General features: G+C 68.5%; 852 protein-coding genes, 11 tRNA genes, 8 pseudogenes and 1 riboswitch (2 of these 872 only partly in view). Of the genes and pseudogenes, 348 read left to right on the top strand and 523 right to left on the bottom strand.

All coding sequences use genetic code 11. The features are described from left to right. Positions 1-132 carry the 3' end of a CoA transferase gene (locus QNO12_RS05090; RefSeq protein WP_257502646.1) on the top strand. The gene continues 1242 nt to the left of window position 1, outside the view, so the window shows 132 of its 1374 coding nt (coding positions 1243-1374); the start codon falls outside the window, past its left edge; the stop codon is at positions 130-132. On the opposite strand, the gene QNO12_RS05085 is transcribed toward QNO12_RS05090, so the two are convergent. Then, complete coding sequence (locus QNO12_RS05085) at positions 129-971, bottom strand: DUF4184 family protein (RefSeq protein ID WP_257502647.1); 843 nt, start codon at positions 969-971, stop codon at positions 129-131. The two genes, QNO12_RS05090 and QNO12_RS05085, sit on opposite strands and share 4 nt — an antisense overlap. Before the next feature lie 34 nt (positions 972-1005). Further along, positions 1006-2313 carry a tyrosine--tRNA ligase gene (gene tyrS / locus QNO12_RS05080; protein ID WP_257502648.1) on the bottom strand — a complete coding sequence of 436 codons (1308 nt, stop codon included), beginning with the start codon at positions 2311-2313 and terminating at the stop codon, positions 1006-1008. A 145-nt stretch (positions 2314-2458) separates the two neighbouring features. Between tyrS and QNO12_RS05075 the strand changes: the two genes are divergently transcribed. Continuing rightward, the gene (locus QNO12_RS05075) at positions 2459-3109 is read left to right on the top strand and encodes a SatD family protein (protein WP_257502649.1); all 651 of its coding nucleotides are present in this window, start codon (positions 2459-2461) and stop codon (positions 3107-3109) included. Between the two features lie 4 nt (positions 3110-3113). Then, entirely contained in the window at positions 3114-3719 is a 606-nt protein-coding gene (locus tag QNO12_RS05070) for a hypothetical protein (protein ID WP_257502650.1), read from the top strand. 28 nt (positions 3720-3747) lie between these two features. Here the strand turns inward: QNO12_RS05070 and argH are convergent, their stop codons facing one another. From argH to argC, 7 genes are read right to left on the bottom strand one after another with little or no spacing between them, the layout of a single operon-like run. Further along, positions 3748-5178, bottom strand: a complete 1431-nt coding sequence (gene argH / locus QNO12_RS05065) for an argininosuccinate lyase (RefSeq protein WP_257502651.1) — start codon at positions 5176-5178, stop codon at positions 3748-3750. 9 nt (positions 5179-5187) lie between these two features. Further along, a complete protein-coding gene (locus QNO12_RS05060; RefSeq protein ID WP_257502652.1) occupies positions 5188-6315 on the bottom strand; it encodes a heparan-alpha-glucosaminide N-acetyltransferase domain-containing protein in 1128 nt (375 codons plus the stop codon). Beyond that, the gene (argF, locus tag QNO12_RS05055; protein ID WP_257502653.1) at positions 6294-7217 is read right to left on the bottom strand and encodes an ornithine carbamoyltransferase; all 924 of its coding nucleotides are present in this window, start codon (positions 7215-7217) and stop codon (positions 6294-6296) included. The genes QNO12_RS05060 and argF overlap by 22 nt, the downstream gene beginning before the upstream one ends. Further along, on the bottom strand, positions 7214-8458 hold the full coding sequence (locus QNO12_RS05050; RefSeq protein ID WP_257502654.1) for an acetylornithine transaminase: 1245 nt from the start codon (positions 8456-8458) through the stop codon (positions 7214-7216). Before QNO12_RS05050 ends, argF begins: the two co-directional genes overlap by 4 nt. Continuing rightward, a complete protein-coding gene (gene argB, locus QNO12_RS05045; protein WP_257502655.1) occupies positions 8455-9360 on the bottom strand; it encodes an acetylglutamate kinase in 906 nt (301 codons plus the stop codon). The genes QNO12_RS05050 and argB overlap by 4 nt, the downstream gene beginning before the upstream one ends. Before the next feature lie 13 nt (positions 9361-9373). After that, entirely contained in the window at positions 9374-10531 is a 1158-nt protein-coding gene (argJ, locus tag QNO12_RS05040; protein ID WP_257502656.1) for a bifunctional glutamate N-acetyltransferase/amino-acid acetyltransferase ArgJ, read from the bottom strand. Further along, complete coding sequence (gene argC / locus QNO12_RS05035) at positions 10528-11616, bottom strand: N-acetyl-gamma-glutamyl-phosphate reductase (RefSeq protein ID WP_257502657.1); 1089 nt, start codon at positions 11614-11616, stop codon at positions 10528-10530. Before argC ends, argJ begins: the two co-directional genes overlap by 4 nt. A 281-nt stretch (positions 11617-11897) precedes the next feature. On the opposite strand from argC, the gene QNO12_RS05030 reads away from it, so the two are divergent. Continuing rightward, entirely contained in the window at positions 11898-13040 is a 1143-nt protein-coding gene (locus QNO12_RS05030; RefSeq protein ID WP_257502658.1) for an AAA family ATPase, read from the top strand. 27 nt (positions 13041-13067) lie between these two features. Here QNO12_RS05030 and pheT read toward each other — a convergent pair whose 3' ends face one another. The 10 genes from pheT to infC form a co-directional block, all read right to left on the bottom strand. Further along, complete coding sequence (pheT, locus tag QNO12_RS05025) at positions 13068-15593, bottom strand: phenylalanine--tRNA ligase subunit beta (protein WP_257502659.1); 2526 nt, start codon at positions 15591-15593, stop codon at positions 13068-13070. Then, on the bottom strand, positions 15593-16633 hold the full coding sequence (gene pheS / locus QNO12_RS05020) for a phenylalanine--tRNA ligase subunit alpha (RefSeq protein WP_257502660.1): 1041 nt from the start codon (positions 16631-16633) through the stop codon (positions 15593-15595). The genes pheT and pheS overlap by 1 nt, the downstream gene beginning before the upstream one ends. Before the next feature lie 41 nt (positions 16634-16674). Next, positions 16675-17610 (bottom strand): ABC transporter permease subunit, encoded by a 936-nt coding sequence (locus QNO12_RS05015; RefSeq protein ID WP_257502661.1) that lies wholly within the window; start codon positions 17608-17610, stop codon positions 16675-16677. Continuing rightward, on the bottom strand, positions 17607-18254 hold the full coding sequence (locus QNO12_RS05010; RefSeq protein WP_257502662.1) for an amino acid ABC transporter permease: 648 nt from the start codon (positions 18252-18254) through the stop codon (positions 17607-17609). The genes QNO12_RS05015 and QNO12_RS05010 overlap by 4 nt, the downstream gene beginning before the upstream one ends. A 79-nt stretch (positions 18255-18333) precedes the next feature. Then, a complete protein-coding gene (locus QNO12_RS05005) occupies positions 18334-19203 on the bottom strand; it encodes a glutamate ABC transporter substrate-binding protein (RefSeq protein WP_257502663.1) in 870 nt (289 codons plus the stop codon). Between the two features lie 88 nt (positions 19204-19291). Next, positions 19292-20089 (bottom strand): amino acid ABC transporter ATP-binding protein, encoded by a 798-nt coding sequence (locus tag QNO12_RS05000; protein ID WP_257502664.1) that lies wholly within the window; start codon positions 20087-20089, stop codon positions 19292-19294. An 82-nt stretch (positions 20090-20171) separates the two neighbouring features. Then, complete coding sequence (locus tag QNO12_RS04995) at positions 20172-20978, bottom strand: TrmH family RNA methyltransferase (protein WP_257502665.1); 807 nt, start codon at positions 20976-20978, stop codon at positions 20172-20174. 146 nt (positions 20979-21124) lie between these two features. After that, a complete protein-coding gene (gene rplT / locus QNO12_RS04990) occupies positions 21125-21508 on the bottom strand; it encodes a 50S ribosomal protein L20 (RefSeq protein WP_257502666.1) in 384 nt (127 codons plus the stop codon). Between the two features lie 30 nt (positions 21509-21538). Beyond that, complete coding sequence (gene rpmI / locus QNO12_RS04985) at positions 21539-21733, bottom strand: 50S ribosomal protein L35 (protein ID WP_257502667.1); 195 nt, start codon at positions 21731-21733, stop codon at positions 21539-21541. Positions 21734-21808: 75 nt separating this feature from the next. Continuing rightward, entirely contained in the window at positions 21809-22453 is a 645-nt protein-coding gene (gene infC, locus QNO12_RS04980) for a translation initiation factor IF-3 (protein ID WP_257502965.1), read from the bottom strand. A gap of 287 nt (positions 22454-22740) precedes the next feature. Between infC and QNO12_RS04975 the strand changes: the two genes are divergently transcribed. Further along, a complete protein-coding gene (locus tag QNO12_RS04975) occupies positions 22741-23160 on the top strand; it encodes a DUF1844 domain-containing protein (RefSeq protein WP_374761033.1) in 420 nt (139 codons plus the stop codon). A gap of 87 nt (positions 23161-23247) precedes the next feature. Here QNO12_RS04975 and QNO12_RS04970 read toward each other — a convergent pair whose 3' ends face one another. The 7 genes from QNO12_RS04970 to QNO12_RS04940 form a co-directional block, all read right to left on the bottom strand. Further along, positions 23248-24699, bottom strand: a complete 1452-nt coding sequence (locus QNO12_RS04970; protein ID WP_257502668.1) for a pyridoxal phosphate-dependent decarboxylase family protein — start codon at positions 24697-24699, stop codon at positions 23248-23250. A gap of 114 nt (positions 24700-24813) precedes the next feature. After that, the gene (locus tag QNO12_RS04965) at positions 24814-25593 is read right to left on the bottom strand and encodes an SseB family protein (protein WP_257502669.1); all 780 of its coding nucleotides are present in this window, start codon (positions 25591-25593) and stop codon (positions 24814-24816) included. Then, the gene (gene priA, locus QNO12_RS04960; RefSeq protein WP_257502670.1) at positions 25577-26323 is read right to left on the bottom strand and encodes a bifunctional 1-(5-phosphoribosyl)-5-((5-phosphoribosylamino)methylideneamino)imidazole-4-carboxamide isomerase/phosphoribosylanthranilate isomerase PriA; all 747 of its coding nucleotides are present in this window, start codon (positions 26321-26323) and stop codon (positions 25577-25579) included. Before priA ends, QNO12_RS04965 begins: the two co-directional genes overlap by 17 nt. Before the next feature lie 54 nt (positions 26324-26377). Beyond that, complete coding sequence (gene hisH / locus QNO12_RS04955) at positions 26378-27028, bottom strand: imidazole glycerol phosphate synthase subunit HisH (protein WP_257502671.1); 651 nt, start codon at positions 27026-27028, stop codon at positions 26378-26380. Then, the gene (hisB, locus tag QNO12_RS04950; protein ID WP_257502673.1) at positions 27025-27639 is read right to left on the bottom strand and encodes an imidazoleglycerol-phosphate dehydratase HisB; all 615 of its coding nucleotides are present in this window, start codon (positions 27637-27639) and stop codon (positions 27025-27027) included. The genes hisH (QNO12_RS04955) and hisB overlap by 4 nt, the downstream gene beginning before the upstream one ends. Beyond that, on the bottom strand, positions 27636-28730 hold the full coding sequence (locus tag QNO12_RS04945; protein ID WP_257502674.1) for a histidinol-phosphate transaminase: 1095 nt from the start codon (positions 28728-28730) through the stop codon (positions 27636-27638). Before QNO12_RS04945 ends, hisB begins: the two co-directional genes overlap by 4 nt. Positions 28731-28786: 56 nt before the next feature. After that, positions 28787-29140: a LysM peptidoglycan-binding domain-containing protein gene (locus QNO12_RS04940; RefSeq protein WP_257502675.1), complete on the bottom strand. Its 354-nt coding sequence runs from the start codon at positions 29138-29140 to the stop codon at positions 28787-28789. Positions 29141-29397: 257 nt separating this feature from the next. Between QNO12_RS04940 and lexA the strand changes: the two genes are divergently transcribed. The 3 genes from lexA to QNO12_RS04925 all read left to right on the top strand — a co-directional run bounded on the left by lexA (position 29398) and on the right by QNO12_RS04925 (position 33581). Further along, complete coding sequence (gene lexA / locus QNO12_RS04935; RefSeq protein ID WP_257502676.1) at positions 29398-30078, top strand: transcriptional repressor LexA; 681 nt, start codon at positions 29398-29400, stop codon at positions 30076-30078. A gap of 82 nt (positions 30079-30160) precedes the next feature. Next, positions 30161-31585 carry a hypothetical protein gene (locus QNO12_RS04930; protein ID WP_257502677.1) on the top strand — a complete coding sequence of 475 codons (1425 nt, stop codon included), beginning with the start codon at positions 30161-30163 and terminating at the stop codon, positions 31583-31585. Between the two features lie 79 nt (positions 31586-31664). Next, positions 31665-33581: a prolyl oligopeptidase family serine peptidase gene (locus QNO12_RS04925; protein ID WP_257502678.1), complete on the top strand. Its 1917-nt coding sequence runs from the start codon at positions 31665-31667 to the stop codon at positions 33579-33581. Between the two features lie 356 nt (positions 33582-33937). On the opposite strand, the gene hflX is transcribed toward QNO12_RS04925, so the two are convergent. Next, entirely contained in the window at positions 33938-35266 is a 1329-nt protein-coding gene (hflX, locus tag QNO12_RS04920; RefSeq protein ID WP_374113601.1) for a GTPase HflX, read from the bottom strand. Between the two features lie 256 nt (positions 35267-35522). Between hflX and QNO12_RS04915 the strand changes: the two genes are divergently transcribed. After that, positions 35523-36164 (top strand): class I SAM-dependent methyltransferase, encoded by a 642-nt coding sequence (locus QNO12_RS04915; protein WP_257502680.1) that lies wholly within the window; start codon positions 35523-35525, stop codon positions 36162-36164. Positions 36165-36177: 13 nt separating this feature from the next. Here the strand turns inward: QNO12_RS04915 and dapF are convergent, their stop codons facing one another. The 22 genes and pseudogenes from dapF to QNO12_RS04805 form a co-directional block, all read right to left on the bottom strand. Next, positions 36178-37050, bottom strand: coding sequence for a diaminopimelate epimerase (gene dapF / locus QNO12_RS04910; RefSeq protein ID WP_257502681.1), 873 nt, complete (start codon positions 37048-37050; stop codon positions 36178-36180). Positions 37051-37108: 58 nt separating this feature from the next. Continuing rightward, positions 37109-37528: a GNAT family acetyltransferase gene (locus QNO12_RS04905; protein ID WP_257502682.1), complete on the bottom strand. Its 420-nt coding sequence runs from the start codon at positions 37526-37528 to the stop codon at positions 37109-37111. Continuing rightward, on the bottom strand, positions 37525-38451 hold the full coding sequence (miaA, locus tag QNO12_RS04900; RefSeq protein ID WP_257502683.1) for a tRNA (adenosine(37)-N6)-dimethylallyltransferase MiaA: 927 nt from the start codon (positions 38449-38451) through the stop codon (positions 37525-37527). Before miaA ends, QNO12_RS04905 begins: the two co-directional genes overlap by 4 nt. Then, positions 38448-40004 carry a tRNA (N6-isopentenyl adenosine(37)-C2)-methylthiotransferase MiaB gene (gene miaB, locus QNO12_RS04895; RefSeq protein WP_257502684.1) on the bottom strand — a complete coding sequence of 519 codons (1557 nt, stop codon included), beginning with the start codon at positions 40002-40004 and terminating at the stop codon, positions 38448-38450. Before miaB ends, miaA begins: the two co-directional genes overlap by 4 nt. Before the next feature lie 48 nt (positions 40005-40052). Continuing rightward, positions 40053-40931, bottom strand: coding sequence for an ABC transporter permease (locus tag QNO12_RS04890; protein WP_257502685.1), 879 nt, complete (start codon positions 40929-40931; stop codon positions 40053-40055). Further along, on the bottom strand, positions 40928-41848 hold the full coding sequence (locus QNO12_RS04885; protein WP_257502686.1) for an ABC transporter ATP-binding protein: 921 nt from the start codon (positions 41846-41848) through the stop codon (positions 40928-40930). The genes QNO12_RS04890 and QNO12_RS04885 overlap by 4 nt, the downstream gene beginning before the upstream one ends. Before the next feature lie 55 nt (positions 41849-41903). Next, positions 41904-42551, bottom strand: a complete 648-nt coding sequence (locus tag QNO12_RS04880) for a regulatory protein RecX (protein WP_257502687.1) — start codon at positions 42549-42551, stop codon at positions 41904-41906. After that, positions 42551-43600, bottom strand: a complete 1050-nt coding sequence (gene recA, locus QNO12_RS04875) for a recombinase RecA (protein ID WP_257502688.1) — start codon at positions 43598-43600, stop codon at positions 42551-42553. Before recA ends, QNO12_RS04880 begins: the two co-directional genes overlap by 1 nt. A 302-nt stretch (positions 43601-43902) precedes the next feature. Further along, complete coding sequence (locus tag QNO12_RS04870; protein WP_257502689.1) at positions 43903-44127, bottom strand: DUF3046 domain-containing protein; 225 nt, start codon at positions 44125-44127, stop codon at positions 43903-43905. 77 nt (positions 44128-44204) lie between these two features. Next, on the bottom strand, positions 44205-44513 hold the full coding sequence (locus tag QNO12_RS04865) for a helix-turn-helix domain-containing protein (protein ID WP_257502690.1): 309 nt from the start codon (positions 44511-44513) through the stop codon (positions 44205-44207). A gap of 157 nt (positions 44514-44670) precedes the next feature. After that, positions 44671-45165 carry a CinA family protein gene (locus QNO12_RS04860; RefSeq protein WP_257502691.1) on the bottom strand — a complete coding sequence of 165 codons (495 nt, stop codon included), beginning with the start codon at positions 45163-45165 and terminating at the stop codon, positions 44671-44673. Beyond that, positions 45162-45734, bottom strand: a complete 573-nt coding sequence (gene pgsA / locus QNO12_RS04855) for a CDP-diacylglycerol--glycerol-3-phosphate 3-phosphatidyltransferase (RefSeq protein ID WP_257502693.1) — start codon at positions 45732-45734, stop codon at positions 45162-45164. The genes QNO12_RS04860 and pgsA overlap by 4 nt, the downstream gene beginning before the upstream one ends. 1 nt (position 45735) lies before the next feature. Then, positions 45736-48378, bottom strand: coding sequence for an FtsK/SpoIIIE family DNA translocase (locus QNO12_RS04850; RefSeq protein ID WP_257502694.1), 2643 nt, complete (start codon positions 48376-48378; stop codon positions 45736-45738). A gap of 76 nt (positions 48379-48454) precedes the next feature. Next, positions 48455-48946 (bottom strand): GNAT family N-acetyltransferase, encoded by a 492-nt coding sequence (locus tag QNO12_RS04845; protein ID WP_257502695.1) that lies wholly within the window; start codon positions 48944-48946, stop codon positions 48455-48457. A gap of 31 nt (positions 48947-48977) precedes the next feature. Then, entirely contained in the window at positions 48978-50654 is a 1677-nt protein-coding gene (locus QNO12_RS04840; RefSeq protein WP_257502696.1) for a ribonuclease J, read from the bottom strand. Between the two features lie 73 nt (positions 50655-50727). Continuing rightward, positions 50728-51705 carry a 4-hydroxy-tetrahydrodipicolinate synthase gene (gene dapA, locus QNO12_RS04835; protein ID WP_257502697.1) on the bottom strand — a complete coding sequence of 326 codons (978 nt, stop codon included), beginning with the start codon at positions 51703-51705 and terminating at the stop codon, positions 50728-50730. Positions 51706-51781: 76 nt separating this feature from the next. Further along, complete coding sequence (locus QNO12_RS04830) at positions 51782-52546, bottom strand: SDR family NAD(P)-dependent oxidoreductase (RefSeq protein ID WP_257502698.1); 765 nt, start codon at positions 52544-52546, stop codon at positions 51782-51784. 77 nt (positions 52547-52623) lie between these two features. After that, complete coding sequence (locus QNO12_RS04825) at positions 52624-52920, bottom strand: ATP-binding cassette domain-containing protein (RefSeq protein WP_257502981.1); 297 nt, start codon at positions 52918-52920, stop codon at positions 52624-52626. Positions 52921-53021: 101 nt separating this feature from the next. Beyond that, positions 53022-53399, bottom strand: a pseudogene (locus QNO12_RS04820) (energy-coupling factor ABC transporter ATP-binding protein); the annotation flags it as partial. Further along, positions 53396-54058: a cobalt ECF transporter T component CbiQ gene (gene cbiQ, locus QNO12_RS04815; protein WP_257502699.1), complete on the bottom strand. Its 663-nt coding sequence runs from the start codon at positions 54056-54058 to the stop codon at positions 53396-53398. The gene cbiQ and the pseudogene QNO12_RS04820, both read right to left, overlap by 4 nt. Then, on the bottom strand, positions 54058-54387 hold the full coding sequence (locus QNO12_RS04810; protein WP_257502700.1) for a PDGLE domain-containing protein: 330 nt from the start codon (positions 54385-54387) through the stop codon (positions 54058-54060). Before QNO12_RS04810 ends, cbiQ begins: the two co-directional genes overlap by 1 nt. Next, positions 54384-55082 carry an energy-coupling factor ABC transporter permease gene (locus QNO12_RS04805; protein WP_257502701.1) on the bottom strand — a complete coding sequence of 233 codons (699 nt, stop codon included), beginning with the start codon at positions 55080-55082 and terminating at the stop codon, positions 54384-54386. The genes QNO12_RS04810 and QNO12_RS04805 overlap by 4 nt, the downstream gene beginning before the upstream one ends. 255 nt (positions 55083-55337) lie before the next feature. On the opposite strand from QNO12_RS04805, the gene QNO12_RS04800 reads away from it, so the two are divergent. Further along, positions 55338-56177, top strand: coding sequence for an AraC family transcriptional regulator (locus tag QNO12_RS04800; RefSeq protein WP_257502702.1), 840 nt, complete (start codon positions 55338-55340; stop codon positions 56175-56177). A gap of 15 nt (positions 56178-56192) precedes the next feature. Here QNO12_RS04800 and QNO12_RS04795 read toward each other — a convergent pair whose 3' ends face one another. From QNO12_RS04795 to QNO12_RS04785, 3 genes are all read right to left on the bottom strand, one after another. After that, on the bottom strand, positions 56193-56714 hold the full coding sequence (locus QNO12_RS04795; protein ID WP_257502703.1) for a Fur family transcriptional regulator: 522 nt from the start codon (positions 56712-56714) through the stop codon (positions 56193-56195). A gap of 64 nt (positions 56715-56778) precedes the next feature. Continuing rightward, on the bottom strand, positions 56779-57696 hold the full coding sequence (locus QNO12_RS04790; RefSeq protein ID WP_257502704.1) for an urea transporter: 918 nt from the start codon (positions 57694-57696) through the stop codon (positions 56779-56781). Positions 57697-57720: 24 nt separating this feature from the next. Next, positions 57721-57903 (bottom strand): hypothetical protein, encoded by a 183-nt coding sequence (locus QNO12_RS04785; protein ID WP_257502705.1) that lies wholly within the window; start codon positions 57901-57903, stop codon positions 57721-57723. A 73-nt stretch (positions 57904-57976) separates the two neighbouring features. Here QNO12_RS04785 and QNO12_RS04780 point away from each other — a divergent pair, with 73 nt between their 5' ends. Beyond that, positions 57977-58273, top strand: a complete 297-nt coding sequence (locus QNO12_RS04780; protein ID WP_257502706.1) for a hypothetical protein — start codon at positions 57977-57979, stop codon at positions 58271-58273. Between the two features lie 75 nt (positions 58274-58348). Here the strand turns inward: QNO12_RS04780 and QNO12_RS04775 are convergent, their stop codons facing one another. Continuing rightward, positions 58349-61909 carry an FUSC family protein gene (locus QNO12_RS04775; RefSeq protein WP_257502707.1) on the bottom strand — a complete coding sequence of 1187 codons (3561 nt, stop codon included), beginning with the start codon at positions 61907-61909 and terminating at the stop codon, positions 58349-58351. A gap of 426 nt (positions 61910-62335) precedes the next feature. After that, positions 62336-63310 (bottom strand): choloylglycine hydrolase, encoded by a 975-nt coding sequence (gene bsh / locus QNO12_RS04770; protein WP_257502708.1) that lies wholly within the window; start codon positions 63308-63310, stop codon positions 62336-62338. 318 nt (positions 63311-63628) lie between these two features. Here bsh (QNO12_RS04770) and gad point away from each other — a divergent pair, with 318 nt between their 5' ends. Together gad and gadC are read left to right on the top strand one after the other, a co-directional pair. Further along, a complete protein-coding gene (gene gad, locus QNO12_RS04765; RefSeq protein ID WP_257502709.1) occupies positions 63629-65005 on the top strand; it encodes a glutamate decarboxylase in 1377 nt (458 codons plus the stop codon). Between the two features lie 9 nt (positions 65006-65014). Then, complete coding sequence (gene gadC / locus QNO12_RS04760; protein WP_257502710.1) at positions 65015-66619, top strand: glutamate/gamma-aminobutyrate antiporter GadC; 1605 nt, start codon at positions 65015-65017, stop codon at positions 66617-66619. A gap of 397 nt (positions 66620-67016) precedes the next feature. Here gadC and QNO12_RS04755 read toward each other — a convergent pair whose 3' ends face one another. Continuing rightward, positions 67017-67178 (bottom strand): hypothetical protein, encoded by a 162-nt coding sequence (locus tag QNO12_RS04755; RefSeq protein ID WP_257524557.1) that lies wholly within the window; start codon positions 67176-67178, stop codon positions 67017-67019. A 182-nt stretch (positions 67179-67360) separates the two neighbouring features. On the opposite strand from QNO12_RS04755, the gene QNO12_RS04750 reads away from it, so the two are divergent. From QNO12_RS04750 to QNO12_RS04735, 4 genes are all read left to right on the top strand, one after another. Beyond that, entirely contained in the window at positions 67361-67882 is a 522-nt protein-coding gene (locus QNO12_RS04750) for a DUF1269 domain-containing protein (RefSeq protein WP_257502712.1), read from the top strand. Positions 67883-68188: 306 nt separating this feature from the next. After that, on the top strand, positions 68189-68806 hold the full coding sequence (locus tag QNO12_RS04745) for a trimeric intracellular cation channel family protein (protein ID WP_257502713.1): 618 nt from the start codon (positions 68189-68191) through the stop codon (positions 68804-68806). Between the two features lie 530 nt (positions 68807-69336). Next, a complete protein-coding gene (locus tag QNO12_RS04740; protein WP_257502714.1) occupies positions 69337-69792 on the top strand; it encodes a fluoride efflux transporter FluC in 456 nt (151 codons plus the stop codon). Then, positions 69789-70172: a fluoride efflux transporter FluC gene (locus tag QNO12_RS04735; RefSeq protein WP_257502715.1), complete on the top strand. Its 384-nt coding sequence runs from the start codon at positions 69789-69791 to the stop codon at positions 70170-70172. The genes QNO12_RS04740 and QNO12_RS04735 overlap by 4 nt, the downstream gene beginning before the upstream one ends. 297 nt (positions 70173-70469) lie before the next feature. On the opposite strand, the gene QNO12_RS04730 is transcribed toward QNO12_RS04735, so the two are convergent. The 4 genes from QNO12_RS04730 to QNO12_RS04715 all read right to left on the bottom strand — a co-directional run bounded on the left by QNO12_RS04730 (position 70470) and on the right by QNO12_RS04715 (position 74422). Beyond that, a complete protein-coding gene (locus tag QNO12_RS04730) occupies positions 70470-72281 on the bottom strand; it encodes a YhgE/Pip domain-containing protein (protein WP_257502716.1) in 1812 nt (603 codons plus the stop codon). Further along, positions 72278-72934 carry a hypothetical protein gene (locus QNO12_RS04725; protein WP_257502717.1) on the bottom strand — a complete coding sequence of 219 codons (657 nt, stop codon included), beginning with the start codon at positions 72932-72934 and terminating at the stop codon, positions 72278-72280. Before QNO12_RS04725 ends, QNO12_RS04730 begins: the two co-directional genes overlap by 4 nt. Before the next feature lie 160 nt (positions 72935-73094). Continuing rightward, the gene (locus tag QNO12_RS04720; RefSeq protein WP_257502718.1) at positions 73095-73616 is read right to left on the bottom strand and encodes a dihydrofolate reductase; all 522 of its coding nucleotides are present in this window, start codon (positions 73614-73616) and stop codon (positions 73095-73097) included. Then, positions 73613-74422: a thymidylate synthase gene (locus QNO12_RS04715; protein WP_257502719.1), complete on the bottom strand. Its 810-nt coding sequence runs from the start codon at positions 74420-74422 to the stop codon at positions 73613-73615. Before QNO12_RS04715 ends, QNO12_RS04720 begins: the two co-directional genes overlap by 4 nt. A 122-nt stretch (positions 74423-74544) precedes the next feature. Here QNO12_RS04715 and QNO12_RS04710 point away from each other — a divergent pair, with 122 nt between their 5' ends. The 4 genes from QNO12_RS04710 (at position 74545) to QNO12_RS04695 (ending at position 77010) form a co-directional block, all read left to right on the top strand. After that, positions 74545-74982 (top strand): TlpA family protein disulfide reductase, encoded by a 438-nt coding sequence (locus QNO12_RS04710; protein ID WP_257502720.1) that lies wholly within the window; start codon positions 74545-74547, stop codon positions 74980-74982. After that, positions 74975-75568 carry a DUF4395 domain-containing protein gene (locus tag QNO12_RS04705; protein WP_257502721.1) on the top strand — a complete coding sequence of 198 codons (594 nt, stop codon included), beginning with the start codon at positions 74975-74977 and terminating at the stop codon, positions 75566-75568. Before QNO12_RS04710 ends, QNO12_RS04705 begins: the two co-directional genes overlap by 8 nt. A 100-nt stretch (positions 75569-75668) precedes the next feature. Beyond that, entirely contained in the window at positions 75669-76094 is a 426-nt protein-coding gene (locus tag QNO12_RS04700) for an OsmC family protein (RefSeq protein WP_257502722.1), read from the top strand. Then, the gene (locus QNO12_RS04695) at positions 76087-77010 is read left to right on the top strand and encodes a TIGR01777 family oxidoreductase (protein WP_257502723.1); all 924 of its coding nucleotides are present in this window, start codon (positions 76087-76089) and stop codon (positions 77008-77010) included. The genes QNO12_RS04700 and QNO12_RS04695 overlap by 8 nt, the downstream gene beginning before the upstream one ends. On the opposite strand, the gene QNO12_RS04690 is transcribed toward QNO12_RS04695, so the two are convergent. Both QNO12_RS04690 and dapB read right to left on the bottom strand, forming a co-directional pair. After that, the gene (locus tag QNO12_RS04690) at positions 77007-77456 is read right to left on the bottom strand and encodes a hypothetical protein (RefSeq protein WP_257502724.1); all 450 of its coding nucleotides are present in this window, start codon (positions 77454-77456) and stop codon (positions 77007-77009) included. The genes QNO12_RS04695 and QNO12_RS04690 overlap by 4 nt on opposite strands. Next, the gene (gene dapB / locus QNO12_RS04685) at positions 77453-78265 is read right to left on the bottom strand and encodes a 4-hydroxy-tetrahydrodipicolinate reductase (protein ID WP_257502725.1); all 813 of its coding nucleotides are present in this window, start codon (positions 78263-78265) and stop codon (positions 77453-77455) included. Before dapB ends, QNO12_RS04690 begins: the two co-directional genes overlap by 4 nt. Positions 78266-78343: 78 nt before the next feature. Between dapB and QNO12_RS04680 the strand changes: the two genes are divergently transcribed. Further along, positions 78344-78856, top strand: coding sequence for a GNAT family N-acetyltransferase (locus tag QNO12_RS04680; protein ID WP_257502726.1), 513 nt, complete (start codon positions 78344-78346; stop codon positions 78854-78856). Here QNO12_RS04680 and QNO12_RS04675 read toward each other — a convergent pair. The 3 genes from QNO12_RS04675 to QNO12_RS04665 all read right to left on the bottom strand — a co-directional run bounded on the left by QNO12_RS04675 (position 78853) and on the right by QNO12_RS04665 (position 83170). Continuing rightward, complete coding sequence (locus QNO12_RS04675) at positions 78853-79455, bottom strand: histidine phosphatase family protein (RefSeq protein WP_285178289.1); 603 nt, start codon at positions 79453-79455, stop codon at positions 78853-78855. The two genes, QNO12_RS04680 and QNO12_RS04675, sit on opposite strands and share 4 nt — an antisense overlap. 96 nt (positions 79456-79551) lie before the next feature. Further along, a complete protein-coding gene (locus tag QNO12_RS04670) occupies positions 79552-80586 on the bottom strand; it encodes an aldo/keto reductase (RefSeq protein ID WP_257502727.1) in 1035 nt (344 codons plus the stop codon). A 292-nt stretch (positions 80587-80878) separates the two neighbouring features. Then, positions 80879-83170, bottom strand: a complete 2292-nt coding sequence (locus QNO12_RS04665; RefSeq protein ID WP_257502728.1) for a polyribonucleotide nucleotidyltransferase — start codon at positions 83168-83170, stop codon at positions 80879-80881. A 367-nt stretch (positions 83171-83537) separates the two neighbouring features. Here QNO12_RS04665 and QNO12_RS04660 point away from each other — a divergent pair, with 367 nt between their 5' ends. The 3 genes from QNO12_RS04660 to QNO12_RS04650 are packed head-to-tail and all read left to right on the top strand — an operon-like array spanning position 83538 to position 84165. Continuing rightward, on the top strand, positions 83538-83723 hold the full coding sequence (locus QNO12_RS04660) for a DUF5302 domain-containing protein (protein ID WP_257502729.1): 186 nt from the start codon (positions 83538-83540) through the stop codon (positions 83721-83723). 12 nt (positions 83724-83735) lie between these two features. Next, positions 83736-83966, top strand: coding sequence for a hypothetical protein (locus QNO12_RS04655; RefSeq protein ID WP_257502730.1), 231 nt, complete (start codon positions 83736-83738; stop codon positions 83964-83966). A 13-nt stretch (positions 83967-83979) separates the two neighbouring features. Further along, on the top strand, positions 83980-84165 hold the full coding sequence (locus QNO12_RS04650; RefSeq protein WP_257502731.1) for a hypothetical protein: 186 nt from the start codon (positions 83980-83982) through the stop codon (positions 84163-84165). Between the two features lie 211 nt (positions 84166-84376). Here QNO12_RS04650 and QNO12_RS04645 read toward each other — a convergent pair whose 3' ends face one another. From QNO12_RS04645 to QNO12_RS04630, 4 genes are all read right to left on the bottom strand, one after another. After that, positions 84377-85531 carry a N(5)-(carboxyethyl)ornithine synthase gene (locus tag QNO12_RS04645; protein ID WP_257502732.1) on the bottom strand — a complete coding sequence of 385 codons (1155 nt, stop codon included), beginning with the start codon at positions 85529-85531 and terminating at the stop codon, positions 84377-84379. 109 nt (positions 85532-85640) lie between these two features. Further along, positions 85641-86285 carry an FMN reductase gene (locus QNO12_RS04640; RefSeq protein WP_257502733.1) on the bottom strand — a complete coding sequence of 215 codons (645 nt, stop codon included), beginning with the start codon at positions 86283-86285 and terminating at the stop codon, positions 85641-85643. A 1-nt stretch (position 86286) separates the two neighbouring features. Continuing rightward, positions 86287-87495 carry an LLM class flavin-dependent oxidoreductase gene (locus QNO12_RS04635; protein ID WP_257502968.1) on the bottom strand — a complete coding sequence of 403 codons (1209 nt, stop codon included), beginning with the start codon at positions 87493-87495 and terminating at the stop codon, positions 86287-86289. Between the two features lie 156 nt (positions 87496-87651). Next, the gene (locus tag QNO12_RS04630) at positions 87652-88533 is read right to left on the bottom strand and encodes an alpha/beta fold hydrolase (RefSeq protein ID WP_285178286.1); all 882 of its coding nucleotides are present in this window, start codon (positions 88531-88533) and stop codon (positions 87652-87654) included. A gap of 176 nt (positions 88534-88709) precedes the next feature. Between QNO12_RS04630 and QNO12_RS04625 the strand changes: the two genes are divergently transcribed. Both QNO12_RS04625 and QNO12_RS04620 read left to right on the top strand, forming a co-directional pair. Next, positions 88710-89921 carry an acyltransferase family protein gene (locus tag QNO12_RS04625; RefSeq protein ID WP_257502735.1) on the top strand — a complete coding sequence of 404 codons (1212 nt, stop codon included), beginning with the start codon at positions 88710-88712 and terminating at the stop codon, positions 89919-89921. Between the two features lie 80 nt (positions 89922-90001). Further along, entirely contained in the window at positions 90002-91030 is a 1029-nt protein-coding gene (locus QNO12_RS04620; RefSeq protein ID WP_257502736.1) for an isopenicillin N synthase family dioxygenase, read from the top strand. Positions 91031-91192: 162 nt separating this feature from the next. Here the strand turns inward: QNO12_RS04620 and rpsO are convergent, their stop codons facing one another. Then, positions 91193-91462, bottom strand: a complete 270-nt coding sequence (gene rpsO, locus QNO12_RS04615) for a 30S ribosomal protein S15 (RefSeq protein ID WP_019180606.1) — start codon at positions 91460-91462, stop codon at positions 91193-91195. 152 nt (positions 91463-91614) lie between these two features. Between rpsO and QNO12_RS04610 the strand changes: the two genes are divergently transcribed. Further along, on the top strand, positions 91615-92922 hold the full coding sequence (locus QNO12_RS04610) for an MFS transporter (protein ID WP_257502737.1): 1308 nt from the start codon (positions 91615-91617) through the stop codon (positions 92920-92922). 151 nt (positions 92923-93073) lie between these two features. Beyond that, the gene (locus QNO12_RS04605) at positions 93074-94003 is read left to right on the top strand and encodes a DMT family transporter (protein WP_257502969.1); all 930 of its coding nucleotides are present in this window, start codon (positions 93074-93076) and stop codon (positions 94001-94003) included. Positions 94004-94009: 6 nt separating this feature from the next. On the opposite strand, the gene QNO12_RS04600 is transcribed toward QNO12_RS04605, so the two are convergent. The 4 genes from QNO12_RS04600 to QNO12_RS04585 form a co-directional block, all read right to left on the bottom strand. Then, positions 94010-95059 carry a DUF2776 family protein gene (locus QNO12_RS04600; protein ID WP_257502738.1) on the bottom strand — a complete coding sequence of 350 codons (1050 nt, stop codon included), beginning with the start codon at positions 95057-95059 and terminating at the stop codon, positions 94010-94012. A 169-nt stretch (positions 95060-95228) separates the two neighbouring features. Further along, positions 95229-95789, bottom strand: a complete 561-nt coding sequence (locus tag QNO12_RS04595; protein ID WP_257502739.1) for a YceI family protein — start codon at positions 95787-95789, stop codon at positions 95229-95231. Positions 95790-95972: 183 nt separating this feature from the next. Next, positions 95973-96341 (bottom strand): FKBP-type peptidyl-prolyl cis-trans isomerase, encoded by a 369-nt coding sequence (locus tag QNO12_RS04590; protein ID WP_257502740.1) that lies wholly within the window; start codon positions 96339-96341, stop codon positions 95973-95975. Positions 96342-96546: 205 nt separating this feature from the next. Then, a complete protein-coding gene (locus QNO12_RS04585; RefSeq protein ID WP_257502741.1) occupies positions 96547-97779 on the bottom strand; it encodes a PrsW family intramembrane metalloprotease in 1233 nt (410 codons plus the stop codon). 64 nt (positions 97780-97843) lie between these two features. On the opposite strand from QNO12_RS04585, the gene QNO12_RS04580 reads away from it, so the two are divergent. Further along, on the top strand, positions 97844-98710 hold the full coding sequence (locus tag QNO12_RS04580) for a fumarylacetoacetate hydrolase family protein (protein WP_257502742.1): 867 nt from the start codon (positions 97844-97846) through the stop codon (positions 98708-98710). Positions 98711-98778: 68 nt separating this feature from the next. Here the strand turns inward: QNO12_RS04580 and QNO12_RS04575 are convergent, their stop codons facing one another. From QNO12_RS04575 to QNO12_RS04555, 5 genes are all read right to left on the bottom strand, one after another. Next, complete coding sequence (locus tag QNO12_RS04575; protein ID WP_257502743.1) at positions 98779-99240, bottom strand: DUF4190 domain-containing protein; 462 nt, start codon at positions 99238-99240, stop codon at positions 98779-98781. Positions 99241-99304: 64 nt separating this feature from the next. Then, complete coding sequence (locus QNO12_RS04570) at positions 99305-100789, bottom strand: aspartate ammonia-lyase (RefSeq protein ID WP_257502744.1); 1485 nt, start codon at positions 100787-100789, stop codon at positions 99305-99307. Between the two features lie 164 nt (positions 100790-100953). Continuing rightward, complete coding sequence (locus QNO12_RS04565) at positions 100954-101865, bottom strand: phosphodiesterase (protein ID WP_257502745.1); 912 nt, start codon at positions 101863-101865, stop codon at positions 100954-100956. A gap of 35 nt (positions 101866-101900) precedes the next feature. After that, entirely contained in the window at positions 101901-102236 is a 336-nt protein-coding gene (locus tag QNO12_RS04560; protein WP_257502746.1) for a peptidase, read from the bottom strand. Further along, positions 102233-103528, bottom strand: coding sequence for an inorganic phosphate transporter (locus tag QNO12_RS04555; protein ID WP_257502747.1), 1296 nt, complete (start codon positions 103526-103528; stop codon positions 102233-102235). Before QNO12_RS04555 ends, QNO12_RS04560 begins: the two co-directional genes overlap by 4 nt. A 245-nt stretch (positions 103529-103773) precedes the next feature. On the opposite strand from QNO12_RS04555, the gene QNO12_RS04550 reads away from it, so the two are divergent. From QNO12_RS04550 to QNO12_RS04540, 3 genes are all read left to right on the top strand, one after another. After that, a complete protein-coding gene (locus tag QNO12_RS04550) occupies positions 103774-105393 on the top strand; it encodes an MFS transporter (protein WP_257502748.1) in 1620 nt (539 codons plus the stop codon). A 40-nt stretch (positions 105394-105433) separates the two neighbouring features. Then, entirely contained in the window at positions 105434-107551 is a 2118-nt protein-coding gene (locus QNO12_RS04545; RefSeq protein ID WP_257502749.1) for a S9 family peptidase, read from the top strand. A 303-nt stretch (positions 107552-107854) separates the two neighbouring features. Next, positions 107855-108787, top strand: a complete 933-nt coding sequence (locus QNO12_RS04540; protein WP_257502750.1) for a putative endonuclease domain-containing protein — start codon at positions 107855-107857, stop codon at positions 108785-108787. A 447-nt stretch (positions 108788-109234) separates the two neighbouring features. Here the strand turns inward: QNO12_RS04540 and QNO12_RS04535 are convergent, their stop codons facing one another. From QNO12_RS04535 to QNO12_RS04475, 13 genes are all read right to left on the bottom strand, one after another. After that, on the bottom strand, positions 109235-110263 hold the full coding sequence (locus QNO12_RS04535; protein ID WP_257502751.1) for an ATP-dependent 6-phosphofructokinase: 1029 nt from the start codon (positions 110261-110263) through the stop codon (positions 109235-109237). Between the two features lie 96 nt (positions 110264-110359). Continuing rightward, positions 110360-112522 carry a DEAD/DEAH box helicase gene (locus QNO12_RS04530; protein ID WP_257502752.1) on the bottom strand — a complete coding sequence of 721 codons (2163 nt, stop codon included), beginning with the start codon at positions 112520-112522 and terminating at the stop codon, positions 110360-110362. Positions 112523-112726: 204 nt separating this feature from the next. Beyond that, on the bottom strand, positions 112727-113371 hold the full coding sequence (locus QNO12_RS04525) for a hypothetical protein (protein WP_257502753.1): 645 nt from the start codon (positions 113369-113371) through the stop codon (positions 112727-112729). 32 nt (positions 113372-113403) lie between these two features. After that, positions 113404-114303, bottom strand: a complete 900-nt coding sequence (locus tag QNO12_RS04520) for a glycerophosphodiester phosphodiesterase (RefSeq protein WP_257502754.1) — start codon at positions 114301-114303, stop codon at positions 113404-113406. 97 nt (positions 114304-114400) lie between these two features. Continuing rightward, the gene (locus tag QNO12_RS04515) at positions 114401-115261 is read right to left on the bottom strand and encodes an aldehyde dehydrogenase family protein (RefSeq protein ID WP_257502755.1); all 861 of its coding nucleotides are present in this window, start codon (positions 115259-115261) and stop codon (positions 114401-114403) included. Beyond that, entirely contained in the window at positions 115258-116793 is a 1536-nt protein-coding gene (locus QNO12_RS04510; RefSeq protein ID WP_257502756.1) for an aldehyde dehydrogenase family protein, read from the bottom strand. The genes QNO12_RS04515 and QNO12_RS04510 overlap by 4 nt, the downstream gene beginning before the upstream one ends. A gap of 73 nt (positions 116794-116866) precedes the next feature. Further along, positions 116867-117874: a deoxyribose-phosphate aldolase gene (gene deoC / locus QNO12_RS04505; protein ID WP_257502757.1), complete on the bottom strand. Its 1008-nt coding sequence runs from the start codon at positions 117872-117874 to the stop codon at positions 116867-116869. A 298-nt stretch (positions 117875-118172) separates the two neighbouring features. Then, on the bottom strand, positions 118173-119132 hold the full coding sequence (locus QNO12_RS04500) for a bifunctional riboflavin kinase/FAD synthetase (protein ID WP_257502970.1): 960 nt from the start codon (positions 119130-119132) through the stop codon (positions 118173-118175). Beyond that, positions 119129-119578: a hypothetical protein gene (locus QNO12_RS04495; protein WP_257502758.1), complete on the bottom strand. Its 450-nt coding sequence runs from the start codon at positions 119576-119578 to the stop codon at positions 119129-119131. Before QNO12_RS04495 ends, QNO12_RS04500 begins: the two co-directional genes overlap by 4 nt. 24 nt (positions 119579-119602) lie before the next feature. Further along, the gene (locus QNO12_RS04490; RefSeq protein WP_257502759.1) at positions 119603-119971 is read right to left on the bottom strand and encodes a hypothetical protein; all 369 of its coding nucleotides are present in this window, start codon (positions 119969-119971) and stop codon (positions 119603-119605) included. Further along, on the bottom strand, positions 119968-120858 hold the full coding sequence (gene truB / locus QNO12_RS04485) for a tRNA pseudouridine(55) synthase TruB (RefSeq protein WP_257502760.1): 891 nt from the start codon (positions 120856-120858) through the stop codon (positions 119968-119970). The genes QNO12_RS04490 and truB overlap by 4 nt, the downstream gene beginning before the upstream one ends. Then, complete coding sequence (locus QNO12_RS04480) at positions 120858-121544, bottom strand: nucleoside/nucleotide kinase family protein (RefSeq protein ID WP_257502761.1); 687 nt, start codon at positions 121542-121544, stop codon at positions 120858-120860. The genes truB and QNO12_RS04480 overlap by 1 nt, the downstream gene beginning before the upstream one ends. A 24-nt stretch (positions 121545-121568) precedes the next feature. Then, positions 121569-122063, bottom strand: a complete 495-nt coding sequence (locus QNO12_RS04475; protein ID WP_285178285.1) for a hypothetical protein — start codon at positions 122061-122063, stop codon at positions 121569-121571. 251 nt (positions 122064-122314) lie between these two features. Between QNO12_RS04475 and QNO12_RS04470 the strand changes: the two genes are divergently transcribed. Continuing rightward, positions 122315-123181 carry an HhH-GPD family protein gene (locus tag QNO12_RS04470; RefSeq protein ID WP_257502763.1) on the top strand — a complete coding sequence of 289 codons (867 nt, stop codon included), beginning with the start codon at positions 122315-122317 and terminating at the stop codon, positions 123179-123181. On the opposite strand, the gene QNO12_RS04465 is transcribed toward QNO12_RS04470, so the two are convergent. After that, a complete protein-coding gene (locus QNO12_RS04465) occupies positions 123182-123826 on the bottom strand; it encodes a TetR/AcrR family transcriptional regulator (RefSeq protein ID WP_257502764.1) in 645 nt (214 codons plus the stop codon). 63 nt (positions 123827-123889) lie between these two features. Here QNO12_RS04465 and QNO12_RS04460 point away from each other — a divergent pair, with 63 nt between their 5' ends. Then, entirely contained in the window at positions 123890-125275 is a 1386-nt protein-coding gene (locus tag QNO12_RS04460; RefSeq protein WP_257502765.1) for a glycosyltransferase, read from the top strand. On the opposite strand, the gene rbfA is transcribed toward QNO12_RS04460, so the two are convergent. From rbfA to QNO12_RS04435, 5 genes are all read right to left on the bottom strand, one after another. Further along, positions 125185-125673: a 30S ribosome-binding factor RbfA gene (rbfA, locus tag QNO12_RS04455; protein ID WP_257502766.1), complete on the bottom strand. Its 489-nt coding sequence runs from the start codon at positions 125671-125673 to the stop codon at positions 125185-125187. The two genes, QNO12_RS04460 and rbfA, sit on opposite strands and share 91 nt — an antisense overlap. Positions 125674-125731: 58 nt before the next feature. Continuing rightward, a complete protein-coding gene (gene infB, locus QNO12_RS04450; protein WP_257502767.1) occupies positions 125732-128560 on the bottom strand; it encodes a translation initiation factor IF-2 in 2829 nt (942 codons plus the stop codon). A 58-nt stretch (positions 128561-128618) separates the two neighbouring features. Continuing rightward, positions 128619-128891, bottom strand: a complete 273-nt coding sequence (locus tag QNO12_RS04445) for a YlxR family protein (protein ID WP_257502768.1) — start codon at positions 128889-128891, stop codon at positions 128619-128621. 41 nt (positions 128892-128932) lie between these two features. Next, positions 128933-129919, bottom strand: coding sequence for a transcription termination factor NusA (gene nusA / locus QNO12_RS04440; RefSeq protein ID WP_257502769.1), 987 nt, complete (start codon positions 129917-129919; stop codon positions 128933-128935). A 108-nt stretch (positions 129920-130027) separates the two neighbouring features. Beyond that, a complete protein-coding gene (locus tag QNO12_RS04435; protein ID WP_257502770.1) occupies positions 130028-131860 on the bottom strand; it encodes a lipase family protein in 1833 nt (610 codons plus the stop codon). Positions 131861-131921: 61 nt separating this feature from the next. On the opposite strand from QNO12_RS04435, the gene QNO12_RS04430 reads away from it, so the two are divergent. Together QNO12_RS04430 and QNO12_RS04425 are read left to right on the top strand one after the other, a co-directional pair. Beyond that, on the top strand, positions 131922-132743 hold the full coding sequence (locus QNO12_RS04430) for a DUF1206 domain-containing protein (protein ID WP_257502771.1): 822 nt from the start codon (positions 131922-131924) through the stop codon (positions 132741-132743). 59 nt (positions 132744-132802) lie between these two features. Continuing rightward, complete coding sequence (locus QNO12_RS04425; protein WP_257502772.1) at positions 132803-133309, top strand: pyridoxamine 5'-phosphate oxidase family protein; 507 nt, start codon at positions 132803-132805, stop codon at positions 133307-133309. Between the two features lie 12 nt (positions 133310-133321). Here the strand turns inward: QNO12_RS04425 and QNO12_RS04420 are convergent, their stop codons facing one another. Next, on the bottom strand, positions 133322-135121 hold the full coding sequence (locus QNO12_RS04420; RefSeq protein ID WP_257502773.1) for a proline--tRNA ligase: 1800 nt from the start codon (positions 135119-135121) through the stop codon (positions 133322-133324). A gap of 180 nt (positions 135122-135301) precedes the next feature. Between QNO12_RS04420 and QNO12_RS04415 the strand changes: the two genes are divergently transcribed. Continuing rightward, positions 135302-136321, top strand: a complete 1020-nt coding sequence (locus tag QNO12_RS04415; protein WP_257502774.1) for a 1-aminocyclopropane-1-carboxylate deaminase — start codon at positions 135302-135304, stop codon at positions 136319-136321. Positions 136322-136450: 129 nt separating this feature from the next. Here the strand turns inward: QNO12_RS04415 and ispG are convergent, their stop codons facing one another. Then, positions 136451-137602, bottom strand: coding sequence for a flavodoxin-dependent (E)-4-hydroxy-3-methylbut-2-enyl-diphosphate synthase (gene ispG, locus QNO12_RS04410; protein ID WP_257502776.1), 1152 nt, complete (start codon positions 137600-137602; stop codon positions 136451-136453). A gap of 283 nt (positions 137603-137885) precedes the next feature. On the opposite strand from ispG, the gene QNO12_RS04405 reads away from it, so the two are divergent. Then, positions 137886-139838 (top strand): anthranilate synthase family protein, encoded by a 1953-nt coding sequence (locus QNO12_RS04405; protein ID WP_257502777.1) that lies wholly within the window; start codon positions 137886-137888, stop codon positions 139836-139838. A gap of 81 nt (positions 139839-139919) precedes the next feature. Here the strand turns inward: QNO12_RS04405 and QNO12_RS04400 are convergent, their stop codons facing one another. After that, positions 139920-141266 carry a M50 family metallopeptidase gene (locus QNO12_RS04400; protein ID WP_257502778.1) on the bottom strand — a complete coding sequence of 449 codons (1347 nt, stop codon included), beginning with the start codon at positions 141264-141266 and terminating at the stop codon, positions 139920-139922. Positions 141267-141447: 181 nt separating this feature from the next. On the opposite strand from QNO12_RS04400, the gene QNO12_RS04395 reads away from it, so the two are divergent. Further along, positions 141448-143067 carry a Mur ligase family protein gene (locus QNO12_RS04395; protein WP_257502779.1) on the top strand — a complete coding sequence of 540 codons (1620 nt, stop codon included), beginning with the start codon at positions 141448-141450 and terminating at the stop codon, positions 143065-143067. A 123-nt stretch (positions 143068-143190) separates the two neighbouring features. Here QNO12_RS04395 and QNO12_RS04390 read toward each other — a convergent pair whose 3' ends face one another. Then, the gene (locus QNO12_RS04390) at positions 143191-144279 is read right to left on the bottom strand and encodes a 1-deoxy-D-xylulose-5-phosphate reductoisomerase (RefSeq protein ID WP_257502780.1); all 1089 of its coding nucleotides are present in this window, start codon (positions 144277-144279) and stop codon (positions 143191-143193) included. A gap of 103 nt (positions 144280-144382) precedes the next feature. Then, a complete protein-coding gene (locus QNO12_RS04385) occupies positions 144383-145336 on the bottom strand; it encodes an FKBP-type peptidyl-prolyl cis-trans isomerase (RefSeq protein ID WP_257502781.1) in 954 nt (317 codons plus the stop codon). Positions 145337-145451: 115 nt separating this feature from the next. Between QNO12_RS04385 and QNO12_RS04380 the strand changes: the two genes are divergently transcribed. Further along, on the top strand, positions 145452-146234 hold the full coding sequence (locus QNO12_RS04380) for a lysophospholipid acyltransferase family protein (protein ID WP_257502782.1): 783 nt from the start codon (positions 145452-145454) through the stop codon (positions 146232-146234). Here the strand turns inward: QNO12_RS04380 and QNO12_RS04375 are convergent. Further along, positions 146231-146761, bottom strand: coding sequence for an OsmC family protein (locus QNO12_RS04375; RefSeq protein WP_257502783.1), 531 nt, complete (start codon positions 146759-146761; stop codon positions 146231-146233). The two genes, QNO12_RS04380 and QNO12_RS04375, sit on opposite strands and share 4 nt — an antisense overlap. Before the next feature lie 52 nt (positions 146762-146813). Here QNO12_RS04375 and QNO12_RS04370 point away from each other — a divergent pair, with 52 nt between their 5' ends. Both QNO12_RS04370 and ald read left to right on the top strand, forming a co-directional pair. Beyond that, positions 146814-147803, top strand: coding sequence for an asparaginase (locus QNO12_RS04370; RefSeq protein WP_257502784.1), 990 nt, complete (start codon positions 146814-146816; stop codon positions 147801-147803). Between the two features lie 55 nt (positions 147804-147858). Continuing rightward, positions 147859-148974 (top strand): alanine dehydrogenase, encoded by a 1116-nt coding sequence (gene ald, locus QNO12_RS04365; RefSeq protein WP_257502785.1) that lies wholly within the window; start codon positions 147859-147861, stop codon positions 148972-148974. 19 nt (positions 148975-148993) lie between these two features. On the opposite strand, the gene QNO12_RS04360 is transcribed toward ald, so the two are convergent. The 6 genes from QNO12_RS04360 to QNO12_RS04335 form a co-directional block, all read right to left on the bottom strand. Next, positions 148994-150559 carry an APC family permease gene (locus tag QNO12_RS04360; protein WP_257502786.1) on the bottom strand — a complete coding sequence of 522 codons (1566 nt, stop codon included), beginning with the start codon at positions 150557-150559 and terminating at the stop codon, positions 148994-148996. A gap of 32 nt (positions 150560-150591) precedes the next feature. After that, a complete protein-coding gene (locus tag QNO12_RS04355) occupies positions 150592-153432 on the bottom strand; it encodes an FtsK/SpoIIIE domain-containing protein (RefSeq protein ID WP_257502787.1) in 2841 nt (946 codons plus the stop codon). Positions 153433-153504: 72 nt separating this feature from the next. After that, positions 153505-154320, bottom strand: coding sequence for a PP2C family protein-serine/threonine phosphatase (locus tag QNO12_RS04350; protein ID WP_257502788.1), 816 nt, complete (start codon positions 154318-154320; stop codon positions 153505-153507). 167 nt (positions 154321-154487) lie between these two features. After that, on the bottom strand, positions 154488-155486 hold the full coding sequence (locus tag QNO12_RS04345; protein WP_257502789.1) for an aldo/keto reductase: 999 nt from the start codon (positions 155484-155486) through the stop codon (positions 154488-154490). A gap of 114 nt (positions 155487-155600) precedes the next feature. Continuing rightward, positions 155601-156572 (bottom strand): IS481 family transposase, encoded by a 972-nt coding sequence (locus QNO12_RS04340; protein WP_257502790.1) that lies wholly within the window; start codon positions 156570-156572, stop codon positions 155601-155603. 104 nt (positions 156573-156676) lie between these two features. After that, positions 156677-157462, bottom strand: a complete 786-nt coding sequence (locus tag QNO12_RS04335; RefSeq protein ID WP_257502791.1) for a DUF5684 domain-containing protein — start codon at positions 157460-157462, stop codon at positions 156677-156679. A gap of 174 nt (positions 157463-157636) precedes the next feature. Between QNO12_RS04335 and QNO12_RS04330 the strand changes: the two genes are divergently transcribed. Further along, the gene (locus tag QNO12_RS04330) at positions 157637-158140 is read left to right on the top strand and encodes a DUF4282 domain-containing protein (protein ID WP_257502792.1); all 504 of its coding nucleotides are present in this window, start codon (positions 157637-157639) and stop codon (positions 158138-158140) included. A 4-nt stretch (positions 158141-158144) separates the two neighbouring features. Here QNO12_RS04330 and QNO12_RS04325 read toward each other — a convergent pair whose 3' ends face one another. The 13 genes from QNO12_RS04325 to prmC form a co-directional block, all read right to left on the bottom strand. After that, the gene (locus tag QNO12_RS04325; RefSeq protein WP_257502793.1) at positions 158145-158894 is read right to left on the bottom strand and encodes a YaaA family protein; all 750 of its coding nucleotides are present in this window, start codon (positions 158892-158894) and stop codon (positions 158145-158147) included. A 1-nt stretch (position 158895) separates the two neighbouring features. Continuing rightward, positions 158896-159156, bottom strand: coding sequence for a F0F1 ATP synthase subunit epsilon (locus QNO12_RS04320; RefSeq protein WP_257502794.1), 261 nt, complete (start codon positions 159154-159156; stop codon positions 158896-158898). 2 nt (positions 159157-159158) lie between these two features. Further along, entirely contained in the window at positions 159159-160607 is a 1449-nt protein-coding gene (gene atpD, locus QNO12_RS04315) for a F0F1 ATP synthase subunit beta (protein WP_257502795.1), read from the bottom strand. Positions 160608-160633: 26 nt separating this feature from the next. Further along, a complete protein-coding gene (locus tag QNO12_RS04310; protein WP_257502796.1) occupies positions 160634-161530 on the bottom strand; it encodes a F0F1 ATP synthase subunit gamma in 897 nt (298 codons plus the stop codon). An 18-nt stretch (positions 161531-161548) separates the two neighbouring features. Further along, positions 161549-163189 carry a F0F1 ATP synthase subunit alpha gene (atpA, locus tag QNO12_RS04305; RefSeq protein WP_257502797.1) on the bottom strand — a complete coding sequence of 547 codons (1641 nt, stop codon included), beginning with the start codon at positions 163187-163189 and terminating at the stop codon, positions 161549-161551. Between the two features lie 78 nt (positions 163190-163267). Next, complete coding sequence (locus QNO12_RS04300; protein ID WP_257502798.1) at positions 163268-164059, bottom strand: F0F1 ATP synthase subunit delta; 792 nt, start codon at positions 164057-164059, stop codon at positions 163268-163270. Continuing rightward, positions 164059-164625 (bottom strand): F0F1 ATP synthase subunit B, encoded by a 567-nt coding sequence (locus QNO12_RS04295; protein ID WP_257502799.1) that lies wholly within the window; start codon positions 164623-164625, stop codon positions 164059-164061. Before QNO12_RS04295 ends, QNO12_RS04300 begins: the two co-directional genes overlap by 1 nt. A gap of 27 nt (positions 164626-164652) precedes the next feature. Next, positions 164653-164889, bottom strand: a complete 237-nt coding sequence (gene atpE / locus QNO12_RS04290; RefSeq protein WP_257502800.1) for an ATP synthase F0 subunit C — start codon at positions 164887-164889, stop codon at positions 164653-164655. Positions 164890-164935: 46 nt separating this feature from the next. Then, on the bottom strand, positions 164936-165730 hold the full coding sequence (gene atpB, locus QNO12_RS04285; RefSeq protein WP_257502801.1) for a F0F1 ATP synthase subunit A: 795 nt from the start codon (positions 165728-165730) through the stop codon (positions 164936-164938). A gap of 142 nt (positions 165731-165872) precedes the next feature. Then, positions 165873-166382: a Cg1360 family ATP-synthase-associated protein gene (locus QNO12_RS04280; protein ID WP_257502802.1), complete on the bottom strand. Its 510-nt coding sequence runs from the start codon at positions 166380-166382 to the stop codon at positions 165873-165875. After that, positions 166379-167557, bottom strand: coding sequence for an MraY family glycosyltransferase (locus tag QNO12_RS04275; RefSeq protein ID WP_257502803.1), 1179 nt, complete (start codon positions 167555-167557; stop codon positions 166379-166381). Before QNO12_RS04275 ends, QNO12_RS04280 begins: the two co-directional genes overlap by 4 nt. Beyond that, a complete protein-coding gene (locus QNO12_RS04270) occupies positions 167554-168348 on the bottom strand; it encodes an L-threonylcarbamoyladenylate synthase (protein ID WP_257502804.1) in 795 nt (264 codons plus the stop codon). The genes QNO12_RS04275 and QNO12_RS04270 overlap by 4 nt, the downstream gene beginning before the upstream one ends. 44 nt (positions 168349-168392) lie before the next feature. After that, positions 168393-169274 carry a peptide chain release factor N(5)-glutamine methyltransferase gene (gene prmC / locus QNO12_RS04265; protein ID WP_257502805.1) on the bottom strand — a complete coding sequence of 294 codons (882 nt, stop codon included), beginning with the start codon at positions 169272-169274 and terminating at the stop codon, positions 168393-168395. 124 nt (positions 169275-169398) lie between these two features. On the opposite strand from prmC, the gene cysK (QNO12_RS04260) reads away from it, so the two are divergent. From cysK (QNO12_RS04260) to epsC, 3 genes are read left to right on the top strand one after another with little or no spacing between them, the layout of a single operon-like run. Then, complete coding sequence (gene cysK / locus QNO12_RS04260; protein ID WP_257502806.1) at positions 169399-170337, top strand: cysteine synthase A; 939 nt, start codon at positions 169399-169401, stop codon at positions 170335-170337. A 26-nt stretch (positions 170338-170363) separates the two neighbouring features. Then, positions 170364-171314: a cysteine synthase A gene (gene cysK / locus QNO12_RS04255; RefSeq protein WP_257502807.1), complete on the top strand. Its 951-nt coding sequence runs from the start codon at positions 170364-170366 to the stop codon at positions 171312-171314. A gap of 8 nt (positions 171315-171322) precedes the next feature. Next, positions 171323-171892, top strand: a complete 570-nt coding sequence (gene epsC / locus QNO12_RS04250; RefSeq protein WP_257502971.1) for a serine O-acetyltransferase EpsC — start codon at positions 171323-171325, stop codon at positions 171890-171892. A 7-nt stretch (positions 171893-171899) separates the two neighbouring features. On the opposite strand, the gene QNO12_RS04245 is transcribed toward epsC, so the two are convergent. From QNO12_RS04245 to QNO12_RS04195, 11 genes are all read right to left on the bottom strand, one after another. Continuing rightward, positions 171900-172301, bottom strand: coding sequence for a hypothetical protein (locus QNO12_RS04245; RefSeq protein ID WP_257502808.1), 402 nt, complete (start codon positions 172299-172301; stop codon positions 171900-171902). A 314-nt stretch (positions 172302-172615) separates the two neighbouring features. Next, positions 172616-173572 (bottom strand): endonuclease domain-containing protein, encoded by a 957-nt coding sequence (locus QNO12_RS04240; protein WP_257502809.1) that lies wholly within the window; start codon positions 173570-173572, stop codon positions 172616-172618. 401 nt (positions 173573-173973) lie between these two features. Then, complete coding sequence (gene prfA, locus QNO12_RS04235; RefSeq protein ID WP_257502810.1) at positions 173974-175053, bottom strand: peptide chain release factor 1; 1080 nt, start codon at positions 175051-175053, stop codon at positions 173974-173976. 21 nt (positions 175054-175074) lie between these two features. Next, positions 175075-177336, bottom strand: a complete 2262-nt coding sequence (gene rho / locus QNO12_RS04230; RefSeq protein WP_257502811.1) for a transcription termination factor Rho — start codon at positions 177334-177336, stop codon at positions 175075-175077. A gap of 155 nt (positions 177337-177491) precedes the next feature. Beyond that, positions 177492-178418 carry a homoserine kinase gene (gene thrB / locus QNO12_RS04225; protein ID WP_257502812.1) on the bottom strand — a complete coding sequence of 309 codons (927 nt, stop codon included), beginning with the start codon at positions 178416-178418 and terminating at the stop codon, positions 177492-177494. Between the two features lie 91 nt (positions 178419-178509). After that, complete coding sequence (gene thrC / locus QNO12_RS04220; RefSeq protein WP_257502813.1) at positions 178510-179601, bottom strand: threonine synthase; 1092 nt, start codon at positions 179599-179601, stop codon at positions 178510-178512. A gap of 1 nt (position 179602) precedes the next feature. Further along, entirely contained in the window at positions 179603-180928 is a 1326-nt protein-coding gene (locus tag QNO12_RS04215) for a homoserine dehydrogenase (protein ID WP_257502814.1), read from the bottom strand. After that, positions 180925-182373: a diaminopimelate decarboxylase gene (lysA, locus tag QNO12_RS04210; protein WP_257502815.1), complete on the bottom strand. Its 1449-nt coding sequence runs from the start codon at positions 182371-182373 to the stop codon at positions 180925-180927. Before lysA ends, QNO12_RS04215 begins: the two co-directional genes overlap by 4 nt. A 154-nt stretch (positions 182374-182527) precedes the next feature. Continuing rightward, positions 182528-183349: an LmeA family phospholipid-binding protein gene (locus QNO12_RS04205; RefSeq protein WP_257502816.1), complete on the bottom strand. Its 822-nt coding sequence runs from the start codon at positions 183347-183349 to the stop codon at positions 182528-182530. Positions 183350-183357: 8 nt separating this feature from the next. Then, the gene (argS, locus tag QNO12_RS04200) at positions 183358-185025 is read right to left on the bottom strand and encodes an arginine--tRNA ligase (protein WP_257502817.1); all 1668 of its coding nucleotides are present in this window, start codon (positions 185023-185025) and stop codon (positions 183358-183360) included. A gap of 137 nt (positions 185026-185162) precedes the next feature. Then, complete coding sequence (locus QNO12_RS04195; protein WP_257502818.1) at positions 185163-186032, bottom strand: transglutaminase-like domain-containing protein; 870 nt, start codon at positions 186030-186032, stop codon at positions 185163-185165. Between the two features lie 182 nt (positions 186033-186214). On the opposite strand from QNO12_RS04195, the gene QNO12_RS04190 reads away from it, so the two are divergent. Together QNO12_RS04190 and QNO12_RS04185 are read left to right on the top strand one after the other, a co-directional pair. Then, complete coding sequence (locus QNO12_RS04190; protein ID WP_257502819.1) at positions 186215-187027, top strand: SGNH/GDSL hydrolase family protein; 813 nt, start codon at positions 186215-186217, stop codon at positions 187025-187027. Between the two features lie 42 nt (positions 187028-187069). Beyond that, positions 187070-187145, top strand: a tRNA-Arg gene (locus tag QNO12_RS04185). 25 nt (positions 187146-187170) lie between these two features. On the opposite strand, the gene QNO12_RS04180 is transcribed toward QNO12_RS04185, so the two are convergent. The 11 genes from QNO12_RS04180 to QNO12_RS04135 all read right to left on the bottom strand — a co-directional run bounded on the left by QNO12_RS04180 (position 187171) and on the right by QNO12_RS04135 (position 197739). Continuing rightward, a complete protein-coding gene (locus QNO12_RS04180) occupies positions 187171-188295 on the bottom strand; it encodes a site-specific integrase (RefSeq protein ID WP_257502820.1) in 1125 nt (374 codons plus the stop codon). Positions 188296-188599: 304 nt separating this feature from the next. Further along, positions 188600-189385 carry a nucleotidyltransferase domain-containing protein gene (locus tag QNO12_RS04175; RefSeq protein ID WP_285178281.1) on the bottom strand — a complete coding sequence of 262 codons (786 nt, stop codon included), beginning with the start codon at positions 189383-189385 and terminating at the stop codon, positions 188600-188602. A gap of 798 nt (positions 189386-190183) precedes the next feature. After that, the gene (locus tag QNO12_RS17000) at positions 190184-190438 is read right to left on the bottom strand and encodes a nucleotidyl transferase AbiEii/AbiGii toxin family protein (RefSeq protein WP_350338530.1); all 255 of its coding nucleotides are present in this window, start codon (positions 190436-190438) and stop codon (positions 190184-190186) included. Then, positions 190395-191030 carry a nucleotidyl transferase AbiEii/AbiGii toxin family protein gene (locus QNO12_RS04170; protein ID WP_257502822.1) on the bottom strand — a complete coding sequence of 212 codons (636 nt, stop codon included), beginning with the start codon at positions 191028-191030 and terminating at the stop codon, positions 190395-190397. The genes QNO12_RS17000 and QNO12_RS04170 overlap by 44 nt, the downstream gene beginning before the upstream one ends. After that, the gene (locus tag QNO12_RS04165; protein ID WP_257502823.1) at positions 191023-191670 is read right to left on the bottom strand and encodes a type IV toxin-antitoxin system AbiEi family antitoxin; all 648 of its coding nucleotides are present in this window, start codon (positions 191668-191670) and stop codon (positions 191023-191025) included. Before QNO12_RS04165 ends, QNO12_RS04170 begins: the two co-directional genes overlap by 8 nt. Positions 191671-192700: 1030 nt before the next feature. Continuing rightward, entirely contained in the window at positions 192701-193021 is a 321-nt protein-coding gene (locus QNO12_RS04160) for a DMT family transporter (RefSeq protein ID WP_257502824.1), read from the bottom strand. Positions 193022-193033: 12 nt separating this feature from the next. Further along, positions 193034-193098: riboswitch (guanidine-III (ykkC-III) riboswitch) on the bottom strand. A gap of 54 nt (positions 193099-193152) precedes the next feature. Then, a complete protein-coding gene (locus tag QNO12_RS04155) occupies positions 193153-194043 on the bottom strand; it encodes a CPBP family intramembrane glutamic endopeptidase (protein ID WP_257502825.1) in 891 nt (296 codons plus the stop codon). A 4-nt stretch (positions 194044-194047) separates the two neighbouring features. Then, entirely contained in the window at positions 194048-195379 is a 1332-nt protein-coding gene (locus tag QNO12_RS04150; protein WP_257502826.1) for an MFS transporter, read from the bottom strand. Next, entirely contained in the window at positions 195379-196041 is a 663-nt protein-coding gene (trmB, locus tag QNO12_RS04145; RefSeq protein WP_257502972.1) for a tRNA (guanosine(46)-N7)-methyltransferase TrmB, read from the bottom strand. The genes QNO12_RS04150 and trmB overlap by 1 nt, the downstream gene beginning before the upstream one ends. Positions 196042-196147: 106 nt before the next feature. After that, the gene (locus QNO12_RS04140) at positions 196148-196984 is read right to left on the bottom strand and encodes a DUF3097 family protein (protein ID WP_257502827.1); all 837 of its coding nucleotides are present in this window, start codon (positions 196982-196984) and stop codon (positions 196148-196150) included. Between the two features lie 80 nt (positions 196985-197064). Next, positions 197065-197739 (bottom strand): hypothetical protein, encoded by a 675-nt coding sequence (locus QNO12_RS04135; RefSeq protein ID WP_257502828.1) that lies wholly within the window; start codon positions 197737-197739, stop codon positions 197065-197067. Between the two features lie 192 nt (positions 197740-197931). Here QNO12_RS04135 and QNO12_RS04130 point away from each other — a divergent pair, with 192 nt between their 5' ends. The 4 genes from QNO12_RS04130 (at position 197932) to QNO12_RS04115 (ending at position 202187) form a co-directional block, all read left to right on the top strand. Then, positions 197932-199950, top strand: a complete 2019-nt coding sequence (locus tag QNO12_RS04130; RefSeq protein WP_257502829.1) for a TPM domain-containing protein — start codon at positions 197932-197934, stop codon at positions 199948-199950. 77 nt (positions 199951-200027) lie between these two features. Then, positions 200028-200777: a PspA/IM30 family protein gene (locus tag QNO12_RS04125; RefSeq protein ID WP_257502830.1), complete on the top strand. Its 750-nt coding sequence runs from the start codon at positions 200028-200030 to the stop codon at positions 200775-200777. 121 nt (positions 200778-200898) lie between these two features. Continuing rightward, positions 200899-201720 carry an arginase family protein gene (locus tag QNO12_RS04120; protein ID WP_257502831.1) on the top strand — a complete coding sequence of 274 codons (822 nt, stop codon included), beginning with the start codon at positions 200899-200901 and terminating at the stop codon, positions 201718-201720. After that, a complete protein-coding gene (locus QNO12_RS04115; RefSeq protein ID WP_257502832.1) occupies positions 201717-202187 on the top strand; it encodes a Fe-S oxidoreductase in 471 nt (156 codons plus the stop codon). The genes QNO12_RS04120 and QNO12_RS04115 overlap by 4 nt, the downstream gene beginning before the upstream one ends. Before the next feature lie 10 nt (positions 202188-202197). Here the strand turns inward: QNO12_RS04115 and QNO12_RS04110 are convergent, their stop codons facing one another. The 4 genes from QNO12_RS04110 to QNO12_RS04095 all read right to left on the bottom strand — a co-directional run bounded on the left by QNO12_RS04110 (position 202198) and on the right by QNO12_RS04095 (position 204590). Beyond that, on the bottom strand, positions 202198-202743 hold the full coding sequence (locus QNO12_RS04110) for a hypothetical protein (RefSeq protein WP_257502833.1): 546 nt from the start codon (positions 202741-202743) through the stop codon (positions 202198-202200). A 60-nt stretch (positions 202744-202803) separates the two neighbouring features. Then, positions 202804-203283: an SIP domain-containing protein gene (locus QNO12_RS04105; protein ID WP_257502834.1), complete on the bottom strand. Its 480-nt coding sequence runs from the start codon at positions 203281-203283 to the stop codon at positions 202804-202806. A 72-nt stretch (positions 203284-203355) separates the two neighbouring features. Beyond that, entirely contained in the window at positions 203356-204084 is a 729-nt protein-coding gene (locus QNO12_RS04100) for a tyrosine-protein phosphatase (protein WP_257502835.1), read from the bottom strand. Continuing rightward, complete coding sequence (locus QNO12_RS04095) at positions 204081-204590, bottom strand: carboxymuconolactone decarboxylase family protein (RefSeq protein WP_257502836.1); 510 nt, start codon at positions 204588-204590, stop codon at positions 204081-204083. The genes QNO12_RS04100 and QNO12_RS04095 overlap by 4 nt, the downstream gene beginning before the upstream one ends. Positions 204591-204639: 49 nt before the next feature. Between QNO12_RS04095 and QNO12_RS04090 the strand changes: the two genes are divergently transcribed. The 9 genes from QNO12_RS04090 to QNO12_RS04050 all read left to right on the top strand — a co-directional run bounded on the left by QNO12_RS04090 (position 204640) and on the right by QNO12_RS04050 (position 213822). Beyond that, on the top strand, positions 204640-205605 hold the full coding sequence (locus QNO12_RS04090) for an alpha/beta hydrolase (RefSeq protein ID WP_257502837.1): 966 nt from the start codon (positions 204640-204642) through the stop codon (positions 205603-205605). A gap of 143 nt (positions 205606-205748) precedes the next feature. Then, positions 205749-207260 carry an ABC transporter substrate-binding protein gene (locus QNO12_RS04085; RefSeq protein ID WP_257502838.1) on the top strand — a complete coding sequence of 504 codons (1512 nt, stop codon included), beginning with the start codon at positions 205749-205751 and terminating at the stop codon, positions 207258-207260. Further along, the gene (locus QNO12_RS04080; protein ID WP_257502839.1) at positions 207257-208207 is read left to right on the top strand and encodes an ABC transporter permease; all 951 of its coding nucleotides are present in this window, start codon (positions 207257-207259) and stop codon (positions 208205-208207) included. The genes QNO12_RS04085 and QNO12_RS04080 overlap by 4 nt, the downstream gene beginning before the upstream one ends. Then, on the top strand, positions 208204-209127 hold the full coding sequence (locus QNO12_RS04075) for an ABC transporter permease (RefSeq protein ID WP_257502840.1): 924 nt from the start codon (positions 208204-208206) through the stop codon (positions 209125-209127). The genes QNO12_RS04080 and QNO12_RS04075 overlap by 4 nt, the downstream gene beginning before the upstream one ends. Further along, positions 209124-209912, top strand: coding sequence for an ATP-binding cassette domain-containing protein (locus QNO12_RS04070; RefSeq protein WP_257502841.1), 789 nt, complete (start codon positions 209124-209126; stop codon positions 209910-209912). The genes QNO12_RS04075 and QNO12_RS04070 overlap by 4 nt, the downstream gene beginning before the upstream one ends. Continuing rightward, positions 209909-210709: an ATP-binding cassette domain-containing protein gene (locus QNO12_RS04065; RefSeq protein WP_257502842.1), complete on the top strand. Its 801-nt coding sequence runs from the start codon at positions 209909-209911 to the stop codon at positions 210707-210709. Before QNO12_RS04070 ends, QNO12_RS04065 begins: the two co-directional genes overlap by 4 nt. Positions 210710-211137: 428 nt before the next feature. Continuing rightward, positions 211138-212094: an endonuclease domain-containing protein gene (locus QNO12_RS04060; protein WP_257502844.1), complete on the top strand. Its 957-nt coding sequence runs from the start codon at positions 211138-211140 to the stop codon at positions 212092-212094. 305 nt (positions 212095-212399) lie between these two features. Then, complete coding sequence (locus QNO12_RS04055) at positions 212400-213470, top strand: M4 family metallopeptidase (protein WP_257502845.1); 1071 nt, start codon at positions 212400-212402, stop codon at positions 213468-213470. Between the two features lie 43 nt (positions 213471-213513). Further along, the gene (locus QNO12_RS04050; protein ID WP_257502846.1) at positions 213514-213822 is read left to right on the top strand and encodes a protealysin inhibitor emfourin; all 309 of its coding nucleotides are present in this window, start codon (positions 213514-213516) and stop codon (positions 213820-213822) included. Positions 213823-213909: 87 nt separating this feature from the next. Here the strand turns inward: QNO12_RS04050 and QNO12_RS04045 are convergent, their stop codons facing one another. Genes QNO12_RS04045 through QNO12_RS04035 form a run of 3 tightly spaced genes read right to left on the bottom strand, consistent with a single transcriptional unit; the run spans position 213910 to position 216050 of the window. Next, positions 213910-214521: a GNAT family N-acetyltransferase gene (locus tag QNO12_RS04045; RefSeq protein ID WP_257502847.1), complete on the bottom strand. Its 612-nt coding sequence runs from the start codon at positions 214519-214521 to the stop codon at positions 213910-213912. Between the two features lie 15 nt (positions 214522-214536). After that, a complete protein-coding gene (locus QNO12_RS04040) occupies positions 214537-215229 on the bottom strand; it encodes a uracil-DNA glycosylase (RefSeq protein ID WP_257502848.1) in 693 nt (230 codons plus the stop codon). Positions 215230-215264: 35 nt separating this feature from the next. Further along, positions 215265-216050: an SDR family oxidoreductase gene (locus QNO12_RS04035; protein WP_257502849.1), complete on the bottom strand. Its 786-nt coding sequence runs from the start codon at positions 216048-216050 to the stop codon at positions 215265-215267. 184 nt (positions 216051-216234) lie between these two features. Between QNO12_RS04035 and QNO12_RS04030 the strand changes: the two genes are divergently transcribed. Continuing rightward, positions 216235-217557: a bifunctional o-acetylhomoserine/o-acetylserine sulfhydrylase gene (locus tag QNO12_RS04030; RefSeq protein ID WP_257502850.1), complete on the top strand. Its 1323-nt coding sequence runs from the start codon at positions 216235-216237 to the stop codon at positions 217555-217557. Between the two features lie 67 nt (positions 217558-217624). Here the strand turns inward: QNO12_RS04030 and QNO12_RS04025 are convergent, their stop codons facing one another. Then, positions 217625-218566 carry a hypothetical protein gene (locus tag QNO12_RS04025; protein ID WP_257502851.1) on the bottom strand — a complete coding sequence of 314 codons (942 nt, stop codon included), beginning with the start codon at positions 218564-218566 and terminating at the stop codon, positions 217625-217627. 76 nt (positions 218567-218642) lie between these two features. On the opposite strand from QNO12_RS04025, the gene metX reads away from it, so the two are divergent. Continuing rightward, the gene (gene metX, locus QNO12_RS04020) at positions 218643-219854 is read left to right on the top strand and encodes a homoserine O-acetyltransferase MetX (RefSeq protein WP_257502852.1); all 1212 of its coding nucleotides are present in this window, start codon (positions 218643-218645) and stop codon (positions 219852-219854) included. Between the two features lie 6 nt (positions 219855-219860). Here metX and QNO12_RS04015 read toward each other — a convergent pair whose 3' ends face one another. The 4 genes from QNO12_RS04015 to QNO12_RS04000 form a co-directional block, all read right to left on the bottom strand. Next, positions 219861-220679, bottom strand: a complete 819-nt coding sequence (locus tag QNO12_RS04015; RefSeq protein ID WP_257502853.1) for an NUDIX hydrolase — start codon at positions 220677-220679, stop codon at positions 219861-219863. Positions 220680-220740: 61 nt separating this feature from the next. After that, positions 220741-221112, bottom strand: coding sequence for a thiamine-binding protein (locus tag QNO12_RS04010; RefSeq protein ID WP_257502854.1), 372 nt, complete (start codon positions 221110-221112; stop codon positions 220741-220743). A gap of 13 nt (positions 221113-221125) precedes the next feature. Continuing rightward, positions 221126-222346, bottom strand: a complete 1221-nt coding sequence (locus QNO12_RS04005) for a glycosyltransferase family protein (RefSeq protein ID WP_257502855.1) — start codon at positions 222344-222346, stop codon at positions 221126-221128. Positions 222347-222433: 87 nt separating this feature from the next. Continuing rightward, positions 222434-223267, bottom strand: a complete 834-nt coding sequence (locus QNO12_RS04000; protein ID WP_257502973.1) for an ADP-dependent NAD(P)H-hydrate dehydratase — start codon at positions 223265-223267, stop codon at positions 222434-222436. 121 nt (positions 223268-223388) lie between these two features. On the opposite strand from QNO12_RS04000, the gene QNO12_RS03995 reads away from it, so the two are divergent. Further along, positions 223389-224456 carry an NADH:flavin oxidoreductase/NADH oxidase gene (locus QNO12_RS03995; RefSeq protein ID WP_257502856.1) on the top strand — a complete coding sequence of 356 codons (1068 nt, stop codon included), beginning with the start codon at positions 223389-223391 and terminating at the stop codon, positions 224454-224456. A 205-nt stretch (positions 224457-224661) separates the two neighbouring features. On the opposite strand, the gene QNO12_RS03990 is transcribed toward QNO12_RS03995, so the two are convergent. The 3 genes from QNO12_RS03990 to guaB1 all read right to left on the bottom strand — a co-directional run bounded on the left by QNO12_RS03990 (position 224662) and on the right by guaB1 (position 228651). Beyond that, positions 224662-225717, bottom strand: coding sequence for a hemolysin family protein (locus QNO12_RS03990; RefSeq protein ID WP_257502857.1), 1056 nt, complete (start codon positions 225715-225717; stop codon positions 224662-224664). Next, positions 225714-227048 carry a hemolysin family protein gene (locus QNO12_RS03985; RefSeq protein ID WP_257502859.1) on the bottom strand — a complete coding sequence of 445 codons (1335 nt, stop codon included), beginning with the start codon at positions 227046-227048 and terminating at the stop codon, positions 225714-225716. The genes QNO12_RS03990 and QNO12_RS03985 overlap by 4 nt, the downstream gene beginning before the upstream one ends. 145 nt (positions 227049-227193) lie before the next feature. Then, positions 227194-228651, bottom strand: coding sequence for a GMP reductase (gene guaB1 / locus QNO12_RS03980; RefSeq protein WP_257502860.1), 1458 nt, complete (start codon positions 228649-228651; stop codon positions 227194-227196). 174 nt (positions 228652-228825) lie between these two features. Between guaB1 and QNO12_RS03975 the strand changes: the two genes are divergently transcribed. Further along, on the top strand, positions 228826-232563 hold the full coding sequence (locus QNO12_RS03975) for a multifunctional oxoglutarate decarboxylase/oxoglutarate dehydrogenase thiamine pyrophosphate-binding subunit/dihydrolipoyllysine-residue succinyltransferase subunit (protein ID WP_257502861.1): 3738 nt from the start codon (positions 228826-228828) through the stop codon (positions 232561-232563). 87 nt (positions 232564-232650) lie between these two features. Here the strand turns inward: QNO12_RS03975 and QNO12_RS03970 are convergent, their stop codons facing one another. From QNO12_RS03970 to QNO12_RS03960, 3 genes are read right to left on the bottom strand one after another with little or no spacing between them, the layout of a single operon-like run. Beyond that, positions 232651-233955, bottom strand: coding sequence for a GNAT family N-acetyltransferase (locus tag QNO12_RS03970; protein ID WP_257502862.1), 1305 nt, complete (start codon positions 233953-233955; stop codon positions 232651-232653). 53 nt (positions 233956-234008) lie between these two features. After that, the gene (locus QNO12_RS03965) at positions 234009-234251 is read right to left on the bottom strand and encodes a zf-HC2 domain-containing protein (protein WP_257502863.1); all 243 of its coding nucleotides are present in this window, start codon (positions 234249-234251) and stop codon (positions 234009-234011) included. Next, complete coding sequence (locus tag QNO12_RS03960; RefSeq protein ID WP_374761034.1) at positions 234248-234934, bottom strand: sigma-70 family RNA polymerase sigma factor; 687 nt, start codon at positions 234932-234934, stop codon at positions 234248-234250. The genes QNO12_RS03965 and QNO12_RS03960 overlap by 4 nt, the downstream gene beginning before the upstream one ends. Positions 234935-235000: 66 nt before the next feature. On the opposite strand from QNO12_RS03960, the gene aroA reads away from it, so the two are divergent. The 3 genes from aroA to bcp are packed head-to-tail and all read left to right on the top strand — an operon-like array spanning position 235001 to position 237957. Then, positions 235001-236377: a 3-phosphoshikimate 1-carboxyvinyltransferase gene (gene aroA / locus QNO12_RS03955; protein WP_257502864.1), complete on the top strand. Its 1377-nt coding sequence runs from the start codon at positions 235001-235003 to the stop codon at positions 236375-236377. A gap of 11 nt (positions 236378-236388) precedes the next feature. Beyond that, on the top strand, positions 236389-237438 hold the full coding sequence (gene rsgA, locus QNO12_RS03950; RefSeq protein ID WP_257502865.1) for a ribosome small subunit-dependent GTPase A: 1050 nt from the start codon (positions 236389-236391) through the stop codon (positions 237436-237438). A gap of 42 nt (positions 237439-237480) precedes the next feature. Further along, positions 237481-237957, top strand: a complete 477-nt coding sequence (gene bcp, locus QNO12_RS03945) for a thioredoxin-dependent thiol peroxidase (protein ID WP_257502866.1) — start codon at positions 237481-237483, stop codon at positions 237955-237957. 7 nt (positions 237958-237964) lie between these two features. On the opposite strand, the gene QNO12_RS03940 is transcribed toward bcp, so the two are convergent. After that, positions 237965-238360, bottom strand: a complete 396-nt coding sequence (locus QNO12_RS03940; protein WP_257502867.1) for a histidine kinase — start codon at positions 238358-238360, stop codon at positions 237965-237967. Between the two features lie 248 nt (positions 238361-238608). Here QNO12_RS03940 and QNO12_RS03935 point away from each other — a divergent pair, with 248 nt between their 5' ends. Then, entirely contained in the window at positions 238609-238857 is a 249-nt protein-coding gene (locus QNO12_RS03935) for a WhiB family transcriptional regulator (RefSeq protein ID WP_019182239.1), read from the top strand. 358 nt (positions 238858-239215) lie between these two features. Here QNO12_RS03935 and QNO12_RS03930 read toward each other — a convergent pair whose 3' ends face one another. The 3 genes from QNO12_RS03930 to QNO12_RS03920 form a co-directional block, all read right to left on the bottom strand. Next, on the bottom strand, positions 239216-240703 hold the full coding sequence (locus tag QNO12_RS03930) for a sensor histidine kinase (protein ID WP_257502869.1): 1488 nt from the start codon (positions 240701-240703) through the stop codon (positions 239216-239218). Positions 240704-240771: 68 nt separating this feature from the next. After that, positions 240772-242061, bottom strand: a complete 1290-nt coding sequence (locus QNO12_RS03925) for a CpaE/TadZ family protein (protein ID WP_257502870.1) — start codon at positions 242059-242061, stop codon at positions 240772-240774. Continuing rightward, positions 242058-242687 (bottom strand): SAF domain-containing protein, encoded by a 630-nt coding sequence (locus tag QNO12_RS03920; RefSeq protein WP_257502871.1) that lies wholly within the window; start codon positions 242685-242687, stop codon positions 242058-242060. Before QNO12_RS03920 ends, QNO12_RS03925 begins: the two co-directional genes overlap by 4 nt. Before the next feature lie 98 nt (positions 242688-242785). On the opposite strand from QNO12_RS03920, the gene QNO12_RS03915 reads away from it, so the two are divergent. Next, positions 242786-243067 (top strand): helix-turn-helix domain-containing protein, encoded by a 282-nt coding sequence (locus QNO12_RS03915; RefSeq protein WP_257502872.1) that lies wholly within the window; start codon positions 242786-242788, stop codon positions 243065-243067. A 67-nt stretch (positions 243068-243134) separates the two neighbouring features. Here the strand turns inward: QNO12_RS03915 and QNO12_RS03910 are convergent, their stop codons facing one another. Beyond that, entirely contained in the window at positions 243135-243734 is a 600-nt protein-coding gene (locus QNO12_RS03910; protein ID WP_257502873.1) for a hypothetical protein, read from the bottom strand. Positions 243735-243862: 128 nt separating this feature from the next. On the opposite strand from QNO12_RS03910, the gene QNO12_RS03905 reads away from it, so the two are divergent. After that, a complete protein-coding gene (locus QNO12_RS03905; protein WP_257502874.1) occupies positions 243863-244303 on the top strand; it encodes an Rv3235 family protein in 441 nt (146 codons plus the stop codon). A 57-nt stretch (positions 244304-244360) separates the two neighbouring features. Here QNO12_RS03905 and QNO12_RS03900 read toward each other — a convergent pair whose 3' ends face one another. From QNO12_RS03900 to secA, 3 genes are all read right to left on the bottom strand, one after another. Beyond that, positions 244361-244708: a hypothetical protein gene (locus tag QNO12_RS03900; RefSeq protein WP_257502875.1), complete on the bottom strand. Its 348-nt coding sequence runs from the start codon at positions 244706-244708 to the stop codon at positions 244361-244363. A 144-nt stretch (positions 244709-244852) separates the two neighbouring features. Further along, positions 244853-246079: a pyridoxal phosphate-dependent aminotransferase gene (locus tag QNO12_RS03895; RefSeq protein WP_257502876.1), complete on the bottom strand. Its 1227-nt coding sequence runs from the start codon at positions 246077-246079 to the stop codon at positions 244853-244855. Positions 246080-246217: 138 nt separating this feature from the next. Continuing rightward, a complete protein-coding gene (gene secA, locus QNO12_RS03890; protein ID WP_257502877.1) occupies positions 246218-249025 on the bottom strand; it encodes a preprotein translocase subunit SecA in 2808 nt (935 codons plus the stop codon). Positions 249026-249275: 250 nt separating this feature from the next. Between secA and QNO12_RS03885 the strand changes: the two genes are divergently transcribed. The 3 genes from QNO12_RS03885 to QNO12_RS03875 all read left to right on the top strand — a co-directional run bounded on the left by QNO12_RS03885 (position 249276) and on the right by QNO12_RS03875 (position 253133). Beyond that, on the top strand, positions 249276-249881 hold the full coding sequence (locus tag QNO12_RS03885; RefSeq protein WP_257502878.1) for a PadR family transcriptional regulator: 606 nt from the start codon (positions 249276-249278) through the stop codon (positions 249879-249881). A 115-nt stretch (positions 249882-249996) separates the two neighbouring features. Beyond that, on the top strand, positions 249997-251730 hold the full coding sequence (locus QNO12_RS03880) for a DEAD/DEAH box helicase (RefSeq protein WP_257502975.1): 1734 nt from the start codon (positions 249997-249999) through the stop codon (positions 251728-251730). A gap of 53 nt (positions 251731-251783) precedes the next feature. Beyond that, positions 251784-253133: a coiled-coil domain-containing protein gene (locus tag QNO12_RS03875; RefSeq protein ID WP_257502879.1), complete on the top strand. Its 1350-nt coding sequence runs from the start codon at positions 251784-251786 to the stop codon at positions 253131-253133. Between the two features lie 74 nt (positions 253134-253207). Here QNO12_RS03875 and hpf read toward each other — a convergent pair whose 3' ends face one another. The 5 genes from hpf to mtrA all read right to left on the bottom strand — a co-directional run bounded on the left by hpf (position 253208) and on the right by mtrA (position 258829). Next, a complete protein-coding gene (hpf, locus tag QNO12_RS03870) occupies positions 253208-253864 on the bottom strand; it encodes a ribosome hibernation-promoting factor, HPF/YfiA family (protein WP_257502880.1) in 657 nt (218 codons plus the stop codon). Between the two features lie 89 nt (positions 253865-253953). Then, positions 253954-254655, bottom strand: a complete 702-nt coding sequence (locus QNO12_RS03865; protein WP_257502881.1) for a ComF family protein — start codon at positions 254653-254655, stop codon at positions 253954-253956. Positions 254656-254754: 99 nt separating this feature from the next. Then, positions 254755-256437 carry an LpqB family beta-propeller domain-containing protein gene (locus QNO12_RS03860; RefSeq protein ID WP_257502882.1) on the bottom strand — a complete coding sequence of 561 codons (1683 nt, stop codon included), beginning with the start codon at positions 256435-256437 and terminating at the stop codon, positions 254755-254757. Continuing rightward, entirely contained in the window at positions 256434-258140 is a 1707-nt protein-coding gene (gene mtrB, locus QNO12_RS03855) for an MtrAB system histidine kinase MtrB (protein ID WP_257502883.1), read from the bottom strand. The genes QNO12_RS03860 and mtrB overlap by 4 nt, the downstream gene beginning before the upstream one ends. An 8-nt stretch (positions 258141-258148) precedes the next feature. Then, entirely contained in the window at positions 258149-258829 is a 681-nt protein-coding gene (gene mtrA / locus QNO12_RS03850) for an MtrAB system response regulator MtrA (protein WP_257502884.1), read from the bottom strand. Between the two features lie 288 nt (positions 258830-259117). On the opposite strand from mtrA, the gene QNO12_RS03845 reads away from it, so the two are divergent. The 6 genes from QNO12_RS03845 (at position 259118) to aqpZ (ending at position 265728) form a co-directional block, all read left to right on the top strand. Continuing rightward, on the top strand, positions 259118-260587 hold the full coding sequence (locus QNO12_RS03845) for a glycerophosphoryl diester phosphodiesterase membrane domain-containing protein (RefSeq protein WP_257502885.1): 1470 nt from the start codon (positions 259118-259120) through the stop codon (positions 260585-260587). Next, positions 260578-261255: a DUF4129 domain-containing protein gene (locus QNO12_RS03840; RefSeq protein WP_257502887.1), complete on the top strand. Its 678-nt coding sequence runs from the start codon at positions 260578-260580 to the stop codon at positions 261253-261255. Before QNO12_RS03845 ends, QNO12_RS03840 begins: the two co-directional genes overlap by 10 nt. Beyond that, positions 261252-262430, top strand: coding sequence for a DUF4350 domain-containing protein (locus QNO12_RS03835; protein ID WP_257502888.1), 1179 nt, complete (start codon positions 261252-261254; stop codon positions 262428-262430). Before QNO12_RS03840 ends, QNO12_RS03835 begins: the two co-directional genes overlap by 4 nt. Then, positions 262427-263455, top strand: a complete 1029-nt coding sequence (locus QNO12_RS03830) for an AAA family ATPase (RefSeq protein ID WP_374761035.1) — start codon at positions 262427-262429, stop codon at positions 263453-263455. Before QNO12_RS03835 ends, QNO12_RS03830 begins: the two co-directional genes overlap by 4 nt. A 37-nt stretch (positions 263456-263492) precedes the next feature. Next, positions 263493-264800 carry a DUF58 domain-containing protein gene (locus QNO12_RS03825; protein WP_257502889.1) on the top strand — a complete coding sequence of 436 codons (1308 nt, stop codon included), beginning with the start codon at positions 263493-263495 and terminating at the stop codon, positions 264798-264800. Positions 264801-264909: 109 nt separating this feature from the next. Further along, the gene (gene aqpZ / locus QNO12_RS03820; protein WP_257502890.1) at positions 264910-265728 is read left to right on the top strand and encodes an aquaporin Z; all 819 of its coding nucleotides are present in this window, start codon (positions 264910-264912) and stop codon (positions 265726-265728) included. Between the two features lie 65 nt (positions 265729-265793). Here the strand turns inward: aqpZ and katG are convergent, their stop codons facing one another. From katG to QNO12_RS03805, 3 genes are all read right to left on the bottom strand, one after another. Beyond that, the gene (katG, locus tag QNO12_RS03815; RefSeq protein WP_257502891.1) at positions 265794-268094 is read right to left on the bottom strand and encodes a catalase/peroxidase HPI; all 2301 of its coding nucleotides are present in this window, start codon (positions 268092-268094) and stop codon (positions 265794-265796) included. 82 nt (positions 268095-268176) lie between these two features. Then, positions 268177-268614 carry a Fur family transcriptional regulator gene (locus tag QNO12_RS03810; RefSeq protein ID WP_257502892.1) on the bottom strand — a complete coding sequence of 146 codons (438 nt, stop codon included), beginning with the start codon at positions 268612-268614 and terminating at the stop codon, positions 268177-268179. A 66-nt stretch (positions 268615-268680) separates the two neighbouring features. Further along, positions 268681-269676 carry a stage II sporulation protein M gene (locus QNO12_RS03805; RefSeq protein ID WP_257502893.1) on the bottom strand — a complete coding sequence of 332 codons (996 nt, stop codon included), beginning with the start codon at positions 269674-269676 and terminating at the stop codon, positions 268681-268683. A gap of 16 nt (positions 269677-269692) precedes the next feature. On the opposite strand from QNO12_RS03805, the gene QNO12_RS03800 reads away from it, so the two are divergent. After that, entirely contained in the window at positions 269693-270550 is an 858-nt protein-coding gene (locus QNO12_RS03800; RefSeq protein WP_257502894.1) for an RDD family protein, read from the top strand. Between the two features lie 160 nt (positions 270551-270710). On the opposite strand, the gene ahcY is transcribed toward QNO12_RS03800, so the two are convergent. Both ahcY and QNO12_RS03790 read right to left on the bottom strand, forming a co-directional pair. Continuing rightward, complete coding sequence (gene ahcY, locus QNO12_RS03795) at positions 270711-272177, bottom strand: adenosylhomocysteinase (protein WP_257502895.1); 1467 nt, start codon at positions 272175-272177, stop codon at positions 270711-270713. A 57-nt stretch (positions 272178-272234) separates the two neighbouring features. Next, positions 272235-272444, bottom strand: a complete 210-nt coding sequence (locus QNO12_RS03790) for a DUF3499 family protein (RefSeq protein ID WP_257502896.1) — start codon at positions 272442-272444, stop codon at positions 272235-272237. Between the two features lie 147 nt (positions 272445-272591). Between QNO12_RS03790 and QNO12_RS03785 the strand changes: the two genes are divergently transcribed. Then, entirely contained in the window at positions 272592-273032 is a 441-nt protein-coding gene (locus QNO12_RS03785) for a metallopeptidase family protein (protein ID WP_257502897.1), read from the top strand. Positions 273033-273144: 112 nt separating this feature from the next. Here the strand turns inward: QNO12_RS03785 and QNO12_RS03780 are convergent, their stop codons facing one another. The 4 genes from QNO12_RS03780 to manA all read right to left on the bottom strand — a co-directional run bounded on the left by QNO12_RS03780 (position 273145) and on the right by manA (position 279194). Further along, complete coding sequence (locus QNO12_RS03780) at positions 273145-274563, bottom strand: DUF5719 family protein (RefSeq protein WP_257502898.1); 1419 nt, start codon at positions 274561-274563, stop codon at positions 273145-273147. Beyond that, positions 274560-277406, bottom strand: a complete 2847-nt coding sequence (locus tag QNO12_RS03775; protein WP_257502899.1) for a glycosyltransferase — start codon at positions 277404-277406, stop codon at positions 274560-274562. The genes QNO12_RS03780 and QNO12_RS03775 overlap by 4 nt, the downstream gene beginning before the upstream one ends. Positions 277407-277509: 103 nt before the next feature. Beyond that, positions 277510-277830 (bottom strand): WhiB family transcriptional regulator, encoded by a 321-nt coding sequence (locus QNO12_RS03770; RefSeq protein ID WP_091705126.1) that lies wholly within the window; start codon positions 277828-277830, stop codon positions 277510-277512. Positions 277831-278009: 179 nt separating this feature from the next. Further along, complete coding sequence (manA, locus tag QNO12_RS03765) at positions 278010-279194, bottom strand: mannose-6-phosphate isomerase, class I (protein ID WP_257502900.1); 1185 nt, start codon at positions 279192-279194, stop codon at positions 278010-278012. Positions 279195-279280: 86 nt separating this feature from the next. Here manA and QNO12_RS03760 point away from each other — a divergent pair, with 86 nt between their 5' ends. Together QNO12_RS03760 and QNO12_RS03755 are read left to right on the top strand one after the other, a co-directional pair. Next, positions 279281-280681 (top strand): O-antigen ligase family protein, encoded by a 1401-nt coding sequence (locus QNO12_RS03760; RefSeq protein ID WP_257502901.1) that lies wholly within the window; start codon positions 279281-279283, stop codon positions 280679-280681. Beyond that, on the top strand, positions 280678-282009 hold the full coding sequence (locus tag QNO12_RS03755) for an O-antigen ligase family protein (RefSeq protein ID WP_257502902.1): 1332 nt from the start codon (positions 280678-280680) through the stop codon (positions 282007-282009). Before QNO12_RS03760 ends, QNO12_RS03755 begins: the two co-directional genes overlap by 4 nt. Before the next feature lie 8 nt (positions 282010-282017). On the opposite strand, the gene galE is transcribed toward QNO12_RS03755, so the two are convergent. Then, the gene (gene galE / locus QNO12_RS03750) at positions 282018-283010 is read right to left on the bottom strand and encodes a UDP-glucose 4-epimerase GalE (RefSeq protein WP_257502903.1); all 993 of its coding nucleotides are present in this window, start codon (positions 283008-283010) and stop codon (positions 282018-282020) included. 143 nt (positions 283011-283153) lie between these two features. Here galE and QNO12_RS03745 point away from each other — a divergent pair, with 143 nt between their 5' ends. Continuing rightward, the gene (locus tag QNO12_RS03745; RefSeq protein WP_257502904.1) at positions 283154-285064 is read left to right on the top strand and encodes a glycosyltransferase; all 1911 of its coding nucleotides are present in this window, start codon (positions 283154-283156) and stop codon (positions 285062-285064) included. Next, a complete protein-coding gene (locus tag QNO12_RS03740) occupies positions 285064-286059 on the top strand; it encodes a glycosyltransferase (protein WP_257502977.1) in 996 nt (331 codons plus the stop codon). The genes QNO12_RS03745 and QNO12_RS03740 overlap by 1 nt, the downstream gene beginning before the upstream one ends. Before the next feature lie 63 nt (positions 286060-286122). On the opposite strand, the gene QNO12_RS03735 is transcribed toward QNO12_RS03740, so the two are convergent. From QNO12_RS03735 to QNO12_RS03720, 4 genes are all read right to left on the bottom strand, one after another. Continuing rightward, positions 286123-286863 (bottom strand): ABC transporter ATP-binding protein, encoded by a 741-nt coding sequence (locus QNO12_RS03735; RefSeq protein WP_257502905.1) that lies wholly within the window; start codon positions 286861-286863, stop codon positions 286123-286125. Beyond that, positions 286863-287654, bottom strand: a complete 792-nt coding sequence (locus QNO12_RS03730; protein WP_257502906.1) for an ABC transporter permease — start codon at positions 287652-287654, stop codon at positions 286863-286865. The genes QNO12_RS03735 and QNO12_RS03730 overlap by 1 nt, the downstream gene beginning before the upstream one ends. 24 nt (positions 287655-287678) lie before the next feature. After that, entirely contained in the window at positions 287679-288815 is a 1137-nt protein-coding gene (glf, locus tag QNO12_RS03725; RefSeq protein WP_257502907.1) for a UDP-galactopyranose mutase, read from the bottom strand. A 104-nt stretch (positions 288816-288919) separates the two neighbouring features. Then, the gene (locus QNO12_RS03720) at positions 288920-290092 is read right to left on the bottom strand and encodes a PQQ-binding-like beta-propeller repeat protein (protein WP_257502908.1); all 1173 of its coding nucleotides are present in this window, start codon (positions 290090-290092) and stop codon (positions 288920-288922) included. Between the two features lie 459 nt (positions 290093-290551). On the opposite strand from QNO12_RS03720, the gene QNO12_RS03715 reads away from it, so the two are divergent. Genes QNO12_RS03715 through QNO12_RS03705 form a run of 3 tightly spaced genes read left to right on the top strand, consistent with a single transcriptional unit; the run spans position 290552 to position 293718 of the window. Further along, a complete protein-coding gene (locus QNO12_RS03715; protein ID WP_257502909.1) occupies positions 290552-291442 on the top strand; it encodes a glycosyltransferase in 891 nt (296 codons plus the stop codon). Positions 291443-291478: 36 nt separating this feature from the next. After that, complete coding sequence (locus tag QNO12_RS03710; protein WP_257502910.1) at positions 291479-292615, top strand: NAD-dependent epimerase/dehydratase family protein; 1137 nt, start codon at positions 291479-291481, stop codon at positions 292613-292615. Beyond that, positions 292612-293718, top strand: coding sequence for an acyltransferase family protein (locus QNO12_RS03705; RefSeq protein ID WP_257502911.1), 1107 nt, complete (start codon positions 292612-292614; stop codon positions 293716-293718). Before QNO12_RS03710 ends, QNO12_RS03705 begins: the two co-directional genes overlap by 4 nt. Positions 293719-293721: 3 nt before the next feature. On the opposite strand, the gene QNO12_RS03700 is transcribed toward QNO12_RS03705, so the two are convergent. Beyond that, a complete protein-coding gene (locus QNO12_RS03700; protein WP_257502912.1) occupies positions 293722-294474 on the bottom strand; it encodes a glycosyltransferase in 753 nt (250 codons plus the stop codon). Positions 294475-294612: 138 nt separating this feature from the next. Between QNO12_RS03700 and QNO12_RS03695 the strand changes: the two genes are divergently transcribed. Beyond that, entirely contained in the window at positions 294613-295782 is a 1170-nt protein-coding gene (locus tag QNO12_RS03695; RefSeq protein ID WP_257502913.1) for a polysaccharide biosynthesis protein, read from the top strand. Here the strand turns inward: QNO12_RS03695 and QNO12_RS03690 are convergent. From QNO12_RS03690 to QNO12_RS03675, 4 genes are read right to left on the bottom strand one after another with little or no spacing between them, the layout of a single operon-like run. After that, on the bottom strand, positions 295754-296695 hold the full coding sequence (locus tag QNO12_RS03690; RefSeq protein WP_257502914.1) for a glycosyltransferase: 942 nt from the start codon (positions 296693-296695) through the stop codon (positions 295754-295756). The two genes, QNO12_RS03695 and QNO12_RS03690, sit on opposite strands and share 29 nt — an antisense overlap. After that, positions 296692-297087 carry a DUF2304 domain-containing protein gene (locus tag QNO12_RS03685; RefSeq protein ID WP_257502915.1) on the bottom strand — a complete coding sequence of 132 codons (396 nt, stop codon included), beginning with the start codon at positions 297085-297087 and terminating at the stop codon, positions 296692-296694. Before QNO12_RS03685 ends, QNO12_RS03690 begins: the two co-directional genes overlap by 4 nt. Beyond that, the gene (locus QNO12_RS03680) at positions 297084-297830 is read right to left on the bottom strand and encodes a glycosyltransferase family 2 protein (RefSeq protein ID WP_257502916.1); all 747 of its coding nucleotides are present in this window, start codon (positions 297828-297830) and stop codon (positions 297084-297086) included. The genes QNO12_RS03685 and QNO12_RS03680 overlap by 4 nt, the downstream gene beginning before the upstream one ends. 51 nt (positions 297831-297881) lie before the next feature. Next, entirely contained in the window at positions 297882-299843 is a 1962-nt protein-coding gene (locus QNO12_RS03675; protein WP_257502917.1) for a DUF6541 family protein, read from the bottom strand. Between the two features lie 105 nt (positions 299844-299948). Between QNO12_RS03675 and rfbA the strand changes: the two genes are divergently transcribed. From rfbA to rfbD, 3 genes are read left to right on the top strand one after another with little or no spacing between them, the layout of a single operon-like run. Further along, positions 299949-300818: a glucose-1-phosphate thymidylyltransferase RfbA gene (gene rfbA / locus QNO12_RS03670; RefSeq protein ID WP_257502918.1), complete on the top strand. Its 870-nt coding sequence runs from the start codon at positions 299949-299951 to the stop codon at positions 300816-300818. Next, a complete protein-coding gene (gene rfbB / locus QNO12_RS03665; protein ID WP_257502919.1) occupies positions 300818-301816 on the top strand; it encodes a dTDP-glucose 4,6-dehydratase in 999 nt (332 codons plus the stop codon). The genes rfbA and rfbB overlap by 1 nt, the downstream gene beginning before the upstream one ends. Further along, positions 301813-303228: a dTDP-4-dehydrorhamnose reductase gene (gene rfbD, locus QNO12_RS03660; RefSeq protein WP_257502920.1), complete on the top strand. Its 1416-nt coding sequence runs from the start codon at positions 301813-301815 to the stop codon at positions 303226-303228. Before rfbB ends, rfbD begins: the two co-directional genes overlap by 4 nt. On the opposite strand, the gene QNO12_RS03655 is transcribed toward rfbD, so the two are convergent. Continuing rightward, positions 303138-304517 (bottom strand): nucleotide sugar dehydrogenase, encoded by a 1380-nt coding sequence (locus QNO12_RS03655; RefSeq protein WP_257502921.1) that lies wholly within the window; start codon positions 304515-304517, stop codon positions 303138-303140. The two genes, rfbD and QNO12_RS03655, sit on opposite strands and share 91 nt — an antisense overlap. Positions 304518-304594: 77 nt before the next feature. Here QNO12_RS03655 and QNO12_RS03650 point away from each other — a divergent pair, with 77 nt between their 5' ends. Beyond that, a complete protein-coding gene (locus QNO12_RS03650; RefSeq protein ID WP_257502922.1) occupies positions 304595-305788 on the top strand; it encodes an acyltransferase family protein in 1194 nt (397 codons plus the stop codon). Here the strand turns inward: QNO12_RS03650 and wecB are convergent. After that, the gene (wecB, locus tag QNO12_RS03645) at positions 305760-306824 is read right to left on the bottom strand and encodes a non-hydrolyzing UDP-N-acetylglucosamine 2-epimerase (RefSeq protein ID WP_257502923.1); all 1065 of its coding nucleotides are present in this window, start codon (positions 306822-306824) and stop codon (positions 305760-305762) included. The two genes, QNO12_RS03650 and wecB, sit on opposite strands and share 29 nt — an antisense overlap. A gap of 57 nt (positions 306825-306881) precedes the next feature. Next, positions 306882-307334, bottom strand: a complete 453-nt coding sequence (locus tag QNO12_RS03640) for an acyltransferase (RefSeq protein ID WP_257502924.1) — start codon at positions 307332-307334, stop codon at positions 306882-306884. Between the two features lie 103 nt (positions 307335-307437). Between QNO12_RS03640 and QNO12_RS03635 the strand changes: the two genes are divergently transcribed. Genes QNO12_RS03635 through QNO12_RS03615 form a run of 5 tightly spaced genes read left to right on the top strand, consistent with a single transcriptional unit; the run spans position 307438 to position 313310 of the window. After that, complete coding sequence (locus QNO12_RS03635) at positions 307438-308403, top strand: dTDP-glucose 4,6-dehydratase (RefSeq protein ID WP_257502925.1); 966 nt, start codon at positions 307438-307440, stop codon at positions 308401-308403. Next, positions 308400-309515, top strand: a complete 1116-nt coding sequence (locus QNO12_RS03630; RefSeq protein ID WP_257502926.1) for a DegT/DnrJ/EryC1/StrS family aminotransferase — start codon at positions 308400-308402, stop codon at positions 309513-309515. The genes QNO12_RS03635 and QNO12_RS03630 overlap by 4 nt, the downstream gene beginning before the upstream one ends. After that, a complete protein-coding gene (gene hisH, locus QNO12_RS03625) occupies positions 309512-310144 on the top strand; it encodes an imidazole glycerol phosphate synthase subunit HisH (RefSeq protein ID WP_257502927.1) in 633 nt (210 codons plus the stop codon). Before QNO12_RS03630 ends, hisH (QNO12_RS03625) begins: the two co-directional genes overlap by 4 nt. Next, positions 310144-312129, top strand: coding sequence for an N-acetyl sugar amidotransferase (locus tag QNO12_RS03620; RefSeq protein WP_257502928.1), 1986 nt, complete (start codon positions 310144-310146; stop codon positions 312127-312129). The genes hisH (QNO12_RS03625) and QNO12_RS03620 overlap by 1 nt, the downstream gene beginning before the upstream one ends. Continuing rightward, positions 312063-313310, top strand: coding sequence for a hypothetical protein (locus QNO12_RS03615; protein ID WP_285178256.1), 1248 nt, complete (start codon positions 312063-312065; stop codon positions 313308-313310). Before QNO12_RS03620 ends, QNO12_RS03615 begins: the two co-directional genes overlap by 67 nt. Here QNO12_RS03615 and QNO12_RS03610 read toward each other — a convergent pair. Continuing rightward, complete coding sequence (locus QNO12_RS03610) at positions 313307-314434, bottom strand: glycosyltransferase family protein (protein ID WP_257502930.1); 1128 nt, start codon at positions 314432-314434, stop codon at positions 313307-313309. The genes QNO12_RS03615 and QNO12_RS03610 overlap by 4 nt on opposite strands. 141 nt (positions 314435-314575) lie before the next feature. On the opposite strand from QNO12_RS03610, the gene QNO12_RS03605 reads away from it, so the two are divergent. Genes QNO12_RS03605 through QNO12_RS03585 form a run of 5 tightly spaced genes read left to right on the top strand, consistent with a single transcriptional unit; the run spans position 314576 to position 320496 of the window. Next, the gene (locus QNO12_RS03605; RefSeq protein ID WP_257502931.1) at positions 314576-315817 is read left to right on the top strand and encodes a glycosyltransferase family protein; all 1242 of its coding nucleotides are present in this window, start codon (positions 314576-314578) and stop codon (positions 315815-315817) included. Then, on the top strand, positions 315801-316973 hold the full coding sequence (locus QNO12_RS03600) for a glycosyltransferase family protein (RefSeq protein WP_257502932.1): 1173 nt from the start codon (positions 315801-315803) through the stop codon (positions 316971-316973). The genes QNO12_RS03605 and QNO12_RS03600 overlap by 17 nt, the downstream gene beginning before the upstream one ends. Positions 316974-316975: 2 nt before the next feature. Next, positions 316976-318145: a glycosyltransferase family 4 protein gene (locus tag QNO12_RS03595; protein WP_257502933.1), complete on the top strand. Its 1170-nt coding sequence runs from the start codon at positions 316976-316978 to the stop codon at positions 318143-318145. Continuing rightward, positions 318142-319389 (top strand): glycosyltransferase family protein, encoded by a 1248-nt coding sequence (locus QNO12_RS03590; protein WP_257502934.1) that lies wholly within the window; start codon positions 318142-318144, stop codon positions 319387-319389. The genes QNO12_RS03595 and QNO12_RS03590 overlap by 4 nt, the downstream gene beginning before the upstream one ends. A gap of 24 nt (positions 319390-319413) precedes the next feature. Then, positions 319414-320496, top strand: a complete 1083-nt coding sequence (locus QNO12_RS03585) for a glycosyltransferase (RefSeq protein WP_257502935.1) — start codon at positions 319414-319416, stop codon at positions 320494-320496. Here QNO12_RS03585 and QNO12_RS03580 read toward each other — a convergent pair. From QNO12_RS03580 to QNO12_RS03565, 4 genes are read right to left on the bottom strand one after another with little or no spacing between them, the layout of a single operon-like run. Then, the gene (locus QNO12_RS03580) at positions 320493-322289 is read right to left on the bottom strand and encodes an ABC transporter ATP-binding protein (RefSeq protein ID WP_257502936.1); all 1797 of its coding nucleotides are present in this window, start codon (positions 322287-322289) and stop codon (positions 320493-320495) included. The two genes, QNO12_RS03585 and QNO12_RS03580, sit on opposite strands and share 4 nt — an antisense overlap. Before the next feature lie 55 nt (positions 322290-322344). Beyond that, positions 322345-323331, bottom strand: coding sequence for a Gfo/Idh/MocA family protein (locus QNO12_RS03575; RefSeq protein WP_257502978.1), 987 nt, complete (start codon positions 323329-323331; stop codon positions 322345-322347). Continuing rightward, positions 323328-324428: a DegT/DnrJ/EryC1/StrS family aminotransferase gene (locus tag QNO12_RS03570; RefSeq protein ID WP_257502937.1), complete on the bottom strand. Its 1101-nt coding sequence runs from the start codon at positions 324426-324428 to the stop codon at positions 323328-323330. Before QNO12_RS03570 ends, QNO12_RS03575 begins: the two co-directional genes overlap by 4 nt. After that, the gene (locus QNO12_RS03565) at positions 324425-325030 is read right to left on the bottom strand and encodes an acyltransferase (protein WP_257502938.1); all 606 of its coding nucleotides are present in this window, start codon (positions 325028-325030) and stop codon (positions 324425-324427) included. Before QNO12_RS03565 ends, QNO12_RS03570 begins: the two co-directional genes overlap by 4 nt. Before the next feature lie 78 nt (positions 325031-325108). On the opposite strand from QNO12_RS03565, the gene QNO12_RS03560 reads away from it, so the two are divergent. Together QNO12_RS03560 and QNO12_RS03555 are read left to right on the top strand one after the other, a co-directional pair. Next, on the top strand, positions 325109-325810 hold the full coding sequence (locus QNO12_RS03560; protein WP_257502939.1) for a glycosyltransferase family 2 protein: 702 nt from the start codon (positions 325109-325111) through the stop codon (positions 325808-325810). Continuing rightward, complete coding sequence (locus QNO12_RS03555; protein WP_257502940.1) at positions 325810-326199, top strand: DUF2304 domain-containing protein; 390 nt, start codon at positions 325810-325812, stop codon at positions 326197-326199. The genes QNO12_RS03560 and QNO12_RS03555 overlap by 1 nt, the downstream gene beginning before the upstream one ends. On the opposite strand, the gene QNO12_RS03550 is transcribed toward QNO12_RS03555, so the two are convergent. From QNO12_RS03550 to QNO12_RS03505, 10 genes are all read right to left on the bottom strand, one after another. After that, the gene (locus QNO12_RS03550) at positions 326196-328148 is read right to left on the bottom strand and encodes a DUF6541 family protein (protein WP_257502941.1); all 1953 of its coding nucleotides are present in this window, start codon (positions 328146-328148) and stop codon (positions 326196-326198) included. The two genes, QNO12_RS03555 and QNO12_RS03550, sit on opposite strands and share 4 nt — an antisense overlap. Further along, positions 328148-328894: an ABC transporter ATP-binding protein gene (locus QNO12_RS03545; RefSeq protein WP_257502942.1), complete on the bottom strand. Its 747-nt coding sequence runs from the start codon at positions 328892-328894 to the stop codon at positions 328148-328150. The genes QNO12_RS03550 and QNO12_RS03545 overlap by 1 nt, the downstream gene beginning before the upstream one ends. After that, positions 328891-329793 carry an ABC transporter permease gene (locus QNO12_RS03540; protein WP_257502943.1) on the bottom strand — a complete coding sequence of 301 codons (903 nt, stop codon included), beginning with the start codon at positions 329791-329793 and terminating at the stop codon, positions 328891-328893. The genes QNO12_RS03545 and QNO12_RS03540 overlap by 4 nt, the downstream gene beginning before the upstream one ends. Before the next feature lie 107 nt (positions 329794-329900). Beyond that, positions 329901-332315: an FG-GAP repeat domain-containing protein gene (locus QNO12_RS03535; RefSeq protein ID WP_257502944.1), complete on the bottom strand. Its 2415-nt coding sequence runs from the start codon at positions 332313-332315 to the stop codon at positions 329901-329903. 91 nt (positions 332316-332406) lie between these two features. After that, the gene (locus QNO12_RS03530; protein ID WP_257502945.1) at positions 332407-333510 is read right to left on the bottom strand and encodes a glycosyltransferase; all 1104 of its coding nucleotides are present in this window, start codon (positions 333508-333510) and stop codon (positions 332407-332409) included. 5 nt (positions 333511-333515) lie between these two features. Then, positions 333516-334994 carry an LCP family protein gene (locus QNO12_RS03525; RefSeq protein WP_257502946.1) on the bottom strand — a complete coding sequence of 493 codons (1479 nt, stop codon included), beginning with the start codon at positions 334992-334994 and terminating at the stop codon, positions 333516-333518. Continuing rightward, positions 334991-335458, bottom strand: a complete 468-nt coding sequence (gene purE / locus QNO12_RS03520) for a 5-(carboxyamino)imidazole ribonucleotide mutase (protein WP_257502979.1) — start codon at positions 335456-335458, stop codon at positions 334991-334993. The genes QNO12_RS03525 and purE overlap by 4 nt, the downstream gene beginning before the upstream one ends. A 151-nt stretch (positions 335459-335609) precedes the next feature. After that, a complete protein-coding gene (locus QNO12_RS03515; RefSeq protein WP_257502947.1) occupies positions 335610-336746 on the bottom strand; it encodes a 5-(carboxyamino)imidazole ribonucleotide synthase in 1137 nt (378 codons plus the stop codon). 196 nt (positions 336747-336942) lie between these two features. Further along, entirely contained in the window at positions 336943-337506 is a 564-nt protein-coding gene (locus QNO12_RS03510; protein ID WP_257502948.1) for a PH domain-containing protein, read from the bottom strand. 50 nt (positions 337507-337556) lie between these two features. Next, positions 337557-338351, bottom strand: a complete 795-nt coding sequence (locus tag QNO12_RS03505) for a biotin--[acetyl-CoA-carboxylase] ligase (RefSeq protein ID WP_257502949.1) — start codon at positions 338349-338351, stop codon at positions 337557-337559. A 164-nt stretch (positions 338352-338515) separates the two neighbouring features. Between QNO12_RS03505 and QNO12_RS03500 the strand changes: the two genes are divergently transcribed. Beyond that, positions 338516-340105, top strand: coding sequence for an acyl-CoA carboxylase subunit beta (locus QNO12_RS03500; RefSeq protein WP_257502950.1), 1590 nt, complete (start codon positions 338516-338518; stop codon positions 340103-340105). Beyond that, positions 340102-340344: an acyl-CoA carboxylase subunit epsilon gene (locus tag QNO12_RS03495; protein WP_257502951.1), complete on the top strand. Its 243-nt coding sequence runs from the start codon at positions 340102-340104 to the stop codon at positions 340342-340344. The genes QNO12_RS03500 and QNO12_RS03495 overlap by 4 nt, the downstream gene beginning before the upstream one ends. Before the next feature lie 437 nt (positions 340345-340781). On the opposite strand, the gene QNO12_RS03490 is transcribed toward QNO12_RS03495, so the two are convergent. The 4 genes from QNO12_RS03490 to QNO12_RS03475 are packed head-to-tail and all read right to left on the bottom strand — an operon-like array spanning position 340782 to position 345146. Continuing rightward, complete coding sequence (locus tag QNO12_RS03490) at positions 340782-341846, bottom strand: DUF8320 family protein (protein ID WP_257502952.1); 1065 nt, start codon at positions 341844-341846, stop codon at positions 340782-340784. Further along, positions 341843-343102, bottom strand: a complete 1260-nt coding sequence (locus QNO12_RS03485; protein ID WP_257502953.1) for an ATP-binding protein — start codon at positions 343100-343102, stop codon at positions 341843-341845. The genes QNO12_RS03490 and QNO12_RS03485 overlap by 4 nt, the downstream gene beginning before the upstream one ends. Further along, on the bottom strand, positions 343089-343763 hold the full coding sequence (locus tag QNO12_RS03480) for a response regulator transcription factor (RefSeq protein ID WP_257502954.1): 675 nt from the start codon (positions 343761-343763) through the stop codon (positions 343089-343091). The genes QNO12_RS03485 and QNO12_RS03480 overlap by 14 nt, the downstream gene beginning before the upstream one ends. 33 nt (positions 343764-343796) lie before the next feature. Further along, positions 343797-345146, bottom strand: a complete 1350-nt coding sequence (locus QNO12_RS03475; protein ID WP_257502955.1) for a class I SAM-dependent RNA methyltransferase — start codon at positions 345144-345146, stop codon at positions 343797-343799. Between the two features lie 47 nt (positions 345147-345193). Here QNO12_RS03475 and QNO12_RS03470 point away from each other — a divergent pair, with 47 nt between their 5' ends. Beyond that, positions 345194-345841 carry a Maf family protein gene (locus QNO12_RS03470; RefSeq protein ID WP_257502956.1) on the top strand — a complete coding sequence of 216 codons (648 nt, stop codon included), beginning with the start codon at positions 345194-345196 and terminating at the stop codon, positions 345839-345841. 118 nt (positions 345842-345959) lie between these two features. Continuing rightward, positions 345960-347729 (top strand): ATP-binding protein, encoded by a 1770-nt coding sequence (locus QNO12_RS03465; RefSeq protein WP_257502957.1) that lies wholly within the window; start codon positions 345960-345962, stop codon positions 347727-347729. 32 nt (positions 347730-347761) lie between these two features. Here QNO12_RS03465 and QNO12_RS03460 read toward each other — a convergent pair whose 3' ends face one another. Next, the gene (locus QNO12_RS03460; protein ID WP_257502958.1) at positions 347762-349210 is read right to left on the bottom strand and encodes an NAD(P)H-quinone dehydrogenase; all 1449 of its coding nucleotides are present in this window, start codon (positions 349208-349210) and stop codon (positions 347762-347764) included. Between the two features lie 116 nt (positions 349211-349326). On the opposite strand from QNO12_RS03460, the gene QNO12_RS03455 reads away from it, so the two are divergent. The 4 genes from QNO12_RS03455 to QNO12_RS03440 are packed head-to-tail and all read left to right on the top strand — an operon-like array spanning position 349327 to position 353915. Continuing rightward, the gene (locus QNO12_RS03455) at positions 349327-350160 is read left to right on the top strand and encodes a purine-nucleoside phosphorylase (RefSeq protein ID WP_257502959.1); all 834 of its coding nucleotides are present in this window, start codon (positions 349327-349329) and stop codon (positions 350158-350160) included. Then, positions 350157-351848 carry a phospho-sugar mutase gene (locus QNO12_RS03450; protein ID WP_257502960.1) on the top strand — a complete coding sequence of 564 codons (1692 nt, stop codon included), beginning with the start codon at positions 350157-350159 and terminating at the stop codon, positions 351846-351848. Before QNO12_RS03455 ends, QNO12_RS03450 begins: the two co-directional genes overlap by 4 nt. 21 nt (positions 351849-351869) lie before the next feature. Then, the gene (locus QNO12_RS03445) at positions 351870-353324 is read left to right on the top strand and encodes an MFS transporter (protein ID WP_257502961.1); all 1455 of its coding nucleotides are present in this window, start codon (positions 351870-351872) and stop codon (positions 353322-353324) included. Positions 353325-353333: 9 nt separating this feature from the next. Further along, positions 353334-353915, top strand: a complete 582-nt coding sequence (locus QNO12_RS03440; RefSeq protein WP_257502962.1) for a GNAT family N-acetyltransferase — start codon at positions 353334-353336, stop codon at positions 353913-353915. A 94-nt stretch (positions 353916-354009) separates the two neighbouring features. Here QNO12_RS03440 and QNO12_RS03435 read toward each other — a convergent pair whose 3' ends face one another. Next, complete coding sequence (locus tag QNO12_RS03435) at positions 354010-355488, bottom strand: helix-turn-helix transcriptional regulator (protein ID WP_257502963.1); 1479 nt, start codon at positions 355486-355488, stop codon at positions 354010-354012. Between the two features lie 202 nt (positions 355489-355690). On the opposite strand from QNO12_RS03435, the gene aceB reads away from it, so the two are divergent. After that, positions 355691-357370, top strand: a complete 1680-nt coding sequence (gene aceB, locus QNO12_RS03430; RefSeq protein ID WP_374761036.1) for a malate synthase A — start codon at positions 355691-355693, stop codon at positions 357368-357370. Between the two features lie 55 nt (positions 357371-357425). Beyond that, the gene (locus QNO12_RS03425) at positions 357426-359021 is read left to right on the top strand and encodes an isocitrate lyase (RefSeq protein ID WP_257502964.1); all 1596 of its coding nucleotides are present in this window, start codon (positions 357426-357428) and stop codon (positions 359019-359021) included. A 170-nt stretch (positions 359022-359191) separates the two neighbouring features. On the opposite strand, the gene QNO12_RS03420 is transcribed toward QNO12_RS03425, so the two are convergent. Together QNO12_RS03420 and QNO12_RS03415 are read right to left on the bottom strand one after the other, a co-directional pair. Beyond that, positions 359192-359629 carry a MarR family winged helix-turn-helix transcriptional regulator gene (locus QNO12_RS03420; protein ID WP_257503960.1) on the bottom strand — a complete coding sequence of 146 codons (438 nt, stop codon included), beginning with the start codon at positions 359627-359629 and terminating at the stop codon, positions 359192-359194. Between the two features lie 82 nt (positions 359630-359711). Further along, positions 359712-361028, bottom strand: coding sequence for an NtaA/DmoA family FMN-dependent monooxygenase (locus QNO12_RS03415; RefSeq protein WP_257503959.1), 1317 nt, complete (start codon positions 361026-361028; stop codon positions 359712-359714). 407 nt (positions 361029-361435) lie between these two features. On the opposite strand from QNO12_RS03415, the gene QNO12_RS03410 reads away from it, so the two are divergent. From QNO12_RS03410 to QNO12_RS03360, 11 genes are all read left to right on the top strand, one after another. Continuing rightward, entirely contained in the window at positions 361436-362413 is a 978-nt protein-coding gene (locus QNO12_RS03410) for an ABC transporter permease (protein ID WP_257503958.1), read from the top strand. Next, positions 362410-363318, top strand: a complete 909-nt coding sequence (locus QNO12_RS03405; protein ID WP_257503957.1) for an ABC transporter permease — start codon at positions 362410-362412, stop codon at positions 363316-363318. Before QNO12_RS03410 ends, QNO12_RS03405 begins: the two co-directional genes overlap by 4 nt. Continuing rightward, on the top strand, positions 363315-364265 hold the full coding sequence (locus QNO12_RS03400) for an ABC transporter ATP-binding protein (RefSeq protein ID WP_257503956.1): 951 nt from the start codon (positions 363315-363317) through the stop codon (positions 364263-364265). The genes QNO12_RS03405 and QNO12_RS03400 overlap by 4 nt, the downstream gene beginning before the upstream one ends. Beyond that, positions 364262-365044: an ABC transporter ATP-binding protein gene (locus tag QNO12_RS03395; RefSeq protein WP_257503955.1), complete on the top strand. Its 783-nt coding sequence runs from the start codon at positions 364262-364264 to the stop codon at positions 365042-365044. Before QNO12_RS03400 ends, QNO12_RS03395 begins: the two co-directional genes overlap by 4 nt. A gap of 79 nt (positions 365045-365123) precedes the next feature. Next, positions 365124-366731, top strand: coding sequence for an ABC transporter substrate-binding protein (locus QNO12_RS03390; protein WP_257503954.1), 1608 nt, complete (start codon positions 365124-365126; stop codon positions 366729-366731). Positions 366732-366853: 122 nt separating this feature from the next. After that, positions 366854-367411 (top strand): UGSC family (seleno)protein, encoded by a 558-nt coding sequence (locus QNO12_RS03385; protein WP_257503953.1) that lies wholly within the window; start codon positions 366854-366856, stop codon positions 367409-367411. Beyond that, positions 367408-368445: a hypothetical protein gene (locus QNO12_RS03380; protein WP_257503952.1), complete on the top strand. Its 1038-nt coding sequence runs from the start codon at positions 367408-367410 to the stop codon at positions 368443-368445. The genes QNO12_RS03385 and QNO12_RS03380 overlap by 4 nt, the downstream gene beginning before the upstream one ends. Before the next feature lie 36 nt (positions 368446-368481). Further along, positions 368482-369333: an SDR family NAD(P)-dependent oxidoreductase gene (locus tag QNO12_RS03375; RefSeq protein ID WP_257503951.1), complete on the top strand. Its 852-nt coding sequence runs from the start codon at positions 368482-368484 to the stop codon at positions 369331-369333. A 107-nt stretch (positions 369334-369440) separates the two neighbouring features. Beyond that, on the top strand, positions 369441-370091 hold the full coding sequence (locus tag QNO12_RS03370) for an LLM class oxidoreductase (RefSeq protein WP_257503950.1): 651 nt from the start codon (positions 369441-369443) through the stop codon (positions 370089-370091). A 104-nt stretch (positions 370092-370195) separates the two neighbouring features. After that, the gene (locus QNO12_RS03365) at positions 370196-370534 is read left to right on the top strand and encodes a YciI family protein (RefSeq protein WP_257503949.1); all 339 of its coding nucleotides are present in this window, start codon (positions 370196-370198) and stop codon (positions 370532-370534) included. A 160-nt stretch (positions 370535-370694) separates the two neighbouring features. Next, positions 370695-371897, top strand: coding sequence for a pyridoxal phosphate-dependent aminotransferase (locus QNO12_RS03360; RefSeq protein WP_257503948.1), 1203 nt, complete (start codon positions 370695-370697; stop codon positions 371895-371897). Here QNO12_RS03360 and QNO12_RS03355 read toward each other — a convergent pair. The 13 genes from QNO12_RS03355 to QNO12_RS03295 all read right to left on the bottom strand — a co-directional run bounded on the left by QNO12_RS03355 (position 371866) and on the right by QNO12_RS03295 (position 386422). After that, positions 371866-372966: an ABC transporter ATP-binding protein gene (locus QNO12_RS03355; protein WP_257503947.1), complete on the bottom strand. Its 1101-nt coding sequence runs from the start codon at positions 372964-372966 to the stop codon at positions 371866-371868. The genes QNO12_RS03360 and QNO12_RS03355 overlap by 32 nt on opposite strands. Beyond that, positions 372963-374033 (bottom strand): ABC transporter ATP-binding protein, encoded by a 1071-nt coding sequence (locus QNO12_RS03350; protein ID WP_257503946.1) that lies wholly within the window; start codon positions 374031-374033, stop codon positions 372963-372965. Before QNO12_RS03350 ends, QNO12_RS03355 begins: the two co-directional genes overlap by 4 nt. Next, complete coding sequence (locus QNO12_RS03345) at positions 374030-374911, bottom strand: ABC transporter permease (RefSeq protein ID WP_257503945.1); 882 nt, start codon at positions 374909-374911, stop codon at positions 374030-374032. The genes QNO12_RS03350 and QNO12_RS03345 overlap by 4 nt, the downstream gene beginning before the upstream one ends. Then, positions 374898-375929, bottom strand: a complete 1032-nt coding sequence (locus QNO12_RS03340) for an ABC transporter permease (protein ID WP_257503944.1) — start codon at positions 375927-375929, stop codon at positions 374898-374900. The genes QNO12_RS03345 and QNO12_RS03340 overlap by 14 nt, the downstream gene beginning before the upstream one ends. Then, positions 375930-377708, bottom strand: coding sequence for an ABC transporter substrate-binding protein (locus tag QNO12_RS03335; RefSeq protein ID WP_257503943.1), 1779 nt, complete (start codon positions 377706-377708; stop codon positions 375930-375932). 222 nt (positions 377709-377930) lie between these two features. Then, positions 377931-378935, bottom strand: coding sequence for an amidohydrolase family protein (locus QNO12_RS03330; RefSeq protein ID WP_257503942.1), 1005 nt, complete (start codon positions 378933-378935; stop codon positions 377931-377933). Positions 378936-378952: 17 nt separating this feature from the next. Further along, a complete protein-coding gene (locus QNO12_RS03325) occupies positions 378953-380056 on the bottom strand; it encodes a zinc-dependent alcohol dehydrogenase (protein WP_257503941.1) in 1104 nt (367 codons plus the stop codon). Positions 380057-380135: 79 nt separating this feature from the next. Next, complete coding sequence (locus QNO12_RS03320; protein WP_257503940.1) at positions 380136-380999, bottom strand: SDR family NAD(P)-dependent oxidoreductase; 864 nt, start codon at positions 380997-380999, stop codon at positions 380136-380138. Then, positions 380996-382048: a hypothetical protein gene (locus tag QNO12_RS03315; protein ID WP_257503939.1), complete on the bottom strand. Its 1053-nt coding sequence runs from the start codon at positions 382046-382048 to the stop codon at positions 380996-380998. Before QNO12_RS03315 ends, QNO12_RS03320 begins: the two co-directional genes overlap by 4 nt. Next, positions 382045-382593, bottom strand: a complete 549-nt coding sequence (locus QNO12_RS03310; protein ID WP_257503938.1) for a UGSC family (seleno)protein — start codon at positions 382591-382593, stop codon at positions 382045-382047. Before QNO12_RS03310 ends, QNO12_RS03315 begins: the two co-directional genes overlap by 4 nt. Positions 382594-382668: 75 nt before the next feature. After that, positions 382669-383790, bottom strand: coding sequence for an NDMA-dependent alcohol dehydrogenase (locus tag QNO12_RS03305; protein ID WP_257503937.1), 1122 nt, complete (start codon positions 383788-383790; stop codon positions 382669-382671). A 14-nt stretch (positions 383791-383804) separates the two neighbouring features. Further along, positions 383805-385295 (bottom strand): aldehyde dehydrogenase family protein, encoded by a 1491-nt coding sequence (locus QNO12_RS03300; protein WP_257503936.1) that lies wholly within the window; start codon positions 385293-385295, stop codon positions 383805-383807. Between the two features lie 17 nt (positions 385296-385312). Next, on the bottom strand, positions 385313-386422 hold the full coding sequence (locus tag QNO12_RS03295; RefSeq protein ID WP_257503935.1) for an NDMA-dependent alcohol dehydrogenase: 1110 nt from the start codon (positions 386420-386422) through the stop codon (positions 385313-385315). A gap of 306 nt (positions 386423-386728) precedes the next feature. On the opposite strand from QNO12_RS03295, the gene QNO12_RS03290 reads away from it, so the two are divergent. The 5 genes from QNO12_RS03290 to QNO12_RS03270 all read left to right on the top strand — a co-directional run bounded on the left by QNO12_RS03290 (position 386729) and on the right by QNO12_RS03270 (position 391030). After that, the gene (locus QNO12_RS03290) at positions 386729-387484 is read left to right on the top strand and encodes a CoA transferase subunit A (protein ID WP_257503934.1); all 756 of its coding nucleotides are present in this window, start codon (positions 386729-386731) and stop codon (positions 387482-387484) included. Beyond that, positions 387481-388149, top strand: a complete 669-nt coding sequence (locus QNO12_RS03285; protein ID WP_257503933.1) for a 3-oxoacid CoA-transferase subunit B — start codon at positions 387481-387483, stop codon at positions 388147-388149. The genes QNO12_RS03290 and QNO12_RS03285 overlap by 4 nt, the downstream gene beginning before the upstream one ends. Further along, positions 388146-389027, top strand: coding sequence for an amidohydrolase family protein (locus QNO12_RS03280; protein ID WP_257503932.1), 882 nt, complete (start codon positions 388146-388148; stop codon positions 389025-389027). The genes QNO12_RS03285 and QNO12_RS03280 overlap by 4 nt, the downstream gene beginning before the upstream one ends. A 38-nt stretch (positions 389028-389065) precedes the next feature. Beyond that, positions 389066-389980 (top strand): SDR family NAD(P)-dependent oxidoreductase, encoded by a 915-nt coding sequence (locus tag QNO12_RS03275; protein ID WP_257503931.1) that lies wholly within the window; start codon positions 389066-389068, stop codon positions 389978-389980. A gap of 249 nt (positions 389981-390229) precedes the next feature. Beyond that, positions 390230-391030 carry an IclR family transcriptional regulator gene (locus tag QNO12_RS03270; RefSeq protein ID WP_257503930.1) on the top strand — a complete coding sequence of 267 codons (801 nt, stop codon included), beginning with the start codon at positions 390230-390232 and terminating at the stop codon, positions 391028-391030. On the opposite strand, the gene QNO12_RS03265 is transcribed toward QNO12_RS03270, so the two are convergent. Together QNO12_RS03265 and mftR are read right to left on the bottom strand one after the other, a co-directional pair. Continuing rightward, positions 390998-392551 (bottom strand): GMC family oxidoreductase, encoded by a 1554-nt coding sequence (locus tag QNO12_RS03265; RefSeq protein WP_257503929.1) that lies wholly within the window; start codon positions 392549-392551, stop codon positions 390998-391000. The genes QNO12_RS03270 and QNO12_RS03265 overlap by 33 nt on opposite strands. Next, on the bottom strand, positions 392548-393180 hold the full coding sequence (gene mftR, locus QNO12_RS03260) for a mycofactocin system transcriptional regulator MftR (RefSeq protein ID WP_257503928.1): 633 nt from the start codon (positions 393178-393180) through the stop codon (positions 392548-392550). The genes QNO12_RS03265 and mftR overlap by 4 nt, the downstream gene beginning before the upstream one ends. An 85-nt stretch (positions 393181-393265) precedes the next feature. On the opposite strand from mftR, the gene mftA reads away from it, so the two are divergent. The 8 genes from mftA to QNO12_RS03220 are packed head-to-tail and all read left to right on the top strand — an operon-like array spanning position 393266 to position 398843. Continuing rightward, on the top strand, positions 393266-393373 hold the full coding sequence (gene mftA / locus QNO12_RS03255) for a mycofactocin precursor MftA (RefSeq protein ID WP_257503927.1): 108 nt from the start codon (positions 393266-393268) through the stop codon (positions 393371-393373). A 7-nt stretch (positions 393374-393380) separates the two neighbouring features. Continuing rightward, positions 393381-393656 carry a mycofactocin biosynthesis chaperone MftB gene (mftB, locus tag QNO12_RS03250; RefSeq protein WP_257503926.1) on the top strand — a complete coding sequence of 92 codons (276 nt, stop codon included), beginning with the start codon at positions 393381-393383 and terminating at the stop codon, positions 393654-393656. Beyond that, a complete protein-coding gene (gene mftC, locus QNO12_RS03245) occupies positions 393653-394882 on the top strand; it encodes a mycofactocin radical SAM maturase (RefSeq protein ID WP_257503925.1) in 1230 nt (409 codons plus the stop codon). Before mftB ends, mftC begins: the two co-directional genes overlap by 4 nt. A 13-nt stretch (positions 394883-394895) precedes the next feature. Next, positions 394896-396080 carry a pre-mycofactocin synthase MftD gene (mftD, locus tag QNO12_RS03240; RefSeq protein WP_257503924.1) on the top strand — a complete coding sequence of 395 codons (1185 nt, stop codon included), beginning with the start codon at positions 394896-394898 and terminating at the stop codon, positions 396078-396080. Continuing rightward, complete coding sequence (mftE, locus tag QNO12_RS03235) at positions 396077-396826, top strand: mycofactocin biosynthesis peptidyl-dipeptidase MftE (RefSeq protein WP_257503923.1); 750 nt, start codon at positions 396077-396079, stop codon at positions 396824-396826. The genes mftD and mftE overlap by 4 nt, the downstream gene beginning before the upstream one ends. After that, a complete protein-coding gene (gene mftF / locus QNO12_RS03230; RefSeq protein ID WP_257503922.1) occupies positions 396823-398277 on the top strand; it encodes a mycofactocin biosynthesis glycosyltransferase MftF in 1455 nt (484 codons plus the stop codon). Before mftE ends, mftF begins: the two co-directional genes overlap by 4 nt. A gap of 47 nt (positions 398278-398324) precedes the next feature. Continuing rightward, entirely contained in the window at positions 398325-398540 is a 216-nt protein-coding gene (locus QNO12_RS03225; RefSeq protein ID WP_257503921.1) for a hypothetical protein, read from the top strand. Positions 398541-398543: 3 nt separating this feature from the next. Beyond that, the gene (locus tag QNO12_RS03220; RefSeq protein ID WP_257503920.1) at positions 398544-398843 is read left to right on the top strand and encodes a putative quinol monooxygenase; all 300 of its coding nucleotides are present in this window, start codon (positions 398544-398546) and stop codon (positions 398841-398843) included. Between the two features lie 140 nt (positions 398844-398983). On the opposite strand, the gene QNO12_RS03215 is transcribed toward QNO12_RS03220, so the two are convergent. Genes QNO12_RS03215 through hemE form a run of 13 tightly spaced genes read right to left on the bottom strand, consistent with a single transcriptional unit; the run spans position 398984 to position 410983 of the window. After that, complete coding sequence (locus tag QNO12_RS03215; protein ID WP_285178241.1) at positions 398984-399205, bottom strand: hypothetical protein; 222 nt, start codon at positions 399203-399205, stop codon at positions 398984-398986. Positions 399206-399219: 14 nt separating this feature from the next. Continuing rightward, entirely contained in the window at positions 399220-400518 is a 1299-nt protein-coding gene (locus QNO12_RS03210) for a hypothetical protein (protein WP_257503918.1), read from the bottom strand. A gap of 29 nt (positions 400519-400547) precedes the next feature. Beyond that, a complete protein-coding gene (locus QNO12_RS03205) occupies positions 400548-401684 on the bottom strand; it encodes a UDP-N-acetylmuramate dehydrogenase (RefSeq protein WP_257503917.1) in 1137 nt (378 codons plus the stop codon). A gap of 3 nt (positions 401685-401687) precedes the next feature. Beyond that, positions 401688-402086, bottom strand: a complete 399-nt coding sequence (locus QNO12_RS03200; RefSeq protein ID WP_257503916.1) for a MaoC/PaaZ C-terminal domain-containing protein — start codon at positions 402084-402086, stop codon at positions 401688-401690. Further along, positions 402083-402532 (bottom strand): FAS1-like dehydratase domain-containing protein, encoded by a 450-nt coding sequence (locus tag QNO12_RS03195; RefSeq protein WP_257503915.1) that lies wholly within the window; start codon positions 402530-402532, stop codon positions 402083-402085. Before QNO12_RS03195 ends, QNO12_RS03200 begins: the two co-directional genes overlap by 4 nt. A 38-nt stretch (positions 402533-402570) precedes the next feature. After that, entirely contained in the window at positions 402571-403377 is an 807-nt protein-coding gene (locus QNO12_RS03190; RefSeq protein WP_257503914.1) for a sulfite exporter TauE/SafE family protein, read from the bottom strand. A 5-nt stretch (positions 403378-403382) separates the two neighbouring features. Then, positions 403383-404720 carry a glutamate-1-semialdehyde 2,1-aminomutase gene (hemL, locus tag QNO12_RS03185; RefSeq protein ID WP_257503913.1) on the bottom strand — a complete coding sequence of 446 codons (1338 nt, stop codon included), beginning with the start codon at positions 404718-404720 and terminating at the stop codon, positions 403383-403385. Then, positions 404717-405721: a porphobilinogen synthase gene (gene hemB, locus QNO12_RS03180; RefSeq protein ID WP_257503912.1), complete on the bottom strand. Its 1005-nt coding sequence runs from the start codon at positions 405719-405721 to the stop codon at positions 404717-404719. The genes hemL and hemB overlap by 4 nt, the downstream gene beginning before the upstream one ends. Positions 405722-405735: 14 nt before the next feature. Beyond that, positions 405736-406707, bottom strand: coding sequence for a hydroxymethylbilane synthase (gene hemC / locus QNO12_RS03175; protein WP_257503911.1), 972 nt, complete (start codon positions 406705-406707; stop codon positions 405736-405738). Next, positions 406704-407891: a ferrochelatase gene (locus QNO12_RS03170; RefSeq protein ID WP_257503910.1), complete on the bottom strand. Its 1188-nt coding sequence runs from the start codon at positions 407889-407891 to the stop codon at positions 406704-406706. The genes hemC and QNO12_RS03170 overlap by 4 nt, the downstream gene beginning before the upstream one ends. Then, the gene (gene hemQ / locus QNO12_RS03165) at positions 407888-408568 is read right to left on the bottom strand and encodes a hydrogen peroxide-dependent heme synthase (RefSeq protein WP_374113612.1); all 681 of its coding nucleotides are present in this window, start codon (positions 408566-408568) and stop codon (positions 407888-407890) included. Before hemQ ends, QNO12_RS03170 begins: the two co-directional genes overlap by 4 nt. Next, entirely contained in the window at positions 408565-409905 is a 1341-nt protein-coding gene (locus QNO12_RS03160) for a protoporphyrinogen/coproporphyrinogen oxidase (protein WP_257503908.1), read from the bottom strand. The genes hemQ and QNO12_RS03160 overlap by 4 nt, the downstream gene beginning before the upstream one ends. A gap of 1 nt (position 409906) precedes the next feature. Next, complete coding sequence (hemE, locus tag QNO12_RS03155) at positions 409907-410983, bottom strand: uroporphyrinogen decarboxylase (RefSeq protein WP_257503907.1); 1077 nt, start codon at positions 410981-410983, stop codon at positions 409907-409909. Between the two features lie 100 nt (positions 410984-411083). Between hemE and QNO12_RS03150 the strand changes: the two genes are divergently transcribed. Continuing rightward, complete coding sequence (locus tag QNO12_RS03150; RefSeq protein ID WP_257503906.1) at positions 411084-412364, top strand: glutamyl-tRNA reductase; 1281 nt, start codon at positions 411084-411086, stop codon at positions 412362-412364. Between the two features lie 9 nt (positions 412365-412373). Here QNO12_RS03150 and QNO12_RS03145 read toward each other — a convergent pair whose 3' ends face one another. From QNO12_RS03145 to QNO12_RS03135, 3 genes are all read right to left on the bottom strand, one after another. Further along, complete coding sequence (locus tag QNO12_RS03145) at positions 412374-413285, bottom strand: DUF2510 domain-containing protein (RefSeq protein ID WP_257503905.1); 912 nt, start codon at positions 413283-413285, stop codon at positions 412374-412376. A gap of 99 nt (positions 413286-413384) precedes the next feature. Beyond that, entirely contained in the window at positions 413385-414743 is a 1359-nt protein-coding gene (locus QNO12_RS03140) for a permease prefix domain 1-containing protein (protein ID WP_257503904.1), read from the bottom strand. After that, positions 414740-415111: a PadR family transcriptional regulator gene (locus QNO12_RS03135; protein WP_257503903.1), complete on the bottom strand. Its 372-nt coding sequence runs from the start codon at positions 415109-415111 to the stop codon at positions 414740-414742. Before QNO12_RS03135 ends, QNO12_RS03140 begins: the two co-directional genes overlap by 4 nt. A 387-nt stretch (positions 415112-415498) precedes the next feature. Between QNO12_RS03135 and QNO12_RS03130 the strand changes: the two genes are divergently transcribed. Next, on the top strand, positions 415499-416233 hold the full coding sequence (locus tag QNO12_RS03130) for an alpha/beta fold hydrolase (protein WP_257503902.1): 735 nt from the start codon (positions 415499-415501) through the stop codon (positions 416231-416233). Here QNO12_RS03130 and QNO12_RS03125 read toward each other — a convergent pair. Further along, positions 416206-417759 carry a SulP family inorganic anion transporter gene (locus QNO12_RS03125; RefSeq protein WP_257503901.1) on the bottom strand — a complete coding sequence of 518 codons (1554 nt, stop codon included), beginning with the start codon at positions 417757-417759 and terminating at the stop codon, positions 416206-416208. The genes QNO12_RS03130 and QNO12_RS03125 overlap by 28 nt on opposite strands. Positions 417760-417951: 192 nt before the next feature. On the opposite strand from QNO12_RS03125, the gene QNO12_RS03120 reads away from it, so the two are divergent. From QNO12_RS03120 to QNO12_RS03100, 5 genes are all read left to right on the top strand, one after another. Next, positions 417952-418143, top strand: coding sequence for a hypothetical protein (locus QNO12_RS03120; protein WP_257503900.1), 192 nt, complete (start codon positions 417952-417954; stop codon positions 418141-418143). Positions 418144-418256: 113 nt separating this feature from the next. Next, positions 418257-418628: a hypothetical protein gene (locus QNO12_RS03115; RefSeq protein WP_257503899.1), complete on the top strand. Its 372-nt coding sequence runs from the start codon at positions 418257-418259 to the stop codon at positions 418626-418628. A 162-nt stretch (positions 418629-418790) separates the two neighbouring features. Beyond that, on the top strand, positions 418791-419045 hold the full coding sequence (locus tag QNO12_RS03110) for a BatC protein (protein ID WP_257503898.1): 255 nt from the start codon (positions 418791-418793) through the stop codon (positions 419043-419045). After that, entirely contained in the window at positions 419042-420268 is a 1227-nt protein-coding gene (locus QNO12_RS03105; protein WP_257503897.1) for a cupin domain-containing protein, read from the top strand. The genes QNO12_RS03110 and QNO12_RS03105 overlap by 4 nt, the downstream gene beginning before the upstream one ends. Positions 420269-420278: 10 nt before the next feature. Beyond that, on the top strand, positions 420279-421205 hold the full coding sequence (locus tag QNO12_RS03100; RefSeq protein WP_257503896.1) for a ferredoxin family protein: 927 nt from the start codon (positions 420279-420281) through the stop codon (positions 421203-421205). A gap of 23 nt (positions 421206-421228) precedes the next feature. On the opposite strand, the gene QNO12_RS03095 is transcribed toward QNO12_RS03100, so the two are convergent. Together QNO12_RS03095 and QNO12_RS03090 are read right to left on the bottom strand one after the other, a co-directional pair. Then, the gene (locus QNO12_RS03095; protein ID WP_257503895.1) at positions 421229-421381 is read right to left on the bottom strand and encodes a hypothetical protein; all 153 of its coding nucleotides are present in this window, start codon (positions 421379-421381) and stop codon (positions 421229-421231) included. Positions 421382-421548: 167 nt separating this feature from the next. Beyond that, positions 421549-422421: an aldo/keto reductase gene (locus QNO12_RS03090; protein ID WP_257503894.1), complete on the bottom strand. Its 873-nt coding sequence runs from the start codon at positions 422419-422421 to the stop codon at positions 421549-421551. A gap of 159 nt (positions 422422-422580) precedes the next feature. On the opposite strand from QNO12_RS03090, the gene QNO12_RS03085 reads away from it, so the two are divergent. From QNO12_RS03085 to QNO12_RS03070, 4 genes are all read left to right on the top strand, one after another. Further along, on the top strand, positions 422581-423603 hold the full coding sequence (locus QNO12_RS03085) for a 3-oxoacyl-ACP synthase III (RefSeq protein ID WP_257503893.1): 1023 nt from the start codon (positions 422581-422583) through the stop codon (positions 423601-423603). Beyond that, positions 423600-426290: an alpha/beta fold hydrolase gene (locus tag QNO12_RS03080; RefSeq protein ID WP_257503892.1), complete on the top strand. Its 2691-nt coding sequence runs from the start codon at positions 423600-423602 to the stop codon at positions 426288-426290. The genes QNO12_RS03085 and QNO12_RS03080 overlap by 4 nt, the downstream gene beginning before the upstream one ends. Then, positions 426287-427255: an NAD-dependent epimerase/dehydratase family protein gene (locus tag QNO12_RS03075; protein ID WP_257503891.1), complete on the top strand. Its 969-nt coding sequence runs from the start codon at positions 426287-426289 to the stop codon at positions 427253-427255. Before QNO12_RS03080 ends, QNO12_RS03075 begins: the two co-directional genes overlap by 4 nt. A 198-nt stretch (positions 427256-427453) precedes the next feature. Beyond that, positions 427454-429106, top strand: a complete 1653-nt coding sequence (locus tag QNO12_RS03070; RefSeq protein WP_257503890.1) for an ABC1 kinase family protein — start codon at positions 427454-427456, stop codon at positions 429104-429106. A gap of 21 nt (positions 429107-429127) precedes the next feature. On the opposite strand, the gene QNO12_RS03065 is transcribed toward QNO12_RS03070, so the two are convergent. The 5 genes from QNO12_RS03065 to QNO12_RS03045 form a co-directional block, all read right to left on the bottom strand. Continuing rightward, complete coding sequence (locus tag QNO12_RS03065) at positions 429128-430582, bottom strand: protein adenylyltransferase SelO (RefSeq protein ID WP_257503889.1); 1455 nt, start codon at positions 430580-430582, stop codon at positions 429128-429130. Between the two features lie 131 nt (positions 430583-430713). Then, positions 430714-430787, bottom strand: a tRNA-Met gene (locus QNO12_RS03060). A 32-nt stretch (positions 430788-430819) separates the two neighbouring features. Next, a tRNA-Thr gene (locus QNO12_RS03055) sits at positions 430820-430891 on the bottom strand. A 65-nt stretch (positions 430892-430956) separates the two neighbouring features. After that, positions 430957-432159, bottom strand: a complete 1203-nt coding sequence (locus QNO12_RS03050; RefSeq protein WP_257503888.1) for a M23 family metallopeptidase — start codon at positions 432157-432159, stop codon at positions 430957-430959. A 241-nt stretch (positions 432160-432400) separates the two neighbouring features. Beyond that, positions 432401-433201: an inositol monophosphatase family protein gene (locus QNO12_RS03045; RefSeq protein ID WP_257503887.1), complete on the bottom strand. Its 801-nt coding sequence runs from the start codon at positions 433199-433201 to the stop codon at positions 432401-432403. Positions 433202-433271: 70 nt separating this feature from the next. Between QNO12_RS03045 and QNO12_RS03040 the strand changes: the two genes are divergently transcribed. Continuing rightward, a complete protein-coding gene (locus QNO12_RS03040) occupies positions 433272-434858 on the top strand; it encodes a phytoene desaturase family protein (RefSeq protein WP_257503886.1) in 1587 nt (528 codons plus the stop codon). A gap of 53 nt (positions 434859-434911) precedes the next feature. Here the strand turns inward: QNO12_RS03040 and QNO12_RS03035 are convergent, their stop codons facing one another. Beyond that, positions 434912-435889 carry a hypothetical protein gene (locus tag QNO12_RS03035; RefSeq protein ID WP_257503885.1) on the bottom strand — a complete coding sequence of 326 codons (978 nt, stop codon included), beginning with the start codon at positions 435887-435889 and terminating at the stop codon, positions 434912-434914. 147 nt (positions 435890-436036) lie between these two features. Then, positions 436037-436654, bottom strand: coding sequence for a hypothetical protein (locus QNO12_RS03030; RefSeq protein ID WP_257503884.1), 618 nt, complete (start codon positions 436652-436654; stop codon positions 436037-436039). 268 nt (positions 436655-436922) lie between these two features. On the opposite strand from QNO12_RS03030, the gene QNO12_RS03025 reads away from it, so the two are divergent. Next, entirely contained in the window at positions 436923-438098 is a 1176-nt protein-coding gene (locus QNO12_RS03025; RefSeq protein WP_257524820.1) for an IS481 family transposase, read from the top strand. A gap of 46 nt (positions 438099-438144) precedes the next feature. On the opposite strand, the gene QNO12_RS03020 is transcribed toward QNO12_RS03025, so the two are convergent. The 3 genes from QNO12_RS03020 to QNO12_RS03010 all read right to left on the bottom strand — a co-directional run bounded on the left by QNO12_RS03020 (position 438145) and on the right by QNO12_RS03010 (position 439818). Then, positions 438145-438226, bottom strand: a tRNA-Tyr gene (locus tag QNO12_RS03020). A gap of 177 nt (positions 438227-438403) precedes the next feature. Beyond that, positions 438404-439321 carry a PfkB family carbohydrate kinase gene (locus tag QNO12_RS03015; protein ID WP_257503484.1) on the bottom strand — a complete coding sequence of 306 codons (918 nt, stop codon included), beginning with the start codon at positions 439319-439321 and terminating at the stop codon, positions 438404-438406. Further along, positions 439318-439818 carry an FBP domain-containing protein gene (locus QNO12_RS03010; RefSeq protein WP_257503485.1) on the bottom strand — a complete coding sequence of 167 codons (501 nt, stop codon included), beginning with the start codon at positions 439816-439818 and terminating at the stop codon, positions 439318-439320. The genes QNO12_RS03015 and QNO12_RS03010 overlap by 4 nt, the downstream gene beginning before the upstream one ends. Positions 439819-439972: 154 nt before the next feature. On the opposite strand from QNO12_RS03010, the gene QNO12_RS03005 reads away from it, so the two are divergent. Beyond that, a complete protein-coding gene (locus tag QNO12_RS03005) occupies positions 439973-440461 on the top strand; it encodes a YajQ family cyclic di-GMP-binding protein (protein WP_257503486.1) in 489 nt (162 codons plus the stop codon). 150 nt (positions 440462-440611) lie between these two features. Here QNO12_RS03005 and QNO12_RS03000 read toward each other — a convergent pair whose 3' ends face one another. Both QNO12_RS03000 and QNO12_RS02995 read right to left on the bottom strand, forming a co-directional pair. Further along, the gene (locus QNO12_RS03000; RefSeq protein ID WP_257503487.1) at positions 440612-441076 is read right to left on the bottom strand and encodes a hypothetical protein; all 465 of its coding nucleotides are present in this window, start codon (positions 441074-441076) and stop codon (positions 440612-440614) included. Positions 441077-441248: 172 nt separating this feature from the next. Next, entirely contained in the window at positions 441249-441590 is a 342-nt protein-coding gene (locus QNO12_RS02995; protein WP_257503488.1) for a sugar ABC transporter ATPase, read from the bottom strand. A 544-nt stretch (positions 441591-442134) separates the two neighbouring features. Here QNO12_RS02995 and QNO12_RS02990 point away from each other — a divergent pair. Beyond that, positions 442135-442896 (top strand): hypothetical protein, encoded by a 762-nt coding sequence (locus tag QNO12_RS02990; RefSeq protein ID WP_257503489.1) that lies wholly within the window; start codon positions 442135-442137, stop codon positions 442894-442896. 2 nt (positions 442897-442898) lie between these two features. Here the strand turns inward: QNO12_RS02990 and QNO12_RS02985 are convergent, their stop codons facing one another. Beyond that, positions 442899-443933: an alpha/beta hydrolase gene (locus QNO12_RS02985; RefSeq protein WP_257503490.1), complete on the bottom strand. Its 1035-nt coding sequence runs from the start codon at positions 443931-443933 to the stop codon at positions 442899-442901. 144 nt (positions 443934-444077) lie between these two features. Here QNO12_RS02985 and QNO12_RS02980 point away from each other — a divergent pair, with 144 nt between their 5' ends. Beyond that, positions 444078-445376, top strand: a complete 1299-nt coding sequence (locus QNO12_RS02980; RefSeq protein ID WP_257503491.1) for an MFS transporter — start codon at positions 444078-444080, stop codon at positions 445374-445376. 45 nt (positions 445377-445421) lie between these two features. On the opposite strand, the gene QNO12_RS02975 is transcribed toward QNO12_RS02980, so the two are convergent. From QNO12_RS02975 to QNO12_RS02960, 4 genes are all read right to left on the bottom strand, one after another. Beyond that, a complete protein-coding gene (locus QNO12_RS02975) occupies positions 445422-446795 on the bottom strand; it encodes an FAD-dependent oxidoreductase (RefSeq protein ID WP_257503492.1) in 1374 nt (457 codons plus the stop codon). Positions 446796-446854: 59 nt separating this feature from the next. After that, entirely contained in the window at positions 446855-447910 is a 1056-nt protein-coding gene (locus tag QNO12_RS02970) for a polyprenyl synthetase family protein (RefSeq protein WP_257503493.1), read from the bottom strand. A 9-nt stretch (positions 447911-447919) separates the two neighbouring features. Continuing rightward, entirely contained in the window at positions 447920-448633 is a 714-nt protein-coding gene (locus tag QNO12_RS02965) for a class I SAM-dependent methyltransferase (RefSeq protein ID WP_257503695.1), read from the bottom strand. Between the two features lie 126 nt (positions 448634-448759). Then, a complete protein-coding gene (locus tag QNO12_RS02960) occupies positions 448760-449344 on the bottom strand; it encodes a DUF402 domain-containing protein (protein WP_257503494.1) in 585 nt (194 codons plus the stop codon). 105 nt (positions 449345-449449) lie between these two features. Here QNO12_RS02960 and QNO12_RS02955 point away from each other — a divergent pair, with 105 nt between their 5' ends. The 4 genes and pseudogenes from QNO12_RS02955 to QNO12_RS16995 form a co-directional block, all read left to right on the top strand. Beyond that, positions 449450-450736: an isochorismate synthase gene (locus QNO12_RS02955; protein WP_257503495.1), complete on the top strand. Its 1287-nt coding sequence runs from the start codon at positions 449450-449452 to the stop codon at positions 450734-450736. Further along, positions 450733-451968 (top strand): amidohydrolase family protein, encoded by a 1236-nt coding sequence (locus QNO12_RS02950; RefSeq protein ID WP_257503496.1) that lies wholly within the window; start codon positions 450733-450735, stop codon positions 451966-451968. Before QNO12_RS02955 ends, QNO12_RS02950 begins: the two co-directional genes overlap by 4 nt. Next, on the top strand, positions 451965-452306 hold the full coding sequence (locus tag QNO12_RS02945; RefSeq protein WP_257503497.1) for a TIGR04076 family protein: 342 nt from the start codon (positions 451965-451967) through the stop codon (positions 452304-452306). Before QNO12_RS02950 ends, QNO12_RS02945 begins: the two co-directional genes overlap by 4 nt. After that, positions 452225-452512, top strand: a pseudogene (locus QNO12_RS16995) (hypothetical protein); the annotation flags it as partial. The gene QNO12_RS02945 and the pseudogene QNO12_RS16995, both read left to right, overlap by 82 nt. Here the strand turns inward: QNO12_RS16995 and QNO12_RS02940 are convergent. Next, complete coding sequence (locus tag QNO12_RS02940; protein WP_257503498.1) at positions 452434-452631, bottom strand: hypothetical protein; 198 nt, start codon at positions 452629-452631, stop codon at positions 452434-452436. The pseudogene QNO12_RS16995 and the gene QNO12_RS02940 overlap by 79 nt on opposite strands. Between QNO12_RS02940 and QNO12_RS02935 the strand changes: the two genes are divergently transcribed. Next, positions 452632-453312: an LLM class flavin-dependent oxidoreductase gene (locus QNO12_RS02935; protein ID WP_257503499.1), complete on the top strand. Its 681-nt coding sequence runs from the start codon at positions 452632-452634 to the stop codon at positions 453310-453312. 34 nt (positions 453313-453346) lie between these two features. Here the strand turns inward: QNO12_RS02935 and QNO12_RS02930 are convergent, their stop codons facing one another. From QNO12_RS02930 to QNO12_RS02920, 3 genes are all read right to left on the bottom strand, one after another. After that, positions 453347-455020, bottom strand: a complete 1674-nt coding sequence (locus QNO12_RS02930; RefSeq protein ID WP_257503500.1) for a DUF885 domain-containing protein — start codon at positions 455018-455020, stop codon at positions 453347-453349. 113 nt (positions 455021-455133) lie between these two features. Next, complete coding sequence (gene menD, locus QNO12_RS02925) at positions 455134-456912, bottom strand: 2-succinyl-5-enolpyruvyl-6-hydroxy-3-cyclohexene-1-carboxylic-acid synthase (RefSeq protein ID WP_257503696.1); 1779 nt, start codon at positions 456910-456912, stop codon at positions 455134-455136. A gap of 101 nt (positions 456913-457013) precedes the next feature. Continuing rightward, entirely contained in the window at positions 457014-457496 is a 483-nt protein-coding gene (locus QNO12_RS02920; RefSeq protein ID WP_257503501.1) for a PLDc N-terminal domain-containing protein, read from the bottom strand. A gap of 103 nt (positions 457497-457599) precedes the next feature. Here QNO12_RS02920 and QNO12_RS02915 point away from each other — a divergent pair, with 103 nt between their 5' ends. Then, complete coding sequence (locus QNO12_RS02915) at positions 457600-457920, top strand: DUF4229 domain-containing protein (RefSeq protein ID WP_257503502.1); 321 nt, start codon at positions 457600-457602, stop codon at positions 457918-457920. Here the strand turns inward: QNO12_RS02915 and QNO12_RS02910 are convergent. The 7 genes from QNO12_RS02910 to QNO12_RS02880 all read right to left on the bottom strand — a co-directional run bounded on the left by QNO12_RS02910 (position 457876) and on the right by QNO12_RS02880 (position 464178). Further along, entirely contained in the window at positions 457876-458856 is a 981-nt protein-coding gene (locus QNO12_RS02910; RefSeq protein WP_257503503.1) for a 1,4-dihydroxy-2-naphthoate polyprenyltransferase, read from the bottom strand. The two genes, QNO12_RS02915 and QNO12_RS02910, sit on opposite strands and share 45 nt — an antisense overlap. 11 nt (positions 458857-458867) lie before the next feature. After that, complete coding sequence (locus tag QNO12_RS02905) at positions 458868-460028, bottom strand: AMP-binding protein (RefSeq protein WP_257503504.1); 1161 nt, start codon at positions 460026-460028, stop codon at positions 458868-458870. A gap of 95 nt (positions 460029-460123) precedes the next feature. Beyond that, the gene (locus QNO12_RS02900; RefSeq protein WP_257503505.1) at positions 460124-461023 is read right to left on the bottom strand and encodes a 1,4-dihydroxy-2-naphthoyl-CoA synthase; all 900 of its coding nucleotides are present in this window, start codon (positions 461021-461023) and stop codon (positions 460124-460126) included. Beyond that, positions 461020-461826 carry an LLM class F420-dependent oxidoreductase gene (locus QNO12_RS02895; protein ID WP_257503506.1) on the bottom strand — a complete coding sequence of 269 codons (807 nt, stop codon included), beginning with the start codon at positions 461824-461826 and terminating at the stop codon, positions 461020-461022. The genes QNO12_RS02900 and QNO12_RS02895 overlap by 4 nt, the downstream gene beginning before the upstream one ends. 68 nt (positions 461827-461894) lie before the next feature. After that, positions 461895-462842, bottom strand: a complete 948-nt coding sequence (locus QNO12_RS02890; RefSeq protein WP_257503507.1) for a permease prefix domain 1-containing protein — start codon at positions 462840-462842, stop codon at positions 461895-461897. 30 nt (positions 462843-462872) lie between these two features. Continuing rightward, the gene (locus tag QNO12_RS02885; protein WP_257503508.1) at positions 462873-463841 is read right to left on the bottom strand and encodes a permease prefix domain 1-containing protein; all 969 of its coding nucleotides are present in this window, start codon (positions 463839-463841) and stop codon (positions 462873-462875) included. Position 463842: 1 nt separating this feature from the next. After that, positions 463843-464178 carry a PadR family transcriptional regulator gene (locus QNO12_RS02880; RefSeq protein WP_257503509.1) on the bottom strand — a complete coding sequence of 112 codons (336 nt, stop codon included), beginning with the start codon at positions 464176-464178 and terminating at the stop codon, positions 463843-463845. A 164-nt stretch (positions 464179-464342) separates the two neighbouring features. On the opposite strand from QNO12_RS02880, the gene QNO12_RS02875 reads away from it, so the two are divergent. After that, positions 464343-465365 (top strand): o-succinylbenzoate synthase, encoded by a 1023-nt coding sequence (locus QNO12_RS02875; RefSeq protein WP_257503510.1) that lies wholly within the window; start codon positions 464343-464345, stop codon positions 465363-465365. Positions 465366-465378: 13 nt separating this feature from the next. Here QNO12_RS02875 and QNO12_RS02870 read toward each other — a convergent pair whose 3' ends face one another. Beyond that, positions 465379-466023 (bottom strand): TetR/AcrR family transcriptional regulator, encoded by a 645-nt coding sequence (locus QNO12_RS02870; RefSeq protein WP_257503511.1) that lies wholly within the window; start codon positions 466021-466023, stop codon positions 465379-465381. A 145-nt stretch (positions 466024-466168) separates the two neighbouring features. Here QNO12_RS02870 and QNO12_RS02865 point away from each other — a divergent pair, with 145 nt between their 5' ends. Both QNO12_RS02865 and QNO12_RS02860 read left to right on the top strand, forming a co-directional pair. After that, the gene (locus tag QNO12_RS02865) at positions 466169-468979 is read left to right on the top strand and encodes an MMPL family transporter (RefSeq protein ID WP_257503512.1); all 2811 of its coding nucleotides are present in this window, start codon (positions 466169-466171) and stop codon (positions 468977-468979) included. Next, entirely contained in the window at positions 468976-470970 is a 1995-nt protein-coding gene (locus QNO12_RS02860) for a YhgE/Pip domain-containing protein (RefSeq protein WP_257503513.1), read from the top strand. The genes QNO12_RS02865 and QNO12_RS02860 overlap by 4 nt, the downstream gene beginning before the upstream one ends. 270 nt (positions 470971-471240) lie before the next feature. Here the strand turns inward: QNO12_RS02860 and ccsB are convergent, their stop codons facing one another. From ccsB to QNO12_RS02830, 6 genes are all read right to left on the bottom strand, one after another. Beyond that, positions 471241-472314 carry a c-type cytochrome biogenesis protein CcsB gene (ccsB, locus tag QNO12_RS02855; RefSeq protein WP_257503514.1) on the bottom strand — a complete coding sequence of 358 codons (1074 nt, stop codon included), beginning with the start codon at positions 472312-472314 and terminating at the stop codon, positions 471241-471243. Between the two features lie 5 nt (positions 472315-472319). Then, positions 472320-474158: a cytochrome c biogenesis protein ResB gene (resB, locus tag QNO12_RS02850; protein ID WP_257503515.1), complete on the bottom strand. Its 1839-nt coding sequence runs from the start codon at positions 474156-474158 to the stop codon at positions 472320-472322. Continuing rightward, on the bottom strand, positions 474139-474951 hold the full coding sequence (locus QNO12_RS02845; protein WP_285178225.1) for a cytochrome c biogenesis CcdA family protein: 813 nt from the start codon (positions 474949-474951) through the stop codon (positions 474139-474141). Before QNO12_RS02845 ends, resB begins: the two co-directional genes overlap by 20 nt. Then, positions 474948-475562 carry a TlpA disulfide reductase family protein gene (locus tag QNO12_RS02840; RefSeq protein ID WP_257503516.1) on the bottom strand — a complete coding sequence of 205 codons (615 nt, stop codon included), beginning with the start codon at positions 475560-475562 and terminating at the stop codon, positions 474948-474950. Before QNO12_RS02840 ends, QNO12_RS02845 begins: the two co-directional genes overlap by 4 nt. Beyond that, a complete protein-coding gene (locus tag QNO12_RS02835) occupies positions 475562-476191 on the bottom strand; it encodes a histidine phosphatase family protein (protein ID WP_257503517.1) in 630 nt (209 codons plus the stop codon). Before QNO12_RS02835 ends, QNO12_RS02840 begins: the two co-directional genes overlap by 1 nt. 101 nt (positions 476192-476292) lie before the next feature. Further along, positions 476293-476835, bottom strand: a complete 543-nt coding sequence (locus QNO12_RS02830) for a DUF6264 family protein (protein ID WP_285178384.1) — start codon at positions 476833-476835, stop codon at positions 476293-476295. A gap of 36 nt (positions 476836-476871) precedes the next feature. On the opposite strand from QNO12_RS02830, the gene aspS reads away from it, so the two are divergent. Continuing rightward, complete coding sequence (aspS, locus tag QNO12_RS02825) at positions 476872-478215, top strand: aspartate--tRNA(Asn) ligase (protein WP_257503518.1); 1344 nt, start codon at positions 476872-476874, stop codon at positions 478213-478215. Positions 478216-478221: 6 nt separating this feature from the next. On the opposite strand, the gene QNO12_RS02820 is transcribed toward aspS, so the two are convergent. From QNO12_RS02820 to QNO12_RS02800, 5 genes are all read right to left on the bottom strand, one after another. After that, positions 478222-478491 (bottom strand): glutaredoxin family protein, encoded by a 270-nt coding sequence (locus tag QNO12_RS02820; protein ID WP_257503519.1) that lies wholly within the window; start codon positions 478489-478491, stop codon positions 478222-478224. Positions 478492-478543: 52 nt separating this feature from the next. Continuing rightward, a complete protein-coding gene (locus QNO12_RS02815) occupies positions 478544-478837 on the bottom strand; it encodes a rhodanese-like domain-containing protein (protein ID WP_257503520.1) in 294 nt (97 codons plus the stop codon). A gap of 98 nt (positions 478838-478935) precedes the next feature. Next, complete coding sequence (locus QNO12_RS02810; protein ID WP_003792170.1) at positions 478936-479034, bottom strand: 30S ribosomal protein bS22; 99 nt, start codon at positions 479032-479034, stop codon at positions 478936-478938. A gap of 136 nt (positions 479035-479170) precedes the next feature. Beyond that, positions 479171-479362, bottom strand: a complete 192-nt coding sequence (locus QNO12_RS02805; RefSeq protein ID WP_257503521.1) for a helix-turn-helix domain-containing protein — start codon at positions 479360-479362, stop codon at positions 479171-479173. 128 nt (positions 479363-479490) lie between these two features. After that, a complete protein-coding gene (locus QNO12_RS02800; protein ID WP_257503522.1) occupies positions 479491-479904 on the bottom strand; it encodes an ArsR/SmtB family transcription factor in 414 nt (137 codons plus the stop codon). A gap of 77 nt (positions 479905-479981) precedes the next feature. Here QNO12_RS02800 and QNO12_RS02795 point away from each other — a divergent pair, with 77 nt between their 5' ends. After that, positions 479982-481457 carry a TrkH family potassium uptake protein gene (locus tag QNO12_RS02795; RefSeq protein ID WP_257503523.1) on the top strand — a complete coding sequence of 492 codons (1476 nt, stop codon included), beginning with the start codon at positions 479982-479984 and terminating at the stop codon, positions 481455-481457. Next, positions 481450-482121, top strand: coding sequence for a potassium channel family protein (locus QNO12_RS02790; protein WP_257503524.1), 672 nt, complete (start codon positions 481450-481452; stop codon positions 482119-482121). The genes QNO12_RS02795 and QNO12_RS02790 overlap by 8 nt, the downstream gene beginning before the upstream one ends. Before the next feature lie 82 nt (positions 482122-482203). Here QNO12_RS02790 and proC read toward each other — a convergent pair whose 3' ends face one another. After that, positions 482204-483049, bottom strand: a complete 846-nt coding sequence (gene proC / locus QNO12_RS02785; RefSeq protein ID WP_257503525.1) for a pyrroline-5-carboxylate reductase — start codon at positions 483047-483049, stop codon at positions 482204-482206. Between the two features lie 70 nt (positions 483050-483119). Here proC and QNO12_RS02780 point away from each other — a divergent pair, with 70 nt between their 5' ends. From QNO12_RS02780 to QNO12_RS02760, 5 genes are all read left to right on the top strand, one after another. Beyond that, a complete protein-coding gene (locus QNO12_RS02780; RefSeq protein ID WP_257503526.1) occupies positions 483120-483527 on the top strand; it encodes an ArsR/SmtB family transcription factor in 408 nt (135 codons plus the stop codon). 1 nt (position 483528) lies between these two features. After that, the gene (locus QNO12_RS02775) at positions 483529-484200 is read left to right on the top strand and encodes an SRPBCC domain-containing protein (RefSeq protein ID WP_257503527.1); all 672 of its coding nucleotides are present in this window, start codon (positions 483529-483531) and stop codon (positions 484198-484200) included. A 122-nt stretch (positions 484201-484322) separates the two neighbouring features. Further along, on the top strand, positions 484323-485435 hold the full coding sequence (locus QNO12_RS02770; protein WP_257503528.1) for an alpha/beta hydrolase: 1113 nt from the start codon (positions 484323-484325) through the stop codon (positions 485433-485435). Between the two features lie 20 nt (positions 485436-485455). Then, on the top strand, positions 485456-486418 hold the full coding sequence (locus QNO12_RS02765; RefSeq protein WP_257503529.1) for a cation diffusion facilitator family transporter: 963 nt from the start codon (positions 485456-485458) through the stop codon (positions 486416-486418). A gap of 30 nt (positions 486419-486448) precedes the next feature. Then, a complete protein-coding gene (locus QNO12_RS02760) occupies positions 486449-487378 on the top strand; it encodes an LLM class F420-dependent oxidoreductase (RefSeq protein ID WP_257503530.1) in 930 nt (309 codons plus the stop codon). Between the two features lie 15 nt (positions 487379-487393). On the opposite strand, the gene QNO12_RS02755 is transcribed toward QNO12_RS02760, so the two are convergent. Beyond that, positions 487394-487825, bottom strand: a complete 432-nt coding sequence (locus tag QNO12_RS02755) for a nucleoside deaminase (protein WP_257503699.1) — start codon at positions 487823-487825, stop codon at positions 487394-487396. A 111-nt stretch (positions 487826-487936) separates the two neighbouring features. Between QNO12_RS02755 and upp the strand changes: the two genes are divergently transcribed. Further along, positions 487937-488569: a uracil phosphoribosyltransferase gene (upp, locus tag QNO12_RS02750; protein WP_257503531.1), complete on the top strand. Its 633-nt coding sequence runs from the start codon at positions 487937-487939 to the stop codon at positions 488567-488569. A 268-nt stretch (positions 488570-488837) separates the two neighbouring features. Here the strand turns inward: upp and QNO12_RS02745 are convergent, their stop codons facing one another. Both QNO12_RS02745 and QNO12_RS02740 read right to left on the bottom strand, forming a co-directional pair. Further along, positions 488838-489152, bottom strand: coding sequence for a DUF3467 domain-containing protein (locus QNO12_RS02745; protein ID WP_257503532.1), 315 nt, complete (start codon positions 489150-489152; stop codon positions 488838-488840). Positions 489153-489230: 78 nt separating this feature from the next. Further along, on the bottom strand, positions 489231-492764 hold the full coding sequence (locus tag QNO12_RS02740) for a TM0106 family RecB-like putative nuclease (RefSeq protein ID WP_257503533.1): 3534 nt from the start codon (positions 492762-492764) through the stop codon (positions 489231-489233). Positions 492765-493015: 251 nt separating this feature from the next. On the opposite strand from QNO12_RS02740, the gene QNO12_RS02735 reads away from it, so the two are divergent. The 4 genes from QNO12_RS02735 (at position 493016) to QNO12_RS02720 (ending at position 498866) form a co-directional block, all read left to right on the top strand. Next, positions 493016-495097: an NAD(+) synthase gene (locus QNO12_RS02735; protein ID WP_257503534.1), complete on the top strand. Its 2082-nt coding sequence runs from the start codon at positions 493016-493018 to the stop codon at positions 495095-495097. Positions 495098-495168: 71 nt separating this feature from the next. Beyond that, on the top strand, positions 495169-496632 hold the full coding sequence (locus QNO12_RS02730) for a phytoene desaturase family protein (RefSeq protein WP_257503535.1): 1464 nt from the start codon (positions 495169-495171) through the stop codon (positions 496630-496632). A gap of 4 nt (positions 496633-496636) precedes the next feature. After that, a complete protein-coding gene (locus QNO12_RS02725) occupies positions 496637-498121 on the top strand; it encodes a lipase maturation factor family protein (RefSeq protein WP_257503536.1) in 1485 nt (494 codons plus the stop codon). Positions 498122-498266: 145 nt separating this feature from the next. After that, positions 498267-498866: a phosphorylase family protein gene (locus QNO12_RS02720; RefSeq protein WP_257503537.1), complete on the top strand. Its 600-nt coding sequence runs from the start codon at positions 498267-498269 to the stop codon at positions 498864-498866. Positions 498867-498887: 21 nt separating this feature from the next. Here QNO12_RS02720 and QNO12_RS02715 read toward each other — a convergent pair whose 3' ends face one another. The 5 genes from QNO12_RS02715 to QNO12_RS02695 all read right to left on the bottom strand — a co-directional run bounded on the left by QNO12_RS02715 (position 498888) and on the right by QNO12_RS02695 (position 505417). After that, positions 498888-499070 (bottom strand): hypothetical protein, encoded by a 183-nt coding sequence (locus QNO12_RS02715; RefSeq protein WP_257503538.1) that lies wholly within the window; start codon positions 499068-499070, stop codon positions 498888-498890. A gap of 48 nt (positions 499071-499118) precedes the next feature. Beyond that, positions 499119-502148, bottom strand: a complete 3030-nt coding sequence (locus tag QNO12_RS02710) for an AAA family ATPase (protein ID WP_257503539.1) — start codon at positions 502146-502148, stop codon at positions 499119-499121. Next, a complete protein-coding gene (locus tag QNO12_RS02705) occupies positions 502145-503299 on the bottom strand; it encodes an exonuclease SbcCD subunit D (protein ID WP_257503540.1) in 1155 nt (384 codons plus the stop codon). Before QNO12_RS02705 ends, QNO12_RS02710 begins: the two co-directional genes overlap by 4 nt. Before the next feature lie 97 nt (positions 503300-503396). After that, positions 503397-504932, bottom strand: coding sequence for an MFS transporter (locus QNO12_RS02700; protein ID WP_257503541.1), 1536 nt, complete (start codon positions 504930-504932; stop codon positions 503397-503399). 71 nt (positions 504933-505003) lie between these two features. Next, positions 505004-505417 (bottom strand): PNPOx family protein, encoded by a 414-nt coding sequence (locus QNO12_RS02695; RefSeq protein WP_257503542.1) that lies wholly within the window; start codon positions 505415-505417, stop codon positions 505004-505006. A 92-nt stretch (positions 505418-505509) separates the two neighbouring features. Here QNO12_RS02695 and QNO12_RS02690 point away from each other — a divergent pair, with 92 nt between their 5' ends. Then, the gene (locus QNO12_RS02690) at positions 505510-506253 is read left to right on the top strand and encodes an alpha/beta fold hydrolase (protein ID WP_257503543.1); all 744 of its coding nucleotides are present in this window, start codon (positions 505510-505512) and stop codon (positions 506251-506253) included. 149 nt (positions 506254-506402) lie between these two features. Then, positions 506403-506663: a hypothetical protein gene (locus tag QNO12_RS02685; protein ID WP_257503544.1), complete on the top strand. Its 261-nt coding sequence runs from the start codon at positions 506403-506405 to the stop codon at positions 506661-506663. 138 nt (positions 506664-506801) lie between these two features. On the opposite strand, the gene QNO12_RS02680 is transcribed toward QNO12_RS02685, so the two are convergent. The 5 genes from QNO12_RS02680 to QNO12_RS02660 form a co-directional block, all read right to left on the bottom strand. Further along, the gene (locus QNO12_RS02680; protein WP_257503545.1) at positions 506802-507179 is read right to left on the bottom strand and encodes a hypothetical protein; all 378 of its coding nucleotides are present in this window, start codon (positions 507177-507179) and stop codon (positions 506802-506804) included. Beyond that, positions 507179-507451: a hypothetical protein gene (locus tag QNO12_RS02675; protein ID WP_257503546.1), complete on the bottom strand. Its 273-nt coding sequence runs from the start codon at positions 507449-507451 to the stop codon at positions 507179-507181. The genes QNO12_RS02680 and QNO12_RS02675 overlap by 1 nt, the downstream gene beginning before the upstream one ends. Positions 507452-507542: 91 nt before the next feature. After that, positions 507543-507971: a DUF1622 domain-containing protein gene (locus tag QNO12_RS02670; protein ID WP_257503547.1), complete on the bottom strand. Its 429-nt coding sequence runs from the start codon at positions 507969-507971 to the stop codon at positions 507543-507545. A gap of 73 nt (positions 507972-508044) precedes the next feature. After that, positions 508045-508344, bottom strand: a complete 300-nt coding sequence (locus QNO12_RS02665) for a GNAT family N-acetyltransferase (RefSeq protein WP_257503548.1) — start codon at positions 508342-508344, stop codon at positions 508045-508047. Continuing rightward, positions 508341-509843, bottom strand: coding sequence for a glycoside hydrolase family 1 protein (locus QNO12_RS02660; protein ID WP_257503700.1), 1503 nt, complete (start codon positions 509841-509843; stop codon positions 508341-508343). The genes QNO12_RS02665 and QNO12_RS02660 overlap by 4 nt, the downstream gene beginning before the upstream one ends. 458 nt (positions 509844-510301) lie before the next feature. On the opposite strand from QNO12_RS02660, the gene QNO12_RS02655 reads away from it, so the two are divergent. The 5 genes from QNO12_RS02655 to QNO12_RS02635 all read left to right on the top strand — a co-directional run bounded on the left by QNO12_RS02655 (position 510302) and on the right by QNO12_RS02635 (position 513850). Continuing rightward, positions 510302-511030 (top strand): winged helix-turn-helix domain-containing protein, encoded by a 729-nt coding sequence (locus QNO12_RS02655; RefSeq protein WP_257503549.1) that lies wholly within the window; start codon positions 510302-510304, stop codon positions 511028-511030. A 200-nt stretch (positions 511031-511230) separates the two neighbouring features. Continuing rightward, a complete protein-coding gene (locus QNO12_RS02650) occupies positions 511231-512190 on the top strand; it encodes a DNA-3-methyladenine glycosylase family protein (RefSeq protein ID WP_257503550.1) in 960 nt (319 codons plus the stop codon). 193 nt (positions 512191-512383) lie between these two features. Beyond that, entirely contained in the window at positions 512384-512797 is a 414-nt protein-coding gene (locus tag QNO12_RS02645) for a VOC family protein (protein ID WP_257503551.1), read from the top strand. A gap of 47 nt (positions 512798-512844) precedes the next feature. After that, complete coding sequence (locus QNO12_RS02640) at positions 512845-513069, top strand: hypothetical protein (RefSeq protein ID WP_257503552.1); 225 nt, start codon at positions 512845-512847, stop codon at positions 513067-513069. Between the two features lie 13 nt (positions 513070-513082). Next, entirely contained in the window at positions 513083-513850 is a 768-nt protein-coding gene (locus QNO12_RS02635; protein WP_257503553.1) for an SDR family oxidoreductase, read from the top strand. A gap of 45 nt (positions 513851-513895) precedes the next feature. Here QNO12_RS02635 and QNO12_RS02630 read toward each other — a convergent pair whose 3' ends face one another. Next, positions 513896-514729, bottom strand: a complete 834-nt coding sequence (locus QNO12_RS02630) for an aldo/keto reductase (protein ID WP_257503554.1) — start codon at positions 514727-514729, stop codon at positions 513896-513898. A gap of 102 nt (positions 514730-514831) precedes the next feature. On the opposite strand from QNO12_RS02630, the gene QNO12_RS02625 reads away from it, so the two are divergent. Continuing rightward, a complete protein-coding gene (locus tag QNO12_RS02625; protein ID WP_257503555.1) occupies positions 514832-515749 on the top strand; it encodes an ROK family protein in 918 nt (305 codons plus the stop codon). A 75-nt stretch (positions 515750-515824) separates the two neighbouring features. On the opposite strand, the gene QNO12_RS02620 is transcribed toward QNO12_RS02625, so the two are convergent. From QNO12_RS02620 to QNO12_RS02595, 6 genes are all read right to left on the bottom strand, one after another. Continuing rightward, positions 515825-516733, bottom strand: coding sequence for a DUF4097 family beta strand repeat-containing protein (locus tag QNO12_RS02620; protein ID WP_257503556.1), 909 nt, complete (start codon positions 516731-516733; stop codon positions 515825-515827). Further along, the gene (locus tag QNO12_RS02615; protein WP_257503557.1) at positions 516730-517407 is read right to left on the bottom strand and encodes a response regulator; all 678 of its coding nucleotides are present in this window, start codon (positions 517405-517407) and stop codon (positions 516730-516732) included. Before QNO12_RS02615 ends, QNO12_RS02620 begins: the two co-directional genes overlap by 4 nt. Beyond that, the gene (locus tag QNO12_RS02610; protein ID WP_257503558.1) at positions 517395-518690 is read right to left on the bottom strand and encodes a sensor histidine kinase; all 1296 of its coding nucleotides are present in this window, start codon (positions 518688-518690) and stop codon (positions 517395-517397) included. The genes QNO12_RS02615 and QNO12_RS02610 overlap by 13 nt, the downstream gene beginning before the upstream one ends. A 128-nt stretch (positions 518691-518818) precedes the next feature. Continuing rightward, positions 518819-519715 carry a transglutaminase family protein gene (locus QNO12_RS02605; RefSeq protein ID WP_257503559.1) on the bottom strand — a complete coding sequence of 299 codons (897 nt, stop codon included), beginning with the start codon at positions 519713-519715 and terminating at the stop codon, positions 518819-518821. Then, positions 519712-522249, bottom strand: coding sequence for a circularly permuted type 2 ATP-grasp protein (locus QNO12_RS02600; protein ID WP_257503560.1), 2538 nt, complete (start codon positions 522247-522249; stop codon positions 519712-519714). Before QNO12_RS02600 ends, QNO12_RS02605 begins: the two co-directional genes overlap by 4 nt. A 126-nt stretch (positions 522250-522375) precedes the next feature. Further along, positions 522376-523596 (bottom strand): trans-sulfuration enzyme family protein, encoded by a 1221-nt coding sequence (locus QNO12_RS02595; protein ID WP_257503561.1) that lies wholly within the window; start codon positions 523594-523596, stop codon positions 522376-522378. A 110-nt stretch (positions 523597-523706) separates the two neighbouring features. Between QNO12_RS02595 and QNO12_RS02590 the strand changes: the two genes are divergently transcribed. Further along, positions 523707-524183, top strand: coding sequence for an Lrp/AsnC family transcriptional regulator (locus QNO12_RS02590; RefSeq protein WP_257503562.1), 477 nt, complete (start codon positions 523707-523709; stop codon positions 524181-524183). Positions 524184-524201: 18 nt separating this feature from the next. On the opposite strand, the gene QNO12_RS02585 is transcribed toward QNO12_RS02590, so the two are convergent. After that, positions 524202-525905 (bottom strand): long-chain-fatty-acid--CoA ligase, encoded by a 1704-nt coding sequence (locus QNO12_RS02585; RefSeq protein WP_257503563.1) that lies wholly within the window; start codon positions 525903-525905, stop codon positions 524202-524204. Between the two features lie 42 nt (positions 525906-525947). On the opposite strand from QNO12_RS02585, the gene pgi reads away from it, so the two are divergent. Then, complete coding sequence (pgi, locus tag QNO12_RS02580) at positions 525948-527630, top strand: glucose-6-phosphate isomerase (protein WP_257503564.1); 1683 nt, start codon at positions 525948-525950, stop codon at positions 527628-527630. Positions 527631-527640: 10 nt separating this feature from the next. Here pgi and QNO12_RS02575 read toward each other — a convergent pair whose 3' ends face one another. Continuing rightward, positions 527641-527949, bottom strand: coding sequence for an HNH endonuclease (locus QNO12_RS02575; RefSeq protein ID WP_374113595.1), 309 nt, complete (start codon positions 527947-527949; stop codon positions 527641-527643). Between the two features lie 103 nt (positions 527950-528052). Then, on the bottom strand, positions 528053-528385 hold the full coding sequence (locus QNO12_RS02570; protein ID WP_257503566.1) for a cupin domain-containing protein: 333 nt from the start codon (positions 528383-528385) through the stop codon (positions 528053-528055). Positions 528386-528738: 353 nt separating this feature from the next. On the opposite strand from QNO12_RS02570, the gene QNO12_RS02565 reads away from it, so the two are divergent. Further along, positions 528739-529635: an aggregation-promoting factor C-terminal-like domain-containing protein gene (locus QNO12_RS02565; RefSeq protein WP_257503567.1), complete on the top strand. Its 897-nt coding sequence runs from the start codon at positions 528739-528741 to the stop codon at positions 529633-529635. A gap of 27 nt (positions 529636-529662) precedes the next feature. Here the strand turns inward: QNO12_RS02565 and QNO12_RS02560 are convergent, their stop codons facing one another. After that, positions 529663-530934 (bottom strand): hypothetical protein, encoded by a 1272-nt coding sequence (locus tag QNO12_RS02560; protein ID WP_257503568.1) that lies wholly within the window; start codon positions 530932-530934, stop codon positions 529663-529665. 289 nt (positions 530935-531223) lie between these two features. Continuing rightward, entirely contained in the window at positions 531224-531985 is a 762-nt protein-coding gene (locus QNO12_RS02555) for a MarR family winged helix-turn-helix transcriptional regulator (protein ID WP_257503569.1), read from the bottom strand. Between the two features lie 91 nt (positions 531986-532076). Here QNO12_RS02555 and QNO12_RS02550 point away from each other — a divergent pair, with 91 nt between their 5' ends. From QNO12_RS02550 to zapE, 5 genes and pseudogenes are all read left to right on the top strand, one after another. Further along, positions 532077-533162: an LLM class flavin-dependent oxidoreductase gene (locus QNO12_RS02550; protein ID WP_257503570.1), complete on the top strand. Its 1086-nt coding sequence runs from the start codon at positions 532077-532079 to the stop codon at positions 533160-533162. Continuing rightward, positions 533159-533911 (top strand): NADPH-dependent F420 reductase, encoded by a 753-nt coding sequence (locus QNO12_RS02545; protein ID WP_257503571.1) that lies wholly within the window; start codon positions 533159-533161, stop codon positions 533909-533911. The genes QNO12_RS02550 and QNO12_RS02545 overlap by 4 nt, the downstream gene beginning before the upstream one ends. After that, positions 533908-534488: pseudogene (locus QNO12_RS02540) on the top strand (NADPH-dependent FMN reductase). Before QNO12_RS02545 ends, QNO12_RS02540 begins: the two are co-directional and overlap by 4 nt. Before the next feature lie 68 nt (positions 534489-534556). Then, positions 534557-535660 (top strand): ABC transporter ATP-binding protein, encoded by a 1104-nt coding sequence (locus tag QNO12_RS02535; protein WP_257503572.1) that lies wholly within the window; start codon positions 534557-534559, stop codon positions 535658-535660. A 278-nt stretch (positions 535661-535938) separates the two neighbouring features. After that, the gene (gene zapE / locus QNO12_RS02530) at positions 535939-536955 is read left to right on the top strand and encodes a cell division protein ZapE (protein WP_257503573.1); all 1017 of its coding nucleotides are present in this window, start codon (positions 535939-535941) and stop codon (positions 536953-536955) included. A 347-nt stretch (positions 536956-537302) separates the two neighbouring features. Here the strand turns inward: zapE and QNO12_RS02525 are convergent, their stop codons facing one another. After that, the gene (locus tag QNO12_RS02525; protein ID WP_257503574.1) at positions 537303-539123 is read right to left on the bottom strand and encodes a DUF2207 domain-containing protein; all 1821 of its coding nucleotides are present in this window, start codon (positions 539121-539123) and stop codon (positions 537303-537305) included. A 68-nt stretch (positions 539124-539191) separates the two neighbouring features. Here QNO12_RS02525 and QNO12_RS02520 point away from each other — a divergent pair, with 68 nt between their 5' ends. Then, positions 539192-539629 carry a MarR family winged helix-turn-helix transcriptional regulator gene (locus tag QNO12_RS02520; RefSeq protein WP_257503575.1) on the top strand — a complete coding sequence of 146 codons (438 nt, stop codon included), beginning with the start codon at positions 539192-539194 and terminating at the stop codon, positions 539627-539629. Positions 539630-539653: 24 nt separating this feature from the next. Here the strand turns inward: QNO12_RS02520 and QNO12_RS02515 are convergent, their stop codons facing one another. From QNO12_RS02515 to QNO12_RS02460, 12 genes are all read right to left on the bottom strand, one after another. After that, a complete protein-coding gene (locus QNO12_RS02515) occupies positions 539654-540388 on the bottom strand; it encodes an ABC transporter permease (protein WP_257503576.1) in 735 nt (244 codons plus the stop codon). Further along, positions 540385-541248, bottom strand: a complete 864-nt coding sequence (locus QNO12_RS02510; protein WP_257503577.1) for an ABC transporter ATP-binding protein — start codon at positions 541246-541248, stop codon at positions 540385-540387. Before QNO12_RS02510 ends, QNO12_RS02515 begins: the two co-directional genes overlap by 4 nt. A gap of 92 nt (positions 541249-541340) precedes the next feature. Then, positions 541341-541631: a DUF4287 domain-containing protein gene (locus QNO12_RS02505; RefSeq protein WP_257503701.1), complete on the bottom strand. Its 291-nt coding sequence runs from the start codon at positions 541629-541631 to the stop codon at positions 541341-541343. A gap of 149 nt (positions 541632-541780) precedes the next feature. Beyond that, positions 541781-542797: a DUF2804 domain-containing protein gene (locus QNO12_RS02500; RefSeq protein ID WP_257503578.1), complete on the bottom strand. Its 1017-nt coding sequence runs from the start codon at positions 542795-542797 to the stop codon at positions 541781-541783. A 115-nt stretch (positions 542798-542912) separates the two neighbouring features. Further along, on the bottom strand, positions 542913-544058 hold the full coding sequence (locus QNO12_RS02495) for a Vgb family protein (RefSeq protein ID WP_257503579.1): 1146 nt from the start codon (positions 544056-544058) through the stop codon (positions 542913-542915). Positions 544059-544077: 19 nt separating this feature from the next. Next, the gene (locus QNO12_RS02490; protein ID WP_257503580.1) at positions 544078-545247 is read right to left on the bottom strand and encodes a M23 family metallopeptidase; all 1170 of its coding nucleotides are present in this window, start codon (positions 545245-545247) and stop codon (positions 544078-544080) included. Between the two features lie 273 nt (positions 545248-545520). Next, a complete protein-coding gene (locus QNO12_RS02485; RefSeq protein ID WP_257503581.1) occupies positions 545521-547116 on the bottom strand; it encodes an L-serine ammonia-lyase, iron-sulfur-dependent, subunit alpha in 1596 nt (531 codons plus the stop codon). 87 nt (positions 547117-547203) lie between these two features. Continuing rightward, positions 547204-547659 (bottom strand): Hsp20/alpha crystallin family protein, encoded by a 456-nt coding sequence (locus tag QNO12_RS02480; RefSeq protein ID WP_257503582.1) that lies wholly within the window; start codon positions 547657-547659, stop codon positions 547204-547206. A gap of 199 nt (positions 547660-547858) precedes the next feature. After that, complete coding sequence (locus tag QNO12_RS02475) at positions 547859-548221, bottom strand: VOC family protein (protein WP_257503583.1); 363 nt, start codon at positions 548219-548221, stop codon at positions 547859-547861. Between the two features lie 109 nt (positions 548222-548330). Continuing rightward, entirely contained in the window at positions 548331-549770 is a 1440-nt protein-coding gene (locus tag QNO12_RS02470; RefSeq protein WP_257503584.1) for an MFS transporter, read from the bottom strand. A gap of 109 nt (positions 549771-549879) precedes the next feature. Then, on the bottom strand, positions 549880-552267 hold the full coding sequence (ppsA, locus tag QNO12_RS02465) for a phosphoenolpyruvate synthase (RefSeq protein WP_257503585.1): 2388 nt from the start codon (positions 552265-552267) through the stop codon (positions 549880-549882). Positions 552268-552307: 40 nt separating this feature from the next. Further along, positions 552308-553162: a pyruvate, water dikinase regulatory protein gene (locus QNO12_RS02460; RefSeq protein ID WP_257503586.1), complete on the bottom strand. Its 855-nt coding sequence runs from the start codon at positions 553160-553162 to the stop codon at positions 552308-552310. A gap of 224 nt (positions 553163-553386) precedes the next feature. On the opposite strand from QNO12_RS02460, the gene coaBC reads away from it, so the two are divergent. Continuing rightward, entirely contained in the window at positions 553387-554649 is a 1263-nt protein-coding gene (gene coaBC / locus QNO12_RS02455; protein WP_257503587.1) for a bifunctional phosphopantothenoylcysteine decarboxylase/phosphopantothenate--cysteine ligase CoaBC, read from the top strand. Between the two features lie 117 nt (positions 554650-554766). After that, positions 554767-555435, top strand: a complete 669-nt coding sequence (locus tag QNO12_RS02450; RefSeq protein WP_308495365.1) for an NRDE family protein — start codon at positions 554767-554769, stop codon at positions 555433-555435. Between the two features lie 62 nt (positions 555436-555497). On the opposite strand, the gene QNO12_RS02445 is transcribed toward QNO12_RS02450, so the two are convergent. After that, on the bottom strand, positions 555498-556016 hold the full coding sequence (locus QNO12_RS02445; RefSeq protein ID WP_257503588.1) for a nuclear transport factor 2 family protein: 519 nt from the start codon (positions 556014-556016) through the stop codon (positions 555498-555500). Positions 556017-556031: 15 nt separating this feature from the next. Continuing rightward, positions 556032-557471: an aldehyde dehydrogenase family protein gene (locus tag QNO12_RS02440; protein ID WP_257503589.1), complete on the bottom strand. Its 1440-nt coding sequence runs from the start codon at positions 557469-557471 to the stop codon at positions 556032-556034. Positions 557472-557623: 152 nt separating this feature from the next. On the opposite strand from QNO12_RS02440, the gene QNO12_RS02435 reads away from it, so the two are divergent. Next, the gene (locus QNO12_RS02435) at positions 557624-558940 is read left to right on the top strand and encodes a helix-turn-helix domain-containing protein (RefSeq protein ID WP_285178216.1); all 1317 of its coding nucleotides are present in this window, start codon (positions 557624-557626) and stop codon (positions 558938-558940) included. Between the two features lie 12 nt (positions 558941-558952). Here QNO12_RS02435 and QNO12_RS02430 read toward each other — a convergent pair whose 3' ends face one another. Then, positions 558953-559972 (bottom strand): LLM class flavin-dependent oxidoreductase, encoded by a 1020-nt coding sequence (locus QNO12_RS02430; protein ID WP_257503591.1) that lies wholly within the window; start codon positions 559970-559972, stop codon positions 558953-558955. 232 nt (positions 559973-560204) lie between these two features. Between QNO12_RS02430 and QNO12_RS02425 the strand changes: the two genes are divergently transcribed. After that, positions 560205-561092 (top strand): alpha/beta hydrolase, encoded by an 888-nt coding sequence (locus QNO12_RS02425; RefSeq protein ID WP_257503592.1) that lies wholly within the window; start codon positions 560205-560207, stop codon positions 561090-561092. A 348-nt stretch (positions 561093-561440) separates the two neighbouring features. Further along, positions 561441-561647, top strand: coding sequence for a LacI family DNA-binding transcriptional regulator (locus QNO12_RS02420; protein ID WP_306815930.1), 207 nt, complete (start codon positions 561441-561443; stop codon positions 561645-561647). 7 nt (positions 561648-561654) lie between these two features. On the opposite strand, the gene QNO12_RS02415 is transcribed toward QNO12_RS02420, so the two are convergent. From QNO12_RS02415 to QNO12_RS02380, 8 genes are all read right to left on the bottom strand, one after another. Beyond that, on the bottom strand, positions 561655-562137 hold the full coding sequence (locus QNO12_RS02415) for a ribose-5-phosphate isomerase (RefSeq protein ID WP_257503703.1): 483 nt from the start codon (positions 562135-562137) through the stop codon (positions 561655-561657). 11 nt (positions 562138-562148) lie between these two features. Beyond that, complete coding sequence (locus QNO12_RS02410) at positions 562149-563855, bottom strand: dihydroxyacetone kinase family protein (protein WP_257503593.1); 1707 nt, start codon at positions 563853-563855, stop codon at positions 562149-562151. After that, complete coding sequence (locus QNO12_RS02405) at positions 563852-564736, bottom strand: NAD(P)-dependent oxidoreductase (protein ID WP_257503594.1); 885 nt, start codon at positions 564734-564736, stop codon at positions 563852-563854. The genes QNO12_RS02410 and QNO12_RS02405 overlap by 4 nt, the downstream gene beginning before the upstream one ends. Next, positions 564733-565689: a sugar phosphate isomerase/epimerase family protein gene (locus tag QNO12_RS02400; protein ID WP_257503595.1), complete on the bottom strand. Its 957-nt coding sequence runs from the start codon at positions 565687-565689 to the stop codon at positions 564733-564735. The genes QNO12_RS02405 and QNO12_RS02400 overlap by 4 nt, the downstream gene beginning before the upstream one ends. Continuing rightward, on the bottom strand, positions 565686-567203 hold the full coding sequence (arfA, locus tag QNO12_RS02395) for an arabinosylfuranosidase ArfA (RefSeq protein ID WP_257503596.1): 1518 nt from the start codon (positions 567201-567203) through the stop codon (positions 565686-565688). Before arfA ends, QNO12_RS02400 begins: the two co-directional genes overlap by 4 nt. Before the next feature lie 68 nt (positions 567204-567271). Continuing rightward, positions 567272-568198, bottom strand: coding sequence for a carbohydrate ABC transporter permease (locus QNO12_RS02390; RefSeq protein ID WP_257503597.1), 927 nt, complete (start codon positions 568196-568198; stop codon positions 567272-567274). Next, positions 568195-569121: a carbohydrate ABC transporter permease gene (locus QNO12_RS02385; RefSeq protein ID WP_257503599.1), complete on the bottom strand. Its 927-nt coding sequence runs from the start codon at positions 569119-569121 to the stop codon at positions 568195-568197. The genes QNO12_RS02390 and QNO12_RS02385 overlap by 4 nt, the downstream gene beginning before the upstream one ends. A 72-nt stretch (positions 569122-569193) precedes the next feature. After that, positions 569194-570558 (bottom strand): ABC transporter substrate-binding protein, encoded by a 1365-nt coding sequence (locus QNO12_RS02380; protein WP_257503600.1) that lies wholly within the window; start codon positions 570556-570558, stop codon positions 569194-569196. 301 nt (positions 570559-570859) lie between these two features. Here QNO12_RS02380 and QNO12_RS02375 point away from each other — a divergent pair, with 301 nt between their 5' ends. Next, positions 570860-571933 (top strand): LacI family DNA-binding transcriptional regulator, encoded by a 1074-nt coding sequence (locus tag QNO12_RS02375; protein ID WP_257503601.1) that lies wholly within the window; start codon positions 570860-570862, stop codon positions 571931-571933. Positions 571934-572024: 91 nt separating this feature from the next. On the opposite strand, the gene QNO12_RS02370 is transcribed toward QNO12_RS02375, so the two are convergent. From QNO12_RS02370 to QNO12_RS02355, 4 genes are read right to left on the bottom strand one after another with little or no spacing between them, the layout of a single operon-like run. Then, the gene (locus QNO12_RS02370; RefSeq protein WP_257503602.1) at positions 572025-573014 is read right to left on the bottom strand and encodes a fumarylacetoacetate hydrolase family protein; all 990 of its coding nucleotides are present in this window, start codon (positions 573012-573014) and stop codon (positions 572025-572027) included. Between the two features lie 20 nt (positions 573015-573034). After that, entirely contained in the window at positions 573035-574210 is a 1176-nt protein-coding gene (locus tag QNO12_RS02365; protein ID WP_257503603.1) for an FAD-dependent oxidoreductase, read from the bottom strand. A gap of 55 nt (positions 574211-574265) precedes the next feature. Continuing rightward, positions 574266-575261 carry a cyclase family protein gene (locus QNO12_RS02360; RefSeq protein WP_374761044.1) on the bottom strand — a complete coding sequence of 332 codons (996 nt, stop codon included), beginning with the start codon at positions 575259-575261 and terminating at the stop codon, positions 574266-574268. Positions 575262-575301: 40 nt separating this feature from the next. After that, entirely contained in the window at positions 575302-576306 is a 1005-nt protein-coding gene (locus QNO12_RS02355) for a VOC family protein (RefSeq protein WP_257503604.1), read from the bottom strand. 131 nt (positions 576307-576437) lie between these two features. Between QNO12_RS02355 and QNO12_RS02350 the strand changes: the two genes are divergently transcribed. Next, a complete protein-coding gene (locus QNO12_RS02350; RefSeq protein WP_257503605.1) occupies positions 576438-577358 on the top strand; it encodes a LysR family transcriptional regulator in 921 nt (306 codons plus the stop codon). A gap of 69 nt (positions 577359-577427) precedes the next feature. Here the strand turns inward: QNO12_RS02350 and QNO12_RS02345 are convergent, their stop codons facing one another. Genes QNO12_RS02345 through QNO12_RS02325 form a run of 5 tightly spaced genes read right to left on the bottom strand, consistent with a single transcriptional unit; the run spans position 577428 to position 581949 of the window. Next, positions 577428-578393, bottom strand: a complete 966-nt coding sequence (locus tag QNO12_RS02345; RefSeq protein WP_257503606.1) for a fumarylacetoacetate hydrolase family protein — start codon at positions 578391-578393, stop codon at positions 577428-577430. A gap of 48 nt (positions 578394-578441) precedes the next feature. After that, positions 578442-579254, bottom strand: a complete 813-nt coding sequence (locus tag QNO12_RS02340; RefSeq protein WP_257503607.1) for an ABC transporter ATP-binding protein — start codon at positions 579252-579254, stop codon at positions 578442-578444. Further along, positions 579251-580063 (bottom strand): ABC transporter permease, encoded by an 813-nt coding sequence (locus tag QNO12_RS02335; RefSeq protein WP_257503608.1) that lies wholly within the window; start codon positions 580061-580063, stop codon positions 579251-579253. The genes QNO12_RS02340 and QNO12_RS02335 overlap by 4 nt, the downstream gene beginning before the upstream one ends. A 1-nt stretch (position 580064) precedes the next feature. Then, positions 580065-580886, bottom strand: coding sequence for an ABC transporter permease (locus QNO12_RS02330; RefSeq protein ID WP_257503609.1), 822 nt, complete (start codon positions 580884-580886; stop codon positions 580065-580067). 34 nt (positions 580887-580920) lie between these two features. After that, positions 580921-581949: an ABC transporter substrate-binding protein gene (locus tag QNO12_RS02325; RefSeq protein WP_257503610.1), complete on the bottom strand. Its 1029-nt coding sequence runs from the start codon at positions 581947-581949 to the stop codon at positions 580921-580923. A 263-nt stretch (positions 581950-582212) separates the two neighbouring features. On the opposite strand from QNO12_RS02325, the gene QNO12_RS02320 reads away from it, so the two are divergent. Continuing rightward, positions 582213-583319 carry a DUF998 domain-containing protein gene (locus QNO12_RS02320; RefSeq protein ID WP_257503611.1) on the top strand — a complete coding sequence of 369 codons (1107 nt, stop codon included), beginning with the start codon at positions 582213-582215 and terminating at the stop codon, positions 583317-583319. Here QNO12_RS02320 and QNO12_RS02315 read toward each other — a convergent pair. The 10 genes from QNO12_RS02315 to bsh (QNO12_RS02270) form a co-directional block, all read right to left on the bottom strand. After that, positions 583291-583983: a response regulator gene (locus tag QNO12_RS02315; RefSeq protein WP_257503612.1), complete on the bottom strand. Its 693-nt coding sequence runs from the start codon at positions 583981-583983 to the stop codon at positions 583291-583293. The two genes, QNO12_RS02320 and QNO12_RS02315, sit on opposite strands and share 29 nt — an antisense overlap. Next, positions 583980-585836, bottom strand: a complete 1857-nt coding sequence (locus QNO12_RS02310) for a DUF4118 domain-containing protein (RefSeq protein ID WP_257503613.1) — start codon at positions 585834-585836, stop codon at positions 583980-583982. The genes QNO12_RS02315 and QNO12_RS02310 overlap by 4 nt, the downstream gene beginning before the upstream one ends. A 61-nt stretch (positions 585837-585897) precedes the next feature. Continuing rightward, complete coding sequence (locus QNO12_RS02305) at positions 585898-588012, bottom strand: APC family permease (RefSeq protein WP_257503614.1); 2115 nt, start codon at positions 588010-588012, stop codon at positions 585898-585900. 84 nt (positions 588013-588096) lie between these two features. Then, positions 588097-588957: a 3-hydroxyacyl-CoA dehydrogenase family protein gene (locus tag QNO12_RS02300; RefSeq protein ID WP_257503615.1), complete on the bottom strand. Its 861-nt coding sequence runs from the start codon at positions 588955-588957 to the stop codon at positions 588097-588099. Next, on the bottom strand, positions 588954-589706 hold the full coding sequence (locus QNO12_RS02295; protein WP_257503616.1) for an enoyl-CoA hydratase/isomerase family protein: 753 nt from the start codon (positions 589704-589706) through the stop codon (positions 588954-588956). The genes QNO12_RS02300 and QNO12_RS02295 overlap by 4 nt, the downstream gene beginning before the upstream one ends. 129 nt (positions 589707-589835) lie before the next feature. Continuing rightward, a complete protein-coding gene (locus QNO12_RS02290; protein ID WP_257503617.1) occupies positions 589836-591932 on the bottom strand; it encodes a heavy metal translocating P-type ATPase in 2097 nt (698 codons plus the stop codon). A gap of 368 nt (positions 591933-592300) precedes the next feature. Next, on the bottom strand, positions 592301-593665 hold the full coding sequence (locus QNO12_RS02285) for a type 2 periplasmic-binding domain-containing protein (RefSeq protein ID WP_257503618.1): 1365 nt from the start codon (positions 593663-593665) through the stop codon (positions 592301-592303). A gap of 156 nt (positions 593666-593821) precedes the next feature. Next, positions 593822-594775: a carbohydrate ABC transporter permease gene (locus QNO12_RS02280; RefSeq protein ID WP_257503619.1), complete on the bottom strand. Its 954-nt coding sequence runs from the start codon at positions 594773-594775 to the stop codon at positions 593822-593824. Beyond that, entirely contained in the window at positions 594775-595788 is a 1014-nt protein-coding gene (locus QNO12_RS02275) for a carbohydrate ABC transporter permease (RefSeq protein WP_257503620.1), read from the bottom strand. The genes QNO12_RS02280 and QNO12_RS02275 overlap by 1 nt, the downstream gene beginning before the upstream one ends. A 487-nt stretch (positions 595789-596275) precedes the next feature. Next, the gene (gene bsh / locus QNO12_RS02270) at positions 596276-597298 is read right to left on the bottom strand and encodes a choloylglycine hydrolase (RefSeq protein WP_257503621.1); all 1023 of its coding nucleotides are present in this window, start codon (positions 597296-597298) and stop codon (positions 596276-596278) included. A 358-nt stretch (positions 597299-597656) separates the two neighbouring features. Here bsh (QNO12_RS02270) and QNO12_RS02265 point away from each other — a divergent pair, with 358 nt between their 5' ends. After that, a complete protein-coding gene (locus QNO12_RS02265) occupies positions 597657-598178 on the top strand; it encodes a DUF1269 domain-containing protein (protein ID WP_257503622.1) in 522 nt (173 codons plus the stop codon). Between the two features lie 339 nt (positions 598179-598517). On the opposite strand, the gene QNO12_RS02260 is transcribed toward QNO12_RS02265, so the two are convergent. The 4 genes from QNO12_RS02260 to QNO12_RS02245 are packed head-to-tail and all read right to left on the bottom strand — an operon-like array spanning position 598518 to position 601591. Next, entirely contained in the window at positions 598518-598859 is a 342-nt protein-coding gene (locus QNO12_RS02260) for an ArsR/SmtB family transcription factor (protein WP_257503623.1), read from the bottom strand. A 19-nt stretch (positions 598860-598878) separates the two neighbouring features. Further along, positions 598879-599871, bottom strand: a complete 993-nt coding sequence (locus QNO12_RS02255; RefSeq protein WP_257503624.1) for a transketolase family protein — start codon at positions 599869-599871, stop codon at positions 598879-598881. Next, positions 599868-600764 (bottom strand): transketolase, encoded by an 897-nt coding sequence (locus QNO12_RS02250; protein ID WP_257503625.1) that lies wholly within the window; start codon positions 600762-600764, stop codon positions 599868-599870. Before QNO12_RS02250 ends, QNO12_RS02255 begins: the two co-directional genes overlap by 4 nt. A 53-nt stretch (positions 600765-600817) precedes the next feature. Further along, a complete protein-coding gene (locus QNO12_RS02245) occupies positions 600818-601591 on the bottom strand; it encodes an SDR family NAD(P)-dependent oxidoreductase (RefSeq protein WP_257503626.1) in 774 nt (257 codons plus the stop codon). 169 nt (positions 601592-601760) lie between these two features. Between QNO12_RS02245 and QNO12_RS02240 the strand changes: the two genes are divergently transcribed. Both QNO12_RS02240 and QNO12_RS02235 read left to right on the top strand, forming a co-directional pair. Further along, the gene (locus QNO12_RS02240) at positions 601761-603101 is read left to right on the top strand and encodes an MFS transporter (RefSeq protein ID WP_257503627.1); all 1341 of its coding nucleotides are present in this window, start codon (positions 601761-601763) and stop codon (positions 603099-603101) included. A gap of 87 nt (positions 603102-603188) precedes the next feature. Next, entirely contained in the window at positions 603189-603845 is a 657-nt protein-coding gene (locus QNO12_RS02235; protein WP_257503628.1) for a GntR family transcriptional regulator, read from the top strand. A 1789-nt stretch (positions 603846-605634) separates the two neighbouring features. Here the strand turns inward: QNO12_RS02235 and QNO12_RS02230 are convergent. The 9 genes from QNO12_RS02230 to QNO12_RS02190 form a co-directional block, all read right to left on the bottom strand. Beyond that, positions 605635-610578, bottom strand: coding sequence for a S8 family serine peptidase (locus QNO12_RS02230; RefSeq protein WP_257503629.1), 4944 nt, complete (start codon positions 610576-610578; stop codon positions 605635-605637). 23 nt (positions 610579-610601) lie between these two features. After that, entirely contained in the window at positions 610602-611402 is an 801-nt protein-coding gene (locus tag QNO12_RS02225; RefSeq protein WP_257503630.1) for a hypothetical protein, read from the bottom strand. Positions 611403-611464: 62 nt separating this feature from the next. Further along, positions 611465-611881: a hypothetical protein gene (locus QNO12_RS02220; protein ID WP_257503631.1), complete on the bottom strand. Its 417-nt coding sequence runs from the start codon at positions 611879-611881 to the stop codon at positions 611465-611467. Continuing rightward, positions 611878-612828, bottom strand: coding sequence for a serine/threonine-protein kinase (locus tag QNO12_RS02215; protein WP_257503632.1), 951 nt, complete (start codon positions 612826-612828; stop codon positions 611878-611880). Before QNO12_RS02215 ends, QNO12_RS02220 begins: the two co-directional genes overlap by 4 nt. 187 nt (positions 612829-613015) lie before the next feature. After that, positions 613016-613213 carry a hypothetical protein gene (locus tag QNO12_RS02210; protein WP_257503633.1) on the bottom strand — a complete coding sequence of 66 codons (198 nt, stop codon included), beginning with the start codon at positions 613211-613213 and terminating at the stop codon, positions 613016-613018. 420 nt (positions 613214-613633) lie between these two features. Further along, complete coding sequence (locus QNO12_RS02205; protein WP_285178209.1) at positions 613634-614071, bottom strand: AfsR/SARP family transcriptional regulator; 438 nt, start codon at positions 614069-614071, stop codon at positions 613634-613636. Between the two features lie 1059 nt (positions 614072-615130). Beyond that, positions 615131-615203: transfer RNA gene (locus QNO12_RS02200), tRNA-Arg, on the bottom strand. 115 nt (positions 615204-615318) lie between these two features. Then, on the bottom strand, positions 615319-615726 hold the full coding sequence (locus tag QNO12_RS02195) for an MmcQ/YjbR family DNA-binding protein (RefSeq protein ID WP_257503635.1): 408 nt from the start codon (positions 615724-615726) through the stop codon (positions 615319-615321). Between the two features lie 5 nt (positions 615727-615731). Next, positions 615732-616313: an asparagine synthase gene (locus QNO12_RS02190; RefSeq protein ID WP_257503636.1), complete on the bottom strand. Its 582-nt coding sequence runs from the start codon at positions 616311-616313 to the stop codon at positions 615732-615734. A gap of 91 nt (positions 616314-616404) precedes the next feature. Between QNO12_RS02190 and QNO12_RS02185 the strand changes: the two genes are divergently transcribed. Continuing rightward, a complete protein-coding gene (locus tag QNO12_RS02185; RefSeq protein WP_257503637.1) occupies positions 616405-617253 on the top strand; it encodes an SDR family NAD(P)-dependent oxidoreductase in 849 nt (282 codons plus the stop codon). A gap of 62 nt (positions 617254-617315) precedes the next feature. Here QNO12_RS02185 and QNO12_RS02180 read toward each other — a convergent pair whose 3' ends face one another. Next, the gene (locus tag QNO12_RS02180; protein WP_285178383.1) at positions 617316-618434 is read right to left on the bottom strand and encodes a fatty acid desaturase family protein; all 1119 of its coding nucleotides are present in this window, start codon (positions 618432-618434) and stop codon (positions 617316-617318) included. A 332-nt stretch (positions 618435-618766) separates the two neighbouring features. Here QNO12_RS02180 and QNO12_RS02175 point away from each other — a divergent pair, with 332 nt between their 5' ends. Next, the gene (locus tag QNO12_RS02175; protein ID WP_257503639.1) at positions 618767-620293 is read left to right on the top strand and encodes a DEAD/DEAH box helicase; all 1527 of its coding nucleotides are present in this window, start codon (positions 618767-618769) and stop codon (positions 620291-620293) included. Positions 620294-620471: 178 nt separating this feature from the next. Then, positions 620472-620681, top strand: a complete 210-nt coding sequence (locus QNO12_RS02170) for a hypothetical protein (RefSeq protein WP_257503640.1) — start codon at positions 620472-620474, stop codon at positions 620679-620681. A 299-nt stretch (positions 620682-620980) separates the two neighbouring features. Here the strand turns inward: QNO12_RS02170 and QNO12_RS02165 are convergent, their stop codons facing one another. The 5 genes from QNO12_RS02165 to QNO12_RS02145 all read right to left on the bottom strand — a co-directional run bounded on the left by QNO12_RS02165 (position 620981) and on the right by QNO12_RS02145 (position 627012). Next, positions 620981-621925 (bottom strand): aldose 1-epimerase family protein, encoded by a 945-nt coding sequence (locus QNO12_RS02165; protein WP_257503641.1) that lies wholly within the window; start codon positions 621923-621925, stop codon positions 620981-620983. Between the two features lie 22 nt (positions 621926-621947). Next, complete coding sequence (gene araA / locus QNO12_RS02160; protein ID WP_257503642.1) at positions 621948-623459, bottom strand: L-arabinose isomerase; 1512 nt, start codon at positions 623457-623459, stop codon at positions 621948-621950. A 124-nt stretch (positions 623460-623583) separates the two neighbouring features. Continuing rightward, a complete protein-coding gene (locus tag QNO12_RS02155; RefSeq protein ID WP_257503643.1) occupies positions 623584-625170 on the bottom strand; it encodes a xylulokinase in 1587 nt (528 codons plus the stop codon). Continuing rightward, positions 625167-625892 (bottom strand): L-ribulose-5-phosphate 4-epimerase, encoded by a 726-nt coding sequence (locus tag QNO12_RS02150; RefSeq protein WP_257503644.1) that lies wholly within the window; start codon positions 625890-625892, stop codon positions 625167-625169. The genes QNO12_RS02155 and QNO12_RS02150 overlap by 4 nt, the downstream gene beginning before the upstream one ends. 112 nt (positions 625893-626004) lie before the next feature. After that, a complete protein-coding gene (locus tag QNO12_RS02145) occupies positions 626005-627012 on the bottom strand; it encodes a LacI family DNA-binding transcriptional regulator (protein WP_257503645.1) in 1008 nt (335 codons plus the stop codon). A gap of 270 nt (positions 627013-627282) precedes the next feature. Here QNO12_RS02145 and QNO12_RS02140 point away from each other — a divergent pair, with 270 nt between their 5' ends. From QNO12_RS02140 to QNO12_RS02115, 6 genes are all read left to right on the top strand, one after another. Continuing rightward, positions 627283-628272 (top strand): ABC transporter substrate-binding protein, encoded by a 990-nt coding sequence (locus QNO12_RS02140; RefSeq protein WP_257503646.1) that lies wholly within the window; start codon positions 627283-627285, stop codon positions 628270-628272. Positions 628273-628399: 127 nt separating this feature from the next. Continuing rightward, entirely contained in the window at positions 628400-629935 is a 1536-nt protein-coding gene (locus QNO12_RS02135) for a sugar ABC transporter ATP-binding protein (RefSeq protein WP_257503647.1), read from the top strand. Continuing rightward, positions 629932-630981: an ABC transporter permease gene (locus QNO12_RS02130; protein WP_257503648.1), complete on the top strand. Its 1050-nt coding sequence runs from the start codon at positions 629932-629934 to the stop codon at positions 630979-630981. The genes QNO12_RS02135 and QNO12_RS02130 overlap by 4 nt, the downstream gene beginning before the upstream one ends. After that, positions 630978-631997: an ABC transporter permease subunit gene (locus tag QNO12_RS02125; protein WP_257524298.1), complete on the top strand. Its 1020-nt coding sequence runs from the start codon at positions 630978-630980 to the stop codon at positions 631995-631997. Before QNO12_RS02130 ends, QNO12_RS02125 begins: the two co-directional genes overlap by 4 nt. A 77-nt stretch (positions 631998-632074) precedes the next feature. Beyond that, the gene (locus QNO12_RS02120) at positions 632075-633658 is read left to right on the top strand and encodes a sugar ABC transporter ATP-binding protein (RefSeq protein ID WP_257503650.1); all 1584 of its coding nucleotides are present in this window, start codon (positions 632075-632077) and stop codon (positions 633656-633658) included. Continuing rightward, on the top strand, positions 633655-634671 hold the full coding sequence (locus QNO12_RS02115) for a LacI family DNA-binding transcriptional regulator (RefSeq protein ID WP_257503651.1): 1017 nt from the start codon (positions 633655-633657) through the stop codon (positions 634669-634671). Before QNO12_RS02120 ends, QNO12_RS02115 begins: the two co-directional genes overlap by 4 nt. 6 nt (positions 634672-634677) lie before the next feature. Here QNO12_RS02115 and QNO12_RS02110 read toward each other — a convergent pair whose 3' ends face one another. Next, positions 634678-634896, bottom strand: coding sequence for a hypothetical protein (locus tag QNO12_RS02110; RefSeq protein WP_257503652.1), 219 nt, complete (start codon positions 634894-634896; stop codon positions 634678-634680). Between the two features lie 124 nt (positions 634897-635020). Then, the gene (locus QNO12_RS02105; protein WP_257503653.1) at positions 635021-635590 is read right to left on the bottom strand and encodes a Dps family protein; all 570 of its coding nucleotides are present in this window, start codon (positions 635588-635590) and stop codon (positions 635021-635023) included. Positions 635591-635743: 153 nt separating this feature from the next. Between QNO12_RS02105 and QNO12_RS02100 the strand changes: the two genes are divergently transcribed. Then, positions 635744-636814 (top strand): NAD(P)-dependent alcohol dehydrogenase, encoded by a 1071-nt coding sequence (locus tag QNO12_RS02100; protein ID WP_257503654.1) that lies wholly within the window; start codon positions 635744-635746, stop codon positions 636812-636814. 22 nt (positions 636815-636836) lie between these two features. Here QNO12_RS02100 and QNO12_RS02095 read toward each other — a convergent pair whose 3' ends face one another. Further along, positions 636837-637553, bottom strand: a complete 717-nt coding sequence (locus tag QNO12_RS02095) for a spermidine synthase family protein (protein WP_257503655.1) — start codon at positions 637551-637553, stop codon at positions 636837-636839. A 93-nt stretch (positions 637554-637646) separates the two neighbouring features. Between QNO12_RS02095 and QNO12_RS02090 the strand changes: the two genes are divergently transcribed. After that, a complete protein-coding gene (locus tag QNO12_RS02090) occupies positions 637647-638558 on the top strand; it encodes a hypothetical protein (protein WP_257503656.1) in 912 nt (303 codons plus the stop codon). A 4-nt stretch (positions 638559-638562) separates the two neighbouring features. Here the strand turns inward: QNO12_RS02090 and QNO12_RS02085 are convergent, their stop codons facing one another. After that, positions 638563-639009, bottom strand: coding sequence for an ester cyclase (locus QNO12_RS02085; RefSeq protein WP_257503657.1), 447 nt, complete (start codon positions 639007-639009; stop codon positions 638563-638565). A 75-nt stretch (positions 639010-639084) separates the two neighbouring features. Here QNO12_RS02085 and QNO12_RS02080 point away from each other — a divergent pair, with 75 nt between their 5' ends. From QNO12_RS02080 to QNO12_RS02050, 7 genes are all read left to right on the top strand, one after another. Further along, positions 639085-639693 (top strand): TetR/AcrR family transcriptional regulator, encoded by a 609-nt coding sequence (locus QNO12_RS02080; protein WP_257503658.1) that lies wholly within the window; start codon positions 639085-639087, stop codon positions 639691-639693. A 73-nt stretch (positions 639694-639766) separates the two neighbouring features. Further along, positions 639767-639925: a hypothetical protein gene (locus tag QNO12_RS02075; RefSeq protein ID WP_257503659.1), complete on the top strand. Its 159-nt coding sequence runs from the start codon at positions 639767-639769 to the stop codon at positions 639923-639925. A 25-nt stretch (positions 639926-639950) separates the two neighbouring features. Then, positions 639951-640157, top strand: a complete 207-nt coding sequence (locus QNO12_RS02070) for a hypothetical protein (protein WP_257503660.1) — start codon at positions 639951-639953, stop codon at positions 640155-640157. An 89-nt stretch (positions 640158-640246) separates the two neighbouring features. Further along, on the top strand, positions 640247-640582 hold the full coding sequence (locus tag QNO12_RS02065) for a hypothetical protein (protein ID WP_257503661.1): 336 nt from the start codon (positions 640247-640249) through the stop codon (positions 640580-640582). A gap of 173 nt (positions 640583-640755) precedes the next feature. Further along, positions 640756-641088 carry a hypothetical protein gene (locus tag QNO12_RS02060; protein WP_257503663.1) on the top strand — a complete coding sequence of 111 codons (333 nt, stop codon included), beginning with the start codon at positions 640756-640758 and terminating at the stop codon, positions 641086-641088. Positions 641089-641149: 61 nt separating this feature from the next. Next, positions 641150-642112 carry a TIGR03885 family FMN-dependent LLM class oxidoreductase gene (locus tag QNO12_RS02055; RefSeq protein ID WP_257503664.1) on the top strand — a complete coding sequence of 321 codons (963 nt, stop codon included), beginning with the start codon at positions 641150-641152 and terminating at the stop codon, positions 642110-642112. Next, a complete protein-coding gene (locus tag QNO12_RS02050) occupies positions 642109-643770 on the top strand; it encodes an alpha-amylase family protein (protein ID WP_257503665.1) in 1662 nt (553 codons plus the stop codon). The genes QNO12_RS02055 and QNO12_RS02050 overlap by 4 nt, the downstream gene beginning before the upstream one ends. 2 nt (positions 643771-643772) lie before the next feature. On the opposite strand, the gene QNO12_RS02045 is transcribed toward QNO12_RS02050, so the two are convergent. The 3 genes from QNO12_RS02045 to QNO12_RS02035 all read right to left on the bottom strand — a co-directional run bounded on the left by QNO12_RS02045 (position 643773) and on the right by QNO12_RS02035 (position 645572). After that, entirely contained in the window at positions 643773-643922 is a 150-nt protein-coding gene (locus QNO12_RS02045; protein ID WP_257503666.1) for a hypothetical protein, read from the bottom strand. Positions 643923-644020: 98 nt separating this feature from the next. After that, positions 644021-644863, bottom strand: coding sequence for an NAD(P)H-hydrate dehydratase (locus tag QNO12_RS02040; protein WP_257503667.1), 843 nt, complete (start codon positions 644861-644863; stop codon positions 644021-644023). Further along, on the bottom strand, positions 644847-645572 hold the full coding sequence (locus QNO12_RS02035; protein ID WP_257503668.1) for a histidine phosphatase family protein: 726 nt from the start codon (positions 645570-645572) through the stop codon (positions 644847-644849). Before QNO12_RS02035 ends, QNO12_RS02040 begins: the two co-directional genes overlap by 17 nt. A gap of 180 nt (positions 645573-645752) precedes the next feature. On the opposite strand from QNO12_RS02035, the gene QNO12_RS02030 reads away from it, so the two are divergent. From QNO12_RS02030 to QNO12_RS02015, 4 genes are all read left to right on the top strand, one after another. Then, entirely contained in the window at positions 645753-645923 is a 171-nt protein-coding gene (locus tag QNO12_RS02030) for a hypothetical protein (RefSeq protein WP_257503669.1), read from the top strand. Further along, positions 645920-646417: a GNAT family N-acetyltransferase gene (locus QNO12_RS02025; protein ID WP_257503670.1), complete on the top strand. Its 498-nt coding sequence runs from the start codon at positions 645920-645922 to the stop codon at positions 646415-646417. The genes QNO12_RS02030 and QNO12_RS02025 overlap by 4 nt, the downstream gene beginning before the upstream one ends. A 9-nt stretch (positions 646418-646426) precedes the next feature. Further along, on the top strand, positions 646427-647152 hold the full coding sequence (locus QNO12_RS02020; RefSeq protein ID WP_257503671.1) for a DUF72 domain-containing protein: 726 nt from the start codon (positions 646427-646429) through the stop codon (positions 647150-647152). Positions 647153-647328: 176 nt separating this feature from the next. Continuing rightward, complete coding sequence (locus QNO12_RS02015) at positions 647329-648537, top strand: NAD(P)/FAD-dependent oxidoreductase (protein ID WP_257503672.1); 1209 nt, start codon at positions 647329-647331, stop codon at positions 648535-648537. Between the two features lie 67 nt (positions 648538-648604). Here QNO12_RS02015 and QNO12_RS02010 read toward each other — a convergent pair whose 3' ends face one another. Continuing rightward, positions 648605-648868: a hypothetical protein gene (locus QNO12_RS02010; RefSeq protein WP_257503673.1), complete on the bottom strand. Its 264-nt coding sequence runs from the start codon at positions 648866-648868 to the stop codon at positions 648605-648607. A gap of 241 nt (positions 648869-649109) precedes the next feature. Here QNO12_RS02010 and QNO12_RS02005 point away from each other — a divergent pair, with 241 nt between their 5' ends. The 8 genes from QNO12_RS02005 to QNO12_RS01970 all read left to right on the top strand — a co-directional run bounded on the left by QNO12_RS02005 (position 649110) and on the right by QNO12_RS01970 (position 655846). Next, positions 649110-649619: an SRPBCC family protein gene (locus QNO12_RS02005; protein WP_257503674.1), complete on the top strand. Its 510-nt coding sequence runs from the start codon at positions 649110-649112 to the stop codon at positions 649617-649619. A 26-nt stretch (positions 649620-649645) separates the two neighbouring features. Beyond that, complete coding sequence (locus QNO12_RS02000) at positions 649646-651142, top strand: phytoene desaturase family protein (protein ID WP_257503675.1); 1497 nt, start codon at positions 649646-649648, stop codon at positions 651140-651142. Next, positions 651139-652080 (top strand): diacylglycerol/lipid kinase family protein, encoded by a 942-nt coding sequence (locus tag QNO12_RS01995; protein WP_257503676.1) that lies wholly within the window; start codon positions 651139-651141, stop codon positions 652078-652080. Before QNO12_RS02000 ends, QNO12_RS01995 begins: the two co-directional genes overlap by 4 nt. A 188-nt stretch (positions 652081-652268) precedes the next feature. Then, positions 652269-652427 (top strand): hypothetical protein, encoded by a 159-nt coding sequence (locus tag QNO12_RS01990; RefSeq protein ID WP_257503677.1) that lies wholly within the window; start codon positions 652269-652271, stop codon positions 652425-652427. 78 nt (positions 652428-652505) lie between these two features. Next, the gene (locus tag QNO12_RS01985) at positions 652506-652838 is read left to right on the top strand and encodes a TraR/DksA family transcriptional regulator (RefSeq protein ID WP_257503678.1); all 333 of its coding nucleotides are present in this window, start codon (positions 652506-652508) and stop codon (positions 652836-652838) included. Positions 652839-653042: 204 nt separating this feature from the next. After that, the gene (locus QNO12_RS01980) at positions 653043-654503 is read left to right on the top strand and encodes a benzaldehyde dehydrogenase (RefSeq protein WP_257503679.1); all 1461 of its coding nucleotides are present in this window, start codon (positions 653043-653045) and stop codon (positions 654501-654503) included. Positions 654504-654686: 183 nt separating this feature from the next. Then, positions 654687-654827: a hypothetical protein gene (locus QNO12_RS01975; protein WP_257503680.1), complete on the top strand. Its 141-nt coding sequence runs from the start codon at positions 654687-654689 to the stop codon at positions 654825-654827. Continuing rightward, entirely contained in the window at positions 654824-655846 is a 1023-nt protein-coding gene (locus QNO12_RS01970; protein ID WP_257503681.1) for an amidohydrolase family protein, read from the top strand. The genes QNO12_RS01975 and QNO12_RS01970 overlap by 4 nt, the downstream gene beginning before the upstream one ends. A 28-nt stretch (positions 655847-655874) precedes the next feature. Here the strand turns inward: QNO12_RS01970 and QNO12_RS01965 are convergent, their stop codons facing one another. Further along, complete coding sequence (locus tag QNO12_RS01965; RefSeq protein WP_257503682.1) at positions 655875-656057, bottom strand: hypothetical protein; 183 nt, start codon at positions 656055-656057, stop codon at positions 655875-655877. Positions 656058-656719: 662 nt separating this feature from the next. Next, positions 656720-657745 carry a zinc-dependent alcohol dehydrogenase family protein gene (locus QNO12_RS01960; protein ID WP_257503684.1) on the bottom strand — a complete coding sequence of 342 codons (1026 nt, stop codon included), beginning with the start codon at positions 657743-657745 and terminating at the stop codon, positions 656720-656722. 194 nt (positions 657746-657939) lie between these two features. Here QNO12_RS01960 and QNO12_RS01955 point away from each other — a divergent pair, with 194 nt between their 5' ends. Next, entirely contained in the window at positions 657940-658383 is a 444-nt protein-coding gene (locus QNO12_RS01955; RefSeq protein ID WP_257503685.1) for a 6,7-dimethyl-8-ribityllumazine synthase, read from the top strand. Between the two features lie 270 nt (positions 658384-658653). Here the strand turns inward: QNO12_RS01955 and arsB are convergent, their stop codons facing one another. Further along, positions 658654-659757, bottom strand: a complete 1104-nt coding sequence (gene arsB / locus QNO12_RS01950; protein WP_257503686.1) for an ACR3 family arsenite efflux transporter — start codon at positions 659755-659757, stop codon at positions 658654-658656. 98 nt (positions 659758-659855) lie between these two features. After that, positions 659856-660215: an ArsR/SmtB family transcription factor gene (locus QNO12_RS01945; protein WP_257503687.1), complete on the bottom strand. Its 360-nt coding sequence runs from the start codon at positions 660213-660215 to the stop codon at positions 659856-659858. 86 nt (positions 660216-660301) lie between these two features. On the opposite strand from QNO12_RS01945, the gene QNO12_RS01940 reads away from it, so the two are divergent. From QNO12_RS01940 to QNO12_RS01925, 4 genes are all read left to right on the top strand, one after another. Beyond that, positions 660302-661618, top strand: coding sequence for an NAD(P)-binding domain-containing protein (locus tag QNO12_RS01940; protein ID WP_285178202.1), 1317 nt, complete (start codon positions 660302-660304; stop codon positions 661616-661618). Beyond that, positions 661615-662136: a GNAT family N-acetyltransferase gene (locus tag QNO12_RS01935; protein ID WP_257503689.1), complete on the top strand. Its 522-nt coding sequence runs from the start codon at positions 661615-661617 to the stop codon at positions 662134-662136. Before QNO12_RS01940 ends, QNO12_RS01935 begins: the two co-directional genes overlap by 4 nt. Continuing rightward, positions 662129-662407, top strand: coding sequence for a hypothetical protein (locus QNO12_RS01930; RefSeq protein WP_257503690.1), 279 nt, complete (start codon positions 662129-662131; stop codon positions 662405-662407). Before QNO12_RS01935 ends, QNO12_RS01930 begins: the two co-directional genes overlap by 8 nt. Positions 662408-662487: 80 nt before the next feature. After that, entirely contained in the window at positions 662488-662904 is a 417-nt protein-coding gene (locus QNO12_RS01925) for an arsenate reductase ArsC (protein ID WP_257503691.1), read from the top strand. Positions 662905-663116: 212 nt separating this feature from the next. Here QNO12_RS01925 and QNO12_RS01920 read toward each other — a convergent pair whose 3' ends face one another. Continuing rightward, complete coding sequence (locus QNO12_RS01920; protein ID WP_257503692.1) at positions 663117-663767, bottom strand: TetR family transcriptional regulator; 651 nt, start codon at positions 663765-663767, stop codon at positions 663117-663119. Between the two features lie 114 nt (positions 663768-663881). Between QNO12_RS01920 and QNO12_RS01915 the strand changes: the two genes are divergently transcribed. Further along, positions 663882-665360, top strand: a complete 1479-nt coding sequence (locus QNO12_RS01915) for an MDR family MFS transporter (protein ID WP_374761045.1) — start codon at positions 663882-663884, stop codon at positions 665358-665360. 868 nt (positions 665361-666228) lie between these two features. Here the strand turns inward: QNO12_RS01915 and QNO12_RS01910 are convergent. Beyond that, complete coding sequence (locus QNO12_RS01910) at positions 666229-667041, bottom strand: COG1361 family protein (protein ID WP_285178201.1); 813 nt, start codon at positions 667039-667041, stop codon at positions 666229-666231. A gap of 283 nt (positions 667042-667324) precedes the next feature. Further along, positions 667325-667930, bottom strand: a complete 606-nt coding sequence (locus QNO12_RS01905) for a WxL domain-containing protein (RefSeq protein WP_257503694.1) — start codon at positions 667928-667930, stop codon at positions 667325-667327. An 806-nt stretch (positions 667931-668736) separates the two neighbouring features. On the opposite strand from QNO12_RS01905, the gene QNO12_RS01900 reads away from it, so the two are divergent. Beyond that, entirely contained in the window at positions 668737-669588 is an 852-nt protein-coding gene (locus tag QNO12_RS01900) for a tyrosine-type recombinase/integrase (protein WP_285178381.1), read from the top strand. A gap of 178 nt (positions 669589-669766) precedes the next feature. Here the strand turns inward: QNO12_RS01900 and QNO12_RS01895 are convergent, their stop codons facing one another. The 5 genes from QNO12_RS01895 to QNO12_RS01875 form a co-directional block, all read right to left on the bottom strand. Next, on the bottom strand, positions 669767-671029 hold the full coding sequence (locus QNO12_RS01895) for an integrase core domain-containing protein (RefSeq protein WP_502883268.1): 1263 nt from the start codon (positions 671027-671029) through the stop codon (positions 669767-669769). A gap of 448 nt (positions 671030-671477) precedes the next feature. Next, entirely contained in the window at positions 671478-672704 is a 1227-nt protein-coding gene (locus QNO12_RS01890; protein WP_502883269.1) for an integrase core domain-containing protein, read from the bottom strand. A gap of 467 nt (positions 672705-673171) precedes the next feature. Beyond that, positions 673172-674173, bottom strand: a complete 1002-nt coding sequence (dctP, locus tag QNO12_RS01885) for a TRAP transporter substrate-binding protein DctP (RefSeq protein WP_285178382.1) — start codon at positions 674171-674173, stop codon at positions 673172-673174. A 176-nt stretch (positions 674174-674349) separates the two neighbouring features. Next, positions 674350-675717: a TRAP transporter large permease gene (locus QNO12_RS01880; RefSeq protein ID WP_257504065.1), complete on the bottom strand. Its 1368-nt coding sequence runs from the start codon at positions 675715-675717 to the stop codon at positions 674350-674352. Continuing rightward, complete coding sequence (locus tag QNO12_RS01875) at positions 675714-676289, bottom strand: TRAP transporter small permease (protein WP_257504066.1); 576 nt, start codon at positions 676287-676289, stop codon at positions 675714-675716. The genes QNO12_RS01880 and QNO12_RS01875 overlap by 4 nt, the downstream gene beginning before the upstream one ends. Positions 676290-676754: 465 nt before the next feature. Between QNO12_RS01875 and QNO12_RS01870 the strand changes: the two genes are divergently transcribed. From QNO12_RS01870 to QNO12_RS01845, 6 genes are all read left to right on the top strand, one after another. After that, complete coding sequence (locus QNO12_RS01870; protein ID WP_257504067.1) at positions 676755-677501, top strand: MBL fold metallo-hydrolase; 747 nt, start codon at positions 676755-676757, stop codon at positions 677499-677501. A gap of 533 nt (positions 677502-678034) precedes the next feature. Further along, positions 678035-678382 (top strand): hypothetical protein, encoded by a 348-nt coding sequence (locus QNO12_RS01865; RefSeq protein WP_257504068.1) that lies wholly within the window; start codon positions 678035-678037, stop codon positions 678380-678382. Between the two features lie 268 nt (positions 678383-678650). After that, positions 678651-679130 (top strand): hypothetical protein, encoded by a 480-nt coding sequence (locus QNO12_RS01860; RefSeq protein ID WP_257504069.1) that lies wholly within the window; start codon positions 678651-678653, stop codon positions 679128-679130. A 548-nt stretch (positions 679131-679678) separates the two neighbouring features. Next, complete coding sequence (locus QNO12_RS01855) at positions 679679-680728, top strand: NAD-dependent epimerase/dehydratase family protein (RefSeq protein ID WP_257504070.1); 1050 nt, start codon at positions 679679-679681, stop codon at positions 680726-680728. Positions 680729-681680: 952 nt separating this feature from the next. After that, entirely contained in the window at positions 681681-683414 is a 1734-nt protein-coding gene (locus QNO12_RS01850; RefSeq protein WP_257504071.1) for a GMC family oxidoreductase, read from the top strand. A gap of 30 nt (positions 683415-683444) precedes the next feature. Continuing rightward, the gene (locus QNO12_RS01845; protein WP_257504072.1) at positions 683445-684227 is read left to right on the top strand and encodes an enoyl-CoA hydratase-related protein; all 783 of its coding nucleotides are present in this window, start codon (positions 683445-683447) and stop codon (positions 684225-684227) included. A 54-nt stretch (positions 684228-684281) separates the two neighbouring features. Here the strand turns inward: QNO12_RS01845 and QNO12_RS01840 are convergent, their stop codons facing one another. The 8 genes from QNO12_RS01840 to QNO12_RS01805 all read right to left on the bottom strand — a co-directional run bounded on the left by QNO12_RS01840 (position 684282) and on the right by QNO12_RS01805 (position 694924). Further along, positions 684282-686369: an acetate--CoA ligase family protein gene (locus tag QNO12_RS01840; RefSeq protein WP_257504073.1), complete on the bottom strand. Its 2088-nt coding sequence runs from the start codon at positions 686367-686369 to the stop codon at positions 684282-684284. 1 nt (position 686370) lies between these two features. Further along, the gene (locus tag QNO12_RS01835) at positions 686371-687531 is read right to left on the bottom strand and encodes an acyl-CoA dehydrogenase family protein (protein ID WP_257504074.1); all 1161 of its coding nucleotides are present in this window, start codon (positions 687529-687531) and stop codon (positions 686371-686373) included. Positions 687532-687616: 85 nt separating this feature from the next. Continuing rightward, entirely contained in the window at positions 687617-688300 is a 684-nt protein-coding gene (locus tag QNO12_RS01830) for a DUF4286 family protein (RefSeq protein WP_257504075.1), read from the bottom strand. A gap of 37 nt (positions 688301-688337) precedes the next feature. Further along, positions 688338-689105 (bottom strand): SDR family NAD(P)-dependent oxidoreductase, encoded by a 768-nt coding sequence (locus tag QNO12_RS01825; protein ID WP_257504076.1) that lies wholly within the window; start codon positions 689103-689105, stop codon positions 688338-688340. Further along, positions 689102-690259, bottom strand: a complete 1158-nt coding sequence (locus QNO12_RS01820; protein WP_257504083.1) for a thiolase family protein — start codon at positions 690257-690259, stop codon at positions 689102-689104. Before QNO12_RS01820 ends, QNO12_RS01825 begins: the two co-directional genes overlap by 4 nt. Position 690260: 1 nt before the next feature. After that, the gene (locus tag QNO12_RS01815) at positions 690261-691724 is read right to left on the bottom strand and encodes an NAD-dependent succinate-semialdehyde dehydrogenase (protein WP_257504077.1); all 1464 of its coding nucleotides are present in this window, start codon (positions 691722-691724) and stop codon (positions 690261-690263) included. Positions 691725-691734: 10 nt separating this feature from the next. Further along, positions 691735-693516, bottom strand: a complete 1782-nt coding sequence (locus QNO12_RS01810; RefSeq protein WP_257504078.1) for a thiamine pyrophosphate-binding protein — start codon at positions 693514-693516, stop codon at positions 691735-691737. Between the two features lie 37 nt (positions 693517-693553). Further along, positions 693554-694924 carry an MmgE/PrpD family protein gene (locus QNO12_RS01805; protein ID WP_257504079.1) on the bottom strand — a complete coding sequence of 457 codons (1371 nt, stop codon included), beginning with the start codon at positions 694922-694924 and terminating at the stop codon, positions 693554-693556. Positions 694925-695260: 336 nt separating this feature from the next. Between QNO12_RS01805 and QNO12_RS01800 the strand changes: the two genes are divergently transcribed. After that, the gene (locus QNO12_RS01800) at positions 695261-696001 is read left to right on the top strand and encodes a carboxymuconolactone decarboxylase family protein (protein ID WP_257504080.1); all 741 of its coding nucleotides are present in this window, start codon (positions 695261-695263) and stop codon (positions 695999-696001) included. Positions 696002-696031: 30 nt separating this feature from the next. Here QNO12_RS01800 and QNO12_RS01795 read toward each other — a convergent pair. The 5 genes and pseudogenes from QNO12_RS01795 to QNO12_RS01775 form a co-directional block, all read right to left on the bottom strand. Continuing rightward, a pseudogene (locus QNO12_RS01795) lies at positions 696032-697209 on the bottom strand (IS3 family transposase). A gap of 77 nt (positions 697210-697286) precedes the next feature. Beyond that, on the bottom strand, positions 697287-698522 hold the full coding sequence (locus QNO12_RS01790; RefSeq protein ID WP_285178198.1) for an MFS transporter: 1236 nt from the start codon (positions 698520-698522) through the stop codon (positions 697287-697289). 94 nt (positions 698523-698616) lie between these two features. Then, a complete protein-coding gene (locus QNO12_RS01785) occupies positions 698617-699681 on the bottom strand; it encodes an ABC transporter substrate-binding protein (RefSeq protein ID WP_257504084.1) in 1065 nt (354 codons plus the stop codon). Positions 699682-700298: 617 nt separating this feature from the next. Beyond that, entirely contained in the window at positions 700299-701462 is a 1164-nt protein-coding gene (locus QNO12_RS01780; protein ID WP_257504085.1) for an ABC transporter ATP-binding protein, read from the bottom strand. A 28-nt stretch (positions 701463-701490) separates the two neighbouring features. Beyond that, positions 701491-703248 carry an ABC transporter permease gene (locus QNO12_RS01775; protein ID WP_257504086.1) on the bottom strand — a complete coding sequence of 586 codons (1758 nt, stop codon included), beginning with the start codon at positions 703246-703248 and terminating at the stop codon, positions 701491-701493. Between the two features lie 352 nt (positions 703249-703600). On the opposite strand from QNO12_RS01775, the gene QNO12_RS01770 reads away from it, so the two are divergent. Beyond that, a complete protein-coding gene (locus tag QNO12_RS01770; protein WP_257504087.1) occupies positions 703601-704956 on the top strand; it encodes an MmgE/PrpD family protein in 1356 nt (451 codons plus the stop codon). Positions 704957-705262: 306 nt separating this feature from the next. Here the strand turns inward: QNO12_RS01770 and QNO12_RS01765 are convergent. Next, positions 705263-706500 (bottom strand): IS3 family transposase gene (locus tag QNO12_RS01765; RefSeq protein ID WP_374761050.1). Its coding sequence is split into 2 segments (ribosomal slippage): positions 705263-706215 and positions 706215-706500, totalling 1239 coding nucleotides; the frame shifts between segments, so codons are not numbered across the junction. Between QNO12_RS01765 and QNO12_RS01760 the strand changes: the two genes are divergently transcribed. Continuing rightward, a complete protein-coding gene (locus QNO12_RS01760) occupies positions 706402-707073 on the top strand; it encodes an SDR family oxidoreductase (protein WP_257504089.1) in 672 nt (223 codons plus the stop codon). The genes QNO12_RS01765 and QNO12_RS01760 overlap by 99 nt on opposite strands. Positions 707074-707162: 89 nt before the next feature. Here the strand turns inward: QNO12_RS01760 and QNO12_RS01755 are convergent, their stop codons facing one another. From QNO12_RS01755 to QNO12_RS01740, 4 genes are all read right to left on the bottom strand, one after another. Beyond that, entirely contained in the window at positions 707163-707498 is a 336-nt protein-coding gene (locus tag QNO12_RS01755; RefSeq protein ID WP_257504090.1) for a hypothetical protein, read from the bottom strand. Positions 707499-707541: 43 nt separating this feature from the next. Further along, positions 707542-708354 carry a sugar phosphate isomerase/epimerase family protein gene (locus QNO12_RS01750; protein WP_257504091.1) on the bottom strand — a complete coding sequence of 271 codons (813 nt, stop codon included), beginning with the start codon at positions 708352-708354 and terminating at the stop codon, positions 707542-707544. Between the two features lie 41 nt (positions 708355-708395). Further along, on the bottom strand, positions 708396-709340 hold the full coding sequence (locus QNO12_RS01745) for an NADP-dependent oxidoreductase (protein WP_257504092.1): 945 nt from the start codon (positions 709338-709340) through the stop codon (positions 708396-708398). Positions 709341-709458: 118 nt separating this feature from the next. Then, positions 709459-710208 carry an IclR family transcriptional regulator gene (locus tag QNO12_RS01740; RefSeq protein ID WP_257504093.1) on the bottom strand — a complete coding sequence of 250 codons (750 nt, stop codon included), beginning with the start codon at positions 710206-710208 and terminating at the stop codon, positions 709459-709461. A 778-nt stretch (positions 710209-710986) separates the two neighbouring features. Here QNO12_RS01740 and QNO12_RS01735 point away from each other — a divergent pair. Together QNO12_RS01735 and QNO12_RS01725 are read left to right on the top strand one after the other, a co-directional pair. Then, positions 710987-711502 carry a hypothetical protein gene (locus QNO12_RS01735; protein ID WP_257504094.1) on the top strand — a complete coding sequence of 172 codons (516 nt, stop codon included), beginning with the start codon at positions 710987-710989 and terminating at the stop codon, positions 711500-711502. Between the two features lie 256 nt (positions 711503-711758). After that, entirely contained in the window at positions 711759-712610 is an 852-nt protein-coding gene (locus QNO12_RS01725; RefSeq protein WP_285178381.1) for a tyrosine-type recombinase/integrase, read from the top strand. A gap of 221 nt (positions 712611-712831) precedes the next feature. Here QNO12_RS01725 and QNO12_RS01720 read toward each other — a convergent pair. The 5 genes from QNO12_RS01720 to serS form a co-directional block, all read right to left on the bottom strand. Then, a tRNA-Ser gene (locus QNO12_RS01720) sits at positions 712832-712923 on the bottom strand. A 134-nt stretch (positions 712924-713057) separates the two neighbouring features. Beyond that, on the bottom strand, positions 713058-714311 hold the full coding sequence (locus tag QNO12_RS01715; RefSeq protein ID WP_257503232.1) for an LCP family protein: 1254 nt from the start codon (positions 714309-714311) through the stop codon (positions 713058-713060). Between the two features lie 67 nt (positions 714312-714378). Continuing rightward, positions 714379-714463 (bottom strand) — tRNA-Ser (locus QNO12_RS01710). A gap of 136 nt (positions 714464-714599) precedes the next feature. Further along, the gene (locus QNO12_RS01705) at positions 714600-715508 is read right to left on the bottom strand and encodes an HAD family hydrolase (RefSeq protein ID WP_257503231.1); all 909 of its coding nucleotides are present in this window, start codon (positions 715506-715508) and stop codon (positions 714600-714602) included. Then, positions 715505-716788: a serine--tRNA ligase gene (serS, locus tag QNO12_RS01700; RefSeq protein ID WP_257503230.1), complete on the bottom strand. Its 1284-nt coding sequence runs from the start codon at positions 716786-716788 to the stop codon at positions 715505-715507. The genes QNO12_RS01705 and serS overlap by 4 nt, the downstream gene beginning before the upstream one ends. Before the next feature lie 254 nt (positions 716789-717042). Here serS and QNO12_RS01695 point away from each other — a divergent pair, with 254 nt between their 5' ends. Both QNO12_RS01695 and QNO12_RS01690 read left to right on the top strand, forming a co-directional pair. Then, complete coding sequence (locus QNO12_RS01695; RefSeq protein ID WP_257503250.1) at positions 717043-718041, top strand: diacylglycerol/lipid kinase family protein; 999 nt, start codon at positions 717043-717045, stop codon at positions 718039-718041. 190 nt (positions 718042-718231) lie between these two features. Continuing rightward, positions 718232-719599: a cryptochrome/photolyase family protein gene (locus QNO12_RS01690; protein WP_257503229.1), complete on the top strand. Its 1368-nt coding sequence runs from the start codon at positions 718232-718234 to the stop codon at positions 719597-719599. A gap of 173 nt (positions 719600-719772) precedes the next feature. On the opposite strand, the gene QNO12_RS01685 is transcribed toward QNO12_RS01690, so the two are convergent. Further along, positions 719773-720312, bottom strand: a complete 540-nt coding sequence (locus QNO12_RS01685; RefSeq protein ID WP_257503228.1) for a YaeQ family protein — start codon at positions 720310-720312, stop codon at positions 719773-719775. Between the two features lie 83 nt (positions 720313-720395). Between QNO12_RS01685 and QNO12_RS01680 the strand changes: the two genes are divergently transcribed. From QNO12_RS01680 to QNO12_RS01665, 4 genes are all read left to right on the top strand, one after another. Next, positions 720396-721280: a MarR family winged helix-turn-helix transcriptional regulator gene (locus QNO12_RS01680; RefSeq protein ID WP_257503227.1), complete on the top strand. Its 885-nt coding sequence runs from the start codon at positions 720396-720398 to the stop codon at positions 721278-721280. 124 nt (positions 721281-721404) lie between these two features. After that, positions 721405-723321, top strand: coding sequence for an FAD-dependent monooxygenase (locus QNO12_RS01675; RefSeq protein ID WP_257503226.1), 1917 nt, complete (start codon positions 721405-721407; stop codon positions 723319-723321). Between the two features lie 204 nt (positions 723322-723525). After that, the gene (locus QNO12_RS01670) at positions 723526-724662 is read left to right on the top strand and encodes an N-acetyltransferase DgcN family protein (protein ID WP_257503225.1); all 1137 of its coding nucleotides are present in this window, start codon (positions 723526-723528) and stop codon (positions 724660-724662) included. A gap of 147 nt (positions 724663-724809) precedes the next feature. Next, the gene (locus QNO12_RS01665) at positions 724810-724980 is read left to right on the top strand and encodes a CsbD family protein (RefSeq protein ID WP_257503249.1); all 171 of its coding nucleotides are present in this window, start codon (positions 724810-724812) and stop codon (positions 724978-724980) included. 80 nt (positions 724981-725060) lie between these two features. Here the strand turns inward: QNO12_RS01665 and QNO12_RS01660 are convergent, their stop codons facing one another. The 3 genes from QNO12_RS01660 to QNO12_RS01650 form a co-directional block, all read right to left on the bottom strand. After that, entirely contained in the window at positions 725061-725579 is a 519-nt protein-coding gene (locus QNO12_RS01660; protein WP_257503224.1) for a flavin reductase family protein, read from the bottom strand. Beyond that, positions 725576-726787 carry an acyl-CoA dehydrogenase family protein gene (locus tag QNO12_RS01655; protein ID WP_257503223.1) on the bottom strand — a complete coding sequence of 404 codons (1212 nt, stop codon included), beginning with the start codon at positions 726785-726787 and terminating at the stop codon, positions 725576-725578. The genes QNO12_RS01660 and QNO12_RS01655 overlap by 4 nt, the downstream gene beginning before the upstream one ends. Positions 726788-726908: 121 nt before the next feature. Continuing rightward, a complete protein-coding gene (locus QNO12_RS01650; protein ID WP_257503222.1) occupies positions 726909-727853 on the bottom strand; it encodes a LysR family transcriptional regulator in 945 nt (314 codons plus the stop codon). A gap of 145 nt (positions 727854-727998) precedes the next feature. On the opposite strand from QNO12_RS01650, the gene QNO12_RS01645 reads away from it, so the two are divergent. Then, complete coding sequence (locus QNO12_RS01645; protein WP_257503221.1) at positions 727999-729270, top strand: ABC transporter substrate-binding protein; 1272 nt, start codon at positions 727999-728001, stop codon at positions 729268-729270. 210 nt (positions 729271-729480) lie between these two features. Here QNO12_RS01645 and QNO12_RS01640 read toward each other — a convergent pair whose 3' ends face one another. From QNO12_RS01640 to QNO12_RS01600, 9 genes are all read right to left on the bottom strand, one after another. Then, complete coding sequence (locus tag QNO12_RS01640; RefSeq protein WP_257503220.1) at positions 729481-730335, bottom strand: TIGR03620 family F420-dependent LLM class oxidoreductase; 855 nt, start codon at positions 730333-730335, stop codon at positions 729481-729483. Positions 730336-730413: 78 nt separating this feature from the next. Further along, the gene (locus QNO12_RS01635) at positions 730414-730590 is read right to left on the bottom strand and encodes a hypothetical protein (RefSeq protein WP_257503219.1); all 177 of its coding nucleotides are present in this window, start codon (positions 730588-730590) and stop codon (positions 730414-730416) included. 520 nt (positions 730591-731110) lie between these two features. Then, positions 731111-731842: a tyrosine-protein phosphatase gene (locus tag QNO12_RS01630; RefSeq protein WP_257503218.1), complete on the bottom strand. Its 732-nt coding sequence runs from the start codon at positions 731840-731842 to the stop codon at positions 731111-731113. Between the two features lie 53 nt (positions 731843-731895). Next, positions 731896-732660: an ABC transporter permease gene (locus tag QNO12_RS01625; protein ID WP_257503217.1), complete on the bottom strand. Its 765-nt coding sequence runs from the start codon at positions 732658-732660 to the stop codon at positions 731896-731898. Next, positions 732657-733472, bottom strand: coding sequence for an ABC transporter ATP-binding protein (locus tag QNO12_RS01620; RefSeq protein ID WP_257503216.1), 816 nt, complete (start codon positions 733470-733472; stop codon positions 732657-732659). The genes QNO12_RS01625 and QNO12_RS01620 overlap by 4 nt, the downstream gene beginning before the upstream one ends. Then, entirely contained in the window at positions 733469-733837 is a 369-nt protein-coding gene (locus QNO12_RS01615) for a DUF1048 domain-containing protein (protein WP_257503215.1), read from the bottom strand. Before QNO12_RS01615 ends, QNO12_RS01620 begins: the two co-directional genes overlap by 4 nt. A gap of 1 nt (position 733838) precedes the next feature. Further along, positions 733839-734168 (bottom strand): PadR family transcriptional regulator, encoded by a 330-nt coding sequence (locus tag QNO12_RS01610; RefSeq protein WP_257503214.1) that lies wholly within the window; start codon positions 734166-734168, stop codon positions 733839-733841. Positions 734169-734516: 348 nt separating this feature from the next. Then, positions 734517-735626 carry an NAD(P)-dependent alcohol dehydrogenase gene (locus QNO12_RS01605; RefSeq protein ID WP_257503213.1) on the bottom strand — a complete coding sequence of 370 codons (1110 nt, stop codon included), beginning with the start codon at positions 735624-735626 and terminating at the stop codon, positions 734517-734519. A gap of 127 nt (positions 735627-735753) precedes the next feature. Continuing rightward, positions 735754-736575: an alpha/beta fold hydrolase gene (locus QNO12_RS01600; RefSeq protein ID WP_257503212.1), complete on the bottom strand. Its 822-nt coding sequence runs from the start codon at positions 736573-736575 to the stop codon at positions 735754-735756. 240 nt (positions 736576-736815) lie between these two features. On the opposite strand from QNO12_RS01600, the gene QNO12_RS01595 reads away from it, so the two are divergent. Further along, positions 736816-737475 (top strand): response regulator transcription factor, encoded by a 660-nt coding sequence (locus QNO12_RS01595; protein ID WP_257503211.1) that lies wholly within the window; start codon positions 736816-736818, stop codon positions 737473-737475. Positions 737476-737601: 126 nt separating this feature from the next. On the opposite strand, the gene QNO12_RS01590 is transcribed toward QNO12_RS01595, so the two are convergent. The 3 genes from QNO12_RS01590 to QNO12_RS01580 form a co-directional block, all read right to left on the bottom strand. After that, on the bottom strand, positions 737602-738654 hold the full coding sequence (locus QNO12_RS01590; RefSeq protein ID WP_257503210.1) for a PAS domain-containing sensor histidine kinase: 1053 nt from the start codon (positions 738652-738654) through the stop codon (positions 737602-737604). 70 nt (positions 738655-738724) lie between these two features. Continuing rightward, positions 738725-739654, bottom strand: coding sequence for an LLM class flavin-dependent oxidoreductase (locus QNO12_RS01585; protein ID WP_257503209.1), 930 nt, complete (start codon positions 739652-739654; stop codon positions 738725-738727). Next, on the bottom strand, positions 739651-741555 hold the full coding sequence (locus QNO12_RS01580; RefSeq protein WP_257503208.1) for an FAD-binding oxidoreductase: 1905 nt from the start codon (positions 741553-741555) through the stop codon (positions 739651-739653). Before QNO12_RS01580 ends, QNO12_RS01585 begins: the two co-directional genes overlap by 4 nt. 78 nt (positions 741556-741633) lie before the next feature. Here QNO12_RS01580 and QNO12_RS01575 point away from each other — a divergent pair, with 78 nt between their 5' ends. After that, positions 741634-742305: an NADPH-dependent F420 reductase gene (locus QNO12_RS01575; protein ID WP_257503207.1), complete on the top strand. Its 672-nt coding sequence runs from the start codon at positions 741634-741636 to the stop codon at positions 742303-742305. 47 nt (positions 742306-742352) lie between these two features. Here QNO12_RS01575 and QNO12_RS01570 read toward each other — a convergent pair whose 3' ends face one another. The 4 genes from QNO12_RS01570 to QNO12_RS01555 all read right to left on the bottom strand — a co-directional run bounded on the left by QNO12_RS01570 (position 742353) and on the right by QNO12_RS01555 (position 747786). Continuing rightward, complete coding sequence (locus QNO12_RS01570; protein ID WP_257503206.1) at positions 742353-742880, bottom strand: MarR family winged helix-turn-helix transcriptional regulator; 528 nt, start codon at positions 742878-742880, stop codon at positions 742353-742355. Between the two features lie 112 nt (positions 742881-742992). Continuing rightward, the gene (locus QNO12_RS01565) at positions 742993-744168 is read right to left on the bottom strand and encodes an alcohol dehydrogenase catalytic domain-containing protein (protein WP_257503205.1); all 1176 of its coding nucleotides are present in this window, start codon (positions 744166-744168) and stop codon (positions 742993-742995) included. A gap of 165 nt (positions 744169-744333) precedes the next feature. Further along, entirely contained in the window at positions 744334-746376 is a 2043-nt protein-coding gene (locus tag QNO12_RS01560) for a vWA domain-containing protein (RefSeq protein ID WP_257503204.1), read from the bottom strand. A gap of 18 nt (positions 746377-746394) precedes the next feature. Further along, positions 746395-747786: a sigma 54-interacting transcriptional regulator gene (locus tag QNO12_RS01555; RefSeq protein WP_257503203.1), complete on the bottom strand. Its 1392-nt coding sequence runs from the start codon at positions 747784-747786 to the stop codon at positions 746395-746397. Positions 747787-748014: 228 nt separating this feature from the next. On the opposite strand from QNO12_RS01555, the gene QNO12_RS01550 reads away from it, so the two are divergent. The 4 genes from QNO12_RS01550 (at position 748015) to QNO12_RS01535 (ending at position 750834) form a co-directional block, all read left to right on the top strand. Next, positions 748015-748962, top strand: coding sequence for an alpha/beta fold hydrolase (locus QNO12_RS01550; protein ID WP_257503202.1), 948 nt, complete (start codon positions 748015-748017; stop codon positions 748960-748962). Between the two features lie 221 nt (positions 748963-749183). Continuing rightward, positions 749184-749897: an alpha/beta fold hydrolase gene (locus QNO12_RS01545; RefSeq protein ID WP_257503201.1), complete on the top strand. Its 714-nt coding sequence runs from the start codon at positions 749184-749186 to the stop codon at positions 749895-749897. Between the two features lie 191 nt (positions 749898-750088). Beyond that, positions 750089-750412: an ArsR/SmtB family transcription factor gene (locus QNO12_RS01540; protein WP_257503200.1), complete on the top strand. Its 324-nt coding sequence runs from the start codon at positions 750089-750091 to the stop codon at positions 750410-750412. Then, positions 750412-750834, top strand: coding sequence for an SRPBCC domain-containing protein (locus QNO12_RS01535; RefSeq protein ID WP_257503199.1), 423 nt, complete (start codon positions 750412-750414; stop codon positions 750832-750834). Before QNO12_RS01540 ends, QNO12_RS01535 begins: the two co-directional genes overlap by 1 nt. Before the next feature lie 21 nt (positions 750835-750855). On the opposite strand, the gene QNO12_RS01530 is transcribed toward QNO12_RS01535, so the two are convergent. The 7 genes from QNO12_RS01530 to QNO12_RS01500 all read right to left on the bottom strand — a co-directional run bounded on the left by QNO12_RS01530 (position 750856) and on the right by QNO12_RS01500 (position 756825). After that, entirely contained in the window at positions 750856-751650 is a 795-nt protein-coding gene (locus tag QNO12_RS01530; protein WP_257503198.1) for an SDR family oxidoreductase, read from the bottom strand. 95 nt (positions 751651-751745) lie between these two features. Then, on the bottom strand, positions 751746-751892 hold the full coding sequence (locus tag QNO12_RS01525) for a hypothetical protein (protein ID WP_257503197.1): 147 nt from the start codon (positions 751890-751892) through the stop codon (positions 751746-751748). A gap of 64 nt (positions 751893-751956) precedes the next feature. Continuing rightward, positions 751957-753207: a flavin reductase family protein gene (locus tag QNO12_RS01520; RefSeq protein ID WP_257503196.1), complete on the bottom strand. Its 1251-nt coding sequence runs from the start codon at positions 753205-753207 to the stop codon at positions 751957-751959. Beyond that, positions 753204-754334, bottom strand: coding sequence for a M20 family metallopeptidase (locus QNO12_RS01515; RefSeq protein WP_257503195.1), 1131 nt, complete (start codon positions 754332-754334; stop codon positions 753204-753206). The genes QNO12_RS01520 and QNO12_RS01515 overlap by 4 nt, the downstream gene beginning before the upstream one ends. Next, entirely contained in the window at positions 754331-755005 is a 675-nt protein-coding gene (locus QNO12_RS01510) for a DUF1028 domain-containing protein (RefSeq protein ID WP_257503194.1), read from the bottom strand. Before QNO12_RS01510 ends, QNO12_RS01515 begins: the two co-directional genes overlap by 4 nt. Then, positions 755002-756372 (bottom strand): LLM class flavin-dependent oxidoreductase, encoded by a 1371-nt coding sequence (locus tag QNO12_RS01505; RefSeq protein ID WP_257503193.1) that lies wholly within the window; start codon positions 756370-756372, stop codon positions 755002-755004. Before QNO12_RS01505 ends, QNO12_RS01510 begins: the two co-directional genes overlap by 4 nt. An 18-nt stretch (positions 756373-756390) precedes the next feature. Then, a complete protein-coding gene (locus QNO12_RS01500) occupies positions 756391-756825 on the bottom strand; it encodes a RidA family protein (protein WP_257503192.1) in 435 nt (144 codons plus the stop codon). A gap of 159 nt (positions 756826-756984) precedes the next feature. Between QNO12_RS01500 and QNO12_RS01495 the strand changes: the two genes are divergently transcribed. The 5 genes from QNO12_RS01495 to QNO12_RS01475 all read left to right on the top strand — a co-directional run bounded on the left by QNO12_RS01495 (position 756985) and on the right by QNO12_RS01475 (position 761895). Then, on the top strand, positions 756985-757935 hold the full coding sequence (locus QNO12_RS01495; RefSeq protein WP_257503191.1) for a LysR substrate-binding domain-containing protein: 951 nt from the start codon (positions 756985-756987) through the stop codon (positions 757933-757935). Between the two features lie 128 nt (positions 757936-758063). Next, positions 758064-759350 carry a flavin-containing monooxygenase gene (locus QNO12_RS01490; RefSeq protein WP_257503190.1) on the top strand — a complete coding sequence of 429 codons (1287 nt, stop codon included), beginning with the start codon at positions 758064-758066 and terminating at the stop codon, positions 759348-759350. Continuing rightward, a complete protein-coding gene (locus QNO12_RS01485) occupies positions 759347-760207 on the top strand; it encodes a transporter substrate-binding domain-containing protein (RefSeq protein WP_257503189.1) in 861 nt (286 codons plus the stop codon). The genes QNO12_RS01490 and QNO12_RS01485 overlap by 4 nt, the downstream gene beginning before the upstream one ends. A gap of 24 nt (positions 760208-760231) precedes the next feature. Then, complete coding sequence (locus QNO12_RS01480; protein WP_257503188.1) at positions 760232-761098, top strand: amino acid ABC transporter permease; 867 nt, start codon at positions 760232-760234, stop codon at positions 761096-761098. Next, positions 761095-761895 carry an amino acid ABC transporter ATP-binding protein gene (locus QNO12_RS01475; RefSeq protein ID WP_285178186.1) on the top strand — a complete coding sequence of 267 codons (801 nt, stop codon included), beginning with the start codon at positions 761095-761097 and terminating at the stop codon, positions 761893-761895. The genes QNO12_RS01480 and QNO12_RS01475 overlap by 4 nt, the downstream gene beginning before the upstream one ends. Before the next feature lie 123 nt (positions 761896-762018). Here the strand turns inward: QNO12_RS01475 and QNO12_RS01470 are convergent, their stop codons facing one another. From QNO12_RS01470 to QNO12_RS01450, 5 genes are read right to left on the bottom strand one after another with little or no spacing between them, the layout of a single operon-like run. After that, positions 762019-762690 (bottom strand): GntR family transcriptional regulator, encoded by a 672-nt coding sequence (locus QNO12_RS01470; protein WP_257503187.1) that lies wholly within the window; start codon positions 762688-762690, stop codon positions 762019-762021. Positions 762691-762699: 9 nt separating this feature from the next. After that, on the bottom strand, positions 762700-763644 hold the full coding sequence (locus QNO12_RS01465; RefSeq protein WP_285178185.1) for an NAD(P)/FAD-dependent oxidoreductase: 945 nt from the start codon (positions 763642-763644) through the stop codon (positions 762700-762702). A gap of 28 nt (positions 763645-763672) precedes the next feature. Continuing rightward, positions 763673-765367 (bottom strand): UGSC family (seleno)protein, encoded by a 1695-nt coding sequence (locus QNO12_RS01460; RefSeq protein ID WP_257503186.1) that lies wholly within the window; start codon positions 765365-765367, stop codon positions 763673-763675. Positions 765368-765424: 57 nt separating this feature from the next. Beyond that, positions 765425-766930 carry an AMP-binding protein gene (locus QNO12_RS01455; protein ID WP_257503185.1) on the bottom strand — a complete coding sequence of 502 codons (1506 nt, stop codon included), beginning with the start codon at positions 766928-766930 and terminating at the stop codon, positions 765425-765427. Continuing rightward, entirely contained in the window at positions 766912-767883 is a 972-nt protein-coding gene (locus QNO12_RS01450) for a malonyl-CoA decarboxylase domain-containing protein (protein WP_257503184.1), read from the bottom strand. The genes QNO12_RS01455 and QNO12_RS01450 overlap by 19 nt, the downstream gene beginning before the upstream one ends. A gap of 146 nt (positions 767884-768029) precedes the next feature. Between QNO12_RS01450 and QNO12_RS01445 the strand changes: the two genes are divergently transcribed. From QNO12_RS01445 to QNO12_RS01430, 4 genes are all read left to right on the top strand, one after another. Beyond that, complete coding sequence (locus tag QNO12_RS01445; RefSeq protein ID WP_257503183.1) at positions 768030-769145, top strand: type 2 periplasmic-binding domain-containing protein; 1116 nt, start codon at positions 768030-768032, stop codon at positions 769143-769145. 45 nt (positions 769146-769190) lie between these two features. Further along, a complete protein-coding gene (locus QNO12_RS01440) occupies positions 769191-770711 on the top strand; it encodes a tripartite tricarboxylate transporter permease (protein ID WP_257503182.1) in 1521 nt (506 codons plus the stop codon). A gap of 16 nt (positions 770712-770727) precedes the next feature. Next, positions 770728-771204, top strand: coding sequence for a hypothetical protein (locus QNO12_RS01435; RefSeq protein ID WP_257503181.1), 477 nt, complete (start codon positions 770728-770730; stop codon positions 771202-771204). Between the two features lie 181 nt (positions 771205-771385). Then, a complete protein-coding gene (locus QNO12_RS01430; protein WP_257503180.1) occupies positions 771386-771880 on the top strand; it encodes a hypothetical protein in 495 nt (164 codons plus the stop codon). A gap of 120 nt (positions 771881-772000) precedes the next feature. Here QNO12_RS01430 and QNO12_RS01425 read toward each other — a convergent pair whose 3' ends face one another. Beyond that, the gene (locus QNO12_RS01425) at positions 772001-772888 is read right to left on the bottom strand and encodes an aminoglycoside phosphotransferase family protein (protein ID WP_257503179.1); all 888 of its coding nucleotides are present in this window, start codon (positions 772886-772888) and stop codon (positions 772001-772003) included. 91 nt (positions 772889-772979) lie between these two features. Between QNO12_RS01425 and QNO12_RS01420 the strand changes: the two genes are divergently transcribed. Beyond that, positions 772980-773426 (top strand): MmcQ/YjbR family DNA-binding protein, encoded by a 447-nt coding sequence (locus QNO12_RS01420; RefSeq protein ID WP_257503178.1) that lies wholly within the window; start codon positions 772980-772982, stop codon positions 773424-773426. Here the strand turns inward: QNO12_RS01420 and QNO12_RS01415 are convergent. Both QNO12_RS01415 and QNO12_RS01410 read right to left on the bottom strand, forming a co-directional pair. Beyond that, positions 773368-774078 carry a DUF1345 domain-containing protein gene (locus tag QNO12_RS01415; RefSeq protein ID WP_257503177.1) on the bottom strand — a complete coding sequence of 237 codons (711 nt, stop codon included), beginning with the start codon at positions 774076-774078 and terminating at the stop codon, positions 773368-773370. The two genes, QNO12_RS01420 and QNO12_RS01415, sit on opposite strands and share 59 nt — an antisense overlap. A gap of 302 nt (positions 774079-774380) precedes the next feature. Then, positions 774381-775223 (bottom strand): alpha/beta fold hydrolase, encoded by an 843-nt coding sequence (locus QNO12_RS01410; RefSeq protein WP_257504100.1) that lies wholly within the window; start codon positions 775221-775223, stop codon positions 774381-774383. Between the two features lie 384 nt (positions 775224-775607). Between QNO12_RS01410 and QNO12_RS01405 the strand changes: the two genes are divergently transcribed. Then, the gene (locus QNO12_RS01405; protein ID WP_257504099.1) at positions 775608-775985 is read left to right on the top strand and encodes a MerR family transcriptional regulator; all 378 of its coding nucleotides are present in this window, start codon (positions 775608-775610) and stop codon (positions 775983-775985) included. Positions 775986-776004: 19 nt separating this feature from the next. On the opposite strand, the gene QNO12_RS01400 is transcribed toward QNO12_RS01405, so the two are convergent. The 3 genes from QNO12_RS01400 to QNO12_RS01390 form a co-directional block, all read right to left on the bottom strand. Continuing rightward, positions 776005-776469, bottom strand: a complete 465-nt coding sequence (locus QNO12_RS01400) for a helix-turn-helix transcriptional regulator (RefSeq protein ID WP_257504098.1) — start codon at positions 776467-776469, stop codon at positions 776005-776007. A gap of 9 nt (positions 776470-776478) precedes the next feature. Then, positions 776479-778203 (bottom strand): ubiquinone-dependent pyruvate dehydrogenase, encoded by a 1725-nt coding sequence (poxB, locus tag QNO12_RS01395; protein ID WP_257504097.1) that lies wholly within the window; start codon positions 778201-778203, stop codon positions 776479-776481. A 105-nt stretch (positions 778204-778308) separates the two neighbouring features. Further along, a complete protein-coding gene (locus QNO12_RS01390; RefSeq protein WP_257504096.1) occupies positions 778309-778533 on the bottom strand; it encodes a hypothetical protein in 225 nt (74 codons plus the stop codon). Between the two features lie 782 nt (positions 778534-779315). Here QNO12_RS01390 and QNO12_RS01385 point away from each other — a divergent pair. Continuing rightward, the gene (locus QNO12_RS01385; RefSeq protein WP_257504095.1) at positions 779316-780386 is read left to right on the top strand and encodes an alpha/beta hydrolase family protein; all 1071 of its coding nucleotides are present in this window, start codon (positions 779316-779318) and stop codon (positions 780384-780386) included. A 515-nt stretch (positions 780387-780901) separates the two neighbouring features. Here QNO12_RS01385 and QNO12_RS01380 read toward each other — a convergent pair. The 5 genes and pseudogenes from QNO12_RS01380 to QNO12_RS01365 form a co-directional block, all read right to left on the bottom strand. After that, positions 780902-782127 (bottom strand): annotated as a pseudogene (locus QNO12_RS01380) (integrase core domain-containing protein). Positions 782128-782851: 724 nt separating this feature from the next. Next, a pseudogene (locus tag QNO12_RS17080) lies at positions 782852-782967 on the bottom strand (IS3 family transposase); the annotation flags it as partial. A 63-nt stretch (positions 782968-783030) separates the two neighbouring features. Beyond that, positions 783031-784653 carry a class I adenylate-forming enzyme family protein gene (locus QNO12_RS01375; protein WP_257504022.1) on the bottom strand — a complete coding sequence of 541 codons (1623 nt, stop codon included), beginning with the start codon at positions 784651-784653 and terminating at the stop codon, positions 783031-783033. Between the two features lie 80 nt (positions 784654-784733). After that, on the bottom strand, positions 784734-786176 hold the full coding sequence (locus tag QNO12_RS01370) for an aldehyde dehydrogenase family protein (RefSeq protein WP_257504021.1): 1443 nt from the start codon (positions 786174-786176) through the stop codon (positions 784734-784736). 27 nt (positions 786177-786203) lie between these two features. Continuing rightward, on the bottom strand, positions 786204-786989 hold the full coding sequence (locus tag QNO12_RS01365; RefSeq protein ID WP_257504020.1) for an SDR family NAD(P)-dependent oxidoreductase: 786 nt from the start codon (positions 786987-786989) through the stop codon (positions 786204-786206). A gap of 207 nt (positions 786990-787196) precedes the next feature. Between QNO12_RS01365 and QNO12_RS01360 the strand changes: the two genes are divergently transcribed. The 7 genes from QNO12_RS01360 to QNO12_RS01330 all read left to right on the top strand — a co-directional run bounded on the left by QNO12_RS01360 (position 787197) and on the right by QNO12_RS01330 (position 794729). Further along, a complete protein-coding gene (locus tag QNO12_RS01360; RefSeq protein ID WP_257504019.1) occupies positions 787197-787757 on the top strand; it encodes a carboxymuconolactone decarboxylase family protein in 561 nt (186 codons plus the stop codon). A 151-nt stretch (positions 787758-787908) separates the two neighbouring features. After that, positions 787909-789249 carry a 4-aminobutyrate--2-oxoglutarate transaminase gene (gene gabT, locus QNO12_RS01355; RefSeq protein ID WP_257504018.1) on the top strand — a complete coding sequence of 447 codons (1341 nt, stop codon included), beginning with the start codon at positions 787909-787911 and terminating at the stop codon, positions 789247-789249. Positions 789250-789435: 186 nt separating this feature from the next. Continuing rightward, positions 789436-790605, top strand: coding sequence for an acyl-CoA dehydrogenase family protein (locus QNO12_RS01350; RefSeq protein ID WP_257504017.1), 1170 nt, complete (start codon positions 789436-789438; stop codon positions 790603-790605). 23 nt (positions 790606-790628) lie between these two features. Continuing rightward, entirely contained in the window at positions 790629-792179 is a 1551-nt protein-coding gene (locus tag QNO12_RS01345; protein ID WP_257504016.1) for a class I adenylate-forming enzyme family protein, read from the top strand. A 65-nt stretch (positions 792180-792244) separates the two neighbouring features. Continuing rightward, a complete protein-coding gene (locus tag QNO12_RS01340) occupies positions 792245-793444 on the top strand; it encodes a thiolase C-terminal domain-containing protein (RefSeq protein WP_257504015.1) in 1200 nt (399 codons plus the stop codon). 2 nt (positions 793445-793446) lie between these two features. Further along, positions 793447-793902 (top strand): Zn-ribbon domain-containing OB-fold protein, encoded by a 456-nt coding sequence (locus QNO12_RS01335; protein ID WP_257504014.1) that lies wholly within the window; start codon positions 793447-793449, stop codon positions 793900-793902. Beyond that, positions 793902-794729: an MBL fold metallo-hydrolase gene (locus QNO12_RS01330; protein WP_257504013.1), complete on the top strand. Its 828-nt coding sequence runs from the start codon at positions 793902-793904 to the stop codon at positions 794727-794729. The genes QNO12_RS01335 and QNO12_RS01330 overlap by 1 nt, the downstream gene beginning before the upstream one ends. A gap of 27 nt (positions 794730-794756) precedes the next feature. Here the strand turns inward: QNO12_RS01330 and QNO12_RS01325 are convergent, their stop codons facing one another. Further along, positions 794757-796325 (bottom strand): PucR family transcriptional regulator, encoded by a 1569-nt coding sequence (locus QNO12_RS01325; RefSeq protein ID WP_257504012.1) that lies wholly within the window; start codon positions 796323-796325, stop codon positions 794757-794759. Between the two features lie 360 nt (positions 796326-796685). On the opposite strand from QNO12_RS01325, the gene QNO12_RS01320 reads away from it, so the two are divergent. Then, positions 796686-797618, top strand: a complete 933-nt coding sequence (locus QNO12_RS01320; protein ID WP_257504011.1) for an amidohydrolase family protein — start codon at positions 796686-796688, stop codon at positions 797616-797618. Positions 797619-798344: 726 nt separating this feature from the next. Here QNO12_RS01320 and QNO12_RS01315 read toward each other — a convergent pair. Further along, entirely contained in the window at positions 798345-799226 is an 882-nt protein-coding gene (locus tag QNO12_RS01315) for a 3-hydroxyacyl-CoA dehydrogenase family protein (RefSeq protein WP_257504010.1), read from the bottom strand. Between the two features lie 198 nt (positions 799227-799424). On the opposite strand from QNO12_RS01315, the gene QNO12_RS01310 reads away from it, so the two are divergent. Both QNO12_RS01310 and QNO12_RS01305 read left to right on the top strand, forming a co-directional pair. Next, positions 799425-800582 carry a CaiB/BaiF CoA transferase family protein gene (locus QNO12_RS01310; protein ID WP_285178179.1) on the top strand — a complete coding sequence of 386 codons (1158 nt, stop codon included), beginning with the start codon at positions 799425-799427 and terminating at the stop codon, positions 800580-800582. Further along, the gene (locus QNO12_RS01305; protein ID WP_257504008.1) at positions 800579-801775 is read left to right on the top strand and encodes an acyl-CoA dehydrogenase family protein; all 1197 of its coding nucleotides are present in this window, start codon (positions 800579-800581) and stop codon (positions 801773-801775) included. The genes QNO12_RS01310 and QNO12_RS01305 overlap by 4 nt, the downstream gene beginning before the upstream one ends. 18 nt (positions 801776-801793) lie before the next feature. On the opposite strand, the gene QNO12_RS01300 is transcribed toward QNO12_RS01305, so the two are convergent. From QNO12_RS01300 to QNO12_RS01265, 8 genes are all read right to left on the bottom strand, one after another. Then, positions 801794-802699, bottom strand: coding sequence for a LysR substrate-binding domain-containing protein (locus QNO12_RS01300; RefSeq protein WP_257504007.1), 906 nt, complete (start codon positions 802697-802699; stop codon positions 801794-801796). 54 nt (positions 802700-802753) lie between these two features. Further along, positions 802754-803791 carry a zinc-binding dehydrogenase gene (locus tag QNO12_RS01295; RefSeq protein WP_257504006.1) on the bottom strand — a complete coding sequence of 346 codons (1038 nt, stop codon included), beginning with the start codon at positions 803789-803791 and terminating at the stop codon, positions 802754-802756. A gap of 17 nt (positions 803792-803808) precedes the next feature. Next, entirely contained in the window at positions 803809-804846 is a 1038-nt protein-coding gene (locus QNO12_RS01290) for an alcohol dehydrogenase catalytic domain-containing protein (protein ID WP_285178178.1), read from the bottom strand. A gap of 224 nt (positions 804847-805070) precedes the next feature. After that, positions 805071-806204 carry an ABC transporter substrate-binding protein gene (locus tag QNO12_RS01285; RefSeq protein ID WP_257504005.1) on the bottom strand — a complete coding sequence of 378 codons (1134 nt, stop codon included), beginning with the start codon at positions 806202-806204 and terminating at the stop codon, positions 805071-805073. 9 nt (positions 806205-806213) lie between these two features. Next, a complete protein-coding gene (locus QNO12_RS01280) occupies positions 806214-807827 on the bottom strand; it encodes an ABC transporter permease (protein ID WP_257504004.1) in 1614 nt (537 codons plus the stop codon). A 122-nt stretch (positions 807828-807949) separates the two neighbouring features. Next, on the bottom strand, positions 807950-809131 hold the full coding sequence (locus tag QNO12_RS01275; protein ID WP_257504003.1) for an ABC transporter ATP-binding protein: 1182 nt from the start codon (positions 809129-809131) through the stop codon (positions 807950-807952). A 214-nt stretch (positions 809132-809345) separates the two neighbouring features. Next, positions 809346-810467 carry a CoA transferase gene (locus QNO12_RS01270; protein ID WP_257504002.1) on the bottom strand — a complete coding sequence of 374 codons (1122 nt, stop codon included), beginning with the start codon at positions 810465-810467 and terminating at the stop codon, positions 809346-809348. Positions 810468-810824: 357 nt separating this feature from the next. Next, entirely contained in the window at positions 810825-811142 is a 318-nt protein-coding gene (locus tag QNO12_RS01265) for an ArsR/SmtB family transcription factor (protein WP_257504001.1), read from the bottom strand. Between the two features lie 385 nt (positions 811143-811527). Between QNO12_RS01265 and QNO12_RS01260 the strand changes: the two genes are divergently transcribed. Genes QNO12_RS01260 through QNO12_RS01210 form a run of 11 tightly spaced genes read left to right on the top strand, consistent with a single transcriptional unit; the run spans position 811528 to position 822273 of the window. Then, complete coding sequence (locus tag QNO12_RS01260) at positions 811528-812256, top strand: hypothetical protein (RefSeq protein ID WP_257504000.1); 729 nt, start codon at positions 811528-811530, stop codon at positions 812254-812256. Position 812257: 1 nt separating this feature from the next. Beyond that, positions 812258-812872 (top strand): M23 family metallopeptidase, encoded by a 615-nt coding sequence (locus QNO12_RS01255; protein WP_257503999.1) that lies wholly within the window; start codon positions 812258-812260, stop codon positions 812870-812872. Positions 812873-812891: 19 nt separating this feature from the next. Next, positions 812892-813188 (top strand): hypothetical protein, encoded by a 297-nt coding sequence (locus QNO12_RS01250; protein WP_257503998.1) that lies wholly within the window; start codon positions 812892-812894, stop codon positions 813186-813188. A 3-nt stretch (positions 813189-813191) separates the two neighbouring features. Further along, positions 813192-814691, top strand: a complete 1500-nt coding sequence (locus tag QNO12_RS01245) for a hypothetical protein (RefSeq protein WP_257503997.1) — start codon at positions 813192-813194, stop codon at positions 814689-814691. Further along, the gene (locus QNO12_RS01240; protein WP_350338520.1) at positions 814691-816184 is read left to right on the top strand and encodes an SCO6880 family protein; all 1494 of its coding nucleotides are present in this window, start codon (positions 814691-814693) and stop codon (positions 816182-816184) included. Before QNO12_RS01245 ends, QNO12_RS01240 begins: the two co-directional genes overlap by 1 nt. Further along, a complete protein-coding gene (locus QNO12_RS01235) occupies positions 816184-817791 on the top strand; it encodes a putative type IV secretion/conjugal transfer ATPase (protein WP_257503995.1) in 1608 nt (535 codons plus the stop codon). Before QNO12_RS01240 ends, QNO12_RS01235 begins: the two co-directional genes overlap by 1 nt. Next, complete coding sequence (locus QNO12_RS01230) at positions 817791-819089, top strand: ParA family protein (RefSeq protein ID WP_257503994.1); 1299 nt, start codon at positions 817791-817793, stop codon at positions 819087-819089. The genes QNO12_RS01235 and QNO12_RS01230 overlap by 1 nt, the downstream gene beginning before the upstream one ends. A gap of 17 nt (positions 819090-819106) precedes the next feature. Beyond that, on the top strand, positions 819107-820918 hold the full coding sequence (locus QNO12_RS01225) for a type IV secretory system conjugative DNA transfer family protein (protein ID WP_257503993.1): 1812 nt from the start codon (positions 819107-819109) through the stop codon (positions 820916-820918). Beyond that, positions 820915-821307 (top strand): hypothetical protein, encoded by a 393-nt coding sequence (locus QNO12_RS01220; RefSeq protein WP_257503992.1) that lies wholly within the window; start codon positions 820915-820917, stop codon positions 821305-821307. The genes QNO12_RS01225 and QNO12_RS01220 overlap by 4 nt, the downstream gene beginning before the upstream one ends. After that, positions 821304-821780, top strand: a complete 477-nt coding sequence (locus tag QNO12_RS01215) for a hypothetical protein (protein ID WP_257503991.1) — start codon at positions 821304-821306, stop codon at positions 821778-821780. Before QNO12_RS01220 ends, QNO12_RS01215 begins: the two co-directional genes overlap by 4 nt. A 40-nt stretch (positions 821781-821820) precedes the next feature. Further along, entirely contained in the window at positions 821821-822273 is a 453-nt protein-coding gene (locus QNO12_RS01210; protein ID WP_257503990.1) for a single-stranded DNA-binding protein, read from the top strand. Positions 822274-822638: 365 nt separating this feature from the next. On the opposite strand, the gene bsh (QNO12_RS01205) is transcribed toward QNO12_RS01210, so the two are convergent. Further along, entirely contained in the window at positions 822639-823661 is a 1023-nt protein-coding gene (gene bsh / locus QNO12_RS01205) for a choloylglycine hydrolase (protein WP_257503989.1), read from the bottom strand. A 256-nt stretch (positions 823662-823917) separates the two neighbouring features. Here bsh (QNO12_RS01205) and QNO12_RS01200 point away from each other — a divergent pair, with 256 nt between their 5' ends. Beyond that, positions 823918-824535: a trimeric intracellular cation channel family protein gene (locus QNO12_RS01200; protein WP_257503988.1), complete on the top strand. Its 618-nt coding sequence runs from the start codon at positions 823918-823920 to the stop codon at positions 824533-824535. Here the strand turns inward: QNO12_RS01200 and QNO12_RS16990 are convergent. Together QNO12_RS16990 and QNO12_RS01195 are read right to left on the bottom strand one after the other, a co-directional pair. After that, positions 824465-824821: pseudogene (locus QNO12_RS16990) on the bottom strand (ANTAR domain-containing protein); the annotation flags it as partial. The gene QNO12_RS01200 and the pseudogene QNO12_RS16990 sit on opposite strands and share 71 nt — an antisense overlap. Before the next feature lie 261 nt (positions 824822-825082). Then, positions 825083-825343 carry a hypothetical protein gene (locus QNO12_RS01195; RefSeq protein WP_257503987.1) on the bottom strand — a complete coding sequence of 87 codons (261 nt, stop codon included), beginning with the start codon at positions 825341-825343 and terminating at the stop codon, positions 825083-825085. A 116-nt stretch (positions 825344-825459) separates the two neighbouring features. On the opposite strand from QNO12_RS01195, the gene QNO12_RS01190 reads away from it, so the two are divergent. After that, complete coding sequence (locus tag QNO12_RS01190) at positions 825460-825750, top strand: hypothetical protein (RefSeq protein WP_257503985.1); 291 nt, start codon at positions 825460-825462, stop codon at positions 825748-825750. Between the two features lie 84 nt (positions 825751-825834). Here QNO12_RS01190 and QNO12_RS01185 read toward each other — a convergent pair whose 3' ends face one another. Next, positions 825835-829017: an AAA family ATPase gene (locus QNO12_RS01185; RefSeq protein ID WP_257503983.1), complete on the bottom strand. Its 3183-nt coding sequence runs from the start codon at positions 829015-829017 to the stop codon at positions 825835-825837. 314 nt (positions 829018-829331) lie between these two features. On the opposite strand from QNO12_RS01185, the gene QNO12_RS01180 reads away from it, so the two are divergent. After that, positions 829332-829781, top strand: a complete 450-nt coding sequence (locus QNO12_RS01180) for a hypothetical protein (RefSeq protein WP_257503981.1) — start codon at positions 829332-829334, stop codon at positions 829779-829781. A gap of 314 nt (positions 829782-830095) precedes the next feature. Continuing rightward, the gene (locus QNO12_RS01175) at positions 830096-831757 is read left to right on the top strand and encodes a hypothetical protein (RefSeq protein WP_257503980.1); all 1662 of its coding nucleotides are present in this window, start codon (positions 830096-830098) and stop codon (positions 831755-831757) included. A gap of 115 nt (positions 831758-831872) precedes the next feature. Here QNO12_RS01175 and QNO12_RS01170 read toward each other — a convergent pair whose 3' ends face one another. Further along, positions 831873-833024, bottom strand: a complete 1152-nt coding sequence (locus QNO12_RS01170; RefSeq protein WP_374761049.1) for an IS30 family transposase — start codon at positions 833022-833024, stop codon at positions 831873-831875. A 452-nt stretch (positions 833025-833476) separates the two neighbouring features. On the opposite strand from QNO12_RS01170, the gene QNO12_RS01165 reads away from it, so the two are divergent. Continuing rightward, a complete protein-coding gene (locus QNO12_RS01165) occupies positions 833477-834532 on the top strand; it encodes a hypothetical protein (protein ID WP_257503979.1) in 1056 nt (351 codons plus the stop codon). Between the two features lie 123 nt (positions 834533-834655). Here the strand turns inward: QNO12_RS01165 and QNO12_RS01160 are convergent, their stop codons facing one another. Further along, positions 834656-835276, bottom strand: coding sequence for a TetR/AcrR family transcriptional regulator (locus QNO12_RS01160; protein ID WP_257503978.1), 621 nt, complete (start codon positions 835274-835276; stop codon positions 834656-834658). A gap of 182 nt (positions 835277-835458) precedes the next feature. Here QNO12_RS01160 and QNO12_RS01155 point away from each other — a divergent pair, with 182 nt between their 5' ends. The 5 genes from QNO12_RS01155 to QNO12_RS01135 are packed head-to-tail and all read left to right on the top strand — an operon-like array spanning position 835459 to position 841964. Then, positions 835459-837108 carry an ABC transporter substrate-binding protein gene (locus QNO12_RS01155; protein WP_257503977.1) on the top strand — a complete coding sequence of 550 codons (1650 nt, stop codon included), beginning with the start codon at positions 835459-835461 and terminating at the stop codon, positions 837106-837108. Further along, positions 837066-838064: an ABC transporter permease gene (locus QNO12_RS01150; RefSeq protein WP_257503976.1), complete on the top strand. Its 999-nt coding sequence runs from the start codon at positions 837066-837068 to the stop codon at positions 838062-838064. Before QNO12_RS01155 ends, QNO12_RS01150 begins: the two co-directional genes overlap by 43 nt. Then, a complete protein-coding gene (locus QNO12_RS01145; protein ID WP_257503975.1) occupies positions 838061-838927 on the top strand; it encodes an ABC transporter permease in 867 nt (288 codons plus the stop codon). The genes QNO12_RS01150 and QNO12_RS01145 overlap by 4 nt, the downstream gene beginning before the upstream one ends. After that, positions 838924-840573: a dipeptide ABC transporter ATP-binding protein gene (locus tag QNO12_RS01140; protein WP_257503974.1), complete on the top strand. Its 1650-nt coding sequence runs from the start codon at positions 838924-838926 to the stop codon at positions 840571-840573. The genes QNO12_RS01145 and QNO12_RS01140 overlap by 4 nt, the downstream gene beginning before the upstream one ends. Continuing rightward, positions 840570-841964: a glycoside hydrolase family protein gene (locus tag QNO12_RS01135; protein ID WP_257503973.1), complete on the top strand. Its 1395-nt coding sequence runs from the start codon at positions 840570-840572 to the stop codon at positions 841962-841964. Before QNO12_RS01140 ends, QNO12_RS01135 begins: the two co-directional genes overlap by 4 nt. Before the next feature lie 213 nt (positions 841965-842177). Here QNO12_RS01135 and QNO12_RS01130 read toward each other — a convergent pair whose 3' ends face one another. Next, the gene (locus QNO12_RS01130) at positions 842178-842318 is read right to left on the bottom strand and encodes a hypothetical protein (RefSeq protein ID WP_257503972.1); all 141 of its coding nucleotides are present in this window, start codon (positions 842316-842318) and stop codon (positions 842178-842180) included. A 682-nt stretch (positions 842319-843000) separates the two neighbouring features. On the opposite strand from QNO12_RS01130, the gene QNO12_RS01125 reads away from it, so the two are divergent. From QNO12_RS01125 to QNO12_RS01105, 5 genes are all read left to right on the top strand, one after another. Next, positions 843001-843966 (top strand): alpha/beta hydrolase, encoded by a 966-nt coding sequence (locus QNO12_RS01125; RefSeq protein WP_257504025.1) that lies wholly within the window; start codon positions 843001-843003, stop codon positions 843964-843966. A 73-nt stretch (positions 843967-844039) separates the two neighbouring features. Further along, on the top strand, positions 844040-845038 hold the full coding sequence (locus QNO12_RS01120) for a hypothetical protein (protein ID WP_257503971.1): 999 nt from the start codon (positions 844040-844042) through the stop codon (positions 845036-845038). Between the two features lie 360 nt (positions 845039-845398). Next, positions 845399-845650, top strand: a complete 252-nt coding sequence (locus QNO12_RS01115; protein ID WP_257503970.1) for a hypothetical protein — start codon at positions 845399-845401, stop codon at positions 845648-845650. Continuing rightward, positions 845647-846663 (top strand): zeta toxin family protein, encoded by a 1017-nt coding sequence (locus tag QNO12_RS01110; RefSeq protein ID WP_257503969.1) that lies wholly within the window; start codon positions 845647-845649, stop codon positions 846661-846663. The genes QNO12_RS01115 and QNO12_RS01110 overlap by 4 nt, the downstream gene beginning before the upstream one ends. Next, positions 846660-847238 (top strand): recombinase family protein, encoded by a 579-nt coding sequence (locus tag QNO12_RS01105; protein ID WP_257503968.1) that lies wholly within the window; start codon positions 846660-846662, stop codon positions 847236-847238. Before QNO12_RS01110 ends, QNO12_RS01105 begins: the two co-directional genes overlap by 4 nt. On the opposite strand, the gene QNO12_RS01100 is transcribed toward QNO12_RS01105, so the two are convergent. From QNO12_RS01100 to QNO12_RS01080, 5 genes are all read right to left on the bottom strand, one after another. Next, positions 847235-847411 (bottom strand): hypothetical protein, encoded by a 177-nt coding sequence (locus tag QNO12_RS01100; protein ID WP_257503967.1) that lies wholly within the window; start codon positions 847409-847411, stop codon positions 847235-847237. The two genes, QNO12_RS01105 and QNO12_RS01100, sit on opposite strands and share 4 nt — an antisense overlap. 315 nt (positions 847412-847726) lie before the next feature. Beyond that, complete coding sequence (locus QNO12_RS01095; protein WP_257503966.1) at positions 847727-847981, bottom strand: hypothetical protein; 255 nt, start codon at positions 847979-847981, stop codon at positions 847727-847729. Positions 847982-848022: 41 nt separating this feature from the next. After that, entirely contained in the window at positions 848023-849105 is a 1083-nt protein-coding gene (locus QNO12_RS01090; protein ID WP_257503965.1) for a hypothetical protein, read from the bottom strand. A gap of 101 nt (positions 849106-849206) precedes the next feature. Continuing rightward, entirely contained in the window at positions 849207-849884 is a 678-nt protein-coding gene (locus QNO12_RS01085) for an AAA family ATPase (protein ID WP_257503964.1), read from the bottom strand. Further along, entirely contained in the window at positions 849881-850108 is a 228-nt protein-coding gene (locus tag QNO12_RS01080; RefSeq protein WP_257503963.1) for a helix-turn-helix transcriptional regulator, read from the bottom strand. The genes QNO12_RS01085 and QNO12_RS01080 overlap by 4 nt, the downstream gene beginning before the upstream one ends. 113 nt (positions 850109-850221) lie before the next feature. Here QNO12_RS01080 and QNO12_RS01075 point away from each other — a divergent pair, with 113 nt between their 5' ends. After that, the gene (locus QNO12_RS01075; protein WP_257503962.1) at positions 850222-850812 is read left to right on the top strand and encodes a hypothetical protein; all 591 of its coding nucleotides are present in this window, start codon (positions 850222-850224) and stop codon (positions 850810-850812) included. Further along, complete coding sequence (locus QNO12_RS01070) at positions 850805-851890, top strand: tyrosine-type recombinase/integrase (RefSeq protein WP_374761048.1); 1086 nt, start codon at positions 850805-850807, stop codon at positions 851888-851890. Before QNO12_RS01075 ends, QNO12_RS01070 begins: the two co-directional genes overlap by 8 nt. 200 nt (positions 851891-852090) lie before the next feature. Here QNO12_RS01070 and QNO12_RS01065 read toward each other — a convergent pair whose 3' ends face one another. Both QNO12_RS01065 and QNO12_RS01060 read right to left on the bottom strand, forming a co-directional pair. Beyond that, the gene (locus tag QNO12_RS01065) at positions 852091-853353 is read right to left on the bottom strand and encodes an integrase core domain-containing protein (protein ID WP_502883268.1); all 1263 of its coding nucleotides are present in this window, start codon (positions 853351-853353) and stop codon (positions 852091-852093) included. A 217-nt stretch (positions 853354-853570) separates the two neighbouring features. Further along, a tRNA-Ser gene (locus QNO12_RS01060) sits at positions 853571-853661 on the bottom strand. A 114-nt stretch (positions 853662-853775) separates the two neighbouring features. Here QNO12_RS01060 and QNO12_RS01055 point away from each other — a divergent pair. From QNO12_RS01055 to radA, 5 genes are all read left to right on the top strand, one after another. Next, entirely contained in the window at positions 853776-854339 is a 564-nt protein-coding gene (locus tag QNO12_RS01055) for a MarR family winged helix-turn-helix transcriptional regulator (protein WP_257500768.1), read from the top strand. Positions 854340-854349: 10 nt separating this feature from the next. Then, a complete protein-coding gene (locus tag QNO12_RS01050) occupies positions 854350-855147 on the top strand; it encodes an SDR family oxidoreductase (RefSeq protein WP_257500769.1) in 798 nt (265 codons plus the stop codon). Positions 855148-855322: 175 nt separating this feature from the next. After that, positions 855323-856720 carry an MFS transporter gene (locus tag QNO12_RS01045; protein WP_257500770.1) on the top strand — a complete coding sequence of 466 codons (1398 nt, stop codon included), beginning with the start codon at positions 855323-855325 and terminating at the stop codon, positions 856718-856720. A gap of 43 nt (positions 856721-856763) precedes the next feature. Further along, complete coding sequence (locus QNO12_RS01040; RefSeq protein ID WP_257500771.1) at positions 856764-857714, top strand: L-lactate dehydrogenase; 951 nt, start codon at positions 856764-856766, stop codon at positions 857712-857714. Between the two features lie 166 nt (positions 857715-857880). Then, positions 857881-859248, top strand: coding sequence for a DNA repair protein RadA (gene radA, locus QNO12_RS01035; protein WP_257500772.1), 1368 nt, complete (start codon positions 857881-857883; stop codon positions 859246-859248). A 189-nt stretch (positions 859249-859437) separates the two neighbouring features. Here radA and QNO12_RS01030 read toward each other — a convergent pair whose 3' ends face one another. The 6 genes from QNO12_RS01030 to QNO12_RS01005 form a co-directional block, all read right to left on the bottom strand. Continuing rightward, positions 859438-859866, bottom strand: a complete 429-nt coding sequence (locus QNO12_RS01030; protein ID WP_257500773.1) for a dehydrogenase — start codon at positions 859864-859866, stop codon at positions 859438-859440. 65 nt (positions 859867-859931) lie between these two features. Continuing rightward, positions 859932-860648, bottom strand: a complete 717-nt coding sequence (locus tag QNO12_RS01025; RefSeq protein WP_257500774.1) for a FadR/GntR family transcriptional regulator — start codon at positions 860646-860648, stop codon at positions 859932-859934. A gap of 103 nt (positions 860649-860751) precedes the next feature. Further along, positions 860752-861531 (bottom strand): 3-oxoacyl-ACP reductase, encoded by a 780-nt coding sequence (locus QNO12_RS01020; protein WP_257500775.1) that lies wholly within the window; start codon positions 861529-861531, stop codon positions 860752-860754. 103 nt (positions 861532-861634) lie between these two features. Beyond that, complete coding sequence (locus QNO12_RS01015; RefSeq protein WP_257500776.1) at positions 861635-862999, bottom strand: aldehyde dehydrogenase family protein; 1365 nt, start codon at positions 862997-862999, stop codon at positions 861635-861637. Beyond that, positions 862996-863832: a gamma-glutamyl-gamma-aminobutyrate hydrolase family protein gene (locus tag QNO12_RS01010; RefSeq protein WP_374760998.1), complete on the bottom strand. Its 837-nt coding sequence runs from the start codon at positions 863830-863832 to the stop codon at positions 862996-862998. Before QNO12_RS01010 ends, QNO12_RS01015 begins: the two co-directional genes overlap by 4 nt. Continuing rightward, positions 863813-865168: a glutamine synthetase family protein gene (locus tag QNO12_RS01005; RefSeq protein WP_257500777.1), complete on the bottom strand. Its 1356-nt coding sequence runs from the start codon at positions 865166-865168 to the stop codon at positions 863813-863815. The genes QNO12_RS01010 and QNO12_RS01005 overlap by 20 nt, the downstream gene beginning before the upstream one ends. A gap of 181 nt (positions 865169-865349) precedes the next feature. Between QNO12_RS01005 and QNO12_RS01000 the strand changes: the two genes are divergently transcribed. Continuing rightward, complete coding sequence (locus tag QNO12_RS01000) at positions 865350-866909, top strand: amino acid permease (protein WP_257500778.1); 1560 nt, start codon at positions 865350-865352, stop codon at positions 866907-866909. A gap of 378 nt (positions 866910-867287) precedes the next feature. On the opposite strand, the gene QNO12_RS00995 is transcribed toward QNO12_RS01000, so the two are convergent. Then, positions 867288-867998 (bottom strand): hypothetical protein, encoded by a 711-nt coding sequence (locus QNO12_RS00995; protein ID WP_257500779.1) that lies wholly within the window; start codon positions 867996-867998, stop codon positions 867288-867290. 87 nt (positions 867999-868085) lie between these two features. Next, positions 868086-868703 (bottom strand): TetR/AcrR family transcriptional regulator, encoded by a 618-nt coding sequence (locus QNO12_RS00990; RefSeq protein ID WP_257500780.1) that lies wholly within the window; start codon positions 868701-868703, stop codon positions 868086-868088. Between the two features lie 99 nt (positions 868704-868802). Between QNO12_RS00990 and paaZ the strand changes: the two genes are divergently transcribed. Beyond that, positions 868803-870872, top strand: a complete 2070-nt coding sequence (gene paaZ, locus QNO12_RS00985; RefSeq protein ID WP_257500781.1) for a phenylacetic acid degradation bifunctional protein PaaZ — start codon at positions 868803-868805, stop codon at positions 870870-870872. Positions 870873-870896: 24 nt separating this feature from the next. Here the strand turns inward: paaZ and paaI are convergent, their stop codons facing one another. Beyond that, positions 870897-871304, bottom strand: coding sequence for a hydroxyphenylacetyl-CoA thioesterase PaaI (gene paaI, locus QNO12_RS00980; protein WP_257500782.1), 408 nt, complete (start codon positions 871302-871304; stop codon positions 870897-870899). Positions 871305-871367: 63 nt separating this feature from the next. Here paaI and paaA point away from each other — a divergent pair, with 63 nt between their 5' ends. From paaA to QNO12_RS00950, 6 genes are read left to right on the top strand one after another with little or no spacing between them, the layout of a single operon-like run. After that, entirely contained in the window at positions 871368-872369 is a 1002-nt protein-coding gene (gene paaA, locus QNO12_RS00975) for a 1,2-phenylacetyl-CoA epoxidase subunit PaaA (protein ID WP_257500783.1), read from the top strand. Further along, positions 872369-872734, top strand: coding sequence for a 1,2-phenylacetyl-CoA epoxidase subunit PaaB (gene paaB / locus QNO12_RS00970; RefSeq protein ID WP_257500784.1), 366 nt, complete (start codon positions 872369-872371; stop codon positions 872732-872734). Before paaA ends, paaB begins: the two co-directional genes overlap by 1 nt. After that, the gene (paaC, locus tag QNO12_RS00965) at positions 872731-873567 is read left to right on the top strand and encodes a 1,2-phenylacetyl-CoA epoxidase subunit PaaC (protein WP_257500785.1); all 837 of its coding nucleotides are present in this window, start codon (positions 872731-872733) and stop codon (positions 873565-873567) included. The genes paaB and paaC overlap by 4 nt, the downstream gene beginning before the upstream one ends. Further along, positions 873567-874076 carry a 1,2-phenylacetyl-CoA epoxidase subunit PaaD gene (gene paaD, locus QNO12_RS00960; RefSeq protein WP_257500872.1) on the top strand — a complete coding sequence of 170 codons (510 nt, stop codon included), beginning with the start codon at positions 873567-873569 and terminating at the stop codon, positions 874074-874076. The genes paaC and paaD overlap by 1 nt, the downstream gene beginning before the upstream one ends. Further along, positions 874073-875173 carry a 1,2-phenylacetyl-CoA epoxidase subunit PaaE gene (paaE, locus tag QNO12_RS00955; protein ID WP_257500786.1) on the top strand — a complete coding sequence of 367 codons (1101 nt, stop codon included), beginning with the start codon at positions 874073-874075 and terminating at the stop codon, positions 875171-875173. Before paaD ends, paaE begins: the two co-directional genes overlap by 4 nt. A 7-nt stretch (positions 875174-875180) precedes the next feature. Further along, positions 875181-875951 (top strand): enoyl-CoA hydratase/isomerase family protein, encoded by a 771-nt coding sequence (locus QNO12_RS00950; RefSeq protein WP_257500787.1) that lies wholly within the window; start codon positions 875181-875183, stop codon positions 875949-875951. A 19-nt stretch (positions 875952-875970) separates the two neighbouring features. On the opposite strand, the gene QNO12_RS00945 is transcribed toward QNO12_RS00950, so the two are convergent. Next, positions 875971-876474, bottom strand: coding sequence for an amino-acid N-acetyltransferase (locus QNO12_RS00945; protein ID WP_257500788.1), 504 nt, complete (start codon positions 876472-876474; stop codon positions 875971-875973). Positions 876475-876668: 194 nt separating this feature from the next. After that, entirely contained in the window at positions 876669-879197 is a 2529-nt protein-coding gene (locus tag QNO12_RS00940) for an ATP-dependent Clp protease ATP-binding subunit (protein WP_257500789.1), read from the bottom strand. A gap of 229 nt (positions 879198-879426) precedes the next feature. On the opposite strand from QNO12_RS00940, the gene QNO12_RS00935 reads away from it, so the two are divergent. The 3 genes from QNO12_RS00935 to QNO12_RS00925 are packed head-to-tail and all read left to right on the top strand — an operon-like array spanning position 879427 to position 880888. Continuing rightward, positions 879427-880041: a hypothetical protein gene (locus QNO12_RS00935; protein WP_257500790.1), complete on the top strand. Its 615-nt coding sequence runs from the start codon at positions 879427-879429 to the stop codon at positions 880039-880041. Then, positions 880041-880652 carry a hypothetical protein gene (locus QNO12_RS00930; RefSeq protein ID WP_257500791.1) on the top strand — a complete coding sequence of 204 codons (612 nt, stop codon included), beginning with the start codon at positions 880041-880043 and terminating at the stop codon, positions 880650-880652. Before QNO12_RS00935 ends, QNO12_RS00930 begins: the two co-directional genes overlap by 1 nt. After that, on the top strand, positions 880649-880888 hold the full coding sequence (locus QNO12_RS00925; protein WP_257500792.1) for a helix-turn-helix domain-containing protein: 240 nt from the start codon (positions 880649-880651) through the stop codon (positions 880886-880888). Before QNO12_RS00930 ends, QNO12_RS00925 begins: the two co-directional genes overlap by 4 nt. A 76-nt stretch (positions 880889-880964) precedes the next feature. Here the strand turns inward: QNO12_RS00925 and QNO12_RS00920 are convergent, their stop codons facing one another. From QNO12_RS00920 to QNO12_RS00910, 3 genes are all read right to left on the bottom strand, one after another. Further along, positions 880965-881684, bottom strand: coding sequence for a hypothetical protein (locus QNO12_RS00920; RefSeq protein WP_257500793.1), 720 nt, complete (start codon positions 881682-881684; stop codon positions 880965-880967). A 70-nt stretch (positions 881685-881754) separates the two neighbouring features. Then, a complete protein-coding gene (gene cls, locus QNO12_RS00915; protein WP_257500794.1) occupies positions 881755-883218 on the bottom strand; it encodes a cardiolipin synthase in 1464 nt (487 codons plus the stop codon). Positions 883219-883267: 49 nt separating this feature from the next. Then, a complete protein-coding gene (locus QNO12_RS00910; protein WP_257500795.1) occupies positions 883268-883459 on the bottom strand; it encodes a hypothetical protein in 192 nt (63 codons plus the stop codon). Positions 883460-883571: 112 nt separating this feature from the next. On the opposite strand from QNO12_RS00910, the gene QNO12_RS00905 reads away from it, so the two are divergent. Beyond that, positions 883572-884762, top strand: coding sequence for a DUF4192 family protein (locus QNO12_RS00905; RefSeq protein WP_257500796.1), 1191 nt, complete (start codon positions 883572-883574; stop codon positions 884760-884762). 33 nt (positions 884763-884795) lie between these two features. Here QNO12_RS00905 and lysS read toward each other — a convergent pair whose 3' ends face one another. From lysS to tilS, 12 genes are all read right to left on the bottom strand, one after another. Then, positions 884796-886319 carry a lysine--tRNA ligase gene (gene lysS / locus QNO12_RS00900; protein ID WP_257500797.1) on the bottom strand — a complete coding sequence of 508 codons (1524 nt, stop codon included), beginning with the start codon at positions 886317-886319 and terminating at the stop codon, positions 884796-884798. A 79-nt stretch (positions 886320-886398) separates the two neighbouring features. Further along, positions 886399-887112 (bottom strand): Rossmann-like and DUF2520 domain-containing protein, encoded by a 714-nt coding sequence (locus QNO12_RS00895; protein WP_257500798.1) that lies wholly within the window; start codon positions 887110-887112, stop codon positions 886399-886401. Then, complete coding sequence (locus QNO12_RS00890; protein WP_257500799.1) at positions 887109-888680, bottom strand: PH domain-containing protein; 1572 nt, start codon at positions 888678-888680, stop codon at positions 887109-887111. Before QNO12_RS00890 ends, QNO12_RS00895 begins: the two co-directional genes overlap by 4 nt. Positions 888681-888758: 78 nt before the next feature. Next, positions 888759-889292, bottom strand: coding sequence for a PH domain-containing protein (locus tag QNO12_RS00885; RefSeq protein WP_374113608.1), 534 nt, complete (start codon positions 889290-889292; stop codon positions 888759-888761). Positions 889293-889368: 76 nt separating this feature from the next. Continuing rightward, positions 889369-889851 carry a DUF3180 domain-containing protein gene (locus QNO12_RS00880; protein WP_257500801.1) on the bottom strand — a complete coding sequence of 161 codons (483 nt, stop codon included), beginning with the start codon at positions 889849-889851 and terminating at the stop codon, positions 889369-889371. After that, a complete protein-coding gene (folK, locus tag QNO12_RS00875) occupies positions 889848-890381 on the bottom strand; it encodes a 2-amino-4-hydroxy-6-hydroxymethyldihydropteridine diphosphokinase (RefSeq protein ID WP_257500802.1) in 534 nt (177 codons plus the stop codon). The genes QNO12_RS00880 and folK overlap by 4 nt, the downstream gene beginning before the upstream one ends. After that, complete coding sequence (gene folB, locus QNO12_RS00870; protein ID WP_257500803.1) at positions 890381-890758, bottom strand: dihydroneopterin aldolase; 378 nt, start codon at positions 890756-890758, stop codon at positions 890381-890383. The genes folK and folB overlap by 1 nt, the downstream gene beginning before the upstream one ends. Before the next feature lie 11 nt (positions 890759-890769). Then, complete coding sequence (folP, locus tag QNO12_RS00865) at positions 890770-891594, bottom strand: dihydropteroate synthase (RefSeq protein ID WP_257500804.1); 825 nt, start codon at positions 891592-891594, stop codon at positions 890770-890772. Further along, the gene (gene folE, locus QNO12_RS00860) at positions 891591-892181 is read right to left on the bottom strand and encodes a GTP cyclohydrolase I (protein ID WP_257500805.1); all 591 of its coding nucleotides are present in this window, start codon (positions 892179-892181) and stop codon (positions 891591-891593) included. The genes folP and folE overlap by 4 nt, the downstream gene beginning before the upstream one ends. A 10-nt stretch (positions 892182-892191) precedes the next feature. After that, positions 892192-894198, bottom strand: a complete 2007-nt coding sequence (gene ftsH / locus QNO12_RS00855) for an ATP-dependent zinc metalloprotease FtsH (RefSeq protein WP_257500806.1) — start codon at positions 894196-894198, stop codon at positions 892192-892194. A gap of 312 nt (positions 894199-894510) precedes the next feature. After that, positions 894511-895062, bottom strand: a complete 552-nt coding sequence (gene hpt / locus QNO12_RS00850; protein ID WP_257500807.1) for a hypoxanthine phosphoribosyltransferase — start codon at positions 895060-895062, stop codon at positions 894511-894513. A gap of 58 nt (positions 895063-895120) precedes the next feature. Next, the gene (gene tilS / locus QNO12_RS00845; protein WP_257500808.1) at positions 895121-896116 is read right to left on the bottom strand and encodes a tRNA lysidine(34) synthetase TilS; all 996 of its coding nucleotides are present in this window, start codon (positions 896114-896116) and stop codon (positions 895121-895123) included. Positions 896117-896278: 162 nt separating this feature from the next. Between tilS and ppa the strand changes: the two genes are divergently transcribed. Beyond that, positions 896279-896812: an inorganic diphosphatase gene (gene ppa, locus QNO12_RS00840; RefSeq protein ID WP_257500809.1), complete on the top strand. Its 534-nt coding sequence runs from the start codon at positions 896279-896281 to the stop codon at positions 896810-896812. 116 nt (positions 896813-896928) lie between these two features. Here the strand turns inward: ppa and QNO12_RS00835 are convergent, their stop codons facing one another. Further along, entirely contained in the window at positions 896929-898311 is a 1383-nt protein-coding gene (locus tag QNO12_RS00835; protein ID WP_257500810.1) for a peptidoglycan DD-metalloendopeptidase family protein, read from the bottom strand. Positions 898312-898619: 308 nt separating this feature from the next. Between QNO12_RS00835 and QNO12_RS00830 the strand changes: the two genes are divergently transcribed. The 6 genes from QNO12_RS00830 to QNO12_RS00805 all read left to right on the top strand — a co-directional run bounded on the left by QNO12_RS00830 (position 898620) and on the right by QNO12_RS00805 (position 900184). After that, a tRNA-Glu gene (locus QNO12_RS00830) sits at positions 898620-898692 on the top strand. 26 nt (positions 898693-898718) lie between these two features. Then, positions 898719-898792 (top strand) — tRNA-Asp (locus QNO12_RS00825). Positions 898793-898862: 70 nt separating this feature from the next. Continuing rightward, positions 898863-898935 (top strand) — tRNA-Phe (locus tag QNO12_RS00820). A gap of 170 nt (positions 898936-899105) precedes the next feature. Further along, positions 899106-899366 carry a hypothetical protein gene (locus QNO12_RS00815; RefSeq protein WP_257500811.1) on the top strand — a complete coding sequence of 87 codons (261 nt, stop codon included), beginning with the start codon at positions 899106-899108 and terminating at the stop codon, positions 899364-899366. Positions 899367-899489: 123 nt separating this feature from the next. Continuing rightward, entirely contained in the window at positions 899490-899954 is a 465-nt protein-coding gene (locus QNO12_RS00810) for a hypothetical protein (protein ID WP_257500812.1), read from the top strand. Next, a complete protein-coding gene (locus tag QNO12_RS00805) occupies positions 899954-900184 on the top strand; it encodes a helix-turn-helix transcriptional regulator (protein WP_257500813.1) in 231 nt (76 codons plus the stop codon). The genes QNO12_RS00810 and QNO12_RS00805 overlap by 1 nt, the downstream gene beginning before the upstream one ends. Positions 900185-900891: 707 nt before the next feature. On the opposite strand, the gene QNO12_RS00800 is transcribed toward QNO12_RS00805, so the two are convergent. Next, positions 900892-901407, bottom strand: a complete 516-nt coding sequence (locus tag QNO12_RS00800; protein WP_257500814.1) for a winged helix-turn-helix transcriptional regulator — start codon at positions 901405-901407, stop codon at positions 900892-900894. 66 nt (positions 901408-901473) lie between these two features. Here QNO12_RS00800 and QNO12_RS00795 point away from each other — a divergent pair, with 66 nt between their 5' ends. From QNO12_RS00795 to QNO12_RS00785, 3 genes and pseudogenes are all read left to right on the top strand, one after another. Beyond that, positions 901474-901974 carry an SRPBCC family protein gene (locus QNO12_RS00795; protein ID WP_257500815.1) on the top strand — a complete coding sequence of 167 codons (501 nt, stop codon included), beginning with the start codon at positions 901474-901476 and terminating at the stop codon, positions 901972-901974. Positions 901975-902299: 325 nt separating this feature from the next. Next, a pseudogene (locus QNO12_RS00790) lies at positions 902300-902473 on the top strand (WYL domain-containing protein); the annotation flags it as partial. A 64-nt stretch (positions 902474-902537) separates the two neighbouring features. Next, a complete protein-coding gene (locus tag QNO12_RS00785; protein WP_257500816.1) occupies positions 902538-904121 on the top strand; it encodes an aspartate:alanine exchanger family transporter in 1584 nt (527 codons plus the stop codon). A gap of 49 nt (positions 904122-904170) precedes the next feature. Here the strand turns inward: QNO12_RS00785 and QNO12_RS00780 are convergent, their stop codons facing one another. Next, the gene (locus QNO12_RS00780; RefSeq protein WP_257500817.1) at positions 904171-905187 is read right to left on the bottom strand and encodes a hypothetical protein; all 1017 of its coding nucleotides are present in this window, start codon (positions 905185-905187) and stop codon (positions 904171-904173) included. Positions 905188-905267: 80 nt separating this feature from the next. After that, complete coding sequence (locus QNO12_RS00775) at positions 905268-905783, bottom strand: glycine cleavage system transcriptional repressor (protein ID WP_257500818.1); 516 nt, start codon at positions 905781-905783, stop codon at positions 905268-905270. A gap of 152 nt (positions 905784-905935) precedes the next feature. Between QNO12_RS00775 and QNO12_RS00770 the strand changes: the two genes are divergently transcribed. Next, positions 905936-907105 carry a polysaccharide deacetylase family protein gene (locus tag QNO12_RS00770; protein ID WP_257500819.1) on the top strand — a complete coding sequence of 390 codons (1170 nt, stop codon included), beginning with the start codon at positions 905936-905938 and terminating at the stop codon, positions 907103-907105. A gap of 13 nt (positions 907106-907118) precedes the next feature. Here the strand turns inward: QNO12_RS00770 and QNO12_RS00765 are convergent, their stop codons facing one another. Next, entirely contained in the window at positions 907119-908261 is a 1143-nt protein-coding gene (locus QNO12_RS00765) for a glycosyltransferase (protein WP_257500820.1), read from the bottom strand. A gap of 76 nt (positions 908262-908337) precedes the next feature. Here QNO12_RS00765 and QNO12_RS00760 point away from each other — a divergent pair, with 76 nt between their 5' ends. Continuing rightward, positions 908338-908598 carry a glutaredoxin family protein gene (locus QNO12_RS00760; protein ID WP_257500821.1) on the top strand — a complete coding sequence of 87 codons (261 nt, stop codon included), beginning with the start codon at positions 908338-908340 and terminating at the stop codon, positions 908596-908598. Positions 908599-908635: 37 nt separating this feature from the next. Beyond that, positions 908636-909470, top strand: the 5' portion of a protein-coding gene (gene kynA / locus QNO12_RS00755) for a tryptophan 2,3-dioxygenase (RefSeq protein ID WP_257500822.1). Its footprint extends 14 nt past the window's final position; 835 of the gene's 849 nt are visible here — the first part of the coding sequence; its start codon is at positions 908636-908638; its stop codon lies off the right edge, out of view.

Here is a 909470-nt window from a genome sequence, read left to right as displayed (position 1 = left end):
CAGAAGTTCGACATCGACGGCATCACGCTGGTCACCACTGCACCGGCGCTCGCGTACGCCGGCGGCCCGGTGGACTACCGACCGCCGCGACCGTGGGGACGCGACACCCCGACGTGGTCCGGCCGGCCTTAGCCGGGGCGGACCGCACGCGGCGCGCGCACCACCTGGACGAGCACGGCCAGTACGAGCGTGAGGCCTCCCCACAGCGCACACGCCGGCGGGAGCACGCGATAGGCCAGGTGCGGGATCGTCCAGCTCTGCGTGAGCGGGCCGAACATCGCCAGGCCGATCACCCACGCCAGAACCAGGAACACGGGCAGGCAGGCCCACCATCCCCAGCGCACCGCGGCCGGCAGCACCCGGCGGGGCGGCTCGCGTCGATCCGCGCGCCGCAGCCAGAGGAGCGCCCACGCCGCGATGATGCCGAGGCCGACCACGGACGACCCGTGCTGCAGCCAGGTGTGACCGGCGAGCGGACCCCAGGGCCGGTCCAGCCCCGGAAGCACGCGCACCCCCCAGCGGCCCTCGTGCGTGAACAGGTCCCACACGATATGGCTGAGCACACCCAGGACGAGCGACGCGATCAGCAGCAGGGCGCCGCGCATCGACGGGCTGCGCACCTGGCCGCGGTCGTCGACGGACCGTCGGTCCGCGCGGGCCGTGAAGGTCTCCCGGAGCGCATCCCCGGGCGGGGCGTCCCACGACTCCGGCAGGCGTGCGGCGAGCCAGTCAGGACACAGCTCGCGCACCGCGGGTCGCAGGAGGCAGCGCCAGACCAGCAGCAGCGCCAGTGCCAGCGCCACGGTCAGCGGCAGCCACCACAGGTCGTGCGTGAGCCCGTAGTGCAGCGGCAGTCCGCGCACGAACAGCGGAAGGTCCGGTGCCATCGCGCCGACGGCGATCGCGGCGGGCACCAGCGGCGTCCGCACGAACGGCAGGGCGACGACGGCGTGGCTCGGCGTGAACGGCATGCGTGCGGCGACCGGGTGCGCGGTGGTGCAGGACTCAGTTTCCGGCGATGAACACGCCGGACAGCGTCTTCTTCCCGCGGCGGAGCACCGACACCCCGCCGGGCAGCGATCCGGCGACCACGGCCGTGTCGTCGGGCACCTTGACGCCATCCAGCGTGACCCCTCCCTGTGCGATGGCGCGACGAGCCTCGCTGAGGCTGCCGACCAGGCCGGTGTCCACGAGAGCATTGACGACCGGCGTCCCTGGCGGCAGTTCGGCGTGCGGCAGCTCGCGCAGGGCGCTCTGCAGCGTCCCGGCATCCAGCGCGGTCAGGTCGCCTTGGCCGAAGAGGGCCTCGGATGCCGCGATCGCCGCGGCGGCGGCATCCGGGCCGTGCACGAGGCTGGTCACCTCGAGTGCGATCCGCTTCTGGCCGATGCGGCGGAAGGGCTCCGCGGCATGCGCGTCCGCGACCTGCTCGATCTCGGCCCGGGTGAGGAAGGTGAACACCTTCAACCGGTCCGCCACGTCCGCGTCATCGGTGTTCAGCCAGAACTGGTACATCGCGTACGGGCTGGTGAGCTTCGCGTCCAGCCAGACCGCATTGCCTTCGCTCTTGCCGAATTTGCGGCCGTCGCTGTTGGTGATCAGCGGCGTGCCGATGGCGTGCACGCTCCTGCCTTCGGCGCGATGGATCAGATCGACGCCGCTGGTGAGGTTCCCCCACTGGTCGCTGCCGCCGGTCTGCAGCACGCAGTCGTACTGCAGGAACAGCTCGCGGTAGTCCAGCCCCTGCAGGATCTGGTAGCTGAACTCCGTGTAGCTGATGCCCTCGTCGGAGTTCAGCCGTGCGCTGACGGCATCCTTCTTGAGCATCGTGCCGACCCGGTAGTGCTTCCCGATCTCCCGGAGGAAGTCGATGGCGCTCAGCGGCGCGGTCCAGTCCAGGTTGTTGACCATCCGGGCGGCGTTGTCGCCGTCGAAGCTCAGGAACCGCTCGACCTGCGCCTGCAGGTAGCCCACCCACTCGGCGACCGTCTCTTTGGTGTTCAGCACCCGCTCGGCCGTGGGCCGGGGATCCCCGATCAGTCCGGTCGACCCGCCGACCAGCCCGAGGGGCCGATGCCCGGCCAACTGCAGCCGGCGCATGACCAGGAGCTGGACGAGGTTGCCCAGGTGCAGGCTCGGCGCGGTCGGATCGAAGCCGCAGTAGTACACGACGGGCGGTCCGGCCAGCAGTGCCCGCAGGGCGTCCTGATCGGTGGAGACGTGGACGAGCCCTCGCCACACCAGTTCGTCCCAGACGTTCTCGAACGTCGGATCGTTGGCGGGGACGCTCGCAGTCAGGGCGGGAGAAGACACGCGTGCCAGGTTATCAGCGGGCCGCCGGCCTCCTCGATGCGCCCGACCCCGGTAAGCCGACGGACCTCATCGAGTTCAGATATGCCCGCGAGCTTCACCGGCACATCGCGCAGATCCGTTAAGTCTTGTAGCATGATCCAACTGAATGAAGTTCATTGACTTATCACTGGGGAGGACCGTGTTCGTTCTCACCGCGGACCAGCGCGACAGCCGGACCAGCGCCGACCTGGTCCCCGCCGGAGTGGACCTGGTCCAGCGGGCGGCCGGTGACCGACTCGCGATCCCGGTGCAGCGCAACGCGGGCGACGAGCTTCAGGCCCTCACCGGCAGCGCCGCCGGCGCGCTGGCGATCGCGCTGGCGTTGCTGCGCGACGGCGGTTGGAGTGTGGGGCTCGGCGTGGGCAGCGTGGACACGCCGCTCCCTGACGACATCCGCGCCGGTCGTGGGCCGGCGTTCGTGCTCGCCCGTGACGCCGTGGATCGAGCCAAGAACGCGCCCGGTCGCGTGGCGGTGGCCGCCGCGGATTTCCGTGCGGCGCAGGATGCCGAGGCCTATCTTCGCCTGCTGGTCGATCTGCGCGATCGCCGTTCCGCGCAGGGATGGGAAGTCGCCGATCTGCTCGAGGAAGGTCTGACGCAGAAGGACATCGCCGCGCGGCTGCGAATCACGCCCACGGCGGTGAGCCTGCGGGCCAAAGCCGGCGGCCTCCGTCTGGAGGAAGCCGCCATTCCCGCGCTGGAGCGCACACTGGCGGCTCTGGACTCCGGTTCGGCCACGGACCCCGTGCAAGACTGACCGCATGCCCGTGCTCTTCCCCGAGGCGATCATCGTCGCACTGCTGTCGATCTTCCTGTTCCTTGCGATGTGCGCAGCGCTGGTGCTGATCATTCTCAGCCTGCGGCGCCCGAGCACCGTCCCGCTCATCGCGGCAGGCGTGCTGGTACTGCTGGCACTGATCGTCGTCGTGGTCTCCCCCGTCAACGTTCCGCTTCTGATGGGCCTGATCGTCGCCCTGCTGGGCACCGCGGTGGCTGTTCTGGGCGGGAACCCGGTCACGCGGCGCATCCTCGAGATCGCCACCCACGGCCGGGTGCGGGACGGAGCCAACGGCGGCATCATGCTCGACGCTCAGGCCGCGGGCGTCACGGACGGAGCCGAACCCACCGCGCCGACGGAGGTGCTGCGGGGCGGCACGACGATCGGCTACCTCGAGCGACTCGCGGTGGTGATGTCCCTCATCGTCGGCTTCCCGGAGGCGCTGGCCATCGTCGTGGCGATCAAGGGCGTCGGCCGGTTCTCCGAGCTCGCCGCCGCCGAGGCGCGCGAGCGCTTCATCATCGGGACGCTTTCCAGCCTGCTCTGGGCGTGCATCGTCGGCGCGCTGGTGCGCCTGGCGATCTGGTGAGGCACCCGGTCAGCGGGCCGGGACGCCGTCAGAGACCGAGAGCGTGTGCCGCGGCCTGAACGCGCGAGATCAGCTCCGCCCTCTGTTCGGTCACGCGCACGGGCGCGGTGCCGCCGACTCCGTCGCGGCTGGAGACCGAACCGGAGATCGTGAGGATCTGCCGGACGTCCGGCGACAGGTGCGGTGACACCGAGGCGAGCATCTCGTCGGTGACCTGGTCGAGTTCGAGACCGCGCTGCTCGCACAGCTGGACCAGCGCCCCGGAGATCTCGTGGGCATCGCGGAAGGGGATGCCGCGTTTGACCAGCCACTCGGCGACATCCGTGGCCAGCGAGAAGCCCTGCGGCGCGAGCTGCGCCATCCGCTCGGTGTCGAATCGAAGGGTGGCCACCATGCCTGCGAAGGCGGGCAGCACGAGTTCGAGCGTCCGGACCGAGTCGAATACCGGCTCCTTGTCCTCTTGAAGGTCGCGGTTGTACGCCAACGGCAGTCCCTTCAGCGTCGCGAGGAGGCCGGTCAGATTGCCGATCAGGCGTCCGGCCTTGCCGCGCGCGAGTTCGGCGATGTCGGGGTTCTTCTTCTGCGGCATGATGCTCGACCCGGTGGAGTAGCCGTCATCCAATGTGACGAAACCGAATTCACGGGTGTTCCAGATGATGATCTCCTCGGCGAACCGCGAGATGTCCACGGCGATCATGGCGGCGATGAACGCGAACTCCGCCACGACATCCCGCGCCGACGTGCCGTCCAGGGAGTTCTCGGCCGGGCGGGCCATCCCCAGCTCGCGCGCGATCAGCAGAGGGTCCAGCCCCAGGGTGGCGCCGGCGAGGGCGCCTCCGCCGTACGGTGACACGGACGCTCGGGCGGACCAGTCCCGCAAGCGCTCGAGGTCTCGCACCAGCGGCCAGGCATGGGCCTGCAGGTGATGAGCGAGCAGCACCGGCTGCGCGTGCTGCAGGTGAGTGCGACCCGGCATAATCGCCTCGGGATGCGCCTCGGCCTGCGCCACGAGCGCGTCCACGACTCGGAGGATGTCCCGGGCGATGGTGCGCGAGTGATCCAGCATGTACATGCGGATCAGGGTCGCGATCTGGTCGTTGCGGCTCCGTCCCGCGCGCAGCTTGCCGCCGAGCTCGGAACCCACCGCGACGATCAGCGCCTGCTCCAGCGCGCCGTGCACGTCTTCGTCGTTCGGGCCGGGGAGCAGGGTGCCGTCGACGATCCTCTGCGCCAGCGCGTCGAGGCCGGCGTGCATGGCCGTCTCCTCGTCGGCGTTCAGGTACCCCGCGGCGGCGAGCGCCTTCGCGTGCGCGTGCGAACCGGCGATGTCATAGAGCGCGAGATCCCAGTCGAAGTGGGTCGAGCGGCTCAGCGCGGCCAGCTCCGGTGCGGGTCCCGACGCGAATCGCGCGCCCCACAGGGCTCCCTCGTTGGTGCCTTCCGGCTTCGTATCGCTCATCCGCTCAGCCTAACCGCGCCGCACCAGCACTCGTGCGAGCCGGTCCATCGCCCACTCCAGCGGGCCGCGGCCGACCAGCAGCGCCCATGCCGTACAGCCGACGATCAGGCCGATCGTGAGGGGCCAGAACGGCTCCAGGTCGCGGAATCCGCCGAGGTCGCCGGGATTGCCCAGGATCGCCGTGGCGGCGATCGCCCAGATCACCAGCTGGGCGGTGTAGGCGGTCAGCGGCATGGCGCCGACGGCGCGCAGCGGCAGGACGACCCACACCAGGACGGTCCGGCACGCCAGCAGGCAGAACCCGATCACGGCGAGCGCGAAACCCCCCGAGCCGATCACCTCGAGCACGCCGCTGGAGTGCGGATCCGCCGTCCAGACCGCCCCCCAGAAGGACGTCGGTTCGGTCGGCTGACGGGCTCCGGTGGCGCCGTGCAGGCCGTAGCCCACCACCGCGAGAATGGCGCCGGCGCCCAGGAGCCACAGCTGCACCTCAGCGCGAAGGACGCCGGAGCGTGCGGCGCCGATGCCCGCGACCACGAACGCGATCCAGACCGGGAAGGGATAGTGCCACCCGAGGGCCTGGTCCACCAGCTGTCCGTTCCATGTGGACCAGAAGGGCAGGCGGTCCAGGGCGACGACCGCGAACGGCATCACCACGCCGAGCGCCCCGGCCAGCAGGAACAGTGCGCGCGCACCGAGCGAGACCAGGGGCAGAGCGAGCAGGAACAGGATCGCGTACGCGGGCAGGATCACGTACACCGGCACCCCGGTGGCGATCAGGAGGATGCCGATCACCCAGAGCACCGCTGCCCGCACCACCAGCCGCCCGCGCGCCACGCGCAGCTGCGGAGGCGGCAGCGGGTGACGGCCGCCCGTGACGAGCCCGATCGACACGCCGGCGAGCGTCGCGAACAGGATCGAGGAGCGGCCCTCCACGACGCCCACCCAGGTGGATGCGTCCTCGAAGTCGACGTCCGCAAGCCACAGCAGGTGCGCGGCGATCATGCCGATCACCGCGAGGCCGCGGGCCAGGTCGATACCGCCGATGCGCTGCGCACCGTTCAGCCGCTCCCACCTGGACCCGAACCAGCCGACCGCGGTGGCCGGGGGTGGGGCTACTCCTGACGAAGCAACCACACCAGGAGGGCCTTCTGCGCGTGCAGTCGGTTCTCGGCCTCATCCCACACGACGCTCTGCGGGCCGTCGATGACCTCGGCTTCGACTTCGTAACCACGATCGGCGGGAAGGCAGTGGATGAAGATCGCGTCCGGCCGGGCCAGGGACATCAGCTCGCGCGTGACCTTGTACTGGCCGAGGTCCCGCAGGCGTGCCAGCTTCTCTTCCTCCTTGCCCATGGACACCCACGTGTCGGTGACGATCACGTCGGCGGATGCGGCGGCTTCTACCGGATCCGTATAGAGCGTCAGCGAACCGCCGGTCTCGGCGGCCCGCCGGTCGGCATCGGCAACGACGTCCTCGCGCGGCGAGTAGGACTCGGGTGATGCCACGCGCACGTGCATTCCCGCGGTCACCCCGGCGAGCATGTAGGAGTGGGCCATGTTGGAGCGGCCGTCGCCGAAGAACGCCAGCGTGAGCCCGCGCAGCTCGCCCTTGTGCTCCTGGATCGTCAGCAGATCCGCCAGCAGTTGGCACGGGTGGAAGTCATCGCTCAGCGCGTTGACCACCGGAACGCGGGTGCCGGCGGCCATCTCCTCCAGGCCGGCCTGCGCGTAGGTGCGCCAGACGATGGCCGCGACCTGCCGCTCGAGCACGCGGGCCGTGTCGGACGGCGTCTCCTTGCCGCCGAGCTGACTGTTCGCGGTCGAGATGATCAGCGGCGTCCCCCCGAGATCGGCGATCCCGACCGCGAAGGACACGCGCGTGCGCGTGGACGATTTGTCGAAGATCACCGCGACGGTCTCCGGGCCGGCGAGCGGCTTCAGCTTCCACCGGTCCTTCTTCAAGGCGACGGCGAGGTCCAGGATCTCGGACTGCTCAGCCGCAGTCAGGTCGTCATCGCGCAGCAGGTGCCGGGTCATGCCGAGACCCCGTTCGCGGCGGCCGCGGCCGGCGTCTCCAGCACCAGGGCGTCCTCCACCGTCCGCAGCGCGGCGGTGAACAGACGCACGAACTCGTCGATCTCGACGTCTCCGATGTTCAGCGGGGGCACCAGGCGGATGGTCTGGTCGTTGGGCGCGTTGATGATCAGTCCGTGCTCCTGCGCGGCGGCGACGACAGCCTTGGCCACCGGATGCCGCAGCGCGACGCCGATCAGGAGGCCCTGGCCGCGGCATCCGTCGACCAGCGCCGTGTCGATCGCGCCGATGGCGGCGCGCAGCTGGCGTCCCCGCTCGGCGGAGTTGGCCACGAGACCCTCGTTCTCGATCTCGCCGAGGACCGCGCCGGCGACGGCGGTGCCCAGTGCGTTTCCGCCGAACGTGGAGCCGTGCGTACCCGGGTAGAACAGCTCGCTGGCCTCGCCGAAGGTGATCAGCGCGCCGATCGGGAAGCCGCCGCCGATGCCCTTGGCGACGGTCACTGCGTCGGGGAGGATGCCCGCGTGCTGGAAGGCGAACCACTCCCCCGTGCGACCGGCACCGGTCTGGATCTCGTCGACGATCAGCAGCGCTCCGTGCCGCTGCGTGAGTTCACGGGCCGCGCGCAGGTACCCCTCGGGAAGATCCAGCACACCCGCCTCACCCTTGATCGGCTCGACGAAGAGCGCGGCCACGCGGTCATCCAGTGCTGCCTCCAGCGCCTCGATGGTGGAATCGATGAACTCCACACCCGGAACCATGGGAAGGAACGGCTCCTGCATGTAGGGCTTGCCGGTGAGGGCGAGCGTTCCCATGGTGCGGCCGTGGAACGCGTCGGTCAGCGCGAGGATGCGCGGACGCGCGGCCTCGCCCTCCGTCGGCGCACCGTGCAGGCGGGCGAGCTTGAAGGCGGCCTCGTTGGCTTCGGCACCGGAATTGCCGAAGTAGACGCGGCCGCGGTCACCGGTACCGGCGAGGCGCTTGAGCCGAGAGGCGAGCTCCAGCTGCGGAAGCGTGGCGAAGTAGTTCGACACGTGCGCCAGCGTCGCCGCCTGCGCCGCGATCGCCTCGACGAACACCGGGTGCGCGTGACCCAGCGAGTTCACCGCGATGCCGGCGAGGAAGTCCAGGTAGCGTCGCCCGTCCGCATCCCACAGGTAGGCGCCCTCCCCACGGACGAACAGCTCCATCCGGTCGCCGAAGCTGCGCACCAGGTCGCGCCCTGCGTCATCCTGCCAACTCATCCGAGGACCACCTCTGTTCCGATTCCCTTGCTTGTGAAGATCTCCACGAGCACCGAGTGCGGCACCCGTCCGTCGATGATCGCCGCCGTCTCCACCCCGCCCTCGACCGCGTCCAGGCACGCCTGCATCTTGGGGATCATGCCCGACTCCAGCGTGGGCAGCAGCGTGCGCAGCTCGGTCGTGCTCAGGTGCGAGACGAGCGAGTCCCGGTTCGGCCAGTCGGCGTAGAGCCCGGCCACGTCGGTGAGCACGACGAGTTTGGCGGCACCGAGCGCGACCGCCAGTGCCGCGGCTGCCGCGTCCGCGTTGACGTTGAGCGAATGTCCGGGGCGATCCAGGTCCGGGGCGATGCTCGAGACGACCGGAATCCGGCCCGCGGCGAGCTGGTCGTGCACCGGCTGCGGGTCGACCTCGACGACGTCGCCCACCCTGCCCAGGTCATGCTCCACCCCGTCGAGGATGACGCCGCGGCGACGTCCGCCGAACAGCCCGGCGTCCTCGCCGGACAGGCCCGCGGCGTGGGGTCCGTGCGCGTTGATCTTGGCCACCAGCTGCGGGTTGATCTGGCCGGTCAGCACCATCCGCACGACGCCGATGGCCTCCGTGCTGGTGACGCGGTAGCCGCCCTTGAACTCGCTGGGGATCGACAGGCGGTCGAGCATCGAGGAGATCTGCGGTCCGCCGCCGTGGACGACGACGGGCTTGACGCCGACGTAACGCAGGTAGGCGATATCGGACGCGAACGCGTCCTGCAGTTCATCGCTGACCATGGCGTTGCCGCCGTACTTGATCACGATGATCTGGTCGTTGAAGCGCTGCAGCCAGGGCAGCGACTCGATCAGCGTGGCTGCTTTCGCGCTCGCTTCGGCGGGGTCGGTGACCTGAAGATCGACGTCGGTCATGTCAGCTGCTCGTTCATGAGGCGTAGGCGCTGTTCTCGTGTACGTAGTCGTGGGTCAGATCGTTGGTCAGGATCGTCGCTGCCGCTTCGCCGACTCTGAGGTCGATGAGCAGATCCGTTGCCCGCGGGGTCAAGTCCACGTCGTCGCGGGACGCGTCCGGCCCACCCTGGCTGCACACGCGGACGCCGTTCATCCACACATCGACGTCGTAGGGATCGAAGGCCGCCTCGGTGGTGCCGATTGCGGCCAGCACCCGACCCCAGTTGGGGTCGTTGCCGAAGATCGCGGCTTTGAACAGGTTGTTGCGGGCGACCGAACGGCCCACTTCCACGGCGTCGGCTTCGGTTGCCGCGTGCACGACCCGGATGGCGATATCGTGCGAGGCGCCCTCGGCATCGCCCTGAAGCTGCGTGGCCAGGTCGAGGCACAGTTCGGTCAGCGCGGAGGTGAAATCCTCGGGCTCCGGCGCGACACCGGAGGCGCCGCTGACCATGAGGGTGACCTGGTCGTTGGTCGACATGCAGCCATCCGAATCGAGCCGGTCGAAGGTCACGCCCGTCGCGCGGCGCAGCGCGCTGTCGGCGGCGGCCGCATCGAGCACGGCGTCGGTCGTGATCACGACAAGCATCGTCGCCAAGCCGGGCGCCAGCATCCCGGCGCCCTTGGCCATGCCGCCGATCGACCATCCGCCCCGCCGGACGACGGAGCGCTTCGGTCGTGAATCGGTGGTCATGATGGCGAGGGATGCCGCTTCGCCGCCGTCCGGGCTCAGGGCGGCGACGCCGTCCGCGGTACCGTCGAGGACCTTCGCGCGGAAGACCTCGTCGCCGGTGCCGATCAGACCCGTCGAGCAGACCAGGATGTCGCCCGAGCTGACACCGAGCAGTTCCGCCGCCCGCTCGGCGGTCTGGTGCGTGGTCTGGAAGCCGAAGGTGCCTGTGAAGCAGTTCGCGCCGCCGGAGTTCAGGACGATCGCCTCGACGACCCCGTCCTGGATGGCCTGCTGGGACCAGAGAATGGGGTTCGCCTTGGCGCGGTTGGAGGTGAACACCGCCGCTCCGACCTTGAGAGGCCCGCGGTTGACGACCACGGCGACGTCGGTCTTCCCACTGGATTTGAGACCCGCTGCGACACCGGCCGCTTCGAAGCCCCGGGCGGCGGTGACGCTCACGGTGCGAGTCCGTTCGTTGTCAGTGCGCGGCCTTCGGGAAGGCCGAGCGCGAGGTTCATCGACTGGATGGCGGCGCCGGCAGTGCCTTTGACGAGATTGTCCACTGCGGCCACCACGACGACGCGGTTCGCGTCCCGGTCGATGGCCAGCCCCAGCAGCGCCGTGTTGGCACCCATGACGTCGGCGGTGCGCGGGAAGCGGCCGGGGGGCAGCAGTTGTACGAAGGTCTCGTCGCCGTACGCGGCTTCCCAGGCGTCACGGATGTCGGCATCCGTCGCCCCGGGCGCGATCGGAGCCGTGCTGGTGGCCAGGATGCCGCGAGCCATGGGCACGATGATCGGCGTGAAGGAGATCCGGATGCCCGCACCGGCAGCCTGCGGCGTACCCGACCCGAGCGCGACGTCGCCTTCCGGGGCTGCGGCGGCCAGCGCCTGCCGGATCTCGGGGATGTGCCGGTGTGCGCCGCCGACCGCGTAGGGGTTGGCGCTGCCGAGGATCTCGCTGGCCAGCAGATCCGTCTTCAGGCTCTTGCCGGCGCCGGACGGGCCGACGGCGAGCACGGTGACGATGTCGGAGGTGTCGATCACGCGGGCTGCGACACCGGGCGCGAGGCTGAGGCTCACCGTGCTCGCGTTGCATCCGGGCGCGGCGATGCGTCGTGCGCCGACCAGTCGCTCACGCTGCTTGACCCCGTGGACCAGCAGCTCGGGGACACCGTACTCCCACGGCTCGTGGAAGTCGCCGCCGTAGAACTGGTCCCAGTCGCTGCGCGCGGAGAGGCGGTGGTCGGCGCCCGCGTCGATGACCAGGGGGGTGTCCGACAGCGCATCGGTGAACCGGCCGGATTCGCCGTGCGGGAGTGCGAGGAAGACGATGTCGTGCCCGGCCAGCACCTCCGGGGCGGTCTTCTGAAGCGTCAGATGCGCCAGGGACCGCAGATGCGGCTGCTGCTGGACGAGGTCCTGTCCGGCATTCGAGTGCGCGGTGACAGTGCGGATCTCGACGTCGGGATGAGCGGCGAGGATCCGCAGGATCTCACCGCCCGCATAGCCCGAAGCGCCGGATACGGCGACCGAATATGTCATGGATTCAACCTTAGAGTCTGGGGTCGGGGCCCTTCGACGGGCTCAGTGCTCCGGCGACGCCCACGGCTCCCCTTCCCAGGGTGCGCGGGGCCGCCTAGAGTCGGCGTCCGTCCAGACGTCGGCGCGCGGGAGCGACGCTCGATACGAGCGTGGCGGAGAGGTGCGCTGCCGAAGGCATGGGGCGACGATAGCCCCTGCGGTGTGAGCCCTGCAAATCGCGCGCTGCGCGCCACCGGGCTCGATCGGCTTTCGGAGTCCGAGGTCCCTGTCAGGATGGGGCAGTGATCACGACTGTGGCAGTGGCCGGGTACCGATCGCTGCGCGACGTCGTGGTGCCGTTGGGCGGCCTGACCGTGGTGACCGGGGCGAACGGTTCCGGAAAGTCCAACCTCTACCGCGCGCTGCGGCTGCTCGCTTCGGCGGCGAGCGGGTCGCTGGTGGCAGCCGTAGCCGGCGAAGGCGGACTGCGGTCGCTGCTGTGGGCCGGGCCGGAGGCGCCCACCGGTCAGTCGGCCGTGCAGGGGACGGTGCGCAAGCGGCCGCACGCGCTCCTGCTCGGGTTCGCCGGTGACGAACTCGGCTACGTCGTCGATCTCGGCATCCCGCAGACGGTGGGGCCCTCGCTGTTCGACCGCGACCCCGAGGTCAAGCGCGAACAGGTGTTCGCCGGGCCTGTCGCCAAGCCCTCGTCCCTGCTCATCGACCGTCACGGCGCCGCGGCGCGGGTACGCGATCGGAACTGGCGGCCCCTCGCGCAGCCGCTGATGCCGTACGAGACGATCCTGACCGACCTCGCCGACGGGGACACCGCCCCCGAGCTGCTGAGCCTGCGCCGCACGCTGGGCGGCTGGCGCTTCTACGACCACTTCCGTACGGACACCGCTGCGCCGGTGCGATCGCCGCAGGTCGGCACGCGCACCGCAGTGCTCGGCCATGACGGCACCGACGTGGCGGCGGTGTGGGCGACGATCAGGGATGCCGGGCACTCCGATGAGCTGGACCGTGAAGTGGAGCGGGCCTTCCCCGGCACGCGCGTGGACGTGATCGGCACGGACGGCCGCCTGCGTCTGGTCATGCACCAGCCCGGCCTGCTGCGCCCGCTGGAGACCGATGAGCTCTCGGACGGGACGCTGCGGTATCTGCTGCTGTGCGCCGCGCTGCTTCCGGCGGCACCGGGTCCGCTCATCGTCCTCAACGAGCCGGAGTCCAGCCTGCATCCCGACCTGCTCGGGCCGCTCGCGCAGCTGATCGCCGCGGCATCCCGTCGCACCCAGGTGCTGGTCGTGACCCACGCCGGCGCGCTCGGGTCCGCACTGGAGGATGCCGGTGCCGTGACCCATCGACTCGAGGCGACGCCGTCCGGCACCCGGATCACCGGGCAGGGCGTGCTGGATCGTCCACCCTGGCACTGGGGAGCACGCTGAGCCGCGCGCTGCCCCCGAAGGCACCCGCTATTCGCGCAGCGTGGCACCGAATCGCTCCGCGGCAGCTGCGACGCCGGCGAGCTTGGCCTCGGTGGCCTCGGCAGCGGTCAGCGTGCGGTCCTGAGCGCGGAAGCGCAGCGCGAAGGTGAGGCTCTTCGCGCCCTCCGGCACGCCCGCGCCGCGGTAGTCGTCGACGAGCCGCATGGACTCCAGCAGGGCGCCGGCGCCCTCCGCCACAGCGGCGCGCACGTCGCCCGCCGGCACGTCCGCGCCCACCACCAGGGACAGGTCCTGCGTGGCGGCGGGATATACCGACAGCGAGCCGGCGACGACCTTCTCGCCTGCGAGCGAGAGGATGAGGTCCAGATCGAGCTCCGCGACGATGACGCGGCCGGGCAGGTCGGCCGCCTCGGCGACGGCAGGGAGCAGCTCGCCCGCATAGCCGACATCGACCGCACCGACAGACAGCACCGCCGTCCGCCCGGGATGCAGCGCCGCCCGTTCGCCCTGGGACACGGCAACACTCACTCCGGCAGCCGCCGCGATCGTGCGCACGGCGTCGAGCGCGTCGGCAAGACCGGCCGCCTCGGCGGCGGCGCCCGGCTGCTTCGCCGAAATCAGACCGGCCAGCAGGATCGCCACGTGCCGGTGCTGCGGCGGAATGGACGCGTCCAGGGCGGTCAGGGTCGCGGCATCCGGGCGCACGGCGAGCGGAGGCACGAACGATGTGCCGTACGTCACGCCGGCTTCGGGGAGGAACACGGAACCGGTCTCGAAGAGCTGGAGGTCGGTGAAGCCGCGTGCCACGTTGCGGTGCGCAACCCGCAGCAGCGCCGGCACGAGGCTGCGGCGCAGGAACGGCGCCTGCCCGTCCAGCGGGTTCGCGAGCTTGACGCTCGGCAGGTGCGCGCCGGAAGCGGAGCCGTGCAGATCGTTCTGATCCTGCGTGGTGAAGGGGAACGACGGTGTCTCGACATAACCGGCGGCCGCGAGGGCGTTGGCCACACGGCGTCGCCCCTGCTGGGCCGGCGTCAGACCGCGCCCGGGCGGCGGCGTGGGAAGGAGGGACGGGATCCGGTCGTACCCCTCGATGCGGGCGACCTCCTCGGCGAGGGTCCACTTGTCGGTCAGGTCCGGGCGCCAGGACGGGGGTGAGACCACCAGTTCGTCACCGCGGTCGTCCACTTCGCACCCGATCAGCCGCAGCGCGCCGATCACCTCGGAAGTGGGGTAGTTCACGCCGATCAGGCCCTGCACGAAGCCCACCGGCAACACGATGTGCGACCGCGTCCACGGCGCGAACAGCGCCCCGCCGAGCTCGTCGATCGTGCCCCCTGCCAGCTCGACCATCAGGTCCGCGACGCGCTGGGCAGCCACGAACGGGATGTTCGGGTCGACTCCGCGCTCGAAACGACGCGAGGCCTCGGACGGCAGCTTGTGCCGGCGTGCGGTGCGCGCGATGGAGACCGGGTCGAAGACGGCGGCCTCGATCAGGACGTTCTTGGTGTCGGGCCCCATCTCGGTTGTTCCGCCGCCCATGACGCCGGCCAGACCGATCGGACCGGACTCGTCGGTGATGAGCAGGTCTTCCGGATCCAGCGCACGGACCTTGCCGTCGAGCGTCTCGAGCTGCTCGCCAGGCGTCGCGCGACGAACGGTGATGCCGCCGGTGAGCTTGTCCAGGTCATAGCCGTGGATCGGGTTGCCCAGCTCCAACATGACGTAGTTGGTGATATCGATCAGGACCCCCAGCGAGCGGATGCCGGCAAGGCTCAGGCGCGCGGTCATCCACGCGGGCGTGGGCGCGGTCGCGTCGACTCCGCGCACGGTGCGCACCACGAACTCCGATGCGCCCACGCGGCCGCGGATCGGTGCGACGTCTTCGACAGCGATGACGAAGCCATGACCGGGCTCGACCTGGTGCGGCGGACGCAGCCCCGGGTCGCGGAAGGTCGCGCCGGTCGCGTGCGAGTACTCGCGCGCCACACCGCGCAGCGACAGCGCGTAGCCGCGGTCCGGGGTCACGTTGATCTCGACCGCGACGTCGTTCAGCCCCAGCAATTCGATCGCGTCGGTGCCCACGGGCGCGTCGATGCCCAGAGCGGCAAGACGCAGGATGCCGTCGTGCTCTTCGCCGAGGCCCAGCTCCCTGGCCGAGGCGATCATGCCGTCGGACACGTGGCCGTACGTCTTGCGCGCGGCGATGGGGAACGGGCCGGGCAGCACGGCGCCCGGGAGCGTCACCACGACCTTATCGCCGACGAAGAAGTTGCGGGCACCGCACACGATGCCGTGGACGGCGTCGCCGCCGTCGGCCGCGGTCTCCCCGTCCGGAGCAACGCGCACCTGGCACCAGCGGATGGTTTTGCCGTTGGACTGCGGTTCCTCGACGAAGTCGAGCACCTCGCCCACGACGATCGGACCGGACAGCTCGAAGCGGTGGATGTCCTCCTCCTCGAACCCGACGCGCACGAGCGCGGCCAGAACGTCCTCGGGTGCGGCATCCACCGGCACATCGACGTACTCCCGCAGCCAGGAGAGCGGAACGCGCATCAGACCACCATCCCGAACTGCTCGCTGAAGCGGATATCGCCTTCGGCCATGTCACGCATGTCCTGGACGTCGCTGCGGAACATCAGCGTCCGTTCGATGCCCATTCCGAACGCGAATCCGGAGTACTGCTCGGGGTCGATGCCGGCCGCCCGGAGCACATTCGGGTTGATCATGCCGCAGCCGCCCCACTCGATCCAACGGGCTCCGCCTGTGAAGGTCGGATGCCACAGGTCCAGCTCGGCAGAGGGCTCGGTGAAGGGGAAGAAGTTCGCGCGGAAGCGCGTCTTGGCCTCCGGCCCGAACAGCACGCGGGCCGCATGGTCCAGCGTGCCCTTCAGATGCGCCATGGTGATGTTCTTGTCCACCACGAGTCCCTCGAACTGCGTGAACACGGGCAGGTGAGTGGCGTCGAACTCGTCGGTGCGGTAGACCCGCCCCGGGCACAGCACATAGATCGGGATGTCCCGCTCCAGCATGGATCGCACCTGAACGGGGCTGGTGTGCGTGCGCATCACGAGGTGGCGCTCCACCGGATCGACGAAGAACGTGTCCTGCATCTGGCGCGCGGGGTGATCGGCATCGAAGTTCAGCGCGTCGAAGTTGTACCACTCGTGCTCGAGCTCGGGGCCTTCGGCGATCTCCCAGCCCATGCCCACGAAGATGTCGGCGATCTGCTCCTGCAGGAGCGAGATCGGGTGCCGCGCCCCCACGCGGGCGCGGACGGGCAGCGCCGTGACATCCACCCGCTCGGACTCCAGCCGGGCAGCGGTCTCGGCCTCGGCGATCGCGGCCTCGCGGGCGGCGAGCGCCTGGTTCACGCGGCCCCGCGCCTGACCGATCAGCTTGCCGAACTCGGACTTGCGCTCCGGGGCGACCTCGCGCATGCGGGAATTGAGCTTCGCCAGCGGCGAGCCCTCTGCGATGTGCGCGGAGCGCACCGCCTTGATGGCGGCGCTGTCGGATGCCGCGGCGATGGCGTCCAGAGCAGCCTGGGCGGCGGCGTCCACCGCCTCGGGCGTGATTTCGGGAAGGTCAGACACGAGAAGCGAGTCTACCGAGGGCGGATGAGCCCGCCGTCGCACTAGAGCTGCGTTCTGGACTCCGACTGCTTCGCGGCCGCGCTGTTCTCTGCCCCCAGGATCGCCTGCGTCGGATCCAGCGGCTGAGCCGGTCCCTTCGCCCTGCGCCGGCGCATTCCCCCGCTTGCGGTGCGGCGGGACAGCCAGCGCGCGAACCAGGACAGGGTCAGGTTGATGGCGAGGTAGATCGCCAAGGTCACGGCGAACAGCGAGAACAGGTACCGGTTGCCGTAGAAGCTGCCGAGGTTGTTGATGTTGTTGCGGATGATCTCGTTGTATCCGACGATGTAGCCCAGCGAGGTGTCCTTCAGCAGCACCACCAGCTGGGCCACGATGATCGGCAGCATCTGGCGGAACGCCTGAGGGAACTCGACCAGCATCTTGGACTGGAACTCCCGCATGCCGACGCTCAGCGCCGCTTCCCGCTGTCCTCGTGGCAGCGCGACCAGACCGGCGCGCAGGATCTCGCCGATCAGCGTTCCGTTGTACAGGATCAGCGCGATCACGACCGCCCAGAAGGCTCCGGTCGAGGCGATGAGGAGGATGAACAGCATCATCAGCAGCACCGGCATGCCGCGCAGGAATTCGATCAGCCACGCCGTCGGAATGCGCACCCACGCGATCGTCGAACTGCGCAGCAGCGACAGGACGATGCCGAGCGCGATCGCGCCGACGCCGGCCACCGCCGCGGCCTGCAGCGTCGCGACGACGCCTTCGGCGATGAACACCCACACCTGTGGGTCGGCAAAGATGTTCCACCGCGTGGCGTCGAACATGCCCGGCAGCGTGATGCCGCCGGACTGACGCGGGGCGGCCAGGAGCGTGTACACCCAGAACCCGCCCGCGAGGATCAGCAGGAGCGCGACGATCGAGACGATCAGCGAGACCCTGCGGGCCCTGGGGCCAGGCACGTCGAACAGCACGCTGTTGCCGCTCATCGGCGCACCACCCATCGCTTCTCGAGTTGGCCGGCGAAGTAGCCCAGGGGCACGGTGATGACGAGGTACAGCAGCGCGGCGGTGAACAGGATCTGCAGCACGATGTTGCCGTTGTCATTGGCGAGCTGACGGGTGGTGGCGAACAGTTCGACGACGAAGAAGCCGCCGGCGACCGAGGTGTTCTTGGTCAGCGCGATGAAGACGTTGATCAGCGGGGGCACGGTCATCCGGAACGCCTGCGGCAGGACCACCAGGCTGACGGTCTGCCCGAAGCCGAGTCCGATGCTGCGCGCCGCCTCAGCCTGACCGATCGGCACGCCGTTGATGCCGGAGCGCAGGGCTTCGGCGACGAAGGGGGACGTGTAATACGTCAGCGCGACGAACGCGAGGATCAGGTACGGGGCCCGCACTCCCAGCATCGGAAGCACGAATGCCGTGAAGATGAACACGAGCGTGAGCGGGGTGTTGCGGGCGATCTCCACCCAGAAGGCGGCGAACACGCGCAGCGAGGCGACCGGCGAGATGCGCATCGCGGCGATCAGGGTGCCCAGGATGAGGGCGGCGACGCCGGAGACGACCAGAAGGAGCAGGGTCACGCGGAAGCCCGCCCAGAACTCGGGCATCAACGACCACAGCTGTTCCATCAGGCCTCCTCTCGTGGGCGGTTCCCATCGGGGGGGGATGCCCGGGCCGGCGTCACCGCCGGCCCGGGCATCCGATCGATCAGTAGCGGTCGACTGCCGGCGGGTCGATGTACGGCAGCACCGTGCCGGCCGTGGCGTCCCATGCCGCCTGGTAACGGCCGTCCTCGTATGCCTTCTCGAGGACGTCGTTGATCCAGTCGCGGAACTCGGTGTCCTCCAGCGCGAGACCGATGCCGTAGGGCTCGTCCGTGAACGGCTCTCCGACGACCTTGAACTCGCCCTCGTTCTGGGCGGCGAGGCCGGCGAGGATGACGTTGTCCGTGGAGACGGCGACGACCGTGCCGTTGCGCAGCGGCTCGAGGCAGTTCGAGTACGTGTCGGTCAGGACGACCTCGGCACCGAGTGCCGCGAGGTTCGCGGCCGGCGTGGAGCCGGTCACCGAGCACACCGGCTCCCCGACGAGGTCCTTCTCGTCGGTGATGTCATCGTTGTCCGCGAGCACGAGGATCGACTGGCCTGCCATATAGTACGGGCCGGCGAACGAGACGACTTCCTTGCGCTTGTCGTTGATGGTGTACGTCGCCACGACGATGTCGACTTCACCGTTCTGGATGAACGGCTCGCGGTTGGCGGAGACCGCTTCCTTCCACTCGATGTCATCCTGGGCGATGCCCAGCTCGGCGGCGACGATCTTGCCGATCTCGACGTCGAAGCCCTCGGGACCGTTCGGACCCTTGAGACCGAACAGCGGCTGATCGAACTTCGTTCCGATCGTGATGGTGCCCGCCTCGGCGAGCGCTGCCATCGTGCTGCCCTCGGCGAACGTGGGAGCCGGCTCGGGGGTCGCCGTCGCGTCACCGCCGGCGTCTCCGCCACCAGAGGCGCACCCGGCGAGCGTGAGCGCGCCGGCTGCGGCCAGCGCGATCAGGGCGAGTCGTGTTCTCTTCATGTCCTACCAGTCCTTTGCTGTGTCCGGACCGCTTGTGGCGGCCCATTCGTTCCGTGTGTCCTGACCGCGGTGCAGCGGCCGAGGTGCATCAGTGCTCGAGGATCTTGGACAGGAAGTCCTGCGCCCTCGGGCTCTGCGGGTTTGTGAAGAACACCTCGGGCGTCGCCTCTTCGACGATGGCGCCGTCGGCCATGAACAGCACGCGGTCCGCGGCCTTGCGGGCGAAGCCCATCTCATGCGTGACGACGATCATCGTCATGCCGTCCGCGGCCAGACCGATCATGACGTCGAGGACCTCATTGATCATCTCGGGGTCCAGAGCGCTGGTCGGTTCGTCCATCAGGATCAGTTTCGGATCCATGGCGAGCGATCGGGCGATGGCCACGCGCTGCTGCTGACCGCCGGACAGCTGCGCCGGCATCTTCTTCGCCTGGTTCGCGACCCCGACCCGCTCAAGCAGCGCCATGGCCTTCTCCTCGGCCGCTTTGCGCGAGAGCTTGCGCACCTTGATCGGGCCGAGGGTGACGTTCTCGAGGACGCTCTTGTGTGCGAACAGGTTGAAGGACTGGAAGACCATGCCGACATCCGCTCGCAGGTGCGCCAGCGCCGTGCCCTCTTCGGGCAGGGGGACGCCGTCGATCGCGATCTTGCCGGAGTCGATGGTCTCGAGTCGGTTGATCGCGCGGCACAGCGTGGATTTGCCCGACCCGGAGGGGCCGATGACTACGACGACCTGGCCCCGGTTGACGACGGTGTTGATGTCTTTGAGGACGTGAAGGTCGCCGAAGTGCTTGTCGACATGCTCGACGACCACGAGCGGTTCGCCACGGCGAACGTTGATGTTCGAGGTCCTCGGCGCCGCTGCGGGTGATTCCGGTGTCGCCATGATCCCCACACTATTGGCCGCGCGGGCCCGGACGTCGACACTCCGCGCGAGCTTTACCGGACTGTAACCGGACGCGCCCAGCTCACGCGGGCTCGCTGGAGCGCTGAGCGAAGGCGGTTTCGTAGAGGCAGACGCTGGCCGCGGTGGCCAGGTTCAACGATTCGGCGCGGCCGTAGATGGGCAGGCGCAGCGACAGATCGACCAGCGCGAGGGCGTCCTCGTCCAGGCCGCGTGCCTCGTTGCCGAACAGCCATGCGGTCGGCTCGGCCAACAGCGGGCGGGCGGCCACGAAGTCTCCGCCACCGACATCGGCGGCCACGACGCGCACCCCGGCCGCGCGGGCGCGCTCGACGGCGTTCACCAGGTCGACGCCGACGGCGACGGGGAGGTGGAACAGCGACCCGGTCGTGGCGCGCACCACCTTGGGGTTGTACGGGTCGACGGTGCGCCCGGTGAGGATCACCGCATCTGCGCCCGCGGCATCCGCTGCCCGGATGATCGTGCCCAGGTTGCCGGGATCACGCACCTCCTCGCAGATCGCGACGAGCCGAGGCGCGGCCGCGAAGATGTCGCGCAGGGAGGTCGGTGTCTGGCGGGCGACCGCGACGATGCCCTGCGGCGTGACCGTGTCCGCCATCGCGTCCAGGACGGCCTCGGTCGTGAACACCACCTCGACCCCGGAGTCGCGTGCGGAGTCACGCAGATCGCCGTGCCGCTCCAGAGCGGACGGCGTCGCGAACAGCTCCAGCACGGTTTCGGGGCGGTACGCGAGAGCCTCTCGGGCGGCCTGCGGACCCTCGAGCAGAAAGAGGCCCGTCTCCTGTCGCGCGCTGCGCTTGGTCAGCTTGGCCACGGCGCGAACGCGGGGCGAGCGCGGATTCTCGAGCACTAGTTCAGTGTAGGGCGACCGGAGCCGCGCCCGCGGCGCCCACCGGCCGTGACGCCGGCATGCGGATGCCGAAGCGGGCAGTACGCTCCGGACACGCGGAAGGGGCGCCCTCCCGAAGGAGGACGCCCCTGCATCGACTGCGGAGACTACGCCGACTTGGGCGCGTTCACGTCGCCGGGCAGCGCGGCCTTGGCGGTCGCGACGAGCGAGGCGAAAGTCGCCGGCTCGTGGACGGCGAGCTCGGCCAGCATGCGACGGTCGACCTGGACACCGGCGAGGCCGAGGCCCTGGATGAAGCGGTTGTACGTCATGCCGTTCGCGCGCGACGCGGCGTTGATGCGCTGGATCCACAGACGGCGGAAGTCGCCCTTGCGCTTGCGACGGTCACGGTACGCGTAGACCAGCGAGTGGGTGACCTGCTCCTTCGCCTTGCGGTACAGGCGCGAGCGCTGACCCCGGTAACCGGAGGCGCGCTCGAGGATGACGCGACGCTTCTTGTGGGCGTTGACAGCCCGCTTGACTCTAGCCATTTCTCATGTTCCTAACGTGATTCGGCGCGTTCAGCGACCGAGAAGCTTCTTGGCCATCTTGGTGTCCGACTTCGACAGGACCTGGTCCTGGTTGAGCCGACGCGTGCGCTTGCTCGCCTTGCCCTCAAGGTTGTGGCGCATGCCGGCCTGCTGCTTCATCAGCTTGCCGCTGCCAGTGATCTTGAAGCGCTTCTTGGCACCCGAGTGGGTCTTCTGCTTCGGCATCTCATCGTTCCTTTTGTTGGATGTCGCCCTGCTGGGCGTCGTTGTGCATCCCCGCAGGGCGGGAGTCTGGGGCGGCTACTCGGCGGGCGCCGAGGCCGATTCGTCGTCGGTGTCGCTGTCGGTGTCGTCGTCTTCGTCACCGGACGCCGAGTTGCGTGAGGCTTCCTTGTTGGCGACCCGCTGAGCGTTCTGCTCGGTCTTCAACTCGGACTTGTTCTTGTGCGGCGCGACCACCATGACCATGTTGCGTCCGTCGATCGTGGGGCTGGATTCGACCGTGCCGAACTCCGCGACGTCCTCGGCGAACTTGCGCAGCAGGCGCACGCCCTGCTCGGGACGAGACTGCTCGCGTCCGCGGAACAGGATCATCGCCTTCACCTTGTCGCCGCCCTTGAGGAAGCCCTCGGCGCGCTTGAGTTTGGTTATGTAGTCGTGGGCCTCGATCTTCAGACGGAACCGGACCTCTTTGAGGATGGTGTTGGCCTGATTGCGCCGGGCCTCCTTGGCCTTCTGCGCTGCTTCGTACTTGAACTTCCCGTAGTCCATGATCTTGACGACGGGCGGCTTCGAGTTGGGAGCCACCTCGACCAGGTCGAGATCGGCATCCTGCGCCAGACGCAAGGCAACCTCGATGCGTACGACGCCGACCTGCTCTCCGTTCGGGCCCACGAGGCGGACCTCGGGCACGCGGATGCGGTCATTGGTGCGGGGATCGCTGATGCGGAACTCCTCTTCGTGCGGATGTCAGCCACCGCGACACGGGATGCATCGCGGGCGGAAGAGAGACTCGATTCCACCCGCACGACGCGTGAGCGCCGGCTTCTGCACCCGGTATCCCCTGCACGGCGTTTCATTTCCGGTGTTGGGGGGCTACTCCGGCCGCAAGCGGACGGAGCGGAGTGCGTGACCCGGTAGCCTGGAGCGGCAAGCGCGGGTGGGATGTGAATCCTCTTTCGGTCCGAAGCATGTCGCTCCGGAGCCCGCCAAAGTCTAGCAGAGAGTGACACGTGAACACGATTCCGGCCCCCGACGACGACCTTGCAGCCGGAAAGGTGGCACAGGATGCCGAGCGCCAGGCGCGCTGGGAAGCGCAAGACCGAGCAGCTGCCGCCGCGACGCGCGACATCGCAGACGTCCCCGCGGTAGAGGTGATCACCACCGCCGCGGTGCACCTGATGAGCGCCGCCGCGGTCAAGGTGGGTCTGGCCGACGATCCCTCGACGCAGACCGACCTCGATGAGGCCCGCAAGCTGATCAACGCCCTCGCGGGTCTCATCACCGCGGGAGCGCCGGAGATCAGCGACATGCACGCGCGCTCCCTCCGAGATGGGCTGCGCTCGCTTCAGCTCGCGTTCCGCGAGGCCTCGCCGATCCCCGACCCCATCGGCAAGGGTCCGGGCGAGAAGTGGACCGGCCCGGTCAACTGATCGGGGATCGCCGAGCGGCCGAGCGCGCCGGCCGTGTCGAGCCGACGCGCTGAGGCCTCGTCGTGGGCGAGGACGGCGGCAGCCGGGTCAGGAACCGATCTCCAGCGCTGCAGCCCCGCGGGCGACGGCGTCCACGGTGCGGCGGACCGCCGCCTCATCGGTGCCCCAGTTGCTGACCGCGAACCGCACGACGGCTCGTCCTTGCCACACCGAGGACGAAGCCCATACGGTGCCTTCCGCGCGCAGCCACTCCCCCAGGGCGAGCGTGTCTTCGTTGTCATGCGCCGCCAGGCACACTTGCGTGAACACGACGTCGTTGATCACCTCGAGTCCCGCGATCCCGCGGAAACCATCGGCGAGCGCAAGAGCGGCGTCGACGAGCCCATCCACGAGACCCGCGACGCCGCGAGTGCCCAGCGAGCGCAACGCAGCCCATACCGGCACGCCGCGCGCACGGCGGGACAACTCGGGGACGTGATCGTAGGGGTCGGCGATGCTCGCGACGGCGGGCAGGTAAGCCGCGTGCGCACCCAGCGACGCGCTCATCGCCGCTTCGTCGCGCACGATGGCCACGCCGCAGTCGTAGGGCACGTTCAGCGTCTTGTGGGCGTCCGTGGCCCAGGAGTCGGCGTCCTCGAACCCGGCCAGGAGCGGTCGGAAGCGCGGACTGGCCGCGGCCCAGAGTCCGAACGCACCGTCGATGTGCACCCACGCTCCGGCGGACTTGGCGGCCGCGACGGCGCGGGCGAAGTCATCGAACGCTCCGGAGTGGACATCGCCCGCCTGGAGCGCCACGATCGTGGGCCCCTCCCACTCGCCCAGCGCTGCCACCAGCCCGTCCACGTCGATGCGGCCTTGCGCGTCGGCGCCGACTGTGCGCGGCTCCCCGAGCCCGGCGATCCGTCCGGCGAGCATCACCGAGGTGTGCACGGCGTCTCCGGCGAGGAAACGGATCGTCGGCGCGTGCTGGATGCCCCGCGACGCGTCGTGCCCGCGGGCGCGCAGGACGGAGTCTCTGGCCACCAGCAGGCACGAGGTGTTCGCACTGGTCGCTCCGGTGGCAAAGCCCACCCCACTCGCCGCGGGGAGCCCGAGCAGTTCGAGGAGCCAGCGTGCCGCGACCTCCTCGACTCCGGCGGTGCCCGGGGTGGGCTGGCGTGATCCGGTGTTCTGATCCCACGTCGAGACGAGCCAATCCGCAGCCAGCGCGGCCGGGTACGCGCCGCCGATCACGAACCCGTAGAAGCGCGGTGACCCCATGGCCATCAGCCCTGGGACTGCCCCCGCCGCCAACTCGTCGATGACGGCGGCCGCATCGAGCCCGGTCTCCTCGAGCGGGCGGTCCATCGCCGCGAGAACGCCGTCTGCGTCCAGTTCCGGACGGATGGGGCGTTCCGCCACCGACTCCAGCCAGCTCAGGGCGTGCCGGTGTGCGGCGGACAGCGCGGCGCGGTACTCGGACGGCGCATTCGTCTCCAGAGGGTAGGGCGCGGTGGTGCGCGCACCGGGGCTTGCGGGCGCAGAGCTGTGCGGTTCCATGACCAGCATTGTGCGCCGCCGCACGCGCGCGCACCACCGGGTGGGCCGACTGAGCGCCCGGACACTCTGCGGCGAAACGCTCGACGGCGCCCGTCGGCCGAGGCTGAGTCTGGATCAGAGGGAGCGGACGAGCTTGACGGTCAGCGAGTCGACCAGGACTGCGATCCGGTCGTCGGCCGCCCATCGCGTGGCCAGCCGCGCCAGAACCGCGTCCAACTCGGCCCGATCGAGTCCGTGCATGAGCTCCAGGCGCACGATCAGCTCCGGCCCGCGCAGACGGGCCATGGGATCGCCCGGCTCGACCGAGAGATCCAGCACCGCGAGCTCACCGCCGATGCTGCGCTGCAGGCCGGCGAAGACCTCGGGCGAGGTGAAACTGGGCTCCCACGGCACGCCCTGGGCGATCGCCCACACCGCGGGCCGCCGGAGCACGAACTCGGTGACCGACCCCGGATCGATGACGATCAGATCGGTGTCGTCGGCGGAGGCGGCCACCGCCGTACGTACGCCGTCCGCCGGGACCGGGCGCGCGCCGGCATCCCACCGGCCCATGGCGGCCATGGATGTGAACACCGGCAGCACTCGACGGCCATCGGGGGCCGCGACGGTGACGATCGACAATTCCTGGGTCTTGTCCACGGTCAGCCCGTGGGCACCGGTGCCCTCGTCACCGCGCTCGGCCACCAGCGGTATCAGCAGGCGCGCCGTACGATACGCGTCGATGACGGCGATCTGGTCGCCGGCGCCGTCGCGGAACGCCGTCAGTGCGGCCAGCAGCGCCTGATCGGCGGAGCCGTCGTCGCCCGCGTGCGGGTTGGGCTCGAACCGCCGCCCCTCCCACGGGACGCCCGCGGAGTCGGCCGGGTGGCCGTGCGGTTCAGCGTCCGGCGACATCCAGCGCCTCGGCGAGCGTGAAGGCACCCGCGTACAGGGCCTTGCCGACGATCGCACCTTCGACCCCGAGGGGCACCAGCTCCCGAAGTGCGGCGATGTCATCGAGGCTGGACACACCGCCGGAGGCGACGATCGGCTTCGGCGTGCGCGCCGTCATCTCCTGCAGCAGCTCGAGGTTGGGGCCCTTGAGGGTTCCGTCCTTGGTGACGTCCGTGACGACGTAGCGGCTGCACCCGGCCTCCTCGAGCCGTTCCAGAACGTCCCAGAGGTCTCCGCCCTCCTGCGTCCAGCCGCGCGCGGCGAGTGTCGTGCCGCGGACGTCCAGCCCCACGGCGATCACATCCCCGTACCGGCCGATGACATCGGCTGCCCACTCCGGGTTCTCCAGCGCGGCGGTGCCCAGATTGATCCGCGAGGCACCGCTTTCCAGAGCCGCGTCCAGACTGCGGTCGTCACGGATGCCGCCGGACAGTTCGACCTGCACGCCACGGACCTGCTTGATGACCTTGCGCATGATGGCGGCGTTGCTGCCCCGCCCGAACGCTGCATCCAGGTCGACCAGGTGGATCCACTGGGCACCCTGGCGCGCCCACGCCAGTGCCGCGTCCACCGGGTCTCCGTAGCTGGTCTCGGTACCCGCCTCGCCCTGAGTCAGGCGGACGGCCTTGCCGTCGGCGACATCGACTGCCGGCAGCAGGATCAACTCAGGCATAGACGCGAAATCGTTCATAGCTCCTCGTGCCTGACGACGCGAAGGCGTTGCGCTTTCGCAGATGGCACGAGTTCAGAGGTTAGTCCGGCCGAGCCCGTCGATCCAATTGGAGAGCAGACGGATGCCGGCCTCCCCCGATTTCTCGGGATGGAACTGCGTCGCGGACAGGGGTCCGTTCTCCACGGCGGCCAGGAAGGGCCCGCCGTGCGTGGACCACGTCAGTGCCGGCTGCGGGAACGGGGGCTGCACCTCCAGCGTCCACTGCTGCGCCGCGAAGGAGTGGACGAAATAGAACCGTTCGTGCTCGATCCCGCGGAACAGCCGCGACCCCTCCGCCGCCTGGACGGTGTTCCAGCCCATGTGGGGCAGCACGGGGGCATCCAGCTCGGTGATCACTCCGGGCCACTCACCGAGTCCTTCGGTGTCCACTCCCCGCTCGACTCCGCGCTCGAAGAGCACCTGCATGCCCACGCAGATTCCCAGGACGGGACGACCGCCGGCCAGCCGTCGGTCGATGATCTCGTCGCCGCGACTGTTTCGGAGCGCGTCCATGACGGCCCGGAATGCGCCCACCCCGGGCACGACCAGCCCGTGGGCGTCATCGATCAGGCCGCGGTCCGCGGTGAGCCGCGCATCTGCGCCGGCCGCGGCCAGCGCCTTCACCGCCGAGTGGACGTTCCCGGAGCCGTAATCCAGGACTGCCACCAGCGGCTTGCCGGTCACAGAGCGCCCTTCGTGCTCGGAACGCCCCGCACCTCCGGGTCCAGGGCCTTGGCCTGGCGGAACGCGCGCGCGAAGGCCTTGTACTCGGCTTCGGCGATGTGGTGCGGGTCGCGACCGGCCAGCACGGTGACGTGCACGGTGAGGGCTGCGTGGAAGGCGATCGCCTCGAACGTGTGGCGCACCAAGGCGCCGGTGAAGTGCCCGCCGATCAGGTGGTGCTCGAACCCGGCCGGTTCGCCGCTGTGCACGAGGTAGGGCCGGCCGCTGATGTCGACCACGGCCTGCGCGAGCGCCTCGTCCAGCGGGACGAGGGCATCCCCGTACCGCGAGATGCCGGACTTGTCCCCGAGGGCCTCGCGGATCGCCTGCCCCAGGACGATCGAGACGTCCTCCACGGTGTGGTGGGCGTCGATATCGGTGTCCCCAGAGGCACGGACGGTGAGGTCGGTGAGCGAGTGCTTCGCGAACGCGGTGAGCATGTGATCGAAGAACGGCACGGTGGTGTCGATGTGACTGCGGCCGGTGCCGTCGAGGTCCAGCTCTAGCTCGACGGTGGACTCGCTCGTGGACCGGCGCAGCGATGACGTGCGCGGAGTGGCAGGACGAGTCATGTGCCCGAGTCTATCGACGCGAGCGCGTCCAGGAACGCGGTCGTCTCCTGCTCCGTGCCCGCGGTGACCCGCAGGTGGTGGGGGATCCCGATGTCTCGGACGAGGACGCCTCGGTCATACAGCGCACGCCACGTCGCCGAGGCGTCCGCCACTCCGCCGAACAGGACGAAGTTCGCCCAGGACTCGTACGGTTCGTAGCCGATCGCCTCGACGGTCGCTCCGATGCGGTCGCGCTGGGCGACGATCTCATCGACCATCTGCAGCATCGTCGGGGCGTGCCGGAGCGCTGCGGCCGCCGCCGCCTGGGTCAGCGAGCTCAGGTGATAGGGCAGCCGCACCAGGCGCAAGGCATCCACCAGCGCCGGGTCGGCGGCCATATACCCCACGCGCGCCCCGGCGAACGCGAACGCCTTGCTCATGGTGCGCGACACGAGCAGCCGTTCCCGCCCCGGCAGCAGCGAGAGCGCCGAGCCGGCGTCACGGGGAGCGAACTCCTGATACGCCTCGTCGACGACGACGATGCCGTCGGCGGCGTCGTACACCGCTTCGATGACCTCGAGGGTCATCGGGGTGCCGGTGGGATTGTTCGGCGCGCACAGGAAGACGACGTCCGGGGCTGCCTCAGCGACCTGGAACGCCGCGCTCTCCGCATCGACGGAGAAATCGGCGGCACGCGAGCCGGCCACCCAGGTCGCGCCGGTCGCGCGGGTCAGCAGGGGGTACATCGAGTAGGTGGGGGCGAAGCCGAACGCGGTGCGTCCCGGTCCCCCGAAGGCCTGCAGCACCTGCTGAAGAACCTCGTTCGAACCGTTGGCCGCCCAGATCTGTTCGCGCGTCAGACCGTAGCCCAGGTAGTCCGCGAAGCCTTCGCGCAGCTCGGTGAACTCCCGGTCCGGGTAGCGGTTGACATCCCGCAGAGCTTGGGCGACGGCATCCAGGATGTCGTCGGCGACCTCCTGCGGCACCGGATGCGTGTTCTCGTTCACGTTCAGCGCGACGGGCAGAGGAGCCTGCGGAGCGCCGTACGGAGTCAGGCCGCGCAAGTCGTCGCGGAGGGGAAGATCGTCGAGGCGGATGCTCACCTCTCCCATCGTAGGGGCCGCGCCGGAGCGCATCGCCCGGAGGGACCGGCGGGCGCGCCCGCGCGCTACGGGGCGGTGCTGTACTCGAGCGGGATGGACAGGCGCTGACCCGCGGAGACGGTGACCCCGTCGAGGGCGTTCAGTCGCGCGATCGCATCCACGACGTCGCGGGGGTCGGCGCTCGGCGCGACCTGCTCGGCGATGGACCAGAGCGATTCGCCCGAGGCCACCGTCAGCGTGGTGAACGTCCCGGCCGGCGCACCGGCGTCACGGCTGGCCAGAGCGCTGCCTCCGCTGAGGACCGCGAGGTTGAGTGCCACGACGGCCGGGAGCGCGGCGAGCGCCGCGAGGCTGCGGCGACCACGCGGGGTGAGCCGCAGTCGCGTCTCACGATGCGCCGGGATGCTGATCGCTGTCATGTCGTCCTCCTGCTGAAAGGGAAGAGGTTCGCATCCCCGCCTCGGGCGGGAGCCGGGGATACGAATCTCTCTTCCGAAGATAACTTCGAACCATTAAGATGTCAATGGCCGGTCACGGCTGTGATATTCGAACGCGACACGCGCGTCGGCTGAAGTACGGCCATGCGCATACCGGATACGGTTTCGATAGGAAGACCCCACCACGGGCCTCCGACATTCGAAGACCGATGCCCCACGGCAAGACAGGAGCTGGGATCATGACCGAGGTGAACGGGCGCGAGAAGCCGCAGACGCGCAGGCGCAAGAGCCTGAGCGACAAGCAGCTCGCCATCCTCGAGGTCATCCAGCGATCGATCGCCCGGTACGGCTACCCGCCGAGCATGCGAGAGATCGGCGATGCGGTGGGCCTGAAGTCCCTCTCCAGCGTCACCCACCAGCTCAACCAGCTGGAACTGAGCGGGTACCTGCGACGCGATGCGGGCAAGACCCGCGCGATGGAGGTCCTGATCGACCTGCCCGGTACCTCGACCGAGAACCCCGCCGACAGTGCGCCCAGTGTCGGCGACGCGGCGATGGTGCCGCTGGTCGGCCGGATCGCGGCGGGCGTTCCGATCACCGCTGAGCAGCAGGTTGAAGAGATCTTCCCCCTTCCCCGCCAGCTCGTCGGCAAGGGCGATCTGTTCATGTTGCGGATCTCCGGCGAATCCATGATCGACGCGGCCATCTGCGACGGCGACTGGGTCGTGGTACGGGCACAGGCGGATGCCGAGAACGGCGACATCGTCGCGGCCATGCTCGACGGCGAGGCCACCGTCAAGACCTTCCGCCGCCGGGACGGACACACCTGGCTGCTCCCGCGCAACTCCGCATTCGAGCCGATCCTCGGCGATCAGGCCGTCGTGCTCGGCAAGATCGTGGCGGTGCTGCGCGCCGTCTGAGTCTCCGCCGACCCTGCACGCGGTGGGGCGGCGCGCCGATCGCATCTGCGCCACAATGGCCTCATCCGACGGAGGAGGCTTCATGCCCGCAACGGACGTCGACGATCTGCAGGCCCAGCTCGAGGCACTGCGCGCCGAGAACGAACGGCTTCGGCGGGAGGACCTCTCCGATGACGGAAGGTCGGGCCCGCAGCGCCGTGCCCCGCGGTGGCGGAGTGCGCTGTCCGCAGCGTGCATCGTCGTCGCCACGATCCTGATCCCGGTCTCCATCGTCAGCGCATGGGCGCGGATCCAGCTCGTGGAGGAGGATGCGTTCGTCGCCTCCCTGGCCCCGCTCGTGGACGATCCGGCCGTCCAGGGCCTGATCATCGACGAGTCGATGGAGGCGATCTCCGCTCAGGTCGACTTCCGCCAGATCACGGCGGACGTGTTCGACGGCGTCGCTGCACTCGGGCTGCCTCCGCGCGCCGCCGACGCCCTGCAGCTGCTGGAGGCGCCCGCGGCCAACGGCCTGGAGAGCCTGGTGACCACGACCGTCACGCGCGTCGTCGAGTCGGACGCGTTCTCGGAGGTCTGGGCCACGGCGACTCGCGCCGCCCACCGCGCGCTGGTGGGCACGGCGACCTCTGACGGCGGAGGCCTCGTGATCCGCACGGACCAGGGCGTCGGCATCCAGCTCGGGGCGATCGTGGACCGCGTCAAGCAGAATCTCGTGGACCGCGGCCTGGGGGCGGCGGAACTGATCCCGACCGTAGATCGGGTGATCATCCTGGGCGACGGCGAGAACCTCGCGATGATCCGCACCGGCTACGGGGTGGCCACGGGTCTGGGCTACTGGCTCCCCGTCATCACGATCGGACTCTTCGCCCTCGGCATCGCGATCGCCCGTCGGCGCAGCACCGCCGTATTCGGCACCGGTTTGGGATTCGTCATCGGGGGCGGCTCGCTGGCCGCGGTGCTGACCATCGGGGCGACCGCGATGATCCCGGCGGCCGATTCACTCGGCCTGTCCCCCGACGCGCTGAATGTCATCTACGACCAGCTCGTCGGCGACATGACACAGACCGCGCTCGTGCTGGTGCTCCTGGGCGTCGTCGTCGCGATACTCGGCTGGGCGATGGGCTCCTCCAGTCCCGCGCACGGACTCCGCCGCACCGTCCGGGGTCTGAACGCCTCCGCCCGGATCCAGCTGGCCGCGTGGGGCCTGAACACGGGCGCGTTCGGCACGTGGCTGGGCAGGCAGCGGATCCTGGTCCGGACGCTGGTGGCCGTGCTGGCGGTCATCTGGCTGTTCGCGCTCCGCCCGCTTTCCGCGGGCGATGTCGCGCTGGTGCTGGTCGTGTCCTTCGGGGCTGCCTGGATCCTCGAGCTGCTCCAGCGGCGTCCTGCCGAGCTGGATGCCGTCGCCGAGGCGGCGGACGCCGACGTCCTCGCCGAGCCGCGTGATGCGGTCGCGACCGATGCGGAGACCCCCGCCGGCGCGGCGCCCGTCGACGCGGCGCCGTGACGCGGACTCGCATCCGCTGACGTGCCGGCGTCCCGCGGCTTCGGGTGGCGGCATCCGCCACGGCCAATACGGTGGAGGCATGAGCGCAATCCTTCCCTTCGGTTCGTGGAACTCACCGCTTTCCGCCGCAGCCGTGACCGCCGCGACCCCGCGCATCGAGGGCGCCCGGTTCGTGGGCGAGGAGATCTGGTGGGGCGAGGGGGTCCCCGAGGAAGGGGGCCGGACCACCGTGCGTCGGCGTGACGCCCAGGGCGCGGTGAGCGTCGTGCTGCCGCTGCCGTGGAGCGCGCGCTCCCGTGTGCACGAGTACGGCGGCGGTGCGTGGACGACCACCGACGACGGCGTCCTGCTCTTCGTGGAGAAGTCGGATCAGCGCGTGTGGGCGCTCGCGCCCGGGCAGGAGCCACGTGCACTCACCCCCGCCGACCCGGGCATGCGATTCGGCGGCCTCACCTGGCAGCAGGGGCAGCTCCTCGGGATCCGCGAGGTCGACGAGGAGGAAACGGCGCCGCAGCGATCCATCGTCCGCATCGCGCTGGACGGGTCCGGTGTGACCTGCCTGGTCGCGGGCAGCGACTTCGTCGCGCATCCTGCCCTGTCTCCGAGCGGACTCCGCCTGGCCTGGATCGCGTGGAATCACCCCGACATGCCGTGGGATCGCGCCGAGCTGCGGGTCGGGCGGCTGGCGGACGGGGTGGTCTCGGAGTGGACCACCGTGGCGGGCGGCAGCTCATCGCCGCTGCAGCCGCTGTGGATCGACGAGGACGATCTGCTCTACGCCGACGACACCAGCGGCCGCTGGAATCTCTGGCACCGGCACCTGTCGTCATCGGTGGGAGCGCAGTCGATCGCTCCGGCGGATGCCGACACCGGGGGTCCGCTCTGGGTTCTAGGCAGCCGGTGGTTCGCCCGGCTGGAGGACGGACGGCTGGTCGCAGTGCGAACGAACGGCGATGACGAACTGGTGCTGATCGGCCCGGACGGCACCGCGGCGCCGTTCGGCGTGCCGCTGAGCTCCGAGGTGCTGATCGAGGACGTGCGAGGCACGCACGTGCTGGTCTCGGGTGCGGGACCCACCTCCCCCGCAGGGCTCTGGCTCCTGGACGCGGACCGCCTCGAGGACGGGGTCCTGATCCGCGGCGGAAGCGCGCCATGGGGGCCGGAATGGATGCCGCGGCCTCGCGCCGTGAGCTTCGAGGGTCCGCGGGGCGCCGTGCACGCCTTCGACTACCCGCCGACACATCCGGACGCGACCGGACCGGACGGCGAGCATCCGCCGTACCTGCTGTACGTGCACGGCGGACCGACCAGCCATCGCGGCGGCTCGGCGTCCGGCCGGATCGCGTACTTCACCAGCCGAGGGATCGGCGTTCTGGATGTGAACTACGGCGGCTCCAGCGGCTACGGCCGGGCCTACCGCGAGCGCCTGCGCGGACAGTGGGGGGTGGTCGATGTCCAGGACGTCGCCGCGGCCGCGGCCGGACTGGCCTCCGCCGGAGCCGCAGACCCGGCGCGGATCACCATCGCCGGAGGATCGGCGGGCGGATGGACCGTACTGGCCGCGCTCGTGCAGACGGACGTCTTCGCTGCAGGCATCTCGCGCTACGGCGTCGGCGATGCCCGCGCGCTGGCGCTGGACACCCACGACTTCGAAGCGCGCTATCTGGACGGGCTCATCGGCCCGCTCCCGGAGGCCGAGCACGTGTACCTGGAGAGGTCACCGCTGTCGCATCCGGACCGGTTCCGAGTGCCCCTGCTGCTGCTGCAGGGCGCCGAGGACCCGGTGGTTCCGCCGGCGCAGTCCGAGGCGATCCGGGACGCACTCGCCGCCCGCGGTATCCCGCACGCGTATGTCGTGTACGAGGGAGAGGGCCACGGGTTCCGGCGCGCCGAGAACGTCGTGAACGCGCTGGAGACCGAACTGGCCTTCTTGGGTGCGGTGTTCGGCTTCGCCACGCCGGGGGTGGCGCCGCTGGAACTCAGCCGAGGCGCCTAGCGGGTCGACACGTCGGCTCGCCGGCACGGAAGGAGCCGCGCGGTCGCACTCCGTGCACGCGGATCTCGTCGCTCTGCCAGATGATGCGACAGGGTGCCGCCATGTCAACTCCCGGCGCGGCGCGGGGTGGCCGATGTGCGCACCCTCACCGAGCACGTGTTCACCCTCATCGCCACGGGTGATCCCGCGGGGCTGGCCGAGGCGATGCATCCGGTCACAGCGCGCGAGCTGCCCGCCAAGACCATCGCGGATACGTGGCGCAGCGTGCTCGGTGAGATCGGAGCACTTCACACCTTCCGCGACACCCGCGTGGAGCTGCCCGGTGGTGACGACGTGCTCATTGACGACGACACCGCTCAGACCGCGAACGGTGCGAGTTCAGCTGCCAGACGCTCCGAGACATGCGCGTGCAATGCCGTGCCGCCTGCCTCATGCGTCTGCGACACGATGTGTCCGGACTGGTGCGCGGCCGAGACGAGGTCGCCGCGGTCGTAGGGCACCAGCGCGCGGACCTCGACGGCCGGCAGCGGAAGGGCCGCCTCGATGGCCGCACGCAGCTCGCCCATGCCCTCCCCCGTGCGGGACGAGGCGAACAGCGCGCGGGGTTCGAGCCCGCGCAGCAGCATGCGGGTGTCATCGTCGACGAGGTCGGCCTTGTTGAAGACCACGATCTCGGTGATCTCCCGCGCACCCACGTCGCCGATCACATCCCGGACGGTCTGCAGTTGGGCGGCCGGATCCGGGTGCGCGGCATCCACGACGTGCACGATGACGTCGGCGTCGCCGACCTCCTCCAGCGTTGATCGGAACGCCTCGACCAGCTGATGCGGCAGGTTGCGCACGAACCCGACGGTGTCGGTCAGCGTGTAGACGCGGCCGTCCGAGGCCTCAGCGCGACGGACGGTGGCATCCAGCGTCGCGAACAGCGCATTCTCCACCAGGACGCCCGCGCTGGTCAGCCGGTTCAGCAGACTCGACTTGCCGGCGTTGGTGTATCCGGCGATCGCGACCGACGGAATCGTGTTCCGCCTGCGCTCGGCACGCTTGGCATCGCGTGCCGGGGCGAAATCGCGGATCTGACGGCGCAGCAGCGCCATCTTCGTGCGGATGCGGCGGCGATCGAGCTCGATCTTCGTCTCACCCGGACCACGCGAGCCCATCCCCGCGCCGCCGGCGCCGACCTGGCCACCGGCCTGGCGGCTCATGGAGTCACCCCAGCCGCGCAGGCGCGGCAGGAGGTATTCGAGCTGGGCGAGTTCGACCTGCGCCTTCCCTTCGCGGCTCTTGGCGTGCTGGCTGAAGATATCCAGGATGACGGTCGTCCTGTCGATGACCTTCACCTTGACGACATCCTCCAGCGCGCGCCGCTGGCTGGGTGCGAGCTCGGTGTCCGCGATGACGGTGTCCGCACCGAGCGCGGCGACCAGGTCGCGCAGCTCCTGCGCCTTGCCGCTACCGAGGTACGTCGCCGGGTCCGGATGCGGTCGCCGCTGCAGCACCGCGTCGAGCACGACCGCGCCGGCGGTTTCGGCAAGGGCAGCGAGCTCGCGCAGCGAATTCTCGGCATCCTCCTGCTCGCCCTGGGGGTGCACGCCGACGATCACGACGTTCTCCAGTCGCAGCTGCCGGTATTCGACTTCGCTGACGTCTTCGAGCTCGGTGGACAGGCCGGGGACTCGCCGCAGGGCGGCACGCTCCTCGCGATCCCACTGCTCGCCATCGGTGTCGGTGCGCGAGAAAGCCGCCTCGTCCTGAAGCGCCTGCGCAGCACCGAACACGCGGACACCCGAATGCGCGTCGGCGCGCTTGAGCACGCGAGCCACCGGGTCCACCGGCGTTTCGTCGGTGCTCATCGGGGTTGTCGTATCGGTCATCTGTTCCTTCCGGGATTGCCGTAAACTCTAGCTCCCCACCGGGGAACTCCTCCGCTACGCTCTCAGGATGGGGGAGGACCACTATTTCAGCGCGTCGCCCGCCAGTGCCGAAAAACTTCGTCGCGTTCGGGTGACCCTCGCCGGTTCCGAGGTCGAGGTGATCACCGCTGGCGGCGTGTTCAGTCCCGACCACATCGACACCGGCACCGCCGTCCTGCTCGCCAACACGCCTCCCCCGCCGCGCGGCGGGCACCTGCTGGATCTTGGATGCGGGTGGGGCCCGATCGCACTGTCGCTGGCGATGGATTCCCCGCATTCCACGATCTGGGCCGTGGATGTCAATGAGCGTGCTCTTGACCTCGTGCAGCGCAACGCCGATGCTCTCGGCCTTGTCAATGTCAACGTCGCGCACCCCGACGATGTTCCCGACGATGTGACCTTCCGCACGATCCGCTCGAACCCGCCCATCCGTGTCGGCAAGAACGAGCTGCACGGGCTCCTGGAGCGTTGGATCCCACGCCTCGACGAGCGGTCGGACGCGTGGCTGGTGGTACAGCGCAACCTCGGCTCGGATTCGCTTCAGCGCTGGCTGGCTGCGACATTCACCCGGGGGTTCAGCGTGCACCGCGCCGCGACGGCACGAGGCTTCCGCGTCCTGAAGGTGCGCCGTCACGGAACGCCCGAGACCGGCGCGATCACCCTGCCGTGAAGCGGTCGCCCGCTCAGGCGAGTGTGATCTCGCCGGAGTAGACGAGGGTCGCCGGTCCGGACAGCAGGACGTGCAGGTCGCCGCGGACCCGCACCATCCGCACGCCCAGCGTGCCCCCCGGGACATCGACGCTCCAGCGATCGGGCGCTGCCTCGCCGGCCCAGTGCCGCACGGCCAGCGCGGCGGCGGCCACGCCGGTACCGCAGCTGAGGGTCTCCCCGACGCCGCGTTCGAACACCCGCATCCGGATCGAACCGACCCCTTCGCTGACCAGCGGATCGCTGGGGACGACGAACTCGATGTTGGCCCCGTGCCGCGGCTCCGGCTGAAGTTGCGGGCCGGCAGACAGATCCAGAGCGTCCAGCTCGTCCGTGTTGGACAGGGCGACCACGACATGCGGGTTGCCGACGTCGATGCCCTGACCCGGACGCGGCACGCCGAGTCCGCGCGCGCGGACCAGGACCTCCTCCGGCTCCACTCGCCATGGACCCAGGTCTGCCTCGAAGCCGAGCTCGCTGCGCGTGACGCTCTTCACGCCGGCGCGCGTGCCGATCAGCAGCGGCGTGCCATTCAGCGCGGCCCAGCCGGCGTCGGCGAGATAGCGAGCGAACACGCGGATGCCGTTGCCGCACATCTCGGCTTTCGAGCCGTCCGCGTTGCGGTAGTCCATGAACCATTCCGCGCCCGCCGCCGCGGCATCCGCGCCCTCGTCGATCGCCGCCGAGCGCACGACGCGAAGGATTCCGTCTGCGCCGATGCCGAAGCGTCGGTCGCACAGCACCGCCACCTGCTCGTCGCTGAGGTCAAGCGCCCCGTCGGGGTCGGGAATCACGACGAAGTCGTTGCCGGTGCCGTGACCTTTCGTAAAGGGAACGGTCTGCGGCATCCGTCCAGCATACGGTTCCCCGCATCCTCATCCCGAGCGCGCCGGGGGTGCGCGGCGCTCAGTCGGCGATCAGCCGCTTGCCGGTCGTCGTGGTGTCGAACCGGTCGTATCCCAGCGAGTCATAGAAGCCGAGCACGTCCCTGTTGTCCGGACGCACCATCAGCTGCACCTTCGGACAGCCCATGTCCAGGAGCGCCTCTTCTGCGGCCGCGACCAGCGCCCGTCCGATGCCCTGGCCGCGGCGCAGCGGATCGGACGCGAGGTAGTAGAGCCAGCCGCGATGCCCGTCGTAGCCGGCCATCACCGAGCCGACGATGTCCTCGCCGTCCACGGCGACCAGGAACAGCTCCGGCTGCACCTGCAGTTTCCGCTGGATGTCCAGATGCGGGTTGTTCCATGACCGCGTCAGGCCGGTGGACTGCCAGAGGGCGATGACCGACTCGGTGTCTCTCAGCGCGAACGCACGGATGCTGGTCATGACTCCAGTATCCGGGCAACCAGGTCCTCGGCGCCCGGCTCGGACCACAGCACATTCGAATAGCGCTTGAACCACGACACCTGACGCCGCGCGTACCGCCGGGTCAGCGCCTGGGTGTCGGCGATCGCTTCGGACTCGCTGGCTTCGCCGCGCAGCTGCGCGAGCGCCTGGGCATAGCCGATCGCCCGCCGCGCGGTCACCCCGTCCTCGAGCCCGGCGGCGCGCAGCGCATCGACCTCGGCGACGAGCCCGGCCGCCCACATGCGCTGCACCCGAGCGTCCAGGCGCACCACGAGTTCGTCCCGGGGCGCGGTGAGCCCGATCAGCGTCGAGGGCCGCCACAGGACCGGCTCGGTGGGCAGCACTGCCCCGTGGGTCTTGCCGCCCTGTGCCAGCACTTCGAGGGCACGCACCACGCGCCGCCCGTTGCGAGGGTCCACGCGGGCCGCCGTGTCCGGGTCCGCCATGCGCAGCCGCTCGTACAGCACGCCCGGGCCGAGGCGCTCGAGCTCTGCTTCCAGCTGCCCGCGCAGGGCGTGATCGCGGGGCGGAAAGCGGAAGTCGAACAGCACGCTGGAGACGTACAGCCCCGAGCCGCCGACCAGGATGGCGGAGCGGCCACGCGCCAGCACGTCCTCGATCACCGCACGTGCCCTGGTCTGGTACCAGGCGACGGCCGCCTCCTGTGTCACCTCCAGGACGTCGAGCATGTGATGAGGGATGCCGCGGCGTTCGCCCGCGGCGAGCTTGGCGGTGCCGATGTCCATGCCGCGATAGAGCTGCATCGCGTCGGCGTTCACGATCTCCGCGCCTCCGTCACGCGCGGCGAGGGCCTCGGCGAGGTCCAGGGCGAGTTCGGATTTGCCTGTGCCCGTGGCTCCGACCACGGCGTACAGCCGTGCGGGGTGGGCCGGTGCGCTCACACTCCGACGCGGAGCGTGGGCAGCCCGAGCGAGACGGCGCGCGGGGCACCCGTGGGTGCGGCATTGGTCCCGGCGACGGGAATGGCGCACGACTCGGCCTGCGTGCGATCCCACGCGTCGCCTGCCCGGGTGCGGCGCACTCGCAGCGGAGCGCCGTCGGTGTCGGCGAGCAGGTGAAACGGCGCCGCGTGCGAGATCCGCACCGAGACGACGTCTCCGGGGCGCGGGATCTCGCTGCCCGGGGGAACTTCGAAATGGATCAGCCGATTGTCTTCGGCGCGGCCGGTGAGACGGTTGGTCTCGGCATCCTTCTTGCCTTCGCCCATCGAGACCAGCACCTCCACCTGCCGGCCGAGCTGGGCCCGGTTCTCTTCGAGACAGATGCGGTCCTGCAGCGCCAGGAGCCGGTTGTACCGTTCCTGCACGATTTCCTTGGGCACCTGATCGGGCATCGTCGCGGCCGGCGTGCCCTCGCGGATGGAGTACTGGAAGGTGAAGGCGCTCGAGAACCGAGACTGCTCGACCACACGCATCGTCTCGTCGAAGTCCGCCTCGGTCTCGCCGGGGAAGCCGACGATGATGTCGGTCGTGATCGCCGCGTTCGGGATGCGCTCCCGGACACGATCGAGGATGCCCAGGAACTTCTCGCTGCGGTACGAGCGGCGCATCGCTCTGAGGACGCTATCGCTGCCCGACTGCAGCGGCATGTGCAGCTGCGGCATGACCGCAGGGGTCTCCGCCATCGCGTCGATGACATCATCGGTGAACGCCGCGGGGTGAGGGCTGGTGAAGCGGATCCGCTCGAGTCCCTCGATCTGCCCCGCCGCGCGCAGGAGCTTGCCGAATGCGTGCCGGTCGCCGAACTCGACACCGTACGAGTTGACGTTCTGACCGAGCAGGGTGACCTCGATCGCCCCGTCATCCACGAGCATCCGGATCTCGTTCAGGATGTCGCCGGGGCGACGGTCCTTCTCCTTGCCACGGAGGCTGGGCACGATGCAGAACGTGCACGTGTTGTTGCAGCCGACCGAGATCGACACCCATCCGCTGTAGATGCTGTCGCGCTTGGTGGGCAGCGTCGAGGGGAAGATCTCGAGCGATTCCAGGATTTCGAGCTCGGCTTCACCGTTGTGCCGAGCGCGCTCCAGCAGGCGAGGCAGCGAACCCATGTTGTGCGTGCCGAAGACCACATCCACCCATGGCGCCTTGTCCAGCACAGCCTGCTTGTCCATCTGGGCCATGCATCCTCCGACGGCGATCTGCATGCCGTCCTTGCGGCGCTTGACCGAAGCGAGGTGCCCGAGCGTGCCGTAGAGCTTGCCCGCAGCGTTGTCGCGGACGGCGCAGGTGTTGATGATCACGACATCGGCCTCTTCGCCGTTCGATGCCCGGAGGTAGCCGGCACTCTCCAGGGAGCCGGAGAGACGTTCGGAGTCGTGCACATTCATCTGGCAGCCGAAGGTGCGCACTTCGTAGGTGCGGACGCGTCCGTCGGCTGTGAAGGAAGCGGGTGACGGCGCGATCGTCGTCGGCGCTGAGGACGGAGAAGTCATGATGCGCTCCATTCTACGAGCCGGGCCTGTACACCCGGTCGCGCCGCCTCAGCGGATTCGGCTGCGGATGCGCGCGGCGGACAGTCCGGTGCACACCAGCGCGATGGCCACCAGGATGGCACCGACGAACCCGGCCGATACCGCCCAGTCCGCGATGGTCAGATCGAGCCCGTAGAACATGCGCAACGGCTCCGCGGCCCCGGGCGCATCCGCGGTGATGACCGCGAGCGTGTCGGCCGAGAACTCGCGGCGCAGCAGCATGCCCGCTTGCGCGAAAGGCAGCGCGGCGACCACCGTGGCGACCGACTCGGGAAACGCGCCGATGGGGATGTAGGCGGCCGCGATGAATCCCAGGATCGTGCCGAAGATCGTCGCCAGACCCGAGAACGCGCCACTGGTACGGACGAAGGACACGATGAGGGCGGAGAGCGAGGTGAATGCGATGCTCGCGAGCACCACGATCAGCACGCTGCGGCCGATCTCCGGCGGGCTCAGCCACGTTCCGCGCACCACACCCAGGTACACGACGCTGATGGCCAGCACGAGCAGGGAGAGGATCACCGCGACCGACGCGGCAGACAGAAGGTAGCCCAGGACCAGCTGACCGCGGCGCAGGGGGGCGACGAGGAAGTCACGGAACCGACCGGTCTGGTCGTCGTCCACCAGCACAGCCAGTCCGCCCAGTCCGGTCGTGACGGTCGTGATCAGGACGATGCCGGCGAACATCCAGCTGTCCACGAAAGCCTGCACCTCGGCCGTGGTGGCACCGGGGAGCGCGTCCGCGAGATCGCCGGTCTGCAGGTTGCCCAGGAACAGCGTGTACAGCCCGAACAGGATCAACGCGCCCAGCAGGGAGAAGAAGACATTCAGCCGGTCACGGAAGAAGATGCGCAGGTTGCGCCCGACGATCGCGAAGACGACGCTCATGCCGCTGCCACCTCGGCGGCCGAGCGACCCGTGAGGGCCAGGAAGACGTCATCCATCCGCCCGTGCCGGAATTCGAAGTCGTGGACGGCGCTCCCGTGGGCGGCCAGCAGACGCCGCGCGGTCTGCGCCCCGTCCACGGCGATCAGGACCATGTCGCCGTCCCGGGTCGGGTCCGCGCCGGCCGCGCGGGCCAGCGCGAGAAGGCCGTCAGGATCGTCGGTGGTCACCGTGAGCACGCTGCGGCTGTATTTCGCTCGGAGGCGGGCGGGCGTGTCGTCGGCGATGATCCGCCCGTCGTCGATGAGACAGACGCGGGCGGCCTCTTCGGTCTCTTCGAGATAGTGCGTGGTGAGGAACACCGTCAGATCGCCGCGCGCGCTGAGCTCATGAAGCGTATGCCACACGAGGGCACGGCTGGCGGGATCCAGTCCGGCGGTCGGTTCGTCCAAGAAGAGCACGGCCGGCTCGTGCAGCAGCGCCCGAGCGATGTCGACACGACGGCGCTGTCCGCCGGACAGCTTTCCGTAGCGCCTGTCCAGGAACCCGTCCAGACCGATCAGACCGGCCACCTCCGTGATCCTCGTGGTGAGGCGTCCGGCCGCGAGGCGGGACAGGCTGCCGCGCAGGCGAAGATTCTCCCCTACGGTCAGCAGCGGGTCCAGGAGCGACTCCTGGAAGACCACCCCGATGGATTCGCGGACCCGGTCGCCCTCCCGGCGGACGTCGTGACCTCGGACTCGGACCTCGCCCGCGTCGAAGGACAGGACAGTGGTCAGGCATCCGATCGTCGTGGACTTGCCGGCCCCGTTCGTGCCGACGAACGCGAACACCCCACCATCCGGCACCGAGAATGAGATGTCGTCAACGGCGACCTTGTCCCGGTACCGCTTCGTCAGTCCGATCACGTCGATCGCCATCCAGCCCCCGTCCCGCTCATGACCACCGTAGCCGCGGCCCGCCGCGCCGGGGCCGTCAGCGGAACTGGACTCCGCCGCGCTGCTCGGTGAGGGCGGTGCGCACGGCGTTGGCTGCCACCGAGCCGGAGTATCCGCGTCGGGCGAGCTGACCCATCAAGCGCCGGGTCGCGGTGTCCATGTCATAGCTGCGCAGCCCGTTGGCCTTGCTCCGCGCGTACTCCAGCGCGCGCTCGTCGTCGTCGTCGGGGAGCGCGGCAAGCGCAGCGTCCGCCACGTCCCTGGCGATGCCCCGCGTGCTGAGCGTCTGCGCGATGGCGCGGCGCCCCTGTCCTTTGCGACTCGTGCCGGCGTACAGCAGCTGCTCCGCCAGGACGGCATCGTCGATCCAGCCGAGACCGGTGAAGCGTTCGATCGTGGCCTCCACGATGCCCGGTTCGACTCCGCGCTGCGCGAGGAAGCTGCGCGCTTCCCGCTCGGAGAGCGCACTGCGGCGCAGTCGCCGGGTCAGGAGCGATTCAGCATCCCCGGCCGAGGGTTCCTCGTCTCCGCCATCGACAGACGGCTCGGCGGCATCATCGTGCTCACCGGCGATCGGTTCGAGCGGGATCGTCCAGCGCACCGGCGCTGCTTCGGTCGGCGCGGCACCTGGCAGGTAGGTGACGGGGGCGAGTCGTTCGCCCCCGTCACCTTCGCGGGAGACCATCAGGCCGGGCGCCGTGCTGCCAGCTCATCGCTGGTCGCCTCGACGACCTTCGGCTGACCGATGCCCAGCTTCACCTTGATCCTCGTCTCGATCTCGTTCGCCACATCCGCGTTCTTGAGCAGGAAGTTACGGGCGTTCTCCTTGCCCTGACCGAGCTGCTCGCCGTCGTAGGTGTACCACGAGCCGGACTTCTTGACGATCTCGTGCTCGACGCCGAAGTCGATCAGGCTGCCTTCGCGCGAAATGCCCGTGCCGTAGAGGATGTCGAACTCGGCCTGCTTGAACGGCGGGGCCATCTTGTTCTTGACCACCTTCACGCGGGTGCGGTTTCCGACGGCGTCCGTGCCGTCCTTGAGCGTCTCGATCCTGCGGATGTCGAGCCGCACCGACGCGTAGAACTTCAGTGCCTTGCCACCGGCGGTCGTCTCCGGACTGCCGAAGAAGACGCCGATCTTCTCGCGCAGCTGGTTGATGAAGATCATGGTGGTGTTGGTCGTGTTGAGGCCACCGGTGAGCTTGCGGAGAGCCTGAGACATCAGGCGCGCCTGCAGACCGACGTGCGAATCGCCCATCTCGCCCTCGATCTCGGCCTTCGGCACGAGCGCGGCGACGGAGTCGATGACGATCAGGTCGATCGACCCCGAACGGATCAGCATGTCGGCGATCTCCAGTGCCTGCTCCCCCGTGTCCGGCTGCGAGACCAGCAGCTGGTCGATGTCGACGCCGAGCTTCTGCGCGTACTCGGGATCCAGGGCGTGCTCAGCGTCGATGAACGCAGCGATGCCGCCCTGCTTCTGCACGTTGGCGATCGCGTGGAGCGTGAGTGTCGTCTTTCCCGACGACTCCGGACCGTAGATCTCGACGATGCGTCCGCGCGGAAGCCCGCCCACCCCGAGGGCGACATCGAGGGCGATGGATCCGGTCGGAATCACTTCGACGGGCGCGCGGTCGTCGCTGCCCAGTCGCATGACCGAGCCCTTCCCGAACTGCCGGTCGATCTGGGCGAGGGCCGATTCGAGGGCCTTCTCGCGGTTTTCGGGTGAGGGCATGGCGTGCTCCTTATGCTCGCGTTCCGTCGCCTGTAGGCTGTCGCGCTCCCCACCGGGGCTCGGAGAGGATGCTGCGACAAGGCATGTGGTGTCATCTGACGTGGTTCACGCTATGGGTGGGCTCCGACATCCGTCATCGCGCCGCCCGGTCGTGTGGACAGACCCGCCGTCGACACCTTCTGTGCAGAAGCCTAGGTCGCAATCGAACACATATTCGACGACACGCCGCGCGGATCGGTTGTCGAGTAGCGTGCGCAGCGCACCTACTCAGACACGATCCGCGCGCGATGCGCGGTGCCGCGTCAGCGCCCTTTCGCCTCGAGCCGCCCGACGCCGTAGCGCCGCTCGGGTGGAACGTCCGTCTCGGCGCACAGCGCAAGCCAGACATCGCGCGCCGGGATGCCGGCATCCAGAGCCTGTGCGGCCGTGCGGTCGCCGAGCGCGCTCAGGACAAGGTCCGCGACCAGGGCACTGCCCTGCGGACCGAACTCGTCCCGGACGGCGCGCTCGAATTCACTGCGTCGCATGGTTCCCCCGTCGTCTCAGCCGTCTCGGTGCGCTCGACGAGCACCCCCGAGGGGCGGTCCTGCACCCGGCCGGCTGCTCAGCGCAGGGAAAGCTCGGCGTCGACCGAGGCGACCAGATCGTCGGGCACCACGTCGGGGAAGGAATGGATCCCCTCGATGACGGAGATGCGGTCTCCGACCTCACGCATGATCGTCGAGATCGGGACGTCGAGGGCCTCGGCGACCGACGCGAGGATCTCGCTGGACGCTTCCTTCTGACCGCGCTCGACCTCACTCAGATAGCCCAGAGCCACGCTTGCGCGGCTCGCGACCTGTCGGAGGGTGCGGCCTTTCTGCTGTCGGAAGTCACGAAGGACTTCGCCGATCTCCTGACGTACAAGAATCATCTGGGCCCCCCTCCTCACTTCTGCTCGAGCCATATCCGGGTGGATAACGGTACAACACCGGATGACGCCAATCTAATCCCGTGGGCTGGGGAATGGGTGGGAATCGCCGAATGTAACCGACCCGAAACACGATCTGTTCCCGCACGCCGGACTGAGCTCACCGCACCTCGTCCAAGGCCAGCTCCAGCGCCCTGCGGGTGGCCTGCGAGCGGATCCGCTCCCGCGTCCCGTCGAGCGCGAGCGCCTCCACCCGAACGGTGAGCGGCGTCGCGACCGCGATGTACACCGTGCCTACCGGCCGGCCGCCCTGCGTCGCCGGACCGGCGACGCCCGTCGTGGCCAGCCCGACATCCGCACCGACGCCGCCGTGGCGGGTCAGTTCGCGCACTCCGAGGGCCATCTGACGCGCCACCTCCGGGTGGACCGGACCCTCGGCCGCGAGCAGGTCGGCATCGACGCCCAGCAGACTGTGCTTGAGGTCCGTGGCATAGGCGACCAGTCCGCCACGGAGGCATGCCGACGCCCCGGGGACGGCCACCAGGGATGAGGTCACCCACCCGCCGGTCAGCGACTCGGCCACGGCGAGGCTCCATCCGCGCGCAACGAGGCGCTGGATCAGCCGGTGCTCCGCCGCGGGCGCGGCGTCCGTCACGCGGCGCTCCGACCTCGACGCGCCGCGCGCAGCTCGGTGAGGACGTAGTCGATGCCGCTGGCCACTGTCAGCGCAACGGCGATCGTCATCGCGGCTCCGTTGACCCAGAAGATCCACTCGCCGACCAGCGTCCACAGCGGCAGGAGCGCGAGAGCCAGCGCCACCGCCTGAGCGACCGTCTTGAGCTTGCCCATCCACGCGGCGGCGACGACGTGGTCGCTGGCGACGACCAGCCGGTGCACCGTGATGCCGACCTCGCGGACCAGCACGACGATGGTGATCCACCAGGGCAGCTCGCCGAGGATGGACAGCCCGACGAACGCGAACCCGGTGAGCACCTTGTCGGCGATCGGATCGAGGAGTTTGCCGAGGTCGGTGACGATCTCATACCGGCGGGCGATGTATCCGTCGATGCCGTCGGTGGCGATCGCGACGATGAACAGCGCCGCCGCCCACCATCGCAGCGCCCCGTCGGCTCCGTCGTCGGCCAGCAGCAGCCAGAGGAACACCGGCGCGCACAGGATGCGCACGATCGTGATCGCGTTGGGCAGCTGTCGCGGTACCGCCATGTCAGTCACGTCCCGTCAGGCCCCAGGCATCCTCGTCGCCCTCGGCTTCCACCACGGGGCGTCCCTCGAACTGCGCGTCGACGGGGTCCACGGCGCGCGCCGGCGTGTCGTCGCCGCGGAGCCGGGCGAGCACCTCCGGGAGCTGCTCGACAGCGACCAGCACGTCACGTGCCTTGGAGCCCTCGGAGGGGCCGACGATCTCGCGGGATTCGAGCAGGTCCATCAGGCGGCCGGCCTTCGCGAAACCCACGCGGAGCTTGCGCTGCAGCATCGAGGTGGAGCCGAACTGCGTCGACACGATGAGCTCGGTCGCCGCCAGCAGCAGCTCGAGGTCGTCGCCGATGTCGGCGTCGATCTCCTTCTTCTCGGTCGCCACGGCGACCTCGCGGTACTCCGGCCGGGCCTGGGCGGTGACGTGCTTGACGACCCGCTCGATCTCGGCCTCGCTGACCCACGCACCCTGCACCCGGATGGCCTTGGATGTTCCCATCGGCAGGAAGAGCGCATCGCCCTGGCCGATCAGCCGGTCCGCCCCGGGCTGATCGAGGATGACGCGCGAGTCGGTGACGCTGGTCACCGCGAAAGCCAGGCGCGAGGGCACGTTCGCCTTGATCAGCCCGGTCACGACATCGACCGACGGTCGCTGGGTGGCCAGCACGAGGTGGATGCCGGACGCGCGCGCGAGCTGCGTGATGCGGACGATGGAATCCTCGACATCCCGGGGGGCGACCATCATCAGGTCGGCGAGCTCGTCCACGACGACCAGGAGGTACGGATACGGCTTGAGGACCCGCTCGCTCCCGGGCGGCAGCACGACCTCGCCGGCGACGACCGCGCGGTTGAAATCGTCGATGTGACGGTAGCCGAAGGACGCGAGGTCGTCGTACCGCATGTCCATCTCCTTCACGACCCACTGCAGCGCTTCGGCCGCCTTCTTGGGGTTCGTGATGATGGGCGTGATCAGGTGGGGCACACCCGCGTACGAGGTCAGCTCGACACGTTTCGGGTCGATCAGCACCATTCGCACGTCGGACGGCTTGGCCTGCATCAGCAGGCTCGTGATCATCGAGTTGACGAAGCTCGACTTGCCCGAACCGGTCGAGCCGGCCACGAGCAGGTGGGGCATCTTCGCGAGGTTGGCCACCACGTAGCCGCCGCCCACGTCCTTGCCGACGCCGATCGTCATGGGATGCGTGGCCTTCTGCGCGGCGGCCGAGCGGAGCACGTCCCCGAGTGTCACGATCTCGCGGTCCGCGTTGGGGATCTCGACGCCGATGGCGCTCTTCCCCGGGATCGGAGCCAGGATCCGCACCTCGTTGGATGCGACGGCGTACGCGATGTTGTTGGTCAGCGCGGTGATGCGCTCGACCTTGACGCCGTGCCCTACCTCGATCTCGTACTGGGTCACCGTGGGTCCGCGCGAGAACCCGGTCACCCGGGCATCCACCTGGAACTGCTGCAGCACGCTCGTGATCGCGGCCACCACCGAGTCATTGGCGGCCGACCGGGTCTTGTGCGGTGTGCCGAGCGCCAGCGCGTCGACGGAGGGGAGCCGGTACGACGCAGAGGGCGCGAGCCGGGGACTGTCGCCGCCGAGTCCGGAGAGCCCCGGCAGCACGCCGTCCTCGGGCGGGCTGGCGGTCTCGTCGTCGCGGATGCCGGTGTCGGCCTTGGCCGCCCCGCGTGGGCCGCCGAGCAGGGCGATCGGGTCGATGACCTCGGTGAGCGCTTCGGACGGAGCGGGCGGCGGGGGGATGGTCACGGCGGCCTGCTCGAACCCGCCCTGGCTCGCGCCGGGGCTCAGCAGCTCGGTCAGATCCTGCGAGCCGATCCCACCGTCGGCGTCCTTCTCCCGACCGGTCTTGTTCCGGCGCCACCAGGGCAGCGAGGGATCCTCATCGGCGGCTGCCTCGACGGAGTCCGCGACCACCGGCTGCGGACGTTCGGCGTCGAACATCCAGGCGTACAGGTCGCCGAGGCGCCGGCCGATCCGGTTCGGCGGCGTCTTGGTCAAAATCAGGATGCTGAGGGCGGTCAGCACGCCCAGCACGGCGCATGCGCCGATGTCGGTGATCAGGAGCGCGAGCGGTTCGCCGACCATCCATCCGAAGACGCCCCCGGCGTCGCTCAACGCGGGCAGACCTTCCCGCGGCTGCGGGCGGCCTCCGCCCACATGGCAGAAGCCCGCCACCGTGACCACCAGCAGCGCGAATCCGATGCCGATGCGGCCGTTGTCGTGGACGGACGCGGGATGCCGGAACAGCCAGCCGGCGAGCAGGAGCAGCAGCACGGGCAGCACGAACGCCACCCGACCGACCAGGCCGCCGGCCGTGAATGCACTGACGTTGCGCGCGATCTCGCTGCCGATGAAGAACCACTCGTTGACGGCTCCGGCGATCGCGAACAGCACGATCAGGAACGGCAGCCCATCCCGGCGCTGATCCTTCTCCAGCGTCTCGGGTCCGAACGCCCGGAACAGACCGCCGGTGGCGTGGGCCAGTCCCATCCAGGCGCGCATCAGAAGAGGCTGCTTCTCGGTTTCGCCGACGTACCGCTTGGGAGCCGGCGCCGGTTTGCGGGCGCGCGACGAAGACGCGTTCGCGGGCGCACGACCATTATTGGTCGGGCTTGTGCTCCTGGCCATGACCTCCACGCTACGTCGCGGGAGTCGAAAAGGCCCGCAACGACGCGGCCGGACCCTCCGCGCCCGCGGCCGGGGGTCAGCGCAGGATCTTCACCATCGTGTCGCGGCCGATCCCGCTCTGCGTCACGGCGAAACCCTCGCTGCGGTAGAGCGTCACGGCGAAGTTGCCTCGTTCCACGCTCAGGCTCAGACGCGCGTACCCGTCCGCCCGGGCGCGCTCGGTGAGGGACTGCAGGAGCGCCCTGCCCACCCCGTGCGCACGCCAGATCGGCCGGACGCCGATGATCAGCTCAGGCACGCCCGTGCCGACGTAGCCGAAGCCCGGCTCGCTGCGCGGCAGCAGCCGGTACCAGGCAGCGCCGATGGGCGCGGCGGTCGCATCGAGCGCGACGAACCCCACGTCAGTGGGACGCTGCCAGCCGGAGAGGTAGCGGCTGTGCTCGGGCGCGGTGATCACCTGGTGCTTCGGAAGCGCCGCACCGGGTCGCCAGTTGGCGGCCTCCACGACCATGTCGCCGAGGAAGCCGCCGTCGGCTTGAACGGCCGGGCGGACGCTGAAGGATGCCATCGCGCGATAGTACCGGCATCCCGAGGGCCGGTCAGGCCTCGATCACCAGCGGGATGATCATCGGCCGGCGGCGCAGCTGCTGGTTGACCCAGCGTCCGATCGTGCGGCGCACGACCTGCGAGAGCGCCCGCGGGTCGCGGACGCCCGATCGCGCGGCCTCGGTCAAGGCGGCGGCGATCTTGGGCTTGACGCCGTCGAAGACGGTGTCGTCCTCAGCGAACCCGCGCGCGTGGATCTCCGGTCCCGTGATGATGCGGCCGGTCGCGGCATCCACCACGACGATGACCGAGATGAAGCCCTCTTCGCCCAGGATCCGGCGGTCCTTCAGGTCCGCCTCGGTGATCTCGCCCACGGTCGAGCCGTCGACGTAGACGAAACCGATGTCGAGCTGCCCCACGACACGGGCGTGGCCGTCCTTGAGGTCGATGACGGTCCCGTTCTCGCCGAGGATGGTCCGCTCCGCGGGGATTCCGGTGTCCTGCGCGAGCCGCGCATTCGCCATGAGGTGCCGGTACTCGCCGTGCACGGGCAGGACGTTCTTCGGCTTGATGATGTTGTAGCAGTACAGCAGCTCCCCCGCGGCGGCATGCCCGGAGACGTGCACCTTGGCGTTGCCCTTGTGCACCACGTTCGCCCCGAGCTTGGTCAGTCCGTCGATCACGCGGTACACGGCGTTCTCGTTGCCGGGGATGAGGCTGGAAGCGAGGATGACCGTGTCACCGGGACCGGGTTCGATCTCGTGGTCGTTGTTGGCCATGCGGCTGAGCACCGCCATCGGCTCACCCTGCGAGCCCGTCGACATGTAGACGATCTGATCGTCGGGGAGGTCGCGCGCCTTCTTGTAGTCGATGAACACGCCCGGGGGCACATGCAGGTAGCCGAGGTCCTCCGCGATGCCCATGTTGCGCACCATGCTGCGGCCGAGCAGCGCCACCCGCCGCCCGTTGGCGGCCGCGGCATCCAGGACCTGCTGGACACGGTGGACGTGGCTGGAGAAGCTCGCGACGATCACCCGACGCGGCGCCTTGGCGATGACCTGGTCCAGAACGGGTCCGATGCTGCGCTCGAGCGGGGTGAAGCCCGGGACATCGGCGTTGGTGGAGTCCACCAGGAACAGGTCCACGCCCTCCTCGCCCAGTCGCGCGAACGCGCGCAGGTCGGTGAGGCGGCCGTCCAGCGGCAGTTGGTCCATCTTGAAGTCACCCGTGGCCAGCACCATGCCGGCGGGGGTGCGGATGGCCACGGCGAGCGCGTCCGGGATGGAGTGGTTGACGGCGATGAACTCCAGATCGAACGGACCGATCCGCTCGTGCTGTCCCTCGGCCACCGTCAGGGTGTACGCCTTGATGCGGTGTTCCTTGAGCTTCGCCTCGATCAGCGCGAGCGTCAGCCCGGAACCGATCAGGGGGATGTCCGGCTTCAGCTTGAGCAGGTAGGGCACGGCCCCGATGTGGTCCTCGTGGCCGTGTGTGAGCACGACTCCGACCACGTCGTCGAGCCGGCTCTTGATCGGCTCGAAGTCCGGCAGGATCAGATCGACCCCGGGCTGGTGCTCCTCGGGGAACAGCACGCCGCAGTCGACGATCAGCAGCTTGCCGCCGTACTCGAAGACGGTCATGTTGCGGCCGATCTCGCCGAGGCCGCCGAGCGGCGTCACCCGCAGCGTCCCGGCTTCGAGGGCGGGCGGTTCGTACACGGTGCTGGACATCAGTCACCTTCCTGGGGATGCCGTGGCATCCGCTCTCGCGTGCACGCCCCGCTCAGCGGTCAGCGTGCCGCATTCATCTTGTTGTTCCGGAAACCTTCGGCAGCGCTCCGCCGGCGGCGGCGTTGCGGTCCGGGCGGAAGTTGGAAAAGTCCGCGCCGGGGACGTCGCGCACCAGCGCGAGCTCGTCCTCGATCTTGGCGGCTTCCCACTCTTCCGGCCCGACCAGGGGAAGACGGACGCGGGGACTGCCGATCCGCCCCAGCCCGTGCAGGATGTACTTGGCAGAGACCGTCCCGGGGACGTGGGTCATCACGGCGCGCACGAGCGGCTCGAGCTGCATGTGGGCTGCCGTCGCGGCGGCCAGGTCACCTCGGTTGACGGCATCCACGATCGCGCGGTACGGCTGGGCGGCGATGTTCGCCGTGACCCCGATCAGGCCGGTCGCGCCGATGGCCAGGTGCGGCAGGATGTTCGCGTCGTCGCCGGAGAAGTACATCAGGTCGGTTTGATTCAGCACGCGGCTGACCTCGCTGAAGTCGCCCTTGGCGTCCTTGACCGCCAGCACATTGGGGTGCTTGGCGATCCGCAGGATCGTCTCGTACTTGATGGGCACACCGGTGCGACCCGGGATGTCGTACAGGATGACCGGGAGGTCGGTCGCGTCCGCGACCAGGCGGAAGTGCGTGAGGATCCCGGCCTGGGTCGGCTTGTTGTAGTACGGCGTGACGATCATGATGCCGTCCGCGCCCACCTTCTCGCTAGCCTTGTACAGCTCGATCGCATGCGCCGTCTCGTTGGAGCCGCCGCCGGTGATGATCTTCGCGCGGCCGGCGGAGACGTCCTTGCCGACCTCGACCAGCCGGATCTTCTCGGCGTCGGTGAGGGTGGAGGTCTCGCCGGTGGTCCCCGTCACGACGATGCCATCGGCTCCGGCCGTGATGACGTCGTCGATGTGCTTCTCCACGGCGGGCCAGTCCACTTCGCCGTCCGCGGTCATCGGCGTGACCAGCGCGACGAGGACCTGTCCGAAGGGATTGCCCGAGTGCGTCATGTCTCCCAGGCTACCGGTTCGCCGGCCGCGGCCCGGTCGGCGAACGGCGACGCGGCGGCGTCGTGCGCGGCCCGGCTCAGCGGCCTCGCGAGGCGGTGGCCACCACGACGCGGTCGGGGAGGACTCGGGCCAGTGCCACGAGGGCCTTGTACCGCAGCGAAGGCACCGACACCGCTTTGCCCCGGGCCGCATCGCGCAGGCCCGCGCGCACCACCGTCGCGGCATCCAGCCACATCCAGTCCGCGACGCCTTCCCGCCCCGGCGCCAGCCCCATCCGCTCGTGGAAGCGCGTGTGGGTGAATCCCGGGCACAGGGCGGTGACGCTCACCCCGCGCGGCGCATACGTCACGTTCGCCCAGCGGCTGAAGCTGATCAGCCAGCCCTTCACCGCACCATAGGTGGAGCGGGGCGTGAACCCGGCGACGGATGCGACGTTGATGATGCGGCCCCCTCCGCGTGCGATCATCGCCGGCAGAGCGGCGTGCATGAGGTGCATCGGTACGGACACGTGCAGGTCCAGGTGACGCTGCTCGTCGTCGATGTCGTTGGCTTCGAACGCGAGCGGCAGTCCGAACCCGGCGTTGTTGACCAGCAGGTCGACCGGATGCGCCGGGTCGCTGACGCGCGCGCGGACGCGGGCCAGCTGGAGCTCGTCCAGCAGATCCGCCGCGAGCACTTCGCAGCGCACCCGATGTGCGGCGCGCAGTTCGGCGGCCAGCTCCTCCAGCGCCGCGGCGTCGCGGGCGACCAGCACCAGGTCCGCTCCGCGTGCGGCCAGCCGGCGCGCGAACTCGGCCCCCAGCCCGGAGCTTGCTCCGGTGATCAGCGCCGTGCGTGTCATGAGCCGAGATTATGCGCTGCGCCGCCGTGCCGCGACGACCCCGGTTGGCTGCGCCGCGGCGGACCGGCGTGGCCGGTTCAGCGCTGCGCCCGCTGGCGCACGGCGACCGCCGGGTCGAAGCCCCACGGCAGCTCGAGTCCGTGCGCGGCCATCAGCGCGGCATCCCCGAGCAGCTCCGCGGTGGGTCCGTCCGCCACGATCCGCCCGCCGTTGAGGACGACCGAGCGGGGGCACACCTCCAGGGCGAACGGCAGGTCGTGCGTGACGACCAGCACCGTGGAATCCAGGTCGGACAGGGTCGCGGACAACGCGCGGCGGGCCGACGGATCCAGGTTGGAGGTGGGCTCGTCCAGGACGACGACCTCGACGTCCATGGCCAGGATCGTCGCGATCGCCGCGCGCCGTCGTTCACCAGCGAGAGCCGCTGCGGATAGCGGTGCTCCGCACCGTGCAGCCCGACCTGCGCCAGCGCGATCGCCACCCGACTCTCCAGCTCACCGCCGCGGATGCCGTAATTGGCCGGACCGAACGCCACGTCCTCTCCGACAGTCGGCATGAACAGCTGATCGTCCGGATCCTGGAAGACCAGTCCGACGCGGCGCCGGATCTCGCGGGCGTTCTGCCGGGACACCACCGCGCCGCCGATCGAGACCGTCCCGGCGGTGGGCGTCAGCGTGCCGTTCAGGTGCAGCATCAGCGTGGTCTTGCCGGCACCGTTCGGCCCGAGAACGGCGACCCGTTCTGCCGGGGACACGCGAAAGCTGACGCCGGCCAGGACCTCCCGGCCGGACGCGTCACCCGGGTAGGCGAACCGCACGCCGTCGAAGGCGAGTCCGGCCGGATCCGCGCTCATCCCGTGCCGTCGCTGTAGCCGCGGGCCAGCATGGCCAGGTGCACGCGCTCGCCGCGGGCGTGGGCGCGCACGAACAGCGCTCCGACACCGCGGCCGAGCGTGCGCCAGTCGCGCAGACCGCGGTTGGCGAATCCCCGCGACTGGCGGGCGACGCGCATCCGCGCCGACTCCTCCCCGATCACGTCGAGGTAGCGCAACATGAAGCCGATGATGGCCGTCAGCTGCGCCGGCATCCGCAGCGCCGCCAAGGCGCCGACGATCCGCCGCGGCTCGGTCACCGCGGTGAACGCGACCGCGGCCAGCAGCGTCAAGGTCGCCTTGGCCAGCAGCGCCCAGGCCCCCCACAGCCCTTCCACGGCGAGCGGGACACCGAGGACTTCCACGCGCGGCCCGGTCGCGATGAAGGGCATGAGCAGGGCGAACACCACGAACGGGATCTCGATGCTCAGCCGCCGCAGCGCGACCGCGGGGCGCACACGGGCGGCCACGAGCAGCATCGCCACCGCGACGGCATACAGCGCGAACACCGCGAACCATTCCCGCGGCGTGGCCACCACCACCACCGCGAACCCGACCAGCGTCAGCAGCGACGTGCGCGGCGGGACACGGTGCAGCCACGCGGACCGCGGCGTGCCCGTCCGGCCTTCTCCCGAGCGCATCACGGCCGGTCGCGCCGCGACGAGGCGAGCCGGCCGAGCAGCCACGCGAGGCCGAAGGTCAGCGCGCATCCGCAGGCTCCGGCCACCGCAACAGACAGCCACGGCTGGTCGATCGCGGCAACCCCGTAATCCGCCAGGGGGCTGCCGCTGAGCATGCTCTCCCGCGCGGCCGCGTCGAATCCCACCGTCTCGGCGACGAATTCCAGTCCGTCCGGCTGTGTCGACGCCCAGACGCTGAGCCCGCAGGCGATCAGCAGGGCGACACTCAGGGCTGCGATCGTGAACGCTGTCGTGGAGATGCGGCGTGTCCCCGGCCGCGTCCCGGTCACGCCGGCACCTCCCGCACGGGACGACCGGGACTGCGCCGGGATCGCCGCTCATACCGCGTGCCGTACACGAGATCCGGTCGCGTGGCCACGACCGCCGAGACGATCAGGGCGGTGATCGCCGCCTCGCCCAGGCCGATCACGGCGTGCCAGGAGAGCATCCCGGCGAACACCGCTGCCGGCGGGACCGCCACGCTCCCCCCCACGGCGAACAGCCCGGCGAAGACCGCGGCGGCCGCCGGGACCGACGCCCGGGCGCCCACGGCCGCCGCAGCCACCACCGATGCACGCCGCCCCGGCAGGACGAGCATGAGCCCGCGGAACACCCACCAGCCGACGAGGACGGTGACCAGAGCCATCAGCGTGATGTTGGTGCCCAGCGCCGTGATGCCGCCGTCGGCGAAGAGCAGCGCCTGGACGATCAGCACCACGCTGAGGCACAGAACCGCTGTTGCCGGGCCGACCAGGACGGCGGCGAGCGCTCCGCCCATCAGGTGGCCGCTTGTCCCCACCCCGACGGGGAAGTTGATCATCTGCGCCGCGAAGATGACAGTCGCGACGATGCCGACCATCGGCGCCTTGCGGTCGTCCGTCCCCTCGCGGCGGGCCCGGGGCAACGCCAGGGCGATCCCGGCGGCCGCGACCACTCCGGTCCCGATCGAGGTCGGCAGCGTGAGGAATCCGTCGGGAACATGCATCCGAGTCCACTCCGCTCTGTCTGCCGAGATGCGACGGTGTCGCAGTGCCGCCGATGTAGCCCCGCGCTCGGTGCCCTCACCAGGCTCCCGGCGAAGACGGCACGAATCCGTCTTCACCGGACCATGGTCCCTGGTCGGATCGGAATGCGCGGGTCACAATCAACCCGAGGTCGCGTCGGCGCGCATGCGCTGCACGGGAAACCGCGGTCCTCGCAGGACCGGCCATCGTCCATTCGGGGGGCGAAGGGAGTCAGGATGCGAGACATTGCAGGACGACGGGCACTCAACGCGCCCTCGCACGGGTCCGCAGCGGGTCCGCGGCAGGGGATGGCGCAGCTGCGTCTCGGCCATGTCGTGCTGTTCACGACGGTCAACGGCATCTGCCTGCCCGCGGATCTTCGCCGGACTGCGGAGGACGAACGACGCTACACGGTGCTGATCCACGCCGGCGAGAACGGCACGTCGCACTCCCGTATCGTGTGCGCGGACACCGCGCTGGATGCCCTGATCGGAATGCGTGGAGATCTCCGCGCGGTCGCCGTGCCGGATCGTATGCTTCCGCCGCATTCCATCACGCCCGCTGCTGTCCCGCTCGCCGAGACCGCCTTGGTCCGCGCCTCGCGTGCGGTGGTGGGCGTCCTCTTCTCCATGGCTGCGGTCTCCGCCGGCGGGGACTCGGCGGCGGCAACCGAAGACGTGGTCGTCGCGATGGTCCGCGGCATCCTGCGTGAGCAGCGGCCCGCGATGATCGGCGCCGGGGATGGCGACGAGGTGGAGCATCGGGTGTGGGCGTTGATCGCCGACCGGCATCCGGATCCGGAGTTCGACGTGGGCACGATCGCGCGGGAACTGGCCTTCAGCCGCCGTCAGCTCTACCGGCGGGTGACGGGCGAGGCCGGGGTCGCCGCCCTCATCGCACAGCATCGGCTGTCCACGGCGATGCGGCTGATCGGCGAGGACCCCTCCAAACCGCTCGCGGACGTGGCCTCCTCATCGGGGTTCTCCCGACTGGCCAACATGCGGGCGCTGTTCACCACGCGACTGGGGATGACGCCCACCACGTATCGCCGCGGCATCCTGGCCTCACGCAGCTAGGGAGCGGCGACGGGGTCACGGCCGGGCGGCGTCGGCGTCCGTCGCGGGCGCGATGCTCGACCCGGCACATCGGGCGCACAGTCCGACCAGCGTGCTCTGCCGCGCGTCCAGCCGGAATCCGGCGCCCTCCAGGACGCGCGGACCCACCCCGTCCAGCGGGTCCGGCGGCAGGACGACGACCTCGCCGCAGCGGAGGCAGTGTCCGTGCAGATGCTCGCGGCCGGCCCCGGTGGCGGCCAGGTGGTAGCGCGCCGCACCTCCGGGCACGTGCCGGTGCGAGACCACGCCGGTCGCCGCCAGCAGCTCCAGCGTGCGGTAGACGGTCGCGCGGTGGACGTCGGTGTCCTCCAGCAGGGCGGCGACCTCGTCGGCGGTCAGGTGCTCCGCGTGGTGGGCCAGCGCCTCCAGCACGGCGCGGCGCGGTGCGGTGACGCGCTCCCCGCGGGCACGCAGCGCGGCGAGCGCCGCGCCGACGGCATCCGGCTCCGCGGCGGCATGCAGCCGTCGGTGGTCCTGCGCTCCGGGATCGGCGGGCATGTGCATCATGCTGGCACCTGGGCGACGGAAGCGCATCGCACTGGCTGTGCCCGCCGAGGCGAGGTCAGCTGCGCTTCAGCCCGCTGACGTAGTACGCCACGATCAGTGCGACCCACGTGGTGAGGATGTATGGCCACGTGTAGGTGTCCGCGCCGAGACGGTGCATCAGCAGCGTGACCACGGCCGTCACCACGATCCAGGGCAGCGAGTACAGCCACGAGGCGGTGCTGCTCTTGAGGAACGTCACCGCGAGCGCTATCGCGGTGAGCACGCCCGAGTAGTTGGCCAGCCCGTTCGCGATCTCGCTCCAGGACTCCCCCATCGCGATCGCGGTCACCGAACCCACGGCACTGCCCATCAGCGCCGCCAGTCCGACCTTCCAGCTCGCGATGAACAGCCCCAGCAGAATGGCCGCACCCGCGAACGGGTTGTCCACGAGCACGACCTGCCAGACGTTGGTCAGGAGGGAGATGAAGAAGGCCGGCACCGGGTCATCCGGCAGATCCGACGGCGCCGCGTCCACGGCGAGCCGCAGCGTGGACAGCGCGATGATCGTCGCGACGATGACGAACGGGGCCGTCGTGTACGGCAGCTGGTACTTCTTCAGCGCCGTCCTGCTGAACAGCGCATCCACCAGCCAGGTGACCGGACCGGTGGCCACGCCGCCCACGAAGGCCAGCACGTACGACCACCAGTGCGCGCCGCCCAGCGCAGCGAAGACCGCCGCGCCGACGAGGGTCCCGCAGAAGGACTGCATGCCCGCCGCGACGCTCGAGGCGGGGTAGCGGACGGCGCGACCTCCGATCATGCCGCCGAGCGCACCGATCAGCGCGAGGATGCCCATCCGCCAGTCCGCGATGAAGAACGCCGCCAGCACGAGCAGTCCGGTGATGATGTTCTGCTGGAAGTAGATCTGCGACGGGCCGTGCAGCAGGCCCAACCCCCACGCGCGCACTTCGGTCGGCTGAGTCGTGGTGCTCATCTGTCCTCCTCGGCTCTGTCCGCGTCACTTGCGGATCGCGGGTGCGCGCAGTCCGGTGAGCAGCTCGTGGACTGCGCCCGTCACCGCCGTGTGCAGCGCCGCGAAGGTCACCGTGTCATCGCCGACGAACCGGAACCAGGCGCCGGCGTCATCCGGCAGCGCGCTCACCCCGAATCGCGCCGATGGATCCCCAGCGGGCGCGACCATCACCGCACTGCTGGCATCCCGCTTCGTCGCCCGGGGCAGATCGCGCCTGGCGCTCCTGATCAGCGGCCTGCTGATGACCGTCGGCGCCGCGCTGCTGTGGGCCACCGAATCGGCGCCGCTGTGGGCGGTGATCGTCCCCTACCTGGTGTTCGGCCTGGGGTTCGGTCTGATCGCCGATCCGATCAGCGTCACCGCGCTGGGCTCACTGCCGCCCGCCCAAGCTGGACTCGCCTCCAGCCTCATCTCCACCAGCAAGCAGTGGGCCAGCTGCTGGGCATCGGGCGGGTCGGTACTCTGCTCGCCACCGCGGCGGGATCCAGCGAAGCGGTGGAGTTCCAGGACATGCGCGGGTGGGTATGGGCGCTGCTGACCGCGTCGGGTGTGGCCATCGTGATTCTGAACGCACGCCCGAATCGGGTCCCTGCCCCGGCCGCAGCGAGCTAGCTCAGCCGGCCACACCGGACCGGTCGGCCTGCCGCGCATCGCCGGCGGCGGCATCCGGATTCGTCATGGATTCCACGGTCCCCGGTGCCACGGCATCCAGCAGGGCCAGCAGCGTCTGGTTCATGCGCAGGATCTGCAGGATCACCGTCCGCTCCGCGTCCGACCCGACCTCCCCTACGGCATCCTCCAGCTCCGCGGGCAGGTGCACGCGGTGCGGCAGGGAGCCGGTCAGCACCCGGCGCACCGCGTCGAAGTTGTCCCCCGTGGCGGCGGCGAGCTCCCGCCAGCGAGGCGCGGCGGCGTCGGGACTGTAGGTGCGCAGCAGGCGGACCAGGTGGCCCTCGTGGTCGAGCAGCGCCCACAGCGAAGTCAGCTGGGCCTGAATGCCGGCCGGCTGCAGCGAACCCGGGTTGCGTCGGATCGGGTGTGCGAGCTTCTCCAGGTCCGCCAGCTGCGCGCCGAGTGCGCGGGTCATGTGGGACAGTTCGGCGGCCGTCGGCGCCTGCGCCCCCTGCAGCCGCCCGAACAGTGCCCGGCCGAGCGCTGAGGCCTGGTCCAGCACGCCCGCCATTCCGTGCAGGACGCGCGTGCGGGTGCGGGTGGGCAGCACCACCGCCGAGACGGCGACCGCCACGAGCGACCCGATCGCCGTCTCGGCGAGGCGCACCTCGACGGTCTCGACGCTGAGGGTGCCCAGCAGGTCGTAGACGGTGGCCAGCAGGAGCGTGGCCCAGAACGCCAGCCACGCGGAGGACACCGCGCGCATGTAGGACATGGCGAACGCGCTGATCAGCAGCAGCGGGATCGCCACAGCCGGGGTGTGATCGGCGACGATGGCCAGGCCGAACGCGATACCGGACGCGGCGATCGTCGCCACGATGCGCATGAACCCCTTCGAACGGGTCTCGGCATCTGATCCGCTCAGCACCTGGAACGCCGGCATCGCCGCCCAGTACTGATGACCGGTGGAGACGAAGCCGCCGAGGAACAAGGCCAGCCCGGTCGAGATCGCCGCCTGCACCGCCTGTTTATCGGCCGCGCGCGCCGCTTCCCTGCCCCCGGGGCTGAGGGCGCCCGGCGGCTGTGCGGGCCGACGGCCGGATGTGCCCGCGCCGGCGCGTGCGCGCCGCGCGTGCGCGACGGCCGTGCCCTCGGGCACCCCGCTGGACGCGTGCGCCGCGGAACGACCCGCCGACGCAGACCGCTGCTCACGCTCAGGCGTCCTCCCGTGCTCGGACTCCTTCGCCTGCGTCAGCCCCTGCTTCTGCGGGTGCGCGTCCTCGGCCGCATCGTCACTCTTCTGCGCTGCCCGCAGGCGATCGATCGCGGTGCGCAGCTCGCCGATCGTCGCGAGGATGGCCCGCGCCGACCGCGGCCAGTCCGGCGGCGGGTCGCTGGGTGTCGCCCGCGGCGCGGGCGGCTTGGCGGGGGCGCCGGGCCGGTACGCCGCGAGTTGCTGCTGCAGATCGAGCAGGTCCGCCGCCAGGCGCGCACGCTCGTCGACGGTGATGGCGAGACTGGCAGTGACCGGAAGCATCGTGACCAGGCTCTGGGCCGCCAGCTGAAGATCGAACACCCGCACGCGGAGGGCGCGGGCGCGGCCGGCGGGGATGCCCGGCGTCGTGTCCGCGTCCAGATGACCGGCCACCGAGCCGGCCGCCTGCACCAGCGCGGACTGCCCGGCGCGCAGCGAGCGGATCAGACGGGCATCCAGCCGACCCGTCGCGACCAGGTCGACGCTCCCGTCGATCAGCGCCGCGACGCGCTCGTAGAGCGCGTCGATCCCGTCGTCGATCTGGCGAACGACGCTGGGCCTGGGGATCAGGCCGACGATCCAGGACGCGAGGACGCCGACTCCCGCCGCGACCAAGACGGCGGTCAGGTCGGACGCGTTCATCCCCAGCAGCGCTGTGACGTAGTACGTGACGAAACCCAGCTGACCCAGTCCGCCGACGGCGGGACCGAAGCGGCGCAGCCACATCGCCAGCGCCGCTACCAGCGCCAGTTCGAAGACCGCCGAGACCGGCGTGCGCGGGATCAGGACGCCGCAGCTGGCCCCCACGATGGCCGGCAGCGCGGCGACGGTGCCGGCCCACCATTTGCCGCCCGCCCTGCCGCCCGCCGTGGCCGGTGCGGAGAAGAGCGAGATGAGCCCGGCGAACGTGGCGGCCGAGGCGGTGTTCAGTCCGGCCAGGCTGGCCAGGGGCACCGCGATCCCCACCGCGACGATCGCGGCGACCAGCGACCGCACGGCGTCGGCCAGACGGACCAGGCCGGGGTCTTTCACCGTGGTGCGGCGCCGGAGCCATCGCCCCAGCGGGTTTCCGGTCGGCGCGGCGGGCGCCTCGGCGGACGCCGTTGGGCCGACCATGACCGGGATCGCGGCAGCGTCCGCCGCGGACAGCGGAATGTCGTCCGGGGTCGTGGCCACCCCGCGATAGATCGGCTGGTAGTCCAGATCACTGCCGACGGCGGTGGTGAAGGCGCGCGCCTCGACCTCGAAGGCCAGCCAGGCGGTGTAGCGGCGGTACATCTCCTCGGAATCGGGCACCGCGCTGCTCTGCGTAAGTTCGGCCATGCGCCGGTTGATCGCGAGGAAGCGCATCACCCACGCATCCGAGCGGGTGTGCGCGTCGGCCGAGTCGAAGGTCGTCATGGCGGTCGAGAACTCGGCGGCGGAGACGGGCGGGCGCGGTGTCGCGCTGCGCAGGCCCAGCATCCGCTGCGTGCGCAGACGGAAGTCCTCGTAGGTTTGGCCGAGCCGCGCGAGGTTCGGCTCCTTCGTCGGGTCGCTGCCGGCGGGCAGCCCCCATTGCAGCGCCCCGATCACTCCCGCCGTCATGTACAGGCTGAACGGCAGGGAGAATTGGTCCCGCCCGCTTTGGAAGTAGTACGCAGCGCGGTTCTGGGCAAGCCCCTCCGCGTAGGCGCTGAGCGCGTCCGAGATGGCCCCCAGCTGGCTGTCCAGTCCGCGGGACGGACCGTCCGGGAAGAACGGCTGCAGCGTCTCGATCGGATCGCCGACGCCGCGACCGATGCGGAAGAAGTTGGCCGAGAGCGCGCGCAAAGACTGGATGACGCCGTAGGCGCTGCCGAGGAAGGTGATGATGATCGACAGCAGCACGATGCTGACCATGGCCTCGATGACCGTGAGCAGCTCCAGCACCGGGACACCCGGGGAGATGTTGTCCACGCCGACCGTGGAGAACTGGCCGGTGCTCAGGTACAGCGCACCCCAGAAGTCGGCCTTCACGCCGGGCGAGATCTGGAACGCGCCGCTGAAGCCCATCGCGCCGAGGTAGATCAGCGCGAAACCGAGCAGGATCCCCAACAGCCACCAGAAGATCGTGGTCAGCAGCAGCACCCCGGTGACCTGGCGCAGCACCAGCGGACGCCATCGACGGTCCACCCGCCGCGTGATCGCGCGCATGACCAGCCATTGGCCGCGGACGATCTTGTCGACGAAGAGACCGCCTTCGTCGTAGTTGAGCACCGCGAGGAACGTGTCCAGGAGCGTCAGCAGCAGCACGATCACCCCGAGCACGATCAACGCCGCGTCCATGCCGGATACCTTAGGAGCCTGGATTTCCCGCGTCGCGAGCCCGCGCCTGGTATGGCACGTATCCGTGGCGGATGCGTCCTCCGATCGCGGTGCGGCCGGTTCCGCGGACGCCCCCCGCTCGGCGATCGGAAGTTGAGGCCCGCCGCGGCGTCCTCGTCGCTGAGGACGCTGCCGAGCTCTCTTGTGGCGCTGACCGGCCAGCGCTCTCGTCAGCCGGAGGACCAGGCGTCACTCTCTATCCGCCGAGACGTCAACGCCCCGGCAACGACCGGAAGCGCTCACCCCAACCGTCCGCATGTACTCGCAATGGGCGATTACACGGACGGTGACCGACTCATCGGCGCACGGGGAAGGTCGATTGCAGACTTCGCAAGCCGACGATGCGCCCGCTCGCCTTCCTGCGAGTGCTGCGGGTGGCACGGTCGGTCAGTTCTGCATGTGGACCTGTTGCTCCTTGATGAGGGGGTAGTCGGCGAGGGTGCTGCCGTCGAGGTCTTCGTTGTGCATGTCGATCCCCGTCAGCTGGCTGTTCTCGTACGTCGTGTAGTAGTAGATGCCTTTGTCGGTGTTGCAGCACGAGGAGTAGATGGTGATCTCGAACTTGCCGGGCGATACCTCGACGCATCCTCGCTGTTGAGCGACGGACCCCAGGATCTGGAAGAACTGGCTGATCGATTCGGATTCGGAGTCCCCCGACACGGAGTTCATCTTCGTGAAGGCCGCCTTGACGAACCGTGATGAGGACGAGAGATCTCCGGGGAGGCCGATCGCGCCCATTCCGCGGCTGTACACGTCGAACTCCAGGTCATCGGAGAAGTGCTTCTCCGGCGGGTTCTTCGACAGGTGCATGAAGTTGTTCAGGTTGAAGGACTGGATATCGAACGTGGGGTTGTTCGTGAGGACGCCGATGGGGTTGTCGTACACCTTCAGGCCCTCCTTAACGCTCTCCACCGTGATGGATGCCGTCCGGTCGGAGATGATCCAGTGCAAGGGCGAGAGCGGGAAGGCGTCGCTGAAATCGATCTTCACGAGGTTGAGCGAAGCGAGCGCGGTGCGGACCTCATCGACCGTCTCGAACTGGCCGAGGATCCAGGGGATGAACTCGAACGGAGTGATGTTCGTCTTGCCCTCCGCCTCGGGCTTGTAGTCGGCGTTCTCCGGGAAGTTGAGCCCCGCCATGCTGAGGCCCTTCTCGTTCGTCGCGTCGTAATACAGCGGGTACCCGTCGGCGATGGTCGCCATCCCGATGATCGCGTGGTGCGCCGGGAGCGGAGCAGCCTTGCGGAATTCGAAGGGGAAGTTCCGAGGCGTCACGGTCACCGTCTCGTTGTAGGAGAACTCCAGATCGAGATTGCGCCCGAAATAGTGATCCCGGGTGGTGTAGTTCGCTCCTGTGCACATCCGTGACCCTCCGATAGCGTCGACTCGCTCAATGGCGCCACCGTACGTCCGTGAACGCTGCGGGGCCAAGGCCAAACGACCCACAATGGACCACGCTGCCTGGCGCGGCCCGGCCCAGGTTCCGCCCGTCTGCGCGGGACGCTCCGCTCCGCGGCGCCGCTCCCGCAGGCTCCCCCACCGGGGGACGTTCGTCCCTGGTACGGGCCGTGCACGAGGCATACGCTCGCCCCGGGTGCACGGCGGCGGACTCATCCTCAACCCGTCGCACCCGAGGCGACCACCTCCTCGTGGCCGCTCGAATACGAGACGGGAGAGGCCATGAACGCATCTCAGGCAAACGACGAGTTGACTCCGCGGTTCGCCCGCCCGGGAGAGTCGACGGTCGCCGCACGCCATGTCATCCCACAGCAGGAGTCACTCCCCGACACCGCGAAGCAGATCGTCGACGACGAGACGATGCTGGACGGCAACTCGCGCCTGAACCTGGCCACCTTCGTGGGGACCTGGATGGATGAGGACGCCAAGCAGGTGTACGAGGCGGCCTTCGACAAGAACATGATCGACAAGGATGAGTATCCTCAGACGGCGGCCATCGAGGACAACTGCTGGCGCATGATCGCGAACCTGTGGAACGCACCGGATGCCTCCCAGAGCATCGGCACCTCGACCATCGGCTCGTCCGAGGCCTGCATGCTCGGCGGCCTCGCGTTCAAGCGGCGCTGGCAGCAGTCCCGCCGCGTCGCCGGGAAGGACACCTCCAAGCCGAACCTGGTGATGTCCTCGGCGGTGCAGGTGTGCTGGGAGAAGTTCTGCAACTACTTCGACGTCGAGCCGCGGTTCGTGCCGATCAGCCTGGAGCACAAGACTCTCGACGGCTACGACCTGGAGAAGTACGTCGATGAGAACACGATCGGTGTCGTGGCGATCTTGGGGGTCACCTACACCGGCATGTACGAGCCGGTCGCCGCGATCGCGGAAGCACTGGACGAGATCCAGGCGAAGACCGGGCTCGATATCCCGATCCACGTCGACGGGGCCTCCGGCGCGATGATCGCTCCCTTCCTGCAGCCCGACCTCGTGTGGGACTTCCGCCTGGAGCGGGTGCACTCCATCAGCACGTCCGGGCACAAGTACGGGCTCGTCTACCCCGGTCTCGGCTGGGTGGTGTGGCGTCACACGCAGTGGCTGCCTGAGGACCTGGTCTTCCAGGTCAGCTACCTCGGCGGGGAGATGCCCACCTTCGCACTCAACTTCTCCCGCCCTGGCGCACAGGTGCTCCTGCAGTACTACATGTTCCTCCGCCTCGGCTTCGAGGGGTACCGCGCGGTGCAGCAGGCATCGCAGGACGTCGCGAAATATCTCGCCAAGGGCATCGCGAAGATCGGTGCCTTCGAGCTGTGGAACGACGGCAGCGACATCCCCGTGTTCGCCTGGTACCTGAAAGACGGGCACACAAAGAACTGGAATCTCTATCATCTGCAGGATCGGCTGCGCATGAAGGGCTGGCTCGTGCCGGCGTATCCCATGCCGGATGACCTGAGTGACCTGACCGTGCAGCGCATCGTCGTCCGCAACGGGCTGAGCATGGATCTGGCAGCCGAACTGCTCGAGAGCATCGAGACCGAGACCGCATACCTCGACGCGCTCGAATCCGCGATGCCCGTCGAGGGCCAGCACCCCGCCTTCCACCACTGAGGCAACGACATGTCAAACACATCGAAGAAGACATCGGATGCCGCGGCGCAGGCCGACTCAAATCATCCCCTCGCCCCGCGCAGCGCCGTCGTCAACTATCTGGGCGTCGGCCAACTGGCGCTGCTGACGCTCGTGGTGGTGGCGAGTCTCCGCTCGCTCCCCGCAATGGCCGTGTACGGACTCGGCAGCGTCACCCTTTACATCATCCCCGCCGTCCTGTTCCTCATCCCGACGGCGCTGGTGGCCGCCGAGCTGGCCACCGGGTGGAAGGGCGGCGTCTATGTCTGGGTGCGGGAGGCATTCGGCAACCGCTGGGGTTTCACCGCGGTCTGGCTCCAATGGATCCAGAACGTCGTCTGGTATCCGACGCAGATCGCCTTCATCGCCGCGGCGCTGGCCTTCGTCTTCCTGGACCCGTCGCTATCGGACTCCGGGCTGTTCACCGCGATCGTGATCCTGGTGCTCTACTGGGGGTCGACGCTCGTCACGCTGCGGGGCGGCAACCTGTTCGCCAAGCTCGGCTCCTGGGGCGGCATCCTGGGCACCCTGCTGCCCGCCGTGCTGCTGATTGTGTTCGGCTTCATCTGGCTCGGCACCGGGCAGAAGAGCGAAGTGCCGCTGGATGCGGCGGCGGTCATCCCGCCGTTCACCGGCATCGCCTCCATCGTGCTGATCGTCTCCAACGTGCTCGCATACGCGGGCATGGAGGTGAACGCCGTCCACGTGAACCAGATGAAGGATCCCGGGAAGGGGTATCCCAAGTCCGTGCTCCTGGCCTCGATCCTGATCCTGCTGGTGTTCATCCTGCCGACGATCGCGATCTCGATCGCCGTCCCGGAAAAGGAGCTGGGGCTCACCAACGGCATCATGCTCGCGTTCCAGGCGTACTTCGACAAGTGGGATCTCGGGTGGGGAACCGCCGTGGTCTCTGCACTGATCGCCGCAGGAGCGCTCGCTTCCGTCATCACATGGATCGCAGGTCCTTCCAAGGGCCTGTTGGCTGCTGCGGAGACGGGGCTGCTGCCGCCGGCCCTGCAGAAGCGCAACAAGGCGGGGGTCCAGTCCGGCATCCTGATGCTGCAGGGGACGATCGTGACGATCCTCGCGGCGATCTTCGTCGTCGTGCCGAACGTGAGCTCCGCGTTCGTCGCCCTCGTCGATATGGCCGCGGCGATCTATCTGATCATGTACATGCTCATGTTCGCCGCAGCCATCGCGCTGCGCCGGAAGGAGCCGAACGTGAAGCGCACCTATCGGGTGCCGGCGATGAACCTCGTGGCCGGCGTCGGCTTCGTCGGCTGCCTCGCGGCGTTCGTGCTCGCCTTCATCCCGCCCCAGGGGTTCACAGCATTCTCCCCCACGGTATATCCATGGATCGTGGGGGTCGTTATCGTGGTGCTCGGCGCTCCGCCACTCGTGTTCTACGCCCTGCGCCGCCCCGGATGGGATCGGCGCAGCGAAGCAGACAAGGCCCTGCACGGCACCCACGACGAGGACGAGGCCCAGGAGGCCGCGCCGTCAGGCCCCACCGCCACGACGGCGCGCCCGCCGACGAGCAGATCCGCTCCTCGGAAGCCGAGCAACTCGACACAGCCGCCGGACTCCGATACGTGAGCCCGCGAAAATCTGGGGACCCCGTCCTTCGGGTCACCTTCCCTCATCGTCCGGCATCGCGTGATTCGACGAGGTTTCGCGGTCGCATCCAATGACACTCACCAATGCTCGCAGAGGTCCAACCAAACGCAATTGAGAGGCACCCCAAACTCCACTCGACGCGCCAGCAACCGCACGTGGACTCGACCGCTACCTCCGTCGAGACCAACAGCGGCCTGATCGCTAGCGCTGATCAGCAGGCCCCGAGGCCGCCGCACCAGAGCTTCGACCCACGACGACGCATGCTGCCGCGGGACTACCACAAGCGGGGTACTGTCTGCGGGCGCAACCCATCACCAACCGCGTCACCGGGGACGTCCCGCGCTCACTCCCTCTCCGACGAGCACGGAGTGCGAGATCACTGTTCCGGGGCAGTGTGTTCTGCCGACAACGCGGCGGCGATCAGCGCGGTGACATCGAAAGGTTGGGTGGGAGGCAGTTGGAGATCGGCGGGGCCGATCTCGCGGCGGCCCGCCCACGGTGGACCGCTATGAGATTTCGTCATTTCGTACTCCTTCATCGAAAGGGCGAGGGTGAGCCAGGCGTTGAATCACCGGCTCGCGCCCCGGGTGGCAACCGTCCTTGACGGGGTCGGGCACCGCTAGGGGCCTTCGTCCTTCGGGCCGCGACGGGACCTACGGCTCTGTGAAGCGGCCGGCGCCTGCTTCAGAGTGGTTCCGAACCAACATGAAAGGCAGATGAATGACTGATCGAAATTACGAGCTCCTGGTCGCCTCTTACGACGATGAGCAGTCGGCGCAAGAAGACTTCTCATCCATCAAGTCGCTGGACGACGTCAGGCTCGTGGCGGCGGTCGTTCTGTCCCGCGACACCGATGGCAACGTCCACGTGAAAGAGCACGGCGGGAAGTTCGTTGCGAAAGGAACAGCGATCGGCGTCGTTGCCGGCCTGGTGATCGGACTCTTCGCCCCGCCGCTGCTTCTCGTCACCGGTGTCGTCGGCCTCGGCGCCGGTGCCGGAATCGGCGAGATCGTGAAACGACACGAAGAGAAGTCCATCGGCGTCGACGCCGAGGAATGGCTTGTCCCCGGCTCCTCAGCGATAGTCGCCGTGGTGGACGAGGAGGCTCTCGACCGAATCGACAAGGCCCTGGAGCGCGCCACGAAGCGAATCAACAAGGCCATCGAAAAGGGCGACTACGACGCCGTCATCAAAGCCATCAACAAGGGTGACGAGAAGATCGCCGAAGCCGTCAGCGCGTGACCCTCACCGCAGGCCGGAACCCCATCCTCCGGCTTGCGGACAGGTCATCACAGTACTTGCGCATTGTACTGAGCACAGAACGATTCGTGCTCGCTGCCCCCTCAATGCAGAGGCCGGCGTGAGGGGCCCTAAACGACTTGCAGTTCCACGCGGCCTCGATCGCTGCCCGGGTGCTGTGACGGCTGCTTGGCAGCCGCGGTGCCACGGCAGCGGACGAAGGGCTCCACGCCGTTGGCGCTGACGTGCGGCCGCGAAGTATGCGTTTCCCGATTCTGATCGGGCGCTCCACATGCCTTGGGAGGCCGCATGGACACGGTCCTCGACTTTCTTGGCACATTCTTCTTCGCAATATCAGGTTCGCTGCTGGCCGCGCACAGGGGATTCGACATCGTGGGGTCAGTTCTCCTGGGTTTGCTGACCGGACTCGGGGGCGGAGTAATCCGTGACCTCATACTCGGAGTTACCCCCGCGGCCTTCTCACAGCCGGTATACCTGCTCGCGCCTCTCGCCGCGGCAGCGCTCGTCTTCTTCCTCTACACCGTCGTCGAACGGTTGCCGCGCACCCTGCTCATTTTCGATGCAGCAGGGCTTGGCCTGTTCTGCACCACTGGGGCAGCAAAAGCTCTCGAGCTGGGCATGAATCCGGTCGCAGCGGCCCTTCTGGGAGTAGCGACAGGGGTAGGTGGCGGCCTCCTTCGTGACGTCGTCGCTAACCGCGATCCCGAGCTGTTCGATCCGAACGACATCTATGCGGTCCCGGCGATGATGGGCGCCGCGCTGGTCGCAGCAGCCTGGATGGTGGGCTGGTACGACCCGCTGATTCAGCTCGCTGTCGGTGTGTTCGTATTCGCATTCAGGTTGGCATCACTTCGTTTCCACTGGCACGTTCCGCACGCGGTCGCCCGCTGGGGCCACCGCAGCTAGCGCGTGTTGCTAAACCGCTCCGGGGGCTCGCGGGAGAGTCGTGTCGTGTGAGTGATTTGGGATGAGGCGTGGGCTGTGATCGGTCCCTTGTCCCGAAGGTGAAGACGACCGATCGGCCTCCCGACGTGGCTTGCCGCGTTCTCACTGACAGAACGGCCATTATCGGAAAACACCCCAGGTCAGCGGGGGAAACAGTTCGCCGCGTCTCGTGAGGAAGTTGACCACCCGGCCGCCGCACGGCAGGTGTGGATGCAGTAGCGCTACTCAGCGCCCGTCGCAGAGTCCGCCGCTGAGGCGCCCGTGGAACTGGGTGGTGGCGTCGTTAATGCCCTCGAGGGCCTTGCGGAGGTTCTCGTACTTGGTCTGGATGCGAAGAACAGCTCCCCATCGACGGTGTAGCGGGCGGCCTGCCGCTGTGCGAAGATAGGCAGGTGCCGACATGCTCGGTACTCGGCGGTGGGGCTCGCCAGACACAACCGCGATGATCGCCAACAGTCCCTATCTCGTTCACTAGAGCGGATAGGACACCTATGCCCACCGGACCCCTCGACCCGGATACCGAGAACATCTCCACCCCCGGAGCGGCGATGCTGCCCTGGAGACACGTCGCCCTGGTCGCAGCCGGCGGAACGATCGGCACCGCCGCGCGGGCGCTGATCGCCGCGACTATTCCTGATCCGGCCGACTACCCACTCGGTATCTTCCTCATCAACGTGGCAGGGGCGTTCGCGCTCGGCCTCGTCGTCCAGTTCCTTGCATCCCGCGGACCCGACGAGGGGCACCGCCGCCTCACCCGCCTCGCGGTCGGAACCGGCCTCATCGGGGGCTTCACGACCTACAGCACCGTGACCGTCGATCTCGCGCAGCTCACCGTCTCGAGCCCCATGATGGCCGCGGCGTACTTCGCGGGGACGCTCGTCGTTGGGAGCGCGGCCTCGTACGTCGGCATCATCGCTGGTGCCCGCCTAGGAAGGGGTGCACGGTGAGCCCGCTCGTCCTCCTAGCTGTGGCGGCAGCGGGCGGGATCGGTTCGGCGCTGCGCTTCGTCCTAGACAGCCAGGTGAGCCAGCGCGCGCGGATAGCGTTCCCAGTAGGGACCAACATCATCAACGCGACCGGATCGCTTGCACTGGGCGTCGTCACCGGCCTCGTTGCAGCTCACACCGTTCCTGGCCCAGTCGGCTTGATCGTCGGCACAGGCTTGATCGGCGGATACACCACGTTCAGTACGGCAAGCCTCGAAACAGTCCGGCTCCTGATAGACGGTCGACTCCGGGCGGCCGCACTCAACGGAATAGCGTTGCTTGCCGTGAACGCACTGCTTGCCGGGTGCGGGATACTGCTCGGGCTTCTCCCGGCGGCTTAGGCGCGTCCCGGTGTCTCCGGTGTGCGCGAAGCCAGCGCGGTCAGCAGGAAGCCGAGGATGAACGCGCCGCAGAGGTTGACGATCAGCACGGCCCACGGCACACCGCCGTCGGCGGGAAGGGCCAGCGAGAGCCCTTACCTGCCCGCGGTGCCGATCGCACCGCCCAGCAGCACGTAGAGGATCAGGCGCGGCTGCGCGAACGCCGGCTTGGGGTTCTGGCGGGTGCTGTCGCGCCCGTGTTCTACGACGGTCATCGGTCTGCCTTCCTTCTCGCGGCGGGGGCCGCGGTCTCTGGTGTCATTGGATGATGCTGGGCTGCAGGTCGCGGAGGGTGAAGAAGCGGGTCATGCGCACCACGCCGGCCAGCGCCGCGACGGCGGCGACGGCCGCCCACAGCAGCACGACGCCGATGTCCGTCCAGACCCGGGAGATGTCGCCGCCGTACATCACCTGCCGCAGCGCATCGACGACGAACCCCATGGGCAGCACCTCGTGAAGGGCCGCCAGCGGCGGCGGCAGCGTCTGCCAGGGGAAGGTGCCGCCCGCGGTTACCAGCTGCAGCACCATCAGGACCAGGCCGAGGAATTGGCCGACCGCTCCCAGCCAGACGTTCAGGGCCAGGATGATCCAGGTGTACGACGCCGAGGCCAGGACGAGCAGCCCGAACACCGCCAGGGGGTTCGCGAACCGGAAGCCCAGCGCGAGGGAGAGCACCCCGAACAGCCCGAGCATCTGGACCGCGCCCAGCAGCGCCGGCGTCAGCCAGCCCGCGATGGTCACGCGCACCGGCGCATCCATCGCCGACAGCGCACGGCGCGAGACGGGCTTGACGATCAGGAACAGCGCGTAGATGCCGATCCAGGCCGCCAGCGCGGCGAAGAACGGGGCCAGCCCGGCGCCGTAGTTCTGCGCCTGGGCCAGAGCGCTGGTGTCGATCCGCACCGGATCCGCCAGCACGGCGCTCTGCCGTTGGCGGGTCGCCTCATCGTCATCGGGCACCTGAGCCACGCCGTCCTGCAAGCCGGTGGCCAGCTCGCCCGCCCCGGTGGCCAGCTCGCCGATGCCGCTGCCGAGCTGGTCCACGCCGCCCACCAGCTGGCCCGCTCCGGATGTGGCGGTGTCAAGGCCGGACGCCAGCGTCGAGGAGCCGGAGGCCACCTCGTCCGCGCCGGCGGCCAGCTCGTCGATCCTGCCGACGGCGTTCTGAAGCCGATCGTCGAGAGTGCGGATGCGGTCCCCGACCGGGGCCAGGGCCGCGAGCGCCTGATCGATCTGGGCTTGGCTGAGCCCCGCGTCGGTGAGCACCTGGGTGATATCGGACTCCAGCTGCGGTAGCCGTGCGGTCGCCGCGGACGCCAGCGACCCGGCCTCGTCGGCGATGCCGTCCAGTTCGCGCACTCCGGCCGCGACCTGCGCGGATCCGGAGGCCAGGGCCTGCGCGCCGTCGCGCAGCTGGACGGTGCCGTCCGCGAGCTGCTGCGCCCCGGAACGCAGCTGTTGCACCCCGGAACCGGCTGTGCCCAGGCCGCTGACCAGCTGCGATGCTCCGGATGCCGCCTCCGCCAGCTTCGCGCGGATCTCCGCCAGCCCCGCCAGCACCGCCTCCGCCGCCGTGGTCACCACCTTCTCGGCGACGACGGTCTGCACGCGCTGCACCGCCTGGGTGCCGATGGTGGAGGCGAGGTAGTTGTTGGCGTCGTTGGTTCGCAGCTGGATGCGCGCACGCTCCGGATCCGACCCGGTGATGGATGCGATGTCGGCGGAGAAGTCCTTCGGGATGACGATCGCGAACTCGAAGCGCCCCTCGATGAGACCGGCCTCCCCCTTCTTCTCGCCGATGGCGGTCCAGTCGAAGGTGTTGCTCTTGAGCAGTTCCTGCGAGATCTCCTCGCCCAGATTGCGCTGAGAGCCGTCGATCTCGGCACCCTGGTCCAGCACGATCACCGCGGCGGGGATCTCGGCCAGCCGATCGTAAGGGTTCTGGTTGGCCCACAGATAGAACCCCCCGTACAGGATGGGCACGCACAGCAGCGCGAACAGCGCCAGGGCGAGCATCGGCGTGGACACCAGGCGCCGAAGCTCGGCCGCGACCATGTGCGAGATCTTCACGTGGTCCTCTTCGCGGAGGGGAGCGACTGGTCCTCGTCCGCCGCGGGCTCGTCCGGTGTGCCCAGCTCTGCGCCCAGCACCAGCCGCGAGGCCTCCCCCGCGATGACCAGCACCGCCATGCCGCGGCCGGCGAACTCGTCTGCCAATCCCCACCACACGCGCGGGTCGCCGCCGTGCCGGTCGGGCGAGACCAGCACGAGGCCCTCCACGCCCTTGCGCAGGGCCGCCAGTTCGCACAACAGGCGCAGACGCTGCGGCGGCTCGAGATTGCTGAAGGGGCGGCCGGCGACCTCCGACATCGACTGCTCCTTCAGCCAGCGGCGGGCGGACACCGGTCCGGAGCGGTGCCCCGCGAACATGAGCTCCTCGGCGACCACGGCCACGACGGCGACGTTGGGCTCCGGCGCGGAGATATCCGGCGCGTCCACGAGCGCGACACGGCGGCGCAGCGCCGCGGGATCCGCCCTGCCGTCGATGAGCACCTCGCCCGTGTCGGCGTGCATGCGCCCGGAGGCGAGCAGCCCCAGCACAGTCGGCCGTTGCTCCGTTTCGGCGAAGCCGAATGTGCTGCGTCCGGTCTCGAACAGCACGCTGGTGACCGGTAGGGCATGCTCACGCTCGGCCTTGGCCACCGCGTTCAGCTGAACGCGCACGCGTCACCGCGCCCTCGGTACCATCGGCCTTCGGCGAGTGCGGCGGGATCGGGCGTCCATGTCCACTCCCTCCGGGCCGATGGTGCGTCGCTGTCCCCACTGTCGGCCCCACTATGGTCGGGGACGGTTGCCACCGCAAGGTCCCGGGTGCTCGGAGCGCTCAGGACCCGCCGCTGCGCTCCATCCGCAGGAAGCGGTAGCGGATGCCGCTGGTGGAGGTCGCCCAGCCACGACCGGGATCCGCGCTGACGACATCCCAGCCGGTGCGTGCGGGGGCGTAGGTGTCGCCCGCGACGGTCGTGTCCAGTTCGGTCACCTCGAGCCGGTCCGCCAGCGCGATGCCCTCCCGGAACAGCTCGCCGCCGCCGATCAGCCAGATCCGTGCGGGACCATCGCCGGCCGCGGCGGCCAGCGCGGCCTGCAGGGAACCCGCGCGCTCGGCGCCGGGAGCCGACCACCTCTCGCTGCGTGTGACCACGATGTTGCGACGCGCCGGCAGCGGGCGGAACCGCTCGGGCAGCGAGTCCCACGTCTTGCGTCCCATCACCACCGGCGACCCGGCGGTGACCGCCTTGAAGTGCGCGAGGTCCTCCGGAACATGCCACGGCATACCGCCGTCGCGGCCGATGACACCGTCCGCGGCCTCGGCCCAGATCAGGCCGAGCCTCGAGGCTGCGCTCATACCGCGACGGCGCCGCGGATCGCGGGATGGTGCTGATAGTCCTCGATGACGAAGTCGTCGTATTCGTATTCGAAGATCGAGTCCGGTGTGCGGGTGATGCGCAACGTAGGCGGCGGGAACGGCTCGCGCTCCAGCTGCTGCCTGACCTGCTCGATGTGGTTGTCGTAGATGTGGCAGTCTCCCCCGGTCCACACGAAGTCCCCGACCGCCAGCCCGGTCTGCTGCGCGACCATGTGGGTCAGCAGGGCGTAAGAGGCGATGTTGAACGGAACGCCCAGGAAGAGGTCGGCGCTGCGCTGGTAGAGCTGACAGGAGAGTCGCCCATCGGCCACGTAGAACTGGAACAGCGCGTGGCAGGGCGCCAGTGCCATGTCCGGGATGTCCGCCGGGTTCCAGGCGGAGACGATCAGGCGGCGGGAGTCGGGATTGCGGCGGATCTCGTCGATGACGCCCGCGATCTGATCGATCGTCTCTCCGGACGCGGTCGGCCACGAACGCCACTGCACCCCGTACACCGGGCCGAGCTCGCCTGCGGCATCGGCCCACTCGTCCCAGATCGTGACGCCGTGCTCCTGCAGCCACGACACGTTCGACTCGCCGCGGAGGAACCAGAGCAGCTCGTACACGATCGACTTCATGTGCACGCGCTTGGTCGTCACCAGCGGAAACCCCTGGGACAGGTCGAAGTTCAGCTGCCGGCCGAACACACTGCGCGTACCGGTGCCGGTGCGATCCGTCTTGATCGCACCGTGCTCGAGCACGTCGCGCAGCAGGTCTTCGTAGGGGTTCGGGGTGGTCGCAGACATCGAGTCGATGGTATCCCTCCCCGGTCGCGGTCGCCCCGCCCGGCGGTACGGCGTGCCGTGCAGAACGTCGGAGTTCCCACATCCGGCTCTTATTCAGCCGCAAGCAGTTAGCCTGGGATGCTGTGACCCTCGTTCCCGCCCTCATCGGCCTCGCGCTGCTTCTCGCCGTGACGGTCGCGCTGGGTGTGTTCGTCAGATGGCGCCAGGGTCGCCCCCGGCGGGATATCCCGCACGAGATCGTCCAGCCCGCGCGTCTGGGTGCTGAAGCGCTCGGCCGGACGGCGACGCTGCTGCAGTTCAGCACGGACCTCTGCTCGCGCTGCCCGGGCGTGCACCGCACGCTCGCCTCGGTCGCCGAAGCCCACGACGGCGTCCTGCACCTGGACGTCGACGTGACCCACCGGCCGGACATCGCGAAGCACTTCAACATCCTGCAGACCCCGACGACCCTCGTGCTGGACGGTGACGGCGCGGTGCAGACCCGGTTCGGCGGCAGCCCCAACCGTGACGTCCTGGAGCTGGAGCTCAACCGCCTGACCGGGCAGCCGGCGAGTGTCTGACCGAACGGCCGGGGACCCGCGGGGCCTCGATCCCCGCGGCCCCCGCTTCGCGGCCGGCATCACATCGCTGCTCCTGCTCGTCGACGTGCTGCTGGGTCTGACCGGGCTGTCCACCCGGCGCGGCGGCGCAGGCTTCGGCTGGTACGCCTACGCGCCACTGTCGAATACGACGTTCACGCCGGAGGGCTGGGCGATTCACTCGGCCACCCTCGCACAGCGCGCACTGGATCCGGCGTTCCTGCTTCTGGTCGTGCTCGCACTGCTCTTCCTGTGGGGTGTGCTGTCCCCGCGTACGGCACCGTGGGGCGCGGTGTATCGCAGACTCGTCCAGCCGCGATTGAGTCCGCCCGCCGATCTGGAGGATCCCCGGCCCCCACGATTCGCGCAGGGAGTGGGCCTGGTGGTGGTGATGATCGGTCTCGTGCTGCACCTGGGCGGGGTTCCGTGGGCGCTGCCGATCGCGGCCGCGGCCGCCTTCGTCGCGGCTTTCCTGAATGCCGTCTTCGGGCTCTACCTGGGCTGCCGGCTGTACCTGCTGCTCCAGCGTGCGGGCATCGTGGGGCGTGCGCGTCCCTCCGCGGCCTGATCCGGACCGGCGGGTTCGATCGGTCGCGCTGTGCGGACCGCGCCGTTAGGCTGACGGCAAAGCGTCCGGCGCGCGGGCGCATCCCGATCAGGAGGTTCCGATGACCGTCACGAGCGAAGCCAAAACCGTCTGGAAGGGCGGTTTGACCGATGGATCCGGCACGGTCGCGTTCCAGTCCTCCGGCATCGGCACGTTCGATATCAACTGGAAGGCGCGCAGCGAAGGCTCCACATCGTTCACCACGCCCGAAGAGCTGATCGCCGCCGCCCACGCCTCGTGCTTCAGCATGGCGTTCTCGAACGGGCTGGCGCAGAACGGCACCCCGCCGGAGTCGATCGAGACGACGGCGTCCGTGACCTTCAAGCCCGGCACCGGGATCACCGGAAGCCACCTGAACGTCAACGCCGTCGTGCCCGGACTGGGCCAGGAGGATTTCGACCGCATCGCGGCCGATGCCAAGGTCAACTGCCCCGTCTCGCAGGCCCTCGCGGGCATCGAGATCACTCTCGAGGCGACGCTTGCCTGAACCGGCTGCCCGGACGCGCCGGATCGTCGTGGCCGGCGCATCCGGACTGATCGGGTCCGCCCTGGTCGCCAGCCTCCGCGCGGACGGGATCCGGGTCACCACCCTCGTGCGCCGTCCCGCGGAGATGGCCGACGAGATCGAATGGCTGACCGACGCGTCGCCGCTCGATCCGGCTGTCCTGGATGGCGCAGACGCGGTGGTCGGGCTGAACGGGGCATCGATCGGCCGATTCCCGTGGACCTCCGGCTACAAGAACACGCTGCTGTGGTCGCGGATCACGCCGGCGCGCGCCCTCGCACGCGCTGTGCGTGAACTGGGCACCGACGCCCCCGCGTTCCTGTCGGCCTCCGCCGTGGGCTACTACGGGTCAGCACCCGGCCGGGTGCTGACCGAGAGATCCCCGCGCGGGGAGACGTTCCTCGCCGACCTGTGCGGGGAGTGGGAGGCAGCGGCGCTGGGTGCCGGGTCGCGTGCGCGCGTGGCGCTGATGCGCACGGCGCCCGTGGTGCATCCGGAGGGCGTACTGAAACCGCTCGTGCTGCTCACCCGTCTGGGTGTGGCCGGCCCGATCGCCGGCGGACAGCAGAAATGGCCCTGGATCTCGCTCGCGGACGAGGTGCGCGGCATCCGTCATCTCCTGGACGCCGACATCGAGGGTCCGGTGAATCTCGTCGGTCCGAACCCCGCGAACGCGAACGACCTCGGCTTCGCGCTGGCGATGCGGATGAACCGGCCGTTCGTCGTGCCCGCACCGGCCTGGGCGCTCAGGCTCGTGCTCGGCGCCGACGCGACCGAGGGGCTGCTGACCGGCGATGCCGCCGTGCTCCCGGTCGTGTTGGGCGAATCCGGATTCCGCTTCACCTCCGAGACGGTCGAAGAGGCTGTGGATGCCGCGGTGCCCGCACCGCCGGACTAGCGACGACGCGACCCCGTCTCCAGCTGGATCGCCCGCCGCACCGCGGCACGGGCTCGTCTGCGGTCGCCGGCGGCGTCGTACGCCAGACCGAGCCGGTACCAGGCGCGCCAGTCGTCCGGATCCGCCTCGACCTGGGCCCGATAGGCGGGAAAGACGAGATCCCCGTCTTCGCGCATGACTCTGCCGCTCGGCCGTACCGACACCTCGTCATCGGGCAAGCCGCCCTCGGTCTCGAGCCGGCGCGCGAGCTGCTCGGCGCGGATGCCGAACCACAGCTCGCGTCCCAGGGCCCAGGCCGCGATGACGGGCAGCACGACCAGCGCCGCGCCCATCGCGATGCCGATCGGCTCTCCGCTGATCAGAAGCAGCCACGCCCGCTGCGCGACCAGGACGATGTACAGCACGAGGAGCGCCGCCATCACCGCGACACCGATGCGGGCGCTCATGCTCCGGTGACGCGGGCGACCTGGCCCGGTACGTCGGTCTCGGCGACGGGTCGCTCCGGCGCCGGTTGGGGCATGCGGATGCCGATGTCCAGGAAGCTGTCCAGTCCGATGAAGACGCCTCGGGCGTCGCGAGCCGCTCCCAGCGCCAGCCGGATCCCGGGGGCGTAGGCCAGAGCGGGCTCGACGGTGTCGTGGGTGAGCGTGAGCGACTCCCCCGGACCCGACAGGATCACGTCCTGCCGCGCCACGACCCCGGGGCGGCGCAGGGAGTGGATCGGAATGCTGGCGACCTGCTGCCCTCGGGCGCGCTGGTCGACGTGCGGCGATTCGACCGGACCCACCTCTGCCCGCGCTGCGCCGATGAGCTCCGCCGTGCGCACCGCCGTCCCGCTGGGTGAGTCGATCTTGGTCTCGCGGTGCGCCTCGACGATTTCGACGGACGGGAAGAAGGGCGCCGCCGCCGCGGCCAGAGCCGTACCGAGGACTGAGCCGAGCGAGAAGTTCGGGATGAAGACGGCGCCGGTGCCGGCGGCGGCCACGATCGGGCGGATCAGTGCGATGCGTTCCGCGGACCATCCCGATGTGCCCACCAGCACGTTCATGCCTCGCTCGATCGAGGCGCGGACGACGTCGATGGACACGGCCGGGCTCGAGGCGTCAACGACCAGATCGGCGCCGTCGAGCTCGGACAGCTGCGACTTCGAGGTGAGCGTGGCGATGACCTCGAAGTCATGCTCCGTGTCGATGACACCCCGGATGATCCCGCCCAGCTTGCCGGTGCCGCCGACCAGGGCCACGCGTGTCGTCATGGATCCCATCGTATCGGCGGCACGTCGTGCCGGTCGTGCCGTGCGGCCTCGCCGGGCGCCGCCGGTACGCTCGAGACCATGCCGACGATCACTCCGCTTCCGGTCGACGACCCTGCTGCGCACGAGCTTCTCGCCGACTACTTCCGCATGCGCACCGCCACGTTTCCGGGGCACACCTACGCGACGGTCTTCCCGGATCCGGCGGCCTTCGAGCCGCCCCAGGGCGTGTTCCTCGTCGTGACGGACGGCGAGGACGGGGTCGGATGCGGCGGCATCCGCCGCATCGAGGACGGCCCGCACGGGCCGCGGTACGAGGTGAAGCATCTCTACCTGCGACCCGAGACCCGGGGTCGCGGGTGGGGCCGTCTGCTGATGGAGGACCTCCGGCGGCGGGCTGCGGAGTTCGGCGCCGCCGAGCTCGTCCTGGACACCCACCACACGCTGGAGGCCGCCGGCCGCTTGTACGAGGCCACCGGCTTCGTCCCGATCGACCCGTACAACGACAACCCGAATGCGACGCGCTGGTACGGCAAGGCGCTGCAGTCCGGAACTGACGGCGGCAGCGCCGCGGTGATCGACGCCCCGAGCTAGACCAGGGGATCCTCGGGCAGGCCGGTGCGCAGCTCCATCGGGAGATGCCCCAGGTCGTTGTGGGAGACCAGCGTCCAGGGGCGGCCCTGCTTCTGCGAGATCACGGTGAGCCCGCAGTGCGCTTGGTTCAGCGTCATCCAGCGCCAGTCCGGGGCCCCCAGCACTTCGCGCACGAACCACCCGATGACGAAGTTGTGCGTGATGAGCAGTTCGTGCACCTCGCCGCTCTTGCGGACGAGGTACTCGCTGGCGGCGTCCGCCATCTGCGCCCGGCCGGCGTCGACCTCGGCCTCGGTCACGCTGCCGAAGAACGGCTCGAACACGGCCGGGGTCTGATCGGTCATGCCGGTCGGGACGCAGTCGAACAGCAGAGACGACGGCTCGGGCGAGAGAGAAGGCATCCGCTCGGCGACGGCGCGAGCGGTCTGGCTCGCCCGCTCCAGGGGCGAGTGCCACACCGCGTCGAAGGGGATGCCCGACAGGCGATCGGCCAGCAGCGAAGCCTGCCGCCGACCACGCGGTGAGAGCGGCCCATCGACGAGTCCGTGCTCGGCATCCTGATGCTCGCCGTGCCGCACGAGGTAGATGTAGTGCGTCACGCCAGCTCGCTTCGTCGGGGGTCGGGGTGCTTTACGCGTACCCTCCCAGCCTATGTCACGGGCTGTAGCGGCAGCCCGCGATCGAACCTATCGGCGCTATTCGGACGCGCGTGCGATATCGGCGAGCTGGACGCGGCTGAGCTGGACGCCGACGCCCTGCACCAGCTCTTCGACGTGGTGTGCGGCGTACGCGTTGACGATGGGCGCGGCGATCAGCTTCTGCGCGAGCAGCCACGCGACCGCCACGGCGGCATCGGGCACGCCCAGCTCCGTTCCGACCGCATCCAGGGCGCGCAGCGTGCGGCTTCCGCGCCGATTCATGCTGGCGGCGATCTGAGCGCCACGGACGGACAGTCCGCCGCGGAGCTTCGTGCGGTGCCGGCCGGCGAGGAACCCGTGCTCGAGCGGGTGCGACGGCGTGACGGCCATCCCCTGAGCTCCTGCGACCAGGCGCAGATCGGCATCGAACTCGTGCCGGCGCAGCACGTTGAACGGCACGTCGAGCACGGTGATGCGCGGATAGCCGGCAGAGGCGAAGATGCGCGCCTCGACGAGTTGGGTGGCGGTCAGGCCGACGGCGCCGATCGCTCGCGCCTTGCCGGACTCCACCAGCCACTCCGCGGTGGCCAGGGCGTCTTCGAGGTCCGCGTGACCATCGGTGGCATCCAGGTAGAGCACGTCCACACGGTCGGTGCGGAGGCGAGTGAGCGAGGCCTCGACCGCGCGGACCAGGTTGACCGGGCCCAGGCCCGGGTTGTCGGGGTGCCCGCCGACGCGGACGGCGAGGGTGATCTCATCGCGCAGTCCGCGGGAGTGCAGCCACTGGCCGATGATGTGCTCACTGCGGCCGCCGGCGAAGCTGTCGGCCGTGTGCAGCGCGTTGCCGCCGCGCTCCACGTACGCGTCCATGATCTCGTGGCTGGATTCCAGGTCGACGTTCCAGCCGAACTCGGCACCACCGAGGATCAGCGGAAAGATCGCGAACCCGGTCTCTCCGAGGGGCACCCGGACGCTCTCGCCCACGGCCGGACCCTGTACCGGGATCGGTGACGAGGGGTGCACGTCAGCGAGCGCGGTCGGCGCACCGCGTCTCGTGGACGAGATGGCAGAGCCGACATCTGATCGAGCCATCTCCCACCCCCTCACGTCGGCTCCGGCCGAGCCTCTGTGTCTTCGAAGTCCGCGCCCCCCGGCGCTTTCTTCGAGGTTAGGCCGCCCAGGAACGCGAGCCGCTCATTCCGGTGGCCTGTCGATAAACATTCGATAACACTTGGGTCACGAAGCGGGTATGATCCGCGTCCTGTCCGCCGTTCGGGGGACAGATGGTCTAAAGCGGATGCCCGCTCCCCCGATTTGGGGGGAACGGGCATCCGTGACCGAAGAGCCGCGATCAGCGGCCGCTCGAGTGTGGTGCGGCTCGGGCTCAGGCCTCCGCCGGGACCTCCGCACCGGGGGTGGCCGCGGGGCGACCCTCCTGGCCGGCGGACTCTTCGACGACCGGCTCCAGCGACAGCTTGCCGCGGTCGTCGATCTTGGTGATCTTGACCAGCAGCTTCTGGCCGACGCTCAGGACGTCCTCGACGTTCTCCACGCGCTTGCCACCGGCGAGCTTGCGGACCTCGCTGACGTGCAGCAGTCCGTCCTTGCCGGGCAGCAGCGAGATGAACGCACCGAAGGTCGCGAGCTTCACGACGGTGCCGAGGAACTGCTCGCCGATCTCCGGGTTGGTGGGGTTCGCGATCGCGTTGACCTGGGCGCGGGCTGCTTCGGCGGCAGGGCCGTCGGTGGCGCCGATGTAGACGGTGCCGTCCTCCTCGATCGAGATCTGGGCTCCCGTCTCGTCCTGGATCGCGTTGATCGTCTTGCCCTTGGGGCCGATGAGCTCGCCGATCTTGTCGACCGGAATCTGGACGCTGATCACGCGGGGCGCGGTCGGTGCCATCTCGTCCGGACCGTCGATCGCGGCGTTCAGAACGCCGAGGATCGTCAGCCGAGCCTCGTGGGCCTGCTGCAGCGCGGCGGTCAGCACCGACGACGGGATGCCGTCGAGCTTCGTGTCCAGCTGGATCGCGGTGACGAACTCGGACGTGCCGGCGACCTTGAAGTCCATGTCACCGAGGGCGTCCTCGGCTCCCAGGATGTCGGTCAGCGCCGCGTAGCGCGTCTGGCCCTCGTGCTGGTCGGTGACCAGTCCCATCGCGATGCCCGCGACCGCGGCCCGGAGGGGCACGCCGGCGTTCAGCAGCGACAGGGTGGAGGCGCAGACCGAGCCCATCGACGTCGAGCCGTTGGAGCCGAGAGCCTCGGACACCTGACGGATCGCGTAGGGGAACTCCTCGCGGCTGGGCAGCACCGGCACGAGTGCGCGCTCGGCAAGGAAGCCGTGCCCGATCTCGCGACGCTTGGGACTGCCCACTCGACCGGTCTCACCGGTCGAGTACGGCGGGAAGTTGTAGTGGTGCATGTACCGCTTGTGCGTCACCGGGGACAGCGAGTCGATCTGCTGCTCCATCTTCAGCATGTTCAGCGTCGTGACACCCAGGATCTGGGTCTCACCGCGCTGGAAGATGGCCGAGCCGTGAACGCGCGGGATGACCTGCACTTCGGCGTCGAGCGGACGGATGTCCGCCAGCCCGCGGCCGTCCATGCGGACGCCCTCGGCGAGGATGCGTCCGCGCACGATCACCTTGGTGACCGACTTGTACGCCGCCGAGAACTCCAGCGTGGCGACGGGAGGCAGTTGGCCCGACTCCACGGCTGCCAGCAGCTCCGCCTTCACGGCATCCTTCAGCGCATCGTCGGCGTTCTGGCGCTCGATCTTGTCGGCGATCTGGTAGATCGGCACGAGCTTGTCGTAGGCGCGGCCGGCCACGAAGTCGTACGTCTCCTGGCTGTACGGCAGGAAGACCGGGAACTGCTTGATCGGCTTCGCCGCGGTGTTGGCCACGACGTTCTGCGCGGCCACGAGCTGCTTGATGAAGGGCTTCGAGGCTTCGAGGCCTTCGGCCACGACCTGCTCGTTCGGCTTGACGGCGCCGGCCTTGATCAGGTTCCAGCTGCCTTCGGTCGCTTCGGCTTCGACCATCATGATCGCGACATCGTCGTTGCCGTCGGCGTCGGTGATGACGCGACCGGCGACGATCAGGTCGAAGACGGCCTCCTCCAGCTGAGTCACGGTGGGGAACGCGATCCACTGGTCGGCGTGCTCGCCGTGGCCCGGGATCAGCGCCAGGCGCACGCCGGCGATCGGACCGGAGAACGGAAGACCGGAGATCTGAGTCGAGAGCGACGCAGCGTTGATCGCGAGCGCGTCGTAGAACTCGCCGGGGGCGATCGACAGGACGGTCACGACGATCTGCACCTCGTTGCGCAGACCCTCGACGAACGAGGGGCGCAGCGGGCGGTCGATGAGGCGGCAGACCAGGATCGCCTCAGTGGAGGGGCGGCCTTCGCGGCGGAAGAACGAACCGGGGATCTTGCCCGCGGCGTACGAGCGCTCTTCGACGTCGACGGTCAGCGGGAAGAAGTCGAAGCCTTCACGAGGATGCTTGCCGGCGCTGGTGGCCGACAGGAGCATCGTCTCCTCATCGAGGTAGGCGGCGACGGCACCCTGCGCCTGCTGGGCGAGGCGGCCGGTTTCGAAACGGATGGTGCGGGTGCCGAAACGGCCGTTATCGAGAACGGCTTCTGCGGCAGTGATTTCAGGACCTTCCAAGAGGTCTCTCCTTCTTTGTTTAAGCTCGCTCGCCCGTATGGCGCGCGAGCATGTCGAAGGAGCAGGAACAGGCAGATTATCGGCGCGCGACAGTCCGTCGCGCTGTACCTGCGCTGGTCACCAGTAGAAGACCACCGAGTCTCACCCTGGGGTGATGGAGCGCGGCGGAGCGCGCATCGGAATCGGGAACCCACCACAGGGGACCAGCTTGCTGCCGGCCTGCTCCGTGTAGCTCGTATTGAATTGAGCGGATGCCCGTAGGCAACCCCACCCAGACTACCAGTGCGGCCGGACGCCGAGCGGACAGCGCACCGCGCCGGGCGGCGAAGGGTGGCGGGGGCGCCGAACCGGTGCCTAGGCTGTGGGCATGAGCACCGAAGACAAACCTGCCGATGACGCATCCGCAGAGATGAAGCGCAAGTTCAAGGAGGCGCTCGAGAAGAAGAACGCCAAGCACCGTGGCGGCGAGGCCCACCTGGACGGCGAGTCCCCCGTGCACGGTACGCATGGCGCCGCCCAGACCAAACGCGAGTTCCGCCGCAAGAGCGGCTGAGAGGAGCAGGCGATGGTGTTCGACCCCACTTTCCACGAGATCGACCGTGAGGCGGCGAACCTGCCGGATCTGGCCGGCGCGGACGTGGACATCGATCCCGCCGACCTGGATCACGGGGTCGATGCCGCCGACGCCGGTTCCGTCGAAGAGGAGCAGGAGGCCGCCGCCGAGGGAAGCGCGGAGGCGGACATCGTCTTGTCCGACGTCCCGGCGGACGACCTGCCCCCCTACGGCCAGGAGTGATCGGAGAATTCAGATGAGCGGATTCCAGGAGCGCAACCCGGACGATGAGCGCGAGGTCCCCCTCGATGACGCCGCGGACTTCGACACACCGCCGCCGACGATCGATCCTCTCGAGACCGTCGAGGATGACGTCGACGACGCCGACGCCGAGAAGCGCGAGGCCGCGATCGAGGCGGGTCAGCTCGACCCGCGCGACTGAGGCGCCGCCGCACCGGGTCCCCCGCGCGAGGCGGGACGGACCCGGTTGTCCCCACCGCGCGCCCCTTCGGTGTTCACTTGCCCTGTGTGTACGCGGGGACGCCTGTCTCTCGTACACACAGGGCAAGTGAACGGGAGAGGTTCGGGCGACCCCGCACGGCGGATCTCGGTCGCGACGGCGGGCGGCGACGGGTCGGCGCGGGGCGGCGGCGCTAGTCCGCGGCGACCGCGTACGGTCGGTCGGGGCTGCGGTGCTGGAACTCCAGAATCGCGGCGTTGCGCACCTCGCCGTCGCTGACCTCGATCGCCCGCGACACCGTGTCGTTCGCCGCCCACGCCTCGGGACCGGCCATGACGATCGGCAGGAAGCCGAGCAGCGCCTCGCTGATCTCCCAGCTCGCGGAGTTCCACAGATACGACGGGCTGTGATCGACGGCGTAGTAATTGACGTTGCGCCCGACGGTGAACATCGGGTCGGCGAAGCTCGTGGTGCGAGCCCACTCGAACCCCATCCCCTCGTCGCACGAGACGTCCACGATGAGACTGCCCGGACGGAACGCCGCCAGGTCGTCCGTCTTCAGATACAGCAGCGGCCGGTTCGGGTCCTGCAGCGTGCAGTTGACCACGATGTCGCTCTCGGCCAGGAACGGCGCCAGCGGCACCCGCCCCTCGTCGGTGATGACCTCGCTGAGGTAGGGACCGTCGTGGTCGAACTGGATGATCTGCGCAGCGTGGATCGGCGCGGCTACGGAGGCGGCCTGCCGGTTTGTCAGCACACGGATGTCGTGCACGCCGTGGGCGCGCAGGGCGGTGACCGCGCCGCGCGCGGTGGCTCCGAAGCCGATCACCACGGCGGTCAGGCGGCGCCCGTAGTCCCCGGTCGAGCCGCACAGCTGCAGCGCGTGCAGCACGGAGCAGTAGCCCGCGATCTCGTTGTTCTTGTGGAAGACGTGCAAGCCGAAGCTTCCGTCGGCACCCCAGTGGTTCATCGCTTCGAACGCGATGACGGTCAGTCGCTTGTCCAGCGAGATCTGGGTCATCTCCCGGTCCTGCACAAGGTGCGGCCAGCCCCACAGCACCTGTCCGTCGCGCATCTCGCGCAGATCCCCGTGCTGGGGCTTGGGGAGGAGGACCACGTCGGATGCGGCGATCAGCGCGTCGCGTTCCAGGATGCCGCCCACCAGCGGTCGCAGTTCGTCGTCCTCGACGCCGAAGCGCCGACCGTAGCCGGACTCCAGCAGCAGGTGCGGGCGCAGCTCCTCCGGGACCTTGTCGAAGTGGCCGGGATGCAGCGGCACGCGCCGCTCGTCCGGCTTGCCGGATACGCCGATGACCCCGAGAGTCAGCAGGTTCTGTGGAGTGCTCATGCTCTTCTTCCCGCGCCGGGGGCCGAACCGACTCCGTGGCACCGACGCTACCAGGGCACCGGCGCGCATCCGGCGGGGAAGCGGTCACTCCCCCGCCGGATGCCGCGGGTCATTCGCCGGCGAGGCCGCCCAGCAGGTGTCCGAACGATCGGCCCTCGCCGAGGTAGTTGGCCGGGTCGAACGGATCGGCCTGGCCCGCGGGGCTGCGCCGGGCGATCGCCTCGGCCAGCTCGGCGGCGCCCCGGTCGATCCGCTCGCCGAGCGGCGCGACCTGGTCGCCGGAGGCGCCCCAGTCGCTGGAGGCGGCGAACACTCCGGTGGAGACCGGTTCGGCGTGCAGGTATGTGAACAGCGGCCGGATCGCATAGTCGATCGCGAGCGAATGCCGTGGGGTGCCCGCGTTCGCACCGATCAGCACCGGCTTGCCGGTCAGCGCGTCCGGGTCGAGGATGTCGATGAACGACTTGAACAGACCGGAATAGCTGGTCGAGAAGATCGGGGTGACGGCGATGACCGCGTCGGCCGAGACGACCGTGTTCACCATGGTCTCCAGCGCGGGCGGAGCGAACCCGGTGAGCAGGTTGTTCGTGATGTCGTGCGCGTAGTCGCGCAGCTCGAACACGTCCACCTGCGCATCGATCTCCCGCCCGCCGAGTTGGGCGACGGTTGCTGCGGCCAGACGGTCGGCAAGCAGCCTCGTGGAGGAGGGGTTGGACAAGCCCGCCGAGACCACGGCGATGCGGCGCTGGGTCATCTCAGGCTCCGCTCTGGGTCGCCGCGGCGCCGAAGGACGAGCCGGCGGGTACCGGCGAGGCGTCCTGGTACGGTGAGCCGCCGGTCAGGTTGTCGCCCCGGTTGGGGTTGGGACGCGCCGCCCGCGGAGCCTGATCGCCGTACTTCGCGGCCACGAGTGCCGCGTGCGTGGGGCCGTCCGGGACATCCGCGGGGCGGTGGGCGGCGAGTTCCTTGCGCAGCACCGGCACGACCTCCCCACCCAGGATGTCCAGCTGCTCCAGGACGGTCTTCAGCGGCAGCCCGGCGTGATCCATCAGGAACAGCTGGCGCTGGTAGTCGCCGAACAGATCGCGCATGCCCGCGTAGCGGTCGATGACCTGCTGGGGCGAACCCACCGTCAGCGGAGTCATCTGCGTGAAGTCCTCCATCGACGGACCGTGGCCATAGACCGGGGCGTTGTCGAAGTACGGGCGGAACTCCCGCACGGCATCCTGCGAGTTCGCGCGCATGAACGCCTGACCGCCCAGGCCCACGATCGCCTGCTCGGCAGTGCCGTGGCCGTAGTGGGCGAACCTCTGCCGGTACAGCGTGATCAGGCGCTGGTAGTGCTCGGAGGGCCAGAAGATGTTGTTCGCGAAGAACCCGTCGCCGTAGTAGGCCGCCTGCTCGGCGATCTCGGGGGTGCGGATGGAACCGTGCCAGACGAACGGCGGCACATCATCCAGCGGTCGCGGGGTGGAGGTGAATCCCTGCAGCGGGGTGCGGAACTTTCCCTCCCAATCGACGACGTCCTCGCGCCACAGCTTGTGCAGCAGGGCGTAGTTCTCGATGGCCAGGGGCAGGCCCTGGCGGATGTCCTGTCCGAACCAGGGGTACACGGGGCCGGTGTTGCCGCGGCCGAGCATGAGGTCGGTGCGGCCCTCCGAGACGTGCTGGAGCATCGCGAAGTCTTCGGCGATCTTCACCGGGTCGTTCGTGGTGATCAGCGTCGTGGCCGTCGACAGGATGATCCGCTCGGTCTGCGCGGCGATGTAGGCCAGCGTCGTCGTGGGCGACGAGGACCAGAACGGCGGATTGTGGTGCTCGCCCAATGCGAACACGTCCAGCCCGACTTCCTCCGCGTGCTTGGCGACGGCGATCGTGTTGCGGATCTTCTCACCCTCGCTGGGTGTGCGTCCGGTGGTCGGGTCCTGGGTGATGTCGCTCACCGTGAAAATGCCGAACTGCATGGCCTGCGCCCCGGAGGACGCGGTGCTGGTGTCGTTCACGATCTCTCTCCGATTCGGGATGCCGCGGCATCCTGTTCTATTCAGTTGAATGTAATTGATAGAACAGCGCTGGAAGAAATCTATTCCCGGTGCGGCGCGAGGCGACCGGCGGAGCACTCAGGCGGCGCCGAAAAGCTCCAGCATGTCGCGCACCAGCTGGTGAGGTGCCGTCTCGCAGGGTGCGTGGCCGGTGGGATAGACGGTCATGCCGGCTCCGATCCGGGCCGCGTACGCCGCGTGCTGCGCGGTCGGCCACAGGTCCTGCTCGCCGACCGCGATGAACTTGGGGATGTCGATCGCGGCCACGGCATCGGCCACGTCGGGCATCGCCATCATGAGCCCCACGATGTCGTCGATGGCCGGGCGGCGGATGGCGACCATCCGCTCCCTGACGAACGCGATCCGCTGCGGCGGGGTGCGGTTCAGGTTGTAGCGGATGCCCCACAGGATCAGCCCGGCTGCGCGGTGCGGCGGCATGTCCGAGATCGGACCGATGTGCTTGACCCCGCGGAAGACCTGCCCGGTCGCCGGCGGTGCGGACATCAGGGTCAGGCTCGCGAACAGGTCCGGCCGCTCGACCAGCGCCAGCTCGGCGACCAGGCCGGCGAAGCTGTATCCGAGGACGTGCGCGGGGGTCGCTCCGTCCTCGAGGACCGCGATCAGGTCGTCCAGGAACAGCCGGTAGTCGTAGTGCTCGCGGGGCGGATCGAGGTTCTCCGGCCCCGCACCGACGGATCCATAGTGACCGGCCAGATCGTAGGACTCGACGCGGTACCCCGCGGCGGCGAACAGCGGGAAGAGCAGGACGAAGTCCTCCTTCGATCCTGCGACGCCGGAGACCAGGACGACGCGCGGCGCATCCGGGTCGCCCAGGCGGACGCGCGCGATCGGTCCGCTCGGGGCCGCGAGCATGTCGCGCACCGTTCCTTCCGGAAACACCCGCCAGTCCAGATCGGGGATCACCCGGTCCTTCGCACGTGCCTCGTCGATCGTGGTCATCGCGTCGCCGAGACTATCGCGTCCGGCAGCCGCCGGGGCGGACGCGCGCGCGGGCCGCGCTGACGCGGGCACCTCGCCGGACAGAGGGGCATCGGGCATGCGGTTCTCCTCGGGTCGACCTGGCCGCTCGTCCCCGCAGCGGCACGTTCACCCAGGATAGGGTGGCGATCGCAGTGATGACCGAATCAACGAATCCGACGCCCGCTGCGGCCGCGGCATCCGCCGTGCGCGGTCCGCCGGCGGGCAGCGGAGCCGCGCCCCGGGTCCGCCGGCGGGTCCCGTTCTGGGACAACGCGCGCTTCGCGTGCATCGCCCTGGTCGTCCTGGGACACGCCGTGCAGCGGCTGACGTACGACTCCGAGGTCGCGCTCGCCCTCTACCTCCTGGTCTACGCGTTCCACATGCCGGCGTTCGCGATCATCTCCGGGTACTTCTCGAAATCTGATGCCCCGGGCCGTCGTCAGATGGCGCGCGTGCTGACCGACATCCTCCTGCCGTATGTGATCTTCGAGTCCCTCTGGACGGTCACCAAGTGGCTCGTCGAGGGGCAGGCGAACCCGAACCCCACGCAGCCGTCGTGGACGCTGTGGTTCCTTCTCGCGCTCGGCATCTTCCGCGTGGTCCTGCCGTACCTCGCGCTGCTGCGCTGGCCGCTGCTGTGGACGATCGTGATCTCCATCGGCGCCGGTTACCTGCCGAACATCGACTCCACCCTGTCGCTGTCGCGGACCCTCGGCCTGCTGTTCTTCTTCACGCTCGGGTGGTGGCTGCGCGAGCGCGATGTGATCGACCGTCTCGGCCTCCTCCGCTCCCGCCCCTGGTGGGTGTTCGCCGCCTCGGCCGCTGTCCTGGCGGCGGCCGGCTGGCTGGCCTGGTTCTTCGTCGACGTATGGCGGGCGATGAACCTGCGGGAGTGGCTCTTCTACGACGAGAACTACTCGTCCATCGGCGGCACGGAATGGTGGGCGGGAGGCGTCCGCCTGGCGCTGGTCGGCGTCGCGATCGTGCTGTCCACGGCGTTCTTCGCGGTGCTGCCGCTCGAGACGCACTGGTGGACGCACTTCGGCCAGTACACGATGTACGTCTACCTGCTGCACTCCTTCGTGCTGTACCCGTTCCGCGAGTCCGGAGTGCTGCGCGACCTGGATCCGACGTGGATCTGGCTTCCGGTGGTCATCGTCGCCTCCGTGCTGATCGCTCTCGGTCTGGCGACCAGACCGGTGCGCACGGTCTTCCGTCCTCTCGTCGAGCCGCGACCTCGCTGGCTGTTCGCCGACCCGGCGATGCTCGACCGCGAGGGGCACCGGTCCGATCCCACCGGTTCACGGCGACCGCCGGAGCAGCCCCGTCCGGCACACCGACGCGCCGATCCACGCCAGAACGGCTGAGACCCGGCCGCGCCTGCGCCCCGGCTTAACGCTGCGCAACAAAGACGCGGATGCCGCGGCATCCGCCTACCCTCGGGTCCATGAGCGATCTCACCCTGCCGATCCTGGATCTGTCCCGGCTGGATGCCGGACCGGACGCCGCCGCGGCGTTCCGCGACGACCTTCGCGCCGCCACGCACGACGTCGGCTTCTTCTACCTCACCGGCACGGGGATCTCCCCCGAGCTCGAAGCGGACCTGCACCGGGTCGCGCGGGAGTTCTTCGCGCTGCCCGAGGCCGACAAGCTCGCCATCGAGAACGTCCGCAGCCCGCATTTCCGCGGCTACACCCGCGTCGGCGGGGAGCGCACGCAGGGGCGCGTGGACTGGCGCGAGCAGATCGACATCGGCCCGGAGCGCACCGCGGTGACGGATCCGGATGCTCCGGCGTACGCCCGGCTGATCGGCCCGAACCTGTGGCCGCAGGCGCAGCCCGAGCTGCGCGAGGTCGTCTCGCAGTGGCACGACCACCTCTCCGGCGTGGCCCGCAAGCTCCTGCGCGCGTGGGCGGTGACCCTGGGCGCCCCGGAGAACTACTTCGACCAGCACTTCGGCGAGCCGTCGACCCTGATCAAGATCGTCCGCTATCCGGGCAAGGACGACCCGACACCCCAACAAGGCGTCGGAGCGCACAAGGACTCCGGCGTGCTGACCCTCCTCTGGGTGGAACCTGGCAAGGGTGGCCTCCAGGTACAGCGTGACGGCGAATGGGTGGACGCGCCCGCCGTGCCCGGCGCGTTCGTCGTCAACATCGGCGAGCTCCTCGAGTACGCCACCGGAGGCTACTTGATTGCCACGAACCACCGGGTCGTGTCGCCGCGTTACCCGGATGACCGGATCTCGGTGCCGTTCTTCTTCAACCCGGCCCTGGACGCCCGGCTGCCGGTGATCGAGCTTCCGGCGGACCTCGCCGCCGCGGCGCGCGGCGTCACCCAGGATCCGGCCAACCCGATCCACGCCCTCTACGGCGAAAACGCCCTCAAGTCCCGGCTCAGGGCGCACCCGGACGTCGCGGCGATCCACCACGCCGATCTGGTCGCGGCCCGCGCCGCGGCATCCGCCTCGTCCTGACACGGTCCCCCGGAAACGCGAGACCGCAACGGAGCCTCCAGACTGCGGGTAAAACCCACAGTCTCGAGGTGCGGTTGCAGTCTCGGCGTCTGGCGCACGCAAAGCGAAGGGCCGCCCCACACCTGGGACGGCCCTTCGGAAAGCGATTGTGCGCTGGCGCGATTAGCGGCGCAGCCCCAGACGTTCGATCAGCGAGCGGTAACGCGCGATGTCGATGTCCTGGAGATAGCCGAGCAGACGACGGCGCTGACCGACCATCAGGAACAGACCACGACGCGAGTGGTGGTCGTGCTTGTGCTCCTTCAGGTGCTCTGTGAGGTCCTTGATGCGCTGCGTCAGCATCGCGACCTGCACCTCGGGGGATCCGGTGTCACCGGGGTGCGTCGCGTACTCTTCGATGATCGCCTTCTTAGCGTCAGATTCGAGTGGCATAGATGGGATCCCCTTCCTGCTCATTGCGCGGCGCCCGACGCCTGATGCGTGAGCTCTGTTTATCCGCGGCCGATCGAACGGCAACCTGAAGAGTCTACCAGCCGGGAGGCGCGGCGGTTAATCCGGACTTCGCCACGGGATAGCCTCGAAGGATGCCGGGACTGCGTCGCGATCACTTCATCGACCTCAGCCCGTTCCGGGCCAGTCCCGCCTTCACCCGGATGTGGATCGGATCGACGCTGGCAGGCCTCGGCGGCCAGCTGACCATCGTCGCGATCATGCTGCACATGTACGAACTGACCGGGTCCACGTTCGCCGTCGCGATGATCGCGGTCGCCGGCCTGGCTCCGATGATCATCGCCGGGCTCTACGGCGGAATGCTGGCGGATGCGTTCGACCGGCGCCGCGTCGCCCTGGTCGCCGCGACCATCACCCTCGCCTCCACCGTCCTGCTCGCCGGCATCGCGTGGGCGCAGATGGAGACAGTGTGGTGGCTGTATGCGCTGAGCATCGCCAACTCCGCCGCCAACACCGTCGTGATGGCGGCCCGGCAGGCGATCGTGCCCCGCCTGATCCCGCGCGAACTGCTGCCCGCGGCATCCGCACTCAACGGCATCACCTTCGGCATCATGGTGATGGCCGGACCCGCTCTGGCCGGCGTCATGGTGGCCTTCGCCGGCTACGCATGGACGTACTCGCTGGATGTCCTGCTCATGAGCTCGCTGTTCCTCGGACTGTGGACCCTGCCGAGCATCCGGCCCGAAGGTGTGATCGTCCGCCCGGGCCTGGAATCGCTCCGAGACGGGTGGCGGTTCCTGAAACGTGCTTCCAACATCCGGATGCAGTTCGTCCTGGACATCATCGCCATGACGTTCGGCCAGCCGCTCGCGCTTCTGCCCGCCGTGGGCGCGGTGCTGCTCGGCGGTGGGCCCATCACGACGGGCATCCTCACGGCCTCTGTCGCGGCCGGCGCATTTCTGTGCAGCCTGTTCTCCGGCCCGGTCGGCCGGGTGCGGCGACAGGGCCTGGGCATCGAGCGCGCCATCATCGTCTACGGCGGATCCATCGCGGCGTTCGGCCTCGTGCTGGGCGCCGCCGCGCTCGGCTGGTTCGCCCCTTCCGGGGTCGGTGAGACGGTCCCGAACGTGACCCTCATCGTCCTGGCCGCTCTCACCCTGGCCGTTTCCGGCGCCGCGGACAACGTCAGCTCGATCTTCCGCAGCACCATGCTGCAGGCGGCGGTCCCCGACGCGATCCGCGGGCGACTGCAGGGCGTGTTCATCGTCGTCGTGGCGGGTGGTCCCCGGCTGGGCGCCCTGTACGCCGGGACGCTCGCCACGATCGCCGCACTGTGGTTCCCGCCGCTGCTGGGCGGGCTGATCATCATCGGGTTGGTGTCCCTCCTGGTGCGGCTGAGCCCCCGCTTCCGCGCATACGACGCCGCCCACCCGGAGCCGTAGGAGGCGCGATCGGCTGTGCGGCGTAGCCGGACGGCCGTCCATCGGCGGATTTCGGACGTCGCATCCGGCACGGCGCCTGAGCGCCGTGCCGCGGAGCTAGAGTCGCCGCGTGCCCACCGAATCCCGCGCCGCCGTCCCGGCCACCGGCGACTTGGCCCGTGCCGCGAGCGGTCGTCCGCTGTCGCAGGGGTGGATCGGGGTGCAGTTCGTGCTGACCGGGGTCATCTGGGGATCCAGCTTCCTGTTCATGAAGGTCGCCCTCGAGGGGATCTCCCCCGCGCAGGTCGCCTGGTCCCGGCTGATCCTGGGAGGACTGACCCTCGGCGTCTTCGTGGCACTCCGCCGCGACACGCTGCCGCGTAGCCTCACGGTGTGGGCGCACATGACGGTGCTGGCGGTCTCGTTCTGCGTCGTGCCGTTCCTGCTGTTCTCCTGGGCGCAGCAGCACGTGACCTCCGGCCTTGCCAGCATCTACAACGCCACCACGCCGATCATGACGGCCGTGATGGCCGGGCTGCTGTTCCGCGTCGAGCGGCTCAAGCCGGTGCAGATTGCCGGCATCCTGGTGGGAATCCTCGGCGTGATGGTCATCATCGCGCCGTGGCGGGGCCTGGATCTCAACCAGAGTCTGGTCGCGCAGTTCGCGATCCTGGGGGCCACCGCCTGCTACGGCTTCAGCCTCGCGTACATGCGCAGGTTCGTCTCGCACACCGGGATGAGCGCCCTGGTGTTCTCATTCCTGAACATCGGCATCGCTGCGGTGATCATGCTCGCGCTGACCCCGTTCATCGCCCTCACCCCCGTCGCGCTGGATCCCTGGATCATCGGCAGCGTCATCCTGCTCGGCTGCCTCGGCACCGGCATCGCCTACATCTGGAACCAGAACACGTTGCGCGCGTGGGGCCCGACCCGGGCCTCCACCGTCACCTACCTGACGCCCATCGTCGGCGTCGCACTCGGCATCGCGATCCTCGGGGAGCAGGTCTCGTGGAACGAGCCGGTCGGCGCGGTCGTGGTCTTCCTCGGCATCCTGCTGGCACAGAACCGGTTGCGCCCGCGTCATTCCTCGCTGACGGGATGACAGCGGTCACTTCTTCTTGGACGTGCCCGCCTCCAGAATCGACACGATCGAGAACAACGTGAAGCACACCGCGCCGAGCCCGGTGAGGACGCGTGCGGGGACGAAGAAGTTCGGGTCGGTCGTCGCGGCCTCGGCCAGAAAAGCGGCAAAGAACAGGCATGCCAAACACGTCATGACCGGAATGATGGGGACCCTGTCAGCCAGGGGGAACTCTCGACGCCACACAGAGGCCAGCAACCAGACCTTCGAGATGATGCTGAAGCAGATCATCCCCAGTCCCAGGAGGATGCAGCCGGGAGCCACTCGCTCAGGGCGATCGGAGCTGAACAGCACAAACAGCCCCCACGCCGCAGTGGCCGCTCCCATGATCAGGACCCACACCGACCACGACCAGCGCTCGGGTTCATCGAACTGGTTGCGCACCTGGCGCACGACCGTGCCCACGAGCGCGATCAGGCTCGAGCAGATCGCAGTGAGCCCAAGAAGCACGTGGCCTGCGACGAAGTGATCGGCGCGGGCGCCGCCCACCAGCAGTACCACCGCCCAGACTCCGGCGATGAGTGTCGCCGCCACGGGGACGCCGAGCAGTGCCCATGCCATCGGGCGGCCGTATGCTTCTGCGGGCACGCCATCGCCGTGACTGCCCGCGGCGTTTCGCGGGATCAGCGTGAATGCGCTGGATGCTGCGCCCACGGTGGACACGCACGCGGCGACCAGCCCGACGCCGAAGACGACGTGCCCGGCGACGAAGGACGCGGACGATGTGTCTGAGCGCAGCCACAGGCCCCACGCCACGGTTGCGGTCGCGACGCTGTATCCCACGATGGGAAGGATGATCTTCCAGGCGCCGGCGAAGGTGTCCGTGATCTGACGGATGATGATCGCCGCCGTGGTGAACAGCGCGATGCAGATCGCCGTCAGCGCGATCAGGACGTGCCCGGCCACGAAATGGCCGGCGTCGTCACCGCCGCTCAGGACGTAGAGCCCGAATCCCAGGCAGACCGCCCCCATCAGGAGGGGGATGGCGCGGAACAGGATGCTGATTCCGTAATTCATCGGACGCCCCCCCTCACCGCCGCGCCCTCACGTACCCGCACGGCACGCTCACGGTATCCGCGGCCACGAGCGTTCTCAAGGATTCGGGGCGAGGATGGCACAGACCCGATGCCGCGCGGTGAGACGAAAGGGGGGATGCCGCGGCATCCCCCCTTGCTCCAGCGTCAGGTCACGCCTGGATGGCACCCTGCAGGTCGAGCGTGATGGTGACGTCCTTGCCGACGAGGACTCCGCCGGTCTCCAGCGCGGCGTTCCAGGTCAGGCCGAAGTCCTCACGGTTGATGACCGTCGTGGCCGTCGCCCCCGCCTTGTAGTTGCCCCACGGGTCTGCTCCGAAACCGCCGAAGTCGAACTCGAAGGTGACCGGCTTGGTGACGTCGCGGATGGTGAGGTCGCCGTCGACGAGCATCTCGCCCTTTTCGACGCGCACGCCGGTGGATACGAAGTCGATGGAGGGGTAGGTCTCCACGTCGAAAAAGTCCGCCGAACGCAGGTGAGCGTCGCGACCCTCGTCCTTCGTGTCCAGCGAAGTGGCGTCGACGTGGGCCTCCACCTTGGCCTCGAGCGGGTTCTCCGGCGCGATCAGCGTCGCGCGCTTGATGCCGAAGGCGCCGCGCACCTTGGAGATCATCATGTGGCGGACGGTGAAACCGACCTCGCTGTGGCTGGGGTCCAGCTCCCAGGTGCCGGGGCGGTAGCCGGGAACGTCGAGCGTGGTGGCGTCGGTCATTGTCTTCCTTCGTGTCCGTGGTCGCCGCAGTCAGCGACGAGTTCCCACAGGACAACCGCGGCCGCGAACGGATCTATTCCCGTGAATGGAAAAATCTTTGGAGTGTGATCATCCGGCCGCTGCCGAGGAAAGCCGAGGGGGACGGATGCCGAAGCATCCGTCCCCCTCGTGTCGGTGCGATCGTCAGCCGACGGCGATCAGATCGATCACGAAGATCAGCGTCTTGCCACCGAGGAAGTGTCCCCCGGCCGGGCCGTATGCCAGCTCCGGGGGGATCACCAGTTCGCGGCGTCCGCCCACCTTCATGCCGGGGATGCCGTCCTGCCACCCCTGGATGAGGCCGCGCAGGGGGAACTGGATGCTCTCGCCGCGATTCCACGAGGAGTCGAATTCCTCGCCGGTCTCGTACTCGACACCCGCGTAGTGGACGGTCACGGTGTCGCCGGGCTTGGCCTCGGCGCCGTCTCCGACGATCAGGTCACGGATGACCAGTTCTTCGGGGGCCGGACCCTGGGGCGCGTCGATCTCGGGCTTGGTGCGGTCATCTGTCATGAGTCCATCCAACCGCCCACACCCGCGCTGGTCAAAGCGAGAGCGCTGGAGACGGCGCCCTTGACACGACGCGCCCGACCGGGGCACCCTGATGACAGGCCGACTCAGCGCCCGGACGTCACGCAGGCTTTGCCGCGGCACCGGGCGCTGGGTTCTGTACGGCCCGCCCGGGGATGAGATCGCGCGTGCCGCGTGCCCTTGCGGATCAGGGCGCGAACATCGCCGCGCGGGCCGCCCGGGTCCGCGCCAGCAGGACGTGCTCGTCTTCGCGCGCGTCGGCATCGCGGCCGCTGATCGCGCGCTGGCGTGCTGCCGCGAGCGCCGTGGCGTCGGAGATGAACTCCTTCATGATCGCGGTGCGGTCTCCGCGCAGAGTGCGCGCCCACGCCAGCGCCGCGCGCCGGCCGGGCGCGGTCGCGAGCATGTCCACCTCCTGCGGGGTGAACCATCCCGCCGTGGCGTAGTCGCCCAGCCGCGCCCGGGTCAGCCGTGCTTCCTCACGTCGCAGCGCGATGATGCCGAGGATGAATCCGACGAACAGCGGAACCTGCAGCGTCAGATAGAGGGCGAAGAAGTCGCCGAACACGGCGGAGCCGTTCCACAGCGCATGCAGCGCCGTCGCGCCGAGCACGCCCAGCACCCATGGCCCCGCCGCCCGGCCGCCGCGTGCGCCGCGCCGGGCCGCGAGTCCGAGGGCGAAGCCGGTGACGCTGGTGAACATCACGTGCGCGAACGGGGACAGGATGCCGCGCACGAAGAAGGTCACCGAGACATCGCCCACGCCGCCCTCGATGAGGCTGATGGCGAAGTACTGGATGTTCTCGGTGAAGGCGAAGCCGGCCCCCACCAGGGCGCCGTAGACGACGCCGTCGATGGGACCGTCGAAGGCGCGACGCGCGGTCAGGAAGATCAGGTAGACCCCGAGGCCCTTCGCGAACTCCTCGACGAGGGGTGCCTGCACGACGGCGGCGAACGCGTCCCGGATCTGCGAGTCGTCCGCGCCCAGGATCATCGTGATCAGGATGTCGACACCCAGGGTGATGCCGACTGCGGCGATCGCGCCCCAGGCCACCGCGAACAGCAGCAGCCCCTTGGGCTCCGGCTCCCATCGGTCGATGATGCGCACCGCCAGCAGCACCGCGACGAGGGGGACGAACGCGAGGATCATGCCGATGATCGACGCGCCGGGACCGATGGCGTTGAGGAAGTAGCCGACCAGCCCGACCAGGATCAGTACGAGGATGCCGCTGATCCACACCGGCGCCGTGCGTCCCTTCCGCGGGGGTACCGGCACGACCGCCGGCGAGGCCGTGGCGACCGGGATCGACGCGCCGGGGGCCACGCGGGGCTGCGCGAGCGGGGAGGCGAACGCCGGCGGGGTGAGGGACGGTCGGGCGGAGGGCGTCCGGGCGTCGAACGGGCCCGGTGGATTCGTCATGCGCACAGCCTAGGGCTGCGGACCGGCCGCACCGGGCGCCCGAACCGGCGGGTAACGTAGAACAATGCGTTTCGCCCATGTGACCCTGCCTGCGTGCGAAGAGCCGAGGCTTGCGGTGGTGCAGGGAGAGACGGCGATCCTCGTCGAGGATCTCTTCGCCGGCGCCCCCCGCTATCTGGAGGAGCTCATCGCCGGCGGCGACGAACTGCTCGATCGAGTGCGGGATGCCTCGTCCCACGACGGCCCTCGGCATCCGCTCGCCGATGTCGGATTCGCCTCCGCGGTGCTCACTCCCCCGGTGGTGCTGGCGATCGGGCTGAACTACTCGGCGCACTCCAGCGAGCTGGGGCTGCAGACGGATTCCACGCCCACCGTGTTCGTGCTCTGGCCCAACTCGCTCAGCGGACACGACAAGACCACGACCTGGCCGCGGTCCCTCAGCGAGTCCATCGACTACGAGGCGGAGCTGGGCGTGATCATCGGCACCCCGGCGAAGGACGTCTCACCGGAGGACGCCCTGTCCCACGTGTGGGGCTACACCGTGGTCAACGACATCACCGCGCGCGACATCCAGTACTCCGAGGCGCAGTGGTCGCGCTGCAAGTCCTTCGACGGGTTCACCCCCACCGGACCGTTCGTGGTGACGGCCGACGAGGTCCCCGATCCGCAGGACCTGCACATCTGGACGGTCGTGGATGGACACACGCTTCAGGACGCCTCGACCAGCCAGATGGTGCGCCCGGTGGCCACGCTGGTCTCGCACCTGTCCACGTCGGCCACGCTGCTGCCCGGCACGCTGATCTCGACCGGGAGCCCCGGGGGTGCCGGGTACTCCCGCGACCCGCAGGTGTTCCTGCGGGACCGTTCCACGGTGACCGTGGGCATCGACGGCATCGGCGCCCTGACGACGCATTGCCGCATCCTGGACTGACGGCACCCCGCAACGCGAGAGCCGCCGGTGCCCTCGCGGCACCGGCGGCTCTCCCGATCAGATCGGCGTTACGAACAGGTCAGCGTCACGGTGACGCCGTTGATCTCGTGGACACCGCTGCCGTACTCCGCGCACAGACGCGCGTACTCCGCGGCAGCCGCTCCGAAAGCGATGAACAGGAAGATCGCGACGATGATGCCGATCACGATCAGCACCGAGCTGATGATGATCGCGGCCAGCGCCCAGCCGTTCGGGTATCCGGCCTTGCGGCTCTGCACGAGAGCGACGATGCCGAGGATCAGCGCGACGAGCTGGACGAAGAACGACAGGATGAACGCGACGATGCCCATGGTCTTGCCGGGAATGGTCGGGTTCGCCGGGTCGCCGTACGGTGCCGGAGGCGCTGCCGAGTAGGACTGCTGCCCGTAGGCGGGTTGATTGGCCGGCGGCGGCGCGTTGTAGGCGGGGGGCGCGGGGGGCCGGTTGTAGTCGTTGGGGGCCGGGACGTCCGGGGGCTGTGGATCGGTCATGGGAGCGCCTCTCAAGGATGCTTGGACTTCGACGCTAGCGGTCAGCGGCTCGGCGCGGCAATCCTCAGATGTCCGGCGCCCACACGCCCGGGTCGGGATCCGGGGTCGACCGCGGTATGACGGGGATCGCGGCGGTGATGATCTCCAGACCCGACAGGCGTGCCGGAGAGAGCTGCTTGATCACGTCATGGCGATCCATCAGCCCGGCCTCGACGACCAGATCGGCGACATTGCGTCCGGTCAGCAGCGCCGTCTTGGCCAGAGCAGCCGCCGCCGCATAGCCGATGAACGGCGTGAGCGCAGTGATGACGCCGACGGAGGCACCGACCATCGCACCCAGACGCTCGTGGTTGGCGGTGATGCCCACCACGCAGTTGACGCGCAGCGTGTGCATGGCCCGCCGCATCCAGGTGATGGACTGGAAGAGCGAGTGGGCGATCACCGGTTCGAACGCATTCAGCTGCAGCTGACCCGCCTCCACTGCCATGGTGACGGTCATGTCGGCGCCGACCACGGCGAAGGCCACCTGGTTGACGACCTCGGGGATCACCGGGTTGACCTTGCCGGGCATGATGCTCGAGCCGGCCTGGCGGGCCGGCAGGTTTATCTCCCCGAACCCGGCCTGCGGACCGCTGGAGAGCAGCCGCAGATCATTGCAGATCTTGGACAGCTTGACGGCGTTGCGTTTGAGCGAGGACGAGAAGGACATGAACGCGCCGGTGTCACTGGTCGATTCGACAAGATCGGTGGCAGTGTCCAGGTCCAGCCCGCTGATCTCACGCAGATGGCGCAGGACCGCCGTTCCGTAGTCCGGGTGCGTGGTGATGCCGGTGCCGATCGCGGTGGCCCCCATGTTGATCTCGCACAGCAGGTACGCGTTCTCCTTGAGGCGGCTGTAGTCCTCACCGAGGGTCGTCGCGAACCCATGGAACTCCTGCCCGAGCGTCATCGGCACGGCGTCCTGCAGCTGCGTGCGACCCACCTTGAGCAGGTCGTGGAACTCGACCGCCTTGGTCAGAAACGCCCGGCGCAGCAGATCCAGCTCCTCCAGCAGCGTGAGCAGATCCAGTCCGAGACCGACCTTGATGGCAGTGGGATACACGTCGTTGGTGGACTGGCTGCGGTTGGTGTGATCGATCGGCGACAGGAACGCGTAGTCGCCCTTGTCCCGGCCGGCCAGCTCGAGCGCGATGTTGGTGATCACCTCGTTCGCGTTCATGTTGGTCGATGTGCCCGCGCCGCCCTGGATGACGCCCACGACGAACTGGTCGTGGAACTGTCCGTCGATGACCAGCTGCGACGCTCGGTCGATGAGATCGGCCTTGGCCGGATCCAGCGCCCCGATCTCCCGGTTCGCCCGGGCGGAGGCCTGCTTGACCATCGCCAGGCCGCGGACGAGGTCCTTGTACACGGAGATGGGGCGTTTGGAGATCGGGAAGTTCTCCAGTGCCCGTGCGGTGTGGATGCCCCAATAGGCATCGGCAGGGATCTCGAGTGAGCCCAGCGAATCGGTTTCGGTGCGAGTGCGCGTCAGTGCGTCCAGAGCCATGTGCATGTCCTTGTGGGTCGATCACGGCGGTGTGAAGTTGCTTCGACCCTACCCGCGCCGGCCGCGCCGCAACCCGTACCGGCCGGACAGTGCGGGCGCTCCCGGTGTACGCGAGGGAGAGCGCGGCGGGCTGTGGTCCAGTTCGACCGCGGCGTGCCGCCGGCTCACGCCCGGCGTTTGCGTGAGAACGCCTCGAGCCTCTCGGCGGGGGTCAGCGCGGCCATCCGCTGCACCCACTCCGCGGAGAAGTAATCGCCGGTCGGAGCGTCCACCACCGGGACGACGGCGTGCGTGATGGTGTCCTCGTAGACATGGACGAGGTGGAACGACTGTCCGGCATCCATCCCGTTGACATCCACCGCCGGGCGCGCGAGGTTCATCGTGTAACAGGTGGCCGCGGCGACGCTGACCGGGATTCCGGCGAAGGTGCCGTTCGTCGAATGATGCAGATGACCGGCCAGGATGCCGCGCACGTCGGTGCCGGCAAGCACCTCGGCCAACCGCGGCTGCTCCCGCAGCTCGAGGATGTCGAACAGCGGCAGGTGCGAGGGCAGCGGAGGGTGGTGCATCGCGACGAGTGTGCCGAGGGGGGCCGGCTCGGACAGCACGGCCCGCAGCCACTGCAGCTGGGACTCGTCCAGCTCCCCGTGGTGCCAGCCGGGCACCGTGGTGTCCAGCACGACCAGGCGCAGCCCGCCCAGGTCCCGGACGCCGGTCACGGGCTGCTCGGTGGGCTCCAGGTCGAGCAGGCCACGGCGCAGGGCGGGACGCTCGTCGTGATTGCCGGCCACCCATACCACCGGCGCCCCGAGCCGCTCGGCGAGCGGTTCCACGGCGCCGCGCAGAGCCGCGTACGCCTCCGGCTCGCCGAGGTCGGTCAGGTCGCCGGTGAAGACGATGGCATCGGGGCGGATCCCGAGACGCTCGACGGCCGTGAGGGTGCGGTGCAGGTTCGCGCCGGCGTCGTAGTGCCCGCCCAGGGGTACGTTCCCGGCCAGCAGGTGCGTGTCGCTCAGGTGCACGATCGTACGCAGGGCGGGGGCGTACTGCCCGAACTGCACGGATGCCTCGTCCATGCAGTCAGCCTAAGCGCGGACGCCGACGCGCCTGCTCAGCGGGTGAGGATGATCAGCATCAGGCCGCCGAGCACGGCGAGCCCGCACAGCACGAAGCAGGCGTAGGCGCCGACCGCCGCGACCTGGCGCTGCTGCGCCGTCAGAGGGCTTTTCCGGGCCGATTTGGCTGCGGCCTTGGCTGCGCGCTTGGACTCCTTCTCGGTGATGACCGCGATCGCATCGGTGAATTCCGCCGGCGCGACGACCGGCACGCGGCCGGCGCGCACGAGAAGACGCAGCCCCAGCGAGTAGGAGCCCACCACGACGACAGCGGCCAGCAGTGCGGCGACGAAGACCTCGATGAACGCCAGCCAGTCGATGGTCAGGGTCATTTCGACTCCTCCTTGCGGGGAGCCTCGGGGGTCAGGAGCACCTCGGTCTTCGTCGGGGCGTCGGTCCTCAGCGGAGGCTCGGCTCTCCGCGGCGCGGAGCGCATGGACGCCCGCTGCCGACGGGTGGGCGGCGGGTTGCGCTTGACCTTCACGGCCGTTCCGGACTCCGCCACCTCGCTCATCGCGTTGGATGCCGTGACGGCGTTGCGCCGGGACAGCAGGAAGATCGTCAAGATGATCGCGACGGCGGCGACCGCGTCGATCAGAATGCCCCACCCGCCCAGCCAGGCGACGACCAGCGCGGCCAGTCCACCGACCGCACCCGCTGCGGGCAGGGTCAGGAGCCATCCGATCATGATCCGGCCCACGGTCCGCCAGCGGACCTTCGAGCCGCGCCGTCCCAGTCCCGACCCGATGACCGATCCGGAGGCGACCTGTGTCGTGGAGAGGGCGAAGCCGAGCGCGCTGGAGGCGAGGATCGTCGCTGCCGTGGAGGATTCGGCCGAGAAGCCCTGTGCTGGTTTGACGTCCGTCAGGCCCTTGCCCAGCGTGCGGATGATCCGCCAGCCGCCCATGTACGTTCCGAGCGCGATGGTGATGCCGCAGGCGAGGATGACCCACAGCTGCGGGTCGTCCTGCGTGGTGCTCTGCCAGCCCGCGATGATCAAGGTCAGGGTGATCACGCCCATCGTCTTCTGCGCGTCGTTCGTGCCGTGCGCGAGTGCCACCAGCGATGAGGTGAAGATCTGACCCCAGCGGAAGCCGTCGCGTCCGTCGGGTTTGGAGTCGTAGCGCCGGGTGATGGCGTACGCGATCCGGGTGGCGGCGAAGGCGATCAGCCCGGCGGTGAGCGGCGCGAGCACCGCGGGCAGGATCACCTTCCCGAGCACCACGCCGTAGTCGATGGCCATCCAGCCGGCCCCGACCAGCGTCGCCCCGATCAGGCCGCCGAACAGCGCGTGCGAGGAGCTGGACGGCAGGCCGAGCAGCCACGTGAGCATGTTCCAGGTGACCGCGCCGATCAGGCCCGCGAAGATCAGCGGCAGGAACGCCGCGGAATTGATCTCGTCCTCGCGGATGATGCCGTGCGAGATGGTCTTGGACACCTCGGTGGACAGGAAGGCGCCGACCAGATTCAGGACCGCGGCAAGCAGCACCGCGACCTTGGGCTTGAGTGCACCGGTGGCGATGGGCGTCGCCATCGCATTCGCGGTGTCGTGGAAGCCGTTCGTGAAGTCGAAGAACAGTGCCAGTCCGATGACCAGCACGACGATCAGGGTTGCGGTTTCCACCGTTTGCTTTCCGAGAGAGTGAAAGTAAGGGGTGCCGACGTGATCGGCGTCTGCGAACGAAGAGTTCACGGGGAATTCAGGAACCGGCAACCGGCCAGAAGAATCCTTACACCGGCCAACTCTGCGGTCAACTCAGCCAGTTGCCAGGCTCGGCCCGCGCAGGCCTCCCGTTGCGCCCGGGCGCGGCATCCCCCATGGTGTTCAGTGGTGGTCGATCGCCCGCGCCGGGGCGGATTCGGGGGCAGATGAAGAAGTGGTCCGTCGTCCTGATCCTCAGCGCGGCCCAGTTCGTGATGGTCCTGGACGGCACGGTGATGAACGTGTCGATCTCGACGGTGGTGGCCGATCTGCACAGCACGGTCACCGCTATGCAGTCGGCGATCACGTTCTACACCCTGACCATGGCATCGGTGATGCTGCTGGGCGCCAAGCTCGGCGACGTCTGGGGTCGCCGCCGCGCGCTCGTGATCGGCTCCCTGATCTATTCCGCCGGCTCACTGACCACGGCGCTGAGCCCGAACATGGCGGTGCTGTTCCTGGGCTGGTCGATCTTCGAGGGGCTCGGCGCCGTCCTGGTGATCCCCGCGGTGGCCGCACTGATCGCCGACAACTACGACGGCCGGGATCGGATCACCGCATTCGCGGTGATCGGGGCGGTCTCCGGTGGCGCGGTGGCTGCGGGACCGCTGATCGGGGGCTTCATCACGACGTACCTCAACTGGCGGTGGGTGTTCGCCGGCGAGGTCGTCATCATGATCATCGTGGTGCTCTTCGCCGGGCGCATCGGCGAAACGTCCTCGCGCCGCAGCATCCGGATCGATCTGCTGAGTGTGCTGATGTCCGCGGCCGGCCTGGTGGCGGTCGTGTACGGGATGCTGCAGACCAAGACCTGGGGATGGATCGTGCCGCTGCACTCCCCCGAGGTCGACGGCGTCGAGATCGCTCCGCTCGGCATCTCGTTGAGCGCGTGGCTCATCCTCGCCGGCATCGTGCTGCTCGTCCTGTTCTTCTCCCGACAGCGTCACCTGGTCGCGGCCGGCCGCGAGCCGCTCCTGCACGTGGACCTGCTCTCCATCCGGCAGCTGCGCAGCGGGCTGAGCGTTCTGGGCGCGCAGTACGCGATCACCGCCGGCCTGTTCTTCATGGTGCCGGTGTACCTGCAGATGACCCTGGGACTGGATGCGCTGGAGACCGGCGTGCGGATCTTCCCGCTCTCGGTCTCGCTGATCGTCTTCTCATTCGTGGGAACCCGGTTGTCGTCGCGATGGTCCCCGCGCCGGATCGTGCGAATCGGCCAGTGGATCCTGGTCGCCAGCTCGATCCTGCTGCTGACCGCCGTGGAGCCACAGCTGGCCGGCCTCGCCTTCGGTGCCGGCATGTTCTTCGCGGGGACGGCGCTGGGACTGCTGGCCTCTCAGCTGGGCAACGTCAACATGTCGGCCGTGACCGAGAAGGACACCAGCGAGGTCGGCGGTCTGCAAGGCGTGTTCCAGAACCTCGGCTCCTCTCTGGGCACCGCGCTGATCGGCTCGATCCTGATCGGCGCCCTGGCCACCTCTTTCGCCGGCGGGGTGGGCGCCAGCGACCTGTCCGAGCAGACGAAGTCGATCGTCGACGAGCGCACCGAGGGTGGCGTCGCGATCGTGCCTGCCTCGAGCGTCGACACGATCGCCGGCGAGGCGGGGCTGGACAGCGACGACGCCACCACGCTCGAGCAGATCTACGTGGATTCGCAGCTCACATCGCTGCGGATTGCTCTGTTCGGTCTGATCGTGCTGGCCGTCCTCTCGCTGCTGGTCTCGCGTGGCATCCCGAACCAGGTGCCGCTCCCGCGCGCGGCGGCTCAGCCGGCTCCCCCGGGCTAGCGGCGACCGTGCGCCGGAATTCGTCGGATACCGTGGGACGGTGACCACCGACGCCGTTCCCCCCAGCCCGCCCGTCGCCGCGCGCAATCCCGTCATCCGCAGCCATCACGGCGACGACGTGCAGGACGCATACGAGTGGTTCCGCGGCAAAGAGGACGCCGCGGTCCTGGCGCACCTGGAGGCCGAGAACGCCTACACCCGCGCGCGCACCGCGCACCTGGCCGGACTGCGGGAGGAGATCTTCACCGAGATCAAGGGACGCACGCTCGAGACCGATCTGTCCGTGCCGACGCGCCGCGGCGACTGGTGGTACTACGGCCGCACCGTCGAGGGCAAGCAGTACGGCATCCAGTGCCGCGCGCCACTGGCCGCCCCGGACGACTGGACACCGCCGGACTTGGCCGGCGACGCGCCGGTCGCCGGCGAGCAGGTCCTGCTCGACGGGAACGTCGAAGCGGACGGCCACGAGTTCTTCTCGCTCGGCAGCTTCGAGGTGACCACCGCCGGTGACCTCATGCTCTACGGAGTGGACGTCGCCGGCGATGAGCGCTACACCGTCCGGGTGCGCGACCTGGTCTCCGGCGCGCAGCTGCCCGACGAGATCCCCGACACCTTCGCGGGCGCGACGTTCTCGCCCGACGGCCGGTTCATCGTCTACACGACCGTCGATGACGCGTGGCGTCCGGACACCGTGTGGCTGCACGAGCTGGGCACGCCCGTCCAGAGCGACGAGAAGCTCTTCCACGAGCCGGACGAGCGGTTCTGGGTCGGCGCGGGCTTCACCCGCAGCGACCGCTTCCTCGTGATCGGGATGGGCTCGTCCATCACCTCCGAGGAATGGCTGGTGGATGCCGGCGACCTGCGTTCCGCGCCCCGTGTGATCTGGCCGCGCAGGGAGGGCGTCGAATACGACTCCTCGCATGCCGTCATCGACGGCGAGGACGTGCTGTTCATCCTGCACAACGACGGCGCTCTGGATTTCGAGCTGGTCCGGGTGACGGCATCCGATCCCACCGGAGCACGCGAGATCGTCGTGCCGCACCGTCCCGGGCAGCGCCTGCTGGGAGTTTCGACGTTCCGGGACTGGGGGGTCATCGCCTATCGCCGCGCCGGGCTCGCCCGGCTCGGGATGCTGGACTACTCGGACGGGTCCGTCGCGGAACTCGAGTTCGACGAGCCGCTGTACTCCGTCGGCAGCGGCGGCAACCCGGAGTGGGCTCCGCCGCTCATCCGCCTCGGCTACGGCTCCTTCGTCACCCCCGGCACCGTGTTCGACTACGAGGTCGCCACCGGCGAGCTGCTGCTGCGCAAGCGGCAGCCCGTGCTGGGCGGATACGAACCCGAGGACTATGGGCAGGCGCGCGTGTGGGCGACGGCGCAGGACGGCACGCAGATCCCGCTCTCACTGGTCTGGAAGCGCTCGTTCGGCGAGCCCGGCCAGACGTCCCGTCCGGTTCACCTGTACGGGTACGGCTCCTACGAGCACTCGATCGAGCCGGGCTTCTCGATCCCCCGCCTGTCGGAGCTGGATCGCGGCGTGATCTTCGCCGTCGCGCACGTGCGCGGTGGCGGGGAGATGGGGCGCCAGTGGTACGAGGACGGCAAGCTGCTGAACAAGCGCAACACGTTCACCGACTTCGTCGACAGCGCGCGGCATCTGATCGACCACGGGTACACCAGCCCGGACCGCCTGGTCGCCGAGGGCGGCAGCGCGGGCGGGCTGCTGATGGGCGCGATCGCCAACCTCGCGCCCGAGCTGTTCGCCGGCATCCTGGCGGATGTGCCGTTCGTGGACGCGCTGACCACGATCCTGGACCCGTCCCTGCCGCTCACGGTCATCGAGTGGGACGAGTGGGGCGATCCGCTGCACAACGCGGACGTGTACGCGTACATGAAGTCTTACTCGCCGTACGAGAACGTGCGATCGGATGCCGCGTACCCGAAGATCCTCGCGGTGACCTCACTCAACGACACCCGGGTGATGTACGTCGAGCCTGCCAAGTGGGTGGCGCGGCTGCGGGAGGTCGGCGCCGATGCGCTGCTGAAGTGCGAGATGGTGGCCGGCCACGGCGGGGTCAGCGGCCGGTACAACGCGTGGCGGGAGCGCGCGTTCGAGCTCGCCTGGCTGCTGGATGTCTTGGGCGTCGCTGACGCCTGACCCGTGCCCGGGTGCGGGCCGGGGTCTGGGGCTGGGGCTGGGGCTGGGTCTGGGTCTGGGTCTGGGTCTGGGTCTGGGTCTGGGTCTGGGTCTGGGTCTGGGGCCGCGGCCCGGTGCCCGCGCCGCGGCATCCGTCCCCTCTGCGCGTGTCCCGGTTGTTGTTGCCACCGGGGCGCTGGGGCAACAACAACCGGGACACAGCAATCGGGCGACCGCTCCTCCCCAGGGCAGCTCCGCGCCGGACATACGCACCGACCCGGCGGCGTGGGCATGAGGAGCCGCGGCACCGGATCATGATTCAGGATGCCGCGTCCCTCAGAACTACCCGACGACCTCCGCGATCGCGGGTTCAGCTTCGCCGAGGCGATTGCCGCCGGCGTCACGCCGCAGCGGCTGCGCGCCGCCGACCTGTCCGCGCCGTTCCACGGCATCCGAATCGCCGTGACTGCGGACCAGGACGCTCCGCCGTCGCTGCGCCACCAGTGCGAGGTGATCGCCCCGCGGCTCAGGGACTTCCAGTTCTTCAGTCACGAGACCGCGCTCGCCCTCGTCGGAGCACCGCTGCCGCGGTGGCCGCACCGTCCCGGCATCCACGTGTCCGCCCACCGTCCAGCCCGCGAACCACGCACGCGGGGTGTCGTCGGGCACCGGCTGCAGACCCGTGAATCCGCCGTGACGCTCGTGGACGGGCTTCCCGTCGAGCACCCCGTGCGCGCCTGGCGCCAGGCCGGGATCGCCTGGGCGATCGATGATCTGATCGCCGCCGCCGATTTCCTGATCGCCCGCCGCCGCCCGCTGGCGACGATCGACGAGCTGCGCGAGGAAGTGCGGACGATGGGAGACGTCTCCGGACGCATGCTCGCGCGGGCGCTCCGTGAGGTGCGCGCAGGGGCGGAGTCGCCGGAGGAGACCCGGCTTCGACTCGTCCTCACTCGCAACGGCCTTCCGGAACCGGAGCTGAATTGGGAGCTGCGGGATGACCGCGGACGGCTCATCGCCCGGCTGGACCTGGCGTATCCGGCTCTTCGCGTCGGCGTGGAGTATGACGGTCGCGTGCACGCGGATGACCCGCGCCAGTTCGAGGCCGACGCCGATCGATGGAGTGCGATCGCGCGCGCGGGGTGGACCCACGTGCGGATCCTGCGTCATCACATGCGCGGGCGTCCTCCCCGCGCGGTCGACATGGTCCGCGACGCCCTGTATGCAGCGGGCTGGGCGCGCCCACGAGGTGGGTGATAGCCCCCGCTCCCACCCCGGCGGCACGGCCGCGGCGGCACGGCCCCGGCGGGAGGGCCGCGCTGGCCGCGTCCCGCGACCGGCGATGTCCCAGTCGTCGTTGCCTGCGGGCGTCCCCGCACCGGCGCAGCCACCCGTGTCCCAGTTGTCGTTGCCTGCGGAGCCTCCGAGCAACAACAAGTGGGACACCCAGGGTCAGCGGATGCCGGAGCGTCCGCCTCACAGCCGCCGCAGCCCCGCACCGCCCCGGCCGCCGCGGCCACCCGTGTCCCAGTTGTCGTTGCCTGCGGAGCCTCCGAGCAACAACAAGTGGGACACCCAGGGTCAGCGGATGCCGCAGCGTCCGCCTCACAGCCGCCGCAGCCCCGCACCGCCCCGGCCGTGTCCCACTTGTCGTTGCCTGCGGGGCCTCCGAGCAGCAACAAGTGGGACGCGCGAGCGGGAGGCTCAGCCGAAGAGAGCTGCGGCTTCTTCGTAGCGGTACAGCGGGACAGTGTTGAGCTCCCCGAGCGCGTCTGCGAACGGGACGCGGACGATGTCGGTGCCGCGCATCGCGACCATCTGCCCCCATGAGCCCTCCACGATCGCATCCGCGGTGTGCAGACCCAGACGGGTGGCCAGCACGCGATCGAACGCGGAGGGCGATCCGCCGCGCTGGATGTGCCCGAGGACGGTCGAGCGCGTCTCGATGCCGGTGATCCGCTCGATCTCGGGTGCGAGGACCTCGCTGATGCCTCCGAGCCGGGGACGGTTGAACGCGTCCAGGCCCTTGTCGCTGTAGGCCCCCTCCATGCCGGTGAGCGTGAAGCCCTCCGAGACGACCACGAGGGGCGCCCGGCCGCGGTCGTGCGCCTTGGACACCAGGTCGCAGATGTCCTCGATCGACATCGGCACCTCGGGGATGCAGATGGCGTGCGCGCCCGCCGCGATCCCCGCATGCAACGCGATCCACCCCACGTGCCGGCCCATGACCTCGGCGACCATGCATCGCTGGTGCGAGTCGCCGGTGGTGCGCAGCCGGTCCATCGCCTCCGTGGCGATGTTCACCGCGGTGTCGAAGCCGAACGAGTAGTCGGTCCCGCGCAGGTCGTTGTCGATCGTCTTGGGAACGCCCAGCACGTTGATGCCATCCCTGGCGAGCCGGTCAGCCGCTGCGAGGGTGCCCTCGCCGCCGATCGCGACGATGCCGTCGATACGGTGCCCGTACAGCGTCTTGGAGATGTTCTCCGCCCCGCCGCGGGGCCCGTCGTACGGGTTGGTGCGGCTGGTGCCGAGGATGGTGCCGCCCACCTTGGACAGACCCTTCACCTCGTGCCGGGTGAGGGGGAAGAAGTCGGCATCCACGACGCCGCGCCACCCGTCGCGGATGCCGACGAACTCGACGTCGTAGTTGGTCGTTCCCTTCAGCACGATGCCCCGGATGACCGCATTGAGTCCGGGGCAGTCGCCGCCGCTGGTCAGGATGCCGATCTTCATGGGTGTGGTCCTCGCTGTCGGATTTCGATCGGGCGGCGCTGCCACCCCCGACCCTACCGCCGGGGGTGCGGCCGCCGCATGCGTCGGCCGGTGACGCTAGTCCGCCCCGAGCGCCTGACGCACCAGGTGCATCAGCGCCGAGAGCTGCACGGAATCGCTCGACTGCGGGTCGACAGCTTCGCCGTCCAGCGCACGCTGCGCCAGCCCCTGCTTGGAGTCGATGAGTTCGGCGATCTTCGTGTCGATCGTGTGCGCCGCGATGATCCGCCACGCGGTGACCGGCTCGTCCTGCCCGATGCGGTGCACCCGGTCGATCGCCTGCGTCTGCTCGGCGGCGGTCCAGGACAGCTCCGCCAGGACCACGTTGGATGCCGCCTGCATGTTCACCCCGACGCCTGCCGCGGTCAGCGAGCAGACCGCGACGCCGATGTCCGGGTCGTTGTTGAACGCGTCGATCGCCTGCTGGCGGGCCGGAGTGGTCTGGTCGCCGCGCACCGAGATCGTGCGCAGACCCGCGGCGGCGAAGTGCGCCTCCGCGGCATCCATCACGTCGATGTGCTTGGCGAAGAAGACGACCTTGCCGACGGATCGCTGCAGCTGCACGGTGTAGTCCGCCGCCAGCAGCGCCTTGGCCTGTCCGATCTTGCGGACCATGGTGAAGACGTTCTCCGAGCCGGTGCCGGCAGCCTTGGACTCGTCCAGTTCGTTCTGGGCCACGAGTCGCACGATGTCCGGATCGATCTCGCCGGGTGCCAGCCCGCGGGCTCCACGGGCGTCGATGATCCGGCGGTACCGGTCGGCCAGACGTGCGCCGAGCTCACGCTCGGCCTGGCGGATGCTGCGCCCGAACTCGTCGTCCAGCTCGACCGGAAGATCGGCCACGAGCTTGTCGGGCAGGTCGGCGGCGACGTCCTTCTTCTTGCGCCGGACGATCCCCATCGAGATGACCGCCTTGCGGGCTTCGGGATAGAACGCCTTGTCGGCCGGAGTCAGACCCGTCTCGTCCAGGCGCTCCATCAGGAGCGGACCGGGCTTCTCACCCGTGGTCCAGCCGAGGAAGCGCCAGATCGCGTCGAAGTCCTCGACGTCGTTGATCAGCGGTGTACCGGTCAGCGCCAGCAGGAGCGGGTCGCGCACCTGCTCGCGGATGCGGGCGGCCAGGGCGAGCACGTTCTGCGAGCGCTGCGAGCTGAGGTTCTTGATGAAGTGCGCCTCGTCGACGACCATGCCCTTCAGCCCGATCGAGCTGAGCCAGGCCAGGTGACGGTCCAGGATCTCGTAGTTGACGATGAAGACGTCCGCGAAAGCGTCGACGTCCTCGCCGTCGCCGGAGATCACGGTGGCGCGACGCTGCGGCGTCCAGCGCTCGACCTCGCGGGCCCAGTTCATCTTGACCACGTTCGGCACCACGGCCAGCAGCGGGTAGGCGCCCGCGACGGATGCCGCGAGTACGGATTCCGCGGTCTTGCCCAGTCCCGGCTCGTCAGCGAGCAGGAACGTGCGGTGCCCGGCCCGGACCGATTCGAGGAAGCGCGACTGGTGCACCATGATCTCGGAGCCCTTGGGCGAGAGCCGGTCGAACTCGGGAACCGGGGGAAGCTCCATCGAGGCCTGCCCGCCGCCGGCGCCGGTTTCGAACGCCTTGTACAGCGGCCCCATCAGCTCCCAGCCGTCCAGGCGACGACGCGGCGTCTCCTTCGGCGCGTGGGAGGTCAGATCCGGGGCGAGGAACGGATTGGCCATCTGCCGGGACTCGATGCTCGGAGGGATGACCTGGCGCTCGGCCAGGGCGGCCGGCACCACGGTCGCCGTCTGCGGGGCGACGTCGGTGATGATCAGTTCGTCCGGCGCCAGTTCGGCACCGGATTCCAGCAGCCAGTCGCGGCGCATCCGTCGTGCGACCGGCGACGCCGCCTGGTCGACCTCCAGCAGCTGGATCAGCGACGTGTCGCGTGCGGCGGTCTTGGCCAGGATCGTCGCGACCCCGTCCAGCCGCTTGAGCAGCTCGGCACGGGCCGCGTCGGCCAGCTCGGTGTCCGCCTTGACCCGCGCACGCTCTTCACGCACCAGGAAGGCGATCACCTGGAACTTGACCCGGTTGGTGGGCCCGAGCTTGCCGCGCTGGGCCTTCGCCTCCACCTCACGCACCTTGCGGGCGAGGATGGGGATGATCGGCGCCTCGTCGTCGCGGCGCGAAGACGAGGGCTTCCTGCGGCGCTGTGCCGCAGAGCCGTGGGCGGCAGTTGCCGTGGTCGGCATGCTCCTCCTGAGCGTGTGTACCGGATACTCCGGCGGATGACCGGTCGGGACCGGAGATGTCGGCGTGCTCCCGCGGGCGGCATACGCCGTCACGAACGCGGGACGGGATGTCGCCGCCTCCGGGCCGCGGGCACTCGCTTCTGCGAGCTGCGGCCGTGTCGGGACGAGATCCTCGCGGACCAGTCTAGCGGAATCGCGCGGGTTTCAGCCCCAGAGGGTGGCGACGATGTCTTCGGTGTATCCCTCGGGCGCGAAGTTGATCGTCGCAGTCGAGACCCAGCCGTTGCCGCGCAGGACGTGCGTCTCGGTCAGCTCCACCTGATTGTCGTCGAGGTCGATGACGGTCTGCGTGTATCGGCAGATGGTGCCCTCGCCGCTGGGCTCGCAGGCGAACCCGGAGTTCGCGAACGCGTCCAGGAGCGCTGTGGACTGTGCGGCGTCGACGAGGGAGACGTTCGTGGCCAGGCCCGTCTCGCTGGGCAGGCCCCACGAGCAGCGGATGGTCGGGATGCCGGAGCTGAGGATCTCGAGCGCTCCGACCACCTGGGTGGAGGTCATCGTGACGCCGGGGTCGTTCAGTGGCGCCTGCTCCTGCAGAGCGGCGAGCATCCCCGGGGAGTAGAGCTGTTCGCACGCCGTCGGCAGCTCGATGGAGTCACCGGCGGCGGCTGTCTCGGTCGGGGTCGGAGTCGGGGCGGCGGTCGCGGACGGGGTCGTCGAGGGTGACCGACTCGCGGTCGGCGACGGCTCGGGCTGACAGCCGGCCAGGCCGAGGCACAGCGCGATCGCCGCTGCGACGCCGGCGGCGGCGCGCGCGGGCGCCGAGCGACGCGAGGACGCGGGGGACATGGAACCTCCGGTATCGGGATCCCGGTCGATGGCTACTGCTGGACGGCGACACTCTGCTGCCACGTTGACAGTGTTGCGGGATCGTCGGTCACGATACCGTCCACACCGAGGGCGGTGACCTCATCCCACTGCGTGTTGCTGTTGAGGGTGTACACGACGACCCGGATCCCGGCCGCGTGCAGCTCGTCGACGATCTCGGAACGATCCAGGAGCGCGCGGCGGCTCACCACGATCCCGCGCACCCCGGCCTCCCGCGCCGCACGGACGAGGTCGCGCGGAAGGTGACGCAGGATGAAAAGCCGCGGGACCACCGGCGAAGCCGTGCCGACGGCGGCGAGGGTCCGCGCGTCGAAGCTGGAGACCGCGATGCGCCGCTCGAGCCGGCGCACCGTCACCTCGGCCATCAGCGCCGCCACGGCCGCGGCATCCCACTGTCCCTTCAGCTCGACGATGGCGCGGTGGCTGGAGTCCGCCAGAACGTCGAGGAACTCGTGGAACGTCGGCACCGGCGTGCCGGCGTACTCGTCGGAGAACCAGGACCCGGCATCCAGTGCCTGCACCTGGGCGAGGGTGAGTGTGGACAGGGCGCCGGAACCGTCCGTGGTGCGGTCCACGGTGACATCGTGCATGAGCACGGGATGCCGGTCGGCGGTGAGGGCGACATCCACCTCGACGTAGTCGAAGCCGCCCGCCAGCGCAGCCGAGATGGCCGGGAGGGTGTTCTCCGGGGCTGCCGCACCGCCGCCGCGGTGGCTGGCGATGAAAGCCGCCTCACCTGCTGTTCGGGTCGAACCGAGCAGCTCCGTCGCACTCACGCGCGCCGGCGTCGCCCCCAGGAAAGCGATGATCAGGCTCGCGACGGCGAGCACGCCGACGATCAGCAGCGCGTGCAGCCGGCTCCGGAGCGGATCGGCGACGGGGTCGTCGGGCATCGGGCATGTCCTCCGGCGGTTCCCACGTCCGCGTCGACGTGTTCGACCACCCTACATGCGTCGTTACCTTTCCGTTATCGAGCCCGTGCGGGGTCCGTCAGAGCATGCTCTTGGTATGCCAGACCGTCTTGGTCTCGGTGAAGGCGCTGATCCGGTCCAGACTCGGGGCCGCGGCATCGGGGCCCTCTTCGGGAGTGAGGACACGCTTCAACGTGTCCGCCGCCGCGATCTGCAGGTCCACCCAGTCCAGGCTTCCCGCTCCGACCAGGTCCAGGGCGTTCACGTCCGCGTGGGAGGCGAGCCAGGGTGCGATCTCGGCCGGTGAGCCGGTGAGGACGTTGACCACTCCCCCGGGCACGTCCGAGGTGGCCAGCACCTCGGCCAGGGTGATGGCCGACAGCGGCAGCCGCTCACTGGCGACCACGACGACCGTGTTGCCGGTCACGAGCGGAGGGGCGACGGCGGACACGAGCCCGAGCAGGGAGGAGTCCTGCGGCGCGATGACGGCGACCACCCCGGTCGGCTCGGGCACCGAGATGTTGAAGTACGGTCCTGCGACGGGGTTCGCATTGCCGGTGACCTGCGCGTGCTTGTCGGTCCACCCGGCATACCAGACCCATCGATCGATGGCCTCGTCCACCTGTGCCGATGCCGCGGCGACGCCGGCGCCCTCGAGGCGCACGATCTCGTCGATGAACTGCGCGCGTCGGCCCTCGAGCAGTTCGGCGATCCGATACAGCACCTGACCGCGGTTGTACGCGGTCGCGCCCGACCAGGCCTTCAGCGCGCCGCGCGCGGCCACGATCGCGTCGCGGGCGTCCTTGCGCGATGCCTTCGCGACGTTCGCGAGGAATTCGCCCTTGGTCGTTTCGATCGCGTAGGTCCGTCCGGATTCGCTGCGCGGGAAGGCGCCCCCGATGTACAGCTTGTAGGTCTTGGGTACGGCGAGGCGGGTCATCGCTTCGCTCCCTTCTTCGCGGCGCGCGGGGTTCGGGCGGCAAGCGACGGCGCCGGGGCGGCGGCGATCGCCGCGCGGCCGGCACGTGGAGCTGATGAGCCCGGGGCCAGGTAGGCGGCCAGCCCGTGTCGGCCGCCCTCGCGGCCGTACCCGGACTCCTTGTAGCCGCCGAACGGCGACGCGGGGTCGAACCGGTTGAATGTGTTCGCCCAGACCACACCGGCGCGCAGACGGTCGGCGACGGCGAGGATGCGGGAGCCCTTGTCGCTCCAGATGCCGGCGGACAGCCCGTACGGAGTGTTGTTGGCCTTGGCGATCGCCTCGGCGGGGGTGCGGAAGGTCAACACCGACAGCACCGGCCCGAAGATCTCCTCGCGTGCGATGCGGTGACTGGCCTGGACGTTGGTGAAGATCGTCGGCGCGAACCAGAATCCGCTGTCCGGGATCACGCAGTCGGCGCTCCACCGCTCCGCGCCCTCGTCTTCGCCGACCTTCGTCAGCGCGCGGATGCGATCCAGCTGCGCGCGCGAGTTGATCGCGCCGATGTCGGTGTTCTTGTCCAGCGGATCGCCGAGGCGCAGGGTGGACAGCCGCTGCTTGAGCCGGTCGATGACCTCGTCATGCACGCTCTCCTGCACCAGCAGCCGGCTTCCCGCGCAGCACACATGGCCCTGGTTGAAGAAGATGCCGTTCACGATGCCCTCGATCGCCTGATCGATCGGCGCGTCGTCGAAGACGATGTTGGCGGCCTTGCCCCCGAGCTCCAGGGTGAGCTTCTTGCCCGAGCCGGCGACCTGCTTCGCGATCGCCCGGCCGACGCCGGTGGAGCCGGTGAAGGCGACCTTGTCGACATCGGGATGCGCGACCAGGGCCGCGCCGGTCTCACCCGCGCCGGTGATGATGTTGACCACGCCAGGGGGGAGGTCGGCCTGCTGCAGGATCTCGGCGAAGACGAGCGCCGACAGCGGGGTCGTCTCGGCCGGCTTGAGCACGACCGTGTTGCCGGCGGCCAGTGCGGGGGCGATCTTCCACGCCAGCATCAGCAGCGGGAAGTTCCAGGGGATGACCTGTCCGGCCACGCCGAGCGCCCGCGGATCGGCGCCGAGCCCGGCGTAGTCCAGCTTGTCGGCCCACCCCGCGTAGTAGAAGAACCAGGCCGCGACCAGAGGGACGTCGACGTCGCGGCTCTCCTTGATCGGCTTGCCGTTGTCCAGGCTCTCGGCCACCGCGAGCTCCCGCGCCCGCTCCTGGATGAGGCGCGCGATCCGGTAGAGGTACTTTCCGCGATCGCGGCCGCTCATCTTCGACCAGGTCTTGTCGTAGGCGCGGCGTGCGGCGGCGACGGCAGTGTCGACGTCGGCCTCGCTCGCGGAGGAGATCATCGCGATGTGCGACTCGTCGGCGGGCGAGATGGTCGCGAAGCTCGCGCCGGTGCCCTCGACGAACCTGCCGTCGATGAACAGCCCGTACTCGTCCCGCAGATTCAGGATGCTGCGCGACTCGGGCGCGGGGGCGTATTCGAGGAATGTCATGGAATCCCTTTCGAGGAGCCGCCGACGGCGGCGATGCGAAATCGGACGTGCGGCGGAGTCCGGCGGTCGCCGATCAGTCGATGGTCACGTAATCGGCGCCGGAGTACGCGCCGGTGCGGATCTTCTGCCGCTGCAGCAGAACGTCGTTGAGCAGGCTGGACGCGCCGTAGCGGAACAGGTGCGGCTGCAGCCACTCCTCACCGACCGTCTCGGCGACCGTCACCAGGTATTTGATCGCGTCCTTGGAGGTGCGGATGCCGCCGGCCGGTTTGACCCCGATCTTCTCGCCGGTGGCGCGGTGCCAGTCGCGGACGACTTCGAGCATGAGCAGCGTCGTGGGCAGCGTCGCAGCCGGCTGCACCTTGCCGGTGGAGGTCTTGATGAAGTCGCCGCCGGCGAGGATCGCCAGCCACGACGCACGTTTGATGTTGTCGTAGGTGTTCAGCTCGCCGGTCTCCAGGATCACCTTCAACGACGCGTACGAGCCGTCGGCCCGGCGGCAGGCCTGCTTCACGCGGGCGATCTGGTCGAAGACCACGCCGTACCGGCCGGCCAGGAAAGCGCCGCGGTCGATCACCATGTCGATCTCGTCCGCACCGCCCGCGACGGCATCCGCGGTGTCGGCGAGCTTGACCTCCAGCGACGCGCGACCGCTCGGGAAGGCGGTGGCCACCGCCGCGATCGACACGAGTCCGTCGTCCGGGTCGCCGTGCGCGCCGCCGAGCGCCGCGACGGCATGCGGCACCATGTCGCCGTAGACGCAGACGGCCGCGACCCGCGGGCAGGTGGGGTCCGCGGCGTCCGGCGACAGTGCCTTCGCGACCAGTGATCGCACCTTTCCGGGGGTGTCGGCGCCCTCCAGCGTGGTCAGGTCGATCAGCTGGATGATCTTGTCCAGCGCCCACGCCTTCGAGGTCGTCTTGATCGAACGGGTCCCGAGCCCGGCCGCGCGCTGCTCGAGCCCGACCGCATCCACGCCGGGAAGACCGTGCAGGTAGCGGCTCAGGGTGGTGTCGTCCGGTTCTCCGCCGAGCAGCTCCACGGCGCGTTCGGGCAAGGTCTGCAGGTCGGTCCGGCTCATCGCTCTGTCTCCTTCTTCAGCACGCCGCGAGGGTGGTGCCGTGTGCAGTCCGCGACGCACGGGCACTCATCCGCTGCCGTGCGGGCCGGCGACCCCGTCCGGGTCCCCGCCGCGCTGCCGCGATCGCGTCGGCGGCGAGCTTCGATCCGAGTCTCAAGCCTACCCCTGCGCTTCGTCCCGCGGCCGTGAGCCACCTGCCTCGCCCGCGCGGCAGGAGTGGGCCGAGCAGCGCCGCATCGCCGGCCGTCGCGGGATCGCCGGGGTGCAGGCGATGACCGACCCACGGCCGCGGACGAGGTCAGGCCAGCACCGCGCGAACCCGCCCGACGTCGTCGGTGATCTGCGCGATGAGCGTGTCGATCCCTGAGAATGTCGTCATTCCGCGGATGCGGGCGACGAACTGGATCTCGACGTCCCGGCCGTACAGGTCCAAATCGGTCTCGTCGAGCACGTACGCCTCGACCTGACGGACGGCGACATCGTCGAAGGTCGGGTTCACGCCGACGGAGATGGCGGCCGGATACCGCGCACCGCGGCGCAGCCCGTCGGCCGAGCCCTGGTCCACGAGCCAGCCGGCGTACACGCCGTCGGCGGGCACGAACCCCTCCAGGTCAGGCGACAGGTTCGCGGTCGGAAAGCCCAGTTCGCGGCCGCGCTTCAGACCGTGCACGACTTCGCCCCACACCGACGCGGGGCGACCGAGAAGCTTCGCCGCCGTCTCGACGTCGCCCGCCGCCAGCAGCTCCCGGATCCACGTCGAGGAGACCCGGCGGCCCGCGTCGATCGCGCGCACATCGTCGACGACGTCAACGTCGAACCCGAACCTGGCGCCCAGCTCCCGCAGGACCTCGGGGTTGCCCGCACCGCCTCGGCCGAACCGGAAGTCGCGGCCGACCAGCACGGTGCGGACCTTGAGCGCGTCCACCAGCACGCGCTGGACGAACTGCTCGGCGGTGAGGTCGGCCAGTTCCCGATCGAAGCGCAGCACCAGCGCCGCATCGATGCCCGTCTCGGCCAGCAGGTGCACCTTCTGGTGCACGCCGATCAGGTCGGGCGGGCACACCTCTGGGCGAAGCAGCGCGAGCGGGTTTCGATCGAAGGTGACCGCGACGACCTGCGCGTCTCCGGTTGCGGCATCGACCCTGGCTCGGTCCAGCACGGCCCGGTGCCCGGAGTGCACTCCGTCGAATTTGCCGATCGCGACGATGGACGGACCGAAGTCCGCGGGGACCTCGGCGGGATCGTGGAAGACGATCACGGCGTCACCGCGGTGGGCGCGGCATCCGCTGTCGCGGTCGCTGCGACCGGGCGATGCGAGGCCAGCCACCAGATTCCGAAGAACGGCAGCACGAGGGGCACGAACAGGTAGCCCATCCCGAACCAGGACCACACCGTGGGATGCGCGAACAGGTCCGGCAGCAGCAGGCTCAGGGCGCCGATCACCAGCACGCCCGCCAGTTCGAAGCAGATCGCCACCCAGGCGATCAGGTACCACCCTCTCGTCCCGGCGAAGACCAGCGCGAGGGTGGCGAGGCTGTAGACCACCGCGGATGCCGCGGACAGCGTGTAGGCCAGCGGCGCCTCATCGAAGCGCTGCACGATCTGAACGAAGGACCGGCCGGTGGCTGCCAGCGCCATGATCGCGTAGACGATCACGAGCAGGCGTCCGATACCGGTCATGCGGGGGCGGGAAGACGACGACATGACTGTCTGATCATACGGGCTGGCTCATGCCACCTGGATCGTCCAGATCGCTTGCATGCGCCAGAGCATCACCGCCACCGCGAGTGCCGCGACGCCCATGATGACGGTGCTCCACCGGCTGCGCTCCAGCAGCGCCCAGACGACGGCCGCGGGCGGGATCAGCGCCGCCGAGACCAGGTACACCCAGAACTCCAGCAGGCTGCCGGAGGGCGGGTTACCGGCGAACGGGGCGACGATCGCGATGACGATCTGCGCGATGAGCAGCAGCTCCAGGAGCGCGAGTCCCCCGACGCTGAGATCGCTCGGCCGTCGGCCGGCCAGGCCGAGGATGATGCCGAGCAGCCCGGCCAGGACGGCCACGGCGATCTGGGCGATGGTGAACCACAGGATCATGCGGATGCCTCTCCGGGGGGAAGGTTCATGACGCTTTTGACGTCGTCGCCGCGGCGCTCCACGATCCCGACCAGAACTCCGGCGGGGTCGATGGCGGCCGCAGGGACCTGCGTGATCCGTGCGGCCGCGCCGACCAGCCGTTTGCCGTGGCGGAGGTCGCGCGCCTCGTCCGCGGACACCGGGAATGCGCCGAGGACGGTGGTGGCTACATCGGCCGGTGTGAGCAGCCGCGCGGCGCCGAGTGCATCGATGGCTGCCGCACCGTCGAGTCCGAACGGGCCGATGCGGGTGCGCCGCAGCGCCGTGAGGTGACCGCCCACGCCGAGAGCGTCGCCGAGGTCACGGGCGAGGGCACGGATGTAGGTGCCGCTCGAGCAGTCCACGACGACGTCCAGATCGACGAAGCCGTCCTCGCTGCGCTGGTCGAGCACCTCGAACCGGGACACCGTCACGGTGCGGGCGGCGAGCGTGACCTCCTCGCCCGCGCGCGCCAGGTCGTAGGCCCGGCGGCCGGCGACCTTGATCGCCGACACGCGGCTGGGCACCTGGGAGATCTCGCCCGTGAGCGGAGCGATCGCGGCGGTGATCGCCGCGGGATCGAGGGCGGCGGCATCCGTCACCGTCAGGATCGTGCCGTCCGCATCATCGGTGTCTGTCGTCGCGCCGAGACGGATCGTGGCCTGGTAGGTCTTGTCCAGCCCGACGATGTAGGTCAGCAGCCGGGTGGCAGCCTCCACGCCGAGGATCAGCAGGCCGGTGGCCATCGGATCCAGCGTGCCGGCGTGGCCGATCTTGCGGGTCCCCAGCGCCTTGCGGGCGCGGGCGACGACGTCATGGCTGGTCATGCCGCCGGGCTTGTCCACCAGCAGCACACCGGGTGCGGCCATCAGCAGTAGTCCTCGAACGTGCGACGGGGATGGGCCAGATCGGCGTTGTCCACGATCGCAGAGGCTTCCAGCCTGGGCCGGGCGTCCTTCAGGTACAGCTCCTGCCCATCGCGGTATCGGAGGTTCGAGGCGGCAGCCGGGTTCGGATCGGAGCCGTCGCGCAACGCCATTCGCTGGTAGGCGACATCGACCGGAGCGTCCAGCCACACCGACCAGTCCCAGAGTCCGCGCAGCTCGGGCCGGAGCAGGAAGATGCCGTCGACGATGAGCACGGCATCCCGTGGCGCTGTGGTCCAGGTCGCTTCGACCGGGGTGTCGCGTGCGACGTCGAACGCCGCCAGCTGGAAGCCGGTCGTGCCTGCCGTCTGGGCGCCGTCGCGGAACGGGTCGATCAGCACCCGCCGGAACGTCGCGTAGTCGTACGAGTCGCGGTAATAACCCTCCGGCGAGCGGCGACCGCGCTGATAACGCTCCGCCCGCGGACGGTGGAAGTCGTCGATGGATGCCCGGAAGACCGAGGAGCCGTCCTCGGCGAACACGTCCGCGAAGGCGTCGGCGAAGGTCGTCTTGCCCGCACCGTCGATGCCGTCCACCGCGATGATGACCCGGCCGCCGCGATAGTGCTGGCGGACCTCGTCGCGCAGTTCACGCAGCAGCGTGGTGAGCGGGGTCGTGGGCAGGCGCATGCCTCCAGCCTACGGTCGGTCCGCTCAGCCGCAGATCTCGTACGGCGGCTGTTCGGCGTCGGTCACGGTGACGACATTGATGACCGTGGACGGTTCCCGGTAGGAGAAGAAGATCGCGTCGACGCTGATGTAGTGGATGTCCGGGGAGATTCGCTGCGTCGTCTCGAGCGCGTCGGGGTAAGCCGCCCAGACCTCGTCCACGGTCGAGCCGACACCGATCCCGGCTGCCGTCCGTGGCCCGCCGACGTCGTACGGCTCGGTCCAGTCGCCCCATTCGACCAGTTCCAACGGGGCAGCATCGTCGCGGGACGCGTCGCGAACGATCCAAAGGTTGTCGCCGTCGGCGTCCTGCCACAGTACCGAGTGCGTGCAGACCTCAGGGTCGCGCTCGACGTCCGTCGGCAGTTGGGCGACCGCGTCCGAGAACGGAGCATTCAGCGTGATCGGGCCGATACCGGCCTCGGAGATGAGCCACGTCGAGGGGTCGGCGGGGTCCGTTGTGGGCGTGGGCGTCGGCACGCTCGCCGACGGAGCCGCCGTGGAGGTCGGTTCGGGGGTAGGTGCAGCCGTCTCGGACGCTGTCACGCAACCGGAAAGCAGGATTGCCACCGCAAGAATCGATACAACACATGCCGGTCGCCGCATGGAACGCCTCTCTGGAGATCTGACTCCACCGTAAAGGTCAGCGAGGCTGCCGTCGATGACCGCAGGACATTCGGAGTCGAAACGTGACGCGCGTCGCAGGCGGTGGCGAGCCTAGGCTGATCGGCATGCCCGAGATCGCCGCCCCGCTGATCGGCTGGTACCGGCAGAACGCGCGAGACCTGCCCTGGAGGCGTCCCGGTTTCCCCGCCTGGGGCGTGCTGGTCAGCGAGTTCATGCTGCAGCAGACCCCGGTGAGCCGCGTCGTGCCCCACCTCGAGGCGTGGCTCGCCCGGTGGCCCGACCCGGCGTCCCTCGCGTCGGACGCGCCGTCGGCGGCAGTGGCACAGTGGGCGAATCTGGGGTACCCGCGTCGCGCACTGTGGCTGCATCGCGCGGCGACCGAGATCGTCACCCGGCACGGAGGCGTCGTCCCGAGCGACGTGGACACGCTGCTGGCACTGACCGGGATAGGCGACTACACCGCACGCGCCGTCGCGGTGTTCGCCTACGGTGCCCGGCATCCCGTCGTGGACACGAACACCCGGCGTGTGCTCGCCCGCGCCGTCCACGGTCGAGCACACCCCGGTCCCCCTGCTCGGCGCGACCTGGCGGACATGGAGGAGATCCTCCCCGACTCACTGGAAGGCTCCGCGATCGTCAATGCCGCCGCGATGGAGCTCGGCGCACTCGTCTGCACCGCTCGGGTGCCCCGCTGCTGGCTGTGCCCGCTCGCCGAGCACTGCGCCTGGAGACTCGCGGGCTATCCCGATACCGGTGACCTACGCCGTCGGCAGGCGCGGTTCGAGGGAAGCGACCGCCAAACGCGCGGTGCGGTGCTGAAGATGCTCCGGGATGCCGCGTCCCACACGCTCCCCCTCGGCGAGGTCCTCCCGGACTGGCACGACCCTCGCCAGCGGGACCGTGCGATCGATTCTCTGGTGGCCGACGGACTGGCCGAGGCCACCGAGGGGATGCTCCGGCTGCCCGCCTGATCAGCTCGCCACCAGAAGCTCACCGAGCATCGCGGCCAGCAGCCGTCGGTACTGGCCGACGCTCATGCCTCCGACGCGCACGGCCCGGTCGTAGAGCTCCACCGAGCCGATCAGCACCGCGCGGTCGACGAGGTCGTCCAGACCGAGATCGTCGCGCGCGAAGCCTCGGGCCATCCACTCCTGCATGAGTGTGACGTTCTGCGCCCGGATGCCTGCTGCCAGCTGCCCGAACGCTTCGGCGATCTCTGCGTCGGTGCGCGCGGCCTCGGCAAAGGCGAGCCACAGCCCGTGCGTTGCGGAGTTGACCTGCGTCAGGACCTCCGCGGCGACCGCGGCCGCCTCTGCGGCAGTCCGGGCGGAGAGCATCTGCTCGCCCAGGGCGGTCTCTCTCGCGTCGGCGTCGCGTCCGGCGCCGAACGCGAACGCGTCTATCGCCGCGCGCAGGAGCGCCGATTTCGGGCCGTGCGACTGGACGGTCTCAGGAGACACCCCGGCGTTGCGGGCGATCTCCGGCATGCTCGTGCCGGCGTAACCGCGCGCCGCGAAGAGTTCGGCGGCCGCCGCGACGATCCGAGCTCGCGTGGCCGCGGCCTGTTCCGTGCGAAGGGCGGATGAATAGCGACGTGAAGATCTCTGGTCCGGCATATTGACTACTGTACTCCTGTAGTGAATACTTTCCACATTATCCGATTCGTCAGTGGAGCAGTCATGTCTGGAATCCTTTTCGCCTCCGTGCCCGTGCACGGACACGTCTCACCCTTGCTACCGCTCGCACGCCACTTCGTCGACCGAGGCGACCATGTGACCTTCCTCACGGGCGCCCGCTTCGCCGACGCCGTCTCTGCGACCGGGGCCGAACACGTCGCCATGCCGGAGGCGGCGGACTTCGACGACCGAACGGTGTCGTCGAAGTACCCGGAGCGAGAGGGCATGCCGGCGGTCAAGGCGATCGCCTTCGACTTCGAGCACATCTTCGTGCGCCCCGCGGAACAGCAGTACGCGGCGCTTTCGGCGCTCGTCACCGGCGCCGACGTCGATGTCGTCGTGTGCGACCCGCTCTTCTTCGGAGCTGCGATCTACGCCGAGCATTCGCCGGCGGACCGCGCTCCCGTCGTCGTCGCCGGTCTCGTGCCTCTGAACTATCCGGGGCCAGGACTGGCGCCGTTCGGGATGGGGCTCGCGCCGATGGGCGGGCTGGCCGGGAGCATCCGGAACACCATCCTCGCCGCCGCCACCAAGCGCATCTTCCGGCCGGTGAACGCGGCGGCCGATGAGGTCGCCCATCGCGCGATCGGGCGCAGCCTGTCGGGAGCCGTGCTGGACTGGCTCCCCCGCGCCGACGCCATCGGCCAGCTCACCGTGCCCGCCTTCGAGTACCGGCGACCGGACGCCCCGGCATCCGTCGTCTTCACCGGGCCGGTTTCTGCGGCGGCGGCGCCGCATGCGCGACCCGAGTGGTGGCGTGATGTCGAAGCGGCGCGCACCGTCGTGCACGTGACGCAGGGCACGATCGCGAACGATGACCCATCCGAGCTCATTCTGCCCACGATCCACGGCCTCGCCGACAGCGGGGCGCTCGTCGTCGTCGCGACCGGCGGTCTGCCCGTCCAGGCCCTCGGCACGCTGCCCGTCAATGTCCGGGCGGCGGAGTTCCTTCCCTACGACGAGCTGTTCGCGCACACCGATCTGTTCATCACCAACGGCGGCTACGGCGGCGTTCAGTACTCGCTGAGCCACGGCGTGCCGCTGGTTGTGGCACCCGGCAAGGAAGACAAGGTCGAGGTCGCCGCCCGTGTCGCGTGGTCGGGTACCGGCGTGAATCTGCGCACCCAGCGCCCGACGGCCGCGGCGATCAAGGGCGCCGTCGAGCGGGTGACGACCGAGCCACGGTATCGACGCGCAGCCCAGCGCATCGCCGCCGACATCGCAGCGTCCAGCGGCGCGGCAGGGTTCGCGGCCATGGTCGATCGGATCATCGCCGGCGCAGAGGAGCCCTTCCCCGCTCAGTCCTTCGCAGGCTGGAGATCCTCGTCGCCGGCGTCGGCCTCGTCGTCGGATTCGTCCGACTCGTCGAACTCGCGCGGCTTGACGTAGGGATCCGCGTCACCGGCGTATTTCGCAGACGCGGCAAGTCCGGCGACGGCCTCATCGCGCTCGCGTGCTTCGCGTAGGAGCGCGGCGATGTGATCGGCGTTCTCCGGGATCGCGTCGAGGAAGAATTCCAGCGTCGGAGTCAGCCGCGTGTTGAGGTTCTTGCCGACCTCGGTGCGCAGCAGCCCCGTCGCCGACTTCAGCGCGGCGGCGGTGTCCGCCCTCAGCGCCTCGTCGCCCATGACGGTGTAGAACACCGACGCGTGCTGCAGGTCGCCGGTCACCTTCACGTCGGTGATCGTGACGAATCCGAGGCGCGGGTCACGCAGCCCCTTCTCGAGTCGCTCCGCGAGCACGACGCGGATGCGATCCGCGACTCTCGCCTGCCGTTCTCCAGCCATTTCTCTCCCTGGTAGTACTGCACACGGGGGACGCCCGAAGGCGTCCCCCGTGTCGTGATCAGCCTCGCGGCTTCTCGACGAGCTCTGTCGTCTCGATCTCGTCGCCGACCTGGATGTCGTTGAACTTGCCGAGTCCGATACCGGCCTCGTAGTCCGTGCGCACCTCGGTCACGTCGTCCTTGAAGCGACGCAGCGACTCGATGGCCAGGCCATCGGCGATGACGACGCCATCGCGGATGACGCGCGCCTTCGCGTTGCGCGTGATCGTCCCGGAGCGGACGATGACACCGGCGATGTTGCCGAACTTGGAGGAGCGGAACACCTCGCGGATCTCGGCCACGCCCGACTGGACCTCTTCGAACTCCGGCTTGAGCATGCCCTTGAGGGACTGCTCGACGTCGTCGATCGCGTTGTAGATGACCGAGTAGAAGCGGGTGTCCACGCCTTCGCGTTGGGCACGCTCGCGTGCCTTCGCGTCGGGCCGGACGTTGAAGCCGATGATGATCGCGTTGTCGATCGTCGCCAGGTTCACATCCGACTCGGTGATGGCACCGACGCCTCGGTGGATGATCCGCAGCTGGACTGAGTCGTCCACCTCGATCTTGAGCAGCGACTCCTCGAGCGCCTCGACCGCACCGGACACGTCGCCCTTGATGATGAGGTTGAGCGACTCGACCTTGCCCTCCTGGAGGGCGCGGGTGAAGTCCTCGAGCGAGATGCGCTTACGCGCCTTCGCCAGCTGGGCGTTGCGCTCGGCTGCTTCACGCTTCTCGGCGATCTGACGGGCCAGACGATCCTCATCGGTGACGATGAAGGTGTCGCCGGCGCGGGGCACGGAGTTCAGACCCTGCACCTGCACCGGACGCGACGGGTAGGCCTCGAGCACCGGATCGCCGTTCTCGTCCGCCATGGCACGCACGCGGCCGTAGGCGGTGCCGGCGACGATCGCGTCGCCGACCCGGAGCGTTCCGGACTGGATGAGCACGGTCGCGACCGAACCGCGGCCCTTGTCGAGCTTCGCCTCGATGGCGACACCGCGCGCGGCCTTGTTCGGGTTCGCGGTCAGGTCCAGGCCGGCATCCGCGGTCAGCAGCACGGCATCCAGCAGCTCCTGGATGTGCAGGCCGTCGCGGGCCGAGACATCCACGAAGATGACGTCGCCGCCATACTCCTCTGCGACCAGCCCGTACTCGGTCAGCTGCTGGCGGACCTTGCCCGGGTTGGCATCCGGCTTGTCGATCTTGTTCACCGCGACCACGATCGGCACGCCGGCGGCCTGGGCGTGGTTGAGCGCCTCGACCGTCTGCGGCATGATGCCGTCGTCGGCGGCGACCACGAGGATCGCGAGGTCGGTCACCTGCGCACCACGAGCACGCATGGCGGTGAACGCCTCGTGACCCGGTGTGTCGATGAAGGTGATGGCCCGCTCGATGCCCTCGTGCTCGGTCCAGACCTGGTAGGCGCCGATGTGCTGCGTGATGCCGCCCGCTTCTCCTGCGACCACATTCGTCTGGCGGATGGCGTCGAGCAGTCGGGTCTTACCGTGGTCGACGTGACCCATGACGGTCACGACCGGAGGACGGATCTCGAGGTCATCCTCATCCTCGTCCTCGAGCTCCTGATCGAGGTTGAGACCGAAGCTCTCCAGGAGCTCCTTGTCCTCGTCCTCGGGCGAGACCATCTGGATCTTGTAGCCCAGCTCGGCGCCGAGCACCTCGAAGGTGGCTTCGTCGAGCGATTCGGTCGCCGTCGCCATCTCACCCAGGTTGAACAGGATCGTCACGAGCGTGCCCGGCTGCACGGTGTAGCCGGTCAGCGTCTCGATCTTGTCGGCGAAGTCCGAGATCGATGCGCCGCGGCGCATCCGGATGGTCTCACCGTTACCACGGGAGACGTTGATGCCACCGACGACCGGTGCATCCCTCATCTCGAATTCTTGACGCTTCGCCCTGCGCGACTTGCGCTGCTTGGACTTGCCGCCGCCCTTGCCGAACGCGCCGGCCGTACCGCCGCCGGGTCCACGACCACGACCGCCGCCACCACCGGGACGACCCGCAAAGCCACCCGCAGGGGCTCCACCGGGCGCGCCACCGGGACGCTGGAAGCCGCCACCGGCACCGCCGGGACGACCGGGACCGCCGGGGCGCTGCTGGAACGGAGCGCCACCGGGACGACCGCCGCCACCGGGACGGCCGGGACCGCCCGGACGGGCGCCGGGTGCTCCCGGACGCGGAGCGCCGGGACGGGGTGCCTGAGGACGGGGGATGTTGCCGGGGCTGGGTCGCTGACCCATGCCCTGCGCGCTGGCGAACGGGTTGTTGCCCGGGCGCGGGCCGGCCGGGCGCTGGCCCATGCCCTGCGCGCTCGAGAACGGGTTGTTGCCGGGACGCGGCGCTCCACCCGGACGCGGCGCGCCGGGGGTGGCAGCATCGCCGGACGGCTGAGCCGGTGCGTCGGCCGCCGGGGCGGCCGGGGACGGCGCCTCGGTGGGCGCTGCCGCCGCGGCGGGCGCGGCGACCTCAGCAGGCGCAGGCGCAGGCGCGGGCGCGGGCGCCGGCGCCGGCGCGGCGGGAGCCGCCGGAGCCGGAGCGGGCGCAGGGGCGGCAGCCCCCGGTCGCGGTGCGCCGGGACGGCCGGCACCCGGGCGGGCAGCGCCGGGGCGCGCACCGTTGCTCGGCGCAGGGGCCGCAGCCGGCGCGGCACCGGCGGCGGGCTTGGCTGCGCCGTCCGCCTCGAGGGCGGCGCGCAGCTTGCGAGCCACCGGGGGCTCGATCGTCGATGAGGGGCTCTTGACGAATTCGCCGAGCTCCTTGAGCTTTGCAAGAGCGACCTTGCTATCTACACCGAGTTCGGAAGCGATCTCGTGTACGCGTGGTTTGGCAGCCACAATTCTCCTGTCTGGGTTGGTCCACCCAGGCAGGGCAGACCTCAGTCGCGGACGGGTCTCATTTCGAGCCGTTCACTTTGTTTCCATAGCCATTCAGCCGTTTCTCGAAGGTCTGCGTATCCAGAGGACCTGACACACGCAATGCCCGCACGAAGGCGCGGCGCCGGATCGCGGCATCCCCACACTCGTGCGTCTCGTGAACCCACGCGCCCCGTCCCGGCAGCGATGCCCGCTCGTCGGGGACGAGGGTGGAATCGATGGCCACGACTCGAAGGAGTGTGGACCGGGGGGCACGCACGCGGCATCCGACGCACGTTCGTACAGAATCCATCTTACACCTCTCAGCATGCCGTCCTCTGCGAGCGGATGCTGTCAGCTCTCCAGCACGCTGTCCGGTTGGATGTCGATCTTGGCACCGGTCAGCTTGGCGGCCAGACGGGCGTTCTGACCCTCCTTGCCGATGGCCAGCGAGAGCTGGTAGTCGGGCACGAGCGCGCGTACGGCCTTCGTGGAGGAGTCCAGGATGAAGCTCGAGGTCACCTTCGCGGGCGACAGCGCATTCGCGACGAACTTGGCCAGCTCGGGGTCGTAGTCGACGATGTCGATCTTCTCCCCGCCGAGCTCCTCGGTCACGGCGCGGACGCGGCGTCCGAGTTCGCCGATGCAGGCGCCCTTCGCATTGATGGTCGGATCGGTCGCCCGAACCGCGATCTTCGTGCGGTGTCCGGCCTCACGCGCGAGCGAGACGATCTCCACCAGCCCCGAGTGGATCTCGGGCACCTCGAGCGCGAACAGCTTGCGAACCAGGCCCGGGTGCGTGCGCGAGACCGTGATCTGCGGTCCCTTGTTGCCCTTCGCCACGGACGTGACGTACACCCGCAGGCGGGAGCCGTGCGCGTACTGCTCACCGGCCACCTGCTCCTCGGGCGGGAGAATGGCCTCGATCGATCCCAGATCGACGTGCACCATGCGCGGATTCGGGCCTTGCTGGACGACCCCGGCGACGATGTCGCCCTCCTTGCCGCGGAACTCGCCCAGGACTGCATCGTCCGCGATGTCACGCAGGCGCTGACTGATCACCTGCTTGGCGGCGAAGGCGGCGATGCGCCCGAAGTCGTCGGGAGTGGTCTCCTCCTCGCCGATCACGGCGCCGTCCTCGTCGACCATCGGCAGGAAGACCGCGACGTGGCCGGTCTTGCGATCCAGCAGCACGCGCGCACCGTTCGGGAGCTCACCGGTCGGGGTGGTGTGCTTCGCGTAGGCGGTCAGGATGGCCTGTTCGATGATGCGCACGAGCTCATCGAACGGAATCTCCTTCTCTCGCTCAATCGTCCTCAGCAATGACAGATCGATGTCCACAAGTGACCTCCCTATTCAGCTATCGCCGTCGCGTCATGCGCGCGGCATCCTCAACGGTACCGGATGCCGGGACCTGCGGCCTGGGAGAACACCCGTCTGGGGCGCGTGCTACTCGACCAGCTGCCAGCAGTCGGAGACCAGCCGCTCGTCCCGGTCGAAACGTGCCTGTGTCCAGCGCATCAGGGTCGGCAGAAACGGCGACGATGGGCCGATCAGCGACCGGTGATCGGCATTCGCGTACGGTACCCAGCGCACCGCTGTTCCGGCCTCGCACAGCTCCTCGACGAACCGGTGCGGCAGCTGCGCGGGGATCACCTCGTCGCGGGCACCCCACGCCAGCAGCAGCGGGGCTGCCCACGGTCCAGCGGGTGTGTTCTGCCCGAGCCGTCTGCCCAGCGGGCCTCCGGTCAGGTTGGCCGGGTAGAGGGGGCGGTCCGCGGAGACCCCGAGGGAGGTGATCGCCGAGACGAACAATCCTGGTTCGCTCAGGCATCGCTGCGTCATCTCCCGCACGATCGCCCGCCCCGAGGTGGCGACGTAGTCCTCGACGTCCACGTCCGGGTAGAGGTCCGCGTACGGCACCAGCACCCAGGAGACGAGGATGGACAGCTCGGCCGAGGCGTCCCGCCTCGTCAGCTCCCGCGCCATGCCCAGCGGGTCAGTCACCGCCGCCAGCGTCGCGGTCCCGAGGATCCGAAGCTCGGGCGCGTAGTCGGCCGCCACCGGCTCGGTCCACAGCGCCGCGTGACCCCCCTGGGAGTGTCCCCACACGACCACGTCCGCAGACAGGCGGAGGTCATCCAGCTGACCTGCCGCGCGGATGGCGTCCAGGCTGGAGCGCGCTTCACCCGCGCCGATGAGGTACGGGAACCTGCCGTCCGCTCCGCGACCGCTGTAGTCGGACCCGATCACCACCCAGCCGCGCGCGAGCGCCTGCTCCACGCCCGGAATCGCCCACCGGGTCGCGGTGGTGTCCATCAGGCTCGGCGCGCATCCGCGCGCGACGCCTGTCGTCCCCCAGTTCCAGGATATGACCGGACGCGGACCCAGCGGCGGCTCGAGCGGAGTGATCACCAGCGCGCTGGCCACCGCGCGCACCCCGTACGCATCGGTGGTGCTGTACAGGATGCGCTGCACCGTGCCGCCCGACGGGTGCACGCCGGTGTAGGGGTCCGCCCGGATCAGCACGCCGGGCTCGTCGGGCGCCTCTGCCGGCGCGTCGTAGAAGGAGTCGACGACCGGGGAGCCCTCCGCCAGCCAGCTGTTGACCCACCAGGCCGAGGCTGCCAGCGCCAGGAACCCGACGGCCAGGGCATACCGGGCCACATCGCCGAGGATCAGACTGCGGCGGGTCTGGGGCCCGTCGGTCAGTCGCGCCGGCAGGCCGGCGAGACTCCGCCCGGCACGCCAGATCAGCCTCACGCCGTATGCGACGGTCCGGATCCCGAAGAGCACGGCGGCAACCAGGAGCGTCAGATCCGGCCACACCAGGGCCAGGATGCCGAAGACGATCTGGCCCACACCGGATGCGATCGTCAGCACGCGCGCGCTGACTCTGCCGCCGCTCAGTCCGCCGAGCGCACCCAGACCGCCGACCACGAGCAGCACGCCCAGCACGGTCGGAAGCAGCTCGATCGAACGGCCGAGCCACACCAGCACCGCGACACCGCCCAGGATCCACACTCCGCAGACGACCCGGTACCACAGTCGAGAGGACCGCTCCGAATCCGCCAGGTCGATCACTCCGGCGACGATCGCGCTGACACCGACCAGGACGGCCAGCAGCCACAGCGAGGTCAGCGGGCGCGTGACGATGAAGATGCCGAGGAAGAGCACGAACACCCCGACGCCCAGTACGGCGGGTGCCGGCGCGGCCTCGATCAGCCGGAGCACGCGTCGCAGTCGCGGCCTCCACACGGTGGTCGCGGGCGTCTCGGTCACGCGGGCAATCCTAAGTCGGGTCCGTCCGGGCGCACGTCGCGACTGCGCGTAGGCTGACGCGGTGGACTCTGCGGCACCCAGGCGCGTCGCGCGAGAAGCAGAGCAGAGCACCCCCTTTCGCTGGACCGCACGCGCCGGATACGCCGCGAACGGCGTCGTGCACGTCCTGATCGGACTCATCGCGGTCGTCGTCGCCTTCGGCGGCGATGGCGACACGGATCAATCCGGTGCGCTCATGCTGATCGCCGGCGCACCGCTCGGTTTCGTCGCGCTGTGGCTGATCGCGATCACGCTGTGGGCGCTGGGCATCTGGCATTTCCTGGAAGGCATCCTCGTGCGGCCGGCCTCCGAGGACTACCGGGAGCTGGCGGCGAAGTGGGGCGGGCGCGTGGGCAGCTGGGGTCAGGCGGTGATCTTCGTCGCGCTCGGCGTGATCTCCGCATCCGTCGCACTGGGTGCGCGGGTGGATGCCGAGGAGGCGGCGGAGAATGCCAGCCGAGGTGTGCTGCAGCTTCCGGGCGGCTCCATCGTGCTGGGGCTCGTCGGGGTCGGGATCGGCATCGGCGGCATCGCCTTCGTGGTCATGGGCGTGCGCCGCACGTTCCGCAACAAGATCGACATCCCACGGCACGGCGTGGGCCGCTCGCTCGCCGGCCTGGGCGGGGTCGGATTCGTGGCGAAGGGCATCGCGCTGATCATCGTGGGCATCCTGCTGCTGGTGGCCGCGTTCACGACCGACCCCGATGCCGCCGGCGGCCTGGACGGGGCGGTCTCCGCGCTCCTCGCCCTGGACTTCGGCCCCTGGCTGGTCGGCGCGGTGGGCGTCGGGTTCATCGCGTACGGGGTCTTCTGCTTCTTCCGTGCGCGGTTCGCCCGCTTCTGAGGGGTTCACCGGACTGTCAACCCCTGGCGACGTCCACGGCGGCGTGTGAGCCTCGAGGCATGGCTGATGAAGCGATGACACAGACCGACGCGATCGTGCGGCTCAAGGAACTGGTGGAGGACATCGATTTCACGATGCTCACCACGCAGGACGCCGCGGGCAACCTCGTGTCACGTCCGATGAGCACCCGGCAGATGGATGAGAACGGGGACATCTGGTTCTTCACGGCGGAGGACACCAAGAAGGTCGACGAGGTCGAGGCCGACCACGACGTGGGACTGTCCTATCTCGACTCGAAGGGCATGCGGTTCGTCTCGGTCGCCGGCCGGGCACGTCTGGTGCACGACCGCGCCAAGATGGAGCAGCTGTACACCGGGTCGCTGGACATCTGGTTCGAAGACGGCCTGGACACGCCCGGGATCGCGCTGCTGAAGGTCACCCCAGTGGAATGCGAGTTCTGGGAGCCCAAGCACGGCAAGATCGTGATGGCGGCGGGCATGTTGAAGGCTCTGGTCACCAAGGACACGCCCGACGACACCATGCGCCACGAACGGATCAGCTGCTGACGTCGCTGCCGGTCAGCGCCGGCTGAGACGGGCCACCGCATCGGCGACCGAGACCAGTTCGCGATCCCCTGTGCGACGATCCCACAGTTCGACCTGGCCCTCGACCGCACCGCGGCCGACGATGACGATCTGCGGCACGCCGACCAGCTCCGCATCACCGAACTTGACCCCCGGCGAGACCTTGGGGCGGTCGTCGTAGAGGACGTCCACGCCGGCTGCCTCCAGCTCCGCGGACAGCCTCTCGGCCACGTCGAAGACGACGGCATCGCGACCGGTCGCCACCACGTGCACGTCGAACGGCGCGACCGACGCCGGCCAGATGAGGCCCTTGTCGTCGTTGTTGAGCTCCGCGATGTTCGCGAGGATGCGGGTCACGCCGATGCCGTACGACCCCATCGTGACGGTGACGAGCTTGCCGTTCTCATCGAGGACCTTCAGGCCCAGCACGTCGGCGAAGAAGCGGCCGAGCTGGAAGACATGGCCGATCTCCATGCCGCGCGCGAGCTCGACGGGTCCCGATCCGTCGGGGGCGGGGTCTCCGGCGCGCACGTCGGCGGCCTCCACGTAGCCGTCGCCGAAGAAGTCGCGTCCAGCCACCAGGGAGTGCACGTGCTTCTGGTCCGCGTTGGCGCCGGTGATCCAGGCCGTGCCGTCCACGACACGGGGATCCAGCAGATATCGGATGCCGGTGGCTGACTCCTCGCCGAACACGGCGCCGGTGGGTGACCACGGGCCGATGTAGCCCTTGACCAGGAGCGGGTTCCTCTCGAAGTCCGCCTCAGTGGCCTGCTCCACGGTGGCGGGGGCGAAGGCGACCTCCACGCGCTTGTCGTCGATGTCGCGGTCGCCCGGGATGCCGACGATGACCACTTCGCGGGTGCCGTCCAGATGCGTGAGCGCCAGCACGACGTTCTTCAGCGTGTGCGCGGCCGTCCACTGCGTCAGCGCATCCGTGGCCGGACCCGCGATGCCGGGGGCCGGCGCGTCCAGGTGCGCGTTGGCGTGCGCCACGAGCGTCGCGATCGTGGGGGTGTTCGGCGAGTCGAAGATCACGGGCTCGGGCAGGCCGTCCAGCGGCAGCGGCTCGGGCGACACCGTCGTGAACGCTTCGACGTTCGCCGCGTAGCCACCGGCTGACCGGACGAAGGTGTCCTCGCCGATCGCGGTCGGGTGCAGGAACTCCTCGCTGCGCGCACCGCCCATGAGGCCGTTGTCGGCCGCGACGATGACGTATTCGAGTCCGAGCCGCTGGAAGATGCGCTCGTACGCGTCGCGCTGCCGCTGATACGAGGCATCCAGCCCCTCGTCGGTGTAGTCGAACGAGTAGGCGTCTTTCATCGTGAACTCGCGACCGCGCAGGAGGCCGGCACGCGGCCTGGCCTCGTCGCGGTACTTGTCCTGGATCTGGTAGATCGCCAAAGGCAGGTCCTTGTATGACGAATACAGGTCCTTCACGAGCAGCGTGAAGAGCTCCTCGTGCGTGGGTGCGAGGAGGTAGTCCGCGTCCTTGCGGTCCTTCAGGCGGAAGATGCCGTTGCCGTAGGTCTCCCAGCGACCGGACTGCTCATAGGGGTCGCGCGGCACGAGCGCAGGAAAATGCACCTCGTACGCACCGGCGTTGGCCATCTCGTCGCGGATGATCGCCTCGATCTTGCCCTTGACCTTCAGGCCCAGCGGCAGCCACGCGAAGATCCCCGGCGCCTGGCGCCGGATGTAGCCGGCGCGGACCAGCAGCCGATGCGAGGCGACCTCGGCATCGGAGGGGTCTTCGCGGAGCGTGCGGAGGAAATAGTGCGAGAGACGGGTGACCACGAGGGTCAAGTCTACGGACGTCGCGTCGCGGCCCGTTCTCCTTTCGCGCCGGCGCGGGTTTGACAACGGACGCCATTGCGGATGCAATATATTGCATCCGCAATGGGCTGCTCTGCGAACTCGCACGGTCAGGCATCCCCCCGACACACCCGTGTTGATCCGCCCCCCGAGGAGCCACGCATGAAGCTCGCCGAATTCCCCCGCTACCCGCTCACCTTCGGACCCAGTCCGCTCCAGCACCTGAAGCGGCTGACGCAGCACCTGGGCGGCGCCCAGGTCTGGGCCAAGCGCGAAGACGTATCCAGCGGTCTGGCCTACGGGGGTAACAAGATTCGGAAGCTCGAGTACATCGTGCCCGATGTCATCGCCTCGGGAGCGGACACGCTCGTCTCGATCGGCGGCTACCAGTCCAACCACACGCGACAGGTGGCCGCGGTGGCCGCGCATTTGGGCCTGAAGGCGCGCCTGGTGCAGGAGAAGTGGGTGCCGTGGGAGGACCCCACCAACGACCGGGTAGGGAACATCCTGCTCTCCCGCATGATGGGCGCCGACTCCCGGCTGGAGGACGCCGGCTTCGACATCGGGGTGCGCGATTCGTGGAAGAAGGCGCTGCGGGAGGTCGAAGCCGCCGGCGGCACGCCCTATCCGATTCCCGCCGGCGCCTCGGAGCACCCGCTGGGCGGTCTGGGTTTCGCCAACTGGGCGTTCGAGCTCGCCGAGCAGGAGCGGGCGCTGGGCATCACATTCGACACGATCATCGTCTGCACCGTGACCGGTTCCACGCACGCCGGGATGATCGCCGGCTTCGCGGCGCTGGAGGAGCTGACCGGCCTCCGGCGGCGGGTGCTGGGCATCGACGCCTCCGCCACTCTGGCTACAACGACGGATCAGGTGACCCGCATCGCCGGCCACACCGCGGAGCTGATCGAGCTGAGCCGCGAGCTGCGCGACGACGAGATCCAGGTCCTCGCGGGGTGGGCGGGCGACCGATACGGCATCCCGGTCGATTCCACGATGGCGGCGATGGCCGTGGGCGCGCAGCTGGAGGCGATGATCACCGACCCCGTCTACGAGGGCAAGTCCCTCGCCGGCCTGATCGAACTCGTGGGCTCCCGGGACATTCCGAAGGACTCGCACGTCCTGTACGCCCACCTGGGCGGGCAGCCCGCGATCAACGCGTACCACTCGCTCTGGCCGTAGACGCCGCTCGCGGCATCCGCTTCTCGGGTGAGGTGAACGGATCCGGCTCCCTGCGGTCGTCGCATCCGAATCCGGCGACGTTCTCCGAATCAGCGGATGCCGCGGCACGCGTGAAGCGGGAGTCGAAAGTCAGCTCGTGACGACCTGGGCCGTTCCGATCGGGGCGGCCGGACCCATCTCCGCCGCAAGCCGGTTGGCCTCCTCGATGAGCGTCGCCACGATCTCGGACTCGGGGACCGTCTTGATGACGTGGCCCTTGACGAAGATCTGACCCTTGCCGTTACCGGAGGCGACCCCGAGATCGGCCTCGCGCGCCTCGCCGGGGCCGTTGACCACGCATCCCATCACGGCGACGCGCAACGGAACCGTCATGTCTTTCAGGCCTTCGGTGACGTTGTCGGCCAGCGTGTAGACATCGACCTGGGCGCGCCCGCACGAGGGGCACGAGACGATCTCCAGTTTGCGCTCGCGCAGGTTCAGCGACTGCAGGATCTGGTGGCCGACCTTGACCTCTTCGGCCGGAGGCGCGGAGAGGGAGACTCGGATCGTGTCACCGATCCCCTCACCGAGCAGGATCCCGAACGCGGTCGCGCTCTTGATGGTCCCCTGGAAGGCTGGGCCCGCCTCGGTGACGCCCAGGTGCAGCGGCCAGTCGCCGCGCTCGGCGAGGAGCCGGTAGGCCTGGACCATGATCACCGGGTCGTTGTGCTTGACGGAGATCTTGAAGTCGTGGAAGTCGTGCTCCTCGAAGAGGGACGCCTCCCACACCGCGCTCTCCATCAGCGCTTCCGGCGTGGCCTTTCCGTACTTCTCCAGCAGACGAGGGTCCAGCGATCCTGCGTTCACTCCGATGCGCAGCGAGACGCCGGCCTCCTTCGCCCGCCGCGCGATCTCACCGACCTGGTCGTCGAACTTGCGGATGTTGCCCGGGTTGACCCGCACCGCTGCGCACCCGGCGTCGATCGCCTGGTAGACGTACTTGGGCTGGAAGTGGATGTCGGCGATCACCGGGATCTGACTCTTCTGCGCGATGATGTGCAGCACGTCCGCATCGTCCTGGGACGGCACCGCCACCCGCACGATCTCGCATCCGGACGCCGTCAGCTCCGCGATCTGCTGGAGGGTGGCGTTGATGTTGGTGGTGGGCGTCGTCGTCATCGACTGCACACTGACCGGCGCGTTGCCTCCGACCAGCACCTTGCCCACTTTGATCTGCCTGGACTTGCGGCGGGGGGCGAGGGTTTCGGGGACCTTGGGCATCCCGAGATTCACTGCTGGCACGTGACCCAGCCTACGCCGCCACGCCCGCACGAAGCCTGGATGCCCCCGCCATCCGCGCGAGATCCGGCCCGACCGGAGCGCGGACGCGCCGGCATCCGCGTCCGCCATCGGCAGCTGCCCATCCGTATCGGCCCATCCGAATCTGCACCCTGTGGTAGGTTCGGCCCATGCTTGCGAACCGCACCTGGTGGCCCGCCTTCTAGGCGGTGTGTTCGCGCGACCACAGACCGCCTCCGGGCGGTCTTCTTCGTAGGGCGACCGCCCCCACGACGAAAGACCGACCATGACCGGGTCTGCCCCGACTCCCCCGAACGATCTCGCCGTGCTGCTCGACATCGCCGCGCGCGGCATCCCGTTCGCCCTCGTCGCCCGCGACGCGGCGACGATCGAGCTGCTCACCGGTGATGTGATCGACGTCGACCTGTTGGCCGACATCCCGCTGCAGGACGAACACGGTCGCGCTCAGGAGGTGCTCGCGCTCGTCCCCTTCCGGCAGGTGCGCGAGCGCGGATTCGAGTGCCACGACGATGGGGCGCCGTTGCGCTGCCTCGTCGTCCGGGAACGCACCCTCTTCGATCGGACTGCGGCTCTGACGCAGCTGCCCTCCGCGCCGATCCCCCTCGCCGACGCCGGCTTCGACATCGCCGACGACGACTACGCCGGCATCGTCCGACGGGTCATCGCCGATGAGATCGGGCACGGTGAGGGCGCCAACTTCGTCATCCGGCGGGACTTCACGGCGAGCGTCGCCGCGGACTCCGCGGTGGCCGCCCTGACGTGGTTCCGGGCGCTGCTGGAGCATGAGCGGGGCGCGTATTGGACGTTCGCGATCGTCACCCCCGGGCACGTCGCGGTCGGCGCGAGCCCAGAGGCGCACGTCAGCGCGCGGGACGGCATCGTGACGATGAATCCCATCTCGGGGACGTTCCGTCACCCCGCAGGGGGCGCGACGAGCGAGACGCTGACCGAATTCCTCGAGTCCACGAAGGAGACCGAGGAGCTGTTCATGGTGGTGGATGAGGAGCTCAAGATGATGAGCGCCGTCTGCTCGGACGGCGGGCGGATCACCGGTCCGCATCTGAAGGAGATGTCACGGCTGACCCACACCGAGTACGTGCTGCGCGGCCGCAGCCGGCTCGACCCGCGCGCCATCCTGCGCGAGACGATGTTCGCGCCCACCGTCACGGGGTCGCCGATGCAGAACGCGTGCACGGTCATCTCGCGGCACGAACGGACACCGCGCGGGTACTACTCCGGAGTCGCCGCCCTCTTCACCCCCCGCACCGACGCGGTCCTGGCCGGCGAGTCCACGCACGACCTCGACGCGCCGATCCTGATCCGGACGGCGTACCTCGTCGACGGTCGTCTGCGCGTGCCGGTGGGCGCCACCCTGGTGCGCCACTCCGACCCGTTCGGCGAGGTGAGCGAGACGCACGGCAAGGCCGCCGGCGTGCTGGGCGCGATCGGCGCGATCCCCCGCGACCGGAAGGCCGAGCTCGCGCTGCCCACCGGTGCCGACGGCGACGCGCCATCCGCTCAGCCGCGCACGCTGGCCGACGATCCCGACATCGCCGCGCTGCTGGCCTCACGCAACGCCCGGCTCGCCTCGTTCTGGCTGAACCCGCAGGATTCGATCACCGCCGGTCCGTTCGAAGGGCGCAGCGCGATCGTCGTGGACGCCGAGGACCGCTTCACCACGATGCTCTCGCATCAGCTTCGCCACCTGGGCCTGGATGTCCGGATCGTCCCGTGGAGCGAGGTGACCGATGCCCAGATCGACGATGCGGAACTGATCGTCTCGGGCCCCGGTCCCGGAGATCCGCGCGACCCCGGCACACCACGGATGCGACGAATGCGCGAAGTGGTGGCCCGACGGCGCGCGTCCGGGCGGCCGCTGCTGGCGGTGTGCCTGAGCCATCAGATCCTGGCCGATGAGCTGGGCATCGAGCTGGCTCCCCTGGATGCTCCGCACCAGGGCCTGCAGAAGACCGTCGACCTGTTCGGAACGCCGGCATCCATCGGGTTCTACAACACCTTCACGGCCCGTGTGCCGGCCGGTGCCACCGTCCTCGGCGATGCCGAAGTCGCGGCGGACCCGATCACCGGCGACGTGTACGCGATGCGCGGCCCGGGGTTCGCATCGGTGCAGGGGCACCTGGAATCGATCCTCTCCCGCGACGGGATGACGACGCTCGAGCGCCTCGTCTCGGCGGCGCTCTCCCCGGTCGACGCCTGACCCGACCGTCTGCGCCGGGCGACGCCGTCGTTGGGCCAGAGCGACTCCGTCGGTCGGGTCAGAGCGACGCCGTCGATCGGGTCAGAGGATCGACATCGGGTTGAAGATGTCGGCGAGGATCAGCACCGCACCCATCACGATCAGCCCGATGAAGACGGCGAAGGTCACCGGCACGAGCTTGGTCGCATCCACCGGCGCCGGCGGTGGCCGACGGAACAGCTTCGCCCAGGCTCGCTTGATGCCGTCCCACAGCGCCACGACGACATGGCCGCCATCCAGCGGCAGCAGCGGGATGAGGTTGAACACGAACAGGGCGATGTTCAGCGATGCCAGCAGCGCCAGGAACCCCGAGACGCGGTTCAGGATGGGCGCGTCGGCGGCGGCCACCTCCCCCGACAGGATGCCGGCGCCGACGATGCTCAGGGGCCCGTTCGGGTCGCGCTCCTGCCCGGTGACCAGCGTGACGCCGGTTTCGTACACTTTCACCGGCAGCTGCCAGATGATCCCGGCCACCGCGCCGACGTTCTCGATCGCCGCGGCCGGTCCTGCCCAGATCGGCTGGCGCACGAATGCGATCTCCGGGCCGATCCCCACGAATCCGACCTGCTGCATCTGCGCGTCGCCGTTCGCGTCCAGGATCGGCTGCCCCGCGGCATCCGTCACCGCCCTGGTCACCTGCGTGGGGGTGAGGGACACCGTCCGCCGGCGCTCACCGTCACGCTCGATGAGGATGCTCAGCGGCTGCCCGGCCGACTCGCGGATGATCTCCGATGCCTCGGCGAAGGTCTCCACCGGCCGGCCGGCGACCTGGAGCATGACATCCCCCGGCTGCAGTCCGGCGGCCGCCGCGGGGGCGACCGCGTCGGCCGGGCTGCACTCGGTGCGCTCCGCGCCGGCGGGGATGACGCACTCGCTGACGCTGGCGATCACGGTGGTGGCGGTCTGCGTGCCGATGCCGGAGAGCAGGATGGCGAACAGGACCATCGCGAACAGCAGGTTCATGATCGGGCCGCCGAGCATGACGATGACGCGCTTCCACACCGGGAGCCGGTAGAAGACGCGCGTGTCCTCCTCGCCGATCAGTGTCTCGTCGTTGGCCGTGCGGGCGTCCTGGACCATCGTGGCGAAGAATCCGCCGCCGGCGCGGCCGTTGCGTCGGCCGGATCCGGCCGGCACCCGGTCCTTGGGCGAGGGCGGGTACATGCCGGCCATCGAGATGTAGCCGCCGAGCGGGATCGCCTTGAATCCGTACTGCGTCTCGCCGACCTGACGCGACCACAGGGTCGGCCCGAATCCGATCATGTATTGACCGACCCGCACGCCGAACTTCTTCGCCGGCACCAGGTGCCCCAGCTCGTGCAGGGCGATCGACACGGCAAGGCCCACGACCAGGAGGACGATACCGATGGCGAACGCGAGGACAGTCACCCCGACACGCTACCGCCGGCCGCTCGGAGTTCGCCGAGCGCCGGGATTTCCCGGCCGGGGCGTCCAGCGGACGGGCGTGGTGATGCACCCGGCGGCGGGCGGGGCAGTGCGGCCGCCCTGCTCCGGCGCCGGGACCGGCATCGGGGAAAGCCGGAGCGACGGATGAGAGGATGGAGCCGCCATGGCGAATGACACTCCCTCCTCCCTGCCTCCCGTGCTGCGCCCGGACCACCCCCCGGTGCACACCCTGGAGGCTCTTGCCGCGCGATTCGGCCGCGAGACCCGCGGCGATCTGCGCGATGTGACCCTGACCGGACTCACCCTGGCCACTGCCGACCTGCGCCCCGGCGACGTGTTCGTCGCGGTGCAGGGCGTCAACCGCCACGGGGCGGAGTACGCCGCCGCAGCGGCGGAGAGCGGAGCGGTCGCGGTCGTGACGGATGCCGCCGGCGCCGACGCCGCCCAGGCCACCGGCTTGCCCGTCGTCATCGTCGAGGATCCCCGCGCCCAGCTGGGCGAGCTTTCTGCATGGGTGTACGGAACGGGGCGCGACGACGAGCTGCCGCTCCTGTTCGGCACGACCGGGACCAATGGCAAGACCAGCGTTTCGCACCTGCTGGAGGGGATCCTCACTCAGCTCGGGGTGAGAACGGGGCTGTCCTCGACCGCCGAACGGCACATCGCCGGGCAGGTCATCGTCTCCCGCCTGACCACGCCCGAGGCGTATGAGATGCACGCGCTCCTCGCGCTGATGCGCGAGCGCGGCGTCGAAGCGGTCGCCGTCGAGGTCAGCGCGCAGGCTCTGAGCCGGCGCCGGGTGGACGGTCTGGTGTTCGACGTCGCGGCCTTCACCAACCTCTCCCACGACCACCTCGATGACTACGCGGACATGCGCGAATACTTCGAGGCGAAGCTGCCCCTCTTCCGGCCCGACCGCGCCCGGCGCGCGGTGATCTCGCTCGACTCCGCCCCCTCCGCAGAGGTGGTGGCGCGGTGCGAGATTCCGTTCGTGACCGTGGGCACCCCCGCGATCGCCGCAGACGCGGACGCTGCGGCCGCCGCGGACTGGGTGGTCGAGATCCTCGACGAGCGGCAGACCGGCACCGAGTTCCGCCTCTCCTCCGCGGACGGGCGTTCCCTCACGACGATCGTCCCGGTCATCGGCCGTCACATGGCCGCCAATGCCGGCCTGGCCATCGTCATGATGCTCGAGGCCGGCTACGAATGGGACCGGCTGGCTGCTGCGCTGGCCCGCGATGGCGGCATCCAGGCGTATCTGCCCGGCCGCACCGAGCGGGTGTCCGGCGAGCGGGGGCCGGCGGTCTATGTCGACTTCGGCCACTCGCCCGACGCGTTCGAGAAGACGCTGGCCGCCGTCCGACGGGTGACCCCGGGCAGGGTGCTCATGCTGTTCGGCGCCGACGGGGACCGGGACGCGTCCAAGCGCCACGACATGGGCCGCACCGGCGTCGAAGGCAGCGACATCCTCGTCGTCACCGACCATCACCCGCGCTTCGAGGACATCGACACGATCCGTGCGACCCTGATCGAGGGGGCGCGTCGGGCGCGGCCGGATGCCGAGATCCACGAATACTCACCGCCGGAGCTGGCGATCGTCGAGGCGGTCAAGCTGGTCGGCGAGGGCGACGCGATCCTGTGGGCAGGACCCGGACACCAGGACTACCGGGACATCCGCGGCGTCCGCACCCCGTACTCCGCCCGCGAACTGGCCCGCCGGGCGCTGCGGGACGCGGGCTGGCCGGTTCCCGAGCCGCGCTGGCCGGTGCCCTACCCCGACTGAGCCCCCGCTGCGGCGCCGCTGTCCGCTCCCCGCTGTCCGCTGTCCGCTCCCCTGGCGCGAAGTGCCGGGCCGCTCGGCGTGTCGTGACAGGCGAGCCGAGGGGATGCCGCGCGGACGGCCCCGTCAGGCGCGTACCGCGATCGCGCGGTCCGCGGCATCCCTGGCCCACCGCTCCGCCTCGGCGAGCGACGCGCGCGTGACCGGACCCGAGCCCGGTTCGTGCGCCTCCACGACCCGCTCGATCAGCTCGACGATGCCGGGGAACGACAGGCGACCCTCGTGGAACGCGTCGACGGCCTGCTCGTTGGCCGCGTTGAACACCGCGGGGTAGGTGCTGCCGGCGCTGCCGACCTTCTTGGCCAGGCTCACGGCGGGGAAGGCCTCCTCGTCGAGCGGTTCGAAGGTCCAGGATGCCGCGACCGTCCAGTCGATCGGCCGGCCTACACCCCCGATGCGGTGCGGCCAGTCCAGACCCAGCGAGATGGGCAGCCGCATGTCCGGCGGCGAGGCCTGGGCGAGCGTGGACCCGTCGATGAACTCCACCATCGAGTGCACCATCGACTGAGGATGAACGACGACGTCGATCTGGTGGTACGGCACGCCGAACAGGAGGTGCGCTTCGATCACCTCGAGCCCCTTGTTGACCAGGGTCGCCGAGTTGGTCGTCACCATCCGGCCCATGTCCCAGGTGGGGTGAGCCAGGGCCTCGGCCGGTGTGACATCGGCCAGGGCCGCGCGCGAGCGACCACGGAAAGGACCGCCGGATGCTGTCAGCACCAGTCGGCGCACCTCGGAGCGGTCTCCGGCCAGGAGTGCCTGCGCGATGGCGGAGTGCTCGGAGTCGACCGGGACGATCTGGCCCGGCCGGGCGATCGCGGTGACCAGCTCGCCTCCCACGATCAGCGACTCCTTGTTGGCCAGCGCCAGGGTCCGGCCCGTCTCCAGCGCGGCGAGGGTCGGTCCCAGTCCGACCGAGCCGGTGATGCCGTTGAGCACGACGTCGGCCTCGACATCGCGCACCAGCTGCTCGGCCTCGTCCGCCCCGAGGGCCGTGTACTCCACCTGGAACTGCTCGGCCTGCGCCTGCATCGCCGCGCGGTTGGAGCCGGCGGACAGCCCCACCACCTCGAAGCGCCGCGGGTGAGAGCGGATGACCTCGAGGGCCTGGGTGCCGATCGAGCCCGTGGACCCGAGGATGATGACGCGACGCATGAAGTCATGCTAGTTACTCGCGCGCGGCGGCCGCCCTCGGTGACGGGGCGGGCACGGAGGGTGCGGCCAGGCGCTGGTCTGCCGCACCTCGGTGCCGGGTCTCCTACTGGGCTGCGACCGGGGCGTGCTCGAGGCCGAGGATGTCGACCACGAAGACGAGCGTCTCGCCCTTGAGGTCGGCGTCGTTGATCTCGCCCTCGCCGTAGCCGAAGGCCGGCGGGATCACCGCGACGACCTGGGAGCCGACGGTCTGCCCCTCGAGCGCCTGACGGAAACCGTCGACCACACCGGTGGTCTGGAACGACGTGGGCGCACCGGCCTCCCAGCTGGAGTCGAACACGGTGCCGTCCGACCACTTCACGCCGGAGTACTGCACGAGCACGGTGTCGCCGCTGAGAACGGTGGGCCCATCGCCCTTCTTCAGGGTTTCCAGCTCCACCTCGGTCGGCGCGTCGCCGTCCGGCAGTTCGACCGTCGGGGCGCCGTCGTCATCGAGCGTGACCACGGGCATCCCCTCGACGGGCTCCTGCGGCTCGCCCCAGGCCGCGGTCGGGACGACATCGAGGAAGTCGAACACATACACCTCACCGGCGTTCGGGTCGCTGGGCGGGAACGTCGCGACCACCCGGGTGCCCGGCGTCGCGCAGCCCAGGATCTGACCGATCGGGTTGTCGGGCGAGATCTGGGCCGGCAGCAGCGGGGTCTCGCCGTAGCCGATCGCGCCGATGTTCTCGCCGGTTTCAGCGCTGAAGCCGGTCAGCGCGAACCGCACCAGCTGCCCCGCCTCGACCGGGTCGCCCGAGCCCTCCTCGATCACGGTGGACTGAAGCTCGGGGATCTCCAGGGGGAAATCGAACGTGGCGGCGGCTTCCTCGCCCGCCGCGCCCTCGACCGTGACCGCCTCGGCGGCGGCACCCGAGGGTGCTTTGGCCTCGCACAGATCGACGACCGAGGCGGATGGACTCGCGGAGTCATCCGGCGTGCCCGACGCGCAGCCGGCCAGGAGAAGGGCCGAAAGCGCGGCGACGGACAGGGCTGCGAGCGGGCGAATGCGCAAAATGAACCTCTGAGAAGGGGAAAGGGGGAATCCCCATCTTCTCGCATGTTTCCTCTGTCTCCGCTGAGAGGTGACTATGCCAACGCTGGAATGAATACGGGAGTACCCTCAACGGGTGACTTCCGCGGAGATCCCCGACCCCCGAGAAGCCGACTCCCCCGATCAGCCAGCCGTCCGGCAGATGGGTGCGACGTACGGTTTCGGGCGCTACGTGGTGGCACCCCTCGCGCGGCTGATCTATCGTCCCCGCGTCGAGGGCAAGGCGAACGTCCCCAAGACCGGGCCGGTCATCTTCGCGAGCAACCACCTGTCGTTCATCGACTCGATCGCCATTCCGATCGCCGCGCCCCGACCCGTTCATTTCCTCGCCAAATCGAGCTACTTCGACGGTCCCGGCATCGCCGGGTGGTTCTCGCGCGAGTTCTTCACGGCGATCGGTGCGGTGCCGGTCAAACGCGGAGCGGGGCAGGCCGCGCTGGATGCGCTGGATCAGCAGCGCCAGCTGCTGGAGACCGGCAGCGCCGTCGCGCTGTACCCGGAGGGCACGCGTTCGCTCGACGGCCGGCTGTACAAGGGCCGCACCGGTGTGGCCTTCCTCGCCCTGCAGACCGGGGCCCCGGTCGTTCCGGTGGGCCTGATCGGCACCGACCGGGTGATGCCGGTCGGTGCCCGGTTCCCGTCGCTGACACCGCGGGTGACGGTCCGCTTCGGTGAGCCGCTGGATCTGTCCCACCACGGCCCCGCCGATTCCGGCAAGGCGCGGCGCCTGGCGACGGATGACATCATGGCGGCCATCCATGCGCTCTCCGGCCAGGAGCTGGCCAACGCCTACAACGAGGCGCCCGCGCACAGCCCGATCGAACGGATCAAGCAGGTCCTCCCGCACGAGCGTCGCTAGGGCCGCGGCATCCCCGAGGCGTGATCGGCGCCCTGGCCGCTCGCGGACGGGACTGCGGGGAGCGCGACGACGGTCGGCTCGTGCCGCACCGGGAAGTTGACCGAGTTGGCGATGAAGCACCACTCGTGTGCCTGCGCGTGCGCGGAGGTGGCGGCATCCACCATGGAATCCTCGGCGACGATGACGTGCGGCCGCAGCAGGACCTCACGGAACGCGCCGCCTCCGCGCCCGTCCTCCACCATCACACCGGATGCCGCATCCCGGTAGCCGACGACAACCACGCCGGCCTTCACGCAGGCATGCAGGTACGACAGCAGATGGCACTCGCTGAGCGCGGCGAGCAGCAGATCCTCCGGGTTCCACCGCGTCGGATCGCCACGGAACGGCTTGTCGGCGGACGCCGGAAGATCCGGCTTGCCGTCGATCTGGATGGTGCAGGACCGATCGTAGTCACGGTAGCCACTGGTCCCGCTGCCCCGATCGCCGGTCCACGTCGTGCGCAGCTCGTAGCGGTGTTCGCCCAACATTCCCCCAGTCTGACACCCCGGGTGCACGCTCGTCCGACGGTAGGCTGGCGGGGTGCCGCAGACCTTCGCCGCAGCCGACGCCGTCGAACTGGCCGTCGTGGAGCGCAGCGGCTTCATCGAGTCCCGTCACACCGGCTCCGCCATCGTCCTCGGCCCCGACGGGACGGTCGTCGCCGCGCTGGGTGACACTGTGGCGCCGATCCTGCCCCGCTCCAGCCTGAAGCCGATCCAGGCGCTGGCGTGCCTGACCGCCGGCGCGCCGCTCGAGGGCGAGCGACTCGCCCTGTCCACCGCGAGCCATGCCGGAACGGACCGGCACGTGTCCGTGGTGCGGGACATCCTCGACGCGGCCGCGCTCGGCGAGGACGCGTTGGGCTGCCCGGCCGCCTGGCCGGGCGATCAGTCGACCCGCGACGAGATGGTCCGCGATGGCAGCGGCCCCGCGGCGATCCGGATGAACTGCTCCGGCAAGCACGCCGCGATGCTGCTGACGTGCGTGTCCAACGGCTGGCCCACCGACAGCTACCTCCAGCCGCAGCATCCGCTGCAGGCGCACATCCGCGACGTGGCGGAGCGACTGGTCGGCGAACGGGCGGCCACCACGGCGATCGACGGCTGCGGCGCCCCGGTGTTCTCGATGAGCCTGGCCGGCCTGGCCAAGGCCATCCACCGGATCGGAACCGCCGCTGAGCGCTCGCCCTTCGCGCTGCACCGCAGCGCCGGCGCCCTCGTGCGCGCCGTGCGCGAGCACCCGTGGACGATCGACGGTCCCGGGCGTGCCGACACGGTGGTCATCGAGCGACTCGGGGTGTTCGCGAAGGGCGGCGCCGAGGGCGTCATGGTCATGGTCGCGCCCAACGGCACGACGGTGGCCCTGAAGATGCTCGACGGAAGCGGCCGGGCGGGCACCATCGTCGCTCTCCGGCTGCTCGAGCGCGAGGGTGCGCTCGCCGCGTCCGATGTCGCGGATGCGGTGGCGAAGCTTCCTCTGTCGGTCAACGGCGGAGGGCAGGTTGTCGGGGCGATCCGCCCCGCGTTGTAGAGGCGCCCCCACAAGGGGCGTGAGCGCTCCAACGGCGGAGCGGAAAGGATTCCAGATGAGGATCAGCGTCCCCACCGAAGTGAAGAACAACGAGTACCGGGTGGCGCTGACGCCCTCCGGCGTCCACGACCTCGTCCAGGCGGGCCACGAGGTGTTCGTGCAGCGCGGCGCGGGCCTGGGCTCGTCCATGCCCGATGCCGAGTACGAGGCCGCGGGAGCAGAGCTGCTCGACGAGGCAGCGGATGTCTGGGCGCGAGCCGAGCTGCTGCTGAAGGTGAAAGAGCCGATCGCCGAGGAGTACGGCTACTTCCGCGGCGATCTGGTGATCTTCACCTACCTGCACCTGGCCGCCGACCGGCCGCTGACCGAGCGGCTGATCGCCGATCGGGTCACCGCGATCGCGTACGAGACCGTCCAGCTGCCCGGCGGCGGGCTGCCCTTGCTGGCCCCGATGAGCGAGGTCGCCGGGCGACTGGCACCGACGGTGGGGGCGGCGACGCTGATGCGCTCGGCGGGAGGGCTGGGGCTGCTGATGTCGGGCGTGCCCGGCACGCGGCCGGCCCGCGTCACGATCATCGGCGGTGGAGTCGCCGGGGCCAACTCGGCGGTGATCGCGGCGGGGCTCGGCGCCGATGTGACGATCTTCGACACCAACATCCAGCGTCTGCGCTTTCTGGACGACCACTTCCAGGGGCGGGTCAAGACCGCGGCGTCCAACCCGCTGGATCTGGACCGCGCCGTCGTGGAGTCGGACCTGGTCATCGGATCGGTCCTGATCCCGGGAGCCAAGGCGCCCAAGCTGGTCACGAACGACATGGTGGCCCGGATGCGGCCGGGCAGCGTGCTGGTGGACATCGCCGTCGACCAGGGCGGCTGCTTCGAGGACACCCGGCCGACCACACACGCCGATCCGACGTTCCCGGTGCACGGCAGCATCTTCTACTGTGTCGCCAACATGCCCGGCGCAGTGCCGAACACGTCCACCTCCGCCCTGACCAATGCGACGCTTCCGTACATCCGGCAGATCGCCCGGCACGGCTGGAAGGACGCGCTGCGCGCCGACGCGGCGCTGACCGGAGGGCTGAACACGGTCGCCGGCGCCGTCGTGAACCCCGGGGTGGCCACCGCACACGCCCTGGAACTGGTCCCCCTCGCAGACGCGGTGGCCTGACGGCGGGTGCGGGGCCGCGCTAGACCAGCCCGCCGTCGATCGAACGGCCGTACTCGGCGGGGTCCTCAGGGACCAGGACGGGCGTTTCCCGATTGAGGCTCTCGCCGCGGAAGAACGGTTTGGACCGCGGGAACGCGAACCACAGCAGCATCAGCACCACCCCGAACGCCAGTGCCCCGATACCGAGGACGAATGTGCCGCCGATCCCGAACAGCACCGTGTAGCCGTAGTCGACGTCGTACATGTCGATGGCGGACTGGATGAACGCGTAGGTGAGCATCAGCGCGCCCAGGAGCGGGAGCAGTCCCTTGTAGATGAAGTCCCGGGCGGACATGAACAGTTCGCGACGGAAGTACCAGACGCACGCGTAGCCGGTGATCGCGTAGTAGAACGCGATCGCGAGTCCCAGCGAGAGGATCGAGTCCTGCAGGATGTTGTCGCTGATCAGCGTCATGCCGACGTAGTAGACGGACGCCACGACGCCCATCACGAGCGTCGAGAAGGACGGTGTCTTGTATCTGGGGTGGACGGTGGCGAACCGCTTCGGAAGCGCCCGGTAGGCGGCCATGGACAGCGTGCCGCGTGCGGTGGGAAGAATCGTCGTCTGCGTCGATGAGATCGCCGAGATCATCACCGCGACCACCAGGACCCAGCCGACCGGTCCGAGCAGGCCGTCCTTGATCGCGAGGAAGAAGTCGTCGGCATTCGCTTCGTTGCCCAGCCCGGTTCCGGTATCGCCCAGACCCGCGTACATCATCGCGGCAACGGTCACCCCGACGTAGGTGACCAGGAGGATGACGGTGGTCAGCAGCGCGGCCCGACCGGGGATGCGCTTGGGGTCCTTCGTCTCCTCGTTCAGAGCCAGGCACGTGTCCCAGCCCCAGTAGATGAACAGGGCGAGCAGGATCGCCTCGACGAAACCGCTCCATTCCGTGAAGGCGAAGGGGTTGAACCACGCCCAGTCGAAGGGCGTCGGATTCGGTGCGGTGCCGGCGAAGAACTGCCACAGCGCCGCGACGACGAAGACCACAAGGGCCAGATATTGGATGCCGAGCAGGATGTTCTGGATCCGCTCGCCGATCTCGACACCGCGCCAGCTGACCCAGGTCATCAGCGCGATGAAGACCACGCCGGTGGCCGTCACGAGCGCGACGTCGTCGGAGAGCAGGCTGCCGTCGGGGTTGCCCACGATGCCGTCCACGAGCGCCCAGAAGTAGATGCCGGCGATCTGCGCCAGGTTCGCGAGGACGACCATTCCGGCCACGGCGACGCCCCACCCGCCGAGCCATCCGACCCAGGGCCCGAACGCCTTCGAGGCCCACGTGAAGGTGGTCCCGCAGTCGGGGACGGCGTTGTTCAGTTCGCGGTACGCGAAGGCGATGAACAGCATGGGCACGAACGCGATGACGAACGCGATAGGCGCCTGTGCTCCGACCGCGAGCACGACGAAGCCGAGTGTCGCCACGAGGGAGTAGACCGGCGCGGTGGAGGCCAAGCCGATGACGGTCGAGCCCCACAGGCCGAGCGTTCCGGCCGCGAGTCCTTTCCCTTCGGGTCGGTCCAGGATTGTCGGGGATGTAGCCACACTGCGAACGTATGGGGCGCTTTCCGCCCCGGTCAATAGCGGCGCTGCTCCGGCTCGGCCGGCAGGACGATGCGCTCCGGCGCCCCTCCCGCGCGAAGCAGCCATGCGCGCGGGGCGCCCGGATCGCAGTACGGCGGCAGCGCACGCTCGCCGGTCAGCAACCGCAATTCCGACGCGAACGACGATTCGACGACGAAGTCGTGGTCCGATCGGATGGTGCTGAGCGCCCGCCAGTGGCGCTGCCATTCCTCGGCATCCCCCGCCACCACGATGGGCGGCCCGGCCGCCCACTCCGTCTCACCGGAGTATTCGTCCAGCGAGAGCACCGACGCGCCCTGCCGCGCCCACTCCGAGAGCACGCCGCGCGCAGCCGGCGACCGCCGCAGCACGACACCGGTCAGCGGTCGGTCCGGATGCCACGGTTGGGTCGTCCTGGACCGCACGGTCGCCTGCGCGGGGCCGGTCGCGACCTGGACGGCACGCCCGTCCAGGCGACCGCGACCCGGAGGGCTGCCCGGCGCGTAGTGGGCCGGGTCACCGCCCGCGGTGACGTACTCGGCGCGCGAGGCCGCGGCGAGCATCAGCCGATGTGGCAGCAGGTCCGCGAGCCGCGCGACTGCGCCCACCAGCCGCTGCGCGGATGCGGCCACGAAGATGCCCGCCGAACCCGCGCCGCGGACCAGCCTCTCCAGTCGCTCGACCAGCTCGCGGGAGTACTCCAGAGGAAGCGCGGAGGCGAGCGCGTCCAGATCGTCGAGCACGACCAGGCTGGCCGGCGCGGGTGTGTGCCGGGCGAGTGCGCAGACGGCATCCCATCCCTCCTCCCCCCTGGACGGCACCCAATGCACCTCACCCGGCGCCTGCCCGGCGAGGGTGCGCAGCGCCGTCGTCTTGCCGCTGCCTCCCGCACCGACGATGAGCAACCCGCGTTCGCGCAGGCCCACCCCGACCGGGCGCTGTCGCTGCTGATCGGGTTCGTCGGCGAGCCCGATCAGCAGCGTTTCGCGCGGGTGTGCGACCGCGGCGACCAGATCCTCGACCTCGACCCGGTCGGGCAGTTCGGGCAGCCACGGCCTGCGCGGAACCGGTCCGTCGGTGGAACGCACCACCGCTTCGACATCCGCAGCGCTGGACAGCGCGATGCGCACGCGGCGCAGCGCCGGATCTGCCGCCGCACGCACCAGCGCCAGACCGCGGCCGGCCGCTCCGCCCGGGAGCGAGGCGGCCTCCTCGCTGCCGAGGATCACGCGGCTGTCCTGCGCGTCGGTGACACGCAGGCTGATCCGCAGCGGACAGTTGGCGAGGAGGCTCTCACGGACGACGCCGGAGGGCCGCTGTGTGCCCAGGACCAGGTGCATTCCGAGCGCGCGTCCGCGCGCTGCCACATCGGTGAACACGGCGTGCAGCTCGGGATGCTCGCCCAGGAGTGCGGCGAACTCGTCGACGACGATCACCAGCCGCGGCAGCACCACCCGCGGATCCAGGACGTCGCGGGCGCCCGCGCGGGACAGCTCCGTCTCGCGCCACCGCACTTCGGCACGGAGGCTCTCGATCGCTCGCCGCGCGCCGGCGCCGTCCAGATCGGTGAGCACGCCGGTGACGTGCGGAATGCCCGCGAGCGCGTCGAACGCGGTGCCCCCCTTGAAGTCGGCCAGGAGGAAGCTGACCTCGCTGGTCGAGTGCGTCGCGCACAGCGCTACGACCCACGTGACCAGAAGCTCGGACTTGCCGGCCCCGGTGACTCCGGCCACCACGGCATGCGGGCCGTCCGCGACGAGGTCGATCACGAAGGTCTCGCCCGCCTCGTGCCCGATCACGGCGGGCAATCGCCCGCGGGCCGCGGTCGGCGCGTCCGCCAGCAGCGGGGCCAAGGCGACGGTCTCGGGCGTGCGGGCTGTCCCGAGGAGTCGGGCGGCGCGCGCCGCGAGTTCGTCCGCCAGCGTCGCCGCCTGGCACAGGCTGAGCGCTTCCACGGCGATCTCACGCACATCGCCCTCGGCGTCGATGTGCGCGCGGCCCGGTGAGATGACGGTCAGCACCGATCCGCACGCCGGCGGCGGCGCGACCTCCGCGCGCACGATCGCGATCTCGGCTCCCGGGGGAATCGCCTGGCCCGCGCCGACCAGGCACAGGGCCGTGCCGGTGCCGGCCTGGCGGTGCGGGAGACGCTCCGCCCATGCGTCCTCGCCCCGGAGCGGACCGATGATCCGAAGCTCGCCGGGTGGAAGCGCCATGCACAGCTGGATCGCCAGGGCACGGGCGACCGCGCCGGCCAGCACCGGCCGCCCGACGATGGCGATGCCGGAGGCCGCCGCGACCACCACGGGCGCGTGCTCGAGGCGTGCCGCCCGGGCGCGGAGCTGAACCGATTCGGGGTCGTCGCCGCCGCCGGTCACCCGCACCTCGCTGCGATCGGTGCCCGCGCCGACGACCAGCGCGTGCCCCCGCCCCGGGACGGGGCGCCAGATCTCGCCGTCGCGGGCGAGGAAGGCCGCCACATCCGGGTGCCGCGCCCACCGGCGTGCGCGTTCGTCGGCGTGCCGCTGGCCGATCTGGCTCGCAACCCGAGCGCGGGCGCTCCGTGCGCGGGACTCGGCACGTCTGCGCTCCCGGCGCGCGCCGCGGATGCCGTCGAGCATGGTCGCTCCGGCGATCAGCGGTCCGAGCGCCGCGAACCAGAGCGTGAGCACGGACCCCGTGACCGCCCACAGCCCCACCGCACCCAGCACGGGGATCACCGAGGCCAGGATCGGCACGCCCGGCCGCGCAGGCGGGTGCCAGGGCGCCGGCAGCTCGAGCGGTTCAGCCGAAGTGGCGGCGCCGTCCGGCGAGGAGGACGGCGGGAGCGGGGCGGGGGCGGCGGACCGGAGCACGCCTGCAGTCAACCCGCCCGTGCGCCGGTCCGCGAGGGATCGGGTGGTCCGTGTGGATGAGTCCAGCCCGGCTCAGGCTGGGGAGGAGGCCGTGTCGGTCGCGGAGCCGGGCGTATCCTGGCTGCCCCATGCGACGTCCAGGACGATGACGGTGATGTTGTCGCGACCGCCGTTCTCGAGTGCGGCATCGAGCATCGCGTTCACGGCATCGGCGGGGTCGGCGTTCTCCGTCAGGAAATGCTGGATGCCGTAGTCCGTCAGTTCCTTCGTCAGACCGTCCGAGCAGATCACGAACCGGTCGCCATCCAGTACGTCCAGTCGGACATAGTCAGGAGAGACGCTCTCGCTCGGGCCGACGGCGCGAGTGATGACGTTGCCGTACGGATGGTTCTCGGCCTCTTCGGGACTGAGCCGCCCGGCGGCGATGAGCTCTTGAACGACGGAGTGGTCGGTCGTGATCTGCTCGATCACGCCGTCACGGAACAGATACACGCGGGAATCGCCGATGTTCAGAGTGACCCAGTGCGGCGGATCTTCGTTGACGTCGAGGTACACGCCGGTCAGCGTCGTGCCGGTGCCGTCGTCGGTGGTCTCCGGGTGCGAGGCGATGTCCTTGACCGCGCGCGACAGCGCCTTCTCGATCGTCTTCGGGGTGACCGCCCCCGCTGTGACGACACCGCCCAGGCGATCCACCGTGCTGGCACTGGCGATCTCACCGCCGATGTGCCCGCCCATGCCGTCGGCCACGATGAAGAGCGGGTAGCTGGTCAGCAGGGCGTCCTGGTTGACCTCACGTCTGCGGCCGGTGTGGGTCGCGCCCGCCCAGGTCAATTCGATCGTCCCGCTCGCCACCGACACCGATTGGAAGTGGGTGGATACTTCGGGCACGCCCTGTCCTCCCGTTAGCCGACATCGGCGGCGACATGACCGGTCTTGGTCTCATCGACGTGCTCACATCCTACTGGACTCCCCCACGCTGCCCGGTTGCGCTGGTCGCTCCACACGTCGGCGGCCGCATCCTCGGCAGTGTGTTCGCTGATAGCGAACATGCCCGGCTAGACGCGGGCTGCCGGGTCTTCTGGAAGCGGGAACAGCGCGTCGATCGTCTCGAGATCCTCGGCCGACGGCGACCACGCGGCTGCGGCGGCCGCATTGGCGCGGACCTGCTCGGCGCTGGTCGCGCCGGCGATGACGCTGCTGAGCGCCGGGCGTGACAGCATCCAGCCGAAGGTCGCCTCCAGCATCGAGATGCCGCGCTGGTCGCAGAAGCCCTGGTACTGCTCCAGCGCGTCCCACGGGGCCTCCTCCCAGACGTGCCTGCGCTGCATCATGATGCGACTGCCGGCGGGGCCGCCCTCGCGCGTGAACTTCCCGGTCAGCAGCCCGTTGTGCAGCGGGAAGAACGGGAAGAACCCCACGCCGAACCGCTCCACAGCCGGGAGCACCTCTCGCTCGGCGGCACGCGCGAGCAGGCTGTAATGGTTCTGCGCGGAGATGAAGCCGGTGCCGCGATCGGGCGCGGTGAAATCCGCCTCCGCGATCTGCCAGCCGGCCAGATTCGAGTGGCCGTAGTAGCGGATCTTCCCCTCCCGGACGAGGTCATCCAGGACGGAGATGGTCTCGGCGATCGGCGTGCCGGCGTCCGGCACATGCAGCTGGTACAGGTCGATCCAGTCCGTGCGCAGCCGGGTCAGCGATGCTTCGACGGCCGTGCGCACGTAGGACCGGGAGCCCTTGGCCGCCGTGGTCGCGTAGCCCATGTCACGCCCGGGATGACCGAACTTGGTGGCCAGCACCACGCGGTCGCGGCGTCCTTCGAGCGCGCGACCCATCAGCGTTTCACTCAGACCCGGCTCGGCGCCATACATGTCGGCGGTGTCCAGGAAGGTGATCCCCGCATCGAGAGCGGCCTCCAGCACCTCCGCGGTGCCTTCCAGGGTCTGTGTGTTCGTACCGGGTCTGCCGAAGTTGTTGCAGCCGAGACCGACCGCGGAGACGAGGAGGCCGGATGCGCCGACGCGGCGGTGGGGCAGGGTGCTGTCTGGCGAACTCATCCCTCCACGCTAACGCCGCTGCACAGCGGTCGGCGTCACCGCCGGCGGCAGCGGAAGCCCCCACCGACGGTGGGGGCTTCCGCCAGACGCGCGGGCGCTAGCTGTACTCAGCAGTCACGTTGGTGACACTCGGTTGAGGGGTGTGCCGTTGATGGCGGTGTGGTGGCGTTGGGTGTTGTAGTACTCGATCCACGGAGCGAGAGCGTCGGCGCGGGCAGCGTTCGAGGTGAAGATTTGCCGGTAAGCCCATTCGGTTTGCAGAGTCTGGTTCAGCCGCTCGACCTTGCCGTTCTGCCAGGGGCAGTGCGGTCGGATCAGGACGTGTTTCGCGCCCAGAGCCGCCAGGACGTGTCGGACGGCGTGGGAGTTCCGGTAGCTGAAGTGGTTGTCGGTCATCACGCGTTCGATGCGGGTGATGCCGTGCGCGGCGAAGTATGCGGCAGCGCGTGTCAGAAACCCGGCGCAGGTGGGTCCCTTCTCATCCGGATGGATCTCGGAATAGGCCAACCGGGAGTGATCATCGATCATCGAGTGGACATAGTCGAACCCGATCCGAGCCTTCTTATGCGCGGCGGTATCTCCCGCTGCCCTGCCATGGGCTCGCCATCCGCCGCCGTCGGGGATGCGGCCAAGTTTCTTCACATCCATATGCACCAACTCGCCGGGTCGGGCGCGTTCGTACCTGACAGCGGTCTGCTTCGACGCGCGGATCACCTGTCCCGTCAACGGGTCGCACTCCGACAATCGCGGAACACCGTACCGACGCAGGATTGCCCCCACGGTCCGGGCCGGCACCCCGGCGACCGGACCGATACGGTCCTGCCCCTGCCGCAGCTGGACACGTAACGCGAGCACCCGCTGCTCCACCTCCACCGGCGTGCGCCGCGGCATCGACCGCGGTCGGGATGACCGATCCCGCAGCCCGGCTGCACCCTCACGTCGGAACCTGTCCACCCATCGATGAGCGCACTGACGCGAGATACCGAGCTCTCTCGCGACATGCGCAACCGGACGTCCGTCGTACACAACCCGAGTTATCAACAAGGTCCGTCCGTGCACAGTCAACCGAGCACTACCGTGAGCCATGGGAACCTCCGGGGAGATTAGGGAACGTAAGCACTTCCACTAAGCCCCGGAGGTTCTCCTCACCGCAAGACCCGAACCGTCACCAACGTCTCAGCCGGATACAGCTAGCCCTGCGGGCGTTCCGGCGCGGGGGGCGTCGTGGGCGGCTCGGGCGCGGCCGGCGGCTCGGGCGCCGCAGGCGGAGCAGCGGGCGGTTCCGGGGCGGACGGCCCCGCGGCCGGGGGCGCCGGGGGCGGCGTGTAGCCGGGAGGGGCCGGAGGCGGCGCGTACCCGGCGGGCGGCGGCGGGGGCGCGTACCCTGCCGGCGGCGGCGGCGCGTAGCCTGCCGGCGGCGGCGGGTAGGCCCCGGGGGCGGGATACTGCATGCCTTCGGACTGGTAACCGCCCACCGGTGTCTGGTTCGGGACTCCGGCCCAGACCGTACGGTCGGCGAGGAACGAGTTGTTCGCCCACGGCGCGGGGGGCACGGCCGGGTTCCAGCGCGACCTGTCGAAGGCGAGGATACCCAGCCACACGATGCTCAGGAAGAAGTAGAGGATCAGCCAGACCGGCTCCTTCTGCAGCTTCAGTCCCACCCGCCACGCGGCCAGCAGAGTCACCGCGAGGGTCGCCAGGCCGACCAGCCAGCCGAGCACCGGAATCCAGCCGAGCAGGATCGATGCGCCGATCGCGATCAGGATCAACCAGGGACTCAGGTCTCCGAGCTTGCTGAAGACCATCGTGTTGTAGACGGGCACCCACGCCCGCCACCTGCCCTGCACGCCCGCTTTATCGAAGATCTTCATCAGGAAGATGGAACTGAGAATGTAGAAGCCGAGCGCGAAAATCACCCAGAAGAATGCGAAAGCGGCCCAGATCGCGATCAGGGACCCGTCGGGATAGTCGTACATGAGCGTCCTTCCCAGAGACGAACGACGACGTGCACCACGTCGGCGAGGCATCCGCCCTGCTGGTCACATGCTAGCGACGGCGGGGGTGACCGCGCAGGCATTGGTCGATACTCGCCACACGTGTCGCCGGTCGCTAGCCTTGCGGGGACCCCCAGACGACGTGGAAGGACCCACATGACCGACTCGACGACCCCCACGCCCCCACCACTTCCCAGCCAGCCCGCCGCCCAGGCCGCACGCGCGGCGGAACCGGTCACGACCGCCTCGCCGACCTACGATCCAGGGGCAGACCCTGACGACACCGGCGTGCCGAGCTCACTCGGCGGAGAGTTCGACGACGTGAGCCGGGGGTTCTTCCGAGCCCTCTTCGACCTGTCGTTCCGGACGTTCATCACACGCCGCCTGGCGAGCGTGTTCTATCTCGTCGGGCTCGTCGCGATCGCCATCGGCTTCATCGTCTACTTCGTCACCGGGCTGGTCAACGGCATCTCCGCGCTGTTCTTCAACGTCGGTGCCGGGATCTCACTGATCGTGGCGACGCTCATCATCGTCCCGATCGTGACGTTCCTGGCGGTCGTCGTGCTCCGCTTCGTGATCGAGGCGGTCGTCGCGCTGATCGCGATCGCCGAGAACACCGAGCGCACGGCGGAGAACACCCGGGACACCCTGCGGCGCTGACCCCTCAGGCGAACAGCTGGAGTTCGCCCGTTCTGCCTGAGCGGGTCCTCAGGCCGGCGGCATCCGCCCAGCGGCTGAACGCGCGCACCGAGCCGATCCGCGGGCGGCTGTCCGCCAGCGCGCGCACCAGTGCACCCTTCGCGTGCTTGTTGAAGTGGTTCAGTGCGCGCACGGTGCCCTCGGGCCCTTCGCTGACGACGCGCACGTACACCGACGGGAGCGATGTCGGCACGGGTCCCAGCGCGACGTAGGCCTCCGAGCGCAGGTCGAGCACGAAGCGCGAGGGTGATGCGCTCAGCGCCGCAGTCACCGCATCCGCCCACACACGTCGGAGCGGCGGCGCGCCCGGCAGCGAGACGCCGGCGCCGAGCCGGTACGCCGGAATGCGATCCAGCGCGCCGACCGGTCCGAGCGGCGCGGTATGGATGAGCGTGTTCGCTCCGAGCCAGCGCCGGGCCGGGGCGTCCAGGGATGCCGCGTCCAGCGCGTCGTAGAGCACCCCGGTGTAGCGGTCGATGGCCGGCATCGTCGGTGCGGAGCGCAAGACGGCGTTGCGTGCGACCTCGTGGTGCTGCGTGGCTCCGAGGCCGAGCGCGCGCGCCGCCGCCGCGGCATCGGCCGACAGCGAAATGAGAGCGTCGAGGACCAGTTCGCGCTGCGGATGCAGTCCGGGCAGGGCGAGGGCCTCCAGGTCCAGAGACGCCGAACCCCCTCCGGACCGTTTGGTCTCGGAGGGGGGCAGCAGAACGAGCAAGCTACCGCATGATCGCCGCGTTGCCCGCGACGATGGTGACGACGTCGTTCTCGACGGAGAGGAAGCCGTCCTGTGCGTTGGCCACGATCTTGTTGCCGTCTTCGAGCGTGATGCGCACCTCGCCGGCCGCGAGCACACCCAGGATGGGCTCGTGACCGGTCATGATGCCGATCTCGCCGAGGACGGTCCTGGCCACGACGAGGCTCGCCTCGCCGGACCAGACCTCGTGGTCGGCCGCGACGAGGTTGACGGTGAGCGCCATGATCAGCCGTTCTCCTTCTGGATACGAGCCCAGTTCTCCTCGACGTCCGAGATGCCGCCGACGTTGAAGAACGCCTGCTCGGCCACGTGGTCGAAATCACCCTTCACGATCGCGTCGAACGACTCGATCGTCTCGGCGATCGGAACGGTCGAACCCTCGACGCCCGTGAACTTCTTCGCCATGTAGGTGTTCTGCGAGAGGAACTGCTGGATGCGACGCGCACGCGAGACGACGACCTTGTCCTCTTCGGACAGCTCGTCCACACCGAGGATCGCGATGATCTCCTGCAGCTCCTTGTTCTTCTGGAGGATCTGCTTGACGGCGGTCGCCACCCGGTAGTGGTCGGCGCCGATGTAGCGCGGATCCAGGATGCGGCTCGTCGAGGTCAGCGGGTCCACGGCCGGGTACAGGCCCTTGGACGCGATCTCACGCGACAGCTCGGTGGTCGCGTCGAGGTGGGCGAAGGTGGTCGCCGGCGCCGGGTCGGTGTAGTCGTCCGCGGGGACGTAGATGGCCTGCAGCGACGTGATCGAGTGACCGCGCGTGGAGGTGATGCGCTCCTGGAGCACGCCCATCTCGTCGGCGAGGTTCGGCTGGTAGCCCACCGCAGACGGCATGCGGCCCAGCAGGGTCGAGACCTCGGAACCGGCCTGAGTGAAGCGGAAGATGTTGTCGATGAACAGCAGCACGTCCTGGCCCTGGACGTCGCGGAAGTACTCCGCCATCGTCAGGGCGGACAGGGCCACGCGCAGGCGCGTCCCCGGCGGCTCGTCCATCTGGCCGAAGACCAGCGCGGTCTTGTCGAAGACGCCGGCCTCCTCCATCTCGTGGATCAGGTCGTTGCCCTCACGCGTGCGCTCACCGACACCGGCGAACACGGACACGCCACCGTGGTCCTGCGCGACGCGCTGGATCATCTCCTGGATGAGGACGGTCTTGCCGACACCGGCGCCTCCGAACAGGCCGATCTTCCCACCCAGCACGTACGGCGTGAGCAGGTCGATGACCTTGATGCCGGTCTCGAACATCTGCGTCTTGGACTCGAGGAGGTCGAAGCTGGGCGCCTTGCGGTGGATGCCCCAGCGCTCGGTGATCTCGATCTGCTCGCCCGGCTTGGCGTTGAGGACCTCGCCGATGACGTTGAACACCTTGCCCTTGGTGACGTCGCCGACGGGCACGGTGATCGGGCCGCCGGTGTCGCGCACTTCCTGGCCGCGGACGACGCCGTCGGTGGGCTTCAGGGCGATCGCGCGAACGAGGTCGTCGCCGAGGTGCTGCGCGACCTCGAGCGTGATCTCGTTCGACTCGTCGCCGATGGTGATCGTCGTCTTGAGCGCGTTGTAGATGTCGGGAAGCGAGTCGTGCGGGAACTCGATGTCGACGACCGGACCGGTGACGCGCGCAACGCGCCCGATGACCAAGGTCTGTTCGGCGGTAGCGGTGGGGGTCATTGTCTTCTTCTCTTTCGGAGTGGTTTCTACTTCGCCGACGACAGGGCGTCGGCCCCGCCGACGATCTCGGCGATCTGCTGGGTGATCTCCGCCTGACGCGCGTTGTTGCGCAGGCGGGTGTAGTCGGTGATGAGCTTGTCGGCGTTGTCGCTGGCCGACTTCATCGCCTTCTGCGTAGCGGCGTGCTTGGCAGCCGAGGACTGCAGGAGGGCGTTGAAGATGCGGCTCTGGATGTACACCGGCAGGAGCGCGTCCAGGACGGTCGCGGCATCCGGCTCGAACTCGTAGAGCGGGAATGCCTGCACGTCCGCCTGCGACTCGCTGGCCTCGACGACCTCGAGGGGCAGCAGACGCACGGTTTCGGGCGTCTGCGTCATCATGCTGACGAAGCGGTTGTAGACCAGATGGATCTCGTCGACGCCGCCCTGCTCCGAACCCCGCTCGAAGGCCTCCAGCAGCGTGCCGGAGATCTGCTCCGCGAAGCGGAACTCAGGGGTGTCGGTGTCGCCGGTCCACTCGGCCTCGCTCTTGATGCGGCGGAACTGGAAGAAGGCGACCGCCTTGCGACCGACGAGGTAGTAGGTCACTTCCTTGCCCTGCGACTGCAGCAGCGTCGCCAGCTCCAGGCCCTCGCGCATGATCTGCGAGTTGAACGCGCCGGCCAGGCCGCGGTCCGACGCGAAGATCACGACCGCGGAGGACTTCACGTCCCGCGCGGTCGTCAGCGGGTGATCGATGTTGGAGTGCGTGGCCACGGCCGAAACCGCCCGCGTCACAGCGCGCGCGAACGGCGCCGAGGCGCGCACGCGCGCCATCGCCTTCTGGATCCGCGATGCAGCGATGAGCTCCATCGCCTTGGTGATCTTCTTGGTCGTCTGAGCAGTGCTGATCTTCTGCTTGTAGACCCTCAGTTGTGCGCCCATAGTCCGTGTCTGCCGCCGCTACTTGCGGCGGCCCTTGACGATCTGCTCCTGGTTGACGTCCTCAACCTCGGCGGCCTTGAATTCCTCGTGGCCGGGGTTGTCGATGTGCTGACCGCTGCCGCCCTGGAACTGCAGCGTGAACTCGTCCACAACGCGGCCGAGCTCGCTCGCGGTGTCGTCGTCGAGCACGTTCGTCTCGCGCAGGCGATCGAGGATCGTCGTGTTGCGGCGGACGTGGTCCAGCAGGTCGCGCTCGAACCGCAGGACGTCCTCGACCTCGATGGTGTCCAGCTTGCCGTTCGTGCCGGTCCAGATCGAGACGACCTGCTCCTCCACGGGGTACGGCGAGTACTGCGGCTGCTTGAGCAGCTCGGTCAGGCGGGCCCCGCGGGCCAGCTGACGACGCGATGCGGCGTCCAGGTCGCTGGCGAACATCGCGAACGCCTCGAGCGAGCGGTACTGGGCCAGCTCGAGCTTGAGCGTGCCGGAGACCTTCTTGATGGACTTGACCTGAGCGTCACCGCCCACGCGGGAGACCGAGATGCCCACGTCGACCGCGGGACGCTGGTTGGCGTTGAACAGGTCGGACTGGAGGAAGATCTGACCGTCGGTGATCGAGATGACGTTGGTCGGGATGTAGGCCGACACGTCGTTGGCCTTCGTCTCGATGATCGGCAGACCGGTCATCGATCCGGCGCCCAGCTCGTCGGAGAGCTTCGCACAGCGCTCCAGCAGACGGGAGTGCAGGTAGAACACGTCACCGGGGTACGCTTCGCGGCCCGGCGGGCGGCGCAGCAGCAGCGACACGGCACGGTACGCCTCGGCCTGCTTGGTGAGGTCGTCGAAGATGATCAGCACGTGCTTGCCGTCGTACATCCAGTGCTGGCCGATGGCCGAGCCGGTGTACGGCGCCAGGTACTTGAAGCCGGCCGGGTCGGATGCCGGAGCCGCGACGATGGTCGTGTACTCCATCGCACCGGCATCTTCCAGGGCGCCCTTGACGGCCGCGATGGTCGAGCCCTTCTGGCCGATTGCGACGTAGATGCAGCGGACCTGCTTCTGGACGTCGCCGGATTCCCAGTTGGCCTTCTGGTTGATGATCGTGTCGATCGCGATGGCCGTCTTGCCGGTCTGGCGGTCGCCGATGATCAGCTGACGCTGACCGCGGCCGACCGGGATCATGGCGTCGATCGCCTTGATGCCCGTCTGCATGGGCTCGTGCACGCTCTTGCGCTGCATGACGCCCGGGGCCTGCAGCTCGAGCGCCCGGCGACCTTCCGTCGCGACGGCGCCGAGGCCGTCGATGGGGTTTCCGAGCGGGTCGACGACGCGACCGAGGTACCCGTCGCCCACCGCGACGGAGAGGACCTCGCCGGTGCGGGTGACTTCCTGACCGGCCTCGATGCCCGAGAACTCGCCGAGGACGACGACGCCGACCTCGTGCTCGTCCAGGTTCAGTGCGAGACCGGAGGTGCCGTCGGCGAACCGGACGAGCTCGTTCGCCATGACGCCCGGAAGGCCTTCGAGGTGCGCGATGCCGTCCGCTGCGTCCACGACGGTGCCGACCTCGGTCGCCGCCGCGCCCGTGGGCTCATACGCGGCGACGAAGTCCTTCAGCGCGTCGCGAATGGCGTCGGGGCTGATTGAGATATCTGCCATGGTGTTCCTTCGTTCGGTGAGGCCGGAGCCTCAAATCTCCGTGCGGCTTCGGGTTCGAAGCAGCGCGGGAAGTCTTATCTAGCCAGCCAGTCGCTGGCGCAGGTCGGCGAGTCGTGCCGCGACGCTCGCATCGATCACGTCGTCCGCGATCTGCACGCGCAGGCCGCCGACGACCGTGGGGTCGATCACCGTGTTCAGCGAGACGGTGGTGCCGTAACGCTGGGACAGCAATGCGATCAGGCGCTCGGACTGCGCCTGGCTGAGCGGCCGCGCCGCGACGACGGTTGCCACCGTGCGCCCCCGCTGGTCTGCAACCAGATCCATCGCGCTGTTCAGCAGCTGCCGGACCCGGCGCTCGCGCTGCTGCTGGACGAGGGAGGCCGCGATCAGCGTCGCCGCCGTACTCGCGCGACCCGCGAGCAGCGACTCGATCAAGGCGCCCTTGGCCGACTCGTCACCCAGGCGACTGCCCAGTGCGAGCTCGAGCTCGGGGTTCTCCGCCACCAGGCGGGACAGCCGGAACAGATCGCCCTCGACGTCAGCGTCGGGCTCGGCGAGCGAGGCGGCGCGGATGGCGAGCTCTTCGATTCCGTCCACCAGATCGGATGCCGAGGACCAGCGCGAAGCGACGATCGTCTGCAGCAGGGTCACCGTGGCCGGCTGGAAGATCGGGCCGAACACGGCCGCCACGACGTTCGAGCGCGCCGAGTCGGCCGCGGACGAATCGGCCAGCGCGCCGCTCAGCTGCGGCGAGTCCCCGACGGCATGCGCCGCCGCGAACAGCTCGCGGGCGGTGTCGATGTCGACGGCGGGTACGACGGCCAGCGCCGCCGTCGCTGCCGCAGTGGCCTGAGTGGTCGCGCTGCCCATTAGCTCGACGCCTTCTGAGCGGTCTCGGACGCCTCGAGCTCGGCGAGGAAGCGGTCCACGACGGACTGTGCCTTGGCGTCGTCGGAGAGGGTCTCCCCGATGACACCGCCGGCGAGGTCGAGGGCGAGCGTTCCGACCTCGGAACGCAGCGACACGAACGCCGACTGGCGCTCCGCCTCGATCTGCGCACGCGCACTCGCAGCGATGCGGGCCGCCTCAGAGGATGCTGCTTCCTTCGCCTCGGTGAGGATCTTCCTGCCGTCCTCGCGGGCGGCTTCGCGGATCTCCCCGGCCTCGGTGCGGGCACCGGCGAGCTGGGCAGTGTAGGCCTCGAGCGCGGCCTCAGCCTTGCTCTGCGCCTCGGCTGCCATCTCGATGTTGCCTTCGATCGCGGCTGCGCGTTCGTCGAGCAGCTTCTTCATCCGGGGAAGGGCGACCTTCCAGAAGATGAAGAGGATGACGATGAAGCACACCGCCGACCAGACGATGTCATAGATCGCCGGCAGCAGAGGGCTCGGCTCAGCCTCGCCTCCCTCTGCGGCGAATGTGACAAGAGCGTTCAGCATCCTGTCTCCTTAAGTCGTCGTCGAGGTTCAGTAGCCGAAGATGAAGGCTGTGGCGATGCCGATGAAGGCGAGCGCCTCGGTGAAGGCGATACCGATCCACATGAGCACCTGCAGGCGACCTGCGAGCTCAGGCTGACGGGCGACACCCTCGATCGTCTTGCCGACGACGATGCCGACGCCGATGGCGGGCCCGATGGCGGCGAGGCCGTATCCGACGGTCGCGATGCTGCCGGAGACCTCGGCCAGAACCGTAGTTGAGTCCACGAGTTGGTTTTCCTTTCGGTTGTCGGGTGGCTGGGCCGACCCGGGATCAGTGCTCTTCCGCCACCGCGAGCTGGATGTACACCGCGGTGAGGAGGGCGAAGACGTACGCCTGGAGGACTGCCACCAGGAGTTCGAACAGGGTGAACACGAATCCGAATGCGAGCGATCCGACTCCGAGGAGCGACCACCAGCCTCCGGCCGTGAAGAAGAAGAACTGGGTCGCTGCGAAGAACAGCACCAGCAGCAGGTGGCCGACCATCATGTTCATCAGCAGTCGGAGCGTCAGCGTGACGGGCCGGACGATGAAGGTCGAGATGAACTCGATCGGCGTGACGATGATGTAGATCGGCCACGGCACACCCGCGGGGAACAGCGAGTTCTTGAAGAAGTTCTTGGGGCTCTTCTTGACGCCGGCGTAGATGAACGTGACGTACGAGATGATCGCCAGCAGCAGCGGCACCGCGATGATGCTCGTTCCGGCGATGTTCAGGAACGGGATGATCCCGGTCAGGTTCATGAACAGGATCATGAAGAAGATGGTGGTCAGGATGGGGAGGAAGCGATCCCCGTCCTTCTTGCCGAGGAGGTCGTGCGCGATGTTGACGCGGACGAAGTCCAGCCCCATCTCGACGAGGCTCTGGAACCGCCCAGGCACGACCTTCATCCGGCGGGTGCCGAGCCAGAAGATCACGACGATGGCGACGGTGGCGAGGATCTGGATCAGGTTGATCCTGGTCAGCTCGAACCATGTGCCCTCGAAGAGGATGGCGTTGGGGAAGAATTCCCAGATCGACGGCGCGTGGAAACCGCTATCGTCCGATTCGACTGCAGTGGCGATCATGGTCGCGGCTTGAAGTAACAGCGCTGGCTCCAGCTTCGGGGCAACGAGATTAATCGTTGTGACGATGGTCGGTGAGAGTCACTCCGCAAGCACTCACGGGTGAGTGGGCGGGCGCATTATTACCCTAGCAAACGAACGGGGCTCAAGAATCCGCAGGCGGGGTGCGCGGCGTCGCCGACTTCGTCGGGGGCGCCGTTTCGTCGACCACCTCGGTGGGCAGCGACGCATCGCTGACCGTGGGGACGCGCATTCTGGTGAGCACGATGACATCGACCACGAGCGAGGCGAGCACGCTGACGACGACCGCGATGAAGAAGATCACCGGGCTGATCCACGGCTGTCCGCGCAGGACCAGGAGTGCCACGATGAACACGATCAGCTTGAGGATCCAGCCGCCCAGCACGATCCCGAAGAACACCGGCACATAGAGCGGATCGCCGTACCAGCGGTTCGCGATCAGGATGCTGGCGCCGGTGATCGCGAGGAAGACTGCGGCGATCAGGACGCCGATCAATGCGCTCCACATGCCGGTCACCCCGTCGGCGAGATAGCCGGCAACCGCGCCGATGACCGCGAGGACCGCGGCGACCACCCCGGACCAGAGCAGCGTGGCACGCAGGATCGGTGTGCTTGAGACGGTGTGGGCACTCATCGAGCGGCCTCCAGGGTCGGGGTGTCATCGCTCGGGGCGAGGACGGCGGGCTTGCGCCGCCACGTGGGCAGCAGGGTGACGACGAGACAGGCGGCGGCGCCGACGAGGGCGAAGGCCACGCCGATCCAGTACTGGCCGATCCAGTTCTCCCGCGTGCCGATGTACATCAGGAGCACGGCGAGGCTGAACACCGCCGTCCACGCGTAGAAGATCAGGACCGCGTCGCGGTCGGTGTGGCCCATGTCCAGCATCCGGTGATGCAGGTGCTTGCGGTCGGGCGAGAACGGGGACTTGCCAGCGGCCATGCGGCGCACCACCGCCAGACCGAAATCCAGCAGTGGCAGCAGCACCACCACCACGGGCAGCAGGATCGGGATGAAGGCACCGAGCAGCTGTGAGCGGCCGAACCCTTCGGGGTCCAGCACGGCCGGTTCGAGCTGGCCGGTGATCGCGATGGCCGAGCAGGCCATCAGCAGACCGAGCAGAAGCGCACCGGAGTCGCCCATGAACAGCTTCGCCGGGCTCCAGTTCAGCGGCAGGAACCCGATGCACGCGCCGATCAGCACGGCTGCGATGAAGGATGCGAGGTTGAAGTAGGTGCTGGACCCGGTGTCGCGGACCAGGATGTAGGAGTACGCGAAGAACACCACGTTCGCGATCAGGCAGACGCCCGCTACCAGGCCGTCCAGCCCGTCGATGAAGTTGACCGCGTTCATGACGACGACGATCGAGAAGACGGTGAGCGTGAAGCTCACCCAGCTGGAGCCGATGATCAGCCCGCCGATCGGCAGTGAGAAGATCTGCAGCTGCCCGAACCACGCGATGATGCCGGCGGCGAGGAACTGGGCACCCAGCTTGATCATCCAGTCCAGATCCCACAGATCGTCGGCCACTCCGACGACGACGATGAGAAGCGCAGCGCCGAGGATCGCGTAGACGGGAGCCGGGTCCACCCAGAAGATCGCGAAATACGGATGCTGCGAGGACACGGCGAACGCGGCCACCACGCCGAGGAACATCGCCACCCCGCCCAGGCGCGGCGTCGGGGTCTTGTGGACGTCGCGCTCGCGGATGCCGGGATACAGCTTGTATTTCAGGCTCAGTCGCCACACCGCCCAGGACAGCGACAGGGTCACGGCCGCCGTGAACAGGATGGTGAAGATGTACTGCTTCACGCGCTGCCCTGTTCGGGGCTCAGCCCGGAACCCCCTGCCCCCCGGCCGCCGTCCGGGCCGACGGTCTCAGGGGCGTCCGGCAGCGACGGGATGAACGTGTCGTCCGGCTCGCGGACGGGGTCGGGCTCGAGCAGGTCGCCGACGATCTCGCGCAGGGCCGCCCGGTCGATCGCCCCCTCGCGCAGGACGCGGATCACGGGTTCCACGTCGGCGCTGCCGCTGACGAGGCTGGTCGCATCGATGATGGTCGAGGCGATGCCGGTGGCGGAGGGCCCGCCGTCGAGGTACACCGCAACGCTGTCGCCGAGCATGTTCTGCGCGTCCCAGGCCAGGATCGCGGCGGGCTTTCCGGTCAGGTTGGCGCTGGAGACCGCGAGCGGCCCGGTCTCCTCCAGCAGCTCGAGGGCCAGATTGTTGGCGGGCATCCGGACCGCGACGGTGCCCTGCGTGTCGCCCAGGTCCCAGGACAGCGACGGCTGCGCAGGCAGCACGATCGTCAGCCCGCCCGGCCAGAACGCCTCCACGAGCCGTTCGACCGGCGCCGGGACCTCGGCCACCAGGGCGCGCAGCGTGGCGAGGCCTGCCACGAGCACCGGCGGAGGCGAGGAACGCCCGCGGCCCTTGGCTTCCAGCAGGCGCTGGACCGCGCGGGCGCTGAAGGCGTCCGCCGCGACGCCGTAGACCGTGTCGGTCGGGAGCACGACCAGTTCGCCCCTGCCGATGGCCTGGCGCGCTTGGCGCATCCCGGCCAGCAGCTGCGCCTCGTCACGGCAGTCGAATACAGGGGACATGTCCGGGCCAGTCTAGCCGGGCCGGTGTCGCGGCCCTCTCCGACTCAGGGCGCGATCGCGGTGGTCGCGCGGTCGCGCGAGGTGAGGTCGGGGTGGGTCGAGGCCGCTCGCCAGCCGTCGGCGGTGAGCAGCTCCCGGATAGCCGCGCCCTGCCACTCGCCGTGCTCGATCACGAGGCTGCCGCCCGGATGCGCCAGACGCAGACCGACGCGACTGACCACGCGGACCACGTCCAGTCCGTCCGCTCCGCCGTACAGGGCGGCGGGGGGATCGAACAGTCGCACCTCGGGGTCGCGCGGGATCGCGGCATCCGGAACGTAGGGAGGGTTGGACGCAACGACGGAGACCTGACCGTTCAGCTCCGGGAAGGCCCGCTCGATGTCGACGAACGCGACGCGCGCGTTGTCCGCGCCGACCAGCGCGAAGTTCTGCCTCGCCCACACGAACGCCTCGACGGAGTTCTCGGCGGCGAAGACACGGGAGTGCGGCACCTCGGTCGCCATCGCGAGGGCGAGTGCACCGCTGCCGGTCCCCAGGTCCACGGCGATGGGCGCCGGGGATGCCGCGGCCGACAGTGCGTCGATCGCCAGCTGCGCCACGATCTCCGTCTCCGGCCGGGGGACGAAGACGCCGGGCCCGACGCGCAGCTCGAGGTGGCGGAACGGTGCGGCGCCGGTCAGATGCTGGAGCGGTTCCCGGGTCTCCCGTCGCGCGACCAGCTCGTCCAGACGCCGGGCGTCCTGCGCGTCGATGGCGTCGCCGCGGATCGCGGCCGCTTGGACCGCTCCGCGGCCGGTGCCCAGGATGTGCGCCGCCAGCAGCTCGGCATCCACCGACGCGTCCGCGATGCCGGCGCGCGTGAGCCGCTCGGTCGCGCTGCGGAGGGCAGCCGCGAGCGATGCGGCGGAAGCGGAGGGCGAGGACATGAGCGGCATACAGCCTATGCCGGTCCAGGTCGCGTCCCGGCCGGCGCCGGCGTCATGGATCGCCCCGGACGCACCTGCTCCCCGTAGGCTGGTGCGCACACGATGGCACTGTGAAAGGCCCGACATGTCCGGCATCCACTCCGATATCACCTCCGCGTTCGGCGACACCCCGCTCGTCCGCCTCAACCGCGTGGCCGAGGGCGTCGACGGTGTCGTCCTCGCGAAGCTCGAGTTCTACAGCCCGGCGGCCAGCGTCAAGGACCGCATCGGCATCGCGATCGTGGACGCCGCCGAAGCGTCCGGCGCGCTGCCCCCGGGCGGCACCATCGTCGAGGCGACCAGCGGCAACACGGGCATCGCGCTGGCGATGGTCGGCGCCGCCCGGGGCTACCGGGTCATCCTGGCCATGCCCTCGTCGATGTCGATGGAGCGCCGACTGCTGCTGAAGGCGTACGGCGCGCAGCTTGTCCTGACCGACCCTGCGGGCGGCATGAAAGGTGCGCTGGCCAAGGCCGAGGAGATCGTCGCGGAGACCCCCGGCGCGTTCCTGGCGCGGCAGTTCGAGAACGAGGCGAACGTCGCCATCCACCGCCGCACCACCGCCGAGGAGATCATCCGCGACACCGACGGCAAGGTCGACTATTTCGTCGCCGGCATCGGCACCGGCGGCACGATCACCGGGGTGGGCCAGGTGCTCAAGGAGCGCGTGCCGGATGCGAAGGTGATCGCCGTCGAGCCGGCGGACTCCCCGCTTCTGACCAAAGGCACGGCCGGACCGCACAAGATCCAGGGCATCGGAGCGAACTTCATCCCGCCGATCCTCGACCGCAGCGTCATCGACGAGGTCATCGACGTCGAATTCCCCGACGCCATCGCGACGGCGCGTGCCGTCGGCGTCCAGGACGGCATCCTGGTGGGCATCTCCTCCGGCGCCGCGATCTGGGCCGCCCTGCAGGTCGCCGCCCGTCCCGAGGCCGCCGGAAAGAACATCGTCGTGATCGTCCCGTCCTACGGGGAGCGCTACCTCTCGACCGCGCTGTACGAAGACCTTCGCGAAGACTGAGCCCTCACCTCCAGAAAGGGCGTTCCGTGCCCGGCATCCACCCCGACATCACCTCCGCGTTCGGCGATACTCCGTTGGTGCGGCTGAACGCGCTCACGAAGGATCTGGGCGGCGAGGTGCTGGCCAAGCTGGAGTTCTACAACCCGGGCTCGAGCGTCAAGGATCGCCTGGGTTTCGCTCTCGTCGAAGCCCTCGAGGCCTCGGGCGAACTGCAGCCCGGCGGCACCATCGTCGAATCCACCAGCGGCAACACCGGGATCTCGCTGGCCCTGATCGGCGCCGCCCGGGGGTACAAGGTGATCCTCACGATGCCGGCGTCGATGTCCAAGGAGCGCCGCACCCTGCTGAAGGCGTACGGTGCGCAGCTGGTGCTGACGGATCCGCACAAGGGCATGACCGAGGCCGTCGCGACCGCCGAGCGGATCGCTGCCGAGACGGCCGGCGCGGTCCTGGCCCGCCAGTTCGACAGCGCTGCGAACGCCGAGATCCACCGCCGCACGACGGCGGAGGAGATCTGGCGGGACACCGACGGGAATGTGGACTACTTCGCCGCCGGCTCCGGGACCGGCGGCACCGTCACCGGTGTCGGCCAGGTGCTCAAGCAGCGCAATCCCGACGTCAAGATCGTCGTCGTCGAGCCGAAGGACTCGCCTGTGCTGAGCGAGGGTCGCGCGGGCGGGCACCGCATCCAGGGCATCGGCCCGAACTTCGTCCCGGACGTGCTGGACCGCTCGGTCATCGACGAGATCGTCGACGTCGAGTTCGACGACGCCATCCGGGTCGCCCGGGAACTGGCCACCCGCGAGGGGATCCTGGCCGGCATGTCGGCGGGTGCCGCGGTGTGGGCGGCTCTGCAGATCGCAGCACGTCCGGAGGCGGACGGGAAGCGCATCGTCGTGATCGTCCCGGACGCCGGTGAGCGATACCTCTCCACCGCGCTCTACGAGCACCTGCGCGATCCGGAGCCCGCGAAGTGAGCGATCGCATCGGTCTGTTCGCCCGCCTGCGCGAAGACGTCTCCGCCGCCAAGCTGCGCGACCCCGCCGCGCGCAACGGCGTGGAGCTCGTCCTGCTGTACCCGGGGCTGCACGCGGTGTGGGGGTACCGGGTGTGGCACGCGCTGTGGATCCGACGGGCGCGCTTCCTGGCACGGATGGGCTCGCAGCTCACCCGCTGGCTCACCGGGGTCGAGATCCACCCGGGCGCCACGATCGGCCGCCGATTCTTCATCGACCACGGGATGGGCGTCGTCATCGGCGAGACCGCCGAGCTCGGTGACGATGTGATGCTCTACCACGGTGTCACCCTCGGCGGACGTCAGCGCGAGGGCGGCAAGCGGCATCCCACTCTCGGCGACGGCGTCGCGGTCGGCGCCGGAGCGAAAGTCCTCGGGCCCATCACGATCGGGGCCGGCTCGGTCATCGGAGCGAACGCGGTGGTGACCAAGGACGCTCCCCCCGACAGCATCCTGGTCGGTGTGCCGGCGAAGCCGCGGGCACGCGTGGTCGGGGAGGACACCCGGGCGCTGCTCACGGCGCCCGAGTACAGCATCTGAAGCGGGGTCAGTCCGCGCGGCGCTCGGCCACGCGGCGCTTGAGGAACACCATCGGCAGCAGCCAGGTGGCCAGCGCGGTGATGATCCAGACGATCACCGGGGCGAGCACCCACGCGACCGGCTCCGAGATGCCGATGCCCGCGCCCGGGATGATCACCACGATGACGATCGCGATGAACGTCGAGATGATTCCGATGCCGCCGAGCAGCGGTTCCGCGTGGCGGCGGGTGATCTTGAAGATCAGCGGTGCCAGCACGCTCTGGATCACGGCGAAGATCACGACGGCCAGCACGAAGCCCCACCAGTCGCTCCAGTGGATGACGAAGCCGGGCAGGATCACGTCGGCGACGATCAGGCCGAGCGCCGCGGAGAACACGAAGATGGCGGCGCGGATGAGGAACGTGATCATGGCCCGAGCGTATCGCGCCCCGTCGCCTGCTCCTGCTGCTCCCCCTTCGCCCGCCCCGTTCCTGCGAGGCGCCTCCGCCCCCGTTCACTCGCCGTGTGTGCACCGGAACGCTCGCTCCCCCCGGTTCACTTGCCCTGTGTGCACGGGGAACGCTCGCTCCCCTGGTTCACTTGCCCTGATTGCACGGGGAGGGGCCTGGTCTCCGTACATACAGGGCAAGTGAACAACGGTGGATGCCGGGTCAGCGGCCACGTGGGGGCCCGGGCGCGGGTACCCGGGGCCTGCCTGCCCGGGGCGTGCCTGCCCGGGCGCGGCTATGCGCGAGCGCGGAGCGCGGAGCGCACCCGGCCGATGAGCACACCCGGCTCGTCGAAGACCATGGACCTGGTCACCCGGATCACGCGCCACCCCAGCTCCGCGAGACGATCGTGCTTCGCGATGTCCCGATTCCACTGGCGCAGGTCGACCCGGTGGTGGTCGCCCTCGTACTCGATGGCGATCCGCAGCCCGGGGTAGGCCAGGTCGACGCACCCGACGAACTGGCCCGCGTCGTCGTAGACGTCGTGGTCCAGGACCGGCTCGGGCAGGCCGGCATCCACGATCGTGAGCCGGCACCAGGTCTCGGGTCGCGAGACGCTGCCGTGCCGGGTGCGCAGCAGCGCCTCTTCGAGCGCGGCGATCCCGATCCGCCGGCCGCGGCGCAGCTCCCTCTCCAGGTCGGCCACGTCGGCGAGCGGCGGTCGCAGCACCCGGCCGAAGGGTCCGGCGATGCGCGGCACCAGGATGACGGCATCCGCTACCGCCGTGAGGTCATACGGATGCCGCACCACTCGACCCAGCTGAGCCCAGGTCGAGGCGGGGCTGGTCATGCGGAGTCCATGCGCACCGGACCCCGCGGTGACCTGAGCGCCGGCGAGCTGGTGTCCGCGGACCCCGCGCCCACGGGGTGCGCGGCTCGGCGCGCAGACGGCGACGTCCAGCTCCGTGAGATCCAGTGCCGGCAGGGGCAGCCCCCACAGCGCGGCCGCGGTGGCGTGCGAGAAGAACTCCCCCTCGTGCATGTGCGCCGCGAACTGGCGCGCGGCGCGAATCAGCGCTTCCCGCCGCACGTCGGCCGGGTGCGCATCCGGATCGGCGGGGCCGGTGTCGGCCCGAGCAGCGCGCAGGCCGGTGAAGGGCCTCTCGAGCTCGGCGCGGTCGACCTGGCGCCGGGTCATCCCATCACGGCGTGCGTCGGCCACCCGGAACGCCGCGGGTGGTTCGGTGGTCATCTCGGCACCCTTGCACAGTCGACGTCGCCATCGTCCGCGCTGTCCACAGGCCGGTGCGCCCCACCCGTTCACTTGCCCTGCATGTACGCGCAACCGCCGCCCGAGCGTACAAACAGGGCAAGTGAATCGAGGGGGACGGCGCACCCGGACACCGTCGGGGCCACACGCGGGGCGCACGGCGCACGGCGCACGGGACGCGCACGGCGCGCAGCCGCGCGGGGGCGCGACGCTCGCGGCGCGCACGGCGCGCGCCACACCGGTTCACTTGCCCTGGATGTACGCGCAGAGGCCTCACGAGCGGACAAACAGGGCAAGTGAACAGCGGGCGCGCGGCCGCGGCGCAGCGGGGCGCGGGGGCGCGGCGGGCGCAACGGGGGCGGCGCGGACGGCCGCCGCGGGGGTCAGTCCTCGGAGCCGAGGGCGGCCAGGCGCTCTTCCTCGTCGGCGGCGATGCACGACTGGATGATCGGGTCCAGCGCGCCGTCCATCACCTGGTCGAGGTTGTACGCCTTGTAGCCGGTGCGGTGGTCCGCGATGCGGTTCTCCGGGAAATTGTACGTGCGAATGCGCTCGGAGCGATCCATGCCGCGGATCTGCGACTTGCGGGCGGCCGAGGACGCGGCATCCAGCTCTTCCTGCTGTTTCGCGAGGATGCGGGCGCGCAGTACGCGCATGCCGGCCTCGCGGTTCTGCAGCTGGGACTTCTCGTTCTGCATCGACACGACGATGCCCGTGGGCAGGTGGGTGATGCGCACCGCGGAGTCGGTCGTGTTGACGGACTGACCACCCGGTCCGGACGAGCGGAAGACGTCGATCTTGAGGTCGTTCGGGCTGATCTGCACCTCGTCGGGCTCGTCGACCTCGGGGAAGACCAGCACGCCGGTCGTGGAGGTGTGGATGCGACCCTGCGACTCGGTGGCGGGCACCCGCTGCACGCGGTGCACGCCGCCCTCGTACTTCAGCGACGCCCAGACGCCCTGCGCGGGGTCGCTGGAGGAGCCCTTGATCGCGACCTGGACGTCCTTGTAGCCGCCCAGGTCCGATTCGGTGCGTTCCAGCAGCTCGGTCTTCCACCCGCGGGATGCTGCGTACTGGAGGTACATGCGCAGCAGGTCGGCCGCGAACAGGGCGCTCTCGGCGCCGCCTTCGCCACCCTTGATCTCCATGATCACGTCACGGCCGTCGTCGGGGTCGCGCGGGATGAGGAGGCGCCGCAGCTTCTCCTGCGTCTCCTCGACGCGCTCCTCGAGCGCGGGCACCTCGGCGGCGAACGCCTCGTCCTCCTTGGCGAACTCCTGAGCGGCCTCAAGGTCGCCGGTGGCCGCTGTCCACGCGTCGTACGCCGCGACGATCCGCGACAGCTCGGCGTAGCGCCGATTGACGCGCTTGGCGCGCGCCGCATCGGCGTGCACAGCCGGGTCGGAGAGTTCCTCCTGGACGGCTTTGTGCTCCTCGATGAGGGTCTTCACCGATTCGAACATGAATGCTCCGAACGACGTGCGTCAGCGAATGCTGTTCTCGTGCCCGTGGCTGCTGCCACCGCCGGTCGGCGCGGGGATCGACTTCTGCATCTGGACCAGGAATTCGACGTTGGACTGCGTCTCCTTGAGCTTGCCCAGCACGACTTCCAGAGCCTGCTGGGTGTCCAGGCCGGCGAGGGCGCGACGCAGCTTCCAGGTGATCTTGACCTCGTCGGGCGAGAGCAGCATCTCTTCGCGACGCGTGCTGGACGCGTTCACGTCCACCGCGGGGAAGATCCGCTTGTCGGCGAGCTGACGCGACAGGCGCAGCTCGCTGTTGCCGGTGCCCTTGAACTCCTCGAAGATGACTTCGTCCATCTTCGAGCCGGTCTCCACGAGAGCGGTCGCGATGATCGTGAGCGATCCGCCGTTCTCGATGTTGCGTGCCGCGCCGAAGAAGCGCTTGGGCGGGTACAGCGCCGAAGCGTCGACACCGCCGGTGAGCACACGACCGGATGCCGGGGCCGAGATGTTGTAGGCGCGGCTCAGACGGGTGATCGAGTCCAGGAGCACAACGACGTCGCGACCCAGCTCGACGAGGCGCTTGGCGCGCTCGATGGCCAGCTCGGCGACGGTGGTGTGATCCTCCGCGGGACGATCGAAGGTCGAGGCGATGACCTCGCCCTTGACCGTGCGCTGCATGTCGGTGACCTCTTCGGGGCGCTCGTCGACGAGCACGACCATGAGGTGGACCTCGGGGTTGTTCGTCGCGATCGCGTTCGCGATCTGCTGCAGCACGATCGTCTTGCCGGCCTTGGGCGGCGCGACGATGAGGCCGCGCTGGCCCTTGCCGATGGGCGCGACCAGGTCGATGATCCGCTGGGTGAGCTTCTCCGGCGCGGTCTCCAGGCGCAGGCGATCCTGCGGGTACAGCGGGGTCAGCTTGCCGAACTCGACGCGCTCCGCGGCGTCCTCGACGGACAGGCCGTTGACGGCGTCGACCTTGACCAGCGCGTTGTACTTCTGGCGCCCGGGCTGTTCGCCCTCGCGCGGCTGCTTGATGGCACCGACGACCGCATCGCCCTTCCGCAGGTTGTACTTCTTGACCTGGCCGAGCGAGACGTAGACGTCGCTGGTGCCGGGCAGGTAGCCGGTGGTGCGGACGAACGCGTAGTTGTCGAGCACGTCGAGGATGCCGGCGATCGGCACGAGGACGTCGTCTTCGCCGATCTCGGTGTCGAACTCGTCGGCGACGCCCTGGCCGCGACGCTTGTTGCGCTGGCGGTTGCGGTTGCCCGCCTGCCCGCCCTCGTCGTCGGCGTCGGATGCCGGTGCCTGGCTCTGCGGCTTGGCGCTCGGGGCGCTCTGCGCGTCGGCGTCGCCCTTTGCCGGGGCCGCCGGGGCGGACTGGCCGCCCTGAGCGTTGCGATTGCGGTTGCGGTTCCGGCTGCGGCTGCGGCTGCGGCTGGGGGTCTCCTCGCCCTGACCGTCGCCGTGGCCCTCGCCGGAGTCGCCTCCGTCAGCAGCGTCCGCGGACTCGCCGTTCTCGCCGTTCGACGGCTTCTCGGCAGCCTTCGAGCGCGGTGCGGACTGGCGCCGTGCTGAACCAGTGGTCTCGGGGGCCGTGTCGGCGGTCTGCGCCTCGGCCGGAGCCTCGGCCGGAGCCTCGACAGCGGGAGCCTCGACAGCCGGAGCCTCGACGGCGGGAGCCGCTGACGCGGGTGCCTCGGCAGCCGGGGCCTCGGCAGCGGGGGCGTCGGCGGCGGATGCATCGCCAGCCTCGGGGGCCTCGGCGACTGCCGGGGCCTCTGCGGCGGGGGCGTCCGTCGCGGGGGCAGCGGCGGGTTCTGCTGCGGCGGGCGCCTCGGTGGCGGGCTCAGCTGCGGCAGGCGCTGCTGCGGCGGGCGCCTCGGTGGCGGGCTCTGCTGCGGCGGGCGCGACGTCTGTGCTCTTCGCACGGCGGGGTGCGCGCTTGCGCGGCGCCTTGACGGGCGCGGGCTCGACGGGTGCTTCGGTCGCGGCCGGTGCGGCATCCACCGGCGAGTCGGCGGGGGCGTCGGCGGCGACCTCGGTCGCAGCGGCCTGGGTCTCGGCTGCGGCCGGCTCATCGGCCGGTGCGGCATCGCCCTGCGCCGCGCCCTCCTCGGCTGGGCTCTCGGGCTCGGCGGGCGCCTGGACGCGGTCCGCGGTGGTCTCGGCGACGTTCTCGGTCGCGGTGGCGTCGACGTTCTCGATGGATTCGGGCGCTTCGGTGCGCTCTTCCCCATTGGCGTCGGCGGTCTGGATCTCGGAGATGGACTCCACGAGTTCTCCCTACATGAAACGTGTGGATGATCATGTCTGCACGAGACGCACGCCACAACGGACGTCAGCCCGCGCCGCTTCACAGGCTTCGAACTTGGGAAGGCGGGGGTCGCGCAGAGTTTCGCAGATTGCGAGCGGAGGCCAGATTCACGTAGCTACGTGGAACCCTCCGTTATGTCCCTCACTGTACCACCCTTGAAGTCGACGGCGAGCATGAGCGCCTCCCACGGAGTGTCCGTGGAACGGGCCGCCAGATCGGCCGCCGCGAGCCGCCGTCCGGGGCCGTCGGCGAGCACCAGGACGCTCGGTCCGGCGCCGGAGACGACGGCTGCGAAACCGGCGTGGCGGAGGCTCTGCACGAGGCGGTCCGTGTCCGGCATGGCCTGTGCGCGGTAGCTCTGATGCAGCTTGTCCTCGGTCGCGGCCAGCAGCAGCTCGGGGCTCTGCATGAGCGCGGCGATCAGCAGTGCGGACCGCGAGACGTTGAAGACGGCATCCTCGCGCGGCACCTGCAGCGGCTGCAGACTGCGCGCGACGCTCGTGGACATCGTGGACTCCGGGACGAAGATCAACGGCGAGACGCCCCGGTGGACGAGGAGCTTCTTGTGCTGGGGGCCGGACTCGTCCACCCATGCGATGGTGAGACCGCCGAACAGGGCCGGGGCGACGTTGTCGGGATGGCCTTCCAGCTCGGTGGCCAGGCGCAGCAACGTGTCGGCGCCGAACTCGACGTCTCCGGCCAGCAGGCCCTTGGCCGCGAGCAGACCGGAGACGACCGCAGCACCGGATGAACCCAGGCCACGTCCGTGCGGGATGACATTGCGCGCTTCCAGCCGCACGCCGGGCATCCGCCGGCCGACCGACTCGAACGCGTACGCCATCGAGCGGACGACCAGGTTCGACGCGTCGCGGGGAACGTCCTGGGCGCCCTCTCCTTCGACGGTCACCTCGACGCCGTCGCCGGGAATCCGGCTGACCACGAGTTCGTCGTAGACGCTCAGCGCCAGACCCAGCGTGTCGAACCCGGGTCCGAGGTTGGCACTGGTCGCCGGCACACGTACCGCAACCGACCGCGTGGTCATCCCCCGCACCCGCCGCGTTCCGCGCCGCCTCGCCCGGTGGCCGGGTGCGGCAGCCGGTCCGCCGGATTCCGGACGCGCGCGGAGCGTGCGCTCACGCGATACCCGCCGGGGCAGGTGTCAGGCCGAGCACGGATGCCACGTCCGACGTGGTCGCCTCCACGATCGTGGGCTCCACCTGGGTGCCGTCCGCATTGCGCAGCGCCCACTGGGGGTCCTTCAGCCCGTGGCCGGTGACGGTCAGCACGACCCGCGATCCCTGCGGGATGACCCCGGCCTCGGCGCGCTCGAGCAGACCCGCGACGCTGATCGCGGAAGCCGGCTCCACGAAGATGCCCACTTCGCCGGCGAGGAGCTTCTGGGCCGCCAGGATGCGGTCGTCGTCGATCGCGCCGAAATACCCGTCGGTCGCGTCGCGTGCTTCCAGGGCGAGCTCCCACGATGCCGGATTGCCGATGCGGATCGCGCTGGCGATGGTCTCGGGGTTCTTGACGATCTCGCCGCGCACCAGCGGTGCGCTGCCCTCGGCCTGGAAGCCGAACATGCGCGGCACGCGCGTGGAGATCCCGCGGTCGGCCTCCTCGCGGTATCCGCGTGAGTAGGCGGTGTAGTTGCCCGCGTTGCCCACCGGGATGAAGTGGAAGTCCGGAGCGTCGCCGAGCGTCTCGACGACCTCGTAGGCCGCCGTCTTCTGGCCTTCGATCCGGTCCGGGTTGACCGAGTTCACCAGGTGCACCGGGTAATGATCGGCCAGCTCCCGGGCGATCTCGAGGCAGTCGTCGAAGTTGCCGCGGATCTGGATCAGCTGGCCGTTGTGGGCGACCGCCTGGCTCAGCTTGCCCATGGCGATCTTGCCCTCGGGGACCAGCACTGCGGCGGTGATCCCGGCGTGGGCGGCGTACGCCGCGGCCGATGCCGAGGTGTTGCCCGTGGAGGCGCAGATGATCGCCTTCGCGCCGTGCTCGATCGCCCGCGAGACGGCAACGGTCATGCCGCGGTCCTTGAACGAGCCGGTGGGGTTCATCCCCTCGAACTTCACCCAGACGTCCGCCCCGGTGCGACGCGACAGCGCGGGCGCGGGCAGCAGCGGGGTACCGCCCTCGCCGAGCGTGACGACGGTCGACGCATCCGTGACTCCCAGCCGATCGGCGTATTCGCGGAGGACTCCGCGCCAGACGTGTGCCATGTCAATCTCCTTCTACGCGCAGCACCGACACGACCCGTTCGACCACGCCGCTGGCGGCGAGTCGATCGACGGTGTCGCTGAGGTCCTGCTCTCGTGCTTTGTGGGTTCCGATGACCAGCCGCGCAGCGGGGACGCCGAGGGCGGCGTCATCGATCACGGTCTGCTCCACCGTGGCGATCGACACTCGGCCATCGCTGAGGATGCCGGCGATCGTGGCGAGCACGCCGGGCCGATCGTCGACTTCGAGCGTGATCTGGTAGCGGGTGGTGACGTGGCCGATCGGGACGATCGGCAGGTTCGCGCGGGTGGACTCGGCCACGCCGACGCCGCCGGCGATGTGGCGTCGGGCCGCGGAGACGACATCGCCCAGCACCGCCGACGCCGTCTGCACGCCGCCGGCACCGGCGCCGTAGAACATCAGGTTGCCGGCGGCCTCGGCTTCGACGAAGACGGCGTTGTTGGCGCCGTGGACGCTGGCCAGCGGGTGATGCCGGTGGATCAGCGCCGGATACACGCGCACCGAGATCGACTCCGGTGCGTCCGCACCCGGTTCTGAGGCGATTCGCTCGCAGACCGCGAGCAGCTTGATGACGTAGCCCGCGTGGCGCGCCGAGTCGATGGTCGACGTGTCGATCGAGGTGATCCCCTCGCGGTGCACGGCATCCAGAGGCACCGTCGTGTGGAAGGCGAGGCTGGCCAGGATCGCCGCCTTCTGCGCGGCGTCGTAGCCTTCGACGTCGGCGGTGGGGTCCGATTCGGCGTACCCGAGGGCCTGCGCCTGTGCGAGCACGTCCGCGAAGTCGGCGCCCTCGGTGTCCATGCGATCGAGGATGTAGTTGGTCGTCCCGTTCACGATGCCCATGATGCGCTGGACGCGGTCGCCGGCGAGCGAATCGCGAAGCGGACGGATGATCGGGATGGCGCCGGCGGCCGCCGCCTCGTAGTAGACCTGCGCGCCGACCTGGTCGGCGGCGTCGAAGATCTCCGGTCCGTGGGTGGCCAGCAGCGCCTTGTTGGCGGTGACGACGTCGGCGCCGGAGTTGATCGCCTGCAGGAGGTACGTCTTGGCCGGCTCGATCCCGCCGATCAGCTCGATCACGATGTCCGCGCCGACGATCAGGGACTCCGCGTCCGTGGTGAACAGCTCTCGCGGCAGATCGGTCTCACGCGGCGCGTCCAGGTCGCGCACGGCGATGCCCACCAGCTCCAGCGCCGCCCCGGCGCGGTCGGCGAGTTCGTCCGCGTGCTTGAGCAGCAGCGCGGCGACCTGCGAACCCACGGCCCCGGCCCCCAGCAGCGCCACTCTCAGTCGGCGGTGGTCGATCATCCGGCTCCCTCTGTTGCGTCGTCGTCCCCGCCGAAGGCGGGTGTCTCGTCCAGGCCGGCGTCGTGGGCCAGCAGGTCGTCCACGCTCACGCCGCGCACGATGATCCGTGCGGAGCCGTCGCGCACCGCGACGACCGGCGGACGCGCCACGTAGTTGTAGTTGCTCGCGAGCGAGAAGCAGTACGCGCCGGTCGCCGGCACTGCCAGCACGTCGCCCGGGACGATGTCCGCCGGAAGGTACTCGGCATCCACCACGATGTCACCGGACTCGCAGTGCTTGCCGACCACCCGCACCAGTGCGGGCGCCGCCTCGCTCACGCGGGACGCGATCCGCGCGCTGAACTGCGCGCCGTACAGCGCCGGACGCGCGTTGTCGCTCATTCCGCCGTCCACGCTCACGTACAGTCGCTGCGCCCCGGCGCCGATCTCGACCGGCTTGGTCGTGCCGACCTCGTACAGGGTCACCCCGGCCTGCCCCACGATGGCCCGTCCCGGTTCGAAGGCGAGGTCGGGCATGGGGATGCCGCGCACCTCGCACTCGCGGGCCACGGCGTCGACGATGCCGGAGGCGAGCGCCTCGATCGGCGTGGGGTCATCGGCGGAGGTGTAGGCGATTCCGAACCCGCCGCCGAGATTGAGCACCGGGATCTCGCCGCCGACCAGCAGGGTCGCGTGCAGTTCGACGATCCGCGCCGCGGACTCCTCGAAGCCCGCCGTGCCGAAGATCTGGGATCCGATGTGGCAGTGCAGACCCGCGAACACCAGCGCAGGCAGCTCGCGGATGCGAGCGACCACAGCCGGGGCCTCCTCGAGTGTGAAGCCGAACTTCTGATCCTCGTGCGCCGTCGCCAGGAACTCGTGCGTCTCGGCGTGCACGCCGCTGTTGACGCGCACGAGGACGGCCTGCGCGGGGGCATCGTCCGCGGTGCGGCGCTCCAGGATCGCGGCCAGCCGCTCGAGTTCGATCCAGCTGTCCAGCACGATCGAGCCGATGCCGACGTCGACCGCGTTCTGCAGCTCTGCGACGCTCTTGTTGTTGCCGTGGAATCCGAGGCGGGCGGGGTCGGCCCCTGCCGCGAGCGCGACGGCGAGTTCGCCTCCGGTGCACACGTCCACGGCAAGGCCCTCGCCGGTCACCCAGCGCACCACCTCGGCGCACAGGAAGGCCTTGCCGGCGTAGTAGACGCGGGCCTGCACGCCGTACGGCTCGGTCGCGGACCGGAAGGCGGCGAGGGTTCGCCGTGCGTGTGCGCGGACCTCGTCCTCGTCGACCACATACAGCGGGGTGCCGAATCGGTCGCGCAGGTCGGTGGCCGGCACTCCCGCGAACCGCAGCACACCCTCGTCGTCCCGCTTCGCGGCTGCCGGCCAGACGCCGGCGGCGAGCGCGTTCGCATCGTCCGGGGGCAGGAGCCAGTCCGGGGCGAGCGAAGGAGAGACGGACAACTCGAACCAATCGTGGAAAGGGTGCTTCGGCGCGACTGCTGCGGGGGTGAGCCCGGGCTCAGCGGGTGTGCCGCGGCAGCGGCGGACTCACGCGCCGGGCGGTCCCCAGAAGTCTATGGCACGGCATCTGCACAGCACGCTTCGGTGACAATCCTCACGCACAGGCACCGGGCTGCTGGAGCGCGGGGTCGCGGACGATGGCGCCGTCGATGTCCAGATCGGCGACCACCTGCTCACCGGTCACCGAGATCCCCGCAAGCCGCACCCCGGCCGGCAGGTACGACGCGATGCAGATCGTCCAGTCCCGCAGCACCGTGTCCGCCACGGCGCCGAACTGCGCTCGGAGCGCTTCGGCCGACACGTCGTTGCCGGCCAGCTGCAGGGATGCCGGCGTGAGCACGATGTCCCCGTCCACCGCGCCGGGGGTGAGCGCCACCCCGATCGGCAGGGCGAGACCGAACAGGCGCAGCTCGGTGGTCATGGTGACGTTCGGTTCTGCCAGGCCGACGGACTCGGCGGGGAAACCCTCGACCGTGGACAGCAGACTACGGAGCTGTTCGGTGTCGAGCACGACGGTCGCCGACGCCGCTCCGGCCGCGGCATCCCCCCGGATGGCGATGTCCTGCGCCCGGACGGTCACATCGCCGACCAACGCACCGAGTGCGACGTCATCGGATGCGATGGTGACATCGTCCAGGCTGCCCGCGATCAGCTGCGGAAGGACCATCCCCTCGACCGCGACGTCCACCTCCTGGTCGGCCGGCAGCGCGAGCTGAGTGATGACCTGCTGCCGGATCGCGGAGGTCACGATGTCGCGGGCGATCCACTCCCCCGCGAACCACGCCGCCACGGCCAGACCTGCCACGACCAGGACGGCGACGATCCACGGCCACGCCCGGCGGCGTTTCCGAGGCGCCTGCTCGGTGTAGGCCCACTCCGGAAGGGGCTCGGTGGGCTGGGTCTGGGCGGCCGTCATGGCTGCGCCTACATCCGCTCCGGCGCGTCCACGCCCAGCAGGTCGAGCCCGTTGCGCAGCACCTGTCCGGTCGCATCGTTCAACCAGAGTCGGGTGCGGTGCACGCTGCCGACGGGCTCGTCGCCGAGCGGGATCACCCGGCAGTTGTCGTACCAGCGGTGGTACAGCCCGGCGAGCTCCTCGAGGTAGCGGGCCACACGGTGCGGTTCGCGCACCTCGGCCGCGAACGCCACGATGCGGGGGAACTCCTGCAGCGCGCCCAGCAGCGCGGACTCGGTCTCTTGGTCCAGCAGCTCGGGCGCGAATTCGCTGCGGTCGACGCCGGCGCCGACGGCGTTGCGTGCGACGTTGTGCGTCCTGGCGTGCGCGTACTGCACGTAGAACACCGGGTTGTCGTTGGTCCGCTTGCGCAGCAGCTCGGGGTCCAGGGTGAGCGGCGAGTCGGCCGGGTAGCGCGCCAGCGAGTACCGCAGCGCATCGGTGCCGAGCCACTCGCGCAGGTCGTCCATCTCGATGATGTTGCCGGCGCGCTTGGACAGCCGTGCGCCGTTGATCGACACCAGCTGGCCGATCAGCACCTCGATGTCCTTCTCGGGGTCGTCACCGGCGGCGCCCGCGAGGGCTTTCAACCGGTGCACGTAGCCGTGGTGGTCGGCGCCGAGCAGGTAGATCTTGTGCGCGAACCCGCGATCGCCCTTGTTCAGGTAGTACGCGGCATCCGCGGCGAAGTAGGTGTACTCGCCGTTGGAGCGGCGGATGACGCGGTCCTTGTCGTCACCGAAGTCGGTGGTGCGCACCCAGACCGCGCCGTCGTTGTCGAACACGTGGCCCTGCGCGCGGAGCCGCTCCACCGCCTCGTCGATCAGGCTGGGCTCGCCATCGCTGCCCACCGCGTGCAGCGTGCGCTCGGAGAACCAGACATCGAAGTTGACGTGGAATTTCGCCAGGGATGCCTGCAGCTCACCGAGTTGGAACCCGTAGGCCAGGTCGCGGGCGACGAGCACCTGCTCGGCGGCATCCAGGTCCAGCAGGTCCGGACGAGCCTCCAGGACGCGACGGGCCAGGTCGTCGATGTACGCACCGGCGTAGCCGCCCTCCGGACCGGGCTCGCCCTTGACCGAGGCGAGCACCGACTGCCCGAACCGGTCCATCTGCACGCCCGCGTCGTTGATGTAGAACTCGCGGGCCACTGTCGCGCCGCTGGCGAGCAGCAGCCGGGCGATGGAGTCGCCCAGCGCGGCCCACCGCGTGTGCCCGATGTGCAGCGGGCCGGTGGGGTTGGCACTGACGAATTCGACGTTGATCGCGTTGCCGTGCTGCGAATCGTTGGTACCGAAGGCGGCACCGGCGTCCACGATCGTCTTGGCGAGCGCGCCGGCGGCGGCGGCATCCAGGCGGATGTTGATGAAGCCCGGACCGGCGACCTCGACGCTCGCGACCCCCGCCGTCCGTGCGAGTCCGGCCGCGATCTCGGTCGCCAGTTCGCGCGGGTTCGCTCCGACGGCCTTCGCGAGCTTCAACGCCGCGTTGGAGGACCAGTCACCGTGGTCGCGGTTCTTCGGGCGATCCAGCGGGAGGTCGGCGGCGGTCAGCCCTGCCGAGGAACCCTCTCGGCGCGCCTCGGCGAGCGGGCTGACGATGGCGAGCAGGGCGGCGGAGAGTTCGGCAGGGTTCATGGCCGCACCAGTCTACGTTTCCGAGCTGTGAGCCCCGCTGTCCCCCGCACCGGTTCCCCTGTCACCGAGCGCCGGCCCCGTCGGCGTGTCGTGACAGGCGAAGCGCCTGGAACCCGGGGGAAAGGTGGCGCTGACAGTCAGGCAAGCTGCACCGGCGTGGTGAAATCGTCCAGCCGGGGATCGGATGCCGCCTCTGCCGCTCCGGGCACGTCCGGCCCGCCCCCGCCCTCCAGGCCCTCGGCGGAGGCCGCGTCGGGCATGACCCACGCGTCCACGCGCATGTGCGCCAGTGCGACGTGTCCGCCGTGATAGCTGAGGAACGCGCAGTCGGCGGCATCGCGCCCGGTGGCTATGCGCACCAGCGAGCGCCGGTCCGCCAGCCGGGTGGCGTCGATGACGTACCAGGCCCCGTCGTGGAAGGCCTCGGCGACGGCGTGGAAGTCCATCGGCTGCAGACCCGGCGCGTAGCACGCGGTGTAGCGGGCAGGCATGTCCATCGCCCGCAGCAGCGAGATCACGACGTGCGCGTAGTCGCGGCAGACTCCCTGGCCGGTCATCAGGGTGGTCACCGCGCTGTCGGTGCCCTGACTGAGTCCGGGCGTGTACGTCGTGCTCGTCGCGACGAACTCCGACACGGCCGCGATCAGTTCGTGGCCCTGCAGCCCGCGGAACTGGCGGCGCGCCTGGCTGAAGACCTCGTCCGACTGGCAGTACCGGCTCGGCCGCAGGTAGGTGATCGCTTCGAGATCGCTGGTGCGGCCGCTGGTGATCTGCCCCTCGACGGTGGCGTGGTAGCGCACTTCCAGTCGGCCGGCCTCGCCGGTGAGCCGGTGCAGACGGCTTCCGGACTGGTCGACGATCTCGGTGGGCGTGTAGACCCGCTCGCCCTGGGTGAAGGTCAGCTCCTCGCTCACCAGCGGCACGTGCTGGGCCGCCGCGACTTGGAAGATGAGGTCGACGGAGGACCCCAGTTCAAGGTCCAGTTCAGCGGTCACGAAGCGTTGCACCGGAGTATCCTCGCACGCCGGATCGACTGCTTCGCGCGCACCGCGAATCAGGCTCCTCCGGCGCCGCGGCGGCGAGCCCCACCGCCCCGGAATCGCACCCGTTTACGGGCAGGAGGTCGCCCCGCCCGAACGTACGCAGACGCGTGTTCTGCGCAGCGCGCATCATCGCTTACTGTTCTGACGTGAACCCGCCCGCCACCGCCCGACGCGCACGTCGGTTCTGGCCGCTGGCCATCGCGGCGCTCGCGGTCGCCGCGGTGTGCGCGGTCGCCGCTGTCCGGCCGTGGACCGCGGACCCCGGTGCGGTGGTCGCGACCGGCCGGGATGCCGTCGCCGCCGTGGCCGGGCCGCTTCCGCTGGCGCTGCCCGAGCAGCCGCGCGTGCTCATCTTCGGGGACTCCTGGACGTACGGGTCGGCGGCATCCCTCCCCTCGCTCGGGTACGCGTACGTGATCGGCCAGCGACTCGGCTGGGACACCACCGTGGACGGCGTCCGTGGCAGCGGCTATCTCAAACCCGGCCTGGACGGAGGCTCCTACGGCCAGCGCATCGCCGCCCTCGACCCGGCTCTGGATCCGGACCTGGTTCTGATGGAGGGCTCCATCAACGACCGGCGCCTGCCGGAGAGCGGCTACCGGGAGGCGGTGACCGCGGCGTGGGATGCGCTGGCGGCGCTCTACCCCGAAGCATCCGTCGTCATCCTCGGTCCGGCCCCGCAGGTGCTGCCCGTGGAGACAGCGACCGCGCGCATCGACGCGGACCTGGCCGACCTGGCGGCGGCCCGCAGCTGGTGGTACATCTCCCCGATTGCCGACGGCTGGATCACGACCGAGAACTACGCCGAGGTCATCGACACGGCGATCGGCCGCGACCACCCCTCGACGGACGGTCACGCGTACCTCGCGACGCGCCTCGCCGAAGCGCTCGCGGGACTCGGCGAGGGGACGGATGCCGCGGCGGACGGTCCGCGTCGGCCGGACCCGATCGGCCCCTGACGCGAACGAAGCGCCGCGCCCGGTGATAACCTCGATCGGTACGCCTCCGTAGCTCAGGGGATAGAGCGTTGGTTTCCGGTACCAAAGGTCGCTGGTTCGATTCCAGTCGGGGGCACCATACGGGACAAGGGATCGCGGGTCATTCAGACCTTGCGATCCCTTTCTCGTGACAACACCGTGACAACAATCGAGTCGCGCTTCGCCTGATCGAGAGCGGCCGCGACGGTGTCGAGATCGTCGTCGAACAGGTCTGCGTAGACATCGAGAGTCATCGCGGCTGACGCGTGGCCGAGCATCCGCTGCACGGACTTCACGTGTGCGCCGGCCTGTACAGCGAGCGACGCGGCCGTATGGCGCAGATCGTGGGGCGTGACTCTCGGGAAGTCGGGATCGGCAGCCTGTGAGGCGCGTACGGCCGCGGTGAACCATCCGTTGCGTGACGCGGGGATCTTCACGTGATTTGTGCCGTCTCCGAACAGCAGCTGGTCACGCGTCTTGCCTTCGGCGAGCTGTGCGAGGGGGAGGGCGAGGAACTCGGGGTAGGGGACTGACCTCGAGCGGTGCGTCTTCGGTGACCCGACGTGCACCTCCGCCGATACCAGGACGGCGTTTTCTTCGACCCTCACGCGCCGTCTGAGCGTGTCAACGTGTCTGATGCGTAGTGCGGTCGCCTCGCCCCATCTGAGGCCTGTATACGCCAGGAACAGGACGAGGGTGGGGTGTCTGGTGTTGTCGGCGAGGCCCTGCACTTGCGCGTGAGCGAGATAGTGCCTGCGCGCATTGCGAGTCTTCGGTGGGAATGAGATGTCGCGGGCGACGTTGCGCGTCAAGCGGTGATCCTGGACGGCAGTGTCGAGGATGCCGGCGAGTACTCCGTGCGCGCGTCGGATGGTCGTGGATCCGCCCGCGATCGTCGACACCCACGTCTGCACCTCCGAATGACGGATGCTCCCGATCTTCCGGGCACCCCACTTCGGCTCCACGTGCTTCGACCAAGCCGACTGCAGCGGCCGCATCGACGACGGCTTCAACACGCCCTCACGCTGCTGCAGCCACTCCTTGCCAAGCGTGGTGATCGTGACCTCCGCGCTGGCCGGGTCGACGTACTCGCCGCGATTCTTCGACACTTCGAGCTCAGCGAGACGCGCTTCCGCATCGCGCTTCGTCGCGAACCCGCGCTCGGTGGTCTGCGAATGGTCGGGGCGCCGGTAGCTGATCCGGTACCGCTTCGCGCCGCCGGCCGTTGTGTAGGGGTAGACGCTACCCATCAGCGCTACCCATCAGCGCTACTCACAGCCGGCCTCCTGGGCGACATTGTGCTCTGTCTCCGCGGAGATGTCGAGAGCGCTGTCGTCTCAGCCGGCTTCGAGCCGTCCGGAACCGTTGCCCGCGCCGACCTGTTACTCCACCAAGTAACTGGCGGGCGTGAGGAACGAATCGGTGACAACTGATCGTTGGTGCTGGGAAGCGCCGACCCGAAAGCTGGTCCTCGCCGGTCGGCTATTCACCGATGGGTGCCATAAATGCCCGGTTGCGGGACGTGAACGACATCGGTAACGCCCCGATCGTCGGTCAATCGAGTTGCGTTCGCATGAAGGCATCCGCGAGGGCGCGCGTCCGGTCCATGTCGTTAGTGACTGGCTCTGATTCGAAGTGTTCGGCGTGCTCAAGCTGTACAACGACAAAGCGTTCCAGTACGGCTGGCGCCGGGGCCGCGCCCAGTTCCCGGGTCTCCGCCTTCAGAGCGATCAGCTCGAGCGCAGCGCGATGCACCTCGTCGCTGACATCACTCTCCGCCAGCAGCGTCGGCAGATCCATCGGTGGCACCACTGCTGTCGGGTGCGTCTCAAGCCATCGCAGCGCGGCAGCCGGTCGCAGTCCGTAGAAGAAGCGCTTCAGCGTGGGCGTGCCGGCACGCTGCTTTTTTGCGACATGCAGGTAATGGCGGCCGATCGCGCCGCGCTCGACAATTTCATCGGCGAGGGTCAGCAATTCATCGCGGAACGACGTGTCCCCGGCGTAGACGATCGGCGAACGAAGCCACTCGACGGCTGTCGCGTTGCCCTTGGCGATCAGCTTGACCGCCTTCGCGACGTCCCACCCATTGACGTCATAGATCTTGTCGAGCGGTGTCTCGATCACATCGCGGGCTGGCCAGAGTGACAGGTAGTCGTCTCGAGTCCGCAAGAACAGGAACCGGCAGTCGTAGTCGCTGTCGGGGGAGGGGAAACCCCACGCGCGGCTTCCGCTTTCGATCGCCCAGGGAATCCGAACATCTTCCTCGGTGGACACACTCGAGAGGCGTCGGTCGATCTCAGCGATCACGAACGGATCAAGCGATAAGGGAACCGAGCGCACCGATCGAAGGTACCGCGGACGCGCTCCGCGGGATGTGCGCAACCCCGGTCCCTTCACGTTCATCGCGCGCACGCCGAGTGAAGGCAAGCCTCTGGAGCGTTCACGCAGCGACGGCGCGTTGCGGTAGACCGGGTCTCGCTGAAGCCCGATAGCGGTCCCACCCGCAGCTGAATGGCCCTCGCGCGCGCTCAGGCGCAGACCCTCACCTCGGGCAGACCCCCCGAGCGATCCAGCAGCGCGCCGAGCCCGGAAACTCGAGAACAGCAATGCACGCAGGCACTATAAGTGGGTGGCTTCCGATCCCTTGCAATGTCTGGGATGCCGTGTAAACCAGGTTGCATGGCACGAAGCAGGTATACGAAGCCAAAAGTTCGCCGCGAAGAAGCGTACCGCCGGCAGCGGGAAGCCAACGACGCCGCCGCCGCAGTGGCACGTGAGCGAGCAAGGGAGCTGGCTGAAGCGGAACGCTCAGCCGCAGCACACCGAGATCTCCAACTCGTTTGGGGCGGCCGTGAAGACGGACTCACGCGTCTTCGCGACATCTCACGCCAGCTCGAGAAGCCACATCGAGCGGAACGCGCCCTGCTCCAAGAGCGGGATGAACTGGTCCACACGCTGCGACGAGTCGACGTGTCGTGGGCGATGCTCTCGACGTGGTCCGGACTAAGCCGCCAAGCGCTCAGCAAGCGACCGAAATCGAGCCGAACGTTGTCCACCTGAGGAGCGTCCACCGCGATTGAGTCCGCACAGGTCTAATGCCGACTCAGGCCGGGTTCTGCCCTTGTCGAGCGTGGTCGGTCAGAGATCCTGGAGTGCATCGCGCACCCGGTCGGCTGCCTCCTGGGGCGTGACGACCGGAAGGCATTGATGTTCCAACGATGCACTCCACTCGGCAGCGGATGGAAGGCGCGTGAAGGAGACCTTGGACGCGCTCGTGTACGGACCCCATCGCCGGAATACCTCGGACGCGGTCGCGTCGATGTACCCCGCCTCGGCGAGGGCCCATAGGTCATAGAGGTCTCGCGGGGCTTCCCGGTCGCTCCACGACGACAGCTTCGATGCGACGAACGCTGCAGGGGTGGAGCACCCTTAAGCGCGCGGGCGGAGCGTCGCTGTAGCGCTGCTCGATATCCACGACCTCGGTCGGCCACGGCGGATAGCCCTCGGACGATAGCAACTGGATCTGCACGCGCACATCGCCCACCTGCATCACGGAGGGATCCGGGTGCCTCGTGTTCTTCAACCGCGGGGTAAACGTCACTGTGCCGAAGCTACGGCGCAGCTGACGGGTGAGGGCGCTCTCGATCTTGTCGGCGATGGCTGATCTGTCGCCGAACGCCATGAGGTCAATATCCTCCGACAGGCGCACGTCTGTGAGGTGCGTGCGGGACAGGGCAGTGCCTCCGAAGAAGACGATGTCGTCGGTGCCCACGCTACTGATGGCGGCGAGTGCGTGTGAGATGACATGGTCCCGGGTGACCTGCTCCGAGTCAACACCGAATGTGTCCTCGATCTTTTCCCGTTCGTCGTCTTCGAGGACCCCTGGGACAGGCGTGGGGAGGACGACTTTGGGAGAGCTGCGTTCAGGGTCGTCGAATCGTCCGTCGACATCCCGAGGGTGGTCTTCGGCTCTCCACTCAGCCATTCGACTTCTCCAGTCGATTCAGCATGTCCCGTGCGCCGGAGGGCACGATGCGCGCGCGCGCGATGATCTCGGCGAACTCGTCCGGCTGGACCTGCGCCGTGAGGTTCTCAATGGCGCCAGCGACTTCGCGGCCGAGCCCTTCGCGATCCGTGCGGCCCAGCAGGTCGAAAAGGGTTTGCTCGGGTGTCGTGACGAGCCCGTCCCCGAGTCCTGTGCGCTCCAGAACGAGCTCGAGGGCCTCCATCCTTCGTGGGACGAACTTGACGAGACCACCTCCCTCGATATTGAGAGGTGCGTATCCGCGCCGGGGCACCGCAACCGTGGCGACCCCGATCGCCCGGGGGATGGCAGCCCAATGGCGTGCGGCGCTGATACCCATGAGCGCGGCTTCTCGAGCGCCAAAGCGGGCAGTCGCAAGCGCGAGGGCGGCCGCCTCCAACGGTGGCTTCCACTTCCGACCATCGCGGCCATCGGGAGGCGCCGTGTAGACACCGTGAGTCAATCGCACCAGCGCGCCCTGCTCGACCAAGCGGTCCGTCGCCCGCCATGTATTCCGGGCCAGCTCGGGCATATCTTTAAGGCGCAGTGTGCGAAGTGGCGCCCGCGCGACAGCGCGCACGATGTCGACGTCCGCGGTCATGATGCCTCCTCTAGTCATCGAAAGTATACGCCCAGCGTAGATTTCCGATGAGTAAATCGCATCAGACGTCTATCCGCGGCTACAAACTCCTCGCCCCATCAATACGCGGTCCCGATCTCCGTCACAACCGCGAAGTCGCATCCTTGACCGCCCGCCGTCCCCTCTTGAGTTCTCACGCCGACGGACTGGACCGACGTCGACCTCTCGACTCACCGCCGAAACGGCGATAACTCGTGTCACAGCGACACTTGCCAGTGATCGCGACAGGCCATCGCCTCGACGGCCCAGCCTCAGCCTGCGCTTGGGAATGTCAATGTCGTTCATGCTCGCTTCGCTGCGCGTGCTCCACATGGACATCCCCGGCTCCGGCCGTGGCTAGCCGCCTATCGAGCCGACGCCCCACCCATGACCCATCAGCAATCGCTCACGTCGGACACTGCGCTGCGCCGATCGCTTGTTCGCTGATTGCCGGAGCGCGAGCAAGACCGTGGTGGGTCAGGAGGCCAAGGGTCCGTGAGCCGGGGGTTTCAGCGTCCGCCGACAACCCTCTCCACCTGCCTCGCGTGACAACAAAATGACAACACTCTTTGAGAATCCATTCGAATCTTGATGATGCAACTCGTCTGTACTCCCGCGGAATCACACGGTTTTCGCAGGTCATCGCCCCCATTAGCCGACCCGAATGAGGTTTCCGGTACCAAAGGTCGCTGGTTCGATTCCAGTCGGGGGCACAGACGTGAAAGGCCGTCCTTCGGGGCGGCTTTTCACATCTCCAGGCGCCGTGGACCCATGCGCCGACGGCAACGAAGATCGGCCCGGAGCCGAGGCCCCGGGCCGATCGTCTGCGATGTTCGGTTTCCGTATCGAGTTCCCTTGCGGGTTCCTTTCGTTTCCGTTTTCTCTCCGCAGGAGTAAAGATACTCAGCCCGGCATGCGCGTCAAGAGTTCGGCGTCAACTCACTTCGACATGAAGCTGAAGGTGAAGGATGAACGGGCATCCGGTGTGCTCCCGCCGCGGCATCCGCGCGTCCTATTCCGCGCTCACGAGCTTCAGGCCCACGATGCAGCCGACCAGTCCCAGGATCAGCAGCAGACGCACGATCGAGAACGGCTCCGCACCGGTGATCATCGCGTAGCCGACAGTCAGCGCGGCGCCGATCCCGACCCACACGGCGTAGGCGGTACCCGTCGAGATGTCGCGCATCGCCCATGCCAGACCGGCCATGCTCGCGGTCAGCGTGACGGCGAAGATCACGCTCGGCCAGAGTTTCGTGAACCCCTCGGACTTGCCGAGCGCGGTGGCCCAGACGGCTTCGAGGACGCCGGATACGACAAGGATGACCCACGACACGGGACTCGCCTCCATGGCCAGTCTTGTCGCTCACCGGGTACTGATCCGTCGTCCGGGGATCCGGGAGAGGATCCGCATTCCAGGCTACCGCGTCGCGCTGCGCACCCGCTGTGCACCGCGGCACGCGTGTGTCAGATGAGGAACAGGCCGTCCAGCAGGCCGGGGTTGTGTGCGTGCACCAGCACGAGGAACACCACCGCATCGAAGAGGAGGTGCACGGTGACCACGTATGTCAGCGACCGGGTGCGCTTGAAGATGTAGGCCTGCAGAAGCGCGAACGGAATTGTCAGCAGCGGTCCCCACGCTTGGTACCCGAGTTCCCAGAGGAACGAGACGAACACGATCGCCTGGAGCAGGTTGGCCTGCCAGTCCGGGAAGTGCCGTCGCAGCAGGGCGAAGACGGTGCAGATGAAGAACAGCTCGTCCCAGATGCCGACGGCGCCCACACCGACGAACAGGCGCGCGATCATTTCCGGTGAGTCCACCACCGGCCAGTTCGTGTAGACACCGGAGGTGATGAAGTAGAACGGCAGGATCAGCCAGCCGAGGGCCAGGACGGCGACCAGCCAGGTCCACTGGAATGCCGTCCAGCGGCCGCCGCCGCGCCACGGGAAGCGGATCGCGTGATCGCGGAAGACGAACCGCGACACCGCATACGGCACGACCACCGCACCGCCCAGCGCGAGGCCGAACCGCAGGAAGGCGAGGTTGTCCAGCTCCGCGGCCAGCGGGATCGCGCTGACGATGAGCATTCCGAGGGTGATCAGGGAGAGGTCCCGCACCAGGCTCGGAGTCCGCGTCTCCGGTGCGCCGACGTTCGCGTGGGCCGCGGCGGCCTCCGAATCCGTGCGCGAGCGCAGCAGCCAGGCGCTCAGCATCCCGGCGGCCAGAAGTGCCCAGCCCAGCCAGGCGATCTGCAGTACGAAGAACGCGGGCGCGGCCAGGCACACCAGCAGGGCGGGGATCAGTCCGACGGAGACCTTGGGGCGGATACCGAGCACGGCGGCGGGGTGAGCGGGCATCTGTTCAGTCTGTCAGCGGATGCGCCAGCTCGTCGTGCGGCATGCGCGCGGCGAGGATCGCGACGATGCCGAACAGGAGCGGAAGGATGCCGGCGCCGATGAAGATCGTCTGCAGGGAGAGCACCTCCGCGAGCGGCCCGGCGATCGCCATGGACAGAGGCATGAGCGCCAGCGAGACGAAGAAGTCCAGGCTGGACACCCGCCCGAGCATGTGTCGCGGGACCCTGCGCTGCAGCAGGGTTCCCCAGATCACGTTGCCGTAGCTGAAGCCGAAGCCGATGATGAAGAGCGAGAGCAGGAGCAGCCAGTACTGGTCGGTGAGTCCGACCACCACGAAGGGCAGGGTGCTGACGCCCCAGACCAGGTTCATCGTGGTCAGGTACCGCCGCGGGAGCTTCCTCGAGGAGACGACGATGGACCCGAGTACCCCGCCGGCTCCGTAGACGGCGAGCAGGAACCCGAACAGGCGCGGATCCTCGCCGACCCGCTCGCGGGTCAGGAACGGCAGCAGCACCTCCTCGGGGCCCACCGCCACGAGCACCCACATGGTGGCGTACAGCAGGGTCCACAGCAGCCACGGGGTACGCACGGTGAACACGACCGCCTCGCGGAGGTCGGCGAACACGCTCGTGTGCACCGGAGCCGCTCCGCCGGCACCGCTGTCCTCGCCCGGGGGGACCGGTTCCGGTCCGAGGAAGAGCAGGATCACGAACGCGGCGCCGTGGGCGACGGCGATCACCACCGCGGCCTGGGCGGGGATCAACGCGGCCAGGAGCATCCCGGCCGCGGCCGGCCCGGCCGCCTGCTGCAAGGCGGGGCGGATGGCGCCTTCCAGCCCGTTCGCCGCCAGAAGCTGGCCGGGCGGCAGGATGCGCGGAAGGATGGCGCTGTACGCGGGGAAGAAGAACCCGGCGCCCGCGCCGAGGACGAAGGCCACCCCGACCAGCTGCACGATGCCGACCGGGCCGTACGCTCCGACGACGACCACGGAGGTGATGGCGAGGAAGTCCGCGAGCGAGACGGTGCGCACGATCAGCCGGCGGGACACCCGGTCCGCCACGATCCCGCCCGGAATCGCGCACACCAGCAGTCCGGTCGCGTTGGCCGCCGCCACCAGCGACAGGTCCAGCGGTCCCCCGCCGACGGCGATGACCGCGTAGACCATGACGACCGCCCACATTCCGGCGGCGAAGATCGACAGCACCACGGCCGCGAACAGGGCGCGGAAATCGCGGTGCGCGAGGGGGCGGAGCACCCGCCAGCGATCGCGGTCCGGCCTCCGATCGGCGGCGGACCCGGCCACCGGAGCGGATGCCGCCTCCTCCGCCTCGCTCATTACCGGTGCTGGCGGACGTAGCTGAGATCGCGGATCGCGCGACCGGCGCGAGCACCCTTGCGTTCGAAGGCCGTCAGGACCCGCCCGTCGAACCGCTCCGCCCAGTCGCCCTGGAATGCGCGCTCGAACTCGGGTGCGGCATCCAGCACCTCTCGCATCTGCCGGGCGTACTGCTCCCAGTCCGTGGCCAGGCGCAGCGTGCCGCCGTCGCGGAGGGCGCCGGTGGCGGTGGTGGCGAACTCGGGGGTGACCAGCCGTCGCTTGGTGTGCTTGTTCTTGTGCCACGGGTCCGGGAAGAACACCCAGAGCTCGTCGACGGATGCCGGCGGCAGCAGATGCTCCAGGACCTCGGGCGCGTTCGCCTCGACCAGGCGCAGGTTCTCGACGGCCGCGCGCTCGGCACCCAGCATGGTCCGCGCCAGCCCGGCGGTGAACACCTCGATCGCGAGGAAGTCCGCCTCCGGGCGGGAGGCGGCCGCGTGGATGATGGCATGGCCCTGTCCTGACCCGATCTCGACGATGAGCGGCGCATCCCGCCCCCACACCTCGCGCGGATCGATCGCCGCGCCGGGGCGCACGCTGGTGGCCGCGTCGTCGCGCGGTGCCTCCAGCACGTACCGCGGGGCGAGGTCCGTCCAGGCGCGCTCCTGCCCATCGGTCATCCGGCCGTTGCGGCGGACGAAGGACACGGGGCGATCGCGGAACGTGGAGGGGTCGGACACCCCTCCAGGCTAACCACGCGCGCCGACTCCGGTATCGCCGGGTCGCTCAGTCGGTGACGAAGTCGATCAGCTCCTCGACGCGGCCGAGCAGGGCCGGGTCCAGGTCCCGGTAGCTGTGCACGCGCGCCAGGATGCGCTGCCAGGCCATGCCCAGATCGGCGGGCGTGTCGGACGGCCAGCCCAGCGCGCGGCAGGTCCCGACCTTGATATCGGTTCCCCGCGGAACGTCCGGCCAGCGCGCAATGCCCATCGCCTTGGGGGTGACGCACTGCCAGACGTCCACGTACGGGTGCCCGACGATGCGGACGAAACGCCCGTGCGGTCCGCGGGCCACCGAATCGGCGATCCGCGATTCCTTCGAACCCGGCACGAGGTGATCGACCAGGACCCCGTAGCGGCGCTCCGCGGTCGGGGGCTCGTTCTGGAGCGTCTCGGCGAGCAGGTCGACGCCCTGCAGGTACTCCACGACGACGCCCTCGGCGCGCAGGTCGGCACCCCACACCTTCTCCACCAACTCGGCATCGTGGCGGCCTTCGACGAGGATTCGGCTGGCCCGCGCCACCCGCGCGCGGGCCTCGGGCGCAGCGAACGATCCGGACGCGGTCCGCTTCGCCGTGCGCGGTGCCGCCGCGACCGCCGGTGCGGTCAGCACCACATCGGCACCGTCGACGAGGAATCCGGGGCCGAGCGGGAACAGCCGGCGGCGCCCGTGCCGGTCTTCGAGCTCGACCAGGCCGGAGGCGACTCCGACGACCGCTCCGCAGAACCCGTCCGCGGCGACCTCGACCACGACATCCCGGGCGGCGGCGAGCACCGGAACCGGTCGCCGATGGGTGTCGCGCCATCCGGCTGCGAGCACGTCTGCCGCGTATCGATCGTCCATCAGTCCTCCGAGGACGACACGCTACCTGCGCCGCGCTCCGGGCGGCCGCTCACACGACGAGGTCGCCGAAACCCGTTCCCTCAGTGGACTCTGCGGCCGCGGACGGCGACCGCTGCGCTGCCGGCCAGGATGAGCAGGACGCCGACGACGATCGGCCACGCCGCGAGGGTCGGGGCTCCGGATTCCGCCAGCATCCGCGGAGCGGCGCTGGGCTCGGATGCCGCGGGCACGGTCACGGGGTCCACGCCGCCCTCGGGCACCGGGGTCGCCGGCGTCGCCGGCGGGAGGGACTGAAGCGGGGCGCCGACCGGAGGCAGCACGGCGGTGACCCGTGCGGTCTCGTTCCCGGGCCGCATGCAGGACGCCTCCAGCAGCACGCTCGAGAGCGGTCCGGGATCGTTCGCGGCCAGCCATGCGCTGATCCCCCGCAGCTGCCACGCGACCGGCCCGTCGTCGGACCCCGGCATGGTCTCCAGCCTCATCGGCACCTCCACGACGCCGCCGTCCCCGGTCGGACTCTGCAACGTGGAGGCGAGCAGGAGTGCTCCGTCGGCCGGACACCCCGCCACCGTGAGGGAGCCATGGTCGCCCGGCGCCCGAAGGTCCTCGACGCTCAGGCCGGCCGGAAGGTGCAGGACCAGGTCGATGGGAAGCGCGGGCGCGGTCTCTGCGGCGGCGGCGGGTGAACCGGTCAGCACCAGCAGCGCCGCAGTGAGCACCGATCCCGACGATGCGACGATGGAAAGTACGGACATGGTCCCCCTCTGTCGAATTCTCAGTATTGCTGATATTCGGCCGTTCCCAGCGGCGCCGGATGGCGTTCCGGTGCGGCCGCAGCCGAGGGAGCGTTCGCGGTCCGAGCACCGGTCCCCGCGCTCGCCTCCCGCCCACGGGTTGCATAGACTCGATGCCCGGGGCATGCGCCGCGCGTCCCCGAGGAGGGAACGATGCGTGCGCGATGGGCAGTGGCGCTCACGACGGCTCTCACCCTGCTGTTCGCGGGCGCGTCCGGCACCGCGTCGGCGACGGACCCGGTCACACTCGGCGCGGGGTACGTGCTCGATGACGTCGGCGCACTCTCCAGCGCCCAGGCGAACCAGGCTCAAACCCGCCTCGAGCAGCTCAAAGCCGACACCGGGGTCGACCTGTGGGTCGTGTTCGTCGACGAGTTCACCGATCCCACCAGTTCAGAGGATTGGGCGAACACGACCGCCGAGATCAACGGGCTCGGCCCCACGCAGTATCTGCTGGCGGTCGCGACCGAAACCCGTCAGTTCTACATCTCGGGCGACTCCGAAGGCCCGGTGACCTTCGAGCAGCTCGGAACGATCGAGCAGGCCGTGCAGCCCCGCCTGGCCGACGAGGACTGGGTGGGCGCCGTCGACACCGCTGCGGCGGGCTTCTCCGACGCTGCCGACGGTGGGTCCGGATCCGGCGCCGTCGGAGGAGGCTTTCCCACGGGTCTGATCATCTTCCTGGTGATCGCCGCGATCGCGGTCGTGGCGATCGTCCTGGTGCTGCGCAACCGGCGCAGAAGGGGACAGGTCGCCGGTGGGGCGGAACCCGCGATCGAACGGATCGACGTCAAGGAGCTCGCCCGCCGTGCGTCATCGGCCCTGGTCCACACCGACGACGCCGTCAAGACGAGTGAGCAGGAGCTCGGTTTCGCCAGGGCTCAGTTCGGCGACGCGGCCACCGTCGAATTCCAGCAGGCGCTGCAGAAGGCGCACGAGAACCTCAACACGGCGTTCACTCTCAAGCAGCAGCTGGATGACACGACCGAGGACACCGACGAGCAGACCCGCGCGTGGAACACCGAGATCATCCGGCTGTGCGAAGAGGCCAACGCGGGCCTGGACGACAAGGCCGCCGCGTTCGACGAACTGCGCCGGCTCGAGCAGAACGCCCCGGAGGCCCTCGCGCGCGTGAAGACCCAGCGCGATCGGGCCGCGGCATCCATCGAAGAGGCGGCGGCGCACCTGCGTACGCTGTCCGCCGCCTACGCGCCCGAAGCGCTGGCGACCGTTGCCGACAACGCCCAGCAGGCAAGCCAGCGCATCGTATTCGCCGACGAGCAGCTGGCCGCTGCGGATGCCGCGATCGGGGCGGGCAGATCCGGTGAGGCCGCCGTGAGCATCCGTGCCGCAGAGGAATCGGTCGGCCAGGCCGTCCTTCTCGAGGAGGCGATCGACAAGCTCGGCCGGGATCTCGCCGAGGGCGACCGCAGCGCCGCGGAGCTGATCATCGAACTCGAAGGCGACATCGCCACGGCATCCGCCCTTCCCGACACCGACGGCCGCGTCGCGGCGGCGATCGCGGCGACGCGGCAGCAGGTGGACGCGGCCAAGGCGAACCTCGCCTCCTCCGCGCGCCGGCCACTGCAGACCCTGCAGAGCCTGGAGGCCGCCAACGCCCAGATCGACGGCGTCGTGGCGGGCGTGCGGGACGCGGCGGCCAAGGCGCAGCGTGCCCGGCAGATGGTGGGCCAGCAGATCATGCAGGCCCAGGCGCAGGTCTCTGCGGCCGAGGATTACATCACCGCGCGACGCGGCGCGATCGGGGCGGCGGCGCGCACGCGACTGGCCGAAGCGGGCGCGGCGCTGGCCCAGGCGCAGCAGCTGCAGGCGGCCGATCCGGAGCAGGCGCTGCAGTACGCGCAGCGCGCCAATCAGCTCGCCGGCCAGGCGATCCAACACGCTCAGACCGACGTCGGCGCATTTCAGGGCGGCGGGATGGGCGGCATGCTCGGCGGACTCGGCGGCGGCAGTCGCGGCGGAGACAGCGGCGGCATGCTCGGCGCGATCCTGGGCGGCATCGTGATCAACTCGATGCTCGGTGGCGGCTCCGGCCGCGGGTCCTCCGGGGGCATGGGCGGCATGCGCGGCGGGGGCGGGCGCAGCCGGATCAGTCCGGGCAGCTTCGGCGGCGGCGGCACCCGCGGTCGCCGAGGGGGTGGTCGCTTCTGAGCACGCCCCGCGCCACGGATTCCCGCAGACTCGTCACACACGTACGTTCCCGAATCATCGATAGGAAGGAAACACGGATGGCAAAGCAGTCCATCTTCGGTCGCATCTCGACCCTCCTGAGGGCGAACATCAACTCGATGCTCGACTCCGCCGAGGACCCTCAGAAGATGCTCGACCAGCTCGTCCGCGACTACTCGAACAGCATCGCCGATGCCGAGGCGGCGATCGCAGAGACGATCGGCAACCTCCGTCTTCTCGAGCGCGACCACGAGGAAGACATCCAGGAAGCCACCGAGTGGGGCAACAAGGCACTCGCTGCCAGCCGGAAGGCCGATCAGCTGCGCGCCGCGGGTTCCACGGCCGACGCGGACAAGTTCGACAACCTGGCCAAGATCGCCCTCCAGCGCCAGATCGGCTCGGAGCGCGAGGCGCGGGCGGTCGAGCCGACGATCGCGTCGCAGAGCGAGGTGGTCGCCAAGCTCAAGGACGGCCTCAACGGCATGAAGCAGAAGCTCGAGCAGCTGCGCAGCAAGCGGAGCGAGCTGCTCGCGCGTGCGAAGACCGCCGAGGCGCAGAACAAGGTCCACGACGCCGTCAAATCCATCGACGTGCTCGATCCGACCAGCGAGCTGGGCCGGTTCGAGGACAAGATCCGTCGGCAGGAGGCACTCGCTCAGGGCAAGGAGGAGCTGGCTGCTTCCAGTCTGGATGCGCAGTTCAACAGCCTCGAGGACCTGGGCGAGCTCAGCGAGGTGGAAACGCGTCTGGCCGAGTTGAAGTCCGGTGCTCCCGGACAGCAGGCGATCGACGCGCCGACGGCGCCGTAGACGCCGTAAGCAGCAGGAGCGAACGGGCGGATCCCTTCCGGGGCTCCGCCCGTTCTCCGTCAGCGGAAGCAGAGCGTGCGGCGCGTACGCGAGCACGGCGGACCTGCGGGAGGATGAGGACATGGCCCGATTCGTGATCGTCCCGCAGTGGCAGGGATCGCCTTCTTCCCGCGCGATGCAGCTCATCGACGGCGCGCAGGCGATCGCCGGGGATCTGCCCCGCGCCTCCTCCACCACCATCGAGGTGCCACTCGAGGCGGGCGAGACCATCGGAACCGGGGTGCAGCGCTACAGCACGCTGCGCCGCACCCGGGATCAGGTCGACCTCGAACTCGCGCCCCATTCCGAGCCGGTCATGCTCATCGGCGGCGACTGCGGGATCGCGGTCGGCGGTGTCGGGCACGCCGTGCGGCGGCATCCCGAGCTGGCCGTGGTGTGGCTGGACGCGCACCCGGATCTGCATGCTCCGGACTCCTCACCGTCCGGGGCGTTCAGCGGCATGACCTTGCGCGCGATCTTGGGCGAGGGCGCGGACGGCCTCGGCCTGGCATCCGGTGACGTACCGGCCGCTCGCGTCGTGATCGCGGGCGCGCGGCAGTACGAGCCCGCCGAGGAGGTCGCCGTCGCGGATCTCGGACTGCGCACGCTGGATGCTGCGACCCTCAGCCGGCACGGTGCCCTCGCGGAGGCGGTCACGGCGACCGGAGCGACGGCCGTCTACATCCACGTCGACCTGGACGTCCTGGACCCGGCGGCGATGGCCGGCGTGACGGCGTCGGTACCGTTCGGCGTCCCGCTCGCGGACCTGCTCGGGTCGATCGCGGAGGTGCGCGCCGCACTGCCGCTCGCCGGATCGAGCATCACCGGCTTCGCCCCGCCCTCGCCGACGGCGGCGGTCGAGGACCTCGGCACGATCCTGAGAATCGTCGGGGCCCTGGCGTGAGCCCGATCCCGAGCCCTCCGGCCGGATGGCGCGCGGAGGCCGATCGCGCCGTCGCGCGAGGCAGGCGCCTGGATCGGTTCCTGCCGTTCCTCGACTCGCCCGTCAGCCACGCCGGCTACCTCTACGGCACTGTGGTGGGCTGGATCTGGGGGGCGATGTGGAGCACCGGGCGCATCGAACGACGCGCAGGACTGTGGGTGTTCCGCGGGCTGCCGCGCTGGGCCTACCGCCGAGGCGGGGTGTGCGTGGGCGGGTGCTACCTGACCGGGGATGCGCCGGTCACCGAGCGGGTGCTCGCCCACGAGGCGGTCCACGCGCGCCAGTGGCGCACCTACGGGTTCCTGATGCCCCTGCTGTACCTGCTGGCCGGGCGCGACCCGCTGCGCAACCGGTTCGAGATCGAAGCAGGGCTGGAGGACGGCAACTACGTGCCCCGTTCCCGGCCCGGCCGGTCATCCCCCGCCTGAGCCGGCCGATTCACGCGACGGCGGCCCGACCCACGCGCAGCACCTGACGGCCGAGGACGATCACGACCGCCAGCGGGAATGCGATCCAGAACGCGTTAGGAAGCACCGCGACCATGAGGAAGCCGACGAGGTCGCCGCGCTCGAGCGACTGCCGCGTCATCTCCAGACCGCTGGAGATCTCCACCAGGAAATAGATCACGGTCTTCCAGAAGGTCGCGACCGTCACGACCAGAGCGACCACGACGCCCGACCAGCGCCTCGCGTGCGCCAGAGCCCACACGATGACGATGACCTCGAGCAGGTTCGCCCAGCTCTGCGCACTGCCGAACGCGTCGAACTGCGCATAGCGGTGGTCGAATGATCCGTAGAACACATGGCCCGGCCACATCGCCGCCAGCGGGCCGCCCTCGTGCGACAGCGGGCCGAGCAGGACGTAGCACGCGTCGTAGGTCTGGATGATCGCTGAGACCGTGAGCCAGACGATCACCCACCTGGGGAGGCGCAGGTCGCGCGGATCGACGCGGACGGGAGCGGGGATGGGCGGAACTGCCGTCATGCCGCGAGTGTAGCGACGGGGCGCCAGTGGGAGCGGCGCCGCGCGGCGAAGCTCCGGGGCTCAGCGCGCGGTGGCCAGCCCGAAGCGCTCCGGCGTGTGGATGCTGTCCGCTGCGACGCCGTTGCGGTCGGTCAGGTGGTCCACGATGTCGGCCGTTCCGAGGTAGCCGCCCAGCAGGAAGATCCGCGTGTGGTCATCGTCCGTGCAGAGCATCTCGTCGGCCCATGCCGTCACCGCACGCGCCAGCGCCTGTCCCGGCGTGCAGGCCCGACCCGACCCCGGCGACCCGGTGCGCGCGGCGCGATCGAGCCAGGTCACCACCATTCGGCTGGGCACGTGCAGGTCGTCCTGTCCGTCGCCACCGAACCAGGACGCGTCCGGAACCTCGATGAACACGCGGCCGGTCGAGCAGATCGGCAGCGTGGCAAGCAGAGCCTCCAGCTCGGCGAGCGAGGACTCGTCCGCCGTGATCAAATGCTGGACGCGCGTGTGCCGCGAGGCGCGGCAGGCGGCGGCGTTGTGCTCGGTGCTGGTGATCATGGCACCTTCACTATACCCCTGGGCAAGGGTTGCCTAACCTTGGTTGCGGCGAATCTGCCGGCGCCGGGACGGTCAGTCCGCGCGCAGGAGCACCCGGCGCAGCTCGGTCAGCTCCCCTTCGCTCAGCCCGTGCGCCAAGAGGTAGTCGGCTGCCGACCCGTACCCGGCCATGACGCGGGACAGCAGCGTCCGCATGACCGGCGCCGGTGACCGCGTCGCGAGATCTTCGAGGTGGATCGCCTCGGGGTGCAGGCGCCGCAGGAGCTGGACGACGTGCCGGTTGCGCCATTGCGGCAGAAGAGCCTCGGTGCGGGCGTAGTCCGCGACGATCGCGTCCTCATCCACGCCGGCCGCGGCCAGGGCGAGCGCCACCGTGACGCCGGTGCGGTCCTTCCCGACGGTGCAGTGCACCAGCACCGGCTGATCGGCGACGATGCCGCGCACCACATCGACCACACGGGTCGAGGAGTCCTCGACCAGTCGCCGGTACATCTCATCCAGCGAGATGTCCTCCTCGAACATCGATGCCACCGAGCCGAGGAACAGCGGCACCCGCTGGGTGCGCAGAGTCAGGCCCCCGAGCCGGCTGGGCGCGTGCACGACCTCGTCATCCGCACGCAGGTCGATGATGCGACGTATGCCGAGTCCGCCCAGCGCGATCACGCCGTCGTCCTCGAGACCGGCCAGGTTCCCCGAGCGGTAGAGGACTCCGGAGCGGGTGCGCGCAGCGCCCGCCGGAAGACCTCCGACGTCGCGGAAGTTGACGGCGCCACGGACGACCGGATCGGCGGGTGCGCTCACCACACCGCGCCGGACGCGGCGTCGCGGTCCTCCCCCGCCATGTCCTCGCGGGACGGAACACTGTACCGGCCGGCGATGGCGACGCGGTTGAAGGCGTTGATCGCGACCAGGATCCAGCTCAAGGCGACGTACTCGCTCTCGGTGAGGATGCCACCGACGCGGTTGTAGACCTCGTCCGGGATGCCCTCGTCCGAAACGAACGTGAACGACTCCGCCAGCTCGAGTCCGGCCCGCTCGCGTTCGGTGAACACGCCGGACTCACGCCACACCGGCAGCTGCGCGATGGTGTCGGCGGTGACCCCGGCCTTCTCGGCCCGTTCCAGATGCACCCGGACGCAGTACGCGCAACCGTTCAGCTGCGACACGTGGATCTGCACGAGCTCCCGGAGGCGCGCATCGATCCCCGCATCATCGGCGATCCCGCCGACGGTCTTGGAGAACGCGGACAGGGTCTTGTACGCCTCCGGTGCCGACTTGGAGAGGTGTACCCGCGCCAGTTCGCTCATGCGTTCAGCCTACTCAGCGGCACCGAGCACACGGGAAGGGCACAATGACATGGTGAGCGAACCCATCGACGAGTTCTCCTTCCTGCCCGAGCAGGCCGCCGACGCCGGGATCGCGGCGCAGATCCCCCCCGCCGAGCGGCTGGAGCTGGCCCTCGCAGACGGCCGCACGCTGAGCGCGGTGCGCTACGGCCAGGCGCCTCCGGTCCTGACCTTCCTGCACGGCGCCGGTCTGAACGCGCACACCTGGGACACGACGATCCTCGCGCTCGGCATGCCCGCTCTCGCGATCGACCTGCCCGGCCACGGCGACTCCTCATGGCGCGCCGACTTCGCCTACACGGGTCGCGTCCTGGCCCCCGATGTCGTCGCCGCCCTCGAGGCGTGGACCGATGCCCCGCAGATCCTGGTCGGCCACTCGCTCGGCGGGCTCACCGCAGCGGCCGTCGCGGCATCCCGCCCCGATCTGGTCAGACAGCTGGTGATCCTCGACATCACCCCGGGCGTGAACCCGAACGCCGGGCCCGCCCAGATCCGGGACTTCTTCGCCGGACCCGTCGACTGGTCATCGCGCGATGAGCTCGTGGACCGCGCGATGGCGTTCGGCCTCGGCGGCACCCGCCGCGCGGCCGAGCGCGGGGTCTACTTCAATTCGCGCGTCCGGGCGGACGGACGGGTGGAATGGAAGCACCATTTCGCCCACCTCGCAGCGGCGCCGGCGGACCGGCCGGCATCCCCGGATGCCGCATCCGGCGCGGCCGCGTCTGCTCAGCCGGCCACGTCGGATGCCGTCTCGGCGGTGCTGTCCGCGACCGGCTGGGACGACCTGGCCGAGGTTCGCGCGCCGATCGCCCTGCTGCGCGGCGACCACGGCTACGTCACCGACCAGGACGCCGCGGAATTCGCGGAGCGCGTTCCCGCGGCATCCCTGACTGTCCTGCCTTCGGGCCACAATCTGCAGGAAGAGGTCCCGGTTGGGCTGGCCGAGCACCTGCGGACCATCGCGGGGAAGGGTTAACACTTGTATTGCGTTCCGCGTAACGGGCACGCCCCCTGGTTCGCCGGTTCTCTAGGCTGGACTACCGGACCGACCTGATTCCCGCAGAGTCGCCCGCTCCCGGCATCCGAGCACCAATCGGATGCTCCTCCGAAAGGACCCCCATGCTCCGCCGCACCACCCTTGCCGCCACCGCCCTCCTCGCCGCAGGAGCGCTGCTGCTCTCGGCGTGCACCAGTGGCAGTGCGACGCCCGAGCCGACCACCTCGAGCGCACCCGACCCGGATGCGTCCGCGGTGATCCGGCTGGTGCTCGAGCCGGGCAACCTGGACATCCGTGAGACGGCGGGCGCCGCGCTGGATCAGATCCTGGTGGACAACATCTATCAGGGGCTGATCTCCCGCACCGCCGAGCAGGACATCGTCCCGGCGCTGGCGGAGGAATGGGATGTGTCGCCGGACGGTCTGACCTACACGTTCACGCTGCGCGAGGGGGTCACCTTCCACGACGGCCAGGCGCTGACCCCGCAGGATGTGGTGTGGACGCTGACGACCCGCAAGAACACCCCGGAGTGGAGCGACTCGCGGCGGCTGGCGAACGTGGCCACCATCGCCGCGGACGGCCAGAACGTCGTGCTGACGCTGAGCGCGCCGGATTCCAGCCTGCTGTGGAACCTCACCGGTCGGGCCGGTCTCATCCTCAAGGAGGGTGACACCGTCGACTACCAGACAAAGGCCAACGGCACCGGCCCGTTCACGCTGGCCGGCTGGCGCCAGGGCGACAGCATCACGTTCGCCCGCAACGAGGCCTACTGGGGCGACAAAGCGCAGGTCGCCGAGGTCGTCTTCGACTACATCCCCGACAACCAGGCCGCGCTGAACGCCGCCCTGGCCGGTGAGGTCGACGCGGTGACCGGGTTCGACGCGAATCTGCAGGAGCAGGTCGAGGCCACCGGCGCGTTCGCCCTGGTCACCGGCCCGTCCACCGACAAGGGCACGCTGGCGTTCAATCAGACCTCGGGGCCGCTCGCCGACAAGCGGGTGCGTCAGGCGATCCGCCAGGCCATCGACCACGACGCGTTCGTCGAGGCGCTCGCCTCCGGCGAGACGATGTACGGTCCCATCCCTTCCCTCGATCCGGGCTTCGAGGACCTCGCCGACGTCGCCCCGTACGACCCGGACGCCGCGCGGGACCTGCTGGCCGAGGCCGGCGCCGAGGACATCACGCTGGAGCTGACCATCCCCAGCTTCTACTCCACCACCATCCCGCAGATCCTGGTGTCGGACCTGAACGAGGTGGGCATCACGCTCGAGGTCAATTCGGTCGACTTCCCCACCTGGCTCAACGACGTCTACATCAACCAGGACTACGACCTGAGCTTCGTGCTGCACACCGAAGCACGCGACTTCGAGAACTGGGCCGATCCGGACTACTACTTCACCTACGACAACCCGGAGGTGCAGGCCCTGTTCACGCAGTCCCTGGCCGCCACCGACGAAGGCGAGGCCGCAGAACTGCTCGCGGATGCCGCGCGCATCGTCTCCGAGGACGCCGCCGCCGACTGGCTCTACAACGGCGCCTCGGTCGTCGCGGTGGGCACTAACATCGCGGGTATGCCGTCGGTCAACGTCAACGAGCGCCTCAACCTCGCAGAGCTCGCCAAGAGCAACGGGTGATCCGCTACACGCTGACGCGGCTGGCCCTGCTCCTGCTCGGTCTTCTCGTCGCCAGCGTGCTGATCTTCCTGACCCTGCGAGTGCTTCCCGGTGACATCGCGCAGCTCATCGCCGGCACCAACAGCACGCCGGAGCAGATCGAAGGGATCCGGGAACGCCTCGGGCTGAACCAGGCGCTGCCCGTTCAGTACCTGGACTGGATCGGCGGAGTGTTCCGCGGGGATCTCGGCTCCTCGCTGCTGACCGGCTCCAGCGTGACGGCGGAGCTGGCCGAGAAGGCGCAGGTGACGGTCCCGCTCGGCATCCTCTCCATGACGATCGCGCTGCTGTTCAGCCTGCCGCTCGGTGTCCTCTCCGCGATGCGCCGCGGCCGCGCGGCCGGCACCGCGCTGAGCGTCGGCGCGCAGGCGATGGCCGCAGTCCCGGTGGTGTGGGCCGGCATGATGCTCGTGGTCGTCTTCGCGGTGTGGCTGGGCTGGCTGCCCGCGCAGGGCTTTCCGCGCGCCGGGTGGCAGGATCCCGCTGCCGCGCTGCGCTCGCTCCTGCTGCCTGCGCTGACGATCGGCATCGTGGAGGGAGCAATGCTGATGCGCTTCGTGCGCAGCGCGACGATGCAGGCGATCGGTCAGGACTATGTCCGCACCGCGGCCGCGAAAGGGCTGACGCGCAACGCCGCCCTCATCCGGCACGGCCTGCCCAACGTCGGGCTGTCCGTCGTCACCGTGCTGGGCCTGCAGGTGGCCGGGATCATCGTCGGCGCGGTCGTCATCGAGCAGCTGTTCACGCTGCCCGGAGTGGGCAGGATGCTGGTGGACGACGTGAGCAGACGCGACCTGCCGAAGGTCCAGGGCGAGCTGCTCGTGCTGACCGGGTTCGTCCTGGTCGTCGGATTCCTCGTCGACCTGGTGCACCGCGTCCTTGACCCGCGGCAACGGGAGGCGACATGACCGCGGTCAGCCCAGGCGCGCACGCCGGACGCTGGAGGTGGCTACGTCGATTGTGGGCACTGTCCACCGGCCGGTTCGGTCTGGTCGTGGTCGCGGTGGTTGCCCTGACGGCGCTCGTGGCGCTGTTCTGGACGCCCTTCGACCCGCGCCAGGTGGAGATCGCGAACCGGTGGGCGCTGCCGGGCTGGCCGCACCTGATGGGAACCGACGGGTCCGGCCGCGACATCCTGAGCCTGCTCATGGCGGGTTCGCGCACGACCGTGGTCGTCGCAGTGGGAGCCGGCGTGATCGCGACCCTCATCGGCATCGCTCTGGCCGGGCTCGGTGCCCTGACCGCGCGGTGGATCCGCGAGTCGGTCGCGGTGCTGGTGGACATCCTCATCGCATTCCCGGTGCTGATCATCGCCATGATGATCAGCGCGGTGTGGGGCGGATCGCTGGCCGTGGTGATCTGGTCGGTCGGAATCGGCTTCGGCGTCAACATCGCGCGCGTGACCCGACCCGAGTTGCGCCGCGTGCTGCACAGCGACTTCGTGCTGGCCGGGCGGGCCTCCGGGCTGTCCCCCCTACAGAATCTGTGGCGTCATCTGCTGCCCAACGTCGCCCCGGTCTTCATCGTCCAGCTGTCCTGGGGCATGGCGGTCGCGGTGCTCGCCGAGGCGGGTCTGTCCTACCTCGGTTTCGGCGCCCCGGTCACAGAGCCGTCCTGGGGTCTGCTGCTGGCCGAGCTGCAGCAGTACATCACGGTCTATCCGCTGTCGGTGCTGTGGCCGGGGTTGGCGATCACCTTCACGGTCCTCGGGTTGAATCTGCTCGGTGATGCGCTGCGGGAGGCCACCGACCCGACGCTCTCGCGCGGCCGGGACCCGCTGCACCCGCCACGCGGGGCGATCCGGCACGTCCCGGAGGTGGTCGCGTGAGCCTCGAAGTGACGGATCTGAGCGTCAACATCGACGGCCGCCGGGTCGTCGACGGCGTGTCCTTCGCGGTGCCCGACGGCGCGCGGGTGGGTTTGATCGGCGAGTCCGGATCAGGCAAGTCCCTGACCGCCCTCGCGATCCTCGGCCTGTTGCCCGACGGCGCGGAGGCCGGTGGCAGCGTCCGCTGGAACGGGCGGGAACTGATCGGCATGACCGACCGCGAGCTCGCGACGCTGCGCGGCGATGAGATCGGCATCGTGTTCCAGGAACCGCGCACCGCGCTGAACCCGATCCGCACGATCGGTCGTCAGATCGCCGAGTCGGTCCGCATCCACGAGGGCCTGTCGCGTACGCAGGCCCGCGCGAGGGCGGTCGCCGAAGCATCCCGCGTCGCCCTGCCTGATCCGGAGCGCATCGTCGCCCGCTACCCGCACCAGCTCTCCGGCGGTCAGCGTCAGCGTGCCGCGATCGCGATGGCGCTCGCCTGCCGGCCGCGCCTGCTGATCGCGGATGAGCCGACCACGGCGCTGGATGTGACCATCCAGTCCGAGATCCTCGAGCTGATGCTCTCCCTCGTGCAGGACGACGGCATGTCGCTGGTCTTCATCACGCACGACCTCGCGGTACTGTCCCAGATCGCGACGCACGGGGTCGTGCTCGAGCACGGCCGCGTCGTGGAGACCGCGCCCATCTCGACGCTGCTGAGCGCGCCCTCCTCCCCCGTCACGCAGGGGCTGCTGCGGGATGCGACCGCCACGCTCTGGCGCCCCGGGGGTGTGCGATGACGCAGTTCCTGGTGCGCGCCCGCGGGCTGACGCGCCGCTATCCGGTCCCGCGGCAGAGCATGTTCGAGCGCACGACGTACACGACCGCGCTGGCGGATGCGGATCTGGACGTGCGCGCCGGATCGGCTCTCGGCATCATCGGCGAGTCCGGGTCGGGCAAGTCCACCCTGGTGCGGCTGCTGCTGGCGCTGGATGTCCCGACCGCGGGCACCGTCGAGTTCGACGGCAGACCGGTGGATGCCGCAGCCAGCGCCCATTCGCTGCACTGGCTGCGCCGCGAGACCGGCATCGTGTTCCAGGATCCGTATGCGTCGCTGGACCCGCGGATGAGCGTCGGACGCATCATCGGCGAACCGCTCTGGGCGCTGGGCATCGAGGGTGACCGCCGCGCACGCGTGCGGGAGGTGCTCGAAGAGGTCGGGCTGGAGCCGGAGATGGCCGAGCGGTTCCCGCACGAGTTCTCCGGTGGCCAGCGTCAGCGGATCGCGATCGCGCGGGCGGTCGTGCACCGGCCCAAGCTCCTGGTCGGCGACGAGCCGCTCTCGGCCCTGGATGTGACCGTCCGCGCCCAGATCCTCGAGCTGCTGCGCGAGCTGCGTGTGCGCGACCGGCTGACCCTCGTGCTGGTCTCGCACGATATCGGCGTGGTGCAGAACCTCTGCGACGAAGTGATCGTGATGAAGGACGGCCGCATCGTGGAGGAGGGCCCGACCGAAAAGGTCCTGATGCAGCCGCAGGTCGCCTATACCCGGCGCCTGCTCGCGTCGATCCCGGTCATCGAGCCGGGCTCGTCCTGACCGCCGCGGGTAAGGCCCGCCCCACTCGGCGCTCCTCCCGCCACTCGGCTCCCCTGTCACGAAACGCAGGCCCGCGCGGCGGGTCGTGACAGGCGAGCAGGAGTCGGCGGCCGTCAGTCAGCTCCCCCGTCACGAACCGCGGGCCCGCGCGGCGCGTCGTGACAGGCGAGCAGGAGTCGGCGGCCGTCAGTCAGCTCCCCCGTCACGAACCGCAGGCCCGCCCCGCGCGTCGTGACAGGCGAGCGGGAGTCGGCACCTGTCAGTCAGCTCCCCCGTCACGACCTACCGACCCCACCGGCGCGTCGTGACAGGCGTGCAGGAGTCGGCGGCTTCGCGCCGCTTCCTGCACAGGGGCCCCGCCGCACCCGCGATCCACGAAACCGCGCGGACTGGACAGCGCGCGGTCCGGAGGCGGACACCCTGGGCGGATGCGTGAACAATCGTTGCCGGCCAGCCTCGGCGCTCATTTCAGCGTCGCTGCCGCGATCCGCGCCGGCGTGCCTGCCTCGCGCCTCAGAAGAACGGATCTGCACAGACCCTTCCACGGTGTCCGCGCCCGCCCCGACCCGGGCGACGATGAGTTCGACCGATTCGGCCGGCCCCTCGGTCCGGCCGAACGCGATCACCTGCGCCTTGCCCGCGAGTACGCCGAGTGGATGGCCGACGGACACTTCTTCAGCCACCTCACCGCCGCGGTCATCTGGGGACTCCCCGTTCCGCGGTCGCTGGTGGAGCGTCCGGAGGTCGATGTCAGCGTGTTCCCGCCGCTGCGCCTTCCGCGGAGCCGGGGCGTTCGTGGTCACGAGACCACGCCGCGGTTGACCACGATCCGTCGTGATGCACGAACCGGGCTGCTCGTCGCATCTCCGGCCTCGACGTGGGCGATGCTCGGTGCGACGTTTCGCGATCCCTACGACCTCGTTGCGGCCGGCGACGCTGCCATCCGGGACTGGCGGGTGCCCTCACCACTGGCCACGCTCGCCGAACTCGAGGCAGCCGTTCGATCCGGACGCCGGGTGGGCATCCCCGCGCTCCGCGCTGCCCTGCCGCAGCTGCGCACGCGCTCCGCTTCGCGGCCGGAGACCGTGGCTCGACTGACACTCGTGAGCGCGCTCCTGCCCGAGCCTGAGCTGAACGTCGACGTTCTCGAGGCTGGTGTGCGGCTGGCATGCGTGGATCTGGCCTACCCCGACCTGAAGATCGGGATCGAGTACGAGGGCGAACACCACTTCCTCGACCCGGAACAGTGGGCACACGACATCCTGCGCTACGAGCGGCTCGCGGCGGCGGGCTGGCAGGTGATCCGGGTGACGAAGGCGGAACTGTTCGCGCATCCCAGCACGTTCATCGCCCGCGTGCGCGCAGCGATCACGCAGCGGTCCTGACCCGGCGCCCGTTCGCTCGCCCGTCACGAACTGCCAGCCCGCCCGGCGTGTCATGACAGGCGAGCAGCGCGGCGACGCGACAGGCGAGCAGCGCGGCGACACGACAGGCGAGCGGAGCGGCGACGCGACAGGCGAGCAGCCGCCCACAGTCCCCCTCGACCGGCTTCCGCCGTCACGAACTGCCAGCCCGCCCGGCGTGTCATGACAGGCGAGCGGGGCGGCGACGCGACAGGCGAGCAGCGCGGCGACGCGACAGGGGCGCGGCATCCGGGCTGCGTGTCGGGCGCGAGGGTTAGCCTCGAACCATGACGCACGCGATCGTCCCTCCGTATCTGCTTGCCAGGATCGCCGCAGTGCAGGAGCCCGCGTGGGCGCGCGCCGCCGAGGCCGCGCGGAGCACGCTGGAGACCCCGCGCGAGTACCGGCCGGTCCGCTCCCGTCTGCGCATATCGATCGGCGAACCGGGAACACTCGTCGTGGAGAGCGGACCGGCACCCGACCGCACGGTCTCCGACGCGCAGAACCGCGAGCAGCTGCCCGGTGTCCGCGTGCGCGGCGAGGACGACCCGCCGAGCGGCGACGTCGCCGTCGATGAGGCCTTCGACGGGCTCGGGGCCACGTTCGACTTCTTCTGGGATGCCTATGGCCGCAGCAGCATCGACGGCGCCGGCAGTCCGCTGCTGGCGACCGTGCACTACGGCCGCGACTACGACAACGCCTTCTGGAACGGCGAGCGGATGGTGTTCGGCGACGGCGACGGCGAGGTGTTCGTCGGATTCACCGGCTCCCTGACCGTGATCGCGCACGAGCTCACGCACGGGATGACCGAGCACGAGGTCGGCCTCGTCTACGAGGGCCAGTCCGGGGCGCTGAACGAGTCCGTCTCGGACGTCTTCGGCGCGCTCGCCGAGCAGCACTCCCTGGGGCAGACGGTCGAGCAGGGCTCCTGGCTGATCGGCGCGGGCATCTTCACCGCGGCCGTGCAGGGAGTCGCGCTGCGCTCGCTGGCCGCACCCGGAACGGCGTATGACGATGACGTCCTCGGCCGTGACCCGCAGCCGGCGCATATGGACGGGTACGTGCAGACCAGTGACGACAACGGCGGCGTGCACATCAATTCCGGCATTCCCAACCATGCGTTCTACCTCACCGCCCGAGCCCTCGGCGGCCGCGCCTGGGAGCGAGCTGGGCTGATCTGGTACCGCGCCCTCACCTCAGGGTCGCTGTCCTCGACGGCGGACTTCACGGCCTTCGCCGCCGCCACCCTGGCCGCGGCCGAGGCGGAGTACGGTGAGGACTCGGAGGAGGTCGATGCGGTCCGAGCGGGCTGGACGGGCGTCGGTGTGCGGAATGGACGAAGCGGCGGAATCGCCTGAGAGCGCGGGCGCCGAGGAGGCGAACCACAGCGGGGATCAAGGCGTGACGGCGATCTCCGTCACCGTGACGCGGACCGGGGGATTCGCCGGACTGCGGCGGACGTGGCGCGCGCAGCCCGACGCCGACGCCGCGCCGCAGTGGATCGCGCTCATCGACGAATGCCCGTGGGATGCCGCGACTCCGGGCCGCGCTCTGCCCCCGAGTGGCGCGGATCGCTTCGTATGGCACGTGGACGCCCGCTGCGGCGACGCGGAGCGTGCGGCGGCGCTGGCCGATCCCGAAGTGCAGGGTCCGTGGCGCGACCTCATCGACGCGGTGCGGTCGGCCGCGCGGTCGCCCGCCCGCCCTTAGCGCCCACGACCGACGCCGCGCGGTCGCCCGCCCTTAGCGCCCACGACCGCCCCGGCGACCCATCGCCGCGCCGGTCCCGGACGCCGGTCACCGTCGGAAGAGGCTCTTCTTCTTCGGGGGTTTGAGGTGCTTCTGCATGTAGATCGTCCCCAGCCACCGGCCGAACTTGAAGCCCACCCGTCCCATGCGTCCGACCTCGACGAAGCCGAGTTTCTCGTGCAGGGCGATGGATGCCTCAGCGCCCTTGTCGCTGATCACCGCCACGATCTCGCGGATCCCGGCCGCCTCGCAGGCTTCGATGAGCGCCTGCAGGAGCGCGCGGCCCAGGCCTTTGCCCGCCGCCGCATGCCCGAGGTAGATCGAGTTCTCCACTGAGTAGCGGTACGCGGACTTGCTCGACATCGGCTGCACCAGCGCGTACCCGAGGATCTGGCCGGACGGCGACTGTGCGACCAGGAAGGGGAGCTTGAGTTTGGCCAGGTACGCGGCCTTGTCCCGCCATTGGGCCAACGTCCACTTCTTCTCGTCGAAGGTGACCACGGAGTTGGTCACGTAGTAGTTGTAGATCTCCCGGATGTCGGGGATGTCGCGGTCCTCGACCGGCCGGATCGTGAAGGAGAATTCCGGCTCCGGCGCGGGGAGCCTGCGCAGGTGGCGCGGCAGCCTGCGACGGTCGCGGTCGTATTCCTCCTCCAGCATGCCGACAGCCTACGCTCAGCCCGGCAGTCGCCAGTCGATGGGTTCGGCACCCTGCTGGACGAGCATGTCGTTCGCCCGCGAGAACGGCCGCGACCCGAAGAAGCCGCGGTTCGCCGACAGCGGAGACGGGTGCGGCGATTCGACGATCGGGGTGGTGCCCAGCAGCGGGCGCAGGTTGCCGGCATCCCGCCCCCACAGGATCGCCACCAGCGGCCCTCCGCGGGCGACCAGTTCGCGAATGGCGTGCTCGGTGACCTTCTCCCACCCCCACCCGCGGTGGGATGCCGGTGCTCCGGGTGCGACGGTCAGCACGCGGTTCAGCAGCACAACGCCCTGATCGCTCCACCCGGACAGGTCCCCGTGTGTCGCGGGCGGGATCCCGAGGTCCTCGTTCAGCTCCCGGTAGATGTTCGACAGGCTCCGCGGAAGCGGCCGCACGTGCTTGTCCACGGCGAAGGACAGGCCGATCGGATGACCCGGCGTCGGGTACGGGTCCTGGCCGACGATGAGCACCTTCGCGCCGGCCAGCGGGCGCTGGAAGGCGCGCAGCACATGGTCACCGGCGGGCAGGTAGCCGCGACCGGCGGCGGTTTCCGCACGCAGGCGCTCCCCCAGTTCCGCGATCACCGGCGCGACGGGAGCCAGCGCCCCTGCCCACCCGGCATCGATCAGGCCGGCGTCGGCGAGTTGGGTCAGTGACCGGGGCATCCCTCAGGCTCCTGGTTCGTCTCGGCGTGAGGCGGTCAGACCTCGGCGTTGCGCACCCGGAGCGGACCGCGCGCGAGCAGGTGCTGCGCGGACTGCGCCACCGGGCGCATCGTGATCAGGTCCAGGTTCACGTGACCGGGCGCGTTCAGCGCGTAGGCGATGACGTCTGCGACATCCTCGGCGGTGAGCGGGTTCGTCACGCCCTCGTAGACCCGCTCGGCGGCATACTGGTCACCGCCCAGCCGGTTGAGGGTGAACTCCTCGGTGAACACCATGCCCGGCGCGACCTCGATCACGCGGATCGGCTCCCCGTTCAGCTCGAGTCTGAGCGCGTGCGCGAGCATCGCCTCGCCCGCTTTGGCCGCGTTGTATCCGGAGCCGCCCGGGTAGGCCGTCACCGCTGCGGTGGAGGTCACGAAGAGGGTGTCGGCATGGCCGTCGGATGCCGCGGCCGCACGCAGCTGAGGAAGCAGCGCCGCCACGAGGCGCTGGGCGGACAGCACGTTCGCCTCGAACATCCACTGCCAGTCGGCGGGACGGGCGTCCTCGACACGCTCGGTGCCGCGTGCCCCGCCCGCGACGTGGACCAGCGCGTGGACGGGTCCGGTGTCGGCCAGCCACAGGGCGAGCGCATCGACGTCTTCCTGCCTAGTCAGATCCGCCGCGAACGCGACCACGCCGGTCGCCTCCTCCAGCGCCTGCAGACGGTCGGCACGTCGCGCGACGCCGACGACGTCCCATCCGCCGGCGCGGAGCGCGCGCGCGGCGGCCTCACCGATCCCCGAACTCGCCCCGGTCACCACTGCACGTCGCGTCGCCATGCGACAACGCTACCCAGGTTCGCGTCGCCTGCAGCACCGCCTGCCGGTCTGCGGGTGCCACCGCCGCGCTGCGGGGTGTTACGTCACATTTCCCCTTCGTTGTCGACGAACACGAGACTGCCTAGTCTCGGTTCAGGCCGCGGTGTCCGCCGCCGCCGCCCGACAGACCCGCAGGAGTACGCACATGTCCGCACCCGAGAACTGGCGTTTCGAGACCAAGCAGATCCACTCCGGCGCCCAGCCCGACCCGGTGACCAAAGCCCGCGCCACCCCCATCTACCAGACGACCTCCTACGTCTTCGACAACACCACGCACGCCGCCAACCTCTTCGCGCTGGCGGAGTTCGGGAACATCTACACGCGCATCCAGAACCCGACGCAGGATGTCGTCGAGCAGCGCGTCGCAGCTCTCGAGGGTGGCACCGGCGCCCTCCTCGTCGCCAGCGGCCAGGCGGCCGAGACGTTCGCGGTGCTGAACATCGCCGAGGCGGGAGATCACATCGTCTCGTCCAGCTCGATCTACGGCGGCACCTACAACCTGTTCAAGTACACGCTGAAGAAGCTCGGGATCGACGTCACGTTCGTCGAGAACCAGGACGATGCGGAGGAGTGGCGCGCGGCCGTCCGGCCGAACACCAAGCTGTTCTTCGCCGAGACGATCGGCAACCCGAAGATCAACATCCTCGACATCCGCCTGGTTGCCGACGTCGCGCATGCGAACGGCGTCCCCCTCATCGTGGACAACACGATCGCCACCCCGTACCTGATCAAGCCCTTCGAGTTCGGTGCGGACATCATCGTGCACTCGGCCACGAAGTTCCTGGGCGGCCACGGCACCGTCATCGGCGGCGTCATCGTCGACGGCGGCACGTTCGAGTGGTCCAAGAACGTCGACAAGTTCCCCGGCCTGACCGTTCCGGATCCCAGCTATCACGGCGCGAGCTACACGGCGGCGGTCGGAGACAGCCTGGCGTACATCATCAAGGCCCGTGTGCAGCTGCTGCGCGACCTCGGTGCCGCCATCTCCCCGCAGAGCGCATGGCTGCTGATCCAAGGCATCGAGACACTGTCGCTGCGGATCGAACGCCACGTGCAGAACGCTCAGGAGACCGCCGAGTGGCTGGAGGATCACCCCGACGTCGCCTCGGTCAACTACTCGGGCCTGCCCAGTTCACCCTGGTATGCCAAGGCCAACGAGTACGCCCCCAAGGGCGTGGGCGCCGTGCTGTCCTTCGAGCTGAAGGGCGGTGTCGAGGCGGGCCGTGAGTTCGTGAACACATTGACCCTGTTCAGTCACCTCGCGAACATCGGCGACGTCCGCTCGCTGGTGATCCACCCCGCCTCCACCACGCACTCGCAGCTCACCCCCGAGCAGCAGCTCACCAGCGGCGTCACACCGGGCCTGGTGCGGCTGTCGCTCGGACTGGAGAACATCGACGACCTCAAGGCCGACCTCGAGCAGGCGCTGGCCGCTGCGCGCCGGGTCAGCGAGGCCGCTCGCGCCTGAGCGCTGCGTTCCGCATCCGAACGCCCGGTCACCTCATGGCCGGGCGTTCGGTCGTCCGGCCACGCTCTCAGCCGTCGTCCCACCATCGCAGGACGCGCATCGCCCGCAGCGTGACCCACCGGCTCGGGAACCCCTCGTGCTCGCCCTCCATCGCGAACGCGGTGGGACCCTGGTGGGTCTGCTCCAGCTTCCACAGCCCGAACGGGAGCTGCTTGCCGCGGACGAGCTCGACGGCCTCCGCGCAGCGCGGGTCGCGCTCGGAATGCGCCCGACGGAGGTAGTCGAGCCCACGCAGCACGTCGTAGTACCACCGGGTCGGGAAGGACGGCATCGTGAACCGGGGGTCGATCGTCTCCCCGGTGGATGCGCGTCGGAACAGACGCCGCTCCAGCAGGTACTCGTCCCCCTTCGCGCGCGCTGCCGCCGCGGCATCCGATCCGCCGGTCGCCTGCTCCCACGCCCACAGCCCCTCGAGCACGCAGACGGTGGAGTGGAACGACGAGCGGCTCGTGCCGTCCTCGTCCCAGCAGTTCCACCCGCCGTCGGGCAGCTGACCGGCCAGCAGCGTCTCGACGATGCGCGACCCGTCCTGCCCGAAGTACGCGGCGTTCGCAAGCGCTCCGCCGTTGACGCACGGCTCGACCTCGCCGTCGAAGTATCGCTGACCGTCATGGTCCCAGCGCACGTTCTCCCGGACCAGGGTGATCGCCTCCACCACTTCGGGCGCCCGCGGATCGGCACCGAAATCCCGCAGCAGCTCGAGCGAAGGATGCGTGGCGGTCCACGCGTCGTAGAACGGCCGGCTCTCATCGACCCACCCGGGCCGGTAGACCCCGTCGTCCCACAGGCCGTTCTCGGCCTGGTCGGCCAGCAGCCGCGCTCCCCACCCCTCGGTGGCCACACGCGCCCGCTCGGCGGCGACCTCGTCCTCCGGTGCGCCCGTCAGGTCCCGCAGCACCTGCCAGCGGATCGCGGGATCGGAGTCGAGCAGGTATTCGATCACATCCATGCCGAGCACGGTACTCCCACCGGCGGACACGCGTAACACGCCATCGGGACCCCCGCGGACACGGGAGAATGGGCGGATGGACTGGCAGACCTCCGAAGACACGGTGCCGAGCGCGCCGATCACGGAGGCGGACGCACGGATGCTGCTCGGCCGGCCACCGGCCACCGGGGCGTGGCGCGACGGCGATCCGGTCGGCGAGCGCCGGTTCGCCGGGTTCGGTTCCTTCCGGACGGAGGGCGGGCAGGAGCTGCCCGCGTACCGGCTGGCCTACGAGACCTGGGGGGAGCTGTCCCCCACGCGCGACAACGCCGTGCTGATCCTGCACGCCCTGACCGGCGACAGCCACGTGCGCGGCGACGCCGGGCCGGGCCACCCCACGGAGGGATGGTGGCACGAGATCGTCGGTCCGGGAGCGCCGATCGACACCGATACCTGGTTCGTGGTCGCGCCCAACATGCTCGGCGGCTGCCAGGGCTCCACCGGCCCGTCGAGCATCGCGCCGGACGGCTACGAGTGGGCCTCGCGTTTTCCCTATCTCACGGTCCGCGACCAGGTCGCCGCACAGGTGCGCCTGGCTGACGCACTGGGGATCGACGTGTGGGCCGGTGTCGTGGGCGGGTCGATGGGCGGGATGCACGCCCTGGAATGGGCGATCACCGCACCCGACCGGGTCGAGCGCCTCGGCATCCTCTCGGCGCCACCGGTAAACACCGCCGACCAGATCGCGCTGAACTCGGTGCAGCTTGAAGCGATCCACATCGATCCTCGATTCCAGGGCGGCGAGTACTACGACGCCGGCGACGGCGACGGGCCGCACCGGGGGCTGGCTCTGGCCAGACGCATGGCGCTGCTGAACTACCGCTCCCCCACCGAGCTGAACCAGCGCTTCCAGCGGTCATGGCAGTCCGGAGTCAGTCCGCTCGGGCACGGCGGACGGTTCGCCGTCGCGTCGTACCTGGATTTCCACGGCAACCGCTTCACCCGCAGGTTCGACGCGAACAGTTACATCACGCTGGTCGAGGCGATGAACTCGCACGATGTGGGGCGTGACCGCGGCGGAGTCGAGGAGGCTCTGGGTCGGATCACGGCGCGCACCCTGGTCCTCGGGATCGACAGCGACCGTCTCTTCCCGGTCGACGGTCAGCACCGGATCGCCCGGAACGTGCGGAGGACTCTGGGGGACGGCGCGGTGGTGCTGGCCAGCGACTTCGGGCACGACGGGTTCCTGATCGAGTCGACCGCCGTCGGCGCGCACCTGCGGCGACTGCTGGAGTCACCCGCCCGCTGACCCGGATCAGTCGGTGCGCGTGTAGATCCAGGGCAGCGCGGCCATCTCCAGACGGTGCCGGGATGGCGCGTCGCCCATTGCGTCGTGGTAGGCCGCGTCGCCCTGCCAGAGCAGCATGGGGCCCTCGCCACCGCGTCGCGCGACGGTCTCGAATCGGCGGATGCCGCTCATCCGGGCCATCCCGAGCATGGCGGCCGCATCCGGCTGCGCTGCCAGTTCGTACAGCGTCACCCACGTCGGCGGGTACAGCGTCACCTCTCCGCGGCCGTGGCGGTCCAGCATCTCGGCCGGCTGAACCCACCGGGCGTTCGCGACCTCGTCCGGTGCCAGGGTGAGTGCACCCCCGGGATCGAGGGCGAGGAAGAACCATGTCCTGATGCGCAGCGCGATCCCCGGCGGCGGATCCCAGCAGGACAGGGCCACGAGGGACGCGGCATCCACCCGCAGGCCGGTCTCCTCCTCGGTCTCCCGCGCGCCGGCATGATGGGCGGCGGCCAGTTCGTCCGCCGTGGCGCGCAGGGTGCCCTCGTCCGCGACCGGCCGCGGGCGCCACGCAGTGGGGCGGCTCGGCAGAGCGTGCGCAGCCGCTCGATCGGCGTCCTCCAGCTTGCCGCCCGGGAAGACCCACGCCCCGGCGAACGAGCCGCGGTCGGGTCGCTCGATCATCAGGATCTCGGGTCCGGCCGGCCGATCCCGGACGATCACCACGGTCGCGGCGACCGGGACGTGCGGATCGGTTCCGTCACCGGGCAGCCGCGGACGCGTGTCCGCGGTCACGTCCTCCAGGGCCTGGACGGCGCGGTCGGAGGATGTCGGCTCTGGCATCCGACCAGCCTAGGGCGATCGATCGTGCGGCTGCGGCTGCGGACGTGCGGTGCGCTGAGCGTCAGACCGCTTCGACGTCGCTGTCCCCGGGTGTGTCCAGTGCGCGTTCCAGACGCTCGATCTTGCCGTCGATCTCTCCGCTGAAGCCGGGACGGATGTCCGCTTTCAACACCAGCGAGACACGCGAACCGAACGGCAGCACCGCCTCGGTGGCACGTTTGACCACGTCGAAGACCTCGTCCCACTCCCCCTCGAGCTCTGTGAACATCGAGGTGGTCCGGTGCGGCAGTCCCGACTCGCGCACGATCCGGACGGCCGCGGCCACGGCGTCGTGGACCGAGGCGTCTGCGGGCGCGGGGCCGGTCGGCTCAGCGGAGCCACGCGGGGCGACCGAGGGTGCGCCGCTGGGAGCGACGGAGAAGGCGACGAGCATGAGGACCTCCGGATCAGGCGAGCGGGACGGCGAGGGGCAGACGAGCGCGGGCGCGCTCGGGAACGCGCGCGAGGCGGACGGTCATCCACACCAGGAGCACGACCAGGAGCGCGTTGCGAAGGGTCAGGACCGCGGTCGGGATCGCGCCGGCGTTCAGCAGAGCCCAGTACATCACCGGATAGACCAGCTGGGTCAGCAAGGCGATGCCCAGGCCGAGCCAGGCGGGGGCCCACCAGCGACCGCGGTCCACGACCAGGCCGATCACCAGCGGCGCGATGATCCACGCGATGTACTGCGGCGATCCGACCTTGTTGAACACGACGAACGCCAGGACGAGGGACAGCGCCAGGGGCGGGAACAGTCTGAGGAAGGATGCGCCGCGCCAGGCCTTGTACGCGCCCAGCGCCGCCACGCCGAGCACGGCGATCATCAGCAGCGGCGTCATCACGGCGATCACCGCCTCGACGTGCGGACCGGCCACCTGGAAGGTGAGCAGGTCGCGGTCGTAGTAGATGAACGAGCCAGGGATGCCCAGCACCGCGCGCCACAGGTAGTAGGCGCTGACCGGCGCCTCGAGCTGCAGTCCGCGGTCGGTCTGGCCGGTGATGAAGCCGAACACGTAGCGTCCGCCTCCGGACGCGACCACGGCGATCAGGGTGGCGGCGGACACGATCAGCGCCCCGCCGATGACGGCGAGGCGCTGCCGGACGGCGATCAGCGCCGCGACCAGCAGCGCAGCCGGCCAGACCTTGATCCACGTCGCGACCGCCAGCAGGATCGACGCGAGCCAGGGACGCCGGATCAGCCAGAGGCAGCCCGTCACGGACAGTGCGACGGTCACCCCCTCGAGCCGGTACATGCCGACGGGGCCGAGGAGCAGGATGAACGCCAGCCAGAACCATGCCCCCGCGATCCTTCCGCGGGCGCGGCCGTTGCCCACCAGCAGAGCGAAGGCCAGCGTGTCGCAGATCGTGACCAGGATCGCCCACGCGACCTCGTAGCCCGCGACCCACGTGAACCCCTGCGCGAGGAACATCGGCACCAGCGCGAGCTGCGGGTAGACCCAGGCCTCGGTGATCCCGACGATCCCCCGGCCCTCCATCGCGGCAGCGGACCACGGGCCGTACACGTTGGTCACATCGCCCATCGCCTGGCCGGGGAGGACGAAGCCGAGGACGCCGACGACGAGATGGACGATCGCGAACCCGATCCACAGCACCGCGCGTCTCGACACCTGTCGATTCTAGGCGGGCGTGCGCAGCACTCCCCGGCCGGTTCCGGCTCGGCCGGTTCCGGCTCGGCCGGTTCCGCACGTCGGCGCTCAGGGTGCCGACAGCGCCTCCGCCACCGCGCGCGGCAGAGCCGCCGCGACATCCATCGCGGTGACCGGCCCGCCCAGCGGGCCCAGATCGTCGGCGGCCAAGGTCGCCGCGCGGCCGTGCAGCCACACTGCGGCCGCCGCGAGTGCGCTGAGATCGTCGGCGGATCGCGCGCCGGCCACGAGCGCGCCGATGGCGCCGGCCAGGACGTCGCCGGTACCCGCGGTGGAAAGCCACGGCGTGCCGGCCGAGACTGCTGTGACAGACCCGCCCGGTGCGGCCACGATCGTGACCGCACCCTTCAGGACCACCGTGGCCCCCAGCGCCCCGGCCGTCTCCGCGGCGGCCTCGGCGCGTGCGCCCTCATCCGCCGGAGCGACCTCGGACAGGCGCAGCGCCGCGCGCAGACGCGCATGCTCCCGGGCGTGCGGGGTCACGATCAGCGGACCCGTCGCGCCGGGCACCAGATCCAGGGCACCGGCGTCGGCGATCACGGGCAGCGACGAGGAGAGGATGCCGCGCAGCGCCTCCGTCTCGGCATCCGATCTGACCGCCGCATCCGTACCGGATCCGATCAGCCATGCCTGGACGCGTCCGTCGGCGGTGACGGTCTCGGGACGCCGCTGCAGCACGAGCGAGGTGGGCACGGCCGGCCCGAGGTAGCGCACCATGCCCAGGCCGGTGCGCCACGCGGCCTCGACACCGAGCACGGCCGCGCCGGGATAGGCGTCGGATCCGGTGCGCACGCCCAGGACGCCGCGGGAATACTTGTCATCGTCAACGGTTGGTCTCCGTAGCACGACGGCGGTGTCCTGCACCGTCCACGGATGGACCATGCTCGAGTGGGACGCCCCGGATCCGGACGTCGCCGAACGAGACACGTCGGCACCTGCCGTGCCGGAACGAAACACGTCGGCACCGGACATGCCCACACCCTACCCGCGTTGGAGTTCCTCGATGAGCCTGCTCTTCTCCCCCCTGCCCCTGCGCGGTCTCACCGCCCGCAACCGCCTGTGGGTCGCGCCGATGTGCCAGTACAGCGCCGTCGCGGGAGTACCGCAGGAGTGGCATCACACCCATCTGGCCCAGTTCGCCTCCGGCGGGGCCGGCATCGTCATGGCCGAGGCCACCGCTGTCTCGGCCGAGGGACGCATCTCGCCCGATGACACCGGGCTGTGGAACGACGCGCAGCGCGACGCGTGGGCTCCGATCGTCTCCGCGATCCGGGCCCGCGGAGCCCTCGCCGGGGTGCAGCTCGCCCACGCCGGGCGGAAGGCCTCGACCTGGTCCCCGCTGTCGGGCCACCGCGGCTCGGTGCCGCACGATGCCGGCGGCTGGCCGACCGTGGCGCCCTCGGCGATCGCGTTCGACGGGTTCGCCGCCCCGCACGCCATGGACACCGCCGCGATCGACGCCGTCGTCGAGGACTTCGCGGCGGCCGCGCGACGCGCCGTGCAGGCCGGGTTCCAGGTCCTGGAGATCCATGCCGCCCACGGCTACCTGCTGCACCAGTTCCTCTCGCCGCTGTCCAACCTCCGCGCGGATGAGTACGGCGGTCCGCTGCCGGACCGCGCCCGGCTGCTGCTTCGCATCGTCGAGAGGGTACGGGATGCCGCGCCCGACGCGCCCATCTTCGTCCGCTTCTCGGCGTCGGACTGGGCGGAGGGCGGCTGGGACGTCGCGGAGACCACCACGGTCGCGGCGTGGGCTGCCGAGCGCGGGGCGGACTTCTTCGACATCTCCAGCGGCGGACTTGTCGCGCATCAGAAGGTCCTCACCGCGCCGGGGTATCAGGTCGGCTTCGCCGCGCACGTCCGCCGCGGCGCCGGGGTCCCGGTAAGCGCGGTGGGCCTGATCACCGACGCCGCGCAGGCGGAGGACGTGCTCACCGCCGGCGATGCCGATGCGGTCATGGCGGGGCGCGAGTGGCTGCGCGATCCGCACTTCGCGCTGCGGGCCGCGGGCGAGCTCGGTGTCGAGATCGACTACTGGCCGAAGCAGTACCTGCGCGCCCGCGTGGCCTGACCCGTCCCGGACGTCGAGGCTCCTCCGCGAGCCACGACCTGGCGCCGAGCGCACGACCCGGCGCCGAGCGCACGACCCGGCGCCGAGCGCACGACCCGGCGCCGAGCGCACGACCCGGCGCCGAGCGCACGACCCGGCGCCGAGCGCACGACCTGGCGGCGGCGAGAAGCCGTGCGCTGGGCGGAAAGCCGTGCGCTCGGCGGAGTCAGCGACGGCGTCGGGTCGCGTCCTGCACTTCTCCGATGAGCTCCTCGATGATGTCCTCCAGGAACAGCACCGCCGTCGTCTCGCCCGCCGCGTTGCGCACCTGTGCGAGGTGGCGCCCGGCGCGACGCATGAGCGCGAGCGCGTCCTCGAGGTCGGTCGTCTCCAGCACGGGCACCATCTGGTGGATGCGCCTTCTCGGGATCGGCTGGGCGATGTCGGCCGCCGCATCCGGGCCTTCGGCGGCGCGCAGGATGTCCTTCAGGTGCACGTACCCGATCGGGATGCCGGCGGCGTCCACGATCACGTACCGCGAGAATCCGTGCTTGGCGACGGATCGTTCGATCTCGTCGGGCGTCACCGACACGGGCAGGGTCACCAGCTGTGTGAGCGGGACCGCGATCTCCTTGGCCCTCTTGTCGGTGAACTCCAGCGCCGCCGAGACGGTACCGGCCGCGTCGTCCAGCACACCCTCGATCCGGGACTGGTTCACGATCGTGGTCACCTCGTCCAGCGTGAACGTCGAGGCCGCCTCATTGCGAGGCACGACCCCGAACAGGCGCACGGCGTGGTTCGCGATCCAGTTCAGCGCCACGATGACGGGGTGGAAGACGCGCGAGACCCACACCAGCGGCGTCGCCAGCATGAGCACGGCCCGATCGGGCACCGAGAACGCGAGGTTCTTGGGCACCATCTCGCCGAACACGACGTGCAAGTAGGACACCAGCAGCAGCGCGATGAGGAACGCGATCGTGTCCACCATCGCCTCGCCCAGGCCGGTCAGCCCCAGCGGCTCGGCCAGGAGGTGGTGGATCGCCGGTTCGGAGACGTTCAGGATCAGCAGCGAGCAGATCGTGATGCCCAGCTGGCTGGTCGCCAGCATGAGCGTCGCGTGCTCCATCGCGTACAGCGCAGTCTTGGCCGAGCGGGAGCCCTTCTCGGCGAGCGGCTCGATCTGCGATCGGCGCGCCGAGATGACGGCGAACTCGGCTCCGACGAAGAAGGCGTTGAACGCCAGCAGCACGAACAGCCACGCGATTCCGGCCCAGTCGTTCATGAGCGCTCACCCCGCCCCGCGGCATCCTGCGCCGGTTCGGCGGCCGGAGTGTGGGTGAAGCGGACCCGGTCGACCCGGCGTCCGTCCATCCGCTGCACATCCAGCGTGCCGTCATCGATCTGGATCTTGTCGCCCACCACAGGGATGCGCTCCAGGACGCTCATGATGTACCCGCCCACGGTGTCGTACACATCGCCTTCCGGAATGCGGATGCCGGTGCGATCGCGCACCTCATCGGGGCGCAGATCGCCCGGGAAGCTGAGGGATCCCTCGCCGCGGATGATGCCGGCGCGGCGACGGTCGTGCTCGTCGAGCACCTCGCCCACGATCTCCTCGACGAGATCTTCGAGGGTGACCACCCCGGCGGTGCCGCCGTACTCGTCCACCACGATCGCCATCTGATAGCCCCGCGCCCGCAGCTCGGACACCAGGGTGTCCAGGTGCACGGCCTCCGGCACGCGCAGCGGCTCGGTCGCCAGCGCCGCTGCCGGAACGTCGCGGCGGCGGTCGCGGGGAACGCCGACCGCGGCCTTCAGGTGAACGATGCCGACGATGTCGTCCATCGACTCCTCGTACACCGGGAAGCGGCTGTGTCCGGTGCGGCGGGCGAGCTGGATGACATCCTCCGCCGAGTCCTCCGCGGACAGCGCGTGGATGCTCGGCCGCGGGGTCATCACGTCCGCGGCCGTGAGCCGGGCGAACCTGAGGCTGCGATCCAGAAGGGATGCGGTGTCCTCCTCGAGGACGCCCGCAAGCGCCGAACGGCGCACCAGGCTGGAGAGCTCCTCAGCCGTGCGGGCGCCGGAGAGCTCTTCTTTCGGTTCGACGCCGATGAGGCGCAGCACGCCGTTGGCGCTGCCGTTGAGCAACGCGATCGCCGGACGGAACACCATCGTGAAGCCGACCTGGAACGGCATCACGAGCTTGGCCGTCTGGCGCGGAACGGCCAGCGCGAAGTTCTTCGGGATCAGCTCGCCCAGGATCATCGACAGGATCGTCGCGATCGTGATCCCCACGAACACGGCCAGCGGCGCTGCCACACCCTCGGGCCATCCCCATGCCGCGAACACCGGCCTGAGCAGGCTGGAGATCGCCGGCTCCATCGCGTAGCCGGTCAGCAGCGTGGTCAGCGTGATGCCCAGCTGCGCGCTGGAGAGGTGCGTGGAGGTGATCCGCAGCGCGCTGATGGTCAGCGCCAGGCGGGTCTCGCCGGCGTCGCGGCGTGCCTCGAGATCCGCACGATCCAGATTGACGAGCGCGAACTCGCTTGCGACGAACAGGCCGGTCCCGACCGTGAGCAGGAGCCCCACGCCCAGCATGACGTACTCCATCACGCATCACCCCCCGGAGAGGAAGGCTGGCAGTGGGGCGAGCGTCTACTGGGGGGGTCGTCCATCGTGCCGGTCAGTCTACGGCAGAGCAGTCGTGCGGATCACGTCCACGTGAGCGCCGCCGCCGGCTTGTCCGAGGCCGCAGTCACCAGCTGACCGGCAGTGCCTTGCCCTCTTCGTAGCCGGCGGCGGACTGCAGCCCGACACGTGCACGCTCGTGGAACTCGGCCACCGACGCGGCACCGGCGTAGGTGAAGGACGAACGCACGCCCGAGGTGATCATGTCGATCAGGTCCTCCAAGCCGGGACGAAGCGGGTCCAGGTAGATCTTCGAGGAGGAGATGCCCTCGGCGAACAGCTCCTTGCGCGCCAGGTCGTACGGATCCATCCGGCCGAACCGGGCGTGCACGGCCTTGGTCGAGGCCATCCCCCACGACTCCTTGTAGGCGCGTCCGGCCTCATCGACCTGCAGTTCGCCGGGCGACTCGATCGTGCCGGCGAACCATGAGCCGATCATGACGGATGCCGCCCCCGCAGCCAGCGCCAGGGCGACGTCGCGCGGGTAGCGCACGCCTCCGTCCGCCCATACCGACGCACCCAGCATCCGGGCCGCCTCCGCGGTCTCCAGCACGGCGGAGAACTGCGGACGACCCACGGCCGTCATCATGCGGGTGGTGCACATGGCGCCGGGACCGACGCCGACCTTGAGGATGTCCGCCCCGGATCGGACCAGATCGGTCACCCCCTCGGCCGTGACGACGTTGCCGGCCGCGATCGGGATGCCCAGATCCAGGCCGGCGACGGTGCGCAGCGCCTCCAGCATCCCCTCCTGGTGGCCGTGGGCGGTGTCCACGACCAGCACGTCGACTCCTGCGGCGACGAGCGCTTTCGCCTTCGCGGCCACGTCGCCGTTGATCCCGACCGCTGCCGCGACGCTGAGGCGTCCGGCGGAGTCCACCGCGGCGCGGTACAGGGTGGAGCGCAGCGCGCTGCGCCGGGAGAGGGTGCCGACCACGAAGCCGTGATGCAGGACGCAGACCGTCTCGGCGTCGGCGGCGACGAGAAGGTCGAAGGCGTGGCGGTCGCTTTCCACATCGTCCGCGTCGATGGATGCCGTCCGACTGCGCGCCAGGTCACCCAGGCGCGCATCGGACAGGGCTGTGCCCAGGCGTGTCGCGGGCACGACGCCGAGGACGGCGTCGATGTTCACCGGCCCGGCCGAAGCCTCCGCCACGACGATGCCGTGGCCCTCGGTCGCGGGCAGGAGCCGGAGCGCGTCGGCGACGGTGGCGTCGGGTGGCAGCACGAGCGGGGTGTCCCAGCGGACCGGCTGACCCTTGACCCAGCGGATCGCGGCATCCAGCTCCTGCAGGGGCATGTCCTGAGGCAGCACGCCCAACCCGCCGCGGCGGGCCAGCGTCGCGGCCAGTCGTGCCCCCGTGACCGAGTTCATGTTCGCCGAGACGAGCGGAATCGTCGCGGTCGTTCCGTCTCCGGGGGAGAGATCCACATCCAGCCTGCTCGTGATGGACGAGTGGCGTGGCACCAGGAACACGTCCGAATAGGTCAGGTCCACTTCGGGCTGTTCACCGTAGAACTCCATACCGAAAGGGTAGTGACTCTTGCTGTGCGGATAAGGATGAGCAATCGTGTTCCCCTGCCCCCTTCCCCTCCGGGGACGGCCACACCAGACTGAGTTAGGCTTAACAGTCGTGCGTGTGGGCAATTCAAGCGCCCCGCACGCTCTCAAAAGTCTCATGAAAGCGGGCGATCGAGCGTGTCGAGCCAGATCACGGGCGTCGGAGTGTCGAGCGAGGGAGAGTTCGGAGCCAACGAATGGCTCGTCGACGAACTCTACGAGCAGTTCAAGGTGGATAAGAACTCAGTGGACAAGGCGTGGTGGCCGATCCTCGAGGCCTATCACCCCGTGGACACGACGGCGACGGACGGGCCTGGGACCACCGCTCCGGGGACGACCGGTGACGGTGCGCCTGCTGCGCCGACGCAGCCTTCCGCAGCACCGTCCGCCCCGGCCGAGGACCCGCACCCGGTGACCGCTCCGATTCCCGTGCTGGGTGCACAGCCGGTGGCCCGCACCACCGCACGGCCGGCGGCGCCGCAGCCGATCCCGGCGCAGGCGCCCGCGGTGGCCCCGTCCGCCACGACGGAGAACCCCGAAGCCGACAAGGTCACCGTGCTCAAGGGCATGACCAAGACCCTCGCCGTGAACATGGACGAGTCTCTGACCGTCCCGACCGCGACCAGCGTCCGCACCATCCCGGCGAAGCTGATGATCGACAACCGCATCGTCATCAACAACCACATGTCCCGCACGCGCGGCGGCAAGATCAGCTTCACGCACCTCATCGGCTGGGCGCTGATCCGGGCGCTGAAGGAGTTCCCGAGCCAGAACGTCTTCTACGCGGAGATCGACGGCAAACGGTCCGTGGTCGCCCCCGCCCACATCAACCTCGGCATCGCCATCGATCTGCCCAAGCCGGATGGCACGCGCGCGCTGCTGGTGCCGAGCATCAAGCGCGCCGACACGCTCACCTTCAGCGAGTATCTCGTCTCGTACGAGGACCTGATCACCCGCGCGCGCGGCAACAAGCTGACCGCCGCCGATTTCCAGGGCACCACCATTTCGCTGACCAACCCGGGCGGGATCGGCACGGTCCACTCCGTGCCGCGCCTGATGAAGGGGCAGGGCGCCATCATCGGCGCCGGCGCGCTGGAGTACCCGGCCGAGTTCCAGGGTTCCAGCGACAAGACTCTGAACGAGCTGGCGATCGGCAAGACGATCACCCTCACCAGCACGTACGACCACCGCGTCATCCAGGGCGCAGGGTCGGGCGAGTTCCTCAAGAAGGTGCACGAGCTGCTCATCGGGCAGCGCGACTTCTACGAGGACATCTTCGCCGCGCTGCGCATCCCGTACGCTCCCATCCGGTGGGCGGCGGACATCAACGTGGATGTGGCCGAGCGGGTCGACAAGACCGCCCGGGTGCAGGAGCTGATCAATTCCTTCCGCGTCCGCGGCCACCTGATGGCCGACATCGACCCGCTCGAGTACGTGCAGCGCACGCACCCCGACCTGGAGATCGAGCAGCACGGTCTGACCTTCTGGGACCTGGACCGCTACTTCGTCACCGGCGGATTCGGCGGCAAGCGTCAGATGAAGCTGCGCGACATCCTCGGTGTGCTGCGCGACTCGTACTGCCGCACCATCGGCATCGAGTACATGCACATCCAGGACCCGGAGCAGCGCCGCTGGTTCCAGGAGAACGTCGAGCTGAAGTACCAGAAGCCCGGTCACGACGAGCAGCTGCGCATCCTGAGCAAGCTGAACCAGGCCGAGGCATTCGAGACGTTCCTGCAGACGAAGTACGTCGGCCAGAAGCGCTTCAGCCTCGAGGGCGGCGAGTCCCTCATCCCGCTGCTGGATGAGATCCTGCAGGGCGCGGCGGATGCCGGGCTGGACGGCACCGCGATCGGCATGGCCCACCGCGGGCGGCTGAACGTGCTCACCAACATCGCCGGCAAGACGTACGGCCAGGTGTTCCGCGAGTTCGAGGGTTCGGTCGCCGTCGGCAGCAAGAGCGGCTCCGGCGACGTGAAGTACCACCTCGGCACCGAGGGCACGTTCGTGGATGACCGCGGCGAAGAGCTGCCGGTCTACCTCGCGGCCAACCCGTCCCACCTGGAGACCGTCGACGGCGTGCTCGAGGGCATCGTGCGGGCCAAGCAGGATCGCAAGCCGATCGGCTCGTTCTCCTGGCTTCCGATCCTCGTCCACGGGGACGCGGCCTTCGCCGGCCAGGGCGTGGTCGTCGAGACGCTGCAGATGTCGCAGCTGCGCGGGTTCCGCACCGGCGGCACCATCCACGTCGTGGTCAACAACCAGGTCGGGTTCACGACCGTGCCGCAGGACGCCCGCACCTCCGTGTACGCCACGGACGTGGCCAAGACCATCCAGGCCCCGATCTTCCACGTGAACGGCGACGACCCCGAAGCCGTGGTCCGCGTGTCGCAGCTCGCCTTCGCGTACCGTCAGCGCTGGCACCGCGACGTCGTGATAGACCTCGTCTGCTACCGCCGCCGCGGTCACAACGAGGGAGACGACCCCTCGATGACGCAGCCGCTGATGACCAACCTCATCGAGGCGAAGCGCTCGGTCCGCCGCCTGTACGTCGAAGCCCTGGTCGGCCGCGGCGACATCACCGAAGAGGAGTACGAGCAGGCCAAGCGCGACTTCCAGGACGGTCTGGAGGTCGCATTCGCCGAGACGCACGCGGCTGAGACGGGCACCTCGCCGATCGTCACGGAGGCGATCCTCGAACCCGCCGTCGGGGCTCCGGAGACGACGGGCGTGTCCCGCGAGGTCGTTCAGATGATCGGCGATGCGTTCGTGAACAAGCCCGACGGCTTCACCGTGCACACGAAGCTGCAGCAACTGCTGGAGAAGCGCCTGGACATGAGCCGCAACGGCTCGATCGACTGGGGCTTCTCCGAGCTGCTGGCGTTCGGCTCGCTGCTGCTCGAGGGCACCTCGGTGCGCCTGGCCGGTCAGGACTCGCGCCGCGGCACGTTCGTGCAGCGCCACTCGGTGCTGCACGATCGCGCCAACGGCCAGGAGTGGATCCCGCTGGCCAATCTGAGCGACAACCAGGGCCGCTTCTGGGTGTATGACTCGCTGCTCAGCGAGTACGCGGCGATGGCGTTCGAATACGGCTATTCGGTGGAGCGCGCAGATGCGCTGGTGCTCTGGGAGGCGCAGTTCGGCGACTTCGCCAACGGCGCCCAGTCCGTGATCGACGAGTTCATCTCGTCCGCAGACCAGAAGTGGGGCCAGCAGTCGAGCGTCGTGCTGCTGCTCCCCCACGGCTACGAGGGGCAGGGGCCCGACCACTCGTCGGCGCGCATCGAGCGCTACCTGCAGATGTGCGCGCAGGACAACATGATCGTCGCGCGCCCGTCGACGCCGGCATCGTATTTCCACCTGCTGCGCCGGCAGGCGTACGCCCGTCCGCGGCGTCCGCTGATCGTGTTCACCCCGAAGGCGATGCTGCGCCTGCGCGGTGCGACCAGCAGCGTGGATGACTTCCTCACCGGAAAGTTCGAACCCGTGCTGGATGACTCGCGCGATCTGGACCGCAAGGCCGTCAAGCGCGTGCTGCTGCACGCCGGCAAGATCCACTGGGACCTCAAGGCGGAGCTGGAGAAGAACCCCAACCCGCAGGTCGCCCTGGTGCGCCTGGAGCAGTACTACCCCGCCCCGATCGAAGAGCTCAACGCGGTTCTGGACAGCTACCCCGACGCGGAGCTGTTCTGGGTGCAGGACGAGCCGGAGAACCAGGGCGCGTGGCCGTTCATCGCCCTCGAGGTCGTCAAGCACCTGCACGGGCGCACGATCGCGCGCATCTCACGGGCATCGGCGGCATCGACGGCGACCGGGTCGCCGAAGGTGCACGCCCGCGAGCAGGCGGAGATCCTGAAGCGGGCTCTCACCGTCTGAGCGTGTGTCGACGAGCGGATGCCGCGGGGAGCAGTTCCCGCGGCATCCGCTTTTCGTCGTCCGGGCCGAGGCGCCCCGGACGCAGGGTCAGTACCAGAGGCTCAAGTACGGCGATGCCGGGGCGGTGAACGCCGCCTCGAACGCGGCGAGCGCCGCCGGCCGCGCGTCCACCAGTCCGGCCGCGGCAAGCGTGGCGGCCCGCACGCCGCCCAGCAGGAGCGACGAGAGCGAGTTGACCGACAGCGTGAGGTCCGGCGACGCATCGGCCGCGACGGCGGTCGCGTTCCCCGTGTCGTCGATCTCGAGCCGCCAGCTGCCGTCCGCGAATCCGAGCGGATCGGTGACGCGCAGCACGAAGGAGCCGGGGGCGGCGTAGGTCCGGGCGGTCAGGACGGCCGGCACGTCGAGGATGCGCAGCCACCCGTGCTCGGACGTCTCGACTTTCGCGCCGCGCTGGTCGGCGATCATCCACCTCAGCGGCTCGTCCACCGACAGCAGCGAGGCCTTCACGACCGATACCAGGTCATGCTCCAGGATGAACCGCCACAGCGCCGCGTACGCGTCCGGGGTCTCACCGACCAGCTGGTGCAGTTCGAGCTCGTGCTTGGTGAAGTCCGCTCCCTCGTCCGAGAGGCGGTAGACCGCGACCCCCCGGGTGGCGCCGGTGGCATCGGCATATCGCACACCGCGCACCTTGTGGGCGTTCTCCTGTCCCGGCGCCGTCCCCGACATGCGACGCCACAGCCCCGGCCATCCCTCGATCTCACCGGGACGGGCCAGGCGCACCCGGTCGTGGACCTCGCCGAGCATGTCACGCAGGCGCTCCCGGTCCACGAAGTCCAAGCGACCCTCCGGTCGCGGACCGGCCCAGATCGCCCGCTTCGTCTCGATCGACCAGTCGGTGGCGAAGGTCGCGGGCGAGAAGCCGAAGCGCCCGTAGATGGTCGCCTCGGACACCGTGAGCCCGGCGAGGGGCAGCCCGAGGTCGGCGGCGGTGCGCAGCTCGCCCTCCAGCATGGCGCGTGCGATGCCCTTGCGGCGGTGCGTGGGGGCGACGGTGACGCCGCTGATCGCCCACGTCGGGATGCCGCGACGGCCGGGCATGCTCATCTCGGTGACCCAGGAATTGACGGTCCCGACCGGCTGGGACGTGTCGAGCGCAGCCGGATCGTAGACACCCGTGAAACGGCGGAAGGCCAGACCCTCGCGGGATCCGCCCAACTGCTCCTCGCTCTGCTCACCGGAGAGGAATCCTCGCGTCTCGGCCTGCAGATACGGGTCGAACACCGCTGCATCGGCGGTGTCGATCACGCGGTATTCGAGACCCGTCGCCGCGACGGCGGCGACTGCTGCGGGGTCGGCAGGGGCGTTCTTCCAGTCGCGGGCAACCATGAGCCCAGATTACCCAGCCGCCGGACACGGCGAGGTAGCGGGTGCCGCCTGCCTCAGTGGGTGGCCTGCGCCGCGCGCAAGCGGCTGAGCACCTGATCGCGCAGCTCCTCAGGAGCGGTCTCCTTGCAGGCACGCGCGACCACTTCGGTCAGGGTGCGGGATACGAGCGCCTCGTCCCGGCAGCTGGGGCAGTTCTCCAGATGCTGGGCGATGTCGCTCTGCGATGTCTTGCACACCTCGTGTCGGAGGTACTCCTCCAGGTCGCGTCGGGCCTTCTCACAGCCGCAGTCGGTCATTTCCTGCTCCCTGTCGCGGCTGCGCTGATCCCGCGCTCGGCCGCATAGTCCGCCAGCAGTTCACGAAGCATCCGCCTGCCACGATGCAGGCGGCTCATGACCGTGCCGATGGGTGTCTTCATGATGTCGGCGATCTCCTGGTACGCGAAGCCCTCGACATCCGCAAGGTACACCGCCAACCGGAAGTCCTCGGGGATCGCCTGCAGCGCATCCTTCACCACGGATGCCGGCATCCGGTCTATCGCCTCAGCCTCGGCCGACCTGCTGCTGGTCGCGGTGGTCGATTCCGCCCCGCCCAGCTGCCAGTCCTCGAGCTCGTCGATCGTGCCCTGGTAGGGCTCGCGCTGCCGTTTGCGATAGATGTTGATGTAGGTGTTGGTGAGGATGCGGTACAGCCACGCCTTCAGGTTGGTGCCCTGGGTGAACGTCGCCCAGGATCCGAACGCCTTCACGAACGTCTCCTGCACGAGGTCGGCCGCGTCTGCGGGGTTGCGGGTCATCCGCATCGCCGCCGCGTAGAGCTGATCCATGAAAGGAAGCGCCTGCACCTCGAACTGGGTGCGCGCGTCGGTGGCGTCCTCTGCCTCGTCATTCATCACGCGCAAGTCTACGGCGGCGGGGTCCCAGGCCAGCTCGAGCGCGGAAACGTCGTCGGCGACCGGCCGATCGAGCAGGGCGATCATACGGCCCACTTTCTGCTGGTTACGTCGCGGCTTGTTGTTCGCAACGGTTCAGTAGGGTAGAACCCGATGACTGGTGACCGGTATTCCCAACCCCCGAAACCATCGGCGCGTGGCCGATGGGCCGCACCGACCGCCGACGGCCCGTTGCGGGCGACCGTCACAGTGCCGGGATCGAAGTCGCTCACCAACCGTGAGCTGATCCTCGCGGCGCTGGCCGACGGCCCGAGCCGCCTGACCTCGCCCCTGCACTCCGACGACTCGGCCCGGATGATCACGGCTCTGCGCGCGCTCGGCATCGGGACCGAGCGAACCCCGGGCGCCGGCAAGTACGGCGACGACCTCGTCATCACCCCCCTCTGGCCGCTGCAGGGAGCCACTGAGGTCGACTGCGGGCAGGCCGGGACCGTGATGCGCTTCGTCGCAGGGCTGGCCGGCTTCGCGCGGGGGGACGTAACGCTGACCGCCCACGAGAGCGCCCTGCACCGCCCGATGGGAACGATGATCAAGGCGCTGCGCGATGTCGGTGTGGACATCGATGACGGCGGGCACTGGTCCCTGCCGTTCATCGTGCGCGGCCATGGGCACGTCCGCGGCGGAGAGGTCGTCGTCGACGCGAGCGCCTCCAGCCAGTTCGTGTCCGGTCTGCTGCTGGCTGCTCCCCGCTTCGATGTCGGACTGCACCTCATCCATCGCGGCGAGCGCCTGCCGAGCATGCCGCACATCGACATGACGATCGAATCCCTGGCCCACCGTGGCGTCCACGTCGAGCGCCCCGCCCCGGGCGAGTGGGTCGTGCCGGCTGGTCCCGTTCGGGCGAAGGACGTCGCGATCGAACCCGACCTCTCCAACGCCGCGCCGTTCCTGGCCGCGGCGATGATCGCGGGCGGCTCGATATCGGTGACCGGCTGGCCGGCGCACTCGACGCAGCCCGGCGCGATGCTGACCGAGATCCTCTCGCTGATGGGTGCGCGTGCGGTCCGCCGCGGTGGGTCGCTCACGGTGACCGCGGGCAGCGGCATCGCCGGTGTGGACCTGGACCTGTCCGCCGCCGGCGAACTCACGCCCACCCTCGTCGCGCTCGCCGCGTTCGCCGATGCTCCGAGCACGTTCTACGGGATCGGCCACATCCGCGGGCACGAGACCGACCGCATCGCAGCGCTCGTGAGCGAGCTGCGCGCCCGCGGAGGCGAGGCGCACGAGCTGCCCGACGGCATCCGCATCGTCCCCCGCCCTCTGCACGGCGGCACCTGGCGTGCACACCACGACCACCGGCTGGCGACCACCGGGGCCCTCATCGGGCTGGCCGTGCCGGACGTCGAGATCGACGACATCGGCACCACGGCCAAGACCCTTCCCGAGTTCCCGGGGCTGTGGCAGGCGATGCTGGACGGCTCGCCGGATGACGACGCCCGACCGCAGCCCCTGCACGATCTGGTCTCCTGAGGTCGCGCCCGGTGAGCTGGCTCGAGGACGATGAGGACGACGAACCCGAGTTCGATGAGACGACGCTGCGTGCGCGGCCCAATCCGAAGGCGAATCGTCCGCGCACCAAGCGCAGACCCGCGCATGCGGATGCCGTGATCGCCCGTGTGCTCGGCGTCGATCGTGGCCGGTACACGGTCCTGGTGGACGAGGATGCGCCCGACGAGCGCCGCGTCTCGGCCACCCGGGCACGGGAGCTGCGCAGGATGCAGATCGTCACCGGCGATCGCGCGCGCGTGGTCGGCGATATCTCCGGCGACGAGGGGACCCTCGCGCGCATCGTCGGCATCGAGGAGCGCACGTCCCTGCTGCGCCGATCCGCCGACGACACCGACCAGGTCGAGCGGATCATCGTGGCCAACGCGGATCAGATGCTCATCGTGGTCGCCGCCGCCGACCCGGAACCGCGCGAGCGCCTCGTCGATCGCTATCTGGTCGCGGCGCTGGATGCCGGGGTGCGTCCCCTCCTCGTGGTGACCAAGACGGACCTCGCCGACCCTGCCGAGTTCCTCTCGCACTTCGAGGGGCTCGATCTGGAGGTGTTCACCAGCGCGCAGGAGGAGATGCCGCTCGAGCGGATCGGCGCGCAGCTGATCGGTCATTCCACGGTCTTCGTCGGGCACTCCGGCGTCGGCAAGTCCACGCTCGTGAACGCCCTGGTGCCGAGTGCGATGCGCGCGACAGGGCACGTCAACGAGGTGACCGGGCGCGGGCGGCACACCTCCTCCTCCACGGTGTCGCTGCGCTATCGGGGCGACGGCGGCAACGGATGGGTGATCGACACACCCGGCGTGCGCTCGTTCGGCCTCGGCCACGTCGATCCGGCGAACATCCTCGGCGCGTTCACCGAGCTCGCCGAGGTCGCGAAGGACTGTCCGCGCGGCTGCACCCACCTTCCGGACGCCCCGGACTGCGCCATCGTGGAGGCGGTCGCCGAGGGGCGCCTGGGGCCGAACGGCCCCGCGCGGCTGGACTCCCTGCAGCGACTGCTCTTGACGTTCGGCCATCACCATCAGCCCTGACCCGGCATCCCCCACGCACGTGGATCGCCCTACTCTGGGGGGATGAGCACCATCGTCCTGAAGCCCGGATCCCCCGCCCCCGATTTCACCCTGCTGAACCAGGATGACCAACCCGTCTCCCTGCACGATCTGCGCGGCCACGGAGTCGTGCTCTTCTTCTACCCCGAGGCCATGACGCCGGGCTGCACGACCGAGGCGTGCGACTTCCGCGACAGCCTCGCGCCGTTGCAGGCCGCGGGCTACACCGTCCTGGGGATCTCGCCCGATCTGCCCGAGAAGCTGCGGCGCTTCCGTGAACGGGACGGCCTGACCTACGACCTGCTGAGCGACCCCGACCACACCGTCCTGGGCCAGTACAGAGCGTGGGGCGAGAAGAAGAATTACGGCAGGGTCTACCAGGGCGTCATCCGCTCGACGTTCGTGCTGGACCCCGAGGGCGGGATCCAGGAGGCTCTGTACAACGTGAAGGCCACCGGGCACGTCGCGCGCGTGCGCAAGCTCGTCGGACTGGACGGCTGAACGCTCGCTATTCAGGCGCCGCTCCCCCGGCTCGACGGCCGGCTGCGCGGACGGCGAGCACCAGCAGAACGAGCGCGACCAGCCCGGGGACGGCGAGGGCGAGCCCGGTGGCAGGAGACGAGTAGGCGCCGGTCACCGCGCCCAGCGCGACGGCCAGGATGAGCAGCTGCGTGACCACTCCACCGGAGCGGCCCCATGACTGCCCCCGCCAGGTGGCCACCGCGAACGCCAGCACTGCTGCCGCGCCGACGGCGGTGAGGACCAGCAACGCGATGGCGGTCTCCACCGCGCCGGTGTCACCGGCGGCGAGCGCCCAGATCTGCCATCCCACCAGCGCTGCCACCGCGAGTCCTTCGAGCCCCAGCACGACCGCCGCGAGCCGGTCCACCGTGTGTGTACGCATTGATCAGAACCCTCTTGTCAGCCGTCACGGCTTTGTCGAAACCCTCTACACCATGCGGCGGATCCTCAGCAAAACGGTACTTAACGTGCCACTGAACCCTTGATTCGCGCAGACCGCTGTGGGACCATTGTTAGAGCAGTGTGCTCCCACAGCGAGGTGGGGCGAGACATCTCTCGCACATCCCCACAGGGTAGCGGACCCGAATCCGGGCTCTGTAACACCCCATCACCGTCACAAGGAGCATTCCCATGGACTGGCGCGATAAGGCTGCCTGCCTGACCGTCGACCCCGAGCTGTTTTTCCCCGTAGGGAACACCGGCCCCGCTGTCGATCAGATCGAGAAGGCCAAATCCGTCTGCGCACGTTGCACCGTGACGGAGATCTGCCTGCAATACGCCCTGGAATCCGGGCAGGACTCCGGCGTGTGGGGCGGGCTCTCCGAGGATGAGCGCCGTGCCCTCAAGCGCCGCGCCGCTCGCGCTCGTCGCGCCTCCTGACAGCGGTCCCCTCCGCACCCCCGCGCTCGCAGCCCGCGCAGGAGCGCCTGCGCCGCACAGAAGCGCCCGCTCGCGCCTCCATCGTCCTCGGCGCCTCCCTCGTCGACTCCCCGCCTCCCCTGTCCTTCGACGGCCCGCCTCCCCTGACCCTCGACGGCCCGCCTCCCTCGTCGGTCCGGTGCCCCTCGGTCGTGTCCCACTTCGGCATGCGACACGCCGCACAGAGCATGCACAAGTGGGACGCGAAAGGGCGGAAGCGGAGTTTCGGCGACCGGCAGGGCGGGCAAGGGCGCTGCGACGGACGGCAGCCGGCTGCTGATCGGCAGCCGGCTACTGGGCCCTGCAGCCGGGTCCTGAGCTACGAATTGTCGCGCTCGATGTAGCGCATCGGGATGTCGATCGTGACCTCGGTGCCGCTGCCCACAAGCGTGTGCCAGTCGATGGTGCCGCCGAGCTCCCCCTGGATGAGGGTGCGGACGATCTGCGTGCCCAGGCCCTGCCCGACCTGCCCCTCGGGCAGGCCCGACCCGCTGTCGCGCACACGCACCTCGAGGCGCTCCTCAGTGCGTTCGGTGACGATCTCCACATCGCCTTCCTTCCCGGCGAGCCCGTGCTCCACGGCGTTGGTGACCAGTTCGGTCAACGCCAGCGCGAGCGGCGTCGCATACGCACTGGGGAGCGTGCCGAAGCGGCCCGTCGAGTGGGTGCGGGCGCGCGTGTTCGGCGCGGCCGCGACCTCGGCGACGAGCTTGAGGACGCGGGCGAACACCTCGTCGAAATCGACGTTCTGCGCCAGACCCTCCGAGAGTGTGTCGTGAACGACGGCGATCGCCGCCACGCGGCGCATGGCCTGCGTGAGGGCCTCACGGGCCTCCTCGCTGTGCGAGCGGCGAGCCTGGATCCGCAGCAACGATGCGACCGTCTGCAGGTTGTTCTTGACCCGGTGGTGGATCTCGCGGATCGTCGCGTCCTTGGTGATCAGCTCCTGCTCCTGGTGGCGGATCTCCGTCACATCACGGCAGAGCATGATCGCTCCGATCCGGGTGCCGCGATCGCGCAGCGGGATCGTGCGGAGCGAGACGGTGACGCCACGCGCTTCGATATCGGTCCGCCACGGTGCGCGGCCGGTCACCACGACCGGCAGCGACTCGTCGAATTCGCGCCGGCCGGGCATGATCCGCGTCACGACCTCGATCAGCGACTCCCCCTCCAGCTCGTCGTCGAAACCGAGCCGGTTGAACGCCGACAGCGCGTTCGGGCTCGCGAACGTCGTGATGCCGTCCACGTCCAGCCGAATCAGCCCGTCCGATGCCCGAGGCGCGCCGCGGCGCGGCGCGGTGGGCGCCGCCAGGTCGGGGAACTCGCCGGACCCGATCATGCCGAACAGGTCGTCGGCGCAGTCGTTGAAGGTGATCTGCTGCCGCGACGGCGTGCGGGCCTCACCGAGATTGGTGTGCCGGGTCAGGACGCCGATCGTCAGCGCCGGTTCGGTTCCCCGCGAGCGGACGATCGGCACCGCCCGGACACGGGTCGGAGTCTCCTCGAACCAGTCCGGGGATGCCGAATCGACGATCCGGGTGCCCTGGAACGCGTCCCGCACCTGGGTGCGCCACTGCGGTCGCACCCGATCCCCGACGATGTCGCGGTAGAAGAGGGTCGCCGCGCCGCTGGGTCGGGTGTGTGCGACGGCGACGAAGGAGTCGTCCTCAGTGGGCACCCAGAAGACGATGTCCGCGAAGGCCAGGTCGGCCAGCAGCTGCCCGTCCCCGGCGAGGCGGTGGAGCCACTCGACGTCCTCCGCACTCGAACGGCCCTGGGCGTAGACGAGATCGCTGAGCGTCGACATCCCTCAAGCTTAGAGTCGGGCCGCTTCCGGCACCGTCGCGTGCTCACGGCGACGCTGCCGGAAGCCGGCTACGCGGACGCCGCCACCGCGGGAAGGCGGCGGCGCGAGCCGCGCCGGATGCGCCGTTCCGGCGCCGGAACGGGAGCGACACCCTCACCGACGAGCCGTCGCACCGCAAGCGGGATCGGCGAGCGCGGAGCGACCTCGCCGATCGGACGCGCCGCCAGAAGCGCGGCATCGGCGGCGCGGGTATCCGTGGGCACGAACCAGACGTCCGTCACGCCGCCGAAGCGATCCAGGGTGCGGCGCACCTGGCCCCGCGCATCGATGCCGAGTGCGCCGGGCCGCAGGCGGTTCGCCACGACCGCGACCGGTGTCGCCCCGATCGCTGCGCGCAGCTCCGGGTAGGCGCGCAGGAACCGGGAGACCCCCAGCGGGTCGGCGGCCGCGACGGCGACCACCAGGTCGGCGCTGCGCAGCGCGGACAGCGTGGCGGCGTTGCGGCGCGGACCGTCCAGGTCGCTCATGATCTCCTCGTCGCGCTCGAGGGACGCCGCGACGTCGACGACGGTGTGGTCCGCCCATTCGCGGCACGCGCCGAGCGCTGTCGCCACCCGGGACTCACTCAGCTCCGGCCAGCGCGAGGGACGGTTCAGGCCGGTGAGCACATCCACCCCGGTGTGGCCGATGGGTGCGCTGATGCGGGTGAGCTCGCCGCCGTCCAGTCCCCCTAGCTCGGCCTGCCGGCATGCGGCGGCGAACCCGGGCGCCTCGTCGGCCAGCCCGAGCGCGAGCGCGATCGACGGAGCGTGCGAATCGGCATCCACGAGCCCGACGTGCCGACCCCCGCGGGCCAGCTCGACCGAGAGCTCGATCGCAAGCGTCGTTCGTCCGGGCGCGCCGGCGGGTCCCCACACTGCGATGATCCGCGGCGCCTCTGAACTCGCATCGCGATGCCGACTCGGGCGGTGCGTCGTCCCGAGCAGGGGTGAGCCGCCGAGCCGCTCCGCCAGCTGCCACGCCTCCACCCCCAGCGGCAGCGTCTGCTCCAGGCCGAACGCCGCCGCGATCCGGTCATCTGCCGGCCCCTTGCTGAGCGGGGCGATCCGCACGGCGTTGCGATCGCACAGCGCAACGCACGCCGCGGTCAGGGACGCCCGAGACACTTCCAGCACGACGACGTCGGCCTCGGCGAGGGCTCCGGCGACCCGCTCACCTTCGGTCCCGCGAGCGCCGTCCTCCGCTGCCAGGGACAGAGCGGATGCCGCGACCACCGCGACGACCTCGACGCGCTCGTGCTCGAGCCCGTCCGCGAGCGCGCTGCCGTGCGGCTCGTCGACCGCGACGATGACCCTCACGGCGTCGCGCCCGACGTGGGAACGACCGACAGCGCCGACTCGTCCGCCATCGCGGCGAGCGCAGCCGCGACGTCGGCTCGCGGGATGACGACCTCCAGCGCGGCCGAACCGCCACCGATCATCGAGTCATCGCGGGTCACCGAGACGACGGTCGCGTCGGCGACCAGGATGCGCGGCGCGTCGTAGCGTCCGCGCTCGAGCAGCGGCGCAGCCCAGACCTCGACCACCGTTCCGGCGTCGACCGAAGCGGGCACGTCGACGGCGCTGCGCAGGACCAGGCTGGTGGTGCGCAGGCCGTCCGCATCCCCGACCGCGGCGCGCGGAACGAGTTCGCCGGATTCGATGGTGCGGGTGGCGACCATCCCGTCGGCCAGCACGTCCGGGGACAGGTACGCATCGCCGACCTGCCCCAGAGCCACCTCCACCACGCGCACATCGTCGCTGGAGATGGCCTCACCAGGCACGATGGTGCGACTGGCCGCGAACGCCGGTGCGGTCTGCCGGGCAGCGGTCACGACGAACCAGACACCCGCGACCGAGGCGATGACCAGAAGGATGCCGAGGATGAACCTCACGTCCCCCCAGAAGGCACGCGGTCGGGGCCGAGCGGTCTCGAGTGCGGTCATGAGACCATCGTGACGCAGAGCGCCGAATCGCCGCCGCGGTTATCCACAGCGCGCGTGTGCTCCATCGGCACGGATCGGCCCGCCCACATAATGGGGACATGTCCGGGATTCCGACGTCTGACGTGCGCCTGCTGGCTCCGGCACAGGTCGCGGAGGTGCTCGGAGTAACGGTCGATGAGGTCATGGCCCTCGTGGAACAGCGCCGTCTGCGCGGAATGCGGGTGGGCTCCCCGGCGCGCTGGCGGATCGAAGAGGCCAGCGTGGCGGAATACCTCGACGCGCAGACCGAGGAGGCACGGCGCATGGCGCTGTGGCGGCAGTCGAACGAGGCCAGCTTCCCGGAGCTGTGGGGCACCGGGATCGTCGGCACGCCGGACTGAGGGGCGCGGCCACCGGTCGTCGACCGGGTCGCACCGCGCGAGCGCCCGTCGAACGCGCGGCAGTCGGTCAGCTCAGTGCCGCACCCGCGTCCAGGCGGATCCAGGCCAGTGCCGAGAACGGCACGAGGCGGTGCCCGGTGACATCCGTAGCACGCCGCGGCGTTCCCGGCTCGTGCAGGGCGATGTCGAAGTGGTCCGCTCCGGCGCGATCGATCGTTCCGGCGAGCATCCGTCCGTGCACCAGATGCGCCCGGATGCAGACCCGGCGACGCACCAGGTCGCGCAGCACGAAGCCGAGCGTCATCCGCTCCGCCAGGGACACCGGACCGGCTGCCGGCCGCGCGCTGCGCAGCACATCCGCGTGCGGCATCCCGATGGCCGTGATGGCGCCGAACGGTACGATCAGAGCGCCGGAGCGACCGCCTTCCAGCGCCGCCCAGTCCGCGCCGACGCCGGTCACCTCCGCGGCCAGCACGGTGCCGTCGGCGACTTCGAAGGACGGGGCGGGAGTCTCGCGGCTGCGACCGATGAGCGCACTCAGCCGTTCCCGCAGGATGACCCGCGAAAGCCGCAGCCGCTCTGCCTCGGTGTCCAGCGCCGCGCGCTCCGCCTCCCACTCCGAAGCGAGCTGACCTTCGAGGTCGTCGAAGAAGCGATCCCAGCGCACCCAGCGAGAGTAGGGCAATCATCACGACTGGATGAGAAGTTCTCCACAGCTGGATTTCGAGTCTTCTTCCGGGTACTTGCCTCGTGGTCTAATTTCCGCAAGACATCCCCCCGTCGAGATTGGCACTCATGGCAACGACGCCCTCGCGGGCCGCCCGCGCAGATTCCGCGCCGGTCGGTGCGCTCGAGCTCTCGGAGTTCTTCGCCCCGCAGCGCACACCGTCCACGCACCTTCCCGCCCCGGAGCCGTTCCTGCGCAACCTCACGCGCGGGGTGCTCGAAGTCTTCGCAGGGGTGCGCGAGGTCGACCAGCTCGCACGCTGGCTCACCGAGGATGCGTACCGCAAGCTGGTGACCCGCGCCAACCTGGCCGCGCGCGCCCGCAGCGCCCGGGGCGTGCCCGCGAAGCGCCCGGTGCATGCGCTGCTGTCGGTGCATCACTCGTCCCCGGCGGACGGTGTGCTCGAGGCGGTCGTGATCGTGCAGGGTCCCGCGCGTACCCGGGCGGTCGCGCTGCGGCTGGAGGGCATGGACGGACGCTGGCGGGCCACGTCCCTCGCCCTCCTCTGACCGGGCTCCGGGTCTGATCCGGCGTCGCTGCAGCCAGGTTTCCGCACCGTGAGCGGATCACTCCGTGTCGATGAGCTCCAGCAGCTTCTTCAGGGCGTCGCGGATCTCGATGTGATCGAACTGACCGGCGCGGCTCTCGCCGGCGATCACACCGGATCGGTGCACTTTGCGGAAGTCGCCGAAGGGGAACGAGTACGCGCCTTTCGTCTCCGCGTTCTCGCTGTGGTCGACGCCGAGGTGCCAGTGCGAATACTCCGTCCATCCCTCCCGCTCGATGAACGCGTTCTCCTCGTCCGCCGTGGGCGCCGCCTCCGACCAGTCGTCGCGCTCGTCACGGACGACCTTTCCGTCGCGGACGAGCGAGCGGGCGTTGCGGAGGGCGGCTTTGTTCAGTTCGATGGACATGTCGTCACGATAGGACCCGTGCGGCGGCCCCGGAAGGGCTTGACGGATGCCGCGGCCGCGCCCCTCGTCACACACAGATCGGCGAGCCGCGCCCGGACGGCCTTCTGTGCGGAGGTCGGCGGCGGAACCCCTACCCCGGACCGGTCACTGCCGGTACGAGGACAGGAAGTTCCCGAGCCGTTCGATGGCTTCGGACAGCACCCTCGCCTCGGGCAGCGTCACGATGCGGACGTGGTCGGGCGTGGGCCAGTTGAATCCGGTCCCCTGGACCAGCAGGACGTGCTCGGCCACGAGGAAGTCGTAGACGAGCTTGGCGTCGTCGCGGATCTCGTACACCTCGGGATCGAAACGGGGGAACGCGTACAACGCGCCCGCCGGTTTGACGCAGCTGACACCCGGAATCGCCTCGAGACCCTGCCACGCGGCATCCCGCTGCTCGTGGAGCCGGCCCGTCGGGGCGATGAGCGAGTCGATCGACTGCACCCCCGACAGTGCCGCCTGGACGGCGTGCTGCGCGGGCACATTCGGGCACAGGCGCGTGGAGGCGAGCAGGTTGATGCCCTCCAGGAAGCCCGCCGCATGATCCTGCGGGCCCGTGATGACCAGCCAGCCCGAGCGGTATCCGGCGACGCGATAGGTCTTGGACAGGCCGTTGAAGGTCAGGCACAGCAGGTCGGGCGCGATGGTGGCCATCGGGATGTGCTCGGCATCGTCGAAGAGGATGCGGTCATAGATCTCGTCGGACAGCAGCAGCAGCGAATGCTCCCGCGCGATGGCGGCGATGCCCTCGAGCACCTCTCGCGTGTAGACGGCGCCGGTGGGGTTGTTCGGATTGATCACCACGATCGCCTTGGTGCGGGGAGTGATCTGCGCGCGGATGTCCTCCAGGTCCGGCTGCCAGCCGTTGAGCTCATCGCAGCGGTAGTGCAGCGGGGTGCCGCCGCCGAGGCTGGTCATCGCCGTCCAGAGCGGGTAGTCCGGCGCCGGGATGAGCACCTCGTCGCCTTCGTCCAGCAGCGCCTGCATGGTCATCGTGATCAGCTCGGACACGCCGTTGCCGAGGAACACATCGTCCGGCCCGAAAGCGGGGAAGGTCTCCAGCTGCTCGTAGCGGTACACCACCGCCCGGCGCGCGGAGATGATGCCGCGGCTGTCGCTGTACCCGTGCGCGCGCGGGATGGCCTCGATCATGTCCCGCACGATCTGGAACGGCGCCTCGAACCCGAACCCGGCCGGGTTACCGGTGTTCAGCTTGAGGATGGTGTGCCCGTCGCTCTCGAGGCGATGCGCCTCGACGAGCGCCTGCCCGCGGATCTCGTAGAGAACGTCCTTCAGCTTGCTCGACTGGTCCAGGGGGCGGAGGGGGCTCATCGGTTCAGGATAGTTGCCGCGACGTGGATCGATGCGCGCCGGCGCATCGACAGCGTCACGGCAGCGCCGCTCCGGCCCGAAAAGCGGGCCCACCGCCACGTCCGAGAGGGCCAGCGGGTCAGGATTGGCCCGCGGCCCTCACTTCTTCTTGTCGACCGCGCGGCGCTGCGCCCGGTTCTGCGGCGCGGCCGCCGGTGCGGCATCCGTGCGCTGCCCGAACGCTCCACGCGGAGCTTCCTTCACAGGTGCTGCGGCGGGGGCAGCGGATGCCGCGGCCTGACGAAGACGGTTGGTGGCAGCCTGCTGCACCTGACCGCGGTCGTTGCGGACCTCGACCTCGCCGGCGTCGTTGGCCGCGGAGTACTCCAGGCGCTGGCCTTCGACCGGAACGATCGCGAGCCCCTTGGCCTGCACCTCGGCAGCCTCGCCGTCGCCTTCGGCGGGACGACGCACCTCTACTTCGAGGTTGTAGAGGTACCCGACCGTCTCCTCCTTGATCTGCCCCATCATGGACTGGAACATCTGGTAGCCCTCGCGCTGGTACTCGATCAGCGGGTCGCGCTGCGCCATGGCGCGCAGGCCGATGCCGTCCTTGAGGTAATCCATCTCGTAGAGGTGGTCACGCCAGCGGCGATCCAGCACCTGCAGCACGACGCGTCGCTCCAGCTCGCGGGTTGCGGCCGTGCCGAGGGTCTCCTCGCGCTTGCTGTACGCGATCTTCGCGTCGGAGAGGATCTCGCGTTTGAGCCCTTCGGGTGTGATGCGACCCTTGGTGCCCGCCTCGGAGACGACCTCGTCGATCGTCACACCCACCGGGTAGAGCGTCTTCAGCTCGGTCCAGAGGGCATCGAAGTCCCAGCTCTCGGTGTGTCCACTGGAGGTGTGATCGTCGATCACGGCGTTGATCGCATCCTCGATGAAGTGCTGCACGCGATCGGCGATGTCATCGCCCTCGAGGATGTGCCGGCGGTCGGAGTAGATCGCCTCGCGCTGACGGTTCAGGACGTCGTCGTACTTGAGGACGTTCTTGCGGATCTCGGCGTTGCGCCCTTCGACCTGAGACTGCGCGCTCTTGATGGCGCGCGAGACCATGGTCGATTCGATGGCCACGTCGTCCGGGAAATTCGTGCGCGCGAGGATCGCCTCGGCCGCACCGGACTGGAACAGGCGCATCAGGTCATCCGTCAGCGACAGGTAGAAGCGGCTCTCCCCCGGGTCGCCCTGGCGGCCGGAACGTCCACGCAGCTGGTTGTCGATGCGGCGCGACTCGTGACGCTCGGTGCCCAGCACGTACAGGCCGCCCGCCTCCACCACCTTGGTCGCCTCCTCGGCGACGTGCTCGCGGGTGCCCTCGTACACGGCATCCCACTCCGCCTCGTACTCCTCCGGCGTCTCGACCGGGTCCAGGCCCTTGGCCTTCATCTCCTGGACGGCGAGGAATTCGGCGTTGCCGCCCAGCATAATGTCGGTGCCACGGCCGGCCATGTTGGTCGCGACGGTGACCGCGCCCAGGCGTCCCGCGCGGGCGACGATCTCCGCCTCGCGGGCGTGGTTCTTGGCGTTGAGGACCTCGTGCTTGATGCCCTTCTTCGCCAGCAGCCGGGACAGGTACTCGCTCTTTTCGACACTCACCGTGCCGACCAGGACGGGCTGACCGGTCTCGTGGCGCTTGACGATGTCCTCGACGACCTGGTCGAACTTGGCCTGCTCGTTCTTGTACACCAGGTCGGACTGATCCTTGCGGATCATCGGCTTGTTCGTCGGGATGGGGACCACGCCGAGCTGGTAGGTGGACATGAACTCCGCCGCCTCGGTCTCGGCGGTACCGGTCATCCCGGCGAGCTTCTCGTACAGGCGGAAGTAGTTCTGCAGCGTCACGGTCGCCAGAGTCTGGTTCTCGGCCTTGACCGGCACGCCCTCCTTGGCCTCGATGGCCTGGTGGATGCCCTCGTTGTAGCGCCGCCCGACCAGGATGCGGCCGGTGTGCTCGTCGACGATCATCACCTCGTCGTTCATCACGACGTAGTCCGTGTCGCGCTTGAACAGGGCGAGGGCCTTGATCGAGTTGTTCAGGAACGAGATGAGGGGGGTGTTCGCCGACTCGTACAGGTTGTCGATGCCGAGGTAGTCCTCGACCTTCTCGATGCCGGGCTCGAGCACGCCGATGGTGCGCTTCTTCTCATCGACCTCGTAGTCGACGCCCGCCTCGAGGGTCTTGGCGATCTTCGCGAACTCCACGAACCACCGGTTCGCCTCGCCCGAGGACGGCCCCGAGATGATCAGCGGAGTACGGGCCTCGTCGATGAGGATCGAGTCGACCTCGTCGACGATCGCGAAGTAGTGCCCCCGCTGGACCAGGTCTTCTTTGCGCCACGCCATGTTGTCGCGCAGGTAGTCGAACCCGAACTCGTTGTTGGTGCCGTAGGTGATGTCCGCCTCGTACTGCTGACGGCGGATGTCCGGGGTCTGACCGGCGACGATGGTGCCGGTGGTCATCCCGAGCGCCCGGTAGATGCGCCCCATCAGCTCGGACTGGTAGGACGCCAGGTAGTCGTTGACGGTGATCACGTGCACGCCCTTGCCGGCGATCGCGTTCAGATACACCGGGAACACCGCGGTCAGCGTCTTGCCCTCACCGGTCTTCATCTCGGCGATGTTGCCCAGATGAAGCGCCGCGCCGCCCATGATCTGCACGTCGTACGGCCGCTGGCCCAGGGTGCGCTTGGACGCCTCGCGCACCGCGGCGAAGGCTTCCGGCATCAGCTGGTCCAGGGTGGCACCGGCCTCGAAGCGGGCGCGCAGCTCTGCGGTCTCACCGCGCAGCTCATCGTCGGTCAAGTGCGCGTAGTCCTCTTCGAGGGCGTTGACCGCCTTCACGACCTGCTTGAGGCGCCGGAGGATCCGTCCCTCCCCGGCACGAAGCAGTTTCTCGAGAGCGTTGGCCACGAAGCATCTCCATCTGTCAGGTGCGGCGCGATCCGCGCCTTCGCCGCCCGACGCTGAGCGCACAGGCATACCCAGTCATGTTATCCGCCTGTGACCTTGGAGTGCCCTGTGACTGAGAGCGCATGCGGCGCGCGCGGCGACCGACACGCAGGATCCCGGCATCCCGCGGTGCTTTCCCGGTATGCATATACTCCGTGACTACATACCGGGTATGCATGCAACGGGCGTGCAGACAGAAGCGGGAGTTCCCATGTCGGTGCGGCAGAGCCTGCTGGCCATCCTCGACCAAGGTCCCTGCTACGGGTACCAGCTGCGAGCGGAGTTCGAGCGGCGGACCGGTTCCAGCCGGCCGCTGAATGTCGGGCAGATCTACAACACCCTGGACCGGCTCGAGCGTGACGGGTTCGTCCAGAAGGGGGAGACCGACAGCCACGGGCACGTGTATTACGCCATCACGGATGCCGGGTCCGCCGCGGTGGCGTCATGGCTGGCCGCCCCGGTCGAGCGGAGTCAGGGTGCCCGCGACGAACTGGCGACCAAGCTCGCCGTCGCGACCAGCCTGCCGGGGGTGGACGTCGCGGGCATCATCCGCGCGCAGCAGCAGGCCTCCCGGGCGCAGCTGGACGAGCTGACCCGGGTCGCACGCGCGGCTGCGTCGCTGCCCGGTCCGCAGGAGCTGGGCCGCACGCTGATCGCCGAGGCCGGGATCGCGCACGCCGAAGCAGAGCTGCGGTGGTTGGAGGAGACCCAGCGCCTGCTGTCCCGGCATCCGGAAGCCGCGACGCCGCTCGCACTGGCCAGCGAGCGTCCCAAGCGGGGGCGCCCGGCGCGCGTCGAGACGGTCGCGATCGCCTGAGCCGCATCGCCCCGGTGGTGGGTGCGGTGTGAGCTCTCAGGCGGACGCCTTACCCTTAACTGTGTCAACAGACGATGTCTCCGTCGAGGCCGCGGCTCCTGAGGAGCCCGCCGCGATGACGTTCGCCGACCTCGGATTGGGCGATGCGGTGCTCAAGGCGCTCCGCGACGTCGGGTACGAGACCCCGTCCGCCATCCAGGCTGCGACGATCCCGACGCTGCTGGCCGGACGCGACGTCGTCGGTCTCGCGCAGACCGGAACCGGCAAGACGGCGGCGTTCGCGCTGCCCATCCTGGACCGCCTGGACGTGTCGCAGAAGTCGCCCCAGGCGCTCGTGCTCGCACCCACGCGCGAACTCGCGCTTCAGGTCTGCGAGGCGTTCGAGAAGTACGCCTCGCACACACGCGGCGTCCGCGTGCTGCCGGTGTACGGCGGTCAGGGCTACGGGGTGCAGCTGTCCGCACTGCGCCGGGGCGTGCACATCATCGTCGGCACGCCCGGGCGCATCATGGATCACCTGGACAAGGGCACGCTGGATCTGTCCGAGCTGAAGTACCTGGTGCTGGACGAGGCCGATGAGATGCTCAAAATGGGCTTCGCCGAGGATGTCGAGACGATCCTCGCCGACACGCCGTCGACCAAGCAGGTCGCTCTGTTCTCCGCGACGATGCCGGCCGCGATCCGCCGCATGTCGAAGCAGTATCTGCACGACCCCGAAGAGATCACCGTCAAGACCAAGACGACCACCTCGGCCTCCACGACGCAGCGGTACCTGATCGTGTCCTTCCAGCAGAAGATCGATGCGCTCACCCGCATCCTGGAGGTGGAGAACTTCGAGGGCATGATCGTGTTCGCCCGCACCAAGTCCGCGACCGAGGAGGTCGCGGAGAAGCTGCGCGCACGCGGCTACAGCGCCGCCGCGATCAACGGCGACATCGCCCAGGTGCAGCGCGAGCGGACCGTGAACCAGCTCAAGTCCGGCAAGCTCGACATCCTGGTGGCGACGGATGTCGCAGCCCGTGGATTGGACGTCGACCGGATCTCGCACGTGATCAACTTCGACATCCCCACCGACCCCGAGTCCTACGTGCACCGCATCGGCCGCACCGGCCGCGCCGGACGCACCGGCGTCGCGATCAGCTTCGTCACCCCGCGCGAGCGCGGCCTCGTTTCGGCGATCGAGCGGGCGACCCGCCAGCCGCTCACCCAGATGCAGCTGCCCACCGCCGAAGACGTCAACGTTACCCGCCTGGCCCGCTTCGACGACCGGATCACCGCGGCGCTGGATCAGACCGAGCGGATCGCCGGCTTCCGGGACGTCATCGCCCACTACGTGCGCCACCACGACGTCCCCGAGGTCGATGTCGCCGCGGCGCTGGCCGTCGTCGCCCAGGGCGAATCGCCGCTGCTGCTGGAGCCGGAACCGGCGCGACAGAAATTCGACCGCGACGACCGCAGCGACCGCGGCGAGCGGCCCGGACGATTCGACCGCGACGACCGCGCTGAGCGCCCCGAGCGGCGTCAGCGGACCAGCAACAGCCGGATGGCCACGTATCGCCTGGCTGTCGGCAAACGCCACCGCGTCGAGCCGCGCCAGATCGTCGGCGCGCTGGCCAACGAAGGCGGACTCAGCCGCGGCGATTTCGGTGCGATCCAGATCCGTCCCGACTTCTCGCTCGTCGAGCTGCCGGCAGACCTGTCCGCCGAGACGCTCGCACGACTCGCCGACACGCGCATCTCGGGAAAGCTCATCGAGCTGCGTCCGGACTCCGGCGGACCGCGCCGGCCGGACGCAGACGACCGTCCTGCGCGCAAACCGCGTCATCGGGACTCCGTCGACGACGCGTGACCGCGTCGGCGAACCGCAGACGTGCACCCCGGAAGCGAACCTAGGATCTACTCATGGCTGGATTCTGGGGTAAACGCAAGCGAGAAGAGCAGGAAGCGCTGGAGGCGCAGGACGCCGACCTGGCCCGGCGCGCGGGCAGGGCGCTGGTCGAGGCCGATGAGCGACTCCGCGTCACCACCGACGAGCTCGACTTCGCCGAGGCGGAACTGGGCGTCGGGCCGACCCGCGAGCTGCGCGAGGCTCTCACCTCGGTGCGCCAGCACCTGCAGGAGGCCTTCCACCTCAATCAGCTGAACTTCGACGAGATCCCGGACACCCCGGAGGAGCTGCGCACCCGCAACGCGCGGATCGTGCAGCTCAGCGAGTGGGCTCAGGAGCTGCTCGATGACCGCACGGCGGCGCTCGCCGAGCCGATCGCCAAGGCCCGACGCGCTCCCGAGATCCTCGCCGCGCTCGAGGCGGATGCGGAGCGCCAGCGTGCCCGCCTCCCCCACACCCGCGAGACCATCGCCCGCCTGGCGGAGCGCTACTCCGACGATGCCCTGCGGCAGGTCGCCGAGAACGCGGATGAAGCCGAACAGCTGCTGAAGTTCGCTCAGCACAGCGCGGGTATCGCGTCGCGTCGCCGCGAAGCCGGGCAGCGGGAGCAGGCGAATCTGGCACTGGAGACGGCTATCGAGGCGGGGCGCCGCGCGGTCGCGCTGATCGACGCCGTCGAGACCTTCGAGATCGAGGCGCTCCGCGCCGAATCCACGCTCGCCGCCGTCGTGGAGGACTCGCGCGGGGATCTGGTCGAGGCCCGCAACGCCCCGGCCGTGCCCGGGGTGGCCACCGCCGTGGCCTCGCTCGAACAGGCCCTCGCCTCGTTGCCGCCGGTCGGCGCGAAGACCAATCCGTTCACGGACCTGACCCGCCTCCGCGCGGCCAACACCGGCCTGGACGCGGCCATCGAGACCGCGCGCGAGCGTGCGGCGCGCCAGATCCCCCCGCTCGAGCAGGTCCGTCACTCCATCGACGACGCGGACCGGCAGCTGGCGGTGGCGCGCGACGTGATCGCCGGGCACCGCGGCTGGATCGGCGCCGACGCCCGCACGCGCGTGGCCGAAGCAGAGCGGATCCGTCTCGACCTCGACCGTTACCTGGGCGCCTCGGCCGCCGCCGCCACCGTCATCGACGAGGATCACCGCGAGCAGGCGCTGGCGATGTCGCGCCGGATCGCGTACCTCGCCAGCGAGGGACTTCAGCTCGCGCAGCGCGACATCGACCAGTCGCGGCCCCCCGGCGGACCCGGCGGATGGGGGTACGGCGGCGGCGACGACGGCGGCCAGCGTCGCGGGGATCCGATGGGCGGCATCCTCGGCGGCCTGGTCATCGGCAGCCTGCTGGGCGGCATGTTCGACTGACGGAAAACGGGATGCCTCGTGCGAGGCATCCCGTTTTCCGTGCGCTCCACTGAGCGGACCAGAGCTCCCGGCCGCTACGCGACTGCCGCCGGCGCCGTCTGGGTGGTCAGAGAGATCACGCCGTAATCCCAGCCTTTGCGGCGGTACACGACGCTGGGGTGATCGGTGCGCGCGTCGATGAACAGGAAGAAGTCGTGCCCGACCAGTTCCATGCGGTCAACGGCTTCCTCGACAGACATCCACTCCGGGTCGAACTCCTTCGTGCGGATGACCACGGGGGTGTAATCCGCCTCGTCCTGGCCGCCGGCCACCACCGGGATCTCTCCGGTGGCCACAGCCTGGATCACATCCATCGATGCCGGCTGCACGTCGATGCCGGAGAGCTCGCCGCTCTCCTTCTCGAACTTGGCACCGCGCGGGTGGTTGCGGGCATCGACGCGCTTGTCCTTCGCGCGCCGCAGCTGCTCGCACAGCTTGTCCACCGCCATGTCCAGCGCGGCGAACTTGTCGGCGTCTGTTGCCTCGGCCCGAACCAGAGGACCCCGCCCGGTGAGCGTCAGCTCGACCGTTTCGTCCTCCATGCGACCGTTGTGGTACGCCCGGTGGGTCACTTTGACATCCACGCGCTGAGCGCGTGGCGCAAGGGTCTCGATGCGGGCGGTCTTGTCGTCAACAACCGAGCGGAAGCGATCGGTGATGCCCACTCCCACGCCGACAATGCTGGTTTCCATCCTTGACCTCCTTGTTCCGGTCCGCCCGGCCAAGGGCGGACCCTGAGTCGCCTTGTCATCCCCACGCTATCCCGGCCCCGGGTCGCCTGTCACCTGGGAGTCGCGAATGCGTCACTACCTGCGCCGTGCCGTGGTGTGCCCGCGATGGCCGCAGCCCCGATCACCTCGGCGCCGCCGGCCCGCAGGGCGCGGACCGCCTCGGCCAGGGTCGCTCCGGTCGTCACGACGTCATCGACGACGACGACGCGCAGGCCTTCGACGCTGCCTGCGACCAGCGAGCCGGCGACGTTCCGGCGGCGCTCGGCCCGGTCCAGACCGCGCTGATCGGCCGTGACGCGCCCGATCCGCAGCAGCCGCGCAGGCCGCAGGCCACCGCGGCGCGCCACCAGTTCGACCACCCGGTAGCCGCGGCGCCGATAGCCGGCACGCGAGGTCGGAACGGGCACGACGACGGTCGTGCTGGCCGATGCGGCCCCGTCGGGAGGTGCGGATGCCGCGGCCTCCGCCGCACCCACTGCGGCCCGCAGCGCCGGCGCGAGATGGCGGGCCAGACCCGTCCGGCCGTCCTCCTTCAGGGCGCGCACCACCCGGGCGGTCACCCCTTCGAATCGCAGACCGCTCCACACCCCCGGGAGGCTGTGCTCGACGGACGGCAGCAGGAGGCCGCGGCAGTCCTCGCACAGTGCGACGTCGGGCTCATCGCATCCGGCGCACGCGATCGGCAACACGAGCGCAAGCGCGCCGCCCAGCGCCTCGCGCACCGTCGTGCCGACCCATCCGGTTTGCTTCACTCGCCCACGATGACGCCATGCGCCGCCGCAGGGCTGGACGGCGGCTCGTCCGTGCATGACATCGAACCCGCCCAGGCTGGGGAGGAATGCGGGCGGCGGCTACGGGGGCGAGCCCTGCTGGGTGGCCAGGACGAGGACGCCGCCGGTGGTGCGCTGCCAGTTCGCCCCCCGCTTGACGAACAGCGACCCGTCCTCGGCGCGGAGGCGGACGCTCGAGATCGAGTTCGCCCCGGCTATCGATGCGGCACCGATCGGCGCGTCGATGGTCGAACCGGGACCCCCGGCCAGCTGCTCGGTGAACAGCGGCCCCTCGGCACGTGCTGTCAGCACGCCGAGGCTGACGTCGTCCAGCCAGGTCAGACCCGCCCCCGCGCCGGAGAGCACACCGAGAGGCACCGGGTCGCCGATCCGGATCGGCTGATTGTCGTCGCCGCGGACGACACCGGCCACCCGCACCTCCGTCCGGTCACCGGCGACCAGCAGCGCCGCGAGCCGCGCGCCGTCCCGCGACACCGTCATGGCGACGATCTGCGTCGCTCCGGGCCAGGCGTCGGCGATCGGGAACTGCTGGCCCCCGGCGGAGAACACCGTCACCGCCGAGGGCTGGTCGCGCGGAACGCTCCAGATGTAGCCGAACGGGTCGGCGCTCGGATTGACCAGACCGGCTCGAGAGTCCACCACGGTGACACCGCCGCCCGCCGGCACGCGCGCGACCGTGCCGTCCACGAGCCGCACGGCGGCGAAGTCCCGGTCGGTGGCGACCTGGATGGCGGTGGGAATCACGTTGGCCATCGACGCCGACAGACCGGGGATCTGCGTGAGTTCGTCGCCCGCGAGGAAGCCGAACCCCTCCTCGGTGAGCACCAGAGGCGGACCGGTCACCCGCGTGGAGCGGGTGGCGACCGGCTCGGCGATCAGCGGTGCGGACTCCACCGACATCTGAGCCCGGGAGACACCGGCGGTGGCCAGGCTCGCGGTCAGCTGGGTCTGCATCCGGTCCAGGGTCGTGGGCTCGATCAGCAGCGCGTCCGCACTGAGCGCCACCTGGGCCACTCCGGACTCCAACGGCACGGAGGGGCGGGCCAGCGAGACACCCTCGGGAAAGGCGTTGCGCACCGAATCCAGCAGCCAGGGACTGGGCGCGCCGTTCACCAGAGCTCCGGCGATCCGCGTCGCGGCGTTGGTCGTCGGGAACCAGCGCACGTCGGGCACCAGGAACTGCCACGTGGGATCGAAGAACATCAGCGAATAGCGGTGGAAGACATTCGCGAACACGTCGCGGTCCACGACCACCCCATCCGGCGCCTCGGTGATCCGCCACTCGCCGTTGTCCTGCTGGGCGAGGTGGAACGAGAGCTGGGTGATGCCCGCCTCGGCCGGTTGATAGGCACCGGTCTGGTCCACCGTCGCCACCGCGACCAGGGACACCGACACGGCGCCCTCGGTCGGCGCGACCGCAGTGCGCTCGTCCGGCACATCGATCGTGACGCTCGCCTCCGGCTTCCAGGTCTCCCGGATCGATGGCGCGAGGAACATGCGCGCGACGTCCCAGTTCGCCGCGGGTCCGGGACCGGACCCGGCGCGGATGAAGCCCTCGACGATCTGCTCGGGGGTCGCTCCGGGCTGCGGCTCGTCGGGACGGAAGAGGAACTCCGGCGAGAACGCATCATCCCCCGCCGCCAGCCCCGGATTCACCGGCCCGCCGGCCGGCAGACCGGCGCACGCGGACAGGACGAGGGCTGCGGCCGCGACGACGGCAGCGATGCCCCGACGCGCTCTCACGATGCACTCCCCCGGGTCGCGGCATCCGCCCGGACCTCGCCGGTCGGGATCTGGATGGGCTGGGTGAGGCCGAAGTCCTCCAGTGCGGCGCCGGAGTCATCCCCCGGATCCGCCGGGATGGGCGAGGGGGCGGTCAGGACGCCGCCGTGGCGGGGAAGAGTCAGGACGAAGTGGGAACCGCGGCCCAGATCGGACCACACGGCCAGCTCGCCGCCGTGCAGCCGCGCGTCGCCGAGCGCGATGGACAGCCCCAGGCCGGTGCCGCCGATCGTGCGCGTGCGCGACGGATCGGCGCGCCAGAACCGGTCGAACACCCGCTCCGCGTCCTGCGGCGTCATGCCGAGGCCGTAGTCGCGCACGCCGATGGCAACCGCCTGCTGGTCGCTGTCGACCGTGATCACGATCGGCCTGCCCTCACCGTGCTCGATCGCGTTGCCCAGGAGGTTGCGCACGATGCGGCGCACTCGGCGGGGGTCCATCTCGACCGGCGAATAACCCCCCGGAGCGACCAGACGCACGTCGGTGCCGTGCTGTTCGGCCAGCTGATGCATCGACGCGATCACGTCTTCGGCGAGGTGTGCAAGGCTGGTCGGCTCGAGCTCGAGCTGCACCGAACCGGCGTCGTAGCGGCTGATCTCGAGCAGATCGGTCAGCAGCGTCTCGAAACGCTGCACCTGCGCGTTCAGCAGTTCGGCTGCGCGCGCGGTGGCGGGATCGAAGCTCTGCCGGTGGTCGTTGATCATGTCCGCCGCCAGCCGGATGGTCGTGAGTGGTGTGCGCAGTTCGTGCGAGACATCCGAGACGAATCGCTGCTGGACCAGGGAAAGATCGGCGAGCTCCTTGATCTGCGATTCGATGCTGTCGGCCATGGCGTTGAAGGACCGTCCCAGGGTGGCCAGCTCGTCTTCGCCGCGCACGGGCAGGCGCACGCCGAGCTCTCCGGCGGCGAGCTTGGCACTGGTGTCCGCCGCCTCGCCGATGGGGATGGTCACCGAGCGCAGAACGAACCAGGAGATCGCCCCGATCAGCACGACCAGGGAGCTGCCGACGATCCACAGCGTGGTCTGCACGAAGCCGAGGGTCTGAGACGCGCTGTCCAGGTCGTATGCCAGGTACAGCTCGTAGCCGCCCACGTCGGGAACCGTCAGCTGCTGACCGACGATGATCCCGGGCACCGGTCCGTTCGTCAGGGGAAGCTCGACGGACTGCCACCACTGCTGCGCCGCGTCCGACTGCACCGCTTCGTGCATGCCCTCGGAGATCACCTGCTCGGTCAGACCCGGGGTGGTGAAGTCCTGCGGTGCCAGCTGGGACGGGGTCCGATCGATCCGGAACGCGGCGATCATGTCGGTCGAGGACCGCTCCGCCAGTGTGGCCCGCACGCTGTTCCACAGGTTCTGGATCTGTACCGTGTCGCCCTGGACGGCGGCGGCATCCAGAGTGGCCTGTGCCGCCTGAGTGGCCCGCAGCGAATCGCGCAGCACCTGGTCCTTGCGGGCCTGGAACAGATCGTTCTGAATCGCCAGCGCCATCCAGATGCACGCGACGAGGATCGCGAGGGCCGTCAGCGCCAGCGTGATCAGGATCGTCCGGAACCGCAGCGACCGCCGCCACAGATTCGCAAGGCTGTCCGGCCACGAGCGCCAGTCACGCCACGCGGTCGCCGGGAGGCGGGATGCCGTCACCGCCGTTGCGGGGGGCATCGACGACCTCACACCACAGCGCCGGCGCGGTAGCCGACGCCGCGCACCGTCGTGACGATCTTCGGGTTGTCGGGGTCGAGTTCCACCTTGGCGCGGAGGCGCTGGACGTGCACGTTGACGAGGCGGGTGTCGGCCTTGTAGTGGTAGCCCCAGACCTGTTCCAGCAGCATCTCCCGAGAGAAGACCTGCTGCGGCTTCGAGGCCAGGGCCACCAGCAGCTCGAATTCAAGCGGTGTCAGCGCGATCGGCGACTCGTCGCGGCGCACCTCGTGGGCGGCCACGTCGACGGTGAGGTCGCCGATGCGCAGCGTCTCGTTCGCCTGCTGCGCGGCCGGGCGCAGCCGGGTGCGGATGCGCGCGACCAGTTCCTTCGGGTTGAACGGCTTCACGATGTAGTCGTCGGCGCCGGATTCGAGGCCCTTGACCACGTCCGCGGTGTCGGTGCGTGCGGTGAGCATGATGATCGGAACCCCGGATTCGGCGCGTATCCGCGTGCAGATCTCGATGCCGTCCATCCCGGGAAGCATGAGGTCCAGCAGGATCAGATCCGGACGCTCGGCACGCCAGGTCTCGACCGCCTTGGAACCGTCTGCGCAGAACGCCGTTTCGAATCCCTCCGTGCGAAGGACGATGCCGATCATCTCGGCCAGGGCCGTGTCGTCATCGACCACCAGGATGCGTGATGTCATCTCCCGCGTTTCGTCCTTTGCGTCGGGCCGGGGCGCGCGCCGTTCTCACGCCTTCCCCGTGCGCTTCCCACAGAGTAGTGGACACCGGCTGTGGACAGGCCGAACGCGGGCCGGGCGCGCACCGGAGGACCGCTGTCGGGGCCGGTCGGTGTGACACGATAGTGGCTCAGCCCGGGGGCGCGTCAGCGCGCCCGTGGTCTGGTCCGAGCCCGGCAGGGGGCTCGTCCGCACGTCATGGTCGGGGGCCCGAGGCCCGGAACGACACAGTCGACACGAGGAGGGCCATCCGTGACCGCCTATCCGGCCTGGACACCGGCATCCCGCGCCGGAATCATCCCGCTGCATCCGCTGACTTTCGGCATCATCCTGGGACGGTCCTTCGCCGCTCTGCGGCAGAACCCCCGCGTCCTGCTCGGCTTCGCGCTGTGCGTGCAGACGGCCGCGTACCTTCTGGTGCTGCTCGGGGTCGGCGCGGTCGCGGTGGCCTCGTTCACGCGGCTGGACACGCTCCGCGAGGGAACCGACGAGTTCGAGGCCGTGATGGCCGGCTCGATCGCCCTGACCTCCATCACGGCGCTCGTCCTGGGTCTTGCCGCCGGTGCGCTCGGGGTGATCGTGCAGGGCGTCGTGGTCAGCGAGGTCGCGCATGCCGCGGTCGCCGAGAAGCTGACACTGCGTGCACTGTGGCAGCGGGTCAAGCCGGTGGGGTGGCGCCTGATCGGATACTCCCTGCTGCTCACCCTGGCGGTGCTGGTCCTGATCGGCATCGTCGCCGTCGCGATCATCGCGGTCGGCGTGGCCGCGCTGCCCCTCGCGGTCGCCCTGACCATCCTCGTGATCCTCTCCGCGATCCCGCTGGCGCTGTGGCTGACCACCAAACTGCTGCTGGTCCCGGCGACCATCATCCTCGAGCAGGCCACCATCCGCGGTGCCATCGCCCGCTCCTGGGTGCTCATCCGCGGCCGGTTCTGGGCCGCGCTGGGCACGATCGTCATCATCTCGCTCACGTTCGGGGCGCTCTCGCAGGTCATCAGCATCCCGTTCTCGTTCCTCACCACCGGGCTGACGACGATCATCAGCCCGACCGGCGACCCGGAACCGTCCGCGATCATCGGCATGCTGGTCGCACTGGTGCTGACCCAGGTGGTCACGCTGCTCATCCAGTCCGTGGCCGTCGTGGTGCAGGGCACGGCGACGGCCCTCATCTACATCGACTGCCGGATGCGACGCGAAGGCCTGGACATCGACCTGCTCGCCTACGTCGAGCGACGCGACGCCGGGGCGATCGGTCTCGCCGATCCGTACCGGGAGAACATCGGACGGAAGATCGCGCCGCGCCCGGTCTTCCCCGCGGCGCCCGGCTATCCGGCCGCGCAGGGCTATCCCCCCGCGTACGCGGGACAGCCGTATGCGCCGGCCCAGCCGCAGCCCCCGGCCCCCGCCGGGTACGCACCGGGGTATCCCGCGCAGCAGGGCTATCCCGGTCAGCAGGGGTATCCCGCGCAGCAGGGGTATCCCGGGTATCCCCCGCCGCCGGCTCCCCCTGCCGCGGCGCGGCCCGCGGCGGCCCCGGCCGCCCACCCGGCCCAGCCCGGGTACCCGTCATCGGCCGCATCGGTCCCACCCGCGGATCCCGCCACCGCAGCGGAATCCGACCCCACGCAGCGGGGCACGCAGGATGAACCGCCGTCGGCGACGCGCTGGACCGCACCCGGTTCGGCCGGCAGTGCGATCGACCCGGAGTCGCCGTGGTCGTAGCCGGCGTGTTCTCCCGGCTGGCCGCGTCCGTGCCGCCGCTCGTCCCCGATCGCGAAGAAGCGCGCAGGTGGGCCGAGCGGGAACTGGCCGATCCACGGTACGCGATCGCCGAACCCACCCCCCTCGACCGCATCGCACGGGCGATCGCCGACTTCTTCGAGTCGCTGTTCTCGTCGGAGCTTCCCGGCGAGTGGGGACCCTGGGTCGCTGTCGTGGCAGCCGTGGTGGTGGGACTGGTGATCCTCGCCGCCTTCCTGATCTGGGGCGTCCCGCGATTCACGGCCCGTTCTCGCGGTCCGGCCGACCTGTTCGGTGCGGACGAGCAGCGCAGCGCCGACCAGTTGCGCCGGGACGCTGCATCCTCCGCCGCCGCCGGCGACTGGGACACCGCGATCATCCTCCGCTTCCGGGCACTGGCCCGCGGACTACTCGAGCGCGGAGCCGTGGACACCCCGCCCGGTGCGACCGTGCATGCCTTCGCCCGGGCCGCCGCGCGCGCGTACCCGGCCTGCGCGGACCAGCTGGAATCGGCCGCTGCCGCGTTCGAGGACGTCCGCTACCTGCGCCGACCGGGTACCGAGGAACTGTACCGGCGCATCGGGGCCGTGGAGGACACCGTCCGCGCCACCCGACCGGTGCTGCCGGTCCTGGTCGGGGCGAGCACGTGACCGCCGCAGCCGACACCGTCGCGGCGCCCGCCGGGCGCCGTCGGCCCATCGCCGGGTGGATGGTCATCGCCGCCGCGCTCGTCGCGGTCGGGATCGCCGGGTCCGCTCTGGCAGGCATCGGGCAGTGGGCCGAGCGCGAGGCGCTCGACCCGGAGTCGGCGGGTCCGACCGGCGCCCGTGCGCTGACCCAGATCCTCAGCGAACATGGAGTGGATGTCATCGTAGCGCGCGATCGAGCCTCCGCACAGGATGCACTCGGCCGCGGTGCGGCGACCCTGGCGATGGCCGATGCGCCGCACCTGTCCGACGATGCCCTCACCTCTGTCGCGGATGCCGCGACAGAGGTCGTCCTGATCGAGCCTCGCTCCCGCACCCTGCGACTGCTGCTGCCGGGCGCCACCCCGCACGGTGTCGGTCCGGGCCAGGCCGTCCCGCCCGCGTGCGCCCTGCCGGAGGCGCAGCGCGCCGGACCCGTTTCGCCCGGCGCGATCTACGCACCCGGTCCGCAGGCCACGGCGTGCTACCCGACCGGCGGCGGATACGGCCTGCTCGTCGGCGACGACGCCGGAGCCCGGGCGGTCGCCGTGGACGGCCGGGCTCTGTTCACCAACGAACACCTCGCCGCGGAGGGCAACGCGGCCCTCGCGGTGAATCTGCTCGGCCGGCATGCCACGCTCGTGTGGTACCTGCCCGACATCGGCGACAGCGACCTCGCCGACGCGGACGCTTCACTGGGCGAGCTCACGCCCCCGTGGGTCAGCCCGGTCATCGTGCTGCTCATGGTGGCCGGTATCACCGCCGCGATCTGGCGCGGCCGCCGCTTCGGTCCACTGGTCGCCGAGCGGATGCCGGTGACCGTCCGTGCAGCGGAGACGACCGAGGGACGCGCGCGACTGTATGCGCACGCGCGCGATGCGCTGCACGCGGCCGACCAGCTGCGCATCGGGGCGCTCACCCGCCTGTCCCGGACGCTGGGCCTGGGTCCGTCCGCCTCCGCCGCCGAGATCTCGGATGCCACGGCCGCCCGCGCCGGACTGGACCGTGGCAGGGTCCGGCGCATCCTCATCGACGAACTGCCCCGTACCGACCCGGAGCTCGTCGCGCTCAGCGAAGACCTCCGCGCCCTCGAGCAGGCCGTGCAGACGGCCGTGCGTCCTGAAAGGAACACCCGATGACAGACCCCAGCCCGCGCGACGCAGCCGGCGAGCAGACGGCTGCCGCCCCGGCATCCGCGAGCCCCGCCCTCGACGACGCCGCACTGCGGGAGTCCATGAACCGGGTGCGGATCGAGGTGGGCAAGGCCGTGGTCGGCCAGGACGGCGCTGTCACCGGCCTCCTGATCGCCCTGCTCGCGCGCGGGCACGTGCTGATCGAAGGGGTGCCCGGCGTCGCGAAGACGCTGCTGGTGCGGGCGTTCAGCGGTGCGCTGGGACTGGACACCAAGCGCATCCAGTTCACGCCCGACCTGATGCCGGGCGACGTGTCCGGATCCCTGGTGTACGACGCGCGCGCGGGCGAGTTCGAGTTCCGCGCGGGTCCGGTGTTCACCAACGTCCTGCTGGCCGACGAGATCAACCGCACACCCCCGAAGACGCAGTCCGCCCTGCTGGAGGCCATGGAGGAGCGACAGGTCTCCACCGACGGCGTCGCCCGTCCGCTGCCCGAGCCGTTCCTCGTCGCCGCCACCCAGAACCCGATCGAGCAGGAGGGCACCTACACGCTGCCGGAGGCGCAGCTGGATCGCTTCCTGCTGAAGCTGATCGTGGACATCCCGCCCCGCGACGCCGAGCTGACGGTGCTGCGCCGCCACGCCGGGGGCTTCGACCCGCAGGATCTCGCCGCCGCCGGGCTGCAGCAGACCGTCGATGCCGCGGAGATCCGCGCGGCGCAGCGGGCCGCGGCGGCGGTCATGGTGGCCGACGACGTCCTGGCCTACATCGTCGATCTGGCCCAAGCGACCCGGCGCTCGCCCTCGGTGCAGCTCGGCGTCAGCCCGCGCGCGACCACGGCGCTGCTGGCCGCGTCAAAGGCGTGGGCATGGCTCGGCGGGTACCCGGCGATCACCCCCGACCACGTGCAGACCATGCTCGTGCCCACCTGGCGCCACCGCATCCGCCTGCGTCCGGACGCCGAGCTCGAAGGCGTCTCCGTCGATGCCGTGCTCGGCTCGGTGCTGCAGCAGACCCGGGTGCCCATGTGAGTCGGCTCCAGACCGCTCCCGCGGATCAGGAGCTCTAGTGTTCATCTCCGGCCGCGTGCCGCTTCTGGTCGGACTCGGCACGGTGCCCGTCGTGCTGCTCTCGGTCGCCGGCCTCAACGCCTGGGCCGCCGCCGCGGTCTGGCTTGCGCTGTGCGCCGCCCTCGCGCTCGCCGATGCCGCCGCCGCGGCCGATCCGCGCCGAATCCGGGTGCACCGCCGGGTGCCGGGCCGCGCTCTGCTCGGAGAGCCGGTGGCGACGGAGCTGTGGCTGGAGAACACCGGTGCGCGGCGGCTCCACGGTCGGATCCGCGACGCCTGGCAGCCCACCGCGGGCGCGTCGCCCGACCGCCCGGCGGTCGACGTGCCCGCCGGGGAGCGTCGGCGGATCGTGGTCCCGCTGCTGCCCCGGCGCCGGGGCGAACTGAGCTCTGCGTTCGTCGTGGTCCGCGCGGACGGGCCGTGGCGACTGGCCGGGCGTCAGGCGCGGATACCGAGCCGGGGCGCGCTGCGAGTGCTGCCGCCGTTCACCGCCCGTCGGCACCTGCCTTCGCGACTGGCCCGCCTGCGCGAGCTGGACGGCAACACCAGTGTGCAGGTCCGCGGGCAGGGCACCGAGTTCGACAGCCTGCGCGAATACGTGCGGGGGGATGACGTCCGCTCGATCGACTGGCGCGCCACCGCGCGCGCGGGCGCGACGATGCTGCGCACGTGGCGCCCCGAGCGGGACCGCCATGTCGTGATCCTGCTGGACACGGGACGCACGGCCGCCGCACGGGTGGGAGACGGCGTACGACTGGATGCCGCGATGGAGGCCGCACTGCTGCTGGCAGCGCTCGCTTCGCGCGCGGGCGATCACACGCACCTTCTCATGTTCGACCGTGTCGCCCGTGCTCGCGTCACCCGCGTGGACGGGCCGGCGCTGCTGCCCGCGCTCGTGGAGGCGATGGCACCGGTCGAGCCGCAGCTGATCGAAACGGATTGGGATGCCGCGTTCGCACAGGTGCGCAGACTCAGCTCGCGGCCGTCGCTCGTGGTGATCCTGACGGCGCAGGACGCACCGGAATCCGCCCGTGGCTTCCTCGGCTCGCTGCCGGCACTCTCGCGCCGGGCCCACGTCCTGGTCGGCACGGTCACCGTCGCAGACGATGCCGCTGCCGATGACGACCGCGGGAACGCAACGGGCGTGTACCGGGCCGCCGCGCACGAGCAGACGGTCCGTGACGCGGCGCGGGTGGCCGCGGCCATCGGCCGAGCGGGCGCCGAGGCGGTCGCTGCGTCGGCCGAGGCGCTGCCGCCGAGGATCGCCGACCGGTACCTGGCGCTGAAGGCCGCCGGTCGCCTCTGAGCCCCGCGGAGGACGTACGAGGTCCGGCGCCCACGCGGACACGCGACGACATACTCTGTTGGCGGCCCCTGCCGGAGGGCTACGCTCACGACGAGGAAAGGAGTCCGCCATGTCGGATACCCCCAGCAGTGCGCGCAGAGCCGACGAGGCCGGCGCCGACCAGGCCAGCACCGCGACGAAGCTGGTCGCGGAGGCGCTCGGCACGTTCGTGCTCGTCTTCGGTTCGATCGGCACCGCCCTGTTCGCCGCCGACTTCGGCGCGAGCGAGAACGGCACCTCGCTCGGTGTCGGTTTCGTCGGGGTGGCCCTCGCGTTCGGCCTGACCCTGCTCGCCGCGATCTATACGTGGGGGCCGGTCTCGGGCGGCCACTTCAATCCGGCGGTGACGTTCGGCCTGGCCGCCGCGGGCCGGTTCGCGTGGAAGGACACCCCCGGGTACATCGTCGCCCAGATCGTCGGCGGGGCGCTGGGAACCACTCTGATCGTGCTGATCGGGCTGTTCGGACCGGGCAACTGGCTCAGCGCCGCGCAGGACGGCGGTTTCGCCAGCAACGGCTTCGGCGAACACTCGCCTGGCGGGTTCGGGTTGGGGGCCGCGATCACCGCGGAAGTCCTCCTCACGGCGATCTTCGTGCTCGTGATCCTGGGCGTGACCCACGCCAAGCGCGGCGCAGGCAATTTCGCCGGAATCGCGATCGGCCTGACCCTGACTTTCATCCATCTCGCATCGATCCCGATCGACAACACCTCGGTCAACCCGGCCCGTTCGATCGCGACGGCCATCTACGGCGGCGGCGACGCGCTCATCCAGCTCTGGGTGTTCCTGGTGTTCCCGCTGGTCGGCGGCGTGCTCGCGGGTTTCCTGCACCGCGCGCTGTTCGAGCCCCGGGTCGCCCCGGCCGCACAGCGCGAAGCGCGCGTGCGGTAGCGGCAGCGCACACGCACGCAGGAGGCCCGCCCCAGTCGGGGACGGGCCTCCTGCGTCTGCGGTGATCAGATCAGGTCGAAGCGGTCCAGCTCGGTGACCTTGCCCCACGCGGCGACGAAATCGCGCACGAACTTCTCCTGCGCGTCGTCGCTCGCGTAGACCTCTGCGACGGCACGCAGCTCGGAGTTGGAGCCGAACAGCAGGTCGACGCGGGTGCCGCGACCGACCGCGGCTCCGGAACCGTCCTTCGTGCCCTCGAACGCCTGCGAACCCGGATCCAGCGGCGTCCACGTCGTGCCGAGGTCGAGCAGCCGGACGAAGAAGTCGTTCGACAGCACGCCCGGACGGTCAGTGAACACGCCGTACTCGGAACCGTCCCAGTTGGCGCCGAGCACCCGCAGACCACCCACGAGCACGGTCATCTCGGGCGCGCTCAGGGTGAGCAGGTTCGCCTTGTCGATGAGGTGGTGCTCCTGCGGCAGGACCGCGTTGCGTCCGTAGTGGTTGCGGAACCCGTCAGCGGCAGGCTCCAGATACGTGAAGGACAGGACATCGGTCTGCTCCTGCGTGGCGTCCGTGCGGCCCGGGTGGAAGTCGACTTCGGCCTCCACGCCGCCCGCCCGTGCCGCCTGCTCGACCGCTGCGTTGCCGGCCAGCACGATGATGTCGGCCAGCGACACCTTCTTGCCGTCGGTGCGGTCCTGGTTGAACTCGGCCTGCACGCCCTCCAGCGCTGCCAGCACAGTGGCCAGTTCGGTCGGGCGGTTGATCTGCCAGTCCTTCTGCGGCTCCAGGCGGATCCGGGCGCCGTTCACGCCGCCGCGCTTGTCGCTGCCGCGGAACGTGGATGCGGCAGCCCAGGTGGTGGTCACCAGCTGTGCGACCGACAGTCCGGTCGCCAGGATGCGCTCTTTCAGCGCGGCAGCGTCGGTGGCGTCGATGAGCGCATGGTCGACGGCCGGCACGGGATCCTGCCAGATGAGCTCTTCGGTGGGCACCTCGGGGCCGAGGTAGCGGTCGATCGGGCCCATGTCGCGGTGGGTCAGTTTGAACCACGCACGTGAGAAGGCGTCGCCGAAGGCCACCGGGTCGTCCTTGAACTTCCGCGAGATCTTGTCGTACTCGGGGTCCATACGCAGTGCGATGTCGCTGGTCAGCATGCGCGGCTCACGACGCCCGTCCGAGTGGGCCAGCGGCACCATGTCCGCACCCATCCCGTTCTTCGGCCGCCACTGGTGGCCGCCGCCGGGGCTGCGCATGAGCTCCCAGTCGTACGCGTAGAGGATGTGGAAGAACTCGTTGTCCCAGCGCGTGGGGTGATAGGTCCAGGTGACCTCCAGGCCCGAGGTGATGGTGTCATCGCCCTTGCCGGTGCCGAAGTTGTTCTTCCAGCCCAGGCCCTGCATCTCCAGTCCGGCCGACTCGGGGTTGCCCTCGAGGTTGGAGTCCGGCGCGGCGCCGTGGGTCTTGCCGAAGGTGTGACCGCCGGCGATCAGCGCGACGGTCTCCTCGTCGTTCATGGCCATCCGGCCGAAGGTGGTGCGGATGTCGTGCGCGGACTTGAGCGGGTCGGGCTCTCCATTGGGGCCCTCGGGGTTGACGTAGATGAGACCCATCTGCACGGCGGCCAGGGGCTTTTCCAGCTCGCGGTCACCGGTGTAGCGCTCGTCGCCCAGCCACGTGGTCTCGGGACCCCAGTACACGTCCGCGTCCGGCTCCCACACGTCGGGGCGGCCGCCGGCGTAGCCGAACGTGTTGAAGCCCATGGACTCGAGGGCGACGTTGCCGGCGAGGATGATCAGGTCCGCCCAGGACAGGTTCTGGCCGTACTTCTTCTTCACCGGCCACAGCAGACGCCGTGCCTTGTCCAGGCTCACGTTGTCCGGCCAGCTGTTCAGGGGCGCGAACCGCTGCTGTCCGGTGCCGCCGCCGCCGCGACCGTCGGTGATCCGGTAGGTTCCGGCGCTGTGCCAGGCCATGCGGATCATCAGCGGGCCGTAGTTGCCGAAGTCGGCCGGCCACCAGTCCTGCGAGGTCGTGAGCAGCTCGGCGATGTCCGCCTTCACCGCAGCCAGGTCGAGCGACTGGAACGCCGCCCGGTAGTCGAAGTCCTCGCCGAGCGGGTTGGCCACGGCGGGGTTCTTCGCGAGGATCTTGAGATTCAGCTGGTTCGGCCACCAGACGGCGTTGGCCGAGCCGGTCGTCGGGTGCGGCTGCCCGTGGATCACCGGGCAGGCTTCCGCCTCGTTCGGGCGCGGACGGGTCTCGCCGTCGGCGCGCTCGTCCACCGGGGTGTCGATGTCGGTGACGGCCTGGTCGATGCCGCTCGCGTCTTCGCCGATCTCGGGGATCGTCTCGTCGGTCATGGGGTGTCCTTCCCTTGGGGGGTCATCGGCCGCTCAGGATCAGCGGCCTTGGGGTTGTCGTGGCAGTGGGTGGGCCGATATCTCAGGCCGGGAGCGAGGCGCACTCGGCGCAGACACCCCAGAAGGTCACGTCGGCGGCCGTGACGGTGAATCCGCGCGCATCGGAGGGCTGCAGACAGGGCGCTTCGCCGACGACGCAGTCCACGTCCTCGATCCGGCCGCAGCCGCTGCAGATCAGGTGGTGGTGGTTGTCGCCGACCCGCAGCTCGAACAGCATCGGGTGCCCGGCGGGCTCGATGCGACGCACCAGTCCGGCGTCGGTGAAGTCGGCCAGCGCGTTGTAGACGGACTGCGGACTGGTGCTCGGGATGCCGGGCAGCACGTCGGCGTGGATCACATCGACGCTCGCGTGCGAATGCCGACGGAGCGCGTCGAGCACGGCACGTCGGGAGTCGGTGACCCGGAGCCCGGCGGCGCGGATCGCGTCCGCCGTCGCGCTGTGCTGCTCTGCGTCGGTCATGACACCAGCCTACACTTTTTAGCGATTCAAAACAGGCCGCGACGGCGGCCGGCGGCGTCCCGCGGGTCAGCCGGCGACGAGCCGGGCCGTGCCCGCCTCGTACTCGCGCAGGTCGCCGGTCTCACCGCGACGGTGCGCGCGACCGCCGACGACCAGCATGTACAGCAGGAAGGCGGCCAGCGCCACCGCGCCGATCCCGATCTTCAGCGCCCACGGCCAGGGCTGCGCGGTGACGAACCCCTCGATCGCGCCCGAGACGGCCAGCGCGATGACCAGTCCGACCGCGATCGTGGCGAGGGATCGGCCGGCCGCGGCGAGCGCGTCACCGCGCGTGCGAGGTCCGGGTGCCACCCAGGCCCAGAAGATGTGCAGTCCCGCGGCCGCGGCGACGAAGATGCACGTCAGCTCCAGCATCCCGTGCGGCAGGATGAACAGCAGGAAGACATCGCCGCGGTCGAACGCGAGCATCACGGCGGCCGCGGTCCCGACACCCACCGCGTTCTGCACCAGCACCATCAGCGGCCACACACCGGTGATCCCGAACAGTACGCACTGCGCGGCGATCCACGCGTTGTTCGTCCACACCGTGCCCGCGAACACCGCTGCCGGATTCTCGCTGTAGTAGTCGGTGAAACTGTTCTGCGCGTAGTACTCGAGCTCGGCACGACTGCCGAGGGAGGCCACGAGTGCGGGATCCCGGGACACCCAGAACGCGACCAGCACCGCCACCACGATGAAGCCGACGGCGATGACCAGCGTCGTCCAGCGCACGCGATACAGGGCAGCCGGCAGCTGCAGCGCGAAGAAGCGCGGAATCTGGCGGGCGACGTTCTCCGGTGCACCGGTCAGACGCAGCCGGGCGCGGGCGAGCATGGTCGAGACGTAGTCGCCCTGAGCCGTGCGTCCGGCCGAGCTCTTGATGTCGGCGAGATCCGCCGACGCCGCCCGGTAGCGAGTGACGAGCTCATCGACCTGCGCGCCGGTGAGCCGTCGCTTCCCGCTCAGTTCGTCCAGCCGCGCCCATTCGTCTCGCCGCGCGAGGGTGAGGGCGTCCAGGTCCATTTGGTTTACTGTACCCATGCCCGCTTCGGATCCCCCCGTCGCGCCCGCGCGGGTGATCGAGATCCAGCAGGACGAGGTGCTCACCGGCGAGGCCGTTGCGCTGGACGTGCAGCCGGTCGGGTTCTTCCTGCGTGGGCTGGGCGCGCTGATCGATGTCCTGGTCGGCATCGGCGCGCTCCTGCTGTTCCTGCTCGTCACCTCGTGGCTCGTCGGGCAGAGCCTCGTGGACGCGGTCGCGCTGCCCATCCTGAGCGTCACCGTCCTGGTCACCGTCACGGTCGTCATCCCGACCGTGGTCGAGACGATGACCCGCGGTCGCAGTCTCGGCAAGCTCGCGGTAGGGGGCCGGATCGTGCGCACCGACGGAGGTGCGTCCGGCTTCCGGCAGGCGTTCATCCGCGCACTCACCGGGGTCCTCGAGATCTGGCTCACCCTGGGGGCGGTCGCTGCGCTGGTGGGCGCATTCACGCCCCGTGCCCAGCGGCTCGGCGATCTTCTGGCCGGAACCTATTCCGAGCGCACCCGCACACCCCGGCTTCCGCCGCCGGGGCCGCCCGTGCCGCCGGCGCTGGCAGGCTGGGCCGCCGTGGCGGACGTCGCCCGCCTCCCGGATCGACTGTCTCGGCGCATCGCCCAGTTCACCCAGAGCGCGGCCGCCATGCAGCCGCCCGCGCGGGCTCGGCTCGCGGCAACCCTCGCCGCCGAGGCGGCAGTGCACGTCTCGCCCGTGCCCGCCGTGGACGAGGAGACGTTCCTGCGCGCGGTCGTGGCGGTGCGGCGGGACCGCGAGCTGCGCGCCCTGCAGCTCGAGCAGCAGCGGGTGGCGGCGCTGACCGGTCCGACTGGAGCACCCCGCGGGTTCCCGGAGCGCTGAGACGGCGCGCTGCTCCGCAGTCGCTTTCCGCGACCCGGTAGCCCCCGCACTCCGCAGTTACTGACTGCGGAGCCCCTTTTCGCCCGGAGGCGCGCAGCGGTCCGCGGTCAGTTCCGGCGAGCGCGGAGCCGCCGGAGGGCGCAACGTGTGACTGCGGAGCTCAGTACCGGTAGTGGTCCAGCTTGTACGGGCCGTCCACGGGAACCCCGATGTACGCGGCCTGCTCGGGCGTCAACACGGTCAGCTCGACACCGAGCGCGGCCAGGTGCAGGCGCGCCACCTTCTCATCGAGCGCCTTCGGCAGCACGTACACGCCGACCGGGTACTGCTCGATGTTGGTGAACAGTTCCAGCTGGGCGAGCACCTGGTTCGTGAAGGACGCGCTCATCACGAAGGACGGATGCCCGGTCGCGTTGCCGAGGTTCATCAGGCGTCCCTCGCTCAGCACGAGCACGCTGCGTCCGTTCGGCATCCGCCACTCGTGCACCTGCGGTTTGATCTCGATCGCCTCGGCGCCGGCGAGCTGCTCCAGCCCGGCCATGTCGATCTCGTTGTCGAAGTGACCGACGTTCGCCACGATCGCCAGGTGCTTCAGCCCGAGCAGGTGCTCGACGGTGATGACGTCCTTGTTGCCGGTCCCGGTCACGACGATGTCGACCTCTCCCAGCACCGACTCCAGGCGTGCAACCTGGAATCCGTCCATCGCGGCCTGCAGCGCGCAGATGGGATCCACTTCGCCGACGATGACCCGCGCGCCCTGGCCGCGCAGCGCCTCGGCCGCGCCCTTGCCGACATCGCCGTAGCCGGCCACGAAGACCGCCTTGCCGCCGATCAGCACATCGGTGGCGCGGTTCAGTCCGTCCGGCAGGGAATGGCGGATGCCGTACTTGTTGTCGAACTTCGACTTGGTGACGGAGTCGTTCACATTGATGCCCGGGAACAGCAGCTGTCCGGCCGCGGCCAGCTCGTACAGCCGATGCACACCGGTGGTGGTCTCCTCGGTCACCCCGATCAGCTCGCGGCTGATCCGCGTCCACCGCTCGGGGTCGGCCGCGAGACTGGCGCGGAGCGTCTGCAGCACCACGCGGTACTCGTGCGCGTCACCCTCGGCGGCATCGGGCACCTCGCCGGCCGCCTCGAACTGCACGCCCAGATGCACCAGCATGGTGGCGTCGCCGCCGTCGTCCAGGATCAGGTTGGGCCCGTCGAATCCCTCCGCAGACCAGTCGAAGATCCGATCGGTGCACGCCCAATACTCCTCGAGCGTCTCGCCCTTCCACGCGAACACCGGAACCCCGGCGGGCGCATCCGGGCTCCCGTGCGGGCCGACGGCGATGGCGGCGGCGGCTTCGTCCTGGGTGGAGAAGATGTTGCAACTGGCCCAGCGCACCTGCGCGCCCAGCGCCACCAGCGTCTCGATCAGCACGGCGGTCTGCACCGTCATGTGCAGCGACCCCGCGATGCGCGCGCCGGCGAGCGGCTGCGACGGACCGAACTCCGCACGCAGGGCCATCAGGCCGGGCATCTCGTTCTCGGCCAGCCGGATCTGATGCCGGCCCGCCGGGGCGAGCGCCAGATCGGCGACGCGGTAATCCAGCACTGCGGGGGCGGTGAGGTCGGTGCTCATCCGCCCATTCTCCCAGACCATTCGGGAAGGCGGACTGGGCTCAGCGCAATGGCGCAGTCAGCGCTGCGCGATGGTCTCGTGCCGAACCACGACCCACCCGCGCGGCATCGACAGCCGATCGGTGTGGATGGCGCACAGGTCGTGCGCGTGCGGGTCACCGCCGGCACCCAGCGGACCGAGGGCGGCCATCTGGTCGGGGTAGTCGTACGTCAAGGTGGAGACCGCCTCTCGGGCGCATCCCACCTTCGAGCAGAGTCTCTGGCGCATCGCACCCACGTTATCCAGCGGCGCAGGGATCAACCGGATGCCGCGCCGCAGCGCCGGTCCCGCGCGCGCGAATCCGGTATCTGGTCGGTCAGCCGGCTGGTGTCGCACACCCCGAGCCGCTCCCCGCTGGGCCCATAAGATGGACGCATGGTATGGCGACGGAGCAAAGAGACGGCCGCACCGGTCCGTCGACCGGCCCGTCACGGCCGCCACGGACGCGAGGGCCGCAGCCCCATCGTGCGTCCGCCGCTTCCCCCGCTGGAAACGCGCGTGGAGCGGTTCGATCTGGCGGTGGGCACCGCCGCCGAGTTCCTCCGCTCGGCATGGCCGGAGCTTCGCGACGTGAGCTTCGAAGTCGGCGACATGCCGCCGGCGGCTGACGATGACGGCATCCCCCGGTGGCGGGTGCTGACCGACGAGAAGCGGATCATCCTCTACCGGCTGCCCATCGAGCGACTGAGCCATCTGCACCGCGACGACGATCTGCACCGGCGGATCATGATCGAGGGCAGCGTCTTCCGCGCGGCCGCCGAATACCTCGACCGCGACCCGTGGGATCTCGGTCCGGAGCGCTTCCGATACTTTTGAGCCGCGCATCGATCAGCGGCTGGGCCACTACTGGAGCACCGGGCCGCCGAAGGCGGCGTAGCCAGATCTCCGCAGCACCGGACCGCGCGTAGCCACGTCCGCGGTGACGTGCCTACGGGTAGACGGTGACCTGCGGCGCCGCGGCATCCGAGGGCCATACCGGGAAACCGGCGAGCGCGCCGTCGCCGGTGAGCGACAGACCGGCCCGGATGCCGGCGCCTCCGGCTTCGAGCAGGTAGACGGTGCGCGCGGAAAGCCGCACCGAGGCGCTCTCACCGGGCGCAACGGTGACCTCCGTGACGAAGCCGCCATCGACCGCCTCCACCGCGGTGGTCACCGGCTCTTCAGTCGGATTGGCCAGGGTCAGCACCGGGGTCGGCCCGGGGGGTGTCGCGAACAGTCCCTCTCCGGTGACCGGCGGTGCCGCGCTGTACCAGGCGAAGTCCGCGCCTTCGCCGAATCCGGTGGTCTGCCACACCGCTGCGACCACCGGCGTGTCCGCCGAGACCTCGACGGTGTACAGACCCGTCGCCAGCCCGCCGAGGTCGACCTCGGTCGGGATGCCCGCCGTGAGCGGGACCGTGGTCGGCGCCGCGTTCGCTGCGGCGGTCCCGACCGCGGACGCGGTGATCACGGCAGTGGTGTCCTGATCCGGTGAGAGCATGCGCACGACGGTCGCGGCATCCGAGGAGCCCTCCGCGTCCGGGTTCTGGGTCACCGTGACCCCGGGCATCACCTGGATGCGGTCCGGCGCCACGGTCGCGCCGACCTGGTCCACGCCACCGGGGACGAGCGTGCGTGTGATGCTCGTCTGCAGCGCCGCCTGCACCGGGGCGCCGGTCGCGGTGACCCGGATGACGGGGCTCTGCTCACCGAGCTGAAGGCCGGCCAGCGGGAGCACCGCCTGGGCGCCGGGACCGACGACCAGCTCACCGGCACCCGCGGGCACCTGGGGACCGCTCGCGCCGAAGACGGTCAGCTGCACGGTCGCGGCGACCGTTCCCGGATTCGCGAGCAGGACGGTGTCCGACGCCCCCGTCGCCGCGGATCCGCCCACGAGCCAGGATTCCATCAGGGCAGGTCGGCACGCGGCCGCGGCGAATCCGCTCAGGTCCTCCGCGACGATCGTGGACGATCCGGATGCCGCCACATCGGTGCGGGTGCCGTCCACCGGCTCGGCCACCACTGCCGTGGCCGGCGCCGATCCGTCCGAAGCGGGCGTGGTGAGCGGACGCGTCGTCGGCACCGGACGCCCCTGCGCCACGCCGCTGATCACCGTCTGCGGCGCCGCCGTCACGATGCGGCCCGCGTCTTCCAGCTCCCGGCCGAGCGCGAGGAGCCCGCCCGGGCAGACGACCACGCTCGCCGACGGCGCCGGCATCGCCGTGATCGCGACCGGTTCGCGGGCCGCGGTCGGCCACGGCAGAGAGACGGCAGTGACCACCGCGATGACGAATCCGATCGCCACCAGGGTGCCCACCAGCAGCCGTGCGCTGGTGCTCGCCCAGCGGAATACACGCCGGTCGCTCATCGACCCTCCTGCCAGTGCGGGCCGACGACCCGAGAGGTGCGCCGAGCCTCGCGGCGCGACGCCGCCGTGGGAACCGCGAGCAGCAGAGCGACGGCGACGGCGGCGAGCTGCGCCAGCGCGATCCCCCGCGCGACCTCATGAACGGATGCCGACGCCTGCGCCCGCGGCTCGGTGGGCTGCGTGACACGCCAGAGCACTCCCTTGGCGGTCTCGCCCACGGAGTCCAGACCGTCGCGCTGGTCGAGGGCGGTGGCCGCTGCGAGGCGGAAGGCGCGTGCGGTGTCCGACTCGGCACCCGGACTCGGCGCCAGCAGCACGAAGCTGATGCCGTGCCCGGCCAGGACGGCGACAGCGTCATCCGTGGTGGAGGTGACCAGGTCCGCGGTCAGGGACGCGATCGCCTCGTCTGCAGCGGTCGCCTTCACGCGCGTCGAGATCATCGTCGCCTGACCGTTCAGCGTCTCGCTCCCACCCCACACGACCCGTGCGGACACTCCCCCGGCGTTCTGCGGCGTCAGGATCATCGTCCCGACATCGGGATCCTCGCGTCCGGCGGCGCTGACGTAGGCCGGCAGCGTGCTCGGGGGACCGTTGCTCAGGAGTGCGGTGCCGCGCGCCATCGCGGAGAGGCTGGGCAGGGCCAGCACCGTCAGCGCGAGCACCACGCCAACCGCCGCCACGTTGCGCGCGGCGGCGAGCCGAGGCGCCAGTCCCACATCGAGTGCGGCCAACGCTCCGCCGAGCACCCCCAGCCAGGCCAGGCTGAGGCCGGCGCCGGGCCACAGCGGCACGGGCAGCGACTGCGCGAAGGCGACCGAGATCCCGACCGCTGCAAAGGCGGTCGCCAGGCCGAGTGCGGCGATCACCAGGAGGGCGACTCCGGCGGCCCAGCGCTGCGTGAGCGGCGCCATGAGCGCAAGGAGCGCGACCGGCGCAGCCAGCAGCGGCACCCACCACGTCGGCCACCCCGGCACGAAGCCGACCCACCCGACGATGTCGGAGGTCGGTATGCCTGCGGCCAGCAGGGCGCGACCGGCGGTGTCCGCGCCCACCTGGCCGCCCAGCCAGGTCAGTCCGGGGTCGGCGAGCAGTCCGAGCGGGTTGCCCACGCGCAGCTGGTGCCACACGATCGGAGCCGCCAGCAGCGCGGCGGGCACGACCAGCCAGATCACCCTGGCGACCCCGCGGCCGCGCCGCAGGATCAGGGTGAGGATGACCGCGGCGAGCCAGATCACGATCAGCGCGGGGACGAGGGACGGTGCCGAGGCGGCGACGGCGGCGAAGACCACGGATGCTGCTCCGGACGCGACCCAGGATCGATGCGCGACGGAACCGGCGTAGAAGAGCCAGGGCAGCAGCAGGTGGGCGATGACCGCGCTGGGGCGGCCCTGCACGAGCGCGGCCAGAAGGGTGGGCGCAAGTGCCCAGATCGCACCGCCGGCGAAGCGCAGCAGCGGCCGGTCCGTCACCCGCGTGGCCGCGAACCACCCACCCAGTGCGGACAGGGGCAGCGCGAGCAGCCACAGCACCACCAGGGCCCGGGAGGGCTCCAGGGGCCAGAGGCTGCCCACGACGGCCAGGACCGCCGCGAACGGATCGGCCGGCCCGATGGTGCCCAGGCCCGAGGCGCGCAGACCGTAAGCGGCGTCGCCCCACAGCCGCGCAGCCGTGGCCGCCAGGGGCTCCAGGCCGCCGCCGCCGAGAACGGGCCACGCCGCAAGAGCGGGGAACGCCCCGATCGAGACCACCACGGCGCCGAGCACCAGCCATGCACCCCCGCCGGTGAAGAACCGGAGTTCTCCCCGCCGGGAGGGGGCCGTCGAATCGGCATCGTCGTCGAGCTGCTCGCGCAGGTCTCGTCGGGTCACCCGCAGGGGCGCCAGCTGTGCCCACGACACCGTGCGCGTGGTGCGGATGCGCGAGCGGGCCCGCGCGACGGCCGGCAGGCTCACAGTCGCCACCGCCGCCGCCCCCCACTCGGGCCAGACCAGAGACGGCCGCTTGCGGACGATCTGCAGAACGGACCGCCACAGCGCGGTCGGCAGGATCGCCAGCCACAGGAACGGCACGGCCGGCGGCGGCGCATAGGCGAGGCGACGATGCAGCTCAGCCGTGCGGGACGCGAACGCGCGGCGCCGGCGCCGCGCGCCGGTCAGCGGTGCCGGGAGCCCCGCGACGCCGTCTCCGGCCACTGCGACCAGAGCGGTCGGCACCAGCAGGACCCGCCCGCCGATGAGCCGTGCCCGCACGCCCAGATCGAGGCCTTCGTCCGCGCCCGCCAGACCGCGATCGATCCCACCGAGTTCGCGCCACACCTCGGTCCGGACCAGAATGCCGCGGATGTCGGCGCCCAGCACGTCCTCGCGCGCGTCGTGCTGACCCTGATCCAGTTCGTGATCGGCCAGGCCGACGCTGCGACCGAACGCCGTCATGCTCACGCCGAGGGAGACGATCTCGGCACGGTCATCCCAGCGCACAAGCTTGGGGGCGGCGAAGGCGACTGACGGCCCGAGCTCGAGAGCGCCGACCAGACGGCTGAGCGCCTCCGGTTCCGGCGCGGTGTCCTGTGCGAGGATCCATACCGCGTCGCCGCTCAACCGCAGCGTCGCCATCGCGGTCGCGGCGGCGAATCCGGTCGACGCGGGTGCGCTGATGACCGATTCGGCTCCGGATGCCGCCGCGACGGCGGTCACGCCGGCATCGTCTCCGCAGACCACGATCGTCAGCGCATCGACCCGTCGGCTCTGCTCCGCGAGGGCGGCGAGGGTGCGACGCAGATGGTGCGCGGCGGGGGTGCGCCCATCGGGGCGCACGACGAGAATGGCGTGGACTCTGGCGGGCATGACGTGGACAGCCTAGGCGCGTGGATCAGCCGCGCCGGGTGTACGCGCCGCTGTCGGCCGGAACCGGCCGTCGTCGCCGTACCGGCGCGGCGACGCGGCCGCGTCAGCTCGCGCGGCGCTTGAGCTTGCGGCGCTCGCGCTCGCTGAGCCCGCCCCAGATGCCGAAGCGCTCGTCGTTCTGCAGCGCATATTCCAGGCACTCGCCCCGGACGTCGCACGTGGTGCAGATCTTCTTCGCGTCTCGCGTGGAGCCGCCCTTCTCAGGGAAGAACGCCTCAGGGTCGGTCTGCGCACACAGTGCGTCTGTCTGCCAGCCCAGCGGGTTTCCGTCCTCACCCTCGAGCGGGCGACGCACCCCCGGCACACCCAGCTGAACAGGATCGACGAACCAATTGTCGGGAACGCCGGAACGGTAACCCGTCATCTCGCTCTCCCACCTTCTCACCCCACGCTGGCTCGCGTGTGTAGTGATAATTACACCGGTGTAGTTCGCTGGGGTCAAGTCGCAGATCGTAAAGCCTCACCTGGCGCTTGAACGTTTACGACGCGCCGTCGGCGTGTCGCGATCGTCCGCGCGGGACCGTGACGCGGCATCATCTCACGTCAGGACCCGCCCGCACCCGCGGATGCCGACCCGGGCAGAGCCAGGAAGAGCTCTCCGTAACCGGAAAGGATCACGTGCTGCTCGTCCGGGGTCACGAGCAGTGCCTGTCCCGGGCGGAGCTCGACCGCCTCGCCCGACCGGTTGCCCCGGACCTCGAGGACTCCCTTCGTGGCGAGTGCGATCGTGGTCCCGGTCACGGGCACGCGGGAGGACCCGTCGGGCGCGACGCTGACGCGCAGCAGCGCGAAATCGGCGACATCCGTCTCGTACCGGGCCGCCCCGCCGCCGAGTCGCTGCGGACGCAGCACCCGGATGGGCCCCGGTGTGGAATCGAGGACGTCGAGCAGTTCGGCGACGTCGATGTGCTTGGCGGTGAGCCCCCCGCGCAGGACGTTGTCGCTGGCCGCCATGACTTCGACGCCGAGTCCCTCCAGATACGCGTGCAGCACACCCGCCGGGATGAACACCGCCTCACCGCGGTGCAGGGTGACCAGGTTCATCAGCATCGCCACCACCACGCCGGGGTCACCGGGATGCCGCGCAGCGAGATCCTTCATGCGTGCCAACTCGGGGCCGAACTCTGCGTCGTCGGTCGTGGCTGCGGCCGCGATGATCGCCTCGACGTCGGGCTGCGCCCGACCGGAGAGCAGCCACCCGAGCGCGTCGCGCAGTGCGGCCGCGGCATCCGGCCCGTTCAGCCTGGCGGCCAGGCCGGCCGCTGCCGGGCCCAGCGCCTGCAACAGCCGACGCGTGGCTGCGATCTCCCGGAGTCCGGCCAGCGCGGTGAAGGTCTCGCTGAGCGCGACGATCAGTTCGGGTTTGTGGTTCTCGTCGCGGTACGTCCGCTCCGCCGCATCCCGGGGCACACCGGCCGCCTCTTCCTTCGCGAAACCCGCGACCGCCTGCGCGCGGGAGGGGTGCGCCTGGATGGACAGCGGGGATGCCGCGGCCAGCAGCTTCAGCAGGTACGGAAGGTGGGCAGGAGCGCCGGTGCGCGCGCCCTCTTCGGCGAGCCAGACACCGAGGGGGCGTCCGTCCGGCACCAGCGCGGGACTTCCCGGGTGATCGCCGAACCACACCTCCGCTTCCGGGCGCCCGGAGGGATCCCGGCCCTCCAGCCCGGCCAGGAGCGTGACGCTGCCCCAGTCGTAGTCGCGGGGGGTGTTCGCAAGGGGCACCAGCATTCCTCCAGCGTAGAGTCGGGCACCGTCATCGCCGCACTGGTCATCGCGCACGAGGGTTGCGGGCCAGGCGCTACCCTGATCAGACGATGGCCGTCTACACGAAGCACCCGGCGTCGACCCCGCCGGCGGCACCGGTCCGCGAGAAGACGGGTCACCTGATGCTCCGCGGCTGGTGCATCTTCGTGCTGTTCATGGCGCTGTCCGGCACGGCGTGGATCAACGCGATCGGCCAGCTGCCGACGGCGGTGGTGACGATCGCCGGCGGGGTGCTCTCACTCGGACTGTGGTTCGCGGTGCGGCCACCGGTGCAGTGGCGCCGCCTGCCCTGGTTCACGATGGCGTACGTGCTGTGGGCCGCGCTGTCGATCATCTGGTCGCAGTGGCGGGAGGCGACCGCGCTCACGCTCCTGCTGCTGGGCATCACGACTCTGCAGGCACTGTTCATCGGGAGTGTGCTGACCTGGCGCGAAGTGATCCGCGCCACCTCCGCCGCGCTGAAGTGGGTCCTCGCGCTGTCACTGATCTTCGAGCTCTGGGTCGCACTGTTCGTCCGCGTGCCCCTGCTGCCCGGTTTCGTCCCTCGCACCGAGCCCGTCGACCCGATCCTGTACTGGTCGCGGAACAACCTGTTCGACGAAGGCCGGATCCAGGGCATCATGGGCAACGCCAATCTGCTCGGACCGGTCGCCCTCCTGGCGATCGTCGTGTTCGCGATCCGCTTCGCCGCCGGCGCGGCCGGCCGCGTTCTGCTGGGCGGGTGGATCGTCTTGGCTGCCTACCTGTTCTATCGGGCGGCATCGGCGACCGCGTACGTGGCCGCGGCGGCTGTGGTGATCGTGCTGGTGACGGTGCTGTTGATGCGCCGCGCGCGCCGCCCCGGCGAGCGCACCCGGTATTACATCGGGTTCGCCGTGGTCGGGCTGGGCGGCGCTGCGGCGTTCTGGCTGCTGCGCGACACGATCTTCGCAGCGCTCGGCCGCAGCACCGACCTGACCGGCCGGGAGATGATCTGGCAGGCGGTGCTGGATCGCGCGATGCAGCGGCCGGTGCTGGGCTGGGGATTCTCCACCCCGTGGATCACGAGCGATCCGGCGTTCGACGGGTGGATCCTCGATCACGGCCAGTCCGTGATGCAGGCTCACAACGTGTGGATCGACGTCTTCTTCCAACTCGGCGCGATCGGCGTCGCCCTGCTCGCCATGGCCTACCTCGCCTACATCTGGCGCTCGTGGTTCTTCGCCGTCGACCGACCCCGATGGGATCTGCGGGCCGACCGGCCGTACTCACCGCTGACCCTGCTGCCCACGCTGGTCGGCGCCATCCTGCTGGTGCAGGGCCTGGCCGAGTCCAGTCCGCTGCTGCTGTGGGGCTGGCTGTTCCTGGTCATGCTCCCGTTCAAGATGAAGCAGTCGCCGCACATCGGCGAAGGCGCCGCCGAGCTGCGCATCGCCATCGAGCGTGGCGAGCTGACCACGCGGGCCTCGTGACCGACCCGGTACGAGGCGCCGGCCCTGCGCGCTGGATCGGACTGCTCGGGTCGGCCGCGCTCGCCCGCGCGTACACGATCGCCGTCCTGGGCGCGGTCTTCTCCTCCTTCGCGATCGAGAAGATCGCCGGACGCGTCACCTACGTCTCGATCATCGTGGGCCTCTGCCTGCTCGGCATCGGCATCCTCGTCTCCCGACGCCGGGAGATCTCGCTCGTGCGTCTCGTGCCGACCACGCTGGTGCTGTTCGTGGCCTGGGCACTGATCAGCGCGTTCTGGAGCCAGAGCCCCTCGACGTCATTGTGGGGCTGGGTCTCCACGGCCGCCCTGGCCTTCCTCGCCGTCACGATCGGTCATGTCCGCGACACGCTGCAGACCGCGCGCGCACTGGGCGACGTCATGCGCGTGCTGCTGTCGATCTCCCTCGGCGTCGAGATACTCGCCGGCGTCATCCTGGACATGCCCTTCCGGTTTCTCGGCATCCAGGGCGACATCGCCCAGCTCGGCCCGATCCAGGGGATCTTCGGCACGCGAAACCTGCTGGGCTTCGCCGCGGTGATCGCCCTGATCACGTTCCTGATCGAGTACCGCACCCAGTCCGTGCGCGTCGGCGTGTCGGTGTACTCCGTCGTGCTCGCCGGCGGCCTCGCTGCCCTCAGCGACTCCCCCACCGTCCTGGTCCTCGCACTCGCCGTGGGCCTGGCCGTGGGTGCGCTGGCCTTGGTGCGGCACGCGAGCCCGGAGCGGCGGTCGGCCCTGCAGTTCGCCTTCGGCGGGCTGGTGGTGGTGGGCGTGATCATCGGCTACGCGGCACGGCATCCGATCATCGCCTTCCTGGGAGCCGGCACCGACTTCTCGATGCGCGTGGACCTGTGGAACACGATGGTCGACTATCTGCGCTCCAAGCCCGTGCAGGGCTGGGGGTGGTTCGGCCCCTGGGATCCCCAGGTGTTCCCGTTCAACGCCATCAACTACGGGCTGCGCACGAGCCATGCGACCGGCCTGAACGCGTACTTCGACGTGCTGCTGCAGCTCGGGTGGGCCGGGCTGCTGCTGTTCACCGCCTTCGTGGGCACCGCCCTGGTGCGGTCGTGGCTGGACGCGAGCGAGCGCCGCTCGGTGATCTACGCGTGGACTCCGCTGCTGCTGATCACCCTGCTGGTGAATTCCATGTTCGAGAGCTTCGCGCTGTTCGGATTCGGCTGGCTCCTGCTCGTGCTCTGCGCGGTGCGCGCCGGTCAATCCCGCTCGTGGCGGGAGCGCATCGATGCGATCGGCGGTGGGCCGGACCTGCCGAGTATCCAGGAAGGTCGGCCTTCCAACGCGTAGCCCGGGGCTCAGTGCCCCGACGCTGAGTCGAAGGACTCAGCCCACGCGAGCGAGTCGCGAATGCCTTCGTCAATGGTCAGCTCTGCCCGCCAGCCGAGCAGATCCGCTGCCCGCTGCACGTCCGCGTACGCGCCCGCGACATCACCGGCGCGGCGGGGCCCGATGCGCACGTCGACGCTGGCCCCGGTGACCCGCTTGAATGCGGCGACGAGTTCCCGGATGGTCGTTCCGGTGCCCCCGCCGACATTGACGGCACGGAAGGCCGCTTTCTCTGTGACGAGGTCAAAGCGCCGAACCGCTTGGACATGCGCGCGCGCGAGGTCCCACACGTGGATGAAGTCCCTCAGTCCCGACCCGTCCCGCGTCGGCCAGTCTGTTCCGGTGATGGTGAAGGTTCCACCGTGCCGATGCGCGGAGATCAACAGGCCCAGCACATGCGACGGGTCGCGCTGGGGAAGACCGCTCCGAGACTGGGGATCCGCGCCGATCGGGTTGAAATATCGAAGCGCGATGGCTCGCAAATCCCCGGCACCCGCACTGTCGGCGAGGATCTGCTCGACCATCGCCTTCGTCCGGGCGTATGGGCTGGCCGGTTGGATCGGCCCTTCCTCGGTCACGGCGCCGCCGTCCTCCGCGTCGTAGACGGAAGCAGAGGAACTGAAGATGACCTTGCCGATGCCGTTGCGTTGCAGGCCGCGGAGCAGCTCGATCGTCTTGGCTACATTCGTGTCGTAGTAGCCCAGCGGATCTATGACCGAGTCGGGGACGACCACCTTTGCCGCACAGTGGATCGCGAACGAAAGGTCAGGGTGATCGGCAGCGATCTGGTCGAGGAGGGAGGCGTCCGCGATATCTCCTCGGTAGAACAACCGACCACGCGTGAAAGCTTCGCGGCCGGTGGAAAGGTCATCCAGAATCACGGGGATGATTCCGGCATCCATGCACGCCGATGCGACCGTGCTGCCGATGAACCCTGCACCCCCGGTGATCAAGACCTTCATCGCACCGCTCGCCCTTCGATTGCAGCACCCACGCAGTTGAGGCTACGGCAGGCGGCGGATCCAGAAGATCCTCATGATCGGAGGGTAGGCTACTCCCGGCCCCACGACTCGGCGCCAGTCGCCGTCTTTTCGGAGTTTTCCACGTGCCTCACGTCCTGCAGAATGTCGTCTTCCCCCTCGATCGCGATCCCGATCTGCTGCCTCTCTACGCGGACCCGGAGACGTGGTCGATCATCGACGACGAGCCGGTTCGCGTGTCGAACCTGGCACACATGGGAAACATCCTGGGGCGCCATCAGGCGCGAATCCTCGCGGGGCGGCGCGTGTCGTTCGGCACCTACTTCAACGCCTTCCCGGCTTCATACTGGCAGCACTGGACCGCGGTGCGACACGTGACGCTGACTGTTCGCACCGAAGGTCCCTGCACCATCTTGATCTACCGGTCCACCGGGTCCGGTGTGAGTCAGCGCCTTGAGACCCGTGAAGCAGACGGCGATGCGACGAACTCGTTCGAACTCCAGCTCGATCAGTTCAGCGACGGCGGTTGGATCTGGTTCGACCTCGTCGCCGACGACAAAGACGTGCTCTTTCAAGGCGCGGAGTGGACCACGGAGCAGGAACCCGCGCGCATGGGCAAAGCGTCCATCGGCATCACGACGTTCAACAAACCGGACTACTGCATCTGGACCCTATTGAACCTCGCGGCAGAGCCTGATGTTCTTGAGGTCGTCGACCGGATCTTCGTTGTTGATCAGGGCGACCGCCGGGTCGATGCGCAGCCGGAGTTCGCAGAGGTCGCCGCCACACTGGGGGATACCCTTCAGGTCATCACGCAGCCGAACCTGGGCGGCTCGGGAGGGTTCTCGCGGGCGATGGCGGAAACGCTGGACCGTCCTGAAAGCGACTTCGTACAGCTCTTGGATGACGACGTCCGCCTCGAGCCCGAGTCGGTGCGACGCTCCATCGTTTTCGGGCGCTACGCGTCCACTCCCACCATTGTCGGCGCACACATGTTCGACCTCCTCGATCGCCCGAAGCTGCATGCCTGGGCCGAGGTGGTGGACGACGAGCCCTTCATGTGGCGGGCGCTCTACCAGGACAAACTTCCTCACGACTTCTCGGCATCCAACCTCCGCCAGACACCCATGCTGCACATGCGTCTCGATGCCGATTACAACGGCTGGTGGATGTGCCTGATACCCGTTGAGGTCATTCGTGCCGTCGGGCTCGCTTTGCCCGCGTTCATCAAATGGGACGACGCGGAGTACTGTTTGCGCGCTCGCGACGCTGGTTTCCCTACCGTGTCGGTGCCCGGTGTTGCGTTGTGGCATGTCTCCTGGGTCGGCAAGGATGACTCAATCGACTGGCAGGCATACTTCCATGCCCGCAACCGGATCGTGGCAGGCCTCTTGCATTCCCCGGTGCCGCGCGGCGGTCGCCTGCTAAAGCACAGCCGACGAGTGGATCTGAAGCATCTGATGATGATGCAGTATTATCCGGTGGCACTGCGCCATCGCGCCCTGCGCGATGTCCTGTCCGGTCCTGAGCATATGCGGGCGAACCTGGCCACCGCCATGCCCGCAGCCCGCGACCTCGCAAAGAAGTTTCCCGAGACGCGGGTACACAAGGACACCGGGGTCCCGCTCAGATCTCGACGCGGTCGCCAAGTCTTCAAGCGGGCCTCTCTGCATGAACTCGACAATCCCACAGGCCTCAAGCTGCGTTGGTTCACGGCTGTGACGCTGGTCTCGCACTGGTTCCACGCCCCCAGGCCGGAGAACGTCAGCCAGCCGGAGGTCGAATTCGGCAAGCTCGACGCGCAATGGTGGCGCCTGCCGCTCTACGACTCCGCCTTGGTCAGCGCTGCGGACGGGTCGGGCCAGAACAAGTACGTGCGCAACCGGGCAAACTATCGACGCATGCTCCTCGATAGCGTCCGCCTGCATCGCCGACTCCGCAGGGAGTGGCCTGCGTTGTCGCAGCGCTACCGCCGCGCCCAGACAGAGATGACATCGCTGGCGGAGTGGCGCCGTACGTTCGGGGAAAGCTCGTGATCGTATCCCCTTCGCGCCACGAGGGTCTCGAGACGGAACCGGCGTTCGATCCGGCATCGGCCACGATCGCGATCGTCACGTACAACCGCTCGGGACTGCTGACGAGGCTGCTGGAGAGCATCACGCGCATGGACCCGAAGCCCGGGCACGTCGTCATCATCGACAACGCGTCCGTGGACGACACCACGCTGGTCGTGGAGTCCTTCCGGGAGCGTCTCGGGTCGGAGCTGGTCTACCGGCGGCTGGAGACGAACACCGGCGGCTCGGGTGGTTTCAGCGAGGGGATGCGCGTCGCGTACGAGCTCGGCTCCACCTGGATGTGGCTCATGGACGACGACGTCGAGGTGCTGCCCGACGGCCTGGCCCGGATGGGATCCTGGGCGCCGCGGTTCAAGAGCATCCAAGGGCGCCGCTACGACTACGACGGCAGCGAGTTCTACTGGCAGTACCGGGTTGCCGAGCCGCTGGGCATCCCGATCCCGTTCGCCCCGGCCGGCTTCGACGAGACCGGCTTCAAGGAGATGAACTCCGGCTGCTTCGAGGGGATGTTCATCCACCGCGACATCGTGCAGCAGATCGGCCTGCCCGATCCTCGCTTCTTCATCTACTGGGACGACCAGATGTACGGCTGGCTCGCCTCGCGCAAGACCACCTCGGTGATCGTGAACGAGTTCGTGCTGCGGCGGACGCGCGAGATCAAGCAGTGGGACATGGGCATCCGCCACATGAACGCAAGCAGCAATGCGTATCGGTACTACATCATGCGCAACCGCGGCCACATGAAGAACTACTACCGTTCGCTGGGTGTCTACAACCCGATGCTGTTCGGTGCCGGGACGGCGCTCACGTTCGTCAAGGAGCTCATCCGGCTCTTCGCCGTCGAGCACACGGTCCGCGGCACGAGCAACCTGTTCCGCGGCATTCGGGACGGTCGCCGGATCGCCCGGGATTCCTCCTGGCAGCCGATGCCGCCGCTTGAGGCCACCGCCCGCTGACGGCGGCCCGGACTGCTCTGCTCCGCCGGGCTCCGGTCCCGCGTTGCCGGCCGAGCCGTCCGGTCAGCCCCCGTTGTAGTCGGCGTTGTAACGGTCCAGCACTTCGCCAATCGGGGCATCCAGTGCGAGCGCGCCCCTGTCCAGATACAGGCCCCGGGTGCAGAAGCGCCGCAGATCCCGCTCATTGTGGCTGACGAAGAACAGCGTCCTGCCTTCGGCCAGAAGCTCGTCGATGCGCCGGTAGCATTTCTCGCGGAAGGCCTTGTCGCCGACGGCCAGCACCTCGTCGACGAGCAGGATCGGCTCCTCGAGCTGGGAGACGACGGAGAAGGCCAGACGCACCTTCATGCCGTTCGACAGGTGCTTGTAGGGCGTGTCGATGGAGTCGCGCAACTCCGCGAAATCGATGATTCCGTCGAACCGCCGCGCCACCTCGGCCCGTGACATCCCATGCAGGCCGGCGGTCAGGCGGACGTTCTCGCGCACGGTCAGATCGCCCACGAACCCCCCGGTGATCTCGATCAGCGGGGCGACGCCGCCGTGCACCGTCACCGCCCCCTCGTCGGGCAGCAGCACGCCGGCCACGAGCTTGAGCAGCGTCGACTTGCCCTGTCCGTTGCGCCCGACCACTCCGATCGACTCCCCCGGCCGCACGTCGAAGGACACGTTCCGCAGCGCCCAGAACTCGCCCGGCTTCGACCGGCGCGACGAATCCGCGAACAGATCCTTGAAGCTCCGCCGCCCTCTGCGGTTGCGACGGAACCGGACGCCCAGGTCGCGCACCTCGATCGCCAGTCCGGTCATCACAGCTCCTTCAGCACGGGACGCTCCAGGCTACGGAACACCAGGATGCCGAGGCAGAGGAAGACCACGCTCATCACGGCGGCGAGCACGACGCTGAAGGTGTCCCATTGATCCGGAAAGAATCCGACGCGGTACAGCGTGAAGATGCCCGCGAGCGGGTTGAAGGCGGCGATCTCGGAGAACGGTGCGGGCAGGTCCGAGACACCGTAGATGACCGGCGACGCGTAGAACAGCGCGCGCAGGATGAGTCGGGTGGTGCGCTCCAGGTCGGCGTAGAGCACGCACAGCGGCGCGACGAGAAGACCCAGCCCGACCAGCAGGATCCCCTGCAGCAGCACCGCCAGCGGGAACCACAGCAAGCCCCAGCCCACGGTCGCGCCGGCGAAGACGGCGAACAGGACCAGAACCGGGATGGACAGCAGATACTCGATGCCCTTGCTCAGCACGATGCGGTTCACCCAGATCGTCCGCGGGATCGCGGTGGAGCGCACCAGCCGCGCGTCCTTGTTGAAGGCGCGGGTGAAATCGGACACCGACGAGTTGAACCACATCCACGGCAGCAGCGCCGACATCAGGAACACGATGTACGGCTCCTCCCCGACGCCGCGGCCGAAGACCTGCGTGAAGACGAACCAGTAGATCAGGCTCATCACGAGCGGGTCCAGGACGGACCACAGGTAGCCGAGCGCGCTCGTGGCGTAGCGGACGCGGAGGTCCCGCGCGGAGAGCAGCCACAACGCGTGGAGGTAGCGCCTCGGCGAGCCGGGAGCGCCGACGGCGGCTGTGGTCACGGAGTCGAGTCTATGGGGGTGGCGTCACGCGAGCTGGTTGTGCCACATCGACAGCGCCGAGCCGATCGCCATGTGCATGTCGAGGTACTGGTAGGTGCCCAGACGGCCGCCGAAGTAGACGTCCTTCTCGCCCTTGGCGAGCTCCCGGTAGGCCAGCAGGCCCGCGCGGTCCTCGGCGGTGCTCACCGGGTAGTACGGCTCGTCGTCGCGCGTGGCGAAGCGGGAGAACTCGCGCATGATGACGGTCTGGTCGGCCGGGTAGCGGTCAGCGCGCTCGGGATGGAAGTGCTTGAACTCGTGGATGCGCGTATACGGGATGTCCGCGTCGGCGTAGTTCATCACGGGCGTGCCCTGGAAGTCGCCGACGCTGAGGACCTCCTCCTCGAAGTCGAGGGTGCGCCAGGACAGGGCGCCCGCGGCATCGTCGAAGTACCGGTCGATCGGCCCGGTGTAGACGATCGGGACCTGTCCGACGGTGGCCGCCTTGTTCAGCGGCTGCTGCTCGTCGAAGAAGTCGACTCCGAGCTTCACCTCGATATTGGGGTGATCGGCCATCCGCTCGATCCACGCCGTGTATCCGTCGGTGGGCAGACCCTCCCACGTGTCGTTGAAGTAGCGGTTGTCGTAGTTGTACCGCACCGGCAGTCGGCTGATCACCTCGGCAGGCAGGTTCTTCGGGTCGGTCTGCCACTGCTTGGCGGTGTAATCGCGGATGAACGCCTCGTACAGGGGGCGACCGATCAGCGCGATGCCCTTCTCCTCGAGGTTCGCGGCATCCTTCACATCGAACTCAGCCGACAGCTCGCGGAGGACCGCGCGGGCCTCGTCCGGAGAGTACGCGGCCTGGAAGAACTGGTTGATCGTGCCGAGGTTGATCGGCAGGGGGTACACCACGCCCTTGTGGTTCGTGTACACGCGGTGGACGTAATTCGTGAACGTCGTGAACCGGCTCACGTACTCCCACACGCTCGGGTTGGAGGTGTGGAACAGGTGTGCCCCGTAACGGTGCACCTCGATGCCGGTCTGGGGCTCGTTCTCGCTGTAGGCGTTGCCGCCGATGTGATGACGGCGGTCGATGACGGTCACCTTGCGACCGTCGGATGCCGCGCGTTCGGCGATGGTGAGACCGAAGAAGCCGGAGCCGACGACGAGAAGATCCATGTGTGCGCCCTCTTGGTTCGCGGTCGCCGCAGACACGGCGGCGCGGCGGGCCGATCGCACCGCCGCACCGCCAGTCTATCCAGCGACTCTGACGAGTGTCGGAGCTACTCGGCGACCGTGATCGGCCATTCCATGGGATTGGTCTGCAGTCGAACCATCGTTCCCCCCCAGTTGATCGCGGGCACGACCGGCTCCGATTGCCAGACAACCGCTCCGGTGGCCAGGTCGTACGCCGTAACTGGGCCCGTGTACGGCGATTGCGTGAAGAGCCGCTCGGAGTCATACCCGATCGGTACCGTCTCGCCCACCGACAACGTCGTGACGGTCCCGCCTGCGCCGAAGACGTTGTACCGGCCGTCGGCCGTCCGCTCGGCCGGTCGTCCGGCCAGCACCATGGCGACGGAATCGGCGGTCAGGGAGCCCAAAGACTCGACAAAAGTCGCCGAACGATCGAACGCGAGCAGTTCGCGATCGATCGTGACGACGACGTATCCGTCGCGAACCGACATCAGCATGCCGTGCTGGGTCGGTCCGCACGCCTGTCCGGTGCGCGGATCGATCGGGGTGAGGGAGGAGTCGTCGCCGGTGGCGAAGAGTATCCCGCCAGCTTGCCAGGCTCCCCCGTCTTCGAGGTGGACGGGCGCCACCGACCATCCGAGCGATGCGCCGGATTCGAATGCGCGGGCGACCCCGTCTACGAAGACCACCTCACCCGCGGTCACGGCCTTCTCGCCAGGGACCTGCCACACCGGAGCGCCCAGATCCTGCGGACGAACTGCGGTGACCACGCCGCCTTCGGAGTAGACGATCAAGTCACGCTGAGCTACGAACGAGCCCTCCCTCTCGCCCAGCTCCCACGCGAATTCGGTGGAGGCGGCGAACTCCGCCGTCGAGAGCACCCGGCCGCTGTCCAGCGATCGCACGGTGATCTCCGTGCGATCGGCATCCGACCGCCAGAAGAACACGACCTCATGTTCTGCCAGGTCCGGCCGTGCGCTGATGAATGTAGAACCGCCCTGCACATCGACGGGCAGATCGACCCGCCAGCGCTCTGTCCCGGCGGGCATCTCGAGCATTCGGTATGCGTAGTTCGGCTCCGGCAGATCAGACGGGGTGCGGACCATCACGCGTCCTGGAGCGACATTGGTGCCGTAGGGAAAGCCGCTCAGTCCCCATCCATAAGCCGACGAGTGCATCGCAAGCGCGGTCTTCTGAACGAAACCCGCGTATTCGGGCAGATCGTTCATCTTCGCGGGGTCGGTCCACGAGAATTCCATGTCGCGTACGCATGAGCCGTACGAGGGGACAGGTGGCTCAGCCGCTGGTGCCTGCGTCGGGCGATCAATGAGCGCCGCCGAAGGTGATGGGGTAGCGGCGGGCGTCGACGAGCTCCTCGGCGCGGACCCATTAGCGACCGCGATACCGACGCTGGCACCCGCGATCAAGATCGCGGCTGTCAGCCCTACGACCGTCCAGGGCAGCCACTTCGTCACCGCCCCGGTGGTGTCGCCGATCGCTCGATCCGACTCGTCTCGAGGAACCTCCTCATTACTGCCCTGCATTGTCACCGGAACTCCTTTTCCGGATACCGTAAGGCGTCCGGGAGCCCGGGGGAATGCCGCCGCAATCACGATCGCGCAAACGCTTCGCGATCATAATTCCCGCGGCGGAATACACCAGGGCCGTAGCCCTCTCCCAGCGAGTCCACGGATCCACTAGCCTACGCTGAGACGGCTATGACTCTCGAGATCTTCGTGCCCTTCTGGGGCGACCCGGCGCTGTTGTACGAGACCGTCGATTCGGTGCGCGCCCAGCGCAACCCGGACTGGCGGCTCACCGTCATCGACGACTGCTACCCGGACGAGCGGGTGCCCGCCTACTTCGCGGAACTGGACGATGCCCGCGTCTCATATACGCGGAACGACGTGAACCTCGGCATCACGGAGAACTATCGGGAGGCGATCAGGCGGGCGACGACGGAGTACATCGCGATACTCGGCTGCGATGATCTGCTGCATCCGAACTATGTCGATGTGGTCACCCGCACAATGACGAAGGTGCCGCACGCGGACGTCATCCAGCCGGGGGTGCGGGTGATCGACGAGCACGGCACGATCGTCAACCCTCTCGCGGATCGTGTGAAGCAGGGTGTCCTTGCGCCGCGCGGCGGGGACGGAACGGCCGTACTGACTGGGGAGCGGATGGCGACCAGCCTGATCCGCGGCGACTGGCTCTACTGGCCTTCTCTCACCTTCCGCACTGAGACCCTTCAGCGCATCGACTTTCGCGAAGGACTGCCGATCATCCAGGACCTCGCCCTCCTGATGGACATCGCCTTCGACGGCGGCACGCTCGCGTACAACCCGACACTGGCCTTCTCGTATCGCAGACACGGCGGCAGCGCCTCGCAGAAGACGCTGCTGGACGGGCGGCGGTTCCGAGACGAGCGCAGGTACTACGCCGAGGCCCGGCGGGTCGCGGAGGCCCACGGCTGGAGTCGCACGGCGTGTACGGCCCGCGCACGCGTGATGTCCCGACTGCATGCGATCACCGAGCTGCCCAAAGTCCTCCGAGGCGGAAACCGCACCGGGATAGAATCGACCCTGGCGCACATCGTCGCCCTCTGACCCGGCTCGCGGGTCCCCATCCCAGGAGTCACCCGCATGTCCGATCATGTGCTCATCACGGGCGGAGCCGGCTTCATCGGCACTCGCCTGGCCCGCCGCTTCGTCGAGGCCGGGTCCACGGTCACGGTGCTCGATGCGCTGATCCCGCAGGTGCACGGGAACGACCCGGCGACCACATCGACACTGCTGCGGTCCCTTGACGGGGTCGCGACCGTGATCCGCGGAACGGTCACTTCCACGGAGGATCTGCGCAGCGCGATCGCCGGTGCGACGGTCGTCGTGCACCTGGCGGCCGAGACCGGCACCGGCCAGTCGATGTACGAGATCGACCGGTACACCGAGACCAACGTCGGCGGGACCGCCAAGCTGCTCGACCTGCTCGCGAACGAGCCGCACACCGTGCGGCGGATACTGATCGCGTCGTCACGCTCCATCTACGGCGAGGGCGCGTACCGCGCGCCGGACGGGACCATCGTCTACCCCTCGCATCGCACCGACGCCGACATGGCGGCCGGAGACTTCGACGTGCATATCCCGGGGGTCGGGCCGCTCAGCGTTATCCCGACGGACGAGAACGCGAAACTGCACCCGTCGTCGGTGTACGGCATCACCAAGCAGATGCAGGAGTCGCTGATCCTCACCGTGGCGCCGACTATCGGCATCCAACCGGTGTCGCTGCGCTATCAGAACGTGTACGGACCCGGGCAGTCCCTCAAGAACCCGTACACCGGCATCCTGTCGATCTTCTCGACCCTGGTCCGCTCCGGCAAAGAGATCAACATCTTCGAGGACGGACTGGAGAGCCGCGACTTCGTCTACATCGATGACGTCGTCGAAGCCACCTTCCGGGCGGCGACGCACCCGGATGCCGCGGGTGGAGTCTTCAACGTGGGCTCAGGCACCGCCACCACGGTGCTCGAGGTCGTCGACGCGCTCTTCGCCGCCTTCGGCGCACGCGTGCCCACCCGGGTGTCGGGCAACTACCGCCTCGGCGATATCCGCCACAACATCGCGGACACGACCCGGTTGCGCGAGGTCCTGGGCTACACCCCCGCCGTGGATTTCCGCGAAGGAGTCGCCCGCTTCGTGGACTGGGTACTCACCGAACCGATCGAGGATGACAGCTACCAGCGCTCCCTCGACGAGATGGCCTCACGGAACCTGCTGAAGTGACGCTGCCGGCAGCGCTGCGCGGCACGCCGTACCCCTACCGCAGGAACAGCCTCAACCTCTTCCGCCTGATCCTCGCCGCCCTGGTGCTGTTCGCGCACAGCTGGTACATCGCAGGGCAGGGCACCGGCCCCTCCATCCAGGGGGAGAACCTGGGGGGCTGGGCGGTCGGCGGGTTCTTCGTGCTGAGCGGCTTCCTGATCACCCGCAGCCGCCTGCGGACCTCGCCCGGAGAGTACCTGCTGCACCGTGTCGCGCGCATCTATCCCGCGTTCGTGGTGGTGCTCATGGTGACGGCGTTCCTGTTCGCGCCGATCGCGCTCCTGATCGAGCAGGGCTCGTTGGCCGGGTTCCTCACCACGCCCATCACGCCGTTCCAGTACGTCTGGGGCAACCTCGCCCTGTACATCGACCACTACAGCATCGGGGCCACGCTGCAGGGCGTTCCGTACCCGGGAGCGTGGAACGGCTCCCTGTGGACGCTCTTCTATGAATTCCTCTGCTATCTCGTGGTCTGGGTGCTCGGGTTCGTCGCGCTGTTCCGGCGGTCGCCGGTCCTCATCGGCGTCCTCTGGCTCTTGAGCGTCGCGATGTACGCCTTCATCGGCGGAGCACAGCGTGTCGGCCTGGACGTCAGCTTCGAGCTGTTCGCCCGGCTCCTGCCGTTCTTCCTCGGCGGCTCGCTCATGTTCTTCCTCATCGAGAAGTGGGGGGTCAACCGCATCCTGGGCATCGCGGCGCTCGTCGCCGCCGTGCTGCTGATCTGGGTGATCCCGCGGTGGGGCGGGCAGGCCTCCGCGCCGCTGCTGGCCTACGGACTGCTCTCGCTGTCGACGTGGGTGCCGCAGCCGGCGTGGATCGCGCGCAACGACGTCTCCTACGGGTTCTACATCTACGCGTGGCCAGTCCAGCAGCTCGTCGTGCTGGTCGGCGGTGCCGCGCTCGGCATGCCCCTCTACATCCTGATCACCGTCATCGTCACCTTCGCGCTGGCCTGGCTCAGCTGGGTGCTGATCGAGCGACCGGCGATGCTGCGGGTCCGGCCGCACGGCGGTCACCTGCGGCCGGAACCCGTCGGTCCCCCGGGCGATATCCAGCAGGCGTGAGGCTCAGCCCAGCGTGCGGCGACGCCGCAGCGCCTCGCGCCAGGCGCGCACCAGCATCCAGCGGGAACCGAGGGCGCGCCGCACCCCGCGCGGGCGCGGCGAGGACGCATTGGCCGCGTGGACGCGCCGCCGCACGGTGGCCGGCTCGACGTGGCGCAGGTGGCCGGTCGCGTTCGCGACGGTCGCGATCCACAGGTCGTGCGATTCGGTCAAGAAGGCGGGGAACGGCGTGATCGCGGCCAGCATGTCCCGCCGCACCGCCATGGCGCACCCGAAGTACGGTGCCACTCCTGCGAGGATGCGAAGCTCATTGCGCACCCGCTGCCGCGAGGTCGCCTCGCGCAGCAGCCAGGGTCGCCCCGACAGCGGCGAGCGCAGCGGCTCCCCCGTTCCGAGCAGCTCCAGATTGGATGCCGCGACCCCGGCCGCCTGCGCTGCCGAGACGAGCATCGTCCGCCGGCCGGCGACCCACTCGTCGTCCTGATCGGCGAGCAGGATCACCTCGCCCTGCGCGGCGAGCAGGGCCGTCTCGAACGTGCGCACGTACCCCCGGTTCGCGGGCTGACGGATGACGCGCACCCGGGCGTCGCCGACGGCCTCCACCACGGCGACCGTGTCATCGGTGCTCGCGTCGTCCACGACCACGACCTCGTCGCCCGCAAGCAGCTCGGCGAGGATGGAACGGAGCTGGTGCTCGACATAGGCGGACCCGTTGTACGTCGCCATGCAGACGCTGACGAACACGGGCTCACTCACGGGGCCTGGCCGCCCTTCGACGCGTCAAAGCGGGCTCCGGCACTAAACTGGCTTCCGATGCGGTCGCTCATGCTCAGGCTCGCGGGTTTCACGGGGGCACCGATCCTCTCGGCGCTCGCTCCCTTCATCATACTTCCCGTGATTTCGCGCGTCGTCGGCGCCGACGGATGGGCGAACTTCTCGGCGGGTCAGTCGATCGGCATCCTCGGCATGGTCGGTGTGCTGTTCGGGTGGGGCGTCGTCGGACCCGTGCGGGTGGCGCGGACCAGCTCGGTGCAGGAGCGTGCGGTCATCCTTCACGAGAGCATCCGCTCCCGGCTGGTCACCTCGGTGATCGCCGTTCCCGCCGCAGCGCTTGCGACCTTCGTGATCTCCGGCCCCTCGTACCGGCTGGAGTCCGTCGCGGTGGCGGTCGCGATGACGATCGGGGGCTTCACGCCCGCATGGTTCTGCATCGGCCAGGGCAACCCGCGGGCGCTCATGCTGTTCGACGCACTGCCCAAGCTCGCTGCCTCGGCCATCTCCCTGCCCGTCGTCGGGTTGACCGGTCAGGTGCTGTGGTATCCGATCCTGCTGCTGGCGTTCTCCGTTCCGGCGTTCGCGACGCACGCGCGGATCACGGCCCACGGTGGGATGCGGGGCGACGTGCGATCCCGCGGCCTGTTGACCGTCTTGCGCACGCTGGTGCCCACCGCCGCCATCGACGCGACCGGGAACGCCTACGGCTCCACAGCGATCCCCATCGCGACAGCCGGCCTGAACGCCGCCGAGGCAAGCTCTTTTGCCTCCGCCGATCGCACGTACCGCATCGCCGTCATGGCCGTGATCGCCTTCGGCAACGCCTTCCAGGCGTGGGTTCTGGACCCGGCAGCGTCGGACCGCCACCGTCGTCATCGCCTTGCGATCGTCTCGCACGTGGCACTGGGACTGTTGGGAGGGCTTGCCATCGGCCTGCTCGGGCCGTGGGCGACCGGGTTGTTGTTCGGGGCGAGTGTCGCAGCCGCGCCGCTGCCGAGTGCGCTCTTCGGAGTGGCCTTCTTCTTCCTGTCCTCGACGACCCCGCTGATCCGCAACGTCCTGATCCCTGCCCACCGTTACCGCCTGGTCTTCGCCGCCACCCTGGCGGCCGCGATCGTGGGTATCGTCACGATGGTCACCGGCTCGACGCTGGGCTCGGCGGGACTTGTCGCGCTCGGCGTTGCCGCCTCGGAGGCGACGGCGTTCGCCGTGCTGCTGATACCGGCCGTCCGCTCGCTGCGGCTCGCCCGGCGCGATGATGTCACTCCGCCGGCGGAGCAGCCCAGCTGATCGTCGACGCCAGCTCGGCAAGACCACTCGGCATCCGCCCCATCCGCCGTCGGCGGGCGTCGCGCGCAGCGGAGAGGTACAGTCGCCACAGCGCGCGGCGGGGCCGTGCCAGCAGCAGTGCGTTGCCGTAGTGAAGCGCTTCCAGCAGCGTGTCCCGAGCCACCCAGCCGAACTGCGCGCGCCAGAACTCGCGGTTGACGACGAGGCGGTTCCGCACCCGGTAGTAGTACCGGAACGGATTGCTCAGCGTCACGACAGGCGGAATCCCGGGAAGCCGGACGATGCGACCGAGCATCCGTCGCTCGTACTGACGACCCAGGGCGTGCGCGAGCGTGAGACCCGGAGCGGCGATCGTGGGAAGGCCTGCTGCTGCGCACCGCAGCTCGAATTCCGTGTCCACCAGATCGATGAACAGGTCCTCCCGCATGAGGCCGACCGTCTCGAGCAATTCTCGATCCAGCAGCATGCCGGACTGGATGGCGTGCCGGGCCACCAGAGTGCCGTCGTGTTCGACGGAGTGCACTTGGCGCACGTCGGCGAAGTACTCGGGGACCACCGGGCCATGCCTCCGCCCGGTCCGGCGAACAGCATCCCGCGCTGTCAGCAGGGCGCGGACAAAGCCGGCCTGCACGACGGAGTCCTGATCGAACGTCACGACGGCTCGCGCGCCCTGGTCCAGCGCGGCGCGGATGCCGGCGTTCAGCGCGACGGCGATGCCGCTGTTGTCACGGAGCCGGACGACTCGGCTGCCCGCGCTCTGCGCCGCTTCCAGAACCGGCGCCGCTTCCGGACCGCTGCCGTCGTCGACGACGACGATCTGGTCGACCTGGTCGCTCAGCGCAGTGAGGGCGCGCAGCAGTCCGGCCTCGGGGCGATACGACGTGACGACCGCCCACACTCCGTCTGCGGTCACGCGCCGGTTCCGCCCGGACCGGGACGGTGGGCGGTCCGCTCCAGATCCGCCACACGATCGTGCAGCGCGGCGATCTCCGTTCGCGCGATGGCTGCCTCCTCCGCTACCCGCCGGATCTCGTCCTCCGCCTGGGACAGCTCCCACGACAGGTGCAGCGTCACACCCAGCAGCAGCACGATCGCGAGCGAGAACAGGAGGTTGGCGGGAACCTGGACGCCGAGAGTCTCGGTGAGCCGGAGCAGCAACTGAGGGAACACGCCCAGAACCAGGACCGCGAGGCCGATGATCAGCCACATCACGGCGTACTTCTCGCGCAGTTTGCGTGCGAGAAGCATCCACACCACGATCACCAGGATCAGCAGAGCCAGCGCGATGCTGAAGACGACGATCATGCCGGCGTCTCCTGCAGCGCCGCGGGCCGCGCCGGCCGCGCTCGGCGCATCACCGCGAGGCTCAGGGCGAAGACGGCGCGCAGAAGGTACATCGTGGCTCCGATCGTGCCCTGCGTGGAGGTCCCGTGCATGCGTGGTCGCATCGCCACCGGAACCTGGGTGACGGTCAGTCCCGCGTGGCAGGCCGCGACCAGCGAGTCCAGGGTGTCCCCGAAGTATTCGGCCGGGTAGTAGCGCACGTACTGCGCGATCGCGCGCGGCCCGGCCGCCCGGAACCCGCTGGTCGCGTCCGTGAGCCGTGTCCGCGCCACGCGGGAGAGCACCTTGGCGAGGAAGATCATGGCCCATCGTCGTGGTCCGCGCACCTGGTAGTCGCCCACGTCCGCGAAGCGGGCCCCGATGGAGATGTCAGCGACCTCGAGGCCGGCAAGCACCCTGCCGATGTCCGCAGGATTGTGCTGGCCGTCGGCATCCACCTGGATGGCCCGCTGGTAGCCATGCCGCTGGGCGTATGTGAAGCCCGTGCGCATCGCGCCCCCCACACCCAGGTTGAACGGCATCGAGATGACGGTGGCTCCGGCCGCGCGCGCGAGCTCGGCGGTGTCGTCGGTCGATCCGTCGTCCACGACCGCGACATCGTACTGCGGGCTCGCCGCGCGGATCTCGCGCACCGTGTGGCCGACGTTCCGGGCTTCGTTCCAGGCAGGCACGATGATCAGCACGCGATCGGGCGATTCGGTCATGGTCCCGTCATTCTACCGACGGCGCAGGAAGGCTCTTTGATCTGCGGTGCATCAGAATCCACAGCCGGTAACCGCATACAGGCGCGCATCGCCTTCATGGTCAACCAGTCGCACCGCACCCGAATCCGCAAGATCCTGCAAGCCCGGAAACACGTGCTCGCCGGGGTGAACCTCAGGGCCAGGAAAGTCCAGGACGAAGCCGACGCCGAGGTCATCGATCGCACGGCACGTGGCGCCATCGGGTGTCGCGCTGGACAGCCCCTCGTTCACGGCGCGGAGCTCGGCGCTGATCTCCATGAGTGTGTGAGGCATCAGCACTGGACGGTCCGCGAGCGCGTAGGCCAATGACGCCCCCGTCCATGGGCTGCCTGCGACCGCAACCCCCGCGGGGACATGCTCATCGAGCCGCGAGAGAAGCTCCGCTTCGTCCGAGCTGAGGAGAGGGGAATCCGGGCCCATGATGAACACACTCCCCGTCCACTGTTCCGCGACCCACACGGGGGACAGCGATGAAACCTGGAGTCCGAGTACGGCCAGCGCGGTCGCTGCGATCCCGACGGCGCCCTTGAGCCCGCGGGGCAGTGTGCGTGACAGCTTGTTCACCCGTCTGCGCCGCCCCAGCCAGCTCCACGTGCAGGCGGCGCCGTAGGCACCGAGGGGCACCAGCACGAACGGCAGAAGGGCCGCGACACGGGGCAAGTTGTTGTACCAGCCGCCCGTGAGTGCGTCACGCAGCGCAGGCAGCGGCAGTGCCGCAACCGCCAGGTAGAGGATTGCGACGACCACGTACATCCCGAGCGCGATCAGTCCCGGGGCCGAGCGCGCGATGATCGCCCAGACGACGCCGGCTGCGACCGCCACAGCCGCAAGCAGGGCGGGCGTGTGGTACCACGCGGATATCGTCAGCACGTCCCACACGGCGTCGAGCATGCTCATCTGCGGCGGCCACCCCCGCGCCTCCAGCGGGGGTCTGAGCGTGTCCAGAAGCACGGCGCCGATAACGAGGTAGACCGCGAACGAGACGACCACGACCCAGCGCATCAGCGTGCTTTTCGCGCTGCGGAGTCTGCGCACTGCGAATGCCACGGCCATGGGAGCGGTCAGCGCAAGCCACGCGACGATGGCGCCCGGGTGCGCGAGCGCCAGGCCGGCGAGACAGCCGAGAACTGCCACGGTCCACCACAACTGTCCGGGCGCTGTCCGTCTGCCGCCGACCAGGCCGAGCGCTTTCAGAGTCGCGGCGAGGGCGGCCGGAAGCAGCGCGAGCCCCAGTTGGTAGGGATACAGCACTCCGTAGTCCATCAACAGGATCGGGAACACCGGGAGTGAGGCAGCGAGCACGCCGGTGGACACGGCAAGGACGTGGGAGCGACCGAAGAGCGTGCGCGCGAGCAGCAGGACACCGAGGGGCCACAGGACGGCTGAGATGACCACGGTCACCCCGTTCACCGCAACCGGGATTGCCACGCCGGAGATCTGGACGACCAGCGCGACGAGCGCGTGCCACCCTGCGGGGTAGAACGCCAATCCACCGTCGGGGTTGGTCATGTGCCCCAACCACAGCGAGGATGCGTTGCCCGTGTCCAGCACGAAACGGATTCCATTGAGATGGAAGATGTTGTCGAATGTCTGCGAGATGTTCTCGGGGCTGCCCACGATCACCGCGACTCGGTACGTGAGCAGGGCTGCTGCAACGACTACGGCCAGGAGCAGCCAGGCGTCGAAGGGGCGCCGCGGTGCGCGCGCGGGTTCCCAGCGACGCGTCGCATAACGGACCGCGAAGAGCGCTCCCCCGAGAACGATGGCCACGAGCAGCACGGGCAGCACGGACCAACGTAGGCCGATCCAGGGGGCGACCACGGCGGCGAGGCCGACCACGGTGACCGCGAACGCCGGCGCGATCGCAATGGCGGCGAATCCGCGCAGACCGATGATCCTGGCGAGCGGAAGTCCGATGACACCCAGAAGAAGAAGGGTGGCCACTGCCGCCCAGATGAATTCGAACCACTGCACGGATGGATGACCTTTCAGAGACCGCACAGGACTCGGCGGACGATTCAGGATACCGATGGCGCCGCTGGGAAAAGCGTGAGCCGATGCCTGTGACACCATGGGATGGTGAAAGGCATCATTCTGGCGGGTGGTTCGGGGACGCGGTTGCATCCGATCACGTTGGGGATCTCCAAGCAGCTGATTCCGGTGTACGACAAGCCGATGGTGTACTACCCGCTGTCGACGTTGATGCTGGCCGGGATCCGAGACATCCTGATCATCACGACCCCGCATGATGCGGAGCAGTTCGAGCGGCTGCTCGGGGATGGGTCGCAGTTCGGGGTGAACCTGACGTTCGCGCGGCAGCCGTCCCCGGATGGGCTGGCGCAGGCGTTCACGATCGGCGCGGATTTCATCGGCACCGACAAGGTCGCCCTGGTCCTGGGCGACAACCTGCTGTACGGGCCGGGGCTGGGCACGCAGCTGAAGCGGTACTCGGATGTGGAGGGCGGGGCGATCTTCGCGTACTGGGTCGCCGACCCGACCGCGTACGGCGTCGTGGAATTCGACGCCGCCGGGACCGCGGTCTCGCTGGAGGAGAAGCCCGCCCGTCCCAAGAGCAGCTACGCCGTGCCGGGCCTGTACTTCTATGACAACGACGTCATCGGCATCGCCCGCAACCTTGCCCCCTCCCCGCGCGGGGAGTACGAGATCACTGACGTGAACCGCGCCTACCTGGAGCGCGGCGCGCTGCAGGTGGAGGTCCTGCCCCGCGGCACGGCGTGGCTGGACACCGGCACGTTCGATCAGATGACCGACGCGGCGGATTATGTGCGCACCATGGAGCGGCGCACCGGGCTGCGGATCGGGGTGCCCGAAGAGGTCGCCTGGCGGCAGGGGTTCCTCAGCGATGACCAGCTCCGGGAGCGTGCGGAGAAGCTGGTCAAATCCGGGTACGGCAGCTATCTGCTGGAGATGTTGGGGAGAGGCCACTGATGGGCAACCTGCTCGTGACCGGCGGTGCCGGGTTCATCGGATCCAATTTCGTGCACCACCTGGTCGATCACACCGATCATCACGTCACGGTGCTGGACAAGCTCACCTATGCCGGCAACCGCGCCTCGCTGGCCGGTCTTCCCGAGGACCGGGTGCAGCTGGTGGTCGGGGACATCACCGACGCAGTCCTGGTCGATGAGCTGTTCTCCCGCGCCGACGCGGTGGTGCACTATGCCGCGGAGTCCCACAACGACAACTCCCTGCACGACCCGCGCCCGTTCCTGGACACCAACATCGTGGGCACCTACACGCTGCTGGAAGCGGCCCGCAAACACGACACCCGGCTGCATCACATCTCCACCGACGAGGTCTACGGGGACCTGGAACTGGATGACCCGGACCGGTTCACCGAGACCACCCCGTACAACCCCTCCTCCCCGTACTCCTCCACCAAGGCCGGTTCGGACCTGCTGGTGCGCGCCTGGGTGCGCTCCTTCGGGGTGCGCGCCACGATCAGCAACTGCTCCAACAACTACGGCCCCTACCAGCACGTGGAGAAATTCATCCCCCGGCAGATCACCAACGTGATCCGCGGCATCCGCCCCAAGCTCTACGGCGCCGGACAGAACGTGCGGGACTGGATCCACGCCGATGACCACTCCTCCGCCGTGCTGACCATCCTCGAGAAGGGCAGCATCGGGGAGACCTACCTGATCGGCGCCGACGGGGAACGCAACAACAAGGACGTCATCGAACTGATCCTCACCCTGATGGGCCAGCCCGCCGACGCGTACGACCACGTCACCGACCGGGCCGGACACGACCTGCGCTACGCCATCGACTCCACCAAACTCCGCACCGAACTGGGCTGGACCCCCGCGTACGGGGACTTCGAGGCCGGACTGGCCGCCACCATCGCCTGGTACCGCGACAACGAACCCTGGTGGGCCGCCACCAAAGACGGCGTCGAAGCCTTTTACGCCAGCAAAGGCCAGTGACCGTGACGCAGTTCGGCAAGGCCCTGACCCGCACCGACACACCCATCCCCGGGCTGGTGGTGTTCGACCTGCCCGTGCACGGGGATGCCCGTGGCTGGTTCAAGGAGAACTGGCAGCGCGAGAAGATGACGGCGCTCGGGCTGCCGGATTTCGGCCCCGTGCAGAACAACATCTCCTTCAACGACGAAATCGGCACGACCCGGGGCATCCACGCCGAGCCCTGGGACAAGTGGGTCTCCGTGGCGACCGGCCGCATCTTCGGCGCATGGGTCGACCTGCGGGAAGGCCCCACGTTCGGTGCCGTCTTCACCACCGAGCTGGACCCGTCCCGGGCCATCTTCGTCCCCCGTGGCGTGGGCAACTCGTACCAGACCCTCGAGCCGGATACCGCCTACACCTACCTGGTCAACGACCACTGGTCCCCGGACGCCGAGTACTCCTTCCTGAACCTGGCCGACGAGACCGCGAGGATCGACTGGCCCATCCCGCTCGCGGATGTCGAAATCTCCCCCAAAGACCTCGCTCATCCTCGACTGTCGGAGGTGACCCCGGTCCCACCGCGCCGGATCCTGGTCCTGGGCGCGTCCGGCCAGCTCGGCCTCGCCCTCCGCGAGGAGTTCGGCGCCGCGTCGCACGTGGAGTATGCCACCCGCGCGGAACTGGACGTGACCGCACCTGACCTGGCCTCCGCCCGCCGCTGGCGCGACTACGACACCATCGTCAACGCCGCCGCCTACACAGCGGTGGACCTGGCCGAGACCGCAGACGGACGCCGCGCCGCCTGGGCAGCCAACAGCACCGCCGTCTCCGCGCTCGCGGCCGTCGCCGCCGCGCACGGCATCACGCTGGTCCACGTCTCCAGCGACTATGTCTTCGACGGCACGTCCGAGCGCCCCTATCGCGAGGACGACCCGCTCTGCCCCCTCGGGGTGTATGGGCAGACCAAGGCCGCGGGAGACGCGGCGGTCGCCGTCGTCCCCCGTCACTACATCGTCCGCACCTCCTGGGTCATCGGTGAGGGCAAGAACTTCGTCCGCACCATGGCATCCCTGGCAGAACGCGGCATCGACCCGAACGTCGTCGACGACCAGGTCGGACGCCTCACCTTCACCGCCGACCTCGCCCGCGGCATCCACCACCTGCTCGATACCCGCCCCGGCTACGGAACGTACAGCCTCACCGGAGCCGGCGAACCGATGACCTGGGCCGACATCGCACGACACGTCTTCCGACTCACCGGCAACGACCCCGCCCGAGTCACCGGCGTGAGCACCGACGAGTACTACGCCTCGGCGACCGGCCCGACCGCCCCACGACCGCGCTACAGCGTGCTGGAAACGTCGAAACTCGAGGCGACCGGGTTCCAGACGGCGGATGCCGCGGACTCGCTCAGCGCGTACCTCTCGTCCTGACCGACTCCGACGACGATCCGAGGCGTGCCCGCCCACCGTGCGGGGTCTGTCACGTTGCGTCCGTCCACGAGAAGTCGGATGCCGGGGAGGTCGACCGGGGCGAGCGACCGATAGTCGGAGTGGTCGGTGTGCAGGATCGCCAGATCCACGGGGTCCCCGAGGCTGTGAGGCGTGAAGCCGAGTTCGTCCAGCTCATGATCGTCGTACAGCGGATCGTGAACGCGCACGATGGCCCCGCGAGCCCGCAGCGCCGCGACTGTCGGGAATACCCCAGAGAACGCCGTCTCTTTCACGCCGCCCCGAAACGAGACGCCGAGCACGACGGCTGTCAGACCGGAGAGATCACCGAGGACGTCCGCAGCCTGAGCGACGAGGCGCGCCGGCATCGAGGCGTTCAGAAGGCGGGCGGATCGAATGATGTCTGCATCAGGGTCGGTCGCGAGGTACAGGCGCGGGTAAACGGGAATGCAGTGCCCCCCGACGGAGATGCCGGGGCGGTGGATGTGGCTGTACGGCTGGGAGTTGCAGGCTTCGATGACCTGGTAAATGTCGACCCCGTTCTCTCCGGCGAAGAGGGCGAACTGGTTCGCGAGTCCGATGTTGACGTCACGATAGGTCGTCTCCGCCAGCTTGGCCATCTCGGCGGCCTCCGTGGATCCCAGGTCCCAGACTCCGTTGGGACGCGTCAGATCGCCGCGATCATCGAACTCGAGCACCGCTTCATAGAACGCGCGCGCTGCGGCACTGCCGGCCGGCGAGAGACCTCCGATCAGCTTGGGATACCTCCGCAAGTCCGTGAAAACGCGGCCCGTCAGCACGCGCTCAGGCGAGAACGCGAGGTGGAAGTCCTCGCCCTCCATCAGCCCTGAGCCGTCTTCGAGCATGGGCTTCCATCGTCCGCGGGTGGTGCCCACCGGAAGCGTGGTCTCGTAGGACACGAGCGTCCCGGGGCTGAGGTGCATCCCGATGGATTCGGTGGCTGCGTCCATCCGCGCGAAATCGGGCTCCCAGGTCACGTCGTCCACGACGAGCGGTACGACGACGACGACGACGTCCGAGCTCGGAACGGCATCGGCGAAGTCCGTGGTCGCGCGCAGCGTCCCTGCCCGCACTACTCGCTCCAGCGCCTGATCCAACCCGGCCTCGTACGGATACGACCGCGACAGGGCGTTGACAGCATCCACCGTCGCGGGATTCAGGTCGACACCCACGACTTCGTGGCCGGACGAGGCGAACTGGACGGCAAGCGGAAGCCCGATCTTCCCGAGCGCCACGACAGCGATACGCATCCGGCAAGTCTACGGTGCGCGTCGTCAGCCGCGGGGGCGGCGGGGCGGAGCATGCACTCGCCGTACAATCGATACCCGTGGACTCGGCAATCAATCTCAGAGACGCCGCGCACGCGCCACGTCTCGACGCGATCACCGGGCTTCGGTGGTGGGCGGCGTTCGCCGTATTCGGCTTCCACATCGTCGTGTTCGCGCCCCTCGCGCCTGCTGTGAACTCGTTCCTGGCTTTCGGGGACTACGGCGTGGCGTTCTTCTTCATCCTGTCCGGATTCGTCCTCACCTACTCGCTGCGGCCGGGTACAGCGAAGTCCACGTTCTACTGGCGCCGTTTCGCGCGGATCTACCCTCTGCACTTCGTGACGCTGCTGCTGGCCATTCCGGTCTTCTACAGCTTCGCTCCGGCCCCTCAGGACTGGTGGGTGAGGCCTTTCAGCGTCGGCGCCCTGCTCCTGTCGGTCTTCCTCCTCCAGGGCTGGTCGAGGGATCCTGCCATCCTCTTCTCCGGGAATCCGGCTGCCTGGACGCTCACGGTGGAGGCCTTCTTCTACGCGCTGCACCCGTTCTTCGCCGCTGTGCTCACGCGCATGGGGCGTCGCGGAGCTCTCGTCTCGGCGGCGGTGGTGGCCGTGGTGACGATCGCCATCCGAGTCCTGATCCAGCTGAGTCCCGCCGGGTGGGTGGCGACGCTGCCGTTGCCGATCCTGCGCCTGAACGAATTTGTCCTCGGCATGTGCCTGGCGTGGGCCTTCCGCCTGGGCTGGCGGGCAGGAGTGCACCCCTGGCTGCCTGCCGCCGGCATCGGCGTGGTGGCCATCGGCTACGTGCTGACGGAGCGGTTCGCTGCAGGATCGCTGCTGCTGACCGTCTTCGCGATGCTGCTGCCGGCGCTGATGACGCTGCTCTTCGCCGCCCTCATCGTGACGACATCCGCCGCTGAGGTTGCCGGTCGGGTTCGATGGATGAGATGGCGCCCGCTCGTCCTGCTCGGCGAGTGGTCATTCGCCTTCTACTTGATCCACGCCACCGTGATCTACGCGGCCCTGAACATCTTCGGACTCCAGCCCGCGCGGTGGATGAACCTCCTGTGGTTTGCTGCGCTGCTGATCGTTGCGATCACCTGCGCCGCAGCCCTGCACATCTGGCTCGAACGGCCCGTGGAATCGAAGCTGCGCGCCGCAGAAGTGGGGCGGCGGATGCGACGCGAGTCGCGGAGGCAGGCCAAGCCGCCGGCACCACTGGCTGTCACGCTCCCCGACGAAGCGACGCGATGACGCGCTCGGCGGCGTGACCGTCGCCGTAGGGCGCCGCTCCCGACTCCCGCGGCCGGGTGCGAAGCACCGCGGCGGCGATGTCCTCGGGTGCGGGAGCAAGGACGTTCCACCCGAGATCGATGGTCTCCACCCACTCGGTTTCCGATCGGACCGTGGTGCACGGCACTCCGAGCAGGAACGCCTCTTTCTGAAGGCCGCCCGAGTCCGTGACGACGCCGGCGCTGCCGAGGACCGCCGCAATCAGCTCGGCGTATCCCAGGGGGGCATGCGCGACAAGGACCCCCTCGGTCAGGCCCAGCCCCGCCGTGACCGCTCGCGCGACGAGCCTCGGATGCGCGAGAAGGATAACCGGCCGATCCAGCGCCGCCAGCGCCGAAACGATGGCCCGGAGCCTGTGCGGGTCATCGGTGTTCTCCGCCCGGTGGATGGTGGCCAGGTAGTAGGCACCGACCGTCAGACCGAGTTCCTCTGCCAGATCGCCGACCTGGTCGTTGACACCGGCACGCACCGTCAGGAGCACGTCGGTCATGACATCGCCCACCAGTACCGATCGGCCGGCCAGGCCCTCTGCTCCGAGATGCTGCATCGCGGTCTCGGTCGGAGCGAGCAGAAGATCAGCGGCATGATCCGTCAGGACGCGATTGTGCTCCTCCGGCATCCGTCGATTGAAGGATCGCAGCCCGGCTTCCAGATGCGCCACCGGAACGTGCTGCTTCACCGCACTCACGGCTGCCGCGAGCGTGGAATTGGTGTCCCCGTACACCAGGACCCAGTCGGGGCGGTACTGGTCGATGACCCCGTCCAACGCCGCCAGCATCGCGCCGGTCTGAACGCCGTGGGAGCCCGAGCCGACACCGAGGTGCACATCGGGCGCGGGGATGCCGAGTCCCTCGAAGAAGACGTCAGAGAGCATCGCGTCGTAGTGCTGACCGGTGTGCACGATCACATGGTCGACACCGTCCGTCCGAGCCGCCCGCGCCACCGGCGCGAGCTTCACGAACTGCGGGCGGGCGCCGACGACGCTGAGCACCTTCACAGGGGCGAGTCTATGGCGACGCGCGAGACAGTGGCCGACTGGCGGACGTCGCGTCGATTACGGCGCGTGCGGCATGAACTTGCTCGCCGCGCCTTCCACCACTCGAGCCGGCACGCCCTTCAACACGCTGTAGGGCGGCGCGACCGTGTGCTCCCGCACGACGGCTCCCGCGGCGACCACGCTGTGATCCCCGATCGATGCGCCCATCAGGATGACGGCATTGGCGCCGACGTGTACGTGCGCGCCGATCGTGGTCGCGGCACGTTCTGTACCGCTGGCTCGTTCGCTCACACACCTCGCCACTGTCGAGTGCGAGTAGATCTGCGCGCCTGACGAGATCTCGCAGCCGTCCCCGATCGTCAGGCCGCCGCTGCCGTCGATCACCGTGAAGGCACCGATCCATACGCCATCGCCGATGAGCGGCTCGCCCACGATCCACGCATGAGGGTTGAAGCGGTTGGGCGGCACGCCGTGCCACGCGGTCGCATCGGCCGGGGTGTTGCCTTCCACGGACGTGTATCCTCCGCTCCGCACAGTTCGATGCGCATAGGATGGTCGGCGTCTGTCGCACCTCCCGTGACCTTCGAGAACTCTACGCGTTTGGACTCGTCCCATGTCAGTCAGGTCGAAGTCGATCTTGGTCACCGGCGGCGCCGGATTCATCGGCAGTCATTTGGTTGACCGGCTGTTGGCGGATGGCCCCGCGCGGGTCACCGTCGTGGACAACTTCTTTCTGGGCAGCATGGACAATCTGACCGATGCTCGGCGCGCCCGCCCAGACCTCGACGTGATACGCCTCGACGCCGCAGATCTGGCCGCGATGCAGGATGTCGTCGTTGCGCACGAGGTCGAGACGGTCTTCGACCTCGCGGTCATTCCGCTGCCAACCTCGCTCACCTACCCCGCCTGGACGGTGCAGACGAACGTCGGAATCGCCACGGCGTTCTGCGAAATCGCCCGGCGGGGTCTGGTGGAGCGGGTCGTCCACGTCTCGAGCTCGGAGGCATACGGGTCGGCTCGGTACATCCCGATGGACGAAGGCCACCCGCACGATGCCATCACCCCGTATGCGGCGAGCAAGTCCGCCGCCGACCACATCATCGAGTCGTACGTGCAGACCTTCAACATCGATGCGACGGTGATCCGACCGTTCAACAACATCGGTCCCCGCCAGAATCCCGGGTCCTACGCGGGGATCGTGCCCATCATCGTGCGGCGCGTGCTCGACGGCGCCCCGATCGAGATCTACGGGGACGGCGAACAGACGCGGGACTTCATCTTCGTGAAGGACACCGCCGACCTGATCGCGCAGATACATGACTCGGCCGCGTGCCGAGGACAGGTGCTGAACGTCGCGACCGGCGTGGAGACATCCGTCAACGAACTTGTTCGGAGGATCCTGGCGATCATGGGTGCCTCGGATCATCCGGTGTTCCACTCTGAGCAGCGGGCGGGCGACGTCCGACGCCACCTCGCCGATGTCTCGAAGCTTCAGGGGATCCTCGGACACGAGGCACCGACCCTTTCGGACGACGCGCTGGCCCAGACGATCGACTGGTACACCTCGGTTCTTGCATGAGACTCAACATTCCGCTCACCGGCGCGGCAGAGGTCGACGCTGTGCGCGCCGTACTCGAATCCGGCTACCTCACGCAGGGCGCCCGCACCGCCGAATTCGAGCTTGCGGTCAAGGAGTACGTCGGCACGCGGCACGCCGCGGCAGTGAGCTCCGCGACGACTGGGCTGCATCTCACTCTCGTGGCTCTGGGCGTCAGTGCCGGCGATGAGGTCATCATCCCGGGCTTCAGCTTCCCAGCGACCGCAAACGCCGTCATCCAGCAGTCCGCGGTTCCGATCTTCGTGGACATCGTCGAGGACACCTTCAACCTCGATCCGGCTCTGGTGGAAGCTGCGATCACGCCGCGCACCCGGGCGATCATGCCGGTGCACGCCTTCGGGCTCTGCGCCGAGATGTCGCCCATCAACGACATCGCAGCCAGATACGGGCTGCCGGTCATCGAGGATGCCGCATGTGCGCTGGGCGGCACCTACCACGGCCGTCAGGCCGGTTCCCTGGCCACCGCGGGCGTGTTCTCCTTCCATCCGCGCAAGATCATCACGACCGCGGAAGGGGGGATGATCATGACGGACGACGATGAGCTCGCGGCACGCATCGCGGTGCTCCGCGCGCACGGTGCGACGCGTGGGGAGCTCTACATGGAGTTCATCGACGCGGGCTTCAACTATCGGCTCAGTGACGTGCATTCGGCGATCGGCCTGGCGCAGATGCAGCGCATCGACGAGATCGTCTCGGGACGTCGCCGCGCAGCCGCCGCACTGACCGACCGGCTCTCAAATTTGGAGGGCGTGCGCACTCCCTGTTCGGCCGCCGGAACGGAGCACACCTTCCAGTCGTACGTCGTGATGCTTGATGACTCGATCGATCGGGATGCTGTGATCCGATCGATGCGCGCACGGGATGTCGAGACCACGCTCGGAACCTACGGGATGCACCTGCAGCCGTACTTCCGGGATCGCTTCGACATCCGCGACGAGGCGCTGCCCCACACGACCCGGGCCCATCACCAGGCGCTGACCCTGCCGCTGTACCCGCAGCTCACGCCGGACGATCTGGATCTGATCGCCCTCGCGCTGGGTGAGAGCGTCGCGGAGAGCGAGCGAGTGGTATGACCGCACCCGACGTCACGATCGTCGACTACGGAGTCGGCAACCTCGGCTCTCTCCGTAACGCGCTTGCGAAGGTGGGGCGGTCGGCCGAGGTGTCTGGCGACCCTGCTACCATCGCCGCTGCGCGACGCATCATCCTCCCCGGAGTGGGTGCCTTCGACCGTGCCGTCGAACAGCTGCGCGTTCGCAACCTGAGTGACGTGATCGTCCGGGCGGCACGCGATCGCGGAGTGCCGCTGGCAGGAGTCTGCCTCGGAATGCAGTTGCTCATGGACGGCAGCGACGAAGGGGTCCTCCCCGGTCTCGGACTCGTCTCCGGGCGGGCTCGGCGATTCCCCGATGTCGTCGACGGCCGCCGCCTCCTCATCCCCCACATGGGCTGGAGCACCGTCTCATCCGCCAAGCCATCTCGGCTTGCCCCGTCGCTGACCGACGGAGGCCGCTACTATTTCGTACACTCCTTCGCTGTCGAGCCCGATCGGGAGGAGGACGTGCTGACATGGACCGACTACGGGACGCGGTTCGCATCGACGGTCGAGCGCGACAACGTCATCGGGATTCAGTTCCATCCCGAAAAGAGCCATCGCTTCGGTCTGGCGATCCTGCGAGAGTTCGCGGAGGTGGAGCTCTGATGCATGTCTATCCCCGCATCATCCCGGTGCTGCTGCTCGAGGGCGAGCGCCTGGTGAAGACGCGCGAGTTCGGCGACGCACGCTACGTGGGCGATCCGGTGAACGTGATCAGCATCTTCAACGATCTCGAAGTCGACGAACTGATGATCCTGGACATATCCGGCGCCCGCAGCCGCGTCCCGTCGTCGATGGAGCTGCTGCGTCGCATCTCCTCGGAGGCGTTCATCCCGCTGGCATATGGCGGGGGCGTCGAGACCGTGGAGCACGCCGAACGGATCATCTCCGCCGGTTTCGAGAAGATCGTCGTCAACACCGCCCTCACGCGCGACCCCGATGCGGTGCGTGAGATGGTCAGCGCGCTGGGATCCCAGGCGATCGTCGGTGCCGTTGATGTTCGGCTTACGGCGACGGGCTACGTGCCTTACGACAAAGCCGGCACCGTCCGTGCCGGCCTGGACCTCAGCGAATGGGTCGCGCGGGCTCACGAGGTCGGTGTCGGCGAGATTATGGTCACCGCGATCGACAGAGAGGGCACCCGCCAGGGCATCGATCTGGAACTGGTGCGCGACGTCGTCGAGTCCTCCACGGTGCCTGTGATCGCGCATGGTGGAGCGGGCACGCGCGAAGACCTGGTTGCCCCGATCGAGCACTCCGGCGCATCGGCGGTGGCAGCCGGCTCCGCCTTCGTCATGCAGGCCGGTCGCGACAGCGTGCTCATCAACTACCCCACGCGGCCGCAGATCGATACCCTGTTCGCTCACCTGGCCGAGGGCCGGAACGACCAGGCCGCGTCTGCCGCACTCACCCATGACATCGACATCGAGGCAGCGGAGGATTTCCTGAGCTCACCCCGTGTCTGCGCCCGGTGCATCATCACGTCGGACGTGCCCGGGGCTGCATTCGACCCCCAGGGCGTCTGCTACTACTGCCATCTGCATGATTCGCTCGATCGGCAGTACCCCATCGGGCCCGAGAGCGAGCGGGCGCTGGACCGGTTCGTGGGCGAACTGAAAGCTGCCGGCGATGGCAAGCAGTACGACTGCATCATGGGCGTCAGCGGCGGAACCGATTCGTCATACCTGGCACATCTGCTCGTCTCGAAGGGCGTCCGCCCGCTGGCAGTCCACTTCGACAACACGTGGAACTCCCCCACCGCGACATCGAACATCTTCGCGGTGCTCGAGAAGCTCGGTGTCGAACTGGAGACGTACGTCGTGGACAACGCGGAGTACGACGACATCTACCGGTCGTTCATGCTCGCCGGAGTCAAGGACATCGAAGCGCCCACCGATATCGGCTTCATGGGCGTGCTGTACCGAGCCGCCGAGAAGCACGGCATTCGCCACATCGTCGAAGGACACTCGTTCCGCACCGAGGGAATCTCGCCGATGGGCTGGCTGTACATGGACGGCGGCTACATCAAGGGAGTGCACCGCAAGTTCGGCAGGCTTCCGATGAAGACCTTCCCCAATCTCGACTTCGGGAAGTTCGTCCGGTGGTCCGCGTTCAGCCGCATCCAGCGCACTCGCCCGCTGTACTGGATCGACTACAACAAGGAGGACGCGAAGAAGTTCCTCGCGGAACAGTTCGGGTGGAAATGGTACGGCGGCCATCATCTCGAGAACCGTTTCACCGCCTTCTATCACACCTACTTCCTGCCGACGCGGTTCGGAATCAACTTCCGGCAGATCGAGCTTTCCGCACTGGTGCGCTCCGGTCAGATGGACCGCCGCGTCGCGGCCGCCCAGTTCATCGAGCCGCGGTTCGGTGACCCCGAGCTCATCGCCATGGTCAAGAAGAGGCTCGGCTTCACCGACGCGGAGTTCGAGCATGTGATGACGATGCCGCGGAAGGACTACACCGACTACTCGACGTACAAGCGGCGTTTCGAGTTGCTCCGCCCGTTCTTCTGGCTGATGTGGAAGCTCAACCGCGTCCCGAAGAGCTTCTATGTGAAATTCTGCGTACCGCGGCGGGCGGCGTGAGCTCGAGCGTCATCTTCACGCGTCAAAGAGTGATTCTGCGCGTCGCCTTCTGGTTACTCAAACCGTTCGCCTTTTTCACACGCCGCCTGGACTGGGTGGTGGGCCCCGAGGACATCGCGCTGATGGCCACCCACATAGCCGCTGCGCTTCCGCGCTCCTACACGGCGATCCACGCGCGCAATCCGTTCTATGCCGTCGAGTACGACGCGGTGATCCAGAAACCGAGCACGGCGCTGGGCGGCAGAATCTCGGTCTGGCGTCGGCTGTACGGCGGCCCGCTTCTGCTCGCGTGGTTGGTCAATCGCTCGCGGGGCTTCATCTACGTGGGCGGCGGAGCGTATCTGGAGGGTCACCACGACGAGCGCGAATTCGAGTTCGCGTTCATCCGCAGGCACGGCCGACGCCTTGTCTGCTATTTCACCGGCAATGACATCCGCTCCCCGAAGCTCATGGCGCAGCGAGCCGAACGCACCGGTCGCCCGAACATCGGCACTGCCCTCATGGCAGCCGACCCCGTTTTCGCCAGCGATGAGTACGACGACGCGCGCAGACTCCGCGCGCAGGTCGCGGAGAGATACGCCGAGACGATCTTCACCGCCCGGGAGGATCAGCTTTCGTACCTCACCCGTCCGACACGCCCGTTCCTGTACTTCTACCCCGATGAGCTGTTCGCCGCGGCGTCGGACAAGTTCGACTCCACGGAGAGGGTCGTGGTTGTTCACGCGCCCTCGAATCCGCTTCTGAAGGGGACCGATGCCGTCCGCCAGGTCATGGCGCGCATCATGCAGGAGAATCCGGGGGTGGACTACCGGGAGTTGATCGGTGTGCCTCATGAGAAGGTCCTGCGCGCTCTGGATGAGGCGCACATCGCCCTCAACGAGTTCTACTCCTCGATGCCAGGGGTCTTCGGCGTGGAAGCGATGGCGCGTCGCTGCGTTCTCGTGACGAGTGCGCGCGTCGCGGACGAGCCGGACCTGGGGTCGGAAGCGGCCGACGCGTGGGTGGTCGCGGATGTGGGAACACTTCACGACGTCGTCACCGGCATCCTCAGCCATCCGGAGCGTATGGCCCCGCAGGCCGAGAGCGGGTACGAATGGGCCCGTCTGCACGCGTCCGCCTCGGCGTGCAGCCGTGTCATCGCCGAAATTCTGGGTCCGCCGGCCGCCTCTGCAAAGGCCTAGTTCACCGCCACCAAGCGCGCGATCGCCGCTCGCCAGATCTCCACCTGCGCCTGCGCCGAGAGTTCTGGCGCCGCCCGATCGGCCGCAGCCTTCCACGCGCGAACGTCGGCGGCAGTGAGGGCATCGAGCACCCTCGTGAGTGACTGCGGGTCGAAATCGTCGGTGACGGGCCCCAGCCCGAAGCGGCGCACGTACTCGGCCATCTCCGGAGTCGGGCCGACGATGATTCCGAGACGTGCTTGGACGTAGTCGAAGAGCTTGTTCGGAAGGGCCCAGGTGTTGTTGAAGTTCGTCGGGGCCAGCACGTGAATGCCGACATCGAAACGGCACAGCGTCTCGGCCAGGAGGCTGTAGGGGACCGGGTCGTTGACTCGAACCCGGCCACCGGAGGCTGCGGCCGCTTCACGCAGCTGAGCGAGGTACGCGGGCTGATTCGGGGTGAGGTACATGTCCAGAGTCACGGGAGCGCTCGAGGCGGTCACGGCCGTGATCAGATCGTGAAGCCGCCGGTCCTGCAGTGCAGCCCCGGAGTGCACGAGGCGGATCGTGTCCCCGACCGGGGTCGGGGACACGTCCAGGTACGGCGCCGCGTTGGTCACGAGCTCCGCATGGAAGCCGAAGTTGCGTTCGTACTCACGGGACAGACCTCTGCTGACCGTCGTCCACGATGACGCCCGGGAGACATAGGTCGAACAGACCCAGTCGACGTAGGGAGTGATCCGCTCACGCCACCCCTCCCAGTCCTCGTGCAGAAGCGGGGAGTACTCGTGCAGATCGGCATGCACTCCCTTCCGAGGTTTGAGGCGGAGTGCGAGGGGGACAGCTTCGACGTCGTTGGCCAGCACGATGTCCCAGGACCGTGGACGCAGGTGCTTCTTCGCCCACTCCACCGACCACAACCTCCAATAGGCGCGACGGTATGCCTTCCGCGTGACGTAGCGATCGTCCAGGACGTTGTGCAGGATGTCATCAGGTATCTGCACGTGTCCGGCGACACCATGGGGCGCAGGCCCGTACCCGCACGTCGTGACGGTGTACTCGTTGCTGAACGCGTCGACCTGCTTCAGCACGCGGGCGTCTCCTGCGATCGGCGAGAACGACAGGATGAGCAGGGTGGGTTTCAAGCGGTCACTTCCCGTTCGGTTTCGGCGCGCGCCTGCCATGGTACGCGGCACAGTGCCGCCGCAGCCGCCTTCGGCGGGCTCGGTGAGGCACCTCGATAGACTGGTGGTCATGACAGACGCCCCACTCGAGGAGCAAAGGGCGTGGTGAATCGGCACGCGCTGCCTCGTTGGGGCAATGCTCTGATCGACGCGATCGCGGACGCGCCGATGAGTCCGCTAGGTCGCCTCGCTGCGAAACGGATGGGGCGCCCTGCCCCCCGCGGCAGCATCCCTTCGACGGTCTTCGCCGACCGGCCCCGCCGCGTGCTGATCGCACCGGTGAATTACTCGGCTCAGGGTGTGGCGTGGGCGCGCGCCCTGGAGCAGGCCGACGACACGATTTCCGCCCGGAACATGGCTGTCGATGTGCCCGGCGGCTTCTCCTTCGATGCTGACCTCGTCGTGCCCGTCGGCACGTACCACAACGACCCCGATTGGCAGCGTCGTCAGTTCGAGGCGGCGTGCACGGCGACGCATGTGCTCATCGAAGCGGAGGAACCCCCATTCGGTCGGATGCTGGGAAGATCGGTCGCCGCCCAGGCCAGCGCGCTTGTGGACCGTGGGGTGGATGTCGCCTTCCTGGCCCACGGCACGGACGTGCGTCTCCCGTCGCGACACATGGCCGACAATGAGTGGTCGCACTACGCCGACCCTGCGGTGTACGCACCCCGCGCCGAGACCCTCGCCGCGCGCAACATCGCCCTCCTGGAGACCAGCGGACGACGCGTGTTCGTCTCGACGCCGGACTTGCTGGCGGATGTGCCGTCAGCCGCGTGGTGCCCCGTCGTCGTGGATCCAGCGCGGTGGGCGACGGTGCGCGAGCAGCGAGAGCCCGGCCGCCCGCTGCGCGTCGTGCACGCCCCCTCGCACGATGCCGTCAAGGGCACCGAACTCATCCTGTCCACGCTCGAGCGGCTCGAGGATGCCGGCCTCATTGAGCTCGAACTGGTCCGCGGAGTCCCGTCCGCGCTGATGCCCGAAGTGTTCGCAAGGGCGGACGTGGTGCTCGACCAGTTCCGAGTCGGCTCGTACGGAGTGGCGGCGTGCGAGGCGCTCGCGGCCGGATGCGTCGTCATCGGCAGCCTTTCGGACGCGGTGCGTGACGAGATCCGGACTCGCACAGGTCGTGACGTCCCCATTCGCCAAGCGAGCCCCGCCACGCTCGAAGCGGTCCTCCGCGACCTTACGGTCGACACCCGCATCGCACGGATCCGCGACGCCGGAGTGGACTTCGTTCGACATGTCCATGACGGAACGATGTCGGCGCACGCGCTGATCAGCAACTGGATCGAGCCGCACCCGTCATCGCCCGCAGAGGAGCACGCACATGCATCCGATAGTTGAGCGCGCCTGGAAGATCGTTCCCAAGCCGCTGCAGGACGCCATCGCGTCCGGCATCGATAGAGCGCGCGGCGTCACCCCTCCCCCACCGCCCGAGCCGGACCTGAGCAAGAAGTACCGCCTGCTCGTGGGCCCCGTCAACTACGCTGGGCAAGGTTATCGCTGGTCCAGAGCTCTCGAGGAGTCCGGCGAGGTGTCGGCCCGCAACTTCGTCCACACCGAGAACAACGTCCTGCAGTACGACGCCGATTACCTCGTGACGTGGCGCACGGCGGAGCATTCACGGGCCTGGCAACGCGCCATGGTCGAGGCGATCGCCCGCGACTACACGCACGTTCTCATCGAGGCCTGCTATCCGGTCCTTGGCGGACTGTACAGCGGCGACCTGCGCAAGCAGGTGGCCCTCATGCAGAACTCCGGAGTGCGCGTGGGAATCGTCGGGCACGGCACGGACGTTCGTCTGCCATCCACGCATATGGCCGCCGATCCCTGGTCGTACTTCCACAACGACGTCTGGGTTCCGGCGGACCTGCTGGAGCCGGTCGTCGCCGAGAACCTGAAGTTCATCGGCGAAGTGGATGTTCCCACCTTCGTCTCCACTGCCGGGCTGCTCATCGACGTGCCGAACGCTCATTTCCTCGGGGTGATCGTGGACCCCCGCAAGTGGGCGAATGACGAGCCGCTCCTGGTGCGCGAGCGCGTCAAGGTCGTGCACGCCCCGACGAACCCGAATCTCAAGGGCACGATCGACATCGCGCCCGTCGCCCGCCGTCTTCACGAGGAAGGCCTGATCGAATACGTCGAGATCACCGGCATTCCGAACGATCGGATGCCCGCCGTGTTCGCCGACGCGGACGTCGTGCTGGACCAATTCCGCACTGGCGACTACGGCGTTGGCGCATGCGAGACGATGGCGTCCGGGCGCATCGTGCTCGCCCACGTGAGCGAGCAGGTGCGCCGCGAGGTCGAGCGCCACGCGCAGATGCCGCTTCCGATTCCGGAGACGACCATCGACACCGTGGAGGAGATGCTGCGCGACATCGCCGCACGGCGGGAGCACTATCGCGCGCTCGCGGCCACCGGCCCCGAATTCGTCCGCCGTCTGCACAACGGGGACTTCTCCCGATCGGTGCTCATGAAGCACTTCATCGAGGCCTGACGGTGCGAATCACGATCGTGTCGAGGATCTACCGCCCGGAACCCGCCTCGGCATCGTTCTTCCTCGGATCCGTGGCCGATGCGCTGCTGGCCGATGGCAACGAGGTGGACGTGCTCACCTCGCGACTGCCGCGCGGAACCGCTCCGCACGCGCGCGGCGAGCGCGTGCGGACCTTTCCGGTCATCCGCGATCGCAACGGCTACGTCCGCGGGTACCTCCCGTATCTCAGCTTCGACATCCCCTTGGCGTTCCGTCTGTTGTTCGCCCGTCGACCGGATGCCGTTCTCGTGGAGCCGCCACCGACCACCGGCGCGGTCGTGCGTGTGGTGTGCGCCATACGACGGGTCCCGTACGTTTACGATGCGGCGGACATCTGGTCGGATGCCGCGGACATGGCGACCGGGTCGCGAGCGGTCATCCGGATCCTGCGGGCGGTCGAGCGGTTCGCCATGCGGGGCGCTGCCCACCTGGTCACGATCAGCCAGGGTGTCACGGACCGGATGCGCGCGCTCGGCATCGATCGGCCGGTGACGGTCACCGGCTTCGGAGCGGACACGAGCGAGTTCTCGGTGACGCGCGCACCCGCTGAGCAGGCCTTCGTGTACGCCGGCAGCTACTCGGTGTGGCATGGCGCGGACGTGCTGTTGCAGGCCCTGGCCGAGTTGCGCACGACTCATCCTGCGTACACGCTGCGGGTGATCGGCAACGGCGAGCGGGAGGCGCTGGAGGCGCTCGCACGCGAGCTCGAACTCGATGATGCCGTCGAGTTCTTTGATGCCGTCTCCCCCGCCGAGCTGGCCCCTCACCTCGCGGGTGCCGTCGCCACACTGGCAACCCTCAAGCCCGGGACAGGATACGACTACGCCTTCACCTCGAAGGCCTATTCCTCCCTGGCCGCCGGCTGCCCCGTCATCTTCGCGGGGCCCGGTCCCACCGCGGCATTTCTGAACGATGCCAACGGCCGCGTACGGGCAGGGGCCGCCGTCGCGTACGACCCCGCCGCCATCGCCGCCGCCATGCGCGAGTTCGCCGATGATCCGCTCACGGTGCCGCAGAGAGAGGCGCTGGGGGCATGGACGGCGGCCGAGCACTCCATGGCCGCGGTCGCACGGCGCGTGGCTGCGGTCATCGAGGGTGTGGCTGCGGCAACCCGCAGGAAGGCGCTGGTGTGAGCAGGCTGATCTCGGGCCCCGTCGACTGGATGGTTCGGCACCGCTCCTCCATGCCGGCGTGGATCGATCACCTGATGGAGTCCGTTGCGCGGCGTCCCGACGGCATCGCAGGCCGGATTGCATCACGACTTCTAGGCGGCGGCGGAACAGGTCCGGTCACCACGGTTCCCGATGCCGCCCTGCGGGTCTACATCGCGCCGACGAACTACTCGGGACAGGGATACCAGTGGGCGCGTGCGCTGGAGCGCGCCGACCACCGGATCGGAGCGCGGAACATGGCCGTCGCCCTTCCGGGTGGATTCTCCTTCGCTGCCGACACGAGCGTGCCGGTGGCAGTCGTCAACTCGTCCGATCGGTGGCAGGAGGAGGAGTGGCAGGCGGCCCGCAGGTTCACCCACGTTCTCTTCGAGGCTGAGCGATCGATCTTCGGCCGCAGGTTCGATCGCGACCCGGCCCGGGAGATCGCCGCGCTCGAGGCCGAAGGCGTCTCGGTCGCATACCTCTGCCACGGCACCGACATCCGCGATCCCGACAAGCACGCGACGCTCACGCCCTGGTCGCTCTACCCGGAGGATCCGCGCACGGACGTCCTGCGCGAGGACGCACGGGCCAACCTGCGCCTTCTCAGCACGCTGCGCCGCCCCACCTTCGTCTCGACCCCCGACCTGCTGCTCGACGTCCCGTGGGCCTCCTGGTGCCCGGTCGTCGTGGACCCGGGTCGCTGGTCGACGGACAGCGCGCCGTTCCGCGGCGAGCAGGTCCGCATCGTGCACGCCGCGAGCGCGCCACTGCAGAAGGGCAGCCACTACATCGAGCCGGCGCTGGATGACCTGGTGCGGTCCGGCGCCGTGGAGTTCCGTTTCATCACGGGAACCCCTGCCGCCGAGATGGACGCGGTCTTCGCCGGCGCGGACATCGTCATCGACCAGTTCCGCGTCGGCTCGTACGGGGTGGCCGCGTGCGAGGCGATGGCGGCAGGACGGGTCGTGGTCGGCCACGTCGTTCCTTTCGTCCGCGAGCACGTCGAGGCGGAGTACGGGATGCCGCTGCCGATCGTCGAGGCCACACCCGACACGCTGCGCGAAACGATCGCACGCCTCGCAGAGGACCGCACCGCGGCACGGGCGATCGCGGCATCCGGTCCGGCCTATGTCGAGAAGGTCCACTCCGGCGCGGCAAGCGCGCGGGTGCTCATCGATGACTGGATCCGGCCGACGTCGGCGACGATCTCGCCGGGACCATGACGTGAGCCTCGATACGATCGATCCATGAGCCAACCCGTGGTCGATGTGACGATCGCTGTGCATTCCGCCACCAGGCCGATCGCGCGAGCGGTCGCGTCGATCGTCGACCACACGGAGGCACCGGTGCGTGTCAACGTGGTCGCCCACAACATCGACCCCGAGGTCATCCGCGAGAACCTCGGCGCGTACGCGAGCCACCCGCAGGTGCGGCTCCTCGCCCTGCGTGACGGCGTCTACTCCCCGGCCGGCCCCATGAATCACGGCCTCGACCATTCGGACGCGCGCTTCGTCGCCGTCATGGGATCCGATGACGAGTTCGCGCCCGGCGCGGTCGACTCGTGGCTCGCGCTGCAGAGGGAGACGGGCGCGTCGACCGTTCTCGCCCGCGTGCGGATCGGCAGCCGCGGCATCGATCCGTATCCCCCGGTCCGCCGAGGACGGCGGACCCGCCACCTCAGCGCCCACAAGGATCGGCTGGCCTATCGCAGTGCACCGCTCGGACTCATCGAGCGGGCGCGTTTCGGCGACCTGCGGTTCACCGAGGGACTCCCGTCGGGCGAGGACCTCGCCTACTCTGCGACGCTGTGGTTCACGGGCCGCAACCTCGCCTACGACCTCACCGGGCCGGAATACATCATCAACGACGACGCGGGCGACCGGGTGACCTTCGCCCCGCGTCCCGTCCCCGAGGATTTCGCTTTCCTCGACGCCATCGAAGCGACCGAATGGTTCGGCGGTCTGTCCCGGCCGAATCGACGGGCGCTTGCGGTCAAGATCCTGCGAGTGCACTTCTTCGACGCGGTGCTGGCACGTACGCAGGTGCCGGAGGGGATCGGCGCACACCGCCACGACCTGATCGCGGTATTGGATCGGATAGAGACGATCGCCCCAGGCGTGACGCACCTGCTCGCCCGTGTGGACCGGCGGGTGATCGACGAGGTTCGGTCGGCCTCACCCGATCCGAAGGCGATCCTGCACTTCATCGACGCGCGCTGGAACTACCGGACCATCGGTGCGATGCTGCCGCGCAACCCGTTCCTCACTCTGCACCGGCAAGCACCGTTCCGCACGCTCTACGCGGGGATGCGCGCAATGTCCGCGGTCTAGTGATCCCGGTCTCGGGCAAGCCCGGCCAGCAGCACCTGTTCAGCGAACGACGGTAAGGAGGCTGCCACCTCGTAGAAGGTTCCCTGGCTGACAATCACTCCCTCGTCGACGTAACAGACCCGGTCGTAGTCTTTGATCGTCGACAGCCGATGCGCGACGGAGATGAGGGTGACCTCGCCTTGGAGTGCCTTGATCGACTTCGTCACCTCGTCCTCGGTCTTCGTGTCCAGCGAGCTTGTCGCCTCGTCCAGAACGAGCACCAGCGGGTCGGTGTACAGGGCCCGGGCGATGCCCAGACGTTGCTGCTGGCCACCGGAGAGCGAAACCCCCCGTTCGCCGATCCGTTCGTCGATCCCGCCCGCCCGCGAAGCGACGAGCGAGCCCAACTGAGCCCGCTCGAGTGCGCGGACCACGCGTTCCCGGTCGATCTCGTCATTCCATGTCAGCGCAACGTTCTGAGCGATCGTGCCGTCGAACAGAGCGACGCGCTGAGGGACGTAGCCGACACGTCCACGCCATTGCCGCAGAACCGAGTTGAGGGGGTGCCCGTCGATGCGGATCTCCCCGGACGAGGGCACGCTTAGCCCGAGCAGCAAGTCGATGAGCGTGGACTTCCCCGCACCAGATGGCCCTACGATGCCCAGCGAACTGCCCAGCGGGATGTCCACGGACATTCCGCGAATTACGTCCTCCGACGCCTTCGGGTAGCGGAACCGCACGTTCTCCAGCCGCATCTCGCGCGGTTTATCGGCGAGCTCCGCTGTGTCAGCCGGCGTCGTGGAGGTCTTCATATCGTTCTCCGACGCGATGAGGTCGCCGATGACGTCGGTCGCGGAGGGGATGCTTGCCACCGCCTGAACGATGCCCCCCTGGATGCCGTTGATGGCTGGGATAAGTCGGAAGCCCGCCGTAGCGAAGAGAGCCACAGACGTGAGCGCAGCGGTGAGACCGCCCTGGAAGAATGATGCGCCACCGACAAGGATGATGCCGCCGATGAGTGCGATCTCGAACACGAAGCCGGGAATGATGCCGAGGATGGAACCGTTGGCACGGGCCCGCACCGACCGTTGGCGATTTGTGGTGACCAATTCCGCGACATCGGACAGCCGGTTGCGCAGGCTCAGTTCCTTGAGTGCCTCCATCATCTCTGTCATCAGGATCGCCACACGGTAGCTGTACTCGAGGTTGACCTGAGCAGCCTCCAGTGCGCGTTTCGTGACGAACTGATGCACGATCAGCGCGATCAGCGTCAGATAGACGAGCGCGATGATCGAGATCATGGGATTCACGACAAGAAGCACGGCCAAGACGAGGACGAACGTGAACATCGAGCTCGGGACGCGCATCAGCGGCAGCAGGAAGCCAGCCATCGTATTGGCGATACCGGCATCCGCGATGCGTGTGATCTCCGCTACCGAGCGCTTGGAACGCTGCTCCCAGCTCGAGTTGATGTAGGCGCGGAACATCCGATCGCCGATTTCGAGCTCGTACTTCGCGAAACGCCTGGTTGCATGCCAGTGCAGCGAGACCGAGCAGATCGATTTGACGATGATGAGCACGAGCGCCGACAGCGCCAGCAGCGGAGCCATCTCTGGCGTGATTTCACCGACGATCGGCAGGTCGAGCGTTCCTCCGGTGATGGCCGGACCAATGACGATCGCCAGCAGCGACATAGCGACCACATCGAGCAGCGTGACGAGCGTCGTCGCGATCATGTAGAACACAAAATATCGCTGCGCCCCCAGGGGAAGCAGCGGCAGGAGGTCCTGCAGCACGGCCCAGACGCGTTTCATGATCGGCCTCCGGCCCTATCCGCTGCGGATAGGTCGTTCGGATACAGACGCGTCATCAGAATGTGACCGAGGCGCCGTCGGCCGCCGAAGTGAGCGCCCCCTCGACGACCTCCAGCGTGTGCAGGCCCTGTTCCATCGTGACGACGTTGCTCGGCAGCCCGAGCACTGCGTCGCGGAACGCCTCGTGCTCGACGCGTAGCGGCTCGCGCTTGGCGAACGAGAATCGGGTCACGTCACCCTCGGACACGCCCCGGAACGACGAGACCGAGTCCCATTCAAGTGCGATCGTCCCGTTGGCGTGGAAGGTGAGGTCGCCTGTCGCCGTGTCGGCGATGTACGTCCCCCGATCGCCGGTGACGACGGTCACCCGCTCCTTCATCGGGCTGAGCCAGTTGATCAGATGGTTGACGATCACGCCATTGGAAAGCCTGCCTGTCAACGCGATCATGTCCTCGTATTCGCGGCCGCTCTTGAAGGTGGTCTGGGCGTACACCGTCTTGTATTCGCTCTGAGCGACCCAGGCCGTCAGGTCGATGTCGTGGGAGGCCAGGTCCATGCCCACTCCCACGTCGGCGATTCGTGCGGGGAACGTGCTCTGGCGGCGGGTGGCAATCTGGTAGACCTCGCCCACGTCGCCGTTAGCCAGGCGGCGTCGCAATTCCTGCAGGGCGGGATTGAAGCGCTCCACGTGTCCGACCGCGCCCACCAGTCCTCGCGAGGAGAACGCGTGAGCCATCAGGCGGCCTGCTTCGGTGGAGTGCGCGATCGGCTTCTCGACGAGCGTGTGGATGCCGGCTTCGGCCAGTGCCATCGCCGCAGCGAAGTGGTGCCGGGTAGGAACCGCGACGACGGCGATGTCGATACCGGAGGCGATCAGTGCCTCGACGTCGGGAAGCACGTCCAAGCCCGCCGCAACGCCATGGGGGTCGCCGCCAGGATCAGCGATGGCGACGAGCTCCAGACCCTCGACTTCGCGCAGCACCCTGGCGTGATGCCGCCCCATCATCCCGATGCCGAGAAGCCCCGCCCTCAGCGCCATCAGGAACCCGCCCCGGCTACAGCGTTGACGGCAGCAGCGACGCGGTCCAGGTCTGCGGCGGTCAGCGAAGGGTGCACGGGCAGCGAGACGACCTCACTCGCCGCGACTTCCGTGACCGGCAAATCGAGGCCGGGCGCGAACGGTGCGAGCGACGGAAGCCGGTGGTTGGGAATCGGGTAGTACACGCCGCTGCCGACCTGGTACTCGTCCTTCAGCGCCTTCACGAAACCGTCGCGGTCCTCGGGAACGCGGATCGTGTACTGGTGGTAGACGTGCACGGCGCCCTCGGCCACCGTGGGTACGACAACCCCGCGAAGACTCGCGTCGAGGAAGGCGGCGTTCTCCTGGCGGCGCCGGGTCCAGGCATCCACCTTCGTAAGCTGGACACGGCCGATCGCGGCGTGGATATCGGTCATGCGGGCGTTGAAGCCCACGACCTCGTTCTCATACTGCTTCTCCATGCCCTGGTTGCGGAGAAGACGGACTGCGCGGGCGAGCTTGTCGTCGGCCAGTGTGACCATGCCGCCCTCGCCGCTGGTCATGTTCTTGGTCGGATACAACGAGAACATCGCGAACGCGCCCCATGCGCCGACCGGCCGTCCGTCGAGGGACGCACCATGGGCCTGCGCGGCGTCCTCGTAGAGGGCCACGCCGTGCTTCTCGGCGATGGACGAGAGCTCGCGGAGTCGAGCGGGGTGCCCGTACAGGTGAACGGGCAGGATGCCGCGGGTCCGTGGTGTTATCGCAGCCTCGACCGCGGCAGGGTCCAGCGAGAATGTCTCTGGCTCGATGTCGACGAACACCGGCGTCGCACCCGTCAGCGCCACCGAGTTGCCGGTCGCTGCGAAGGTGAACGACGGAACGATGACCTCGTCACCGCGGCCCACGCCCGCGGCAAGGAGCCCGAGGTGCAGGCCGGATGTGCCGGAGTTCACGGCGACGGTCGGACGCCCCTGCACGAAGTGCTCGGAGAACTCGCGTTCGAACGCGGCAACTTCCGGCCCCTGGGCGACCATGCCGGTGCGTAGCACTCGGTCGACCGCCTCGCGCTCGTCAGCGCCGATGATCGGCTTGGCGGGAGGGATGAAGTCCAGCGTCACAGGGTGACCTCTCTGAGTGTGCCATCGACCTCTGTATAGATGTCGGAGGAGACGGGACAGTGCCACTGTCCGTCACGTTCGGTGAGTGGGTGACCTGAGCGGCCGACCCATCCGATGCGGCGCGCCGGTACACCCGCGACCAGGGCGTACGCGGGCACGTCCTTGACCACGACGGCGCCGGCGGCGACCGTGGCCCAGGCGCCGATGGTGACCGGCGCGACGCACGTTGCCCGGGCTCCGATCGATGCCCCAGTCTCGATCGTGACGCCGACGGGCTGCCAGTCATGGGCGCTCTTCAGCGTGCCATCGGGATTGATCGCCCGTGGATAGGTGTCGTTGGTCAGCACGACGGCAGGGCCGATGAAGACGCCATCGCCCAGACGGGCGGGCTCATAGACAAGGGCGTAGTTCTGCACCTTGCAGTTGTCGCCCATCACGACGCCGGTGCCGATGTAGGCGCCCCGTCCGATCACGCAGTTCTGGCCGATGACGGCCCCCTCGCGCACCTGCGCGAGGTGCCAGATGGACGACCCACCCCCGATCGTCGCATCGACGGACACGTCTGCGGAATCCGTGACGCGCACGGCGGAAGACTGGCTCACGTTCGGGGGCTCCTCGCGACTCCGGCATCGGACCGCGGAGTGCAACGTCGAGTCTACCGCCTCTGCAAGAATGGAACGATGAGCACTGAAGGCCCTTCGGGAGAGCCGTCTCCCGGAGATGGGGCGTGGGTGGTCATTCCGCTCTACAACGAGGCATCCGTCATCGGCGAGGTCATCACCGGCCTTAGGACGTCGTTCCGCCACATTGTCTGCGTCGACGACGGATCCTCCGACGGCTCGGCCGACGCCGCCCGCGCAGCCGGGGCCACCGTCGTGTCGCATCCCGTGAATCTGGGCCAGGGCGCTGCCCTGCAGACAGGGATTGAGTACGTGCTCGAACATCCCTCTGCACGCTATGTCGTGACCTTCGACGCCGACGGCCAGCATCGCGTGGAGGATGCCGTCGGCATGGTCGCAGAGGCGCGCCGCGCTGACCTCGCCATCGTTTTCGGGTCGCGGTTCCTGGATGACCGCACCCGGCCGGGCTGGATGAAGCACGTCATCCTCAAGACCGCCGTGTGGGTCACCAACCAGACGACCGGCCTTCGTTTGACCGACGCGCATAACGGCCTTCGGGTCATTCGCAGGGACGCGGCCCGCTACGTGCAGCTGAAGCAGGACCGCATGGCGCATGCCACGGAGATCGTCCTCCAGCTCGGAAACACCGGGCTGCCGTGGGCGGAGTATCCCGTCGAACTCCTTTACACCGACTATTCGAAGGCGAAGGGTCAGAGCGTGCTGAACTCCGTGAACATCCTCGTCGACTTGGTCGTGCGCTGATGCTGATCCAGATCATCCTGATCGTCGCGATTGTGATCATCGGGTTCCTGGTGATCCGCAATCCAGGCAGCGACAGTCACCTCGCGATCCGACGTCTGTTGCTGTTCGGCTTCGTCATCGTCGCGGTGCTCTCGGTGCTGTTCCCGCAGTGGCTTTCCTGGGTGGCGTCGCTGATCGGTGTCGGCCGCGGAACCGATCTCCTCCTCTACGCCCTTGTACTGGTCGTGCTCGTGGTGATCGCCACGCAGTACCGCACCAACGTCGAGCAGAACCGCCGCATCACCCAGCTCGCGCGTCGAATCGCCCTGCTGGAAGCGCGCGAGAGCGAGCGCCAGCCTTCCGTCCAGGACGACAGCGCGGCACCGCCGCATACCGAGCCGCTGCCTTAGTCGCAGGCTGTGACCCGCCAGAGGGATGCCTGACCCTCGCGGTCCACGAGCTCAAAGCCGTCGGCCTCCGCCAGACCCGTGAATCCGGGCAGGACGTAATGTCCGTAATCAGCGTCGCCCGGACCGAAGTCCAGCACGTACCGGGAGCCGATGGCATCGAGCGCAGGGCAGACCAGCGGGTCCGTGGCCACCGCATTGAGGTTGCCCGCGAGCACCTCGTAGGCCTGCGTCCGAGGTGGCTGCCATGTCTTGGGATAGACGGCATGCTCACCCAGCGCATACCCGAAAGCCATTCCGGTTGAAGGGTTACCCAGGACGAGCTGGTCGGCAGGCACCCGCTGCGGCAACCGTTCCAAAAGAGCGAGCTCATCAACACTGAGGTACGACGACTCGTCCATCTGATACCACGTCGCATGGTCCACAGCACCGCTCCACACGTCGCGCCACTGGATCACCGGAGCCACGGCGAGGGAGACAGCGCCGAAGGCTGCCATGACCCCGATGGTCCACGCGGCGGCCGTCGTGCCGGGGTCCGGGCGGCGTGCCTTCTTCGATCGCGCGCGCAGCACGTTCTGCGCCCAGGTCGCGACAGCCGACACCCCGATCCCGGCGAGGGGGATGACCACCACGGGAACTAGCGCCGCGATCCGGTACGGATCGTCGTAGAACGGTCCGGTGATCGCGCGAACCGCGGGGTTGCCGACGGCGACGGCGACGAAGTACAGACAGGCGATGAGGACCCACGCCGTCGCCAGCCAACGCAGAGCCTGTGCGCGCGCACACACGATCAGCCCGACGATCATCAGGATGCTGACCCCCCAGGCGGCCGGGAAGCCGAGCTGGCTGTTGATGAGGATATCGGCGAGTGCCTGGATCCTGCCGCGCGAGTGCGGCCACTCGCCGGTCACGAGCCCGCCCATCACGAACCAGACGGCCGCCAGCGCGAACACGCTCGCCAGTGCCGCGATCAGCATGGCAGCACGCTGGCGTAGGGTCGCGCTACGCCACCTGCCGCCGATCCACCACACCGCAAACGACACCACGAGAAGCCCCCACGCCAGCAGCAGCGACGGATGTGCGAGGGCCACCGCGGCGACACCGACCAAAATGAGCAGCGCACCCCAGACGGCGTCTCGCGCGTTCCGCTCGGACCCCCTCAGTCGTCTGGGCAGATCAATCGCCGCGGCGACAGCTGCGGGCAGCAAGGCGATCGCCAACAGCGCCGGATACAGCACGCCCCACTGGATCATCAGGAGCGGAAAGGCCACCAGGGCCGCAGAGAGAGACGCTGCTGCCGCCGCCGCCAGCCTGTTGCCGTCGGTGGCCACCGACGTCAACCAGGCGATGCCCGATGTCCACACCAGGGCACCGATGACGATGGTCATCGCATTCGCGACGACGACCAGGTCGGCGTCCGTCGACATCGCGACCAGAGAAGTTGGCGCATGCCAGGCTGCGGGATAGAAGCTCGATATGTCCAGCATCCCGGTGATGTCGAGGGACGATGCCGAACCGGATTCGAGGATGTATCGCAGCGCGTTGAGATGGAAGACTGCGTCGTTGGTCTGAGAGACGTTTTGCGGTTCGCCGATGTACAGCGCCAGCCGCAGTGCGGCCAACACCGTGCCGACAGCGATACCCGCCGGCACAATCCAGTGCGCCCCAGGCTGCCAGCGGGCCGCGACAGGTGAAGGTCGAACCAGGACGCGGATGCCCCACACTGCGAGCACCACCACTGCAGCGGCACCTGCGGCCGTCCATGGCGACCAGGGGATTCCGCAGAGCCCGAACAAGAGCGCGATCGTCGCAAGGATCGCCGTACTGGCGACCGGCGCGAATGCGGCCAGGGCGAGTCCGCGCAGCCTGGCTGCCATGCCGAAGGCGAGTCCGGGAACTACCATCCACCCGACAGCTGTCAGCACGACGCCGGATGCGGCGACCCATCCCATCACTCAGCGCCGACGATGACGATGGCTCCCTCGACGGGGCCGTCGTAGACCACCGACCCCTTGCTGATCACGATTCCGCGCGTACACAACTCGCGCACCATCTCCATGTCGTGACTGACCACGACGAGCGTCTTGCGCCTTTGGATCAGTTCCTGAAACTTGAGTCGGCACTTCTCGCGGAACGGCGCATCGCCGACGGAGAGGATCTCGTCGACAAGGAGGATGTCCAGGTTGACGTGGATGGCGACCGAGAACGCAAGTCGCATGAACATACCCGACGAGTAGTGCTTGACTTCTTGATCGATGAAGGGCTCGATGCCGCTGAATGCGACGATCTCGTCGTAGCGCGCTTCGATCTCCTTCCGACTCATTCCCAGGATCGCCGCGTTGAGGAATACGTTCTCGCGACCCGACAACTCGGGATGAAACCCAGCTCCGACTTCGATGAGTCCAGCCACTCGCCCACGCGTCAGCACGGATCCGCCATCGGGCTGCATGACGCCGGAGACGAGTTTGAGAAGCGTTGACTTGCCCGAGCCATTCAAGCCGAGGATCGCGACGGATTCCCCCTCGTTGATGACGAGGTCAAGGCCCTTCAACGCCTCGAACTGGCTTGTGAGCTTCCGGCCACGGATCCACGAGACGATCGTGTCCTTGAGAGAGAACGCGTGATTGAGGGTGAATGTCTTGTGAACGTCTGCGACGATGATGCTCGGTCGCTGTTCGGTGACGGCCTGAGTGCTCATAGGTCCTGCGCAAACCTTCCCTCAAGGCGGCGGAAGACCGCCTGACCGATCAGCAGGACGACGATCGCGATCAGGAATGTCCACAGGGTGTTGACCGCCAGGCCCGGGGGAAGCGCAAGCGTCGTCTCAGTCACCGGGTACCAGAACGCGAAATGGAAAAGTTCGACGGCCTGCGTGATGGGGTTCAGGAGATACACCTCGAGCAGCCAGGAGGGCCAGCCCAGCTGGTGTATCGCCTCCTTGACCATGACCCACGAATACAGGACAGGCGACGCCCAGGTGGCCAGCAGGAGGAGAAGTTCCACGATGTTCTCCGCGTCGCGGTAGCGAACGTTCATGGCGCCGAACAGCAGCCCGAGCCCGAGGGCGAACACCATGACCAGCAGGGCTCCTGCCAGGACGGCGAGGACGGACAGGATCGAGATGTGGGCTGTCCACCCCAGAAACAGGCAGACGATGAGCAGCAGCCCGACCTGCGGAAGAAAGTGGACGAAAGCCACCATGACTGCGGACACCGCGAAGAGTTGCCGGGGCAGGTAGACCTTCCGCACAAGAGGGGCGTTGCCCACGATCGACGTCGTCGCGTTCTTGAACGCCTCGCTGAAGAGGTTGATCACCACGATCCCCGAAAAGAGGTAGATCGCGTAATTGGAGATGCCGCGCTCGAGGTTGAGGAACAGCCCGAGCACGACCCAGAACACCAGAAACTGCGCGGCGGGGCGCACATACGACCACGTCCAGCCGAGGATCGAGTTCCGATAGCGCGTGGTGACGCCCGTTCGGACGAGCAGACGCAGCAAATAATGCCAGCGGAACACGTCGAGCAGGCCACCTGCTTTTCCGGGCACGTCGAAGGCAGAGCGCGGCACCTGCGCGAATGGATCTCGGATCTGGGACACTGCTCGACTCATCGGGGTAGACGTTGCGGCCCATTCCGCACACAGGTTGCGATTCTACGACAGCCGCCGACGCCGTAGATGCCAAACGACCGGGCGCGCGATCTCGGTCAGCCGAGCTGGATCATCCCATTCCAGCCCTGTCCGATGACCGCATCGCTCTGCCAGCCCCCACGACCGTCGCCCCGGTAGAGGTAAAGCAGACCGCCCGCGGTGCGCGCAAGCACGTCGGGGCCACCGCTTCCGTCGAAGTTGCCCGCGCCGATTATCGCCGTGAACCCGAACCAGTTGACGCCGATCGCGCGGGGAGTCCGCCATCCTCCCGAGCCTGAGCCCGGATAGAGCCAGAGGGCGCCGTCAGCCAGGCGAGCGATCATGTCTGGTGCGCTGTCGCCGTCGAAATCTCCCGCATAGAACAAGGCGTTCACGCCGCCCCAGCCGTTGCCGACGGTCGTGAGGCCGCCGAGCCAACCACCGACTCCGTCGCCGCGGTACATCACCAGGTTGCCCGATGCGTCGCGCCCGACGACGTCGACGTTGCGGTCCCCGTCAAAGTCGACGCCGCCGACCAGGAGACCTATTGAGCTCCATCCGTTGCCGATCGCGATCGGAGCCTCGTAGGTGCTGTCGCCGCGCCCTTTGAGCAGTTCGAAGGTGCCGTCGGCGAGCACGCGCCCCAGATCTGCTGCGCCGTCCCCTGAGAAGTCGCCCATCGTCACCAGCCGACTTCCGATGGGCCATACGCCTTCGATGGCGCTCGATCCGCGCCAACCGCCCGTTCCGTCACCTCGGTACGCGAGCAACTGGCCGCCCTCAGTCAGGGCGAGGACGTCCCGAGCCCTGTCACCGTCCACGTCACCGGCACCCGCCGGGAACACCCGGACGTTCGCCGTGTCAGGTCCGGTGCCCGCGATATCGACCATTCCACTCCAGCCGTTCCCCACCCGGGTTCCGCCGGCGATGCGCCCGCCCCCCGCACCGTAGTAGTGCCAGAGGCCCCCCGCGGTGTCGCGTGCCAAGATGTCGCGCACGCCATCGCCGGAGAAGTCACCGGGGCTGAAGACAGCCGTCATCCCCCACCAGTTGCTGCCGATCTGCGTCGATCCTCGCCAGCTGCCCGAACCGTTGCCGGTGTACAGGTACAGGTTGCCGTTGCTGTGCCGAGCGACGAGGTCGGGCGCGCCGTCGCCATCCATGTCAGCGCCCCCGGAGAGCAGACTCATGCCGCCCCATCCGGTGCCGACCACGATGGGTGCCCGCAGCCGGCCGGCTCCCGTGTTGCGCCAGAGCAGCAGGTCGCCGACGCCGTTCGTCGTGAACGCATCCGGCGCGCCGTCACCGTCGAAGTCACCGGCCGCTGTGGCGAGCACGGCCCCGGACCAATCGGCGCCCAGCGGGCGGGTTCGGCCGTACGTGGTTCCTCCGTCACTGAGGTACAGGGTTGTCATGCCGCCGGCGCTCACACCGATCACGTCGCGATGGCCATCGCCGTCCAGGTCGCCGACCGCGAGGGCGCGTCGCGCGTCGGGCATCGAGGCCACCTTGATCGGCGTGCCCCAGGATCCACCGGCCGCGAACGGGTAGGCCCAGAGAGTTCCGCTGGAATCGAGAGCGGTGACGTGCGCAGACGAATCCACGGAGGCGACGGTCGGCAGCGGCGTCGAGCCGAACCAGTCCGTGAAGTACTGATAGAAGTTGCGGTTGCCGTAGCTCGAGCAGCCGTCACCCTCGCCGTAGCCGGCGCGGATGGCCGCCGCGTTCGGCTGATAGGGCGTGTAGTAGTAGAGGTTGGCCGTGGCCTGGTTCTGGATGTACACGGGCGACGAGCCGCATGCCTCGTTCGGGTGCCAGCGAACGTTCCATGTCTTTCCGGGCGCGTACCAGGTGAAGTACTGGCTAGTCCCTGCCGGGTTGGCATAGCGCTTCAGCTGCCACGCCGCGCCGTACATCTGATTGAAGAAGCCGTAGTACCGGGTGTCACACGCCGCGGTGTCGGGACAACCCTGTCCCATCGCGATCGTGTAGCGCCAGTCGCTGGGCCAGGTGTGGTTGACCAGACCCTGCTCTTTCTGAAGCATCACGATCAGCACCTGGGGATTGATCCCGCACGCCTGCGCGACCTTGTAGATGATCGTGGATGCCCGCTCGCGCGTGCCGCCGGAGTACGCTCCGCACATCGCATCCGCTGCGGTCGTGCGCGAGGTGTCGTACCAGTCCTTCAGACAGATGTATCCGGACTGGCAGTTGGGCACCTTGGCCTGCAGGAAGGCCTGGATCTGAGCTTCGGACATCGTGCCCTTGTCGAAGAATGCCGCGTCGCTGATGATGTGCCCGGGCTGGAACTTCGACAGATCAGCGGTCTTGACCGGACCCTGCGCGACGGTGGCCGCGGCGGGTGCGGGCTGCGCCACGGCGGCCCCGCTGCCGGCGCTGATCATGCCCAGGACGAGTGCGGCGGTCGCGGCCCAGCTCACGGCCAAGGTCACGGCACGCGCTCTGGATCGGGGGGAAGCAACCGTCGTCATGTGACCAGTGTGACTGAAGTTGCAGATGAATACCAAAGTTTTCTGGAAACCACCACTACCGACACGCGCAAGTCAGACGTTTCGCGGCGGTCTACAAGTCGGCGTGCAGCTGCCAGACCCGGTCGGCAGACTCGCGCCACGAATAGGCACGGCCGCGGTCCGCCGCCAGCACCCCGAGACGTTCCACCGACGCGGCAGATCCCAGCGCCCGGCCGAGCGCGTCGGCCAAGCCGTCGGCCGGAACCAGCATCCCGCCGTCCACGACCAGCTCGTCATGGATCGGCGAGGATGCCGCCACCACCGGCACCCCGAGGGCCAGTGCCTCCAGGATCCGCCAGGGGAACGCGCTGCTGTGCGCGGGGGCGACGAAGACCACCGCGCCACCGAACACCGCGGCACGATCCTCGGTGGACAGGACGCCGCGCACGTGGAGATTGCGCTCGGGGATGCCCGCAGCCGCGGCGAGGTCGGCGATCGCCGGTTCCTCCCCTTCGCCGGCGCCGATGACCACGACCGGCAGATCCAGCGCGGCATGGCCGACGGCATCCAAACCCGCTGCCAGCGCGTCGCGGGGAGCAGCGTGGCCGGCGAGCAGGACGAATCCGTCGGGGAGATCGAGCTGCCGGCGCCGCCCGACCTCGTCACCCGGCACGGCGAACCCGGCCGGCGCGGCGCCCGCGATGACCCGGATCCGTTCGCCGAGCTTCGCGATCTCGCCCAGCCGCACGGCCATCGAGTGCGTCGGAACGACCACCGCGTCGGCGTGCTTGACGGCGCGCTTGAGCATCGCGCGATGCCACGAGACGATGGGCTTGGGCCAGTCGGCGGGGGCCTCCCAGGGTCCCAGATCCCAGATGGTCACGACGGTCTGATCGTTCTCGTGCACCCGATCGTGACGCACCAGGGGCGCCAGCAGCGTCGGGGAGTGGATCATCCCCCCGCCGATACCGGTCGCCAGGCCGAACTGCAGGGCGGCGGCAAGCTCCCGCCGTGCCAGCGCCGTGCGGCGCACGCCGACGAGCCCGGGGATCTCGACGGGCCGGTCCGTGGGTCCGGCAGGCGCGATGCCCTGCACCTCGCAGCCGGCGGGCGTGCCGGCGACGAGTCCGCGGGTGAGTTCGCGGGCGGCGGTGGCCAGATCGGGATCGGTCGGCGCGACCAGCTGGTCGAGCATCACCCGGAGCGTTGCGGTCATGCGGCTCAGCCTTCGGGTGTGGGCGTCTGCGTGGGCGGATGCAGGGCGAGCCGCACGAGCTCCTGGATGTAGGGGTAGTCCGGGTCGTACTCGTCGATGCCGCTGGCGGGGGTGAGTTCGATGGTCGTCACCGGCTGCTCCTTCGCCTTGAGCGCGAGATCGGCGAGGAAGGGCAGCATCGACTGCGGCAGGTCGGTCTGGAAGAGGTCCTGTCCCGCGGTGGCGACGTCCTGGAACCGGGTCAGCACCGTCTGCGGCGTGAACTGCGCCAGAATCGCCTCCTGCAGCTGCCGCTGGCGCTTCATGCGATCGAAGTCGTCGGTCGTGTAGCGCGACCGGGCGTACCACTGGGCCGTGTCGCCATCCATGTGCTGCGCCCCGGCCTCGATCCAGCCGATCGCCCACTCGTCGGCGGGCTGACCCGCGTACGCCGGTCCGCCGCCCTTGGGCAGGCGCTCCGCCACGGTGATGTCCACCCCACCGAGCGCGTCGATGAGCGCTGCGAAGCCGTGCATGTCCACGAACACGTAGTACGGGATCTCGATGCCCAGGATGCCCTCCGCGGCGTCCTTGGTCGCCTCGATGCCGGGCTCGGAGCTGTTGGCGACAGCATCCGGATACAGGGCGTTCCCGTCCTGGCACACCTCGACCTCGGTGCGCAACTGGTTCACGCCGCTCCCCCACCCGCAGGACGGGTCCGCGTGGCCTTCGTGGCCGTTCGGGTAGCGGTCCTGCATCGGGCCGGGCGCGAAGGGGAAGCGCGGCATGTCGCGCGGGATGCCGGTGATCGTCGTCGCACCCGTCTCGGCGTTGACCGACACCACCGAGATGCTGTCGAACCGCATCGAGTCACGGCCTTCGCCGCTGTCCGCTCCGAGCAGCAGGATGTTGTAGTACCCGTCGCTGGGCGGTACCGGCGGCCCGGTCGCGACGAAGATGCTGCCGAGGGTCTCGCGCACCGTGCCGGCGACGTTGGCGGCATAGGCGGCGCCTGCCGTGGAGAGCACCAGAAGCGCCACTGCGACAGCGGCGATCCCGACGCGTGCGCCGGAACCGGTCTTGACGAGCCGCACCAGGCGCAGCGTGTCGACGGTCAGGACCACCCAGAGGATGCCGTACGCGATCACCAGGCCCTGGATCAGCAGCAGCGGCACGGGCCGCAGCAGCGCCAGCCACTCGGGAAGCCATGCGCCGGTGACCAGGGTGAAGGCCGCGGTCGGCCACAGCAGCGCGACCAGAGCGCCCACGATGACCAGCACCCACATCGCGATGGTCGCTCCGAGGCCGACCCTGCCGAGACGACGATTGCCGGCGACCGCCTGCGCGGATCCGGGAAGGAGGAAATTCAGCAGGACCAGCCACCAGCCGCGTCGCGTCATCACTGCGCGCGAGGCGGTGTCGGGGTAGCGCATCGGACGGTCTTCGACGATCTTCGCCGAAGCCGCCCGGGAGGGGGCCGGGCGTGGCGGGCTGGCCACACTCACAAGGAATCCTTGAGCCGCCGGTTCTTGTCCTCCACCTGGGACTCCAGCTCCCGGGCGTAGTCCTCGATCCGCACGGCCAGCGCGGCATCCGTCGTCCCGAGGATCCGCACGGCCAGCAGCGCGGCGTTCTTGGCCCCGCCGATGGAGACGGTGGCGACCGGGATCCCGGCCGGCATCTGCACGATGCTCAGGAGCGAATCCAGCCCGTCGAGCGTCGCCAGCGGCACGGGCACGCCGATGACCGGAAGGACGGTCACCGAGGCCAGCATCCCGGGCAGGTGCGCAGCCCCGCCGGCGCCGGCGATGATCGCGCGGAGGCCGCGGCCGCGGGCGTCACGACCGTAGCGGATGAGCTTGTCGGGCGTGCGGTGGGCCGAGACGACCTCCACCTCGTGCGGCACGTCGAAGTCGGTGAGGATCTGCGACGCGTCGCTCATGACCCGCCAATCCGAATCGGAGCCCATCACGACGCCGATCAGGGGCGCGTTGGAGGAATGCAGCGGCTGGGACACCCGACCAGGCTAGGGCTGAAGGCTGGAAGAACCCCGCAACGGCGCGGTCCTTCGGTCAGCCGGTTCTCGAGAACCCCGCGCCGACCGCGCCGCGCGGTATGCGTCAATCCTCGAAGAAGGATGCCGCGGCGCGCGCCTCGAATGCAACCTCGTCGAGGTCGTCGCCGACGGCGGTGACATGTCCGACCTTGCGGCCCGGTCGGGGCGCTTTGCCGTAGGTGTGCACCTTCGCGGCCGGGTACGCCTCCATGACCGCGGCGAAGCGCTGGTCCAGGCTGTCCGATTCCGGGCCGCCGAGGATGTTGACCATCACCGACCAGTCGGCGCTCGGCTCGGCATCGCCCAGCGGAAGGTCAAGCACCGCACGCAGGTGCTGCTCGAACTGGCTGGTGACGGCGCCGTCCTGGGTCCAATGCCCGCTGTTGTGCGGGCGCATGGCCAGCTCGTTCACCAGCAGCCGCTCGTCGGTCGTCTCGAACAGCTCCACGGCCAGCATCCCGGTGACATCCAGGCCCTCGGCGATGCCGAGCCCGATCCGCGAGGCGACCTGCGAGAGCCGGCCGGCGCCGTGCGGTGCGGGCGCGATGACCTCGGCGCAGACGCCGTCACGCTGCACGGTCTCCACGACCGGATAGGCGCGCATCTGCCCTGACGGGCGCCGCGCGACCTGCTGCGCGAGCTCACGGGAGAAGTCGACGAGCTCTTCGGCCAGCAGAGCGCCCCCGCGGGCGTCCTCGGCGAGGGCCGTGAACCAGTCCTCGGCTTCCGTGCCCGCCGACACCACGCGGACGCCCTTGCCGTCGTATCCGCCGCGCGGCGTCTTGACGACGGCGCGCCCGCCGTGGGCGTCGAGGAAGCTCTGCAGCTCTGCGGCGTTGAAGACCGCGGCCCATTCCGGCTGCGGCATGCCCAGCTCCTGGAGACGCGCGCGCATGAGGAGCTTGTCCTGCGCGTACCGCAGCGGGTCGGGACCGGGCCGCACCGTCACCCCGGCCGCGACGAGCGCGGCGAGGACGTCCTGCGGCACGTGCTCATGGTCGAACGTGACCACGTCGACGTCGCGGGCGAATGCGAGCACGGTCGCCGCGTCGCGGTAGTCGCCGACGGCCGTGGCCGCGAGCGACGCCGCCATTCCGTCCTGCTCTGCCAGCACGCGCAGGTCGATGCCGATCTCGACCGCGGGTGCGATCATCATGCGGGCCAGCTGGCCGCCGCCGATGACTCCGACTCGCAACGTCATGGGGATCCTTTCGTCGCCTGTTCCGGTCCCATCATCGCGCACACCGGCGCCGCCCAGGATCCCGTCCGGCGGGCATGCGGCATCCCTGGTGTTCACTTGCCCTGGATGTACGCCGAAGCGCTCGGTTGCCGTACACACAGGGCAAGTGAACAGGGAGCGCGCAGGGGCGAGGCGCACGAGGGCGACAGGGAGCGGGTCAGGCGCCGGGGTGCTCGGCGGGGGCCGGGGGCAGCGCCTGGGCATCGCGGTGCGCGAGGATCTGGTTGACCTCCACCTGATCGACCAGGGCCTCGTGCACCAGCGCGACGCTCGGGATGTTCGCCAGCCGCAGCGGCTGGTCCACGCCGTTGCTGAGCACCAGGGTGCCAGCTCCCCACATGCGCTGCAGGATGCCGCGGCGCTCCTGCACCGTGTACCCGCGCACGTGGCTCAGCTCACGCCGGTGCGCGCCGACGATCCCCGATCGCTCGATGACGCGACGGGTCGTGATCGTGTACACATGCGCCCACCAGGACAGGTACGGCAGCAGCACCAGGAACAGCACGATGGCCGCGGCGGCGGTCAACAGCATCCAGTCCTCGAACGGAGCGGGGAGGTTGCCGTAGAAGTAGCCCACCGCTCCGGCGACGGCGACCAGGATCAGGGCAGACCAGGTCAGTCCGCGGGCGTGCCCGCGGAACCGGGCGATGCGCAGCTCGGGCGTCGGCACGCCGGGGACGACCATCGGCGATCTGCCGCCAAACGTGGTCGGCTGGGTCATGGTTCTATTCTGGTGCGGGCCGGCGACACTCCGGGCTGCCACGCCCAGACTCAGCGCACGTGGACGACGTCTCCGGCCGAGACGGGCGTCTCGATGTCGCCGTCGACGACGACGAGCCGGCCGTCCCGATCGATCCGCTGGGCGCGGCCGTGCAGCTTCGTTCCATCCGGCAGCGAGACGACCACGTCCGACCCGAGCGTCGTGCACAGCGCCTCGATCTCGGCACGGATGCCCGCCACGGACGCGTCGCCGTGGGCGAGGCTCAGCGCGGTCAGCTGCGTGTCGAGCGCGACGAGATAGTCGGCCAGCAGCCGGTCCTCGTCCGCCTCCAGTCCCACGTTGGCGAAGGACGTCGCGGTGTCGACGGGCAGGTCCACCCGCGTCATGCGCGTGTTCACGCCTGCGCCGATCACCACCGCACCCGGGCGGCCGGGCACCACCTCAGCCAGGATGCCGCAGAGCTTGCCCCCGTCCAGCTGGACGTCGTTGGGCCATTTCAGGCCCGCGGTGTGGCCGGTGCCGCGCAGCTGGTTCAGCACCGCTCGCGTCATGGCCGCACCGGCAATGAGCGGGATCCACGCCCGTGACGGCATCGGCAGGTCGACGACGCCCACCAGCACCGAGACCGCCAGGCCGGTACCGGCGGGGATCGTCCAGGTGCGGCCCAGCCGCCCCCGTCCGGAGCGCTGGTCAGTGGTCAGCAGAACCGACAGGTGCGGCCACTGCGCAGGATCCTCGGTCACCATCCGCACGAGGTCGGCGTTGGTCGAATCGGTGGATTCGACGACTTGGAGACGCGGCGAGACGGCCGCCGCGCGGGGGTATCCGGAAAGCGGAATCGACATGGGCTCACCCTACGCACGCTCGCCACCCGGCGGAATCGGGACCGCCGACGACGCGCCGGCCGCACTCACCCGCCGAGGAATCCGTCGCATCCCACAGCGGATGCCACAGGCCCTTGTGTGAAGCCTCCAACCCTCCCGCGAAACCCGCCGATAGGGTTGAACCCGTGACCGATCAGCCCGACCTTTTCACGACCGCCGGCAAGATCGCGGACCTCCGCGCGAGGTTCCAGGAGGCCGTCGTCGATGCGGAGCGGACCGCGCAGGACAAGCAGCACGCGAAGGGCAAGCTCACCGCGCGGCAGCGGATCGAGATGCTCGTGGACACCGGCAGCTTCGTCGAGTTCGACGAGTACGTGCGGCACCGCACCATCGCCTTCGGCATGGAGAAGTCCCGGCCGTACGGCGACTCGGTCGTCACCGGTGTCGGCACGATCCATGGCCGCACCGTCGCGGTGTACGCACAGGACTTCTCCACCTTCGGCGGGTCGCTGGGCGAGGTGGCCGGAGAGAAGATCGTCAAGATCATGGAGTACGCGCTGCGCGGCGGGATGCCGTGCATCGGCATCCTGGACTCGGGCGGGGCGCGCATCCAGGAGGGCGTCGTGGCGCTCGGCAAATACGGCGAGATCTTCCGTCTGAACACGCGGGCCTCGGGTGTGATCCCGCAGATCTCCCTGATCATGGGTCCCGCCGCCGGCGGCGCGGTGTACTCCCCGGCGCTGACCGACTTCGTGATCATGGTCGACAAGACCAGCCAGATGTTCGTCACCGGCCCCGACGTCATCAAGACCGTGACCGGCGAGGACGTGGGCATGGAGGAGCTGGGCGGCGCGTACACGCACAACACGCGGTCCGGTGTGGCGCACTACCTGGCCGAGGACGAGGACGACGCGATCGACTACGCGCGCACGCTGCTCGGCTTCCTGCCGGACAACAACATGTCCGAGCTGCCCGTCTACGAGAGCGAGTTCGAGTTCGAGACCACGGATGCCGATCGCTTTCTGAACACGGTCATCCCCGACTCGGCGAATCAGCCCTACGACATCCACCAGGTCATCGCGCACGTCGTCGACGGGGGCGATTTCCTGGAGGTGCAGCCGCTGTTCGCGCCGAACATCGTGATCGGCTTCGGGCGGGTCGAAGGCCGCACGGTCGGGATCATCGCGAATCAGCCCTCGCAGATGGCCGGCACGCTGAACATCGAGGCCGGCGAGAAGGCCAGCCGCTTCGTGCGCTTCTGCGACGCGTTCTCGGTGCCGATCCTGACCCTGGTCGACGTGCCCGGCTACCTGCCCGGCACCGACCAGGAGTGGACCGGTGTCATCCGGCGCGGCGCCAAGCTCCTCTACGCGTACGCCGAGGCAACCGTGCCGCTGGTGACGGTCATCCTGCGCAAGGCCTACGGGGGCGCGTACATCGTCATGGGCTCCAAGCAGCTCGGCGCCGACGTCAACCTCGCCTGGCCGACCGCCGAGATCGCCGTCATGGGCGGACAGGGCGCGGTGAACATCCTCTACCGCGGCGAGATCAAGCGGGCGGAGGCGGCCGGTGAAGATGTCGCTGCGGTGCGCACCCGGCTCGCGAACGAGTACACGTACAACGTGGCATCCCCGTTCCTGGCCGCCGAGCGCGGCGAGCTGGACGGGATCATCGAGCCGGCACAGACCCGCGTCGCCATCGCCAAGGCATTGCGATCGCTGCGCGGCAAGCGCGCCAGCCTGCCACCCAAGAAGCACGGGAACATCCCGCTGTGACCGGCACCGTCGATCCCTCGGAGTCCGCCGACCGCATGCGCGTGGACGTGCTGCGAGGCACGCCGACCGGCGATGAGCTGGCCGGCCTGATCGCCGTCGTCACCGAGGCGTACCGCGAGGAGTCGGCCGGCGCGACGGTCCAGGAGATCCCGGGCAGAACGGCGTGGTCGCTCTCGCAGCGCTCACTGCGTGCGCCGTTGCACCGCGATCTCGGCTGGGCTCGCTGGAGCGGGCACTAGGCCCATCCCGCCTGCGGGCGTCGCCCGGAACGCACTGTCCCCCGAAATACCTACAGACGCCGGCGCGGGCACCAGCCGATACTGGAGGAGCTGGAACGCATCTCGCGTTCGGTCGACCCGCTTTCCACCTATGTGGGAGCTCCAGGGTCGGCCATGCGGACGGTTTTCGGGTAACTGTCCGCCCGGTGGGGGGTTGGCGGCTTCGCCACCCCCCACCCCTTCCTTCTTCGCTCCCCGCCCCGGCTCCCCTCCCCCGCCGGGACGGGGAGCGGGAACCCTCGGGCTCCCGCCTCGGGCCACGGTCCCGGTCAGGCGGCGCCTCAGGCCACGGTCCCGTTTAGGCGGGGCCTCGGGCCACGGTCCCGTTCAGGCGGCGCCTCAGGCCACGGTCCCGTTCAGGCGGGCGCTCAGGCCAGGGGCCGCCGCAGGCGTCGGCTTCAGGCCACGGTCGGGTGATCGATCTCCCGCCACAGGTCCACGGCGTCCTCGTCGGACATGCCCTCGCCTGCGGCGGAACGGCCGACCACGGTCACCGCGACACGCTCGTGCGGCGACGTGCGGATGTAGAGCCGATCCGAACGGGCGGTGCGCAGCGTCTCGGCCAGCTGAGCGCGGATGATCGCCAGCGACGCTTCGTCCAACCCTTCCAGGCCGCCCTCGTCCAGCACGGTGACGTTGGTCCCGCGCCGCCGGGCGCGCTCCAGTTCGGCATGCACCGCGTCATCCAGCAATCGGGGTCCGCGGATCTCATCGCGCAGACGCCCCTCGGCCAGGCGCGCCTCGGTGCGCTCCGTCTCGGTGAGTGCGCCTCCCGAAGCCACCGTGCGGGTCAGAATCGGTCCGGCCACGGTGAGCGCGCGCTGCACCTGCAGCCTCCGCTCCCGCTGCCTGCCGGTCTGCGATGCCTGCCACGCCGACGCCGCGCGCTGCAGCTGTGCCAGCTGTGCGGTGTCGCGCGCGGCACGATCCATCGACCGCAGCATCAGCTGCGTGGCCGCGACCCAGACGATCGAGCCGACCAGGCCCAGCGCGAGCGCGTTGAGCGGTCCCATCCAGATCATCGACGCGAGGGCGAGGGCGGCGATGCCCGTCCACGCGACCCACGCGCGACGACGCACCATGACGATCGTCATCAGCGCCCCGATGCCGCCGAGATACCAGGTGGCGAACGGTTCGGTCCGGGACTCCGGCCCGACCGCCACGGCGATGGCTGTGGGCACGAGGACGGCGCAGGCCAGAGCGAGGGCAGCCGACCAGGTGGGCAGTCGTGTCCGTGCACCGGGCGCCGGGGGGCCCTCGGTCACCACGCCGCCCAGTCCCACCTCGCTGACCCGCCGCGGCTCCCACAGGATGCACAGCCATGTCGTCACCAGATACAGGCTGAGGGCGGCGAACAGGAGCAGCGGCTGCGGCACCGGCTCCGTCCACCACAGGCCCCGCGCCGCGAGGTAGGCGGTGAAGGCCATCCCGATCACCACGATGATGCGCCGCACGCTGATCATGAAGACGCCTCACGCCATTCCAGGCGCACGGTGGTGCCGTTCGCGTCGGAGTCGATCGTGCTGGTGCCGCCGACCGCGGCGACCCGCGCGAAGATCGAGGCACGGATGCCGAGACGATCGTGGGGCACGCGCTCCAGATCGAATCCCGCGCCGGTGTCCCGCACCGTGATGACCACCCGTGAGGGGTCGTCATCACCCTCCACACTGACCGCCAGTCCGGAGCCGGCGGCGTGCTGGGCGGCGTTCGCGACCGCCTGGGTGGCGGCCAGGACGAGAGCACGAGCAGCCCGACCGGGCATGGCAGGAGCATGTTCGGTGATCAGCCGTTCCGCCCGCACCGAGACACCCAGTTCCAGAGCGGCGCGTTCGATGTCATCAGCGATGCTCGCGGCATCCCGTGGCTCGTCGCTGCCCTCCTCGGAGTCCTGCTCGGTGTTCGCCAGACGGGTGAGCGCCTCCCGCGCCATCGCCACCGCCAGAGTCTTTTGTCGCGGCGTGTGCGCACGCTCCGCGGCGATCAACGCCGCCAGCACGCTGTCGTGCATGAGCGCGGCCACCGCGACGCGCTCCTGCTCTGCGGCATCCGCCGCCGCGGCCTGCGCATACGACTGGACGGCGCGTGCCCGGGTCTCGTCCACGTTCGCAGCAACGGAGCGGAAGACCCACCCGAGGGTGAGCAGCATCGCACCCAGGATCAGCGCGAACGACACATCGAGGGCGACCGAGAACCAGTACAGCTGCGCGAAGTCGCCCTGGATCAATCTCACGATTCCGAAGAGGATCGGCAGGCCGACGGTCCACACGATCTGCAGAGGCAGCGCGAAAGCGAGCACGCTGGCCACTGTTGCGACGTTGACGAGATACCAGATCCACGGCTGCGCCACGTGATCGGCTGCTCCACCCGTGGTCGCCAGCGGCCAGAGCAGAAGGGCGACGGGATAGATGACGGCGTAGATGCCGGCCGCTATGCGGACCCCGCGGCCGATCAGACAGGCCACGATCATGCCGGCGAGCGGCACGAAGGTCATCAGCACGAGCGGCAGATGCCATTCCGGCTTCTCCTGGAACGAGGGTCCCAGTGCAGCCAGGAACGCCTGCGTGCCCAGGACGAGACTGCCCAGACCGACGACGATCGAGATGATGCGCTCGATCCGCAGCCGCGTGAACGAGCCGAGGCCGGCCGTAGTCTCACGTGTCTGCGGAATGTGTCCCCACGCGTCGGCGAGGACGGCGCGGGCGCTTTCAGGCTCCGACACCACCGGCGCCTTCGCGGTCAGTCGGTTCGGCAAGGATTCCGTCCTCCATCGCGCGGCGCAGCAGGTCGACCTTGGTCGGGGCCGGCCTGCCGACCTCGACGTATTTCACGCGAACGCGCGTGATGTTCTCCTTGGCCGTGGAATACGCCACACCGAGACGGTCCGCGACCACCTTCAACGGCAATCCGGCCGCGTACAGGCGCAGCACGTCGCGCTCACGCGCAGACAGCTGCGCATCGGCGAATGCGCGGTCGCCTTCCACCGCGCTGGCCCACTCGACGTTGTTGAGCGGTTCGCCCTGGGCGACCGTCCGGATCGCGGCCATCACGTCGTCGATCGGGGAGCCCTTGCTGACGACGCCGGCCGCGCCTGCGGCGAGCGCCTCGCGCACCGCCGCCGGCCGATCGGCGACGCTGTGGATGATCACGCTCGACCCGTCCGAGACGAGTCGGCGGACGTTCTCCGTGACGGTGGTGCCGTCACCGAGCGTCAGGTCCAGGACGACGACATCGGCCGGCTGCGCACGGCTGAACGCGCGCCAGCTCAGGTATTCGTTGACGTTGCTGCCCGAGAACACGACTTCTTTGTGCGCTCGTGCGCAGGCGGCCTCGAGCCCGAGTCGCACGGACTCGTGGTCGTCGATCAGGGCCACTCGCGTCATGCCGTCCAGCCTAGTGGCGGGCTCCCCTGATCCTCACCGTACGAAGGTCGCGACCGCCTCGACGTGGTGCGAGTTGGGGAAGATGTCGTACGCCGCGATCCGACTCAGCGAGTAGCCCTCGGCGCGGAACGTCGCCACGTCGCGGGCCAGGGCGACCGGGTCGCATGCCACGTACACGACCGCTGCGGGCCGCAGCGCGGCGATCCGTTCGACGATCCCGCGTCCGGCACCGGAGCGGGGGGGATCCAGGACGGTGACGCCGTGGCTGAGCCGGTCGCGGTCCCGGTCGGAGGCTTCGGCCCCCAGCCGCGCGAGGAACCGGTCCACTCGCGCCGTCTCGGCACGTGCGCCGACCCATTCGGCGAGGTTCTCGCCGGCGTGCTCGGTGGCGCGCGGGTCGGATTCCACAGACGTGACCCGGCCTCCGCCGAGCTCGGCGAGTGCGGCGGCGAAGAGTCCCACGCCGCCGTAAAGGTCAAGGTGCCAGGCCTCGGCGTCCAGGACGGCATCCTCCGCGCCACGCGGACCGGCCGCGCGAACCGCGGATCGCACGGCGGAATCCAGCGTTGCCGCGGCCAGCCGGTGCACCTGCCAGAAGCCGCCGGCGTCGACCCGGAACTCCCGCGTGCCGACCCGCTCGGTGACGACCTCACGCGCCTGGCCAGGGGCGTGGCGGGCCGAGTCGGGACGCGGCAGCACCCGGACGCGCCCGTCGGCAGGCTGGACCAGATCGATGCGGCCGGGTCGACCGTGCGTTTGCTGCAGCGCGGCGCGCTCGACGGCCGCGGTCGCGAGCGGGAAGTCCTCGACGGGCACGACCGTGTGGCTGCGCGCGGCGTAGGGGCCGACGTGGCCGTCGGCGTCGACGTGAAGACTCACTCGCGTGCGCCACCGCGTGCCGTCCGCCGTTTCGGCCTCGACGATCCGCCCCTCCGCGTCGGTCACCCCGACGGGGCCCGCCACGTCCACGTCCCACTCCACGCCGCCGAAGCGCTGCAGGGCGTCGGTCAGCACCTCCCGCTTGAGCGCTCGCTGGTGGGCCAGCTCGATGTGCCCGAAGTCCGCGCCCCCGGGGCGCAGGTGCGGCGGCACCGTGACATCGGCCTGGCGCCAGACATGCGGCTGCCGGTGGGGCGAGGGCTCCAGCACATCGATCACGTCGCCGCGCCAGAACGACTTCTTCCCGACGTCGGTCAGGCGCACGCGCACGCGCTCCCCCGGGATCGCGTCGGGAACGAAGATCACGCGTCCGCCGCGCGCCGCGCCGCGGGTCTCCTCGGCGCCGCGGTCCGCCGCGGTCGAATCGTCTCCGTACCGCCCGACGAACACCCCGCCGTGGGCGACACTGGTCACATCGAGGTCGAGTTCGTCTCCGGCATCCACGTCTCGAGCATTCCACAGCAGACGCGCGACGCGGCTACCGTGAACGCATGCAGGTCTTCCTCGCCTCGACGTCGCCCGCCCGCCTGATGCTGCTGAGACAGGCCGGGATCGAGCCGCGCACGATGGCGCCGGACGTGGACGAGGATGCCGTCATCGCGGAGGTCCAGGCCGCCGAGGGTCGGCTGCTGCCGGCCGACGAGCACGTGCTGGTCCTGGCACGACGGAAGGCGGCGGATGTCGCGTCGCGCGTCCGCGCCGAGCAGGCCGACTTCGACGGGATCGTGATCGGCGGCGACTCGATGTTCGAGATCGACGGCGAAATCCTCGGCAAGCCGTATACGGCCGACGTGGCCACACGACGGTGGCGTGCGATGCGAGGACGGACCGGCGTGCTGCACTCCGGGCACAGTGTCATCCGGGTGCATCCCGGCGCGGAGCTGCGAGAGGCGGAGGCGGTGGCCGAAGCATCCGTCACCTTCGCCGCCGATGTGACCGACGCCGAGATCGCCGCGTACGTCGCCTCGGGTGAGCCCCTGCATGTCGCGGGGGCGTTCACGATCGACAGCCTCGGCGGCCCGTTCATCGACCGGGTGGTCGGGGACCCGTCGACCGTGGTCGGCATGTCCCTGTCCACGGTGCGGCGCCTCGCCGGAACGCTCGGGGTCGCCTGGCCGGATCTGTGGAACCGCGCCTGATTGCGAGGAACCGCACATAACCTCTCGGACGGGCTCGTAGACTCCCCCACACGTTTCCGCCGCTTTCTTGTGCGAAGCGCTCAAAAGCAGGCCTGGGTGCCTCGGTAGGCTGGCCTCCATGCCTCAGATCGCCAAGGTTCTCGTTGCCAACCGCGGCGAGATCGCAGTCCGCGTCATCCGCGCGGCGCGAGATGCCGGAAAATCATCCGTCGCGGTCTACGCCGACCAGGACCGGGACGCGCTGCACGCGCGGCTCGCGGACGAGTCGTACGCCCTGCAGGGCTCGACCAGCGCCGAGACCTACCTGTCGATCGAGAAGATCCTCTCCATCGCGCGACGGTCCGGTGCCGACGCCGTCCACCCGGGCTACGGATTCCTCGCCGAGAACGCCGCCTTCGCGCGCGCCGTGATCGGAGCGGGGCTGGTGTGGATCGGCCCGACCCCCGAGGCCATCGAAGCGCTCGGTGACAAGGTCACCGCACGGCACGTGGCCGAAAGGGTCGGCGCCCCACTGGTACCGGGCACCCCCGGGCCGGTCGGCGGAGCCGCCGAGGTGATCGCGTTCGCCGAGGAGTTCGGGCTCCCCATCGCGATCAAGGCCGCGTACGGCGGCGGCGGTCGCGGGCTCAAGGTGGCGCGCGAATACGACGAGATCGCCGAGATGTTCGAGTCCGCGACCCGTGAGGCGATCAGCGCCTTCGGTCGCGGCGAATGCTTCGTGGAGAAATACCTCGACAAGCCCCGGCACGTCGAGACGCAATGCCTGGCGGATGCCGCCGGCAACGTCGTGGTGATCTCCACCCGCGACTGCTCGCTGCAGCGGCGGCATCAGAAGCTCGTCGAAGAGGCCCCCGCCCCGTTCCTCACCGACGAGCAGAACGCGATCCTCTACGACTCCTCGAAGGCGATCCTGCGCGAAGTCGGGTACGTCGGGGCCGGGACGTGCGAATTCCTGATCGGCGCGGACGGCACGATCTCCTTCCTGGAGGTCAACACCCGCCTCCAAGTCGAGCATCCGGTCTCGGAAGAGGTCACCGGCATCGATCTCGTGCGCGAGCAGTTCCGCATCGCCGAGGGCGGCACGCTGGATTACGGCGACCCGGTGCCGGTCGGTCACTCGATCGAGTTCCGGGTCAACGGCGAAGACCCGGGTCGCGGGTTCCTCCCCCAGCCCGGCCCCATCCACATTTTCAAGACGTTCGGCGGTCCCGGCATCCGTCTGGATTCCGGCGTCACCGCGGGCGATTCGGTCGGCGGCGCCTTCGACTCGCTGCTCGGCAAGATCATCGTCACCGGCCGCGACCGCGCCGAGGCGCTGGAACGCGCACGCCGCGCGCTGGACGAGTTCGAGGTCACCGGTCTGCCCACCGTGCTGCCGTTCCACCGCAAGGTCGTGCGCGACCCCGCCTTCACGGCCGAGGACGGCGTCTTCGGCGTCTTCACCCGCTGGATCGAAACGGAGTTCGTCAACGACATCCCGCCGTGGGACGGCGAGCTCGAGGCCGCGCCCAAGCCCGCCGAGGCGCGGCACACGGTCGTGGTCGAGGTCAGCGGCAAGCGCCTCGAGGTCAGCCTTCCGGATCGGATCGTCACCGCTCCCGGGGCGGTCGGCCGACCCGCCGCTGTACCGCCGTCGCGGCGCTCGCACGCGCCGACCGTCGTTGCCGGCGCGTCCGGCGATGCCGTCAAGGCCCCGATGCAATCGACGATCGTGAAGGTCGCCGTCCAGGACGGGCAGTCGGTCGTCCAGGGCGATCTGGTCGTCGTGCTCGAGGCGATGAAGATGGAACAGCCGATCCAGGCGCACAAGGACGGCGTCGTCGGCGCGATCAACGCCACCGCCGGCACGACCGTCTCCGCCGGGCATCAGCTGCTGACGATCTCCTAGGAGTCGCGCCGTCCAGCCCCGCTCGCGGGGCCTCAGCCGTCGTCGTTCGCGCGATCGACGATGTGCATCGCGCGCGCGGCGTCCGTGATGCTGCCGCTCAGCGACGGATACGCCGCGAACACACGGGAGAGCTGGTCGACGGTGAGCCGGCGGTCCACGGCGATCGCGATCGGGTAGATGAGGTCCGATGCGCGCGGACCGACGATCACGCCGCCGATGACGGTGCCGCTGCCCTGCCGTGCGATGAGCTTGACGAAGCCGTCCTTGGTGCCCATCATCTTCGCCCGCGGGTTGGCCGCCAGCGGCAGCTTGTGCACGACGCCGTCGATGAGTCCGTCGATGATGTCCTGCTCCGACCAGCCGATCGTCGCGATCTCCGGCGCGGTGAAGATGTTCGACGTGATCCGGCGACGCTCGAGCGGGATGACGACATCGCCGAGGGCGTGGAAGACGGCGGTGCGGCCCTGCATCGAGGCCACCGAGGCCAGCGGCACGAAGGTGGTGCAGTCTCCGGCCGCGTAGATGTTCGGCACCGAGGTTCGCGCGACCCGATTGACCTGGATGTGGCCGGACTCGGTCATCTGCACCCCGGCGGCCTCCAGACCGATACCGGCCGTGTTCGGGATCGACCCGACGGCCATCAGGCAGTGACTGCCCTCGACCGTGCGCCCATCCGAGAGGGTGACCAGAACGCCGTCGCCGTCCCGGACGACGTTGTCGGCCCGGGACTTGGACAGCACCGTCATGCCGCCGCGCTTGAAGACCTTCTCGAGCACCATCGCGGCATCCCGGTCCTCCCCCGGGAGGACCTGGTCGCGGCTGGAGATCAGCGTGACCTTCGAGCCGAGGTTCATGTATGCCGACGCGAACTCGGCGCCGGTGACGCCGGAGCCGACGACGATGAGGTGCTCGGGCAGGGAGGTCATGTCATACAGCTGCGTCCACGTCAGGATGCGCTGGCCGTCCGGTTTCGCACTCGGCAGCTCGCGCGGGGACGCACCGACCGAGACGATCAGCGTGTCCGCTTCGACCCGGTCGAAGTCGGTGCCGTTCGGCCCGGTCGAGACCACGACGGCGTTGTCGCTGTCGAGGCGGCCGAACCCCGAGATCAGGCGGACCCCGGCCTCGACCAGGGACGCCCGCATGTCGTCGGACTGCTGGCGCGCGAGCGAGAGCAGTCGCTTGTTGACCGCGACGAGGTTGATGGCGATCTCCGGCTTGAGCGGCCTGCCCTCGCCGCCGCGGGCGAACAGCTGCACGCCCAGGTCGCCGGCCTGCGAGATGGCCACCGCCGCGTCCGCGGTCGCGATCAGGGTCTTGGACGGCACGACGTCGGTGATCACGGCCGAGCCGCCGATCCCGGCGCGCTCGATCACGGTCACTTCCGCACCGAGCTGGGCGGCTCCCAGCGCCGCCTCGTATCCGCCGGGGCCGCCACCGATGATCGCGACACTCTGGGTGCGCTCGAAGCTCAAAGACATGTACTCATCTTCCCAGGCCGGAGGCGCGCTCATGCAACGCCGGGCTGGCCATCAGCTGGGTAGCTCACGGTCGCGCGGTCTGGCTCCCGGGCCCGGGCCTTCCTAGAGTGGGGTGCATGCCTCAGACCTTCGCAAACCCGCTGGATGACCCCTCAGCGGACCCGTTCGAGATCGCGGCGGAGGCGGCGGACCAGATCGCGCGCCTCACCGGCGTTCCGCGGCACGACATCGCCCTCACCCTGGGCAGCGGATGGGGGCAGGCTGCCGAACTGATCGGTGAGACGGTCGCCACGCTTGCGTGCACTGAGGTCGTCGGCTTCAGCAGCCCCGCGCTGGAAGGTCACGTCGGGACGCTGCGCAGTGTGCTGACCCCGCGCGGACGGCACGTGCTGATCATCGGAGCCCGCACGCATTTCTACGAGGGTCGCAACCCGCGTCGTGTCGTCCACAGCGTCCGCACCGCGGCCGGCACCGGGGCGCGCACCATGGTGCTCACCAACGGCGCCGGCGGCATCCGCCACACCTGGAAACCCGGCACGCCGGTGCTGATCAGCGACCACATCAACCTCACCGGCGCGACCCCGCTCGAGGGCGCAACGTTCATCGACCTGACCGACCTGTACTCGATGCGTCTGCGTGATCTCGCGCACACGATCGACCCCTCCCTGGACGAGGGCGTGTACTGCCAGTTCACCGGGCCGCAGTACGAGACGCCCGCCGAGGTGAGGATGGCCAAGGCGATCGGGGGCCACATCGTCGGAATGTCCACCGCATTGGAAGCCATCGCCGCCCGGCAGGCGGGCATGGAGGTCCTGGGCTTCTCGCTCATCACGAACATGGCCGCCGGCATCCAGACCACGCCGCTCAGCCACCAGGAGGTCATGGAGGCCGGCCGGCTGGCGGGCCCCGCAATCTCGTCGCTGCTGGCGCGCGTCATCGGGGCGATGTGAGCGCGGGCGGGAAGGCCGTCCTGGATGCCGCGCGCGCCTGGCTCGCCCAGGACCCCGATGGCACGACGCGCACCGAACTGGAGGGGCTGATCGAGCAGACCGACCGCGGTGATGCCGCTGCCGCCGCGGAGCTCGCCGACCGCTTCGCGGGGCGCCTGGCCTTCGGCACCGCCGGGCTGCGGGGGGAACTGGGCGCGGGCAGCAACCGCATGAATCGCGTGCTGGTCGCCCAGGCAGCGGCCGGACTGGCCGCTTTCCTCCTCGAGCGCGCCGCGGGCGGGCGCCGCCCGTCCGTCGTGATCGGCTACGACGGTCGCCGCAACTCGGACGTGTTCGCGCAGGACTCCGCCGAGCTGTTCGCCGGTGCGGGGCTGCGCGCCATTCTCCTGCCGCGGATGCTGCCCACGCCGGTCCTCGCATTCGCGGTGCGTCACCTCGGGGCGGATGCCGGGGTCATGGTCACCGCCAGCCACAACCCGCCGAACGACAACGGCTACAAGGTCTACCTGGGCGGCGCGGACGCCGGAGCGCAGATCGTCTCGCCCGCCGACATCGAGATCGCCGCGCACATCCAGCGGATCGCAGACGCCGGAGATGTCGGCGCGCTGCCCCGCTCGTTGGGGTACGAGACGGCCGCCGAGTCGGTGGTGGACGCGTATGTCGCCGCCACCGCCGCCGTCGCCCCCGCGCCTGCCGGCGCTGCCGGGCTCAGCTGGGTGTACACCGCGATGCACGGCGTGGGATGGGACACGCTCTCGCGCGTACTGACGGCGGCGGGATACCCCGAGCCGGTGCCGGTGACACGCCAGCTCGATCCGGACGGGACCTTCCCCACCGTGGCGTTCCCGAACCCCGAGGAGCCGGGCGCCATGGACCTCGCGTTCGACGCAGCGCGCCGGTCCAACGCCGACCTCGTCATCGCCAACGACCCGGACGCGGATCGCCTCGCCGTCGCCGTCCCGGATCCCCACGCCCAGGGCGGCTGGCGCCGACTGACCGGCAACCAGATCGGCCTGCTGCTCGGGTGGCGGGCAGCCCGACTGGCGCGGGCGGCCGGCGCGCCGCCCGGGGCGTCGCTCGCCTGCTCACTGGTGTCCTCCCCCGGGCTGAAGTCCGTCGCGGAGCACTACGGTCTCGACTTCCACACCACCCTCACCGGCTTCAAGTGGATCTCGCGGGCGCCGGGCATCGTGTTCGGGTTCGAGGAGGCGCTGGGATACCTGGTGAACCCCGAGACCGTCCGCGACAAGGACGGGATCTCGGCCGCGATCGCCATGCTCGGGCTGGTCGCCGAGGCCCGCGGGCGCGGCGAGAGCCTCTCCCGGGTCCTCGCGGAGTTCGATGCGACGTTCGGGTTCTTCGCCAGCGACCAGGTCGCCATCCGCGTGGATGACGTGTCCGCGATCGCACGGATCATGGCAGCACTGCGGGAGCGGCATCCGTCATCGATCGGGCGGGTCCGGATCGAGCGTGTCGAGGACCTCTTGGACGGCGTGGACGACCTGCCCCGCGGGGATGTGCTGCGTCTGTGGACGACGGACGGGTCGCGCGTCATCATCCGGCCCAGCGGAACCGAGCCTAAACTCAAGGTCTATCTCGACGTCCGCGGCGGCTCTGCCGACGATGCGCGTGCGCGCCTGGCGGCCCTCGGTGAGGGAGCGCGGACGCTCTTGGGCGAGGTGGGCTGAACCGGAGGACATGACAGAGCGGTGACCGAACGCACGGACGACGATCGCTCAACGGATGCCGCGAACCTGGCACCGGCGGCCGCTCCGGCCACCGCGCACCCGCGAGGAGCCGCCACGGACACGGTTGCCCCCGGCCACCCGGTGACCACCGCCGACCCGCCGCACTGGCTTCGCCGGGTCCTGCTGTTCCTGAGCGGGCAGACCATCAGCCTGCTCGGGTCGATGCTGGTGCAGTATGCGGTGTTCTGGTATCTCACGATCACGTACCAGTCCGGCGTGATCATGATGCTGGCGGCGCTGTTCGGCTTCCTCCCGCAAGCCGTCGTCTCGGTCTTCGGCGGGGTCTGGGCCGACCGCCACAATCGCAAGCTCCTGATCATCGTCGCGGACGCGTCGATCGCCGCGACCACCCTGGGGCTCGCCCTGATCATGCTGACCGGGTACGACGCGGTGTGGCTGATCTTCCTGACCATGGCGATCCGATCGGCCGGCGCCGGCATCCAGATGCCCGCGGTCTCGGCACTGATCCCGCAGATCACGCCCACCCGTCACCTGATGCGCGTGAACGGGATCAACGGATCCATCCAGTCCGCGATGGCCCTGATCGCACCGGCCGCTGCGGGCGTCATCTACGCGTGGTCATCGGCGTCCACTGGCGCGACGGCGGGTTCCCTGGTGCCGATCTTCTTCATCGACGTCGTCACTGCAGCCATCGGGATCGGGCTGCTCGCCCTCGTCCCCGTCTCCGCGGTCCGCAGGGCGGGCGATGTGAAGACGGGCTATTTCGCCGATCTCGTGGACGGCGTCCGGTACGTCGCCCACCACGCGTTCGTCCGGTGGGTGCTGGTGCTCTTCGCGATCATCTTCGTGCTCATCGTGGCGCCGTCCAACCTCACCCCGCTGATGCTGGTGCGCTCGTTCGACGCCGGAGAGCAGCAGAACGTGGTCAACCTCGCCGTTCTGGAGATCGCGTTCAGTGTGGGCATGGTGCTGGGCGGCATCGTGGTGGCGGCGCTGTTCGCCAAGCGCAGTCGGATCGGCATGATCGTGGTGTCGTCCCTGGTGTTCGGCGTCCTGTCGATCGGCATGGGACTCTCGCCGAACGTGTGGCTGTTCTTCGGCTTCATGTTCCTGCTCGGCCTCTCGGTGCCGTTCTTCTCCACTCCCTCCACCACCCTGCTTCAGGAGACCGTCGAGCCCGAGCGCCAAGGACGCGTCTTCGGCTTCCTCGGGATCGTCATGGCCCTGGCCATGCCGCTGGGCATGGTGGTGTTCGGGCCCCTCGCCGACGTGGTGCCGATCGAGCTGCTGCTGATCGCCTCGGGCGTGCTGACCTTCGTGGTGGTCGGTGCGGCGGTGTGGCTGCCCGCGGGACGTCGCGCGCTGAGCGCGGCCCGGGCCGCCTCGCACACCTCGGACCCTGCCGCTGCGGCCGCGGCGGCCGAGGCGGCGATGCACGACGAGCACGCCTCGTAGGCTCGAGGCATGCTACTTCGGGAGCCCATCATCCTCGAGAACGCGTTCGTGCGCCTTGAGCCGCTCGCCCCCGAGCACGCCGAGGATCTCATCGAGGCTGCGACGGGCCTGGAGCACGCCTGGTACACGTTCGTGCCGACCCCGGAGGCTATCGAGACCGAGATCCGTGAGCGCCGTGCGCTGCGCGACGACGGCTCGCACAACCCGTGGGCGGTGCGCCGCCTGGACACCGGCCGGGTGGTGGGGATGACCAGCTATCTGAACATCGATCAGCCCCACCGCCACGTGGAGATCGGCTCCACCTGGCTGGCGCTCAGCGCCCAGCGGACGGCCGCCAACACCGCCGCCAAGCTGCTGCTGCTGGGGCACGCGTTCGAGGAGTGCGACGCGATCGCGGTGGAGCTGCGCACGCACTGGCACAATCGTCAGTCCCGCGATGCCATCGCGCGCCTCGGGGCCAAGCAGGACGGTGTCCTGCGCAACCACCGCATCGGTCCGGAAGGCACCCTCCGCGACACCGTGGTGTTCTCGATCCTGCCGACGGAGTGGCCGGCGGTCCGGCTGGGCTTGGAGTCGCGGCTGGCTCGCTGAGGCGGATGCCGCGGCATCCGCTCGGCTGTCACAACACGCCGACCGGGCCGGCAGAACGCGACAGGCCAGCACCAGCCCGATCGCGCGCGTGAACTCAGTGCGGCGCGTGCGCCTCCAGGAATTCGTACACGTCCGTGGTGTCCACACCCGGAAAGGCTCCGGTCGGCAGCGTCGCCAGCAGCGTCCGGGGCGTGCGGACGTTCGGCCAGGACTGCTCGCGCCACGCCGCCTCCAACTCGGCGGGGGGCCGCCGGCAGCAGACCTCCACCGAGTGCTTCGACACACCCCGATTCGTGGTGTCCCGGCCGATGAACCACTTCGTGTCATCGAAGCGGACGCCGACGCTGACCGAATGCGCGCCCTCACTGGACAGCTCCACGCGCGCGGTGCACCAGTAGGTGCCGTTGCCGGTGTCGGTGTACTGGTAGTACGGATTGAAGTGGTCGTCCACGTCGAACACGACCCGGCTGGTCCACCGCCGGCAGCACGGCTGTCCCTCGATCGCGCCCAGGCGGTCGGTGGGGAAGTTCACGCCGTCGTTCTCGTACGCCTTGGTGATCGTCCCGGACTCGTGCACCTTGAGGAAGTGCACCGGGATGCCCAGGTGCACGGTCGCAAGATTCGTGAAGCGGTGCGCGGCCGTCTCGTACGAGACCGAGTACGCATCGCGCAGGTCCTCGATCGACACCGCGCGGCGGCCCTTCGCCTCCTGCAGGAACGGCACCGCGTGCGCTTCCGGTACCAGCAGCGCCCCCGTCAGGTAGTTCGTCTCCACCCGCTGCCGCAGGAACTCCGCGTAGCTGGTGGGCTCCCGGTGGCCGAGGATGCGGCTGGACAGCGCCTGCAGCACCGCGGTGCGCGGGTCCCCCTTGGACGCGAGCCGACTGGACAGATAGAGGCGGCCGTTCTTGATGTCCGCGACGCTGCGGGTGGTCTGCGGCAGGTCCGGCACGTAGTGCAGGGTGAACCCGAGATGGGCGGCGATATCGGATGCCGTCCGCTGCGTCAGCGGACCGCCGGGGTGGCCGACCGCACCGAGGATCTCCCGCGCCTGCACCTCCAGCTCGGGGAAGTGGTTGTTCTGCGTGCGCATGAGGCGGCGCAGAGCGACGTTCGCGCGCCGGGCCTCTTCCGGCGTCGCGGCGCGCTCGTCGCGCAGCCGTTCGATCTCACCCTGCAGCGCGAGCATGGCGGCGAGCGCCTCGTTCGGAACCGCCTTGCCCACGCGGAACGGGGCGATCCCGAGCGCCTGGAAGGTCTGACCGCGCATCGCCCGCTCGAGTCCGATCTCAAGGGTGGAGCGCTCGTCCAGCGGCTCGGAGGCCAGGAGCGAGTCCAGGGTGGCGCCGAGGGCGCGCGCGATGGTGCGCAGCAGCGTCAGCTTGGGCTCGCGGCGCCCATTCTCGATCATGGACAGCTGGCTCGGAGCCCGCTGCACAGCGGCTGCCAGCTCGTCGAGGGTCATGCCGCGCTCGGTGCGCAGCTGCCGGATGCGGCGGCCGATGGTCAGGGAGTCCACCTCTTCATCGTCGGGCAGTTCATCCTGCAGTTCCCGGCTCGGCAGCGTCGTCATGGGCCGATTCTGTCACGAAAGCAGAACTTTGCGGAATTTTCACACCACGACCCGACGAGTGACAGTGCGAACTTCACACACAGTGGAACCACGACCACACCCCTCGGTCCCGAACAGGGATCACCGGATGCCGAGCCGGACGCACACGCCGCGCCCGCAGCATCCCGCACGCTCACGGACACGTTCACAGGAAGACAGGGCAATGACACCTGCAACCGCCGCCCCGATGCGCACGCGCACCGGGGCCATCCCGACCCAGACCGCCGAACCCTCGATCGAGGTCATCGCTCGCCTGGCCCCCCGCTACGCGGAGATCCTCACACCCGAGGCCGTCACGTTCCTCACCGAGCTGCACCAGCGCTTCGCGGCCCGCCGGCACGACCGGCTCGCCGACCGCATGCGCCGCCGCTTCGAGATCGGCAACGGGCATGATCCGCGCTTCCGCGATGACACGGCGCACATCCGAGAGGATGCCGGATGGCGCGTCGCCGGTGCCGGTCCCGGCCTGGAGGACCGGCGCGTCGAGATCACCGGCCCCACCGACCCGAAGATGACGATCAACGCCCTCAACTCAGGGGCGCGCGTATGGCTGGCTGACCAGGAGGATGCCACCTCCCCCACGTGGAGGAACGTCATCGAGGGACAGCTGTCGCTGCGCGACGCGATCCGCGGCGAGCTGTCGTTCACGAGCCCCGCGTCTGAAACGGCGCCCGGCAAGACGTACGCGGTCACGGCCGAGCGGACCCCGACGATCGTCATGCGTCCGCGCGGCTGGCACCTCACCGAGGCGCACCTGCAGTTCACCGACCGTGCGGGCCGCACGATGGCGGCATCCGGGTCGCTGGTGGATTTCGGTCTCTACTTCTTCCACAACGCCGGACAGCTGATCCAGGACGGGCGCGGGCCGTACTTCTATCTGGCCAAGCTCGAATCGAGTGAAGAAGCAAAGCTGTGGGACGACGTCTTCACCTTCAGCGAGCGGTACATCGGCATCCCGCACGGCACCATTCGCGCCACGGTGCTCATCGAGACCCTGCCTGCGGCGTTCGAGATGGAGGAGATCCTCTTCGAGCTGCGCGACCACTGCGCGGGATTGAACGCGGGCAGGTGGGACTACATCTTCTCGATCATCAAGAACTACCGGGGCCGCGGCGCACGCTTCGTGCTCCCGGACCGCAGCGAGGTCACGATGACGGTCCCGTTCATGCGCGCCTACACCGAGCTGCTGGTGAAGACCTGCCACAAGCGCGGGGCATTCGCCATCGGCGGCATGAGCGCGTTCATCCCCAACCGCCGCGACCCCGAGGTGACACGGCAGGCGTTCGAGAAGGTCGCCGCGGACAAGAAGCGCGAGGCCGGCGACGGGTTCGACGGCACCTGGGTGGCCCACCCCGACCTGATCCCGACCGCGATGGCCGAGTTCGACGCGGTGCTGGGCGACCGGCCCAACCAGATCGACCGGCAGCGCGACGACGTGCGGGTGACGGCATCCGACCTGCTCGATGTGCACATCGGGCGACCGGTGACCGCCGCGGGGGTGCACGCGAACGTGTCCGTCGCAGTCCGCTACATCGAAGCGTGGCTGCGGGGTCTGGGCGCGGTCGCGATCGACAACCTCATGGAGGATGCCGCGACGGCCGAGATCTCCCGCTCCCAGGTGTGGCAGTGGATCCACCAGGACCACTCCACTGCCGAGGGCCGGCCGATCACCCGGGAGTACATCGAGGAATGCATCGCCGAGGTGCTCGGCGATGTCGATCGCCGCGCGGGTGACCGGTACGAGGATGCCGCGGAGATCTTCCGTGAGGTCGCCCTCGGCCAGGACTTCCCGGCGTTCCTGACGCTCCCGGCCTACACGAAGTTCCTCGTCGACACCGACTAGCCCGCACCGCGGCGGCTCATCCGAGCCGACCACGAACACGATCGAAGGAAGTGAAATGACTCAGTACCACAACGACATCGAAGCCGTCGCGGCGCTCAAGGAGCAGTACGGCTCCGGCTGGAACGCCATCGACCCGGAGTCCGTCGCCCGGATGCGGACGCAGAACCGCTTCCGGACCGGGCTCGAGATCGCCCAGTACACGGCGGACATCATGCGCCGCGACATGGCCGAGTACGACGCCGACTCTTCGGCGTACACCCAGTCCCTCGGAGTGTGGCACGGGTTCATCGGGCAGCAGAAGCTCATCTCGATCAAGAAGCACCTCAAGACCACGAACAAGCGCTATCTGTATCTGTCGGGGTGGATGGTCGCCGCGCTGCGTTCGCAGTTCGGGCCCCTTCCCGACCAGTCGATGCACGAGAAGACCTCGGTGCCCGCCCTGATCGAGGAGCTCTACACCTTCCTCCGCCAGGCAGACGCCCGCGAGCTGGACCTGCTCTTCACACAGCTCGATGAGGCCCGCCGCGCCGGTGACGAGACCGCCGTGGATTTCATCCAGTCGCAGATCGACAGCTACGAGACCCACGTGGTGCCGATCATCGCCGACATCGACGCCGGCTTCGGCAATCCCGAGGCCACGTACCTTCTCGCCAAGAAGATGATCGAAGCAGGCGCCTGCGCCATCCAGATCGAGAATCAGGTGTCGGACGAGAAGCAGTGCGGCCACCAAGACGGAAAGGTCACCGTGCCGCACGAGGACTTCATCGCCAAGCTCACCGCGGTCCGCTACGCCTTCCTCGAGCTCGGCATCGACAACGGCATCATCGTCGCCCGCACCGACTCGCTCGGCGCCGGCCTCACGCAGAAGATCGCCGTCTCGAGCGGGTCGGGCGACCTCGGCGATCAGTACAACTCCTTCCTCGATGCCGAAGAGATCTCGGACGCGGATCTCGCCAACGGCGACGTCGTCATCAAGCGCGACGGCACGCTGCTGCGCCCGAAGCGCCTCGCCAGCAACCTCTACCAGTTCCGCCCCGGAACCGGCGAGGAGCGCGTCGTGCTGGACTGCATCACCTCGCTGCGCAACGGTGCCGATCTGCTGTGGATCGAGACCGAGAAGCCGCACGTCGAGCAGATTGCCGCGATGGTGGACGCGATCCGCGAGGAGGTCCCGAACGCGAAGCTCGTGTACAACAACAGCCCGTCGTTCAACTGGACGCTGAGCTTCCGCCAGCAGGCCTACGACCTGCTCGCGGAGCAGGGCGCGGATATCTCAGCGTACGATCGCGCGGACCTCATGAACGTCGGCTACGACGACACCGAGCTGGCGCAGCTGGCCGACGAGAAGATCCGCTCGTTCCAGAAGGACGGCTCGGCCCGTGCCGGGATCTTCCATCACCTGATCACGCTGCCGACCTATCACACCGCCGCGCTGTCCACCGACGACCTGGCCAAGGGCTACTTCGGCGACGAGGGCATGCTCGCGTACGTGAAGGGCGTTCAGCGTCGGGAGATCCGGGAGGGTATCGCCACGGTCAAGCACCAGAACATGGCCGGCAGCGACATCGGTGACAACCACAAGGAGTACTTCGCCGGCGAGGCGGCCCTGAAAGCCGGCGGTCAGCACAACACGATGAACCAATTCAACTGAGTCCCCGGTTCACCTGAGTCTCCGGTCCCCGCTCGCGCGAAAGCCCGCAGCCGAGCACCGCTCGCCTGTCGCAACCTGCACCCTCCCACGGCGTGTCGTGACAGGCGAGCGGAGTGCGGGGGTTGCGGGGCGGCGGGGCGGCGGGGCGGCGGGGTGCGGGGGCGGGAGGGCTAGGGGTCCTGCATCCGGTCGGCGTGCGCTGCGACCCGCGTCACCAGTGCCTCGAAGAATGCCAGTTCGTCGCGGTTGAGCACGCTCATGATCGCTCTGATGTCCCGCTCCGCGCTCGGGGCGAGCTCGTCGAAGAGGGTGCGACCCTCCGCGGTCGCGGTCAGCAGGTTGCGTCGGGAATCGTGCGGGTCGCGGTCACCGGTCACCCGGCCCGCGGTCCGCAGCACGTGCACCGCGCGGCTGACGTTCATGGCGGTCAGTCCGGTCCTCGAGCAGATCTCGGTCGCGGTGATGCCCGGTGAGTCCACGATCTGGACGAGCGCACGCCACTCCGCGAGAGAGATCGCGTGCTTCTCGGAATAGTGCCTCAGGAAGGGCCTGGCCAGCAGCTGGCTGAGCCGGTTGAGTTCGCCCGCGAGTCGCAGTTCCGCGGTCATCCGCACGGGTTCCTCCGCGGCCTGTTCTCCCATTGGTCCCCCGCCGAAACTCGGTGCGCTGCGGACGTCCGGCACGCGCGCGCTACCGGCCGGCCGGCCGCGCGAATCCCATTCGCTCGCGAAGGGTATCGCCCCGGTACTCCGACTGGAAGTACCCCTTCTCCTGCAGCAGCGGCACGAGCAGCTCCAGCATCCGATTCATGCCGTCGGGGATCGAGGGCGGGTCCAGATTGAACCCGTCGCACACGCCGCGATCGAACCAGTCGATCATGTCCCGCGCCACGTCCTCGGCAGAGCCGATGAGGATCCGGTGCCCGCCCGCACGCGCGAACGCAACGATCATCTGACGGACGGTCAGTCCTTCTTCCAGCGCCATCCGCCGGTAGCTGTGCCACCGCGAGCTGTTCGCCGGGCCTTCGACGAACCGCTCGTCCGGAATCCGCTCGTCCAGGTCGAGATCGTCGATGGCGATCCCCGCGGCCGATGACAGTCGTCTGCGACCGGCGACCAGGTCGATGAACGACTCCAGTTCCTGCGAGAGCTCCTCTGCTTCGCTCGTGGTCTTGCCCACGATGGGCACGACCCCCGGCAGGATCTTGATGCGGCGCGGATCGCGGCCGCTGGTGACCGCCTGGGCACGTACTCGGTCGGAGAACGTGCGCATGGATTCCAGATCCGGCTGCGCGGTGTAGATCGCATCCGCGACCGAGGCGCCCAGCTGCAGGCCGGCCGGCGACTGCCCGGCCTGGAAGAGCACTGGGTGTCCCTGCGGGGAGCGGGGCATGTTCAACGCGCCCTGCACCCGGAAGTGCTCGCCCACGTAGTCGATGTCGCGGATCCTGCTGACATCCGCCCACTGACCGGACTCGCGGTCGTTCAGGACGGCGTCGTCCGACCAGCTATCCCAGAGCCGCAGCGTCACGTCCACGAACTCCTCGGCCCGCCGGTACCTGGCCTCGGGCGAGGGCATCTCGGAGAGCCCGAAGTTCTGGTAACCGCCGAAGAGGGAGGTGACGATGTTCCAGCCCACCCGCCCCCCGCTGAGCCGATCGAGGCCGGTGAGCTGACGGGCCACGTTGTACGGCTCCGAGAACGTCGTCGAGACCGACCCCACCAAGCCGATCTTCCGGGTGGCACCGATCAGCGCACCCATCGACGAGATCGGTTCGTACAGACCCGTGTTGCGGATGTTGTTGTCCCGGATCGTGCCGACGTCCACGCCGTCGCCGAAGAACACCGCGTGGATCTTCGCCCGTTCCGCGGCGCCGGCCATGTCGGCGATCAGCGACAGCTCGCCGATCTCCTCTGAGCGGCTTCGCGGGTCTCGCCAGCTGTCCATCTGAAAACCCGAAGACAGCATGAACATGGTCAGAACCATCTGGCCGCGCGGTGTCGACACGGTGAACCCCTTTCGTGGTGCGGAAGCTCACACACTCGATGAGACAGTAACATTCGTTTCCTTTTCCTGAGTACCACTCAATGGACTGCCGCTGACCGGACCGGTCGTTTTTCAGGCGACAGCGGAACATTAGACATTGCAGACTGATTCGCGGCTCGTGAAAGCGCAGGATGAAACTATCGCTCGTTACAAACTGAGGTCCGAAATCAGTGCCCCGTGCGCACACACGGATCGCGCGTGCCGAAACAGTTTCCGCTCTGTGAAAGCGATCGCCAGGCAGCCCTCAGCAGGGTGCGAGCATCAGACGTCTGCGGCGCGAAGTCGAGCCGCGGAGCATTTCGAAGGAGAAATCGACCGATGCTGCTCTTTCCCCCCCGACAGCGATTCACGAACGGAGCACACCGCTGATGGCGTTCCTGAAACATCTCGGCAAGATCCTGTTCTCGTCGCTCATCCTCCTGGGCGTCGTCATCACGATCCTGTTCCTCCTGCTGGAGATCGCGCCCGGCGACCCGATCCAGACGCTCGTCGGCGATGTGCCGATCTCGGAGGCGCTGCGTCAGCAGATCTACGCCACCTTCGGCCTCGACAAGCCCCTGTGGGAGCGCTACTTCATCTACATGGGCAACGTGCTCACCGGAAATCTCGGCGTCTCGTTCGGCACCGAGGTGCCGGTCACCCAGTTGATCGGCGAGCGCATCGGCAACACGCTGGCCCTGGCCATCCCGTCGTTCATCCTCTCGACGATCGGCGCGGTCATCATCGGCGCCATCGCCGCCAAGACCCGCAAGCGGTGGCTCGACAGCCTGCTCTCGGGCAGCTCGGTCGCGCTCTTCTCGCTGCCGAACTTCTGGCTCGGCCTCATGCTCATCATCGTCTTCTCGGTCACCCTCGGGTGGCTGCCCGTGCAGGGCAAGGCGCCGTACGGCGTCGAGGGCATTGAGATCCAGTACATGATCCTGCCGCTGATCACGATGGTCACCGCTGAACTGGCCTTCAAGGCCCGCATCATGCGCGCGTCGATGATCGAGTCGCTGGGTCAGGACTTCATGGACACGGCGCGCTCCAAAGGACTGAGTGAACGTCAGGCGCTGCGGCGCCACGCTCTGCCCAACGCGCTCCTTCCCATGGTGACTGTCGCCGGACTCAGCCTCGCCCACATCCTCGCGGGCTCGGTGCTGGTGGAGAAGGTCTTCGGGTGGCCGGGCATGGGCCTGCTCTTCATCGGCGCGATCGAACGGCAGGACACCTTCCTGGTGCTCGGGATCGTCATCGTGCTGACCATCACCATCCTCATCGTGAACATCGTGACCGATGTGGTCTACGGCCTCGTCGATCCGCGACTCCGCAGTCAGATCAAGCGTCCCGTCAGGAGCGAATCGTGAGCGTCCAGCAGCAGTCCCGACCGGCGGCAGACCCGACGCCGGCGCCACCGGTACGCACGGCCCGGCGTCCGCGCAACCCGGACTCCGTCTTGCGGATGTACTTCCGCAAGCCGATCGTGCGGATCTTCATGCCGATCCTGTTGCTTATGATCGTCGCGTCGCTGATCGGCCCCCTGCTCAGCGGGAACCCGTTCGCCACGAACAATCCGCCCTTCATCCCACCCGACTCCGAGTTCCCGCTCGGCACCGACAACCTGGGCCGCGACTACTTGGCACGCGTGCTCATGGGCGGTCAGGTGTCGCTGCTGGTGGGCTTCAGCGTGGCCATCCTGTGTCTGACCCTCGCGCTTGTCGTCGGCGGCATCGCCGGCTTCTACGGCGGTTTCATGGACACGATCCTGGTGAAGATCTCGGAGTTCTTCCAGGTGATCCCCGGCATCATCCTCGCCCTGGTGGCCGCGGCGATCCTCGGGACCAACGTCGCCATCATCGTGGTCATCCTGGCCCTGACAATGTGGCCCGGCGTGGCCCGCATCGTGCGGGCCGAGGCGATGCGCATCTCCCAACTGGGCTATGTCGAATCCCAGCGCGCCGCGGGCTTCTCGAGCCTGCGCATCCTGTGGTCCGACGTCCTGCCCAACGCGATGCCTCCCGTACTAGTGGCGACGACCATGACGGTTGCCCGCGCGATCCTCGCCGAGTCGGGACTGTCCTTCCTCGGCATCGGCGACGCGAACCGGCCGAGCTGGGGGGCGCTGCTGAACCAGGCACAGCCGTACATCTCCACGGCATGGTGGCTGGCGTTCTTCCCCGGCCTCTGCATCTTCCTCGTCGTCCTGGCCATCAACCTCCTCGGCGATGCCCTCAACGACGCGCTCAACCCGTCGATCGGAAGGGTGAAATGACCGCCGCCATCGGAAACCTCGACATCCAGCAACAGGCACGAGAGGATGCCGCACCGCCGGCGTCCGATTCGTCGGCCTTCCTGACCGTCACCGATCTCGAGGTGCACCTGCCGACCGGACCCCGCAAGGAGATCAGGGCGGTGCACTCGGTCAGCCTCGAAGTCCATCGCGGCGAGCGCGTCGGCGTCGTCGGCGAGTCCGGGTCGGGCAAGTCCGTCACCGGCCGCGCCATCGCCGGCCTGCTGCCGACGAACCCGCGTGTGCGCGTCGCCGGGTCGATCCGCTTCGACGGCCGCGAGATGGTCGGCGCACCCGCTCGCGCCTGGGACCAGATCCGCTCGCGCTCGGTGGGCATGATCTTCCAGGATCCGCTGACGTTCCTGAATCCCGTCATGAAGGTGGGTGCACAGGTCCGCGAGGCCGTCGATCCGGCCGCCCGCTCCGGTCGCGACGCGTCCGGAGACCCCGAGGCGATCCGGTTCCTGCAGCTCGCCGGCCTGGCCGACGCGGCAGCGCTCGCGCGCCGCTTTCCGCACGAACTCAGTGGCGGCCAGCGGCAGCGTGTGCTGATCGCGATCGCCATCGCCAAGCAACCGGACCTCATCCTCGCCGATGAGCCGACGACGGCGCTGGATGCCACGGTGCAGCGCAAGGTGCTGCGCACGCTCGACGAGACGGTCGCAAAGCTGGGCACCTCGCTCATCCTCATCTCCCACGATCTGGCGGTCGTGGCCAGCATGACCGACACGATCTATGTCATGTACGCCGGCCGGATCGTCGAATCGGGTCCGACCCGCCGCGTGCTGGAGTCCCCGCAGCACCTGTACACGCAGGCGCTGCTGCGCAGTGTCCGCAGCCTCACCGACGAAGGCGTGGACCTGTGGTCGATTCCGCCGGAGATGCGCCGCGAGATCGACGAACTCGTCCAGAGCGGAGCACCCTCATGATCGAAGTCACCAACGCCTCAAAGGTGTTCCGGTCCCGCCGCGGCGGAGCACCGGTAAACGCCGTCGTCGACGCCAACCTGACCGCTCAGCGCGGCGAATTCGTTGCCATCGTCGGCGAGAGCGGATCCGGCAAGAGCACCCTTGCACGGATGCTGCTGGGGCTGATCCCGGCGACGTCCGGCAGCATCACCATCAACGGGATCAACGTCGACCAGATGAGCGCCGCACAGCGCAAGGACTACCGCCGGACGGTCCAGGCCGTGCTCCAGGACCCGTCCGGATCGCTCAATCCCCGCAAGACCGTCGGACGCACGATCGGTGAGATCGTCCGTCTGCACTCGATCGCTCGCGGCCGCGACGAGGTACACGCGAAGGTGCTCGAGGCCCTCGAACTGGTGGGCCTCTCCCCCGCGGAGCCCTTCATCCACCGCTTCCCGCAGGAACTCAGCGGCGGACAGCGGCAGCGCGTGCTCATCGCCCGCGCGATCGTGCTGAACCCCCAGATCATCGTCGCCGACGAGGCGGTCTCCGCCCTCGACGCGTCGGTCAAGGCCGGGGTCCTCCGACTGATGAACGGCCTCACCGAGCGCCTCGGCGTCGGCTACGTCTTCATCACCCACGACCTGCCGGTCGTCAAGAAGGTGGCCGACCGCGTCTACGTGATGAAGGACGGTGAGATCGTCGAGTCCGGACCCACTCGGCAGATCTTCGACGACCCGCAACACCCTTACACCCAGAGCCTGCTGGCCTCCGAGCTCGTCTTGGAGTCCGTCCTCTGACCGGACATCCGATCGGTCATCACTGAAACACCACCGCGTCCGGCGCGATCAGCGCCCGAAGCTACAGAGAGGTACTCCCATGAAGACCAAGCGCACGACCCGATTCGCCGCAATCGCGGCGCTCGCGTCCGCCGCCCTGCTGGTCGCCGGCTGTTCGTCCAGCGCCGCGCCGACCGAATCGGCCAAGCCCGAGACCCCGAGCGTCTACATCGACGCGATCGCAGCCGACCCGATCAGCTTCAACCCGCAGATCACGAACTCGCCCGTCACGCTGGCGTTCGGCGTCGCCCTGTTCGACCCGCTGGTCTACATCGACGCGGAGTCCGAGATCCACCCGATGCTCGCGAAGTCGTGGGAGTTCAGCGACGACAAGCGGACCCTGACCTTCACGCTCGAAGAGGGTGTCACCTGGCACGACGGCGAGCCGTTCACCTCCGAGGACGTCAAGTTCAACTTCGACGAGATCATGGCCTTCCAGACGTACGGCGCCTCCCTGGTCGAGTCCATCGACTCCGTCGAGGCCCCGGACGAGACCACCGTCGTGCTGAACCTGAACTCCGAGTTCGGGCCGTTCTTCGAGACCCTCTCGCAGCAGGTGATCATCCCGAAGCACATCTACGAGGGCACCGACTACGTGACCAACCCCGCCAACATGGCGCCGATCGGCACCGGTCCGATGAAGTTCGAGTCCTTCTCGTCGGGCGCCGAGGTCATCCTGGTCAAGAACGAGGACTACTGGCGCGGCGACGTGCAGGTCGACAAGGCGATCTACCCGGTCATGGCTGACACCAACACCCGCGCGCTCGCCCTGATCTCCGGCGAGCTCGACAAGGCCACCATCGACGCGTCGCAGCTGGATCAGATCGCGGGCAAACCCGAGCTTGTGCACCTCGAAGACGGCTACTTCGCCCAGGCGGTCGTCGTCGAGATGAACACGAAGAACGAGTACCTGGCGGACCCCGACGTGCGCGCCCTGGTGTTCTCGGCGCTGGACCGCCAAGCCTTCGCGGACGTGGCGATCGCCGGCTACGGCGAGCCGGCCGACGGCTTCTTCCCGAGCACCATGGGGTGGGCCAAGGACGAGAGCGTCGACTTCGACAAAGATTTCCCCTTCGACGTCAAAGCGATCAACAAGGGCCTCGACAAAGCCGGGTTCCCCGTCGGCGCCGACGGCGTCCGATTCACCCTGAACGTCAAGTACATCCAGGAGCTGACGGACACGGTTGCGATGGCATCACAGGCGAAGTCGATGCTGGCGGATGTCGGAATCGGCGTCAACCTCGAGGCGGTCACGTCGGCGATCTTCACGGACCAGATCTACGTGCAGAACAACTTCGATCTGGCGTTCCTGCGGACCACGGTCTCGGCCGACCCCGGACTGGGCATCTCCCGCTGGTACGCCTGCAACCCCGATCACATGTCGGCGCGCAACCCGTCGGGAATCTGCGACGCCGAGATCGACGCGGCCGTCGCCGGCGCGAACTCCACGACGGACCGCGAAGAGCGCGGCGAGTACTTCCGCGACATGCAGAAGCGTGCGAAGGAGCTCATCTTCTTCGCCCCGCTGGTGTGGACGAACGCCGGGTTCCCCACGGTCAACACAGTCCGCTGGGACGGTCTCACCGAGCTCGCCGAGGGAACCCCCAGCGGCAGCTTGAACTGGCTGACCATGAAGTGGAAGGGCTGACCCCCGGGGATTGATCCCCGCCGGAGAGGCCTACGTGCTGGGGTTCCGCGTCGCGGAGCCCCAGCACGCAGCCGCACCGCGACCGCGGACACTCGCACATGCTCGGACAGAAAGGTTCCACAATGACCGCTGAGATCATCGACCCGACACAGCACTTCCACGCGAGCACCGCGGTGACGCCCACGGACGCCGCGCGCCCCGAAACTCTCGCCGGGCTACGCATCGGCCTGCTGGGCAATACCAAACGCAATGCCGACAGCATCCTGGACGCGATCGGAGCCAGGCTCGCTGACCGTCACGCCCAGATTGCGCTCATCCCCCGCACCAAGACTCAATTCGCCATGCCGCTGCCGGTCGAGCTCGTCGAAGAGCTGATCCGGGACTGCGACGTGGTCGTCATCGGGGTCGGCGATTGCGGATCCTGCAGCGCCTCGGCGGTCGCGGACGCCATCGCGCTCGAGAGCGTCGGCATCCCCACCGCGGTGATCTGCACCGACGCCTTCGTCCAGCCCTCTTCCGCGATGGCGGGGCTCAAGGGCGCCCCGGACTTCCCCTACCTCCTGACGGCGCACCCGATCGCGAACCTGACCGCCGACGGCGTCGAGGAGCGCGGCGAGCAGCTGGCCGCTCAGGTCGAGGCGCGATTGATCGGCTCGACGCGGACCGTGGCTGCCGCGTGAGCGAACACGTCGCCGTAGCCCTCGATCCCGACGTCGCAACCGGGGTCGCCGAGGAGCTCTACGGACGCGGCTGGACCGATGGTCTTCCGGCGCTGCCGGCGACCGAGGAATCCGTGCAGCGCTTCCTCGCGACGACGCAGCGCGCCGAAGACGAGGTGGCCGCGCACCACCCGCAGCTCGAACGACACGTGACCGTCCGCGACGTCGCCGTCAGCGCCGTCATGGCGGGGTGCCTCCCCGAGTACTTCCCGGTCGTACTCGCCGCGTGGGACGCGCTCTCCGCGGAACGCGCCGCACTCGGCGGTGGTTGGCAGTCCACCAGCGGCCCTGGCCCGCTCATCGTCGTCAACGGACCGATCCGGCATCAACTGGCCATCAATTCCGAAAGCGGCGTCCTCGGACCCGGCTTCCGCGCGAACGCGACGATCCCCCGCGCGATCGGCCTCACCGTCCGCAACGGATTCGGCATCCGTCCCCGCGAGCTGGAGCAGGCCACCATCGGGACAGTGGGCCGCTGGCAGCTGTGCATCGGCGAGAACGAGGAAGCGAGCCCATGGGAGCCGCTCTCGGAAGAAGCAGGGGTGGAGCCGGGTGTCAGCGCCGTGGCCGCCACCCTGGTGCGCACCTTCGAGGTCGTCGACAATCGCAGCTTCACCTCCGCCCAGGAGGTCCTGGGCGACTTCGTCGACACCATTCAGCGCTCCGGTGCCCTGATCGGGCGCCACAGCCCGACCGGCATCCTGCTCAACCCCGCCCATGCGCAACTGTTCGCAGACGCAGGTATGAGCAAGCAGGACGTCCGCGAGTGGATCGTGGCGCGCGCGGGCCGCACCGAGGCCGAACTGCAGGCGGTCGGCAAGGGACTCAGCCATCTCCCCGGCGGACCGTTCGCTGCCGACCACCGTCACCCGACCTTGGCGGACGCGAAGCCCGCCACCCTTCCGATCATCGTGGCCGGCTCGTCGAATGCGGCGATGTCGATGGTGTTCCGCGTACTCGGCCTCTGGTCGGGCCGCTCGTTCCCCGTGCGCTGATCCCCCTCCTCCACCCTGGCAGAAAGGCCTGAACCCATGACCGAAACCACCGCTGAGAAGTGGCCCGTCCCCGTTACCGATCCCCTGGCCGCCGCCGCGGAGCCCTGGCTCACCGGCAAGGTCGCTCTCGTCGTCGGTGGGGGGTTGAGCGGCCCCGAGGGCGGCATCGGCTTCGCCATCGCCTGGCTGTGCGCGCAGAACGGCGCTGCCGTCGCGGTCCTGGACCGCGACGCCGCGGCCGGAGCCCGCACCGTCGATGCCATCCGCGAGGCCGGTGGGCAGGCGGAGCACTTCTCCGTCGACGTCACCGATGACGCGTCGGTCGAGCAGGCCATCAGCGCCGCGGCCGCGCGGTTCGGGTCCTTCGATGTGGTCGCCGACACGATCGGCGGCACCGGCGTGCAGCCGATGTTCGAAGCGACGTTGGAGCAGTTCGAGCAGGCCATGAAGCTGAACTTCACCGCCGTCTGGTACGTCATGCGCCACGCGCAGAAGCACATGGAGCGCGGCGCGTCGATCGTCACGATCTCCTCCTCGGCTGCCGAGGGACGCGGGCCGGGCATGCCGTACTCGTTCGGCAAGTCCGCGCTGGAGAAGCTCACCACCGGTGCCGCCGGCAGCCTCGCTCCCCGCGGCATCCGGGTCAACTGCGTTCGCGTCGGCATGATCTGGGGCGCGTTCGCGGCGCGCGGGATGAACGAAGAGCAGCGTGCGATCCGGGCGGACAACGTGATCCTGCGCACCGAGGGCAACAACTGGGATATCGCCCGCGCGGCGTTCTACTTCCTCACCGACCAGGCGCGCTGGGTGACCGGACAGACCCTCGCGGTGGACGGCGGCGGATTCCGCATGGCGCCCACCGGCGCGGCCGGCTCGAACCTCAAGTAGCCGCACTTCGCACGTACAGAAGCCTCCGCGCGGTCGCGCGGAGGCTTCTGTACGTGCGGGCGGCTGGGATCAGCTACAAGCCCGCGTGACGGCGGTTGAAGGCGATCGTGCGCGGGTCCAGCGGGGCGGGCTTCTCGGCAAGCGCCCGCGACATGCGGTTGGCTGCTGCGCGAACGTGGTCGGCCAGGCGATTCGGTTCGTTCTACGACCAGTACAAGCAGATCGTCGCCTCGAACGGTCGCGATCCGGACAGGGTGAAGATCCTCCCCGGCATCATGCCGTTCGTCGGCAGGACGCTTGCCGACGCGCAGGAGCTGGCCGCAGACCTGGCGAACGGCATCGAGCCGACCGCGGGCCGGGCGGTGGTCGCGCGGATGCTGGACGTCGACATCGACGACCTCGAGCTGACCGACCGCATCCCCATGGAGCGGCTCGAGGTCACCCCTCAGCGCCAGGAGCGCTGGCACATCTACCGCGCCATGGCCGAGACCCAGACGGTCGGCGAGCTGATGGTCGAGCTCGCGCGGGCCGTCGGCCACCGCTGGATGATCGGGACTCCGGGCATGATCGCGGACAGCATGATCGAGTGGTTCGACAAGCGGGCCTGCGACGGGTTCAACCTGAATCCGCCGAGCTTCCCGGACGGGATGGATGCCATGCTGACTCTGCTCGTTCCCGAACTCCAGGAGCGGGGCTACTTCCAGGACGACTACGCCGGCGACACCCTGCGCGAGCGCATGGGCGCCGAGCCGCGTTAGCCGCGGGAAGATTCGGAGGATCACCCGAGTTTGTCGATCCGCGCGTGCGGCGTTCGACGTCCTTCCCGTAACGTCGCTGCACAGCGGCACTGAAGGGACATGCGATGAAGTACTTGATGCTCGTGGTGGCCGATCCGGATCTCACCACGGATGAAGAACCGGTCCTCACCATAGAGGAATGGGTCGACGAGACCTACGGGCAAGGGCGGGCCACCGACGGGGACCGGCTCCGGCCGCCCTCCGATGCCAAGACCGTAAGACGCCGCAACGGCAAGGTGAGCGTGACGGACGGACCCTTCGCCGAGACACACGAGTGGATCGCCGGTTTCGATCTGCTCGAGTGCGACACTCTCGAGCAGGCGGTCGAGGTCGCGTCTCGGCATCCGATGGCCACCCACGGCACGATCGAGGTGCGTCCGGTCTGGCCGCTCGAGCTGAACTGACCGCTCACCGCCGGGGCGCACTCTGCCGGTGGCGCCCCGGCGGTGACGGACGCTCCCCTGTCGCATTCCGGGTCACCGCTCGGCGTGTCGTGACAGGCGAGCGGGGGCCGTACCGACCCGGAACTCGGCAGGGAATCGCCCGGGCCGCTACGCTCGAAGAGTGACACAACGCGCCCCGCTCTCCCACAAACTCAGTGCCATCGCCGAGTCCGCGACTCTCAAGGTCGACGCGAAGGCCAAGGCGCTGCAGGCCGCCGGACGACCCGTCATCAGCTACGCGGCCGGCGAGCCGGACTTCGCAACGCCCCAGTTCATCGTGGATGCCGCGGCCGAGGCGCTGCACGACCCCGCCAACTACCGCTACACCCCCGCCGTGGGTCTACCGGTCCTGCGCGAGGCCATCGCCGCCAAGACGCTGCGCGACTCGGGACTCGACATCGAGCCGTCCCAGATCGTGGTCACCAACGGCGGCAAGCAGGCCGTCTACCAGGCGTTCCAGGCGGTCGTGAACCCCGGCGACGAGGTCCTCCTGCCCGCACCGTACTGGACCACCTACCCCGAGGCGATCGCACTGGCCGACGGAGTGCCCGTGACGGTCTTCGCCGGAGCCGACCAGGACTACAAGGTCACCGTCGAGCAGCTCGAAGCCGCCCGCACCGACAAGACGACGGCGCTGGTCTTCGTCTCCCCGTCCAACCCGACCGGCGCTGTCTACACTCCCGCCGAGACCAAGGCGATCGGCGAATGGGCTGTGGAGCACGGCATCTGGATCATCTCCGACGAGATCTACCAGAACCTCGTCTATGAGGGCGCCCGCGCGGTCTCGATCGTCGAGGCGGTCCCGGATGCCGCGGCCCAGACCATCCTCGTCAACGGCGTGGCCAAGACCTACGCGATGACCGGCTGGCGCGTCGGCTGGATGATCGGGCCCACGGACGCCATCAAACTGGCCGCGAATCTGCAGTCCCACCTGTCCAGCAACGTCAACAACGTCGCACAGCGAGCGGCGCTGGCCGCCCTGACCGGCCCGCAGACGGAAGCCGAGCAGTTCCGGGTCGCATTCGACCGCCGTCGCCGGCTGATCGTGGACGGCCTGGCGCAGATCGACGGCGTCACGGTGCCCAACCCGCTCGGTGCCTTCTACGCGTACCCCGACGTGCGCGGCCTGCTGGGCCGGCAGTGGCGCGGGCAGACGCCGACAACGTCGCTGCAGCTGGCGGACCTCATCCTCGACGAGATCGAGGTGGCCGTGGTTCCCGGCGAGGCGTTCGGCCCCAGCGGCTACCTGCGGCTCTCGTACGCGCTCGGCGACGACGCGCTGCTCGAAGGCGTCACGCGGATGCAGGAGCTGTTCGCGTCTTAGCCCCCGGGGCGGGGATCGATGCGCGCAGCGAATCCACCGAGATCGTCGGCACCTCCAGCGGGAAGTGACACGCCACCTTGTGCCCTCCCCCGAGGTCGCGAGGCAGCGGCTCCTCCACCGCGCACTTGTCCTGCGCGCGCGGACACCGCGTGCGGAACCGGCACCCCGACGGCGGGTGCAGGGGTGAGGGCGGTTCGCCCTTGAGCGTCACGGGTCTGCGTGCGATCCCCGTCTCCGGATCCAGCCCCGGGATGGAGTCCAGCAGCGCCCGGGTGTACGGGTGCCGCGGGGTGGCGTACACCTGCTCGGCCGGGCCGATCTCGGCCAGCTGACCCAGGTGCATGACGGCGACCTGGTCGCTGAGCTGCTTGACGCGGGCAAGGTCGTGCGCGATGAACACGTACGAGAGGCCGAACTCGGCTCGCAGCTTCTCGAACAGGTTCATCACCTGCGCCTGGATGAGCACGTCCAGCGAGGAGATCGCCTCGTCGCAGACGACGAGCGCCGGATTGGTGGCGATGGCGCGCGCGATGGCCACGCGCTGCGCCTGACCGCCGGAGAGCTCCAGCGGACGCCGCCGCAGGTAGATGTCCGGATTCAGTCCGACCAGATCCAGCAGCTCGCGCACACGGGCGCGCCTCTGCACGCGACCCATCTTCGTGTGACCGACCAGCGGCTCGGCCACGACATCCTCGACCCGCCATTTCGGGTTGAGAGAGCCGAACGGGTCCTGATAGACCATCTGGATGTCCCGGCGGGCGGCCTTCAGATCTCGCCGGGACAGCTCGACGAGGTTGCGCCCCTTGAACCACACCTCGCCCGACTTGGGCCGCTCCACCTGGATCGCCGCGCGGGCCAGCGTGGATTTGCCCGATCCGGTCTCGCCGACCACACCGAGCGTCTCACCGACGCCCAGCTCGAAGGAGACATCCGAAACGGCATGCACCACCCCGGCCTTGATGTTGCCGGGTCCGCGGCTGACGTACTCCTGCACGATGTGCCGGACCGACAGAAGGGTCTCTTTCGAGCCGGTCGCCTGCGGCGACCTCTCGTCCACGATCTGTGTCACCGGACATCCTCCTGCGCCGGCGCTGCGGCGGCGATCGTTTCGGGTGCGGCGCCGTCCAGGTGCGGATGCCAGCACGCGTACTTGTGATTCGGTTCGTGCTCGATCAGCTCGGGCCGCTCCGCGCACTTCTGCGTCGCCCGTGGGCAGCGCGGCGCGAACGCGCAGCCCGGGGGCAGCGCGGACAGGTCCGGCGGATGCCCGCCGATCACCGGGAGGAGCGCATGCGTGGGCGTGGACAGCTGTGGGATGGCCCCCAGGAGCGCCTTCGTGTAGGGCATCCGGACGTTGCCGAACAGAGAAGCGGTGTCGGCCTGCTCGACGATCCGCCCGCCGTACATGACGAGCACGTCGTCGGCGTAGCTGGCGGCGAGTCCGAGATCGTGACTGATCATGATCACGGCGGTGCCGAGCCGGTCCTGAAGATCGACCAGCAGCTCCATGATCTGCGCCTGCGTGGTGACGTCCAGAGCCGTGGTGGCCTCATCGGCGATCAGCACCTTCGGGTTCGAGGCCAGTGCGATCGCGATCATCACCCGCTGGCGCATGCCGCCGGACAGCTGGTGCGGGTACTCGTGGAACCGGCGCTCCGGTGCGGGCAGGCGCACCAGCTTGAGCAGCTCGATGACCCGCTCGGCCGCCTCGGCCTTCTTGACCTCCCTGCGGTGCGTGCGCACCGCCTCCGAGATCTGCGCTCCCACGCTCATGGTCGGGTTGAGGGACCGTGCCGGGTCCTGGAACACCATGGCGATATCGTTGCCGCGGATCTGACGCATGGACCGCTCGTCCATGCCGACCAGCTCCGTGCCGACCAGGCGCGCTGAGCCTTCGATCCGCGCGCTCGGTGGGAGAAGTCCCATGAGGGCGCGCACCCCCACGGATTTGCCGGACCCGGACTCGCCGATGATCGCGAGCATCCGGCCCGCCTCGAGGTCGTACGAGATTCCGCCGACCGCGTGGACGGGGCGACCCCCACGCGTGAAGGTGACGCGGAGGTCGTCGACAGACAGGACCGTCTCGGGGCGTGGCGCCCTCTCGGCAGGGCCGGCGAACTGCTGCAGCGTGCTCATCGACCGTTCATCTCATCTCTCAGGTTCTCGCCGAGCAGGTTGAAGGAGAGCACCGTGACCAGCAGGGCCAGGCTCGGCCACAACACCAGGAGCGGCGTCGCTGACAGCGACTGCTGCCCTTCGTAGATCATGTTTCCCCAGCTGGGTGCAGGCGCCGGGACTCCCATGCCCAGGAAGCTCAGGGCACCCTCGGTGACGATCACGATCCCCATGCCCAGAAGGGCGAAGTTCAGCATCTGCGGCACGATGTTGGGCGCGATGTGACGCGTCAGCGTGCGCCAGGTGGTGCTGCCGCTCAGATCGGCCGCCTGGATGAACGGCATGTTCGAGATGCGCAGCGTGGCCGAGCGGGAGATTCGTGCGACCGCGGGGATGCTGAAGGCCGACAGCGCCAGGATCGTGTTCGGCAGGCTGGGGCCGAGGATCTGGGCGATCGCGATCGTCAGCACCAGCGAGGGGAACGCGATCAGCACATCGAGTGCGCGCATGATCACGGTGTCGATCTTGCCGCCGAGGAACCCGGAGATCGCGCCGACGACACCTCCGACGACGAGACCGATGACGTTGACGGCGATCGCGATCATCAGCGATGCCCGGCCGCCGTAGATCATCCGCGACAGCACGTCGTTCCCGTTCACGTCGGTGCCGAGCGGGTGACCGGGCGTTCCCGGGGGCAGACCGCTGTCCAGCACGCTGCCACCGGTCGGTGGGGCCAGCGGCAGGAAGAACGGGCCGATGAAGCAGACGAACAGCAGCAGGAACACCAGTCCTGCCGGAATCCCCACCACGAGCTTGCGGCGGATCCTGCCCCAGGTCTCGCTGCGAGGCACAGCGGACGGGATGAGGGCGGCCCCTACCGAGGCGTCAGCGATTGCCATAGCGAATCCTTGGATCGAGCACCGCGTACAGCACGTCCACGACGAGGTTCGCCAGGACCGCGACCGCCGCGAAGATGAACACGCAGATCTGGACGACGGCGGTGTCCCGGGACATGACGCCTTGCAGCATCAGCACACCGAGCCCGGGCATGGAGAAGATCTGCTCGATGATGACGGTGCCCCCGACCAGCCCGCCGATGTTGAGGCCGACCAGTGTGAGCAGGCCGAAGGACGAGTTGCGGAAGGCATGCCGCCAGAGCACCTTCCACGGTCCGACCCCCTTGGCTCGGGCGGTTTCGACGTAGTCGGCGGAGTTCATCTGCTCGACGAGGTCACCCCGCAGGAAGCGCGCGTAGAAGGCCGCCAGGGGAATGGCCAGTGCGAGCACGGGCAGCGTCACAGAACGGATGTTGAGCCACAGGTTCTCTTCGATCGGCACATACCCGATGGCGGGCAGAGCCCGCAGGAGCACGGCGAACACGAGTACCAGCAGCAGCGCCATGACGTAATTGGGAACGGCCAGCAGGGTCATGGAGATGACCATCACCACCCGATCGAAGAAGCCACCCGGCTTGCGGGCGGCCATCAGCGCCACGGGCAGCGCCAGAGCGAGCGAGACCACGAAGGCCAGTACCACCAGTTCGACCGTGACCGGCACCCGTTCGGCGAGCAGCGTGGTGACCGGCTGCCCGCTGATCGAGGACTTGCCGAAGTTGCCGGTGACGAACCCGCCCAACCAGGTGAGGTATCGCTCCACCGGGGAGCGGTCGAGGCCCATCCGCGCGCGAACAGCCTCGACCTCCTCCTCGGTGGCGTCCATACCCGCCTGGTTGCGTGCGGGGTCGCCCGGGATCGCCTCGAGCAATGCGAACACGAGGATGCTGATCGCCAGCAGCAGGGGGATCGCTATCGCGATCCGGCGTGCGATCAACCGAACCAGGGGGGAACCCACCACCCGGCCGAGGGCGCTGACGCGCTCCTCGGTCCGGATGCTGGTAGTGGCCTCCGTGATGGGCACCTATTTCCCGCTCTCTACCCAGACTCGGTCGTACAGCACACCCTGGTTGACCGACAACGCCGGAATGGGCACGTCCAGTCCGGGGCCGTGCACGCCGGCACGCAGGACCTGAGCCGGCGAGAACGCCATTCCGAACGGCGCATACGCCTGGTCGGAGATGTACTTCGCGATCTCCTGGTACTTCGCGTCCCGCTCGTCGTAGTCGTTCGTGCCGACGGCTTCGCGCAGCAGCACGTCCAGCTCGGTCTCCAGACCCTTGGCCAGCGCGTCCGCGCCGGATGTGGCGCCCTCGGGCAGCGGTGCACCGCTGTACGGAGACGTGGAGCCGAACCGGATGCCGACACCGATGCCGACCGACGGGTCCCATGCGCCCGCTGTCTGAAGCAGCGCCTGCCAGTCGCCCGTGACGAAGCGCGTGATCACATCGCCCAGCGGCTCAGCGCTGATCTCCACGTCGATCCCCGCCTCTTCCCACTGCGTCTGAAGCGCCGTGGTCACGGAGCGTGCCGTGACGATATCCGTCGTGCCGAGGTTGACCGTCAGTCCGCCGATCTCCTCGACGAGCGCCTTCGCCTTGTCGAGGTCGTACTCGCGGTAGCCCGGAACCTCCGGGTTGAAGAACAGCCCGCCGGATGCCGTGAACGACTGGCTCATCTCGCCCTCGTCCTTGAACAGACCTTTGTTGATCGCGGCGAAGTCGGTCGCGTAGTAGATCGCCTCTCGCGCCTTGATGTCGTCGAACGGTGCGGTGCGCGAGTTCAGCTGCACGACATACGGCGATGTCGGGGCACCGAGGTGCACGGCCACGTCGGGGTTGGCCTTGGCCTCGGTGATGAGCGGCACCGAGCTGAGACCCTCGATGACGTCGCCCTGTCCGGCCAGCAGCGTCTGGTAGGCGACCTGGTCACCGGCCACGGACTGGAAGTTGATCGCGTCGAGGTACGGGAGCCCGGACTTGAAGTAGTCGGGGTTCTTCTCCAGCTCGAGGCGTTCGCTCAGGCTGTCGGCCGTGACGATGAAGGGACCCGCGCCGACGGGCTTGAGGCTGAAAGCGTCCCCGCCCATCTCCGCGTACGCGGTCGGGGAGGCGATCAGGTTGAAGCTCGAGGTGGGGAAGCCGTTGACGAGGGAGCCGTCGACGTTGCGCAGCGCGAGCGAGACCGTGAGGTCATCGACCGCCTGGATCGCACCCAGCTGCTTCTGGACGGTGGCCTTGTCCACGTCTGCGGGGAGGGCTGCCCACAGGCTCGTCATGAACGCCTCGCTCAGCGCGGGGGCAGGAGTGTCCACGTTCAGCTGCAGGCGGGGCGCGCCCGTGCTGCCGGAGTTGAGGGCACGGATCCAGTTCCACACGACCGCTTCAGCATTCAGGGGCGTGCCGTCCGAGAATGTGATCCCGTCGCGCAGGGTGATGGACAGCGTCCGGCCGTCTTCGGACCACTCGAAGCTCTCGGCCTGGTTGGGTACGATCTGGCCGCCGTCGCCGTCCGGCTCGAGCGTGAAAAGTCCGCCGAAGATGGCGGCGTTCTGCGGGAGGTTCGAACCGGTCGTGTTGCTCGTGGCAGGGTCCAAGCCGGTCGCCCATCCTCCGGCGAAGCCGGCGTCCAGGAGCACCGTGATCTCGCCGCCCGGCGTGGGCTCACCCGAGGCGGTGTCCGGTGCGGCGTCGCCACCGCCCCCACCGGCGCACCCGGCTGCTGATACGACGATCCCCGTTGCCAGGGCGAGCGTGCCGATCAGGCGTACTGCCGACCGTCCGCTCTTGCGGATTCTTGTCATGTGAATTCCCTTGTTCTGAGCGGCGACGGCGAGCGCGCAGGTCCGCGGTCAACTTTGAGCCGGAACTAACTCCTGTGGCAGTCTGACTCAGCGCAGAAGGCCGTATCTATGTCACTTCCATCCGACGAAAGACACCCACCGATCCGTCCGCAGCGCACGACGCAGCGCACCGCAGACCGGGGTCTGCGGTGCGCTGCGCGGTACTCGTGGCGACTCAGGCGGTCAGGCGACGGCCTCCCGGCCCAGCCAGCGCAGAGCGTTCTTCCAGCTGATGTCCTCCCATTCCGCTTCGGGCAGGTCCATCGAGCGAAGCGTCTTGGCCGCCGGCTCCTCACGCAGCATCGCGGGGAAGTCCGAACCGACCAGGAGCCGGTCGGCGCCGAGCAGATCCACCAGGTAGCGAATGGTCCGCGCGTCGAACACCATCGAGTCGTAGTAGAACCGACGCGCCAGCTCCAACGGAGACGGCCCGTCATCGGGAGAGACGGCGCGATCGAGGTTCTTGGGCTCCTCGTTCCAGGAGCCGCCCCAGAAGTAGTTGGCGCGCGGAAGCATCATGGCGAACCCGCCGGCCGCGTGGCTGAACGAGATCCGCAGGTCCGGGCAGGCCGCCGCGGTGCCCCCGAGGATCATCGAGGCTGCGGCGAACATGCCCTCGATCCCGACGACGTACGTGCCCATGGCCGACATCGGCAGGCGATCCATCGGCGCGGGCATCGCGTGCACGAAGACCGAGAGCCCGAGTCTCTCTACCTCCTGGAAGAAGGGGAGGAACTTCTCGTCGCCGATCGAGCTGCCCAGGATGTTGGAGGCGATCTCGACGCCCGCAAGCCCCATCTCCTTGATGGCAGCCAGCTCCGCGGTGGCGGCATCCGGGTCTTCCATGGGCACCATGCCCAGGCTGATGAGCCGATCCGGCGCGTGTGAGCTCAGTTCTGCGGCGAACTCGTTGACGTGGCGCGAGAGCGCCAGCCCGTCGCCGGCGGGCAGGTCGTAGCGCAGCAGCGGCGGCATCGGGCTGACGACCTCTGCGTCCACACCGGAGGCATCCTGCGCCTCGATGCGCCGTTCGGCCTCGAAGAAGACGTCCTTGGCGGGGAAGCGGGTCTTGCCGAAGACGAGCAGTCTGCTCGTGCTGTCCTCGATCGCCTCCATGTGCGGGAAGCATCCGGGAGCGTCGCTCGGGTAGTCCTTCGGAAGCAGATGTGCGTGTGCGTCGATGATCATAGGGGGTCCCTTGTCGGTCAGGCGAAGCTCGGGTGGACCGAGACGTGGATGGCGGACTTGTCGTCCGTGGTGCCGGCGAGGGTGTCGATCGCAAGTCCGACCTCGTCCAGCCCGAACGTATGCGTGTGCAGCAGCTCGAGCGGGAACCGGCCCGATTCCAGCAACCGGATGGCACGCTTGTTCGCGGACGCGTCGACGCCGAATGCTCCCTTGATGGTGAGCGCTCGGTTGATGATGAGATCGGTGACCAACGGGACCTCCTTGCGGCCCTTCAGACCCGCGAGGACGACGCGGCCGCCGAAACGGACGACGTTCATCGCGTCCGTGACCGGACCGGCGGCCATCGGCGTCAGATCGAGCGCGACATCGGCCATCTGCCCACCGGTGATCTCGGTCACGGCCTCGACGATGTCCTGACCGCCGGGTCCCACGACGATCGTGTGATCCGCGCCCAGCTCGCGGGCGACCGCGAGCTTGTGCGCGTCGGAGGCCAGCCCGGTGATGATGATGTTCGATGCGCCCACCGACTTCGCGGCGATGATCGCGCCGAGTCCGCGCTGCCCTGCGCCCAGGATCACCAGTGTGTCGCCGAGTCCGACCTCGCCGAGGTCGACGGCCCACCGCACGCCGGCGCCGAGCGGGTTGTACATCGCGGCGATCTCAGCGGGGAGGCTCTTGTCGATCTTGTGCAGCACGGAGTTCGGGGAGATGTACATGTACTCGGCGAACCCGCCCCACAGGCTGGGCTCGACGTCGATGCCGGTCACGCCGTGACCGTACTTGCGGAAACGGCAGGCCTGGTAGCGGCCGGTGAGACAGTCGTTGCAGGCGCGGCAGGGAACGATGACCTCGAGCGCCACGCGGTCGCCGACCTGCACGCCCCAGCGCTCGGCGGCGCGATCTCCCAGCTCGGCGATGATGCCCATCGGCTCGTGGCCGGGGATGAAGGGGTTGGTCTGCGTCCCGATGTGGCCACCGTAGATCTCGACATCGCTGCCGCAGATGCCGTTGGCCTCGACCCGGAGGAGCCCGTCGTCGGGACCGATCTGCGGACGCGGGAACTCCCGCATCTCGATGTGACGGGGACCTGTCTGAACAGCTGCGCGAACCATCTCGGTCATGGAAGAGTCTCTTCTCTGTGGGGGTGGGTGACGGCGCCGGGCGACGCAGGGCGCGCCCGGTGGGCGCGCCGGGACGCGTTCAGGCGGGAGCCTGGGCGCTCTTGGGTACGGAGGTGATGGGCGGGCCGGGCGGATAGTGCGCGGCGGGTCCGCCGTCCACCGCCACGATCTGGCCGGTGATCCAGCGAGCGGAGTCGCTCAGCAGGAAGAAGGCGGCGTGCGCGATGTCCCACGCCGATCCCTCGGTCTTCAGCGTGGTCCCCATCCGGCGCGGCTCGCGCATGGACTCGTCCATGTTCGCCGCGGCGAACGATCCCCAGATGGCTCCGACCTCGATGCAGTTGACGCGGATGCCCTGCGGCCCGAGCGTCGTCGCGGAGCCCTGGGTGAGGTTCTCGACGCCGGCCTTGGCGACGCAATACGGCATCCCCGGTCCGCGCGCGCTGACGCCCACGGAAGAGATGTTCACGATCGCGCTGCCCCGGGGCAGGACCGGGGCCGCGTGCCGGGTGATGTACCACGCGGACATCAGGTTGATCTGGAGGAGCTGCTCGAAGCGCTCCGGCGTGACATCGAAGATGCCGGCGCGATCGCCGCTGGCGACGTTGTTGACCACCGTGTCCAGGCCTCCCAGCGCCTGCACCGCCTCGGAGACGGCGCGTTCGCACGCCAGATCGTCGGTGGCGTCGGCGACCACCGCGACCGCCTGGCCGCCGTCGGCGACGATGCGCTCGACGGTGCGCTGCGCGGCGTCCGCGGACCGGTCCAGCACCGCGACGCTCGCACCGTGGGAGGCCAGCAGCAGGGCGATGGAATACCCCACGCCCGGCAGCTCGCCGTTCTGCCCCGCGCCGGTGACCAGCGCACGGCGTCCGAGCATCTTCTGCTCCCCCACGCCCCCGAGCGGGTCCGACAGCGGGTCGACGAGGTCGATGGCCGTCACGAGGCCTCTCCCGCACGGATGGCGACGGAGTTTCCCGACCAGTCCGCGAAGTAGCGCACGACCATCGAGATGCCCGCGTTGCGCGAGCCCGCCACGGCGATCAGGACCCGGTCCTCGTTGCCGGGGGCGATCGTGCGCTGGAAGTCGTCGGCCGGCTCCCCGGACCCGGGAAAGCGCACTCCCGCTCCGTCGTTGTGGTCCTTGCCGGCGCGCGCCAGCTGTCCGGTCGTGCGGCCTGAGTGTTCCGCGAGCCAGGCCGCGACATCCGACCGGCTGTAGCCCGCGCCGGCCAGGAGGTTGGCGTGTTCGGGGCAGAGGACGACCCCCACCAGAGCGTGCTTGAAGATCAGCGATCCGGAGCGCCCGATCGTATCGGCGAAGTCGCCGAGAAGCAGCTCGGGATCGGTCGTGTGCCGGTTGTCGACGTATTCGCACGTGCGCAGCAGAGTCGCCGTGACGGCGTTGCCGGTCACGCCGCGGTCCGCGGCGAGAGGCGGCCACGGGCTCTCCTCCTCGTTCTCCCCGATGCAGATCGACCACCGGCCCGGCAGACCCTGGGTGGCCTGCTCGAGCTCGTGCGGGTGCACGCCGAAGACGTTGCGCACGATCAGGCCGATCGCCCGGGCCACCGTGGCGTTCGCGCGGAAACCCGGTCCGAACACGCCACCGGTGCTGTTGAAGCCGAGCTCGTTGCGGATCGGCCCGTTCACGATGATCAGCGGAGCCGGACCGCTCGTGGACTGCCACCCGCCGCCCTTGGCGGCACGCTCGTTCATCAGGGCTTCCCACGCGGCCAGCACGACCGGGAAGTACTCGGGCAGACACCCTGCCATGACGGCGTTGATGGCGGCGAGCTCGACGGTGACCGAGCGGTCGAGCTGGGGCATGTGGCCGATGACCTCGTCCGCGGGCCGGCCCGCAGCTGCCAGGAATCGGTCCACCAGCGGCCGCGTCGCCGGGACGAGCGGCAATCCGTCCGACCAGCCCTGCTCGTAGCAGTGTTCGACGGCGAGCTGGGCGGCGTCGGCATCCAGTTCGGCGACGCTCACGCGGCGGCCTTCGCGAGGGTGCCGAGGATCTGCGGGAGGAGGCCCTCGGCGCGCGTGCGCACCTCGTCGGGCGTGAGGGACGCCATGGGATGCCGGGTCGTGATCCACTCGTAGTCGGGGGCGCCCTGCACTTCGGCCATCATGCGGCCGGTGCTCAGGAACGCGTCGGTGAGAACCACCGCGGCGGGCAATCCGGCACGTTCGAAATTGATGCCGTCGGCAACCGCCGCGGCACTGCACGATCCGCAGTCGCCCACGCCGATGACCACGACATCGCACTCCCGCGCGTAGCGAGCCACGATGGACTCGTCCACCGGAACGGAGAAGTTCGCCTTTGTCTCGACGATGCTCACCTCCGCGACGCCGTGCTCGGAGACGAGCAGGCTGCCGACCTCCCGCAAGAACAGCAGCGCGTTGTGCTTGGTGTTGTCCAGAAGCCCGACGCGCAACCCGGTGAGGTCTGCCGGTCGTGGCGCCAGGGCGCTCAGCGACGACGCTGCTGCATCAGCAGCGCGTCCGGTCGGATCGAGGATGGCGTTGGGCATTGTGGTACTCCTCCGTGTCGGGACCGGCGATCGGTGCTCGCCTGCGGACCTCTGCAGTCGAGCACCGAATCGAGGTCAGATGTCGTGAACGATCACTCCGCGGATGTTCTTGCCGTCCGCGAGGTCCTGGTACGCCTGGTTGACATCGTCCAGCGCGTATGTGCGCGTCACGAGCTCGTCCAGCTTGAGGTCCCCAGAGCGGTACAGGCCCAGCAGCTTCGGGATGTCGTACAGCGGGTTGCAGTCGCCGAAGAGAGCTCCGCGGATCTGACGCTGATAGCCGATGAGCAGACCGGCCGGCACGTGGACGGCCTTCTCCTTCAGGGCGCCGACGCCGGTGATGGTGACCTTGCCCCCCTTGCCGGTCATCATCACGGCCTGCATGACCATCTCTTCGGTCACGACGCCGGGGGTGAGGATCGCGTGATCGGCCAACTGGCCCCACGTCGTCGCGTTGACGAACTCGTGGGCTTCCTTGGCATCGGCGAAGGTGTGCGTCGCGCCGAAGTTCATCGCGCTCTCGCGCTTGAACTCGACCGGGTCTATCACGACGACGTTCTTCGCTCCGGCGTACCGCGCGCCCTGGACCGCGTTGCTGCCCACGCCGCCCGCACCGAAGATCACGGCCGTATCGCCCGGCTTGACGCCGGCCGCATAGACCGCCGAGCCCCACCCGGTCGGGACTCCGCAGCCGACCAGGGATGCGATCTCGAACGGGATGTCGTCGGCCAGCGGCACGACGGCCCACTCGGAGACGACCGCGTACTGCGAGAACGTCCCCAGTGAGCAGAACCCGCCGAAGTCCTCACCGTCCTTGTGGAACCGGAAGGTGCCGTCCAGGAACATCCCCGAGCCGGCGTTCAGACCCTTCACGCACATGTTCTGGTGCCCGGTCGAGCAGGGCCGACAGGCTCCGCAGGCGGGGATGTACGAGCAGACGACGCGGTCGCCGACCTTGACGCGGTTCACGTTCGGCCCGATGGACTCCACGATCCCCGCGCCTTCGTGTCCGCCGACGACGGGGAAGCGAACCGGTGCGTCACCGGCCGTGATGTGGTCGTCCGAGTGACATAGCCCGGATGCGGCGAACTTGATGCGCACCTCGTGCTCTTTCGGATCGTCCAGCTGGAGGTCGGTCAGCTCCCAGCCTTGATGTGGAGCGCGGGCAACAGCCGCGTGGGTGGTGATAGTCGCCATGTTCCGTCAACCTCTCATCGCGCCTGCGATGCGGCGCCGCGCATCGAGACCGTCTTGATCTGGGTCCATTCGAGCACCGAATCGGCACCCATCGTCCGGCCGAACCCACTGCTCTTGTACCCGCCGAAGGGACCGCCGATGACGCCGGCGCCCAGCGCGTTGTTGACGGCCACCTGGCCGGCCTGCAGTGCCCGGCTCAGCCGCACGGCCCTGCCCACATCCTGGGTCCACACCGACGCGACCAGACCGTACTCGGTGGCGTTGGCGACTTCGATCGCCTCCTGCTCGTCGTCGACGACGATGACCGACAGGACGGGACCGAAGATCTCCTCCTGCGCGATGCGCATGCCGGGATCGACCTTGTCGAACAGCGTCGGCTGGATGAAGAACCCGTTCCCGTAGTCGTCACCGACCGGCACGGCTCCGCCGGTGACGATCTCCGCTCCGGCTTCCTTTCCGAGTTCGATGTAGCTCAGCACGCGATCGTGCTGCTTCTCGTTGATCAGGGGTCCCATGTTGACGGGCTGATGCCACGGCCCCACGGTCACCTTCTGCATCTGCGCCGCCAGTCGTTCGACGAGCTCCGCGTGGATGCTGCGCTGCACGATCACACGCGAACCGGCGGCGCAGATCTGCCCGGTGTTCAGCGTGATGCCGGCGACCATGGCCGGTACGGCGGCGTCCAGCTGGGCGTCGTCGAGGACGACCTGGGGAGATTTGCCGCCCAGCTCGAGGTGCAGCGGCGTGAGGTTCTTGGCGCACGCGGCCATGATCAGGGCGCCGGTCTGCGGCGAACCGGTGAAGCCCATCCGGCGGATGCGCGGGTGCGCCGGAATGGCCGCACCGGCTTCGTGGCCGTAGCCGGTGACCACGTTGATGACGCCGGCCGGGATGCCCGCCTGCAGAGCGAGCTTGGCGAGCGCGAGCGGGGTCAGCGGGGCGTCCTCGGCGGGTTTCATCACGATCGTGTTGCCGGCGGCGATCGCTGCGCCCACCTCGGTCACGAACATGGGACCGGGAGCGTTCCACGGGATGATGCCGCCGACGACGCCGAAGGGCTCGCGCAGCGTGAACCCGAGCGTGTCAGGCGAGTAGGTGGGCAGCGACACGCCCTGGACCTTGTCGGTCTGGCCTGCGATGAAGCGCAGCTGTCCGGGCGATCCGAGCGGACCCCAGCTCGGGCGGCCGACTTCCTGACGCTCGATCTCGTCGAGCGCCTCCGCGTTCTGCTCGATCAGGTCGGCCCAGCGGAACAGCAGCCGCCCGCGGGCGGTCGCGTTCAGGTCGCGCCAGGCGGGGAACGCCTTCTCGGCTGCCTGGACGGCCGCCTCGACGTCTTCGGCGTTGCCGCGCGGGATGCGGGCCAGCAGCGTGCGGTTGGCGGGGTTGATGACGTCGATGGTCTGGCCGCTCGACGAAGCGACCCAGTCGCCGCCGATCAGCTGCACACCGTCGACGAGGAGATCGCTGTCGACCGAGGTCGCGGTGGGGGAAGTGATGGTCATGTCGTTGTCCTCGTCCTTCAGTGTTCGATCATGATGACGCCGCGGATGTTCTTGCCGTCGAGCATGTCCTGGTAGCCCTGGTTGATGTCCTCGAGCTTGTACTTCGTGGTGACCAGCTCGTCGAGCTTCAGGTGGCCGGACTGATAGAGGCTGAGCAGCTTCGGCACATCGTGCAGGGGGTTGCACCCGCCGAAGATCGCACCCTGGATGCGGCGCTGGTAGCCGATCAGCATTCCCGGGTTCTCATCGATCCATCCGGCGCCGACAGCCGTGATCGTGACCTGACCGGTCTTTCCCACGATGTTGATCGCGTCGTGGATGACCTTGTCGTGCAGCACCCCGACCGTGATGATCGCGTGGTCGGCGAGCTCGCCCCAGGTGGACTGGACGACGAACTCGGTCGCCTCCTCCGCGGTCTCGAAGGTGTGGGTCGCTCCGAACACCTTCGCCATGTCGCGCTTGAACTCGACCGGGTCCACGACGATCACCCGCTGCGCGCCGGCCAGTGCCGCACCCTGCACCGCGTTGCTGCCGACGCCACCGGCGCCGAAGATCACGACGGTCTCGCCGGCCTGCACTCCGGCGGCGTGCACGGCGGTGCCCCACCCGGTCGGCACGGCGCAGCCCACCAGCGCAGCCACCTCGAACGGGATCTCCTTGGGGATCGGGATGACCGAGTACTCCGAGACGACCGCATACTGCGAGAACGTGCCGAGCACGCACAGTCCGCCGAAGTCCACGCCGTCCTGGTGGAACCGGAACGAGCCGTCCGCGAACTCCCCCGTGGAGGCGTTCTTGCCCTCGTCGCAGAGGTTCTGGCGCCCGGTCGAGCAGTAACGGCATTTTCCGCAGGCGGGGATGAACGAGCACACCACGTGGTCGCCCACCTGCACGCGGGTCACGCCGTCGCCGATCGCGTCCACGATCCCGGCACCCTCGTGCCCGCCGACGACGGGCATCCGCATCGCTGCGTCGCCCTTCTGGATGTGATCGTCCGAGTGGCACATGCCGGCGGCGTAGAACTTGATCCGAACCTCGTTGGCTCGAGGGTCATCCAGCTCGAGCTCCGTGATCTCCCATGGTTGACCTGCTTCGCGGCAGACGGCCGCCCGTGTGGTCATGCTCATGTGACCCTCTCCTAACGTGGATATGGCAGAGCCATGATGTTGCGACGAGAGGATCGTCGATCAGTGGCTGCTCCGCGACTTACTCCACCGTGCGGCCCAGAACGACTCCTCGGCTATCGCTCTTTCGCCGCACGGAAGACTTTCGGCGTCCACCCCGACGCGGGGCCGGACACCGCTCCCCTCCTTGCTCGAAGCGAGGTCGGCGACCGGGCCGCACACGTCTTCTACTCGACGGAAAGAGCGATGGCAACGGGGTCGGGATTCGATTGACTGGCCTCAACGAACAAGTACGGGAGAGGGTTGAGCGTGAACGACAAGTACCGCGAGGACCTGATGGCGGCGCTGGATGTCGTGCCTTCGGGATCTTCCATCGCCGTGGGGGGCTTCGGCAGCTCAGGCAGGCCGGATGCGCTTCTGAACGCGCTCTGCGACCTGGACAAGCGTGATCTTCACGTCATCGTGAACAACGTCGGCGACGACTACACCGGCATCGGGCGCCTCGTGGTGGAAGGACGCGTGCGCCGCTTCACCGGCTCGTTCCCGATCCTCCAGACGTTCTACGACGACTACTTCGCCGGCAGGGTCGAACTGGAGCTGATTCCGCAGGGCACCCTGGCCGAGCGCATGCGCGCAGGAGGCGCGGGTATCGCGGCGTTCTTCACACCCTCGGCCGCCGGCACGATGCTCAGCGACGGCACCTTCCCCCTCACGTACGCCGACGGCCGGCCGGCCGACCATCTGCCGGCGAAGGAGTTGCGCGATTTCGACGGCCGGCCGCACGTGCTCGAGCACGGCATCACCGCGGACTTCGGGGTGGTCAAAGCCCATCAAGGCGACCGCTTGGGCAATCTGCGTTTCCGCCTGTCCGCCCGCAACTTCAACCCGCTGGCAGCGATGAGCGGCCGCACGACGTTCGCGGAGGTGGAGCAGCTGGTGGCGGTGGACGCCATCGCACCCGATGACGTCCACCTTCCCGGGGTTTTCGTGAAGCACGTCGTCATGACCGCCGCGCCGGTCCCCGCGTCTGCGGAGTACACGGCGTCGATGAGAGGTGCAGCATGACCACGACCCAGCCAGTCCTTCCCGCGCTGATCGGGCGCAGTCGGGACGAGATCGCGCAGCGCGTCGCCGCTGACCTGTCCGACGGTTTCACCGTGAACCTCGGCGTCGGCATCCCGCTGGCGGTCCCGAAGTTCCTGCCCGAGGGCATCGAGGTGTTCCTGCACGCTGAAAACGGCGTGCTGGGCCTGGGCGATCACCCCGGCGAGGGCAACGAGGACCCCGATCTGACGGATGCCGGCAAGCGGCCGATCTCGCTGGTCAGCGGCGCCGCGATCGTGGACTCCGCGCTGTCGTTCGCGATCATCCGCGGCGGCCACCTGGACGCGACGATCCTCGGCGCATTGCAGGTGGCGGAGAACGGCGACCTGGCGAACTGGTACGTACCCGGCCGCAACCCCGCTGTCGGCGGCGCGATGGACCTCGTCGCGGGCACCCGTGAAGTATGGGTGTGCATGGAGCACGTGGACCGGAAGGGTAATCCGAAGATCATTCCGGCGTGTACGTTCCCATTGACGGGTCACGCCGTGGTCACGCGCGTCTACACCGATCTCGCAGTGTTCCACTTCCGAGACGGCGGTCTCGTGCTGACCGAATGCGCGCCCGGCATCACCCCCGATGACGTCCGCGCGCGGACGACCGCTGCCTACACAGAGGATCTTGAATGACGACCGAACGACGTGCCCTCGATGAGATCGTGGCGATCGATGTGCACACGCACGTGCATCGCGCCGTCGCGGACGAATCAGCCGAACACGCCGGCAGCGAGGCGATGGGCGAGTACTTCGGCATCGGAACCATGCCGACCTACACGGTTCCGGAACTGGCGGAGTACTACCGCGAACGCAACATGATGGCGGTCGTGTTCACCGTCGACTCGATCTCACAGACCGGCAAGGAACCCGAACCGGCCAACGAGGAGATCGCCCGGCAGGCCGCGGCGAACTCCGATGTGCTGATCCCGTTCGCCAGCATCGACCCTTCCCGCGGCAAGGCGGGCGTCGAGCACGCGCGCCGGCTGGTCACCGAATTCGGCGTGCGGGGGTTCAAGTTCCACCCCAGCACGCAGGGGTTCTTCCCCAATGACCGCAGTGCCTATCCGCTGTACGAGGTCATCGAAGAGCACGGCTTGGTCGCCCTGTTCCACACCGGCCAGACCGGCGTCGGCGCCGGACAGCCGGGGGGAGGCGGTATCCGGCTCAAGTACGCCAATCCGCTGCACATCGACGATGTCGCGGTCGATTTCCCCGGGATGGACATCATCCTCGCCCACCCGTCGTTCCCGTGGCAGGACGAGGCGCTGTCGGTGGCGACGCACAAGCCGCGCGTCTACATCGATCTGTCCGGCTGGTCGCCGAAGTACTTCCCGCCGCAGCTGGTGCAGTACGCGAACACGCTGCTCAAGCACAAGATGCTGTTCGGATCGGACTTCCCCGTCATCACGCCGGACCGATGGCTGCGCGACTTCGAGCAGCTTCCGATCAAGGACGAGGTCCGCCCTCTGATCCTCAGGGACAACGCTGCCCGGCTGTTCGGGCTGACCTAGACCGGGCAGAGCGCATTCACGACGAAGGAGCGGGACTCATGGACGACGTCAGCGGGAAAGTCGCAGTCATCACAGGCGGTACGAGCGGCATCGGCCGCGGCATCGCGCTGGCTTTCGCACGCGCGGGGATGCGAGTGGTCGTCACCGGCCGCCGCGTCGAACTGGCCGAGGAGACCGCGGCCGTCTTCGCGGCCGAAGGTCTCGACGTCGAGGCGATGCAGGTGGACGTCGCGGATCTGGCCGCGATGAAGGCGGCCGCGGACGCCGTGGAATCCCGCTTCGGTCGCGTCGACATCCTGGTCAACAATGCCGGCATCGGCATGACCGGACCCGTCGTGGATGCCACCCCAGACGATTGGAACTGGGTGATCGACGTCAACATCCGGGGCGTCGGCAACGGGATCCAGGCGTTCCTGCCCAAGATCCGCGCGCACGGCGAGGGCGGCCACATCGTCAACACCTCGTCGATGGCCGCGCTGATGCCGATCGTGGCGGGGCTCTACTCGATGACCAAAGGTGCCGTGGTCGCACTGTCGGAGGCCCTGCACGTGGAGTTGCTGGGCGAGGGGATCGGGGTGTCGGCATACTGCCCCGGACCGGTGCACAGCAATATCGCGGCGACCGCCGCCCTCCGCCCCGCAGCATACGGGGCGTCCGGGTATCCGCCGCGGGACCCGGGGTACGCGGAGGTGAGCAAGCGACAGCCGTACATGACGGCAGAGGAGGCCGGCGAGCGTGTCCTGCAGGGCGTTCTGCGCGGAGACATGTTCATCCTGACCCACCCCGAGTTCAAAGCCGGCGTCATCGCCCGCCACCGCGCGATCGAGGACGCCTTCCCGGACGAGCCGATCGACGAGGCTCGCGCGGCTGCGATTCCGTTCCTGACCGGCGCACCCGTTTATGCGCCGGAGAACCGAGCCGGATCGCCCCGGCTGGCGGCGCGCTCCATCTGATCGACCCGGAGAGGGGCGCACCTGGGTGCGCCCCTCTTTCGCGGCTGCAGGGACGCCCCATGGGCGGCGGGGCCGGCGCCACCGCGGCAGCGGCCGCGGCCGCAGCTGCAGCGGCCGACTCTTCCGTCAGACGGAAGAGTCGGCTAGCCTTTTCCGCAGAATTCAGCCTGTCGCCCGCCGCATGTTTCAGCTGGGCAGAACTTGCCGGTAGCTTGTGCGGTGTCCCCACCGATGCAGGAAGGATGGTCAATGATGACCATTAGCCCGGTCCACGATTCCGAGATCAAGCCGATGACGGCCGCGCAGCGCGCCCTGGCCATTCTGGGGTGCTTCGACCAGGATCATCTGCTGCTCACCTTGAGCGAGATCAGCCGACGCTCCGCGCTCAGCCTGAGCACGACGCACCGCCTGGTGGGCGAGCTGCGGGAGTGGGGAGCGCTGGAGCGAGCGCAGGACGGTCGCTACGCGATCGGCATGCGGATCCTCGAACTGGGCTCGCTCGAGCCGCAGGGCATGCGGCTGCGCGACGTCGCGCTGCCCTTCCTCGGCGATCTGCAGGCAGCCACGAACGCGAACGTGCACCTCTCGGTGCGCGACGGACATGACGTCGTGTACGTCGATTCCCTCCGGGCGCGCGGCGGCGCCTCGGTGCTCTCCCGGCTGGGCGGGCGGTGGCCGCTGCACGCGACGGGAACGGGCCTGGTCCTGCTGGCCTTCGCGCCAGTGGAATTCCGCGAAGAGGTGCTGGCCAGTCCGCTCAAGCGGTTCACGCCCCACACCATCACGGACCCCGAGGAGTTGCGCCGCGTGCTCGCCGACGTGCGCCGCACCGGCGTCGGCATCGTGCAGGACTCGATCACCTCGGATTGCACGTCGGTGGGCGTTCCGGTCCGCGGCGTTCGCGACCGGATCGTCGGTGCCATCGCCGTCACCATCTCCGCCAAGTCGTCCCCGCACACGGTCCTGCCCGCGCTGTCGGCGACGGCGCGCGCGATCTCCCGGGGACTCGGGGCACCGTCAGCGATCGGCCGCCCGAGCAACGCTGCCTGATCCCCGGCGGGGGCCGGTTTCGGAGCCCATCAGCTCGGCGATGCGCTCCCCGACCATCACGGCGGTGTTGGAGGTGCCGCGCGAAGGCACCGCCGGCAGAATGGACGCGTCCGCGACACGGAGACCCTCGACCCCGTGAACCCGCCCGTGGGCGTCCACGACCGCATCCGGATCGTCGGCGGGGCCCATGCGAGCCGTCCCGGTGGAGTGCAGGGCAGTGGCCAGGTTCGCTCGGATCCACTCGTCCAGCTGCGCGTCGGTCGGAGCGGCGCCGAGTCGTTCGACGAGCTCGACCGTCTCGACGACCTCGGCCATCGGCCCTCTGCCGAGCACGGCCAGCGCGGCGCGAACCCCCTCGCGCAGCGCGTGCCGTTCCGATTCCGCGGACAGATAGCCGTAGTGGATGTCCACGCCGTCTCCGCCGGCGTGCACGGACCCCCGAGACAGCGGGGTGCTCAACGCGACGCGCAGATCCAGCGGCCCGTCCAGGGTGAGATCGCCGGACACGAGCGCAGCGGTCGGCAGCACCGGAAGCAGCAGCTCCAGGGGATGCGCCGCGAGCGACCCGGCCGGAGTGTTCCATGCCGCCGTCCAGGCCGTCATCGGTGCCGACGGCAGGGATCCCGACCGCGCGCGCCAGCTCACGGACACCGCTGCATGATCGGACAGCCCGCGCCCGACTCCGTGGAGCGGGTGGCTCGCCCGTGGGCCGACGCCGGAGCGCATGAGCAGGCGCGGCGTTTCGATGGCACCCGCGCACAGCACCACCTCATCGGCCTCGATGCGCACGGTTCCTTCCGCCCCGACCGCTTCGACGCCGACGGCACGGCTGCCCTGCCAGAGCACGCGGCGCACGTCCAGACCACCGCGGATCTGGACTGCGGCCTCAGCCAGAACGTCGCCGTAGGCCCGATCCGTGCCCCAGCGCTGTCCGCCGAGCGCGTTGCAGGGCAGGGTCCCGACGCCGGAGGCGCCGCCGCCGTTCTTGTCCGCTTCGAGGACCGCGCCGTGCTGCACGGCGCCCGCCATGAAGCTCGCCGTGACCGGGTCGGTCCCGGCGTCCCGGACCACCGGCACCGGCCCGTGCGCGCCGTGGACGGGATCCGCGGGGAAGTCATGGTCGGATTCGAGCCGCCGCAGCGCGCCCAGGCACGCCGCCCAGCTCCACTCCGGCCCGGCGACCGCCGCCCAGCCGGCGAAGTCGTCGGGATGCGCACGCAGGAAGTAGCCGCCGTTCACGGCCGAGCTGCCTCCCAGCGTGCGGCCGCGCCCGACCCGGTACGCCCGTCCGGGCGTCAGTTCCGTGGCGTACGTCCACGCGGTGGGCTCGTCGGGCAGGCCGGCGCGGACCGAGCGGACATCTGCCCGCACCTGCGCGAACGTGGCATCCTCGCCCGGGGTACCTTCACCGCGCTGCCCCGCCTCGACGAGCATCACGTCACGGCCGGCCGCGCCCAGGCGGGCAGCCAGGGGGATGCCGGAGCCTCCGGCCCCGACCACCACGATGCGCCGTGCTGTCACGCGGTCTCCTCCGCATCGATGACGACAGCCGAGAAGACATCCCGGAGTCCCCGGAACGACGCGTCGATGAGCGCGAGCAGATCGGCGTCCGGTCGCTCGATCCACTGCTCGTACGCCGACAGCGAGATGCCCAGGCACGCCCAGGACACCGCTTGCGGGACGGCGTCACGGGCGGACAGGCCCAGGCGGCGTGCGACGAAGTCGGCGATCACGCCACGCCACGCCGCGTAGCGCACCGTCGAATGCGCGACGAGTTCGGGCGTCTTGAGCAGGATGATCATGCGGTGACGATGCCGGTCCAGCTCGTCGCCGGGCACCTGATTGAACCCGCGGACCGCGTCGCGCACCGCCGCGATGACCGACGCGTCCGCCGGCGCCCGGCCGAGGGCCTCGGCGAACCCTTCCATCAGGCGGGAGAAGTCGCCCCAGGCGACGTCGTTCTTGGAGTCGTAGTAGCGGAAGAACGTGCGCCGGCTGATCCCGGCCGCCTCGGCGATATCGTCCACAGTGACCGTGGAAAATCCCCGGTCGATGAACAGATCGAGCCCGATGCGCTCGAGTTCGGCTTTCGAGGTGGCGCGTGCGCGGCCTCGACCTCGAGGGGCTGTGTCGTCCAAGATCTCCGGCATGACTCTTTTCTTTGGCACTCGGTGCCAATAAGCTCACCGCACGGCGCTTTCCGCCGACGGCAACTCTCAAGGAGGACAGTAACCCATGGACGCAATCACCACTCCTGCCCCCGCAGATGCCGACGCCACGCTGGTCGAGGCGAACGAGCTGGTCGAGGACGTGTCGATCGACGGCATGTGCGGCGTGTACTGACATCGCCATGACCGACATCACACCCGACAGCGTGCTGCGGCTGCACAACCGCGTCTCGGTGCGCCCCGAGCCGTTCGGTGCGCTGCTGTATCACTTCGGAACCAGGCGCTTGTCGTTTCTGAAGTCCCCCGCACTGCTGGCCGTCGTCGACGCACTCACGGACGACCGCACGGTCGCAGACGCCCTCGGCGTCGCCGCGGTGCCCGACGAGATGCGCCCCGCGATGCTGCGGGCGATCACGACGCTGCGCGACTCGGACATGCTCGTCGAGGTGGCGGCATGAGCGCCGTCGTCCTGGACCGCCCGGCTCCCGCGCCACGCCTGATCGATCACTTCGAGAGCGGACTGAACTCGCCCATCTGCCTGACGTGGGAACTGACCTACGCGTGCAACCTGTCGTGCATCCACTGCCTGTCCGCGTCGGGACGACGCGACCCTCGGGAGCTGTCCACTGACGAGTGCAAGGCCGTGATCGACGAGCTTCAGCGGATGCAGGTGTTCTACGTCAACATCGGCGGCGGCGAGCCCACCGTCCGTTCGGACTTCTGGGAGATCGTCGACTACGCGACCAGCCACGACATCGGGGTCAAGTTCTCGACCAACGGCGTGCGGATCACCTCCGAGATCGCCGCGAAGCTCGCGAAGAACGACTACGTCGACATCCAGATCTCGATGGACGGCGCGACCGCCGAGGTGAACGACGCGATCCGCGGACCGGGGTCCTTCGACCTGGCGATCCGCGCTCTGGAACGACTGTCGGCCGCGGGCATGACGCGGCTCAAGCTGTCCGTGGTCTGCACGCGGACCAACATCGGCCAGCTGGACGAGTTCAAGGAGATCGCCGACCGCTACGGCGCGCAACTGCGCCTGACGCGGCTGCGACCGGCCGGACGCGGCGCCGACTCGTGGCACGATCTGCGGCCGACGCAGGAGCAGCAGCGCGAGCTGTACCAGTGGCTGCTGGCGCACGGCGAGGAGGTGCTCACGGGCGACTCGTTCTTCCACCTGTCGGCACTCGGCGGGAGCCTTCCGGGGCTGAACCTGTGCGGCGCCGGTCGTGTGGTCTGCCTCATCGACCCCATCGGGGACGTCTACGCCTGCCCGTTCGCGATCCACGAGGAGTTCCTGGCCGGCAACATCCGCGGCGAGGGCGGCTTCGGCCAGGTGTGGCGCGAATCCGAGCTGTTCACGCGGCTGCGCGCCCCGCAGACCGGGGGCGCCTGCAACAGCTGCCCGTTCTTCGAGACGTGCCGGGGCGGCTGCATGGCCGCCAAGTTCTTCACCGGACTGCCACTGGACGGTCCCGACCCGGAGTGCGTGCGCGGCTTCGGCGACGACGCCCTCGCGGTGTCCTCCGGAGAGCGGCCCAAACCGAGTGGTGACCACTCGCACCGCACCTCGCCCCCACGCCCCCGACCTGTCGCGCTGAAGCTGGAGATGCAGCGGCCGACGGCCCCGCCGGTCTCGGCGTGCAATGTGAGCCCGCTCGCGGGCATGCAGCTGAACTGAGAGAGAGCATGTAATGCCCCGCAACGCCTGGTTCGAAACCGTGGCGGTGGCTCAGCGACGCGCTCGCAAGCGCCTGCCTGCCCCCGTCTACTCCGCCCTCCTGGCCGGCTCCGAGAAGGGGACCACGTACGCCGACAACACGGCGGCGTTCTCCGAGCTCGGGCTGGCGCCGCGCGTCGCGGGAATGTCGTCCGCACGCGATCTCTCCGTCAACGTGCTCGGGATGGACCTGGCGCTGCCGGTGCTGATCTCGCCCACCGGCGTCCAGGCGGTCCACCCCGATGGTGAGGTCGCGGTGGCGCGCGCCGCCGCCAACCGCGGCACCGCGATGTCGCTGAGCTCCTTCGCGAGCAAGTCGGTCGAAGAGGTCGGCGCCGTCACCGACAAGCTGAACTACCAGGTGTACTGGCAGGGCAGCCGCGACACGATCGCCGCCCGCCTCGATCGAGCGCGCGCGTCGGGCGTGAAGGCCATCATCCTCACCCTGGACTGGTCCTTCTCCAACGGCCGGGACTGGGGCAGTCCGCACATTCCGGAGAAGCTGAGCCTGCGCGCGATGGCCGAGTTCGCGCCGTTCGCGATCACCAAGCCGGCGTGGCTGGCGGAGTACCTCAAGCGCGGAACGCTTCCGGATCTGACCGTGCCGAACCTCGTGATCGGCGACGAGCCGGCCCCGACCTTCTTCGGCGCGTACGGCGAGTGGATCTCCACCCCGCCCGCGACCTGGGAGGATCTGGCCTGGCTGCGCGAGCAATGGGACGGTCCCGTCATGCTCAAGGGCATCACCCGCGTCGATGACGCGCTGCGGGCCGTCGACGCGGGGATGAGCGCGATCTCCGTCTCCAACCACGGCGGGAACAACCTCGATTCCACCCCCGCGTCCATCCGGCTCCTGCCGGACATCGCGGCCGCCGTGGGCGATCAGATCGAGGTCCTCCTCGACGGTGGCATCCGCCGCGGCAGCGACGTCGCCAAGGCGCTCGCGCTGGGCGCCAAGGCCGTCATGATCGGACGCGCATACCTGTGGGGTCTCGCCGCGAACGGTCAGGGCGGAGTGGAGAACGTCCTGGACATCCTGCGGGGCGGACTCGATTCCGCGGTGCTCGGGCTCGGCCACTCCTCGGTGCGCGATCTCAACCCCGACGACCTGTGGGTCCCGCCGGGATTCACGCGCCGCCTGGGCACACCGGTCGGATGACGGCGGGGCCGGGGGCCGGCTCGCCGCCGCTCCCCCTCGCGGACGTTCCGTGGCCACGCGTGCCGCGGGACGTGACGCTGCTGGTCCCGCTGGGCTCGACCGAGCAGCACGGGCCCCATCTGCCCCTCGACGTCGACACGGCGATCGCGAGCGCCGTCTGCGACGGCGTGGCCCGCCGTCTTGCGCAGCCCACTGTGATCGCCCCCGCGATCGCATACGGAGCCAGCGGCGAGCATCAGCGCTTCGCCGGCACCGTCTCGGTCGGGACCGATGCGCTCACGCGGACGCTCGTGGAGTTCTGCCGGTCCGCGCGGGGGTGGGCCGGACGGATCGTCTTCGTCAACGGCCACGGCGGGAACACCGATGCCCTGACCGCCGCGATGGCCACCCTCGCCCAGGAGGCGACCGCCGTGAGCTGGCACCCCTGCCGGCACGGCGATGTGCACGCGGGCAGGCCGGAGACCAGCATCATGCTCCATCTTGCTCCGCACCGGGTGCTGATGGATGCCGCGGAGCCGGGGGTCACGGCATCCGTTCCCGAGCTGCTCCCCCGCCTGCGGCGCGGGGGCGTGGATGCAGTGAGCGCGAACGGGGTCCTGGGCGATCCGCGCGGGGCGACCGCGGCGGAAGGCGCCGCCATCCTGGACCGCATGATCCGCGAGGTCGCCGAATCGGTCGCGGGCACCGGCACGGTCACGACGGGGGCAGCCCTGAGCGGGTCCCCCGCCGCGAGGCAGCAGCCGTGAAGCTCGCGCCCGAAGGATTGGACGTGGTGGTGGGCGCCGAGGTGTGGCGCTATGACGGGGGGCGGGTGCTGGTCGGCGGGGCGCCCACGCGTGTCCTGCGGCTGAGCCCACGGGCCTTCGAGTTCGTGCGCGACTCGCGGGTCGCGGCCTGCGATCCCACCTCCCGGCAGCTTGCCGCGCGGCTGCTGGAGGCCGGACTCGCGCACCCCGACCCCGAGACCCTGCCTGCAGTCGCGCTGGACCAGCTCACCGTCGTCATTCCCGTGCTCGGTAGGTCGGCCGCTCTGCAGCGGCTGCTGTCCGGATTGCAGGGCGTGCGCGTGCTCGTCGTCGACGACGGCACGCCGGAGCCGGCGGCGACCGCCCTGCACCAGGTCGTGGCCAGCGCCGGGGCCGAACTGCTGCGCCTGGACCGCAACGTGGGACCGGCGAGCGCCCGCAATGCCGGGCTGGGGCAGGCCGAGACCCCGTTCGTGGCGTTCGTCGACTCGGACGTGGTCGTCACCGCGGATGCCCTGGAGCGGATGCTGCGCCACTTCGCCGACCCGGAGCTGGCGCTGGTGGGCCCCCGGGTGGTGGGCACGCCGCACCCGCAGACCTGGATCGCGCGCTACGAGAACTCACGGGCGTCGGTCGATCTCGGCATCCGTCCGGCGCTGGTGCGGCCGCGCTCTGCGGTCTCGTGGATGTCGAGCACCTGTCTGATCGGCCGTCGCGAGGTGCTGGCGGCGGGCTTCACCGACGGGATGCGCGTGGCGGAGGACGTGGACCTGGTCTGGCGGCTCTGCGAGCAGGGCTGGCGGGTGCGGTACGAGCCCCGGGTCGTCGTCGAGCACGAGCATCGGCAGCGCTTCGGCCCGTGGTTTCGCCGCAAGCTGTTCTACGGCACGGGGGCCGCCGACCTGGCACCCGTGCATCCGGCCGCGATCCCGCCGGCGATTCTGCGACCGTGGACCATTGCGGTGCTGGTGTGCCTGCTCGCCGCCCGCCGGTGGTCGCTTCCGGCCGCGGCTGCGGTGAGCGGCGTCGCGGCGTGGCGCGTGCACCGCCGGCTGAGCTCGACCACCCGCTCCCGCGCTCTGGCCGTGCGCCTGGTCGGCGGCGGAGTGATCGCCGCGCTCACCCAGGCGTCGGCCCTGGCGTTGCGGCACTGGTGGCCCATCGGCGCCGTGGCCGTGCTCTGCTCGCGACGCGCACGCTGGATCATCGGCATCATGGCCGTGGCCGACGGGCTGGTGGAATACAGCCGCCTGCGCCGCGGTCTGGATCCGTTCCGCTTTCTGCTCGCCCGCCGGCTGGATGACATCGCCTACGGAACCGGGGTGTGGCTGGGCTGTCTGAGGCGACGCAGCTTCCGCGCACTGGTCCCCGCAATCGTGTCGGACCGCCGCGCCGGTCTTCCGCTGAGCGGAAAGGTGCATCGAAAAGCGGGGATCGATGGCGCTCAATAGAGGTGCGGCCGACGCCGCCTCGAACCGACCCAGGAAGCGTGAGACCGATGGCAACACTCGATGAACTGCAGACAATGCTCTCCGTGGACGGCTACTCGCTCTCGGTCGAGACCGCCGACGGCAAGACCAAGGCTGTCATCTCCGCGGGCGAAGGCATCTGCGAGGACTGCCTGGTGCCCAAGGTCGTCATGACCGGACTGCTCGCCCAGGCGCTGGACGTGCCGGCCGAGCAGATCACGCTCGAGTACCCCGAAGAACACTGATCCGTGAGTGAGCGGATCGCCGCCCTGGTGCGGTTCACCTTCCGCGAGGATGCGCTGGAGCGCGTTCCGGCGATCGTGAAGGACATGCTCGACACGACCCGCACCTTCGCGGGGCTCGAGCAGCTGGACATCCTCCGCGATCCGGAGCGCCCCGGCCTGTGGACGCTCTACGAGATCTGGTCCGACGATGCGTCGGAGCAGGCCTATCGCTCGTTCCGGGCGACGCCCGAGGGCGGAGTCGCCGGCCTGGCCGAGGTCATCGCCGAGCGGCCGTCGCTGGAGCGCTTCACGATCGAGGCCTGACCGCCCGGGCTCATTCGGTCTGTACGACGGCGAAGTCCCCGTCCAGTTCGACCTCGACATCCTCGCCGTCGCCGCGGTCGGAGTCGCATCGCTCCATCGTGGCCCATCCGCGCTGAACCGGCGCTGAAGCGGCGCCGGTCTCAGGGCGCGGGGATGTCGATCCGGGTGACCGGGGTGCGATTGCCCGCGGCATCCAGGCCGTACACGCAGTACACCGCCGGCAGGTCACCGGCCTGCAGACGCAGCGGCGCGACGGCGGAGTCGGTGATGGCCGCGCTGTCGTCACAGTCCACGGACCCCGCCGCGCCCCACCGCCACCGCAGCGATGTCAGCTCGGGCGGGTGCAGGGAAGGGCGGATCACCACGCCGCCGTCGCTCAGCGGCTCGACCCGCGCGTCGGCGGCGTAGACCGGCGGGGTCCGGTCCACCTGGAACAGGACGGATGCCGCGCCGGCGTATCGCTCACCGCGCACATCAGGAAGCGTCCCTCCTGTTCGGGCAGCGGCGCCGGGACGACGACGCCGACCACCTCCCACGGCTGGCCGGCACGGGGCAGCCGCACCGTCCGCGCATCGCGGTACGTCTCCTCCTCGGTGCAGGCCGTCCCGTCGCCGAGCGGCACCAGCGTCGTCCGCACGATCCCGACCGCGGTCCCGACGAAGCTCGCCTCGGGCAGCTGCCCCGCCGCATCCGGCTGGCCGGCGCCACGGAACGACCCGCCTCCCCGTTCGGCCCAGACGTCCGAGACCGGCAGCGGGCAGTCGGCGCCGAGCGAGAACTCCCCGGTGGCCGCGTCGAAGCAGCGTCCGACGCCGGCCACGTTCTGCGCATAACCGGCCTCTTCGCCGGCCTGCGCACCGGCGTCGGTCAGCCGACACGGGCGGCCCTCGGAGCACGCGCCGCCGTCGGCGCCGCCGGGGGCTGCCACCGACGTGCTCACGACGGCGGCGATCTCCTTCGGCCGTCCCTCCTCGTCGGCGGTGAACAGCGGTGATCCGAAGGACCCCTCGCCGATGCCGGGGCAGTCGTTCGGGAAGACGTCGAACCAGAGCCACGCGGACTCGATGAGCGTCTGCGGCGCGCCGAGATCGCAGACGCTGCGACGCATCACCACCGCGTCCGGTTCGAGCGAACCGGTGGGCACGCTCACCTGCAGGACGGCATCTCCGGCGCCCGATGCCCGGTCCGCGATCGGCACCGCGCGCGCCCCGAGACGCTCGAGCTCGCCGAGGCCGGCGTCCAGCCGCACGACCGCCGCGTCCGTGTGCCGCATCGTCGCGTAGGCGAGCTCGGCGACCTCGACCGTCACGGTCGCATCCAGGTCGCCCGCCACGCGGAAGAACTCGGCCGTGCCCGTCCACGCGGCCGCCAGAGTGGTCTCCTGAGCGGATCGACCCGCGCCTCCCGCGCACCGGGCCGTGGTCAGCAGATAGGCCGGACCGTCGGCGACACCGGTCTGGATCAGGGTGCCCGTGCAATCCGATCCGGCACGCAGTGCCGCGACGCCGCTGAACGCGGCGATCTCCTCGAGCGGCACCGGGGGCGCCGGCGCCGGCAGTCCCACACCGCCGTCGGCTGTGGACGCGGTCGGCACAGGCTCGGGCGTTCCCGCGGTGCAGGCCGCGAGCGCCAGCACACCGACCAGCAGGATCCCAGCGGGCGTCCGATTCCTCACGCCGCACCCCCTCGGGGGGAAGGATAGCCCTACAGCTCGACGCCCACGAGCACCGGCTCGGGTTGCAGGACCAGCCCGAACTCCGCCTGCACGCGGCCCTGGATGAAGCGCGCCAGCTGTGCGATCTCCTCAGCGGATGCTCCGCCGCGATTGGTCAGCGCGAGCGCGTGCTTGGTCGACAGCGCGGCCCGGGACCTGGGCAGCCGGAAGCCCTTGCGGAGCCCGGAATGTTCGATGAGCCACGCGGCGCTGACCTTGACATCGGACTCCTGACTCGCAGTCGGCGGGACGTAGCCCGCGTAGGCGGCGAGCGGGATGACCAGGGCGGAGTCGAGGTCCGGGGTGACCGGCCACCGCGGGCACTCCGGCGGCAGCGTGCGCGCGAACGACGCGGACACGATCGCGTTCTGGAAGAAGGATCCGGCGCTGTGCGTATCGGGGTCCGCATCCTCCAACACCATGCCCTTGCGCCGACGGGTGGCCAGGACCTGTTCGCGCACCCATGCGATGGACACGGATGCCGTCGGCTCCAGTCCCAGGGCGGTGCGAAGCTGCTCTCCACCGACCGGGCGCGCGTCCGAGCCGACCGCTTCCAGTTCGAGCGTCACGGTCAGGATGACCGCCGGGCGCTCCGGCACGAAGCCGTAGTGATGCTTGAGCACGGAGGTCCGGAAACCCAGCCCCAGGTCGGCGGCGGGCACGGTGGCGATCTCGCCGGTCAGCTCGTCGATCAGCTCGACGTCGACGAGCGTCTGAACGATCTCCTGACCGTACGCGCCGATGTTCTGGACAGGGGCGGCCCCGACGGTGCCGGGGATTCCGGACATCGCCTCGATGCCGCCCAGGCCCCGCCCGACGGCGAAGGCGACCAGCGCGTCCCAGTCGTGCCCGGCCTGCACGCGAAGACGCGCGAACCCTGCGCGCGGCGAGGGCAGCATCTCGATGCCGGTGGTGAGCACGCGGATGACGGTGCCCTCGAGCGGCTCGTCCCCGACGAAGAGATTCGACCCGCCCCCGAGGACCAGCAGCGGCTCCCCCGATGCCCATGCGTCGCGAAGGGCGGCAACGAGTTCGTCGCTCGTGTGCGCGGCGAACATGCGCTCGGGGACGCCGCCGGTGCGCAGCGTCGTCAGCTCCGCGAGCGGGATCGGGGGGATCTCTGGCATCGGCTAGACGTGACGGACCCGGACCTGCGCCTTGCCGAGCACCGTCCGCTCCTGGTGGGTGACGGTGAGGTCGATGCGGGCGCCGTCCGCGTCGACCGCGCCGACCTTCGCGACGATCTGCAGCCATGCGCCCGCGTCCGGGTCGACCACGACGGGGCGCGTGAAGCGCACGCCGTATTCGAGGATCCGGCCGGCGTCCCCGAGCCAGGGCACGATCGTCTCGACCGCGAGACCCATGGTGAGCATGCCGTGGGCGAGCACGCCCGGCAGGCCGACGGCGTTCGCGACGTCATCGCGGTAATGGATGGGATTGAAGTCGCCGGATGCGCCGGCATAGCGCACGAGCGATTCGCGTGTGAGGTGGACGGAGCGCTCTGCGACCAGGTCGCCGACGGCGATCACTGCTCGCCCTCGCCGACCAGCAGCACGGACGTCGCGGTCACCACATGCGCGCCCGCGGCATCCGTGATCTCCGCCTCGCTGGTGACCATCGCGTTGCCGCCGATGGCACGCACACCGGTGACGGAGAGGATTCCGGTCAGCTCGTCTCCGGCGACGATCGGACGCGTGTACCGGAAGCGCTGCTCCGCATGCAGCACGCGGGACAGCTCGATGCCGGAGTCCGGCTCGGCGAGCAGCTGCTGCAGGGTCTGGTCCTGGACGACCATCGCGAAGGTGGGCGGCGCGACGACGTCGGGGTAGCCGCGCTCTTGCGCGGCGGCCGGGTCGAGATGCTGCGGGTCGTCGGCGAAGACGGCGCGAGCGAACTCGCGCACCTTCTCGCGGCCGACAAGGTAGGGCGCTGTAGGGGGGAAGACGCGCCCGACGAGCTCGGGGTTCACTGGCACCGTGCCATCCTATCGAGCGGTGTCCGAGGCGGTGCGGCTCAGCGGCGGCGCATGCGCAGCGTGCGCACGGCCAGTTGGATCGCGATGAAGGTGATGAACGCCGCGAACAGCACGTTGCCCCAGAACGGGTCCACGAGCGTGGCGCACCACGCCCCCAGCGCAGTCGTGGTGCATGCCGCGACGCCGATGAGCGCGGCAGCGGGCAGGTCGACGTTGCTGCGCCGGAGGTTTCCGATGGTGCCCGAGATGGCCGTGGGGATCATCATCAGCAGCGACGTGCCCTTAGCGATGAGATCGCTGGTGCCGAACAGCAGCAGCAGCGCGGGCACGACGATGATGCCGCCGCCCACGCCGATGAGCCCGGCGACGATTCCGGTCGCCACGCCCAGCACCACCAGCCCGGTGATCGACAGTGCCGTCAGCGGCAGACCCGCGTCGCGGGAGGGGATGACGAGGAAGAGGCTGACGACGACCGCGGCGAGGAAGCCGATGAAGCTCCACCGCAGCACCGCCAGGGACACGCGGGGCAGCAACCAGGTGCCGATCTGCGCGCCGACGACGGCGCCGGCCGCCAGGAGCAGCCCGGGGATCCACGCCACCGAGTCGTTCAGGGCGTAGGAGATGACCCCGACCGATGCCGTGGGAACGATCGCCGCCAGCGAGGTGCCGGCCGCGAGCCGCTGGTTGTAGGCGAGCATGAGCACCAGCAGCGGGACGATGACCGTCCCGCCGCCGACGCCGAACAGCCCGGAAAGCAGCCCTGCCAGCAGACCGATCCCGAGGCAGCTCAGGATGTACTTCGCCCCCCGGGGCCGATCGGTGCCGGGCGCGTCGGTTTCGGGCATGCGTTCTATCCTGCCGCGTCCGGGCGCGGCGCCCGGACAGCGGCACGGACCGCGGCCGGAAGGGCGGCGGTGATGAGCTCCAATTCGAGATCGGTGTGCGCGGCGGAGAGGAACCACGCCTCGAACACGCTCGGCGGAAGGCTCACCCCTGCCTCGAGCATGGCGGTGAAGAAGGCCGGGTAGCGCCATGCGTCCTGGTCCTTCGCCTCGTCGTAGGTGCGCACCGGATGCTCCCGGAACGCGAGTGAGAAGAGGCTGCCGGCGCGCGAGACGGTGACCGGCAGACCCTCCGACGCGAAGGCGTCTTCGACGGCCGCCGACAGCAGCGCAGCCGAGCGGTCGATGCGCGCGTAGACCGCGGCGTCGGCGCCCCGAAGGGTGGCCAGTCCCGCGGCGACCGCGAGCGGATTGCCGCTGAGTGTGCCGGCCTGGTACACCGGGCCCAGCGGTGCGAGAAGCTCCATGACGTCGCGGCGGCCGGCGACGGCGGCGAGCGGGAGCCCACCGCCGACGATCTTGCCGAAGGTCACCAGGTCCGGCTTCCACATCTCGCCCTCAGCGCGCTCGGCCTCCAGCCCCCACCACCCGGCCGGCCCGACGCGGAAGCCGGTGAGCACCTCGTCGAGGATCAGCAGTGCGCCCTCGCGGTGCGCGAGCTCGGCCAGCGCGCGGTTGTACCCGTCATCGGGCACGAGCACCCCGGCGTTGGCGCCGGAGGCCTCGGTGATGATCGCGGCGATCCGGCCGGGATGCGCGGCGAAGGCCGCCTCGACCGCGGCCAGGTCGTTGTAGGGCAGCACGACGGTCAGCGCCGCGACGTCGGCGGGGACCCCCGCCGAACCGGGCAGGCCGAGCGTCGCCACGCCCGAGCCGGACTCGGCCAGCAGCCCGTCCGAGTGTCCGTGGTAGTGACCGGCGAACTTCAGCACGATGTCGCGGCCGGTCGCGCCGCGTGCCAGGCGCACGGCGGTCATCGTCGCTTCGGTCCCGGTGGAGACCAGGCGGATGCTGTCGAACAGGCGCGTCCCACGGACGGTGGTGCGTTCGCGCAGCAGTTCGGCCAGCTCGGCCTCGCCGGGCGTGGTCGCCCCGAAGGAGAGACCGCGGGAGGCGGCATCCTGCACAGCTGCGACCACGTCGGGATGGGCGTGTCCGAGCAGCGCGGGTCCCCACGAGCCGACGAGGTCGACGTATTCGCGTCCTTCGACGTCGGTGACGTACGGGCCGCGCGCCGAGACGAGGAACCGGGGGGTCCCGCCGACGGAACGGTAGGCGCGCACGGGCGAGTTGACCCCGCCGGGGATGACGGCGCGGGCGCGGGCGAACTCGGTCTCGTTGGTCATGCGTGCGTCCGTTCCCGGATCAGGCGGGCCGCCTCGACGGCCCAGTAGGTGAGGATCGCGTCTCCACCCGCGCGGCGGATGGAGACCAGCGACTCGAGGACGGCGCGTTCGCGGTCGATCCACCCGTGGGCGGCGGCGGCCTCGATCATGGCGTACTCGCCACTGACCTGGTACGCCCAGACCGGGACGGGGGATGCCGCGGCCACCCGCGACAGCACGTCCAGGTAGAGGGAGGCGGGTTTGACCATGACGATGTCGGCGCCCTCCGCCACGTCGATCGCGGCCTCGCGCTCCCCTTCGCGGGCGTTGGCCGGGTCGAGCTGGTAGGTCCGGCGGTCCCCCTCGAGTGAGGACTGGACCGCTTCGCGGAACGGGCCGTAGAGGGCGGAGGCGTATTTGGCGGCGTAGCCGAGGATCGCGGCATCCTGGTGTCCGTGCGCGTCCAGCACGTCGCGCACTGCCCGCACCTGGCCGTCCATCATGCCGGACAGTCCGAGCAGCGCCGAGCCGGACGAGGCCTGGGCGAGAGCCATCGCGCGGTAGCGCTCCAGGCTCGCGTCGTTGTCCACCCGGCCCTGTGCGTCCAGGACACCGCAGTGGCCGTGGTCGGTGAACTCGTCCAGGCACAGGTCGGTCTGGACCACGAGGGCGTCCCCGACCTCGGCGACCGCGACCCGGGTGGCGACGTTCAGGATGCCGTCCGGGTCGTCGGCGCCCGAGCCGATGGCGTCCTTGTGCTCGGGCACACCGAACAGCATCACGCCGCCGATCCCGGCGTCGGCGGCATCCTGCAGCGCGGGCTTCAGCGAGTCCAGGGTGTGCTGGACCACCCCGGGCATCGAGGAGATCGGAACCGGCGCGGTGACGCCCTCGCGGACGAACATCGGCAGGATCAGGTCGGCCGGGTTCAGGCGCGTCTGGGCGACCAGTCGTCGCCAGGCGGCGCTGCCGCGCACCCGGCGCGGGCGGATCGTGGGCACCGGCCCGTTCGCAGAACTCATGCGTGCTTCCTTCGTCATCGTGCCCCGCCGAGTGGTGCGAGCGTGGCGGCCCCGCGCTCGAGCAGTTCGGCGGCGACCCGGTCGGCCAGCGCGTGCGCGGCGCGATCCAGCTCCGCCGGACCGGCCGCGTCCGGATCGATCGCTTCGGTGCCGGAGCCGGTGAGCCGGTCGCCGCCGTCGACCGCGTAGACCGTTGCGGTGAGGGTGAGCATGCCGTCGGCGAGCCGAGCGGACGCGGCGATCGGCGCCGAGCACCCCGCTTCGAGGTGTGCCAGTACGCCGCGTTCGGCGGTGGCGGCCAGGCGTGTGGGGGCGTGGTCCACCGACGCGACCCGTTCGATGAGCGCATCCGCAGCGTCCGCGCGCACCTCCAGGGCCAGCGCACCCTGGGCGGGGGCGGTGGGCCACAGGTCCAGATCGAGCAGTTCGGATGCCTCGGCCAGTCTCCCGAGCCGCTCGAGCCCCGCCGCAGCCAGCACCAGCCCGTCGACGCGACGGTCGTCGTCGGCATGGTACAGCCGCCCGAGCCGGGAGTCGACGTTGCCGCGGATGCCTACGACGTCCAGGTCGGGGCGGGCCGACAGCAGCTGCGCGCGCCGTCGCGGTGACCCCGTTCCCACCCGCGATCCGAGCGGCAGACGCGCGAGCGTCACGCCGTCGCGCGTCGCGAGGGCGTCGCGGGGGTCCGCGCGCTGCGGCACGGCGGCGAGGCGGATACCGTCCGCCGGCGCAGTCGGAAGGTCCTTGTACGAGTGCACGACCAGATCGACCTCGCCGGCCAGGAGCGCGTCGCGAAGGGCGGACACGAACACACCGGCTCCGCCGAGGGACGCGAGTGGGGCGCTGGACCGGTCGCCCTCCGAGGTGATGGTGACCAGTTCGTGCGGGCCGAGGTGGGCGGCGGTGGCACATGTCTGACCGACGGCGAGCGCGCTGGCGCGGGTGCCGATGCGCAGCGGCGCGCCGGGCTTGAACAGGGCGGTCATGGGGCGACTCCAGAGAGGGCGGGTTTGAACCCGGCGCGGACGTTCTCGCAGCACGCGGGGCGACACACGTCGAACCACGGACCGAGAGGTGTCAGGTGGGGGCGGTCGGCGGCGGGGGTGCCGTCGCGACGCTCCAGGACAAGGTCGACCAGACCGCTGACGAAGGCCGGATCGACACCGGGAGTCGGTGTGCGCACGGCGCGGATGCCGGCGGCCTCAGCCGCTTCCATCGCCTCGGTGTCCAGATCCCACAGCACTTCCATGTGGTCGCTGACGAAGCCGAGCGGGACGATCACGACCGCCGCGATCCCGCGTCCCGGCAGTTCGCCGATGACATCGTTCACGTCCGGCTCGAGCCACGGCTGCGTGGGCGGTCCGGAGCGGGACTGGTACACCAGCTCCCAGCCGGTCTCACCCGCCGCGGGGATCGCTTCGGCGACCTGCGACATCACGGTTGCCGCGACCGCCTCGTGCTGTGCGGCGTACGCGCCGCCCGCGCCGAAGTCCCGATCACGCGGCCCGGAGCGCTGCGCGTCCGAGGTGGGGATGCTGTGCGTGGAGAACAGGACGCGGATGCCGGCGGCGGGGATCCCGTCGCCGATCAGGTCCCGCACCGCCGTGGTGACGCCCTCGGTGAAGGCGTGCACGAACCCGGGGTGGTCGAAGAACTGGCGCACCTTGTCGATGGTGATGGTCCCGGCGGCGAGCCCGCCCCGCTCCGCGGCATCCAGCGCCCGCGCCAGGTCCTCGCGATATTGCCGGCAGCTGGAGTACGAGCTGTACGCGCTGGTGGCGATCGCAAGCAGGGTCGTGCGCCCGTCGGCCGCGGCCTCCTGAACGGCCTGCTCCAGGAAGGGCGCCCAGTTGCGGTTTCCCCAATACACCGGCAGGTCGATGCCGCGCGCGGCCAGCTCGGTTTCCAGAGCGGCCTTCAGGGCGCGGTTCTGCGCGTTGATGGGGCTCACTCCGCCGAAGTGACGGTAATGGTGGGCGACCTCTTCGAGCCGCTCGTCCGGGATGCCGCGGCCGCGTGTCACGTTGCGCAGGAAGGGGATCACGTCCTCCTGCCCCTCCGGACCACCGAAGCCGGCGAGCAGGATGCCGTCGTAGGCGACCGCGGTTTCGACGTGCTCCGGTCCGGCCGCGGCGGCGGGACTTGCGCCCAGGACGGTGATGCCGCTCATGAGAGGACCTCGGGCAGCTCGTCCAGCTCGATCCGGCGGCCCGTGAAGAACGGGACCTCCTCGCGCACGTGCCGGCGCGCTTCGGTCGCCCGCAGGTGGCGCATCAGGTCGACGAGGTCGATCGGGTCGTCGGCTTCGAGCGCGAGGATCCACTCGTAGTCGCCGAGGGCGAAGGACGCGACCGTGTTGGCCTGCACCTGGGGGAACTCCCGGCCCATGCGCCCGTGCTCGCCGAGCATGCCCCTGCGCTCCTCCTCCGGGAGGATGTACCAGTCCAGGCTGCGCACGAACGGGTACACGGTGACCCAGTCCTTCGGCCCGAGACCGCGCATGAACGACGGCGCGTGGTCGCGGGCGAACTCGGCGTCGCGGTGCACGCCCATGGCGTTCCAGCGTGGCGTCAGCGCGGCCAGCGGCGCGGCCCGCCGCAGCGTGCGCAGCGCGGCCTGCAGCCGCTGCGGGTCGTCGCCGGTCAGCCAGAGCATCACGTCGGCATCCGCGCGCAGGCCGGACACGTCGTAGACGCCGCGGAGCGTCACACCCGTCTCGGTGATCGCCGCCACCGCGGTGGCGAGGGCCGCCGTGCCGGGTTCGGCGGACGCGCCGTCGTCCGGGCGCGCGTAGACCGCCCACAGTGTGTAGCCCACTCGGTTCTGCGTGTCGTTGGTCATCGTCATCCTTCCGCGCCGCCCTGAGGGGCGGCGCTCACGTCGGCTGTGATCCGTTCGGCAGCGGCTCGGGCCGCGGGCACGATCGAGGCGAGCCCGGTCAGGGATGCCGCCTCCCCCACCGTCTCGACCCCGTGCGGGCTCGGCGCGGCTTCCAGGGTGCGCGTCCAGGTGTGCACGTTCAGCTCGAGGAGCCGCTCGATCCGGGCACCCGTGATCGCACGGAGGTCGGCGCTGACGGTCGCCTCCGCATCGTCGGGCATCTCGTCGTAGGACAGGCGCACCACGTGGCGGTGCGCGGGCAGTTGGTCGGCGAGCCACTGCCATTTCGCCGACGAATGCGTCAGGGCGCGCGCCGTGACCCCGCTCGCACCGGCCTCGACCAGCGCGCCGGTACCGCGCGGGCCGGCATCGAGGTCCGCCGCATCCACCACGGCCGTCGCAAGGGTGATCGAGCGCGTGCGCACCGCGGGTCCGGCGGCGGCGGCGCTTGCCAGGACCACCCGGCCCGGGAGGTGCTCACCGCCGTCCAGTCTCACACCGCTCGCATCGACGCTGCGGATCCGGGCGTTGAGGACGAACTGGGCCCCGGCGGCTCGGGCATCCTGTTCGAGCGCGGCCGCGAGCCGGTGCACGCCGCCGCGCAGACCGCCGACCTGCGAACCGGCGGGGCTGGCCGCCCGCAACCGGGTGACTGCGGCGCCCAGCGAGCGGCTGGCGCGCAGCGCCTCGGGCAGACCGGGCGAGGCCTGGGCCAGGGACAGCGCATCGGGCACGGTGGAGTAGACGCCCCGCACGACTGGCCCGACCAGCCCGCGGACGACCCGCGGACCCATGCGGCGGCGCACCAGATCGCCGAACGAGCGGTAGGCCTCGGGCCTGCGCAGCGGCACGATCGAGTCCCATCGCGCGCGCCAGGAACCCCACCGGCCGAGGGCATCGAGGACGGCTGCCGCGCGCGGATCCGCGGGGACCCCGAGCACGCTCGCGGCCGGCAGCGGATGTGCAGCGCCGTGCCGTCCGATCAGCCATGCGGGCGATTCGCGCGGCAGGACCAGGTCATCGTCCAGCCCGAGTTCGGAGGCCAGCTCGGCGACCGCGCCGCCGCGCGTGGCGAACGATTCGGCGGCGGCGTCCAGGCGGACGCCGGCCAGGACGATGTCGGCGAGCTGCCCGCCGACGCGGGCGGCCGGGTCGAACACCGTGACCGGGACGCCGGCGCGGGCAAGATCGCGCGCGAGGACGAGTCCCGCGACGCCGGCACCGAGCACGAGGACACGGACCGGCGAGGACCGCGCCGTCGAGCGCACGCGTGGGGAGACCGGCTGCAACGGAGATTGGCTCATCTCAGACCGGGACGGCGCCGACCGAGGCTTCGTGCACCAGGCCGACGATGCGCGTGAGCACGTCGGGATCGGTCTCGGGGGGAACGCCGTGGCCCAGGTTGACCACGTGCGCCGGAGCGGACCGGCCGCGCTCCAGCACGTCCAGCACGTGCGCGCGCAACGACTCCCACGGCGCCGTCAGGAACGCCGGATCGATGTTCCCCTGCAGCACCACGTCGCCGCCGAGCCGGCGCGAGGCCTCGTCCAGCGGAAGCCGCCAGTCCACGCCCACCGCATCCGCGCCGATTCCGGCCATCAGGTCCAGAACGTCGCCGCTTCCCACCCCGAAGTGGATGATGGGCATGTCCAGCCCACGCAGGGCGGAGAGGGTCCGCCGGGAGTGCGGCGCGACGCGACGCTGGTAGTCGCTTCGCGACAGCGAGCCGACCCAGGAGTCGAACAGCTGCACGGCGCTGGCGCCTGCCTCGACCTGCGCGCGCAGGAAGGCCCCGGATACGTCCGCGCACCAGTTCAGAAGCTGTGCCCATGCGGAGGGGTCCGAGACCATCAGGCTGCGTGCGCGCAGCTGGTCCTTGGACGGTCCGCCTTCCACGAGGTACGAAGCCAGGGTGAAGGGTGCGCCGGCGAAGCCGACCAGGGGGGTGCTGCCCAGCTCGGCGACCGTGCGGGCGACGCCCTCGCGAATGGGGGCGAGCGCATCCGGATCGATGGGCCGGAGGCGCAGGATGTCCGAGGCCGAGCGGATCGGCGATTCCAGGACGGGGCCGCGGCCCGGCACGATCTCGACATCCACTCCGGCGAGTCGAAGCGGAATCACGATGTCGCTGAAGAAGACCGCCGCATCCACCCCGTGACGGCGCACCGGCTGCAGGGTGATCTCGCTGGCCAGCTCGGGGTTCAGGCACGCATCGAGCATGGCGGTGCCCACTCGCAGCTCCCGGTACTCGGGAAGGCTGCGCCCGGCCTGGCGCATGAACCACACCGGGGTGCGATCGGGACGCTGACCGCGGAGGGCGGTGATCAGCGCGGATGTGCCGGTTCGGCCGTCACGGAGGGGATGCGACGCGGAGGAAGACATATCCTCTATCCTCCCACCGCTCGCGCACCGCGCGGTCCGCCGGAGGCCGCGCGGGCGGCCTTGTCGGCGACCTCACTGCTGCATTCCGTACCATGGGAGAGTGCTGCTCTGCGTCTCCGTGTCCCATCGAACAGCAGACTTCGATCTGCTCGGTCGCCTCTCCGAAGGCGCGACCGCGGGTGCGGCGACCACCCTGCTGGCCGACGGACGCGCGCGAGGTGCCGTCCTGGTCTCCACCTGCAACCGCGTCGAGGCTTACCTTGATGTCGTGCCGGGAGCGGACACGAGTGTGGCCGAGGCCACGCTGCGCACGCTGGCCGCAACCGCGGACCTGCCCCATGACGTGTTGCGCGAGGGCGCACAGGTGCTGGCCGGAGCGCCGGCGCTGCACCACCTGTTCGCCGTGACGTCGGGGCTGGAGTCCCTCGCCGTGGGCGAGGAGGAGATCGCGGGCCAGGTGCGCCGCGCCTACGAGGCTGCCCGGGAGTCCAGCTCGACGACTCCGGAGCTGGACACCGCGTTCCAGCGTGCGGCGAAGGTGTCCCGCGATGTGCGCTCGGCGACCGCGCTCGGCAAGGCCGGGCGTTCGCTCGTCCAGTTCGCCCTGCAGCTGGCGGGCACGCGCTTGACCGACTGGCGTCAGACGCGGGTGCTGATCGTCGGAACCGGCAACTACGCCGCGACCACTGTCGCGGCGCTGCGGACACTCGGGGTCTCCCGGCTGTCCGTGTACTCGCTGACCGGCCGCGCCGAGATGTTCGCGGATCGCTACGGCGTCCGCCCGGAACGCGGGCTGCGGGATGCCGTCGCCGACGCGGATGTGGTCATCACGTGCACCAACACCTACTCGCTGAGCGTCGAGGAGATCCCCGACGACTCACGCCGCACGATCATCGACCTGGGGCTGCCCCGCAACGTCGATCCCGCGGTGGGCCGGCTTCCGGGGATCGATCTGATGGACCTGGAGCTGATCGCCACGCATGCGCGACTGCCCAAGCTCGCGCCCGACGCGACGGCGCGGCAGCTCGTGTCCTCAGCGGCCGACGCGTTCGCCGCCGAGCAGACGGCGGCACCGGCCATCGTCGCGCTGCGCTCGCACGTCTTCGACGCGCTCGACAGCGAACTGGCCAGGCTGGCGTCGAGATCCGTTGCGCCCGAGCACGCCGCGGCCGTCACGCAGGCGCTGCGCCACTTCGCCGGCGCGCTGCTGCACGACCCCACCCAGCGCGCACGTGAGCTGGCCGCCCGCGGGCAGCTCGGTCAGTTCGAGGCGGGGTTGGCGGCCGTCTTCGGAATCGATCCGGCGCGCGCTGCCGGCACGGTGACACCGCTGCGGCCGCCCGTCAGCGACTCAGGCGCCGCCGAGTCCGGCAGCGCCTGATCGCATCGCTCACTCGTTGGCCACGGCCTCGTTGATCGCCCAGCCGTCGCCGTCGGGGACGACGATGTACGCGTAGCGATCCTCGTACTCGACGGGCTGGTCGGTCGGGTTGCCCTCGGCATCGACGAGGCTCGAGTAGGTCTCCGTGGTCTCGACGCGGATCTGCTCGTCCTGGGACTGGACCGACGTGACCTGCAGCTCGTAGTCCTGGACGGAGGCGATGAACCCCTGGGAGGCCTCGGAGAAGGCCGCGCAGTCCGGAAGCTCCAGCGCCGTCCGCAGGCTTTCGGTCGTCGCCCCTGTGAACTTCTCGCAGTCATCGGTGCGCCACGCCTCGTCGTACTGCTCGACGGCCGCCACCGCGGCCGCCTCGTCCTGGCTGGCGCTGCCGCTCGCGAGGTTGCCCATCACCATCGGGATGAGCACCGCGGCGAGGACGACGACGCCCAGGAGCACGACACCCAGCGCCACCCAGAGGATCCAGAGCTTGGATTTCCTGGGCTCGGTCGCTGCGATGAACGCGCCCGAGGGCGCCCGACCGCCCGGGAAACCGCTCGGGTACCCGGGAGGCGTCGCGGCGGGATCGCCGCTCTCGGGCACATCGAACCAGCTGGCCGAAGCCGGCGCCGACGTGCGCTGGGCATCGCCCAGCGTCGGCGCGGCCGGCGCGACGGAGTCCGCCGTCGCGCCCGCATCCACCGCGGGGGCCAGCAGGGTGTCCATCGTCTGGGCCTGCTCCCCCGCAGTCCGCGCGCCCTCGGTGCTCTCCGAGCTGACCGGCGCCGGCTCGTCGGCGGCGGCGTCCGGCGCGGCCGTGGGGTCGGCATCCGGGGTCTGCACGTGCTCGGTCCACTGGGCGCCGTCCCACCAGCGCAGCGCGCCGCGTTCGTCGTCGTACCAGCCGGGTGGTGTCGTGGCCATGCGCTTGTCCCTCTCACGCCGTCACCTGTGCGGTTTCGGGTCGTGCGTCGAGCCTAACCGAGGCGCAATCGCGCGCCCTCACCCGGGAGCCGGCGGGTCTCAGGCGAACGCGAAGACCGGCGGGAAGACGATCACGACGATCAGGGCCCAGCCCAGGTACACCGGCAGGTACCGGGTCTGCCATCTCTCCAGCCGGGCGGGGCGGACGGTGCCGCGGAGGATGCCGGTGAGGAGGTAGGCCGACCACGCGAGGTTCACCAGCAGGAGGACATTGAGCCCCAGCGAGGCGACCTTGTTGGCACTGAACCCGAACGCACCGATCCTGGCCACCATGGCGGTCAGGACGAGCAGGTCCACGACGATTGCGCTGGATACCATCACCAGCTGCAGCCGTTCGAACCATCCCGGTCTGGCCTCGGGGTCGCGCGCCGACAGCGAGTACAGCAGCAGCCCCAGCACGACGATCAGAACCACGTCGAAGAGGATGAGCAGGTCACGGCTGGTCTCGAGCAGATCGCGCTGCATGACCGCCGCCACCACGAGGGCCAGCAACATGAGCGTGAACAGCGGGGTGAACAGCTTGGTCAGCACCGGGGCGATGTTCTCGATGACGCTCTGCTTGGCCTCGACCAGACCGGCCGCGACGATCACCGCCCCGGCTGCGCCGCACGGAAGGATCCAATCCTGGATGACTCCGCCGGCGTCCACGCCGATCGCACCGAAGACGCCGAGCGTCAACGCGATCAGCACGGCGCCGCCGAGCGCGATGAGGGTGTAGTAGACGACCCACTCCCCGGTGAACCGGATGAAGTCCATGCGCAGCGTGTCGGATCGCCACACCCCGCCCGTGTACGCCAGCCCTACCGCCAGCCACAGGACGATCAGCGCGTGACCGGAGGCGAGGAACACCGTCATCCCGTCCGGGACGAAGGGATAGACGTTCAGGATGACCGCCGTCATGGCGAACGCCGCCGCGACGACGATGGTCACCGCCGTGGCGGCCCGCCGGGTCCACAGGAAGAAGGCGGCCAGGAAGGGCAGCACCAGAATGCCCGCGTTGCGGAGGTAGAACTCCGGGTCTGCGCCGATCGCCACACCGAACAGCGAGGGCAGCTTCACTGCGAGTCCGGCACCGACGGCCAGCGCGACGACCAGGAGAATCGGACGCCGTCGCCGTTCCGGTCCGGCCGGGTCCTCGATCACCAGCTGCTTCCACAGCCGATCGGAATGCTCCCGCGCGTACTCCCGCGACACGTCGTCCAGGCTCCCGATGCGCCGGATCGCGACCAGGAACGACTCCTCCTCGCTCAGGCCGGCACGGACGAGGTCATCGACCTGGTCGCGGAGGTGTCCCTCCAGTTCGTCCACATCGGCGCCGGCGACGGCACGCCGACGCCGCACGTACTGCGTCCATGACGCGATCTGCGCCTCCAGACGCGATTCGCTATCCACGCTCATGCCCCCGCCGGGCTGACGGCGAGCCGGCGCGGACCGTCGGATGAGGGCGTCCACACCTTCTCGAGTGCTTTGCTGACGGTGGACCACTGACGGCGCTGCTCGGCCAGCACGGCGCGACCGTCCGCGCTCAGCAGATAGTGCTTGCGACGCCGTCCGGAAGGCGCGGCGTGCCAGGCCGATTCGACATAGCCCAGCCGCTCCAGCCGATGCAGCAGGGGGTAGAGCATCCCGTCGCTCCAGGACAGCTCACCGTCCGAGAGCTGCTCGACCCGCTGCAGGATCGCGTACCCGTAGGACTCACCCTCCGCCAGGATGCCCAAGACGAGGGGGGTGGCTGCCGCGGCCACCAGGTCTTTGCCGATGCGCATCGGGTCTCCTCCGCCATACATAGAGCTGTCAGGTACATAGAACCACAAGGTATGCGGTTCGCCAACCCCGTCCTGAACCGCGGAGCCCCGCAGCCCGGTTCGCCCGGGGCGCCCTGGATGCCGGGCGGCGTTCGTGGACTCCGTCCCGGTGGATCGTCTGTGGCCGCGCGGCCTCAGCAGGCAGAAGGCCCGGCCGCGGTTCTCGCGCAGATTCTCCGCGAGAACCGGTGAGCCGAACCTCGCTCACGAGCCGGCCCGCCCCCGATCGCGGGCCCCCTGGTGGGTCGCCTGCCGGAGTCCTATCGTGTGCGATGAGCGTCTGGCACCGCGCGGGCGCAGACCCGACCGAAAGCGCCGTTCCTCGGCGCCCGCCTGAATGGATGCCCGATGCCAGAGAACACCGCCCCCACGATCGTCCTCGTCCACGGCGCATGGGCCGATGCGTCCAGTTGGAACGCGGTGACCGTCCCCCTGCAGGCTCAGGGGTACGAAGTCCTCGCCCCTCCGAACGAGCTGCGCGGTGTCACCTCGGATGCCGCGTACATCGCGTCGTTCCTGGCGCAGCGCACGTCCGGGCCCGTCGTGCTGGTCGGCCACTCCTACGGAGGCGTCGTGATCACCAACGCCGGCGCACAGGGAGGCGATGTGCGGGCGCTGGTGTACGTCGACGCGTTCATTCCAGACGAGGGTGAGAACGTCGTCACGATCCTCGACGGGTCGACCTCCGCCCTCGCCGTCGCGGACCCGACGACCGTCCTGGACGTCGCCGGCTACCCGGGTGCCCCGGAAGGGGTCGCCGACGTCTTCCTCAAGCCGGACACCGTCCATGCCTCCTTCGCGCAGGATCTTCCCGAGGCGGACCGCTCGGTCATCGTGGCCACGCAGCGTCCGATCTCTCTCCTGGCCAACGTCGAGCCGACCGGCGTCCCGGCGTGGAGGTCCATCCCGAGCTGGGCGGTCCTGGGCACGCAGGATCGGGTGATACCGATCGACGTGCAGCGCCGCATGGCTGAGCGCGCCGGCGCCACGATCACCGAGGTGGACGCCTCGCACGTCTCGATGGTGTCGCACCCGGATGTGGTGCTCGCCGCGATTCAGGCAGCCGTGGACGCGGTCGGCTGAGCCGAGACGCCGCCCGGTGCCCGGGCGGTGAGCCGTCGGTGGAATTCGGCTGACAGCGCGTCCATGCCCTCGAGCGTCACTGAGGCGCCGTGGCGCTCGTACTTCGTCAGAACCGCGTCCAGTGCCACGACGGTCGAGGCGTCCCACACGCGCGCGCGGGAGAGGTCGATGACGACCGTGCTCGGATCCTGCGCGTACTCGAACTGCGTGGTCAGGTCATTGCTAGAGGCGAAGAACAGCTCCCCTTCGACGGTGTAGCGCACGGCGGGTCCCGTCGCGGTCGGCGCGCTCTGGCGGGTGACGGTGACGAAGTGCGCGACACGGCGCGTGAACAGGATCATCGCCGCGACGACGCCGGCGCCCACCCCCACCGCCAGGTTGTGACTCCAGACGGTGACCACCACGGTCAGGACCATGACGAACGTCTCGCTCTTGGGCATACGCGCGAGGGTGGACGGACGGATGCTGTGCCAGTCGAAGGTCGCCACCGCCACGACGATCATCACGGCCACGAGCGCCGCCATCGGGATGATCGCGACGACATCGCCGAGCACGACCACCAGCACCAGCAGGAACACTCCGGCGAGGAACGTCGAGATCCGGGTGCGCGCCCCCGAGGACTTGACGTTGATCATGGTCTGGCCGATCATCGCACAGCCCCCCATGCCGCCGAACAGCCCGGAGAGGATGTTCGCCGCGCCCTGGCCGAACGCCTCGCGGGTCTTGCGGGAGTGCGTGTCGGTGATGTCGTCGACGAGCTTCGCCGTCAGCAGCGACTCCAGCAGTCCGACGATCGCCATGGCCGCCGCATACGGCGCGATGATGCCCAGCGTCTCCCAGGTCAGGGGCACCTCCGGCAGGAACAGCTCGGGCAGGCTCTGCGGCAGATCACCCTGATCGCCCACCGTGGGCACGTTCAGGGCGAACACGACGGCGGCCGCGGTGAGCAGGACGATGGCCACCAGCGGCGGCGGGATGACCTTGGTGATCCGCGGCATCAGATAGATGATCAGCAGGCCGACGGCCACCAGCGGGTAGACCAGCCCCGGCACGCCGATCAGCTGCGGCAGCTGCGAGGCGAACACGAGGATGGCCAGCGCGTTGACGAACCCGACCATGACACTGCGCGGGATGAACCGCATCAGCTTCGCCACGCCCACGGCCGCCAGCACGATCTGGATCAGCCCGCCCAGCAGAACGGTGGCGATGAAGTAGTCGATGCCGTGATCGCGGGCGACCGGGGCGATCACCAGCGCCACGGCGGCTGTCGCGGCGGTGATCACGGCGGGTCGGCCGCCGAGGAACGAGATCGCGACGGCCATCACGAAGGACGAGAACAGGCCCAGGCGCGGGTCGACTCCGGCGATGACCGAGAAGGCGATCGCCTCGGGGATCAGCGCGATCGCCACCACCAGCCCGGCGAGCACTTCCCGCGTCAAGATGCGCGGACTGCGCAGCGCCTGCAGCACAGTCGGCTCGATACGGTACCTGCTCGGTCGCTCCGGCCGGGGGACCACGGCGGACATGAGACTCCTTGGGGAGCGGGCTCTCCGAGGAAAGCGAGGGAAGAGGCCGCGAGCGGCGAGGCGGCGTCGCGCCGCGGGCGAGTGGACGCGCCGGCACCGCCGAGGCGCCGAACAGCGCCGCACCACCCTACGGGAAATGCGGCAGCCTGCGATCCGTGAACGCCACGGCCGAAGCGCTGTATCGTCACGTCCATGACGCAAGTTGTGCTCGTCTCAGCCACGTGGTGGAAGGTCGTCGACGTCGACAGCGCCGAGGACATCATCGACGCCGAGGGCATGTCGTGGCAACGGGAGGACACCCAGCACCCGAGCCCTCCGGTCGGCCAGGAGCCCACCGACATTCCCCCGGACCTGCCGAAGTACGTGCCCGCGGTCGGCGCCTGAACGGGTGCGGCACGCGGAGCCGACGTGCTGCCGCCGACCATGCCCGGCGCCCAGGATGGGGAAAGCGCACGCACAATCGACCCGGGCGTCTGCACGATCAGTACCCTGGCGCCATGCCGACTGTGACCGACTGGATCTCCAGCATCGCCGCGCTCGTGGGCGGCCTGGCAGGCGTGGGGGCCCTCATCATCAGCTTCCTCAGCTACCGCAAGGCCGGTCGCGCGCTGTCCGCAGACGCCCGCACCCGGCGGGCACTGACCTCCACGTTCGCCGCGGTGCAGGCGCTGGGAGAACACAACGCCGCCGTGGACCAGACGGTGGCTGCGGCGCTGCGCAGCACCCACGGAACCGACGCCGGTGCGCCCGATGCCGCGAATCGGCAGCTGCGCAGCCCCGCGGCCCCCGACCACACCGCGACCCGCGACGCCTATGCGGACGCCGCCGGGGCCGCGCGACGCCTTCTGGACGAGATCGGCCGGGAGTGACGGGTCCCTCCCGGGCCGCTGCCACGAGGGAAGGGACGCATGCGGTCACCGCGATGACGGGCGCCGCGGACGCATCCTGTCAAGGTCTCGTCCGCTTCGGACGAGCCGAGTAATGTCGGCACCGGCCCGACCGCGCCACACCGACTCTGCTGGAGGTTGCACATGAGCATCAATGACGACGACATCACGACGACCAATACGCCCGGCGAAGGCCCGGCCGACGGCGGCGCCGACCCCGGCGGCCACGACGGCGGCGCGGACGGATCCGCAGACGAAGGCGAAGGCACCGCGGACGGCGGCGCCAACCCCGGCGGCCACGACGGCGGCGCCGACGGATCCGCAGACGAAGGCGAAGGCACCGCGGACGGCGGCGCCAACCCCGGCGGCCACGACGGCGGCGCCGACGGATCGGCTTGAGCACGGGCGTCGAGCGCGGACCGGTGGACCGGCCCGCGCTCGCGCGTCTCATCGACGTCCCCTTCGCCGACTTCGCTCGGGATCACTGGGACCAGGAGCCCCTCGTCACGCATAAGAGCGACGGTTTCGAGGATCTGTTCACCGCCAGCGCCGTCGACGACCTGATCGCGGACCGCGGGACGCGGACCCCGTTCATGCGGATGGCCGTGGAGGGGACGGTTCTGCCGGCGGCGCGGTTCGCCTCTTCCGGGGGTTTCGGCGCAGAAGTGGCCGACCAGATCGACTCGGCGAAAGTCCTGGAGCAGTTCGCCGGCGGAGCGACGATCGTCCTGCAGGGCCTGCACCGCAATTGGGAGCCCATCGCCACCTTCACCCGGCAGCTGGTCCGGGACCTCGGGCACCCCGCCCAGGTCAATGCGTACATCACGCCCGCCTCGTCCCGCGGGTTCGACCCGCACTACGACACCCACGACGTGTTCGTCGTCCAGATCGCCGGCGCGAAACGCTGGACCATCCATCAGCCCGTCCACCGGCATCCGCTGCCCGACCAGCCCTGGACCGATCACTCCGCGGCCGTCGCCGAACAGGCCCGGACGAGCCCGCGGATCGAGGCGGTCTTCGAGCCCGGAGATGTGCTGTACCTGCCCCGCGGATGGATCCACTCCGCCGTGGCTCAGGGTGGAACATCGATCCACCTGACGATCGGAGTCCGTGCCGCAACCCGGCGGGATCTGCTCGTGCAGCTGCTCGCCGCCGCCGGCGAGGACCCGTCGCTGCGGCGGCAGCTGCCCGTGGGCGTGGACTTCACGGACGCCGCCACCTACGCCGGCGACCTCGCGGCCACGATCACCGCCGCGCGCAGCCTCCTCGAACGCTCGTCCGGCGACGACGCGATCGGCGCCGCGATGCAGCGGACCTTCCAGGATGCCGTCCGCCCCGCACCGGTGCGGCCGCTCGCGACGGTCGACCTGATCGCGGGCCTGCATCCCGGGGTGATCCTGGGATGGCGCGAGGGCCTGCGCGCGGGCGTCGGCGAGGCGGACGGGATGGTGCGCATCGTGCTGTCCGGTAAGACCATCGCGCTGCCCGGCGAAGCATCCACCGCCGTGCACGCACTGCGGGAACAGCCGCATCCGGCCGGCCGCCTACCGGGGCTGGACCCGGATTCCTCTCTGGTCGTGTCCCGGCGGCTGCTGCGGGAAGGCGTGCTGACCCCGAGATGAACGGCGGATCGTGAGCGCGACAGCCCTGCCCTCCGGGTTCGAGCCGGTGGAGCCGTGGGAGCCGTGCAGCGATCGCTCCCTCGAGCGCGGCGATCCCCTCGCCGGCACCGGAGGGTTCGGTGCTCGGTGGCTTCTGATCGAGATCGACGGGGCGTGGGGCGCGCACGCGTTCTTCCAGTCCCGGATCGATCCTGCGCTCGGCCGCACGCTGGTGCGGCGAGCCGAAGCCGCCGGCATCCGCCCGGTGGCGATCCGCCGCTACGGCCGGCGTGCGGATGAACGCCGCGGGCAGAAGTCCTGGCGCTGGGCACTGGCCGATGCGCGCCCCGGACTCGAAACCGTGCGATGGGGGGTCGTCGATGACCCGGCTGCGCTGGCCGACGTGCCCCTGGACGGGACCGCCGGCACCGCCTCCGACCGCCCGGTTCTGCTGGTGTGCACACACGCCCGGCACGACCAGTGCTGCGCGGTGCGCGGTCGCCCGGTGGCGCGTGCCCTCGCCGAAGCGTTTCCGGATGAGACCTGGGAGAGCTCGCACCTGGGCGGCGACCGCTTCGCCGCCACGATGCTCCTGCTGCCGCACGGGCTCTACTATGGGCGCGTTGCGACGTCGGATGCCGCATCCATCGTGGAGCGCTACCTGCGGGGCGAGGTCGTCGAAGAACACTTCCGCGGGCGCAGTTCACTGAGCAACGTGGCACAGGCGGCGCAGTCCTTCGCGCGCGCATCCAGCGGAGATGACCGCATCGACTCCTTCGCGCCGCTGCGGGAGGAGAGGACCGTGGACGGTTGGCGCGTCGACCTCGCTCAGGACGGCGGCATCGTCACGGTGCTGCTGCGCGAGACGATGTCCGCACCGCTGCTGAGCACGTGCTCGGCCACCCGTCCCGCACCGGTCCGTCAGTTCGCGCTGGAGTCCATCTCCCCGCCGCACTGATCCGGCGCGCCGTCGGAGTGCCGCTACCTCGGCTCGGAGTCCTCGTCGCTGTCCGCCGAGGACTGCTCCGAGGTGATCTCGTGCTCGCGCTCGACATCCTTGATCACGTCGGTCTTCAAGTCGCTGGCCGGGTTGCCGCTCTCGGGCGACAGCCGCGGGATCGGTGTGTCCGTCATCGTCGTTCCCCTCGTTGCGTTCGTTGCCTTTCCCAGAGCGTAGGCCTCGCACAGCTGCGACAACTGCCACTTGCACCGCACCGCCACCAGGGTGTACCGCGCCGGCGGCAGTGCGATCCGGCGCCCGCGCTGCCGGTCCGAGGTCGGGGCCGGTCGTCGGAGCGGTCTCAGCCCAGACGGCTGGCGCTGAGCCGGCGCACCATCTCCGGGTCGCGGTGGTCGAAGAACTGCGAGGCCGCCTCATCGAGGGTGCCGATCGCGGCCATGTCCTGCTCCGAAAGCGTGAAATCGAACACGTCGAGGTTCTGCGCCATCCGCTCCGGGCTGACTGTCTTGGGAATGACCACCACGTCCCGCTGAATGAGCCAGCGCAGCACGACCTGCGCCACCGATTTCCCGTGCCCGGCGCCGATCTCGCTGAGCAGCGGATTGGTGAACAGCCCGTTCTTGCCCTCGGCGAACGGACCCCAGGACTCGATCTGAACCCCCTCGTCCCGCATCAGCTGCTGGTACTGGCTCTGCTGGTAGAAGGGATTGGTTTCGATCTGGTTCACCGCCGGGGTGATCTCGTTGTTGATGATCAGGTCCAGGAGCCGGTCGGCGGGGAAATTCGATACGCCGATGGCCCGGGCGCGGCCGTCTTTGTTGAACTGCTCCATCGCCCGCCATTGGGTGTAGTAGTCCCCGAACGGCTGGTGGATCAGGTAGAGGTCGACGTAGCGCAGACCGAGTCTGGTCAGCGAGTCCTCGAAGGCACGGATCGTGTTCTGCTCACCGCGATCCTGCACCCACAGTTTGGTGGTGATGAACAGTTCCTCGCGAGGGATGCCGCTCTTGGCGATGGCGGCGCCGACGGCTTCTTCGTTGCGGTACGCGGCGGCGGTGTCGATGAGGCGGTATCCCGCGGCGAGCGCGGCGCTGACGGCGCTCTCGGCTTCTTCCGGCCCGACCTGGTAGACGCCGAATCCCAGGATGGGCATCTGCACCCCGTTGTTGAGGGTGACGGTCGGGATCGCGGCTGCGGGAATCGTATCTGTCATGCCTCCACGCTAGACACAATGGCGGCGCACATGATCCACTGCCCCGACCGTGCGCGCATTATAGCGGGCGGGCCGCGCCGCTGAATCGGCTCGCGAATCGGCGTAAAGTGGCCGTCTTGGAAGAACAGAGCCTGACGGGCCCGTTCAATCGGAGGTCCCGTGGCCGGAAATGCGACCACTCGCTTCGACAACGTCTCACTGTTGTCGGTTGCGAGCACTCTACCCAGTCGCGTGACGACGTCGGACGAGATCGAGGATCGTCTCGCGACGGCACTGTCGCGGCTGCGGCTGCCGGGCGGACTCCTGCAGCGCGTCGCCGGGGTGCTGGAACGACGCAACTGGGCGACCGGCGAATCCTCGGATGAGGCCACGGTCGAAGCCGGCCGGCGGGCGCTGGCCGAGGCGGCGGTCGACCCCGGCGACGTCGGTCTTCTGATCAACACGTCGGTGACCCGCAAGCACCTCGAGCCGTCCGTGGCGGTGCGCCTGCACCACGGACTCGGGCTGCCCAGCTCGGCGATCAACTTCGACGTCGCCAATGCCTGCCTGGGTTTCGTCAGCGGCATGAGCCTCGCCGCGAACATGATCGAGGCGGGGCAGATCCGCTACGCCATGGTGGTCAACGGTGAGGATGCCGATGAGATCCAGGACAACACGATTCGCCGGTTGCTGCGCGCCGACGTCGGCCGCGACGGCTTCATGAGCGAGTTCGCATCGCTCACGCTCGGCTCCGGTTCGGCTGCGGCTGTGTTGGGCCGTGCCGACGAGCACCCGGCGGGTCATCGCATTCTGGGCGGTGTCACACGTGCCGCGACGCAGTTCCACGAGCTCTGCGTCGGCAGTGTCGACGGCATGTTCACCGATGCGAAGGCTCTTCTGAAGGGCGGTCTGGACCTCGTGGTCTCCGCCTGGAAAGAGGCGTCCTCGGAGTGGGACTGGTCGGCGATGGATCACTACATCACGCACCAGGTGTCCTCGGTGCACACCGGCGCCATCGTCAAAGCGGCCAGGCTCGACCGCGCTCGCGTTCCCGTGACGTTCCCGAAGTACGGCAACGTCGGGCCGGCCTCCATCCCGATCACGCTCGTCGAGCAGGGCCCGTCCCTCGAGAAGGGGCACCGCGTGCTGCTGATGGGGGTCGGGTCGGGTCTGAACACCGCCATGATGGAGCTCGCCTGGTGAGCGAACGCGCCGCGCTCGCCCCTCCGCGCCTGCCCGGACTGGACGCCCGATTCAGTCGGATCGTCGCCGTGCCCGGTGCAGGCGCGGACGCAGGGCTGGTCCGCGAGTGGCACTGTCTGGACACCGGTGCGCAACTGGCGCAGCTCGGCGCCCCGATCGCCGGCACGATCGTTGCCGTGCACGGCAACCCGACCTGGTCGTATCTGTGGCGACATCTGCTCACCGCGTCGGTACGAGCGGCGGCGGAGGGCGCATCCGCGTGGCGGGTTGTCGCGGTCGATCAGCTGGACATGGGCTTTTCCGAGCGCACAGGTGTGGATCGCACGCTCGCGCAGCGCGTGGCCGACCTCGGCGCCTTCACGGATGCGCTCGCCCTCGACGGGCCCGTCGTGACCCTCGGCCACGATTGGGGAGGGGTGGTCTCGCTCGGCTGGGCGGTCGATCATCCGGAGTCCCTCGCGGGGATCATGCTCCTGAACACCGCGGTGCACCAGCCCGACGGTGCCCCGGTGCCGGGCCTGCTGCGGCTGGCCGGAGCCCGTGGCGTGCTCGCCGCCTCGACGGTGGCGACCACCGCGTTCCTGGACACGACGCTCGCGCTGGCCTCTCCTGCGCTGGATGCGGCGACGAAAGACGCCTACCGGGCGCCGTACCGCTCCGCCGCCCGGCGCCGCGCGATCGGCGGGTTCGTCGCCGAAATCCCCGCCTCCGGCAGTCACCGCAGCCATGCGGAGCTGGAACGGATCGCGTCGGGCGTGGCGCGGCTGGACGTTCCCGCCCTGATGCTGTGGGGCCCGAACGACCCGATCTTCGGCGACCGGTATCTCGACGACCTCGTCGACCGACTGCCGCACGCCGACGTGCACCGATTCGAGGGCGCGAGCCACCTCGTCGCCGAGGATCGACCGTATGCGGATGCGCTGCTGGCATGGCTCGGCCGCAACAGTGATCGCCTCACCGGCGACGATCACACATCCGCGCGGCAGCCTCCGGCCGCGACATCGCCGACCGACACCGCCGACCCGCCATTCGTGCCGATCTGGCACGGTCTGGACCGCCGACACGCCGATGAGGACATCGCCATCGTGGACATGTCCTCCCGCGGAGCGCGACCGATGCGTCGGGTCAGCTGGCGGCAGCTGGACGATCGGGTCCGGCGCCTCGCCGCGGGGCTTCATGCCGCGGGGGTGCGCAGGGGTGACCGTGTCTCCCTGCTGGTTCAGCCCGGCCCGACCCTGTCGGCTGTCGTCTACGCGTGCCTGCGCATCGGCGCGGTCGTCGTCGTCGCGGACGCCGGGCTCGGCATCCGGGGCCTCACCCGCGCCGTCCGTGGCTCCTGGCCGGACGTGATCATCGGCGAAGTTCCGGGCCTCACCGCCGCGCGGGCGCTCGGGTGGCCGGGAACGCGCATATCGGCGGCTCCTCTGCCGGCCGTTGCGGCGAAGGCGCTCGGGGTGTCCTACTCCCTCCAGGACATCCTCCGACTCGGTGACGGCGGCTCGCTTCCGATCCCGCCCGGACCGGCCGACGAGGCCGCCATCCTGTTCACGTCCGGATCCACCGGACCCGCCAAGGGCGTCGCCTACACCCACGCACAGCTTTCCGCCCTGCGCGACGTGCTCGCGTCCCACTTCGAGGTGAGCTCGGAGACCGGCCTGGTCACGGGGTTCGCACCCTTCGCTCTGCTGGGTCCGGCGTTGGGCGCTCGATCCGTGACGCCCGACATGGACGTGTCATCGCCGCGCACGCTCACCGCGAAAGCCGTCGCCGATGCCGTGCGCGAGTCCGACGCGCGCATCGTGTTCCTCTCCCCCGCCGCGATCCTCAACGTGGTCGACACCGCCGCGGCACTCACCGCAGAAGACCGCGTCGCGCTCGGCCGGGTGCGCACGTTCCTGTCCACCGGTGCTCCCATCAGCGCGCAACTGCTCGAGGCGGCCGCGCAGCTCATGCCCAACGCGACGCCGCACACGCCGTACGGGATGACGGAGTGCCTCCTGGTCACGGACATCACCCTGGCCGGTGTGCATGCCGCCGCTGACGCCCCCGACGCGGGGGTCTGCGTCGGATCGCCGATCGGATCCAACCGGGTCCTGATCAGCGCTCTGGACCCGGATGGGCGTGCGAGCGGGGCGCCGACCGCGGAGCCGGGAGTGCTCGGCGAGATCGTCGTGTCGGCATCCCACCTCAAAGCCCATTACGACCGGCTGTGGATCACCGATCAGGCTGCCGCGCGTCACACCGAGAGGCTCGAATCCTCCGATCCCGCGGTGCGCTGGCACCGGACCGGAGACGTCGGTCACCTCGACGCGAGCGGCCGGCTCTGGATCGAAGGGCGGCTCCCGCACCTCATCGTCACCGCAGACGGGCCTCTCGCGCCGGTGGGCCCGGAGCAGCAGGTGGAGCGCGTGGACGGGGTGCGCCGAGCGGCCGTCGTGGGCGTGGGCCCCGAGGGTCTGCGGCAGACCGTGGCGGTCCTCGAGACGGTGCCCGCGGCGGCGCGTGCCGGCCTCGCGTCCGCGGACCTGAGCCGTGCCGTGCGCGCAAGCAGCGCCGTTCCCCTCGTCGCTGTGCTCGTCGTTCCGCGACTGCCCACCGACATCCGGCACAACTCGAAGATCGATCGATCGCGGCTGTCCGCGTGGGCAGAGCGCACCCTGGCCGGCACCAGACCGGTTGCGCCGTGATCGTGCTGGTCACCGGCGCCTCCGGGTTCCTCGGCCGGGCGGTCGTCGCCGACCTGGTCGCAGCCGGGCACCGGGTGCGCACCCTGCAGCGCCGCCCCTCGGGTGTCGAGGGTGCAACCGACGTGCTCGGTTCGATCACGGCCCCGACGACGGTCGCGCACGCGATCGACGGGGCTGAAGGGGTCGTTCACCTCGCCGCGAAAGTCTCCCTCACCGGCCCCGCGGACCAGTTCCGCGAGGTCAATGTGGAAGGCACCCGGTTGCTGCTGGACGCCGCGGAAGCCGCGGGAGTGTCGCGATTCGTCCAGGTATCGTCGCCGTCGGTCGCGTATGCCGGTTCCGCGCTTGCGGGCGTCGGCGCCGAGCCTGCCGATCCCGCGCGTGCGCGCGGCCACTACGCCCGCACGAAGGCGCACGCCGAACTGATCGCTCTCGGTCGGGACTCCGCGGCGATGAACGTGGTGGCCGTCCGTCCTCACCTGGTGTGGGGCCCCGGAGACACCCAGCTGATCGCGCGGATCGTGTCGCGTGCCCGCCGCGGCACGCTTCCGCTGCTCAACGGCGGAACCGCTCTGATCGACACCACCTACATCGACAACGCCGCCAGCGGAATCTCCGCCGCGCTGCACCGCGCCCCGACAGCGCATGGCCGCGCCTACGTGCTCACCAACGGCGAACCTCGGCCCGTGGGCGAGCTGCTCGCCGGCATCTGCCTCGCGGCAGGGGTTCGGCCGCCGCGTTGGAGTCTCCCGGCCGGGCTCGGGCGCGCGGCCGGCTCCGTGATCGAAGGGCTGTGGGCGGTCTCGGGCAGGACCGACGAGCCGCCCATGACGCGCTTCCTCGCCGAGCAGCTGTCCACCGCGCACTGGTTCGACCAGCGGCAGACCCGTCGTGCGCTCGCCTGGTCGCCGCAGGTGACGATCGACGAAGGCCTCGGTCGTCTCGCCGCCGACTACGCAAGCTGACCACCGTCGTACGGTTGCCCTTGTCGGGGCGGGACGGGGTCGGCGACAATGAAGCGATGGAGCCAGAGCGCGGCAGCACCATCCTCACCGGGCGACGCCCCGACCCGGCTGTGACGCACCGCGCGGAGCGCGCACCGACGCTCGACCCGCCCTCGCGGCGATCACACCGACTTCTCCGCGCCGTGGTTGCTCGCTGACGTGAGGGCCCGATTCAGCAGGTACCAGGAGATCGCGGACACGCTCGCGCGCCACGGCCTCGGCTTCCTGGTCGGGGCGATCGGCGCCGCCCGGTGGGTGGCTCCCCGCCGCGCCGGCCGGGAGCGGCCCCAGGACCCCCCGTACACCGTCCCGCAACGGGTCCGCATCGCGCTGGAGGAGCTGGGTCCGACCTTCATCAAGCTCGGCCAGCTGCTCTCCACGCGGCCGGACCTGCTTCCCCCCGCGTACATCGTGGAAATGTCCAAGCTGCAGGACAGCGCCCCGCCGATACCGCCGGACCAGGTCCGTGACGCCGTCTGGCGGGAGCTCGGGGCCGAGCCGGAGCAGCTGTTCGCGACCTTCGACTGGGTGCCGCTGGCGTCCGCGTCGATCGGTCAGGCGCACGCGGCGACACTCCAGGACGGCACCTCGGTGGTGGTGAAGATCCGCCGCCCGGATGCGGTACGGCAGGTGCAGGAGGACCTCGAGATCCTCAACAACCTCGCCTACCGGGCGACCCGGCTATGGGCGCCGGCCCGCACGTACGACGTGCGGGGCATCGTCCAGGAATTCTCCCGCACGCTTCGCGCCGAGCTGGACTATCTTCGCGAGGCGGGCAACGCGGAGCGGTTCGCCGAGCTGTTCGCCGACCAGCCTGCGGTCCTGATCCCGCGGGTGTTCCGGGACCGGACGACCTCGCGGGTGCTGACACTCGAGCGGATGTCAGGGATCAAGATCAACGACCTGGCGGGTCTGGAAGCAGCCGGCGTCGATCGGGCGGCGCTGGCCCGCGCGGGCGCTGAGGTCATGCTGCGGATGATCTTCGAATTCCGCTTCTTTCATGCCGACCCTCACCCGGGGAACCTGTTCGTGCAGCCGGACGGGGGGATCGCGCTGATCGATTTCGGCATGGTGGGTGAGCTGAGTGAACAACTGCGCGATCGGTTCGCCGACTTCCTCATCGCATTCACCCTGAGAAACGCTGACGCCCTCGCCGATGCGCTGGTGAACGTCTCGCTGACACGGGGCAGCGTGGATCGGGACCAGCTCCGCGTCGCGCTGGTCTCATTCATCGAGCTGTACGCGGACCGCCCGCTCAGCGAGGTGAACTTCGCCCGACTGGCGACCGAGTTGCTCGTCGTGGTGCGCGAGCAACGGCTGCAGCTGCCGCGCGAGGTGTCACTCATCTTCAAGGTCCTGATCGTGATCCAGGGCATCGGGGTGCAACTGGACCCGGACTTCGATCTGACCGCGGTGCTGGCCCCCTACGCCCGCACGCTGATCCAGCAGCGGTTCTCGCCGAGTGAGATCGCCAAACGGGTGGCCCGCGCATCCGCGGATGCCGGTGCACTGTTGCTGGAGCTTCCTACGCAGCTGCGGAAGGCGCTCGACGTCCTGGACCGCAACGGCGCCGAGGTGCACCTGCGCGCCGCCGAGCTGGAGCCCCTCGTCGCTCGCACGGAGCGGATCGGAAACCGGCTCGTCGCCGGTGTGGTCACGGCCGCCCTGATCAACGCAGTGGGCCAGATCGTCGCCCGCGGCAACCGCTGGCGTTCGTGGGAGAGCGGGTTGATGGGTGCCGGCGTCGCGGTGGTCACGACCCTGAGCGGCTATCTGCTGTGGACTGCGCGACGGCGCAGCAGGTGGGATTGAGGGCCTCCTCCGGTCGGCGATTCACGTGCCGCAGAAGGTGCGGTACCGCCCGAAGTCCTCAGGGGCAGGCTGCGCGTAACGCTCCAGCCCGGGGCGCGACGCGTAGGGTTCGCGCACGACCCCGACCAGACGTTCGAAGGGCTCCAAGTCACCCTCGGTGGCCGCGCCGAGTGCCTCTTCGACCAGGTGGTTGCGTGGAATGTAGGTCGGGTTGGCGGCATCCATCGCATCCAGGTCGGGAGCCAGCGCCGTCCACCGCTGCATCCAGGAGTCGAACGCGGGCGGGATCTCCTCCCCCGATCCTGAACGATCACGCGCCGCGCCGCTGAGCCGACGGAACAGCGACGTGTAGTCGACGCGGTTCGCCTGCAGCAGATCGACCAGGTCCGCTATCAGCGCCGAGGTCACCGCGTCGTCGCGGATCTCCCGCAGACCCAGCTTCGTGACCATCCCCGCCGACCAGGCGGTGCTGTACTGCCGGCGGAATCCGCCCAGGCACTCCTGTGCCAGCGCCACCGCGCGGTCGGAGTCGTCGTCGAGGGCGGGAAGCAGCGCCTCCGCGAAGCGCACGAGGTTCCACTCGGCGACCAGCGGCTGGCTGCCGAACGCGTAGCGCCCGCCGATGTCGATGGAGCTGTAGACCGCCCGCGGGTCGAAGTCGTCCATGAACGCACACGGACCGTAGTCGATCGTCTCGCCCGAGATCGTCATGTTGTCGGTGTTCATCACCCCGTGCACGAAGCCCACCAGCATCCATTGCGCGATCAGCGAGGCTTGCGCGCCGATCACGGCCTGCAGCAGCGCGAGCGGCGGGTTCTCGGCATCCGTCAGGTCGGGGTAGTGGCGCTCGATCGCGTGTGCCACCAGTCGCCGCAGCAGGGGCACGTCCCCGGTGGCTGCGGCGTACTGGAAGCTGCCCACGCGCAGGTGACTGCTGGCCACCCGGGCGAGCACCGCTCCGGGCAGCATCGTCTCGCGCCGTACCATTCGGCCGGTGGCGACGACCGCCAGCGAGCGGGTGGTGGGGATGCCGAGGGCATGCATGGCTTCGCTGATGAGGTATTCCCGCAGCATCGGCCCGACGGCGGCGAAACCATCGCCGCCGCGGGCGAACGGTGTCGGTCCGGAGCCCTTCAGGTGCAGATCGCGAAGACCGCCTCGCGCATCGGCGAGTTCCCCGAGCAGCAGCGCCCTGCCGTCGCCCAGACGTGGCGAGTACGTGCCGAACTGGTGCCCGGCATAGGCCTGGGCGACCGGTGCGGCCGCGGCGGGAAGCCGATTGCCGGTCAGCAGCTTGACCCCGTCATCGCTGCGCAGAAAGCCGAGGTCGATGCCCAGCTCGGCCGCCAGCGGCTCGTTCAGCACCAGAAGCCGCGCGTCCGGCGCCGGCTCCGCCTGCCACGGCGCCGCCAGCTCCGGCAGCTCACGGGCGAACCGGCTGGTCAACTCGACGGTTGTCGGTGTGGCGACGTTCATCCGGCCAGGCTACTCCGCACTGCCGCCACCGGATCCGGATGCGGCACAGTCAGCCGGCCCGCGGTCGGACCGCCCGGGCGATGGCCGACGCCACCGACACAAAAGGCCCCGCACGGGGGCCTGTTCGTTCGTAGCAGGAGAGAGATTCGAACTCTCGACCTCACGATTATGAGTCGTGCGCTCTCACCAACTGAGCTACCCTGCCGCGCGGCATCCGCATCTGCATTCGGATGTCCGAGCCCCGAGTCAGGATTGAACTGACGACCCCTTCCTTACCATGGAAGTGCTCTACCACTGAGCTATCGGGGCGTACCCAGGTGAACCTGGGCAACTAGAAGAGAATACCAGAGCGGCGGCATCCTCCTGAATCGTGATCAGCCGCCGGCGTGCTGCCGCAGCCAGGGGATGGGGTCGATCGGGGTCGTGCCGTTGACGAGGATCTCGAAGTGCGTGTGCGCGCCGAACGAACGACCGGTGTCACCGGTGTGCCCGACGATGGTGCCCACGGTGACGTGGTCGCCGACCTGCACCTGCCGCGAGCCGTACAGCATGTGCGAGTAGCTGCTTGAGATGAGCTGCCCGTCGATGATGTGGTCGATGACGATGTGCACGCCGAACGCTCCGCCCGAGTCGGTCGACTCGCGAACGACGCCGTCGGCGATCGCCTGGATCGGTGAACCCTCGCCGGGGGTGAAGTCCGCACCCTCATGCATGGAGCCCGAGCGCACGCCGAAGCCGTAACTGATCGGCACACCAACGGCGAAGGGCCACTGGATGGGCGAGTTCGGGTCGTTGACGAAGAAGTTCGAGAAGTTGCGGATGCCGGACTCGGAGGCCAGCTGAGCCATCGTCACGGTCGAGTAGGTCTCGTGACGCTCGATCGCAGCGCTCTGGATTCCGGAGGGAGCGACATAGGCCTGGATCTCTTCGTGGTCCGTGTTCGCATGAGCGACGACCGAGGCGGTGATGTCCGCGGTGCCGGTTCCGGCCACCGCAGCGGCGGGGACGGTCATGGACACGGTGAGCAGACCGACGATTCCCATGACCCCGACCGAGAAGGACGTGGCGGTCAGCCGCTTGAAGGACACAACGCGGCGGTGGCGGGAGGCGACGATGTGTGGGGTGCCGGCGTGGTCCGAGGTGCCGGCACCGCCCGCCGCCGGTGTCTGCACCGGCGTTTCCCCGGCGAAGGAGAACAGCCGTGCGGCGGCCTCGAACGCGTCGGCCTCTTCGGCGGTGAGACGGGATGCCGCATCCGGCGATACGAAGAGCGGATCGGGCGCGTCCGCCGATTCGTCCTCGACGTCGAACACGGCGTCCACGTCGGGCTCGAGCAGTTCGAACGGCTCCGCCGAGCTCCGTTCGGTCGCAGGCACCGGCGCCGGACCGGCGGCCGGGTCGGTGGGAGCGGCCGCGGGGGCCGGCGTCTGGCCGACGCGACCGGCACGGCGGCTGCGGCGGGTTGCGACCGGAGCTTCGGTGGCGGCCGCCGCCATCGCGGTCACCACGGCCGCGAGGGGTGCGACATCCGCCAGGGATGCCGCTGCCAGGGCGTCCGCGCTCGCCGGAATCGGCATGGCGGAGGATCGGCTGGAACGCCGCGTGGGCGCAGACTCAGCCTGGGAGGCGTCGAAAGGCAAAGCGCAGAGGGCTCTCGGGATCGTGTCGCTCGGGGGGGCAACGGGAGGACGTCGGGCGGGTGATCACCTTCGCCGTACGGGCAGCGTCGGTAACGATTGGATAAACACTATCCGGATGCGCCTGAGAATGCGATGTGCAGGATTCTCCGGCGGGCCGGGCGGTTCGCAGGCAATCCTTTCACGAACCGACCGCGGCGGTCAGAAGCCGGTCGAAAAGTCCCGGGCCGGCGGTCACCAGCAGGGCTCTGCCCGGCTGGTCGTCCAGCTCGACTCGCGTGATCCGTCCCCCCGCTTCGGTCACCAGCAGGGCGCCGGCGGCGTGGTCCCAGGGCTGCAGCCCGCGTTCGAAGTAGCCGTCCAGCCTGCCTGCCGCGACATAGGCGAGGTCCAGCGATGCGGCGCCCATGCGTCGCAGGTCACGAGCCATCGGCATCACTCGGGCGACCCGAGCCAGGTCGCCGGCGTGGGTGCTCGCGTCGTATCCGAACCCGGTCGCCAGCATCGCCCCCGCCGGCGACGGCTCGGCGTTGACCGCGAGCCGGGCCCCGTAGAGCCACGCGCCGGCTCCGCGGGCGGCGTGGAACAGCTCGTTCGTCACAGGGGTGAACACCGCCCCCGCGAGGGCTTCCCACCGGTCGGGTGCGGGCTCGCCGCGGACGGCGGCGATGCTCACCGCGTACGCGGGGATGCCGTACGCGTAGTTGACGGTGCCGTCGATCGGATCGACGACCCACGTGATGTCGGTGGACCCGCGCTCGGCCCCGGATTCCTCACCGAGGAAGCCGTCGCCGGGGCGTTCGGCGCTCAGGCGAGCCCGGATGAGCGCCTCGACCTCGCGATCGGCGTGGGTGACGATGTCCGCGATCGCCGATTTCGTCGCCGCGATCGCGACCCCTTCGCGGCGCCGGCGCCGGGCGAGCTCACCGGCCTCCCGGGCGATGTCCATCGCGAGGGACTCCAGATGCTGGGCCGATGACATGACTACACGCTATCGCCGCGGCATCCACAGCAGTCGTTGCGCCGATGCGGCAGCCGGTTAGCGTGAAGGAATGCAGCAGGCCGACAGGTATGACGTCGTGATCGTCGGGGGCGGGCACAACGCGCTGGTCGCCGCCGCCTATCTTGCCCGCGCGGGTCGCACGGTCATCGTGCTCGAGCGGCTCTCCCACGTAGGCGGAGCCGCCGTCTCGGAGAGCCCCTGGACAGGTGTCGATGCGCGGCTCTCGCGGTACTCGTATCTGGTGAGTCTTCTGCCCCGACGGATCATCGACGACCTCGGCCTGCGCATCGACCTGCGGCGACGTCGGTACTCGTCGTACACCCCGGACCCGTCCGATCCCGCTCGCGGAGTGCTGGTGGACACGCAGGACGCCGCCGCCACCGCCGCGTCCTTCCTGCGCACCACCGGCGACCCGGCCGAGGCCGAGCGTTTCGCCGCGTTCTACGAGCGCCTCTCGCCGCTCGCGCGCCGTCTGTTCGCCACGGTGACCGAGCCGCTGCCGCGCCGCGCCGCGGTGCGCGCACTGCTGGCCGACGACGCGCTCTGGCACGCCGTCGTCGAGGCGCCCCTCGGCGGCATGCTGCGAGACTCGCTCGCCACGGATCTCGCGCGCGGAATCGCGCTGACCGACGGGCTGATCGGCACGTTCTCGTCAGTCGACGACGAGAGCCTGCGCCAGAACCGCTGCTTCCTCTACCACGTCATCGGCGGCGGCACCGGCGACTGGGACGTGCCGGTCGGCGGCATGGGCCGCATCAGCGCCGAGCTGGAGCGGGCGGCACGGGATGCCGGTGCCGAACTGCGCACCGATGCCGAGGTCATCGCCCTCGCCCCGGACGGAGAGGTGCGGATCGCGGGCGATCAAACCGGGACGCTGCAGGCGCGGCTCGTGCTCTGCGGTGTCGCCCCGGCCGTGCTGGACGCTCTGGTTGCGGCGGGCGGCGCGGGCCCCGCCGTCGGCGCGGATGCGCCCGAGGGTGCACAGGTCAAGGTCAATATGCTGCTCACCCGGCTGCCGCGCCTGCACGATGACCGGGTGGCGCCGGAGGCGGCGTTCGCCGGAACGTTCCACGTCAACGAGGCGCTGACACAGCTGGACGCCGCCCACGCGGTCGCGGTGGGAGGCGGCATCCCGAACCCGCTCCCGGCCGAGATCTACTGCCATTCGCTCACGGACCCGTCGATCCTGGGTCCGCGGCTGCAGGCCGAGGGGGCGCAGACTCTGACCCTCTTCGGCCTGCAGGTCCCGCACCGCCTGGTGGCCGGGCAGAACCCCGATGCGGTCCGGTCGGCGCTGCTGGAGGCCGCACAGCGTTCACTGGACTCCGTTCTGGCCGAGCCGATCGCCGACTGCGTCTCTGTGGCGCCGGACGGCTCGCCCTGTATCGAGGCCCGCACGACGGCGGACCTCGAGCGCGCACTCGGGATGCCGGGCGGTGACATCTTCCACGGCGCCCTGTCGTGGCCGTGGGCGGAGGATGACGACCCGATCGACTCGCCCGCCGCGCGCTGGGGTGTCGCCACCGATCACGCCCGCATCCTCCTCTGCGGCTCCGGAGCGCGCCGCGGCGGCGCGGTCAGCGGCATCGGCGGACACAACGCGGCGATGGCGGCGCTGGAGATGCTCCGCGGCTGAGAGGTGGACTCCGGACCCGGCGGCTGCGACCGCGGCCCTACCCCTGCCTCGGGCTATTGCCGCGGCGGCAGCGGTGGCGGCGGCGGGAACCCCTCGTATCCGGGCGGGGGCTCCGGCTGCGTGGTCTGCTCCGCCGGGCCGGGCGCGTTGTAGCCCTGCGCCGCAGACTCGGCGCTGGCATCGGCATAGCCTTCGTGCTGCCATTCGGGTGCCGGCCCGGCCACCGGCGCGACGGGCGCGATGGCCTGCGCGATGTTGCTCGGGTAGCCGGTGTAGTACGCGTTCCAGTCCGGCGTGCCGTCCTGCATCACCGGCAGCGGTGTCACACCGTCGGCATAGGTCGGCCAGGCCTGCGGCACCGCGGCGGCCGGCGGCGGATTCAGATAGTCCGGGCGCGGCTTCTTCGGAGCGAACAGCGCGTTCACGAGCGGGATGAGCGCCGTCCCGACGGCGGCGAGGATCGTGACGGCGACGACGACGCGCCAGTAGAAGTCCCTGAAGTCCACCCACTCGTTCAGCACCAGCGGAATCACCAGCAGCACCGCCAGAGCAACGACGAGCACGATCGTGGTGATGGCGACGGCCTTGGTGAATGCCGTGACGTGGCGCAGGTACGCCTTGGTGTACAGCCGGACGTGGAGAAGCGCGAGCTGCAGGATCAGCACGATCACCAGGAATTGGACGAACCGGTTGAACCCGCCCCAGGAATAGCGTTCCGGCAGCCAGATCAGAACGGCGCCGATCAGGAGTGCGGCCACCCACGTCGCCATGCTGGCCAGCGCGAACCACGCGGGCCGTCTCGGCGCCAGGTGCGCATCGATGATCGCCACGCCCGCGAACGCGGCCAGGAGCAGGATCGTGAGGAATGCCCGTCCGACGATGCCGTTCTGCGTGCCGATCAGCACCCACACCACGCACACGATCGCCGCGGCGATCAGGGCCCCGATCGCGACCCAGATCGCAGCGCGCACCAGCGAGGAGCTTTGAGCGTCGGTCGTGGCCTGTGGGGCATGGGAGTCCGGCACGGTCATGGCAGTCCTTTCGTCGGCGGCTGCGCCGCACAGGCCCATCCTGACATGCGGGTCTCGCATGCCGGCGGAGGGACCCACTCCTGTGTACGGCGCGCACGCCCGGTGCTGCCGGGAGGAGCGGACCGGCTCACCCGGGCAGCGCGAGGTTCAGCGCCGGCCGATGGAGCGGATGATCGCACCGACGATGACGACGGCGCCCACCGCTGCGCCGACCACCACGCCGGGGCGTTCGCGATAGGCCTGTGCGATCCGATCGCCCCAGCCGCCGGCGAGCGCGCGGCTCTGCGCGACGATGTCGTCGAAGTCGACATCGTCGGCCACGCCCTTCAGTTTCTCGCCGGCCGCCTTCACGGCGCCCACTGCCGCGTCGGCGGCCTTGGCCGCGGCGGCTTTCGCATCGGATGCCGCGTTCTGGACGACCGTCGCCGCATCCGGAGCGGCGCCGCCGTTGTGCGCGTCCGCATCGGATGCCGAGTCCTTCGCGCCGTCATCGCCGTCAGCACCACCCTGGCCATCAGCACCACCCTCGCCGTCAGCACCACCGAGCGTGTCCGTCATCGTGTCATTCGCCTGGCCGGCAGCAGCCGGCGCATCCTGCTCCGCGCTGCGCGGGCCCGCCGTCGCTGCGGGCGCAGTCGCGGACGCGTCCTGTGCGATCCCCGCAACAGCGACGCCGGAAGAAGCGGTCACATCGGCGGCGGCACCGCTCGCACGGTCGGCGTTCTGAGCGGACTGCGCCGCGGCGTTCCCGGTCGTATCGGACATCTTCGTGCTCCCTTGATCGGTGAGATCGCCTCATCGTACGTCGCAGGGCGTCGGGCACCTCGAGAGGATGGGCAGGGTTGCCACTGGCGCCGGCGAGTGCTACGCAGCGCCCGCGCGCGGTTCGAGTCCCGCTCCGTCGACCAACGAACAAAGCGCCCCACAAGGGGGCGCTTTGTTCGTTCCGTGGCGAGTGAGGTGCCTGGGTTCACGACATATGTCACAGGTGATGTGTCGCTCATGTCTCGGGTCATAGGTCACAGTCCGATGCATGTCGAAGCATCGGGTCGTGGTCTTGAAGATCGTCGCTGGGCAGCTCACCGTGGCCGCGGCGGCCGAGCAGTATGGGTTGTCGCGGAGGCAGCTTCATCGGTTGCTGGCCCGTTACCGGGAGGACGGTATCGACGCCGTCGATCCGCAGTCGCGGCGACCGAAGACGAATCCGCACGCGACACCCCCCGAGGTTGTCGAACGCGTCGTACAGCTCCGCGCTGAACTGATCGCTCGCGGGTTCGATGCCGGGCCGGTCACGATCTCCTGGCATCTGGACCGCGAAGGGTTGCACGCCCCGTCACACGCGACGATCCACCGCATCCTGACTCGAGCAGGGCTGATCACCCCGGAGCCGCGTAAGCGCCCGCGTTCCTCGTACGTCCGGTTCGAAGCCGCCCAACCGAACGAGACCTGGCAATCCGACTTCACCCACTGGCGCCTGAACGACGGAACCGACATGGAGATCCTGAACTGGCTCGATGACCACTCCCGGCTCCTGCTGTCCTGCACCGCCCACACCCCCGTCACCGGTGACGATGTCGTGACCACGTTCCTGACTGCGACCGACAAACACGGGATCCCCGCCTCGACTCTCACCGACAACGGCAGGGTCTATACGGCACGGTTCGGCGGAGGACGCAACGCGTTCGAACACCTCCTGCCCGTCCTCGGGGTCAAGCAGAAGAACGGCTCACCCGGACACCCGCAGACCCAGGGCAAGATCGAACGGTTCCATCAGACCCAGAAGCGCTGGCTCGCCCAGCAGCCCACCGCGACCACGATCCTCGAGCTCCAAGCACAGCTGGACCGGTTCCGCGTCGCATACAACAACCACCGCCCGCACCGAGCCCTGGATCGCGCAACTCCCTCACAGGCATACGCAGCGACCGCCAAAGCGCTCCCTGCCGAGGGACGACTGCCCGACCGATACCGGCTGCGCTACGACCGCGTCGACACCGACGGCCACGTCAGCATCCGACGCGCCGGCCGCATGCACCACCTCGGCATCGGACGACACCACACCGGCAAACGCATCCTCGCGATCAGCGACGAAACCACCGTCACCGTGACCCACCTCGAAACCGGCGAAATCCTCAGCGAACACCACATAAACCCCGCCCAGGGCTACTGGCGCAACCAACTCACCCCACCCGGCCGCTGGCCCCACAAATGACAGATGTCTCGCGACATATGAGACATATGTCGCGAGACATCACACGTGGCGAGTGAGGGATTCGAACCCCCGAAGGCTACGCCGGCTGATTTACAGTCAGATCCCTTTGGCCGCTTGGGTAACTCGCCAGGCGCGCATCCGTCCGGCTTTTCCAGTCGACCGAAGGCGCGAGCACCCATCCTACGCGTCTGACGCGCACCACGAAAATCCAGGCCCCCGGACACGCTGCGCGGACAGCCGTCGAAGTCTCAACGACCCCGGCGACAGCATCCCGCCGTTCGTCCGTGCGTGCGAGCGGGCACGGTTCAGGTGCCGATCGCGTCCATATCCACGGCGGACAACGACTCCGGAAGTCTCAGCAGCGCGCCTTCGTATCGGCATGTCGCGGCCGCGACGTCCATCGCCCGCTCCAGGATCGCCCCCCACTCGTCCTCGTCCGCGGGCGCTTCGTCTACGAGCGCCGCAATGGCCGCGGCGAACGCAGCGTCCCCGGCACCCATCGTGTCCACGATCCGTCCGGGCAGGTCGGAGATCGGCCGCGTCACGACGGTGTCTCCGGCCTCGATCGTCGCCCCCGCGCTGCCTTCGGTCGCGAGCACGGCGGCGGCGCCAAGATCCAGCAGACGCGCGCGCAAGGCATCGAGCGGCTGGTCGTAGAGGAGCGTGGCGTCGTCCTCGCCCACCTTGACCAGCGCTGCTCGGGACGCCAGTCGCTCGAAGCCGCGCACGAACTGCTCCCGATCGGCGAGCATGCCGGCCCTCGGGTTCGGGTCGATCGCCAGGATCGCCGAGGATGCGTGGACCGCTTCGGCGAAGCGCCCGGTCTGCGCCGCGTCGTCGAAGGGGAAGCAGCTGACGGCGACCAGGGCGGCGGCATCGATCGCCGCACGCTCCGCCTCGCCGAACGTGATGGACCGCGCCTGCGCCGCGGCGTTGAACTCGTAGACCGGCTCCCCCGTCGCGTTGCGCGTGCTGACCGCCCGCGACGAACCGTGAGCGGACGGTGACGCGATCAGCTCGACGCCGTAGTCGGCGAGGTAGGTGCGGATGTGGGCTCCGGCCTCGTCGTCCCCGACCATGGCGATCAGAGTGGTCGGAACGCTGAGACGGGTCAATCCGACCGCCACGTTGAGCGCGGCCCCGCCGACGAACTCCCGGACACCACGATCGTCGCGCAGCTCGTCGATGAGCGCGTCCCCGATCACCACCACACGGGCGCTCACGCGTCGGCCCGGGCCGACTCGAGGATGCGCTCGACGAACGCCTCCGCACGCCGGCGAGTGCCGTCGATCTTGGCGTCGACGCTCGCTCGCACCTCGTTCGGCGCCAGCGGCGCGGCGAGGCGGACGTTCTCGTGGCAGGAGAGGTCGGTGCAGATGTACGTTCCCACGGTGTCTCCGTTCTGACCCGCCCGACCGGCCTTGCGCGCCGAGAAGAGGGAGACCTGGTCGGCGGGTTGCATGGTGTGGCAGAGGTTGCACAGCGCGGAGCTGACCCGCGCGGTGCCCTCGGCGGCCCGCAGGACGACGCCGATCGGCTCGTCGCCGACCTCGGCGATGAGGTATCCCCGGCCCTTGGTCCGCGGGTCGCGCCACGCCAGGAAGTCGAGGTGGTCCCAATCGGTCAGCACGAAATCGGGGGGAAGGGTCAGGAGGCGCAGCTCGTCGTCACCCGCGTTCGCGAGCGCCCCACGGATGTCATCTTCGGTCAACTGGCGCATCGGACCTCCTCGCCGCTGTCCCCGCCAGTCTACGAAGAGCGGATGCCGGCACCACCCCCGCCGCGCGCCGCCCGCGCGCGATCGGCGAGCGCGGAGGGCGCTCAGCGGCAGCGGATCCTGAGCTGGTCCGGCAAGCCCCGATAGACTTCCGCGCATGGCTGATTCATCCTTCGACATCGTGAGCAAAGTCGACCACCAGGAGGCGGAGAACGCCCTCAACCAGGCCCGCAAAGAGATCGAGCAGCGCTACGACTTCAAGGGCACCGGCGCCTCCATCGAGTGGAGCGGCGAATCCGTGCTGATCAAGGCGAACTCCGAAGAGCGGGCCAAAGCTGTGCTCGACGTGTTCCAGTCTAAGCTCATCAAACGCGGCATCTCGCTGAAGAGCCTCGAGTCCGGTGAGCCGTTCGCCAGCGGCAAGGAGTACCGCATCACGTCCACCATCAAGGACGGCATCTCCCAGGAGAACGCGAAGAAGATCGGCAAGATCATCCGCGACGAGGCACCCAAGGGCGTGAAATCGCAGATTCAGGGCGACGAGCTGCGCGTTCAGTCCAAGAGTCGCGATGACCTCCAGGAGGTCATCCGCGTCCTCAAGGCAGCCGACCTGGACGTCGACCTGCAGTTCATCAACTACCGGTAGCGCAGGCCGCCACGGCAGCCCATGGGCTGGGGGCCATGATCGGTGCCGGCCGACCTGATCATCGACTTCCTCCGCGCGCCAGATGTTGATGAGCCGGAGCATCCGTCCGCATCAGTCCAGGACGGGACCGACGCGCGGCCGGAAGCGGGTTCAGGCGTACCACTCGCCGGAGTCTGCCCCACGGCGATGATGCATTCTTCCGCCATCGATCGGCGCGGTGTCGTGACCGGCGAGGTCATGTATCCATGGCGGCTGCTGGTCCATCGTCACCGACCCTGCGCCGACCGTGAAATAGGCGGCGATCGGAGGGCTCGCGACGAACTCTGCCGCGAGGGTGGCGGCTCCGGGGATGCGGACCAGGGCGCTGCGCGCGTGCAGATCGCGCATCAGCACGGCGAATTCCACCGGGTCCTCGGATGCCGGTTCCTGCGGGGCGACGGGCAGCTGCGAGCGCAGGTCATCGACGATCTCCTGCCGCTGGCCAGCGGAGAGCCGAGTGAAGGCGGCCGCGTACGCTCGGTCGGCGACGCTCGCGGGGACATTCCCCAGGACATACGCGTACCGGGCGATCTGCTCCTCTTCGCTGATCGCGCTCGGTGTGCGGCGCTTTCTCACGACCCCTCCTGATCGATGAGCGTCAGCGTACGCCGGCGCGGGCGCGCCGTCGATGGCACTGCCGAGCCTCGACCGCGTTCGCACCGACGTTGTCCGCGGTCACTGTATTCGGATGCGCTCGTCGTGGTCGTCGAGCACGAATGCCGTTCTGCGCCGCCGAGACGGAGCTGCCTCAGAGGTCCTCCGGTGCGAGGTCCCCTTGTCCGTCCTCGCCCAACGCCGCCTCGATGGGGCTGTCCCCCTGCGACTCGGGCTGTATTGCCTCGCGCGGCAGATCGGGGGCTGGAATCTGGTCCTCGTCGGTGCGGATCTCGGCCGGGTCCGCTCCGGTCGCCGTCGCCGCGTCGAGCTCCTCCGGATCTGCGCCCTCGTCCAGGGCGATGGTGCGATCCCACTCCGCCTGCGCGGGATCCCGGGTCGGGTCCGGCTCGATCGAGGTGTCCTCGTCGCGCAGCGGCTGAACGCTGGTGGTGGGATCGGCAGTCTCGGCGGAGTCGCCGGTGGGTGTGCTCATGATGTTCATGCTTCTGCGCGCACCGCCGATCTGTCTCCCCTCTTGCGCCCCGACGGCCGCCGCGATACCCGCAGGGGCGCGCACGCCGATCGCTCGCCGTGTCCACCGAAGTGCCGACATACGGATCGCGCAGAATTTCCTAGGCTTGGTCATGCAAGCACCACCCGCCGACGCGGGAGCAGACGGGATTCGGGTTCCCAGTCTGATTCCTCCCCCAGTAAGCGGAAGAGAGAACCCCGGCGTCCCCCAGCTCCGGGGTTCTCTATCTCCCCGCTGGATGGCGTGCGGGATGCTGCGTGATTGCGGTTCCCCCGGAGATCGAACGACTAGCTGCGAGGCTGTCTCTCCGAGGGAACCCGACCGTGCAACCGCTGGTTCCGCTTCGCCGCGCAGGTGATGCGCTCGGGTGGCGAATGGTGCCGGTCCTTCTGCACCCTAAAGGGTTTCCGCGCCGCGCGCCACGCATTTCTCCCATGATCTTGTGCGCAGCAGTGCTCACACCCGGGCCTGTCGCTGTGGACGCGCGCGGTGCACAATGTCACGCATGAGCGAGGCCCCACCTGCGGACGCGTCGGAAGTCCCCGGCTCGGGTGAGCGTTCCGCTCCGGCTGATGCGGACCCGGACGTCGACCCCCCGGGCGAATCGGATGCCGCACTCGGCCGTCGCGCGCAGATCCTCGCGACCGAGCACTGGGGCCTCCTGGCCGCGCGCAGCACTGCGCAGAGCGAAGTGCTCACACGCATCACCATCTTCCTCACCCTCGTCTCGGCGGGTCTGGTGACCATCGGACTGCTGGGTCAGGCATCCCGTTTCGAGGGGTGGTTCGGCGGGGCCTCGCTCGCGATCCTGGGCTTCCTCGTGGTCATCGGGCTGATGACGCAGACGCGCGTGGGAAACGTCGCCGAGGAGGACATGATGTACGTCGTCGCGATGAACCGGCTGCGCGGCGCGTACGTCGACCTCGATCCCGCGGTGGAGGAGTACTTCCTTGCATCCGTCCATGACGACGAGGAGGCGATGAAGCACACCTACGCGTTCCTGCGGCCCCGGAGCGTGAGCGTTCTGGTGGGCAGTTCCGCCATGCTGCTGGTCGTGGTCAACGCGTGCGTGAGCGGACTGCTCGTCGGCGCGATCGTCGTCTCGAGCGGCGGCACCCTGGGGTGGGCGGTCGCAGGTGGCGTCGCGGTCGGACTCATCTACGTCGTGGCGTACTTCGGCTACGGCTGGTGGACCTTCCGCAGCGCGTGGCGACGTTACATTCCGCGTCGCCCCTCGTCCGGTCCGCCTCGATTCTGGAGGCACTGACCTCAGACGTACGCGCCCGGCGACAGCGGCAGCCGCCTGGTGCCGAGGCATCCCATCACCCAGCGGTCCAGCCGTTCGTACGCCTCATCGCGCGCCTCGGCACGGGACAGGAAGACGTCGTGCAGTGCGCCGCGGATCCGCTCGACGGTCACCGACGCGCCCAGATGCAGTGCGGCGCGGGCGATCTCATCCACCACGAGAACCGTGTCGGCACGGGTCAGCTCCTCCGACCAGCGCGTCGGGGTGACCGATCTCGCGGAGAGCAGGACGCAGACCGGAACGTCGATGTCCAGCCCCGCCGCCACTTGCGCATGACCGGCCAGGATCGCGTGCAGCCATGGCGCGTGCACTGTCATCGACACCTCCGGGCGCCAGGCCGGGTTGATCTCCAGCGGCGCCTCGCGCACTTCGCGCTGCGCACGCGAATAGAAGCCGGTGTCCACCTGCGGCAGCGGCTCGAGCGGCCGCAGGCGGGCATGCAACCCGATCATGGGGGCGACTGCGACGCGGGTCATCGCGCTCAACTGGAATTCCAGCCAGGGGCTGTTCAGGAGCAGCGCACTGGCCACGCCGGGATGCCGCGCGGCCCACAGGCTCAGGGTGAGCCCGCCGGTCGAGTGGCCGACCAGCACGAGCCGGCGCGGAGACGCGAGCGCATCCAGAGCGCGACCCATTGCCGCGAGGGCCGCCGCGATGTCCTCGTCATAGGTGGCGAGGTCGGTGATGTACCCCGGCGTCTGATCGGGACGGATGCTGCGCCCGTACTTGCGCAGGTCCAGCGCGTAGAAGTCTGCGCCGCGATCGGTCCAGTAGGCGGCCAGGCTGCGCTGGAAGAAGTAGTCCGACCAGCCGTGCACGTACAGCACGTCCACGTCGTGCAGCGGTCGGCGGTCGCCGAGGATCCCGCCGAGAACGGGTCGACGCGCGAGGGCGCGCACGAGCGTCGCGACGACGGGTCCCTCGTCGTCCTCGCCGAGGTCCAGGGTCAGCTGTCGGAACGGCTCCCCCAGGACATCGGCATCCCACTCCCGCGCCATCCGCACAGCCTATCCAGGCGGGTTCGCCGGCACAGATTCCGGCACCGCGTGCGGGCGCGTGGGTCGCGCACGCGCGCGGGCGCGCGACCCCGGCGATGCCGAGAGCCGTAGACCGGTGTCGGCGGCAGGGATACTGTCTCCTCGATGAACGCCGCCGCAACGCTGCCGACGCCGCGCCGGGTGCAGGGCACCTATTACACGCTCATGCTGGGCAACACGCTGGCGGCCTCGTTCATCTGGGGCATCAACACCCTGTTCCTGCTGGATGCCGGGCTGTCGAATCTCGAGGCGTTCGCAGCCAACGCGTTCTTCACCGCGGGGATGCTGATCTTCGAGATCCCCACCGGCGTGGTGGCCGATACGGTCGGGCGCCGAGCGTCCTACCTGATCGGAACGGTCACGCTCGCCACGACGACGACGCTGTACTGGATGCTGTGGGTGTGGGAGTCGCCCTTCTGGGCGTGGGCGATCGTGTCGGTCCTGCTCGGGCTCGGGTTCACGTTCTTCTCCGGCGCGGTCGACGCCTGGCTCGTGGACGCCCTGCGAGCCACCGGTTACCGCGGCAGCCTCGAGACGGTCTTCGGCCGCGCGCAGATCGTCGGCGGAATCGCCATGCTCGCCGGTTCCGTTCTCGGTGGCGTCATCGCGCAGGTGACCGACCTGGGCGTTCCGTTCCTGGTCCGCGCCGGCGTGCTGGTGGTGACGCTGGTCGTGGCCGCACTGCTCATGCACGACATCGGGTTCGAACCTGAACGCGGCGAGAATCCGCTGCAGGCGACCCGCACCGTCTTCCGCGCGTCGATCACCTACGGTCTCGGCAATGCCCCGGTGCGCTGGCTGATGCTGGCCAGCCCGTTCACGGCCGGCGTCGGGATCTACGTCTTCTACGCCCTGCAGCCGTACCTGCTGGAACTGTGGGGCGACGACGAGGCCTACACGGTCGCGGGTCTGGCCGCGGCGCTGCTCTCCGGCGCGGCGATCGTCGGCGGGGCACTGGCCCCGTGGGTGCGCAGGCTGTTCCGTCGGCGCACGTCGTCGATCGTGCTGGCGACGGTGGCGAGCGCGGTCGTGCTGCTGGGGCTCGGGGTGGTCCGCAGCTTCTGGGCGGCGATCGTCCTCGTGGCGGTCTGGGGTATCGCGTCGGCGATCGATGATCCCGTCCACCGGGCATACCTGAACGACATGATTCCGTCGAAGCAGCGGGCGACCGTGCTCTCGTTCGACTCGCTGATGGGATCGGGCGGCGGGGTGCTCTTCCAGCCGGTGCTGGGGCGGGTCGCCGACGTCGGCGGCTACGGTGTCTCGTTGATCTGGAGCGGCGTGATCGCTGCGGTCGCGCTCCCGTTCGTGCTGCTCAGCCGTGCCCAGCGGTCACCGGCTGATACGGCGCGCGGCGCAGACGAGGTCGGTGCGAGCGCCGGCGAAGAGCTGCCGCCCACCTGAGGCGGCTCGCGGATGCCGCGACGCGCAGGTGCTGCGCGACTCGGGTCACTCCCCGCGCGAGATGTCGACCATGTCGGGACGAGGCACGACCTTGACCCGCGCGCGCCCGTGCGGGGCGCCGAGACCGATCTCGTGTTCGTCCAGACGGTGCCAGCCGTCCAGGTCGGTCCAGCGCACACCCCGTTCGGCCAGCAGCCGCGGGATCGCCTCCTCCGAGGGGTCGGCCGGCTGCCACCACGAGCCCTGGTCGTTGATGAGGTGGCGCACGGTCTCCATCGCATCCGACTTCGTGTGGCCGATCAGACCGACCGGTCCGCGCTTGATCCATCCGGTCGCGTAGACACCCGGTACGCGGTCGTTGGAGTCCTCCCGCAGCGCCTGCCCCTCGTGATTGGGGATGACGCCGTGACGCTTGTCGAACGGGACTCCGGGCAGGGGTGAGCCGAAGTACCCGACCGCGCGGTAGATCGCCTGGACGGGCACCTCGCGGATCTCACCGGTGCCGGCGACACCGCCCTGGCCGTCCGGTCGCGTGCGCTCCCAGCGGAAGCGGGACACGCGGCCGAATTCGTCGGTGAGCACCTCGAGCGGCTTGGCGTAGAAGTGCAGGTGAAGACGGCGGGATGCCTCTCCTCCGGCATTGTTCACCGACGGCCGTTTGCGCCAGGACTGGAGCACCCGGTCGATGACCATGACCTGCTTGTTGCTCGCGATCGCAGCCCGGGACGCGTCGTCGTAGTCGAAGTCCTCGTCGTAGACGACCAGGTCCACGTCGCGCAGCTCGCCCAGCTCGCGCAGTTCCAGCGGTGTGAACTTCACCTGCGCGGGGCCGCGGCGCCCGAACACGTGCACATCGGTGACGGCGCTCGCGCGCAGCCCCGCGAAGACGTTGTCGGGCACCTCGGTCGGGAGCAGATCCTCGGCGTGCTTGGCGAGCATGCGGGCGACATCGAGTGCGACGTTTCCGTTGCCGATGACGGCGACCGACTCGGCATCCAGGGGCCACTCCCGCGGCACATCCGGGTGGCCGTCGTACCAGCTCACGAAGTCCGCCGCGCCGTACGAGCCGATCGCGTCCATGCCGGGGACGTCGAGGTTCGCGTCGCGGATGGCCCCGGTGGCGAAGATGACCGCGTTGTAGTGACGCTTCAGGTCATCGAGGGTGATGTCCTCGCCGAAGCGCACGTTGCCGAACAGCCTGATGTCGCCGCGGTCCAGCACCTCGCGCAGCGCGGTGACGATGCCCTTGATCCGCGGATGATCGGGCGCGACGCCGTAGCGGACCAGGCCGTACGGGGCCGGAAGCTGCTCGAAGAGGTCGATCGACACGTCGAACTTGCGCTCCGCCTTGAGCAGGATGTCTGCGGCGTAGATGCCTGCCGGTCCTGCACCGACGATGGCCAGCCTGAGCTTGGTCATGTGGTCCTTTCTGAGGCCGCGGGCTTGGCGAACTACGACACCTGCCGCGACGGGATATGTCAGCTGGAACGGTCGGCGACAGCCTGGGCGAAACGCGTCAGCGCCTCGCGCACCGCACCTGCGGGAAGAGGTTCGAGCGAGGCGATCGCCTCATTCGACCAGGAATGGGCGAGATCGAGCGTGGCCTTGGTGGCCTCGTGCTCCCGCAGTTCGGAGAGTTCGCGATCCAGGATGGCCGGGTCGCCGCCGTCGGCGATGCGCTCCACCCCGTCGTCGATGCGCGCACGGAGGGCCATCGATGCGGCATCCGTCCGCTGCCCGAGGACCAGGTACGGCATGGTGGGCACGCCGGCCCGGAGGTCCGTGCCGGGCACTTTGCCGGTCTCGTCAGGATCGTCGGAGAGGTCGATCACGTCATCCAGCAGCTGGAAGGCCACCCCGACCTTCTCGCCGAACGAGATCAGCGGCTGCTCTAACTCATCCGGGCCGTTGGCGAAGATGAGCCCGGACTGCGCCGCGGCCGCGATGAGCGAACCGGTCTTGTCGGAGAGCACCTGCAGATAGAACTCGACGCGATCATCGCCGTCCTGCGGCCCGACCGTCTCGTGCATCTGCCCGAGGACGAGCCGCTCGAAGGTGTCCGCCTGCAGCCGGATGGCGCGCTCGCCCTGCCGCGCCATGATCTGGCTGGCGCGCGAGAACAGGAGGTCCCCGGTGAGGATGGCGACGTTGTTGCCCCAGACCGAGTGTGCGCTGGGCACACCGCGACGCTTGTCCGCGGCATCCATCACGTCGTCGTGGTAGAGCGAGCCGAGGTGGGTCATCTCCAGCGCGGTGGCGCCTTCGATGACGCTCTCGATCGCCCCGTCGCCCAGCTGGGCGGTGATCAGCGCGAGCATCGGCCGGATCCGCTTGCCGCCGGCTTCGTAGAGGTAGCGGCTCGCTGCGTCGGCGATGCGGTCGGTGACACGCAGCTCCTGCTCGAGGGCGCGGTCGACACGCACGAGGCCGGCCTTCACAGTGGACGCGAGTTTGCGGGAGCGCGGCCCGGCGAGTGTGCGGTCGGTGAGGCCCAGCTTGCCCGCAACCCGCGAGCCGGAAGCTGAGGGAGTCACACCCTCAGCCTATCGGGGTCTGGAGGGGTCGCTCGTGCCGGGGGCGATGCGCTGACTCGCCGGCCGTTCCGGCTTGGTCGCGCGGTGCAGGGCGACGATCCCCAGGGACAGGTTCCGGTAGGCCACATCGGTCCAGCCCGCGTCCCGGATCCATCCGGACAGTGCCCGTTGGTCGGGCCATTCGCGGATCGACTCGTTCAGGTAGTCGTAGGCGTCCGCGTTGGAGCTGACGGTCTTGGCGACCACCGGGAGGATCCTGTCGTTGTAGAAGCGGTACAGCCCCTGAAACGCGCGTGACGGCGGGTGCGAGAACTCGCAGACCACCAGGCGGCCCCCCGGTTTGGTCACCCGCAGCAGCTCGCGCAGCGCGCGCTGCGGGTCGTTCACGTTGCGCAGTCCGAACGACATCGTGACGGTGTCGAACTCGTCCGCACCGAAGGGCAGGGAGGTCGCGTCGGCCTGGATGAAGGTCAGATTCGGGATGCCGCCGTGGCGGCGCTCGCCCTCCGCGATCATGCCGGGCGAGAAGTCGGCCGCCACGACGGAAGCTCCGCTCCTGGCCAGGGCCACCGAGCTGGCGCCGGTGCCGGCGGCCAGATCGAGGATCCGCTGTCCGGGCCGCGGGGCGACCGCCCGGGTCGACGCGGCCCGCCACATGCGGTCGTTGCCCATGCTCAGCACCGTGTTCGTGCGGTCGTAGTTCTTCGCGACCTGATCGAACATGCCGCTGACGCGGGCCGGATCCTTGTGGAGGTCGGCGCGATTGAGCCGGGCGTCGCCCGGGGGCGGGTCGTGCGGACGAGGAGTCACCGGACGAGTCTATTCGCGCAGCCGGTGCCCTCCGCGGCTCTACTCTGCCCGCGCAGACAGGTGCAGGGCGGCGAGCCGGGCCAGCCAGGCATCCGGGGTCGCGTCATCGAACGGGGCGACTTCGGCCCGCACGTACGCCTCCAGGTCGACGGCGAGCGACTCGAGGCGGTCCACGATGTCGAGCGGATAGCCGTACGCCACGCGGTGCTCCTCCCACTCGTCGCGGTCATCGATCCAGATCCCGCGGCCGTCGACGGACTTGACGACATCCAGATCCATATCGATGCCGGTCGGCTCGAGAACACTTTCGACCTCCTGCCAGCGGATGTCCCAGCCCAGGTCGATGTAGATCCGGTAGGTGGCCGGGGGTGCGACGTTCACCGTCATGGCATACAGACCGCTCGGCGGCAGCAGCGTCACGCTCGCAGTGTTGACCAGGAAGTCACGCTCCGGGCGACTGCTGCGCCATCCCGCGGGCTGTCCGAACCAGTCCCCCCACTGGTCCGAGCCGAGGTAGACGCATTCGTGCACCCAGTGCGGGGAACCGTCCCACTTGCGCCAGCGGAACAGGGTCTGCGTTCCCGGCTCAGGACGGCCGGGCGTCGCGGGGTGCGGGGCGCTCATGACGGCACAGCTTAGCCGCGCCACCGGTGACGCTGCCCAGAGGCGATCTGTGCCGTCGGGACGGACGTGGCCCGCGCCGAGGCGGCTCGACTCTAGTCTGGAACGGTGACCGACCCGATCGAACTGCCGACCCCGCGGCTGCGGGTGGTGACCCGCGAGGTCGCGGCGGTCGATGACGTGCTGGCGTATGCGGAGCTGTCCAATCCCACCTATTGGAGCCGCCGCGGCGATGCGATGGCCGCGTACGGCGAGACGACGGCGTTCACCCGGATCGGCCCGGCGATCGGATTCGACTTCGGCCGGCAGTGGCGGGCGCTGGCGGCCGCGGCGGACGTCGATGACGCGGTGGGCCTGCCGGGCACCGGGTTGGTCGCCTTCGGCGCATTCGCGTTCGACCCGCTCTCCCCGACCCCGAGCAGGCTCAGCGTGCCCGCGGTCGTGGTCGGCCGACGCGGTGACCGCTCCTGGGTGACGCGGATCAGCCATGCCGGCGCGATCGAGTCAGAACCCGGCGTCGCACTGCCGGAGAGCACCGGGTACGGCCCGTACTGGGCGGCGACCCTCGGCCCGGGGGCTCTGGACCCGAGCGGTTACCAGGCTGCCGTGCGCAGGGGACTCGATGCCATCGCGGACGGCGAGGTCAGCAAGGTCGTCCTGGCTCGCGACCTGGCGGGTTCGGTCCCGCCTGGCTCGGACCTGCGCCGGCTCGTCCGAGCACTGGCATCCGGTTACCCGGACTGCTGGGCCTACGCCGTCGACGGCCTCATGGGCGCGAGCCCGGAAACGCTGGTGACCGTGTCGGGCGGGACCGTCACCGCCCGCGTCCTGGCCGGCACCGCTCCCCGCGGGGCCGACGCGGATGCCGACACCGCGGCATCCCTGGCCCTGGCGACGAGCGCGAAAGACCAGGACGAGCATCTTTACGCCGTGCAGAGCGTGCTGGCCTCGCTGCGTCCGCATACGAGTGTGCTCGCCGCGAGCGAGCAGCCGTTTGCCCTGAAGCTGCCCAACGTCTTCCACCTGGCCACCGACGTGGAAGGCGAGCTGAGCGGCGGCGCGTCCGCCCTCGACCTCGTCGCCGCGCTGCATCCGACCGCTGCCGTGGCCGGAACGCCGACGGATGCCGCCCTCGAGGTGATCCGCCGACTCGAGCCCTTCGACCGTGGCCGGTACGCCGGACCGGTCGGCTGGGTGGACGCACACGGCGACGGGGAATGGGCGATCGCGCTGCGCTGCGCGCAGTTCGATCTGAACACCGTTTCGCCCGGCGGCACGGGCGATATCCCGCTGCGTGCGCACGCCGGCGCGGGGATCGTGGCCGGCAGCGACCCCGAGGCCGAACTGCTCGAGACGCGGGTCAAGTTCCGACCGATCGTGGACGCGCTGGCATGAGCGGGCCGGTACCCGCACTGCCGACCCGGGGCGACGCGGTGCTCACGAACCTGAGGCTGGTCGACGGCATCGACCCCGTGCCGCGCCACGGTGTCTGCCTCGTGGTGGAGAACGGCCGCATCGCCGCGATCGTGGCCGAACACGACGCACCGGAACCCACGATCGACCTCGGCGGCTCCTACGTCATGCCGGGCCTGATCAACATGCACACCCACTTCTCGCTGTCACTGCCCGGCCCGGGCGGCGATGCGGTCAGCGCGCTCTCCGCACACGACCTCGCGCTGCACATGGCCGACGGTGCACGGCGCACACTGCTGTCCGGGGTGACGACGGTCCGCTGCGTCGCCGAGAAGGACGGTGCGGACTTCGCGCTGCGCCGGGCCATCCAGCAGGGGCAGGTGGCCGGTCCGCACATCTTCACCGCGGGCCGAGGCCTGTGCTGCACCGGCGGCCACGGGCATGACACCGGGGACACCCTGGAGTGCGATGGGCCGGATGCGTTCACGCGCGGCGTCCGCAGTCAGCTCCGATCCGGCGCGGATCTGATCAAGATCATGATCTCCGGCGGCATCGCCGGCGAGCACGAGCAGATCACCACCCCGCAGCTGACCCGGGACGAGATGGCAGCCGCGATCTCGACGGCCCATGCCTGGGGCCGCAAGGTGACCGCGCACGCCGGACCGGCGGCGATCATCGCCGAGGCTGTGCAGCTGGGGCTGGACTGCGTGGAGCACGGCTACGAGCTCACGCCGGAGGTCGCGCGGCTGATGGCCGCACGCGGCGTGGCACTGGTGCCGACGCTCGTGGTCACCCGTGCGGGCGCCTTCTTCGACGACCTCGGCGTGCCGCCGTGGATGCAGGAGCGCTCGCTGAACGCCGGTCCGCGCCACCTGCAGTCCTACCGGTACGCGCTGGAGGCCGGGGTGACGGTGCTCCTGGGCAGCGACATGCCGCCCTTCTGGGACTTCGAGGGGACCAGCGCCGTGGTCCGGGAACTCGAACACATGCAGGCCGGCGGCCTGTCCGCGCCGGATGTGATCCGGGCGGCGACGTCCGCGCCCGCGGAATGGCTGGATGCCCGGGACAGCATCGGAACCCTGACGCCGGGACGGTTCGCCGATCTGATCGCCCTGCCCGAGGACCCGACCGTGACGGCCGGCGCGCTGCGCGGTATCGACTTCGTCATGAAGGGCGGCGTCGTGGTCCGCGACGATGAGGGGCGGTCGCGATGACCGAGCCGCAGGAGCCTGACCAGAGTCCACGCACGCAGCTGTACGACCTGAGCGTGGTGGTCGAACGCATCGAGGGTCGCTCGGTGTGCGGGATGAAGGTGGGCGACCGCATCGACCTCGTCCAAAGCAGCCGCCTGTGCCTGCCGGAGGGCGGACATTTCTGCATGTACGCGCTGCAGGCCGTGATGCCCCTGCTGCCGGCGAAGCAGCGACGGCTGCCGCCGGGTGACTGGCTGGAACGGGACGACCTCGTCGCGTGCCCCGATCCCGACGAACGGCTGATCATGCGGATCGTGCGCACCGGCATCCGCTCGATGAAGACCGAGGAGCTGACGTGACCTCCTCTCGGCCCGTCCAGATCTCACTGGGACTGCAGACCGACAAGGCGCCCGGCGCGTACGCGGCGCTGGCAGCGCTCGCGGAGGGGGCCGGGTTCGACGGTGTCAGCGTGTTCTCCGACCTGCTCTACCAGCCGCCCGTCGCAGCGCTGCTGGAGATGGCCGGTGCCACCTCGCGGATCCGGCTCGGCTGCGCCTGCTGGAATCCGTACACGCTGCATCCGTACGAGATCGCGGGCCAGTTCGCTGCGGTGGATGCCGCGTCCGCCGTCGCGCCTACCTGGGCCTCGCGAAGGGATCCTGGCTCGATGCGGTCGGCGTCCAAGTGCGCAGACCGATCAGCCACCTGCGGGACGCGGTCGGGGTCATTCAGGCACTCCTCGGCGGGGACGGTCTCGGCTACGAGGGTGCGGCGTTCCGGGTGGAGCCGGGAGTGCGGCTGCGATATCCCGTGCTGCGGAACCGTGCGCCGATCCTGCTGGGTTCCTGGGGTCCGCTCGGCATGGCCCTGGCCGGCGAGCTCGCCGACGAGGTGAAGGTGGGCGGCAGCGCCAACCCGGCGATGGTCGAGGTCGTCCGGGCGCGGCTGCAGCGCGGGCTGGACCGGGCGGCCCGCACCCCGGATGCGGTCGGGGTCGTGCTCGGCGCCGTGACCGTCGTCGACCGGGACGGGGCGGCTGCGCGCCGCCACGCTCGACGCCAGGTCGCGATGTACCTCGACGTGGTGGCCGCCCTGGATCCGACCGTGTCGCTGCCCGATGACCTGCTGCCCGGAATCCGGGCCCGCCTGGCCGACGGCGACGACGACGGCGCCGGGCGGCTCGTTCCGAGGGACGTGCTGGATCTGTTCGCGTTCTCCGGCACTCCGGATGACATCGCCGCGCAGGCGTGGCGGCTCATCGACGCGGGCGTGGACCGTATCGAGTTCGGCACCCCGCATGGGATCGACGAGGCCGCGGGCGTCGCGCTGCTGGGTCGCGAGGTGCTGCCGCAGCTGGAGGCCTGAGACTCCCCCCGGCACGTCACCTGCTCCACAGGCGTCACCCGGCGAGCAGTTGCGCGCGGAGGGGCTCCAGTCCCATCGGGCCCAGTGCCAGTGCGTCACGGTGGAAGGCGCGCAGCGAGAATGCGTCGCCCTGCGCGGCCGCCTTTTCGGCACGAGCGTCATGCCACAGCCGCGCCCCGATCTTGAAGGCGAGCGCCTGTCCGGGCCAGCCCAGATAGCGGTCCACCTCGAATCCGGCCAGATGCGGCTCGACGAGGGCGAGCTCGACCAGCATCCGCTGCGCGAGCTGCGGGGACCATTCCGTTTCGGCGACCAGCGAGTTCGCCGGGATTGCCCACCCGGTGTGCAGGCCGATGTCGGCCACGATGCGAACCGAGCGCCAGATCTGCCCGAGCAGCAGCCCCAGCCGTTCGGCGGGATCGCGGACGAGGCCGAGCTCGTCGGCGAGCTGCTCGGCGTAGTGCGCCCAGCCCTCGGCATAGCCGTGGATATGGCACAGGTGCCGCTGCCAGGGGTGCAGGTCCGAGGAGGAGGCGGTGACGGCGAACTGGAGGTGATGACCGGGAAGCCCCTCGTGATGCACGCTGGTCACCTCCTGCCAGGTCGCCGCGACCGGCACGCCGCTGGGGATGGTCCAGACGATCCGGCTCGGCACGGACCCGTCCGGCGGAGCCGGCGTGTAGTAGACGACGCCGGTGGAGGCCTCCGCGACGACGCATTCGACGTTCCGGATGCCGGACGGCAGGTCGAAGGCCGGTTCCAGAGCCCCGATGGTCTCGTCCACGCGACGTTCCAGCCACGACCGGATCGCGTCCACGCCCTCGAGCCGGTAGCCCGGATCGGCGTCGAGGAGCTTTGCCGCGCCGCGCACCGGGTCGGCCCCGGTGCCGCCGAGCGATGCGGCCAGCGCACGCGCTTCGGCCACGAGGCGCGTCAGCTCGGCCCAGCCGTACGCGTACGTGTCGGCGAGGTCGATGCGTGCGCCGAGCATGGCCGCGGCGAGGTCGGCGTACACCTGGACGCCGACGCCATCGACCGTCGGCGCGAGCGGCCGCAGCTCCTCGCGCAGCACCGCGAGCAGCTGTCCGAGAGCGGCGTTGGCCGCATCCGCCGCGGCGCGGACGCGGCCACGGGTCGCGGCGTCCACCGGGTCGTCGATCGGAAGGGAGCCGAACCAGTCCGCGCTCAGCCACAGCTCGATCTGCGCGGTGAGCGTGTCCAGCTGCCGCACGGGGGCGATGCCGGTCCCGGTGAACCGCTCGGCGTTCGAGGCGGCCCAGCGCAGGGACGCGATGTACTGGGCGATGCCGTCCGGCACGGCCTCGAGCCGCGCGACCAGGTCTGCGCCGGCCGCATCCGCGGTGACGGTCAGCCCCTCGATCGCGTACCGGATCAGGTGGACGGGGCTGGCCAGGCCGGCGACCAGGCGCGGGGTGAAGCCCGTGTCGAACAGCAGCCGCTCCCGCTCGAGCCGTTCCGCCAGCGCGGCCCGCAGCGGGTCCTCACCGGCCGTACCCGGCAGGGCGTCCAGGGCGGCGAGCACCTCGCCCTGCAGCGCGTACTTGCGCTGCAGCCATTCCGGGCCGATGTCGGCCAGCGGTCCCGGCGACGCAAGACCGGCGGCCTGGGCGGCGTCCGGCTCGTGCGCGGCGAGCTCCGCGACGTACTGGTCGGCGATACGGCGGACGGAGTCGGCGGCGCGGTTCACCGACCCAGCCTACGCACGTGCGGTCGCGGCGATGCCGCGGGGAGGGAGACCCGCGGATCGGCGGGCGCGTCTGGCCCCCTGCGCCACTGCGGCGATCATGGCCGGGCGCGCGCTCAGCGCGTCAGCGGAACCTCGATCAGCTGACGTCCGCCGACGGGCGCGGTGAGCGCCTGATCCAGCGCGGCCCGCGTCGTCACCCGCTGGTACTCCCAGCCGTAAGCGCGAGCAAGGTGCTCGAACCGGGTGGTGTGGGGCGTGTACAGCACGCGGTCCATGACCTCCGCCGAGGCGATTGCGGCCACCTCGAGGTCGTCGAAGATGGTGCCGCCCCCGTCGTTGCCGACGACCACCTGGATACGCGGCTCGTCCTCGGCGGGCGGCAGCAGCAGCGCACCGGCATCGTGCAGCAGGGCGAGATCGCCCAGCAGCACCCGGGTGACGCCGGGGCGCCCGCCGGTCTGGGACCCGATCGCGATGCCGGTCGCGGTGGCGACGGTGCCGTCGATCCCGGCGAGGCCCCGGTTGGCGTGGACGGGCACCTTCTTGCCCCCGAGCAGGTCATCGGCGACCCGGACGAGGCGGGATGAGCCGAACACGAGCCGGTCGTGCGGCCAGGTGGCGCGCCACACCGCGTCGACCATGGCTGCCCGATCCAACGGCGCACGCACGGCCGCCAGCTCCGCTTTGATCGCCCCGAGCCGCTCCGCCGGCACCGCGGAGGACAGCCCGTCGGCATCCGGCGCAGGGGGGCTGAGGTCCACGGAGGCATCCCGCGAAGCCCGCAGCCACTGTCCGAGCCACTCCCGATCCGGCTCGCCGGCGGCGACCGCGACCGCGTCGACGGCGATGGTGGCTCCGTTGAGGTTGAGCGGCTCCCCGGGGCCGCGGACGGCCAGCACCTGGACGCCCGGATCGGACAGCAGTGCGGCGCTCTGTCTGCTCAGGGTGGGATGCCCCAGGACGACGACCCGCTCGATCCGTCCGCCCAGCTGCGGATCGGACAGCAGCCGGCGGTAGCGGTGCACGAGGTTGCGGCCATACCGGGACCCGCTGACGATCTCTGCGATCAGCGGCCACGCGCCGGCGTGGGCGAGAGCCTCGGCGTCCGTTCCGGCATCTGCTCCCGCGAGCACGACCGTGCGCGGGCCGCGATCGAGAAGGTGCGGCAGATCGTCGGGTTCGGCCGGCTGGTCCGCTTCGCCGATCCCTCCCCCGCCCTGGTAGAGGGCGCCGGAGGCCTCGTCCTCCGGCGACTCGTCCGCGATCGGGGCGGCATCCTGATCCGCCGCCGCGGTCGTGGTCAGCTCGGCGGTGGGCGCCCCCAGCCAGCGCGGCGCCTGGCCGCCCAGGGGCTCGCGGAACGGGACGTTCACGTGCACCGGGCCGGGCGCGCGCGTCCCGGCACCCAGCGCCGCCTCGACCGCGTCCGCCGCGACCTGGCGCAGCATGACACTCTGCTCGCCGTCGCCATCCGAGTCGGTCGCCTCGGGCACCGGAAGGTCGGCTTCCAGACGCGCGCTGGAAGAGAACAGGCCCAGCTGCCGGGTGGTCTGATTAGCGCCGACGCCGCGCAGCTCCGGCGGTCGGTCCGCGGTCAGAAGCAGCAGCGGCACGCCCGCATGGTGGGCTTCCAGTGCGGCCGGCACCAGGTTGGCCGCCGCCGTTCCAGAGGTGCACACCACCGCTGCCGGCATGCGCGTCTCGCGTCCGATGCCGAGCGCGGTGAACCCGGCGACCCGCTCATCGATGCGCACGTGCAGCCTCACCCTGCCCTGCAGCTCCAGTTCCGCGGCGACCAGCGCGAGGGCCTGGGAGCGCGACCCCGGACTCAGCACGATGTGGCGGACGCCCAGATCCACGAGTGCGCCCAGGAATGCCGCCGCAGCATCCATCGCGGGTGAGAGGACGGTGCGCTCCTCCTCGGCGGGCACCGAACTCGCCGGAGCAGGATCGTCCCCGAGCGCGCCGAACTCGGCTGCCCCGTCGTGGACCACTAGCCGACGGCGCCGCGCTGGCCGCGCGGGTCTTCGTCGCCGTCGGCGGGACGATCCGTTGCGCGTTTCGGCGCGTCGGAAGCGGGAGAACCCGATCCGGGAGTTCCGGCGGCCGGTGAACCGGCGGCCGTGGCCGGTCCGTCCGGCGTCCGCCAGCGCGGGTCGTCATCTTCCGCGTCCAGAAGCGCAAGCTCTTCTTCGAGTCGTCGGATCCGCTCGTCCTGATCGCTCAGCGTCCCGATCTTCTCGAGGAACTCCGGGTCATCATCCGGAGCACGCCGGGCCGCGACAGAGGAGCGTCGGACGCGACCGACCGTCAGCCAGAGGAGCCCGCCCAGGACGGGCAGCAGGACGACGATGAGGATCCAGATCGGCTTGCTCACCCCGCGGTGCCGGGTGGCGGGCTGCACACTGCAGTCGACGATGGTGTAAACCCAGAACGCTGTGGCCACCAGCGCCAGAATAAGCAGTACTCTCGGCACACCCCCATCCTAGGCGCGTGGGAGGCTCCGCGGTCCGCCGTGACCGGACCGAGACTCCTCCCAGCTGGGAATGCCCTCAACACGCTCGATCTAGGATGGACGGATGAAAGCCCGCTCCGCCCTCGTCTACACGGCGCTGAGGCTGCTCGCATTCCTGGTGCCCTTCGGCATCCTGATGATCTTCCCCGTCTTCCGCGAGCTGTACTGGCTCGCGGCCGTCTTCGCGGCGCTGATCGGACTGAGCCTCTCGCTGCTGTTCCTGCGCCGCCCCCTCACCGAGGTGACGACCGAACTGGCGCAGCGACGCGCGAAGGCGAAGGCCGCGGCGAGCGACGAGGACGTCGAGGATGCGATGGACCGGGACGCTCCGTCGCGACTGTCAGCCGACGAAGGCCCACAGCAGGAACGCGCCGTAGGCGACTGACGTCAACGAGGTCAAGGTCAGTGCGACCACCAGCTCTCGTGGCAGCCGGTAGGTCCACACGATCAGGATCGCCGGCAGCGCCGCCAGGAGGCCGAGCATCGCAAGCCACGCGATCGGGTAGAACAGGGCCAGGAAGCCGGCGATGACGAACGGTGCCAGCACGAACACCGTGAACAGGATGCGCGTCCACCGACGACCGATCAGCACCGTGAGAGTGCGCTTCTTGGCCGCCCGGTCCTGGTCGATGTCGCGCAGGTTGTTGGCCAGCAGGACGGCGCACGCGAGAAGTCCCGCGCCGACGCCGCCGAACCACGCCTCCTGCGGCACAGTCAGCACCTGCACGTAGGTCGTTCCGACGGTCGCGACGAGCCCGAAGAACACGAACACGAACAGCTCGCCCAGACCGTAGTACCCGTACGGGCGCTTGCCCCCGGTGTAGAACCACGCGGCGATGATGCACACCGCGCCGATCAGCAGCAGCCACCACTGCTGGCTGCGGATCACCAACGCGAGCCCGGCGACGGCCGCGACGGCGAAGAACACCATCGCGGCGATCAGGACCGCTCTGGGCGATGCCTTGCCGGATGCCGTCAGGCGAGCGGGGCCGACCCGGTGCTCATCGGTGCCGCGGATGCCGTCGCTGTAGTCGTTCGCGAAGTTCACCGCGATCTGCAGGCTCACCGAGACGGCCAGGCACAGCAGCGCCAGCACCCAGTGGAACAGTCCGTCCACGAGGATGGCGGCGCCCGTTCCGATCAGGACCGGACTGATCGCCAGCGGCAGCGTGCGCAGGCGGGCGCCTCCGATCCAGTCGCCGAGGCTCGCCTTCTGGACCCGGCGCGGGTCGCCCTCCTGGTGCACCTTCTGCGGATTGCCGCGCGAGGGATGCGTGCGAGTGCGGGGACGCTTGCGCTTCTTACTGGGGGTGCCTGCCACGAGGTGCCATCCTACGGCCTGTGCAGTGCCACAACCGCGGCCCGGATCGCCTCACGGTCGGGCTTGCCGCTCGGGAGCGTCGCGATCTCGTCGACCAGCACAAGGCGATTCGGGCGGGCGTGCGCTCCGATCTCCTCCGTCACGGCCGCGCGCGCCTCCTCCAGCTGCACCGACTCACTGCGCCGGAGCGCCTCACCGCGCGGAACCACCGCGACGGAGGCTTCGCCCCACCGCGCGTCGGGGACGCCGACCACCACCGCGGATTCCAGTCCGGGGATCGATCGCACCACCCGCTCGACCCGGTCCAGCGACACATTGATCCCGCCGGACACGATGACGTTGTCGATACGTCCCCGCACGCGAAGCAGATCGTCCTCGAGGATCCCGGCATCCCCGGTGCGGTACCACCGCGTGCCATCCGGGTCGCGGGGAAAGGCGAGGTCCGTGGCTCCCGGGTCGCCCAGATACCCTTCGGCCAGAGTCGGCCCGGCGACCTGGATCTCGCCCTCGACGATCCGCACCGAGACGCCGCGCAGCGGACGGCCGTCGTAGACGCAGCCTCCGCTGGTCTCGGTCGCGCCGTACGTGCGCACCACCCGCACGCCGGCATCCAGTGCCCGCTCGAGCGTCGCAGGGGCGACCGCCTGGCCGCCCACCAGGATCTGCTCGAACGAGCGCAGCCCGCGCAGGACGGACTCGTCGGATGCCGCGGCATCCAGCAGCGTGGTCAGCTGCGCCGGCACCAGCGACGTGTACGTCGGTACGCGGGTTCCTCGGTCGGTCGAGAGCATCATCAGCGCGGCCGCGGTGAACGCCCCCGGGGTGAAGCCGCCGGTGAGCCAGGCCGGCTCGCGGTCGGCGACGATCGAGCGGACGAGCACCTGCAGCCCCGCCACGTAGCTCGGGGGCAGGGCAAGCAGCCAGGCGCCGTCACCGATCCGATCCGCGGTGGCCAGCGCGCCCGCCGTCAACGCGTCGCGCGTCAGCACCACGCTCTTGGGCACCCCCGTGGAGCCGGAGGTCGTCACCACCACGGCGGTGCCGGCCGGCACCTCCGTCGGCGCATCCCGCACCATGCCCAGGCCGAGCGCGGGTCCTGCGCCATGCAGTGCGGATCGAAGGCTGCGCAGAATCTCGCGCGGGTCGTCGCCCACGACTGGTTCGAGTCTCACGTCGTCACCACATCTCCACTCGCCGTGCGCCCCCCCCAACCATCCGTGCCGACCTCGGGCGGTCGGCGCCGCTGTGCGACGGGGACCGCTGCGGGTCAGTAGTGCCAGGGGTACGGCGACCAGTCGGGGTCGCGCTTCTCGAGGAACGAGTCGCGGCCCTCGACGGCCTCGTCGGTGCCGTAGGCCAGACGTGTGGCCTCGCCCGCGAACACCTGCTGCCCGACCATACCGTCATCGACCGCGTTGAACGCGAACTTCAGCATGCGGATGGCGGTGGGCGATTTGGTCAGGATCGTGCGGGCCATTCCGATCGCCTCGCGCTCGAGGTCGGCGTGCGGGACGACGCGGTTCACGGCGCCCATCTCGTACGCGCGCTGCGCGGAGTACTCCTCGGCGAGGAAGAACACCTCGCGCGCGAGTTTCTGGCCGATCTGACGGGCGAAGTACGCCGAGCCGTAGCCGGCGTCGAAGGACCCGACATCCGCATCGGTCTGCTTGAACCGGCCGTGCTCGGCGCTGGCGATCGTGAGGTCGCAGACCACGTGCAGGGAGTGCCCGCCACCGGCCGCCCAGCCCGGGACGACGGCGATGACCACCTTCGGCATGAAGCGGATCAGCCGCTGCACCTCGAGGATGTGGAGGCGGCCGGTGGATGCGGCACTCTGGCCCGTGGTGTCGCCGGCGTACTCATAGCCGGCGCGTCCGCGGATGCGCTGGTCTCCGCCCGAGCAGAACGCCCACCCGCCGTCCTTCGGGCTCGGGCCGTTGCCGGTGAGCAGGACCACGCCGATGCGGGAATCCTGGCGCGCGGTGTCCAGCGCCCGGTACAGCTCGTCGACCGTGTGCGGGCGGAAGGCGTTGCGCACGTCGGGACGGTCGAACGCGATCCGCGCGATACGGCCATCCGGCGTCACGTGTGCGGTGATGTCCGTGTACGCATCCGCGCCCGGGGCAGGGACCCACAGGGCAGGGTCGAACAGCTCCGAGACGGTCACGGGCGACCGCCGTTCTTGGCGTCGCGCCAGTCCAGCCAGCGCTGCACCAGCGCGAAGTCCCAGTCCGGTCCCTGGAACCCGAGCGTGAACAGGCGGGTGCCCGCGGCGAACAGCTGATCGGCGACATCCTCGTCGCGAGCATGCAGTTCGTTGGAGATGATCAGTCCGGAGGTGTCGTGACCGTCGCGCTCGCCCCAGTTCTCGATGACGCGGACTTTGTGGGCGATCTCCTCCGGGGCGACGAAGCTGTGCCAGATATCGGCGTGCTTGGCCACGATGCGCAGCGTCTTCTGCTCGCCCTTGCCGCCGACCATGACGGGGATCTGCCGCGTGGGCGGCGGGTTCAGCCGCGGCCAGCGCGCGGCGATCCGGTCCAGACCGTTCGCGAGGTCGTTCAGCCGCGTGCCGGGGGTGCCGAACTCGTGGCCGTATTCGTCGTAGTCGCGCTCGAACCAGCCGGCCCCGGTGCCGAGGATGAACCGGCCCGTCCCGCCCTTGGCACTGATGTGGTCGATCGTGCGGGCCATATCGGCCTGCAGATCGGCGTTGCGATAGCTGTTGCAGTTGACCAGGGCGCCGAACTCGACACGCTCGGTCTGCTCCGCCCAGGCCGCCAGCATGGTCCACGACTCGAAGTGCATGCCGTCGGGCTCCCCGGTCAGCGGGAAGAAGTGATCCCAGTTGAACAGGATGTCCACGCCCATGTCCTCGAGGCGGCTGGCCGCGTCGCGGAAGGCGCCGTACGGGGAATGCTGGGGCTTGAGCTGCACGCCGAAGCGGACGGGAGTGTCGAGGTTGGGCATGCGGATAGCCTAAAGCGGCACGGAGACCGACGGCTCCGCGAGGGCGTCGTCGACGCCCTCGCGGGCGCTCAGCGTCGCAGCACCCGACGAAAGGCGTCGAACGTGCTCCATGCGGCGATCGCGACAGTTGCAGCCAGGATGCACACCACGATCACGACTCGGGCGTCGCGGTCGATATCGAGGTACTCGACGAACGCGGGGTCGAAGAGAAGCCCGGTCACCGCCAGCCAGACGATGGGCACGGCCCAGCCGAGAGCGATCAGGGCTGTCGCGATCGCGCTGCCCATCCCCCACCGACCGGTCGCTCTCGCCCGGATCACGACGAAGGCTCCAGCCAGGATCAGCACCACCCCGACGATCAGACTCCACGGCCACAGCGCCGGATTCAGCACGGACATCGGCCCGGCCTCCGGGACCGCCCAGGACGCCGTGACGAACACGAGGCCCGCGATCGCGAACAGGACGGAGACCCCCAGAACGATCTTCTCTACACGGCCCGCGGGCATGCCCTCGTTCGGGTCCCGGGACGGCAGGTGGTCAACCGTCCACGCGCCCACCGGCTCGCCGGCACGGTCGAGCGCCGCATAGACGATGGTCATGCCGGTGAAGATCACCGCCCCGGCCGCGATCGTGACGCCGATCGTCGGACCGACGATCCCCCACAGCGGTCGGTCTTCCAGGATCATGGCGAGCGCAACGCCGAAGGCGACGAACGGCAGCGTCCACCAGAGCACGATCCGCAGGACCCGCCGCCAGGTGGGATACCAGCGGGGGCCGATGAGGTGAAGCGGCCGGTCGGCGTACCCGGCCGCCAGCACAGCCGGATCGCCCATCCCGCTCAGTACGGCGAGCTCCGCCGCGGCCGGTGTGTCGCCGCTTCCGACGCGGCCATCGATCTGGTCCTGGATCGAACCGCGCAGCTCCGCCGCGTGGTCGGCGCGTTCCCGCGGAGGCAGCGATCTCGTCGCTGCCTCGACGTAGCGGCCGATGTAGTCCTGCCGGGTGATCGGTTCCATTTTCCCTGTCCTTCGTGTCTGCCGGCGCGCTCAGCGCGCGCGGCGCGCCTTGAGGAAGGCGTCGATGGTGTCCCACACCGCGATCAGGACGATCCCGAATCCGATCAGCACGGTCACGACCGTCTCGGCGGTCTGCGCCGCGTCGGACGGCATGAGCTGTGCGAAGAACTCGGGGTTGACCAGCTCCCCGAGCAGCAGCAGCCACAGGGCGGGGATCGCGATCGCGACGTTGAGTGCGGCGTTGACGGTGGCGGTCGCCCTCGTCCACCTGCCCCGCGCGTAGACGAAGATCGCCAGCAGAGCCTCGAGCACGATGAGCGCGAACAGTGCGGTGATCCACCAGGGCCACAGGCTGGGCGCGAGGAACGGCATCCATTCGCCCGCCGCGGCGAAGTACGCGAAACCGACGAAGTGATCCCACACCACCGCACCGGCGGCAAGAGCGAGGAACACCAGCGACCCGATCAGGTCGCCGAGCTTGGCGCCGTTCTCCTTCAGCTCGGGGAGGTCATCGACGGACCACGTGCCGACGAGTCCGGCGCCCCGGTCAGGGGTGCTCCGTTCGACGATGAAGAAGATCAGCGTCGTCCAGAAGCCGATGTGCACGATGGCGGACAGCGCGACGGAGACGACCGCGCCGATCCCCTCACCCACCTGCGCCCCGGAGAAGACCTGGCCGAGGCCGACGCCGAAGGCGGCGCACGCCGGGACGATCGCCCAGAGCAGCTTGGTCAGGCGCCACCACGTCAGGTAGTAGCGCGGTCCGATCAGCCACAGCGGGCGGTCGGTGTAACCGGCGGCGAGCGTGTCGGGGTCGCCGAGCTCGGTGAGCACGGCGCGCTCGGCGACCTCCAGCGCCGCGCCGTCGGCGACGCGCGCCTCGATCTGGTCGTCGATGGATGCCCGCAGCTCGGCGGCCAGGTCGGCGCGCTGACTCTCAGGCACGGTGCGCATCGCGGTCGCGACGTACCGATCGGTGAGGGTGGCGGTGATGGTCATGTCAGTCCTCCTGGGGAAGGGTGTCGATCGCTGCCGCGATCGCACGGAACTCGTCGGTCAGCGCGTCGGCCAGGCGAGTGCCCGCGGCGCTGGTGCGGTAGAACTTGCGGGGCCGGGCCTCGTCGGTGTTCCACTCGCTCGTGAGGTGGCCCTGCTTCTCCAGCCGGCGCAGCAGGGGATACAGCGTGTTGGCGTCCGTCTCGAACCCGCGAGCGCTGAGCTCCTCCAGCAACCCGTATCCGTAGCCGGGCGTCTGCAGGAGCCGCAGGCACGCCAGGACCGCAGTGCCGCGCCGCAGCTCCTGCAGGTGGGTGTCAAGTGCTTCCGTCTCGCTCATGAATCACACTGTACTGTGTGACACACACTGTAGTCAATGGCACATCGCAGTGTCCGGAATTGCTTATTCGGGGAGTCGGACGGCGCGGGCGTGACCGGCACCCGCACCGACGCCCCGCCGACGCACAGCGGAGGCAGGCATCTGCGAGGGAGCATGATGGAGTCGTGAGCACCGACGCCGCCGCATCCTTCCCCTCCCTTGCCGATCTGCTCGACTCGATGCGCGTGGTCGCCCTCCCCCTGGCCACGCGGTTCCGGGGCATCGACATCCGTGAGGCGGCGCTGATCCACGGCCCCGAGGGATGGACCGAGTTCTCGCCCTTCCTCGAGTACGACGACGCGGAGGCGTCCGTCTGGCTCGCCGGCGCCATCGACTTCGGCTGGTCGGCCCTGCCGGCGCAGCATCGGGATGTCGTGCCGGTCAACGCCACCGTTCCCGCAGTTGATGCGGCATCCGTCGCCGCGGTGCTGGCGCTGTTCGACGGATGCCGCACCGCGAAGGTCAAGGTCGCCGAAGCCGGCCAGCGGCTCGCAGATGACGTCGCGCGGGTGCGGGCCGTCCGCGCCGTGATGGGTCCGGAAGGCCGCATTCGCGTGGATGCCAACGGCGCCTGGAACCTCGACGAAGCCGAGCACGCCTTCCACGCGCTCACCGAGTTCGACCTGGAGTACGTCGAGCAGCCGTGCGCGACGATCGACGACCTCGCCGAACTGCGCCGGCGGGTGAAGTATCTCGGCATCCCGATCGCCGCCGACGAGAGCGTCCGCAAGGCCGCCGATCCGATCGCCGTTGCCCGCGCCGGGGCGGCCGACATCATCGTGGTGAAGGCGCAGCCCCTCGGGGGTGTGCGCCGCGCCCTGGAGATCGTGGCCGAGGCGGGGCTGCCCGCCGTCGTCTCCAGCGCCCTCGAGACCTCCGTCGGACTGGCGATGGGAGTCGCGCTGGCCGCCGCCCTTCCCCAGCTGGACTACGACTGCGGCCTGGGCACGGCCGCACTGCTGACGGCGGATTCCGCCTCGCCGGCGCTCCTCCCGCGCGACGGCGCACTGCCGGTGGGTCGGGTCGCCGCCGATGCGGCGCAGCTGGACCGGTACGCGGCATCCGAAGATCGCCTGGAGTGGTGGCGTGCGCGCATCGCGCGGTGCCATTCGGAACTGGTCCGCGCGAGCGACCGCGCGAACGCCTGACCGGCGATCCGGCTCAGTCGGTCGGCGGCTCGATGACCAGCTGAGCCACCCGCGCGATCTCTTCGCTGGTGCGCCGGCACACCGCGGCGTAATCGAGACCGGCCATCGTGGCGCGCACGGACTCGCTCTCCCACACCGTGAGCATGAGCCGCGCGACCTGGTCGGCGGGCATGCGGAAGCTGAGCGTCTTGGCCTGGGCGATGTCGGTGATGATCTGCGCGACGCTCGCGCGCATCTCGGCCTCCTGCGCCAGATAGGCGGCACCCAGCTGCGGGTCGCGCAGCGCGTGGATGCGGATCTCGCTCATGAGCAGGATGGCGAGGCGGTCATCGCCGGAGACATCGAGCACCTGCTGCACCAGCGACAGTGCGTCGGTCGCGACATCGTGCAGCTGTCCACCGCGCTCGAGCTGGGCCACCCGGTCCCGGACACCGGCGACACGGGCCAGCGCGACGCGGCTGGTCAGTTCCAGGAACAGCTCATCCTTGGACTCGAAGTTCGAGTAGAAGGCGCCGCGCGTGAAGCCGGCGCGCTCGCAGATGGCCTCGACGGATGCCGCGTCCAGACCCTCTTCGGCGAACACCTGGGCGGCCGCATCCAGCAGCTTCTGCACGGTGGTTTCGCGTCGGCGCGACGTCACGGTGACGGTGTCGGTCATCCACTCTCCTCGGGCTCGCTGGTCACCACTCAAAATACACACGCAGCACTCAGGTTGAGGGCGGCTGCCGGACTTACGATACACTCATGTATCCGATACAGCGCTGTATCCAACCTGTCTGATTCCTGGTAGCCCCGGAGGCGCTGTGTCCACTCTTCTGTATGCCCTCGGCCGTTGGTCATACCGGCACCCGTGGCGGGTGCTGGTCGGCTGGATACTGCTGCTGGCCATCGCCGGGGCCGGTGCGCTGACGCTCGGTCAGGGCACCAGCAACACCTTCTCCATCCCGGGCACCGAGTCCCAAGCCGGCATCGAGCAGCTGAACCGGACCTTCCCCCAGGCCAGCGGCACCAGCGCCCAGATGATCGTCGTAGCCGCGGACGAAGCGCAGATCGGGGACGAGCCCTACGCCACCGCGATCACCGACACCGTGGCCGGACTGGAGGATCTGGACGGCATCCTCGCGGTGACCGATCCCTTCGACGAGATGGTCAACGGACTGGTCTCGGAGGACGGCGACGCCGCCATCGTGCGACTGCAGTTCGACGGGCAGGCCACCGACGTTCCCGCTGAGACCAAGACGGCGCTGCAGGATGTCGCGACCGAACTGCGGGAGGAGCTTCCCGCCGGGTCCGAGGTCGCCCTCGGTGGCGACCTGTTCGCGATCTCCGTACCCGGGGTCACGATCACCGAGGCGGTCGGCCTGCTGATCGCCCTCCTCGTTCTCATCGTCACCTTCCGCTCCTTCGTGGTCGCCGGGCTTCCGCTGCTGACCGCGATCATCGGGGTGGGCCTGTCTCTCGCCCTCCTCTTCCTCTCCACCGCGTTCGCAAGCATCACCTCGACCACCCCGTTGCTGGCGCTGATGCTCGGACTGGCGGTCGGCATCGACTACGCCCTGTTCATCGTCGCCCGGCATCAGGACCAGGTGCGTGACGGCATGGAACCGGAGGAGTCCGTGGCGCGCGCGACCGGCACCGCCGGATCTGCCGTCGTCTTCGCCGGCATCACCGTGCTGATCGCGCTGATCGGACTGTCCTTCGCCGGCATCCCGTTCCTGACCACGATGGGCATCGCCGCCGCCGTCGCCGTGGCGATCGCGGTGCTGGTTGCGCTCACCTTGACCCCGGCGATGCTGGCGTTCCTCAAGGGCCGCGTCGCCGGGCGAGCGAAGCGCCCGCGCACGAAGGCCGCGAAGACGCCGCGACGCGGATTCGCGGAGCGCTGGGTGGGACTTGTGACCAAGCATCCGATCGTCACGACCGTCGCCGTCGTGCTCACTCTCGGAGTCATGGCGATCCCGGCGGCCAGCCTGGCGCTGGCCCTGCCCAACGCCGGGATGCTGCCGCAGCAGAACGAGGCGCGCCAGAGCTACGACATGGTGGCGGAGGAGTTCGGCCCGGGCTTTAACGGGCCCATCGTGCTGACCGGCACCATCGTGACCTCCACCGACCCCGTCGGGCTGATGAACGACCTCGGCGACGATGTCGCGAGCCTCCCCGGCGTCGAGGCGGTCGCACTGGCGACTCCGAACGAGACCGCCGACACCGGCATCGTGCAGCTGATCCCCACGACCGCGCCCGATGACCCTGCCACGGCCGAGCTCGTGCGGGAGCTGCGCGACCAGCACGACCGGTGGCTGGATGAGTTCGGCATCGACGTCACCGTGACCGGATTCACCGCTGTCGCCATCGACATCTCCGATCAGCTGGGCGCCGCGCTGATCCCCTTCGGCGTCTTCGTCGTGGGTCTCTCGCTCGTGCTGCTGACGATCGTGTTCCGTTCCATCGCCGTGCCGATCAAGGCGGCGCTGGGCTACCTGCTCTCGGTGGCGGCGGCGTTCGGCGTCGTGGCCGCGGTGTTCGAATGGGGCTGGCTGGCGGACGTGCTGCACGTGACCCGCACCGGGCCGATCATCAGCTTCATGCCGATCGTCCTGATGGGCGTGCTGTTCGGCCTCGCGATGGACTACGAGGTGTTCCTGGTCTCGCGGATGCGGGAGGACTACGTCCACGCGCGGCGCGCGGGTGCGACCCGAGCGGAGGCACGCGCCGTCGCGGTCGGAGCCGTCAGATCCGGCTTCACCTCGTCCGCACGCGTCGTCACCGCCGCCGCGCTGATCATGTTCGCGGTCTTCGTCGCGTTCGTCCCCGAAGGGGATGCCTCGCTCAAGCCGATAGCACTCGGGCTGGCCGCCGGCATCGTCATCGATGCGTTCCTGGTCCGCATGACGCTGACTCCGGCGGTGATGGCCCTACTCGGCGATCGCGCATGGTGGCTGCCGAAGTGGCTCGAACGCGTGCTGCCGCACTTCGACATCGAAGGCGAGGCGGTCCAGCGCGAGCTCGAGCTGGCCGACTGGCCCGAGCCGGACTCGACGGCCGCAGTCGTCGCGGCGGACGTCTCGGTCAGTGCCGGCGATCTCCACCTCATCGACGGCGCCGGTCTCCGCGTCGAGAGGGGCGAGGCGCTCGTCGTCACCGCGAAGGACGCGCGGGGACCGCGCGCCCTGCTGCTCGCCCTCTCCGGCCGCGCCGGGCTCGAGGGACGCGCCCGCGTCGGCGGGCACCTGCTCCCGGGACGAGAGGCCTGGGTGCGGGCACACGTGGGCGTCGCGCTCCTGGACGGTTCCGCGCAGCCGGTCCGCGACCTCCGCCGTGCCCTCGCCGGCGCACCGCGCATCGTGGTGATCGACGGCGTCGACGCCCTCACCCCGGCCGGCGTGCGCGATCAGGCCGCCGCGGTGCTGAGGGATGCCGCATCCGTCGCTCCGGAGATGGCCCTGATCGTCGCCTCCGCCTCCCCGGAGGCCGCCCGTGGGCTCCTCGCCGACGCCGGCTGGCCGGACGCACCGGTCCTCGACGTCACGGTGACCAGGCGCACCCACTCGGTGCACCCCACCGAATCGACTTCCACACGGCCGACGGCCGTTCCCACGACAGAGGTACACGCATGACCCTCCACATCGAACGGGCGCGCTCGCGCCGCCCTATCACCTGGCTGACGCTCATCGGTGTCCTGCTGCTGCCCGTGCTGATCGGCGGCATTCTCGTCGCGGCGTTGTACAACCCGGCCGAGCGGCTGGACAGCATGAGCGCAGCGATCGTGAACGAAGACGAACCCGTCACGATCGACGACCAGTACATTCCGCTCGGCCGCCAGCTGACCGCGGGCCTGGTCGAGGGATCCGACGAGATCGCGAGCAACCTGGACTGGACCATCTCCAACGCCGAGGACGCCGCCGCCGGTCTGGCCGACGGCACCTACCAGGCGGTCGTCACGATCCCGGCGAACTTCTCCGCCGCCGCCACCTCCACCGCCCCCGGCGGCACACCCGAGCAGGCGACCATCGAGGTCACCACGCCACCGGATTCCAAGGTCGTCGACGACGCCATCACCGCGCAGGTGACCTCGGCCGCGGCATCCATCATGGGGCAGGAGCTCTCCCAGGTGTACCTGGAGAACGTGTTCCTGGGGTTCACCACGCTGGGCGATCAGCTCGGCGAAGCCGCCGACGGCGCCGCACAGCTGGCGGACGGTGCAGCGCAGGCGGCGTCCGGGGCAGCGCAGCTGCCCGCCGGGATCGGCCAGCTCGGCGACGGCGCATCGCAGCTGTCCTCCGGCGCGGGGACGCTGGCCGGCGGGCTGGACACCATCGGGTCGGGCACGGCGGCGTCGGCGAACGGGGCGAACCAGCTCGCGGCCGGCCTCGATGCCGCCGCCGCCCAGGTGAACAACCAGGAGCTGGTCCAAGCCGCCCAGGACGCCGCGACCTACGCCGGTACCGCCGCGTCGCAGACGGTCGCGGTCGCGCAGGGCGCCGGTGGGCTGGCACTCACGCTTCAGGGACTGGCCGACGAGTGCCTCGCCTCGGGTGCGTCGCAAGCGTTCTGCGACAGCCTCGGCGCCGCCGCCGGAACGGCCGGAGCCGTCGCGGGCGACGCCGGAGCGGCGGCCACCAGTGCCGGATACGCGAGCGGCTACGCGACCCCGACCGCCTCGGGAATCCAGCAGCTGACCTCGCAGACCAGCGCCGGGTTGAGCGAAGCCGCGGCTCAGACGCGCACACTGGCTTCGGGCCTTGCCCAGCTCGCCGACGGCACCGTCCAGTCCGCCGAGGGCGCGCGCGGACTCCAGTCCGGTGCGTCCCAGCTCGCCGGCGGCGCCACCCAGGCCGCCGACGGCGCGACCTCGCTCGCCGACGGCGTCGGCGAGCTCGCGACCGGGACGGCGACCCTCGCGGACGGCCTGGATCAGGCATCCGCCGCTGTTCCCTCCTACACGGATGCGGACGCCACCAGCCTGGCCACCGTGGTGTCCGATCCGGTGACCACCGACGGCGTCGGCTCGTCGCTGTTCGGCGCGTCGGCGGTGCCCCTGCTGTCCACGCTCGCGCTGTGGTTCGGCGGCCTCGGCACGTTCGTCGCCCTGCAGGCGGCCTCGCGCCGGGCGCTCACCTCGCGTGCCCCGTCGGCGCTCCTCGCCCTGCGCGGGCTGGTGCCGGCCGCCGTGCTCGGCGCTGTGCAGGGACTGCTCGTGGCCGGCGTCGTCCAGCTCGCGGCATCCTACGACTGGGCCCAGTGGTCGATGTTCGCCGCGCTGTGCGTGGTCGCGGGAATCGCCTTCGCGGCCGTCAACCAGGCCCTCGTGGCCGTGTTCGGCGGCGCGGGACGATGGCTTGCTGCCCTGGTCGGCGTGCTGGCCGTCGCGACCGGCGTGGTCTCGACTGTGCCCGGTGTGCTGTCCGAAATCGCGGCGCTGCTGCCCACCGCGCCCGCGTACAACGGGATGCTGTCCGCACTGACGGAGACCGCCGGCCTCGGCGCCGGCGTCGCGGGCCTCCTGATCTGGTCGCTGCTCGCGTTCATCGCGACGACCCTCGCTGTGGCGCGGCGACGCGTGGCCAACGCGCGGGACCTGCTCGCGGCATCCCCCGCCCCGGCGTAGCCGTCCTGGCGGCGGCGCTTCGCCCCGGGCGCCTTGCCGTCGCCTGTCGCCTGCCACCGCTCGCCTGTCGCTCCCCTGTCACGATCTGCAAGGCCCCGCCGCGTGTCGTGACAGGCGAGCGCGTTCGTGAAGCCCGCCGCTCCCCTGTCACGATCTGCAGCGTCCCGCGGCATGTCGTGACAGGCGAGCGCGCTGGACGGGGCGCGGCGGGGACAGCGGATCAGAACGCAGGGATGCCGCGACCGCAGCCGCGGGAATGCCCGCGCAGGCTCAGCTCAGGCCGGAGTAGGCGTGCAGACCCTTGAAGAACATGTTCACGATGGTGAAGTTGAACATCACGGCGGCGAAGCCGATGATCGACAGCCACGCCGAGCGCGATCCGCGCCAGCCGCGCGTGGCACGGGCATGGATGTATCCGGCATAGAGCACCCAGATCACGAAGGTCCATACTTCCTTCGTGTCGAAGCCCCAGTACCGGCCCCACGCATCGTTGGCCCAGATGGAGCCGGCGATGAGCGTGAACGTCCAGAAGATGAAGCCGAGGATCGCGAAGCGGTACGCGATCGACTCGAGGGCGTCGCTGCCCGGCAGCGTACCCAGGAACCGCGGTCCGGTCTTGGCCGCGGGGGCGCCGTCGGCCGCGGCATCCGCGATGGCGATCTTCCGCTCCCGGCGGGCCTGCATCAGCTGCAGCACCGAGAGCCCGAAAGCGAGCGCGAACAGAGCGGTCGCGAGCGAGGCGACGAACACGTGGATCACGAGCCAGACGCTCTTGAGCGGGTCCATGAGCGGCGAGATCTCGACGTAGAACGCCAGCGCCGCGCCGCCCAGCAGCAGCGCGACCATGCCGGTGATGAACGACCCGAGGAAGCGCAGGTCGTAGCGCAGCAGCGAGACGAGGTAGACCGCCACGATGAGCATGGTTCCGGTGAGGGCGAACTCGTACATGTTCGACCACGGAACTCGTCCGGCTGCGATGCCTCGCGTCACGTCGCCGGCGACGTGGAAGACCAGCCCGAGGACGGTCAGCGACGTGCCGATGCGGGCCCAGATCAGGCGCGGGCGCTGGCCGGGCCGCGCCGTGAACGCCCGCTCGGCGGCACGCTCCTGATCCCGCCTCCGGGCGCCGGCGTCCCTGCGCCGGGATTCGCCGACGGATGCCGCATCCGCTCCCACGGTGACAAGCTCTCGTTCACGCGTCGACGCGTCCTGCGCGTCGACCGCGCGCGCCCCGCGACTGGCCAGGTCGACCGCGTAGGCGATGAACGCGAACGCGTAGATCGCGATGGCGGTCCACACGAGCAGCACGGAGACCGTGTCGAGTGAGAGGGGGGTGCCAGGCATGGGGTTCAGTCTACGCGGGGAGAATCCGCGGATCCCCGGTCGCCCTCGTCCTCCGCAGCGCTGGTCTCGCGCTCGTCCGCCGCGCCGGCGGGCCGCCCGCGGACGGACCCCGGCTCCGTCACCGGAGCCGACACCTGTTCGCGCAGCAACGGGTCCAGCGAGGTGGTGTGCTTGAGGACGATCTGGTCCAGCGCGGTGGCGATGGTCGGGTCCTCGCCGCGCGCGAGCCCGGCGTACTCCAGACGCAGCGTGTTCCCATCTGCGGTCGCCTTCACCCACACGCGGCGACGCGGGAGGAACAGGGCGGCAAGCAGCCCGAGCACGGCCAGCACGGCGAATCCGAGCACCCAGGCTGCCGCGGCATCCCGGTGGACCGACAGCGACACGAACCGCTTGACGGACTGGTCGTAGCCCTCAGCGCCGGCGGGAGATTCGTTCTCGAAGGTGATCGTGCCCAGGCCGTCCGGCAGCTCGGCGGTCTGACCGGGCGCAAGTTCGATCGAGTCGACGTCCACGGCCCGCCCGGTGAGCTGCGTCATGCCGGTCGGATCGAGCGTATACACCGATCGGGGCGTGCCGTCGTCGATGCCCAGATCGCCGGCGTAGACGTCCAGGGTGACGACCGGGTTGATCAGCGCCGGGTATGCAGAGGTGAACGCCCCGGTGGTCAGCGGCGCCTGCGTCGGGTAGAAGAACCCGACCAGCCCGAGCTGCTCCGGCATGCCGTCGGGCACCTTGATCACCCCGAGGGAGGTCATGTTCGTGTCCTGGGGAAGGAACGGCACCGACTCGGAGAACACCGTCGTGCCGGCAGAATCGCGGATCGTGATCGTCGGCGCGTATCCGTTGCCCATCAGGTACACGCGGTCGCCTTCGATCTCGAGCGGATGGTTCACACGCACCTCCGCCTGGACGGGCTCCTGTCCGGCGACCTGAGTCGTCAGATGCGCGATGAAATCGCCGGCCTGGCCGGCTGCCTGGGTGCCGGAGGGCTGGTAGGTGACGCTGAACTCGTCCAGTGCCATCGAGTACGGGGCGAGCTGTTCCTCGTCGACGAAGCGGCCGGGATTGAACGACGTGTAATCGAGCAGGGTGTTGACGAAGGTGCCGCCTTCCACGATGACGCCCTGCCCGGTGTAGGTGTAGCCGCCGCCCACGCCGACGGCGATCAGGACGCCGATCAGCGCGGTGTGGAAGACCAGGTTCCCGGTCTCGCGCGCATACCCGCGCTCGGCCGAAACCGACAGCGTCCCACCCGCGTCGTACCGTTCCACGCGGTATCCGCCGCTGCGCAGCTGCGCGGCCGCGACGTCCACAGCGGTCGCAGCGGCGGCCGACGTGTCGGCCCCGGGCGCGAGTTCCACCACGCGCGAGCGGTGGTCCGCCAGCCGCTCGAGGCGGGCGGGGGTCCGGGGCGGTCGCGCCCGCAGTGCCTTCCAGTGGTGCCGCGTCCGCGGGATCACGCATCCGATCAGCGAGATGAACAGCAGGATGTAGATCGCCGAGAACCAGACCGACGAATACACGTCGAACAGCTGGAGGTTGTCCAGGATCGGCGCGAGATCCGGGTTGTCGGTGAAGTACTGCGTGACCCCGTTCGGATCCGCGCTGCGCTGCGGCACGATCGAGCCCGGCACGGCCGCGATCGCGAGCAGCAGCAGCAGGACCAAGGCGGTGCGCATGCTCGTCAGCTGACGCCATCCCCAGCGCAGCCAGCCGACCACGCCCAGCGCAGGCTGGGCGATATCCGTGGATGCCGCGACCGAGTCGGCGTGATCCGCGGGTCTCAGCGTGCCTTCGATCGGCGGGGACGCGCCGTCGGGCTCAGAGCGGGAGGGGGACATTGAGGAACACTCCCTGCAGTTGCGCCATGAGGGCCGTCCAGACGCCGGAGACCATCAGGATGCCGAGGACGACGAGCAGCACGCCGCCGACGAGATTCACGGTGCGGATGTGCCGGCGCAGGAAGCCGACCGACCGCGTCGCCCACCCGAAGCCCAGCGTGAGGAGGATGAACGGGATGCCGAGGCCGAGCGAGTACGCCAGCCCGAGCAGCCCGGCCCGGACGGGGTCGCCGAAGTTCCAGGACATGGCCAGGATCGCACCGAGGGTGGGTCCGATGCAGGGCGCCCAGCCGATGCCGAGCGCGAGGCCCAGCAGCGGCGCCCCGATCAGGCCGACGTTGCCGCGCACCTGCGGCTTGAACGTGCGCTGGGCGAACCCGAAGAGGCCGATGAACACGAGGCCGAGAAGGACGATGATGACACCCATGACGCGCGTGATCGGGTCGGCGTACTCGAGGAAGAAGCGCCCGACCGTTCCGCCCAGGATGTTGACGGCCATGAACACGACGGTGAACCCGGCGACGAACAGGAGCACCCCGACCAGCAGGCGCCCACGGCTGGGGGTCTCTGCCAGGGGCGCAGCATCGACAGGTGCGGCGCCCCTGCGCGGCGCGGCGGCGGCTGCTGCCGCCACCGGTTCCGGCCGCGGCGAGACGGCGCCGCCGATGAAGCCGAGGTAGCCGGGAACGAGTGGCAGCACGCAGGGCGAGAGGAAGGAGACGAGCCCGGCGAGCAGAGCGATCGGCAGAGCGATCCACAGTGCGCCGTCGGTGATGACGGCGCCGGGGTTCACGAGGACTCCGCGAGAGTGTCGCGCACGAGTGCGGTCAGGATAGAGGCGTCCGGAAGCTGGCCGATGATCCGCGCGGCCACGCGGCCGTCGGCGTCCAGGACCAGCGTCGTCGGTGTCGCCTGAATCGGCGTCTTCTCGGCGAACGCCAGCTTGATCGAGGGCGTCTGCGACGCGATCGCGCTCGGATAGGTCACGCCGTAGGTCTCGGCGAACGCGGCGGCCTGTTCCGCCGAGTCGATCGTGTTGATCCCCAGGAACTCGACGTCCTCATCCTGGAACTGCCCGTACGCCTCCTCCAGGTCGCCGGCCTCGGCGCGACACGGACCGCATGCGGCGTACCAGAAGTTCACCACCAGCACCCCACCGAGATAGTCCGCGCTGGTCACGGAGCCTCCGGTCTCGGTGGTCGCCTCGAACACCACCGGTTCGGTGCGCTCGTCGGCCGCGATCTCCACGACGCGGAAATCACCGGCGATGTACCCCTTGTTATCGCCTGCCCGATACTGCTCGGCCAGGGGGTCGTTCGCGCACGCCGCAAGCGAGAGGGCCAGTGTCGCGGTGACCAGCGCGGCGGTGGCGCGACGGACGGCGAGGGTACGACGGCGCCTCATCACACCGCCCCCACGTCGACGGCGCCGGCGGTCGATGCCGGCTCGGCGTAGTCGACTTCACGCCAGACGTCGCCCACGAGTTCGAAGCTGGTCACGCTGGAGAGCGCGCACCGCCGCCGGCGGGGGTCGTGCCGGGTCGGCAGTCCCGCCACGGCGAGGTGGGTCACCCAGATCGGAAGCTGGTGACTGACGATGACGGCATCGCCGGACTCGATGTCGTGCCAGGCATCCTTCATGGCCTCCTGCACGCGCGCCACGACCTGTACGTACGGTTCGCCCCAGCTGGGGATCTCGGGCCGGGCGAGGTAGCGCCAGCTCGCCGGGTTGGCCAGTGCCCTGCTCATCCGCTTGCCCTCGAACACGTTGGTCGGCTCGATGACGCGCTCGTCGATCAGGGGGTCGATTCCGAGCAGCTCGGTGAACGGCTCCGCGGATTCGCGCGTGCGCTGCAGCGGCGACGCGATCAGGGCGCCGATGGGGCGCTCCAGCGCCTGAACGTATTCCGCCGCCTGGCGTGCCATCCTCCGCCCGTCAGCGCTCAGCCCGAAGCCGGGAAGCCGCCCGTACAGCACGCGGCGAGGGTTGTGGACCTCTCCGTGGCGGACGAGATGAAGACGGTCGGCGGGCACGGATCCAGTCTACGTGGACGCCGTTGTGTGCTCGCTGAGGCGACCTTTTCCGCGCGCACGCGGGCGCGTTTCGGGCGCTTCCGCGCGCATGCGGGCGCGTTTCAGGGAACGCCGGCGGACGCCATCGCCGCGCCGACGAACCACGATGCGATCGTCAACGGCGCCGCCAGCAACGGCACCCAGAAGGCGAGGCGTCGCTTCACGAGCAGAACGATCGCGACCACAGCTGCGATGAGAAGGACGATCCAGGGCAGGCCGACCGCGGCCAGGACCCCGAGCCCGATCAGGTCGGTGTCGCACTGCGCCGTGCCGCCGCAGGGGTCCGAGGCCATGGCCAGGAACAGCCCGAAGTAGGAGGTGATCAGCGTCAGTATCCCGAGACACACGAGCAGGATGAGCGTGACGACGATGTCCCATACGATCGCGGGTCGCCGCGGGGCCGACCCGACCCCGGACATCTGCGCACCGGGGGATGCACCGGCGGGAGGCTGACCAGAGGACGCTGCGGCGGGCGGCGGAGGAGGAGGCGTGGTCACGCGCTCAGCATAGGAGCCGACGCGTCCGGGACGCGCTGAGCGATCTGAATCATCCGCGTGCGACGCCTGATGGGCCTCGAGCGCGCCCGGCCGGACGCGGCGGCGCAGTATGACCGGTAACGGCTCAACGTAGACTGTCCCCCCGTGAGTGAACGCGTTCTCGTCAAGCAGCTGCAGGCCCGATCCGATGGACCCGTCTCGGTGTCCGGATGGGTCGAAACCGTCCGCGATCAGAAGAAGGTGCAGTTCGTCATCCTTCGCGACGAGACCGGCGCCGTGCAGCTGGTCAACCCGGCCACCCGGTTCGACCCGGACGCGGCCGAACCGCAGAACCCCGAGGCGCTCGCGCTGACGGAGACCATCTCTGCCTTGACCACCGGCACCTTCCTCACCGCGCACGGCGAGCTCAAGCACGACGAGCGCGTCAAGCTCGGCGGCGTCGAGATCAAGCTCAGCGGACTGGAGGTCGCCGCCGCGGCTCTCCCGGAGACCCCCATCGCCGCCGACAGCGCACAGGACAAGCGCATGGACTGGCGCTTCCTGGACCTGCGTCAGCGTCGCAACAACCTCATCTTCCGCGTGCAGACCACCCTCGAGCACGCGATGCGCACGTGGTGGATCGAACGCGACTTCATCGAGATCCACTCCCCCAAGCTGATGGCCTCCGCCTCGGAGTCCAACGCCGAGCTGTTCGCCCTGGAGTACTTCGGCGAGCAGACGGCCTACCTGGCGCAGAGCCCGCAGTTCTTCAAGCAGATGGCGCAGTCGGCCGGGTTCGGCAAGATCTTCGAGATCGGCGACGTCTACCGCGCGGATCCCTCCTTCACCTCGCGTCACGCGACGGAGTTCACCAGCATCGACGCCGAGATCTCGTGGATCGACTCGCACGAGGACGTCGCCCGCATGCAGGAGGAGCTCCTCGCCTTCGCGATCGGCGCGGTCCTGGACAAGCACGGCGCCGAGATCGAGGAGCTGTTCGGCGTCACGCCGACCGCCCCGACCCTCCCGTTCCCCCGGATTCCGCTCGCCGAGGCCCGCGAGATCGTGGCGGCCCGCGGGTACGACATCCCGCGCACCGACGGCGACCTGGACCCCGAGGGTGAGCGCCAGATCTCCGCGCACGTCAAGGAGACCTACGGGCATGACTTCGTGTTCATCACGGACTACCCGCACGAGATCCGCGCGTTCTACCACATGCGCGATGCCGAGACCGGTCTGACCAAGAGCTACGACCTGCTCTACAACGGCGTGGAGATCACCACCGGTGCCCAGCGCGAGCACCGCGTGGACATCCTCATCGAACAGGCCAAGCAGAAGGGCCTGGACCCCGAGCACCTCGAGTTCTACTTCGACTTCTTCCGCTACGGCGTACCGCCGCACGGAGGCTTCGGCATGGGCCTCGCACGCGTGCTGATGCTGCTGCTGGGCGAGTCGTCGATCCGCGAGGTCACGTACCTGTTCCGCGGTCCCACGCGCCTCTCGCCGTAGCGGGGACTACGCGCCCACCGGGCGGCCGTACGGGACGTTCAGTGCTGTCCGCAGGCGGTCCGCTGACACGCGCCAGTGGGCATGGACTGCACCGTCGATGAGCACCACGGGGATCTTCTCCCACCAGAGCTCGTACAGGGCGGGATCGTCGGCGATGGAGAGCTCTTCGACGACGATCCGGTCCTCGGGCGCCTCGGAGACCACGACATCGACGATCTCGCGCGCCACAGCGCAGAGGTGGCACCCGGGTTTGCCGATCACGGTGACGGTGGTCATCGTCTCATCCTAAACAGCGGATGAGGGGTGCGGGCGCGTTCGCGCGGGGGCCTCAGCGCTCGAGCGGAAAGCCCGAGGCGACCCACTCGGCGGTGCCCCCGTCGACGTTCGTGGCGTCGTAGCCGCGGCCGGAGAGCGCCTCGACGACCCGTCCCGAACGCCCGCCGACCTGGCAGATCACGTGGAACGGCTCGGCAGGCAGCTGGTCCACGTGCTCGCCCAGCGTCGACATCGGCAGGTTGACCGCCCCGGGCACATGACCGGCGGCGTACTCATCGGGCTCGCGCACGTCGATGAGCGGTGTGTCCGGCTGCTCGTGCAGCTCAGCGATGGTGATCGATTTCATGTCGGACCTCTCTGCACTCCGGTTCGTGCGGCTGAGAGGACCGCGCACCGGATGCACGAAGCGCCCGTCCACCGGACAGGCGCTTGGTGTGGATGCCGCTACTTCTTGTTGCGGCGCTGGTGGCGAGTCTTGCGAAGCAGCTTGCGGTGCTTCTTCTTCGCCATGCGCTTGCGGCGCTTCTTGATGACTGAACCCACGGAGAACCTCACTAGATCAGGGTCTGGACGACCGACGCAGGCATGCGACAACCGCCCGGGAACGGGCAAGAATCTGAAAGCCTGTCGTCAGTCTATCAGGCGCTGCCCGCGCCCTTGAACTGCGGCCGGCTCCGGCTCAGCCGACGTCGGCGATCGGGCGCTGCAGCGCGTCGGTGACAGCCGACTCGGGGACACGGTAGCTGCGGCCGAAGCGCACCGCGGGAAGCTCGCCGGCATGGACCAGCCGATAGACGGTCATCTTCGACACCCGCATGATGTCGGCGACCTCCGCCACGGTCAGGAAGCGCACATCAGGCAACTCGGCCATGTTCTCCCCTTCCGATGGTCGTTCCCTCACTCTATGGGGTCGCTGCGACACGTGTAAACCCGTGTGACTGCTGGGAACGCCCGTCCCGGCTGCGGTGTCTTCCGGACCTCGACACGCACGGGTCTCGGTCAGCGGCCGGGAAGCTTCTTGAACGCGCTGGCGACGGCGTGCTTGGCGGATGCTGCGGCGCGGCCCACCACGTCGGCGGCGTGCGCCGCCGAGTCGGTGAGGGTCGACCCGCCGGCGAGTTCGGCCTCGGCATCCGCCGCTTCGTCCAGGAACGGGACCAGCCAGTCATCGATCTCATCCAGCGGCGCGGACGACAGGCTGTAGTAGCGGTGCTGTCCCTCCTCGCGGACGGATACCAGATGCGCTTCACGTAGGACCTTCAGGTGCTTGGACACCGTCGGCTGACTCACGCCGAGCTGCTGCACGATATGAGACACACTCGTCCCGCGCTCGCCGGCGGACGAACGATCGAGGAGGAGCTGCAGGATGTCGCGGCGGGTGCCGTCCGCGATCACGTCGAAGATGTCCGCCATGTGGATAGGTTAGTCGCGCACCCGCCGGAGTACCATGATGGACGTTCCGCCAGAGTGCCGCAGCAGGGAGGACGTGCATGTCCCAGGGCAGGCGCGTCAGCGGTCGCCGTCGGCGTCATCCGGCAGAAGAGGACCGCTCGCCCTTCGTCACGCGCAGCGGCCCGCGGCGGGTGTTCGACTACGTCCGCACGCGCACCACATCTTCGCCCGCGCGTTTCGCGGTCATGGTGTTCGCGGCACTCATCCTGCTGTTCACCGCGCTGCTGTCTCTGCCCGCCGCCGCGGCGAACGGGCGGCGCACGCAGCTGGTCGATGCCCTGTTCACCGCCGTGTCGACGATCTGCGTCACCGGACTGTCCACCGTCGACGTCGCGACGCACTACTCGGCGTTCGGAAAGGTCCTGATCTTCATCGGGGTGAACATCGGCGGCATGGGTGTGCTGACGCTGGCCTCCATCCTGGGACTGGTGATCTCCAAGCGGCTGGGGCTGCGGGCGAAGCTGATCGCGGCGAGCGACACCAACCCACTCCGTTCCCACGGCGGGCCGGTCAACGAAGGACAAACGGTCCGTCTGGGCGACGTCGGGCAGCTGCTGCGCACCGTCGCGCTGTCCACCCTGCTCATCGAGGCCGCGCTGGCGGTGATGCTCTACCCGTCCCTGCTGCTGTCCGGCGTCGACCCGGTGGACGCGCTGTGGGAGGCGCCCTTCTACTCGGCCATGGCGTTCACCAACACGGGCTTCACCCCGAATCCCGGTGGACTGCAGCCGTTCGCGGACAACTACCTGATGCTGACCGTCCTGATGGTGGGCGTCTTCCTCGGCTCCATCGGGTTCCCGGTGATCTATACGCTGTGGCGGCACGTGTGGCACGTGCGCCGCTGGTCGCTGCACGCGAAGCTCACCCTCATCACGACGACGGTGCTGTTCTTCGCCGGCGCGGCAGCGTTCCTGATCCTCGAATACGGCAATCCCAAGACGTTCGGCGCCCTGGATGCCTGGGACACCACCTTCCAGGCGTTCTTCCTGTCCGCCATGACCCGATCCGGCGGGTTCGCGGTCGTACCGATCGGTGATCTGCACGGGTCATCACTGGTGGTCGGATCGATGCTGATGTTCGTCGGGGGCGGCTCGGCATCCACCGCAGGGGGCATCAAGGTCACCACCTTGGCCGTCCTGGCCCTGGCGGTCATCTCCGAGGCGAAGGGGCGCCAGTCCGTCGAGTCGTTCGGGCGCCGCATCCCCAGCGACGTCCAGCGCGTCGCGCTCTCCGTCGTCGCGTGGGGGGCGACCATCTGCGCGATCGCGACCATCACCATCGCGCAGATCAGTCAGGCGGACGTTGCGGACGTGCTCTTCGACGTGATCTCCGCCTTCGGCACCGTCGGCCTCTCAACCGGGCTCACCGCGGAGCTGTCCGACCCGGCCGTGTATGTGATGGCGGCGACGATCTTCATGGGCCGCATTGGTACAGTGACACTCGCCGCGGCCGTGGCCGCGACATCCCGTTCGCAGCTCTACTCGCTGCCAGTGGAAAGGCCGATCGTTGGTTGAGCGCATCAGGGGCGATGCCCCTGTCCTGGTGATCGGACTCGGGCGGTTCGGCGCGGCCTGCGCCGGCGAGCTGGACAGACTCGAGCGCGAGGTGCTCGCGATCGACGAGAGCCTCGACCTGGTGCAGAAGTGGTCCGAGCGGGTGACCCATACCGTCCAGGCAGATGCGCGCAACATCGACGCCCTGAAGCAGGTGGGCGCGCAGGACTTCCAGGTGGCCGTGGTCGCGGTCGGCTCCTCGATCGAGGCATCCGTGCTGATCACGGCCAACCTCGTCGACCTGAAGGTCCCGCAGATCTGGGCCAAGGCGGTCACCCAGTCGCACGGGAAGATCCTGGCGCGCGTCGGCGCGAACCACGTCATCTACCCCGAGCGCGAGGCGGGCGAACGCGTCGCCCATCTCGTGAGCGGACGGATGCTGGATTTCATCCGCTTCGATGACGACTTCGCGATCGCCAAGATGTATCCCCCGAAGTTCATCCGCGGTGTCGGCCTGAATGAGTCCGGCGTGCGGACCAAGTACAACGTGACGGTGGTCGGGGTCAAGAGCCCGGGCAAGCCTTTCCGCTACGCGGAGGCGAACACGATCGTCACCAACCACGACCTGATCATCGTGTCCGGCACCAACAGCGACATCGAGCGGTTCGCCTCCCTGGACCGCTGACTCCCGGGAAGCAGCGCCGGGCCGCTTGGTCGACGACAGGCCTGCGCGGACCCAGCCGCGCACCCGCACCCCGGTGCTCCTCCTACGCGCCGGTCGCCAGCTCCCGTGCGCGGACGAGCGCGGCATCCGTCGCCGCGGCGAAGACCTCGTCCAGCCGCGCATCCTGCAGGACGGCGATCGCGCGTTCGGTGGTGCCCTTCGGGCTCGTCACGCGCCGTCGCAGCTCGGCCGGGTCCGCATCGGATGACTGCAGGAGTGCGGCGGCGCCGATGAAGGTCTGCTCAGCCATGAGTCGCGCATCCGCCGGCGCGAAGCCCTTGCCCATCGCCGCCTTCGTGAACTCCTCGACCAGCAGGAAGAAGTAGGCGGGACCGGATCCGGAGATCGTCGAGAGCGCGTCGATCTGCGACTCCGGCACCTCGATGACGGTCCCGACCGTCTCGAAAAGGGCACGTGTCACGGCGATGTCAGCAGCCGACGCAGTGGCTCCGGCGGCCAGGCCGGTCACGGCCTGGCGAACCAGCGCGGGCGTGTTGGGCATCGACCGCAGGACCGCGACCTCGCCTCCGAGGATCGATTCGAAGGTTGCGATCGGCACGCCCGCCGCGAGACTGACCACGATCGTGCCGGCCGCGAGATGTGGGGCGATCTCGCGCAGCAGATCCGGCACCATCGCGGGCTTGACCCCCACCAGGACGACACGGGCGGATGCCGCGGCCTCGGCGTTGGCCTGGGGTCGGTCCTCGAGGGCGACGCTGGTGACTGAGCCGATGGAGGCCAGCGCGTCGGCTTTCGCCCGCGTGCGGTTGGTCACGGTCACACCGCCGCCCGCCCGGCCGGAGGCCACCAGCCCCTGCAGGATCGCCCCGCCCATCGAGCCCGCGCCCAGGATCGCGATGGACGGGAGCACGGGAGCGTCGGAAGGCATGGCGAACATCCTACGACCGTCGCCTTTCATATGGATTGACTTATATAAGAATCGGCGCAATGATTGTCGCGTGCACGCACTCGACGTCCTGAGCGACCCGGTCCGCCGGCGGATCCTCGAACTCCTCGCCGACGGGGAGTTGAGCGCCGGCGAGGTCGGCGACGTCATCCAGCGCGACTTCGGCATCTCGCAGCCCGCCGTGTCGCAGCATCTGCGCGTACTCCGCGAAGCGGGGTTCACGACCGTGCGCGCGCACGGCACTCGCCGCCTCTATGCCGTCGATCCCGCCCCGCTGCAGGAAGCGGACGCGTGGTTCGGGCAGTTCCGGCGCTTCTGGCAGCCGCACCTGGATGCGCTCGGAACCGAACTCGCCCGGGAACGCCGGCGGCGACGCCGCTCCCGGCCGCAGGGCGAAGAGGCCACCACGGCCGACGGTGAATCGTCCCAGCAACCGACCCACGAGCCAGAGGAGAACTGACATGGTCGATGTGAACGCCCAGATCGATGCGGTGACGCGGACGGTCGCGGCCACGGAGGAGGACGGCGCGCCCACGCGCGTGCAGACCCTCGCGCAGGTGTACGCGTCCCCGATCGAGGACGTGTGGGACACGGTCACGACCGACCGCATCGCGCGCTGGTTCCTTCCCGTCTCGGGCGAGCTGCGGGTGGGCGGGAGGTACCAGCTGCAGGGCAACGCCGGCGGTACCGTGCTCGACTGCTCGCCGCCGTCCGACGGCGCAGCCGGCTACCGGGTCACGTGGGAGTCCGGCGGCGGAACCTCCTGGGTGACGGTGGGCCTGCGGGCACTCGACGGCGGGTCGACGCGCCTCGAGCTGACCCACACTGCGCGCACCGACGATCTTCCCCCCGGCTTCTGGGACACATACGGACCGGGTGCGACCGGTGTCGGCTGGGACCACGGGCTGCTCGGGCTCGCGCTTTATCTCGGCGGAGGTCCCCGCATCGCCCCGGACGCGGCCGACGAATGGATGCTCAGTGACGAGGGCACCCGCTTCGCGCGGGCGACCGCAGATGCCTGGGCACGCGCGCAGGCGGAGGCGGGCGACGACGCCGACGCGGCGCAGCGCGCAGCCGATGCGACCTACCGGTTCTATACCGGCCAGACGCCCGAGGACGCAGCGGCGCACTGATCCATCGGGGACGGAGGTCCTCCACCCGAGGCAACCTGAGAGTCGATTCATATTGGCGGATGCCGGTCTATAGTCGAGGAATCGGGGCTCCGGCGCCCCGCATCGACAGCGAAGGACCCGACATGACCCTCTTGGACGGCATCACGGCTCGCATCATCGAGACGCCGCGGTTGAACGTCAACATCCTCGAGCGCTCGGGAGACGATCCCGCCACGCCACCCGAGCGAACGGTGGTGTTCATCCACGGCAACGTGTCATCCGCCCTGTTCTGGCAGGAGACGATGCTCGACCTGCCCCTTGACCTGCGCGTGCTGGCGATCGACCTGCGTGGGTTCGGGGGAACCGAGCACGCGCCCGTGGACGCCACTCGCGGCGTACGCGATTTCAGCGACGACGTGGCGGCCACGCTCGAGGAACTGAGCATCCCCGCCGCGCATCTGGTGGGCTGGTCGATGGGCGGCGGGGTGGTGATGCAGTACGCGCTCGATCATCCGGCTCTCAGCCTGACGCTGCTCTCGCCGGTGTCGCCGTACGGCTTCGGCGGCACACGGCGCGACGGATCACGGCTGACCGAGGATGATGCCGGAACGGGCGGCGGGGCCGCGAACCCGGACTTCGTGCAGCGGCTGATCGATCGCGATCTGACCGCTGACGCGCCGACCTCACCGCGCAGCGTCTTCCGCTCGAGCTACGTGGCGTCGGGGTACGCCGGTGAGCACGAGGACCTGTGGGTCGAATCGATGCTCACGACATCGACGGCGACCGGCAACTACCCCGGTGATGGCGTGCCCAGCCCGAACTGGCCCGGCTTCGCGGCCGGCACCACGGGTGTGCTGAACACGATGGTGCCGAAATACTTCAACGTGTCCGCAATCGTGGAGCTCTCCGACAAACCGCCGGTGATGTGGGTCCGCGGCACGCTGGACCCGATCGTTTCGGACACCTCCTTCTACGACATGAACCATCTGGGCCAGCTGGGCGTGGTGCCCGGCTGGCCCGGCGCCGAGGTGGCCCCGCCGCAGGAGATGGTGTCGCAGACCCGCGACGTCCTGGACGCGTATGCGGCGGCCGGCGGCGAGGTCACCGAGCTCAGCCTGGAAGGGGTCGGGCACTCCGCTCACCTGGAGGCGCCCGCCGAGTTCCGACGCGCACTGCTCTCGGTGATCGGTTATGTCGGGACTCCGGTCGACCCGGCACCGCCGACGGAGACGATCATCCTCAAGTCCGAGGACTGAGTGGACTTACACTCGAAGCCATGAGCGCGAGCGGCGGCGGCAAGGCGATCATTGCGGCATTCCTGGCGAACCTGGGCATCGCGCTCGCGAAGTTCGCGGCGTGGCTGATCTCGGGATCCGCGTCGATGCTGGCCGAGGCCATCCACTCCGTCGCGGACTCCGGCAATCAGCTGCTGCTGCTGCTGGGCGGCAGGCGCGCGCGACGCGCCGCCGACTCGGAGCACCCGTTCGGCTACGGTCGCGAGCGGTACGTCTACGCGTTCGTCGTCTCGATCATCCTGTTCTCGGTGGGCGGCCTGTTCTCCATCTACGAGGGCGTGGACAAGCTGACCCATCCGCACGAGATCAGCAACTTCTGGATCCCGCTCAGCGTCCTGGCGATCGCCATCGTGCTGGAGTCCTTCTCGCTGCGCACCGCGGTGCGGGAGAGCAACCTCGTGCGCGCGAAGGGACAGTCCTGGGTGGCGTTCATCCGGCATTCGAAGGCCCCCGAGCTGCCGGTGGTCCTGCTCGAGGACGTCGCCGCGCTGGCCGGACTGGTCTTCGCCATGTTCGGGGTCGGCATGTCGGCGATCACGGGCAACCCGCTCTTCGACGCGATCGGCACGCTCATGATCGGAACGCTGCTCATCCTCGTGGCGATCACGCTCGGGATCGAGACGAAGAGCCTGCTCGTGGGCGAGGGCGCGACCGACGCGGATCACGAGAAGATCGTCGCGGCCATCACCGCCGGGCCCGAAGTCGAGCGCCTCATCCACATCAAGACGCTCTACCTGGGTCCGGATGAACTTCTCGTGGCCGCCAAGCTCGCCTTCGCCGGCGACCGGCCGCTCGCCGATGTGGCGGCGGACATCGACCTCATCGAGACGCGGGTGCGGCAGGCGGTGCCGATCGCGCGGGCCATCTACCTCGAGCCGGACATCGTCCATGGCGGCGCGACCTCACCCCCCACCGAAGACGTCGTGATCCGGTCCGCGGACTGAGTCGACCTCCGTCGCTGCAAGACTGGACCGATGGAGTACTGCACCTTCAGCGAACCGCAGCAGGGATTCAGCTACGACGAACAGCTCGCGTTCGCCCTGGCCACCGAGCGGGCCGGCTTCGACGGCTTCTTCCGCTCCGATCACTACATGCGCATGGGACCCGGCGATCCGCTGCCCGGACCCACGGATGCCTGGACCACCCTGGCCGGCCTGGCGCGGGAGACCCGCCGGATCCGCCTCGGAACCCTGGTCTCCTCGGCCACCCACCGGACGCCGGCGGTCCTGGCCATCCAGGTCGCGCAGGTCGACGACATGTCGGGCGGGCGCATCGAACTCGGCCTCGGCACCGGCTGGTTCGAGGCGGAGCACCGGGCGTACGGCATCCCTTTCCCGGCGAAGCGGTTCGGCAACCTGGAGGAACAGCTGGCGGTCGTGACGGGCCTGTGGTCCACCCCCGTCGGCGAGACGTTCGACTTCACCGGCGAGCACTACACGCTGAGCGGCGCACCGGCGTTGCCCAAGCCGCGGCAGCAGCGTGTGCCGATCATCATCGGCGGCGGCGGACCGCGCCGCACCCCTCAGCTCGCGGCGCGCTTCGCGACCGAGTTCAACATCGGCTTCCGGCCGGAGCCGGAGATCGCCGAGGCCTTCGCCCGCGTGCGTGCGGCGTGCGAGCGGATCGGCCGCGACCCCGGCACCCTGAAGCTCTCCGTCGCACTGTCCACGATCGCCGCACCCGACGAGCGGACCCTCAGCCGCCGGGCCGAAGCGACCGGGCGCAGCCTCGAGCAGTTCCGCGACGGCACGAACATCTGCGGCGACGCGGACGAGATCATCGCCAAGGTGGACCGGCTCGTTGCCCTCGGGGCTGAGCGGATCTACTTCCAGACCGTGGACATGCGCGACCTCGAGCAGACCGCCTACCTCGGCGAGGCGGTCCTGCCCGGCCTGCCGCGCTGACCCGCCCTGCGCGGGTCAGCGGCGCGCTGCGAAGAATCGACGCATCAGCTCCGACGCCTCCTCCTCGCGAACCCCGCCGATCACCTCTGCCCGATACGGCAGCCGACGGTCGCGCACCACGTCGTACTGGGAACCGGCGGCCCCGGCCTTCTCGTCCCACGCGCCGAACACGAGCCGGGACACGCGCGCCTGAAGGAGCGCCCCCGCGCACATCAGACACGGTTCGAGGGTGACCACCAGGGTGCATCCCTCGAGGTTCCACGAGCCGATCGCCGCGGCCGCCTGACGCAACGCCACTACTTCGGCATGGGCCGTGGGGTCATGGGTCAACTCCCGCAGGTTGCGTCCCTGCCCGATCACCGCGCCCGCGGCATCCGAGACCAGCGCACCGACCGGGACGTCTCCCGCCTCGCCCGCCGCGACCGCCAGGACCAGTGCCTGCGCCATCAGCGCCGCGTCGCCGTCAGATGCCGAAAGTGCCACGCGCCCAGCGTAGGCCCGGCGCGGAGCGGGTGCGCGCGGCCCGCGGCGCCGACGCGAGTGCCATAGCCTTTCCGTATGCGCCTGCACGTCGCGGATCACCCGCTCATCACCCACAAGCTCACGGTCCTGCGGGACCAGGCCACTCCCTCGCCGGTGTTCCGCCAGCTCACCGAAGAGCTCGTGACACTCCTGGCCTACGAGGCGACTCGTCATGTCCGGGTGAGCCCGCACGAGATCCGCACGCCGGTCACCACGACGATGGGCGTCAAGATCAGTGAACCCCGCCCGCTCGTGGTTCCCATCCTGCGCGCCGGGCTGGGGATGCTGGACGGCATGGTGAAGCTGCTGCCCAGCGCCGAGGTCGGATTCCTCGGCATGGCGCGCAACGAGGAGACGCTGGAGCCGGCCACGTACGCCGAGCGTCTGCCCATGGATCTGAGCGACCGGCAGTGCTTCGTCCTGGACCCGATGCTCGCGACCGGTGGATCTCTCGGCGCCGCGATGCAGTTCCTGTTCCGGCGGGGCGCGCACGACATCACCGCGATATGCCTGCTCGGCGCGCCGGAGGGCGTCGCCGCGATCGAGAAGCAGGTGGCAGGCCGGGATGTCACGCTCGTCCTCGGCGCCCTCGACGAGCGGCTCAACGAGAAGGGCTACATCGTCCCCGGGCTCGGAGACGCCGGAGACCGCCTCTACGGGACGGTCTGAGCCGTTCACGGCGACCGGGGACCGGGGACGCTCCCGCCGTCTCCGACATCTGACGCGCGCCCGCGGACGGTGGGACACAGCCGCTGCTGATTCTGCGAGCCGGCCGGGGTCGCCGGGATGGGACGGCCGCGGCATCCACCCCTCGCCGAACGGATGCCGCGGCCCGCGCCTATGGTGGGACGCTCCGTCAGCGTACGGGGCGCAGACAGCAGACCGTACGGGGTTGACACGGCGGTGCGCGCGGTCTACCGGGCTCCCGCGAGTGGGACTATTCGTCCATCATCGGATCGGCCGGCGGGCGGCGCCCGGTCTCCTGCTCCCAGAACTCCAGCTGCTGGGTCAGCGCCTTGGCCAATTCGAAGACCTGCTCGGGAGGGATGCGCACGCGGCTGACCACCCGCGCCGGCACGATCGTGCGGCGCTCGCCCGTCTCGTCGTCCACGATCTCGATCGGCGGCTTGGCGAGCGTGAGGAAGTCCATGATGAACACCGTGGAGGTGTGCCACACGTTCGCGAAGTCCGCATACGCCCCCGCGACGAGCTCGGGAGGCAGGTCGATCTCGAACTGGCGCTCGTCGGACATGGCCCTCTCCTCCGTCGTTTCGGCGAGTCTACGCGGGCGGCGTCTCGACGTCGGGCGGGCGTGATCGGGGCGCCCGGCTCACGCCGCGCCGACCAGCCGCGCGAATCCGCTCAGTCGCACCACCCCGTCCGGGGTGTACGGCAGGTCGTCCAGAAGACCCGGCGAGGAGATGACGTACGCGGTGTGCATCGCGCGGGAGACGGCCACGTTGAGCCGGTTCCGCAACAGCAGGAACTCCAGCCCGCGCGGAGCGTCGCGGCCCGAGGAGGCTGCCAGCGACACGATGGCGACCGCGGCCTCCTGACCCTGGAAGCGGTCGACGGTGCCGACGGGGACGCGTGGGTAACCGGCATCCGCCAGCGCCTCTTCGACGGCGACCTGCTGCGCGTTGTATGGAGTCACCACGATGATGTCGCTCTCCTGCAGCGGACGCGGCTCCAGCACGGTGGACTCGCCCGCCTCGCCGATGAGGATGCCGGTCCACGCGCGCCCGACGAGGTCGCGGACGATCTCCACCACCGCCGCCGCCTCCTCGGGGGACTGCGTCGCGTTGCCGTGATGGCGCACCGACACGGGAATCACGCCGGCCTGGACTCCGGCCAGCTCTCGCATCGCGGTGGCGGGGTGCGCCGCGAGCTCGCCGCTGTACGACAGCCGCGAGACCGGTGCAGCCACCCGCGGGTGCATGCGCCAGGTGCGCGCGAGGAAGTATCCGTACTCCGCCGGGATGACGTCGGCGCCGTCGATGACCCACCCGAGCGCGGAGGTGTCGACCGGCTCGGGGTGGGTGCCCTGGCTGACCTGCGGCAGCTGCTGCGGGTCGCCGAGCAGCAGCAGTCGCGACGCGGCCAGCGAGACGGCGATCGTGGAGGCGAGGGAGAACTGACCGGCCTCGTCGATGACGAGGAGATCGAGGCTGCCGCGCGGGATGCGGCCTTCGTGGCTGAAGTCCCACGCCGTGCCGCCGATCACGAACCCGGTATCGGCGTGCTCGGCCGCGAACGCGCCCACACCGTTCTTGGCGATCGGCGTGAAGGCCAGATCTGCCGCCGTCGGGTCCTTCGGCGCCTTGGCGACCAGCTCGCGCGGAACACCCGCGGCGACGACCCGGTCGAGCATGTTCTCGATGACGGCGTGGGACTGCGCCACGACGCCCACCTTGAACCCCCGTTCGCGCACCAGCCGCTCGATGACGTGCGATCCGACGAAGGTCTTGCCCGTGCCTGGGGGGCCCTGCACGGCCAGGTAGCTGTGGTCCAGGTCCACGAGGGTCCGCACGATCGCCTCGACGTCGTCGCCCGTGGAGACGGCCAGTGCGCCGCTCCTCGTCCGCGGCGGGAGGCGGCGCAGGATGTCGGTGGCGGGGTCGGCGGGCAGGTGCGGCGCAGCGGAAAGGACCGCATCCGCCCAGGCGTCGATCGCGACCTGCTGGTTGAGGGCGCGTGGCGGCGGGGACGGCGTGAGGGCGATCGGCAGCTCGGACCACGTGAGGCCGTCGACGGCGTTCTCCTCGACGATGGCGCCGTCGTCGAGAACCTCGGTCACGGTGACGCGATGGTCGGCGTGGATCCAGCGCGGCGACGGCTCGAAGGCGAACGGCGCGGGCAGGTCGTACAGCGCGAACGGATTGGACCCTTGGCTGAGGCGCGTACCCGGGGCGAGCTCGCCGCGAAGCTCCAGAACCCGTCGATCCGTGCGCGCGCCCTCGGGACGGTGCCAGTCCTCGGCGAGCCGGCAACGGGTGGAATCGAGCACCACGACATCGCGGGTGTCCTCCCACAGCGACACCGGTTCGCGCAGGCGCAGGAAATGCGTCGCCCAGAACGTCTTCGCCTCGCGTGCGTAGTAGTCGATGCCGGCCGCACCCAGACGCAGAGCCATCGCCTCCGGGGAGGCCTCGGGGTGGTCGCGCGCGAGATCCACGAGGGCCAGCGCCCGCGGCGAGGGCTCGTAGACGTTCTCGCCCGGCTCGGGGTTCGGTGACGGCCGCAGCCCCGCGGCGCGCGCGTGATCCACGAGCCAGTCCCGCAGGCGCCGCGTCGATACGCAGTCGTAGCGGTTGTAATCGGCGAGATCGGCCAGGATCTGCTCCGCCTGGGCCTGCGCGCCGTCGTCGACGAGCGCGCGGGCTTCGACGTACTTGACGATCGAGTCGTCGCCCTTCTGCACATCGCTGGTGCGCACCTCGTCGCCCATGTACAGCGGTTCGAGCTTCTTGATCGAATAGGACCGCGAGCCGACGCGCAGCGCGCGCCGCACGATCGGGTACAGATCCACGAAGACGCCGTCCCGGAGCAACCGGTCCACATCCGCCTCGCGGACCCCGTGTCGCGCGGCCATGGTCAGCAGATGCGTCGGCTCGTAGGGGGCGTAGTGATAGATGTGCATGTCCGGATGCACGGCGCGGTGCAGGTTGACGATGTCCAGGAACCGCTCCAGGGCGGCGCGCTCTTCATCGAACGAGTGCGCCCACAGCGCGCTGTACTGCTCGCGGACGTCCACCCAGCCGAACAGGTAGTCGATCCCCCACACGGTGGCATCGCCCTCCGTGTACAGCGGGTCGCCCTCGAAGTCGAAGAAGAGGTCGCCCATGTCGGGGCGCGGCAGGGCGCCGAGGGCTTTCGGCGCGACCACCTCGTAGGGCGGCACCGCCGGCGCCTCATCGGGGGCGAGCGTCACGGCTTGGCCGGTTCCGGCCGGCGCACTCAGCTGCAGGCGGGCTTGGGTGCGGAGCATCGCGAACGTGTCGGGGTTCATGCGACTGGGTGGCGCCGTGGCCTCGACCAGCGCGTCGATGGTCGTGATGCCGCCCGTGCGCAGCCGGTCACGCTGCACCGGCCGCATGCCGGCGACCAGAAGCAGGTCGCGGGATGCGACGACCTCCGAGTCGCAGGTCGCGCACCGGCCGCACGCCACGACGCCCAGCTCGCCGCGCGGATCGCCCCACGCGATCGCCGGCCACTCCAGTCCGAGGTCCAGACGGCGGTCGGCGATCAGCGCCCGCAGCCGGGCACGGCGCAACGCGAAGACCGGGAGCAGCCCGTCGGCGGCGTGCACGCTGGTGGTGCCGTCGCCGAGCAGCAGCTCCACACGGTCCGCCCGGGCCACGCCGAGCCGATCGAGCTGGTCGACGTATGCGGACAGCTGCATGAGAGCGGTGACCCGCGCGCGGCGGGCGAGCTTGCTGTCCTGGACGACCCACGCTCCGGGCCGGTTCGAATCCGACGCGCAGTCGCGCACCAGGAAGTCGGCGAAGCCGACGAACTCCTCGGTCGCGAACGCCGCCTGATAGATCACGTCGGCATCCGAGGCGAGCGCCGCCTCCGTCAGCGCGACCGCCTCCTGCAGCCCGGCCGAGTCGGACGAGAAAGTATCGGGGATCTCGATGACCCCCGCCCCGAACTGCGCACGGTACGCCGCCAGGACGCGCTGCTCGTGCTCGCCGCCGAGTCGGCCGGCCCGTTGCAGCGTGGCATCCTCCGGCTCTTCGACCGCGGCGATCCGGCCGATCCGGGAATCGATCCCGCGCAGCCACGCGAACTCGCATTCGGCAGCCGCCTTGAGGTCGCTGGCACTCCAGATCACGCGCGCCTCGGCCGGGATGTATCGCAATGGTTCCCCTTCGTCTCACCGATCGTACGGGCGGCCGCGGACAGTCGGCCCCGCCACCCCCGGCCACCCCGCTCCGGCCCCGGCCGGCATCCTCCCCGCCCTCTCGCCCGTGTCCCACTTCTGCATCCACCGGCCGGCGTGTCGCATGCAGAAGTGGGACACGGATGCTGGGGACAGGGGCTGGGGTGACCCGGGCGCGGGGATGGGACCTGTCGCACGCACCGCGAGGGGCTTGCTGACAGACTGGTGGGATGAGCCTCCCGTTCGAGAGCGCGTACCGTCACGGATTCGCCCGCATCGCGGCCTGCACCATTCCCGTCTCGATCGCCGACCCCGCCGCCAATGCGGACGCCGTCCTCGCCGGCGCACGCGAGTGCCACGCCGATGCGGTCGCCGTGGCCGTGTTCCCCGAGCTGTGCCTGAGCGGCTACGCCATCGACGACCTCGTCATGCAGGAGGCCGTCCTCGACGCGGTCGAGACCGCGATCGCCCGGCTGGTGGACGAGTCCGAGGACCTCTTCCCGATGCTGGTCGTAGGCGCGCCGCTGCGCCATCGCAACCGGCTGTACAACTGCGCGGTCGTCATCCATCGCGGTGAGCTGCTCGGGGTCGCTCCCAAGTCGTACCTGCCGACCTACCGCGAGTTCTACGAGCGTCGGTGGTACGCCCCCGGCGACGACCAGCCGGGCCAGGACATCCGGGTCGGCGACCTGGAGGCCCCGTTCGGACCCGACCTGCTGTTCGAGGCGCTGGACGTGCCCGGTCTGGTGGTGCACGCAGAGGTGTGCGAAGACGTGTGGGTGCCGATTCCGCCGTCCTCGTCGGCGGCCCTCGCGGGCGCCACCGTGCTGCTGAACCTCTCCAGCAGCCCGATCACGATCGCGCGCGCGGAGGACCGGAAGATCCTGTGCCAGTCGCAGTCACTGCGGTGCCTCGCCGCCTACGCCTACGCCGCGGCCGGCGCCGGCGAATCCACGAACGACCTGTCGTGGGACGGCCAGACCATGATCTACGAAGTGGGCACGCTGCTGTCCGAGACCGAGCGGTTCCCGGAGGGTCCGCGCCGTGCGGTCGCCGACGTGGATCTGGACCGTCTGCGTCAGGACCGGCTCCGGCAGGGGACCTTCGACGACAATCGCCGGGCAGAGCATGCGGATGCGATGTTCCGGACCGTCCACTTCCAGGTCGACCCCCCCGCCCGCGATATCGGGCTGCGGCGCGCGCTGGACCGATTCCCGTTCGTCCCGGACGACCCCGCACGTCTGGCCCAGGACTGCTACGAGGCCTTCAACATCCAGGTCTCCGGCCTGGTGCAGCGCATGCAGGCGATCGGCGGACCCAAGCCGGTCCTGGGCGTCAGCGGCGGTCTGGACTCGACGCACGCCCTGCTGGTCATCGCTCGGGCGATGGACCGCATGGGCAGACCGCGCAGCGACATCCTCACCTACACGATGCCGGGGTTCGCGACCTCCGAGCACACGAAGGCCAACGCGATCGCGCTGGCCGAATCGGTCGGCGCCTCGATCGAGACCATCGACATCCGCCAAGCCGCGACGGAGATGCTCCAGAAGATCGGTCACCCGTTCGCGCAGGGCGAGCCGGTGCACGACATCACCTTCGAGAACGTGCAGGCCGGACTGCGCACCGACTACCTGTTCCGGCTGGCGAACCAGAACGGCGGGATGGTCATCGGCACGTCCGACATGTCCGAACTCGCGCTGGGCTGGTCAACCTACGGCGTGGGAGACCAGATGAGCCACTACGCGGTCAACTCCGGGCTGCCCAAGACGCTGATCCAGCACGTCATCCGCTGGGTGATCTCGGACGACTCGACACCGCTGCACGCGGGGGCGACCGCCCTCAGCAGCCACGCCAAAGACGTGCTGCAGGCGGTTCTGGACACCGAGATCAGCCCCGAGCTCGTACCGGTCGGCCAGGACGGCAAGATGCAGTCCACGCAGGACCGCATCGGACCGTACGCGCTGCATGACTTCACGCTGTTCCACATCCTCCGCTTCGGCATGCGGCCCTCCAAGATCGCGTTCCTCGCCGAGCGCGCGTGGGCTGATCCGGCGAAGGGGGCATGGCCGCCGGGATTCCCGGACGAGGACCGCTACGCCTACGACCTGCCGGCCGTCACGGACTGGCTCCGCGTGTTCCTGCGGCGCTTCTTCGCGTTCGCGCAGTTCAAGCGCTCCGCCATTCCGAACGGCCCGAAAGTCTCGCCCGCAGGCTCGCTGTCCCCCCGCGGGGACTGGCGTGCACCGTCGGACGGCAACGCCACCGCGTGGCTGGCGGAATTGGATGCCGCCCTCCCGCAGACCGCTCCCTAGCAGCGCCGGGACGGGGTCGGCGTCCGGGTCAACCCCCTGTGCCGCCCCTCCCGCGATGGGAGGATGACCGCATGGCCAGGCGCGCGACCGTCGTCGGCAGCGGTCCCAACGGGCTCTCCGCCGCCGTCGCCCTCGCCCGCGCCGGCTACCAGGTGCAGGTGCTGGAGGCGTCGGCCACGGCCGGCGGCGGCGTGCGCACCGCGGAACTGACGCTCCCCGGATTCCGCCACGATGTCGGCTCGGCGGTGCACCCCGCCGCGCTGACCTCGTCCTTCTTCCGCGCCTTCGGGCTGCGCGACAAGATCGCCTGGATCTCCCCCGATATCTCGTACGCGCACCCCCTCGGCGACGGCCGTGCAGCGATCGCGTGGCGCGACATCGAGCGCACCGCCGATGCTCTCGGCAGCGACGCGCAGCGGTGGCTGGCGGTTGTGCGTCCGCTCAGCTCGCACGTGTCCGACGTGGTGGATTTCACCGGTTCACAGCTGCTGCGGATGCCGCGGCATCCGGTCGTGGCGGTGCGCTACGGGCTCCGCGCTCTCCAACTCAGCTCGCGGCTCGGGCGACGGACGTTCGCGACGCCGGAGGCCCAGGCGCTGATGTCCGGAGTGCTCTCGCACGCGAACACCCGCCTGCCGTCGTTCGGCTCGGCTGCATCGGGGCTGCTGCTGGCCGCGCACGCCCACGCCGGCGACGGCTGGGCGTATCCGCGCGGCGGTGCCCAGCAGATCGCCGATGCGCTGATCGCGGATCTGCGGCTGCACGGCGGCGAGATCGCCACCGGGGTGCACATCGCGTCCCTCGCCGACCTGGACTGGGGAGACCCTGCGGCCGGTGACCTGCTGCTGCTGGACACGTCGCCCCGGTTGCTGTTGACGCACCCCGATCTGCCGGCCGGCTATGCGCGTGCCGTCGCCCGCTACCGCTACGGCCCGGGCGCGGCCAAGGTCGACTTCGCGCTGGACGGACCCGTGCCGTGGCGGCATCCCGATGTCGCCCGCTCGCCCACCGTGCATGTCGGCGGCACCCGGGCGGAGGTCGAGGCGAGCGAGAACGCCGTCGCGCGCGGAAGGATCAGCGCGAGACCCTACGTCCTCGCGGTGCAGCCCTCGGTGCTCGACCCGACCCGCGCGCCGCTGGGCACGCAGGTGCTGTGGGCGTACATCCACGTCCCGGCCGGGTCGGTGCAGGACCCGACCGATCTGGTGATCCGGCAGGTGGAGCGGTTCGCGCCGGGCTTCCGCGACCGTGTCCTGGCCTCGCATGCGATGACCGCAGCCGAACGTGCGACGTTCAATCCGGCCGACGTGGGCGGCGACATCCTGGGCGGCGCCTTCACCTTCGCCCAGGCGATTCGCCGGCCGGTCGTCTCGCCCACGCCGTGGCGGACGCCGCTGCGCGGCGTGTACCTGGCGTCGGCGGCGACGCCGCCCGGTCCGGGTGTCACCGGGATGCCCGGGTGGTATGCCGCCCGTCAGGCGCTGCGTGACACGCTCGGCCTGCGCCTGCACCCCTCGGACCTGCTCGGGCGGTGAGGCGGTGGACGGGTTCGCGGCAGTCGACTTCGAGTTCGCCCGTCAGGTGCTGCAGCGCGGCATCGCCGCGCTCTACCTGATCGCGTTCGTCTCCACCCTCAACCAGTTCCGGCCCCTGCTCGGCGAACGCGGTCTGCTGCCGGCGACCGCGCTGCTGGAGTGGGCGGCCTCGTCCGCGCGGGCACGGCGGCTGCTCGGCCCGACCGTGTTCCGGTGGGTGCGGTACACCGATCGCCGCCTGGTCGCCCTGTGCACCGGGGGCATCGTGCTCGCCGCGACGCTGGTCTGCGGCATCCCGCAGCTCGGCCCGCCCTGGGTGCCGATGCTGGCCTTCCTGCTGCTGTGGTTCGCGTACATGTCCATCACGAGCATCGGTCAGACGTTCTACTCCTTCGGCTGGGAGATGCTGCTTCTGGAGGCGGGCTTCCTCGCCGCGTTCCTCGGGTCCGACTCGCAGCCGCCCCCGACCGTCGTGGTGGTGCTGTTCTGGTGGCTTCTGTTCCGGCTCGAGTTCGGTGCCGGCATGATCAAGATCCGAGGCGGGCGGGAATGGCGCGATCTGACGGCGCTGACCTACCACCACGAGACCCAGCCGATGCCGGGACCGCTCAGCCGGCAGGCGCACCTCCTGCCGCGGTGGTTCCACGAGGTCGAGGTGGTCGGCAACCACTTCGCGCAGCTCGTCGTGCCGTGGTTCCTGTTCGCACCTGTCCTGGGACTCTGGGTCCCCGGCCCCGGCCCCGCTCTGGTCGGGGCCATGGCAGCGGGCATCGTGCTGGCGACCCAGCTGTGGCTGGTCGGGACGGGCAACTTCGCGTGGCTGAACTGGGCGGCGATCGTGATCGCTTTCTCGGCCGTCGGCGTCCCGGGGATCGGGGCGCCCTCCAGCCCGCCACGCGATGAGCCGCCGTGGCTGATCGACGCGCTCCCGCTCCCCTGGCTGATCGCCACGTCGCTGGTCGGCATCGCCTACGTCGTGCTGAGCTGGCCGGCGCTGCGCAACCTGTTCGCGCACCGGCAGCTGATGAACGCGAGCTTCAACCGCTGGCAGCTGGCGAACGCCTACGGCGCGTTCGGCACCGTGACGAAGGAGCGCATCGAGATCATCGTCGAGGGCACGATGGATGAGGACCCGGATGCCGCGACCTGGCGCGAGTACGCCTTCAAGGGCAAACCGGGCGATCTGCGCCGCATCCCGCGCCAGTTCGCCCCGTACCACCTGCGTCTGGACTGGCTGATGTGGTTCCTGCCCCTCGGCCGCTCGCTGGATGACTGGTTCACCGCGTTCCTGGTGCGGCTGCTGGAGGCGGACCGACCCACTCTGCGCCTGCTCGCCGCCGATCCCTTCGACGGACAGCAGCCGCGCTGGGTGCGCGCAGTGTCATACCGGTACCGCTTCACGACTCGGGCCGAGTTCCGCGAGAGCCGCGCGCGGTGGCGGCGCGACCGCCGTCGCCCCGTGCTGGGCCCGGTCGGGCTCCGCCGCTGACCCCCCCAACCCCCCCCACGCCCAAGCACCGCACGCGCTGCTCGCCTGTCACAACACGCCGGGCAGCCGCGCAGAACGCGACAGGCGAGCCCCGAGGGAAGGGCCGGCGGCGGCCGAGGGGCTGCAGGCCTGGAAGGATAGACCGGTGAAACTCCTCGTCGCAGCACTCGAATCCGAACTCGTCGCCTTCCCACCCGTCCTTCCCGGATTCGACCGGCTCGTCACCGGACCCGGCAAGCTCCAGGCGACGTTCGCGCTTACCCGCGCGCTGGACGCGGCCCGGTACGAGCAGATCGTCGTCGTGGGCACCGCGGGGGCCGTCGACGAACGTCTGGACGCGGCCGTCTACGAGGTCGACGCGGCGATCCAGCACGACGTCACCGACATCGACGGGATCGTCGGTCAGCACGTCTCGCTGCCGGTGCGGGTCGAGCTCGTGCCTGTGCAGGCGGATGCGGGTGCGGCGCAGGCGGAGCACGCACGCGAGTTCGTCACCATCGCGACCGGCGACTCGTTCGTCGACGACTCCGCTGCGGTGGCCGGCATCCGGCTGCTCGGCGCCGGCCTGGTCGACATGGAGACCTACGCCTACGCGTGGGTGGCCGAACGGTTCGGGGTGCCCATCCGTGTCCTCAAGGCCGTCTCCGACCGCGCCGAGGACGACGCGCTCACCGACTGGCGCACCACGGTCGCCGCATGCAGTGCGCAGCTGCGCGAGCGGGTGCGCGCCGACTACGGCGTCTGAGGCCGCACCGGAGGACTCGGGTCAGGCGCGGTCGTCGCGGGCGAACACCGCGCGCAGCACGAAGAACACGATGACGGCCACGACGGCCACCACGACCAGCTTGATGAAGAAGGCCACCACCGAGAAGAGGACGTTGACGAGGAACCACGCGATCACGATCGCTGCGATCACGCCGACGATGGTCCAGACTGTGCCCTTGTTCACTCACCCAGCCTAAGACCACCGCGGCTGCGCGTCGCCCGGACGGGCCGGTCAGTGCAGGACGGTCGTCTCCTGGCGGATGACACTCGGTCCCTGGTGGGTGGCCTCGACCAGCAGCTGGGCGGGAAGCTGCTCCTTCATCGCCGCGACGTGGCTGATCAGCCCGACGGTGCGCCCGCCCTGGCGCAGTTCGTCCAGGGTCCGCATCGCCAGTTCGAGAGTGTCCTCGTCGAGGGATCCGAACCCCTCATCGATGAACAGGGTGTCCAGGGTGACCCCGCCGGCGCGGGCGGTGACGACTTCGGCCAGACCCAGCGCGAGCGCCAGAGAGGCCAGGAAGGTCTCGCCGCCCGAGAGCGACTGGGCGGGGCGGGGCTGACCGGTGTGCGCATCCATGATCTGCAGGCCCAGACCGGATGCCGCGCCACGCGCTGCCCGGGCGTCGGAGTGCTGCAGCCGGTAGCGGCCGGAGGACATGTCGCCCAGCCGCAGGTTCGCCGCTTCCACGATCTCCTCCAGCTCGGCGGCGAGCACGAACGATTCCAGCGTCATGCGGTGCGTGTTCGGGGCCTTGCCCGCGACCGTGTGGGCCAGCCGAGCCACCACCGCATGCTCGTCGGACAGGTCGGCGATCTTCGCGTGCGCGGCGGCCGCGCGGTCCAGGAGTTCGCGCAGCCGTGCGGCGGTCTGCGCCGCGTGCGCCGCGGCATCCACCGCAGCGCTCCACCGGTCCCTGGTCTGCGCGAGCTCGGCGGCGGTGGCATCCAGGTCGATGGGATCCTCCGGCGCACCGGCGAGCTGGAGTTCCAGATCCCGCAACCGGTCGCGTTCCGTGCGCAGCGCGGCATCGTGCTCGCGGATGCGTTCGTCCAGGACGGCGCGCGTCGCAGCGTCGCGCAGGGCTTCGGTGGCCTCATCGACGGAGGCGAACACGGATGCCGCAACCCGCGCATCGCGGTCGGCGGCGGCGTCGCGCGCCGCCGTTTCCCGCACGAGGGCGTCGGCGTGCGCGTCCGCGAGCGACTGCGCGAGCCGGCGACGAGACGTGGCATGGGCGATCCGCTCCGCGACGGTGGCGAAGCTGCCGCGGGCGGCGTCGACGGCACGCCGCGCGGACTCGGTCTGCTCGCGCAGGGCGGCCAGCGACTCCCGTGCCGCGGCAAGATCGGAGGCCAGGCCCTCGCGTTCGGCGGCAGCCTCGCCATCCGTCTCCACGAGCTGCCGGCGCTGGGCGGCGAGCCGGTCGCGGTCGGACGCCGCGGCTTCGGCGGCACGCAGCGCCTGCTGCGCCGTCGCGCGGCTCTCGGCGAGGAACGCGACATCGGCGCCACCGGCCCGGGCAGCCGCATCCGCATACGCGGCCCGTGCCCTCCGAGCGTGCTCGGCAGCGGCGCGCTCCGCGTCGGACGCCGCGTCCTTGAGCTCTTCGGCGGCCCCGAGGTGTTCGTCTGTGACCGGCTCGTCCGTTCCCGGCGCCGGGTCCGGGTGCTCGAGGGACCCGCAGACCGCGCACGCCTCGCCGTCCACCAGCGCCGCGGCGAGCTCGGCGGCATGGCCGGCCAGTCGCCGCCGGAGCAGAACAGTCACGGCGGATGCCGAGTGCTCGAGCCCGCGGAGCGCGTCCGCGTGTGCGGCCTCTGCCTGCCGCTGCGCGGCAGCGAGACGCTCCGCCTCACGGGCTGCCTCGAGCCGGGCGGTCGCCTCGTCCAGTCCGCTCCGGGCGGATTCGAGGGCTCCGGCCGCGGCGGTGCGGGCAGCAAGCTCGGCCTCCAGCGCCGCCAGCTGCTCCGGAAGACCGGCGCGGGCGGCATCGATCCGGGCCAGCAGCGCCTCGAACTCGTCGATGCGGGCACGCGTCTGCGCCAGTGCGTTCTGGCCCTCCTCGAACCGGCGCTCCTGTGCGGTGGCGGCGGTCGCGACGGCCAGGTCGCCGGTGAGCTGATCGATCCGGCGGGCCAGCTCCGCGGTGTCGGGGCGTTCGCCGGCCGCGACCCACGCCACCAGCGCGGTGTCCTCCGCATCGGCCGCGGCCGCTGCCGCCCGCCGGGAGCGCGCGGTGGACTCGATCGGCGCGCGCAGCGTCTCTGCGGCATTCGCCCGCAGGAGGGTCTCCCGGTCGGCGGCGATGGCGGAGGCACGTTCCTCGAGCGCCGCCAGCGCGGCGCGTGAGTGGGTTCGCTGCTCCTGCTTCTCACGCAGCGACGTGGCCGCGGCGTGGGCGGCTTCGGCCGCCCGATGGGCGGCGTCGGCGGCGTCCCGCTCCCGCGCAAGGGTCTCCGCCCGGTACGCGGCCCGCTGGACCGCTCGCTCGCCGGCCTCGAAGCGCGCCGCGTTCACGGGCCGGTCCGCCGCGCCGGCGGGGCTGGGAGCACCCACGGCATCCGAGGTGGCATCGCCGTGGGTGGAGGGGTTCTCGTCGACGAGTCGCTCCGCCTCACCGAGCAGCATCGCGACACCGTCGCCCGCCGCGGTGAGCGCGCGCTCGGCGTCCTTGCGGCGCTGCTCGAGCGCGTTCTGGTAGTCCTCGTACGTGCGCGTGCCGAACAGCTTGCGCAGCAGCCGCTGCCGGTCGTCGTTCTTGGCGAGCAGGAACTCCGCGAAGCGACCCTGGGCCAGCAGGATGACCTGGAGGAACTGCTGCTGGTTGAGTCCCAGGATCTCGTCCAGCTCGCGGGCGACATCCACCGGGCGGGCGGCTCGGCCACGCCAGGATCCATCGACCAGCTCATCGAGCTGGGCGCGATGGGGTTCGGTCGTCATCCCGGTGCCCCGCTGCTTGGGCCGCTCATACTCCGGCGAGCGGGTCACCCGCCAGCGCTTTCCGGCCGCACTGAACTCGACAGCAACGCTCGTGGGGTCATCCGGTGCGCAATGGTCGCTGCGCAGCCGCTTCTCGGCGCCGTCGTAGCGCGGCGCCCCGCCGTACAGCGCGAAGCACACGCCGTCCAGCACGCTCGATTTGCCCGCGCCGGTGCGGCCGGCGATCAGGAAGATGCCGTCCGCGGCGAACGCGTCGAAGTCGATCACCTGCCGTTCCCGGAACGGGCCGAACCCCTCGAGCTCGAGCCGGTGCAGCCTCACGCGGACGCCTCGACGAGCGAGCGTTCGTCGATCACGTCGCGCAGGACCGCGATCTCGTCTTCGGACGCCCCTTCGCCATCCCGCACGTGCGCCAGGAATGCGTCGACCAGCTCGACGTCGTTGCGCGCGGCACGCACGCGGCGCGAGTAGGTCGACCCGTCCGGTCCGCGCACGCCTTCCGGCGTGTGCATCACCGTCGCGCAGAAGGCGAAGCGCGCCTGCAGCCGCCGCATCGGGTCCAGCTGCGGGGTGGCATCGGTGTACTGCGCGCAGACCCAGGAGTCCTCGTGCTCGCTGAAGCGCGCGTCGTTGAGCAGCTCGTCGAGGGACCCGCGCACGGTGGTCAGCGGTCGTGGGACGGGCAGGTCGAGCCATGCGACGGACGCGAGCCCGGCGGAGTCGAGCTCGACCAGCCACGAGCCACGGGGCTTGTCGGCCTCACCGAAGCTGTAATGCAGCGGTGCCCCCGCGTAACGCACGCGCTCGGACAGCTGCTGCCGACCGTGGATGTGTCCCAGTGCCACGTAATCCGGCCCGTCGAAGGCACTCAGGGGCACCATGTCGAGGCTTCCCTGCCGGATCTCGCGCTCCACCCCGGGGGTCGAGTCCACGCCGGCCGCGAAGCAGTGTGCGATGGCCACCGACCGACCGCTCCGTCCGGCGAGGTCGGCGCGCACCAGGCCCATGACGTGCTCGATGGTGGCGCGCTGCGAGCGCAGTTCGGCCTCCGGCCAGAGGTGGCGGACCAGCGCCGGCTCGAGGAAGGGGATGCCATAGAAGTGGACCGCACCGTGGTCGTCGTCGATGGTGATCGGCGTGCCGGCGGACAGCGGATCGGTGACGACGTGGATGCCCTCGCGCAGCAGCGCGGACTGGAATCCGAGCCGGGCGGCGGAGTCGTGGTTGCCGCTTGTCACGATGATCCGCGCTCCGGAGTCGGACAGCGCACGGAGGGCATCGGACAGCAGCGTGTAGCACGCGGCGGCCGGCGCGGCGGAGTCGAAGACGTCGCCGGCGACGATCACGACATCGACGTCGTTGTCGCGCACCTGCGCGGCGAGGGTCTCCAGGACGCCGCGCAGCGCGTCGAGCGTGGCGTGGCCGTGGAACGACCGCCCGATGTGCCAGTCCGAAGTGTGCAGGATGCGCATCCTCCCACGGTACGTGCGCCGTGCGACATCCCCCTCGAGGCGTGCGGGGGTTCGCTCATCGCGAAGTCCGTGCCGAGGGCGTCCCTGCTGCCCGGGATCAAGCGCCCTTCTTGCGGCGCCGCGAGCTCAGATCGATCACCGCGATCACGAAAGCGACGGCCACGAAGAGCGCGACGGCGGTCAGTCCGTAGGCGTACGCGTCGTGGTAGACGACGATGTCGCTGGCCGCCCCGCCCTGCTCGCGGTAGATCGTGGCGTAGAACAGTGACAGTCCGACGGCTGTGCCGATCGAACTGCCGATCCGCTGGCCCAGCTGGCCGATGGACCCGGCGATGCCGCCCTGTTTGACAGGGATGTCCGCCAGCGTCAGGGTCTGGTTCGGGGACAGCACCAGCCCGCCGCCCGCGCCGCCGAGGACCATCACTCCCGCCATGACCCACGCGACCCACTCCTGCGGGACGAACAGGGCCGTGGCAGCCAGCCCGAGGACGCAGAGGAGGACTCCGACCAGCCCCCAGACGACGATGGGACGTCCGTAGGTGCCGACGAGGTTTCCGCCGATCCACGAGAACAGCGCGTTCGCGAGGGCGAATCCGATCGTGACCATGCCAGCGAACACCGGCTCCAGGCCCAGGCCGGTCTGCAGGAACAGCGTCGTGAGCAGGAACAGCGCGGGTATCGCCGTGAAATACGCCGCGATCAGGAAGGTGCCGTTGCGGAACGACGAGATCCGGAACAGCGCGAACCGGATCAGCGGCTGCTTGCCGCGCGCCTCGTAGTGGCGCTCCCAGGCAACGAACGCGCCGGCGAACAGGACGAAGGCCACCAGGAGCCACCAGCGCCGCGGATCGTCGTCGGGGGATCCGGTCGTGAACAGGAACGGCCACATCAGGGAGAGCACGGCCAGCCCGAACAGGAACACTCCGAACAGATCGAACGAGAGGGCCCTGCGCGAGGGCGTCCGCGTCCTGGGCAGCAACCAGACCGTGAGGCCGATCGCGATGAGGCAGAGCGGCACGTTCACCCAGAAGATCCAGCGCCAGCCGTCGGTCGGGCCGCCCAGCAGGATCAGCAGTCCGCCCAGGGTCGGCCCGAACGCCGTGGCGATCCCCACCGTGGCGCCGAAGAGCCCGAACGCGCGACCGCGCTCCTTGCCCTGGAACAGCTGCTGGATGAGCCCCAGGACCTGCGGCATCTGGATGCCGGCTGCGACGCCCTGGAGCAGGCGACCGACCAGGAGCATGACCGGGTTGATCGCGAGTGCGCAGACCACGCTGGTCACTGTGAACAGCGACAGGCCGACGATGAACAGGCCGCGCCGGGACCGCTGGTCGCCGAGCCGGCCCATCGGGACCAGGACGAGGCCGAAGGTGAGCACGTAGCCCGACACGATCAGCTGAAGCTCGGTCGAGCCGGCCCCGAGCGCGGACTCGATGGACGGCAGTGCCACGTTGACCTTGGACAGATCGAGGATGGTGATCGCCGCGACGGTGACGCACACCCAGAAGGCCCGCCAGCGCTGCGGCGAGGTCAGTGCGATGTCGGTGGTCGGAGGGTGCGCGCCCGGCCGGGCGCTGTCGGCGCGCGTGGGCGCCGGGGACGCCGCGGCGCTCGGGGAGATGGAATCCGACATCGCACCCAGGCTAGTCGCGCTGGTGGATTCCGGCATCAGGGGTTTCCGGTCGGTGGTATCCGAACCTCGGTTCAGTGCCCCTGGGAGGGCCCGGTCGGAGCCGCCTCGACCCGGATGAGCCGGAATTCGCGCCGGTGCAGCACACGGAGGATCGCGGCCGGCGCAGGGCCGTATGCGGCGAGGCCGGCTTCGGCCGAGAGAGGCTCGACCGAGACGATCCGGTAGGTGCGCCCGCGATGGATGACGTGCCCGCCGCCGTGCAAGATGTTCCGGTACCAGTTCACCCGATCGCCGTACGTCAGTTCCGCGACCAGACCGTCCGAGAACTCCGCGAGGATCACCGGCGTTTCGAACGTCCGCCCGCTCCTGCGTCCGACGGAGCGGATGACCGAGAAGGGTCCCCGGCCGCGCTTGGCCAGCCCCAGCGCGATCGGATTCAGCGTGCGGTTCAGCACGTGCAGGTAAGCCGTCTTGACCCGTCCCATGAGCACCGTTCCCGAATCGACCGCGCGTTGACCCCAGTCTGCCGCCGCGGCGTCCGCCGAGGTATCCGGTGCGGTCCGGATAGCCTCGACCGGTGAGCGACATCGCATTCTTCTCGCACGCGGGTGCGACTCTCGTGGCCGAGACCACCGTCGGCGCGGCCCCCGAAACCGAGTCCCCCGTCTTCGTCCTGATCCACGGCATCGGCATGGGCCGGACCGTCTTCGCGGATCTGATCACCCGGCTGCACGCGCGCACGATCGCTATCGACCTGCCCGGTTACGGCGAAGCGCCGGAGCCCCGAAGCGTCCTGACGATGGAGCGCACCGCCGATCTGGTGGCCGCCTACCTACACAGCATCGACGCCGGACGCATCGTCCTGGTCGGGCACTCGATGGGTTCGCAGGTGGCCGGTGAGGTGGCGGCGCGGCATCCGGAGCTGGTCGATCGGGTCGTCTTCATCGGACCGACGGTGGACGCGCGCCAGCGCACCGCCGTGCGTCAACTGCTGCGGTTGGCCCAGGATCTCGCGGTCGAGAGCCCGCGCGTGATCGTGGTGGGTGCGCGCGAATACCTCCGCGCCGGCCCCAACCTGCGCGGCAAGCTCCGGGCGATGCTCGCGCACCGCCCCGAGCGGACGTACTCACTGGTGCGGGCTCCGGTGCTGGTGCTGCGCGGCGAGAACGACTACGTCAGCTCGCGAGACTGGTGCCGGATCGTCGTGGCCTCACTGCGGCAGGGGCGCCTCGCCGAGGTGCCGGGACACGGCCATGAAACCATGATCCGGGATGCCGCGCCGGCTGCGGAGTTGATCGCCGAGTTCGCGCGCGAGGGGTGAGCGCCTGCTCGGGGGGATAGCGGGCGGGCCGCGGAACCGGACGAAGTGCACCGGATCCGGTCGGCGATCCTCGGAATCCTGCCAACGCGGGAGGACCGGGCAATGTCGGACCCCCTCCCTACGTTGGAGTCATCGACACAGGAGGAATCATGCTCTCGATCGTTCACGCAGCCGAAGCGCAGTTCCATCACGAGGTCGCCACGCGCGAGCGTGAGTCGGCGCTCCTCGCCTCCATCCGAGAGCGACGTGCCGCGCAGGCCGAGACCGTCGCCGTTCCGGTCGCCGTTCCGGTCGCCGTCTCCGATGGGGTCGCCGCGCGGCAGGGCGCGGAGCGCGGTACGGTACGGGCGGCGTGGCCACGGCCGATCGGCATCACGGCGTGCCCGGGAACGGCGTGCGCCGTCGCCTGAGGCCGGGTCGGCGGTGATCGCCGATCTCCCGCCGGGCGGGCCGTCCGCGGTCCGCCGAAGCGTGCGTCTGCCTGTCTGCGCAACACGGCGACGCGGCCTGCCGGGGCGGACCGCGCCAGGCCGCGTCGATGTCCGGCGTCAGACTCCGCCGCCGCCGGAACTCGGGTTGGCGTCCCGCGCCAGGCGCTGGCGATCCTCGTCGGTCATCTCGATGCCGGCGTCCTCGAGCCGCTGTCGCAGCACCTCCGAGTACCGCTCGTCGCTCTCACCGCCCAGGTCGACGCGCGTCTGCGCGACGAGCCCGTCGATCTTCTCCTGGCGGCTGGCCTGATTCTGCGCGAGCACCGGCTCGTCCTGCGTCTCCTGCCCGCGCGGTGCATCGTCCGACTGGTTCACGGCACCGCCCACACCGGCGTCGCTGCGCTGCTCGGCGGGAGCGGGCTGCACGCCCTCCTGGTCCCTGCGATCGGGGTGGTTGGCGCCCGGGTTCTCGAACTCGTTGGCGGTACCCGACATCAGGAGTCGCCCTCGGAGAGGTCGTCGTCCGTGAGGAGGTCCGGGTCGGCGCCCTGACCGGCCGCGTCGCCCTCAACCGTGCCGGTCGTGTCGGCGGTCGCGTCGGTGCCGTCCGGCGCGTTCGGGGGGAGTCCCGAGTCGCTCAGCGACGGGGAGTCGATTGCGTCCGCGTTGCGCGCAGCCGTCTCGCGGTCGGCGACATCGCCGCTTTCCCACCCGCCTGGGGGGTCAGCGTTCACGACACCCTCCGGTAGATATCCATCCGTGCTCATGACGTCTCCTATCGACGTCTCCTACACTCCCCCGCGCGGGCGGATCGTTCCAAGGGCTTGACGCACGCGCACGCCCCGGGTACGGAATCGGCTAGGTGCCCGGCGCGCCACTGCTCGCGCCCGCCGCCCTCCGGTCCTGGGCGATGGCGCGGCCGATCAGCTGGCCGCCGCTGGTGGTCAGCGCGCGGCGCCACGGCAGGACGCCTTCGATCTCGATCTGGATCGACATGGACAGCACGGTGCGGATCAGAACGATGACCCCGAGGATCAGCGCATCCTCCAGCGACGGCTTGGAGGTGATCGTTCGGATCAGGTCGGCGGCGACGAGCACCTCAAGACCCAGGAGGATCGCGGCACCGAGGGTGTTGCGCAGCACCGAAAAGGCGGTGCTTCCGCCCTCGCCACGGCGCAGCGAGCGCCAGCCGAGCACCAGGGCGATGACGAATCCGATCATCATGGACAGCGCACCGATCGCCTCGAACCCGAGGGCGACGTAGGTGAAGACGATCTCGAAGTCCACGGGCTCAGTGTAGGGCTGCACGGCGGCGCCCTCGGGGTTCGCCGCGGCTCCCCTCGAGCGCACCGTCCGGCCGCTAGGCGGTGGCGCGGTGCTGCAGGATGCCGGCGCGTTCGGGGTGCTCCGCGAACCAGTCCGCGACGTACCAGCACACCGGGATCACCTGCCGGTTCCCTTGGGCCTCAAGAAGCGCGACCGCGCGGTCGACGAGTTCGCCGGCGTACCCGTGACCGCGGAAGGTGGGCACGGTGTAGGCACGGGTCATCGCGACCGTGCGTCCGTCATCGCGGTAGTCCAGCACACTGACGAGGTCATCGCCCCGGTGCAGCGTGTATCGCGAGGCGTCCGGTTCGTGGGTGAAGGTCAGCGATGTCACGTGGATAGGGTACGTCCGATCGGCGCTGCCGAGCGTGAATCCGGCTGGGCGTTCCCTGGACCCGGCAGGACGCCAGAGGCGGCCAGTTCGCGGAACCAGAGCCCGGAGTCCTTGACGGTGCGCTCCAGAGTGTCGAAGTCGACCCGGACGATGCCGAAGCGCTTGGCGTACCCGTACCCCCACTCGAAGTTGTCCAGCAGGGACCACACGAAATAGCCGCGCAGGTCCACCCCGCGCCTCAGGGCGCGGTGTGCGGCGGTGAAGTGACGGCGCAGGTAGTCGAGGCGCTCGGTGTCCGGCACGGAGCCGTCGGCGGCGACCGCGTCATCGAACGCGGCCCCGTTCTCGGTGATCATGAGCGGCTGGTCGGGGAACTGCGCGGACAGGTCCACCAGGAGCTCCTCGAGCCCCTCGGGTGCGATGTTCCACCCCATCGCGGTGTACGGGCCCGGCTGCTCGACGAACTCGACCGCGCGGTCGCTGCCCGGCCACGCCGTACCGCCCGCCGTGGTCTTGTGGCCGTCGTTCTGCTGGCGCGGGGACACGCCGTCCCACATGCGCACGGTAGCGGTGGAGTAGTAGTTGACGCCCAGCACGTCGATCGGCTGATGGATCGAGGCGAGATCGCCGTCCTGCACGAACGACCAGTCGGTGACGGATGCCGTGTCCGACAGCAGATCGGCCGGGTACTCTCCGCGCAGCATGGGTCCGGTGAACGCACGATTGGCGAGGGCGTCGATGCGACGCATGGCCTCGGCCGCGGCATCCCCCTGTCCGCGCAGGACGTGGAAGTTGAGCGTCACCGAGTACTCGGGAGAACCGGTTGAGGTGGCCCGCAGCGCCTGCAGGGCTCGGCCGTGGGCGAGATTGAGGTGGTGGACGGCGGCGAGCGCGGCGGCCGGCTCGTGCCGGCCGGGCGCGTGTCCGCCCTGGCCGTAGCCGAGGTAGGCGGAGCACCACGGCTCGTTCAGGGTGGTCCAGGTGTGCACGCGGTCGCCCAGTGCCGTGCCCATGATCGCGGCGTACTCGGCGAACGCGTCGGCGGTGGCCCGGACCGGCCAGCCGCCGGCGTGCTCGAGCGGCTGCGGCAAGTCCCAGTGGTACAGGGTCGCGACGGGCTTGATGCCGCGCTCGAGGAGGCCGTCGACCAGCCGGGAGTAGAAGTCGATGCCGGCCCGGTTGGCCGGGCCGGTCCCGGTCGGCTGGATCCGCGGCCAGGCGATCGAGAAGCGGTACGCGTCCAGCCCCAGATCCTTCATCAGGTCCAGATCGCTGTCGAGCCGGTGATAGTGGTCGCACGCGACGTCACCGGTATCGCCGTTCCACACCTTGCCCGGCGTCTTGCTGAACGTGTCCCAGATCGACGGTCCGCGGCCGTCCTCGGCGGCGGCGCCCTCGACCTGGTAGGACGCCGTGGCAGAGCCGAAGGTGAAACCAGGAGGGAACACCAGCCCGGTGTCGCGGTAGTCCGGGCTTCCTTCGATCGACGGCACAGTCACGTGACTCACTTTGCCACCTCCGCGAGGTCGACCGGCTGCGCCGCCCTCGCTCCCCCGTCCGTTCTCCCCCTAGCCGGGCGGACTGAGCAATCTGTAACATTTCGTCACGCGCGTCTCGGCGTCGCGGTGCGATTTGACGCATGCGGACGCAGTCCGACATAATCGGGCACATGACTGACATCGCGCGTTCTCTGTCCGCCCGGGAGGCGAACGGGACTGCCGGCATGATGGCCGGCCGCGTCGTCATGTGCTGTCGAATGTGTCGCTGACACGGTGACCCCCGCCGGATTCGCCCGCTGCTTCTGAACGCAGCGCAGAATCCCCGAGTGCTCCGCACGCGCGTCGATCACGCGCAGCCGGATCCCTCGCACCCCAGGCCCACCATCGGGGCCGCTCAGCAGCACAGCCGAACCCGCTCGGAGCCGATGAAGGCCAGGGTTCCGTCGCAAGGACCTCTCATGTCGCACACCGCCCTCCTGGAACGCCCGACGAACGCACGTCATCTCCCCGTCGTCTCTGCGCCCGCCGCCGTCCCGCCCGCTCCGGTCGACTCCGATCCCTCCCCCCGCCACCTGCCGCCGGGAACGGCCCCGCGCGGCTTCGCGCTCTACGTCGGCATCGATGAGGCCAAGGCCGCGGCATCCGGTGTCTCGCTCGGCGTTCTCGTCGACGCCCTGCGCCGGACTCTTGCCGACCTCGCACCGGATGCCGAGACCTATGCGACCGTCGCGCTCGCGCCGGTCGGCGCCGGCGGCCGGGACGTGGACGTGGTGCGCCTGGCCCTGCACGAGCCGTCCGCGATCGCCCGGACCAAGCATGACGAGCCCGTGGACGAAGACCGCTCGCACGGCGGTGTGGTGGTCGACATCTCGCGCAAGCGCGTGCTGATCGACGGGGAATCCGCCGCGTTCACCTTCAAGGAGTTCGAGCTGCTGCAGTACCTCGTGCTGCGCGAGGGACGCACCATCGAGCGGGCCGAGCTGGTCGGCTCGCTCTGGCAGGGCGTGACCGAGGACGACTCACCCGGCGAGCGCACGATCGATGTGCACGTGCGGCGTCTGCGCGCCAAGCTCGGCCGGTACGAGGACATCGTGCGCACGGTGCGCGGGGTGGGCTACCGCTTCGACCGTCACGCCGACGTGTCGATCCGCTACGGTCACGGCACGCCCTCCCCCGACCGCTTCTGAGTTCCCCCGGCGCCCCCGCCCCCGCCCCGGCCGCCCCGCACCAGATCTGCTCGCCTGTCACGACACGCCGACGCGGCCCGCACATCGCGACAGGCGAACGAGGGGTGCCCGGACCGGGGCGCGACTCACGAACGAGGGTGCCGGACCGGGGCGCGACTCGCGAACAGCGGATGTCCGGACCCGCCGCGTACTCTGGCCGCATGACGATCGCGGAGGTCCGGGGCGCACAGCGCACTGACGCCGCGGGACCACTGGAGACGGAGTACCGGCCGCGGCATCCGCTGGATCTCCCCCGGGTCGTGCTGTATCAGCGACACGGCCGCAACGACCCCACGATGCTGGTCTCCGGAGCGGTGATCTGGCGAGCCAGCCGCACCCCGGCGGGCACGGCGACCCTCGCTCTGCGCGAGATGGCCGGCGGCGTGATCCGCGCGGCCGCCTGGGGGGCCGGGGCCGCCTGGGCGCTGGACCAGCTGCCCGCGCTCTGTGGCGCTGAGGACGACCCGGGCGAGTTCGATGCGAGCCGGCATCCCCTGATCGCCTCGGCGCACCATCGCAACCCCGGCGTGCGCATCGGCCGCACGGACCTGTTCTTCGACGCGCTGGCCAGCGCGATCATCGAGCAGAAGATCACCGGCATGCAGGCCTTCGCCGCATGGAGGTGCCTGGTGACCTGGCACGGCGAGCGCGCTCCAGGTCCCACGCCGCGGCCGATGTACGCGCCGCCCAGCATCGACGGATGGCGACGCGTACCCTCCTGGTCCTGGCATCGCGCCGGCCTCGAACCGCCGCAGGCCCGCACCGTGGTGGAAGCTGCTCGACGCGGCGAGGCTCTCGGGCGCGTGTTCTTGTCCGCGACCGATGGTGAGGCGCGCGATCGCGTGCTGATCAGCCAGCGCGGGATCGGCCCCTGGACGTCGGCGGAGACCCGGATCCGCGCGGTCGGGGATCCGGATGCGGTGAGTGTCGGCGACTTCCATCTCGCTCACGAAGTCGGCTTCGCCCTGTCGGGAACGCGCGTCGACGACGACGGGATGCTGGAGCTGCTCGCCCCCTGGGCAGGCCAGCGCCAGCGCGTCATCCGGCTCATCGAGGCCAGCGGCGTCCGGGAGCCGCGTCGCGGCCCGCGGCTGCACCCCGAGGACCACAGGGGTCGCTGACCCGTCCGCGGCCGGCTGCGGCGGTCCGCGCACGCACCCCATTGCGGATGTCGGAGGCCCCGACGACACTGTGACCTGCCGCGGAACGCCTGCGGTATCCGCCTGACCGAACGCCCCACCGGCCGCCTGGCGATGCTGGACGGGGCTCCGATCGAATGACCCGGCGCTTGCGCGCCCCGACCCGGGAGTAGACATGCCCACCCTGAACCCGTATCTCTCGTTTCAGCGCGAGGCCCGCACCGCGATGGAGTTCTACCAGAGCGTGTTCGGCGGCGACCTCGAGGTCTCGACGTTCGGCGAGTACGAGGGGATGGTGCAGGATCCGAGCGAGAACGACCTCGTCATGCACGCGCAGCTGACCAGTCCCGACGGGATGGTGCTGATGGCTTCGGACACCCCCTCCGGGATGCAGTACACCCCGCCCGCCGGCATCGCAGTCTCGCTCAGCGGCGGCGACGAGCCGCAACTGGAGGGTCTCTGGAACGCACTGGCCGACGGCGGCACCGTCACCATGCCGTTCGAGGTGCCGCCATGGGGAGGACGGTTCGGGATGCTGCGCGACAAATTCGGCATCGAGTGGATGGTCGCGTACAGCCCGCAAGCCTGACCCGCGCCGCAGCCGGCACACCCGTGTTCCGGCCGTAGGCTGAGCGCATGTCTGAACCTCGCAGCGGCTGGCCCAGCGGCCGCGTCCAGTGGCTCCTCGGGACAGTGCTGATCCTCGCCCTCGGCGTGCTGTTCGGCCTGATCTGGGGACAGCTCTGGCTGGGCCTCATCCTGGCGTTCGCGCTGTCGATCGGATGGCTCATCGCCTACGAGTCATGGCGCGGTCGCCATGTCGGGCTGGACGACCCCGACGACAACGGCGCGCAGCTGTAGCGGGGGACCCACCGTGAGGATCGCCGTCGCCGGGGGAACCGGTCACGTGGGCAGTCATGTGGTCTCGCACGCGCGAGCGCGCGGTCACGACGTCGTGCTGCTGACCCGCGGCGCGGGAGTGGATCTGGTGACCGGCGCCGGCCTGACGGAAGCGCTTCGGGGTGCGGATGCCGTGATCGACGTGGTGAACGTCTCGACGCTCGACGCCGACGATTCCGTGCGGTTCTTCGAAACGACCTCGCGCATGCTTCTGAACGCACAGCGACAGGTCGGTGGCGTCGGTCACCATGTCGCCCTGTCGATCGTGGGTGTCGACCGCGCGCCGCACGGCTACTACGCCGGCAAGGCGGCCCAGGAGCGCGTGATCGAGGACGGCGATGCGCCGTGGACGATTCTTCGCGCGACGCAGTTCCACGAGTTCGCCGAGCAGGTATACCAGCGCGCGAAGATCGGCCCGCTCCACGTCGCGCCGAAGATGCGCACACAGCCGATCGCCGCCCGGGAGGTCGGCGCGCACCTGGTCGCTCTGGCAGAGAGCGCCCCGGCCGGCCGGGCGCCTGATCTCGCCGGGCCGCGAGAAGAGAGGCTGGTGGACATGGTGCGCCGTTTCGCGCGCACGCAGGGGTCGCGAGCCTGGATCCCGGCCATCCCCCTGCCCGGCCCGGCCGGGCGCGCCCAGCGCGATGGTTCACTCCTTCCGGCTCCGGGGGCCCTGCTGGGCACGCAGACGTACACCGAGTGGCTCGCCGAGCTTCCCGTGCGGACAGCCCGAGGACGCTAGCGGCACCCGCGGAGACGCGAACGGACCCGCTCCCTCCCGCCCGCGCTACATCTCCTCGTGCGTATCCGGGTCGGCATCCCACAGCCGCCCGCGTTCGAGCGAGGAGATCGCCTCGACCTCGTCCGGAGTCAGCTCGAAGTCGAACACGTCCGCGTTCTCGCGCTGGCGGTCCGCGTCGGCGGATTTCGGAATCGGTGTGCTGCCCAGCTGCACGTGCCAGCGCAGGACGATCTGAGTGGGGGTGACGCCGTAGATCTCCGCGAGCTCCACCAGCACCTGCTCGTGCAGCAGCTCGGATCTGCGGGCCAACGGACTCCAGCTCTCGGTGCGGATGCCCAACTCGGCGTGGAAGGCCCGCAGCGAGGCCTGCGGGAAATACGGGTGCATCTCGACCTGGTTCACCGCCGGGGTGACACCGGTCTCGTCGACCAGCCGGGTGAGCATCGTCCGGGTGAAGTTGGAGACGCCGAGCGAGCGGATGAGACCTTGCTCGCGCAGGGCGATCATGGCGCGCCAGGTGTCGACATAGCGGTCCACCCGCGGGTTGGGCCAGTGGATCATCGACAGATCTATCCACTCCAGCCCGAGGACGGCCAGTGAGCCGTTCGTGCTCTCGATCGCCTGCTCATATCCGTGACTGCGGCCGGGGATCTTGGTGGCGACCAGGATCTCCCGGCGATCCACGCCGCTGTCGCGCACCGCCTGCCCCACCTCGCGCTCGTTCTCGTAGTTGACGGCGGTGTCCAGCAGCCGGTACCCCGTCCGGATGGCGGAGACGATGGCGGCTGTGCCGTCCGGTCCGCGAAGCTTGTAGGTTCCGAAGCCGAGCTGAGGGAATTCACTCTGGTCGTTCAGGGTCACGGTGGGGATGGTGAGCATGATTCCATCCTGCCCAGGACGCGCAGCGCTGACCAGCGGAGGCGTGATCCGCTCGCCGCGGTGCCCGGGGCCGTGCCGTGCCCGATCTGGCAGGATCGGAGCATGCAGGCCGGCACGATCGCACTCGCCGTGGACATCGGGGGGACCAAGGTCGATGCCGCACTGGTCGACGCGGACGGTGCGGTTCTGCCCGGCACGCAGCATCGTGCGCCCACCGGACGGGATGCCGCCCGCGACGACATCGCGGAGGCCATCCGCGCCGTCGCCGCAGCCGCCCTCCACGACATCCGGCCGGGTGATCGGCTGAGCGGCATCGGCGTCGGCTCGGCGGGGCCGGTCGACCTGGCCCACGGGACCATCGCGCCACTGAACCTCCCCGCGATCGCGGATCTGCGGGTCGTGGCGCTGCTGGAGGAGCTGAGCCCCGGCATCCCTGTCCGGCTCGCCCTGGATGGTGCGTGCATCGCGCTGGCCGAGCACTGGCGCGGCGCTGCGGCGGGAGCACGCGGTGCTCTGGCGATGGTGGTCTCCACCGGGATCGGCGGCGGGCTGATCGTCAACGGTGCGCCGGTGACCGGCCTCTCCGGCAATGCCGGGCATATCGGGCAGCTCCGCCTGCTGCCGCGACAGCCGGGCCGGGCTGCCACGGACGGCACGCTGGAGTCGATCGCCTCCGGACCGGCGACCGTCGCGTGGGCTCGCGCCCAGGGATGGCGCGGCAGCACCGGCGAAGAACTGGCGGCCGGCTACGCGGCGGGCGACCCGATCGCCACGGCTGCAGTGCGTCGATCGGCGGCGGCGGTCGGCCAAGCCATCGCCGATGTCACGACGCTGCTGGACCTCGAGGTCGCTGTCGTCGCCGGCGGCTTCGCCCGAGTCGCAGAGGACTACATCGATCTGGTGCGGTCTGCCGTGCGCGATGCTGCGGTGTTCGACTATGCCCGCCGGGTCCGTGTGGAGGCGACCGGTCTGGACGGGAACGGACCTCTGGTCGGCGCGGCCGCGCTCGTTCTGCGCTGACGCGGGCCGGCACCGGGTCCGGGGATCTCCGGCACCATGCCCGCGAAGTGAGCGCGGCTGCGGCGCGCGCCGCTGTTACCGCGTGCCGGCGATCGTGGCGGAGCCGGCCGAGACGGTGACGTCCACGACGTTGCGGGCGCCGGCGTCGGTGCGCAGCTCGTTGTTGAACTCACCCGCCGACACGTCGGAGCGGACATCGTACGCACCCTCGGGCACCCGCAGGTCCAGCGAGCCGGCGCTGACATCGACCGTCACCTCGCGCGGCGATGATCCTGTCAGACGAGCATCGACCGTCCCGGCGCTGACGGAGAACTGCGCCTCCCGCACGTCGGCGAGCTCGATGTCGGCCGCCCCCGCGCTCAGCTCCGCCAGGAGCGTCTGCGCCGATCCGTCCACGGTGAGCCCGCCGGCCCCGATCCGGATGTCGAGGTTCCCGAAGTCGCCGTCGACGGTCAGATCACCGGCGGAAAGATCCAGCACCGCATCCAGGGCCGCGCCTTGGATCTCGCTCGGGAGCGTCAGGGTCGCCTTCACGTCGCCGAAGAAGAGCCACCGCGGCCCGAAGGTGCGCGGTGATGCGACGTTCAGCTCGTCGCCGTCGCGCTCCAGGGTCCACGGCCCGACGCCCCCGCCGCTGGTGACCTCCAGGGTCGCCTCGGCGACCTCGTCGAACTCGATGCGCAGGGCGGCCCCGTCGACGGAGACATCCAGCTCGGTGACGCCGGTCGCGTCGATCGACTGCGCCTCGCTGCGCACGCTCGCTGCGGCGATGGTCGAGAACGTCGCGGAGCCGATCGCGCCGAGCACGACCGCGCCACCGAGGGCGATGGTGAGGATCGCGACGACACGCGAGGCACCGCGCGTCTCGCCGGGCGGCGGCGTGGGGGTCCCGGGCTGCGCGGCCGTCGGCGGAACGGTCGGGACGGTGGGATAGGTCGGGTTCGTCGAGTAGCTCGGATCCGTCGGGTTCGTCGGGGTGCTCATGAGGGTGCTCCTGCCTGCGGCTGTCCGCCGCCGTATTCGAGATGGACGAGCGCTGCGAGCACCCGTCGGTTGCCGGATTCGTCCGGTTCGAGGTCGAGCTTCTGAAAGATCGCGGTGATGTACTTCTCGACGCTGGCCTCGGAAACGAAGAGCGTGGAAGCGATCGCCTGGTTGGATTTCCCCTCGGCGATCAGTGCCAGGGTGGACGCTTCGCGGTCGGTGAGGCGACGCATCCGTTCGTCCTTCGGCCGCCGGCTCAGCAGCTGGGCGACCACTTCCGGGTCGAGCACGGTGGCGCCCTGGCTGATCCGGGTGACCGCGTCGAGGAAATCGGTCACATCCGCGACCCGGTCCTTCAGCAGATAGCCCAGTGCGCCCCCCTGCGCGGTGATCAGGTCGGTGGCATAGCGCTCTTCGACGTATTGGGAGAGCACGACCACCGGAAGCGCGGGATGCTGCGCGCGCAGCCGCAGTGCGGCGCGGATCCCCTCGTCCGTATAGGTGGGCGGCAGTCGGACGTCCAGGATGCACAGGTCCGGCGCGGTGTCCACGACCGTCTGGTCCAGCTGAGTCGCATCCGGCAGCGCCGCGACGACGACGTGATTGGCGTCTTCGAGAAGGCGCACGAGGCCTTCGCGCAGCAGGACCGAGTCCTCGCAGATCAGGATGCGCACGGGACGCTCACCTCCAGCGATGTGGGTCCGCCCTGCGGGCTTTCCAGCCGGACGGTGCCGCGGGCAGCGAGGATCCGGTTCGAGATGCCGTCCAGCCCTCCCCCGGCGATCACCTGTGCGCCGCCGATTCCGTTGTCCTCGACGCGCGCCCAGAGCGTCCCGCCCTCCCGCTGGCGCACGATCACACGGCATTCACTGGCGCGGGAGTGCTTGGCGGCGTTCGTGAGGGTCTCCGCGATGGCGAAATACACGGCGGCTTCGGCGTCGCGGCTGCAGCGCGAGTCCAGCCGTACGTCCAGATGGACCGGGATGTGGGAGCGTCCGGCGAGGGCGGAGAGGGCGGCATCCAGACCTCGGTCATCCAGCACGGACGCGTGGATGCCGCGGGCGAGCTGTCGCAGTTCCGTGATCGCCGCCTTGGTGGAGGTGTGCGCTTCGGCGAGCAGCGCTTTGGCTGCCGCCGGGTCGTCGTCCATCTTCTGCTGGGCCAGGCCGAGGGTCATGCCCACCGACACGAGGCGCGGCTGCACGCCGTCGTGGAGGTCGCGCTCGATGCGCGTGCGTTCCACTTCGGACGCGCGCAGGGCGCCGGCGCGCTGGGCGTCGGAGGTGCGGGCCTGCTCCGTCAGCTGCGCCTCGCGGGTGGGGATCACGATGACGCGCGCCAGCACACCGTGCAGCAGCGCGATGCCCACGACGGCGGCGAGCGCGACGACGGCGGCGAGCACTCCCACCACCGATGCCCACGCAACGGGCACCTCGAGCCCCGTCGCGGCAAGCCGCACGGCGGCGCTGCGTGCGAACAGCGGAGCGAAGGCGAGGACGATTCCGGACGCGAAGATCGAAAGAAGGGGAAGCACGACGAGGCCGAGGATGCTGGCGATCGCAGCGCTGGCGATCGCCCGCCACATCGACGGGTCGGTGAACTGGTCCCAGACCATCCGCAGGAATCCGCCGAAGCCGGGCCGCGTGCGGGTGCGGGGCCGCAGGCCCGGCAGCCCGAGCGAATAGAGACCGTCGACACGGGCGGTCTCCAGCCAGCCCAGGCCGTAGAGGCCGTAGACGAAGCCGAGCAGCAGCACCAGGCCGATTCCGAGCACGGGCACCAGGCCCAGCCCCACGGCCAGGAGGGTGACCAGCACGGTGAAGACGAGGGGGCCGACCACGCCGAGCGCGGCCAGCTGCGCCACGGCACCGGCTATCCGAAGCGGGGCGGCGAGGGCGGGAGCGCGCTGCGGTATCGGCGCCGGGGCGACGGGTCGCGTCGAGATCTGGGAGGTCATGTCACCACGGTACGGTCGCGTCCGGCCGGCCGCCGCCCGGTCGTCCCGAGTCCTCGGTTCGGGTTATCCCGAACGGAGGACTCGGCCGGCGCGGCGGGCCGGGGACCGCACCGTCCGGGACGGACGGGTCACGCCGGGAACGTCTCCTCGACCGGGGCGACGTCGACGGAGACCCGCAGCGTCGAGTTCTGCGCGTCCGTGAAGATGACGCCCTTCACGGGCGGGACGTCACCGTAGTCTCGCCCCCACGCCACGGTGACGTGCCGGTCCGAGACCCACTGGTCGTTGGTCGGATCGAAGGCGAGCCATTGGTCCGACCCGGGCAGCCATGCCGCGACCCACGCGTGCGACGCGTCCGCGCCGACCACACGGGGTCTGCCCGGTGCCGGACGCGTCGCAAGATAGCCGCTGACGTACCTGGCCGCGATGCCGTGACTGCGCAGGCACGCGAGCGCGACGTGCGCGAAGTCCTGGCAGACGCCCGCGCGCTTGTCGAGGACGTCCGCGACCGTGCTCGTGACCGTGGTGGCGGTCTTGTCGTAATCGAAGTCGGCCTTGATGCGATGCATCAGGTCGGTGACCGCCTCGCCGATCGGACGGCCCGGTCGCAGCGAGGATGCTCCGTACTCGTGCGCGGCGCTGACGTGCCTCACCTTGGGCGATTCCAGCGCGAACTCGGTCGCCGCCCACGCGCGCGGCGAGATGCCGGGGTTCACCAGCGGTCGGGAGTGCTCCCATGGTTGGGAGAGCGCCACCGCGTCGTAGTCCGTCGGCTGGACGGTCACCTCGCTGGTGGCGTCGATCGTGAGTCGCGTGTGGGGTGCGCTGACGTGGAAGTACGACACGACATTGCCGTAGCAGTCCACATCGTCGGTGATGTCACCGGGCATCGGATCGATCGCGACCGACCGCCCGGTCACCTGCTGCCAGGCCAGCTCGCGGGGTCGCAGGTGTGCCAGACCGAAGCTGCTCGCGACGTCATCGTCGTACGTGTACGTGGTGCGATGGGTGACCCGGTACTTCACCTGCTCACCTCGGTTGCCGGCGCGGCCGGCACTTCGGTCAGGGACAGCGCCGAGAGAGGCCGCGGGTGGGGTCCGCCACCGAAGTGGACGTGCACGATCGCATCGCCGATTCGTTCCAGCTGCGCTCGCGTCTCCCCGAGAAAGGCCTCCAGAGCCGCCCGGCGCCCGTCTTCGGGCGCGGCGAGCGCTCGGATGTCGCTCTGCTCGAGCGTCTGCTCGAGCTGTTCGAGGAGCCGTTCCGGTCGGGTCGATCCGGTGGAGCCGGCCAGCTGCGACACGTGGTCCCGTACATGCCCGAGGGCGAAGGTCAGCGAGCGGGGGTTGCCGGGATCGGCGAGCAGCAGTTCGAGCACGTCGGCGGCGCGGACGCCGCCGCGGAATCGACGCCGGTGCGTGACGGAGCTCTCCGAGGCCATCAGCACGCCACCGAGCACGGCGCGCTCCGTGCCCGCGTCGGCCGAGGCGATCGTGGTGGCGGTGAGCAGGGTGCACACCTGCAGCCCACGCTCGAGGTGGCGCCCCGTCTCGATGGCGTGCCAGCCGTCATCGCGCATCATGTTCGCCGTGACGCCCTGCAAGGACAGGATGCCGCCCAGCATGCGGCTGGCCGACTCGGCGATCTGCGGGCGAGGGGCTGTGCGCAGCGCCCGCATCGCACGGTCGGTGCTCCCGAACGCGCGCCAGGTGTCGCCGGAGAGCTGATCGCGCACCGCCTCGAGCGCATCGCGCAGACGTTCCAAGGAGTGCGCGGCCGAACCGGGACGATCCGCGTCCACCAGAAGTGACCGCTGTTCGAGGTCCGGATCGCTCCAGCGGGTCCCGCCCAGGCGCTGGAGCGCGCGGAACAGTGCCCGCAGTGCCGCGCCGCCCTGCGTGGTGGAGGTGAAGTCGAGCTGCTCCGCGTACGCGCTGACGGTGATCACCAGCCGCACGAGGTCCTCGGCACGCTCGGCGTACCTGCCGGACCAGAACATGTCCTCGACCGCCCGCGGGGACAGGACCGGGACCGCGCGGGAGAGCGGGACGGGAGCGGGTTCGACCATGCCCTGATCGGGCTCGCCCGGTGAAGCCTTGAGCACCCATACATCCTTGGTGGCCAGGCCGGCGGTGGGGCCGTCGACCAGGGTCGCCAAGCCCCCGACCAGCGGGCGGTAGATCGCACCGTCGCGCACGGTGAACGCGCGCAGCACGAGCGGATGGGGCTGCACACGTCCGGACACGCGACCGGACGAACCCCAGGCCGGAGCCTGGGACAGCGGCACGCGGGTCTGACCGACGAATCGGTGCGGCGCGGCCAGAATCCGGGCGCGGAGGGATGCCGGATCCAGGGCGGACAGCTCGGCGGCACGCCCGTCGATCTCACGCACGGTCATCTCTCCGCGGTCGTCGGCAACGGCAGCCAGCACCGCGGACAGCCCGTCGGGCTCGCCGCACCACAGTGTGGGCACGGACGGGAGCCGCAGCTGCTCGCCGAGCAGCCGCTCGCAGACGGCCGGCATGAACGGCATCAGCCCGGGGTTCTCCAGCACACCCGCCCCCAGCCCGTTCACGAGCCGCACGTTTCCGCGCCGCACCGCCTCCGTGAGACCGGCGACACCGAGCTGCGAGCCGGCACGCAGCTCCAGCGGGTCGCACCACTCCGCGTCGACGCGGCGCAGGATCACATCCACGCGCTCCTGCGGCTGCTGCTGCGGGAAACCGGCGGGTTTGATCCACACCGATCCTTCCTGCACGACCAGGTCTTCGCCCTGCACCAGGGGGAACCCGAGGATGTTGGCCAGGAAGGCCTGGTCGTATGCGGTCTCCGAATGTGTTCCGGGCGAGAGCACCACGATGCGCGGGTCGGCGAGCCCCGCCGGTGCCGCCTGCAGCAGCGCGGCCCGCAGCGCCGAGAAATACGGCTCCATGCGATGCAGTCCGGCCGCATCGTAGAGCTCGGGCAGCACCCGCGACAGGACGCGACGGTTCTCCATGGCGTAGCCCAGTCCCGACGGCGCCTGCACCCGGTCGGTCAGGACGTGCCATTCGCCCGCCGCATCGCGGCCGAGATCGGTGCTGGCGAGGATCAGCGGGTGGGGGTCGAAGCCGCGCGGGCGCACGATGGGGCGGACGAATCCGGAGTGGCCGAACACGACCGCGGCGGGGATGACCCCTTCGGCCAGCAGTCGCTGCTCGCCGTAGATGTCGGCCAGCAGCGCGTTGAGCAGCTCGGTCCGCTGCGCCAGTCCGATCTCCAGGCGTCCCCACGTCACCGCATCCAGCACCAACGGCATGGGGTCCAGCTGCCAGGGCTGCGAGCCGGCGTCGCCGCTGCCGTACGTCACGCCGTCGTCGGCCAGCAGAGTCGTGATCTCGGTGTCGATCCGGTCCACCTGGGCCGGAGTCAGGTCCACGGCGATCGCCGCCATGCCCCGCCACGCCGGTCGCAGGGCGCCATCGGCCCCCACCACCTCGTCGAACCTCGCGCCGGTGGCGGGCGTGAACGGAAGGGTCGGCTGGGCCAGCCCGGCCGCATAGTCGCGGAGCACGCTCATTGCGTCGCCCTTCCCCGGGAGGGACGTTCGGGCGTGAGCGCGTCCTCGTCGGAGCGACCGGCGGCTGTCAGTGGCACGGGAACACTCTGCCACGCGGGCAGACGTGTCCGATGCCGCGGCGGCGAGTCAGCGGGCGCCGGCGAGCGGCGCGACGGAGCCGGCGGTGGCTGTCTCGGCCGCAGCCAGCGCCACCATCACGTCGTCGGTGAGATCGTCGATGTGTTCGAGCCCGATGGACAGACGCACGACGCCCGCCCCGGGCTTGGCCGGGCCGGCCACGGGCCGGTGGGTGAGCGAGGCGGGATGCTGGACGAGGGAGTCGATGCCCCCGAGCGAGACCGCGTGCTCGATGAGTCCGCACGACTCGGTGAAGCGTGCGGCCGCGTCGTACCCGCCGGCGAGTTCCACCGCGATGATCGACCCCGGTCCCTCCAGTTGGCGGCCGAGGAGTCCCTTCGGGTCCTGCCCGGGCAGCCCAGGGTAGAAGACGCGCGCAACGGCCGTATGCCCGCTGATCCGCTCAGCCAGCGTCTGCGCGGTCTGCTGCTGTGCGCGCACCCGCAGCGGGAGGGTGCGCAGTCCACGGTGCAGCAGGTACGCGGCCATCGGGTGCAGCAGGCCGCCGGTCAGTGCCCGCACCCGTCGCAGCCGTTCCACCCACTCCTGGTCGGTGGCCACGACCCCGCCCATCACGTCGCCGTGCCCGCCGAGGTACTTCGTCGCGCTGTGCAGCACCAGGGCGGCACCATGGCGGGCAGGCTGCTGGAGGACGGGGGTCGCGAACGTGTTGTCCACGAGGACCGGCACCGCGCCGGCCGCGGCGACGACCTCATCCAGATCGAGCAACTCGAGCGTGGGGTTCGCCGGCGTCTCGACGATCACGAGCCCGGTGTCCGCACGCACCGCCGCGGCGATGGTGTCCGGCGACGCCCAGGTGACGGTCGTACCGAGCAGTCCGCTCTCGAGGACGTGATCGGATCCGCCGTACAGTGGCCGGACTGCGACGACATGGCCCCTGCCTGCCGTCACGGATGCGATCAGGCAGGCCGTGAGCGCAGCCATTCCGCTGGCGAACGCGACGGCGCCCTCGGTGGATTCCAGGTCGGCGAGCGCGTCTTCGAAGCGGGCAACGCCCGGCTGCCAGAGCCGCTGATAGACGGCGCTGCGGTCCGATCCGAGGCTCTGCCCAGTGGCGAGCTCCTCGTAGGCCAGACCGCCGCTTTCCACATCGGGCAGCGGAAACGTGGTCGAGAAGTCGATCGGCGGGACATGCGTCCCGCTTTCGCGCAAGCCCGCCATGCCGGCGTGCACGGCGCGGGTGTCGAACCGGGGGTGCCTCTTGTCCATGCGCCCAGAACAGCAGAGACTTGCAGCATCAGCAATCCGATCTGAAGGTCGGCGCCTACAACGGCGTCCTCGTCGAAGATGCTGCACCCGAGCCCTGACGGAGGAGCACCATGGCGCAGGTCCTTAACCTCGACCGGACCGACCGCGCGCTGCTGCGCGCGCTGACCGCCAACGCTCGCGCTTCGGGCGCAGCCCTGGCCTCTGCGCTGGGCATCGCCGAGTCAACCGTCTCCCTGCGTCTGCGCAGGCTGCAGACCAGCGGCGTGATCCGGCGCTACCGGGTCGACCTGAATCCGCTCGCGCTGGGCGCCACGGTTCAGGCGCTCATCGCGATCCGGCTCGTCAAGCATGCCCGCGAGGAGATCGAGGCGTTCCGGCGGGCCGCTCCGGGCCTGCCCGGTGTGCTCAGCCTGTTCCACATGGCCGGCGCCGACGACTTCCTGTTGCACGTCATCGCGCGGGACGCGGCCGAGCTCCGGGAGTTCGTGCTCGCCCACCTGACCGGGCATCCCGCCGTGGCGCACACCGAGACGAACCTCATCTTCGAGCACGCCGACGGGGACGGGTGGCAGCAGCTCATCGGCTGACCGGTGCGCGCGCCGGGTCTACTCGGCGTCGCGCAGCAGCTGCTCGCGCACCTCGCGGCGCAGGACCTTGCCGATGAGCGATCGGGGCAGCTCGTCCAGGGCGAAGAACTTCCGCGGAACCTTGTAGCCGGCCAGGTGCTTACGGCAGTATTCGCGCAGCGCATCGGCGTTCAGCTCGCTGCCCTCCCGCAGCACCACGGCGGCGACGACCTCCTCACCGCCCTTGCGCGGCAGCGCCACGACGGCGGCCTCCTCGACGTCCGGGTGCGCGTGCAAGGTCGCCTCGACTTCCGTGGGGGCGACGTTGAACCCTCCGGTGATGATGATCTCCTTGAGCCGGTCGACGACCGTCACGAAGCCGTCCGGCGAGACCGTGACGATGTCTCCGGTGCGCACCCACCCGCCCGGCAGCAGAGCCTCTGCCGTCTCGGTGGGGCGTCGCCAGTAACCCTGGAACACCTGGGGACCGCGAATGAGCAGCTCGCCCGACTCGCCCAGCGACCGGTCGACGTGCCAGTCGACGGGGTCCACGACGCGGATCTCGGTGCTCGGGAACGGCACTCCGACGGTGCCCGGGCGCCGGGACGGGCCGATCGGGTTCCCGAGGGCGACCGGGGAGGTCTCGGTCATCCCGTAACCCTCGACCAGCAGTCCGCCGGTGGCTTCCTCCCAGCGCTCCACGGTATCGATCGGCAGGCTCATCGCCCCCGATATGGCGAACCGCACGCTGGTCAGATCGATCTTGCCCCGCTCGGCCGAGCGGGCCAGCTGGTCGTAGATCGGCGGTACGGCGGGCAGGAATGTGGGCGGACTCTTCGCCGCGGCATCCGCCACCAGCTTCGCGTCGTACTTGGGGAACAGAACCAGTCGCGCGCCCAGGCTCATCGCGAATGTCAGGCACAGTGTCATGCCGTAGGCGTGGAACAGGGGCAGCACCGCGTAGAAGGTCTCCTCGCCCTCCTTCAGGCCGGGCACCCAGGCGCGGCCCTGCATCGCGTTGGCACGCAGGTTGCGGTGCGTCAGGATCGCCCCTTTGGGCGCTCCGGTGGTGCCGCTGGTGTACTGCAGCAGAGCGATGTCATCCAGCGTGGGGCGCGGATGCCGTTTGCTCAGCCGCCGGCTATCGACGAGTTTCCGCCAGGTCAGCACGCGCCGTGCCTTCGGCGCCGACGTCAGCTGAGCCCGGGAGGCGCGCGCCCGGGGAATCGGCAGACGCAGCGCCATCCGGGTGGGCAGCGGCATCGCCTCGGTGATGTCCACGCTCACGATCCGTTCCAGCTTCAGATCGGACGGGAAGGCCTCGAGCGTGTCGTAGACCTTGTCCCAGGCGATCGCGAACCGCGCCTGGTGGTCTTCGAACTGGTGCCGCAGCTCCCGCGCGGTGTACAGCGGGTTGTGCTCGACGACGATGGCGCCGAGGCGCAGCACGGCATAGAACGCCACGACGTGCTGCGGGCAGTTGGGCAGCACGAGGGCGACCCGGTCGCCGGGCACGACTCCGAGTCGGCGCAGACCTTCCGCGGCGCGATCGATCTGCTCGCCGAGGTCGCGGTACCCGGTGGTGGCACCGAAGAACTCCAGTGCGGTGCCGCGGCCGTAGCGGGCGATGCTCGCCTCGATCATGTCCGGCAGTGTCTGGGTGACTTCCGTGATGGAATCCGGCACGCCCGGGGCATACGCGGAGAGCCACGGACGGGATGCGTAGGGATTTCGCGAGTCCATTATTCGAGCCTATTACCGGACGCCTCGGGCTACCGTGGACGCATGACGAGCCCGATCGATCCCACATCCACCTCCGCCTGGGCAGCGCTCACCTCCTCCCGCGCGGCATTCACGCCGGATCTGCGCGGCTGGTTCGCCGCTGACCCCGGCCGGGTGGGACGGCTCAGCTTCAGCGTGGGCGACCTGCACGTCGACCTGTCGAAGAATCTCGTCACCGACGAGATCCTGGCCTCGCTGCTCGACCTCGCCGCGCAAACGGGCGTCGCTGAGCGATTCACGGCGATGCTCGCCGGCGAGCACATCAACACCACCGAAGACCGCGCCGTCCTGCACACCGCGCTGCGCCGGCCGGTCGGCGCCTCGCCGGCGCTCGTGGTGGACGGGCAGGACATCGACGGCGACGTCCACGAGGTGCTCACGGGGGTCTACGCCTTCGCAGAGCGCGTGCGATCCGGTCAGTGGCGCGGCGTCACCGGCAAGCGGGTCACACACGTCGTGAACATCGGGATCGGCGGGTCCGATCTCGGACCCGTCATGGTCTACGAGGCGCTCAAGCCCTACGCGGATGCCGGCATCTCCGCCCGTTTCGTGTCCAACATCGATCCCACCGATCTGTCTCAGACGACCGCGGACCTGGACCCCGAGACCACGCTGTTCATCGTCGCCTCCAAGACGTTCACGACCCTCGAGACGCTGACCAACGCGCGGCTGGCCAGAGACTGGCTGTGGACCGGGCTGGTCGCCTCGGGTGCGATCGACGGCAGTGCCCAGTCGAAGACGGATGCTGTCGCGCATCACTTCGTCGCCGTTTCGACCGCGCTGGACAAGGTCGCGGCGTTCGGCATCGACCCGGTCAACTCGTTCGGGTTCTGGGACTGGGTGGGTGGGCGCTACTCGGTGGACTCCGCCATCGGACTCTCTCTTGCCATCACGCTCGGACCGCAGGTCTTCAGCGAGCTGCTCGCGGGGTTCCACGACGTGGACGAGCACATGCGGACCACTCCGCTCGAGTCGAACGTGCCGGTGCTGATGGGGTTGCTCAACGTCTGGTACTCGAACTTCCTCGGCGCGCAGTCCCACGCGGTGCTGCCCTATGCGCAGCAGCTGCATCGCTTCCCGGCGTACCTGCAGCAGCTGACGATGGAATCCAACGGCAAGTCGGTCCGCTGGGACGGCACGCCGGTGACCACCGAGACCGGTGAGGTGTTCTGGGGCGAGCCGGGCACCAACGGCCAGCATGCGTTCTATCAGCTGATCCACCAGGGCACCCGGCTCATCCCCGCGGACTTCATCGCATTCGCCGAGCCCGCGTATCCGCTGGAGGACGACGGCCGCGACGTGCATGGCCTGTTCCTGGCGAACTTCCTCGCGCAGACCAAGGCCCTGGCCTTCGGCAAGACGGCCGACGAAGTCCACGCCGAGGGCACGACGGGCCCGCTCGTGGCGGCGCGAACCTTCGCGGGGAACCGCCCCACCACCTCGATCTTCGCCCCGGCGCTCACCGGGCGCGTGCTCGGTCAGCTCATCGCGCTGTACGAGCACATCACCTTCACGCAAGGCACGATCTGGGGCATCAACTCGTTCGATCAGTGGGGCGTGGAACTGGGCAAACAGCTGGCGCTGCAGATCGCTCCGGCGATCGAGGGCGACCCGGACGCGCTCGCCGCGCAGGATGCGTCCACCCGCGCGCTGCTGGAGTACTACGCCGCGCACCGGCGCCGCTGAAGCGACCGTCTCAGCTGGCGGGCGCCTCAACCGGCGCGGTGAGGCCGTCCAGGAACGCGCGATGACGCAGCAGAAAGGCGCGCTCGTCGAGGCGCTTCCGGCGCAGCCAGCTGGTGACCTCGTCGTTGCTCTTGCTGGCGTTGCAGGAACGACAGGCCGGCACGATGTTCTCCACCGTGTATCGACCTCCTCGCGACAGCGGCAGCACGCAGTCGCGCTGCAGAGCCGCGGCCGCCGCGCCGCAGTATGCGCAGCCGGCCCACGATGCCCGGATCTGCGCCCACTGCTGCGGGGTCAGATCGTTGTCCGCGGCATCCATCCGCCGTTTCCGCCGACGCGCGGCACGCGCGCGACGGGACTGGGAGACGGCCATGCTCGCCAGCGTAGGCCGAGCGGATGCCGACGCCGGCGCGACGCGGCGGTCAGAGCCTCTTCACCACCGTGAACAGGATGACCGAATCCTCGACCGCCTCGAGCGAGTGCAGACCGTCCGGAACGGTCAGCAGATCTCCGACGGAGCCGTTCCACGAGGCGTCTGCGAATCTCAGCAGCACCCGTCCGGTGAGCACCTGCACCGTCGCCTCGCCGGGATTCTCATGTTCCGAGAGCGCCTCGCCCGCGCGCAAGGCCATCACGGTCTGCCGCAGCCGGCGCTCATGCCCGCCCACCACCGTCTTCGCGCTGCGACCGCTCGGCGCTTCCAGCGCGTGTCCGAGCTCGTGCCGGGCGAGGGCGATCAACGACGTCTTCAGCATGTGCGGACCCCTTCTCGAGGTCACCCGCGCCGGCATGCGCGCCCGGCGGGAGAGCGACATCTCGTTCCGCGGACACGAGGCCGCGGATGCACCCCACGGTAGTCCCCCCGGCCGGTCCCAGCCACGATCACGGGTCTGCATCGACGTGGCCCGAAGCGGGCGGATCGGCACCTCGCGCGCACCCCCGCACCGTGCTGATCAGGACTTTCCCGCGGAGCCGTTCTCACGGTTCTGCCAGCGGGCGCGGAGGTTTCGTCCAGACCGGGAGAGCAGAGTAGAGGTTTCGCGCCCGACCCGAGGGCGCATGGGCCGCTGCGTCGGCCGCTGATCCCCAAGGAAGACCTTCTCTCCCCATGCTCCACCCGAAGCAAGTTCGCCGTGCCCGCCGTCCGCTCCTCACCCCTCGCGCCACCGCCCTCGGCGTCGCGCTCGCGCTTGTCGCTGGGGCCGGTATCACCACCGCCCTGCCCGCAGCTGCGCTCACACCGGCCGTGGCCGCAGTCGCCCCCGAGGGCGCGGCAGCGGAGACCCTGCGCGAGATCTCGACGGACGCGCACGGGACGCTCGGTGCCGCACGCGCGGTGCTGGCGACGACCGGCACGGTGACGGCCGACATCGCGGCATCGGGCCTTGACCTCGGCGTGGACTCCACGATCATCAACACCGCCGCCCTGCGCGCGGACATCGATCGGCTGTCCGCGCTGAACATCGTCCCGGCGCTGATGCTGCCCGGACTCACCGCGGAGACCGCCGCCGAGACGCGCGAGGTGCGTGCCGAGGTGTCCGAGCTGCGCGATCGTCTCGAAGCGGCGCAGGCGCAGAAGGCGGCCGAAGAAGCGGCCGCCGCCGCCGCGGCCGCGGCACAGCGGGCAGCCGAGGAAGCCGCCGCCGAGGCGCAGCGTCAGGCCGAGGCCGCCGCCGCCGCGCTCGCCGCGGCCAACACCCCCGACGGCGCGAAGGTCATCGCTCAGCAGATGGCCTCCGCCACCTACGGCTGGGGAGGGGACCAGTTCTCCTGCCTCGTCTCGCTCTGGGACAAGGAATCGGGCTGGAACTACCAGGCGTACAACGACTCCAGCGGCGCCACCGGCATCCCGCAGTCGCTGCCGGGCAGCAAGATGGCCAGCGCCGGCTCGGACTGGCAGACCAACGCGGTGACCCAGATCGCGTGGGGCCTCGGCTACATCGACGCGGTGTACGGCTCGCCGTGCAGCGCGTGGGGCCACTCGCAGTCCACCGACTGGTACTGATCCCGCCTGAACCGAGGCCGCGGGCAGTCAGGGGTTCCCGATCGTCCACAGCAGACAGACCGCCGCGGCCTGCAGCGTCAGACAGGCCGCGACGCACCACCACTGACGTCGGCGCGACTGCGACAGCCGACCGTCCGCCAGCAGCGGACTGAGGGGCAGCACCAGCCGGAACAGGCTCTGGGTGGGCAGGAACACGGCCAACAGGTACAGGACGTAGCTCAGCGCGAACGCGACGATCTCCAGGCCCAGCGCGCGCACCGGCGCGGAGAGGATCCACCAGAAGACTGCGAACAGCGCGCACAGCGCCAAAACGACGCCCACCACCCCGAGCCAGGTCCAGGCCATGACCAGGCCGGGCGTGAGCGGAAGGAGATCGGCGTCGCCGAGGAACGGGACCCACCACGCCATTTCGGTCCGGACGTAGGCCCCCGGCTCGCCCGTCACGACCGCGGCGACGACCGGCCACATCAGGCCGGCGATGGCGGTCACCGCACCCGAAACGGCCAGCCCGGTGAGCTGCGATCGGGGTAGCGGATCCTGCGCCCGCAGCATCCATCGCGCCAGCAGCAGGATGCCCAGCGCCAATGCCAGCGCGACCGCCCCGGGCCGCGTGAACGCCGCGATGGCGCCGATCGGTGCGATCCACAGGTATCTGCGGCGCACGGCGAGCAGGAGGGCGGAGAAGATGAGCAGAAGGTAGAGCGATTCGGCGTAGCCGATCACGAAGACGAACGACAGCGGGCCGAGACAGAACAGCACGACGGCCCACCACGACGCGCCGGGCGCGGTGACGCTCCGCAGCAGCGCATACAGCACCACCGTGGCGCCCGCCGAGGCGCCCACGCTGATCAGCACGCCCGCGAGGTGCCAGGAGATGCCGGCCGCGTCGGACAGGGCGCGCTCCAGGAACGGGAACACCGGCAGGAACGCCCAGTTGTTGCGTTGGATATCGCCCTCGAGGTCGACAGGGAGCACGACGGGGTAGCCCTGGGTGGCGATGACACCGTAACGGTCCGCGTCCCACCCGGTCAGGAAGCGCAGGAATGTGGACACCGGCTCGCTGTCGGGCCCGAAGGTCCACTTCCCCGCTCTGGCGAGCTGGAAGGCCGCCCACAGGAAGGCGAGATTCACCGCACGGCCGATGGCCCACAGCAGCAGCACCGGCCAGGCCCAGCCGCGGGACAGGGGAACCTGCTCACGACGTGGGACCAGCAACTGCGAAGCCGCGACGCGCAGGCGGATCCGCCAGCGGGCCAGAGTGGCCGATCCGCGCTGAAGCCTTTCCGGGGCGTAGGTCACGTCGCGTCCTCGGTGCTCAGCGGCCGCGGGTGGGCGGGGTCATGGTGTCCTCTCGTCGGGTCGCTCGCCGATAAGGGTCCGCTGCCGGAGAGCGACGCACAAAGGGGTTGACGGCAGCGCGCTCGGCTGGCACGACCGTCGCGTCCGCCGCGACACGGAATCGCGATGTCGCTGCGTGGGCCCGGGCATCAACCCGGATATCGCGGGTCAGTCCCCCGGTGTCGCGGCGGAGTCCTCCGGCGAGCGCTCGCCGGCATCCGACTCGGCCGCCGCGGCATCCTCTCTCACCTCATCGGTGACGGCGTCGGTGGGCGGGGCATCGTCGGCACGGGCGTCGTCGGCGTGTCTGGTGTGCGGCGTGGGATCGCTCATGGGTTCTTCCTCTCGTCGCCGCCATTCTGGCCAGCACCGCGGACGCCCGGTGCCCGGTTGACAGCACCGATGCGCGCGCGTAGGCGGTCGCCGCCCGTCGGCAGACCGCGACCGGGTGCCGAGCCGCCGTGCTCGCCCGCCGGCCGTCGCCGGACTCGGGTGCGGGCCGCGTCGTGCCACTGCCCTCAGGCGGGCTTTCCTCCGCGGCGGCGACCGCGCCAAGACCGAGGTGGCGGCGCAGGGCGGTGGAGACGTCGTCGACCTCGGCGAGCTGCTCGGGGGTCAATGCCTCCAGGAACAACTCCCGCACGGCCTGCAGGTGCGGGACGGATGCCGCGCGGAAAGCCTCGCGGCCCGATTCGGTCGCGCTCACCTCGACACCGTGCACGTCGTCGGCGCAGGGGACCCTTCGGATCAGCCGACGCTTCTCCATCCGTCCGAGGTGATGCGAGAGACGGCTGCGCTCCCAGTCGATCAGCGCCGCCAGTGCGGAGGACCGCAGCGTCTGCTGCGGTGCCTCGGTCAGAGCGAGCAGGACCTGGTAGTCGCCGGCCGACAACGACGACCGGCTCTGCAGGCGGCTGCCCAGGCGCGTGCGCAGAATGTCCGCCGTCTCGACGTAGTCGCGCCAGATGCGCAATTGCTCGCGCGTGGGCATCGTCCGACGGTTCTGACCCATCTTGTCTCCTCGGGAATTGATACGTCAATACCGATGTTAGAGCATTGACACGTCAATCCGGAGGGACCGGCGACGAGGAGGAACGCAGACCATGAGCGATTTCACCGAACTGGAGTTCGGCATCGACACATTCGGAGACCTGCCGCTCGACGATCACGGCGCCGTCGTCTCCTACGGGCAAGCGATCCGCGCCACCCTGGAGGAGGCGGTGCTGGCCGACGATCTCGGCATCGACGCGATTGCGATCGGCGAGCACCACCGCCCCGAGTTCGCGATCTCCTCCCCCGAGACCGTGCTCGCCGGGATTGCGACCGCGACCGAGAGGATCCGTCTGGGATCAGGCGTCACCGTGCTGTCATCCGACGACCCGGTACGGGTGTTCCAGCGCTTCGCCACCGTCGACGCGCTGTCCCACGGGCGCGCCGAGGTCATCCTGGGCCGAGGGTCCTTCACCGAGTCGTTCCCTCTGTTCGGATACGACCTCTCCGACTACGAGGTGCTCTTCGACGAGAAGATCGACCTGTTCCACGCGCTGCTCGACGAGAAGCCGGTCACGTGGGAAGGAACCACGCGTGCCGCGTTGCACGAGGCCGATGTCTTCCCCAAGACCGACTCGGGGCGGCTGCGCACCTGGGTCGGCGTCGGCGGCACGCCGCAGTCCGTGGTGCGCACCGCGCAGTACGGATTTCGGCTCATGCTCGCCATCATCGGCGGCGCACCCGCCCGCTTCGCCCCGTACGTCGACCTGTACCGGCGGGCCGCGCAGCAATTGGGAACGACCGCATATCCGGTGGGCATGCACTCCCCCGGTTTCATCGCCGAGACGGATGCCGAGGCCAGAGAGATCTTCTACCCCGGTTACAAGGTGATCCGGGACCGGATCGGGGCATTGCGGGGATGGCCGCCCGTGCAGCGCTCCGAGTTCGAGGCCGACGTCGAGCGCGGCTCGCTCTACATCGGCTCGCCGGAGACCGTCGCTCGGAAGATGGCCGATGCGATCAGGGCGCTCGATGTCGGCCGGTTCGACCTGATCTACACGGCCGGCGGCGCCCTGGCCGCCAGCGCCCGCCTTCGCGCCGTCGAGCTGTACGGCACGAAGGTGGTTCCCATGGTCCGGGAGCTGCTCGCCGAGAGCCCGGCCCGGTCGGTCATGGCCGGCGCGTCGTTCCGGCGATGACCCAGCGCAACGGGGACGTCACGATGCGCGACCGCACCACCATCGGCATCCTGGGCGCCGGCAAGGTCGGCACGGTCATCGCCCGCCTGGCGCTGGCCGCCGGATACCGGGTGCTCATCGCCGGCTCGGGCCATCCGGATCGGATCGCCCTCACGGTCGAGGTGCTCGCGCCCGGCGCGGCCGCCGTGCGCCCGGAAGAGGCCGCCCGCGGGGCCGACATCGTCGTGCTCGCGCTGCCGCTGGGCAGGTATCGCCGCCTCCCCGTCGAGGACCTCGACGGCAAGCTCGTCGTCGACGCGATGAACTACTGGTGGGAGACGGACGGCATCCGCGACGACCTGAACGACCCGCGCACCTCCACGAGCGAAATCGTCCAGGGCTTCCTGGCCGGTGCACACGTCGTGAAGGCGCTGAACCATATGGGCTACCACGATCTCGAGGAGGAGTCCCGACCCGGCGGGGTCGCCGGGCGAAAGGCGATCGCGATCGCCGGCGATCGTCCGGGCGACCTGGCACGCATCGCCGATTTCGTCGACGATCTGGGCTTCGACCCCGTCGTCGCGGGCCCGCTTGGGGCGGGCGTGGTCCTGCAGCCCGGCAATCCGACTTTCGGAGCCGACCTCCCGGCCGAGGACCTGCACTCGCTGATCGACGCGACCTCTGCCACGGTTCGGTCCCGGCCGCTCATCACCCGCCCCGACAGCACCACAACGCACGGACCACACCACGAAGGAGCACTGCAGAAATGACCAAGATCGCCATCATCCTCGGAAGCACACGTCCCGGACGCAACGGCAAGCAGGTCGCCGACTGGGTCCTGGAGCAGGCCGCACAGCGGGAGGATGCCGAATTCGAGCTCGTCGACCTCGCCGACTACGCCTGCCCCATCTGGACGAGCCGATGCCGCCGGCCATGGGCCAGTACCGCAACGACCACACCCGGGCATGGTCCGAGAAGATCGCCGGGTTCGACGGGTACATCTTCGTCACCCCCGAGTACAACCACTCCACGTCCGGCGTCCTCAAGAACGCGATCGACTATCTGCACGCCGAGTGGAACAACAAGGCCGCCGCGCTGGTGGGATACGGCGGGGTGGGCGGAGCGCGCGCGATCGAGCATCTGCGGCTCGTCTTGGCCGAGCTCCAGGTCGCGACGGTGCGCCAGACCCTCACCCTGTCGCTCATGACGGAGTTCGAGAACTACTCCACATTCACCCCCGGCGAGTACCAGGCCACCCTCCTGAACGCGCAGTTCGACCAGCTCATCGCCTGGTCGGAGGCCCTCGAAGGGGTCAGGCACCCGGCGGACGTTCAGGCGGCGGCCTGAGCCGCTGGGAACCACCGCCCGTCACAACGATCGTCCGGCACGTGGTTGCCGGTGAAAGGAAAGAAGCAATGGCAACTGTGACCTTCGACCAGGCGACGCGCGCCTATCCCGGCGTCCCGCGCCCGGCCGTCGACAGGCTCGACCTGGACGTCGCCGACGGCGAGTTCCTCGTCCTGGTCGGACCCTCCGGTTCCGGCAAGTCCACCTCGCTGCGGATGCTGGCAGGTCTGGAAGAGGTCAACTCGGGCCGGATCCTGATCGGCGACCGCGATGTCACCGATATCCCGCCGAAGGACCGCGACATCGCGATGGTGTTCCAGAACTACGCGCTCTACCCGCACATGACCGTCGCCGAGAACATGGGCTTCGCCCTGAAGATCGCCGGCGTCGGCAAGCACGAACGCGCCGAACGCGTCCTGGAGGCGGCGAACCTGCTCGATCTCGTGCCGTTCCTCGAACGCAAGCCGAAGGCGCTCTCCGGCGGCCAGCGCCAGCGCGTCGCGATGGGTCGCGCGATCGTGCGCCAGCCCCAGGTCTTCCTGATGGACGAGCCGCTGTCCAACCTGGACGCGAAGCTGCGCGTGCAGACGCGCACCCAGATCTCCTCGCTGCAACGCCGCCTGGGCGTCACCACCGTGTACGTCACGCACGACCAGGTGGAGGCGCTGACGATGGGAGACCGGATCGCGGTGCTCGCCGACGGTGCGCTGCAGCAGGTCGGCACGCCGCGGGACCTGTACGAGAACCCGACCAATCTCTTCGTCGCCGGATTCATCGGCTCGCCCGCAATGAACCTGTTCACCGCGGACGTGACCGAGCACGGTGTGCGGTTCGGCACCGACACCGTCCAGATCGGCCGCGACCTTCTCGCAACCACCGGCCCTCGTGTCACCATCGGCGTCCGACCGGAGGACATCACGGTCGCCGGCGCAGGGGGTTCGGGGCTTCCGCTGACGGTCGACCTCGTCGAGGAACTCGGCGCTGACGGCTACCTCTACGGGCATGCCGGCGTCGACGGCGAGCGCATCGACGTGATCGCGCGCGTCGACGGGCGGGTCCACCCGAGCACCGGTGACACTGTCACCGTGACCCCGAAGCGTGGCCGGATCCACGTCTTCGATCTGACCAGCGGAGTGCGGCTGAGCCGCACCGTCGCGGGCGCAGCCGTGTGAGTCGCAGAAGCCGTGGATGCCTGTCACACCCATCGCATCGGAGACGAAGCGCTCCACACGCAGGTGCAGGTCGAACCGGTCACGCAGCGCCGCAATCTGCTCCATTATCGGAGACTCATGATGGCGATCGTCGTCCCGTTCCGCCGCCTGCTGCAGGCACAGGGCGCGTGTGCGACGGGATAACAGTCGGCTCCGCCGCGGATGCGGCGGCGCGGCCGTGACCAATCGGTCCGTCTCCCGGAAATCGACGGCAGGTGGTCATGTGGCACTCTCAAAGAGTGCGGTCGAAGGAGAGGCTTGTTGTCGGCGTCGAGAACGCGGCAGCCCGCGATGGCTTCGCGCTCGATGCCAATCAGCGAGCGTTACTCGAGCGGCTGGCAACTCTCGGCGCATATCTCGATCGCGGCACCTTACGCCGATCCTCCCCGCGCAGCCTCTACATCCACGGCGACGCAGGACGTGGCAAGTCGTGGCTCGCTGATGCCTTCTACGCGGAGCTTCCGCGGGCTCAGAAGACTCGCGTGCATTTCCATGGCTTCTTCGACGAGCTGCACCGCAGCATCCACGATCACCGAAGTGAACGAGATGCCGTCGAACGCGCGATCGACGACATTACTCAGAACAGTCGCCTGCTCTTCTTCGACGAGCTCCATGTCCACGATTCCGGCGACGCGCGGCTCCTGACTCGTCTGCTGGATCATGTCTTCCAGCGCGGCTTGACCGTCCTCGCGACCTCGAACTATGCCCCGGACGATCTGCTGCCGAATGCGATCTGGCACCACGTCTTCGAACCGGGCATCGCGCTCATCAAGACACATATGGACGTGTGGGATCTCGACGGTCCCGTCGACTACCGCACTGTCAATGAAGACCACTGCCGCGGCTTCGCTGCCGGCACGTGGACAATGATGCCCGCCCGTGTCGCGCCGACTGAGGAGAAAATCATCGCCGTCCATGGACGGGCGTTCACGGTGACGTCAGCGGATGACGACGAACTGCTCGCCACTTTCGACCAGCTGTGCGCAACAGCAACGTCGACGATCGAGTACCTGCACTGGTCGCGAGCCTTCTCCCGATGGGCCATCACCGACATCCCCGCATTCGGAGACGCCGACGCGGAGGCTCAGCAGCGCTTCATCAACCTCATCGACGTGCTGGTCGACGCCGACGTACCAACGAGATTCTCATCGACCGTCGACCTACCCGTCTTCCTCGCGGACGCGTCCGAACGACCCGACGCCTTCCGCATGGCAAGCCGCCTTCAACTCCTCAAGGTCACTCTGTACGCCACGTAGCCGGCAGCAGAGACGCGTCAACTGTGGCAGGTCGCTTCACGATCTGCCAGTCATCCCAACCTCCGCCGGGCTGCACACGAAGCACGGCGCCGCGGTTTGTCACTCGCCCGTCGCCCAGCAGTTGCGTGCGCCGAACACCGGTTCAAAGAATCACAAAAAGATAACGGAAACCCCTTCCCTTCCGTTACCTCGTCGTTATAGAGTTCAGCTACGGAAGTTGTTTTGCTGTGGCAACGACCGCATGTGATTGCAGGAAACTCTTGGTGCAAGGGACAAGGGCCGGTCGGTAAGCCTCTCCGACCGGCCCTGACTTGTGCCCGCTCCGATCGGGCCGGGCGCAGGCGGCCCTAGACCCCGCCGCCGCCTCCGCCACCACCGCCACCACCGGCCGAGCCACCGCCACTGGAGCCGCCGGAGGTCGACGCCGACGAGGACGAACTCGCCGACAGCGAGCTGATCCCGGCGGCGAAGGACGCCGCGCTGAACCCGTGCGAACCCGCATACCATCCGGGCGAATGATTCTGCTCGTAGAGCACGGCCAGCTGCTCAGCCCACTGCTTCTCCTGGCCGAAGACGACCGCGTACGGCAGCAGCACCTCGTACAGCTTGAGCATCTCGGCAGGATCCCGCGGGTTGATCCGGACGCGCTCCGCGCCCTCCGGCGACTGAAGCATCCGGATGCGGTCGGCTTCAGCCCATTCGATGAATTCCTTGAGTCCCTTCAGGTGATCGCGCACCTCGGCGCCCGCGGCGGTGAGCGGTTTCCGGGAGATCAATCCGATCACGATCAGCAGTCCCAGAACTGCTCCGATGATCATCAGGATGGGCACGCCGGGATCGACCGCGCTGCCGAGGGCGAAGGCTCCGGCGAAAGCGACGAGGATCAGCGCGCCGATGGCGATCAGCACCGGCCATGCCCGCACGGAAGCCGGAACTTCGCGGCGCAGCCCACGCTGCGTGAGTTCTTGATTGGCCAGTTTCAGGATCTTCTGCGCCGCGGAAGAGAACCGGGTGTCGGTGCCGCCGAACTCGTACTCGGCGCCCGGTTCCAGAGCCGGGAAAAGACCTTCCAGCAGCAGCATTCCGTCGCCGTCTGCGCGTGAGGGATCGATCAGCTGCGCTTTGAGCTTCACGCCTCCGAACAGCTTCCGCGTTCCCTCGATGATGCGGATGCTGCCCACCACCGCCTGCTCGAGAACCTCGGCCGGTATCGCCTTGGTGGTGTGCCCGAGCAGCACCGCGCTCTCCAGCGAGTCGATCCCGGGTGGGGGCGTGTATTCGGCGATGATCGTCCGCCGCCCTGGGGCGTCGCGCAGCCGGCGTGCGCGCGTGACGATGGCGAAGAGCACCGCAGCCAGCACACCGAGTCCGCCGATCCCCTGCACCCAGCCCCATGGCGAGGCGAGATAGGACGAGTCGAACGCCGTGAAGGTGCCCTCCTCGAATGCGATCGCAAGGGTCACAGTCTGGTAGGCGTACACCGGGGCCGCAGCGGCCACGATCGCCGCGGCCCCGTCAGCGGCCGCCTCTGTACTGATCGGACACGTCTGCTCCGATCCCTGGGAACCCACGTAGCAGGCCTGGGAGCCGGTCAGGGAGCCGGCGAGGTCGGCCGGAACGGTCACGCGGACGTTGACGCGACCGAACTCCTGCGGCCACGCCGTCCCGTTGACGTCCCAGTAGAACTCGTCGACGCCGGTGTCCTGGAAGAACCGTGTGACGTTCTGCAGCCTGTAGGTGAACACGTAGGTCTGAGCACCGTGCACGTAGTCGTCGGCGCGCGAGGTCATGCTGTACTCGCCGTCCTCGGAATCGGTCTCCGCCTCGCGCGGGTTGCCATTGCCGTCGGTGATCGAGACCAGCTCGGGGTGCAGCGGCGCGCCCAGATACGTCTCGGGGATGGTGCGGCGCATGCCACGGTTCTGGTCCGCCTCGGGAAACAGCGCGACGAACCGCTCCTGCACCAGGAGCGTGCTCGCCCCGTCCGGGTCGCGGCCGAGGGTGTACTCCACGTCCAGGCTCTCGAAGGAGAAGTCTTCGACGTCGTGGGACACGGAGGCGACGACATCCGCAGCGGAGGCCCGGTCCGGGGGCGCCGCCAGCAGGGCCAGCGGCAGCCCGACGGCGATGAAAGCGATCCCGAGCACGCGCATCAGCTTTGAACCCATATCGGTCAGCCTATGCGCGGGGCCGTGCGATACCCAGTAGCCCGGGAGGTTCGCCTACAGTGGTGCGTATGACCGACCGCCGCCTCGCGATCGAAGCCTGGGAGAGCCTGTTCCGCGCTCAGCACGAGGTCTTCGGCGTGATCAGCTGCGACTTCGACGACACCGGTCTGTCCCAAGCGGAGTACGACGTCCTGCTGACGGTCACGCGTGCGCAGGACATGACCGCGCGGCTGCGCGACGTGACGGCGAACATGCTGATCAGCCAGCCCAGCGTGTCCCGCCTCGTGGACAAGATGGCCGCCCGCGGACTGGTCTCCAAATGGCCGGACCCCGAGGATGGTCGCGGATCCCTGGTGCGCGCGACCGCCGAGGGCGCCGCCGCGTTCCGCAAGGTCGCCTCACTGCACGGCAGGTCGATCGCGGAGCGCATGTCGCGGCTGGATGACGGGGAACTGCAGCAGCTCCGGGACCTCACCGCCAAGCTCCGCGAGAAGAAGGACGCCTGACCGCTGCCGCGCAACGGCACGCCGTCACGGCGTACGTCGCCGGAGTGTAGCGGAGGCGACGACCAGCGATGCGGCTGCGAAGGCCGCCACGACCAGCAGCGGTCGGTAGAGGTCCCATCCCTCCTCCCCTGCCGTCACCGCGTTGACCGCGTCGATCGCATAGCTCAGGGGCAGCCAGTCCGATATCGCGGACAGAACATCCGGCATCTGATCCCGCGGCATGAAGAGCCCGCCGAGGAGGATCTGCGGGAACACGATCAGCGGCATGAACTGCACCGCCTGGAACTCGGTCCGCGCGAACGCGCTGGCGAGCAGGCCGAGCGCGGACCCCAGGATCGCGTCGAGGACCGCCACCACGCCAAGCTGCCACACCGGTCCGTCGACCTGCAGCCCGCACACCAGCACCGCGAAGGTCACCGTGAGGATCGCCTGCAGCATGGCCATCAGCCCGAAAGCCAGGGCGTACCCGATGATGAAGTCCGCTTTGCCGAGCGGTGTCGTCATCAGCCGCTCGAGCGTGCCCGACCGCCGTTCACGCAGCGTCGTGATCGAGGTGACGAGGAACATCACGATGAACGGGAACAGTGCCAGGATGCCGCCCCCGAACTGGTCGAACACGCCGTCCTGATCGCTGAACAGCCACGCGAACAGCCCGACGAGCAGGCTCGGCGCGATCAGCATCAGGGCGATCGAGCGCGGGTCATGGCTCAGCTGCCGGAGTACGCGGCCGGCGGTGGAGAACGTGCGGGTGATGGTCATCTCCCGTCCCCCCATCCGCGAGGCCCGCGTCTGCGCCGGCGGCCGTCCGGTTCGGGGAGGTCATGCCCCTGCGTGGCGAGCGGGCGAGCCGCTGCTTCCGCGCGGGGGTGCGCGGCGGCGTCGCGCTCGACGAGTGTGAGGAAAGCGGCATCCGGATCGTCCGCACCGGTCTCGGCCCGCAGGCCGTCCGGCGTGGTGTCGGCGATGATGCGACCAGCGCGCATCAGCAGGAGCCGGTCGCAGCGCAGGGCCTCGTCCATCACATGGCTGCTCACGATCAGCGTCGTCCCGGCGTCGGCGAGACGGCGGAAAAGCGTCCACAGCTCGGCGCGCAACACCGGGTCCAGTCCGACCGTCGGCTCGTCCAGCACGATCAGCTCCGGTGCGCCGAGCATCGCGACGGCCAGCGAGACGCGGTTCTCCTGCCCGCCGCTGAGCGAGCCGACGCTCTGATGGCGCTGCGCTGCCAGTCCCACCTCGGCCAGGACGCGATCAACGTCCCGGCGCGGTGCGCCGATCAGGCGGGCGAAGTAGGTGAGGTTCTGGCGGATCGTGAGGTCGTCGTACACCGACGCCGCCTGCGTGTCGTAGGCGACCCGACGTCGCTGCGACGCGGTGCCGGCCGGATGCCCGAGCACGGACACCGTGCCCGCACGGATCCGCTGGACACCCACGATCGCGCGCATGAGCGTCGTCTTACCGCACCCGGAGGGCCCGAGAAGCCCGGTGATCTGGCCGCGGGGGATGTCGAGTTCCAGTCCGTCGAAAACCGTGTGCGAGCCGCGCTGCACCGTCAGGCCGCGCACCGCGACCGCGCCGGCAGCAGGCGTCGCCCCCCTCGACGAACGCAGTTCACTCATCACAGCGAAATCGGAGATCGGTCATGGATTCGGATGCTGTGCCCGCCGGCATCCGAATCCAGCGCGCCCGTCCGCATCGGCCCGTCCGAACCTCAGCCGGCGGGACGAGACGCTTTGCCATCCAGCCACAGGGTGTCGGAGGCGTCGCTGTGCGTGCCGCCTGAGTCCACATGCTTGGCGCTGATCGCGGGACCCTTGGTGATCACGTGGACGAGCGCCATCGCGTGACCGCGTCCGAGACCATAGTCATCCGCGAGCCAGCTGACGATCTCGCCCGCCTTGGTGCCTGGCCCGAACCCCTTCTCCGACGCCAGTTCGATGAACTGACGAGGGGTGAGACCGGTCTTGTCCTCGATGGTGTCGAGGTATGCCTGGAACGACATGTCATTGTCCTCTCCGCCGCTCTTGCGGTTCGCTCGATCAGCCCGGTGGAGCCGCACGGTGGGTGCGAGCCGCTCCACCATATCGTCCGCCGTCACGGAGGGAATCCCCGGTACCGAAGCGGGACCCGCGGCCACGCCGGCGGCACCCCTCACCAGCGGTTGTGGACTTCCTCGGCCCACCCGAGGATCCCGTTGAAGGGGATGACCTCACCCGCCGCGGTCGCGAACGAGCCGCTCCAATGCCCGAAGCACTGATCCGTCCGCGACGCCACGACGCCGAGGTTCGTGCGGGTCACCTTGTCGTAGAACGGTGCGAAGGACGCCGTCAGCCCTCCGCCGTGGATGCGCCACGGTCGTCGCCACTGCGCGAGGTCGTATTCCCAGTGCAGGTCGTCGTGGATCTTGTGCAGGCGCCCGTCGACGAGCATCGCGTTCTCGGTGATGCCGGTGCCATCCGTCCACCCGCCGCCGACCTGGATGCCGATCACCCGTCCGTCGCTGCGGCCCGAGCCGGCGCCCCAGTTCCAGCGGATGTCGTACGGCCAGCGCCCCCTTCCGTGATCGAGCACCGCCCAGGATTCCCCGGCGGGGACCACGTGCGTGACGCCCGCGATCGTGACACTCCCGGATGCGGGCCGGGCGATGTCCTTCACCGTGTACTGGAACCGCGCATCGCTCCACGGCACCACGACAGCGAGCCGTTCATGGCCGACCGGAAGCTCGGCGATCACGTCGAATGAGGCATCCCGGATATTCGCCCGCAGGCGCGTCCCGGTCTGCGATGGCACGGCGCCGGCGCTCATGACCGGATCGATGTCGATCTCCAGTCCCTTCGCCCGAGCGCGCGCAGGCCCGTCCTCGAGCGAGCCCGGCAACCGGACGCCGCGCGCGGGGATGACGGTGACCGCCTCGCTCCACACCGTCTCGGTCCGGCGGTCGAAGATCCACACCTCATGCAGGGCCGCATAGTCGATCGCGGATACGGTCAGCGCGAGGATGTGCGTGGGGGTGGTGACGTTCCAGTACTCCCACCGCTTGTTGCGTCCCCGTCCGCGGCCGAGCCCGGTCGTGTCGATGATCGGCTGCCTGGCCCAGCCGACGGCGTCCGGTTCCAGGCGCCCGGCCCGCGTCAGCGAGACCGGCGCGGTCAGTTCGCGGGGAATCATCCGTTGATCCTAGATTCCGCACGTCGACGCATCGCGCAACCCGCCGCACCGTGATGGCCGCTCGTCGAGGCCCGTCGCGCGTCTTCGAGCGCGGGAGGATGACCGCGCGCCGGCGTCACCGGGTCGCGGGGACGACGAGCTTGCCGATGACGTTGGTGGCGAGCTCGGTGAACCAGAGCACGCCCTGCGCGCCGGGACGGATGCGGTGCATGATCGTACCGGTGCTGGGCACATCGAACGCGGTCACCGAGTCGACGTGCAGCGGGGTGGCGGAGCCTGCGGCCTCGCGAAGCGCCTCCCCCCGTACGCGCAGCAGCTTGTCCGGGCCGGCCGGCTCGGGATTGTTCCCGTCGACGTATTGCTGGACCCAGACATCCCCGTTCTCGTCGAACGACAGGGCGGCCAGCAGTAGGTTCTCCTGCGAGGCCGGCAGCGCCACCTCCACGATCGTGCCGTCCAGACTCACGCGGCCGAGGCGGTTGGTCGCCTCCTGCGTGAACCAGAGCGCGTCACCGGCGGGATCGACCGCGAGCGCGATGGGGCGGGAGTTCGGAGTCGGGATGTCGTACTCGGCGAGGGTGCCGTCGGCGTCGATGCGGCCGATCCGGTTGGCGATCAGCTCCGTGAACCACATCGCCCCGTCGGGCCCGGCGACGATGTAGATCGGCTTGCTGTCGGCGTCCTGCAGCGGGAACGCCGTGACCGTGCCATCCGGGTCGACCCGGCCGACGTTGCCGCCCTCTTTGCCCGTGAACCAGAGCGTCTCGCCGTCGGGCGCCACCGCCAGCCCGTGTGGGCCAGGGTTGCTGACGACGCAGGTCGCGCAGCTGCCCACCAGGTCGAAGGTGCGCGCGATTCCGCCGTCCGCGCCCAGCTGCACGACCGCGCCGGCGAACTCCAGCCCGACGAACAGCCGGCCCGCGGTATCGAACACGATGCCGTGCGGCCCTGACCCCGCCGGCAGCTCGGTGAAGCTCATGCTGCCGTCGTCGCGGACGCGCGTGACGGTGCCCTCGTTCTGGCCGGTCACCAGGACCTCTCCGGTGTCGGGATCGTAGGCGATCTCGTGAGTCGAGCCGTCGCCGCCGTGTTCGTGCCCTCCCGCGGCGGGTGCGCTGGGCATGGCAGGCTGCGCCGGATCGCGGTCCGGGTAGGCGATCGGGAACTCGGTGACGGTCGGCGCGATGTCCGGGCTCGGCGACGAGCACGCCGCACAGCACAGCAGCAGGGTGACGCCGAGGGCGGCGATGCGCGCTTTCATGGTCCTCCGTCGGTCCGGGCTACCGGAAGTCGATGATCGCGAGGTTCAGCGGGAGCTGCGTGGTTCGCGCATCGGGCTTCGGCAGCTTGCCCGCCAGGAACGTGCCGCTGAGGTAGTCGTCCGCATCGGCGATCGACTGCGGCGACACCTGCCCGTCATAGTCGAAGCTCTTCAGTTCGTACGGCAGCGAGTCCGCTTCCAGCAGGCTCGGTCCGTCCATCAGCTGGAAGTGCAGGTGGGACGCGTTGGCGTTGCCGGTGTTCCCGAGGTGCCCGAGCACTTGGCCCTCGACGACCGTGTCTCCGACCTTGACCGTGAGGGATCCGGAGATCATGTGGGCATACATCGCGTACACCCCGTCGCCGAGGTCGAGTACGACGTGGTTTCCGTCGACGTTCTCGACGGTCAGCTTCGCGGCCAGTTCCGGGTCGTGCGCGGGCAGGACGCCCGGTGCGTTGGCCGGCATGCCGTCCAGGATCGAGACCACCGTGCCGTCGGCGACCGCGAGGATGTCGGTGCCGTAGTCGACGTAGCTCTCGTTGCTGGTCTTGTCCCCCGAGTAGAACTGCCCCTTGTCGTCGGTGCGCTTCCAGTCGATCGCGAAGCGCTGGCTGTTGTTCAGCTTTCCGTTGACGGACATGAGGGAGCTGCGGTGCGGGAAGCCGGGCTCGCAGCATCCGTTCAGCGCGATCCAGTTCTCTCCGCGCACGGGCGGTGCGATGACCGGCACGGCCTGGCTCGAGAAGGCCACCGGCGTGGTCAGGTAGTCGATCGGTCCGGGCGCGCCGAACGCGGGCGAGAGCGCGCCCGTTCCGACGATGCGGTGAAGCAGTGCCGCGGGTGCGCGGTCCAGCGAGTCGAAGGCGAAGTCGATGAAGACGACGCGGCTCTCCTGGGGCGGGACGGTCGCGCTGTCGATGTAGCCGGCCGGAAGATCCCGCAATCGGTTGCAGTCGCCGAAAGCGCAGGTGGGGTCGATGAGTGCTGTGCCGGAGAAGCTGGCCACGATCTTCGCCGGGTCCGCTGCGTCGACGACCTCGATGGTGTCGAGGGTCGCCGGCACCTGCGTGGCGTTCATCAGGTGCAGGTCGTACGCGACGTGGTATTTGCCGTCGGTTCCGCGGAACGGAAGGGGCGGGTTGCCGATCGCGGTCAGGGTGAGTGCGGTGAACGTGTCGGGCACGCTCACGCCAGGAACGGACCCGGTCGGCGGTGCCGCAGTCGTGGCGGCTGAGGCACACCCCGTCGCGAGAAGTGCGATCGCGGTGAGCAGGGAGACGAACAGGGCGGGTACACGGCGAGATGTCACGCAGGGGGCTCCGAATCTGAAGTTTCCCTCGAAACTACCAGCCCTCCGCGAGCCTTCTGGCGAGGTCATGCAGTCACGGCGCTACGTCGGAACGGCGTATCACCAGCGCGGAATACGACCGGGCGGATGCCGCAGCTCGCGTCTCCGCGCCCGTCAGCATTCGATGACGTTGACGGCGAGCCCGCCCTCGCTGGTCTCCTTGTACTTGTGCGACATATCGATGCCCGTCTGGCGCATCGTCTCGACGACGGTGTCGAGCGAGACGTAATGGCTTCCGTCGCCGCGCAGCGCGAGACGCGCCGCCGTCACCGCGGTCGACGCCGCGATCGCGTTCCGCTCGATGCAGGGAATCTGCACCAGCCCGCCGACCGGGTCGCAGGTGAGACCGAGATGATGCTCCATCGCGATCTCGGCGGCGTTCTCGATCTGGCGATTGGTGCCGCCCATGACGGCGGTCAGGCCCCCCGCCGCCATCGCGCACGCCGAGCCCACCTCGGCCTGGCAACCCCCTTCGGCGCCCGAGATCGACGCGTTCGCCTTGAACAGCGAACCCAGCGCGGTCGCGGTGAGAAGGAATCGACGGATGCCGCGCCGGCTGTTCGCTTCGGCGATCAGCGCCTCGTCCACGGCGTCCGGCACGATCGGACCGAGCTGCTGCCGGCCGGCGAAGCCCATCAGGGCGCTGCCGACCAGCTCGCCGTAGGGCGTGACCGCATTGCCGGCCCCGAGGCCGGAGTCGGCCAGGAAGCGCCACCAGTACATCGCGACGGCCGGCAGGATTCCGGCTGCGCCGTTGGTGGGGGCCGTGACGACGCGACCGCCGGCCGCGTTCTCCTCGTTCACCGCGAGGGCGAAAGCTCCGAGCCACTCCCCCGGCAGCTCCCGGCGTCCGTCCTGCTCGGCCGCCTCCAGCTGCACGCGGATGGCCGGTGCGCGGCGCTTGACCTTCAGGATGCCCGGGAGCACGCCATCGTGGCGAAGACCGGCTTCCACGCACTGCGACATCGCGTCCCAGATCGCGTCCAGTCCGGCGGCGATCTCGTCGTCGCCGCGCAGCGCCTCTTCGTTCATGCGCGCCGCCTCGGCGATGGTGATGCCATGCTCGTCGCACAGCTGGAGGAGGGCGTCGGCGCTGTCGAAGGCGAACGGGAAAGCCGACGAGGACAGCTGCGGTGGTTCGCCGTCGCGCCGAATGAAGCCCCCGCCGATCGAGTAATACGTCTCGCGGAGCAGGAGATCCTCATCGCCGGTCCGCCGCACTGCCGGTGCCGGCGCACTGCCGGTGGTGCGGATGCCGGATGCCGCCAGCTGCCCGGCCTCGTCGGCCGCGTGCGGCCGTGCGGTCGCCCACGCCTCCAGCGTCAGCGCGTTGGGGTGGCCGGGCAGTCGGGTCCGGGGGGCGAAGGCGATGTCGGCCTTGTGGAAGGGCACGGGGTGCGTGCCGTCCAGCGCCAGCGTCCGCCCGGTCGGCCACCCGGTCCACAGGCCCCGCACGGCATCCGGGTCGACGCTTTCCGGTGAGTGTCCGTGCAGTCCGGCCATCACCGCGTCCGGCGTACCGTGTCCGATTCCGGTTGCACCGAGCGACCCGTACAGCGTGCACGTCACCTGTGCCACGGAGTCGAGCACGCCGGCGCCGCGCAGTCGGACGACGAAGTCGCCGGCAGCGCGCAACGGACCGACCGTGTGGGAGCTCGAGGGTCCGATGCCGATGGAGAACAGCTCGAACGCGGAGACGTAGGCGCTCACACGGTCCAGGCTAACCTGATCCGCGCGCCGGGCGCCGAACGCCCCGGGCGGTCCGGTCCGGGGCGTTCGTCGGAGCCGGCTGAGGGCTTACTGCTCGACCGGCTGCGGTCCCTCGGAGCTCTCCTGCGCCTGCAGGACCGGACCTGAGTCCTCGCTGGAGACCTCGATCTTGCGCGGCTTGGCCTTCTCGCTGACCGGGATCGTCACGGTCAGCACGCCGTTGTTGTAGGTGGCGGAGATGTGCTCGGTGTCCACTCCCTGCCCGAGGTTCAGCTGGCGCACGAAGCTCGCCCCGTCGCGCTCACGCGTGATCCATTTGACCCCCTCGCCGGCGGAGAGGGTCCGCTCGGCCCGGATCGTCAGCAGCTGACCGTCCACGTCGATGTCGACCGAGCCCGGGTCGATGCCGGGCAGGTCGGCAGTGAGCACGTAGTGGTCCCCATCGCGGTACAGGTCCATCGGCATGCGACGGGGACCCCGGCGGGCGTCGAAGAGCGTCGACGCGAAGCGGTCGAGTTCACGGAACGGGTCGTATGCGGCCATGATTCGTCTCCTTTGTCGTTCGGCCCGGATGACTGTCCGGCGCGAGGGTTGCGAGGGAGTTGAGTCGTGTCGGCTCAACTGCGTTCAGATTAGCACTCCTCCTCGACGAGCGCCAAGACTCGGAGCGGATGGAGTGGACGCATGCCCAGCGGTCCCGGGCGGCAGGCGGAGGACGTCGACGCCGGGAATCGTGCGGGCTTCAGGGCACCTGGAAGGCGACGAGACCCACGGTGTTGCCTTCGGAATCCGTGATGAACGCCTGCCATTCGTCGTGGCCGGCCGGCCCGAGCGAATCGTCCTGGTGCGAGAAGATCACCCGGGGCGGCGCGACCACGTCCGCGAGGCTGTCGAGCTTGTCGAGCGTCTCGTGCACGTTGTCGACCCGCAGATACAGGAGGGATGCCGGGGCATTCCGGTCCAGCAGCAGCCGGACGCCGTCCAGATCGAAGAAGACCAGCCCCGGATCGAAGCGGGCGAGCGGCGGCGCGTCCAGCAGCACGGTGTAGAAGTCCGCGGCCCGGTCGAGATCTTCGGCGTGGACGGCCACCTGAACAAGTCGCATCGCGACCTCCCGGATCGAATTCACGCCAGTCTGCCAGCCGATCCGGATGGGCGCGACGGGCGCCTCCGCGGCGGACACACCGGGCGCCGAGACGGGCGCCCGGTCTGTTTCAACCCGCGTGCGCGAGCTGCGGCGCCTCCTCGGGCGAGGAGGGTATCTCGGCCTTGGCGGCACGGATCATCGTCACCGCGATGACCGCGGCCACCAGCATCCCGATGGCCGCGGCGATGAACGTCGCCGAGTACGCGTCGGCAAGGGCAGCCGGCTGGGTGACGGGTTGACTGCCGAGGGCAGCGACGTAGACGGCTGTGAAGATGGACAGGCCGATCGAGCCGCCGATCTGCATCGCCGAGTTCGTCACCGCCGAGGCCGCGCCGGCGTCATCCGGGGCCACGCCGCTCAACGCCACGTTCTGCAGCGGCACGAACACCAGTGCCATTCCCGCGCCCATCACGATGAGCGCGGGGAGCACCTGGACGACGTACGCGCCGCTTGCAGTGATGAAGCTGAGATACCACAGGCTCGCGGCCACGATGAGGGGGCCGGTCGTCAGCAGAGGACGAGCGCCGATGCGCGGCAGCAATCGCACCACCAGCGGCGCCACCACCATGGTGGCAAGCGGCAGGGGCAGGCTCGCCAGACCGGCTTGCAGCGCAGACATCTGCAGCACGATCTGCAGGTGGAAGGTCAGGTACAGGGTGGACCCGATCATCACACTGCCGGCGATCGCCTGGATCAGGAACGCACCACCGCGCACGCGGTCTGTGACGATCCGAAGGGGAAGCAGCGGCTGGGCGGTGCGGGTCTCGATCCACACGAACAGCACGAGCAGCGCGACCCCGGCGGCCAAGAAGGTGATCGTGAGCGGGCTGCCCCACCCGGTCTCGGCCAGGCTGAAGCCGTAGACGAGCGATCCGAGCCCGAGGGTCACGGTGACCGCGCCGAGGACGTCGTAACGGTTCTCGCCTTCGGCCCTGCTCTCGGTGAGAACGGCGAAGGCACCTACGAGGCCGACCACGACGAAGACGACGTTCACCAGCAGGCACCATCTCCAGTCCAGGAACTCCGTCAGCACGCCACCGAGGACGAGGCCGACCGAGGCGCCGGCACCGGCGACCGTTCCGAAAACCGCGAAGGCGACGTTGCGGTCCCTGCCGGTGGGGAAGGTCACGGTCAGCAGGGCCAGCGCGGCCGGGGCGAGCAGAGCGGCGAACGCGCCCTGCAGGCCCCGCGCGATGATCAGGTCGGGGCCGGTCAGCGCGATGCCTCCGTAGACGGAGGCGAGGGCGAAGCCGACCATTCCCACGATGAACGTGCGCTTGCGTCCCCAGTAGTCGGCGACTCGCCCGCCGAGCAGCAGCAGCGCGCCGAATGCGAGCGCATAGGCGGTCACGACCCACTGACGCTGGCTGTCCGTGAGGCCGAGGCTCGCCTGCGCCTGGGGCAGGGCGATGTTCACGATCGTGCCGTCCAGGACGACGACGAGCTGGGTCAGAGAGACCACGGCGAGAACCCACCATTTGCGGCGGGAGGGCATGGGCGTAGACATGGAGAAACCTCCGAATCGTTTGACGGATGCCGGAGGTTTCTAGCCCCGGATCGAGTCTCACGAGGAGGCTCGACCGCCTCGGCCCAGGGGGGCCGAGCAGACCGCCATTCTATCGCACGAGCGCCGCCTGCTGCTTCGCGAGGCGCAGCCAGGTCTCCACGACGGTGTCGGGATTCAGCGACATGGATTCGATGCCCTGGCCCACGAGCCACTCGGCCAGATCGGGGTGGTCGGAGGGCCCCTGCCCGCAGATGCCGACGTACTTGCCGGCGCGACGGCACGCGTCGATCGCCATCGCCAGCATCTTCAGGACGGCCGGGTCGCGTTCGTCGAAGGTGGCGGCGACCAGGCCGGAGTCGCGGTCCAGGCCCAGCGTGAGCTGGGTCATGTCGTTGGAGCCGATCGAGAACCCGTCGAAGTACTCCAGGAACTCATCGGCCAGCAGCGCGTTGGAGGGCAGCTCGCACATCATGATCACGCGAAGCCCGTTCTCGCCCCGGCGCAGCCCGTTCTCGGCGAGCAGCTCGATGACCGCGTGCGCCTCTCCGACGGTGCGGACGAACGGGACCATGATCTCGACGTTGGTCAGACCCATCTCGTCGCGGACGAACTTCAGCGCCTCGCACTCCATGTCGAAGCACTCGCGGAAGTCCGAGGAGATGTACCGGGACGCGCCGCGGTAGCCCAGCATCGGGTTCTCCTCGTGCGGCTCGTACAGCTCACCGCCGATCAGGTTCGCGTACTCGTTGGACTTGAAATCCGACAGGCGCACGATCACGGGCTCCGGCGCGAAGGCCGCGGCGATCATCGATACTCCCTCCGCGACGCGCTGCACGAAGTAGTCGCGCGGCGTCGGGTACGCCGCGATCCGGTCGGCGATCTCGGCGCGCAGCGCCGGCTCGAGACTGTCGTGATCCAGCAGCGCGCGCGGATGGATGCCGATCTGACGGTTGATCAGGAACTCCAGCCGGGCCAGGCCGACGCCCTTGTTCGGCAGCTTGGAGAACGCGAACGCCTGGTCGGGGGTGCCCACGTTCAGCATGATCTTGGTGGGGCTCTCCGGCATCTCGTCCAGACGGGTCACCACCTCTTCGAATCCCAGGATGCCTTCGTACACGAAGCCGTTGTCGCCGTCCGCGCACGAGACGGTCACATCCCGTCCGTCCTGCAGCACCAGCGTCGCATCGCCCGTTCCCACGACGGCGGGAATGCCGAGCTCGCGCGCGATGATCGCCGCGTGGCAGGTCCGGCCACCGCGGTTGGTCACGATCGCGGACGCCAGCTTCATGATCGGCTCCCAGTCCGGATCGGTCATGTCCGCCACCAGGACGTCACCGGCGACGAACTGGTCCATCTGCGCCAACGAGGTCATCACGCGCACCGCTCCGGCGCCGATCTTCTGACCGATGGCCCGCCCGATGGTGATCACGGTGCCCGGCTCGCCGAGCACGAACCGGCGGGTCACGTTGCCATCGGTGCGCGAGACGACCGTCTCCGGTCGCGCCTGCAGGATGTAGAGCTTGCCGTCGATCCCGTCCTTGCCCCATTCGATGTCCATCGGGCGTCCGTAGTGCTCCTCGATCGTCAGCGCCTGCCGGCCGAGCTCTTCGACCTCGGCATCCGTGATGCTGAACTGCGCCCGCTCCGTCCGCGGAACATCCGTGAAGACGGTGCTCGCTCCGATGTGGGTGCCGTCGGCGTAGACCATCTTCAGAGCCTTCTCGCCCACCGAGCGCTTCAGGATGGCGGGGCGTCCTTCGCGGAGGGCGGGCTTGTACGCGTAGAACTCGTCGGGGTTCACCGCCCCCTGCACGACCGCCTCGCCCAGACCGTAGGAACTGGTGATGAACACGGCCCGGTCGAAGCCCGATTCGGTGTCCACCGTGAACAGCACACCCGAGGCTCCGACATCCGATCGCACCATGCGCTGGATCCCCGCAGAGAGGGCGACATCGTGGTGCTCGAATCCGTGGTGCACGCGGTAGGCGATCGCCCGATCGTTATAGAGCGAGGCGAACACGCTGCGCACCGCCGCCAGGATGTTCTCGATGCCGCTGATGTTCAGGAACGTCTCCTGCTGACCGGCGAACGATGCGTCCGGCAGATCCTCCGCCGTCGCGCTCGAGCGGACCGCCCAGGACACGGTGTCCGGCTGCGGGTCGGCCGCGACCAGCGCCGCGTAGGCGGTGCGGATGTCGGCCTCGAAGGCCGCCGGAAGCGGCTGCTGCTCGATCCACTCCCGGACGTTGGCCCCGACGCGGGCGAGTTCTGCGACGTCGGCGACGTCGAGCTCCTCCACAGTGGATTTGATGCGGTCGTAGAGTCCGTCCGCGGCGAGGAAGTCGCGGTAGGCGTCCGCGGTGGTCGCAAAACCGCCCGGCACGCTGACCCCGAGATGGGACAGGTTCGACACCATCTCGCCCAGCGACGCGTTCTTGCCGCCGACCTGGTGGACGTCGGCCATGCCCATCTGCGTGAACCAGAGGATGTTCGTCATGAGGTCTCCTGAATTGTCGTGCGTGAGGCGGGGCGGATGGTCAACTGCGCAGGCGCATGGATTGCATGATGACGGCGGACATCTCCTCGACCGATTTCGTCGAGGAGTTGAGGAAGGGCACCCGGTTGCGCCGGTACAGGTCTTCGGCGCGGCGCAGCTCCAGCGTGCATTGGGCGAGGCTGGAGTATGTCGAGCTGGGTCGCCGCTCGTGCCGGACCTGACTCAGCCGCAGCGGCGTCGTGGTCAGTCCGAAGCATTTGTCGACATACCGGGACACGGCGGCGGGCAGTCCGTCGGAGGGGAAGTCGTCGTCGGTGAGCGGATAGTTCGCCACCAGGAGTCCGTACTGCAGTGCCAGATACATCGTCGTCGGTGTCTTGCCGCACCGGGACGGCGCGATGATGATGACATCCGCCATATCCAGCGCCCGCATGCTCTGCCCGTCGTCGTGCTCGATGGCGTACTCCACTGCCCGCATCCGGGCGAAGTACCGCTCCAGGTCACCGACGCCGTGGAACTGCCCGAGCTGCTCGGACGCTGTGCTGCCCAGCGCCGCCTCCAGCTCGCGCAGGTGGCCCCCCAGCAGGTCGATGACGACGGCACCGGAGCCGACCAGCTCCTGCAGGATCTGCGCGGATTTGACCGTCGCGAACACGATCGGCTCGGCCCCGCCCTCGGCCGAACGCTGAATGTCGGCGACGACGTCGCGGGCGCCTCCGGCCGTGTCCACGAAGGGAATGGTGTGGCGGCGGAACGTCACGCCCGGGAAATTCGCCAGCAGGGCGCTGCCGAGGGTTTCCGCGGTGATTCCCGTGCTGTCCGAGACGAAATAGGCCGCGCGGGCGACCGTGCGCGCGCCGGTCGGCCCTGCCGTGCTGCTCGGTGGGTTCGCCACGCTCCGCTCCTCCGCGGCACCGGTGTCGTGACCGGCTCGCTCTTCGAACGTATGCAGGTGTGTCAGTTCCTCGCGGCCCGTGTCACGAAAAGAATCGCCGAACTTTCCGGCAAGTTAACCGGTGTGCCCGGTCGCCGGGCGGCACTCGGCGTTTCGAACCGGCCCGATACGATGGCGCGGGAGCGTCCGGGCGCTGATCCGCCGTCCACAAGGATCGAGGGGACATGAACCGACCGCTGGAGATCGTGGTGGGAGTCACCGGCGGCATCGCCGCGTACAAGGCCGTGCAGGTGGTGCGCGACCTGGTGCTGGCCGGGCACACGGTGCGGGTGATCGCGACGGATGCCGCGCTCCGTTTCGTCGGCGCCCCCACCTGGGAGGCGATCAGTCGGCAGCCGCTGAATACGTCGATCTTCGACGATGTCGCGGCCGTGCGCCACGTCGCCCTCGGGCAGCGGGCCGATGTGGTGCTCGTCGCTCCGGCGACGGCGAACACGATCGCGAAGCTCGCCGCCGGGATCGCCGATGACCTGCTGGGCACGACGGTGCTCGCCAGCCGGGCACCCCTCGTGGTCGCACCCGCCATGCACACGGAGATGTGGCAGCATCCGGCCACCGCCGCCAACATCGAGACGCTCCGCGCGCGCGGCGTCAGGATCGTGGGGCCGGGCACCGGCCGCCTCACCGGTGCGGACATCGGCGCGGGGAGGATGAGCGAGCCCGACGACATCGTTTCGGCGGTCCTCGCCGCGGTCGGCGCCGAGCAGGACGGCGCCGCGCCGTCGGAATCGGCGTCACGCCGGGACCTCTCCGGCCGACGGGTCGTGGTCACGGCCGGTGGCACCCGCGAACCGATCGACCCGGTCCGCTTCCTCGCGAACCGCTCCAGCGGCAAGCAGGGCGTGGCCTTCGCGCTCGCCGCGGCCGCGCGCGGCGCCGACGTCACCGTCATCGCCGCTCACCTGGATCACCAACCGGCGTCCGCCCTCGCTGCCGCGGGGCTGACGACCATCGAGGTCCTGACCGCAGCCGACCTGGCTCGGGCGGTCGCGGAGGCGGCGGCCGCAGCATCCGTCGTCATCATGGCTGCGGCCGTCGCGGATTTCACGCCCGCCGAGGTCTCGGAGCGGAAGATCAAGAAGACCGAGCGCGGTGAGCGAATGGAACTGGTGCTCACCCGGACCGTGGACGTGCTCGGCGAACTGGTCGCGCACCCGGTCGCGGGCCGCGTGGTGGTCGGCTTCGCCGCCGAGACGGCGGCGGACCGGGACGAACTGGTCTCTCTGGCCCGGGCGAAGCTCGCTCGCAAGCCCGCCGACCTGCTGGTGGCCAATCCCGTGGGCAGCGGCCGCGGCTTCGGAGCCGACGTGAACGAAGCCGTCGTGGTGGCAGCATCCGGCAAGATCCTCGCCGACGTGTCCGGCAGCAAGCGGGCCGTCGCGGACGCGGTCCTGGACCAGGTGGTCGTGCTGCTGGAGGAGGCGTGATCCGGGCCACCCCGACTCTCAGCGGCTTACGATCTGAGAGCCACCTAGTGAACCGGGAGCACCGCCATCTGCACCGTCATCGTCCGCGTCCCCACATCCTCGAGTCTGCCCACGCGCGTGCTCGCGATCCGCGACGAGGATCCCGAACGCCCGTGGAGTCCGCTCGGCCGCTGGTGGCCTGAATCCCACGGCGGCGTCGTCGGGGTGCGCGACCTGCGCGCCGGCGGGGCATGGCTGGCCGCTGATTCCGCGGCGGGGCGACTGGCCGTGCTGCTCAACCGCGCCGATGTCTCGACGCTGCCCGAGTCGCAGCTGGTCTCGCGCGGCGGATTGGCTCTGGACTCCGTCGCGGGCAGGACGCCCGCGCAGCCGCGCACGCACGGGTTCAATCTGGTCGAGGTGGAAGGCGCCCGCACGAGCGTGGTCTCGTGGGACGGGCAGCGACTGTCCCGAGTGGAGCTGACTCCGGGAACGCACATGGTCGCCCACGACGACGTCGATGACCCGTCGACGCCTCGCATCGCGCGCTGGCTGGCTGAGTTCGCCGCCGTGGAGCTGCCCGAGACCGATACCTGGTGGACGCCCTGGATCGAGCTGCTCGAACGCTCCTCGGCGCTGGAGAGCACCGACGACGAGGCGATCATCCGGGACAATCGCCCGCACGGTTACCCCACGCAATCGCTGCTGGTGTGTGTCGCATCCGTGACCGCCGACGACATCCAGGTGCGCTATCGCGCGTTGCGCGAGCCCGGCCGCTGGAACCGGCAGCTGGACGGCGTCCTCTGAGCGGCGCGCCCGTCGACCCGCCCGGGCTCGGTGTGCCCGGGCGGGGGGCGAGGGTCGCCCGGCTACGCGCGGTCGGCGTGCTGAGGCACCGGAGGCATCTGGTACTTCGGGCGCCCCTTGATCACGAGCGGGCCGTTCCACGGAACCTGGTCGAAAGAATTCCATGCGTTCACGTGAAGGGACTGGAACAGCCAGCGGCCCTCCTTCTTGGTGAGGTGGTCCTGGCGGGTTCCGATGCCGAACACGAAGTTGTTGTTGTAATCGACGTTGAACTGCAGGATCTGGAAGAAGAGCTTGGCGTCTACCTCGCCCTCCTCCTCGCGCTCGGTGAACAGTTTGGTGTTCTGGATGTGCTGACGGCCGTACCACCAGGACTGCCGGTCCGTCCACAGGGATCGGAAGTTCTCCAGGATCGCCTCGTGCCCCTGCACCTTCCCCTGCCACAGGTGGTCGAACCATCCGTCCTGCGCGAAGACGCTGCGCACCAGGTCCTCATCCGCCAGATCGATCCCCCACGCGTAGCGGGAGTAGAGGTCCTCGATCTCGAATCGGTCTTCTGCCGTGAGCTTCCAATGTGCCATTTGCGATCTCCTGTGTCAGCGGTCTTCGTACTTGTCGTCGAGAAGGTCGGCCGGTTCACCGTTCTGGATGAGCAGGCCCTTGCGGCGAACGAACCGCAGAATCGATTCCGGTCCGGTGCGTCCCCCGCCGACGCCGGAGACGCCGAACGAGTTCGTCCCGATGGTGCGGCCCTTGCCAGCCATCAGGAACGTGTCCTGGATGAAGATCGAGCCCGCGTCGATCCGGCTGCCGATCTCCAGAGCCTCCTGCGCAGTCCCGGCGATCACCGATGCCGTCAGGCCGTACTCCGTGTCATTGGCCAGCCGGATCGCGTCGTCGATGTCCCGGTACGCCATGACGGGCAGGCACGGTCCGAAGGTCTCATCCACCATGATCTGCATGCCGTGGTCGACGCCGGTCAGGACGGTCGGACGCATGTACAAGCCGCCGCCGTGTTCCTCGAGCTCTCCCCCGGTGAGAACCTGTGCGCCCTTCGCGGTGGCGTCGGCGATGTGCGCCAGCACCGTCTGCGGCTGCGCCGCGAACGTGAACGGCCCGATGTGTCCCGCCTTGGCGTTGTCGTGGCTGAGGTGCACGCGCTGCGCCTTGCGCACGAGCTCGGCGACGAATTCGTCGTGGATGGACTCGTGAACGTACACCCGCTCGACCGAGAAGCAGACCATGCCCGTGGCGTACGCGCCGCCCCGAAGGATCGCGGTGGTCGCCCGATCGATGTCAGCGGACTCGGTGACGATCGCCGGGTCCTTGCCGCCGAGCTCCAGATAACACGGGATGAGACGCTCGGCGCAGGCGACGGCGATCTTGCGGCCGGTCACCACGCTGCCGGTGAAACACACGATGTCCGCGCCGGCGACGACCTCCTGGCCGGTCAGACCGTCGCCGAGGACGAAGTCGAACACCGCGGCGAGCTCGGGGACCTCGGCCACCGACTCGAAGAACAGCCGGGTGAACCGCGGCGTGACCTCCGAGGGCTTCCACAGGACCGCGGAACCGGCGCACAGCGCGGGAATCGCATCGAGCATTGCGAGCATCGTCGGCGCATTCCAGGGGGATATCACTCCGACCAAGGGGTACGCGACCAGCTGCGAGCGGACCTCGACCGTCGGCATCGACACCGCGGTGCGCTGCACCGCGGCCGACTCCAGCGACGACTCGGCGTCCGCGATCCAGCCGTTGACGGTCTCCAGGGTGATGTATCCCTGGACGAACGACGTGTGGGTCCCCCCGGTGTCCACCGCTTCCAGCTCGCCGAACTGCTTCGCGATCTTCGCGAACTCCCCCGCCCAGCGGCGCATGACATCGAGACGCTCGCCGATCGACAGCGCCGCCCAGGCCGGCTGATTCCGGCGCAGGGTGGCAGCCTTGCCCGCGACCTCTGCCGCGTCCGCCACGTCGATCTGGTAGTCGATGTCACCGGTGCGCGGGTTGCGCACCGGGAGCGTGCGAGTGCTCATGTCGTGGTTTCCTTTCACACGGTGCACGCGTCAGCGCAGCACACCGCTGTGTCTCCTCATCATCGTCAATCCGGACGGCGGTGAGCACCGCCGTGGGCGACAGTCGCGGGAGCGACGAATGGCGCGTGCGACAGCCCTCTAGACTCGACACGATGGAGTCGGTCCGGATGCTCACGCCCCACGGTGGCGCATGGACCGAGGACGAGTTGCGATCGCGCGCGCTGAGCCCGCCCGAGCTCCTGGCCCGGTCGGTGGAGATCGTGGGTTTGCCGGCAACGTCGTGGGCAGTGGACGTGTCCGCGCGTGCCGCCGAGCAGATCCGCGGCCTGGAGCGCACCGGAGGATTCCCCACCACCTCGTCCGGCCATGTGCGGCGAGCGAGCGAGGTCGCCTTCCTCCAGTTGCTCATCGCCGTCACCGCCGACCCCGCCGACGAGGTCTACCACACGCTCAGCGACGACCTCCTCGACATCGTCCGGCTCGGGGTACGACGGGGTCTCCCCCTGGATGTCCTGCTGAACCGGGTCTGGGGGATCCACACCGTGACCCGCGATGAGATGATCGCCGAATTGCAGCGCATCCTCCCGGAGCATGAGCGCGCAGCCACGCTGCGTGAACTCGGCGCCGCAATGCTGGACTACGCCAACTCGCACGCCTACCGCGTCGCCATGGCGTACGCGGAAGAGCAGCGGGCGTGGCGCGGGTGGCGCACGGAGACGCAGCGTCGCACGATCGCCGCAGTCGTCGACGGCTCCGCACCGCCCGACCGCGACGGGGGACCGCTCGATGTCCATTGGCCGGGCGGCCACCTCTACGCCCTCAGCTGGTTCGAAGAGCAGTCCGGCATCCCCGACGTCGAGCAGGCGATCAGCGAGTTCGCCGACGGCGTGGGCGAGCTGATCGGCGCCGAGCGGGTCGTCGTGATCGACTACGAGGGCACCACCCAGCTGTGGTGGAGTGCGTCGGCGGCCTTGGCCGCCGACGCCGCGGCCCTGCTGGCGACCTTCCACCGACCCGACTGGATGCGACTGGCCATCGGCCCGCAGGGCCAGACAGTGCAGGGCTTCCGGGCGGCGGTACGCGGGGCACGACTCACCGAGCGCATGGCACGGCTGCCCGAGGCGGCGGAGAGGTCGGTGTGGCGGTTCGAGGAGGTCGGTCATCTGGCGCTGCTGGTGGAGAACCGGGAAGCGGCATCCTGGTACGTGCGCCACGAACTGGCAGCGCTGGCCGGGCCCGGCCCGAGGCTCGGGGAGATCCGCGATACCGTGCGCCGCTACCTCGAGAGCGGGAACAGCCGGGTCCTGGTGGCGAAGGAACTGCATCTGGCGCCGAACACCGTCGCGTACCGCGTCGGCAAGGCCAGCGAGCTCCTCGGCCGTCCCGTCGCCGAACGCTCCCAGCAGGTGCTGCTGGCGCTGCAGCTGGTGCACGCTCTGCCCGGTCTACTCGATCCACCGCGAGCGTGACAGCGCGTCGCCTCAGCTGAGGCGTCCGCGCACCGCCGGGATCACCTCGGTGTCGAACAGATCGATCGACCGCAGCGCCTCCTCGCGCGACAGCGTGCCCCACGAGAAGGCGCCGGCGAGATAGTTCACTCCGCCCGCCTCGACGACGTGCGCGACCTGGTCGGCCACGGACGCCGGCGAGCCGACGAAGAACAGGTGCTCCTCGACCAGTCGGCGAAGGTCCGGCTGAGCAGGCTGCTCCGCGTCCATCTTGCGCCACAGCCAGGTGAAGTTGTCGTAGTGGTCGACGAACGCGCGTTCGGCGATCTCGAACGCCCGCTCGTCGGTGTCCGCGACCACCACGTGTCGCAGCACGCCGAACCGCGGCAGCGGCGAACCCGGCCTCGTCGCGGAGTGCACCTCGGAGAACAGGTCGCTGTGCTCGCGGATCACGGGCAGGGAGGGGGACTTGAACGCGAAGCCGAAGATCGTATTCTGACCGTTCTCCGCCGTCCGGCGGATCGACTCCGGGTTGGACGTGGGGTACCACACCGGGATGTCACCGGACGGCGTCAGCGTGAGCTCGACAGGGTCGCCGCCGTGCGGCGGAAGAAAGACGCCCGTCTTGAGCGCGTGCAGAATCGCGGGCAGGAAGGTCTCGTAGCGGGACTGCATCTGCGCGGGGGTGAACCCGTACATCGCGCTCTCGTGCGGCGATGAGCCCTTGCCGATTCCAAGCTCCAGCCGGCCGTGGGAGAGCTGGTCGATCATTGCGATCTCCTGCACGAGCCGCAGCGGATCGTAGAGGGGAACGATGAACGTGGTCGGCACGAGCCGAATCCGCTGCGTCTCACGTGCCAGTGCGGCTGCGAACAGACCGGGCGACGCGGCCAGACCGAGGGTCGCGCCGTGGTGTTCGGCGAGGTGGAACCGGACGAAGCTGCCCTCGTCCGCCCTCCGCGCGATGGCGATCCGGTCGTCGTACGTGTCCGCAATGCTCCGATCGCGATTCACGTCGAGCCAATCGAACACCCCGAAGTCGAGATCAACCACTTTCCACGTCCTCTCTGAATTCCTGCCGACGACCACGCCAGCCAGTCCGGCGGCCGGCGGGGATCGTCCGGAGCCAGTCTTGCGGAGCCCGCGCCTGTTCGCACAATCCTGATTTCGAAGGCACCCCGAATCGTCGGTATCCGCATGCGCGACGACTCGATCGCGTGATGGGCAGTGTGTCCCGCGGACGCAACTAGGGTCGGAGTGCTCGCTCTCGTCCGTTAGGAACCGCATGACGCAGTCGTTCAAGGAGCGCCGGGCGGCGCTTGTCGCCCTCGGCCTGGATCTGACCCCCGAGATGGTCGCCGGCACCATCAACCTGACCGCACCCGATATCGATCCGGCGATCTACAACGCAGTCGCCGTCACCAAAGACCTGTCGTACGGCCCGCACGAGCGCCACGTCCTCGACGTTTACGCTCCTGCGGCCGGGGACGACGTGAAGCGTCCCGTCGTGGTCTACGTCCACGGCGGCGGCTTCGTCCGCGGCGCGAACGACTCCGAGCAGACGCCGTACTTCAAGAACGTCGGCTCGTGGGCGGTCCAGCAGGGCTGGGTGGCGGTGGCAATCAACTACCGGCTGGCGCCGGAGTTCGCCTACCCGTCCGGCGCCGAGGACGTCGCCGCCGCGGTGACCTGGGTCATCGATCACATCCGCGAATACGGCGGGGACACCTCCAAGGTGTTCCTGTGCGGCCAGTCCGCCGGAGCAATGCACGTCGCCGACTACGTCGTCGGCCACGGCGGCTACGGTCCGCACGGCCGCGCCCTGGCCGGCGCGGCGATCATCTCCTGCCTCTACGACGTCGGACGGGCGACGCGCAAGGACATGCACCTGGCCTACTGGGGCGAGGATGTTTCCGCCTGGGCGGAGCGGGGCACTCTGGGCGGCCTTATCGACACCGACCTGCCCCTCCTGTGCACGGTCAGCGAATTCGATGAGCCGGAGTTCCAGGATCACGCGACGCAGTTCGCCGCGGAGTGGCATGCACGCAAGGGCACGTTCGCCCCACTGCACCTGCTCTACTCGCAGAACCACCTGACCCCGGTCTACGCCATCGGCTCCCCGTGGGATGCGTTCGGGCCGCTGCTGAGCCGGTTCATCGACGCCAACGCGTAACACGGTCGCCCCGGGGTGATCGGTGGCCGGCGCCAGCGATGTCAGTGGAAGCTGAATCACCGGGCACGCCCCGGTGCCGCTGACATCGCAGCACTTCGCGTGATCGGTCAGCGAGTAGATCGCGACGTTTTGGTTTGCGGGGCAGCGGCCGCGACGACGCGCCGTGCACATCGGCCGCCTCGGCTCGCGAGATCTGGCCGAAGTGCACAGGTGTCAGACCCTGCTTGTATCGTGCGCACGATGACACGCGACCGCGGACCCGCATCCACAGTGGGCTCGAGCCGGATTGTCGATCGCGCGGCGTGCCGTTCGACGTATCGAACAGGCGCACTCCCGGAAAGGACATCCATGAACTCCGATACCCCGCCGACCATCGACGATGTCGCCGCCACCGCTGGCGTATCGCGCTCGACCGTCTCGCGCGTCATCAACGACGACCCGCGAGTCAGCGACGACTCCCGCGCAGCCGTCGGGCGTGCCATCCGCGACCTCTGCTACACGCCCAACGGCGCCGCCCGGTCGCTGGCTCGAACGCGTCGAATCTCGACGGACTGAACCCGACCTACGTTGCGTCGGGTGATGCCTCATAGCCGCGGATCGCTGCGACCTTCTGGGCTGAGGGACTCGACGAATCGAAGCGATATCCCAGCCACTCTCGGACGAGCCGCCGGGCCAGCTCCGCGCCGATGACGCGCTGACCCAGGCAGAGCACCTGCGCGTCGTTCGACAGTACGCTGCGCTCCACCGAATAGGAGTCATGCGCGGTCACCGCCCGGATTCCCGGCACTTTGTTCGCCGATATGGCAACACCCAGTCCCGTGCCGCAGATCAGCAGCGCGCGGTCGGCCTCCCCGGCAGCGACGCGACGCGCGGCCCGCACCGCGACGTGTGGGTAGTCGGTCGACTCAGCGCCGGACACTCCGACGTCGAGGACCGATCCCACACGCGGGTCCGCCTCGAGGTCCGCCCTGAGCAGCTCCTTGTACTCCAAGCCTGCCTCGTCGCTGCCGACGACGATGCGCAGTGGTTCGGCATCCGGGGTCATGTTCGTCACGTTCATCCCTCCGTCGCGAACACCGGACGGAGCGCCGCCGCGATCAGCGCGAACGATGTGGCCCCGGCATCCGGCGTTCCGAGGCTCCGTTCGGCAAGTGGTCGCGCTCGGCCTTTTCTGGGCCGCATGGCCGCGGTCGCCTGACCTGCTGCGGCTGCGGCGGCGGCGGCGTCCGCCCACGCCCGCTCGAGGCGCACGCCGCTCTCGACCCGTTCGCGGAGCGTCGCCGCGAACGGAGTCAGCGCGTCGACCATGGTCTTGTCGTTCGGATGAGCCCCGCCCAGTTCGGTCACCGCAGCGAGGAAGGCGTCGACGGCAGCCGGAGCGATCGTCGCGTCGTACGTCTCGCGGTCGTCCCCGATCAGCGCTGCGGCGGCCTCGATACCAGCGCCCCACAGCACCCCGGAGGTGCCGCCGGCCTGCGCTGCCCACTCCCGACCGGCGCGGTGAAGGTTCCATGCCAGACCGCCGCCGTTCACGGCGGTCAGCGCGGCAGCGGCCGCGTCGATGCCCTTGACCATGCCGCGGCCATGGTCGCCGTCGCCGGCGACGGCATCGATGCGGCCGAGCTCGGCTTCGTTGTCGTGCAGAACCCGGCTGACCAACCCCGCGGCGGCGCGCAGAGCGGGCACAAGCGCGCGAGCGGCTGCGGTCGATTCGGGAACGCGGCCACGCTCGTCCGCGACCGCCCCGATGTCGGCCGGGCGCAATCCCGCGGTGGCCGCGCCCACTTTGCGGTAGGCGGGCGCGTAGGCGTCCGCCTGCCAGGCGGCCTCCAACTCGTCATCGAGCCACATGAGGGTGAGCGAACATCCGCCCATGTCCAGGCTCGTGACCAGTTCGCCGACCTCGGCCCCGACGGGGGTGAGCGCATGCCGGCGAAGCAGCTCCGCGACGTCCCGCCAGAGGATGAAGAGCTCTTCGTGCTTGGTCGAGCCGAGTCCGTTGACGATGACCGCGACGCGGGCTGAACCCGCGGACGGGCGCTCGGAGAGAACCCCGTCGACGAGGACGGCCGCCAGCTCCCGCGACGTCAGTCGAGGCGTGTCGCGCACCCCGGGCTCACCATGGATGCCGAGGCCGAGGCTTATCGCGCCATCCGGGACGGCGAACAACGGGGCAGTCGCGCCGGGCATCGTGCATCCCGTGAACGCGACGCCGAACGAACGGGTCCGGTCGTTTGCGAGGCGACCCAGTCGCTCGACCTCATCGAGCGAGCTCCCCTGTTCGGCGGCCGCACCCATCACCTTGAAGACCGTGAAGTCGCCCGCGATCCCGCGGCGGCCAGCAGCCGTCGGCGACGACGCGATGTCATCCGTGACGGTGACGATCCGGATGTCGACTCCTTCGCTGCGCAGCCGATCGGCGGCGATGCCGAAGTTCATCAGGTCGCCGGCATAGTTGCCGAAGCTCAGAATGACGCCCCGACCCTGATCCGACGCCTTCGCCACGGAGTAGACCTGAGCGGCGGAGGGAGAGGTGAAGACATTGCCCACGACGGCGCCGGCGGCGAACCCGGTCCCCACCAGACCCGCGAACGCGGGATAGTGACCCGAGCCGCCGCCGATCACGACCGCGACGCGCGGTGGCCCTTCACGGTGCCCGACGACACCGCCTGGGACCATCCGCAGGCGGTCGGCGTACAGTTCGGCGAAACCCTCGAGCTGATCGTCCGCAAACGACGCGGGATCGTTGAAGATGACCGTCATCCTCTGACTCCGGCCAGGATCGTCGCGATGATCGAGTCGTCCTCGGCCGCAAGGCCGGCCGCCTCGCCGACGCGGTACAGCTGCTCGGCAGCGCCGGCAACCGGCGCACCGACCTTGTGCGCCCGGGTCGCGTCTCCCACGATTCCCATGTCCTTGCCGATGACATCGAGGCGGGATCGAAGTGGGGGTTCCTCTCCGCGGATTCGCTGTGCGATTCGCGGACCACGGTCGGCCAGCATGAACGACGCCGCCGCACCCGCGCCGAGAACGTCGATGACCATGTCCAAATCGAGACCGAAGCTGTGCGCGAGCGTGAGGGCCTCCGCCGCCGCCGCAGTATGGATGCCGCACAGCAGCTGGTTGACAACCTTGAGCTGCTGTCCCTGCCCCACCCGGTCGCCGACGAGGCACAGCGTCGAGGCGAGCGCATCGAGCACGTCGTGGGCGGCGGCGCGCGCCTCCGGCGATCCGCCCACCATGACCAGCAGGTCCCCCGTCCCGGCGCGCACGGGCCCACCCGAGAGTGCGGCGTCCACGCAGAGAACGTCGCGCTCCGCCAACCGCGCAGCGGAGCTGAGCAGGGCCTGTTCGCCGACGGTCGATGTGATCACCACGACGGCGCCCTCCGCGAGCGACGGCGAGAGAGCGTCCGGGCCGAAGAGAGCCTCCTCGAGCTGACCGGCGTCGCGGACGACGAGCACGACGACATCGGCCCCGCTGCCCGCGTCGCTGAGCGTTCCGGCCGGGGTCGCGCCGCCCCGTGTTGCGGCATCCACGGCTACGGGGTCGATGTCGTACACCGTAACGGCGAACGACCGCCCGAGGTGCAGCGCCATGGGCAGCCCCATGGCACCCAGTCCGATCACGGTCACGTTGGTCATCGGGTCACGCTCCCCTCGCGCACCGCGGCGGTGGCCTCGCCGAGCGAGACCGCGATCATGCGTCGCACGTACTCCGCGTTGCGGGCGGCCACCGAAAGTCCATCTCCTCCGTAGTGCTCCACGCAGAACGGAGCGGCGAACCCCAGTGAGATCGCGGTCGTGATCGCGGATCGGTAGTCCAGCGAGCCGTATTCCATCGGCGCCGGGACCGCGGTGATGAACCCTCGGCGGCGATCCTCGTCGCGCGAATAGCTCTTCACATGCCAGTAGTTGGCAACCGGCGCGCACCGGGCGCTCGCTTCCAGGAAATCCTCGACATCCCGATGCAGTCGGTACATGTTTCCCAGATCCGGGTTCAGGCCCACGTTGTCGAGGCCGACGGATTCCACGAGGCGCAGCGCACCGTCGACCGTTCCGATGAGCGTGTCCTCGTACATCTCCAGCGACACGTCGATACCGAGGATCGCGGCGTGCTCGCCCAGTTCACGCAGGCGGGCGGTCGCCAGCGCCCACGTGGCGGCATCCTGATCATCGGCGGCGCCGGGCTCGGTCCAGAACCACTGGACCTTCTTCTGGTCGGGGAGAAGGGGTCGATGCAGTCCGAAGCTGACGACAGGCACGCCGAGCGCGGCCGCCGCGTCGAGCGTGCGGTGGCTGTAGGCGAGATTCGCCGTGCCGTCGACGGGGTCGATCACGCTGCGCCGTATCGCGGAGATGGCCACCGCGCGAAGCCCGACCTGAGCGATCGCCGCGCCCAGTTCGGTCAACGCGGCCTGGTCGAGGTCTCCGGGGCGGACCCAGCTGTCGGTGATGTCGACGCAGTCGAGCCCCTCGAAGGCGACCTGCGCCAATTGGTCGAGCCACACGTCGGCGCCGGCATCGTGGCTGGCAGCGAAGGGCAGCATGGCCGCGGCGATCGGCCAGTTCGCGCTGAACGAGTAGTCGTGGGTCATGGCGTGACCAGGGTGAGCGCGGTCCATGACACCGGAGGGAGGGACAGAGCGACCGTCCCGTCCCGCAGACGTGCCGTGTCGTTGCCGCGCAGCCGCACGCGGTCCGGGTCCTGGAGCGTGTTGGCCGCGTGCATGTCCTCGTCGTGCAGCGACCGCAGCTCACCGAGAGCGACCTCTCCGAGCATCCGAACGTCGATGTCGATCGCGACGTGCTCGTCCATGCTGCGGTTCACAAGAAAGACAGACGTCTCGCCGCCCTCTTCGTCGAAAGTGGCCACAGCGTCCACCACGGGGACATGACCATAGCTGGCCGTGTCGTACGTCGGGCAGTCCAGCTTCAGTTCCAGGCTCACTCCGCGCGCAAGCCGCGATGTCACCGCGAACGGGAAGAACGTGGTCTGCCGCCATGCCGGCCCGCCGGGCTCGGTCATGATCGGTGCGATGACGTTCACCAGCTGGGCGAGGCTCGCAGCGGTGACTCGGTCGGAGTGGCGGATCAGAGAGATGAGCAGGTTGCCGGACACGACAGCATCCACCACGGAGTACGAATCCTCCAGCAGTCGCGGGGCGACCGGCCATTCATCGACCGAGGTGATCCGGTCAACGTCGTTGTACCGCGACTGGTACCAGACGTTCCACTCGTCGAACGAGATGTTGATCGACTTGTCGCTGCCGCGCACCGCCTTGACGTGATCGGCTGTGGCGACGACGGAGTCGATGAACCGATCCATGTTCACCGCCGACGCCAGGAAGCTGCCGTAGTCCCCCTCCTTCGGCTCGTAATAGGCGTGACACGAGATGAAGTCGATGTCGTCATAGGTCTCTTCCAAGACGACGCGCTCCCACGTGCCGAACGTGGGCATCTGAGCGCCCGAGCTTCCGCACACGACGAGTTCCAGATCGGGATCGACCTGGCGCATCGCACGAGCCGTCTTCGACGCGAGTTCGGCATAGTCGCGTGCCGTGCCATGCCCGAGTTGCCACGGGCCGTCCATCTCGTTTCCGAGGCACCACATCCGGACGTTGTGCGGTTCCGCGGTGCCGTTGGCGACGCGCTGATCCGACAGTGCGGTCCCGGAACGGATGTTGGCGTATTCCAGGACATCCAGTGCGTCCTGCACTCCGCGAGTGCCGAGGTTGACGGCGTACATCAGCTCGCTGCCGACCTTCTTCGCCCACACCGCGAATTCATCGAGGCCCACCTGATTGGTCTCGGTCGAATGCCACGCCAGGTCGAGGCGTCGCGGACGCTGCTCGCGCGGTCCCACGCCGTCCTCCCATCGATAGCCCGACACGAAATTGCCCCCGGGGTAGCGGATCGTGGACACACCCAGCTCGCGGACCAGCTCGATCACATCACCGCGGTAGCCGTGCTCGTCCGCAGTCGCATGGCCGGGTTCATGGATGCCGTCGTACACACACCGCCCGAGGTGCTCCACGAAGGAGCCGAACAGGCGGCGATTGACCGGTCCGACGATGAAGTGGGGGTCGATGGTGAGATGCGCGGAAGTCATGATCCTCAGTGAGTGTCGAGGGCGGAAGCGGAGTCGAGTGGTCGGATGCAGCGATCAAGCGGGCGGCATCACTTGAGGCTCCCGATCGCGAGCCCGCCTCGCCAGTAGCGCTGGAGCGTGAGGAACGCGATGATCAGCGGAATCACAGACACGAGCGAGCCGAGGACGATGATGCTCCACAGGCTCTGGCTCCCCGCCGCACCGTACGTGGACGCTGTCGACTGCCAGAGCCCGATGCCTACTGTGACGGGGAACAGGCGATTGTCCGACAGCATCACCAGCGGCAGGAAGTAGTTGTTCCACGACGCGACGACCGACAGCAGCAGCACGGTCACGATGGCCGGGCGCAGGAGCGGCAGGGCGACCTGGAAGAACGATCTGAACTCGCCTGCACCGTCGACCCGGGCGGCATCCAGGAGTTCGTCGGGAACCGCGTCGCGCGCGTAGACGTTCATGAGGTAGACGCCGAACGGGTTGAGCAGCGTCGGGAAGATCACCGCCCAGATCGTGTTGGTCCATCCCACCTGGGCGAACAACACGAAGGTCGGGATCACGAGGGCGGTCGTGGGCACCATGACGGCGCCGAGCAGGATCGCGAACGAGAAGCGCCGACCGGCGAAGCTGTACTTGGCCAATCCGTAGCCGGCCAGCACCGCGAGCACCGTCGCTCCGATTCCCCCGACGAGCGCATACAGCGCCGAGTTGGCCAGCCAGCGCGCGTAGATCCCGCCACCGTAGGTGAACAGGTCGATGAAGTTCTGGACGTAGTTGATGTCGCCGGCGAACCAGAGCGAGCTGCCGCCGCCGAACAGGCCCGCCGAGCTCTTGGAGCTGTTGACGATGAGCCACCAGAACGGGATCAGGAAGTACACCATCAGCAGCCCGAGCACGATGTTCAATGGCACGCGGCCGGGCGTCCGCGGCATCGATCGGCGCTCGATGGTTTTCCGAGTGGGCCGGCGTGCGCGCGTGCTCTCGATGGGCGTGACGCTCATGACGTGAAGCTCCCTCGCTTGCGGGTCGCGAACAGGAAGATGTAGACGCAGACGAACACCACGGCGGCCAGTGCGAACGAGATCGTCGCGCCGTAGTTGTAGTTCGCGAGCGAGAACGCCTGCTGATAGGCGTACATGTTGGGGGTGAAATCATTTGGGATGGCTCCCGCGGCGAGCTGCTGGAGGATCTGCGGCTCGTTGAAGAACTGCAGGGTGCCGATGAGCGCGAACACGAGGATCAGCAGGAGTGCGGGGGTCAGGAGCGGGATCTTGATCCGGAGGATGATCTGCCACTGCGACGCACCGTCGATGCGTGCCGCTTCGTAGAGGGTCGGGTCGATCCCCTGCAGCGCGGCGTAGATGATGATCATGTAGTAGCCGGCCCATTGCCACGTCACGATGTTGAGCAGCCCGTAGAAGATCAGGCTCGAACTGAGGAAGTCAGGGGCTGATTGACCGAAGGCTTCGAAGACCTCGGCGAGCGGGCCGAAGTTGTCGCTGTAGAGGAACCCCCACATGAGGGCGCCGATCACCGTCGGGATCGCGTAGGGCAGGAAGATCATGAGGCGCGAGAAGCGTGCGTACCGGGTGATCACGATGTCGAGGATGAGCGCGATCGCCAGCGAGACCGCCATCTGCAGCGGGATGAGCACCAGCGAGAACCTGATCACGAACCACACTCCGTCGAGGAACGACGGGTCGCTGAACGCCTTCAGATAGTTGCCGAAGAGCACGAATTTCGTGCCGCCGATCATGGACTTCTGGAACATGCTCAGGTAGAGGGCGAAGCCGATCGGAAGCACGAGGAGCGCAAGGAAGACGATGCCGAACGGGCCGACGAAGAGCCACCCGGTGAGGTTCTGACGAGCCGTGACGGATCTGCGGCGTTTCGTGGGCACAGCGCGGGCGAGAGTGGCAGTCATGATTTCTCCGGGTCTGTGAAGGGAAGCAGCGGGGGCCGGTCCGCACGTGCACGGACCGGCCCCCGGCCCAGGTCACTTGACGGTGAACCCCTGTTCCTCGGCGTACGCCACCACGTCCGCCTGGAGGGCGTCCGCAGCCTCGGAACCGGTCGCCGAGCCATCGATGATGGCGGCGATCTGGTTCGTCAATGCGGAGTAGTAGTACTGTCCGAGCGGTGTGTACGTCATGCCGGTGTAGGCATTCGCCGCCGGAACGTACACCTCCTTGTTGGCCTGCTGACCGCTGAAGAACGGAACCTCGTAGTCCTGGAACTCCGGCGAGTCGAGCACGCCGACGTTCAGTGGGAAGATGATCTGGTTCTGCCAGCCGTCATCCAGTGATGCCTGGTCCGCGTACACGCCGAACGCCGCCTTGGCCGCCAGTTCGGGATCCTGCGCCTGGCTGCTCACGACGAAGGCCGAGCCACCCCAGTTGATCGCGACCGGGTCTGCCGCGTCCCACTGCGGCATGGGGGCTGCCGCCCACACACCCGCGTCGGCGCCCTCGCCGACGCCGGCGCCCTGGAGGTATCCCGGAGCCCACGCGGCCGACAGGTAGGTGGCGTAGTTGCCGCCGATCACGCCCGCGATGTACTCGGGAGTGAACTGGTCCTCCGTGCCGACCAGGCCCTTGTCGACCAGGCCGTCCCAGTAGTCGAGGACTTCCTTGATCTCGGGGCTGTTGAGGTTGATCCCGATCTCGCCTTCACTGCTGGGGTCGTACGTGAACGGCTCGGCGCCGTTCCCGTAGAAGTACGCGGTAGTCGTGGCAGGCTGGTTCGCCGCGAAGCTCGCGAAGACCGGTCCTCCCGCGTCCTTGAGCGCCTGGGCGGTGGTCTCGAGCTCCGCCCACGTCGCGGGGGGAGTGAGACCGTACTGGTCGAAGATGTCGGTGCGGTAGATCATGCCCATCGGACCGCCGTCGACCGGGGCGCCGTACACGGCGTCGCCGACCGAGACGTCCTTCCACGCGCCGTCGCTGAAGTTCGCTTTGACATCCTCGTAGCCGAGGTCGCTCAGGTCGACGAGCGCCTCCTGAACCTGGAAGGTCGGGATGCGGTCCGCCTCCACCATCATCACGTCAGGAGCACCGCTGCCGGCAGAAATGGCGGTCTGGAACTTGTCGTACGCGTCACCACCCGCGCCGGCGTTCGTCCAGCACACTTGGACCTCGTCGCTGGCCTCGTTGAAGTTGTCGACCACGAGCTCCATGTTCGGGTACCACGCCCACATGGTGACGACAGGCAGGTCGTCCTTCGTGATCGTGTTCGTGCAGTTGGTGGCGTCGCTTCCGCCGCCCCCGCCGCCGTCGGCTTCGTCTCCGTCTGCGGAACAGGACACGAGGGCGCTTGCGAGCACAAGTGTGGCTGCTGCAGCGATGACCGGTGTCGTCTTCACTGTGTCTTCCTTTCGGATGCTGGACATCTTTGTCGGGCGCCCACGATCGATGCGGTTCCGCTCTTCGCACGGACTCCGCGTGTGACTGCTCCCGCGGAAGCCTTGCTTCTCGAACGCGTTTGCAACGTTGTATATTCAACGTTGTAAGAGATGATTGCGGATGCCGGCGGAGGTGTCAACGGGGTCTGCGAAGTTCACGATCCCCCGCGGCGCGCGCCCGCCGCCGCCCGCCGTGGAAACCGGCCGCCGATAGGCTGGCGGCTACGCACACGGCGGTGGGGCGACCCAGAAGGGCCGGGAGATGAATCCCACGTTGCACGATGTCGCCCGCGTCGCCGGCGTATCGATCAAGACGGTTTCCAATGTCGTCCACAACCACCCGCACGTGCGCCCGACGACGCGCGAGCGGGTGCTCGCTGCGATCGGGCAGCTGGGATATCAGCCCAATCTGTCCGCCCGCGGTCTTCGGTCAGGAAAGACCGGGGTGATCGGACTCGCGATCCCGTCGGTGCGCGAGGCCTATTTCGCCGAGCTGGCCGACTCGATCATCGTGGCGGCGGAAAAGCGCGGCCTCGGGGTCGTGGTCGACCAGACCAACGGGGTGCGGACGTCGGAACTCGATGTCATCGCGGGTCGGCGCCTCCGCCTGACCGATGGCATCGTCTTCAGCCCCGTTCACATCGGCGAGCAGGACGCGGAGCTGCTCAATGCACAGTTCCCGCTGGTGCTTCTGGGCGAGAGCGTTTTCGGCGGACCGACGGACCACGTCACCATGCACAATGTGTCCTCGGCGCAGGCAGCCGTCCAGCATCTGCTGGAGATCGGGCGTCGACGGATCGCCCTCATCGGTGCCGACGACTCCGGCGAGACGGCGTCCGTCGGGTCCGCAGCACTGCGGGTGCGCGGGTATCGTCAGGCACTCGCCCTGGCGGGAATCGCCTACGAACCGGCGCTGGTTCGCGCCGTCGGCGGATGGCATTACGACACGGGCGCAGCCGCCACCCGGGCGCTGGTGGCGTCGGGAACGGCCTTCGATGCACTCTTCGCGTTGAACGACACGTTGGCCATCGGCGCACTGCGCGCCCTCGACGAGGCCGGCGTTCGCGTGCCGGACGATGCGGCGGTCATCGGCTTCGACAACATCGACGCGACGCGATTCACCATTCCCTCGCTCTCGAGCGTCGACCCCGGCCGCGAGATCATTGCTGAGGTCGCCGTCGAGATGCTCGTGGAGCGCATCGCCGAGAAGGGCACCCCGATGCCGCCCCGGCGGATCAAGCCGGACTTTCGCATCGTTCGGCGCGAATCAACGGGTTTCGCTCACGTCGCCGATGCGGTCCGGCAGGACGCGGCATCCGCGGCGCGGGTCCTCTGACGCGGCACCGCGGATGCCCACCCCCGCTCGAGACACTCGGTGGTGTGCGCCTTCACACCCCGGTGGGGTTTCCCTTGAGAGCGGGGGGCTGCTACGCCGATGGCCCGGCGAATGTGCGCGCGCGGGGCTTCGGCCGCGCTCGTGCGGTCGGCAGCAGGTGCGGGTGCGCACGCGCGGGCCCGACGGTGCCGTTCAACTCTCCGAGTCGCTCCACTCGCATTGTGACAACGTCCCCCTCTGCCAGCGGAGGCGGCGTGAGTGCGCCGCCGGCGAGTCCCCACAGCTCGCCGAGGCATCCGCCGTTGCCCACTGTTCCGGAGCCCAGCACGTCACCCGAGAGAACACGCGATGCCCGCGATGAATAGGAGACGAGTTCGGCAAACGTCCAGGCCATGTTGGAGAGAAGGTCCGCTCCGAGGAGCCGGCCGTTCACGTAGACCTCAGCGCGCAGGGCGAGGAAGCCATCGGCGTCGACGCGATCGGCCACTTCGTCCGCGGTGACGATCCATGGTCCGAGGGACGTGGCGAAATCCTTGCCCTTGGCCGGCCCGAGCCGCACGTTCATCTCCTGGGACTGCAGATCGCGCGCAGACCAGTCATTCATGATCACGTAGCCGAAGATCCGCTCCTGGGCTGCGACCGGATCGAGGTCCTCCCCCGGGTCGCCACCCAGCACCGCGGCGACTTCCAACTCGTAATCGAGTCGGACGGTGGCAGGAGGCCGGATTACCGCTTCGGTGCCGTAGATGGCGTGCGGGTTGGTGAAGTAGAACGTCGGAGCGCGATACCACTGCTCCGGCACATGGCTGAGGCCGTCGGCATCCGCACTCATCCCCTCCACATGCTCTTCGAAGACGGCGAAGTCACGCACGGATGCCGGCACGAGGGGCGGCAGCAGCGCGACGTCCCGCAGCGGTCGGCCGGCGCTGAGATCGCCCGCTGCGTACAGGTCGTGTGCTCGTCGCAGTCCGCCACGGAGCACGTCCGCCACCGTCTGTCCGTCCGGGAAGGCGACGACCTGATCTTCGATGACGAAGCCCTCGCCCAGGGTCTCGCCGTGCGTCCATCGCGCGATCTTCATCGTGTGTTCCTCTCTCCGGCTCAGACGCGTTCGGCGAGTCGCTGGGCGAGCTCCCCGATCAGCCTGGGCATGTCCGCGGAATGGTCCTGGCCGTCGCGCTGCCACTCGGCGAGCTGCACGGACGCGTCGACGACGGCAGTCGCCCGTGCGACCCGCCGGCGGTGGAACTCGTCCCACAGCTCAGCGTCGACAGCGGCGCGCGTGACGAGCAGCTCCGTGAGGACCAGTGCGTCCTCGAGTGATTGCGCCGCCCCCTGCGCGATCGTCGGCGGGCAGGAGTGGGCCGCGTCACCGATCAGCACGACCCGCCCTCTGTTCCACGGCGCCGGGAGGACGTGCTGGGTGAACCAGGTGTAGTTCACCGCCGCGGCGCCGGCCTCCAGATCAGCGCGGATGGCGTCCCACGGACCGCCGTAAGCGCGGGAGCGTTCCACCATGAAACGGGCCGCATCCGGGGCGGACATGTCGAAGTGCTTCTCCGCGTCGAAGACCAGGAACGCGTACATGGAGTTCTCGCCCGTCGGCGTGTAGCCGGCGATGTAGGCCGGTCCGCCGTAGTACAGCTCTGTCGTCTGCACCTCCGCGGGCCGCGAGACGAAGGCCCGCCAGATCCCCATGCCGGTCGGCTCGGGTCCGGCTTCGATTCCCAGGCCCGCGCGGACGGCGGAGTGCAGCCCGTCCGCGCCGATCACGAGGTCGTACTCACCGACCTCGACGTCACCGGAGAACACCGCGACGAGCTGACCCCGTTCTTGCGTGCCGCTCACACGGATGCCGAACCGCGTGCGAACACCTGCCGCCTCTGCCCGATCGAGCAGAATGCGCGCCAGCGCCGGGCGGGGCATGCCCATCGCCGAGGGGAGCCCTCCCGCTGTGCGCTGCTCGGCTGCGGAGGCAGGCTCCTCAGCGTCCGGGGCTCCCTCGGCTCGGCGTGCGATCACGGGCGCATCGGGACCGGGCGCGCGCAGCGTGAGACCGTCGAAGGCGTAGCCTGCCGCCGCGGCCTCGTCCCAGACCCCCAGCGTCGCGAACGCCTGCAGCGCGTTGCTCTGCAGCGAGATGCCCGACCCCAGAGCCGTCAGTTCGGGCTGCGATTCGATCAGGTCCACCGCCACGCCGGCGTCGGCGAGTCGGATCGCGGTCGCCAACCCGGCGATGCCTGCGCCGATGACGGCGACCTTCTGTACTGCTGTCACGTCAGAACCTCCTTGTTCGTGGTGCGACGGTGCTCCAGGGTGGGCGCGCCGATCGTCAGAGGAGCGCGATCGGGTTGATCGGCGACCCTACGGCGCCTGTGATGGGCAGCGGGGGCGCGGAGAGGAGGAACTCGTATCGTCCCCGCGCGGCGCAGAGGCGGCCGATCTCCTCGAGATCCCACATCTCCCCCACCGTCAGCCCCATGTTGGGGATGACGATCTGGTGCAACGGCTGGAACGACTCATCGAATTCGTTCGGCCGCACTTCGAAGCCCCAGGTATCCGTGGCGATCGCTGCGATCTCGGAGCGGTGCAGCCAGCCGGCGGTGGTCAGGGACAGCCCCGGCGCGGGCCCGCCGGCGTACTCTCCCCAGCCGTCGCGTCGAGCACGGGCGAGCTGCCCGGTGCGCACGAGCAGGATGTCGCCCCGGGCGACCTGTGACGAGGAGCCCTGCGCCTCGATGCAGGCGGTCAGGTCGTCGACCGTGATCGCGTATCCGTCTTCGAGCTCGCCGGTGTCCGGACGCAGATGCCGGCCCATATCCAGCAGGACACCGCGGGAGAGGATCACGCCGGCTGCGTGTTCGATGCCGGTGACGAGATCGCCTCGCGTCGTGACGACGGCGCCGGCCGGACGGCCGTTGTAGGCCAGCCCCCGGTCGAAGATGTGCCCGAGCCCGTCCCATTGCGTCGAGCACTGCAGCGGCATCATGATGACGTCGTCTGCCCCGCCGATGCCGTGCGGATTCGCGTCCGGATCCCGCTCGTGGTCCAGCCCCGTGCCGGTCATGGTGTGCACCGGGTTGTTGCGCTTCTTCCAACCGCGCTGCGGGCCGTCCTCGTCGAAGGATTGGGCGAGCGAGACGCTCAGCCCTTCGGTGACCAGACGTGCGGCGTGCACCCGCTTCGCCTCGTCGATGAAGTTGAGGGTGCCCAGAACGTCGTCCTCACCCCAGCGACCCCAGTTCCGATAGGCCTCGGCGCGGATGAACACCTCGCCCGGGGCGTCCGCACGGTTCAAATCCTTGGGGTCCTCCGACAGTGAACTCACGACGCGCCCCGTTCCAGTCCGTGTGACGCCACGATGCGCGTCACGCCTTGCCCTTGAGCAGCTGGGCCCGGATCTCTTCGGGCACGCCCTCCTCGGTCGCGGTCGGGCCGTCGGCCGGCGGGAAGGACTCGCTGAGGGACAACGGCATCGTGGTGTTCCGGTAGATGTCGAACGAGCCCTGCGAGGTCACCCACGTCTGCGGCTCCCAGTCCGGGACGTAGTTGCGGTAGCCGCCGGTGTTCAGCTCGACGCGCATCGTCGAGGGGTCACGGTAGTACAGGAACGACTGCTCTCCGATGCCGTGGATGGTGGGGCCGTATTCGATGTGCACACCGCTTTCCATGAGCAGGTCCGCCGCGATCAGCATCTCCTCACGCGTGTCGTACCAGAACGCGAAGTGGTTGACCCGCCCGGCTCGGGTGGAACCGTCCAGGACGACGCCGAGGTCATGGGACTTCTCATTCGTGGTCAACACGGAGAAGACGGAGATGGGCGCCTGCTCGAGCTCGGTCCGCGCCATCAGCCGGAAGCCCAGCACATCGCTGTACCACTGCGCGAACGCGTCGACATCGCTGGCGCAGATCGTGACGTGGTCCAGCTGCCGTGGCGCTCCGGCGATCTTCGAGCGGCGCTGGGGACGGTCCGGGAACGTGGAGGCGAGATCGCCCCCGGTGTAGCGATGGTGCGTCGCCTCCCAGTGCAGGACCATGGTGTGGCCCCAGGGGCCGACGAAACGGTATGCCCGCCCGATGCCGAACGCGTCGAACCACTCGCCGGCTGCGCCGGCCGCCTCGACACGCTCGACGACCGCGTCCAGCGCCTCGGCGCTCGTGGTCCGCCAGGCCATCGAGTCGAGGGAGACCTCATCGCCGGCCACGATGACGAGGCTGTAGCTGTAGTAGTCGCCCCAGCAGCGCAGGTAAACGCCGTGGTCGTCGCGTCCGACGACGGTCATGCCGACCTGGTTGACGTAGAAGTCCACCGACGCCTCGACCTCGGGGGTCGTCAGCGCGACATAGGACAGGTGTGAGAGCAGAGTGATCATCTTCGAGCCTTTCGCGGCGCAGGTGGCGCTTCCCTCCATCATTCGACGCGCAGGATTATTGGACAACCGAATAATCCCTATGTCAGGCATCGGTATCCCCGATAGGCTTGCGCCGACCGGAAGGGGTCGACGTGGAAGAGGATCCGCTGCTGTCCAGGCTCGACCTGAATCTCCTGGTCTCCCTGGACGCTCTGCTCAGAGAGCGCAATGTCACGCGCGCAGCCGAGCGGCTCTACTTGAGCCAACCGTCCCTCAGCACCGCGCTGGCACGTCTCCGAGTCCACTTCGATGACGAACTGCTGGCCCGCCGCGGCAACACCTACGAACTGACGCCGCTCGCGACCCGTCTGCTGGAACACACGACCGTCGCACTCAGCACGGTGCGGAGGGTGTTCGAGAGCCAGGCCCGCTGGAATGCCGGTGAATCCACCCGCGAGTTCACGATCCACGGCTCCGACTATGCCCTTGCCACGATTGCCCCATTGGTGTCCCGGGCCGCCCGCGCCGAGGCTCCGGGAGTGAGGTTTCGCTTCGTGCCGACATCGAGCCCGGCCATCGACGATGTCATCGTCCGCCTGGCCTCACTGGATGGCATCCTCCTCCCGCACGGGATCGTCAAGGATCGGCCCAGCCTGGATCTGTGGCGCGACGACTGGGTGCTCCTGGCGGCGGCGGACAATCCGCTCGGTGACGCCGTTCCCACCCTCGCCGATCTCTCGGCGCTGCCCTGGGTCTTCACCTATCAGACCCGAGGGGCCTTCACCGCTGTCGGTCGCCAGCTCGAACAGCTGGGCCTGCAGCCGCGTGTGGAAGTGGTCGCGGAGAGCTTCGCCCTGCTGCATCTGTTCGTGGAGTACACCGAGCGACTGGCCCTCATCCAGCGAAAGCTCGTCCCACTCGTCACCAGGATGGGCGGCCTGCGTACCTACGAGCTCCCGTTCGAAGCCGTTCCCCTGATCGAGGCGCTGTGGTGGCATCCGGCACACGACAACGATCCCGGGCACGAATGGATGCGTGGGGTGTTCTCCGCAGCCGCCCGCGAGCTGGACTGACGTTCTCCGCGGCTCGGACCTCGCGGTAGCGGGCGCTGCCGAGGCGGATGGAGCGTACGCCCGGAGACCTCACTGATCGCCCGCGGCGACGCACCGGACGACCTGCTCGCCCAGCATCGAGATCCGACCGGTCATCACGTCACCGTCCCTGAGGAACCGTCCCCAGTGCTGACCGTTCCCCGCCGGGCTGCCGGTCAGGATCATATCGCCGGGGAACAGACGCGTGGTCTGGGAGGCGTCGGAGACGAGGGCGGGGACGTCGTAGATCAGCTCCGCGGTCGTCGAGTCCTGCATGACCTCGCCGTTCAGCTCCAGGACCACTCGGGCGTCGCGCGGATCGACGAACCGCGCCGGAACCAGGAACGGGCCGGTCGGCAGGAAGCCCGGGGCGTTCTTGGAACGGAACCAGTCCGCTCCCAGGTCTCCCGGGCCACCCGGGAAGACGAGGTCGCGGGTGGTGATGTCGTTTGCGATCGTGTAACCGGCGATGTGCGCCGGCGCTGCTTCCGGCGTCACGCGGAACGCCTCCCGTCCGATGACGACCGCGAGCTCCAGCTCCCAGTCATGCTGGTCGCTGTATGCCGGAAGCACCAGCGGCTCATCGGCTCCGACGACGCAGCCGGCAAGCCCGAGGAAGATGATCGCCTTGCCACTGGCCGCGCGTGCGTCCATCACCCGTTCGGCCCGTGCGCGGAGCACGTCCGGCGCCACGCCACGATCCTCTTTGGCGATGCCGCCCATGATCAGCTGGATCACGTGGGTGCGGTAATTCGCGCCCGCTTGCAGCACGTGACGTGGTTGGACGGGTGCGGTCAACGTCACCTCGGCCAGCGGCCGCCACGGACCGTCGGCGTCCACGAGCCTCTCCAGCCGGTCCCAGTCATCGGCGGCGAGGAAGTCGTTCAGGTCCGCGGCGCCCAGGTCTTCCCTGTCCAATGGACGGATGCGGTCGCCTGCCACCAGACCAAGACGCACGCCCGCGCCGTCGTGGTAACGGGCAAGCGCAAAAGGTGCCTCGGGCCCCATGCTGGTCATCGTGTTCCTCTCATCAGCGCCGCACGCTTCCGCGCGGGGCGCATACCCTCATGTCGCAGCGATCTGCTGGACCAATCCGTGCTCTTGAATCTCCTCGAGGACGCGGGTGCGCAGCTGCACGAACGTCGGCGTCGCTCTGGTGACCAGCTGGTTGCGTTCCCGGCCGAGGGGCACCTCGACATCGTCGACGATCCGCGACGGGCGCCCGCCCAGCACGACCACGCGATCACCGAGGTACACGGCTTCGTCGATGTCGTGCGTGACCACGACGATCGTGATCCCCAGCCGGTCCCTCAGCCCGAGGACGAGATCCTCCAGCTCGAAGCGGGTCTGGGCGTCGAGCGAACCGAACGGCTCGTCCATCAGCATGATCGGCGCCTCGTACGCCAGCGCGCGGGCGATCGCCACCCGCTGCTGCATGCCGCCGGACAGCTGCCAGGGGTACTTGTCTGCGCTCTCGCCGAGGCCGACCACCTCCAGCGCGTCCTGAGCGCGGCGAAGCCGCTCGGCCTTGGGGACCTTGCGGCCTTCCAGGGGGAAGGCCACGTTCTGCGCCACCCGCATCCAGGGCAGCAACGATCCGCGGTAGTCCTGGAAGACGACCGCGATCTGCTCGACCGGTTCCGTGATGACGCTGCCCGCCAGGGACACCGCCCCGGTGCTGGGAGTCGCCAAGCCGGCCAGAAGGCGCAGGAGCGTCGTCTTGCCGACACCGGAGGCCCCCACCAGGCACGTGATGTCACCGGTGCGGATCTCCAGGTGCAGGTCCTCGATCACCGCCACCCGATCGGCGCCCGTGCCGAACGACTTGCCCACATGCGCGGCGCTGAGCGCCACCTCCGCTGTCAGGTCATGAGTCACTTGCTTCTCCTTTCACTGATGCGGACGCGACGCGACGCGTCCGCATCTTCACGCGTCCACGCGAGCACCCGGTGCTCGATGAGGACATAGACGACCGTGAACGCCCAGCCGATGACGCCGACGAGCAGTGTCCCGCCCCATGCGGCGGCGAGCTGGAACCGCTGCCCGCTCTGCAGGATGAAGTAGCCGACGCCTTCGGTCGAACCGTACATCTCGCTGACGACCAGCATCACCAGGCCGATGGTCACCGCCAGACGGATGCCGACGGCAATCTGCGGAGCAGCGCCCGGCAGGACCACTCGGCGGATCCGCAATCCGAGGGGGATCCGATACCCGCGCGCGGTCTCGAACACGCTCGGTGCGATCGAGCGGACGCCCTCGATGCAGTTCAGCAGGATGGGCCAGACGCACGCGAGGAAGATCAGGAAGACCTTGGGACCTCGGCCCACCCCCAGGACGAGGATGACGATAGGGACGAACACCACGATCGGGAGCGTCCGGAAGAAGTCGAGGTAGGGCGAGAGCACTTCGCCGACGTACGGGAGCAGACCGATCGCGAGCCCGAATCCCAGGCCCACCAGGATCGCGAGGGCCAGGGCGGCGAAGTAGTTGCCGAAGCTGAAGAGAAGATCTCCCCACAGTTGGCCCGAGGCGGCCCAATCCACGACCGTCTGCAGAATGGTCGCCAGCGACGGCCAGAACGCGGAGGTGGAGGCCGCCGACGCGACGAACCAGAGCGCCACCAGCGCGATCGGCAGCCACGCCTGCAGAAGGACGGTCGCCACGGGGCCATACGTTTTCGTCTTCATCTCAGTCATCCCCTCCCATCGCCGGACGCCATTTCAGAAGCGAGGTCTGCAGCTTCTCGAGTCCGGCGTTCACGGCGAACCCGAGGAGGCCGGCGGTGACGATGTACGCGAAGGACAGGGCCGAGTTCGCCCCCATCTGAGCCTCCGTGATCTGGTTGCCGATGCCGGGTGAGCCGCTGAGCACCTCGGTGGCGATCGCCACCAGGATGCCCACCGATGCGCCCAGGCGCAGCCCGGTCAGGATCGACGGTGTGGCACTCGGCAGCATGACCCTGCGCACCAGCAGCGCCCGGGGAATGCGGAACGACCGCGCCGTCTCGATGACCGACGACGGGACCTGGCGCACCCCCTGTTGCGTCTGCAGGATGATCGGGAACACCACCGCTACGAACACCAGGACGGACTTGAGCTCGATGCCACGGCCGAGGATCAGGACCAGCACCGCGATGAGAGCGATCGCCGGGAAGGCCCGACCGAAGTCGACCAGGAAGCGGGTGGACAGCTCAGCGGCAGCGGATGCGCCGGTGATCACACCGATCGCGATGCCGACGACCGCGGCTGCGAGAAGCCCGGCCAGGGCTCCCCACAGCGTCAGCCCCAGCGCCTGCCAATATCCGGCGGTGACGACCTCCTGCGCCAGGGCAACGACCACGGCGGAAGGGGCGGGGACGAGACCTGCCGGGACGATCCCCACCGCGGCGATCATCGCCCACAGGGCGATCCCCGCGACGAAGACACCGACCCGCCAGAGCGCCACGCCCCGCGTCGCGCTCTCGCGCCGTGCCGTCGCCGCACTCGTTCGGATGGATTGCGTCCACGTCATCTCGATCTCACCCCCGCCCTGAACCGAACCGGCCTCAGCGCGCCCCTTCCCAGACGATGTCCTCGACGGTCAGGTCTTCTCGGACCTCGCCGGTCTGCTTCATCGCGGAGAGCACGACGTCCCAGCCCTTGGGGTTGAACGACACATCGAGCGGCTCGAGGATCATGACGTTGTCGATGAACGGTGCGGGCAGCTCGGTGTTCTCGTGGTAGACCTTGCGCACCGCGTCGGGGTTCTCGTTGCCGTACTCCGTGCCGAGGGTCAGGGCGGCGCGGAAGCGCTCCAGCGCCTCGGGGTTCTTCTCCGCGAACTCGACCGTGGACACCCAGAGCGACTGCGGCGCATAGGGAAGGAACTCCCGAACGCCGGTGCCGACGCGGGTGAAGCCGGCATCCAGCGCCGAGAGCATGAAGATGCTGAAGGTGAAGACGGCGTCGACCTGCCCGTTCTGGGCGGCGGCGACGAGCGCGTCCATGGGCACCGGGACGATCTCGACCGAATCGAGGCTCACGCCGTTCTCCTCCAGGGCGGTCACGACCGTCAGATACGGCAGGCCGCCGAGCTCGGGAACCCCGACCTTCTTACCCTCGAGGTCCTTCCAGTCGGTGATCGTGCTGCCCGGCGGGACGATGAGTCCGTCCGAGACCTCGCCCTCGTAGTCCGGCTTGGCCGACTTGGTCCCGGCCACCACCAGAATCGGCATCCGCTCATTGATGGCGCGGATCGCCGTCACCGCGTCCGTCGCGGCGATGTCGAACTCGCCCGCGATGAGTGCGGAGTTGGTCGCGGCGCCGCCGCCGCCGCCGGTCTCCTGCAGCTGGACGTCCAGACCCTCCTGTTCGAAGAAGCCCTGCTCCTGCGCGATGATCGCGCTTTCGAGGTTCACGGCGCCGCGGGCGACCCGGACGGTGATGAGCTCCTCCTCGCCGCCGGCCGAGGGACCGGCGGAGGGGTCGGCCGGCGCTGCCGGACTCGAGCAGCCTGCCATGGCCGAGACGATGAGAGCTGCCGCGGTGATCAGCGCGGCACCACGCAGTCTGCGAAGTGGTCGGTGATGTTCCATTTCATCTCCTTTGATGCGTCATCTACTTCTGCGGCGGGGGTGGGACCACCCCGACCTGTTCCCACTATCCGCATCAGTGAAGCCATCGGGGAAGACGGGTTCGCCGATGCGTTCCATTGGCGTTCCCAATACCCCGCGGACCCGGCGCCGGGTCTGCAGACCGGCTCCCGCGGCATCCACCCGCCAGATCCCGATCGCCGGATCAGCCGACACGTCGCTGAGCCCACCCGCCACGACGCGCGTGCGCGCCCATACACTGAGCCATGACCAGCGCCGCAACCCGTCCACCCGCCGACGAGTCTGCGGCCGAACCCGCCGCCGTCACCCGGTCGCAGGCGACCAGCCTCGCCTACGCGAGCGGTGTCCTCGGCGCGGTGTACGGCTTGATCCTGGCGCTGGCCGCACCGGACGAGCTGTTCGCCGACGGTCCGACATCATTCGCGCTCTGGGCGGCGGCCGGCTCCGGGATCTCCGCGGCTGCGGCCTCCGGAATCGGGTACTGGCGATCGCGCAGTCTGCCGGGGCAGGAATGGCGACAATCGCTGTCCACCTGGAAGTTCCTGATCAACACGCTCTCCGTGGTCATCGTGCACACCGTGCTCGCGTTCATCGAGACCTACGTCATCTATCGCCTGGTGGGCCTCGGCTTCGTCGGTCTGCCGGTGCACACGCTGTGGTCGGTGGTCCTGATGGCGGTCACGGTCGGGCTCACGGCTCAGCTGGTGTACGCGTCCGTCTCGGAGATGACCACGCAGCGGATGTCGTCACTGCTGAGGACGTTCATCGCGTTCGGCATCATCACCGCCATGGTGATCGCACCGGAGCCTGATTGGTGGAAGGTGCACTTCAGCCATCTGGGCACCTTCGACGATCTGTCCAGCCTGCTGTTCAACGGCACACTGGTCGCCGCCGGCCTGCTCGTGACGACCTTCGCGGTCTACATCGCACACGACATGCAGACGCTGGTGGACGCGGGGGTGCTGTCCTCACGGCGTTCGCCGCGTGTCGTATCGGCGCTGTTCGTGGGGATGGGTGCGGCGTTCGCCGGGGTGGGCATCTTCTCCGTCGACGTCAACCGCCTGGTGCACGACATCGCGGCGCTGGGACTGGCCTCGATGTTCCTGGCGCTGCTGGGCGGCGGAGCGAAGCTGCTCCGCGGGATGCCGCGGCACTATTTCATCTGGTCATGGGCCATTCTGGCCACGACGCTGCTGTCGGCGGTCATGTTCGCATTGGGGCTGTTCTCCCTCACGGCGATCGAGATCATCGTGTTCACCCTCATCTTCGGATGGATCTCGCTGTTCATCAGATACCTGGGGCAGGCGGGCGCCGCCGCTGAACTCAGCCCTGCCGGCCCGGTCCGCCGGTGACCAGCCGGTATCCCATTCCCGCTTCGGTCAACAGGTGCACGGGGCGTGCCGGATCTTGCTCGAGCTTCTTGCGCAGCTGCGAGAGGTACAGCCGGAGATAGCCGGTGTCGGTGACCTGAGCGGTGCCCCAGATGTCTTCGAGCAGGGCCCGGCGCGTGACGAGCGCGCCCGGGTTGCGGGCCAGGAGCTCCAGGATCCGCCACTCGGTCGGGGTGAGATGCACGAGGGCACCGTCGCGCGTGACCGCCTTCGCGGCGAGGTCGATCCGCACACCGCCGAAGGAGACGACAGGCTCGTCGGGTGAAGCCACGGCGCGCCGGGATAGGGCCCGCAGCCGCGCCAGCAGCTCATCGACCTGGAACGGCTTGGTCACGAAGTCGTCCGCGCCGGCATCCAGCGCCTCCACTTTGTCGGCCGAGCCGGTCCTGCCGGAGACCACGATGATGGGGATGCCGGTCCAGGCGCGCAGCGATTCGATGACCTGCACGCCGTCCAGGTGCGGCATCCCGAGATCCAGCATCACGAGGTCAGGACGCTCGCGTGCCGCGAGGGCCACCGCGGCGTGCCCGTCGGCTGCCACGACGACCTCGTAGCCGTGGGCGGAGAGGGTGATCTGCAGGGCTCGGACGAGCTGAGGGTCATCGTCCGCGACCAGCACCTTCATGAAGACCCCGCAGCCAGCGGCAGGACGATCACCATCGTGAGCCCGCCTCCGGGGGTCTCCTCGGCCATGAGCGTGCCACCCATGCCTTCGGTGAAGCCCTTCGCCAGCGCCAGACCGAGGCCGAGCCCGGTGGTGTTCTCGGTGTCCCCGAAGCGTTGGAAGGGCGCGAACATCTCCTCCCGGCGGTTCGGGGCGATGCCGGTTCCATGGTCGATGACGCGCAGCTGTGCGCTCTGCCCGTCGACGGCGGTCGTCACACTCAGCCGCGTACCGGCGGGCGCGTGGCGTTCTGCGTTGCTGAGCACGTTGACCAGCACCCGCTGCAGCAGGACGGGGTCGGCCCAGATCGCGGGCAGGTGCGGATCCAGCGCGAGGTCGACCACGTCGGGACCCAACCCGATCTCTTCCACGGCGGACAGCACGACGGCGGCAGCGTCGACGGGTCCGAGCGATGCGCCCAGCGCGCCCGCCTCGACCCGGCTGACATCCAGCAGGTCGGTCACCAGCTTCGACAGAGCGGCAAGGCTCACGTGGGCGGTCTCCAGAAGCTCGCGCGCGTCCTCGCCCGACAGGCTCTCTCCGGCGGCACGGAGTCCGCCGACTGCCGCGATCGCGGCGGCCAGCGGTCGACGCACATCGTGGCTCACCGCAGACAGCAGCGCGCTGCGCACCTGATCCGCGACCGCGAGGGCTTGGGCGGCTCGGGCGATCTCGGCCAGCTCGGCCCGTTCCAGGGCGACATTCAGCTGCGCCAGGATGACCTCGAGCAGGCGGCGCTCTGAGTCGTCCAGCGCCCGTCCGTGCAGTTCCAGTGTTGCCCGCGCCGCCCCACCGCCGGGTCCGACGCGCACCGCGGCGAAGCGCCCGTCGCGGACCGGTTCTCCGTCGGTGGCCAGGACGACCCCGCCCTCATCCAGCAGGCGCACTCCGGACAGACCGAAGGCCTCGCGCGTCCGTGCGACCAGGGCCAGCGGGGCGCTCTCACCCCGGAGGACGTTGCCGGCCACGGTCGCAAGCAGCTCAGCCTCGGCCGCGGCACGCTGCGCGATGCGCGCCCGCCTGGCAGCGGTGTCGACGATGTAGCTGACCAGGATCGCGATCAGCGCGTAGAGCAGAAGCGCCGACAGGTGCAGGGGGTCGGACACCTCCACCGAGAACTGCGGCGCCACGAAGAGGAAATCCAGCGTCAATCCGGACAGCACGGCCGCCAGGAGCGCCGGCCAGATCCCGCCGACCAGCGCCACCACGACGACCAGGAGCTGGAATGTGAGCACTTCGGTGGTGATCGACTCCGGTGTGCGGAACAGGTACAGCAGCCAGGTGACGACGGGGCCGAGGATCAGGGTGACGATGAACCCGAGCGCGACTCTCTGCCTGCTGAGCGCGCCGCCGCTGAGACGAGGAAGCGCGAACCGGTCGCCCACGGCGGCGTGGGCGACGACGAGGACGTCGATCTGACCCGCTTCTCGGATCAGGGACGCACCGACGCCCGGTCGAGACAGCGCCGCGAGCAGGCGGCCTCGGCTGCTTTCGCCGATCACGAGCTGCGTCGCCTTTTCGGAGCGGGCGAACTCCAGGATGGCGCGCGGCACGGCATCGCCGATGACCTGGTGGTACGTTCCGCCGACCGACTCCGTCAGCGCCTGCTGACGGGCAAGCTCGCCGGGAGAAGCCGTGCGGCCATGCTCTTCGCCGGCCACGTGCACCGCCAGGAGTGTCCCGCCGGAACGCTCGGCGACGCGAGCCGCCCGGCGGATCAGCACCTCCCCTTCCGGACCGCCGCTCAGCGCGACCACGACGATCTGTCGGGGGTCCGCGGGCTCGTCGACACGGTCCATCATCGGATCGCTCACCCCCTGCCCCTCGGAATCACCTGCGGCGGTCTCAGCGGACCGGCGCACCGGCGCACCGGCGTCAGCGTAGCGCCTCGGCCGGCCGCTTCTCCGGCTCGGGTTCGGGAGGTCCGGCGGGACGATGGGCGCGCCGCGCTGTCCTCTCCACCTCGGGGACGGGTCGCCCGGCGCGCTGGTCTCCGGGAAGGGGACGCGATCGGCGCCCGTAGATGAGCTGCGACGAGTCCAGCAGCCACGGCACGAGGGTGATCGACACCCCGTGCACCATCATCAGCTGCTGCGCGATGCGCCGCGAGCGGCGGTTGTGCAGCAGCGCCTCCCACCAGTGCCCGACGATGTACTGCGGGAGGTACACGGTGACGACGGCCGAGCCGAACTTCTCGCGGTACTGCTTGATGAACTTCGCCACCGGCGCGGTGTACGACCGGTAAGGGGATGCGATGATCACCAGTTCCATCGGCACCCGGTGCTGCTCCCACTGCCGCTGCAGCGCCGCCGACTCCTCGTCGCTGACTGCGACGTGGACCGCGACGGCCCTGCCGTGCTGGGCCGCCAGCGCGTAGTCCACGGCTTTGAGAACGGGCTTCTGCAGACGATTGACCAGGACGATGGCCAGGTCGCCGTCCGCGCCGAAGTGGGTCGTGTGATCGACTTCGATCTCGCGCTCGACGTCGCGGTAGTAGCGGTTCACACCGATCATCAGAGTGGCCAGGATCGGGATGGCGATGAAGACGAGCCACGCGCCGTGGGTGAACTTCGTGATCGTCACGATCAGCAGAACCGAGATGGTCATGGCCGCGCCGAGCGCGTTGATGACGAGCCCGCGGTATGCCGAGCGGCGCTCCCGCCGGGCCGATGCCGCGGCCGCGGCATCCGATGATGCCTCCTGGCGCAGCACCCGCAGCCAGTGCCGCACCATGCCGATCTGGCCGATGGAGAACGAGACGAACACCCCGATGATGTACAGCTGGATCAGCGTGGTGAGGTTGGCCCGGTAGACGACCAGCACCACGATCGCGGCGATGCCCAGGAGCACCATTCCGTTCGAGAAGACGAGGCGATCGCCGCGGGTGTTGAGCGCTTTCGGCGCGAATCCGTCCCGGGCGAGCACTGCCCCCAGCAGCGGGAATCCGTTGAACGCTGTATTGGCGGCCAGCAGCAGGACGCACGCCGTGGCCGCCTGGATGATGAAGAACGGGACGGACCCCATCCCGAATGTCGCCGCGGCGACCTGAGCCATGAGGCTCGGCTGCGGTGCCGATTCGCAGTCGAAGCCGATCAGATGGCACGGGTTCTCGGCGTAGTGCACTCCGGAGACGAGCGCGATCGCCACCAGGCCGGAGAAGAGCAGGATCGCGATGCCCCCCATCAGGGTGAGGGTCATCTGTGCGTTGCGCACTTTCGGAGCACGGAAGGCGGGCACGCCGTTGGAGACCGCCTCGACCCCGGTGAGCGCGGAGCATCCGCTGGAGAATGCGCGCAGCACGAGGAGGATCACGGCCGCCTGCGTGAGCGACTCCGCCTGCACGGCGAACTCGGCGCTCGATGCCACCGGCGGGTCGCCCAGCGCGGTGCGCGTCAGACCCACCACGATCATCACCGCGACCGATGCGATGAAGACGTACGTCGGGACGGCGAATGCGAACGACGCCTCACGCACCCCCCGGAGATTGACGATCACGATGAGGATCACGAAGCCCACGGCCATCTCCACCCGGGCCGGGTCGAGCTCGGGGATCGCCGAGATGATGTTGTCGACTCCCGATGCGACCGACACAGCCACCGTCAGCACGTAGTCCACGAGCAGCGCCGATGCGACCACGACCCCGGGCAGCTCACCCAGGTTGGTCCGGGCGACCTCGTAGTCGCCGCCGCCGGACGGATACGCCCGGATGAGCTGACGGTAGCTGGCGACCACCACGATCAGCAGCAGCACGACGCCGGCGGCGATCCACGGCGAGAACGCCAGGAATGCGGTCCCTCCGATGAGGAGGATCATCAGAAGCTCCTGGGGAGCGTACGCGACCGAACTCAACGCGTCGGAGGCGAAGATCGGCAGCGCGCGCTTCTTCGGCAGCAGCTGCTCGTCCAGCTTCTCGGAGGTCAGCGGTTCGCCGAGGATGAGGCGCTTGACGCGCGGGTGCTCATCGTCGACCTGCTCTGTTCCATCAGTCACGGGACGCGACACTACGCCGACCGGAGTCCCGGAGATCGCTCCGAGCACTCATCCTCACGGAATCCATACGGGCGCGCGCCGGGGCTATCCGGGGACGTGGGAGTAGTCGAAGAACCCCCGGCCGCTCTTGCGTCCCAGCTCGCCCGCGGCGACCTTGTCGCGCAGGATCTGCGGCGGGGCGAACCGTTCGCCCAGGGTCTGGTGCAGGTATTCGGCTATCCCGAGTCGCACGTCCAGACCGACCAGATCCGACGTCCGCAGCGGCCCGGTGGCGTGACGGTAGCCCAGCACCATCGCGGAGTCGATATCGGCGGCGCTGGCGACGCCCTCCTCCAGCATCCGCATCGCCTCGAGCGCGATCGCTGCGCCGAGGCGCGAGCTGGCGAATCCGGGGGCGTCGGTGACGACGATCGGCGTTTTGCCGAGCGCGGCCACCCAGGCTTCGGCGCGGGCACGCAGCTCGGCAGCGGTGCGCGGGGTGACCACGATCTCGACGAGGGCGGACGGAGGGACGGGGTTGAAGAAGTGCAGTCCGCAGAATCGCTCCGGTCGTTGGAGCGCCTCGGCAAGTCCGGACAACGACAACGACGACGTGTTCGTCGCCAGCCACGCGGTGGCGCCGATCACCCGCTCCGCCTCCGCCAGCGCCGCGATCTTCTGAGCGACCACCTCGGGGACGGCTTCGATCACCAGCTCGGCACCGCCGAGCGCAGCGTAGTTCTCGCTCACGGCGACGCGGGCGAGCACGGATGCGGCATCCATCGACCGATCATGCGAGGCCGCCTTGGCGAGGCCGTCCTGAAGACGGGATCGGGCCGCTGCGACCGAGGCGTCGTCGCGCTCGATGACGATGACCGAGGAGCCCGCGCGAGCGAACACCTGCGCGATGCCTGCGCCCATCCGTCCACCGCCGATGACGCCCACCGCAGCCGGAACGGCGATCACGTGGACTCCCTCGGACGGTTCAGGAAGCCGGACATGCGCTCGGTCTTCGCATCGGATTCGAACAGGATCGCCTGCGCGAGATCGTCCACCAGCGGATGCGCGGAGCGCGGGGCGGCCAGGACTCTCTTGGTCAGCCGGACGGCCAGGGGATCCTGCTCGGCGATGCGGTCTGCGAGGGCGTCGGCGGCGGCGAGCAGATCCGGCGGCTCATGGATGGACGCCACCAGGTGGACCCGGAGCGCCTCTTCGGCGGTGAGCCGACGGCCGGTGAAGAGGATCTCCTTGGCGAGAGGCTCTCCGACCAGTTCGAGGAGCCGCCAGGTCGCACCCGCGGCGGCCAGGATCCCGAGCGCCGACTCCGGGTTGCCGAACACGGCACGGGTCGAGGCGATCCGGATGTCCGCGGCGTAGGCCAGCTCGGCCCCGCCGCCTATCGCGTGGCCGTCCACGGCAGCGATGACGGGCATCGGCAGCCGCGCGATCCGCGTGAACAAGCCGGAGTTGATCCCCGCCAGCGCCTCGTCGCGGCCGCGGCCGAGGAGGCTGCGGATATCGGCGCCGGCGGCGAAGATGCCCTTCTCTCCTGCGCTCGCGCCGGTCAGGATCAGGATGCGAGGGTCGCGCTCCAGCCGGGCGCACAGCTCGTGCAGCTCGGCGACCATCTCATCGTCGATCGCATTCCGCACATCGGGACGATGCAGCTCGACCACGAGCCGGTCACCCCCCTCGCGGATCCGCAAGGTGTTCATCACGTCAGGTTCTCACCCCGGTACGTCCGCGTCCACTAGCGTGCCCACCCCGCATCCGGGGGCGGGGGCGACCGGCATCCGTCCCGGCCGGCGATCACGCTCCACGGTGGGTGGGGATCGCCGCCGAGTTCACGCCCGCCGGTCCAGGATGGCGCGCACGCTCGCGTCGGGTCGCAGGTCGAGGCGGCGAAGCACCTGCGCGTTGAGGGCCACGACGACCGTCGACAGCGACATCAGGAAGGCGCCGACCGACATGGGCAGCACGAACCCGAACGGGGTGAGGACGCCCGCGGCCAGTGGCACGGCGATCAGGTTGTAGCCCGCCGCCCACCACAGGTTCTGCGTCATCTTGCGGTAGCCGGCCCGAGAGAGCTCGATCACCGACAGCACCGAGCGAGGGTCGTCGCTGGCGAGGATCACCCCTGCGGAGGCGATGGCCACGTCGGTGCCGGCGCCGATCGCGATGCCGACGTCGGCGCGCGCGAGGGCGGGCGCATCGTTGACGCCGTCGCCGACCACGGCGACGACCAGGCCTGCGTGCTGGAGTTCGGCGACCTTCGCGGACTTGTCCTCGGGGCGGACTTCGGCCAGGACGCGGTCAACACCCAGTTCCGCGCCCACGGAGTGGGCGACCGCATGGGCGTCGCCCGTGATCATCACGACCTGGATGCCGAGTTCGTGCAGCGCGGCCACGGCTTCCCGTGACTCGGGTCGGATCTCGTCGGCCAGTTTCAGCCCGCCGATGACCTCGCCGTCACGCACGACGTGCAGGATGATCGCCCCGTCGGTACGCCATCCCGCGGCCGCCGCCACCTCGCCGGCGCCGATGCCGTCGAGGAGACGCGGCCCGCCGACGCGGATTTCGTGTCCACCCACGGTTGCGACCACCCCGACCGCCGGTGAGGAGGCGAAGCCGCTCGCCGGCGGAACCGTCACGCCGCGGTCCTTCGCCGACCGGACGATCGCCCTGCCCAGCGGGTGCTCGCTGTCTGCTTCGGCCGCGGCAGCCAGGCTGAGCACGGCGTCCGCGTCCAGAACGCCGACGGGTGCGACGTCGATGAGGGTCGGCTCTCCTTTCGTCAGGGTGCCGGTCTTGTCGAACAGGACGGTGTCGATGGTGCGCATGCGCTCCAGCGCCAGGCGGTCTTTGACGAGCACTCCCCCGCGGGCCGCGCGTTCGGTCGCGATCGCCACGACGAGCGGGATGGCCAGACCGAGCGCGTGCGGACACGCGATGACCAGCACCGTGATCGTGCGCACGACGGCCGCGTCGGCGTTGCCCAGCAGCGTCCACACGAGCGCAGTGAGTGCGGCGGCGCCCAGGGCGAACCAGAACAGCCATGCCGCCGCACGATCGGCGATCCGCTGCGCGCGCGAGGTGGAGCTCTGCGCCTGCGCGACAAGCCGCCGGATACCGGCAAGAGTGGTGTCCTCGCCGGTGGCGGTGACTTCGACACGGATGCCGGAGTCCGTCGCCACCGTGCCTGCAGTGACCGTCTCGCCGATTCCGCGCGCGACGGTGCGGGATTCCCCGGTCACCAGGGACTCGTCCATGTCGGCACGACCGGCCACGATCCGGCCGTCCGCGGGCACGCTGCCACCGGGGCGGACCACCACCACATCGCCGACGCGGAGGGCTGACGGCGACACGGTCACCACCCGGTCCCCCTCGACGCGTTCGGCTTCGTCCGGCAGCAGGGCGGCCAGCGAGTCGAGCGCGGAGGTGGTGTGAGCGAGGGATCGCATCTCGATCCAGTGACCGAGGAGCATGATGACGATCAGCAGCGCGAGCTCCCACCAGAACTCGAGTTCGTGATCGAGCAGTCCCAGGGCGGCAGCCCAGGAGGCGACGAAGGCGACAGTGATCGCCAGCCCGATCAGCAGCATCATCCCGGGTGTGCGCGTGCGCAGCTCGCTGACCGCGCCGAGCAGGAACGGCCGTCCTCCCCACACGTACATGACGGTCCCGAGCAGCGGCGAGATCAGGTGCCCGCCGGGGAACAGCGGCAGGCTGTACCCGATCAGCATCGCGAACATGCCCGAGAACCCGACCACCGGGATCGCGAGGATCAGGTTGACCCAGAACAGCCGCCGGAACTGTGCGACGTGGTCGGCACCGTGCCCCGCGTGGGCGTCGCGCCCGCTGTGATGACCGGTGGCAGCGGAGTGACCGGTGTGCTCGGTCTGGTGCGATGTCATGTCGTGCGCCGCGTGCGGGTTCGTCATCAGGGTCCTCCCGGCGCTCGCGCACCAGCCGACGATGGTCAGGAGTATAGAACTCGATACCCCTCCGGGGTATTCCCGTCATTCTGCGCAAGCCCTCCGCGGATGCCCGCGGGTCAGAACGGGAACCACTCAGCGTCACTCCACCGTTCCGTCCGCGGTCGCGGGCGCGGAAGCACCGCTTCGCGTTCTGCTGGCGCTGCTGGGCGTGATGATGCTCTTCGGGTTGACAGGCAAGGGAGGCCTGACCCGAAAGTCGGCGATCGTGGCGGTGCTCCTCAGCGTCGCCTATGTCGTGTCGCTGGCCGTCGTGATCTCCGCGTTCCCGCCGCTTTCGTGGGCATCCCGCTCATCGTGGTCGGGGCGGGTGATCAGCCCGCGGTGGTGTTCTCGTAGGCGCGCATCGCGGCCTGCTGCGCGTCCTGCAGTGCCTCCTCGGCGGTCTTGTCGCCGAGCAGCGCCGCGGTGATCGCGTTGTTCAGCTCGTTCTGGATCTCCTGGCCGGCAGGCGACGAGCCGAACGACTGGCCGTAGTCCACGACGTCGTAGTACGCGGAGATGACCTGGTCGAAGCCCGGGTTTCCGGTCTCGACGACCCACTTCTCGCGGATCATCTGGTCGGCCGACGGCGATCCGGTGAACAGCCCCGTGTTGATGCCGCCGTCCTCGGCGCGGGTCTGCGCGCGCGCTTCACCGGCCGCCGTCCAGCCGTCGTCCGAGGTCAGGTTGATCATCCATGCGCATGCCGCGGCGGGGTTCTCCGCGCCCATCGGGATCACGAACGCAGTCCCGGAAGCCACCGAGAACGGCTCACCATCGGCGTTGCGGAACGGCACCGCTTCGAGCTGCACCTGATCGACGTAGGGCGACAGCACATTCGGGTACCACTGCGCGTTGACCTGAGCGCCCACCTGGTCGGCGACGTACTGGTTGTTGTCGCCGAAGGTGTCGAACGAGTCGGTGAAGCTCTTGACCGAGGCGAAGCCGCCCTGCGCGTCGGTGATCTGCTTCAACGCCTCGATTCCGGCGAGGTTGCTGGGGTCATCGAGGGTCGGCGCACCGTCAGCGTCGGTCAGCTGTCCCCCCATCCCGAGCACCCACAGCCCGCCCTGGCCGGTCGCGACCGGGTCGAAGCCGAGCCGCGTGGGAACGCCGCCGGACTCCTGGTAGATCTTGCCGATCGCGCCGAGCAGGGCGTCCATATCCGAGGTGTCGAACTCCTCCGCCGTGACCCCGGCGCCATCCAGCACGCGCGTGTTCAGCAGCACCGCCGGCGGCTGGTAGAACTGCGGCACGGCCCAGACCGCGTCCTCATACGTCACGTCATCCACGACGAACGGGTACCAGTGGTCGCGAGCCGACACGTCGTGCGCCTCGAAGCAGTCGTCCAGGGGCATGATCAGGTCCTGCGCCGCGTATGTGGTGACGTAGCGACGGTCCATCTGGACCACGTCGGGCACGTCGCCGCTGGCGATCCGCGTCGTGAACTTCTGCGCATCGAAGGCCGTGGCGTCCAGTTCGACCTCGACATCACTGAGCTGCTCCTCGGCGAAGTCCACGCGGGACTGACCGACGTCGTCGGCGTTCTCGAATCCCCATGCCTTCATGGTTCCGGTGGGTTCAGTGCTGAAGTCGGCAGCCGAGTCGCTGCCCTCGCCCCCGCCCCCGCCGCCGCAGCCGACGAGCACGACCGCGCTTGCCGCGAGAGCGGCGATTCCCAGAATGCGCCTGCGCATGTCCATCCCTTTCGATCGGGGCGGCTTCCTCGCCGCCGCCGGACGTCCCCCGTGCGAACCTGCGGCAGGGCGAGTGCCCTGCGAGGTCGGCCCGACTACGGGTGCCGTCCGTCTTTCGTTGACTTGTGATGTATCCGGTGATGACGAGTCCGGGATTCAGCCCTTCCTGCCCTGCGTGGCGACGCCCTCGATGAAGTAGCGCTGTCCGAAGGCGAACAGGATGAGCATCGGAATGGTCACGATCAGCGACGCGACCATGACGTACTGGTAGTCGCCCTGCCCGCCCGCCGTCGGGCTGTACTTGGTCATCGCGTAGGCGATCCCGAGCGGGGCGGTGAAATCCTCGACGGAGCCGGCATTGAGGTAGATCAGGGCCGCCTGCAGGTTGTTCCAGCTGGCTTGGAACTCGAACAGGAACACGATGATGAACGACGGAACGGACAGCGGCATCGCGATCCGCCAGAACAGCCCCCAGTAGCTGGCACCATCCAGACGGGCCGCTTCAAACAGCTCCTTGGGCAGACCGAGATAGAACTGGCGTTGCAGGAAGATGTAGAAGGCCGACCCGAACAGGTTCATTCCCCACAGCGGGACCCACGTGCCCAGCAGGCCGGTCTGCTTCCAGATGAGATAGATCGGGATCATGGTGACCGCACCGGGGAGCATCATCGTGGCCAGCACGAGCCCGAACAGGATGCCGCGACCGGGGAACTTGAAGTACGCGAATCCGAACGCGACGATCGAGCTGGAGATGGCCACGGTTCCCGCTGCCAGCACGGCGATCGCGATGCTGTTCCACATCCAGCTGAGCAGAGGAAGCTGGTTCCACACCTCCACGTAGTTGTCCGGAACCCACGTACGGGGGATGAGGGAGTTGTCAAAAACCTCGCCGCGCGGCTTGAAGCTCGCCGCGAGCAGCCAGGCGAACGGGTACAGGAACAGCAGGGCGAAGCCGATGCCGAGGAGCGCCAGCATGATCCGCCCGAACAGGCTCTTGGGGCGGGCGAGGTTGCGGCGCCAGCGTGACCTCTTGGGCGGCACCGTGGCGGTGATCGTCGCCAGTTCCGGGGTCGGCCGGGCGATACCGGGGGTCTGCAGCGATGCCGACATCAGCGGTCTCCCTCGTAGTAGACGAATCTGTTGCCGAACTTCACCTGGATGACCGTGATCACCATGATGATGACGAACAGCAGCCACGCCATCGCGGCGGCGAACCCGAAGTTGAACTGACGGAAGGCCTGCTGGAAGAGGTAGATGGCGTAGAAAAGCGACGCCTCCGGTGACGAGTTGCTCTGATCCCGCCAGAACAGCAGGTATGCCTGGTCGAAGACCTGGAACGCCGCGATCGAGAGCACGATGACGTTGAAGAACATCGCACCCGAAATCATCGGGATGGTGATGGAGAAGAACTTGCGCACCGGGCCGGCGCCGTCCAGGGAGGCGACCTCGTACAGCTCGAGGGGCACATTCTTGAGGGCGGCCAGGAAGATCACCATCGTGCCGGCCACCGCCCACAGCGTCATCAGGACGATGCTCGGTTTGACCCAGTCCGGATCGACAAGCCACTGCGGCCCTTGGATCCCGAAGAACCGCAGCCCCTGGTTGATGGCACCGGTGTTGCCGTTCAGCAGCAGGAAGAACACCGCCGCCGTCGCGACGGCGGGCGTCATCTTGGGAAGGTAGTAGAGGGTGCGGAACAGGCCGGCACCACGGCTCATGCGGTTCAACAGCAGGGCCAGTGTGAGCGCGAAGATGATCTCCAGCGGCACGGCCATCACGACGTAGAAAAGGGTGTTGGCCAGGGAGACGCCCACGCGCGGGTCATCGAAGAGGCGCGCGTAGTTGTCGACGCCGACGGGGCGCGCGGTGTTGGTGGCGAGGTTGTAGTTGCTGAAGGAGATGTAGAGGCTGTAGACCATCGCCCCGGCGGTGAAGACGAGGAACCCGATCACCCACGGCAGGATGAACAGGTATCCCGCCAGCGCCTCCCGCTTGTCGTAGTGGACCTTGGTCTTGACCTTGCTCCTGCCGCGTCGCGGCTTCTTGGGCATCCGCGCGCGCCGCGCCTCGGCGTCTTCCTCGGCGGGTACCACGACCGCATCCGACGGTGTCGCGAGGCTCATCGCCGCACCTCGCGCGGTGATGCCTTTCGGCGATCCCGACTCGTCATCTCGATTCTCCACCTCAAGATGTGGCATCGTTGCCACAGGCTGGTCTCTACGGCCGGACCGCGCTCGTACGCAACCTCTCTCTCGCGGCCCGGATCCTGCAGTAGGCAGTGGCCGGCACGGTCCCGAGCCGATGGTAGGCGCCGGGCACGACCCCGCCACAGGCCCTTGCGAACGGCGCGGTGCTGTGCTTCTCAGGTCGGTGATCGCGGTGATGCGGAGCCTGCGTCACGGCCGTCTGCGTGTGCCGCGCCAGTGGCCGGACAGATTTCGACGGGGCCTGCCGGTTCATCTGCCTCGTTGCGCGGCGGCGAAGAACGCCGGGCCACCGAAGCTGCGTCGCGGATGCCGCTGCTGCGGGAGCACCACAAGTGACCAACAGCACGCCCGACAAGCGCACCGCGATCTTTCGGCACCAGCGTGAAAAAGGGGTGCGGCTGAACTACGTTGCTGCGACGGTCGCTCCGAGCGCCGATACCGGCTCGGTGTGTGCGTTATCCATGCGGATCTGCTGTCCCTTGATCAGGGGATAGTCCGCCAAGGCGGTACCGTCGAGGTCTTCGTTGTGCATGTCGACCCCGGTCACCTGGCTGTTCTCGTAGGTCGTGTAGTAGTAGATCCCTTTGTCGGTGTTGCAGCACGAGGAGTAGATCGTGATCTCGAACTTTCCTGGAGAGACCTCCACGCATCCTCGCTGCTGTGCGACGGACCCCAGGATCTGGAAGAACTGGCTGATCGACTCGGACTCGGACTCCCCCGAGACCGAGTTCATCTTCGTGAAGGCGGCCTTCACGAACCGGGATGAGGACGACAGATCTCCGGGGAGGCCGATCGCGCCCATCCCGCGACTGTAGACGTCGAAATCCAGCCCATCGGAGAAGTGCTTCTCGGGAGGGTTCTTCGACAGGTGCATGTAGTTGTTCAGGTTGAACAACTGGATGTCGAAGGTCGGGTTGTTGGTGAGGACCCCGACCGGGTTCTCGTAGACCTTGAGCCCCTCCTTGACGCTTTCCACAGTGATGGACTGATTCCGGTCGGAGATGATCCAGTGCAGCGGTGAGAGCGGGAAGGCCTCACTGAAATTGATCTTCACGAGGTTCAGCGTCTTCAGCGCCGTCTTCACCTCGTCCACCGTTTCGAACTGCCCGAGGATCCACGGGATGAACTCGAACGGAGTGATGTTGGTCTTGTCCTGCGCCTCGGGCTTGTAGTCGGCGTTCTCCGGGAAGTTGAGCCCCGCCATGCTGAGGCCCTTCTCGTTGGTCGCGTCGTAGTACAACGGGTATCCATCCGCGATCGTCGCCATCCCGATGATCGCGTGGTGTGTCGGGAGCGGTTCCGCCTTCCGGAATTCGAAGGGGAAGTTCCGAGGAGTCACCGTGACGGTCTCGTGGTACGAGAACTCCAGGTCCAGGTTGCGGCCGAAGTAGTGATCCCGCGTGGTGTAATTCGCTCCCGTGCACATGTGGCCCCTCCGAGCTGATTGGTCTCCGGCGTAATGGATAACCGTACGTCTGTGACGACCGCCCCGGTACTGCCGAAGGTCCCGCGAAGAGTCACCGGTGCTCGACGCCCGGCGCAGGCTCCACCCGTGTGTGCTGCAACTTCGCGCCGTGCGCCGCACCGGCAGCGCCATGCCGTCGGAGGGACGTACGCCTCATAGGGGCTTTCGTCCTCCGGGCCGCGACGGGACCTACTGCTCTGGCAAGCGGCCGGCGCTCGTCGCAGAGTGGGTCCATACCGCTCGTCGCAGAGTGGGTCCATACCGCTCGTCGCAGAGTGGGTCCATACCACGCGGCGAGAACAACATGAAAGGCAGATGAATGACTGATCGAAATTACGAGCTCCTGGTCGCCTCTTACGACGATGAGCAGTCGGCGCAAGAAGACTTCTCATCCATCAAGTCGCTGGACGATGTCAGGCTCGTGGCGGCGGTCGTTCTGTCCCGCGACACCGATGGCAACGTTCACGTTAAAGAGCACGGCGGGAAGTTCGTTGCGAAAGGAACAGCGATCGGCGTCGTTGCCGGCCTGGTGATCGGACTCTTCGCCCCGCCGTTGCTTCTCGTCACCGGTGTCGTCGGCCTCGGCGCCGGTGCCGGAATCGGCGAGATCGTGAAACGGCACGAAGAGAAGTCCATCGGCGTCGACGCCGAGGAATGGCTTGTCCCCGGCTCCTCAGCGATAGTCGCCGTGGTGGACGAGGAGGCTCTCGACCGAATCGACAAGGCCCTGGAGCGGGCCACGAAGCGAATCAACAAGGCCATCGAAAAGGGCGACTATGACGCCGTCGTCAAAGCCATCAACAAGGGTGACGAGAAGATCGCCGAAGCCGTCGACGCCTGACCCTGAGGCTGGCCGGAGCACGTGCCCCAGGCCGCAGAAACAGAAAAGGAGTGCCGGTTTCCCGGCACTCCTTTTCTGATCACTGTCTCAACACAGTGCGCGCCCGAAGAGACTCGAACTCCCAACCATCAGATCTGCGGGTCGACGTCGCGGTGAGGAGTTTCCGAACGGCGCATCACGTCGCCGCGGCTGCCGTTGACGGCACGTGTTCGCAAAGCCCTCGGAGGCCGACCAGGTCGACCGTGTCGAAGCCGAGCCCCCGGCAGCCGCCGGCGCCTGTGCGAGGTCGTATCGCCGAAGGCACCGCGGAAACGGTGTAGCGGTTGGTTCCCGCGCTGGTCACGCTCTCTGCCCGACGCTCGTGTCAGCCTCTAACGCGTCGCGCCCCGCGGCATCGATGAATGGATACAGCCACTCATCGAGCGACCACATGGCGTCCAGATCGATCCGGTGGAGACGCCGTGTGCCTGCAGCATCCGCACGAACGAGCCCGGCATCACGCAGCACGCTCAGATGCCGTGAGGCCGTGAATCGATTGGTTCCCGTCGCCGCGGCGAGCGCGGTGATCGTCGTTCCGTCATTGCCATCGAGGTGCTGGTGAAGCAGCTGCTCGAGGAGCGCGCGTCGCTCGCCGAAGGCAACGGCACTCAGCCGGCGCTCGAGTTCATCCTCGCGCGTCATTGGGTCGTCCATGACCCTGTCAGCCCAGCTCGCGGAGGACTCTGGCGACGATCGTGTCGACCGCGAGTCCGTAGCGTTCGTGGAGCGTCGGAAGTGCGCCGGCATCCAGGAACTCGTCGGGCAGTGCCACGGGGACGACCTTGCGCGCGACTCCGCGGCGCACGAGCGAGGATGCGACGGTCTCGAACAGACCGCCGACCACGGTGTGGTTCTCGAGTGTGACGGCGAGACGTGGGGTGTCGATTTCTCGGATCACCGTTTCCTCGTCGAACGGCTTGAGTGTCGGGGTGTGCACAACGGCGACATCGACCTTGTGGGCGGCGAGAGCTTCGGCAGCCTCCAGAGCACGCATCGTCATGAGTCCGCTGGAGACGAAGACGACGTCCGCGCCGGGGCGCAGTACCTTCGCCTTGCCTAGCTCGAAGGTGTAGTCGTACTCGTCGAGGACCGTCGGCACGTTCCCGCGCAGCAGGCGGAGGTAGGTCGGTCCTGGCGCGGCAGCGAGCTGCGGCACCGCCTGCTCTAGATCGACCGAGTCGCAGGGATCGACGATCGTGAGCCCCGGGATGCCGCGGAAGATGGCGACATCCTCCGTCGCCTGATGGCTCGGGCCATAGCCGGTGGTCAGGCCCGGGAGCCCGCCGACGATGTTGACGTTGAGGCCGGGTTCAGCGATGTCGAGGGCGATGAAGTCGTACGCGCGACGGGTGGCGAAGACCGAGTACGTCGATGCGAACGGGATGAGCCCGACCTCAGCCATGCCCGCGGCGGCACCGAAGAGGAGCTGTTCGGCCATCCCCATCTGGAAGAACCGCTCGGGGTGCGCGTCCCGGAAGATGTGCATGTCGGTGTACTTCGCGAGGTCCGCGGACAGTCCCACGATCCGCGGGTCGGACTCGGCCAGCGCGGCAAGGGCGTGGCCGAACGGAGCGGGCGCCGTCTTCTGACCGGGGTCGGCGAAGGAGGCGATCATTGCCGAGGTCTTGAGCTTCGGCTTGGTGGGGGTGCTCATGATGCCGCTCCTTCCGCCACGGTTGCGGCAGCCGCTTCGAATCCTGCAATCAGCTGCTCGCGGCAGACGGCCCACTCGCGCTCCTCGATGCGCATGAAGTGCGACTTCTCGCGCGTCTCAAGCAGCGGAACACCGCGGCCGACCTTGGTATCGCAGACGAGGACGTGCGGTGCACCCACGGGGTCGCTCTCGCCGATGGCGTCGAAGGCGCGGAGCAGTGCCTCGGGATCGTTTCCGTTGACTCGCTGCGTGTGCCAACCAAACGAGGCCCACTTGTCTTCGGCAGGCTCGATGTTGAGGACTCCGGCGGTCGGGCCGTCAGCCTGAAGTGCATTCATGTCGACGAGGGCGATGAGGTTTCCGAGCCGGTGGGATGCCGCACCCATCGCGGCCTCCCACGTCGAGCCTTCGTTCAGCTCGCCGTCGGAGAGGAAATTGATGATGCGGGACCGGCTTTGGAGGTGCCGCAGGCCGAGGGCCATGCCGACCGCGACCGTGAGGCCGTGGCCGAGCGATCCGCCGGAGATCTCCATGCCCGGCGTGTAGCTGGCCATGCCCGACATCGGCAGTCGCGAGTCGTCGGAGCCGTAGGTGTCGAGTTCTTCGATCGGGATGATGCCCGCCTCAGCGAGGGCGGCGTAGAGGGCGATCGCATAGTGTCCGGTGGAGAGCAGGAATCGATCGCGCTCTTCCCAGTGCGGGTCGTCAGGGCGGAAGCGAAGCTGGTCGGCGTAGACCGCGGCAAGCATGTCCGCGGCACCCAGGGCCTGGCCGACATAGCCCTGGCCCTGCACTTCGCCCATCGCCAGGGCATTGAGACGGATGCGCTGCGCAGCCGCGCGCACGCGGGAGACCCGCCTGGCGAGGTCGACGTCAGTGGTGGCGGTAGTCATGGATGAAACTCCTTCGTTCGATCGCAGATACTCGGTAGACGCGAAAGCACCGGTCAGTGCATGTGGCTGCCACCGTTGATGTCGATAGTGGTGCCCTGCAGATAGCTGGCCTCGTCACTGGAGAGGAACACGAACACGTCCGCGACCTCTTTGGGAGTTGCCGTGCGTCCGAGTGGGATGGCTCCGACGATCGCGGCCTCGATCTCGTCGGTCGTTCCCACGCGGATGTTGGTGTCGACGGCACCGGGCGTCACGGCGTTGACAGTCACTCCGGTGGACCCCAGTTCGCGGGCAAGAGCCTTGGTGAAGCCGAGGATCGCGGCCTTCGCTGCGGAGTAGGGGACCTTGCCGAACACGCCGCCACCCCGCTGGGCGGACACCGACGACATGTTGACGATGCGGCCGAACCCGTTCTCGATCATGTCGGGCAGGAAGGCCTTCGTCACGAGGTAGGTGCCGGTCGCGTTGACGGCCATGACCTTGTTCCACAGGTCGAGCGTGGTCTCGAGGAACGGGACCGGTGAGGTGATGCCCGCGATGTTCGCGAGCGCGCCGACGGGCGGGAGCGAGCCGTCGGTCACTCGGCTCGCGACCTCCTGCTGTGCTGCGGTGACGGACGCCTCGTCGGCCACGTTCACCGGGCCGCCGTAAGCCGGGACGTCATACTCGGCGGCGATGTCTGCTGCGACCCGGGCAGCTGCTTCTCCGTCGAGGTCGAGGACGGCGATCGCCCATCCTGCCTTCGCGTACTCGCGGGCCGCTGCTTGTCCGATTCCCCGTTCGGCGGCTGCGCCGGTCAGGACTGCGGTGCGTGTGGAAGTCATCATCTCCTGCTCTCAGCCGCTCCATCGCGGCGGCGGTTTTGATCGTAACCTGAAATTGCCGACAGTTCAATAGTTAGCTGTTCGACTGTTGACAATGGCCGGGATTGTCCTGATACTGGGTTCTGCCACTCGCGCCGCGGGTCGGTCACAATGACGTGAGGAAGGCAGAGAGATGAGCGAAGCAGCCATCACCATGCGGGGTGTCGTCAACGGCACACCCCAGAGAAAGCGAGTCGCCGTCGGTTCCGGCGTCGGCGCAGTCATCGAGACGTATGACTTCATCGGCTTCGGCACAGCCGCGGCCCTGTACTTCGGCACCGCGTTCTTCCCCGGGTCCGACCCGATAACCGGAACACTGCTGTCGTTCGCCACCCTCGGTGCCGGATTTGCCGCACGCCCCATTGGCGGGATCATCGGCGGACACCTCGGCGACCGCGTCGGGCGGAAGCCGGTCCTCGTCGCATCGCTGATTCTGATGGGTCTGGCCACTTTCGCCATCGGCCTTCTTCCCACCTACGCGATGGTCGGCATCGTCGCCCCGATCCTGCTCGTGCTCGTCCGCATCGTCCAGGGCCTCGCATTCGGTGCTGAGTGGGGCGGCGCGATCTTGATGACGTATGAGCATGCGCCGTGGCGCTTCAAGGGTGGCTTCACCGGTATCGTCCAAGCTGGCTTCCCCGTCGGACTGCTGCTCGCGAACCTCGTCTTCCTCGTCAGCGTCCACCTGCCTGGCGACTGGGCATGGCGCGTGCCGTTCTTGGCCAGCATCATCCTGGTCATCGTCGGTCTGATCATCCGCGCGAAGGTTCCCGAGTCCCCGGTCTTCGAAGACGTGAAGGCTGAGGGCAAGGTCCTCCGAGCTCCGATTATCGAGGTCATCAAGACCGACTGGGGCAACATCCTCCGCGGCATCGGCCTCCGGGTCGCAGAAACCGCCGGCTACGCGATCTCGATCACCTACCTGATCTCCTACCTCAACACCAACAAGATCACCGAAAGCTGGCAGACACTGACCGCGCTGTCCCTCGCGGCCGGGATCGGCATCTTCGCCACCTGGGGTTGGGCACGACTCACCGACAAGATCGGGCGGCGACCGCTGTACCTGATGGTGACCGCTTTGGGTGTGTTCTGGGGATTCCTGATGTTCCTCGGCGTCAACACCGCCGTCTACCCCATGGTCATCATCGTCATCGTGCTCTCCTACGCGGTGTTCCAAAACGCACTCGCGGGTGCGCAGGGCGCCTGGTTCCCTGAGCTGTTCAACGCCAACACCCGCACCTCGGGGGCATCGCTGGCCTACCAGATCTCGGCCATGGTGTCCGGATTCACCCCCTTCATCACGACACTGCTGTTCGGCGCCTTCGGATGGGTCGGCCCGGCAGCCCTGTTCTCGCTATACGCACTCATCGGACTCGTCTCGGCCGTCGTGACGCCTGAGACCTGGACGAAGGCGCAGCGGGAGTACGCGAAGGAAGCATCCGCCGAGGCACGCGAGCTCGAACGCGCCAACTGAGTTGACTCGGCGCATACGAGAGCGGCGCACCCGAACACGTGCGCCGCTCTCGTAGACTCGACACGCAAACCACGGGAGGGATAGCGGATGACCGATAGTCCCGCCATTCTCGGATTGCAACGCAATACGCTGCGGATGCAGGCGATCGAGGTCCTCCGACGTGCCATCACCACCGGCGAGCTTCCGCCCGGGTCACACGTCTCAGAGATCGAGATGTCTCAACGACTGCAGATCAGCCGCGGCACCCTCCGCGAGGCCATGCGCACTCTGCAGATCGAAGGTCTCCTCACCGAGGGATCACGGGGACGGCTCCTGGTCCGCCGCATGGACGACGAAGAGCTGCGGGACCTGTTCCTCGTCCGTGCTGCCCTCGAGGCTTTGGCCGCCCGCACTGTCGCTGAGAGCCCGCAGCGCGAGTCGGCCGTCGAAAGTCTGCGAGCGGCAGTCGGACTGATGAGCGCGGCGGAGAATGAATCGCTCGACGCGCGTATGCGTGCCGACCTCGACTTTCACCGCGAACTCTGCCGGCTGACGGGCAACGACACGCTCATGCGCGCCTGGAGCGCCTTGGAAGGGTCAATCCTGATGTCGATCACCCGATCCGGGATCGAACGGGCGGTGCGGAACATGGACGTGCCCCGCCACCTCGAGATCGTGGACGCCATTGCAACGGGCGACCCCGACACGGCGGCCGCAGCGGTGGCGCAGCACATGGAGCTCGCCACGCAAACCTTGATCGCCTAGACCGGCTTCGACCGGATGTCGGTGACCTGGTGCTGTTCGTCTGGGCGCGCGCGACCCCTTGGGATCTGCGCAATCGATTCCGTCTCGATGGCGGCGATACCGCGCTCCGCGCCTTCAGCCGCACCCCGGTACACCTGTAGCGACGACCCATTCCGGCCCGGGCAGTTGGCGACGGTGCAGGCATGTGGCGCCCACAAGACCTTCTGACTTGCCGCAGGCGACGACTGACTTACCGCAGGCGACGAGCCCCGAAGGGCCGAATTCCGCGGAATCACGCGGACGTACCAGCCCGCACCTGCCTCGGACTCGTCTGATTCGAGTCAGAGGCGAATCAGAAGAGTGCGGAAACAGAAAAAGTGCCGGTTTCCCGGCACTTTTCCCCAATCACTGTCTCAACACAGTGTGCGCCCGAAGAGACTCGAACTCCCAACCTTCTGATCCGTAGTCAACGACTTGTCGGTAGAGATCCGCGTCGTTTGCGGGAGTTCGGGGCCGGGTTCACACATAAGTTCACACATGCTGATGCCACCCTCTATGGAACGACAACCAACCGCGTGCGATCGGACTCGAACTCAACGATCTCGGGCAAAATCGGATGCGGACATCGTCTTTGCGAAATTGCAAACGCTCGCCGCTGGCGCAGCGATGGCCGTCGCGCCACGGTGAACGCTCCCCCGCTCATGTACTTGTGTCTTGCGAGCCGCGCGCGGCAATGTGTGACTGAAAGTCTTGACGTCGAGCGAAGACAATCTGTGAGTTCCGGGGATGCGGGATGCTTCACATCCCGCCACCCGGTGTAGGACGTTTCGGGTATACGTGTACACGCATGCCGGAGCGCAACGCACAGCGGTCACCGACCCACGAGGCGGAGACCACAGCGGTGCCCACCTACCGACCACCTGCGGTGGGCGACCCACCCAAGCGCGAGATTCTGTGGGCAAAGTTCGGGCACGTGCACGAGTCAGGGGATCCGGCGTCCGCGCCGGTCGTTGTCGACCCGTCCGAATCCGGCTCGGTCCGCCTGACCCGGATCGCCAGAGCACGACCGTCGGCGTGAGAAAACCCCTGACCACGGGCGTGCCCACGGCTGGGATGGGCTGAACGGATTCAAGAGGAAAGAGCCGGACCGAGACCGCTTGAAAAGGAGGTCGATCCGGCTCCAAATCGCGGTGACGGTCAAATTTCGGAACTATTGTACACCCAGCGCCCGATTCGTCCAGTCCCGATGATGGAGACGGAGGTCACATGGTCCCTCGGTCTCCTCACGCAGGCAAAACGCAGCTGAGCAATATGGATAGATCTGAAGACTGAAGGCGCAAACAGTTCAAGAAGGCGGCCGTCGGTACGGCCCGGATCAGGCACGAATTAGGACGGAGTGTCCCTCAACCTCACTAAACGTCCCCAAAACCACCCTGAAAGTGCGGAGACGGAGGAGTTTGAACCCTGCTGTGCGGACGTCACCACGCCTGCACTCGATCGCAAACCTCCACGCGCCCGCGATCCCCGGACGTCGAGTTCTCAAACACTGCGCTCGACTGCACTCGATCTCTTCATTCGTCCACACCGTTGTTTCACCCCGCCACTTCCCGCTGGCAGCGTCAGGGACATGGGGGCGGGACGGAGCTCAACGAAGTGTGACTGCCCCACTGACGATGGGCCGAGCGAGAACGTGCGGTATCTCGCGTTCCCCATCTACGAGCCAGGCTTGTTGGACGAACGCCCGAGCTGGGATACCGGTCGCGCGTTTCCGCTCACGAACGACTACCAATCATCGGCATAGACCCTGCAGTCATTCGCTGTTTAGGCTAAGAACGGTGAATCCATTCAGCGCGACCTCCACCCGCCGATCTTTGGCGCCGGCTCGAACTCCGCCACCGGTGGCTTCCTTCTCCCCCATCCCCTTCGTCTCGGCCTTACCGACCGCCAGATCCGTGCCCACGATGTCACGCAAAGCTCGGAGGACGTTTTGCGCACGGTTGTCGGAGAGCTTTTGGTTGTAGGAGGGTTTCCCGGCCTGATCTGCATGCGCGATGATCGACAGGCTGCTTCGTGAGTCGCGCAGGAATGGCAACCAGTTCGCGGCCGAGACTCGGAGGCTCTGTCGTGCGGCCGGGGTCAGGAGCGCGCTATCAAAGCAGAAATGCGCCCTCCGCTGGCCGCCGCCGGAGACGCCGTACAGCATCTCGGGGCGCACCACGGTCAGGTCGCGGATCGGGAGTCGATCGATCTCCTTCGTCCAACCCATTAGCCCATGGATCCCAATCGCGATCTCGGCCTTCAGCTTCCACACGTCGAACCCGGGCTTTTTCTGGTTGGGATCGTCGATGCCCCATGACGTATCAAAGAGCTCCGCGCTGAGGACCATCATGGGCGGGAGCGCCTCCGAGCCGTAAATATGTAAGAAGCCGGCGCTGGGGCCAGCTCCGGACACGCCCACGGACACCTCGGCGCCGCCCTTGACTCGCTCCACGCGACCGAGAAAGTCACGCGGAGTCCAGGGCAGCGGTGACGTAGCCCGGCCGCTGAAAGAGTCAGTCCCGACCTTAACGAAGCCACCGGCGCTGGCGAACCAGACGCGCAGTTCGATTGGCCTCGTCCACCGGTCCGGCTTCACCTGTCGAACGGTCAGCTTCCCTGCACCACCACCTATGAAGAACGCGGCTTCGACAACATCGAGGCTGATCTCGTACTCATACGTTCCGAGTTCCTTCGGCAATGGTTTGATACCGATGACCGAATGAGCCGCGATCGGCTGCTTCGTGATCTGCGCAAGCATCTGCAGCCAGTCCAGGCTGCTCTGCCTGCGTCCCCCGTAAGCCAGAACCGTCTCTGTCAACGTCCTCCGGACGAGGGCTCGCGCGAGCCTGAAGTCAGACTTGTCCACGCCGTGCTCGCGGTCATTTACGACGCCCCTGACGAAAGCCTCGATCCGCCAGACAAGCTGCTCCCGTCCGCGGACCTCGGCGAAACGATGACCAGACGCGGCGATCGCAGAACGGAGTAGCTCCATCCACTCGGTTGACTGGAACCGTTCGCGTAGGAATTTCGCTTGATGCGCTGCGAGCGGCTGGTGTTCCTGCTGAAGCAGGAATGGAGCCAGCTGTTGCGTCGTCACCGTGCGGTGGGCGGCCTCGACGAGACGCGCGATTGGACCACGCTGGACGCCGCCCGGATCCCGCGACTCGCTTATGCTGACGAGCGCTTCCGGGAACAACGTGGCTCGCGCGTCAATGCGGCGAGCCGTCGCAAACCCGGTATTCTCCTTCGGCTGCGCAAGCACAAGGACACCGCCCGGCTGTGGCTGAATGACGAAGCGCTTGTCGTGATTCTCTCGATTGACGGCGAGGTATACGCCCGACGCGTCGAGATCGCACTCGTAGAACCTCAATTCGCGGTCCGCCAATCCGCTGCCGGGGTAGACGAACGGCGAGAGGCTGACTTCGAGATGCCGTCCGGCCTGGTTGACTGCCATGGCCCCGGCTGGCAAAGTGTGGCCGGCGATCGTGTACTCGTACCGGCCGGTCATCCCGCTCGGCGCACCCTCGGCCTGCGGCACCGCGGGCCGGTTCTCGCGGGGGCCTTCGCAGGCGATGGGCCCACCTTGCGCGACGGGAGGTCTCATACCCGCGAGGCGCGCCAGGACCTCTCGTTGGAGCGTGGCCCAGGTTCGAGCCTCGTTGACGTCACCACGTTTGATCGGGCAATAGCTCACCGGATACGCCTGCGTTGCGAAGTAGGCAAAGTTTGTCAATAGCTTTGCGTCCCGCTCACCGAGGTCGATCGCTCGCTGCACCCGCTCGAATGCGTCGAGCCATGACAACTGGTATTCAACGTCGAGCGCTTCCTGAATGAGCGCGTCCAGCTGTCGGATCTTTGTGAACCAAGCCCGCCTGCACCGCTCAGCAGCCGGGTCTGGGGGGCGGAGTGACATGCTGACCTCAGCCGCAGCGGTCGGCCAGGCGACGGCTTCGAATGTCTCCAGACCGCCGACGGCCTGCAGTTCGGTCGGCGCGAGCGACTCGGGGGCGACCGGCGACTCGGTGGACGCTTCAAGTCTGCTCGCATCGGCGAACGCCTCCGCGAGTACGGCATCAGCCTCGAGTTCCGCAAATTGAGGCATCTCCTCGCCCCCACCCTGACCTTGATCAGCTTCGCTGGTGGTCTGATCCTCTGAATCACTGGCGTCGCTCTGGGACTCAGTTTCGAACGAGCCGGCCCCGAACTCGGACTCGACGGTATGGGCCTCGAGTTCTGGGGGAACGATCTCGTCGAGTGTCTCGGCCAGGAACAGAGACGTGAACTCTCGGAACTTCTGGTCGTGGGCCCGTGGGTGGAACGGCGATTCGCCGTCCGCAAACTCGTCCTCAAGCGATTCAGCGACGACAGATGACCGGCCATTCAAGAAGCTCTCGTAGAGCGCCTGGGGATCCAACATAGACAACGTGTTCTCGGATCCGAGAGGTAACCCGATCTCAGGCTTGCCCTCCCAATTGCCGGGAGAAAGCTCGGCTTCCATCTCGAAGACGGACTCGCCATAGGGGGGCTCGAAGTCGGGGTCGGGGTCGGGATCGGGATCGGCAGATGATGGTGGGGGGAAGGGTTCGATCGGGTCGCGGTTGGGCATGACTGACGACCGGCGGCGGCGCAGGACGAGCCTGCCCTGAGGGAGCCGGGACCGCCGAGTCACCTCGTCGATGTTCGCATCGTCTAGCGGGGTGCACCTCCCGCCGGTGGGGCGGCCAAGTTCGATCTCGAGCAGCACGTCGCCAGGACGCAGGGCACGAGCGGGGACGCGGCCGGGTTTCGCCACGGTCGCATAACGTCGACCGATCCAGGTGGCGAGATCACCGTCCGGGCGGTATAGGAACTCCCGGTAGGCGGTTCCTGGGTCGTCGATAAGGCGACGTAGATCATCATCGGTCATGGTTGACTCCTGGTGTTGGGGACGGCTGGGTACTGTCCTTGTCCGTGCTGTCTTGGCGGCCGACCGCGCAGCTTCGGCGAGCGCTGTCACGTCGAGATAGCCGTGGCCGAGCCCCATCTCGTGGCCGGGTGCGGACGGTACACAACTCGATAACACCAGCTCGCGGATGGTTCGGGCGGGCAGGGTGCCGCCGCAAATAGCCAAGGCAATCGCGACGGCTCCGGTGACATGGGGCGCAGCCATACTGGTCCCAGATTTTCGGACCAAGATTCCGGGGTTGCGCACAGCGCCGGCGGGGGCAGATCTGGTGGCTACGATGCCGACCCCGGGCGCGGCGAGGTCTGGTTTGTCGCGGCCGTCGAGGGTAGGGCCAATGCTGCTGAAGGCCGCTAGCGGGCGGGATGCTTGATGCCCGTTGTAGGCGCCGGTGATGAGCGGTAGGTGACTGTTGGCGATGGTTCCGGTCGTTGTTGTCCGGTCGTTGTCTCGCGGGATGAAGCGCGGCTGGCAGTCTCCACACGCGTCATCGCGTTCGAGCCAGCCGTCGTAACGTCCACGCACGGCGCGGCGCGCGTGGAGGGTGACCTTCCACGTCCCCGATAATCCCGTGGAATCGAAGAAGGCGTCGATGTGGTTGGCCTGGTTGGGATCGCGGCGGTGGTAGATGCGGCCGACGATTCGCCCCTCCGCTGTGAGATTGGCGCGTTCGCCTAGGCGAACCCCGGGCGCGCGGGTGCTGCCTGGCGGGTCGATGTGGACGATGAACTCGTCGGCGCCGTCGTACCAGATTTCCAGTTCATTGGCCGTCATGTCACGTGGCGATACGACGAATTCGAAGGACCTCGTTTGATTCTGCTGCAGCGTCCCGCTGGTGTGCGTGAATGCCTGCCGGTAATTGCCGGCACTTTGCACGGCTATGCATCCCGGTGTTCGGTCGAGCAGGGAATCGAGCGCGAGTTCGGTCAAAGTTGTTCCGTCGTGGGGCCCCCCGTGCCGCCCCACGCTGAGATTGACGACCCAGGGGCGACCGGCAGCTGTGCGGGCGACGAAGTCCACCGCCTCGAGAAGTCTTACTGAGTCGCCCAGGTTGGCGAGGCCGCCGGTGTTGCGGTCGGCGAGGTGCACGAAGACCAGATCAGCCTCCGGTGCGATTCCCACCGGCGCCCCGCCGAGCCCATTACCGGCAGCGATATCGAGCACGTGGGTGCCGTGGCTTCCGGTGCCGCGGTCCGCTATCGATGGGTGATATCCCAATGCGTCGTAAGGGCGACCTGTACGCAGCGCCATATCGATCTCACGTTGGCTGTGGACTGCGCCATATCCGAAGGGTGACGGAGCGGTTCCGCTGGCACCGTGGCGGTCGCGCTGATCCCAGAACGCGAGGAGGCGGGTGCCCCCGGGGTCTGACTGGCCCTTGCCCCGGTTCAGCGGCCGCCGGAAGCAGGCGGCGTCGACGTCGATACCCCAGTCGACCGCGCCTATCACTATGCCGGCGCCGGTTGCCGACAGGTTCGGCAGACGACGCACATCGGTTGCTCGGAGCACTTCGGCTGCAGAGACTTCGTCGACGGGATCGGAGGGCAGGTCCGGCAGGTAGGGACGCGGTGCCTTAAGGCTAATGACGTCGGGGTGGGCGTGAACCTTGGTGACGGCAGACGCGGGCAGGCGACACGTCGCGACCTGGCCGAAGCGGGAGATGATCCGCACCCCAGGGATGTGGATCCCGGGTCGGGCCAGCCGGATGATCGCCTCGATGTCGTCATTCGGATTGCCCGTAGCGCGGAGCAGTTCCCACAGGGCCGGATCCATTGCTTTGTGTCGAATGTCGCCGGCTACGTGTCGACCCGGAAGACCTGGGTCCTTCCGCCCGCAGTGGCCTCTACGAACGCCGGGGCGCCGCCGCCGGGATTGACCGCGTTGAAGGTGCCGTCCGAGGTGACGGTCAGGACTGCGCTGTTCAAGGACCGGTAAGTGGGGACGACGCCGTTCACGACGCCGCCGCTCTTGTCGCGGGGTATTCCGGTGAACGTTCCGGCTCCCGGGACCGTAGTGTTCTCCTCCAGGATCGAGATGGACGCGACGTCTTGGTTGCGGTGACGCAGCTTGCCCGCTGCTACAACGGCCGCCACGCCCGCAACGCCGATGACGCGGGGGTCGAGCAGGAATCCTTCGACCCCTCGACGTTTGCGTTCTGGAGTCAGCAACAGCAACGGCGCCGTGCGCAGGCCCGCGCGGATGTATTCGTGTCCGGCCAGATCGCTGCCGAACGAATCCAGGATTTGACCGGCGCCGACGGCCGCGACGGCGGAAAAGTTGGCCCGTTGCGAACGTCGATTGGCTCGCGCGAGCGCGCTTTGTAGGGAGTCAGCGCTGACCTTTGCCTGCAGATCGAGTGATCGTATTGCCGCGACGGTTTGGCGTGGCGTCGTTAGTGCTGAGGCGGAACGACGGGTGGAGCGCGCCCTTTGGGCGGTGATCATCTGATTGCGTCGCGCGAGTGCCAGACGATGCGCCCGGGCGCGCCGTGCAGCATCGGACCTCGCGTCCTCGCTGTCGAAGTCAACGTCCTCGCTGTCGTAGTCCGCGTCGGTGTCGAGATCTTCGGAATCGAAGTCGTCGAGCCATGTCGTCATGATGCTTCTCCTCGTATTGTGCGATCGTCTGCGCCGGTCCGATCGGAGTCGGTGTTGTTCGCCTAAGTGGTGTCGTCGGTGTCAGTGAGTCGTTCGACGGCGGGACTCACAAACAGTTGAAAGAGCTCTGCATCCGGCACGGTCCAACCGGACGTGCCCTTCCCAGCACAGGAGGGGCAGGCGGCGTTCGCGCCCCAGCATTCGCAGCCTCCGAGCGCCGCGGCGAGCAATTGGTTCGTGTCTGACATGGCGGTGTATGCACTTGCATCGAATTCGGTATCGACGACGGTGTGCTGAGTGCCGTCAGAGTCGTCGGGGTGGGGTTTCGTGCGGACTGGCCAGGCCGGCTGCGTGCCCTGCCCAGAGGTATCCGCCCATAACACGACGGCCTGCTGGAACAGCTTTTCGGCGAACCGGGTCGGATCGGGTAGTACGCGTTGCGCGAGGGATAGGACGGCCTCGAGTTCCGTGGCACTCATGTGAACTCCTGGAGCGCTTCGGTGATCTCTATGTTGTCAGCGTCGATCAATCCGGTGTAGAGCGACCGAGCGGGAAATGTGCCGTCCGGCAACGCCGATTCATCGTCACTGGCCGGGCTGGATAAGTATTGAAGTTCGTCCGCGTCGGCTGCAGCCTGCCCGATCACACTGCTGAGCAGGGCCAGTAGTTGTGCCACTGGGACCCCTCCGACCGCTGAGCGTCCTTGCTGTCCCAGAGCGGCGGCCAGCAGTCCTTGCAACATTTGGGGTTGCTGGCTCAGTACGAGACCCTGCGCCGCCGCGGCCGATCCGGCGGCAATGGGTGACGGGGAGCCCGGCGCTGGCGGTGTGGACGTAAACGCACCCGCAGCAGCGGGGGCGCCCGCGCTCGCCGGCGGTGCGGCACGCGGGGAAGCGGTTGCGGGGATCGTCTTGGGGCTGGTGGTAGCGGGTCCACCTGTCGCTGACCGCAGCGACCCGGCCGCGAGCGTGCCGAGTTGGCTTCCGAGCGAGGTACCGATAGGCCCACCAATAACCGTGCCCGCCGCGCCGCCCGCGATGGGCAGGGCTACCCGAGCAATCGATGCCACGGTCGGGTCCGATAGGGCTTGGGTTGCTGAGCGACCAATTCTATTGAGCGCTGCAGCAAAGTTGAGTGACTCTGCGGGCGTCATCGAGCCGAGCATGCGATTCATGACATCGGCGATTTGGTCGTCGGCCATGTCGGCGTAGTCCTGTTTGAGGGTCCAGCGAAGAACGTTCCGACAGCTCGCCGGATCCCCGTCGAATGATTCGCCCATCCCGTCGAGGTCTTCATCGATGAGATCGTCGTAGAGGGAGTCCGCAAGGTCATCGATCCACAACTCATCGTCGCCATATTCGCCCGATTCCGCGTCAGAACCGAGTTCGTCGTCAGAAAAGTTGGCGTACTCGCCGGTCATGCTCATCGGTCATCACCACCTGACGGGAGGCTAATGCGGAAGGTGTCACCGATGCGTCACGCGTGCACTGGGGACTGCAGCCACTTGTCCCACGTAGACCCGATCCGGCACCGTCTCTCAACGGCGCCATTCGCGAAGCGCCTCCCGGGCGAAATACGATGAACGGCGACAACAGCCGTGACGCTTCCGTGCGTCACACCGGCGTCACGAAGGCGTTTAGCCAGGCTTCGACCTCCCGGAGGACCTTGGTCTTGGTGGACGCGTACGTCGGCTCGGGATCCTCGAGGAGAGGGCTCATCGACTTCGAAATGCGCACACGGACGACCCCATTGCGCTCCACCCACAGCGCAAGCACCATCAGACCTCCAGCGGGATCCTCACGTGTCTCCACGCCGCTAGCCCACACTCCTGGCGTCACTGGCGCGTCTTCGACCGGAAAGCTCCGTCGGGAGCTGGCCATTTCCGTAGGCGTTCCTTGCGAACCCGCGCTGCCAGCGCCCTCCGGGGGCCGCGTCTTGCAAGTGCTCCAATCGTCGTTCTAGGGCAGCGGGTCGCCGCGCCAAGGAGCCTCGCGCCTCCGGACCAGCTGCCAGAGGTCAACAAGTCACCTAGGGCGCTTCCCCAGCTGCCTGATGGCAAACCCGACTGTCGGATCACCTGAAAGCCACAACGGACCAAGCACGCTGGGCGATGCCGCCATCGCAGCTCGGGGCGCTGCGAAGCCAAGCAGCGTTCTGCGGGTGGCCCGACGGCGATAATGAGGACCAGCTGCACCCGAGAGCGGACTTCCCGCGCCAGTCGAACACGCAAGCTAACGTCGCGTCGACACCTGCGTGACACGCAGGCCGACCAGCGCGGCAAGTGCTGGATCCGGATCCACCCCGAGTTCGCGCCTCAAGAGGCGCGAGTACCCGAGATGTATCCTGCGCGCTTCGACGAGGTTCCCCTCAGCAAGGTGCGCCTCAAGTAGGGTGCGATGGGCGCTCTCCCGAAGGGGCTCGACGCGCACCGCCTCGAGGGCGGCGTCGATAGCATCTGCGTATCTGCGAGACTGAACGAGCAGTCGGCTGAGGGCCTCGAAGGCGTGGAGCAGGCGTTGACGTAGGCGTTCCCGTTCGAAGATGATCCAGTCGTCGTACCAACCGGGAAGCAGGTCCATTGCGCTTGCTCCCCAGGTCGGGAGCCGCAAATCCTCGTCTGGCGCTACGCCGTCTATGACACGTCCCGCCCAGTTCTCGATCGTGTTCACGTCCAAGTCCGTTTGCGGGTCGAGGCAGAGGCCGCATTTGTCCGCGCGCACGATATCGATTCCCGCTCCTTTGAGGCGCCATAGCGACGATCGAAGGTTGCCACCGGCACGCTCGTCGTCGCCATAGGGCCAAAGTGTTCCCGCGGCCTGGCGCCTGTCTACCGGCCCGTCATGAAGGGCGATGAAGGCGAGCAGTCGTTTGCTTCCCTCCGGGACCCCAATACGTCGGTCATGTTGGACAACGTATGGCCCGCCGAGCAGACACAACTGCGAGTCGCCGATGCAGGCACGATCGAAAGCGATGTGAGGGAAGGACCTAGATGGCTCAGAAAGCGCCGTCTGCGACCCATTCCAATGCCCAGTCATGGATAACCCCGTCCGCCGACTGAAAGCTATGGCCCCTTCGTCACCAGCGTGTCACCGGCACCCGGATGTTTGCCGAGTCGTTCACTCCTCCTACTGGTGACAAGCGACTCGACTCACCGGCTGAAGTCCCCGCGACTTGCTGGGGCTCCATGCCAAATGTAGGACCCACGCCGATCGGTGTATGTCCCCTCTTCGACCGACATCGACCCGCTGCTGTCCACTGCCCACGTGGGGCGCTCCGTGCCCACTTGGGGCTGTGTCGACGTGACGAGTCAGCATCCAGACGATGAACACAGAGGTCACGCTGACCCGTGACGGGCGCATCGGTTAGCTAGCGCGGGGCCCGACGTACACGTTTGAAGCGAGCGACGTGGTTGGAGAGAGATGCCGGTTGAGCGGGCATACGGACGTCGGCGACGATGGCGAGGCTCGGGCGCAGGTCTTCAAAATATATGGTTCACGCAGTGTCGAGGTTCACACATGGGTGCACACATTCGGTGCACACAAAGCTTCTGATTCGAGACGGACTTCGCTGCCTGCGAGGCCACTCTTCCGCGGAATCACGCGGGCGTACCAGCCCGCACCGGCCTCGGACTCTTCTGATTCGAGTCAGAGGCGGATCAGAAGAGTCCGGAAACAGAAAAAAGTGCCGGTTTCCCGGCACTTTTCCCTAATCACTGTCTCAACACAGTGTGCGCCCGAAGAGACTCGAACTCCCAACCTTCTGATCCGTAGTCAGATGCTCTATCCATTGAGCTACGGGCGCATGGCGTGCACTCGCGTGCGGCCAGCGTCCAGAATACCTCAGCATGGCGCTCCCGCCGAATCGAGCCGCCGCGAGGGCGGATCGGGCGGATAAGGGCACTGGCGAGGCGGCGCCGTCAGTCACCGAACGGGACCACCGGGTCCGCGTCCAGCGCGCGCAACTGACGGGTGAGCGCGACCCGGCGGTACGAGGCATCCAGCAGTTCTGCGACCAGGTCCCAGTCCGCGGCATCCGAGTCCACGCGCATGGCCAGCCAGCCATACGCGCCCTCGTATGCCGGCACGAAGACGTCTTCTCGCTCGAGAAGCGCGTCGCGTTCCGCCAGATCGGGCAGGAATTCGACCGCGTCGCGATCGTCGTGGGCAGCGCCGACGATGGCGAACTGTCGTTTGCCGGCCCGGAAGGTGACGCGACCGTGGGCGATGACCTCGGCCGCTTCGGGGTAGCACATGCAGAGCGTGCGCATCCGCTGGACCAGCGGGTGGTCCACCGGAAACCGCATCGGGTGGGGCTCTGTCGCCACGGCATTCACTCCCGCTCGAGCTCGGCCGACTGCAGGCTCTCCCCCTCGACCAGGCGACGGCGGTGGGCAGCCAGTCGCGGCAGGTCTACCAGGCGAAGCGCCTGCATGCGCGCGCCACGCATCGTGTCGTACTCGGGGTCGTTGTCCGCGCGCATGCCTTCGACCTGCAGTCGGCGCTGGAGATTGGATTCCACGTCTCCCCACGCGGCATCGCGCGCCTGCTCGACGAGTTCGCTGACCGCCTCGGGGTCGGCGGCGCGGTTGCGCAGTTCCTGCGCCACGCCACGGTACTGCTTGTCGCGCTTGCGCAGGTTGCGGGTGTCGCGGTCACGGTAGTCGTGGGTGCTGTCCGGGTCGGAGAACTTGCCCCACGCGGTCTTGCGCTGACGGCGCGCGAGATCCGCGGCCGCCTCCTGCTCGTCGGCCAGCGCGATCAGCGTGTCGCGCGCGTACCCGGCGACGGCGTCCGCATCGAACTGCGCGTCGTGGGCGATCGTCTCCATCAGGATGTGGTTGCGCACGGCAAGGCGCGCAGCAGCCGAAGCGATCGAGACGCCTTCGAAAACGGCATCGGAGGTCTTTCCCATGCGACGCACTCCCCTCAGGACGAGGTTACCGTCAGCGGCGTCGAGGCGAAGTCGGCAAGAATCGTACGACGACGACGGGGTGGGGGCGAACGTGGGCAGAACGCGGCGATTGGACGTGCACGGCAGGACGAGCGTCATCACCGGCGCAGCCAGCGGCATGGGTGCCGAGATCGCCCGGGAGCTCGATCGCCGAGGTGCGCGGCTGGTTCTGATCGACCGGGATGCTGCCGGCCTGAGCGCCCTGGCTGCCGAGCTCTCCGGCACCGGCCACAGCGCGCACATCCTCGATCTGACCGATGATGCGGCCGTTGCGGCGCTCGGCGCCGCGATCACGGCATCCCACCCCCACGTGCAGTCGCTGATCACGTGTGCGGGCTCGTCCATGCTGGGCGACATCACTCAGCTGACGATGGCGGAGATGCGCTGGCTGATGGACGTGAACCTGTGGGGCACGGTGAGCATCACCCAGGCGCTGCTGCCGGCGCTGAGGCTCGAGCCGGCCGCGCACATCACGCACCTGGTCAGCATCTACGGCCTGGCAGCGCCCGCCGGTCGGATCCCGTACGCGATGAGCAAGTTCGCGGTGCGTGGTTTCACCGAGTCGTTGCGGCACGAGCTGGAGCGTTCGACGGTGACGGTCGGGGCCGTCTATCCGGCGGGGGTCAAGACGGGCATCATCCTCCACGGTCGGTTCGCCGCGGCGATCGAGCCGGCGGTGGCCCAGCGGGCGGCTGCCGCGCAGGCCCGGATGTATCACACCGAGCCGCAGGATGCCGCGTATCGCATCGTCGAGGCGACAGTGCGACGCAGAGCTCGCACCTTCGTGGGACGCGAGGCGCGACTTGTGGACGTCCTGACCCGGCTGGCGCCGACGCGCTACTGGAGTGCGATGCGGCGGCCGTTGCGGGAGGCGACGGACACGACGACGCCGATCGTCTAGTGCTCGAGAGCACAGCAGACGATCGGCGTCGTGGGTATGCGGGGACGGCGGCCCCGCAGGGGTCAGACTCCCTTGGTGCGGAACTTCTGGACGATCCCGCATTCGAAGGGGTCCCGAGCCGCGAGGCCGACCTCGTTGAGGTACCGGATCACGATGCCGTAGGACTTCAGAAGCGTCGTTTCCGTGTACGGCACATCGAGGGTCCGGCAGTGCTCGATCACGATCTCGCGGGCCTGCGCGAGGTGCGGGCGCGGCATGCTCGGGAACAGGTGGTGCTCGATCTGGTAGTTGAGGCCACCCATGAGCCACGTCGCCCACCAGCCACCGGACACGTTGCGGGACGTGCGCACCTGCTTGGTGAAGAAGTCGAGCTTCGCGTCGGCGTCGATGATGGGCATGCCCTTGTGATTCGGCGCGAACGCCGCTCCCATGTACACGCCGAAGACGGCGAGCTGCACGCCCAGGAAGGCGAAGGCCAGGCCCAGGGGCAGGAACACGAAGATCGGGGTCAGTACGACCGCGAAGCGGAGGGCGATGAGGACCAGCTCGATCCAGCGGCCCTTGACCGGCTGACGGAAATCGAGGAGGTGGCGCAGGCCGATGTAGTGGAGGTTGAGGCCTTCCAGCAGCAGCAGCGGGAAGAACAGCCAGCCCTGACGGCGGGTGATGAAGCTCATCGCCCCGTGCACCTTCACGGCGTCCTCTTCGAGGAAGCGGATCGTGTCGATCTCGATGTCCGGGTCCTTGCCGACGCGGTTCGGGTTGGCATGGTGGCGGGTGTGCTTGGAGCCCCACCAGTCCCTGCTCATGCCGACGATGCCGTTGCCGAGGATCAGCGCAAGCCTGTCGTTCGCTTTGCCCGACGTGAGGATCGTGCGGTGGGCGGCCTCGTGCGAGAGGAACGCGACCTGCGTGAACAGGATGCCGAGCGCGGCGGCGATGAGGAGCTGGAACCAGCTGTCGCCGAGCAGGATGAATCCGGTGATGGCTCCAGCGAAGCCCAGCGCGATCGCGCTGCCGACGGCGATGTAGAACCACGGAGTGCGGTCCAGAAGACCGGTCTCACGCACAACCTGGGACACCTTCGTGTACGCCTGCGTGATGGGCGGGAAGTCCTCTTTGCGGGCGTACGTCTGGCGTACGGCGCCGAGAGTGGACCCGGGTGCGGAGAGTGTAGTGATTGCGGCACCTACCTGATCGGGTTCCCGCACAGGCGGGAAGGGCGAAAAAGCGAAGGGCGGGCGCCTATCGCTGGTACCCCACAATACGTGCTGGCACATGCGCCGTCAGGAATGTGCTACGGGGGGTTGACATATGACGCGTGTCCCCCACAGGGGATGCGCAACCTGGCGTGCTAGCGTGGTCTTGGCGGTTTATTCCGCCCAGCGTCGTTGTCACGCTCCGCAGCTTCTGTGCCGCGGCTCTTTACACACGGCGAACCGATGCGCGAACCCGCGCCGTCGCCCCTTCAACGCCCATCTTGCGGCGTGCCCGGACTGAAAGCTCCTTCTCTATGTCTACTTTCCTCGACCTCGGCGTGCCCGCGCCGCTGGCCAACGTTCTCGCCGCAGAAGGCAAGACCGAAGCGTTCCCGATCCAGCGCGACACGCTGCCGGACTCCCTTGCGGGCCGTGACGTGCTCGGCCGCGGCCGCACCGGCAGCGGCAAGACGATCGCGTTCGCCCTCCCCCTGGTGGCCCGCCTCTCCGGCGCGTACGCCGCCAGCCGGACCACGAGCCGCCCGCGCGGCTTGATCCTGGCACCGACGCGTGAGCTCGCGACCCAGATCGCCGCCACCGTCCAGCCCCTGGCCGCGGCATCCGGCCTGACCGTGACCACCATCTTCGGCGGCGTCAGCCAGAAGCCGCAGGAGACGGCACTGCGCAACGGCGTCGACATCGTCGTGGCCTGCCCCGGCCGGCTCGAAGACCTCATGAAGCAGGGTGTCGTCAAGCTCGACCGCGTGGAGATCACGGTGCTGGACGAAGCCGACCACATGGCCGACCTCGGGTTCCTGCCCGGCGTCACGCGCATTCTGGCCGCCACGCCGCAGGGCGGGCAGCGCATGCTCTTCAGCGCCACGCTGGATCGCGGTGTCGACGGCCTCGTGAAGCGCTTCCTGCGCGACGAGGTGCGCCATGAGGTGGACGACCAGAGCGTCCCGCAGGGCGAGATGACCCACCGCGTGTTCATGATCAGCGATGACGAGAAGCCCGCGCTGGTCCGCCACCTCGCCTCCGGCCGTGGCCGTCGCATCCTGTTCACCCGCACCAAGCACCAGGCCAAGAAGCTGGCCAAGCTCCTGACGGCAGCCGGCATCCCGGCCGTCGATCTGCACGGCAACCTGTCGCAGGCGGCCCGTGAGCGCAACCTCGCGGCTTTCGGCGCCGACGCGGCCAAGGGCGGCGTCCGTGTGCTGGTCGCCACCGACGTGGCCGCTCGCGGCGTCCACGTCGATGACGTCGAGCTGGTCGTTCACGTCGACCCGCCGATGGAGCACAAGGCGTACCTGCACCGCTCGGGCCGCACCGCTCGGGCCGGCGCCGCCGGCACGGTCGTCACCGTCGTGATCCCCTCGCAGCGACGCGACGTGGCGGACCTGCTCCGCAAGGCCGGCATCCAGGCACCGCTCGAGCAGGTCACCGCCGAGTCCGCACCCATCACCGAGCTCGTCGGCGAGCGGGCCGAGCACGTCCGCCCCGCTCCGATCCAGGCCGAGCCGCAGCGTTCCGGCAAGCCCCGCACTGGTCAGACCTCGCAGGGTCGTGGCGGTCAGGGCCGTGGCGGTCAGGGCCGTGGCGGCAACGCCGGCGGCGCGAGCGCGGGCCGCGGCGGCGCAGCCGCCGGTCGCGGAGGCGCAGCCGGGGGCCGCGATCGTGCAGCGGCGGGATCCGCACCGCACGCGCGTCCGGTGTACTCGACCGGAACCGGTCAGCCCGCCGCCGCCGCGCACAACCCGCGCGCCGGCCAGGCGGCCCGGCCCACAGGCAACCGTCGCGCGCAGCACAACGGAACGCGCTCCGGCGCACCCCGCGGCTGAATCGCAGCAGTGACGGGAACGGCCGGGTGGATTCTTCCGCCCGGCCGTTCCGCATTCGCGGGGACCTCCGCGCTCTAGCGACCTCCCCGGGCACGTGCAACCCCCCCCTCCCGTCGGGCATCGCAGGCGTAACGTCGGCAGCGTTACCTTCACGAAAGGAGGCGCACACATGGGATTCATGGATGACGCCAAAGAGACGGCCGAGACCGCGGGACGCAAGATCGAGGACAAGTGGGAAGACACCACTGACGCGATCGGCGACAAGATGGACGCGGCGAAGGCGGACGCGGACGTGAAGAAAGCGGAAGCCGACGTGGACAAGGCGCAAGCCGAACGCGATTCCGTCGAGACGCGCAACTCTCTTAAGGAGAAGATGCGCAACAGCTGACGCACAGCGACCTGCCCGGCTCGGCCGTGGCACAACGGGGGGCCTCGGAGAATACTCCGGGGCCTTCTGTCTGCCCCGCCGCCCGCTCCCCTGTCGCAATCCGCGGCCCGCGCGGCGTGTCGTGACAGGCGAACGGCCGCGGTGCGTGGCTCAGCTGTCGCAATCCGCCGCCCCGCGCGGCCTGTCGTGACAGGCGAGCGGGCGGGGCAGGGGCGCGGGGTCAGGCGAACGGGCGAGGCAGGGGCACGGGGTCAGACGACCGAGGCAGGGCGGAGCGAGGCGAGGCGGAGCGAGCGGGGTCAGGAGATGGCGGCGATGCGCCAGGATGCCTCGGTCGAGGCTTCCGGGTCGAGCACGATGAGACCGGTGTCGTAGTCGTACGATGCCGCGTTGAACGCGTCGGGCGCACAGGTCATCGGCTCGACGGCGAGACCGGCGCGGTGGCCCGGCTTGCCGATTCCCTTGTCCGAGGTGTGGATTTGTACCCACGGGCACGCCTCGTTCCACACCATCTCCACACCCGAGCCGGCGGCATCCGTCAGACGCACGGTCGCACATCCGGACCCGTCTCGCGTCAGGGCGGTGTAGGCGTGGTCGAGTTCGACCGAGCCGATGCGACGCGGCTCGCGGAAGTCGAACCGTGCCGGATCATCGGCATCGACCGCGCGCAGGTCGGTGGGGATGAGGCGATCGGGCGTCACAGCCAGAACCTCCCCGGCAGGCAGCTCGAGCGTCCAGTCGTCGACGGTTCCCGGCCCGGCCACCAGGTACGGGTGCGGCCCGGTGCCCCAGGGCGCGGCATCCGGGCTCTCGTTCGTCGCCCGGACGGTCTGCGTCAGACCGTCCGGGCCGAGCGAGAACGTGGTCGCCACGAGGATGCGCCAGGGATACCCGGTCTGCGGTTCGATCGTCGCGGCGAGGGTGACGTGGCTCGGGCCCTTGTCGATGGGCTGGAAGTCCAGCCACCCCGCCAGGCCGTGCATCGCATGGTGGCGGGCTGGCTCGGTCAGTGCCACCTGCCGCTCCGCGCCGGCGAAGGTATAGCGGCCGTCGACGATGCGATTGGGCCACGGCGCCAGGGTCGCACCCCGATAGGACGGGCGGACCTGGTCGGCGTCGAAGGGGACGACGAGATCGCGTCCGCCGAACGTGAACGAGCGCAGGGAGGCCCCGACGCTGGCGATGACGGCTTGGTGATCCCCCGCCCGCAGGGCGTGCTGGGTACCTGAGAGAACTGTGCGCATGAGGAGGAGTGCCCCGGACGGGTCAGAAGCCCTGGGCCAGTCGATAGTACGCCTGGTTCCAGCGAAGCTCCTTCTGGAAGGCTCGCACCGTCGTCTCGTCGTCGATGACGAGCAGCTCGGTCCGGGCGATCTCGGCGAAGTCCCGGAACACCTCGATCCCGACTGCGGTCGTCATCACGGTGTGGTGCGCCGCTCCGGCGGCGAGCCAGCAGGCCGCGCTCGTGGCGAAATCGGGCGCCGGTCTCCACACCGCCCTGCCCACCGGGAGCTTCGGCAGATCCGGAGCCGTCACGTTCTGGACCACGTTGGCGACCAGGCGGAACCGGTCGCGCATGTCGCTCAGCGCGACGACGACACCGGGACCGGGGTCGGCGGTGAAGACCAGGCGGACGGGATCCTCCTTGCCGCCGATGCCGAGGGGGTGCACCTCCAGGCGCGGCGTCGCGGTCGTCAGCGACGGCGAGACTTCGAGCATGTGCGCGCCCAGGATCCGCTCCCGGCCGGGGACCAGGTCGTAGGTGTAGTCCTCCATCAGGCTCGCGCCGCCGGGCAGGCCGGCCCCCATGGCGTTCGCGACGCGCACCAGGATCGCGGTCTTCCAGTCCCCCTCCGCGCCGAAACCGTAGCCTTCGGCCATCAGCCGCTGCACCGCGAGGCCGGGCAGCTGCCTGAGCGCACCCAGGTCCTCGAAGGACGTCGTGAACGCGCCGAAGCCGCCCTCCTCGAGGAAGGAGCGCAGACCCAGTTCGATCGCCGCGCCGTCGCGCAGGGACTGGTGGCGGGCGCCGTCGCGACGCAGCTCTGCGGCCACGTCGTAGCGGTCTTCGTATTCGGCTACGAGCGCGTCGATGTCGGCGGCGGTCGCGGCATCCACCGCCTCGACCAGCTCGTTGACCCCCCAGGTGTTGACCTGTACGCCGAACCGCAGCTCCGCCTCGGTCTTGTCACCCTCGGTCACTGCGACGTAGCGCATGTTGTCGCCGAAGCGGGCGAGCTTGAGCGTGCGCGCCGCAGTCCAGCCGGCCGCGGCGCGCTGCCAGTCCTCGATCTGCTGACGCACGGGCGGATGCGACACGTGTCCCACCACCGTCTTGCGGGCGACGCCCAGACGGGTCTGGATGTAGCCGAACTCGCGGTCCCCGTGCGCCGCCTGATTGAGGTTCATGAAATCGAAGTCGATGTCCGCCCAGGGCAGCTCGACATTCGCCTGCGTGTGCAGGTGCAGCAGGGGCTTCTGCAGCGCGGCCAGGCCGGCGATCCACATCTTGGCCGGGCTGAACGTGTGCATCCACGCGATCACGCCGATCACGTCGTCGCGCGCGTTCACCTCGAGAGCGAGGCGGCGGATGCCGTCCGGGTCCTTCAGAACGGGCTTCCACACGACTTTCACCGGAAGACCGGCCAGCGCCTCGGCCACCGCCAGCGACTGTGACGCCACCTGTCGCAGCGTCGCCTCCCCGTACAGGTCCTGGCTGCCGGTGACGAACCAGACCTCGTAGCCCTCGAGGGCGGTGCTCAGCGGTGTCCTGCTCATCTGGTCTCTTCTCGGTCGTGCGCCCCGGGCCGGGCGTGTGATGCGGCGTTCGTCTCGGTCCGGTCCCATCCGTTGTTGCTCCCGGACGCTCCGGGCCACAACGATGGGGACATCGCCGCGGGGGTCACAGGTACTCCACGGCAGCTCGCTCGACGTGCAGTCCGGCGCGGTACCGGTCGAGGTAGGCCGCGAAACCCGACACGTCCTCGGGCTGCGGTGCGGCGATGTGGATGCCGGCGCCGGCGAAGACGCGCCGGCCGAGGTACGCGATCAGATCGGTGCGTGCGGCGTGCCCGAGGTAGGAGGCCAGGACCGCCATGCCCCACGCGCCACCCTCGGACGCCGTCCCTCCGACGGCGACGGGGGCGTCCAGCGCGCCCGCGAGGAGCCGCTGCGCGACACCGGGGGTCCGGAACATGCCGCCGTGGGCGTGCATCCGGTCGATGGTGACGCCTTCACCGTCGAGCACCCGCATCCCGAGTGCGAGGGTCGCGAAGACGCCGTACAGCTGGGAACGCATGAAGTTGGCCAGCGAGAAACGGCTGTCCGGGGTGCGGACGAACAGCGGCCGGCCCTCGTCGAGCCCCGCGATCGGCTCGCCGGCGAGATGGTTGTAGGCCAGCAGCCCGCCGGCGTCCGCGTCGCCCTCGAGTGCCTCGCTGAAGAGCGTGTCGAACACCTCGTCGGCGCCGACCGGGCTTCCGCTCGCGGCGGCGAACCGGCCGAACAGGCCCGCCCACGCGGCAAGCTCGCTCGCGCCGTTGTTGCAGTGCACCATGGCCACCGGATCCGCCGCGGGGGTGGTGACCAGGTCAAGCTCGGGATGAACCCGGTGCAGCGGCCGCTCGAGCACGGTCATCGCGAAGATGCTCGTGCCGGCGCTGACATTGCCGGTGCGCGGCGCGACCGCGTTGGTGGCGACCATTCCGGTGCCCGCGTCTCCCTCCGGCGGGCAGAACGGGATGCCGGGGCGCAGCGTCCCGGAGGGATCCAGCAGCTCGGCGCCCGCGGTGGTGAGCTCTCCGGCCCGCTGTCCGGCCACCAGCACGATGGGCAGCAGGTCCGCGATGCGCAGGCCGGGAGCGACATCGGCGACGAGCCCGTCGAAGCGGTCCAGCAGCTGCGCGTCGTAGTCGCTCGTGCCTGCGGCGATGGGGAACATGCCCGAGGCGTCGCCGACTCCGAGGACCGGCCGCCCGGTGAGGCGCCAGTGCACGTGGCCGGCGAGTGTCGTGATGCGCCGCACGTGCGGCACGTGCGGCTCACCGTCCAGGACGGCCTGATACAGATGTGCGATCGACCACCGCAGGGGGATGTTCGTGCCGAATGCCGCGGACAGCTGGGATGCCGCCGGTCCGGTGGTCGTGTTGCGCCAGGTGCGGAACGGGACCAGCAACTCGTCGTCTGCTCCGAAGGCGAGATAGCCGTGCATCATCGCCGACACCCCGATGGCGCCGATGGTCTCGAGAGGTTCGCCGTGGCAGCGCTCGGCATCGGCGTGCAGATCGGCGTAGGCGGCGCGGATCCCCGCCCACACGTCCTCGAGCGAGTACGTCCACATCCGACCCTCGAAGCGGTTCTGCCACTCGTGGCTGCCGACAGCCAGCACATCGGAAGGGTCATCGCTGGAGATCAGGCACGCCTTGATGCGCGTCGAGCCCAGTTCGATGCCGAGCGCCGTGCGGCCTGCGCGGATCACCTCGGCGCTCATCTGCGCCCTCCGAGGTCGCGGCGTTCATCCGTGGGCTGGCCGTACACGTTCTGGTAGCGCCGGTAGAGCGAGTCGATCCGCTCTTGCGGGATCGGGATGAGCGGGCCCGCCTGACGCGCGATGTGGACGGTTCGCGCGGCGTCCTCGCACATGACCGCCGCCTTGACGGCGTCCTTCGCCGAGACGCCGATCGTGAACGGACCGTGGTTCTGCATCAGCACAGCCCGTGACCGGTGACCGCGCAGCGTCTCCACGATGCCGCGTCCGATCGAGTCGTCGCCGATGATCGCGAACGGGCCCACCGGGATGGGACCGCCGAACTCGTCCGCCATCCCGGTGATCACACACGGGATCTCCTCACCCCGCGCCGCCCAGGCCACGGCGTAGGTCGAGTGGGTGTGCACGACCCCGCCTATCTCGGGCATGTGACGGTAGACATAGGCGTGCGCGGCGGTGTCACTGGAGGGGCCGCGCTCACTGCCGGCCGTGGCCGGCACGACCGATCCGTCCAGGTCGCACAGGATCATGTTCTGCGGTGCGAGGTCGTCGTAGGCGACGCCGGACGGTTTGATCACGAAGAGGTCGGCGCCCGGCACGCGGCCCGAGACGTTGCCTGAGGTCCACACGACCAGCCCATAGCGGACCAGTTCGCCGTGCAGACGCGCGACTTCTGTGCGCACGGCGGCGATCGTCGCCTCGAGGTCGGGGCTGAATGTCGTCACGGGAACCCTCCATCGGGTATGTGCAGCGCGGCGGACCGAACCGCGCCGGATGCCGTGAAGGTTACCGGTAACATACGTGTTGCGCCACATCCGATCGCCGCGCGTGCGGGCATCAGAGCCGGCGCGTGCTCTTCCGGACGACCAATTCGGGTGCGGCCACGACGATGGATGCCGCCGATTGCGGCTCGGCGAGCACTTCGGCGATGCACCGCGCCGCCTCGGCCGCGACGTCCAGGCGCACCGTGGTCAGCGGCGGACGGTAGAACGCGGCATCCGGGTTGTCGTCGACCCCCACGACGCTCACGTCGCCCGGAACGGAGAGGCCGGCATCCACGAGCCCGGCGATGAGCCCCAGCGCCATCTGGTCGTTGCCGGCGAAGACGGCGGTGACCTCGCTGCGGGCTCGGATGGCGTCCGCGATCCCGGCCGCCGCCGCCATACCGGAGGCCGCGCTCCAGTCCCCTCCCCAGACACCGGCCGCCACGAGCCCGTGTGCGCCCAGGGCGGTGTGGAAGCCGTCCGCCCTGGCCTGCGCCTCCAGCCACTCCTCGGGCCCGGCGAGGTGGGCGATGTGCACATGCCCGGCATCGACCAGGTGATCGATTGCCCTGATCGCGGCGTCCCGCTGCAGCTCCGCGGCGTCCGGCCCGTGCAGGGCGACCACGGGCACGCCGACGCGCGCCGAACCCAGCGCCGCAAGGGTGCGCGCATGGGGCGCGACGACGACGATGCCGTCGACGTCCTGTGCGGACAGGTGCCGGGCGGCGTGGACGACGGATGCCTCGTCGCCGGCGTCCGCATACGCCGCGGTGATCCAGCGGCCTGCCGCGCGCGCGGCCGCCTCCAGGGCCAGGATGCCGATCGCCGGCCCGTACATGTTCGCGTCGGACGCCAGGATGCCGATGGTCCGGGTGCGGCGGGTGCCGAGGGCCCGCGCGGCGTTGTTCACGCGATAGTCCAGTGCGGCCATGGCCTCGATCACACGCCGGCGTGTCTCGTCGCGGATGCCGGGGTGCTCATTCAGCACGCGGGAGACGGTCTGCGTGGAGACACCCGCGACGCGGGCGACGTCCCGCACGCCCACGCGATCGGATGACCGGGGCCGGGCGGATTCGCTCATGCGCCCAGGCTATCCGCGCTGTGCGCGCGCCCGCTTCCCTGACCGGCTCCCGCGCGGCGGGCGTAGATGTGATCGCTCACTCCCGAGGTGTCGGTGCGCGTCGGAGGTCCTCCGCGACAGGGTTGCGGGCAGCCGCTCGTTACCGAAATGTTACCGCTAACATGTTGCGCTCGTCGTGATTGTGAAGGCTAACATTCACTCACACGACCGCCCGTGCTCGCGGCGGCGACGACCGGCAGCGGTGCCGGACCCGAACGAGGAGGTTTGGACATGAAGAAGAGCATTCTCGCCGGCGGTGCGCTGCTGGCGGCCCTGGCGCTGGTGGCGAGCGGCTGTGCCGGTTCGAGCGGCGGCAGCGGCGATGGCGGCGGCAGCGGGGGCGACGAGCCCATCACGGTCGGCTTCGCGCAGACCGGTTCGGAATCCGGTTGGCGCAGTGCGAACACGGAGTCCATGAAGACCGCCTTCTCCGCGGAGAACGGCTTCGACCTGACCTTCAATGCGGCCGACAACGACACTGCCGCCCAGATCGCCGCCGTGCGGGACTTCATCAATCAGGGTGTCGACGCGATCGTGATCGCCCCGATCGTGGAGGACGGCTGGGACGACGTGCTGCAGGAGGCTGCGGATGCCGGCATCCCGGTGATCCTCGAGGACCGCACGGTGTCGGCCTCGGACGATCTGTACGCCAGCTGGGTCGGCCTGGATTTCAAGAAGGAAGGGGTCATGGCCGGCGAGTGGGCGGCGGAGACCTTCGGCGACACCCCGACCAACATGGTGGTCCTGGAAGGGACGACCGGCTCGGCCCCGGCCAACGATCGGGCCGAGGGTTTTGATGAGGCCATCGAAGGAACCGCCATCGAGAAGATCGACTCGCAGACCGGTGATTTCACGCGCGACGGGGGCAAGACGGTCATGGAGGGATTCCTTCAGAAGTACGGCGTGGACGGCATCGACCTCGTCTACGCGCACAACGACGACATGGCCCTCGGTGCGATCGAGGCCATCGAGGCTGCCGGTGGCGAGCCGGGAGTGGACATCCAGATCGTGTCGATCGACGCCGTCAAGGACGGGATGCAGGCTCTCGTGGACGGCAAGATCAACTTCATCGTCGAGTGCAACCCGCTGCTGGGCGAACTGGCCGCCGGCCTCGTCAAGGACGTCCTCGCCGGCGAAGAGGTGGAGAAGGAGGTCTACGTCGAAGACCAGACCTTCACCCAGGACCAGGCCGCCGAGGTCATCGACGACCGTCTGTACTGATCCGATCCGAATCCACCCGCAGAGCCGGACCGATCCTGTATCAAGGTAGGTCAGAGCACGCCGCCGGGGGCCGCCCAGGTCCCCGGCGACCGTGCCGGCGATGAGCTCGGAAAGGCACTGAGTCACCATGTCCGCGGACACCGCAGTCGGCCCGGTCGTCGAAATGACCGGAATCACCGTTCGATTCCCCGGCGTGCTCGCCCTGGATGCCGTCGATTTCACGCTCCGCCCCGGTGAGGTGCACGCACTGATGGGCGAGAACGGGGCCGGCAAGTCGACCCTGATCAAGGCGCTCACCGGAGTGCAGGCGGTGGACGCCGGGACCATCGTGGTCAGCGGCGGGCCGCGAAGGTTCAGCAGCACGGCCGATGCGCAATCCGCCGGCATCTCCACGGTGTACCAGGAGGTGAACCTGTGCGCGAACCTCTCGGTCGGGGAGAACGTCATGCTCGGACACGAGCGACGTCGCGGTGCTGGAATCGACTGGAGGGCGACGCATCGCGAGGCGGCGGAGCACCTCGGCAGCCTCGGACTGGCCATCGACACCCAATCGACCCTCTCCAGCCACTCCATCGCCATCCAGCAGCTGATCGCGATCGGCCGCGCCATGGTGCTGGATGCGAAGGTGCTGATCTTGGACGAGCCCACCTCGAGCCTGGATCGCGGCGAGGTCGAGCAGCTCTTCACCGTCATCCGCGACCTCCGCGGTCGCGGAGTCGCGATCCTGTTCGTGAGCCACTTCCTCGACCAGGTGTACGAGATCTCCGATCGGATCACCGTCCTGCGCAACGGACAGCTGGTCGGTGAGTACGCCATCGGCCGGCTTCCGCGCGGTGCGCTGGTGACGAAGATGATCGGCCGCGAACTGGACGAGCTGGCCGCCCTGGCCTCCGTCGCAGACCGGACGATCGATCGCACCGGAACGCCTGTCCTGAAGGCGACCGGGATCGGACGTCGGGGCGTGCTGGAACCGGCGGACATCGCCGTCTACGACGGCGAAGTCGTCGGTATCGCGGGACTGCTCGGCTCCGGCCGCACCGAACTGGTGCGCCTGCTCTACGGTGCCGACCGCTCGGACTCCGGTCAGCTGGAGGTCGGCGGCCGTGCCACCAGGCACACCACACCGCGTCACGCGATCGAGAACCGGGTGGCCTTCTCGTCCGAGAACCGCCGCGCCGAGGGCATCATCGCCGACCTCACCGTCGCCGAGAACATCGTCCTGGGAATCCAGGCCCGCCGGGGCGCGCTGCGCAAGGTGAGCCGCGCCGAGGCCGAAGCGGTGGTCGCCGAGTACATCGCCGCCCTCGGCGTCCGTCCCGCCGTGCCCGGAATGCTGGCCGGCAACCTCTCCGGCGGCAACCAGCAGAAGGTGCTGCTGGCCCGGTGGCTGGCGACAGCCCCGAAACTGATCGTTCTGGACGAGCCGACCCGAGGCATCGACGTCGGCGCGAAGGCCGACATCCAGCGCAAGGTGGCCGAGCTGAGCGCTCAGGGGCTCTCGGTCGTCTTCATCTCCTCGGAATTGGAGGAGGTGCTCCGCCTGGCGCAGCGGGTCGTGGTCATGCGGGACCGCCGCAAGATCGGCGAGCTGGATTCCAGCGACGTCTCGATCGAGGGGCTGATCGACTACATCGCCGACGAGAGACAGGAGAGCGTCGCGTGAAGACGATCGTGAAGCATCGGCTGTTCTGGCCGGTCGTCGCGCTGGTCGCGCTCATCGCGATCAACACGATCGCGCGACCGCAGTTCATCCTCATCACCGTGCGCAACGGCGAGCTGTACGGGGCGCTCATCGACATCCTCCGCAACAGCGCCCCGCTCATGCTGGTCGCCCTGGGCATGACGATCGTGATCGCCACCCGCGGCATCGACCTCTCCGTGGGAGCGATCATGGCCGTCTCGGGTGCCGTCGCCCTGACGATCATCGACGCCTCGTCCGAGCCGGGCAGTCTCGGCACTGTTCTGGTGGCACTGGCCGTGGCGCTGCTCGTCGCGCTCGTGCTCGGCGTCTGGAACGGCTTCCTCGTCGCCGTCGTGGGCATCCAGCCGATCATCGCCACCCTGGTGCTGATGCTGGCAGGTCGCGGAGTCGCGCTGCTGATCACCGAGGGCTTCATCACGACCGTCAACAGCGGCCCGTACGAGTTCATCGCCACCGGGTACCTGATCGGCCTCCCGTTCGCATTCCTCATCTCCCTCGCCGCGATCGCCACCATCGCGCTGGTGGAGAGACGCACGGCACTGGGGGTGCTCACCGAAGCGGTGGGCATCAACCCGGAAGCCAGCCGGCTGGCCGGCGTGCGGGCCCGCGGGATCGTCTTCAGCGCGTACGCGGTCAGCGGCCTCCTGGCCGGCATGGCGGGAATCATCTACAGCTCCAACATCCGCGCGGCCGACGCGAACGCTGCAGGTCTGTTCATCGAGCTGTACGCGATCCTCGCCGTCGTGCTCGGCGGCACCTCGCTGATGGGCGGCAAGTTCACCATCGCCGGAACCGTGATCGGCGTGCTCACGATCCAGACCCTGGAGGCCACAATCCTCTTCCTCGGCGTTCCGTCGGCACAGAGCCCGGTGTTCTTCGCGCTGGTCGTGATCATCGTGGTGCTCGTCCAGTCCCCCCGGCTGCACCGCTGGGGACGCCGCGCGATCAGCACCGCTGGCAGCAGGAGCCGGTCCGATGCGGGCGATCGGGCGGGGGTGGCCTCATGACGAAAAGCCTGGAACTCGAGCCCCGCCGCGCCGACGCCAGATCCCGGTATGCGACGTTCATGAGCAGGCGTGCCTCGCTCATGCCGACCTTCGCGGCGGTGGCGATCCTGATCGTGCTGCTGATCAGCGCTCAGGCCCGGTTCCCGAAGTTCCTCAGTCCCGGGAACCTGTCTGCACTGCTGCTGGACAACGCCTACCTCGTCGTCCTGGCGGTCGGACTCACCTTCGTCATCCTCACCGGCGGCATCGACCTCTCGGTCGGCTCCGTCATGGCCTTCACCGGCATCCTCGGCGCCAGCCTGCTCGCACAGGGGATGCCCGCCGGGATCGTCGTGCCGATCATGCTGGTCTCCGGCGCGCTCATCGGTCTGCTCATCGGGGTCCTCGTGCACTATTTCGACGTGCAGCCGTTCATCGCATCCTTGGCGGGGCTGTTCCTGGCCCGCGGGCTCGCCTTCGTCGTGAGCCTCTCATCCATCCGCGTGGAGGACCCGGCGGTGCTCTGGCTGCAGCGCACGCGGTTCCAGGTGGCCGGGTGGTACATCACCCCGACGGGCATCATCGCGCTGGTCGCCGTCGCGATCGCCGCGTACGTGCTGCTGTGGACCCGCTTCGGGCGCACCGTGTATGCGATCGGCGGCGGCGAGCAGTCCGCGCGACTGATGGGACTGAACGTCGCGCGCACCAAGGTCATGGTCTACGTCATCAGCGGCGTCTGCGGCGGACTGGCCGGGCTGCTGCTGACCGCGTATTCGGGCGCCGGATACCCGCGCAACGGAATCGGCACGGAACTGGACGCGATAGCTGCGGTGGTCATCGGCGGAACGCTCCTGTCCGGAGGGACCGGCTACGTGCTCGGGTCGCTGATCGGCGTGCTGGTCTACGGCACGATCAAGAAGGTGATCTCCTTCATGGGGGCAGAGCAGGCGTGGACGCAGATCATCATCGGAGCGTTGCTCCTGCTGTTCATCGTGGTGCAGCGCGTGATCGTCACGCGATCGCAAAGACGCAGATAGCCCGCCCGGCCGCTCTGACGGGGAACGCCACGCCGGTGCAGCGCAGTCGCGGACTCCTCCCCCGCGATAATGGCCTGATGGAGGAGTCTCGCCCGTTGCTGCAGCTGCGCGGCGCCACGGTGCGGTTCGGGGCGGAGTCGGCGATCGACGATGTGGACTTCCGCATGTTCGCCGGCGAGGTGCACTCGCTCATGGGTGAGAACGGCGCGGGGAAATCCACCCTCATCAAGGCGATAACCGGCGCCATCCCCCTGGACAGCGGCAGCCTCGCCGTCGCGGGCGAGCGCGTGCGGTTCCGCACGCCGCACGATGCGCAACGGGCCGGGATCAGCACGGTCTACCAGGAGATCGATCTGCTCCCGAATCTGACGGTGGCGGAGAACATCTGCCTGGGTCGGGAGCCGCGCAGATTCGGAGCGCTGGATTGGGCGGCGATGCGCACACGCGCACGCGATGTGCTCGCCGACCTGGGGCTGGACATCGACCCGGCCTCGATTCTGGCGACTCATTCGCTCGCGGTGCAACAGCTGGTCGCGATCGCGCGGGCGATCTCGGCCGATGTGCGCGTGCTCGTCCTGGACGAGCCCACCTCCAGCCTGGACGCCGACGAAGTCGCCGAGCTCTTCCGCGTCATGCGCGACCTGACGCAGCGCGGCGTCGGGATCCTGTTCGTCTCGCATTTCCTCGAGCAGGTGTACGAGATCTGCGACCGCATCACCGTTCTGCGCGGCGGCCGACTCGTCGGCGAGTACGTGCCCTCGGAACTGCTGCGGATCGACCTGGTGCAGAAGATGCTGGGACGCGCCGTCGCCGAACTGGGCGTACGCGGTCGGATCGAGGCTGCTCCGGATGCCGAGGCGGTTCTGCACGGCAGCGGTATCACCCGCAGCCCGGGGATCACGGGTGCGGACGTGGAACTGGCCGAGGGCGACGTGCTGGGGCTGGCCGGACTTCTCGGGTCGGGCCGCACCGAGCTGGCACGCGCGCTGACCGGGATCGACCGGCTGGATGCCGGCATCATCACCATCAGCGGGCAGCCGGCGGAGCTGACCGGTCCGCGCCGGGCGATCTCGCTCGGTGTGGTCTACTCCTCCGAGAACCGCCGCATCGAGGGGATCATCAGCGAGCTGAGCGTTCAGGAGAACATCACTCTGGCACTGCAGGCCGAGCGCGGAATCGTGCGTCGCCTGCGTGCGCAGCAGCGCCGCGAGCTGGCCATCAGCTGGATCGAGGCCTTGGACATCCGCCCCCCGGATCCCGATCGCCCTGCTGGCACCCTGTCCGGGGGCAATCAGCAGAAGGTGCTGCTGGCGCGCCTGCTCGCCCTGTCGCCTCGCGTCATCGTCCTGGACGAACCCACCCGCGGCATCGACGTCGGAGCAAAAGTCGAGATCCAGAACCTGGTCGGCGAACTGGCCGACAACGGCCTGTCGGTCGTGTTCATCTCGGCAGAGCTCGAAGAGGTGCTCCGGGTCGCCAGCAAGGTCGCCGTGCTGCGCGCCGGACGCGTCGTCCAGACGCTTGCGTCAGACAGCCTCACGGTCGACTCGCTGATGGCGCTGGTCGCACAACCCGATGAGTACAGCGAGGTGCCGGCCTCGATCACGGCGCCCGCCGAGTCGCCGCCGTCCACCACCCGGCCGCGCGGAGGGCCGGCGTGACCGACGAGAAGCCGGCGCGCGTGGCGAACATCTTCGACGTGGCCCGGCTCGCGGGCGTCTCGCATCAGACGGTGTCGCGCGTCCTGAACGATCTGCCGAACGTTCGCCCGGCCACCCGGGAACGCGTCGAGCACGCGATCGCCCAGCTGCGCTACAGCCCCTCCCCGGCCGCGCGGGCGCTCGTCACACGCCGCACCCGGACGATCGGACTGGTGGCGCCGGGGGTGTCCGACCACGGTCCCACGTCGATCGCGATGCATTTCAACTTCGCGGCGCGTGCGGAGCGCTATAACGTCGAGACGGTCAGCGCACTGGACCCCGACCCGGCCGGCGTGCGGGGTGTGATCGAGGGCTTGCTGCGCCAGCGCGTGGACGCGATCGTGCTCATCGTCGTGGATGTCGGAGTGCTCGAGGTGGTACGCGGCCTCGACCTCGGCATCCCGGTGGTCGCCGCCGCCGCGACGGCACGCCGCAGCCCGCTGATCGTCTCGATCGATCAGTACCGCGGCGCGCGGGCCGCCGTGCGCCATCTCGCCGAACTCGGCCACCGTCGCATCGTGCACGTGGCCGGCGCCGCTCGGGCGCCGGACGCCCTGGAACGGGTCCGCGGGTGGCGCGACGAGCTGGCGGCGCGCCGGCTGGAGATCGTCGAGCCGGTGCACGGCGACTGGTCGGCTGCGAGCGGTCACCGGATCGGCCGCGAACTGGAGATCGAAGCCGGTATGGCGGTGTTCGCCGGTAACGACCACATGGCGATCGGGCTGATGTCCGCGCTGCGCGAGCGCGGACTGCGCGTCCCAGAGGACGTCAGCGTCGTCGGGTTCGACGACGTTCCGGAAGCGGCATATCTTTACCCCCCGCTGACCACCGTGCGACAGGATTTCGCGGCGCTCGGGGAGCTCATCATGCAGAAGGTCCTGGTCGCCGTCGAGGAGCCGGACAGCGTGACCGAAGACACTCCGCTGCCGACCCATCTGATCGTGCGCACCTCCACCCGGGCACCCGCCGGCTGACGGCCGCTACAGAGCGGAGATCCGCTCCTTCAGCAGTGCTGCCTTGTCCGCCGGGAATCGGCTCGCGGCCATCGCCAGAACCGTGTTGGCCGGCATCCCCTTCACCATCCCGAGCATCGGATGATCCGGCAGCTGCGGCACGAGGTCGACGATGATCGCCCGTGCCTCCGGGTCGTCCAGCAGCTGGCCGAGCGTGGTGACGTCCAGGTCGTACTTACCGGCCATGAGTCGCTCCTCTGGTGCGATGGGGTGTGTCGTCGGTGCTGCGGGGGCGTCGTCGATGTGCCGTCGTCGACGCCCCCGCAGAGGACCGCCGAGGCGACTCAGCAGTCCTCTGCGCTGTTGGGCGTCAGGCGCGCGCGGCCGCGGGCTTGCGATTCTCGGCGCTGACCATCCAGGCGAACTGCTCGAGACTCTCGATGATCGCATGCAGGATGTCGGCGGTGGTCGGATCCTCGTCGTCGACATCGTCGTGCACGTCGCGCATCGTGGCGACGGTGCCCTCGAGTCGGGCGGTGATCAGGTCGACCGTCTCGGACGTGTCGACCTCGCCCTGCGGATACTCCGGCAGGGTGGTGGTCGCCGCGACGATGTCGCTGCGACCGTCGGGAACCAGGTGCAGCGCCCGCATCCGCTCGGCCACGGTGTCGCTGAACTCCCGCGCGGCCTCGATGATCTCATCCAGGATCCGGTGGGTGTCGCGGAAGTTGCGGCCCACGACGTTCCAGTGCGCCTGCTTGCCCTGCATCTGCAGCTCCAGCAGGTCCACCAGCACCGCCTGCATGTTCTGGCCGAGCTCCTTGGATGCGACGAAGCCCTTCTCGGCGTTCTGCCGTCGCGTGGTCTTCGCTCCCGCACCGCCCCGAGCGGATCGCTTGCTCTTGGGGGAAACGGCAGTGGACTTTTCAATAGTGGCCATGTTCGTGTGAACCTCCTGAAGGAAGAAGCTATCGGCCCGTGCCGCCGGGGAGGGGGGCCTTGACAATCCAGGCCGCCGGCCGGACCGCGCGCGGCTGTGCGATCCGCCGCCGTCACCGACGCCGGCACTACCAGCACGTGCGAAAATTCTGCAATGCCCATCACCACGCCAGCGCTCCTCGTCCCCTCGAGCGGCTCGACCTTCGAACGCGGGACAGTGCAGCGCCGGGATGTCGGACCGCACGATGTGCTCATCGACATCGCCTACACCGGCATCTGCCATTCCGACATCCACCAGGCGCGCGAGGAATGGGGGCGCGCGATCTTCCCCATGGTTCCCGGACACGAGATCGCAGGGATCGTGCGCGAGGTCGGCGACCAGGTCACCGCGCACGCCGTCGGCGAGCGCGTGGGCATCGGATGCTTCGTGGATTCGTGTCGGGAATGCGAGAACTGCCGCGCCGGCGAAGAGCAGTTCTGCCTCCGGGGGAATGTGGCGACCTACAACGGGCGCTACTACCCGGGTTCCGGGCTGTTCGACGGCACCCCCACCTACGGCGGGTACAGCACCCAGATCGTCGCCGATGAGAACTATGTGCTGCACATCCCGGACGCGATCCCGCTGGACCGGGCAGCGCCGCTGCTGTGCGCCGGGATCACGACGTACTCGCCGCTGCGGCACTGGGGTGCCGGTCCCGGCACCCGGGTCGCCGTGATCGGACTGGGCGGGCTCGGGCACATGGCGGTGCAGATCGCTCACGCGATGGGCGCGCACGTCACGGTCCTGTCCCGCACGCTGGCCAAGCAGGACGAAGGCAGGGCACTCGGCGCCGACGAGTACTACGCCACTGAGGATCCCGAAACGCTGAAGACGCTGCGGGGTCGCTTCGATCTGATCATCAACACCGTGTCAGCCGAGATCCCGGTCGACCGCTACCTCGCGACGCTGCGCCTGGACGGGGCGCTGGTGTTCGTCGGGCTTCCGGAGACTCCGCAGCAGTTCCGTGTCTTCTCGCTGACCGGCGCGCGCCGCTCGATCGCGGGCTCGAACATCGGCGGCATCCGCGAGACCCAGGAGATGCTCGATTTCTGCGCCGAGCACGGCATCGCCTCGATGATCGAGACGATCTCGGCGGACGAGGTCACCGCCGCGTACGACCGGGTCGTGCGGGGCGACGTCCGCTACCGCTTCGTCATCGACACGGGGACCATCCCCGCAGCCTAGGTACGCCGGACACTGCCGGCCGCTACGCCGGCGGGGCGCTCCGGTGTGCAGCGACATAGACCGTGTTGGAGGAGACACCGCCGGTGAGGGCGTTGTCGAACTCGACGACGTGCGCCACCGGACCGTCGAACACTGCAGTGAGGACGTCGAGGAATTCCGCGTCCGGCGGGTCGTCCGACCACAGTGCGAACACTCCACCGACGGTGAGATGCCGCTTCAGCGCCTGCAGACCGGCGACGGTGTACAGATCGGCGTGAGTGGGGTCCAACTGGTGACGAGGCGAGTGGTCGACGTCGAGCAGGATGACGTCGTAGCGGCGATCCCCGACGGGCTCCCGTCGCATCACGGCGAAGAAATCGTCGGCGACCAGCCTCGTGCGCGGATCGCGGACCAGTTCGCCCGAGACGGGCAGCAGTTCCCGTTCGTGCCAGCCGATAACGGCCGGCAGCGCATCGATCACCGTCAGCGATCGCACGCGAGGATCGCGCAGGGCCGCGACCGCCGTGTATCCGAGGCCGAGCCCACCGACCAGCACCGTGAGGTCCGCTCCGGAGGCCGCGGCCAGGCCCAGCCGGGCGAGCTCCTCCTCGGCGACGGTGAACAGGCTCGACATCAGGTATTCGTCACCGAGCTTGACCTCGTAGATGACCTGGCCCGTCGTGGGTTCGGCGCGGCGGCGCAGCGTGAGCTCACCCATCCGGGTCGGCTGCCAGTCGAGCTCTTCGAACCGCGCGATCATGAGACCGCCTCTCCGTCTCGCCCCAGCCTACCCAGTGCGCGCGGCGGCCGACCTGCCTAGCGTGGTAGTCCGGCACGAGCGGAGGGAGCGGGCGTGAGCGGAACAGGTCGTCGGGTGCAACCGGGTACGGGGGGATCGACGTCGACGCAGCGGACCCACCGCTACCTCCGGCTCGGCATCGGCGGGACCCTCGTCGTCCTTCTCATCGCCATCATCCTCACCGTCCCCACGGTGGGCTGGCTGCCCTCGCTCAGCGACTACTTCTACACGCCGGCGCGCAGCGCCTTCGTGGGCGCGCTGCTGGCGGCATCCCTGGCCCTTCTGGCCCTGTCCGGCCGCAATCCCGAGCGCTCGGCCCTCGACGCGGCCGCGCTGTTCGCGCCCCTCGTCGCCCTGATCCCGTCGGTGATCCGGCCCGGGACCGTCCCCGGAGTCGCGGTGGCCTGCACCGGGTGCGTGCCTGCGTCGTTCGAAGCGGACGTCGTCAACGGCGTGACGACCTACCTGATCGTCCTGGGGGCAGGCCTGGTGCTCGCAACGGTGCTGGCCGTCCGGGGTGCGATCCGCGGTGTGCGGTTCTCCCTGATCCTGGGGGGACTGGTCCTGGCCGTCGTACTGGTGACCGGACTGGTGGCGCCCGGGGTGCTCCTCGGCTGGGGGCACATTGTGGCGACCGGACTCTTCCTCGGGTCGATCGCAGCGGATGCCCTGATCAACGCGTTCTGGCGGACGACCAGCGCCACGCCACCGAGGTGGCTGCGTATCGCCTATCTGGGACTCGCCGTCATCCTCATCGCGGATCTGCTCGCCCTGGCCGCGTTCGCCATCGCGACCAGGGATGCCGAACGCGTGATGTTCCCGTGGATCCTGGTCGGGGAGGTGGTCGCGCTTCTCGCGTTCGTCACGTTCTGGTGGCTGCAGACGTGGCAGCGATGGGACGAGACGGATCCCGCGTCGCTCGTCGCGGCATCCCCTCGCCTGCCGCCCCTCCGAGCGACGCGCTAGCCGATCACGGCGTCGGGATGAGACGGCGCAGCTGCCCGGTCTGGGCGAGGATCGCGAACCGGTCGGGCACGCCCCAGTGCTCCACGATCCTGCCGTCCACCACCCGCGCGATATCGATCACGGTCAGGTGGACGGGCGCTCCGGTCGGCGGCCCGATGAAGGGTCCGGTCTGAGTCGCCGTCGCCTCCGCACGGACCCAGACGGTGTCGCCGTCCTGCGTCCAGTCCCCCACCGTGAAGCGGATGTCGGGCATCGCCCGATGCACCTCGGTGATCCCACGTTTCACTTTGTCGATCGCTTCCCGCCCCCGCCCGCTCATCCCGAACTGATGCTCGACCATGTCCGGTGCGCACAGCTCGTCCACGATGGCGGTGTTGCCGGTGGCGAATCCCTCCAGCAGCATCCGCTCCAGCACCCGCACCGCGGCGGGCATCGCTCTCTGATCACTCATGGCTCCTCGTTTCTGCAGTATTCATGCAGTGGGTGCAGTACTACTGTACCCACTGCAGTGGATAGTATGTTGGCCATGGTCGCTCCCGTCAAGACCCCTCGCTCGACGTACCGCCAGGAGCAGGCCGAGGCGACGAAGCTGCGGATCGCGGATGCCGCCCAGACCCTGTTCGCATCGCAGGGGTATGGCGCGACGAGCATGGAGGCCATCGCCCGTGCGGCGGGTGTGGCCAACCGCACCGTGTACGCCGCGGTCGGCGCGAAGCGGCACATCCTGACGCTGATCTGCGAGCGGTGGCTGGAGCGGGCGCGCGCCGTCCCGCGCGCCGCAGCCGTGCTGGACGAGCCGGACCCGGTCGCACGCCTGCGCGGAGCGGCGGGTTGGATCACCGCGCTCTACTCGACCGATTTCGATGTCGCGCTGATTCTGGACTCGGCAGTGGACGAGGACCCCGAGACCCGCGAGCTGCTGCGCACGAAACTGCGTGGACGCAATCGCGTCATGGACAGGTTCATCGACTCGGTGGAGCCCGCGTTGTCGCTCCCCCCGGCGGATGCGAGAGCCATCTACCGCGCCTTGGCGGCCACGGGCGTATACGGCGGGCTGGTGGGGGATGCCGGCTGGAGTCCGGATCGCTTCGAACGCTGGCTCGCCGACACGCTGGTCGGTCAGCTTCTCACCTGAGGCGCGCCGCGCTGGTGTCCGCGCGGCGGTTCTGTCGATACGATCGAAGGAGGCGAAGAGGATAGAGGGCGCGATGTTGTTCCTGGTGTACGTGGTGCTGTTTCTCGGCGGGTTCTACCTGTTCGGCGCGGCTTTCAACGCCGAATCGTGGCAGGGTCTGATCTTCGCCGCCGGCATCCTCGCGGTCTCCCTCGCGCTCGGGCTCGTCGTGCACTCCCAACGCAAGTCCTGACCGACCTTCGCTTCGGGGGACAGACATGGCTGCACGAGCGGCACGGAGCGGATCCCTGCTGCCGCGACGCGGATGCGCACTGGTCACGGTGGTCGTCGTGGACGAGAACGGGTTCTCGCACCAGTACGAGCGGATCGAGGCGCCCATCGGCGCTGTGCGCGAGACCTTGGCGGCGCTGCACCTGCAGTCCACGGCGCTCGCCGCGCCCGCGATGGGGCAGGACACCGCCTGAGCGTGGGTGTGTGGGCACGGAGGCTATGGGTCCCGCGCGGAATGCACAACCCCTGACTGTGCGGGGACGCGGTAGCCCATGATGGGTTCATGATGACGCTGCATTACACCGGCAGGTCCGTGCTCATGCCGAACGACGTATGTGATGCGGTGCTCCGCTATGCACGAGCGCTCGCAGACACCCAGTCGTCCGACGTGGTCGCCGTGCCCGTCATCGCCGAGGGCGGCAATCTGGTGGATGCCGAATTCCTGTTGGGGCCGGCGAGCCAGTTGTATGCGGTGCCGGCAGCGGACAGCTCGAACGATCGCGGGAACGCCGCGGCGGTCGCTGAACTCGATCGCCGCATCAGCCTGTTGCACCCTTCGGTCGTCGTCCCCTCCACCGGCCCCCTCGACTCGAGCGCTCACGTCGACCTGGATCGCTGAGAATCGAGCAGTTCCAGCGTTCATCGCGTGGTCCAGCCCTCGCGACGCCATCACCGGTGCGCGCTTTTGTCAACCCCGGCACCGGTCCGCGACCTCCGGCGCACAGTGGAATCGGAGCTGCCGCACGTCGCGGTTAAACGGCAGCGTCCGCAGGCGGAACGGAGACCGAGGCGATGAACGAGGGACGGCACGGTCAGGCGGGAGGCGCGGGCGCGCCGCAGCGCTTCGTGCTCGCCCGCGTGGATGCGCGGCACTGGGTGATCCACGATCGCCGGTCCGGTACGGCCAGCGCCGGCGTGGCGGCCCGCCTCAGCGTCAGCGACGACGACGACGAGGTGCACGTCACCTGGTTTTCCGTGACACCGCTCCCGATCGTCTACGCGACACCGGGCGATGTGCTGACGAGCCTGGAGATGTGGCAATCCCGGCCGCACGGCGGAACCAAGCCCATCCCCATCCCGCATTTCCCGCCCCCCAGGCACAACGACCGGTCCTCCGCCTCTTAGAGGTATTCGCAGCCGGCGGCAAGGCCTTGGCGATGACCCGGGCCTGCCCCAGACTGTCGGGATGGTCTTTGTCGGCTATCACGCCTCGCACGAACAGGTCCCGCCCAGCAGACTCCTTGCGGCGGTCGTCCGCGCCGAGCAGGTGGGCTTCGACGGGGCGATGTGCTCGGATCATCTCGCCCCGTGGGGGATCGCGCAAGGCGAATCCGGGTACGCCTGGAGCTGGCTGGGAGCAGCGCTCGCATCGACCTCGTTCTCCCTCGGCGTCGTCACGGCGCCCGGTCAGCGCTACCACCCGGTTATCAGCGCGCAGGCCATCGCCACCGTCGAGGAGATGTTCCCCGGCAGATTCTGGGCGGCGCTGGGCAGCGGCGAGGCCGTCAATGAACACGTCACCGGCGACCCCTGGCCGTCGAAGGAACGGCGCAACGCGCGACTGGAGGCCTCGGTCGGGGTGATCCGCGAGCTGCTGGCCGGGCGTGAGGTCTCGCACACCAGCGAAATCACGGTGGACCGCGCTCGCGTCTGGAGTCTGCCCGCCGAACCGCCGCCCCTGCTGGGTGCGGCGGTCACCGCCGAGACTGCCGGGTGGCTGGCCCGGTGGGCGGACGGACTGGCGACCGTGGCCCAGCCGCCCGAGAAGCTGACCGACGTGCTGCGGGCCTATGCCGACGCGGGCGGAACCGGTCCCCGCGTGCTGCAGGTGCATGTCTCACTGGAAGACACGGAGGAAGCGGCGCTGCGTGTTGCTCGGGAGCAGTGGCGCCATTCGGCGATCACCGAGTCGCTCTGGGACATCGAGCAGCCCGAGCACTTCGACAAACTGGCCGGCGAGCCCACCGACGACCAACTGCGGAACGGCGCCCTCATCTGCGCCGACCCGATCGAACTGGCAGACCGGGTCGCCAGTCTGGTCGCGCTGGGGTTCGACCGGGTCTTCGTCCACGGCATCAGCAAGGATCAGGATGCCTTCCTGGAGCGAGCGGAACGCGATCTGCTCCCCGCGCTGCGGAGGGCGATGTGAGGATCACCGACACCAGCGACCTGTGGTGGAAGACCGCCGTCATCTACTGCCTCGACGTCGAGACGTACATGGACGCCAACGGCGATGGGATCGGCGATTTCGCGGGACTCGCCCAGCGCATCGACTATCTGGCGGATCTGGGAATCACCTGCCTCTGGCTGATGCCGTTCTACCCGTCGCCGGATCGGGACGACGGATACGACATCAGCGACTTCTACGGCATCGATCCGCGCCTGGGCAACCACGGCGACTTCGTCGAAGTGATCCGCACCGCGCACGACCGCGGCATGCGCGTGATCGTCGATCTGGTCGTGAATCACACCTCAGACAAGCATCCGTGGTTCGTCTCCGCGCGGCGCAGCAGATCCTCGCCGTATCGCGACTTCTACGTGTGGCGCGACGAGCCTCCCACGCACCAGCAGCCCACGGTCTTCCCCGGCGAGGAGTCCAGCGTGTGGGAGCTGGACGAACGCAGCGGGCAGTACTTCCAGCACGTCTTCTACAGGCATCAGCCCGACCTCAACATCGCCAATCCACGAGTCCGCGACGAGATCGCCAAGACGATCGGGTTCTGGCTCGCGCTCGGCGTCAGCGGCTTCCGCATCGACGCCGTCCCGTTCTTGATCGCGCCGCCCCACGGCGTCGACCTGGGCGATCCGCACGAGCTGCTGCGGGACCTGAAGCGATTCCTGCAGCGACGCGCCGGCCATGCGGCCCTGCTCGGCGAGGTAAACCTCCCCTTCGACGAGCAGCTGCAGTTCTTCGGCGGCGAGCGAGGCGGTGAACTGGATCTGCAGTTCGATTTCGTCTCCATGCAGGCGCTATATCTCTCGCTCGCCCGATGCGATCCTGCGCCGCTGATCGCCGCACTCAGCGCGCGCCCGCCGGTGCCCTCGGGTGCCGCCTGGGCGAACTTCGTGCGCAACCACGACGAGCTGACGCTGGACAAGCTGAGCGACGCCGAGCGCGAGGAGGTCTTCGCCGCCTTCGCACCGGACGAGACTCAGCGGGTGTACGGGCGCGGGATCACCCGCCGGCTGCCGCCGATGCTCGGCGGCGATCCACGCCGGATACGCATGGTCTACAGTCTGCTCTTCTCGATGCCGGGGACCCCGGTGCTCTTCTACGGCGAAGAGATCGGTATGGGCGAGAACATCGAGATCCCGGGACGCGGATCGGTGCGCACCCCGATGCAATGGACGGACGGCAAGAACGGAGGGTTCTCCCACGCGGCGCGAGGACGCCTCGTCGCACCGATCCCGGGCGACGGCTATGCCCCGGCACACATCAACGTGCAACAGCAGCGCAACGACGACGGATCACTGCTGCAGTTCATCCGCCACCTGATCAGCCGTTACCGGGTCTCCCCCGAGATCGGGTGGGGGGATCTGGAGATCCTCGACCACGATGGCGAGGGTGTCCTCGCGCACGCGGTGAACTCCCCCGTCGGTCGGATGGTGGCGCTGCACAATTTCACCGAGGTGCCGGTCCGTCTGCGCGTCCGACTGGGGACAGTGCAGGATGGCACTGCCCTCATCGATCTGGGTGGCCCGACCCGGATGGAGGTCGGGCCACGCGGGCAGGTCGAAATCGAGCTCGCGCCGTTCGGGCATCGCTGGCTGCGCGTTTCGCCGCCCGGGGACACCCGGATCGGCTGAGCTCACCAGACCTCGATCGCGCCCCTCTGCCTCATCTCGGCCAGCAGCGCGTCCTCGAACGCGTCCGCATCGTCGCGGAGATCTTCGTCGAGGACGTACACGTCGGCGCGGAGATCGTCGTCGATGTCAACCCGCACCTTCTCGCTGTTCATCGCTCACCCCCTCGTGTCGAACGTGTCCATTCTCCGCCGGGCGACACGGCGACGGAATGGGGCTTGACAACGCGCTCACCATGCGACCGGCAGGCTCCTCAGGCGGTGACCTCGTTCAGCGACGCGGTGAGCGCAGCGGGAAGGTCGCGAGCGAGGAACCCGATGCCGAGGCGCTCGGTGAGCGCATCGCCGGCTCGGGCGTGCACCCAACTGCCCCACACCGCGGCGCGTGACGGGTCGACGCCGCGCGCCGCGAAACCGGTGATCGCGCCCGCCAGCACGTCGCCGCTGCCGGAGGTCCCGAGGCCCGGGCCTCCGGCCGGAACCTGCCAGGTGGCACCGTGGGGGTCGGCGATGACGCCGTAGCAGTTGACGACTGCGTCGAAGCGACGCGCGATCTCCCGGAGGTCGGATTCGCGGTCCTCTCCCAACTCCCGCCCGAGCAGGAGCTCCGCCTCTTCCTGGTTCGGGTTGAGGATCAGATCGCGGGGCAGCCGTTCGCGGGGAACGTCGGCCAAGACTCCGAGGGCATACGCATCCAGGACCAGACACCGGACACCGACGTCGCCGACGGCGAGCAGCGTCGCCTTCGTCTCGTCGCCGTTGTCGAACCCCGGACCCAGCAGCACCGCATCCGCCGCTTCCAGCTCACCGTGGGCCGGCTCCGCGATCGGATCGGAGGCATGCTGCGGGAGGGAGAGGACTGCCGCTTCGGGAATGACCACGCCGAGCTGACCCTCCACGGATGCCGGGACCACGAGCCCCAGACGTCCAGCACCGACCCGCAGTGCCGCCTCGCCGGCGAGCACGACCGCCCCCGGCGAGCGGCGGGAACCGCCCACGACCATCACCCGACCGCGGGTCTTCTTCGAATCCCCCGGGGCGGGCAGCCCCCACTGGCGAAGAAGCTCCGCCGTGACGAGCTCACTCGGGCTGGACATCGGGGCTCCCGGGGTGCTCGGTGACCGCTGCGCCTTCGCGGGTCAGGTGATCCACCGTCGAGAACTCCACCAGCTGCCATCCCGATTCCACGCGGACCAGGTGGGTGACGGAGGCGTTCAAGACGGTGTGCGCCGCCGCGAACTCGAGCAGATCTCTCTCCTCCAGCGGCAGCAGGAGATACAGCAGGAGCATGACGACAGCGTCGTGCGCGACGATCAGAGCGCTCTGGGCAGGGCTCAGGAGCGCGTCGCCGAGAAAGGAGCGCAGCCGGAGCGCCACGTCCGCCCACGATTCCCCGCCCGGCGGCCGGTGATAGAACTTGCCCAGGCGTCGGCGCCGCTCGGCCTCTTCGGGATGCCGCATGGCCACGCCGCGGGTGGTGAGCAGGTCGAGGATGCCCAGTTCACGGTCGCGGAGACGCTCGTCCACCGCGATGACGGCACCGGCCGGACTGCCCGCCAATGCGATGGCGAGGGTCTCGCGCGCGCGGACGTACGGGGACACCCAGAACGCGTCCAGCGCGGAGCGGTGTTCGCCGATCCACGCGCGCAACGCCTCGGCCTGATCCTCGCCGGTGCGGGAGAGCGGAACGTCGGCGTCTCGGATGTCGATCGGGACCACCTCCAGTCCTTCGCGCTCCGCTCGGGACGCGGCGGCGTTCGCGATGCTCTCACCGTGCCGCACCAACCACAGTTCAGTCACTGCCATCGCGTCAGGCTACGTGTCCGGCGCCGGCGCCGACAGAGCTTGACAAGCCCCGCCGTCGTGGGCGTCGCCGGGGCGGGCGCGCCGCACCCCGACCGATAGCGGGCGAGCCGCGCGCGGTCAAGCCCGTCCACCTCCGTCCCACGCGCGCTTACAGTGGCATCCTGAACGGAAGGATTCGACATGTCCAACGTCACGCCCGAACTGCACCTTCCCGACGGCGACCCGGCCGCCCCGACGACCGAGGTGGACGGCGAGAAGGCTCTCGATCCCGACGTCAATGACGACCTCGTCGACAGCGCCGCGGCCGATGCCGTCGCCGCCGGCGGGGACCGTGACGCCCAGCAGAAGTGACCCCGCAATCCCGCGGAGCAGAGACGGCCGAGGACGTCGTGCTGGCTCCGATCGGTCCTGCTGACGCCGGCGAAGTGCTCACGATCCAGCGCGCCGCGTTCGTCTCCGAGGCGCTCATCTACGGCGATCCGGATATGCCGCCCCTGGTGCAGACCCTCGAGGAGCTCGCGGCGGAGTTGCAGGACGCCGACGGCTGGGTCGCTCGCGTCGGCGGCCGCATGGTCGGCGCGATCCGGACGCGTGAGGCGGACGGGGTGCTCCTGATCGGGCGCATCGCGATCGCTCCCGACATGCAGGGGGCGGGCATCGGCCGACGGCTCCTCCAGGCGGCCGAGGAGCATTCCTCGGCCGCCGAAGCCGAGCTGTTCACCGGGAGTCTGAGCGAAGCGAACATCCGCCTCTATGAGAGCTGCGGATACGTGCAGACCGAGCGGGTGGACGAAGGCGACGGCACGGCTCAGGTGTTCATGAGGAAGTCGCTTCGCGCACGCTGAGGGGGTCCCATGGCCAGGGTGGGCACCTCCGGCTGGAGCTATGACCACTGGGAGGGTGTGCTGTACCCGCCCCGCCTTCCGCCCCGCGACCGTCTCTCCCACTACATCCGCGCGTTCGACACGGTCGAGCTGAACGCGAGCTTCTACCGTTGGCCGCCTCAGAAGACCTTCGCCTCGTGGCGCGGACGTCTGCCGCAGGGATTCGAGCTGACCGTGAAGGCGCCGCGCGGCCTGACGCACGCCCGCCGCCTGTTCCAGCCCGAGCAGTGGCTGGAACGGATGAGCACGGGGCTGCATGAGCTCGCCGGACGCCGTGGCCCGCTGCTCGTGCAGCTGCCCCCGACGTTGGAGCGCGACGATGACCGCCTGGACTGGTTCCTGGCGCGCGTGCCCGAATGGATGCGCCCGGCGGTCGAGCTGCGGCATCCGTCCTGGAACGACGAGGCCGTCTTCGCACTGCTCGAGCGCCGCGGCGCGGCGTACTGCGTGATGAGCGGCGCCGGCCTGCCCTGCATCCTGCGCGCGACCGCGCCGCTCGTGTACGTCCGCCTGCACGGTCCGGACACCGCGCACCTGTACGCGGGCTCCTACTCGGGTGACGAGGTGGCATGGTGGGCCGACCGCATCCGGGAGTGGGAGGCCGCCGGTCACACTGTCTACGCATACTTCAACAACGACGGCGGGGGCAACGCCGTGCGCGATGCCCAGGGACTGCGCGCGGCCCTGGCGCGGTGACCTGTCTCCGAGACATCGGAACGGACGCGGGACGAGTGGCGCGACAAGCACGCCACGGCCGATCGGTCAAGCCGTCGTCGTCGCCCTGACCGGGATGCAGGGTGGTGTGAGCACGTGCGGTGACCGTGCGGCAGCGTCTGCTCAGCGGACCGCGGGCACCGAAGAACGGAAGACACATGCACAGCGCGCCTCGGCACCATCAGGTCGTCGTGATCGGCGGCGGCAACGCCGGGCTGTCGGTGGCCGGTCGGCTCCGGCGGATGGGGGTGGACGATGTCGTCGTGGTGGAACCGCGAGCGCACCACCGCTACCAGCCGCTCTTCTCCCACATCGCCGGAGGAACGGCACCGGCCGCTATGGCGCTGCGCGACCAGGCCGATGTCATGCCGAAGGGAGTCGGCTGGATCCGGGATGCTGTGACCGCCGTCGACGCGGAATCCAGCAGCCTGCTCCTCGCCTCCGGCACCCGCCTCGGGTATGACCACGTCATCGTGTGCCCGGGCATCCAGCGGGACTGGGATGCGATTCCCGGTCTGGCCGCCGCGATGGCATCCAGGTCCGGCGCCTCCAACTACGAGTTCGAGCTGGCCGCAAAGGCCTCGCCGCTGCTGCGGGACCTGCGCCGCGGCACGGTCGTCTTCAGCCAGCCCCCCGGCCCGGCGTCCTGCGCGGGCGCCGCACAGAAGCCGATGTACCTGGCCTGCGACTACTGGCGCAGGACCGGCGTCCTGGGGAACATCCGGGTGATCCTGCTGGTGCCCGACGAGAGCGTCTTCGGCATCCCCGAGATCGACGCCGAGCTGGACCGCAAGATCACCGAATACGGCATCGAACTGCGCACCCGCACGCAGCTGCTCGACGTGGATGCCGAGGAGCGCACCGCGCTCGTCGGCCGTCCGGACGGAACGGGTCGCGAGAAGCTGTCCTACGACGTGCTGATGGTGGAGCCTCCCCAGTCCGCCCCGGACTGGCTGAAGCGCAGCACCCTTCCCTCCGCCGACGAGACCCGAGGGTTCGTGGAGGTCGACCCGCGGACGCTGAGACACAAACGGTACGAGAACGTGTGGTCGTTGGGCGACGCGGCGGCGACCACCAACTCCAAGTCGGGGGGCGCGCTGCGCAAGCAGACCCTCACGCTGGCCAAGAACCTGGCGGCGGCCTTGAAAGGCAAGCCTGCCGTCGCTGCGTACGAGGGCTACTCGGTGTGCCCCTTCACCGTGTCGCGATCCACCGTCGTGTTCGCCGAGTTCGACGATCGCGGCGAACTGAAGCCGACGATCCCCTTCTGGAAAGGACTCGCGCGAGAGCGACGGCTGACGTGGGTACTGGATCGCCACATCCTGCCCTGGGTGTACTGGCACATGATCCTCAAGGGCCGCGCCTGAATCGGCCGGTCAGAGGCCGCGGCGGCTTCAGCGCAGGTGCGCCGACGCGGCGCGCCGCCTCTGGGCCTCAGTCGGAGGATCCGGGTCGCACGACGGCGTCGGGGACAATGTCGATGCGCGTGACGCCCTCCCGCTTGCTCACGTCGATCCTCGGAGCCGCATCCTCCTCGGTCGATCCGGCGGCGCGCAGGAGTTGATCGCGGCGCTTCTCTTCGTCGGTCATCTCCTCGACCCCGCCCGCCGCGGCATCCATCGCTGTGCTCCCGGCATCCTCGATGCGCGGCGATGCGGCCGTCTGCCCGCTCTGGCCCTGGTGGTCCGCTGACTTCATCGAATCCTGCCCTTCTCTGCGCACGGTCGGCGCGTCGGCGTTTGCCCTGCCTCTATTCACTCGCATCGGGCTGCGGGCGGGAAGGCCTTGACAAGAGAACAGGCTCCCCGTCCCGGAGTGGGCGATCTGATCTGCGCGCGGTGCGACATGTCCCGTAGCGGTTCCGGCCGATCTTGACCAGCCCAGGACGGAAAGTCCGCCGAACCCGGATAGTGGATGTCATTGACGGAAGGATTCAGCGATGTCTCGCAACGTGAGATTGCTGCAGTGTGCGCCTGAGGATGTCTTCGAGGTTCTCGGCGACGGCTGGCTCTTCCCCTCCTGGGTCGTCGGAGCGTCCCGGATGCGCGAGGTCGACCCGTCCTGGCCGCGCGCCGGATCCCGCCTGCACCATTCCTTCGGGGTCTGGCCGGTGCTGATCAACGACGCGACGCTCGTCGAGGAATACCGCCCGCCGCACCGGATGGTGATGCGTGCGCGCGGCTGGCCGATCGGTGAGGCGCGCGTGACGCTGGATGTCAAGCCGCGGGGGGATTCCACCGTTGTCCGCATCCAGGAGGAAGCGGTGGCCGGACCCGGACGCTTCGTACCCGCTCCGCTGCTGGATCTCGGGCTGCACTGGCGCAATGCGGAGACGCTCCATCGCCTGGCCTACCTCGCCGAGGGCAGGGCCGAAGGCAGGGCCGAAGCGCCGTCCCGGGCGACGACGGCCGAACGTGAGCGGGGAAGCGACGAGGCCTCGGCCAGGTGAACGGTCGGCGGTCGCACCCTCGTGCCGTGGCGCTGGACGCCGTCGTCGTCGGCGCCGGCCCCAACGGGCTGGCCGCGGCCGTCACCCTCGCCCGCGCGGGCCTGCAGGTGCGCGTGTACGAGCGCGATGAGCGTGCCGGCGGCGGGGCGGCCAGCCGTGAGCTCACGCTGCCCGGTTACCTCTCCGACGTCTGTTCCGCGGTGCATCCCCTCGCCTTCGAATCCCGCTTCTTCCGCGAGTTCGGCCTGCAGAACCGAGTGCGATTCGCAACGCCCGACATCTCGTTCGGGCACCCACTCGACGGAGGTCGCGCCGGGATCGCCTACCGGGACCTGGAGCGCACCAGCGCCGGACTGGGCGTCGACGGCCCCGCCTACGCACGCCTCATGGGACCCCTGGTGCAGCGCACCGCGCAGCTCGCCGAGTTCACCGGCTCCTCCCTGCTGCGCGTGCCCGCCGACCCGCGCGCCGCGATCGCGTTCGGCATTCGATCGCTGGAGCAGGGCGGGCCGGCATGGAACGCCCGCTTCCGCACCGACCTCGCACCCGCTCTGCTGACCGGCGTCGCGGCGCACACCATCCTGCCGCAGCCGAGCGTCGCCGCCGCCGGCGCCGGGCTGGTGCTGGGTGCATACGCGCATTCGCGCGGTTGGCCGATACCGATCGGCGGAAGCCAGGCGATCATCGACGCCATGGTCGACGATCTGCGCGCTCATGGCGGTGAACTGGTCACGGGAGTGGAGGTCACGTCACTCGCCGAACTGCCCAGCGCCCGGGTCACCGTGCTGGATGTCACCCCCCGTGCGTTCCTGCGCATGGCCGCCTCCCGGATGCCGGCGCCGTACCGCCGCGCTCTGCAGCGCTTCCGGTACGGAGGCGGCGTCGCGAAGGTCGACTTCGCGCTCAGCGACCCGGTGCCCTGGGCGAACGGCGACCTGCGGCGCGCGGGCACGGTGCACGTGGGCGGCACAAGGGCAGAGATCGCGGATGCCGAGAACCACGTCAACCGAGGACGCCTGCCCGATCGGCCCTACGTGCTGGCCGCCCAGCAGTCCCTGTTCGATGCCTCGCGCGCCCCCGCCGGCCGGCACACGCTGTGGGCGTACACGCATGTTCCGGCCGGCAGCCCGCAAGATCGGCAGGAGGCGGTCATCCGGCAGATCGAGCGCTTCGCACCGGGGTTCCGCGACACCATCCTGGCGACCAGTTCGCGTACCGCCGTCCAGCTGCAGCAGCACAATCCGAATTACATCGGCGGGGACATCTCCGCCGGTGCGCCCTCGCTCGTGCAGCTCCTGCGCCGCCCGGTGCTGCGCCCCGACCCGTGGCGCACGCCGGTTCCCGGGGTCTATCTCGCCTCGGCATCCGTCGCCCCCGGTCCGGGTGTGCACGGACTGGGCGGATGGCACGCCGCATTGAGCGCGCTGCGGCATGACTTCGGCACGCGCGCACTGCCCGATCTGTCTCCGCGCGACGGTCAGTCCATCGACCCCCCACCCTCGATCCGAGAAGAGCCATCGTGAGTCCGAAGACCGCCGTCATCTGGAACCCGACCAAGACCGAGCGAGAGACGTTGGAGGCCGGGCTCGCCCAGACCGGCCATGAAGCGGCGACCGGTGAGATCGGGTGGTGGGAGACCACGGAGGAGGACCCCGGGCAGGGAGCGGCCGGTGAGGCGCTGGCGGCGGGTGCGGAGCTGGTCATCGTCGCCGGCGGAGACGGCACGGTCCGTGCCGTGGCCCAACACCTCGCGGAGGTCTCCGCAGACGTCGACCTGGCGATCGTGCCGTTGGGCACCGGAAACCTGCTCGCCAGGAACTTCAGCGTGCCGATCAACGATGTCACCGCAGCCCTCGCGCAGGCGTTCAGCGGTGATCCCAGGCCGCTGGACGTCGGCTGGGTCGACATCGACCTGGTCGGCGGCTCGGAGCGACACGCGTTCGTGGTCATGGTGGGGTTCGGCATCGACGCGCACATGCTGGCGGAGACGAACGATGATCTCAAGGACAAGGCCGGGTGGCTGGCATATGCGGAGTCGCTGGGCCGCGCCCTGGCCGCGAGCGAGATCGTTCCTTTCCACATCACGACAGACGAGCAGCCCGGGCGGGACGAAGACGGGCACACTCTGCTCATCGCCAACTGCGGGATGATCCAGGGTGGGCTGACGCTTCTTCCGGACGCCGATCCGGCGGACGGCGAACTCAACTACCTTGTGCTCAGCGCGGAAGGTTTCGCGCAGTGGGCCGGCACCCTCAAGACGATGATCTGGGACAACGCATTGAAGCGGCTGATCTCCCAGGACGATGAGCTGACGAACACCGATACGGTTCATCACGGCCGGGCGAGGAAGATCGTCGTGACACTTCCCGAGCCCCGGGCATTCGAGATCGACGGCGAAGAGATCGGGGAGACCCGGTCCTTCACCGTGTCGCTCCAGCCCGCGGCGATCCGTCTGCGCTGACGCCCGCCGACCGCGGCGGCGGCTACGCGACGAGGCTCAGCGACGAGGCTCAGCGACGCCGCGTGGAACTCCTCCAGGTCGGTGACCGGACCGTTCGAGGAGCTCGCCCCCTTGGCGAGGACCTGCAACACCGGAAAAAGCCCGTGACTTGCCTTTTTCCCCGTCCCGGCTATGGTGAGGCTATGTCCATGGCTGTCCTTTCGCGCACCCCGGAGCGTCCCGCCGACGCCACCGTCGTCGTGCGTGCCATGGATATCGCCGGAGCCCGGCACGAGGTCCTTCCGCCCCGGATGGTCCTGAACGGAAGCACATTGCCCCTCCGTTCGCCGTTGCGCGCTCCACCGTGATCCGTGTCCTTAATACGGGCCGTCCGGCTACCCAGCGCGTCGCATCTGCGGCGCTCTTTTTTTACCTGAGGAGTGGTCATGCTGACCGATAACCCATCCCTGTCCGTCCCGGCTCCCGACATCGACGCGGCGGCCATCCGCCGGTCCTTGGAACAGCAGCTCAAGGAGCGCGAAGAGCTGATCAGCGACCTGGCACCCCGAGCCGCCCCGAACATCGACCCCGTCGCGTGGGCGACCACGGCAGCGACCCGCAAGGTCGTGGACCGCATCCTGGCGGCCCTGGAGCGGCTGGACGGCGGCACCTACGGACGCTGCGTGCGCTGCGGGGACACCATCGTGGCCGGCCGTCTCGAAGTGCTTCCGTACGGAGAGACGTGCGTGTCCTGTCAGAACGACGTGGACAAGTCCTGAGCTGAGCCCACGGCGAGCGTGCGGTCGCCACGGCGGACTCCTGACGGAATCGGAAGAGATTCAGGGTGGTGCCGTTCCGCAAAGAGCACCACCCTGGAAGCGAAGGAAGCGGGATGCCGACCGGCACACCTCGACGCGGGCGACCCCGACCGTCGCGTGGCCGGCTCCGCGGCATCCTCCACCCTCGATGAAGAACGGAGCATCATGACGATCGACACCACCACCCCCCTCTGGCACCACACGCTGTTCTCGGATGGCTGGCGCGCCGGCGCTGCCGAGCCGATCACGGTCACGGCCCCGGGCACCGGCACCCCCCTGGCGACGATCGCCCAGGCGGACCCGACCGACCTCGACCGCGCGGTCGAGTCAGCCACGGCCGCGCAGAAGCGCTGGTCGAAGCTCTCCTACGCCGTGCGCGCTGCAGTGATGCTCAAAGCGGCGCAGCTGCTGGAGTCCGACCCGGCCCGCCTGGCGGACGTCCTGGTCCCCGAGAGCGGTTCCGGTCACGGCAAGGCGGCCTTCGAGGTGGGACTGGTGGTGTCCGAGTTGCAGGAGGCTGCGGCGCTGGCATCCCACCCCTATGGCGAGCTGCTGCGCAGCGTGAAAGAGCGCACGTCCATCGCGCGGCGGGTCCCGCTCGGCGTTGTGGGGGTCATCTCGCCGTTCAACTTCCCGGCCATCCTGTCGATGCGCTCGGTCGCTCCGGCGTTGGCTCTCGGCAACGCCGTGATCCTCAAGCCGGACCCGCGCACCTCCATCTCCGGCGGCCTCGCGCTGGCCGCGCTGTTCGAGGAGGCCGGACTGCCCGGAGGCGTGCTGCACGTGCTGCCCGGCGGAGGCGAACTCGGTGCCGCGCTGGTCACGCACCCTGGGGTGCCCTGCATCTCGTTCACCGGCTCGACGCAGGCGGGCCGCAAGGTCGGTGCCGCCGCGGCTCCGCTGCTCAAGCGCGTGCACCTTGAACTGGGCGGCAACAACGCGATGCTCGTGCTGCCCGACGCCGACGTCCAGGCCGCCGCGTCCGTCGGTGCGTGGGGATCGTTCCTGCACCAGGGACAGATCTGCATGACCACCGGTCGTCACCTGGTGCACCGTTCGATCGCCGCGGAGTACATCGCCGCCCTCTCCGAGAAGGCGAAGGGGATCCCGGTGGGCGACCCGGCCGAGGGCCTGCCGCTGGGGCCGATCATCGACGAAGGGCAGCGTGATCGAGTGCACGGCTATGTGCTGAACGCGGTCGAGAACGGCGCCACGCTCGCCGCCGGCGGTGAGTATGACGGGCTGTACTACCGCCCTACGGTGCTCACGGACGTCGCCGTGGAGAACCCCGCTTGGACCGAGGAGATCTTCGGCCCGGTGGCGCCGGTGCAGGTATACGACGACATCGACGAGGCGATCGAGATCATCAATGCCACCGAGTACGGCCTGTCGGTGTCGATCATCACGTCGAATCCCTACGCCGCCTACGAACTGTGCGACCGGATCGAGTCCGGCGCCGTTCACATCAACGACGCCACTGTGGACGACGAAGCCGTCATCCCGTTCGGTGGGACCAAGGCCTCCGGTGTCGGCGGTCGCTTCGGCGGTCCGCAGGCCAACCTCGATACCTTCACCGAGACGCAGTGGATCACGATGCAGAGCCGAGTGGAGCGCTATCCGTTCTGATCGTGCGGCGAGTGCGCGGCGCCGCGAACGCACGACCCGGGAATCATGGTTAGCTGGCGGCAGCCCATGTCGCTGATGACACCTCGCCGAAGTTCGTGGCGGCGACAGCTGCATGGCCTGTTCCGCCCACAGCTGCCCGCCCACGATCGGCGGGGGCCCGCCCAAGGACAAGAGGTTTCTCACGTGCTGACCGAACTGCTGACCCCACACCGCCACCTCGCCGAGCAACTTCAGCCCGGTCCACGGCGGCTCGGCGGACGTCGTGACGCCGACACCCGCGGCCTGGTCTTCGGCGACGCCCTGACGACGGCGCAGCCGGCATGACCGCCGCTGACACGGGCGTCATCGACGTCCACGCCCACGTGCTGCTGCCTTCCCTGCACGCCGAGGTGGAGCGGCGCGCACCCGAACTCGTCGCGGAGGCGGCCGCCCTCGATCTGCGCCGCAACGGTGCCGCCAGCCAGGCGGTGTCGGGTCCCATGATCGGCGTGCGCATCCCGAAGCTCACCGATGTCGGCGTGCGGCTGGCCGACATGGACGCGCAGGGCGTCGAGCGACAGTGGGTCAGCGCCTCCCCGAACCATTTCTACCCGTGGGCACCGGAGGGACTGGCGGTCTGGGCCGCCGGCGAAGCGAACCGCCTGATCGCCGAGTACGTGGCCCAGGCCCCGGACCGGCTCACCGGCCTGGGCCTGGTTCCCATGCAGCATCCCGGCCGCATGGTCGAGTACCTCGATGACGCGGTGCTCGGTCACGGGCTCGCCGGAGTCGAGATCTCGTCCTTCGCCGGCGATGTCGAGCTGTCGGACGAGCGGCTCGAGCCCTTCTGGGCACGCGCAGCCGAACTCGGCGCCGTGATCTTCCTCCACCCGTTCGGGTGCAGCCTGGACGAGCGGCTGGACCGGTTCTACCTCGCCAACACCGTCGGCCAACCGGTCGAGAACGCGGTGGCTCTGTCACACCTGATCTTCGCCGGGGTGCTGGATCGGCATCCCGGGTTGAAGGTCGTGGCTGCGCACGGCGGGGGATACCTCCCCACCGTCATCGGGCGCTCCGATCACGCCTGGCACGTGCGCCCGGATGCGCGCGGCTGCGCGCATCCGCCGTCGACCTACCTTCGCAAGCTCTGGTTCGACACCGTCGTGCACGACACGCGAACGCTGCGGGCTCTGGTCGAGGTGGCCGGCGAGGATCGCGTCGTCCTGGGCAGCGACTACCCCTTCGACATGGGGCTCGATGATCCCGTCGCGAAGATCCGGGAAGCAGAACTGCCCGAGCACGCCACTCGGCGGATCCTCGGCGGCAACGCCGCGGCTCTGATCGAGAGGCAGAAGAACGCCTGAGGATCGCTCCTGGCCTTCGTTTGCGAGCTCACCGCGGTCCGTGCTCGATCATCGTGCGGATCCCAGGTGAGAGGATCACGACGCGGTCCTCTGCTCCCGCCGCCACCGCCGCGGCGGCGATGTCCGCCGGCCCTTCGGTGAAGTGCGCCCATCCCTCCGCATCGACGGGAACGACGACTGCGGAGGGCAGCGCGCCCGTCAGCTCAACCACCTGACTGCTCGTCAGCGATACGTACGCGTCGATCCGGCGAAGACGACCGCGACCCGGATCGGTCCGAGATGGTGCTCGATGTCGTGGACGACGCGAGTGGAGGCGTTGTCCCCGTCATCGCCGTCACAGTCGCGCCCGGCAGACGCTCGGCGGCAGTCGGCGTGGACAAGACCAGGGGAACGCTCGCCAGCAGCCGCCGACCGCGCGCATCGAGGTTGTCCGGGTGCTGATCCGCGAGAGCAGGACGGCGTCGATGCGACCGATCCTCTCGGCGGGCACAGCCGGTCCGCGCAGCTTGGTGAGAAGGGATCCGCCGGATCCCTGCGGACCGCGCGGGCTGAAGGTGGGATCGGTCAGCAATCGCAGCCCACCGACCTCGAGCACCACGGTCGGCCCGCCGATCAGAGTAAGCCACGCGGACCTGGCCACTGCGGGCTCACCACCGGTTTCGGCGGAGTGACCGCGGGTCGGTGAGGGAAAAGTCTCCGAACAGCATCCTCGATCCAGGCTGTTCCATGACTGGCTCCGTCCGTGACCCGTCGCGCGCCGTCCAGGCGCTGCCGGGAGTCTCGCCCCTCCGAGCGATCGCCGGCATCCGTGGAAACGCCCATTTCCCTGCGGGACCACCGCCGGGCTGCGGGGGATCACTCATCCGCCCCCGGTCAGAAGGTGAGCAGCACCTTGATGGCGGTGCGCTCGTCCATCGCCCGGTAGCCAGCGGCGGCGTCTTCGATCGGCAGAACGAGGTCGAACACCATGCCGGGGTCGATGGTGCCATCCCAGATGAGGCCGATCAGCTCGGGCAGGTACTGGCGCACCGGGGCGGGTCCGCCGTGCAGGTGCACGCTCCGGAAGAACAGCGTGTGTCCGTCGAGCTCCACGCCCTGGGAGACGCCGACGTAGCCGACGTAGCCGCCGGGGCGAGTCGAATCGATGGCCTGCCACATGGATTGCTGCGTGCCGACCGCCTCGACCGTGCCGTGGGCGCCGTATCCCCCGGTGAGCGCCTTCGCCTTCGCTGCGCCCTCCTCGCCCCGATCTTCGATGATGTCGGTCGCCCCGAAATCGCGGGCGAGGGCCTGCCGCGCGGGGTTCCTGCTGAAGACGATGATCCGCTCTGCGCCGAGCTGCTTCGCTGCCAGGACGGCCGACAGGCCGACGGCGCCGTCACCGACGACTGCGATGGTCTTGCCAGGTCCGGCCCCAGCGGAGACCGCGCCGTACCAGCCGGTGCCCAGCACGTCCGACGCTGCCAGCAGCGCGGGGATCAGATCGGGATCGGGTCGCCCGGGGACCGCGACGAGGGTGCCGTCGGCCCACGGCACGCGAGTCAGCTCCGCCTGCGTTCCGAGCCCGCCCATCATCACGCTGTGGATGCACCGCGACTGGTACCCGGCCCGGCAGATCTCGCAGGTGTTGTCGGAGGCCACGAAGGACCCGACGACGAAATCGCCGACCTGCACGGTGCGCACGTCCGGCCCGATCTGCTCGACGACGCCGGCATACTCGTGCCCCATCGCCTGCGGGGTGCGGCGCAGCGGCTCGACCCCGCGGTACGGCCAGAGGTCGGACCCGCAGATGCACGACGCGGCCAGGCGCACAACGGCATCCGTGGGCTCCAGAATCTGCGGCGCTTCGCGCTGCTCCACCCGCACGTCGCCGGGCCCGTACATCATCACTCCACGCACAACGCGCTCCTTCCGGTGAGCCCGACGAGTGCATCCAGCTCCGCGCCAGGGCACTGCGCCGGCCGGTGGGTGAGACCGACGGGGTGCCCTGGACGACGGTGATGACGTTGTCACGCGGCGGTATGGCAGTCAAGTCCTTCCGCGTAGCGGTGCCCCGCGCGGTGGGGAACCGCCCGTCCAGTAGCGTGGGCTGAGTGCAGCAGAACTCCGTCGCCCTTATCCGTGCACGCTGGCACCAGGATGTCGTCGACCAGGCCGTCGACGGGTTCATCCGCGAGTTCGCGGCTCTCCGCCCCGACTTCGCGGTCGAGTCGTTCGACGTTCCGGGCGCCCTGGAAATGCCCTTGCTCGCGCGGCGCTTGGCCCGCACCGGGCGCTACGCGGCGGTCGTCGCGGCCGCCTTCGTCGTCGACGGCGGCATCTATCGCCACGAATTCGTCGCCCAGGCCGTGATCGACGGGCTCATGCGCGCCCAATTCGAGACCGACGTCCCCGTGCTCTCGATCAGCCTCACCCCGCATCAGTACCAGCCGACGGCCGAGCACGACGCGTTCTTCAGCGCGCACTTCGCCGCCAAGGGTGCCGAGGCCGCCCGGGCCGCCGACATGATCGTCCGACGCTGGGCCGAGACCGCCTGACCGGCGGACGAACCGGACCGCAGCGACGGCTCACCAGGACGTGGCGACGTGCGCGTGGGCTCGCAGAAACGCCTCGGTCGTGCCCGCAGGCGCGCGTCCGATCCCGCACTCCGTTCCGATCCCGAATCCCGCTGGGAGGCGCGGCCCCTCCGCGCTCTACAGCGACAACGTCCGCATCGCCCCCACCCCTTCGAGACGTCGCTACCTGGCTCCGCCCGAAATCATCCACGTCCGCACGACGCCTCGATCGACAGCGGACGGATCACGCGGTCAGACCTTCGTGGGGATGCGGCGCTGCTGATCGTCGGAGCCGACGGCCGCGAGGGACGCCGGGAAGAACCGTGGGCGCACCCAGAGAGCGACGTAGACCAGTCCGACGAGGACGGGCACCTCGATGAGCGGGCCGACGATGCCGGCGAGCGCCTGACCGCTGGTTGCACCGTAGGTCCCGATGGCGACGGCTATGGCGAGCTCGAAGTTGTTCCCGGCGGCGGTGAAGGACAGCGTGGCCGTTCGCGCGTAGGTCAGCCCGATGAGCTTGCCGGTGGACAGTCCGATCAGGAACATGACGACGAAATACGCCAGGAGCGGCAGCGCGATCCGGCCGACGTCCACGGGATGCGCGATGACCTGCCGACCCTGCAGGGCGAAGAGCATGACGATCGTGAACAGCAGTCCGCCCAGGGCAAGGGGGCCGATCCTGGGCAGGAAGACGGCCTCATACCAGTCGCGCCCACGACGACGTTCGCCGATCCGGCGCGAGAGATATCCGGCGAGAAGGGGGATACCCAGGAACACCAAGACGCTCACGGTGATGGCCCACATCGAGAAGTCCGCAGTGGTCGTGGACAGCCCGAGCCACCCGGGCAGCACCTGGAGGTAGAACCATCCCAGCGCAGCGAAGGCGACGACCTGGAAGACGGAATTCAGCGCCACGAGGAATGCCGCCGCTTCCCGATCGCCGCACGCGAGGTCGTTCCAGATCAGCACCATCGCGATGCAGCGCGCCAGGCCGACGATGATCAGCCCGGTGCGATACTCCGGCAGGTCCGGCAGCAGCAGCCAGGCGAGAGCGAACATCAGCGCAGGTCCGACCAGCCAGTTCAGCACGAGCGAAGAGACCAGGAGGCGCTTGTCGGACGAGACGACCGCCGCGTCGGTGTAGCGCACCTTCGCGAGCACCGGATACATCATCACCAGCAATCCGACGGCGATCGGAACGCTGATCGTCCCGACCGAAGCAGCGTGCAGCAGGGCACCGAACCCGGGCGCGATGACCGCGAGGACGAGCCCCACCGCCATGGCGAGGAGGATCCAGACGGGCAGGAACCGGTCCAGCAGGCCCAATCGTGCGCGGTCGGCAGCAGTGTTCACAGGGCTCCTCGAGACGGATGCGCGAACGGAAGGATCGCGAAGACGGGCTGGGCGGCGCTTCGATTCTGCCGTCGCGTGGAAGGGCGGGAGGCGATGGGTCAGGCCGTGGCGAGGAGACTCGACACCCGATCCAGCGCGCCGGGCACGAGCGCGAAGTACGCCCAGGTCCCGCGCTTGCTGCGTGTCAGGAACCCCGCACTGGTGAGCACCTTCAGGTGATGCGAGACCGTGGGCTGGCTCAGGCCCACCGGTTCGGTCAGGTCGCAGACACAGGCCTCCGCGTTCTGCGACGCGGCCACGATCGACAGAAGCCGCAGACGGGCCGGATCGGCCAGGGCTTTCAGAGTCGTCGCGAGACGCTCCGCTTCGTCGGCGGTGAGCGGTTCCCGGACGAGGGGCGCGCAGCAGGCCTCAGTGTCGCGGCCACTCACGTTCGTCATCTCGAGCATCGTCGGCATATATCGAGCGTAGTCGATATTGACAGATGTCGATAGATGCGCTCAGACTGGGTATCGAAGTTCATCGATATCTCATGGAGGATGCTGTGACCCTGCTCGATCTGACGCCACGCGTATCGGCATCCGACCGTCTTTCCACGCTGCCCGTGGCGGTCATCGGCGCGGGGCCGGTCGGTCTGGCGGCCGCGGCGAACCTCGTCGAGCGCGGCATCGACTTCGTGGTGTTCGAGGCCGGAGACGAGGTCGCGGCCAGCGTGCGGGCATGGGGTCACACTCGGCTGTTCTCGCCGTGGAAGCACCTCGTGGACCCGGCGTCGCGCCGACTCCTCGCGGACCGCGGCTGGGAGCTGCCGGATCCGGATCGAGCACCGACGGGCACAGAGCTCGTCGAGAAGTACGTCGCACCGCTCGCCGAACTCGACGAGATCGCACCACGGGTTCGGCGGGGTGTCGAGGTCATCGGTGTCTCGCGGGAGGGCATGGACCGCACCCGGACCCGCGCTCGCGCCGCGGCTCCCTTCGTGGTGCGCACCCGCACCGCCGGCGGCGAGGTGCAGGACTTCGCCGCCCGCGCGGTCATCGATGCCTCGGGCACCTACCTCTCCCCCAACCCGCTGTCCTCGAGCGGGCTGGATCTGCTCGGGATGGCGGACATCGGCGACGCGGTGACCGCCGCGCTGCCCGACGTGCTCGGCCGTGATCGCGCGCAGTTCGCCGGCCGCCACACGACCGTCGTGGGCGCAGGCCACTCCGCCGCCAACACGCTGCTCGGGCTCGTCGAACTTGCCCGACAGGAGCCCGGCGCCGAGGTCACCTGGCTGATCCGCAACGGGCAGGCGGTGCGGGTCTCGTCCTCTGTGGACGATGAACTCGCCGATCGTGCGCAGCTGGGCAACCGGGTGGACCAGGCCGTCGCGGACGGGCTGATCACGGTCCTGGACGGGGTGGAGATCATCCGAGGACGGCGAGCCGGAACCGCCGTGGAACTCGTGGCGCACCGCCGCGGCGAGGTCGTGACGCACACCACCGACCTGGTCGTCAACGCCACCGGATTCCGCCCGAACCTGGAGATCCTCCGCGAGATCCGCCTCGAGCTGGACGAGATCGTGGAGGCGCCCAAGCGGCTGGCCCCGCTGATCGACCCCAATGTCCACTCGTGCGGGACCGTCGAACCGCACGGCTTCCGAGAATTGACCCACCCCGAGCAGGGGTTCTTCATCGTCGGCATGAAATCGTACGGCCGCGCCCCGACCTTCCTGCTGGCCACCGGGTACGAGCAGGTCCGCTCCGTGACGGCATGGCTGGCGGGAGACGCCGCGGCGGCGGCGCAGGTGGAGCTGGTCCTCCCGGCGACCGGGGTCTGCTCGACCGACGTCGGCGACGGCGGTGGATGCTGTTCATGACGCAGGTGCGTGAGATGACACCGGCGGATTGGCCGGCGGTCGAGCGGATCTACGCCCAGGGGATCGAGGACGGAGAGGCGACCTTCGAGGTCGCCACCCCGGACTGGCCGGCTTTCGACACCGGAAAGCTGCCCGCTCTGCGCTTGGTGGCCGTCGACACTGCCGGCACGATCCTGGGCTGGATAGCAGGGTCCGCGGTGTCGGCTCGTCCGGCGTACAGCGGTGTCGTTGAGCACTCGGTGTACATCGATCGCAACGCCCGAGGACGAGGGATCGGGCGCCTCCTGCTGGACGCGTTCATCGGCGCTGCCGAGGCAGCCGGCATCTGGACGATCCAGTCGAGCATCTTCCCGGAGAATGCCGCCAGCCTCACGCTCCACGAGGCAGCGGGGTTCCGGGTCGTCGGGCGACGCGAGCGCATCGCCCGGTCCGGAGCCGGCCCGCACGCCGGCCACTGGCGCGACACACTCCTGATCGAGCGGCGCAGCTCGCTGGTGCATGGCGAGCACGATGGATGACGCGACGATCCGCCGATATCTCGGCGATTCCCGCACAACCGTCCTGGACATCATCGACACGGAGCGCGTGCGGGACGCGGACGAGGTCGCGCGCGTGTGGTCCGCCCGCCGCGCGGACCTCTCCCCGGCGCACGCCCGGCGGCTGCCCCGGATGGCGGCACAGCTGCTGTGGCAGCTGCGGAATCTAGGGTGGATCGAGCAGCGCCAGCAGGTGTGGGTCATGACCGATCTTGGGCGATACGCCTGTCGACTCGATCACACGCCGACCTAGCCCACCCAGAACCTTCCCCTGCCGGTCTTCATGAGCGATGGATCCCGGTCCGATTCCGACTGAGAGAAAGTGAGACCTCGATGACCGACAAGCCCACCGTCCTGTTCGTCTGCGTGCACAACGCGGGGCGCTCGCAGATGGCCGCCGGCTACCTCCGAGCCTTCGCGGGCGACCGCATCGAGGTGCTCTCTGCCGGATCGGCTCCCAAGGACCAGATCAATCCCGTCGCGGTCCAGGCGATGGCCGAGGAAGGGATCGACATCGGCGCCAGCACTCCGAAGGTGCTCACCGTCGAAGCGGTCAAGGAGTCTGACGCGGTCATCACCATGGGTTGTGGTGACGCCTGCCCGATCTTCCCGGGCAAGCGTTACGAGGACTGGGAGCTCGACGACCCTGCCGGCCAGGGGATCGACGCGGTACGACCCATCCGCGACGATATCCGCCGGCGGGTAGCAGCACTCATCGCGGACCTGTTGCCCGAGGACGACGTGGCATGATCTGACGTCCGGTCGACCGGTTAAGCCTCCGTGGCAGAAATGGCAGATCGCGGAGCAGTAGCCAAGAGAAGTAGCACGTGACCGGTATTTTCTGGACAAGACGGAGGGATTTGAAATCGCGCGGATGGCACCCAGGCTGATAGGAACTGCATGGTTCCGGGGGTTCTGAGGTAGCGGGTGGCTACGCTGTGGAGGCGGGTGGAGCTGTCGGCCTACTCCGTAGGCGTCGCGGAGAAATAGTTTCTGAGGCCGTCGAGGATCTCTGCGTAGAGCGCGCGTGTCGAGGCCTGCTCACCGTTTTCCGTACGTCTCACCCATTCATCAAACGCCAGACGATGGGCCGTGCCCAGCGCGGTGACGAGTATGCGTGCTTCGAGTTCGCTGTCGGATCCGTTGGCTTCGAGCACGATCTGGGCGAGTTGGCGAACATGCTCGGCGTCGATTGCGAGAGCGATGGCCAGGAGAGCGGGCTCAGAGATGACCAGTCGGCGTACTCTGAGCACCCGTTCGTGTTGGTCAGGGTGCTCATCGTCGAACGCCTCAAGGAGGTCGCGCTGTGCCCGTTCAATTGCGGCGATCACGGGAGTCCCGCCGTCGACATCGTGGCGTACGCGTGTGACCAGTTCATCAAAGCCGTCATCGTCGAGGAAGATGACGTTCTCTTTCGTTTCGGCATAGCGGAAGAAGGTCCGTGCGGAGACGCCTGCGGCCGCTGCGATGTCATCAGCAGTGGTGCCGTGTACCCCGTTGCGCTCGAACAGGTCGAGGGCGGCGTCAGCGAGTTCCCGACGAGTCACTTGTCGGCGTCGTTCCCGCAAGCCGAGCGGGACGTCGTCGGATGGCGAGCGGTGCGAATCGACCATGGGAACATTGTTGCACTGTCTGTCTAACTGGCAGTTTCTGCCATATAGTTGTGTGGTTGTGGCCCGCCGTCGTGTCGTCATCCGCGCTTCTGCGCCCGCACCAGAAAGCTTTTCGTGACTCTTCAAGAAGATTCGGACACCGCGTCGGTCTCCACCGTCGATTCCACATCGCAGCGCACCGGGCCTGTGATCGCGCTGCTGGTGGCTTCAGCGTTCGTCGTCATCCTGAACGAGACGATCATGGGCGTGGCGCTGCCGCGACTGATGGTGGACCTCGATATCACGGCGGCCACAGCACAGTGGCTGACGACCGGCTTCCTTCTCACCATGGCGATCGTCATTCCGCTCACCGGTTTTCTGCTCGCACGGTTCCCGCTGCGGTCGCTGTTCTTCACCGCGATGTCGTTGTTCGCACTCGGCACGCTGATTGCGGCACTCTCGCCAGGGTTCGAAGTGCTTCTGGCCGGTCGAGTCGTCCAGGCTTCGGGAACTGCCATCATGCTGCCCCTGTTGTTCACGACCGTGCTCAATGTCGTGCCCGCTTCCCACCGCGGCCGCATGATGGGCGTCATCTCGATCGTGATCGCCGTCGCTCCCGCTGTCGGTCCAACGGTGTCGGGAATCATCCTTTCTGCCCTGGACTGGCGTTGGATGTTCTGGCTTGTGCTTCCGATCGCCGTCATCGCCCTGAGCCTCGGGGCCGTCTGGGTGCGCAACATCACTGAGACGCGGCCCGCTCGTTTCGATGTGCTGTCTGTGGTGCTCTCCGCACTCGGCTTCGGTGGACTGATCTATGGACTGAGCTCCATCGGTGAATCCGCATCGGGTCACACACCGGTACCCGTGTGGATCCCGCTCGCCATCGGAGCCTTCTCGCTGGCGATGTTCGTGCTGCGACAGCTCGCCCTGCAGAAGACCGACACCGCGCTGCTGGATCTGCGCACATTCACCTCTCGGTCGTTCAGCCTCGCTGTGGTTCTGGTCGTCGTTGTTATGGCGGCTCTCTTCGGATCGCTGATCCTGCTGCCGATCTACCTGCAGCAGGTTCTCTCGCTCGACACGCTGACCGTCGGGCTCATGCTGCTTCCGGGCGGTGTCCTCATGGGGATCGTTGCACCGATCGTCGGGTCGCTGTTCGACCGATACGGACCGACGCCCCTGGTGATTCCGGGGATGATCGTAGCTGCAGGAGCGCTGTGGGGGATGGCGACCTTTGACGAGCAGAGCTCGATCGGCTGGATCGTCACGGTGCACGTCACACTCAACATCGGCCTCGGATTCGTCTTCACCCCGCTCCTCACATCCGCGCTGGGTTCGCTGCCGCGAAAGTTGTACTCGCATGGCAGCGCCATCGTGAGCACGATCCAGCAGGTCGCCGGCGCCGCAGGAACCGCGCTCTTCATCACATTGATGTCAGTGGGGGCGGCGGATGCCGCCGCTGCCGGTGCCGGCGAGGTCACAGCGACGAACGCGGGCGTGCACGCAGCCTTCCTGCTCGGTGCATGCGTGGCCACCGCTGCAGTCGTATTGGCGTTCTTCGTGCGACGACCCGCGCCGACAGAAGATGAGGCGCCCGTCCTGATTCAGCACTGAATCTTCCACGGTCACTGTGCTGCACCTTTTGGATTCCGCGGCGCTTCAGCTTCGACAAACCCCGGACGCACGAGCTGAACATCAATGGGATCGAAGCCTCATGCAGACCGCGAGAGGCGAGCTAGCCAGAAACGATCGCTTGTGCCCAGGCCCGAACGAAGCTGCCCCATCGACCGGCGCTAATCGCCCGTGAGGCGGTTGAGTGTAGCGATGAATGCGTGCCGGTCCGTGTGCGGGTTGATGATCGGGCCCCGGATCGTCGGATTCGTCGTCGGAGGTCGACCTGCAAAGGGCTCCTGTGCCGGGCGATCGGGCTCCGCCTGCATCTACAGGCACTACCTCTTTGAACCCCGCCCGTCAATGGCCACTCCGCAGAATCGCGGAGGGACTAACAAATCGGCCTGGGCACGATCATCCACGTCGACTCTCGGGCGATCTGCAGCGGCGCGTAGGGTTCGATCGACGACCGGGGTTGCAAAATGGCTGCGAAGTTGTCCCTCTAGCAGAGGACCGGCCGCTTTTCCGAGCCGAACCTGAGACATATCAAACGTGTCAGCGCAGGCGGAGTGCTCAAGCCGACACCACGAAAGATCGTTCCAACGAACCTACTGATCAGCGCCGTGCAGGCTGGCATGCTGCCCGTTAGCACCCGCGTCAGGCTCCCTTCCCGCCTGACGGGAAACAGTACCGACGCGCAAGGCGCGCCACATCAGAGCTCTCGTACAGAATCGCCTGTTTTAGTCGACGACGAAACGCACCCGGTCAGCGCTAAGAGCGGTGACACCGCGGAAGCACTCGCAGTAGCTCGACCGTGTGCGACTCTTTGCGGTTATGACAGGGGTCCGGATGTGTCATGCGCGGGTCGAAGTCAGACCCGAGTCCATCTCTCGTCACGCGCCCTGCGCTTCCTAAACCGGGCTACGTATAGGACGCAGCCTACTGCGACCAGAGCGGCCACGACCCCGATGCTCGCGGGCACCCACCATGGCGTCGCGTCCGCGGGAGATTGTGGATTTTGATCAGCGTCGGGGAAGGTGAGCGTCGCGGTTTCGTCTCGTGCGATGAGGCCGCTTGTCAGCGCCACGGTGGAGCCCCATGGGCCGACCGAGAGTCCTGCGTCGAGGGAGATCGTGACGGTTTCGGTCTGTCCGGGGAGAATGGTTGTCGCGGTGGGTGTGTCAAAGGGTCCGGCCGACGTTCGGCCTGGGCCGCCAGTGAGCGACACGGTCCCATAGACATCGATTGCGCGGCCACCGGTGTTGATGACGACGGCGTGGACCTGTGGCACGCGGTCAGCTGTTCGCGACGCGGACAGGCTTTGGATCGCGAAGTCTGCGGGAGGACCGTTCCCGGCTCCTACCGACAGGTAAATCCGGATGCCGGCCCGGCTGGCGGTGTTGATACCCGTCGCCTTCGGGGAACTGATCTGTGCCCAGACGGTGGCGTACTGCTCACCCTCCGGGGCATCCGCCGGGATTGCGATCGTCACCAGGACGTCTGTCGCGTGCTGGGCGGGAAGGTGCACGACCGGTTGATCGATAGTGATCCAGCCGAGCATCTCGTTCGGGTTGTCGTCGTCGGGGAGGAACTCGCCGCCGACGATGGCGGAGGCCGCAGCGAACACTTCTACGTCCCGGGGCACCTCGTCGAAGTTGGAGACAGTGATGCGGCGTTGGATCATCGAACCCGGGGGAACATTATCGACGATGTTCGCGCGAGCGCGAGGATCGTCCTGGGTCGCAGCGGGAATGTCCAGCAGACGGATCCCGACGCCCGCGCCGCCGCCGTCGACTGGTGATGGGCTCGGCGCAGGTGACCCCATCATTGTTACGAGAGCCATAACGATGGCGGCGGATTGCATCAAGACGGGGCCGTTTCTCAGCGTGCGAATGGTCATCGGCTCACGGGGGCGGCATGCTGCCCCCGTGAGGCCGGGAATTGCTTGAACGAAACGTTGGGCTTTATCAGCCTGCTGTGGTCACTGACTGAACGAACGTCGTGGTGTACTCCCCAGCTAGCGCCGTGTCCGGGATCCACACATTCAGATCCACGTTCCATGTCGCGCTGTTGGAACCGTACACGTCTGTCATGCTCGCGATCGGCCCGCTCGTCCCGCTACTGGAGGATGCCAGCACAAACGTGCCGGTGCCGCCGGTCCTCCCCCCGCCCCGAGGTATCACCTGGACTTTTGTGAGCCGGATTGTCTCATCCTCGGTGTGCGTGAACGGGCCTATCGAATAGGTCACATTCCAGCCATCCACGCCTCCTCGGCGGTCCGTCACTGTGGCTCCGGTTACGGTGCCTTTGGCGCCTCCGCCCGGGGTACCGGCGGCGAGCTGCACGGAGTCCGGAACTGTTATGGAAAGCCCACCCGCGGCAACGATCATCCGCACCGCTGTGCCTGTATCACCACCGACGTGTCCCGGATCTTCCAACACCGGCTCGGAAAGAACGCCGGCCAGTACAGCACCCTCGCCGACTCCCGCTGCTCCCATGGCCGGCGCGGAAATACCGCCGACCAGCACAGCCGCTCCTGCAATCGCCATTACTACGCGTACTGAGTTCTTCATTCTTTTCCCCCGATTGCTTAACCACTCCGCGACTGATCGGCACGGAGATGGAGCACACTTCGCCATGGATTACGCGTAGTCCCCCAAACGCGAGTATTCCATGGCGGCATGTGGTGTCCCTACTCGGTTAACTTTTAAACTAGATAAGAGGGAGAAACTGACACCTTGACCAGGTATCGAATACTCCCCCACTTGCAATATGACGAGTTGGGCTCGAACGTTCCTCCGGAACACACCCATAGGGCGTCCCGCTGGGGGCTCGAGTATGAAACTTCGCTCATGTGTAGCCCTGGATATACGTCTTGCATGCCGCCTTCACGGATGCGGCCCGTCGCATGTTGTCGAGGTCTTTCGGCGCTCGCGTCAGCGGTGAGGCATTTCCGCCGATCCAACTAGTAGCGCATGCCCCGGAGCCTCAGACGAGCAAGGTCACGCGAATCGCGTCGGCATCCGCATCGAGGCCAGCTCGTTCTACGGTGGCCGCAACCGGATCGGAGCCGCTGACGCGCCACCGCCGACCGGCGCGGACATGCGATTAGGGACGTCGCTCACCATCCACAGCGTCACCTGGGCGTTCGACTGTCACCTCACTCATGAGACACAACAATCGAATCTCTATTCGAGATGATCTATTGTTGCCTGCGGGACCGGGTGAAGGGATGTCCGGGTGTGGGAGCGAACAAGCGTTACAGCGCGGGCTTTGACCGGCTGATGGACGACCGGATCCTGGAACGCGTGTCGTCGCAGCATCCCCTCCAGACCCTCACCGCTCAGGAGCTACGGAAGCTTCCTTCGCTCCCTTGGAAGTGGCGTGGCGACTCCGAGTCCAGCCGCGCTGGGGCAAGGTTCCAATCACCGAGATCAGCCACTCCGATGTCAAGGGATGGATCGCCGCACTCAACGCCGAGTTCGGCGCGTCCGTTGTCATCCGTACATACGGAGTTCTGGCTTCGGTTCTGGACGACGCCGTTCACGATCGACGCCTGTCGGTCAACCCCGCGCGCGGCGGCAAGATGGGGCTGCCCCGAAAGATTGCATCGAGGCACGTCTATCTCACCCACACTCAGGTAGAGCAGCTCGCGGCAGCTAGCGGTGAGTACGGGACGTTGATCCGCACACTGGCCTACACCGGCCTGCGCTGGGCAGAGGCAATCGGGCTACGGGCGCACAGCGTCGATCTCACGCGATCACGGATCTGGGTCGTGCAGAACGCGGTGGAGGTCGGCGGACAGATCATTGAGGGAACTCCGAAGTCCCACAAGATCCGGCACGTTCCGATGCCATCGTTCCTGCGCGAAGAGATCCGTGACCGGATCGCAGATCTCGGCCCGGATGACTTGGTGTTCCCGAGCCGCGCAGGCGACTTCATGAAGCGTGTACGCAACAGCAAGAACTCGAAGTCATGGTTCAAGAACGCAGCAGCCGCAGCCGGTGCACCCAGGATCAAGATTCACGACTTGCGTCACACGACAGCGTCGTCGCTGGCTGTCCAGGCCGGCGCCAATGTCAAGGCGATCCAACGCATGCTCGGTCACGCTTCCGCCGCCATGACGCTCGATGTCTATGCCGACCTGTTCGACGACGATCTGGACGCAGTCTCAGCCGCACTCGATCGCAGCCGCTCAAGCCAGCTCGGTGGGGCCCGCCACGGAGACTAGGACAGCTCGGTGATCGTGGTGACGGCCGTTTGACTGTGCCGCTGTGCGTGCCGACCGGACCGCAGAGCAGGCCACAGGCGCGCGCTCTGGATGCCCCTCAGGAATCAGCGCGCCAGCCTGTGATGTCTCAGGACATCGGTGACAGTTCTTTATCAGGACATCGGTGACAGTTGGTGTCTCAGGACTTCGGTGACAGTTCTCGTCCTCGGGGGCCGCGGGGTTTGCCGTTACCGATGTACTTGATGCCGGGCGCTGGCCAGTTGTGCTCGGCGAGGAGGGTGCCGCGGTTGTCGAAGATCATGATGCCGGCGGCTTCGTAGATCAGGTAGACGTCCTGCCCGCGCAGCGGGTAGCTGACGTTGAAGATGATGCCGCGAGCTTTGATCGATCCGTTCGGGTGAATGGTTGCGACGCGGATGCCCTCGCGGAGGCGGCCGTTCGGCGACGGCGCCGGGGGCAGCGGGTCGCCCGATCTCCGCGGCAACGGGCGGGGCCTCGGTGGCTCGGCCTTCGGCGTCGCGTCCCATGCCACTCGCGGCGTGATCCGGCCGGGGAGCGCCTGATGGGGACGCTCAGTGTTATAGATGTGGTCGAACTGGTCGATCTGCGCCTGCAGCTCCCGCAGGTCGCCTGCGATGGGCTGCTTGTCGAGATAGCGGAACAGGGTCTGATGGAACCGCTCGTTCTTGCCTTGCGTGGTCGGCTTATACGGCTTCCCGGTGATCGGCTCGACACCGAGTCGGGTGACGTACTCGACGAGCTGCCCGACGATCCCGCGCCGCGACGGGTTCAGCGCGATGCCGTTGTCAGACAGCAGACGCTGCGGCACCCCGTGAGCCCTGATCGCTTTGCGCACGACCCGGATCGCGTCCCTCGAGGTTTCACCGGTAGCGGCGTGGGAGGCTACCGCGTACCGGGAGTGGTCGTCGATGAGTTGGAAGATCACGCACTTTCGGCCACCAGCCAGGACGTACTCGGTGGCGTCGAGCTGCCAGCATGCGTTCGGTGCCGGATAGACGAACCTCCGGTACGCAGCCCGCGGCTTCTTCCGCGGCTCCGCCCGGGCGACACCGGTCTCCCGGAAGATCCGCGCCAACGCCGCGATCGATGGCGCCGGGGTCATCCCCAGCGCGAGCATCTTGTCGTGCACACTGATCGGCCCGTGATCAAGTCCGGACGACTCCAACGCGGCCCGCACCGCCACCGCCCGCTGCTTCACCTCGTCGGTGATCATCGTCGGGCTGCGCTTCGGACGGCGCGATCGGGGCTCCAGAGCTGCGGCCTGCCCTTCGTCGAGGGCACGCCTCCGGATCGCATAGAACGTCTTGCGTGAGATCGAGTGCTCGGCGCAGAACGTGGTCACCGCCCCACGCGGCGCGTCCGGCGGCCACTGCACGATCGCGAGACGGATACGAGGATCGACAGGCTCAACACGGCTCATCCCTCACAGATAGAGGAGAAGTGTCACCACCAGACACCACCAAAGCGTCACCGATGTCCTGATGCACTTTCGTCACCCATGTCCTGAGACATGACAATCAGCGCGCCAGCCTTCGCCGAAAACACATGTGGGCAAACGGTGGGCACGCGGGGGCGCAGCCGCGAACACGGCCCTCGATAACCGCGGAAAATCAACGAACTTAAGGCAGATACGGTGGCGGAGACGGAGGGATTTGAACCCCGTCGAGCGATATCCTTCTCGCTCTTGCTCGTTCTTCGTGCGCCCGGGATCCGCATAATCTCGCGGATCCGAAGCTGCCGAACGCCCACATTTTCTTGTCTCGATCGCCCTCATTCGTGACCATCCGTGGGCACCATGTGGGCACGGTTCCTGTTGGCACACATTCGCCGCGGTGTGATGTATCAGGACATCTCTGACAGTCGATGTATCAGGACATCTCTGACGATCGGCTCGTCCGAGGGCCGCGGGGTCGGCGGTTGCTGACGTAGGTGACGCCGGGCTTGGGCCATGGGTGCTCGATGATGAGGGTGCCTTGCAGGTCGAAGATCATCACCGTCTTTCCGGCGTCCATGACGCAGACCCGGTGCCCGCCGAGTGCGCGGGCGATGCCGAACTTGATGCCGCGGAACTCGACCGAGCCGCTGTCTTGCACGATCTTGACCCGGATGTCGTCGGTGACGGCCGGAGGCGGAATCGGCGCCGCGGGTCGAGGAGGATCGACGGTGGGTATCGCGTCCCACGCCTGCTGCGGCGTGATCCGTCCGGGCAGTGCTTGGTGAGGACCCTCGACGTTATAGATGGCGTCGAACGCGTCGACCTGGGCCTGCAGCCGTTCGAGGTTCTCGGCGAGTGGCTGCTTGTCGAGGTAGCGGAACAGGGTCTGGTGGAACCGCTCGTTCTTGCCTTGGGTAGTCGGCTTGTACGGCTTTCCGGTGATCGGCTCGACGCCCAAGGATCGCAGGTAGGCGACGAGCTGTCCGAGCACGCCGCGTCGGGATGGATTCAACGCGGCGCCGTTGTCCGAGAGCAGCCGCTGCGGAACCCCCCAGGTCGCGACGCCCTTCTTTACGACAACGATCGCGCCCTCGGAAGTCTCCCCCCACGCAACGTGGGAAGCGACGGCGAGACGCGAATGGTCGTCGATGAGCTGGAAGATCACGCATTTGCGGCCGCCGGTGAGGACGTATTCGGTCGCGTCGAGCTGCCAGCATGCGTTCGGCGCGGGATAGACGAACCGGCGGAACGCGGCCCTCGGCTTCTTCCGCGGCTCGATCTTCGCCACCCCGGCGTCCCGAAAGATCCGCGCCAACCACGCCGTCGACGGAACGGGCTCCATCCCGAGCGACCGCATCTTCTCGTGCACGCTGATCGGCCCATGATCCAAACCGGACTGCTCCAACGCCGCACGCACCGCAACCGCATGAGCGGCGATCCCGTCGCTCAGCTTGCCAGGGCTGCGGTTCGGACGCCTCGACCGCGGCTCCAACGCCGCCGCCGGCCCCTCGGCCGCGGCTCTTCTCCGGATCGCGTAGAACGTCTCCCGCGAGATCCCGTGCTCCGAACAGAAGGTCGTCACCGACCCACGCGGCGCATCCGGCGGCCACTGTGCGATCGCGAGGCGGACACGGGGATCAACAGGCTCGACACGGCTCATACCTCACACATAGAGGTAGAAGTGTCAGGACCAAACGACACCGAAGCGTCAGAGAACTATTGATGCGCCAACGTCAGAGATGTCCTGATAGATCACAACACATTCGCCGCGGGTCGACCCACGATGCCGCCGACAGATGTGAGCCGGATGCCTCGGCCTCCGGGTAGAGCATCGCGCTGAAGGTGGCACGGGTGCACGGGTCCGGTCAGGCCGATCCCATGCACCCGCGGCGTTGACGCCGCCGGTAGGGCAGGTTTTCACAGACAAGTCACGAACAGTTCGCTTCGCCTGCCTGTGGCTGCTCCTGTGCTTCTACAAGCTCCTCGGTGAAGCCATTCCTGATAGCGATTTCATCGAGCCAGCCCTCGCCGTAGTACTCAAACCAATGCAGAGATGAGCACACCCCCCAAGCGCTGTGTTGTCTCTTGCGTAGGGGACACTCGACGCCGAAGGCTTAGTGAAGGTGCTCAGCGCGTGCGCTCAGCGCAGAGTATGGTTCCCGGGACGAAGTCCGATGCCTCAGCCGCTGCAATGTACGCGTCGACATAGGCGTCGAGGAATGCACTCAGCTCGCCTTCGGAGTACCCAGCGGCCTTCGCGTTCTCGAGCCAGCTCGACTCCAGGTCACCGCGGGTATTGTCACGCCACTCCGCGGTCTCGGTCTCTGAGATGAGCGTCACACCGCCACCTGCGGCCAGCATTGCATCACAGGCATCGATGTCGGCTTCCTCCAGAATTCCGGCCTGAACCCCGTCCATCAGCGTAATGGAGGCACTCTCCATGCAGTCCTTGTACTCCTGGGGGAGCGTCTCCCACAAGTCGAGTCGAACCCCCATTAGGTTGCTCGAGTACGTGCCGAGACCAGTGTCCACAACCCACGGCGCGACCTCGTCGAGGCCGATTGCCGGCCCGAGATCGAAGAGCCAGGAACCGACGCCGTCGACCACCCCTGTCTGGACCGATTCGTAGATCGCGGTCGAGTCAACGGCTACGGGTGCGACGCCAATACCTTCGAACGCGATCGCAACAGGACCGACGGTCCGAAGCTTCTGTCGGTTCAGTTGAGCTAGGGTCTCAACCGGCTCCTTCACGAAGGTCGCCGCACCGCTGATCGCTCGGTAGAAGAGCGCATGCACGTTGTTGCGCTCCAATTCGGCTGCCAAGAGGCTGCCGGGTGTGTTCAACTTCGCCAGGGCTTGGGCATGGGCCACACCATTGTTCGCGGTGAAGGGGATGCCTGTGGCCTCGAACACTGGGAGGTCGTTCGGAGTAACCCCGGAGGCGATGAAGCCGAGATCCAATTCACTGTTGCGCACTGCGCCCAGCATCTCCGGCTGAGTGTATAGAGATCCCGAGTAGTGCTTGTCGAAGGTGACGTTACCGTCAGTGCAGGCTGTGACCTCGTCCATCCACCAAGTGTCGAACTGGCTAACACCGGATGTCTCAGCATTGGCGGTCGCATAGGACATCGTGATGGGTTCAAGGCCGCCACCACCATCGCTCGAACTCGGACCTGAACTGCACGCGGCGAGCGCAACGAGCGCGCTTCCCGTGAGCAGGGTCACCCCGGCGCGTAGGGCAGTGGACCGCGCTGCTTTCATTGTGTGGCTCCATTTCGTCATTGAATGAGGTTTTGGTATTGCGTTCATGTGATTCCCGCCATCTGTGGTAGCCACAGAATGAGGCCCGGGAATGTGAAGAAGGCGGCCGTAACCGCCAGGTCGAGAACGATGAACGGTGTCACCTGGCGGAAAACGGACTCCGCGGACACGTCCTTGAGGAGCCCTGATATCACGAAGACGTTGATTCCCAGAGGCGGCGTGAGAAGCCCGATTTCGATCGCCTTCAGCGCGAGGATACCGAACCAGAGCGGATCGAGCCCGACGGCCATGACGACGGGAGTCACCAGTGGTACGACGATCAGCATCGTGCTCAGGCCATCGAGAAACATGCCAAGAACAAGGAGCATGAGGAGGAATACGGCAGCAAGGAGCAGCGGTGGGATGTCGATCGAGGACATCGCCACAACGATCCTTGAGGCCAGTCCCGACGAAGCGATGAAGTAGTTGAATACGGTCCCTCCGATCAATAGCAGAAAGATCATGCTGGATGTCGAAAGAGTGTCGCCCAACGAGCGCCACATCAGGGTGCCGAACTTGCGAAGGCGTCCCCGCACCGTAAATAGCGCGATGATGACCGCTGTGAAGGCGCCCATCGCACCCGCCTCGGCAGACGTAAAGTTGCCGCTGTAGATGCCGCCCATAACGATCACGAAGAGGACCAGCGCGTACAGCGCGGCGACAACTTGACTGCGCAGCGAGATCGTTCGGAGCGATCGTTCGTCGTCGCTTAGCCCGGTAGAGAGTCGCTTCTCCGGGCGTACGGCTTCGCTGCCCAGCTTCGTCGGCCACAACTTCGCCCGCACGATGACCGCAACTGCGAGTACAGCGCATGACACGAGCCCGGGAATAACTCCCGCGAGGAGCAACGCACCGATGGACTGCTCGGACAGAATACCGTACACCACAATGCCTACGTTTGGCGGAATCAACACCGCAAAACATCCGGCAGCAGCGACTACCGATGCTGCCACCGCGGGGTCATACCCGTGCCGACGCATCTGACCAACCGACAGTTTACCGAACGCCGCAACGTCTGCAGCACTCGAACCCGAAACACCGCTGAAGACTGTCACAGCCACAACAGTGGATGCTGCAAGGCCACCAGGAGCCCGACCAACGAGACGATTGGCAACGCTGAACAGTCGAGCACCCAACCCGGCGTGCAGGACAATCGCTCCCAAGAGGATGAACATGGGGATCACGAAAAGCACGTAGTTCGACGTCGCCTTGTACACGCTCTGGCCGGCGACGTTCATTCCGACGTGAAGTCCGCTGTTCAGAACGATTCCCACACCACCCGCAACCAACAGTGCGAGGCCGACTGGCATCCTAATAGCCATCAAGCTGAACAAGAGTCCGAAGACGATGATCGCGGTGAGTTCGATGCTCATATCGCGCCTCCTAGATTGTCTGGACGCTCGAGCGTCGGCGCGGTGCCCCAAAGACGCCGGACCTCGCCGATCAAGGTGAGAGCCAGGCTCAGCGCCAATACGAAGAGCCCGATCGGTATAAACGCCTTCGCGGGCCAGGTCGGTATCCGAGCGAGTCCGAGCGCAACCTCGTTCCGCTCGAATGAGTCAACCGCGAGCCCCACATTCAGATAGGTCAGAACAAGTACGACCGCGACTGCCAACGCGAGGCCGATGATCGAACACACCGCACCAACGGCCCGCGGGAGCCTGTCGGTGACCAGTGAGAGCCGCACGTGCACTTCGTCGCGTTCAGCGAGGCTCATGCCACCTACCGCGGCGACGACGAGAAATATGGATGTGAATTCGTACACGCCGCTGAGGCTGCGCCCAGAGATAGTACGCGCACCGACATCGGCGACAGTCATGAGCATCAACACCACTACGGAGGCTCCAGCCACCGCCACCATGATCCCCCGCGCCACGCCTTCAACTCGCATGAATACGCTGAGCGCTAATGGTTGACTCGATGGTCCTTCGCGTATATCGGGCATCATTGCCCCTCTCTTCGTCTCTCGGCCTCGCCATACGGAAGCGCCCGGGACGACATTGACAAGTCGCGTCGTTCGTGGATACAGACGTTCGTACGCTATCGCGAACGCAACTTAGCGTCAACTTCAAACAGATCGTCAAGGCGCATCGGCTGAAAATCAGGTGGTCTTTCCCATCGCTGACTGGGCCTACGGCGACTATCGCTTCAACACGGCGAAAGGCGACACCACGTCGGTCGTCATATTCTGGAAGACAGGCTCCTGCGAGATGACAGGCACCGGAGAGCTTCCTCACTGACCTAGGGCGATATCAGGCTGCTGGCCTGCTGCCCTGACCGAAATGTCCGGTGACGTTGCCATAAATCGAGAAGGAGTTCCACTATGTACTGCACCTGCACACCTCTCTCCTCGGAAGTCGCTGATGCTCTCGATTGGGAGTTGTTTGTCTGCAAGGTTGGCGATCGACCGATGCCCAAGAGCGTCATCTTGAAGGGCGCATCCGACGAGGTGATCGATCTGCCCTATCTGTTCTGGTGCCTGCGCTCTACTCATGAGACCCTCATCGTCGATGCCGGTGCGAGCCTTGCCGACGCCCAACTGCGCGACTTTCGGAACTTCGCGAGCCCTGATAGCCTCCTCGCCCAAATTGGGGTGGATGCAAGTGCCATCACTACCGTCCTATTCACACATCTGCACTATGACCATTTCTCAGCATGGGGCGCATTCCCCGCTGCAGAGTTCCTCGTCCAGGGTGAGGACATCGAGTTCTTCACTGGCATAGGCGAGCATTACCCAAGCCTCGGGTCGGCGGGAGGAAATCCTCACGAAATCCGCGAACTGGACTCTGCCGGGCGGTTCTCACGCCTGGGGGGGTGTCGCGACATCCGGCCCGGATTACGAGTCCACCACGTCGGCGGGCACACGCCGGGCAGCCAGGTAGTCGAAGTACTCGTTGGGGGCACCTCGGCGGTCATCTGCGGCGACCTCGCCGACACCTATGACAACCTCGTTCAACGGGAGACGCCGCCCGATGCCTTAAATCGCATCGATGCAGTGCTAGCGATCGACCGCATCCTCGCACTCGTCGACGGCAAGATCTACCGCGCGCTGGTCAGTCATGATCCCGATCACCTGCAGCACTTGACCTCGGTCGGGAAGCAGGTCTGGCAGTACCTTCCAGAACGCGTGCAGGAGAGCTTGACCGCACGGGCCTAACCACCGGTCGCCTCGCAACAGGAGGGCAAATGACGTCAGTCCCCGTGACATGAATTGGCTTCGTCGGCGGATGGAGCGCTCGCGATCTCTCGTCTGTGACGCCTCAGGACATCGGTGACGAATCTGCGTCGGGACATCGGCAAGGCTTCCGCGGCAGCTGGTGGTGACAGTTCTCGTCTATCTGCGAGGGATGAGTCATGTTGAGCACGTCGATCCCAGCATCCGTCTCGCGACAGATGGCCCTCTGCCCGCCGGACGCGGCCCGCGCGACGGTGACCACGTTCTGCGTGGGGCACTCGATCTCGAGGAAGACGTTCCACGCGATCCGCAACCGCGCACTCGAGGAACGTCAGGCCGCAACCCTGGAGCCTCGGTCTCGTCGATTGAGGAGCAGTACGTCGATGATCGTCGGCGAGGAGAATAAGCAGCCTCTCGGGGTGCGGGCCGCGTATCGCCGGTTCGCGTATCGGGCGCCGAACGCGTGCTGGTAGCTGGATGCGACCGCGCACGTCCTGGTCGGCGGGCGGAAGTGTGTGAACTTCCAGCTCATCGATGACCACTCCGCCTACGCCGTCACCTCCCACGCCGCCACCGGCAGGACCTCCCGTGACGAGATCCGGGCGGTGTGCAAGGAGATCCGTTCGCATGGTGTCCCGCTACTTCTGCTCTCCGACAACGGCCTCGCGCTGAACCCGTCGCGACGCGGCATCGCCGGGCAGCTCGTCCAGTACGTCTCTCGGCTCGGTGTCGATCCGGCCACCGGGAGCCCTAAAGCCGACCACCCGAGGCAAGAACGAGAGGTTACCCCAAACCTGTCCCGCTACCTCGACAAGCGGTTCATCGCCGCCAATCTGCGGGAACTACAGGCGCCGATCGATTAGCTCTACCACATCGATAACACCGAACGCCCGCACCGGCGCTGCCCGGTCCGATCACACCGCTGCAGGCGTGGGAGCGACCCCGAAGGCCGAGCCGGCCAGGCCCCGACCAGTGCCGCGGGAGTCGCACGACTCGGCACTGCCTGTCCCGTCGCCGAATGGCCGTGGGCAGGACGGGATCCGGGTCGTCACCGTCCACCCGAACGGATCGATCAAAACGCGCGGCACTAACGTCAACGTCAGCGACCAGATGCGCGGGAAGTACGTCTACGTGACCTACGAAGCCGCCGGCATCCTGATCATCGACGACCGCGGCACCCTCATCGCCGAGCTCCACAGGCCTCCGCCCGGCGTGAAGTACATCGGCAACGGCAAGCCCAGAGACCCCAAGAAGGGGAAGGGTCGCAGAAGTCCTGACAAATCTGCTGTTACCGATGTCCTGATGTCGATTCGTCACCGATGTCCTCAGACATCACCCCGCGATCTTTCGCCGCCCGGGGCAGGATGTCGTCCCATATGGCTACCTGGCCGGGACCAATGGAAAACACGGACGGCTTCCAGACCTCGACGGACCGCTTCATCGGTGGTTGGTCCGCATGATCGGCTTACATTCGTCGTCAGCGACGTGAGGGACCTCGAAGCGCTGATCGTCGCTACGGGAGGCCCATCCGGTTACGAACTCGTGCACATGGCTGCGGTGCTCACGATCGCCGCAAGGGAAATCACCACCTCGCGGCTCAGGGCAACGTGAAGAGCACTTCTAACGTCTTTGAAACCGCGGCTCTGCCAAGACAGAGAATGGCCTTCGGGCTACAGCAGCAGCAACCACGCTTCGGACCTCAATCATTCGAGCCGGATAGAACTGTGCACGACACGCCCGACGAACCACCGTTCAGCCAAGGGCCGCAAACCACGTTAGCGAGCCCTTGGCGCGCTCCTCAAGAGAACTCGGCTGGCTCAACTCCCTCGAACGGTAGGGCTCAACCCGAATATTCGGTGGCGCTCACTGACACGATCACGCCGATGTCGAAGTCGCGCTCAACCGCAGTATCGGTGACCCTCAGAGAAGCGAATGCTCAGCCCGCTGAACTGTCGCCTCCAAACTCGGAGGCAGACGTCGACTAGGACGGGACCAACTACGTTCAGTGCTCGGACGCGATAACCGCTTTGTCGTGTTGACGTCGCGCCCTCTTCTCGATAACGTACACGTGTTCATATTATCGAACTAACAAATCGTCGGTGCGAAGCAGACGCACGCATTAGCACCGCGGGTTACACCGCGAGAAAGCAGATTCACAAATGACCGTTCTCGTGACAGGAGTGGGATTCATCGGCGGGTACGCAGTACGCGACCTTCTCGACGCGGGGGAGGACGTGGCGATTTACGGCTATCTCGGCGGGAATGGCGATCCGAACGGCGATCTTCCCGAGCTGGACTACATCGACAAGCTCATAGGCGGTAGCGCTCGAGATCGGCTCCGGTTTGAAGTCGGCGATGTTACCGACCTCGACGCGATGACCGCAGCGGCCGAGAAGTTCGGCGCGCACCGCATTCTGCACCTCGCCACGGTCCTCTCCGCAAGCGCCGAAGAGCATCCCTACGCAGCGGCACAGGTGAATGTCACCGGCACAGCGAACGTGTTTGAGACAGCCGTGCGGCTGGACATGGACAAAGTCGTCTGGACGAGCAGCAGCAGTGTTTACGGCCCGCGTTCCGTCCCCCCGAGCGGCCTCATCAGCGACGACTGCCCCTTCGATCCGGTGTACACGTACGGGGCCGCCAAACTCTTCGGAGAGCGACTCTCTCGTTCGTACGCGGAGAAGCATGGCCTGAATGTGACTGCGCTGAGGCCATTCCGCGTTTACGGGTTCGGCGAGCACGTCAAGCTCGGGCGCGGCGGTGGCAGCTCCTGGCTGGCGAACCTCCTGTACTACCCAGTGATCGGCGCGGGGCCTAGCGCTGTTCCCTTCGGCACGCGAGGACTGGATTTCACCTATGTCGAGGATGTTGCAGATGGGCTCGTCAAGGCGCTTGGCTGGCAAGACCCGAGCGGTTCAGGAAGCTACATCGCGGCAGGCGACTACCGCAGAATCGCGGAGGCATACGAGTTCGTCCGGCGGATGCTACCCGATGCAGACATCACACTCCTGGAAGACGATGGAGACCTTGCTTCTGGCGCGACGAAGGGATTCGAACTGCGCGGTGACTCAAGTCGAGCGGTCGCCGACTTTGGATATCGACCGCGCCACACGATGGAAGCGGGGATTTTTAAGACGATCAATCTGACGCGCGACATGGTCGGCCTGCCGTCACTCGACATCCCTGACGAGCTAGTGCTGCCGAGTTGAGCGCTGACTGATTCTTGCATCCGACCAACGCCTGACGAGTTCATTTTGGCTGAGCCGAAATCGCGTCCCTCGCGCTCGCGCCAGTCTTGTAGACGCTGGGTCGCGATGCTCCGGACGCTTTTGGGACGCGTGGCGAACCCAGATGGCGATGGGCAATGGACTCACATCGCTGAGTGCCGCGCCAAGAGCTTGACGCTCAGAACCCGGGAACTTCATCACCGCCCGGGACGGCACCTCGCCAGGGGTGCTCGATCACTAGGGGCTCTTGAGGTCAGAGACCATCATCGGTGGCCCGGCATCCATGACGCAGACACGATTTCCCGTGCCGCGGATCTGACCATCGGCATCGTCATCCGGTGCATCCCGAGCTCTGGGTGGGATCACCAAGACCGACAACGGCCGCGCCGCCCACTGCTCATCGCATCCGCCTGGCACCATCGCCGCACCTACCGACCATTACCCCAACCACGCCCGCCCGCTGGAACGCGCCAGCGCTGAACCACGCGCCCGCGGTCACGCCAGCAACCAGCGCTTCCACGAGTGATCGTTGCACTTTCGGAGCCGGGGAAACGCACCGGGGTCGCCAACGCCGCTCAGCTCGCCTCTGGCGCAACCCTGAGCTTGGAGCTTCACGGCGACTCGCGGAGGGCCTCGGACGCCTTCCGGTATGCGCGGCGGAACAGCAAGGAGGCAGGCGTCTTCGAAACGGTCCTTCGGAGCACGATGTCGAAGCGTCGCCAGAGCCGGGTACCGCATGCGGGCGCCCGCCTCTGCCCCGCTCCCGAGCTACAAATCCGAAGGTCTTCCGCTGGCATCGGAGCTTGACACCTGTCGCATTCGCCAGCGATAATGATCGCAATAATGAATTCATTTTCGTAAATATGAACCACAAACCGACTGTCTCGCCTGCCTGTCTCGTGCGACGCGCGACCATCGAACATCTGAGGAACACATGAATTCAGAGTCGGCTCTACCATTTACCCCCTTCAACGCACCCGCGGACTACATCGTCGTGGGCGGCGGGACCGCGGGTTGCGTCTTGGCCACACGGCTCTCGGCCGACCTCGCGGTCAACGTGCTTCTCCTCGAAGCCGGCAGCGACTATCCGCAGAACGCCCCCAACGAGCTCACCGAACTTTACGGGGGGAAGGCTGTCCTTCGCCCCAAGTACTACTGGCCCAGCCTGACGGGCACAACGGCGAGTCCCGCACGGTATCCCGGCGGGAATCCCCCGCGGGTGTCGTACAAGCAGCCGCGCCTCCTCGGCGGTGGGTCGTCGGTGAACGGTCAGGTCGCCTTCCGAGGTGCACCGGATGACTTCGACGCATGGAAGCGGGAGGGCGCAGCAGGCTGGGGGTGGGACGATGTCCTGCCCTACTTCAAGAAGATCGAGACGGATCTCGACTTCGACAATGATCTCCACGGTCAGGATGGCCCGATCAGCATCCGCCGCACTCCCATCGAAGAGTGGGACGCCGTATCGCGCGCCATTGGAGACGCACTCACGACAGAGGGATACCCCTTCGTCGCGGACCTCAATGGCGAGTTCGGAGAAGGGCACGGTGCGGTCCCGCTGAACAATGACGGTACGATGCGTGCCGCTCCTGTTCGCACGTACCTCACCCCGCAGGTACGACGTCGACCCAATCTGCGCATTGTCACAGACATGCGTGTGACACGCGTACTCATCGAGAACGGGCGCGCGCTCGGCGTGGAGGCAGTCAAGGACGACACGCTGTTCACGATCCCCTCCCGCCGCACAGTGCTCACCGCGGGCGCAATTATGACCCCGTTCCTGCTCTTGCACTCGGGAGTCGGTGCGGCTGATGACCTGGCGGCGAAGGGCATTGCGGTTGCCGCCAACCTCCCCGGCGTGGGGCGCAATCTGCAGAACCACCCGATGACTTCCATCTCTGCCTATACCAAGCCTCGCGGTCGCACCGTGACACCCCAGCGCCGCGTCTTCTCGTACCTCCGATACTCGTCTGGTGCGGAAGGCTGCGAGCCGGTCGACATGGTGATGTCCACCGGCGCCCGCTCCATGTGGCACTCGATTGGGCGCCGCATGGTGACTGTCAGCCCGTTCATTGGCGTCCCGTACTCGCGCGGGACTGTCACACTCGGTGATGCGAATCCCGACGTGACTCCCGTGATCGACAACAACTGCCTGGACGACGAACGCGACCTCATCCGCTTGCGCGAGGGATTCCGGTTCTCGGCAACGCTGATGTTGAAGCACCTTTACCCGCAGCTCGTCGATCTGCCATTCCCGACTCATCTGTCGAAGCGCATTGAAAAGCTGGGGAAGCCCACGTTGTTCAATGAATGGTTCACCTGGGCTGGAGCGATGGTGATGGATGGCTCGCCGTGGGCGCGTCGATTCCTCCTCGAAAATGTCGTGCGCGACGGCCCGACGATCCACGAGGTGCTGTCGAATGACGAGGCACTCGATACGTTCCTTGCCGCGCGCGTGAACCTCGCCTGGCACCACTCCTGCACAGCCAAGATGGGCCGCGAAGATGACCCGAGCGCCGTCGTGGACCCGACGGATCTCTCCGTCTACGGTGTCGCTGGTCTCTACGTCGCAGACGCATCGATCATGCCGCGCATGACGCGAACCAATCTGAACCTGCCGACTCTGATGCTCGCAGAGCGTGGTTCCGAACTCATCGCTGCCGCGCGCTGAGCGGCAGCATCCAACGAGCGGATTGAGGACATGACAGCACCTTCAACAGACGTGACCGTTTCGGAGGCACGCCCAGGCGTGTTCCTCATTCGAATCGATCGCCCTGAACGCCGAAACGCCCTCAACATCGCGATCAAGCAGGCTGTCGCCGACGCCGTCATTGAACTCGACCAAGATCCGCGCGCCAAGGCCATCGTCATTTCCGGCGGGCCAGAATACTTTGTCGCCGGCACGGACGTCGCCGAGATGGTTTCGCTCACGCCAACGGCCCACACCGTGCAGGTGACCGACGCCATGTTCACAGCGCTGCGCCGCTGCCAGACGCCCTTGCTGGCGGCGATCGAGGGTTACGCTTTGGGCGGCGGGATGGAACTCGCGCTCAGCTGCGACCTGATCATCGCCGGAGAAAACGCCAAACTCGGGCAGCCGGAGATTCTGGTCGGCGTGATACCAGGCGCTGGTGGCACGCAACGCCTGGTCCGGGTGCTCGGCAAGTACCGTGCGCTCAGCCTCCTGCTCACGGGAGCGCAGATCAGTGGCCGCGAAGCATTCGAACTCGGCCTCATCTCGGAAGTCGTTCCCGACACTGAGGCGACAGAACGTTCGCTCGCGGTAGCGACCGCTCTCGTCGGGATGCCGCCGCTCGCGGTGCAGGCGATCTTGGAGGTCGTCGACATCGGTGCCGACCTGCCGCTGGAGGGTGCACTCCTATTGGAGCGAAAAGCATTCCAGCTCCTCTTCGACAGCACAGACCAGACCGAGGGCATGACGGCGTTCCTAGAGAAGCGCCGCCCAAAATACACGGGCCGATAGCCCATGCAAAAGGTGCCCGTCCCCGCACAGGGGACGGGCACCTTTTGCATGCGGTTAAGCCAGGACGACCAAGCCATCCACGGCGACCACACCCTGGCCGTCGGCACGCACCAAGAGAGGATTAATCTCTGCTTCTGCAATCACCGGCTCTGCGACCGACGCCAGCTGCGACATCGCAATGATCGCTGCCTCGAGCGCATCACGATCACCCTTCGGCAACGAGCGGTAGCCCCGGATAACGGCCAGCCCGCGTACTTCATCGACCATCGCCCGGGCCTCAGCCAGCGTGACGGGAGCGAGTCGAATCGCCGCGTCACCGTAGAGCTCCGCGAGGACGCCCCCCATACCGAGCACCACAACTGGCCCCATCAGCGGATCCCGGCGGAACCCGAGAATCACTTCTGCGAGCCCCTTCTCCATTTGCTGCACGAGTATGCCGTCAACGGCCGCATCGGGCCGGCTCTCAGCGACTCGGCGCCGGATCTCGGCTGCGGCTTGCACCAGTGCATCCAGATCCTGAATACCGACGATAACGCCGCCCGCATCAGTCTTATGAGCGATGTCAGCCGAAAGCACCTTGGCAACAACAGGGAATGCAAGCTGGGCAACATCATTCGCACCGCGGAGCACCGCGGTCGGAGCGAAGGGAATACCCGTCGCAGACAGGACACTCGTCGAATCCCACTCACTGAGCTGGCCCGACGCAACGCCGTTCAGCACTGCGCGTACGGCATCGCGGATGGCCGGGTCCGGTTGAGCCGGAGCCACCGGCTCGTTCCACTGTGACCACGCGTGGATGGCGTCCGCCGTAGCCTCGGGCGTGCGGAATCCTGCAGCACCCGCTTCAGCAAGTTGTTGGAGGGCACGCTCGGCGTGTGGCGCGATGAACATCGCGAGGGGCTTGCCGTGCCGGTCTGCACGCACGGCGGGCCCGACCGTGATCTCCGGATAGAACTGGGCCGAACTCCCTGCGACTGCCAGTACAAGATCGCAGTGGTCCGACGCGAGGAGCTCGTCCAGCACTGCGCCGTAGATCTCCGCCTTCGTGCCTGCGTTCGTGAGGTCGGTGAGCTTCCCGCGCGGGATGCTCACCCCCTGCGCTGCCAGATTGTCAACGACTTGATCGGTGGGGGCGACAACCTCTACCCCCAGTGTGCCCAGGCGATCCACGACCGTCGCGGCGCCGCCGCCCGTCGTGGACATGACGGCCACTCGGTGTCTCGCGGATGGCCGGTGACCCGTCAGCATCGCCGGCAATTCAAACATTGCCTCGAGGTTGTCAACGCGCAGAATGCCGTTCGCACGGAAATGCGCATCAGCCACCTCATCTGCACTGGCGATTGCACCTGTGTGCGAGGCAGCAAGGTCGCGCCCGAGGTCTGACCGACCCACCTTGTAGGCGATCACCGGCTTGCCCGCGTCGATCGCCCGGCGCGCCGCCAGAGCCAGTCGATCCGCGTCGCGCAGTGTCTCGATAAACAGCAAGATCGCGCCTGTCTCGGGATCATCGACAAGCCAGTCGACGAGCTCTCCTGTGGCCAAGTCAGATTCGTTACCGATTGACACGACACGAGAGAAACCGACCCCCCGGCCAAGGCCGCGTGAGACGAGACCGCCGGTCATGCTCCCGGACTGCGAGATGATCGCGAGGGGCCCGGGGGTGATGTCCAACTTCTCGATGGCGGCGTTGACGGACAGTGCGACCCGTGGCTTGCTGCTGTAGATGCCCGAACAGTTCGGCCCGAGCAACCGCATTCCGCTCTCGCGCGCGACGCGCGCGATCTCATCCTGCAGTGCCGCGCCCTCGGCGCTAATTTCGGCGAAGCCGTCCGTGTAGACCGTGGCGACCGGGATTCCACGCTGCCCGCACTGGATGACCGCGTCAAGCACGGCCGGTGCCGGCACCATGATGAAGGCGTGATCGATGTCACCCGGTGCGTCCAGCACGGACGGGTAGGCGCGCTCCCCCATCACCTCACTGCGAGTCGGGTTGATCGGGAGAATGCGGCCCTGGTAGCCGTGATCGCGGAGCATGCGCTGTGGTCGCGCCGTGTTCTTCTTCGCGTCGCCCGAGGCGCCGATCAGCGCAATCGAAGACGGGGTGAAGATCGCGTCGAACACGCGACGGTCGATCGCGTCCACGTCAACTCACCTCGCGCGGCGGCCGCTGCGAGAAGCGGCGATCGAACACGGATTCCGCGATGCGGTTCTGCAGCATCTCAATCGTTCCGCCAGCAATCATCCATCCGCGTGTGCGGCGCAAGCAATACTCGACGAGCGTCTCATCGCTATAGCCCGTGCCGCCCATGACCTGGAGCGCCTCGTTCGCGACCTCGAAGCCGGTGCGGTTGCACATGATCTTCGCGATCGCGGTCTCTTCTGCCGAGGGGAATCCATCGTCGGCATTCGTTGCGGCACGATAGAGCAACAACTCCGCGGCATCCAACTTGACCTTCATGTCTGCAAACTTCCACTGCAGGCCCTGGAACTCGGCAAGCGGCCGACCGAACTGCTGGCGGACCAGCGCGTGGTCACGCGCCAGGTCAAACGCGTACCGGCCCAAGGCCAGCGACCGCGCACTGTTGCCGATGCGTTCGACGTTGAATCCAGACATCTGCGATTTGAAGCCGCCCGGGCCGAGTAGGACGTTCTCCGCCGGGATGTACACATTGTCGAAGAACAGCGGGTTCCACTCCTCCCCACCGAGGAAGTTGGCCGGTTTGCCGAAGCTGAAGCCTTCGGCGCCGCGGTCGATCAGGACGGAGCCGATGCCGTCGATCCCGGGGCCGAACCGCACGTAGACCAAGAAGACCGACGCGTGCAATCCGTGGGTTGTGAAGATCTTACTGCCGTTGATGCGGAACCCATCGCCGTCAGGTGTCGCCGTCGTCGTCAGGTCTGTCGCCGCAGAACCTGCATCAGCTTCAGTCATCGCGACGCAGATGAGACCGTCGCCAGCCAAGAGCGGCTTGAGGTAGCGCTCCCTCTGATCGTCCGTTCCGTACTGGGCGAGCACTCGGATCGCTCCGAAGTTGCCGGCCTGCAGCACATCCGCCGATCGAGGGCACACGGCGGCGACCTGCTCGATCGCGATCACGGCGTCCATCAACGTGCCGCCGCCACCACCTGACTCAGCGCCAACGGTGATCCCGATGAGTCCAAGATCAGCGAGCTTCACTGCTACGTCGAACGGGTAATCGCTGGAGTGGGCGCGTTCCAGCGCTCCGTCTGCGAGCTCACGTGTGGCAAAATCGCGCACCATGACACGAAACGCCTTCTGATCGTCGTCAAGGTCGAAGTCCATCGTTGTTCTCCTGTCATGTGGCCTGGAGCGCTGCTCAGTCGTCTGCGCACGGGTCGACCACGAAATGGTGGCGGGGCTGGTTGGGTCAGGTCCGGGAAATCGTGAAGACGCGACGCCCGAGCAACTCGTATGGTTCGGTGTCGGAACCCACTTGCTCCCGGGCATGGTGGATGATTGCGGTGAGTTTGTCGGACTGCGCTATATCGAGATCTGCGAGGTAGTAGATCGTCAGGACGCTGGGTCGCTCCGTGCGCATGCCGGCCTCCGGGCCCAAGTCCTTGGCCGTGAGCTGCATGATGCGCACCGCCTCTACCCCCGGCACTGCGTTTGCCAGCGGAACATGGGCACCATCGAGCCAGTCGACAAATGCATCTGCCGCAGAGTCATCCGGCGTATAGCCGACGATGAGAATCGCCCCCGCATTTTCCGGAACCTCCGGCCATGAGACGCCGTGTCGTTGCTCGTACACCCCGCGCTCAAAGCCGGGTCGGCTGCTGCCGGGGCCCTCGAACGAGTCCGCGGGCTGCTCTGCCTCCCAGCGACGCAATGCGAGGTACTCCGGGGCGGCCATGGCGTCGACCGAATCGAGCTCGTAGAACACGAAGTACCGCGGGTGGCCAGAGACGCACTCCCACCGCTGTGCCCCAGCAAAGCCGGGAATCTTCATGCGGTAGGGGATGTGGATCGTGTCGTACCACGACTCGTACTCCTCGGCGCGGTCCGCCGAAATCGGCGGTACGCGGAGAAAGAGAACTGCTGGCTCACTCATTTGGATCCTCTTCGGGCAGCAGGGTAAAAGGTGGCGTTCATCGCGGAGGCATCCGAATTGCGCCGTCGAGACGGATGGTCTCACCGTTGAGATAGGAGTTCTCGAGGATCGCCACCGCAAGGTGTGCGTAGTCCTCGGGACCGCCCAGCCGCTTCGGGTGTGGCACGGTGTTCTCCAGGTCCTTCCGGATGTCCGCGCGCAGGCGAGCCAGCATGGGAGTGTCGAAAGTACCCGGGGCAATCGTGTTCACGCGGATCTGACGGCTCGCGAGATCGCGAGCGGCCACGAGTGTCATCCCATGTACTGCAGCCTTCGATGCTGCGTATGCGGTTTGGCCGATCTGGCCGTCGAACGCCGCGACCGATGCCGTGAGCACGATCGTCCCGCGATCTCCATCGGCAATGTCGTTCACAGCGAGACGCGCGGCGCCCAGCCGAAGGATGTTGTATGTACCGAACAGGTTGATCCGGATGACGTTTTCAAAGCTCTGGAAGTCGGCGGGGATACCCTCACGATCAAGGATTCTGAGCCGGTCTCCGCCACGGCCTGCGCAGTGCACGACCCCGCGCAGAGTCCCCAAGCCCTGCGCAGCGTCGAACGCGGAATTCACCGCCGCGTCATCCAGGATGTCCGCAGGTGCAAAGACAGCCCTTTCGCCGAGTTCTGCAGCAACCTCGAGACCCGCAGAGGTCGGAAGGTCAAGCAATGCGACCCGACCACCCCGCTGGAGGATAGAACGCGCCGTGGCCAAGCCGAGGCCCGATGCGCCGCCCGTTATCGCGACGACGCTTCCGTCGATTCTCATCGGCTCGTCCCCTTCTCGATCAGTTCGATGAGAGTCGCGTTGGCTGTCCCGCCCGCCTCGCACACGGTCTGGACGCCGTAGCGCAATCCTTCGGCTTTCATGTGGTGGATCATCCGCGTCATCAGGATTGCTCCAGATGCGCCGAGGGGGTGTCCGACCGCGATCGCACCGCCCAGGGGGTTGAGCTTGCTCGGGTCTGCACCGGTGTCGGCGAGCCAGGCGAGGGGGACGGTAGCAAAGGCCTCGTTCACCTCGAACACACCCACATCCTCCAAAGCGACCCCGCTGCGAGCGATCAACTTTTGCGTCGCTGCGATGGGCCCAGACAGGACTATCGCAGGGTCCGCTCCGACCGCAACCCCAGAGTGCACTCGCGCCAGAGGCGTGAGCCCGAGTTCGGCTGCGCGCTCTGGCGTCATCATCAGCAGAGCCGCCGCGCCATCCGAGATCTGCGAGGAGTTGCCGGCAGTGACCACGCCGTCATCCTTGAACACAGTTCTTAGACCGGCAAGCTTCTCCATGGAGCTGTCGGGACGAATACCTTCATCGCTTCGAAGGTCGGAGACATCGCTCATCGGGACGAGTTGTCCATCGAAGGCCCCGGCCGACGTCGCATCGCCAGCCCGCCGGTGTGATTGGAGAGCGAACTCGTCAAGCTGTTCCCTGGACAGATTCCAGCGCTCGGCCATCATCTCTGCTCCGGCGCCTTGTTCGAATGTGACACCCGGATAGCGGGCACTCATGGCGGGACCATAGGGAAAGCCGACTGCCCGGGTCGCACCGAGCGGCACGCGACTCATGGTTTCGACACCACCCGCGACGACGACGTCGTACCGGCCCGACATGATACCCATGGCGGCGAACTCCACCGCCTGCTGGCTCGAACCGCAAGCTCGGTTGACAGTGACGCCGGGGATCTCCTCCGGCCAGCCCGCGGCGAGCACGGCGAAGCGTCCGACGTTGCCCGACTGGTCACCCAGCTGTGTCACGCACCCCCACACGACATCGTCGACGTCGCTCGGCGCAATGCCGGTGCGGGAAATAAGGCTAATCAGCACGTGCGCGGACATGTCCACCGGGTGGATCTCTGACATACCCCCGCCGCGCCGCCCGATCGGTGTGCGGACGGCCTCGACGATTACTGCCTCGCGCATCTCATAGCCCACCCATGCAGATGTACTTGACGTCGAGGTAATCCTCGAGCCCATACGAGGAGCCCTCGCGTCCGAAACCAGACTGTTTGATGCCACCGAATGGCACAACCTCGCTGGCCATCAGGCCGACGTTGACCCCCACCATCCCCGTCTCCAGCGCCTCAGCGACACGCCAGACTCGGCCGATGTCGCGGCTGTACACGTAGGAGGCGAGGCCGTACTCGGTGTTGTTTGCCGCGGCAATCAACTCCCCCTCACTGTTGAACCGAAACAGTGGTGCGAGCGGGCCAAACGTTTCGTCCGTGGCAAGTTCCGCGTCGGCCGGGACCTCGGTGAGCACGGTCGGTTCGAAGAACGACCGGCCGAGCGCATGGCGCCGCCCACCGATGGCGACCTTTGCACCCTTCTTGACCGCGTCAGCAATATGGCTTTCGACTTTCTGCACCGCCGCGACATCGATGAGTGGGCCGACCGTCGTTTCAGGGTCGATACCCGGGCCGACGCGCAACTTCCGGACCCGCTCCACGAGCTTGCTCGCGAACTCGTCGTAAACCGCGTCGTGCACGTAGAAGCGGTTCGCCCCCACGCATGCCTGCCCCACATTACGGAATTTGGACGCCAGAGCGCCCTCCACTGCCGCATCGATGTCTGCGTCGTCGAACACGATGAACGGTGCATTGCCGCCGAGTTCAAGGGCAAGTTTCTTCACCGTGCCCGCGCTCTGCGCCATCAGCGTGCTGCCGGTATGCGTCGATCCCGTGAACGACAGTTTGCGGACCAGCGGGCTGCTTGTCAGTTCGGCACCCATTGCCCGGGCATCGCCGGTGATGACGTTGAGCACCCCTGCGGGGATACCCGCCCGCTGCGCGAGTTCACCCAGCACGAGTGCCGAGAACGGAGTGTTACTCGCCGGTCGCACGATCATCGTGCAGCCGGCGGCGAGCGCCGCGCCAGCTTTGCGAGTGATGATGGTGTTGGGAAAGTTCCACGGCGTGATCGCGGCGCAAACGCCGACGGGTTGCTTGATCACGATGATGCGCCGGTCATGGGCGGGGGACGGGATGACGTCGCCATAGGCGCGGCGCGCCTCCTCGGCGAACCACTCGATGAACGCTGCCCCGCTCACGACTTCGGCACGGGCCTCCCGCAACGGTTTGCCCTGCTCCGCGGTGAGGATCTTTGCAACATCCTCCTGGTGCTCGATGATGAGGTCGAACCACCGGCGGAGCAGATTGCTTCGCTCCTTCGCAAGGAGCGACCGCCAGGCAGGAAGCGCAGCCTCAGCCGCTGCAATTGCCCGTGCGGTCTCGCCCGCACCGAGGTTCGGGACTGTTCCGACAGCCTCCCCGGTCGCCGGGTCCGCCACTGTGCGAACCGTGCCGTCATCGGCGGTGATCCAGTCACCGCCGATGAGGCACTCCTCGCGCAAGAGAGACGGATCACTCAGTGCAAGATCCAGCGTCATGATTGTTTCCTCAGTGCTGTGCGGCGGACTCGTCGAGCGGGCCCGCCTTCCAAGTGGCATCGAAGTTGTCCGGGTACGGGTACCAGATCGCTCGCCACTGCGGCGTTTCGATCTCGGTCTCGATGTTGATCAGCGTCGGACGACCGCTCTCAAGCGCCGCTTCGAGCGCCGGCTTGAAGTCGTCTGGGTGGGAAATGTTCACGCCTTCGGCGCCCATTGCCTTCGCCATCGCGACGTAGTCCGGACCCCAGAGGGCTTGCTCGCCCTCCTTGCGGTAATCGCAGAGCGACTCGCGGCCGAACAAGCGCAACATTGTTTCGCGCTCGATCTGCAGCGAACGGTTATCGAACACGATCCAGATGATCGGCAGGCCCAGCTCGACCGCCGTCGGCACGACGGTCGCGCGCATCAGGAATGCCCCGTCACCGAGCATGGCGATGGCCGGCCCCTTGCCGCTGGCAAGGCTTGCGCCAAGCACGGATGCTGCACTCCAGCCCATGCGATGCATGTAGCTGCTGTGCACGACATTCCGTGACGACGCAGGAAGGAAGGAAGGACCGAAGCTCAGCATGTTGCCGGTGTCGAAGTGGATCGACGCATTGGGGCACTTCTCTGCCACGACCTGGCCTGTGTCCCACGTAATACGTGCGTAGTGGATGGGCGCAATTTCCGAGTTACGCATGTCCTGCGTGCTCTCGAACCACTCGGCACCCTTTGCGGTGAGTTCTGTCGTCCACGCCTCGCGCTCGGTCAGCCCCGCCTCACGTGCGGCGCGGGTGAGCGCCTCGAGCCCCAGTCGAGCATCCGAGAACAGCGCCACCTCGGTCGGGTAGGCCCGGCCGAGTTCCGTCGGGTCGATGTCGATGTGGATCAGCTTGGTGTTGGTCGGAATGTCGAAAAGTGTCCACGCACCGGTGTCGATATCGGTGAAGTGCGTTCCAATACCGATCACTACATCCGCGCGGCGTGCCGCGTCGTTCCCGTGTCCGGTGCCGGCGCGACCGATGCCCCCCACCGACAGGCGGTGGTCTTCGGGGAAGGCCGCCTTGCCTGCCGAGGTAACGGCGACCGGCGTGCCGGTCGCCTCTGCATACTCGCGCAGTGCATCCCACGCGCGGGAGTTCGCGATGCCACTACCAACAACCAGCAGCGGGCGCTCGGCCTTCTGCAGCACCCTGATTGCGTCGGCGATGCCACTGGGGTCCGGTGCCGGCGGGCGGTGCGCCATGTAGGGCCGCGGGTCGGGCAGTTCATCCGAGATGAGGGTGTTCTGGATGTCGTAAGGGATTGCCAGTACGACCGGACCCGGGCGACCGGTGTGCGCGGTCTGGTAGGCGCGAAGGAACATGTCAATCGCCGTGTCGGGTCGCGTGACCATGACAGACTTCTTCGTAATGGGTCGCATAACGCCCGCCCAGTCCTCGGGCCCGTGGCGGTAGAACTCTTCGATGCCACCCCGGTCGAACCAGTGCGTGGCGCCAACGCCCGCAATCAGGAGCATGCCGATCGACTCGTAGAACGCAGTCGCGATGGGCGGGACCGTATTCATGTTTCCCGGTCCCACACTCGTGGTCACGATCGGCAGCGGCACTGAGCGCTTGCGACGCCAGTAGCCGTCAGCGAGTTCCACCGCGTGGTCCTCGCTGCGCGTGTTGACCGTGTGTATCTTTGTGTCGTGCACGAGTGCGTCCAAGAGGGCCCAGTTGCCGTGGCCGTTCAGGCCGAAAGCGACCTCCGTGCCCATCTTTTCCAGCAGGCGAGCAATCGCCTGTGCAACAGTGATCTGTCCCATTTCACGTTTCCTTATCTGACTGAGAAACCCTTGCGGGTCAGTCCTTGAAGATTCCGGTGCAGGTGGGAAGCTCGCTCATTGATTCGAGGGAGTCAATCCGCTGCAGTTGATCGAAGAGGATGCGCGCGTCCGCCTCGTTGTGCGTCAAGAGCGTGCACTCCTGGAACTTGGTCCACAGCTGCTCGGCGGAGAGCGGGTCATTGGCGCCGCCGGGAATTGTCGTGATCGGGTCGCTCTTGATCACTCGTCCGTCATTGAGCGTGAGCGTGACGGTCTCCGAGGGCGAGAACACGGGGTCGCGGGGGTCAAACTCATCGACGGCGGTCAACTTCACCTTGGGCAGGAACGCCTGCATGTCGGGTCGCTGCACGACCTCGTCGGCGGTCTCGGGCACACCCAGCTTGCCCAGCAAGACAGCTGCGGCGATTCCGTACTGGCCGCTGAATTCCGCCTCCCAGCGCGTCTGCGGACGCTCGTAGACGAGGCAGGTAACCTGCCCGCGCCCCATGTGCACCTCGACTGAGGCAATGTCATCCGGCGCGATGTCCGTGTTCTCCGCGAGCAACTTCACCGTGCCGTTGAAGGAACGGTGCAGGAAGTAGCAGGTGGGGTGCAGCTTGATGAGCAGCTTGTGCTTGGGCAGATACCACTCTTTACCGAGCTTCGACTCCGACTCAAGATCGGGCTGCGCATCCGGCGAGAACGCTACGAGGAATCCCTGCACGTTCTCGATTGCGTCGTGGCCGGCTGACATACCAGCCGCAGCGAGTCGCGCCGCTTCCAGACCGCCGCGCGCGGCCTGTCCTGCGTGATAGCCCTTCATCATCGAGCCAAAGTTCGAGAAGAGACCGCCAGCGAAGCTACCGGCAATTGCGACGGCAGTTGCGGCGCGCTCGGCGGACAACTTGTGCAAAACGGCACCAGCTGCCGCGGCCGCCATGACGCCAAAGACCGAAGTCGGGTGCCAGCCCTTGGCGTGGTAATTGCGTGAGCGGCGCCAGAGTTCGCACCACACCTCGTAGCCGGCAACGTACGCAGTAACGGCTTCCTTACCGGTGGAGCCAAGGGTTTCGGCCTCCGCGAGGATGGCAGGCACCAGCACTGCGCTGGGGTGCCCCGACATGGACTGATCGTCGTAGTCCAACGAGTGGGCGATGGCACCCGCGAGCAGAGCCGCCTCGGGAGCCGAGACGAGGTGCGATGACAGACATGCGCGTGCCTCCCCGCGAGCCGCTGGCTCTACGAGAGTTTTGCGCACGATGTTCGCAACGGGCTCCTCGATACCCACCATCACAACGCCGACAGTGTCGGTGAAGGCGTCGCGAACCATGGGGAGGACCTCCGCGGGGAGGTCGTCGTAAGAAATCCCTTCCAGAAACTTGCCGATCTCGGCGGTGAGAGATGCCATTATTCCTCCTGCTTTTTTCAGCGCCGGACCTCGTCGGCCGGTCGGTCGATCAGTTGCCTCGCCACACAGTTCGCAGCGGAACTTCTGAACCCTGCGCGCACGCACTAAATGCCTACTCTGTTCAGAATCGCGTATATGCATTCAGCATTGTCTACGGGGAACGATACGCGGTAGCATCCTTTCCGTCAAGGATTCGGCCTGACCTGTCGAAAAGGCGCATGAGGCAAGTTGCTCCGATTCCTGGCGCCTAGACACCCGCCCGGTATCCTGATATCGGCAGATCACGACGAATCAACGAACGTCGAGTGCGCAACGTCGCAACGTCCTGGAGGCTTAATGTCGAATTCCACCTACGCGGACCTAGGTTCCTTTGCCGAGGCAATAGGCGGCGACGGTGCCGTCGATGCGCTTCGGCGGGCGTCTGAGACATCGCTCGCCTCGTCGTCTCAGTACTGGCGGGTCCCGATGGAGGGGCGCCACCTCACACCCCGCATGAAGGAATTGCTGCTCCTCGCCATGCACGGTGCGGCGACCGCCCTGAACGAGCGCGCCATCGCGCGTCACGTCGCAAGGGCGAGGTCCGCGGGTGCATCCGACGCCGACATCATTGACGTCTTCGTCACCATCTCCGGCCTCACCGTACACGCACTGTACTTCTCCGCCCCCATCCTCATTGAAGAGTTAGAGGAAGCCGGCATCACGCCCGTCATGGAGCCCGAGAGTGCGATCGAGTACGAAAAGACCAAGGCCGAGTTCATTGCGGCACGCGGCTTCTGGAACCCCGCGCGCGATGCCCTCGTCCGTGTCATGCCAACGTATTTCGCGACACTCGCCGCGCAGTCAAGCGAGTCCTGGACAAACGGCTCCCTCACAATGAAGGAACGCGAGTTCCTGTGCATTGCGATCGACTCCACAGTGACGCATAACTTCGAGTCGGGCTTGCGCCTACACATCCGCAACGCCCTCAAGCATGGTGCGACGGGCGGCGAACTTGCAGAAATCCTCGAACTGACCGCCCTCATGGGTCTGGAAGGCCTGGTCATCGGCGCGCACGAGATCGCGCGGGACAATATCTGACCGCTCGCCGCCGCAAGTGACGGCGAGTGGTCATGACCCGGTTTCCCGGAACTTGAGATGAGGAGTTGTGGCTCGTTGACGCTGTCTGGTTTCGAACTCTAGCGGGGTGTCCCAGCCGAGCGCGGCGTGGCGTCGCCGGCGGTTATGGAAGCCCTCGATGTACTCGAAGATCGCGTTAGCAAGCTCGACCCTGGTCACCCAGCGGCGCCGGTTCAATAACTCGACTTGCATGCGTGCCCAGAACGACTCGACGACGGCGTTGTCGTACGGGTCTCCGACTGTTCCGAGCGACGGGAGGAGCCCGGCGTTGCGTGCGCGAGAGGTGAAGGCCCACGAGGTAAATTGCGTGCCGTGATCCCCGTGGATGATCGTTCCCGGGGAGGGCAGACGTGAGTCGATCGCCATCCCGAGCGCGTTCGTGGCGAGTTCCGCGCGCTGTGTTGTGTCTATCGCCCACCCCACCACGCGACGGCTGAACACGTCGAGGACGACGCAGCAGTACAGCTTTCCTTCCCTTGTCGGATGCTCAGTTATGTCGGTCACCCAGGGTCGGTCCCGCCCATCTGCGTGGAAGCGGCGCCGGACCAGGTCAGTGACAGTGACCTGGGTGGGGACACGCTTGGAACGTCGTCGCAACGGGAGGCCGACAAGCCCGGATCGCCGCATCAACAGTCCCACGGTGTTTTGACCAACGGTTACCTCGTGCGACCGCTGTAGCTCTGCGCGTACCCGCATCCGCCCGTAGGTGCCATATGACGCCTCGTGGATCTGTCCGATCAGGTCGGTCAGCCACGCGTGCCGGATCGATCTCGTCGACCGGGCTCGCGATTTCCACTCGTATTATCCCGATGTGGAAACGCCCAACGCGAGGCACGCTTTCCGGATGCGGACTCCGTCAGCGTGGAGCTCGCCCCGAGACGGAACCGGTCTTTTGGGGGCACCACCCGCTCCACCGCTGCAGCCACTCTGCGGAGGATCTTGTTCTCCTCCTCCAACTCACGGACACGCCTATTCGCGGAAACCAGCTCAGCCGACGGCGCGCGCCCGGACGGCGGTCTCACGCCGCGGTCCACAAGATCTTGCTGTTTCCAGCGGTAGAGACAGGACTGCGCGATCCCGAGCGCCGCGGCAACGTCGACGACGGTGCGTCCCGACCTCACCAGCTCCAACGCACGCTCACGGAACTCGGACGGATACGGTCTTGGCATACGACCACTTCTCCTCTCAGAAGCAGCCACATCCTCTCAACCAATCGTTCCGGGGAACTGGGGCATGACCAGAGCCCTCACTTGCGGAGTAGAGCCACGCCCCCCGAAAGTATGATTACACCGGCGACTACGATCACGGCGCACATTGCCCATGCCGAGGCGAACGACACACGCTCGGCGACGATGCCGAACAACAGCGGTCCGACGACGGCACCCGAGTAGGTGCCACCCTGCATCCAGCTCGTTGCGCGAGCCTGTGCCCGCCGGTGCGTCACGATGACTGCGTGCTGGACGAGCCCTGGCCATGCTGAGCCAAGGGTGAACCCAGCAACGGTTGCCACGATAAGTGGCGTCGCAGCGGTGGCGAGACCGAGTGTCAACAGGCTTGCTGCGGCGAATACATTCATCACGGCAACCATCCGAAGGTGCGCAGTGGCGTCCCCCCACCTGTCCGACAGGCCACCGACCAGAATCCTCGAGGCAATGCCGAGCCAACTCCCCAAAGCCAACAGCCCCCCGGCCGTGGTGAGCGGGATGCCGTGGTCAGCCAAGCCCTCCACGAGGAATGGGGCGAGTACAGAGGTACCGATCGTCGCAAGCAAACCTCCAAGAACGAGCAGGAGGAGGGACCCACGTGGTGTGACGCGTTGTACCGGGGTAAAGCTTCGAGCGGCGGGAGGACTAGTTGGACGAACCGAGCGGCCCGGAACCCGGAGGGTGAAACTCAGTAGACAAACGGTGATGGCGAAAGTCGCAAACGCTACGAACGGTGCTCGCCAACTCGCACCAAGCGTCGTAGTAGCCCAGACGCTCGCCGCAGCAAACGTCGCTGCAGCGAATGCGCCAGCCACCTTCATTCCGAATGAAAGTCCGTGGAATCGGTGAGGCACAAGGCTCATCACCATCAGGTTGGCGGAGGGCGTCACGAGCCCATTCACCGCACCAGCCAGCGCGGATACACAGATCACCGCCAGAGCAGAGTCAGTAAACCCAGTGAAGATGCAGACGACCGCCGTAACGATCAATCCGACTCGCAGGGGCGGGAGACTCCCCCAGCGTGTCACGATCCAACCACCCACACCAACGCAAAAGGCAGAGGCCGCGTAGAACGCAGCAAAGGCGAAGCCGACCTGGGCAACGCTAAATGGGAAGTCCTGACGAATCGCGAAGGAGAGTGGGCCGATAGCAAACGCGGGCGCCGCAAACGCTGTCGCCGCCAGCCCGGGCATAACGACAGCCAGGTACTCACGAAATCGATTCAGGAACGGCGAGTCATCCGAAATCACTATTGCCGCCGACCCGTTTTGCGCCACAGAGATTCCGCTCTGTCGCTCGCCTTTACCAGTGGTGGGCGCAGCGTCGCATTAGCGCTGCGCCCACCACTCCGGTCACTTTCGAACGTGATGCTTAGCCCTTGAATAAGGCGTCCCAATCAGCCTGAAAGTCCTTGCGTCGCTCATCCGTCCACTCCTCGTGGTCGTAAATCTGGATGTCGTCGTATTTCAACCCTGTCAGTCCCGGGACGACGAAACCCACCATCCCCGGCCACAGCTCCGTAAGCTGCTTCTGGACACCTGGCGTCATAAGCCAATTGGTGAATACCACAGCAGCGTTCGGATGGGGAGCTGTCGCAAGAATGCCAGCACTGAGCTCTACCCCGCCTACGCCGGCGCTTGTGGGAATGTCCTCCGCGATTGGCGCGCCCTGCGCAGCCAGCGGCGGAATAACTCCGGGAACGAAGCCAACTCCGAATCCGACCTCACCCGCTCCCATGCTCTGAGCAATCGGCTGCGTTCCACTGAACGCAACGTGAGGAAGCGCCCCGATGCGCTCAAGAATGCCGGGATAGGTCGCTTCCCAGAGTGCATACTGGCTCTTCATTGCCGTCGATGAACCGGAATCGTTGAGTCCGATCGATACACCACTGGCCTCTGCAGACTCCACGAGTTCCTCGATCGACGCAACGGGTTCACCAAGATTCGTGTTGTGCCCGAAGGAGTACCCGTACCGAAGGATGGGGATACCGAACTCGCCTTCGAAGTCGCCGTAAGCGCTCTCGTTGTCCGCGTTGACGGATATCGGGGCTAGCGCGCCCTGCTCACCGCGCTCTGCAAACCACGGATGCTCCGCGTGGAAAGTCACATCGGCACTCCTGACCGCGCCCTCGATCTCCTGATCGAGCAGTGGCAGCATGTCACCGGTCGCAAGCCGGTTCACTGTGACAGTGATGTCTGGGTAAGCTTCCTCGAACTCTTCCTTGATGAAGACATCTGACCCCGGCTGAGTTGTATAGACCGTGAGGGACCCCTCCGCGTTGGCCGCTTCTACAACCGAGTCCCACTCGCCAGCGTCGACAGCCGTCGTGTCCGCCGGTGTCGTGCCGGAGCAAGCTGTGAGAACCAGTCCAGCGACGGCCATGGTCGCGACCGCCGAGAAGATTCCTAACCTGCGTGTGCTGTGGCGAAAATCCATACAAGCTCCTTTGCTCACTTCAAATGGAATTCAGTCGCTATCAAGCGACTGTCGAACTCATCAAGTGTGGCTGCCGACGCGTCAAGAGTCAAGGCTTGTGTCCGAATATACCAACTCCCAATCGCAGTTACGAACACCGAGTGCGAGTTTTCTGCGCCGAGGGAGCCTAATCACAGAACGCCTACGTTCAACTATTCATATATACGGCGACGACTATTCATATATACAGCGACGACTTCGTATGCGCTAACTGCACATTGCCGCCGCCATAGGGCGAGGCGGCAAAGCACCGCGAGCCGAACGCGAGGACGTCTATGTTTAAAAGCCCGATGCGCGCGATCGCAAAGCCCTCACCGTGACCCGATCAACGCCTTTGCTGGCCCTCGGCCGATCGGTTGGATCTCAATGCTGGATCCAAATGGAATACCGAACCTGGCTCCGTATAGCTTCTTCAACGCGGTAGCAGAGGATCATCGCCCGCGCCGGGTACGTCGACTAGTATGTCGTCGTCGAAGAGGTCTTCCACCCCGACTACACGTAAAACTGAACAATAGAGCGGGCCGTCCCCCCACCAATGAGGAGTGGATCGGCGCAATCACTGCGCCGATCCAGAGTTCTTAGACGAGAGACTCCCCCTGGTAGACAAGAGCACGTTCCGACGCCACTACGAGATCGACTTCGTCACCCGGGTGCGCATCGGCCACGGTCGTATTAGCCGCGTACCACTGACGACCGGCGACATCCACGATGTACCGCGGGCGCCCCCCGGCTCCGAGCACGACCTGAGCGAGCGTTCCATGCAGCCGCAGTTCATCCGGGTCGACGTTTCCATGTCGCGCTGCGAGGCGTGCGTCCTGGTCACGGACGAAAAGCTGCAAACCGTCGCCGCCAGAACACCGCGCGGCAATCGCCTCGCTCCCCTCAATTGTGCTCCCGTCGACGGAAAGCCGGCCCCCCGCAAGTGTGACCTCCATCTGGTTCCGCACCCCGAGGAAGTTGGCGGCATACGGGGACACGGGGTGCGCGTACACCTCGGCTGGCGGCCCCACTTGCTCGATCCGACCCTCCCGCATCAGGACGACTCGGTCACCCATCTCCAGCGCTTCTTCCTGGTCGTGCGTGATATGGATGGCGGTAAATCCGATCTTGCGATGCAGCCTCAACAGCTCGGCGCGAAGTGATACCCGCAGCAGCGCGTCCAAGTTGCTGAGCGGTTCGTCGAGCAGCAGGATGCCCGGCTCAGACACGAGCGCTCGAGCCAGGGCAATGCGCTGCTGCTGACCGCCGCTGAGCTCCGCAGGCAAGCGGTCTGCCAGGTGCGGCGTCTCCAACGACGTCAGCACGGCTTTCACCATGCGGTCCCGCTCCGACCGCTTTATCTTGCGCATCCGCAATGGGTAACCGACGTTTCGCTCAACTGACATATGCGGCCACAATGCGTAGTTCTGGAATACAAGCCCAACATTGCGCTTGTTAGGTTTGATATCCGCGCCGGAACTCGCGTCGAAGACGACTAGATCCTTCAGCCCGATCCTACCGGACGTCGGGGCTTCTAGCCCCGAGATGCAACGGATGAGGGTCGTCTTGCCACAACCGCTCGGACCGAGAACGACAACGTACTCGCCGTCAGCGATGTGCAAATCGATGCCGCGGAGAGCATGGACTGTCCGGTCCTTCGTGGTGAAGGTCTTCTCGAGACCCGATACCGAAGCGGCAATCCGCGGGTTTGCGCCGGACTCCTCAAGGCCGTTGTTCTGTCGTGGTGCGTTGGTGATCGTCATTGTCCACAGCTCCTTCGCCGTCGGGGGTCTATAGGTTGCGCAGGGCGGAACGGCCGCCGATAAGCATGGTGAGGACGAGGACAGCTGAAGTCACAACGGCAATGAGTAGCGACATTACGGCGACCTCTGGGAAGATGCCCCCGTCCCAGAAGTGGAAGAGCATTGTCCCCATCACCTGGCTACTGGGCGCACGCACCATAACTGAGACTGCGAAATCGTGCGACAGGAGCACGAGCGCAAGGGCGGCGCCGGCCGCCATGCCCCGGCGCACCAGCGGAAATGCGATATCAAGCACCGTGCGAAAGTACCCCGCTCCGGAAATTCGTGCAGCTTCGAAGAGCGACGGGCTGAGCCCGAGGAAGCTGCCGTGCAGCGAACGGAGAATGAATGGCAACACGATGAAGACGTACCCAATCACGAACATCCAAATTGTGCCGAATAGCTGAAACGGTGGTCGGATCAGCACGTAAAGGATCGCAAGCCCGAGCACCGCCCGCGGCACGGCGAGCGGGGCCTGGAAGCTGAAGTCGATTATGTACTGGACGAAGCGGGGTGCGCGGATCGGACCCGCGATGCCGAGAGCGGCGAAGAACCCGATCGGGAGCGCGATCAGAACCGCCAACACTGAAGTCACCAAGGTCACGACGATGGATTGCTGCACGGCTGAATTGTTCAGGATGCTCTCGAAATGCGTCAGTGTGAACTGCGTCGCGAGGAGATCCCCTGACCAGAATGGCGAGAAGGCGACGACAGTGACCGCCCCCAACGGAAGCGCCACTGCAACAACACCGAAGAGGGCGATGACCGTGAATGCCCACCAGGAAGTCCGGTCGGTCGTCGCACCGCTGCCACCCGTCTGAGTGATGTAGCGGCGCTGATCGCCGATCGCAGTCCGTTGCGCGATTACGGCGACGATACCCAGGAGCAGAAGTGGAAGGCCGAGCGCGGCCGTCAACCCATAATCGACAGGGAACTGCTCTCGGATCTGGAAAATCGTCGTTGTGATTGTGTCAATCCCGTGCCGCGTACCGAGGAACAGTGGGGCGGTAAATTGCCCCAAGCCCATCAGGAACGCGACAACTGCACCCGCGATGATCGAGGGTCTCAGGAGCGGCAGTGTAATCGTCATGAAGCTCTGGAAGGCGTTTGCCCCGGCAATCTTCGCCGCCGATTCGAGGGGACCGCGGATCTCCATGATCCGCGTAGAGACGAGCAGGAATACGACGCCGGTAATGTCCAGGCCGGACACGATGATGATCCCCAGCATCGAGTAAACGTTGAGCGGCCCCTCTGTCGCGCCCGAAAGCCAAGGCAGTTCACGCAGCAGTACGTTGCCGTAACCAATCTTGGGCGAGAATAGGAAGCCCCATCCGGTCACGAGCGCCACCGGGGGCGCGACCAGTGTCAAGATGGGAATTATGGAGGCGAAGGCCTGCATCCGCCGGGGCACGTGCACGAGCGCCTTCGCAAGGACGATCGCGAGAACCGTCGCAATGAGGGTCGACCCTGCAGCGATGAGCACGGTATTGATGATGATCCCGCCAAGGTCGCGGACGTTCCCCAGTTCCCTGATACCAGCGGCACCGTCAGTGAAGGCCTGAGCATGGTAAATCAGGAGGGGCGCGAGTACCAAGACTGCGACCGTGATCGCGAAGACGTACCAGCTGATACTGCCGCCCCGCCGATTGGGCGCGGAGCGCGCGCGCAGGGGGATGGTGGACGTGCCAACATCTTCTAGTTTCGGCGCGGGGCGCCGATTGCGTGCGGAGAGTGTCGTGCGACTCATCTTCTGTCTCCTTCGACTTGCTGAGCACGTACCGCAGGACAAGGGGTTCGGTCGTGGTGCGAGGATTGCGAACCGCTCGACGTCCGATCAACTGCGCGTTTGTGCGTCGCCGACTTCAGTTTGATCGCACAGAGACAATGATCCCTCATCAATACAGTTTTGTCCAGCATCCCCAACACTCGTTCATACACACGAACACGATGGCGGTCTCCGCCCATGCAGCAGACTCGCGCCTGGATCCTTGTGTGAACCGAATTGGGTTCGTTATATTGATTCTGTGTTCGGATTTGGCGACGCTTGGTCCCCCAACCCGTCGCCGCCATTATTCAACACTCAGATCGAGGAGCCGGACATGGCAGAAACATCAGTTGAGTCGAAGAAGCTCGTCGACTTCGTCGAGGAGTCAGACTTCACAAGTTTGCCCGCGGAAGTCCGCGCGCACGTCGTTCGCTCTTTCGTCGATTCGGTCGGCTGCATCGTGGGTGGGGGGCGTCATCCCGCCGTTACGAAAACAGCCGAGACCTTGTCTATGGCATTCGGTCAGGCACGCGCATCGTTTCTCGGGCAGGCCGGGCAGGCGGATGTATTTCACGCATCCCTGATCAACGGGTTTGCCGGTGCCTCTTACTCCTATTTCGACAGCTACTCGACTGCGCACCTCCACGCAGGTGTAGTCCATGCGGCCGCGCTGCTGGCGATCGCAGAGACGATGCCAGTGACAGGGCTTGAACTTCTCTCGGCCTACGCCGCCGGCATGGAAGTCGGCTGCCGGATTACGAAATCCATCGCACTTCCACCGGCCGATGCCGACATTGGGTGGTCGACCGGCGGCATCGTCAGCGGTGTATCCGCGGCGCTTGCGAGCGGCCGTATGCACAAGCTGAACTCCGAACAGCTCATGCATGCCGCCGGCCTTGCCACGTCAACCGCGGCAGGAACCCGGGAACAACTTGGTACCATGGCGGGCTCGCTCATATTCGGCCAGTCGGCCCAGAACGGAGTGCGAGCAGCGATCCTTGCGACAAGCGGTTTCACCAGCTCTGTGTCAAGCCTGGACGGGCAGTACGGGTTCTTGCCCATGTTTTCAAAGGTTCCCAACGTTCCAGCCCTGACCGATGGGCTTGGCGAGCAGTGGGAGTTGCTGTCAACCACTTTCAAACCCTTTCCGACCGACATTGCGGTCCATCCATGCGTCGATGGGATGCTCAAACTCAGGCTCAAGCATGGGTTTGAGTCCGAAGAAATTGTGCGTATCGATCTTCAGATCAGCGACTTGGCTATGACGTTCTGTGACCGACCCACACCCGAAACCGAACTCGACGCGAAGTTCAGCCAGCAGCACTGGGTGGCGAGCGCGGCGCGTTTTGGTGCGGCAGGGCTACAGCAAGGCACACACGCAGCTATATTCGACCCCGAAGTCCGGCGACTCGGCGCGGCGACCAATCTGACGATGGACTCCAACTTGGGCTTCGACGCCGGGATTGTGACGATCGAGCTCACCGATGGCAAGCAACTGTCTGCCCACGTCGAACACTGCGTCGGCAGCGCTGCCTCACCGATGAGTGATGCAGATGTGAACGTCAAGTTCGTCGCTCAGACGTCCCTCTCCATCGGCACTGAGCGCGCTGAGGCGCTAGCCGGAATGTGCTGGGATGCCGAATCTCTGACGGATGCCGCAGCTATCGCGCGCGCAGCACGCAAGCTGTGAATGACATGCCGCGACTTGAAGGCAAAGTGGCCGTCGTTATCGGAGCCGGGCAGGGCCCCGGCGTCGCCGTGGGCAATGGTCGGGCCACCGGACTGCGATTCAGCCAGGAGGTGCACGCGTCCTTGGGGTCGACCATGATCTCGAATCGGCCGATGAGACGGTCCGGCTGACCGCGCCCGGCGCGGATACCGCGGCCTCCCAGACCGAGTGAGGATACGCCATTCCCTCCGCTCTGCTGTCGACTTCGCGATCGAGCGCTGGGGTCGAATCGACATCCTGCACTATGAATCGGCCTGACTTTCGTTCCTATCGGGAGCTTTGTCCGGCAAGTGCCGGCTGGGCTGATTCCAGGTCAGCGTAGTACGCCTGCTCCACCTCGATCGGGGTGCGCATGTCGAGCTCGCCGTGGAGTCGCTGGTTGTTCCACCACCACACGTACTCGAGAGTCGCGAGCTCCACCTGCTCGACGGTCCGCCAGGGGCCGCGCTGACGGATCAGTTCGGTCTTGTAGAGGCCGTTCACGGCCTCAGCGAGAGCATTGTCGAACGAGTCGCCGACGGTCCCGGTGGAAGGTTTCGCTCCGAGTTCCTCGATCCGATCGGTGTAGACCACGGCGAGATAGTTCGGCCCGTGATCGGCGTGATGGACCAGTCCGTCGAGGCGCCCGCCTGCGTCCCAGGCAGCCATGTCGAGCGCCCGCAGCGGCAGGATGTCGGACTTGAGCGTGGACGCCACGTTCCAGCCCACGATGCGGCGCGAGTAGACATCGGTGACGAACGCGACATACGCGAACCCGGACCACGTTGCGACATAGGTCACGTCGGCCACCCAGAGTCGGCGCGGGCCAGGGGCGGTGAATCGGCGTTGCACGAGATCCTTCGGCTTCTCCGCTGCCGGATCGGACTTCGTCGTGAACACTCTCTTGGACCGCTTCACACCCTCCACGCCGGCCAACCGCATCAGCCGTTCGGTCTGATCGCGACCGATCTCCCACCCTTGTCGCCGCATCAGCGCATGCATCTTCCGGCGCCCATAGACGCCGTAGTTCTCCGCGTGTAGGCGAGCGATCTCGGGCACGAGCAGGTCGTCGCGCAACTGCCTCGCTGACGGCGCACGGCCGACGGCGGCGCGATAACCGCGGGAAGTGAGGAAGCCCTGGACTGCGGGCCTGAGGACCCGGCAGATGAGCTCGACCCCGAAACGATCCCGGTGTTCGTTGATGAACCGGATCATCTCGGTCAGGGGCGGTCGAGCTCCTTCGCGAAAAACACGCTCGCAGCCTTGAGGACCTCGTTGGCTTTGCGCAGTTCGGCGTTCTCCTTCTGCAGCCGCTTGATCTCCGCCGCCGCGTCCGTCGCCAGTCCGGGCTTCACCCCAGCATCGACCTCGGCCCGGCGCTGCCACAGCCGCAGTGTCTCCGGACTCATCCCGAGCAATCCGGCGACATGCCTGACAGCGCTCATCATCGTCGGGTGCGACCGCCGCGTCTCCGCGAGCATCCGCAACGCCCGCTCACGCATCTCCGGCGAATACTTCCTGTTCATCGTGTTCCATCCTTACTTGAAGAACGGAACGAAAGTCAGGCCGATTCACTACAAGGTGGGTGTCGGCATCACCGGCGGGGATGCCGAGCTGGACGAGCTAACCGAGTACGCTTTGACCGAGGCTCCGCGATCAACTTGCGGGGCGCGATCAAGGCTGCGCAAGCAGTCGAGCCGATCATGCGCGAACAACGCAGCGGTGTCGTGCTGAATGTCTCGTCTATGTCTGCCATCGAGACCAGCACGAAGCTCGTGACCTACCGCACCGGCAAGGCCGCTCTCATCGTCACCCAGCAATTTGCCGTGGGCAATGCCGAGTACGGCATCCGGGCGAACGCCATCCTTCGCGGCCGCATGGACACGGCGATGGCGGTTGACAGCCGGGCAAGAATGTCGGGCAGAGCTCGTGAGGAGATCCTGCAAGACCGCGCGCCGTATGTCCCGCTGTCTCCCCACACCGGCACGGGGTGGGACATCGGGGACACGGCGACATTCCTGGCATCCGACGAAACAGGATTCATCACCCGCGTCTCACTGCCCGTCGATGGCGGCGCACTGGTGAAGATCGGCTGGTAGCGCGCACCAACCGAACAGGCTGGTGCGGGGACGAATCCCGCACCAGCCTCTTCGGTGCCAGTGAACTAGGGCCCGGCTTACGGTGCAAGCTACACCCGTGCCTCGAACTCGGCTTCAAGCTGATCGATCCACTCGAGCGCACGAGCAATCTGGTACCCGCCAGCCGTGGCCCCGAGTGGAAGCACGACCGCGTGGCGCAGAGCGGCGATAGGAGTGTTATTGCCCAGCAAGCGTCGCGAGTGAATCATGAAGGAATCCTCGAATCCCGACATCGCAAAGTGCGAAATCACAATCAACTCGCTGGTTGTGGCATCCAGCGGACCAGCGGCGAGCGCCGCGCCCCGCAGATCCTTGAGCGCCGTTCCGAGCGTGTCGGAGAAGCGCGATACATACTCTGTGGGGGGACGAGTGAGTTCAATGGCCATGAGATTGTTCCTGTCAGTTTTCTGGTGGGGTCGGTGCGGTGGATTAGCGCAGCAATGCTCGCGCCGAGGCATATAGCATGCGCGCGCGATCTGTCAGGTCGAGTCCGCCCCAGTCTCGACGCGGCACCTCGACGCTGAACGGAACGCCGGCCGGAGTCGCGGCTACCAGGTCCGCGAGCGGGAGCGCCCCGTGGCCGGGAAGCAATCGTTCGTACCGGGCTTCGATTGGGAGGCCGGTGCAGTCGGGGATTTCCCCCGGCGCATCACACAGCTGCACGCAGGCGATGAGCGCCGGGTCGATGTCCGCGACCTCGAGCGGGGTCCCGTGCGAACGGCTAAGGTGCAGCGCATCGATGCAAATGCCAAACCGTTCAACACCAACCGCAGTGGCGATTCGAACCGCGTCTTGCAGTGAAGCGATGTCGCGGTAGACCATGAATTCGAGCATCGGCCGGATGCCAAATCGGGCGGCGTTGTCGGCGAGCCGCGCGAGCGCACGGACTATCTGGGCTTCGTCCTCCGGCGTGCGGATGGCACCGGACGTGGCGGTGACGAGTACGTTCCGGCCACCGAGGCTGCCGGCGAATTCAAAGAGTGGCAGATAGGCGTCGGGATCAAGATCAGGCGCCGCACGAATGACCTCGACGTCGAGAAGCTGCAGATTGGTCTCGTGGAGACTGGTGGTGATGGCACGCATGAGCGCGGGATCAGCGAGCACGTCCGCGTCGCCCTCCATGCCCGGAATGAATCGCAGGCCGAGGTGGCCAAAGCCCGCCGTGGCTGCTGCTTCGATGATCGCGAGCGGGGAAGCAGGCAGCAACGACAGCGGGGATAGAGACAACACGTTTTCAGTCACCAGTGACCTCTCGAAATGCATATATGCGAATGGCTGTGGAGTCAGATTGCTGGCCACTCCAGCACGACTCTGCCCCGCAGTCCTCCCGCTTCGACGAGTCGGTGTGCGTCTGCCACCCTCTCGAACGGCAGACGTTCAGCGACGCGAAGCGTCACTGAACCGTCAAGCGCGGCCGCGGCGAGCGCGCTCAGCCCCGCGGTATCCTCGGTCTTCGACGCGACGGCGACGCTTCGGCGAGTGATACGACTGTCATCGACCACGTCACCTGCACGCACGTGCACCATGACGCCACTATCGCGGACGAGTTCAGCCACCGGTTCGCCAACGCGCGCGGCATCGACTGCACCGTCAACGCCGCCAGGCACCTCACGGCGCAACTCTTGGGCCATTTCCGGGCCGCGAGTCAGTACCCGCGATGCCCCAAGCCGCTCGACGAGTTCCCTATCCGCCGGGCTCGCGTCGGCGAATACGAGGATGCCAAGTCGGCGGGCCAGCTGGACGACATACCCACCAAGGGCACCGGGCGCACCGGTGACCAGCAGAGTTTCGCCCGCGCTGAGGCCAAGGTGCTCCAGCGCCTGTAGCGCGGTCAGTCCGTTCATCGGTATCGTCGTCGCCTCGACAGGATCCAGCGCATCGTCGATGACCGCGACAGACTTCGCCGGCAAAGCGAGGAACTGGGCATGGGTACCGCCCGATGGACGTCGCTTATCAACGATACCGATGACGCGTTTCCCGAGAATCGCTGGCGCCCCCGCCCCGACGCCGACTACCCGTCCGGCGAACTCCATCCCCGCGATGAAGGGCGGCTCGAGACCGACCATGATTGGGGCCTGCGCCCCAGAGCGCATGAGGATATCGGTCGGGTTCACCGTCGTGGCTTCGACTGCGACAAGGAGCTCTCCTGCACCGGCGACCGGCGTAGGGAGCTCAATCACCTCGAGGACCCCGCTGTCTCCGAACTTCTGAAATCCAATCGCCTTCATGCCATTCACCTCTCGTCGCGAGCCGCACAGCCGCTCAATCGATCACGAAGCGACTATGCCCCGCAAGGGCAAATGTACCGCATTGCCAACGAGCATGCGTCATTCTGAACACGTAGTGTTAGACGTGACTTGAAAGGGACTCCGCTGCCGTCCGCACACTCTCGACGATCTCGTCGAGATGCGGTTCCATCCGCGATGACAAACCCGCCACGGCGATGGCCATCGTCACGGGCGCACCCTTCCGGACGATCGGGCTCGCGACGCCCATTTCGATTTCCGTGTTGCCGCCCGTGTTGATAGCAATGCCCGTTCGTCGAATCCCGGCCAGTTCTTCACGAATGGTAGCTTCCAAATCTGGCTCCACCCGCTGGCGCCGGAAGTAGGCATCCAGTCGCTTGGGCTCCATGTACGCGAGGAAGAGCTTGCCCGAACTGCGTGGCCAGAGCGGCTGGCGCACGTGCGCGGCGGGTGCGGCCCGGATCAGAACGTCTTTGGCTTGCACGACGTCAAGATATACGGCACTATCACCCACAAGAGTGGACAGGATCGACGTCTCGCGCCATTCAGCCGAGAGGGCTTCCAGCGTGTGGCGGTAAACCACCGGCAGTGACGCGTTCTGCACCGCGACAAGGCTCGAGAGCGCCGGGCCGACATGGTATCGCGCTCCGTCCTCGCGAAGGTATCCCATCGCCACGAGACCTTTGGCGAGTCCATGCACTGAAGACTTCGGCGCGTCCACGTGGTTGGCGAGATCGCCGAGCCTCGACCCTCGATCGTCATTGGCGACTACGAGTTCGAGGATGGCCATCACCCTGCCCACCGTGCGGTGCTCACCTGCAGTCGCTGCGCCGCTACTAACAGTGGTCATAGTCAGTGCTCCTTCGTCCTAGCTTCGCCCCAGCATTGGCCACTGTAGCAACCAAGTCATCCGCGTGTCGGGAGGCTTGCCTTCAAAGTACGCGGAAAAATGCTGTTCGTGTTCACAAACACACGTTCATATTGGCGACGAAGCATGCGACATCCATCCTTGTCTAATGAGCGCCTCAGGTGACTATCCGCCTGTCTGTGAGGCGACGAATTCCTGTCTCGTCGCGAAGCGCCGAACCGGGTCCGTACCATCCCAGTCTGCAGTGAGTCGCTCGAGAGCCGCAAACGTGGCTCGACGTAGATCGTTCAAGGGAACGAGTTCCACGACTAGCCCAATCGATGGCGGCGATTCGTAATAGCTGACGTTGAGGACGCCGTCGGCCGTCTCGATTCGCGACAACTCGGTGAAGCCAGCCGCCTCCAGTGCACGACGGGCCGCGGGATATTCCTCCGGCCAGAAACCCAAGTGATGCATACCTTCGCGGCCGACGTCGAGGAAACTCGCGGTTATGGTGAATCGTCGTTTGGCATGATGATCTCGAGCTGCGTCTCTCCGACGTATGAGAACGCAACGGAAAAGGTCGCCGCTGTTGGCACTCCGCGATGAGCACGCGGGTGCCGTCGCCGCCGACGGGATCCCCGTCGCGGTAACGTGTCGGGTGCTGGAGTTCGCGAAACAGCCGCACTACCGATGGCTGGCCGATCTCGCAGCAAGACTGGGACTACGCGCAGCTGATCAACGCGGCCATCGACGTGGATGCCGACTTGTCGGCACGGCGTTGCGCATCGCGCCCGGCTTTGTCGCAACAGCGCTGGACGAGGATGCCGGGATCGAGACGACCATCGAGGCGCGGTACAACGCGGCAAAGGTGCGGTACATCCCGAGCACGGTCATCACCCGCGCCGTGGACGGCGAACTGGATGCCTCCCGCGTGGGTCACACCCTGGCGCAGGCCACGCTCCAGGCGGCGGTTCCGCACTGCGTCGCAGTGCGATTGGACGACGGGTCGGACGCACGATGGGTCACGGTGGCAGATCTGACCACCGGCGAGGGTCGCATCATCCCGCCCTGGATGGCATCCGCCGTCGTCAAACGGGGCATGAAGGACGAACGATGGGACGTCGTGGAGATCCTCTACGGCGCCGCCACACTGGCCGGCTCGCCCCCGGTCAAACTCATCTCCCTGGAACTGGATGTCCCGCAGCGCACCGCGGAGGACTGGATCCGCAAAGCCCGCGACTCCGGCCGCCTCGTCGGCATGACCGCACACGTCGGCCGACCGGCCAATGGGTAGCATCGCCGCCTACACAACCAGGGAGGGTCGGCGGTACCGCGTCCGGTACCGAAAGCCAGACAACTCCCGAACCGATAAGCGTGGGTTCAAAACCAAGCGCGAAGCCGAACTCTTCCTCGCGAGAGTCGAGCTCAACAAGGCGAGCGGCACCTACCTTGATCCGAGCCGGTCACGAATAAGCGTTGGTGAACTAGGCCCAACTTGGCTAGCCGCAAAGGAGGTCGCACTCAAGCCTTCTGCCTTCGCTCCTTTGGAAGTGGCGTGGCGACTCCGAGTCCAGCCGCGCTGGGGCAAGGTTCCAATCACCGAGATCAGCCACTCCGATGTCAAGGGATGGATCGCCGCACTCAACGCCGAGTTCGGCGCGTCCGTTGTCATCCGTACATACGGAGTTCTGGCTTCGGTTCTGGACGACGCCGTTCACGATCGACGCCTGTCGGTCAACCCCGCGCGCGGCGGCAAGATGGGGCTGCCCCGAAAGATTGCATCGAGGCACGTCTATCTCACCCACACTCAGGTAGAGCAGCTCGCAGCAGCTAGCGGTGAGTACGGGACGTTGATCCGCACACTGGCCTACACCGGCCTGCGCTGGGCAGAGGCAATCGGGCTACGGGCGCACAGCGTCGATCTCACGCGATCACGGATCTGGGTCGTGCAGAACGCGGTGGAGGTCGGCGGACAGATCATTGAGGGAACTCCGAAGTCCCACAAGATCCGGCACGTTCCGATGCCATCGTTCCTGCGCGAAGAGATCCGTGACCGGATCGCAGATCTCGGCCCGGATGACTTGGTGTTCCCGAGCCGCGCAGGCGACTTCATGAAGCGTGTACGCAACAGCAAGAACTCGAAGTCATGGTTCAAGAACGCAGCAGCCGCAGCCGGTGCACCCAGGATCAAGATTCACGACTTGCGCCACACGACAGCGTCGTCGCTGGCCGTCCAGGCCGGCGCCAATGTCAAGGCGATCCAACGCATGCTCGGTCACGCTTCCGCCGCCATGACGCTCGATGTCTATGCCGACCTGTTCGACGACGATCTGGACGCAGTCTCAGCCGCACTCGATCGCAGCCGCTCAAGCCAGCTCGGTGGGGCCCGCCACGGAGACTAGGACAGCTCGGTGATCGTGGTCACGGCCGTTTGACTGTGCCGCTGTGCGTGCCGACCGGACCGCAGAGCAGGCCACAGGCGCGCGCTCTGGATGCCCCTCAAGAATCAGCACGCCCACCTTCGCCGAAGACAAATGTGGGCAAACGGTGGGCATGCGGGGCTTCAGCCGCGAAGCCGGCCCTCGAGAACCGCGGAAAATCAACGAAGTTGAGGCAGATACTGTGGCGGAGACGGAGGGATTTGAACCCTCGGACCCCGTGAGGGGTCTCCACCTTAGCAGGGTGGTGCACTAGGCCGGACTATGCGACGTCTCCAGGCATCTGTGGCAGAAACCACGGTGATGCGCCCAGCAATCATAACCGCTGGCGGCGGGACCGGCGAACCGACCGCTGACGCCTCACCCGAGCGTCGAAACGCGTGCACCGGCCGGGGAGTTCAGTGTGCCGGACTAGTCGCGCAGGTTGCCGTTCGAGCAGGTCTCCTGAGCGGCCGTCGACCCGGTGATGTCGGACGGGAGCGCGATCGACTCCTGCACGGGCGGCGCGGACGGGTCGGGGACGGTGGGCTCGACCGGTGTCTCCGGCTCGACGACGACGACGCTTTCGTTGGATCCCGCGTCACCGGTCAGCTGCAGGGGCTGGTTGGCCGCGAGCGCATCCCAGATGGCCTGCGCGGAATCGTAGTTCGGGACGACCTTGTTCGGGTCGTTCGGGTCGGTGACGACCGGGTACTGCAGGAAGACGATCTCCTCGAACGGCACGTTCTTGACCGCGAGGGCGATCTGCACGAGCGTCAGCGGGTTGGTCAGGCTCTTGCTCGGGGTCACGTTGTCCACCGCCGTGGTGGCGAGCTTCATGAGCGCGCCGGGATCGGACAGCACGTCCTCGCTGACCAGCTTGCGTGCCAGCCTCGACATGTACTGCTGCTGGTTGCTGACACGACCCAGGTCGCTGCCGTCGCCGACGCCGTGACGGGTGCGCAGGAACTGCAGCGCCTCGATGCCCTGGATGTTGCGCATCCCGGCCGGCCAGTCGATGCCCGTGTAGTAATCGCGGATGCCGCTGGCCAAGCACACGTCCACGCCGCCGACAGCGTTGGTGACCTCGATCACGCCGCCCCAGGTGACCTTCGCGGCGAACGGAATCGGCTGCTCGCTGAGCGCCGAGACGGTTTTGACGACACACGACAGCCCCCCGTACGAGTACGCGGTGTTGATGGGCTGCTTGCTCATCGCCGGCGTCTCGGAGCCGTCCTCGGCGGTGCACGAGGGGATCGGGATCATCAGGTCGCGGGGGAAGGAGATCACCGTGACGCGGCGGGGAGCGTCGGAGATGTGCACCAGCATGTTCACATCGTTCAGTTCGCCTTCGGCATCCGGGCCGGTGCAGCGGTCGCCGAAGTATCCGGCGTATGCCGGCTCGCAGGCATCCGTGCCGGCCACGAAGAGGTTCACTCCGCCTTCGATCGCGCCGATGTCCGGCGGAACGGACTCCTGTCCCTCCAGGTCCACGGCATCCTCGGTGAAGCTGGTGGTCAGGTCGGTGAGCGCGTATGCGGCCACACCGGCCCCCGAGACGAGCACCACGGCGACGAAGATCCCGAGGATCTTCATCAGCATCGCCACCGGATGCGGCGACTTCAGCTCCCCGTGGCGCGCGACAGTGCGGCGGCCACGTGTGGAGGGCTTGGTCGTCGGGCTCACTCGCGTCCTTCCGGGATGCTTCGGATCTGCACCGCCCCCTCCCGCCGAAGCGGAAAGCGGCATTGCGCGGAGGGTGTGGGATTCGAACCCACGGGACATTGCTGCCCACTGGTTTTCAAGACCAGGTCCATCGGCCGCTCGGACAACCCTCCCGACAGGTGACGCGAGATCGCGGCATCCGTCGAACAGGCGTCGAGTCTAGCCGAGCACCTCCGACCGATTCTCCCAAGACCGCCTGGACGGCTCCTGTGTCTCTGCGCACGCTCCCGACGCGCCGCCGCCCGCGGATCAGAGGTTGCGCAGCACCTCGGCCACTCCGCCGGCCTGCACCGAGAGGGTGATCTCGCCCGCGGCATCCCGGACTTCCTGCGGGCCCTGCTCCATCGCGACGGCTCGGCCCCCGTTCTGGAGCGCCCAGCGGAACATGCCGAGGTCGTTGCGCCCGTCGCCGATCACCAGCACGTGCGCAGGATCGATTCCGAGCCAGGTGCGCACGCGCTCGAGGGCGCTGCCCTTGTCCACGCCCTGCGGGGCGATGTCCAGCCAGGCGGTCCACCCGACCGCGTACGACACCTCGTTCAGCCCGATGCGCTCGACGAGCTCCACGAAGTCCTGCTCGGTGTCGCCCGGTGAGACCACCACGATGCGGCAGACCGGCATCGAGCCGAGCTGCTCGAACGGCACGCGGTCGGCCGTCTCCAGGTTCCAGTCCCCGAGGTGCTCGGTGTAGAGGCGGCGCCCGTCGGCCAGTTCGACCATGTACTTCGCGTCGGGCAGGTGTTCGCGCAGTAGCGCGAGCACCTCGGTGGGGTCGAACGTCTCGGTGTGGAAGCGCTCGTAGGAGCCGTCACCCGCATCGGCCTTGCGCAGGATGACCGCGCCGTTGGAGCACACGACGAACTCCGGTGCGATGTTCAGGGATTCCAGGAACGCCTTGGCGCCCTCCCAGCTGCGGCCGGTGGCGAGCATGATCTCGTGCCCGGCGCGGTGGGCATGCTCAACCGCCTCCACCACTCCCGGGCTGAGGGTCTCGTCCTCCAAGACGATGGTTCCGTCGATGTCCAGCACGACCAGCAGACGCTCGGTGCGGATGCCGGGATCCTCCGCATCGCGGGCGACACCCTCGACGAGGTCCGCCGCCGCCTGCTCCGGCACGACCTCGATGCTGCCCGTGGGCGGAAGATGCGCTGCCGTCACGCCGCGGGCTCCATGACCTCGAGGCCGCCGAGGTACGGCCGGAGCACCTCGGGGACCAGGACCGAGCCGTCCGCCCGCTGGTGGGTCTCGAGCATCGCGACGATCCAGCGCGTGGTGGCCAGGGTGCCGTTCAGCGTGGCGACATGCTGCGTCTTGCCCGCGCCCGTCCCGCCGTCCACAGACGGCCGGTAGCGGATGTCCAGCCGGCGCGCCTGGAAGGTCGTGCAGTTGGACGTCGAGGTCAGTTCGCGGTACGCACCCTGGGTCGGCACCCACGCCTCGACGTCGTACTTGCGCGCGGCGCTGGAGCCGAGGTCGCCCGCGGCGACGTCGATGACCCGGTAGGCCAGCCCGAGGTCCTGCAGCATCTGCTCCTGCATCGCGACGAGGCGCAGGTGCTCCGCCTCGGCATCCTCCGGTGTCGTGTAGACGAACATCTCGAGCTTGTTGAACTGATGCACGCGGATGATGCCGCGGGTGTCCTTGCCGTAGGAGCCGGCCTCGCGGCGGTAGCACGTGGACCATCCCGCGTAGCGCTTGGGCCCCTTGCCCAGATCGAGGATCTCGTCCATGTGGTAGCCGGCGAGCGGCACCTCGCTGGTGCCCACCAGGTAGAGGTCGTCTTCTTCGAGGTGGTAGACCTCGTCGGCGTGCTGCCCGAGGAACCCCGTGCCGCGCATGACCTCCGGCCGGACCATGGTCGGCGGGATGAGCGGGACGAAGCCGGCCGCGAGCGCCCGGTCGAGGCCGAGCATCATGATGGCAATCTCGAGTCGTGCGCCGATGCCGGTGAGGAAGTAGAACCGGCTGCCGGACACCTTGGTGCCGCGCTCCATGTCGATCGCGCCGAGCATCTCGCCCAGTTCCAGGTGGTCGCGCGGTTCGAAGTCGAACACCGGCGGCTCGCCGAAGGTGCGCAGGGTCACGAAATTGTCCTCGCCGCCGGCGGGGACACCCTCGATCACGATGTTCTCGAGCTTGGCGAGGGCGGTGTCGGCCGCCTGCTCCGCGGCGGTCACCGCGTGCTGCGCCGCCTTGACCTGTTCGCTCAGCTCCTTGGCCGCCGAAACCAGGGCCGCCTTCTCGTCCTTCGGCGCCTGAGCGACGCGTTTACCGTGCGCGTTCTGGGCGGCGCGGAGCTCTTCGAAGGCGGTGATCGCGGCGCGGCGCTCACGGTCGGCGGCGACGGCGTCGTCGACGGTGGCCGGCGACTCCCCGCGGGCCTCCTGCGAGCGCTTGACCAGCTCGGGATTTTCGCGGAGGAAGACTGGATCGATCACCCCACAAGTGTACTCAGCGGCATCGCGCGACCGGCCGGCCCTAGTGTGGAGCCATGGTGACGGCAGGGGACGCGTCCGGCGCGCCCGATGGGGACGCGAAGACACCCCGCGGCGCCGACGACGAAGCGGTCGATCCTGCGGAGGCGGCACAGTCCGACGAGGTGATCCGCGAGCCCGAGGACATCGCCCCGGACACCACCGACGGGGAGGGCGGCCGGGCCCGGCGCGTGGACGCCGAGGGCAGGACCGAGCCCATGGCCGGCGGCGAGAAGCCGAAGCCTCAGGCGGCGCTGGTGTACAACCCCACCAAGGTGGATGCCGCCGCCCTGCGCGCGACCGTCCAGCGGCTCTCGGCGAGAGCCGGGTGGGGCGAGCCCCTCTTCTATGAGACGACCGTGGACGATCTCGGCGACGACGTGGCCCGCCAGGCGCTGAAGGCGGGCGCCGCTGCCGTGCTGGTCGCCGGCGGCGACGGCACCGTTCGTGCGGTCGCCGAGGCGATGAGCGAAAGCGGCGTCCCACTCACGATCGTGCCCAGCGGCACCGGCAACCTGCTCGCCCGCAACCTGCTGCTGCCGCTGACGGACCCCCAGGCAATGGTGCAGGCGACCTTCGACGGCGACACGCTGCCCGTTGATGTCGGCTTCGCCGCGATCCGGCGGGAGGACGGCACCAGCGAGGAACGGGCGTTCGTCGTGATGGGCGGCATGGGCCTGGACGCCGCGATGATCGCGAACACCAACGGCACGCTCAAGAAGCGGGTGGGGTGGATCGCGTACGTCGACGGCGCGGCGCGGTCGCTCGCGGGCGCGAAGGCCTTCCGGATCGTCTACCAGGTGCCCGGCCGGCGCCTGCACTCGGCGCGGGTGCAGAGCATCCTGGTGGCCAATTGCGGGTCTCTTCCGGCGGGCCTGGAACTCATCCCCGGGGCATCCGTGACCGACGGTGATCTGGACGTCGCGATCTTCCAGCCCAAGAACGCGCTCGGCTGGCTCCTGGTGTGGCGCCGCGTGGCGTGGGACAACAGCATCCTCCGCCGTTTCCGTGCCGGACGTCACGTGTTGTCGCTGCGCACGAAGGACAACTCGGTCCTGTACGCCCGCGGCAAGGGCCTGGACCTTGCCACCTCGACGGCGCAGCCGGTGCAGCTGGACGGCGACGAGTTCGGCGAAGCGGTGCGCATGCGCTGCCGCGTCGTCGAAGGCGGGCTGCTGACGGTCCTCCCGAAGGGTCACGACACCTCCCGCCTCTGAGCCGCGGAATGCCGCAGCTTCTGTTCTTCTCGCTCGGTGTCCCAGTTATGCACGCGCGCCGCGGCGTGTCGCATGCGCAAGTGGGACACGAGTACGGAGGTGCGGCGACTACCGCGCGCGGCGGGCGGGTGCGCAGCAGCGTCGGTGTCAACCCTCGCCCGCGCGAGCCGGCCGCCGATACCATCCGATGATGAGCGGGCCGTCGATCGTGTGGTTCCGCGATGACCTGCGCCTCGCCGACAATCCCGCGCTCCGCGCCGCGGTCGAGCGCGACGAGCCGGTGATCGGCCTGTACGTCCTGGACGAGGAGTCGCCCGGCATCCGTCCCCTCGGCGGCGCGGCCAAGTGGTGGCTGGACGGCAGCCTGCGCTCGCTGGCGGACCGGCTCGCGCAGCGCGGCTCGACGCTCGTCCTGCGGCGAGGGGCGGCGGCATCCGTCGTCCAGGACGTGGCGAGGGAGGCCGGGGCGGGCGCGGTCTTCTGGAACCGGCGCTACGGCGGGGCGGAGCGGGCAGTGGATGCGGCGCTGAAGACCGCGCTCCGCGGCAGCGGCGTGACGGCGACCTCGTCCGCGGCCTCGCTGCTGTTCGAACCGTGGACGGTGCTGACCGGCTCGGGGACGCCGTACTCGGTGTTCACCCCGTTCTGGCGGGCCTGCCAGTCGGGCCCGGCGCCGCGCGCGCCGCTGGCCGAACCGCGGCGGATCCGGGGCCCCGCCGCGGCGCCTAGCAGCGACGACATCGGCGACTGGGCTCTGCTGCCCACCGACCCGGATTGGGCGGGCGGCCTGCGCCAGACGTGGGAACCCGGGGAGCCGGCCGCGCGGACGCGGCTGCGCGAGTTCCTCGCCGAGGACCTGGCCGACTACGACCGTTCCCGGGACGAACCCGCGGCCGGAACGACCTCCCGGCTCTCTCCCCGTCTGCGGTGGGGCGAGCTCAGCCCGCACACCGTCTGGCACGAGGCGATCGGCGCCGGTCAGTCTGCGGGGCGCTTCCTCGCCGAGCTGGGCTGGCGGGAGTTCGCCGCCCACGTCCTGTACCACCACCCGGATCTGGCCACGCAGAATCTCCGCCCCGAGTTCGACGGCTTCCCCTGGCCCCGCCTGCGGCCCGCGCAGCTGCGGGCGTGGCAGCAGGGTCGCACCGGCATCCCGCTGGTGGATGCCGGCATGCGGGAACTGTGGCGGACAGGGGTGATGCACAACCGCATCCGCATGGTGACGGCATCCTTCCTCGTGAAGAACCTGCTCATCGACTGGCGGCGGGGTGAGGAGTGGTTCTGGGACACGCTGGTGGATGCCGACGGTGCGAGCAACCCGTTCAACTGGCAGTGGGTCGCCGGATCGGGCGCCGATGCCGCCCCGTACTTCCGCGTCTTCAATCCCGAGCTGCAGGCGAAGAAGTTCGATCCGCGCGCCGAGTACATCCGCCGCTGGGCACCGGAGTACGGGCCGGATGCCGAGGCCCTGGCGCCCCCGCCGATCGTGGACCTCGGCGAGTCGAGGAAGACCGCGCTGGCCGCGTACGAGCGGATGCGCCGCAGCCGGCGCGCCTGAGCCGACGGGACCCGCTCGCCGCCCTTCCCCCTGCCCCGCGCCCGGTTGGCCTGCCTCCTCCGGTTCACTGGCCCTGTGTGCACGCGAAGGGCCCTCAGTGACGTACACACAGGGCAAGTGAACAGGGCGGATGCCGGGACGCCGAAGGACGCGCGCGCACGGCGGGCGCGCTGTCACTCCAGCCGGTGGTCGTGGACCGTCGAGGTCAGGGTCGATCCGTTCAGGTCGAGGTAGAGCTGTCTCTCCGTGATCGACAGCGTCATCGTATTGCGCCGCTCCAGGACGGCGACGGCAGAGTCGATGAAGCCGGGGTCGAAGCTGTGCAGCGTGATGGCCTCGGCGTTGTGGATCCGCTTGCCCGCCCACGGTGCGAGCACCTTGACCGGATCGCGGTGCGTGTAGATCGCGGTCCGGTCGGCGAGCTTGCTCCCGTAGTGCAGCCGCGCGGCGTCCGGCGCACCGACTTCGATCCACCCGGTGAGCCGTCCGGTCGCGTCCCGTACGAGCACTGCCGGCTCGTCCGTCGTGGAGATGCCCTCGCTGAATGCGATGCCCTCCTCGAACTCCAGGCAGTAGGCCAGCACTCGGGTCATCATGAACGCGGCGGTCTCGGACGGGTGGCGGGCCACCCGAAGGGGCAGTTCGTCGTAGACGCCGCGATCCACATCCGCCAGTTGCACCGTGAAAGTGTGGATCGTCGCGCCGGATGCCATAGCGCCCGAGCCTACGCGCTGCCCGGGCGCCGCCTGGCCGGATCGCTCGGTATCCTGACACGACGGTGCCGGGAGGAACGACGATGAGCGATGTGCAGACGCGGCATCCGGACTCCGTCGGCCTCACGAGCGTCTGCGGTCACCTGCTACGGCGCGCCCAGCAGGTGCACAACGCGTACTGGCTGGACGAGGTCGGCAGCGATCCGACGAGCCCGCAGTATGCGGTCCTCGCGGCGATAGCCGCCACGCCCGGCGCCGACCAGCGCGAGGTGTCCGAGGCGGCATCCCTGGACACGTCCACCACGATGGACATCGTCGCCCGCCTGACCGGACGGGGCTGGGTCGCCCGGGAACGAAGCCCGTCCGATGCGCGGCGGGACATCCTCACTCCCGCGGCGCGCGCGGTCGAGGCACTCACACTGCTGCGCACCAAGGTCCAGCGCGTGCAGGACCGACTGCTCGCACCGCTTCCGGACGAGGAGCGTGGCGAGTTCGCCGACCTGCTGCGACGCACTGCGCGCGTGGATCCGCAGACGCAGGGCGGCGGATACTCCCCGCTGCACATCCCCGGCCATCTGCTCCGGCGTGCGCAGCAGGTGCACACCGCCCTGTTCGCCGTGGAGTTCGATCGCGAACTGACCGGGCCGCAGTATGCCGCACTCCATGTGCTGGCCGCCCACCCATCGATCAGCCAGCGCCGCCTCGGCGACGAAGCCGCGCTGGACAAGTCCACGGCCGCCGACCTCGTGCAGCGTCTGGCACGCCGCGGCTGGATCACCCGGGAACGGGATGCCGCGGACGGTCGCCGCCGCGTGCTCTCGCTGAGCCGTGCCGGCGAGGAAGCCGCGCGCGGATTCATGCCCCGGGTCACGGCCGTTCAGGAGCGACTGATGGAGCCCCTCGACCGGCGCGATCGCGAGAGGCTCCTGGCGCTGCTGGTTCCGGTCGCGTACGTCGCCGGGTACTGACCCCGGGCAGCGCCCGCGGTGCCGGCTGCCCCTTGCGCTCCCTTCCGGGTCGGGGATATCCTCCGTATACGTACTATTTTCTCGGGTCGGTCTGACCGGTGCGACCCGGCGCGAAGGAGCAACGATGCAGGCGTATCTGAACGGCTTCCACAGCGGCGACCCCGCGATCCTGCCCGCTGACCCGGCCTCGACGCGCGCGCCGCACGACGACGACTGCGTCGACGTTCTGATCGTGGGCACCGGCCCCGCGGGCTGCGTGCTGGGCGCCCAGCTGGCCGCCTTTCCCGGCATCCTAACCCGCATCCTCGAGCGGCGGGGCGGTCCGCTCGAACTGGGGCAGGCCGACGGCGTCGCGTGTCGCTCGGTCGAGATGTTCGAGGCGTTCGACATCGCCGACCGTGTGTTGAAAGAGGCCGCGCAGATCACCGAGACCGTCTTCTGGCGACCGGACCCGACCGACGGCTCCCGCATCGTGCGCAGCGGGCGGATCGAGGATGTCGAGGAGGGACTGTCCGAGTTTCCGCACGTCATCTTGAATCAGGCGCGCGTGCAGGATTTCCTGCTGGAGAAGATGCGGACCGCGCCGCGGCGCCTGGAACCCGAGTACGGCGTCGAGGTCCTCGCGGTGGAGGTGACGGACGCCGCGGACTACCCCGTCCTCGTCCGGACGCGCGATGTGGGCACCGGCGCAGAGAGCACGCTGCGCGCACGTTACGTGGTCGGGTGCGACGGCGCGCGCAGCACCGTGCGGCAGTCGATCGGCCGCGTCCTGCGCGGCGACTCGGCCAACCAGGCGTGGGGGGTCATGGACGCACTGGCGGTGACCGACTACCCGGATATCCGCTTCAAGTCGGTCATCCAATCCCGCGACTCGGGCAACATGATCATCATCCCGCGCGAGGGTGGCTACCTGGTCCGCTTCTACATCGAGATGGACGAGCTGGAGCCCGGTGAACGAGTGGCCGGTCGCGCCATCACCTCGGACGACCTGATCGCGGCCGCCCGCCGCATTCTGCACCCGCACACGCTCGACGCGCGGGAGATCGTCTGGTGGTCGGTCTACGAGATCGGCCAGCGACTCACGGACAAGTTCGACGATGTGCCCGAGGACGAGGTCGCGACCCGGCTTCCCCGGGTCTTCGTCGCCGGCGACGCCTGCCACACGCACAGCCCGAAAGCCGGACAGGGCATGAACGTGTCGATGCAGGACGCTTTCAACCTCGGCTGGAAGCTCGCCGCCGTGCTCGAGGGCCGCAGCGACCCCGAGCTCCTGCACACGTATTCGGCCGAGCGCCAGGCCGTCGCGCAGGACCTGATCGACTTCGACAAGGAGTGGGCCGCCATGATGAGCGCGAAACCCCTGGATGCCGTCTCCGGCGAGGGCGTGGACCCGGATGCGCTGCAGAACCACTTCCAGAAGCAGGGCCGGTACACCGCCGGCACGGCCACGCAGTACCCGCCCGCGCTGCTCACCGGCGGCCCCCAGTGGCAGCACCTCGCGGCCGGGTTCCCGATCGGCCGGCGATTCCACTCCGCCCCGGTCGCTCGCATCGCGGATGCCGAGCCGCTTCAGCTCGGCCACCTCCATCGCGCAGACGGCCGCTGGCGGCTCTACGCATTCGGCGATAGGCCGCCGATCACGGATCCCAGCTCACGCCTGCGCCGATTCGCCGAGCGGTGGATCGAAGGTCCCGCCACCCGCTTCACCGCGCCCGGGGCTGACGTCGATGCGGTCATCGACGTGCGCGGCATCCTTCAGCACAGCCATCGCGAGGTCGAGCCGACGAGCCTGCCCGAGCTGCTCCGTCCGCATAAGGGCAGGTACGGGCTGGCCGACTACGACAAAGCGTTCGCGCCGTCCGTCAGAGAGGGCGATATCTTCGCCGCGCGCGGAATCGACCGCGACCAGGGCTGCCTCGTTCTGGTGCGCCCCGACCAGTACGTGGCGCACGTGCTCCCGCTGGACGGCCTGGATGAACTGGAGGAGTTCCTCGGCCGCTTCCTGCTCCCCCGGCGGCGCGAGGCCGGACTCCGCGCGTGACCCCGCCGCCTCTGCACCGTGCCGACCCGCCATCAGGCTGAGGGCGTCCGGGACACCGGGAACCGGGTCGTGCCGTGCATCCCGGCGCGAGAGGTATCGTGACAGTACCGGCAAACGCCGGATCAGGGAAGACTTCTCGTTGACCGTTGGGCATCCGTCCGGCCACGATTCCGTCGCCTCCTCTGAATCACTCAGAGGAATCCCATGCTCCCGTCTGTCCCCCGTTCCGAACCCACCGCAGCTTCGCTGCCCTCCGGAACCACCGCCGTCGTCTACTGCGAGGGTCAATTCGGTCAGCAGGACGGCAAGACCGCCAACGGCCTCGTGCGCCACTCCGAGCGGTACGAGATCCTCAGCGTCATCGACAGCACGCTGGCCGGGGTCGACGCCGGGCTTCATCTGGACGGCGTGGCCAACGGGATCGCGGTGCTGGCCGACCTGACAGAAGCGATCGCCTTCGCCGGACGCGTGCCGGACTACCTCATCTGCGGCATCGCGCCCGCGTCCGGTCTTCTGTCGGCCGCGCAGCGGGTCGTGCTGCTGGAGGGCATTGCGCGGGGCATGCACATCATCAACGGCCTGCACGAGTTCCTCAACGACGACATCGAGTTCGCCGCGGCCGCGCTCCTGGCCGATGTGACGATCACCGACGTGCGCCGCCCGAAGGCCAAGCAGGACCTGCACCAGTTCTCCGGCCGCATCTTCGATGTGCCGTGCCCGCGGATCGCCGTCCTGGGCACGGACGGCGCGATCGGCAAGCGCACCACAGCGACTCTGCTGGTGCAGTCGCTCAACGCCAGAGGCATCAACGCCGTGTTGGTCGGCACCGGTCAGACCACGCTCATTCAGGGCGGCAGGTACGGGGTCGCCCTGGACGCCATGGTCCCGCAGTTCTGCTCCGGCGAAGTGGAGAATCAGGTCGTCGCGGCATACGAGGGCGAGGATCCGGACGTCATCGTGGTCGAGGGCCAGGGAGCACTCAGCCACCCTGCCTACCTGACGTCGGCATACATCCTGCGCGGCAGCCGCCCGGCGGGTGTCATCGTGCAGCACGCACCCAAACGCACGACGCTGGGAGATTTCCCGATGCTTCCGATGCCGACCGTCGCGAGCGAGATCGCGCTCATCGAGGCGTTCGCCGACACCCGGGTCATCGGCGTCACCATCAATCACGAGCACATGAGCGACACCGAGGTCGGAACGGTCATCGACGAGTACGAACTCGAGCTGGGCATGCCCGTCACCGACCCGCTCACCCGCCCGCTTGAGCGACTGGTGGACATGGTGCTGCGCGCGTTTCCGGCCCTCGAAATGAGCGCGACAGCGCCCCTTCCGCACTGACGGTCGGGGATGCGTCGCCCTCGCGAGCCCGAGCGCGACTCGGATAGCACAGCCGACCGTCGTGCGCGAGCCCCCTTTCCCCCGCGCGCCGGCGACGTACCGTGGAAGGCACGGGAGACACCCGGATTTCGCATGGAAGGAATCGCAATGGGACTCGACGACAAGATCAAGAACGCGGCCGAAGACGTGGCCGGCAAGGCCAAAGAGGCTGTCGGCAAGGGAACGAACGACGAAAGCCTTGAGCGCGAAGGCGAAGCCGACCAGACGAAGGCCAACTTCAAGAAGGCCGGCGAGAACGTCAAGGACGCGTTCAAGTAGACCGTCTCGATGAGGGAACCCCCCGCGCCGTCCGGCCGGGGGGTTCTCTCGTGCGAGGTCCTCGCCGCCGTCTCCCGGTCTCAGCCGGCGAGCCGAGCCGGGTCCGCGAGGGAGTGGATCCCGATGCGGTGCCAGGCGCGGTTGCGGTAGACCAGCCCGTCGTCGTCGACCGATCGGTCCGAGACGCTCGCGTCCACGGCCTCGGCGACGAACACCGTCGAACCACCCGCATCGATACGGTGGATGATCCGGGCACGGAGCCAGACCCCGGCTTCGGCGAAGACCGGTTCGCCGGTGGGCAGCCGGCTCCAGCGGGTCTCGTCCTCGAACCGGTCCACGCCGCTTGCGGCGCCCAGCATGGCCAGATCCAGATTCCCCGCGGTGAGCAGGTGGATGATCACCGCATCCGCCCGCTTGAGCACGTCGGCACTCGACGAGATCACCGAGATCGAGAACATCACCAGCGGAGGCTCGGCACTGACCGCGGACACCGAAGATGCGGTGAGTGCGACCTGCGTGCCACCCACGTTCGCGGTGATCAGGGCGACGCCGCTCGGATGCAGCCGGAACGCCGACTTGAACTCGTCTGGAGCGATCATGACTGCGAGGCGAGGAAGCGGACGGCCGCCTGCCGCCAGTTCAGTGTGACGTGGTGGGAGATCATCTCGATGTCGCGTTTGGCTCGGGATACCGGATGGGCGGCGTTTCCGGCCCTCGCGCCCACGAGCGAGAAGATCTGCTGCACGGCGCGCAACGAGGTGCGGGTGACCAGCGCGTTATCGCGCATCTCGCGGGCTACGTCGGACTCGGCCGATTCCACGCGCTGCCGCGCGCGCTCGGAGGCTTCCAGGCTGCGCCTCTCGACCAGCAACCGCGCCATCTCGATGTCACCCTGCGCCTGGGCGAACTCACTGGCGACGTAGTCCTGATCGGCCAAGCGCACGGTTCCGCCCAGGGCGCTGGCGACCCTCGTGCTGGTGCCGGCGGTCTCCGCGAAATGCTCGGCTGCGCCCCACGCTGCACCGACCGCGCAGCTGGCGAACGGGAAACGGCCGTTCGACGGCCAGGTCGCCCACATCGTCTCGAACGTCGGGTGCAGTGAACGGCGCTCCTTGAGCTTGCGAACGGTGTCCTTGGTCGCCTGCACTCGATGCTCGGGCACGAAGACGTCCTCGACGGCCATGCTCCGGCTGCCGGTGCCACGCATGCCGGTGGGGAACCAGTCGTCGATCGTGACGGTCTCCTCCCTCGGCACGATGAACATGTGGCCCTCGCCGTCATCGCCCACAGGAGCGTTGAAGATCAGCCACTCGGAGAAATCGGAGCCGCTGCAGAACCCCCACTGCCCGGTCAGGCGGTAACCGCCGGGTACCCGCGTAGCAGTGGCCTTGGGGTTGAGGTTGGTGTTGCCCGCCAGCGTCGCGTACGTGTCCGTGCCCCAGATCTCATCCTGGACCTCTTCGGGGTAGGCGACGATCGCCATGTTGTCCGAACTCAGGATGGAGAAGATCCAGGCGGTGGAGGCGCACCCGCGCGCCAGCGTCATCGCGATCCTGGCGTGCTCGTGCTCGCTGAGTTCGAGACCGCCGTACTTCTTCGGCTTGAGCACGTGGAAGAAGCCCGCGTCGCCGAGTCGGCGGTAGGTGTCCTGGTGGATCCGGCGTTCGCTGTCGACCTCCGCCGCCCGATCGCGCAGCATCGGGATCATCCCCTCCGCTGCGATCAGCAGGTCATCGGGTGTGAGCGTCGTCGGGGGCGCGGGGCGTACGCCGGTCCGGTCTTCGATGTCGACAGTGTGGGTGTCCATTGCAGTCGCCTGTCCCGCGGCGCTGAGTCGGCCGCGATCGTCGTTGATGGCACCATCCTGAGTCGGAGCGCCTTATGCGGTCAAACGAATGAATCTGCGGAACATACACACTTCACTCGTATTAGTCGGGCCCGGGATAATGCCGACGTACCAGGTCGGCCAGAGCCCGGACCCGGGAGGAGACCTCCACGCCGCGCGACCGCGCGAGAACGACCGGCACTGCCGGGGGCGGCGGCGTGATCTCCCTCTCGACGATCGGCAGACCCTCGTAGCTGAGCTTGTTCGCCGGCCGTTGGACCAGGACGGCGTAGTCGGTGGTGGATCTGGCAACGAGCGACCGCGTCAGTTCGAACGCATGCGTGCGGTGCCGGATGTTCGGCGTCAGACCCCGCGCCTCGAAGACGGACATCGCATAGCGCGTGCTGGGCTCCTGGTCGTACAGCACCAGGGGAAGCTCGGCGACCTCTTCGAGCCGAACCGTCTCGCGGGCCGCGAGCGGGTGACGCTCACCGAACAGTGCGTATCCGCGCGCCTCGTACAGCGTGAACCGGTCGAGCCCATCCATTCCGCCCACGTCGTACATGATCGCGGCGTCGATGGCACCGGTGACGAGGGCCTCCTGGAGCTCATCCTGCGCACCGACCACGAAGTCCACGGTCACGCGCGGATGCAGCTTCTCGTACTCGTCCAGCAGTCGCGGCAGGACGGTCGGGGCCAGAGTGGCGAAGCAGCCGACCACGAGCGGGCCGACCAGCTCGCTTCCCCCACCCCCGACGGCGTAGCTGAGCTCCGCGGCATCCTCGAGCAGTCGTTTCGCGCGAGCGAAGATGAGACGTCCGGTGGATGTCAGGCTCACGCCCTGCGCTCGTCGACGGACGCAGAGTTCGGCACCGAGCACGCGCTCGAGTTCGGTGATGGACGCGGAGATCGCCGACGGCGAGTAGCTGAGCCGCTTGGCGGCACCGCTGATGGTTCCGTCCTCAGCGGCGGCCACGAAGTTGGCCAGCTGGCGCAGCGTCAGCTCACCGCGGACGACGCTGCCATCCATGTCCGTCAGAGGTTCCATCCCGCCACACTAAACCACACCTCAGGCGCTCTTCTTCATCGATTTGTTTCGTTTGACCGAACAACACGCTGCCCGCAGGATGGGCCAGGGTCGGACGAGACCGCGACCAGCGCAGGTCGCGGCAGACACAGGAGGCACTGCAGCCATGAACATCACCCCCACGAGACGACGGGTCACTGCGCTCGTCGCCACCGTCGGCATCCTCACGCTCGGGCTCACCGGGTGCGCCCGGGCCGGAACCGCCGCAACCGGGACCGAGGACGGTCCCGTCGCGTCTCCCGGCATCACCGACACGACGCTCCTGCTGGGATCGACCTCTCCGCTCACGGGCGGTGCTGCCGGCGTCGGCAACTGCGCAGTGGACGGTGCCATTGCCTACTTCGAAGCGCGAAACGCCGACGGCGGCATCACGTTCGGCGATGGCAAGACCCGCACGGTCGAGTTCAAGGCCTATGACGACGGCTACGACCCGCAGAAGTCGCTCACCAACTTCCAGCAGATGGTCAGTGACGGCGTCTTCGCGGCCGCGCTGAGCCTGGGCACACCCACGAACCGGTCCTGGCGCGAGGCAGCGATCGCTGAAGAAGTTCCGCAGGTCCTTCTGCAGACCGGAGACCCCCTGTTCAGCGATCGCGAGGAGAGCCCCTGGCAGATCGGTCTGCTTCCGGTGTATCAGCAGGAAGGCGAGGCTTTCGGCGAACTGCTCGCTTCATCCCCGGACACGCACAAGGTCGCCATCCTGTACCAGAACGATGACTACGGGCACGGCTACGTCGAGGGCCTGAAGACGGCGCTGGAAGGCGCGGACAACGTTGAGATCGTCAAGGAGGTCTCGTACGAGGCGACCGACATGGACGTCTCCGCGCAGATCACCGAGCTCGCCAGCAGCGGCGCTGACATCTTCTACAACGCGATGTCCTCTCTTGCGCCCCTCGTGCTGGGCTCCCTTCAGCGCGCAGATGCGCTGGGGTGGCACCCGAGCTGGTTCCTGCCCTCGACGACGTCCAGTCCGAGCGTCTACCTCACGCCGTCGGGCGTCGCCGACCGGTTCCCGGCCATCTACACGACCGCGTCGTCCCTGAACGCCGGCTCCCCGGCCTTCCAGGAGAGCCCGGACGGAAAGGCGTTCCTCGCCGCGATCGACGAGTACACCAACCAGGACGGCATCCCCGGATTCCCGCAGTGCGTGTGGAGCTGGATCGGCGCGTCGATCCTCGAGGAAGCCTTCACGAAGATGGAAGAGCCGACCCGGGAGAGCTTCCGCGAAGCGCTGCTCTCCATCGAAGGATTCGAAGCGCCGTTCCTCCTGCCCGGCGGGAAGATCGACACCACGAGGGACGGACGTCCGGCGATGAGCGACCTCAACGTCATGGCGTTCAACGGCACCGGATTCGCTCCGGTGGAGGCGCTTCAGTAACCCGCTCCACGGCTCGCCCCCACCGGGCGTGGCGCGCATGTGTCTGGACCGTCGTGATGACTGCGACGGTCCAGACTCGTGTGCACGGGTGCTCGCCGCAGACGCCGCCCTCTGGGGCCTGCGCTGCACTCCGTCGTCGGGCTCGGCTACCGCTGAGGGCGAGCGGATGCTTCCCATCCGTCGTGGGCGCGGACCCCCTGCCCCGCTCGTTCAGCGCAGACCGAGCTCGCCGGCCAGCGATGTCAGGGCGGCCATCGGGTCGTCCTGAGCGGGCAGCATCTGAACACAGACGTGGTCGGCTCCGGCATCCAGGTGGGAATGCACGGCTGCCGCAAGAACCGCCGGGGCGCCGTGGGGCACGAGGGCGTCGACCGCTTCGTCGGTCGCCCCGTCATCCAGGTCCGCCGCAGTGAATCCGTGGCTCTCCAGGGTGCGGCGGTAGTTCGACAGCGAGAGATAGCGGGACAGGAACGTGCGCGCCGCCGCGCGAGCCGCCTCGACATCGGTGTTCGCGATGAGTCGCTGCTCGGGTGCGACCAGGGCGTCGGGTCCGACGATCCCGCGCGCGAACCGCGTGTGCGTCGCGGTCGTCATGTAGGGATGGGTGCCGGCGGAGCGGGCCGCCGCGAGCTCCAGCGTCCGGGGCCCCAGTGCCGAGATCACGCGCCGGTCGACGGGCACGCCTTCCGCGTCGAGGGTGTCCAGGTACGCCACCAGCGCCGCATAGGGCTTCTGGTACCGGTCCCCGAGTGCCTCGCGGTGACCGATACCGATCCCCAGCGTGAACCTGCCCGGGTGCGCCTTCTCGAGCCGGTGGAAGGATGCCGCGACCTCGACGGCGGGCGACTTCCAGATGTTGACGATGCCGGTGGCGATCCTGAGGTGGCCGGTCGCGTCGAGCAGCGTTTCCGCCACGGCGAGGTCCGCATCCGGAGAGCCGCCGATCCACACCGTGCCGTAGCCGAGCCGCTCGATGGCGGCGGCCAGCTCCGGCGTGAGCAGCGGGCCGCTACGCCAGACTCCGACTCGACCGTACGTTCGTTTCGTGGGCGAAGACGTTGTCATGGGGACTCCAGGGTCAGAAGGCGGAGACCCGGGAGTGGGCCCTGCTCGACCGTACCAACCGGTCGGCCCCCGCTCTCATCACTCCGAGGGAGCCTGCTCGTCCTCTTCGGGTTCGAAGGTGGACGGTTCCCCCGTGACGCCGACGCCCACGCCGTCGGGTGAGTTGGGGATGGTTCCATCCTCACCGAGACCGTCCGGCTTGCGGGTGGCCTCGTCGTCTTCGGCGTTCGAGGCGTTCTCGAGATCGCGGTCCATGTCATCGTCTCCCTCTGTCGGGCAGAGAAGCCCTGGATCTCAACCGTACGCAGGAGGCACGGGTTTCTGTGAGCGGTTGACAAGCGAAGTGACGGATGCTGGTCGGCAGGTCGCGCGCGGCACGCAGGTCGCTCGCGCCGGCGCGCCGCCCGCGCTGGGCACCTACACCGAGGGCGCGGGGTGCCCGTATGTGAAGAAGCTCGACGACACTCGATCTCGAGGTGCTCCGCCGCCTTACCGCGATCGCGTGGTCACGCGCCGACGACCCGGAACCGGCCGCGTAACCACACCCCAGCCCAGCCCGCTCCGTCCCGCGCCGCCGGCCGCCCCTGCCCCGCCCCGCCGCGCCCGGCGGGGCCCGCCCACCGGCCCGCCCCGCCAGGCCCGGCCCGGCCCTGCGCGGGCGCGCCGCTCCTGCTCGCCCGTCACGAATCGCGGCGAGCCCCGGCGTGTCGTGACAGGCGAGCGGACGACGCGGACGGAGTGGGCGACGCGAATGGAGCGGACGGCGGGCTTCCGGTCATCGTCGGTCCAGGCTCGCGTGCAGCCGCCTGACGACGACGTCGTCGACGCCGATCTCGCTCAGGTAGGCGCGCAGGCCGCCCCGTTCCTCCTTCACGATCCGCAGCGCGTCCCGCAGCGCGGAGGCCGGGGACCCGGCGAGCACCTCGAACAGCTGGTCGGTGAACGACACCCCGAACCGGCGGGCCTTGCGCACCATCTGGTCCGTCCAGGCACCGGCGAGATTGGATGCGCTCGATTCGAAATCCGCCGTCACGGTATCGGCGTCCACGCCGAGCGCGAGGAGGATCAGCGCGATGACGATCCCGGTGCGGTCCTTGCCGGCGGTGCAGTGGACGACCACCGGTCCGTCGGCGTCGGCGATCGCCCGGATGGCGGCACCGACCTGCGCGCCCTCCTGGAGGAGGATCGTCCGATACACCGCGGCGAGGGTGATCGTCGCCGGATCGATCCGGCCGCCGACTCCCCGGATCGGGATGGAGAGATACTCCGCCCCGACACCGCGGAGGCGGTCCCTGCCGGTCAGCCGCCGGTCGAGCCGCGATCTCAGGTCGATGACCCGGCTGATCCGCATGCCCGCAAGCTGACGGCGTCCGGCCGCGGTGAGCCGGTGCAGCGCATCCGAGCGGTAGAGCCGGCCCTCACGCAGCAGACCCGGCGACACTTCGCGGAAGTTGAACGTCCCGTCGACGCTCAGCCGCGTCGGCCTCGGCATCCGATCGGGGATCACACCTGCACCCTATCCGGCCGCCTGCGGGATGCGACCGCAGCCGGCCGCGGCGGCTAGCGGATCCTGCGCCGGTAGATCGCCATCGCGGCGAGGTACGCGACGATCAGGATGCCGAGGCACCACGCGATCGCCACCCAGATGCCTGCGCCGACCGGCTGTCCGGCGAAGATGTCCCGGACGGCGTCGACGATGGGCGTGACCGGCTGGTTCTCAGCGAACCATGCGACCGGAGCAGGCATCGTGTCGGTGGGGACGAAGGCCGAGCTGATGAACGGCAGGAAGATCAGCGGATACGAGAATGCGCTCGCGCCGTCTACGGTCTTGGCGGAGAGCCCCGCGATCACCGCGATCCAGGTGAGCGCCAGGGTGAACAGGATCAGGATTCCGGCGACCGCGAGCCAGCCCAGCACGCTCGTTCCGGTGCGGAACCCGAGCAGGAGAGCGACGCCGACGACGATCGCCAGCGAGACGAGGTTGGCCACCAGCGACGTCAGCACGTGAGCCCACAGCGAACTGGATCGTGCGACCGGCATGGACTGGAAGCGCTCGAAGATGCCGCCCTGCAGGTCCAGGAACAGCCGATAGGCCGTGTATGCGATCCCCGAGGCGATCGTGATCAGCAGGATGCCGGGCAGCATGTAGTCGATGTACGAGGACGATCCGGTGTCTACCGCGCCGCCGAAGACGAAGACGAACAGCAGCATGAGGGCCACCGGGGTGACCGCGGTCGTGACGATCGTGTCGGGGCTGCGCAGGATGTGGCGCAGCGACCGCCCCGTCAGGACGGTGGTGTCGCCGATGAAGTGGCTGGTGGTCATGATGGCTCCTTCCCGATCGAGCCCGGACCACGGACTGCGTCGGCTCCGACGCCGGCTCCGTCCGCGGCGGTCAAAGTGAGGAATACCTCCTCGAGGCTCGGCTGCTTCTCGACGTACTCGACCTTCGCCGGCGGCAGCAGTCGCTTCAGCTCAGCGAGCGTGCCGTTCACCAGAATCCGTCCCTCGTGCAGGATCGCGATGCGATCGGCGAGCTGCTCGGCCTCGTCGAGGTACTGCGTGGTCAGCAGGACGGTGGTTCCCCTGCGCGCGAGTTGCCGCACCGTCTGCCAGACCTCGATGCGCGCCTGGGGGTCCAGTCCCGTGGTGGGCTCGTCGAGGAAGATGACCTTCGGGTCTCCGATGAGACTCATCGCGATATCGAGTCGGCGCCGCATGCCCCCCGAGTACGTCGCGGCTTTCCGGCTGCCGGCGTCGGCCAGCGAGAATCGGGTGAGCAGGTCATCGGCGATCCTGCCGGGTGTCTTCAGGTGTCGTAACCGCGCGACGAGGATGAGGTTCTCGCGTCCGGTCAGGACCTCATCGACGGCCGCGAACTGGCCGGTGAGGCTGATCGACTCCCGCACGCTCTGAGGTCGCGTCGCGACGTCGAACCCGTTCACGTGTGCGGAGCCCGCGTCCGCAGCGAGCAGGGTGGACAGAATGCGCACGATCGTCGTCTTGCCTGCGCCGTTCGAGCCGAGGAGGGCGAAGATGGCACCGGGCTGCACGTCGAAGTCGACGCCGCGCAGCACGTGCACGTCCTTGAACGACTTCTGCAGACCCGTCACCCGGATCGCAGGTTCGGGGGTCATTTCCGTTGCGCTCCCTCCGCATCATCGATCGCCTTGGTCAGGCGGCCGCGTTCCTTGTCGAGCCATTGCTTGCCTGCGTACGCCTGCGCGAAGGCCTCGGCGAATTCGACCGGGTCGTCGCCCACGATGTCCCGCACCGGCGTGCCGTCGACGGCCGCGCGCTCCCACAGGTCCGCGAGATCGCCGAGCATCATCACGAGCGTGTCGCCGTCGGTGATGCCGCCGGCGACCAACAGGTAGCGGTGCATCGCCTTGGCCGCCGCGGCATAGGGCTCAGCGAGGCCCTCGATCCGGGATTTGTCCTGCCGGTATTTCTTCTTCTGCTCCAGTGAGCCGGTCAAGGTCTCGATCCACTTGGCGACCATGTCACTTCTCTCCTTCGTGGAGCTGTTCGATCCGTCCTGCGAGGAAGCTCCATGTCCTCCAGAACTCGTCCAGCTGGCGGCGCCCGTGCGCGTTGATCGAGTACACCTTGCGCGGGGGTCCCTTTTCGGAGGGGACCTTCTCGACGTCCACGAATCCGCGTTGCTCGATGCGAACGAGCAACGCGTAGATCGTTCCTTCGACCAGCTCCGTGAAGCCCTGCTCGCGAAGCCGCGCCGTGATCTCGTATCCGTACGCGGGGCGCACCGCCAGGATGGCGAGCACGATGCCTTCGAGGGTGCCTTTGAGCATCTCCGTCATCTGGCTGCCCATCGCGGACCGTCCGATCTACTCTGTGTTGCTGGGTACCGGTAGACAGTAACACTGACTACCGGTAGATAGCAACACTTATTACCGGCGGAGGTGAGCCGGATCGGATTGGGGCGCTGCCGATCCGCGCGACGGCGCACCGTATCGCGACCACTCTTCGAAGGGCTGCGACGGCCGCGCCCCGGTCAGGGCTGCGCGATGCTCGCACCCAGCTCCGCACCCCACGCACGCGCGCGCTCCGGCTAGCGTCCGGCACGCCGGCGCGCACCCCGTCCCGCGGCATCCGTGCGCCGGGCGGACGTGCGCCGACCTGCACCGCACCGCCCGACCGAGGATCCCCGCTGCGGCGAGCTAGGCGAAGGTGAGCACCGGTTTGACGACCACGCCGGACTCGCTGTCGTGGAACGCCTGACCGATCTGCCCGAACGGGTAGGACCGGATGAGCTTGTCGAACGGGAATTCCCCCGCCAGGTAGAGCTCGATCAGCTCGGGGATGAACAGCTGCGGGATCGCCCCGCCCTCCACGACCGCCGTGACCCGAATGGCGCGGGCGACCGCGAGCGCGAGGTTGACCGGCGCGTTCGCTTCCGGGTTGGCCGCCGCAAGCAGGATCGCGTGACCACGGTGCCCCAGCGACTGGAACATCGCATCCACGACACCCGCGTTGCCGGTCGTGTCGATGGCGTAGTCGACCCCGGACCCGCTGATCTTCGCCAGAGTGTCGACGGTGTCCTCGGAGCGAGGATTGACGGTGTGCGTGGCCCCCAGCTCGCGCGCCAGTTCGAGCCGCTCATCCACCATGTCGACCGCGACGATGGTTCGCACACGAGCGACCCGCGCCGCCATCAGCGCGGACATGCCGACCGCCCCGGCGCCGAACACGACGAGCGTGCTGTCCGTTCGGGGCTGGAGCACGTTCAGCACGGTGCCGGCCCCGGTCTGCACCCCACAGCCGAGGGGCGCGAGGATCTCCAGCGGTACGTCCGCGCGGACCTTCACGACGCCGCGCGCCGGCACGTTCGCGTGGGTGGCGAACGCGGACTGACCGAAGAAGTGCGAATTGACCGGTTCCCCTGCCTCATCCGTCAGAGACGTGGTCTGATCGGGGCGCCCTCCGGCGAAGTTCTGGTCGTACGAGTCCGCGCAGAAGGAGGGGCGGCCGCTCAGGCAGTCCACGCAGACGCCGCAGCTGGCGACCGTGAGTACGACGTGATCGCCCGGTGCGAGATGCGTGATGCCGTCGCCGACGCGCTCGATCACCCCCGCACCCTCATGACCCAGGACGATGGGGAACGTCGTGGGGATCCACCCGTCCCGGACAGCCATGTCGGTGTGGCAGACGCCCGTCGCGAGCATGCGCACCTGCACCTCACCGGCTCGCGGATCATCCAGAGTCAGCTGCTCGAGCTCGAACTCGTCATGAAGCCCGCGCGTGACGGCTGCGGTGATCGATGAGGACAACGGGGTCCATCCTTTCGTTTGGGCAGCCCGACGCCGCGAGTGAGTTCCGGTGACACTCGTGCCAACACTGGACGAAGCCGCTCTCCATCCTGCCCCGGTCTTCGTCGGCGGGGCAAGAAGAAGGGAGTCAGTCCCTGATGAACCTCAGCAGATCCTCATCGAGCTCCTTCTGATACTCGCCCCAGATGCCGTGCGAGGCGCCCTCATACTCCTTGAGCGTTCCGTCTCGGACCAGCGTGATGGCTTTTCGGGCGGCGTCGTGGATCGGAACGATCTGGTCCTCTGTGCCGTGGGCGATGAAGATGGGCACGGCGAGCATCTTCAGGTCCTCGGTCAGATCGGTTTCCGAGAACGCCTTCACGCACTCGTACGCCGCCGTGAGACCGGCCATCTGGCTCTGCCGCCAGAAGTCGTACACGAGTCCCTTGGATTCGGCCACACCGGGCCGGTTGAATCCGTAGAACGGCAGAGCCAGCTCGAACCAGAATTGGGATCGATCGGCGAGGATGCTGGCGCGGATCTGGTCGAACGCCTCGATGGGGGTGCCTTCGGGATTGGCTTCCGACTTGACCATGATCGGCGGAATCGCCCCTGCGGTGAACACCTTGCGCACTCGCCCGTCGGCGTACTTCGCGGCGAACCGGACCGCCTCACCGCCACCGGTGGAATGACCGACGGCGACGGCGTCCTGCAGGTCCAGCGCCGTCGCCAGCTCGCCGAGGTCGCGCGCGTAGGTCTCGATGTCGTTGCCGGTGGAGGTCTGCATGGACCGGCCGTGCCCACGCCGATCGTGTGCGATCGCGCGGAACCCGGCGTCGGTGACGACCTTGAGCTCGAGCTGCCAGGCATCCGAGCTCAACGGCCAGCCGTGGCTGAAGATGACCGGGCGTCCGCTGCCCTGGTCGGTGTAGTAGATCTGCGTCCCGTCGGACGTGGTGAAGTACGGCATTGTCGTTTCCTTTCTGGGGTCTTTCGATGGATGAGCGGTGGTGGCGAATCGTCGGTCACCCCACCGCGACCGCGTCGGCTGCTTCGGCGATGAGGTCGCTCATGCCCACACTTTCGCGGTTCCCTCCCCGCCCGACAATGGCGGTGCCACCACACCTCGGCGCGGGCAAACCCCACAGTTTTCGCCGCCCGATCCCGACCAGAGCGACCACCGATCGCCGCCGTCTCATATGATGCGCGGGTGGGGACCCCGATCAGCGTGGTTGTCGGCGAAGATCAGCCGCTGGTGCGCGAAGGCATCGTGCGCATCCTCGAGCACTCCGGGTTCGAGGTTGTGGGTACTGCCGTCGATGCGCCCGAACTGATCGGCCTGGCCCGGGCACTGCGGCCGGCGGTGGTCCTCACCGACATTCAGATGCCCCCCGATTTCAGCGACGACGGTCTTCGCGCGGCGCTCGAACTGCGGCGGTCCGATCCGGGCATCGGGGTGGTCCTGTTGACCCAATTCCTGGACGGGCAATATGCCGAAGACCTGCTCTCGGAGCGCGCGGACGGCGTCGGGTACCTGCTGAAGGAGAAGCTGGCGAGCCCTGATCTGCTGACGGATGCGTTGCGACGCGTGGCGGCCGGCGGCACCGCGCTGGATCCCGATGTCGTGGCCAGCCTGGTCAACCGGCGACGCGCGGGGCAACCGTTGGACAAGCTGACTCCGCGTGAACGAGACGTTCTCGCCCTCATGGCGCAGGGGCATTCCAACGCACGGATCGCCGAACTGCTGTTCGTGACCGTGGCCGGTGTCGAGCGCCACATCACGGGCATCTTCGCCAAGCTCGATCTTCCGCAGAATGCTCCCACGCAGCACCGGAGGGTGCTTGCCGTGCTCAGGTTCCTGCGGAGCTGAACACACCGGACAGGTCGACGGCGACCCGCCGGAACCCGGCATCGTCGTCGACGATCAGAACGCGGGGTGGCGGCGGCTCAGCACGCCCTCCGCGGGGGGACGGACGATGGGCGAACCCCACAGTCCTCACCCCGTGGGCAACCGGATGACAACCGCCGTTCCGGCTCCCCGCGGAGAGTCGATCCGAACCGAGCCGCCGATCGCCGCGACGCGATCGACCACGCCGACCAGGCCGGTGCCCTCCGAATCGAACGTCGCGCCACCGACACCGTCATCGCGGACCTGGAGTACGAGATCTTCGCCCTCCTCGGCCAGAGCGACCGTGATGCGTGATGCGTGAGCGTGCTTGACCGCATTGGTCAGCAGTTCCGACACGACGAAGTAGCCGCAGCTTTCCACGAGGGCATCGAAGCGCCGCACCAGCGCATCCTCGATGTGGACCGGGACCTCGCTCCTGGCCGCGACTGCAGACAGGGCCGCGCTCAGTCCCCGGCTCGTCAGGATCGCCGGATGGATGCCCGCCGCCAGCGATCTGAGCTCATCGATCGCGGCCTGAGCGTCGGCGGCCGCGCGCTCGATCAGCCCGCGCTGGCCGTCCAGGCCGGCGGGCAGGTTCTCGAGCGCAAGGCGCAGGCCGATCAGCAGGCTGACGAGCCGCTGCTGCGCGCCGTCGTGCAGATCCCGGACCAGCCGGCGCCGGACCGCGAATGTGGCGTCCAGGATGCGGCGCTGCGCCTCCCGAGCGTGGACCTCGCGAATCACGGAGGCGTCGCGCTCGCGAGCTGCATGCTCGTTCTCCCGCCGTTCTGTCGTATCGCTGAACGCCAGCACGGCCCCGCGTCCTGACGGGAGGTCGATGGGCGCGGACCACCAGGCGATCGGGAACATCGTCCCGTCCCTGCGCGTGAACCATTCCTCGTCACCGTGGACGGTGGTGCCGCGTTCCCGGGGAACCAGCATCGGGCAGTCCGCCGCCCGGTAGGCGGAACCGTCCCGATGCTGGTAGTGGACCGTCTCGTGACTCTGTCGGCCGAGGAGTTCCTCGGCCTCCGCATAGCCCAGTACAGCGACGGCGGCCGGGTTGGCGAACAAGATGTATCCGTCGTGGTCCACGACCCACACCGGTTGGGGCACGTCTGCGAGCACCTTCGCGAGGAATTGCTGAGCTCCAGACTCCACGGGGGCACGCTAACAGCGAATGAGCCGGCCGGGAACGGATTCGCGGGTGCGGATCGCGACGCGGGAATCGTCAGGACGGCACGCTCGAGGTTGGATGCCGCGGGACGAGCCGTTCCCGCTCGATCGCTTCGCGGACGGCGGGTGCGACGTCCTGACCGAATCGCTGCAGGAGCACGGGGTCGTCGCCGCCGATGATGAACGCGCTGATTCCGTCGGCGAGCGCAAGTTCGGTCAGCTGGTCGGTCCACTCGCGCGCAGTGCCTTGCAACAGTCCTCGGCCGGCGGGCGACATCCCGACCCGCATGAAGTTCATCAGGCGCCGCACGTCCCGCGGGGATCTGCCGGCCCGAAGCGCGCTGTCGTCGATCCGCGCGTTGCCGGCCGCGATCCCGGCGCGCCCACCGTCGACGTACTCGATGGTCGGAAGCCAGCCGTCCGCGAGCGCGCCGGTCAGCGTCAGCATGCGCGGCTTGTATGCCCCGACCCAGACGGGGATGGGGTGGGCCGGCCGGGGTCCGCGCTGGCCGTTCATGACGGGATAGTACGCACCGTCGCGGGTGAGCGGCTCGTCCATGTTCGCCCACGAGTCGCGGATGAGACCGATCGCCTCGCGCAGCGCGTCGACACCCTGCCCGGGTGTCAGCGTGCGCCCGCCCATCCGCGCAATCCCATCCCAGAACGCCCCCGCGCCGATCCCCAGTGCGAAGCGACCCTTGGAGAGCACGTCCAGGGTCGCGGCGGCGCGGGCCAATTCCAGCGGCGGCCGCAGCGGAAGGCTTGCCACGTTGGCGGCGAGGTGGATGCGGCGGGTCCGTGAAGCCACGAAGGCGAGCAGCGTCGAGGTGTCGAGGAACGACTGCTGGTAGGGGTGGTCCTGGAATGTCGCAAGGTCCAGACCTGCCTGCTCGGCGGCGATCGCCATGTCGACGGCGTGGTTCGCCGGTTGCGAGGTCGGCGTGATGAACGCACCGAAGCGGAGATCGTGCCCGTAGTCGGTCATGCTGCACTCCCTGACGCCACGTCCGCGGCGACGGACGGGGCGTCCTCGGCGGCCGGCGCGATGTTGAAGTTGTCACGGAAGAGATTCGTCGGGTCGTACCTGCGCTTGAGGGAGCGAAGGCGATCCAGGACGGGAGGAGGGAACGCCTCGTCGAGCCGCTCCGGGCTGCGATCGGTCTCGAAGCTCAGGTACAGGCCGTCGAAGTGGTGACCCAGCTCGCGCCATCGTGCCGACAGCCGGTCATCGCTGGAACTCATCGCCGCGACCTGAAAGGCCGGTGACCGGTGCGAGAAGGCGGTCTCGTGCGGGGAGACGTCGGCGATCGCGCCCCCCATGGTGCGCAGCTCGAAGAAGTAGACCAGACCGCTGCGCAGCAACTCGGCCGCGTCGCGCGCGAACTCGCCGGTGAGCGAGGGAAGGAACGCCGACCGCGAGACGGGCTCGCCGAATCCATGCTGGCCCTCCGGCCCGACCTCGGCCGCATTGCCCATCACGCCGGCGTAGGGGGTCATGACCACGTGCTGCCGCACGAGCATCCCCAGCTCGGTGAACGGCATGAGCCGATCCACGACGACGTCCGGGTCGGGGTCGTCCACGACGCCGTACAGGGATATGACGAACTGATCCGCTTCACGCGGCCGGCCGGTGACCAGGAAGACCGTCGTATCGCGGGGCGCGTCGGCGGCGATCTGCCCGAAGCGCCGCAGGGACGCCTCCAGGTCGTCGGTGACCAGGCTGAGCTGGGCCCACCCGACCTCGCCGACCTCGGATGCTTCGAACTCGAATGCCGTGGCGATGCCGAAGTTCGCGCCGGCGCCGCGGACTGCCCAGAACAGATCGCTGTTCTCGGTCTCGGTGGCGCGGACCGGCGTGCCGTCGGCCAGCACGAGCTCCACTGCCCGGAGGCGGTCGATGGTGAGGCCGTGCTTGCGCGAGAGCAGCCCGATCCCGCCCGCTGTCGCGAGCCCGCCGACTCCCACGCCGCCGTAATCCCCGGACCCCAGCGCCCAGCCGTGCGGCGAGAGCGTCTGCGCCACGCGCTGCCACGTCGCGCCCGGTCCGAGGCGCACCCGCCGGGTCCGGCGATCGATGATCTGGATCGCGTCCAGTCCCCCGACGTCGATGATCAGGCCGCCACGGTTCGTCGAGCGGCCGCTGATGCCGTGACCGGCGCTGCGGATGCCGAGCGCGACGCCGGTGTGCTCGCGCGCGAACGCGACCGCGTCGACCACTTCGGCCACTGTCTGAGGACGCAGAACCAGGCCCGGAGCCCCACCGCGCAGGTAGGTCGATGAGACACTGGCGTAGGCGTCGTCGCCGGGCTCCACAGCCGTCGGAGCCAAAGACGCCGGGACGGCGTCGTAGTCGATTCCGGGCACGCGGGCCGCCAAGGACTCCGCGGACCGGGGGGCCGGTGGCGAAGGAACGTCGCGCAGCTGTTCGGCGAGAGCGACCGCTCTATCGAGATCGGCCGCGTTCTCGACGGGGAGGATCGGGATGCCGCGTACGGCCAGTGCCCTCAGTCCAGCCGCGTCCGGTCGCGGTGGCGCGACCACCCAGGCGGTGGCGCTGCTCAGCACGCGCCCCGGCGCCAGCGACTCCAGACTCTGTTCGGCCTTGGTGGTCACGGATCTGAGCTCCGTCACCGCGAACGCCGGTGTGCTCGCTCCGAATGCGGCACCGGGGGCGGCGGCGGGCACGATGCCCACGCGCAGTCGTTCGGTGCGCGCGGCGATCCACGCCGCGATCGTCCAGGGACTCCATGGCTCGCCCGCGTCTTCGTGGCGCGCTGATCGGCGCACCACGGCGACGCCGACCCCGCGTCGATCGGCCTCCAGCGCCAACTCCATCAGATCGTCGGGATGCCGCCGACCCGCCTCCAGCAGAATGCCCAGTTCCATGAGAACCCCTCACCGCAATGCATCGATTGCAGTACAAACCGTATGCTCTACATATTATTCCCATCGCGAGGAGTCGAGATGAGTGGGGCAGGCGCCGCCACGCCACGCCCGGTCGTGGGGATTCTGGGGTTCGGCAAGCTGGGCATGGTGTTGGCGCGATCGGCCGAGCACGCTGGGCACCGCGTCCTCGCCGCAGCATCCGGTGATCCCATCCGCCTCCGGATGATGCGGGACGCTCTGGCACCCGGCGTCGAGATCGGCTGGGCGCAGGAGGTCGCCGAGCGTGCGGACATCGTGATCCTGGCGCTGCCGTTCTCCGCGTACCGCGAACTGCCGGCGACGGCGCTGGCGGGCAAGGTCGTCGTGGACGCGACCAACCACTGGCCCGAGGTCGACGGACCCAGGGAGCTCTACGCCACAGCCGCCGACTCGACGAGCGAAGTCCTGCAGCGGGAACTGCCCGCCTCGATCATCGTCAAAGCCTTCAACCACATCGGCTACCACGACCTGGAACCGCCGCGCTGGCCGGTGGGCGACCCGCGCCGGACGGCGATCGCCATCGCCGGCGATGACCGACAGGCGACGGCGGCGGTGGCGGCGCTGGTTCAGGCGATGGGGTTCGCACCGCTCGAGGTCGGCCGCCTTGCCGGCGGGAGAGTGCTCGAACCCGGGTCACGAGCCTTCGGAGCATCCCTCCCCGAGCGGGATCTCCGCCGCCTCCTGGCGATGCCTCCCGGGCCGGCAGGATGACCCACGCCGCGCGCCAGGCCGGTCTTCCCCCCGGCGATCGCACCGGCTCAGCGGACGGTCGCGCCCTCTCCGGCGGGTTCTGCAAGAACGTCGCGGACCGCCAGGCACGGATCGAGCTGAGGCTGGGCGGAGTGGATCGACATGGCGAGATTCCCCGCCTGCCGCAGGAATTCCGCGCGCACGCTGTCGTCGACACTGTCGAAGACGGCGTCCTCGGCTGTGCGCACCTCACGCTCCGCCCGCTCCAGCGCCATCCTGCCGTCGTCGGTGATCACGATCCGCCGGACCCGGCGGTCGGAGGGGTCGACCCGGCGCTCGACGAGGCCCGCGTCGACGAGCGCGTCGATGACATACGGCATCACCGTCTTGTCGATGCTGAGGTGGCGGGCCAGCCCACTCTGCGTCGGAGGATCGTTGTGGCCCACCACGGAGAGAATCTGGAACCCGCGCAGGCCTTGCGGTATGCCGTCCACGGCGGCTGCCACGTGCTGATGCCAGTCGCGCAGGATCACGCCGAGCACCCACCCGAGGTCGGCGCCGGGAGTCGCCGCGGCCAGCGCAGTCGCGTCCGTCATGGCACGATCGTACGCCACCGATTGCCGGTCATATCGTTTGCGCAGCATCCGATCAGATCCCGCTGCGCTCATTCCCGATCCGGAGGGTTCCGCTTCTGCCTGCGGACCCGAATCAGGGCCGCAGTACGACTTTGATGCAGCCGTCTTCCTTCTTCTGGAAGATCTCGTACAGCGCGGGGGCCTCCTCCAGCGGCCGCTCGTGCGTGGTCAGATCCATGACTCCCAGCGGGTCGGCCGGGTCCTCCACGAGCGGGACCAGATCATCCATCCACCTCTTCACGTTGCACTGTCCCATCCGCAGGGTGACCTGCTTGTCGAACATCGTCTTCATGGGGAGGATGTCCGCGTCGCCCGCGTAGACGCCGCTGATCGAGACCGTTCCGCCGCGCCGGACGACATCGATCGACGCGTGCAGCGCCGCCAGCCGGTCCACGCCCGCGTTCTCCATCAGCACTCGCGCCGCCGGATCCGGGAGCAGCCCGATCGCGTCCTGCGCGATCTTGACGCCGGTGTTGCCGTGCGCTTCCATTCCCACGGCGTCGACCACCGAGTCCACGCCGCGGCCGTCGGTCAGATCGCGCAGCTCCTGGACCGTGTCGTCGGTCAGCTCGAACACCTCGGCGCCGTGACGCGCCGCCATCTCGCGTCGGTCCGCTTCGGGGTCCACGGCGAGCACGCGGTATCCGAGGTGCACGCCGACGCGAGCCACGAACTGCCCGACCGGGCCGAGGCCCATCACGGCAAGGGTGCCACCGGCGGGCACGTCGGCGTACTGCACGCCCTGCCAGGCGGTGGGCAGGATGTCGCTGAGGAACAGGTAGCGCTGGTCGGGCAGCTCGCTGCCGATGGGAATGTGGTTGTAATCGGCCAGCGGGACCCGCAGGTACTCCGCCTGCCCTCCCGGTATCTGGCCGTAGAGCTTCGTGTACCCGAAGAGCGCGGCGCCGCTGCCGTATTTCCTGACCTGGGTGGTCTCGCACTGCGACTGGAGGCCGTGCGTGCACATGAAGCACAGCCCGCACGAGATGTTGAAGGGGACCACGACACGGTCACCCACCGCCAGGCGCGTGATCTCACTGCCGACGGCGACGACCTCTCCCATGGACTCATGGCCGAGGATGTCGCCGGGATCGATGAACGGTCCGAACAGCTCGTAGAGATGAAGGTCGGATCCGCAGATGGCGGTTGACGTGATCTTGACGATCGCATCGGTCCCGTATTCGATCCGCGGATCTTCGACATCGTCGACGCTGACCTTGCGCTTGCCCTGCCAGGTGAGTGCTCGCATGATCGCCTTTCCGGGTGTACTCGGGCGAGTCGGACCCACCGTCCACGTTGACGCTCGATCCGGCTTGGCGCGACCCCTTGCCTTTCCGCGGAGCCGAGGCGAGAATCGCGGGCGCGGGCGTCGGGCCTCATCGGCCGGGGCGTGGCGGATCGGTCTCCCGCCCGGTCACCACCAGGATCTGCCGCGGAGCAGGTCCCCGAAGTCCTCGGGCGAACCTCGTCCGGTATCGCGGGAGCCGAGATAGCTCTCCACGACGGCTCGTCCGAGATCGTCGAGCTCGGGCGCGACCACCTGTCCGCCCACCCGACGCGCGAGAGCGTCGATGAACCGAGCGAGGCCGGGGTCATCCCCCAGTCGGAAGAACGTCGTCTGAGCGCCGAGGCGTCGCGCCATGTCCAGTTCGCGCACGGTGAGGGCCACCGTGCGCTGTCCGGGCGGGTAGCCGAAGTGCACCGAGCCGTTCGGGTCCAGGTGCGACGTCGGCTCACCGTCGGTGACGATGAGCAGCACGGGCTGGGCGGTGGGGTTGCGCCGGAAGTGCCGCTGGGCCAGAAGCAGCGCATGGTGAAGGTTCGTGCCCTTGTCCCAGACCGCGTCCTTCGCCGTCAGTTGTTCGATGTCGATCACCTCCGCCTCCCGGGCGAAGGCGATCAGCTGCAGGCTGTCGCCGCGGAAGCGGCTGGAGATGAGCTGGTGCAGGGCCAGCGCGGTGCGCTTCATCGGCACCCATCGTCCGTCCATCGCCATGGAGAACGAGGTGTCCACGAGCAGCGCGACGGCAGCCTGCGTACGTTCCTCCGTTTCGACCACCTCGACGTCGCGCGTCTCCAGCCGCACTCCGGTCGACGCGTCCCCGCCGTCGGTGACCGTCCGCAGCACGGCGTTGGACACCGTGCGCGGGATGTCCCACGGCTCGGTGTCGCCGAACGCCCATTCCCGGGTGGAGCCGGTGCGGTCGCCGGCCGCGCCGACGTTGCGCGTCTCGCGAGCCCCGCTCCGTCCGGACTGACGGGTGGCGATGTCGCGCAACAGGGCACGGCCGAGCTGACGCATGGCGCGCGGTGTGAGGCGCAGCGCTCCATCCGAGGCGCGACGCAGCATCCCGGATTCGTTCAGCTCCCGTTCCAGGTCGCGCAGGGCGCGCGCGCTGACGGCGGCATCCTCACCGACGAGGCGGGCGAGCGCGTCCACGTCGATGTCGTCCATGCGGGCGCCGGGGTAAGACTGGCCCAGTTGATCCGACAGGGAATCCAGATCGGCGAGCTCCTGCATGATCCCGGTGGCTTCGCCGAGGCCGGCGGCCTCATCGCCCGAGAAGGATGCCGAACCGTCCCAATCCTGGCTGGGTCGGAGGGAACGCAGATTCTCGTCCAGGCGCGACAGCGACTGCATGAGATCCGGCGACCCGAACGCCTGGGCGGCCAGGTCCATCAGTTCTTCACGCTGCTCCGGAGTCATCGAGTTGAGCATCCGCTGCGCGGCGGCCGACCGCTCCGCGAGGCCATCCATCAACTCGTCCAGGTTCTGCGGGTTCTCCGGAAAGTACTCGCCGTGCTTGCGCATGAACTCGTCGAAGTCCTCTGCGGTGTCGTCCCCGAGCCGGCGCTTTTCGAGCAGGTCGTTGAGGTCGCCGAGCATCCGGCGGATCGCTTCGCGGTCGGCGTCGGTGGCGCTCTGCATGGCGTCCTTCATGCCCGCGAACCGCTGGTCCAGCAGTTCGCGGCCGAGCAGCTCTTTGATCCGCTCGTAGTCGGAGCGCGCGGCGGGACTGCGCCACTGGTAGTCGGACAGTTCGTTCACCGCCGCCGCGGTGCTGGGCGGCAGGTTCTCCAGCCGCATCTCGGCGAAGGATCGGGCGTCATCGTCCATCTCGACGTCGCGGACGAGGTGCTTGCGCTCCTCGAGCACGGCGTGGTCCAGGAGCTGTCGCACTTCGTCCAGTGTTCCGTCCAGCCGATGGCGGCGCACCAATTCTGCGCGGCGCTCGCGAGCGCGCCGGGCCAGGTCGTCAAGACCCTGCTGGTCGCGGCTGCCGCGGCGCAGGTACTCGCGCATCGCGCGTTCGGCCGACGTGCCGGACATCACATCGTGCCCGATCGCCTCGAGTGCCTCCTGCACGGGGACCGGCGGGGCAAGCGGGTCCGGCCCGCCGGAGTAGCGTCCGTACCGGTTGGTGTGCGCCGGCGCGCGGTGGAATCCGCGCACCATCAGCGTCGGCTCCCGTGCTCACCCATACACGCTCTCCCCCGCCGCGCTGTCCTTGCTGATGCGCCGCTCCAGGTAGAGCGCCTCGAGCAGCAGCTCCAGAGCGCCCGCCCGCTCGCCCGGGGTCCGCGCATCGAGTCGCTCGGCCACCTCGTCGTACAGATCGGACTCGCCGAGGACCGGCATCGCGGCGAGGACATCGGCGGCGGGGACCTGCTCACCCGTCATCACCGTGGCCCCGTCGTGCAGCGCGTCCACCAACGCTGCCGCGTCGATGCCCCGCAGGTGCGTGCGAGCAGTCTCTGCGATCGCGGTGCGCAGCAGATGCTCGAGGATGGGACGCTCGCGGCCTTCCTCACCCGTCTCGAACTCGATCTTTCCCCCCAGCACGTCCACGGCGGTCTCGAGGTCCACCGGTCGCGCCACCCCGACCTCCTCGTGCTGACGCGTGGCGCGGTGCAGAGCTGCGGCCGCGATCGTCTCGGCCCCGGCGATGGCGAAGCGCGCCGACACACCCGCCCGCTGGTCCACGGCATCCGAATCCCGAAGATTGCGGGTGAAGCGCGCCAGCACCTCGAGCAGGTGGGCGGGAACCGTGGCGACCAGGTCGGCCTCTTGGCGGATGACGGCCACCTCCTCCTCGATGGTCTGCGGATAGTGCGTGCGGATCTCCGCGCCGAACCGGTCCTGCAGCGGCGTGATGATCCGTCCTCGGTTGGTGTAGTCCTCGGGGTTGGCCGTGGCGACGACCAGGACGTCCAGGTCGAGCCGAAGCAGGTAGCCGCGGATCTGGATGTCGCGTTCCTCCATCACATTAAGCAGCGACACCTGGATGCGCTCGGCAAGATCGGGCAATTCGTTGATCGCGACGATTCCACGGTGGCTGCGTGGGATCAGACCGTAGTGGATGGTCTCGGGGTCTCCGAGCGAGCGACCCTCGGCCACTTTGATCGGGTCGACGTCACCGATCAGATCGGCCACCGACGTGTCCGGAGTGGCGAGCTTCTCGACGTATCGCTCGGAGCGATGCCGCCAGGTCACCGGCAGGTCGTCGCCCAGTTCGGCTGCGCGTCGAACCGAGGCGGGCGTGACCGGATGGAACGGGTGCTCACCCAGTTCGGACCCGGCGATCACCGGCGACCACTCGTCCAGCAGTCCGGAGAGGCTGCGCAGCAGCCGGGTCTTGCCCTGACCGCGCTCGCCCAGCAGGACCACGTCATGTCCGGCCAGCAGCGCGCGCTCCAGCTGGGGGATCACCGTGGAGTCGAACCCGTGGATGCCGGGCCACGGGTCGCGCCCGTCGGCCAGCGCTGAGAGGAGGTTCTCACGCAGCTCCACGCGCAGCGGCCGATAGGTGTGCCCCGACGCGCGCAGCTGTCCCGTCGTGGTGATCGCTGATGGCGATGTTGTCATGACGAGAGAGTAAATCTCTTGCACGGGGGTGAGGGCCGGATGGCGGATTTTGTCAGGACGAGAGGTTCCGCGGCTCCTGCGACCCCTATCGCACCGTCGCGATTGTGGATACCTTGAGGGGCCGATCCTCTCGGCGCAACGGACAGGTGATCCAGGCACTGCAGCCCGTCTTCGCAGCGGCGGTTACGGTGATGCCCACCCAGCCGGGCAGCGAATGAGGACAGGGAGATGACGGACGTGGACCAGAGCCGCTGGCCGGTGAGGTTCCTCGCGACGCTCGCCACCGCATCCGTCGTTGTGCTGATACTGGCCGCGTGCTCGGATGCAGCCCCGTCGCCGGCGTCGCCACGCCCGGGCGGCGGTGACATCGTCTCGACCGAGTCGGTCGATATCGGAGGCGGCCGCGCCATGATCCTGGAGTGCGCCGGCACAGGCTCGCCCACCGTCGTGTTCATCTCCGGGACGCGGGGCGCCGCCGATGAATGGGACACGCTCCTCGCAGACGCAGACCCCGCTGCGGTGTCCACCTTCGACGATGTCTCCCGCACCACGCGGGCGTGCTCCTACGACCGGCCGGGAACGACCCGGGCATCGGGCGAACTCTCACCCTCGACCGTTGTCGCCCAGCCGACCACCGCTCGCCAGGGCGCCGAGGATCTCCTGACGATGATGGATGCCGCCGGCGAACCCGGACCGTACGTGGTCGTCGCGCTGTCCTGGGGCGGTCTGATCGCACAGGAGCTGGCGCGCACGCATCCTTCCGACGTCGCCGGGCTCGTCCTGCTGGACTCGGCCAGCGCGTACCTCGCTCAGACGTTCTCCGCCGACCAGTGGGCGCGGTGGATGGCGGTGATCACGGCGAGCGCGGACTCGCTCGGGTCGGAGGTGCCGGCCTACGAGATGAGCATCTCAGAGTTGCAGGCTGACGCCGCCTTGCCGACCGTTCCCGTCGTCGTCATCTCCTCGGATCACCCCTGGGACCTGCAGCTCACTCCCGGTGAATCCACGTGGCCGGGCTGGGTCGCAGCCCAAGCCGAGCTCGCGCGATCGCTGGGCGCTGTGCACATCACCGACTCCGACAGCGGGCACGGTATCCCGGTCGAGCAGCCGGCGCTCGTCACGGCCGCGATTCGGGTGGTCCTGGACACCGTCAGAGACGTGCGAACGATCCGCTGACCCGTCTGCCCGACGCCCAGGAACGATCGCTCTCTCCCGGCCGTCGATCTTCTCGATCCACCCGGCACAGACGCCCCGGCGGCATCTGATCCATCGAGGTCCAGCGTCCGGACCCTCTTGCCGCGCATCGCAACATCCAATATATTACATCCCACTACCGGCATCCGTCGGCGGAAACTAAGAGCGCGCGGGCGGCCCGTCGCGAACGGATTGGACACATCATGAGCACTGATCAAGACATCAAGAACGTCGTGCTGGTGCACGGCGCCTTCGCCGACGGGTCAGGATGGCGAGGCGTATACGACAACCTGACGGCTCGGGGCTACCGGGTCACCATCGTGCAGAACCCGCTCACCTCGCTGGAGGACGACGTCGCGGCGACCACCCGAGTGCTGAACCTCCAGGACGGGCCGACGATCCTCGTCGGGCATTCCTGGGGCGGCACTGTCATCACCGAGGCAGGGGTGCATCCGAACGTCGCCGGACTGGTCTACGTCTCCGCGCTCGCTCCGGACGCAGGCGAGACCACCTCCCAGCAGTACGAGGGTTTCGCCCCGACGCCGGACTTCGTCATCGATGTCGGCGACGACGGATTCGGCTTCCTCAATCACGAGAAGTTCAAGCTGGGGTTCGCGGCGGACGCCGGCGACGCGGATGCGGCGTTCCTTCGGGACTCGCAGGTCCCCATCAACATGTCGGCTTTCGGTGTCCCGGTCAAGGACGCCGCCTGGCGGGAGAAGCCGAGCTGGGCGGTCATCGCCGAGGAGGACAAATCCTTCGATCAGGCGATGCTGCGGCACATGGCCGAACGCATGGGGGCGGAGATCACGAACGTACCGGGGGCCAGCCACGACGTCTTCATCACCCAGCAGGGCATCGTCTCGGACGTGATCGACACCGCCGCACACGACGCCGCTCGCGTGCGCGCCGCCTGAACGACCGGCGCGGGCCCGCCGTGCGCGGGCTCGCCCGTCGTCGGGGCCCTCGCCGCCTCGCCGGGCAGAACCTGACAGATCCGGGACTGGAAGCGTCGCCCAGCGGCACCCCCCCCCGACGCCTGACGTCCGGCAGTGGAGCCACCGCGAGAAGGTTGACAGGTGACTCGAGGGTCACCTATTGTCGCGGCATGGACACCGAGTCCGTGATCCACGCAATCGCAGATCCGTCCCGTCGCCGGATCCTCGACGCGCTGCGGTCGCGCGACGGCCAGAGCGTCGGCGAACTCACCGAAGCACTTGCGCCCCTCGGCCGGCACGCCGTGCTCAAGCACGTCGGCGTGCTCGAAACGGCCGGACTCATCGTGTCGCGAAAAGAGGGACGCGTGCGCCGTTGCCACCTCAACCCCGTGCCCATCGTCCAGCTCGCGGAGCGCTGGATCGATGACTTCGGAGCGCGCGCATCCGCTGGGCTGCTCGCGCTCAAGAACGATCTCGAGAAAGGAACGAACTGATGACCGACGATCGCATCTACGAGGTGCTGGTGTCCGCCGAGCCCACCGCGGCATGGCGTGCTCTCACGGACCCGGGCACGGTGAAGAGGTACTACTTCGGCACGTCGCCGCGCACCACCTGGCAGGTCGGCGCGCCGATCGAGTTCGTGGACGAAGAAGGCGACCCCCAGATCGTCGGTGAGGTGCTGGAGTACGAGCCGCCTCGGCGTCTGGCGCACACCTTCGTCGCCACCTGGTACGGCGCATCGGACGATCAGGGCTCGCTGCACTGGGAGATCGAACCGACCGACTCCGGATGCCGGATCACCCTGGTGCATCGCGGTGCACGTGGCCAGACCCGCGAAGGCTCGGAAACCGCGGACGGCTCGCGGCAGATCATCGAAGGGCTCAAGCAGCTGCTGGAGCAGGATGCCGCTGCCTAGCCCGGCCGCGGCATCCGTCGGTCAGCCCTGACGCCAGTCGTCAGAGACGATGTGGGAGCCCGCCTGGGGACCCATCTGCAGCATGCCACCGTCCACGGCGTACGAGGCTCCGGTGACGTAGGAGGCTCCGGCGGAGGCGAGGAATGCCACGACCGCGGCAACTTCGCGGGCGTCGCCGGGACGCCCCAGCGGCACGCCCGGGCGGGAGACCGCGTGCGGGTTCTCGTCTTCCTGGTCGGTCATGGGCGTTGCGATCTCGCCGGGGGCGACCGAGTTGGCGGTGATCCGTTCATGGCCTAGTTCCAGGGCGATCGTCTTCATCAGGCCACCGAGACCGTGCTTGGCCGCGTCATATGCGGCGGAACCGACACGCGGCTGATGCTCGTGGACGCTGGTGATCGCGATCAGCCTGCCCCCTTGGCCGCCGAGCATGTGACGAGCGGCACGCTGGAGGCAGACGAAAGCAGCCTCGAGGTCAACACTCACCGTATGGCGCCACTCTTCGAGAGTCATCTCCAGAAACGGCGCATTGTCGCCGGTGCCGGCGTTGTTCACGAAGACATCCAGGCCTCCGAGCTCAGCTGCGAGCTCGTCGATCACGTCCGCGCAGTCCGGGACCTCGGTGGCATCGAAACGCCGAACGACCGCCCTGCGGTTGAGCGCTTCCACCTCGCGTGCGGTGTCCCGCGCGCCGTCTTCGTCGGAGTGCCAGGTGATGCCGATGTCCATTCCGGCCGCGGCGAGCGCGATCGCCGTCGCCTTGCCGATACCGGAGTCGGAGCCTGTCGCGATCGCGCGGGTGGGGTGGAATGTCATGCAGTGAGGATCGCTCCCGGCCATCACGAGTGGAACGGGGTTGACAGCGCCTCCGACACTCACCCGGCGCGTTGTCAGCGGCGCCGGGGCAAAGGCTATTCGTCCGGGTCTTCTCCCTCAGCCTGGGAGGGGTGACCGTCGGCCGGCAGCGGATCGTGCTCGTCGGGACGATCCGGGTCCTCGCCCTCTGCCTGGCTCGGCTTGCCCGTGGGGCCATCGATTGAGTGATCGCGGGAGCTCATGACACGAGCCTGAGCGCAAGGCGCAGGCGACGCGAGGGGCTTGACTTTCTGTGAGGGGCGGAGGTCAGCGGTCCCGGAGTCCTGCGCCGACGTAGCGCTGGTAATCGAGCGCCGCGGACGTGCGTAACGTCTCGCGAACCTCGGCGGCAGCCGACTGAAGCGCCGCGACCCAGCCCAGAGCGGTGGAGCCATCCGTTGCTCGAGGAAAGCCGCTGGCGCGCAGGACGATGCCCGAGTTTCGGGGCGCACCCCCCGCGGGTTCGAAGACGGGAACCGTGATGGAGGTCAGCTCGATCGCGGTCTCCTCCGGCGCGATCGACTGAATGAAGAGGGGTCGGCTGGCAGCCAGGATGCCGCGGACCGCACGGTCCCGCGCCGGCGACAGCTCACTGCGCGCATACTCCTGCAGCGCCAGTGAGAGCGCATGGTCCTGGGCGGCGTAGCCCTCGGTGCGCTTGACCGTATAGCCCTGCGCCCGGACCTTCTCGGCGGAGCGCCGATAGGAATCGCTGACCTGCCGGTCCGGCGGCCACAGCCGGGACACCCAGGCGTCGATCGCGGCATCGTCCCACGCGATGGCCGCTTCACCCAGCGGCGGCACGATCGGTATCCGGGATCCGAGTCGCTCCTCCTCCGCTTCGGAGGATGCGGACCGCGCGAACGCGCTGGCTCCGATGGTCTGTTCGGACGCTGAGATCTTCACCATCGCCACGACATGGCACTCGAGCTCTTCGGCCAGCCGGTCCAGTTGCGGACGCGCTGCTTCGGCGATCCGTCCGGCGGTGATGAGCGACCCGTCGAGGTGCGCGGACAGGCCTGTCGGCGAGAAGCCGCCGTACCCGCCCTGGAAGAACAGCAGCGGCGCGACGGGCCTGGTCACCTCGAGATCGTCGACGTGGACCAGCGTGATCCAATGGTCCCCGGCTTCGACCTCTTGAGCGATTCTGCCCTGGATCGTGGCAACCGCTCCGTCGAGAACCGGTGCACCGTTCGCCGCCGGCGACCAGGCGACCCTCGCGAAGCGATCCGGGTCCTTGCCGGCCAGCGTGCGGGTCTCTGCGACCTGCTCGTGGGCGAGGATCGAGATCGCGATGCGATCGGCCCGTCGGAGCGTCGGATACGTGGAAGATGCCTTTTGCGGCATGAACGACACCAGCGGGGGCTCGAGGGAGACTGAGTTGAAGGACCCGATGATCATGCCGACCGGTACGCCGTCGACGATGCCCGCCACCCAGATGACCCCGGTGGGGTAATGACCCATCACGTCCCGGAACATCCCGGCATCGACGGTGGATTCGAGCGGTTCGGCGATCATCGGTCTTCTTCCTGAGCGAAGTCGAGGGCGGTCTGGGCGAGCAGGATGGCGCCGTCCAGCACCGCACGATCGGCGTTCTGTGTCACGGCGGCGTCGGCGAACTGCGCCTGATGGTTGACGGCATCCGTGTCGATGCCGATGTAGGGATGAATGGCGCGGACGAGCTGGGAGACGTTCCCCATGTCCGTCGAGGCGGTGTTCATGCCTGAGGTGCCGCGGTCGAACGTACGCCCGAGAGCGCGCGCATTGCGGTCGAAGGCTGCCGCCATCGGCTCATCGTTGCGGAACTCCGCATACCGCGGGCTGGTCTCGCGGACCTCGAGCTCGCATCCGGTCGCCAGTGCGCCGGCGCGGAAGCAGTCCAGCACCCGCTCGACCAGCGGGCCGAGCTCCTCGAGCGTCCGCCCTCGGACGTACCAGTTGCCGACCGAGCTCTCCGGAATGGCGTTCGCCGCCGTCCCGGCCTCGGTGACGATGCCGTGTACTCGGGTCGCGTCCGGCAGCTGCTGCCGCAGCAGGCCGATGGCGACCTGAGCGACGATGAATGCGTCGGCGGCGTTGCGCCCCCGCTCCGGATACGCCGCGGCATGGCTGCCGCGGCCCCGGTACGCGATCCTGAGGTGGGCGACCGCGTACGGTCGCGCGTACAAGAAGTTCGTCGGACCGGGATGGATCATCAACCCGAAGTCGACGTCATCGAACACGCCGGCGTCCTTCATCAGGATCTTCCCGCCGCCGCCTTCCTCGGCCGGGGTGCCGATGACGGACACACGCAGGTGTGGTGCGACAGCGGCCAGCGCCGCCGCAGCACCGCACGCCGCGGCGGCGATGATGTTGTGACCGCAGGCATGACCGAGGCCGACGAGGGCGTCGTACTCGGCCATGAATGCGATGTGCGGCCCGTCACCGGGGCGGCTCGCCACGAACGCCGTCGGCAGTCCGGCCTGACCGGCCTCGACAGCGAATCCCTCGCCCGCCAGCCACCGCTGCAGGAGAGCGGATGATTCGTGCTCGACCCATGCGGGTTCGGCAAGGGCGTGAACCGTGTGGCTGAGAGCGATGAGGCTTTCGCCGCGAGCACCGATCTCCTGGGTCACGGCCGTCTTGGCAGCGACCACCGCGCTCATGCGTCTCCCGGCACGCCGTAGGACGGGGCGGCCGTCGGGTCGACTGCGCGCAGTCGGTAATCGGCCTTCTGCGGCAGCCACAGCGTCAGGAGCCGGGCGAGCTCGGCGATCGGCTGGTCGTGTTCATCCACTCGCAGGTCGGTGACCCGCCACGCAACGTCATCGATGACCGACAGCCCGGCCGAGCGCACCGGTCCTGCTTCGCCACCGGCGGCGAGGCCCGCCTCGAGCCCCGCCAGCAGCCGCTCCTCGAATCGGGGCGCACGGCTGGATGCGTAACCCTCGACCACCGCCGCCGGCACGTCCGTGTTCGCGAGGAGGTTCCCCGCGGACACGCAGGCGTCGCCCTCGGCTGCCGCGTGCACGCCGAGCACCGCCGCGCCGTGGAACACCGCCACGCCTCCGTCGCGGTCGATCGCGGCGAGCTGCCGGTAGGCCGGGAACCGCTCACCGGCGAGGAGCAGGGCGATGGTCTTCTTCGCATCATGGCCATCCTGGAGCAGCGCGAGTCCACGGATCCCGAGCTCAGGATTAGTCACGTTCTGAGACGCCACCGCGCCCGCGCCGGCGGCCAGATGTGCACAGCGGGCCGCGACCGCCGGACTGGAGGATGCCACCACCATGCCGAACGCGCCTGTGGCCGGATCGCGGGCGATCAGGGAGATCGTCATGCCGAGGTCCCTTCGATGGCGCGGGCGAAGGCTCCGGTGCGCCCGTCGACATGACGGTTCGTGGGGCGGAGGAGGCCCAACCGATCGCGGAGCGTGCCATCGGTCTGCTCGGTGCGCACGAGGCCGCGGCGCTGCAGTTCGGGCACCAAGAGCTCGACCAGGTCATCCAGGCCGCCGGGCAGCCACTGCACGTTGAACATGAATCCGTCGGATCCTCCGGCCTCGACCCAGGCCTGCAACTCGTCGGCGACCTGCACCACGTCGCCGACGATGACCGTCGTCTGTCGGGTGTAGCGCCGTGCGACCTCGCGCAGGGTGTGTCCCTGCCCGATGAGCTCCACGATCTCCTGGAAGTAGATCTGATGGTTGTTGGAGGATGCCGGTACCCGGTCGGCGGGTATCGGCTCGTCGAGCGGAAGGTCGTGCAGCGTGGTTTCGAGGTCGTTGGAGAGGAAGGTGACCAGCGCCTCGATCGGGATGATGCTCTGCAGCAGCTCCTGCTTGGCGCGGGCCTCTTCCTCGGTGCGGCCGACAATGACCTGCACGCCGGAGAGCACTTTGAGCTCGTCGGCGCGGCGACCGAACTTCGCCATGCGGCCCTTCAGGTCGGTGTAGAACTCCTGCGCTGCGGACAGAGACTTGCCGGTGCCGAAGACCACCTCAGCGGTCTCCGCGGCGAGCTCTTTGCCGGTCGCCGAGGCGCCCGCCTGGATGATGACCGGGTAGCCCTGCGGCGACCGGGCGATGTTCAGACCGCCCTTGACGGTGAAGTACTTGCCCCGGTGGTCGACGAGGTGGAACTTCGCGGGATCGAAGTTGCGCGCGGCGGCCTTGTCATAGACGAAGGCATCGTCCTCCCAGGTGTCCCAATACGCGGTGACGATGTCGAACACCTCCTTGGCGAGGACGTAGCGCTCGTCGTGCGGGGCCATCTTGTCGAGGCCGAAGTTCTGCGCGACGTCGTCATTCGCCGTCGTGACGACGTTCCAGGCAGCCCGACCGTGGGAGATCCAGTCGAGCGAAGCGAACTGGCGCGCGATGTTGAACGGTTCGTAGAAGCTGGTGGACACTGTGGCGCCGAGGCCGATGTGCTCGGTGGCCATCGCTATGGCGGAGAGGGCGGTGATCGGTTCGAGCGAATTCTGATAGGCGGGCGTCTGCGTCCACTGCTCGAGGTGCCGGTGCTGCGCGCCCGGACGGTCGGCCAGGAAGAAGAGGTCGAAGAAGCCGCGTTCGGCCGTCCGGGCGAGCGAGACGTACGTTTCGATGCTGTCCGGGGCTGACGGGTCCACGTCGGGGTGCATCCACGACGATGTGGCCGTGCCGGGCGGGACGATCAGAGCGCTGAGGACGATGTGCTGGCTCATGCTGTTCGGTTCCAATCGTCAGACGGTCTGGGCAGCGCTGGGCTCGGCGAGCACGGCGGTGGCTTCGATCTCGACGAGCCATTCGGGCCGGGCGAGGGCCGAGACGACCAGTCCGGTCGAGACCGGAAAGACTCCTCTCAGCCAGCTCCCCATCGTGCGGTACACCGTCTCGCGGTAGCGGATGTCCACCAGGTAGACGACCACCTTCACGATGTCCTCGAGCGACCCGCCGGCTTCTTCGACGAGCATCTTGATGTTCGCCATCGCCTTCTCGGTCTGCGCCTCCACATCCCCGATGCCGACGCTCTCCCGGCTGTCGAGGTCCTGGCCGATCTGGCCGCGGATGTAGATGACACCATTCGCGACGACCGCCTGACACAGGTCGTTGTCGAGGTTCTGCTCTGGGTAGGTGTCCTTGGTGTTGAACGGACGGATGCGAGTGTGGTGCGTCATGCTTCCGGGCGGCTTTCTGCTGGCGGGTTGGGGGGTCCGCACTCAGGTTCCACTTTCCGAACAGCCGCAGCAATCGCCCGGAACTGCACGTCCACGTCAGATTTTGTGATGTAACGGGCGAGAAACATCACGGCAATGCCATCCAGCGATGCTGACGTCATGAAGATGCCGGAACCCCGCGATGTGTCCCTCGCGCAGCTGATCTACTTCACGCGCTGTGCCGAGTACTCGAGCATGGCGGACGCGGCCGCCGCCCTGTACGTTGCGCCGTCGGCGATCTCCAACTCGATCGCGAATCTCGAGAAGCGACTCGGCACCCCCCTGTTCATCCGACGGCGCGCGAAGGGGCTGATGCTGACCTCCGCCGGCCAGGCGTTCCTGGCGAGGACCCGGCAGATCCTCTTCGACCTGGACGACGCCATTTCCGCGGTGGATCCCGATCAGCTCACCGGCGACCTGCGCGTCGGCATCTTCCCGACGCTCGCTCCGTTCTACCTTCCGGAGATCGCCGAACGGCTCGCGAGCCAGTTCCCCGGTATCGCTCCGCAGTTCGTGGAGCTCAGCGCAGGCGAGCTGGAGCCCGCTCTGAGAGACAACGTGGTCGAAGTTGCACTCACATACGATCTCGGGCTCGGTCCCGGCATCCATCGGGAAAGACTCAAGCAGGCGCCGCTGTACGCGGCGTTCAGTGCGGACCACCCGCTGGCTCAGCGGGAACGGGTCTACATCTTCGAGCTGGCCGAAGAGCCGATGGTGCTGCTGGATTGGCAGTACACCCGCGAGTACTTCACTCAGATCTTCGCGAATCGCGGGCTCGTGCCGAACATCCGGCATCGTTTCTCGAGCTTCGAGACGGTGCGCGCGATGGTCGCCCGCAGTCGCATGTTCACACTGCTCAACCAACGCCCCGCGCACGATCTCACCTACGACGGCGGCCGTCTGGTGGCGGTGGAGGTCGATGAGGATTCCGGCCTCGCGATCGTCCTGGCCAGCGCGCAGCCCATCACCTCCTTGACGCGCCGGCCCCGTGCATTCGTCGACGCGTGCCGGTCCATCGTCGGAGCGTCGATGACCGGCTCGCATCCGGATTACGAGAATGTGACGGCGTGATTTCGTCTCCGAAATCGACGGACTGCATCAGTTCAGGACAATTGCTTCCCCTCCACCGCGCCGCACAGCATTAGGGACCAACCGATCCGACAGGCGGGTTCGGTCCAGGCGTTGAGAGAACGGATGCAATGAGCACCGAAGAAACCGAAGTCGTCATCGTGGGCGCCGGCCAAGCGGGCATCGCCATGAGCGAGCATCTGACTGCGTCGGGCATCCCCCACATCGTGTTCGAGAAGGAGCGCATCGCCGAGAAGTGGCGCTCGGGCCGCTGGGACTCTCTGGTGGCGAACGGTCCCGCGTGGCATGACCGTTTCCCGGGTCGCGCCTTCGAGGCGGACCCGGACTGCTTCATCTCGAAGGAAGAGGTGGCGGACTACTTCGTCGCCTACGCCGCGTGGATCGGATCGCCGGTCCGCACCGGCGTGGAGGTGACCCGTGTGCACAAGAACACGGACCGTCCGGGCTTCACCGTCGAGACGTCGGAGGGCCGCATTCAGGCTCGATTCGTCGTGTCCGCGACCGGCGCGTTCCAGCGGCCCCGGATCCCGGCCGTGCTGCCCGCCGTCGCCGGAGTGACCCAGTTGCACTCCGCCGACTACAAGAACCCCGCACAGCTGCCCGCCGGCTCGGTCCTCGTCGTCGGGGCGGGTTCCTCCGGCGTGCAGATCGCCGCCGAGCTGCAGGCGGCCGGCCGACCGGTGTACCTCTCCGTCGGCGCGCATGATCGCCCGCCGCGACGTTATCGGGGGCGGGACAACGTGTGGTGGCTCGGAGTGCTCGGCAAGTGGGACATGGCAACGCCTCCCCTCGGCGCCGAACACGTCACGATCGCGGTCAGCGGCGCCGACGGCGGACGCACCGTCGATTTCCGGGACCTCGCCGCCGCGGGGATCACGCTGGTGGGCCGCACCGAGTCCTACCGGAACGGTGTCGTGCGCTTCAGTGCGGGGCTCAGGGCTGACATCGAAAACGGTGATGCGGACTATCTGTCGCTGCTGCGCGAGGCGGACGACTACATCGCGCGCAACGGGCTCGAGCTCCCCGAGGAACCGGAGGCGCATGTGCTCGGACCGCTGCCGCGCGCGGTCCTGGACCCGGTCCGCGAACTCGACCTCGCCGCGGCATCCGTCCGCTCCATCGTGTGGGCCACCGGCTATGCGCAGGAGTTCGGCTGGCTGCAGGTGGACACGTTCGATGATCGCGGGCGTCCCCAGCACGCTCGCGGTGTCGCCCGCGAACCAGGCGTCTACTTCCTCGGTCTGCCGTGGCTTTCCCGACGCGGGTCCAGCTTCATCTGGGGTGTCTGGCACGACGCCAAGTACGTCGCCGACCAGATACAGATCCAGCGCGGATATGCCGCCTACCGCTCTCCATTCGCCGCCAGCTCCACCGACCCCCGAAAGGCCCACGTATGAAGCTCCAGACCCGAGCTGTCGTTTCGACCCTCGCCGTCGCCGCGACCGCGGCGATGATCACCTCCTGCGCCGCTGCTGCGCCCACCGACGAAGCCCCCGAGATCACCACCCTCACCGTCGGCATGTCCTGGCCCTACGAGCCTTGGCAGGTCGGCGACGGCACGACCGTGAAAGACGGAATCGAGCCGGAGCTGCTCGCCGCGATCGGCGAGAAGCTCGACATCACCTTCGACATCCAGAACGTCGACTTCACCGGAATCGTCACCGGCACCCAGTCGGGCAAGTACGACCTGGCCGTCTCCGGCCTGGGCGTCTACGGCGACCGGCTGAAAGCGCTGAACTTCATCCCCGACGCCAAGACCGGATACACGATGGTCATCAACGCCGAGGATGAGGATCTCTACACCACCATCGGCGACCTGTGTGGCGTCGAAGTCGCCGTGCTCAACGCCACCAAGTCGTACAACGACATCGAGCTGGCCAACGCCACGACCGAAGACGACGGCAGCGACTGGTACGGCGTCTGCAAGGACGAGCCGATCACCTTCCAGGCATACGACGACCAGGCGGGGCAGGATCTCGCATTCTCGACCGGCAAAGTCGACGTAGGGCTGCTGACCGAGCAGGTGGCCGCCAGCTACGTGGAGAAGTCGGGCGGCGACTACCTCGTCGTCGAGCCGTACAGCTACGTGCCGTTCGGCATCGGCATCCCGAAGGAGGAGACCGAGCTCGCTGAGATGCTGCTCAAGGCGTTCAAGGAGGTCGTGGCGGACGGCACCTACCTGAAGATCCTCGAGAAGTACGGCCAGGCGGACTCGGCGCTCACCGCCGACGAAATCGTCCTGCTGACCGACTGACCGCCGCTAGAGATGAGGACGACCGTGACTCAGCAGGCACCCCCCGCGCCGGCGATGACCCCGGAGCCGTCGCCGACCGCGGCGCCGACGGTCATCGCTCGGAAGCATCCCGGCCGCTGGATCGCGGTCGTCCTCATCCTCGTCGCCGCGGTGGAGATCATCCGCTGGGCCGCGACGAACCCCGGCTTCGAGTGGCCGGTATTCCGCGACTACCTCTTCGACGGCGCCGTCCTGCGCGGCGTCTGGAACACCATCCTGCTCACGGTGCTGGCCGAAGTGATCTCGCTGTCCCTGGGAACGCTGCTGGCCGTGATGAGGATGAGCCACAACCGCATCATCTCAGGCGCCGCGTTCGTGTACACCTGGTTCTTCCGGGGCGTGCCACTGCCGGTGCTGCTCATCTTCATCTTCTTCTCCGCCTCGGTGCTGCCGAGTCTGGGCTGGGGTGATTACAGCATCGACATGAACGATGTGTTCGCTTCGCCGCTGCTTGCCGCCGTCATCGCCTTCGGGCTCAACGACGCCGCCTACACGAGCGAGATCGTGCGCTCGGGGCTTCTGTCGGTCCCACCGGGACAGCGCGAGGCCGCCTATGCGATCGGCATGAGCCCGGCGCGGGCGATGCGACGCATCGTGCTGCCGCAGGCCCTGCGCATCATCATCCCCCCGGTCGGCAACGCCGTCATCTCGATGCTCAAGCTCACGTCGATCGCAATGGTGATCGGATTCAGCGAGCTGATGAACACGGTGCGCGGCATCTACTCGAGCGAGTTCAACACCATCCCCATGCTCGTCGTGGCGACGTTCTGGTACCTCGTCCTCACCACGGTGCTGTCCATCGGCCAGTACTTCGTCGAGCGTCATTTCGGAAAGGGCCACGAACGTCGATGAACACCGAATCCGACGACAGCCGCTTCGCTCCGCCCGCCGACGTCATGGTCCGCGCGGTGGAGATCCACAAGTCCTTCGGCCGGGTCGATGTGCTCAAGGGCGCCTCACTGGACGTGAAACGCGGTGAGGTCGCGTGCATCATCGGCCCGTCCGGATCCGGCAAGTCCACTCTCCTGAGATGCATGAACCACCTCGAGTCGTTCCAGCGCGGCGACATGTGGGTCGCCGGCCGAGAGATCGGATACACCCGCCGCGGCGACAAGCTCTTCGAGCAGCACCCACGGCAGATCGCCGCTGCTCGCCGCAACGTGGGCATGGTCTTCCAGCACTTCAACCTGTTCGGTCACATGACGGCGCTCCAGAACGTCGCAGAGGGGCCGATCCAGGTGCTGGGCATCTCCAAGAAGAAGGCCACCGAACAGGCTGCGGAGCTGCTGGACCGGGTCGGTCTGGCATCACGCAAGGACCATTACCCCCGCGGCCTCTCAGGCGGCCAGCAGCAGCGCGTCGCCATCGCCCGCGCACTCGCCATGCAGCCCGAGGTGGTTCTGTTCGACGAGCCCACGTCGGCGCTCGACCCGGAACTGGTGGGCGAGGTCCTCGACGTCATGAGGGACCTTGCAACCGGCGGGATGACCATGGTCGTCGTCACGCACGAGATGGGCTTCGCCCGAGAGGTGGGCAGTTCGCTGCACTTCATGAGTGACGGTCGCCTCGTCGAGTCCGGTGTGCCCGCCGAGGTGCTCTCCAATCCGCAGCACGAGCGCACCAAAGCCTTCTTGTCGAAGGTGCTCTGAGAAGGGCGCGGCTGGCATACGTCGTTCCGGGCGACCGGCTGGCGCAACCGTTTCACGAAGGAGGCCGCGCCGATGTGCACGCTGGTGCAGGACCGTCCCTGGTGGAGCCTCGGCTCCGACATATCAGCGCTGGTTCTCCTCGGGACCGCGTGAGCCGAGCGCAGCGAGAAAGTCCCCGAACCTGTCTCCCTGCACCGTCACGTGCGCGACAGCCAGTTGCTCCGCAGATGAGGCATCCGCGGCCCGAAGTGCGGTGACGATGGCACCGTGCTCGGCCGATGAGTTCAGCATTCGGCCGGGAACTCGGAGTTGAAGACGCCGGAAGGGCTTGAGGCGGGTTTGCAGGGAGGTCGCCATGCGGGTGAGGAATGAGTTCCCGCTGGCCGCGTAGAGAAGCTTGTGGAACGTCTCGTTGGCGTAGTAGTACTCATCGGCGTCGGCAGATTGAAGTGTCGCCGCACACGCAGCGTGGGCCCCCTCCAGATCCCGTAACTGCTTTTCCGTGCACCGTCGTGCAGCCAGCCGCGCGCAGAGGCCCTCGAGTTCTGCCATGACCTCGAACATCTGCAGCATCTCTGGGATCGCGATCACCTTCACGAACGCGCCCCGGTGAGGCTGGATATCCACGAGCTCCGTTGCCTCCAGTTGCCGAAGTGCCTCACGCACCGGCGTGCGAGACACGCCGAAACGGGAGGCGAGCTTCACCTCATCGAGCCGCTGTCCCGGCGCGTAGACGCCTGTGACAATGGCCTCCTCGATCAGATCCCGCAATTCGGTGGCGCGGCTTTGTTTCACGTCGGGCACCTAGGGCGTCCCGAAGCCGTTGGTCGCTCTTGCGCGAGTCAGGTATTCCAGCGCGGAATCCCCGGCGCGCTCCCCGTCAGCGGCAGATTCTGTCAGTAGGGCCAGAGACCCGCTCCGGATGTCGCCCGCGGCGAAGACACCTTCCCACGAAGTGGCCAGCTTCTCGTCGACCACAATGTGGCCAGACTCGTCGCATTCCACAAGGCCGCTGATCCAGGACGTGTTTGGCGATAGGCCTATGTAGATGAAGACCCCGTGTGCGGGCAGCTCCTTCTCGTCGCCGGTCAGCAGGTTGTGAACTGCAACCGCTGAAACCACGTCCTCTCCGCGGATTGCGCTCACAGTTGAATTCTGGTGGAATCGGACGTTTTTCCGGGCCAACGTCAGATGGGCGATCTCGACGCGTGAAGTCGGTGCCTCCCCGACGTGGACGACGACCACCTCGCTGGCGAAACCAGCGAGAACCCTTGCTTCGTCGAGTGCGGAGTCACCACCGCCCACGACGATCACCCGTTTGCCGCGAAAGAATGGCCCGTCACACGATGCACAACGGGAGACCCCTCGACCTTCGAATTCGTTTTCCCCGGGGACCCCGAGTGCGCGCCGCGTGGACCCAGCCGCGATGATGACGGCGGTCGCGCCTACCGGGTCGTCTGCGCCCGTGACCACGAAGCCATTGCCCGACTTTTCGATTCGCCCGATATCGGCCAAGAGGATTTCCGCCCCAGCTTCCTCCGCCTCTTCGAGAAGCTCAACGCCGAGATCGTAGCCGGCGATAGGGGCGGATCGCCCCGGCGCATTCGTGAGGTCCTCAACCGTAGCCACCTGCCCGCCCACCCCTTGGCGGTCTAGGACAAGGACACGCGCGCCACCCTTCGCAGCCTGACGCGCAGCCGTCAGACCAGCCACACCGGCCCCTACTACCACTACGTCATAGTCGGTCATTGCCGTGCCCTCCCGGCGTTGGCCTTCATCAGCGCCACTCATCTATCGAGATGGTTGCGGTGAGCCGCGATCCCATGATCTGCCAGTATCCGTTGGACTCGCCGCCGACCACTACGACGTTGATGCTCTCCTTGGAGAACATGTGGATCGACTCCTCGGACGTGGCACGCAGATTACTGGCCATCGGCTCCTCCCCGTAGGTCGCTCTCGGATAGACGTAGTTCTGGATCAGTTGCATGTCCCAGTAGCGTCCCGCGGGCATCCGAGCGGTTTCGTGGATCCAGGCGATCAGCGCGCCCTTGTCTATGAAACCACCCCGGTCCACGAACTGCTCGGCAACGATGGGATCCAGCAAGAGAACGGGAGCAGTGACGGCGTCTGTGCCGAGCAGCATATCCCTGACGTGCTCACGCCAATAGCCGGCTCGTAGCCCCAGGCTGAAAGTCGTCGACCTGTTGCCGTAGAAGATGCTCACCGTGCTGTCATCAGGCTTGAACCCGCGTTGAACATGGAGCGGCTCCCAGGGCGAACGTTCCTCATTCTCCGCGAAGGTGATGCTGTTATAGGTGTAGTTGTTGCCGAGTGACCCCATAAACGTTTCACCTGGCACGGACCCGCCCTGCAGATTCTGCGACAGCAACCCATACGCACGACCGATCGTCGCATTTGCCCGGTTATAGGGACCCAGCGCGCCGATCCCAGAGTTCATACCGATCTCGGCCCGTATCGGCCCATTGACCACCACCATCGCAGCCCCCGAACTCGACGTGCTGCCGCGGGCGCTACGACCGCTCGCGGCCAAAGCAAGGATCACCGGGAAGTGGTCCGGCTTCGCGCCCGCCATGACTGCGTTTACCGCAACCTTCTCCACCGTGTAGTCCCAAGCGCCGCGGTTCTCCGTAGGCTGCATCCGGCCGACGATCTCTTCTGCGTCGCGGCTTGTACCGGCCAGCATTTCACGAACCCGCCGCTCGGTCGGAAGAACGATGGGGAGTTTGTCCGTCCAGTCGCGAGTGAGGAACAGTTCGTGCAGTGCATCCTCGCTTGCGGGGGCGAGCAATCGGTTTTCTGAGCGTCTCGCGGCGGGAATCGCGGAGGCGGTCTGGGGAAGCGGGCGAGTGAGTCCCTCGATGACCGCCTGCATGACCGGCGTGCCGGTCACAGGGTCCGATCCATGGACGTACTCGCGCAGTTCGGCTGCGGACTTGCCCATCACAGGCTGCGGCACAAAAACGAGTGGAGCCTGGGGCAGTCCGCCCATTCGCGTCACAGATTTGACAACCTTCTCGAACTTTTCGGTGTGTACTGCGACCGTCGGGATGCCGTATTTGGTTTCGAGCGTGATCGCATGCGTGGACACCGCAGGCGCGCAGGTACTGCAGTGCCCGACCCCGAGTATCGCCGCGTCGCCGTCGGCCCGTATGCGCTCCCACAGTTCAGGATCGTCCTTCGCATACGTGGAGGCGAGGGCAACCATGCGGATGACAACTGAGGGCATGTTCTCCTGAAACCACAGTTCCATCTGCTTGAGCAACTCCACCGAGTCGTCAAACCGGCTGTCGACGAGATAGACGGTCTTCCCGTCCAGTGCCTCGACCCTGCCGGCGGGCACCTTGCCCTTCACTTCTGGGGCATAGCCTGTGGGGTCGTGCACCACGTAGCCGGTACCGCTGTCAGCGTCCCCGGCTTCCACATTGGGAGTTCGTAGGGCGGCATTGCTCATTTCGTCCTCTTTCGCGTGCACTGGGAGCATGGTGAGCTCTCGTTGGGGTCTTTTGCGTTACTGCGCGTTGGCTAGATGCGTCGCAGCATCTCGCAGAACCGACTTCTGTACCTTGCCCATGACGTTGCGCGGCAGCGACGGCATGAACATGTAGGCAGCCGGTCGCTTGTACCGGGCGAGCTGGCTCGCCACATCATCAGCGATTTGCTCTTCCCGAATGGCGGCGCCGTCAGCGAGGACGATGGCCGCGATGACGCGCTCGCCGAGATCGTGGTCGGGGATGCCGAAAACAGCACTCTCGGCAACCCCCTCGAGGGCATCGAGCACGGTTTCAACCTCCTTGGGATAGACGTTGTACCCTCCCCGGATGACCAGGTCCTTCTCCCGTCCGACGATATGCAAATAGCCCTCATCATCGATCCGCCCGAGGTCGCCGGTGATGAAGTGACGGTCGGAGGTGAACGCCTCTGCCGTCTTTTCCGGCATTTCCCAGTAGCCCAAGAAGACGTTCGGTCCGGCCACCTGAATCATTCCGATGCCGTTATCGTCTGGATCGGTGATTTGGACGTTGACCCCTGGGAGTGGTCGCCCGACCGTGCCGGGGCGCCGCGCGCCCGCGATCGGGTTCGAGGTCAGCATGGTGGTCTCGGTCATGCCATAGCGTTCGACGATTTCGTGTCCCGTGCTCTCGCGCCACGCATGATGCGTCGCGCTGAGGAGCGGCGCGGAGCCGGAGATGAACAGCCGGACGTGGCTACTGAGGTCTGCAATGTCAGGCACCTCCAAGAGCCTGGTGTAGTACGTCGGAACGCCCATGAGCACGGTCGCATCCGGCAGGCTCGCCGCAACCGCCTGAGCATTGAACGTCGGCAACAGGATCAGGGACGCCTTAGATAGGAACGACACGTTGAGTCCGACGAACAGCCCGTGCGTATGGAAGATCGGGAGCGCGTGAATTAGGACATCCGTGTCGCTATAACCCCATACGTTGCAAAGTGCCCTCGCGTTGGCGCGTAGGTTTCCATGGCTGAGCATGGCGCCCTTCGACCGACCAGTGGTGCCCGAGGTGTACAGGATTGCCGCGAGATCCTCGGATGCACGAGCTGCCACGGCATGCGTCGCGGATTGCGTAAGGGACTCGCTCGCGAGGGTGCCCGCGCCTTCGCTACCAAGACTGAGCACTCGAGCAGGGAGCCCATCGCATATTCGCGTGACTTCCTCGGATCTCGATGGATCGCTCACCACGATGGTCGGCCGAACGTCAGCGATGAAGTACTCCAGCTCCGCACTCGTGTAGGCGGGGTTCAGCGGCACGAAGACACCGCCTGCCCGCAACGTGGCCAGGTAGAGCCCGATCGCTTCCACGCTCTTGTCGGTGATGGCGAGCACCCGTCCACCCGGCACGAGTCCGCACGTTTGCAGAACGTTCGCGTACCGGGCCGAGAGATCGGCAAGATCCTTGTACCCGACAGTTTCTCGGCCGGGTACAGCGATGGCGATGCTTCCCGCCTCAGCGCCGGGGGGGATCAGATCCGCGTACAGGTTTAACTCGGCTGAATGCACAGGTCCTGCCTTTCGTAACGGTAGCTCGCCATCACGCCGAAGGACTGCTTGATGCCGCGAGGACTCTGGTCTGCATTGAGGTGAATGTGTGTGAGCCGCGCGCCGTTTCCAAGGTGGAACCTCGCAACGGGATCGACCGGGCGACCATCGCCTCGCCGAGCCTGCAGGAGGTACTCCTCCGCGCTGCCGCGAAGCTCATCGTCTCCAGTCGATGTGCCGACCTCAAGCACACCGGTGGATGGCTCAGCCATCGATTGCCTCGGAGAGGGTGTCGTGCTTTGGAATTCAGCGCTGGCGGAGAGCCATCCGCGAAAACCCGGAAGGGGCGAAAGGGTGATGAACTGTTCGAGACGGGGTAGCTGGTCCAGAAGTGCTGCGGCCGCTCGTCGGATCAGAAGATCGCCGAACGCGATGCCACGCAACCCGGGCTGAGAGCTCGAGATCGAGTAGAAGACAGCCGTCGTCGCATCCTCCTCCCGAATCGCGATCCGCTCTCGCCCGAGAATCTCGCCAATCGCGCTCACCGGCCTACGAGTCAGTGCGATCTCGGTGAAGATGACCGGTTCGTCAGGCATCGCGGGGTGAAAAAGGCCGAAGCAGCGCCGATCCTCCGGTTGCAGTCGTCGCCTCAGCTCACACCGGTCGGCGATCTCGACGACTGCCTCGTGCCGGACAATGTGGTCCAGCACACTCCCAGGGCTGTCCCAGCCCACGGACCGAAGTTCAAGAGCCGAGGGCGAGAACAACGCGGCTAAGAGCGGGCGAAGATCTTCAGCTGTGACAGCTCCGAACGTCGCGTTGCCACCGCGCTCCAGCAGCTCTTCCCGCATCGCAACAATCGCGCGGACACCATCGCAGTACGCCAGCGGTCGGTTGGCTGCGGGAGGGTGCCCGGCAACGTCCGCATATGCGTCGGGAGACCAGTCCGTCGTATCCGTTCGTTTCTGCTTCATCGCAACGCCTCCAACTGATGTATAGCATTCCACGCGGATTGTATGCAATGCTGACCCCACGCTGACGTCGACGATAGCGAGTCAGCCAGTACATAGCGCCGGAGAGCGCGAACAGGTATTTCCGCACCCCAGGGAGGTTGACGACGATGTCATCAAAAAACCGTGTCCTATTCGGCTGCGCGCTAGGCGCAGCCGCGCTTCTCGCCATCACGGGCTGTGGTGTGACGAACCAGCAGGCCGCCAACGACGACGAAAAAGAGGGGGCGTTCTATGAAGGCCAGAAGATCACCCTGATCGTCCCGTTCGACGCGGGCGGGGCCTCGGACACATTCAGCCGAATGTTCGCCGGCTATCTCTCGGAATACCTAGAAGGCGAGCCTCAGATCGTCGTCCAGAACGTGCCTGGAGGCGGTCAGAAGGAGGGCCTCAACACTTTCGAACGCGCCGACCACGAGGACGGGCTCACACTCGCTATGGCGTCAGGCGGAATCATCGCGTCAACGCTTTTGGACAAGGAAGGTGTGCAGTTCGATCCGATGGACTACGAAACGCTGGTGGCCTTCGGTGGCGGAATGACAATCTTCGGCAGCGTCGCCGCCGGCATCACGTCGCTCGAGGACCTGACCGGACAGGATGCCACTGTCTTCTACGGTGGCATGGAATTGAACGCCTCTGAGTCCGTTCGAGTCTTCGCGCTGGACCAACTGGGCATCCCTTCCTTCAAACCGTTGATGGGCTACGACGGTGGCGGGTCGATCACCACTGCAGTTATGCGTGGGGAATTGAGCGCAGGAAACTCCACATCGTCTCACTATCTGAACAACGTTCTCCCGTTGGAGGAGGACGGAGATATCACTCCCCTCATGACCCAGGGCTATGTAAAGGACGGTGAGGTCGTTCGAGACCCGGCATTCCCCGATCTTCCGACGATGCTCGAGGCCTTCGAGACCCTTACCGGCAAATCCGCCGAAGGGACCGGCTGGGATGTCTACCGCGCCGTGACGACGGCACAAACCAACCTGCTGCGCAACTACTGGATCCACGGAGACGCACCAGACGAAGCGAAGGCCGCGTTGCACGCCGCAGTTGCAAAGGTGGTGGCTGATCCGCAGTTCCTCGAGGAGGCGGGCAAGCTTCTGGGCGAAGCTCCCCCCGTGCTGCTCGGCGAGGAGGCGAACGAATCGCTGGCGGCAGCGATGGACATGTCATCCGACCAGGTCAAATGGGTCGCGGATTACATCAGCGAAGTCTCCACGCGGTGACTGCACTCAGCCAGCGGGCGCGCCACCAACGAAAGGTGATCGTCGGTGTTTGAATCTGCCTTGGAAGCGCTGCAGATGATCTTGAGCTTCGAGCACCTGCTGTGGCTCGTTGTCGGAGTGGGCATCGGGCTGGTTCTCGGCCTCATCCCGGGGCTAGGCGGGATAACCGGGATGGCGGTCCTGCTACCACTGATCGTGGGAATGGATCCTGCGAGCGGCATCGGGATGCTCATCGGCTTGAATGCGGCCACGACAATCGGGGACACGTTCCCGTCCGTGCTTATGGGCGTGCCGGGTACCGCCGCGTCCCAAGCCACGGTGGTCGATGGCTACCCCATGGCCCGAAAGGGTCTCGCCAACGTGGCACTGGGGGCAGCGTTCACGTCCAACATGATCGGCGGCATAATCGGCGCGGTCGCTCTTTTCCTGTTGATACCCGTCGCCCGACCGATCATCGTCGGCATCGGATCGCCACAACTCTTCATGCTTTCGCTACTTGGACTGTGTCTGGTGATCGTCATATCACGTGGCGCGCTGGCACCAGCGCTCATCACCGGATTGTTGGGCATGCTCCTGGCCATGATCGGCAGTGCCAACATGACAGGCGACTACCGCTTCACGGGGGACGTGCTGTATCTGTTCGACGGAATAGATTTGGCGGTGCTTGCCATTGGCCTTTTCGCGATTCCCTCCGTGCTGTCCCTTCTCGTACAGGGGGAATCCGTGGCAAAGAATGCCACGCTCACGAAGGGTGGAGTCCTCCGCGGGGCGAGAGAAGTGTTCCGCCACAAGCGGGTGGTCGTCGGCAACTCCCTCCTCGGTACCGCCTTGGGAATCATCCCAGGGATCGGGGGAAGTGTCATCGACTGGATCGCGTATGGTGCAACAAAACGGCTCGTCAAGAAGGATCGTGACAACTTCGGCAAGGGCGACATCCGCGGTGTCATCGCACCCGAGGCAGCAAACAATGCAAAGGACGGCGGGGTCCTCGTCCCGACGCTGATGTTCGGCATTCCCGGCAGCGCCACCGCCGCGATTCTCCTCGGCGGTCTGGCAACCATGGGCGTCGCGACCGGGCCGACTATCCTGCGACCGGAGAACATCTACCTGATCTTCGTTTTCGTCTGGACCCTGGCCCTGGCGAACGCGCTCGGGGCAATCGCCAGCGCCAGTCTGACGGGACCGCTGAGCAAACTCAGTCTGCTCAAACCATACAGCTACGCCCCCTTCCTGATCATCGTGATGGTCCTGGCCGCGTACCAGTCGGGAATTCACTGGGGAGACATCGCGAGCGTCATCATCCTCGCGATCCTGTCTTGGGGCATGCAAGCCATCAAGTGGCCGCGCCCACCGCTGATCATCGGATTCGTGTTAGGGCAGGGTGCCGAGAACTATCTTTGGATCTCCGTGAGCAGATACGACTGGAGCTGGTTGACCCAGCCCGCCACGATCGTCATCGGGTTGCTGGTCATCGCCACGCTCGTCGCGGGCTTCGCAAACGGGTCCGGCAAACTCTGGAGCATTACCAAGTCGATCTGGACCAGAGAGAAGGTGAACAGTGCCTAACCTCAGCGTTATCCGCGTGATCTCGACGGGAGTCGTCTTCATCGTCTTCACCGCAGCGGCAATACTGGCGCTGGGCGCGATCGCCAGTCCCACGTACTGGTTCCCCGCCTTCATTGCCGTGGGGGGTGCCCTTGCATCAGGGTACGGGTTCGGCCGGGACTTGCGAAAAGTGATGGCGGGTGAATCCGTCGTCGACGGCGAGGTGACGGATCTCGGCGCATCGGTCACCGACGGTGAAGTCCTGGACTCGTCGGTCATACGCCGACGAGTTCTGGTCTGGGTTCTGTGGCTGATCGCGTTGCCAGCACTGGCCCTCGTGGTTCCGTTCTTCTACGCGTCCCTGCTTTGGCTGGTCGCGGTGCTTCGCTTCTCCGGGGGTCGAAGCTGGATATACATCGCGATATCCGTGGTCAGCTTCGGGGTGGTCCTGAATCTTCTGATCGTGCTGCTGGCAATCCACGTTCCGCCGGCATTGCTGACTGGATGGGGATAATGGCACCCCGCGAATGTGGTCAAGCGGCAGGTCGCGTGTGCGCAGTGCAAAGCGGGAGGGATCTGCTCCTCACGGCGAACATGACGTAGGGTCATGGATGTCTGCGGTTCGGTCCGCAGACATGGTGAGCCGGGAAGTCTGGTCGGCACGTTCGTTCGTGACGCCGACCAGAGGAAATGCCATGACTGCAGACATCATCGTTCGAGGCGACCAGCTTCCTGTCCTCGTTCCGCTGGCCGTCGCCCAAGCCGCTGGATCGGTGTTACCGACGGCGATGGTGTGGAGCGTTGACCTCGCCGCCGAATCATCACGCCGTTCCGCGCAGAAGCGGCTCCGCCGGATATGCGCTGAGCTCGGCGAGTACGCCGCCGCCCAACCACGCCTGAATCACCTGTTCGTCGTCTACACGCACGGGGGCGCGCTGCGTGAGGGGACCTGCTTGTCCACGGCTGGTCAGGCCGCCACGCGACTGCACGCAACCATTGAGCGAAGCCGCGGCCGATCCCTGGATGTCATCGCTTTGGACGTCACCGGCTGGGAAGACGGCGAGTTGCTCCGCGATCGGATCATCGAAGCCGCTGAAACTCCGGCCGGCACCGCAGCCGAGATCGCGCTCGGGTGGCACGACATCACGCAGGACTCGATCCGGGTGGCGGCCGCCAAGCAGTACTACTGAGCGCACGTTCGGCGCGACGGCATTCGAAGCCGGTGGCGTAGGCGGACACCAGCGCAGGGCGCAACCTTCGCGATAGCGACCTCCCTTCGCCCCGCGGCATCCGTCAGTGATCGGCGATGCTCATCTGCTTCTCAGCAGCTGGTCCAGCACGTGGTCGGCCAGGGCGCGCTGCTGCGCCGGGATGTTGGTGAGCATGATCAGCGCCTTCCACAACGCCCAGCCCTGCCCGCGCATCCAGGTCGCGTCGTCCACCGCCAGCTCCCGCCGGAACACGGCGCGCGCTTCACCGGTGAAGAAGGTCCACAGGATGACTGTGTCGCACGCCGGATCACCCACCGCCGCGCATCCGAAATCGATCACCGCGCCCAGGTGGCCGTCGCGCATGAGCAGGTTGTTGAGGGACACGTCGCCGTGCACCCAGCCCGGCTCGCCGGTGGATCGCGCGTCCAGGGCATCGCGCCAGAGCGCCTGCGCGTCCGCGCGTCGCGCACCCTGGAGGCGGGCGAACAGATCTCCCATCTCGTCGTCCCAGTGCTGCAGGGGACCACCGCGGAAGGCGCTGTGCTGCCCCGGCCTGGGTGCTCCCGTCGTGTCGGCGTGCCGGAGCGCGACCAGGAACTCGGCCAGCGCGGCGGCCAGTCCCACTGGATCGTCGATGCTCACGCGCGCGGCGGGCTCACCGGCCAGCCAGCTGTAGATCGACCAGGGAGCGGGAAAGTCCCGGCTCGGGCGGCCCGAGCCGTGCACGACGGGGATCGGCAGCGGTACCGCCGGAGCAAGACGCGGCAGCCACTGTTGCTCCTTCTGCACCTGTGCCACATAGCCGGGTGCGCTGGGCAACCGCACCACCAGGTCCCCGCCGAGCCGGAACATGCGGTGGTCGTTGCCGCCGCGCTCGACGAACGTGAGCGAAAGCTGCGCCCACTGCGGGAACTGCTCGCGCACCAGCATCCTGACGAGCTTCTCGTCGATGCGGGCAGCGTCGACGGCCGAGGGCTCGGATGCCATCCGGTCACTGTACCGAAGCCACCCGGCTGCGGCGCGTGCCGACCCCCACCCGGTGGCACTGCTGTCGTGGGTGCGGCGTAGGGTCGGGTTCGTGGCGGACCTCGACGACCTGCGACGCATCGCGTCCGCACTTCCCGGCTCCGAGGAGCGCGACACGACCGGGGGCACGGCATGGTTCGTGCGCGGCAAGCTCTACGCGTGGGAGTGCCACCCATGGCCCAGCATCCCGCCGGACATTCGTGCCGTGATCTCCGCCGAACTGGTGGTCGGAGTGAAAGTGGCCGATCGGCTGGACGCGCTCGCCCTGGTCGAGATGGCTCCCGAGGTGTTCCTGCGCACGACCACGACGTGGGGCGAGCCGAAGGTGGCGTTCCGAATGCGCGGCATCGACCCGGATCATCTCACCGAACTGGTGACCGAGGCCTGGCGGGTGCAGGCGCCGAAGTATCTCCGGGCGGAACGGGACGACACGGCACCGGTCAGCCGACCAGACCCCCCAGCAGAAGCGACACCACCATCGCCACGATCACCGAGTTGAACGTGAACGCGAACAGGACGTTCGTGCGCACCAGCGACCAGGCAGGGCGCGTGCGGATTGTCGCCGAGACGGTCGCCGCCATCGTGGAGACCAGCACCGCCAGCGTCAGATAATCGCCGAACCGGGCGTGCCCGTCCACCGCGACGTCGACGTGCTGCACCTGGGGGTCACCCGCCTCCAGCCGCAGATACTGCAGCGCGAACGAATACACCATCAGCGCCCACGAGGCGGCCACGCACAGCAGGCCCAGCGCGACGTACAGCAGGTCGCTGCGGTACGCGGGATTCTGGGCGATGATGACGGTCACGAGCACCGCGACGAGGGCGGCCGTCAGTGTCCAACTGGACGCGCCGCCGTAGCCCAGGAGCGTCGACCACCAGTGACGCCGGGACTCGCTCTCCCGCTGTGCACGGACGCCCAGTTCCCACGAGCTGTGCGCCGCGTACGCAGCATGGGTCCAGACGAGGTAGATCGCCGCGAACGACGGCCAGGCGAACAGATAGACGCTGATGCCCAGGAAGATCAGGTCCATGCGGGCCAGCTCACCATTGATCGCGGCGATGGCCAGCGCGCCCCCCACGCCGATGAGTGCTGACAGCAGGGAGCTCCAGTTCGCTCGCGCCGTGTCGCTGAGGTGTCGGGTGGTGACCATTGAACTGAGTCTAGAGTCGCGGTCTGGCCCGGGTCCTAGACGGGTTTCATCTCGTAACCCACTCGTGAGTGGGGTCAGGAAGACCGGCAGCTGATCCGCGTGGGTGCGGATGCCGATCTCCGGACGACTTTCCCGCGAGGCCGTAGACCGCCCCCCCCCCCCCCCCCCCCCCCCCCCCCCGCCAGGATCTCCGGCCAACCCGGCGCAGTGGACGCTGCGAGCCTCGTTGAAGACGCCCTACTCCGCGCATTCACGACACGTCCGTCCTCTCGAGCGCCGGGGTCACTTCTCGAGCGCCGGGGTCACTTCGCGAGGAAGGCGGTCAGCGCGCTGTTGACTTCGTCCGCGTGCGTCCACAGCAGTCCGTGCGGAGCCCCCTCGATCTCCACATAGTCGGCAGCCGGCACTGCCAGGCGGAAGCGGCGGGCAGTCGCGTCGATCGGGAGGATGCCGTCCTTCGTGCCGTGCAGGATGAGCGTGGGCTTACCCGCCGCGCGCACGGCCTCGACGTCGCCGCGGAAGTCCTCGATCCACGACGAGACGACCGCGTGGGCGGCAACCGGCGCGCTGCCGGCGGCGACGTTCCAGCTCGCGGTCACGGCCTGCTCGCTGATGAGTGAGCCGAGGTTTTCGTCGAGGTTGTAGAAGTTGTCGAAGAAGTCGCTGAACCAGGCGAAGCGGTCAGCCTGGGCAGCGGCCTCGATGCCGTCGAAGACCTCCTGAGGCACACCCTCGGGGTTGTCGTCGCGCTGGACGAGGAAGGGTTGCAGCGAGGCGAGGAAGGCGAGCTTGGCGACGCGCTCGTGTCCATAGCGGCCGACGTAGCGGGCGAGCTCCCCGGTGCCCATCGAGAATCCGACCAGCACGACGTCGCGCAGGTCGAGCGTCTCGAGCACGGTGTTGAGGTCAGCCGCAAAAGTGTCGTAATCGTAGCCGGTGGTCACCTTGGACGACCCGCCGAACCCGCGGCGGTCGTACGTGATGACACGGTAGCCCTGGGCGAGCAGTCGGCGGGCCTGACGTTCCCAGCTGTGCCCGTTGAGCGGATAGCCGTGGATCAGGACGACTGGTCGGCCTGCTCCCTGGTCTTCGTAGTACAACTCGATGGGGGCGCTGTTCTCGCTTCCGACGGTGATGTAGCCCATGATGCGGGTCCTTTCGATTCCGGGGCGGCGGCGGGGCAGCCGACACGAGTCAGCAGACACTGTGTTGCCGGAACCGGGTCAAGCGCTCCCGGCCTCTCGACGCCGTATCGGCTCGTCAGACATGCCAGGCCGGCACCACGCGCCACGCCTGCGGGGCCTGGCCTGCCGCTGCCACCCTCGGGTTCGCCGACTACCTGATCAAGCTCGCGTTGCCCCCGGCGGAGACGCGGTGCACCCTGTGATCGAGGACGCGGAAGCGGTGTGGCGTTCCGCATACTCACCGCATCGCTTGACCCTGTGCCCGGCACAGGGCGTTGAATGAGGTCCGATTCTCACGCGCGGACGCACCGCAGACATGTCCGCCGAATGAAAAGGGACCGCCTCATGGGATGGAGCACACGGGAGGTCGCGGATCTCGCCGGCACCACCGTCAACGCCGTGCGCCATTACCACCGCGTCGGGATCCTCGACGTGCCAGACCGGATGTCGAACGGTTACAAGCAGTATCAGGTGGGCCACCTTGTGCGGCTGCTGCAGATTCGGCGCCTCCGGGCGCTCGGAGTACCGCTCGAACAGATCGCGCATGTCGGCGGACGCGGTGACGCATCGCCAGAGGCGCTCGCGGAGATCGTCGCCGACCTGTCCCTGAGCATCGAACGGCTGCAGCGTGCCCGAGCGGAGATCGCGGCGATCCTTCAAAGATCGTCCGCGACCGACGTCCCGAGCCGATCGCAGGGTCGACACGTGCACACTGACAGATGAATCGCTCCGAACCTGGGGTTCAGGGGAGCCGCATCTCCCTGAGTTGGCGCCGAGAGGTGACGCCGAGCTTGCGGAAGATGTTGCGCAGGTCAGCCTCGATCGTCCGAGGACTCAGGAAGAGCTGCACACCGACCTCCCGGGATGTCGCGCCCGTCGCGACCAGTCGAGCGATCTGCAATTCGTGGTCAGTGAGTGCGGTCGCCGGCGAAGCGGTGCGCGTTCGCGGATACTCGCCTGTCGCGCGCAACTCCCGGGCGGTGCGTTCGGCGAACGCCTCGGCGCCCATAGTCGACGGCAACTCGTGCGCGACCCGCAGCTGTTCCCGGGCATCTTGGCGCCGCCCTTCCCGGCGGAGCCACTCCCCGTACGCGAGGTGCGGGCGGGCGCGATTGCCCGTCATCCCCGACGCCCGGATTCGAGCGATCGCCTCGAGGTACTGCTCTTCGGCAGTGGATCCTGAGGTCCTCGCTATGCCCCCAGACACTCCGCTTTCCTAGAGGAATTGGCGCCAGTTCGCGCGTGCGAGATCGAGGAGTTCGTCGCCTCGACCCGACATGACGGTGCGGATCGCGTACAGCGCGAAGCCCCTGACCTGCGCGGCCTCGATCGCCGGCGGCATGGACAGCTCCTGGCGTTCGGTGACGACATCCAGCAGTGCGGGTCCGTCGTGCTCCAGCACCTGGCGGACGGCGTCCGGCAGGTCCTTGCTGTTCTCGACGCGGCGGGCGAAGATGCCCATGGCCTCAGCGATCGCGGCGAAACTCGGGTTCGTGAGCTCGGTGCCGTAGGTCACGAACCCAGCGGCCTTCATCTCCAGCTCTACGAAGTTCAGCGACGAATTGTTCACCACGATGGTCTTGACCGGGAGGTGGTTCTGCGTAAGTGTCAGCAGCTCGCCCAGCATCATCGCCAGGCCGCCGTCGCCCGCGAGGGCGATCACTTGGCGGTCAGGATGTGACACCTGGGCACCGATGCCGTGCAACAGGGCGTTCGCCATGGATCCGTGCGTGAACGATCCAATCAGGCGCCGGTTCTCGGTCATCGAGAAGTAGCGGGCGGCCCACACCGTGGGAGAGCCGACGTCCGCGGTGAAGACCGCATCATCCGCCGCCTGCTCGTTCAACAGTCTGGCGAGGTACTGCGGGTGGATCGGCCGGCCCGCCTTGGTTGGGGTGGCGAGGTCATCGAGCTTCGCCCTCGTCTTGCGGTAGTGGGCGGTCGCGTCGTCGAGGTGTTCTCGGTCGCTCTTCTCAGCGAGCCGCGGCAGCAGGGCTTCGGCCGTCGCGCGGACGTCACCGACGAGTCCGAGATCGAGGGGATGCCGCTTCCCCAGCTGCGCGCCCCGGATGTCGACCTGGATCGTCGTCGCGTGCTCCGGGTAGAACTGCTCGTAGGGGAAGTCGCTACCCAGCACCAGAAGGGTGTCGGCCGACTCCATGGCCCGGTATCCGGATGCGAACCCGAGAAGACCCGTCATACCGACATCGAAGGGATTGTCGTATTCGATGAACTCCTTACCGCGCAGTGCGTGCACGATCGGCGCGCAGAGCCGGTCGGCCAGGGCGATGACCTCGTCGTGCGCTCCCTCAACGCCGGCACCGGCGAGGATCGTGATCTTCTTCGCGGCGTTCAGCAGTGTGGCCGCGCGCTCGAGCTCGCCGCCGCTCGGCACGATCACCGGACGAGTGCGCTCGATGACCACCGCGCGATCGTCCGCGACCTCCGACAGGGCGATGTCACCAGGGATGACCAGCACCGCGACTCCGCGCAGCTCGATCGCCGCACGCATCGCGATCTCGAGCAGGCGCGGCATCTGCTTCGGATCGGCGACGTACTCGACGTAGACGCTGCACTCGCGGAAAAGCTCCTGCGGGTGCGTCTCCTGGAAGTACCCGGTGCCGATCTCGCTCGTCGGGATATGAGCGGCGACGGCGAGCACCGGCACCCGCGAGCGGTTGGCGTCATAGAGACCATTGATCAGGTGCAGGTTCCCGGGCCCGCACGAGCCCGCCACCACGGCGAGGTCTCCTGTGAGCGCTGCATCCGCCGCGGCCGCGAAGGCCGCAGACTCCTCGTGCCTCACGTGCACCCAACGGACGCTGCCGTCCTTACGAAGTGCGTCGGTGAACCCGTTTAGGGAGTCACCCGGAAGACCGTAGACGTGGTCGATACCGTTGGCGCGGAGGGTCTTGACGATGTTCGTTGCGACAGTGGCCATGGGCAGTTGATCCTCTGGGTGAGTGTGGTGCAGCTGTACGAACCGAGCAAAAACCGTGTGCCAGCCACCAGGTCAAGCGCAAGCGTGCGTTTGGATCCCAGGACATCAGTCGGGCGAGCGATACTGAACCGAGCCGCTCGACATCAAACTCTCCGGAAGGATCGCGCTGCCGCCACGATCGCTTAGCTTGTGCGTACTCGACGGCAGTTCAAGATTCCAGCTGCGGATCCCGGGCAGGGGTGGCCATCGTGACTCCGTCTGGACCAGCTTCTTGACCTTGATGCCAGCCACGGCCGTATCGATCGCGGTCGCACGCGTCAGCCCGACCATGCCACCTTCGCCGCGTGGTACGCAACGTCGCCGCCGTATGCATCGACAGGTCCTGGCACCGATGACACGTTCACGATTCGCCCGCAGCCCGCAGCCCGCAGCCCGCAGCCCTGTGAACGCTGTCGCGCGGGGGTGGACCGCCACGGCATCCGCATCCGAACACGAACGTGTCATGGGCGCGGCCACTCCGGTCCGCCGATCCGGCTCCCCCGACGAGGTCTTCACCGCGTAGTGAAGTGTGCCCGGCATGTCTGCCTCTTCCTGAAACTGGTCGTGTGCCGCCGGATCCGCAGATGAGGCGCCCACGTGCAGTGTCGTGGCACGGGCGCGGTGCCCGCTTGAGTCAATCGACTCCATCTACGCGCGACGGCCACGGCGCTGCCCCGATGACTGGCGATGACGGGCGTCCCTGGGAGGTGCGCTGTGTCGCCAAGCAAGGAAGGTTCCCTCAGCGTCCCCGTACATCCAGGCGGCCAGCGGGGCCGGTCCATGAGGTTGGTTCCGGTTTCGGTCGAGTGAGAGGGAGAACCTCGCAGACGATCGCGCTCCGTGGTGTCTGCGGACCAGGGTCGTTCCCTCGCCCGCACGGTCGCCCAGTATGGTGGTTCGCGGAAGCAGGATTTCAGTTTCCCTGTCCCGTCTTCCTGTGGGGTATGCCCTGCAGCGCTGTCGTCTTGGAGGTTGGATTGGGCAAACCCGAGCACGCAGCGCCGAGACATCGCCGGCGTCGCTGGCCCTGGATTGTCGGTGCTTCGGTCGCGATCGCCGCGCTCGCCTCCGCAGTGGTCATCCCCCTTCTCAGCGCGCAGGCGCTCCTGGTCCCGCACCACGACATGACGACGGCGGCAGGCGAGGTGATCTCAGTCACCGATGGCGAGGTCACCCTTTCCAAGACCGACGCCGGCCAGCGGGTTGGCACGTATGGGCTCGTGTGGGACACCGCGGCGGGCCCGCAGTCCGGGTCCGCGATCGTCGGTCCGGTTTCCGCCTCGACCGGCACCACGGTCACCCGGCCGATCTCGGGGATTGTCGGTGATCTGCCGGTAGGCACCACGGTGCTTCTCAACCCGAACGTGTGGAACACCGATCCCGCCGCGGCACTGGGCATCCCGTTTACGACCGTCGACATCGAAGGCGAGCTTGGCGTGATGCCCGCGTGGCAGGTCGACGGGACCGGATCGACCTGGGTGCTGTTCGTCCATGGGATCGACGGTCTCCGTCAGAGCGCGCTGCGGCCGCTGTCGACGATCGTGGATGCCGACCTGCCCGCGTTGATCATCAGCTACCGGAACGACGCGGGGTCACCGCCCAGCCCGAACGGGCTCTTCGCGCTCGGTGAGACGGAGTGGCGCGACCTGGAAGCCGCCGCGCAGTATGCGGTCGGGCAGGGAGCAACGCAGTTCGTGCTGTACGGGGACTCGATGGGCGGCAGCATCGTGACCCAGTTCATGCACCAGTCCGAGTACGCGGACCAAGTCGTCGGCATGGTGCTCGACGCGCCCGTCCTCAACTGGTCCGGAGTGCTTCAGCACCAGGCCGACCGCCTCCACCTCGGGGCCTTCAGCGGCCTTGTGCAGCTTGCGGTGAGCCGGCGGGGCGGCATCGATCTCGGGGTGCTCAACGAACTGGACCAGACGGAGACCTTCGAACGGCTCCCGATCCTGCTCTTCCAGGGACTCGCAGATCCGCTCGTGCCGCCGAGCGAGAGCCAGCAGTTCGCGGACTCGCTCCCCGACGCGCAGTACGTCCCGGTGCCGGACGCGGGCCACATCCAAAGTTGGAATGTCGACCCGCAGTCTTACGAATCAAAACTGACCGCATTCCTCCAGAAGTTCACCCCCGCGGCAAAGTGAAGGCGCCCGACCGTTCCATAGGGCAGCCACCCCGCTGGGATATCACCTCACCGCGCGGCGCGACCGTGACCGAGCCGTGGCCGACTCCGGCAGCACGATCGATCCTGTTGAGCATGCGGCATTTCTACCGTTGATGACTGGGTCCGGTAGCCCTGTTGAGTGAGCCCTGAGTCAACCCCCTCGGCTGATGCCAGCGATCGACGCCTCCCCTGGGCAAGTGAAAGCCCCGCGATCCCAGTGTTTACAAGGGATCGCGGGGCTTCGACGCTGGCGGTGACGGTGGGATTTGAACCCAAAGAGGTTGGGTCCTCCTCGTTCCTGATCGGTCAGAAACCGCGGAATCACGCCGTTCTGGGCCGGGTGGAAGCTTGGCCGGACTCGGTTCAATGGGCCCCGATCGCCGTCGCTTGTGGGCAGGATGTGGGCACGGCCTCGACTGCGCCCAACCAGTCCGCTGTGATGTATCAGGACATCCCTGACGAATCTGCATCAGGACATCTCTGACAGTCGATGTATCAGGACATCTCTGACGATCGGCTCGTCCGAGGGCCGCGGGGTCGGCGGTTGCAGACGTAGGTGACGCCGGGCTTGGGCCATGGGTGCTCGATGATGAGGGTGCCTTGCAGGTCGAAGATCATCACCGTCTTTCCGGCGTCCATGACGCAGACCCGGTGCCCGCCGAGAGCGCGGCCGATGCCGAACTTGATGCCGCGGAACTCGACCGAGCCGCTGTCTTGCACGATCCTGACCCGGATGTCGTCGGTGACGGCCGGAGGCGGAATCGGCGCCGCGGGTCGAGGAGGATCGACGGTGGGTATCGCGTCCCACGCCTGCTGCGGCGTGATCCGTCCGGGCAGTGCTTGGTGAGGACCCTCGACGTTATAGATGGCGTCGAACGCGTCGACCTGGGCCTGCAGCCGTTCGAGGTTCTCGGCGAGTGGCTGCTTGTCGAGGTAGCGGAACAGGGTCTGGTGGAACCGCTCGTTCTTGCCTTGGGTAGTCGGCTTGTACGGCTTTCCGGTGATCGGCTCGACGCCCAAGGATCGCAGGTAGGCGACGAGCTGTCCGAGCACGCCGCGTCGGGATGGATTCAACGCGGCGCCGTTGTCCGAGAGCAGCCGCTGCGGAACCCCCCAGGTCGCGACGCCCTTCTTTACGACAACGATCGCGCCCTCGGAAGTCTCCCCCCACGCAACGTGGGAAGCGACGGCGAGACGCGAATGGTCGTCGATGAGCTGGAAGATCACGCATTTGCGGCCGCCGGTGAGGACGTATTCGGTCGCGTCGAGCTGCCAGCATGCGTTCGGCGCGGGATAGACGAACCGGCGGAACGCGGCCCTCGGCTTCTTCCGCGGCTCGATCTTCGCCACCCCGGCGTCCCGAAAGATCCGCGCCAACGACGCCGTCGACGGAACGGGCTCCATCCCGAGCGACCGCATCTTCTCGTGCACGCTGATCGGCCCATGATCCAAACCGGACTGCTCCAACGCCGCACGCACCGCAACCGCATGAGCGGCGATCCCGTCGCTCAGCTTGCCAGGGCTGCGGTTCGGACGCCTCGACCGCGGCTCCAACGCCGCCGCCGGCCCGTCGGCCGCGGCTCTTCTCCGGATCGCGTAGAACGTCTCCCTCGAGATCCCGTGCTCCGAACAGAAGGTCGTCACCGACCCACGCGGCGCATCCGGCGGCCACTGTGCGATCGCGAGGCGGACACGGGATCAACAGGCTCGACACGGCTCATACCTCACACATAGAGGTAGAAGTGTCAGGACCAAACGACACCGAAGCGTCAGAGAACTATTGATTCGGAACCGTCAGGGATGTCCTGATAGATCACACCAGAGAGCCCGATCGACTGCTCCGTTCCGACGCCGCCGGCGTCGAGCTATCCCCGTTATACATCCCTCATATTGCCGACGTCAGCAGGGGTTCGTGAGCGGAGTCGGAGGGATTTGAACTCTGGCGCAGCGACATTTCCTCGCCCGCATCTGGGCGAGTTCCCTCGATGAGCGCTACTTGAGATTCCCCAAGCCCGGCGAGATGTGTAATGTGTGCTTCGTCTGTTCTCAGGTTGTTCTCACCGACGTCGCCTGCGAAGAGTCACCGATAACTGACGGCTGCTGGCGTTTCAGGGCACAGGGTCAGAAGTTGACGAGGTCGAGTCGAAGGTACCGGCGCGGACAGGCCGGTGAGCGGGACGGACTCTATGGGTATCACCGAGTCGGCTACCAGGAGTACGAAGACTTCGACCATGCGGCCTGGGTCAGTGCAACTCGGGCATGGCTGAAGAAGGGATGCATGAGTAGGCGAGAGTGTCTGTGGGTCGGCGTCCGTTGAGTTGATTTCACGCCGGTTTGACGTTTCGTTGCTGTTCACGGCGTCAGCAGATTCGCTTGATCGTTTCCCACCCGCCTTCTCACTTGCGACACCCGCAGCGCTATCTGGATGTGCCGACCCCTTTGGTAGGTCCGGCGGTTGCGTGAGTCTTGGGTGCCATTCGATGGCTGCTTTGCCGAGGGTAGTCGGCGAGCGGCAGGTACCCGAGCGATGAGTGCCGGCGGTCGTGGTTGTACTCGCTCTTCAGTCGCGGATCACGACGGCACTCGGACCAGACGCGGGCACACCGCACCAACATAGGGAGCACTCAGGATCGTCGGCGCTCCGAGCGTTCAGCGAGCCACTCCGCCATCGTCACGATGCTGCGGTCGCCCGAGACGGCGGAACTTGCTATCTCTCTGAGCTGTTGACGGTCGCGCTTGCCGGTAATGCCGAGCGGCAGCCGATCAATGATGTAGATCTCGCGCGGAACCTTCACACGCGCAATGCGCGTCTCGAGATTCTCGTAGATGATATCGACGGACGGGCGCTGGTCCGCTGCTGTGACGACGAAGGCGATGAGCGCCTCGCCGAAATCGTCGTCTGGGACGCCGACCACGACGACGTCCTCGATGCCGGGGAGCTCGGCGATCGCGGTTTCCACCTCGGAGAGCGAGACAGGCGAGCCCTCGCGCAATATCACGTCCTCCATTCGACCAACCATGAAGTAGAAGCCGTCTGGATCGCGCCACAGATAGTCTCCGCTCCGATACCATCCATCGGCGGTGACGCGCATCTCCGTCAGCGACTGCTCCCGCCAGTAGGAGAGCATCGAGCCGCGTCCCCTCAACCAGGCCTCGCCGACTGCGCCTACCGGAACGTCCGCTCCGTCTGCGTCCACGAGACGGATCTCGCTGCCCTCCAGGATTCTACCTGCGGTGCCCCGCGGGGCCGAGGCATCTCGGATCGGATCTACCGCCAGCACAGGCGCGACCTCGGTGGCAGCGTAGGCCTGCAAGGGACGGATGCCGGTGAAGTGCTCGACGAGCTCGACAATCGGCTGCACGATCGATTCACCACCGATGTAGAGATGGCGCAGAGAGGACAAATCGAAATGCCCCTCCTGCAATTCGCCGACCATCCGTGAGTACATGTCCATCGTGCCCGCCAGAATTGCTACCCCGTGACGTTGGATGGCGGGCAGCAACGGCTCAGCGTCACGAGCGGACTGCAGGACGATCGTCGATCCGGCAGACAGCGCGCTCAGGCCCACGGTCGTTAGGCCGTACACCCATGAGAGTGGCAGCGGAACGAGGACGTGATCCCCAGGGCGGAAGTCCCAGACGTCGGTGTACGTCTCCGCGTTCCAGATCTCCGTCTCATGCGACCGCGTGACAGGCGCGGGGGTGCGCGACGTACTTCCAGAGGTATAGGTGATGAGAGCCGGCGCGTCGGCGGGAAGATCCAGGAAAGCCGCCACCGGATGACCTGGCGCCGTGTAATCCTCGTCCTCCGGCCACTCGTCCAGCCGAAGGATCGCGGCGCCGACTTGGATGCGGGCGCCCGACTTCGCCAGGGCGCGGACGGAGTGCTCATCCCCCACGATTACGCGCGGAGAACTGTTGGCGATCGCGTAATCGAGGTCGGACGGGCGGAACCCGACGTGCGCCGGTGTGAACACCGCGCCCAGTCGGGCGCTCGCCAGGTACACCACGAAGTGCGCGGGCGAGTTGTCCGCGAAGATCATCACCCGATCTCCGACCGTCACCCCCGACCTCCGCAGGAGTGCGGCGACACGTGTGCTCTCGTCCCACAGATCGCGATAGGACAGGGAGCAACCCCCCATGAGGATCGCCGTCCTGTCACCCCTGAGCCTTGCGTTCCTATAGAAGAGCTCCGCGAGGTTCGCCACAGTTCGTCCGTTCTCTGCTGCTATGAGATCGATTCGCATCCGCGTTCGGATGGTTGCGAACGCGGCTCAAACTGTCTGATCACGGAATTATCACACACTGCGCGAGCGGCCTGCCAAGCTCAGACTGTTCCCCAGGCCACGTAGTTGGTCTTCACCGTTGTGTAGAACTCTCGAGCGTACGTGCCCTGCTCCCGCGGTCCGTACGAGCTCCGAGCGCGGCCCCCGAATGGGACGTGGTAGTCGACCCCGGCCGTCGGCACGTTCACCATGACCATCCCGGCCTTGGATCTGCGCTGGAAATCGGCTGCCTTCGCCAAGGAAGTGGTGACGATCCCAGACGAGAGGCCGAACTCGGTATCATTCGCGAGGGCAACTGCCTCGTCATGATCACGGCTCTTTACGATCGACACCACGGGCCCGAACACCTCTTCGGTGTTGATCCAATCCGCCTGATGGGTCCCGATCACTGCAGCGGGTCGCATGTAGAAGCCTGGCCGGGATGCCCCCACGAGTTCGCCACCGATCACCTGACCCGAATCGGCTGCGGCTCGTCGGAGTGCCAGCTGGTTCTGCTCAAGCTGACGGCCGTCGACGACTGGGCCCATCTGCGTTCGCGGGTCGCGGGCGTCGCCAACCACCAGCGCCGACATCCGGACAGTGAGCGCCTCCACGAACGCGTCATGGATTCTCTCGTCGACGATGAAGCGTTCGGCGGCCGTGCAGCGCTGCCCGGTGGAACCGAAGCTGCCCTCCACGGCAACCGAGACCGCGATTTCGAGGTCGGCGTCGTCGCTGATGATGAGGGGATTCTTGCCACCCATCTCCAGCTGCACACGAGCCTGGTGGCTCTGCGTCGCCTCCAGTACTCGAGCCCCGGTCGGAACGGAACCCGTGAACGAGACCGCTGCCACGCGGGGATCGCGCGTGATGGCGTCGCCCACCACGCTTCCCTGACCCATCGTGAGATTCAGCACGCCGGCAGGCAGCCCCGCTCCCACCAGAATATCCACGAGTTCCCAAGCGCTCGCAGGAACGAGATCGGCGGGCTTGAAAACGACCGTGTTGCCATACGCGAGAGCAGGAATGATTTTCCACGCCGGGATCGCAAGTGGGAAGTTCCATGGGGTGATGACACCCACCACTCCGACCGGCTCGCGAACCACGTCGATTTTCACACCGGGTCGGATCGAGTGGACGACCTCGCCGACGGGCATCAGCGCCTGCGCGGCGTGATATCGGATCACGCGCACAGTTCGGTCGACCTCTCCGCGGGCCTCGCCGATCGTCTTGCCCTCCTCGCGCGCCAACAGGTCAGCCAGCTCTTCTTGGCGCGCCCGCACCTCTGAAGCTGCGGTCTCGAGGATGTCGGCGCGTGCCTGTCCCGTAGTGACCGACCAGCCGGCGAAGGCCTCTGCGGCCGCGCCGATGGCGTCGGAGACCTGTGCCGCGTCTGCACGCGCGTAGTGTCCGACGACATCGTCGGTGTCAGAGGGATTGATGTTGGGTACCGCGTCGGGTCCCTCGACCCAGCGTCCGGCGATGTGATTGCTGCGGATGGTCATAGCTGAATCCTCTGTGCGGTGTTCCGGTCAGACCAGGGATCGGCCGCCGTCGACGTAGACGACCTGCCCTGTGATAAAGGCCGCTCGGGGCGATAGGAGGAAGGCCACAAGATCAGCCACCTCGTCGGGAGCGCCCAGACGTCCGGCAGGCACGAGTGACTCCAATTGGGCACGGTTGTCGTCCTTCGCGAGGTGACCAGCTGTCAGAGGAGTTTCGATGTATCCCGGAGCGACGGCGTTGGCCTGCACACCCCTCGCAGCCCATTCGCGGGCCATCGAACGCATTAGCTGATTAAGTCCCCCCTTCGATGCCGCATAGATGCTGTGGTTCGGGTGGGCGAGCAGACCCGCGACGGAAGACAGGAAAACCAGCCTTCCCGAGCCCGCCTCGCACATGGTCCGTCCCGCGGCTTGGCCTGTCCAGAACGCCGTCGACAGATTGGTGTCGATGAGCCGCGACCAGTCGTCATCGTTCAAGTCCAGCACCGGCCGGCGGTCATTGACGCCGACAGCGTGGACGAAGCCTTCCAGCCCGCCGAGCCTCTGGGACGCCTCGACGACGGCACGCCGCGCGTCGCCGGCAACTGTGAGATCGACCGCGTACTGCACCAATTCGCCGGGCATCCCTGCTTGTTCCTGTGCGACCTGCTCGAGCCGCTCTGCACTAAGGTCCAGGAGAGCCACGCGCGCCCCGTTCGTCCGTAGCGTATGGGTGATCGCGGCACCGAGCCCACCCGCGCCGACGACGAGGACGGGTCGGCCGTCCAACCCCAGCCAGGACTTGCTGATCTGCGGCTGTGCAATCCTGCTCACGCGCGGTTCCTTTCATCGATGCTCACGTCGCGCGAACACCGATTCGGGCGCGCCGTGCGATCACGCTATTCGGCTCGTGAACCTGCCGGCCTCTCACCTGACGCAAAGAGTGCTTCGGAATGTTGTGCGAATCGCAATACCGCTGGGCCTCGCGGCGCGGTGGGCTAGGTGGTGGACGACGCACGAGGCTTCGTCGGAAGGCAGGAGATGACTTTTCGCAAGGCACGGCTCACACCGGAGGGCATGGACCAGGCGCAGGCCGCGTTGTACGCGAGGATCGCATCGGGCGCTCGAGCCGCAGAGTCCGCCTTCGCACTGGTAGACGAGAAGGGCGCGCTGGTGGGTCCCTTCGATGCGCTGCTCCTGGATCCGCCGCTGGGGGAGGCCATCCAGGCTTTCGGCGCGGTTCTCCGCTTCCAGGGGCGGCTCTCAGCTCGCTCACGGGAGATGGCGATCCTGTTGATCGGGCACTACTGCGAGAGCGCGTTCGAAGTGAGGTCTCACGAGGCTGTCGCACGCCGCGTCGGGCTCACCGCCGACGAGCTCGTGTCGTTGGCCGAACTCGAACCGCCGCCATCGGCATCCGTCGACGAGACTGTCGTCGCGAACGCCGTGCTCCAGCTTCTGCGCACGGGAACCCTAGACGACGCCGCGTACGGCTCGTGCGTCGCCGAGCTGACGGAGGCCGGAGTTCTGGAGATCACGGCACTAGTCGGGTATTACCGCTTTCTGGCCGACGTACTCGCGGTCTTCGCCCACGATCGCTAGAACGCGGCACGCACTTCTGCGTGACTCGACTCTCCGGCGGGAGAATATGCGCGCGATAACTTGGGGGCTTTCCAAAGACGTCGTGTCCAGCCGGCCCATAGGTTTCTCGAGACGCACGCGCGAATATCGACGCCCGCCCCGAGGAGATGCCATGACACAACCGACGCAGAAGAGGATTCTCAAGACGTCCCTGCCCGGACCCGAATCCCAGCGACTCTCCGCTCGTCGGCACGCCGCCGTCGCGCGCGGTTTCGGCGTCACGCTGCCGGTCTTCGTCACCGATGCCGGCGGCGGCATCCTGGTGGATGTCGACGGCAACCACATCATCGATCTCGCGAGTGGCATCGGGGTCACCGGTGTGGGGGCCTCGCACCCTGACGTCGTGGCCCGCATCGGCGAGCAGGCGGCGAAGTTCACTCATCTGGGATTTGTGTCCACCCAGTACGAACTCGCAGTCGAGGTGGCCGAACGTCTCAACCGGCTCACGCCCGGAGACTTCGAGAAGCGCACAGCCCTTTACTCCACCGGCGCGGAGGCGGTCGAGAACGCGGTGAAGATCGCGCGGACCTACACAGGACGAGACGCGGTGATCGTTCTGAGCCACGCTTTCCACGGCCGCAGCCTTCTCACCATGACAATGACGGCGAAGAACGAACCTTACAAGGACGGTTTTGGCCCATTCGCCCCAGAGGTCTACCGCGTGCCCGCTCCGTATCCGTTCCGGTGGCGCGGCCCTGGTGTCGACATCGCTGAGGAAGCATTCCAACAGCTCGTCGACATCGTGACGACTCAAGTGGGAGCTTCCAACGTCGCGGCGATCGTCATCGAGCCGATCCAAGGAGAGGGCGGATTCATCGTTCCCCCGGCCGGCTATCTGGCGAAGGTCGCGGCTTTCGCGCGTGCCAACGACATCGTCTTCGTGGCAGACGAGATCCAGACCGGGCTCGGTCGGACAGGACGTATGTTCGCGGTCGACCACGAAGGCGTTGTGCCTGACCTGATCACAACAGCGAAGGCTCTCGCCGGCGGCATGCCGTTGGCGGCCGTCACCGGTCGCGCAGAGATCATGGATGCCGTGCCGGCTGGCGGATTGGGCGGAACGTACGGGGGCAATCCCGTAGCGTGCGCCGCGGCGCTGGCCGCACTCGACATCATCGAGCGTGATGATCTTCCTGCTCGTGCTCGGCGCATCGAGCAGATCGCGCGCCCCCGGTTGGAGCAGATCGCCGACCAATCCGGCGGGGCCATCGGCGAAGTACGCGGGCGTGGCGCGATGCTCGCGATCGAGTTCGTCGGTCCGGACGGTTTCGAGCCCGATGCAGCTGCGGCGAAGAAGGTGGCCGCCTTCGCGAACGGCAACGGTGTGCTCACACTGACGACCGGCACCTATCACAACGTCATCCGACTTTTGCCGCCTCTAGTGATCGGCGATGAGCTACTCGAGGATGCGCTGGACGTACTCGCCGCAGGCGTGATGACCCTGGCCGATTGACGAAGCCCGAGTCGTGATCCGAGCGACCCTGCACGGCCGACCCGCGACTCGCAACAACTCTGATTCTTCGGACGACGGCCAAGAACTCCCGCACCGGTCTGAAGGTCGGACGATGCGGGATGGCCGGATCCACTGCGATTGTTTTGACTGCGGCACGAACCGGCCGCATGAGCTTGAGGCGGGAGCATGACCATCTTCCAGTACGACGAACTCGATGACGGGATCGCGCAGGCGGTCCGCGAGCGATGCGCGGCGTTCGACGACGCGTATTGGTCTGAGTGCGAAAGGACGAAGACCTACCCCGACGCGTTCTTCGACGCGATGGCGCAAGGCGGCTGGCTGGGTCTCACCATTCCTGAGGAGTATGGCGGGGGTGGCCAGGGCACTCGTCAGGGCGCCGTGATGCTTCACGAGATCGGAGCATCCGGTGCGGCCGAAGTCGGATGCGTCGTCACGCACAACCCGATGTTCGCGGCTGAACCGATCATCAAGTTCGGCTCCGAAGAGCTCAAGCAGCAATTCCTCCCCGCGCTGGCCTCCGGAGAGATCAAGATCGCCTTCTCCGTGACAGAACCCAATGCTGGTCTGGACACGTCGAAGATCGCCACCAGTGCTCGTGCCGTAGACGGCGGGTACTTGCTCACCGGCCAGAAGATCTACACGACGCAGGCCGATGTCGCCGACGTCGCACTCGTGATCGCCCGTACGTCGTCCGCCGACTCGTCATCCCGATTCTCCGGGTTGAGCCTCTTCCTCGTCGATTACAAGAGTGCGCAAGGCATCGAGATCCGCTCGATCGAGAAGCATGGCATGAACGCCATCCAGACGTGCGAAGTGTTCTTCGATGACGCTTTCGTCCCTTCCGCCCGGTTGATCGGGGAAGAGGGTCAGGGCTTCCGATATCTGCTGGATGCCCTCAACCGGGAGCGTCTCGTGATGTCGGCCGAGGCAATCGGGGTCGGCCGTGCAGCGCTCGCCCGTGCTGTGACCTTCGCGAAGGACCGAGTCGTCTTCGATCGCCCGATCGGCGCGAATCAGGCGATCAGCCACCCCCTCGCGGAAGCTGCCACACGACTGGATGCCGCATGGGCCTACCTGATGGCCGCGATGAGCGCGTACGACAACGGCGTCGCGCTGCGCACGGAGGGCAATGAGGCGTACTTTTTGGCGGTGGACGCCGGCTGGCAGGCCTGTGATGCTGCGGTTCAGACCCTCGGCGGGATGGGATATGCCCGCGAAGGTCAGGTGGAGCGCTACGCCCGCGAGATGCGTGTGCTGCGCCTTTCGCCGATCACCCCGCACATGATGCTCAATCACATAGCTCAGGCCGGTCTCGGTCTGCCCCGATCGTACTGAAGGCTGCCGAGGACATACGCACCATGAATCTCTCCGACGTCATCAGCGGTCATGCTCGGAATCGGCCGAATCATCCTGCGCTCGTGATGGACGATACCGAAGTCACGTACGAAGAACTCGATAGGTTGGGCGCCCGCGTGGGCGGATGGCTCCGTGCCCGCGGAGTGAGACGAGGTGAACGCGTCCTCTTCTACTCCCACAACAGCATCGAGTATCTCGCCACGTATCTAGGCGCCGCTCGGATTGGTGCGATCTTCGCTCCGGTGCATCCCAGCTTCATGGAGCGAGAACTGCGGTACGTCGCCAAGAATGCGGATGCGACGATCGCCTTCGTTGCCGCGGACCTCGCTGAGAGCTTCGCCAAGTTCGCCCTGAGCATCCCAGAGCTTCCCCAGGACGTCGTCATCGTCGGCGACGGATACGACGGCGAACGTGAGAACTTCGAGAGCGTTCGGTCATGGGCTTCCGAAGCTGGAGCCCTCGACCTGCCCGAAGACGCGCCTCTCCTGATCTCCTACACGTCCGGGAGCACATCGACGCCGAAGCCGGTCCTGCACAGTCATGGCGCGGAGACGTGGAGCGGTGGAAAGTACGCCGATGTCTGGGACTACCGGTCGTCCGACCGCGCATTGATCGCGCTACCGCTCTCCTGGGCTTACGGGATCTCGACGACCACGACCGGTCTCCTCACGGCGGGGGCCACCATCGTGCTCCTATCTCATTTCAATCCCGTCCGGGTTCTCGACGAGATCGAGCGCCTCTCCGTGACGCTCTACGCCGGCTCCAGCACGATGTTCGTCAAGATCATGGACGCCTACCGGAAACGCCCGACGAATCTGTCTTCGTTGCGCAGGTGCTACGTAGGCGCTGAGCCGATCAACAGGACAGCCGTCACTGCCTTCGAGGCGGTCATCGGCACGAAAGTCTGGGAAGGCTACGCGGCCACCGAGGCCTACCCGATCATCGTTACCAACCCGGGCCGCGATCTTGATGCCCCGAACGGCACCTGCGGGCGTCTTGTGCCGGGCGCGCAGCTGCGAATCGTGGACTCGAGTGGTGACGCCGCGCCGGAGGGCGAACCGGGCGAAGCCCAGTTCACGTGTCCCGGCCGAATGCTCGAGTACTTCCGTGAACCGGAGCTCACTCGCCAACGGCTCACCGATGACGGCTGGGTGCGCAGCGGCGACCTCGTGCGGCGGGATGCACAGGGCTATTACTACATCGTGGGCCGCCTCGGTGACATGATCATTCGCGGGGGAGCGAACATCGCTCCTTCGGAGATTGAGCATGCTCTCGTCTCCGTCGAAGGAGTTCACGACGCAACTGTGGTGTCGGTGCCTGACGAGCAGAATGGCGAGGCTGTCGCCGCGTTTGTCTCCCTCCTCGACCCCAGCGTGAGTGTCGATTCTCTCCGCACCGCGCTGGCCTCGCGACTTGCCTCCTTCAAGATCCCCACGCACATTTTCTTCGATGTGGATCTTCCCCACGGGGTGAACGGCAAGAAGGACCGTCGTGCCGCATCCGACATCGCACACCAATTGGTAACCGGGGCCGGCTCCGTGCCCGCCACGTAGGCGACGCAGCCGCTGTACCTACGACCGCCCCGCTCGACAACCCCAAGAAGTAAGGCTGACATCGCATGATCAAACCTCAGGACATCGCCATCGTCGGTGCCTACGAGCACCCGACGCGCTACTCCCCCGACAAGAGCGAGTGGCAGATCAACGCCGAGTCGGCGAAGGGCGCTCTCGAGGACGCGGGGCTCACTCCTGCCCACGTCGACGCGTTCTTCACCGCCTCAACCGCATCCGAGGGCGGCTACCTCGGCGGCTGCGCCGCCGTCATGATGGCGGACTATCTCGGCATCCAACCGAGATTCATCGACGAAACAGACGTCGGCGGGGCGTCGTTCGGCTACTACGTGAATCGAGCCGTACTCGCCATCCAGTCGGGCATGGCCAAGTGTGCACTCATCTCCTACGGCGCCAACACCAAGTCGCGCAAGATCAAGGTGGGGACCATCGGGTACAACCAACTCAGCGTGCAGGAGCTCTTACCCACGCCGGACTCGTTCGAGCAGATCTATGGCACGACCGTGATCTCCTTCATGGGCATGGTGGCTCAGCGGTACATGCGCGACTACAGCCTGACTTCCGAGCAGCTGGCCTCCGTCGCCGTCACTATGCGTGAGCACGCAGCACTCAACCCCGACGCGTTGTACCGAGACCCTATGACGATCGACGACGTGCTGAACTCTCCCATGATCGCCTCGCCGCTCCATCGCAACGACTGCTGTGTGATCTCCGACGGCGGTGCGGCGATCGTGCTGGTGCACCCCGATCTATTGCCGGAGACGAAGAAGAAGCCCGTCCACATCCTCGGCTTCGGTGAAAGCTACATGGGTCATGGCGGCGGTCACACCGACTGGGCTGCGGAGAGCCGCGAGATGGTGCGCCGCGCCTGCGACGATGCTTACGACATGGCCGGCCTCCGACCCGCGGCCGTCGACACGGCGATGATCTACGACGCCTTCACCCTCAACGTGCCGATCGACCTCGAGGGCGCCGGCTTCTGCAAGATCGGTGAGGGCGGCGCATTCGCAGCAGACGGCAACCTCAAACTCAAGGGCGGTTCGCTCCCGACCAATCCCGATGGCGGCGGGCTGTCGTCGAACCACCCCGGCCGGCGCGGCATCTTTCTCTTCGTCGAAGCGGTCCGTCAATTGCGGGGTGAGGCCGTCGGCCGCCAGGTCGAGGGCGCCAAGACTGCCCTGTGCACCGCGACCGGTGCCGCATTCATCGCGCGCCGCGGATCCGCCGCCCACCTGTTAGGAGTCTAACGATGACGAACCAGCAAATGGAGTGGACCGGATGGCTCCCCACGACAACTCCTGAAACGGAGCCCTACTGGAAAGCCGCGAACGCCGGTGTCCTGCTCTTGCAGAAGTGCGCAGCGTGTGCTCGCACGCAGTATTACTACCGCGCGCATTGCTCTCACTGCTGGTCGAGCGAAATCGAGGACCTCCCGTCGTCGGGTCGCGGAACGGTCTGGACCTTCTCCGTGGTCTATCGCAATGCCACGCCCGAGTACAACGAGGATGTGCCGTACGTCGTAGGCCTGGTCGAACTCGAGGGCGGAGTGAAGATGCTCAGCAAGATCGTGGGCGGTGATCCAGAAGCAGTCGACTTCGGCACGCCCGTGCAGGTGATCTTCGCCCGTAGCCCTTCCGGACAGAACGTCCCGCTATTCACAGTGGTCGAGTCCTCCCCCGAGGAGCCCGCGGCGAGCGCGGCATAATGTCGACGGCCGAGCCGATCACACCGCTCATTCAACGCGTCGGCGCTCCGAACCCCAGTTACTGGACTCTGGACGGGACGAACTCGTACGTGATAAGGCGACCCGGGTCCTCCGGATCAGTCGTGGTCGACCCGGGCCCGCACTCGAGGGCCCACCGGCGCGCCTTGCGCGCCGGTGGGCCCGTCGAGCTGATTCTCCTGACGCATCACCATCATGATCACAGCGATGCCGCTCCCGCTCTCTCATGGGAGACCGGGGCCCCCATCCGAGCACTGAGCCCCCTGCATTCGCACGGGGCAGAGAACCTGCGTCACAACGAGATCATCCGAGCGGGAGGGTGCGACATCCGGGTGATCGCCACCCCCGGCCACACCGCCGACTCGGCGTGCTTCGCCGTCGAGGAAGCGTCGACGCCAGGAGGTGCGATCCTGACGGGTGATACTTTGCTTGGAAAAGGGAGCCCAGTCATCGACGAAGCCGACGGATCGCTGGCGGAGTATCTCCGCTCTCTCGCGTGGCTTGAGACGGAAGAGGCTGGACTGGCCCTTCCTGGTCACGGTCCCACCGCGCGTGATGTCCGCGAGCTGGCGGCGTCACAGATTCGACACACGACCGCGCGGCTTACCGCCATCACCCAAGCGCTACGAAACCTCGACATCCCGGCTCAGGCAGATGCCGCGACGGTAGAAGCGGTGGCAGGCCGGCTCTACGGCGAGCTGCTCGATCCGCGGCGACCAGCGGTGCTGATGATGACGGCTGCCCACCTTCAGCATCTGGCGGATGAAATCAACTCGCGAGCGCTGCAACGTGACGCGTCGATCTCATAGATCGACGCGTCACCTGCCGTTAGCGAGTCAGGCGCTGCGAACAGCCGTCAATTCGTCGGAGTGAGCCGACGCACTCGCTTGCTCCTCCATCGCGCCCAAGACGTAGTGCAACGATGCGATGACCGCGGGGTCGCGAAGTGACTGACCCAGAGCGTGCTCGAAGCGCTCAAGACGGTACCGCAACGTGTTCGGATGTACGAAGATCTTCTTCGCCGCCACCTGCACGTCCTGGTGCGAATCGAAGTAGGCGCGAAGCGCTTCGAATTGGATGGGGTTGCTGATCAGGACGTCGGCGATGACCTTCACCTTCGCAGCGACACGACTCACCGGGACTTCGGCGAGCAACTGGTGCGCGAGCCCGAGCTCGTCGAATGCCATGGTGCTGACCTGCGAATCGCGCTGAAGGTGTCGCAACGCGATCTGTGCGTCACGGAATGACGTGCTCAGTTCGGTCGACGACGTGACCTCACGGCCGATGCCGACCTGCACGCCTGGTAGTCGCCGTGAGCCGAATGCAAGGTGCAGTTGCTCTTCGCAGGCGAACTCTGCGGGCAGCACCATTGCGAGTCTGCCGTCGCGGACAGTGGCGATCGTGGCGATCTTGCTGAACCCTCCGACCACGAAGTCGACGACAGGCGCCAGAGCGGCGGAGTCGGGGCTGCTCACCACTACGCACCTGACGCCGGTGGACATCTCCAATCCGCACGCCTTGAATACGCTCTCGACCTGATCGACCTCCAGGTCGGTGAGCGAGCGCGACAGCACGCCGTCGAGCATGCCGCTCGTGAGTGCCTGGCTGTGACGTCGGTTGGTTCCCATCAGCCCGCCGAGAGCCTCGAAGACGGGCGCAGCACCGTCGAGGATCATTCGCACGAATGAATGGGAAACGGCGGGATGGCGCAAGGCCAGCACGATGGTGGCCCGTCCACCCGGCCACGCCTGGAGCGGGGCGAACATTACGTCCCACTCGCCTACTCGTTCCTGTTGTCCACGCAACCCGCCCCCGTCGAGGAGAGGCACAATTGACTCCAGCGGGAGCATGCCCGTCGCGCCGAGCAGGTGGCCATCTTGGCTGACGAGCGCAACCACGGAGTTGGAGAACTGCGCCAGACGCCGCAGGGCCGAGTCGATGGGCTCGCTGTCGCTGAAGGCCCGCATCAGGTTCTGCTGAAGCGAGGTCAACCGTACGTATGTCTGTGCCTCGGTGCTGACCGTCGACTGGAAGATGACGCGACTGATCGATTGGAACTGTGTTTCCTGCGGGATGCTCAGAACGGGGAAGTTCCGCGCCTCAGCCTCCTCGAGAAGCGCTGGAGGAACCGACTGGAACGCCACACCCACGCCGAAGCCGAGGGCCGTGGCTCCCAAGGCGTCGAGCTCAGCGATGAGCTGGCGTTGCGCTGAAGGTCGTTGGCGGAGCTTGGTTCCCATCGTGAGCATTAACCAGTCGGGGTCGATCCAGCGCGTCGGATTCTCGAGCTCGGTCGGATGAGCGCCCATGAGCGGACGGTCGAGTGCCGCTCCATCTCCCGTCAGAAGCCTCACGTTCAAGCGTGAGTCAGCGATCAGATCGCGGAGCGTGTAATTGACGTCCATCGAGTCCTCCACCTTTGGATAGGTGCGTCGGTCGAGCGTTCATCGATCTTCCCGCTCTAGGGTTTCGCCCGACTTCACCGGACGTTTCCGAGAGATTAATGCCGACCAAGTCGCGATACACGATCGGCGGTCCCACAGCGAGGTGACGACGATCTCGGGAACATTGTCGCGCCCGGTGCCGCCCGATTGTACCTCACGCGATCCAACGATCGAATCATCACGTAGCCATCTTCGCCCCGATCTATAGGCAAGACTTTCATGCAATCGATCGGTCCCACAGCATGAGCTTGGAAATCTCACGACGCGCGCCCGCATCCGATCCGCGACGATGGCAAGGACCCGCGGACGTCAGGAGACTTGATGATCATCGACACCCACACACACCTGCTCGACACCGGCGACTGGCCAAACGAGTGGTGGAAGTGGGTGGCCGACGATTGGGCCGCGCAACAGCGCGGACGGACGCCGGACCAGGTGATCGGTCGAATCGAGGCCGGGCTCATCGATCCGGACGGGTCGCGCCTGATCTCGCAGATGGACGGTGCCGGAGTCGATGCGAGTGTCGTGCTCCCCATCGACTGGGGACCCGATTTCACCGGCACGCGACCTATCACGCAAACGGTCGCCCACGTGCTCGACCTTGCGCGGCGGCATCCAGGTCGCCTGATCCCGTTCGCGGGAATCGATCCACGCCGTGAGGACGCGAGTCGACTCGTCGCAGAATGGATCGAGTCGGGCGCTCGTGGCCTCAAGCTGTACCCCGCCTGCGGGTGGGACCCCGTCGGCGACGACGCACGGGTCATCTATGAACTCTGCAATGTCGCGAAGCTTCCGGTCCTGTTCCACACGGGCGACCCGCTGCCGCTCATGGACCGAGATGCGAGCAACCCGGCCCTCCTCTCCGCTGTCGCGGCGGACTATCCCGACATGCCGGTCTGGCTCGGGCATGCGGGGGCACCGCGCTGGTGGCGCGAGGCACTGACGCTGTCGGAGAGGTTCGAGAACGTCCGGCTCGAACTCTCCGTCTGGGTTTGGGACGATTCGACCGAGGAGGCCAAGGACATCCTCGCCGCCCATGTTGCAGAGGCTGTCGCGTCCGTCGGTGCCCGACGACTTCTGTTTGGATCTGACAACGTGTCAGGACGCAAGGTGCGCGGTGACGACTTCCAGAAGATCGTCCTCTCCATTTACCGCGAACTACCCGAGCGCGTCCTCGCCCACGGGGCTGTCCTCACCCAGGAGGACTTAGCCCTCGTCCTGGGCGGCAACGCCCGTCGTGATCTCGGGATGTGAGCCCCGGCTCAGCACCCATCGGCTCATCGCCCGGAGGGGTCGGTCCCCACACCAGACGCGACGGCCGCGTCTCGAATCTGCGTCAGCGTCTTGGGCCAGATGCGAACGGCTGTACCGCGAGCGATGTTGGTGACGGTGGTGTGACCGACACCACTCACCCGGGCGATCTCTCGCAGCGACAGACCTCGTTCTCGAAGCTGATCTACGAGGCTCGCGGCCGATGACGCGTCCAAGACCTCCGGGCGGGCTGTCACGCCACGCTTGCGCGCTGATTCCCTTCTGCTGTGGTTCCTCACATCCCAACAGCTCAGACCCGCGGAATTTTTCGGGCAGCTGTTGTGATCCCTGCACCCTCGGAGATATCCGGTCGTCGTCCCGTGGCGTGGTGGCGATGAGGGTACAGCCCGTCTGGCTGCCGATGGCGGGTGAGCGGGGGGTTCATCTGCGCGCGGACGCTTGACACCGGAGGGGGCCGGGGGTTCGAGGGTGCGACGTAGCGCAGCCGGCGCGCGCCCGCGGCGGACGGGCTGGTTCAATGGCAGACGCGCAACCGCGAAATCCGAGCGACGAGCCACGACAGCGTCGGCGCAGGTCAAGTATTCCGATGATCGGTGATGCGGGCATCCCCCACGCGACCGGCATCCCGCCTGGAATGCGAGGACCGTCCCGTGCGGTGCGGCGTACTGTTCGTTTCGCATGTGTCCCTTCCCTCCGCCGCAACTGTGTTCACGCGGGCCGGCGATCGTATGAAAACCAGCCGCGACCTGACTTGCGCCCGAGGTCACCTGCGGCGACGCGATCGACGATGCTCGATGCGGGCAGATCGCTGGTGTCGCCGGAGATGTCGTACTGGGCGCGGTGGATAAGCTCGATGACGTCCAAACCGACGAGGTCCATCAGGGCGAATGGGCCCATGGGGTGTCCGAGGGCGAGCCGCGCGGCGGTGTCGATGTCCTCGATACCCGCAATACCGTTCTCGTAGAGAGAGATCGCTTCATCCTGAACCGCGAGCATCAGTCGATTGGCGATGAATCCGGGCGTCTCCGCGCTGAGACGAACGGGCTCCTTCCCCAACCGCGCGACGACGGCCAGCACAGCCGAGATCGTCTCCTCCGATGTCCGCGGGTTGGGGACGATCTCGACGCAGCGCATCACCAGCGCGGGATTAAAGAAATGCAGATTGCAGAGCCGATCTGGCCGGCCTGACGCTTCAGCGACCGCCGAAGAGGGGATGGTCGAAGAGTTCGTGGAGAAGATGGCACGCGCAGGAGCGACCTCCGCGAGCTGAGCGAAGATCGCGCGCTTCAAGTCGAGCCGCTCGGTCGCAGCCTCGACGATGAGGTCCGCCTCCGCGGCCGCAAGGGGGACGTCTGTCGTCCAAGACATCCTCGCGATCGCAGCTTCTGCGTCCTCGACTGAGAGCCGGTCCGTCTCCGCAAGACGCCGGATCCGTGCGCCCGCCTCATGCCCTGCGCGCTTCAGCGCGACAGCCGTCACATCGGTGACCACGACGTCGAACCCGCCGAGTGCGAAGACCGCCCCGATCTGGGTCCCCATCGTCCCCGCACCGATGACAAGGATCCTGGTGATTCTCTTTCCGACGCTCACTGCCGACCTTTCCGATAAGTGGAGTCCAGCTTGACCGCCGATGAGCGGGGAGCGCCAGGCACGATCGGATGAATACCCGATCGGTATCGTCCACGTTCAGATTTGATACTTCACATCATCGAAGCTCACGGGCATCCTGAAAAGGATCAAGAGATGCGACCACAAGCCGCGGACCCGACCACCGAAGGAGCCGACCTGATGCCCTTACCTCTCGATGGCGTGCTCGTGGCTGACTTCAGCAGAGTCCTCGCGGGGCCGTTGGCCACCAGCATGTTGGCCGACCTCGGAGCGCGGGTCATCAAGGTGGAGCGACCGGGCACCGGTGACGACACACGTTCCTGGGGACCGCCGTGGGCCGCAGACGGCGCGTCCTACTTCCACAGCGCGAACCGCAATAAGGAGTCATTGACGCTGGATCTCGCCGACCACCGCGACCGTGCCGTGGCGCAAGAGCTGGCGCGACGCGCGGATGTGGTCGTGGAGAACTTCCGAGCAGGAACACTCGACAGGTACGACCTCGGATACGAACAGGTCCGCGCCGGCAACGAAGGTGTCGTCTACTGTTCGATCTCCGGCTTCGGCAGCACCGGGGCCGGAGCCGACCTGCCCGGGTACGACTTTCTGGTGCAAGCAGTCGGTGGACTCATGTCTGTCACCGGCGCGGCGAGCGGATCGGGTGCAGGCCCGACGAAAGTAGGGGTGGCGCTGGTCGACGTGCTCACCTCGAAGGACGCGGCCATCGGCATCCTCGCCAGTCTCATCGCACGGACGACCACGGGCAAGGGCCAACGAGTGGAGGCCAATCTGCTCTCCAGCCTCCTCGCCTCACTCGTGAACCAGGCCTCGGCATTCCTGACCACAGGAGACTCTCCCCGACGGATGGGAAACGCGCATCCCTCAATCGCCCCGTACGAGCTGTTGCGGTGCGCCGACGGCGAACTGGCGATGGCCTGCGGAAACGACGGCCAGTTCCGAAAGCTGGCGGCGGCGACCGGCGATGTCTCGCTCGCAGATGACGAACGATTCGCCACAAACGCCAGCCGGGTCATGAACAGGGAAGTCCTGGTGGCGGAACTCGAACGTCGCCTCGCGGACGACACCGTGGATCGCTGGGTCGATCGATTCTCTTCCATCGGGGTTCCGGCAGGGAAAGTCGGGTCTATCGAAGACGGGTTCGCACTCGCACAGCGACTCGGATTGGAACCCTCGGTGCCGGTCGGAGAGGACGTTCCCGCACAAGTACGCAACCCGCTCACGTTCTCAGAAACACCCATCACGAACTACGTCGCCCCACCCCGACTCGGACAAGACAGCGACGACATCCGCCGCTGGCTCCACGAAGAGAGAATCCGATGACTCACCACGATCCCACCAAGCTCCCGGCGCTCGATCCGGCCGATCCCGCCAGTCTCGACGATCTCCTCTCGGAAGATGAGAAGGAGGTCCGCGGGGCGGTTCGACAGATGCTCGACTCGTCAGTGGAGCCTCACATCAACGAGTGGTTCGAGAACGGCTCGATCCCAGACATTCGCTCGCTGACCCGGGAACTCGGTTCTCTGGGAGTCCTCGGCATGCACCTCGAGGGGTACGGGTGTGCCGGGATGTCCGCAACGGAGTACGGACTCGCCTGCCTGGAGCTCGAAGCTACTGATTCCGGAATCCGATCGCTGGTCTCGGTGCAGGGTTCGCTCGCGATGTTCGCAATCTGGCGTTGGGGCACCGAGGAGCACAAGCAGCAGTGGCTCCCGGGGATGGCAGCGGGAGAGTTCATCGGATGCTTCGGTCTCACCGAGCCGGATGCCGGATCGGATCCCGCGAGCCTGACTACGCGCGCCCGCCGTGACGGCTCCGACTGGGTGCTGGACGGACGGAAGCTGTGGATCTCGAATGCTCCCTACGCCGATGTGGCCATCGTGTGGGCCCAGACCGATGAGGGGATTCGCGGATTCGTGGTGCCCACGAACACGCCAGGATTCTCCACTCCTGAGATCAAACACAAGATGTCGCTGCGCGCTTCGGCTACCGGCGAACTGGTGCTGGACAACGTCCGCGTACCGGCGGATGCTGTGTTTCCGGACGTGCGCGGGCTCAAAGGCCCTCTCGCGTGTCTGAACGAAGCGCGTTACGGCATCGTCTGGGGCTCTCTCGGTGCCGCTCGATCCAGCCTGGAAGCGGCGAGGACGTACGCGCTTGATCGCGTTCAGTTCGGCAAGCCGATTGCTGCCTTCCAGCTCACGCAGCAGAAACTCGCCGACATGTCACTGGAGTACGTCAAGGGGTACCTCCTCGCCGTGCACCTGGGCCGGCGGAAGGATGCTAACCTCCTGCGTCCGGAGCAGGTCAGCATCGGCAAGCTGAACAACGTGCGCGAGGCGATCGAGATCTGCCGCACCTCGCGCACGATCCTGGGGGCGAACGGCATCTCCCTCGAATACCCGGTCATCCGTCACCAGAACAATCTCGAATCCGTGCTGACATACGAGGGCACGGTCGAGATGCACACGCTGGTCCTGGGTCAGGTGCTCACCGGTCACGCCGCGTTCCGCTAAGTCCGCGGTCCTCAGATGTCATGAGGATCCATACACGCCGTGGTCCAGCAAGCGCGACACTTCGACGACAGCAGCAAGGGCAGGGTTCTGGTCTGAGGCACGCCAGGCCAGCCTCACATCGACGGAGCCCAGGTCCGGCAGCACGGGCCGGAAGACGACTGCGTGTGCAGGGACGTTCTCCCGCACTCCGGAGAACGTCAGCGCGATCCCCATCCCGGCATCGACCAGCAGCAATTGCGTCGCGGAATCGACCGCCGTCTGCACAACGCGTGGTACGAAGCGCGCTCGCATACCCAGCATGTAGAGGCGATTGGAAAGCGTTGCCCCACTTCCGCCCGGAAGTACGATCCATGGCTCGTTCGAGATCTCGGTGGCCGAGATGGTCAGTAGGTGGGCGAGACGATGGTCGTCCGGAAGCGCGACGAGGAGTTCCTCCTCTGCCAGGACGCGGGATCGAACCTCCTTGGGGAGATAATCCCAGCGCCCGATCACCGCGTCCAGCGTTCCTGCGCGGAGTCGCTCGAGCCCCGGATGCGAAAGCTGCGATCCGTACAACTCCAAGGTGACGTTCGGGAGTTCCGCGCGTATGCGGCGGGCCAGCGCGCTCACAACGCTGTTCACCGAAGCACCGGCGAACCCGACACGCACCCGGCCTGTCTCGCCGTGCTGAGCCGCACGCACGACCTCTGCCATGCGTTCGGATTGCATCACCAACTCGCGCGCAGGGGCGACGAGCGCTTCGCCGACCGCAGTGAGGGCGACTCGTCGTGGGTTCCTCTCGAAGAGGGCGGCGCCCAGCTCGTCCTCGAGCTTGCGGATCATCCGACTCAAAGGTGGTTGCGCGATGTGAAGTCGCGCCGCTGCGCGGCCGAAATGAAGTTCTTCCGCCACAGCGAGAAAGGCGCGCGCTTTATGGACTTCCACAGACCCAGAGTAGGTCCCCGGAGAAGCTGGTCCGGAGTGACTCGAACGTCCGGTTCATGGCCGTACCGCGGCCTTCATCGCGCGACGGTCATCCATGGCCCTGTAACCCTCTCCAATATCATCGAGCGGCACCTCCAGATCAAACACCCGGCCAGGGTCCGCTCCCCCGTCGAGAATGTGCGCCATCAGCCTCTCCGTATACGCGCGTGTCGGCGCGAGACCGCCTGTGAGTGTGAGATTCCGGGTGAACGCGTTCGTGAAGCTCTCGAGATGACCCGGGCTGCTCGGAACGCCGATCTGACTGATCGTCCCGCCGTCGCGGACCAATCCGAGCGCCTGCTCGAAGGCTGCAGTACTTCCAACGGCTTCAATGACGACGTTCGTGCCCACGCCGCCGGTCAGCTCTGCCACTGTTGAGACGGCCTCGTCGCCTCGGGACGCAACAATATCCGACGCGCCGAACGAACGACCCAGCGCCGCGCGCCCCTGCCGACCAGTCATGAGGATGATCCGCTCCGCGCCGAGTTGGCGTGCGGACATGACGGCCATCAAGCCCACGGCGCCGTCGCCGATCACGCACACGGAGGTCGATGGGCCCACTCGAGCCATGTGAGCGGCATGATACCCGGTACCGTAGACATCGGACACAGCGAGCAGCGAGGGTACGAGAGCGGACGACTCGTCCACCTCAGCGCGAACCAGAGTTCCGTCGGCGAAAGGCACCCGCACGAGTTCTGCCTGGCAACCGCCGCAATTCTCGTCGTTCCACCGACCGCCGCGGCGGCAGGAGGTGTGCAGCCCTGCCAGGCAGAACTCGCATACCCCGTCCGCCCACACAAGTGGCGCGATGACGAAATCGCCCACGTTCAGGGTTCGCACGTGAGCGCCGATCTCCTCGACGACGCCGACGAATTCATGCCCCATCGATCTACCGATCGCAGCGTCCGGCATCGTGCGGAACTGGGTGATATCCGAACCGCAAACGCACGTGAGCACCACCCGAACGATCGCGTCGGTGGCATCTCGCAGCTTCGGATCCGGGACGTCGATCACGCGGACATCGCCGGCACCAAAGAGAAAGGTTGCACGCATCGAAATTCCTCCGGATCTCAGAATTCGGTGACTACCAGGCGTCCGGAGACCGTGCCCGCTGCCAGATCGCGCATCCCCTGTTCCGCCTCCACGAGGGAGATAAAATGCATCTCCGGCCGAAGCCGACCAAGGCGCGCTCGATCGAGCACGTCGCTGAGCTCCCCGAGGCTGCCCCAGATCGGCACCCGATAAGAGAGACCGCGGCGGGGTCCGACACGGCCTTTGCTCAGCTGGAGGCCACCGCCCGCGCTCCCGACGAGCACGAACTCGCCTAGCGAGCCCAGGACGCTTTCACCGAGGAGCATCGTAGAAGAGGAGCCAACGAAATCGAGCACAGCCGCGACGCCGCGGCCGCGCGTCAGTTCCCCGACGACGTCTTCCAATTCATGAGGTTGAGCGAATGCGTGGGCCCCGGACCGCATCGCCAGGTCGCTCGCCTCTGGACGGCCATCGACTGCAATGACTGTTACATCAGCCTCGAAAGCGAGAGCCTGCACAGCCAGATGGCCCAGCCCCCCCACGCCGAGGACGACGGCGGTGCGCGGTCCGGCTGCCTTCCAATCCAGCGTCGACACCGCGTGGTGGGACGTCAGGCCCGCGTCGGTGAGCACAGCGGCTGCTGCCATATCGACGCCGCGCGCCGCTACGAGTCGCCGCGGATCCACCACGACATACTCAGCCAGTCCGCCGTCGCGCCCGATTCCGACACCTGCTGCGGCGTTCGGCGTTCGGCGGTCGCAGTAGTTCCATTTTCCCTCGGTGCAGCTCATGCACACGAGGCAGCCCTCGGGACCGTACACCGCGACTTCCATTCCGAGCATGGCTGGATCGACGTCCGCACCCAACTCATCCACGACCCCGCTTATCTCGTGGCCGAGAGTGAAGGGCGCGAAGGCGTCCACCGCCCCGACAGACGTCCCCTCGATCATGCGGACATCGCTGTGGCAGATGCCGGCCGCGGCGACGCGGATTCGCACCTGACCTCTCCCGGGCTCCGGAACGGGGAGATCTACGAGCTGGGTCACCCCGGCACCCATGTAGCGCAGCGCTTTCACGTCGTCCTCGATCCTCGCACCGCGACCCGCGTCTGATGCGCCCTTAGGACGAGCCTCGCGATCCCATTCCCGCCCTGCATCGTCCTGCGTTCAACGGCTCTCCAGAATTATTGGGGATCATCCAGATACCGCGAACCGTCGCCGCGGGATCCCTCAATGCAGCCGTCGGCAAGAGGCTCGTCGTCCGTGCCAGCCGACGACGAGCCTCCGCCACTCAGGGCGTCTCAGTTGCCGTGGAAGATCTCACGGAACTTCGCGTCCCACTCGCTGATGAAATCGGGCGTCGCGCGAGCGGAGTCGAAGTAGGTCAGGTCATGCCCTGCCAAGTCGAGAGAGCCGTCTATGTCAGGGAGCGCGCTGACACCGGATTCGTTCGTGTTGAAGGCGGTCTGACCCTTCTCAGACAACCAGAAGTCCATGAACACCTGAGCTGCGTTCTGGTTCTCCGACTTCTTCAGAATCGCCGCCGGATAGGGATTGGCGATCACTTCCTGCGGAAGGATGTAGTCGATCGGTGCACCCTGATCTTGCAACTCCTTCAGGGTCGGCACCACCGAGTAGATGGCGACTCCGATCTCTCCCGAGGCTACGGCCTGCGCCATCGGCACCGCCGAGGGGTAGAACCGCGGGTTTTGTGCAGCGAGACTCGGGAGATAGTCCTCACCCTGGTTGTCCTCGAAGAACTGGTAGAAGAGTGCTTCGGTGGCACCGATGCCATCGCGTGTTCCCAGGCGACCGTCCAGATCTGAGGAGAGCAGATCGCTCCACTCCTCGAAACCGTCCGGAAAGATCTGGGTGTTCCAGGCGATGATGCTCAGCGGAACAATGGCGGTGATGGGGGCGACGCCATCGATCACCCAGGCGTCCTCCGGCCATTCCGCCAGGGAGGGCAGGTCGCCGACCGGGGCGAGGTGTTCGGCGTTGGCCAGCATCCAGTTGTCGCCTGCGAACATGACGATGTCTGCGCCGGGGGTCTTGCCGGCGATCTCGGCATCGACTCGCGCGGGCAATTCCGTCGCCCCTCGAACATACTCGACCTTGATGTCTGGGTACTCGAGCGCGAACGCTTCGACGAGCGAGTCCAGCATCGTGGGGACCGCGTGACTGTAAAGCGTCACCGTTCCCTCCGCGCGAGCCTTTTCGACCACCGACTCCCAGGACGGTGCGCCGTCAGCGCCGGAATCAGGTGACGCCGTAGCGGACTCAGGCGCGGCGCTCGCGCATCCGGCCAGAATGAGCGCGAATGCCCCGACGGCTACAGCCGCGGCGCGAGTTGCGTACGTTCGTCTCTTCACTTCATCTCTCCTTCGTATCGTTTGCCGCATCGGTTGACACGGCACGGGAATGCTGGCGGCCACAGATCCTGATCAGAGTCTCTCGAGGGCACGGCTGCCTCCGAACAGCAGAGCGATTCCCACTCCGGCTGCGGTGATCGCGGTCATAACGAGTGCCATGACTGCGACGATCGGGTACGACCCGGTGTCGTACTGCTCGAACAGGACCACCGACATCACGTTCACATCTCGCGATCGAAGCAAGAGAGAGACCCCGAACTCCTGAATGAGCAGAATGAACATGATCGCGGCAGACGAAGCGATGCCTGCTCGGGAGAGCGGAAGGATGATCTGGAGGAGTGTACGGATATGTCCGGCACCGCTCACCCGCGAAGCATCGACTGTCTGATGGCCCAGCGCCACCAGAGTCGCCAGTTGATAGCGCACGGAGTACGGGATCATCAGCGTGATGTAGGCGAGGATGAAGCTCGCCGGCGTGCCGTATAGCGCGAGACCGGGAGACGTAAAGACGAACAGGTACCCGAATCCGAGCAGAGCCGCCGGCATGCTCAGCGGAATGTTGGCGATCGTGTCGAGCACGACAGGGATCGGTGCCCACAGACGCGCTCGATTTTGGATGCCGAGCGCTATGAACAGCCCGAGGGGGATCACCAGGAGGACGGCCACCCCCGACACGGCGATGCTCGTCCAGATCGAGCTGATGAAGACCTCGTTCTCGAAAGCCAACGCGAAGTTCTGGAAGGTCATCGTCGCCAGACTCACGGTTCCACTCCAGAAGGGGGAAACAGCGACGAACAGCAGAGCGAGGAGGGGCAATCCGGCTGACACTATTCCGAACCCGATCACGATCGTGATCGACAGGGCCCGGGCAAGTCGATTCTTCGAGCTCGACTCCATTGCGTCGACCCGACCTACGAAGCGATTCTGCTGGCCAATGAACCGACGCTGGAACACAACCAGGACCAGGGCGACCAACACAAGAGGGAAGCCCATCGCGGAGATGAAGGAGTAGTCGATCGGATACTGGAGAGTGGCGTTGAACATTTTCGTCGTGATCACGCTGACGCCTTCTCTGCGGCCTAGGATCAGCGGACCGGTGAACTGTCCGAGTGAAAGAAGGAGCGCTACGCTCCCCGCGTAGACGAGGACGGGCCTCAGCAACGGCAATGTCACCGTGAGTAGCGTTCGCACGCCTCCCGCGCCGTTGACTCGCGCAGCCAGGGAGTATCCGGTGCCCAGGTTGCGGAGCCCTGTGTAGACGAAGAGGTAGACGATTGCCGTCAGATTGAGTCCCGTGTACAGGACGATTCCCTCGGGCGAGTAGACATTGAACGGGCCGGAGGACCCCTCATTTCCGAAGAGACTCCGGAGTGCCACGTTCAGGTACCCGTTCTCCGGGGAGAGGAGGAAGACGAAGCCGATGACATGTGCCACGTTAGGGATCACCATCGGCAGCACCGGAAGCGCGGAGAGATACCTGCGAGTTCGGGGTGCAATCGCTCGGACGCACAGAGCCAGCGTGACGCCCAGGAACATCGCGACAACGGCCGCGCCCACTCCGAGTATCACCGTCATCCAGAGCACGCTGCCCAGATCAGGCATCGCGAGCAGAGTGCGGAAACCTGCCGCATCGTCCGCGAAGGCTCGTACCAGCAGCGGGACGATCGGAATCGCCACCGCAATCATGACGACGACAGTCAGAGCTATCCAACCGAGCTGGCGTCGGAGGCTGCCCGCAGACCGCGGTCCGCGCGAGCGGGATTGCAAACCGGGTGGCGCCGAGGCACTCGGGAGCTCGGTGACGTCCGTCACGAGGTCCGCCCTCTCACATCGCGCGACGGAATGAGGCGGTCGTTCTCGTACCAGAAGACCTCATCGAGATGCACGCCGACGTCTACGGTGTCTCCCGCTCGAAATGTGATGTCCGAGTTGGGGGTTTTTACGAACAACCGCCGGCCGGCGACGTCTACGACGCACTCGCTGGACTCGCCTCCAGGGAGTATTTCAACGAGTCGGGCGCCCGAGAGCCAGGCCACTTCTCCCTCACGCTCGGAGCCCTCCCTCGATCGGATCGTCAAATGGTGGTCACGCGCCCGGCCGACGAACTCGCCTGCCGATCGGCGTTCGAAGATAGTCGCGAAGGGTTGCCCGAGGATTTCCCCACGACCGGAATCGTCGATGGAAGCCGTCAATCTGTTGCGGGCCCCCAGGAAATCCGCGACGTACTCCGTCGCGGGCGCGCTCCAGACCTCTTGAGGCGGTCCCACCTGCTCGATTCGGCCCTTGTTCATAACGGCGACTCTCGTACCGAGAGCGAGCGCTTCTTCTTGGTCGTGAGTCACATGCACGGCTGTGAAGCCCAGTTCCATATGCAGGAGCCGCAACTGCGCGCGGAGTTCGACCCGAAGGAGAACATCAAGATTGCTAAGGGGTTCATCGAGCAGGAGCAGGCTCGGGTGCGACGCGAGAGCCCTCGCCAGGGAGACGCGCTGCTGCTGCCCTCCGCTCAGCTCCGGTGGATAGCGATCGGCGAGATCCTCGCACTGCACCACACGGAGCGCCTCGGCAACCCTTCCGGATTTCAGCGCATCACGCATCCGCCGCGCCTTGAGGGGGTAAGCCACGTTCTTACTGACGGTCATGTGCGGCCACAGCGCGTAGTCCTGGAACACCATGGCGACATCACGACGATTCGGCGGTGTATATCGGTTGCGGTCTGCATCCACCACCCTCTCGCCGCGCAGTTCGATCGTCCCCTCATCCGGCTGCTCCAAGCCCACCAGGCATCGGAGCAACGTGGTCTTCCCGCAGCCGCTCGGACCGAGGAGCACGAGGAATTCACCCTTGGCGATGTCGATTGATACGTCCTGGAGGACCTGCACGACGTCTTTGCGACGTCGGAATCGCTTGCCGAGGGCATTAACTCGAACCTGCAAGGCACCTGGCATCGGTGTCGTCGCAAGGGATGGTGCGATCTCAGCTGCGGTCATCAGAGGTCCTCTCCATGAGAGATATGCGGGGCGACGGGCTCAACATGTCCGGGCAGGCACGCTGCTCCCCGACCTGCCGTCAGCCTAAAGTCGGCAGCGCGAGCCCGCCTTGGTCAAATAACGTGGTCCGACCCCCCGGTTTTGTGAGTTCTCCTGAATCGCGGCACGGCGACCGTGCTATCCGCCCTCATGTCCGGCGCAGGGCCAACCGATATCACTGCGATAACTGGCGTGTCCATTGAGACCTCACGTGAGAGATCTCCTCCTCTGAGACGTACTTCGCGGGGGTCGGCATCGCTCCACCCAGCAATGGCAGCGGTTGAACCCAGGATCCGACGTCCGCGAGCGTCGACCTCATCGGATCCTGCACCGCTGCTTCCGATGGTGTTAGGACCGGCGACACACAGGCCTCCACGTCTCGGTAACGAGCGATCCAGTGCTCCAGCGTCCGGGATTCGATTACCTTCGCAATGACAGCCCGTCCAGACGGCCAACATGCGGCATCGTTTTGTTCGCCTACGTCGCCGATCGTCAGCCCGAGTGCACTTAGGAAATTCGCATAAAAGTGCGCTTCCATCGCGCCGACTGCCAGAAACCGACCATCGCTGGTCCCATAAGTCCCATAGAAGGGGGCCGCTCCATCCAGGTAGCTGGTGCCGGGCGACTGAATGGTCCCCTGCCCCGTGAGCCCGAAGTAGCCAGTCAGGAGGGTCGAGAGGGTTCCGAGAATGGAGAGATCGAGAATCCGATCCTCCATGGGGCCGCTCCGCTGCGACAGTGCTGCGCAGACCGCGACGCCGACCAATGAGCCACCGCCGTAGTCCGCGACGAAGTTCATCGGCAGTCGCGGCGCGCGACCTGGCGAACCCAGCGCGTGCAACGCACCGGATAATGCGAGCGCGTTGATGTCATGTACCGGAGCGCGGCTGGAGTCAAGCCGGCGGGGCAGACCGGTCAATCGGGAGTAAATGATCCTGCGATTCAGAGCGAACACGTCAGTCGGCCCCAACGACAGCCGTTCCATGACCCCAGGGCGATAGCCCTCCAGGAGGACGTCAGCACACCTGAGCAGTCCTTGAAGCTCGGCTCGATCGTCCTTCTTCAGATTGAGACGCCACACCAGCCTCCCTCGGGAGGTGAAGTCGAATGCAGGATCGATGCGGGCAGGCCCATCCGAGAGGACATCTGGAGCCGCTACTCGTGCGACTCGGACAACGGAAGCGCCGAGGTCGGCGAGCAGCATCCCCACGTAGGGGATCACGCCCAGCCCTTCGAACTCGATGACTCGAATGCCACGAAGCGGCTGATTTACTGTCGGAGAGTTGTCCTGCGTCATCGTCGTCGCTCCTTGACTGGGGATTGCCGGAACGTTCAGAGCCTCGACCTACTCCTGAACGTTGTCCGTCTATCTTCCACGCCGCTCATCGCTGGGATGACGCGTCAAATCGAGCTCACCAGCCTCTACGAGGACTTCAGGAGTTCGCATCACCGGCCCGGGGTCTGCTTGCTCGAACACGAGCCCGCTGGCGGCTCGGCCATGAAGGATCTGTAAGGCGATGGTGCGCGTGACATCTGGGGCAAGTTCGCGCACTGGTTCACGTTCCTGGGTCGCGCCAGCCCAACACCTGATCCCCGCTTGCGGTGGAACCGCGGGCACCTTGAGTCGATCCCACGACCTACGAGCCGGCTGGAGCTAGAACTCGCCGATCGCTAGACCGAGTCGCAGGTAGAGGTCGGTGACGGCTTCATTATTGACCCGGTAGGTGACCCACAGTCCGCGTCGGTCGGTGCCGATGGGCGGGTCGCCGATCACCATGTTCGCGGCTTCTAGTTCGCCGAGCTTCGGGAGGATGGTCGCCGAGGTGAGTTGGAGCGCGTCGCAGATGGGCCCGATCGTCACTCCGGGGTTTTCGCGCAGGAAGCGCAGGATTCCTGCGCGGACCAGGTTCCCGAGGAGTGCGACGGGCTCTTGCGCGTCTTCGGATCCTGCGGGCTGTGCGAGGCGAGGCATGCAGCCATTGTCGCGCAGCGACGTGCGCAACGTCGAGACAACAACACTCCTTACCTATGTACATTCGACCTACATCGCTATACAGTGTGGGCATGGTGTGGAGGTGCACAGAAGCCCGGCCCGCAGGGGCACACTGCCGGGCTGCCATGTCCCCCATATTTCCGACAGACAGTCGCCCGAGCGTGCGAGTACAGTCTGCATACCTCTGTGCCAGGGACGTGGTTTCCCCCACACGTTGCTGCCCACTCGCGGTTCTGCACAATCGTGTTCCAAAACCATTTCCACGCGTTGGTTCTCTGCGTAGGATGCCGCAACGGCGACCTTCGCTGGACCCCATCCGTCCACGTGTCGTCGCCGTCCTGATCGATCGGGAGGGCGCACAATGATGGCGACGCAACGTTCCCGCCGAACGGGCCTGATCTGGGCGGTCATTGGCGGTGTGGTGCTGGTGGTCGGCGTGGTGGCCATCATCGTGGCATCCATCACGGGTCAAACCCTTCCGTCGGCCAGTTCGGAACGCAGCCCGGATTCCGAGACATCCGCGCCGTCTGCCGGCCCGGACGATGATGGCCTGGTCGTGGATCCAACCGCCGAAGCGCGCGGCTGGACGCCTGAGCCCATCACGACCGATCCCGAAACATACATCCGCGCCGCGCTCGAGGCCGCGTCCACCTTCGACACGACCAAGAGTTCGCGCGCTGACTGGCTGAACTACGTCGACACCTGGTTCACCCCAGACACCCGATACAACGCAGCCGACCGGCCGGCGCGGATGAAGTCCGCGCAGGTGGAACTTCGACAGGGAGTCGTTCTTCCGGAGGAGGAATGGGAGTCCCTCGCGGCCGAGGATGGTCGGGTTGTCGCCACAGTCGCCGGGGAGGTGAGCTTCGTGCCCGTAGCCGAGGACCCCTCGGGTGACATGTCGCTCGGGACCGCGGATGTCGTGTTGACGTTCACCCGTTCCAGCGAAGGTGGCGAGAGTTCGTATGAGGAGACGGTGCGTGTGAGCGTGCAAGTGCTGTGCGGTCCGGAGTCCGTGCCCACCCTGCAGACGGGACAGCGCGCGGGGGACTGCAAGGTGGTCCGCTATTTCACGGAGCCCTTGGAGCCCTGAGGTGGGCGCTCCGGTAGCCGTCGCAGCCCTCGCAACCACGAGGACTGGTCGCAAGCTCGTGACCGGAGCGATCGTGGGTGTCCTTCTGCTTCTGGCGTTGGTGATGACTCCGCTGATCGCGATCCCGTTCGCCGTCGCGGGCAGCACCGCCACCGCAGGACTGAGTGAACCGGACCCTGCCGCACCCGTGGCTAACGGGGAGTGGGGGTATCCGCTTGCCGGGGGCTACTCCAAGGGCCGCGGGTTTGGTTACAACCCGGTCGTGGGCTGCAGTTATTGCTCCACGAACCACCAGGGATACGACATGGCCCAAGGGTGCGGGTCGACCATCTTCGCCGCCGGCCCCGGGGTGGTGATCACCGCCGGCGCGTTCTACGGGTGGGGCAACACGGTTCGTATCGACCACGGCGGCGGCCTAATCACCCTCTATGGGCACATGCAGTGGGGCTCCATCCGGGTCAGCGCCGGCCAACCCGTCACGGCAGGAACGCCGCTGGGCGTCGAGGGTAACACCGGCAAATCGTTCGGCTGCCACCTGCACTACGAAATCCAGCAGGACGGATCCGCGGTCGATCCGCAGCCGTTCATGGCCTCTCTCGGCCTCCCCCTGAAATAGGCACAGCAAGGAGCACATCATGTCCGCACACACGGCACCCGCCGACGTCAATATCCCCGACATCCAACCGGACTTCTCCGCCCCGTTCTTCCAAGGCTTCCAAGTCATCGCCTCCTACATCCTCGCCGGGGCAATGCTGGTCGTGCTGATCATGCTCATCCTGGCCGGCGCGGCGTTGGCCTTCCGCGGCCTCGCCTCGGATCGGATGCGCACCTGGGCGGGCGAGAACATCCTCTGGATCTTCATCGCCGCCGCGGTACTGGGCGCCGCCAGCGGGCTATTCGCCTGGTTCGTCAACTTCGACTTCGGCTTCTAAACCATGCGCACCCTGCCCGCTCTGATCGCCGGTGCCGTCCTCGGCAGCGCCGTGGCCCTGAGCGCGCTGGCCCCCACGGCAGCCGCCGCCGCGACCCCACCAACCGCATCCACGTTGTCGGGGATGCGGACCGTCCCGGCGGAAGACATCGCGGGCGCGCCCTGGTCGGCGCCGGCCTACCCAGTGGACTGCAAAGTCTCAAGCGGGCAGGTTACGTGCACACCCACCGATCCCGCCGCGGTCGCGGCGCAAAAGTGCTTCATGGACGTCCTCTACCGCGGCGAAGGAACGACGGTCTGCACCACCTTCGAAGAACACACCAAGGCGCTGCAGAACGCCGGCGGCACAGAACTACTGGTGAAGTATGGGTGCAGTCTGGGCGATGTCGTGTGTCTGAGCTTCGAGAACGCCGGCCGGGGAATGGCGCTGTCCGCGACGGGGATGATGTCCGTGGTGGCCGAGAACATGCGCTTTGATACCAGCACTTTGCTGTGGTCAGCGGCGGTCGGGGAGTGGTCGTTCTGGCAGTGGGCGGTCCTGGTGATCACCTTCGCTGCGATGGTGTGGGCGATCGCGGCGGCGGTGGTGACCGGTGACCGTGAGGAACTGGTGGGGGCGCTGGTGCGGTCCTTCATCGCGATCCCCGCGGTGCCGCTGTCGCTATGGCTGACCGGGCACCTGTTGAACGCGATCGATGAGATGACCTGGTACATCACCAACCGAGACGGCCCGCTCGGATTGTTCTCCACGTTGCAGTCGGTGATGTGGGCAGGCGGGCAGGCGAACTACTTCTTCGCATTCCTGATCCACGGGCTGTTGATGGTCGGGATGCTACTGCTCATGCTGGTCTTCGCGTTCCGCAACATCGTGCTGGCTGCCCTGATCGCGGTCGGACCGGTCGCATGGATGCTGTTCCCGCTGCGCGGGCTCGGCCCGCAGTGGGTAGTCCGATACGTCTCGGCCGTGGTCGTGCTGCTTTTGACCGGGCCACTGACGATCGGGTTCGTGATGCTGATCATCAACGGCCTGGCCAATGTGAAGACGATCTGGGATCCGCAATCCTGGCCGCTGCTGGTGGGCCTGGCGCTGGTGGCGTTCGCACCGTTCGCGGTCTTCGGGCTGTTCAGTTTCGTCGGCGCAGTCGCCGCCGACGGGATCGGCTCCCGGCTCGGCGCGCACGGCGGAAGGCTGGCGACCGGCGCGGCCCGCACCGCGGTGCGCATCCCCACCCGACTCGGCGGCCTGCCCGCTGGCATCCGCCCCGGCGGATCCAGCCCGACCACCGGCGGAGGATCACCCGGACCGGCAACCACGCGCACCGCCGCTGCGCCGAGTGGCGCGGCAAGTCCGGCCGGCTCACGCGCCGCTGCCGCCACCCCGTCCCGGTCGACGGGTGCTCAATCTTCGCCGGCGGGGCCTCAGGCTGATGTGCCGCGGTCCCAGCCCACCTCGCCACAGTCAGCGCCTGCTTCGGCGGGCGCGCCGACCCTAGGGAGGCCCTGATGAGTGTCACACCCGATTACGCCCGCCCTGTGCGGTTGCCGCGCCGATCCCGGCAAGGAGTGGTGATGGGGTTGGATCCGTGGCAGCTGGTGTTCCTCACCACCGCGGCGGTGGTGGTGCTGGTCGCGGTGAACCGGTTCGGACCGCTCGGACTGCTGTACACGGCACCGGTGTATTTGGGGTTCGGGGTGACCGCGCTGACCAGCATCCACGGAGTGTCCACCCCGAAGATGGCGGGCTTGTGGCTGATGAAGCAGATCCGCCACACCGCCGGCGCCACAAAGGATGCGTACCGGCCGGAGCGAACCGCACTGGCCGGGACGCTGAACCTGCCGGGCACCCGGGCGTCGGTGCAGCTATGGGATGTCGATCAGGTCGCGGCGATCTACAACCCGCATGACCGGTCCGTGTCGGTGGTCGCGGAGTTGGAGGTGCAGGGGTTTTTGATGCACGACATCGCGGAACGGTTCGACCTGGCCGAGCAGTTCGACCGGGTCCTGGGCCCGCTGACCCAACGCCCCGGGATCAAACGGGTGACGTTGCAGGAACGGACCCTGCCGACCACGATCCGCGCCGCCCGGGAACACTATGACACCGTCCAACGGCTCCGGCACCTGGACCCGCACTCCCCGGTGGCCCGCAACTACCAGGACGTGATGGACCATTCGGAACGATTCGAGGTCGCCCACCGCAACTACATCGTCTTCACGCTGGATCTGGTCGCCCTGGCCGCGCAGCTGAAATCCCTCGGCGGCGGGAAGACCGCGATCCTGACCTTGGCGAGCATCGAGGCGGGGAACCTGTCGGACGCGCTGGGTGCGGCCAAGATCACGGTCCGGCGGTGGCTCGGACCTAGGGATGTGGCGGCTCTGGGCCGGTTGGCGTTTGATCCGGAGTTCGCCGCGACCGTGCAGAACCGTCCGGAAGACCTGGCGGGGGTGGATCCGGTGGCGATTGGGCCGATGTATCTGGAAGAGCCGAAGGGCCGCAACGGGATCGTGATCACCGACTCCGGGGTCCACACCACGATGTGGATCCACGAGTGGCCCCGCACGGACGCACCGGTGGGGTTCCTCTCCCCGGTCGTGTTCGCCCGGCATCCCTCCACCGGGGAGGCGATCACGCACATCTTCTCCATCGTGCTCACCCCGGTCCCGGTCGCCAAAGCACTGAAGCGGATCCGGGAGGAGAAGAAGGTGTGGCGGGGCAACGAGCATTTGCGTGCCAAGCGCGGCGCGGACGGGTCGGCGGCGGACGCGGCGGATTGGACGGCGTTGGAGCAGCAGGAGCAGGAGATCGCCAACGGGCACGGGGAGTTCCGGTACGGCGCCTATCTGACCATCTCCGCACCCGACCAGGAACGTCTGGATGGCGCGATCGCCGGGATGCGTAACGCGCTGTCGCGGGCGGGAATGGAGGCGCAAATCCTGTACTGCCAGCAAGCCGAAGCGCTGATGGTCAACGCTCTGCCGATCGGGTTGGGGATGAAGTGATGACCCGCCACTCGGTCACTTTCACCCCGGCAGACAGCAGCCGCGCCCAACAGCGCGCCCTCCGCCGCGAAGCCGCCCGCGCCGTGCAGGATGACACGCCGGCCCGGTCTACGCGGCGGGATCGTGGCCTTCCGGAGGCGGTGGTGCCGGGGCCGTTCGGGCCGGGACTGATCCGGGGCGGGTACTGGAACCTGGCCAAGGCGGTGATCCCCGCCCATCAGGCCACCTCGCAGCACATCGCTGGGATCTATCCGTTCGTCGCGGACCTGGGGTTGGGGCATCGCGGGCCGGTGGTCGGGGTGGATCTGAACGCCGATGCGCTGTGGCATTTCTCCCCCTGGGAGTCTTACATCGACTCCTCCGAACGGGGCACGTTCAGCACCAACATCCTGGTGTTGGGTGCGTACCGGTCCGGCAAATCCGGGACAATCAAGACCCTCACCACCCGGTCGATCGCGTTCGGCCACCAGGTGGTGGTCCCCTCCGACCCGAAGGGCGAGTGGGTCACCGTGGCCGAGGCGATCCCCGGCGGGCGGGTGATCCGCCTCGGCGGTGGCACCGGCACCCGCCTGAACCCTTTGGATCGCGGCCCGAGGCGCTCCGATGCCTCCGATGAGCAGCACGAGCAGATGGTCAAACAACGCCGCATCGGCACCCTGATCGCGATCATCGAAATGACCCTGCACGGGCGTCTCACCGCGGTCGAGCATGCCGCGATCCTGGACGCGCTGGAGGGTTGCATCGCCCGCACCGGCGACCGCCCCACCCTCCGCGGCGTCTACCAAGAACTGAGCCGGATCGCCGGGGACACTGATGCCGCGTTCGGGGCCGCGGCAGGGGCGATCCAGCCGCGGTTCGTGCTACGCCGGTTCGTGGAAGGGGACCTGTCCGGCCTGTTCGAGGACGAATCGACCGTCCAGTTCGATCAGGACGCCCCGATCGTGGTCACCGACACCAGTGAGCTGTTTGCCCGCGGCGATCTGGCCGCGCAGCTGACCCAGGTGTGCTCCACCGCCTGGATTCAGGCGGTCATCTCCGACCGCGGCGCCCGCCGCACCCGCTACGTGGTCCGCGAAGAAGGCTGGCGGGATATGACCTCGCTGGCGTCCCTGCAGATGTTCCAACAGTGGCTGAAACTGTCCCGCCACTACGGGATCAGCAACATCGTGATCCTGCACAAGATGGGCGATCTGGACGCGGTCGGCGACGCGGACTCGTTGGAACGGTCCCTGGCGTACTCGATCGTCGGTGACATCGAGAACAAGTTCATCTTCCGCGTCAACCACCAAGAACACGCCGCCCTCCGCCAACGCCTCAGCCTGCCCGCGGCACACGTGGAGATGGCCCGGCAGCTGCGCAAAGGCGAGTTCCTCGCCTACGTGGGCCAGTACGCCTACCTGGTGGACTGCTTCGCCACCGCCACTGCCTGGGAATACGACCTGTTCAAGACCGACGATGCCCTCTCCCCCGCCGACCGCGACGAGACCATCCCGCCGGTGCCGGATGCCGGGCAGTTGGCCGCGTACGGGCCGCAGCCGGTGCCGGCCGACTCTGATCTGGCCGGCTGGCTGTCGGCCCAACAAACCCCGATGGAAAGGGAACTGTGATGAGCATCGCCACCCACCCGCGCGTCTACGCCACCGTCACCGGACCGACCGCCACTTTCGTCGCCCCGGATGGACGCCACGAACCGGTCATCCCGGACGGCAACGAAGACATCCGCCAGGCCGTCGTCCGCCGCGCCACCGACGAAGCCCGCCGCACCGGCAGTCCGCTGGAGCTGGTCACCACCGGCGACCGCGGCGACCACCACCTCCTGATCGGCACCGACGGCACACTCGCCCCGATCACCACCGACCCACCCACCCCCGAACCGGAACCGGCACAGGCACGGGTGGTCACCGAGGGGTCGCAGCGTTTACGAGGGGAGGTGAGGGAGAAGGCTCAGCAGCCGCACACGACCCCTGGCACGTCCGGGACGGCTGCTGAGCCGCCACCCCGCCCCTCCTTCATCGGCACCACCACCACCGCACCCGACCCGGGCAGGTGGGCTGCGGTGCTGCGCCGACTGGGCATCCGGGTGCAACCGTCTGCGGCGGCGCGGCGGCGGGCCGATTGCACGGCGCTGGTGTCCCGGCATTGGGCGGGCTGTCGCACCATCGCGGTCGCGAACGGGAAGGGCGGGGTGGGCAAGACGATGACCACCGCGATGCTCGCCGCCGTGTACGCCCGAAACGGGGGCGGGAACGTGCTGGCCTGGGATAACAACGACACCCGCGGCACCCTCGGCTGGCGCACCGAACAGGGCCTGTACGACACCACCATCCGCGACCTGCTGCCCGCCGCCCCGGACCTGCTCGCCCCCACGGCGGGGGTGTCGGATATCACCGCGTTCGTGCATCACCAAAGCAGCGACCGGTACGACGTGCTCCGCTCCAACCCGGAACTGCTGGCCACCGACCAGCGCATCGCCACCGCGCAGTTCGACCTGCTCATGCAGGTCGCCGCCCGCTACTACCGGCTGGTGATCTTCGATTCCGGCAACGACGAATCCGCCGAGCGGTGGCTGCGGATGATCGACTCCTCCGCCCAACTGGTGATCCCCACCCTCGCCGCCCCGGAATCGGCCGAATCCGCCGCACTACTGCTGGACGCCCTGCACGCCCGCGACGAACGCTCCGCCGCACTGGCCGACGGGGCCGTGGTGGTCATCACCCAATCCGAACCATCCGCCCGCGGGACCGTGCAGCGGATCGTGGACGGGTTTGCCGGACGGGTGCGGGCGGTAGAAGTCATTCCCTTCGACCCGGCACTGAAGGCGGGACCGCTGCGGTTTGACACCCTGCGCCCTGCCACCCGGGACGCGTGGCTGAAAGCCGCCGCCTCCACCGCCGGAGCCCTCTAACCCAAGGAGACAGAGCAATGAACGAGGGAGTGCTGGGCAAGGCGTTAGCCGGCCTGATCGGCGCCGCATTCGTCCTGTCGCTGCTGTTCGCCTTCCTCGCCCAGGCGGTCACGTGGGCGATCTGCCAGTCCCGCCCCACCCCCACCAGTCTGTTCTCCGGGCTGTGGCTTGCCGTCACCGGCGACCCCACCGGGTACACCGCCCCGGCGGGGTGCGCGATCCCGGTGCTGCCGATCCGGGTCGCGGACCTCGTCGCGGTGCTCCTGCTCGGTGCGCTGGGGGTCGGGATCGGGGTAGCGGTGCGCCGGTACCGGCAGTCCGACCAGGCCTTCATCGCCGACCTCCGCACCCGCCCCGGGTTCGCGCCCGCCTCCGAGGTCCGAGCACACCTCTCCGCCAAGGCGGTGCTCCGCCGCGCGAGCCAGTTGCGCCCCGACCTTGCGCGGCCGGCCGCGACCGATGTCGGGTGGCGGGTGGGCAGCTCCCGCGGCACCGACGTGTATGTCTCCATCGAAGACTCCGTCGCCCTGGAAGGCCCGCCCCGGTCGGGGAAGGGCTACCGGGTGCTGATCTCGGCGATCGTGGACTGGTCCGGGCCGCTGATCACCACCTCCACCACCAACGACAACCTCACCGCCACCATGCGGATGCGCCAGCAGCGGGGCACCGTGCACGTGTTCGACCCGCAGGGCCTCTCCGGGATCCGGCATCCGATGCGGGTCAACCCGATCGTCGGCTGCGAGGACCCGCTGGTGGCGATGCAACGCGGCACCGCGATCATCACCGGCACCGCCCTAGGCGCATCCACCACCAACGGCGAATGGGCCCAAGCCTCCGGCGTCGTCCTCGGCCGGCTCCTGCACGCCGCCGCCGTCGGCAATCAATCCATCGCGGAGGTGTACAACTGGGGCACCAGCCCCGCCCAAGCCCGCGACGCCGTCGACATCCTCCGCAACGCTGGCGCCCCCGGCTGGGGCGACAACCTTGAGGCGACCATCAGCGGCGACGAGAAACTGGTCTCCTCCATCTGGTTCGGCGTCCAGGGCGCCGTTGCCCCGCTCGCTGTCCCCCAGATCCGGGCCACCCTGATGCCCAACCCTGGGGACGCGGTGTTTGACCCGAACCAGTTCCTGGACGGGGCGAACACCCTGTACCTGCTCGGGTCCTCCTCCGGCGCCGCAGCGATGGGCGGGTGGCTCAGCGCGGTGCTCGATGACATCGTCGAAGTCGCCCGCACCCGGGCGCTCGCCTCCCCCGGCTCCCGCCTGACCCACCCGCTCGGGCTGATCCTGGATGAGATCGTGAACATGTTCCGGTGGGGGAACCTGCCCCGGATCATGGCCGACGGTGGTGGCCGCGGGATCTGCACGTTCGTGGTACTGCAAGCCCTCTCCCAAGCCGAAACGTCCTGGTCCCGCGCCGAGGCCGACACGATCTGGGCTGCCGCGACCGCCAAAGTGCTCCTGGGCGGTGCCAGCCACGTCGATCACCTCCGCGACATCGAAGCACTACTGGGCAGCCGCGACACCCGCCGCTCACAAAAATCCTGGTCCACCCAGCAGGCCGGGCACACCACCAGCGAGCAACACGAACGACGCCCGCTGATGTCGGTGGATGAGATCCGCCGGATGCCGCAAACCCTCGGCCTTTTGGCCTACCGCAACCGCCGCGGGGTGCTGCTGGACCTGTCCGGGTGGGACCAACGCCGCGACGCGCGCACCATCGCGCTGGGCAAACAGCACACCGAACGCGAGCAACGCGATGTGTTCCACACCCACACCCGCCCCACCCTGCCCCACCCCACTGGGGAGGCGGTGAGCGAAGAATGAGCAACCGCCGCCGCCCCGGATTCCTCAACCTGTACCGGGACGGGTTCCTGCACTCCCCCGTCTGGTTCGCCCGCCGCGACCGGTGGTTCCGCGACGAACTCGCCACCGGACGGCCCCTGCAGTGCGCGGCCTGCGGACAACCAGCCGGGAAGACGCAGCTGGAGTTGCATCACCTGGACTACGCCGGGATGGTCATCGACAACGGCCGCTGGCAGGCCGGCGAAGCACACGAGGACCTCGTCCCCATGCACCCGTACTGCCACGAACTGCTGCACCGCCTCATCGACCGCGACACCGTCCTGTCCCGACACCGCACCCGCCGGGCCGCGTCCCACCTCGCCCTGGAACGGCTCCGCCACAAACTCGCCCCACCGCAGGAGTCCCCATGAGCTACCCCGACGACGACGTGGAAGCACAGATCGCCGGCGAGATGACCGCATTCGACCCGACCGCGCGGCACGGCGATTCGACACCGCTCGGCGCGCGCATCGTGAACTGGCGCCACCTGAGCGACGCCGACGCCCGGGCGGTGTGGGAGGAGCTGCGCGGATGGGTGGAGTGGTTCATCCTCCGCTACCGGATCCCGGAATCGACCGTCCCGGCGTGCTGGTGGAAACACGGGCAACTGGTCGAAGAACTCTCCGCCCTGCACACCGCACACACCGCCGCCTTCGACACCAGCGACACCGGCTTCGGGCCGATCGGCTGGCACGAACGGCTCTCCCTCGCCCTGCCCCGGCTCACCCGCGCGTACGCCGGCGGATGCAGCAACGGACACCGCGACATCACCCCCCGCACCACCGGCTCGGCACCCGACGAGCAGGAATGGGACGCGTGGGCCAGCCAGGCCCACGCCCACTGAGCCACCACCCGGCGGCCCAGACAATAGAAAGGAACGGAAGATGACCACCAGGATCCCGGTCACCATCGAGGGCAACCTCACCGGTGACCCCGAACACGGCACCGGAGAATCCGGCAACGAATACGCCCGATTCACCATCGCCGTCAACGACCGACGCCTGAACGAAACCACGAAACGGTGGGAAAACGCCGGCACCGTCTATCACCGCGTCGTCGTGTTCAACCAGCAATCCCGACACGTAGCCGACTCGCTCCGCAAAGGCGACAACGTCCTCGTCTCCGGTGACCTGCGCTTCGGCACCTACACCGACAAGGACACCGGACAGACCCGGGAAACCCGCGACATCATCGCGGACAACGTCGGCGCCTCACTGAAATTCGTCAGCGTCGACCTGGACCGCAGCCCAAAAGCTAACGGCCCCGCAGCAGACCCAACCGCTACGGGGCCAACAGCAGCACCGGCCTCGTACGCCGGCACCGGAATGTCACGCTGACCTGAACCAACAGGGGCGGGGCGAGAGTCACTGTACTCCCGCCCCGCCCCCGCGCGCACGGGCCAGTTCGTCATAGCCGGACGACCAGAGTGGCGTACGCCGAGGTCGGGCTCCGGCTGCGCGATAGGGCCACGACAGCTGTCGGGGGTCAGATTTGATCTCGGGCCGTCTGACGCGTGCCATCGGCACGGTACCTGACCTGCCGGAAGGCGCGCCCGTCGACGAGGTCGCCGACGCACTCATCGGCGCCGTTATCCTGCGGGCGCTGAGTCGCAGCACCATGGGCGCTCCAGATGTGGATCGGCTCCTGGACGCCGTGCTTGGTCGCTGACCTGCGTTCGATGCGTCCTACCCCGCGGCGTGTTCTATCCTGCGGCGACGCTCGCTGCCACCGCGGACGCCGGCTCGGCGTGCGAGTTCTCCAGGTGGATCTGCTGGCCCTTGATCAGCGGGTAGTCGGTGAGGGTGTTTCCGTCGAGGTCCTCGTTGTGCATGTCCACGCCGGTCACCTGACTGTTCTCGTAGGTCGTGTAGTAGTAGATCCCCTTGTCGGTGTTGCAGCACGAGGAGTAGATGGTGATCTCGAATTTGCCCGGCGAGACCTCAACACACCCGCGCTGCTGTGCCACGGACCCCAGGATCTGCAGGAACTGACTGACCGATTCCGACTCGGACTCCCCCGATATCGAGTTCATCTTCGTGAAGGCGGCCTTGACGAAACGCGATGCGGACGACAGGTCCCCGGGAAGGCCGATCGCACCCATCCCCCGGCTGTACACGTCGAACTCGAGTTGGTCGGAGAAGTGCTTCTCGGGCGGGTTCTTGGACAGGTGCATGTAGTTGTTCAGGTTGAACAGCTGGATATCGAACGTCGGGTTGTTGGTCAGCACCCCCACGGGGTTGTCGTACACCTTCAGGCCATCCTTCACACACTCCACCGTGATGGAAGAGGTGCGGTCGGAGATGATCCAGTGCAGCGGCGAGAGCGGGAAGGTCTCGCTGAACGAGATGTTCACCAGGCTCATCGTCTCCAGGGCTGCCTTGACCTCATCGACGGTCTCGAACTGGCCCAGGATCCACGGGATGAACTCGAACGGCGTGATGTTGGTCTTGTCCGGCGCTTCGGGCTTGTAGTCGGCGTTCTCCGGGAAGTTCAGCCCCGCCATGCTGAGGCCCTTCTCGTTGGTCGCGTCGTAGTACAGCGGGTATCCGTCCGCGATGGTCGCCATTCCAATGATCGCGTGGTGCGTGGGAAGCGGAGCCGATTTGCGGAATTCGAACGGGAAGTTCCGCGGCGTGACGGTCACCGTCTCGTTGTACGAGAACTCCAGATCCAGGTTGCGACCGAAGTAGTGGTCCCGCGTCGTGTAGTTCGCCCCTGTGCACATGTGACCTCCGATGTGAGCTCGTTCGTCCCGCGCGGTGCGGCCACCCTACGTCCGCCCGAACCGCCCTGCTACGGCCGAACGACCCGCGACCACGCCACGCCGGCGAGCGCGATCCCGATGCAGGAGCGCAGGCCCGCCCCGCCCTTCGCGCGCCACTTCCGCGGTGCGATCCCGCGGGGACGTATGGCTCTGGCCCGCACCCATGCCCGGACCTACGCTCGCCACGGCTGCAGGAGCCGCCTTGAGGAGAGACCGCATGGACACGTTGCTCGATTTTCTCGGCACATTCTTCTTCGCAGTATCGGGTTCCCTCCTCGCTGCACACAGGGGATTCGACATCGTGGGATCAGTTCTCTTGGGTTTCCTGACAGGGCTCGGCGGCGGCGTAATCCGTGACCTCATACTGGGAGTCACCCCCACCGCCTTCTCGCAACCGATCTACTTGCTTGCACCCCTCGCCGCGGCAGGGCTGGTCTTCTTCCTCTACGCCGCCGTCGAACGCTTACCGCGCACCCTGCTCGTCTTCGATGCAGCCGGACTTGGGCTGTTCTGCACAACCGGGGCGACGAAGGCGCTGGACCTGGGTATGAATCCGGTCGCCGCGGCGCTCCTTGGGGTAACAACCGGGGTCGGTGGCGGCCTCCTGCGTGACGTCGTCGCTAACCGGGATCCCCAACTGTTCGACCCGAACGACCTGTATGCGATCCCCGCGATGCTAGGTGCCGCCATCATCACAGCAGCGTGGTTGGTGGGCTGGCGCCACCCGGTGACTCAACTCGCGGTCGGCGTGCTCGTATTCGCATTCAGGCTCGCGTCGCTCCGCTTCCGCTGGCGTGCACCGCGGGCGGTAGCCCGCCGGCGGCATCGCACCTAGCCGAAATCGACGAATTCGCGATCAAGAACCTCGTCCTGGCCGGCACTGTGCTGCCCGGAACGCCGTGTCGCCCGCGCACGGTACACCCTGACCCGTTGCCCAGATGTGTGCAGGCCCGGTTAGATCTGCAGCCGGGGGTGCGGACCTGTTCGGCGACGTCGCGGATCTTTGTGCGGGTCCGGCGCGCGTGGTCGCGGGGGATCGTGAACGCGTCATCGATGGGGACGTTGCGTTGGTAGGCGACGGCACCCTTGGCTTGCTCGATCAGCACCCGGCTGTCCAGGGCGTGCTGTAGTTGCCCGGCCCGGTCGGCGTGGGCTTTGCAGGGTTCGGCGTTGCACGATCCCGATGGTGGCGAACTCGGCCAGTGGGTGCGTCCGACTCCTCGTCCGACGAATGCGTTTCCCCCGGATACAGGCGATGTGTCGTGCGCGCCGCACGGGAGGCCCCCCGTTCGTCGTCAGTCCCGCAGGTGCTGCTCTAACCGCAAGGGGCCAGGGCTGGGCGGCACAGCCCTCAGCCGGAGTCGCGCAGAACAGTGCGCGAGTCAGGTATAGGCGTGGTGCACGTGCCAGCCGTTCTCGGCGCGGTACACGTCGAAAACGAGACTCTCACCGTCCTCGTTTGTACCCTGGAATCGCCACCCGTAGAGACCGCCGCCGTGTGGGACCGGGGAAGTCCAGATCGACTCGCGCAGCCGGGTGGGAGTGTCACTGACGCGCCACCGCCGACCGGCGTAGAACATGCGAGTGGGTACCTCGTCCACCATCCACAGCGTCACCTGGCGTTCGACTGTCACCTCACCCATGGGACACAAGAATAGAACATGTATTCGAGATGATCTAGTGTTGCCTGCGGGACCGGGTGAAGGGATGTCCGGGTGTGGGAACGAACAAGCGGTATAGCGCGGGCTATGACCGGCTGATGGACGACCGGATCCTGGAACGCGTCTCGTCGCAGCATCCCCTCCAGACCCTCACCGCTCAGGAGCTGCGGAAGGATGCCCTGCCGGTCACCCGCGATCCGCAGCCCAAGCCGTGCAAAGCGTGGGTGCGGTTCGGCCCGCACGCCGTGGAGGTTGATGCGGTCGTGGTGGTGTGGAACGACCTGGCCTGCGGCATCCAATTCACCGTTGGCGCGACGCAGCTCCGCTGCTGGGTGTGGGCCAATGCGGTCACGCCGATGAGCACCACCACCAGAACCAGTGGCGGTTGAGAGAACTCCGCCCGAGCCGCCGCGCGGTCGACCACAGGGGTTTCCACACCGCGTGACGGTGGAAGGCTTACGGCAGGGTGATTCCTATCGTCGCCGCGGCCCGTCGGGACCGCGGGTCACCGTGACCGCGGTCGCCATTTGCGCCACGCTCTGCCGGGCTCGGTCTTCGACGGCACGCGTCTGAGGGTCGAGCACTGTGCGTGCGGCGCGCTCGGCTTCCAGCTCATCGGTGAGCTGCGTGAACTGGCGGTACTCTCGGGCAAGTTGCGCCTGGTCCTGCAGGCGCGCGGTGTAGCGCTCGGCCAGTTGGTTCCGGCGGCCGTTCGCGGCCTCTGCCGACGTGGCGGCATCGATTACCCGACCATGAGTGGCGGCGGATTGGGTGTCGATGCGTGCGTCCAGCTCCAGCATTGTGCGGGCGGCCGTGTGCATCCAGTCGTTGACCCGCTCCAGCCGCTCCCGCATCTCCCGCTCCCGCGCGCGTTGCTGTGCGGCGACGCGTTCGATCTCGACCACGTGTCCCCATGGCCGGCGGGTCCGGTCCTTCCACGCCGCCGGCGCCGCGTGGGTGTCGGTGTCTGGGGTGCGGGCGGCGCGGTGCAGTTCGGTGCGTGCGGCGCGGATGGAGTCATCGATGCTGACTTCGGGGATGCCGCGGAGCATGCTCTCGGCGATCGTGTCCCTGGCCGCGGCGTCGGTGCCGGCGATTGCGATCGCTTCGTTGTGCGCACGCCCTCGGGTCATGCCGACGTAGAGCCCGGAGGCGTCCACACCCGGCCCGACGATGGAGGCGTCGGTGGTCTCCCCCTGGATGCCGTGCACGGTGGAGGCGTAGGCCAAATGCACGTGCTCGGCCGCATACTCGTGAGACACCCTGCGAACCTCTGCGCTGTCAGCCACGCTGGCCAGCTCTAGCCCGTCCGCGGTGATGCGCCGCAGGATCCAGAGCGCGCGGTTGTCCACGTTCGCGTGCCGGTCGTTACGTCTCGTCTGCACGGTGTCACCCTCCAGGAGCCGTTGCTCTCCCTGCCCGAGCGCGATCCGGGTGGTCCGGAGTTGCCCCTGGTCGATGCGGCGCTGCTGGATGGCTTCGTTGATCCCGTCCGCTTCCTCGTTGGTGCCGGTCACCAACGCAACCCGACGATGGCCGGTGGCGAACCGGAAGTACGCCTCCACCATCACGTCCCGGGCCTGGACCTGGTCGCTCACCCGGTGGATCAGCCCGCGCCGGTCCAGCTCCGCCGCCACGGTCAGGGCTTCTTCCTTGGATGCCGGTTCCCGCATCCGCAGAGTCAGGGCCGCGTACTCCGGGTCGTGGAAGCGGTGCACCGCGGTCAGTTCGATGACCGCCGTGCTGCGCCGGGTCATACAGGCCATCGCCCCGGCGTGACCAACCGGCATCGCCTGCAGATGGTCCCCCACCATCGCGATCCCGGTACCCGTCTCGGCGGCGACCGCCGCCAGCGCGTTCGCGGTGTGCAGATCAACCATCCCTGCCTCATCGACCACGATCCGATCCCCGCTACGCAGGGGGAAGCGTCGCGGACCCTCGAACACGACCCCCGAGCCCGGGTCGACATCCCCGGGGCGCAGTCGGGTCCAGACCTCCGCGCCAGCGGCGTCCCGAGCCCATCTCCAGCCGTAGTCGGCAAGCAGCGCGTGCAGGCTCGATGCGGTCGTTCCGATCTCCCGCCCTGCCACCGAGGCCGCCTTCTTGGTCGGTGCGACCACCACCATCAGATGCCCACGCTGGGCCAGTGCGATCTTGGCCACCCGCAGCATCGTGGTCTTTCCCGCCCCGGCCGGCCCGGTCACCGACACCAGCCGGTCGGTGCCGGCGATCGCACCGGCCGCCGCGAGCTGCCGTTCGTCCAGCCCGACCCCGACCGGGAGCACATTGCCAGCGGTGGCGGCGATCTCCTCGGCGTCGACCGTCACGCCCTGCCGGGTCAGCGCGTCGAAGCGGGCGCCCAGTTCCACCTTGCTGGCCGCCGTGCCGGCGGCCATGAACCCTTTGATGTGGTCGGGCCGGTCGGGCGCGTCGGGCAACAGGTCCACGGTGTGGGTCAGCGCCCGCGCCTCGATCAGATCCAGAGTCCCTTGGAGGTCCTCTCGTGCTTGGACGACACCGGATGCGGCCAGCGCACGGGTCGCGCCGGCGCGGATGTCGAACCGGCTGAACCGTCCCCCGCAGGCCGCGGATCGTGTATCCGCTTCCACGATCGCCCGCGCCGCCAGCAGCTCCACATCAAGCTCCGCCAGCGATGCGGCCGCAGGTCGAACCTCGCCCCGGTGGCCAAGAAGCTCGGGATCGATCGCACCGAGTTCTTCGCGCACCATGGATTCCCAATCGTGCTCGCGAAGGTCGCCGGGCTTGTTCGGGCGGCCTTTTGCCCACGCCATCCGATCGATCTGCTGCAGCACGGTCGGGGTGGGCTCCTGAGCGAGGTGCTCCTCCTGCCACCGAGCCAGCAGAACGGCCCGGTTGCGTTCGATCTGATTCGACCGCCGCGACAGCGGCCGCACGGCGTGCGCGAGTTCGGCGATCTCGCCATCGGCATCCAAGGTGAAGCCGTGCCGGGCGAGGGCTGCGATCCAGGTCGGGTCGGTCCGGGCGGCCAGCTCGCCCTCGGCATTGATGACCGTGTGCAGCTTCATCGCCACCCGCGAGTCCACGTTCGACCAGCGGCCGTCCTGCCCGCGCACCTTTACGCTCAACCACAGGTGCCGGTGAATGTGCGGATCCAGCGCACGGGAGCGGCGATGATGCAGCTCCACCACCTCCACCCGATCCAGCGCCTCCCGGACACGCCCGCCCGCACCGCGCCGCGCGTTCAGCTCGCGCTGCCAGATCAGCACGACCCGGTCCCGGAGCCGGTCCTGCAGCTGTTCGAACTCTCGCGCCAGATCCGGATCGAGCAACGCCGCGATGCTGTACGACTTGGGTGCGTTGATCGTTCCGTCAAGAATCAGATCCGCGTCCGGAGAGCTCAGATCCCGCCCGCGCCGCTCCCCCGTGTCCGGGTCATAGCCATCCACCCATCGCCGCAACTCCGCCGGACCAAGAAGATCCGCGCTGATGACTCCAGCCTCGACGGTGAACCGCGAGACGCCCGCCGCCGCTACATCGCTGTAGTCGGCGAGCGCATTCACGCCGGAGGTGGTCCGGATGTGCGAGTCACACGAGCCGTCGAAGGCGTAGGCCAGCGCCTGTCGGACACCCTGCGATCCGACACCCCTCTTCCACCGCTCGAGGCCTCCGCGCACGACCCCAGAGTACTCTCACTTGCCTAACTCGTGGAGGGTTCCACAAAAAGTGCCTGCGTGCATTGCTGTTCTTCTTGGGCCTCTGTCGTTGTGGGAGACGAGCTTCACCGAGGTAGCCTCGTGCGTTTGCGGCGCCTTCATCGAGCAGTTAGCTGGGCGGGGTATCTGCATCGGAGCACGTCAGGATCGCTGTATTCGGGAGCGGCTGAACGCCGGCGAACGACTCACTCGTTCGAAGACCGGTGAAGGCGCCGCAAGTGATGCGGTGCCGGCAGTTGTGGAGGAGATGCGCAACTGTCCGGCAAGCTGGGGCGGTGGACGATCTCGCGGATGCCCTGCTGCGTGGTCCGCGCGGTCGTCGGATGTGCCTGGAGTACGCCGCCCGCACCGACGAGACGGTGCACACTGCGTTGTTCTGGCTCGGCCACGAGCTCGATCCGAACCCCGGCACGCTCTTCCGTCTCATTGGGGATACTTCCGACCCGGAACCTGATCCGACGTTCAGCGCCGATGACCTCGCGGCGCGCATCGACGATGTCGACCTGACTCATATCCGCGGAGACATTCTGAGGGAGGCGCTGCAGGTGTCGGTCGATCTCGCGCGCTACTGGCAGGAGCCCGACGGCGTGGATACCGCTGCAAGACGACTGGCGCTGGAGTACGTCCGAACTCCTATCGGCCCGCTGAGCGACCGATGTCGTTCGCCTGTCGTAGTCTGCGAGCAGGAGTGGGACGGTGGGCATTGGGACTTGACGGGCAGTTGAGCTTCAGCACGATCCGTTGCGCAGGATGCGGTGGACAACGGGTGCTGGCGCTTTCCTGCGCCGATTGCGGCAAGGCCCCACGAGTCGGCGAGGTAAACCCTCACGTGGTGCGTCGTCGACAGCTCGCATCACAGGTATCTTCGGCGGTGTTGAGCGCTGGTGACTCTGACCCAACTCTTGTCCCCGAGCGACTAAGCAACGAGTTCAGTTCACTGGTGAGCCGATTCTTGTCGGGGCTGCGATCGTTGCTAAGCGGATCGAACCCAGATCAAGCCGTGGGCGAGTTGGCAGCGACAGTCCGCAGAATCGATCAATTGGTCGTGCTGCTGCGCGGTTTAGCCAAGCTCCGACCTACTGGAGAGCCGCGCGCGTACTTGAGCGTGGCCACGCAGTTAGTCAGACTGTGGCCGATCTACCTCGAAGCGATGACGACGGCGGACCCCGCGAAGGCTCAGGAGCTCGCCCGGCGAGGGCAATCAGTTCTCGATGGGTCAACTGAGCAACTCGGAATCCTGCGCACAGTCTCAGAGGCGGCAGCCGTTCTGTCGAATATTCGGGTCGAACCGGCAATTGCTGAGCGCGCTTTCAAAGCCCTGAGCATCCTCCACCCTGGTATGGACCTCCCAGGATTGATAGCGATCGGCACAGAACGCGGGAGGGCGCTCAGCGGCGGTCACGTCGCGACCGGATCCGCTGTCGACCTATTGATTGTTGATCTTGTTGGAAAGGCCTACCTGGATCCCGACGCCCTCGGCTCGAAGCTGCGCGAGCTTTCGCAATTAGGACGACACGAGCTGAAAGTCCGCCAAGTGGCACGGCTGACCGGCGCGGTGGACGACTTGGGAGTTGCGCGACGTGACGTGTTCGAGTGTCTGCTGCATTTCGAGCGAATCGTCGGGGAGGAGTCCGACCCGACCGTCATCTTCCGTCGGTTGTCGAAGACTGTTGGCGAGCTCTATGAGGCAGCACTCCCGCTTCTCGTCTGGAGCCGGCTTCTCAGCGTCGAAATCGAAGGCATCGAGCACTATCAGCGGCTCATCAAGAAAGACGCCACCCACCACGTGGAGCGCCTCGCAGCCGCGATGCCGACGACGTTTGTGGACGCACCCTCCTTCCTTCGGCATTCTGCCCATCACGGCCGGTGCATCAATATCGACCCAGCTGCTGAGACGATCAGCATCGATCTGCGATCCTTCAGCGCCACGTTCAGTGCACCCGAATACATCGACAAGGCGTACGCGTTCCTTGAATCTGTCCTCGCGCTCAACTGGACCATCAGCAACGCCCTCGAACGCTGCGGAGTCGACGTGCCGCTGCCTCCGGGCGCGGCTGCACACATGGGATTGACCCAAGAGAAACTCGCCGCCTTTTGGCTCCACAGGTCCAAAGGGATTGAGGTTATTGAATCCGTCCGGCGCAACGGGCATTGGCGGATCGAGGCAACGTTTGGGGAGCAGGACATTCTTGTGGCTGCGCTCGGATTCGCAACTCTCGCGGACCCCGCTTGTGACTCCGTTACCGTCGTCACGGCCGGATCATCCACTCCTCCAATTACCCTCGCGCTTTCTGACTATCAGGATTACGCCGAACGCTCGACGAACGCCACCAGCGAAGACTCGGTGCTCGGCCTCATCGAGCTGCTGCACCGAATGACACAGTCCAATACGTGCCTACTCAGAGAAGATGATCTCGAGTTCGCTGTCGTATACCTCGCGTTCGCAGTCACAAGCGGAGACCTTGCTCAAGTTCCGCGCCTCCGCCGCCTGCGCCAGATCGCGCTCCAGCATGACTACACCCCACTCGGAGACCTCGCCGTCAGGGCACTAGCCACGATTCGTTCTGGCGACGACTCGGAGCTAAAGCGCGAGCTGGCCGGCCGCACTCAATCCTTCGCGGCTCCGAGTCTCCCATCAGCCGCGTCAGTCGAGATTCGTTTGAGGGACCGATCCCCGTTCGCCAGCCGAGGCTGCGACTAGGCCGACCGCCCAGACCTGCGCGCGGATGGGAATGGCCAATTGACGGCCGCTCATCGAGACGATTGTCACCAATCTCGTCTCCTGCGCCCGGTAAGGGATCGGCGGATTCTGGCGGTCATTGCAACAGGACATTCCCGATGACTTCGATCGGGGTTTGGAACTCTAGTCGTTTGCGGGGTCGGTCGTTCAGTTCCGCGGCGACGGCGTCGAGGTGTTCCTCGCTGAACCCGGCCAGCTCGGTGCCTTTCGGGAAGTATTGGCGCAGCAGCCCATTCGTGTTTTCGTTGATGCCGCGTTGCCACGGCGACTTCGGGTCGCAGAAGAAGATCTCGATCCCGGTGTCGATGCGGACTTTCTCCCAGTCCCGCATCTCGGGTCCCTGATCCCAGGTCAACGCGACCCGCAGCTGCTCAGGAAGCTGCTGGATCTTCCGGGTCAACGCCGATGCGACCTGCTCCGGCTTGTATCCATCGGGTAGGGCCACCAGCATCGTGTAGTTGCTGGAGCGTTCGACGAGCGTGCCGATCGCTGACAGGTTGCCTTTCCCGATGATCAGATCACCCTCCCAGCTGCCCGGCACGGCCCGGTCGCTAGCCTGCGCGGGACGCTCGGAGATGTTGATCATGTTCGGGATCCGGTTCTTACGCTGCCAGGTCTTGCGCGACGGGCTCCGCAAAGCCCTCCCGGTCCGGAGATGCCTGGTCAGCTCTTGCTTGAGCGCGCCCCGAGACTGCACGTAGAGAGACTGGTAGATCGTCTCGGGCGACACCCGCATCTCCTCCCGGCCGGGGAACTCCCGTTTCAGGCGCCCCGAGATCTGCTCGGGCGAGTACTTCTTGCGAAGGTCCCGCTCCACCTTCGCACGCAGCTCGAGGTTCACATGGAGCTTGGCTGGCTTCGGCCGCGACGCACGCTCATACGCCAGGACATGCGCGGTCCTCGCACGATACGCCGACCCACGGGCGGTGTTCCTGGACAGCTCCCTCGACACTGTCGATGCCGCTCTCCCGATCGCCGCCGCGATCTGCCGCAATGAGTTCCCCGGCGCCCGCAGGACCGCGATCTCTTCCCGGTCGGCGAACGTCAAACACCGCCCCTTGAGATCACGGCCGCGGCGTGGTCTGACACCGCCGGCAGCGACCAGAATCCGCGCCCCGGTCCTGCGATCGACGCCGAGCGGGAGCACCGCGTCGGTCAGAGAATCACCCGCCTGCATCCCCACCCAGAACACCTGGAGCAAGTCAGGCCGAATACGAAGTGAATACATCGCCACAGCACACCATCTCTCGAGGTGTTGCAACCACCGCATTAACCCAAGGATCGCGGTGCGGGCACCGCCGAGGCGACGCGCACCCCCCGCGCCGCGCAGGAGGGATTCGGCCAGCCGTTGGCACGCATATGCCTCCTCCCAGGGGAGCTGTGCTTCCGCTGCCAAGCCCGCGGAACCCGCGGTGACGCCGTATCTCGCTCCATCGCCGAGCGGACAGCGTGGTTGTCGCCCTCCGCGAGCGCGGCGATGCCGGGGTCGAGCCGATCTGTACCCGGGTTGTCGCGATTGTTAAGCGGCGTTTCCTCGCGCTTGCCGACGGTGCTCGGGGCTGAGAGTGTGGGCTCGTTCGCAGGCAGACGCGAAGCCTCGCGCCCGATCGAGGGCACTGGCTGCGACTTCCCCTGATGAGCGGAAGTCGAGACCTCCGCGTGATCGAAAGCGAATGATCAATGACACAGCCACAAGGCGCCCTTCTGGTGGGCAGCGTCAACTACGACGACGCCGAGACCACTATCCGCACCGCTGCCGAGGTTCTCGGCCCGCAGCTCAAGCGCATTCCCGATGGCGAGGTCGGCAAGCGTTACCACTGGATCATGTTCCAAGGCGACGTGCTCGGCCAGGCCGAGGGCATCGAACGCGTCGGCGACGAGCCGATCTGGCTCGGCCCAGTAGACGCGCGATTCGTCCGGGTGTCGGACGGAATCGACCCCGCCTCAATCGCGTTGCCGCCCCTGGGTTACGCGTCAGCGGCGCGGGAATCGTACGCGATCTTCCGCCGCCTGCGAGATGAGGGCGTCGTAGCCGAGGGCGTGCGCTTCCAGGTGTCGGTGCCGACGCCTGCGGCGGTCGTGGGATGCTTCTTCCCCGCCGACCAGAGGGCCGCGATTGAACCCGTGTACCGGGACGCGCTGTATCGGGAGATTGAAGAGATCGTCGACGCGATCCCTCATAAAGACCTGGCGATCCAGTGGGATGTCGCTGTGGAGTTCCAGATCATCGAATCCAAGGGCTACGGCCCAGACTTCGGAGGCGCGGTCACCGCGTGGTGGGCGGACGTATGGGCGGGCCTGGTTGCTCGAGCCGGGGAACAGGCAGCCATCATCCCCGAAGATATCGAGCTCGGATTTCACTTCTGCTATGGCGACGCCAACGAGCAGCACTTCGCCCAGCCGGCGGATGCCGCGAACCTCGTCCGCTTCGCGAACGCCGTGGTCTCGGCATCCCCACGTCGTATCGACTGGCTGCACCTGCCCGTCCCGATCGAGCGAGACGACGCTGAGTACTTCGCCCCGCTCGCATCGCTCGAACTGCCCGAGGAAACCGAGCTCTACCTCGGTCTCGTGCACCGCGAGGATGGCACGGCCGGCGCACAGCGGCGCGCGGCCGCAGCGTACGAGTTCGTCGAGCGATTCGGTGTCGGCACAGAGTGCGGCATCGGACGCGCTCCTGCGGGCACGACCGAGGGCATCCTGCTCACACACGCCGAAGTCGCCAAACCCTGGTAGCCCCCCGAACCGGTCTGCGCGCCGCCCCACCGTGTCCAGCTGAGCAGGCTCAGCCAAACCGCGCCAGTAACGACAAGGGGACCTGCATTTCCTCGTTGCTGCAGCTCGACGACCGCGATACCGTTAGACCCCGATCGGGTGCGCGGTGCGCCATGCGTTCGAGAATCCTTCTTGTACGGGGGTCGTCGACTCGGCAAGGATGTCGCTGAGTCGGCGACCTCGTGAGTTGCCGAAGTTGATCGCCGCTGCGCTGATTGCGCCGTTCAGCGCGTGAGCGTACGACTGAGCGAGGAGGTCGTCGTCGCTCAGCCCCAATCGTCGTGCTATGTATCGCCCGACCAGGACGGCGCGTCGGGCTGGCCAGGTTGCCGACTCCAGTGCGAGAGTCGGCGAACTCGCTATGAGAGCACCGTAGGATCGGGTCGGCTCCGCCGCTACCGGCCCGACATCGGAAGCCACGCCCACGACCGCTCGGGTTGCGATCTCGAACGGGTCGCCATCGTCGGCCGTTGCCAGATCCGTCTCGAGCGCCGCCAGCTGATGCTCCTGGCAGTTCCAAATGGTCTCCGCTTTGGACGAGAAGTAGTTGAAAAATGTGGACCGGCTGATCCCGGCCGCGGTTGCGATCTGTTCGACCGTGGTGCTGGCGAATCCATGTGTGCTGAACAGCCGTAGGGCGGTCGCAGAGATCGCTGATCGTGTGCTCGCTCGAGGGCGGCCTGGCAGCGTCGGTTGGTCATGCATTGAGTCCACACTCCTTCCCCGATTGTTGGACTTGGTCTTGCGCGCGTCCATCTATCTGACACACGCGGTCACTTTCGAGCGGCGCATTCCGTCGCGCATTTACTCTCACAGAGCCGGATCTGCGCCACTCGTGGCGGTGAACCGCGGTCCCATTTGCCCTTTCCTCTTCCCGAAGGAACACGATGACGTCCCACCACAGAAAGGGCGGCGTGCTGGCGATACTGGCCGGCGCCGCCCTGATCCTCGCCGGCTGCAGCACGGCGGGCGCAGGACCAGCCACCGACAATCCCGTTGAGGGCGGCACGATTACTGTCGCCATCGATGGCGACCCGAGCTCGCAGTTCGACATCCACGTCACTGCTGCAGACATCTCCGCACTGGTCTTGCGGAACGTCTTCGATTCTCTCGTCGTGCAGGACACGGACGGCTCGATTCAGCCGTGGCTCGCCGAGTCGTGGGAGGTCAGCGACGACGGCCTGGAGTACACCTTCCAGCTCAAGGAAGACGTGACGTTCAGCGACGGCGAGCCGTTCAACGCCGACGCGGTCAAGGCCAACTTCGATCACATCGCCGACCCGGAGACGGCCTCCCAGTATGCGGCGGCTCTCCTCGGTGGCGACGCGTACGCAGGCACCGAGGCGGTCGACGCTGACACCGTGAAGGTGAGCTTCACCCGCCCGTTCGCCCCTTTCCTCCAGGGTGCAAGCACGGCCTACCTCGGGTTTTACTCACCCAAGGTGCTTGAAGAGAGCCCGGACAAGCTCATCGCTGGCGGCCCCGGCATCACGGTCGGCACCGGCCCCTTCATCCTGGAGAGCGTCGTGGCGGGCCAGGACATCACTCTCACCAAGAACCCGGACTACAACTGGGGCCCGGCCAACGCCACACACTCCGGCGCGGCACACCCGGACGAACTGGTCTACCGGATCCTGCCGGAGAACGCCGTGCGGGCCGGGGCGCTCACGAGCGGCGAGGTGGATGTGGCCAGCAACGTTTCACCCAACGATGTCCCCGCCCTGGAGGTGGACGGCACGGTCTCGGTCACTGGAACCGGTACACCGGGCCTCCCCTACTCGATCTTCCTCAACCATTCCAAGGGCGTGTTCCAGGACAAACTCGTGCGCCAGGCGTTCCAGCAGGGCATCGACATCGGCTCTGCAGTGACCGCTGTGTACGGCGGCGAATACGATCGCGCATGGAGTGTACTCGGCCCCACCACGCCCAACGCCTATGACCCGACCGTCGAGGGCAGCTGGGAGTACGACGAGGATCTCGCGAACCAGCTTCTCGACGATGCTGGGTGGACCGAGCGGGACACGGATGACTACCGAACCAAAGACGGGGTGCGCCTGAGCGCAGAGTGGCCCTCCTATTCGGCACCGCGTGAGGACCGCAAGAGCCTCATCGACGCGTTCCAGGCCGACTTGAAGAAGATCGGCTTCGAGCTCAACCCCAACCCTCTTGACGGTGGCGCGTACATTGAGAGCCTTTACGGCGGAACGTACGACATCGCCGATTGGAGCTTCGTGCGGCCCGAAGGCGACATCTTGCGGCTCCACCTCTACTCGGGGTTCGCTCCCGTCCAGAACGCATCGTTCGTGAACGATCCTGAGCTCGATGATCTGCTCGTGACGGCATCGGAATCCACCGATCCCGACGAGCGGAAGAAGATCTACAGCGAGGTGCAACATTGGGCGATCGAGGACGCTGCGATCGTGCCGATCTACGTACCGAGCCATATCATCGGCGTCTCTTCGACGATCGGTGGCGTACGTGCTGACATCACGGGTTGGCCGCTGCTGTACGACGCCTGGACAAGCAGGCAACCTTGACGCAACCTGTAGTGCTACGCGGCCGGGTAGGTGCAGCATTCGCGCTGTACCTGCCCCGGCTCGTCGGCGCGTTCATCGTCGTGTGGGGCGCGTCCTCCCTCGCATTCCTCGTGCTGCACATCGTGCCGGGCGACCCTGTGGACATCATGCTCGGCGTGCAATCCCAAGTCAGCGAAGGGGTGCGCCAGAACATTCGGGAAGAGCTCGGCCTGACTCAACCGGTCCTTCTGCAGTACGTCGGATATCTCGGCAAGCTCGTCACGGGCGAATTCGGCATGTCCTACCGACTCCAGAAGCCGGTGATAGATGTCATCGGCGAGCAGATCATGCCCACCCTTCAGCTGGCCGGACTGTCCATCGTCTTCGCCGTGGTGCTCGCGTTAGGCATATCCCTTGCCGCGAGGGGTCGAGTGGCACGGGCCGTCGCCTCCCTCGTCGAGTTGATCGCCATCTCCTCACCGACGTTCTGGACCGGCCTACTCTTGTTGACGGTGTTCTCGTTCCAGCTTCACTGGTTCCCGATCTCCGGCGGACAAGGATTGAACGCGCTCGTTCTTCCCGCGCTGACCCTGGCTCTTCCGATCGCCGGCATCCTCAGCCAAGTTCTCCGGCACGGCCTGGAGGGAACCGAGACGCAGCCATTCGTTGACTCCTCGCGGGCGCGCGGGTTGAGCTTCTCCCAGTTGCTCGCTCGGCACACACTGCGACACGCGGCGCTGCCCGCAGTCACGCTGGCCGCATACATCGTGGGGAGCCTTCTGGGCGGGGCGGTGATCATCGAACAGCTCTTCGGTAGGCCCGGCATCGGGCGCGTGACGCTCGAAGCCATCAACAACCGCGACATCCCGATAGTCATGGCGATCGTCATCTTCGCAGCGCTCGTGTTTGTCGTCGTGAATCTCATTGTTGATGCGGTAGCCCCGCTCCTGGACCCGAGACTCAGAGGAGCCCGATGAGCATCGGCACGCCAGAACTCGTAGAAGCGGCCATCGCTGTGCCCGAGCGGTCGGGGCGCCCGAAGCCGATCGGGGCGATACTGGCCGCCGCGGTGCTGCTCGTGCTCATCGTTGCGGCGCTCTTCCCCTGGATCTTCACGTCGGCCGACCCGCTCGCCACCGCGACGGCGGACTCTCAGCTCCCGCCATCTGCAGAACACCTGTTCGGCACCGACAAACTCGGACGCGACGTCTACACCCGCGTGGTGTACGGCGCGGGCTTGTCATTGTCGTTCGGGTTCTCAGCCACGATCCTTGCGCTCATCGGCGGAGTCGCGATCGGCCTTACCGCGGGCCTTGCCCCCCGGGCCGTGGACAACATCGCCATGCGCGTGCTCGAGATCGCGCTCGCCTTTCCCGAGCTGCTCGTTGCGCTGGTGGTTATCGCGCTCCTGGGGCCGGGCGCGGTGAACGTCATCGTCGCCATCACCATCGCCGCGGTGCCCGCCTACGCGCGCATCGTACGGATCACCACCTTGCAGGTCAAGACATCCGCGTTCGTCGAAGCAGCCGTCGCCCTTGGTCAACGCCCGGCCGCGATCGTGACGCGCCATGTGCTGCCGAATGTCGTGGGCCCCCTCCTGGTGCTTGCGACCATCGGGATCGGCACCTCGATCATCGCCGGTTCGAGTCTGAGCTTCTTAGGGCTCGGGCCCGTTTCGCCCACCCCTGAGTGGGGCCTCATGCTCTCGGACGGCAGAAGCTCCCTCGGCTCGGCGTGGTGGATCGCGGTCTTCCCGGGACTTGCGATCACCGTCACCGTCATCTCCACGACCGTGGTGGGACGCTATCTTCAACGCCGGTTCGAGGGACGACTGCGATGAGTGACCTCCTCGTGAACGTCGAAGGTTTGCGCATCAGCTTCGGCGGCGCCACGGTCGTTGACGGGGTGAGCTTCGAGGTTCGCGCCGGCGAATGTCTCGCCCTAGTTGGGGAGTCTGGCTCTGGGAAGACTCTGACCTCACGGTCACTGCTCGGACTTGTGCCGTCCCCGGGTGTTGTCTCCGCTGATCGACTTGACGTCGCGGGCACCGACACTCGCGCGTTCGATGAAAGCCGATGGCGAGATCTTCGAGGCCGTCAGGTCGGGCTGGTGGCCCAGGACGCCCTCGTGTCTCTCGATCCTCTTCGCACCATCGGCAGAGAAGTGGGAGAAGTCTTGCGGGTGCACTCGCGGCGCGAGCGGCAGCAGCTTTCGCATGACGCTCTCGCGTCCGCGGTTGTCGAGGAACTGGCTCGCGTAGCCATCCCTTCGCCGCGCGAGCGATCGAAACAACACGCTCACGAACTTTCGGGTGGCCTTCGACAGCGGGCGCTCATCGCCGCGGCGACGATCGCGCGGCCCCGGCTGCTGATCGCGGACGAACCAACCACCGCACTTGACCTGCGCGTGCAGAGCCAGGTGCTCGACCTGCTTGCTCGCCTGAAGGGGAACGGTGCAGGAATCCTGCTCATCAGTCACGATCTCGCGGTGGTGGCACGGATCGCCGATCGCATTGCGGTCATGCGTGGCGGGCACATTGTGGAGACCGGCGCCACGTCCATCGTGCTCGGTGAGCCAGAACACGAGTACACCCGCGCACTCCTCAATGCCACGCCGAGCCTGCATAAGAAGGGCGCGCGGCTCAGTACCCTTCCCCGCCCAGAAGCGACCCTGGCAGCGGCGGTCATCGACCCAGAGCGCACGGTGCTCTCGGTGAGGGGTGTGAGCAAAAGCTTCCGCCAACCGAGCGGTGCCCAAATCCGCGCCGTCGACGACGTTTCGTTCGAGCTCACCGAGGGGCGCACGGTCGGAATCGTTGGGGAATCGGGCTCAGGCAAGACGACGCTCGGGCGGATCATCCTCGGACTGCAGCAACCCGATGCAGGCGAAGTATTCCTCGACGAACAACAATGGAGTCACGTTGCCGAGCGAGCCCGCCGAAGCCGCCGCCACAGCATTCAAGCCGTCTATCAGGACCCGCTGAGCTCGTTCGACCCCAGGCTCACCGCGGGATCCATCCTTCAAGAATCCCTCGCGCTCAGCGGAGTTCCGCGCGCCGATCGCCGCGAGCGAGCCGTGCAACTCGCCGACCAGGTGGGACTCGCTCCCGACCTTTTGAGGCGGTTGCCGTTCGCGCTGTCCGGAGGGCAACGCCAACGCGTGGCGATCGCACGCGCCCTCGCAAGAAATCCCCGGGTGCTGTTGTGCGACGAACCGGTGTCAGCACTCGACGTATCCATTCAGGCGCAAGTCCTCGACCTCTTCGCCGACATCCAAACCGAGCTCGGACTGTCAACGGTGTTCATCTCTCACGACCTGGGCGTCATCCGACACGTGAGCGATGAAGTACTGGTCATGCGCGACGGTGTCGTCGTCGAGCGCGGGTCGACCGAAGCGGTCTTCACCGACCCACAGCACTCTTACACACAGGAGCTCCTAAGCGCCCTGCCCATCCCAGAAGCCACGACACAAGGAATTCGGCAATGAGTCTTCCCCAGGTCACCATCCCCACCCTGCGCCCAGAGATGCTCGGCGCCCCGTTCCCGGGGACATCCTTGCCGGACATTCCCGAGGCGCTCGCGCAAGTCCAGCAGTGGATCGACTCGGCCGAAGAGCCGGTGGACGAGCGATCGAGTCGCTGGCACGCCTGGCCGGACCAGCCCGGATTCACGCCGGTCTACGGTGCGGTCAGTCTCAACACCGGCGCGGCAGGAATAGCCTGGTACTCACTCGCGGCAGCCGACGCGAGCGGAGACGCCGCACACGCCGCACACGTCGCACGAGCACAGCGAGCCGCGGCCTACGTGGCGGACAACTGGAGGACACTGCCAGAGACCGATTTCCTCGGCGTCCCCGGTACCGGGTTCGGGCACTACGGCGGGCTCGCCGGAGTGGGCGGTGTCTTCCTTGAACTCAGTGAACGGTTCCCGGAGCACAAAGCCACCGCGATCGCCATCTTCGACGAGATCGCGTCCCGTGCCGGCGAGAACGGCGGGCGCTCGTTCGGTTGGACTGGAGCAAATGCACTTCTCGGCGACGGTGGCCCGATCATCGGCCTCGTCGAAGCGGCACGAAGACTCGAGCAGAGCAGATATTTGGACACGGCGATCGCGGCGGGACTGGGCATCCTCGCAGAGGAACTCCACGATGAGCACGGATCCTGGTGGCGCGGTCTCGATGCACAGTTGCTCGGTCTGCCCGCAGGTCAGGAACTCGACGGGTTCGAACTCGGCACCGTCGGCATCGCATTCGTGTTCGCCACGTTGGCCATCGCGACAGGCGATCACCGCTTCCAGGATGCTGCTGCACGCGCCGCGGACCACATCGCCGCTACAGCGATCCTCGTCGGAGACGCCGCGGTAGTCGCACGGATCGGGGATACCTACTCCTTCGGATACTGCACCGGCAGCTCCGGCGCGATTCGCTCCTTCGTGCAGGTCTATCGCGCGACGGGAGCGGGGATCTACCTGGAATGGGCGCTGCGGCTGGGCCGCGGCATCCTGCGAAGCGGTGTCCCTGGCAGACAGACACCGGGCAACACCTGGGTACACCACCAGTGCTGTGGCTCGGCCGCCATACTCGAGTCCTTCATCGGACTCTGGCTGGAAACCGGTGACCCGCTGTGGCTCGAGGCGGCAAATGCACAAGCTGACGACCTTCTGATTCGCTCCGTCGTCGACGACCGGGGCAGGCGTTGGTACAGCGAATCGCATGTCCTCCCGATAGGAACACTCAAGGCAGAAGTTGGCCATCAGGTCGGAGCATCCGGCATCGCACTCGCGCTGCTGAGACTGAATGAGGCAAACCGTGCCCGCCTCGAAACGCGAGGGTTCCGCACCATCCGGCTCGCCGACGATCCCTTCCCCCCGACGTCGTAACGCCTGCGGGCGCGGCTCGACCGAGCGACGCCACTCCAGACCAGCTACACCCTGGCGATATCGCCGCTGCGGAGGGCAATTCGCATCCAGTGCGGCGAGAGAGTCGCTCGGTGCGCAGCACGGTCAGGTGCAGGAGTTCCTGCGCAACGGGCTTGACGAGTCGACTGGCAAGAGCCATGAGCTCTCCGATCGGTGTGGCGGATTCCCTGACCGTCAGCCCTTCACGGAAGGTCGTTGCAGGCACAGCACATATACGCCGGCGCCGAACAGCAGCATCCCGAGTCCCAGCCAGAGCACGTCAACGGGTGCGGCCCCTCCGGTGGCGGCCAGCGAACCGGTCGTGTCGTGTCGCACGGCACGTCCGCACCCAGCGGGAATGAGAACGTCAGCCGGGTACATCTAGCGTACCTGCCGTGTAGAAGCCTGCGAAAGCCTCCGTGCCGGCCGCGTCAGCGTGGCGGCCGCGTTGTTCCAGCCGATGCGCGAGCCGGTCCCGGTAGCATTCGGCAGCGAGAGCGTCGCGAAGACGCCGCCGCTGGCGTTCATGCTCCGCGCGCCATTGAAGCCCTGCGACTGGACGGTGGCGATCAGCGACGCCGAGCACAGCCGACGACAGTCCCGAGCATCGCCATAACAGCCGAGGTCGCCGCCACACGTCCCAGACGTCTGATCATTCAAGCCAACTTATCCGACAACCCCGAACATCACCACGGCAGTGACCCGAGACCGCTCAACGATCCTGTGCGGGCACCACGACGCTGAGTAGCGGTGCTCGAACCCGTTACTCAGCGTCGCGGTGACGGATGCATAGCTTCTCGTTCACCTGTCGCGGCGGGGGGGCCCAGGCAACTCGCGCACTCGTGACCGAAGATCACTGGGGAAGCACCTCGACCGGGACGACGGTATCGCCTGCGACGCTGAGCGACCCCGCCATTTGGCGGGGAGACACTGTCGAATCGGTCACGCGTTGCGGGGGCACTGTAATTCTGTGGGCATGAAGACTGAGGGTGCATCACCCGAGAACAAAGGAGTTCCGATGACTGACACACTCGCCCGCCCCCCGTTCGACCCGGAACTGGACGCCGCGCTCACCCTCATGGGTGGGTTCCCGGCGCTCACGGTAGAGATGATTCCCGCCATGCGCAGCCAGCCCATGACCCCGGGACAGGACCCGCAGGAACTCCTCAGAGCCAGGGGTTTCGTCACCCGTGATGTCACGATCCCTGGATATGAGGATGACGGCATCGTCGTGTCTGTCATCCACAAGCGGGACCGCGCGGGTACAGGACCGGGGATGTACCACACGCACGGTGGCGGAATGATTGTCGGCGACCGCTGGGGCGGAGTGACCATGCTTCTCGATGCGGTCGAACGCACAAACGGCGTCATCGTCACCGTCGAGTACCGTCTCGCGCCGGAGTTCCCTGACCCCTACCCGGTTGAAGATTGCTACGCGGGCCTGGTGTGGACTGGTGATCACGTCGAGGAATTGGGCATCGACCCTTCCCGTCTGTTCATCGCCGGAGGAAGTGCCGGGGGCGGACTAGCCGCTGGCACGGCGCTTCTTGCTCGTGATCGCGGCGGCCCGGCCCTGGCCGCGCAAATGCTGTTCTGTCCGATGCTCGACGACCGCGACGCGACTAGCTCCACCCAGCAGATCGACGGCGTCGGCGTGTGGGACCGCGCCTCCAATATTGTCGGCTGGACGGCGCTGCTCGGCGATCGTCGCGGCACTGACGACGTCTCCATCTACGCCGCCCCAGCCCGAGCGACCGACCTGTCCGGGCTGCCGCCGGCGTACATCGACTGCGGCAGCGCGGAGGTGTTCCGCGACGAGGATGTCGCCTACGCCACCCGACTGTGGGAAGCGGGAGTGCAGGCGGAGCTGCACGTGTGGGCTGGCGGCTTCCACGGGTTTGAGGCCTTTGCCCCGCACGCCGCGGTCTCGCAGGCAGCGGCCGCGGCTCGAGAGAGCTGGCTGAGCCGAGTGCTCGGCGCCTGACCCGCATCAACGTGGCCGGCCGTCTGACCACCGGCCACGTTAGGGTGGGGGAACCCCGTGCGATGGAGCCGAGATGCAAGAGCTGATGGGACGTCTGACCGCCCTCGACCCAGACGCCAGCGAGACGCTGAAAGTCGTCTCCTACTTCGACGCGCTCGTCACCCGATTGGTCGGTGCCGAAAGCATGCTGCGTGGGGCTGCGCTGCTCGCCGGCGCTCCCGTCGGGTATCGGGACGGCACCCACCTCACCCGCGTGGACGGGAACGGCGGGCGGCTACCTGCGGCCGCTTCCGACGGGTGGGCGCGCCGTGAAGCCGGCATGGGCGCCGAAGTGTGGCTTGAGCGGCAGGGCGAACCGCACGTCAACGACGCCATGATCCTCGAACGGCTGGCGCTGGCGCTTGGCATCATCAGAGCACGTCGCACCATCGGGCCTGAAAGTGCCGTGGAGCTGGCAATTAGCTCTCACACCGACTCCGATGAGCGAGCGGCCGCCCTGGCACGTCTGCGGATCGAGCCGGGGACGTTGCGAGTCATCGCGTCCCCACCTGACCCGGCCCCGGCACTGTCCCACGCCTCCGCCGTCGTCACTACCCGATACGGACTCACCCGCGCAACGATTATCGACTCCACCGTGGAGCCGGACGCCGCGTGGGAGGAACCACCCCGGCTCGGTGTCGGGCTCACCGTGCCCAGCGACCAGCTGCCGGCCTCCTGGTCGTCGGCGCTGATCGCTGCCCGCCTAACCACGCCCGCCGAGCCCATGCTCGACGCGACCGATCTGGGTGCGGCGCTCGCGATCGCGGAAAACGCCGAGAGGGCACCGTTGCATCCCGATGCTCTGGCGCTGACGAAGCTGGACTCGAGCAGCCTCGAGCTCCTGGACGCTCTCAGCGCAGAACGAAGCGGTCGCGGTGCCGCCATCCGGCTCGGAAGACACCACTCCAGTGTGCAGGAGCGGGCCGGCACCCTCGCAGGCCAACTCGGCTACGATCCGCGCAGCACCCGTGGCCATACCCGCTACACCCTCGCCCGCATGCTGATGACGCTGGCGGCACCGCCCGCACCGTGATTCAACGCCGACTGGCAGCTGTAATGCCACAACGAGGGATCGGCTGGGACACGTGAGTCATTGGGAGCACAGCGCCCGCCGGAAGATGCCCCTCCGCGCACGGAACCGGTTGTTACGGATCCACTCGCGGGCCGCGCTCCCGCCGCGCCCTCCCACTGGGCAAAGGATGTCGGCCGCCGCGCTCCTGGTGGCCACGCTGAAACTTGCACCAGCCGCGGCCGTACGTCACCGGCTCGTGCGAACTCATGCTGCGGACGACGCGGCGCAGCCCTTCACCTCGCCTGAACCGTGCACTGGCGAACGGAAAGTGCGCTCGTCACCTTTTCGGGGCGGTGGCTACACTGGTGCCGGGAGGGCAGCTTGGCGCATTCGTCAGCATGGCGTGTCAACGACGCGGTCGCGTTCGAGGCCCTGCGGGACACCTCCGCGCGGGTTACCGCACTCCTGCTGCAGGTGGTCCGGAGCGATGGCCCGAGTGCGCGGGAGGCCTGGGAAGAGGTGCAGGCGGTCCGTCGCGAGAGTCTCCTCGTCAACGGCTACGACCGTCGCGCGGTCGATCGCCTCGCCGCTCGGTTGACGGCGCGGGCGCTGACTCTGGAGGGCGGGTCATGACGAACCCTGCCCCGACGGCTGTTCCGCGTGATGACGTGTTTGCGCGCGAGATCCGGCCGTTGTTGTTCCCGGACGGAGATGACCGGAACACCGACCCGGTCTTCGTCCTGTTGAGCGGACAGCCCGGTTCCGGAGTCGGGCGCGCGACGGGTCGGCTGCGTGCCGAGCTGGGCGGGGATGCCGCCGTGCTCAGTGCGGAGCTGTTGCGGCCGTTCCATCCCCGTTTCGCAGAGGCATCGGCGTCCGGGTCGATGGAATCGTCACGGGAGTTGAGTGAGGCGACGGCGGAGTGGTTGCGGGCGGGCATGCGGTTTGCGCGCGAGCATCATCGTTCCCTGATTCTGGAGGGCAGTTTCGCGAACCCGGCGACGGCGCTGGGGCTGGTTCAGCGGTTCCGCACCGATGGGTTTGCAACCCGGGTGGTGGTGGTCGCTGCGCGGCGTGCGGAGAGCCTGCTTTCGACAGTCTCGGGCTATCTGCGTGCGGTGGAGGCTGGCCGCGCGGGTGGTCTTGTCAGTCGTGAGATTCACGATCAGGGTTTCGCCGGGACCGGTGCGCTGGCGGCGGCTGCCGAGAAGTCGGATGCGGTGGATCGGGTGACGGTGCTCGATCGGGTCGGCGCAGCCGCTTTTGATGCGGTGCGTACCGGCGTGGACCGACCGTTTCAGGGTGCGGCCGCCGCGTTGCGGGCGGCGCAGTCGCAGCGTTTGTCGAGCTTGGAGTCGGCGCAGTGGTTGAGTGAGTTACGTCGGGTCACCGAGTTCGCCGCCACGCTGCGGAATGTTCCCCGTCCGGTGACGGAGGTGCTGATCGATCTGCATGAGACGGCGCTGCGGGAGATCATCCCCGAACTGCCCGTCCCCAGCGGTTCGAGGGTGGTCGCAGCGCAGGAGCATCGCAGCGCCTCTGACCTGGTCACGCTACGGAAGCTGCTGGTCGCCGAGCGGCCTGTGGATGCGACCGGGCCAGTGGTGGTGCCGGCGGGTCCGGAGCACGGCGGTCCGTCGCGATGACCCGGGTGGTGGGGTACACGCGGGAGCTGTTCGCCGACGCCGGAACGACGGCTGATGCTGACGAGCTGGAGCGGGCGGGGGCGGAGCCGGTCTTTGCTGATCTGGCCTCGGCGGACGCGCGGACCAGGCCAGAGTTGGCCGCGTGCCTGGACGATCTGGAAGCCGGTGATGTGTTGCTGGTGACCAGTTCTGCCCGGCTCTCACACGGGCTGCAGCATTTCATCTCCACCATCACCGACCTGACCGCACGGGGTGTCGGTTTCCGGTCGCTGGCGGAGCCTGCCCTATCGACGGGCGCGGGGATGGTGTCTGATCCTGCGGAGGTGCTGGCGGCGTTGGAGGGTTTCGCGCGGCGTTTGCGGAGCGTGGAGACGCGTGCCGGCATGCGGGATGCCGCGGCGGCGGGGCGTCGCGCGGGGCGGCCCACGGTGATGACCGAGGAGCGGGTGGCGATCGCGCAGGAGTTGCGCGCGCAGGGGCGTTCGTTCACCCACATCGGTCGGGTGATCGGGGTCAGCGCCAGTGCGGTGCAGCGCGCGCTCGCCCCCTCCGCGATGCCGGCGCCGCGCGGCTAATCGTCGCCGAACGGGTCCGCGGTGAACTCGACCAGGCCATGGTTCGGGCACATCCAAGCCACCGCCACCGCCGCGTCGACGGGTCCTGGCTCCAGCGGCGCACCACAAGCCGGACAGTCCCGCCCCTTGGGCAGTCCGTCTTCGTCCAGCTCGATGGGATCATCGCCGGTCATTTGTCGCTTTCCCGCATCCCTCTATCGTCCTCTGCCCGTGGTGTGAGCGGACACCTCACCGCCCGCGGACCGCGCCCAAACCTTGGGGTCCTCCGGGTGCCGGGGTGATGTCCGTTTCGCTGTTCCTTGGCTGTGTCGTGGGTCTGTCCTGGCAAGAGCGTCGTGTGCGACCGGAGGGGTGCGCAGTGCCGGGTCGTGGAATACCGGACCGAGCGCAGCGAGGGAGGATATGCCGCGAAAGCCCGGAACGGAGTAGCCCGGCGGGAGCTACCATGACCGGCCAGGGGAGGCCCGTTCGTGCGTGGTGGTGGCCGGCTATTCCCGCGTGAGTCGGTCAAGTGTCGCGATGAATGCCTGCCGATCGGACTGCGGGTTGGTGATCAGTTCCCGGATCGTCTCGCGCATCTGCGCCGCCTGCTGCGGGGGCAGCGGTAACAGGGGTGCGATGCACCAGTTGATGTCCTCGTCCACCGCGTAGCCGGGTTCTTCCGTGTCCTTGCCGGGGTAGTGGGTGAAGGCGCTGACGGCGACCCGGTAGAGGGCCTCTTCTGTTCTGTGTCGTTCGATCATGTGCGGTCCTGTCGGAAGGCTACCGGGCCGGGTGTGGGTGGTCATCGGTGTAGTCCTGTCTGTGGGTGCGGGTGCAGCATCGGGTGCGGTGCCGCCGGGTCGTTGTGCGGGGGCCGTCGCGGCGGGTCTTTGCGGCGGAGTCGCTCGTTGACTTCTCTGCCGATGGCCTCCAGCCGCGCCTCCTCGATCTGCTTGGCGGTCGGGCGGGGGGAGAGTTCGTGGCGCAGCCGGGCCCGGAGCTGCGCGTCTTCGGCGAGGTGGTGGGCGGCGCGGGCGCGTTTGCAGTCCCGCATCCAGGCGGCAAGCAGCTCCGGCGGGGTGCCCAGTTCCTTGCGGAGTTCCGCCCGTTCATCCCGTGTCCGCAGGCGGCTGAAAAACTGGTCGGCCGCGTCGGCGTTGGCCAGTCTCTCCTCCCGCGGGGTGCGGTGCAGCTGAGGTGCGGGGAGCCCTGCCTCGCGCCGGAACTTCTGGCGTTCCCGGTAGCGGCGCTGGATCTCACGTTCGTGTTCCCGGTTGGCGGCGTACCGTTCCCGGCGACGGGCCCGCACCTCATCGGTGTGGGTCTTGTAGTAGCTCGCGGCGCGTTTGGTTTTCCGGTCCGGATCGTCCCAGTACTTCGCCCGCAGCTTGGCGTTCTCGCGGTCCCGGTGATTGTTCCGCCACTGCTTGTTCCGTGCCCGCACACCCTCCCGGTACTTCTCCGGGTCCTGCGCTTTCCGGGCCGCGCGGTACTCCCGCTGGTACTGCAGATACTGTTCCCGGTGCTGCGCGTACCACTCCCGCGCGTACGCGCGTCGCTCCTCTTGCGCCTGCTGTTCCTCGCGCAGCCGGATCCGCCGGGCACGTTCTCGTTCCCGGTTCTCCCGCCGAATCTGCTCCAGGTGATTCTGCCGGTACCGGTCCCGGTACTGCTTCACCTTTTCCGGGTTCCGTTCCTTCCAACTCTTCAACACCTCCCCACGCCGGTCCGCCCGAGGTTCCGGGTAGCGACGGCGGCGGGCGCGAACGCCGCCCCGATCCCCCACCGCCTCCGCGTTGCTCTGCCCCAACTCGCCAGGGCGGTCCAGCGAATGCGGCCCACCAGCATCGGGGGTGAGGCCGCTGTCATCGTCAGCGTTGGTCATCGCGGTCTCCTATCCGCGCCTCGCACCGTGGGGGGCCGGAGCGTCGCTCGCAGATCCGCCCCCCCGTGGATGCGGGGGACGCAGTCGGCGCCGGTCACGGTTCACCACACACCGGCGAGGAGCGGGGAGAACTGGTCGCTCAGCTCGTACCCGACTCGGGTGAGGTCGGCGATGTAGCCGGCTGTGCGTCCGGTAGGCGGCGTTGTGGTGACCAGCTGCCCGAGAACCGGTGCCTCCGCATGAGCCTGGTACTGCCGCAGATGCCCGTCGAACCGTGCAATCCCGAAGGTGGTGTCCAGCAGGTGCTGGAAGGTGCGCAACTGGGTGGGGCTGCGCGGGTTGATGCGGTTCAGCAGCACGCCGTACCGCACACGGCGGGGCTCGATCAGCCGGGAGACCGTCCGCGCAGTCGGCTCCACCGCCAAGCGCTCGGGCGTCATGGGGACCACGACATAATCGGCCGCATCCAGCACCGTTTCCAGGAGCGGCGTGGCCTCGAGGCCGCCTGGTGTGTCGAACAGGACGAAGTCGTACTCCGCCCTCAGCTCCGGCAACTGGGCGAGGATTGCCGGTGACTGGTAGCCGGCGAAATCGAACGGCAACCTGTCGCGCGCGTTCTCCGCCCACCACGCGGTCGATCGCTGCGGATCCACATCGACCACCAGCACCCGGCACCGGCGGGATAGGACCGCCCCGAGGTGCATCGTGACCGTCGTCTTCCCCACTCCACCCTTCTGGTTGGCGATCGCGACGATGTGGGTACGCGAGAACTCGGTCATCTTTCCGATCCACTCGCGCCGACCTGGGCCTCGAACCACTGCTCGAGGTCCTCGAACGGGTACAGCACGATCCGTCCGACCTTGTAGTACCGCGGGCCTCTTCGCTCGTAGCGCCACTGGGCCAGGAGTTTCACGCTGAGCCCCGGAATCAACTGCACAACGTCCTCGGGCTTCAGCAGCCACTTGCTCAGAACCGGCTCCGCCGGGTTGGTCGTGCTGGACATCGCTCAATCCTTTCGTGGTATTCCTGTTGCCTTCCACACAAGTACATGGCTAAAGTATGTACTTAGTCAAGAGGAATCTGCGGAACGCAGTCGAGGTAAGGCAAGATGAGGGGGTGAAGGTCGACGTGAAGACACTCGACGGCAAGGCGATGACCGCAGACGCTGCCGACACGCTTGTCGGCACTGCGTTGCGCATCGCGCCCGGCTTTGTCGCAACAGCGCTGGACGAGGATGCCGGGATCGAGACCACCATCGAGGCGCGGTACAACGCGGCAAAGGTGCGGTACATCCCGAGCACGGTCATCACCCGCGCCGTGGACGGCGAACTGGATGCCTCCCGCGTGGGTCACACCTTGGCGCAGGCCACGCTGCAGGCGGCGGTTCCGCACTGCGTGGCGGTGCGATTGGACGACGGGTCGGACGCACGGTGGGTCACGGTGGCAGATCTGACCACCGGCGAGGGTCGCATCATCCCGCCCTGGATGGCATCCACCGTCGTCAAGCGGGGCATGAAGGACGAACGATGGGACGTCGTGGAGATCCTCTACGGCGCCGCCACACTGGCCGGCTCGCCGCCGGTCAAACTCATCTCCCTGGAACTGGATGTCCCGCAGCGCACCGCCGAGGACTGGATTCGCAAAGCCCGCGACTCCGGCCGCCTGGTCGGCATGACCGCACACGTCGGTCGACCGGCGAGTGGGTAGCATCGCTGCCTACACAACCAAGCAGGGCCGCCGATACCGTGTCCGCTACCGTCGCCCCGACGGGACTCAAACCGATCGGCGAGGGTTCACAACCAAACGGGACGCTGAACTGTTCCTCTCGACAGTCGAGGTCGCCAAGGCCAAGGGCGAGTTCATCGACGTCAGCGCCGCCGAGGCGAAGGTGGGCACGCTCGGCACGAGATGGATAGCCTCTCGCCGGCAAATCCTCAAGCCATCCACGTTCCGCTCACTCGAGTCCTCATGGCGCATCCACGTCCTGCCTCGATGGGGTACCCGCGCTATCGGCAGCATCCGACACTCCGAGATCCAGGCCTGGATCTCCGAGATGGCACAGAGCCAGAGCGCGACGAACGTACTCCGCGCGCATGGGATCCTCGCGGCCATCTTCGATACCGCAGTGAAGGACCGCAGCCTCGCCGCGAATCCGGCCCGCGACGTGGGTGTCCCCCGCAAGGGGAAGAAGGGCAAGGCATACCTCACCCACGCGCAAGTGGAACTCCTCGCCCGGAACGCAGCCGAGCCGACGCTCGTACGCTTCCTCGCGTACACCGGCCTGCGGTGGGGTGAAGCAACCGCGCTGCGCATACGGCACCTTGATCTTGGGCGAAGACGCGCCTCAATTGAGGAGAACGCGGTCATGGTGAACAACACCGTGATCATGGGCACCCCCAAAACGCACAAGACGCGATCGGTGCCACTGCCCGCGTTCCTGGTCCAGGAACTGCGCCTACGCGTCCAAGCCCGCCACCGGGACGCCTATGTCTTCGGCGACGGGGCAGAACCACTCCGGTTGCCCAACTCGAAAGATGGGTGGTTCGCTGGCGCCGTGCGCCGAGCGCAGCAGGCCGATCCCAACGTGCCCCGGGTGACGCCGCACGATCTCCGCCACACCGCCGCATCACTAGCAGTCAGCGCCGGCGCGAACGTGAAGGCCGTGCAGCGCATGCTCGGCCACGCCAGCGCCGCAATGACACTCGACACCTACAGCGACCTCTTCGACGACGACCTGGACGCCGTATCGGAAGCCCTGGACCGAGCACGCTCCCGCGCGATCTGAGCCCGATCCGGTCCGGCGACCGGGAAAGAAGACACCCCTGTTCGCAACGTGCTCGCCTGGCTCCACAAGAACGGGAACATTTATACGAATATCTGGGAGTCACGCACCGGCAGACGACCCTCATATCGGCCTGAATCACCTGTGATGTCTCAGGACATCGGTGACAGTTCTTTATCAGGACATCGGTGACAGTTGGTGTCTCAGGACTTCGGTGACAGTTCTCGTCCTCGGGGGCCGCGGGGTTTGCCGTTACCGATGTACTTGATGCCGGGCGCTGGCCAGTTGTGCTCGGCGAGGAGGGTGCCGCGGTTGTCGAAGATCATGATGCCGGCGGCTTCGTAGATCAGGTAGACGTCCTGCCCGCGCAGCGGGTAGCTGACGTTGAAGATGATGCCGCGAGCTTTGATCGATCCGTTCGGGTGAATGGTTGCGACGCGGATGCCCTCGCGGAGGCGGCCGTTCGGCGACGGCGCCGGGGGCAGCGGGTCGCCCGATCTCCGCGGCAACGGGCGGGGCCTCGGTGGCTCGGCCTTCGGCGTCGCGTCCCATGCCACTCGCGGCGTGATCCGGCCGGGGAGCGCCTGATGGGGACGCTCAGTGTTATAGATGTGGTCGAACTGGTCGATCTGCGCCTGCAGCTCCCGCAGGTCGCCTGCGATGGGCTGCTTGTCGAGATAGCGGAACAGGGTCTGATGGAACCGCTCGTTCTTGCCTTGCGTGGTCGGCTTATACGGCTTCCCGGTGATCGGCTCGACACCGAGTCGGGTGACGTACTCGACGAGCTGCCCGACGATCCCGCGCCGCGACGGGTTCAGCGCGATGCCGTTGTCAGACAGCAGACGCTGCGGCACCCCGTGAGCCCTGATCGCTTTGCGCACGACCCGGATCGCGTCCCTCGAGGTTTCACCGGTAGCGGCGTGGGAGGCTACCGCGTACCGGGAGTGGTCGTCGATGAGTTGGAAGATCACGCACTTTCGGCCACCAGCCAGGACGTACTCGGTGGCGTCGAGCTGCCAGCATGCGTTCGGTGCCGGATAGACGAACCTCCGGTACGCAGCCCGCGGCTTCTTCCGCGGCTCCGCCCGGGCGACACCGGTCTCCCGGAAGATCCGCGCCAACGCCGCGATCGATGGCGCCGGGGTCATCCCCAGCGCGAGCATCTTGTCGTGCACACTGATCGGCCCGTGATCAAGTCCGGACGACTCCAACGCGGCCCGCACCGCCACCGCCCGCTGCTTCACCTCGTCGGTGATCATCGTCGGGCTGCGCTTCGGACGGCGCGATCGGGGCTCCAGAGCTGCGGCCTGCCCTTCGTCGAGGGCACGCCTCCGGATCGCATAGAACGTCTTGCGTGAGATCGAGTGCTCGGCGCAGAACGTGGTCACCGCCCCACGCGGCGCGTCCGGCGGCCACTGCACGATCGCGAGACGGATACGAGGATCGACAGGCTCAACACGGCTCATCCCTCACAGATAGAGGAGAAGTGTCACCACCAGACACCACCAAAGCGTCACCGATGTCCTGATGCACTTTCGTCACCCATGTCCTGAGACATGACATCGGCCTGAATCACCCTCGATCCGTTTCAGATGTGGGCAAAATGTGGGCACGGGCCCATTTCGGGGCAAAGTGAAAGCCCCGCGATCCCAGTGTTTACAAGGGATCGCGGGGCTTTCACAGTGGCGGTGACGGTGGGATTTGAACCCACGGTAGGGGGTTACCCTACACAACTTTTCGAGAGTTGCACCTTCGGCCGCTCGGACACGTCACCGCGGACGAGTGTACGCGACGGCCAACCCACCCGCCAACTTGGCGGCTGCGCGTCAAGCGCGGGCGGTGGGTCCAAATAGTTTCCTCCCGCAACTACCACGGGTAGGATGGAGATGTGGAAACGCGGGACCAGAGCGAGGCCGTCGTATTGTCGGGACTGACCCGGCTCATGGCACAGTGGTCCGCCCTTGCCCTCCAGGCGCGCTTCGTTCCCGACGTCGGTGTCACGCTCGACCCCGTGGACATCCAGCCGCTGTACGCCCTCGGGCTGAGCGGTCAGCGCCGGGCGAGCGAGTTGGCGACGGAACTGCGAGTCAGTCGTCCCACAATCAGCAAGCAGCTGGCGAGGCTCCACGCCGCCGGGTTGATCACCAGGCATCCCGATCCGACCGACGGACGCGCCATGATCATCGCCCTGTCCGATTCCGGAGCCGACGTGTACGCCGCGCTCGTCGACAGTGGACTTCAGATGGTCCGGCACATCATGGCGGACTGGCCCCGGGACGAGCGCCGCTGCCTGGCGGAACTGGTCCAGCGGTTCGTCGCCACGGCGAGCGCGATCACGCATCCCGCCGACATCCCCGCACCCAGTCGAGGCCCGCGCGACATCCCCCCGTCCGGCGGCGATCCCGTCGGCATCCCCCCGACGATCGCGAACCCCGCGACCGTCCACGAATGAAAGAAGAGCCATGACGCGTACGTATGTCATCACCGGATCCGCATCCGGAATCGGAGCCGCGACCGCGGCGATTCTCCGCGACCGCGGCGAGCGGGTGATCGGCATCGATCTGCGGGACACCGACATCGAAGCCGACCTGTCGACCCCGGAGGGCCGCGCGGACGCGGCAGCCCGCGCGATGGAACTGGCCGAGAGCATTGACGCGGTGATCGCGTGCGCCGGAATCTCCGCGCCGATCCCCAAGACCATCTCGGTGAACTACTTCGGCGTCACCGAGCTCCTGACTGCACTGCTTCCCGCGCTCGCCCGCTCCCAGGCGCCTCGCGCGGCCGTGGTGTCCTCGATGGCCTCGCTGCAGCCGAACTCCCCCGACATGGTCGAGGCAGCCCTCGCCGGCGATGAGCCGAAGGCCCTCGAGATCGCGGCCGCGCTGGCTGCTCAGGGGCCGCAGGTCGGCTACCTGGTCTACCCGTCGTCCAAGCGCGCGCTGTCGCGCTGGGTGCGCCGTGAGTCGATCACCCCCGCGTGGGCGGGCGCGGGCATCCCGCTGAACGCCGTCGCACCGGGCACAGTGGTCACCCCGATGACGGCAGGGCTGCTCAGTACGCCGGAGGGTCAGGCGATGGTGGATGCCGCGGTCCCCATGCCGCTGAACGGCCACCAGTCGCCCGAATCCATCGCCTACCTGCTCATCTGGCTAACGAGCGTGGAGAACACCCACCTCGCCGGCCAGGTCATCTACGACGACGGCGGCGCGGATGTGACCCTGCGCGGCGATGACATCTGGTCGTGGGCAGACTCACGCTGACCTCCTGACCTCCTGACCTCCTGACCTCCTGACCTCCTGACGACCTGCAGCCAGCGGATGCCGCGGACCGGCGCGCAGACCAGCGGATGCCGCGGACCGGGGTCACGGCATCCGCTCTGCTGCGCCCGCCGATGGCGGGACCCACAGGTCGGGTCGGCGGGATTAGGTTGGCTGCGTGAGCCTCACTTTGGACGCGCAGCAGCGCCTCGTCGTCTGGATCGCCGCACTGGCCTCGTTCGTGGCGTTCCTGGACGGCACCGTCGTGAACGTGGCCCTGCCCGCCATCAGCCGGGAACTGGGCGGTGGCCTGACCACTCAGCAGTGGACGGTCGACGCCTACCTCATCACGCTCAGCGCGCTGATCCTGCTCGCCGGGTCGGCCAGCGACGCGTTCGGCCGCATCCTGGTGATGCGGATCGGACTGATCGGGTTCGGCATCGCCTCGATCGCGATCGCGGCGGCGCCCGATCCGCTCTTCCTGATCATCGCGCGCGCCGCGCAGGGTGCCGCCGGCGCGTTCCTGGTGCCCAGCTCTCTCGCGCTGATCACCTCGACGATCCGCGGTCCGCTGCAGGGCAAGGCCATCGGACTGTGGACGGCTCTGACCACGAGCGCCATGGTCGCCGGGCCCCTGATCGGCGGCCTGTTCGTCGACCTGCTCTCGTGGCGGTTCGTGTTCCTGATCAACGTGATCCCGATCGCGATCACGCTCTGGCTGCTCACCCGCCTGCAGGCGCATGACGTCCGCAACCCCGGCACGCGCATCGACTGGCTCGGCGGCGCGATGTGCACGTTCGGCCTCGGTGCGGCCGTGTTCGCACTGATCGAACAGCCCAACCTGGGCTGGGCCGCGCCGGGGATCTGGATCCCGCTGGTGGCCGGCATCCTCCTGTTCGGTGCGTTCCTGGTGCGCCAGCAGACCACCTCGACACCGATCCTGCCTTTGAGTCTGTTCAAGATCCGCAACTTCTGGACCGGGAACGTCGCGACGTTCTTCGTCTACGGCGCCCTCTCGCTGAACGGCTTCGTGGTGGCCGTCTACCTTCAGCAGGGCGCCGGGCTGCCGGCCACCCTCGCCGGTCTGGCCAGCATCCCGACCACGATCCTGATGATCCTGCTCAGCTCGAGGATGGGAGCCCTCGCCGGCAAGTGGGGACCGCGTCTGTTCATGACGATCGGGCCGATCCTGATGGGAATCGGCGCTCTCCTGCTGCTGACCGTGAACGAGCAGTTCGACTATTGGACGCAGGTGCTGCCGAGCATGATCGTCTTCGGCCTGGGGCTGGCCACCACCGTCTCGCCGCTGACCGCCGCCATCCTCGGTTCGGTGGACACCGGCCGCTCCGGCATCGCCTCGGCGGTCAACAACGCCGTGGCCCGGGTCGCCGGCCTGCTCGTGATCGCGATGCTCGCCGCCATCGTCGGCGGCAGCCTGGACCTGGCCGGGTTCCACCGGGCAGCCATCGTCACGGCCGTCATGATGGCCGTCGGGGGCCTGATCTCCTACGCCGGCATCAGAAACGGGACGCCGCAGCCCGACGCCCCGTCCTCCGCCGAGTCGACGGTGAAATGACCAGCGCGCCCCATCGCGAGCCCGGCACTGTCAGACTTGCCGCATGGCTGTCATCGAGAATTCGAAACTGACCGTCGTCGGAGCCGGAAGCGTGGGATCCAGCTCCGCCTACGCCGCCTTGATCCGCGGATCGGCCAGACATGTGGCGCTGTACGACATCGCCACGCAGAAGGTCGAGGCCGAAGTGCTCGACCTCGCCCATGGCACGCAGTTCACCGGCTCCAGCGACATCGTCGGCGGCAGCGACATCTCCGTGGTCGCAGGCTCGCACGTCGTCGTGATCACGGCGGGCGCGAAACAGAACCCCGGCCAGACGCGGATCGAGCTGGCCGGAGTGAACGCCGGCATTCTCAAGAAGATGATGCCGCAGCTGCTGGAGGTGGCACCGAACGCCATCTACGTGATCGTGACCAACCCGTGCGATGTGCTCACCGTGCTCGCCCAGCAGGAGACCGGGCTTCCGCCCGAGCGGATCTTCGCGTCCGGCACCGTCCTGGACACCTCGCGCCTGCGCTGGAAGCTCGGTCAGCGCGCCGGGGTCTCCACCTCCAGCGTGCACGCGTACATCGTCGGCGAGCACGGGGACACCGAGTTCCCGCTGTGGTCCAAGGCGACGATCGGCACCGTCCCGATCCTGGAGTGGGAGACCCCCGGGCACCCTCCGATGAGCGCGGACGAACTGGACCACATCGCCGTGGATGTGCGGGATGCCGCGTACAAGGTCATCCAGGGCAAGGGCGCCACCAACTACGCCATCGGGCTGTCCACCGCACGGATCGTCGAGGCGATCCTCGGCGACGAGCACGCCGTGATGCCGGTCAGTACCGTGCTGCAGGACTATCACGGTGTCAGCGGCGTGGCGCTCTCGGTCCCCTCGGTGGTCAGCGCCTCCGGAGCGGTGCCGATCCACGAAAACCCGTTCTCCCCGCACGAGGTGGGTCTGCTGCGTCGGTCGGCGGACGCGCTGCGCGAGGTCGCCACCTCCCTGCGCTGAGCACCGCCCTCGCTGCGCTGAGCACTGCACCGGCTGCGCTGAGCACGGCACCGGCTGCGCTGCCCTGCCCGGCGGCGCTGTCCAGGCCGGCTGCCGCGAGGACGGGATGCCGCGGCCCGCCGGAGCGCGGCATCCGAGTGTCGCACGCCGCGCCTACCCTGAGAGCATGGCCACCCGACGCACGACCGCGACCGCGCCGTACCGGTGCACCGAGTGCGGCTGGACCGCGCTGAAGTGGGTGGGTCGCTGCGGTGAGTGCCAGCAGTGGGGCACGGTGGTTGAAGCATCCGAGCCGACCGGCCTGAACCGCGCCGTGACCGCCGTCACTCCCGGAACCGACCGCGTCGCGCGCCCGATCACGGCGATCGACTCCCGGGACACCCCGCGCCGCACCACCGGCGTCGGCGAGTTCGACCGCGTGCTGGGCGGCGGCATCGTCCCGGGGGCGGCGATCCTGCTCTCCGGCGAGCCCGGAGTGGGCAAGTCCACGCTGCTGCTCGAGGTCGCGGCCGCCAGCGCACGCGCCGGCCGACGCGTGCTCTACGCCAGCGCGGAGGAATCCACCGGCCAGGTGCGACTGCGCGCCGAGCGGACCGGGGCGCTGCACGACGAGCTCTACCTGGCCGCCGAGACCGACCTGGCGACGATCCTGGGGCACATCGACCAGGTCCAGCCCGAGCTGCTGATCGTCGACTCCGTCCAGACCGTGTCCTCGTCCCTCTCCGAGGGCATGGCCGGCCACCCCAGCCAGGTGCGCGAAGTGGCCTCCACGCTGATCCGCGTCGCCAAGGATCGCGGGCTCCCGGTCGTCCTGGTCGGCCACGTGACCAAGGACGGCTCGATCGCTGGCCCACGGATCCTGGAGCACCTCGTCGATGTGGTGTGCCAGTTCGAGGGCGACCGGCAGACGTCGCTGCGGTTCGTGCGCGCTCTGAAGAACCGCTTCGGACCGACCGACGAGGTGGGCTGCTTCGACATGACCGGTGCGGGCATCGCCGAAGTCGCCGATCCCAGCGCCCTCTTCCTCGGTCACGGCAGCCCGGAGCCGGGCACGTGCGTCGCGATCGCCTTGGAGGGCCGCCGCGCCCTGCCGGTCGAGGTGCAGGCGCTGACGATACAGACCACGGCGCCCAACCCCCGGCGGATCGTGAACGGCGTGGACGGCGCGCGCGTGGCGATGGTCCTTGCGGTGCTGGAGAAGAAGGCCAGGATCGTGACCTCGAACTTGGACGTGTACGTCTCGACCGTGGGGGGCGTGCGGTTCACCGAGCCCGCCGCCGACCTGGCCATCGCGATCGCCGTCGCGGGGTCGGTACGCAACCAGTCCGTACCCAAGACGCTCGCCGCGATCGGCGAACTGAGCCTCGCCGGCGAGATCCGCCCGGTGACGCAGACAGCGCAGCGCCGCAGCGAGGCCGCACGCCTGGGCTACAGCGAGTTCATCGACAACCGCTCGCGCACCCTGCGCGGCGCGCTGGACGACGTGCGGGCGCGCAGCAGAGCCGACCCCGGCGGTGACGTTCCGGAGTTCTAGCGCCGGCCGCGGAGCGTGGTGCGAGCCGCGGACGCCTGCAGCCGGCTACCGCTCTGCTGACTCGGCATGCGGGCCAACGCGATGGGGATCACAAGCCCCGCGGTACACACGACTGCGACGATCACGAACTCCATCGCATGAGCATGCCAGGCCGCGTCGCGGAAGTCGAGGCAGCCGACGGCGATCCGCTCATGCGTCCAGAGCGGCGATGAGCGCGGCGGGGCTGGCCTGCATCGGATGCGGCCCGGCGATGTCGAAGAACACCGTGGTGATGACCTCCTCGTGCAGCCCCAGGAACGCCCTTAGCCAGCCCGGGCTGTTCAGCGCGACCTTGGCCGGAAGGGAGGCCGGCTTGTTCGCGGCATCGCTGAACAGCAGCAGCGCGACCTGCCCGGTTCTCGGATCGCGATAGGTCCACACGTCGTCGGCACTGGACGCTTCCAGCCCCGATTCCGCCTCGGCATCCGCGGGGATCAGAGGGACCACCGTGGGTCCGTGTCGCAGGGCGAAGGCGACCGCGGCGAGATCCTGGGTCTGAAGCGCATCGCTGAGTGCCGTGTTGCGGAATTCGGGGAGTTCGTCGACCTCGCTCGGGTCGGGATCGTGTGCTGAAGCCATCGCTCCACGCTACCGAACGCCGCCCGTCTCTTGGCTCCGCGCACCCGCCGGCGGACCGTATGCGCTCAGGCGAGGAAGCCGCGCAGCAGTGCTTCCGACCCGGCCAGGTGTTCCAGGATGGCCGCCTCCGCGGCATCCGCCCGCCCTGCGAGGATCGCCGTGACGATGCGCTCGTGCTGAGCGTTGGAGTGCTCGATGTTGCGCGGCAGCAGGGGGAAGGTGTCCAGCCAGGCGTTCACGCGCGCGCGGTTCTCCGCCGCGAGCGCGACCAGCGAGGGGATGCCGGCGACCTCCGCGATCGTCAGGTGCAGCAGGGTGTCGAGACGGCGGTACTCCGCGGTGTCGGCAGCGGTTGCCGCTTCGTGGCGGGCCCACAGCTCGGTCCGCGACTCGGGGGTCAGGGTGCGCCCGGCCGCCGTGCGGGCGGCACCGGCTTCGAGCACCCGCCGCAGCCCCAGCACGTCGTCCAGCTCGTCCAGCGGCACCACCCCGGGGTGCGGCGCCGGCGGCAGCGGGTCGGCCACGAAGGTGCCGCCGTATCGTCCGCGGCGGCGGACCAGGTATCCGGTGTCGGCGAGCTCGCGGATCGCCTCTCGCACGGTGTCGCGACTGACCTCGTACCGGCCGGCGAGCTCCCGCTCGGGCGGCAGGGACTCCCCGGGCGCGACCACGCCGAGCCGGATGGTCTGCACCAGACGTGCGACGGTGTCTTCGAGCGCGTTCCCCTCGCGCAGCGGCCGGTACACCGCCCGGCGCACCTCGCGCAGCGGCGTCTCGGTCACGGTGACCCCGGCAGGTCGTCGAAAACGCGGGAGAATTCCCACGTCGGCGTGCTGAGCCCTCGCTCCATGGCCGGTTTCTCCCCGTTCTTTCGCATGCGACCGGTCACAGGGGGGTGACGTAGGCGTTGGTGATGCCGCCGTCCACCACGAAGGTCGTCGCCGTCATGAACGACGCATCGTCCGAGGCGAGGAACGCCACCGCGGCGGCCAGCTCCTCCGGCTCGGCGAATCGGCCCATCGGCACGTGCACGAGCCGGCGCTGGGCCCGTTCGGGGTCCTTGGCGAACAGCTCCTGCAACAGCGGCGTGTTGACCGGTCCCGGGCAGAGTGCGTTCACCCGGACGCCCTGGCGCGCGAACTGGACCCCGAGCTCCCGCGTCATGGCGAGCACCCCGCCCTTGGACGCGGTGTACGAGATCTGCGAGGTCGCCGAGCCCAGCAGCGCGACGAAGGAGGCGGTGTTGATGATCGACCCCTTGCCGGCCGGCACCATGTGGCGCAGCGCCGCGCGCGAGCACAGGTAGACGGACTTGAGGTTGACGTCCTGCACGCGATCCCACGCGGGCAGCTCCGTCGTCTCGATCGAATCGTCATCCGCAGGGGAGATGCCGGCGTTGTTGAACGCGATGTCGAGACGGCCGAACTCCTCCGCCACGCCGTCGAAGAGGGCGTTCACCTGCGCCTCATCGGCGACATCGACGCGGCGGAACACCCCGTGGACTTCGGATGCCGCGGCCTCCCCGGTCGCCGGGTCGACGTCGGCGACCACGACGAACGCGCCTTCGGCGGCGAACCGCCGGGCCGTCGCCAGACCGATGCCGCTGGCCCCGCCGGTGATGACGGCGACGCGGTCCTTCAGTCGCTGGGTGAGATCGACGTTCATTGCGCTGCTCCCGAGGGGGTGATGTCCCGAGAAGTCAGGGGAAAGACCCTCGGGGAGATGTGAATAGGGGACACGGAATCGAAGCGGGAGGGCATCGGACTCATCAGGCGTCTCCGGTCGCGTAGAAGACGTTCTTGGTCTCGGTGAAGTGCTCCGCCGCGTCCGGGCCGAGCTCGCGGCCGAGACCGGACGCCTTCATCCCCCCGAACGGGGTCGTATAGCGCACCGACGAGTGGGAGTTGACCGACAGGACACCGCTCTTGACCGCGCGCGAGACGCGCACGGCGCGGCCCAGGTTCTCGGTCCAGATCGACCCGGCCAGGCCGAAGATCGTGTCGTTGGCGAGGCGCACCGCATCGGCCTCGTCCTCGAACGGCAGCACTGCGACGACCGGCCCGAAGATCTCGTGCTGCGCCACCCGGTCCCGGGGCGAGTCGGGCAGGACGACCGCGGGCGCGAACCAGAACCCCGGGTCGTTCGGTGCGGAGCCGCGGAAGGCCACGCGCGAGTGCTTCACGAACGGGATCACCGAGTCCCGGTGCGCAGCCGAGATGAGCGGCCCCATCTCGGTCGCCTCGTCCCGCGGGTCGCCGACGCGCCAGTCGGCGACGGCGGGTTCGAGCAGCTCGAGGAAACGGTCGAACACGGAGCGCTGCACGAGGATGCGACTGCGCGCGCAGCAGTCCTGGCCGGCGTTGTCGAACACGGCGGCCGGCGCCGACGCGGCGGCGCGCTCCAGGTCGGCGTCCGCGAAGATGATGTTCGCGCTCTTGCCGCCCAGCTCGAGCGTGACGGGCTTGAGCGCACGAGCGCAGCCGGCCGCGACATCCGTCCCCACCTCCGTCGATCCGGTGAACACGACCTTGCGCACATCCGGGTGAGTGACGAACCGCTGGCCGACGACCGAACCGGACCCGGTGACCACCTGGAACAGCCCCTCCGGCAGTCCGGCCTGGAGTGCCAGCTCACCGAGTCGCATCGCGGTCAGGGGTGTCAGCTCGGCCGGTTTGAGCACCACGGCGTTGCCCGCCGCCAGCGCGGGCGCGAAGCCCCATGCCGCGATCGTCATCGGGAAGTTCCACGGCACGATGATGCCCACCACCCCGTACGGCTCGTGGAAGGTGACATCCAGGCCCCCCGGGACCGGGATCTGCCGACCGGACAGACGCTCAGGCGCTCCGGCGTAGAAGTTCAGCACCTGGGCGACATGGGATGCCTCCCATCGGGCGGAGTTGATCGGATGCCCGGAGTTCATCACCTCGAGTCCGGCCAGCTCCTCGATGTGCGCCTCCACGACCCGGGCGAACGCCCGCAGCGCATCCGCGCGGGCGACCGGGGCCAGCGCCGCCCAGGAGCGCTGGGCCGCGACCGCGCGGGAGATCGCCGCATCCACGTCGCCGACACCGGCGCGGGGCACCTCGCGAATGGGCTCGGCGGTGGCCGGGTTGATCAGGGTGAACGTGCTCACGGCATCGCCTCCAGTGTGGGTTCGCGCTCGGGCGGCGCGGCGACGGATCGCGACGCGGCATACCGGGATGCCTGGGCGACCAGCCCCGCGAAGAGCCGTCGGTCCTCGGTGTCCTGCTCCGGGTGCCACTGCACGCCCAGCAGGTATCCGTCCCCGGTGGACTCGACGGCCTGGACGAGTCCATCGTCGGTGCGCGCGGTGACCACGAGGCCGTCGCCGAGACGGTCGATGCCCTGGTGGTGGTAGCTGTGGACGGCCAGTTCGCCCGCACCGACCACGCCGGCCAGAGCGGTGCCGTCGTCGACGGCCACGGTGTTGGAGGCGAAGACGCCGCCGCCGAGGCGGTAACGGTCGGTGCCCATGGACTCAGGCAGGTGCTGCTGGAGAGTCCCGCCGCGGGCGACGTTGACCAGCTGCAGACCCCGGCAGATCGCCAGCACCGGGATGCGTCGCTCGTCGGCGCCCCGGAACAGCGCCAGTTCCCATGCGTCCCGGTCGGGGCGCGGTGGGTCGGTGGAGGGATGCCGCTCCGCGCCGTACAGCTCGGGCTGCACGTCCAGCCCGCCGGTCAGGATGAGTCCGTCCAGCCCGTCCAGCACGACGGATGCCGCCAGCTCGGGGTTGGGCTGGGGCGGCAGCAGCACCGCCACCCCGCCCGAGGCGGCGACCGCGTCGAAGTAGACGTGCGGGAGGAAGGCGGCGCGGACATCCCACACGCCCTGCCTGGCCTGCTCGAGATACGTCGTCAGGCCGATCACCGGCGCCCGCCGGTGCGAGCCCCCGACCGCCTCGGAGCCCGCGCCGGTCGACGGGTCAGAGTCGTTCGAAGCCACGGATCCGCTCCCAATCGGTCACTGCCGCGTCGTACGCCGCGACTTCGATCCGCGCCTGGTGGAGGTAGTGATCGACCATGTCGTCACCGAACGCCGCGCGGGCGATCGCGGACTGCTCGAACAGCTGCGCCGCTTCGCGCAGCGTGGTGGGCAGGTGGTCGACTCCGGCCGTGTACGCGTTGCCGGCGAGCGGCTCGGGCAGCGGGAGCTCGTTCGCGACGCCGTGCAGTCCCCCGGCGATGATCGCAGAGATGCCCAGATACGGGTTGAGGTCGCCGCCGGGAACCCGGTTCTCGACGCGCAGCGACTGCCCGTGGCCGATGACGCGGAGGGCGCACGTCCGGTTGTCCAGACCCCAGGCGACGCCGGTCGGGGCGAAGGACCCGTCCTGGTAGCGCTTGTACGAGTTGATCGCGGGGGCATAGAGCAGGGTGAATTCGCGCAGCGTCGCCAGGATGCCGGCGATCCAGTGGCCCATCAGCGGGCTGAACCCGTGCTCGCCGTCACCGGCCATCACCGGCTCCCCATCCTGGCCGCGCACCGACAGGTGGACGTGGCAGCTGTTGCCCTCGCGCTCGTTGAATTTGGCCATGAAGGTGATCGACTTGCCGTGCTTGTCGGCGATCTCCTTCGCCCCGTTCTTGTAGATGGTGTGCTGGTCGGCCGTCTCCAGGGCCTCGGCGTAGCGGAACGCGATCTCCTGCTGACCGAGGTTGCACTCCCCCTTGACGCCCTCGCTGTACATCCCGGCGCCGTCCATCCCCCGGCGGATGTCCCTCAGCAACGGCTCGAGCCTGCCCGAGGCGAGGATGTCGTAGTCCACGTTGTAATCCGTCGACGGTTTCAGATCCCGGTAGCCGCGCGTCCAGGCATCCCGATAGGTGTCGTCGAAGACCAGGAACTCCAGCTCGGTGCCGGCGTATGCGGTCAACCCCCGTTCGGCGAGGCGATCACGCTGGTGTTTGAGGATCGCGCGCGGCGACTGGACGACCGGTTCACCTCCCTGCCAGGCCAGGTCTGCCATGACCAGCGCGGTCCCCTCGAGCCACGGCATCCGCCGCAGCGTCGCCGGGTCCGGCAGCAGCATCATGTCCCCGTAGCCCTTCTCCCAGCTGGACATCGCATACCCGTCGATGGTGTTCATGTCGACGTCGACCGAGAGCAGGTAGTTGCACGCCTCGGCGCCGTGCGCGAGCACCTCCTCCTGGAAGAAGCGGGCCGAGACCCGCTTGCCGACGAGCCGGCCCTGCGCATCGGCGAACGCGACGATCACGGTGTCGATCCGGTCGGCCGCGATGGCAGCGTTCAAGTCCGCGGCGCTGAGGTTTCCTGGCATCCGTCACCCTCTCTGGGCGCGCAGTCCGCGCGCGGCACGAGCGCGATCCCGGGCGTCCGCGCTGCGTCCCACTGTAATCAGGAAGTTCCCCGCAAAGGTAGACAGAACCGACCTTTAGGCATCACAATCATGCGCATGGCGCCGCTCCGCTCCGCGCCGCACCCGACTGCTCGGAGGATCGATGACTCAGTCCAGCAATGTGCCCGCTCGCAGTGATTCGGCCAAGGTCGCCGGGGCGACCTATACGCGGGCAGGGGAAGGGTATTTCGAGAAGCGGACCCTGAAGCGGTCGGCGGGCATCTGGGGCCTGTGGGGGCTTGCGGTGGCCGCGGTCATCTCGGGTGACTTCTCCGGATGGAACTTCGGCATCGACTTCGCCGGATTCGGGGGCATGCTCATCGCCTTCGTGATCCTCGTGGCGATGTACTACGGCATGATCTTCTCGATCGGCGAGATGGCCGCCGCGATGCCGCACACCGGCGGTGCCTACTCGTTCGCACGATCGGCGATGGGGCCGTGGGGCGGCTTGATCACCGGAGCGGCCGAGACCATCGAGTACGTCGCGACCACCGCGGTCATCGTGTACTTCTCCGCGTCGTACGCCGATGCGATCACGACCGAACTGCTGAACTTCTCGATGCCGACGTGGGTGTGGTGGATCATCCTGTACGTCGCGTTCATCGCGCTGAACTCCTCGGGCGCGGCCATCTCGTTCCGGTTCGCGATCGTGGTCTCGATCATCTCGATCGGCATCATCGTGGTCTTCTCGCTGATGTCCCTGTTCACCGGGTCGTTCTCGTGGGATGCGCTGTGGAACATCGAGCCCGACCCTGGGCAGTCGGCGTTCCTGCCCCACGGCTTCTTCCCCATCCTGTTCGCGCTGCCGTTCGCGATGTGGTTCTTCCTCGGGATCGAAGAGCTGCCGCTGGCCGCGGAGGAATCGCACAACCCGGTCCGCGACATCCCCAAGGCGGGATTCTGGGCGCGCGGCACGCTGATCGTGACGGGTCTGCTGGTGCTGTTCCTGAACACCGGCGTCATCGGCGCCGAGGCGACGGGGGTCGCGGCGGAACCGCTGCTGGACGGGTTCCGCGCGATCGTCGGCGACCAGCTCGCCGCGCTGCTTGCCCTGTTCGCACTGGTCGGACTGCTGGCTTCACTGCAGGGGATCATGTTCGCCTACGGACGCAACATGTACTCGCTCTCGCGTGCCGGGTACTACCCGAAGTTCCTCTCACTCACCGGCAAGCGCCAGACTCCGTGGGTCGCGCTGGTGGTGGGCGCGGTGATCGGCTTCGTCGCCCTGGTGGTGCTGGAGAGCCTGGCTGCCGTCAACGAGGGAGCCGGGGCCGTGGCCGGCGCCATCGTGCTGAACATCGCGGTGTGGGGCGCGGTGCTCGCCTATCTGCTTCAGATGATCTCGTTCATCATCCTGCGCCGGAAGTTCCCGAACGCCAGCCGCCCATATGTCAGCCCGTGGGGGGTGCCCGGTGCCGTGATCGCCGCGGTGATCGCCGCCCTGATCTTCGTCGGCTTCCTGCTGAACCCGACGTTCCTGCCGGCCATCATCGCGATCGGAATCGTCTACGTGATCATCCTGGTCGGCTTCGCCGTGTCCTTCCGGCACCGCCTCGTGCTCTCTCCCGAGGAGGAGTACGCGCTGTCCGGAGGCACGCATCGGGACCCTCAGGCGGAGGGCTATGACGCAATGGAGTCGGAAGTCTTCGGCGACAGGTCCTAGCATGGGGGAAGCGGGGTCGGAGTGGTCCGGGGGGATACTCCGACCCCGCGTTCTCTGCTGAGCCAGACGCCCCTGCTCGCGCGAGGCGGAAAAGAGCCTCCGGTCAGGCGTTAAGGCGCTTTTGCGATGTTGCCAGGACACGTGAATGGCCCCCTCGGGCCACCCCCTGCGCGGGGGATGACTCGAGAGGGCCATATGCTCACCGGAGGCTCTTGTTCTCTCGCTGGGGACGGATCACTGCTGGGGGGCAGCCAAGAGCCGGTTGAACCGGGAGCTGAATCAAGAGTACGCGCGCCGGGCCGGAGACGTCTGTCCCCTCTTCGGGGGACAGTGTGCACAGGGGCGATCGGGCAGGCCGCGCGTGGCCGATCCGGTGCGTCAGTACAGGAAGATCTGCTTGGACTGCATCGATGGGATGCCGCCGATTTCGACGCTGAGATGGTACGAGGCCCCATCGCCCGGTGCGGTCTGCCGATTGCCGCCGCCGCAGTCGTCCACCGACGATCGGGACCGATCCCAGGTGAGCGGGGCAGCGCTGGAGACGGACTGACCCGCCGCAAGCAGGACGAGCATGTCACTGGGTTCGGTCTGGCAGTCCGTCGAGCGCCACCAGACGTCGCTGCCGCTCACGATCGTGAACGCCTGCGTGCTCGTGCCGACGTTGATGGTGCAGTCCGCGGCGCCGTTGTTGGTCAGCCGGATGGACAGCTGCGGGTTCTGCCCAGGATCGTAGCCGTCCTGATCGGTGAGCGGCTCGACCGTGACGTCACGGGACATGCACGACTTGGCCGTGGGCGCGGTGGTCTGAGTCGGCGCCGCGGAGGGGGAGGAAACGGCATCCGGAGCCGCCTCTGCAGTCGGCGTCTCGCTCGGCGTCGGGGTCGAGGCTCCGGGCACCGGCAGATCGATGACGCCGGCCTGTGTCGCCGTGGGTGTCGGATCGGGTGCGATTGCGGATGCACCGCGCCATGGCTGTGCGATGAGCACCCACACCAGCGCGACGGCAGCCATCAGCGCGAGCAGCAGCACGAGCCGCCGTCGCCGGTAGACCGCCGGCGACAGCCGTCTGCGGGGAGGGGCGGCGCTCATGCCTCCAGGCTAAGCCCGCGCCCCGGGCCACTCCGGGTCGGCGCGCCCCTTTCGGTCATCGCCATCGGCGAAGCGGAGCCGGCCGGGTCAGCGGGTGCGCAGCCCGTCCAGGGCGACGGTCATCACGTCGGCGGCCAGTTCGGCGGCGCCCTCTGGACCGGTCGGCCGGTACCATTCGACGATCGAGTTGACCATGCCGAACAGCAGGCGGGTCGCGACCGCGGCGTCGACATCGGCGCGCACGGTGCCCTCCTCCTGTGCCGCGCGCATCATTCCGGTGATCTTGTGATCGAACGCGCGGCGGCGCTCCAGCGCGCGCCGTTCCACGTCGCTGTTGCCGCGGACGCGCAGGAGCAGCGTGACGAAGGGCAGCTTGTCCACCAGGACCCCGACCGCTCCCCGCAGCACGTGGCCGAGCCGCTCCCCCGCACCCCCCTCCCGCGCACCGGGTTCGCGCAGCACGCCCTCCAGCCCGTCGAGGGCCTCATCGAGCGCCACATCCAGCAGATGCTCCTTGGAATCGAAGTGGTGGTACAGGGCCGACTTCGACAGTCCCAGCCGAGCCGCCAATGACGCGACCGAGGTCGCGTCATAGCCCTGCGCGATGAAGACGTCCACGGCGATTTCGAGGATCTGCCGCCGATCGTATCCCGGTCGTCCGCGGCGTGCGGGGGCGAGGTGCGCTGCGGCGGTGAGATCGGACACGCCTCCAGTGTCGCACCGGCCCACACCGCCGAGCGCTTTTCCTGAACGATCGGTAAGGTATGGGCGAGCGCGACGGCCCACAACCCGAGGAGACAGCGGATGAGCGGCATTCTGCCCAGTTACGTCGAGGGCGCGTGGTGGACCCCCGCGCACGAGGTCGGGGCGACGGATGTGCGCGATGCCTCGACGGGTGAGATCGTGGCCCGGGTCAGCACCGCAGGTCTCGACCTCGGCGCCGGGCTGGAGTATGCCCGCACGGTGGGCCAGGCGAGCATCGGTGCGCTCACCTTCCACGAGCGCGCGGTGCTGCTCAAGAAACTCGCCCTCGCCCTGACCGAACGCAAGGAGGAGCTGTACGGGCTGTCCGCGCGCACCGGGGCGACCAGAGCCGACTCCTGGGTGGACATCGACGGCGGCATCGGCGTGCTGTTCTCGTACTCGGGCAAAGCCAGACGCGAGATGCCGAACACCCGGGTGTTCGTCGACGGCCCCGTCGAGCCGCTGTCCACGGACGGCTCATTCCTCGGCCGGCACATCTACACGCGGCTGCCCGGCGTCGCCGTCCAGGTCAACGCGTTCAACTTCCCGGTGTGGGGATCGCTGGAGAAGTTCGCACCGGCCTTCCTGGCGGGCATGCCCAGCCTGGTCAAACCCGCGACACCGACCGGCTACGTCGCCGAGGCGTTCGTGCGCATCCTGGTCGAGTCGGGCCTCCTGCCGGACGGTGCGCTGCAGCTGGTCAGCGGAAGCGTGCCGGACCTGTTCGAGCATCTCCGTCTCGGCGACATCGTCGGCTTCACCGGCAGCGCGACGACCGCCGAGAAGCTGCGTGCGCATGACAGCATCCAGACCGGCGGAGTCCGGTTCACCAGCGAGACCGACTCGATCAACGCGTCCGTGCTGGGGCCCGATGCCGTTTCCGGAACGCCCGAGTTCGATGCGTACGTCCGCCAGCTCGTCACCGAGATGACCGCCAAGGCGGGACAGAAGTGCACCGCCATCCGCCGGGCTCTGGTGCCCGCGGCATCCGTCGACGCTGTCATCGATGCCGTGCGCGCCCGGATCGACGAGCGCGTGGTCCTCGGCGACCCCCGGGCGGAGGGCGTGACGATGGGTCCGCTCGCCTCGACCGCGCAGCGCGACGACGTGCTGTCGCAGGTCGAGCGGCTCGAAGCGGCAGGCGGTCAGCTCGTGATCGGCTCGACCGGCACGCCGTCGGTGACCCGCGCCGACGGGACCGTGGGCGAGGCGCCGGAGGGCGCCTTCGTGACGCCGCTGCTGCTGCGCTTCCCGGATGCCGGAGCCGATGCCGTGCACCGGCTCGAGGCATTCGGACCGGTCGCGTCGGTGCTCGGATACGACACCGTCGCGCAGGCGGCCGATCTGGTCGCGCGCGGCGGCGGATCGCTGGTCACGAGCATCGCGACGCACGACCCCGAGATCGCGCTGGAGCTGATGAGCCGCATCTCGGCGTTCAACGGGCGCGTGCTGCTGCTGGACCGGGACGATGCACGCTCCTCGACGGGGCACGGCTCGCCGCTGCCCACCCTGGTGCACGGCGGTCCGGGACGCGCGGGCGGCGGCGAGGAGCTCGGCGGCATCCGCGCGGTCCTGCATCACATGCAGCGCACCGCGGTGCAGGGCTCCCCCGAGATGCTCACCGCGCTCACCGGCGTGTGGCACGCCGGTGCCGCGTCCAACTCGGTGGGCCGGCATCCGTTCCGCAAATCCCTCGCCGAGTTGCGGATCGGCGACCAGATCGTCTCGGCGTCGCGAGAGGTCGCGCTCGAGGACATCGAGACCTTCGCGCGGTTCACCGGCGACACCTTCTATGCGCACATGGACGAGGCGGCCGCCGCCGCGAACCCGTTCTTTCCGGGACGGGTGGCGCACGGCTACCTGCTGGTCTCCTGGGCGGCCGGGCTGTTCGTCGACCCGGAACCGGGACCGGTGCTGGCCAACTACGGGCTGGAGAATCTGCGTTTCGTCACGCCGGTCTCGCCCGGCGATCGGATCCGCGTGGAGCTGACCGCCAAGCAGATCACCCCGCGCGAGACCGACGAGTACGGCGAAGTGCGGTGGGATGCCGTGATCCGCAACCAGAAGGACGAGGTCGTCGCCCAGTACGACGTGCTGACCCTCGTCGCCAAGGAGCTGACCGCCGGGTAGCGGCGTACACGCCGCACGGTGGCCTCAGCTCGGCGGCAGGGTGCGGTCCGTCGTGAGCGACCGGCCGCGCACCTCCGCCACGACCTCCCCCGTCTCGTCCACGACGCTCACGTCGTAGAGTCCCGCCCGCCCGCTGCGCACCCGGCGCACGGCCGTGGCGGTGAGGGTCTGGCCGGCTGTCGTGGATCGGAGGAACGTGACATCCGCGCCCTGCGCGACCGTGATCCGCTCGTCCTCGTTGCAGGCGATCGCGAAGGCGGTGTCGGCGAGCGCGAACACCAGACCGCCATGGGTGATGTGGAAGCCGTTGGTCATGTCGTCGCGGATCACCATGTGCACCACGGCCCGGCCGGGTTCGTCGTGGTCGACGACCATGCCCAGCACAGCCGAGGCGCGATCGCGTTCCATCATCGCTTCCGTGGGTCGCCGCATGTCTGCCATAATAACTAAACGATCGTTCTGTAAACCACCGTTCTGCAAAGGCAGGAGTCGACGATGACCTCCGTGCATGTGACCACCGTCGAACCGGAGATCTCCGACGGGGAGCGCCGCTTCTCCGAGATCATCGCCGCGGACTCGCGCGTCGAGCCCCGCGATTGGATGCCCGACGCGTACCGCCGGACGCTGATCCGGCAGATCTCCCAGCACGGTCACTCCGAGATCATCGGGATGCAGCCGGAGGGCAACTGGATCACGCGCGCGCCGAGCCTGAAGCGCAAGGCGATCCTGATGGCCAAGGTGCAGGACGAGGCCGGTCACGGCCTGTACCTGTACTCGGCCGCCCAGACCCTCGGCATCACGCGGGAGGAGATGACCGAGCAGCTGATCGCCGGCACGGCGAAGTACTCCTCGATCTTCAACTATCCGACCCCCACCTGGGCGGACATGGGTGCGATCGGCTGGCTCGTCGACGGCGCCGCGATCTGCAACCAGGTGCCCCTGTGCCGTGCGTCGTACGGTCCCTACGGGCGTGCGATGGTGCGTATCTGCAAGGAGGAGTCCTTCCATCAGCGCCAGGGCTTCGAGATCCTGCTCACCCTCATGCAGGGCTCCCCGGCGCAGCGGGAGATGGCGCAGGATGCCGTGAACCGCTGGTACTGGCCGAGTCTGATGATGTTCGGCCCGCCCGATGACCAGTCCCCGAATTCCGCACAGTCCACCGCCTGGAAGATCAAGCGCTTCTCGAACGACGAACTGCGACAGCGCTTCATCGGGATGCTGGTGCCCCAGGCCGAGGCGCTGGGCCTGGGGCTGCCGGATCCGAACCTGCGCTGGGACGAGCAGACGCAGCGCTACCGGCACAGCGAGATCGACTGGACCGAGTTCTTCGAGGTGCTCGCCGGACGCGGACCGATGAACGCCGAGCGGCTGCGTGCCCGCCGTGAGGCCCACGAGAACGGCGCATGGGTGCGGGAGGCGGCGGCCGAGTACGCGCGCAAAGCGCGCGCTGCGCGCGAGACCGGAGCCTCGAGTCACGGCGAAGGGGCGGTGGCGTGATGGGTGCCGCGCCGACCCCCGGTGCGTCCGGCGCCGAGACCCCGGCCGCGGTCGCCGGACGCGTCGGACCGGGCGCGTCGCCTGCCGAGCAGTGGCCGCTGTGGGAGGTCTTCGTCCGCGCCAATCGCGGCCTGAGCCACGTGCACGCCGGGTCGCTGCATGCACCGGACGCGGAGATGGCCGTCCGCAACGCCCGCGACCTGTACACGCGGCGCGGAGAAGGCACCTCCATCTGGGTCGTCCCGGCCGACGCGATCACGGCCAGCGATCCGGATGCGAAGGGCGCGTTCTTCGAGAGCCCGGCCGGCAAGAACTACCGTCACGCGGTGTACTACACCGCCTCCGCGGGGGTGCCGCACCTGTGAGCCGCCACGAGGACGCGTTTCAGGTTCACGGCTCGGTCACGGTCGATCAGGTCGAGCTGTCCGCCGAGCTCGCCGGGGCCGAGGATGCGATCGCGTCACCGGAGATCGCGGAGTACGCGCTGTGGCTCGGCGACGATGCCCTGATCCTCTCGCAGCAGTTGGGCTGGTGGATCACCCGCGCCCCGGAGCTCGAGGAGGACGTCGCGCTCGGCAACATCGCGCTGGACCTGCTCGGCCACGCCCGCTCGCTCCTGCGATATGCGGGCTCGGCGGACGGGCGCTCCGAGGACGACCTGGCCTACTTCCGCGACGAGCGCGAGTTCCGCTGCGCGTGGATCGTGGAGCAGCCCAACGGCGATTTCGCGCAGACGACCGCCCGGCAGCTCGTGGCCGCGACCTACATGTTCGAGCTGTATTCGGCCCTGCGCCACTCGCACGACGAGACGCTCGCGGCGATCGCCGAGAAGTCGCTCAAGGAGGTCGATTACCACCGGGATCACGCCATCCAGTGGCTGCTGCGTCTGGCCGGCGGCACCGCGGAGTCCCGGACGCGGATGATCCGCGCCGTCGGAGACGTCTGGCCGTACGTGGACGAGCTGTTCCGCGACGAGCCGCTCCTGGACCGCCTGGAGGGCATCGCGGTGCGCCCTTCGACCCTGCGCGACGGCTTCGACGCGGTCATCGCGGCCGTGTTCGCCGAGGCGGAGCTGGACCTGCCGCAGGGGTTCGTCTCCGCCGGCGGCGGCCGGCACGGCACGCACTTCTCGACGTTGGGCTATCTGCTCGCCGAGATGCAGGTGCTCGCGCGACAGCATCCGGGGGTGACCTGGTGATGCGCCCCGCGACGGCACGACGCCCGCATTCACGCGCGCACGCGTGGAGGGTCGCGGCGACGGTGACCGACCCGGAGGTTCCCGTGCTGACCATCGAGGATCTGGGGGTCCTGCGCGCGGTCGAGGTCGACGGCGACCGCGCCACCGTCACGATCACCCCCACCTACAGCGGCTGCCCCGCGCTGGAGACGATGCGCGACGACGTCGTCCTGGCCCTCACCGCCGCCGGATACGACACCGTCGAGGTGCGCACCACCCTGACGCCGGCATGGACGACGGACTGGATGAGCGATGCCGGCAAGCGCAAGCTGACCGAATACGGCATCGCACCCCCGTCCGGGCGGTCCGCGATTTCGCGGGGGCCGATCCGGCTGCGCCTGGCCGTGAGGTGCCCGCGGTGCGGATCCCTGGACACCCGCGAGGTCGCCCGCTTCGGCTCCACCTCGTGCAAGGCACTGTACGAGTGCCGGGCGTGCCTGGAGCCCTTCGACTCCTTCAAGGTGCTGTGAGCACGCAGACGCGCCGCCGCGCGCGGTTCCACGAACTCGAGGTCGCGGCGGTCCGCCCGCTCACGGCGGAGAGCATCGAGGTGACCTTCGCCGTCCCGCCTCAGCTGCAGGGCGACTACGACTACCTGCCCGGTCAGTACGTCGCGCTGCGCGCACACCTGCAGGGGCGTGAGGTGCGCCGCAGCTACTCGATCTGCCGGCCGCCGGCGCCCGGCTCGATCAGCGTGGGGATCAAGCGGGACCTCGGCGGGCTGTTCTCGGCGTGGGCCCACGAGAACCTGAGGGCCGGGGACCGCATCGACGTGATGAGCCCGGAGGGGACCTTCACCTCCGGGCTGCCCGACCTGGACGGCGCGCACCTGGCCGGCATCGCCGCCGGTTCGGGGATCACGCCGATGATGTCGCTGGCCGGGTCCGTGCTGGCCGCGTCGCCGACCGCCCGCTTCACGCTCATCTACACCAACCGCGCCACGCAGGACGTGATGTTCCTCGAAGAGCTCGCCGACCTCAAGGACCGCCACCCCGCCCGCCTGGCACTGCATCACGTCCTGTCGCGCGAGCAGCGCGCCGCGCCGCTGTTGTCCGGCCGCATCGACGCGCCGAAGCTGGACGCGATCCTGGACCGCCTGGTGGAGCCGGCCATGGTGACGGAGTGGTTCCTGTGCGGCCCGTTCGAGCTGGTCGCCCTCTGCCGAGACACCCTGGAGCGTCGCGGTGTGCCGGCCGACAGCATCCGGTTCGAGCTGTTCACGACGGATGCCGACGGCCCCCGGATCGACCGCGGACGACCAGTCGAGGTGCGCGCGGGCGACGAGATGCGCACCGTCGAATTCACCCTGGACGGGCTGCGCTCGAGCGTGGCCTCCCCGGTCGCGGCGAACGAGGCGATCCTGGATGCCGCGCTGCGCGTCCGCGGCGACGTGCCGTTCGCCTGCGCGGGCGGGGTGTGCGGCACGTGCCGTGCCCGGCTCGTAGCCGGCACGGTGCGGATGACGCAGAACTTCGCGCTCGAGCCGGACGAGCTCGAGCGCGGCTATGTGCTGACCTGCCAGTCCCACCCCACGAGCGATCGCGTCGTGGTGGACTACGACGTCTAGGAGCCGCATGATCGACCTCACCATCGCCGATGACCTCGCCCACGTGGTGCTGCACGCCCCGGCCAAGCGCAACGCACTCGATGAGGCCGCGCTGAGGGACATCGGCGCGGCCTACGACGCCGCCGAGGCGGCCGGGGTGCGCGCCCTGCTGCTGCGCGGCGAGGGTCCGGCGTTCTGCGCGGGCCGCGACATCTCCGGAGTGGATCCGCGCGAGGACGATGTGCTGGGGTACCTCGGCGGGCTGGTGACCCCGCTGCTGCGGCGCATGTCCGCCTTCCCGGCACCGACCTTCGCGGCCGCACAGGGGGCGTGCCTGGGCGTCGGTCTGGGGCTGCTGATCGCGACGGATGTGGTCTACGTCGCCGACAGCGCCAAGATCGGCTCGCCGTTCGCCGCGCTCGGAGCGACGCTGGATTCGGGCGGGCACGCGCTCTTCTACGAGCGTCTCGGCGCCCACAAGACCCTCGACCTGATCTACACCGGGCGGCTGATGAGCGGCACCGAGGCGGTGCAGTCCGGCTTGTTCTCCCGCGTCCTGCCCGCCGAGGAGGTGCTCGCCGCGACGCAGGACGCGGCATCCCGTGCCGCAGCCGGCGCCACCGCGGCGTTCCTGGCCAGCAAACGCCTGGTCTCGCGGATCCGCGACGACCGCCTCGCGCTGTGGGACTCGGTCGAGCTGGAGAACGCCGCCCAGGCGGCGCTGGGCGAGACCGACGATTACCGGGAGGGGTTCGCCGCGTTCCAGCAGAAGCGGCCGCCCCTGTTCACCGGCGCCTGATCGGGCGTCGCTTCCCGGGTCAGAGGTGCTTGAGCATCCGGGTGTTTCCGAGCGTGTTGGGCTTGACGTGCGCGAGGTCGAGGAACTCCGCGACCCCCTCATCGGGGCTGCGGACCAGCTGCGAGTACACGTCCGGGTCGACGATCTGCTCGCCGATCGGGGTGAAGCCCCGGCGGGTGAAGAACTCGACCTCGAAGGTCAGGCAGAACAGGCGGGACAGACCCAGGGCGCGGGCATTCGCCTCCAGGGCCGAGACGATCTCGCCGCCCACCCCGTGGTGCAGCCACTCGTCCGCGACGATCAGGGTGCGGACCTCGCCGAGGTCCTCCCAGATGACGTGGAGGGCGCCGCAGCCGATCAGCTGCCCGGCGTCGTCCTCGGCGACCACGAACTGCTGCACGGCCTCGTAGAGCACCACGAGGTCTTTGCCGAGCAGGATCCGCCGGTGCACGTACGGCTCGAGCAGGTCACGGATGCCGCGGATATCCGCGGACCGGGCCGCCCGGATCGTGTATTGGCTCACGGTCCCAGCGTACGGTGCGCCCGCGGGCTTCTGCCGAGCACCCGCCCCCCTGCGTTCACTTGCCCTGTGTGTACGCCAAAACCGCCCTCGCCCGTACATCCACGACAAGTGAACCGCAGAGGGCTCGGCGCTGGACGACGAAGAGCGGATGCCGCAGCATCCGCTCTTCGTTCCCCGGCGTGGCCGGGACGGTCCTACTCGCCGGACGCGACCGCGAGGTCGGGTGTCGAGCTGATCTCGCCGCCGGTGGTGATGCCGACCGCGACCTTGTCGCCGCGCGGGCCGTTCTCGAAGACGAACTCGTCGTTCACGGCATCGACCGTGACGTGGTCGCCGGAGTTCAGCTCACCGTGCAGGATGCGCTCGGACAGACGGTCCTCGACCTCGCGCTGCATGGCACGACGCAGGGGGCGCGCGCCCAGTGCCGGGTCGAACCCGATCTCGATGAGCTTCTCCTTGGCGGCCTGGGACAGCTCGATCGTCATGTCCCGATCCAACAGGCGATCGCCGAGGCGCTTGGTGAACAGGTCCACGATCTGGATCAGTTCCGGCTTGCTCAGCTGCGGGAACACGATGATGTCATCGACGCGGTTGAGGAACTCGGGCTTGAAGTGCCGCTTGAGCTCTTCCTGCACCTTGCCCTTCATCCGGTCGTAGGACGTGGCCGTGTCACCCTCGACCTGGAACCCGACCGGGCCGCCCGCGATGTCGCGTGCACCCAGGTTGGTGGTCATGATGATGACGGTGTTCTTGAAGTCGACGACGCGACCCTGACCGTCGGTCAGACGGCCCTCCTCCAGGATCTGCAGGAGAGAGTTGAAGATGTCCGGGTGGGCCTTCTCGATCTCGTCGAACAGCACCACCGAGAACGGCTTGCGGCGCACCTTCTCGGTCAGCTGTCCGCCCTCCTCGAACCCGACGAAACCGGGAGGGGCACCGAACAGCCGCGAGACCGTGTGCTTCTCACCGAACTCCGACATGTCCAGGGAGATCAGCGCAGCCTCGTCGTCGAACAGGAACTCCGCGAGCGCCTTGGCCAGCTCGGTCTTTCCGACGCCGGTGGGACCGGCGAAGATGAACGAGCCGGAGGGACGCTTCGGGTCCTTCAGGCCGGCGCGCTGACGGCGGATGGTCTTGGCAAGCGCCGAGATCGCCTCTTCCTGGCCGATGACCCGCTGGTGCAGGGCCTTCTCCATGAAGACCAGACGGCTGGACTCCTCCTCGGTGAGCTTGAAGACCGGGATGCCGGTGGCCTGCGCGAGGACCTCCGCGATCAGACCCTCGTCGACCACGGCGTGGGTTGCCACATCCCCGCTCTTCCACTGCTTCTCCAGGCGCAGCCGCTCGGCCAGCAGCGACTTCTCCTCGTCGCGCAGCGATGCGGCCTTCTCGAAGTCCTGGTCCTCCGAGGCCTGTTCCTTCTGCTCGCGCACCTTCGCGATCTTGTCGTCGAATTCACGCAGCTCGGGCGGCGACGAGAGGATCGACAGGCGCAGGCGGGCGCCGGCCTCGTCGATCAGGTCGATGGCCTTGTCCGGCAGGAAGCGGTCGCTGACGTACCGGTCGGCCAGATTCGCGGCGGCGACGATCGCGCCGTCGGTGATCTGGACCTTGTGGTGCGCCTCGTAGCGGTCGCGCAGGCCCTTGAGGATGTTGATCGCGTGGGGAAGGCTCGGCTCGGCGACCTGGATCGGCTGGAAGCGGCGCTCCAGTGCGGCATCCTTCTCGAAGTGCTTGCGGTACTCATCGAGCGTGGTCGCGCCGATCGTCTGCAGCTCTCCGCGGGCCAGGAGCGGCTTGAGGATGGATGCCGCGTCGATGGCACCCTCGGCGGCACCGGCGCCCACGAGTGTGTGGATCTCGTCGATGAAGACGATGATGTCGCCGCGCGTGCGGATCTCCTTGGTGACCTTCTTCAGGCGCTCCTCGAAGTCACCGCGGTAGCGGGAACCCGCGATGAGGGAGCCGAGGTCGAGCGAGTAGACCTGCTTGTCCTTGAGCGTCTCGGGGACGTCGTTCTTCACGATCGCCTGTGCGAGACCTTCGACGACGGCGGTCTTGCCGACGCCGGGCTCTCCGATCAGCACCGGGTTGTTCTTGGAGCGACGAGACAGGATCTGCATGACCCGCTCGATCTCCTTTTCGCGCCCGATCACCGGATCGAGCTTGTTCTCGCGCGCAGCCTGCGTCAGGTTGCGACCGAACTGGTCGAGCACCGCAGAACCTCCCTGAGCGGCTTGGGTGTTGTCGTGCGCGGCGCCGCTGACGGCGGCGGGTTCCTTGCCCTGGTAGCCCGAGAGCAGCTGGATGACCTGCTGGCGCACCTTGTTCAGGTCGGCGCCGAGCTTGACCAGCACCTGGGCTGCGACGCCCTCGCCTTCGCGGATCAGACCGAGCAGGATGTGCTCGGTGCCGATGTAGTTGTGACCGAGTTGCAGTGCTTCGCGCAGGGACAGCTCGAGCACCTTCTTGGCCCGCGGCGTGAACGGGATGTGGCCGGTCGGCTGCTGCTGACCCTGGCCGATGATGTCCTGCACCTGCTCGCGCACGGCGTCGAGCGAGATGCCCAACGACTCGAGCGCCTTGGCGGCGACACCTTCACCCTCATGGATCAGACCGAGCAGGATGTGCTCGGTGCCGATGTAGTTGTGGTTGAGCATCTTCGCCTCTTCTTGGGCGAGCACAACAACACGACGGGCACGGTCCGTGAATCTCTCGAACATCATCCATTCCTCCGGCACTGGGCCAACGGGCGCACCGAGCGCCTTACATCGAGGGTAACGACGGGGGGATGCCGTTATGCCGGTGTTCGCCATGGGCATAGCGCCCGGCTACCGGGCGGGGCGATCGGATATCGGCACGGGTTGACACCGGCATCCGATATGCATATCGTCTTTCGATAACAACGATTATCGATATACACACGTCGTCACGCGAAAGGGAACTCCTCGGATGACCACGCCCGAAAGCATTTCCAAGACCATGGAGCGGGGCACACTCGCTCTGTTCGTGGCTGCGGCCGCGGTCATCGGCCTGCTCCTGCTGCTGCCTCCCCTCCGTCAGATCGCCCACATGGCCGGAGGCCGCACCCCGGTGGGTCTGCTCACCGACGCGGAGGTCCCCCATGTCGGATCCGCCGGGGGTGCGGGCATCGAGTCGGCGACGTTCGAGTCCGCCTGGGTCATCGCGACCGGCCTGAGCGACTCCACCCGGGGGCTGGTCGCGGCCGGAGTGGGCTTCGGCGCACTCACCGCCGCCATCACCGCCGGAGCGGTGGCCTACTTCTTCCTCCTGCTGCTGTGGAAGCGCCCCTTCCACCGCTCCTTGGTCGTCGCGACGCAGATCGCAGGGAGTGCGCTGCTTCTGGGCAGCCTGCTCTCCGGCGGGCTGGGCGGGCTCGGACGCATGATGGCCGCCTCCGAGCTCAACCCGATCGCGGGCGATGTCTTCCTGGTGGCCTTCTCGTTCGAGCCCGGCGTCCTCCTGGCCGGGGTCGCCGTGCTCGCCCTGTCCTTCGTGTTCGGCCGAGGGCAGCGCCTGCAGCGCGACACGGAAGGACTGATCTGATGAACGAGGCGATCACCCGCAGGGAGCGGGCGGACCTCATGGCTCCGCTGATCGCCGCGGTGGCGCTGGCCGTCGTGGTGGTCGTGACGACGGTGATCCGGTGGCTGGAGACGTTCACCCCGGCCGGCCTGGTGGCGGGGGTGCCCTTCCCGGGCGTCCCAGTGGACTTCTCCCCGGCAGAAGGCGAGCAGGTCACGAGCGTGCACGTGACCGCGGGAGACATCGTCGCCCGAGGAGTCAACTCCGTCTCGACAGTGTCACTGGGGCTTTCGATCGTCGTGGGAGCACTGGCCTGGTTGGCCGTGATCGCCGTGTTCGCGACGCTGACGGTGCGGTTCCTGCACGGGCGATTCTTCGACAGGGGCAATCCCCGACTGCTCGACGCCGCGGCGTGGACCATGCTCGGCGGGGCGCTCGCGGTCTACATGCTCGAGACGTTCGGCCGGAACGGGGTGCTGGCCGCCGCGGGCCTGTCCGGATACGTCCCGCCTTCGTGGGCGGTGGCAGCGCCGTTCATCCCGATCTGGATCGCCGCGATGGCGCTGGGACTCATCTCGCTCGCGTTCCGCCGCGGCATCCGGATGCAGCGCGACAGTGAAGGACTCGTGTGACTCCCGCGGAGTCCGACGAGGACGGACCGAGCGGCATCCACTGCCGACTGGACGAACTGCTCGAGGACAAGGGGATGACGCTGACCCGACTGTCCGAGCTGGTCGGCGTCTCGGTCGTCAACCTCTCGGTGCTCAAGAACGACCGCGCTCGGGCGATCCGCTACTCCACACTCGCTGCGATCTGCCGCGTCCTGGAGTGCCAGGTCGGCGAGCTCCTCGTCCTGCGCGAACCGTGATGGCGCCCTGCGACCGACCCCGAGCAGCGCGAACCGTGATCGGATGCCGAGGCCGCGGCATCCGATCACACCGAGGTCAGTGCTCGCCGACGATGGGGATCCGCACGTTGTCGAACTCCGCGCCGGTCAGCACCGCGAAGGTCTCGGCGTCATCGGCCAGACCCTCGGCGACGGCGAGCACCGCACGCGGGGCCAGGTCCATCGTGCACACCTGATCCGTCGGCGGCGTGGCGAACAGGACGGTGACCTCGGACGGGCCGGAGAGGGTGACCGTCTCGACCATCGGCGCGCAGGTCGAGGATCCCCACGTGAGGATCACGAACTGGCCGTCCGCATCGGTCCACCCGGCGCTGGGCGCGTAGTCGGTCGGACCGCCGGCGGTGAGGCCCGGGACACCGTCCAGATCGGTGTCGCCGCGCCACCCGTCGCCGGTGACCCGGATCTCCAGATCCTGGGTGGGGTCCACACCCGCAGGCAGCACGACCAACGACACACGAGGGCCGTAGTCCGCGGTGCAGGCGGTGTCGGCATCCGGCCCGACAAGGGTCACAGTCAGCACCGAGCCGTCGAGCGTCGCATCCTCCGCGGTGGGGACGCAGCCAGAGCTGCCCTGGGTGACCAGGCCGATCATCCGCCCGTCGTCCAGCCAGGCGGCGTCGATCTCCTGCTCCTCTCCTCCCCCCGCAGCTGGGCTGGAGGACGGGGCGCCGGCGACCGGAGCAGCGCATCCGGCGAGGGCGAGGCCGGTCAGCAGCACGGCAACGGGCAGGGCGAGCAGACGGTGCGAGGCGATCATGACCCGAGTGTCCTGCATGCGACTGGACTTCGCCAGGGAATCCGGTCACGGCCGGGTCACGGCGCCGGAGCTATTGCAGCGCGGAGGTGAGGCGCGCCAGGTTGTCCAGCACGGTGGAGCGCAGGGGCTGCTTCTCCCACTCCTCCAGGGTGAGCTGGCGGCTCAGCGCACGGTAGCTCGCTTCGACGTCGCGCATCTCGGTGACGAACTGCTCTCCGCGCACGAGCATCGAGATCTCCATGTTCAGACCGAACGAGCGCATGTCCATGTTGCTGGAGCCGATGATGCCGAACCCGTCGTCGATCGTCATCGACTTGCTGTGCAGGATGTAGGGCTTGCGGTACATCCAGATCTTCACTCCTGCGCGCAGCAGCACCTCGTAGTAGCTGCGCTGGGCGTGGTAGACGATCGCCTGATCGCCCTCCTCGGAGACGAACAGCTCCACGTGCAGCCCACGATGGCAGGCGGTGGTGATCGCGAGGAGAAGCGCTTCGTCCGGCACGAAGTAGGGGCTGACGATGATCACCTTGCGCTGGGCGTAGTAGATCAGTGCGAGGAACAGCCGCAGATTGTTCTCGAATTCGAAGCCGGGGCCGGAGGGGATGATCTGGCAGTCCAGATCCCCGGGCCCGGAGGACACATTGAACAGGTCGATCTCGTCGGTGAGGATCTCACCGGTCTCGCTGAACCAGTCCGAGAGGAAGACGGCGTTCACCGAAGCGACGACCGGTCCCTCCAGCCGGGCCATCAGGTCGACCCAGTGCAGACCGCGTTTGATGTTCTTCTTCAGGTTGTAGGTGGAGTCCGTGACGTTCTGCGAACCCATGAAGGCGACGTTGCCGTCGATCACCAGAAGCTTGCGGTGGTTGCGCAGATCGGGCCGCTGATATTTGCCCTTGAACGGCTGCACCGGCAGCATCAGGTGCCATTGGGCCCCCATCGCATCCAGCCGCTTCAAGGTCTCCTTGTAGAACGGCTTGCCGCGGTTGGCCCAGTGATCCAGCAGCACCCGCACCGTGACCCCGCGCGCGGCGACCTCCTCCATCGCGCGGAACAGGTTGTCCGTGGACGGGTCGGTCTGCAGGATGTAGAACTCGATGTGCACGTACCGGGTGGCCTGCCGGATGGCCGCGGCCATCTCGTCCAGACTCTGCTGGTAGTCCGAGATCAGGTGCGCCGCGTTGTCGCCGGCCAAGGGCATCGCGCCGAGGTTGCGGTTGAGCGTCACCAGCGAGGTGAACCAGTCCGGGGCGTGCGGGCGCAGCGTCCCGAAATCCAGCGAGGCGCTCGTGTCCTGGATGTACGTGTTGATCTGCTGCTGCATGCGGCGGCGTTTGCGCGGAAGCCGCGGATTGCCGATGAGCAGGAAGAGGAAGACCCCGATCAGGGGGATGAAGTAGATCGCCAGCAGCCATGCCATCGCTGCGGTCGGGCGGCGGTTGCGCGGCACGATGATGACTGCCGCGATGCGGATGGCGATGTCCGTGACGAAGACGAGGATCAGCCACCACGTCGCGTCGAACGTGACAGTCATCAAGTGGCCTCCCCCGCCCGGACGTTCCCCCAGCGTACGGGAGAACGACTCAGCGCTCGGACGCCGCCGACGGCGCCGGGGGCAGACCCCGCTTGGCCCGCTCCTGCGCCTCCACCCGCGCGTACACGCGACGCTCGGTGCGGTCGCTGCGCAGGATGCTGCGGAGGATGAAGAAGAACAGCCCGCTCACCACGACCGTGGGCAGCAGCGACCAGAACACCGCGACCCAGTAGCTATCCATGCCTCCAGGATACCGTCCAGCGGTTCCTCCCCACCCCGGTGCGGCCACCGACCCTTCCCCAGTGCGGACCCAAGCCCGTTCGCGCCGGCCCGGGACGACCCAAGCTCGACTCATGACCACGACCGTCACAGCCGCGAATGCGGCGCAATTCCTCTCCTTCGTGCCCCAGATGCTCGGCTATCACCCCACCCGCAGCCTCGTTCTGGTTCCCTTCTCCGGGTCGCGGAGCATCGGTGCGATGCGGTTCGATCTGCCCGGCACTGCCGACCTCGACGACCTGGATCGGTTCACCGCGACCCTGGTGGGCATGGTCTGCCGCTTGCCCGACGCGGATGCGGTGGCCGCGGTTGCGTACACCGACGCTGTCTTCGCCGCCGCGGGACTGCCGCACCGCGATCTGATCACGGCGCTCGAACGCCGTGCCGACGCGTGCGGCATCCGGCTGACCGACGCGCTGTGCGTCGCGGCGGACGGCTGGGGCTCCGCGTTCGATCCTTCGTGCCCGCCGTCCGGCCGTGCCCTGGCCGAGCTCGGCGCGGCGCCCGAGAGTGCCGCAGCGCTGTCGGTGACCGCGGGAGATCAGGCCACCGGCGCCGAGCTGCCGCGCGTCCCGCGGGATGAGAGGGCGCGAACGGCCGACGCGCTCGCGTCGCTGGAGGATGCGGTCAGGCTGCTGTGCGGTCCGGACTCCGGTGCGCGGCGACCGGGCGGGACGGCATCCGGGGACGGGCGGACGGATGCCGCGGCATCCGTGGCCGGATCCGCAGACCAGCACCGCGTCGATCCCCGCGCGCTGGCCGCTGTGTGCACGCTGGATGATCTCCCGACGCTGTTCGAGGAGTCGCTGGGGTGGGATCCCGGATGTCTGGCCCCGTTCCAGGCGGCGGCACTGGTGTGGTGCCTCGGGCGCCCCGCGCTGCGCGACATCGCGCTCGTCCAGTGGAGCGGCGGCATGGCTGCGGGCGATGAAGCCCTGGATGCGCAGCTGCGCTGGGAGGCGGGTGAGGAGTACCCCGCCCATCTGGCGATGCAGATGTGGGGAGAGGGCGAGCGGCCGGATCCCGACCGGCTCGAAGCGGCGCTCGCCCTCTCTCGACGCATCGCGGCGGCCGCACCGCGCGCGGAGCGGCCGGGACCCCTCGCCACGTGCGCGTGGCTGGCGTGGGCGCTGGGCCGCTCCACCCACGCCGAGAGCTACGCGGCGCGGGCATGCCGGATCGAGCCGGAGCACGGGCTGGCCGAGATCGTGCGCTCCTTCGTCTATGCCGGGCATCTGCCGGACTGGGCGTTCCGGCGCAGGTGACGCGTGCCGCCTGGCTCGCCGCGCGGTGCGGTGCTACTTCACCAGCGGGAAGAGGATCGTCTCGCGGATGCCGAGACCGGTGATCGCCATCAGCAGACGGTCGATGCCCATCCCCAGGCCGCCCGACGGCGGCATCCCGTGCTCGAGAGCGCGGAGGAACTCCTCGTCCACGCGCATGGCTTCCACGTCACCGCGTGCGGCGAGCTTGGCCTGCTCGGTGAACCGCTCGCGCTGGATGACGGGATCGACGAGCTCCGAGTAACCGGTCGCAAGTTCGAAACCGCGGACGTAAAGGTCCCACTTCTCCACCACGCCCGGGATCGAGCGGTGCTCGCGCACCAGCGGGCTGGTGTCCAGCGGGAAGTCCATGACGAAGGTCGGACGCACCAGGCCGGGCTTGACGAAATGCTCCCACAGCTCCTCGACGAGCTTGCCGTGCGTGGCCAGCGGCGGCTCCTCGATGCCCTCGCGGGCCACGAGCGCCCGGAGGTCCTCGACCGAGGTCTGGGGCGTGATCGGAACACCGGATGCCGCCGACAGCGAGTCGTACATCGAGATGCGGTCCCACTGGCCGCCGAGGTCGTACTCGGTCCCGTCCGCCCAGGTGACGGTGGTGGAGCCGGCCACGGCCACAGCCGCGTTCTGGACGAGGTCCTGCGTCAGGTCGGCGATGCCGTTGTAGTCGGAGTACGCCTCGTAGGACTCGAGCATCGCGAACTCCGGACTGTGGGTGGAGTCCGCTCCCTCGTTGCGGAAGTTGCGGTTGATCTCGAACACCCGGTCGAGCCCGCCGACGACGGCGCGCTTGAGGAACAGCTCCGGAGCGATGCGCAGGTACAGCTCGGTGTCGAACGCGTTCGAGTGGGTCACGAAGGGGCGGGCAGATGCGCCGCCGTGCTGGACCTGCAGCATCGGCGTCTCGACCTCGATGTAGCCGCGGTCGGTGAACGTCTGGCGCAGGGACGCGTTGACCTTCGCGCGCGCCCGCACCGTCTCCCGTGCCCGGTCGCGCACGATCAGATCCAGGTACCGGCTGCGCACGCGGCTCTCCTCGGAGAGCTCGCTGTACATGTTGGGCAGGGGCAGGATCGCCTTGGCGGCGATCTGCCAGTCCGACACCATGATGGACAGCTCGCCGCGACGGCTGGAGATGACCTCACCGCGCACGAAGACGTGGTCGCCCAGGTCGACCAGGTCCTTCCAGCGCTGCAGCGACTCCTCGCCTACGCCGGCGAGCGAGACCATCGCCTGGATGCGACTGCCGTCTCCGGCCTGCAGCGTGGCGAAGCACAGCTTGCCGGTGTTGCGGCTGAAGACCACGCGACCGGCGACGGCCGCGGTCACACCGGTCTCGGCGCCGGCTTCCAGCTCGCCGAAACGGGCGCGAAGCGCGGGGATGGTGTCGGTGATCGGCACGGCGACCGGATACGCGCCGCCCGCGGCATCCGGCCGTTCGGCGATCAGCCGCTCGCGCTTGGCCAGTCGCACGGCCTTCTGCTCGAAGACGTCCTCCTCGGTCGGCTCGTTCGCGTCGGCAGGCGCAGGCGTAGTGCTCATCGTTTCGGGCTCCTCGGAAGTCGGCCCAAGTCTATCCGCGCGCACGAAGCGACCTCGCGGCCCCCGGTCGGCGCCGGGATCAGCCCTCCAGCGCGGTCGTCGGATCGTCGGTGGCCGCGGAGCCCGCTTCGGACAGTGCCTGATCGACGGTGGAGTGCACGAGCGCGGAAAGGTACCGGCCGGGGTCGGGAACACCCGCCTCGGCCAGCAGCCGCGTGGACTGGCGGACGATGGACTGGGAGAACTCGGTGGCGGTCTCGAGGGCCTCCGCGTACGCGGCGCGCGATTCCTCGGCGACGACGACCGGCTCGCAGCCGAGTTCGACGGCGAGCGCCTGGGCGATCGGCAGCACGGGTGCCGGCGCGGTGACGGCCGCATACGCCTGGGAGAGCTGACGCAGATCCATCGAGGTTCCACTGAACGCCACTGCGGGGTGCACCGCGAGCGGGATCGCGCCCTTCGCGGCGGCCGGCGCGAGGACGCCGATGCCGTACGCGGGATCGGTGTGCATGACGAGCTGGCCCGGCTGCCACGCGTTCAGGTCGGCCAGTCCGGCGACCAGTCCGGGCAACTCCTCGTGGGGTACGGCGATGACGACCAGCTCACTGCGGCGGACGACCTCGAGCGCATCCAGGACGGGCACGCCGGGCAGGATCGCCTCGACGCGTTCTTCGTCCGAGCCGCGGGTGATCCCCACCACCGCATGTCCGGCCCCGCCGAGGGCGGCGCCCACGACCGGTCCCACCCGACCGGCGCCGATGATGCCGACGCCGAGCCGGCCGTCGCGCCTCACCGTGCGCCTCCCGGTTCCGCGACCGGCTCGGATGCCGCCGCGTCGCCCGCCCAGCGATGGCTGCGGTCGGTTGCGGCCGCGGCCACCGCCGCAGCTTCGGCGTCGTCGAAGAGTGCGAGCGCGGCATCCCGGTCCAGCACCCCCAGGCGGCCGGACACCCGGCCCGCGATCGTATGGGCGCGGATGCCGGCGACCGACAGGGTCCGATCGATCGGACCCTGCTCGATGCCGACGCTCTGCAGCCGGGCGAGCGGGAACACGGCCAGCTTGCGCCAGATCAGGCCACGCCGCAGCAGCAGTGCCTGCGGGAGCAGCAGGAAGCCGTTGCGCTTCCAGGACAGCGGACGCAGCAGGCGCGCCCGCCGCGGTGTGTTCGTGTAGGGGTCGTCCGGTCTGGGCCCGAGGACCCCGTGCTCGAACACGAGCGGCCAATCGCTCTCCGGCAACGTGGGCAGCAGCAGACGCATCACGCGCTCGACATCCTGGCGGGTGCCGACCGGCAGGACGGTGGTGAACTGATCCGCGTTGGCGTCGGCGATGCCGCGCCCGGAGAGCCGGTTGACCGTGATCGACCACCACCCGAACGGCCGCCAGAGGATCGACTGGTCCACTTCGACCGCGTGCACGCGCCCGGGCGGGAGGATCTCGGTGATGGTGGTGAACAGACCGAACGTGATGCGCACTCCGCTGGGCGTCGGGGCGATCGAATAGCGCAGCGACCGCGTGATGGTGCGCACCCAGTACGCCCCGAATCCGAGGAGCGCGGGCACCAGGCTGAACAGCACCCACGGGGTGCCGGCGATGGACCCCACGATGATCGCGACGACGATGGCCAGCAGCCACAGCGTCGAGGTGCTCAGCAGGCGTGAGGCGATGAGGCGCCCGACGGGGATGTGCACGACCGACTCGGGTTCCCTGACCGGCTCCTCCGCACCCGTGATGATGCCGCTGATTCCGGCGCTGACCACGGATGCCGCGTTCGCGACCCGCGATGCGTGCGGAGCGGAGCCGGGGCCGGGTGCGCCCGCCGGACGGCGCCCGGATGCGAGCCGGAGGATGTCTGCCCGCACCGCCTCGGCGTTCGGGGTGGACAGGTATTCGAGCTTGACGTTCGAGTCCAGACCCGCGCCGACCACTTCGAGCTTCGCCATGCCGACCAGCCGGGCGAACATCGGACGCGTGAGGTTGACACCCTGCACGCGATCCAGCGGTGCCCGCCGATGGGTCCGGAACAGCACGCCGCTGCGCACTTCGACGTCGTCGCCGGTGATGCGGAACGTGTGGAATCGCCACGACAGGTAGAACAGGCCGATGAGCACGAACAGAATCGCCAGCAGCGCAAGCCCGGCGACGAGGACGAGGTTGTTGGCGACGATGAAATCGATGGGGTCACCACCCTGCATCTCCTCCACCTCGATGTCGATGTCGTCGTCGAGCCAGGGCACGAAGATGAAGACCAGGCGGTCGCGCAGGTTCGCGATCACGACACCGGCGATGACGACCAGGAACAGCCCGCCGCGGAAGAGCGGGGTCAGCGGATGCAGGCGGTGCCATTCGCCGTCGGTCAACGAGCGAGCCGCGGGGCCGGGCACGCCGGCCGGAGCCGACGGCGGATCGCTCGGCGGAAGCGGAGGCTGCGCGTGCACCTACAGACCCGTCCGACGCGTCTCGGCCACGTCCACGAGCGTGTCGCGCAAGCGCTCCGCGGCCTCCTGCTTGAGCCCGGGGATGACGACGCCGGTGGATGCCGCGGCGGTCACCAGCTTGAGCTGAGCGATGCCGAAACCGCGGTCCAGCGGGCCGTGCGTGATGTCCACGAGCTGCATCCGCCCATACGGCACGGCGACCACCCGTTGCCACAGGATGCCGCGACGGAACACCAGGTCGTCGCGGCGCAGCTGATATCCGTAGGCGCGCGCCTGACGAGGCGTGATCACGATCGTCCAGATGAGGATGACCAGGAAGATCCCGCCCGGGATCCACGCCCACCACTGGTGCCACACCAGAGTCAGCAGCAGCATGGCCGCCAGGACCAGGACAGCGAGCGCGCCCGTGGAGATCAGCTGCACCCACACGTATTGACGGGCCAGCTGATGCCAAGTGCCGTCGCCGAGCGGAAGCCGGCCCTCCGCGCGCGGTTCGCGGATCGACGAGTACGTGCCGGAATCCAGGACGTCCAGCGACGCGGCGTCCGTCGGCGGGACGGGCAGGTCCGCGTGCGCGGCGGCGGAGCCAGGCTGCGCCGGGAGCGGCTCGCTACGTGGCGAGTCCGGGGTCGTCGCCTCCGGGCTGTTCGTCATCGTCGTCCTTCCGGATCGTGCAGAGATGCTCGGCATACAAGCCTGCGGCCACCAGCAGTGCACCGCAGACGAGGGTCGCGATGATGGCGCCCAACGAGCCTACCGAGGGAGAAACCGGGCGGGTCAGCAGGAACAGCGCCAGACCACCGGCGAGGCCGCCGACGGCGGCTCCGACGATGCTCGACGCCTTCGCCAGCATGGCGATGCGCAGCGCCCAGAACGGGTTGACCGGCTGACCGTGCACTCCCCGCGTCGCACGGCGGATGGGCAGCGCGAGCGCCACGACGATTCCGCCGAGCAGCACCAGGAAGATCGGCAGGGTGATGGAGGGGATGAAGGTCGCCCGGCCCACGGCGGTGAGCCCCTGGTCCAACAGGAACCCGAGGGCGACTCCGATGGCCGCCGCGATCAGCAGGATGCCGGCCCCGGTTCGTCTCACGAGCCGCTCCGCAGCCGATCCAGGACCGCGTCCACCCTGCCTTGACCGGGCAGTTCCGCATCCGGATCGATCGTCAGCCACGGTTGAAGCACGAAGTCGCGCTCAGCGGCCCGTGGATGCGGCAGGGTCAGCAAGACGTCTTCGCTGATCACCGCGCCGTAGGAGATGAGGTCCAGATCCAGCGTCCGATCCCCCCACCGCTGGTGCCGCTCACGCCCGTGGCGGGTCTCGATCCGGTGCAGGAACTCCATCAGCAGGGACGGCGCGAGCCGCGTGGTCACCAGCGCGACGGCGTTCAGGTACGCCGGGGCCGCGGCATCCGGGCCCTCCGGCGTGACGGCCACCGACTCCACCGGCGCGGACGCGCGCACCTCGTCCACCAGCGGCAGCCGCCGCAGGTCCTGGATCGCCGCCTCGAGAGTCGCCGCGCGGTCGCCCAGGTTGGCACCGAGGGCGACGACCGCCCGCACCGGCCCGGGATCGGTCCGGTGCGGGTCGGTGTCGATTCCCTCGGCGAGTCGGCGGCTCACTAGCGGGATTCCGGTCGGCTGCGGCGGATCGTGACGGAAACGTCGGCGAACTGCAGCGGGATGGGCGCTTCCGGCTTGTGCACCGTCACCGCGACCATGCGCACCCCGTCGTAACCGAGCAATGCGTCGGCGATGCGCTGGGCGAGCGTCTCGAGCAGGTTGACGGGTTCTCCGGCGACGATGGCGGCGATCTGCTCGGCCGCCTCGCCGTAGTGCACCGTATCGACGACATCGTCGCTGGCCGCCGCCGTCGTGGTGCTGACGTGGAGCGTCGCGTCGACGATGAAGTACTGGCCGTCCCGGCGCTCACTCTCGTACACCCCGTGCCGACCGAACACCCGCAGGCCGGTCAGCGTGATCTCGTCCGCGACGTCCATCGAATTCTCCCTCAGGCTCGGCGTGCGGCAGGGTGCCACCACTCATCGGCGATCCGCAGTGCGTCCCGCGTCCCGACCACATCATGCACTCGGACCGCCCACGCGTCCGCCTGAGCCGACAGAACACTCGTGATCGCGGTGGCAAGATCGCGGCGCGACTCCGAGACGTCGTCAGCGGCATCCGCGCTGAGCGCCTCGGCCAGGAAGCGCTTGCGGCTGGTGCCCACCAGCACACGGTGCCCGAGGCCGGCGATGCGCGGCAGCGCTGTGAGCACGTCCCAGTTCTGTGCGCCCTTCTTGCCGAACCCGATCCCCGGGTCCACAATCACCCGTGCGGGGGGGATGCCGGCAACGGCAGCCGCCTGCACCCGCTCGGACAGCTCCCTGATCACCTCCACGACGACGTCTGCGTACTCGGCACGCGCGTACATGTCCGTGGACGGGCCGCGCCAGTGGCCGATCACGAGGTCGGCGCCCGTGGAGGCGACGGCCGCGAGCAGATCCGGGTCCGCAAGTCCGCCCGAGACGTCGTTCACGATACGAGCACCGGCCTGCGCCGCAGCCAGGGCGGTGGAGGCGTTCATCGTGTCGATGCTCACCGCGATGCCCGCGTCGGCCAGTGCTCGGACGACCGGCAGCACACGCTCCTGCTCGATCCGCGGGGCGACTCGCTCCGCGCCCGGACGGGTGGACTCGCCCCCCACGTCGAGGATGTGCGCTCCCTGCGAACGCAGCAGCAGACCATGGGCGATCGCCGCATCCGGGTCCACGAAGCGGCCACCGTCGCTGAATGAGTCCGGGGTGACGTTGACGATCCCCATGATGAGGGTGCTCATCCGCGCGGCGCCCCGAGCAGCGCGATCAACTCCGCCCGGGCGGCGGGTTCGGACAGTTCCCCGCGGGCGGCGATGGTGACGGTCGAGGCCTCGGTCTGCCGCTCACCGCGCATCGTGACGCACTCGTGGCTGGCATCGAGGACGACCAGCACACCGCGGGCGTCCAGAGAATCGGCGATCGTGTCGGCGATCTGCTCGCCGAGGCGCTCCTGCACCTGCGGACGGGACGCCAGGATGTCCACGACCTTCGGCAGTGCGCCCAGCCCGACGACCTGTTCCCCGGGCAGATAGGCGATGTGCGCGTGGCCGCGGAACGGAAGCAGGTGGTGCTCGCACACCGACCGGAAGCGGATGTCGCGGAGCATGACCGCACCCGAGGGCAGCGTGTCCGGCGCGGGGCCGCGTGCGATCGAGATCGTGTGCGCGAGGGGCGCGGCAGGATCCACCCCCACGCCGGAGAAGAACTCCGCATAGGCGTCTGCGACCCGCTGCGGGGTCAGATGCAGGCCGGGGCGTTCGGGGTCCTCACCGATCGCCGCCAGCAGCTCGCGAACGAGCGCAGCGACGCGCTCACGATCGACGGCCACAGGCCCGAGCCTACGCGGTCGCGGGACGCGCCTGCCCGCTGGGACGACGCTTCGTGGCTTTCTCGGGCGCCTCCTGCTCGGCCTCCACGGCCGCGGCGATGCCTTCGGGGTGCGTTCGGCGCGGCACCTCGACGGGCGGCCGGACCGAGACCGGACGCTCGTTGCTGGAGAGCCACTGCGGCCGCGGCGGAAGCCGCTTGACGTCCTTGAAGATCTCGGCGAGCTCGATGTGGTCGAGCGTCTCCTTCTCCAGCAGCTCCAGCGCGAGCCGGTCCAGGACATCCCGGTTGTCGTTGAGCACCTGGTAGGCCTCGTTGTGGGCCTGTTCGATCAGCTCGCGGACCTGCAGGTCGATGCGCTCGGCGAGCCGTTCACTGAATTCCCGGCCGTGGCCCATGTCGCGCCCCATGAACACCTCGCCGCTGGCGGAGCCGAGCTTCACGGGTCCGACCTCGTTGGTCATGCCGTACTCGGTGACCATCTTGCGGGCGATCCCGGTGGCCTTCTCGATGTCGTTGGAGGCGCCGGTGGTGGGGTCGTGGAACACGATCTCCTCGGCCACGCGACCGCCCATCGCGTACGTGAGTTGGTCCTGCAGCTCGTTGCGGGTGACGGAGTACTTGTCATCCAGCGGGAGGACCATCGTGTACCCGAGCGCTTTGCCGCGGGGCAGGATGGTGACCTTCGTCACCGGGTCGGTGTTGTTCATCGCCGCCGCCGCGAGAGCGTGACCGCCTTCGTGGTACGCGGTGATCAGCTTCTCCTTGTCGCGCATGACGCGGGTGCGGCGCTGCGGTCCCGCGATGACACGGTCGATGGCCTCATCCAGTGCGCGGTTGTCGATCAGCTGCGCGTTGGAGCGCGCGGTCAGCAGCGCCGCCTCGTTGAGCACGTTGGCCAGGTCAGCGCCGGTGAACCCGGGCGTCTTGCGGGCGACGACTTCGAGGTCCACGCCCTCCGCGAGGGGCTTGCCGCGGCCGTGCACTTCGAGGATCCGCTTGCGGCCCTTCAGGTCCGGCGCGTCCACGCCGATCTGGCGGTCGAAACGACCCGGGCGCAGCAGTGCGGGGTCCAGGATGTCGGGTCGGTTCGTCGCCGCGATGACGATGACGTTGACCTTCGGGTCGAAGCCGTCCATCTCCACGAGCATCTGGTTGAGCGTCTGCTCGCGCTCGTCGTGACCGCCGCCCATCCCGGCGCCGCGGTGACGGCCCACCGCGTCGATCTCGTCGATGAAGATGATCGCCGGCGCGCTCTCCTTGGCCTGGTTGAACAGGTCGCGGACGCGGCTCGCACCGACGCCCACGAACATCTCGACGAAGTCCGAGCCCGAGATCGAGTAGAACGGCACACCGGCCTCACCGGCGACCGCCCGGGCGAGGAGGGTCTTGCCGGTTCCGGGAGGGCCGTACAGCAGCACGCCCTTCGGGATGCGGGCCCCCACGGCCTGGAACTTGGAGGGGTCCTTGAGGAAGTCCTTGATCTCTTGCATCTCTTCGATGGCCTCATCGGCGCCGGCGACATCGTCGAAGGTCACCGTGGGTGACTCCTTCGAGACGAGCTTGGCCTTGGACTTGCCGAACTGCATGACCTTGCTCCCGCCGCCCTGGGCGCTGGAGAGCAGGAACCAGAAGAGCACGCCGAGCAGCAGAAGCGGCAGCATGAGCGAGAGGATGCCGTCGAACCAGCTCGGACGCGGCACGGAGTCGTTGAAACCGTCGGCGGGGTCGGCGGCGGTGATCGCGTCGACGACCTCTTCGGCGCGTGCCGAGACGTAGTAGAACTGCACGTCGGAAGCGCCCTCGTAGGGCTTGGACAGCTTCATGTCGACACGCTGATCACCGTCGGTGTTCACGACCTCGGTGACCGTCGAACCGTCCAGGAGCTTGAGCCCCTCCTGGGTGGAGATCTGCTTGGCTCCGCCAAGGCTGGAGATGAGCGAGAACCCGACGATCAGGAAGATCCCGATCAGCAGCACGTAGAAGAGCGGGTTTCGGGTGATCTTCTTCAGGTCCATGGTGCGGGCGGCGCCCGTTCCCTTTCGTCGACGATCCGTGCGCACAAGGGCTCGGGGCCTCGGCGACGGTGAAATCAGGGTATCGCGGGCTGCCTATGCCCAGACTGTGCATTCGCCCGGGGCGTAATCAGCCGGCGCGGGTCGGTGGTGTGCGGAAAGACTGCTCGCCGCTGCGCCGCATCGAGGCCCCGAGACTGCTCGCCGTTGCGCGGCATCGCGGCCTGGAGAGATCTCGATACGGCGGCTGCGCCGCCTACTCGATCTCGACGCGCCTCGGCGCAACGCCGCTGCGCGGCATTGCGTCGAGGCGCGTCAACTGTAAACGTGGGGGGCGAGGATCGCCACGTCGCGAAGATTGCGGTACTTCTCGGCGTAGTCCAGCCCGTAGCCGATGACGAACTCGTTCGCGATGTCGAAGCCGACGTATTTGCAGTCGACATGCACCTTCGCTGCATCCGGCTTGCGCAGCAGGGCGAACACCTCGACCGACGCCGCACCCCGGGAGGCGAAGTTCTCCAGCAGCCAGCTCAGGGTCAGGCCGGAGTCGATGATGTCCTCGACGATCAGGACGTGGCGACCGTGCAGGTCCTCGTCGAGGTCCTTGCGGATCTGCACGACGCCGCTGGACTTCGTCCCGGCGCCGTAGGAGGACACCGCCATCCAGTCGATCGGGGCGACGGTCGGCAGCGCCCGGGAGAAGTCCGCCATCACCATGATCGCGCCCTTGAGCACGCCCACGAGCAGCAGATCCTTGCCGGCGTAGTCGACCGCGACCTGTGCGGCGACCTCATCGAGCCGTGTGAGGATCTGCTCCTCGGTGACGAGGACTTCGGTGATCTCGCTCTGGATGTCCGAGGCTCGCATGCTCCGAGTCTAGAGTCGGGCCGGGTCGGCGCCGAGCGCGGCCCCGCGTCGGGGCCGCTCAGGATGCCGTGAACTCCAGTCGTCCGCCGACGCGCCGGGCGCGGCACCCGGGCAGGTCGATCGGTCCCTGTCCGGACCAGTCGGTCACCAGCCGGCCGACCTCGAGCGTCTGCGTGCGCGTCAGGCTCGAACCGAACTCGGCCGCGACCACGTGCCGGATGATGCGGTGGCGCAGGGCGGCCGGGTTGGCGGCCAGCGCTGCGATCGACACCGAGATGCCCGCCTCGGCGTGCTCGACGATGTCCTCGATGGTCTCCTGGATCATCTCCTCGAAGGCCGCGGCATCCTCCCGCAGCTGCACCGCCGTGCGGGCCAGCGCTTCGGCGATCCCGGGGCCCAGTTCGGCCTCGAGCACCGGAAGGACGGCCTCGCGCACGCGCACGCGGGCGAAGCGGCGGTCGGCGTTGTGCGGGTCCTCCCACGGCTCCAGGTCCGCGGCCCTGCAGGCGGCGCGGGTGGTCGCCCGGCGCACGGCGAGGAGGGGCCGCAGCAGCGCGACTCCCGCGCCCAGCTCGGCGGTGGGCGCCATGCCCTGCAGGCTGGTCGCCCCGGACCCGCGCGCGAGCCCCAGCAGCACGGTCTCCGCCTGGTCGTCGAGGGTGTGCCCGGCCAGCACCGCGCGCGCGCCCATCGCGGATGCTTCGCGGGCCAGCGCCGCGTAGCGCGCGGTCCGCGCGGCCGCCTCGGGGCCACCGTCGGAACCCACCTCGACGGGCACGATGCGCGCGTCGAGCCCGAGGGACCGCGCCTGACCGGCCGCCCGCGCCGCGGCATCCGCAGAGCCGTGCTGCAGCCCGTGATCGATCGTCACCGACGCCGCACGCAGCCCGAGCTTCGGAGCCTCGAACGCGGTCGCCGCCGCGAGGGCGAGCGAATCGGCGCCACCGGACAGCGCGACCAGCACGGTCTCGCCCGGCGGCAGCGCGGACAGCGCCGTCCGCACCGCCAGTCGCACCTCGGCGACGGCAGGATCCAGGCTGGGGCGGGCGTCCACGCTCCCACGGTATCGCCGCCGGAACGTCAAACCGGCGGGCGCGACCGCGGTAGGCCCGACGCCCACCGGCGCCGCGCCCGATTTCTCCCCGCTTTTTGACGGCACACGCTCGCGAGTAGGCTGGTCCGCGGCATCCACACCCGTCATCCAAGGAGCACACGCATGGGCGCACACGACGCCGTCATCGAGATCCCCCGCGGCAGCCGCGTCAAGTACGAGGTCGACCATGGCACCGGGCGGGTCTTCCTGGACCGCGTCCTGTTCACACCGATGGGCTACCCCGCCGACTACGGGTTCTTCGAGAACACCCTCGGCGAAGACGGCGACCCGCTCGATGTGCTGGTGCTGCTGGATGTCACCCTGTTCCCGGGCGTGATGGTCAACGTGCGCCCGGTGGGCGTGCTGAAGATGAAGGACGAGGCCGGCGGCGACGACAAGCTCGTCGCGGTCCTGACCAAGGACCCCCGCTGGAGCCACATCCAGGACCTCGATGACATCCCCGAGTTCACCAAGCGGGAGATCGAGCACTTCTTCGAGCACTACAAGGACCTCGAGCCCAACAAGTGGGTCAAGGTCGACGCGTGGGGCGGCAAGGACGAGGCCGACCGCATCCTCGACGAGGCGATCGTGCGCTTCGCCGAGCACGAAGGCGAGACCAAGACGCAGGGTGAGGGTGTAGCTCCCAAGACCGTCTGACGATCCGACCAGAAGGCGGATGCCGCGCACCAGCGCGTCGTCCGCCTTTTGCGTCCGGTGCCGGTGCCCGGCTACCGCAGGGTCCCGTCACGTGCCCGCGCCCGGCTACCGGCGGGTCAGAGCCAGACGCCCCGGTCCGCCAGGAAGGGGGCCGGATTGGTGGTGCGCCCGTTCAGGTACACCTCGAAGTGCAGATGGCAGCCGAACGAGTTGCCGGTCTGCCCGGTCGCGGCGATGAGGTCGCCGGAGTTGACCCACTGGCCGTGCCGGACGTAATAGCCGCCGTCCGAGATGTGCGCGTACCCGGTGGCGACGCCGCTGCCGTGATCGATCTTGATGTAGTTGCCGTAGCCGCCGTTGTATGCCGCGTAGACCACGGTGCCCTGGTACGCGGCGTAGATGCCCGACCAGCACGCCTGACCCAGGTCGGTGCCCTCGTGGTAGCCGCTGGAGCAGTAGCCGCTGCCGCACTGTACGTACCGGGGACCGTAGCCGGAGGACACACCGCCGCCGCCGGGTCGCGACCACCCTGAGCCGCCACCACCACCGCCGCCGCCGCCTCCTCCGCCGCCGCCGCCACCGCCGCCGCCTGCGGCCGGTGCGGCCGCTGCGGCTTCAGCTGCCCGCCGCTCGGCTTCGGCGCGCAGTTCCGCCTGACGCTTCTCTTCGGCGATGCGGGCTGCCTCGACGCCCGCCTGGTAATCGGCAACCGTCTTGGTCGTGGTGTCCTGCAGTGCGGCGAGCTGGGCCTGGAGCGTCGCGAGGTTGGCGGTCTGGGCATCCAGAGCAGCCTGTGCCGCGTTGGCGGCCTCCTGCGCGACGACCATCTTCTGCTCGGCGTCGCGCTGCAGGCGGTCGCGCTCGGCACGAGCGACAACGGCCTGATCGCTGAGGCTCTGCGCCGAGTCGCGGGCCATGACCGCGTCCGAGTACACCGCGCTGTTGCGCTCGATGAGCTTGTCCATCGTGCCCAGCCGGGCCAGCAGGTCATCGGTGGATGCCGCGGAGCCGGCGAAGAACAATTCCAGGGAGGTGTCATCGCCGCCGTTGCGATACAGCTGGGCTGCCAGGCGACCGGCTTTGTTCGCCGAGTCCGTGGCCTGTGCGGCCTGCTGATCCGCCTGCGCCTGCAGTTCGTCGGCACGCCGGGCCTGCGCGAAGAACGCCTGCTGTGCTTCGTAGAAGACGTCGGAGGCCAGGCGCGCGGCTTCCTGGGTGCGCGCCACCTCGTTGTTGAGGCTCTGGATCAGCCCCTGGATCTTGGTGACCTCGGCGGCCTTGGCCGCCTCGTTCGCCTTGGCCGCCTGCACGTCGTCCCACGACGGATACGTCGCGGCGAACGCGGAGGAGATCACCGGACCGCCGGTCGCCCCCAGAGCGACCACACCGAGCAGTCCCAGCCCCAGGGCGCCACGACGGCTCACGGCGGGCCAGAGCGCACGCCGCTCGGACGGCGATGGGCCGCAGCCGCACTCGTCCAGCGTCTTTTCGGGCTCCACGGATCCTCCCGTCGCGGGTTGACTTCCCTCACACTAGCAACATCAGTCACATGCGCAACGAAAACCTTCGCGTGCTCCCATCCTGCTCCTTGCCGGCAGCACACTCCACCCATTCCACCTGCCGACGGGCGATCGGAGCCGCTGGCGCGCCCGCAGCGGAGGAATCGGACCGGTTGAACGAATGCGGTGCCCGTGACCCCCTAGACTGAGGGCTACCGCGCTCTTCGCAGTCCGCGTGGTCGATTGGCGGATCAGCGTTGGATTGCGTATGCTTGAGCGTCGGTAACGGTGAGCCCCCGGGTTCATCCGGCCCCATCGTTTAGCGGCCTAGGACGCCGCCCTTTCACGGCGGTAGCACGGGTTCGAATCCCGTTGGGGTCACGCCCGACACATAATTTAATACGCATGGCCCTGTAGCGCAGTTGGTTAGCGTGCCGCCCTGTCACGGCGGAGGTCGCGGGTTCAAGTCCCGTCAGGGTCGCTCCACGGCGACAGGCCCTTTTTTCGAAGAGGGCCTTTCGTCTAGGACGTGACATCTTCGGATGCCGCGCGGCTCTGTAGCTCAGTTGGTAGAGCGCACGACTGAAAATCGTGAGGTCACGGGATCGACGCCCGTCGGAGCCACACGGGTGACCGTTACAGTCACCCCAGAAACCCTCGCCTAGCTTCTACATGGCGGGGGTTTCGCTTTTGCCGGCAGGGTTGCTGGTCAACGATGTGCGCAGCGTTCGGGATGGGGGGGGAAGTTCACCAACCTCGCTCGACTGCTCAGCAGGCCGTATGTGCGATCGCAGATGATGATCGAGATCAAGAATGATGTCGTCACGCTCGATGCTGGGAATGATTTTGCCACCGACGTGCTGCGTGTGGTCTTCCATGACCTCACCACGATCAAGGTCGACTCCATCAAGACGGCACGCCGACGTCGTCATCCGCTACGGCTACGGCAACCCCTGCCCCGACCGCTTCTGACCCGCGGGGTTCGTTTCGCCGCCCGGCGGCGAGCTGAACACGCTCCCCTGTCGCTATTGGTCGCCTCACGGACCCATTCGTGACAGGCGCGCGGATGCCGGCCGGCTCACCGCACGCGTTTGATGTAAAGGAACCTTGTCTGTAAAGTTTCCTGTACATCGGGGACTAGCGCAAGAGACGCTCAGCCTCGGAGAAAGGCGGACGACATGGATGAGAGCACAACGACGCGGAGCCGTTGGGGGCGCGCTCACTTCGGCGGCGGTTCCGCAACATTGTTGGGCGCGTCACTACTGATGGGCGGGCTCGTCTCCGCCGGCGCGGGCGGACTCTTCGTGTCGGTGACCCCCACCGAACGTCCGATACTCGCTTTCGCGCTCGTCATGGTGGGGACCTTCCCCGTCGCGACAGCACTGGGCTGGGTGCTGTTCGTCGACCGCGCAACCCTTTCGGAAGCACTCGAGAACCCCGACGATTCCGTCGAGTCCTTCTGGTACCACAAGGCGGCGAGCGGTGCGTTCCATGACCTGCTGATCGTCGGCGGGCTTGGCGCAGCCGGATTCTCGCTGCTACAGATCGAGGCATCCGTCGGTCTGGTGCTTGCTGGAGTGCTGCTTTTCACCATGCTCGATGTCGCAGCGCGTTACCTGTGGCTGAAGAAGTCCGCCACCTGATGAAGAACACGCTTCCGCAGCGCCGCCAAGACCTGGGCTGGTCTCAACAACGACTAGCCGACGAACTCGGAGTGTCACGCCAGACGATCATTTCGATTGAGAAAGGCCGTTACGACCCGTCGCTACCCGTTGCGTTCAGGCTCGCAGCGACGTTCCAATGCAGCATCGAGGACTTGTTCGTCTTCGACGAAGGCGACACGGCTTCGGACGCGGACTGCACGAAATCGTAGAGCCGGTCGCATCGGAGTACGTGTCGATGTACAAGGGCCTCGGCGGGATGTCGGGGGCCGTGCTGGCGGGGGACGAGGCCTTCGGTCGCGAGGCGCGAGTGCGGCGAGTGCGGTACGGCGGGAATGTGTTTCGTCAGTTCCCGGCGATCATCGACGCGCTGGACGGACTTGAGACCCGGCTCGACCGCATGGGCACCTGGCATCGACACGCGGAGATCGTCGCGGAGGGGCTTCCGGCGCCTTCCCGAGTTGCACATCACGCCCGATCCCCCGCACATCAGCGAGTTCTGGGTGTCCAGCGAGTTGCCCGCAGCCGCGCTCGAGGCCGCTGTGGAGGAGCATCGCGTCGCCTCCGGCGATCGTTGGCTGCATGGCTGGTGGACGGATGATCGGGCGCCGCCATGAACGACGCGACGATCCGCGACGGCGCACTGGCATGGAGCGCGGACGACGTCGCCGGTACCGGGCGTCTCATACTCGATCGCGCTACCGCTCTCGCGAGCATGGACGTTCCGGGATGAGCGCCTCAACAGTGGATGGACGACCACGCTGACTCCGTCGCCTGCCTTGGAGCTGAACTGGACGGGATGCTGATCGCGATGGCGTGGCTCATCGTCTTCGAGGGTGTGCCAGACGTCGGGAACGTTCGACGGCTGCGCGGAGCCGCCCGGGCCTGGCGGCCTGACGCCGATGGCGTCCCGGTTCGATCACTCCGGGCCGACGGTGTGCTGCCCGCTCTCTCGACTCGGTCGGGTGGGGGTTCTGCCGGCGAGTTCCGCGACGACGCTGTCGCCGCCAACGAAGACGGAGCGCCCCTCGCGCACCGCTTCGCTGATCAGCTGGGTGAGCTCATCTCGCCGCTCGCGCACGAGCTCGATCCACCAGGGCGGGGCGTCGGTGGATGGCGCATGCTCGGCGCCCCAGTCCGCTGCAGCCAGGAGCAGCGGCACGAGACCGACGCCAGTTTCGGTGAGCGTATACACCTCTTTGCGCCCGTCGGTCGGATGCACCGCGCTTTGCAGGATCCCGCGCTCCTGCAAACGCGTCAGGCGTGCGCTGAGGATGTTCCGCGCCATCCCCTCCGTGCTGCTCAGGAACTCGCCGAATGTTCGCTTGCCGAAGTACACGATGTCGCGGACCACCAGCAACGACCACGGGTCTCCCAGTAACTCCAGAGTGAAGTTGATCGGGCACTCGGAACGACGGGCGACAGTGTGCTTCATCGGGTCTTGACACCTTTCATCCCGGTCGATACCTTTCAGTTGCATTTTACTACTGATTGGGATGTCATGCCTGGATCAACATTCGATGTCGAGGTGGAACGTAGCTTCGGTGCGCCCATAGAGCACGTGTGGCGCGCGTGGACCGACCCCGCGGATCTTCGGATGTGGTGGGGCCCGGAAGGCTTCACGTGTCCCCGCGCGGAGGCCGACATCCGCGTGGGCGGGCGCATCCGGGTCACGATGCAAGCCCCAGCGGCGTGGGGCGGGTTCCAACAGCACAGCACCTGGACGATCACGGAGCTTCATCCGCCACGGTTGCTGCGCTACGTGTTCACGTTTACGGACGCGGGCGGGAACCACATCACCCCCGCAGAGGCGGGCATCCCGCCGGGCGTGCCGGATGAAGGTCAGCACATGGTGGAGCTCACCCCGACACCGGACGGGGGCACCCGGTTGCGGATGACTGAGTCCGGCTACACGACCGCGGAGGCGAGAGATCTGTCCGCGAGCGGGCTCCAGCAGTGCTTGGACAAGATGGCGGCGCATGTGGAGGGTATGGAGCGATGAGACCGGGCGCCGCGCGTCCTACCGCGACGCCGACACACGCCTCACCCCGCGCCGAACGAGCTGCTTCAGGTCGTCCTTTACGGATCCGGAGTGCGCGGAGAACGGAACTCAGCGGGTCGTTGCCGTTGCGTTCTTCGCCCTCGCACGCTACGTCACCTCGCTGATCGCACTGATCTGGTACAGACCGGTGGAAGCGTCGGGCTTCCCGTTCTGCTCGGCGGCGTCGGAGCGCTCGCCGTCGGTCTCCTGATCACCGGAATCCGTCGATTCGCCCGAGGGTGACCGACTCCACCCTCGCGACCTCGCGAGGCGTCCCCGAACCCCGAACGGCCGGTGGTACCTCGTCGGGTGGTGCGGGCTGCGCAACGCGATGCGATGGTTCACCATGTCGCGCATCGAGCGAGCCAGCGTGACCGAGACGCCCTGCGGCGGCCACACCATCCACGAGGTCGGAGAACCGCCGGCGAACGCCAGACCGGTGCACGGTCGGGGCGACTGAGTCGCTCGAGCGTGCACAGACCGGGACCTATCCTCGCGCGGCGCCCGGCAGCATACTCGGGGGCATGCGACCGGTGTTCGATTTCCTGGCCGCGCAGCCAGTGCTCACCGCGTTCCTGCTGGTGGGGCTGGGCTCCGCGCTCGGGCGTGTGCGCGTCGGCGGGGTGTCGCTGGGTGCGATCGGCGTCCTCTTCGCCGCGATGGGCCTCACTGCGTGGGGCGTGGCCACCGGCGTGACCATCGAGCTGCCGGCGCTCATCGGCGATACCGGTCTGGTGGTGTTCGCCTTCTGCGTGGGTCTGATCGCCGGACCGAGCTTCGGACACACCCTCCGCACGGCCTACCCGCTGCTCCTCGTGGTGACCGCCGTCCTGCTGGCCACGGCGGCAACCGGTCTGCTGCTCGGTCGCGCTCTGGGTTTCTCGACGGTGACGATCGCCGGCACGTTCGCGGGCGCCGTGACGAACACGCCGGCACTCGCGGCGAGCGGTGGGAGCCCGGAGGCGACGGTGGGGTACGCGAGCGCCTACGTCTTCGGCGTGATAGCCCCCATCGCGGCCGTCAGTCTGGCACTTCGTCATCGGGCGTCCGAGGACCACGCCGCCACGCAGCTGGAGAACAAGGCGGTGCGCATCGACACCGCCGATCGCCCGACGGCGGGGGCGCTCAGCCGTCGCTACGGAGGGCGCATCACGTTCTCGCGGCTGCGCTCGAAAGGCGGCGGCGACTACGTCGTCGTCGGACCGGACACCGAGCTCCCGCCGGGCGGAGTGGTCAACGTCGTCGGCCCGCGCGAGGCGGTCGAGGCGGTGGCAGCCGAACTCGGGCACACCTCATCCCTGGACATCGTCCAGGACCGGTCGCGGCTGGAGTACCGCCGCCTCATCCTCTCCAACCCCGAGCTCGCCGGCCGTCCGCTCGGGAGCCTCGGGCTGCGTGAACGCTTCGGGGCCACGGTGCCGCGGGTGCGACGCGGTGATGCGGACATGCTCGGTGCGGACGATGTGGTCCTGCAGCAGGGCGATCGGCTGCAGGTCGTCGCCCCCCGGGACGAGATACCCGCGCTGACGACGCTCATCGGCGATTCCGAGCGGGGCATGACCGACATCAATCCCGTCGCGCTCGGCGTCGGGATCGCTCTCGGGCTGGCGCTCGGCGCCGTCACCGTGCCGTTGCCCGGTGGCGGCGGGTTCGCCCTCGGCCCGGCGGCGGGTGCGCTCATCGCCGGTCTCGTGTTCGGCCGCGTGCGCCGCGTCGGCCCCATCGTGACGACGCTGCCCACCACGGCCGCGAACGTGCTGGCAGAGCTGGGGCTGGTGCTCTTCCTCGCCTACGCGGGCACGAAAGCAGGGTCGCTGATCGGCTCGGCGATCACCTCGGGCGAGATCGTCGGCCTCCTGGTGCTAGGCGCCGCGATGACGACGCTCCTCGCCGCGGGCACGTACGCCGTCGCGCGTCTCGCGCTGCGCACCGAGGGCACGCGCCTGGGCGGGGTTATGGCGGGCACCTTCACGAATCCGGCGCTGCTGGGCTTCGCGAACACCCGCACCGGCTACGACATGCGGGTCACGGTGGGTTACACGCTGGTGTACCCCGCGGCGATGGTGGTGAAGATCCTCATCGCACAGATCCTGGTCGTGGCCTTCTGACCGAGGCGGCGAAGCTTCCGCGCCGGACTGAGACGCGGTGCACCTCATCTCAGAAGCCGGGGGTCTGCACCTCGGGACTGTTCATGCCGTCGAATGTCGGGAGCAGGTATCGCGCCGCTTCTTCGCGGCTCATGGTCCGAAGCGAGGGGAGCAGGGCGGCGATGTCCTGCGGGGCGGCAGCCGTTAATCCACCGACCCGCTCGGCGTCGTATCCGCCGAATGCGGTGATCCAGGTAGTGGTGCCCGCGTCGAAAACGTAGACGGCGCTTCCATCTGACCGCGACCACTGATTGCCCGACCGAATGCACCAGGAGGGCGACTGGTCGAAGCCGCGATCCCACTCCAGTCCGGGCCCGCCGATGAAGTTGCACGGTGCGAGCGGGTCGGGCGGGGGCGTGTCCCACTGGGTGATGATGCGCGCGACCGCGCCGGTGTCGCTGCGCACCCAGGTGCTTGCGTCTGCCCCCGTGGCCCTGAGCTCGACGTTGGACCAGCCCGGAAGGTCCGTGACGAGAGGGAACCTTCCAGAATCCATCCACGTGGACCGAGCCGCGTCCACCTGCGCGGCTTCGGTCCGCGCGTGCTCGACCTCCGCCACCTCGGTGGGCGTCGGAGGGAGCACGAGGAGCGCGATCAGCCCGACGATGGATGCCGCACCCGCGATGCGCAGCGGCAAAGGGCCGAGGAACATACCCAGGGCCAGTGCGAACAAGACACACACCGCGACATGCAGCAGGACGTCCTCGTGGAGCGCGAGCGGACGGAGGATCCCGTTGACCAAGCCGAACGCGCCCGCCCACGCGAGAAGGCCGGCGGCGGCCGCCGCACCGAGGATGGTGAGCTTTCCCGTGAACGCCCTGCTCACGGCGACGATCGCCCCGACGAGCAGGACGAAGGCGACGACGACGGCGACCACGAGGAGGGGCACGGATCCCGAGAACATCGCCACGACCGTCGCATACGACACCGCGTAATCGACCAGGAGCATCAGCGGGATGGTCAGCGCGATGACCGCCAGTGGGCGCCAGTGCAGAGCCCGAGGGGCGTCGACGCTCACCTCAGCCATCAGCCATGCCCTCGCGCGCCCGACATTGCTCCGTCGGAGAGCAACGTCTTGCACCGAGCCATCCGGATCTCCATTCGCGGTCACGTCTGCAGCGTGACGTCCACCTGGATCTCGGCGGCGAGGCGCTCCAGCGCAGTCTGCACGGCGTCGACATCGACGGATGCCGGAACGTGGGCGGCGATGGTCGCCTCGAACAGCCGGCCACCGGCCATTGCGGCGTCGCGTGTCTCGGTTGTCATCCGCTCGATGCTCAGACCGTGGTCGCTGAGGGTCGAGGAGACCTCGCGGACGATGCCCGGATGGTCGTTGCCGAGCACCCGGATCGAGAACCGACGAGGCGGCGCAGCATCCCCGGTCCCCGCATCGCCGGTGTGCGTGGTCACCGTGAGCAGTCCGTCGAGTTCGGCCAGGGCGGCGCGCAGCTCCTCGACCCGCTCGTCGCCCACCGAGACCTGGATGATGCCCGCGAAGGCACCGGACAGCTCGGCCAGCTGGCTGTTCTCCCAGTTGCCGCCGTGCGCGGTGACGACATCCGCCACGGCGGCGACGAGCCCCTGTCGGTCATCTCCGACGACGGTGAGGACGAGCGTTGTCATGACGCACAGCGTAGCGATCCGCGCCGCGGCACGGTCGATCCGGCTTCGCAATCGGTGTGCCGGCGCTGCCTGGCGCGCCGGGGTCCGGGCCGTACGATGTGCGATGAGCGCATGCCGATGGTCGGGGCGCTGATCCGCTGGGGTTGAGGGCTGTGACCGATTCGACACGTAACGCCGCGCGCACACGGGGTGTGTCCGCGCGCGTCCGCCGCCGTCGGCGGCTCGCGACCTTTCTGGCCGCGCTCGTCCTGATCGCCGTCGTGGTGATCGCCGTGTCGGTGCTCGCACTGACTCGAGGCAACCAGCAACCGGTCGCCGCGCCGTCCGGCGGCGCGACGCCGGCGCAGCCGGATGCGAGCGCGACCGCCCCGCCGATGACGGCGACGCAGGAGCTGCTGGCCGCATCGGGCGATCCGAATGCGTGCGCGGTCAGCTTCGTGGGCGACGGAGTCACCGCCGAGCCGGTGCTCCAGACCCAGGGCGTGCTGTACGCCGGCCTGCCGATCCCGCAACGCGACGGCCTGGTGTTCGGCGGGTGGTACGCCACCCCGGAGGATGCGGCCGCCTTCGCGATCCCCGGCCGGGTGAACGGCTCGGAACCGGTCGTCTGCACGGAGCAGGAGAGGACCCTGTACGGGTCGTGGAAGACGCCGGACGAGAACGCGGCGGAGAACGCCCGGATACCGATCCTGATGTACCACCAGTTCACCGCCAAACCGGAGGGCGAGGACAACTGGCTGCGCGGCAACTACGCGTACATCGGCGATTTCGACGCCCACATGAACCACATCGCCACAACCGGGTTCTATCTGCCCACGTGGGACGAGCTCAGCGCCTTCATCGACGGCCGCCTCTGGCTGCCCACGCACTCGGTGATCGTCACCGACGATGACTGCGACATCACCTGGCTGGAGATGGGAGTGCCGGTCGTCGTCGCCAAGCAGGTGCTCTCGACGGCCTTCTGCATCACGATCGACGGGACCGGACCGTCGCCGTCGATGTACGTCCAGCAGCGCTCGCACACCCACAACATGCACACCGCAGGCGCGGACGGGCAGGGCCGCATGGTCAACTGGTCGGCCGCCGAGATCGCCGCCGACATGGAGACCTCCGCGGGCGTGCTCGGCGTCAAACAGGTCATGGCGTACCCGTTCGGACACCACAACGAGACCTCCAAAGAGGGGCTGCGCCAGGCGGGGTACGAGATGGCCCGGACGATCGAGCCCGGCTATGTCACGATCGGCACCGACAAGCTGGCGCTGCCGACCATCCGCATCAACTACGGCATGGGGCTGAACGCGCTGATCGGCCTGATCGGCTGACCGACCCGGTCGGTCACAGCTCGCCCGGGGACATCGCCTGCGCATCCAGCTCGTCCACCAGCAGCCGCCCACGGCTGGCGGCACCTGCTCTGCGCGGTGCGTAGACGACCAGCGAATGGAAGACGAACCGCACGATGAATGCCACGAACAGCGTGATGGCGGTGGCGATCACCGCGGAGATGTGCCCGCCGCTGACCATCAGCGCGACGATCGGGATGCGGATCAGCAGCTCGGTGTTGTTGAACGTGAAGGACTTGACGAAACGCGACCAGACGCCGGATGCCTCGCCCTTCATGTCCTGGAAGACGAACCGCTCCTGCAGCAGGAAGTTGCCGACGATCGTCAACTCGGACGCGACGATCGCCGCGACGATGTAGTTGACCCCCAGCTGGGTCAGCGCCCAGACGATCGCGACGTTCACGATCGCCCCGAGCCCGCCGATGACGGCGAACAGTGACATCTTGCCGAACCGCAGCGCCGTCAGCTGCGTGAGGAAGTGCATCCCCTGACGCATCGACGCCTTCGACTCGCCCGCATGCCTTCCGGCGAAATCGAACGGCACCTCCGCCACCCGGAGGTTCTGGCGGGCCAGGATCTCCAGCAGGATCTTGAACCCGCGCGGCCGCAGGGCCTCGGCATCCACCGCCCTGCGGTCGATGAGGAAGAACCCGGTCATCGGGTCGGACACGCCGCGGAGGCGGATGGGGAACATCGCGCGCGTCAATGCGGTCGCCGTCTTGGACACCAGCACCCGGGTGCGATCGGCAAGACCCGCGCTGGTGCCGTCGCCGGCGTAGCGGGAGGCCACGACGACATCGGCGTCGCCGCGCAGGAACCGGTCATGAATCGCGCCGATCTCCTCCGGCGGGTGCTGCAGGTCGCCGTCCATCACCAGGCACGCATCGGCCTCGGCGGCCGCCAGCCCCGCCATGACGGCGCCGCCGAGGCCGCCGGTCCGCCGCTCGCGGTGGATCAGCCGCACGGGGAGGGCAGCGGATGCCGCGACCTCGCGGACGACGTCCGGGGTGGCGTCGGTGCTGTCGTCCACGAAGATGATCTCCGCATCGATGCCCGCGGTCTCCGCGGTGACACGACGGACCAGCTCCGCCACGTTGGGAGCCTCGTTGTATGTGGGCACGATGATCGACAGTTCCATGCGGGTTCAATCGTCCCATGGGCGCGCACCCTGCGCACCCGGCCGGCACCCAGCATTCATACGGGAGAATGGATGTATGACTTCTCCCTCCTCGACCGTCACGGTGTACGGCGCTGACTGGTGCCGTGACTGCATCCGCACCAAGTCCCAGCTCGATGCGCTCGGCGTCAGCTTCACGTATGTCGACCTGGTCGCCGACCCCCCGGCCGCCGACGTCGCGCGCGAGATCTCGGGTCGCACCAGCATCCCGGTCGTGGTCTACCCGGACGCCTCGCACCACGTCGAACCGTCCAACGCCGACGTCGAAGCGAAGCTGCGCGAGCTCGCGATCATCTGACACGGCCCGGCCGGGCGGCGCTGAGTAGGCTCGTGGTGTGAGCGAAGGCGTCGAAGCGAACACGCGCGCGGTCGAAGGATCGGTGGTCACCGACTTCTCCGACCGGATGAGCTACGGCGGGTACCTCGAACTTGACACCCTCCTGGCCGCACAGCATCCGCTGAGCTCTCCGGAGCACCACGACGAGCTGCTGTTCATCATCCAGCACCAGACCACCGAGCTCTGGCTCAAGCTGGTGCTGCACGAGCTGTCCGGCGCATGCCGTTTCCTGCGCGATGACCGGCTCGCGCCGGCGCTGAAGTGCATCGCCCGTGTCAAGCACATCCAGCGGACCCTGACCGAGCAATGGTCGGTGCTGGCGACGCTGACCCCCGCCGAGTATGCCCAGTTCCGCGGCGTGCTCGGCAACGCGAGCGGGTTCCAGTCCGCGCAGTACCGCGCGGTGGAGTTCGCGCTCGGCAACAAGAACGCCGCGATGCTGCGCGTTTTCTCGGCGGACCCGGCCGCCCACGAGCTGGTGCGCGAGACGCTCGAGGCGCCGAGTCTGTACGACGAGTTCCTCCGCCTTCTGGCCCGGTCCGGCTATCCGATCCCGGTCGCGGTCCTGGAGCGCGATGTCACCCAGGCGTGGACGTTCATGCCCGAGCTCGTGCCGATCTACGCCGACCCGCAGGCGCACTGGGCCGCGTACGAGACGTGCGAAGAGCTGGTCGACCTGGAGGACAACTTCCAGCTCTGGCGGTTCCGCCACCTCAAGACTGTGGATCGGATCATCGGCTTCAAGAAGGGGACCGGCGGCTCGAGCGGGGTCCCGTTCCTGCAGAAGGCGCTGGAGCTGACCTTCTTTCCTGAGCTGTTCGCCGTGCGCACCG

It is taken from the genome of Microbacterium sp. zg-B185, from assembly GCF_030246885.1.
In the GTDB taxonomy this organism is placed as follows: domain Bacteria; phylum Actinomycetota; class Actinomycetes; order Actinomycetales; family Microbacteriaceae; genus Microbacterium.
This window is presented reverse-complemented; position numbering and strand designations above follow the sequence as displayed.

What these genes read in the sequence shown, in the direction of transcription:
- QNO12_RS04885 (WP_257502686.1), bottom strand. Translation starts at nt 41,848, where the DNA reads ATGGCGATCGACGTGATCGGACTGACGAAGCGGTACCGGGACAAGGTC.
- QNO12_RS01675 (WP_257503226.1), top strand. Translation starts at nt 721,405, where the DNA reads ATGCAGGCGTATCTGAACGGCTTCCACAGCGGCGACCCCGCGATCCTG.
- QNO12_RS01215 (WP_257503991.1), top strand. Translation starts at nt 821,304, where the DNA reads ATGAGCTACCCCGACGACGACGTGGAAGCACAGATCGCCGGCGAGATG.
- prmC (WP_257502805.1), bottom strand. Translation starts at nt 169,274, where the DNA reads ATGTCCTCGCCCTCCGCTTCCGCCGCATCGCTCGCGGCTGCCCTCCGC.
- QNO12_RS02330 (WP_257503609.1), bottom strand. Translation starts at nt 580,886, where the DNA reads ATGACGTGGACGCAATCCATCCGAACGAGTGCGGCGACGGCACGGCGC.
- QNO12_RS04525 (WP_257502753.1), bottom strand. Translation starts at nt 113,371, where the DNA reads ATGTCCCCCGCGTCCTCGCGTCGCTCGGCGCCCGCGCGCGCCGCCGCC.
- paaB (WP_257500784.1), top strand. Translation starts at nt 872,369, where the DNA reads ATGGGTGCCGCGCCGACCCCCGGTGCGTCCGGCGCCGAGACCCCGGCC.
- QNO12_RS03395 (WP_257503955.1), top strand. Translation starts at nt 364,262, where the DNA reads ATGATCGAAGTCACCAACGCCTCAAAGGTGTTCCGGTCCCGCCGCGGC.
- QNO12_RS01555 (WP_257503203.1), bottom strand. Translation starts at nt 747,786, where the DNA reads ATGACAACATCGCCATCAGCGATCACCACGACGGGACAGCTGCGCGCG.
- mftD (WP_257503924.1), top strand. Translation starts at nt 394,896, where the DNA reads ATGCCCCGCAACGCCTGGTTCGAAACCGTGGCGGTGGCTCAGCGACGC.
- QNO12_RS04095 (WP_257502836.1), bottom strand. Translation starts at nt 204,590, where the DNA reads ATGAGCGAACTGGCGCGGGTACACCTCTCCAAGTCGGCACCGGAGGCG.
- QNO12_RS01540 (WP_257503200.1), top strand. Translation starts at nt 750,089, where the DNA reads ATGGACACCGAGTCCGTGATCCACGCAATCGCAGATCCGTCCCGTCGC.
- QNO12_RS01305 (WP_257504008.1), top strand. Translation starts at nt 800,579, where the DNA reads ATGACTCACCACGATCCCACCAAGCTCCCGGCGCTCGATCCGGCCGAT.
- QNO12_RS05015 (WP_257502661.1), bottom strand. Translation starts at nt 17,610, where the DNA reads ATGAGCGGCAACAGCGTGCTGTTCGACGTGCCTGGCCCCAGGGCCCGC.
- QNO12_RS04495 (WP_257502758.1), bottom strand. Translation starts at nt 119,578, where the DNA reads ATGTCGTCGTCTTCCCGCCCCCGCATGACCGGTATCGGACGCCTGCTC.
- QNO12_RS02735 (WP_257503534.1), top strand. Translation starts at nt 493,016, where the DNA reads ATGAGCCTCCCGTTCGAGAGCGCGTACCGTCACGGATTCGCCCGCATC.
- QNO12_RS03490 (WP_257502952.1), bottom strand. Translation starts at nt 341,846, where the DNA reads ATGATCAGCGTGCGGCGCATCATCGTGGTGATCGGGATGGCCTTCACC.
- QNO12_RS04680 (WP_257502726.1), top strand. Translation starts at nt 78,344, where the DNA reads ATGCCGACGATCACTCCGCTTCCGGTCGACGACCCTGCTGCGCACGAG.
- QNO12_RS04650 (WP_257502731.1), top strand. Translation starts at nt 83,980, where the DNA reads ATGAGCGGATTCCAGGAGCGCAACCCGGACGATGAGCGCGAGGTCCCC.
- QNO12_RS04610 (WP_257502737.1), top strand. Translation starts at nt 91,615, where the DNA reads ATGCCGGGACTGCGTCGCGATCACTTCATCGACCTCAGCCCGTTCCGG.
- hemL (WP_257503913.1), bottom strand. Translation starts at nt 404,720, where the DNA reads ATGACCAACGAGACCGAGTTCGCCCGCGCCCGCGCCGTCATCCCCGGC.
- paaA (WP_257500783.1), top strand. Translation starts at nt 871,368, where the DNA reads ATGACCTCCGTGCATGTGACCACCGTCGAACCGGAGATCTCCGACGGG.
- QNO12_RS01245 (WP_257503997.1), top strand. Translation starts at nt 813,192, where the DNA reads ATGCGCACCCTGCCCGCTCTGATCGCCGGTGCCGTCCTCGGCAGCGCC.
- QNO12_RS02390 (WP_257503597.1), bottom strand. Translation starts at nt 568,198, where the DNA reads ATGAGCGTCACGCCCATCGAGAGCACGCGCGCACGCCGGCCCACTCGG.
- QNO12_RS02595 (WP_257503561.1), bottom strand. Translation starts at nt 523,596, where the DNA reads ATGGACAAGAGGCACCCCCGGTTCGACACCCGCGCCGTGCACGCCGGC.
- purE (WP_257502979.1), bottom strand. Translation starts at nt 335,458, where the DNA reads ATGGGCTCCGATTCGGATTGGCGGGTCATGAGCGACGCGTCGCAGATC.
- QNO12_RS02480 (WP_257503582.1), bottom strand. Translation starts at nt 547,659, where the DNA reads ATGGCCGCATACGACCCGTTCCGTGAACTCGACCGCTTCGCGTCGACG.
- QNO12_RS02425 (WP_257503592.1), top strand. Translation starts at nt 560,205, where the DNA reads ATGACGCAGTCGTTCAAGGAGCGCCGGGCGGCGCTTGTCGCCCTCGGC.
- QNO12_RS03800 (WP_257502894.1), top strand. Translation starts at nt 269,693, where the DNA reads ATGCCCGCTTCGGATCCCCCCGTCGCGCCCGCGCGGGTGATCGAGATC.
- QNO12_RS04780 (WP_257502706.1), top strand. Translation starts at nt 57,977, where the DNA reads ATGACCGTCGGCGCCGCGCTGCTGTGGGCCACCGAATCGGCGCCGCTG.
- QNO12_RS03095 (WP_257503895.1), bottom strand. Translation starts at nt 421,381, where the DNA reads ATGACGGACACACCGATCCCGCGGCTGTCGCCCGAGAGCGGCAACCCG.
- QNO12_RS03985 (WP_257502859.1), bottom strand. Translation starts at nt 227,048, where the DNA reads ATGGAGTACGTCATGCTGGGCGTGGGGCTCCTGCTCACGGTCGGGACC.
- QNO12_RS03770 (WP_091705126.1), bottom strand. Translation starts at nt 277,830, where the DNA reads ATGACGGGTTACCGTTCCGGCGTTCCCGACAATTGGTTCGTCGATCCT.
- QNO12_RS03635 (WP_257502925.1), top strand. Translation starts at nt 307,438, where the DNA reads ATGTCAGTCAGGTCGAAGTCGATCTTGGTCACCGGCGGCGCCGGATTC.
- QNO12_RS03330 (WP_257503942.1), bottom strand. Translation starts at nt 378,935, where the DNA reads ATGATCATCGACGCACACGCACATCTGCTTCCGAAGGACTACCCGAGC.
- QNO12_RS02590 (WP_257503562.1), top strand. Translation starts at nt 523,707, where the DNA reads ATGGCGCAGGTCCTTAACCTCGACCGGACCGACCGCGCGCTGCTGCGC.
- QNO12_RS04790 (WP_257502704.1), bottom strand. Translation starts at nt 57,696, where the DNA reads ATGAGCACCACGACTCAGCCGACCGAAGTGCGCGCGTGGGGGTTGGGC.
- QNO12_RS02040 (WP_257503667.1), bottom strand. Translation starts at nt 644,863, where the DNA reads ATGTCCAGCCCGAGTGAGCTCGTCACGGCGGAGCTTCTTCGCCAGTGG.
- galE (WP_257502903.1), bottom strand. Translation starts at nt 283,010, where the DNA reads ATGAAGGTCTTGATCACCGGGGGTGCAGGGTTCATCGGCAGCACGGTC.
- ppsA (WP_257503585.1), bottom strand. Translation starts at nt 552,267, where the DNA reads ATGACGAACATCCTCTGGTTCACGCAGATGGGCATGGCCGACGTCCAC.
- QNO12_RS01580 (WP_257503208.1), bottom strand. Translation starts at nt 741,555, where the DNA reads ATGGAACTGGGCATTCTGCTGGAGGCGGGTCGGCGGCATCCCGACGAT.
- QNO12_RS01685 (WP_257503228.1), bottom strand. Translation starts at nt 720,312, where the DNA reads ATGGCATCCGGCGCGACGATCCACACTTTCACGGTGCAACTGGCGGAT.
- mftC (WP_257503925.1), top strand. Translation starts at nt 393,653, where the DNA reads ATGAGCGCCGTCGTCCTGGACCGCCCGGCTCCCGCGCCACGCCTGATC.
- manA (WP_257502900.1), bottom strand. Translation starts at nt 279,194, where the DNA reads ATGCTGGTGCCCCTTGCGAACACCCCCCGCGACTACGACTGGGGCAGC.
- QNO12_RS02135 (WP_257503647.1), top strand. Translation starts at nt 628,400, where the DNA reads ATGTCCGCGGACACCGCAGTCGGCCCGGTCGTCGAAATGACCGGAATC.
- QNO12_RS02445 (WP_257503588.1), bottom strand. Translation starts at nt 556,016, where the DNA reads ATGGCACATTGGAAGCTCACGGCAGAAGACCGATTCGAGATCGAGGAC.
- QNO12_RS02295 (WP_257503616.1), bottom strand. Translation starts at nt 589,706, where the DNA reads ATGAACACCTTGCGGATCCGCGAGGGGGGTGACCGGCTCGTGGTCGAG.
- QNO12_RS04635 (WP_257502968.1), bottom strand. Translation starts at nt 87,495, where the DNA reads ATGCAGTTCGGCATTTTCACGGTGAGCGACATCACCCAGGACCCGACC.
- argH (WP_257502651.1), bottom strand. Translation starts at nt 5,178, where the DNA reads ATGAGCGATACGAAGCCGGAAGGCACCAACGAGGGAGCCCTGTGGGGC.
- argB (WP_257502655.1), bottom strand. Translation starts at nt 9,360, where the DNA reads ATGACCGACGTCGATCTTCAGGTCACCGACCCCGCCGAAGCGAGCGCG.
- menD (WP_257503696.1), bottom strand. Translation starts at nt 456,912, where the DNA reads ATGGATGCTGCGGCGGCATTCCTGGGCGCACTCGTGGATCTGGGCGTC.
- QNO12_RS01625 (WP_257503217.1), bottom strand. Translation starts at nt 732,660, where the DNA reads ATGACCACCAGCCACTTCATCGGCGACACCACCGTCCTGACGGGGCGG.
- QNO12_RS02645 (WP_257503551.1), top strand. Translation starts at nt 512,384, where the DNA reads ATGCCCACCCTGAACCCGTATCTCTCGTTTCAGCGCGAGGCCCGCACC.
- QNO12_RS04390 (WP_257502780.1), bottom strand. Translation starts at nt 144,279, where the DNA reads ATGCGTCGCGTCATCATCCTCGGGTCCACGGGCTCGATCGGCACCCAG.
- QNO12_RS03470 (WP_257502956.1), top strand. Translation starts at nt 345,194, where the DNA reads ATGCAGGTCTTCCTCGCCTCGACGTCGCCCGCCCGCCTGATGCTGCTG.
- QNO12_RS02600 (WP_257503560.1), bottom strand. Translation starts at nt 522,249, where the DNA reads ATGAGCGTGCTCCGCGACTATGCGGCCGGGCTGGCCCAGCCGACCCTT.
- QNO12_RS03045 (WP_257503887.1), bottom strand. Translation starts at nt 433,201, where the DNA reads ATGTCATCGGCCCAGCATCTGGAGTCCCTCGCGATGGACATCGCCCGG.
- QNO12_RS04045 (WP_257502847.1), bottom strand. Translation starts at nt 214,521, where the DNA reads ATGCTGGAGGAGGAATACGACCGCGACCGTCGCAGGCTGCCGCGCCAC.
- QNO12_RS02655 (WP_257503549.1), top strand. Translation starts at nt 510,302, where the DNA reads ATGTCGCACACCGCCCTCCTGGAACGCCCGACGAACGCACGTCATCTC.
- QNO12_RS02705 (WP_257503540.1), bottom strand. Translation starts at nt 503,299, where the DNA reads ATGCGCATCCTGCACACTTCGGACTGGCACATCGGGCGGTCGTTCCAC.
- QNO12_RS01680 (WP_257503227.1), top strand. Translation starts at nt 720,396, where the DNA reads ATGAGCGATGTGCAGACGCGGCATCCGGACTCCGTCGGCCTCACGAGC.
- metX (WP_257502852.1), top strand. Translation starts at nt 218,643, where the DNA reads ATGGACTGGCAGACCTCCGAAGACACGGTGCCGAGCGCGCCGATCACG.
- QNO12_RS02630 (WP_257503554.1), bottom strand. Translation starts at nt 514,729, where the DNA reads ATGCTCACCATCCCCACCGTGACCCTGAACGACCAGAGTGAATTCCCT.
- QNO12_RS02820 (WP_257503519.1), bottom strand. Translation starts at nt 478,491, where the DNA reads ATGACCACCGTCACCGTGATCGGCAAACCCGGGTGCCACCTCTGCGCT.
- QNO12_RS03935 (WP_019182239.1), top strand. Translation starts at nt 238,609, where the DNA reads ATGGACTGGCGCGATAAGGCTGCCTGCCTGACCGTCGACCCCGAGCTG.
- dapA (WP_257502697.1), bottom strand. Translation starts at nt 51,705, where the DNA reads ATGACGCACTCGGGCAATCCCTTCGGACAGGTCCTCGTCGCGCTGGTC.
- bsh (WP_257502708.1), bottom strand. Translation starts at nt 63,310, where the DNA reads ATGTGCACAGGAGCGAACTACACCACCCGGGATCACTATTTCGGGCGC.
- QNO12_RS04715 (WP_257502719.1), bottom strand. Translation starts at nt 74,422, where the DNA reads ATGTCTGCGACCACCCCGAACCCCTACGAAGACCTGCTGCGCGACGTG.
- QNO12_RS03400 (WP_257503956.1), top strand. Translation starts at nt 363,315, where the DNA reads ATGACCGCCGCCATCGGAAACCTCGACATCCAGCAACAGGCACGAGAG.
- QNO12_RS04180 (WP_257502820.1), bottom strand. Translation starts at nt 188,295, where the DNA reads ATGGGTAGCGTCTACCCCTACACAACGGCCGGCGGCGCGAAGCGGTAC.
- QNO12_RS01265 (WP_257504001.1), bottom strand. Translation starts at nt 811,142, where the DNA reads ATGCCTCGCCTCGCACAGCCCGCAGGATCCGAAGACGCGCAAGAGCCC.
- QNO12_RS01260 (WP_257504000.1), top strand. Translation starts at nt 811,528, where the DNA reads ATGGCGACGCAACGTTCCCGCCGAACGGGCCTGATCTGGGCGGTCATT.
- QNO12_RS01635 (WP_257503219.1), bottom strand. Translation starts at nt 730,590, where the DNA reads ATGGACCGCGATCTCGAGAACGCCTCGAACGCCGAAGACGACGAGGCC.
- QNO12_RS04530 (WP_257502752.1), bottom strand. Translation starts at nt 112,522, where the DNA reads ATGCCGACCACGGCAACTGCCGCCCACGGCTCTGCGGCACAGCGCCGC.
- QNO12_RS02320 (WP_257503611.1), top strand. Translation starts at nt 582,213, where the DNA reads ATGACCAGCGCCGCAACCCGTCCACCCGCCGACGAGTCTGCGGCCGAA.
- atpD (WP_257502795.1), bottom strand. Translation starts at nt 160,607, where the DNA reads ATGACCCCCACCGCTACCGCCGAACAGACCTTGGTCATCGGGCGCGTT.
- QNO12_RS02085 (WP_257503657.1), bottom strand. Translation starts at nt 639,009, where the DNA reads ATGAGTGATCAGAGAGCGATGCCCGCCGCGGTGCGGGTGCTGGAGCGG.
- QNO12_RS02290 (WP_257503617.1), bottom strand. Translation starts at nt 591,932, where the DNA reads ATGACGAACCCGCACGCGGCGCACGACATGACATCGCACCAGACCGAG.
- QNO12_RS03295 (WP_257503935.1), bottom strand. Translation starts at nt 386,422, where the DNA reads ATGAGCATGACCACACGGGCGGCCGTCTGCCGCGAAGCAGGTCAACCA.
- QNO12_RS03390 (WP_257503954.1), top strand. Translation starts at nt 365,124, where the DNA reads ATGAAGACCAAGCGCACGACCCGATTCGCCGCAATCGCGGCGCTCGCG.
- QNO12_RS03270 (WP_257503930.1), top strand. Translation starts at nt 390,230, where the DNA reads ATGATGACCATTAGCCCGGTCCACGATTCCGAGATCAAGCCGATGACG.
- QNO12_RS02610 (WP_257503558.1), bottom strand. Translation starts at nt 518,690, where the DNA reads ATGACCTCCCAGATCTCGACGCGACCCGTCGCCCCGGCGCCGATACCG.
- QNO12_RS03895 (WP_257502876.1), bottom strand. Translation starts at nt 246,079, where the DNA reads ATGAGCCCCCTCCGCCCCCTGGACCAGTCGAGCAAGCTGAAGGACGTT.
- QNO12_RS01390 (WP_257504096.1), bottom strand. Translation starts at nt 778,533, where the DNA reads ATGGTCGGGCTGACGCGTGCGACCGCGATCGATACGGCCGTGGCTGGC.
- QNO12_RS00815 (WP_257500811.1), top strand. Translation starts at nt 899,106, where the DNA reads ATGATGATCGAGATCAAGAATGATGTCGTCACGCTCGATGCTGGGAAT.
- QNO12_RS01040 (WP_257500771.1), top strand. Translation starts at nt 856,764, where the DNA reads ATGGCTGTCATCGAGAATTCGAAACTGACCGTCGTCGGAGCCGGAAGC.
- QNO12_RS03515 (WP_257502947.1), bottom strand. Translation starts at nt 336,746, where the DNA reads ATGACGTTGCGAGTCGGAGTCATCGGCGGCGGCCAGCTGGCCCGCATG.
- priA (WP_257502670.1), bottom strand. Translation starts at nt 26,323, where the DNA reads ATGAACGATTTCGCGTCTATGCCTGAGTTGATCCTGCTGCCGGCAGTC.
- QNO12_RS04405 (WP_257502777.1), top strand. Translation starts at nt 137,886, where the DNA reads ATGACCGGGTCTGCCCCGACTCCCCCGAACGATCTCGCCGTGCTGCTC.
- QNO12_RS04800 (WP_257502702.1), top strand. Translation starts at nt 55,338, where the DNA reads ATGCGAGACATTGCAGGACGACGGGCACTCAACGCGCCCTCGCACGGG.
- QNO12_RS01925 (WP_257503691.1), top strand. Translation starts at nt 662,488, where the DNA reads ATGACCGACAAGCCCACCGTCCTGTTCGTCTGCGTGCACAACGCGGGG.
- QNO12_RS01990 (WP_257503677.1), top strand. Translation starts at nt 652,269, where the DNA reads ATGGCTGTCCTTTCGCGCACCCCGGAGCGTCCCGCCGACGCCACCGTC.
- QNO12_RS00950 (WP_257500787.1), top strand. Translation starts at nt 875,181, where the DNA reads ATGATCGACCTCACCATCGCCGATGACCTCGCCCACGTGGTGCTGCAC.
- QNO12_RS03915 (WP_257502872.1), top strand. Translation starts at nt 242,786, where the DNA reads ATGTCCGGGATTCCGACGTCTGACGTGCGCCTGCTGGCTCCGGCACAG.
- QNO12_RS04165 (WP_257502823.1), bottom strand. Translation starts at nt 191,670, where the DNA reads ATGACCGCGGACGTCGACATCGTGCGCGCTGTCGCGCGGGCGCCACTT.
- QNO12_RS04040 (WP_257502848.1), bottom strand. Translation starts at nt 215,229, where the DNA reads ATGCCCCGGTCACTGACCCAACTCGCCGACGCCGGCCTGATCGATGCC.
- QNO12_RS01310 (WP_285178179.1), top strand. Translation starts at nt 799,425, where the DNA reads ATGCCCTTACCTCTCGATGGCGTGCTCGTGGCTGACTTCAGCAGAGTC.
- QNO12_RS01550 (WP_257503202.1), top strand. Translation starts at nt 748,015, where the DNA reads ATGACGGACGTGGACCAGAGCCGCTGGCCGGTGAGGTTCCTCGCGACG.
- atpA (WP_257502797.1), bottom strand. Translation starts at nt 163,189, where the DNA reads ATGGCAGATATCTCAATCAGCCCCGACGCCATTCGCGACGCGCTGAAG.
- QNO12_RS03790 (WP_257502896.1), bottom strand. Translation starts at nt 272,444, where the DNA reads ATGCGCCAGAGACTCTGCTCGAAGGTGGGATGCGCCCGAGAGGCGGTC.
- QNO12_RS01845 (WP_257504072.1), top strand. Translation starts at nt 683,445, where the DNA reads ATGACAGCACCTTCAACAGACGTGACCGTTTCGGAGGCACGCCCAGGC.
- QNO12_RS01140 (WP_257503974.1), top strand. Translation starts at nt 838,924, where the DNA reads ATGAGTGACCTCCTCGTGAACGTCGAAGGTTTGCGCATCAGCTTCGGC.
- QNO12_RS01920 (WP_257503692.1), bottom strand. Translation starts at nt 663,767, where the DNA reads ATGGTCGATTCGCACCGCTCGCCATCCGACGACGTCCCGCTCGGCTTG.
- QNO12_RS04490 (WP_257502759.1), bottom strand. Translation starts at nt 119,971, where the DNA reads ATGATCCTGTGGTTCACCATCGCCCAGATCGCCGTGGCCGTCCTGGCC.
- hemE (WP_257503907.1), bottom strand. Translation starts at nt 410,983, where the DNA reads ATGTCTTCCTCCGCGTCGCATCCCCTCCGTGACGGCCGAACCGGCACA.
- QNO12_RS04035 (WP_257502849.1), bottom strand. Translation starts at nt 216,050, where the DNA reads ATGGCGACGCGACGTGCAGTGGTGACCGGGGCGAGTTCGGGGATCGGT.
- QNO12_RS03160 (WP_257503908.1), bottom strand. Translation starts at nt 409,905, where the DNA reads ATGAGCCAATCTCCGTTGCAGCCGGTCTCCCCACGCGTGCGCTCGACG.
- QNO12_RS02385 (WP_257503599.1), bottom strand. Translation starts at nt 569,121, where the DNA reads ATGACTGCCACTCTCGCCCGCGCTGTGCCCACGAAACGCCGCAGATCC.
- QNO12_RS03040 (WP_257503886.1), top strand. Translation starts at nt 433,272, where the DNA reads ATGCAGCAGGCCGACAGGTATGACGTCGTGATCGTCGGGGGCGGGCAC.
- QNO12_RS03135 (WP_257503903.1), bottom strand. Translation starts at nt 415,111, where the DNA reads ATGCGCATCGGCAAAGACCTGGTGGCCGCGGCAGCCACCCCCCTCGTC.
- QNO12_RS01095 (WP_257503966.1), bottom strand. Translation starts at nt 847,981, where the DNA reads ATGATCGAACGACACAGAACAGAAGAGGCCCTCTACCGGGTCGCCGTC.
- QNO12_RS01170 (WP_374761049.1), bottom strand. Translation starts at nt 833,024, where the DNA reads ATGTATTCACTTCGTATTCGGCCTGACTTGCTCCAGGTGTTCTGGGTG.
- rplT (WP_257502666.1), bottom strand. Translation starts at nt 21,508, where the DNA reads ATGGCTAGAGTCAAGCGGGCTGTCAACGCCCACAAGAAGCGTCGCGTC.
- QNO12_RS04670 (WP_257502727.1), bottom strand. Translation starts at nt 80,586, where the DNA reads ATGGCTCGATCAGATGTCGGCTCTGCCATCTCGTCCACGAGACGCGGT.
- QNO12_RS01250 (WP_257503998.1), top strand. Translation starts at nt 812,892, where the DNA reads ATGTCCGCACACACGGCACCCGCCGACGTCAATATCCCCGACATCCAA.
- QNO12_RS02585 (WP_257503563.1), bottom strand. Translation starts at nt 525,905, where the DNA reads ATGGACTCGCGAAATCCCTACGCATCCCGTCCGTGGCTCTCCGCGTAT.
- QNO12_RS01120 (WP_257503971.1), top strand. Translation starts at nt 844,040, where the DNA reads ATGCAAGAGCTGATGGGACGTCTGACCGCCCTCGACCCAGACGCCAGC.
- mftE (WP_257503923.1), top strand. Translation starts at nt 396,077, where the DNA reads ATGACGGCGGGGCCGGGGGCCGGCTCGCCGCCGCTCCCCCTCGCGGAC.
- QNO12_RS03775 (WP_257502899.1), bottom strand. Translation starts at nt 277,406, where the DNA reads ATGCCCGCCAGAGTCCACGCCATTCTCGTCGTGCGCCCCGATGGGCGC.
- QNO12_RS04510 (WP_257502756.1), bottom strand. Translation starts at nt 116,793, where the DNA reads ATGACATTCCTCGAATACGCCCCCGCGCCCGAGTCGCGCAGCATCCTG.
- QNO12_RS03680 (WP_257502916.1), bottom strand. Translation starts at nt 297,830, where the DNA reads ATGACCGAATCGCCCGATCGCGTGCTGATCATCGTGCCTGCCTGGAAC.
- QNO12_RS03545 (WP_257502942.1), bottom strand. Translation starts at nt 328,894, where the DNA reads ATGAGCACTCAGGCCGTCACCGAACAGCGACCGAGCATCATCGTCGCA.
- QNO12_RS01830 (WP_257504075.1), bottom strand. Translation starts at nt 688,300, where the DNA reads ATGAGTGAGCCAGCAGTTCTCTTTCTCCGCGTACCGCCGATTTCGGCG.
- QNO12_RS04215 (WP_257502814.1), bottom strand. Translation starts at nt 180,928, where the DNA reads ATGATCGACCACCGCCGACTGAGAGTGGCGCTGCTGGGGGCCGGGGCC.
- QNO12_RS04055 (WP_257502845.1), top strand. Translation starts at nt 212,400, where the DNA reads ATGACGCACGCGATCGTCCCTCCGTATCTGCTTGCCAGGATCGCCGCA.
- QNO12_RS04540 (WP_257502750.1), top strand. Translation starts at nt 107,855, where the DNA reads ATGCCGCGTCCCTCAGAACTACCCGACGACCTCCGCGATCGCGGGTTC.
- QNO12_RS03005 (WP_257503486.1), top strand. Translation starts at nt 439,973, where the DNA reads ATGGCTGATTCATCCTTCGACATCGTGAGCAAAGTCGACCACCAGGAG.
- QNO12_RS01835 (WP_257504074.1), bottom strand. Translation starts at nt 687,531, where the DNA reads ATGGACTTCGACCTTGACGACGATCAGAAGGCGTTTCGTGTCATGGTG.
- QNO12_RS04105 (WP_257502834.1), bottom strand. Translation starts at nt 203,283, where the DNA reads ATGATCACCAGCACCGAGCACAACGCCGCCGCCTGCCGCGCCTCGCGG.
- QNO12_RS03555 (WP_257502940.1), top strand. Translation starts at nt 325,810, where the DNA reads ATGCTGATCCAGATCATCCTGATCGTCGCGATTGTGATCATCGGGTTC.
- QNO12_RS01155 (WP_257503977.1), top strand. Translation starts at nt 835,459, where the DNA reads ATGACGTCCCACCACAGAAAGGGCGGCGTGCTGGCGATACTGGCCGGC.
- QNO12_RS00920 (WP_257500793.1), bottom strand. Translation starts at nt 881,684, where the DNA reads ATGATCGCCTCGCACCGTCTGCTCGCCCTGCCCGTTGCCGTGCTGCTG.
- QNO12_RS03335 (WP_257503943.1), bottom strand. Translation starts at nt 377,708, where the DNA reads ATGACAAGAATCCGCAAGAGCGGACGGTCGGCAGTACGCCTGATCGGC.
- QNO12_RS02525 (WP_257503574.1), bottom strand. Translation starts at nt 539,123, where the DNA reads ATGGGTTCAAAGCTGATGCGCGTGCTCGGGATCGCTTTCATCGCCGTC.
- QNO12_RS01370 (WP_257504021.1), bottom strand. Translation starts at nt 786,176, where the DNA reads ATGACCATCCGCAGCAATCACATCGCCGGACGCTGGGTCGAGGGACCC.
- QNO12_RS04155 (WP_257502825.1), bottom strand. Translation starts at nt 194,043, where the DNA reads ATGCCCGCTCACCCCGCCGCCGTGCTCGGTATCCGCCCCAAGGTCTCC.
- QNO12_RS01495 (WP_257503191.1), top strand. Translation starts at nt 756,985, where the DNA reads ATGAAGATGCCGGAACCCCGCGATGTGTCCCTCGCGCAGCTGATCTAC.
- QNO12_RS02915 (WP_257503502.1), top strand. Translation starts at nt 457,600, where the DNA reads ATGAAAGCCCGCTCCGCCCTCGTCTACACGGCGCTGAGGCTGCTCGCA.
- QNO12_RS02675 (WP_257503546.1), bottom strand. Translation starts at nt 507,451, where the DNA reads ATGAGCACGGATGGATATCTACCGGAGGGTGTCGTGAACGCTGACCCC.
- QNO12_RS01585 (WP_257503209.1), bottom strand. Translation starts at nt 739,654, where the DNA reads ATGACCGACTACGGGCACGATCTCCGCTTCGGTGCGTTCATCACGCCG.
- QNO12_RS02760 (WP_257503530.1), top strand. Translation starts at nt 486,449, where the DNA reads ATGGAGTACTGCACCTTCAGCGAACCGCAGCAGGGATTCAGCTACGAC.
- QNO12_RS03325 (WP_257503941.1), bottom strand. Translation starts at nt 380,056, where the DNA reads ATGACCGAGATGGTTCGCGCAGCTGTTCAGACAGGTCCCCGTCACATC.
- mtrA (WP_257502884.1), bottom strand. Translation starts at nt 258,829, where the DNA reads ATGACATCACGCATCCTGGTGGTCGATGACGACACGGCCCTGGCCGAG.
- QNO12_RS04865 (WP_257502690.1), bottom strand. Translation starts at nt 44,513, where the DNA reads ATGATTCTTGTACGTCAGGAGATCGGCGAAGTCCTTCGTGACTTCCGA.
- QNO12_RS01855 (WP_257504070.1), top strand. Translation starts at nt 679,679, where the DNA reads ATGACCGTTCTCGTGACAGGAGTGGGATTCATCGGCGGGTACGCAGTA.
- QNO12_RS01530 (WP_257503198.1), bottom strand. Translation starts at nt 751,650, where the DNA reads ATGACATTCCACCCCACCCGCGCGATCGCGACAGGCTCCGACTCCGGT.
- QNO12_RS03460 (WP_257502958.1), bottom strand. Translation starts at nt 349,210, where the DNA reads ATGTCTTTGAGCTTCGAGCGCACCCAGAGTGTCGCGATCATCGGTGGC.
- QNO12_RS01160 (WP_257503978.1), bottom strand. Translation starts at nt 835,276, where the DNA reads ATGCATGACCAACCGACGCTGCCAGGCCGCCCTCGAGCGAGCACACGA.
- QNO12_RS02225 (WP_257503630.1), bottom strand. Translation starts at nt 611,402, where the DNA reads ATGACGACATGGCTCGACGACTTCGATTCCGAAGATCTCGACACCGAC.
- QNO12_RS03715 (WP_257502909.1), top strand. Translation starts at nt 290,552, where the DNA reads ATGACTCTCGAGATCTTCGTGCCCTTCTGGGGCGACCCGGCGCTGTTG.
- QNO12_RS01970 (WP_257503681.1), top strand. Translation starts at nt 654,824, where the DNA reads ATGACCGCCGCTGACACGGGCGTCATCGACGTCCACGCCCACGTGCTG.
- miaB (WP_257502684.1), bottom strand. Translation starts at nt 40,004, where the DNA reads ATGACTTCTCCGTCCTCAGCGCCGACGACGATCGCGCCGTCACCCGCT.
- hisH (WP_257502927.1), top strand. Translation starts at nt 309,512, where the DNA reads ATGACCGCACCCGACGTCACGATCGTCGACTACGGAGTCGGCAACCTC.
- QNO12_RS01080 (WP_257503963.1), bottom strand. Translation starts at nt 850,108, where the DNA reads ATGTCCAGCACGACCAACCCGGCGGAGCCGGTTCTGAGCAAGTGGCTG.
- recA (WP_257502688.1), bottom strand. Translation starts at nt 43,600, where the DNA reads ATGCCCTCACCCGAAAACCGCGAGAAGGCCCTCGAATCGGCCCTCGCC.
- QNO12_RS02860 (WP_257503513.1), top strand. Translation starts at nt 468,976, where the DNA reads ATGACCCTCCACATCGAACGGGCGCGCTCGCGCCGCCCTATCACCTGG.
- QNO12_RS01610 (WP_257503214.1), bottom strand. Translation starts at nt 734,168, where the DNA reads ATGGGCAGCCAGATGACGGAGATGCTCAAAGGCACCCTCGAAGGCATC.
- QNO12_RS03145 (WP_257503905.1), bottom strand. Translation starts at nt 413,285, where the DNA reads ATGGCCACGACACCACCCGGCTGGTACGACGACGAACGCGGCGCGCTG.
- proC (WP_257503525.1), bottom strand. Translation starts at nt 483,049, where the DNA reads ATGCCTTCCGACGCTCCCGTGCTCCCGTCCATCGCGATCCTGGGCGCG.
- QNO12_RS01945 (WP_257503687.1), bottom strand. Translation starts at nt 660,215, where the DNA reads ATGCCGACGATGCTCGAGATGACGAACGTGAGTGGCCGCGACACTGAG.
- QNO12_RS01105 (WP_257503968.1), top strand. Translation starts at nt 846,660, where the DNA reads ATGACCCGGGTGGTGGGGTACACGCGGGAGCTGTTCGCCGACGCCGGA.
- QNO12_RS00910 (WP_257500795.1), bottom strand. Translation starts at nt 883,459, where the DNA reads ATGGATAGCTACTGGGTCGCGGTGTTCTGGTCGCTGCTGCCCACGGTC.
- QNO12_RS05050 (WP_257502654.1), bottom strand. Translation starts at nt 8,458, where the DNA reads ATGAGTTGGCAGGATGACGCAGGGCGCGACCTGGTGCGCAGCTTCGGC.
- QNO12_RS04415 (WP_257502774.1), top strand. Translation starts at nt 135,302, where the DNA reads ATGAAGCTCGCCGAATTCCCCCGCTACCCGCTCACCTTCGGACCCAGT.
- QNO12_RS04870 (WP_257502689.1), bottom strand. Translation starts at nt 44,127, where the DNA reads ATGCGACGCAGTGAATTCGAGCGCGCCGTCCGGGACGAGTTCGGTCCG.
- QNO12_RS04620 (WP_257502736.1), top strand. Translation starts at nt 90,002, where the DNA reads ATGAGCGATCTCACCCTGCCGATCCTGGATCTGTCCCGGCTGGATGCC.
- QNO12_RS01615 (WP_257503215.1), bottom strand. Translation starts at nt 733,837, where the DNA reads ATGGTCGCCAAGTGGATCGAGACCTTGACCGGCTCACTGGAGCAGAAG.
- QNO12_RS03035 (WP_257503885.1), bottom strand. Translation starts at nt 435,889, where the DNA reads ATGACCGTGCCGGACTCCCATGCCCCACAGGCCACGACCGACGCTCAA.
- QNO12_RS02435 (WP_285178216.1), top strand. Translation starts at nt 557,624, where the DNA reads ATGGAGTCGGTCCGGATGCTCACGCCCCACGGTGGCGCATGGACCGAG.
- QNO12_RS02045 (WP_257503666.1), bottom strand. Translation starts at nt 643,922, where the DNA reads ATGAACAGCGAGAAGGTGCGGGTTGACATCGACGACGATCTCCGCGCC.
- QNO12_RS03115 (WP_257503899.1), top strand. Translation starts at nt 418,257, where the DNA reads ATGCCGACTGTGACCGACTGGATCTCCAGCATCGCCGCGCTCGTGGGC.
- QNO12_RS05075 (WP_257502649.1), top strand. Translation starts at nt 2,459, where the DNA reads ATGAAGTTCATTGACTTATCACTGGGGAGGACCGTGTTCGTTCTCACC.
- QNO12_RS04940 (WP_257502675.1), bottom strand. Translation starts at nt 29,140, where the DNA reads ATGACAGCGATCAGCATCCCGGCGCATCGTGAGACGCGACTGCGGCTC.
- QNO12_RS03550 (WP_257502941.1), bottom strand. Translation starts at nt 328,148, where the DNA reads ATGGGATGGGTCGCCGCATCCGGCGTCGTGCTGACAGCTGTCGGGTGG.
- QNO12_RS04015 (WP_257502853.1), bottom strand. Translation starts at nt 220,679, where the DNA reads ATGCCAGAGCCGACATCCTCCGACCGCGCCGTCCAGGCCCTGGAGGAC.
- QNO12_RS02950 (WP_257503496.1), top strand. Translation starts at nt 450,733, where the DNA reads ATGAGCGGGCCGGTACCCGCACTGCCGACCCGGGGCGACGCGGTGCTC.
- hemQ (WP_374113612.1), bottom strand. Translation starts at nt 408,568, where the DNA reads ATGACGATGACCAACGACACGCAGAACCGAGTGGGCTACACACTGTGG.
- QNO12_RS01345 (WP_257504016.1), top strand. Translation starts at nt 790,629, where the DNA reads ATGAATCTCTCCGACGTCATCAGCGGTCATGCTCGGAATCGGCCGAAT.
- QNO12_RS02495 (WP_257503579.1), bottom strand. Translation starts at nt 544,058, where the DNA reads ATGAAAGCGCGCATCGCCGCCCTCGGCGTCACCCTGCTGCTGTGCTGT.
- QNO12_RS03300 (WP_257503936.1), bottom strand. Translation starts at nt 385,295, where the DNA reads ATGACCATCACTTCCCCCACCGCGACCTCGGTCGACAGCGATCTCCTC.
- QNO12_RS01660 (WP_257503224.1), bottom strand. Translation starts at nt 725,579, where the DNA reads ATGATCGCTCCAGACGAGTTCAAGTCGGCGTTCCGGCTGCATCCGAGC.
- QNO12_RS04295 (WP_257502799.1), bottom strand. Translation starts at nt 164,625, where the DNA reads ATGCTGAACGCTCTTGTCACATTCGCCGCAGAGGGAGGCGAGGCTGAG.
- QNO12_RS03305 (WP_257503937.1), bottom strand. Translation starts at nt 383,790, where the DNA reads ATGGCGACTATCACCACCCACGCGGCTGTTGCCCGCGCTCCACATCAA.
- QNO12_RS01100 (WP_257503967.1), bottom strand. Translation starts at nt 847,411, where the DNA reads ATGACCGGCGATGATCCCATCGAGCTGGACGAAGACGGACTGCCCAAG.
- QNO12_RS01520 (WP_257503196.1), bottom strand. Translation starts at nt 753,207, where the DNA reads ATGATCGCCGAACCGCTCGAATCCACCGTCGATGCCGGGATGTTCCGG.
- QNO12_RS01225 (WP_257503993.1), top strand. Translation starts at nt 819,107, where the DNA reads ATGAACGAGGGAGTGCTGGGCAAGGCGTTAGCCGGCCTGATCGGCGCC.
- QNO12_RS01905 (WP_257503694.1), bottom strand. Translation starts at nt 667,930, where the DNA reads ATGAAGAACTCAGTACGCGTAGTAATGGCGATTGCAGGAGCGGCTGTG.
- QNO12_RS01820 (WP_257504083.1), bottom strand. Translation starts at nt 690,259, where the DNA reads ATGCGCGAGGCAGTAATCGTCGAGGCCGTCCGCACACCGATCGGGCGG.
- QNO12_RS04890 (WP_257502685.1), bottom strand. Translation starts at nt 40,931, where the DNA reads ATGAGCGTCGTCTTCGCGATCGTCGGGCGCAACCTGCGCATCTTCTTC.
- QNO12_RS02255 (WP_257503624.1), bottom strand. Translation starts at nt 599,871, where the DNA reads ATGAGCACCCCCACCAAGCCGAAGCTCAAGACCTCGGCAATGATCGCC.
- QNO12_RS04945 (WP_257502674.1), bottom strand. Translation starts at nt 28,730, where the DNA reads ATGGGAGAGGTGAGCATCCGCCTCGACGATCTTCCCCTCCGCGACGAC.
- QNO12_RS01235 (WP_257503995.1), top strand. Translation starts at nt 816,184, where the DNA reads ATGACCCGCCACTCGGTCACTTTCACCCCGGCAGACAGCAGCCGCGCC.
- QNO12_RS02220 (WP_257503631.1), bottom strand. Translation starts at nt 611,881, where the DNA reads ATGAGTGCCACGGAACTCGAGGCCGTCCTATCCCTCGCGCAACGCGTA.
- mftA (WP_257503927.1), top strand. Translation starts at nt 393,266, where the DNA reads ATGGACGCAATCACCACTCCTGCCCCCGCAGATGCCGACGCCACGCTG.
- QNO12_RS02745 (WP_257503532.1), bottom strand. Translation starts at nt 489,152, where the DNA reads ATGTCCGACGAGCGCCAGTTCGAGATCGACCTGCCTCCCGAGCTCGTC.
- QNO12_RS02815 (WP_257503520.1), bottom strand. Translation starts at nt 478,837, where the DNA reads ATGAAATCGATCACCATCGCTGAGCTGCACGAGCAGCCGGACACACCG.
- QNO12_RS02370 (WP_257503602.1), bottom strand. Translation starts at nt 573,014, where the DNA reads ATGAAGATCGCGCGATGGACGCACGGCGAGACCCTGGGCGAGGGCTTC.
- QNO12_RS02175 (WP_257503639.1), top strand. Translation starts at nt 618,767, where the DNA reads ATGTCTACTTTCCTCGACCTCGGCGTGCCCGCGCCGCTGGCCAACGTT.
- rfbB (WP_257502919.1), top strand. Translation starts at nt 300,818, where the DNA reads ATGGGCAACCTGCTCGTGACCGGCGGTGCCGGGTTCATCGGATCCAAT.
- QNO12_RS03505 (WP_257502949.1), bottom strand. Translation starts at nt 338,351, where the DNA reads ATGTCGATTCCGCTTTCCGGATACCCCCGCGCGGCGGCCGTCTCGCCG.
- QNO12_RS04625 (WP_257502735.1), top strand. Translation starts at nt 88,710, where the DNA reads ATGACCGAATCAACGAATCCGACGCCCGCTGCGGCCGCGGCATCCGCC.
- QNO12_RS02405 (WP_257503594.1), bottom strand. Translation starts at nt 564,736, where the DNA reads ATGACCAACGTGACCGTGATCGGACTGGGTGCCATGGGGCTGCCCATG.
- hpf (WP_257502880.1), bottom strand. Translation starts at nt 253,864, where the DNA reads ATGGAAACCAGCATTGTCGGCGTGGGAGTGGGCATCACCGATCGCTTC.
- QNO12_RS03130 (WP_257503902.1), top strand. Translation starts at nt 415,499, where the DNA reads ATGCCAGAGAACACCGCCCCCACGATCGTCCTCGTCCACGGCGCATGG.
- QNO12_RS03805 (WP_257502893.1), bottom strand. Translation starts at nt 269,676, where the DNA reads ATGGACCTGGACGCCCTCACCCTCGCGCGGCGAGACGAATGGGCGCGG.
- QNO12_RS04240 (WP_257502809.1), bottom strand. Translation starts at nt 173,572, where the DNA reads ATGACCACCGAACCACCCGCGGCGTTCCGGGTGGCCGACGCACGCCGT.
- QNO12_RS04140 (WP_257502827.1), bottom strand. Translation starts at nt 196,984, where the DNA reads ATGGACGATCGATACGCGGCAGACGTGCTCGCAGCCGGATGGCGCGAC.
- QNO12_RS03880 (WP_257502975.1), top strand. Translation starts at nt 249,997, where the DNA reads ATGACGTTCGCCGACCTCGGATTGGGCGATGCGGTGCTCAAGGCGCTC.
- QNO12_RS04880 (WP_257502687.1), bottom strand. Translation starts at nt 42,551, where the DNA reads ATGGTCTCCCGCGAAGGTGACGGGGGCGAACGACTCGCCCCCGTCACC.
- QNO12_RS02020 (WP_257503671.1), top strand. Translation starts at nt 646,427, where the DNA reads ATGGCCAGGGTGGGCACCTCCGGCTGGAGCTATGACCACTGGGAGGGT.
- QNO12_RS03190 (WP_257503914.1), bottom strand. Translation starts at nt 403,377, where the DNA reads ATGCCCGAAACCGACGCGCCCGGCACCGATCGGCCCCGGGGGGCGAAG.
- rbfA (WP_257502766.1), bottom strand. Translation starts at nt 125,673, where the DNA reads ATGGCTGGAGAACGGCAGGCGAGAGTCGCGGATCGCATCCGCGTCGTG.
- QNO12_RS04245 (WP_257502808.1), bottom strand. Translation starts at nt 172,301, where the DNA reads ATGATCACGTTCCTCATCCGCGCCGCCATCTTCGTGTTCTCCGCGGCG.
- QNO12_RS04630 (WP_285178286.1), bottom strand. Translation starts at nt 88,533, where the DNA reads ATGACCACGATCGACGAGGCACGTGCGAAGGACCGGGTGATCCCCGAT.
- QNO12_RS03685 (WP_257502915.1), bottom strand. Translation starts at nt 297,087, where the DNA reads ATGATCGTCGTCTTCAGCATCGCGCTGGCTCTGCTGATCCTGGTGATC.
- QNO12_RS04825 (WP_257502981.1), bottom strand. Translation starts at nt 52,920, where the DNA reads ATGGACGTCGAGGTCGTCGTCCTGGACGAGCCCACCTCCAACCTGGAT.
- QNO12_RS04925 (WP_257502678.1), top strand. Translation starts at nt 31,665, where the DNA reads ATGAGCGCAATCCTTCCCTTCGGTTCGTGGAACTCACCGCTTTCCGCC.
- QNO12_RS02420 (WP_306815930.1), top strand. Translation starts at nt 561,441, where the DNA reads ATGAACTCCGATACCCCGCCGACCATCGACGATGTCGCCGCCACCGCT.
- QNO12_RS04515 (WP_257502755.1), bottom strand. Translation starts at nt 115,261, where the DNA reads ATGACCCGCCTCGCCGTACCCAAGACCTACAAGCTGTACATCGGGGGC.
- QNO12_RS02215 (WP_257503632.1), bottom strand. Translation starts at nt 612,828, where the DNA reads ATGAGCATGACCGGCGAGTACGCCAACTTTTCTGACGACGAACTCGGT.
- dapB (WP_257502725.1), bottom strand. Translation starts at nt 78,265, where the DNA reads ATGACGACACGCGTGGCCCTGGTCGGCGGCACCGGCAAGCTGGGCGGG.
- QNO12_RS04170 (WP_257502822.1), bottom strand. Translation starts at nt 191,030, where the DNA reads ATGGCTGAGTGGAGAGCCGAAGACCACCCTCGGGATGTCGACGGACGA.
- QNO12_RS02030 (WP_257503669.1), top strand. Translation starts at nt 645,753, where the DNA reads ATGTCCAACGTCACGCCCGAACTGCACCTTCCCGACGGCGACCCGGCC.
- QNO12_RS04590 (WP_257502740.1), bottom strand. Translation starts at nt 96,341, where the DNA reads ATGACAGATGACCGCACCAAGCCCGAGATCGACGCGCCCCAGGGTCCG.
- QNO12_RS02515 (WP_257503576.1), bottom strand. Translation starts at nt 540,388, where the DNA reads ATGACCATCACCCGCACGTTCTCCACCGCCGGCCGCGTACTCCGGCAG.
- QNO12_RS04480 (WP_257502761.1), bottom strand. Translation starts at nt 121,544, where the DNA reads ATGCGCCTGCCCACGACCCCGCTCACCACGCTGCTGCGTGAACTGCGC.
- QNO12_RS02890 (WP_257503507.1), bottom strand. Translation starts at nt 462,842, where the DNA reads ATGGAACCGATCACCCGGCAGGACTACATCGGCCGCTACGTCGAGGCA.
- QNO12_RS03350 (WP_257503946.1), bottom strand. Translation starts at nt 374,033, where the DNA reads ATGAGCACGCTGCAGCAGTTCGCCGGCCCTGCCGAGAGGGCGCCACGC.
- QNO12_RS01430 (WP_257503180.1), top strand. Translation starts at nt 771,386, where the DNA reads ATGACTGCAGACATCATCGTTCGAGGCGACCAGCTTCCTGTCCTCGTT.
- atpB (WP_257502801.1), bottom strand. Translation starts at nt 165,730, where the DNA reads ATGATCGCCACTGCAGTCGAATCGGACGATAGCGGTTTCCACGCGCCG.
- QNO12_RS01030 (WP_257500773.1), bottom strand. Translation starts at nt 859,866, where the DNA reads ATGGCTTCAGCACACGATCCCGACCCGAGCGAGGTCGACGAACTCCCC.
- QNO12_RS04775 (WP_257502707.1), bottom strand. Translation starts at nt 61,909, where the DNA reads ATGGACGCGGCGTTGATCGTGCTCGGGGTGATCGTGCTGCTGCTGACG.
- QNO12_RS02155 (WP_257503643.1), bottom strand. Translation starts at nt 625,170, where the DNA reads ATGAGCGCCGAGGTGATCCGCGCAGGCCGCACGGCGCTCGGCATCGAA.
- araA (WP_257503642.1), bottom strand. Translation starts at nt 623,459, where the DNA reads ATGAGCAGGACACCGCTGAGCACCGCCCTCGAGGGCTACGAGGTCTGG.
- QNO12_RS01545 (WP_257503201.1), top strand. Translation starts at nt 749,184, where the DNA reads ATGAGCACTGATCAAGACATCAAGAACGTCGTGCTGGTGCACGGCGCC.
- QNO12_RS01465 (WP_285178185.1), bottom strand. Translation starts at nt 763,644, where the DNA reads ATGACCGACTATGACGTAGTGGTAGTAGGGGCCGGTGTGGCTGGTCTG.
- thrB (WP_257502812.1), bottom strand. Translation starts at nt 178,418, where the DNA reads ATGACCACGCGGTCGGTTGCGGTACGTGTGCCGGCGACCAGTGCCAAC.
- QNO12_RS02980 (WP_257503491.1), top strand. Translation starts at nt 444,078, where the DNA reads ATGAACGCCGCCGCAACGCTGCCGACGCCGCGCCGGGTGCAGGGCACC.
- QNO12_RS01810 (WP_257504078.1), bottom strand. Translation starts at nt 693,516, where the DNA reads ATGGGACAGATCACTGTTGCACAGGCGATTGCTCGCCTGCTGGAAAAG.
- QNO12_RS01065 (WP_502883268.1), bottom strand. Translation starts at nt 853,353, where the DNA reads ATGAGCCGTGTTGAGCCTGTCGATCCTCGTATCCGTCTCGCGATCGTG.
- QNO12_RS05010 (WP_257502662.1), bottom strand. Translation starts at nt 18,254, where the DNA reads ATGGAACAGCTGTGGTCGTTGATGCCCGAGTTCTGGGCGGGCTTCCGC.
- QNO12_RS01760 (WP_257504089.1), top strand. Translation starts at nt 706,402, where the DNA reads ATGCCTGACAGCGCTCATCATCGTCGGGTGCGACCGCCGCGTCTCCGC.
- QNO12_RS02280 (WP_257503619.1), bottom strand. Translation starts at nt 594,775, where the DNA reads ATGTCGGCATCGCTGCAGACCCCCGGTATCGCCCGGCCGACCCCGGAA.
- QNO12_RS03810 (WP_257502892.1), bottom strand. Translation starts at nt 268,614, where the DNA reads ATGACCGACGCAGAGCAGCACAGCGCGACGGCGGACGCGATCCGCGCC.
- QNO12_RS03655 (WP_257502921.1), bottom strand. Translation starts at nt 304,517, where the DNA reads ATGCGTATCGCTGTCGTGGCGCTCGGGAAGATCGGGCTTCCGCTTGCC.
- QNO12_RS01690 (WP_257503229.1), top strand. Translation starts at nt 718,232, where the DNA reads ATGAGCGGGCCGTCGATCGTGTGGTTCCGCGATGACCTGCGCCTCGCC.
- QNO12_RS04645 (WP_257502732.1), bottom strand. Translation starts at nt 85,531, where the DNA reads ATGAGCACTCCACAGAACCTGCTGACTCTCGGGGTCATCGGCGTATCC.
- QNO12_RS04565 (WP_257502745.1), bottom strand. Translation starts at nt 101,865, where the DNA reads ATGGACGAGGCATCCGTGCAGTTCGGGCAGTACGCCCCCGCCCTGCGT.
- QNO12_RS04850 (WP_257502694.1), bottom strand. Translation starts at nt 48,378, where the DNA reads ATGGCCAGGAGCACAAGCCCGACCAATAATGGTCGTGCGCCCGCGAAC.
- rpsO (WP_019180606.1), bottom strand. Translation starts at nt 91,462, where the DNA reads ATGCCACTCGAATCTGACGCTAAGAAGGCGATCATCGAAGAGTACGCG.
- QNO12_RS01340 (WP_257504015.1), top strand. Translation starts at nt 792,245, where the DNA reads ATGATCAAACCTCAGGACATCGCCATCGTCGGTGCCTACGAGCACCCG.
- QNO12_RS03760 (WP_257502901.1), top strand. Translation starts at nt 279,281, where the DNA reads ATGGCCGTCTACACGAAGCACCCGGCGTCGACCCCGCCGGCGGCACCG.
- QNO12_RS00940 (WP_257500789.1), bottom strand. Translation starts at nt 879,197, where the DNA reads ATGTTCGAGAGATTCACGGACCGTGCCCGTCGTGTTGTTGTGCTCGCC.
- hemC (WP_257503911.1), bottom strand. Translation starts at nt 406,707, where the DNA reads ATGACCGCCCTGTTCAAGCCCGGCGCGCCGCTGCGCATCGGCACCCGC.
- QNO12_RS04060 (WP_257502844.1), top strand. Translation starts at nt 211,138, where the DNA reads ATGCGTGAACAATCGTTGCCGGCCAGCCTCGGCGCTCATTTCAGCGTC.
- QNO12_RS02870 (WP_257503511.1), bottom strand. Translation starts at nt 466,023, where the DNA reads ATGACCGACACCGTCACCGTGACGTCGCGCCGACGCGAAACCACCGTG.
- QNO12_RS02730 (WP_257503535.1), top strand. Translation starts at nt 495,169, where the DNA reads ATGGCCAGGCGCGCGACCGTCGTCGGCAGCGGTCCCAACGGGCTCTCC.
- QNO12_RS01740 (WP_257504093.1), bottom strand. Translation starts at nt 710,208, where the DNA reads ATGACCACTGTTAGTAGCGGCGCAGCGACTGCAGGTGAGCACCGCACG.
- cbiQ (WP_257502699.1), bottom strand. Translation starts at nt 54,058, where the DNA reads ATGCGCTCGGGAGAAGGCCGGACGGGCACGCCGCGGTCCGCGTGGCTG.
- lysS (WP_257500797.1), bottom strand. Translation starts at nt 886,319, where the DNA reads ATGAGCACTACGCCTGCGCCTGCCGACGCGAACGAGCCGACCGAGGAG.
- QNO12_RS02700 (WP_257503541.1), bottom strand. Translation starts at nt 504,932, where the DNA reads ATGTCGGATTCCATCTCCCCGAGCGCCGCGGCGTCCCCGGCGCCCACG.
- ccsB (WP_257503514.1), bottom strand. Translation starts at nt 472,314, where the DNA reads ATGCCTGGCACCCCCCTCTCACTCGACACGGTCTCCGTGCTGCTCGTG.
- QNO12_RS01375 (WP_257504022.1), bottom strand. Translation starts at nt 784,653, where the DNA reads ATGCGAATCGATCTCATAGCAGCAGAGAACGGACGAACTGTGGCGAAC.
- QNO12_RS02640 (WP_257503552.1), top strand. Translation starts at nt 512,845, where the DNA reads ATGTCTGAACCTCGCAGCGGCTGGCCCAGCGGCCGCGTCCAGTGGCTC.
- QNO12_RS04550 (WP_257502748.1), top strand. Translation starts at nt 103,774, where the DNA reads ATGAAGAAGTGGTCCGTCGTCCTGATCCTCAGCGCGGCCCAGTTCGTG.
- QNO12_RS04720 (WP_257502718.1), bottom strand. Translation starts at nt 73,616, where the DNA reads ATGAGCGCAGCCTCGAGGCTCGGCCTGATCTGGGCCGAGGCCGCGGAC.
- QNO12_RS03510 (WP_257502948.1), bottom strand. Translation starts at nt 337,506, where the DNA reads ATGACCCAGCCGACCACGTTTGGCGGCAGATCGCCGATGGTCGTCCCC.
- QNO12_RS05070 (WP_257502650.1), top strand. Translation starts at nt 3,114, where the DNA reads ATGCCCGTGCTCTTCCCCGAGGCGATCATCGTCGCACTGCTGTCGATC.
- QNO12_RS03735 (WP_257502905.1), bottom strand. Translation starts at nt 286,863, where the DNA reads ATGACCGGACTGGCGATCGAGGTGCGCGACCTGGGCGTCCGGTTCCGT.
- QNO12_RS02470 (WP_257503584.1), bottom strand. Translation starts at nt 549,770, where the DNA reads ATGTCTACGCCCATGCCCTCCCGCCGCAAATGGTGGGTTCTCGCCGTG.
- QNO12_RS01330 (WP_257504013.1), top strand. Translation starts at nt 793,902, where the DNA reads ATGTCGACGGCCGAGCCGATCACACCGCTCATTCAACGCGTCGGCGCT.
- gadC (WP_257502710.1), top strand. Translation starts at nt 65,015, where the DNA reads ATGTCAAACACATCGAAGAAGACATCGGATGCCGCGGCGCAGGCCGAC.
- QNO12_RS02375 (WP_257503601.1), top strand. Translation starts at nt 570,860, where the DNA reads ATGAATCCCACGTTGCACGATGTCGCCCGCGTCGCCGGCGTATCGATC.
- QNO12_RS01780 (WP_257504085.1), bottom strand. Translation starts at nt 701,462, where the DNA reads ATGACGATCACCAACGCACCACGACAGAACAACGGCCTTGAGGAGTCC.
- QNO12_RS00805 (WP_257500813.1), top strand. Translation starts at nt 899,954, where the DNA reads ATGAAGAACACGCTTCCGCAGCGCCGCCAAGACCTGGGCTGGTCTCAA.
- QNO12_RS02010 (WP_257503673.1), bottom strand. Translation starts at nt 648,868, where the DNA reads ATGAAGTCAGCGGACCACCAGGGCCAGAGCGGGCAGACGGCCGCATCG.
- QNO12_RS01210 (WP_257503990.1), top strand. Translation starts at nt 821,821, where the DNA reads ATGACCACCAGGATCCCGGTCACCATCGAGGGCAACCTCACCGGTGAC.
- ahcY (WP_257502895.1), bottom strand. Translation starts at nt 272,177, where the DNA reads ATGAGCACCGACCTCACCGCCCCCGCAGTGCTGGATTACCGCGTCGCC.
- QNO12_RS05005 (WP_257502663.1), bottom strand. Translation starts at nt 19,203, where the DNA reads ATGAAGAGAACACGACTCGCCCTGATCGCGCTGGCCGCAGCCGGCGCG.
- QNO12_RS01910 (WP_285178201.1), bottom strand. Translation starts at nt 667,041, where the DNA reads ATGATCCAACGCCGCATCACTGTCTCCAACTTCGACGAGGTGCCCCGG.
- QNO12_RS04785 (WP_257502705.1), bottom strand. Translation starts at nt 57,903, where the DNA reads ATGGTCGCGCCCGCTGGGGATCCATCGGCGCGATTCGGGGTGAGCGCG.
- QNO12_RS01020 (WP_257500775.1), bottom strand. Translation starts at nt 861,531, where the DNA reads ATGAACGTCGATCTCACCCAGCGACTGAAGGACCGCGTCGCCGTCATC.
- QNO12_RS04130 (WP_257502829.1), top strand. Translation starts at nt 197,932, where the DNA reads ATGCGTGCGCGATGGGCAGTGGCGCTCACGACGGCTCTCACCCTGCTG.
- QNO12_RS01870 (WP_257504067.1), top strand. Translation starts at nt 676,755, where the DNA reads ATGCCCAAGAGCGTCATCTTGAAGGGCGCATCCGACGAGGTGATCGAT.
- QNO12_RS04445 (WP_257502768.1), bottom strand. Translation starts at nt 128,891, where the DNA reads ATGGATTCTGTACGAACGTGCGTCGGATGCCGCGTGCGTGCCCCCCGG.
- QNO12_RS02945 (WP_257503497.1), top strand. Translation starts at nt 451,965, where the DNA reads ATGACCGAGCCGCAGGAGCCTGACCAGAGTCCACGCACGCAGCTGTAC.
- QNO12_RS04110 (WP_257502833.1), bottom strand. Translation starts at nt 202,743, where the DNA reads ATGACGGCAGTTCCGCCCATCCCCGCTCCCGTCCGCGTCGATCCGCGC.
- QNO12_RS03875 (WP_257502879.1), top strand. Translation starts at nt 251,784, where the DNA reads ATGGCTGGATTCTGGGGTAAACGCAAGCGAGAAGAGCAGGAAGCGCTG.
- QNO12_RS02620 (WP_257503556.1), bottom strand. Translation starts at nt 516,733, where the DNA reads ATGAGCACCCCGACGAACCCGACGGATCCGAGCTACTCGACGAACCCG.
- QNO12_RS01145 (WP_257503975.1), top strand. Translation starts at nt 838,061, where the DNA reads ATGAGCATCGGCACGCCAGAACTCGTAGAAGCGGCCATCGCTGTGCCC.
- QNO12_RS03345 (WP_257503945.1), bottom strand. Translation starts at nt 374,911, where the DNA reads ATGGCAATCGCTGACGCCTCGGTAGGGGCCGCCCTCATCCCGTCCGCT.
- QNO12_RS01755 (WP_257504090.1), bottom strand. Translation starts at nt 707,498, where the DNA reads ATGGCCATTGAACTCACTCGTCCCCCCACAGAGTATGTATCGCGCTTC.
- QNO12_RS03465 (WP_257502957.1), top strand. Translation starts at nt 345,960, where the DNA reads ATGCCTCAGATCGCCAAGGTTCTCGTTGCCAACCGCGGCGAGATCGCA.
- QNO12_RS03970 (WP_257502862.1), bottom strand. Translation starts at nt 233,955, where the DNA reads ATGGTTGCCCGCGACTGGAAGAACGCCCCTGCCGACCCCGCAGCAGTC.
- QNO12_RS02035 (WP_257503668.1), bottom strand. Translation starts at nt 645,572, where the DNA reads ATGGCAGTGACTGAACTGTGGTTGGTGCGGCACGGTGAGAGCATCGCG.
- QNO12_RS03440 (WP_257502962.1), top strand. Translation starts at nt 353,334, where the DNA reads ATGCTACTTCGGGAGCCCATCATCCTCGAGAACGCGTTCGTGCGCCTT.
- QNO12_RS01745 (WP_257504092.1), bottom strand. Translation starts at nt 709,340, where the DNA reads ATGAAGGCGATTGGATTTCAGAAGTTCGGAGACAGCGGGGTCCTCGAG.
- radA (WP_257500772.1), top strand. Translation starts at nt 857,881, where the DNA reads ATGGCCACCCGACGCACGACCGCGACCGCGCCGTACCGGTGCACCGAG.
- QNO12_RS01985 (WP_257503678.1), top strand. Translation starts at nt 652,506, where the DNA reads ATGCTGACCGATAACCCATCCCTGTCCGTCCCGGCTCCCGACATCGAC.
- QNO12_RS05000 (WP_257502664.1), bottom strand. Translation starts at nt 20,089, where the DNA reads ATGGCGACACCGGAATCACCCGCAGCGGCGCCGAGGACCTCGAACATC.
- QNO12_RS01295 (WP_257504006.1), bottom strand. Translation starts at nt 803,791, where the DNA reads ATGCGTGCAACCTTTCTCTTTGGTGCCGGCGATGTCCGCGTGATCGAC.
- QNO12_RS01240 (WP_350338520.1), top strand. Translation starts at nt 814,691, where the DNA reads ATGAGTGTCACACCCGATTACGCCCGCCCTGTGCGGTTGCCGCGCCGA.
- QNO12_RS00765 (WP_257500820.1), bottom strand. Translation starts at nt 908,261, where the DNA reads ATGGAACTGTCGATCATCGTGCCCACATACAACGAGGCTCCCAACGTG.
- QNO12_RS04030 (WP_257502850.1), top strand. Translation starts at nt 216,235, where the DNA reads ATGTCCGCACCCGAGAACTGGCGTTTCGAGACCAAGCAGATCCACTCC.
- QNO12_RS00905 (WP_257500796.1), top strand. Translation starts at nt 883,572, where the DNA reads ATGACCACGACCGTCACAGCCGCGAATGCGGCGCAATTCCTCTCCTTC.
- glf (WP_257502907.1), bottom strand. Translation starts at nt 288,815, where the DNA reads ATGGATCTTCTCGTCGTCGGCTCCGGCTTCTTCGGTCTCACCATCGCC.
- QNO12_RS01360 (WP_257504019.1), top strand. Translation starts at nt 787,197, where the DNA reads ATGACTTTTCGCAAGGCACGGCTCACACCGGAGGGCATGGACCAGGCG.
- QNO12_RS03965 (WP_257502863.1), bottom strand. Translation starts at nt 234,251, where the DNA reads ATGACCGACTGCGGCTGTGAGAAGGCCCGACGCGACCTGGAGGAGTAC.
- bsh (WP_257503989.1), bottom strand. Translation starts at nt 823,661, where the DNA reads ATGTGCACAGGGGCGAACTACACGACGCGGGACCACTACTTCGGTCGC.
- QNO12_RS02015 (WP_257503672.1), top strand. Translation starts at nt 647,329, where the DNA reads ATGCACAGCGCGCCTCGGCACCATCAGGTCGTCGTGATCGGCGGCGGC.
- QNO12_RS01500 (WP_257503192.1), bottom strand. Translation starts at nt 756,825, where the DNA reads ATGACGCACCACACTCGCATCCGTCCGTTCAACACCAAGGACACCTAC.
- QNO12_RS03375 (WP_257503951.1), top strand. Translation starts at nt 368,482, where the DNA reads ATGACCGAAACCACCGCTGAGAAGTGGCCCGTCCCCGTTACCGATCCC.
- QNO12_RS02885 (WP_257503508.1), bottom strand. Translation starts at nt 463,841, where the DNA reads ATGACCATCACCGCCACCCTCACCGATCGGTACGTCGCGACCGCGATG.
- QNO12_RS01800 (WP_257504080.1), top strand. Translation starts at nt 695,261, where the DNA reads ATGTCGAATTCCACCTACGCGGACCTAGGTTCCTTTGCCGAGGCAATA.
- QNO12_RS03560 (WP_257502939.1), top strand. Translation starts at nt 325,109, where the DNA reads ATGAGCACTGAAGGCCCTTCGGGAGAGCCGTCTCCCGGAGATGGGGCG.
- QNO12_RS01350 (WP_257504017.1), top strand. Translation starts at nt 789,436, where the DNA reads ATGACCATCTTCCAGTACGACGAACTCGATGACGGGATCGCGCAGGCG.
- thrC (WP_257502813.1), bottom strand. Translation starts at nt 179,601, where the DNA reads ATGGCACACGTCTGGCGCGGAGTCCTCCGCGAATACGCCGATCGGCTG.
- hpt (WP_257500807.1), bottom strand. Translation starts at nt 895,062, where the DNA reads ATGCGAGCCTCGGACATCCAGAGCGAGATCACCGAAGTCCTCGTCACC.
- QNO12_RS02055 (WP_257503664.1), top strand. Translation starts at nt 641,150, where the DNA reads ATGGTCTTTGTCGGCTATCACGCCTCGCACGAACAGGTCCCGCCCAGC.
- QNO12_RS01785 (WP_257504084.1), bottom strand. Translation starts at nt 699,681, where the DNA reads ATGGATTTTCGCCACAGCACACGCAGGTTAGGAATCTTCTCGGCGGTC.
- QNO12_RS02840 (WP_257503516.1), bottom strand. Translation starts at nt 475,562, where the DNA reads ATGAGGCGCCGTCGTACCCTCGCCGTCCGTCGCGCCACCGCCGCGCTG.
- ald (WP_257502785.1), top strand. Translation starts at nt 147,859, where the DNA reads ATGAGGATCAGCGTCCCCACCGAAGTGAAGAACAACGAGTACCGGGTG.
- QNO12_RS01880 (WP_257504065.1), bottom strand. Translation starts at nt 675,717, where the DNA reads ATGAGCATCGAACTCACCGCGATCATCGTCTTCGGACTCTTGTTCAGC.
- QNO12_RS04930 (WP_257502677.1), top strand. Translation starts at nt 30,161, where the DNA reads ATGCCCGCAACGGACGTCGACGATCTGCAGGCCCAGCTCGAGGCACTG.
- QNO12_RS01320 (WP_257504011.1), top strand. Translation starts at nt 796,686, where the DNA reads ATGATCATCGACACCCACACACACCTGCTCGACACCGGCGACTGGCCA.
- QNO12_RS03410 (WP_257503958.1), top strand. Translation starts at nt 361,436, where the DNA reads ATGGCGTTCCTGAAACATCTCGGCAAGATCCTGTTCTCGTCGCTCATC.
- QNO12_RS04010 (WP_257502854.1), bottom strand. Translation starts at nt 221,112, where the DNA reads ATGCTCGTCGCCTTCTCCGTCGCTCCCAGCGGCGCACCCTCGGTCGCC.
- QNO12_RS04085 (WP_257502838.1), top strand. Translation starts at nt 205,749, where the DNA reads ATGCTCCGCCGCACCACCCTTGCCGCCACCGCCCTCCTCGCCGCAGGA.
- QNO12_RS01805 (WP_257504079.1), bottom strand. Translation starts at nt 694,924, where the DNA reads ATGGCATCTCTCACCGCCGAGATCGGCAAGTTTCTGGAAGGGATTTCT.
- deoC (WP_257502757.1), bottom strand. Translation starts at nt 117,874, where the DNA reads ATGAGCCGGACCGACCTGCAGACCTTGCCCGAACGCGCCGTGGAGCTG.
- QNO12_RS03535 (WP_257502944.1), bottom strand. Translation starts at nt 332,315, where the DNA reads ATGACGACGGTTGCTTCCCCCCGATCCAGAGCGCGTGCCGTGACCTTG.
- QNO12_RS04075 (WP_257502840.1), top strand. Translation starts at nt 208,204, where the DNA reads ATGACCGCGGTCAGCCCAGGCGCGCACGCCGGACGCTGGAGGTGGCTA.
- QNO12_RS02415 (WP_257503703.1), bottom strand. Translation starts at nt 562,137, where the DNA reads ATGACCCCGGATGCCGAACCACTGCGCATCGTCGTCGGCAGCGACGAG.
- QNO12_RS02960 (WP_257503494.1), bottom strand. Translation starts at nt 449,344, where the DNA reads ATGAGCGCCCCGCACCCCGCGACGCCCGGCCGTCCTGAGCCGGGAACG.
- QNO12_RS01000 (WP_257500778.1), top strand. Translation starts at nt 865,350, where the DNA reads ATGACTCAGTCCAGCAATGTGCCCGCTCGCAGTGATTCGGCCAAGGTC.
- QNO12_RS02325 (WP_257503610.1), bottom strand. Translation starts at nt 581,949, where the DNA reads ATGGAACATCACCGACCACTTCGCAGACTGCGTGGTGCCGCGCTGATC.
- QNO12_RS03065 (WP_257503889.1), bottom strand. Translation starts at nt 430,582, where the DNA reads ATGAACGTCGCCACACCGACAACCGTCGAGTTGACCAGCCGGTTCGCC.
- QNO12_RS03435 (WP_257502963.1), bottom strand. Translation starts at nt 355,488, where the DNA reads ATGACGACGCTGCCGAGCCGGGAACTGCAGGATGAACTGCCCGACGAT.
- QNO12_RS02575 (WP_374113595.1), bottom strand. Translation starts at nt 527,949, where the DNA reads ATGGATGCCGCGGACAACGATCTGACCCCGCAGCAGTGGGCGCAGATC.
- QNO12_RS00810 (WP_257500812.1), top strand. Translation starts at nt 899,490, where the DNA reads ATGGATGAGAGCACAACGACGCGGAGCCGTTGGGGGCGCGCTCACTTC.
- QNO12_RS04205 (WP_257502816.1), bottom strand. Translation starts at nt 183,349, where the DNA reads ATGACGGCCGCCCAGACCCAGCCCACCGAGCCCCTTCCGGAGTGGGCC.
- QNO12_RS01220 (WP_257503992.1), top strand. Translation starts at nt 820,915, where the DNA reads ATGAGCAACCGCCGCCGCCCCGGATTCCTCAACCTGTACCGGGACGGG.
- QNO12_RS04560 (WP_257502746.1), bottom strand. Translation starts at nt 102,236, where the DNA reads ATGACCCTGACCATCGACTGGCTGGCGTTCATCGAGGTCTTCGTCGCC.
- QNO12_RS03425 (WP_257502964.1), top strand. Translation starts at nt 357,426, where the DNA reads ATGACTCAGTACCACAACGACATCGAAGCCGTCGCGGCGCTCAAGGAG.
- QNO12_RS02315 (WP_257503612.1), bottom strand. Translation starts at nt 583,983, where the DNA reads ATGAAGGTGCTGGTCGCGGACGATGACCCTCAGCTCGTCCGAGCCCTG.
- QNO12_RS01505 (WP_257503193.1), bottom strand. Translation starts at nt 756,372, where the DNA reads ATGAGCCAGCACATCGTCCTCAGCGCTCTGATCGTCCCGCCCGGCACG.
- QNO12_RS02240 (WP_257503627.1), top strand. Translation starts at nt 601,761, where the DNA reads ATGAGCGAAGCAGCCATCACCATGCGGGGTGTCGTCAACGGCACACCC.
- QNO12_RS04585 (WP_257502741.1), bottom strand. Translation starts at nt 97,779, where the DNA reads ATGACGAATCCACCGGGCCCGTTCGACGCCCGGACGCCCTCCGCCCGA.
- QNO12_RS02275 (WP_257503620.1), bottom strand. Translation starts at nt 595,788, where the DNA reads ATGAGCCTCGCGACACCGTCGGATGCGGTCGTGGTACCCGCCGAGGAA.
- QNO12_RS03010 (WP_257503485.1), bottom strand. Translation starts at nt 439,818, where the DNA reads ATGCGCCAGTTGACCGAAGATGACATCCGTGGGGCGCTCGCGAACGCG.
- QNO12_RS00780 (WP_257500817.1), bottom strand. Translation starts at nt 905,187, where the DNA reads ATGGCTGAGGTGAGCGTCGACGCCCCTCGGGCTCTGCACTGGCGCCCA.
- QNO12_RS00795 (WP_257500815.1), top strand. Translation starts at nt 901,474, where the DNA reads ATGCCTGGATCAACATTCGATGTCGAGGTGGAACGTAGCTTCGGTGCG.
- QNO12_RS02650 (WP_257503550.1), top strand. Translation starts at nt 511,231, where the DNA reads ATGACGATCGCGGAGGTCCGGGGCGCACAGCGCACTGACGCCGCGGGA.
- QNO12_RS01425 (WP_257503179.1), bottom strand. Translation starts at nt 772,888, where the DNA reads ATGGCATCCGAGCCCTCGGCCGTCGACGCTGCCCGCATCGACGAGAAG.
- QNO12_RS03630 (WP_257502926.1), top strand. Translation starts at nt 308,400, where the DNA reads ATGAGACTCAACATTCCGCTCACCGGCGCGGCAGAGGTCGACGCTGTG.
- QNO12_RS01490 (WP_257503190.1), top strand. Translation starts at nt 758,064, where the DNA reads ATGAGCACCGAAGAAACCGAAGTCGTCATCGTGGGCGCCGGCCAAGCG.
- QNO12_RS00935 (WP_257500790.1), top strand. Translation starts at nt 879,427, where the DNA reads ATGACCACGCCCGAAAGCATTTCCAAGACCATGGAGCGGGGCACACTC.
- QNO12_RS03385 (WP_257503953.1), top strand. Translation starts at nt 366,854, where the DNA reads ATGACCGCTGAGATCATCGACCCGACACAGCACTTCCACGCGAGCACC.
- QNO12_RS02410 (WP_257503593.1), bottom strand. Translation starts at nt 563,855, where the DNA reads ATGACGGTCATCTTCAACGATCCCGCGTCGTTTGCGGACGATCAGCTC.
- QNO12_RS02095 (WP_257503655.1), bottom strand. Translation starts at nt 637,553, where the DNA reads ATGATCGCGCGGTTCGAAGAGCTCGACTGGCAGCCGACCCGGATGGGT.
- QNO12_RS03600 (WP_257502932.1), top strand. Translation starts at nt 315,801, where the DNA reads ATGCATCCGATAGTTGAGCGCGCCTGGAAGATCGTTCCCAAGCCGCTG.
- pheT (WP_257502659.1), bottom strand. Translation starts at nt 15,593, where the DNA reads ATGCGCGTTCCGCTCTCCTGGCTGCGGGAGTACGTCGATGTGCCGGTG.
- QNO12_RS04970 (WP_257502668.1), bottom strand. Translation starts at nt 24,699, where the DNA reads ATGGAACCGCACAGCTCTGCGCCCGCAAGCCCCGGTGCGCGCACCACC.
- QNO12_RS03960 (WP_374761034.1), bottom strand. Translation starts at nt 234,934, where the DNA reads ATGATCGCCCTGCTCGATCGGCCGGTCGCCGACGACGTTTCCGCGCTC.
- QNO12_RS03905 (WP_257502874.1), top strand. Translation starts at nt 243,863, where the DNA reads ATGGCAACGACGCCCTCGCGGGCCGCCCGCGCAGATTCCGCGCCGGTC.
- QNO12_RS04845 (WP_257502695.1), bottom strand. Translation starts at nt 48,946, where the DNA reads ATGGCATCCTTCAGCGTCCGCCCGGCCGTTCAAGCCGACGGCGGCTTC.
- hisB (WP_257502673.1), bottom strand. Translation starts at nt 27,639, where the DNA reads ATGACTCGTCCTGCCACTCCGCGCACGTCATCGCTGCGCCGGTCCACG.
- QNO12_RS02345 (WP_257503606.1), bottom strand. Translation starts at nt 578,393, where the DNA reads ATGACCAGCATGGGGCCCGAGGCACCTTTTGCGCTTGCCCGTTACCAC.
- argF (WP_257502653.1), bottom strand. Translation starts at nt 7,217, where the DNA reads ATGACCCGGCACCTGCTGCGCGATGACGACCTGACTGCGGCTGAGCAG.
- katG (WP_257502891.1), bottom strand. Translation starts at nt 268,094, where the DNA reads ATGACCGACGAGACGATCCCCGAGATCGGCGAAGACGCGAGCGGCATC.
- QNO12_RS02565 (WP_257503567.1), top strand. Translation starts at nt 528,739, where the DNA reads ATGCTCCACCCGAAGCAAGTTCGCCGTGCCCGCCGTCCGCTCCTCACC.
- QNO12_RS02475 (WP_257503583.1), bottom strand. Translation starts at nt 548,221, where the DNA reads ATGCGACTTGTTCAGGTGGCCGTCCACGCCGAAGATCTCGACCGGGCC.
- upp (WP_257503531.1), top strand. Translation starts at nt 487,937, where the DNA reads ATGCGCCTGCACGTCGCGGATCACCCGCTCATCACCCACAAGCTCACG.
- QNO12_RS01655 (WP_257503223.1), bottom strand. Translation starts at nt 726,787, where the DNA reads ATGGACACCCACACTGTCGACATCGAAGACCGGACCGGCGTACGCCCC.
- QNO12_RS03940 (WP_257502867.1), bottom strand. Translation starts at nt 238,360, where the DNA reads ATGCGTACACACACGGTGGACCGGCTCGCGGCGGTCGTGCTGGGGCTC.
- QNO12_RS03090 (WP_257503894.1), bottom strand. Translation starts at nt 422,421, where the DNA reads ATGACAGATACGATTCCCGCAGCCGCGATCCCGACCGTCACCCTCAAC.
- QNO12_RS01445 (WP_257503183.1), top strand. Translation starts at nt 768,030, where the DNA reads ATGTCATCAAAAAACCGTGTCCTATTCGGCTGCGCGCTAGGCGCAGCC.
- QNO12_RS01825 (WP_257504076.1), bottom strand. Translation starts at nt 689,105, where the DNA reads ATGAGAATCGACGGAAGCGTCGTCGCGATAACGGGCGGCGCATCGGGC.
- QNO12_RS01650 (WP_257503222.1), bottom strand. Translation starts at nt 727,853, where the DNA reads ATGGAACCTCTGACGGACATGGATGGCAGCGTCGTCCGCGGTGAGCTG.
- QNO12_RS02120 (WP_257503650.1), top strand. Translation starts at nt 632,075, where the DNA reads ATGGAGGAGTCTCGCCCGTTGCTGCAGCTGCGCGGCGCCACGGTGCGG.
- QNO12_RS01485 (WP_257503189.1), top strand. Translation starts at nt 759,347, where the DNA reads ATGAAGCTCCAGACCCGAGCTGTCGTTTCGACCCTCGCCGTCGCCGCG.
- QNO12_RS04575 (WP_257502743.1), bottom strand. Translation starts at nt 99,240, where the DNA reads ATGACCGATCCACAGCCCCCGGACGTCCCGGCCCCCAACGACTACAAC.
- QNO12_RS04375 (WP_257502783.1), bottom strand. Translation starts at nt 146,761, where the DNA reads ATGTTGGGCGAACACCGCTACGAGCTGCGCACGACGTGGACCGGCGAT.
- QNO12_RS01325 (WP_257504012.1), bottom strand. Translation starts at nt 796,325, where the DNA reads ATGGACGTCAATTACACGCTCCGCGATCTGATCGCTGACTCACGCTTG.
- QNO12_RS03030 (WP_257503884.1), bottom strand. Translation starts at nt 436,654, where the DNA reads ATGTCCGATACGACCGGGAACGCCGCGGCGCAGTCCGCTCAGAACGCC.
- QNO12_RS02975 (WP_257503492.1), bottom strand. Translation starts at nt 446,795, where the DNA reads ATGACCAAGCTCAGGCTGGCCATCGTCGGTGCAGGACCGGCAGGCATC.
- QNO12_RS01460 (WP_257503186.1), bottom strand. Translation starts at nt 765,367, where the DNA reads ATGAGCAATGCCGCCCTACGAACTCCCAATGTGGAAGCCGGGGACGCT.
- QNO12_RS02965 (WP_257503695.1), bottom strand. Translation starts at nt 448,633, where the DNA reads ATGTTCGATCAGGTCGCGAAGAACTACGACCGCACGAACACGGTGCTG.
- QNO12_RS04830 (WP_257502698.1), bottom strand. Translation starts at nt 52,546, where the DNA reads ATGACACGCACGGCGCTGATCACCGGAGCAAGCTCCGGGCTGGGGGCC.
- QNO12_RS02230 (WP_257503629.1), bottom strand. Translation starts at nt 610,578, where the DNA reads ATGGATCCGGCCCTGTGGGAACTGCTCCGCGCTACGGGCAATCCGAAT.
- QNO12_RS02550 (WP_257503570.1), top strand. Translation starts at nt 532,077, where the DNA reads ATGAGCGATTTCACCGAACTGGAGTTCGGCATCGACACATTCGGAGAC.
- QNO12_RS04335 (WP_257502791.1), bottom strand. Translation starts at nt 157,462, where the DNA reads ATGTACGACTATCCCGACGGGTCCCTGATCGCGATCTGGGCCGCTTTC.
- QNO12_RS01475 (WP_285178186.1), top strand. Translation starts at nt 761,095, where the DNA reads ATGAACACCGAATCCGACGACAGCCGCTTCGCTCCGCCCGCCGACGTC.
- folP (WP_257500804.1), bottom strand. Translation starts at nt 891,594, where the DNA reads ATGAGCACCCTCATCATGGGGATCGTCAACGTCACCCCGGACTCATTC.
- poxB (WP_257504097.1), bottom strand. Translation starts at nt 778,203, where the DNA reads ATGGCCACTGTCGCAACGAACATCGTCAAGACCCTCCGCGCCAACGGT.
- QNO12_RS03205 (WP_257503917.1), bottom strand. Translation starts at nt 401,684, where the DNA reads ATGCCAGAGATCCCCCCGATCCCGCTCGCGGAGCTGACGACGCTGCGC.
- QNO12_RS03920 (WP_257502871.1), bottom strand. Translation starts at nt 242,687, where the DNA reads ATGACCGCACTCGAGACCGCTCGGCCCCGACCGCGTGCCTTCTGGGGG.
- coaBC (WP_257503587.1), top strand. Translation starts at nt 553,387, where the DNA reads ATGAACCGACCGCTGGAGATCGTGGTGGGAGTCACCGGCGGCATCGCC.
- gabT (WP_257504018.1), top strand. Translation starts at nt 787,909, where the DNA reads ATGACACAACCGACGCAGAAGAGGATTCTCAAGACGTCCCTGCCCGGA.
- argC (WP_257502657.1), bottom strand. Translation starts at nt 11,616, where the DNA reads ATGACATATTCGGTCGCCGTATCCGGCGCTTCGGGCTATGCGGGCGGT.
- ftsH (WP_257500806.1), bottom strand. Translation starts at nt 894,198, where the DNA reads ATGGACCTGAAGAAGATCACCCGAAACCCGCTCTTCTACGTGCTGCTG.
- QNO12_RS02250 (WP_257503625.1), bottom strand. Translation starts at nt 600,764, where the DNA reads ATGACTACCGCCACCACTGACGTCGACCTCGCCAGGCGGGTCTCCCGC.
- QNO12_RS02555 (WP_257503569.1), bottom strand. Translation starts at nt 531,985, where the DNA reads ATGGGTCAGAACCGTCGGACGATGCCCACGCGCGAGCAATTGCGCATC.
- QNO12_RS02800 (WP_257503522.1), bottom strand. Translation starts at nt 479,904, where the DNA reads ATGGCGGACATCTTCGACGTGATCGCGGACGGCACCCGCCGCGACATC.
- QNO12_RS02165 (WP_257503641.1), bottom strand. Translation starts at nt 621,925, where the DNA reads ATGCGCACAGTTCTCTCAGGTACCCAGCACGCCCTGCGGGCGGGGGAT.
- cysK (WP_257502806.1), top strand. Translation starts at nt 169,399, where the DNA reads ATGTCCGGCATCCACTCCGATATCACCTCCGCGTTCGGCGACACCCCG.
- QNO12_RS02520 (WP_257503575.1), top strand. Translation starts at nt 539,192, where the DNA reads ATGACCGACCGCCGCCTCGCGATCGAAGCCTGGGAGAGCCTGTTCCGC.
- pgsA (WP_257502693.1), bottom strand. Translation starts at nt 45,734, where the DNA reads ATGGCGGTACCGCGACAGCTGCCCAACGCGATCACGATCGTGCGCATC.
- QNO12_RS01050 (WP_257500769.1), top strand. Translation starts at nt 854,350, where the DNA reads ATGACGCGTACGTATGTCATCACCGGATCCGCATCCGGAATCGGAGCC.
- resB (WP_257503515.1), bottom strand. Translation starts at nt 474,158, where the DNA reads ATGTCCCCCTCCCGCTCTGAGCCCGACGGCGCGTCCCCGCCGATCGAA.
- QNO12_RS00995 (WP_257500779.1), bottom strand. Translation starts at nt 867,998, where the DNA reads ATGAGCGCCGCCCCTCCCCGCAGACGGCTGTCGCCGGCGGTCTACCGG.
- QNO12_RS01670 (WP_257503225.1), top strand. Translation starts at nt 723,526, where the DNA reads ATGCTCCCGTCTGTCCCCCGTTCCGAACCCACCGCAGCTTCGCTGCCC.
- QNO12_RS01575 (WP_257503207.1), top strand. Translation starts at nt 741,634, where the DNA reads ATGAGTGGGGCAGGCGCCGCCACGCCACGCCCGGTCGTGGGGATTCTG.
- QNO12_RS03900 (WP_257502875.1), bottom strand. Translation starts at nt 244,708, where the DNA reads ATGTCCATCGAACTGAACAAAGCCGCCCTCCGCAACGCCCGCTCGCTC.
- QNO12_RS04135 (WP_257502828.1), bottom strand. Translation starts at nt 197,739, where the DNA reads ATGTCCGTACTTTCCATCGTCGCATCGTCGGGATCGGTGCTCACTGCG.
- QNO12_RS02990 (WP_257503489.1), top strand. Translation starts at nt 442,135, where the DNA reads ATGAGCGAGGCCCCACCTGCGGACGCGTCGGAAGTCCCCGGCTCGGGT.
- QNO12_RS04000 (WP_257502973.1), bottom strand. Translation starts at nt 223,267, where the DNA reads ATGGTCCATCCGTGGACGGTGCAGGACACCGCCGTCGTGCTACGGAGA.
- QNO12_RS04795 (WP_257502703.1), bottom strand. Translation starts at nt 56,714, where the DNA reads ATGCCCGCCGATCCCGGAGCGCAGGACCACCGACGGCTGCATGCCGCC.
- QNO12_RS01090 (WP_257503965.1), bottom strand. Translation starts at nt 849,105, where the DNA reads ATGACCAACGCTGACGATGACAGCGGCCTCACCCCCGATGCTGGTGGG.
- QNO12_RS01620 (WP_257503216.1), bottom strand. Translation starts at nt 733,472, where the DNA reads ATGACCCCCGAACCTGCGATCCGGGTGACGGGTCTGCAGAAGTCGTTC.
- QNO12_RS01405 (WP_257504099.1), top strand. Translation starts at nt 775,608, where the DNA reads ATGGGATGGAGCACACGGGAGGTCGCGGATCTCGCCGGCACCACCGTC.
- QNO12_RS04755 (WP_257524557.1), bottom strand. Translation starts at nt 67,178, where the DNA reads ATGAAGGAGTACGAAATGACGAAATCTCATAGCGGTCCACCGTGGGCG.
- QNO12_RS01935 (WP_257503689.1), top strand. Translation starts at nt 661,615, where the DNA reads ATGACGCAGGTGCGTGAGATGACACCGGCGGATTGGCCGGCGGTCGAG.
- bcp (WP_257502866.1), top strand. Translation starts at nt 237,481, where the DNA reads ATGAGCACCATCGTCCTGAAGCCCGGATCCCCCGCCCCCGATTTCACC.
- QNO12_RS01270 (WP_257504002.1), bottom strand. Translation starts at nt 810,467, where the DNA reads ATGACGCAGGACAACTCTCCGACAGTAAATCAGCCGCTTCGTGGCATT.
- QNO12_RS01275 (WP_257504003.1), bottom strand. Translation starts at nt 809,131, where the DNA reads ATGACCGCAGCTGAGATCGCACCATCCCTTGCGACGACACCGATGCCA.
- QNO12_RS01570 (WP_257503206.1), bottom strand. Translation starts at nt 742,880, where the DNA reads ATGACGGACGCGACTGCGCTGGCCGCGGCGACTCCCGGCGCCGACCTC.
- QNO12_RS01565 (WP_257503205.1), bottom strand. Translation starts at nt 744,168, where the DNA reads ATGCGAGCACTCACCTGGCAGGGCAAGCGCAAGGTCAGCGTCGACGAT.
- QNO12_RS01770 (WP_257504087.1), top strand. Translation starts at nt 703,601, where the DNA reads ATGGCAGAAACATCAGTTGAGTCGAAGAAGCTCGTCGACTTCGTCGAG.
- hemB (WP_257503912.1), bottom strand. Translation starts at nt 405,721, where the DNA reads ATGAGTTCTGCGAACGGGCCGGTGCCCACGATCCGCCCGCGCCGGGTG.
- QNO12_RS03995 (WP_257502856.1), top strand. Translation starts at nt 223,389, where the DNA reads ATGAGCCTGCTCTTCTCCCCCCTGCCCCTGCGCGGTCTCACCGCCCGC.
- QNO12_RS04805 (WP_257502701.1), bottom strand. Translation starts at nt 55,082, where the DNA reads ATGCATGTTCCCGACGGATTCCTCACGCTGCCGACCTCGATCGGGACC.
- QNO12_RS02510 (WP_257503577.1), bottom strand. Translation starts at nt 541,248, where the DNA reads ATGAGTGAACTGCGTTCGTCGAGGGGGGCGACGCCTGCTGCCGGCGCG.
- QNO12_RS03120 (WP_257503900.1), top strand. Translation starts at nt 417,952, where the DNA reads ATGACGCAAGTTGTGCTCGTCTCAGCCACGTGGTGGAAGGTCGTCGAC.
- QNO12_RS04025 (WP_257502851.1), bottom strand. Translation starts at nt 218,566, where the DNA reads ATGGATGTGATCGAATACCTGCTCGACTCCGATCCCGCGATCCGCTGG.
- QNO12_RS03885 (WP_257502878.1), top strand. Translation starts at nt 249,276, where the DNA reads ATGTCGGTGCGGCAGAGCCTGCTGGCCATCCTCGACCAAGGTCCCTGC.
- QNO12_RS03455 (WP_257502959.1), top strand. Translation starts at nt 349,327, where the DNA reads ATGCCTCAGACCTTCGCAAACCCGCTGGATGACCCCTCAGCGGACCCG.
- QNO12_RS01815 (WP_257504077.1), bottom strand. Translation starts at nt 691,724, where the DNA reads ATGACGCTGGATCTTGCACTGAGTGATCCGTCTCTCTTGCGCGAGGAG.
- QNO12_RS02770 (WP_257503528.1), top strand. Translation starts at nt 484,323, where the DNA reads ATGACCCTCTTGGACGGCATCACGGCTCGCATCATCGAGACGCCGCGG.
- QNO12_RS01535 (WP_257503199.1), top strand. Translation starts at nt 750,412, where the DNA reads ATGACCGACGATCGCATCTACGAGGTGCTGGTGTCCGCCGAGCCCACC.
- QNO12_RS01230 (WP_257503994.1), top strand. Translation starts at nt 817,791, where the DNA reads ATGAGCATCGCCACCCACCCGCGCGTCTACGCCACCGTCACCGGACCG.
- QNO12_RS01195 (WP_257503987.1), bottom strand. Translation starts at nt 825,343, where the DNA reads ATGGGTGAGGTGACAGTCGAACGCCAGGTGACGCTGTGGATGGTGGAC.
- QNO12_RS04330 (WP_257502792.1), top strand. Translation starts at nt 157,637, where the DNA reads ATGACCGACTCGACGACCCCCACGCCCCCACCACTTCCCAGCCAGCCC.
- QNO12_RS00760 (WP_257500821.1), top strand. Translation starts at nt 908,338, where the DNA reads ATGACTTCTCCCTCCTCGACCGTCACGGTGTACGGCGCTGACTGGTGC.
- QNO12_RS02500 (WP_257503578.1), bottom strand. Translation starts at nt 542,797, where the DNA reads ATGATTCCCCGCGAACTGACCGCGCCGGTCTCGCTGACGCGGGCCGGG.
- QNO12_RS01890 (WP_502883269.1), bottom strand. Translation starts at nt 672,704, where the DNA reads ATGAGCCGTGTCGAGCCTGTTGATCCCCGTGTCCGCCTCGCGATCGCA.
- QNO12_RS01450 (WP_257503184.1), bottom strand. Translation starts at nt 767,883, where the DNA reads ATGAAGCAGAAACGAACGGATACGACGGACTGGTCTCCCGACGCATAT.
- QNO12_RS04150 (WP_257502826.1), bottom strand. Translation starts at nt 195,379, where the DNA reads ATGAGCGAGGCGGAGGAGGCGGCATCCGCTCCGGTGGCCGGGTCCGCC.
- QNO12_RS02105 (WP_257503653.1), bottom strand. Translation starts at nt 635,590, where the DNA reads ATGGCCACTATTGAAAAGTCCACTGCCGTTTCCCCCAAGAGCAAGCGA.
- argS (WP_257502817.1), bottom strand. Translation starts at nt 185,025, where the DNA reads ATGAACCCTGCCGAACTCTCCGCCGCCCTGCTCGCCATCGTCAGCCCG.
- QNO12_RS00930 (WP_257500791.1), top strand. Translation starts at nt 880,041, where the DNA reads ATGAACGAGGCGATCACCCGCAGGGAGCGGGCGGACCTCATGGCTCCG.
- QNO12_RS04340 (WP_257502790.1), bottom strand. Translation starts at nt 156,572, where the DNA reads ATGGCTCACGGTAGTGCTCGGTTGACTGTGCACGGACGGACCTTGTTG.
- QNO12_RS01875 (WP_257504066.1), bottom strand. Translation starts at nt 676,289, where the DNA reads ATGCCCGATATACGCGAAGGACCATCGAGTCAACCATTAGCGCTCAGC.
- QNO12_RS04600 (WP_257502738.1), bottom strand. Translation starts at nt 95,059, where the DNA reads ATGAATTACGGAATCAGCATCCTGTTCCGCGCCATCCCCCTCCTGATG.
- QNO12_RS00800 (WP_257500814.1), bottom strand. Translation starts at nt 901,407, where the DNA reads ATGAAGCACACTGTCGCCCGTCGTTCCGAGTGCCCGATCAACTTCACT.
- arfA (WP_257503596.1), bottom strand. Translation starts at nt 567,203, where the DNA reads ATGACTTCCGCGCATCTCACCATCGACCCCCACTTCATCGTCGGACCG.
- QNO12_RS02440 (WP_257503589.1), bottom strand. Translation starts at nt 557,471, where the DNA reads ATGAGCACTCGCACGCTCCCGGTGCGCAACCCGCGCACCGGTGACATC.
- aqpZ (WP_257502890.1), top strand. Translation starts at nt 264,910, where the DNA reads ATGTCGGATACCCCCAGCAGTGCGCGCAGAGCCGACGAGGCCGGCGCC.
- QNO12_RS01850 (WP_257504071.1), top strand. Translation starts at nt 681,681, where the DNA reads ATGAATTCAGAGTCGGCTCTACCATTTACCCCCTTCAACGCACCCGCG.
- QNO12_RS01335 (WP_257504014.1), top strand. Translation starts at nt 793,447, where the DNA reads ATGACGAACCAGCAAATGGAGTGGACCGGATGGCTCCCCACGACAACT.
- QNO12_RS03830 (WP_374761035.1), top strand. Translation starts at nt 262,427, where the DNA reads ATGACAGACCCCAGCCCGCGCGACGCAGCCGGCGAGCAGACGGCTGCC.
- QNO12_RS02895 (WP_257503506.1), bottom strand. Translation starts at nt 461,826, where the DNA reads ATGCCCAACCTCGACACTCCCGTCCGCTTCGGCGTGCAGCTCAAGCCC.
- QNO12_RS02100 (WP_257503654.1), top strand. Translation starts at nt 635,744, where the DNA reads ATGCCCATCACCACGCCAGCGCTCCTCGTCCCCTCGAGCGGCTCGACC.
- QNO12_RS01600 (WP_257503212.1), bottom strand. Translation starts at nt 736,575, where the DNA reads ATGCCGTACTTCACCACGTCCGACGGGACGCAGATCTACTACACCGAC.
- QNO12_RS04125 (WP_257502830.1), top strand. Translation starts at nt 200,028, where the DNA reads ATGGCAAAGCAGTCCATCTTCGGTCGCATCTCGACCCTCCTGAGGGCG.
- QNO12_RS01200 (WP_257503988.1), top strand. Translation starts at nt 823,918, where the DNA reads ATGGACACGTTGCTCGATTTTCTCGGCACATTCTTCTTCGCAGTATCG.
- QNO12_RS01645 (WP_257503221.1), top strand. Translation starts at nt 727,999, where the DNA reads ATGAACATCACCCCCACGAGACGACGGGTCACTGCGCTCGTCGCCACC.
- QNO12_RS04120 (WP_257502831.1), top strand. Translation starts at nt 200,899, where the DNA reads ATGGCCCGATTCGTGATCGTCCCGCAGTGGCAGGGATCGCCTTCTTCC.
- QNO12_RS01005 (WP_257500777.1), bottom strand. Translation starts at nt 865,168, where the DNA reads ATGCCAGGAAACCTCAGCGCCGCGGACTTGAACGCTGCCATCGCGGCC.
- prfA (WP_257502810.1), bottom strand. Translation starts at nt 175,053, where the DNA reads ATGTTCGAATCGGTGAAGACCCTCATCGAGGAGCACAAAGCCGTCCAG.
- QNO12_RS04595 (WP_257502739.1), bottom strand. Translation starts at nt 95,789, where the DNA reads ATGACCGACGCCACCACGCTCGACGTTCCCGGCTACCGCCCCGGCACC.
- QNO12_RS03990 (WP_257502857.1), bottom strand. Translation starts at nt 225,717, where the DNA reads ATGAACGACTGGGCCGGAATCGCGTGGCTGTTCGTGCTGCTGGCGTTC.
- QNO12_RS03225 (WP_257503921.1), top strand. Translation starts at nt 398,325, where the DNA reads ATGGCAACACTCGATGAACTGCAGACAATGCTCTCCGTGGACGGCTAC.
- QNO12_RS03170 (WP_257503910.1), bottom strand. Translation starts at nt 407,891, where the DNA reads ATGAGCGGCATCACCGTCCTGGGCGCAAGTCCCGCCGCCGCGGCCGGA.
- QNO12_RS02685 (WP_257503544.1), top strand. Translation starts at nt 506,403, where the DNA reads ATGCTCTCGATCGTTCACGCAGCCGAAGCGCAGTTCCATCACGAGGTC.
- QNO12_RS03050 (WP_257503888.1), bottom strand. Translation starts at nt 432,159, where the DNA reads ATGCCGATTCCGGCGAGCGCGGACGCCCTGGCAGCGGCATCCCTGGCG.
- QNO12_RS03310 (WP_257503938.1), bottom strand. Translation starts at nt 382,593, where the DNA reads ATGCCCAACGCCATCCTCGATCCGACCGGACGCGCTGCTGATGCAGCA.
- QNO12_RS02995 (WP_257503488.1), bottom strand. Translation starts at nt 441,590, where the DNA reads ATGAGCACACCCACCGGCGACTCCGCCGAGACTGCCGATCCCACCACC.
- QNO12_RS02080 (WP_257503658.1), top strand. Translation starts at nt 639,085, where the DNA reads ATGGTCGCTCCCGTCAAGACCCCTCGCTCGACGTACCGCCAGGAGCAG.
- QNO12_RS01930 (WP_257503690.1), top strand. Translation starts at nt 662,129, where the DNA reads ATGGATGACGCGACGATCCGCCGATATCTCGGCGATTCCCGCACAACC.
- QNO12_RS04580 (WP_257502742.1), top strand. Translation starts at nt 97,844, where the DNA reads ATGCGTTTCGCCCATGTGACCCTGCCTGCGTGCGAAGAGCCGAGGCTT.
- QNO12_RS02335 (WP_257503608.1), bottom strand. Translation starts at nt 580,063, where the DNA reads ATGAAGACGAAAACGTATGGCCCCGTGGCGACCGTCCTTCTGCAGGCG.
- QNO12_RS01280 (WP_257504004.1), bottom strand. Translation starts at nt 807,827, where the DNA reads ATGATTGCGGTGGCGATTCCGATCGTCCCGCTGCTGGTACGAGCCTTC.
- QNO12_RS02070 (WP_257503660.1), top strand. Translation starts at nt 639,951, where the DNA reads ATGGCTGCACGAGCGGCACGGAGCGGATCCCTGCTGCCGCGACGCGGA.
- QNO12_RS02005 (WP_257503674.1), top strand. Translation starts at nt 649,110, where the DNA reads ATGTCTCGCAACGTGAGATTGCTGCAGTGTGCGCCTGAGGATGTCTTC.
- QNO12_RS04395 (WP_257502779.1), top strand. Translation starts at nt 141,448, where the DNA reads ATGGCGAATGACACTCCCTCCTCCCTGCCTCCCGTGCTGCGCCCGGAC.
- aroA (WP_257502864.1), top strand. Translation starts at nt 235,001, where the DNA reads ATGACTGGTGACCGGTATTCCCAACCCCCGAAACCATCGGCGCGTGGC.
- cls (WP_257500794.1), bottom strand. Translation starts at nt 883,218, where the DNA reads ATGACTGTCACGTTCGACGCGACGTGGTGGCTGATCCTCGTCTTCGTC.
- QNO12_RS01125 (WP_257504025.1), top strand. Translation starts at nt 843,001, where the DNA reads ATGACTGACACACTCGCCCGCCCCCCGTTCGACCCGGAACTGGACGCC.
- pgi (WP_257503564.1), top strand. Translation starts at nt 525,948, where the DNA reads ATGACGAGCCCGATCGATCCCACATCCACCTCCGCCTGGGCAGCGCTC.
- rpmI (WP_257502667.1), bottom strand. Translation starts at nt 21,733, where the DNA reads ATGCCGAAGCAGAAGACCCACTCGGGTGCCAAGAAGCGCTTCAAGATC.
- QNO12_RS02170 (WP_257503640.1), top strand. Translation starts at nt 620,472, where the DNA reads ATGGATGACGCCAAAGAGACGGCCGAGACCGCGGGACGCAAGATCGAG.
- QNO12_RS04320 (WP_257502794.1), bottom strand. Translation starts at nt 159,156, where the DNA reads ATGGCGCTCACCGTCAACCTCGTCGCGGCCGACCACGAGGTCTGGTCC.
- QNO12_RS01135 (WP_257503973.1), top strand. Translation starts at nt 840,570, where the DNA reads ATGAGTCTTCCCCAGGTCACCATCCCCACCCTGCGCCCAGAGATGCTC.
- QNO12_RS01560 (WP_257503204.1), bottom strand. Translation starts at nt 746,376, where the DNA reads ATGGTGCGCGGATTCCACCGCGCGCCGGCGCACACCAACCGGTACGGA.
- QNO12_RS04425 (WP_257502772.1), top strand. Translation starts at nt 132,803, where the DNA reads ATGGCTGATGAAGCGATGACACAGACCGACGCGATCGTGCGGCTCAAG.
- QNO12_RS04065 (WP_257502842.1), top strand. Translation starts at nt 209,909, where the DNA reads ATGACGCAGTTCCTGGTGCGCGCCCGCGGGCTGACGCGCCGCTATCCG.
- QNO12_RS02075 (WP_257503659.1), top strand. Translation starts at nt 639,767, where the DNA reads ATGTTGTTCCTGGTGTACGTGGTGCTGTTTCTCGGCGGGTTCTACCTG.
- QNO12_RS03420 (WP_257503960.1), bottom strand. Translation starts at nt 359,629, where the DNA reads ATGACCGCGGAACTGCGACTCGCGGGCGAACTCAACCGGCTCAGCCAG.
- QNO12_RS02805 (WP_257503521.1), bottom strand. Translation starts at nt 479,362, where the DNA reads ATGGCCGAGTTGCCTGATGTGCGCTTCCTGACCGTGGCGGAGGTCGCC.
- QNO12_RS02795 (WP_257503523.1), top strand. Translation starts at nt 479,982, where the DNA reads ATGTCCCAGGGCAGGCGCGTCAGCGGTCGCCGTCGGCGTCATCCGGCA.
- paaI (WP_257500782.1), bottom strand. Translation starts at nt 871,304, where the DNA reads ATGCGGCGACCCACGGAAGCGATGATGGAACGCGATCGCGCCTCGGCT.
- QNO12_RS02065 (WP_257503661.1), top strand. Translation starts at nt 640,247, where the DNA reads ATGATGACGCTGCATTACACCGGCAGGTCCGTGCTCATGCCGAACGAC.
- gad (WP_257502709.1), top strand. Translation starts at nt 63,629, where the DNA reads ATGAACGCATCTCAGGCAAACGACGAGTTGACTCCGCGGTTCGCCCGC.
- QNO12_RS04280 (WP_257502802.1), bottom strand. Translation starts at nt 166,382, where the DNA reads ATGAGTGCCCACACCGTCTCAAGCACACCGATCCTGCGTGCCACGCTG.
- QNO12_RS03930 (WP_257502869.1), bottom strand. Translation starts at nt 240,703, where the DNA reads ATGTCGACGCTCAGCGATCTCGTCTACGCCCAGGGCCGTTCGAGTGCG.
- ppa (WP_257500809.1), top strand. Translation starts at nt 896,279, where the DNA reads ATGGGCGCACACGACGCCGTCATCGAGATCCCCCGCGGCAGCCGCGTC.
- QNO12_RS03785 (WP_257502897.1), top strand. Translation starts at nt 272,592, where the DNA reads ATGGTATGGCGACGGAGCAAAGAGACGGCCGCACCGGTCCGTCGACCG.
- trmB (WP_257502972.1), bottom strand. Translation starts at nt 196,041, where the DNA reads ATGACCGATGGGCAGGAGCGCGCCTGGACGGACCTCGCCCCGCGGTAC.
- QNO12_RS03110 (WP_257503898.1), top strand. Translation starts at nt 418,791, where the DNA reads ATGAGCATCAATGACGACGACATCACGACGACCAATACGCCCGGCGAA.
- QNO12_RS01665 (WP_257503249.1), top strand. Translation starts at nt 724,810, where the DNA reads ATGGGACTCGACGACAAGATCAAGAACGCGGCCGAAGACGTGGCCGGC.
- QNO12_RS02355 (WP_257503604.1), bottom strand. Translation starts at nt 576,306, where the DNA reads ATGATCACTCTGCTCTCACACCTGTCCTATGTCGCGCTGACGACCCCC.
- QNO12_RS02570 (WP_257503566.1), bottom strand. Translation starts at nt 528,385, where the DNA reads ATGCTGAAGACGTCGTTGATCGCCCTCGCCCGGCACGAGCTCGGACAC.
- guaB1 (WP_257502860.1), bottom strand. Translation starts at nt 228,651, where the DNA reads ATGGAGTTCTACGGTGAACAGCCCGAAGTGGACCTGACCTATTCGGAC.
- QNO12_RS04345 (WP_257502789.1), bottom strand. Translation starts at nt 155,486, where the DNA reads ATGAGTTCGCCAGACAGCACCCTGCCCCACCGCCGCGTCGGCGCATCC.
- QNO12_RS03025 (WP_257524820.1), top strand. Translation starts at nt 436,923, where the DNA reads ATGTCGAAGCATCGGGTCGTGGTCTTGAAGATCGTCGCTGGGCAGCTC.
- QNO12_RS02140 (WP_257503646.1), top strand. Translation starts at nt 627,283, where the DNA reads ATGAAGAAGAGCATTCTCGCCGGCGGTGCGCTGCTGGCGGCCCTGGCG.
- QNO12_RS02260 (WP_257503623.1), bottom strand. Translation starts at nt 598,859, where the DNA reads ATGACGCGCGAGGATGAACTCGAGCGCCGGCTGAGTGCCGTTGCCTTC.
- QNO12_RS01190 (WP_257503985.1), top strand. Translation starts at nt 825,460, where the DNA reads ATGGACGACCGGATCCTGGAACGCGTCTCGTCGCAGCATCCCCTCCAG.
- QNO12_RS03585 (WP_257502935.1), top strand. Translation starts at nt 319,414, where the DNA reads ATGAGCCAACCCGTGGTCGATGTGACGATCGCTGTGCATTCCGCCACC.
- QNO12_RS02775 (WP_257503527.1), top strand. Translation starts at nt 483,529, where the DNA reads ATGGTCGATGTGAACGCCCAGATCGATGCGGTGACGCGGACGGTCGCG.
- QNO12_RS04270 (WP_257502804.1), bottom strand. Translation starts at nt 168,348, where the DNA reads ATGTCCCCTGTATTCGACTGCCGTGACGAGGCGCAGCTGCTGGCCGGG.
- QNO12_RS04465 (WP_257502764.1), bottom strand. Translation starts at nt 123,826, where the DNA reads ATGCCGGACCAGAGATCTTCACGTCGCTATTCATCCGCCCTTCGCACG.
- QNO12_RS04535 (WP_257502751.1), bottom strand. Translation starts at nt 110,263, where the DNA reads ATGAAGATCGGCATCCTGACCAGCGGCGGCGACTGCCCCGGACTCAAT.
- QNO12_RS04700 (WP_257502722.1), top strand. Translation starts at nt 75,669, where the DNA reads ATGACCGTCACGAGCGAAGCCAAAACCGTCTGGAAGGGCGGTTTGACC.
- QNO12_RS00775 (WP_257500818.1), bottom strand. Translation starts at nt 905,783, where the DNA reads ATGACAACGCTCGTCCTCACCGTCGTCGGAGATGACCGACAGGGGCTC.
- mftR (WP_257503928.1), bottom strand. Translation starts at nt 393,180, where the DNA reads ATGCCGGAGATCTTGGACGACACAGCCCCTCGAGGTCGAGGCCGCGCA.
- QNO12_RS04520 (WP_257502754.1), bottom strand. Translation starts at nt 114,303, where the DNA reads ATGCCCGACGACCCCGTCGCCGATCCGCTCCGGAGCCGGCTGCACGCG.
- QNO12_RS04750 (WP_257502712.1), top strand. Translation starts at nt 67,361, where the DNA reads ATGACTGATCGAAATTACGAGCTCCTGGTCGCCTCTTACGACGATGAG.
- QNO12_RS02680 (WP_257503545.1), bottom strand. Translation starts at nt 507,179, where the DNA reads ATGTCGGGTACCGCCAACGAGTTCGAGAACCCGGGCGCCAACCACCCC.
- QNO12_RS02545 (WP_257503571.1), top strand. Translation starts at nt 533,159, where the DNA reads ATGACCCAGCGCAACGGGGACGTCACGATGCGCGACCGCACCACCATC.
- mftB (WP_257503926.1), top strand. Translation starts at nt 393,381, where the DNA reads ATGACCGACATCACACCCGACAGCGTGCTGCGGCTGCACAACCGCGTC.
- QNO12_RS05085 (WP_257502647.1), bottom strand. Translation starts at nt 971, where the DNA reads ATGCCGTTCACGCCGAGCCACGCCGTCGTCGCCCTGCCGTTCGTGCGG.
- QNO12_RS04840 (WP_257502696.1), bottom strand. Translation starts at nt 50,654, where the DNA reads ATGTCCAGCACCGTGTACGAACCGCCCGCCCTCGAAGCCGGGACGCTG.
- QNO12_RS03480 (WP_257502954.1), bottom strand. Translation starts at nt 343,763, where the DNA reads ATGACGCGAGTGGCCCTGATCGACGACCACGAGTCCGTGCGACTCGGG.
- QNO12_RS02625 (WP_257503555.1), top strand. Translation starts at nt 514,832, where the DNA reads ATGCAGGCCGGCACGATCGCACTCGCCGTGGACATCGGGGGGACCAAG.
- QNO12_RS04915 (WP_257502680.1), top strand. Translation starts at nt 35,523, where the DNA reads ATGGGGGAGGACCACTATTTCAGCGCGTCGCCCGCCAGTGCCGAAAAA.
- mtrB (WP_257502883.1), bottom strand. Translation starts at nt 258,140, where the DNA reads ATGCCCCCCGCAACGGCGGTGACGGCATCCCGCCTCCCGGCGACCGCG.
- QNO12_RS03285 (WP_257503933.1), top strand. Translation starts at nt 387,481, where the DNA reads ATGACCACGACCCAGCCAGTCCTTCCCGCGCTGATCGGGCGCAGTCGG.
- aceB (WP_374761036.1), top strand. Translation starts at nt 355,691, where the DNA reads ATGACACCTGCAACCGCCGCCCCGATGCGCACGCGCACCGGGGCCATC.
- QNO12_RS01410 (WP_257504100.1), bottom strand. Translation starts at nt 775,223, where the DNA reads ATGGGCTACATCACCGTCGGAAGCGAGAACAGCGCCCCCATCGAGTTG.
- dapF (WP_257502681.1), bottom strand. Translation starts at nt 37,050, where the DNA reads ATGCCGCAGACCGTTCCCTTTACGAAAGGTCACGGCACCGGCAACGAC.
- QNO12_RS03140 (WP_257503904.1), bottom strand. Translation starts at nt 414,743, where the DNA reads ATGAGCGTGGATAGCGAATCGCGTCTGGAGGCGCAGATCGCGTCATGG.
- QNO12_RS03780 (WP_257502898.1), bottom strand. Translation starts at nt 274,563, where the DNA reads ATGAGCGACCGGCGTGTATTCCGCTGGGCGAGCACCAGCGCACGGCTG.
- QNO12_RS02505 (WP_257503701.1), bottom strand. Translation starts at nt 541,631, where the DNA reads ATGTCGTTCCAGGCATACCTCGACACCATCGAGGACAAGACCGGTCTC.
- QNO12_RS04660 (WP_257502729.1), top strand. Translation starts at nt 83,538, where the DNA reads ATGAGCACCGAAGACAAACCTGCCGATGACGCATCCGCAGAGATGAAG.
- QNO12_RS01895 (WP_502883268.1), bottom strand. Translation starts at nt 671,029, where the DNA reads ATGAGCCGTGTTGAGCCTGTCGATCCTCGTATCCGTCTCGCGATCGTG.
- dctP (WP_285178382.1), bottom strand. Translation starts at nt 674,173, where the DNA reads ATGTCCTATGCGACCGCCAATGCTGAGACATCCGGTGTTAGCCAGTTC.
- paaZ (WP_257500781.1), top strand. Translation starts at nt 868,803, where the DNA reads ATGAGCGGCATTCTGCCCAGTTACGTCGAGGGCGCGTGGTGGACCCCC.
- QNO12_RS03580 (WP_257502936.1), bottom strand. Translation starts at nt 322,289, where the DNA reads ATGAAACGCGTCTGGGCCGTGCTGCAGGACCTCCTGCCGCTGCTTCCC.
- QNO12_RS02400 (WP_257503595.1), bottom strand. Translation starts at nt 565,689, where the DNA reads ATGACCCACGACTACTCGTTCAGCGCGAACTGGCCGATCGCCGCGGCC.
- QNO12_RS03280 (WP_257503932.1), top strand. Translation starts at nt 388,146, where the DNA reads ATGACGACCGAACGACGTGCCCTCGATGAGATCGTGGCGATCGATGTG.
- QNO12_RS02535 (WP_257503572.1), top strand. Translation starts at nt 534,557, where the DNA reads ATGGCAACTGTGACCTTCGACCAGGCGACGCGCGCCTATCCCGGCGTC.
- QNO12_RS04640 (WP_257502733.1), bottom strand. Translation starts at nt 86,285, where the DNA reads ATGACCCAGCGCCGCATCGCCGTGGTCTCGGCGGGCTTGTCCAACCCC.
- QNO12_RS01775 (WP_257504086.1), bottom strand. Translation starts at nt 703,248, where the DNA reads ATGAGTCGCACGACACTCTCCGCACGCAATCGGCGCCCCGCGCCGAAA.
- QNO12_RS04905 (WP_257502682.1), bottom strand. Translation starts at nt 37,528, where the DNA reads ATGACCAGCATCCGTGCGTTCGCGCTGAGAGACACCGAGTCGGTCATC.
- QNO12_RS01415 (WP_257503177.1), bottom strand. Translation starts at nt 774,078, where the DNA reads ATGGTCACCACCCGACACCTCAGCGACACGGCGCGAGCGAACTGGAGC.
- QNO12_RS02125 (WP_257524298.1), top strand. Translation starts at nt 630,978, where the DNA reads ATGACGAAAAGCCTGGAACTCGAGCCCCGCCGCGCCGACGCCAGATCC.
- QNO12_RS02985 (WP_257503490.1), bottom strand. Translation starts at nt 443,933, where the DNA reads ATGGCGCGGGAGTGGGATGCCGATGTCCTGGGGGAGCCGTTCCGACAG.
- QNO12_RS02755 (WP_257503699.1), bottom strand. Translation starts at nt 487,825, where the DNA reads ATGGCGCAGGCACTGGTCCTGGCGGTCGCGGCGGGCGAGGCGGGAGAC.
- QNO12_RS02765 (WP_257503529.1), top strand. Translation starts at nt 485,456, where the DNA reads ATGAGCGCGAGCGGCGGCGGCAAGGCGATCATTGCGGCATTCCTGGCG.
- QNO12_RS02235 (WP_257503628.1), top strand. Translation starts at nt 603,189, where the DNA reads ATGACCGATAGTCCCGCCATTCTCGGATTGCAACGCAATACGCTGCGG.
- QNO12_RS02880 (WP_257503509.1), bottom strand. Translation starts at nt 464,178, where the DNA reads ATGAGCGAGACGGAAGCACTTGACACCCACCTGCAGGAGCTGCGGCGC.
- QNO12_RS02190 (WP_257503636.1), bottom strand. Translation starts at nt 616,313, where the DNA reads ATGGGAAAGACCTCCGATGCCGTTTTCGAAGGCGTCTCGATCGCTTCG.
- QNO12_RS04690 (WP_257502724.1), bottom strand. Translation starts at nt 77,456, where the DNA reads ATGAGCGCCCGCATCGGTGTCGCGGTGATGGCGGCGCTCCTCGTGCTG.
- paaD (WP_257500872.1), top strand. Translation starts at nt 873,567, where the DNA reads ATGCGCCCCGCGACGGCACGACGCCCGCATTCACGCGCGCACGCGTGG.
- QNO12_RS03620 (WP_257502928.1), top strand. Translation starts at nt 310,144, where the DNA reads ATGCATGTCTATCCCCGCATCATCCCGGTGCTGCTGCTCGAGGGCGAG.
- QNO12_RS02265 (WP_257503622.1), top strand. Translation starts at nt 597,657, where the DNA reads ATGACTGATCGAAATTACGAGCTCCTGGTCGCCTCTTACGACGATGAG.
- QNO12_RS01510 (WP_257503194.1), bottom strand. Translation starts at nt 755,005, where the DNA reads ATGACGATCTCCCTGATCGCCCGCGATCCGGCCACAGGCGCGTTCGGC.
- QNO12_RS02110 (WP_257503652.1), bottom strand. Translation starts at nt 634,896, where the DNA reads ATGGCCGGTAAGTACGACCTGGACGTCACCACGCTCGGCCAGCTGCTG.
- QNO12_RS01110 (WP_257503969.1), top strand. Translation starts at nt 845,647, where the DNA reads ATGACGAACCCTGCCCCGACGGCTGTTCCGCGTGATGACGTGTTTGCG.
- QNO12_RS01695 (WP_257503250.1), top strand. Translation starts at nt 717,043, where the DNA reads ATGGCCGGCGGCGAGAAGCCGAAGCCTCAGGCGGCGCTGGTGTACAAC.
- QNO12_RS04740 (WP_257502714.1), top strand. Translation starts at nt 69,337, where the DNA reads ATGCCCACCGGACCCCTCGACCCGGATACCGAGAACATCTCCACCCCC.
- QNO12_RS01085 (WP_257503964.1), bottom strand. Translation starts at nt 849,884, where the DNA reads ATGACCGAGTTCTCGCGTACCCACATCGTCGCGATCGCCAACCAGAAG.
- QNO12_RS04300 (WP_257502798.1), bottom strand. Translation starts at nt 164,059, where the DNA reads ATGGGCAGCGCGACCACTCAGGCCACTGCGGCAGCGACGGCGGCGCTG.
- QNO12_RS03720 (WP_257502908.1), bottom strand. Translation starts at nt 290,092, where the DNA reads ATGGAATTCTCGTGGACCGACCCCGCGAAGATGAACGATCTGCCCGAA.
- QNO12_RS04965 (WP_257502669.1), bottom strand. Translation starts at nt 25,593, where the DNA reads ATGTCGCCGGACGCTGAACCGCACGGCCACCCGGCCGACTCCGCGGGC.
- QNO12_RS04655 (WP_257502730.1), top strand. Translation starts at nt 83,736, where the DNA reads ATGGTGTTCGACCCCACTTTCCACGAGATCGACCGTGAGGCGGCGAAC.
- folB (WP_257500803.1), bottom strand. Translation starts at nt 890,758, where the DNA reads ATGGACGTCGCGGACGAGATCACGCTGACCGGCCTGCGGGTGTTCGGT.
- QNO12_RS04310 (WP_257502796.1), bottom strand. Translation starts at nt 161,530, where the DNA reads ATGGGCGCACAACTGAGGGTCTACAAGCAGAAGATCAGCACTGCTCAG.
- truB (WP_257502760.1), bottom strand. Translation starts at nt 120,858, where the DNA reads ATGGCCGCACCCGGTGTGCTGCTGGTGGACAAGCCCGGCGGCATGACC.
- QNO12_RS03530 (WP_257502945.1), bottom strand. Translation starts at nt 333,510, where the DNA reads ATGACCGCAACGCTCCGGGTGATGCTCGACCAGCTGGTCGCGCCGACC.
- QNO12_RS04745 (WP_257502713.1), top strand. Translation starts at nt 68,189, where the DNA reads ATGGACACGGTCCTCGACTTTCTTGGCACATTCTTCTTCGCAATATCA.
- QNO12_RS02695 (WP_257503542.1), bottom strand. Translation starts at nt 505,417, where the DNA reads ATGGGACGGGTCAAGACGGCTTACCTGCACGTGCTGAACCGCACGCTG.
- QNO12_RS03125 (WP_257503901.1), bottom strand. Translation starts at nt 417,759, where the DNA reads ATGTCCGCCGTGGTCCCCCGGCCGGAGCGACCGAGCAGGTACCGTATC.
- QNO12_RS03710 (WP_257502910.1), top strand. Translation starts at nt 291,479, where the DNA reads ATGTCCGATCATGTGCTCATCACGGGCGGAGCCGGCTTCATCGGCACT.
- QNO12_RS02145 (WP_257503645.1), bottom strand. Translation starts at nt 627,012, where the DNA reads ATGAGCGAATCCGCCCGGCCCCGGTCATCCGATCGCGTGGGCGTGCGG.
- bsh (WP_257503621.1), bottom strand. Translation starts at nt 597,298, where the DNA reads ATGTGCACGGGAGCGAATTACACCACGCGGGATCACTACTTCGGCCGC.
- QNO12_RS03275 (WP_257503931.1), top strand. Translation starts at nt 389,066, where the DNA reads ATGGACGACGTCAGCGGGAAAGTCGCAGTCATCACAGGCGGTACGAGC.
- QNO12_RS04470 (WP_257502763.1), top strand. Translation starts at nt 122,315, where the DNA reads ATGCCCGAGATCGCCGCCCCGCTGATCGGCTGGTACCGGCAGAACGCG.
- QNO12_RS01515 (WP_257503195.1), bottom strand. Translation starts at nt 754,334, where the DNA reads ATGAGCGCGGTGGTCGCTGCCAAGACGGCCGTGACCCAGGAGATCGGT.
- QNO12_RS04090 (WP_257502837.1), top strand. Translation starts at nt 204,640, where the DNA reads ATGGTGAGCGAACCCATCGACGAGTTCTCCTTCCTGCCCGAGCAGGCC.
- lexA (WP_257502676.1), top strand. Translation starts at nt 29,398, where the DNA reads ATGACCGAGGTGAACGGGCGCGAGAAGCCGCAGACGCGCAGGCGCAAG.
- QNO12_RS02285 (WP_257503618.1), bottom strand. Translation starts at nt 593,665, where the DNA reads ATGCGCAGGCGCATTCTGGGAATCGCCGCTCTCGCGGCAAGCGCGGTC.
- QNO12_RS02245 (WP_257503626.1), bottom strand. Translation starts at nt 601,591, where the DNA reads ATGATGACTTCCACACGCACCGCAGTCCTGACCGGCGCAGCCGCCGAA.
- QNO12_RS01165 (WP_257503979.1), top strand. Translation starts at nt 833,477, where the DNA reads ATGACACAGCCACAAGGCGCCCTTCTGGTGGGCAGCGTCAACTACGAC.
- QNO12_RS04460 (WP_257502765.1), top strand. Translation starts at nt 123,890, where the DNA reads ATGTCTGGAATCCTTTTCGCCTCCGTGCCCGTGCACGGACACGTCTCA.
- QNO12_RS01525 (WP_257503197.1), bottom strand. Translation starts at nt 751,892, where the DNA reads ATGAGCTCCCGCGATCACTCAATCGATGGCCCCACGGGCAAGCCGAGC.
- QNO12_RS01980 (WP_257503679.1), top strand. Translation starts at nt 653,043, where the DNA reads ATGACGATCGACACCACCACCCCCCTCTGGCACCACACGCTGTTCTCG.
- QNO12_RS02060 (WP_257503663.1), top strand. Translation starts at nt 640,756, where the DNA reads ATGAACGAGGGACGGCACGGTCAGGCGGGAGGCGCGGGCGCGCCGCAG.
- QNO12_RS00785 (WP_257500816.1), top strand. Translation starts at nt 902,538, where the DNA reads ATGCGACCGGTGTTCGATTTCCTGGCCGCGCAGCCAGTGCTCACCGCG.
- QNO12_RS04570 (WP_257502744.1), bottom strand. Translation starts at nt 100,789, where the DNA reads ATGGCTCTGGACGCACTGACGCGCACTCGCACCGAAACCGATTCGCTG.
- QNO12_RS03365 (WP_257503949.1), top strand. Translation starts at nt 370,196, where the DNA reads ATGAAGTACTTGATGCTCGTGGTGGCCGATCCGGATCTCACCACGGAT.
- QNO12_RS01640 (WP_257503220.1), bottom strand. Translation starts at nt 730,335, where the DNA reads ATGACAACGTCTTCGCCCACGAAACGAACGTACGGTCGAGTCGGAGTC.